At 56.3% G+C, this 922,746-nt stretch carries 863 protein-coding genes, 11 tRNA genes, 12 pseudogenes and 1 riboswitch (2 of these 887 running past the window's edge); of the genes and pseudogenes, 410 read left to right on the top strand and 476 right to left on the bottom strand.

Annotated features, from left to right (window positions below; genetic code table 11):
- The 8 genes from pilW to queF form a co-directional block, all read right to left on the bottom strand.
- On the bottom strand, positions 1 to 612 hold the 5' portion of the coding sequence (gene pilW, locus ACQE3D_RS09430) for a type IV pilus biogenesis/stability protein PilW (RefSeq protein ID WP_313728184.1). 156 nt of this gene lie to the left of the window's left edge; only the first 612 of its 768 coding nucleotides appear in the window; it begins with the start codon at positions 610 to 612; its stop codon lies beyond the left edge, outside the window.
- Positions 602 to 1,723, bottom strand: coding sequence for a 23S rRNA (adenine(2503)-C(2))-methyltransferase RlmN (rlmN, locus tag ACQE3D_RS09435; RefSeq protein WP_064026005.1), 1,122 nt, complete (start codon positions 1,721 to 1,723; stop codon positions 602 to 604). Before rlmN ends, pilW begins: the two co-directional genes overlap by 11 nt.
- A complete protein-coding gene (gene ndk / locus ACQE3D_RS09440; RefSeq protein WP_064026003.1) occupies positions 1,698 to 2,129 on the bottom strand; it encodes a nucleoside-diphosphate kinase in 432 nt (143 codons plus the stop codon). The genes rlmN and ndk overlap by 26 nt, the downstream gene beginning before the upstream one ends.
- A gap of 153 nt (positions 2,130 to 2,282) precedes the next feature.
- Entirely contained in the window at positions 2,283 to 4,130 is a 1,848-nt protein-coding gene (gene secD, locus ACQE3D_RS09445; protein ID WP_071159494.1) for a protein translocase subunit SecD, read from the bottom strand.
- A 75-nt stretch (positions 4,131 to 4,205) separates the two neighbouring features.
- Positions 4,206 to 4,547, bottom strand: a complete 342-nt coding sequence (gene yajC, locus ACQE3D_RS09450) for a preprotein translocase subunit YajC (RefSeq protein WP_064025993.1) — start codon at positions 4,545 to 4,547, stop codon at positions 4,206 to 4,208.
- A gap of 97 nt (positions 4,548 to 4,644) precedes the next feature.
- A complete protein-coding gene (asd, locus tag ACQE3D_RS09455; RefSeq protein ID WP_313728183.1) occupies positions 4,645 to 5,505 on the bottom strand; it encodes an archaetidylserine decarboxylase in 861 nt (286 codons plus the stop codon).
- Between the two features lie 3 nt (positions 5,506 to 5,508).
- The gene (locus tag ACQE3D_RS09460; protein WP_064026042.1) at positions 5,509 to 5,787 is read right to left on the bottom strand and encodes an EscU/YscU/HrcU family type III secretion system export apparatus switch protein; all 279 of its coding nucleotides are present in this window, start codon (positions 5,785 to 5,787) and stop codon (positions 5,509 to 5,511) included.
- A 16-nt stretch (positions 5,788 to 5,803) separates the two neighbouring features.
- Positions 5,804 to 6,193 carry a preQ(1) synthase gene (queF, locus tag ACQE3D_RS09465; protein ID WP_064025988.1) on the bottom strand — a complete coding sequence of 130 codons (390 nt, stop codon included), beginning with the start codon at positions 6,191 to 6,193 and terminating at the stop codon, positions 5,804 to 5,806.
- A 576-nt stretch (positions 6,194 to 6,769) separates the two neighbouring features.
- On the opposite strand from queF, the gene ACQE3D_RS09470 reads away from it, so the two are divergent.
- On the top strand, positions 6,770 to 7,351 hold the full coding sequence (locus ACQE3D_RS09470) for a TVP38/TMEM64 family protein (protein WP_313728182.1): 582 nt from the start codon (positions 6,770 to 6,772) through the stop codon (positions 7,349 to 7,351).
- A gap of 101 nt (positions 7,352 to 7,452) precedes the next feature.
- Here the strand turns inward: ACQE3D_RS09470 and ACQE3D_RS09475 are convergent, their stop codons facing one another.
- The 4 genes from ACQE3D_RS09475 to ACQE3D_RS09490 form a co-directional block, all read right to left on the bottom strand.
- Complete coding sequence (locus ACQE3D_RS09475) at positions 7,453 to 8,592, bottom strand: TIGR03118 family protein (protein ID WP_313728181.1); 1,140 nt, start codon at positions 8,590 to 8,592, stop codon at positions 7,453 to 7,455.
- A gap of 263 nt (positions 8,593 to 8,855) precedes the next feature.
- Positions 8,856 to 13,454, bottom strand: coding sequence for a beta strand repeat-containing protein (locus ACQE3D_RS09480; protein WP_313728179.1), 4,599 nt, complete (start codon positions 13,452 to 13,454; stop codon positions 8,856 to 8,858).
- Positions 13,455 to 13,877: 423 nt separating this feature from the next.
- On the bottom strand, positions 13,878 to 15,380 hold the full coding sequence (locus ACQE3D_RS09485) for a TIM44-like domain-containing protein (RefSeq protein ID WP_313728178.1): 1,503 nt from the start codon (positions 15,378 to 15,380) through the stop codon (positions 13,878 to 13,880).
- Entirely contained in the window at positions 15,377 to 16,000 is a 624-nt protein-coding gene (locus ACQE3D_RS09490; protein WP_064025983.1) for a TPM domain-containing protein, read from the bottom strand. Before ACQE3D_RS09490 ends, ACQE3D_RS09485 begins: the two co-directional genes overlap by 4 nt.
- 59 nt (positions 16,001 to 16,059) lie before the next feature.
- Between ACQE3D_RS09490 and ACQE3D_RS09495 the strand changes: the two genes are divergently transcribed.
- Positions 16,060 to 17,079: an SPFH domain-containing protein gene (locus ACQE3D_RS09495; protein WP_313728177.1), complete on the top strand. Its 1,020-nt coding sequence runs from the start codon at positions 16,060 to 16,062 to the stop codon at positions 17,077 to 17,079.
- A 144-nt stretch (positions 17,080 to 17,223) separates the two neighbouring features.
- Here the strand turns inward: ACQE3D_RS09495 and ACQE3D_RS09500 are convergent, their stop codons facing one another.
- The 6 genes from ACQE3D_RS09500 to mobA form a co-directional block, all read right to left on the bottom strand.
- Positions 17,224 to 18,093 carry an AraC family transcriptional regulator gene (locus ACQE3D_RS09500; protein ID WP_071159474.1) on the bottom strand — a complete coding sequence of 290 codons (870 nt, stop codon included), beginning with the start codon at positions 18,091 to 18,093 and terminating at the stop codon, positions 17,224 to 17,226.
- Between the two features lie 352 nt (positions 18,094 to 18,445).
- Entirely contained in the window at positions 18,446 to 18,703 is a 258-nt protein-coding gene (locus ACQE3D_RS09505; RefSeq protein ID WP_313728175.1) for a hypothetical protein, read from the bottom strand.
- Between the two features lie 884 nt (positions 18,704 to 19,587).
- A complete protein-coding gene (locus tag ACQE3D_RS09510) occupies positions 19,588 to 20,190 on the bottom strand; it encodes an REP-associated tyrosine transposase (RefSeq protein WP_313728174.1) in 603 nt (200 codons plus the stop codon).
- 52 nt (positions 20,191 to 20,242) lie between these two features.
- Positions 20,243 to 22,597, bottom strand: a complete 2,355-nt coding sequence (locus tag ACQE3D_RS09515) for an AAA family ATPase (RefSeq protein WP_313728173.1) — start codon at positions 22,595 to 22,597, stop codon at positions 20,243 to 20,245.
- A gap of 188 nt (positions 22,598 to 22,785) precedes the next feature.
- Positions 22,786 to 24,069: a DUF2130 domain-containing protein gene (locus tag ACQE3D_RS09520; protein WP_313728172.1), complete on the bottom strand. Its 1,284-nt coding sequence runs from the start codon at positions 24,067 to 24,069 to the stop codon at positions 22,786 to 22,788.
- 75 nt (positions 24,070 to 24,144) lie between these two features.
- On the bottom strand, positions 24,145 to 24,732 hold the full coding sequence (mobA, locus tag ACQE3D_RS09525) for a molybdenum cofactor guanylyltransferase MobA (RefSeq protein ID WP_313728171.1): 588 nt from the start codon (positions 24,730 to 24,732) through the stop codon (positions 24,145 to 24,147).
- Between the two features lie 17 nt (positions 24,733 to 24,749).
- Here mobA and ACQE3D_RS09530 point away from each other — a divergent pair, with 17 nt between their 5' ends.
- The 3 genes from ACQE3D_RS09530 to ACQE3D_RS09540 all read left to right on the top strand — a co-directional run bounded on the left by ACQE3D_RS09530 (position 24,750) and on the right by ACQE3D_RS09540 (position 27,766).
- Positions 24,750 to 25,208, top strand: a complete 459-nt coding sequence (locus tag ACQE3D_RS09530) for a DUF302 domain-containing protein (protein ID WP_313728170.1) — start codon at positions 24,750 to 24,752, stop codon at positions 25,206 to 25,208.
- Positions 25,209 to 25,236: 28 nt separating this feature from the next.
- On the top strand, positions 25,237 to 25,638 hold the full coding sequence (locus ACQE3D_RS09535) for a hypothetical protein (RefSeq protein ID WP_064025956.1): 402 nt from the start codon (positions 25,237 to 25,239) through the stop codon (positions 25,636 to 25,638).
- Positions 25,639 to 26,020: 382 nt separating this feature from the next.
- Positions 26,021 to 27,766, top strand: a complete 1,746-nt coding sequence (locus ACQE3D_RS09540) for an LTA synthase family protein (protein ID WP_313728168.1) — start codon at positions 26,021 to 26,023, stop codon at positions 27,764 to 27,766.
- On the opposite strand, the gene ACQE3D_RS09545 is transcribed toward ACQE3D_RS09540, so the two are convergent.
- Together ACQE3D_RS09545 and ACQE3D_RS09550 are read right to left on the bottom strand one after the other, a co-directional pair.
- Positions 27,702 to 28,328 carry an alpha-ketoglutarate-dependent dioxygenase AlkB family protein gene (locus tag ACQE3D_RS09545; RefSeq protein WP_313728167.1) on the bottom strand — a complete coding sequence of 209 codons (627 nt, stop codon included), beginning with the start codon at positions 28,326 to 28,328 and terminating at the stop codon, positions 27,702 to 27,704. The two genes, ACQE3D_RS09540 and ACQE3D_RS09545, sit on opposite strands and share 65 nt — an antisense overlap.
- Entirely contained in the window at positions 28,325 to 29,983 is a 1,659-nt protein-coding gene (locus tag ACQE3D_RS09550) for a putative transporter (RefSeq protein ID WP_071159449.1), read from the bottom strand. The genes ACQE3D_RS09545 and ACQE3D_RS09550 overlap by 4 nt, the downstream gene beginning before the upstream one ends.
- A gap of 208 nt (positions 29,984 to 30,191) precedes the next feature.
- Between ACQE3D_RS09550 and ACQE3D_RS09555 the strand changes: the two genes are divergently transcribed.
- Positions 30,192 to 30,758: a c-type cytochrome gene (locus tag ACQE3D_RS09555; protein ID WP_064025431.1), complete on the top strand. Its 567-nt coding sequence runs from the start codon at positions 30,192 to 30,194 to the stop codon at positions 30,756 to 30,758.
- Between the two features lie 293 nt (positions 30,759 to 31,051).
- Positions 31,052 to 31,765: an EF-hand domain-containing protein gene (locus tag ACQE3D_RS09560; protein ID WP_313728166.1), complete on the top strand. Its 714-nt coding sequence runs from the start codon at positions 31,052 to 31,054 to the stop codon at positions 31,763 to 31,765.
- Between the two features lie 135 nt (positions 31,766 to 31,900).
- On the opposite strand, the gene ACQE3D_RS09565 is transcribed toward ACQE3D_RS09560, so the two are convergent.
- Both ACQE3D_RS09565 and ACQE3D_RS09570 read right to left on the bottom strand, forming a co-directional pair.
- Entirely contained in the window at positions 31,901 to 33,448 is a 1,548-nt protein-coding gene (locus ACQE3D_RS09565; RefSeq protein WP_313728164.1) for an ATP-binding protein, read from the bottom strand.
- A gap of 4 nt (positions 33,449 to 33,452) precedes the next feature.
- Positions 33,453 to 34,136 (bottom strand): response regulator transcription factor, encoded by a 684-nt coding sequence (locus tag ACQE3D_RS09570; protein ID WP_071159443.1) that lies wholly within the window; start codon positions 34,134 to 34,136, stop codon positions 33,453 to 33,455.
- 186 nt (positions 34,137 to 34,322) lie between these two features.
- Between ACQE3D_RS09570 and ACQE3D_RS09575 the strand changes: the two genes are divergently transcribed.
- The 4 genes from ACQE3D_RS09575 (at position 34,323) to greA (ending at position 39,918) form a co-directional block, all read left to right on the top strand.
- On the top strand, positions 34,323 to 34,826 hold the full coding sequence (locus tag ACQE3D_RS09575; RefSeq protein ID WP_313728162.1) for a Spy/CpxP family protein refolding chaperone: 504 nt from the start codon (positions 34,323 to 34,325) through the stop codon (positions 34,824 to 34,826).
- Positions 34,827 to 35,047: 221 nt separating this feature from the next.
- Positions 35,048 to 36,181, top strand: a complete 1,134-nt coding sequence (gene carA / locus ACQE3D_RS09580) for a glutamine-hydrolyzing carbamoyl-phosphate synthase small subunit (RefSeq protein WP_071159439.1) — start codon at positions 35,048 to 35,050, stop codon at positions 36,179 to 36,181.
- Positions 36,182 to 36,199: 18 nt separating this feature from the next.
- Positions 36,200 to 39,421, top strand: a complete 3,222-nt coding sequence (gene carB, locus ACQE3D_RS09585) for a carbamoyl-phosphate synthase large subunit (protein WP_064025417.1) — start codon at positions 36,200 to 36,202, stop codon at positions 39,419 to 39,421.
- A 20-nt stretch (positions 39,422 to 39,441) separates the two neighbouring features.
- The gene (gene greA, locus ACQE3D_RS09590; RefSeq protein WP_064025414.1) at positions 39,442 to 39,918 is read left to right on the top strand and encodes a transcription elongation factor GreA; all 477 of its coding nucleotides are present in this window, start codon (positions 39,442 to 39,444) and stop codon (positions 39,916 to 39,918) included.
- A gap of 53 nt (positions 39,919 to 39,971) precedes the next feature.
- On the opposite strand, the gene yhbY is transcribed toward greA, so the two are convergent.
- A complete protein-coding gene (gene yhbY / locus ACQE3D_RS09595) occupies positions 39,972 to 40,238 on the bottom strand; it encodes a ribosome assembly RNA-binding protein YhbY (protein WP_175463738.1) in 267 nt (88 codons plus the stop codon).
- 48 nt (positions 40,239 to 40,286) lie between these two features.
- On the opposite strand from yhbY, the gene rlmE reads away from it, so the two are divergent.
- The 7 genes from rlmE to ACQE3D_RS09630 all read left to right on the top strand — a co-directional run bounded on the left by rlmE (position 40,287) and on the right by ACQE3D_RS09630 (position 47,117).
- On the top strand, positions 40,287 to 40,907 hold the full coding sequence (gene rlmE / locus ACQE3D_RS09600; RefSeq protein WP_064025409.1) for a 23S rRNA (uridine(2552)-2'-O)-methyltransferase RlmE: 621 nt from the start codon (positions 40,287 to 40,289) through the stop codon (positions 40,905 to 40,907).
- A gap of 117 nt (positions 40,908 to 41,024) precedes the next feature.
- A complete protein-coding gene (ftsH, locus tag ACQE3D_RS09605) occupies positions 41,025 to 42,941 on the top strand; it encodes an ATP-dependent zinc metalloprotease FtsH (RefSeq protein WP_175463748.1) in 1,917 nt (638 codons plus the stop codon).
- 72 nt (positions 42,942 to 43,013) lie between these two features.
- Positions 43,014 to 44,354: a phosphoglucosamine mutase gene (gene glmM / locus ACQE3D_RS09610; RefSeq protein ID WP_064025407.1), complete on the top strand. Its 1,341-nt coding sequence runs from the start codon at positions 43,014 to 43,016 to the stop codon at positions 44,352 to 44,354.
- 54 nt (positions 44,355 to 44,408) lie between these two features.
- A complete protein-coding gene (gene tpiA / locus ACQE3D_RS09615) occupies positions 44,409 to 45,155 on the top strand; it encodes a triose-phosphate isomerase (RefSeq protein WP_064025405.1) in 747 nt (248 codons plus the stop codon).
- A gap of 21 nt (positions 45,156 to 45,176) precedes the next feature.
- Positions 45,177 to 45,581 carry a preprotein translocase subunit SecG gene (gene secG, locus ACQE3D_RS09620; protein WP_071159431.1) on the top strand — a complete coding sequence of 135 codons (405 nt, stop codon included), beginning with the start codon at positions 45,177 to 45,179 and terminating at the stop codon, positions 45,579 to 45,581.
- A gap of 22 nt (positions 45,582 to 45,603) precedes the next feature.
- Positions 45,604 to 45,688, top strand: a tRNA-Leu gene (locus ACQE3D_RS09625).
- A gap of 175 nt (positions 45,689 to 45,863) precedes the next feature.
- Complete coding sequence (locus ACQE3D_RS09630) at positions 45,864 to 47,117, top strand: tyrosine-type recombinase/integrase (RefSeq protein WP_313728161.1); 1,254 nt, start codon at positions 45,864 to 45,866, stop codon at positions 47,115 to 47,117.
- 13 nt (positions 47,118 to 47,130) lie between these two features.
- On the opposite strand, the gene ACQE3D_RS09635 is transcribed toward ACQE3D_RS09630, so the two are convergent.
- Complete coding sequence (locus ACQE3D_RS09635) at positions 47,131 to 47,391, bottom strand: ogr/Delta-like zinc finger family protein (RefSeq protein WP_313728160.1); 261 nt, start codon at positions 47,389 to 47,391, stop codon at positions 47,131 to 47,133.
- Positions 47,392 to 47,570: 179 nt separating this feature from the next.
- Between ACQE3D_RS09635 and ACQE3D_RS09640 the strand changes: the two genes are divergently transcribed.
- The 22 genes from ACQE3D_RS09640 (at position 47,571) to ACQE3D_RS09745 (ending at position 69,057) form a co-directional block, all read left to right on the top strand.
- Positions 47,571 to 48,434, top strand: coding sequence for a hypothetical protein (locus tag ACQE3D_RS09640; RefSeq protein WP_313728159.1), 864 nt, complete (start codon positions 47,571 to 47,573; stop codon positions 48,432 to 48,434).
- Positions 48,435 to 48,579: 145 nt separating this feature from the next.
- Positions 48,580 to 48,807, top strand: a complete 228-nt coding sequence (locus tag ACQE3D_RS09645) for a helix-turn-helix transcriptional regulator (protein ID WP_313728158.1) — start codon at positions 48,580 to 48,582, stop codon at positions 48,805 to 48,807.
- Complete coding sequence (locus tag ACQE3D_RS09650) at positions 48,804 to 51,014, top strand: hypothetical protein (RefSeq protein WP_313728156.1); 2,211 nt, start codon at positions 48,804 to 48,806, stop codon at positions 51,012 to 51,014. The genes ACQE3D_RS09645 and ACQE3D_RS09650 overlap by 4 nt, the downstream gene beginning before the upstream one ends.
- A 325-nt stretch (positions 51,015 to 51,339) precedes the next feature.
- The gene (locus ACQE3D_RS09655; RefSeq protein ID WP_313728155.1) at positions 51,340 to 51,735 is read left to right on the top strand and encodes a DUF7673 family protein; all 396 of its coding nucleotides are present in this window, start codon (positions 51,340 to 51,342) and stop codon (positions 51,733 to 51,735) included.
- A complete protein-coding gene (locus ACQE3D_RS09660) occupies positions 51,732 to 52,421 on the top strand; it encodes a hypothetical protein (RefSeq protein WP_313728154.1) in 690 nt (229 codons plus the stop codon). Before ACQE3D_RS09655 ends, ACQE3D_RS09660 begins: the two co-directional genes overlap by 4 nt.
- Positions 52,414 to 53,091: a hypothetical protein gene (locus ACQE3D_RS09665; RefSeq protein ID WP_313728153.1), complete on the top strand. Its 678-nt coding sequence runs from the start codon at positions 52,414 to 52,416 to the stop codon at positions 53,089 to 53,091. Before ACQE3D_RS09660 ends, ACQE3D_RS09665 begins: the two co-directional genes overlap by 8 nt.
- Positions 53,092 to 53,197: 106 nt before the next feature.
- The gene (locus ACQE3D_RS09670; protein ID WP_313728152.1) at positions 53,198 to 54,061 is read left to right on the top strand and encodes a toprim domain-containing protein; all 864 of its coding nucleotides are present in this window, start codon (positions 53,198 to 53,200) and stop codon (positions 54,059 to 54,061) included.
- Positions 54,062 to 54,156: 95 nt separating this feature from the next.
- Positions 54,157 to 55,569: a DUF5906 domain-containing protein gene (locus tag ACQE3D_RS09675; protein WP_313728151.1), complete on the top strand. Its 1,413-nt coding sequence runs from the start codon at positions 54,157 to 54,159 to the stop codon at positions 55,567 to 55,569.
- A complete protein-coding gene (locus ACQE3D_RS09680) occupies positions 55,566 to 55,907 on the top strand; it encodes a hypothetical protein (RefSeq protein ID WP_313728150.1) in 342 nt (113 codons plus the stop codon). The genes ACQE3D_RS09675 and ACQE3D_RS09680 overlap by 4 nt, the downstream gene beginning before the upstream one ends.
- An 82-nt stretch (positions 55,908 to 55,989) precedes the next feature.
- On the top strand, positions 55,990 to 56,286 hold the full coding sequence (locus ACQE3D_RS09685) for a hypothetical protein (RefSeq protein ID WP_313728149.1): 297 nt from the start codon (positions 55,990 to 55,992) through the stop codon (positions 56,284 to 56,286).
- Between the two features lie 115 nt (positions 56,287 to 56,401).
- The gene (locus ACQE3D_RS09690; protein ID WP_313728148.1) at positions 56,402 to 56,764 is read left to right on the top strand and encodes a hypothetical protein; all 363 of its coding nucleotides are present in this window, start codon (positions 56,402 to 56,404) and stop codon (positions 56,762 to 56,764) included.
- Positions 56,765 to 56,842: 78 nt separating this feature from the next.
- Positions 56,843 to 57,118 (top strand): hypothetical protein, encoded by a 276-nt coding sequence (locus tag ACQE3D_RS09695; protein ID WP_313728147.1) that lies wholly within the window; start codon positions 56,843 to 56,845, stop codon positions 57,116 to 57,118.
- A 63-nt stretch (positions 57,119 to 57,181) separates the two neighbouring features.
- Positions 57,182 to 57,811, top strand: a complete 630-nt coding sequence (locus ACQE3D_RS09700) for a hypothetical protein (protein ID WP_313728146.1) — start codon at positions 57,182 to 57,184, stop codon at positions 57,809 to 57,811.
- A gap of 83 nt (positions 57,812 to 57,894) precedes the next feature.
- Complete coding sequence (locus ACQE3D_RS09705) at positions 57,895 to 58,932, top strand: phage integrase (RefSeq protein ID WP_313728145.1); 1,038 nt, start codon at positions 57,895 to 57,897, stop codon at positions 58,930 to 58,932.
- 1,421 nt (positions 58,933 to 60,353) lie between these two features.
- Positions 60,354 to 62,009, top strand: coding sequence for a type I restriction-modification system subunit M (locus tag ACQE3D_RS09710; RefSeq protein ID WP_313728143.1), 1,656 nt, complete (start codon positions 60,354 to 60,356; stop codon positions 62,007 to 62,009).
- The gene (locus tag ACQE3D_RS09715; RefSeq protein WP_313728142.1) at positions 62,006 to 63,208 is read left to right on the top strand and encodes a restriction endonuclease subunit S; all 1,203 of its coding nucleotides are present in this window, start codon (positions 62,006 to 62,008) and stop codon (positions 63,206 to 63,208) included. Before ACQE3D_RS09710 ends, ACQE3D_RS09715 begins: the two co-directional genes overlap by 4 nt.
- Positions 63,209 to 63,218: 10 nt before the next feature.
- Complete coding sequence (locus ACQE3D_RS09720) at positions 63,219 to 63,464, top strand: hypothetical protein (RefSeq protein WP_313728141.1); 246 nt, start codon at positions 63,219 to 63,221, stop codon at positions 63,462 to 63,464.
- A 61-nt stretch (positions 63,465 to 63,525) separates the two neighbouring features.
- Positions 63,526 to 64,059, top strand: coding sequence for a transposase (locus tag ACQE3D_RS09725; protein WP_313728140.1), 534 nt, complete (start codon positions 63,526 to 63,528; stop codon positions 64,057 to 64,059).
- Positions 64,052 to 67,381: a type I restriction endonuclease subunit R gene (locus tag ACQE3D_RS09730; RefSeq protein WP_313728138.1), complete on the top strand. Its 3,330-nt coding sequence runs from the start codon at positions 64,052 to 64,054 to the stop codon at positions 67,379 to 67,381. The genes ACQE3D_RS09725 and ACQE3D_RS09730 overlap by 8 nt, the downstream gene beginning before the upstream one ends.
- Before the next feature lie 46 nt (positions 67,382 to 67,427).
- The gene (locus ACQE3D_RS09735; RefSeq protein ID WP_313728137.1) at positions 67,428 to 68,372 is read left to right on the top strand and encodes an STM4504/CBY_0614 family protein; all 945 of its coding nucleotides are present in this window, start codon (positions 67,428 to 67,430) and stop codon (positions 68,370 to 68,372) included.
- Between the two features lie 173 nt (positions 68,373 to 68,545).
- Positions 68,546 to 68,731: a YceK/YidQ family lipoprotein gene (locus ACQE3D_RS09740; RefSeq protein ID WP_313728136.1), complete on the top strand. Its 186-nt coding sequence runs from the start codon at positions 68,546 to 68,548 to the stop codon at positions 68,729 to 68,731.
- Positions 68,731 to 69,057, top strand: coding sequence for a hypothetical protein (locus ACQE3D_RS09745; RefSeq protein WP_313728135.1), 327 nt, complete (start codon positions 68,731 to 68,733; stop codon positions 69,055 to 69,057). The genes ACQE3D_RS09740 and ACQE3D_RS09745 overlap by 1 nt, the downstream gene beginning before the upstream one ends.
- Here the strand turns inward: ACQE3D_RS09745 and ACQE3D_RS09750 are convergent.
- Together ACQE3D_RS09750 and ACQE3D_RS09755 are read right to left on the bottom strand one after the other, a co-directional pair.
- On the bottom strand, positions 69,054 to 69,563 hold the full coding sequence (locus ACQE3D_RS09750; RefSeq protein ID WP_313728134.1) for a hypothetical protein: 510 nt from the start codon (positions 69,561 to 69,563) through the stop codon (positions 69,054 to 69,056). The genes ACQE3D_RS09745 and ACQE3D_RS09750 overlap by 4 nt on opposite strands.
- A 637-nt stretch (positions 69,564 to 70,200) precedes the next feature.
- Positions 70,201 to 71,844 carry a methyl-accepting chemotaxis protein gene (locus ACQE3D_RS09755; RefSeq protein ID WP_071160698.1) on the bottom strand — a complete coding sequence of 548 codons (1,644 nt, stop codon included), beginning with the start codon at positions 71,842 to 71,844 and terminating at the stop codon, positions 70,201 to 70,203.
- Between the two features lie 444 nt (positions 71,845 to 72,288).
- On the opposite strand from ACQE3D_RS09755, the gene ACQE3D_RS09760 reads away from it, so the two are divergent.
- Positions 72,289 to 72,603 (top strand): HNH endonuclease, encoded by a 315-nt coding sequence (locus tag ACQE3D_RS09760; RefSeq protein WP_427551694.1) that lies wholly within the window; start codon positions 72,289 to 72,291, stop codon positions 72,601 to 72,603.
- 165 nt (positions 72,604 to 72,768) lie between these two features.
- On the opposite strand, the gene ACQE3D_RS09765 is transcribed toward ACQE3D_RS09760, so the two are convergent.
- Entirely contained in the window at positions 72,769 to 73,266 is a 498-nt protein-coding gene (locus tag ACQE3D_RS09765; RefSeq protein WP_313728133.1) for a DUF3016 domain-containing protein, read from the bottom strand.
- Positions 73,267 to 74,006: 740 nt separating this feature from the next.
- On the opposite strand from ACQE3D_RS09765, the gene ACQE3D_RS09770 reads away from it, so the two are divergent.
- The gene (locus ACQE3D_RS09770) at positions 74,007 to 75,101 is read left to right on the top strand and encodes an L-dopachrome tautomerase-related protein (protein WP_313728132.1); all 1,095 of its coding nucleotides are present in this window, start codon (positions 74,007 to 74,009) and stop codon (positions 75,099 to 75,101) included.
- Positions 75,102 to 75,266: 165 nt separating this feature from the next.
- On the opposite strand, the gene ACQE3D_RS09775 is transcribed toward ACQE3D_RS09770, so the two are convergent.
- The gene (locus ACQE3D_RS09775) at positions 75,267 to 76,202 is read right to left on the bottom strand and encodes a LysR family transcriptional regulator (RefSeq protein ID WP_313728131.1); all 936 of its coding nucleotides are present in this window, start codon (positions 76,200 to 76,202) and stop codon (positions 75,267 to 75,269) included.
- A 556-nt stretch (positions 76,203 to 76,758) separates the two neighbouring features.
- On the opposite strand from ACQE3D_RS09775, the gene amoA reads away from it, so the two are divergent.
- The 4 genes from amoA to ACQE3D_RS09795 all read left to right on the top strand — a co-directional run bounded on the left by amoA (position 76,759) and on the right by ACQE3D_RS09795 (position 81,237).
- Positions 76,759 to 77,511: a bacterial ammonia monooxygenase, subunit AmoA gene (gene amoA, locus ACQE3D_RS09780; protein ID WP_313728129.1), complete on the top strand. Its 753-nt coding sequence runs from the start codon at positions 76,759 to 76,761 to the stop codon at positions 77,509 to 77,511.
- Positions 77,512 to 77,523: 12 nt separating this feature from the next.
- Entirely contained in the window at positions 77,524 to 78,762 is a 1,239-nt protein-coding gene (amoB, locus tag ACQE3D_RS09785; protein WP_313728128.1) for a bacterial ammonia monooxygenase, subunit AmoB, read from the top strand.
- A gap of 16 nt (positions 78,763 to 78,778) precedes the next feature.
- Entirely contained in the window at positions 78,779 to 79,552 is a 774-nt protein-coding gene (gene amoC, locus ACQE3D_RS09790; protein ID WP_313728127.1) for a bacterial ammonia monooxygenase, subunit AmoC, read from the top strand.
- Between the two features lie 458 nt (positions 79,553 to 80,010).
- Positions 80,011 to 81,237 carry an MFS transporter gene (locus ACQE3D_RS09795; RefSeq protein WP_313728126.1) on the top strand — a complete coding sequence of 409 codons (1,227 nt, stop codon included), beginning with the start codon at positions 80,011 to 80,013 and terminating at the stop codon, positions 81,235 to 81,237.
- A 271-nt stretch (positions 81,238 to 81,508) separates the two neighbouring features.
- Here the strand turns inward: ACQE3D_RS09795 and ACQE3D_RS09800 are convergent, their stop codons facing one another.
- The 6 genes from ACQE3D_RS09800 to ACQE3D_RS09825 all read right to left on the bottom strand — a co-directional run bounded on the left by ACQE3D_RS09800 (position 81,509) and on the right by ACQE3D_RS09825 (position 85,828).
- Complete coding sequence (locus tag ACQE3D_RS09800; protein ID WP_064025579.1) at positions 81,509 to 81,973, bottom strand: c-type cytochrome; 465 nt, start codon at positions 81,971 to 81,973, stop codon at positions 81,509 to 81,511.
- 65 nt (positions 81,974 to 82,038) lie between these two features.
- A complete protein-coding gene (locus ACQE3D_RS09805; protein WP_168030475.1) occupies positions 82,039 to 82,746 on the bottom strand; it encodes a cytochrome b/b6 domain-containing protein in 708 nt (235 codons plus the stop codon).
- A gap of 15 nt (positions 82,747 to 82,761) precedes the next feature.
- On the bottom strand, positions 82,762 to 83,655 hold the full coding sequence (locus tag ACQE3D_RS09810; protein WP_313728125.1) for a dienelactone hydrolase family protein: 894 nt from the start codon (positions 83,653 to 83,655) through the stop codon (positions 82,762 to 82,764).
- Between the two features lie 180 nt (positions 83,656 to 83,835).
- Entirely contained in the window at positions 83,836 to 84,249 is a 414-nt protein-coding gene (locus tag ACQE3D_RS09815; RefSeq protein WP_064025585.1) for an ExbD/TolR family protein, read from the bottom strand.
- Positions 84,249 to 85,007: a MotA/TolQ/ExbB proton channel family protein gene (locus tag ACQE3D_RS09820; RefSeq protein ID WP_064025587.1), complete on the bottom strand. Its 759-nt coding sequence runs from the start codon at positions 85,005 to 85,007 to the stop codon at positions 84,249 to 84,251. Before ACQE3D_RS09820 ends, ACQE3D_RS09815 begins: the two co-directional genes overlap by 1 nt.
- Before the next feature lie 8 nt (positions 85,008 to 85,015).
- The gene (locus tag ACQE3D_RS09825; protein ID WP_313728124.1) at positions 85,016 to 85,828 is read right to left on the bottom strand and encodes an energy transducer TonB; all 813 of its coding nucleotides are present in this window, start codon (positions 85,826 to 85,828) and stop codon (positions 85,016 to 85,018) included.
- 901 nt (positions 85,829 to 86,729) lie between these two features.
- Here ACQE3D_RS09825 and ACQE3D_RS09830 point away from each other — a divergent pair.
- Complete coding sequence (locus ACQE3D_RS09830) at positions 86,730 to 87,794, top strand: sigma-54 interaction domain-containing protein (protein ID WP_313728123.1); 1,065 nt, start codon at positions 86,730 to 86,732, stop codon at positions 87,792 to 87,794.
- A gap of 315 nt (positions 87,795 to 88,109) precedes the next feature.
- On the opposite strand, the gene ACQE3D_RS09835 is transcribed toward ACQE3D_RS09830, so the two are convergent.
- From ACQE3D_RS09835 to ACQE3D_RS09850, 4 genes are all read right to left on the bottom strand, one after another.
- Positions 88,110 to 88,292 (bottom strand): hypothetical protein, encoded by a 183-nt coding sequence (locus ACQE3D_RS09835; RefSeq protein WP_313728122.1) that lies wholly within the window; start codon positions 88,290 to 88,292, stop codon positions 88,110 to 88,112.
- Positions 88,293 to 88,366: 74 nt separating this feature from the next.
- The gene (locus ACQE3D_RS09840) at positions 88,367 to 89,050 is read right to left on the bottom strand and encodes a Fe2+-dependent dioxygenase (protein ID WP_313728121.1); all 684 of its coding nucleotides are present in this window, start codon (positions 89,048 to 89,050) and stop codon (positions 88,367 to 88,369) included.
- 3 nt (positions 89,051 to 89,053) lie between these two features.
- Positions 89,054 to 89,764, bottom strand: coding sequence for a PepSY-associated TM helix domain-containing protein (locus tag ACQE3D_RS09845; RefSeq protein ID WP_313728120.1), 711 nt, complete (start codon positions 89,762 to 89,764; stop codon positions 89,054 to 89,056).
- Between the two features lie 108 nt (positions 89,765 to 89,872).
- Positions 89,873 to 92,062, bottom strand: a complete 2,190-nt coding sequence (locus tag ACQE3D_RS09850) for a TonB-dependent receptor (RefSeq protein ID WP_313728119.1) — start codon at positions 92,060 to 92,062, stop codon at positions 89,873 to 89,875.
- Between the two features lie 575 nt (positions 92,063 to 92,637).
- Here ACQE3D_RS09850 and ACQE3D_RS09855 point away from each other — a divergent pair.
- Genes ACQE3D_RS09855 through ACQE3D_RS09865 form a run of 3 tightly spaced genes read left to right on the top strand, consistent with a single transcriptional unit; the run spans position 92,638 to position 93,422 of the window.
- Positions 92,638 to 92,844 carry a hypothetical protein gene (locus ACQE3D_RS09855; protein WP_064025604.1) on the top strand — a complete coding sequence of 69 codons (207 nt, stop codon included), beginning with the start codon at positions 92,638 to 92,640 and terminating at the stop codon, positions 92,842 to 92,844.
- Positions 92,845 to 92,870: 26 nt separating this feature from the next.
- Positions 92,871 to 93,119, top strand: coding sequence for a hypothetical protein (locus ACQE3D_RS09860; RefSeq protein ID WP_313728118.1), 249 nt, complete (start codon positions 92,871 to 92,873; stop codon positions 93,117 to 93,119).
- Between the two features lie 9 nt (positions 93,120 to 93,128).
- Positions 93,129 to 93,422 carry a hypothetical protein gene (locus tag ACQE3D_RS09865; protein WP_281023083.1) on the top strand — a complete coding sequence of 98 codons (294 nt, stop codon included), beginning with the start codon at positions 93,129 to 93,131 and terminating at the stop codon, positions 93,420 to 93,422.
- A 36-nt stretch (positions 93,423 to 93,458) separates the two neighbouring features.
- Here ACQE3D_RS09865 and ACQE3D_RS09870 read toward each other — a convergent pair whose 3' ends face one another.
- The 4 genes from ACQE3D_RS09870 to ACQE3D_RS09885 form a co-directional block, all read right to left on the bottom strand.
- Positions 93,459 to 95,669 carry a TonB-dependent siderophore receptor gene (locus ACQE3D_RS09870; protein WP_313728117.1) on the bottom strand — a complete coding sequence of 737 codons (2,211 nt, stop codon included), beginning with the start codon at positions 95,667 to 95,669 and terminating at the stop codon, positions 93,459 to 93,461.
- A 635-nt stretch (positions 95,670 to 96,304) separates the two neighbouring features.
- Positions 96,305 to 97,564, bottom strand: a complete 1,260-nt coding sequence (gene glyA / locus ACQE3D_RS09875) for a serine hydroxymethyltransferase (protein WP_313728116.1) — start codon at positions 97,562 to 97,564, stop codon at positions 96,305 to 96,307.
- A 24-nt stretch (positions 97,565 to 97,588) separates the two neighbouring features.
- Entirely contained in the window at positions 97,589 to 98,929 is a 1,341-nt protein-coding gene (locus ACQE3D_RS09880) for a glycerate kinase type-2 family protein (protein ID WP_313728115.1), read from the bottom strand.
- A 17-nt stretch (positions 98,930 to 98,946) separates the two neighbouring features.
- The gene (locus ACQE3D_RS09885; RefSeq protein WP_313728114.1) at positions 98,947 to 99,804 is read right to left on the bottom strand and encodes an NADP-dependent methylenetetrahydromethanopterin/methylenetetrahydrofolate dehydrogenase; all 858 of its coding nucleotides are present in this window, start codon (positions 99,802 to 99,804) and stop codon (positions 98,947 to 98,949) included.
- 212 nt (positions 99,805 to 100,016) lie between these two features.
- Here ACQE3D_RS09885 and ACQE3D_RS09890 point away from each other — a divergent pair, with 212 nt between their 5' ends.
- Positions 100,017 to 100,994: a malate dehydrogenase gene (locus ACQE3D_RS09890; RefSeq protein WP_313728113.1), complete on the top strand. Its 978-nt coding sequence runs from the start codon at positions 100,017 to 100,019 to the stop codon at positions 100,992 to 100,994.
- A gap of 144 nt (positions 100,995 to 101,138) precedes the next feature.
- On the opposite strand, the gene ACQE3D_RS09895 is transcribed toward ACQE3D_RS09890, so the two are convergent.
- From ACQE3D_RS09895 to ACQE3D_RS09910, 4 genes are all read right to left on the bottom strand, one after another.
- Entirely contained in the window at positions 101,139 to 102,053 is a 915-nt protein-coding gene (locus ACQE3D_RS09895) for a hypothetical protein (RefSeq protein ID WP_064025621.1), read from the bottom strand.
- Between the two features lie 528 nt (positions 102,054 to 102,581).
- Positions 102,582 to 104,057: an efflux transporter outer membrane subunit gene (locus tag ACQE3D_RS09900; protein WP_313728112.1), complete on the bottom strand. Its 1,476-nt coding sequence runs from the start codon at positions 104,055 to 104,057 to the stop codon at positions 102,582 to 102,584.
- Positions 104,050 to 107,232: an efflux RND transporter permease subunit gene (locus tag ACQE3D_RS09905; protein WP_071160679.1), complete on the bottom strand. Its 3,183-nt coding sequence runs from the start codon at positions 107,230 to 107,232 to the stop codon at positions 104,050 to 104,052. Before ACQE3D_RS09905 ends, ACQE3D_RS09900 begins: the two co-directional genes overlap by 8 nt.
- A gap of 3 nt (positions 107,233 to 107,235) precedes the next feature.
- Entirely contained in the window at positions 107,236 to 108,444 is a 1,209-nt protein-coding gene (locus ACQE3D_RS09910; RefSeq protein WP_313728111.1) for an efflux RND transporter periplasmic adaptor subunit, read from the bottom strand.
- Positions 108,445 to 108,546: 102 nt separating this feature from the next.
- Here ACQE3D_RS09910 and ACQE3D_RS09915 point away from each other — a divergent pair, with 102 nt between their 5' ends.
- Together ACQE3D_RS09915 and ACQE3D_RS09920 are read left to right on the top strand one after the other, a co-directional pair.
- Complete coding sequence (locus ACQE3D_RS09915; protein ID WP_064025625.1) at positions 108,547 to 109,167, top strand: TetR/AcrR family transcriptional regulator; 621 nt, start codon at positions 108,547 to 108,549, stop codon at positions 109,165 to 109,167.
- A 153-nt stretch (positions 109,168 to 109,320) separates the two neighbouring features.
- The gene (locus ACQE3D_RS09920; RefSeq protein WP_071160677.1) at positions 109,321 to 109,848 is read left to right on the top strand and encodes an SRPBCC family protein; all 528 of its coding nucleotides are present in this window, start codon (positions 109,321 to 109,323) and stop codon (positions 109,846 to 109,848) included.
- 478 nt (positions 109,849 to 110,326) lie between these two features.
- Here ACQE3D_RS09920 and ACQE3D_RS09925 read toward each other — a convergent pair whose 3' ends face one another.
- From ACQE3D_RS09925 to ACQE3D_RS09950, 6 genes are all read right to left on the bottom strand, one after another.
- Complete coding sequence (locus ACQE3D_RS09925) at positions 110,327 to 112,768, bottom strand: TonB-dependent siderophore receptor (protein WP_313728110.1); 2,442 nt, start codon at positions 112,766 to 112,768, stop codon at positions 110,327 to 110,329.
- Positions 112,769 to 113,418: 650 nt separating this feature from the next.
- Positions 113,419 to 114,432 (bottom strand): FecR family protein, encoded by a 1,014-nt coding sequence (locus ACQE3D_RS09930; protein WP_313728109.1) that lies wholly within the window; start codon positions 114,430 to 114,432, stop codon positions 113,419 to 113,421.
- A 6-nt stretch (positions 114,433 to 114,438) separates the two neighbouring features.
- Positions 114,439 to 114,936 carry an RNA polymerase sigma factor gene (locus ACQE3D_RS09935; protein ID WP_168030527.1) on the bottom strand — a complete coding sequence of 166 codons (498 nt, stop codon included), beginning with the start codon at positions 114,934 to 114,936 and terminating at the stop codon, positions 114,439 to 114,441.
- 280 nt (positions 114,937 to 115,216) lie between these two features.
- Complete coding sequence (locus ACQE3D_RS09940; protein ID WP_064026144.1) at positions 115,217 to 115,672, bottom strand: hypothetical protein; 456 nt, start codon at positions 115,670 to 115,672, stop codon at positions 115,217 to 115,219.
- A 333-nt stretch (positions 115,673 to 116,005) separates the two neighbouring features.
- Entirely contained in the window at positions 116,006 to 116,866 is an 861-nt protein-coding gene (locus ACQE3D_RS09945; RefSeq protein ID WP_064026146.1) for a transglutaminase family protein, read from the bottom strand.
- A 4-nt stretch (positions 116,867 to 116,870) separates the two neighbouring features.
- The gene (locus tag ACQE3D_RS09950) at positions 116,871 to 117,668 is read right to left on the bottom strand and encodes a transglutaminase domain-containing protein (RefSeq protein ID WP_064026148.1); all 798 of its coding nucleotides are present in this window, start codon (positions 117,666 to 117,668) and stop codon (positions 116,871 to 116,873) included.
- Positions 117,669 to 118,021: 353 nt separating this feature from the next.
- Here ACQE3D_RS09950 and ACQE3D_RS09955 point away from each other — a divergent pair, with 353 nt between their 5' ends.
- A complete protein-coding gene (locus tag ACQE3D_RS09955; RefSeq protein ID WP_168030531.1) occupies positions 118,022 to 118,720 on the top strand; it encodes a 4'-phosphopantetheinyl transferase family protein in 699 nt (232 codons plus the stop codon).
- A 948-nt stretch (positions 118,721 to 119,668) separates the two neighbouring features.
- Here ACQE3D_RS09955 and ACQE3D_RS09960 read toward each other — a convergent pair.
- Both ACQE3D_RS09960 and ACQE3D_RS09965 read right to left on the bottom strand, forming a co-directional pair.
- The gene (locus tag ACQE3D_RS09960) at positions 119,669 to 120,799 is read right to left on the bottom strand and encodes a hypothetical protein (RefSeq protein ID WP_313728108.1); all 1,131 of its coding nucleotides are present in this window, start codon (positions 120,797 to 120,799) and stop codon (positions 119,669 to 119,671) included.
- A 265-nt stretch (positions 120,800 to 121,064) separates the two neighbouring features.
- Positions 121,065 to 124,685, bottom strand: a complete 3,621-nt coding sequence (locus tag ACQE3D_RS09965) for a hydantoinase B/oxoprolinase family protein (RefSeq protein ID WP_313728107.1) — start codon at positions 124,683 to 124,685, stop codon at positions 121,065 to 121,067.
- A gap of 153 nt (positions 124,686 to 124,838) precedes the next feature.
- On the opposite strand from ACQE3D_RS09965, the gene ACQE3D_RS09970 reads away from it, so the two are divergent.
- A complete protein-coding gene (locus ACQE3D_RS09970) occupies positions 124,839 to 125,591 on the top strand; it encodes a hypothetical protein (RefSeq protein ID WP_313728106.1) in 753 nt (250 codons plus the stop codon).
- Positions 125,592 to 125,652: 61 nt separating this feature from the next.
- Here the strand turns inward: ACQE3D_RS09970 and ACQE3D_RS09975 are convergent, their stop codons facing one another.
- Complete coding sequence (locus ACQE3D_RS09975) at positions 125,653 to 126,498, bottom strand: PEP-CTERM sorting domain-containing protein (RefSeq protein WP_313728105.1); 846 nt, start codon at positions 126,496 to 126,498, stop codon at positions 125,653 to 125,655.
- Between the two features lie 378 nt (positions 126,499 to 126,876).
- Here ACQE3D_RS09975 and ACQE3D_RS09980 point away from each other — a divergent pair, with 378 nt between their 5' ends.
- Genes ACQE3D_RS09980 through ACQE3D_RS09990 form a run of 3 tightly spaced genes read left to right on the top strand, consistent with a single transcriptional unit; the run spans position 126,877 to position 131,331 of the window.
- A complete protein-coding gene (locus ACQE3D_RS09980) occupies positions 126,877 to 127,857 on the top strand; it encodes a cytochrome-c peroxidase (RefSeq protein ID WP_313728104.1) in 981 nt (326 codons plus the stop codon).
- The gene (locus ACQE3D_RS09985) at positions 127,854 to 129,917 is read left to right on the top strand and encodes a DAHL domain-containing protein (protein ID WP_313728103.1); all 2,064 of its coding nucleotides are present in this window, start codon (positions 127,854 to 127,856) and stop codon (positions 129,915 to 129,917) included. Before ACQE3D_RS09980 ends, ACQE3D_RS09985 begins: the two co-directional genes overlap by 4 nt.
- Positions 129,907 to 131,331, top strand: a complete 1,425-nt coding sequence (locus ACQE3D_RS09990) for a sigma-54-dependent transcriptional regulator (protein WP_313728102.1) — start codon at positions 129,907 to 129,909, stop codon at positions 131,329 to 131,331. The genes ACQE3D_RS09985 and ACQE3D_RS09990 overlap by 11 nt, the downstream gene beginning before the upstream one ends.
- 92 nt (positions 131,332 to 131,423) lie before the next feature.
- Here the strand turns inward: ACQE3D_RS09990 and ACQE3D_RS09995 are convergent, their stop codons facing one another.
- On the bottom strand, positions 131,424 to 132,611 hold the full coding sequence (locus tag ACQE3D_RS09995) for an OmpA family protein (RefSeq protein WP_313728101.1): 1,188 nt from the start codon (positions 132,609 to 132,611) through the stop codon (positions 131,424 to 131,426).
- A 162-nt stretch (positions 132,612 to 132,773) separates the two neighbouring features.
- On the opposite strand from ACQE3D_RS09995, the gene ACQE3D_RS10000 reads away from it, so the two are divergent.
- From ACQE3D_RS10000 to ACQE3D_RS10020, 5 genes are all read left to right on the top strand, one after another.
- Positions 132,774 to 133,217, top strand: coding sequence for a tetratricopeptide repeat protein (locus ACQE3D_RS10000; RefSeq protein ID WP_313728100.1), 444 nt, complete (start codon positions 132,774 to 132,776; stop codon positions 133,215 to 133,217).
- Between the two features lie 6 nt (positions 133,218 to 133,223).
- Entirely contained in the window at positions 133,224 to 134,627 is a 1,404-nt protein-coding gene (gltX, locus tag ACQE3D_RS10005; RefSeq protein WP_313728099.1) for a glutamate--tRNA ligase, read from the top strand.
- Between the two features lie 44 nt (positions 134,628 to 134,671).
- Positions 134,672 to 134,747 (top strand) — tRNA-Ala (locus ACQE3D_RS10010).
- Positions 134,748 to 134,765: 18 nt separating this feature from the next.
- A tRNA-Glu gene (locus tag ACQE3D_RS10015) sits at positions 134,766 to 134,841 on the top strand.
- A gap of 58 nt (positions 134,842 to 134,899) precedes the next feature.
- A tRNA-Glu gene (locus ACQE3D_RS10020) sits at positions 134,900 to 134,975 on the top strand.
- A 213-nt stretch (positions 134,976 to 135,188) separates the two neighbouring features.
- Here the strand turns inward: ACQE3D_RS10020 and ACQE3D_RS10025 are convergent.
- From ACQE3D_RS10025 to gshA, 3 genes are read right to left on the bottom strand one after another with little or no spacing between them, the layout of a single operon-like run.
- Positions 135,189 to 137,156 (bottom strand): acyltransferase family protein, encoded by a 1,968-nt coding sequence (locus tag ACQE3D_RS10025; protein WP_313728098.1) that lies wholly within the window; start codon positions 137,154 to 137,156, stop codon positions 135,189 to 135,191.
- A gap of 45 nt (positions 137,157 to 137,201) precedes the next feature.
- Entirely contained in the window at positions 137,202 to 137,930 is a 729-nt protein-coding gene (locus tag ACQE3D_RS10030) for a phosphoadenylyl-sulfate reductase (protein ID WP_313728097.1), read from the bottom strand.
- 4 nt (positions 137,931 to 137,934) lie between these two features.
- Positions 137,935 to 139,521, bottom strand: a complete 1,587-nt coding sequence (gene gshA, locus ACQE3D_RS10035) for a glutamate--cysteine ligase (RefSeq protein ID WP_313728096.1) — start codon at positions 139,519 to 139,521, stop codon at positions 137,935 to 137,937.
- 199 nt (positions 139,522 to 139,720) lie between these two features.
- On the opposite strand from gshA, the gene recQ reads away from it, so the two are divergent.
- A complete protein-coding gene (recQ, locus tag ACQE3D_RS10040) occupies positions 139,721 to 141,895 on the top strand; it encodes a DNA helicase RecQ (protein WP_313728095.1) in 2,175 nt (724 codons plus the stop codon).
- Here recQ and ACQE3D_RS10045 read toward each other — a convergent pair.
- Genes ACQE3D_RS10045 through ACQE3D_RS10055 form a run of 3 tightly spaced genes read right to left on the bottom strand, consistent with a single transcriptional unit; the run spans position 141,883 to position 143,067 of the window.
- A complete protein-coding gene (locus ACQE3D_RS10045; protein ID WP_071160660.1) occupies positions 141,883 to 142,326 on the bottom strand; it encodes a DUF1249 domain-containing protein in 444 nt (147 codons plus the stop codon). The two genes, recQ and ACQE3D_RS10045, sit on opposite strands and share 13 nt — an antisense overlap.
- Position 142,327: 1 nt before the next feature.
- The gene (locus ACQE3D_RS10050) at positions 142,328 to 142,732 is read right to left on the bottom strand and encodes a 6-pyruvoyl trahydropterin synthase family protein (protein ID WP_064024828.1); all 405 of its coding nucleotides are present in this window, start codon (positions 142,730 to 142,732) and stop codon (positions 142,328 to 142,330) included.
- A 35-nt stretch (positions 142,733 to 142,767) separates the two neighbouring features.
- Positions 142,768 to 143,067 carry a PilZ domain-containing protein gene (locus ACQE3D_RS10055; protein ID WP_064024826.1) on the bottom strand — a complete coding sequence of 100 codons (300 nt, stop codon included), beginning with the start codon at positions 143,065 to 143,067 and terminating at the stop codon, positions 142,768 to 142,770.
- Between the two features lie 238 nt (positions 143,068 to 143,305).
- Here ACQE3D_RS10055 and ACQE3D_RS10060 point away from each other — a divergent pair, with 238 nt between their 5' ends.
- From ACQE3D_RS10060 to ACQE3D_RS10095, 8 genes are all read left to right on the top strand, one after another.
- Positions 143,306 to 144,319 (top strand): tryptophan--tRNA ligase, encoded by a 1,014-nt coding sequence (locus ACQE3D_RS10060; protein WP_313728093.1) that lies wholly within the window; start codon positions 143,306 to 143,308, stop codon positions 144,317 to 144,319.
- Positions 144,320 to 144,360: 41 nt separating this feature from the next.
- A complete protein-coding gene (locus tag ACQE3D_RS10065) occupies positions 144,361 to 145,116 on the top strand; it encodes a YdcF family protein (protein ID WP_313728092.1) in 756 nt (251 codons plus the stop codon).
- Positions 145,117 to 145,189: 73 nt separating this feature from the next.
- Positions 145,190 to 147,004: an ABC transporter ATP-binding protein gene (locus ACQE3D_RS10070; protein ID WP_313728091.1), complete on the top strand. Its 1,815-nt coding sequence runs from the start codon at positions 145,190 to 145,192 to the stop codon at positions 147,002 to 147,004.
- A 418-nt stretch (positions 147,005 to 147,422) separates the two neighbouring features.
- Positions 147,423 to 147,653 carry a hypothetical protein gene (locus ACQE3D_RS10075; protein WP_313728090.1) on the top strand — a complete coding sequence of 77 codons (231 nt, stop codon included), beginning with the start codon at positions 147,423 to 147,425 and terminating at the stop codon, positions 147,651 to 147,653.
- 13 nt (positions 147,654 to 147,666) lie between these two features.
- Positions 147,667 to 148,197 carry an REP-associated tyrosine transposase gene (locus tag ACQE3D_RS10080; RefSeq protein ID WP_313728089.1) on the top strand — a complete coding sequence of 177 codons (531 nt, stop codon included), beginning with the start codon at positions 147,667 to 147,669 and terminating at the stop codon, positions 148,195 to 148,197.
- Positions 148,198 to 148,298: 101 nt separating this feature from the next.
- Positions 148,299 to 148,508 carry a type II toxin-antitoxin system VapB family antitoxin gene (locus tag ACQE3D_RS10085; protein ID WP_313728088.1) on the top strand — a complete coding sequence of 70 codons (210 nt, stop codon included), beginning with the start codon at positions 148,299 to 148,301 and terminating at the stop codon, positions 148,506 to 148,508.
- Positions 148,509 to 148,532: 24 nt separating this feature from the next.
- Entirely contained in the window at positions 148,533 to 148,889 is a 357-nt protein-coding gene (locus ACQE3D_RS10090) for a VapC toxin family PIN domain ribonuclease (protein ID WP_427551703.1), read from the top strand.
- A gap of 12 nt (positions 148,890 to 148,901) precedes the next feature.
- On the top strand, positions 148,902 to 149,309 hold the full coding sequence (locus ACQE3D_RS10095) for a transposase (protein ID WP_313728086.1): 408 nt from the start codon (positions 148,902 to 148,904) through the stop codon (positions 149,307 to 149,309).
- A 188-nt stretch (positions 149,310 to 149,497) separates the two neighbouring features.
- Here ACQE3D_RS10095 and ACQE3D_RS10100 read toward each other — a convergent pair whose 3' ends face one another.
- From ACQE3D_RS10100 to ACQE3D_RS10115, 4 genes are all read right to left on the bottom strand, one after another.
- Positions 149,498 to 150,973: a TIR domain-containing protein gene (locus ACQE3D_RS10100; protein ID WP_313728085.1), complete on the bottom strand. Its 1,476-nt coding sequence runs from the start codon at positions 150,971 to 150,973 to the stop codon at positions 149,498 to 149,500.
- A 23-nt stretch (positions 150,974 to 150,996) separates the two neighbouring features.
- Positions 150,997 to 151,227, bottom strand: a complete 231-nt coding sequence (locus ACQE3D_RS10105) for a type I restriction-modification system subunit M N-terminal domain-containing protein (protein ID WP_313728084.1) — start codon at positions 151,225 to 151,227, stop codon at positions 150,997 to 150,999.
- Between the two features lie 88 nt (positions 151,228 to 151,315).
- Positions 151,316 to 151,711 (bottom strand): type II toxin-antitoxin system VapC family toxin, encoded by a 396-nt coding sequence (locus ACQE3D_RS10110; protein WP_313728083.1) that lies wholly within the window; start codon positions 151,709 to 151,711, stop codon positions 151,316 to 151,318.
- The gene (locus ACQE3D_RS10115) at positions 151,708 to 151,974 is read right to left on the bottom strand and encodes an AbrB/MazE/SpoVT family DNA-binding domain-containing protein (RefSeq protein ID WP_313728082.1); all 267 of its coding nucleotides are present in this window, start codon (positions 151,972 to 151,974) and stop codon (positions 151,708 to 151,710) included. Before ACQE3D_RS10115 ends, ACQE3D_RS10110 begins: the two co-directional genes overlap by 4 nt.
- 174 nt (positions 151,975 to 152,148) lie before the next feature.
- On the opposite strand from ACQE3D_RS10115, the gene ACQE3D_RS10120 reads away from it, so the two are divergent.
- Positions 152,149 to 152,313, top strand: coding sequence for a hypothetical protein (locus tag ACQE3D_RS10120; protein WP_313728081.1), 165 nt, complete (start codon positions 152,149 to 152,151; stop codon positions 152,311 to 152,313).
- A gap of 217 nt (positions 152,314 to 152,530) precedes the next feature.
- Here the strand turns inward: ACQE3D_RS10120 and ACQE3D_RS10125 are convergent, their stop codons facing one another.
- Both ACQE3D_RS10125 and ACQE3D_RS10130 read right to left on the bottom strand, forming a co-directional pair.
- Entirely contained in the window at positions 152,531 to 154,837 is a 2,307-nt protein-coding gene (locus tag ACQE3D_RS10125) for a TOTE conflict system archaeo-eukaryotic primase domain-containing protein (RefSeq protein WP_409521086.1), read from the bottom strand.
- Positions 154,838 to 154,881: 44 nt separating this feature from the next.
- Positions 154,882 to 155,427, bottom strand: a complete 546-nt coding sequence (locus tag ACQE3D_RS10130) for a hypothetical protein (protein WP_313728079.1) — start codon at positions 155,425 to 155,427, stop codon at positions 154,882 to 154,884.
- Positions 155,428 to 155,661: 234 nt separating this feature from the next.
- On the opposite strand from ACQE3D_RS10130, the gene ACQE3D_RS10135 reads away from it, so the two are divergent.
- Positions 155,662 to 155,895, top strand: a complete 234-nt coding sequence (locus tag ACQE3D_RS10135) for a helix-turn-helix transcriptional regulator (RefSeq protein WP_313728078.1) — start codon at positions 155,662 to 155,664, stop codon at positions 155,893 to 155,895.
- The gene (locus tag ACQE3D_RS10140; RefSeq protein ID WP_313728077.1) at positions 155,892 to 157,154 is read left to right on the top strand and encodes a type II toxin-antitoxin system HipA family toxin; all 1,263 of its coding nucleotides are present in this window, start codon (positions 155,892 to 155,894) and stop codon (positions 157,152 to 157,154) included. Before ACQE3D_RS10135 ends, ACQE3D_RS10140 begins: the two co-directional genes overlap by 4 nt.
- A 146-nt stretch (positions 157,155 to 157,300) precedes the next feature.
- On the opposite strand, the gene ACQE3D_RS10145 is transcribed toward ACQE3D_RS10140, so the two are convergent.
- The 3 genes from ACQE3D_RS10145 to sbcB all read right to left on the bottom strand — a co-directional run bounded on the left by ACQE3D_RS10145 (position 157,301) and on the right by sbcB (position 160,192).
- A tRNA-Leu gene (locus ACQE3D_RS10145) sits at positions 157,301 to 157,387 on the bottom strand.
- Between the two features lie 88 nt (positions 157,388 to 157,475).
- Positions 157,476 to 158,657 (bottom strand): pyridoxal phosphate-dependent aminotransferase, encoded by a 1,182-nt coding sequence (locus ACQE3D_RS10150; RefSeq protein ID WP_313728076.1) that lies wholly within the window; start codon positions 158,655 to 158,657, stop codon positions 157,476 to 157,478.
- An 83-nt stretch (positions 158,658 to 158,740) separates the two neighbouring features.
- Positions 158,741 to 160,192, bottom strand: coding sequence for an exodeoxyribonuclease I (gene sbcB / locus ACQE3D_RS10155; protein ID WP_313728075.1), 1,452 nt, complete (start codon positions 160,190 to 160,192; stop codon positions 158,741 to 158,743).
- A 114-nt stretch (positions 160,193 to 160,306) separates the two neighbouring features.
- On the opposite strand from sbcB, the gene ACQE3D_RS10160 reads away from it, so the two are divergent.
- The 3 genes from ACQE3D_RS10160 (at position 160,307) to ACQE3D_RS10170 (ending at position 162,288) form a co-directional block, all read left to right on the top strand.
- Positions 160,307 to 160,900 carry an SRPBCC family protein gene (locus ACQE3D_RS10160; RefSeq protein WP_281023122.1) on the top strand — a complete coding sequence of 198 codons (594 nt, stop codon included), beginning with the start codon at positions 160,307 to 160,309 and terminating at the stop codon, positions 160,898 to 160,900.
- A gap of 87 nt (positions 160,901 to 160,987) precedes the next feature.
- Entirely contained in the window at positions 160,988 to 161,941 is a 954-nt protein-coding gene (locus ACQE3D_RS10165) for a YncE family protein (RefSeq protein WP_313728074.1), read from the top strand.
- Positions 161,942 to 162,003: 62 nt separating this feature from the next.
- On the top strand, positions 162,004 to 162,288 hold the full coding sequence (locus ACQE3D_RS10170) for a hypothetical protein (RefSeq protein WP_064029855.1): 285 nt from the start codon (positions 162,004 to 162,006) through the stop codon (positions 162,286 to 162,288).
- Positions 162,289 to 162,416: 128 nt separating this feature from the next.
- Here ACQE3D_RS10170 and ACQE3D_RS10175 read toward each other — a convergent pair whose 3' ends face one another.
- The 4 genes from ACQE3D_RS10175 to lexA are packed head-to-tail and all read right to left on the bottom strand — an operon-like array spanning position 162,417 to position 168,385.
- Positions 162,417 to 165,704: an error-prone DNA polymerase gene (locus ACQE3D_RS10175; protein WP_313728073.1), complete on the bottom strand. Its 3,288-nt coding sequence runs from the start codon at positions 165,702 to 165,704 to the stop codon at positions 162,417 to 162,419.
- Positions 165,688 to 167,169, bottom strand: a complete 1,482-nt coding sequence (locus ACQE3D_RS10180; protein ID WP_313728072.1) for a Y-family DNA polymerase — start codon at positions 167,167 to 167,169, stop codon at positions 165,688 to 165,690. The genes ACQE3D_RS10175 and ACQE3D_RS10180 overlap by 17 nt, the downstream gene beginning before the upstream one ends.
- Positions 167,169 to 167,780 (bottom strand): translesion DNA synthesis-associated protein ImuA, encoded by a 612-nt coding sequence (imuA, locus tag ACQE3D_RS10185; RefSeq protein WP_313728071.1) that lies wholly within the window; start codon positions 167,778 to 167,780, stop codon positions 167,169 to 167,171. Before imuA ends, ACQE3D_RS10180 begins: the two co-directional genes overlap by 1 nt.
- Positions 167,777 to 168,385, bottom strand: coding sequence for a transcriptional repressor LexA (gene lexA, locus ACQE3D_RS10190; RefSeq protein ID WP_064029881.1), 609 nt, complete (start codon positions 168,383 to 168,385; stop codon positions 167,777 to 167,779). Before lexA ends, imuA begins: the two co-directional genes overlap by 4 nt.
- A 354-nt stretch (positions 168,386 to 168,739) precedes the next feature.
- On the opposite strand from lexA, the gene ACQE3D_RS10195 reads away from it, so the two are divergent.
- Complete coding sequence (locus ACQE3D_RS10195; RefSeq protein WP_313728070.1) at positions 168,740 to 171,352, top strand: bifunctional diguanylate cyclase/phosphodiesterase; 2,613 nt, start codon at positions 168,740 to 168,742, stop codon at positions 171,350 to 171,352.
- An 89-nt stretch (positions 171,353 to 171,441) separates the two neighbouring features.
- On the opposite strand, the gene ACQE3D_RS10200 is transcribed toward ACQE3D_RS10195, so the two are convergent.
- Positions 171,442 to 172,590, bottom strand: a complete 1,149-nt coding sequence (locus ACQE3D_RS10200) for a GGDEF domain-containing protein (protein WP_313728068.1) — start codon at positions 172,588 to 172,590, stop codon at positions 171,442 to 171,444.
- The gene (locus ACQE3D_RS10205; RefSeq protein WP_313728067.1) at positions 172,583 to 173,746 is read right to left on the bottom strand and encodes an FIST N-terminal domain-containing protein; all 1,164 of its coding nucleotides are present in this window, start codon (positions 173,744 to 173,746) and stop codon (positions 172,583 to 172,585) included. Before ACQE3D_RS10205 ends, ACQE3D_RS10200 begins: the two co-directional genes overlap by 8 nt.
- Positions 173,747 to 174,165: 419 nt before the next feature.
- Between ACQE3D_RS10205 and ACQE3D_RS10210 the strand changes: the two genes are divergently transcribed.
- The gene (locus tag ACQE3D_RS10210; protein ID WP_313728066.1) at positions 174,166 to 174,432 is read left to right on the top strand and encodes a hypothetical protein; all 267 of its coding nucleotides are present in this window, start codon (positions 174,166 to 174,168) and stop codon (positions 174,430 to 174,432) included.
- 83 nt (positions 174,433 to 174,515) lie between these two features.
- Here ACQE3D_RS10210 and ACQE3D_RS10215 read toward each other — a convergent pair whose 3' ends face one another.
- The 4 genes from ACQE3D_RS10215 to ACQE3D_RS10230 form a co-directional block, all read right to left on the bottom strand.
- On the bottom strand, positions 174,516 to 174,995 hold the full coding sequence (locus ACQE3D_RS10215) for a peroxiredoxin (protein ID WP_313728064.1): 480 nt from the start codon (positions 174,993 to 174,995) through the stop codon (positions 174,516 to 174,518).
- A 223-nt stretch (positions 174,996 to 175,218) separates the two neighbouring features.
- Positions 175,219 to 175,896 carry a ribose-5-phosphate isomerase RpiA gene (gene rpiA, locus ACQE3D_RS10220; RefSeq protein WP_064029840.1) on the bottom strand — a complete coding sequence of 226 codons (678 nt, stop codon included), beginning with the start codon at positions 175,894 to 175,896 and terminating at the stop codon, positions 175,219 to 175,221.
- A gap of 68 nt (positions 175,897 to 175,964) precedes the next feature.
- Positions 175,965 to 176,993: a UDP-3-O-(3-hydroxymyristoyl)glucosamine N-acyltransferase gene (gene lpxD, locus ACQE3D_RS10225; protein WP_313728062.1), complete on the bottom strand. Its 1,029-nt coding sequence runs from the start codon at positions 176,991 to 176,993 to the stop codon at positions 175,965 to 175,967.
- An 8-nt stretch (positions 176,994 to 177,001) separates the two neighbouring features.
- The gene (locus ACQE3D_RS10230) at positions 177,002 to 179,230 is read right to left on the bottom strand and encodes a spermidine synthase (protein WP_313728061.1); all 2,229 of its coding nucleotides are present in this window, start codon (positions 179,228 to 179,230) and stop codon (positions 177,002 to 177,004) included.
- Between the two features lie 237 nt (positions 179,231 to 179,467).
- Here ACQE3D_RS10230 and ACQE3D_RS10235 point away from each other — a divergent pair, with 237 nt between their 5' ends.
- Positions 179,468 to 180,913: a hypothetical protein gene (locus ACQE3D_RS10235; RefSeq protein WP_313728059.1), complete on the top strand. Its 1,446-nt coding sequence runs from the start codon at positions 179,468 to 179,470 to the stop codon at positions 180,911 to 180,913.
- Positions 180,914 to 180,934: 21 nt separating this feature from the next.
- On the opposite strand, the gene ACQE3D_RS10240 is transcribed toward ACQE3D_RS10235, so the two are convergent.
- Positions 180,935 to 181,570 carry an NUDIX domain-containing protein gene (locus ACQE3D_RS10240; protein WP_313728058.1) on the bottom strand — a complete coding sequence of 212 codons (636 nt, stop codon included), beginning with the start codon at positions 181,568 to 181,570 and terminating at the stop codon, positions 180,935 to 180,937.
- Positions 181,567 to 182,676 (bottom strand): PQQ-dependent sugar dehydrogenase, encoded by a 1,110-nt coding sequence (locus ACQE3D_RS10245; protein WP_313728057.1) that lies wholly within the window; start codon positions 182,674 to 182,676, stop codon positions 181,567 to 181,569. The genes ACQE3D_RS10240 and ACQE3D_RS10245 overlap by 4 nt, the downstream gene beginning before the upstream one ends.
- 113 nt (positions 182,677 to 182,789) lie before the next feature.
- Between ACQE3D_RS10245 and htpX the strand changes: the two genes are divergently transcribed.
- Both htpX and ACQE3D_RS10255 read left to right on the top strand, forming a co-directional pair.
- Positions 182,790 to 183,665, top strand: coding sequence for a protease HtpX (gene htpX / locus ACQE3D_RS10250; RefSeq protein WP_313728056.1), 876 nt, complete (start codon positions 182,790 to 182,792; stop codon positions 183,663 to 183,665).
- 40 nt (positions 183,666 to 183,705) lie between these two features.
- On the top strand, positions 183,706 to 183,936 hold the full coding sequence (locus ACQE3D_RS10255; protein WP_313728055.1) for a DUF2835 domain-containing protein: 231 nt from the start codon (positions 183,706 to 183,708) through the stop codon (positions 183,934 to 183,936).
- On the opposite strand, the gene ACQE3D_RS10260 is transcribed toward ACQE3D_RS10255, so the two are convergent.
- From ACQE3D_RS10260 to ACQE3D_RS10290, 7 genes are all read right to left on the bottom strand, one after another.
- Positions 183,933 to 184,778: a hypothetical protein gene (locus tag ACQE3D_RS10260; protein WP_313728053.1), complete on the bottom strand. Its 846-nt coding sequence runs from the start codon at positions 184,776 to 184,778 to the stop codon at positions 183,933 to 183,935. The genes ACQE3D_RS10255 and ACQE3D_RS10260 overlap by 4 nt on opposite strands.
- Before the next feature lie 341 nt (positions 184,779 to 185,119).
- The gene (gene glcF, locus ACQE3D_RS10265) at positions 185,120 to 186,331 is read right to left on the bottom strand and encodes a glycolate oxidase subunit GlcF (RefSeq protein ID WP_313728052.1); all 1,212 of its coding nucleotides are present in this window, start codon (positions 186,329 to 186,331) and stop codon (positions 185,120 to 185,122) included.
- Between the two features lie 3 nt (positions 186,332 to 186,334).
- A complete protein-coding gene (gene glcE, locus ACQE3D_RS10270) occupies positions 186,335 to 187,390 on the bottom strand; it encodes a glycolate oxidase subunit GlcE (RefSeq protein ID WP_313728051.1) in 1,056 nt (351 codons plus the stop codon).
- On the bottom strand, positions 187,390 to 188,847 hold the full coding sequence (locus ACQE3D_RS10275; RefSeq protein WP_313728050.1) for an FAD-linked oxidase C-terminal domain-containing protein: 1,458 nt from the start codon (positions 188,845 to 188,847) through the stop codon (positions 187,390 to 187,392). The genes glcE and ACQE3D_RS10275 overlap by 1 nt, the downstream gene beginning before the upstream one ends.
- 222 nt (positions 188,848 to 189,069) lie before the next feature.
- Complete coding sequence (locus tag ACQE3D_RS10280) at positions 189,070 to 190,836, bottom strand: tetratricopeptide repeat protein (protein ID WP_313728049.1); 1,767 nt, start codon at positions 190,834 to 190,836, stop codon at positions 189,070 to 189,072.
- Complete coding sequence (locus ACQE3D_RS10285) at positions 190,826 to 192,178, bottom strand: hypothetical protein (protein ID WP_313728048.1); 1,353 nt, start codon at positions 192,176 to 192,178, stop codon at positions 190,826 to 190,828. Before ACQE3D_RS10285 ends, ACQE3D_RS10280 begins: the two co-directional genes overlap by 11 nt.
- A gap of 460 nt (positions 192,179 to 192,638) precedes the next feature.
- Positions 192,639 to 192,839 (bottom strand): hypothetical protein, encoded by a 201-nt coding sequence (locus ACQE3D_RS10290; protein WP_168030604.1) that lies wholly within the window; start codon positions 192,837 to 192,839, stop codon positions 192,639 to 192,641.
- Positions 192,840 to 193,264: 425 nt separating this feature from the next.
- Here ACQE3D_RS10290 and ACQE3D_RS10295 point away from each other — a divergent pair, with 425 nt between their 5' ends.
- From ACQE3D_RS10295 to hflC, 3 genes are all read left to right on the top strand, one after another.
- Positions 193,265 to 193,888, top strand: a complete 624-nt coding sequence (locus tag ACQE3D_RS10295) for a hypothetical protein (protein WP_313728047.1) — start codon at positions 193,265 to 193,267, stop codon at positions 193,886 to 193,888.
- 121 nt (positions 193,889 to 194,009) lie between these two features.
- Entirely contained in the window at positions 194,010 to 195,008 is a 999-nt protein-coding gene (gene hflK, locus ACQE3D_RS10300; protein WP_313728046.1) for an FtsH protease activity modulator HflK, read from the top strand.
- Positions 195,005 to 195,958: a protease modulator HflC gene (gene hflC, locus ACQE3D_RS10305; RefSeq protein WP_281023144.1), complete on the top strand. Its 954-nt coding sequence runs from the start codon at positions 195,005 to 195,007 to the stop codon at positions 195,956 to 195,958. The genes hflK and hflC overlap by 4 nt, the downstream gene beginning before the upstream one ends.
- A 195-nt stretch (positions 195,959 to 196,153) precedes the next feature.
- On the opposite strand, the gene ACQE3D_RS10310 is transcribed toward hflC, so the two are convergent.
- The 7 genes from ACQE3D_RS10310 to ACQE3D_RS10340 form a co-directional block, all read right to left on the bottom strand.
- Positions 196,154 to 196,648: a YchJ family protein gene (locus ACQE3D_RS10310; RefSeq protein ID WP_313728045.1), complete on the bottom strand. Its 495-nt coding sequence runs from the start codon at positions 196,646 to 196,648 to the stop codon at positions 196,154 to 196,156.
- Positions 196,649 to 196,695: 47 nt separating this feature from the next.
- On the bottom strand, positions 196,696 to 198,195 hold the full coding sequence (locus ACQE3D_RS10315) for a B12-binding domain-containing radical SAM protein (RefSeq protein WP_427501613.1): 1,500 nt from the start codon (positions 198,193 to 198,195) through the stop codon (positions 196,696 to 196,698).
- A gap of 43 nt (positions 198,196 to 198,238) precedes the next feature.
- Positions 198,239 to 199,795, bottom strand: a complete 1,557-nt coding sequence (locus ACQE3D_RS10320) for a B12-binding domain-containing radical SAM protein (RefSeq protein ID WP_071160607.1) — start codon at positions 199,793 to 199,795, stop codon at positions 198,239 to 198,241.
- Positions 199,792 to 200,553: a WecB/TagA/CpsF family glycosyltransferase gene (locus ACQE3D_RS10325; RefSeq protein WP_313728043.1), complete on the bottom strand. Its 762-nt coding sequence runs from the start codon at positions 200,551 to 200,553 to the stop codon at positions 199,792 to 199,794. Before ACQE3D_RS10325 ends, ACQE3D_RS10320 begins: the two co-directional genes overlap by 4 nt.
- A complete protein-coding gene (locus ACQE3D_RS10330; protein WP_313728042.1) occupies positions 200,546 to 201,541 on the bottom strand; it encodes an NAD-dependent epimerase/dehydratase family protein in 996 nt (331 codons plus the stop codon). The genes ACQE3D_RS10325 and ACQE3D_RS10330 overlap by 8 nt, the downstream gene beginning before the upstream one ends.
- 357 nt (positions 201,542 to 201,898) lie before the next feature.
- Positions 201,899 to 202,519, bottom strand: coding sequence for a PIG-L deacetylase family protein (locus tag ACQE3D_RS10335; protein ID WP_427501614.1), 621 nt, complete (start codon positions 202,517 to 202,519; stop codon positions 201,899 to 201,901).
- A complete protein-coding gene (locus ACQE3D_RS10340) occupies positions 202,519 to 203,685 on the bottom strand; it encodes a glycosyltransferase family 4 protein (protein WP_313728039.1) in 1,167 nt (388 codons plus the stop codon). The genes ACQE3D_RS10335 and ACQE3D_RS10340 overlap by 1 nt, the downstream gene beginning before the upstream one ends.
- Before the next feature lie 98 nt (positions 203,686 to 203,783).
- On the opposite strand from ACQE3D_RS10340, the gene ACQE3D_RS10345 reads away from it, so the two are divergent.
- Both ACQE3D_RS10345 and ACQE3D_RS10350 read left to right on the top strand, forming a co-directional pair.
- Positions 203,784 to 205,007, top strand: a complete 1,224-nt coding sequence (locus tag ACQE3D_RS10345; protein WP_313728038.1) for a M20 aminoacylase family protein — start codon at positions 203,784 to 203,786, stop codon at positions 205,005 to 205,007.
- 29 nt (positions 205,008 to 205,036) lie between these two features.
- Positions 205,037 to 205,735, top strand: coding sequence for an SDR family oxidoreductase (locus ACQE3D_RS10350; RefSeq protein ID WP_313728037.1), 699 nt, complete (start codon positions 205,037 to 205,039; stop codon positions 205,733 to 205,735).
- Between the two features lie 75 nt (positions 205,736 to 205,810).
- Here the strand turns inward: ACQE3D_RS10350 and ACQE3D_RS10355 are convergent, their stop codons facing one another.
- Positions 205,811 to 206,383 (bottom strand): hypothetical protein, encoded by a 573-nt coding sequence (locus tag ACQE3D_RS10355; protein WP_313728036.1) that lies wholly within the window; start codon positions 206,381 to 206,383, stop codon positions 205,811 to 205,813.
- Between the two features lie 451 nt (positions 206,384 to 206,834).
- Here ACQE3D_RS10355 and ACQE3D_RS10360 point away from each other — a divergent pair, with 451 nt between their 5' ends.
- The 4 genes from ACQE3D_RS10360 (at position 206,835) to ACQE3D_RS10375 (ending at position 213,487) form a co-directional block, all read left to right on the top strand.
- Entirely contained in the window at positions 206,835 to 208,727 is a 1,893-nt protein-coding gene (locus tag ACQE3D_RS10360; protein WP_313728035.1) for an SEFIR domain-containing protein, read from the top strand.
- Positions 208,728 to 208,733: 6 nt separating this feature from the next.
- A complete protein-coding gene (locus ACQE3D_RS10365) occupies positions 208,734 to 209,738 on the top strand; it encodes a MoxR family ATPase (RefSeq protein ID WP_313728033.1) in 1,005 nt (334 codons plus the stop codon).
- A gap of 194 nt (positions 209,739 to 209,932) precedes the next feature.
- A complete protein-coding gene (locus ACQE3D_RS10370) occupies positions 209,933 to 212,614 on the top strand; it encodes a formylglycine-generating enzyme family protein (RefSeq protein ID WP_313728032.1) in 2,682 nt (893 codons plus the stop codon).
- A gap of 48 nt (positions 212,615 to 212,662) precedes the next feature.
- Positions 212,663 to 213,487, top strand: coding sequence for a formylglycine-generating enzyme family protein (locus ACQE3D_RS10375; RefSeq protein WP_313728031.1), 825 nt, complete (start codon positions 212,663 to 212,665; stop codon positions 213,485 to 213,487).
- Positions 213,488 to 213,583: 96 nt separating this feature from the next.
- On the opposite strand, the gene dtd is transcribed toward ACQE3D_RS10375, so the two are convergent.
- Genes dtd through greB form a run of 4 tightly spaced genes read right to left on the bottom strand, consistent with a single transcriptional unit; the run spans position 213,584 to position 215,117 of the window.
- Positions 213,584 to 214,039 carry a D-aminoacyl-tRNA deacylase gene (gene dtd / locus ACQE3D_RS10380; RefSeq protein ID WP_313728030.1) on the bottom strand — a complete coding sequence of 152 codons (456 nt, stop codon included), beginning with the start codon at positions 214,037 to 214,039 and terminating at the stop codon, positions 213,584 to 213,586.
- On the bottom strand, positions 214,036 to 214,449 hold the full coding sequence (locus tag ACQE3D_RS10385; protein ID WP_313728029.1) for a gamma-glutamylcyclotransferase family protein: 414 nt from the start codon (positions 214,447 to 214,449) through the stop codon (positions 214,036 to 214,038). The genes dtd and ACQE3D_RS10385 overlap by 4 nt, the downstream gene beginning before the upstream one ends.
- Positions 214,450 to 214,452: 3 nt before the next feature.
- On the bottom strand, positions 214,453 to 214,620 hold the full coding sequence (locus tag ACQE3D_RS10390) for a hypothetical protein (protein ID WP_281023158.1): 168 nt from the start codon (positions 214,618 to 214,620) through the stop codon (positions 214,453 to 214,455).
- A gap of 5 nt (positions 214,621 to 214,625) precedes the next feature.
- Positions 214,626 to 215,117, bottom strand: coding sequence for a transcription elongation factor GreB (greB, locus tag ACQE3D_RS10395; protein ID WP_168030642.1), 492 nt, complete (start codon positions 215,115 to 215,117; stop codon positions 214,626 to 214,628).
- A gap of 61 nt (positions 215,118 to 215,178) precedes the next feature.
- On the opposite strand from greB, the gene ACQE3D_RS10400 reads away from it, so the two are divergent.
- The 5 genes from ACQE3D_RS10400 (at position 215,179) to ACQE3D_RS10420 (ending at position 220,423) form a co-directional block, all read left to right on the top strand.
- On the top strand, positions 215,179 to 215,655 hold the full coding sequence (locus tag ACQE3D_RS10400) for an FKBP-type peptidyl-prolyl cis-trans isomerase (protein ID WP_313728028.1): 477 nt from the start codon (positions 215,179 to 215,181) through the stop codon (positions 215,653 to 215,655).
- A 246-nt stretch (positions 215,656 to 215,901) separates the two neighbouring features.
- A complete protein-coding gene (locus ACQE3D_RS10405; protein ID WP_064031793.1) occupies positions 215,902 to 217,533 on the top strand; it encodes a methyl-accepting chemotaxis protein in 1,632 nt (543 codons plus the stop codon).
- Positions 217,534 to 217,650: 117 nt separating this feature from the next.
- Positions 217,651 to 218,454 carry a ferritin-like domain-containing protein gene (locus ACQE3D_RS10410; RefSeq protein WP_064031809.1) on the top strand — a complete coding sequence of 268 codons (804 nt, stop codon included), beginning with the start codon at positions 217,651 to 217,653 and terminating at the stop codon, positions 218,452 to 218,454.
- Positions 218,447 to 219,622: an NnrS family protein gene (locus ACQE3D_RS10415; RefSeq protein WP_064031792.1), complete on the top strand. Its 1,176-nt coding sequence runs from the start codon at positions 218,447 to 218,449 to the stop codon at positions 219,620 to 219,622. The genes ACQE3D_RS10410 and ACQE3D_RS10415 overlap by 8 nt, the downstream gene beginning before the upstream one ends.
- 75 nt (positions 219,623 to 219,697) lie before the next feature.
- Positions 219,698 to 220,423 carry a pseudouridine synthase gene (locus ACQE3D_RS10420; RefSeq protein WP_064031791.1) on the top strand — a complete coding sequence of 242 codons (726 nt, stop codon included), beginning with the start codon at positions 219,698 to 219,700 and terminating at the stop codon, positions 220,421 to 220,423.
- A gap of 240 nt (positions 220,424 to 220,663) precedes the next feature.
- Here ACQE3D_RS10420 and ACQE3D_RS10425 read toward each other — a convergent pair whose 3' ends face one another.
- The 4 genes from ACQE3D_RS10425 to ACQE3D_RS10440 all read right to left on the bottom strand — a co-directional run bounded on the left by ACQE3D_RS10425 (position 220,664) and on the right by ACQE3D_RS10440 (position 225,405).
- The gene (locus ACQE3D_RS10425; protein ID WP_064031790.1) at positions 220,664 to 221,050 is read right to left on the bottom strand and encodes a RidA family protein; all 387 of its coding nucleotides are present in this window, start codon (positions 221,048 to 221,050) and stop codon (positions 220,664 to 220,666) included.
- Position 221,051: 1 nt separating this feature from the next.
- Complete coding sequence (locus tag ACQE3D_RS10430; protein WP_064031789.1) at positions 221,052 to 223,235, bottom strand: RelA/SpoT family protein; 2,184 nt, start codon at positions 223,233 to 223,235, stop codon at positions 221,052 to 221,054.
- Positions 223,236 to 223,240: 5 nt separating this feature from the next.
- Positions 223,241 to 223,480, bottom strand: a complete 240-nt coding sequence (gene rpoZ, locus ACQE3D_RS10435) for a DNA-directed RNA polymerase subunit omega (protein WP_064031788.1) — start codon at positions 223,478 to 223,480, stop codon at positions 223,241 to 223,243.
- A gap of 473 nt (positions 223,481 to 223,953) precedes the next feature.
- Positions 223,954 to 225,405, bottom strand: coding sequence for a M48 family metalloprotease (locus tag ACQE3D_RS10440; RefSeq protein ID WP_281023162.1), 1,452 nt, complete (start codon positions 225,403 to 225,405; stop codon positions 223,954 to 223,956).
- Positions 225,406 to 225,526: 121 nt separating this feature from the next.
- On the opposite strand from ACQE3D_RS10440, the gene tusD reads away from it, so the two are divergent.
- The 7 genes from tusD (at position 225,527) to ACQE3D_RS10475 (ending at position 230,278) form a co-directional block, all read left to right on the top strand.
- Positions 225,527 to 225,913: a sulfurtransferase complex subunit TusD gene (gene tusD, locus ACQE3D_RS10445; protein ID WP_281023163.1), complete on the top strand. Its 387-nt coding sequence runs from the start codon at positions 225,527 to 225,529 to the stop codon at positions 225,911 to 225,913.
- A 5-nt stretch (positions 225,914 to 225,918) separates the two neighbouring features.
- Positions 225,919 to 226,278 (top strand): sulfurtransferase complex subunit TusC, encoded by a 360-nt coding sequence (gene tusC / locus ACQE3D_RS10450; RefSeq protein ID WP_168030653.1) that lies wholly within the window; start codon positions 225,919 to 225,921, stop codon positions 226,276 to 226,278.
- A gap of 83 nt (positions 226,279 to 226,361) precedes the next feature.
- Positions 226,362 to 226,946 (top strand): PilZ domain-containing protein, encoded by a 585-nt coding sequence (locus tag ACQE3D_RS10455; RefSeq protein WP_064031785.1) that lies wholly within the window; start codon positions 226,362 to 226,364, stop codon positions 226,944 to 226,946.
- Between the two features lie 33 nt (positions 226,947 to 226,979).
- Positions 226,980 to 227,969 carry a bifunctional biotin--[acetyl-CoA-carboxylase] ligase/biotin operon repressor BirA gene (birA, locus tag ACQE3D_RS10460; protein ID WP_427501615.1) on the top strand — a complete coding sequence of 330 codons (990 nt, stop codon included), beginning with the start codon at positions 226,980 to 226,982 and terminating at the stop codon, positions 227,967 to 227,969.
- On the top strand, positions 227,966 to 228,700 hold the full coding sequence (locus tag ACQE3D_RS10465) for a type III pantothenate kinase (protein WP_313728025.1): 735 nt from the start codon (positions 227,966 to 227,968) through the stop codon (positions 228,698 to 228,700). Before birA ends, ACQE3D_RS10465 begins: the two co-directional genes overlap by 4 nt.
- An 80-nt stretch (positions 228,701 to 228,780) precedes the next feature.
- Complete coding sequence (locus ACQE3D_RS10470; protein ID WP_427501616.1) at positions 228,781 to 229,449, top strand: hypothetical protein; 669 nt, start codon at positions 228,781 to 228,783, stop codon at positions 229,447 to 229,449.
- A gap of 256 nt (positions 229,450 to 229,705) precedes the next feature.
- On the top strand, positions 229,706 to 230,278 hold the full coding sequence (locus ACQE3D_RS10475) for a hypothetical protein (RefSeq protein WP_064031782.1): 573 nt from the start codon (positions 229,706 to 229,708) through the stop codon (positions 230,276 to 230,278).
- 39 nt (positions 230,279 to 230,317) lie between these two features.
- Here ACQE3D_RS10475 and ACQE3D_RS10480 read toward each other — a convergent pair whose 3' ends face one another.
- The 4 genes from ACQE3D_RS10480 to dksA are packed head-to-tail and all read right to left on the bottom strand — an operon-like array spanning position 230,318 to position 234,538.
- Positions 230,318 to 231,250 carry a DMT family transporter gene (locus ACQE3D_RS10480; RefSeq protein ID WP_313728022.1) on the bottom strand — a complete coding sequence of 311 codons (933 nt, stop codon included), beginning with the start codon at positions 231,248 to 231,250 and terminating at the stop codon, positions 230,318 to 230,320.
- The gene (gene acs, locus ACQE3D_RS10485) at positions 231,247 to 233,187 is read right to left on the bottom strand and encodes an acetate--CoA ligase (RefSeq protein ID WP_313728021.1); all 1,941 of its coding nucleotides are present in this window, start codon (positions 233,185 to 233,187) and stop codon (positions 231,247 to 231,249) included. Before acs ends, ACQE3D_RS10480 begins: the two co-directional genes overlap by 4 nt.
- A gap of 14 nt (positions 233,188 to 233,201) precedes the next feature.
- Positions 233,202 to 234,110: a tRNA glutamyl-Q(34) synthetase GluQRS gene (gene gluQRS, locus ACQE3D_RS10490; RefSeq protein WP_313728020.1), complete on the bottom strand. Its 909-nt coding sequence runs from the start codon at positions 234,108 to 234,110 to the stop codon at positions 233,202 to 233,204.
- Entirely contained in the window at positions 234,107 to 234,538 is a 432-nt protein-coding gene (gene dksA / locus ACQE3D_RS10495) for an RNA polymerase-binding protein DksA (RefSeq protein WP_064031780.1), read from the bottom strand. The genes gluQRS and dksA overlap by 4 nt, the downstream gene beginning before the upstream one ends.
- 108 nt (positions 234,539 to 234,646) lie before the next feature.
- Between dksA and ACQE3D_RS10500 the strand changes: the two genes are divergently transcribed.
- The 3 genes from ACQE3D_RS10500 (at position 234,647) to ACQE3D_RS10510 (ending at position 237,005) form a co-directional block, all read left to right on the top strand.
- Entirely contained in the window at positions 234,647 to 235,807 is a 1,161-nt protein-coding gene (locus ACQE3D_RS10500) for a pyridoxal phosphate-dependent aminotransferase (RefSeq protein WP_313728019.1), read from the top strand.
- Complete coding sequence (locus ACQE3D_RS10505; protein ID WP_071160583.1) at positions 235,798 to 236,121, top strand: rhodanese-like domain-containing protein; 324 nt, start codon at positions 235,798 to 235,800, stop codon at positions 236,119 to 236,121. Before ACQE3D_RS10500 ends, ACQE3D_RS10505 begins: the two co-directional genes overlap by 10 nt.
- A gap of 149 nt (positions 236,122 to 236,270) precedes the next feature.
- Positions 236,271 to 237,005 (top strand): DUF3581 domain-containing protein, encoded by a 735-nt coding sequence (locus ACQE3D_RS10510; protein ID WP_064031777.1) that lies wholly within the window; start codon positions 236,271 to 236,273, stop codon positions 237,003 to 237,005.
- 56 nt (positions 237,006 to 237,061) lie between these two features.
- Here the strand turns inward: ACQE3D_RS10510 and ACQE3D_RS10515 are convergent, their stop codons facing one another.
- The 3 genes from ACQE3D_RS10515 to ACQE3D_RS10525 form a co-directional block, all read right to left on the bottom strand.
- Entirely contained in the window at positions 237,062 to 238,387 is a 1,326-nt protein-coding gene (locus ACQE3D_RS10515) for a sensor histidine kinase (protein ID WP_313728018.1), read from the bottom strand.
- Complete coding sequence (locus ACQE3D_RS10520; RefSeq protein WP_064031775.1) at positions 238,384 to 239,049, bottom strand: response regulator transcription factor; 666 nt, start codon at positions 239,047 to 239,049, stop codon at positions 238,384 to 238,386. Before ACQE3D_RS10520 ends, ACQE3D_RS10515 begins: the two co-directional genes overlap by 4 nt.
- A 555-nt stretch (positions 239,050 to 239,604) precedes the next feature.
- The gene (locus ACQE3D_RS10525) at positions 239,605 to 239,766 is read right to left on the bottom strand and encodes a hypothetical protein (RefSeq protein ID WP_168030662.1); all 162 of its coding nucleotides are present in this window, start codon (positions 239,764 to 239,766) and stop codon (positions 239,605 to 239,607) included.
- 200 nt (positions 239,767 to 239,966) lie between these two features.
- On the opposite strand from ACQE3D_RS10525, the gene ACQE3D_RS10530 reads away from it, so the two are divergent.
- From ACQE3D_RS10530 to ACQE3D_RS10565, 8 genes are all read left to right on the top strand, one after another.
- On the top strand, positions 239,967 to 240,245 hold the full coding sequence (locus ACQE3D_RS10530) for a hypothetical protein (RefSeq protein WP_064031774.1): 279 nt from the start codon (positions 239,967 to 239,969) through the stop codon (positions 240,243 to 240,245).
- Between the two features lie 57 nt (positions 240,246 to 240,302).
- Positions 240,303 to 241,790: a phenylacetate--CoA ligase family protein gene (locus ACQE3D_RS10535; RefSeq protein ID WP_313728017.1), complete on the top strand. Its 1,488-nt coding sequence runs from the start codon at positions 240,303 to 240,305 to the stop codon at positions 241,788 to 241,790.
- 212 nt (positions 241,791 to 242,002) lie between these two features.
- Positions 242,003 to 242,980, top strand: coding sequence for a cysteine synthase A (gene cysK, locus ACQE3D_RS10540; protein WP_071160580.1), 978 nt, complete (start codon positions 242,003 to 242,005; stop codon positions 242,978 to 242,980).
- Positions 242,977 to 243,915, top strand: coding sequence for a serine O-acetyltransferase EpsC (gene epsC, locus ACQE3D_RS10545; protein ID WP_313728015.1), 939 nt, complete (start codon positions 242,977 to 242,979; stop codon positions 243,913 to 243,915). The genes cysK (ACQE3D_RS10540) and epsC overlap by 4 nt, the downstream gene beginning before the upstream one ends.
- A 461-nt stretch (positions 243,916 to 244,376) precedes the next feature.
- A complete protein-coding gene (locus ACQE3D_RS10550; RefSeq protein ID WP_313728014.1) occupies positions 244,377 to 245,294 on the top strand; it encodes a family 2A encapsulin nanocompartment shell protein in 918 nt (305 codons plus the stop codon).
- Entirely contained in the window at positions 245,281 to 246,933 is a 1,653-nt protein-coding gene (locus ACQE3D_RS10555; RefSeq protein WP_313728013.1) for a family 2A encapsulin nanocompartment cargo protein cysteine desulfurase, read from the top strand. The genes ACQE3D_RS10550 and ACQE3D_RS10555 overlap by 14 nt, the downstream gene beginning before the upstream one ends.
- Positions 246,934 to 247,365: 432 nt before the next feature.
- A complete protein-coding gene (locus ACQE3D_RS10560) occupies positions 247,366 to 247,932 on the top strand; it encodes a BON domain-containing protein (protein ID WP_168030669.1) in 567 nt (188 codons plus the stop codon).
- Positions 247,932 to 249,056 (top strand): DUF1207 domain-containing protein, encoded by a 1,125-nt coding sequence (locus ACQE3D_RS10565; protein ID WP_313728011.1) that lies wholly within the window; start codon positions 247,932 to 247,934, stop codon positions 249,054 to 249,056. Before ACQE3D_RS10560 ends, ACQE3D_RS10565 begins: the two co-directional genes overlap by 1 nt.
- Before the next feature lie 198 nt (positions 249,057 to 249,254).
- Here the strand turns inward: ACQE3D_RS10565 and ACQE3D_RS10570 are convergent, their stop codons facing one another.
- The 43 genes from ACQE3D_RS10570 to ACQE3D_RS10780 form a co-directional block, all read right to left on the bottom strand.
- Positions 249,255 to 249,698, bottom strand: coding sequence for a DUF2383 domain-containing protein (locus tag ACQE3D_RS10570; RefSeq protein ID WP_313728010.1), 444 nt, complete (start codon positions 249,696 to 249,698; stop codon positions 249,255 to 249,257).
- Positions 249,699 to 249,839: 141 nt separating this feature from the next.
- Positions 249,840 to 250,652 (bottom strand): Crp/Fnr family transcriptional regulator, encoded by an 813-nt coding sequence (locus tag ACQE3D_RS10575; RefSeq protein ID WP_313728009.1) that lies wholly within the window; start codon positions 250,650 to 250,652, stop codon positions 249,840 to 249,842.
- 154 nt (positions 250,653 to 250,806) lie between these two features.
- The gene (locus ACQE3D_RS10580; protein ID WP_168030675.1) at positions 250,807 to 250,995 is read right to left on the bottom strand and encodes a hypothetical protein; all 189 of its coding nucleotides are present in this window, start codon (positions 250,993 to 250,995) and stop codon (positions 250,807 to 250,809) included.
- A 233-nt stretch (positions 250,996 to 251,228) separates the two neighbouring features.
- Positions 251,229 to 252,593, bottom strand: a complete 1,365-nt coding sequence (gene gorA, locus ACQE3D_RS10585) for a glutathione-disulfide reductase (RefSeq protein WP_313728008.1) — start codon at positions 252,591 to 252,593, stop codon at positions 251,229 to 251,231.
- Positions 252,594 to 252,608: 15 nt separating this feature from the next.
- Positions 252,609 to 253,034 (bottom strand): redoxin family protein, encoded by a 426-nt coding sequence (locus ACQE3D_RS10590; protein ID WP_409521085.1) that lies wholly within the window; start codon positions 253,032 to 253,034, stop codon positions 252,609 to 252,611.
- A 129-nt stretch (positions 253,035 to 253,163) separates the two neighbouring features.
- Entirely contained in the window at positions 253,164 to 253,931 is a 768-nt protein-coding gene (locus ACQE3D_RS10595) for a DNA adenine methylase (protein WP_313728007.1), read from the bottom strand.
- Positions 253,882 to 254,085, bottom strand: a complete 204-nt coding sequence (locus ACQE3D_RS10600; protein ID WP_409521084.1) for a Com family DNA-binding transcriptional regulator — start codon at positions 254,083 to 254,085, stop codon at positions 253,882 to 253,884. The genes ACQE3D_RS10595 and ACQE3D_RS10600 overlap by 50 nt, the downstream gene beginning before the upstream one ends.
- Before the next feature lie 128 nt (positions 254,086 to 254,213).
- Positions 254,214 to 254,729: a hypothetical protein gene (locus ACQE3D_RS10605; protein WP_313728006.1), complete on the bottom strand. Its 516-nt coding sequence runs from the start codon at positions 254,727 to 254,729 to the stop codon at positions 254,214 to 254,216.
- Positions 254,726 to 255,220 carry a gp53-like domain-containing protein gene (locus tag ACQE3D_RS10610; RefSeq protein WP_313728005.1) on the bottom strand — a complete coding sequence of 165 codons (495 nt, stop codon included), beginning with the start codon at positions 255,218 to 255,220 and terminating at the stop codon, positions 254,726 to 254,728. The genes ACQE3D_RS10605 and ACQE3D_RS10610 overlap by 4 nt, the downstream gene beginning before the upstream one ends.
- Positions 255,207 to 255,788, bottom strand: coding sequence for a hypothetical protein (locus tag ACQE3D_RS10615; RefSeq protein WP_313728004.1), 582 nt, complete (start codon positions 255,786 to 255,788; stop codon positions 255,207 to 255,209). Before ACQE3D_RS10615 ends, ACQE3D_RS10610 begins: the two co-directional genes overlap by 14 nt.
- The gene (locus tag ACQE3D_RS10620; RefSeq protein ID WP_313728003.1) at positions 255,785 to 256,831 is read right to left on the bottom strand and encodes a baseplate J/gp47 family protein; all 1,047 of its coding nucleotides are present in this window, start codon (positions 256,829 to 256,831) and stop codon (positions 255,785 to 255,787) included. The genes ACQE3D_RS10615 and ACQE3D_RS10620 overlap by 4 nt, the downstream gene beginning before the upstream one ends.
- On the bottom strand, positions 256,828 to 257,226 hold the full coding sequence (locus ACQE3D_RS10625; protein ID WP_313728002.1) for a phage GP46 family protein: 399 nt from the start codon (positions 257,224 to 257,226) through the stop codon (positions 256,828 to 256,830). The genes ACQE3D_RS10620 and ACQE3D_RS10625 overlap by 4 nt, the downstream gene beginning before the upstream one ends.
- A 6-nt stretch (positions 257,227 to 257,232) precedes the next feature.
- On the bottom strand, positions 257,233 to 257,697 hold the full coding sequence (locus ACQE3D_RS10630; protein ID WP_313728001.1) for a phage baseplate assembly protein domain-containing protein: 465 nt from the start codon (positions 257,695 to 257,697) through the stop codon (positions 257,233 to 257,235).
- Entirely contained in the window at positions 257,678 to 258,730 is a 1,053-nt protein-coding gene (locus tag ACQE3D_RS10635; protein WP_313728000.1) for a phage baseplate assembly protein, read from the bottom strand. The genes ACQE3D_RS10630 and ACQE3D_RS10635 overlap by 20 nt, the downstream gene beginning before the upstream one ends.
- A complete protein-coding gene (locus ACQE3D_RS10640; RefSeq protein WP_313727999.1) occupies positions 258,723 to 259,919 on the bottom strand; it encodes a DNA circularization N-terminal domain-containing protein in 1,197 nt (398 codons plus the stop codon). Before ACQE3D_RS10640 ends, ACQE3D_RS10635 begins: the two co-directional genes overlap by 8 nt.
- Positions 259,919 to 261,901, bottom strand: coding sequence for a phage tail tape measure protein (locus ACQE3D_RS10645; RefSeq protein WP_313727998.1), 1,983 nt, complete (start codon positions 261,899 to 261,901; stop codon positions 259,919 to 259,921). Before ACQE3D_RS10645 ends, ACQE3D_RS10640 begins: the two co-directional genes overlap by 1 nt.
- Positions 261,902 to 262,188: 287 nt before the next feature.
- The gene (locus ACQE3D_RS10650; protein ID WP_313727997.1) at positions 262,189 to 262,599 is read right to left on the bottom strand and encodes a phage tail assembly protein; all 411 of its coding nucleotides are present in this window, start codon (positions 262,597 to 262,599) and stop codon (positions 262,189 to 262,191) included.
- A gap of 10 nt (positions 262,600 to 262,609) precedes the next feature.
- The gene (locus tag ACQE3D_RS10655) at positions 262,610 to 262,849 is read right to left on the bottom strand and encodes a hypothetical protein (RefSeq protein WP_313727996.1); all 240 of its coding nucleotides are present in this window, start codon (positions 262,847 to 262,849) and stop codon (positions 262,610 to 262,612) included.
- Between the two features lie 7 nt (positions 262,850 to 262,856).
- Positions 262,857 to 264,377 carry a hypothetical protein gene (locus tag ACQE3D_RS10660; protein ID WP_313727995.1) on the bottom strand — a complete coding sequence of 507 codons (1,521 nt, stop codon included), beginning with the start codon at positions 264,375 to 264,377 and terminating at the stop codon, positions 262,857 to 262,859.
- A gap of 9 nt (positions 264,378 to 264,386) precedes the next feature.
- Positions 264,387 to 264,749: a phage tail tube protein gene (locus ACQE3D_RS10665; protein ID WP_313727994.1), complete on the bottom strand. Its 363-nt coding sequence runs from the start codon at positions 264,747 to 264,749 to the stop codon at positions 264,387 to 264,389.
- Positions 264,750 to 264,769: 20 nt separating this feature from the next.
- Positions 264,770 to 266,230 (bottom strand): hypothetical protein, encoded by a 1,461-nt coding sequence (locus tag ACQE3D_RS10670; RefSeq protein ID WP_313727992.1) that lies wholly within the window; start codon positions 266,228 to 266,230, stop codon positions 264,770 to 264,772.
- A complete protein-coding gene (locus ACQE3D_RS10675; protein ID WP_313727991.1) occupies positions 266,227 to 266,715 on the bottom strand; it encodes a phage tail terminator protein in 489 nt (162 codons plus the stop codon). The genes ACQE3D_RS10670 and ACQE3D_RS10675 overlap by 4 nt, the downstream gene beginning before the upstream one ends.
- A gap of 1 nt (position 266,716) precedes the next feature.
- The gene (locus ACQE3D_RS10680; protein WP_313727990.1) at positions 266,717 to 267,220 is read right to left on the bottom strand and encodes a phage protein Gp36 family protein; all 504 of its coding nucleotides are present in this window, start codon (positions 267,218 to 267,220) and stop codon (positions 266,717 to 266,719) included.
- Complete coding sequence (locus ACQE3D_RS10685) at positions 267,220 to 267,882, bottom strand: hypothetical protein (protein WP_313727989.1); 663 nt, start codon at positions 267,880 to 267,882, stop codon at positions 267,220 to 267,222. The genes ACQE3D_RS10680 and ACQE3D_RS10685 overlap by 1 nt, the downstream gene beginning before the upstream one ends.
- Positions 267,883 to 267,953: 71 nt before the next feature.
- Positions 267,954 to 268,844: a Mu-like prophage major head subunit gpT family protein gene (locus ACQE3D_RS10690; RefSeq protein WP_313727988.1), complete on the bottom strand. Its 891-nt coding sequence runs from the start codon at positions 268,842 to 268,844 to the stop codon at positions 267,954 to 267,956.
- Between the two features lie 33 nt (positions 268,845 to 268,877).
- Positions 268,878 to 269,882 (bottom strand): phage protease, encoded by a 1,005-nt coding sequence (locus tag ACQE3D_RS10695; protein WP_313727987.1) that lies wholly within the window; start codon positions 269,880 to 269,882, stop codon positions 268,878 to 268,880.
- A 231-nt stretch (positions 269,883 to 270,113) separates the two neighbouring features.
- Positions 270,114 to 270,524: a hypothetical protein gene (locus ACQE3D_RS10700; RefSeq protein ID WP_313727986.1), complete on the bottom strand. Its 411-nt coding sequence runs from the start codon at positions 270,522 to 270,524 to the stop codon at positions 270,114 to 270,116.
- 109 nt (positions 270,525 to 270,633) lie between these two features.
- The gene (locus ACQE3D_RS10705; RefSeq protein WP_313727985.1) at positions 270,634 to 271,038 is read right to left on the bottom strand and encodes a hypothetical protein; all 405 of its coding nucleotides are present in this window, start codon (positions 271,036 to 271,038) and stop codon (positions 270,634 to 270,636) included.
- Positions 271,039 to 271,040: 2 nt separating this feature from the next.
- Positions 271,041 to 271,499, bottom strand: a complete 459-nt coding sequence (locus ACQE3D_RS10710; RefSeq protein WP_313727984.1) for a regulatory protein GemA — start codon at positions 271,497 to 271,499, stop codon at positions 271,041 to 271,043.
- Positions 271,492 to 271,812 carry a hypothetical protein gene (locus tag ACQE3D_RS10715; protein ID WP_313727983.1) on the bottom strand — a complete coding sequence of 107 codons (321 nt, stop codon included), beginning with the start codon at positions 271,810 to 271,812 and terminating at the stop codon, positions 271,492 to 271,494. Before ACQE3D_RS10715 ends, ACQE3D_RS10710 begins: the two co-directional genes overlap by 8 nt.
- A complete protein-coding gene (locus tag ACQE3D_RS10720; RefSeq protein WP_313727982.1) occupies positions 271,812 to 272,321 on the bottom strand; it encodes a host-nuclease inhibitor Gam family protein in 510 nt (169 codons plus the stop codon). Before ACQE3D_RS10720 ends, ACQE3D_RS10715 begins: the two co-directional genes overlap by 1 nt.
- Positions 272,322 to 272,446: 125 nt before the next feature.
- Positions 272,447 to 273,040 carry a hypothetical protein gene (locus ACQE3D_RS10725; protein WP_313727981.1) on the bottom strand — a complete coding sequence of 198 codons (594 nt, stop codon included), beginning with the start codon at positions 273,038 to 273,040 and terminating at the stop codon, positions 272,447 to 272,449.
- Positions 273,037 to 273,279 carry a hypothetical protein gene (locus ACQE3D_RS10730; protein WP_313727980.1) on the bottom strand — a complete coding sequence of 81 codons (243 nt, stop codon included), beginning with the start codon at positions 273,277 to 273,279 and terminating at the stop codon, positions 273,037 to 273,039. The genes ACQE3D_RS10725 and ACQE3D_RS10730 overlap by 4 nt, the downstream gene beginning before the upstream one ends.
- Positions 273,280 to 273,293: 14 nt before the next feature.
- Positions 273,294 to 273,449 carry a hypothetical protein gene (locus tag ACQE3D_RS10735; RefSeq protein WP_313727979.1) on the bottom strand — a complete coding sequence of 52 codons (156 nt, stop codon included), beginning with the start codon at positions 273,447 to 273,449 and terminating at the stop codon, positions 273,294 to 273,296.
- 10 nt (positions 273,450 to 273,459) lie between these two features.
- On the bottom strand, positions 273,460 to 273,663 hold the full coding sequence (locus ACQE3D_RS10740; RefSeq protein ID WP_313727978.1) for a hypothetical protein: 204 nt from the start codon (positions 273,661 to 273,663) through the stop codon (positions 273,460 to 273,462).
- Positions 273,660 to 274,208, bottom strand: coding sequence for a 3'-5' exonuclease (locus ACQE3D_RS10745; protein ID WP_427551719.1), 549 nt, complete (start codon positions 274,206 to 274,208; stop codon positions 273,660 to 273,662). The genes ACQE3D_RS10740 and ACQE3D_RS10745 overlap by 4 nt, the downstream gene beginning before the upstream one ends.
- A 28-nt stretch (positions 274,209 to 274,236) precedes the next feature.
- The gene (locus tag ACQE3D_RS10750; protein WP_313727976.1) at positions 274,237 to 275,175 is read right to left on the bottom strand and encodes an AAA family ATPase; all 939 of its coding nucleotides are present in this window, start codon (positions 275,173 to 275,175) and stop codon (positions 274,237 to 274,239) included.
- Positions 275,172 to 275,384 (bottom strand): Mu transposase C-terminal domain-containing protein, encoded by a 213-nt coding sequence (locus tag ACQE3D_RS10755; protein ID WP_313727975.1) that lies wholly within the window; start codon positions 275,382 to 275,384, stop codon positions 275,172 to 275,174. Before ACQE3D_RS10755 ends, ACQE3D_RS10750 begins: the two co-directional genes overlap by 4 nt.
- Positions 275,381 to 275,707 (bottom strand): hypothetical protein, encoded by a 327-nt coding sequence (locus ACQE3D_RS10760; protein ID WP_313727974.1) that lies wholly within the window; start codon positions 275,705 to 275,707, stop codon positions 275,381 to 275,383. Before ACQE3D_RS10760 ends, ACQE3D_RS10755 begins: the two co-directional genes overlap by 4 nt.
- An 8-nt stretch (positions 275,708 to 275,715) precedes the next feature.
- Entirely contained in the window at positions 275,716 to 277,377 is a 1,662-nt protein-coding gene (locus ACQE3D_RS10765) for a transposase family protein (protein ID WP_313727973.1), read from the bottom strand.
- A 12-nt stretch (positions 277,378 to 277,389) separates the two neighbouring features.
- Positions 277,390 to 278,376: a hypothetical protein gene (locus ACQE3D_RS10770; protein ID WP_313727971.1), complete on the bottom strand. Its 987-nt coding sequence runs from the start codon at positions 278,374 to 278,376 to the stop codon at positions 277,390 to 277,392.
- Positions 278,373 to 278,570 (bottom strand): hypothetical protein, encoded by a 198-nt coding sequence (locus tag ACQE3D_RS10775; protein WP_313727970.1) that lies wholly within the window; start codon positions 278,568 to 278,570, stop codon positions 278,373 to 278,375. Before ACQE3D_RS10775 ends, ACQE3D_RS10770 begins: the two co-directional genes overlap by 4 nt.
- Before the next feature lie 34 nt (positions 278,571 to 278,604).
- Positions 278,605 to 278,793, bottom strand: a complete 189-nt coding sequence (locus ACQE3D_RS10780) for a DNA-binding protein (RefSeq protein ID WP_313727969.1) — start codon at positions 278,791 to 278,793, stop codon at positions 278,605 to 278,607.
- 91 nt (positions 278,794 to 278,884) lie between these two features.
- Between ACQE3D_RS10780 and ACQE3D_RS10785 the strand changes: the two genes are divergently transcribed.
- The 3 genes from ACQE3D_RS10785 to ACQE3D_RS10795 are packed head-to-tail and all read left to right on the top strand — an operon-like array spanning position 278,885 to position 280,454.
- On the top strand, positions 278,885 to 279,271 hold the full coding sequence (locus tag ACQE3D_RS10785) for a helix-turn-helix domain-containing protein (RefSeq protein WP_313727968.1): 387 nt from the start codon (positions 278,885 to 278,887) through the stop codon (positions 279,269 to 279,271).
- 2 nt (positions 279,272 to 279,273) lie between these two features.
- Entirely contained in the window at positions 279,274 to 279,801 is a 528-nt protein-coding gene (locus ACQE3D_RS10790; protein ID WP_313727967.1) for a hypothetical protein, read from the top strand.
- A complete protein-coding gene (locus tag ACQE3D_RS10795; protein ID WP_313727966.1) occupies positions 279,798 to 280,454 on the top strand; it encodes a thermonuclease family protein in 657 nt (218 codons plus the stop codon). The genes ACQE3D_RS10790 and ACQE3D_RS10795 overlap by 4 nt, the downstream gene beginning before the upstream one ends.
- Here ACQE3D_RS10795 and ACQE3D_RS10800 read toward each other — a convergent pair whose 3' ends face one another.
- From ACQE3D_RS10800 to ACQE3D_RS10825, 6 genes are read right to left on the bottom strand one after another with little or no spacing between them, the layout of a single operon-like run.
- Positions 280,455 to 280,877, bottom strand: a complete 423-nt coding sequence (locus ACQE3D_RS10800; protein ID WP_313727965.1) for a phage virion morphogenesis protein — start codon at positions 280,875 to 280,877, stop codon at positions 280,455 to 280,457. It abuts the gene before it with no gap.
- The gene (locus ACQE3D_RS10805; RefSeq protein WP_313729473.1) at positions 280,849 to 281,025 is read right to left on the bottom strand and encodes a hypothetical protein; all 177 of its coding nucleotides are present in this window, start codon (positions 281,023 to 281,025) and stop codon (positions 280,849 to 280,851) included. The genes ACQE3D_RS10800 and ACQE3D_RS10805 overlap by 29 nt, the downstream gene beginning before the upstream one ends.
- A 2-nt stretch (positions 281,026 to 281,027) precedes the next feature.
- The gene (locus tag ACQE3D_RS10810; protein ID WP_313727964.1) at positions 281,028 to 281,186 is read right to left on the bottom strand and encodes a hypothetical protein; all 159 of its coding nucleotides are present in this window, start codon (positions 281,184 to 281,186) and stop codon (positions 281,028 to 281,030) included.
- Positions 281,183 to 281,878 carry a DUF7168 domain-containing protein gene (locus ACQE3D_RS10815; protein WP_313727963.1) on the bottom strand — a complete coding sequence of 232 codons (696 nt, stop codon included), beginning with the start codon at positions 281,876 to 281,878 and terminating at the stop codon, positions 281,183 to 281,185. The genes ACQE3D_RS10810 and ACQE3D_RS10815 overlap by 4 nt, the downstream gene beginning before the upstream one ends.
- A complete protein-coding gene (locus tag ACQE3D_RS10820) occupies positions 281,875 to 282,048 on the bottom strand; it encodes a hypothetical protein (RefSeq protein WP_313727962.1) in 174 nt (57 codons plus the stop codon). The genes ACQE3D_RS10815 and ACQE3D_RS10820 overlap by 4 nt, the downstream gene beginning before the upstream one ends.
- Positions 282,045 to 282,251 carry a hypothetical protein gene (locus tag ACQE3D_RS10825; protein WP_313727961.1) on the bottom strand — a complete coding sequence of 69 codons (207 nt, stop codon included), beginning with the start codon at positions 282,249 to 282,251 and terminating at the stop codon, positions 282,045 to 282,047. The genes ACQE3D_RS10820 and ACQE3D_RS10825 overlap by 4 nt, the downstream gene beginning before the upstream one ends.
- Before the next feature lie 145 nt (positions 282,252 to 282,396).
- Between ACQE3D_RS10825 and ACQE3D_RS10830 the strand changes: the two genes are divergently transcribed.
- The 14 genes from ACQE3D_RS10830 (at position 282,397) to ACQE3D_RS10895 (ending at position 292,032) form a co-directional block, all read left to right on the top strand.
- Positions 282,397 to 282,738 (top strand): putative holin, encoded by a 342-nt coding sequence (locus ACQE3D_RS10830; protein WP_313727960.1) that lies wholly within the window; start codon positions 282,397 to 282,399, stop codon positions 282,736 to 282,738.
- Complete coding sequence (locus ACQE3D_RS10835; RefSeq protein ID WP_313727959.1) at positions 282,738 to 283,412, top strand: transglycosylase SLT domain-containing protein; 675 nt, start codon at positions 282,738 to 282,740, stop codon at positions 283,410 to 283,412. Before ACQE3D_RS10830 ends, ACQE3D_RS10835 begins: the two co-directional genes overlap by 1 nt.
- Positions 283,409 to 283,744 carry a DUF4406 domain-containing protein gene (locus tag ACQE3D_RS10840; protein ID WP_313727957.1) on the top strand — a complete coding sequence of 112 codons (336 nt, stop codon included), beginning with the start codon at positions 283,409 to 283,411 and terminating at the stop codon, positions 283,742 to 283,744. Before ACQE3D_RS10835 ends, ACQE3D_RS10840 begins: the two co-directional genes overlap by 4 nt.
- The gene (locus ACQE3D_RS10845) at positions 283,741 to 284,250 is read left to right on the top strand and encodes a hypothetical protein (RefSeq protein ID WP_313727956.1); all 510 of its coding nucleotides are present in this window, start codon (positions 283,741 to 283,743) and stop codon (positions 284,248 to 284,250) included. Before ACQE3D_RS10840 ends, ACQE3D_RS10845 begins: the two co-directional genes overlap by 4 nt.
- A complete protein-coding gene (locus tag ACQE3D_RS10850) occupies positions 284,228 to 284,560 on the top strand; it encodes a hypothetical protein (protein ID WP_313727955.1) in 333 nt (110 codons plus the stop codon). Before ACQE3D_RS10845 ends, ACQE3D_RS10850 begins: the two co-directional genes overlap by 23 nt.
- 2 nt (positions 284,561 to 284,562) lie before the next feature.
- Positions 284,563 to 285,057, top strand: a complete 495-nt coding sequence (locus ACQE3D_RS10855) for a DUF1804 family protein (protein ID WP_313727954.1) — start codon at positions 284,563 to 284,565, stop codon at positions 285,055 to 285,057.
- The gene (locus tag ACQE3D_RS10860) at positions 285,050 to 285,652 is read left to right on the top strand and encodes a hypothetical protein (RefSeq protein WP_313727953.1); all 603 of its coding nucleotides are present in this window, start codon (positions 285,050 to 285,052) and stop codon (positions 285,650 to 285,652) included. The genes ACQE3D_RS10855 and ACQE3D_RS10860 overlap by 8 nt, the downstream gene beginning before the upstream one ends.
- Positions 285,645 to 287,402, top strand: coding sequence for a phage terminase large subunit (gene terL / locus ACQE3D_RS10865; protein ID WP_313727952.1), 1,758 nt, complete (start codon positions 285,645 to 285,647; stop codon positions 287,400 to 287,402). Before ACQE3D_RS10860 ends, terL begins: the two co-directional genes overlap by 8 nt.
- A complete protein-coding gene (locus tag ACQE3D_RS10870; protein ID WP_313727951.1) occupies positions 287,392 to 287,835 on the top strand; it encodes a hypothetical protein in 444 nt (147 codons plus the stop codon). Before terL ends, ACQE3D_RS10870 begins: the two co-directional genes overlap by 11 nt.
- On the top strand, positions 287,828 to 288,055 hold the full coding sequence (locus ACQE3D_RS10875) for a hypothetical protein (RefSeq protein ID WP_313727950.1): 228 nt from the start codon (positions 287,828 to 287,830) through the stop codon (positions 288,053 to 288,055). Before ACQE3D_RS10870 ends, ACQE3D_RS10875 begins: the two co-directional genes overlap by 8 nt.
- A complete protein-coding gene (locus ACQE3D_RS10880) occupies positions 288,052 to 289,620 on the top strand; it encodes a DUF935 domain-containing protein (RefSeq protein WP_313727949.1) in 1,569 nt (522 codons plus the stop codon). Before ACQE3D_RS10875 ends, ACQE3D_RS10880 begins: the two co-directional genes overlap by 4 nt.
- 203 nt (positions 289,621 to 289,823) lie before the next feature.
- Positions 289,824 to 290,135, top strand: a complete 312-nt coding sequence (locus tag ACQE3D_RS10885) for a hypothetical protein (protein ID WP_313727947.1) — start codon at positions 289,824 to 289,826, stop codon at positions 290,133 to 290,135.
- Entirely contained in the window at positions 290,132 to 291,409 is a 1,278-nt protein-coding gene (locus ACQE3D_RS10890; RefSeq protein ID WP_313727946.1) for a PBECR2 nuclease fold domain-containing protein, read from the top strand. The genes ACQE3D_RS10885 and ACQE3D_RS10890 overlap by 4 nt, the downstream gene beginning before the upstream one ends.
- 101 nt (positions 291,410 to 291,510) lie before the next feature.
- On the top strand, positions 291,511 to 292,032 hold the full coding sequence (locus ACQE3D_RS10895) for a phage virion morphogenesis protein (protein WP_313727945.1): 522 nt from the start codon (positions 291,511 to 291,513) through the stop codon (positions 292,030 to 292,032).
- A 383-nt stretch (positions 292,033 to 292,415) separates the two neighbouring features.
- Here ACQE3D_RS10895 and ACQE3D_RS10900 read toward each other — a convergent pair whose 3' ends face one another.
- The 9 genes from ACQE3D_RS10900 to mgtA form a co-directional block, all read right to left on the bottom strand.
- Positions 292,416 to 292,859, bottom strand: coding sequence for a DUF2383 domain-containing protein (locus ACQE3D_RS10900; protein ID WP_313727944.1), 444 nt, complete (start codon positions 292,857 to 292,859; stop codon positions 292,416 to 292,418).
- A 46-nt stretch (positions 292,860 to 292,905) separates the two neighbouring features.
- Positions 292,906 to 293,391: a hypothetical protein gene (locus ACQE3D_RS10905; RefSeq protein ID WP_313727943.1), complete on the bottom strand. Its 486-nt coding sequence runs from the start codon at positions 293,389 to 293,391 to the stop codon at positions 292,906 to 292,908.
- Between the two features lie 493 nt (positions 293,392 to 293,884).
- Positions 293,885 to 294,706 carry an alpha/beta fold hydrolase gene (locus tag ACQE3D_RS10910; RefSeq protein WP_064031194.1) on the bottom strand — a complete coding sequence of 274 codons (822 nt, stop codon included), beginning with the start codon at positions 294,704 to 294,706 and terminating at the stop codon, positions 293,885 to 293,887.
- 52 nt (positions 294,707 to 294,758) lie between these two features.
- Positions 294,759 to 294,935, bottom strand: a complete 177-nt coding sequence (locus ACQE3D_RS10915) for a hypothetical protein (protein WP_157197981.1) — start codon at positions 294,933 to 294,935, stop codon at positions 294,759 to 294,761.
- 16 nt (positions 294,936 to 294,951) lie between these two features.
- The gene (locus ACQE3D_RS10920; RefSeq protein WP_064031195.1) at positions 294,952 to 295,335 is read right to left on the bottom strand and encodes a four-helix bundle copper-binding protein; all 384 of its coding nucleotides are present in this window, start codon (positions 295,333 to 295,335) and stop codon (positions 294,952 to 294,954) included.
- Between the two features lie 183 nt (positions 295,336 to 295,518).
- Complete coding sequence (locus ACQE3D_RS10925) at positions 295,519 to 295,797, bottom strand: CsbD family protein (protein WP_231883745.1); 279 nt, start codon at positions 295,795 to 295,797, stop codon at positions 295,519 to 295,521.
- 58 nt (positions 295,798 to 295,855) lie between these two features.
- A complete protein-coding gene (locus ACQE3D_RS10930; protein WP_064031196.1) occupies positions 295,856 to 296,038 on the bottom strand; it encodes a CsbD family protein in 183 nt (60 codons plus the stop codon).
- Between the two features lie 163 nt (positions 296,039 to 296,201).
- Positions 296,202 to 296,762, bottom strand: a complete 561-nt coding sequence (locus tag ACQE3D_RS10935) for a PRC-barrel domain-containing protein (protein WP_313727942.1) — start codon at positions 296,760 to 296,762, stop codon at positions 296,202 to 296,204.
- Between the two features lie 205 nt (positions 296,763 to 296,967).
- Positions 296,968 to 299,544, bottom strand: a complete 2,577-nt coding sequence (gene mgtA, locus ACQE3D_RS10940) for a magnesium-translocating P-type ATPase (protein WP_313727941.1) — start codon at positions 299,542 to 299,544, stop codon at positions 296,968 to 296,970.
- A 699-nt stretch (positions 299,545 to 300,243) separates the two neighbouring features.
- Between mgtA and ACQE3D_RS10945 the strand changes: the two genes are divergently transcribed.
- Positions 300,244 to 300,612, top strand: coding sequence for a DUF4870 family protein (locus ACQE3D_RS10945; protein WP_313727940.1), 369 nt, complete (start codon positions 300,244 to 300,246; stop codon positions 300,610 to 300,612).
- Between the two features lie 67 nt (positions 300,613 to 300,679).
- Here ACQE3D_RS10945 and ACQE3D_RS10950 read toward each other — a convergent pair whose 3' ends face one another.
- Entirely contained in the window at positions 300,680 to 301,393 is a 714-nt protein-coding gene (locus tag ACQE3D_RS10950; protein ID WP_168030693.1) for a Crp/Fnr family transcriptional regulator, read from the bottom strand.
- 388 nt (positions 301,394 to 301,781) lie between these two features.
- Here ACQE3D_RS10950 and ACQE3D_RS10955 point away from each other — a divergent pair, with 388 nt between their 5' ends.
- Positions 301,782 to 302,120 carry a small metal-binding protein SmbP gene (locus tag ACQE3D_RS10955; RefSeq protein ID WP_313727939.1) on the top strand — a complete coding sequence of 113 codons (339 nt, stop codon included), beginning with the start codon at positions 301,782 to 301,784 and terminating at the stop codon, positions 302,118 to 302,120.
- A gap of 128 nt (positions 302,121 to 302,248) precedes the next feature.
- Here the strand turns inward: ACQE3D_RS10955 and ACQE3D_RS10960 are convergent, their stop codons facing one another.
- Positions 302,249 to 302,986, bottom strand: coding sequence for a Crp/Fnr family transcriptional regulator (locus tag ACQE3D_RS10960; RefSeq protein WP_313727938.1), 738 nt, complete (start codon positions 302,984 to 302,986; stop codon positions 302,249 to 302,251).
- Between the two features lie 493 nt (positions 302,987 to 303,479).
- Here ACQE3D_RS10960 and shc point away from each other — a divergent pair, with 493 nt between their 5' ends.
- The 3 genes from shc (at position 303,480) to ACQE3D_RS10975 (ending at position 307,319) form a co-directional block, all read left to right on the top strand.
- Positions 303,480 to 305,453 (top strand): squalene--hopene cyclase, encoded by a 1,974-nt coding sequence (shc, locus tag ACQE3D_RS10965; RefSeq protein WP_313727937.1) that lies wholly within the window; start codon positions 303,480 to 303,482, stop codon positions 305,451 to 305,453.
- 240 nt (positions 305,454 to 305,693) lie between these two features.
- A complete protein-coding gene (locus ACQE3D_RS10970) occupies positions 305,694 to 305,930 on the top strand; it encodes a hypothetical protein (RefSeq protein WP_313727936.1) in 237 nt (78 codons plus the stop codon).
- A gap of 75 nt (positions 305,931 to 306,005) precedes the next feature.
- On the top strand, positions 306,006 to 307,319 hold the full coding sequence (locus ACQE3D_RS10975) for a YihY/virulence factor BrkB family protein (protein WP_313727935.1): 1,314 nt from the start codon (positions 306,006 to 306,008) through the stop codon (positions 307,317 to 307,319).
- A 4-nt stretch (positions 307,320 to 307,323) separates the two neighbouring features.
- Here the strand turns inward: ACQE3D_RS10975 and ACQE3D_RS10980 are convergent, their stop codons facing one another.
- Positions 307,324 to 307,875, bottom strand: coding sequence for a PAS domain S-box protein (locus tag ACQE3D_RS10980; RefSeq protein WP_313727934.1), 552 nt, complete (start codon positions 307,873 to 307,875; stop codon positions 307,324 to 307,326).
- Between the two features lie 263 nt (positions 307,876 to 308,138).
- Here ACQE3D_RS10980 and ACQE3D_RS10985 point away from each other — a divergent pair, with 263 nt between their 5' ends.
- The 9 genes from ACQE3D_RS10985 (at position 308,139) to smbP (ending at position 320,489) form a co-directional block, all read left to right on the top strand.
- Entirely contained in the window at positions 308,139 to 308,525 is a 387-nt protein-coding gene (locus tag ACQE3D_RS10985) for a DUF4398 domain-containing protein (RefSeq protein ID WP_313727933.1), read from the top strand.
- A gap of 17 nt (positions 308,526 to 308,542) precedes the next feature.
- Complete coding sequence (locus ACQE3D_RS10990) at positions 308,543 to 309,427, top strand: OmpA family protein (RefSeq protein ID WP_313727932.1); 885 nt, start codon at positions 308,543 to 308,545, stop codon at positions 309,425 to 309,427.
- A 113-nt stretch (positions 309,428 to 309,540) separates the two neighbouring features.
- Positions 309,541 to 309,948, top strand: coding sequence for a carboxypeptidase-like regulatory domain-containing protein (locus tag ACQE3D_RS10995; RefSeq protein WP_313727931.1), 408 nt, complete (start codon positions 309,541 to 309,543; stop codon positions 309,946 to 309,948).
- An 83-nt stretch (positions 309,949 to 310,031) separates the two neighbouring features.
- Positions 310,032 to 310,319 (top strand): hypothetical protein, encoded by a 288-nt coding sequence (locus tag ACQE3D_RS11000; RefSeq protein ID WP_064031208.1) that lies wholly within the window; start codon positions 310,032 to 310,034, stop codon positions 310,317 to 310,319.
- Between the two features lie 143 nt (positions 310,320 to 310,462).
- Entirely contained in the window at positions 310,463 to 310,594 is a 132-nt protein-coding gene (locus tag ACQE3D_RS11005; protein WP_083385865.1) for a DUF3096 domain-containing protein, read from the top strand.
- A 181-nt stretch (positions 310,595 to 310,775) separates the two neighbouring features.
- The gene (locus tag ACQE3D_RS11010) at positions 310,776 to 310,934 is read left to right on the top strand and encodes a DUF3309 family protein (RefSeq protein ID WP_064506546.1); all 159 of its coding nucleotides are present in this window, start codon (positions 310,776 to 310,778) and stop codon (positions 310,932 to 310,934) included.
- 137 nt (positions 310,935 to 311,071) lie between these two features.
- A complete protein-coding gene (locus ACQE3D_RS11015) occupies positions 311,072 to 319,762 on the top strand; it encodes a GH36-type glycosyl hydrolase domain-containing protein (protein ID WP_313727930.1) in 8,691 nt (2,896 codons plus the stop codon).
- 153 nt (positions 319,763 to 319,915) lie between these two features.
- Positions 319,916 to 320,107, top strand: coding sequence for a hypothetical protein (locus ACQE3D_RS11020; protein ID WP_313727929.1), 192 nt, complete (start codon positions 319,916 to 319,918; stop codon positions 320,105 to 320,107).
- Between the two features lie 64 nt (positions 320,108 to 320,171).
- Positions 320,172 to 320,489, top strand: coding sequence for a small metal-binding protein SmbP (gene smbP / locus ACQE3D_RS11025; protein ID WP_313727928.1), 318 nt, complete (start codon positions 320,172 to 320,174; stop codon positions 320,487 to 320,489).
- 386 nt (positions 320,490 to 320,875) lie between these two features.
- On the opposite strand, the gene ACQE3D_RS11030 is transcribed toward smbP, so the two are convergent.
- A complete protein-coding gene (locus ACQE3D_RS11030; RefSeq protein ID WP_064031212.1) occupies positions 320,876 to 321,442 on the bottom strand; it encodes a hypothetical protein in 567 nt (188 codons plus the stop codon).
- Positions 321,443 to 322,384: 942 nt separating this feature from the next.
- On the opposite strand from ACQE3D_RS11030, the gene ACQE3D_RS11035 reads away from it, so the two are divergent.
- From ACQE3D_RS11035 to ACQE3D_RS11060, 6 genes are all read left to right on the top strand, one after another.
- Positions 322,385 to 322,741 carry a hypothetical protein gene (locus tag ACQE3D_RS11035; protein ID WP_427501624.1) on the top strand — a complete coding sequence of 119 codons (357 nt, stop codon included), beginning with the start codon at positions 322,385 to 322,387 and terminating at the stop codon, positions 322,739 to 322,741.
- Entirely contained in the window at positions 322,701 to 323,843 is a 1,143-nt protein-coding gene (locus ACQE3D_RS11040; RefSeq protein ID WP_313727926.1) for a TonB-dependent receptor plug domain-containing protein, read from the top strand. The genes ACQE3D_RS11035 and ACQE3D_RS11040 overlap by 41 nt, the downstream gene beginning before the upstream one ends.
- Positions 323,844 to 323,865: 22 nt before the next feature.
- Complete coding sequence (locus tag ACQE3D_RS11045) at positions 323,866 to 324,486, top strand: TonB-dependent receptor (protein WP_313729444.1); 621 nt, start codon at positions 323,866 to 323,868, stop codon at positions 324,484 to 324,486.
- A gap of 196 nt (positions 324,487 to 324,682) precedes the next feature.
- Positions 324,683 to 326,782 carry a TonB-dependent receptor plug domain-containing protein gene (locus tag ACQE3D_RS11050; RefSeq protein ID WP_313727925.1) on the top strand — a complete coding sequence of 700 codons (2,100 nt, stop codon included), beginning with the start codon at positions 324,683 to 324,685 and terminating at the stop codon, positions 326,780 to 326,782.
- Positions 326,783 to 326,841: 59 nt separating this feature from the next.
- Positions 326,842 to 327,753, top strand: a complete 912-nt coding sequence (locus ACQE3D_RS11055; RefSeq protein ID WP_064031234.1) for an ABC transporter substrate binding protein — start codon at positions 326,842 to 326,844, stop codon at positions 327,751 to 327,753.
- 12 nt (positions 327,754 to 327,765) lie between these two features.
- Positions 327,766 to 330,426 carry an ATP-binding protein gene (locus ACQE3D_RS11060; RefSeq protein ID WP_313727924.1) on the top strand — a complete coding sequence of 887 codons (2,661 nt, stop codon included), beginning with the start codon at positions 327,766 to 327,768 and terminating at the stop codon, positions 330,424 to 330,426.
- A 502-nt stretch (positions 330,427 to 330,928) separates the two neighbouring features.
- On the opposite strand, the gene ACQE3D_RS11065 is transcribed toward ACQE3D_RS11060, so the two are convergent.
- The 4 genes from ACQE3D_RS11065 to ACQE3D_RS11080 are packed head-to-tail and all read right to left on the bottom strand — an operon-like array spanning position 330,929 to position 332,429.
- On the bottom strand, positions 330,929 to 331,405 hold the full coding sequence (locus ACQE3D_RS11065; RefSeq protein WP_313727923.1) for a hypothetical protein: 477 nt from the start codon (positions 331,403 to 331,405) through the stop codon (positions 330,929 to 330,931).
- Entirely contained in the window at positions 331,405 to 331,854 is a 450-nt protein-coding gene (locus ACQE3D_RS11070; RefSeq protein WP_313727922.1) for a phage holin family protein, read from the bottom strand. Before ACQE3D_RS11070 ends, ACQE3D_RS11065 begins: the two co-directional genes overlap by 1 nt.
- A gap of 15 nt (positions 331,855 to 331,869) precedes the next feature.
- Positions 331,870 to 332,100, bottom strand: coding sequence for a DUF883 family protein (locus ACQE3D_RS11075; RefSeq protein ID WP_064031217.1), 231 nt, complete (start codon positions 332,098 to 332,100; stop codon positions 331,870 to 331,872).
- 14 nt (positions 332,101 to 332,114) lie between these two features.
- Positions 332,115 to 332,429, bottom strand: a complete 315-nt coding sequence (locus ACQE3D_RS11080) for a BON domain-containing protein (RefSeq protein WP_071157548.1) — start codon at positions 332,427 to 332,429, stop codon at positions 332,115 to 332,117.
- Positions 332,430 to 332,848: 419 nt separating this feature from the next.
- On the opposite strand from ACQE3D_RS11080, the gene ACQE3D_RS11085 reads away from it, so the two are divergent.
- The 3 genes from ACQE3D_RS11085 (at position 332,849) to ACQE3D_RS11095 (ending at position 336,503) form a co-directional block, all read left to right on the top strand.
- Complete coding sequence (locus ACQE3D_RS11085; RefSeq protein WP_313727921.1) at positions 332,849 to 333,904, top strand: OmpA family protein; 1,056 nt, start codon at positions 332,849 to 332,851, stop codon at positions 333,902 to 333,904.
- 689 nt (positions 333,905 to 334,593) lie between these two features.
- Positions 334,594 to 335,490 carry a hypothetical protein gene (locus tag ACQE3D_RS11090; RefSeq protein ID WP_168030730.1) on the top strand — a complete coding sequence of 299 codons (897 nt, stop codon included), beginning with the start codon at positions 334,594 to 334,596 and terminating at the stop codon, positions 335,488 to 335,490.
- 311 nt (positions 335,491 to 335,801) lie between these two features.
- Entirely contained in the window at positions 335,802 to 336,503 is a 702-nt protein-coding gene (locus tag ACQE3D_RS11095; protein ID WP_313727920.1) for a PA14 domain-containing protein, read from the top strand.
- Between the two features lie 380 nt (positions 336,504 to 336,883).
- Here ACQE3D_RS11095 and ACQE3D_RS11100 read toward each other — a convergent pair whose 3' ends face one another.
- The 6 genes from ACQE3D_RS11100 to ACQE3D_RS11125 all read right to left on the bottom strand — a co-directional run bounded on the left by ACQE3D_RS11100 (position 336,884) and on the right by ACQE3D_RS11125 (position 343,351).
- Positions 336,884 to 337,102 carry a hypothetical protein gene (locus tag ACQE3D_RS11100; protein WP_313727919.1) on the bottom strand — a complete coding sequence of 73 codons (219 nt, stop codon included), beginning with the start codon at positions 337,100 to 337,102 and terminating at the stop codon, positions 336,884 to 336,886.
- Entirely contained in the window at positions 337,099 to 337,677 is a 579-nt protein-coding gene (locus ACQE3D_RS11105; protein ID WP_313727918.1) for a zeta toxin family protein, read from the bottom strand. Before ACQE3D_RS11105 ends, ACQE3D_RS11100 begins: the two co-directional genes overlap by 4 nt.
- Positions 337,678 to 337,730: 53 nt before the next feature.
- On the bottom strand, positions 337,731 to 340,805 hold the full coding sequence (locus ACQE3D_RS11110; protein WP_313727917.1) for an HD domain-containing protein: 3,075 nt from the start codon (positions 340,803 to 340,805) through the stop codon (positions 337,731 to 337,733).
- 153 nt (positions 340,806 to 340,958) lie between these two features.
- On the bottom strand, positions 340,959 to 341,366 hold the full coding sequence (vapC, locus tag ACQE3D_RS11115) for a type II toxin-antitoxin system tRNA(fMet)-specific endonuclease VapC (RefSeq protein ID WP_427501627.1): 408 nt from the start codon (positions 341,364 to 341,366) through the stop codon (positions 340,959 to 340,961).
- 969 nt (positions 341,367 to 342,335) lie between these two features.
- Positions 342,336 to 342,791, bottom strand: a complete 456-nt coding sequence (locus tag ACQE3D_RS11120) for a hypothetical protein (RefSeq protein ID WP_313727915.1) — start codon at positions 342,789 to 342,791, stop codon at positions 342,336 to 342,338.
- Positions 342,792 to 343,015: 224 nt separating this feature from the next.
- Positions 343,016 to 343,351 (bottom strand): phage integrase N-terminal SAM-like domain-containing protein, encoded by a 336-nt coding sequence (locus tag ACQE3D_RS11125; protein WP_313727914.1) that lies wholly within the window; start codon positions 343,349 to 343,351, stop codon positions 343,016 to 343,018.
- 131 nt (positions 343,352 to 343,482) lie between these two features.
- Here ACQE3D_RS11125 and ACQE3D_RS11130 point away from each other — a divergent pair, with 131 nt between their 5' ends.
- On the top strand, positions 343,483 to 343,872 hold the full coding sequence (locus ACQE3D_RS11130; protein ID WP_313727913.1) for a hypothetical protein: 390 nt from the start codon (positions 343,483 to 343,485) through the stop codon (positions 343,870 to 343,872).
- A 242-nt stretch (positions 343,873 to 344,114) separates the two neighbouring features.
- Here the strand turns inward: ACQE3D_RS11130 and ACQE3D_RS11135 are convergent, their stop codons facing one another.
- On the bottom strand, positions 344,115 to 344,483 hold the full coding sequence (locus tag ACQE3D_RS11135) for a group II intron maturase-specific domain-containing protein (protein ID WP_313729443.1): 369 nt from the start codon (positions 344,481 to 344,483) through the stop codon (positions 344,115 to 344,117).
- A pseudogene (gene ltrA, locus ACQE3D_RS11140) lies at positions 344,478 to 345,305 on the bottom strand (group II intron reverse transcriptase/maturase); the annotation flags it as partial. The gene ACQE3D_RS11135 and the pseudogene ltrA, both read right to left, overlap by 6 nt.
- A 560-nt stretch (positions 345,306 to 345,865) precedes the next feature.
- Here ltrA and ACQE3D_RS11145 point away from each other — a divergent pair.
- Together ACQE3D_RS11145 and ACQE3D_RS11150 are read left to right on the top strand one after the other, a co-directional pair.
- Positions 345,866 to 346,282: a hypothetical protein gene (locus ACQE3D_RS11145; RefSeq protein WP_313727912.1), complete on the top strand. Its 417-nt coding sequence runs from the start codon at positions 345,866 to 345,868 to the stop codon at positions 346,280 to 346,282.
- A 611-nt stretch (positions 346,283 to 346,893) separates the two neighbouring features.
- Positions 346,894 to 349,308 carry a hypothetical protein gene (locus ACQE3D_RS11150; RefSeq protein ID WP_313727911.1) on the top strand — a complete coding sequence of 805 codons (2,415 nt, stop codon included), beginning with the start codon at positions 346,894 to 346,896 and terminating at the stop codon, positions 349,306 to 349,308.
- A 57-nt stretch (positions 349,309 to 349,365) separates the two neighbouring features.
- On the opposite strand, the gene ACQE3D_RS11155 is transcribed toward ACQE3D_RS11150, so the two are convergent.
- The 4 genes from ACQE3D_RS11155 to ACQE3D_RS11170 form a co-directional block, all read right to left on the bottom strand.
- On the bottom strand, positions 349,366 to 349,908 hold the full coding sequence (locus ACQE3D_RS11155; protein WP_313727910.1) for a M15 family metallopeptidase: 543 nt from the start codon (positions 349,906 to 349,908) through the stop codon (positions 349,366 to 349,368).
- Between the two features lie 259 nt (positions 349,909 to 350,167).
- A complete protein-coding gene (locus ACQE3D_RS11160) occupies positions 350,168 to 350,593 on the bottom strand; it encodes a desulfoferrodoxin family protein (protein WP_071159400.1) in 426 nt (141 codons plus the stop codon).
- Between the two features lie 93 nt (positions 350,594 to 350,686).
- Complete coding sequence (hypD, locus tag ACQE3D_RS11165) at positions 350,687 to 351,811, bottom strand: hydrogenase formation protein HypD (protein WP_313727909.1); 1,125 nt, start codon at positions 351,809 to 351,811, stop codon at positions 350,687 to 350,689.
- A complete protein-coding gene (locus ACQE3D_RS11170; RefSeq protein ID WP_313727908.1) occupies positions 351,808 to 352,035 on the bottom strand; it encodes a HypC/HybG/HupF family hydrogenase formation chaperone in 228 nt (75 codons plus the stop codon). Before ACQE3D_RS11170 ends, hypD begins: the two co-directional genes overlap by 4 nt.
- A gap of 302 nt (positions 352,036 to 352,337) precedes the next feature.
- On the opposite strand from ACQE3D_RS11170, the pseudogene ACQE3D_RS11175 reads away from it, so the two are divergent.
- The 5 genes and pseudogenes from ACQE3D_RS11175 to ACQE3D_RS11195 all read left to right on the top strand — a co-directional run.
- A pseudogene (locus ACQE3D_RS11175) lies at positions 352,338 to 352,769 on the top strand (FecR domain-containing protein); the annotation flags it as partial.
- Between the two features lie 285 nt (positions 352,770 to 353,054).
- Positions 353,055 to 355,727, top strand: a complete 2,673-nt coding sequence (locus ACQE3D_RS11180) for a tetratricopeptide repeat protein (protein ID WP_427551764.1) — start codon at positions 353,055 to 353,057, stop codon at positions 355,725 to 355,727.
- A 29-nt stretch (positions 355,728 to 355,756) separates the two neighbouring features.
- A complete protein-coding gene (locus ACQE3D_RS11185; RefSeq protein WP_313727906.1) occupies positions 355,757 to 356,227 on the top strand; it encodes a hypothetical protein in 471 nt (156 codons plus the stop codon).
- A 91-nt stretch (positions 356,228 to 356,318) separates the two neighbouring features.
- The gene (locus ACQE3D_RS11190; RefSeq protein ID WP_313727905.1) at positions 356,319 to 358,469 is read left to right on the top strand and encodes a CHASE2 domain-containing protein; all 2,151 of its coding nucleotides are present in this window, start codon (positions 356,319 to 356,321) and stop codon (positions 358,467 to 358,469) included.
- 819 nt (positions 358,470 to 359,288) lie between these two features.
- Positions 359,289 to 359,882, top strand: a complete 594-nt coding sequence (locus ACQE3D_RS11195) for an energy transducer TonB (protein WP_313727904.1) — start codon at positions 359,289 to 359,291, stop codon at positions 359,880 to 359,882.
- A gap of 128 nt (positions 359,883 to 360,010) precedes the next feature.
- Here the strand turns inward: ACQE3D_RS11195 and ACQE3D_RS11200 are convergent.
- Positions 360,011 to 360,097 (bottom strand) — tRNA-Leu (locus ACQE3D_RS11200).
- Positions 360,098 to 360,519: 422 nt separating this feature from the next.
- Here ACQE3D_RS11200 and ACQE3D_RS11205 point away from each other — a divergent pair.
- From ACQE3D_RS11205 to ACQE3D_RS11220, 4 genes are all read left to right on the top strand, one after another.
- Positions 360,520 to 361,419 carry a LysR substrate-binding domain-containing protein gene (locus tag ACQE3D_RS11205; RefSeq protein WP_064031688.1) on the top strand — a complete coding sequence of 300 codons (900 nt, stop codon included), beginning with the start codon at positions 360,520 to 360,522 and terminating at the stop codon, positions 361,417 to 361,419.
- Positions 361,420 to 361,620: 201 nt separating this feature from the next.
- The gene (locus ACQE3D_RS11210; RefSeq protein ID WP_313727903.1) at positions 361,621 to 362,127 is read left to right on the top strand and encodes an RNA polymerase sigma factor; all 507 of its coding nucleotides are present in this window, start codon (positions 361,621 to 361,623) and stop codon (positions 362,125 to 362,127) included.
- Positions 362,128 to 362,184: 57 nt separating this feature from the next.
- Positions 362,185 to 363,135: a FecR family protein gene (locus ACQE3D_RS11215; RefSeq protein ID WP_313727902.1), complete on the top strand. Its 951-nt coding sequence runs from the start codon at positions 362,185 to 362,187 to the stop codon at positions 363,133 to 363,135.
- Between the two features lie 81 nt (positions 363,136 to 363,216).
- Positions 363,217 to 365,622 (top strand): TonB-dependent siderophore receptor, encoded by a 2,406-nt coding sequence (locus ACQE3D_RS11220; protein WP_313727901.1) that lies wholly within the window; start codon positions 363,217 to 363,219, stop codon positions 365,620 to 365,622.
- Between the two features lie 48 nt (positions 365,623 to 365,670).
- Here ACQE3D_RS11220 and ACQE3D_RS11225 read toward each other — a convergent pair whose 3' ends face one another.
- The 6 genes from ACQE3D_RS11225 to ACQE3D_RS11250 form a co-directional block, all read right to left on the bottom strand.
- The gene (locus ACQE3D_RS11225) at positions 365,671 to 367,245 is read right to left on the bottom strand and encodes a peptide chain release factor 3 (RefSeq protein WP_313727900.1); all 1,575 of its coding nucleotides are present in this window, start codon (positions 367,243 to 367,245) and stop codon (positions 365,671 to 365,673) included.
- A 281-nt stretch (positions 367,246 to 367,526) separates the two neighbouring features.
- Positions 367,527 to 367,751, bottom strand: a complete 225-nt coding sequence (locus ACQE3D_RS11230; RefSeq protein ID WP_313727899.1) for a FeoC-like transcriptional regulator — start codon at positions 367,749 to 367,751, stop codon at positions 367,527 to 367,529.
- The gene (gene feoB / locus ACQE3D_RS11235) at positions 367,748 to 370,054 is read right to left on the bottom strand and encodes a Fe(2+) transporter permease subunit FeoB (protein WP_313727898.1); all 2,307 of its coding nucleotides are present in this window, start codon (positions 370,052 to 370,054) and stop codon (positions 367,748 to 367,750) included. The genes ACQE3D_RS11230 and feoB overlap by 4 nt, the downstream gene beginning before the upstream one ends.
- A complete protein-coding gene (locus ACQE3D_RS11240; protein WP_064031681.1) occupies positions 370,051 to 370,284 on the bottom strand; it encodes a FeoA family protein in 234 nt (77 codons plus the stop codon). The genes feoB and ACQE3D_RS11240 overlap by 4 nt, the downstream gene beginning before the upstream one ends.
- An 83-nt stretch (positions 370,285 to 370,367) precedes the next feature.
- Complete coding sequence (locus tag ACQE3D_RS11245) at positions 370,368 to 370,826, bottom strand: hypothetical protein (protein ID WP_313727897.1); 459 nt, start codon at positions 370,824 to 370,826, stop codon at positions 370,368 to 370,370.
- Positions 370,807 to 372,411: a SulP family inorganic anion transporter gene (locus tag ACQE3D_RS11250; protein ID WP_313727896.1), complete on the bottom strand. Its 1,605-nt coding sequence runs from the start codon at positions 372,409 to 372,411 to the stop codon at positions 370,807 to 370,809. Before ACQE3D_RS11250 ends, ACQE3D_RS11245 begins: the two co-directional genes overlap by 20 nt.
- 341 nt (positions 372,412 to 372,752) lie before the next feature.
- Between ACQE3D_RS11250 and ACQE3D_RS11255 the strand changes: the two genes are divergently transcribed.
- The 7 genes and pseudogenes from ACQE3D_RS11255 (at position 372,753) to ACQE3D_RS11285 (ending at position 382,245) form a co-directional block, all read left to right on the top strand.
- Positions 372,753 to 374,141: an OpgC family protein gene (locus ACQE3D_RS11255; protein ID WP_313727895.1), complete on the top strand. Its 1,389-nt coding sequence runs from the start codon at positions 372,753 to 372,755 to the stop codon at positions 374,139 to 374,141.
- 552 nt (positions 374,142 to 374,693) lie between these two features.
- Positions 374,694 to 376,832 (top strand): HAD family hydrolase, encoded by a 2,139-nt coding sequence (locus ACQE3D_RS11260; RefSeq protein WP_313727894.1) that lies wholly within the window; start codon positions 374,694 to 374,696, stop codon positions 376,830 to 376,832.
- Between the two features lie 15 nt (positions 376,833 to 376,847).
- On the top strand, positions 376,848 to 377,699 hold the full coding sequence (locus ACQE3D_RS11265) for an HAD-IIB family hydrolase (protein WP_313727893.1): 852 nt from the start codon (positions 376,848 to 376,850) through the stop codon (positions 377,697 to 377,699).
- Complete coding sequence (locus ACQE3D_RS11270) at positions 377,692 to 378,129, top strand: hypothetical protein (protein ID WP_313727892.1); 438 nt, start codon at positions 377,692 to 377,694, stop codon at positions 378,127 to 378,129. The genes ACQE3D_RS11265 and ACQE3D_RS11270 overlap by 8 nt, the downstream gene beginning before the upstream one ends.
- A gap of 12 nt (positions 378,130 to 378,141) precedes the next feature.
- Positions 378,142 to 378,486 (top strand): annotated as a pseudogene (locus tag ACQE3D_RS11275) (GGDEF domain-containing protein); the annotation flags it as partial.
- Between the two features lie 301 nt (positions 378,487 to 378,787).
- Entirely contained in the window at positions 378,788 to 380,743 is a 1,956-nt protein-coding gene (locus ACQE3D_RS11280) for an alpha-amylase family glycosyl hydrolase (protein ID WP_313727891.1), read from the top strand.
- A gap of 179 nt (positions 380,744 to 380,922) precedes the next feature.
- A complete protein-coding gene (locus tag ACQE3D_RS11285) occupies positions 380,923 to 382,245 on the top strand; it encodes a glycoside hydrolase family 5 protein (protein ID WP_168030943.1) in 1,323 nt (440 codons plus the stop codon).
- Positions 382,246 to 382,307: 62 nt separating this feature from the next.
- On the opposite strand, the gene ACQE3D_RS11290 is transcribed toward ACQE3D_RS11285, so the two are convergent.
- From ACQE3D_RS11290 to ACQE3D_RS11305, 4 genes and pseudogenes are all read right to left on the bottom strand, one after another.
- The gene (locus ACQE3D_RS11290) at positions 382,308 to 383,471 is read right to left on the bottom strand and encodes a cation:proton antiporter (RefSeq protein WP_064031672.1); all 1,164 of its coding nucleotides are present in this window, start codon (positions 383,469 to 383,471) and stop codon (positions 382,308 to 382,310) included.
- A gap of 55 nt (positions 383,472 to 383,526) precedes the next feature.
- A complete protein-coding gene (gene clcA, locus ACQE3D_RS11295) occupies positions 383,527 to 384,909 on the bottom strand; it encodes a H(+)/Cl(-) exchange transporter ClcA (RefSeq protein WP_231883771.1) in 1,383 nt (460 codons plus the stop codon).
- A gap of 737 nt (positions 384,910 to 385,646) precedes the next feature.
- The gene (locus ACQE3D_RS11300; protein WP_313727890.1) at positions 385,647 to 386,129 is read right to left on the bottom strand and encodes an HAD family hydrolase; all 483 of its coding nucleotides are present in this window, start codon (positions 386,127 to 386,129) and stop codon (positions 385,647 to 385,649) included.
- A 571-nt stretch (positions 386,130 to 386,700) separates the two neighbouring features.
- Positions 386,701 to 387,138, bottom strand: a pseudogene (locus tag ACQE3D_RS11305) (glycosyltransferase); the annotation flags it as partial.
- Positions 387,139 to 387,799: 661 nt separating this feature from the next.
- Here ACQE3D_RS11305 and ACQE3D_RS11310 point away from each other — a divergent pair.
- From ACQE3D_RS11310 to ACQE3D_RS11330, 5 genes and pseudogenes are all read left to right on the top strand, one after another.
- Entirely contained in the window at positions 387,800 to 388,336 is a 537-nt protein-coding gene (locus ACQE3D_RS11310; RefSeq protein ID WP_064031670.1) for a MarR family winged helix-turn-helix transcriptional regulator, read from the top strand.
- A gap of 95 nt (positions 388,337 to 388,431) precedes the next feature.
- Positions 388,432 to 389,865 (top strand): annotated as a pseudogene (gene nhaD / locus ACQE3D_RS11315) (sodium:proton antiporter NhaD).
- Between the two features lie 496 nt (positions 389,866 to 390,361).
- Positions 390,362 to 391,741 carry an aminodeoxychorismate synthase component I gene (pabB, locus tag ACQE3D_RS11320; RefSeq protein ID WP_313727888.1) on the top strand — a complete coding sequence of 460 codons (1,380 nt, stop codon included), beginning with the start codon at positions 390,362 to 390,364 and terminating at the stop codon, positions 391,739 to 391,741.
- Positions 391,738 to 392,298, top strand: a complete 561-nt coding sequence (locus ACQE3D_RS11325; RefSeq protein ID WP_313727887.1) for a uridylate kinase — start codon at positions 391,738 to 391,740, stop codon at positions 392,296 to 392,298. The genes pabB and ACQE3D_RS11325 overlap by 4 nt, the downstream gene beginning before the upstream one ends.
- Positions 392,295 to 392,963, top strand: a complete 669-nt coding sequence (locus ACQE3D_RS11330; protein ID WP_064031666.1) for a DUF2959 domain-containing protein — start codon at positions 392,295 to 392,297, stop codon at positions 392,961 to 392,963. Before ACQE3D_RS11325 ends, ACQE3D_RS11330 begins: the two co-directional genes overlap by 4 nt.
- On the opposite strand, the gene ACQE3D_RS11335 is transcribed toward ACQE3D_RS11330, so the two are convergent.
- Complete coding sequence (locus ACQE3D_RS11335; protein ID WP_064031665.1) at positions 392,964 to 393,398, bottom strand: DUF6694 family lipoprotein; 435 nt, start codon at positions 393,396 to 393,398, stop codon at positions 392,964 to 392,966. It lies immediately after the preceding gene.
- A 111-nt stretch (positions 393,399 to 393,509) separates the two neighbouring features.
- On the opposite strand from ACQE3D_RS11335, the gene ACQE3D_RS11340 reads away from it, so the two are divergent.
- Both ACQE3D_RS11340 and ACQE3D_RS11345 read left to right on the top strand, forming a co-directional pair.
- The gene (locus tag ACQE3D_RS11340) at positions 393,510 to 395,246 is read left to right on the top strand and encodes a GTPase domain-containing protein (protein WP_313727886.1); all 1,737 of its coding nucleotides are present in this window, start codon (positions 393,510 to 393,512) and stop codon (positions 395,244 to 395,246) included.
- Complete coding sequence (locus tag ACQE3D_RS11345) at positions 395,227 to 396,816, top strand: GTPase domain-containing protein (RefSeq protein ID WP_313727885.1); 1,590 nt, start codon at positions 395,227 to 395,229, stop codon at positions 396,814 to 396,816. Before ACQE3D_RS11340 ends, ACQE3D_RS11345 begins: the two co-directional genes overlap by 20 nt.
- 18 nt (positions 396,817 to 396,834) lie before the next feature.
- Here ACQE3D_RS11345 and ACQE3D_RS11350 read toward each other — a convergent pair whose 3' ends face one another.
- Together ACQE3D_RS11350 and purE are read right to left on the bottom strand one after the other, a co-directional pair.
- Entirely contained in the window at positions 396,835 to 397,929 is a 1,095-nt protein-coding gene (locus ACQE3D_RS11350; protein WP_313727884.1) for a 5-(carboxyamino)imidazole ribonucleotide synthase, read from the bottom strand.
- Positions 397,926 to 398,423 (bottom strand): 5-(carboxyamino)imidazole ribonucleotide mutase, encoded by a 498-nt coding sequence (gene purE, locus ACQE3D_RS11355; protein WP_064031661.1) that lies wholly within the window; start codon positions 398,421 to 398,423, stop codon positions 397,926 to 397,928. The genes ACQE3D_RS11350 and purE overlap by 4 nt, the downstream gene beginning before the upstream one ends.
- Positions 398,424 to 398,564: 141 nt before the next feature.
- Between purE and ccmA the strand changes: the two genes are divergently transcribed.
- From ccmA to ACQE3D_RS11440, 17 genes are all read left to right on the top strand, one after another.
- Positions 398,565 to 399,197: a cytochrome c biogenesis heme-transporting ATPase CcmA gene (gene ccmA / locus ACQE3D_RS11360; RefSeq protein ID WP_313727883.1), complete on the top strand. Its 633-nt coding sequence runs from the start codon at positions 398,565 to 398,567 to the stop codon at positions 399,195 to 399,197.
- The gene (ccmB, locus tag ACQE3D_RS11365) at positions 399,188 to 399,862 is read left to right on the top strand and encodes a heme exporter protein CcmB (protein WP_071156953.1); all 675 of its coding nucleotides are present in this window, start codon (positions 399,188 to 399,190) and stop codon (positions 399,860 to 399,862) included. The genes ccmA and ccmB overlap by 10 nt, the downstream gene beginning before the upstream one ends.
- 3 nt (positions 399,863 to 399,865) lie before the next feature.
- Positions 399,866 to 400,627: a heme ABC transporter permease gene (locus tag ACQE3D_RS11370; protein WP_168030926.1), complete on the top strand. Its 762-nt coding sequence runs from the start codon at positions 399,866 to 399,868 to the stop codon at positions 400,625 to 400,627.
- Positions 400,624 to 400,791: a heme exporter protein CcmD gene (gene ccmD, locus ACQE3D_RS11375; protein ID WP_168030924.1), complete on the top strand. Its 168-nt coding sequence runs from the start codon at positions 400,624 to 400,626 to the stop codon at positions 400,789 to 400,791. The genes ACQE3D_RS11370 and ccmD overlap by 4 nt, the downstream gene beginning before the upstream one ends.
- The gene (gene ccmE, locus ACQE3D_RS11380; RefSeq protein ID WP_313727882.1) at positions 400,788 to 401,222 is read left to right on the top strand and encodes a cytochrome c maturation protein CcmE; all 435 of its coding nucleotides are present in this window, start codon (positions 400,788 to 400,790) and stop codon (positions 401,220 to 401,222) included. Before ccmD ends, ccmE begins: the two co-directional genes overlap by 4 nt.
- The gene (locus ACQE3D_RS11385) at positions 401,219 to 403,165 is read left to right on the top strand and encodes a heme lyase CcmF/NrfE family subunit (RefSeq protein ID WP_168030920.1); all 1,947 of its coding nucleotides are present in this window, start codon (positions 401,219 to 401,221) and stop codon (positions 403,163 to 403,165) included. Before ccmE ends, ACQE3D_RS11385 begins: the two co-directional genes overlap by 4 nt.
- On the top strand, positions 403,162 to 403,692 hold the full coding sequence (locus ACQE3D_RS11390; protein ID WP_313727881.1) for a DsbE family thiol:disulfide interchange protein: 531 nt from the start codon (positions 403,162 to 403,164) through the stop codon (positions 403,690 to 403,692). The genes ACQE3D_RS11385 and ACQE3D_RS11390 overlap by 4 nt, the downstream gene beginning before the upstream one ends.
- Positions 403,689 to 404,147 carry a cytochrome c-type biogenesis protein gene (locus ACQE3D_RS11395; RefSeq protein ID WP_168030916.1) on the top strand — a complete coding sequence of 153 codons (459 nt, stop codon included), beginning with the start codon at positions 403,689 to 403,691 and terminating at the stop codon, positions 404,145 to 404,147. The genes ACQE3D_RS11390 and ACQE3D_RS11395 overlap by 4 nt, the downstream gene beginning before the upstream one ends.
- A complete protein-coding gene (gene ccmI, locus ACQE3D_RS11400; protein WP_313727880.1) occupies positions 404,144 to 405,349 on the top strand; it encodes a c-type cytochrome biogenesis protein CcmI in 1,206 nt (401 codons plus the stop codon). Before ACQE3D_RS11395 ends, ccmI begins: the two co-directional genes overlap by 4 nt.
- Positions 405,349 to 406,728: an oxygen-independent coproporphyrinogen III oxidase gene (gene hemN / locus ACQE3D_RS11405; protein ID WP_313727879.1), complete on the top strand. Its 1,380-nt coding sequence runs from the start codon at positions 405,349 to 405,351 to the stop codon at positions 406,726 to 406,728. The genes ccmI and hemN overlap by 1 nt, the downstream gene beginning before the upstream one ends.
- Before the next feature lie 234 nt (positions 406,729 to 406,962).
- Entirely contained in the window at positions 406,963 to 407,997 is a 1,035-nt protein-coding gene (locus ACQE3D_RS11410) for a YjgN family protein (RefSeq protein WP_313727878.1), read from the top strand.
- The gene (locus ACQE3D_RS11415; protein WP_313727877.1) at positions 407,994 to 409,004 is read left to right on the top strand and encodes a M48 family metallopeptidase; all 1,011 of its coding nucleotides are present in this window, start codon (positions 407,994 to 407,996) and stop codon (positions 409,002 to 409,004) included. The genes ACQE3D_RS11410 and ACQE3D_RS11415 overlap by 4 nt, the downstream gene beginning before the upstream one ends.
- Before the next feature lie 740 nt (positions 409,005 to 409,744).
- Complete coding sequence (locus tag ACQE3D_RS11420) at positions 409,745 to 411,037, top strand: sensor domain-containing phosphodiesterase (protein WP_313727876.1); 1,293 nt, start codon at positions 409,745 to 409,747, stop codon at positions 411,035 to 411,037.
- A 77-nt stretch (positions 411,038 to 411,114) separates the two neighbouring features.
- Positions 411,115 to 412,125, top strand: coding sequence for an isocitrate/isopropylmalate dehydrogenase family protein (locus ACQE3D_RS11425; protein ID WP_313727875.1), 1,011 nt, complete (start codon positions 411,115 to 411,117; stop codon positions 412,123 to 412,125).
- Positions 412,126 to 412,147: 22 nt separating this feature from the next.
- Positions 412,148 to 412,774: a Uma2 family endonuclease gene (locus ACQE3D_RS11430; protein WP_313727874.1), complete on the top strand. Its 627-nt coding sequence runs from the start codon at positions 412,148 to 412,150 to the stop codon at positions 412,772 to 412,774.
- A 20-nt stretch (positions 412,775 to 412,794) separates the two neighbouring features.
- Positions 412,795 to 415,353 carry a bifunctional aconitate hydratase 2/2-methylisocitrate dehydratase gene (gene acnB, locus ACQE3D_RS11435; RefSeq protein WP_313727873.1) on the top strand — a complete coding sequence of 853 codons (2,559 nt, stop codon included), beginning with the start codon at positions 412,795 to 412,797 and terminating at the stop codon, positions 415,351 to 415,353.
- Between the two features lie 193 nt (positions 415,354 to 415,546).
- On the top strand, positions 415,547 to 416,671 hold the full coding sequence (locus ACQE3D_RS11440) for a GGDEF domain-containing protein (RefSeq protein WP_168030898.1): 1,125 nt from the start codon (positions 415,547 to 415,549) through the stop codon (positions 416,669 to 416,671).
- Here ACQE3D_RS11440 and galE read toward each other — a convergent pair.
- The 5 genes from galE to ACQE3D_RS11465 all read right to left on the bottom strand — a co-directional run bounded on the left by galE (position 416,662) and on the right by ACQE3D_RS11465 (position 422,446).
- Entirely contained in the window at positions 416,662 to 417,708 is a 1,047-nt protein-coding gene (gene galE, locus ACQE3D_RS11445; protein ID WP_313727872.1) for a UDP-glucose 4-epimerase GalE, read from the bottom strand. The genes ACQE3D_RS11440 and galE overlap by 10 nt on opposite strands.
- Before the next feature lie 18 nt (positions 417,709 to 417,726).
- Entirely contained in the window at positions 417,727 to 418,620 is an 894-nt protein-coding gene (gene ttcA, locus ACQE3D_RS11450) for a tRNA 2-thiocytidine(32) synthetase TtcA (protein WP_313727871.1), read from the bottom strand.
- A 46-nt stretch (positions 418,621 to 418,666) separates the two neighbouring features.
- A complete protein-coding gene (fabB, locus tag ACQE3D_RS11455) occupies positions 418,667 to 419,887 on the bottom strand; it encodes a beta-ketoacyl-ACP synthase I (RefSeq protein WP_313727870.1) in 1,221 nt (406 codons plus the stop codon).
- 13 nt (positions 419,888 to 419,900) lie between these two features.
- On the bottom strand, positions 419,901 to 420,416 hold the full coding sequence (fabA, locus tag ACQE3D_RS11460) for a 3-hydroxyacyl-[acyl-carrier-protein] dehydratase FabA (protein WP_064027660.1): 516 nt from the start codon (positions 420,414 to 420,416) through the stop codon (positions 419,901 to 419,903).
- Between the two features lie 77 nt (positions 420,417 to 420,493).
- The gene (locus ACQE3D_RS11465; protein ID WP_313727869.1) at positions 420,494 to 422,446 is read right to left on the bottom strand and encodes a transglycosylase SLT domain-containing protein; all 1,953 of its coding nucleotides are present in this window, start codon (positions 422,444 to 422,446) and stop codon (positions 420,494 to 420,496) included.
- 45 nt (positions 422,447 to 422,491) lie between these two features.
- On the opposite strand from ACQE3D_RS11465, the gene ACQE3D_RS11470 reads away from it, so the two are divergent.
- Complete coding sequence (locus ACQE3D_RS11470) at positions 422,492 to 424,288, top strand: ABC transporter ATP-binding protein (RefSeq protein WP_064027657.1); 1,797 nt, start codon at positions 422,492 to 422,494, stop codon at positions 424,286 to 424,288.
- Positions 424,285 to 425,118 carry a PHP domain-containing protein gene (locus tag ACQE3D_RS11475; protein WP_281023258.1) on the top strand — a complete coding sequence of 278 codons (834 nt, stop codon included), beginning with the start codon at positions 424,285 to 424,287 and terminating at the stop codon, positions 425,116 to 425,118. The genes ACQE3D_RS11470 and ACQE3D_RS11475 overlap by 4 nt, the downstream gene beginning before the upstream one ends.
- 2 nt (positions 425,119 to 425,120) lie before the next feature.
- On the opposite strand, the gene ACQE3D_RS11480 is transcribed toward ACQE3D_RS11475, so the two are convergent.
- The 5 genes from ACQE3D_RS11480 to ACQE3D_RS11500 form a co-directional block, all read right to left on the bottom strand.
- Positions 425,121 to 427,262, bottom strand: coding sequence for a putative bifunctional diguanylate cyclase/phosphodiesterase (locus ACQE3D_RS11480; RefSeq protein WP_313727867.1), 2,142 nt, complete (start codon positions 427,260 to 427,262; stop codon positions 425,121 to 425,123).
- Positions 427,259 to 429,985 (bottom strand): ATP-binding protein, encoded by a 2,727-nt coding sequence (locus tag ACQE3D_RS11485; protein WP_427551734.1) that lies wholly within the window; start codon positions 429,983 to 429,985, stop codon positions 427,259 to 427,261. The genes ACQE3D_RS11480 and ACQE3D_RS11485 overlap by 4 nt, the downstream gene beginning before the upstream one ends.
- Positions 429,986 to 430,436: 451 nt before the next feature.
- Positions 430,437 to 430,955: a 3'-5' exonuclease gene (locus ACQE3D_RS11490; protein ID WP_139306172.1), complete on the bottom strand. Its 519-nt coding sequence runs from the start codon at positions 430,953 to 430,955 to the stop codon at positions 430,437 to 430,439.
- Positions 430,956 to 431,111: 156 nt separating this feature from the next.
- Positions 431,112 to 431,738: a class I SAM-dependent DNA methyltransferase gene (locus tag ACQE3D_RS11495; protein ID WP_071156911.1), complete on the bottom strand. Its 627-nt coding sequence runs from the start codon at positions 431,736 to 431,738 to the stop codon at positions 431,112 to 431,114.
- A gap of 431 nt (positions 431,739 to 432,169) precedes the next feature.
- Positions 432,170 to 432,257, bottom strand: a tRNA-Ser gene (locus tag ACQE3D_RS11500).
- A gap of 283 nt (positions 432,258 to 432,540) precedes the next feature.
- On the opposite strand from ACQE3D_RS11500, the gene ACQE3D_RS11505 reads away from it, so the two are divergent.
- The 23 genes from ACQE3D_RS11505 (at position 432,541) to ACQE3D_RS11615 (ending at position 463,026) form a co-directional block, all read left to right on the top strand.
- Complete coding sequence (locus ACQE3D_RS11505; protein WP_064027645.1) at positions 432,541 to 432,963, top strand: response regulator; 423 nt, start codon at positions 432,541 to 432,543, stop codon at positions 432,961 to 432,963.
- Between the two features lie 30 nt (positions 432,964 to 432,993).
- The gene (locus ACQE3D_RS11510; protein ID WP_064027643.1) at positions 432,994 to 435,024 is read left to right on the top strand and encodes a two-component system response regulator; all 2,031 of its coding nucleotides are present in this window, start codon (positions 432,994 to 432,996) and stop codon (positions 435,022 to 435,024) included.
- Between the two features lie 46 nt (positions 435,025 to 435,070).
- The gene (locus ACQE3D_RS11515) at positions 435,071 to 438,007 is read left to right on the top strand and encodes a TonB-dependent receptor (RefSeq protein ID WP_313727865.1); all 2,937 of its coding nucleotides are present in this window, start codon (positions 435,071 to 435,073) and stop codon (positions 438,005 to 438,007) included.
- Positions 438,007 to 438,540, top strand: a complete 534-nt coding sequence (locus ACQE3D_RS11520) for a YfiR family protein (RefSeq protein WP_281023263.1) — start codon at positions 438,007 to 438,009, stop codon at positions 438,538 to 438,540. Before ACQE3D_RS11515 ends, ACQE3D_RS11520 begins: the two co-directional genes overlap by 1 nt.
- 5 nt (positions 438,541 to 438,545) lie before the next feature.
- The gene (locus tag ACQE3D_RS11525; protein WP_313727864.1) at positions 438,546 to 442,010 is read left to right on the top strand and encodes a response regulator; all 3,465 of its coding nucleotides are present in this window, start codon (positions 438,546 to 438,548) and stop codon (positions 442,008 to 442,010) included.
- 200 nt (positions 442,011 to 442,210) lie between these two features.
- On the top strand, positions 442,211 to 443,212 hold the full coding sequence (locus ACQE3D_RS11530; protein WP_313727863.1) for a cytochrome-c peroxidase: 1,002 nt from the start codon (positions 442,211 to 442,213) through the stop codon (positions 443,210 to 443,212).
- 547 nt (positions 443,213 to 443,759) lie between these two features.
- Positions 443,760 to 444,242 carry a low molecular weight protein-tyrosine-phosphatase gene (locus tag ACQE3D_RS11535; RefSeq protein WP_313727862.1) on the top strand — a complete coding sequence of 161 codons (483 nt, stop codon included), beginning with the start codon at positions 443,760 to 443,762 and terminating at the stop codon, positions 444,240 to 444,242.
- Between the two features lie 20 nt (positions 444,243 to 444,262).
- Positions 444,263 to 444,982 (top strand): dienelactone hydrolase family protein, encoded by a 720-nt coding sequence (locus ACQE3D_RS11540; RefSeq protein WP_313727861.1) that lies wholly within the window; start codon positions 444,263 to 444,265, stop codon positions 444,980 to 444,982.
- Between the two features lie 126 nt (positions 444,983 to 445,108).
- A complete protein-coding gene (gyrA, locus tag ACQE3D_RS11545) occupies positions 445,109 to 447,706 on the top strand; it encodes a DNA gyrase subunit A (RefSeq protein ID WP_313727860.1) in 2,598 nt (865 codons plus the stop codon).
- Complete coding sequence (serC, locus tag ACQE3D_RS11550) at positions 447,706 to 448,785, top strand: 3-phosphoserine/phosphohydroxythreonine transaminase (protein WP_313727859.1); 1,080 nt, start codon at positions 447,706 to 447,708, stop codon at positions 448,783 to 448,785. The genes gyrA and serC overlap by 1 nt, the downstream gene beginning before the upstream one ends.
- Before the next feature lie 5 nt (positions 448,786 to 448,790).
- A complete protein-coding gene (gene pheA / locus ACQE3D_RS11555; RefSeq protein WP_427551739.1) occupies positions 448,791 to 449,876 on the top strand; it encodes a prephenate dehydratase in 1,086 nt (361 codons plus the stop codon).
- Between the two features lie 12 nt (positions 449,877 to 449,888).
- Positions 449,889 to 450,992: a histidinol-phosphate transaminase gene (gene hisC / locus ACQE3D_RS11560; protein ID WP_313727857.1), complete on the top strand. Its 1,104-nt coding sequence runs from the start codon at positions 449,889 to 449,891 to the stop codon at positions 450,990 to 450,992.
- Complete coding sequence (locus ACQE3D_RS11565; protein WP_313727856.1) at positions 450,985 to 451,866, top strand: prephenate dehydrogenase; 882 nt, start codon at positions 450,985 to 450,987, stop codon at positions 451,864 to 451,866. The genes hisC and ACQE3D_RS11565 overlap by 8 nt, the downstream gene beginning before the upstream one ends.
- Positions 451,867 to 451,871: 5 nt before the next feature.
- Complete coding sequence (gene aroA, locus ACQE3D_RS11570) at positions 451,872 to 453,191, top strand: 3-phosphoshikimate 1-carboxyvinyltransferase (protein ID WP_313727855.1); 1,320 nt, start codon at positions 451,872 to 451,874, stop codon at positions 453,189 to 453,191.
- A gap of 1 nt (position 453,192) precedes the next feature.
- Complete coding sequence (cmk, locus tag ACQE3D_RS11575) at positions 453,193 to 453,849, top strand: (d)CMP kinase (RefSeq protein ID WP_064027615.1); 657 nt, start codon at positions 453,193 to 453,195, stop codon at positions 453,847 to 453,849.
- A gap of 98 nt (positions 453,850 to 453,947) precedes the next feature.
- A complete protein-coding gene (gene rpsA / locus ACQE3D_RS11580) occupies positions 453,948 to 455,609 on the top strand; it encodes a 30S ribosomal protein S1 (RefSeq protein ID WP_064027613.1) in 1,662 nt (553 codons plus the stop codon).
- Between the two features lie 69 nt (positions 455,610 to 455,678).
- The gene (locus ACQE3D_RS11585) at positions 455,679 to 455,984 is read left to right on the top strand and encodes an integration host factor subunit beta (protein ID WP_064027674.1); all 306 of its coding nucleotides are present in this window, start codon (positions 455,679 to 455,681) and stop codon (positions 455,982 to 455,984) included.
- Positions 455,985 to 456,035: 51 nt separating this feature from the next.
- Positions 456,036 to 456,989 carry an acetylxylan esterase gene (locus tag ACQE3D_RS11590; protein WP_064027611.1) on the top strand — a complete coding sequence of 318 codons (954 nt, stop codon included), beginning with the start codon at positions 456,036 to 456,038 and terminating at the stop codon, positions 456,987 to 456,989.
- Positions 456,990 to 456,999: 10 nt separating this feature from the next.
- A complete protein-coding gene (locus ACQE3D_RS11595) occupies positions 457,000 to 457,728 on the top strand; it encodes an esterase family protein (protein WP_064027609.1) in 729 nt (242 codons plus the stop codon).
- A gap of 14 nt (positions 457,729 to 457,742) precedes the next feature.
- The gene (locus tag ACQE3D_RS11600) at positions 457,743 to 458,837 is read left to right on the top strand and encodes an efflux RND transporter periplasmic adaptor subunit (RefSeq protein WP_313727854.1); all 1,095 of its coding nucleotides are present in this window, start codon (positions 457,743 to 457,745) and stop codon (positions 458,835 to 458,837) included.
- On the top strand, positions 458,834 to 461,899 hold the full coding sequence (locus tag ACQE3D_RS11605; protein ID WP_313727853.1) for an efflux RND transporter permease subunit: 3,066 nt from the start codon (positions 458,834 to 458,836) through the stop codon (positions 461,897 to 461,899). The genes ACQE3D_RS11600 and ACQE3D_RS11605 overlap by 4 nt, the downstream gene beginning before the upstream one ends.
- Positions 461,900 to 462,008: 109 nt before the next feature.
- The gene (locus tag ACQE3D_RS11610; RefSeq protein WP_071156887.1) at positions 462,009 to 462,479 is read left to right on the top strand and encodes a copper resistance protein NlpE; all 471 of its coding nucleotides are present in this window, start codon (positions 462,009 to 462,011) and stop codon (positions 462,477 to 462,479) included.
- Positions 462,480 to 462,618: 139 nt separating this feature from the next.
- Entirely contained in the window at positions 462,619 to 463,026 is a 408-nt protein-coding gene (locus ACQE3D_RS11615; protein ID WP_071156885.1) for an Rrf2 family transcriptional regulator, read from the top strand.
- Positions 463,027 to 463,037: 11 nt separating this feature from the next.
- Here the strand turns inward: ACQE3D_RS11615 and ACQE3D_RS11620 are convergent, their stop codons facing one another.
- From ACQE3D_RS11620 to ACQE3D_RS11630, 3 genes are read right to left on the bottom strand one after another with little or no spacing between them, the layout of a single operon-like run.
- On the bottom strand, positions 463,038 to 463,679 hold the full coding sequence (locus ACQE3D_RS11620) for an MBL fold metallo-hydrolase (protein WP_313727852.1): 642 nt from the start codon (positions 463,677 to 463,679) through the stop codon (positions 463,038 to 463,040).
- A 2-nt stretch (positions 463,680 to 463,681) separates the two neighbouring features.
- A complete protein-coding gene (gene odhB, locus ACQE3D_RS11625; protein ID WP_064027599.1) occupies positions 463,682 to 464,860 on the bottom strand; it encodes a 2-oxoglutarate dehydrogenase complex dihydrolipoyllysine-residue succinyltransferase in 1,179 nt (392 codons plus the stop codon).
- Entirely contained in the window at positions 464,850 to 467,687 is a 2,838-nt protein-coding gene (locus ACQE3D_RS11630) for a 2-oxoglutarate dehydrogenase E1 component (RefSeq protein ID WP_281023278.1), read from the bottom strand. The genes odhB and ACQE3D_RS11630 overlap by 11 nt, the downstream gene beginning before the upstream one ends.
- Before the next feature lie 140 nt (positions 467,688 to 467,827).
- Between ACQE3D_RS11630 and ACQE3D_RS11635 the strand changes: the two genes are divergently transcribed.
- Positions 467,828 to 468,520 carry a DUF2914 domain-containing protein gene (locus ACQE3D_RS11635; RefSeq protein WP_313727851.1) on the top strand — a complete coding sequence of 231 codons (693 nt, stop codon included), beginning with the start codon at positions 467,828 to 467,830 and terminating at the stop codon, positions 468,518 to 468,520.
- Positions 468,521 to 468,585: 65 nt separating this feature from the next.
- The gene (locus ACQE3D_RS11640; RefSeq protein ID WP_064027593.1) at positions 468,586 to 468,903 is read left to right on the top strand and encodes an H-NS family nucleoid-associated regulatory protein; all 318 of its coding nucleotides are present in this window, start codon (positions 468,586 to 468,588) and stop codon (positions 468,901 to 468,903) included.
- Here the strand turns inward: ACQE3D_RS11640 and ACQE3D_RS11645 are convergent.
- From ACQE3D_RS11645 to ACQE3D_RS11690, 10 genes are all read right to left on the bottom strand, one after another.
- Complete coding sequence (locus ACQE3D_RS11645) at positions 468,900 to 469,682, bottom strand: alpha/beta fold hydrolase (protein WP_313727850.1); 783 nt, start codon at positions 469,680 to 469,682, stop codon at positions 468,900 to 468,902. The two genes, ACQE3D_RS11640 and ACQE3D_RS11645, sit on opposite strands and share 4 nt — an antisense overlap.
- Entirely contained in the window at positions 469,675 to 470,688 is a 1,014-nt protein-coding gene (locus ACQE3D_RS11650; RefSeq protein WP_064027589.1) for a M14 family zinc carboxypeptidase, read from the bottom strand. The genes ACQE3D_RS11645 and ACQE3D_RS11650 overlap by 8 nt, the downstream gene beginning before the upstream one ends.
- Before the next feature lie 8 nt (positions 470,689 to 470,696).
- Positions 470,697 to 472,418 carry a lysophospholipid acyltransferase family protein gene (locus ACQE3D_RS11655; protein ID WP_071156872.1) on the bottom strand — a complete coding sequence of 574 codons (1,722 nt, stop codon included), beginning with the start codon at positions 472,416 to 472,418 and terminating at the stop codon, positions 470,697 to 470,699.
- A gap of 162 nt (positions 472,419 to 472,580) precedes the next feature.
- Positions 472,581 to 474,230 (bottom strand): sialidase family protein, encoded by a 1,650-nt coding sequence (locus ACQE3D_RS11660; RefSeq protein WP_313727849.1) that lies wholly within the window; start codon positions 474,228 to 474,230, stop codon positions 472,581 to 472,583.
- Positions 474,227 to 475,081 (bottom strand): VPLPA-CTERM sorting domain-containing protein, encoded by an 855-nt coding sequence (locus ACQE3D_RS11665; RefSeq protein ID WP_313727848.1) that lies wholly within the window; start codon positions 475,079 to 475,081, stop codon positions 474,227 to 474,229. The genes ACQE3D_RS11660 and ACQE3D_RS11665 overlap by 4 nt, the downstream gene beginning before the upstream one ends.
- Positions 475,074 to 475,910: a hypothetical protein gene (locus tag ACQE3D_RS11670; RefSeq protein ID WP_313727847.1), complete on the bottom strand. Its 837-nt coding sequence runs from the start codon at positions 475,908 to 475,910 to the stop codon at positions 475,074 to 475,076. Before ACQE3D_RS11670 ends, ACQE3D_RS11665 begins: the two co-directional genes overlap by 8 nt.
- 85 nt (positions 475,911 to 475,995) lie before the next feature.
- Positions 475,996 to 476,766, bottom strand: a complete 771-nt coding sequence (locus ACQE3D_RS11675) for a hypothetical protein (RefSeq protein ID WP_313727846.1) — start codon at positions 476,764 to 476,766, stop codon at positions 475,996 to 475,998.
- Positions 476,767 to 476,875: 109 nt separating this feature from the next.
- Positions 476,876 to 476,955, bottom strand: a riboswitch (cyclic di-GMP riboswitch).
- 67 nt (positions 476,956 to 477,022) lie between these two features.
- The gene (locus ACQE3D_RS11680; RefSeq protein WP_313727845.1) at positions 477,023 to 479,485 is read right to left on the bottom strand and encodes a TonB-dependent siderophore receptor; all 2,463 of its coding nucleotides are present in this window, start codon (positions 479,483 to 479,485) and stop codon (positions 477,023 to 477,025) included.
- A 231-nt stretch (positions 479,486 to 479,716) separates the two neighbouring features.
- Entirely contained in the window at positions 479,717 to 480,730 is a 1,014-nt protein-coding gene (locus ACQE3D_RS11685; RefSeq protein WP_313727844.1) for a FecR family protein, read from the bottom strand.
- Positions 480,731 to 480,772: 42 nt separating this feature from the next.
- Complete coding sequence (locus ACQE3D_RS11690) at positions 480,773 to 481,291, bottom strand: sigma-70 family RNA polymerase sigma factor (protein WP_281023288.1); 519 nt, start codon at positions 481,289 to 481,291, stop codon at positions 480,773 to 480,775.
- Between the two features lie 292 nt (positions 481,292 to 481,583).
- On the opposite strand from ACQE3D_RS11690, the gene ACQE3D_RS11695 reads away from it, so the two are divergent.
- On the top strand, positions 481,584 to 481,997 hold the full coding sequence (locus tag ACQE3D_RS11695; RefSeq protein ID WP_071156858.1) for a hypothetical protein: 414 nt from the start codon (positions 481,584 to 481,586) through the stop codon (positions 481,995 to 481,997).
- A gap of 49 nt (positions 481,998 to 482,046) precedes the next feature.
- Here ACQE3D_RS11695 and hypB read toward each other — a convergent pair whose 3' ends face one another.
- From hypB to ACQE3D_RS11725, 6 genes are all read right to left on the bottom strand, one after another.
- On the bottom strand, positions 482,047 to 482,919 hold the full coding sequence (gene hypB / locus ACQE3D_RS11700; RefSeq protein WP_313727843.1) for a hydrogenase nickel incorporation protein HypB: 873 nt from the start codon (positions 482,917 to 482,919) through the stop codon (positions 482,047 to 482,049).
- Entirely contained in the window at positions 482,919 to 483,260 is a 342-nt protein-coding gene (gene hypA / locus ACQE3D_RS11705; protein WP_071156854.1) for a hydrogenase maturation nickel metallochaperone HypA, read from the bottom strand. The genes hypB and hypA overlap by 1 nt, the downstream gene beginning before the upstream one ends.
- A 145-nt stretch (positions 483,261 to 483,405) precedes the next feature.
- On the bottom strand, positions 483,406 to 484,611 hold the full coding sequence (locus ACQE3D_RS11710) for a Ni,Fe-hydrogenase I large subunit (RefSeq protein ID WP_313727842.1): 1,206 nt from the start codon (positions 484,609 to 484,611) through the stop codon (positions 483,406 to 483,408).
- Entirely contained in the window at positions 484,587 to 485,054 is a 468-nt protein-coding gene (gene hybE, locus ACQE3D_RS11715; protein ID WP_064027578.1) for a [NiFe]-hydrogenase assembly chaperone HybE, read from the bottom strand. Before hybE ends, ACQE3D_RS11710 begins: the two co-directional genes overlap by 25 nt.
- A complete protein-coding gene (locus ACQE3D_RS11720) occupies positions 485,055 to 485,276 on the bottom strand; it encodes a rubredoxin (RefSeq protein ID WP_064027576.1) in 222 nt (73 codons plus the stop codon). It lies immediately after the preceding gene.
- Complete coding sequence (locus ACQE3D_RS11725) at positions 485,273 to 485,935, bottom strand: hydrogenase expression/formation protein (RefSeq protein WP_254786722.1); 663 nt, start codon at positions 485,933 to 485,935, stop codon at positions 485,273 to 485,275. Before ACQE3D_RS11725 ends, ACQE3D_RS11720 begins: the two co-directional genes overlap by 4 nt.
- 456 nt (positions 485,936 to 486,391) lie before the next feature.
- On the opposite strand from ACQE3D_RS11725, the gene ACQE3D_RS11730 reads away from it, so the two are divergent.
- The 3 genes from ACQE3D_RS11730 to ACQE3D_RS11740 all read left to right on the top strand — a co-directional run bounded on the left by ACQE3D_RS11730 (position 486,392) and on the right by ACQE3D_RS11740 (position 487,599).
- Positions 486,392 to 486,468 (top strand) — tRNA-Met (locus ACQE3D_RS11730).
- Between the two features lie 330 nt (positions 486,469 to 486,798).
- Positions 486,799 to 487,086, top strand: a complete 288-nt coding sequence (locus ACQE3D_RS11735) for a hypothetical protein (protein ID WP_071156846.1) — start codon at positions 486,799 to 486,801, stop codon at positions 487,084 to 487,086.
- Positions 487,087 to 487,278: 192 nt separating this feature from the next.
- Positions 487,279 to 487,599, top strand: a complete 321-nt coding sequence (locus tag ACQE3D_RS11740) for a hypothetical protein (protein ID WP_313727841.1) — start codon at positions 487,279 to 487,281, stop codon at positions 487,597 to 487,599.
- Between the two features lie 247 nt (positions 487,600 to 487,846).
- Here the strand turns inward: ACQE3D_RS11740 and ACQE3D_RS11745 are convergent, their stop codons facing one another.
- From ACQE3D_RS11745 to ACQE3D_RS11795, 11 genes are all read right to left on the bottom strand, one after another.
- Positions 487,847 to 488,104 (bottom strand): type II toxin-antitoxin system RelE family toxin, encoded by a 258-nt coding sequence (locus tag ACQE3D_RS11745; RefSeq protein ID WP_313727840.1) that lies wholly within the window; start codon positions 488,102 to 488,104, stop codon positions 487,847 to 487,849.
- Entirely contained in the window at positions 488,094 to 488,291 is a 198-nt protein-coding gene (locus tag ACQE3D_RS11750) for a hypothetical protein (RefSeq protein ID WP_313727839.1), read from the bottom strand. The genes ACQE3D_RS11745 and ACQE3D_RS11750 overlap by 11 nt, the downstream gene beginning before the upstream one ends.
- Positions 488,288 to 488,650: a hypothetical protein gene (locus ACQE3D_RS11755; protein ID WP_313727838.1), complete on the bottom strand. Its 363-nt coding sequence runs from the start codon at positions 488,648 to 488,650 to the stop codon at positions 488,288 to 488,290. Before ACQE3D_RS11755 ends, ACQE3D_RS11750 begins: the two co-directional genes overlap by 4 nt.
- 298 nt (positions 488,651 to 488,948) lie before the next feature.
- A complete protein-coding gene (locus ACQE3D_RS11760; RefSeq protein ID WP_313727837.1) occupies positions 488,949 to 490,346 on the bottom strand; it encodes a zonular occludens toxin domain-containing protein in 1,398 nt (465 codons plus the stop codon).
- Between the two features lie 130 nt (positions 490,347 to 490,476).
- Positions 490,477 to 490,815, bottom strand: a complete 339-nt coding sequence (locus tag ACQE3D_RS11765; RefSeq protein WP_313727836.1) for a DUF5455 family protein — start codon at positions 490,813 to 490,815, stop codon at positions 490,477 to 490,479.
- A complete protein-coding gene (locus ACQE3D_RS11770) occupies positions 490,815 to 492,299 on the bottom strand; it encodes a hypothetical protein (protein WP_313727835.1) in 1,485 nt (494 codons plus the stop codon). Before ACQE3D_RS11770 ends, ACQE3D_RS11765 begins: the two co-directional genes overlap by 1 nt.
- A gap of 57 nt (positions 492,300 to 492,356) precedes the next feature.
- Positions 492,357 to 492,572: a major coat protein gene (locus ACQE3D_RS11775; RefSeq protein WP_313727834.1), complete on the bottom strand. Its 216-nt coding sequence runs from the start codon at positions 492,570 to 492,572 to the stop codon at positions 492,357 to 492,359.
- A 447-nt stretch (positions 492,573 to 493,019) separates the two neighbouring features.
- Positions 493,020 to 493,325, bottom strand: a complete 306-nt coding sequence (locus tag ACQE3D_RS11780; protein WP_313727833.1) for a hypothetical protein — start codon at positions 493,323 to 493,325, stop codon at positions 493,020 to 493,022.
- A gap of 57 nt (positions 493,326 to 493,382) precedes the next feature.
- On the bottom strand, positions 493,383 to 494,420 hold the full coding sequence (locus ACQE3D_RS11785; RefSeq protein WP_313727832.1) for a phage/plasmid replication protein, II/X family: 1,038 nt from the start codon (positions 494,418 to 494,420) through the stop codon (positions 493,383 to 493,385).
- Positions 494,414 to 494,857 (bottom strand): hypothetical protein, encoded by a 444-nt coding sequence (locus ACQE3D_RS11790; RefSeq protein WP_313727831.1) that lies wholly within the window; start codon positions 494,855 to 494,857, stop codon positions 494,414 to 494,416. The genes ACQE3D_RS11785 and ACQE3D_RS11790 overlap by 7 nt, the downstream gene beginning before the upstream one ends.
- Before the next feature lie 2 nt (positions 494,858 to 494,859).
- Positions 494,860 to 495,141: a hypothetical protein gene (locus ACQE3D_RS11795; RefSeq protein WP_313727830.1), complete on the bottom strand. Its 282-nt coding sequence runs from the start codon at positions 495,139 to 495,141 to the stop codon at positions 494,860 to 494,862.
- 109 nt (positions 495,142 to 495,250) lie between these two features.
- Here ACQE3D_RS11795 and ACQE3D_RS11800 point away from each other — a divergent pair, with 109 nt between their 5' ends.
- The 4 genes and pseudogenes from ACQE3D_RS11800 to tnpC (ACQE3D_RS11815) all read left to right on the top strand — a co-directional run bounded on the left by ACQE3D_RS11800 (position 495,251) and on the right by tnpC (ACQE3D_RS11815) (position 498,411).
- The gene (locus ACQE3D_RS11800) at positions 495,251 to 495,838 is read left to right on the top strand and encodes a hypothetical protein (RefSeq protein WP_313727829.1); all 588 of its coding nucleotides are present in this window, start codon (positions 495,251 to 495,253) and stop codon (positions 495,836 to 495,838) included.
- 249 nt (positions 495,839 to 496,087) lie between these two features.
- A complete protein-coding gene (locus tag ACQE3D_RS11805) occupies positions 496,088 to 496,495 on the top strand; it encodes a transposase (RefSeq protein ID WP_231883784.1) in 408 nt (135 codons plus the stop codon).
- Positions 496,471 to 496,821: an IS66 family insertion sequence element accessory protein TnpB gene (tnpB, locus tag ACQE3D_RS11810; protein WP_313727828.1), complete on the top strand. Its 351-nt coding sequence runs from the start codon at positions 496,471 to 496,473 to the stop codon at positions 496,819 to 496,821. The genes ACQE3D_RS11805 and tnpB (ACQE3D_RS11810) overlap by 25 nt, the downstream gene beginning before the upstream one ends.
- 31 nt (positions 496,822 to 496,852) lie before the next feature.
- Positions 496,853 to 498,411, top strand: a pseudogene (tnpC, locus tag ACQE3D_RS11815) (IS66 family transposase).
- Positions 498,412 to 498,664: 253 nt separating this feature from the next.
- On the opposite strand, the gene tnpA reads toward tnpC (ACQE3D_RS11815), so the two are convergent.
- Positions 498,665 to 499,096, bottom strand: coding sequence for an IS200/IS605 family transposase (gene tnpA / locus ACQE3D_RS11820; RefSeq protein WP_313727825.1), 432 nt, complete (start codon positions 499,094 to 499,096; stop codon positions 498,665 to 498,667).
- Between the two features lie 609 nt (positions 499,097 to 499,705).
- Between tnpA and dbpA the strand changes: the two genes are divergently transcribed.
- The 4 genes from dbpA to ACQE3D_RS11840 all read left to right on the top strand — a co-directional run bounded on the left by dbpA (position 499,706) and on the right by ACQE3D_RS11840 (position 504,373).
- Complete coding sequence (gene dbpA, locus ACQE3D_RS11825; RefSeq protein WP_313727824.1) at positions 499,706 to 501,091, top strand: ATP-dependent RNA helicase DbpA; 1,386 nt, start codon at positions 499,706 to 499,708, stop codon at positions 501,089 to 501,091.
- Positions 501,092 to 501,436: 345 nt separating this feature from the next.
- Positions 501,437 to 502,249, top strand: coding sequence for a uridine kinase (locus tag ACQE3D_RS11830; RefSeq protein ID WP_071156806.1), 813 nt, complete (start codon positions 501,437 to 501,439; stop codon positions 502,247 to 502,249).
- 10 nt (positions 502,250 to 502,259) lie between these two features.
- Positions 502,260 to 503,090, top strand: a complete 831-nt coding sequence (locus tag ACQE3D_RS11835; RefSeq protein ID WP_071156804.1) for a molybdenum storage protein subunit alpha — start codon at positions 502,260 to 502,262, stop codon at positions 503,088 to 503,090.
- 422 nt (positions 503,091 to 503,512) lie between these two features.
- The gene (locus ACQE3D_RS11840) at positions 503,513 to 504,373 is read left to right on the top strand and encodes a tetratricopeptide repeat protein (RefSeq protein ID WP_083385773.1); all 861 of its coding nucleotides are present in this window, start codon (positions 503,513 to 503,515) and stop codon (positions 504,371 to 504,373) included.
- A 465-nt stretch (positions 504,374 to 504,838) separates the two neighbouring features.
- On the opposite strand, the gene ACQE3D_RS11845 is transcribed toward ACQE3D_RS11840, so the two are convergent.
- From ACQE3D_RS11845 to ACQE3D_RS11880, 8 genes are all read right to left on the bottom strand, one after another.
- Positions 504,839 to 506,971 (bottom strand): ABC transporter ATP-binding protein, encoded by a 2,133-nt coding sequence (locus ACQE3D_RS11845; RefSeq protein WP_313727823.1) that lies wholly within the window; start codon positions 506,969 to 506,971, stop codon positions 504,839 to 504,841.
- Entirely contained in the window at positions 506,968 to 510,012 is a 3,045-nt protein-coding gene (locus ACQE3D_RS11850) for an ATP-binding cassette domain-containing protein (protein ID WP_313727822.1), read from the bottom strand. Before ACQE3D_RS11850 ends, ACQE3D_RS11845 begins: the two co-directional genes overlap by 4 nt.
- On the bottom strand, positions 510,009 to 511,202 hold the full coding sequence (locus tag ACQE3D_RS11855; RefSeq protein WP_313727821.1) for an HlyD family secretion protein: 1,194 nt from the start codon (positions 511,200 to 511,202) through the stop codon (positions 510,009 to 510,011). The genes ACQE3D_RS11850 and ACQE3D_RS11855 overlap by 4 nt, the downstream gene beginning before the upstream one ends.
- 340 nt (positions 511,203 to 511,542) lie before the next feature.
- Positions 511,543 to 512,004: a septal ring lytic transglycosylase RlpA family protein gene (locus tag ACQE3D_RS11860; protein WP_313727820.1), complete on the bottom strand. Its 462-nt coding sequence runs from the start codon at positions 512,002 to 512,004 to the stop codon at positions 511,543 to 511,545.
- Positions 512,005 to 512,236: 232 nt separating this feature from the next.
- On the bottom strand, positions 512,237 to 512,635 hold the full coding sequence (locus tag ACQE3D_RS11865) for a glycine zipper family protein (RefSeq protein ID WP_396641977.1): 399 nt from the start codon (positions 512,633 to 512,635) through the stop codon (positions 512,237 to 512,239).
- The gene (locus ACQE3D_RS11870) at positions 512,632 to 513,003 is read right to left on the bottom strand and encodes a hypothetical protein (protein ID WP_064027524.1); all 372 of its coding nucleotides are present in this window, start codon (positions 513,001 to 513,003) and stop codon (positions 512,632 to 512,634) included. The genes ACQE3D_RS11865 and ACQE3D_RS11870 overlap by 4 nt, the downstream gene beginning before the upstream one ends.
- A 118-nt stretch (positions 513,004 to 513,121) precedes the next feature.
- Positions 513,122 to 513,478, bottom strand: coding sequence for a hypothetical protein (locus ACQE3D_RS11875; RefSeq protein ID WP_313727819.1), 357 nt, complete (start codon positions 513,476 to 513,478; stop codon positions 513,122 to 513,124).
- Between the two features lie 26 nt (positions 513,479 to 513,504).
- Positions 513,505 to 514,092 (bottom strand): TIGR00730 family Rossman fold protein, encoded by a 588-nt coding sequence (locus tag ACQE3D_RS11880; RefSeq protein ID WP_168030793.1) that lies wholly within the window; start codon positions 514,090 to 514,092, stop codon positions 513,505 to 513,507.
- A 216-nt stretch (positions 514,093 to 514,308) separates the two neighbouring features.
- Here ACQE3D_RS11880 and ACQE3D_RS11885 point away from each other — a divergent pair, with 216 nt between their 5' ends.
- From ACQE3D_RS11885 to ACQE3D_RS11915, 7 genes are all read left to right on the top strand, one after another.
- Positions 514,309 to 519,192: a PAS domain S-box protein gene (locus ACQE3D_RS11885; protein ID WP_427551747.1), complete on the top strand. Its 4,884-nt coding sequence runs from the start codon at positions 514,309 to 514,311 to the stop codon at positions 519,190 to 519,192.
- 298 nt (positions 519,193 to 519,490) lie between these two features.
- Complete coding sequence (locus tag ACQE3D_RS11890) at positions 519,491 to 520,603, top strand: substrate-binding domain-containing protein (protein ID WP_313727817.1); 1,113 nt, start codon at positions 519,491 to 519,493, stop codon at positions 520,601 to 520,603.
- Between the two features lie 7 nt (positions 520,604 to 520,610).
- Positions 520,611 to 522,875: an ATP-binding protein gene (locus ACQE3D_RS11895; RefSeq protein ID WP_313727816.1), complete on the top strand. Its 2,265-nt coding sequence runs from the start codon at positions 520,611 to 520,613 to the stop codon at positions 522,873 to 522,875.
- A 160-nt stretch (positions 522,876 to 523,035) separates the two neighbouring features.
- Positions 523,036 to 525,519 (top strand): TonB-dependent siderophore receptor, encoded by a 2,484-nt coding sequence (locus ACQE3D_RS11900; RefSeq protein ID WP_313727815.1) that lies wholly within the window; start codon positions 523,036 to 523,038, stop codon positions 525,517 to 525,519.
- A gap of 16 nt (positions 525,520 to 525,535) precedes the next feature.
- Entirely contained in the window at positions 525,536 to 526,153 is a 618-nt protein-coding gene (locus tag ACQE3D_RS11905) for a YfiR family protein (protein WP_313727814.1), read from the top strand.
- 9 nt (positions 526,154 to 526,162) lie between these two features.
- On the top strand, positions 526,163 to 529,477 hold the full coding sequence (locus ACQE3D_RS11910) for a PAS domain S-box protein (protein WP_313727813.1): 3,315 nt from the start codon (positions 526,163 to 526,165) through the stop codon (positions 529,475 to 529,477).
- A 366-nt stretch (positions 529,478 to 529,843) separates the two neighbouring features.
- Positions 529,844 to 530,893: an HD-GYP domain-containing protein gene (locus tag ACQE3D_RS11915; RefSeq protein WP_313727812.1), complete on the top strand. Its 1,050-nt coding sequence runs from the start codon at positions 529,844 to 529,846 to the stop codon at positions 530,891 to 530,893.
- 21 nt (positions 530,894 to 530,914) lie between these two features.
- Here ACQE3D_RS11915 and can read toward each other — a convergent pair whose 3' ends face one another.
- The 8 genes from can to ACQE3D_RS11955 form a co-directional block, all read right to left on the bottom strand.
- Positions 530,915 to 531,547 carry a carbonate dehydratase gene (gene can, locus ACQE3D_RS11920; RefSeq protein WP_064030413.1) on the bottom strand — a complete coding sequence of 211 codons (633 nt, stop codon included), beginning with the start codon at positions 531,545 to 531,547 and terminating at the stop codon, positions 530,915 to 530,917.
- A gap of 166 nt (positions 531,548 to 531,713) precedes the next feature.
- Positions 531,714 to 534,140 carry a TonB-dependent siderophore receptor gene (locus tag ACQE3D_RS11925; RefSeq protein WP_313727811.1) on the bottom strand — a complete coding sequence of 809 codons (2,427 nt, stop codon included), beginning with the start codon at positions 534,138 to 534,140 and terminating at the stop codon, positions 531,714 to 531,716.
- Positions 534,141 to 534,259: 119 nt separating this feature from the next.
- Positions 534,260 to 535,240, bottom strand: a complete 981-nt coding sequence (locus ACQE3D_RS11930; RefSeq protein WP_313727810.1) for a FecR family protein — start codon at positions 535,238 to 535,240, stop codon at positions 534,260 to 534,262.
- Between the two features lie 22 nt (positions 535,241 to 535,262).
- The gene (locus ACQE3D_RS11935) at positions 535,263 to 535,778 is read right to left on the bottom strand and encodes an RNA polymerase sigma factor (RefSeq protein ID WP_281023311.1); all 516 of its coding nucleotides are present in this window, start codon (positions 535,776 to 535,778) and stop codon (positions 535,263 to 535,265) included.
- 146 nt (positions 535,779 to 535,924) lie between these two features.
- The gene (locus ACQE3D_RS11940; RefSeq protein WP_281023312.1) at positions 535,925 to 538,447 is read right to left on the bottom strand and encodes a TonB-dependent siderophore receptor; all 2,523 of its coding nucleotides are present in this window, start codon (positions 538,445 to 538,447) and stop codon (positions 535,925 to 535,927) included.
- 143 nt (positions 538,448 to 538,590) lie between these two features.
- Complete coding sequence (locus tag ACQE3D_RS11945; RefSeq protein WP_281023313.1) at positions 538,591 to 540,831, bottom strand: FUSC family protein; 2,241 nt, start codon at positions 540,829 to 540,831, stop codon at positions 538,591 to 538,593.
- Entirely contained in the window at positions 540,824 to 541,990 is a 1,167-nt protein-coding gene (locus tag ACQE3D_RS11950) for an HlyD family efflux transporter periplasmic adaptor subunit (protein ID WP_071156764.1), read from the bottom strand. The genes ACQE3D_RS11945 and ACQE3D_RS11950 overlap by 8 nt, the downstream gene beginning before the upstream one ends.
- 8 nt (positions 541,991 to 541,998) lie before the next feature.
- A complete protein-coding gene (locus ACQE3D_RS11955) occupies positions 541,999 to 542,268 on the bottom strand; it encodes a YtcA family lipoprotein (protein WP_281023314.1) in 270 nt (89 codons plus the stop codon).
- 356 nt (positions 542,269 to 542,624) lie between these two features.
- Here ACQE3D_RS11955 and ACQE3D_RS11960 point away from each other — a divergent pair, with 356 nt between their 5' ends.
- A complete protein-coding gene (locus tag ACQE3D_RS11960; protein ID WP_313727809.1) occupies positions 542,625 to 544,040 on the top strand; it encodes a TolC family protein in 1,416 nt (471 codons plus the stop codon).
- A 24-nt stretch (positions 544,041 to 544,064) separates the two neighbouring features.
- Here the strand turns inward: ACQE3D_RS11960 and ACQE3D_RS11965 are convergent, their stop codons facing one another.
- From ACQE3D_RS11965 to ACQE3D_RS11975, 3 genes are all read right to left on the bottom strand, one after another.
- Positions 544,065 to 545,138 (bottom strand): alkene reductase, encoded by a 1,074-nt coding sequence (locus ACQE3D_RS11965; protein ID WP_313727808.1) that lies wholly within the window; start codon positions 545,136 to 545,138, stop codon positions 544,065 to 544,067.
- A gap of 92 nt (positions 545,139 to 545,230) precedes the next feature.
- The gene (locus tag ACQE3D_RS11970) at positions 545,231 to 546,187 is read right to left on the bottom strand and encodes a FecR family protein (RefSeq protein WP_313727807.1); all 957 of its coding nucleotides are present in this window, start codon (positions 546,185 to 546,187) and stop codon (positions 545,231 to 545,233) included.
- A gap of 19 nt (positions 546,188 to 546,206) precedes the next feature.
- Positions 546,207 to 546,710 (bottom strand): RNA polymerase sigma factor, encoded by a 504-nt coding sequence (locus ACQE3D_RS11975; protein ID WP_064030389.1) that lies wholly within the window; start codon positions 546,708 to 546,710, stop codon positions 546,207 to 546,209.
- Between the two features lie 333 nt (positions 546,711 to 547,043).
- On the opposite strand from ACQE3D_RS11975, the gene ACQE3D_RS11980 reads away from it, so the two are divergent.
- On the top strand, positions 547,044 to 547,550 hold the full coding sequence (locus ACQE3D_RS11980; RefSeq protein WP_313727806.1) for an RNA polymerase sigma factor: 507 nt from the start codon (positions 547,044 to 547,046) through the stop codon (positions 547,548 to 547,550).
- 76 nt (positions 547,551 to 547,626) lie between these two features.
- The gene (locus ACQE3D_RS11985) at positions 547,627 to 548,583 is read left to right on the top strand and encodes a FecR family protein (RefSeq protein WP_168030760.1); all 957 of its coding nucleotides are present in this window, start codon (positions 547,627 to 547,629) and stop codon (positions 548,581 to 548,583) included.
- A 123-nt stretch (positions 548,584 to 548,706) separates the two neighbouring features.
- On the opposite strand, the gene ACQE3D_RS11990 is transcribed toward ACQE3D_RS11985, so the two are convergent.
- Positions 548,707 to 549,318 (bottom strand): hypothetical protein, encoded by a 612-nt coding sequence (locus ACQE3D_RS11990; protein ID WP_313727805.1) that lies wholly within the window; start codon positions 549,316 to 549,318, stop codon positions 548,707 to 548,709.
- Between the two features lie 819 nt (positions 549,319 to 550,137).
- On the opposite strand from ACQE3D_RS11990, the gene ACQE3D_RS11995 reads away from it, so the two are divergent.
- From ACQE3D_RS11995 to lplT, 10 genes are all read left to right on the top strand, one after another.
- Positions 550,138 to 551,004 carry a hypothetical protein gene (locus ACQE3D_RS11995; protein ID WP_313727804.1) on the top strand — a complete coding sequence of 289 codons (867 nt, stop codon included), beginning with the start codon at positions 550,138 to 550,140 and terminating at the stop codon, positions 551,002 to 551,004.
- Positions 551,001 to 553,208 (top strand): UvrD-helicase domain-containing protein, encoded by a 2,208-nt coding sequence (locus ACQE3D_RS12000; protein WP_313727803.1) that lies wholly within the window; start codon positions 551,001 to 551,003, stop codon positions 553,206 to 553,208. The genes ACQE3D_RS11995 and ACQE3D_RS12000 overlap by 4 nt, the downstream gene beginning before the upstream one ends.
- 387 nt (positions 553,209 to 553,595) lie before the next feature.
- Positions 553,596 to 556,010, top strand: a complete 2,415-nt coding sequence (locus ACQE3D_RS12005) for a TonB-dependent siderophore receptor (RefSeq protein ID WP_313727802.1) — start codon at positions 553,596 to 553,598, stop codon at positions 556,008 to 556,010.
- Between the two features lie 1,126 nt (positions 556,011 to 557,136).
- Positions 557,137 to 557,226 carry a potassium-transporting ATPase subunit F gene (locus ACQE3D_RS12010; protein WP_064025021.1) on the top strand — a complete coding sequence of 30 codons (90 nt, stop codon included), beginning with the start codon at positions 557,137 to 557,139 and terminating at the stop codon, positions 557,224 to 557,226.
- Complete coding sequence (gene kdpA, locus ACQE3D_RS12015; protein ID WP_313727801.1) at positions 557,226 to 559,034, top strand: potassium-transporting ATPase subunit KdpA; 1,809 nt, start codon at positions 557,226 to 557,228, stop codon at positions 559,032 to 559,034. Before ACQE3D_RS12010 ends, kdpA begins: the two co-directional genes overlap by 1 nt.
- Before the next feature lie 124 nt (positions 559,035 to 559,158).
- Positions 559,159 to 561,231, top strand: a complete 2,073-nt coding sequence (kdpB, locus tag ACQE3D_RS12020) for a potassium-transporting ATPase subunit KdpB (RefSeq protein WP_313727800.1) — start codon at positions 559,159 to 559,161, stop codon at positions 561,229 to 561,231.
- A gap of 130 nt (positions 561,232 to 561,361) precedes the next feature.
- Positions 561,362 to 561,940, top strand: a complete 579-nt coding sequence (gene kdpC, locus ACQE3D_RS12025; RefSeq protein ID WP_313727799.1) for a potassium-transporting ATPase subunit KdpC — start codon at positions 561,362 to 561,364, stop codon at positions 561,938 to 561,940.
- Positions 561,941 to 562,498: 558 nt separating this feature from the next.
- The gene (locus ACQE3D_RS12030) at positions 562,499 to 564,637 is read left to right on the top strand and encodes a hypothetical protein (protein WP_313727798.1); all 2,139 of its coding nucleotides are present in this window, start codon (positions 562,499 to 562,501) and stop codon (positions 564,635 to 564,637) included.
- A 380-nt stretch (positions 564,638 to 565,017) separates the two neighbouring features.
- Entirely contained in the window at positions 565,018 to 567,192 is a 2,175-nt protein-coding gene (locus ACQE3D_RS12035; protein WP_427500581.1) for an AMP-binding protein, read from the top strand.
- A gap of 32 nt (positions 567,193 to 567,224) precedes the next feature.
- Positions 567,225 to 568,397, top strand: coding sequence for a lysophospholipid transporter LplT (gene lplT, locus ACQE3D_RS12040; RefSeq protein ID WP_313730256.1), 1,173 nt, complete (start codon positions 567,225 to 567,227; stop codon positions 568,395 to 568,397).
- Here the strand turns inward: lplT and ACQE3D_RS12045 are convergent.
- Positions 568,372 to 568,965, bottom strand: coding sequence for a TetR/AcrR family transcriptional regulator (locus ACQE3D_RS12045; RefSeq protein WP_071156731.1), 594 nt, complete (start codon positions 568,963 to 568,965; stop codon positions 568,372 to 568,374). The two genes, lplT and ACQE3D_RS12045, sit on opposite strands and share 26 nt — an antisense overlap.
- Before the next feature lie 63 nt (positions 568,966 to 569,028).
- Between ACQE3D_RS12045 and ACQE3D_RS12050 the strand changes: the two genes are divergently transcribed.
- Positions 569,029 to 569,535, top strand: a complete 507-nt coding sequence (locus ACQE3D_RS12050) for an NUDIX hydrolase (protein WP_313730255.1) — start codon at positions 569,029 to 569,031, stop codon at positions 569,533 to 569,535.
- Position 569,536: 1 nt separating this feature from the next.
- On the opposite strand, the gene ACQE3D_RS12055 is transcribed toward ACQE3D_RS12050, so the two are convergent.
- Positions 569,537 to 569,965 carry an Hsp20/alpha crystallin family protein gene (locus ACQE3D_RS12055; protein ID WP_175463663.1) on the bottom strand — a complete coding sequence of 143 codons (429 nt, stop codon included), beginning with the start codon at positions 569,963 to 569,965 and terminating at the stop codon, positions 569,537 to 569,539.
- Positions 569,966 to 570,068: 103 nt separating this feature from the next.
- Positions 570,069 to 570,145 (bottom strand) — tRNA-Asp (locus ACQE3D_RS12060).
- A gap of 63 nt (positions 570,146 to 570,208) precedes the next feature.
- Here ACQE3D_RS12060 and ACQE3D_RS12065 point away from each other — a divergent pair.
- Positions 570,209 to 570,868, top strand: coding sequence for a class I SAM-dependent methyltransferase (locus ACQE3D_RS12065; RefSeq protein WP_313730254.1), 660 nt, complete (start codon positions 570,209 to 570,211; stop codon positions 570,866 to 570,868).
- Here the strand turns inward: ACQE3D_RS12065 and dmeF are convergent.
- Positions 570,831 to 571,820 (bottom strand): CDF family Co(II)/Ni(II) efflux transporter DmeF, encoded by a 990-nt coding sequence (gene dmeF, locus ACQE3D_RS12070; RefSeq protein WP_168031629.1) that lies wholly within the window; start codon positions 571,818 to 571,820, stop codon positions 570,831 to 570,833. The genes ACQE3D_RS12065 and dmeF overlap by 38 nt on opposite strands.
- Positions 571,821 to 571,963: 143 nt before the next feature.
- On the opposite strand from dmeF, the gene xseA reads away from it, so the two are divergent.
- Entirely contained in the window at positions 571,964 to 573,310 is a 1,347-nt protein-coding gene (gene xseA, locus ACQE3D_RS12075) for an exodeoxyribonuclease VII large subunit (protein ID WP_313730253.1), read from the top strand.
- On the opposite strand, the gene ACQE3D_RS12080 is transcribed toward xseA, so the two are convergent.
- On the bottom strand, positions 573,307 to 574,383 hold the full coding sequence (locus tag ACQE3D_RS12080) for an ecdysteroid 22-kinase family protein (RefSeq protein WP_231883543.1): 1,077 nt from the start codon (positions 574,381 to 574,383) through the stop codon (positions 573,307 to 573,309). The two genes, xseA and ACQE3D_RS12080, sit on opposite strands and share 4 nt — an antisense overlap.
- A gap of 380 nt (positions 574,384 to 574,763) precedes the next feature.
- On the opposite strand from ACQE3D_RS12080, the gene ACQE3D_RS12085 reads away from it, so the two are divergent.
- Both ACQE3D_RS12085 and ACQE3D_RS12090 read left to right on the top strand, forming a co-directional pair.
- The gene (locus ACQE3D_RS12085; RefSeq protein ID WP_313730252.1) at positions 574,764 to 578,039 is read left to right on the top strand and encodes a bifunctional diguanylate cyclase/phosphodiesterase; all 3,276 of its coding nucleotides are present in this window, start codon (positions 574,764 to 574,766) and stop codon (positions 578,037 to 578,039) included.
- A gap of 45 nt (positions 578,040 to 578,084) precedes the next feature.
- Positions 578,085 to 579,029 (top strand): histone deacetylase family protein, encoded by a 945-nt coding sequence (locus tag ACQE3D_RS12090; RefSeq protein ID WP_313730251.1) that lies wholly within the window; start codon positions 578,085 to 578,087, stop codon positions 579,027 to 579,029.
- Positions 579,030 to 579,033: 4 nt separating this feature from the next.
- On the opposite strand, the gene ACQE3D_RS12095 is transcribed toward ACQE3D_RS12090, so the two are convergent.
- From ACQE3D_RS12095 to ACQE3D_RS12125, 7 genes are all read right to left on the bottom strand, one after another.
- Positions 579,034 to 579,525, bottom strand: coding sequence for a cytochrome P460 family protein (locus tag ACQE3D_RS12095; RefSeq protein ID WP_064024993.1), 492 nt, complete (start codon positions 579,523 to 579,525; stop codon positions 579,034 to 579,036).
- A gap of 537 nt (positions 579,526 to 580,062) precedes the next feature.
- Positions 580,063 to 580,203: a helix-turn-helix domain-containing protein gene (locus ACQE3D_RS12100; protein ID WP_409521119.1), complete on the bottom strand. Its 141-nt coding sequence runs from the start codon at positions 580,201 to 580,203 to the stop codon at positions 580,063 to 580,065.
- A gap of 611 nt (positions 580,204 to 580,814) precedes the next feature.
- The gene (locus ACQE3D_RS12105) at positions 580,815 to 581,189 is read right to left on the bottom strand and encodes a hypothetical protein (RefSeq protein WP_313730250.1); all 375 of its coding nucleotides are present in this window, start codon (positions 581,187 to 581,189) and stop codon (positions 580,815 to 580,817) included.
- A gap of 93 nt (positions 581,190 to 581,282) precedes the next feature.
- Positions 581,283 to 581,957, bottom strand: coding sequence for a hypothetical protein (locus ACQE3D_RS12110; protein ID WP_313730249.1), 675 nt, complete (start codon positions 581,955 to 581,957; stop codon positions 581,283 to 581,285).
- A 278-nt stretch (positions 581,958 to 582,235) separates the two neighbouring features.
- Positions 582,236 to 582,565, bottom strand: a complete 330-nt coding sequence (locus ACQE3D_RS12115; RefSeq protein WP_313730248.1) for a hypothetical protein — start codon at positions 582,563 to 582,565, stop codon at positions 582,236 to 582,238.
- Positions 582,566 to 582,648: 83 nt separating this feature from the next.
- Complete coding sequence (locus ACQE3D_RS12120) at positions 582,649 to 582,957, bottom strand: hypothetical protein (protein ID WP_168032346.1); 309 nt, start codon at positions 582,955 to 582,957, stop codon at positions 582,649 to 582,651.
- Positions 582,958 to 583,043: 86 nt separating this feature from the next.
- The gene (locus ACQE3D_RS12125; RefSeq protein WP_071158574.1) at positions 583,044 to 583,427 is read right to left on the bottom strand and encodes a hypothetical protein; all 384 of its coding nucleotides are present in this window, start codon (positions 583,425 to 583,427) and stop codon (positions 583,044 to 583,046) included.
- Between the two features lie 546 nt (positions 583,428 to 583,973).
- Here ACQE3D_RS12125 and ACQE3D_RS12130 point away from each other — a divergent pair.
- Positions 583,974 to 584,072, top strand: coding sequence for a phage integrase N-terminal SAM-like domain-containing protein (locus tag ACQE3D_RS12130; protein ID WP_427501651.1), 99 nt, complete (start codon positions 583,974 to 583,976; stop codon positions 584,070 to 584,072).
- 928 nt (positions 584,073 to 585,000) lie between these two features.
- Here ACQE3D_RS12130 and ACQE3D_RS12135 read toward each other — a convergent pair.
- The 13 genes from ACQE3D_RS12135 to ftsH (ACQE3D_RS12195) form a co-directional block, all read right to left on the bottom strand.
- Positions 585,001 to 585,519 (bottom strand): PepSY domain-containing protein, encoded by a 519-nt coding sequence (locus tag ACQE3D_RS12135; protein WP_064024991.1) that lies wholly within the window; start codon positions 585,517 to 585,519, stop codon positions 585,001 to 585,003.
- Between the two features lie 62 nt (positions 585,520 to 585,581).
- Positions 585,582 to 586,178: a response regulator transcription factor gene (locus tag ACQE3D_RS12140; RefSeq protein ID WP_313730246.1), complete on the bottom strand. Its 597-nt coding sequence runs from the start codon at positions 586,176 to 586,178 to the stop codon at positions 585,582 to 585,584.
- A gap of 36 nt (positions 586,179 to 586,214) precedes the next feature.
- Positions 586,215 to 590,087: a phosphoribosylformylglycinamidine synthase gene (purL, locus tag ACQE3D_RS12145; RefSeq protein ID WP_313730245.1), complete on the bottom strand. Its 3,873-nt coding sequence runs from the start codon at positions 590,085 to 590,087 to the stop codon at positions 586,215 to 586,217.
- Positions 590,088 to 590,177: 90 nt separating this feature from the next.
- The gene (gene bamC, locus ACQE3D_RS12150; RefSeq protein ID WP_313730244.1) at positions 590,178 to 590,963 is read right to left on the bottom strand and encodes an outer membrane protein assembly factor BamC; all 786 of its coding nucleotides are present in this window, start codon (positions 590,961 to 590,963) and stop codon (positions 590,178 to 590,180) included.
- A gap of 1 nt (position 590,964) precedes the next feature.
- Positions 590,965 to 591,840, bottom strand: coding sequence for a 4-hydroxy-tetrahydrodipicolinate synthase (gene dapA, locus ACQE3D_RS12155; protein ID WP_064029676.1), 876 nt, complete (start codon positions 591,838 to 591,840; stop codon positions 590,965 to 590,967).
- Between the two features lie 81 nt (positions 591,841 to 591,921).
- Positions 591,922 to 592,617, bottom strand: coding sequence for a phosphatase PAP2 family protein (locus tag ACQE3D_RS12160; RefSeq protein ID WP_168031644.1), 696 nt, complete (start codon positions 592,615 to 592,617; stop codon positions 591,922 to 591,924).
- Complete coding sequence (locus tag ACQE3D_RS12165) at positions 592,604 to 594,133, bottom strand: ArnT family glycosyltransferase (protein WP_313730242.1); 1,530 nt, start codon at positions 594,131 to 594,133, stop codon at positions 592,604 to 592,606. Before ACQE3D_RS12165 ends, ACQE3D_RS12160 begins: the two co-directional genes overlap by 14 nt.
- Positions 594,130 to 595,875 carry a single-stranded-DNA-specific exonuclease RecJ gene (gene recJ, locus ACQE3D_RS12170; protein WP_313730267.1) on the bottom strand — a complete coding sequence of 582 codons (1,746 nt, stop codon included), beginning with the start codon at positions 595,873 to 595,875 and terminating at the stop codon, positions 594,130 to 594,132. The genes ACQE3D_RS12165 and recJ overlap by 4 nt, the downstream gene beginning before the upstream one ends.
- Before the next feature lie 53 nt (positions 595,876 to 595,928).
- Entirely contained in the window at positions 595,929 to 597,023 is a 1,095-nt protein-coding gene (gene thrC, locus ACQE3D_RS12175; protein ID WP_064029682.1) for a threonine synthase, read from the bottom strand.
- Between the two features lie 3 nt (positions 597,024 to 597,026).
- Entirely contained in the window at positions 597,027 to 598,337 is a 1,311-nt protein-coding gene (locus ACQE3D_RS12180; RefSeq protein WP_313730241.1) for a homoserine dehydrogenase, read from the bottom strand.
- Between the two features lie 35 nt (positions 598,338 to 598,372).
- Complete coding sequence (gene alaC / locus ACQE3D_RS12185; RefSeq protein ID WP_064029686.1) at positions 598,373 to 599,557, bottom strand: alanine transaminase; 1,185 nt, start codon at positions 599,555 to 599,557, stop codon at positions 598,373 to 598,375.
- Positions 599,558 to 599,740: 183 nt separating this feature from the next.
- Entirely contained in the window at positions 599,741 to 599,893 is a 153-nt protein-coding gene (locus ACQE3D_RS12190) for a hypothetical protein (protein ID WP_197471820.1), read from the bottom strand.
- Positions 599,894 to 599,918: 25 nt separating this feature from the next.
- Entirely contained in the window at positions 599,919 to 601,826 is a 1,908-nt protein-coding gene (gene ftsH / locus ACQE3D_RS12195; RefSeq protein WP_313730240.1) for an ATP-dependent zinc metalloprotease FtsH, read from the bottom strand.
- 331 nt (positions 601,827 to 602,157) lie between these two features.
- On the opposite strand from ftsH (ACQE3D_RS12195), the gene ACQE3D_RS12200 reads away from it, so the two are divergent.
- From ACQE3D_RS12200 to ACQE3D_RS12280, 17 genes are all read left to right on the top strand, one after another.
- Positions 602,158 to 603,114 carry a hypothetical protein gene (locus ACQE3D_RS12200; protein WP_313730239.1) on the top strand — a complete coding sequence of 319 codons (957 nt, stop codon included), beginning with the start codon at positions 602,158 to 602,160 and terminating at the stop codon, positions 603,112 to 603,114.
- On the top strand, positions 603,107 to 604,192 hold the full coding sequence (locus tag ACQE3D_RS12205) for a flavin monoamine oxidase family protein (RefSeq protein ID WP_313730238.1): 1,086 nt from the start codon (positions 603,107 to 603,109) through the stop codon (positions 604,190 to 604,192). Before ACQE3D_RS12200 ends, ACQE3D_RS12205 begins: the two co-directional genes overlap by 8 nt.
- 17 nt (positions 604,193 to 604,209) lie before the next feature.
- Complete coding sequence (locus ACQE3D_RS12210) at positions 604,210 to 604,677, top strand: hypothetical protein (RefSeq protein WP_064029692.1); 468 nt, start codon at positions 604,210 to 604,212, stop codon at positions 604,675 to 604,677.
- Between the two features lie 3 nt (positions 604,678 to 604,680).
- Positions 604,681 to 605,301: a glutathione S-transferase family protein gene (locus ACQE3D_RS12215; RefSeq protein ID WP_064029694.1), complete on the top strand. Its 621-nt coding sequence runs from the start codon at positions 604,681 to 604,683 to the stop codon at positions 605,299 to 605,301.
- Between the two features lie 402 nt (positions 605,302 to 605,703).
- Positions 605,704 to 606,507 (top strand): spermine synthase, encoded by an 804-nt coding sequence (locus tag ACQE3D_RS12220; protein WP_168031660.1) that lies wholly within the window; start codon positions 605,704 to 605,706, stop codon positions 606,505 to 606,507.
- Entirely contained in the window at positions 606,504 to 608,663 is a 2,160-nt protein-coding gene (locus ACQE3D_RS12225) for a YgiQ family radical SAM protein (protein ID WP_313730237.1), read from the top strand. Before ACQE3D_RS12220 ends, ACQE3D_RS12225 begins: the two co-directional genes overlap by 4 nt.
- Positions 608,664 to 608,795: 132 nt before the next feature.
- Entirely contained in the window at positions 608,796 to 609,626 is an 831-nt protein-coding gene (locus ACQE3D_RS12230; protein ID WP_313730236.1) for an ABC transporter permease, read from the top strand.
- 19 nt (positions 609,627 to 609,645) lie between these two features.
- The gene (locus tag ACQE3D_RS12235; protein ID WP_313730235.1) at positions 609,646 to 610,908 is read left to right on the top strand and encodes a polysaccharide ABC transporter ATP-binding protein; all 1,263 of its coding nucleotides are present in this window, start codon (positions 609,646 to 609,648) and stop codon (positions 610,906 to 610,908) included.
- Positions 610,905 to 611,591, top strand: a complete 687-nt coding sequence (locus ACQE3D_RS12240) for a class I SAM-dependent methyltransferase (protein ID WP_313730234.1) — start codon at positions 610,905 to 610,907, stop codon at positions 611,589 to 611,591. Before ACQE3D_RS12235 ends, ACQE3D_RS12240 begins: the two co-directional genes overlap by 4 nt.
- Positions 611,588 to 612,544, top strand: coding sequence for a glycosyltransferase family 10 domain-containing protein (locus ACQE3D_RS12245; protein WP_313730233.1), 957 nt, complete (start codon positions 611,588 to 611,590; stop codon positions 612,542 to 612,544). The genes ACQE3D_RS12240 and ACQE3D_RS12245 overlap by 4 nt, the downstream gene beginning before the upstream one ends.
- A 78-nt stretch (positions 612,545 to 612,622) precedes the next feature.
- Entirely contained in the window at positions 612,623 to 613,267 is a 645-nt protein-coding gene (locus ACQE3D_RS12250; RefSeq protein WP_313730232.1) for an FkbM family methyltransferase, read from the top strand.
- A gap of 135 nt (positions 613,268 to 613,402) precedes the next feature.
- Positions 613,403 to 614,272: an alpha-1,2-fucosyltransferase gene (locus ACQE3D_RS12255; protein WP_427500585.1), complete on the top strand. Its 870-nt coding sequence runs from the start codon at positions 613,403 to 613,405 to the stop codon at positions 614,270 to 614,272.
- The gene (locus ACQE3D_RS12260) at positions 614,269 to 615,303 is read left to right on the top strand and encodes a glycosyltransferase family 2 protein (protein WP_313730230.1); all 1,035 of its coding nucleotides are present in this window, start codon (positions 614,269 to 614,271) and stop codon (positions 615,301 to 615,303) included. The genes ACQE3D_RS12255 and ACQE3D_RS12260 overlap by 4 nt, the downstream gene beginning before the upstream one ends.
- A gap of 4 nt (positions 615,304 to 615,307) precedes the next feature.
- A complete protein-coding gene (locus ACQE3D_RS12265; protein ID WP_313730229.1) occupies positions 615,308 to 616,549 on the top strand; it encodes a glycosyltransferase in 1,242 nt (413 codons plus the stop codon).
- Complete coding sequence (locus ACQE3D_RS12270) at positions 616,536 to 617,795, top strand: glycosyltransferase family 2 protein (protein ID WP_313730228.1); 1,260 nt, start codon at positions 616,536 to 616,538, stop codon at positions 617,793 to 617,795. Before ACQE3D_RS12265 ends, ACQE3D_RS12270 begins: the two co-directional genes overlap by 14 nt.
- A gap of 29 nt (positions 617,796 to 617,824) precedes the next feature.
- Positions 617,825 to 618,892, top strand: a complete 1,068-nt coding sequence (locus tag ACQE3D_RS12275; protein ID WP_313730227.1) for a glycosyltransferase — start codon at positions 617,825 to 617,827, stop codon at positions 618,890 to 618,892.
- Positions 618,889 to 620,016, top strand: coding sequence for an FAD-dependent oxidoreductase (locus tag ACQE3D_RS12280; RefSeq protein ID WP_313730226.1), 1,128 nt, complete (start codon positions 618,889 to 618,891; stop codon positions 620,014 to 620,016). Before ACQE3D_RS12275 ends, ACQE3D_RS12280 begins: the two co-directional genes overlap by 4 nt.
- Here ACQE3D_RS12280 and ACQE3D_RS12285 read toward each other — a convergent pair.
- The 11 genes and pseudogenes from ACQE3D_RS12285 to ACQE3D_RS12335 all read right to left on the bottom strand — a co-directional run bounded on the left by ACQE3D_RS12285 (position 620,013) and on the right by ACQE3D_RS12335 (position 631,379).
- Positions 620,013 to 621,254, bottom strand: coding sequence for a glycosyltransferase (locus tag ACQE3D_RS12285; RefSeq protein WP_313730225.1), 1,242 nt, complete (start codon positions 621,252 to 621,254; stop codon positions 620,013 to 620,015). The genes ACQE3D_RS12280 and ACQE3D_RS12285 overlap by 4 nt on opposite strands.
- 16 nt (positions 621,255 to 621,270) lie before the next feature.
- Positions 621,271 to 622,398, bottom strand: coding sequence for a sodium ion-translocating decarboxylase subunit beta (locus ACQE3D_RS12290; RefSeq protein ID WP_313730224.1), 1,128 nt, complete (start codon positions 622,396 to 622,398; stop codon positions 621,271 to 621,273).
- A gap of 38 nt (positions 622,399 to 622,436) precedes the next feature.
- A complete protein-coding gene (oadA, locus tag ACQE3D_RS12295; protein WP_313730223.1) occupies positions 622,437 to 624,260 on the bottom strand; it encodes a sodium-extruding oxaloacetate decarboxylase subunit alpha in 1,824 nt (607 codons plus the stop codon).
- A gap of 55 nt (positions 624,261 to 624,315) precedes the next feature.
- Positions 624,316 to 624,555, bottom strand: a complete 240-nt coding sequence (locus tag ACQE3D_RS12300) for an OadG family protein (RefSeq protein WP_064029716.1) — start codon at positions 624,553 to 624,555, stop codon at positions 624,316 to 624,318.
- Positions 624,556 to 624,842: 287 nt separating this feature from the next.
- A complete protein-coding gene (locus ACQE3D_RS12305) occupies positions 624,843 to 625,310 on the bottom strand; it encodes a peroxiredoxin (RefSeq protein WP_313730222.1) in 468 nt (155 codons plus the stop codon).
- A 4-nt stretch (positions 625,311 to 625,314) separates the two neighbouring features.
- A complete protein-coding gene (locus ACQE3D_RS12310) occupies positions 625,315 to 625,839 on the bottom strand; it encodes a glycine cleavage system protein R (RefSeq protein WP_071157051.1) in 525 nt (174 codons plus the stop codon).
- A gap of 83 nt (positions 625,840 to 625,922) precedes the next feature.
- Complete coding sequence (gene pgaD, locus ACQE3D_RS12315; protein ID WP_313730221.1) at positions 625,923 to 626,363, bottom strand: poly-beta-1,6-N-acetyl-D-glucosamine biosynthesis protein PgaD; 441 nt, start codon at positions 626,361 to 626,363, stop codon at positions 625,923 to 625,925.
- A complete protein-coding gene (pgaC, locus tag ACQE3D_RS12320) occupies positions 626,360 to 627,697 on the bottom strand; it encodes a poly-beta-1,6-N-acetyl-D-glucosamine synthase (RefSeq protein WP_313730220.1) in 1,338 nt (445 codons plus the stop codon). Before pgaC ends, pgaD begins: the two co-directional genes overlap by 4 nt.
- An 18-nt stretch (positions 627,698 to 627,715) precedes the next feature.
- Entirely contained in the window at positions 627,716 to 629,629 is a 1,914-nt protein-coding gene (gene pgaB, locus ACQE3D_RS12325; RefSeq protein WP_313730219.1) for a poly-beta-1,6-N-acetyl-D-glucosamine N-deacetylase PgaB, read from the bottom strand.
- A gap of 477 nt (positions 629,630 to 630,106) precedes the next feature.
- Positions 630,107 to 630,316 (bottom strand): annotated as a pseudogene (locus ACQE3D_RS12330) (hypothetical protein); the annotation flags it as partial.
- Between the two features lie 160 nt (positions 630,317 to 630,476).
- Positions 630,477 to 631,379: an XRE family transcriptional regulator gene (locus ACQE3D_RS12335; RefSeq protein WP_427500762.1), complete on the bottom strand. Its 903-nt coding sequence runs from the start codon at positions 631,377 to 631,379 to the stop codon at positions 630,477 to 630,479.
- 230 nt (positions 631,380 to 631,609) lie between these two features.
- On the opposite strand from ACQE3D_RS12335, the gene ACQE3D_RS12340 reads away from it, so the two are divergent.
- From ACQE3D_RS12340 to ACQE3D_RS12600, 53 genes are all read left to right on the top strand, one after another.
- Positions 631,610 to 631,966 carry a helix-turn-helix domain-containing protein gene (locus ACQE3D_RS12340; protein ID WP_427500763.1) on the top strand — a complete coding sequence of 119 codons (357 nt, stop codon included), beginning with the start codon at positions 631,610 to 631,612 and terminating at the stop codon, positions 631,964 to 631,966.
- Positions 631,967 to 632,120: 154 nt separating this feature from the next.
- Positions 632,121 to 632,393: a hypothetical protein gene (locus ACQE3D_RS12345; RefSeq protein WP_427550915.1), complete on the top strand. Its 273-nt coding sequence runs from the start codon at positions 632,121 to 632,123 to the stop codon at positions 632,391 to 632,393.
- Between the two features lie 85 nt (positions 632,394 to 632,478).
- Positions 632,479 to 634,851 carry a Mu transposase C-terminal domain-containing protein gene (locus ACQE3D_RS12350; protein ID WP_427550916.1) on the top strand — a complete coding sequence of 791 codons (2,373 nt, stop codon included), beginning with the start codon at positions 632,479 to 632,481 and terminating at the stop codon, positions 634,849 to 634,851.
- A gap of 13 nt (positions 634,852 to 634,864) precedes the next feature.
- Positions 634,865 to 635,605, top strand: coding sequence for an AAA family ATPase (locus tag ACQE3D_RS12355; protein WP_427550918.1), 741 nt, complete (start codon positions 634,865 to 634,867; stop codon positions 635,603 to 635,605).
- The gene (locus tag ACQE3D_RS12360) at positions 635,605 to 635,886 is read left to right on the top strand and encodes a hypothetical protein (RefSeq protein ID WP_427550919.1); all 282 of its coding nucleotides are present in this window, start codon (positions 635,605 to 635,607) and stop codon (positions 635,884 to 635,886) included. The genes ACQE3D_RS12355 and ACQE3D_RS12360 overlap by 1 nt, the downstream gene beginning before the upstream one ends.
- Entirely contained in the window at positions 635,876 to 636,457 is a 582-nt protein-coding gene (locus tag ACQE3D_RS12365) for a hypothetical protein (RefSeq protein ID WP_427550920.1), read from the top strand. The genes ACQE3D_RS12360 and ACQE3D_RS12365 overlap by 11 nt, the downstream gene beginning before the upstream one ends.
- Positions 636,450 to 636,641: a hypothetical protein gene (locus tag ACQE3D_RS12370; protein WP_427500770.1), complete on the top strand. Its 192-nt coding sequence runs from the start codon at positions 636,450 to 636,452 to the stop codon at positions 636,639 to 636,641. Before ACQE3D_RS12365 ends, ACQE3D_RS12370 begins: the two co-directional genes overlap by 8 nt.
- Positions 636,634 to 636,942: a helix-turn-helix domain-containing protein gene (locus ACQE3D_RS12375; protein ID WP_427500771.1), complete on the top strand. Its 309-nt coding sequence runs from the start codon at positions 636,634 to 636,636 to the stop codon at positions 636,940 to 636,942. Before ACQE3D_RS12370 ends, ACQE3D_RS12375 begins: the two co-directional genes overlap by 8 nt.
- Before the next feature lie 2 nt (positions 636,943 to 636,944).
- A complete protein-coding gene (locus tag ACQE3D_RS12380) occupies positions 636,945 to 637,205 on the top strand; it encodes a hypothetical protein (RefSeq protein ID WP_427500772.1) in 261 nt (86 codons plus the stop codon).
- Positions 637,186 to 637,404, top strand: a complete 219-nt coding sequence (locus ACQE3D_RS12385) for a hypothetical protein (RefSeq protein WP_427500773.1) — start codon at positions 637,186 to 637,188, stop codon at positions 637,402 to 637,404. Before ACQE3D_RS12380 ends, ACQE3D_RS12385 begins: the two co-directional genes overlap by 20 nt.
- Positions 637,401 to 637,925 (top strand): host-nuclease inhibitor Gam family protein, encoded by a 525-nt coding sequence (locus ACQE3D_RS12390; protein WP_427500774.1) that lies wholly within the window; start codon positions 637,401 to 637,403, stop codon positions 637,923 to 637,925. Before ACQE3D_RS12385 ends, ACQE3D_RS12390 begins: the two co-directional genes overlap by 4 nt.
- Complete coding sequence (locus tag ACQE3D_RS12395) at positions 637,922 to 638,131, top strand: hypothetical protein (RefSeq protein WP_427500775.1); 210 nt, start codon at positions 637,922 to 637,924, stop codon at positions 638,129 to 638,131. The genes ACQE3D_RS12390 and ACQE3D_RS12395 overlap by 4 nt, the downstream gene beginning before the upstream one ends.
- A complete protein-coding gene (locus ACQE3D_RS12400) occupies positions 638,118 to 638,279 on the top strand; it encodes a hypothetical protein (RefSeq protein WP_427500776.1) in 162 nt (53 codons plus the stop codon). The genes ACQE3D_RS12395 and ACQE3D_RS12400 overlap by 14 nt, the downstream gene beginning before the upstream one ends.
- A gap of 9 nt (positions 638,280 to 638,288) precedes the next feature.
- Complete coding sequence (rdgC, locus tag ACQE3D_RS12405; RefSeq protein WP_427500777.1) at positions 638,289 to 639,206, top strand: recombination-associated protein RdgC; 918 nt, start codon at positions 638,289 to 638,291, stop codon at positions 639,204 to 639,206.
- Positions 639,203 to 639,667: a gp16 family protein gene (locus tag ACQE3D_RS12410; RefSeq protein ID WP_427500778.1), complete on the top strand. Its 465-nt coding sequence runs from the start codon at positions 639,203 to 639,205 to the stop codon at positions 639,665 to 639,667. Before rdgC ends, ACQE3D_RS12410 begins: the two co-directional genes overlap by 4 nt.
- A gap of 102 nt (positions 639,668 to 639,769) precedes the next feature.
- The gene (locus ACQE3D_RS12415; protein WP_427500779.1) at positions 639,770 to 640,231 is read left to right on the top strand and encodes a hypothetical protein; all 462 of its coding nucleotides are present in this window, start codon (positions 639,770 to 639,772) and stop codon (positions 640,229 to 640,231) included.
- Complete coding sequence (locus ACQE3D_RS12420) at positions 640,224 to 640,691, top strand: hypothetical protein (RefSeq protein ID WP_427500780.1); 468 nt, start codon at positions 640,224 to 640,226, stop codon at positions 640,689 to 640,691. Before ACQE3D_RS12415 ends, ACQE3D_RS12420 begins: the two co-directional genes overlap by 8 nt.
- On the top strand, positions 640,684 to 641,085 hold the full coding sequence (locus ACQE3D_RS12425; RefSeq protein WP_427500781.1) for a Mor transcription activator family protein: 402 nt from the start codon (positions 640,684 to 640,686) through the stop codon (positions 641,083 to 641,085). Before ACQE3D_RS12420 ends, ACQE3D_RS12425 begins: the two co-directional genes overlap by 8 nt.
- 28 nt (positions 641,086 to 641,113) lie before the next feature.
- Entirely contained in the window at positions 641,114 to 641,353 is a 240-nt protein-coding gene (locus tag ACQE3D_RS12430) for a hypothetical protein (RefSeq protein WP_427500782.1), read from the top strand.
- A 152-nt stretch (positions 641,354 to 641,505) separates the two neighbouring features.
- Positions 641,506 to 641,886: an HNH endonuclease signature motif containing protein gene (locus ACQE3D_RS12435; protein WP_427500783.1), complete on the top strand. Its 381-nt coding sequence runs from the start codon at positions 641,506 to 641,508 to the stop codon at positions 641,884 to 641,886.
- Positions 641,886 to 642,209 carry a hypothetical protein gene (locus tag ACQE3D_RS12440; RefSeq protein ID WP_427500784.1) on the top strand — a complete coding sequence of 108 codons (324 nt, stop codon included), beginning with the start codon at positions 641,886 to 641,888 and terminating at the stop codon, positions 642,207 to 642,209. The genes ACQE3D_RS12435 and ACQE3D_RS12440 overlap by 1 nt, the downstream gene beginning before the upstream one ends.
- 289 nt (positions 642,210 to 642,498) lie before the next feature.
- Positions 642,499 to 643,173 (top strand): KilA-N domain-containing protein, encoded by a 675-nt coding sequence (locus ACQE3D_RS12445; protein ID WP_427500785.1) that lies wholly within the window; start codon positions 642,499 to 642,501, stop codon positions 643,171 to 643,173.
- On the top strand, positions 643,170 to 643,397 hold the full coding sequence (locus ACQE3D_RS12450; protein WP_427500786.1) for a hypothetical protein: 228 nt from the start codon (positions 643,170 to 643,172) through the stop codon (positions 643,395 to 643,397). The genes ACQE3D_RS12445 and ACQE3D_RS12450 overlap by 4 nt, the downstream gene beginning before the upstream one ends.
- A 40-nt stretch (positions 643,398 to 643,437) precedes the next feature.
- Positions 643,438 to 644,001 carry a lysozyme gene (locus tag ACQE3D_RS12455; protein ID WP_427550921.1) on the top strand — a complete coding sequence of 188 codons (564 nt, stop codon included), beginning with the start codon at positions 643,438 to 643,440 and terminating at the stop codon, positions 643,999 to 644,001.
- A complete protein-coding gene (locus ACQE3D_RS12460) occupies positions 644,001 to 644,267 on the top strand; it encodes a hypothetical protein (protein ID WP_427550922.1) in 267 nt (88 codons plus the stop codon). Before ACQE3D_RS12455 ends, ACQE3D_RS12460 begins: the two co-directional genes overlap by 1 nt.
- On the top strand, positions 644,264 to 644,833 hold the full coding sequence (locus ACQE3D_RS12465) for a hypothetical protein (protein ID WP_427500789.1): 570 nt from the start codon (positions 644,264 to 644,266) through the stop codon (positions 644,831 to 644,833). The genes ACQE3D_RS12460 and ACQE3D_RS12465 overlap by 4 nt, the downstream gene beginning before the upstream one ends.
- A 57-nt stretch (positions 644,834 to 644,890) precedes the next feature.
- A complete protein-coding gene (locus ACQE3D_RS12470) occupies positions 644,891 to 645,247 on the top strand; it encodes a hypothetical protein (protein WP_427500790.1) in 357 nt (118 codons plus the stop codon).
- Positions 645,247 to 645,519 (top strand): hypothetical protein, encoded by a 273-nt coding sequence (locus ACQE3D_RS12475; RefSeq protein ID WP_427500791.1) that lies wholly within the window; start codon positions 645,247 to 645,249, stop codon positions 645,517 to 645,519. The genes ACQE3D_RS12470 and ACQE3D_RS12475 overlap by 1 nt, the downstream gene beginning before the upstream one ends.
- A 2-nt stretch (positions 645,520 to 645,521) precedes the next feature.
- Complete coding sequence (locus ACQE3D_RS12480; RefSeq protein WP_168027991.1) at positions 645,522 to 645,818, top strand: hypothetical protein; 297 nt, start codon at positions 645,522 to 645,524, stop codon at positions 645,816 to 645,818.
- A gap of 14 nt (positions 645,819 to 645,832) precedes the next feature.
- On the top strand, positions 645,833 to 646,387 hold the full coding sequence (locus ACQE3D_RS12485; RefSeq protein WP_168027989.1) for a phage protein Gp27 family protein: 555 nt from the start codon (positions 645,833 to 645,835) through the stop codon (positions 646,385 to 646,387).
- Positions 646,384 to 646,515, top strand: coding sequence for a hypothetical protein (locus ACQE3D_RS12490; protein ID WP_427500792.1), 132 nt, complete (start codon positions 646,384 to 646,386; stop codon positions 646,513 to 646,515). Before ACQE3D_RS12485 ends, ACQE3D_RS12490 begins: the two co-directional genes overlap by 4 nt.
- The gene (locus ACQE3D_RS12495) at positions 646,508 to 647,908 is read left to right on the top strand and encodes a terminase large subunit domain-containing protein (RefSeq protein WP_427500793.1); all 1,401 of its coding nucleotides are present in this window, start codon (positions 646,508 to 646,510) and stop codon (positions 647,906 to 647,908) included. Before ACQE3D_RS12490 ends, ACQE3D_RS12495 begins: the two co-directional genes overlap by 8 nt.
- Entirely contained in the window at positions 647,899 to 649,230 is a 1,332-nt protein-coding gene (locus tag ACQE3D_RS12500; protein WP_427500794.1) for a hypothetical protein, read from the top strand. The genes ACQE3D_RS12495 and ACQE3D_RS12500 overlap by 10 nt, the downstream gene beginning before the upstream one ends.
- A gap of 145 nt (positions 649,231 to 649,375) precedes the next feature.
- Positions 649,376 to 649,660, top strand: coding sequence for a hypothetical protein (locus ACQE3D_RS12505; protein ID WP_427500795.1), 285 nt, complete (start codon positions 649,376 to 649,378; stop codon positions 649,658 to 649,660).
- Positions 649,661 to 649,817: 157 nt separating this feature from the next.
- Positions 649,818 to 650,027 (top strand): hypothetical protein, encoded by a 210-nt coding sequence (locus tag ACQE3D_RS12510; RefSeq protein ID WP_427500796.1) that lies wholly within the window; start codon positions 649,818 to 649,820, stop codon positions 650,025 to 650,027.
- 61 nt (positions 650,028 to 650,088) lie between these two features.
- Positions 650,089 to 651,225: a hypothetical protein gene (locus ACQE3D_RS12515; protein ID WP_427500797.1), complete on the top strand. Its 1,137-nt coding sequence runs from the start codon at positions 650,089 to 650,091 to the stop codon at positions 651,223 to 651,225.
- Between the two features lie 266 nt (positions 651,226 to 651,491).
- Positions 651,492 to 652,100 (top strand): hypothetical protein, encoded by a 609-nt coding sequence (locus ACQE3D_RS12520; RefSeq protein WP_427500798.1) that lies wholly within the window; start codon positions 651,492 to 651,494, stop codon positions 652,098 to 652,100.
- Between the two features lie 4 nt (positions 652,101 to 652,104).
- Positions 652,105 to 653,241 carry a P22 phage major capsid protein family protein gene (locus ACQE3D_RS12525; RefSeq protein WP_427500799.1) on the top strand — a complete coding sequence of 379 codons (1,137 nt, stop codon included), beginning with the start codon at positions 652,105 to 652,107 and terminating at the stop codon, positions 653,239 to 653,241.
- Between the two features lie 6 nt (positions 653,242 to 653,247).
- On the top strand, positions 653,248 to 653,673 hold the full coding sequence (locus ACQE3D_RS12530; protein WP_427550923.1) for a hypothetical protein: 426 nt from the start codon (positions 653,248 to 653,250) through the stop codon (positions 653,671 to 653,673).
- A 5-nt stretch (positions 653,674 to 653,678) separates the two neighbouring features.
- The gene (locus ACQE3D_RS12535; RefSeq protein WP_427500801.1) at positions 653,679 to 654,140 is read left to right on the top strand and encodes a hypothetical protein; all 462 of its coding nucleotides are present in this window, start codon (positions 653,679 to 653,681) and stop codon (positions 654,138 to 654,140) included.
- The gene (locus ACQE3D_RS12540) at positions 654,140 to 654,481 is read left to right on the top strand and encodes a hypothetical protein (protein ID WP_427550925.1); all 342 of its coding nucleotides are present in this window, start codon (positions 654,140 to 654,142) and stop codon (positions 654,479 to 654,481) included. Before ACQE3D_RS12535 ends, ACQE3D_RS12540 begins: the two co-directional genes overlap by 1 nt.
- Positions 654,481 to 656,097: a hypothetical protein gene (locus ACQE3D_RS12545; protein ID WP_427500803.1), complete on the top strand. Its 1,617-nt coding sequence runs from the start codon at positions 654,481 to 654,483 to the stop codon at positions 656,095 to 656,097. Before ACQE3D_RS12540 ends, ACQE3D_RS12545 begins: the two co-directional genes overlap by 1 nt.
- Positions 656,090 to 656,341, top strand: coding sequence for a hypothetical protein (locus tag ACQE3D_RS12550; protein ID WP_427500804.1), 252 nt, complete (start codon positions 656,090 to 656,092; stop codon positions 656,339 to 656,341). Before ACQE3D_RS12545 ends, ACQE3D_RS12550 begins: the two co-directional genes overlap by 8 nt.
- A gap of 73 nt (positions 656,342 to 656,414) precedes the next feature.
- Positions 656,415 to 656,840 carry a hypothetical protein gene (locus ACQE3D_RS12555; RefSeq protein WP_427500805.1) on the top strand — a complete coding sequence of 142 codons (426 nt, stop codon included), beginning with the start codon at positions 656,415 to 656,417 and terminating at the stop codon, positions 656,838 to 656,840.
- A gap of 15 nt (positions 656,841 to 656,855) precedes the next feature.
- Positions 656,856 to 657,053, top strand: a complete 198-nt coding sequence (locus ACQE3D_RS12560; protein ID WP_427500806.1) for a hypothetical protein — start codon at positions 656,856 to 656,858, stop codon at positions 657,051 to 657,053.
- Complete coding sequence (locus ACQE3D_RS12565) at positions 657,043 to 658,203, top strand: hypothetical protein (protein WP_427500807.1); 1,161 nt, start codon at positions 657,043 to 657,045, stop codon at positions 658,201 to 658,203. Before ACQE3D_RS12560 ends, ACQE3D_RS12565 begins: the two co-directional genes overlap by 11 nt.
- A gap of 8 nt (positions 658,204 to 658,211) precedes the next feature.
- Positions 658,212 to 658,580 carry a phage tail assembly chaperone gene (locus tag ACQE3D_RS12570; RefSeq protein ID WP_427500808.1) on the top strand — a complete coding sequence of 123 codons (369 nt, stop codon included), beginning with the start codon at positions 658,212 to 658,214 and terminating at the stop codon, positions 658,578 to 658,580.
- An 89-nt stretch (positions 658,581 to 658,669) separates the two neighbouring features.
- Positions 658,670 to 658,918, top strand: a complete 249-nt coding sequence (locus tag ACQE3D_RS12575) for a DUF1799 domain-containing protein (protein WP_427501655.1) — start codon at positions 658,670 to 658,672, stop codon at positions 658,916 to 658,918.
- Positions 658,915 to 663,378, top strand: coding sequence for a tape measure protein (locus ACQE3D_RS12580; RefSeq protein ID WP_427500809.1), 4,464 nt, complete (start codon positions 658,915 to 658,917; stop codon positions 663,376 to 663,378). Before ACQE3D_RS12575 ends, ACQE3D_RS12580 begins: the two co-directional genes overlap by 4 nt.
- Entirely contained in the window at positions 663,375 to 664,895 is a 1,521-nt protein-coding gene (locus ACQE3D_RS12585; RefSeq protein WP_427550926.1) for a hypothetical protein, read from the top strand. The genes ACQE3D_RS12580 and ACQE3D_RS12585 overlap by 4 nt, the downstream gene beginning before the upstream one ends.
- Before the next feature lies 1 nt (position 664,896).
- On the top strand, positions 664,897 to 665,682 hold the full coding sequence (locus tag ACQE3D_RS12590) for a hypothetical protein (RefSeq protein WP_427500811.1): 786 nt from the start codon (positions 664,897 to 664,899) through the stop codon (positions 665,680 to 665,682).
- Complete coding sequence (locus ACQE3D_RS12595; RefSeq protein ID WP_427500812.1) at positions 665,682 to 666,593, top strand: hypothetical protein; 912 nt, start codon at positions 665,682 to 665,684, stop codon at positions 666,591 to 666,593. The genes ACQE3D_RS12590 and ACQE3D_RS12595 overlap by 1 nt, the downstream gene beginning before the upstream one ends.
- A complete protein-coding gene (locus ACQE3D_RS12600) occupies positions 666,590 to 667,003 on the top strand; it encodes a hypothetical protein (protein ID WP_427500813.1) in 414 nt (137 codons plus the stop codon). The genes ACQE3D_RS12595 and ACQE3D_RS12600 overlap by 4 nt, the downstream gene beginning before the upstream one ends.
- A gap of 72 nt (positions 667,004 to 667,075) precedes the next feature.
- On the opposite strand, the pseudogene ACQE3D_RS12605 reads toward ACQE3D_RS12600, so the two are convergent.
- The 13 genes and pseudogenes from ACQE3D_RS12605 to gcvT all read right to left on the bottom strand — a co-directional run.
- Positions 667,076 to 667,350 (bottom strand): annotated as a pseudogene (locus ACQE3D_RS12605) (type I restriction endonuclease subunit R); the annotation flags it as partial.
- A gap of 269 nt (positions 667,351 to 667,619) precedes the next feature.
- Positions 667,620 to 667,696 (bottom strand) — tRNA-Pro (locus ACQE3D_RS12610).
- Positions 667,697 to 667,754: 58 nt separating this feature from the next.
- Positions 667,755 to 668,108 (bottom strand): MerR family transcriptional regulator, encoded by a 354-nt coding sequence (locus ACQE3D_RS12615; protein ID WP_064029728.1) that lies wholly within the window; start codon positions 668,106 to 668,108, stop codon positions 667,755 to 667,757.
- The gene (ihfA, locus tag ACQE3D_RS12620; RefSeq protein ID WP_426993711.1) at positions 668,092 to 668,388 is read right to left on the bottom strand and encodes an integration host factor subunit alpha; all 297 of its coding nucleotides are present in this window, start codon (positions 668,386 to 668,388) and stop codon (positions 668,092 to 668,094) included. The genes ACQE3D_RS12615 and ihfA overlap by 17 nt, the downstream gene beginning before the upstream one ends.
- 2 nt (positions 668,389 to 668,390) lie before the next feature.
- On the bottom strand, positions 668,391 to 670,766 hold the full coding sequence (gene pheT, locus ACQE3D_RS12625) for a phenylalanine--tRNA ligase subunit beta (protein ID WP_313730217.1): 2,376 nt from the start codon (positions 670,764 to 670,766) through the stop codon (positions 668,391 to 668,393).
- A gap of 14 nt (positions 670,767 to 670,780) precedes the next feature.
- On the bottom strand, positions 670,781 to 671,800 hold the full coding sequence (gene pheS, locus ACQE3D_RS12630; protein ID WP_064029733.1) for a phenylalanine--tRNA ligase subunit alpha: 1,020 nt from the start codon (positions 671,798 to 671,800) through the stop codon (positions 670,781 to 670,783).
- Positions 671,801 to 671,927: 127 nt separating this feature from the next.
- The gene (rplT, locus tag ACQE3D_RS12635; RefSeq protein WP_071156617.1) at positions 671,928 to 672,290 is read right to left on the bottom strand and encodes a 50S ribosomal protein L20; all 363 of its coding nucleotides are present in this window, start codon (positions 672,288 to 672,290) and stop codon (positions 671,928 to 671,930) included.
- A gap of 31 nt (positions 672,291 to 672,321) precedes the next feature.
- A complete protein-coding gene (rpmI, locus tag ACQE3D_RS12640) occupies positions 672,322 to 672,519 on the bottom strand; it encodes a 50S ribosomal protein L35 (protein ID WP_054761633.1) in 198 nt (65 codons plus the stop codon).
- Between the two features lie 148 nt (positions 672,520 to 672,667).
- Complete coding sequence (gene infC, locus ACQE3D_RS12645) at positions 672,668 to 673,192, bottom strand: translation initiation factor IF-3 (protein WP_082885574.1); 525 nt, start codon at positions 673,190 to 673,192, stop codon at positions 672,668 to 672,670.
- Between the two features lie 22 nt (positions 673,193 to 673,214).
- Positions 673,215 to 675,122 carry a threonine--tRNA ligase gene (gene thrS, locus ACQE3D_RS12650; protein WP_313730216.1) on the bottom strand — a complete coding sequence of 636 codons (1,908 nt, stop codon included), beginning with the start codon at positions 675,120 to 675,122 and terminating at the stop codon, positions 673,215 to 673,217.
- 48 nt (positions 675,123 to 675,170) lie between these two features.
- Positions 675,171 to 675,248: transfer RNA gene (locus tag ACQE3D_RS12655), tRNA-Val, on the bottom strand.
- Positions 675,249 to 675,397: 149 nt separating this feature from the next.
- Positions 675,398 to 678,304: an aminomethyl-transferring glycine dehydrogenase gene (gene gcvP / locus ACQE3D_RS12660; protein WP_313730215.1), complete on the bottom strand. Its 2,907-nt coding sequence runs from the start codon at positions 678,302 to 678,304 to the stop codon at positions 675,398 to 675,400.
- A gap of 3 nt (positions 678,305 to 678,307) precedes the next feature.
- Positions 678,308 to 679,393 carry a glycine cleavage system aminomethyltransferase GcvT gene (gene gcvT / locus ACQE3D_RS12665; protein WP_064029743.1) on the bottom strand — a complete coding sequence of 362 codons (1,086 nt, stop codon included), beginning with the start codon at positions 679,391 to 679,393 and terminating at the stop codon, positions 678,308 to 678,310.
- A gap of 242 nt (positions 679,394 to 679,635) precedes the next feature.
- Here gcvT and bfr point away from each other — a divergent pair, with 242 nt between their 5' ends.
- Both bfr and groEL read left to right on the top strand, forming a co-directional pair.
- Entirely contained in the window at positions 679,636 to 680,103 is a 468-nt protein-coding gene (gene bfr, locus ACQE3D_RS12670; RefSeq protein ID WP_064029745.1) for a bacterioferritin, read from the top strand.
- A gap of 146 nt (positions 680,104 to 680,249) precedes the next feature.
- Positions 680,250 to 681,263 (top strand): annotated as a pseudogene (groEL, locus tag ACQE3D_RS12675) (chaperonin GroEL); the annotation flags it as partial.
- A 198-nt stretch (positions 681,264 to 681,461) separates the two neighbouring features.
- Here the strand turns inward: groEL and ACQE3D_RS12680 are convergent.
- From ACQE3D_RS12680 to ACQE3D_RS12690, 3 genes are all read right to left on the bottom strand, one after another.
- The gene (locus ACQE3D_RS12680; RefSeq protein ID WP_064029747.1) at positions 681,462 to 681,773 is read right to left on the bottom strand and encodes a hypothetical protein; all 312 of its coding nucleotides are present in this window, start codon (positions 681,771 to 681,773) and stop codon (positions 681,462 to 681,464) included.
- A gap of 199 nt (positions 681,774 to 681,972) precedes the next feature.
- Positions 681,973 to 682,707: an SDR family NAD(P)-dependent oxidoreductase gene (locus ACQE3D_RS12685; RefSeq protein WP_313730214.1), complete on the bottom strand. Its 735-nt coding sequence runs from the start codon at positions 682,705 to 682,707 to the stop codon at positions 681,973 to 681,975.
- 9 nt (positions 682,708 to 682,716) lie between these two features.
- Positions 682,717 to 683,373 carry a DUF938 domain-containing protein gene (locus ACQE3D_RS12690; protein WP_313730213.1) on the bottom strand — a complete coding sequence of 219 codons (657 nt, stop codon included), beginning with the start codon at positions 683,371 to 683,373 and terminating at the stop codon, positions 682,717 to 682,719.
- A gap of 222 nt (positions 683,374 to 683,595) precedes the next feature.
- Between ACQE3D_RS12690 and ACQE3D_RS12695 the strand changes: the two genes are divergently transcribed.
- Positions 683,596 to 685,143, top strand: coding sequence for a sigma 54-interacting transcriptional regulator (locus tag ACQE3D_RS12695; RefSeq protein ID WP_064029752.1), 1,548 nt, complete (start codon positions 683,596 to 683,598; stop codon positions 685,141 to 685,143).
- A 10-nt stretch (positions 685,144 to 685,153) separates the two neighbouring features.
- On the opposite strand, the gene ACQE3D_RS12700 is transcribed toward ACQE3D_RS12695, so the two are convergent.
- Together ACQE3D_RS12700 and ACQE3D_RS12705 are read right to left on the bottom strand one after the other, a co-directional pair.
- Positions 685,154 to 686,746, bottom strand: coding sequence for an ABC-F family ATPase (locus tag ACQE3D_RS12700; RefSeq protein WP_064029754.1), 1,593 nt, complete (start codon positions 686,744 to 686,746; stop codon positions 685,154 to 685,156).
- Positions 686,747 to 687,083: 337 nt separating this feature from the next.
- The gene (locus ACQE3D_RS12705) at positions 687,084 to 688,208 is read right to left on the bottom strand and encodes an aminotransferase class V-fold PLP-dependent enzyme (protein ID WP_313730212.1); all 1,125 of its coding nucleotides are present in this window, start codon (positions 688,206 to 688,208) and stop codon (positions 687,084 to 687,086) included.
- Positions 688,209 to 688,605: 397 nt separating this feature from the next.
- Between ACQE3D_RS12705 and ACQE3D_RS12710 the strand changes: the two genes are divergently transcribed.
- The 4 genes from ACQE3D_RS12710 to ACQE3D_RS12725 all read left to right on the top strand — a co-directional run bounded on the left by ACQE3D_RS12710 (position 688,606) and on the right by ACQE3D_RS12725 (position 694,222).
- On the top strand, positions 688,606 to 690,960 hold the full coding sequence (locus ACQE3D_RS12710; protein WP_313730211.1) for a TonB-dependent siderophore receptor: 2,355 nt from the start codon (positions 688,606 to 688,608) through the stop codon (positions 690,958 to 690,960).
- Positions 690,961 to 692,112, top strand: coding sequence for a PepSY-associated TM helix domain-containing protein (locus tag ACQE3D_RS12715; protein ID WP_313730210.1), 1,152 nt, complete (start codon positions 690,961 to 690,963; stop codon positions 692,110 to 692,112).
- 648 nt (positions 692,113 to 692,760) lie between these two features.
- Entirely contained in the window at positions 692,761 to 692,973 is a 213-nt protein-coding gene (locus ACQE3D_RS12720) for a hypothetical protein (RefSeq protein WP_313730209.1), read from the top strand.
- A 34-nt stretch (positions 692,974 to 693,007) separates the two neighbouring features.
- Positions 693,008 to 694,222: an MFS transporter gene (locus ACQE3D_RS12725; protein WP_313730208.1), complete on the top strand. Its 1,215-nt coding sequence runs from the start codon at positions 693,008 to 693,010 to the stop codon at positions 694,220 to 694,222.
- Here ACQE3D_RS12725 and ACQE3D_RS12730 read toward each other — a convergent pair.
- The 17 genes and pseudogenes from ACQE3D_RS12730 to ACQE3D_RS12810 form a co-directional block, all read right to left on the bottom strand.
- Positions 694,219 to 694,797: a phosphoglycerate mutase family protein gene (locus ACQE3D_RS12730; protein WP_313730207.1), complete on the bottom strand. Its 579-nt coding sequence runs from the start codon at positions 694,795 to 694,797 to the stop codon at positions 694,219 to 694,221. The genes ACQE3D_RS12725 and ACQE3D_RS12730 overlap by 4 nt on opposite strands.
- A 172-nt stretch (positions 694,798 to 694,969) precedes the next feature.
- Positions 694,970 to 695,254: pseudogene (locus tag ACQE3D_RS12735) on the bottom strand (transposase domain-containing protein); the annotation flags it as partial.
- A 14-nt stretch (positions 695,255 to 695,268) separates the two neighbouring features.
- Positions 695,269 to 696,210, bottom strand: a complete 942-nt coding sequence (gene rfaD, locus ACQE3D_RS12740; protein WP_313730206.1) for an ADP-glyceromanno-heptose 6-epimerase — start codon at positions 696,208 to 696,210, stop codon at positions 695,269 to 695,271.
- 6 nt (positions 696,211 to 696,216) lie between these two features.
- Positions 696,217 to 696,663: a 50S ribosomal protein L9 gene (gene rplI, locus ACQE3D_RS12745; protein ID WP_064029775.1), complete on the bottom strand. Its 447-nt coding sequence runs from the start codon at positions 696,661 to 696,663 to the stop codon at positions 696,217 to 696,219.
- A gap of 42 nt (positions 696,664 to 696,705) precedes the next feature.
- Complete coding sequence (locus tag ACQE3D_RS12750) at positions 696,706 to 697,614, bottom strand: hypothetical protein (RefSeq protein WP_281020188.1); 909 nt, start codon at positions 697,612 to 697,614, stop codon at positions 696,706 to 696,708.
- Between the two features lie 20 nt (positions 697,615 to 697,634).
- Positions 697,635 to 697,865 carry a 30S ribosomal protein S18 gene (rpsR, locus tag ACQE3D_RS12755; protein ID WP_013818223.1) on the bottom strand — a complete coding sequence of 77 codons (231 nt, stop codon included), beginning with the start codon at positions 697,863 to 697,865 and terminating at the stop codon, positions 697,635 to 697,637.
- 18 nt (positions 697,866 to 697,883) lie between these two features.
- Entirely contained in the window at positions 697,884 to 698,315 is a 432-nt protein-coding gene (gene rpsF / locus ACQE3D_RS12760) for a 30S ribosomal protein S6 (RefSeq protein ID WP_064029780.1), read from the bottom strand.
- 201 nt (positions 698,316 to 698,516) lie between these two features.
- Complete coding sequence (locus tag ACQE3D_RS12765) at positions 698,517 to 698,903, bottom strand: group III truncated hemoglobin (RefSeq protein ID WP_064029782.1); 387 nt, start codon at positions 698,901 to 698,903, stop codon at positions 698,517 to 698,519.
- Between the two features lie 214 nt (positions 698,904 to 699,117).
- Positions 699,118 to 699,849 (bottom strand): YkgJ family cysteine cluster protein, encoded by a 732-nt coding sequence (locus ACQE3D_RS12770; RefSeq protein WP_313730205.1) that lies wholly within the window; start codon positions 699,847 to 699,849, stop codon positions 699,118 to 699,120.
- Positions 699,850 to 700,170: 321 nt separating this feature from the next.
- Positions 700,171 to 700,317, bottom strand: coding sequence for a hypothetical protein (locus ACQE3D_RS12775; protein ID WP_157197905.1), 147 nt, complete (start codon positions 700,315 to 700,317; stop codon positions 700,171 to 700,173).
- Positions 700,318 to 700,341: 24 nt separating this feature from the next.
- A complete protein-coding gene (locus tag ACQE3D_RS12780; RefSeq protein WP_313730204.1) occupies positions 700,342 to 700,959 on the bottom strand; it encodes a TonB-dependent siderophore receptor in 618 nt (205 codons plus the stop codon).
- Positions 700,960 to 700,984: 25 nt separating this feature from the next.
- Positions 700,985 to 701,746: a TonB-dependent siderophore receptor gene (locus ACQE3D_RS12785; RefSeq protein ID WP_313730203.1), complete on the bottom strand. Its 762-nt coding sequence runs from the start codon at positions 701,744 to 701,746 to the stop codon at positions 700,985 to 700,987.
- Between the two features lie 78 nt (positions 701,747 to 701,824).
- A complete protein-coding gene (locus ACQE3D_RS12790; protein ID WP_313730202.1) occupies positions 701,825 to 702,058 on the bottom strand; it encodes a hypothetical protein in 234 nt (77 codons plus the stop codon).
- Between the two features lie 39 nt (positions 702,059 to 702,097).
- Positions 702,098 to 703,378, bottom strand: a complete 1,281-nt coding sequence (locus ACQE3D_RS12795) for a PepSY-associated TM helix domain-containing protein (RefSeq protein WP_313730201.1) — start codon at positions 703,376 to 703,378, stop codon at positions 702,098 to 702,100.
- A gap of 86 nt (positions 703,379 to 703,464) precedes the next feature.
- Positions 703,465 to 705,942: a TonB-dependent siderophore receptor gene (locus ACQE3D_RS12800; protein WP_313730200.1), complete on the bottom strand. Its 2,478-nt coding sequence runs from the start codon at positions 705,940 to 705,942 to the stop codon at positions 703,465 to 703,467.
- A 229-nt stretch (positions 705,943 to 706,171) separates the two neighbouring features.
- The gene (locus ACQE3D_RS12805; RefSeq protein ID WP_313730199.1) at positions 706,172 to 707,131 is read right to left on the bottom strand and encodes a FecR family protein; all 960 of its coding nucleotides are present in this window, start codon (positions 707,129 to 707,131) and stop codon (positions 706,172 to 706,174) included.
- Between the two features lie 63 nt (positions 707,132 to 707,194).
- Positions 707,195 to 707,728, bottom strand: coding sequence for an RNA polymerase sigma factor (locus ACQE3D_RS12810; protein ID WP_281020196.1), 534 nt, complete (start codon positions 707,726 to 707,728; stop codon positions 707,195 to 707,197).
- A 277-nt stretch (positions 707,729 to 708,005) separates the two neighbouring features.
- Between ACQE3D_RS12810 and ACQE3D_RS12815 the strand changes: the two genes are divergently transcribed.
- Positions 708,006 to 708,569: a chorismate--pyruvate lyase family protein gene (locus tag ACQE3D_RS12815; RefSeq protein WP_313730198.1), complete on the top strand. Its 564-nt coding sequence runs from the start codon at positions 708,006 to 708,008 to the stop codon at positions 708,567 to 708,569.
- 532 nt (positions 708,570 to 709,101) lie between these two features.
- Here ACQE3D_RS12815 and ACQE3D_RS12820 read toward each other — a convergent pair.
- The 6 genes from ACQE3D_RS12820 to ACQE3D_RS12845 all read right to left on the bottom strand — a co-directional run bounded on the left by ACQE3D_RS12820 (position 709,102) and on the right by ACQE3D_RS12845 (position 715,151).
- Positions 709,102 to 710,109: an NAD-dependent epimerase gene (locus ACQE3D_RS12820; RefSeq protein ID WP_313730197.1), complete on the bottom strand. Its 1,008-nt coding sequence runs from the start codon at positions 710,107 to 710,109 to the stop codon at positions 709,102 to 709,104.
- 3 nt (positions 710,110 to 710,112) lie between these two features.
- Positions 710,113 to 711,384: a Vi polysaccharide biosynthesis UDP-N-acetylglucosamine C-6 dehydrogenase TviB gene (tviB, locus tag ACQE3D_RS12825; RefSeq protein WP_313730196.1), complete on the bottom strand. Its 1,272-nt coding sequence runs from the start codon at positions 711,382 to 711,384 to the stop codon at positions 710,113 to 710,115.
- Positions 711,385 to 711,433: 49 nt separating this feature from the next.
- Complete coding sequence (locus ACQE3D_RS12830) at positions 711,434 to 712,045, bottom strand: TetR/AcrR family transcriptional regulator (protein WP_064029794.1); 612 nt, start codon at positions 712,043 to 712,045, stop codon at positions 711,434 to 711,436.
- Positions 712,046 to 712,115: 70 nt separating this feature from the next.
- Positions 712,116 to 712,676, bottom strand: a complete 561-nt coding sequence (pgsA, locus tag ACQE3D_RS12835) for a CDP-diacylglycerol--glycerol-3-phosphate 3-phosphatidyltransferase (RefSeq protein WP_082885577.1) — start codon at positions 712,674 to 712,676, stop codon at positions 712,116 to 712,118.
- The gene (gene uvrC / locus ACQE3D_RS12840; protein WP_409521118.1) at positions 712,666 to 714,507 is read right to left on the bottom strand and encodes an excinuclease ABC subunit UvrC; all 1,842 of its coding nucleotides are present in this window, start codon (positions 714,505 to 714,507) and stop codon (positions 712,666 to 712,668) included. The genes pgsA and uvrC overlap by 11 nt, the downstream gene beginning before the upstream one ends.
- Positions 714,504 to 715,151 carry a uracil-DNA glycosylase gene (locus tag ACQE3D_RS12845; RefSeq protein WP_064029798.1) on the bottom strand — a complete coding sequence of 216 codons (648 nt, stop codon included), beginning with the start codon at positions 715,149 to 715,151 and terminating at the stop codon, positions 714,504 to 714,506. Before ACQE3D_RS12845 ends, uvrC begins: the two co-directional genes overlap by 4 nt.
- Before the next feature lie 171 nt (positions 715,152 to 715,322).
- Here ACQE3D_RS12845 and ACQE3D_RS12850 point away from each other — a divergent pair, with 171 nt between their 5' ends.
- Both ACQE3D_RS12850 and ACQE3D_RS12855 read left to right on the top strand, forming a co-directional pair.
- Positions 715,323 to 716,207 carry a PilZ domain-containing protein gene (locus ACQE3D_RS12850; RefSeq protein ID WP_313730195.1) on the top strand — a complete coding sequence of 295 codons (885 nt, stop codon included), beginning with the start codon at positions 715,323 to 715,325 and terminating at the stop codon, positions 716,205 to 716,207.
- A gap of 569 nt (positions 716,208 to 716,776) precedes the next feature.
- Positions 716,777 to 718,258 carry an efflux transporter outer membrane subunit gene (locus ACQE3D_RS12855; RefSeq protein ID WP_313730194.1) on the top strand — a complete coding sequence of 494 codons (1,482 nt, stop codon included), beginning with the start codon at positions 716,777 to 716,779 and terminating at the stop codon, positions 718,256 to 718,258.
- 904 nt (positions 718,259 to 719,162) lie between these two features.
- Here the strand turns inward: ACQE3D_RS12855 and ACQE3D_RS12860 are convergent.
- Entirely contained in the window at positions 719,163 to 721,592 is a 2,430-nt protein-coding gene (locus ACQE3D_RS12860; RefSeq protein WP_313730193.1) for a tetratricopeptide repeat protein, read from the bottom strand.
- A 714-nt stretch (positions 721,593 to 722,306) separates the two neighbouring features.
- On the opposite strand from ACQE3D_RS12860, the gene ACQE3D_RS12865 reads away from it, so the two are divergent.
- The gene (locus ACQE3D_RS12865; RefSeq protein WP_168029101.1) at positions 722,307 to 722,699 is read left to right on the top strand and encodes a hypothetical protein; all 393 of its coding nucleotides are present in this window, start codon (positions 722,307 to 722,309) and stop codon (positions 722,697 to 722,699) included.
- Between the two features lie 733 nt (positions 722,700 to 723,432).
- Here ACQE3D_RS12865 and ACQE3D_RS12870 read toward each other — a convergent pair.
- Positions 723,433 to 723,663, bottom strand: coding sequence for a transposase (locus ACQE3D_RS12870; RefSeq protein ID WP_427501652.1), 231 nt, complete (start codon positions 723,661 to 723,663; stop codon positions 723,433 to 723,435).
- A 457-nt stretch (positions 723,664 to 724,120) separates the two neighbouring features.
- Between ACQE3D_RS12870 and mutS the strand changes: the two genes are divergently transcribed.
- The 4 genes from mutS to ACQE3D_RS12890 all read left to right on the top strand — a co-directional run bounded on the left by mutS (position 724,121) and on the right by ACQE3D_RS12890 (position 730,310).
- Positions 724,121 to 726,706 carry a DNA mismatch repair protein MutS gene (mutS, locus tag ACQE3D_RS12875; RefSeq protein WP_313730191.1) on the top strand — a complete coding sequence of 862 codons (2,586 nt, stop codon included), beginning with the start codon at positions 724,121 to 724,123 and terminating at the stop codon, positions 726,704 to 726,706.
- Positions 726,707 to 726,914: 208 nt separating this feature from the next.
- Complete coding sequence (locus ACQE3D_RS12880) at positions 726,915 to 729,185, top strand: CHASE2 domain-containing protein (RefSeq protein ID WP_427550929.1); 2,271 nt, start codon at positions 726,915 to 726,917, stop codon at positions 729,183 to 729,185.
- Between the two features lie 78 nt (positions 729,186 to 729,263).
- Positions 729,264 to 729,704, top strand: coding sequence for a FecR family protein (locus ACQE3D_RS12885; protein ID WP_064027217.1), 441 nt, complete (start codon positions 729,264 to 729,266; stop codon positions 729,702 to 729,704).
- Positions 729,705 to 729,716: 12 nt separating this feature from the next.
- Complete coding sequence (locus tag ACQE3D_RS12890; RefSeq protein WP_071156284.1) at positions 729,717 to 730,310, top strand: OmpA family protein; 594 nt, start codon at positions 729,717 to 729,719, stop codon at positions 730,308 to 730,310.
- Positions 730,311 to 730,398: 88 nt separating this feature from the next.
- On the opposite strand, the gene ACQE3D_RS12895 is transcribed toward ACQE3D_RS12890, so the two are convergent.
- The 9 genes from ACQE3D_RS12895 to rpsB form a co-directional block, all read right to left on the bottom strand.
- Complete coding sequence (locus ACQE3D_RS12895) at positions 730,399 to 731,109, bottom strand: DsbC family protein (protein WP_064027213.1); 711 nt, start codon at positions 731,107 to 731,109, stop codon at positions 730,399 to 730,401.
- Positions 731,110 to 731,170: 61 nt separating this feature from the next.
- Positions 731,171 to 732,535 (bottom strand): RIP metalloprotease RseP, encoded by a 1,365-nt coding sequence (rseP, locus tag ACQE3D_RS12900; RefSeq protein ID WP_313730189.1) that lies wholly within the window; start codon positions 732,533 to 732,535, stop codon positions 731,171 to 731,173.
- Positions 732,536 to 732,537: 2 nt separating this feature from the next.
- The gene (gene ispC / locus ACQE3D_RS12905; protein ID WP_313730188.1) at positions 732,538 to 733,722 is read right to left on the bottom strand and encodes a 1-deoxy-D-xylulose-5-phosphate reductoisomerase; all 1,185 of its coding nucleotides are present in this window, start codon (positions 733,720 to 733,722) and stop codon (positions 732,538 to 732,540) included.
- Positions 733,719 to 734,642, bottom strand: a complete 924-nt coding sequence (locus tag ACQE3D_RS12910) for a phosphatidate cytidylyltransferase (RefSeq protein ID WP_313730187.1) — start codon at positions 734,640 to 734,642, stop codon at positions 733,719 to 733,721. The genes ispC and ACQE3D_RS12910 overlap by 4 nt, the downstream gene beginning before the upstream one ends.
- A 38-nt stretch (positions 734,643 to 734,680) precedes the next feature.
- Positions 734,681 to 735,445: an isoprenyl transferase gene (locus ACQE3D_RS12915; protein WP_071156278.1), complete on the bottom strand. Its 765-nt coding sequence runs from the start codon at positions 735,443 to 735,445 to the stop codon at positions 734,681 to 734,683.
- Positions 735,446 to 735,457: 12 nt separating this feature from the next.
- Positions 735,458 to 736,015, bottom strand: coding sequence for a ribosome recycling factor (gene frr / locus ACQE3D_RS12920; RefSeq protein ID WP_064030541.1), 558 nt, complete (start codon positions 736,013 to 736,015; stop codon positions 735,458 to 735,460).
- Between the two features lie 5 nt (positions 736,016 to 736,020).
- Positions 736,021 to 736,740 (bottom strand): UMP kinase, encoded by a 720-nt coding sequence (gene pyrH / locus ACQE3D_RS12925; protein ID WP_064030539.1) that lies wholly within the window; start codon positions 736,738 to 736,740, stop codon positions 736,021 to 736,023.
- A gap of 141 nt (positions 736,741 to 736,881) precedes the next feature.
- Entirely contained in the window at positions 736,882 to 737,766 is an 885-nt protein-coding gene (tsf, locus tag ACQE3D_RS12930) for a translation elongation factor Ts (protein ID WP_064030537.1), read from the bottom strand.
- A gap of 131 nt (positions 737,767 to 737,897) precedes the next feature.
- Positions 737,898 to 738,641: a 30S ribosomal protein S2 gene (gene rpsB / locus ACQE3D_RS12935; protein ID WP_064030535.1), complete on the bottom strand. Its 744-nt coding sequence runs from the start codon at positions 738,639 to 738,641 to the stop codon at positions 737,898 to 737,900.
- 216 nt (positions 738,642 to 738,857) lie between these two features.
- Between rpsB and map the strand changes: the two genes are divergently transcribed.
- Both map and glnD read left to right on the top strand, forming a co-directional pair.
- The gene (gene map, locus ACQE3D_RS12940; protein WP_313730186.1) at positions 738,858 to 739,670 is read left to right on the top strand and encodes a type I methionyl aminopeptidase; all 813 of its coding nucleotides are present in this window, start codon (positions 738,858 to 738,860) and stop codon (positions 739,668 to 739,670) included.
- A 5-nt stretch (positions 739,671 to 739,675) separates the two neighbouring features.
- Positions 739,676 to 742,306: a [protein-PII] uridylyltransferase gene (gene glnD / locus ACQE3D_RS12945; protein ID WP_064030531.1), complete on the top strand. Its 2,631-nt coding sequence runs from the start codon at positions 739,676 to 739,678 to the stop codon at positions 742,304 to 742,306.
- A 5-nt stretch (positions 742,307 to 742,311) separates the two neighbouring features.
- Here the strand turns inward: glnD and ACQE3D_RS12950 are convergent, their stop codons facing one another.
- Positions 742,312 to 743,532: an FAD-dependent monooxygenase gene (locus tag ACQE3D_RS12950; protein ID WP_313730265.1), complete on the bottom strand. Its 1,221-nt coding sequence runs from the start codon at positions 743,530 to 743,532 to the stop codon at positions 742,312 to 742,314.
- Positions 743,533 to 743,801: 269 nt separating this feature from the next.
- On the opposite strand from ACQE3D_RS12950, the gene ACQE3D_RS12955 reads away from it, so the two are divergent.
- From ACQE3D_RS12955 to hypF, 4 genes are all read left to right on the top strand, one after another.
- On the top strand, positions 743,802 to 749,282 hold the full coding sequence (locus tag ACQE3D_RS12955; RefSeq protein ID WP_313730185.1) for a glutamate synthase-related protein: 5,481 nt from the start codon (positions 743,802 to 743,804) through the stop codon (positions 749,280 to 749,282).
- A gap of 142 nt (positions 749,283 to 749,424) precedes the next feature.
- A complete protein-coding gene (locus ACQE3D_RS12960) occupies positions 749,425 to 751,164 on the top strand; it encodes a sulfite reductase subunit alpha (RefSeq protein ID WP_313730184.1) in 1,740 nt (579 codons plus the stop codon).
- Positions 751,165 to 751,417: 253 nt separating this feature from the next.
- Positions 751,418 to 752,458, top strand: a complete 1,041-nt coding sequence (hypE, locus tag ACQE3D_RS12965; RefSeq protein ID WP_168029119.1) for a hydrogenase expression/formation protein HypE — start codon at positions 751,418 to 751,420, stop codon at positions 752,456 to 752,458.
- Positions 752,458 to 754,770, top strand: a complete 2,313-nt coding sequence (gene hypF / locus ACQE3D_RS12970) for a carbamoyltransferase HypF (RefSeq protein WP_313730183.1) — start codon at positions 752,458 to 752,460, stop codon at positions 754,768 to 754,770. The genes hypE and hypF overlap by 1 nt, the downstream gene beginning before the upstream one ends.
- A 13-nt stretch (positions 754,771 to 754,783) precedes the next feature.
- On the opposite strand, the gene ACQE3D_RS12975 is transcribed toward hypF, so the two are convergent.
- The 8 genes from ACQE3D_RS12975 to argH all read right to left on the bottom strand — a co-directional run bounded on the left by ACQE3D_RS12975 (position 754,784) and on the right by argH (position 760,971).
- Complete coding sequence (locus ACQE3D_RS12975; protein WP_071156265.1) at positions 754,784 to 755,530, bottom strand: phosphate/phosphite/phosphonate ABC transporter substrate-binding protein; 747 nt, start codon at positions 755,528 to 755,530, stop codon at positions 754,784 to 754,786.
- 15 nt (positions 755,531 to 755,545) lie between these two features.
- On the bottom strand, positions 755,546 to 756,022 hold the full coding sequence (locus ACQE3D_RS12980; protein ID WP_064030516.1) for a PAS domain-containing protein: 477 nt from the start codon (positions 756,020 to 756,022) through the stop codon (positions 755,546 to 755,548).
- Between the two features lie 27 nt (positions 756,023 to 756,049).
- A complete protein-coding gene (locus ACQE3D_RS12985) occupies positions 756,050 to 756,412 on the bottom strand; it encodes a roadblock/LC7 domain-containing protein (protein ID WP_064030514.1) in 363 nt (120 codons plus the stop codon).
- A 55-nt stretch (positions 756,413 to 756,467) separates the two neighbouring features.
- Complete coding sequence (locus ACQE3D_RS12990) at positions 756,468 to 757,103, bottom strand: hypothetical protein (protein ID WP_281020474.1); 636 nt, start codon at positions 757,101 to 757,103, stop codon at positions 756,468 to 756,470.
- A gap of 4 nt (positions 757,104 to 757,107) precedes the next feature.
- The gene (locus tag ACQE3D_RS12995; protein ID WP_071156259.1) at positions 757,108 to 757,644 is read right to left on the bottom strand and encodes a GTP-binding protein; all 537 of its coding nucleotides are present in this window, start codon (positions 757,642 to 757,644) and stop codon (positions 757,108 to 757,110) included.
- A gap of 15 nt (positions 757,645 to 757,659) precedes the next feature.
- Entirely contained in the window at positions 757,660 to 758,835 is a 1,176-nt protein-coding gene (locus tag ACQE3D_RS13000) for a hypothetical protein (protein ID WP_064030508.1), read from the bottom strand.
- Positions 758,832 to 759,518 carry a type IV pilus assembly protein FimV gene (locus tag ACQE3D_RS13005; protein ID WP_071156257.1) on the bottom strand — a complete coding sequence of 229 codons (687 nt, stop codon included), beginning with the start codon at positions 759,516 to 759,518 and terminating at the stop codon, positions 758,832 to 758,834. The genes ACQE3D_RS13000 and ACQE3D_RS13005 overlap by 4 nt, the downstream gene beginning before the upstream one ends.
- Before the next feature lie 61 nt (positions 759,519 to 759,579).
- Entirely contained in the window at positions 759,580 to 760,971 is a 1,392-nt protein-coding gene (gene argH, locus ACQE3D_RS13010; protein WP_064030504.1) for an argininosuccinate lyase, read from the bottom strand.
- A gap of 131 nt (positions 760,972 to 761,102) precedes the next feature.
- On the opposite strand from argH, the gene ACQE3D_RS13015 reads away from it, so the two are divergent.
- Positions 761,103 to 761,450, top strand: a complete 348-nt coding sequence (locus tag ACQE3D_RS13015) for a hypothetical protein (RefSeq protein WP_313730182.1) — start codon at positions 761,103 to 761,105, stop codon at positions 761,448 to 761,450.
- A gap of 13 nt (positions 761,451 to 761,463) precedes the next feature.
- Here ACQE3D_RS13015 and ACQE3D_RS13020 read toward each other — a convergent pair whose 3' ends face one another.
- The 7 genes from ACQE3D_RS13020 to ACQE3D_RS13050 form a co-directional block, all read right to left on the bottom strand.
- Positions 761,464 to 761,685, bottom strand: coding sequence for a TraR/DksA C4-type zinc finger protein (locus ACQE3D_RS13020; RefSeq protein WP_064030500.1), 222 nt, complete (start codon positions 761,683 to 761,685; stop codon positions 761,464 to 761,466).
- A 42-nt stretch (positions 761,686 to 761,727) separates the two neighbouring features.
- Positions 761,728 to 762,240, bottom strand: coding sequence for a hydrogenase maturation protease (locus tag ACQE3D_RS13025; RefSeq protein ID WP_313730181.1), 513 nt, complete (start codon positions 762,238 to 762,240; stop codon positions 761,728 to 761,730).
- A complete protein-coding gene (locus ACQE3D_RS13030) occupies positions 762,240 to 763,739 on the bottom strand; it encodes a Ni/Fe hydrogenase subunit alpha (protein ID WP_313730180.1) in 1,500 nt (499 codons plus the stop codon). Before ACQE3D_RS13030 ends, ACQE3D_RS13025 begins: the two co-directional genes overlap by 1 nt.
- 77 nt (positions 763,740 to 763,816) lie before the next feature.
- Positions 763,817 to 764,356, bottom strand: a complete 540-nt coding sequence (locus ACQE3D_RS13035) for an NADP oxidoreductase (RefSeq protein ID WP_313730179.1) — start codon at positions 764,354 to 764,356, stop codon at positions 763,817 to 763,819.
- Positions 764,346 to 765,062 carry a 2Fe-2S iron-sulfur cluster-binding protein gene (locus ACQE3D_RS13040; RefSeq protein WP_071156248.1) on the bottom strand — a complete coding sequence of 239 codons (717 nt, stop codon included), beginning with the start codon at positions 765,060 to 765,062 and terminating at the stop codon, positions 764,346 to 764,348. Before ACQE3D_RS13040 ends, ACQE3D_RS13035 begins: the two co-directional genes overlap by 11 nt.
- 2 nt (positions 765,063 to 765,064) lie before the next feature.
- Complete coding sequence (locus ACQE3D_RS13045; RefSeq protein ID WP_313730178.1) at positions 765,065 to 766,843, bottom strand: NAD(P)H-dependent oxidoreductase subunit E; 1,779 nt, start codon at positions 766,841 to 766,843, stop codon at positions 765,065 to 765,067.
- 542 nt (positions 766,844 to 767,385) lie between these two features.
- Positions 767,386 to 767,595 carry a hypothetical protein gene (locus ACQE3D_RS13050; protein WP_064030488.1) on the bottom strand — a complete coding sequence of 70 codons (210 nt, stop codon included), beginning with the start codon at positions 767,593 to 767,595 and terminating at the stop codon, positions 767,386 to 767,388.
- A 437-nt stretch (positions 767,596 to 768,032) separates the two neighbouring features.
- Between ACQE3D_RS13050 and ACQE3D_RS13055 the strand changes: the two genes are divergently transcribed.
- The 4 genes from ACQE3D_RS13055 to ACQE3D_RS13070 are packed head-to-tail and all read left to right on the top strand — an operon-like array spanning position 768,033 to position 770,261.
- A complete protein-coding gene (locus ACQE3D_RS13055) occupies positions 768,033 to 768,776 on the top strand; it encodes an OmpA family protein (RefSeq protein WP_313730177.1) in 744 nt (247 codons plus the stop codon).
- 24 nt (positions 768,777 to 768,800) lie between these two features.
- Positions 768,801 to 769,349: a V4R domain-containing protein gene (locus ACQE3D_RS13060; protein ID WP_082885617.1), complete on the top strand. Its 549-nt coding sequence runs from the start codon at positions 768,801 to 768,803 to the stop codon at positions 769,347 to 769,349.
- A 25-nt stretch (positions 769,350 to 769,374) separates the two neighbouring features.
- Entirely contained in the window at positions 769,375 to 769,788 is a 414-nt protein-coding gene (locus tag ACQE3D_RS13065; protein WP_064030484.1) for a roadblock/LC7 domain-containing protein, read from the top strand.
- A 17-nt stretch (positions 769,789 to 769,805) separates the two neighbouring features.
- A complete protein-coding gene (locus ACQE3D_RS13070; protein WP_281020483.1) occupies positions 769,806 to 770,261 on the top strand; it encodes a roadblock/LC7 domain-containing protein in 456 nt (151 codons plus the stop codon).
- A 13-nt stretch (positions 770,262 to 770,274) separates the two neighbouring features.
- Here the strand turns inward: ACQE3D_RS13070 and ACQE3D_RS13075 are convergent, their stop codons facing one another.
- Positions 770,275 to 770,499, bottom strand: coding sequence for a DUF2149 domain-containing protein (locus ACQE3D_RS13075; RefSeq protein WP_281020484.1), 225 nt, complete (start codon positions 770,497 to 770,499; stop codon positions 770,275 to 770,277).
- Between the two features lie 97 nt (positions 770,500 to 770,596).
- On the opposite strand from ACQE3D_RS13075, the gene ACQE3D_RS13080 reads away from it, so the two are divergent.
- Entirely contained in the window at positions 770,597 to 771,019 is a 423-nt protein-coding gene (locus ACQE3D_RS13080; RefSeq protein WP_313730176.1) for an HIT domain-containing protein, read from the top strand.
- On the opposite strand, the gene ACQE3D_RS13085 is transcribed toward ACQE3D_RS13080, so the two are convergent.
- Positions 771,008 to 771,415, bottom strand: coding sequence for a flagellar basal body-associated FliL family protein (locus tag ACQE3D_RS13085; protein ID WP_064030476.1), 408 nt, complete (start codon positions 771,413 to 771,415; stop codon positions 771,008 to 771,010). The two genes, ACQE3D_RS13080 and ACQE3D_RS13085, sit on opposite strands and share 12 nt — an antisense overlap.
- Positions 771,416 to 771,481: 66 nt before the next feature.
- On the opposite strand from ACQE3D_RS13085, the gene nagZ reads away from it, so the two are divergent.
- From nagZ to ACQE3D_RS13100, 3 genes are read left to right on the top strand one after another with little or no spacing between them, the layout of a single operon-like run.
- Complete coding sequence (nagZ, locus tag ACQE3D_RS13090) at positions 771,482 to 772,498, top strand: beta-N-acetylhexosaminidase (protein WP_313730175.1); 1,017 nt, start codon at positions 771,482 to 771,484, stop codon at positions 772,496 to 772,498.
- Positions 772,482 to 773,036, top strand: a complete 555-nt coding sequence (locus tag ACQE3D_RS13095) for a hypoxanthine-guanine phosphoribosyltransferase (RefSeq protein ID WP_313730174.1) — start codon at positions 772,482 to 772,484, stop codon at positions 773,034 to 773,036. Before nagZ ends, ACQE3D_RS13095 begins: the two co-directional genes overlap by 17 nt.
- Entirely contained in the window at positions 773,033 to 773,767 is a 735-nt protein-coding gene (locus ACQE3D_RS13100; protein ID WP_313730173.1) for an S-methyl-5'-thioinosine phosphorylase, read from the top strand. The genes ACQE3D_RS13095 and ACQE3D_RS13100 overlap by 4 nt, the downstream gene beginning before the upstream one ends.
- Positions 773,768 to 773,951: 184 nt before the next feature.
- Here the strand turns inward: ACQE3D_RS13100 and ACQE3D_RS13105 are convergent, their stop codons facing one another.
- Positions 773,952 to 774,146, bottom strand: coding sequence for a hypothetical protein (locus ACQE3D_RS13105; RefSeq protein ID WP_064030470.1), 195 nt, complete (start codon positions 774,144 to 774,146; stop codon positions 773,952 to 773,954).
- A gap of 118 nt (positions 774,147 to 774,264) precedes the next feature.
- On the opposite strand from ACQE3D_RS13105, the gene ACQE3D_RS13110 reads away from it, so the two are divergent.
- Together ACQE3D_RS13110 and soxZ are read left to right on the top strand one after the other, a co-directional pair.
- Entirely contained in the window at positions 774,265 to 774,726 is a 462-nt protein-coding gene (locus tag ACQE3D_RS13110; protein ID WP_313730172.1) for a thiosulfate oxidation carrier protein SoxY, read from the top strand.
- On the top strand, positions 774,726 to 775,043 hold the full coding sequence (gene soxZ, locus ACQE3D_RS13115; RefSeq protein ID WP_064030551.1) for a thiosulfate oxidation carrier complex protein SoxZ: 318 nt from the start codon (positions 774,726 to 774,728) through the stop codon (positions 775,041 to 775,043). The genes ACQE3D_RS13110 and soxZ overlap by 1 nt, the downstream gene beginning before the upstream one ends.
- Here soxZ and ACQE3D_RS13120 read toward each other — a convergent pair.
- The 10 genes from ACQE3D_RS13120 to ACQE3D_RS13165 all read right to left on the bottom strand — a co-directional run bounded on the left by ACQE3D_RS13120 (position 775,040) and on the right by ACQE3D_RS13165 (position 784,075).
- Complete coding sequence (locus ACQE3D_RS13120; RefSeq protein WP_313730171.1) at positions 775,040 to 776,008, bottom strand: beta-ribofuranosylaminobenzene 5'-phosphate synthase family protein; 969 nt, start codon at positions 776,006 to 776,008, stop codon at positions 775,040 to 775,042. The two genes, soxZ and ACQE3D_RS13120, sit on opposite strands and share 4 nt — an antisense overlap.
- A 34-nt stretch (positions 776,009 to 776,042) precedes the next feature.
- Positions 776,043 to 776,717, bottom strand: a complete 675-nt coding sequence (locus tag ACQE3D_RS13125) for an HAD family hydrolase (protein ID WP_313730170.1) — start codon at positions 776,715 to 776,717, stop codon at positions 776,043 to 776,045.
- Positions 776,717 to 777,643: a hypothetical protein gene (locus ACQE3D_RS13130; protein ID WP_313730169.1), complete on the bottom strand. Its 927-nt coding sequence runs from the start codon at positions 777,641 to 777,643 to the stop codon at positions 776,717 to 776,719. Before ACQE3D_RS13130 ends, ACQE3D_RS13125 begins: the two co-directional genes overlap by 1 nt.
- Before the next feature lie 2 nt (positions 777,644 to 777,645).
- Complete coding sequence (locus tag ACQE3D_RS13135; RefSeq protein ID WP_064030463.1) at positions 777,646 to 778,572, bottom strand: diguanylate cyclase; 927 nt, start codon at positions 778,570 to 778,572, stop codon at positions 777,646 to 777,648.
- A gap of 92 nt (positions 778,573 to 778,664) precedes the next feature.
- Entirely contained in the window at positions 778,665 to 779,108 is a 444-nt protein-coding gene (locus ACQE3D_RS13140) for a YcgN family cysteine cluster protein (protein ID WP_071158353.1), read from the bottom strand.
- Positions 779,109 to 779,113: 5 nt separating this feature from the next.
- Positions 779,114 to 780,076 carry a permease-like cell division protein FtsX gene (gene ftsX / locus ACQE3D_RS13145; RefSeq protein WP_064030459.1) on the bottom strand — a complete coding sequence of 321 codons (963 nt, stop codon included), beginning with the start codon at positions 780,074 to 780,076 and terminating at the stop codon, positions 779,114 to 779,116.
- A gap of 2 nt (positions 780,077 to 780,078) precedes the next feature.
- Entirely contained in the window at positions 780,079 to 780,735 is a 657-nt protein-coding gene (gene ftsE, locus ACQE3D_RS13150; RefSeq protein ID WP_064030457.1) for a cell division ATP-binding protein FtsE, read from the bottom strand.
- A 4-nt stretch (positions 780,736 to 780,739) separates the two neighbouring features.
- The gene (ftsY, locus tag ACQE3D_RS13155; protein WP_427550933.1) at positions 780,740 to 782,740 is read right to left on the bottom strand and encodes a signal recognition particle-docking protein FtsY; all 2,001 of its coding nucleotides are present in this window, start codon (positions 782,738 to 782,740) and stop codon (positions 780,740 to 780,742) included.
- Between the two features lie 5 nt (positions 782,741 to 782,745).
- Complete coding sequence (locus tag ACQE3D_RS13160) at positions 782,746 to 783,282, bottom strand: hypothetical protein (protein WP_313730167.1); 537 nt, start codon at positions 783,280 to 783,282, stop codon at positions 782,746 to 782,748.
- Positions 783,283 to 783,328: 46 nt separating this feature from the next.
- A complete protein-coding gene (locus ACQE3D_RS13165) occupies positions 783,329 to 784,075 on the bottom strand; it encodes an SURF1 family protein (protein WP_313730166.1) in 747 nt (248 codons plus the stop codon).
- 73 nt (positions 784,076 to 784,148) lie between these two features.
- Here ACQE3D_RS13165 and ACQE3D_RS13170 point away from each other — a divergent pair, with 73 nt between their 5' ends.
- Positions 784,149 to 784,418 carry a twin transmembrane helix small protein gene (locus ACQE3D_RS13170; RefSeq protein ID WP_313730165.1) on the top strand — a complete coding sequence of 90 codons (270 nt, stop codon included), beginning with the start codon at positions 784,149 to 784,151 and terminating at the stop codon, positions 784,416 to 784,418.
- Between the two features lie 65 nt (positions 784,419 to 784,483).
- Here the strand turns inward: ACQE3D_RS13170 and ACQE3D_RS13175 are convergent, their stop codons facing one another.
- The 10 genes from ACQE3D_RS13175 to bioB form a co-directional block, all read right to left on the bottom strand.
- The gene (locus ACQE3D_RS13175) at positions 784,484 to 785,362 is read right to left on the bottom strand and encodes a cytochrome c oxidase subunit 3 (RefSeq protein ID WP_064030445.1); all 879 of its coding nucleotides are present in this window, start codon (positions 785,360 to 785,362) and stop codon (positions 784,484 to 784,486) included.
- Positions 785,363 to 785,376: 14 nt separating this feature from the next.
- Positions 785,377 to 785,922, bottom strand: a complete 546-nt coding sequence (locus ACQE3D_RS13180; RefSeq protein ID WP_313730164.1) for a cytochrome c oxidase assembly protein — start codon at positions 785,920 to 785,922, stop codon at positions 785,377 to 785,379.
- Between the two features lie 165 nt (positions 785,923 to 786,087).
- Positions 786,088 to 787,704, bottom strand: a complete 1,617-nt coding sequence (gene ctaD, locus ACQE3D_RS13185; protein ID WP_064030440.1) for a cytochrome c oxidase subunit I — start codon at positions 787,702 to 787,704, stop codon at positions 786,088 to 786,090.
- A 57-nt stretch (positions 787,705 to 787,761) separates the two neighbouring features.
- The gene (gene coxB, locus ACQE3D_RS13190; RefSeq protein ID WP_313730163.1) at positions 787,762 to 788,982 is read right to left on the bottom strand and encodes a cytochrome c oxidase subunit II; all 1,221 of its coding nucleotides are present in this window, start codon (positions 788,980 to 788,982) and stop codon (positions 787,762 to 787,764) included.
- Positions 788,983 to 789,231: 249 nt separating this feature from the next.
- Positions 789,232 to 789,627 (bottom strand): bacteriohemerythrin, encoded by a 396-nt coding sequence (locus tag ACQE3D_RS13195; RefSeq protein ID WP_064030438.1) that lies wholly within the window; start codon positions 789,625 to 789,627, stop codon positions 789,232 to 789,234.
- A gap of 203 nt (positions 789,628 to 789,830) precedes the next feature.
- Positions 789,831 to 790,526, bottom strand: coding sequence for a dethiobiotin synthase (bioD, locus tag ACQE3D_RS13200; RefSeq protein WP_313730162.1), 696 nt, complete (start codon positions 790,524 to 790,526; stop codon positions 789,831 to 789,833).
- Positions 790,523 to 791,305: a malonyl-ACP O-methyltransferase BioC gene (gene bioC, locus ACQE3D_RS13205; protein WP_313730161.1), complete on the bottom strand. Its 783-nt coding sequence runs from the start codon at positions 791,303 to 791,305 to the stop codon at positions 790,523 to 790,525. Before bioC ends, bioD begins: the two co-directional genes overlap by 4 nt.
- Positions 791,302 to 792,063 (bottom strand): pimeloyl-ACP methyl ester esterase BioH, encoded by a 762-nt coding sequence (gene bioH, locus ACQE3D_RS13210; protein ID WP_313730160.1) that lies wholly within the window; start codon positions 792,061 to 792,063, stop codon positions 791,302 to 791,304. The genes bioC and bioH overlap by 4 nt, the downstream gene beginning before the upstream one ends.
- Positions 792,060 to 793,217 carry an 8-amino-7-oxononanoate synthase gene (bioF, locus tag ACQE3D_RS13215; RefSeq protein WP_281020500.1) on the bottom strand — a complete coding sequence of 386 codons (1,158 nt, stop codon included), beginning with the start codon at positions 793,215 to 793,217 and terminating at the stop codon, positions 792,060 to 792,062. The genes bioH and bioF overlap by 4 nt, the downstream gene beginning before the upstream one ends.
- Positions 793,217 to 794,206 (bottom strand): biotin synthase BioB, encoded by a 990-nt coding sequence (bioB, locus tag ACQE3D_RS13220; protein ID WP_313730159.1) that lies wholly within the window; start codon positions 794,204 to 794,206, stop codon positions 793,217 to 793,219. The genes bioF and bioB overlap by 1 nt, the downstream gene beginning before the upstream one ends.
- Before the next feature lie 72 nt (positions 794,207 to 794,278).
- Here bioB and ACQE3D_RS13225 point away from each other — a divergent pair, with 72 nt between their 5' ends.
- Complete coding sequence (locus ACQE3D_RS13225; protein WP_313730158.1) at positions 794,279 to 794,980, top strand: ComF family protein; 702 nt, start codon at positions 794,279 to 794,281, stop codon at positions 794,978 to 794,980.
- A 334-nt stretch (positions 794,981 to 795,314) separates the two neighbouring features.
- On the opposite strand, the gene ACQE3D_RS13230 is transcribed toward ACQE3D_RS13225, so the two are convergent.
- The 3 genes from ACQE3D_RS13230 to ACQE3D_RS13240 form a co-directional block, all read right to left on the bottom strand.
- Entirely contained in the window at positions 795,315 to 796,283 is a 969-nt protein-coding gene (locus tag ACQE3D_RS13230; protein WP_313730157.1) for an FAD:protein FMN transferase, read from the bottom strand.
- 104 nt (positions 796,284 to 796,387) lie between these two features.
- The gene (locus ACQE3D_RS13235) at positions 796,388 to 796,933 is read right to left on the bottom strand and encodes a TlpA family protein disulfide reductase (RefSeq protein ID WP_313730156.1); all 546 of its coding nucleotides are present in this window, start codon (positions 796,931 to 796,933) and stop codon (positions 796,388 to 796,390) included.
- Positions 796,934 to 797,340: 407 nt separating this feature from the next.
- Positions 797,341 to 797,466: a hypothetical protein gene (locus tag ACQE3D_RS13240; RefSeq protein ID WP_313730155.1), complete on the bottom strand. Its 126-nt coding sequence runs from the start codon at positions 797,464 to 797,466 to the stop codon at positions 797,341 to 797,343.
- A gap of 179 nt (positions 797,467 to 797,645) precedes the next feature.
- Here ACQE3D_RS13240 and ACQE3D_RS13245 point away from each other — a divergent pair, with 179 nt between their 5' ends.
- A complete protein-coding gene (locus tag ACQE3D_RS13245; RefSeq protein WP_313730154.1) occupies positions 797,646 to 799,445 on the top strand; it encodes an alkaline phosphatase family protein in 1,800 nt (599 codons plus the stop codon).
- Between the two features lie 745 nt (positions 799,446 to 800,190).
- Here the strand turns inward: ACQE3D_RS13245 and ACQE3D_RS13250 are convergent.
- The 14 genes from ACQE3D_RS13250 to ACQE3D_RS13315 form a co-directional block, all read right to left on the bottom strand.
- On the bottom strand, positions 800,191 to 801,150 hold the full coding sequence (locus ACQE3D_RS13250; RefSeq protein ID WP_313730153.1) for a calcium-binding protein: 960 nt from the start codon (positions 801,148 to 801,150) through the stop codon (positions 800,191 to 800,193).
- 468 nt (positions 801,151 to 801,618) lie between these two features.
- A complete protein-coding gene (gene cysK / locus ACQE3D_RS13255; protein WP_313730152.1) occupies positions 801,619 to 802,566 on the bottom strand; it encodes a cysteine synthase A in 948 nt (315 codons plus the stop codon).
- Between the two features lie 122 nt (positions 802,567 to 802,688).
- Complete coding sequence (locus tag ACQE3D_RS13260; RefSeq protein ID WP_313730151.1) at positions 802,689 to 803,591, bottom strand: EAL domain-containing protein; 903 nt, start codon at positions 803,589 to 803,591, stop codon at positions 802,689 to 802,691.
- Between the two features lie 29 nt (positions 803,592 to 803,620).
- Entirely contained in the window at positions 803,621 to 804,619 is a 999-nt protein-coding gene (locus ACQE3D_RS13265; protein WP_313730150.1) for a sulfate ABC transporter substrate-binding protein, read from the bottom strand.
- A 139-nt stretch (positions 804,620 to 804,758) separates the two neighbouring features.
- The gene (locus tag ACQE3D_RS13270) at positions 804,759 to 806,324 is read right to left on the bottom strand and encodes an OprO/OprP family phosphate-selective porin (protein ID WP_168029203.1); all 1,566 of its coding nucleotides are present in this window, start codon (positions 806,322 to 806,324) and stop codon (positions 804,759 to 804,761) included.
- Positions 806,325 to 806,443: 119 nt separating this feature from the next.
- A complete protein-coding gene (locus ACQE3D_RS13275) occupies positions 806,444 to 806,629 on the bottom strand; it encodes a YezD family protein (protein ID WP_071158324.1) in 186 nt (61 codons plus the stop codon).
- Between the two features lie 922 nt (positions 806,630 to 807,551).
- Positions 807,552 to 809,996, bottom strand: coding sequence for a TonB-dependent siderophore receptor (locus ACQE3D_RS13280; RefSeq protein ID WP_313730149.1), 2,445 nt, complete (start codon positions 809,994 to 809,996; stop codon positions 807,552 to 807,554).
- Positions 809,997 to 810,044: 48 nt separating this feature from the next.
- Positions 810,045 to 810,437, bottom strand: coding sequence for a hypothetical protein (locus ACQE3D_RS13285; protein ID WP_313730148.1), 393 nt, complete (start codon positions 810,435 to 810,437; stop codon positions 810,045 to 810,047).
- Between the two features lie 114 nt (positions 810,438 to 810,551).
- Positions 810,552 to 811,829 carry a FecR family protein gene (locus ACQE3D_RS13290; protein WP_313730147.1) on the bottom strand — a complete coding sequence of 426 codons (1,278 nt, stop codon included), beginning with the start codon at positions 811,827 to 811,829 and terminating at the stop codon, positions 810,552 to 810,554.
- A gap of 71 nt (positions 811,830 to 811,900) precedes the next feature.
- Positions 811,901 to 812,413 (bottom strand): RNA polymerase sigma factor, encoded by a 513-nt coding sequence (locus ACQE3D_RS13295; protein WP_083385966.1) that lies wholly within the window; start codon positions 812,411 to 812,413, stop codon positions 811,901 to 811,903.
- A 177-nt stretch (positions 812,414 to 812,590) separates the two neighbouring features.
- Complete coding sequence (locus ACQE3D_RS13300; RefSeq protein ID WP_313730146.1) at positions 812,591 to 814,231, bottom strand: sulfotransferase; 1,641 nt, start codon at positions 814,229 to 814,231, stop codon at positions 812,591 to 812,593.
- A gap of 104 nt (positions 814,232 to 814,335) precedes the next feature.
- Entirely contained in the window at positions 814,336 to 815,085 is a 750-nt protein-coding gene (locus ACQE3D_RS13305) for a hypothetical protein (RefSeq protein WP_064030256.1), read from the bottom strand.
- A 548-nt stretch (positions 815,086 to 815,633) separates the two neighbouring features.
- Positions 815,634 to 819,506 carry a beta strand repeat-containing protein gene (locus ACQE3D_RS13310; RefSeq protein WP_313730145.1) on the bottom strand — a complete coding sequence of 1,291 codons (3,873 nt, stop codon included), beginning with the start codon at positions 819,504 to 819,506 and terminating at the stop codon, positions 815,634 to 815,636.
- 378 nt (positions 819,507 to 819,884) lie between these two features.
- Positions 819,885 to 820,346, bottom strand: coding sequence for a hypothetical protein (locus tag ACQE3D_RS13315; RefSeq protein ID WP_157197923.1), 462 nt, complete (start codon positions 820,344 to 820,346; stop codon positions 819,885 to 819,887).
- Positions 820,347 to 820,903: 557 nt separating this feature from the next.
- Between ACQE3D_RS13315 and ACQE3D_RS13320 the strand changes: the two genes are divergently transcribed.
- Both ACQE3D_RS13320 and ACQE3D_RS13325 read left to right on the top strand, forming a co-directional pair.
- On the top strand, positions 820,904 to 821,185 hold the full coding sequence (locus tag ACQE3D_RS13320; RefSeq protein WP_313730144.1) for an antibiotic biosynthesis monooxygenase: 282 nt from the start codon (positions 820,904 to 820,906) through the stop codon (positions 821,183 to 821,185).
- A 66-nt stretch (positions 821,186 to 821,251) separates the two neighbouring features.
- A complete protein-coding gene (locus tag ACQE3D_RS13325; RefSeq protein ID WP_313730143.1) occupies positions 821,252 to 823,018 on the top strand; it encodes a serine hydrolase domain-containing protein in 1,767 nt (588 codons plus the stop codon).
- A 292-nt stretch (positions 823,019 to 823,310) separates the two neighbouring features.
- Here ACQE3D_RS13325 and ACQE3D_RS13330 read toward each other — a convergent pair whose 3' ends face one another.
- The 17 genes and pseudogenes from ACQE3D_RS13330 to ACQE3D_RS13410 all read right to left on the bottom strand — a co-directional run bounded on the left by ACQE3D_RS13330 (position 823,311) and on the right by ACQE3D_RS13410 (position 841,574).
- Positions 823,311 to 823,760, bottom strand: coding sequence for a hypothetical protein (locus ACQE3D_RS13330; protein ID WP_313730142.1), 450 nt, complete (start codon positions 823,758 to 823,760; stop codon positions 823,311 to 823,313).
- Complete coding sequence (locus ACQE3D_RS13335) at positions 823,757 to 825,496, bottom strand: Hsp70 family protein (RefSeq protein ID WP_313730141.1); 1,740 nt, start codon at positions 825,494 to 825,496, stop codon at positions 823,757 to 823,759. The genes ACQE3D_RS13330 and ACQE3D_RS13335 overlap by 4 nt, the downstream gene beginning before the upstream one ends.
- 17 nt (positions 825,497 to 825,513) lie before the next feature.
- Entirely contained in the window at positions 825,514 to 826,164 is a 651-nt protein-coding gene (locus ACQE3D_RS13340; RefSeq protein ID WP_313730140.1) for a nucleotide exchange factor GrpE, read from the bottom strand.
- The gene (locus ACQE3D_RS13345) at positions 826,161 to 826,496 is read right to left on the bottom strand and encodes a J domain-containing protein (protein ID WP_313730139.1); all 336 of its coding nucleotides are present in this window, start codon (positions 826,494 to 826,496) and stop codon (positions 826,161 to 826,163) included. The genes ACQE3D_RS13340 and ACQE3D_RS13345 overlap by 4 nt, the downstream gene beginning before the upstream one ends.
- Before the next feature lie 6 nt (positions 826,497 to 826,502).
- Positions 826,503 to 828,998 carry a hypothetical protein gene (locus ACQE3D_RS13350; protein WP_313730138.1) on the bottom strand — a complete coding sequence of 832 codons (2,496 nt, stop codon included), beginning with the start codon at positions 828,996 to 828,998 and terminating at the stop codon, positions 826,503 to 826,505.
- Between the two features lie 191 nt (positions 828,999 to 829,189).
- Positions 829,190 to 830,713 (bottom strand): diguanylate cyclase domain-containing protein, encoded by a 1,524-nt coding sequence (locus tag ACQE3D_RS13355; protein WP_313730137.1) that lies wholly within the window; start codon positions 830,711 to 830,713, stop codon positions 829,190 to 829,192.
- Between the two features lie 478 nt (positions 830,714 to 831,191).
- Positions 831,192 to 831,806, bottom strand: a complete 615-nt coding sequence (locus ACQE3D_RS13360; RefSeq protein ID WP_313730136.1) for a hypothetical protein — start codon at positions 831,804 to 831,806, stop codon at positions 831,192 to 831,194.
- 75 nt (positions 831,807 to 831,881) lie between these two features.
- Positions 831,882 to 833,747 carry a sigma-54-dependent Fis family transcriptional regulator gene (locus tag ACQE3D_RS13365; RefSeq protein ID WP_313730135.1) on the bottom strand — a complete coding sequence of 622 codons (1,866 nt, stop codon included), beginning with the start codon at positions 833,745 to 833,747 and terminating at the stop codon, positions 831,882 to 831,884.
- Between the two features lie 127 nt (positions 833,748 to 833,874).
- Complete coding sequence (locus tag ACQE3D_RS13370; RefSeq protein ID WP_071158286.1) at positions 833,875 to 834,279, bottom strand: hypothetical protein; 405 nt, start codon at positions 834,277 to 834,279, stop codon at positions 833,875 to 833,877.
- Positions 834,280 to 834,314: 35 nt separating this feature from the next.
- Positions 834,315 to 835,385, bottom strand: a complete 1,071-nt coding sequence (locus tag ACQE3D_RS13375; protein ID WP_313730134.1) for a DUF3800 domain-containing protein — start codon at positions 835,383 to 835,385, stop codon at positions 834,315 to 834,317.
- 276 nt (positions 835,386 to 835,661) lie between these two features.
- Positions 835,662 to 836,231, bottom strand: a complete 570-nt coding sequence (locus ACQE3D_RS13380) for a hypothetical protein (RefSeq protein ID WP_313730133.1) — start codon at positions 836,229 to 836,231, stop codon at positions 835,662 to 835,664.
- 32 nt (positions 836,232 to 836,263) lie between these two features.
- Positions 836,264 to 836,386: pseudogene (locus ACQE3D_RS13385) on the bottom strand (IS5/IS1182 family transposase); the annotation flags it as partial.
- A 46-nt stretch (positions 836,387 to 836,432) separates the two neighbouring features.
- Positions 836,433 to 836,955 (bottom strand): annotated as a pseudogene (locus ACQE3D_RS13390) (REP-associated tyrosine transposase).
- Between the two features lie 102 nt (positions 836,956 to 837,057).
- Positions 837,058 to 838,041, bottom strand: a complete 984-nt coding sequence (locus tag ACQE3D_RS13395) for an MDR family oxidoreductase (RefSeq protein ID WP_281020529.1) — start codon at positions 838,039 to 838,041, stop codon at positions 837,058 to 837,060.
- Positions 838,042 to 838,162: 121 nt separating this feature from the next.
- Complete coding sequence (locus ACQE3D_RS13400; RefSeq protein ID WP_313730131.1) at positions 838,163 to 838,462, bottom strand: hypothetical protein; 300 nt, start codon at positions 838,460 to 838,462, stop codon at positions 838,163 to 838,165.
- Between the two features lie 96 nt (positions 838,463 to 838,558).
- Entirely contained in the window at positions 838,559 to 839,002 is a 444-nt protein-coding gene (locus ACQE3D_RS13405; protein WP_313730130.1) for a hypothetical protein, read from the bottom strand.
- 1,084 nt (positions 839,003 to 840,086) lie between these two features.
- Positions 840,087 to 841,574, bottom strand: coding sequence for a MinD/ParA family protein (locus ACQE3D_RS13410; protein ID WP_313730129.1), 1,488 nt, complete (start codon positions 841,572 to 841,574; stop codon positions 840,087 to 840,089).
- Between the two features lie 317 nt (positions 841,575 to 841,891).
- Here ACQE3D_RS13410 and ACQE3D_RS13415 point away from each other — a divergent pair, with 317 nt between their 5' ends.
- Positions 841,892 to 842,428 carry a flavoprotein gene (locus ACQE3D_RS13415; RefSeq protein WP_064030220.1) on the top strand — a complete coding sequence of 179 codons (537 nt, stop codon included), beginning with the start codon at positions 841,892 to 841,894 and terminating at the stop codon, positions 842,426 to 842,428.
- A complete protein-coding gene (locus ACQE3D_RS13420; protein ID WP_313730128.1) occupies positions 842,425 to 843,819 on the top strand; it encodes a DUF6513 domain-containing protein in 1,395 nt (464 codons plus the stop codon). Before ACQE3D_RS13415 ends, ACQE3D_RS13420 begins: the two co-directional genes overlap by 4 nt.
- Before the next feature lie 39 nt (positions 843,820 to 843,858).
- On the opposite strand, the gene ACQE3D_RS13425 is transcribed toward ACQE3D_RS13420, so the two are convergent.
- The 8 genes from ACQE3D_RS13425 to ACQE3D_RS13460 form a co-directional block, all read right to left on the bottom strand.
- Entirely contained in the window at positions 843,859 to 844,089 is a 231-nt protein-coding gene (locus ACQE3D_RS13425; protein WP_313730127.1) for a hypothetical protein, read from the bottom strand.
- Positions 844,090 to 844,370: 281 nt separating this feature from the next.
- Positions 844,371 to 845,030: an HAD-IA family hydrolase gene (locus ACQE3D_RS13430; protein ID WP_313730126.1), complete on the bottom strand. Its 660-nt coding sequence runs from the start codon at positions 845,028 to 845,030 to the stop codon at positions 844,371 to 844,373.
- Positions 845,031 to 845,120: 90 nt separating this feature from the next.
- Positions 845,121 to 845,804, bottom strand: a complete 684-nt coding sequence (locus ACQE3D_RS13435) for an HAD family hydrolase (protein WP_313730125.1) — start codon at positions 845,802 to 845,804, stop codon at positions 845,121 to 845,123.
- 115 nt (positions 845,805 to 845,919) lie between these two features.
- The gene (locus ACQE3D_RS13440; RefSeq protein WP_313730124.1) at positions 845,920 to 846,486 is read right to left on the bottom strand and encodes a hypothetical protein; all 567 of its coding nucleotides are present in this window, start codon (positions 846,484 to 846,486) and stop codon (positions 845,920 to 845,922) included.
- A 67-nt stretch (positions 846,487 to 846,553) separates the two neighbouring features.
- Positions 846,554 to 846,940 carry a hypothetical protein gene (locus ACQE3D_RS13445; RefSeq protein ID WP_313730123.1) on the bottom strand — a complete coding sequence of 129 codons (387 nt, stop codon included), beginning with the start codon at positions 846,938 to 846,940 and terminating at the stop codon, positions 846,554 to 846,556.
- Complete coding sequence (gene ada / locus ACQE3D_RS13450) at positions 846,937 to 848,010, bottom strand: bifunctional DNA-binding transcriptional regulator/O6-methylguanine-DNA methyltransferase Ada (protein WP_313730122.1); 1,074 nt, start codon at positions 848,008 to 848,010, stop codon at positions 846,937 to 846,939. The genes ACQE3D_RS13445 and ada overlap by 4 nt, the downstream gene beginning before the upstream one ends.
- A gap of 126 nt (positions 848,011 to 848,136) precedes the next feature.
- Positions 848,137 to 848,382: a hypothetical protein gene (locus tag ACQE3D_RS13455; protein WP_313730121.1), complete on the bottom strand. Its 246-nt coding sequence runs from the start codon at positions 848,380 to 848,382 to the stop codon at positions 848,137 to 848,139.
- Positions 848,383 to 848,392: 10 nt separating this feature from the next.
- Entirely contained in the window at positions 848,393 to 848,827 is a 435-nt protein-coding gene (locus ACQE3D_RS13460; RefSeq protein ID WP_313730120.1) for a carboxymuconolactone decarboxylase family protein, read from the bottom strand.
- A gap of 117 nt (positions 848,828 to 848,944) precedes the next feature.
- On the opposite strand from ACQE3D_RS13460, the gene ACQE3D_RS13465 reads away from it, so the two are divergent.
- Positions 848,945 to 850,411, top strand: a complete 1,467-nt coding sequence (locus ACQE3D_RS13465; protein ID WP_313730119.1) for a PLP-dependent aminotransferase family protein — start codon at positions 848,945 to 848,947, stop codon at positions 850,409 to 850,411.
- 143 nt (positions 850,412 to 850,554) lie between these two features.
- Here the strand turns inward: ACQE3D_RS13465 and ACQE3D_RS13470 are convergent, their stop codons facing one another.
- Positions 850,555 to 851,688, bottom strand: a complete 1,134-nt coding sequence (locus tag ACQE3D_RS13470; protein WP_427550939.1) for a methyltransferase — start codon at positions 851,686 to 851,688, stop codon at positions 850,555 to 850,557.
- A 1-nt stretch (position 851,689) separates the two neighbouring features.
- Positions 851,690 to 852,301, bottom strand: coding sequence for a TetR/AcrR family transcriptional regulator (locus tag ACQE3D_RS13475; RefSeq protein WP_313730116.1), 612 nt, complete (start codon positions 852,299 to 852,301; stop codon positions 851,690 to 851,692).
- Positions 852,302 to 852,660: 359 nt separating this feature from the next.
- Here ACQE3D_RS13475 and ACQE3D_RS13480 point away from each other — a divergent pair, with 359 nt between their 5' ends.
- The gene (locus tag ACQE3D_RS13480; RefSeq protein WP_313730115.1) at positions 852,661 to 855,996 is read left to right on the top strand and encodes a metallophosphoesterase; all 3,336 of its coding nucleotides are present in this window, start codon (positions 852,661 to 852,663) and stop codon (positions 855,994 to 855,996) included.
- Positions 855,997 to 856,214: 218 nt separating this feature from the next.
- On the opposite strand, the gene ACQE3D_RS13485 is transcribed toward ACQE3D_RS13480, so the two are convergent.
- From ACQE3D_RS13485 to lgt, 12 genes are all read right to left on the bottom strand, one after another.
- Positions 856,215 to 856,487 (bottom strand): type II toxin-antitoxin system RelE family toxin, encoded by a 273-nt coding sequence (locus ACQE3D_RS13485; protein WP_313730114.1) that lies wholly within the window; start codon positions 856,485 to 856,487, stop codon positions 856,215 to 856,217.
- Entirely contained in the window at positions 856,471 to 856,698 is a 228-nt protein-coding gene (locus ACQE3D_RS13490; RefSeq protein WP_313730113.1) for a DUF6290 family protein, read from the bottom strand. Before ACQE3D_RS13490 ends, ACQE3D_RS13485 begins: the two co-directional genes overlap by 17 nt.
- A gap of 609 nt (positions 856,699 to 857,307) precedes the next feature.
- Positions 857,308 to 858,354, bottom strand: a complete 1,047-nt coding sequence (locus ACQE3D_RS13495) for a hypothetical protein (protein WP_313730112.1) — start codon at positions 858,352 to 858,354, stop codon at positions 857,308 to 857,310.
- Between the two features lie 70 nt (positions 858,355 to 858,424).
- On the bottom strand, positions 858,425 to 859,369 hold the full coding sequence (locus ACQE3D_RS13500; protein ID WP_313730111.1) for a 1-aminocyclopropane-1-carboxylate deaminase/D-cysteine desulfhydrase: 945 nt from the start codon (positions 859,367 to 859,369) through the stop codon (positions 858,425 to 858,427).
- Entirely contained in the window at positions 859,345 to 860,163 is an 819-nt protein-coding gene (gene folP, locus ACQE3D_RS13505) for a dihydropteroate synthase (protein WP_313730109.1), read from the bottom strand. Before folP ends, ACQE3D_RS13500 begins: the two co-directional genes overlap by 25 nt.
- A gap of 151 nt (positions 860,164 to 860,314) precedes the next feature.
- Complete coding sequence (locus ACQE3D_RS13510; RefSeq protein WP_064030184.1) at positions 860,315 to 860,536, bottom strand: Nif11-like leader peptide family natural product precursor; 222 nt, start codon at positions 860,534 to 860,536, stop codon at positions 860,315 to 860,317.
- 184 nt (positions 860,537 to 860,720) lie between these two features.
- Positions 860,721 to 861,203, bottom strand: coding sequence for a flavin reductase family protein (locus tag ACQE3D_RS13515; RefSeq protein WP_313730108.1), 483 nt, complete (start codon positions 861,201 to 861,203; stop codon positions 860,721 to 860,723).
- A 39-nt stretch (positions 861,204 to 861,242) separates the two neighbouring features.
- Positions 861,243 to 862,739 carry a lysine--tRNA ligase gene (lysS, locus tag ACQE3D_RS13520; protein ID WP_313730107.1) on the bottom strand — a complete coding sequence of 499 codons (1,497 nt, stop codon included), beginning with the start codon at positions 862,737 to 862,739 and terminating at the stop codon, positions 861,243 to 861,245.
- Between the two features lie 37 nt (positions 862,740 to 862,776).
- On the bottom strand, positions 862,777 to 863,145 hold the full coding sequence (locus tag ACQE3D_RS13525; protein ID WP_313730106.1) for a DUF5615 family PIN-like protein: 369 nt from the start codon (positions 863,143 to 863,145) through the stop codon (positions 862,777 to 862,779).
- On the bottom strand, positions 863,142 to 863,372 hold the full coding sequence (locus tag ACQE3D_RS13530) for a DUF433 domain-containing protein (RefSeq protein WP_064030174.1): 231 nt from the start codon (positions 863,370 to 863,372) through the stop codon (positions 863,142 to 863,144). Before ACQE3D_RS13530 ends, ACQE3D_RS13525 begins: the two co-directional genes overlap by 4 nt.
- 26 nt (positions 863,373 to 863,398) lie before the next feature.
- Positions 863,399 to 864,496, bottom strand: a complete 1,098-nt coding sequence (gene prfB / locus ACQE3D_RS13535) for a peptide chain release factor 2 (RefSeq protein ID WP_168029292.1) — start codon at positions 864,494 to 864,496, stop codon at positions 863,399 to 863,401.
- 64 nt (positions 864,497 to 864,560) lie between these two features.
- Positions 864,561 to 865,349, bottom strand: coding sequence for a prolipoprotein diacylglyceryl transferase (gene lgt, locus ACQE3D_RS13540; RefSeq protein ID WP_064030170.1), 789 nt, complete (start codon positions 865,347 to 865,349; stop codon positions 864,561 to 864,563).
- Positions 865,350 to 865,507: 158 nt separating this feature from the next.
- On the opposite strand from lgt, the gene ACQE3D_RS13545 reads away from it, so the two are divergent.
- Positions 865,508 to 866,161 (top strand): hypothetical protein, encoded by a 654-nt coding sequence (locus tag ACQE3D_RS13545; protein WP_313730105.1) that lies wholly within the window; start codon positions 865,508 to 865,510, stop codon positions 866,159 to 866,161.
- On the opposite strand, the gene ACQE3D_RS13550 is transcribed toward ACQE3D_RS13545, so the two are convergent.
- Genes ACQE3D_RS13550 through ACQE3D_RS13565 form a run of 4 tightly spaced genes read right to left on the bottom strand, consistent with a single transcriptional unit; the run spans position 866,145 to position 868,981 of the window.
- Positions 866,145 to 866,459: a non-heme iron oxygenase ferredoxin subunit gene (locus ACQE3D_RS13550; protein WP_064030166.1), complete on the bottom strand. Its 315-nt coding sequence runs from the start codon at positions 866,457 to 866,459 to the stop codon at positions 866,145 to 866,147. The genes ACQE3D_RS13545 and ACQE3D_RS13550 overlap by 17 nt on opposite strands.
- Positions 866,460 to 866,502: 43 nt before the next feature.
- Positions 866,503 to 867,246, bottom strand: coding sequence for a class I SAM-dependent methyltransferase (locus ACQE3D_RS13555; protein ID WP_313730104.1), 744 nt, complete (start codon positions 867,244 to 867,246; stop codon positions 866,503 to 866,505).
- 56 nt (positions 867,247 to 867,302) lie between these two features.
- Positions 867,303 to 867,758 carry a Fe-S cluster assembly sulfur transfer protein SufU gene (gene sufU, locus ACQE3D_RS13560; protein WP_064030162.1) on the bottom strand — a complete coding sequence of 152 codons (456 nt, stop codon included), beginning with the start codon at positions 867,756 to 867,758 and terminating at the stop codon, positions 867,303 to 867,305.
- Positions 867,758 to 868,981: a cysteine desulfurase gene (locus ACQE3D_RS13565; protein ID WP_313730103.1), complete on the bottom strand. Its 1,224-nt coding sequence runs from the start codon at positions 868,979 to 868,981 to the stop codon at positions 867,758 to 867,760. The genes sufU and ACQE3D_RS13565 overlap by 1 nt, the downstream gene beginning before the upstream one ends.
- Before the next feature lie 135 nt (positions 868,982 to 869,116).
- Here ACQE3D_RS13565 and ACQE3D_RS13570 point away from each other — a divergent pair, with 135 nt between their 5' ends.
- Positions 869,117 to 869,623 carry a Uma2 family endonuclease gene (locus ACQE3D_RS13570; protein WP_427501653.1) on the top strand — a complete coding sequence of 169 codons (507 nt, stop codon included), beginning with the start codon at positions 869,117 to 869,119 and terminating at the stop codon, positions 869,621 to 869,623.
- Here ACQE3D_RS13570 and sufD read toward each other — a convergent pair.
- From sufD to ACQE3D_RS13605, 7 genes are all read right to left on the bottom strand, one after another.
- Positions 869,618 to 870,916: a Fe-S cluster assembly protein SufD gene (sufD, locus tag ACQE3D_RS13575; protein WP_409521122.1), complete on the bottom strand. Its 1,299-nt coding sequence runs from the start codon at positions 870,914 to 870,916 to the stop codon at positions 869,618 to 869,620. The genes ACQE3D_RS13570 and sufD overlap by 6 nt on opposite strands.
- A complete protein-coding gene (gene sufC, locus ACQE3D_RS13580) occupies positions 870,916 to 871,665 on the bottom strand; it encodes a Fe-S cluster assembly ATPase SufC (RefSeq protein WP_071158218.1) in 750 nt (249 codons plus the stop codon). The genes sufD and sufC overlap by 1 nt, the downstream gene beginning before the upstream one ends.
- A gap of 559 nt (positions 871,666 to 872,224) precedes the next feature.
- Positions 872,225 to 873,172 (bottom strand): hypothetical protein, encoded by a 948-nt coding sequence (locus tag ACQE3D_RS13585; protein WP_313730101.1) that lies wholly within the window; start codon positions 873,170 to 873,172, stop codon positions 872,225 to 872,227.
- Between the two features lie 472 nt (positions 873,173 to 873,644).
- Positions 873,645 to 873,959 (bottom strand): nucleotidyltransferase domain-containing protein, encoded by a 315-nt coding sequence (locus tag ACQE3D_RS13590; RefSeq protein WP_313730100.1) that lies wholly within the window; start codon positions 873,957 to 873,959, stop codon positions 873,645 to 873,647.
- Positions 873,956 to 874,375, bottom strand: coding sequence for a nucleotidyltransferase substrate binding protein (locus ACQE3D_RS13595; RefSeq protein ID WP_313730099.1), 420 nt, complete (start codon positions 874,373 to 874,375; stop codon positions 873,956 to 873,958). Before ACQE3D_RS13595 ends, ACQE3D_RS13590 begins: the two co-directional genes overlap by 4 nt.
- A complete protein-coding gene (gene sufB, locus ACQE3D_RS13600) occupies positions 874,375 to 875,823 on the bottom strand; it encodes a Fe-S cluster assembly protein SufB (RefSeq protein ID WP_313730098.1) in 1,449 nt (482 codons plus the stop codon). The genes ACQE3D_RS13595 and sufB overlap by 1 nt, the downstream gene beginning before the upstream one ends.
- Positions 875,824 to 875,839: 16 nt before the next feature.
- Entirely contained in the window at positions 875,840 to 876,289 is a 450-nt protein-coding gene (locus ACQE3D_RS13605) for an SUF system Fe-S cluster assembly regulator (RefSeq protein ID WP_313730097.1), read from the bottom strand.
- 491 nt (positions 876,290 to 876,780) lie between these two features.
- Between ACQE3D_RS13605 and ACQE3D_RS13610 the strand changes: the two genes are divergently transcribed.
- A complete protein-coding gene (locus tag ACQE3D_RS13610) occupies positions 876,781 to 878,259 on the top strand; it encodes a lipopolysaccharide biosynthesis protein (protein WP_168029306.1) in 1,479 nt (492 codons plus the stop codon).
- 69 nt (positions 878,260 to 878,328) lie between these two features.
- On the opposite strand, the gene ACQE3D_RS13615 is transcribed toward ACQE3D_RS13610, so the two are convergent.
- Positions 878,329 to 879,276: a glycosyltransferase family 2 protein gene (locus tag ACQE3D_RS13615; RefSeq protein ID WP_071158213.1), complete on the bottom strand. Its 948-nt coding sequence runs from the start codon at positions 879,274 to 879,276 to the stop codon at positions 878,329 to 878,331.
- Positions 879,277 to 879,519: 243 nt separating this feature from the next.
- On the opposite strand from ACQE3D_RS13615, the gene ACQE3D_RS13620 reads away from it, so the two are divergent.
- The 4 genes from ACQE3D_RS13620 (at position 879,520) to ACQE3D_RS13635 (ending at position 884,839) form a co-directional block, all read left to right on the top strand.
- Complete coding sequence (locus ACQE3D_RS13620) at positions 879,520 to 880,263, top strand: polysaccharide deacetylase family protein (RefSeq protein ID WP_313730096.1); 744 nt, start codon at positions 879,520 to 879,522, stop codon at positions 880,261 to 880,263.
- 230 nt (positions 880,264 to 880,493) lie between these two features.
- Positions 880,494 to 881,447, top strand: a complete 954-nt coding sequence (locus ACQE3D_RS13625) for a glycosyltransferase (RefSeq protein WP_281020558.1) — start codon at positions 880,494 to 880,496, stop codon at positions 881,445 to 881,447.
- 18 nt (positions 881,448 to 881,465) lie between these two features.
- Positions 881,466 to 882,728, top strand: a complete 1,263-nt coding sequence (locus ACQE3D_RS13630) for a putative O-glycosylation ligase, exosortase A system-associated (protein ID WP_064030136.1) — start codon at positions 881,466 to 881,468, stop codon at positions 882,726 to 882,728.
- Positions 882,729 to 883,372: 644 nt separating this feature from the next.
- Positions 883,373 to 884,839: a sulfatase family protein gene (locus ACQE3D_RS13635; RefSeq protein WP_313730095.1), complete on the top strand. Its 1,467-nt coding sequence runs from the start codon at positions 883,373 to 883,375 to the stop codon at positions 884,837 to 884,839.
- Here ACQE3D_RS13635 and ACQE3D_RS13640 read toward each other — a convergent pair.
- Positions 884,836 to 885,483, bottom strand: coding sequence for a zf-TFIIB domain-containing protein (locus ACQE3D_RS13640; protein ID WP_313730094.1), 648 nt, complete (start codon positions 885,481 to 885,483; stop codon positions 884,836 to 884,838). The genes ACQE3D_RS13635 and ACQE3D_RS13640 overlap by 4 nt on opposite strands.
- A gap of 154 nt (positions 885,484 to 885,637) precedes the next feature.
- Between ACQE3D_RS13640 and ACQE3D_RS13645 the strand changes: the two genes are divergently transcribed.
- The 5 genes from ACQE3D_RS13645 (at position 885,638) to ACQE3D_RS13665 (ending at position 888,323) form a co-directional block, all read left to right on the top strand.
- The gene (locus ACQE3D_RS13645; protein WP_064030130.1) at positions 885,638 to 886,183 is read left to right on the top strand and encodes a gamma carbonic anhydrase family protein; all 546 of its coding nucleotides are present in this window, start codon (positions 885,638 to 885,640) and stop codon (positions 886,181 to 886,183) included.
- Positions 886,184 to 886,624: 441 nt separating this feature from the next.
- Entirely contained in the window at positions 886,625 to 886,810 is a 186-nt protein-coding gene (locus ACQE3D_RS13650) for a hypothetical protein (protein WP_064030128.1), read from the top strand.
- A 2-nt stretch (positions 886,811 to 886,812) separates the two neighbouring features.
- Positions 886,813 to 887,175, top strand: a complete 363-nt coding sequence (locus ACQE3D_RS13655) for a hypothetical protein (protein ID WP_231883700.1) — start codon at positions 886,813 to 886,815, stop codon at positions 887,173 to 887,175.
- Between the two features lie 159 nt (positions 887,176 to 887,334).
- Positions 887,335 to 887,751, top strand: a complete 417-nt coding sequence (locus tag ACQE3D_RS13660) for a bacteriohemerythrin (protein ID WP_313730093.1) — start codon at positions 887,335 to 887,337, stop codon at positions 887,749 to 887,751.
- Positions 887,748 to 888,323, top strand: coding sequence for an alpha-ketoglutarate-dependent dioxygenase AlkB family protein (locus ACQE3D_RS13665; RefSeq protein WP_313730092.1), 576 nt, complete (start codon positions 887,748 to 887,750; stop codon positions 888,321 to 888,323). Before ACQE3D_RS13660 ends, ACQE3D_RS13665 begins: the two co-directional genes overlap by 4 nt.
- Before the next feature lie 204 nt (positions 888,324 to 888,527).
- On the opposite strand, the gene ACQE3D_RS13670 is transcribed toward ACQE3D_RS13665, so the two are convergent.
- From ACQE3D_RS13670 to ACQE3D_RS13720, 11 genes are all read right to left on the bottom strand, one after another.
- Positions 888,528 to 889,457 carry a vWA domain-containing protein gene (locus tag ACQE3D_RS13670; RefSeq protein ID WP_313730091.1) on the bottom strand — a complete coding sequence of 310 codons (930 nt, stop codon included), beginning with the start codon at positions 889,455 to 889,457 and terminating at the stop codon, positions 888,528 to 888,530.
- 65 nt (positions 889,458 to 889,522) lie between these two features.
- Positions 889,523 to 890,083 (bottom strand): MxaK protein, encoded by a 561-nt coding sequence (locus ACQE3D_RS13675; RefSeq protein WP_313730090.1) that lies wholly within the window; start codon positions 890,081 to 890,083, stop codon positions 889,523 to 889,525.
- Positions 890,083 to 891,084, bottom strand: a complete 1,002-nt coding sequence (locus ACQE3D_RS13680; protein ID WP_313730089.1) for a vWA domain-containing protein — start codon at positions 891,082 to 891,084, stop codon at positions 890,083 to 890,085. The genes ACQE3D_RS13675 and ACQE3D_RS13680 overlap by 1 nt, the downstream gene beginning before the upstream one ends.
- Complete coding sequence (locus ACQE3D_RS13685; RefSeq protein WP_427500655.1) at positions 891,081 to 892,061, bottom strand: nonribosomal peptide synthetase MxaA; 981 nt, start codon at positions 892,059 to 892,061, stop codon at positions 891,081 to 891,083. Before ACQE3D_RS13685 ends, ACQE3D_RS13680 begins: the two co-directional genes overlap by 4 nt.
- Complete coding sequence (locus ACQE3D_RS13690; RefSeq protein WP_313730087.1) at positions 892,058 to 892,915, bottom strand: DUF58 domain-containing protein; 858 nt, start codon at positions 892,913 to 892,915, stop codon at positions 892,058 to 892,060. The genes ACQE3D_RS13685 and ACQE3D_RS13690 overlap by 4 nt, the downstream gene beginning before the upstream one ends.
- A gap of 64 nt (positions 892,916 to 892,979) precedes the next feature.
- The gene (locus tag ACQE3D_RS13695) at positions 892,980 to 893,606 is read right to left on the bottom strand and encodes a hypothetical protein (protein WP_064030113.1); all 627 of its coding nucleotides are present in this window, start codon (positions 893,604 to 893,606) and stop codon (positions 892,980 to 892,982) included.
- A 5-nt stretch (positions 893,607 to 893,611) separates the two neighbouring features.
- On the bottom strand, positions 893,612 to 894,631 hold the full coding sequence (locus ACQE3D_RS13700; protein WP_313730086.1) for an AAA family ATPase: 1,020 nt from the start codon (positions 894,629 to 894,631) through the stop codon (positions 893,612 to 893,614).
- 294 nt (positions 894,632 to 894,925) lie between these two features.
- Positions 894,926 to 895,207: a methanol dehydrogenase [cytochrome c] subunit gene (locus ACQE3D_RS13705; protein WP_064030109.1), complete on the bottom strand. Its 282-nt coding sequence runs from the start codon at positions 895,205 to 895,207 to the stop codon at positions 894,926 to 894,928.
- 75 nt (positions 895,208 to 895,282) lie between these two features.
- A complete protein-coding gene (gene moxG / locus ACQE3D_RS13710; protein WP_064030107.1) occupies positions 895,283 to 895,759 on the bottom strand; it encodes a cytochrome c(L), periplasmic in 477 nt (158 codons plus the stop codon).
- A gap of 16 nt (positions 895,760 to 895,775) precedes the next feature.
- Entirely contained in the window at positions 895,776 to 896,618 is an 843-nt protein-coding gene (gene moxJ / locus ACQE3D_RS13715; protein ID WP_064030104.1) for a methanol oxidation system protein MoxJ, read from the bottom strand.
- A gap of 84 nt (positions 896,619 to 896,702) precedes the next feature.
- On the bottom strand, positions 896,703 to 898,511 hold the full coding sequence (locus ACQE3D_RS13720) for a methanol/ethanol family PQQ-dependent dehydrogenase (RefSeq protein ID WP_064030101.1): 1,809 nt from the start codon (positions 898,509 to 898,511) through the stop codon (positions 896,703 to 896,705).
- Between the two features lie 483 nt (positions 898,512 to 898,994).
- Between ACQE3D_RS13720 and ACQE3D_RS13725 the strand changes: the two genes are divergently transcribed.
- The 16 genes from ACQE3D_RS13725 (at position 898,995) to ACQE3D_RS13800 (ending at position 913,655) form a co-directional block, all read left to right on the top strand.
- Positions 898,995 to 899,669: a response regulator gene (locus tag ACQE3D_RS13725; protein ID WP_064030099.1), complete on the top strand. Its 675-nt coding sequence runs from the start codon at positions 898,995 to 898,997 to the stop codon at positions 899,667 to 899,669.
- Between the two features lie 241 nt (positions 899,670 to 899,910).
- Positions 899,911 to 900,582 (top strand): ribulose-phosphate 3-epimerase, encoded by a 672-nt coding sequence (gene rpe / locus ACQE3D_RS13730; protein WP_071158193.1) that lies wholly within the window; start codon positions 899,911 to 899,913, stop codon positions 900,580 to 900,582.
- A gap of 304 nt (positions 900,583 to 900,886) precedes the next feature.
- Positions 900,887 to 901,537 carry a DUF2076 domain-containing protein gene (locus ACQE3D_RS13735; protein WP_313730084.1) on the top strand — a complete coding sequence of 217 codons (651 nt, stop codon included), beginning with the start codon at positions 900,887 to 900,889 and terminating at the stop codon, positions 901,535 to 901,537.
- Positions 901,538 to 901,957: 420 nt separating this feature from the next.
- Positions 901,958 to 902,233, top strand: a complete 276-nt coding sequence (locus ACQE3D_RS13740; protein ID WP_064030092.1) for a hypothetical protein — start codon at positions 901,958 to 901,960, stop codon at positions 902,231 to 902,233.
- A 30-nt stretch (positions 902,234 to 902,263) separates the two neighbouring features.
- The gene (hemP, locus tag ACQE3D_RS13745) at positions 902,264 to 902,449 is read left to right on the top strand and encodes a hemin uptake protein HemP (RefSeq protein WP_064030090.1); all 186 of its coding nucleotides are present in this window, start codon (positions 902,264 to 902,266) and stop codon (positions 902,447 to 902,449) included.
- Between the two features lie 74 nt (positions 902,450 to 902,523).
- Positions 902,524 to 903,315: an energy transducer TonB gene (locus ACQE3D_RS13750; RefSeq protein WP_313730083.1), complete on the top strand. Its 792-nt coding sequence runs from the start codon at positions 902,524 to 902,526 to the stop codon at positions 903,313 to 903,315.
- Positions 903,316 to 903,318: 3 nt separating this feature from the next.
- A complete protein-coding gene (locus ACQE3D_RS13755) occupies positions 903,319 to 904,050 on the top strand; it encodes a MotA/TolQ/ExbB proton channel family protein (protein ID WP_313730082.1) in 732 nt (243 codons plus the stop codon).
- A complete protein-coding gene (locus ACQE3D_RS13760) occupies positions 904,050 to 904,472 on the top strand; it encodes an ExbD/TolR family protein (protein WP_313730081.1) in 423 nt (140 codons plus the stop codon). The genes ACQE3D_RS13755 and ACQE3D_RS13760 overlap by 1 nt, the downstream gene beginning before the upstream one ends.
- A gap of 730 nt (positions 904,473 to 905,202) precedes the next feature.
- Positions 905,203 to 907,626: a TonB-dependent hemoglobin/transferrin/lactoferrin family receptor gene (locus tag ACQE3D_RS13765; RefSeq protein WP_313730080.1), complete on the top strand. Its 2,424-nt coding sequence runs from the start codon at positions 905,203 to 905,205 to the stop codon at positions 907,624 to 907,626.
- A gap of 11 nt (positions 907,627 to 907,637) precedes the next feature.
- On the top strand, positions 907,638 to 907,886 hold the full coding sequence (locus ACQE3D_RS13770) for a hypothetical protein (protein WP_064030080.1): 249 nt from the start codon (positions 907,638 to 907,640) through the stop codon (positions 907,884 to 907,886).
- Between the two features lie 146 nt (positions 907,887 to 908,032).
- Positions 908,033 to 908,770 (top strand): hypothetical protein, encoded by a 738-nt coding sequence (locus ACQE3D_RS13775; protein WP_071158181.1) that lies wholly within the window; start codon positions 908,033 to 908,035, stop codon positions 908,768 to 908,770.
- 71 nt (positions 908,771 to 908,841) lie between these two features.
- Positions 908,842 to 909,987, top strand: coding sequence for a ChuX/HutX family heme-like substrate-binding protein (locus tag ACQE3D_RS13780; protein ID WP_313730079.1), 1,146 nt, complete (start codon positions 908,842 to 908,844; stop codon positions 909,985 to 909,987).
- Between the two features lie 39 nt (positions 909,988 to 910,026).
- Entirely contained in the window at positions 910,027 to 910,563 is a 537-nt protein-coding gene (locus ACQE3D_RS13785) for a HugZ family protein (RefSeq protein WP_313730078.1), read from the top strand.
- Between the two features lie 167 nt (positions 910,564 to 910,730).
- Positions 910,731 to 911,747 carry a heme/hemin ABC transporter substrate-binding protein gene (locus tag ACQE3D_RS13790; protein WP_313730077.1) on the top strand — a complete coding sequence of 339 codons (1,017 nt, stop codon included), beginning with the start codon at positions 910,731 to 910,733 and terminating at the stop codon, positions 911,745 to 911,747.
- Positions 911,744 to 912,838 (top strand): FecCD family ABC transporter permease, encoded by a 1,095-nt coding sequence (locus ACQE3D_RS13795; protein WP_313730075.1) that lies wholly within the window; start codon positions 911,744 to 911,746, stop codon positions 912,836 to 912,838. Before ACQE3D_RS13790 ends, ACQE3D_RS13795 begins: the two co-directional genes overlap by 4 nt.
- Position 912,839: 1 nt before the next feature.
- Positions 912,840 to 913,655 carry a heme ABC transporter ATP-binding protein gene (locus ACQE3D_RS13800; protein ID WP_313730074.1) on the top strand — a complete coding sequence of 272 codons (816 nt, stop codon included), beginning with the start codon at positions 912,840 to 912,842 and terminating at the stop codon, positions 913,653 to 913,655.
- Between the two features lie 149 nt (positions 913,656 to 913,804).
- Here ACQE3D_RS13800 and ACQE3D_RS13805 read toward each other — a convergent pair whose 3' ends face one another.
- The gene (locus ACQE3D_RS13805) at positions 913,805 to 914,041 is read right to left on the bottom strand and encodes a hypothetical protein (RefSeq protein ID WP_313730073.1); all 237 of its coding nucleotides are present in this window, start codon (positions 914,039 to 914,041) and stop codon (positions 913,805 to 913,807) included.
- Between the two features lie 80 nt (positions 914,042 to 914,121).
- Here ACQE3D_RS13805 and ACQE3D_RS13810 point away from each other — a divergent pair, with 80 nt between their 5' ends.
- From ACQE3D_RS13810 to ACQE3D_RS13845, 8 genes are all read left to right on the top strand, one after another.
- On the top strand, positions 914,122 to 914,910 hold the full coding sequence (locus ACQE3D_RS13810; RefSeq protein ID WP_313730072.1) for a hypothetical protein: 789 nt from the start codon (positions 914,122 to 914,124) through the stop codon (positions 914,908 to 914,910).
- Positions 914,911 to 915,116: 206 nt separating this feature from the next.
- Positions 915,117 to 915,491 (top strand): hypothetical protein, encoded by a 375-nt coding sequence (locus ACQE3D_RS13815; RefSeq protein WP_313730070.1) that lies wholly within the window; start codon positions 915,117 to 915,119, stop codon positions 915,489 to 915,491.
- Between the two features lie 252 nt (positions 915,492 to 915,743).
- On the top strand, positions 915,744 to 916,259 hold the full coding sequence (locus tag ACQE3D_RS13820; RefSeq protein ID WP_313730069.1) for a M50 family metallopeptidase: 516 nt from the start codon (positions 915,744 to 915,746) through the stop codon (positions 916,257 to 916,259).
- Positions 916,260 to 916,614: 355 nt separating this feature from the next.
- The gene (locus tag ACQE3D_RS13825) at positions 916,615 to 916,902 is read left to right on the top strand and encodes an SCO4402 family protein (protein ID WP_313730067.1); all 288 of its coding nucleotides are present in this window, start codon (positions 916,615 to 916,617) and stop codon (positions 916,900 to 916,902) included.
- Positions 916,903 to 916,953: 51 nt separating this feature from the next.
- On the top strand, positions 916,954 to 917,361 hold the full coding sequence (locus ACQE3D_RS13830; protein ID WP_231883784.1) for a transposase: 408 nt from the start codon (positions 916,954 to 916,956) through the stop codon (positions 917,359 to 917,361).
- Entirely contained in the window at positions 917,337 to 917,687 is a 351-nt protein-coding gene (gene tnpB / locus ACQE3D_RS13835; RefSeq protein ID WP_313727828.1) for an IS66 family insertion sequence element accessory protein TnpB, read from the top strand. Before ACQE3D_RS13830 ends, tnpB (ACQE3D_RS13835) begins: the two co-directional genes overlap by 25 nt.
- Before the next feature lie 31 nt (positions 917,688 to 917,718).
- Positions 917,719 to 919,278: an IS66 family transposase gene (tnpC, locus tag ACQE3D_RS13840; protein WP_313728405.1), complete on the top strand. Its 1,560-nt coding sequence runs from the start codon at positions 917,719 to 917,721 to the stop codon at positions 919,276 to 919,278.
- A gap of 1,026 nt (positions 919,279 to 920,304) precedes the next feature.
- On the top strand, positions 920,305 to 920,925 hold the full coding sequence (locus ACQE3D_RS13845) for a hypothetical protein (RefSeq protein WP_064030057.1): 621 nt from the start codon (positions 920,305 to 920,307) through the stop codon (positions 920,923 to 920,925).
- Between the two features lie 355 nt (positions 920,926 to 921,280).
- Here the strand turns inward: ACQE3D_RS13845 and ACQE3D_RS13850 are convergent, their stop codons facing one another.
- Together ACQE3D_RS13850 and ACQE3D_RS13855 are read right to left on the bottom strand one after the other, a co-directional pair.
- Complete coding sequence (locus ACQE3D_RS13850) at positions 921,281 to 921,847, bottom strand: hypothetical protein (protein ID WP_313730066.1); 567 nt, start codon at positions 921,845 to 921,847, stop codon at positions 921,281 to 921,283.
- Between the two features lie 22 nt (positions 921,848 to 921,869).
- On the bottom strand, positions 921,870 to 922,746 hold the 3' portion of the coding sequence (locus tag ACQE3D_RS13855; RefSeq protein ID WP_313730064.1) for a hypothetical protein. The gene runs 248 nt beyond the window's last position; 877 of the gene's 1,125 nt are visible here — the last part of the coding sequence; its start codon lies beyond the right edge, outside the window; its stop codon occupies positions 921,870 to 921,872.

The following is a 922,746-nucleotide window of genomic DNA, read 5'->3' on the forward strand; positions in this document are numbered from 1 at the left end:
GGCCAGATAGCGTTCCAGGAAGCCGCGCGCCGACAGATATTGGCGGTTCTGATAACTGATTTTCTGCATCTCCAGCAAGGCCGGAGCGTATTCGTTTTGGGCTTGCAAGGCTTGGCGGAAATAGCCTTCGGCCTGCTGCGCGTCGTTTTGCTTGAGCGCGCAAGCGCCGAGATTGGTCAGTGCGAACCACGGCCGGGTGTTCATTGCCGAGTCCAGCGCTTGCTTCAATAGTTCCACGCCTTGGTCGACCCGGTCGCGTTCGCATTGAAAGCGGCCGTAATTGTTCAAGGTGCTGAAATTGGCGGGGTCGCGGCTTAAGGCGCTACGATAGCTGTCGTCGGCGGCGTCGTAGTCCTTGACCCGCTCGTAAAACACCGCCAATGTGTTATGGATTTCGGCATTGCCGGAGTCCAGGCTGAGCGCGGTTTGCAATTTTTCGCGGGCGGCATCCAACATGCCCATGTCCAGATAGCGAGCGCCCATTTGCAGATTGAGCGTGGCCTTTTCGGCATTGCTCATCGACGGCTTGATGTCGGGCAGCAAGCCGCAGCCGCCGGTCAGAAGACCGGCGATGCCGCAGATAGCCCAGTATCGTATCGGTTTACGCGACATTGCCGCTGCCGTGCGCCTGCATCGCTTGGAGTTTTAGATGGCGGCGACTTTTATCCTGGACTTGGCCGACCAGTTGGCCGCAGGCGGCGTCGATATCTTCGCCGCGCGTTTTGCGTATCGTGGTGACTAGTCCCGCGTCCTGCAGAATGTCGCGAAAGCGCAGGATGTTGGCGCTGCTGGAGCAACGGTACGACGACTGCGGGAACGGATTGAACGGAATCAGATTGAGCTTGGACGGGACGTTCTTCAACAGTTTGACCAAGGCGCGCGCGTGCTCGGCGCCGTCGTTGATGCCGTCCAGCATCACGTATTCGAAGGTAATATGCTTGCGCGGACCGGTCTTGGCGTAGTCGCGGCAAGCGTCCATCAGTTCGGCGAGCGGGTATTTGACGTTGATCGGCACCAATTGGTCGCGCAGTTCGTCGTACGGCGCGTGCAACGATACCGCCATGCTGACGTCGCAGACGTCGCCCAGTCTTTTCATCGCCGGCACGACGCCGGAGGTGCTGACAGTGACCCGGCGTTTGGACAAGCCGTAGGCGAAGTCGTCCATCATTAGATTCATCGCCGCGACGACATTATCGAAGTTCAACAGCGGTTCGCCCATGCCCATCATCACGACATTGGTGATGCGGCGCTCGGGCCCGAGGCGTTGTTGGGCCAGATAAAGCTGGCCGACGATCTCGGCGGTACTTAAATTGCGGTTGAAGCCTTGCTGGGCGGTCGAGCAGAAACTGCAGGCCAGCGCGCAGCCGACTTGCGACGACACGCACAAGGTCGCGCGCCGATCTTCCGGAATATAGACCGTCTCGACCCGATTGCCGCAGCGCATTTGCATCGCCCATTTGCAGGTGCCGTCGCTTGCCAATTGTTCCGTGACAATGTCCGGCGCCCTGACTTCGCAATGTTCCCGCAAGTGCTGGCGCAACGATTTGCTCAGGTTGGTCATTTGCTCGAAATCGGCAACGCCTTCCTGATAAATCCACTTCAGTAATTGGGTGGCGCGAAACGGCTTTTCGCCGAGTTCGACAAAAAAGGCTTGCAGACCTTTTCTGTCGAAATCCAGCAAATTGACCAATGCCGGTTTAGCGGATGCGGTCGCAGAGTTCATTCGCGCTGAAGAAGTAAGCGATTTCTCTGGCGGCCGATTCCGGAGCGTCGGAGCCATGGACGGCGTTTTCGTCGATGCTGACCGCGAAATCGGCGCGGATCGTGCCCGGCGCGGCTTCTTTAGGGTTGGTCGCGCCCATCAGTTCGCGATTTTTCAGAACGGCGTTTTCACCTTCCAACACTTGTACGACGACCGGACCGGAAGTCATGAAGCTGACCAAGTCTTTAAAAAAGCCGCGTTCCTTGTGTTCCGCGTAAAAGCCTTCGGCTTGGTCTTGGGTCAATTGCAGCATTTTCGATGCAACGACGCGTAGTCCGTTTTTTTCGAAGCGGCTGACGATTTCTCCAATCACGTTTTTTGCGACGGCGTCGGGCTTGATGATGGAGAAAGTACGTTCGATGGCCATTGATTTAACTCCCGTAGGTTTATGATTAAAAAATAGAATAGGGCATTATAACCCGTTCGCCGGGGTGAAGAGAAACCCGGCCAAGCATATGGAGCGCCTGTGCCGGAGTAGCCCAGCGTATCGGCCGGGCTTCCGGACAGCGGCGCGGGCGGATTAGATCGACAGCCTGCTGGGGTCGCTGTTGCTGCCGTAGAACCAATTGACCAGCATCCGGGTGCTGGTGACCGCGGTAAACACCGAGGTGGCGATCCCGATCACCAAAACCAGCGCGAAACCTTTGACCGGGCCGGTACCGAAACCGAACAGCAGGATCGCGACGATGAAGTGGGTCACGTTGGAGTCCAAAATCGTCGCGAAGGCTTTTTCGTAGCCCATGTAAATGCTGGTTTGCAAACTGTTGCCGTGGCGCAGTTCCTCGCGGATCCGTTCGTTGATCAAAACGTTGGCGTCCACCGCCATACCCACCGTCAATACGATACCGGCCATGCCGGGCAAGGTCAGCGTCGCTTGCAGCACCGACATGATCGAAATCAACAGCACCACGTTAAACAGCAGCGCAAAGTTGGCGATCAGGCCGAAGGCCCGGTAGTAAATCACCATGAAGACCACGACCAGCAAGAAGCCTGCGACGATGGAGTTCATGCCTTGGTCGATGTTTTCCTGACCCAGGCTGGGACCGACCGTGCGTTCCTCGACGATTTCGACCGGCGCGGCCAGGGCGCCGGCGCGCAGCAACAAGGCCAAGGTGCGGGCTTCCTCGGGGCTGTCCAGACCGGTGGTTTGAAAGCGTTTGCTGAAACTGTCGCGAATGGTCGCGACGCTGATGACTTTTTCGACTTTTTCCTTGTGTTGAACTTTCTCGCCGTTGACGACGCGGGTCTCGGATTTGTATTCGATGAAGACGACCGCCATCGGCTTGCCGATATTTTCCTGGGTCAATTTGCCCATTTTTTTGGCGCCGGCGCCGTCCAAGGTGATGAAGACCGCAGATTGGCCGTCCTGATCCATGCCGGACGAAGCGTCGGTAATTTGGTCGCCGGTGACGATGACCGAGCGTTTCAACAAAATCGGATTGCCGTTTTTGTCTTTGTAAAGGCGCGCGCCGGCCGGTTCGTGGCCGGACAGGGCCGATTGCACGTCGTGTTCGACGTCGACCAAGCGGTATTCCAGCGTCGCGGTGGTGCCGAGCAGTTCCTTGGCGCGAGTCGTGTCCTGTACGCCGGGCAGTTGGACGACGATACGGCTGTCGCCTTGCTGCTGGATAATCGGTTCGGCCACGCCCAGCTCGTTGACCCGGTTACGCAACGTCGTGATGTTTTGGCCCAGCGCCGATTTTTTAATGTCGCGCAATTCGCGCTCGGTGATCGACAACGTGAATTCGTTGGGGCCGGTTTCCTTCAGGTCCAGATTGCGGAAATCCTTGTTCAATACCGCCGCCGCCGCGACCCTGGCCTCTTCGTTCGGCAACACCACCTTGATGCCGTTCGCTTCCTTGCTGACCGACTGATAACGGACCTTGGCGTCGCGGAAGGCGGTGCGGATGTCGTTGTTATAGCGTTCTTCGGTTTGCTTCAACGCGGAGTCCATGTCGACTTCCAGCAGGAAATGCACGCCGCCCCGCAAGTCCAGACCCAGATGCATCGGCTCCGCGCCGATCATGCGCAACCAATCCGGCGTGGCCGGCGCCAGATTGAGCGCGACGGTGGCTTGCTCGGCCAGCTTGTCGCGCAACAGGTCGGCGACTTTCATTTGTTCGTCGGTATTGTTGAAACGGGCCAGCACCTTGCCGTCGGTAAATTCGAAGGCCTTGGTCGTGAAACCGGCGTCGCGGATGCTGGCGGCGACATCGTCCGCTTGGCGTTGTTGCAACGGCGTGGCGGAGGACGAAGCCACTTGCACCGCCGGATCGTTGCCGTACAGATTCGGCAATGAGTAGAGCGTGCCGATCACCAAAAGGGTCAGAACCATCAGGTTCTTCCAGACTGGAAAATGATTTTGCATAGGTTTCCGTTAATAGCTGCGCGAGCCAGGCCGCCGGAGGGGCGAGCGGATTGAGGGCGGCGTTGTGAGCAGTCGTTAGGCTTTTTTGTTCAGGGTTTTGTACGTGCCTTTAGGCATCATCGTCGCGACGGCGTGGCGTTGGACTTGGATGAAGGTGTTGTCCGAGACTTCCAATTTGACGAAGTTGTCGTCCAGATCGACGACTTTACCCAGTATCCCGCCGCTGGTGACGACTTCCGAACCCTTGCCGAGCGCGGCCAGCATTTGTTTTTGTTCCTTGTTGCGCTTGGATTGCGGGCGAATGAACAGGAAGTAGAAAAAGATCAGGATGCCAAGCGGAAACAGCATGCCTTCGATGCCGGGTTGTTGGGCGGCGGGTGCGGTTTGCGCAATCGCGTCTGAAATCAAGAAACTCATTGTTGTCCTCTAAATTGTTATCGTTTTGTTAGCGGTCCGGCCGGGCGGACAGGCGCGCATTATGCCATAGCCCGCCGCCGATCGCATTTTAAGGGTGTTAAACCAGATGCCTACCGATGCTTTCGCCCAGCCGGACCGCCCGGCCGGCGGTCAGATCGGCATGCCAGGCGACTTGCTCGGGGCCGAACAGGACGATGATCGTCGAACCCATGTTGAAGCGGCCCATCTCGGCGCCTTTAGCTAGCGTCGGTGCGTCGGCGCCGTATTGCCAATCCCGCGCTTGGCTGACGGTCGGTGGCGTGACGACGCCGTGCCAGACCGTTTCGACGCTGGACACGAAGATGGCGCCGACCAAAATCAAGGCCATCGGCCCGGCTTCGGTGTCGAAAATGCATGCCACCCGCTCGTTACGCGCGAACAGATTCGGCACCGCGCCGACCGTGGTGTTATTGACGCTGAACAGCCGGCCGGGTACGTGGATCATTTCCTTCAGCGTGCCGGCCAACGGCATGTGCAGGCGGTGGTAATCCTTGGGCGACAAATAAATAGTGGCAAACCGACCATCACTGAAAGCAGCTGCGCGCTCCGCGTCTCCTCCCAGTAACTCCAGCACGCTGTAGTCGCGGCCCTTGGCTTGGAAAATCCGCCCGGCCTCGATCTTGCCGGCTTGACTGACTTCGCCGTCCGCCGGGCAAGCCAGCTCGTCGCGGCCCGACGCAAAAGTGCGGGCGCCGTCTTGCAATTCGCGGGTGAAAAACTCGTTGAAACTGGCGTAACTGTCCGGGTCTGGATATTTGGCTTCCGCCATGTTCACGCCGTACAGGCGGACGATGGTCTTGATGAACAGGTTTTTCCAGATCGGGTTTCGGCAATGGGTGAGTCTGGCCATCAGATTCGACAGCGCGTGATGGGGCAAGCCGTATTGCGGCAGGACGGTTAACAATTCTTTTAAATTCATGGATTACAGGTCGGGCGTTTTGCCGGCGATCAGATAGGCGAAGGCGATGACTTCGGCGACGGCGACGTAGAGTTGTTCGGGTATCTCGTCGCCGAGCGGCACCTGGGCCAGAATGCGCGCCAGTTCGGGTTGATTTTGTAGCGGAATGTCGTGTTTTTCGGCAATCGCCAGAATTTGTTGAGCGGTAAAACCTTCGCCCTTGGCGGTGACCTTGGGCGCGTTCTTGCCGTCGTATTTCAGAGCGACGGCGATGTCGGCGTTGTAGAAGGTTCTACCGCTCATCATCGGACGGATCGGATCAGGGCAACTGGACCGGCGTCGGCGCTTGCCAAGCCGGGTTGCGATGTTCGACGACCACCGTCGTATAGATCCCGCCGCGCACATTGAAGTCGGCGCGCAAGCGCATGAAATTCGGTTGGGTCGCCGCGGCGATGTGATCGAGAATTTCGTTGGTGACCGCTTCGTGGAAGGCGCCGCGCTCGCGGAAGGTCCACATATACAGTTTTAGCGATTTCAATTCGACGCACAGCCGATCCGGCACGTATTCCAGCGTCAATTTGGCGAAATCCGGCTGGCCGGTCATCGGGCACAGACAGGTGAACTCCGGAATGTCGATACGGATCGTGAAATCGCGCGCCGGTCTGGGATTTTCGAAAGTGGTCAGGTCGGAACTGGGTTGGGTACTCATGATGGACTTATTAGAATTGATCGCTCGAAATGCCGCCGAATGTCGGCGATCCGACAATTTTACCAGCTATCGGTCCGCGATGACGGCCGATTGTCGCGCGCGGGCGATCTTCGCTAGTTTCAGTTTAAATGCCTATGGTCGAACGGCGTTGTCTTATTGCGGTCATCCGGGCATGGTATCAATTCGAGGATTCCTCGCGGGCGGCTGTGCGGAAAGTGTTGGCCCGTGGGCGGATCAGCCGCCGAACGATCCCGTGAGGCTTATTGCCCCGAGAAACGGAATATAGAAGATGTCGTTAGTCGCGATTGTCCGCCCCGCGCACGGGTTTAAATGGGGTTGTGTCCGATGACATTGACAGACTCTCGTTGGGTGTGGGTGTCACGTCGCGTTGATGAACGGACCTGGTCGGCAGAGAAACAACCAGTCGTACCCGCACGAGTTCTCCACAGTGATACGGCTAGGGATTTATTCGAAGATGGCGGTTTTGTGATAATAAAAAAATATGCTTTGGCGTTGTTATTTATTTTGTTTTTGGCAGTTTCAATCTATTATGCCGACAATTTGACGCTGGAAACGGTGAAAACTCATAAAGTGTGGTTAAGTCGGTTTATTCAAGATCATTACTCGTTTTCGGTGATCTTGTTTTTTCTGGCTTGTGTCGTTTTCGTCAACTCCCCGGTACCGGCCGCCGCGGCGATCAAAGTGTTGGGCGGCTATTGTTTCGGGTTTTATCTGGGAGCAATCTATAATGTCGGGGCGACTATTTTAGCCTGTTTGGTCGGGTTCGCCATTAGCCGCTATGCGTTAAAAGGGTGGTTTGAAAAAAGCTATTACGATCGAATAAAAAATATCGATACCGAGTTGGAACATAATGGCTTTTATTATTTCCTGAGTTTACGATTGGTCATGGTGGTGCCGTATTTTATCATCAATATCACCGCCGGGATTTCCAGAGTATCGTTTCGGCAATATTGTCTGAGTACGATATTGGGTGTGTTGCCGACTTCGTTGATTTACGCCAACGGCGGCGAAAAACTGGAGCGGATCGCGTCGTTTAGCCAGTTGTTGGAGCCGCAGGTACTTGCGGCTATTTTATTGGTCGCGGCACTGTCGCTGGTGCCGGTGCTGTTAAACAAGAAACATCCGAGCCGTGGTTGACTCCGATCCGTCCGGTCGAGTTGCTCGGGACGGATGATGTCGGTAAAGCGCATCGTTCTCCGCCGATGCGCCTCATCCGTGAATTAACGAGAATGACTCAATCAACTTTTAGCTCGACCCAGGCCCAATAAACCTAGGATCGCTGGGCCGAACAGCCAAACGCTTGCCGGAACCGGCACGGCTGCGATCGAACCGAAAAGTCCGTGAGTCTCATCGTTTGGGCCGGCCGTGAAATAAAGCTTGTCGAGGCTGCCAGACGCCGTGCCATTTCCGATCGACAAAGCCCATAAACCGTCGATGGCGAGCGGATTGCCGTCGGTTCCAGTCAATTGCCCGACGAAGCTATGGTCCGATGCCGCATATGCGTTGATGGTGCCGTCGCCGAAGTTGCCGACCAATAAGTCGCCGGCTAATTCGCCAAACGATGCCGGCGCTATCGCCAATCCCCACGGCGCGTTCAACGTCCCCTGGCTGGCGACGCGTTGCAGCAAATTGCCTTGTAGATCGAAGGCATCGACAAAGCCCAAGCCGGCGCCGGCCAATTCGTCGGGCGAGTTTGCGTCTTGCAAGGCGTAAGTGACGTAGAGCGTTCCGTTCAGGTTTTGAATATTAAAAGGTGCGTAACCGTTCGGCAAATTGGGGTCGGTAAATTGACCTCTTAAGTCGTCCGCCGCCGGCGTACCTTTGAGAACGTCGATCCGACCGGTTTTGAAATTAGCGGCGTATAGATAGCTGTTTCCGGAAAAGGAAGCTTCCGCAACGCCTTTGTAAAGATTTTGACTGGACCCGGTGATCAGCGTTTCAGCTGAGCTGCCCACGCCTCGCCAGCCAGATACGGTGCCGTCTTCGCTGACGAAGATAAACAGATTGCCGTTGAAGGCAGCGGCGTTATTGTTGAACACTTGGCCGGTCACGTTGCCGGCGCCTGGAATCGACAGGTTCAAATCCAGTTTCGTGGTGGCGTTGGTGCTCGGATTCACAATGTATAGCGTGGAGAGTCCCGTGCCGTTGTCGGAGATCCAAAACGGGCCGGTAGGCGCGTAAGAGATTCCCCAGGCATTGACCAAAGATGTGTCGGTAATTTGCGCCGGATTAGCCACCTGATCGTCGGTGACTAAATCGACGCGTGAGAATGAGGTTGCCGCCGCCGTTGACAGCGAACCGAAGCTCAGCGCGGCGGATAACGGTAAAGTCCAAAGTTTTCTGCGAGAAAAATAAGAAAGCTTGGATAACGTACTCATAGCGATTTTCTCCAATTGAAAAGATAGTGACGAGGATATGTTGACTGGGGGCGTTTCGTTTGACAGGTGCTGATCGATCGGGAGTCGTCTTGTCAGCTAACAGGAGTGGCGGATTTGACAGCGTAGAGGTTATGTTATCCAAGTCGGCTGGTAAGGCGTCGCGCTGAAATGCCGGTGCGCGTCCGTCACTCGAAATGAAGACGGCGGTCTGTGTTACACCGCCGTCTTGCGGTCGTCAAGGTGACGAAGTGACATCGGAACGTTTAGTGGTTGCGACGAATGCGAGCAAAACCAAACAGAGCCGAAACGAATAGCCAGATGGATGTGGGGAGCGGAACGGGGGCGGGGCTAGAGCCCGCTATCAAACTAAAGTTCAGACCACTGCCGTTGGTTTGACTGTGCAGATTCAAGCTAAACGAAATACTCAATATTCGGTTGTTGTCGCTGATCCAACCATACCAATTGCCCATATCCAGAGTTTTGTTCGAGAAAAAATTAGCAGCGCTGTCCGGATCGGAGAAATCAGTTAGATCGGTGAAACTAAAGCTGTTCGAATAACCTCCGTTCGCTCCGGATACATTGATATCGAAATTCAACGATTCGCCGGCTGCAAGGTTATTGGATCCAAATACCGGGTTTATCAGACCTAGTAGCGAGTCTTGATGCATGTCGTAGGCGGAGGCGTCCAGATTGAGGCGCAAACTAGCATGATAGTCGTGAAAACCAGTATCGTTGGATTCGTTTGACACTCCTAGCGTACCTAGTAGCCATATTTGGCTGGCACCGCCTACATCGAAGTCATGTAGTACGGTGGGGCTGGTTGCCTGCAATGCCAAGGCGTCGTCATTATCTGGCAACACTGTGCCGAACGCTACCGCCTGCTTACCAGCCGCGTCGGCTTGTGTGGCCAGCGTCTGGCCTATGGCTGACTGGGCGTCGGCATTTCCTTCTACGCCCTTCGCCGTTTGCGCGGAAGAGACTAGCATCATATCGCGGAAATGCGTCGAAGCGTCGGCGCTTGCGCCGATGGCACCAACTGCCGAGGCGTCAGCCTTGATAACGCTGGGTCGATTGGAACCGCCGCCAGTACCGCCGTAGGCGTCGGCGTACGCGGTGGCGTAATCGTGATCACTGTCGGCACTGGCACGAGCAATGGCGTCGCCTCCGCTGCCGCGTTGCCCAACAAAAGAGCTGTTTCCACCCTGGCCGCCTGCCGCGTAAGAATGAGCGCTTGTGTAACCGGTTGCGTGGTTGGTGGCGGTGGCAACCGCGGTGCCGCCGTTACCAGCACTGCCGCGGCCTAAGTCGCCGCCGCCGTTGCCGCCGACGGCACTGGCGCCCGCGTCCGCCGAATAACCAGTGTTGGTTTCGGTGTATGTCACACTAGCTAGCGCATCGGCGTTACCGCCGTTGCCGCCTACACCTTCGCCAGTATCAACTTGACCGCCGTCGCCTCCGTGAGAGTTAGCAATTACGTAGTAGCCCGAGCCAGTTTGCGCTAGTGATTTAGCAGAACCACCGTTGCTGGCGCTACCACCGCCGTATGCGTTTCCGCCCTGACCACCGTAAGCAGAACTACTGAGGTCAAGTGGGCCGCCTCCGAGGATGATGTTTGTCAAAACGGATTCGGCGTTGCCTGCCGAGCCGGCGTTGCCGCCGCCGTTTGCGTCTCCGCCGTCACCGCCGTAAGCGAACTGAGTGAGAAGACCCGAGCCAGCCGAAGTCGGTCCGCTAACGAGGTTAATGCCGATTGAATCGGCGCCTGAGCCGCCGTTTGCGCCTTCCTCTCCGCTACCACCAGCACCGCCGTATTGATAGGTGTTGGCCTCCTCGTAGCCTCCTTTGAAGTTGACGGAGGTTTTCGCTGTTGCCGTGCCGCCATTCCCACCGGTATGGCCTATTCCCCGCCCAGATCCGCCGTTTCCACCGTGAGCGGTGGCGGTGGACCTAGTTTCCACCGTCTGCGAGTCGCCGAAAGTACTTTCGCTGGTATAAGCGCTGGCCGAGCCCCCGTTTCCACCTTGCACGCTCCCGCCTATTTCAGCGCCTCCGCCGCCGTTTCCACCGGTAGCTGATGAAGTAACAGAAGCCCTCCAATAGTTTACGTCGTTACTAGCGTTTGCGACAACGGTAGACGACGCCGAACCGCCGTTGCCGCCGACGCCTTTGCTAACTCCGCCACCTGCCCCCCCCTGAGCGGAACCGATTACGGAATCAATACTGCTGCCGTCGGCGATGACGGTATTCACACCGTTACCGCCGTTGCCGCCGTTTGCGCCGTTGCGTCCTGTACCACCACGACCACCATTTGCGGAGCCGGTGGCGGACGTTGAACCACTGTTTTTGGCATTGACGTATGAAGTGCCTGACGCACCCGCACCTGCGGTTCCGCCAGCCTTGGCGAGGTCACCGCCCGCACCACCGTATGAGTAGGAGCCGAGCGACAAATAACGTGCAGATGTCGATTTGCTCAGGCTGCTGGAAGCGCTACCGGCAATACCGGGGGTTCCACTCTCACTTCCGCCGCCTCCGCCGCCGGTGGCGATTTGGTTTAGTGTTAAAGTGCCGGCGGTTTTGCCATCGACGACATTATTTAACTTGACCGATACCCCGTTGCCGCCATCGTTGATGCGCTCGGACATGGTGCTATTGTACCCATTGCCCCCGTTACCCCCTGTGGCCGATCCGGAGATGTCCACTCCCCCGTCATCGGTGGATTCACCGTAGCCGCTGATCAGAGCAATTCCACCATCTCCACCGGCGCCGAAACCGCCATAATTAAAGCCTCCGTCGCCCCCCGTTGCGTTTGCCGAACCGAAGACGCTTCCTGCCTGAATCAATTCGACGGTTGATTTTGCTGAACCGCCGCTGGTAGCTAGACCACCGTTATTAGCTGAGCCGCCGAAACCACCGTAAGCGGAGCTATTCGAGCCGATGCCGTTGCCCCCGGTATTGCCGTTGTTCAAGACGGATATCGCGCTTCCGGCCAAACCAGCGTTGCCGCCGCCATAAGCTGGTCCACCGCCGCCACCAGTAACTTGTTGGCTCAATGATAAGAAGCCGAAAGTTGCGCCTTCGACGACGTTTTGGGCTGTAATATTCGCTCCGTTACCGCCATCGGCGCCTTCTTCACCGATACCTCCAAATCCGCCGAAAAGGTATGCCTGCGCGCCCACGTTGACTAATCCGGTTGACTGAGCATTAGCCGATCCTCTCGCCGTACCGCCGGAGCCGCCTTGCTTACCGATACCTTTGGCGCGACCGCCGTCACCACCGGTGGCTGATGAGGTAGTCATAATGGTAGCTTCAGAACAGATCAGTGTAACGCAGCTATTTCCGAGTGGATCATTGTTCCGCGCAGCACTGATCGCACTCGCGCCGCCGCCGTCTCCGCCGCTTCCAGCCAAAAAAGCCGATCCTCCGTTGCCTCCGTGCGCGGTAGTGGATGCATAGAGTTTTCTGCCTTTTTTGAGCGTGCCTTGGTTGCTAGATTCCGCGCGGGAGTCGGCATTACCCCCGTTTCCGGCGACTCCAGAGCCTTTATATAGCAGACCGCCGTCTCCACCGCGCGCTTGGTCGTAGGTGTAAACGTCGTTGCCGTCGTCGGAACGGCCGATACTTTCACTGGTTGCCGTGCCGCCATTGCCGGCAGCACTCGATTTAGAGTCGCCGCCATTACCACCTTGCGCATTGCCCTTGACTTCAATCGGTTGATCGGCGCCGCGGGTTTCCGCCTTACTCTCGTTCGTGGCAGCTCCGCCATTTCCACCAGCCGCTCCTCTATACCCAAAGCCACCCATTCCTCCACGTGCGTTACCGTTACTGATCGCGCGGCCAGCACTGTTGACCGCCAAACTGCTGCTAAACGCTAAGGCGCCGTCTGCGGCTTTGCCGGTAGCGGCACTTAACGCGCCGCCGTTACCGCCGAGAGCATTGCTAGTCACTTTCAACGATTGGGAGGCGCTGCTTTTAGACAGAAAGCTTTCAGCTAGGCCGCCCACTCCGGCACCACCGCCGTCACTGTCGCCACCCTTGCCACCGCTGGCGGTTTGGAAAAGATTAATTTTGCCGCTGGTGGCACCATCAACTTTGTTGATCAGCGTAACGCTTGCACCACTGCCTGCGTAACCGTGAGACGAGCCACCGTTGCCGCCGCTAGCAATGCCTGTGGCGGAAACATTGCCGATAGTCGAACTAGCCAACAGTGCTTCCGAGGGTGTTCCGCCCAGCGAGGCCGATCCGCCGTTACCCGCGTTTGCCGAGCCGTAATATCCGTTTCCACCCTGGCCACCGACCGCTTTTCCGTAGACATAGGCATTCCCGCTACCGGTGTTGATAGCGTTCGCTTGTATCACGGCATTTCCACCGGCCCCGCTAGCACCGGGCATACCACTAACGCCACCACCTGAAGTGGAACCACCCGAGCCGCCGCCGCCGCCGTTGCCGGCAATCGCCGTTGCAGAAGCACTGACAGTATTCGTAACGAATGCGCTGCTTCCCGTTTGAGAGCTGGCATTGCCCCCATTACCGCCAATGCCGCCGCGACCCGCGTCGGCACCGCTAGAATTTCCGTTTCCGCCACTACCGCCGTTGCCCCCATTACCGCCGTAAGCAATGGCGGAATTTTCGATGTCTGAATTGCCGACTGTAAAACCCGCGTCGGCAATCGCGTTTTGGCCTCCGCTAGCCGCCGCCCCGTCGCTTCCAGGGTTTCCAGAAACTCCGGTGTTGCCGTTGATACCGGGAGCAGCGTTGACTGAGATTATCGACGCCCGTGCCGCTTGCGTGTGGATCGTCAAACTGGCCGTCAGGAAAACTGCACAAATCGAATTGAGATTAAAACGTTGTGAATCCAGTTGCATAATTTCCTCTATTTGTTAAGGAATGTGGGCTAGCGACAAGTCTCGACTCTCACGTGCCAGTTAAGTTGCCACTGGCTGGCCCTAGGACGTATTTGTAGCGAAACGATCAGCACAAACAATTTGACGAAAGTGGCGACGAATGACGTTAAATCCTTTTATTTTGCATGGTATATCACGCAATTCGCCTTTGTCTATGGAAATTTTGTGGCGCCATTGCGATAAATACTGAGAAGCTTCTCGCTCTAGCACAATCTTGTTAAGGTCAGATTCAGGTGGTTTTGTCGGTTACTAGGATATGGGAGTATTCGAAAAAACAACTGATTATGGATGGGAGGCTCTGTTACATCAAAACTTAACCAACGGAATGTAAGAGCATTCCCATGTCAATCGCAACTAGGCACATAAATTCGGAGCTTCCCTGCCTCAACCCGCATACACCTCGTCCTGCTCGATCAAAAACAGCACCCAGGAAAACTGGCCGGTGCTGATCTTGCTGCCGCAATAACCGCATTCGCCGCTTTGGCCCATGTTGTCGGCCGGGGCGCCGCAACTGGGGCATTGGCTTAGCGCGTAGGGCTGGTCGCGGCGTTCGGCGGCGGTACGGCGGACGAAGGTCCAGTATTCGGAATAGCGCCGCAACTTGGATTTGGAGCCTCCGACCAGTTTGCCGTTGCCGTCTTCGGTGTAATCGTTGCAGGCGGCGAAGATGCGTACGGTGACGGCTTCGTAAAACAGGTCGCTATCGATTTTCGCCAAAACGACTTGCTCGATCCGCAGATTGTCCAACCGGTTGAACCAGCCGCGCGCGACGTACATTTTTTGCCAAAAGGCGTTGGTTTCGTAGAGCCGGTCCGACAGCAAATGCCGGGCCGCTTGCCATTCGCGCCGGCTCCAGCAGCCGTAAATGGTCAAGAAATATTGACGAACGACGTCTTTCTCGAACGGCGCCCAGAACGGCGTCCAATCGGCGAGGCCGTATCGTTGCTGCCAAGCATTGATTTGTTCGATCAGATCGCTTTGTTTGATCGTGACGGCTTGCGTGCCTTGCTCTTCGGCGTAGGCCGCCAAGCCTTCGTCCACCGGTACCGCGTGGGTACCGACCACGATGCGCTTGCCCAGACACCATTGCTCGCCGCCTTTTTGCACGGTCGCGCCGCAATAGCCGCACACGCCGGTATCGGTAAAATGCGCGGGGCCGCCGCATTGCGGGCAGCTCAGGGTCTGCATTTTTTCAGGTTCCGCCGACAGTAAGCCCTTGCGGCGGTATAGCCGCCAACGCTCGACGACGGCGTAGCGCGAATGCGCGTCTTGCAGGTCCAAGCTGTAGTTGGCGTCGATCTCGATGTCGATACTGTCGCTGTCGGCGCCGGTCGTGTCGACGGCGAGCCAGCGCATGCCGTTGACGACGATTTCGCTGACGGTCCAGGGTTGGGCTTTGCTGAAATGGCCTTGTAGCTCGGCGCTTAAGAATGGCGACAAGTACTCGAATTCCGGCTTGGTTGAGTATTCGTAAAATTTGCAATACAGGGAATGCACGAATTCCAGAAACACGATCGCCGAAAAGTGGCGGTCCAGCCGCTTCAGCGCGGCGACTTGCTCGGCAATGCCGTTTTGTCGGCGGACGCTGACTTCCGGCGGCGGGGTGGCGGGGATGGCGCGGGTTTGCGATTGTTGGTGGATGATGTAAATGACGATCGCGGCGATGATTAAAAACAGGACCAAGGCTTCCAGCGTCGACATCGGATGAGCGGCCGACGATCCGCCGCCGTGGGTGCTCCAACTGGAACTCGAATGGGAGCCGCCGCTAAAACTGTGCGAACTCGATGAGCTGTGCGAACTGCTGGAATGCCCGCCGCCCGGCCGGGCCGGCAGCGCTTGGGAAACGGTCAAACCGACCAACGTTACGATCGCAAGCCACTTTTTCATAAATCGACGTCCAGCCGGTCCGGCAATTCGTTGAGGTCGCCGGTGCGCACCGGCAGGTAGCGGGCGCAGGCGTCGGCGGTGTTCGCCAAGGCCGGCAGCAAGGCCTGTTCCGGCCGGCCGGCGGCGAAGACCGCGTCGAACTCGGCTTGCAGCGTCCGCCAAACCGGTTGCGGAATCGCCTGCTCCAGTCCCCGATCCGCCAACAGAAACACTCGCCGCTCCAACAGCGAGCAATACACTAGCAAGCCGGTCTTGCCGCTCGTATGCTGAATGCCGGCTTTTTGAAAGATCGCCCGAGCCAGGATTTCCACCGCCTTGTCCAGACGCGCCCGGCGTACGCTAAAGCGCTTGATGATCGGCAACGTGGCGACGGCGTAAGCAAAAGCGAAAGTCAGCAGCGGGGCGTAGTAGATTAGCCAGTTTTCGAACTCGACCGGCGCGTACATCAGCAGCGTAAAACACAGCCAGGCCGCAGCCAATCCCCAGACCAACGGCACCGAGCCGTATTCGGCCGAGCGCGCCCGGAACACCACCACGACTTCGGCTTGCGAACCGCGTTCGATATGCTTGATCGCCTCCCATAACCGGGCCTGATAGTCTGCCGCCAAATATCGTTTCATCGCTTTTTCACCGCCGTGCTCTATAGTTGGTTTCCAAGTTTTATTCTCAGGGGACAATCATGGGACTTTTCGACGGTTTGCAACGCCAACTGCGCTCGGTTATCGAATGGCAACAGCCGGCGCCGAACGCCTTGTTCGAACAATGGACCGACAACGGTGACGAAATCAAAAACGCTTCGACCTTGATCGTCGGCCCCGGCCAGGGTTGCATCTTCGTCTATCGCGGCAAAGTGCAGGCGGTGTTCGACACCGAAGGCTCCTACAACCTGCAGACCGACAACATCCCGTTTTGGACCACGATTGCCAGCTTCATGCAGTTTTTCGAAAGCCAGTACAAGGTCGGCATTTATTTCTACCGCAAGACCGTGATTTTAGATCAGAAGTGGGGTACCACTTCGATGATCAAATATCTGGACCCAACCTATAAATTTCCGGTCGGTCTGCGCGCCTACGGCAATTATAGTTACCGTCTCGCCGACCCCGCCGGGTTTTTCGTCAACGTGGTCGGCGAGCAAAAGACCTTCACCACCGAGCAATTGCGTACCGTGATCGTCGCGCGGCTCGGCCAGCCGCTGGCCGATTTTCTGGCCACCAGCCGCTTCGGTTATCTGGATATCGATACCAATCGCGAAGAAATCGCCGCCGGCGTGCTGCAAAAGTTGCTGCCGATGTTTGCGGAACTGGGCTTCGCGATCACCGACTTCAGAATCGAAGGTACCGACTTCGACGAAGACACCCTGAAACGCATCAACCGCATCGCCGACATGACCGCCGAAGCCCAGGCCGCCAAGGAAGTCGGTCTGGACTACGCCCGCATTCAGCAATTGGAGGCGATGCGCGAAGCCGCCCGCAACGAAGGCGGCGGTGCCGGGATGGGCATGGGCTTGGGCGCCGGCATCAGTTTCGGTCAGAACATCGCGCAAGCGATGAACAATCCCGCGGCCGGCGGAGGCACGCCCGCGCCGGTCGCCGCCGATCCGATGGAAAAACTCGCGCAACTGAAAAAAATGTTCGAAGCCGAGTTAATCACCGCCGAGGAGTACGCGGAAAAGAAGAAAAGCATTTTGGACGGGATGTAACGGCGCGCGGCGCTGTCGCCGGTCGTTTAAGCTCGACCGGATGATTGCGGGGCGGGCAGTTTGGCCGGAACCGAGCGCGATGCTGGACGCATTGGACGCAAGAGGCCGCGAATCGCGCTAACACGGCCGCTCGAGTGCTGGCGTTTAGGCCAATGGCAGGTAGATATCCGTGATCTGTTCGTGTTCCGGCGTTTCCGGCACGCGCTTGATATAGTGAAAAAACAGCGGAAAGTCCCGCAATTCCTCGCCGCTGCCGGGCAGCCAGTCGCGGAACAGGTAGTACACGCTATCGCTGATGCGGTCGGTCGAGCCGATATGGCGCACCACGGCGCAACGTCCTTCCGGAATCCGTTTGTTGACGACGCCTTGCGGGTTTGCCGGCACGGCTTGCTCGACCTCGCCGCAGACATCGAAGCGAAACTCGTCCGGCGGTGTGACGGCCGGGTCGTCATAGGCGATACCGAAGGTCCGGCTCGTGGCAATCGGCGACAGGCCGCTCTGCTTGCGCCAATCGATGAAGGTTCGAACCGTGTCCATCACTAGGCTGGGCGCGGCGCGGTGCTCCAGCACGGCAATCAGAGTTTCGGAAAATTCGACGATGTTGACTTGCATAAAGTGACTCCTGATACGTTGGGGTAAGCGCATGCGCTGGTTCCACGGCTGCCATGCGGGTTGGGTTCTGAATTGAGTCGGCGTTTGTCCGAAGCATTTTTTGAAGGCGCGAGAGAACGATTCCGCGTTACCGAATCCGGTTTCCAACGCAATATCGGTAATCGGCCGCCGTTCCTGAAACACCAGTTGATACGAGGCTTTGCGCAAGCGCAATAGCTGCACGTAGCGGGTCGTGCTCAGCCCGGTATAAGCGGAAAACTGCCGTTGAAAATGGAAGCGGGAAAAATGTGCCTGCCGGCTCAGTTCGTCAACCGACAGCGGCTCGAACAAGTGCCGGTCGATATACTCGAAAACCCGATCGAAGCGCGCCGCATAGGCCGCGTTCGCTACTGTGTCTGTCACGGTCATACCTCCTGATTCGGGGCTTACTGTAACAAGCGCCGAATCCCGCCGCCTGACCGAACGTGCGGAGTTGAGTGGATTTACGCTGGCTCCCAAGCTCCGGCTTGGGAGCCCAAACCTGAGAAGTTCCAGCTTCCTAATTCAATCATCGGGAATCCCTGATTGTGCCGATGACTCGCTCTGCCTGGCCAATAGGGCTGGTTCCGGTCGGAACCCGATAGGTCAAGGGAGGGTAGGGGGTATTCGGCCGCCAGCCTGTGAACCGCTGCCTAAATAAAAAAGCCCCGAACGCCGGGTGGCGCTCGGGGCTCCTCTTAACAGTCCGTGGCCGGTTACCCGGCCGACTGGGCGCTTATTTCACGATTTCAGCGGCCGCCGCTTTCAACTTGGCGGTGTCGGCCTGCATTGGTTTCATCATGTCGTTTTTCGAGGCTTTCGCCCCGGCGACCAACTCGTCGGCCGTTTTGAACTTGCCTTTCAAGGTTTCGAAGCTGGGCGCTACCGAACCGTTGTGGCAACCCTTGCAGGTATCGGCGTCGCCCGCGTGCGACAACGACGGTAGCCAGGCAAGAAACAGCGATGCGATAGTGGTGATTAGAGCGTTCTTCATAACTCGGACTCCTCGGTTTTATAGTAATTATTGAGTTGAGAATCGGCGTTCGTTCCAATCGAATTTTCTCGACGGACGGACACCGAGCGCAGTCGGATTTTTTCCGATTGCGAAAAAATTTCTATCACACGACCTACCGCAATGCAAATCGTGGCGGCATAAAAGCGCGAGCGGACCGTGGCCAGACCGGCGCGGCGCTTCGCTAAACGATGCGGGTTCCAGCCTTGGACCAAGCGTCGAGTTTGGATTTCCAGGGCAAAGACGGTTAAAGATCTGAACCACGAGGGTATTAAACCATCGGCCCGACCAGCCAGCCGACGAACTCGGCCCTTCAATGCCGTTTGCCTGTCGAAGGGCGCGCCAGCCTGGGCCCAGTCCGAACGGAATGCCGGCGATACAAGGGGCCGAGTTAACCGCTCGATCCTTTTCTACCGGCGCGTCCTTAGAGGATGTCGCCAATCCAAGCGCCGCCAATCCTGTGCTGAATGCCGCTGAAACGCTCGGCTTGAACGGGCGTCCGCCGGAGCGCGCCGCGCGGACGCGAATGCCATCGGCAAATCCCGCCCGAGCACCGGCGATACTCGACGTCGAGTCTTTTTTGCTCGGCCGCGACCCGGCGATATGCGGCGTCGAGTCTTTTTTGCTAGGCCGAACCCAGCCATACGCGGTGCTGAGGCTTTCGCCGGAATCCGGTGTGGGTTTCATTCAACTTTGTCAGATGACTCAATAAGCATCGTCATTCCGGCAGGGAAGGGCGGACCCGTTAGAGCTCGGAGCGAATCCGGACGCCATGGACGGATTTAAGCCATACCATCCATGGTACTGGATGCCCGATTCCCGGCGCGCATGACGGCCTTGAACAAATCCGGGGCGATGGCGCCGGATCACGTTTTCGCTAAACCGATGTAGGCTGCCTTTCGAACCAGGTCCGGAAGCGCCAGCTTCCCAAATTCTCGCCAGTCTTTGACCGCTTCGATCAATCCCTCCGCGCCCGCATAATGCCGCGAACCGGAATAACGCCAATGCTCCGGCAAACCCACATAGCCGCGTTTGGCCGGATCAAGGTGGATGTAAACCGGCTTCCGCCGCCTCGCCGCCTCGGATTCGATCCGCCGCGGATGACTACCTTCCTCCCAAACCCGATATTCGTTCTCGATCTTATGCGGCCGCTTCAACAGCGCCAAGAATTCCAGCACCCGCGCCGAACCGTTTTGTTGCAAATGACCGATGATTTGCTTGGCGGTGTAAGTCTTAAACCGCTGCATATCCCGGCTCAAATCCGGAGAAGCGGCGATCAGGTGCAAGTGATTTTCCAGGATCACGTAACCGTACAGCTGAAACCCGCTGTCCCGCTGCAAGAACCGCCAGGAATCCAGCACGATATTCACCGTCGCCGGGCGAGTAAACAGCGGCAGCCACTGATTGATCGTCGCGGTCAGGAAGTGCGGGCTGGGGTTTTGCAGGACTCGGTAGCGGCTGCGGGGCATGGGCTATGGTGAGTTGGGTGGAACGGAAGCAGGGGTTTGGGAACTAGCAACACTAGCAAAGTGGTGTTAATCGGTAATAAATAAAGCTCATAAACTGGGTGGCGGTTTGCCTTTGGTCTTCTATGTCGTTACCAGTCCAAATATGGTGTGCAGGATTTAAAGTTTCTCTCCATTGATGTGCTTCAGAAGTTGTAATCTCGGAAATAGCTCCAATCTCCTTCAGTTTGTCTATTCTGTCAGAAAGATTTTGTTCGTTGATACCTAGAAGTTGTTTGGCAAAACGAAGATTAATTTCGATTTCCAGAAAAATTCTTAAGTCTCCAGCGTTATGGGTATTAGTAGTTCCTTGAACAAAATGAAAAATGTTTTGTGCTACCTTTTCATGGTTCGTCTTTATGAAGTTTTCAATTTCTTCAACGTGAATATCTGAAGAATTTACTTTACGTTCAATAGAAAGAAGCTTGACCGGTTTGTTATACCTATAAGTATTTAAAAAGTAGGTGACCCCTTGTTCAAAATGGCTAAGCAATATGATTTGCCTAATATTGTCGGATAGCTTGATAATTTCCTGATACACCATTGATATTCTATGATTGTCAAATGATGTGACTGGATCATCTAAAACCACAATACAATTTCTCTTTTCCTCATCGCTTAGACCGTCCACTCCAGCCCAGAATACCGATAAAGCTAGAGATCTTCTGTCCGACTCACTAAAAACACGCTCTAAGTTTTTCTCGGAAATATCATGTCCATTAAATTTAACTTTTAAATAGTAAATTGGCTTATACCCTTTAGTATCCAAACCTTTTTCAAGCTGAAAATCATGGCTACCGAAAAGATTAAAAAAAGCATTGAGGCGACCAAAAAACTTATCAAGAAATTGACTTTGTTCTGCTTCTAACTCCTCTTCAAGTTTAGGTATTTCTTCTTTTAATCTCTTAATGGTGCTATCAAAATCCTTATAGTTTTCACATTGTTCCGACAACTCAAGGCGTTTGAGCTTTTGTGCTTCTATCTTTCCTTCGCGACCTATCGCGGAAAGCCGATTTGCAATAGTATCATCTAGCACTGATGCCTTAAAGGCGTAAAAAATAGAATTTATCTTTGCAATTACGCCGTTGTATGAATCAATTATTTCTTCGATTTTAGTGTTGACTTGCAATAGAGTATTAAATTGTAAAGTATCAACAGTCCTATGCGGTGAAGCCAGTTTTTTCTTTAATGCAAAATCTAGTTCATTGTTTGAATCAATTATCAGTTGCTCCCACTGAGAAAATAAATTTTCTAGCTGAAAAGTCAAGGAATTTATTTGAGCTTCAAAAACCTTAATTTCTTGATTATCTTCTAATAGTTCAGGATAGCTCATTACTGCCGCTTTATTGCTTTCAATGGCAATTCTCAACGGACTGATTCGGTCTTTGATAAACGTAGCTTGGCTGCTTTCCAATTCTTGTTGTATTTGCTTATCATGTTCGTCGTAAGCGGTATCGAAGCTTTGCCGATAAATCTCCAATAAGGCCAATGCTTCTGAGCTAAGCGTTTGTCCGCAAAATTGGCAGGTTTCTGAATTATTTTGATCTAAACCTTGGCGTATCCAATTTTCGGCATTCTGGTTTCCATTGAAATTGGTCTTAATGTGTTCAATGAGTTTTTGTTGGGCTTCTTGATGGCAAGATTGCAGTGATGATTGTAGGGTATCATTTAGCTTGGTTAATGCTGCGGAAAAGTTGTTATTCCATTCAAGGGTTCCACATTCTTTTCGTTGTTGAATTGCTGCGGCACTTTTTTGTTGCTTACTTAGTTTTCCATACTCATTGCGCAATAAGTCAATTTTTTGATTAAGCTCTTCGCATGATTCTGTTGGTGACAATGCAATGAAATTCGATAAATTATCAACATCTTTAAATGCTGCTTTCTGTAAGTCATTACGTTTTCGTGTCGCATCACCTTTTTGCTTGTTTTTGCTTTCAATTTCCAGTCTTTTGGCGACACCTTGTTCGCCAAGTACGAATAAACTGAAGTTGCCTTTAGTTTCCCTGGAAAACTGTCGTCCTGCAAAAAGGTTGTTGTGATAAAAACCATCGTCGAAAATTTTTATTTTAAATCCAGCAGGTGGAACAGATAGCCAAGTCCCATTTAAATATTTAATTGTTTGCTCGCCTTGTAATTCGTCAACAGAAAATGAAATTTCAGCTTGTTGCGATTGTCCGTCGCCAGGTATGGTTTTTCTTTGTTTGACGGCATCGGTGTTTCCGCTTTCCAAGCTTGATAACAAATCACCCAAGGTTGATTTACCATAAGTGTTTCTACCGAATATCAATGTAATCTTTTCAAATTGGGCATTCCCTGGTTGGCACGACTTAAAGCGACCGATATTTTGAATTTTCTTTATTCTTTTTAACATGGCAATTAATCCTATGTTTCTGAATATTCGCTAATATTCAGAGCTGAGCTAGTTCCCAAGCTCCAGCTTGGGAATGCAACCTCGGAAGCTCTAGCTTCCTATCCACAACTAGACTGGAAACTAGAGCTTCCAAGGCCGGGGTTCCCAAGCTGGAGCTTGGGAACCAGACCGACCGGCTGGTCGATAGCTCAATCCAACTCATCATCCATTCCAAGCGCCCGCATTTCCAAGCCCTCGATCTCCTGCAAAGACTTGCCGGCGATGCCTTGCAAATCGCCGTACATACCCACCGTGGCATTCATCACCCGCTCGATTTGCGCTTCGCGTTTGGCCCATTGTTTGGTGATGGCTTTGCGTTCCTTGTCCAGGTCTTCCTGCATGGTGGAGAAGGCTTCGACGATGGCTTCGACGCGGTGACGGAAGCGCGGGCCGGTCAGGTATTGGTAGACCATCTCGGTTTTGCCGTGTTGGCCTTCGGCGGCGAGGCGGGCCATGCCCACTTCCAGCAGCGTGTGGCGCAGTATCGTGGCGACCGGCAAGGCGGCGCGCGGGGCGGTGACCCAGATACCATCGATGACGTCGAAGCTGTCCACGCCTTTGGGCAGGGCGTGGCTGACCAGCACGGCGATGTCGGCCTTGGCGCTGCGCTGGTCTGCGCGCAGTTTCACCAGCCAGCCGTCGCTCCAGTTTTTGGTGCGTTTGGCTTCCCAGAGAATGCTGCCTGCGGCTTGCCCGGAGCCGCCGACCACGCGTTGCAGCAGGTCGCCGCCGAATTCGCCTTTGGCGACCGGTTCGATGTTGTCGAACGGAAACTTGGCGCGCAACAGGTTTTCCAACTCCAGTTCCTGCACTTCGCCTTGCAGTTGCTGCGAGCCTTGTTCGGCTTTTTGTTTCAATTCCTCGATTTTTTGCTGCATGGAAGCGATGGTCTGGTCTTTTTCCATCACCCGCAGTTTCAGGCCTTCCTCGGCTTCGCGTTTGGCTTGGTTGCGCACTTCGGCCAGATTGGTTTGTACGCGTTTTTCGATGGTCAGTTCCAGCTCGCGCTTGGCGTCGTCCAGTTCCCGTTGTTTTTTGATCAGCTCGGCCTGGGCTTGTTGAGCTTCGGCGAGCTTGGCGTCGCGGACTTTCAATACTTCGTTCAGTTCGGCCAGCTCTCGGCTTTTGTGCTCCAGTTCGGCGGCGGCAGACTGTTTGGCTTTGCGGGTTTCTTCCTCGATGACCCGCTGACGCTCGGCTTGCAATTGTTTGGCGACTTGCTGCGCGACTTGATCGTCCAGGCCGCGCTTGGCTTCTGCCAGTTGTTTTTCCTGGTCTTTAATACCTTGTTCGCGCAGGGCGATGGCTTGGTCTTTTTGCTGTAACTGCTGCTCGAACTGTTTGCGGGTGGCGGCGAGCAGCGGCGCGGCTAGCGATTCGGTCAACGGTACTTGAGTGTTGCAATTGGGGCAGGTGATGGTGGCTTCGGTCATGTGGGTTGGAAAGTCGGCGGATTTGGGAGCGGCATGATACCGGCACGGACCGGTTTCGTCTAACGGGAACACTACTTAGGTGTGTCGGTCCAGCTCGGCCAGGTCCAGTGCGGTATTCACGTTGGCGAAGATGCCGGGCCGATCCGAGAAATCTACTAGGACTGGGTTGTGCTCGGCAAACCACAGTTGCAATTTGCGCTCGCCGCGGTCCAGATAGGCTTGCAGATCGGCGGCAAGGTGGGTGCGTAACGCGGCGACGGTCGGATGCCAGCGATTGCCGTCGTGGGCGGCGGCAATCGCTGGCTCGTCGCTTAACGCGGTTAGCAGTCGCTGTAAATCGGCGGTTTCGATCAACGGCGTATCGCAGGGTAAGATCAGCAGAATCTCGCTATCGCAGGCTCGCATGCCGGCCAGAATACCGGCCAGCGGGCCGTCGAAGTCGGTGTTGGCGTCGGCAATTACCGGATAGCCGAGTTGACGGTAGGCGTCGCGATTGCGGTTGGCGCTGATCCAGGTAGCGCCCACCAAGGGTTGCAACGCGGCCAAACCGTAAGCGGCCAGCGGCAAGCCTCGGAAGGGCAGCAAGCCTTTGTCGCGGCCGTCCATGCGTCTGGCGCGGCCGCCCGCCAGGACCAAGCCGGCGACTGTGTTTTGCCCGTTCATGATGATAAACTTTGCCGATGTTGAAGAGAGCCGTCATTGTCGCAAGCCTGCCGCTGTTTGCAAGCTGCGCGGCGCTGCCGCCGAATACCGAGTTGGTGCCGTATTACCAGGTCGAAACCGTCAAGCCTTACGACGAGGTGCTGGCGGAACTGGAAGTGGCGATCGCCGAGCACAACTTTCGGATCACCGGCCACAGCCGGGTCGGCAAGGTGATTCGCGATCGCGGCGCCCAGGGTTTTCCAGAATACGACACGGTCCAATTTTGCAATCTGACGCTGGCGAAGGTGGTGTTGGAGATTACGCCGCACGCGATCGGCTTCATGCCTTGCAATGTGGTGACCTACCAGTTCGACGGCAAGACCCGAGTCAAAACCCATTTGCTGCCCGAGGACACCGATAATTCGGCCTTGAACGCGTTTGCCAAGGAAATGAATCCGCAATTGCGGCAAATCGTCGATTTCGCCGCCCAACCCTGATTTCAATCAACCCCATCCGAAATACACCATGAAAAAAACCTTGTTTTCGACCATTGCCGCGATCGCGCTTTTGACCGGTTGCGCCGCCCAGCAGGAAAATACCCAAGCCGAAGCCTCGGCCACCGAAGCGGCGCCGGCCAGGATTAACGACTTTCCGACCCGCGACCGGGTGGAGTACGTGTTGGAATGCATGGCCAAGCGCGGCGGTAGCGGCAGTTACATCACCCAATACGCCTGCGGCTGCAAGGTGGATAAGATCGCCGAGAAACTGACTTTTGCCGAATACGAGGCGGCGCGCACCTACACGCAAATGCAGAAAGCTCCCGGCGAATCCGGCGCGGCCTTCCGCGATGCCAAACAGAGTAAGGACTTGCGCGCCAAATTGAAGGAAGCCGACGCCGAGGCCGAAAAAGCCTGCTTCGTGAAATAAGCTGTTGTCGCCAACCGATACGTGGGCGGGCTTGCGTTCAGCGGCGGTTCCGCGTTCCGCTCGGCGGCCAATTGCGTATCGGCCGGTTTGCCGGCGTCTCCGAACTGAATGCCGGAAACCTGGACTATCTGCCTCAATCACCTATTATCCTGGCTTTTGAATACCGTTCGCCCTGGGCCTGTCGAAGCACCCACCAGCCTAGGCTTCGACGAGCTTAGCCCAAACGAAATACCTGTGATCAATAGGGCCGGGTTAATAGTTCCGTCTTGTTCCGATGATGCGGTGCTGGATCGCCGGTCACCGCTGACGGCGCGCTATTGCGGATCGCTTTTCGTCGTGGATGGTGTCGATTTCTCCGTCTCAAACGCCGTTGAAGGCCAAAATGCTTAAATTACTGGGTTGGCTGCTGTTGGCCGCGCCGCTGGCATTGAAAGGGCTGTACGTCGATCGCTTTATTTACGACTACACCGGCACCCGCTGGCTGGGTCTGGGGCAGGTAATCGCCAACGACGCGGTACTGTTTTTCGCGATCTTGTTATTGGGATATGTGTCGCTGTCGCCGCGCTTGCCGCGTCCGGCGGTAGCGCTGTTACGCCTGACGGCCTTGGCGATATGGGCGGTGTATTGGATCGATTACGCGATCATCGTTAATTTCAATACCCATCTAGCGCTCGGCGATGCTATTAAATACACCGATTATTCGCTGAAATACATTCGGCAAATTTACGGGTTGAGCGATGCCGGGCTGGCCTTGCTGGGCGCGGCGCTGGCGATATTGCCGGCTTACTGGGTTCTGGCGCGGTTTCCGGCCGTCGCGACCCGCCGGAAGTGGCCGCTGGCACTGATTTGCAGTCTGCCGCTGGCTACCGCCTTCGCGGAAAACGAGCGCTACGCCCACGCCTGGATTTACAAAAACGTCATCGACTACAACCTGACGATCCTGTCCGAAGCCTCGCCTTACAGTCCGGCTTTCCGTCATGCGCTGCGGTATCGCGAAACCTTGAGTTGTCAAACGGCGGCGCCGGCCGGGCCCAACGTCATTGTCCTGATGGTCGAGTCGCTGTCGGCCTACCAGAGTCGATTCTTTTCCGGTATCGAGGACTGGACGCCGAATTTGGACGCGATTGCCGCCGAACAACGGGCCTACACCCAGTTTTACGCCAACGGCTTTATTACCGAGGACGGCGAAATTGCGTTATTGACCGGGATTTTGCCGCTGTATCCGCCGTCCAGCTACAGCGACGACGGCGGCACGTCATTCCATAGTTTTTACGATTTGCCGGAGGCCTTGCCGCGTGTGTTGAAACCGCTCGGTTACCGTAGCGAGTTCCTGACCACCGCCGATCTGGAGTTCGGCAATACCGGCGATTGGGCGCGGCGCGCCGGTTTCGATGGTGTCGAAGGTCACGATCATCCGGAATACGACCGCTGGGAGCGTTTTCACTTTCAGGCCGCGCCGGACGAAGCCTTGTACCGGCGGCTTATGGATCGCGTCGCGATGCAACGCGGACCGTATTTACTGTTCGCCAAGACCGTCAGCAGTCACCATCCCTACATCAATCCCGAGACCAAGGAAAAATCCGAGTCGGCGGCGATTCGTTATACCGACCAACAATTGGGCCGGTTTTACCGGCAATTGCGGGCCTCGGGATTTTTCGACAACGGGGTGTTGGTCATTGTCGGCGATCATCATTCGATGACGCCGCTGAAAAAAGCCGAGGGCGAGCGCTTCGGGCCGTTCAAGGCCTCGGCCAGAGTGCCGTTGGTACTGGCCGGCCGCGGCATCCCGCCCGGTGTGGAAGCTCGGCCGTTTCAGCAAATCGACGTGTATCACAGCCTGCGAGGCCTGATCGAAGGCCGGCAATGCCACGGCGATTGGATCGGCGATTTGCTGGCCGGCGCACCGCCGCGTTTCATTTTGCATCGGCGCGGCGACAATCGCGATATGGTCAGTTTGTTTAGCGAGGACGCCGATTATCTGATCAAGCTGGACGGCGGTGCGACCCGCTTGGCCGGCAAGGCGCCGGCCGATCCGAATTTGGCGCGCGAGTGGCTGGACAAGGTCAATTCGGCGCGGATTGCCCGAGCGGACTGGGCGGCGCGGCAATCCGCCGAAAGGTCAAATTGATGCGCGCTTGCTTGGCTAGACGGGTTTTCGGCAATTCGTGACGCCAGTGGTGTTGCAGGCTGCCGGCCATGATCAGCAAGTCGCCGTGCGCCAAATCGATGTCCAGGGTTTCGCGGCCGCGCTTGTGCCTAAAACGTAGTAGCCGGCTGTCGCCGAAACTCAGCGAAGCGATCAGCGGATTGCGGCCCAATTCGGGTTCGTCGTCGGCGTGGAGGCCCATCGAGTCGCGGCCGTCGCGGTACAGATTGGCCAACACGCTATTGAAGGGATGGTCGCAAGCCGTCTCCAGCTCGCCGCGCAGGGCTTGCAAGTGGGCGGTCCACGGCAGAGGAGGGTGATCGACGCCGGAATAGCGGTAATGGGCGTCGGCGTCGCCGTACCAGGCCATCAAGCGCGGCACGGTCACCCAGCGGCCGAACAGGTGGATTTGTTCGGATTGCCAGGCCAGTTCGGTTAACAAGCGCGCGAAATGATCGTCGGCCACCGCCGGCGGATAAAAACCGCGTAGCCAATACAGTTCGCCGTCGAACGGCGCCAGATTGTCGGCGATCGCCTGTTTCAATGGACCAGCAGGACCAACATTTGCGCGGCGACGATGCGCAGGATCATGACTAGCGGATACACGCTGGCATAGGCTACCGAGACCGCCGGCGACGGGCTGAAGCTGTTGGCGAAGGCCAGCGCCGGCGGATCGGTCATGCTGCCGGCCAACAAACCGCATAGCGACAGAAAGTTCATCCGATACACCAGCCTCGCGATGCCGGCGACGATTAACAGCGGCAACAAGGTAATCGCCGCCGCGCAGGCCATCCAGTAAACGCCGTCGCCGTGCACCAGCGTGGCGACGAATTGGTCGCCGGAGTTCAGGCCGACGCAGGCCAGGAACAGCACGATGCCGATGTCCTTCAAAATGATGTTCGAGCTTTTCGGCAAGTGCCAGGTGACCGTGCCCCAATTGCCGATGCGGCTCAACACGATGGCGACCAACAGCGGCCCGCCGGCCATGCCGAGTTTGATCGCCGACGGCACGCCGGGCACGTACAACGGAATGCTGCCCAGCAAAATACCCAGAGTCAGGCCGATAAAGATCGGGATGATTTGCGGGTGGTCCAGCGTCTCCAGCGAATTGCCCAAGGCCGCCGCGATGTTCGTCAGCGCCTGTTTACTGCCAACCACGTGCAACTCGTCGCCGTATTGCACCTGCACGTTGCTGGCCGGCGAGAATTCCACGTCTGGGCGATGTACCCTGGAGATCGTCACGCCGTAGAGCAGGCAAAGCTCGCCGATGGTAACGCCGATCGCCGAGCGGTCGGTCACGACCATGCGCTTGCTGTCCAGATGGCTGGGGATTTGCTTTAGGTCGACGTCGGATTCCGGTCCGATTAGCATTTTGAGCTGTTCCAACGGCTCGCGCGGACCGACCAGGCGTAGGATGTCGCCGACCGCCAGTTGGCTTTGGCGCTTGGCCAACTGCACTTGGCCTTCGTGCAGAATCCGGGTGGTCACCACGTTATGCTCGTGAATAAACGGAATCTCTTCCAGCGTCTTGCCGTGCAAATTCAGGTTTTCGACGCGCAAGTCCTTCCAGATCGGTACATCGTTTTTTTGTTGGCTTTCGGCGTATTGTTGGGTTTCGGCGTCGATGTCCACCTGGCAGAGTTTTCGATAGATCAGCATGGTCAGGATGATGCCGATGATGCCGAACGGGTAGGCCACCGCGTAACCCAGACCGGGCATTTTCAAGGTTTCCGGGTTGATGCCCGGCGTGCCGCCGAGCACTTGCTGAGCCGCCGCCAGCGAAGGCGTATTGGTGGTGGCGCCGGAAAACAGGCCGACCGCGACCGGCATCGGAATCTCGCCGAAGTGCGCGATCGCCACCACCAACAGTGCGCCCAAGCCGACGATGGCGGCGGCCAGACCGTTCAGCCGCAAGCCGTAACGCATGAACGAGTTGGCAAAGCCGGGACCGACTTGCAGGCCGATCGCATACACGAACAAAACCAAGCCGAAATCGCGCAAAAAGTGCATCACTTCCGGATTGATCGTTAATCGGTAATGGCCGAATAGTAAGCCGGAGAACAGTACGCCGGCGATGCCGAGCTGAATGCCCGCCAACGACAGCCGGCCGAGTATCAACCCGCTGGCGACGACCAGCGCGATGATCAGCAGCGTATGCGGCACCGAATCTTGTTCGATCAGAGTCAGCAGCCAGTTCATCGGCGCTCTGCTCCAATCTGGATTCGGCCGGTTTGTCGGGCAAATCGATACCTGTTGCCTAAGCGGCGCGGCCGCGCCATGCGGGCGGGTTTGCCTAGCCGGCCGAGGCTGACTATGATGGTCGCGCGCAGGGTAGCGGCAACGTCAAAAACCAATTGGGATACCATCATTTAATTCGCGAGTCCATTATCCAAACCGGGAGAAGTCTATGAAGCGATCTTACAATATCAAAATTCAATGGCTGGCGTTATTCGCCTTGTTCGCGGGGGCCGCGCAGGCCGCCGATGTCGGGGCCGGCAAGGCGAAGTCGGCCGCCTGCCAAGCGTGTCACGGGCCGGTTGGCGTGAGTAGCGGGCCGTTGTGGCCGAGCTTGGCCGGTCTGAATGCCGGTTATATTGAAGGTCAGCTGGTCAAATTTCGCTCCGGCATGCGCGATGACCCGGTCATGCGGCCGATTGCCGAGGAACTTAGCGATGCCGATATGCAAAATTTGGCCGCCTATTTTTCCAGCTTGCAAGGCAAATCGGCCGGCGGCGATCCGGCATTGGCCAAACTTGGCAAGGATAAGGCCGGCATGTGCCTGGGTTGCCACGGCAATAACGCTCAGGGCGTCGGCATGGCGCCGAAACTGGCCGGCCAGCTACCCAAATACTTAGCCAAACAATTGACCGATTTCAAGAAAGGCGCCCGTAAAGCACCGCAAATGAATGCGATGGCTCAGTCGCTTTCAGACGATGACATCAAAGCGCTGGCGGCCTATTTGGCGTCCTTGTAAGCTAGGTCCGCGCGGGGTGGCAAAGACTTGCCGGCCGGCGGCAAACCGACTTGCCACCGGCCGGTTTTTTGTTGCAAATCGGCGAATTCATTCGATTTCGAGGCTTCTTCCTCGACATTTCTTAACCAGCTTTTACTCATCTTTACCAAAACTGTCGTCCAGAACGGCGGATTTAGGCCGATAGTTTGCACTAGCTCTAGTGCGGCGCGGCCAGACAGGCCGATTTCCGCGTTAATCGGCGGCAACCTTGGCAGGTTGCCCGGTCACTACCTAGCAAAGATGAGGATACAGCGATGAGTAGCATCAGCAGCATTAACGGTTCCGGCGCGGGAGCGATGTACGGCGGCACGAAAGCCTTGCAAAAACCCGATACCGCCAAAATGGCCGAGGACTTGTTTTCCAAGCTGGACACCAAGGGCCAGGGCTATATCGAAAAGAGCGATTTACAAGCAGCGTTGAGCAATGTGTCCGGTTCGGATTCGAGCTCGAATAGCAGCGCCGACGACCTGTTTGCTAAGTTGGATGGCGATGGCGACGGCAAGGTAACCCAATCGGAAATGCAGGCAACCCTGGAAAAATTGGCATCGGAGTTAGACGGCCCGTTTCCGAGGATGCGGATGCAAGGGCAGGGCGACATGCCGCCGCCACCGCCGGGCGGCGAGGACGATTCAGGTTTGACCAAGGATCAATTATCCAGTATGTCGGAGAAATTGAGTGCCACCGACAACGAAGGTTCGCAAACGCTAAGCGATATCGCCGCCAACTTTGACGCCGCCGACAGCAACGGCGACGGCAAGGTCAGCGCCAGCGAGGCCAAGGCTTACGAAGACGCCAAAAACACGTCGGGGTCGGATAGCGCTTCGGCCGATTCGGCCACGACAACAGCGTCCGCCGGCACTTCCAGCCTCGACCAACAATTCATGAAACAAATGATGCAACTGATTCATGCCTATGGCGGCGGAGGCGATAGAGACCGCAATGGCGCCGGGATTTCTACGACCGCTTGAGGCATCCTCCCATGCAGGCGGCAAGCGGCTTGGTCGGCACGCGCCGGTCTTTACGCCGTTGCCGCCAATCGCACGGTTGATGGGCACGCAGACTGTTCGGTCGTGCTCCCGACCGAGGCCGGCTTGGCCGGTGGGTCAAGCGTGGGGGCTTGCAGAGGTTGGGCCGCCGAGGGGAAATTCCAGGATGATTTTCAAGCCTCCGCGCGGCCGGTTGACCGCTTTGATGCGGCCGCCGTGGGCCGCCACGGCCCGCAACGCAATCGTCAAACCCAGGCCGGTACTGCCTGCCTTGTTGTGATTACGGCTGCGGAAAAACGGCTGAAATATTGTTTCCAGTTCGGCTTCCGGCACGCCGGGGCCGTCGTCTTCGACCGAGACGGTGGCGAGCTTGCCGTCCGAGTTGGCCGCGACCGTGACCGCGCCGTCGGTACGGCAGTGCTGAACCGCGTTGCGGATGACGTTCTCGAAGGCGCGGTGCAGCAACTCGGCGTCGCCGCGCAACAGGATTTCGCCGCCCGCCCGGTAGACTAGGCGGATGCGGCCGGCCGCTTCCAGTTCGGCGTCGGCGACGATGTCGCCCAGCAATTCGTCGAGGTCGACGGTTTCGGTCGGTTTCGCCGACACGCCGCTTTCCAAGCGCGATAGCATCAATAGCTCGCCGATCAAATCGCTCATGCGCTGCGATTCGCGTTCGATGCGCTCCAATGTGGCCGGCAATTTGGCGGGCATTTGCTGTACCAGACCGATCGCGGCCTGGATGCGGGCCAGCGGCGAGCGTAGCTCATGGGAGACGTCGTGCAACAAGCGCTGTTGAGCGTGGACCAAGTCGCCGATTTGTCCGGCCATGTGATCGAAGTCGCGGCCCAGATCGGATAATTCGTCGTGGCGATGTCCCATGCGATCGGCGATGCGGGTGTCCAGCTTGCCTTGGGCCAGCGCGGCGAACGCCGCGCGCAAGGTGCGGATCGGTTTGGCGAAGTACCAGGCCAACAGGCTGCTGAACAGCAGACCGGCCAGGGTGCCGGCGGCGATAGGCAACACCGGCGGTGGGTGCTCGCGCAACGGCGGTCCGCCGTCGCCGAATTCCGGCGGCGGACCGCCCGGGTGTTGGTGGTCGTCGCGCGGCGGCGGACCGAGTTCGGCGAAGTCCGATTTTGGTCCGAGACCGTCGTGGCGATCGAAGTCGGGAGGACGCGGCGGCGGATCGTCGAAAAAATGCGGTTCGCCGGCGCGTAGCAACGGTTTCAGGACGTCTGTCAGACCGAATTCGCGCGCCGGAATAAACAGCAGATACTGCCGACCATCCCCGGCGGAAATTTCTCGCAACGCGTCGGGATAAGTGCCTTTGTCGTGCAATTCGCGCGCTTGCTTCAAGACCTCCGGTGACAGTTCGCGATTCAACACGTCGCGGCCGTCGTTATCCACCGCGAAAATTGCCGGAAATCGGGTTTGGCTCAAGGCGCCGAGAAACTCGCGTAACGCGTCGGAGCCGCCGTGAGTCAGAATCCGCGCGGCGACTTCGATCAACGCCGCTCGGCGGACGTCGATCGTTTGGTTGCGCGCTTGATTCTCGGCCGCGTGTTGGGCGTTATGGCGCAACCAGACCACGCTACCGACACCGAAGCCGGCGGTCAGCAAGGCCAGCCAGAAGGCGAAAAAAAACTTCCAGAACAAACGGTCCATCGGGTCAGGCTTTAATCATTTGATAGCCCTGGCCGCGCACGGTCTGGATATAGGAGCGGCCGTCCTGTTGAGTGCCGAGTTTCTGGCGAATACTGCTCATGTGTACGTCGATGCTGCGGTCGAAGCGCGCCAGCGGCCGGCCCAGGGCTTTCTCCGACAACTCGTTTTTACTGACGATATGGCCGACGTGGCTGGCCAGGGTTTCCAGCAAATTGAACTCGGTGCTGGTCAGTTCCAAGTCGCGCTCGAACCACAGCGCTTTGCGTTTCTCGCTCCAGATCTTCAGCGGTCCGGCAACGATAGGGCCGGATGAGGTCGCGGTATCGCGCTGAACCCGCCGCAAAATCGCACGTATCCGCGCCACCAATTCGCGGGGCGTACACGGTTTGGGGACGTAGTCGTCGGCACCGGACTCAAGGCCGATGATTCGGTCGACATCGTCGCCCTTGGCGGTAAACATCAGAATCGGCAAACGGCTTTCGGCGCGAATTTTTGCGAGGACTTCGGTGCCTTTGATGTCGGGGAGCATGATGTCCAAGATCGCCAGTTGATACCCGCCGGACAGGGCTTTTGCCAGGCCGGTGGCGCCGTCGTTGGCAATGTCCACGCCAAACCCTTCCTGTTGCAGGTATTCGCCGAACAGCGCGGCCAGTTCGGTGTCGTCGTCGATAATCAGTACAGTGTTCATAACGGGGAATCTCTAAGCTAGACCGGTTCATGATAACGGCCAGCGTCGGCGCGCGCCAGCGTCGGATCGCCGCATTTACCTGAATTTACATCGCTCTAACGCCACTTAACTTAGCGATTGGCATACTGGATTCCGACGCCGCCCGCTAGGCGATGTCGAATTCTTAATCGACTTCGAGGAAACTCTATGAACAAACCATTTTCTATTTTAGTACTGATGTTGGCGCTACCGGTCGCCGCCCAGGCTCAACCGACGTTCGGCGCCGCGCCGCGCGACTGGGCGGTCATGTACGCCAATAACGATGTTGATCCTGAATTGGAGGGGCCCGCGCACGGTGGGCGGCCGCCGCATCATCAGGCTAAACATCCCGGTGGTGAGTTGCCGCCTTATTTGGCCAAGTTGGAGCTGTCCGAGCAGCAGAAAACCGCGATTAAGGCGCTGATCAAGACTACGCTCGGCGAACCCGGCGCCAAGCGCGACGAATTTCGGGACGCGGTGCGCGAACAGCATAAACTGTCGTTTTCCAGCGAATTTTCCGAGGACGCCGCCGCGAAGTTAATCGACAATCAATTGGCCGAACAACGTCGTGCCATGCTGCAAAAAGCCAAATTGGATAACGGTATTTTCAAGCTGTTGACCAGCGAACAACAGCAAGCGATGTTGGCCGACATGGCCAAGCGCGATCATTGAACAGATCTGCTGATCGCTCATAGCCCAACCCTCTGGATTGGCGCTACGGCGATCGAATTCGATTGACCGTCCGCCGCATCGGGATTTTCCTCAATGCACCAAAATAGAAAATTATTAATGACCAAACTGGCATAATTTCGTAAAATTGGCCTGTTTTTATCTCTCTGGAACGGGATGAGTCGCAAGACTTATCCCGTTTTCTACATCTAAGGTGGCCAATCTTGAATAAACCTGCATTACTGGTATTGGAAGACGGGACGGTGTTTCACGGGGCGTCGATCGGCGCCGACGGTTGTTCCGTGGGGGAAGTGGTATTTAACACGGCACTGACCGGTTATCAGGAAATACTCAGCGATCCGTCCTACGCCAAACAGATCGTCACTTTGACCTATCCGCATATCGGTAACGTCGGCACCAACGCCGAAGACGACGAATCGGCCAAGGTCTACGCCAGCGGTCTGGTCGTGCGTGATTTGCCGCAATTGGCCAGCAACTGGCGTATCGAAAAAACCTTGCCGCAATACTTGCGCGAACAAAACGTTGTCGCGATCGCCGACATCGATACCCGGCAATTGACCCGTCTGCTGCGCGATAAAGGCGCACAACGCGGCTGCATTATGGCCGGCGATGCCGTCGATGTCGAGGTTGCCAAGGCCGCCATCGACGGTTTTCCAGGCTTGCAGGGTATGGATCTGGCTAAGGAAGTCACGACCGCGCGAGCCTACGAATGGACCGAGACGGTCTGGAAATTGGGTGAAGGCCACGCGCAAGCGTCGAATTTAACCAAGCACGTGGTGGCTTACGATTTCGGCGTCAAACGCAACATTCTCCGCTTGTTGGCCAGTCGCGGATGCCGGGTCACCGTCGTTCCGGCCCAAACGCCGGCCGAGCAGGTGTTGGCGATGAATCCCGACGGCGTGTTCTTGTCGAACGGCCCTGGCGATCCGGAGCCGTGCGATTACGCAATCGCCGCGATCCGAGCCATCATCGAGAAAAAATTGCCGGTGTTCGGCATCTGCCTGGGACACCAATTGCTGGCTTTGGCCAGCGGCGCTAAAACCGAGAAGATGAAATTTGGTCATCACGGCGCCAACCATCCGGTGCAGGAGTTGGCGAGCGGTCGGGTCATGATCAGCAGTCAAAACCACGGTTTCGCGGTCAGCGCCGACAGCCTGCCGGCTAACTTAAAGCCTACCTATGTGTCGTTGTTCGACGGCAGTTTGCAAGGCATTGCCCGTACCGACGTGCCGGCCTTCAGTTTTCAAGGTCATCCGGAAGCCAGCCCCGGCCCGCACGATGTCGAGTCCTTGTTCGACGTTTTTCTGGAAATGATGAACCAGCCTCGTTCCGCTTAAAGATTTCCCTAGAGTGATATGCCAAAAAGAACCGACATAAAATCGATTTTGTTACTGGGCGCCGGACCGATCGTGATCGGTCAGGCCTGCGAGTTCGACTACTCCGGTACCCAGGCCTGCAAAGCCTTGCGCGAAGAAGGCTACCGAGTGATTCTGGTCAACTCCAATCCGGCGACGATCATGACCGATCCGGACATGGCCGACGCGATTTACATCGAGCCTATCGACTGGCAAACCGTCGAGAAAATCATCGAAAAAGAGCGTCCCGACGCGGTGCTGCCGACGATGGGCGGCCAGACCGCGCTGAATTGCGCGTTGGCCTTGGATAAGCATGGCGTTCTGGCCAAATACGGCGTCGAAATGATCGGCGCCACCAAGGAAGCCATCAACAAGGCCGAGGATCGCGATCTGTTCAACCAGGCGATGCGTAAGATCGGCCTGGAAGTAGCGCGCTCGCAAGTCGCCCATAGCATGGAGGAAGCTTTCGCGGCTCAGGAAAAAGTCGGCTATCCGACCATCATCCGGCCGTCGTTTACGATGGGCGGTAGCGGTGGCGGTATTGCCTACAATCGCGAGGAATTCATTGAGATTTGCGAGCGCGGCTTGTATTTGTCGCCGACCAACGAACTGTTGATCGAAGAATCGGTTTTGGGCTGGAAAGAGTTCGAGATGGAGGTGGTCCGCGATTCCAAGGATAACTGCATCATCATTTGTTCTATCGAGAACTTCGACCCGATGGGCGTGCATACCGGCGATTCGATTACCGTCGCGCCTGCGCAAACCCTGACCGACAAGGAATATCAGATTCTGCGTAACGCTTCGCTGGCGGTATTGCGGGAGATCGGGGTCGATACCGGCGGTTCCAACGTGCAGTTCGCGATCAACCCCGACAATGGTCGTTTGATTGTCATCGAGATGAATCCGCGCGTGTCGCGCTCGTCGGCATTGGCTTCCAAAGCCACCGGCTTTCCGATTGCCAAGGTTGCCGCCAAATTGGCGGTCGGTTTTACGTTGGACGAACTCAAAAACGAGATCACCGGCGGTAAGACGCCGGCGTCGTTCGAGCCGACCATCGACTATGTCGTCACGAAAGTGCCGCGCTTTGCGTTCGAAAAGTTTCCGCAAGCCAACGATCGGTTGACCACTCAGATGAAATCGGTCGGCGAGGTGATGGCGATAGGCCGCACCTTTCAGGAATCGTTGCAAAAAGCCTTGCGCGGCTTGGAAGTCGGAGTTGACGGTCTCGACGAAATTGCCGATCTGGGCGACGCCAACAGCGAAGACATCATCCTGCGGGAATTGCGCTATCCCGGCCCGCAACGCTTATGGTATTTGGCCGACGCTTTTCGGAGCGGTTTGAGCTTCCAAGAAATTCATCAAGCATCGAAAATCGACCCTTGGTTCCTGGCGCAGGTCGAGGATTTGATCAATACCGAAAAAACCCTGGCCACCAAAACCCTGGCGACCTTGGAGCCCGGCGAATTGCTGCGGCTCAAACGCAAGGGGTTTTCCGACAAACGACTGGCGAAGCTGCTGGAAACCAAGGAATCGGAAGTGCGCAACGTGCGTCATAAGAAAGGGGTGCGTCCGGTCTACAAGCGCATCGATTCCTGCGCGGCTGAATTTGCATCGGATACCGCCTATCTGTACTCAACCTACGAACAAGAGTGCGAGGCGAATCCATCCTCTCGGGAAAAAATCGTTATTTTGGGCGGCGGTCCTAACCGGATCGGGCAGGGTATTGAATTCGACTATTGTTGTGTACATGCGGCGCTGGCCCTGCGGGAAGACGGTTACGAAACCATCATGATCAACTGCAATCCGGAGACGGTATCCACCGACTTCGATACGTCGGATCGCTTGTATTTCGAGCCGCTAACGCTGGAGGACGTGCTGGAAATCATCGATCTGGAAAAACCCAAGGGCGTCATCGTCCAATATGGCGGGCAAACCCCGCTGAAACTAGCGCGAGCGTTGGAAGCGGCCGGCGCGCCGATTATCGGTACTTCGCCTGATTCAATTGATTTGGCCGAAGATCGCGAACGCTTCCAAAAGTTGCTGGAACGCTTGAATTTGCTGCAGCCACCGAATGCCACCGCCCGTTCGGTCGAACAGGCCGTCGCGTCGGCGAAGGAAATCGGCTACCCGTTGGTGGTAAGGCCGTCCTACGTATTGGGCGGTCGGGCGATGGAAATCGTGTTCAACGAGGAAGGCCTGCGCCGTTATATGAAGGAAGCGGTTAGCGTTTCCAACGATTCGCCAGTGTTGCTGGATAGATTTTTGGACGATGCCGTGGAAATGGATGTCGACGCGATTTACGACGGCGAAACCGTTCTGATCGGCGGCTTGATGGAGCATATCGAGCAAGCGGGCGTGCATTCCGGCGATTCGGCCTGTTCTTTGCCGCCTTACGATTTGCCGCTGCATATCCAGGATCAGTTGCGGGCGCAGGTTGCGAAAATGGCCGAAGCGTTAGGCGTTCGCGGCTTGATGAATACGCAGTTTGCGATTCAAGGCGAGACCATCTTTGTGCTGGAGGTCAATCCGCGAGCTTCTCGGACCGCGCCGTTCGTGTCCAAGGCGACCGGCTATCCATTGGCGAAAATCGCCGCGCGCTGCATGGCCGGTAAATCCTTGAAAGAGCAAGGCGTTACCGAAGAGCGTATTCCCGAATATTTCTCGGTCAAGGAAGCGGTGTTTCCCTTCATTAAATTCCCCGGCGTAGACCCGTTGTTGGGGCCGGAGATGAAGTCTACCGGCGAGGTAATGGGCGTCGGCAAGACCTTTGGAGAAGCCTTCGCCAAGTCGCAAAGGGCATCAGGCGTGGATTTGAGCCATAGTGGTAAGGTGCTGATCAGTATCCGCGACGCCGACAAGGCAAAATTGCCGGAACTGGCGCGCATGTTGATCGCCAAGAACTACGAGATCGTCGCTACGCGCGGTACCGCGCGGGTTCTGAGGGAAGCGGGCATCGCCTGCCAGGAAGTGTTCAAGGTGAACGAAGGCCGGCCGCATACCGTGGATATGATTAAAAACGGAGAAATCCAATTAGTCGTCAATACCACCGAAGGGGTCAAGGCGGTGGCGGATTCGTTCACGATGCGCCGTGAGGCCTTGCAGCGCAGGGTCACCTATTACACGACGATGGCCGGCGCCCGCGCCGCGTGCTACGCCTTGGGCGAACTCGAAGCCGGCGATGTCAATTGCCTGCGGGATTTACATCAAACCTTTAACGGATGAATTGAAGAGGGGAAGAGGAAATGCAGAAATTTCCGTTGACCGTGGTCGGCGCCAATAAATTGCGCGCCGAACTGGAAGAGTTGAAAACCGTGGTTCGACCGCGCATTATTCAGGCGATCGCCGAAGCGCGCGAGCACGGCGATTTGAAGGAGAACGCGGAATATCATGCCGCGCGCGAACAGCAAAGTTTTGCCGAAGGCCGAATTGCCGAGATCGAAGGCAAGTTGTCGAATGCCAATATTATCGATGTGACCAAAACCGATGCCAACGGAAAGGTGGTGTTCGGCGCTACCGTCGAAATCGAGGATACCGGTTCCGGTAAGGTGGTTGTCTATCAAATCGTCGGCGAGGACGAAGCCAATATTAAGGAAGGGCGAATTTCGGTCGGTTCGCCGATAGCCAGGGCTTTGATCGGCAAGGAAGTCGAGGATGTAGTAGTCGTCAAGGCGCCGGGCGGCGATATCGAGTACGAAATTATTTCAGTAAAATATATTTAGCCGGAGTTCGCCGTTGAGAGGGGGCTGACTTTCTCAACGGCTGCTAGGTGGTGTTACTTCTTAGGGTTGGGCCTGAACAACACCGCGATTTGGCCTATCGATTGCACCAGTTCGGCACCGGTTTCCCCACAGATTTGTTCGCTGATCGCGGCGCGATCGTCTCTTTCGGCGCGGATTTTGACTTTAATCAGTTCGTGGGCGAGTAGCGCTTGATCGACTTCTTTCACTACGGCGGGCGTCAAGCCGGCTTGTCCGACCATCACTACCGGGTTGAGGGCGTGCGCCTGGGCTTTCAGTTGTTTTTTTTGGATCGGATTCACTCTGTTTCCTTCTGTGGTATTTCCGCAAATTTTACATGAATCGGGCATATGGCACGCAGCAAAAGTAGTCATCAATGGATGCAGGAACATTTTCAAGACGAGTATGTCAAGAAGGCCCAAGCGTTGGGATATCGTTCCCGTGCCGTTTTTAAGCTGATTGAAATTCAAGAAAAGGACAAGATTTTACGGCCGGGAATGAATGTCGTCGATTTGGGCGCCGCTCCCGGCGGTTGGTCGGAGTACGCTCGCAAGATGCTGGCGAAAAGCGACAAGGTGGTCGCGCTGGATTTACTCGCTATCGAGCCGATTGCCGGCGTTGACTTTATCGAAGGCGATTTTCGCGAGGACGAGGTGTTGCAACAACTTTATCAAGTGCTGGATGGTCGACCGGTACACTTGTTATTGTCGGATATGGCCCCCAATATGAGTGGTAGCCGGGAAACCGATCAACCGCGGGCCATCTACTTAGGCGAGCTGGCATTGGATGCCGCCGAGCAGTTTCTAATCCAAGGGGGGACCTTTTTAATAAAAATGTTTCAAGGCGCTGGTTTCGACGAGTACTATAATCAGGTGCGGCTACGCTTCAACAGCGTGGCAATCCGTAAGCCAAAAGCGTCGCGACCCAGGAGTAACGAGGTCTATATCCTGGCGAAAGGATTTAAAAAATAAGGAAAGTCCCCGCTGATCGAGCTATGATGGGCGGCGAGCTACGAGTATACCTGATACAATTACTCGGTTTATAAACGTTTGGAGCCATTCCTGGCCGGAGCGCGTACTTTGAGCGATATGATTAAAAATTTGGTTTTGTGGGTGGTTATCGCCGTTGTATTGATGGCCGTATTCAACAATTTCGGCGCGCGCTCGGCGCGTAGCGATTCGAACTTGTCGTATTCGCAGCTGATTGATGCGGTAAAAGCCGGACAAGTCCAGCAAGTAGTGATAGCCGACAACACGGTTAAGGGACGGATGCAGACCGGCGATAAGTTCAAGACTTATATGCCCAACGATCCGCATTTGATCGATGATCTGTTGGGCAACGGCGTCGAAATCAATGTGCAGCCCCCCGAAGAACCTTCGATGCTAATGCAGGTGTTCGTGTCTTTTGGACCCATCCTGCTGTTGATTGCGGTTTGGGTGTTCTTCATGCGTCAAATGCAAGGCGGCGGAGTCGGTGGCCGCGGCGGTGCGATGGGCTTTGGTAAGAGCAAGGCCCGCATGCTGGATCAAGACCAGAACAAGGTGACCTTCGCCGACGTTGCCGGGTGCGACGAGGCCAAGGAAGAAGTTCAGGAAATGGTCGACTTCTTGAAAGATCCCGCCAAATATCAACGTCTCGGCGGTAAAGTACCGCGCGGCGCATTGATGGTCGGACCTCCGGGTACCGGTAAGACCTTGCTGGCTCGTGCGATTGCCGGCGAAGCCAAAGTGCCGTTCTTCACGATTTCCGGTTCGGATTTCGTTGAGATGTTTGTCGGTGTCGGTGCTTCTCGGGTCAGGGATATGTTCGATCAAGCCAAGAAACATGCGCCTTGCATCATTTTCATAGACGAAATCGATGCGGTTGGCCGTTCCCGCGGTGCCGGTTTGGGTGGCGGTAACGACGAGCGCGAACAAACCTTAAACCAGTTGCTGGTCGAAATGGACGGTTTCGAGGGGCACGAGGGTATTATTGTCATCGCGGCCACCAACCGTGCCGACGTCCTCGATAAAGCATTGTTGCGTCCCGGTCGTTTCGACCGTCAAGTGGTCGTGGGTTTGCCAGATGTTAAGGGTCGCGAACAGATTCTGAACGTGCATTTGAAGAAAGTGCCGGCCGCCGAAGATGTCAAGATCAAATACATCGCGCAAGGCACGCCAGGGTTTTCCGGGGCTGATTTGGCTAACTTGGTCAACGAAGCGGCTTTGTTCGCGGCGCGTTTGAACAAGCGTCTGGTCAGCATGATGGACTTGGAAAAAGCCAAGGACAAATTGATCATGGGCGCCGAGCGGCGCTCGATGGTAATGGACGAGAAAGAAAAGAAAATGACTGCCTACCACGAAGCCGGTCATGCGATTGTCGGCCGCTTGGTTCCGGAGCACGACCCGGTGTACAAAGTCAGTATCATGCCGCGCGGACGCGCATTGGGCGTGACGATGTTCTTGCCGGAGCGCGACCAATACAGTGCCAGCAAATGCAAGTTGGACAGCATGATCTCCAGTTTATATGGCGGTCGGATTGCCGAAGAGTTGATTTTTGGCTGGGAACAGGTGTCGACCGGTGCGTCCAACGACATCGAGAGAGCGACCGAGTTGGCCCGCAATATGGTCACCAAATGGGGCTTGTCTCAGCGCTTGGGGCCGTTAGCATACAGTGAGGAAGAAGGCGAGATTTTTCTGGGTCGTTCGGTGACTCAACATAAGTCCGTCGCGGAAGAAACCTCCCATACGATAGATGAGGAAATTCGCTCCATCATCGACCGCAATTACGAGCGTGCAGAGAAGATCTTGAAGGACAATATGGATATCCTGCACGCGATGGCCGACGCGTTGATGAAATACGAAACGATCGACAAATATCAAATCGACGACTTGATGGAAAGACGGCCGGTACGGGAGCCAAAGGGTTGGGATGATACTCCGTCCTCCAACACCGACGCGCAAACCGGTCCTTGGGATCAAAAAACACCCGATTCTTCGATCGGCGGCGCCGCGGAACAAGGCTAAGTAATTTTCGGCAAAACCAAGAGAGGCTTCGGCCTCTCTTTTTTTTGGTCATATCAAGGTAGAACTAGCACTATGGCAAAAAAATATTTCGGAACCGATGGCATCAGGGGCAAGGTGGGCGAGCCGCCGATTACCGCGGATTTTTTACTCAAGTTAGGTTGGGCCGCCGGTAAGGTGTTTGCCAAGGAGAGCAACGGATTCGTATTGGTAGGTAAAGATACCCGGATCTCGGGTTATATGTTCGAATCGGCGCTGGAAGCTGGTTTGTCCGCGGCGGGCGTCGATACTCGCTTATTAGGACCCATGCCTACGCCGGGAATCGCTTACCTGACTCGAACCTTTCGTGCCAGCGCCGGCATCGTTATTAGCGCCTCGCACAATCCTTACTACGATAATGGCATTAAGTTCTTCTCGGTTGACGGTACCAAGTTGCCGGACGATGTAGAACAGCAGATTGAGCAATATCTCGACATGCCGATGACAACCGTGGAGTCGTCTAGATTAGGTAAGGCCAAGCGGGTTAACGATGCGGCCGGTCGGTACATCGAATTTTGCAAGGCCTCGGTGCCGGCGCATTTGGACTTCAAGGGCATTCGTATCGTGATCGACTGCGCGAATGGCGCCACCTATCACATCGCGCCGCATGTTTTCAGCGAGTTGGGCGCGGAAGTCGTAACGATCGCCGCCGAGCCGGACGGCTTGAACATCAACGACGAATGCGGCGCCACCAAGCCGGAACTGTTGGCAGCCAAAGTCATGGAGTTTCGCGCCGATGTCGGAATTGCCTTGGACGGCGACGGCGATCGCATCATCATGGTCGACCACAAGGGCGAAATCGTCGATGGCGACGAATTAATTTATATCATCGCCCGTTCCCGTCAGGCTGAAGGTAAATTGGTCGGTCCCGTGGTGGGTACCCTGATGTCCAATCTTGGCATGGAGCACGCGCTAAAATCCGTGGGCGTGCCGCTGCTCCGCGCCAAAGTCGGCGACCGCTACGTGATGGAAATGCTGACCGAAAATAAGGGTATGCTGGGGGGAGAAGGTTCCGGCCACATCATTTGTCTGGATAAGACCACGACCGGCGACGGTATCGTCTCGGCGTTGCAAGTACTGGCGGAAATGCAGAAGTCGGGCCAGAACTTGCATGAACTCAAATCCGGCATGAAAAAGTACCCGCAGGTTTTGATTAACGTCAAAACCGATAAAAAAGTCAAAATCGATGAAATTGCCAGCCTGAAACAGGCCGTCGAAAACGTGGAAAAGAAGCTCGGGGAAAAAGGCCGGGTATTGCTGCGATCTTCGGGAACGGAGCCGCTAATTCGCGTGATGGTCGAAGGCGTGGACGAAGACGACGTCAATAAATATGCCAATCAATTGGCGAGCGACGTCAAGAAAGCCATCCCGGCTTGAACAAAAACACGTTAGCCGATATGATATGCGGTCTTATTTAGCTCGGAGGAAGTAATGCGTCGGTCTTTGATTATGGGAAATTGGAAAATGAACGGCACTAGGGAAGACGGCCAAAAACTCGCGAAAGCCTTGGCCGACGGCTTGGGCGATGTCGCGCAGGAAATCGCGGTCTGCGTCCCGTTCGTTTACTTATCCGATATCCGCGCAACTTTGGCAGGTTCACCCATCGCTCTGGGTGCCCAAAACGTTGCCGACCAAGCCTCCGGCGCCTACACCGGCGAAGTATCGGCGGCGATGCTGGCCGAATGCGGCGTTAAGTACGCGCTGGTCGGCCACTCCGAACGGCGTAGTTATTACGGCGACAGCAACGAGTCGGTTGCCAAGCGTTTTTGTCAGGCGCTGAGCCAAAACGTTCTACCGGTACTCTGCGTTGGCGAAACGCTGGAAGAGCGCGAGCAAGACAGAACCTTCCAAGTCGTCGACGAGCAGCTTGATGCCGTCATCGCCGCCGCCGGCATCGAAGCATTCGAGCGAGCCGTTATCGCTTATGAGCCGGTTTGGGCCATCGGTACCGGTAAAGTCGCCAGCGACGAGCAAGCCCAGGAAGTTCACCAATATATTCGGAAACGGATTGCCGATAGAAGCCCGGCCATTGCCGAGAAAGTGCAAATTCTGTACGGCGGCAGTGTTAAGCCGGACAACGCGAAAGGCTTATTTGCAATGCCCGACATCGACGGCGGTTTGGTGGGCGGCGCATCGCTGGATGCCAAAGGCTTCCTGCAAATCTGCCATTCGGTCTAGTCCAACCCTTTAAAGGTTTTTATGTTGTACCAAATTATAATAATTATTCATATATTTCTGGGAATAGGCATCGTCGGTTTGGTGCTGATGCAGCACGGTAAAGGTGCCGATGCCGGTGCCGCCTTCGGTAGCGGTGCATCGGGCTCTGTCTTCGGTGCTCAAGGCTCCGCATCGTTTTTATCCAGGACCACCGCGATATTCGCGACCTTGTTTTTCATTACCAGTTTGGGTTTGGCCGCGTTAAGCGGTTATCAAGGCAAAAAAACCGACGTGATGGACGTAGCGCCTGTCGCAGCGCCGGTTAAATCGGACGTGCCTCTGTCGCAAGTCGCCCCTGGCTCCGATAGCGCTCCTGTCGTCGATGGCAAATTGCCGGAAGCGCCGGCAATCAAAGAGGTTGAGAAGCCGGCCGGAGCCGCTCAATAAAAGGCTTGGCACTTAAAGTTATGCCGACGTGGTGAAATTGGTAGACACGCCATCTTGAGGGGGTGGTGACGCAAGTCGTGCCGGTTCAAGTCCGGCCGTCGGTACCATTTGAGAATGCACGGAAGTGCAAAGAAGTACAAAAACCCGCGAATCTTCTGGGTTCGCGGGTTTTTTATTGTGCAAAGAAGTGCAAAGAAATGCAGGGACATGCGCTTAAAAGTGTGTCCTTCATTGTGTCCTTTCATATAATGCCGTTCAGAAGGACACACTCGAGGACACAATATGGCCTTAAACCTCAATAAAGATACGGTCTACAGAACGGCCAAGCCGAAAGATAAGGAGTACTTCATCAACGATGGCGGTGGCCTCAATCTCGTGGTTGGAAAAAACGGTACAAAGATATGGAAGTTCATTTTCACCTTCGACGGAAAACGGAAAAAACTGTCGTTTGGTGTTTATCCGGACACGACCCTAGAGGCAGCCAGGCGTAAAGCGGAAGATGCCAGACAAAGCATTGCCAACAGGGTCGATCCCAGCGAAGCCAGGAAGGAAATACAAGCGGCAAGGCGGGCCACAAAACTTAACGACGAACGGATTAGCGCCGGCCTTCCGATAATTGATAGCTTCGCCGATATTACCCGGCAATGGCTTCTGTCTACCGCCCATTTGACCAGCGAGACCACGCACACAAAAAAAACCAGTCGAATCGAACGCTTGGCGTTTCCAATCTTGGGCGACATTCCGCTAAAGGAAGTCAAATCCGGCGATATTCTGGCGGTTTTAAAGCCGCTAATAGACAAACACCAACTTGAAACAGCCCACCGGTTAAACGCGGAAATTGGCTCGATATTCGCTTATGGAATCGTTCACGGATTTACCGACTACGACCCATCGCAACCGGTTGCCAAGCAGATACCGGCGCAAAAAGTTAAGCATCGAGCGGCGATAATAGAGCCAAAGTCGGTGGGGCAATTGCTTAGAGACATTTATAACTACCAAGGTACATTCGTTGTGCAGTCGGCCTTCAGATTGTCGCCGTTGCTGTTCCAGCGCCCAGGGGAAATCAGGCAAATGCTTTGGGACGACGTAGACCTCGAATCACGCGAATGGCGCCCGTACATCTCCAAAACCGACTTTGACCATATCGTGCCGCTATCCAGGCAGGCCATTAATCTCTTGGAAGGAATCAGACCCTTAACGGGAAGCGGAAAATACGTGTTTCCGTCTAGTCGCGGCGACGGCCGGCCAATGTCAGATAACACTATTCGAACCGCGCTCAAGTCGCTCGGCTACGATTCAGAGGTGATGACCGCTCACGGATTCAGAACTACTGCGTCGACATTGCTGAACGAGCAAGGCTGGAGTCCGGATGCGATCGAGCGACAGTTGGCACACTCACCGCGCGACCAAGTCCGCGCCGCCTACAACCGAGCGCAATATCTGGACGAACGTCGACGGATGATGCAGGCCTGGGCCGATTACCTGGACGCTCTCAAAAACGGCGCGCAAGTGATTCAGTTCCCGCGCCAGGCTTAAAGCCAGTTTGGCATCAGCCGGGCGGCATGCCTTGCAACAGCGCAGCGCGTTCGGCCTTGGTGAGAGTATTCAACAAGTTGGCCGCCAATTGCAGCGTGGACTGAGCCGGCGGGTTGAGGTAGTGCTTAAAGCCTAGGGTGGTGACGAACGTCGCCCCGCATTCCTTGACATTGAGGCACTGGCAGTACAAATCGGCGACGGTTTTTTCGTCGTTCAGATTGTTGCGGGACGTGATGCGGGCTTTTGATTGGCAGTTGGGGCAATAAACAGTCATGGCGGCCTGGATTCCTGGAACGATGCCGACATTATGCCGCGCCGGCGCAATAGTTTGGCGGTTGTCGAAAATTTGATTATCATTCAATCAGCCGGATAGCCCGACGGGGCGAAAAGCGGGTGTCGCTAGCCTGTTTCCGGTTGTCATTTCTTAGCGGCTTTCACTTTAGCGGAGTGAATATGACGCCAGTTTTTTTTAACGGTTACGGCGAGTGGTTCATTACAGATTGCTTTGGAAATTCCCATCCGATCAACCAATTCGGCGGATATTTTATGATGCCAAAAGAAGACGTCGATCACTGCATTCGTTGGCAATTACACGATGTTTTTCGTAACTACTACGACCGTCTTGGACCAATCCATGTGGCCGGCGACTTTAAGCTTACCGATGACGATGAGCGAAGATATTTGGACAGAAAATCTATTCTTATTAATTCTGGGTTTTCGTTGGGACAGAACGAGCTGGAGTTTGTAGAAAAATTATTGCCGATTTATCCAGTTGACGATATTGACTGCGAGTTTACTAGGTTTGCCCGTAGACACGGAATATCCGTAAACGATTACTACCGCTGTTATTTCAAGATAGCCAAGCGGGATATGTCAGACGATTCGAATAATAAAAACCTCAACTTCATGCTTTACGAATTCGAATTGCCTACCTTTTGCAGCAAGAAATCCACAGAATTTGAATCTACCAAGGTCGAACGAGATTCACTACCTACAGAAACAAATTCAACCAATAAAGACAAAATTTCAAAAAATGATAAACGAATTGAAAGCCTAAAAGAGTTCATTAAATGGTTAGAGGTTCGCATCGAAATCGACAGGCAAAATTTAGACTGCACCAAGAAAGAATTATTCGATTTCTTGAAAAGTTGGGAAAAAGATAGAGAGACTCAAAAAAATAATCGCGTCTGGAATGTATGTGATTGGGAGTCATGCGGCGACTTATGGGGAAGTGAAAAACGAAAGCAGGTTTGCGATATTGCAGACGACCGGCGCGGCAGAAAAATCGAAAGCCCGTACAAAAAACTTTTTTCTTAAAAAATCCATCTATGCCAATAACTTGCAAATAATTTATATGTAGGTATTACTCAGTTTCCATAGATTTACACAGTTTTTTAACAAAAAAAATTGTGGCAAAAATTCTCTCCGACAAACGCAATAAAGCGCTAAGAGGAGAGCGGACATGTCAGAAAACGCAAGCCATTCGCTAGTCAAAGTCGATCACATCATCGGCAACCCAAACAAGACACCACCAATCCCGGCACGAATCCCAGTCAGTAAGCGTAAATGGTATGCGATGGTTTCGGCAGGTGAGGCGCCAAAACCCATAAAAATTGGCCGAGGTTCTTTCTGGAAAAAAAGCGACATAGACCGGCTGGTGTCGAAAATCAGCGGTGAGGTGACGGCATGACCGACCTAAACCTAAAAATCAAAATCGCCGGCGATGCCAGCCAGGCCGAACAAAGCGTCGGCCGGGTCGAAAAGGCGCTGCGCGGCTTGGATTCGACTGGAAAAAACATCAACGATTCTTTTGCTAAATCCTTTCTTACGGGTTTGGCCGGAGGCGTTTCAATTGCGGGGATAACGAGCTTAATCAAAGAAAGCGTCAACGCTGCCGACGCGTTGAATGACATGGCCGATCGTTCGGGCATCGCGGTCGAGAAATTGGCTGGGTTGGAATACGCGACCAAGGTCGGCGATACCACGTTGGGGGCGTTTGTTGCGTCTTCTAACAAGCTGTCGATCAACATCGCCAAGAACGCCGACGACTTCGCTAAGCTGGGCGTGACGGCAAAAGACCCGGTCGAGGCGTTTAAGCAGTTCGCCGACGTGTTCGCCGGCATTGCCGATCCGCAACAACGCGCGGCCGTCGGCGCGGCGGCGCTAGGCAAATCCTACGCTGAAATGGCACCGTTGCTGATGATGGGCGCTAACGGCGTGCAAGAATTGATCGACACGGGTCGGCAACATAATCCGATTACCGCCGAACAGGCTCAAAATGCCGGATTATTGAATGATCGTCTAACGGAATTAGGAGATAGATCGAAATATGCGGCGCTATTAATTTCTGGGCCACTTGTTAGCTCATTAAATGAAATCGGTAGCGCCTTGGATTTTGCGACCGAGAAATCAAAAGGCTTTCACCCGTTGGATTTCCTGACCGACTACGCCAACGGCTCAAACACCGATGATAAATTAGGTCGGCTAAATCTACAGATCGGCGAAATCACCCAAAGCATTATCGATTTGAAAGCCGCCGGCGTGCGAGGTGGACGTGGGTTCGTGGCCAGCAACCTCGGCGAGATGGAGGCCGAACTGGCCAAGCTGCAAAAAATGCGCGAGGCGCTGCAACCGAAGCCCGAGCCCAGTTCGGCTGTCGCGGCATTCGATGCGGCGTTGGCTCAGAAGTTTATCGACAAATTTCACGATGAAGAGACGGCAGCCAGTTCAGCGGAATCCGCCGTCAAAGCCTTGGATAACGCCTACCAATCCGCGGCGCAAACCTTGCGCCAGCAGATCGCCCTGCACGGCGACACCAGCGCCGCCGCGCAAATGGAGTTCGAGGTGCAATCCGGCGCGCTGTCCAAACTCGATGAATCTCGCAAGCTGATCTTGCTGAATCTGGCCGCCGAAAAAGACGCGGTGATGGCCAACATTGAGGCTTACAAAGAATACGATGGCATCATCGAACAAGGCCTGGCGCTGGCCGGCAAGCAGCGCGCCGCGCAGTCCGATCAATACGCCCGCTTGTTCGACCGCTTCAACCCCGGTTACAACACGCTGACCCAAGGCATCGCCGACGTTGACCAAGCCAAGGCCCTGGGCCTGATCGACGCCGATCGCGCCAAGGCCGAATACGACAAGCTGGGCAAGGCTTACAACGACGGCTTTATCGAGCCGGCGATGACGGCTACTGATCAACTGTCTGAATTCAGCGGACAGGCGGCGCGCAATATCCAATCCGATTTCGCGGACTTTTTATTCGATCCGTTCGCGGATGGCACGCAGGATATGGCCAAAGGTTTCGGCGATGCCTTGCGTAAAATGGCGGCGGAGTCTGCGACGGCGAATATCTTCAATTCTTTGTTGGGCAAGGATTTCGGCAAGTCGGGCCAGCTGGGCGGGCTATTAGGATCATTTGGGTCGGTAATTTCCGGCGCGTTTGGTGGTGGCGGAAGTACGTTTCAGGGCAATGGCCCGTTGCTCAGTTATCAAAATCATAAAGGTGGCATGGCCGGGTCGACACCATACCGCGCTTTCGATGCCGACGTGTTTTCCGGAGCGCCGCGTTTCCACGGCGGCGGCGGGCCGGGTTTGGCCGCCAATGAAGTGCCCAGCATTCTTTTGCGCGGCGAAGAGGTCTTAACGGCCGACGATCCGCGTCATATCAATAATCTCGGCAAATCCCGGTCCGGCGGCGTGACAATCAATGTGATCAATCAGGCGGACGGTGCCAAGGCCACCGCCACCAGCCGACAAGTCGGCGATGAAATGCAAATCGATATTCTGATTCAGCAAATCGAAAAAGGCATCGCCGCGAATATGTCGCGCGGTCTGGGTCTGGCGCCAATCCTTGAACGTCAGTATGCGCTTAACCGCGCGGCGGGGTCTTTTTGATGCCGACATTGCCGCAAGTTATGTGTAATTTATTGACACTTCTCCAGCGTAGCGCTATTGTGAGTCCGCTTTCGAAAAAAACGAAAGTCGGGATTCGAACCCCGTTTAGATATGGCGAAAAATCGCCGCGCCTTTATGCGGCTTTTTTATGTCCCCCGTTTAGCACGGCCTTATTCCGTGCCTATTCTGTTATGGCGGGATTGTTTGGGCAGCCCTCGCGGCTGGCCGCACCATATCGCGGTAGTTCGAACCCACTCAATCCCGTCGCCCAAAGCTTCGAACCTTTTGGCGGCGGTTGTTTCCTGCTAGATATGGAGTCACCGCTATGAAGAACACCCAAGCTACGGGCGAAATCCGCCCAGAATCCACCCAACAACCCGAAGCCGTAAACGATTTCTTCCGGCAAATGGCCGATCTGGAAACCGAACGCCAAGCCGCCACTAAGGCCGGACTTCCGGCACTTGAGCGCCTGGCCGGAGTTGCCGAGCGCGATACCGGCCAAGCCGAAACTGTCCGCCTGTTCCTGTTGAGTTTTTATAACGGTTACCGTTTTCCGTTTAATCTGACCAGGCTGCGCGGTCTCGATAAACCCTTATTCAACGATGCCGTAGCCGTTCTAACACTCGACGCCAGAGTGACCGCGCAGGAAATCCATCACTACCTTGAAAATGGCAGCGAGATGTTCGAGCGCTGGGCGCAATTGCAAGGAGTTGTGTCATGAGAGAACAACACGCCAGTCAAACCATTTCCGCCAGGTCGATTACATTGGCGGCTCGCGTTAAGTTGCCTTCCGGCCTAAAGCCAAGAAAATCCGGATGGGGAGAACCTCGCAAAATTCAGCTATCGACTGCCGAGGTCAGAGCATTACGCAGCAAATATTTTGCTGGCCCGATTGATCAGTTTTTGTCTATCAAGCAAAACCTATGCGAAACCAGCAACATCGAGGATGTCATCGCATCACTAAGAGGCGTTAAAAAGGCGATTGTCGATTATGCCAATACCTCGATACGTGATGTTTTGACCACCAAACTTGGCACCGTGTTTGTGCGTTCGCCGGGTGATTTTGGCGAAAGTTTCAATCTCAAGCCAAACATGAAGCGCTTGGAAAGCGCGATGGATGGTTCGCTTTTTAACTTGGCTAGTATCGAAGCGGATTTTCACCAGAATGATGGGTATGTTGAGACGACAAGAATCGTGATGTTTTTGCAAATAATTTGGCGTCTTATAGATTTTGTCGACCGTGAAATTCGAGAGTTTGAGGCTAAGGAGGAAGCCGGTTTATGTGCCACCGAATTTACGAGCCGGAAACCTCAGACGGTTGATTTAATTGTGTCGAGATTAGCGCCTGATAAGAAAAAGCCGGGTAAGTCAAAAAAAGTTATTAGAAATGGAGGTCGCGATGAATAAAACAAACAATATCAAAATTGTTGTCGATCGGCTTCAAGCCGCTTGGCCGGAGCTAAACCGTAAGTTTTCAGCCAGGCATGTTCTGGCGGATAACCTATTCTCGGCCGCCAATCGATTCGACGAAGTTGCTGGCGAGGTATGGGAAAACACTTCCGGCATCGAATTGCCGGCGATTGATTATCGCCCCACATGCACCGCGCCGTCGTTCAATGAAATCAAACGTTGCTTTGGTGAATTGGCCAAGCACATGGACACGTTGGGCAAACCGCCGGCGTGTTACGCCCGGTTCAATCGCCAGTGGCTTTTGGATCTGTGCAAGCATTCGGCGAACCTGCTCGGCGCCGTCGATTGGCTGGTCACCGAATCCGCCAAAGACGACACGGATGGCGACACCCCGGCGCCGGCGACCATGCCGGACTTCAGCCATCGGCTTTCGCCTGTTGGTCTTGAAACTGGCACGCTGGGTTTGCTGGATACCGTGAACATGGCCGCCGACAAGCTATTGGCGATTGCCACCATGCTGTCAGACCACTTCGCGCTGGATGACGACGAAAACCGGCCAAGCGATGAAACGGTGTTTTTTGCGTTGCAGTCGATCAAACACGAGGCGCAAGACATTAAGGCTGTTGTGGACGGGTTTCATCGAGAACGGCAAAACCAACACGCATAAAAAAACCGGCGACCCGCCAAGATACGCCGGTTTCTTGCAAAGTGTTCCTCAAGCGGGGTTATTGTAACCCTTGGAACCTGCTTTGCAAGGCCGGCAAGGATGCACTATGACCGATTATCACAACATCATCGACCAGTTCCGGGCCGACATGGCTGCGGCCGGAATGGTCGTCAAAGAACCGATCATCGCCGACAGCGTGTTGCACCGGGTGTACGTCGACGGCGACAAGTCCGGCACCCAGAACGGCGCGTATATTCTGCACGCCGATCAACACCCGGCCGGATATTTCGAGCACTTTCCACAGGGATTGAAAGTCACTTGGCGTTTGGATGGCGCCGGCGACAAGCCATTGTCGCTGGCCATGCGCCGCCAGATCGAGGAAGAACGCAAGCGGCGCCAAGTTGAGAGGAAGGAACGCCAAAACGAGACCGCCGAGAAAGCCCGTTGGATCTGGCAAAACGCCAAACCGGTGTTCGACGAGGCCAAACATCCCTACTTGCGGCGGAAGTCGGTCAAAGCTTACGGACTGCGCACCAGCCGCGGCGCTTTGGTCGTGCCGTTTTTCGACGATACCCACCAACTCGTAAATCTGCAATTTATTGACGCCGACGGCAACAAGCGGTTTATGGCCGGCGGGCGGAAAAAAGGGTGTTTCTCGCTGATCGGCGAACCGGCCGGCGCCGCGCGCGTACTGATTTGCGAAGGTTGGGCTACCGGCGCCAGTTTGCATGAAGCCTTGGGCGCATTGGTGATGGTCGCGGGCGATGCCGGCAACCTGGAACCGGTGGCAATGGCCGCCAGGCGCTGGCATCCAAACGCGGAAATCATCGTCGCCGGCGACAACGACGAAACCGGCATCGGCCAGACCGCCGCGAAAAAGGCGGCGTTGGCGGTACGCGGCAAGTATTTGATCCCCGAGCAAACCGGCGCCGACTGGAACGATGTGATCGCGGCGGGAGGCTCTCTCTGATGGACGCCGCCGCGCCAAGCCATGACTTAGCCGCTAACCCGCCAGAACAGGGCGAAATGCCGGCTGTCGAGCCATCCGCACCCCCGATAACGGGGGTGCAGGCGTCCCCATCGGCCGCGTTGCCGGCCCAAACCGCGCCGAATTTGCCGGCCGCCGTCGATCCTCTCGTTGCCGATCCGGAGCTGATCGATACGTTGCCGGACCACACGTTCTTGGAGCAGGACGAAATAGCCACGCTAAAGGCAATGAATGCCACCTATTGCCACGCCACGGTCGGCGGAAAACATGCCATCGTCGGCCAGCGGCCGTGCCAGGTGCAGGGCAGTGTTCTGACCTTCGAGGCGCCGGGCGAATTCAAAAAGCGGTTTTTGCACTCGAGGCTGATCGGCCGGCGCGATGCGTTAGGCCGAGGCCGGCCGAAGAACCAGGGTCAGGCTTGGTTGGAATGGCCGGGAAAGAACTTTAAGCCCGGCGGTACCGGGTTTTTTCCAGACCCCAAAAAATGCCCGGCCGACACGCTGAACTTTTATCGGGGGTTGCAGGTGGAGCCGATGGCCGGCGACGTGAAACCCTACTTGGACCATTTGCGCTACGTGATTTGCGCCGGCCGCGAGCCGGAGTTTCGCTATCTGGTGGGTTGGATGGCGCACCTGTTCCAAAAGCCGGACGTCAAGCCCAGCGTGGCGATCGTGTTGAAGTCGGTGGAAGGCACTGGCAAGGGAACGATGGCCGAACCATTGCTGCGCATCTTGGGTTCTCACGGCAACAAGACCAACGGCGCGTATGCCATCGCCGGCCGCTTTAACGGCCCGGTAGCCAATCGGCTGTTGATCTTCGCCGACGAGGTGGACTTGACCGACAAACACGTCGCCGACCGCTTGAAAGGCATCATTTCCGAAACCACCGTCAACATGGAGCGCAAAGGCCTGGAGATCGAGCCGCTGCCGAACTATTGCCGGCTGATCTTCGCCAGCAACCACGCCAGGGTATTGAGTGCCGGCATCCGCGAACGCCGCTATCTGGTATTGGAGCCGTCCGACGGCTTTGCCCAAGACCCCGGTTACTTCCGCCGGTTGTGGCACTGGATAGACCACGACGGGCCGGCCAAGCTGCTCAACTATCTGTTGATTGTGAACATTGCCGACTTCGACCCCTACCGCTGCCCGCAAACGCCAGGATTGATTGCCGAGAAGCTGGGCAACCTGAGCGGCGTGAACCAGTTTTTCTACCATCAGATCGCCAAGGATGAACCGTTTGGCGGGCGGGCGCGGATGTTGGCCGCCGAGCTGGTGGATGACTTTGTGAATTGGAGCGCCGAGGAGGGCGACAAAGTCTCCAAGGCGGCGGCTGCCAGTTTTACCGGGCGGATGATGGCCAAGCTGGGTGTCGAGGTACACGGCCGCTCCGATCGCGGCGGCGGCAAATTCTACGAATTACCGGAAAGGGCGGTACTGGTACAGCGTTTCGCTGATTTGCTGGATATACCGCTTGAGGAGCTGGACCAATGAAATGCTACAGACCGGCATTTTTGCTGTACCACCTATCCCACAAAGAAAAATCCGTTAATTATCAGTTTATTAACTGGTATAGGTATAACTTACTTACCTATACCATAGCTATACCACCAATACCAAAAAGCCGGAAAAAAGCAGATTGGTGGGATAGTGGTTTAAAAGCTGTACCACCTGATTTTGCACCTGTACCCCAGCTGGAAGCCGCGCCAGCCGTGGGCTTGAGTGGGGGCGGTACAGGTGGTATGGCAAAAATCGCGTTTTTTTTGTTTTTTATTTTCGTGGCGATATGTCGCGCCAATCCGTCTTTTTGGCGAGCGAGGGCGGCGCCGTGAAGACGGCAAACTGATCGATCGTTAATCCCGTTGGACCGGCCAGGGCTTGAGGAGACAACCAACCACTGACGAGGATTTAGACATGACTGAGTTACACCCCTTGGCGGAACTCCGCCGGCAAGGCTTGGATGCCGATTTGCACCAAGGCCGGGTGCGGGTTTGGCCCCGGCACAAGATGACCAAAGCGCAAGCGCTATTCGTGACATTGCACTTGCCCGATATCGCCCAAGCGTTGCGGGTCGAAAGCAACGAAAAGCGGATTAACAACGTGTTTTTGTGGGACGCGCCGGCCGCTGCGAGCGGTCCGGATGCCGGCGCCACTATCCCGGATTTTTTGAACGGACAACGATTTGCCGGCGTGCCGGCGTATCGCCATTAACGAACCATCCTGGAGGCAAACCGCGAATTACCCGAATGGCAGGACAGGGCTTGAGGAGAAACCGCCGGCCGCCATGATGCGCGGTCGGCATCTATAACCGATTTGGAGAACGAACATGGCTTTAACCGCATTACCCGTCAATTCACCGCTGACCCAGCTACGCGCGCAAGGTTTTCAAGCGGAATTCAACCGCGCAAGGCTGATCGTGTTTCCACGACCCAAAATCACCGAAACGATTCGGCAGTTCGTCGTCACTAACCTGGAGTCCATCGTCAACGAACTGAACCTGGAGGGCTATTACACCAAGAACCCCGATCCGTTGGGCTATTTGGCAAAGACTTTCAGCGATGAAAGACGCAATCAAGGTGTTTTGATATGGGGGCTGGATACACCGACCAGAACGGCGCTTGGAGCTAAACCAATTGACTTATCTATTGATTCCTTTCCGGACTCGATGAACGGCAACCTGCCGATTTAACGGTAGCGTCAAGGCTTGAGGAGGCTGGGCCGGCCAGTTGAAAACCGGTTTTATTCAACAGAACACAAGGACATCACAATGAACAACATGAATCATTTAAATGCTACACAACGGCAATATCTCAGCGAAATAGTCGAAAAACTGTCCGGCGCCATGAAAAAGATCAAGTTCACGCGGGAAATGTCGCGCGACGAGGCTGACGCGATCCGTAAGGAACTAGGCTACGTGCAAGGCGAGCTTGAGGTGTTTGCCGACATTAATCCGGAGGTCAAACAGATCGAGCTGTTTAAAAAGACAGCGGATTTTTCTCAAAATATGCTGGAAACGCTGATTGGCGGCGGCCACTTGGTATAAACCTGACCGCGCCGCGCGGCCTAGATCGCGCGGCGCTTTATTCACGAATTTGGAGTACCAGACATGAACCCCTTATCGAACGCCGAACAAGACTTTTTGACCAAGAAAACCGAGTTGCAGACCGCCCGGGAGGACGAAGCCAGCAAGCGTCGCGAGATCGAAACGCTCAAGCAGCGCCAGCAGCAAGCGAATGCGGCGCTGGCCGGCTTAAACCAACGCTTGGCCCAGGCTGGCGTTGCCATGGCCAACGGAGACATGACCAGCGACGACTATATCGCGCTGAAACGCACGATTGCCGAACAGGAGCTGGAACGCGAAGCGCTCGGCGAGGTGATTGAAATCCAAAACGCCGCCTTGAAAAGGCTGATGGAGGATTCGCGCTATGTCTCCAGCCAGATGTGGCAGCAATTGGCCGCGGCCGCCGGTGCGGTGAAACAGCGGGCCTTGGCGGATGTTATCGAGGACCGAGAGCAACATTTGAAGGTGTTTGCCTTGGCGGTCTCGGCGCATTATTTGACTCGTCATCCGTACACTAGCCAAGAAAAAAACGAACAACTCCAATGGGCATACAGCATCATCGGCGAGGAATTGTGCAAAGCAGTTTTTGCAGACGAATCGGAAGCGATTCAGATCTTCGTCGAACCCTCGCTTGCCTTAAACCGAATTGATGAGATTATCAGCCAAGCGGCTTGATAACGGTGGCAGGTCGGCATTTGCCGGCCTGCGCTTTCAATTCAGGTGAGCATAAGCCCACCTTTCATTCGAACAGGACGCAGATGACAGTTAAAGCAGATAGCGACGGCACCTGGCGCGTGCAGATCGACCGGAAGGGCATGCCGCGCACTCGGCGGGGCGGGTTTGCCAGCCGAGCGGAAGCGGAGTTGTTCGAGCGCAATTATCTGGCCGAACATCGCGAGAGCCACGATCAGGCGATGGATGACCGCACCTTGGTGGAGTTGATCAACGCTTGGCACGTGTACCACGGCATTAACTTGGCGGACGGCGAACGCCGGCATCGGGCTTTATTGCAAATGGCCGCCGATCTGCAAAACCCGATCGCCAGCCAATTGACCGCGGAACAGTTTGTGTTGTACCGCTACAACCTGTTGTACAACGATCGGTCGGTTTGCGCCAAGACCATGAATAACCGGCACGGCTACTTGGCGGCGGTGTTCAACCGCTTGCGCAAGCTGAAGGTGATTAAGTACCAGTCGCCGGTTTGCGAAGTCGATTTTTTGAAGATCCAGGAACGCCATCTGAGTTACTTCAGCCGGGACCAGATCGATAGTTTGCTGGAAACCATTCAGCAGAATTCGAAGAATCTCGATACCTGGTGGGTCACTCAAATCTGTTTGCGGACCGGCGCCCGCTGGAGCGAGGCCGAGAAGTTGAAACGCAAGCAGTTGCATAACGGACGGATTACCTTCGAGTTCACCAAATCCAAGAAGACTCGAACCGTGCCGCTGGAGCCGGCGTTCTTTCATGCGCTCGATCAGTACGCCGGCTATAAGCATCCGGACGATCGCTTGTTCCGCAATTGCATCGGCGCCTTCCGGCGCGCGGCCAAGCGTAGCGAGCTGGCATTCCCACGCGGACAGGCTACCCATATTCTGCGGCATTCGTTCGCCAGCCATTTTGTGATGAATGGCGGCAACGTCTTGAGCCTGCAAAAAATCCTGGGCCATGCCGACATCAGCATGACGATGCGCTACGCCCACTTGGCGCCGGATCATCTGAAGGATGCGGTGTTGCTCAACCCTATGTCCAGTTCATCCACCAACCACCCAGATCGAGGGCTTTCCCTAGTGGCGTAACGTGTCGACGTCTTGAGTTCGCGACCTGGATCTGGTGGCGGCTTGCTCGGTACCGGTACAGTCGCTGCGACACCGCTACCAGCGGCCAAATTCACTCCTCCTCACCTGCGCGGTTTTTACACAAAAAATGGCACGCGAATTTCGTTTTGAAGGGATTAAACCGGGATAAATTGCCGGAAAGCCAGGAAAGTCACGGTATTCAGACACCAAAGCGGACTAACTTTACCGGTTTGCAAAATTCACAAAGCGCCGATCATTTACGGTTTGCGCCATTTCAACAGGCCAAACGGCACGCCAAAAAACCCGGCAATTTTTCTTATATCATTGATATTTATGGCTTTAAGTGCCGAAATGTTTTTTTCGTGGATTTGCGTCGATTCGCCACCAAAAGGCTGTAAGCCGCGTGGCGTCTGGAAATGGCAAGCATTTCAATGGCGCAAATTGGCAGATTTCAGGAATTCGAGAGATCAAGGTTTCTGGATCGGGAAGGCGATAAATCAGGGCAAATTTCGCTATCAGCAAATGGTCTGGATTTGACCTCTTTTGGTCTAAAACTACCGTATAAGATTTCGGATTGTGTCCTTGAGTGTGTCCTTACGGAGGTTGTTTAAAAAACATACAAAATAAATCATATATTTACGACTTATTCGGGTCCGGCCGTCGTACCAAATTAGGGTTTGAAGAAGCCCAAAGAAGTACAGAAACCCGCAAGTTATAAGGCTTAGCGGGTTTTTTGTTGTCCGAAGCAATTCGGGTGGGTTCGCCTAAATCCGAGCAAATACGCCACGCTGAGAGCCACCTCAAGATATTCAGCGCGAAGTAAAAACGCTTTCTCCCGACAGAGCAGGGGAATGAACACCTCAATTTCGGCTAAGCCGTTCGCAGAGCGGAGTCGAAGCGAAAGCGCTGGCTTCGGCTCCGCGCAGCCAACGCCTTATTTCGGCTCCACTCGGCCAATGCCTTATTTCGACTCTGCTCAGCCAACTTCGTACATCGACTGTATCCTTGCATTCCTGAGTGCCGCGTAACCTGATACTCAAGTCGCGTTCGGATCAAGAGTCGTCAGGATATTACCAGTCCAACGACGGCCATGGAGAAACAGGCGACCCGTCTCGCTGGTCGGTATCCATGCGCTGAAGATGCTGGGTTTGTTCGTACTGCGACCGGTGAGCATGTTTTGGCCGTCCATGCTTCGACATTGCTCTCAAGAAACCGCTCAAGATGGCATCGCCCATTTATCGGATAATGCCGCTTACGCAGACATGACCACCACGCCGATTAGCGACCACGCCAACAATACGCAGCATGATGATCAACGTTGCATTATTATCGTTTAGCGTAACTGGCGGAGATCGGTATACGATTGACTAAACTAAATATTACTTGCAGGCAGCAAGCGTTAGAAATAATAAGGAACCCGCATGGCCAAAGCCCCAAAAGTCGTCAAAGAAGAACCGCTGGAAACCCAACTCTGGAAAGCCGCTGACAAACTCCGCAAAAACATAGATGCCGCTGAATATAAGCACGTGGTGCTTGGACTGATCTTTCTCAAATACATATCCGATGCGTTTGAAGAACATTTTGCCAAACTGCAAGCAGGCGAAGGCGAATACGCCGGTGCTGATCCAGAAGATAAGGACGAATACCAAGCCGAAAATATTTTCTTTGTCCCTGCTGAAGCGCGTTGGTCGTTTTTATTAGCCAAAGCCAAACAACCGGATATTGGCACCTTTGTTGACGGTGCGATGGATGCGATTGAAAAAGAAAATCCATCATTAAAAGGCGTATTACCCAAAGTCTTTGCCCGACAAAATCTTGATCCCACCAGCTTGGGCGGTTTGATAGATTTGGTCGGTAACATTGCGCTAGGCGATGCTAAAGCGCGTAGTGCTGATGTATTAGGTCACGTGTTTGAATATTTTCTCGGTGAATTTGCACTCGCGGAAGGCAAGCAAGGCGGTCAATTCTATACGCCGCGCAGCATCGTTGAATTATTAGTGGCGATGTTGGAACCCTATAAAGGCCGGGTGTTTGACCCGTGTTGTGGTTCCGGCGGTATGTTCGTGCAATCTGAAATATTCGTTGAAGAGCATCAAGGCCGCATCAACGACATTTCCATCTACGGACAGGAAAGTAATCAAACCACTTGGCGACTGGCCAAAATGAATCTGGCAATTCGCGGCATAGACAGCTCGCAGGTCAAATGGAACAACGAAGGCTCGTTTCTGAATGACGCGCATAAAGACCTAAAAGCCGATTTCATTATTGCCAATCCACCGTTTAACGTCAGCGATTGGAGCGGTGAACTGTTGCGTACTGATGGCCGCTGGCAATACGGTACACCGCCTGCGGGCAATGCCAACTTTGCTTGGCTGCAACATTTTATCTATCACTTATCACCGACTGGCAAAGCAGGAGTCGTTTTAGCCAAAGGCGCATTGACCAGTAAAACCAGCGGTGAAGGCGAGATTCGTAAAAGCCTGATTGCGGATGGCAACTTGATCGATTGCATTGTTAATCTTCCGGCCAAGCTGTTTTTGAACACGCAAATTCCAGCAGCGTTATGGTTTATGAACCGCGCCCGGCAACAACCCTCTCCCTCAGGGAGAGGGCAGGGTGAGGGTGAATATCCGCGTAAAAACGAAATTCTGTTTATAGATGCGCGAAACCTGGGCCATTTGATCAACCGTCGCACGCGTGAACTATCGCATCAGGACATTCAACAAATTGCCGATACCTATCATGCCTGGCGAACCGGCGTCGATTCTTGCCAATCGGTTCAATCCGTAGGGGCGCGTTGCACGCGCCCGGATGATACCGCCGATGCAACAAGGGCGCATGCAATGCGCCCCTACGAGGATATACCCGGATTTTGTAAATCGGTACCGGTAGAGCGTGTCGCGGAGCTGGATTACGTTTTAACGCCCGGTCGCTATGTTGGTTTGCCGGATGAAGAAGATGGATTTGTGTTTGCAGAACGCTTTACTGCTTTGAAAGCGGAGTTTGAAGCGCAGTTGCTGGAAGAAGCTCAACTCAATCAGGCAATTGCTGAGAATTTGGCGAAGGTTAATGTATGAGCGAGTGGAAAAGTATAAGGCTAAATTTACTAACATCCAAAATTGGCAGTGGAGCAACGCCAAGAGGTGGGGGGAATAATTATAAAGAATCTGGAATATCATTAATTAGAAGCCAGAACGTTTTAGATTTTCTATTTTCCACTGATGGTTTGGCCTATATTGACGAACAACAAGCCGATGAATTGAGTAATGTTTCTGTTCAAAAAAATGATGTTTTACTAAACATAACTGGTGACAGTGTAGCGAGATGTTGTTTAGTACCTTCGTATGTATTGCCGGCACGTGTAAATCAACATGTTGCAATTATTAGAGTGCTTCCAGAAAAAGCAGAGTACAAGTTTATTTTCTACTACCTTCAGTCAATCAAAGAAGAGCTTTTATCTCAGTCAGAGATTGGTGCTACAAGACGAGCCTTAACAAAAGGGATGATTGAAAATTTAGAATTAACAATTCCACCGCTTCATGAGCAAAAAGCTATTGCGACCGTTCTCAGCAGCCTTGATGACAAAATTGACCTATTGCACCGGCAAAATAAAACCCTTGAAGCCATGGCGGAAACGTTGTTTCGGCAGTGGTTTATTGAAGAGGCGAAGGAGGATTGGGAGGAGGTAAGCTTGGAAGATATTACTGATAGAATTACAGATGGCGCACATGCCAGTCCTCCAAATGTTGAATTGGGGCGTCCAATGGCTTCTGTAAAAGACATGTACCAATGGGGAATAAATATTGAAAGTTGTCGCCATATTTCTTTTGCGGATTTTGATTCTTTGGTGAAAGCAGATTGCCGACCACTCAAAAACGATATTTTAATCGCAAAAGATGGTAGTTATTTGAAGCATGTTTTCGTTGCAGAAGATGATTTGGATGTCGTTATATTGTCTTCCATTGCCATATTGCGCCCAAACGGTAAATACCATCCGTTTTTATTAGCAACGTTTCTTAAGTTAGAATCTACTAGAGAAAGCTTAGAGAATATAGTTACCGGCGCAGTTATTCCAAGAATTGTCTTAAAAGATTTTCGTAAATATAGATTATTGTTACCCCCCAAAGTTCTCCAAGATCAGGCTTTGGCTTTTATTAAGCCTATTTATGAAAAATGCTGGGAAAATAATAGACAAATTTACACCCTAGAAACCCTCCGCAACACCGTGTTACCCAAACTGATGAACGGCGAAATCCGCGTCAAACTCACGACATAGGAATTTAACCATGCAAGCCGATTACGAAATTGAAACCGATATTCCGCTCAACCATCAACTAAGTATCCGCTTACCCGATAATATTCCGGCAGGTCGCGCCAAAGTGACAGTGATTTACGAAGTGAATGAGACAGGTGGCAATCAAATGCAAATGGCCTCGTTTTTAAACACTTTGCCGGATAATCCCGCCGCGGGTTTAAGCCGTGACGAGATTCAAGCCTTTGTTGATCAAGAACGCAACAACTGGGACGATTAACATGGCAATGACATAATTGCCAGACAGGCTTTGGCAATCCGCCGGTTACAACGGGTTAATGATGAACAATCTAAAAAATCATCATCGAAAATCTATTCGTTTACTGGGATATGATTATTCCCAGGCAGGTTTATATTTTATTACGCTTTGCACCCATGACCGTTTGCCTTTATTTGGTTCAATTGTTGAGAGAGCCATGATTTTTAGCGAGGTTGGAAAAATCGCTCAGGAAGAATGGCAAAAAACCAACACTATTCGCTCCCATATCGTTTTACATGAATTTGTCATCATGCCCAATCATTTTCACGCCATCGTTGAAACTGTAGGGGCGCATTGCATGCGCCCTGATTCGCCAGATATTGAACAAACAAAACAAGAGCGCGTGCAACGCGCCCCTACGCTGGGGGATGTAGTGCGAGGGTATAAATCGGCGGTGACCAAGAGGGTGCGGAACTTGAATGGCTTACCCGATTTTAAAATTTGGCAGCGCAATTATTATGAACATATTATTCGTAATGAAACCGCGTATTTAAAAATCGCTGAATATATTCAAACCAATCCGCAGCGATGGCTGGAAGATACTTATTATGTGTAAACTCACCGAATCCGCCATTGAAGCGTTTGCGCTTGATCTGTTTCAACAGCTTGGCTACAGCTATCTTTATGGCCCTGATATTGCGCCTGATGGTGAACATCAGGAACGCCAGCATTACGATGAGGTATTGTTAGTTGGTCGTTTGGAAACAGCGTTAAAACGGATAAATCCGGCTGTATCGAATGACGTATTACAAGCTGCGTTAAAAGATGTGCAACGTGTCCACTCACCTGATTTGTTGGCGAATAATGAAACCTTCCATCGTTTGCTAACGGAAGGTGTCAAAGTCAGTTACCAGCATGATGGCGCAGAGCGTGGCGGTTTAGTATCGTTGATAGATTATGCTAATCCTGAAAACAATGACTTTGTCGTCGTCAATCAATTTACCGTCATTGAAAATCATCAGAACAAGCGACCTGATTTGCTGTTGTTTGTGAACGGCATACCGCTGGTCATCATTGAGTTAAAAAACGCGACCGACGAAAACGCGACGATCAAGTCAGCGTTTAAACAACTAGAGACCTATAAGCACACCATTCCGTGTCTATTCACCTCCAATGCGCTGTTAGTCATTACCGATGGTTTGGAAGCGAAAGCAGGTTCCTTGTCGGCGGGTTATTCGCGCTTCATGGCCTGGAAAACAGCGGATACCGTAGGGGCAGATTGCATCCGCCCCAAGAGCGCTAGCAATGCGCCCTTACGAATCACAGAGTTGGAAACACTGATAAAGGGTATGCTGAATAAGTCCACGTTGCTGGATTTGGTGCGTCACTTCATTGTCTTTGAAAAGAGCATACGGGAAGACAAGGTGAATGGCGCAGCCAGAGAAGGCACCCTGGGGTGTCCTGATACCGGCATCATCAGTATTCACACCGTTAAAAAAGTGGCTGCCTATCATCAGTATTACGCAGTGAATGCCGCCGTCGCCTCTACCTTACGCGCTGCGGATTGTAGGGGCGAATTGCATTCGCCCAAAATTCAGGAAAATCCCGCCAGCTATGGTTTGCCCGGTGTCACCCAACAACCGCGAGGCGATAAAAAAGCCGGTGTGGTGTGGCATACGCAGGGTTCCGGTAAATCGCTGTCTATGGTGTTTTATACCGGCAAAATCGTGTTGACGATGGCTAATCCAACGGTGCTGGTCATTACCGACCGTAACGATTTGGACGACCAGTTGTTTGATACCTTTGCGTCGTCCAGTCAGTTATTACGGCAAGACCCGATTCAAGCGGATAGTCGCCAGCAATTAAAAGAGTTGTTGCGGGTCGGTTCCGGTGGCGTGGTGTTTTCCACCATCCAAAAATTCCAGCCTGATGAAGGCAATGTCTACGAGCAATTATCAGACAGACGCAATATCGTGGTGATTGCGGATGAAGCGCATCGTACTCAATACGGTTTTAGCGCCAAAACGATTACTGAGAAAGATCAAGACAGTAACGAAATCGGTAGCAAAGTGGTGTATGGCTTTGCCAAGTATTTGCGCGATGCGTTACCTAATGCCACGTATCTAGGTTTTACCGGTACACCGATTGAAAAAACCGATGTGAATACCCCGGCTGTGTTTGGCAACTATGTCGATATTTACGATATTGCTCAGGCGGTTGAAGATGGTTCCACGGTGCGGATATATTACGAAAGCCGTTTAGCAAAAGTGGGACTGAGTGAGGAAGGCAAAAAGCTGATTGCGGAATTCGATAACGTAGGGGCGGATTGCATCCGCCCTGATGAGGTTGATTCTGAGGGCGCATGCAATGCGCCCCTACCGGACATGGAAAAAGCCAAAGCGAAATGGACCAAGATGGAGGCGTTGATTGGCAGCAGTCAACGCATCAAAAATTTAGCGAAGGATATTGTCAGTCACTTTGAAGCACGGCAGGAAGTGTTTGCCGGTAAAGGTATGATCGTTTCCATGTCGCGGCGGATTGCAGCGGAACTCTATCAAGAAATCATCCTGCTTAAACCGGAATGGCATTCCGATGATTTGAACAAGGGCGTGATTAAAGTCGTCATGACGGCTGCGTCCAGTGATGGCCCCGACTTAGCGAAACATCACACCACCAAACAGCAGCGCAAACAATTAGCAGAACGCATGAAAGATGATGACGATGAATTAAAACTCGTCATCGTTCGCGATATGTGGCTGACAGGCTTTGACGCACCTAGCTTACACACGCTGTACATTGACAAACCCATGAAAGGCCACAATTTGATGCAAGCGATTGCACGGGTCAATCGGGTTTATAAAGATAAACCGGGTGGTTTGATTGTTGACTATTTAGGTATCGCCGCTGATCTAAAAGAAGCTTTGTCGTTTTATTCGGATGCGGGTGGTAAAGGTGATCCGACCTTAGCGCAAGAGCAAGCGGTACTTCTGATGTTGGAGAAATTGGAAGTGGTGTCCGGCATGTATCACGGTTTTGCTTATGAGCATTACTTTGATGTGGATACCTCGCAAAAACTGTCGTTGATACTGGCTGCTGAAGAGCATGTGCTGGGTTTGGATGATGGTCGTAAACGCTATATCAACGAAGTGACTGCACTGTCGCAAGCGTTCGCTATTGCTATTCCGCATGAACAAGCAATGGACGTTAAAGATGAAGTGGCATTTTTTCAAGCCGTTAAAGCCAGACTAGCCAAGTTTGATGGCACAGGTGAAGGTCTCAGTAACGAAGAAATTGAAACCACCATCCGCCAAGTTATAGATCAAGCATTAGTGTCCGAACACGTCGTCGATATTTTTGATGCGGCAGGCATTAAGAAGCCGGACATATCCATTTTGTCTGATGAGTTTTTGGAAGAGCTAAAAAATCACCAGCATAAAAACGTCGCACTGGAAGTATTGAAAAAACTGCTGAACGACGAAATTAAAGCCCGTGCAAAAAAGAACTTGATCCAAAGCCGGTCACTGATGGAAATGCTGGAAACGTCCATCAAGAAATATCAAAACAAAATTCTTACTGCTGCCGAAGTCATTGAAGAGCTGATCAAGATCAGTAAGGAAATTGTCGCCTCCGACGACAATGCCAAAGAAATGGGCCTGACTGATTTTGAATATGCCTTTTATACCGCTGTTGCGAATAACGATAGCGCTAGAGAACTGATGCAACATGAGCAGTTGCGGGAATTAGCAGTCGTTTTGACTCAGAAAGTGCGAGAAAACGCTTCTATTGACTGGACGATTAAAGAAAGTGTTAAAGCTAAATTAAAGGTCATCATCAGGCGTACTTTACGGCTTTACGGCTATCCGCCAGATATGCAATTGCTGGCTACTGAAACCGTGTTGAAGCAGGCGGAGATGATTGCGAGTGAATTAACCGGATAGAGTCTGATAATAGTTAAATAATATTTTCTAAACAAATGGTCATTCCATGCCAATCATAGATCTCTTTTCAAAACGACAAAAACGAAGTAACAGTCAGGTTTCCGATGTTTATACATACGATAAACTACCAAATACATTTAGAGTTCAAATTGTACATATTTGGAAAGATCTTCTAGGCGATGAAGAAGGTTATGAAAGACATCCGTATAATGTATCAAACGCTTATAAAAATATTGTTGAATTGTTGAGACGTGAATATGGCTTATTTGAGTTAGTTCCTTCAAAATATAATTCACGAACTTACATTCAAGAGCTCATTGGTTTTATATTAAGTGAGCAAGATATTGAGCGATGCTTAGATTCTATTGAACTTACTTTCAAGTATGCAAATGCGTTTTGCCGAAACTTTGACTACCAATACAAAAACAACGCCGATGAAAATGTTGATAATTGTATAATTGAATTAAATCATCGTTTTAAAGAGCATGGTATAGGATACGAGTTTTATGAAAATGAAATCATACGAATTGACTCACAACTTATTCATAATGAAGCAGTTAAGCCTGCACTTTATTTATTGAATAGAAGTGGGTTTGAAGGGCCAAGAGATGAGTTTTTATCAGCTTACGAGCATTTTAGACAAAAAAAATATAAAGAGGCTTTAAATGATGCCCTTAAATCATTTGAAAGTACCATTAAGGTAATTTGTTCGCTTCATTCGTGGCAATACGATCCCTCATCTACTTCTGCTAAAAAACTTATAAATACTTGTATTACTAACGGACTTTTCCCTGGCTATTATCAGAATCATTTGACAGCTTTAGCTACATTGCTTGAAAGCGGGGTACCAACAATAAGAAATAAAGAAGGTGGCCACGGCCAAGGGGAAAATATCAAAGAAGTTGACCCATGTGTTGTTTCGTACACTTTACACATGACTGCTTCAGCTATCGTATTACTTGGCGAACTTGAAAAAAATATTTCACCCTAAAGAAGAAGTTGCTGTTGATAACACATATTTATGGATCACAGCTTAATTCCAGGGTTATGTTAACCAAATAAAGGGCCAAGTTGATAACGTTCAAGAATATCGCCATAGGTGCAATTTGCATCCTAGGGCTGTCTGGATGCGCAACCTTCAAAAGTTTAAACGCCGAAGTTCCCTTGTATGAGCGCGTCTTCATCTACAGCGGAACCAGACTGAATTGGGCAGCGTTAGAAAACGACAATGCGACTATCCGAAAATTAAAGGCTGAAGCTCCACGCTATCCGCTGGTCGATCTGCCGTTCAGCTTTGCGATGGATTCCGTGTTTTTACCGTTAGCGATCAGTGCGGAGATTTTTCACTGATGGGCGATAAGACCGAAGCGTTTTGCCGGCAGACGCTCATCGTCTCCGGCCAAAATCCGCAAGCGCTGCCGCCCAGCCTGGATGTCAACGAAGCCGTGGCCGATTTTACCGCGCTGGATTTATTACGCCCGCGTCTGCATCGCTTGCGGGATTTGTTGAGTCGCGGCGAGGATACCGACATGGCCCTGGGCAGCGATATTTACAATTTTAGTTTGGATGCCTATGCCTCGTTAAAGATTGCCGGCAAGGGCGCCGCGTTGGAAACGCTGCGGCAAGCAATGTCGGTCCGTTTTAATCGCGGCGCTAAACCGAAAGCGGCTACTTAAGGACTGCCGATCGCCGAAAATCCTGCATTACGCGGCGAGCCCGGCCGGCCCGACTCGCCGCAAACCGTTTTAACCACGCCGCGACCGCTGATTGGGTATCGGGTTGGCCGCCGGAGCAGCGCTTTCAACGCGAATCCGGCAATTAACGCGGTTTCCAGTCTCGATCGCAACGCAAAAGGTCTATCCCGCAACACTAAAAGTGATTCTCGCAACGCTTCGAGCAATACACGCAAGGCTCCAAGCCTTGCGGGCAAGGCAAATAGTGATTCCCGCAATGCTAAAAGAGTTGCGCGCAACGCTCCGAGCAATAAACGCAAGGCTCCGAGCCTTGTGCGTAACACTAAAAGCTTTGCGGGCAAGGCAAAAAGTGATTCCCGCAACACTAAAAGAGTTGCGCGCAATTCTCCGAGCAATATACGCAAGGCTCCGAGCCTTGCGCATAACACTAAAAGCCTTGCGGGCAAGGCAAATAGTGATTCCCGTAATACCAAAAGAGTTGCGGGCAATTCTCCGAGCAATAAACCCAAGGCAAAAAGGGGGATGGATGGGGATTTTCACTTGCAGCGGCAAGTGTGTTGCCGTTCAGGCTTCGATAGGACGCTTGCATGTTCCGATCAAACCGCGAGCGATTCCAACTTCAAAACCGCCAGGTATTCCGGTCGCAAGGCGGCCGCCGGTTCCAACCCAAAGTCGGCCATCGATTCCGATGCCATTACGCTAGTAAAGAATGACGGCTTTTGGAAATGGCGAATTTCGGCGCTTAGCGAGCGAGCGCGGGGCGAGATTTGCACCCCGCCTCCAGAGGTTTTAGCAATCGCAAATTTCCCTGAACACACATTCTGAAACGTTATGAGCGGCAGTGAACCATCAGCGGCAATGTGCCGGTTCCCAATCTGGGCTTATTGGGGCGAATGTTTTCCGCAGCCCGAGGAACGGCAAAAATTCGATTCCAATTCTACTTTGTCAGATTTGTGCAAGATCGGCATGCCTGTCGGGAAACGGGCATTCGGTGCCATGATGGGTAGGCTTAAATCCGTCCATAGCGTCCGGATTCGCTCCGCGCTCTAACGGGTCCTGCGATCCAGGCCGGAATCACGAGGTTTATACAGTCTTCCGACAACGTAGAATTGGCGTCAGACCCTATCAGACCACGGTAAAGCCGGATACGATACTTTCCAAGTTGCGGGCCAACGCCGCCAATTCCTGAGCCGAGCGCGCGGCGCCGCCGGCGGTTCGACTATTTTCGGCGGCGCTATCGGCGATCAGTTTAATCCGGTGAGCCATTTCTCGGGTCGCGGCGGATTGCTCAGCTAGAATCCGAGTCATGTCGCCGATCGCTTCGGCCACTTGTTGGCTGCTATCGCGGATTTCCGAAATCGAGTCGGCGGCCTGGTTCGCCAAGTCAACGCCGTCGCCGACCCGACTGACGCCGGCTTCGATTTCCTTGGCCGCGCGTTGCGTGTTGACTTGGATTTTTCCGACCATATCGGTGATTTCCTGCGTTGAACTGGCCGTGCGTTTCGCCAACTCCCGGACCTCTTCGGCCACCACGGCAAAGCCGCGGCCTTGTTCGCCGGCGCGAGCGGCCTCGATCGCGGCATTTAGGGCCAGCATGTTGGTCTGATCGGCTATACCGCTAATGATGTTGACGATGCCGTAAATTTGTCGGGAAAAGTCTTCCAATTCCTGTATGGTCGTGGCAGTGGATTTGACCGCCGCCGCGACGTTCCCCATTTCGCTGGAGGTCTGATGTATGATGCGGCCGCTGGCGAGCGATAGGTTGCCGGACTCTTCGGCGATTTTATGCACCTGTTTGGCTTGCTGGCCGATTTGCTCAAAGGACACCGACAGTTGTTCTACCGCGCTGGTCATCATTTCCGACGATTCCGCCTCGACTATACTGGCGCGCTCGCTTTGAACCGCGGCGGTCGCCAGCGAGTCGGCGGATAAATTCAAGGTCTTAGTGTTATTGACGATGACGCCGATGATCTCCAACAACCGCAAACGCATGCTATCCAACGTTCTGACCAGTTGGGCAATTTCGTCGCCTCCGGTCGTATCGGATGTCTTGGTTAAATCGCCGGTTTGGATGCGCTCGGCAATCTCCACGCACTGCCGCAACGGCGTGGTAATTGAAATGGTCGCTATTCTTCCCAGCAATAATCCTAGGACTAACGCCGCGCCTATCAGCGCAATCAATATCAATTTACTTTCCGCGTCGGTGGCTTTGAGGTTTTGCAACGATAGTTTAACGTCGCCTTGAATCGCCGTTTCCAGCTTGTCGATTTCCTCGATAAAAGCGTCGAATGCCGCATCGAATTGGGCATCCAGTTGGTGAAACTCGGCCTCTCCCAGGTTTTGGCCCAAGGTCGCGTAGCGGTTTTCCAGTGCCGTACGTAAAGTCCGGAACTTTTCGTTTGAAATACTTAATTGGGCCAGCGTCGCGGGATTATCCACCGGGAAGTATTTGCCTTCGGCATTTTCGCCGCCCTTGCCGATCACGTTTAGGTACCATTCGGCCTGATCCATTTTACTCTTAACGACAGTTATGGATTCATTCGCATCGCCACCCATGATTTCTTCGAATTTCAAATGGGCCTCTGTCGCGAGCAATTTGGATTCCATTACCGCATCGACCAAGGGTGCGGCGGATTCGCCGACGTAAATCCCGGTATTACCTACCTTGTCGACAAAGTAAATGCCGAACAGCCCGGTGGCCAAGGTAATCAGGGTGCTTACCAAAAATGCGCCGGTTAGCCGTGTGCCGATACCGATATTCTGAAACATATTCACCTCTAACTAACACGCTTTGCAATTAGTATTGCCGATAAACGGAATTTGCCAATGATAAGCGGGTGATTTCCTTGGATTTACGCCACCCACTCGGCATCGCCGCTGGAGTTTGGCTGATAGCCCTAGCCTAGTGGAATAGACGCTAGAATTGAGGCGAAGTCAGGGCAAGCGGTTTCGCATATGCCCAACTTCTGTTTAACACGCCAACCTGGGGAGCAAGTATGAGTACGACAATCTCTCCAATACCGCTGGCCGAGCATGGTGGAGGCAATTGAGGGCTTTTGGCCGGATTTTTTGCCGAAACTGTTGGAAGCCGCAACAGCTCGTGCCTGGTCCGGGCTGGAGAACAGCTTAGCCGAGAATTGACAAACCACCGTCAGACATGGCCGGTTCCGGGCGTTGCATGTCGTGCTTGGAGTCAACGAATCGGATCGAGAAATGGCAAATAATTGGAACATACCCGCTTGGCTGGAAGCGGAAGTCAGAGCAAGAGACAAGACTTGTGTTTACTGCGGCATTGAATTTACACCGGCCAAGGTGTCTTATAAATCCGCGGCCAGCTGGGAACACATCGTTAACGATGCGACGATTGTCACCAGAGAAAATATCATTCTTTGTTGCCGTGGCTGCAATGCCAGCAAGGGACCGAAGAGGCTGTCCGTATGGTTGCAGTCTAAATATCGCACGGAGCGAGGTATCACGTCGGCTTCGGTGAGTCCAATAGTCCAACAGGTAATTGCCAATGGTCAATAAGGCCACGGGTTACCCGGCGCTCAAAGGACGCTCCCCTCGGTTGTTTACCCTTGGCTTTGAGGTGGGTCGTTTGCGAAATCCGATGAATCTTATCCTTGAACTTACCGGAGTGCGGGCGGTACCGTTTGAGCAATTGTCGCCTCCACGAAGCGCTCAACAGCGGTGTTAACGTTTTCCAAAGCTATCGGCGAACCATCGATCCAGCATCGCCTTTTCGTAACGCAAGGGATCGTTGTTTGGGTAGCGTGCCGAGTCCTGTAGCATCAGGTAATTCAGATCGCTGATCTGTTCCTGCTTCTCGGCTTTGATTTGGCCGTCCGGGCCGTACCAGCGGTAGTTCAATTTGATGCGCGGATAGTATAGGTCGCGGATGAAGCGGGTATTGGTGGCATTGGGCGTTTGCCAGGGTTCGAAGGCGCCGGCCATGTCGATGTCCTCGACCGCCAAATCCAGGCTGTCACCGGCCGGCAAATATTGCCCCGCCAATTTGCGAAAATGCGTTTCGAATTGCTGGAGTAAATCCGCCTGTACTCTTGGGGTAGCGGCGCCGGACAGGGCCAAGTCGGTGTAATGCTCGACATTCTCGAAGCGGATGCCGACGTCCGCGAACGCCGTATGGGTAAGGACCAGCATCGGTAGTGTCAGGAAGGTCAGTTTTGGCATGGAATTCCCCCGTCATATTGCGGTTATCGTAGCGCCGCCGCACACATGATTCACCCGGCCCTTAAATACCGCTCGCCTGTCGAAGGGCTGGCCAGCCTGGGCTTCGGCCAGCTCGGCCTGAACGGAATACCCGTAATAAATAGGACCGGGTTAATAGGCCAATGTGCCTATCGGTTGCTACTTGCGCGATATCGACCCGGAAATCCGATAAAAATTTCGTCGATGCGCAAATCCAGCCGGGAATTAGCGTTCTAAAGCCGAATAGCAATGTCCGCGCGGCTGGTTGGTTGGAACACGCTAGTCAGTCGCCGGAAACTTAAAACAGCCGGCTTCCGCCCGATCATGACCGCCACCAAATGGGCGGGGGCTTGGCAAGGCCATCGTCATAATACCCAAGAGTATTGGCATGCCGGGGTTGGAAATCAACACGCTCCATGGTTTCGATCTGAGCCGAGTCACGCAAGAGTTGGTTGGGCTGGCAATCGGCCACTTTGGGACATTCGAATATTTCAGCGAATTTCGGCAGTAACGCCTGAATCTCACAGGTTAACCCGTACGCTGGAACAAACCGGAGGGAATTCTTATCCCGAACTGATCGAATGAAAGCACGGTTTTGGCAAGATTAAATACTCAAATCATCATCAATGTATTGAATGATGCGTGATTAAATTATGTCATTTAACAGTGGTTTAACGATCCAGTATGGTGTTGTCCAACCCAACAACATACCGGAGAGGGTAGTGAATCTTGTAACTCTATTTTGCGCGGCCATGGTGTTTGCGACCAGCGACGCCTTGGCTGACGGCAACTCAAATTTCGAGGTGTTCGCCAACCTCGATACCGGGCCGGGCAATGTCACGGCAACAGCCAGCGGCCGGGTCATCATGAGCCAACATCAGTTTTATCATCCGCAGTACACCGTGGTGGAATACAAGGATCAGACCTTGCTGCCTTTTCCGAATAAGGATCTGTCCGCGGCCGATTCAACCGCGCCTATCAAGCTCGACTCGGTGCTGGGTATCCGCTCCGACAGCAACGGTATCGTCTGGATGCTGGACAACGGCATGCGCAGCGGCGTGACGCCCAAATTGGTCGGCTGGAATACCAAAACCAACAAGCTCCAGCGCTTGATTTATTTACCCGCACCGATCGCACCCAAGGATGCGTTCGTCAACGACTTTGCGTTGGATGCTAACCACAATCATGCCTTCATCAGCGATCCGGCGGGTGGCGCCAACGCCGCCTTGATCGTAGTCAACTTGTCTACCGGCGCCGCTCGGCGGGTGCTGGAAGGTCATAAAAGTGTGGTGCCGGAAAACATCGATTTAGTCATCGACAATGTACCGATTCAGGTGAAAACCGCGTCGGGCGAATTGGTGAAACCGCATATTGGCGTGAATCCCATTACCGAGGATTTAGCCAACGAATGGGTTTATTTCGGGCCGATGCACGGCCTTAGTCTTTACCGGATTAAAGCGGCGGATTTGGTCAATGAGTCGTTAATGCCGCAAGAACTTGCACAGCGGGTTGAACGCTATAGCGACAAACCGATCTCGGACGGCATCAGCATTGATGAGAACAACAATATTTATCTAGGCGATCTGGCCAATAATGCGATTGGCGTGATCGCGCCTAACCGACAATACCGGCAATTGGCGCAATGCCCAAGATTGTCTTGGGTCGATTCCTTCAGTTTTGGCGCTAACGGACAACTCTTTGCCGTGGTGAATCGCTTACATCGTTCGGCCACACTGAACGGCGGCGACAATCAATCCAAACCGCCGTACTTTTTGTTGAAGGTAAAGTCCTTGGCCGCAGGCCTACCAGGACGCTAAAGATTGGCTATGTTAGCGTTAATAGTTGAATGAGATCGAAGCCGTCATCCCGGCATGGATTGCCGGGATCCATGGCACAAGGATGTGTTGAAACTTCGCCGTCCGTGGCTTCTGGGCCCCGGCAATCCATGCCGGGGCGACGCCAACTACTAACGCGAACATAGCCTAAAGATTGATTTGGGATGTGCTTATTTCCCGGCCTATGCTACTGATTTGCTCGCGCAACCAGCCATGGGCCGGGTCTTTTTCCCACAACGGATGCCAAATCATCGCCAAATCGTAGTCCGGCAAACTCACCGGCACCGGCAAAACTTGCAGTGGCACCAGTTTCTGAAAGGCGATGGCCAAACGATAGGGTAAGGACAAAATCATATTGGACTGGGCCACGATCAAGGGTGCCGATAAAAAATGCGGCACGATGAAATTAATCCGGCGCTCCAAGCCCAACTCAGTCAATTTCTCGTCTATCACTCCCAATTTATCGCCGGTTCTGGAGATCAGCATGTGCGTGGCCGCCAAATACGCCTCCAGCGACGGTGCCGCTTTTATGCTGGGGTGATCCTGCCTAACCACGCAAGCCATCCGATCCATGAATAAATGTTCGCAGTGCAAATGCGCGGGCGGGTTCAGTACCGAAGCAAAACCCAACACCACATCCAGACTGCCGTTTTCCAACTGCGCCAACGGAAAAGCAGATTCCGTGCGTTTGACATGAATATCCACGCCCGGTGCCGACTGCTCAATCGATTGCGACAACTCGGGCAAGATCAAAAACTCCATGTAATCGGTCGCGGCGATAGTGAAACGGCGCTGACTGGATGCCGGATCGAAGGCTTGCGGCGCCTCGAGCAAACGTTCCATTTCCTGCAAAAGGCTACGTACCGGCTCCACCAATGCCAGCGCCAATGCCGTCGGCTGCATGCCGGCGGGCGACTTAACCAAGACCGGATCGTTCAATTGCTGGCGCAAGCGATGCAAGGTATGGCTCATTGCCGACTGGGTGACGAACATACATTCCGCCGCGCGGGTGACATTGCGCTCGCGCATCAATATGTCGAAAGCCAGCAGCAGGTTTAAGTCGAAAGTGCGCAGATTGGCCATGCGGATGTTCCTCAATGAATTCTAAGGATATCGTTGAAAATAACTTCCCGCAGGCCGGGTACATCGTTCCCAGGCTTCGCGTGGGAATGTAACCTGAACCGCTCTGCGGTTCGGGACGCTAGAGCATCCCAGAGCAGGTTCCCTCGCAGAGCATTGCTGCCACTAAGTTAAGAATAAACACGTCGTTCCGGCAGGGATTGCCGGAACCCAGAAGCCAAGGACGGCGAAGGCCTTTCACATCCTTGTGAACTGGATACCGGCAATCCATGCCGGTATGACGGCTTAACTTAATGGCAGTGACGCAGAGCAGGGGAACCATCAGTGAAGTCGGCTGCATACTAAACAAAATCGCTGCTGGCCAGCATGAACAGTCTTGATGATAACGGATGAAATTTGACCATTTCACAGCTCATCAAATTCTCCCTACCTTATATCGCGAGCGTGTCGTTCAACCTATATGACGTTACTCCCCCAAGGGTAGCTTTCGGTTGGCGACACGCCCAGTTTCGATGGCTATCGCCGTCATTTACTACAAAACGTTACGGGGGAAGCACACATGTCCGCACAAATTCCTATTTCAACATTCAAACCTTATCGGGGCGAAAAAGCCCGCTTGGCAAGAGCCTACGACTATTTGATACTGGTCCTGGCTTTATTTCTGTTCATCGGCTCATTTCATCTACATTTTGCCCTGACTGTCGGCGACTGGGACTTCTGGATCGACTGGAAGGACAGGCAATGGTGGCCATTGGTCACGCCGCTGATCGGCATTACCTTTCCAGCCGCCGTACAGGCGGTGTTGTGGGATAAATTCCGTTTACCGTTGGGCGCCACTCTGTGCGTAGCGGCCCTATTGATCGGTACCTGGGTAACCCGGGTATTTGCTTACCACTACTGGAACTATTTCCCCATCAACATGGTGTTGCCGGCGACGATGATTCCGGGCGCGTTGGTATTGGATACCTTGTTGATGCTCACCAATAGCCTGACCATCACCTCGATTTTTGGCGGCGGCGCGTTTGCCTTGTTGTTTTACCCGACCAACTGGCCGATCTTCGGCATGTTCCACCAAGCTGTCGAATACCACAACAGCCAGCTGACTGTCGCCGATTTATTCGGTTTTCAATATATCCGCACTGGCATGCCGGAATACTTGCGCATCATCGAGCGCGGCACCTTGCGCACCTATGGCCAGTACGCCACACCGTTGGCGGCATTTTGTTCGGCGTTGTTGTGCTCGTTGATGTATCCGCTGTGGTGGTACATCGGCAAATGGTTCGCCAATACCAGCTATCTGAAAAAAATCTGAGGAGGAACGGTCATGAAATCACTTATTAAACCTTGGCTGTTGGCAGTGCTGTGCATCAATGTATTGTCGGTATTGACTGTACCTACCGCGCAGGCCCATGGCGAAAAAGCCCTGGAGCCGTTCATTCGCATGCGCACCATCCAGTGGTATGACGTGCAATGGTCCACGCAAACATTCAACGTCAACGATGAAGTCAGCGTCAGCGGCAAGTTTCATGTCGCCGAAGACTGGCCGATCAGTGTGCCGAAACCGGAAGCCAGCTTCTTGAATATCTCCACCCCAGGACCGGTGCTGATTCGTACCGAGCGCTACCTGAACGGTAAGCCTTGGACCAACTCGGTGGCCCTGGAGCCGGGCGGCGACTACGAGTTCAAGGTGGTCATGAAAGGCCGTTTGCCGGGCCGTTATCACATCCATCCGTTTTTTAATTTAAAAGACGCTGGTCAGGTGATGGGCCCAGGGGTGTGGCTGGAAATCGGCGGCGATCCCGGCGATTTCACCAATACCATTCAAACCATCAACGGTGAATTGATCGACATGGAAAGCTTCGGCTTTGCCAATGGGGTGTTTTGGCATCTGTTCTGGGGCGCGTTGGCGGCTGCCTGGTTGCTGTGGTGGGTGCGTCGGCCCTTGTTCATCAGCCGCTACCGCATGCTCGATGCCGGTTTGGAACACGAACTGATCACCGCTCAGGACAAAACCATCGCCAAGGCGGTGTTAGTCGGCGCGCCGGTTTTGGTGTTGGCGCTGAATGTCGTCACCGCCAACCAGTATCCGGACGCCATCCCATTGCAAGCGGGCTTGGATCGAATTTTGCCTCTGCCGGCTCAAGTGAATGCCGGGATAGTCAATGTCGACACGCTAAAAGCGGAATACAACGTGGCTCAGCGCGCCATGGTGTTACAGGTCAGCGTCGACAATCGCAGCCAAGGGGCGGTCAGGATAGGCGAGTTTTCGAGCTCCAACGTGCATTTCATGAATGCCGACTTAGCCAATCTGCACAGCAAGCCCGGCAAGGATGACGTCAGCAATAACGGCCTGAGCCTGGATGACAACGCGCCTATCGCCCCCGGCGAACAACGCACCGTCACCGTAGAAGTGCGCGATGCGGCCTGGGAGTCGCAAAAGCTGGACGGGCTGATCAAAGACGCGGATAGCCGAGTAGGTGGTTTGCTGTTTCTTTACGACGACGTGATGGGAAAACGCTATATCTCCAGTATTTCCGCTGCCGTCATTCCCAAATTCAATTAATTCAGGAGCACACAGCATGGCTACCACGACAGAACACGTGCGCTTAAGCAGCGAAAATCCCAAATCATTGCCTTGGTATTTGCTTGACTTACCCAAATATTTAAAGGGCTTTGGCTTTTTAACCGTTATGTACATCAGTTTACGATTGTATCAGGGCGCTTTTGCGATAGAACACGGTTTGGATTCCACGGAACCAGCGTTCGAACAATACTGGATGCGGCTGTTTTATATCGAACTGGCGGTGATTGCTGCCGTCGCCAGCGGCTTTTGGGGTTACTTATGGACCACGCGCGACCGGAACCTGGATCAATTGGCACCCAAGGAAGAGATACGCCGCTATTTCACGTTGACGATGTGGATCAGCATATACACCTTTGCGGTGTACTGGGCGGGCAGCTATTTTGCCGAACAGGATAATTCCTGGCACCAGGTGGCGATTCGCGATACGCCGTTTACCGCTAACCACATCATCGAGTTCTATTTCAACTTCCCGCTGTACGTGATTTTGGGTGGTTGTGCCTGGCTGTACGCTAGAACCCGCTTGCCCTTGTATGCCAAAGGCATCTCGTTGCCGTTGACCTTGGCGGTGTTCGGACCCTTCATGATCTTGGTCAGCGTCGGCTTCAACGAATGGGGGCATACCTTCTGGTTTAGAGAGGAATTCTTCGCCGCACCGATTCATTGGGGCTTTGTGATTGGGGTTTGGTTTGCGTTGGGCGTCGGCGGCATTTTGCTGCAAGGCGTGACTCGGCTGATCGAACTGATGGATAGAATCGAAGACGCCGAATAGGGCTGCTTTGGGATGCAGCCGGCATGAAAAGCCCATCATGACAAGGCTGCCGTACCCAAGGTAGGTCGGGCTGAATGCAATGGGTGCGGTTCAAATTGATGTGAAAAATCAAAAAACCGCGAAGCGAAAAAAGCCGAAGGCTGGTTTTAATCCCCTCATACCGCCCCGAGCATCGCAGCCGTTGACGAGAAATTGCCCGCAGGGGCGCGGCATGGATGCCGCGCGTTTTTCGCAAGGGCTGGGATGCCCTTTCGAAAAACCCTCGCCAAAGGCGAGAAGCGCAGGATTAAGGCGGTATGCGGGGCGGCCTTTTCTTTGGTTTCTTTCTTTTGGCCGAGCAAAAGAAAGAAACTCGGCTGTCGGGCCGAGACCCGACTTTTAAAGTAGTCTCGCGAAGCGTTTCCATACCTTACTAATCAACCCACAAGACCATGTTTCAGTCCAAGTCCGATATCACCATGTCAAAGAGTTACACCGATTCAGTTCACTATGCCTGGGTCGTACTCACGGTGACGTTTCTGTGCTTGTTTATGGCATCGGCACTGCGCTCTGTTCCAGGGATCATCATGCTGTCCCTGGAACAGGAGTTTGCCTGGAACCGGGAAACCATTAGCGGCGCGATTTCGCTCAACCTGCTGTTATTTGGTCTTGCCGGTCCCTTTCTAGGCCGATTGATGGATGTCTACGGCGCTAAACGGATCAGCGTTATCACCTTGATTTTGTCGGTCGCGGGTGCCGGCGGCAGCGTTTTTATCCAGGAGTCCTGGCAACTGTATTTACTTTGGGGATTGCTGATTGGCGCGGGTTCGGGCGGCACTTCCATGATTATGGGGTCGGCGCTGATCAATCGCTGGTTTCATAAACACCGGGGGCTGGCATTAGGCATATTGGGGGCTGCCTTTTCCTCCGGCCAATTAGTGTTCACACCGGTCCTCATGCAGATCAATGTGCATGAAGGCTGGCGTGCGGCGACGCTGTTTATCGCCGTGGGCTTAAGCCTGGTGGCTTTGCCGTTGGTGCTGAAATTTTTAAGAGACGATCCCGAATCCAAAGGTCTGTCGGCCTATGGCTACCATGGCGTTCATCGAATAGTGCTAAAGCCCGATCGTAATCCCATGCGTTCGGCCATGCGCAGTCCGCAATTCTGGTTATTAGCTTCGAGTTTCGGCATTTGTGGTTTAACTACCTCCGGGCTTTTTCAGACGCATTTGATTCCGCACGGCATCGAGCACGGCTTCACCGAAATGACCATGGCGATGTCCTTAGGCGTCATGGGCGCGGCCGATGTGTTCGGCACCATTTTATCCGGATGGTTATGCGACCGGTACGGCAAGCGCTGGCCGCTGGCGTTTTATTACGTCGTCAGAGGCGCAACGCTGATAGTGCTGCCCAGCATCGAAAGCACCGGACAATTAATGCTGTTCTCGATTATATACGGCATGAATTGGTTGTCGACCATTCCCGCCACCTCGGCCTTGACCGCCGATTTGTTTGGAAAACAAAATGTCGGCGTGGTGTTCGGCTGGATTTGCTTCGCGCATCAAATCGGAGCAGCGATTGCTGCCTACAGTGCCGGCTACGTTCATAGTCTGATGGGTGACTACCACCTGGCTTTTGTGGCATCAGGCCTGTTTGCTTTTGTCGCAACCGGTATCGTTGTTTTTATAAAAGAACCCAGCGGCTAAAAATGAAAATATTGCTGACATAGGCTCAAATAAGATGACTGGCAGCAAGGCTCGTAACAAGACGCTCAAGTGCTGTTGCGATTTCCCGCCGGCGGTTGGTGTTTCTTGTAAGCGAGCGTTTAAAACGATGGTGGAGAGGCGGGGACGGGTTAGATGGAGCAATGCGGGCGGATCGGACGGTGCCATCGTTCGAGGGTGGCGGGCGGCCGACCCTCGAATGCAAATAGCCCGGAAAGCCGCCCGTCTGGGCTGATTTCCGGGCGAGGCGGTTTTATTCTCTAACCCGGATCAAGTCGTGGCAACTTTTGCACGACGCGCCGAGTTTACCGAATTGCGCTTTGATATCCGCAACATCGCCGTCGTCGGCGACCTTTTGCAATTCGTTGGCTTCCTTAATAAAAGTGGCTTCCAGTTCTTTGACTTCCGCTTGTTTTTGAAAATATTCCGGCTTCAGACGGGTGGGTTTCCAGCCGGTGCCTTGATCGGTGCCGGGGCCGTACAACTGTTCCAGAATGCCGGAATTGGCGGCGGCCGCGATGGCGTTGGCGGCGGCTATCACTTGATCTTTGTTGAAGGTTTCCGGGTGATCGACGGCCTGAGCCTTGATTTTCGCGGTGTTCCAGCCCAGGAAGGAATAGGCGGATTGGCGGAAACGGATTTGTTCTTCTATCGGCCCGGCCAGTGCCGCCGTGGTGACGGCGCTCAGCGCCAGTGCGATAGCCAGTTGGGATTTCATGCGTTGCTCCTATGGGTGATAAAAACTCGGTGTGGGGTTTCGTTCGGTGAAGCCGGGCCTGCGCCTCAGCGGCCGCCGGCTTGCGCCGACCGTACGCCGGCCAACGGCGGCAAATAGCGCAAGGGGTCGCCGCCCCAGACGCTCCAGACCACGGTGGCGGCGATCAGCAAACTGGCGGTCAGCCGCAAGACGCCGGCCGGCCGTGCGTCGGCCGGGGCCAGCGAGCGGGGCAGGCGCTTCTTACCGGTCAACATCGGCACGACCAGATCGGCTTTTTTGACGCGTTGGTAAAACGCAATCGCCGCGACGTGGGCGCCGACTAAAAACAGCAGGACGTTAACGCTACGGATATGCCAGCCGCTGAGTTTGTCGCTGAAATCCTTATCGATCAGATCGAACAGCGGGCCTTCGAAAGCGATGTCGTCGTTGGCAAACAAGCCGGTGCCGACCAGCAGCGTCAACACCGTCAGCAACGCGAACACCGCCAGCGCGCCGGCCGGATTGTGGCCGACGCCTTGCCAGTCGCCCCGGACATAAGCCAGCAAGCGGGACAGCGTCGGGAAAAAGTTGACGAAGCGGGCATGGGTATTGCCGACGAAGCCCCAGAGCAGGCGGAACACCACCAGGCCGAGGGTCAGGCTGCCGAAGCGGCCGTGCCAGTCGGTCCATTCGCCGCCGGCCTTGCCGGTCAAATAGGCACCGGTGACCGCCAATACCAACAGCCAATGAAACAGCCGTAATGGCCAATCCCAGACATGTACTTCCACTTTCACGGTAACCTCCGCGCGTTAGCTGTCGCGTAAATAAGCGTTGAAGAAGGCGACGGTCCGGTCCCAGGCCAATTTGGCGGTGCCGGCGTCGTAACGCGGCGTCGTGTCGTTGTTGAAACCGTGCTGGACGCCGGCATAGGTATGGGCTTCGTAATTGGTGCCGGCCTTTTGCAGGGCCGCTTCGAAGGCCGGCCAACCGGCGTTGATGCGGTCGTCGACGCCCGCGTAATGAATCAGCAAGGCGGCCTTGATCTTGGCGACATCCTCGGCCGGCGGCTGGGCGCCGTAGAACGGCACGCCGGCGGCCAAGTCGGGCAGGCGGGTCGCCAGGAAGTTGACGATGCCGCCGCCGTAACAAAACCCGACCGCGCCGAGCTTGCCGTTGCCGCCCGGCAGCTTTTTCAGCGCTTGCGCGGCGGCCAGAAAATCGTTTTGGGTTTTGGCTTTCTCCAGTTTCTGGAACAGTTCCCTGGCCTTGTCTTCGTCGCCCGGATAGCCGCCCAGCGTGAACAGCGCGTCGGGCGCGAAGGCAATGAAGTTATCCAGCGCCAGCCGGCGGGCGATATCTTCGATATGCGGGTTCAGCCCGCGATTTTCGTGGATGACCAACACCACCGGCAGTTTGCCCTTGGCGTTGGCCGGTTGCGCCAGATACCCGCGCACCTTGCCGTTGCCCTGCGGCGACGGGTATTCCAGGTAACTGGTTTTGATGCGCGGATCGTTGCCGGCCACCTGCTGGGCTTGGGCGAAGCGCGGGTTCAGCGCATCCAGCAAGGCCTCGGCGGTCAGGCCGAGCAGGGCGTATTTGGGGACCGAGGACAGGAACTCGCGGCGGGAAATATCGCCGTGGACGTATTCGTCGAATTTTTTCAAGGCTTCCGGGTGGAAGTCGTTGGCGGTTTGGCGCGCCATGCAGCGTCTCCTAAAAAACAAAAGCCATCCTGGCGCCGGCCCAATGTCGTTAAGTTAAGCCGTTCGTGGTGAGCTTGTCGAACCATGAACGGCTTAACCATTCGCCCTTCGACAAGCTCAGGACGAACGGTCAATCCTTAACTTAACGGCATTGAGCGCCGGCCGGGATGGGAGGTACGGTTATTGGGGAGCGGTCAGTACCGCCAGTTTGGTGACGCCGGCCCGTTCGATGGCGGCCATCACCTTGGCGACGATGCCGTATTGCACGCCGTCGTCGGCATTCAGGTTCAGAGCCAGTTCCGGATCGGCACCCTTGCGGTTTTTCAATTCGGTTTCGACCGCATCGACCGCGTATTCCTGTTTGTCGATGAAGACTTTGCCGGTGGCGTCCACGCTCAGGTAGACGGCGGCTTTTTCCTCGGGCGGCGCGGTTTCGGCGGTCTTGGGCAGATTCACGTGGACCGCGTTGGTCAACAGCGGGGCGGTGACGATGAACACCACCAGCAGTACCAGCATCACGTCCACCAGCGGGGTGACGTTGATTTCGCCCATGACGTCGTCGTCGCCGCCGTTGTCTTTGGTATTGATGGCCATCAGGCGTGCGCCTCCTTCGCGATTAAGTCTTCATGAGCGGCATCGCGGGTTTTTTTGCCGCCGCCGATTTCAGTCAGTTTGGCGGGCTTCGCGGCGCTGGCGCGCTCGATGACGAAGGCGTTTTTCAGGGCCAGATGCACGAAGTCGATCGCGAAGTCGTCCAGGAAGGCCCAGATCACTTTGTTGCGGCGAATGAAGAAGTTGTAGCCGACCACCGCCGGTACCGCGACCGCGATACCGACCGCCGTGGCCACCAAGGCCTCGCCGATCGGGCCGGCGACCACTTCCAGACTGGCCGAGCCGCTTTTGCTGATGTTGGTCAGCGCGCCCATGATGCCCCACACCGTGCCGAACAGTCCGACGAAGGGCGAGATGCTGCCGATGGTGGCCAGCACGGCCAGGCCGCTTTCCAACGAGCCGCGCTCTTTTTGCATTTGCTGGCGCAGACGCCGATCCAGCAACTCCTGACGATCCCAGGTATGTTCCAAATCGTGGGTCGAGGCGCCGCTGTCGGTTTCGATCAAGGTCGAAAATCCGATGCCCGCCACGCGGGCCGCCGGACCTTGCTGGTCCTGCAATTGGGCGGCGGCCTGAATGTCCGGCGCGCCCCAGAAGCGCTTGCTGAAATTGCGGTTATGGTAGGAAATCCGGATGTGCTGGATGCCCTTGATCAGGATCAGCGCCCAGGTGATCGCGGAAGCGCCGATCAGAGTGTTTAGTGTGCCGTCGACGATGACGGTGGTAGCGATATCGGACATGAAGTACCTCAAGATAAGTTAAAAGTAATCGGAACGGTCACGTAGCCGGCGACCGGCGTCTCGCCGCGCTTGGCCGGCACGAAGGACCATTTGGAAACGGTTTTGACCGCCGCGTCGTCCAGTACCGCTTGGCCGCTGGATTTGACGACGCTGACGCTATCCGGCTTGCCGTTGGGTTGAACGTGGACCTTCATCAGCACTTTGCCTTCCCAACCGCGCTCCTGAGCGATTTCCGGGTATTCGGGCGGCGGGTTGTTCAGGTAGTCGGCGCCGGCCGTCGGCGGCGTGATCTTTTCCTCGACCACCGGCGCCGGCGGTGCCGGTGGAGCAGGAGTCGGCGCGGCGTCGACGATAGGCGCCGGCGTCGGATCGGGTACCGGCGCTTGCTCGACGACCGGCTTCAACACCGGCTTGGGTTTTTCCTTGGGCGGCTTGAGCGGCACGACCTTGGGCTTGGGCGGCGGCGCTTGCACGATCGGCGGCGGCACCACCGGGCGCGGCCGGCTCAAGGTAATTTGCACCTTGGGTTCCGGTTTGGGCGGTTCCACGAAATCCTGCTCCAGCGACGCGCCGCGAAATTGATCCATCGCCGCGCAGTGAATCAGCACCGACAGCACGCCCAGCAAGACATAGTCGAACCATTTGTGGTCGCTGCTCGCGCTACGGTATTGAAAGCCTTGCAAGGCGCCGGCTAGCGGATTCAGCGCCAGCTCGCCGGCCGCCGCGCCGGTCGGCTCCAGCGGTAACAAACCGCCGGCCTGCCAGTTCGACCCGGCCGCGAGCGGCTGGAAATGGTGGCGTGTCGCGAAAAGATTGCTCATGTCGATATTCCTCGTTCATCGGTACGCATTGCTGTGAAAGTCGGCGCGGGGCTGGGTTCTCTGGCGGAGACCTTGCCGGTACCCGACTCGCCGGGCGTTAGCTCGTTCGGCGCGGTGTGTATCACTCGCCACCGCATCGGCGCGGATTTCGGCCGACTTCGCAACGACTTTCGCACGAGGCGTGCCAGCTTGCGCGAATCGCCGCCGAGAGGACGGGTTTTGTTCGGCGGGTTTGGAGACAAGATATTGATTGTTAATGGATACTTTATCCTTGGCCGCCGCCGCGCCCACGGGATCGGGCGACGCGGTGGCGCGGATCGCGGCTGGGTTCGGTGCTGAACAGGCACCAGATTTTGGGTCTTTCTGTTTGTCGGGTGTTGCTGGATCAACAGTTGTTCGGATCGGGGCTGTTTGACCGAATGAGGCCTGGTCGGTCGCGAATTTAAGCGCCTGGTTTAGTCGCTAAAGCGCCGCCTATCTGAAAATGCCGGAAATGTACCCGCCAAGCGGTGTCGCCCAATCGTCCGCTATTTCGCTAAAACACAAATTCGCTCGCGGGAGCGGTTTCAGCCGCGATTGAGGTCGGCCGGTGTTGGACAAGGACTCAAAACGCCTCACGCGCGGCAAGCCAAACATGGGCAACGCATCTGCCCGCCATCCCCGCGCTGTAAGTTGTTTATCTGTAAATTAGATTTAATTTTCGAAAATTAACGTTTTATTCGCTATATGACCGGCTTGTATATTGATCCCGGAACAAGAATCACCGTTTCGCGGGTTTCGAACCGTTGCTCGAAAGTGCCGCGGCATCGGTGCCGGCATGTGCGCGGCGCGAAGGCGCGGTTCGGACGACTTGTGAACTATTTGATATGCGATGCAACGCTAGCCGGAATCCGGGGGACTTATGACTTTATTGGCTTTTGACGAACAACAATCGCGCTCGCTGGCCTTGTCGGTCCGGGCCAGCGCGTTGGTTTTCGAAGATCCGGTATCCCGGCGCTTGCTGGAACAGATCGAACGGATCGCGCCCAGCGACGCGACGGTATTGATCATCGGCGAAACCGGCACCGGCAAGGAGCTGGTGGCCCGGCATATTCACGCCTTGAGCAAGCGCCACCGGGAAACCTTCGGCGCGTTGAATTGCGCGGCCTTGAGTGAAAACCTGATCGAGAGCGAATTGTTCGGCCACGAGCGCGGCTCGTTTACCGGCGCGCTGTCCACCAAGTTGGGCTGGTTCGAGACCGCCAACAAAGGTAGCTTGTTTCTGGACGAAGTCGGCGACTTGCCGCTGGGTTTGCAAGCCAAATTGCTTAGGGTCCTGCAGGAACGCGAAGTGGTCAAGGTCGGCTCGCGCCATCCGGTGCCAGTGGACGTACGCATCATCGCCGCCACCAACGTCAATCTGGAAGACGCGGTCGCCGCTCAGCATTTCCGCGCCGATTTGTATTACCGCTTCAACGTCGCGACGATCCAGTTGGCGCCGTTGCGGGAACGGCCGGGCGACATCCTGCCGCTGACCGAACATTTCCTGAAGATATACGCCGATCGCCTGGGTTACGGCGACGTCAAACTGACCCCGGCAGCCGAAGTGGCGCTGTTGAATTACGACTGGCCCGGCAATATCCGCGAACTGGAAAACGCCGTGCATAGAGCCTTGTTGGTGTGCCCCGGCAATCGGCTGCGGCCGGAGGACTTCAAGTTGTCCGGGGTGCGTGCCGCCGAGCAAAGCCCGTCGATTTCGACGGTCTCGTTGGAAAATGCGTTACAGCGTTTGTTCGACCAGACTCCGCCCAAGTTGTTTGAAATCATCGAGGAAACCGTGATTCGCTCGGCTTTCGAATACTGCGAGCGGAATCAGGTGCAAACCGCCAAAATGCTGGATATCAGCCGCAACGTGCTGCGCCACAAATTGGGCTTGTACGGCATGCTGCCCGCCAGCCGTCGGGTCAGCGAGCAGGAAGTCGCTTAAGTCATTCTCCGCGGTTCGACGCCGGTGGCGAGCCCGTACATCCCGGACCGATCAACTTCAAAGGTGTTGGCTGGCGCGTTGACTTCCGGCGTGCGGGTCTACGGTTGAGAGTATGTCGGTCGGCATTTTGCGCGGCAGGTCGGGCCTAGATAACACAATCAGAAGCGCGGCGACGATGACGGCATATCGGCGGTGGAGAGCTATTTGGACGATCCGCACGGCGCTTGGGTTTGAGCGCAGGCCGGCGGTGGTGGAGGGCCTCGGTCGGTGGGCGGTCGCTCAGCACGTGCTGCCGATACGGCAGCAGGCGGCGGGTCAGCGGCTGCGGTCGTCGAGATCCGCGTAGAGAGTGTCCACCAGCATCTTAAACCAACGCGGGCGAAACAGCGATACGTACAAACCGATCGAACTGGTGATCGGAATCGGGCCGATGCTGAAGACCATGAACAGGATGAAGACCAGCGCGCATTTGATCCGGGTCGAGGTGGATGGGGTCATCGGCGTTCTCCGAAGTGGTCGATGTGATCGGGACACTACGCCGGACGCCAGCAAATAACAAGCGGCGCCTGGCTTCAGACCTCGGCCCACATTCTGAGCAGGTTGTGGTAGCAGCCGGTCAGATTGACGGCGGGCGCGGTATCGCCGCGGGTGGCGCGCAGTTCCAGGATTGCCATGTCCATTTCGAACAGCAAGCGGCGCTTTTCGGTTTCGCGCACCATGCTTTCTATCCAGAAGAAACTGGCGACGCGCGCGCCGCGCGTCACCGGTTCGACCCGGTGCAGGCTGGAGCCGGGGTATAGCACCATGTCGCCGGCGGCCAGTTTCACGGTGTGTCGGCCGTAAGTATCTTCGATGACCAGTTCGCCGCCGTCGTAACTGTCCGGATCAGTCAGAAACAGCGTGGCCGACAGGTCGGTGCGTACCCGTTGGCCGGTGACCGGACAATGGCGGATCGCATTGTCGATGTGGTCGCCGAAGGTATTGCGCTCGCCGGCGTAGCGGTTGAACAGCGGCGGGAAAATTTGCTTGGGCAGGGCCGCCGACAGAAACAGCGGGCTTTGGTTGAGAGCGTCCCGCACGATGGTCCGCAGCGCCTGGCTTTGCGGACTTTGTTCCGGTAGCTGATCGTTGTTTTTAACTTGAGCCGATTGGCTGCCGGCGGTAATCCGGCCGTCGGTCCACGGCGCGTCGGCCAACAGTTCTCGGCATTGTTGCAAGGCCTGGGCCGACAGCACTTCCGGAATTTCGATCAGCATCGCTTAGCCGCCTATCGCTTGCAGGATAAAAAACGTCGCGAGGGTTAACGAGCCGAAACCCAGCCCGGCGGCGGCCAAGCGGCTGCCGTGCAGGCGGGTCCACAGCAGCGTGCCAGTCACGCTCAGCAAGATCAGGCCGCCGGCCAAGGTATCGATCAACAATACCCAACCGACCCCCATGCCGGTACCTTTGTGCAGATTGTTCAAGGTTTGCAACAGGTTCGCGTCGCTTTGCTTGACCGTGACGAAAGCATTGCCTTCCCAATAGTCCGCCGACAACAGGTGCTGCGGGTTGCGGATGTTGATTTGCCAGGACGCCGGTTGTTGAACCGGCTGATCGTGCCAAATCAGGGTTCGGGCCGGTTCGCGGCGGATTCGGGCGTGGCGGGTGTCCACGCTCAAGGTTTGCCCCAACCACGCGGCCAGCGCCTTCGGGTCGGCGGGGCGGGGGTCGGGCAGCGCCAACTGGATTTCCCGAGGCTCCATGCGGCCGATCGGAATTTTCATCACGTCGCGGTGGTTCAGCAGGATGCCGGTAAAGCCGAACAATAGCCCCAGCGAGGCGCCCCACAGACCGAACCAGGCGTGGGTGCGGCGCAGCCATTTTAAAAAAGCGCCGCGCGAGAGCGAGTGGGGCAGGAATAAATAGCCGCCGTTCGGCTTGTGTTGCGGGCGGCGAGCTGGCGTTGCGGTGGTGTCGGCGGTGGTATTCATGGGCGGGTCGTCGTTAAATTGGAAAGGTTTGCGGATGCCGCCGCCGAACTTGGGTTGTCGAGCATTCGGCGGCGGCAAACAGGCGTATCTTGCGCCGGTCGGGCTGAATTAATACTTAAAACCGACCGTCAATTGTCCGGATACCGGCGTGCCGGGCAAGGCCGAGTTGGTTTGGCCGGATTCGTAATAGACGGTGTCGGTCAGATTGAATACGTTGAGCTGCACGTCGTAATGCTTTTGGTGGTAGGCCACAACCGCATCCAGGCGGGCGTAACCCGGCAATACCGCTTCGTTGACGCTGTCGGCATACCGATGGCTCGCGTAATACACTCCGCCACCGATTTCCCAGTTGTCGGTCAGGTGGTAGGTGGTCCAGGCCACCCCGCTGTGTTCCGGGACGTTCGTCGCGGTCATGCCTTCATAGGACTTCACCTGGCCGCTCACCGAGCCGGTGGCGGTGGTGCTGGATTTGATAATTTTCGCATCCAAATAGGCGTAGGTCAGCGACACATCCCATTTCGGTAGGATTTCGCCGGCCAGACCGGCTTCGAAGCCGTCGGTACGCTGTTCTCCGGCCAGCACTTGCAAGGCGGAGTCGAGCGGCGACGTGGTGCGGGCATTGGTCTTTTCCAAGCGGAATAACGCGGCGGTGGCCGAGAGCTTACCGTCGAACAAGTCGAATTTGGCGCCGATCTCGTAGTTGTTGTTTTGTTCGGGCGGCAGGTTGGCATTGTTCGCCGTTAGACTAAGGCTTTCGGCCGATGGGTTGAAGGATTTGCCGTAACTGAAATAGTAGGATTGCCAATTGGCCGGTTGCCAGACGATGCCGCCGCGCGGACTGAATTGGCTGTCGCTGCGCGAAAAGTTCAATACGCCGAGCCTGTCGTCTTGCTGGGCATCGAACACGTCGTAGCGAGTGCCGCCGAGCAATTTGATTTGCGGGGTGATGTCGAACTGATCCAGCACGTAGCCGGCATAGGTTTGGGTATGGGTTAGTCGGTTGGTGGCCAGTGTGCCGCTGAAGTCGAACGCCGTGCCGGCGGCGCTGGCGGTGACGACGGGATCGAAGATCGAGATGCGGGTGACGCCGGTCGAATTTTTCGATTTGAAATTGTATTCCTCCCAACCGAATTCGCTGCCGAACATCAAAATGTTGTCGTGGCCGAACAGCGGCTTTTTGTAGACGAAGTCGGTTTGGTTGTAGACGTTTTCCTGGGTATTCAAGCGCAAGGCCTGGCTGCGGGCGATCGTGCCGGCATTCGCGCCGCTGTAGGCCGCCGCGCCGGAATACAAATGAGTCAGATAGTTGCGTTCGTAATCGCCGTAGCGGACGGTATTTTTGACCGAAAAATCGCTGGAAAAACGATGGGTCAGCGCCACGGTGGCCACATTGACGTCGGTGTCCAACATCCGATTGTTGACGAAGCCATAATAAGTGTTGATTGGTACGCCTGCCGGCCGTCCTTTGTACATCGGCACGCCGTAGTCGAATACGCCGTCTTCCTGTTGATGGAGCAAATTCAAGGTCAGGTCGGTATCGGCGCTGATGTCCCATTTGAAGGACGGCGCGATGCCCCAGCGGTTGCTGTAGTTGTAGTCGCGGTAGGAATCGGCATCTTGATACATCACATTCAAGCGCGCGGCCAGGTCTTGGTATTTGGTTTCGGCGTCGATCGCGGTCCGCTTGAAGTCGTACAAACCATAGGTGAAGCTGCCGCTGACGCCGGTCTTGCCGGTCGGTTTTTTGAAGACCTGATTGATCACGCCGCCGGTGGCGCCCCGGCCGAACAAGATCGACGAAGCGCCTTTCAGCACTTCGGCGCGCTCGATGAAAAAGGTATCGCGGTTGTATTGGCCATTGTCTTTCACGCCGTCGAGATATTGGTCGGAATTGGCGGCGAAACCGCGCAGCGTGATCGAGTCGCCGGTGCGGCCGCCTTCGCCGGCGGCGATCGTCAAACCGCTGACGTTGCGTAGCGCGTCGCGCAAGTTAAAGGCGTTCTGCGATTCGATCAATTCTTTCTTGACGACGCTGATCGATTGCGGAATGTCGCGGATCGCCATTTCGGTTTTGCTGCCGGTGGTCGAGGTATCGGCCTTGAAGCGGCTCGTCGGTTTGTCGCGTCCGGCTTTGACCTTGACGTCGTCGAGGACGATTTCCTGCTCGCTATCGGCGGTCTGGCCGGCCGGCGGTTCGGCTAGCGCCATGCCGCTCAAGGCCGCGCCAAGTGGCAACAAGGCGCCCAGTCGCCATTTGGCGGCACTGGGCTGGTTTCGGTTTGGATGGGTATCGGGCATAAGTTCCTCTGCAATTGGCATCAAAGTGGTTGGCTGCCTGGCGAGGAACGCTGGGTGGCTAGAGTATTCGCGGCCCGAATCGGCGTATCGTCTCAAGGTCGGTCCGGGCAAAACTTTCATCGCAATTTCACCCGAGAACATCGGAAATCAATTGCTTTCAAATAATAACGATTCTCATTTTATGGGGTTTTCCCGGCTTGTCAACCGGCGTAGGCAGGTGCCTTCCGGGCTAATATGACGGGTGGAATACGGCGAATGAGCTTGGCGGGGGAGGTCAAAGCGTCCTTGACCGGATCCCTGTCAACTGTATTGGGGTCGTGTTTGGGTTGACCAAAACCGTAACATTCCGAGTGTTTTTCCCTATTCCCAAGGGATTTTTCCACATCGAACGTCGAATATCGCCAACCTGAGTAATGGCTATTATTTCAGCGGACTGGCTTCGCACTTTGCGAGCCGCAACGGCATTGCTTATTGAACGCGAATAGACCGTTTCATTAGAGGAGGCAAAAAAATGTCTTTACGTCTTAAATGAGAATAATTATCATCTATCCAACTTCTCAAATTGCCCTGTCACCGTGAAAAGATTTTTCTCATTTTTCAGCAAGACGGAAAGCGTCAAGCTCGCGATAGCGCCAGATGTGTTGGCGGTATTGGTGGAGAAGGGCGAATTGCACGCTACCGATTTCCGCTGTCTGGATTTGGGCTCGAAACAAATCGTCTGGAAGATGTTTTTATCGCTGGCGGTCGCCAAACTTTGCGACCGGCAAACCCGCCACACCTGATTTTTATCAAACCCGAGGAACGACCGATGAGCAAGAAACCCTGTAATCACGAATACCTGGCCGCCACCGAATTCGGCAAGGCGCAAATTTGCCGGGAATGCGGCGTCGTACACTTGCACGTGCAGAATTTGACAATGCGCTTCGAAGTCGCCGATTTTCTTGGATTGGCCGATACGCTGGCTGATGCAGCAATCCAGGCTAGAACCGGCGGAGACAAGGATAAGGCCAAGCTCGCGGCATTTACCGTCATCAAATCAAGCCAGCGCTTGAACTAGGCCTGGCTGATGCGCTACCACCCGCAAGCGTTGATCGTCGCGGCCTTGTCCGCGGCAATCGGCTCCAGCTTCGTCGTTAACATTCTGTTCCCGGAAACCCGCGCGAAGATCCTTGCCGCATTGGCTAGCGATGCCGCGCCCATTGTCTGGCTGGCCTTGCTGTCCGCGCTGATTGCATTGGTGTTTTTCGTGAAAGCCAACAAATCCATCATAGACAAGGTCTTGAGCGGCCGGGCGACGCCAGCCGAAGTCTGGCGTTCGTTCGTCAAGCCCGGCGCCACCCAATTCCGCAAGCGCGATTAGATTATCCCGGCGGACCTCGCCCGCCGGAATTGCTGCCTACCAGATATAACGCAAACTCGCCAACACGTTGCGGCGGTCGCCGTAGTAGCACGAGCCTTCGCCGCAAGTCGCGACGTACTCGCGGTCGAACAAATTGCTGATATTCACGCCCAGCCGGGCACCGCGCAAGCGGCGGTGCAGTTTACCCAATTCGTAATGCACAGAAGCGTCGATCAGCGTGTATGACGGCGCTTTTTGGCTGTTGCTCAAATCACCGTAATTGCTGCCGGTATAGCGCACGCCGCCGCCCAGGCCCAATCCTGCCAGTGCACCGCTCGGCTGGGTGTAATCCAGCCACAGCGAGCCTTGCGTTTCCGGCGTGTAGCTAAGTTTCTTGCCGAGTTGGTTGGCCTCGTTGGTTTTGGTGACTTGGCTTTCGATCAGCGCCAAGGCCGCCGTAACGTCCAGGCCCATCTCCAAGCGGGCCTTGCCTTCCAGCTCGATGCCGCGCGAACGCGCCGCGCCGGTCTGGATGCTGAAGCCGACGTGCGCCGGGTCTGGGTCCGGCGTCACTACGTTTTGCTGGGTCAACTCGAATGCGGCCAGCGTAATCAAGGCCTTGACGCCGGGCGGTTGGTATTTGACGCCGATTTCGAATTGCTGACCGGTGGTGGGTTTGAACGGCGTGCCGGCGAAGGTGCTGCCGGCGGTGGGCTCGAAAGACTCGGAATAATTGAAGTAGGGTGCGACGCCGCTGTCGAACAAATAGCTTAGACCGGTGCGGTAGGTAAACGCGGCGTCGTCCTGGCGGCTGCCGGAGTAGCGGGGTTTGGCGTAATCGATGCGATCAGTATCAGAATCGTAATAGTCGGTGCGCAAACTGGCGTTGCTAGCCCAGTCGTAGCGTACCCCTATCGTCGCGATCCATTGCCTCCATTGGATTTGGTCCTGGCCGTACAAGCCGATCTGGTCCTGCTGCTGGTTGACCAAAGTCTCGATTTGCGGCTCGGCAAACGGCTGGCCGTACACCGGGCTGTACATATCCAGGTCGCTGGGAGAACCGAAACCGCGCTGGCGGTCGCCGTTGATTTGGCGAAAATCCAAACCCAACAACGCCGTATGCCGCACATCGCCGATGGCGAAATCGGCTTGCGCGTGGTTGTCCAGGGTGAAAGTCCCCGCTTGATCGCGGTACAGCCCGGCCAGCCGGCTGACCGTGCGGTAATCGACCGGCACGCCGTCGTTGTCGGTGACAAAACCCAGCGCAAACGTCACCGGATAGTCGCTTTTGACGTCGGCGTAGCGTAGATTTTGCCGCACGGCCCAGTGTCGATTGAAGCGGTGTTCGAAGGCGTAACCGACCGCGAATTGCTCGCGCCGGTAGTGGTCGAAACCGGGCTCGCCGAGGAAGGTGCTGGTCGGCAGCCGGCCGTTGGGATTGCCGACTACGCTGCCTTGGTAAGGCAGAAACTGCATGGTGTTGCCGGCGTCGTCTTTTTGATAATGGCTCAGAAAAGTCAACGAGGTGTTGGCGTCCGGCTGCCAGGTGAAACTGGGCGCGACGAAATAGCGGTCGTCCTTGCTGAAATCGACCTGACTGTCGCTGCCGCGGCCCAGCGCCGTCAAACGGTATAAAAATTGGCCTTGATCGTCGAGCGGACCGCTGAAATCCAATGCTCCCTGCACCCGGCCGAAGCTGCCGCCCAACATTTGTAGTTCGTGAAACGGCTGCGCGGTCGGCCGTTTACTGACCATATTGATCAAACCGCCCGGCGGATTTTGGCCGTACAACACCGATGCCGGCCCGCGCAACACTTCGATGCGTTCCAGGCCGTAGGGGTCTATGCGCAGATTGGCGTAGTTGGCGCCGGCCAGCCGGGTACCGTCCAGATATTGCGGGGCGTCGAAGCCGCGCAGATTGAAATAATCGTCGCGGGTGCTGGGCCCGAACATGCCGGTCAACAAGCCCGGCGTATACGCCACCGCTTGGGTGATGTTCTGCGCGGCGCGGGCCGTGAATTCGGCATTGTCGATCACGCTGATCGCCTGCGGCGTTTCGATCAGCGGCGTATCTGTTTTCGAACCGGCCGTACTGTGCTTGGCGACGTAGCCGTTATCCGCCTCGGTTTCCGCTTGCGCTTTAACTTCAATGGCCGGCAGGGTCGTGTCGCTATCGGTTTCGGCGGCGTATAAGCCGGGTTGACTGTGTAAAAAAAGGAGCGTCGCGGCAACTGCCGGCGCGGCACCGTGTGCTTTGGTCAATGACATGGCTTGCTTCACCTTTGGTCGATTTAATAGGTTAGGCTGCCTGGCACGCGGCTGGGTGGCGGTGGCTTGTTGTTACATCGTTTTATTTTCTGTTATTTATGGCTGGATGCTAAACCGCGCCGGGTTTTCTGCTTTCCGGTCGTGGTGTGCGGTTAGGGAAGCGAACCGCACGGAATAAAGTATGCCGTTTCCCGAGCGGTGTGGTTCGCAAGCTTACCGTCAGCGCATGTTATCACCAGAGGCAGGGTGGTCAAAATTGTCCACCATTTAAATCCAGTGGGCTCAAAAATCGTGTCCCTCCAGACTTTCCGTCGAAGGTATTCGCTTAGCCATATTCAAACAATGTCGATTTTAGTTTCACCGGCTTTTGATGACATGCGTCGTCGGATCGGAAGGGAAGAACCGTAGCGCGGTATTATTGTTGGAACCCGGCTGCTTGGAAATCGATGCCCAGTTCCGGCTTGCCGGGCCGATGGTCGGGAAGCCGGGCGGGGTTGGTGCAATGGCGCTGAATCTTGCTTTGTAAGCGATTGGAAAATCCAAGGCTGCCCGTGTGGGAACGGCTTCCGTCGCGGCGAAAGCCCCTCCTACGGCCGGTATTGTTCTGCGTCGGGGCGAATTACAGTTGGTGGTCGCTAAGACGCGGAATACACCGGAAACCGCTTGCACAAAGCCGAGACTTTTTCCCGCACCGAGGCAATCACGCTGTCGTCTTCCAGGTTGTCCATCACGTCGCACATCCATTGGGCGATTTCGCGGACTTCGGCTTCCTTGAAGCCGCGGGTGGTTGGGGCTGGGGTGCCAACGCGGATGCCGCTGGTGACGAACGGCGATTGCGGGTCGTTGGGTACCGCGTTTTTGTTGACGGTAATGTGGGCGCGGCCCAGCGCGGCGTCGGCGGCTTTGCCGGTAATGCCCTTGGGGATCAGCGACACCAGCATCAAATGGTTGTCGGTGCCCCCGGATACCACGTCGTAGCCGCGTTCGATAAACACCGCAGCCATGACGCGGGCGTTTTTGACCACTTGTTCCTGATAGGCTTTGAATTCCGGCGTCAAGGCTTCCTTGAAGGCCACGGCTTTGGCGGCGATGACGTGCATCAGCGGGCCGCCCTGAATGCCGGGGAAAATGTTGGAGTTGAGTTTTTTCTCCAGTTCCGGATTGGATTTGCACAAAATCAAACCGCCGCGAGGGCCGCGCAACGATTTATGGGTGGTGCTGGTGACCACGTCGGCGATCGGTACCGGATTGGGATACAGGCCGGCGGCGACCAGGCCGGCGACGTGAGCCATGTCCACCACCAGATAGGCACCGACCTTGTCGGCGATGTCGCGGAAACGCTGCCAGTCCCAGATGCGCGAATAGGCCGAGAAGCCAGCGATGATCATTTTAGGCTTGTGTTCCAAGGCCAGGGCTTCGACTTGCTCATAGTCGATTTCGCCGGTGGCTGTGTTTAGGCCGTATTGAATCGCGTTGTAGATCTTGCCGGAAAAATTGGGTTTGGCGCCGTGGGTCAAATGGCCGCCGTCGGCCAGACTCAAGCCCAGTATCGTGTCGCCGGGTTGCACCAAGGACATGAAGACCGCCATATTGGCTTGCGAACCGGAGTGCGGCTGGACATTGGCGTAATCGGCGCCGAACAAGGCCTTGGCGCGGTCTATGGCCAGTTGCTCGACGACGTCGACATATTCGCAGCCGCCGTAATAGCGTTTTTCCGGATAACCTTCGGCGTACTTGTTGGTCAGCAAGGTGCCTTGAGCCTCCAGCACCCGCGGGCTGGCGTAGTTCTCGGAAGCGATCAATTCGATGTGGTCTTCCTGGCGGCGGCGTTCGTTTGCGATTGCCTGGTTCAGCTCGTCGTCAAAGCCGGCAATGGTCATCGATGCGTTAAACATGGTTTTCTCCTAATCAGGTTCGAGTTATTCGTTGGGATGCAGCAGCAGGATTTGCAGGTCCGCCACATTGGTGCCGGTGGCACCGGTAATCAGCAAATCGTCGGCCGCTTGCAGCGCGGGGTATGAGTCATTATCGGCTAGCCGTGCCGCCGGGTCGAGTCCCGCCGCGCGAATTCTGGTCAAGGTGCCGCCGTCGACGATGGCGCCGGCGGCATCGGTCGGGCCGTCGCGGCCGTCGCTGCCGCCGCTCAACAGCGTCCAGCCGGCTGCCAGACCGACACGCTCGGCGCTAATCGCGAACGCCAGCGCCAGTTCCTGGTTGCGGCCGCCCTTGCCGCTGCCTTGCAAGGTCACTGTGGTTTCGCCGCCGGCGATCAGCGCGGTCGGTTGGCGGATTTCCGTCATCATGGCTTTAGCTTTCAATGCCCATTGCTCGGCGACGGCGCTGGCTTCTCCGCACAATTGCGTGCTGTAAAGCTGGGTTCGATAGCCCAGTTCCGCGGCTCTCTGCATTGCCGCGTTCACGCTGATTGTGTTGCCGCCGATCAAGGCGTGGCTGGTGCGAATAAACAGTGGGTCGCCGCTTTTCGGGGTTTCCGGGTGCAAGCCTTGCGCGCCTTGTCGTAAATGGTTTTGGACCGCGAGCGGTATTTGCCGGCCGATGCCGAACGAGTCCAGGATTGCAATCGCATCGGCATAGGTGCTGTCGTCGGGGACGGTCGGGCCGCTGGCGATCGCGCTCAAATCGTCGCCCAGCACATCGGAGAGTATCAAGGCATGCAAGTCGGCCGGCGCGGCGAGTCTGGCTAGGCCGCCGCCCTTGAGTCTGGAAAGATGTTTGCGCACGCAATTGATTTGGCGGATGTCGGCGCCGCAGGCCAATAGCGCTTGAGTGGTGGTGATTTTGTCGGCCAGCGTAAGCGATTCGGCCGGGTAGGCTAGCAAGGCCGAGCCGCCGCCGGACACCATGACCAGCACCAGTTCGCCGGCCTGGGCTTGGGCCAGTCGTCTGGCGACGGTTTTGGCCGCATGCAGGCCCGACGCGTCCGGTAATGGATGGCCGGCACCGAACACCTGGCAGTTTTTCACCAGATCGACGTTATCGTAGTTGGTGACAACGATGCCTTTCTCGGCCAGCCAGGCGTGGGGGATGATTTCCTGGGCGGCATCGGTCATCGCGCAGGCGGCTTTACCGAAGCCGATCAAATGAATGTGCCGCCAGTTGCCGCTACGCAGACCTAAGAATAAGCGCTCGCCGTCGGTTTGCAGATGGCGCTGAACCGCTAGCCGGGGATCGGCGGCGATCACGCCGGCCCGAAAGATTTCGGAGGCTTGCGCGCGAAAGCGGTTGGCAAGAGCCGGCATGGACTGGCGGCGCCTGCTTACGCCATCACTTTGGCGAGGTCGAAAATAATTTCGGCGTCGAAGACCTGTTTGTTGCTTTCGAATAGTTTGGCGATGCAAGCGCGGTGCAAGGCCAGTTTCAGGGTGCCGAAGCCGATGGCGCCCCAGATGATCTTGCCGTGGCGCAATTCGCCTCGGTCCATGACTTCGGTGCCGCCGATACCGACCGGCGGGGTGGCGTTGGCGTCGGCGAGGATTTCCAGGTGCGGATTGTCTTGCCAATGCTCGGGCTTGAGCAGTTCGACGCCGGCCGCGCCGGTGGCCAGCACGATATTCGCATCCTTGACCGCCTCGGCGCGGGCGTCCAGGTCGGCAGCCTCGATAGGCGTCAGGTCAACGTCGAAACGCTCCTTCATCGCGAAGCAGGCTTTTTCGGCGTTGAAAATATGCCGGGAGGTAATCGATACTTGCGCGCCTTCCAGAGCCATCATCGCCGCCGCACGTTGGCCGACCGGGCCGGTGCCGGCCAGAACGACAGCTTTCTTGCCTTTCAGGTTGCCGCTACTGGCGATTTTGGCCACCGCCGCCGCCGCCGTGGTGTTGCTGCCGTTGCTGTCCAGCATCACCGATACCTGAAAGCCGGGGAAAAAGTGCTGTTGCACGGCCGCCAACAAGTTCTGTCCCGCTTCCATATTGCTGCCGCCAATGAAAATCGCGGTGTATTTTTTGTCTTTAGGGGCGCGGGTAAAAATGCAGCCGTCCACCAAGGCGCCGACGTTTTCCGGGGTGAGGCCGCCGTGGCCGATGACATGATCGGCGCCGCCGTCGTATGCGACAACGGTATCGAAAACGGAAGGATGGGTATCGGTATCGAATTGAAATAACAACTTTTTCATTAACCTGCCTGTGTATCGGGAAAGAGAGACGCGGCGCGGCGCGGAATCCGGCGGGCCATTATACAGAAAGTTGGCGGTGCCGCTCGAAAACGGCGACGGCGGCTAGGGGCGGGGAATTGCAGTTGTTTGCCCAAATACTTTATGTCATATTGAAAAGTCGAAAGTCGCCCTCCGGCGCGTGGATGACAGTCTAATAATAACGAGGACCGCGGATGAAAACCCCCATCGATATTGCCGTAACCGGGGCGGCAGGCCAAATCAGTTACTCTCTGTTGTTTCGGTTGGCGTCCGGCGAATTGCTGGGGCCGGAGCAACCCATCGTGTTGCGCTTGCTGGAAGTGCCTCAGGCCATGCAAACCTTGCAAGGTGTAGTCATGGAACTGAACGACTGCGCCTATCCCTTGCTGCAAAAAATTGTCATGACCGACGATCCGAAAGTGGCGTTCGATAACATCGATTATGCGTTTTTGGTGGGTGCCAAACCACGCGGTCCCGGCATGTTGCGCGCCGATTTGCTGAAGGACAACGCCGAGATTTTCCGGGTGCAGGGGAGGGCGCTGAACGAATACGCCAGTCGCCGCGTGAAAGTCTTGGTGACCGGCAATCCGGCCAATACCAACGCGCTGATCGCGATCAGCAATGCGCCCGACTTGGGGCCGGATTGCTTTACCGCGATGGCGATGCTGGATCATAAGCGAGCGATCGGACAATTGGCCGAAAAGTGCGGTGTAATCAGCCGCGACATCAAAAACGTCATGGTCTGGGGCAATCATTCCTGCACGCAGTATCCGGATTTGCATCACGCCAAGGTCAAGGGGTTGGATGCGTTGTCGCTGGTGGAACGCGAGTGGTTTGTTAACGAGTTCATTCCGACCGTGCAACATCGCGGCACGGAAGTGATAAAAGTACGAGGTCAGTCCAGCGCGGCTTCCGCTGCACATGCGGCGATCGAACACATGCGGATTTGGGCGCACGGCACCGAGATTGACGACTGGGTCAGCATGGCGGTGGCCTCCGACGGCAGTTACGGTATCGAGGAAGGCTTGGTGTATTCGTTTCCGGTGACCGTCGCGGACGGCCGGATTAGCATCGTCAAGGCTCTTGATCTCAACGAATTTAGTTTGGAGCGCTTGCGCTTGAACGAAGCGGAGCTAAAAGAGGAGAGACAGGCTGTCAAACACTTGCTGTAAATTTGGAGTCGGCCTGGGCCGGCTTCCGATCCGGCCGGGCGGCCGCCCGCTGAAGGTGCCGCCATCCGTGGCGGCTTTTGTTAACGCGGTGTTCGGGTGGCGCGACCCTAGGCGCTACCGTTAACTGTAACGCCTATAGAGAACTCAAGCGGCCGACAGGCGACGGCGGTTGACGCCGATCATGCCGGCGATCGCGCTGCCGAACAGCCAGACGGCGCCGGGGACTGGTACCGGTGATGTCGCAAGATCCAATTTGTAGCCCGCGACACCGCTATTCCAGCGGTCGAAACCCACGCCGCCCAGATACAGCGAGTAGACTTTGCCGGCTTCGGCGATAAAGGTGTAGCCGATGGTATCGGTGACGTTGTCGCTATGACCGATATTGGTCAGGCCGGTGGTGCCGAACGGATTTTCGGCGGTAAAGGGTTTTGCCGGAGTGCAACCTGGGCAGTTCCAGGAGCCGTGGTGGCTGTAGTTACCGGTATTGGTATCCATGCCTTCGAACACGGTGACGCCGAAGCGGCTGAACAAACTATTGGTCGTGGACAAGTTGATCGTAACTTTTTGGGTAACGTCGGAGCTGATCAGGCCGATGTCGGTTTGATGTCTCCAACCGGTTGGGCCATTGACAGTGGCTTGGCCTTGCGCATTCAAGCCGTTGTCGTTCCAGGCACCGCCGCCGGTGTCGATTTCAGCTTGCGTGAAGCCGGTAACGGTACCCGCGTACTTGGCGGAATCGGCGGCGGAAATCACCGCGCTGTCGCCTGCTCCGCTCAATTGCACGGCCCAGTTCAAGTGAGAGGAGCCGCTGTAACTATACGGCAGCGCATTGCCGGTGGTGCCTACCCAGGGTACCAATGTACCTTTGTTGCCTTGGCTTTCCGGACCGGTCGCCACGCTGTCAACGTCGGCGCCGTCGAACGTGCGAGTCCAGCCATCGGTCGCGGAAGTATCGGTGGTGGTAAAGGTGTTGTACATCGTTGTGGACGCGGCTGCCGAGCCGCTCAGAGCAGTGCCGGCGATGACCAATCCAATGGCTTTGGCTAATACGGATTTCATAAGACTTACCCTTGTTTTTTGCAAAATAAATTTAAGCGAATCTTGGTTGTCAAGGATCGGCTGATCGGAGCCTTGGCGTTGTTTCGCTTAATACATTAGGCAATCCTTATGCCAACCCCGGAAAGCCATGTAAGACGCGGCTTACAAGCGATCGGGGGTTGCCAAGAATTTTGAAACTGCGGCATATCACGCAGTCATGGCGTGATATGCCGCACTTTTTTAGAGGTAGTTCTCGTAATGAATTGCTGACTCATGTTAGCTGGCCGCTGGTTTTCATCAGGGACAAGGTTACAGGGTATCAGCAAGGACGGCGGCCGAGGGTGCGTTCGAGTCCTTGGGTCGCCGATGGGGGACGTCGATCTACCGGTCGCGCCGCCGGCAAGGCGTTAGAAGTCGCTCGACCGGTCGTTCGTAGCATGGAACGGGAGAACGCCGTCAACCTTGGAAGGTCGATTTCGCAGCCATCGTGTCAGCACAGGCTTACCGATCGTTTGCTGTTGCGTTGGCCGGCCGATTCGCGAGAGCGCTTTATCGCGCGGTTGTTCGCGGCGCGGCTTCGGTTTGAGCTTGTGCGTCCGGCACGATCTGCCAACCGCCGCCCAGCGCCTTATAGACTGCCGCCAGTGCGGTCGCGGTGGCGGTTTGGCTTTGCGCCAGCAGATTTTGGTTTGCCAGCAGTTGTCGGTCGGCTTCCAACACCGTCAAAAAGTCGGAGACGCCCTCGCGGTAACGCAAGCGCGCCAACTCTACGGCTTTTTCGCTGGCTTTGGCGGCGGTGGTCAATTCGGCGCGGCGGACCCGCTCCTGGTTATACGCGACCAACGCATTCTCGGTTTCCTCCAGGGCCAGCAACACGGTTTGCTGATATTGCGCCAGACTGGCTTCGCTACTGGCATCCGCGGCCTTGATCCGCGCGTAGACTCGGCCTAGATCGAAGGCCGCCCAACTGATTTTCGGGCCGACCGAATACGATTCCGACCCCGGCGCGACGACATTGGACAAGGTACTGGCTTCCAGAGACAGATTGCCGACGAAGGTTACGCGCGGGAACAGGTCGGCGGTGGCGACGCCGATTTGCGCGGTCGCCGCCGCCAGATTGCGTTCGGCGACCCGGATGTCGGGCCGGCGTTGCAGCAACTGGCCGGGGTCGCCGATCTGAATCGTCTCGGGCGCCGTCGGTAGCGGCTTGTCCGGCGACAGTTCGCCGGTCAACGCATCGGGCAGGCGTCCGGTCAACACGCTCAAGCGGTGGATAGTCCGGCTGATCGCGGCTTCCAGATTGGGTATCGCCGCTCGGGTGTTGGCCAATTGCGCTTCGGCTTGGTTGGTATCCAGTTCGGTGCCGCGGCCGTTGATCAGTCTAACCTGAGTCAGTTCCAGTGTTTGGCGTTGGTTTTCGGCGTTATCGCGGTTGATGGCTAGCTGGTGCTGCAAGCCGCGCAACTCGAAATAATTGCGCGCCACTTCGGCGATTAGACTGACGCCGACATCGCGTAGCGTGGCTTGCTCCGCCTCGGTTTGGTCGTTGCTGGCCTCGACGCCGCGCCGCACCCGGCCGAACACGTCCAGCTCCCAGGACGCGTCGAAACCCATGTTGTACAGCTTCAGTTCGCGAGGTACGAAGGCCCGGTTGTTCAGCGCCGAGGTGCTGCGCTTTTGCTCGGTGTAATTGGCGTGGGAAGTCACGGTCGGCAACAGATTTAGGCCGGATTCCAAATACAAAGCCCTGGCTTGTTCCAGATTGGCGCGGGCGGCCGCTAGGTCGTAATTGTGTTCAACCGCAGTATTGACCAAGTCCTGTAACTGGCTGTCGCCGAATAAGGTCCACCAGTGGACTTCGACATCGCCGGCGGCGAACTGCGGACCCTGGGCATTGGCGAAGCCGGCCGGCAGTTCGGTGGTCGGCGTTTGGTAATCCGGGCCGACCGCGCAGCCTGGCAAATAGGCGGCGAATAGCAAAGCGGGTAGCGGTCGCAAGACTATTGAGAAAATCGCTTTAGGCATCGTGTTCTCCCTGCGCGGGGCTAGAGGGGTGGGTCGGTTTCAAACGCTGGGCGATCGCTTGCACCGTCACGTAAAACACCGGCGTCAGCAGCAGGCCGAACACGGTCACGCCGATCATGCCGCTGAATACCGCGGTCCCCAACAGGCGCCGGGATTCCGCGCCGGCGCCGCTGGCGACGACCAGCGGAAACACCCCCATGATAAAGGCGAACGAGGTCATCAAAATCGGCCGCAAACGGATGCGGGCGGCCTCGACCGCCGCGTCGAAGCGGTTCAAGCCCGATTCTTGCCGGTGTTTGGCGAATTCGACGATCAAAATCGCGTTCTTGCTGGCTAGGCCCACCAGCACGATGAAACCGATCTGGGTGAAGATGTTGTTATCCATGCCGGCTAACCAGACTCCGGTCATCGACGACAGGATACACATCGGCACGATCAAAATGACCGCGAACGGCAAGGACCAGCTTTCGTACTGAGCAGCCAGCGCCAGGAATACAAAGACGACGCTGAGCGGAAACACCAGCAGCGCCACGTTGCCGGCCAAGACTTGCTGCAGGCTCAACTCGGTCCATTCGAAGTCGAAGCCGGGCGGCAGCGAGGACTTTAGCAATTGGCTCATCACCGAGATGGCCTGGCCCGAACTGACGCCGGGCAAGGTAGCGCCGTTGATTTCGGCGGCCGGATACATGTTGTAGCGGGTGATCTTATCAGGACCGCTGATTTCCTCGACCTTGGCCAATGCGCCGAGCGGCACCATGCCGCCGGTCTGGTTGCGAGTTTTCAGCTCGGCGATGTCCTTGGGTTTCATTCGAAACTCGGCGTCGGCTTGGGCGACTACTTGGTAGGTGCGGCCGAAAGCGTTGAAGTCATTGACGTATAGCGAACCCAGATAGATTTGCAGCGTGTTGAAAATATCGCTTAGCGGCACGTCCATTGATTTGGCGCGGGCGCGATCGACATCGACAAACAATTGCGGCACGCCGGCCCTGAAGGTGGTGAACAAGCCCACCAAACCCGGTTGCTGATTGCCTTGGCCTATCATTTCGTTGGCGGTTTGCTGCAATGCGGCTATGCCGGCGTTGTTACGGTCCTGGATTTGCAATTTAAAGCCGCCGACCGAACTCATGCCGCGAATCGGCGGCGGCTCGAACACCGCGATGTAGGCGTCGCCGATGCCGGACAAGCGTTGACCTAAGGTTTTGACCAATTTGCTGGCGTGCAGGTCGGGCCGGCCGGCGCGAGCGTCGAAACCGTCCAGCCGGGCGAACATTGTCGCGACGTTGGACTGGTTGGCGCCGGTCAGAATCGACCAACCGGCGTAGGCGTTGACGTGAGCGACGCCCTCGGTTTCCAACATGATTTTGGTGGCTTTTTGCACGACGTCCTGGGTGCGGCCGAGCGCCGCCGCATCCGGCAACTGCGCGTATAGAATCAGATAGCCTTGATCCTGCTGAGGAATAAAGCCGGTCGGCACTTTTTCGAAGGCCAGGAAGTTCAAGCCGTTCAGGCCGACGTATAGGATCAGCACCACCGCCGTGGTCCGTATCATTCGGCTGACCAGTTTGGAATAACCGACGCTGATCCGATCGAAAAAGCGGTTGAACGGTACGAAAAACCAGCCGAAGGTTTTATCCACCAAACGGGTAAACCAGTCTTTGTCGCCGTGGGCGCGGTCGAGCAACAGCGCACACAAGGCCGGACTTAAGGTCAGCGAGTTAAACGCGGAAATCACCGTCGAGACCGCGATCGTCAGCGCGAACTGCTTGTAAAACGCCCCGGACACGCCGGTGATGAAGGCGGTCGGCACGAATACCGCCACCAATACCAACGCGGTGGCGATAATCGGCCCAACCACTTCGCGCATCGCCAGTTTGGTGGCTTCGCGGGCGCGCAGGCCTTCGGCGATATGGCGCTCGACGTTTTCGACGACGACGATGGCATCGTCGACGACGATACCGATCGCCAACACCAAACCGAACAACGACAAGGTATTCAGCGATAAGCCCAGCGCGGCCATCACGCCGAAGGTGCCGATCAGCGACACCGGCACCGCCAGCAGCGGAATCACCGCCGCCCGCCAGTTTTGCAGGAACACGATGACGACCAACACCACCAGCAGCAAGGCCTCGAACAAGGTTTTGACCACGGCATCTATCGATTGCTGCACGAACACCACGGTGTCGTAAACCAGGATGTAATCCAGGCCCTCGGGGAAGCGGGTTTTCAACTCTTCCATCGCCTTGACCACCGCTGCCTTGGTTTCCAGCGCGTTGGAGCCGGGCAGTTGGAACATCGCCAGACCGACGGTGGGTTCGCCGTCCAGATACAGGCCGGCGTTGTAATCCTTGGCGCCCAACTCGATGCGGGCCACGTCTTTCAGACGGGTGATCTCGCCGTTCTTGTCCTGCTTGATGACGATGTCGCCGAACTGTTCGGGTTCGGTCAAGCGGCCCAGGGTACTGATCGTATATTGGTAAGCGGTCTCGCCGGCCGCCGGTTGTTGGCCGACCACGCCGGCCGCGACCTGGACGTTCTGCTCGCGGACCGCACTGACTACGTCGTTGGCAGTCAGGTTGCGGGCGGCGATTTGCTCGGGATTCAGCCACAGACGCATGCTGTAATCGCGAGCGCCGAACACCAAAATATCGCCGACACCCGGTAAACGCGCCAGCGTGTCGCGGATTTGCAGCAGGGCGTAGTTGCTCAGATAGACGCTGTCGTAGCGTTTGTCCGGCGAGACCAGATTGACGACCAGACTCAAATCGGGGCTGCGCTTTTTAACGCTGATGCCTTGCCGGCGCACTTCTTCCGGCAAGCGCGGCTCGGCCAACGCAACCCGGTTTTGGACCAGCACCTGAGCCTTGTCCAGATTGGTGCCGGGTTTGAAGGTGATGGTCAGAGACAAGTTGCCGCTGTTGGTCGAGTTCGACGACATATACAACATATCCTCGACGCCGTTGACCTCTTGTTCGATCGGCGTCGCCACCGTTTCGGCGACGACGCTGGCGTTGGCGCCAGGGTAGCTGGTGCTGACCACGACCGTCGGCGGGGCGATTTCCGGATATTGGGCGATCGGCAGGCCGATCAGCGCCAAGCCGCCGACCAACACGATCAAGATCGAAAGTACCGACGCGAATATCGGCCGGTCGATGAAAAAGCGGGTGAAATTTCCCATGGCTTAGGTTCCTTGTCCCGAGTTCAGGGCGATGCGTTCCGGATTAACCTTGGTGCCGGGCCGCAGCTTTTGCTGGCCTTCGACGACGACCCACTCGCCGGCCCGCAAGCCGTCGCTGATCACGCGCATTTCGCCGATCCGCGCGCCCGGCGTGACCTTGCGGTATTCGACTTGTTGTTCCTGATTCATCACCCATACGAAGCGCTGGGCTTGGTCGGTGCCGACGGCTCTATCGGGTATCAGCAACGCGTCGTAGGGCGCGCCGCCTTGCACGCGCATCCGGGCGAACAAGCCCGGACTGAGCAGTTCGTCGGGATTGGCGAATACGCCGCGCAGGGCGATCGTGCCGGTGGCGCGGTTTTCCTGCGGCGCCACGTAATCGAGCTGGCCGCGATGCGGGAAGCCGGATTCGTCAGCTACCGCCACTTCGGCCGGCGTGCCTTTCAGTTCGGCCGCGCCGGGCTTGCGTTGCAAGGCCTGGCGCCGGTATTTCAATAAGGATTGCTCGTCGGCATCGACATAGACATAGACCGGATCGATCGAGGTCACGTTGGTCAACACCGTTACGTCGCCGCCGGTGACCAGATTGCCGGCGGTCAGCATTTCCCGGCCCACCCGGCCGGCGATCGGTGCGCGGATCTCGCAGTATTCGACGTTGAGGCGGGCGGCGTAGACGTTGGCTTCGGCCGATTGCACCGCACCGTCCGCTTCGCGCCAGCCTTTGGCGCGGGTGTCGTATTCTTCGGTGGAAATCGCCTTGGCCTTGACCAGGTTTTCGGCGCGGCTCCAGTCGTTCTTGGCCAGTTCGCGCTTGGATTTGGCGCGCTCCAGTTCGGCGATGGCGTAGTTTAGTTGGGCCTTATAGGGCCGGGCATCGATGACGAACAGCAAGTCGCCCTTGTTGACCTTGGCGCCGGCCGTGAAATTGACCTTTTCCAGATAACCGCCAACTCGGGCACGGACTTCCACCGAGCTGATCGCTTCGACCCGGCCGGTATACTCGTCCCACTCGGTGACGCTCTGGGCCAGCGGCTGAGCGGCTTTGACGGCGGCCGGCGGCGGCGCGCCATTGGCGGCATTGCCGGTTTCGCCGCAACCGCTGAGTAAAAACTGCAGCAAGGCCAGTAGTGCCAGCACGCCAGGCGTGAACGGTGTCGAGAAAAATACGGCGGATTTTGCCGGCGGGACCGAGGGCTGATTTATTCGTGTCATGGCGGTTAACGCTCCTGCGCTATCTAAAACGGTAATACATATTACCGTTAAGTCTAGGGTATCATCTTGGTTCGAGTCAACTGAATTTATTGGGTTTTACCGATGGTGAAATGCGGACGCCCTCCCAAGGGCGCTGAGCAACAAAGCCGCGACCGCGTATTGGACGCGGCGCTGCAATTATTCCTGGAACACGGCTACGGCAACTTGGCCATGGAAACCATTGCTCGTGACGCCAGGGTATCGCTACGCACCATCTATAACGAATTCGGCGGCAAGGCCGGCTTGTTCGGAGCCTTGATCAAGCGTTGCAGCGACCGCATTATCGACACGTTGGCCGGCGACATAGTTCCGGAGGTGGCGCTGGTCGAATTCGGCACGCAATTCTTGTTTCGGGTATCGCGCCCGGAAGTGGTCAGGATGCGGGCCATTCTGATCGGCGAATCGCCGCGCTTTCCCGATCTCGCCATTCAATTCTACGAGCATGGCCCGCGCCGCACGTTGGACTTGTTGAGCCGTTACTTTTCCACGCAGCAGCAGCTGGGCCGAATTCGGCCGGGCGACCCGGAGTTTTTGGCCGGCCAGTTCGTCAGTGCCTTGCGCAACGAGCGCTTTCAGCGCCTACAACTCGGTCTGGAACCGACGCCGGACGAGGCGCAGGTCGAAGCTTGGGTCCGGCAATCCTGCGAATTGTTTTTGCGCGGTTGCGCGACCGGCTCCGGATAAGTCTAACGCATCATGCGAGGCGAGCCGTAGCGCTGGACGGTTTGAGGTTAAAAACAATGAAATAAACCTGATAAAACTCAGGATATGTTCCCGAGTCTGACCAGGTCGCCGCCGTCGATAATGCCGGGCTTTTATCCACTACCGGTCATTACGATGCAAAAATTGCTACTCTCCTTCGGTGCGCTGCTACTGTCCAATTCCGTTCTGGCGCACGGTCCGACCCCGCAAAAAGCCAAGGAAAGCGTCACTATTCAGGCGCCGGTCGCCAAGGTTTGGGAAGCGGTCAAAAATTTCGACGACATCGGCCAATGGCATCCCGATTTGAAAGCCGCCGAAGGCGACGGCAAAAATGCCAGCGGCGGCACCCGCAAACTCACCTTTCAAAACGGTGAAAGCGTCGTCGAGGAACTGGATTACTACAGCGAGCCCGAGCACGAATACAGCTATCGCTTGAAAGCCGAAAACGTCAAGGCCTTCCCGACCAGTTCGCACACCGTCGATTTGAAAGTCGCCCCCGGCGATGGCGCCGACAGTAGCGTGGTGACCGTGAAAAGCCGGTTTTATCGCGGCGACACCGGCAACACCCCGCCGGAAAACCTCAGCGACGAAGCCGCCGTCAGGGCCATGACTCAATTTATCAAGGACGGTTTGAGCGGGTTGAAGGCCAAGCTCGAGAAATAGTCGTTCCGCGACTGCGGCGGCACTTCGTGGTATCGAAAGCGGTGCCGCGAGACTTGGTTACACATGCCGGCGAACCGGGGCGTTGCCGGTTTGCCGAAAGCATTGCCTCGTCCCTCCCTACAACGATGGTTGCTTAGTGCTACGTCGTTCCGGCATGGATTGCCGGACCCGTTGGAGCGCGGAGCGAATCCAGACGCCAAGGACGGATTTAAGCCATACCATCCATGGCACTGGATGCCCGATTCCCGGCGGGCATGACGGTCTTGAACAAATCTGACAAAGTAGAATTACGTCGTTTTTAAAAACCAGAGTAAGGACACTTTGCTGGCGATACGCCCGGATTCGCACAAAAATTGCGTGTTCCGGGGAGTCGAGAATGGAGCCGGATCGATTTGCGGCGAGTCGGTCGAAAGAACGTGGCTCGGTCGAGCGATTTTAAGCTTGCCATCACACTTAGAACACCGGTTGCGGGGCATGGTTAAAATTCAACCTTAAGCGAGCCCAGGAACGTGCGCGGCGCTCCCGGAATGATGTCCGCGCGCGGAATCGCCGAATCGATAGCGTCGGTACCGACGTAATAAATCTTGTCCAGCAGATTGTTGACGTTGAATTGCGCGGTCATCGTCGATCCCATCGCGCGAAAGCGGTAACTGATCGCGCTATCCACCCGCACATACCCCGGCAGTTGCACGCTGTTTTCCTTGTCGCCCTGTCGCACGCCCGCCAGGAAAGCGCCGGCTGCCAAGCTCAGACCGCGCAGTGGTTCGGCATCCACTTCGTAACGAGTCCAGATACTGCCGGAATGGCGCGGCGCCAGCGGCAGTTGATGGCCTTGATTGCCGTCGTTGTCCTGGGTGATCTTGGTGTCGGTCCAGGCGTAGGCGGCGTTGATGCTGAGATTGTCGGTCAGTTTGCCGTTCAGATCGAACTCCAAACCTCGGCTGCGCGCGGCGCCGATCGCGGATTGGTCGGTCAAGTCGGCGACGGTTTGGGTATTGGCGGTGAGTACGTTGCGTTTTTCCAAGTGATAAAACGCCAAATTCGCCGTTAGGCGGCCGTCCCAAAATTCGCTTTTGATACCGGTTTCGAATTGCGAGGAGGTTTCCGGCGCAAAAGGCCGGCCGTCCGCCGAGCGGCCGTTGTTGGTACCGAAGGCCGCGTTAAAATTGCCGAAGATCGACAACCAAGGCAGCGGCTTGTACAAAATGCCGACGCGAGGGCTGAAACGTTCGGTACGGTTGTAACTGAAATTGGCTTGCGCCGCGCTGAGCGAATCCGCAAAATTGTCGCCCCGCCCAGTCTCGGCCCAATCGTGGCGGCCGCCGCCGGTCAGAAACAGGTTGTTCAGCAACTGAATCTGATCTTGAAAATACACGCCGTGCCAGCGGTCCTTCATGACGCTGACTTGGCGAAAATCGCCCCAACCCGCAAAATCCACCAAGTCGACCGGTAATGCCGGAAATACCGGATTGAAAATATCCACCGCCGCGAACGGCGAGGTATCGAAGGCGTGGAAGCGGTAGAGGCTTTCCTTTTGGAAATAGTCGTACCCCAACAATACCTCATGTTTTAACCCGCCAGTCCGGAATTTGCCGGTCAGCGACAAGTCCGATGCGTAAAACGCCTGATCGTCGGTCTGGCCGACGCCGTTCCGGAACACGCGACGGTTGTCGTCCAGCAAAAATACTGGCTTGATGGCCCGGTCCATATAGGTTTTGTGCGGTACCGCCATGAAATGATGGCGGACGGTCCAGTTGTCGTCGAATTGATGATGCCAATTCAGATTGATCGCCAACTGGTCCTGATTGTCCAGCGGGTCTTTAGGATCGTTGAGAAAGCGACTAATGGGAATGTTGGCGGGGCGATTAAGCACGGCAGGTATGCCGTCGTCGCGTTGGAAGTCGTCGTTTTGAAACTCCAGACCGAGACTAAGCTCGGTGCGGTCTGACGGCCGCCACGTCAAAGTCGGCGCCACCAATACCCGTTCCATCGACACGTAATCGCGAAACGAATTGTTGTCCTGATAGGCGATGTTCAAGCGGTAAAGCAAGGTTTTGTCGGCGTTTAGCGGACCGCCGAAATCCAAATGAGTGCGATAGAAATCGTAGGAACCGAATTGCTGTTCGATGGAATGGTAGTCGCGGTCCAAGGCTTGTTTGGTGACTATATTGACCAAACCGCCAGGCTGGCCACGGCCGTACAACATCGCCGACGGCCCTTTCAACACCTCGATCCGCTCCAGATTGGCGGTGTCGAAGTTAAATCCCTCCAAGCGCATACCGTTCCGGAAAACCGCCGAATCGCCGACAAAGCCGCGTAGCACGAATACGTTGTAAACGCCACCGTCGACCGGCATGAAACCCACGCCGCTGACGGTTTCCACCGCTTGCTGCAGCGAATTGGCTTTTCGGTCGTTAATGACGGCGCGCGGAACCACTTGTACCGAGAACGGCGTATCGATGATCGGCGTATCGGTTTTGGTGGCGGTTTGAGTGTTGGGTAAGCCGTAGTCCGGATTGTGGGGATCGTCCGCGGCATAAACCGGCGTGCCCAATACGGTTACCGGTGGCATCGCGGCGGGCGCTAAATCTAAGTGGCTGGCGCCGGGCTTATGGCGCGCATCCTGGCTCAACACCACCGCCTGTGGTGTCGTAAACCGAAAGTTCAGTCCGCTACCGCTCAGCAATTGTTTCAAGGCTGGTTCCGGTTCTAGGCGGCCGGCGAGGGCTGGGGCGTGCAAACCGTGCGTCAGTTCTTCGTTGAATGCGATGCGGATTCCGGTGGCTTGCGAATAGGCCAACAAGGATTGCGACAGGCTCTGCGCGGGGATGGCGAATTCCACCGGTTCGGCGGCGGCCGGTCGCGCGGCGAGAACGGCGGCCACGGCGAGGCTTAACGGCAGGCGGGGCGAAAAATCCATAAAAACTCCTTTTGCGAAATTCGTGGTTATTTAGAGCCGGTCTTGGCCCTTGAGAAATAAGACGAAACGCAAAATCGGAATTTTCAAATTATTTTTGCTCGATCGATTCGGCTGGGTTTGGGAGACGGCTCTAGCGGGATGTGTTTGGGTTGAGATGCGGATTACGCGGATGCGGCCGGGTCTACGCTTCGGCTCCGCTCAGCGAACGGTTCGGCCCCGCTCAGCGAACGGTTTGGCTCCGATCAATGAACTGTTTGGTTAGGCTCATGGAACGGTTCGACGTTTCGGTTCAACGCGGCGAGGAAGTTGGCGGTGACGGGACGTATTCGATCGGATCAGACTGTGTACTCGCGCGCTGTTCGAGTTTGGAAGAGTCGCAAGTTATTCGATCCAGGAGACGCACAGGCTGATTGATAGGGCCGCCGGCTCAACTGAGCCGCCGAGCGGGCTGAGAAGGCTTGCCGTTGGCTGAATGTAGTCGCTACGGGCTGAGAGGGCTTGCCGTTGGCCGAGCGTAGTCGCTGCGAGCTGACAGGGGGGGTGCCGTTGGCTGAGAGGGGGCACCGGTGGCTGAGCGGAGTCGAAGCCCCGGTCCTTAGGCGCTGCTCGGCGAGAGAGAAAACCTCGTAACCGGCGTTTTGGCGGAAGACTTATCCGCGCCGCAAGAATACCCAGCGTCCGGCAAGTTGGTAGGCGTGCAAGCCCAAGCTTTCGGTGATTAGAGCCAGCGCTTCGTCCGGACGGCTGGTGTCGAAAATGCCGCTCAGGCGAAGTTGTTCCAAATCCCGTTCGGCCAGAAAAATCCGGCCGCGCCGGTAGCGGTTGAGTTCGGCCACCACTTCCGAAAGCGGCCGGTTGAAATACTGTAGTTGTTGTCGGTGCCAGGCCGATGCGGTAGTGGTGTCGGCCTCGGCGTTAACCGGTTCCAAACCCTCCCCGAAGCCGACGGCGGTGCCTTCCGCCAACATCGGCAGGTGCGCGCCGTTCGCCAAGTCTATGCGCACCGCATGTTCGTAAACCGTGACCTCGGTGCGGTCGTCTTGTTCGGCGACGTCAAAGGCGGTGCCTAGCGCGCGCACCGTGCCTTGCCCTGTACTTACCTCGAACGGCCGGTCGGCGTTGGCGGCGACCCGGCACCAGATCTTGCCGCGGTGCAGCTCCAGTAGCCGGCGGGTGTCGCTGTAATGCACCGAAACGGCGGTATCGGTATCCAGCAACAGTTGCGAGCCGTCCGCTAACGCCACGGCCAACTGTTGGCCAGGCGCGGTGCGATGATCGGCCAGCCAGAGGCCAAGCTGGTTGCTCGACAAGACCGCCGCGATCAGAACGCTAGCCGCCAGCCCCAAGTGTTGAATTCCGAATCTGCGAGGCGAACGGTGGGCGTCGCTGAGCGAAGCTGTAGCTATCGGCGCGGCCACGACGCCCAGTTGGGCGATGTCCCGCCACAAGGCTTGCGCCCGCCGCCAAGCTTCGTGATGCGTGGGATCGGCGCGCAGCCAGTCTTGAAACGCGGCGCGGTGACCGGCGTTCGCCTCGCCGGAGCTGATCAAGGTCAACCAATACAAGGCTTGTTCGTCGGCCGGGCCGGCCGGCAGTTCCGGGAAACCGTTCGCACCGGTGAGGCGGGCATCCGTTGGATCGGTGTGTTCTGATTCGGCCGACATCGTGGCTTAATCCGGCATGCGTTTCTGGCAGAACGATAGGGCTTCGTTCAGATATTTGAAGATGCTGTTATAGGCCAGTCCGGTGACTTGGCTGATTTCGGTGAACGATAAATGTTGAATGTGGCGCATCACGAAAATCTGGCGATTTTTCTCTGGCATTTCGGCAATGATGCGTTCCAACATCGCCATGCGCTGGCGGGCGGCGATCGTGTCCTCCGGCGATGGCGCCGGATCGATCAATTCCGGCCACGCCTCGAACTCGATCCGCCGGTCGTCGGCGCGGCGTTGCTGGCGGATGTGGTCTATGGTTTGGTTGGCCGCCATTTTGTACAGAAACGCCCGTGGGTTTTGCACCTGATGACGCTCCAGGTAGTTGGAAAAGCGCATGAAGCAATCGTGCAAGATATCCAATGCCGTTTCCGGACAATCGATCCGTTGCTTGATGAAACGCAGCAATTCGTCTCGGTGCAGGGCCAACAATTCGGCGGCGATCGGCTTGGACATGGGCATCTTCCTGATTCGTGGTTTTTTAGCTTATCCCGTTTGTCGGGAGGCTTTCAAGTGGGTTGCGCTTTTCCTCAATTCCCTCAAACTCAACGTCGGGTTCAAAAGGGTGGCGGGAATTCAAGATGGCATAGGGTGAGACTGAACGGCTATTGGCTATTAGCCGCGACAGAAGGCGTCTTGCGCGGAGGTATTTCTATCGCACGTCTATCGGGATCGAGCCCGCGTTGAGACAGGCCAGCGGCCCCTTCGGCCGAGCGCCGAAGGGGCCGCGCGGGACTTAGGCGTAATACAGTTTGCGCAACTCCAACATCGACGGGGCGCTGAGTTCCTTGCCATCGCTGGCGCGGGTGACGCTGTACACGGTTTTCAGCAACGTGATTTCCTCGCCGGCGGCGGCGTATCCGACCACGTGGTGGGCGACGTCCAGATTCCGGCGTTGCAGGCCGCCGTTCAGACTGTTGAAGTCGGCAATCATGCCGGCGTGAGGCGGATTCATCACCGCACCCCACCAGGGCAACTGTCCGACGTCGTGCGCCCAGGTGTCGCCGATGGATTCCGGCGGCAGGCAGCGTTCGACCAGCAAGTCGCCGATCACCGCGTATTGTTTGCGACTGATTTTCGCGGGTTCTTCGCCCACGGTGTCGCGGCATTCCAGAACTTCGCCATTAACGAAGCTGTCGGTTGCCGGAATGGTTTTGTTCCATTGGCCGTCTAAATTTTTGTGTTCGAACATATTGCCTCTCTCTAGGTTTAATGGAATGAAGAGCTGGCCCGGTTTGGGGGATTGCCGTTTGCCGGTAAGAAAACCGACAATTTGGCGGCGAGCCGGGTATTTACAGATCGAAATTAGCAAAATCGCGGCCAATTTTCGCGAGCGGCTGGATGGTTTTTTTTGGAATTTAAGTGACTGAAATTAAAGTGTTTACTTTCTAAATCCGCGTAAATGTTGCGGTTTTTAGGTGGGATTTAGACGTTCCCGCTGCGATGTGGGGTAGCCGATGGCCGCGACAAATTGGCGGTTTTGCGACAAGCGGCGATTGCTTTATCGAACCCGAGCGCATCGAGGTCAGCGCAACAAATTGACTTGTACGTTGACCAACATCCGAGTCGAGATTTGTCTGGGGCCGATGAAACTGCCCGATACCGGCGGCACGGTTTCCGGATTGCGGGCCACGGCGACCGCGATATGGCGGTTTCCGGTCATTTGGCCGACGGTCGGGTCGAAGCCTTGCCAACCTATCCCCGGAAAATAAACTTCGGCCCAGGCGTGGGTCGAGGCATTGCCGGCTTCTGTCGCCGGAGCGTGCAGATAGCCGCTGACGAAGCGGCTGGCCAGACCCAGCGAGCGGCAGGCTTCGATAAACAGCGTGGCGTAGTCGCGGCACGAGCCGCTGCCCAGATGCAGCGTGCGGAGCGGCGATTGCACGCCGGCTTCCTCACGGATTCGGTATTGGAATTTGTCGTGTATGGCCCGGTTCAAGGTGGTTTGCAAGTTCAGCGCGTTCAGCGTCTGGACTTTCAGACCGATTTCGCGCAGCCAACATTGCAACGCGGGCTGGTCCTGCTGAAAAATCGGCCGCTGGTAGGCCGCCAAGTCCGCTAATTCGCCTGCCTCGTAGCCAAAAGGGCCGGCGAGAGGAAAGTCGTCGGCACCGATGTCGCGTACCGGATCTTCGTAGTGCTGGATGACGACGTCGCTGCCGATGCGCAGCCGGTTGGAGGTTTGCTGAAAACGCACCAAAGCCAGCGAGTTGTCGAACACGTCGCGGTACCACTGGATGGCGTAAGTGGGGCTGATGTCCAGCCGCGACGATTCGATGCGCACGTCGTGGCCTTCGCGTGGCCGCAGCAACAGCCGATGACAGTTTAGCGTGACCGGCTGCGAAAACAGATATTCGGTAACGTGCTGTATCCGTAGCCGTTGCACGCCGTCATTCCCGCGCGTTGGCTAAACGCTCGACGCCGACCGCCATCCGGGTTGGAAATAGCGGCGGGCCGAATTGAGTGAATACGGCCACGTCGGCGGCATCGTGACCGTAGGCAACGATCACGCGGCCGCCGCGCGGTTCCCGCTGGGTTGGATCGAAGGCATACCAACGGCCGCCCACATAGGCTTCGAACCAGGCGTGAAAATCCATCGGCCGCAAGCCGTACAGGTAACCGACCACCATCCGCGCCGGGATGCACAGAGCTCGACACAAGGCAATGCCCAGATGCGCTAAATCCCGGCAGACGCCTTCGCCGGCCAGATTGACTTCCACCGCCGAAAGTTGGGACAGGCCGGCCGCCGGATTGAAGCGAATATTGGCGCGCAGCCAGCCATTGACGGCGTCCACTTGGTCGTAGCCCGGCGTGTAACCTCGGACGATCTCTTGCGCTAGGTCGATGAAGCGGTCCGATTCGCAATAGCGCGACGGCAGCAAATAGGTCAAGACCGTGTCGGGCAAGGTTTGCACTTCCTCGAACGGCGCGCCGGGCGCGACGTCGACTTGTTCGGAGGTGCGAATGTCGGCGTTGGTATGGATAGACAGAATCCCCGGCGGCGCGATCAAGCGCTGGCAAAGATTACCGTAACCGTCGGTGTATTCCAGAACCTGAACCGTCGGCTTGATCGTGTAGAACTCGCTGGAAATCCATTGATTCGCGCCGCTACGTGGCCGCAACATTAGAATAAACGGCGTGGGAACGCCAACTTCAAAACAGATGTCGCAACTGGTTCGCAGCCACATGATTCTCGCCCCGTTGGAAATCAATTGAGTCCGCAGTTTACGTGAATGTGCCCGGCACGGATATAGAAACCGATCGGATGACGGTCGAGCGTGCTTAGGCCCCGCGGCAAGCTTCGCGTTTTCAGGTCGTGCGGGTAGGGAATCGCCGCGCGTCGATTTTAACGGCGGCTGGCCGTACAATTTCGGTTTTTGGGCTGTTGGATAGCGATGATCGAAACCCTTTTAATCGAGCGGCAAAGTGCTCAGCGGTACAGGCGCAGTCCGGCCGACTCATTGACCTCTAGAAGCAAATCGGCGAGATCGCCAGCGGCGCTCGAAGGGCAGTCGGTATCGCATCGACCCGGCGGGCGCCGATGAACGGCGGCTTCGTTGACGTTTGGCAGGGGCGTTTGGATTTGCCCGAAGCGGTCACGATTCGGCTGGCCGAAGTGTTAAGCGAGGACGAGCGCGCCAGAGCCGCCGCGTTCAAGTTTGCGCATTTGCGCGATCGCTACGTGGTCGGGCGCGGTTTGCTCCGGCAAACCCTGGCCAGCTATACCGGTAGCGATCCGGCCGGATTGCGCTTCCGGGTCGGCGAATTCGGCAAGCCGGCCTTGTCCGGCGGGCCGGGCTTCAATGTCTCGCATACCGCCGACGCCTTATTAATCGCGGTCGCCGACGCGGCCGACATCGGTATCGACATCGAGGCGGTCAAGCCAGCCAGAGATTTGTCCGGCTTGGCGGAACGCTGTTTTTCGGTAGACGAGTATGCGGTTTGGCTGAGCTTGGCGGAGTCCGAGCGCGTCGCGGCGTTTTACCGTTTATGGACCAAGAAAGAAGCCTTCGTCAAGGCAGTCGGTCGCGGAATCGCGCTGGGCGTGGAGCTCTGCGAGTTCGATGTAACGGCGGGCGGCGGGCTGCGCAAGGTGCCGGACGAATACGGACCGGTCGAAGCCTGGCGGGTCGAGGAGCTGGACGCCGGTGCTGATTTTAGCGCGGCGCTGGTCGGCCCGGCCCGGGCCTACCGCTTGCGACGACTGTTGCTGGCCGACGGGTATGGCGGCGGCATTTAATGCGCAACATCGAACGGGGTGTTATACACAAAACTTGTGGATAACTCTGTAGGCAAGCCGTTAAGTGTGAGGCTAATTTTCTGAAAAATAAAAGAAATGATCAAATTGATCGAATATTGGTCAGCGCCGGGGCTTAAGGCGGAGGGTTTTTAATAAGTTGCTGAAATTTAAAGACTGAAATTGGCCTGTAACCTAGGCCGTATGGCAGATTCGAGTAAGGAGTCGCGATTTTTCCCAGCTTGTGCTCAACATCCTTGGATAAGCGCGAGAAATTCACAAAACTTGTGGATAACGCTGTCGTTAAGTCGTTTATGACGGTGATAAGTCACTGATGCGTATGATTTTCCGTTAAATTGGTTATTTTTTAGACAACTGGTTCATCGGCGGCTATGGTTGTTGACGTGTTCACGGAGGGCTGTGGGGCGTATTCCGATCAATCGTGCCCCCTGTCCCGATACAAATCCGGCCGGATTTTGTCGTTGCGTGCGGTGAGGTAAGGAAGCGCCCGGAATAATTGCACCGCGTCTCGAACGGTGGTAAGCGCCCAAGCGTACCGCTGGTTTAATTCCGCTAGAGGCAATCCATGCCGCCAAAAAGCAATGGCTCGTCGATGCGGCTGTCGGGCCGAGAGGGGGGGCAAAGTGTCTTTTAGCCTGGCGCTAGGATCGACACCATTGAGTTTGACGGTGCCGAGCAGGGTTTTAATGTCGGCGGCACGTTGGCCGGCATCGACGCAAAACGTCACGATATTTTCATCGCAAGATGGCTATTGGATTCGATCGGGTCCTCGGCATGGACCTTAATCGTACGGCAGCGCAACATCTGTTTGCACACTTCAGAAGATGCCTGCGGATGAAATCCGGAACGCGGTTGGGATGAACGGCTTTTCCCAACCGCGTTTGGTCTAGTGACGTCCGCCGTCCGACGGCCGTCGCCGGGCGGGGTCGGTTATTCGCAGCTCAGCGACGGATCGTTGCAATACGCCACGTTTTCCCACTGGAATGGCTGGGACTTTCTCGGATCGATGGTCAGGCGCAACCACTCCGACGGCGCGGTAGTGGAGCCTTGCACGGTAATACGGGTCAAGTTGGGCACCGCTTGGGTGTGGTGAATCACGCCGGTGGCGCTGCTGGGGTCGGCCAGCGGCCGGTCGGAACCGTAGACGTGCGAATCGCCGTTCAATAACAATACTTGACCACGAAAATCATCCGTTAAGTCGGCCAGTTTTTGCACGATCGGCGTGTAGGCGGAGAGTTCGTTGGTTGTGGCGGTGATGGCGGCCGGGTCCCACATGTCGGCTTGAATCGCGATGACGACGGCGCGGGCATGGTCTTTTTTCGCTTTCTTGAAGGTCGCTTCCAGCCAGCGCAAGTCTGCGGCGGTGCGTTCGGCCACTTCCTGATCCTGAGCGGCTTGATTGGCGAAAGTGCCGGCCCACGGCAGAGTGTCGTTATTCGAGCCAGGTACGTTCAAGGTGGCGAACACGACTTTGCCTTGTTGCCACATCGCGTTTTCGACAAATTGCGCGTCGCTTGGAAAGCTTGGGTCGAAGGCGCGCGCCTGACTGACGACTTGGGCTTCTTTACCTAAGGTAACACCCGGTTTCGCAAAAAACAGTCCGCGCACGCTGGCCAGTTCTTTTAAAGGGTCGCCGCTTTTGAATTGCTTGGATTTTTGGCAATCGGTCCATTCGTTGTCGCCTGGCGTATAGACGACGGGCTTATCGAATTGCTGAAATTGGTAAAAAATCTTTTGGTTGTAGCCCGGATTGGACAGCGGAATCGGCGGCAGGATGTCGGCGCTGGTGCAAGGCATGCTGCCGGCGTGAATGTCGCCCACGTGGATCAAGCGGCTGACCGCCGGGTCGGCGTTCACCGAGTCGATCAGCAAATGTGCATTGTCCAGCAGTAACGGGTTGTACGGCCAATCGCCGATGACCGCGATCGTGACCGGCCGGTCGGCATTATCGTCATCGCGTCGGTCGCTGTCGGCGTTGGCCGACGCGGCAAACACCAGGCTGGCGGCAGATAGCGCGGTAGCCCATGTCAGTTGGTTGAGGGTCAAAAATCGAGCATTCATCTGGGGGGGGCCTTTATTAATGGTTTTCGACGGGGACCGAGCGCGCGCTTGAAGCAGAAAGCCATGTCGGCGTCTGGCCAACAATAGGCCAATCGATTTGGCGGGCGAACGGGGCCGGAATCCGTTCACGAGACGGATGGCTTAGATGGTAGGGTGGGCATATTGCAAACAGATGACAAGGTCCGCCGAAGGAGGGGGCCGCGCTCGACCGGGGATTTGCGGGGGATAGGGCACGCCGCTGAATTTTACGGCGCGTTCGTCGGACTTAGGCCGCGCCGAATCCGCCGCCGCCCGGCGTTTCGATGACTAAGTTGTCGCCGGCTTGGACCTGGACTTCGGCTCGGCCGGGCAGGATTTGTTCGCCGCCGTCGGCGCGTAACAAACGGTTGACGCCAAGGGCGCCCGGTGCGCCGCCGTGCAGCCCGAACGGCGGCAGGCGCCGATGGCTGGACAGCAGTGAAACCCGCATCGCTTCGCGAAATTCGATGCGGCGAATCGCGCCGTTGCCGCCGCGATATAGTCCGTCGCCGCCGCTGCCGGGACGTATCGCGAATGCTTGCAGTACCACCGGAAACCGCTGTTCCAAGACTTCCGGATCGGTGATGCGCGAGTTGGTCATGTGGGTATGCACGGCGTCGGCGCCGTGAAAGCCGGCCCCGGCGCCGGCCCCACCGCACAAGGTTTCATAATATTGATAATCCTGGTTGCCGAAGGTCAGATTGTTCATCGTGCCTTGCGAGCCGGCCAGCACGCCGAGCGCGCCGTATAGCGCATCGACCACGTATTGCGAGGTTTCGACGTTGCCGGCGACCACGGCGGCGGGCGGGCGCGGATTCAGCAGGCAGCCGGCCGGAATCACGATGTCCAACGGCTTCAGACAACCGGCGTTGAGCGGGATGTCGTCGTGCAGTAGGGTACGAAACACATACAGTACGGCGGCCTTGCAGACCGCCGCCGGCGCATTGAAATTGTCCGCCAGTTGCGGCGAGGTGCCGCTGAAATCGATGCGGGCGGTGCGCGCGGCCCGGTCTACCGTGATCGCGACCGCGATTTTCGCGCCCTGATCCAGTTCGTATTCGAAACGGCCGTCGGTTAGCGTTGCCAACAGCGCGCGGACGCAGGCTTCGGCGTGGTCTCGCACATGGCGCATGTAGGCGTTGACTACCGGCAGGCCATAGCTGGCGATCAGCGCGGCCAATTCCTCGGCGCCCTTGCGGTTGGCGGCGATCTGGGCTTGCAGGTCGGCCAGGTTTTGCTCGGGATTGCGGGCTGGATGGCGATGGTCGCTCAGCCAGACCCGAATCGTGGTTTCCTGGAATTCGCCGCGCGCCAGGATTTTCAGGCCGGCGCTGCACACGCCTTCATCGTCGATATCGCGGCTGTGGGCCGGCATCGAGCCGGGCGAAATGCCGCCGACGTCGGCATGGTGGCCGCGCGAGGCGACGAAGAACAGTAACTCGCGGCCGGCAGCGTCGAACACCGGCGTGACCACGGTGATGTCGGGCAAGTGGGTGCCGCCGGCATAAGGCGAATTCAGCAGAAAGGCCTCGCCCGGCTCGAAGCGGCCGGCCTGATCCCGTAACAACGCAAGCACGCTTTCGCCCATCGAACCCAGATGCACCGGAATGTGGGGCGCGTTGGCGATCAAATTGGCGTCGGCGTCGAACAGCGCGCAGGAAAAGTCCAGGCGTTCCTTGATGTTGACCGAATGCGCGGTGTTTTGCAGCACGAAGCCCATCTGTTCGGCGACCGACATGAAGCGCTGGTTGAATATCGCCAGCAGCACCGGATCGGGGCGGGCTGCCGCGTCGGATATTTTTGCCGCGTCGCGGCCGGTTGACGGTTCGGCGCTAGCCGAGGCCGGGCAGGCTTGCAAGAGAAGATCCCCGCCGGCCAGCCGTTGCGCCCGCCAACCGGGCTCGACGACGATGGTCGAGGTCGGCTCCAGCACGACGGCCGGGCCGGTCAGGGTTTGGTCCGCCGCCAGATTTTCGCGTCGGTAGACCGGCGCGGCGTGCCACGCGTCCCGGCTGAAAATTCGGGTGAAGCTACCTGGCCGGCCATCGCGCGGTTCGGCGTCGGCCGGTGCGGCCGCGCTGCGCTGTTCGGCGCCGGCAATGCATTCGACTTCGATCGTGGCGATACAAATCGGCCGGTCGGCGTAACAAAAGCCGAAGCGGCTTCGATAGCGTTGTTCGAAACCGGCCAGAACTAGCGGTGCCGGACCGGATTCGACGCTCAAGGCGGTGTCGCTGCCTTGGTAACGCAAGCTCAGGCGACGTTCGCGAACCGGCTCCGGATCGGCAACGCCTTGCTCGCGCAGCTCGGCCAGGGCTTGACCTTCCAGGGCCAGAAAAAGTTGATCCAGTTCGGCGGCGTCGATGTCGTCCCAGCGTCGTTCCAAAGCCCGTTGTTTCAAGACCCGAAAATCCGCCAAACCCATGCCGTAGGCCGACAATACCCCGGCCAGCGGATGCAGCAACACGCGCGGCATGCCCAGGCGTTCGGCCAGCAAACAGGCGTGCTGGGCGCCGGCGGCGCCGTAGCAACACAAGGCGTATTCGCCGAGGTGATAACCTTTTTGCACCGAGATTTTCTGGATCGCCTCGGCCATGTTTTCGATCGCGACGCTGAGAAAGCCTGCGGCGACTTGTTCAGGGCCGCGTCGGTCGCCGGTTTCGCGATGAATGCGCTCGGCCAGCTCGGCAAACAAGGTTTTCACCCGGTCAAGGTCTGGCGGCAAATCGCCGTTCGGACCGAACACCGCCGGAAAGTCGGGGAGTTTGCCGAGCAGCAGATTGGCATCGGTGACGGTCAGCGGACCGCCGTGCCGATAGCAGGCCGGACCGGGATTGGCGCCGGCCGAGTCGGGTCCGACCTGGTAGCGTAGGCCGTCGAAATGCAGAATCGAGCCGCCGCCGGCCGCGACGGTATGGATCGCCATCATCGGCACCCGGATGCGCGCGCCGGCGATTTCGCTGTCGCAGCTCCGCTCCAGCTCGCCGGCATAGTGCGCCACATCGGTCGAGGTGCCGCCCATGTCGAAGGCGATGATCTTGGACAAACCGGCCCGCCGCGCCACCGCGACCGCGCCGATCAGGCCGCCGGCCGGGCCGGACAAGATGCAGTCCTTGCCTTGAAAGTCGGCGGCGCGCACCAGGCCGCCGTTGGATTGCATGAACCACAGCCGGGCGTTGGGGTCGTGGTCGGCCAGACCATGTTCGACTTGTTCGACATAACGGCGCAGCACCGGCGACAAGTAAGCGTCCACCACGGTGGTATCGCCGCGAGCGACGAACTTCGGCAAGGGGCTGACTTGGTGAGACAGCGAGATCTGCTTAAAGCCGACGGCCACGGCGAGTTCGCCCAGCGCCAACTCGTGGGCCGGATAACGCCAGGCGTGCATCAACACGATGGCGACGGCGCGCAGGCCTTGCCGGTAAAGCGCTTGCAATTGCTCCCTGGCCCGGTCGCGATCCAGCGCCTGCAACTCGCTGCCGTCGGCGGCCGTACGGGCGTCGATTTCGACGACGCAAGCGTATAACGGCTCCGGGCGGCGGATGTCGAGCGCGAAAATATCCGGCCGGTTCTGGTAAGCGATGCGCAAACAGTCGCGGTAGCCTTGGTTGACCAGCAAGGCCAGCGGTTCGCCTCGGCGTTCCAACAAAGCGTTGGTACCGACCGTCGTGCCCATTTTGACATTGGCGATGCGGCGATCGGCGGCGCCGTCCAAAATATCGCGAATACCTTGCAAGGCTGCGTCCCGATAGCGCTCCGGATGGTCCGACAGCAGTTTGCGGGTGACGATGTCGCCGTCGGCCGAGCAGGCGACGATGTCGGTAAAGGTGCCGCCTCTATCGATCCAGAATTGCCAGCCTGCTGCCATCGAAATCCGCCCAGAAGAAATTGCCGATCAAAAATTGCGTCACTTTATGTGATGATAGTCGGTTTAAGAAAGGGTCCGCCGGCCGGATTCGTCAACGATATGCGGCGAATCCGGCCGGCAGGCGCAATAATAATCACTGGAGAGGGGGAGTGCGTGGAAACTTTGTTCGATATCGCTTTGCTGGCCATTGCGGCGTATGCCGCCAGGGCCTATTTGCTGTTGCCGGAGACGGTGCAGGATAGAGACATCTTTCCGAGCCGGGCGGCGACTTTCGTGACCCGCTTGGTGCGTGAGCAAAACCTTCGCGACGTGCCTGCCGATCGAGCCAAACCGATTTCGATCGCCGGTTCGGCCGCGGAGGCAGATGCGGTGGAGATCGTCGAAAACCCGGCCGCCGAGTTGACAACGGCGATCGAGGAAACCGCCCTTGTCGAGACGCCGGCCGAGTCGGCGACGGTAACCGATGATGTTGAAACGATGGCCGAAGCGGCACCGCGCGTGCCGGAAGACTCCATCTTGAGCCGCCATTATTTCGCGCGACTGCTGGCTGAAAAAGCCGCGCTGGCAAATCCGTATCCGACCGAGTCGGTGCTGCGCCGGCACTATCGGCAACGTCTGGATGCGCTGCTTGATCTGAAGGCGTCGGACTCCGAGAGCGCTAGCGACCATGATGTAATTGAAGCAGCGCCCGATTTCGCCGATGAATCGGCGAATCTTGAGCTTGCGGATGGCGGTGCCAGCGTTTCGGTCGCCGTCCCAACCGATTCGGTGTTGAGACGGCATTTTCTGGCGCAGCTACAACGGGAACTTGAGGCCGAATGGCCGGATAGTCCGACCGATTCGGTTTTAAAGCGCCATCGCCAACAGTGGTTGGAAGCGAAAATCGCCGCCCAACTTGGCGAATAATCCGAGCTGATCCGACAGGCCCGTCGGCGCCGAATAAGACGCCGACGGCGCTAGTCTGCGATTAAACCGCTTGCGGCGCGGTTTGTTTACGCTTGCCGGTGCCGAGCAGGCCCAACAAACCGCTCAAAAATAGCCAGGTGGCGCCCGGCAGCGGTACCGCGGAAACGCCGGTCAACGAAAAAGCTTGGTTGAACGGGGTGCCGCCGACAATATCGGTGCCGATCCGCAGCCAGTCGGGGGCCAGGTTTTCATCGCGTATCCAGGATTGCAGATCCGGCGAGAACGGCCCGCTGCCGCCAACGATGGGTTTGGCCGCCGATAACCACAGAAAATTGCCGTTCTTCAACTCCACCTGCGGCACGAAAAAGTAGTGATCGGCGTCCAGCGTGATGGCTTGGCTGAAATCGATATTAAAGCTGATTTCCCGACCGCTGACGGCGCCTTCGCCGCCGGTGGTTTGGTTCGGTAGCGGGTGAATGCCGTTCAACACCGAGTTGGCGGCGGTGGCGACATCGCCGAGCACGCTGACGCTGTAGCTCAGCGTGTTATCGGCCGAACCGCGCGATTCGAATGCCACGTCGGCGGGTGAATTGACCCGGGTCGGGACCCGGCCGGACGGCGGATTGACCGAGTCTTTATCGAAAACCCGGTAAATTTCCACATTGACGTTGGCAATGTCGGCCAAGGTGGCGCCATTCGCCAATAAGCCGGTGAAACTGGCCTGGCGAAGTTGGGTTTTCTCGGCCAGGATGAAATCGTCGGCCGATTCGATCTCCAGGGCTCCGGCTTGGGCGCCGACAGCGATTCTAAAGTCGGGGTCGCCGGTGCTGAAGCTAAAGGCCGAGGCTTCGTAAGACGTCGCGAACAAAGCGGACAAGGTCAGGACGGGAATGAATTTGTATTGCATGGTCGTTCTCCTAAATTGTAATGAGTCATGATGAGACGGAGTCTCCGATACCGAAACTGCTGACAGCTGCTGGCAATGACTATTGCGAGCAGCGTGCCAAGTCTGCTTTCGAAAATTAATTTTTGATTTTCATTGGTTTAGCCGAGACTGGCCTTGGATTTTTCCTGGCCGAGTCCGCGACGAAAGTTGCGGCGTTTTAGCCGAAATCCGCGGCGGACGCCGGTCGACGCCGGCTGACCTCATGCGTCGGCAAGGTGGACGCGGCAACTTTCGTCGCAGGGGTGTCCGCGGCGGTTTAATCATCGAAGGGGGTAGGGCTGTGCCGATTCGAAGTAACCATCATTCGCCGCATCCGGAAAAGCCAGCGGAGCGGCAAGCGTGAACCGGAAACGGTATCCGGGTATTTTGGCGATAGGCTGGCTCAGTCTCGCTTGCGCGGCTCTGGCGCGGGCGGAAGTACTGCCGACATTGCTGCCGCTGCCGACGACGGTTGGCGGAGATCCAAACCGTATTGCGCTGGGACAACGTTTGTTTCACGAGCCCAAGCTGTCCGAGCAGGCTACCCGCTCTTGCGCCAGTTGCCATCCGCTCGATGCCGGCGGCATGGACGGCAAAGCCCGCGCTGCATCGGCGGATGGCGCGGCGGTTTTGCGCAATACCCCCAGTTTGTTCAACGTGGCGTTCAATTACTTTTTCAATTGGGACGGCGTCGTGACGACGCTGGAAGCGCATACCGAAAAAGTCATGTTGAATCCGAATATCATGAATGCCAAATGGCCGGGGGTGATCGCGCGCTTGGCCGGCGAGGCCGATTATGTCGTGGCCTTCGCCAACGCGTATCCGGACGGATTGACGCCGGCCAACGTCGTCGATGCCGTGACCAGTTTCGAGCGCAGTCTGGTGACGCCGAACGCCCGTTTCGATCGCTTTCTGCGCGGCGACAGCGCGGCGTTGAGCGCCGAAGAACAACAGGGTTACCGTTTGTTCAACGATCTGGGCTGCGTGGCCTGCCATCAAGGTATCAATCTGGGCGGCAATTTGTTCCAAAAGTTCGGCGTGTTCGGCGCGCCGCCCAGCGAGGCCGATGCCATCGACGCCGGTCGCTATCTGGTCACCGGCAATCCCAGGGACAACGGCGTGTTTCGCGTGCCCAGTTTGCGCAACGTCGCCGCGACGGCACCCTATTTTCACGACGGCCGCGCCGCCGATCTGGAGACCGCGGTCAGTACGATGGCCAAATACCAGCTCGGCAAGCCGCTGGCCGCGCGGCAACGCGATTTGCTGGTCCAGTTTCTACGTAGTTTGACCGGCGAATATCGGGGTAAATCGGTACTCGCCGAGCCTCCCGCCAAACCATGACCGGCTTTTCTTGGAAACCCAGGTTGATCGTCGCCGCCCTGGTCAGTGCGATTACTTATCTTTGGATACAGAGCGCCAATCCGGAATTGGAACGGCGCGATCGCTTGCAGGCGACGCTGCGGATCATCGAATTGCGCGACGCCGAATTGATGCGCGACATCTTGCTGACCAGGGCCGGATTGCTAACCAATTACGACGCATTGACCCGGACCGGCCAAGCCTTGCTGAGTTTGTCGCGGAGTCTGCGCGACGAGCTGGCGGCTTCGGCAAACCCCGCGCCACGTCGGATGAGCGATTTGGCGGGCGGTTTGTCCGCCACGATACAGGACCGGCTGACGCGGATCGAATATCTGAAATCGGACAATGCCTTGTTGCGCAATTCGGTGATGTCCTTCAATGAGATCGGTAGAAACCTTCAGGTAAGCGCCAAGCCGGCCGAAAGCGCCAGGCTCACCAATTTGTGGCGGTTGATGGCCGGCTTTTTAGACAAGGCCGGATCGGGCACCGCTCTGGAGCTCGAACAGGAGCTGGAGCGTTTATCCGGGCTGAATTCCCTGTCCGACGATTATCAGGTGTTGCTTGCCCACGGCCGATTGATTGTCGAGGTTTTGCCCAAGGTCGACGCGGCGTTGCAATCCATCATCGGCCAACCGATTTTAAGCCGGATCGACGACTTGCAACACGCTTTGCGTCTTTACGGCGACGTCGCCGAACGGCGCGCTGAACACTTTCGCTTGGCGTTGTATCTGGTGGCGGTGCTGTTGGCGGCTTATCTGTTGTATCAGTTCGCGTTGTTAAGGTCGCATACCTTGGCTTTGCGTAGGGCGCACGCCAGTTTGAAACAGGAGATAGGCGAACGCTTGCAGGCGGAGTCCTGGTTGCGGGAAAGCGAAGCCCGCTTGCGGGCTATTACCGATTCAGCGCGCGAAGCGATCGTTTCGGTGGATGCCGGCGGCAACCTCGTTTCCTGGAACCGGGGCGCGGCGTTAATGTTCGGGGAGGCTGCCGAAGAGGCCCTCGGGACGTCGAGCCAACGTTTCTGGATGGCGATACAAGCGCAATTGCAAGCGGAAGCCGATGCGACCGACCGGATGATAAATCCAATCACCGAATCGCTTGGAATACGTCGGGACGGTGAGACGTTTCCGATCGAAGTCTCACTCTCCCATTGGACCCGAGGCGAGGAGCGCTTTTCGACCACGATTATTCGGGACATCAGCGCACGCAGACAATTGGAAGCGGTGGCCAGACAACAGGAGCTGCAACTGATACAAGCCAACAAAATGACCGCTTTGGGCACTTTGGTATCCGGGGTCGCGCACGAAATCAACAATCCAAATCAACTGATTTTGTTGAACGCCGGTTTGCTGGCCGATATTTGGAGCGACGCGCTGGAGATTTTGGACGATCGCTACCGGGCCGGCGGCGAGTTCTCGTTGGCCGGTTTGCCGTATACCGAGTTGCGCGCTAGCGCCGGCGTCTTGATAGACGACATCGGAGACGGTGCCAAACGCATCGAGCGCATCGTGGCCGACCTGAAACATTATGCCCGTCCGCAAACCGAACAGGCGGGCGCCGCATTTTCGCTGAACGAGGCGGTGGAGCGCGCGGTTCGTTTGGTCAAGCACTTGATCGCCCGCAAAACCGAGTGTTTCGAAATCCGCTTGGATTCGGCGCTACCGCCGCTGCAAGGCGACCCGCGGCAGGTGGAACAAGTCGTCGTGAATTTATTGATTAACGGGCTGGACGCTCTAACCGATACCGACCAGACGCTCGGCGTAGCAACCCGCCGGCTGGACGACGAGGGCGAGGTCTGCGTCGAGGTCACGGATCAGGGGGGCGGGATTTCCCCAGAACACATTCAGCAACTGTGCGACCCGTTCTTTACGACCAAGCAAGCGTGCGGCGGTACCGGATTGGGTCTTGCGATCAGCGCTTCGCTGATGCGCGCCCACGGTGGCCGCTTGAACTTTTCGTCCGAACCGGGGCGGGGCACGGTGGCCCAAGCGATTTTTCCGGTCAACTCTAAACCCCGGTCGGCGGCCGAACATGCGGACTAAAGCGTTAAATCCGTTACCGATTTTATTGGTCGACGACGAATCCCAGATACTGCATAGCGCCAGTTTGGTCTTGCGCGGCGCCGGCCATGCCGAGGTATTGACGCTGGACGACAGCCGAGCGGTTTTACCGTTGTTGGCCGAACGGCCGGTTGGTGTGATCGTGCTGGACTTGACGATGCCGCATCTGTCCGGATTGGCGTTGCTGGCCTCGATTGCCGCCGAATATCCGGAGATCGCCGTGATCGTGATGACCGCCACCAACGATTTGCCGACTGCGGTGGAGTGCATGCGTAACGGCGCCAGCGACTATTTGCTGAAACCGGTCGAGCGCGATTGTTTGGTTGCCGCGGTACGCCGAGCCGTCGAAGCGCGATTGCTGCGAGCCGAGTTGCTGTCGTTGAAAGACTGCTTGCTGGCCAACCAGCCGCACCAGCCGAGCCGCTTCGAAGAAATCGTTACCCAAAGTCCGGCGATGTTTGCGATTTTTCGTTACATCGAAGCCGTCGCCGCGTCGCCGCAACCGGTGTTGATCAGCGGCGAAACCGGCACCGGCAAGGAATTGATCGCCCGCGCCCTGCATCGGCAGTCCGGCCGGCCCGGCGAATTGGTGGCGGTGAACGTTGCCGGATTGGACGACAACCTGTTTGCCGACACCTTGTTCGGCCATGCGAAAGGTTCGTTTACCGGCGCGGAGCGCGCGCGCGACGGTTTGATCGCCAGTACCGGCGACGGTACATTGTTTCTGGATGAAATCGGCGACTTGAGCATCGCTTCGCAAGTCAAATTGTTACGCTTGCTGCAGGATGGCTCTTACTATCCGATTGGCGCGGACCGGCCGCGCCAGAGCCGGGCGCGCATCGTGGTCGCCACTCACTGCGACGTCAAGCGCCAAGCCGAACAGGGCGGGTTTCGCAAGGATTTGTACTTCCGGCTGCGTACCCATCATATTCAATTGCCGCCGCTCCGCGAACGCCGCGAGGATTTGCCGCAACTGGCCTTGCATTTTGTCGAGAAAGCGGCGGCTAGCCTTGGCAGGCCGGCGCCGAACGTGCCGCCGGCATTGTTTCAATGGTTGGAGAATTACCGTTTTCCGGGCAATATCCGCGAGTTGGAAGGCTTGTTGTTCGATGCTGTCGCTCGCAGTCAGGGTGCGGTGCTATCGTTGCAAAGCGTGAAGGACGCGATCGCCGACGAAGGCTTCGGCAATCGGTCGGGCGACGCCGCCGGGGAATTTGCCGCGCCGGCCGCCGAATTTCCGGAGCGCCTGCCGACCTTGAAAGAAGCCGAGGAAGCCTTGATCGGCGAGGCCTTGCGCCGTGCCCAGGGTAATCAGGGCGTTGCCGCCGGCTTGCTGGGTATTAGTCGGCAAGCCCTGAATAAACGTTTGATTCGGCGCGACGCGGATGGCTTTTGACCGGCCGCTTGCCCCGAATGGCGAACCGGCGCGGCCCGGACAAAAAAGGGAGGCCTAGGCCTCCCTCGTTTTACTCCGCCAGACGGCGCGAATTAACGGTCGGTGCGTTTGTAGACGACGCGGCGGTTGTAAGCGCGGCCCTCGTCGGTTTCGTTGGTATCGACCGGTTGCGATTCGCCGAAACCTTCCGCGGTCAAACGTTTGCCGTCGACGCCTTGTTTGATCAACTCGTTTCTGACCGCGTTGGCGCGGCGTTGCGACAGTTTTTCGTTATAGGCGTCGCTGCCGTAGCTGTCGGTATGACCTTGAATCTCGACCGTCAGGCCGGGGTTCAGTTTCATCACTTCGACCGCGTTTTGGATCAGCGGGTGGTATTTGGATTTGATGTCGGACTTGTCGAAGTCGAACAATACGCCGCGGAACGCCCAGCAACCGTCTTTATCGACGATCGCGCCTTTCGGGGTGTCGGGGCATTTGTCGGCGCAGTTGTTGACGCCGTCCTTATCGTCGTCCTGTTTCGAGCAGTCGGCGACGGCGGGTGGAGTGCCGGCTTTCAGGAATACGTTTTTAACGAAGTCGCTCATGTCTTTCGGAGAGCTGATCGCATCGGCCGTGGTCGAAAAGCCGCAACCGCCGGCATCGGCGATTTGTTGCAATTCGGCTTGCCCGGCGGCGTCTTCGTCGTTACCGACCCACACCGTGTAGATGCATAAGCGGTCGCCGTACTGAGCTTTCAGGGCGGCGGCGGCCGGGGCGGGCGAGGACTCTTCGATGCCGTCGCTCAATACGATCAGCGCCAAATTGCCGGTGCCGCCGGCCAGGTCTTGGTTGGTCGCTTCCAACGCGGTTGCCAACGGGGTACCGCCGCTGGAACAGGTCAACGAACTTAGCGAGCTTTCGAAACCGGCTTGAGTGTAGCTTTGCAGCGGCTGGTTCAACTTAGTCGCGCTCCAATCCAGGCAAGGGCCGAAACCGAAGCTGCGCAGGCCGGAAGTCAACGGGATGCTGGGAATGGATTTGTTGAATTTGTTGAGCAGGTTTTTCTCGACATCAAGTTTGGTACCGCTGTATTCGGCAGAATTGACGAAGGTGCGGCTCATCGAAGAGGACGAATCGTTGACGACCAGGAAGCTATTGGTTTTCTGAACCAGTTTTCCGGATTTGACCAAGGCGTTCAGGTCTTCGGGTTGGAATGCCTGGAAGGTATTGCTCGATTGAGTCGCGCAACCGGACAAAATAGCGCCCGCCAAGCCGGCCGTAACGAGTAAGGTTTTTTTCATGGTGGAATTCTCCTGTTGTTATTCTTGGTAGCGGCAAGGCCGAGTTTGGATGCCTTGGGTGCTTAAGTCTAACATCAAACCCTTATTTTTTTGTACTACGTTCACCTGGATGCGGGGCCATGAAATAATGTAGGTTTGCGAATGGCCTTTTTGGGGGGAATGATGGGCAGATTGATAGGGTTATGTTTGATATTGCTGCAACTGTCGTCAGCTTGGGCGGACGAGGTTTTGCAAGCCGCCGAACAAGGCAGTCCACAGGCGCAAGCCAAGCTGGCATCCTTGTATTTATTGGGCCGGGACGGTTACGAGAAGAACGAGAAACTTGCCGCCGAATGGATGGAGAAGGCTGCCAAGCAGGGCATCGTCGACGCGCAGGTGGTCATGGGGGCATTGTACGATCGCGGCCTGGGTGTGACCGGCGATACCGATAAGGCGACCCAGTGGTACGAAAAAGCCGCCGCGCAGGGCCATGCGACTTCGTTGGCGATCTTGGGTCGCAACGACGCCGCCAAGGGCAGCGTGCAATTCAATTATCAGGCGATGCGCTTGAATGCCGCGCGATCGATACCGACCGAATACGCTAAAAGATTTTTAACCAGTAAATAAGTGAAGATGAGTATTAGAACCCGATTTGCACCGAGTCCGACCGGTTACCTGCACGTGGGCGGCGCCCGAACCGCGCTGTTTTCCTGGTTGTACGCCCGCAAGCATGGGGGCAAGTTTATCTTGCGGATCGAAGACACCGATTTGGAGCGCTCCAGCCAGGAATCGGTCAATGCGATTCTGGAAGGCATGACCTGGCTGGGACTGGAATACGACGAGGGGCCGTTTTACCAAACCCATCGCTTCGATCGCTACAAGGAAGTCATTCAACAATTGCTCGATCAGGGCGATGCCTATTATTGCTATTGCAGCCGTGAAGAACTGGATGCGTTGCGAGAGCAACAAATGGCGGATAAGGAAAAGCCGCGCTACAACGGCAAATGTCGGGATAGCGCCGATCAGCCGGAACGGGAAAGAGTGGTGCGGTTTCGCAATCCGGATCACGGCGACGTGGTGATCGAAGATTTGGTCAAGGGCCGGATTGTGGTTGCCAATAAGGAGCTGGATGACTTAATCGTCGCCCGTTCCGACGGCACGCCGACCTACAATCTGACCGTCGTCGTCGACGACATGGATATGGGCGTGACTCATGTGATTCGCGGCGACGACCACGTCAACAACACCCCCCGGCAAATCAATATTCTAAAGGCGCTTGACGCAACCTTGCCGGTCTACGCGCACGTACCGATGATCTTGGGTTCCGACGGCGCGCGCTTGTCGAAACGTCACGGCGCGGTTAGCGTGATGCAATACCGCAACGACGGTTATCTGCCGGAAGCCTTGCTGAATTATCTGGTACGGCTAGGCTGGTCGCACGGCGATCAGGAGTTGTTTTCGATCGACGAGATGATTGCCTTGTTCGAGCTGGAGAAGGTCAATGTCTCCGCGTCGACCTTCAATACCGACAAGCTAATCTGGTTGAACCACCAGTACATCATGAGCAGCGACCCGGCCCATGTCGCTCGGCATCTGGCTTGGCACATGGGCGAGCGGGGTATCGATCCGGTAACCGGCCCGGCCTTGATCGACGTCGTCAAGTTGCAACGGGAGCGTTGCAAGACGTTGGTGCAGATGGCCGATGAGAGTCTGTATTTTTATCGGGACTTCGATAGTTACGACGACAAGGCTGTCAAAAAGAACTTCAAGCCCGGCGTCGAGGACGTGTTACAGGCGGTGTGGTCCGGTTTCGACGCCTTGGCGGATTGGTCGGCCGAGCCCTTGCATCAAGTGGTGCTGGATACCGCCGAAAAGTTGCAACTGAATCTCGGCAAGGTCGCGCAACCTTTGCGCGTCGCGGTTTGCGGCGGCGCGGTGTCGCCGGCCATCGATGCGACGCTGGCCTTGCTGGGCCGCGAAAAAACCCTGGATCGGATTGCGCGCGCGATCAAATTTATCGAAGATCACGAAAATTGATAGACAGAGATTTTTAAGTCTGTATAATAGTCGGAATCAGCTACGGGGCCATAGCTCAGCTGGGAGAGCGCTTGCATGGCATGCAAGAGGTCAGGAGTTCGATCCTCCTTGGCTCCACCAATAGTTGATTTCGTCTTAGTCCCCATCGTCTAGTGGCCTAGGACACCGCCCTTTCACGGCGGTAACCGGGGTTCGAACCCCCGTGGGGACGCCAACGCACTCGGTGTGTTGTTCGAAAAGCAATTCTAAAATCCGCAGTAAAAATGTTCTTGGTCCCCATCGTCTAGTGGCCTAGGACACCGCCCTTTCACGGCGGTAACCGGGGTTCGAACCCCCGTGGGGACGCCACTTCTTGCAAACCTCGCTGGTACGCGCGAGAACGGTCTAAACCCGGTTCCGGGCTGAGTTGTCGCGAGCGACCACCCCATTCGCTATTTGCTCGTGCGTTTCTACAAACACCCCTCCCAGAAATTCCGGTAACCGATAGACGCTAGCTGGCGGATGTGTGGCGACCGGTTCGGTGTGGGGCCTAGGGATTCAGCGCGGATTGGAGCAGTGACACTAGGGGTCTTGGGAGCTAGGCGTTTCCAGTTTGGATAAGCCTAACTGCGGTACCGCCCATTCCGATCCTGCTACCGATAAGTGCCCGCCGTCTTTGTAAATCGACGTGCCGTCCGCCAACCGCGTTCGACAGTATCCATCCTCGCATAAAATATCGTCGAAGCGCAGTAAACTACTCCGACTGCGTTGTTGGACTTCGGTCAAGCTGTCGATAATGCCGCGCTGATAGACTTGGTGTTCTTCGAAGCGAAAATTGCAGTCGTGACGGCCAAGCACCAGCAAGCCGCTTTGCTTGTGTCGCCAACATTCGCCGACATCGAACCCAGGTCTGGGGGGCGGGGCGATCAATACCGGTATTTTGCCGCTAGCGGTCAGTCTGGCGAGTGTGGCCAACATTTGTTCTACCGCGAGCGCGCGGTTGCCGACGATTTTTTTGCCTTGATAAAATTGCGTCAGTTCGCCTTCGTCGAAATAGCCGGAGTAGGGCGAACTCATGATCACGTAACGGATCGACGGACTGGATTCGATAAAGCGGATGGCTTTTTCATTGAAAGCCAGACAGCGTTCGGCCCAAGTTTCATCGTAATTTTTGTCCAGCGAAGCCAGACCCAGGATTGGCGCGCAGGCTGCCATCGTAATTTGGATCATCGATTCGGCGATCGGTTTTTCGTTTTGCAAGCCGGGTATCAAATGCATCGTGTAACTATCGCCCCACAGCGCGTAGACCGGTTGCGCGGCGGAGCTGCATTGTTCCGGGTGCTCGAACACCAAACTGCCCGCGGAGCAAGCCTGCTTTAAGCCCCAATTCGGCGTCCTCGAGGTAGGTTTGGCGGCGGAGCCATTCCATGACCTGAGTAAATCGGCGGATAGCGGTGTTATAACCACCAACAGCGACGCGGCGGCCAGCCATTTAAAGGTCTTATTTCGATTGACTTGCCAGCCGTAGCGGAAGCGCTGTTCCACGTATTCGAATTGTAGATAAGCCAGCACCAGTGCGGCGAGCAACAGCAGGTATTTGACGTATAACGGGACGGCGTCGAGATAGGCGGTTCTGGCCAATGCAAATAGCGGCCAATGTACCAGATAGAGCGAATACGACCAGTCGCCCAGTTTTTCGACGGCGCGGGTCAGTAAATTTTGTGCTAGCCAGTCGCTATTGCCGGCGATCAGCACGGCCGTGGCCATCACCACTAGCAGCGCATCAATGCGGGGATGGGCGCTATCGATAGGCGCGGCGCATAAATAGCCAATCAGCAGCAAGGCCGGTAGTTTGACACGCTTGGTAACGTTTAAGGCAGGGGCTTTCAACATGCGCCAAGCCAGCAACGATCCGGTCAGCATCTCCCAAGCGCGGGTGGGTAGGAAAAAAAAGGCGGCAGTCGGCGAGTCGAGTTCGGGCAAGCGCCAATAACTCAGCCTAAAACTGACGAAAATCAAGCACAGGCTCAGACTGAGCAAGGTCGCGACTGCCAGTGCCGGAAAACGCCAGCGGGGCCTGATCAAATAAAGCATCAGTGGAATGCACAAGTAATATTGTTCTTCGACCGACAACGACCAGGTATGCAGTAGCGGCTTACTTTCCGCCGCGGTTTCGAAATAACCGGACTGAAACGGCAATACGATATTGGCGGTAAAGGTGACGGTCCCGATCAGTTGCTTAACGAAGTCGTCCCACTGTTCAGCGCTCAGCACCGTCGCGCCGAGCAGGCTGGTAAAAATCAACGTGCAATAGGCGGCGGGCAACAGCCTTTTGGCGCGTCTGGCATAAAAGCGCAGGAAGGAAAATCGGTCGGCGGCCAGGTCCCGCAGGATAATCGACGTGATTAAATAGCCGGAAATCACGAAAAACACGTCCACGCCCAGATAGCCGCCGCTGAGCGGAACGACTTCCGAGTGGAAAATCAGCACGGCGAGGATCGCGATGCCGCGCAAAAACTGTATGTCGGGACGCACGGACGTGGTTTTCATGGCCGGCAAAGCTGGAGCAATGATTATAGGAATCCTGGGATTGGCTTACTCAGGCGTCTTGACGTTTCCTCCGTGCAAGCCGCATTCTTTCTTGGTGGCTTCTTCCCACCACCAGCGGCCGGCGCGTTCATGCTGATTGGGCAAAACCGGCCGGGTACAGGGCTCGCATCCGATACTGATATAGCCGTGTTGGTGCAAGTCGTTGAACGGCACCTGATAAGCCTCGATGTAATCCCAAACCTGTGCCGACGACCAATTCAGCAGCGGATTGAATTTGATTAGCTGCTTACCAGGTCCGGAAAAGCCGGCGTCCAGTTGCACTTCCGGAATATAGCCGCGCGTGTCCACGCTTTGATCCTTGCGTTGGCCGGTGATCCAGGCATCCAAGCTAGCCAACTTGCGTTTCAACGGTTCGACCTTGCGGATGCCGCAGCATTGTTGGTGGCCCTCATCGTAAAAACTGAACAAGCCTTTTTCCTTGACGAAGGCTTCCAGACTGACGTAATCGGGGCTGAGAATCTCGATCGCGATGCCGTAATGCTTGCGTACCCGGTCGATAAAGCGGTAAGTCTCGGGATGCAGCCGGCCGGTATCCAGCGAAAACACCTGTATGTCTTTTCTGATTTGCAGGGCCAGATCGATCAATACCACATCCTCGGCACCGCTGAATGAAATGGCGATATTGTCGAAATGGGCCAGCGCGGTTTTCAGGATGGTGCGGGGATTCTTGCCTTGTAGTTCGGATTCAGCGGTAGTAAGGTCGAATGCGGTCATCGGTTCAGCTCTGGGCGAAATAACGGGATAAATATTCGTCGAAGTCCAACGTGTCCGAGGCTTCGATGTCGCGTTGTTTTTGTAGCGAAGCGGCGGCCATCGCCTCGAATTGTTGCTGGGTCGCATCGTCCAGCGGTTCGGCATTGAAATAATGCTTGTGCAGCGCCGATGTATTGCTGGCGAAACAGCCGAATTCCTGGCCGTTCTCGCGCATGCAGGCCAGGATGCGCGCCGACGGCGTCAAGGCCGGATTGTCCACCACCGCCAGTTGCTGTTGCAAGGCCAATTGATAGGGTCTATCCAGGCTGCCTCGGTCCAGCACCGCGCAGATTGCTTGCATCGCGTAGAGAATATCGTGGGCCCATTGTTGCAAGGTCAGGGTTTGGCCGTTGCGGCTCAGCTCCAGTCCGGGGCGGCGGCCTTGATTGGCTACCAACAACTGGTTGCTATTGTTGACCTGAAACTCGTCCGGGCATTGCGGCGGGCTGTCTTGGAGCAGACAGTACAGCAAAAACGCTTCCACGAAGCGGGCGGTGCTTTCGTCGATGCCGATCGGATTCAGCAGATTCAAATCCAGCGAGCGCATTTCCACGTAAAGCACCCCGCGTCGCTTCAGCGCCAGCGTCGGTTTTTCGCCGGATTGGGCGATTTGCTTGGGCCGCATCGTGCTGTAAAACTCGTTCTCGATTTGCAGGATGTTGGCGTTTAGTTGTTGATACTCGCCGTCGACCTTGACGCCGATTTTTTCGTAATCCGGGTAGGGGGTGCTGATCGCGGCCGTCAAACTGTCGACGTAACCGTCCAGCGAGTTGTAGTCGATTTTCAAGCCCGCCTGGTTTTTGCTCTTGTAGCCGATGTCGCTCATTCGCAGCGAGGTGGCGTAGGGATGAAATAGCGTGTGTTCGTCGAATTCCTTGAATTGCTCCATCAACTGCGGGCGGCTTTTAAAGAAGCTTTTGCAGATGGCCGGCGATGCGCCGAACAAGTATAAAATCAGCCAGCCCTGGCGGTGGAAATTGCGGATCAGCCCGAAGTAGGCCTTGGAAATAAACTCTTCCAACGTGGCGCCGTTGCCGGCGTAGCTATATAAGGCCGGCCACAGGGCTTCCGGAACCGAATAATTGAAATGAATGCCGGCGATGGCTTGCATCGTGCGGCCGTAACGGTGCCATAAACCCTTGCGGTATACGTGCTTCATCTTGCCGATATTGGAGCGGCCGTATTCGGCGATCGGGATACTCAAGTCGCCGTCGATACCGCAGGGCATGCTGGTGGCCAGCAACATCTCGTCGCCCAGATGCGGGTAGACGAACTGGTGCAACTGGTGCATGTAATGCAAGGTTTGCTTGATGTCGGAGAACGGCGGCGTGATGAATTCCAGCAGCGCTTCCGAATAATCGGTGGTCAGGTAAGGGTGGGTCAGCGCCGAACCCAAGGCCCGCGGATGCGGGGTTTGGGCAATCACACCGTGTTCGGTAATGCGCAGGCTTTCCTTCTCTATGCCTTTCAGCCCCTGTTTTAGTAGATATTGTTGATCGTTGTCGATCAGGTACTTCAGGCGGTCGGGTAACTCGCAATAGGTGATGTTCATCGAATCAGTGATTAAGCGCCGAGGCGTCTCCAAGAAGCCCGGCATTATATAGGGGGAGGGGGATTTGTTGAAATCGGTCGACCGTTCGGCGCGAATTGCTGTTTGGGATCGGAGGCGCGAGCCGGGCGGCCGCCGGCGCCAACTATGTTTTAATATGGCGATGCTTTCGTTCCGATCTATCCATTTCTAATATCGATTCATGACCGCCAATCCCGCCTTGGACGTCCTGCGCAACGTGTTCGGCTATGCCAGTTTTCGCGGCCCGCAGCAGGCCATCATCGATAGCGTCGTCGCCGGGCAAGATGCGTTGGTGCTGATGCCGACCGGCGGCGGCAAGTCGCTGTGTTACCAGGTGCCGGCCTTGGTCAGGGACGGCGTCGGCATCGTCATTTCGCCGCTGATCGCGTTGATGCAGGATCAAGTCAGCGCCTTGCACCAGCTCGGCGTGCGCGCGGCGTATTTGAATTCGACGCTGGATTTGGAACAGGTTCGCGCCACCGAGCAGGCCTTGCTGAACGGCGAACTGGATTTGCTCTACATCGCCCCGGAACGGTTATCCAATGCCCGAACTCAGGCCTTGTTCGGCCGCTGCCGGATTGCGTTGTTCGCGATCGACGAAGCGCATTGCGTCTCTCAATGGGGCCACGATTTTCGCGCCGATTACCTGCTGCTGTCGGTGTTGCACCAACAATTTCCGCAAGTGCCGCGCATCGCGCTGACCGCCACCGCCGACGAGCGCACCCGCCAGGAAATCATCGTCCGCTTGGGCTTGGAGCAGGCGCGGGTTTTCGTCAGCGGCTTCGACCGGCCCAATATTCGCTACCGCATCGTTCAAAAAGACAATGCCCGCCAGCAACTGTTGAACTTCATCCGCACCGAGCATCCCGGCGATACCGGCATCGTTTATTGCTTGTCGCGCAAAAAAGTCGAGGAAACCGCCGACTGGCTGAATCAGAAAGGTTTGCGGGCGCTGCCCTATCATGCCGGCATGGACCATGCTCTGCGCCAAAAAAACCAGCATCAGTTTTTGATGGAGGATGGCCTGATTATCGTCGCGACCATCGCTTTCGGCATGGGCATAGACAAACCCAACGTGCGCTTTGTCGCTCATCTGGACTTGCCTAAAAGCGTCGAAGCCTACTATCAGGAAACCGGTCGGGCCGGCCGCGACGGCTTACCGGCCAACGCCTGGATGGCTTACGGCTTGCAAGACGTGTTGACGTTACGGCAAATGCTGGCGTCGTCGAATGCCGACGAGGCGCATAAGCGGGTCGAGTACCACAAACTGGATGCGATGTTGGCGTTATGCGAGATGGTCGGCTGCCGGCGCCAGGCGCTGCTGGCCTACTTCGGCGATGTACAGGGATGTACAAGTGTCGTGGAAGGCACGACGCCGGGAGCGACCGACGGTCCTAAGTACTATTGCGGAAACTGTGATACTTGCCTGGAACCGGTGGCGACCTGGGACGGCAGCGTGGCCGCCCAGCAGGCCCTGTCTTGCATTTACCGCACCGGCCAACGCTTCGGCGCGACTTATTTGATCGACGTATTGCTGGGCAAGAGCGACGAGAGGATTCGCAGCAACGGCCACGACCGGCAATCGACCTTCGGTATCGGCAAGGCGCTGGACGAAAAAACTTGGCGTTCGGTGTTTCGCCAGTTGGTCGCCAAGTCCTTGGTCGAAGTCGATTTCGAAGGTCACGGCAGCCTGAAACTAACCGATGCTTGCCGGCCGGTATTGCGCGGCGAACAAACCTTGATGCTGCGCAAGGATGCGCAAACCGCGAAGGTTGGCCGCGATCGCGTTGAAAAGCGCCAACCCGGCGGCGCGGCCGACAGCGCGCTGTGGGAAGCCTTGCGCGCCAAGCGCCGCGAATTGGCCGATGCCCAGGACGTGCCACCCTACATCATTTTCAACGACGCCACCTTGATGGCGATGGTGGAAAACCGGCCGCGCGATCACCAGCAGTTGGCGCGCATCTCCGGCGTCGGTCAGCGCAAATTGGCATTGTACGGCGACGATTTCCTGGCCGTGTTGGCCGAGTTCGACGACCGTCCGGCAGGCGACACCGTTGGGGAAAGTTTGGCCTTGTTCCGCTTGGGCTACAGCGTCGAGCAGGTGGCCGGCCAGCGCGGTCTGACGGCGGAAACCGTTTACAGCCACATGGCTAAGGCCCTGGAAGCGGGGCTCGTCGCGCTGGACGAAGTATTGAGTTTGGGTTCGGCCGAAATCGCCGAAATCGAGCAAGCGATATTGGCTCTGCCGGAGGCGCAACGCAACGCGCTAAAACCGGTTTACGAACAATTGGGTGGGGCTTACGGCTACGGCGTGCTGCGCTGCGTGCGGGCAGCCTTGCAGCGTCAGACGGCGTGAGGCCTGGAATCGAAGCGGTATTCGGTTTTCAGGCAGTGGTCCAGCCACTTTTCCAGGAAGTAATTCAAGCGCCATTTGTAATTCTGGATTTCCAGTAATCGGCCCGGATTGGGGAACACCTGATCGACGGCCGGCCGTTCATGATCGCGGATCGCTTCGGCCAGTTTGGCGTCCAGATAAATGCGGATTTTGACCGCCGGTACCATCAGCTCGCTCAAATGGGTACCGAAGCAATGGCTGAGTTCTATCGTCAAGGTATAGGGATTGCGCTCCAACACTTCCAGATGCAGGGCCGGCTTGTTGCCGGTGATGCCGACCGCGGTCTTATCGAAGGCGCTCAGATTGGGAATCAGCCGGAACAATTTCTGGTAGTTGGATTCGCACAGCTTTTCCAGGCACAGCGAGGTATTGACCGGATGCACCAAGCTCATGTCAGTCTTCCCGGTAGCAGGCGCAGGCGCTGGATGTTTCCCACAGTACCACCTGATCGACGTCGAAGCCGCGTTGCTTGACGTATTGGTAAATCATTTTACTCAGCACTTCGGCGGTCGGATGCTCGTCCAGCGCTAGAAATTGCTCGTTGTGGGCGGTCAGGGCCGGAATCAGCGGATCGTCCTTGTGTAACAGAAAATTGTGGTCCAGCACGTCGTCGATAAAGGTTTCCACGCAGGCCTTGACGTCGGAAAAGTCGCAGACCATGGCTTGTTCGTTCAACTGGGCGGCGCGGATCGAGATACTGGCCTTGACGCTGTGGCCGTGCAGGTTGCGGCACTTGCCCGGATGGTTCATCAGCCGGTGGCCGTAGCAAAAATAAACTTCTTTGGTGATGACGAACATAGATTTGAGTTTACATCCCTGTCGGGGCGAGGGTGTCAGTTGCCCTTGATGCTTTTGATCGAGGCGGCGATTTCATAGCTGGCATCGGCTTGCCGAACGCTACGCACCACCTCGATGAAGGCCGTCATCGGCGGGGTGATCGAGGTTTTCGGGATAATGCTGACTTCCATCGCCGCGCCGATGTCGAAGGACCGTTCCGCGATAAACGACACGCCGGCTCCGCTCAAGGTCAAGCAACGGCCCACCTTGATCTCATCGGAATCCGCCGCCCGGTAAGTGATGTCACAGTCCACATCCATCCGGATGTAATCGCGTTTTTCGTCATGAGTCAGCATGGGCCCTCCGCGTGGTTCCAGCAGTGATAGTAAATAAACCGGATTGAGTGTACATAAAAACGGGCGATTCTGCTTGGCAAATAGCCCTGAGTTCGCGGCCGCGCCCGGCCTTTTTGTCCGGCTTGTGACGGCTCCGACAACCCGGCTAGTAACGGCTTGCCCCGCGTTTTGCGCCTGACGCGGCGGGGCGATTTGTGTAAAATCCCGCCACTTTTCTCGACAGTCTTTAGGCATACGCATGAGCAAATCCATCGTTCTGACCGGCATCACCACCACCGGCACGCCGCATCTGGGCAATTACGCCGGGGCGATTCGGCCGGCCATCCAGGCCAGCAAGGACGAGCAAGTCCGGCCGTTTTATTTTTTGGCCGACTATCACGCGCTGATCAAATGCAGCGAGCCGGCCAGGGTCAAGCAATCCAGCCTGGAAATCGCCGCCACCTGGCTGGCGCTGGGCTTGGATACCGCCAACGCGGTGTTCTACCGCCAATCGGACGTGCCGGAAATCCTGGAACTGACCTGGATGCTGACTTGCGTGACCGCCAAGGGTTTGATGAATCGAGCGCATGCCTATAAAGCCGCCGTCGCCGAAAACGAAGAAACCGAGGGCAACGATCCGGACAAAGGCATCACGATGGGCTTGTTCAGCTACCCGATCCTGATGGCGGCCGACATCTTGATGTTCAACGCCAACAAGGTGCCGGTCGGCAAGGATCAAATCCAGCACATCGAAATGGCCCGCGACATCGCCAGCCGCTTTAATCATATCTACGGCGAGCACTTCGCGTTGCCGGAAGCGGTATTGGACGACAACGCCGCCACCTTGCTGGGCCTGGACGGCCGCAAGATGAGCAAGAGCTACAACAACACGATACCGCTGTTCGAGCCGGAAAAGAAACTGCGCAAGCTGATCAACAAGATCAAGACCAATTCGCTGGAGCCGGGCGAACCCAAGGATACCGAAGGCTGCACGCTGTTCGGTATTTATCAGGCCTTCGCCAATCATCACGAAGTCGAGGCGATACGCCAGCGCTACGCCGAAGGCATAGGCTGGGGCGAAATGAAGCAAGTGCTGTTCGAAAAAATCAACGACGAAATCGCCCCGGCCCGCGAGCGCTACGAAGCCTTGCTGGAAGCGCCCGAGCATATCGAACAGCAATTGCGGGAAGGCGCCGAAAAAGCCAGAGCCATCAGTCGGCCGTTTATCGAACGCTTGCGCGAAGCGGTGGGGATTTCCCGGTTGCACGGCTAAGCGCGGCGTCGGCGGTGGCGGGTTAACGGACACCGGCGCCGATGTCGTTCATCGCGCTCTATATCGCCAAAGCTTTGTTGTTGCCGCCGTTGGGCTTGCTGTTGGCGGCGATCCTGGCGCTGGCCGGCAAACGTAAATCGGGAGGACGCGTGGCGCTGATTTGTCTGATCTTGCTGTTGCTGTTGAGCTTGCCTGCGGTCGTCAACCGGCTGGCGCTGGCTTGGGAACGCTTTCCGCCGTTGGCACGGGATGCTTACGCGCAAGTTCAACCCCAAGCCCTGGTAGTGATCGGCGGCGGCTTGCTGTACGGCGAAAGCGAATACCCCGACGGCGTGACCCTGCATCCGCGCAGCCTGATTCGGGCGCGGTACGCCGCCAAATTGGCGCTGGCCTTGAATCTGCCGGTGTTGGCCTCCGGCGGCGGCAGTCCGGAAGCGCCGGAGATCAGCGAAGCCGGCTTGATGGCGGAGATGCTGGAAAGCGAATACGGCGTCCCACAACCCTGGCGGGAAACCGCCAGCCGCAACACCGCCGAAAATGCCCGCTTCAGTTACGCGCTTTTGCACGAACTCGGCATCGACCGCATCGTGCTGGTGACTCAGGCCTACCACATGCCGCGCGCCGAGCTGGAGTTTCGCAAGGCCGGGTTTAGGGTTGTACCGGCGCCGACCGCCTTCATCGGCCGCGAAGGTCCGTTGACCTGGGCCGATTGGCTGCCGTCGGTTTCGGCGTGGTCGAATGTGTTCTTGCTGGCCCACGAAGCGGTTGGCATGTTCTGGTACCGTTTACGGTACTGATTCGAATCCCGCCAACCGGGCGCGGGTCGGCCGATTCGTTATAATGGCCCTTGCTTCGTTCCCCGTTTCCGTCATGCTCAAATCCCAGTCTCCGTCGGACTTGCGACGTTCCGCCGACGCGCCCGCGCTGCCCACCGGCTTGTTTCGTTTCGTATTGTTTTGTCTGCGGCCGTATCGTTGGTTACTGTTGCTGATGTTGATCCTGGAAACCGGCCAAGCCGCCGGCGGTATCCTGGTGCCTTACGCGGTGAAGGCCTTGATGGATGCGGTGGCCGCCGCGCCACCGGGCGGCGATTGGTGGGCGGTGTTCCGCGACCCCTTGATTCTACTGGCGGCGCTGAATGTCGGCGAAATCGTTTCCAGCCGGGCCAGCGGCGCGGTGCTGATTCTGATCGGTCCGCGTTTGCGCCAGAACACCACCCGGATGTTGTTCGCCTATCTGCAATGCCACGCGCCGCGCTACTTCGCCAACCACTTCGCCGGCGGCCTGGCGCACCGGATCAGCGAAACCGCGATCAGCGTCAATCACACCACTTGGTCCGTCATCTGCGATTTCTGGCCGATCGGCGTGACCTTCGCGGTATCGATCGGCCTGTTGCTCAACGCCCATCAAGGCTTGGGCGGCTACGTCGCCGGCTGGGTCGGCGTGTACGTGCTGATTTCCTATTGGCTGGCGACCCGTTGCCAGCCTTACGCGCAAAACTACGCGGCCACCCGCAGCCTGGTCAACGGCAAGATCGTCGATGCCGTGACCAATATCCTCAACGCCAAGTTGTTCGCCCGCCTCGGCGCCGAGCGCGAATACCTGGACGGCTATCTGGATACCGAATTGAAAACCGCCCGCCGCACCTTCTGGTACATGGAGCGGGTGCGCTGGTTTCAATTCACCGCCGCCGCGATCCTGAAGATCGGCACGATCGCCTATGCCTTGCAGTTGTGGCGGGACGGCGCGATCGGCGTCGGCGACTTCGCGATGGCGACCGGTTTGGCCTTGCTGATCATCAACGACGCCCGCAACCTGAGCCGGCGCTTTCTGGAGTTCTTCGAATACGTCGGCAACGTCGCCAACGGCGTCGAGACCATTGTGCAAAGCCACGAAATCGTCGATGCGCCGGACGCGCAAGCCTTGCAAGTCAGCCAGGGACGGATCGAGTTTCGCCAGGTCTGTTTCGGGTACGAGCCCGAGCGCCGCGTGTTCGATCGGCTTAACGTCACGATAGAACCCGGTCAGCGGGTTGGGCTGGTCGGCTTCTCCGGCTCCGGTAAATCGACGTTCGTCAACCTGATTTTGCGCAACTTCGAGCCGCAATCCGGCCAAATCCTGATCGACGGTCAGGACATCGTCGCGGTGACTCAGGCATCCTTGCACAGCCAGGTCAGTCTGATCCCGCAAGACCCCAGCCTGTTCCACCGCAGCCTGCGCGAGAATATCGGCTACGGCCAGCCGGACGCCGACAGCGCAGCCATCGCCGCCGCCGCCCGCCTGGCCCACGCCGATGGCTTCATCGACGCGATGCCGGAAGGCTACGAGTCGCTGGTCGGCGAGCGCGGCGTCAAACTCTCCGGCGGCCAGCGTCAACGCATCGCCATCGCCCGCGTCATGCTCAAGGACGCGCCGATTCTGATCCTGGACGAAGCCACCTCCAGCCTGGACTCGGTCACCGAAAAAACCATCCAGGAAAACCTGGAACGGGTGATGGGCCAAAAGACCGTCATCGCCATCGCCCACCGCCTTTCCACGATCGCCCATCTGGACCGCATTCTGGTGTTCGACCAAGGCCGCATCGTCGAAGACGGCAGCCATCAGGAATTGCTGGACCGGCAAGGCTTTTACCACCGCTTGTGGACGATGCAGGCCGGCGGGTTTTTGCCGGAGGACGTGGTTTAGTTGATTCAAATACAAAGTCCAGAAGGGTAGGCAATGCTGTTCTGCTCACCAGTTCAGCGAAGTAACGTTAACCCCGCGTGGGCACAAAAAAGCGTGCCAACAAGTCTTGGTGTCCGACCAAGGCCGCATCGTCGAAGACGGTAGCCCTGTAGGGTAGGCACGGTCTTTGTGCCCACGTGGAATTCTTCCTGCCCCATCAATTGAAAAAATGTCTCGCTTGATGGGCGCGGAAAATCGGCCCGACGGCGCCAACTTTTTGGTCCACCGCGTGTGATTTTCGACGGTTGGCGCCAACGGCCGGATGGTTGGCGCGTTCCGGTGAGCCGTTGGCGCCAACGGCTGAATTTTCATCGTTCCCACGCTCCGCGTGGGAATGCAGCCCCGGACGCTCGGGCGTTTTTATGAATCAAGGTAAAGCATGGGAAGAAGCCGTTATCTCATCACCGAAGCCGACAAACCCCATTTCATGACTTGCACCGTCGTGGAATGGCTGGCCGTGTTTACCCGCCCGGAAACCGTGCAAATCGTCCTCGACAGTTGGCAATACCGACGCCAACACACAGATTTAAAACTCTACGGTTACGTGGTTTATCATCGTTCCCACGCTCCGCGTGGGAATGCAGCCCCGGACGCTCGGACGTCTTTATGAATCAAGGTAAAGCGTGGGAAGAAGCCGTTATCTTATCACCGAAGCCGACAAACCCCATTTCATGACTTGCACCGTCGTGGAATGGCTGGCCGTGTTTACCCGCCCGGAAACCGTGCAAATCGTCCTCGACAGTTGGCAATACCAACGCCAACAAACAGGTTTAAAACTCTACGGCTACGTGATTTTGGAAAACCATCTGCACTTTATCGCCCAAGCCCCAGAACTCGACAAATGCGTTGCCAGCTTCAAAGCTTATACCGCCCGCCGGATCATCGACCACCTCCAGCAACAACAAGCCGAGCGCCTGCTGCAACGCCTGCATTTTGCCAAAGTCGCACATAAACGGGATCGCGAATACCAGTTCTGGCAAGAGGGCGTACATGCCGAAATGATTTTGAACGAAGCGATGATGCGGCAGAAGCTGGACTACATCCACGCTAACCCGGTCAAGCGCGGTTATGTCAACGTACCGCAGCATTGGCGTTATTCCAGTGCCGCCAACTATGAAGGCTTGGCGGGGGTGATGGAGATAGACGTTTGGTGATGGACGCTGGAGCGTCCGAAGCTGCGTTCCCACGCGGAGCGTGGGAACGATTAAAAATATTTGATACAGTACATCATCAGAATTGATGTCGAGAAAACACCATGAGAACCACCGTAACCATTGACGACACCTTGTATCAAAAAGCCCTGGAAATGGCCGATCCGGACATGGACAAGGCCGAAATCTTCCGGGAAGCGATGAAAACCTTCGTGCGGATTCAGGCCGCCAAGCGCTTGGCTGCGTTAGGTGGAACCATGCCGGAGATGGCGGATATTCCCCGAGATCGCCGACAAACCGAACCGTCTACATGATATTGGTCGATATCTCGGTTTGGGTTGACCATTTCAAAAATCGCAACGAAGACCTGGTGCGTTTGCTTTGTTTCCGATTCGGCGTTGATCCACCCGCTGATTATTGCCGAATTGGCCTGCGGCACACCGCCCGCGCCGAGAACCCAAACCCTGGACAACCTCCGCCAATTAAGGTTTTGCAATCAAGCCGGTTTGCAAGAAGAGGAAGACTTTATCGAGCGCGAAGCGCTATATGGCTTGGGTTGCGGGCTAATCGATTTGCAGTTGCTAGCCTCGGTTTTGATCACGCCCGGCGCCAAGCTGTGGACGTTGGACAAGCGGTTGGCGAAACTTGCCGAGCGGTTTGGTGTGGCTTATCAAGCTTCGCCGACTACGAATTGATTTACATGTTCCGTGCGGTTCGTTACCTCACCGCACGCCACTAGCTACGGCTGCGTGGTTTTGGAAAACCATCTGCACTTTATCGCCCAAGCCCCGGAACTCGACAAATGCGTTGCCAGCTTCAAAGCTTATACCGCCCGCCGGATCATCGACCACCTCCAGCGGCAACAAGCCGAGCGCCTGCTGCAACGCCTGCATTTTGCCAAAGTCGCACATAAACGGGATCGCGAATACCAGTTCTGGCAAGAGGGCGTACATGCCGAAATGATTTTGAACGAAGCGATGATGCGGCAGAAGCTGGACTACATCCACGCTAACCCGGTCAAACGGGGTTATGTCAACTTACCGCAGCATTGGCGTTATTCCAGTGCCGCCAACTATCAAGGCTCGGCGGGGTTGATGGAGATCGATGTTTGGTGATGGACGCTGGAGCGTCCGAGGCTGCGTTCCCACGCGGAGCGTGGGAACGATGAAAAATGGCGATTTGAATGTTTCGATTATCAGAAGAATGATGAAAAATATTACGACGTAAGTAATCAAGCAAGATCCTCAATATATATTTTTATTCAAGGCGAGATGAGTTATTAAACTTGTTTTGCTTAACGGAGCTACGAACCTCTTATTTCTCCAATTTTTCTACGAAATAAATCAGCAATAGCTTGAATTTGTGGCTCCATTTCTTCTGAGCTTTTAAAAATAACGCCGCCAACGCGAGAGCTCTCGTCAAATGTTCCTTCTGGCACAGAATCAAACCAAATTGGTATAACAGAATTTTCTCTAAATCTATCCCTAAACTGTTTAGATTCGAATCTTGTCCAAATTCGTTTTGGATATTCTTCACCTAGTAGTACAATAACGAATTGAGCGTCTGTCATATATATTGGTCTCAAATAATCTTCAACATCTGCAGCAAGCATTCTATGCTGTTCGTTTTGATCATAAAAAACCTCAAATTCCATTTCAGATAAACAATCAAATAAGGATTTTGCTATGTTTCTATCATTACCAGAAAATGAAAGGGCAAAGTCATACGGACATGGAAAGTTCATAGTCATAAAACCAGATTCCTTGGCAAGAGATGACCAAGAAATATTCCTCAAATAATAAATGTATTGAGGATCTTCTACTGAAAGTAGTTTTGTTGTTGAGTCAAAGTGAAGCACGGTTTTTATATCTTCATTATCACTAATTAGGTTTTCGAGGTAGCCTTTGTCTACTATTTGAATAACGCTTCCGCGTAATTCTGGATATCTCATTAAAGCGTCATCTATTGATAAACTCCACTCGACAGATTTGCCTAGCCAGAAAAGTAAATGCAAATAAGGGGCTCGTCCCTCGCGGCGTACTCTTGTACCTTGAGCAAATCTTATTGTCCGATCTCTGAAGCTTCTCGACAATCGGTCGAATACCTTTCCTCTAACTAACTCAAAACTAACAGCTGTTGTAACTTTAGTGGGAGGAGTTTCTAAAATTCCTGAGTCTAAACAAGCCTGATGAGCTAGCATCTGAGCAATATAAAAGCTTCCATGAGCTGATTCGGTAATTTCTTGCTTAACATTTAATTCTATATTAAGCGCTGCTTCTCCCTTTTCTAATAATTCTATTAATTTATATTCAGGATTGGCTTCAAACTTTATTATCTCCACCCTGTTATTCAAATCATGAGCAAAATTAACCAATGCTTGACCTGCTTGATTGATTCCCAGGAGAACAATTTTGCTGTCTTTCCTTTCTTCGTCGGCAAGAACCTTCATGTAATTAGCAATTTTGTGTTTAATTCCGACTTCCAGTTGATGAAAGTCGTCCACAATCACCACGCCAGCATTATCAATTTCAGGTAGATTACTTATAATATCAACATCTTTTGATTTTCTTGCGGACAAAACTAACGCGCTATTAGTTTGGTCTAGCTTATCAAGTGCCCGATTTACTGCAGTTGTTTTACCTATTCCAGAAGGGCCTTCTATTACAACCCCTCTTCCTGGGGTCCGAAGTGCAACAAGTAATGCTGAATACTCCACCGGCTCTACAAAAGTTAAAGTAGGGACGCCGCCAACTTTGAAAACTTCTTCCAAGTTAATCATATATTATCCAAATTTATTAATATTTAAGGCTGTAAGGCGCAATTACCAACGGGCATTGCGCCCCGGCTAGGCAGCTTGACGACGATGTCATCTTTATCCGCCAGATAACGACTGTAGGCATGGCGCAAGAAAATCAAACCCATCACAGGCAGGCGGTATTCTTCGTTACCGGCTAGTTCCGAGTTGCTGCGCAGTGTGTCCGCGGCTTTCCACAAGCGTTTTTCGATGGCTTCGATGTTTTCTAATTGGGCCATGTTGTTTTGGTGATGTTCTTATTGGGCTGACGAGTCGTATCTGCCCGGTTTATTGAAAGGGCATTGCCGTTGGACATATGTCAGCGCTTCAAATCGGTAAAACCCGCACTTCCGGCGTGATACCGGCCTCGCGCGCTGACTTGCAAAACTCGCGATCGAAGGTATGCATCACGGCTTTACCGCAAGCCGCCAGATGCAGGGCATCGGCAAAATCGGCGCCTTGCGCGTACCATTCCAGCGCATGACTGACGGCTTCGGCATCCTCGACCACCGTGTTGTCTACTTCCAGCAATGCCGAGAAAAATGCGCTGAGTTGGTCGCGGGTTTTCTTGTAGCGAGCGCGCAGCACCCATTCGGTTTCCAGCAGAACGGTGCGCGAGATAAAAATACTATCGCTGGCAATCAATTGGCGAACCACGGCGACCTGTTCCGGATGATCGTCCACCAGCGCCCGCACCAGCAGGTTGGTGTCAAAGGCGATCATGAGGCATCCGAACTATCTTCTTCGTTGAGGTCTACCGGTTGGCATAAGGCTTCGGTAGATAGCGGCGGCCCGTCATGTTTGAGCATACCAATCAAGTCTGCCATAGTACGGCCGGTTTTCTTCGGCACCGCTTTCAGCGTAACGCCGGAGGCATTGGACACCAGGGTGAGTTCCGTGCCGGCTTCCCAATGCAGTTCGTCGCGAATTTCCTTGGGGATGACAACCTGGCCCTTGCTGGATAGGGTAATCGTGGCGGTAGACACTGGCATACTCCTTCGAGTAAGACAAAAAGTAAGCCGGATTATCCGCTGGCGACGCCTTGGTGACAAGTTTGGGGTGGTGTCGTCACCTATGGCTGGATTTTGCGGCTCCATGTTGCTTGATGGAAACGGATTTCTACATCGACACCCCGATAATGATCTAGGGAAAACATCTCAATGAATAATCTGCACAATTTTTCAGATCCGTTCCAAGCCTTCCTGGCCGCAGTGTGTACTTGGCTAATTTTCCGTTTTCGTTGGATGGCGTTGGAAAATAAAAAACCCGCGAAGCCAGTAAACTTGCGGGTTTTTGGATTGGGTTACATCCGTTTGGACGCATAAATGGTGCTCAGACCGGACTAGAAATATAGCTAATCATATGAAATAAAACGTAAATTATTTGATAAAAATCGGAAGTACACGATCGAGTACACGATTTTAGGTTTTGCTCTTTGCCTCGGTTTTACCGTCTCCATCAAAGTAGTAAACTTTTTATCAACTTTCGAAAATGCTACGGGTTCAATTCTCAAATGACCAATCGAATTCGAATGCTTGTTGATCAGCTTGGGGCAGCCATTCGGTAGCCCATTGCCCGATATCCGCGTTGACGTTTGTCCCACATACGCAGTAGAGCCGGGTGGCCTGTGTCGACAAAATCGATAATCCGAACATCGGTTTTGGTGGCGTGTTCTCGGTGTAAGCGTCCGGCGTATTGTTGCAGAGTTCCTTTCCATGAGATCGGCATGGCCAGAACCAAGGTATCCAGTGGTGGGTGATCAAAACCTTCACCCACCAATTTACCCGTGGCTAATAAAACCCTCGGAGCATCCGGCGGCAGCCCTTCGAGCTCTGTTATCAAAATTGAGCGTTGCTTTTTCGACATTCGACCATGAAGAACAAAAGGTGGCGGTAAATTGTTGTCCAGCGCTGACAAAATAGCATCCAGATGTTCGGTGCGCTCAGTCAGGACCAGCACTTTTCGCCCATGATCAAAAGCCGCAATGACCTCGCGGGCAATCGCCGCCGTTCGGTCCACATCACTGGCAATGTGACGAAATACATCTTGAATAGCGGATTCCTGAGGCAGATCGATTGTCTTATACATCATCTGTGGAATAACTTCCAGATCGCTTGGAGCGTTATCTGGCTTGGCGGCTGTGTACCGAATTGGTCCACACTGCATGAAAATTATCGGTTGTTGCCCATCTCGGCGCACTGGAGTGGCAGTCAACCCCAGCACATATTTGGCTTTAACCCGTTTCAATATGGCATCAAATGAAATGGCGCCGATGTGGTGACACTCGTCGACGATCACATGGCCATAATTTTCTACCAATGGATTCACTTCACCTTGACGTGACAAGGATTGCATCACCGCAATATCAATCTTGCCGGTGGGTTTGGCTTTACCGCCGCCAATGGTTCCAACCACACCTTTGCCTACGCCCAGGAAGGATTGCAATCTTTCCTGCCATTGTTTGAGCAGTTCGGTTCGATGGACCAGAATCAGGGTATTGATGCCTCGCCGAGCGATAATCGCGGCCGCAGTCACCGTCTTACCAAATGCGGTAGGCGCACAGAGCACACCCGCGTGGTGTTGCAACATTTCACTGACTGCCAGTTCTTGATCCGATCGCAGAGTACCGGCGAATGCAATGTCGATTGCTTGTCCATCAAAGCGTTCATCCTTTAAATCATAGCGAATACCATTTTCCTTCAATAAATTAAAGGCGCCATCCAGGCAGCCGCGCGGTAATGCAATATGGTTCGGATAGTTTTCGGCACACCCAATGACACGTGGCTTATCCCAAACCGGGAAGCGCATAGCCTGTGCTTTATAAAACTCAGGATTCTGAAAGGCCGCGAGACGTATCAGTCGATTTGCCAAAGGTTGTGGCAGCTCGGATTTCTCAAAATAGATCAGGTTAGCCAGAGTAATAGACAGTGAATCAGGCAACGGCCCGGCAAGTTTGGCATTTTTGCTATCAGACCGCTTCCAAGGTTCTTTGTGATCTTCCTCATCGATAAAAGTGACATCCAATGGATGTGCATTGCCCGTGGCCCGCAAAATAGTTGGCTCAATATCCACGGTAGCCATCGGCAGAATACTGGCTAAAAAGCCCCACTGGTCGGGATAGGGCTGTAAGTGCTTATCGACAAACACGCTAAACCCATTCTCCCGTGGTTTTTTCTGCAAGGGCAATGCGATCAAATTGCCAAAACCACCTTTGGGCATGGTGTCTTGATTAGGAAATAGGCGATCGTAGGAAGTCAGCTTCAGTTGCCGAGTCCGAGAGCAGGTATGGCTGATGATGGCAGTGCCAAGTCGTCTGGCATCACGCGCGGAAACCTTGCTCGCGAAGAAAATCCAAGCATGAGCACCATTGCCGGAACGCGATATTTCCAGTGCTGCCGGTACCCCTAGTTCAGAGCATGACTGGACAAATGCCCGTGCATCTTCCTTCCAATCGGCCTCGTCGAAATCGACTGCCAGAAAATAACAACTGTCGTCAGCCAGCAACGGATAAACACCAATGGTGTGCTCGCCGGAAAGATGGCTATAAATGACAGCATCGGACAAGGCACTCAGTTGCCGAACGCCACAATCTGAGCATTTGATACGAGGCTTGTGACAGACACCGGGCCGCCATTCATTCGCGCAAGCTGGCGAGTAGCCAGATTTGCCGGTGGATTTGCTTTCCCAGCGAACGGGATACACGTCGGACCTGCCGCGAAACAATCGACGAAATAACGCAACTTTTTCGATCGTTGAAAGAGCTGATAATTCCGGTTCAATTGAGACAGTATTGGGTGGAGGTTCTGGCGGTACCTCGCCACTCGATGTTATGCGCTTCGAGTAAAGCAATCAGCCGGGCATTTTCAGCTCGGAGCCATTCCGACGTAATTTGATCAGCCATCAATCCCATACTCGGATAACAAACTTTCCATGTAGTCGCCAACACCCCAGTTATGGCCTTGCTGCGCGACTCGCTCGAGTCGGTCGATTAACGGTGCGCGGTTGATTTCAGGTAGCGCCATGACGTACTTCAGTGCCTGCTCAAATAGTCGCACCAGAGCGTCGAAATACCCTTCATCGTCCATGCCGCAGTAACCCAAGAAAACAAATACTTCTTCGCAATAGAAAATTGACAGTTCGGCCAGTCCTTCAGGTTGACCGACTGCTTTTTTGTAATCAGTAATCGCTTTCTTCGCTTTGGCCACTGAAATAGGTTGATTACGCATGACATCCGGACAAATCCAGCGGGAAATCGTGTCCTTATAGGGTTTAAGAATATCCTCGCCCAACCCGAATCGGGCATGTAGAAACGTTTGATTATCTTTATTGGCTGCGTATAGATCTTGTATCAGACCGATCAGGCCAACACGATCGACGTCAGCCAATTTGGATTTAACGTCGCTCCAGGTTGCTTTGGATTTTTTCTGTTTGCTAGTCATTTGCTGTCGGTTGTTTTCACTTGGTTCGTTTTTGCAATTACCCTAAGTTATATCATCAGCATTCAGCGCTAACCATCAAAGTCAGATAGACTTGACACAGAAAGGGGCTATTTTTCCCGAACGGGAACTTCGATGCTTGTCTCTCGTAAATTCTAAATTAATTTTCCCGTACGGGAAATTAAACTTGAATATTAATTGTTTTCGCCTAATAATTTCCCGAACGGGAAGAACACTATGATCAACATCCAATCGACCCAACAACTTGGCCAAGCGCTACGCTCTGCCCGCAAACAGCTCGGATTAACGCAGTCCGAACTGGCATTGGCGGCAGGCGTTGGCGTTCGCTTTATCGTCGACCTTGAAGCCGGCAAGCCGACTGTACGTCTGGAAACGGTGATGCGAGTGATCGAGGCATTGGGTGGTCAGATCATGCTCGACGGACTGCCGGACATCACCGAAGCACCATGAGCCATTTGCTTGCCGTCTATTTATTCGAACGCCGGGTGGGGGATTTGGCGCTAGTTGAGGGTAGTCTGCAATTTAGCTATAGCGCCGACTGGTTGCAACAAGCCGATGCGATCCCGCTCTCCTGTTCGCTGCCGTTGCAAGTTGAGCCGTTCAACGACGAACAGACGCGACCTTTCTTTGCGGGATTGTTACCGGAAGGCAAATTACGCCAACTGATCGCACGCCAGTTTCAGGTCTCGAAGCAGAACGACTTTGCCTTGCTCGATCATATTGGCGGTGAATGCGCCGGCGCCGTTTCGCTTTTGCCGCCAGACCGATTACCCACTGTATCTGAACCAGCGAACGAGATAGACTGGTTATCCGACTCTGACGTAGTTACCTTGTTGGATGAATTGCCGCAGCGGCCGATGCTGGCTGGTCGCGATGGCTTGCGCCTGTCCTTGGCGGGCGCACAGGATAAGTTGCCGGTGGTGTTTGATGGTCAACGAATAGGCTTGCCCCGCAATGGCGCGCCCAGTACCCACATTCTCAAACCGACCATCGCTGCCGTGAAAGACAGTGTGATCAACGAAGCTTTTTGCATGACCTTGGCCAGAGCAATGCAACTTGATACCGCACAGTCGCAAATTGGCAGCATTGGCGAGCGCCAATTTCTGTTGGTTGAGCGTTACGACAGAACACTGGCTGCAAATGGCCGACGCGTGAGACTGCATCAGGAAGATTTCTGCCAGGCACTTGGCATAGTGCCCGAATTGAAATACCAGAACGAGGGTGGGCCGGGGTTGGATCAGTGCTTTGACTTAGTCCGCCGCGTGACCCGACCGAGTGCGCCGCAGGTGTTGCGTCTGCTGGATGCGGTCATTTTCAATGCTTTGATCGGCAACCACGACGCCCATGCCAAGAACTTTTCTATCTTGTATGCCGACAAGTGCGCCGTTCTGGCGCCGCTCTACGACGTATTGTCAACCGCCGTTTATCCCAGCCTGACGCCCAAGATGGCGATGCAGTTGGGTGGCAAATACAAATTCAGCGAAGTGCAAGCCCGACATTGGGATCGCTTTGCCCAAGCGGCGGGCTTATCGGTAGCGCAAACCCGAAAACGTATCCTCGGCTTGTGCCAACGGCTACCGCTTGTCGCGCGCACTTTGCAAGCATCGGCGGATCATGACTTTGTCGGAAATCCGGCGGTTGAACAAATCGTACAGCTGATCGAGCAACGCGCGGCGCTGACGGTCAGGCGGTTGAATGATAAGACCTAAAGCCAATCGGCTGGCGTTGATTTTGGCATCGCTTCTAAGTGTGTGCTGGACTCGTTTTCGTTGGATGGCGCCGGACAATAAAAAACCCGCTAAGCCAGTAAACTTGCGGGTTTTTGAATTGGGTTGCACCCTGTTGGATGCATAAATGGTGCCTCAGACCGGAATCGAACCGGTACGACCTTTCGGTCGCGAGATTTTAAGTCTCGTGCGTCTACCTATTTCGCCACCGAGGCCCGGTGCTGTCGCGGAGACAGTAGCCGGCGAATTCTAAAGCAAAGCGCCGAATTGTCAACGTAAAGTTGGCCGTCCGGCGCGGCGTGCTCAGACCGCTTGCTTGATGCGGGCCAAAGCGTTTTCCAGATTGGCCATGCTGGTGGCGATCGAGATGCGGATGTGGCCTGGGCAGCCGAAGGCCGAGCCGGGCACCAGCGCGACGCCGGCTTTTTCGATCAGGTATTCGGCGAATTCCAGGTCGTCGTTGATGCCGTCCAGGCGGGCGATCAGCTTGTCCACATTGGGGAAGACGTAAAAAGTACCGTCGGTCGCCAGGCATTCGATGCCGTCTATCGTGTTCAACTCGGCGACGACGAAGTCGTGGCGCTTCTTGAACTCGACCATCATCGCGTCGATGCAGCCTTGATCGCCGTTCAGCGCGGCTTCGGCGGCGACTTGCGAGATCGAGGTCGGGTTGGATGTGCTTTGAGATTGAATGATGCACATTGCATCGATCAAGTTGGCCGGGCCGGCGCAGTAGCCGATCCGCCAGCCGGTCATTGAATAGGCTTTGGAGACGCCGTTCAGCACGATGGTGCGGTCGTAGAAGCCGGGGTGGGCGTTCAGAATGTTGACGAATTCGCCCTTGTTCCACAGGATGTGTTCGTACATGTCGTCGGTGGCGATTAACACGTCCGGGAAATCGACTAACACGTCGCCCAGCGCTTTCAGTTCATCCAAGCTATAGGCGGCGCCGGTCGGGTTGGACGGGCTGTTGATCACCAGCAGACGGGTTTTGGCGGTGATCGCGGCGCGCAACTGGGCAGGCGTGATCTTGAAACCTTGCGATTGGCCGGCTTCGACGATGACCGGCACGCCGTCCGCCAACAGCACCATGTCCGGATAGGATACCCAGTAAGGCGCGGGGATGATGACTTCGTCGCCGGGGTTCAGCAACGCTTGAGCCAGATTGTAAAAACTTTGCTTGCCGCCGCAGGACACCAGGATTTGCTTGGGCTCGTAATCCAGACCGTTGTCGCGCTTGAATTTGGCGATGATGGCTTTCTTCAGGCCGGCGGTGCCGTCCACGGCGGTGTATTTGGTGAAGCCCGAGTTGATCGCATTGATGCCGGCGGTTTTAATGTGTTCCGGCGTGTCGAAGTCCGGTTCGCCGGCGCCCAGGCCGATGATGTCTTTACCGGCGGCGCGCATGGCGGCGGCTCTGGCGGTGATGGCCAGGGTAGGGGACGGTTTGACTGCTTTAACGCGGTCGGACAATGTGATGCTCATGCTTCCTCGGTCGAAATTTACTCAAATGGCCGGCATTATACGGTAATTTGCCGGTTACGCTTGGTTTGGCGCGCTAAAACCGATTATTTTTTAGGGTTTGCCAATTTTGCGGCCAGTTCGTCGGCATACGCCAGCAGTTGCGCCAGTATCGCCGGATCTTGCTTGTCGGTATCGGGCGACAGCGCGGCGATGCTGGCTTTAAAACTTTCCAGCGCGCTGGGCCGGTCGGGCGCCGGTTCCAGCAGGCGCCGCCGGCAATGCGCCGACCAAAGCCCGCGCTCTTCGGCGGTCAGGGTTTCCGGATAATTGCGAGCCCGGTAGCGAAACAGCATTTCCGGCAAGCGGGCATCGTCGAAGCCCGGATCGAAGTCGGCCAGTTCGGCCGGCGGCAATTGGCGGATTCGATTCATCGCGGCTTTGTCGCCGGCACTGAAGAAGCCGCCGCTGTAGATCATCAAGTCCGGATCGTCTGGAGCGTCGGCGTAGTCGCGGCGAAACACCGCGCCCAATTTGTCGGCCAACGGCGGCGCGGCTTGCAGTTGTTGCAGATGTATCTGGCAACGGCCCAAATCCAGTTGAAGTCGCTCGGCGTCGGCCGGCCGGATCACCGACAGCGGCGCCAGCACCGGCGCTTTGTTGACGTGCACGGTTTTCAACGGGATGCGGGTGACGCCCTCCGGTAAGTCGTCGTTGGCAACAAATAGGCGCTCGCGGATTTGTTCGGCCGAAAGATCGAGCAAGGGTCCGGGATCGGCGGACAGATCGTAAACGATGATTTCGTTGGCGTTGACCGGGTGCTGGGCCAGCGCGACGACCACCGCCAGACAGTGGTTGCGAGCCGGGTAGCGGGCGGAAATATGCACCAGCGGCGTGAAACTGCCGAGTTTCAACAAGCCGAGCGCTTGGCTTTTTAGGCGGTGCTCGAACAAGTAGTTGAAAAGCTTGGGTTGGTGTTGCTTAATCAGCTTGGCGACCGCGATCGTGGCGTGGACGTCGGCCAGCGCGTCGTGGGCGTCGGCGTGGCCGATGCCGTTGGCGCGGGTCAGTTCTTCCAAACGAAAGCTGGGAAGGCCGTCGGCGTTGTCGGGCCAGTGAATGCCGTCCGGGCGCAATGCGCGGGCGGCGCGGGCGATGTCGATCAAGTCCCAGCGCGAGTTGCCGTTTTGCCATTCGCGGGCGTAGGGGTCGTAAAAATTGCGGTACAGCAGATTGCGGGTGACTTCGTCGTCGAAACGCAAGGTGTTGTAACCCAGCGCGCAAGTGCCGGGTTGGGCGAGTTGGGCATGGATGCGCGCGGCGAACTCGGCTTCGCATACGCCGCGCTGGCGGGCCACTTGCGGGGTAATGCCGGTGATCAAGCAAGCTTCCGGGTGGGGCAGGTAGTCGTCCGGCGGTCGGCAATAGACCATCAGCGGTTCGCCGACGATATTAAAGTCGTAGTCGGTGCGCAGTCCGGCGAACTGGCACGGCCAGTCGCGGCGCGGATCGGCGCCGAAGGTTTCGTAATCGTGCCAGAAAAAGCTGGGTGCGGTCATGGTGGCTCGGGTGACGGGAAAAATTCCGCAAACTTGCGTTTGCGACGACTAGTCGGCGGATTTTATCTTATAATCGCCGCCTTATTTTTACGCGACCACCATAGGAAACCGTTTATGAAAAAAACCTCGCTACTCGTTTCAGCGGCTCTGATGTTGTTTACCGGCTTGGCCAACGCGCACGGCCCGGTCAGAGCTAAACTGACCGCGACCCTGACCATCGATGCGCCGGCCGCCAAGGTTTGGGACTTAATCAAGAATTACAACGACATGTCCTGGCATCCATCGATTAAGAGCGTCGAAGGCGGCGACAACACCAAAGGTTCGGTGCGTACCTTGCATCTGCAAAGCGGCGGTACCATTAAGGAAGAGTTGAAATCCTACGAAGACGCCAAAATGGCCTACAAATATAAAATCATCGACATGAGTTCGACCGGCACCATTAAACACGCCGGCCAAGACGAGCCGCTGCCGGTGCTGCCGGTCGGCAACTACGCCGCCGAATTGTCGGTGGCCGATAAAGGCGGCAAGGCCGAAATCGAGTGGGTGGCGACTTACTACCGCGCCTACGTCAACAACAATCCGCCGGCCGAGTTGAACGAAGAAGCGGCCGACAAAGCCGTTACCGAAGTATTGACCACCGGTCTGGAAAACGTTTCGCGCAAATTGACCGGCCACGCTGGCAAGGTCGAAATCGAGATGAAACGCTAAACCATGCTCTCAGGATAGAGACGCGCGCTAGCGTCTCTATCGCCTCGGCCGGGTTTCGCTCGGTCCACTTGTTGCTTTCTCGTCATCATGACTCATTTCCGCAAGCCCGTATTGATCGCGACGTTAATGCTGAGTGCCTGGAATGTCCGGGCCGCGCCGGCCGCGTTCATCACCAATCAACTCGACAATTCGGTGTCGGTGATCGATACCGACAAGCAGAGCGTCGTCGAAACCGTCAAGGTGGAAGGCAAGCCGGCCGGCGTCGCGGTGAATTCGGTATTGAAGCAGATTTACATCAGCACGCCGGAAGGCGGCGGTTTCGCGGTGTTGGATAGCGAGCGGCTCAAGGTGCTCAAAGTCGTCAAGGTCGGCGGCGCCTCGCTGGGCATCGCGGCCGACCGCAAGGGCGAGCTGGTGTTCGTGGCCGATTGGTACGAGAACTCGGTCGCGGTTTTCGACGCCAAGACCTTCGCGAAAATTAAGACTATCACGGTCGGCAAATCGCCGTCGGGCATGACGGTCAGTCCCGATAACCGTTGGCTGTACGTGGCCAATCGGATCGACGATTCGATTTCTCAAATCGATCTGGCCAAATTGACGATCCGCAATACCACCAAGGTTGGCGAGCATCCGTTCGGCATCGCGGTGGACGGCAAGGGCAAGCGCTTGTATTCGGCCAATGTCGAGAGCGACGACGTTAGCGTGTTGGACTCCCACAGTTTAAAACGCTTGGCGACGATCAAGGTTGGCTCCCGGCCTTACGCGGTGGCGCTGGCCTTGAACGATAGCCTGCTGTTCGTGACCAACCAGGACGACGGCACGGTCACCGCGATCGACACCGCGACCTTGAAGCCGGTCGCGGTGATCCCGGTCGGCGACAAGCCCGAGGGCATCTGCACCCATCCCAACGACAGTCAGGTCTACGTCGCCAATTGGTTCGATAACAACGTATCGGTCATCGACGCCAAGACGCTCAAAGTGGTCAATACCATTAGCACAGGCGAGGGTAGCCGGGCCTTCGGCGAGTTCTTCAGCCGCTAAGCGTCGTATTTCGCGGCCGCTGTGCTAGACTGCGCGCCGCTTACACCATTTTTGAGAAGGCTATGGCTGAAAACGTTGAAGATTTGACCATCCGTTACGAAGACGGCGGCGTCGAAACCGTGAAGGAACTGGATAAAAAAATATTGAGCAAAGGCGCTTGGGCGACGGTGCTCTACCGCTATCAGGATTGGGAGCCGGCCAAGAATCAATACAGCGCCGACCGCTTCAGCATCCGCCGCTATCAAAAGCGCAACGGCGAGTATCAGCAAAAATCCAAATTCAATATTTCCAGCGAAAAGCAGGCCTTGGAATTGATCGAAGCCTTGCAAGGCTGGCTGAAACCGTAAGCGGTTTTGCCGCCGGACTGAATCGGTTTGGCGGAAATGACGCCGGCGACTTCTCGCCGGCGGTGCTCCGTGTTTTTAACACGCCTCTTCGTCGCCCGGCGCCGCGCCGTCCGCCTTTCGGCAAAGGTTTAGTGAAAATCCCTCGATTTGGCCGCCAGTTCGCTGATCCAGTCGCTCCAATCTTCCAATTTGCCGGCGATCAAATGCAGCACACCGTCCTGTTGCTGGACGATGCCGGCTACGCCCAGCAAGCGCGCCTTTAATAAGGGTTTGCGCTGAGCCAGCGCGGTTTTCGGCCAGACGATCAAGTTGACTTGGCCGGTTTCGTCTTCCAGGGTTACGAAGGTCACGCCGGCGGCGGTCATCGGCCGCTGCCGGCAAATCACCAGACCGGCGACCTGGGCGATGCTGCCGTTGCGGCGCTGCCATAGGCTTTGCGCGGTGATGACCCCTTTCGCGCCTAGCTGTTGTCTCAGCAATGCCAGTGGATGCTCGCGCAAGGTCAGGCCGACGCTGGCGTAATCGGCAATCGTGTCCTGTACCGGCTGCGGGGTTTTTAGCAAGGGCGTGGCTTCGATGATGCGCGGCACGCCGAACACCGGCAAGGGCGCCTCGATGCCGCCGGCCGCCCAGAAGGCTTGATGACGATTGCCGGCCAGCGCTTTCAACGCGTCGGCGGCGGCCAGGGCTTCCAGGTCGCGTTTATCCAGCTTGGCGCGTTCGGCCAGATCGGCTACGTTGTCGAAAACGCGTTCCGCGCGGGCCGTGGCTATCCGCGTAGCGGCGGCGGCCGACAAGCCCTTGACTTGATTGAAGCCCAGTCTTAACGCCGGCGGATTTATTAGTCCGGCTTTATCGTTTATTGGTATGCCGTTCGAGATGCGCTCTTTGGTTGTGTTCATAACAGGCTTGTCGAAACCTGATGTGCTTCGTCCTTCGACAAGCTCAGGGCGAACGGTATTTAACGGCCGGCGGTCGTGTTCCAGTGCGCAATCCCAAGCGCTATGCCGCACATCGACAGCCCGCACCTCGACGCCGTGGCGGCGGGCGTCCTGTACCAGTTGCGCCGGCGCGTAAAAGCCCATCGGCTGGCTGTTCAGCAAGGCGCAGCAAAATGCCGCCGGATGATGGCACTTCAACCAGGCCGACACGTAGGCCAGCAACGCGAAGCTGGCCGAATGCGATTCCGGAAAGCCGTAATCGCCGAAGCCTTTGATTTGTTGAAAGATGCGCTGGGCGAAGTCGTCGCGGTAGCCGCGTTCGCGCATGCCGGCCAGCAATTTCTGCTCGAAAGGCTCCAGGCCGCCCTTGCGCTTCCAGGCTGCCATCGCTCGCCGCAATTCGTCGGCCTCGCCGGGGGTAAAGCCGGCGGCGACCATCGCGATTTGCATGACCTGTTCCTGAAAAATCGGGATGCCCAGCGTGCGCTCCAGCACTTGCTTGATTTCCGGGCTGGGATAGTCGATGGCTTCTTGGCCGTTGCGCCGCGCCAGATAGGGATGGACCATTTCGCCCTGGATCGGGCCGGGGCGGACGATGGCGATTTCGATGACCAAGTCATAGTAATTGGTGGGTTTCAGGCGCGGCAGCATGCTCATCTGCGCTCGCGATTCGACCTGGAACACGCCGATGCTGTCGGCGCGCTGCAGCATTGCGTACACCGCCGGGTCCTCGGCCGGAATGTCGGCCAGGGTCCAGGCGCGGTTTTCGGTTTCTTCCTTGAGGTGGCTAAATTCGATTGGCGAACGAGGATGCGGGTTTGGCGGCGGGCAATATTTCGCCAAATAATGCAAAGTCTTGCGGATCGCGCTGAGCATGCCCAAGGCCAGCACGTCCACTTTCAGCAAGCCCATCGCTTCCAGATCGTCTTTTTCCCACTGAATCACGGTCCGCTCGGCCATCGCCGCATTTTCGACCGGCACCAGCCGGGTCAGCTCGTCGCGGGCGATCACGAAGCCGCCGACATGCTGCGACAAATGCCTTGGAAAACCACGGATTTGCTCGACCAAGGCGCTCAACTGGAGGATCACCGGGCTGGCGGGATCGAAACCGCAATCGCGCAAGGCTTCCGGCATCAGCTTATAGCCGTCCCAGCGATCGACGTTGCCGGCCAGCCGGTCCAGTTGGCCGGCGTTCAAACCCAGCGCCTTGCCGACGTCGCGCACCGCGCTGCGGCTGCGATAGGTAATCACCGTCGCGGCCAGCGCGGCACGGTGGCGGCCGTATTTGCGGTAGATATATTGAATGACTTCCTCGCGGCGCTCGTGCTCGAAATCGACGTCGATGTCCGGCGGCTCGTTGCGTTCCCGCGATAGAAAACGTTCGAACAGCAGATTCATCCGGCCGGGATCGACTTCGGTAATCCCCAGGCAATAGCAAACTGCCGAATTCGCCGCCGAGCCGCGACCTTGGCAAAGAATGTTTTGGCTTTTGGCAAAGGCGACAATGTCGTGGACGGTCAAAAAGTAGGGCTCGTAGGTCAGATCGGCAATCAAGGCCAACTCGTGCTCGACTTGTTGCCTGACCTTGGCCGGCTCGCCGTGCGGCCAACGTTGTTGCAAGCCGGCTTCGGTCAAATGCCTGAGCCACGAGGCCGGCGTGTGGTCGTCCGGCACCAGTTCGCGCGGGTATTCGTAGCGCAGTTCGTCCAGCGAGAAGCGGCAGCGGGCGGCGAGTTTGACGGTTTCGTCCAGCCAGGCGTGCGGATAAATCTCGGCCAGCCGTTGCCAGGGCCTGAGATGGCGCTCGCCGTTAGCAAACAAGGCATAGCCCAGCTCGGTCAATGGCCGGCTAAGGCGGATCGCGGTCAAGGTATCCTGCAAGCGTTGCCGGGAACGGCGGTGCATGTGGACGTCGTTGCAGGCGACGATGGGAATATCCAAACCGCCGGCCAAATTTTCGGCGGCGGCGATCCATTCCCGGTCGCGACCGGACAAAAATAGCCCGGAGCCTAGCCATAGATCGGTGCCGAACAGACTTTGCAGCCAGCGGCCGTCGGCGGATTGCGGGTTTGCCAAGTCCGGCAGCCAGATCGCCAGACAGCGGGCCGGAAAGTGTTGCTGAAAATCGCTGCGGCTCAGCCGGTAGCTGCCTTTGTCGGCTTGACGGCGGGCGACGCTGATCAGATGCGACAAGTTGCCGTAAGCGATGCGGTCGGTTGCTAATAGCAGCAGTTTCAAGCCGTCGTCCAGCCGCAATTCGCTGCCGACGATCAAATCGATGCCGTGCTTTTTGGCCGCCAGATGCGCGCGGACGATGCCGGCCAGCGAACATTCGTCGGTCAAGGCCAGCGCCCGGTAACCCAGGCGGGCGGCTTCGGCGACCAATTCTTCCGGGTGCGAGGCGCCGCGCAAAAAACTGAAATTGGACAAACAATGCAGCTCGGCAAAGCCCGGTGCATCAGCCGAACAGGCCATGACAATACCAACCGCCGTTCGGCTTCAAGTCTTGAAACACCCATAATTTGCGGCCGGCGCGGTCGTGGGCGATGCGGTAATCGCGTTGCACTGGAGCGCCGTCCCACCAGCCCGATGCGAGGCGTTCGCGGTCCGGCGCGAAATGTAGCTCGGCCGGATTTAGCGGCTTGGGGCTGCTCAATAGCCACAGCGGGCGCGGCGGCAGTTCGGCTTGCTCGGCTGCCGGTTCTAGGCCAAGCAGGCCGGCGCGTTCCGGCCGATGTTCGGCGGCGGCTCGCGGATATTGCAAGGCTTGATGGCCGAGCCGGCTTTGCAATTGCTCCAGCGCGCTTTGCCAGTCCTGTTCGCGGATTTCGTCGTCGAACAAACTAAAGCAGCGCGGCTGGAACGGCACGACGGCTTCGCTGAACAATTTGACCGCCAATACCGGCGCCGGCAGCGGCGTGCGTTCCAGTTTTTCCCACAGCAAGCGGGCGCAATGCAGCGGGTCGCGGCTGGCGTGGCGCAAGCTTAATTCGACCGGCGTGGCCGGACGCCGGTAATGCTGCAAGCGCAGTTCGACGGCCTGGACGGCGGCGTCGCGCCGGCGCAGAAACTCGGCCAGTTGCTCGAGCAGTTGTTCGACCGCCGGGAAGAAGTGATCGAGTTTGTCCAGTTCGGTCGGCAGTTCGCGGCCGGCGGCAAAACGCGGCGGGCGGTGGAATTGCCGCAACACCCGCGAATCGCGGCCGGCCAGTGCGTCGAGTCGGCCGAGCAGTTCGGGGCCGTAACGCCGAGCCAAGCCATCGCGCGGCAAGCGCCAGACATCGGCCAGGGTTTGCACGCCGGTCCGCGCCAGACGTTGCAACAGTTTGTCATCGAATCCCGCCGCCGCCAGCGGCAACGGGCCGAGCAGGGAGCGCAGGCCGGCCGCTTGCGTCACCAGGCTTTCCAGTCCCAAACGCGCTAGCACTTCGGCGGCGGCCGGCGACGGCGCCAAGGCCAGTTGCGCGCGATGGCCGGTGCCGGCCAGGGTTTGGCGCAGTTGTTCGCTTAGTGATTCGGCGCCGCCGAACAAACGCAAACAGCTCGACACTTCCAGCAGCAAGGCTTGCGGCAGGTCGCGGCTGATCCACGGGCTAAAGTCCAACCCGGCGTCGGCCAGAAGGTCTAGCGCGATGTGCTCCAATTGCGGGTCGCGGTTTTGTATCTGCAAACCGGGGCAGAGCGCCAGCGCGGCGGCGGGCGTCATGCTGGGTTCGACGCCGGCTAGCCGGGCCGCTTGCGAAACCGCGTACAGCGAGGGCCGGCCCTTGACGGTTTCCTGCAGCGCGCAAGCTAGTCTTGAATCCAGACCGGCGGCAGTCAAGGCCAGATCGGGGAAATAGGCGCACACCCAGAGTTTGGGTCGATGGGCGGCGGGCGCGACTTCGCTGTGCCGGGGCGGTAAATATCTGGGCGCTAGGGCGCGGGCGGTGGCGGCCATCAGATTGCCAACAGCAAATCCAGTTGGCGCAGACTGCCGCGCGCCTTGGTTATCCGCAGTCGCAAGCCGCCGCTTTCGCGCCGCAAGGCCAGTTGCAATGCGGCGTGGCGGGCTTGCGCGGCGTGACCGACCGCGAACAGCACCGCCAGCGCGTTACCGGCCTCGGCGGCTAATTGTAAGCGGCGGGTTTGGTGCGCGGCCAGCGGCCGTTTGGGCCAGGCCAAGGCCATGCCGCAGCCGCCGCTACGGAGTAGGACTTCCAAGGCCCACGGCAGATCGGCGGCTTCGGGGCAGGTGACGACCAGCAATTGCCCGAGCTCGACGCCGGCCTGCTGCAAGCCCGGTGCGTAAGCTTGGTAGGGCGGCGCCAACCAGACGATACGCTGGCCTTGCCGGCTCAAGGCCGCCATCGCCGGCAGCAGCAACGGCAATTCGCCGACGCCGACCTGGGGTAGCTGCCAATGCATTAACGCGCCGCTCGGCCAGCCGCCGCCGGGCAGCAGCGCGTCCAATTCGGCAAAACCGGTGGCGATGCCGTTGGCCAAGTCGGTTTGCAGGCCGCGCCAGATTTGGTCTTGGCCGCGCAGTAGTTGTTCCAGTACCGGCTTCATGGCAAGTCGCGGCGGATCACGCCGACGACCACGCCTTCGATGCTCAGCGTGTCGCGTTCCAGATCGACGGTCAGTACCGCGAAGTCGGGGTTGGCCGGCTCCAAAAAGGCTTTATTGCCGTCCAGGCGCAGGCGTTTGACGGTGGCTTCGTCGCCGATGCGGGCGACGACGATTTGGCCGTTGTCGGCAGTCGGCGTCCGCCGCACCGCCAGCAGGTCGCCGTCGAGGATGCCGGCGTCGCGCATGCTCATGCCATGCACCCGCAACAGGTAGTCGGCGCGGTCGCGAAACAGCTCCGGGCCGAGCCGGCAATAGTCTTCGATATGCTCCTCGGCCAGTATCGGTTTACCGGCGGCGACTCTGCCCACCAGCGGCAGGCCGGCTTCGGCGGCAGGTTTTAACAAACGAATGCCGCGCGACGCCGACGGCACCAGTTCGATCGCGCCCTTGCGCGCCAGGGCCTGTAAGTGGCCGCGGATGCTATTGGTCGAGCGCACGCCGAACGCGGCGGCGATCTCGGCGATGGTCGGCGGAAAGCCGTCCTCGCCGAGGCGGCGCTCGATGAAGTCGAGGATGGTTTGCTGGCGGTCGGTTAATGGTTTCATGCTGTTTTTATATACACTGCTTTTATAAGCAGTATAGTGGTTTTTTATGAACGGATTCAAGTCGGCAAATCGGGTTAGGGGGCGATCGGGATTGGCCGGTATGCTCGAGCCGAGAGCCGAGAGCCGAGAGCCGAGAGCCGAGAGCCGAGTCGCGGCGGGAAAACGTTTCGGTAGATGCGGATTTCCGGGCGTTTACGCCGGCGTTGTCCAGTTGAGCGGCGACTGCCGGCCCGAGGCACCCATGTCGGGCCGGCGACTTTAAAAGCATAGAGTGGTTGGGGAAATCGACGCTAAAGGCTAAGCTTATGTAAACCGGCAAATCGCGCCCATTTATTTCTCCAACCGTTTTATTGCATGTTTTGTCCGAATAGAAGCCCAAAAAGCCGTACCCTGTTGATGCTGCGCTATTTGGCGATTTTATTGGCTTTGCAAATCGTCGTCGCGTTGGCGCCGTTGCCGGATGGCTGGAAGGGAATCGCCAATTACGCGCCGCTGCATACGCTGTTGGAAACCTTAGCCATCGTCGTGTCGGCGCTGGTGTTCGCGGTCGGCTGGAGCGTTTACCAGCGCGAGCGCTCCGGCAATTTGATGTTGCTGGCGTGTTGTTTTGCCGGTGTCGCGCTGTTGGACGTGCTGCATACCTTGTCGTATCAGGGCATGCCCGATTTTGTGACGCCGAGCGATCCGCAAAAGGCGATCGATTTTTGGCTGGCGGCGCGCGGCTTGGCCGCGCTGGCCTTATGCTCGGTCACCGTTTTACCGAATTGGGACTTACAACGAACCAACGGGCGTTGGTGGATGTTGGCCGGCGTGCTCGCCGCGGTGGCCGGGGCAGCTTGGGTGGTGCTGTTCCACGCCGATTGGGTACCGGAAACCTTCGTGCCTGGCGTCGGCCTGACCGGGTTCAAGCGGATCAGCGAATACGGTTTGATAGCGGTTTATCTGGCGCTGGCCTTGGGTTTGTACCGGCGCGGCCTATATCCGCAGAGTTACGACGTGCAGGGCTTGGCCGGCGCGGCCGTGGTGATGGCGCTCAGCGAAATTTTCTTCACGCTGTATGCCGACGTGACCGACATCTTCAACTTATTCGGCCACCTCTATAAAACCGTTGCCTACGGCATGATTTATCGCGCGGTTTTCATGAATTGCGTCGAAATTCCCTACCACCGTCTTTATCAATCCAAGCAAGCCCTGGCGGCCAGCGAAGCCAAGTTCCACGCCATCATCGATGCATCGCCGATTGCATATTTGTTATACGACGGTCGGAACCATATTGCTTACTTGAACCCGGCTTTCGTCGAAACCTTCGGTTACAGCCGAACTGAGTTGCTGGAATGGGAAGATTGGTGGCGGAAGGCGTTTCCGGATGCCGAATACCGGCGGATGGTCCGGAGCGATTGGGAAGAACGCGCCCAGTTGGTTCTGAGTGGCGGTCACGGGTTTCCGTCGATGGAACTGGACGTCGTCTGCAAAAACGGCGCTAAAAAAATCGTGTTAGTCAATTTGGTGGCATTGAGCGCGGATCTGGCCGGGCATCAGGTCGTCATATTGTCCGACATCACCGAACGGGTCCGGGCGCTCGACGTGATCTGGAAACAAGCCCATTTGGACCCGTTGACCGAATTGCCTAACCGCAGTCTGTTTTTGAGCAAATTGGCGCAAGAGTCGGCGGCGGCCGCCAAATCGGGTTTGCGGATGGCCTTGTTGTTTATCGATTTGGACCGGTTTAAGGACGTCAACGACACGCTGGGCCATTTCATGGGCGATATTTTGTTGCGGGAAGCCGCGCGGCGCCTGCGGCAAGCCTTGCCCGAGGCGTTGACGCTGTCCCGCATCGGTGGCGACGAATTTACCGTGATCATTGGCGGTATGAAGGAAAAACCGGAGGTCGAGGCGATTGCCCGGATCGTGTTACGCGGTCTGGCCGAACCGTTTCGTTTGGGCGACGACACCGTCTATTTGTCGGCCAGTATCGGGATCGCGTTTTATCCGGACGATGCCAGGAAAAGCGACGAGTTGTTGAAAAATGCCGATCAGGCGCTTTACGAAGCCAAAAAGTGCGGCCGGGACCGTTTCAGTTATTTCACCAGCGAATTGCAGCAACGCGCCCAAGTACGCTTGCGCTTATTGAGCGAATTGCACGCGGCCTTGCGCAAAGACCAATTCGAGGTTTACTACCAACCTATCGTCGATATGGCGACGCTAAAAATCGTCAAGGCGGAAGCCTTGTTGCGCTGGCGTCATCCGGCGTTGGGGATGGTGAGCCCGGCCGAATTCATCCCGCTGGCCGAGGAAACCGGCTTGATTGTGGACATTGGCGAATGGGTGTTCGACACCGTGCTGCAACAAGCGGCGATCTGGCGAAGACTTTACCATCCCGAGTTTCAAGTCAGCATCAACAAATCGCCGGTTCAGTTTCTCAGTGCCCGTTACGATTACAAGCGCTGGCCGGAAGATTTAGCGCGGATGGGCATTAGCGGCGCGGCGATGGTCGTCGAAATCACCGAAAGCCTTTTGCTCGACGCCAACGATATCGTGCGCGAACAGCTGCAAGCGTTTCATGCCGCCGGCATTCAGGTGGCCTTGGACGATTTCGGTACCGGCTACTCGTCCTTGACCTATTTGAAGAAATTCGACATCGACTATATCAAGATCGATCAAGCCTTCGTCCGAACTTTGCCCGTGAATGCCAGCGACATGGCGGTTTGCGAGGCCATCGTTGCGATGGCGCATAAATTGGGGATACTGGTGGTCGCGGAAGGCATAGAAACCGGCGAGCAGCTGGCGTTGTTGCAAAAAATCGGCTGCGATTTCGGTCAAGGTTACCACTTCGCCAAGCCGATGCCGGCCGACGGTCTGACGGCGATATTCGAAAAAGCGCCGGGCGAACCGAGCAACTTCGCGGATGCGGCAGGCACCGAATGGCTAGAGCAAACCGCTACCGGAGAATGTGATCGCGAGCCATGAGGGCGCGTTAACGGCCCTGGCTCGACGAGAACAGTGAAGCAGCTGGATTGCAGCCGGCGACGGCGCGGGCCGAATTGAATGGCGTGCGCCTAGATCGGAGCAGGTTCCCAGGACTGGCCGAAGCGCGTGACGCGATTGCGGCCGTTGGCTTTGGATGCGTATAGCGCGCTGTCGGCCGCCTCGATCAATTCGCCGCCGGATTGGGCATCCTCGGGATAGCTGGCGACACCGAAGGAGGCGGTCAGCGCTATCGGCGTGCTTTTCCAGGCCACGCGTTGCTCGGCCAGGCATTGTCTCAGGTACTCGGCGCGCTCGCGGGCCACTTCGACGGGCGTGTCGGGCATCAACAATAAAAACTCTTCGCCGCCGTAACGGCAGATGATGTCGCTAGATCTGGCGTGTTGCCGCATCAGATCGGCCAGATGTTTTAACGCGGCATCGCCGCCGGGATGGCCGTAACGGTCGTTGACCGATTTGAAAAAATCCAGATCGGCAATCACCGCGCTGACCGGATAGCCGTGCCGGGCGGCCAGCGCGATGGTCCGGTCCAGGTTTTCGGCTAAAAACAAACGATTGTAAAGCCCGGTCAGCGCATCGTGTAGGGCTTGGTCGCGCAGCCGCGTTTGCAAGGCCTCGATTTCCCGCTCCGCTCCGAGCCGCTCGGTAATGTCCGCCCAAACCGCGATCAGCGCCGGACGGCCGCCAATATCCAGAGGCGCCTTCCCCGACATTTCGACGTTGATGATCCGACCATCCTTGCGCACGGCCCGAGTCGTAAAGGTCAGTTGCTGGAATTCCCCGTTCAATGCGCGGCGAATCACGTCCAAAACCTGGGGCAAGTCTTCGGCCGGGGTAATGTCGGCCGGACCGAGTTTCAGAATTTCCTCGACGCTATAGCCCAGAATTTCGGCGAATTTCGGGTTGGCGTAGTGAAAGCGTTGGTCGATCGTCATTGAAATGCCGACCAAGGATTGATCGAGCACGCAGTGAAATTTTTGTTCCGCTTCGCTCAGCGCGCGGTTGATGGCCCGGTTTTCTGCCAGCGCCGCTTCCAATTCCTGAGTGCGGCGCCGCACCAAGTCTTCCAGCATCACCGTTGCCTGGACTTGATCGAAATAGGAGTTTCCCAAATCGCCGCTGTGTTCGACACGGTCCATCAAGACTTGGACGACTTTGTTCAAGCGGGCGATTTCAGCCTGCAAAGCCGGGAGGCTGGGATTGGCGTTTGGGTCAGTCATGTTCGGATGCCGTAGCCGGAGCGCCGATCGCCACGGCCGCGAAGGTTTGGTTGATGTGGATGCCGCGAAACTGTTCGCCGTAGGTGTGAAAGCCGACCACGCGGTTGTCGGTCATCAAGCGGTTCAAGTCATCGAGCTGATCGGCGGCGGCAACTTCCAGTTTTCGCAGGATGCAATCGCAGCCGAGCGTCACCAGCGGCTGGCCAATGACTTGACGGACGCGACCGAAGGCCGCCGCCAAATTTTCCAGCAAGTTTTCGCCTTGAGCGATGCGCAACACCAAGCCTTCCTCGATCGCGCAGTAAAAGGTCAAGCTGCCGTCCGGGTGAGCGCGTTGCAGACCGCGCACGTAATAACTGCCGTCGATCTTGACGACGACCGGATACGCGGCGAACAACGCCGGCGTGAGTTGGTCCAGCGGATAGCCGATCAGTCGCGCGTACTCCTCGGCGGCTGGCAGACCGTTGATTTCGTGGACGGTGCGTCGGCCGATGTCGGCGGCGGTGACCACCATCCTGTGCTCGGACGGTAAGAAGTGTTGAGTCCGGTAAGCGTACACCGGCAGCGTGGTGCTGATTAACAGCATGACCGCGTGGTTCGGGTGGAACGCACCTCCCCAATAAACCCACGTATCCTGAAACCTCAAACCGTCGCCGGCCGAACCGCCGACCAGCGGAATGTTGCCGAGCATCCGTTGAATGTCCAGGGCGACCGGTTCTTCTTTCAAAGACAGACCGTCTATCAATAAAAAACCGAAACTGTTGGACGAACAGGCGTACGGTGCCAAATCCAATAGCGCGTTCAACCGAGATTGGGCGAAGTCCTTGGTTTGCTCGGCGGACAGACTCCGTAAGTCGCCGAGCAGGCCGCCGACGGCGCTGCACACCGATGCAGAGAAGCCGACGCCGACCAGACTGCGTTCGCAAAGTCCGGCCGGCCCGATTTCGCCGGCCGTCGTGCAACCGACGACCGGCAGGTCCTTAAACGCCAACGACAACGCGGAGGCCAGCGCCGTTAGATCGGAATCGGCCGAGCAAAAAAATACCACGGCGGCCAGCCGCTCCTGAACCAGACCGGCATATAACTCGTTGACCGCCGTTGTCGGGTCGGCGGCGCTGGAGTGGGCGATACGAATAGGCATGGCTGGGCTGGGCATGGAGCGATTTCGTGTGTCTGTGATGGCTTACAAGCGAATTTTATCGTATCGCCGCCGACGAAGCTCGATACAGCTATCGAGAGGGCGACGGCTGTCGTAAAAGACCTTGAAATTTTGGGCCGTAAGTCTGTTTATAGGCTAAGGCGAATTCCAGTATAACTCGCTGCGCATTCCAGCCGCCGTAACCGAATGGATAGTCGGAGAAGAGGTTTTTTGGAACTTGCCGTTCCAGGGATCCAGTTGCGGTACGGCGGGGGCGTGCGGACTGGCGCGTTAACGCAGGCGCCAAGTCAAGAGGTCGGCCAAGGGCGCTACAACACCGTGGCCGAAGCGGCGCTCCGAATTGGTAGTCGTTAACGGTTTTTGGGTGGGGTTTTAGCCAAACTAACGCCATCGTTAACGACAAAGAGGTGACGCTGATGTGTGGAAAATTCGGTGGCAACGAAGCGGAAAGCCTGCAAAACATGATGTCGATGGCCGTACAGCTGGTCATCGCGGATACCTTCGATTTGGATGTGGACGACGTTTCTTTGGATAGCGAGCTACAAAACGATCTGGGTATGGATACCGACTTGCGGGATAAGCTGGATAGCTCGGTCATGGAAATGTTTAACGAACTTCATCTGGACTTCAGCCGTATCAAAACGGTGGCTGACGTGGTAAAGCAAGTCGTCACGCTACATTGAGTTCGCTGCTAGTTCGTAAAAAAGCCGGGGAACCCCGGCTTTTTTGGGGCAGAAAATGGCCGGCGATGGTTCCAAGATGTATCTCAGACGGGCAGGCTTTTGACAATATCCAGTACCGCTTGCGCGTGTCCATCCGGGCTAACGCCGTACATGGCTTCGAGCAACTTGCCGTCCTTGCCGATAATGAAGGTCGAGCGGACGATCTTCCACTTCTTGACGCCGTCTTTTTCGACTTCCTGCCAGGTACCGTAACTGTCGCACAGCGCACCGTCGGTATCGGCCAATAATTGCACGTTCAGCCCGTATTTGGCGATGAAGGCCCGGTGGCTCTCGCAGTCGTCCTTGCTGACGCCGACGATGACGGTATTAGCCGCCGCAAACTCGGCGGCAAGCGCGGTGAAGTCGTTGGCTTCTATCGTGCAGCCCGGCGTATCGTCCTTGGGGTAAAAATACAGCACCACAGTCTTTTCGCCCTGGTAATCCGACAGATAGATCATTTTATTGTCTTGATTTACGGCACGGAAAAACGGCGCTTCCTGGTTTTTTTCTAATAATTGCGACATGGGTTTTCTCCTGTTGTACGGGGCGAATTCGAACTGGCGGATTGGATTGGTCCGGCTATCGGGACCAACGCCGGCCGCGCCGGCCGGAAAGCCAATCCCGGCGACCCGCGGCTGGCGGCGATTATGGACCAAGCGCCGGACGAGCTTCTACCACAAAATTGCTGGGACTAAGTGCCGCGGCCGGACGCGGACCGAGGCTACGCCGCGCCGAGCACGCCGGCCGCTAAGCCCAAAGTTCGTCCACTTGTCCGTCGTGGCCGCAAAATACCGCACCAGTCAAGCCGTTGAATATGCCGTGTTCGACGATACCGGGAATGCCGTTCAGCCGTTCGTTCAGGGTTTTGGCGTCCAGCGTGGAATCGAACACCACATCCAACACCAGGCTGCCGTATGAGGTGACGACCAAGCCGTCGCCGTTGGCGGTTTGCCGCAAGCTACCGTGCCCGCCGATCGCCGCCACGCTGCGTTGTACCAGCTTCCAGGCGAACGGCATCACTTCGATTGGAATCGGAAAGTTCTCGCCGATGCGTTTGACGCGCTTGCTGGCGTCGATCAATACCAGAAACGAATCGCAGGCCTTGGCCAGCAACTTTTCGCGTACCAAATCGTAACCGCGGCCTTTCAATAGCGTCAGATCGGGGGCGACTTCGTCGGCACCGTCCACGTACAAGTCCAGGTGTTCCAGATGGTCGATCGCGATCAGCGGCAAATCGAGTTGACGGGCCTTGATCGTGCTGACCGTCGAACTGGCCACGGCGCTGAATTTCAGGCCTTCCTGGGTGCGGCGCCGCGCCAGTTCTTCGATGAACAGATTGGCGGTGGAGCCGGTGCCCAGGCCGACGATCATGCCGTTTTGCACGTGTTGAGCAGCATGTTGGGCGACGCGTTGTTTGTCGTTCATGGTTCTGCCTTTGCGATGGTCGAAAAACGGGGTGACGCGAAAACCGGCCGTCAAGTTCCGGGGCCGGATTATTCTTCCAGCTTATGGACTCGGGCTTCCAGCGCTTTGAATTTTTGCAGCAATTCCGGCAGTTTGGCCAGGGCCGCCAATTCCTTCCAGGCGACCTTGCGATCCTTGGCCGGACTGCCGAATACTTGGGCGCCAGGCTCGATGTCGCCGGAGATGCCGCTGCGGGCCATCACGACGGCGCGGGCGCCGATTTTGACGTGATCGGCGACGCCGGTGCTGCCGGCCAGGATCGCGCCGTCTTCTATCGTGCAGGAACCGGAAATGCCGGATTGTCCGCAGATGATGACGTTGCGGCCGACGATGTTGTTATGGCCGAGCTGGACCAAGTTGTCGATTTTGCTGCCGGCGCCGATTCGGGTCGGACCCAAGGCGCCCCGGTCGATACAGGTGTTGGCGCCGATTTCGACGTGGTCCTCGATTTCGACGTGACCTACATGAGGCACCTTGACGTGTTGGTTGTCGCGGAATTTATAGCCGAATCCGTCGGCGCCGATCACCGCGCCGGCGTGAATAATCACGTGATTGCCGATGACGCTGTTGTCGTAAATCACCGCGTTGGGGTGGATATGGCAGTGTTTGCCGATCGCCACGTGATTGCCGATGCGGGCGCCGGCTTCGACGGTACTGCTGTCGCCGACGCTGCTGTTTTGGCCTATCGTCGCGAACGGACCGACATGAACGTTGTAACCCAGGGTCGCGGTGTCGGCCAGCACGGCGTGTTCGGACACCTGGCGTTTGAATACCGGCTCGGGATGCAGCAGCTTGACGGCGTTCAGAAAGCTGATTTCCGGGTCCTGGCAAACCAACAGGGTCAGGCCGGCCGGCATTTCGGCGTCGACCAGGGCTTCGGCGATGAAGCAGGCCGAGGCCTGGGTGTCCTTTAAATGTTTCTTGTATTTGCCGTCGCTGAGGACGGTGACTTGGTGAGCTTGAGCCGACATGATGTCGGCGGCGGAATGGATGGATTGGGTTGCGTCGCCACCTTGCGCTTGTGCGTCGCAACGACTGGCCAGTTCCGTGATAAGCATGCGTTTTCCTATTTCCAAATGCCAATGATATGAGTGAAGTCGTCGGTCCAGGGTTGCAAGCCGAACGATAGCGGCAATTTCTGCCAATGCCCGAGCCGGCTTTGTTGCAGTTTTGCCAAGCGCTCGGGATGTTTCGCGATCACCACCCAGTCGGTGGCAATCACCAAAGGGACATCGGTTTCCGGCTGAAATTCCTGGAGCAGGCCGGCCAGATGCAGTTGGTTGACGTGATCGGCCAGGACTTTCTTCAGGGCCAAATGACGGTTGGTGATGTGAAATGCCAGCAAACCGTCGTCCTTCAGCTTGCTGAAGTATAGCTGCAAAGCCTCGCGGGTCAGCAAGTGGGTAGGTACCGCGTCGGAACTGAAGGCGTCCATGATCAGCAGGTCGAAGCTGGCGTCGGCTTCCTTGGCCAGCGACAAACGGGCGTCGCCGACAACCATCGCCGCCTGCTTGGCGCAACGTTCCAAGTAATGAAACCAGGTCGGGTCTTGCGCGACCGAAACCACCAGCGGGTCGATTTCGTAGAACGACCAACTTTGGCCTTCCTTGGCGTAGCAGGCCAGCGCGCCGGCGCCCAGGCCGACCGCGCCGATCCGCCAGCGCGGATTTTCGGCGTCGAATTCTGCGAACACCTGGCCGATCGGGCCGGGCCGGCTGTAGTAGGTCAGCGGCGTGGTAATTTGCGCCGGAATCAAGCGTTCGGCGCCGTGTTTGGTGGTGCCGTGGTAAAGTTCGCGGACTTTTTCCGGCTTTTGGTTTTCGTCGGGGATCACGGTATCGCGCACCGACAGCACGCCGAAAAACGTCCGTTCCTGATACAACACGTTCGATGCCATGCCGTGCAGGCCCAGCGTGAACAGCAGCAGTACCGCCGTCAGCGTGCCCAGCGCCAACGGGCTGTGGCGCAACGCGTAACTGATGCCGGCCAGCAGAATCAGCGCGCCGCCGATCAGGTCCAGATAGTCGAACAATTGCTCGGTCGAAAAATAGACGGCCAGCCCGGCAACCAGAATCAGTGCGGGGAACAGCAGTTGCAAGGGCCAGCGGCCGTTCAACAAGCCGGGCCGCAATAGTAGCGCCGCGACGATCATGATCGGGTATTCGTAAACCGCATCGAACAAAAACGGCGCGACGAAGGTGTTGAACAAGCCGCCCAGCATGCCGGCGAAGGACATCACCAGATAAAACCGTGTCAGGAATTGGGGGTGCGGCCGGCTGCGCGCCAATTCGCCGTGGCAGATCATTACCGCCAGGAAAAATGCGATCAGGTGCAGAATCAAATCCAGCCAATACGGCAGCGTGGCTGGATTGATAAAGGAATAGGCGATGAACACCGTCAACGCCGCCGGTTGCGCGGCCAACATCCACGGCCGGATGCGCTCCGCCCAGCTGCCGAACACCAGGATGAACGACAGCAAATACAGGGTTAGCGGGACGATCCACAGCAACGGCACCGCGGCGATGTCGGTGCTGATAAACTGGGTCAGGCCCAGTAACAGGCTGGAAGGTACCAAGGCCAGCGCGGCCCAATGCAGTTGTTGCCAGCGGCTCGGCGGCGTCAGGGTTTCGTCGATACTGGGCGCTTCCAGTTGGTCTTCGGATTGGTTGCGCCAATAGCCGGCGGCGCAGAACAGGATGCAGGCGCACAGCAGCAGATAGCCGCCGCTCCAGACTAGACGCTGGTTCGCCAGGCCGATGTTGGGTTCGATTAAAAACGGATAGCTCAGCAAGGCCAGCAAACTGCCGGCGTTGCTGGCGGCGTACAGATAATACGGATCGCCGCTGCTGCGATGGCCGCAGCGGGAAAACCAACTTTGCAGCAACGGCGCGGTCGCCGAGATCACGAAAAACGGCAGGCCGATCGCCAGAAACAAGGTCCAGACCAACCACCAGGCCGGATTGCCGGCGGTTGGCGGGCTGGGGTTGTCCGGCAGCGCCACCGGCAGCGCGAACACGCTGAAGATCATTAAGGCGGTATGGATCTGAATCTGACGCTGCGCGCCTTGCCGGGCCGTCAGCCAATGCGCGTAGAGGTAGCCGCAGAACAGCAGGGTTTGGTAAAACACCATGCAGGTGTTCCACACCGCAGGCGTGCCGCCGAGCAAGGGCAACAAGAGTTTGCCGAACATCGGCTGCAGCACGAACATCAGCAATGCGCTGATGAATAGCGTCGCGGCGAACGCGATAACCGGCGAAATGAGGTTGGGGCGGGTGGTTTGAGGCGCTGAGTTCATCGTTATTATTGTCGGGGTTGGCCGAACCGGGCGGGGCAATGATAAAGCATTTGCGCCGGCTTGTGGCTCGCGCTTGGACTCCGCTCGACAGGAGACACCGAGCCTGCGCGCGGCTTTTTACCCGAATTTACATTATATTGACTGGGATTTACCGATGCCGTCGGCATACTGTCGTTTACCCGTATTTAAATTTTGGCTGTTGTATGTTGCTATCAAATGAATAGGAAATTCGCTGCGATGAAACCAAATTCACGCCGGTCGATAGGCTGGTTCGAACCCTCCGCGACCGGTTTACGAATCGCGGTTTGCCTGCTGTTGTGTGTGTTACTGGTCGCCTGCGGTTCGCGGCCGTTGCCGCCCAGCCAGGTCGAGCAAGCCGAAAAACTGGAAAAAGTTTTGCTGGACGGCGGCTACCGGCCGGCGCGACGTTTCGAGATCGAAACCGGCCGCGAAGTCTGGCATCGCGATGGCCGCGATTTGGATGTATCGATCACGGTACCCGCCTCACCGGGTCGTTACCCGCTAATCGTGTACCTGCCGGCCTTGGGCGAGGATGCCGGCGGCGGGCGCTTATGGCGCGAATTCTGGGCCAAGGCCGGTTACGCGGTATTTTGCATGCAGCCGGTGGCGATAGGGCAAGCCTTGCGCGAATTAAACCGGCCGCGCGGTGGACCGCGTCCCGGCACCGCCAACGATATGGGCCCGCCGGATGACGAGGACGGCGAGGCAGCGGGGATGTTCGGCGGCTGGTTCGGCGGCGGACCCGATCCGGAAGACGGTACCCAGCCCGACGACGAGGACGACAGCGATCGGCCGGAGGACAAACGCCGTCCGTCCAAAGCCGCCCGTAGCAGCGAATTGCGTTATCTCGGCCACGAATATTTTTCCGTCGAGCATTTGCCCGGTCGAGTCGCCGACTTGGCCTGGGCTTACCAGCAGTTACGGACCCGGGCCGGTTTGGGACAGCGTCTTTACGCGGCCGCCGACGTCGATAAACTGGTGTTGGCCGGATACGATTTGGGCGCGCAAACCGTCAGCGCGGTACTCGGCGAAAATTTCGGCGTTGAGTTGCCGGGGCGGCAAGAGTTGCGGCCCGTGGCCGGGATACTCTTGAGTCCTTCGGTGGATTTGGCGACCGGCAATGTCCGTAGCCGTTTTCAACCAATTGCCTTGCCCCTGCTGGCAGTCACCGGCAGCGAGGATGACGACTCCTATGCCATTGGCGCGGCCGGTGCTCGGCTGTCGGTGTGGGAGCACGCGCGGCCGGGCGGCAAGTACTTGTTGATGCTGACGGAAGCCAGCCATCAATTGCTGGCCGGCGCCGGCATAGGAACTGGCCGGGGCCAGCGCGGCGGTTCGGGCGGCGGACCCGAAATGGGGATGGGTGGCGGTGGGCCAGGCGGTCGGTTATTGCTGAATCCGGTCAATCGCGTCGGCGGCGGTGGGGGCGGCATGGGCGGAGGCGGCGGACCGCCGATGGGCGGCGGCCCCGGCTACGGCTTGCGCGGCGAAGACCTGGAAAAAATGCGGATAGAACGCGCGTACAAACAAGTTGCGGCAGTGCAAAGCGCGAGCACCGCTTTTTTGGATTTGCTCGTCAAAAACGACGAATTCGCCAAAGCCTGGTTGTTGGAGAAATTCAATCCCTGGTTGGGCAAGGCCGGTGTGTTCAAAGGGCGTTAGCGCCAGCCAGGGTGGGCGGGCCTAGGCTGGTTCTGGCTGCTCCCGCTCGGCCGGACTCGCCACCCAGCGCGCCCGCAAGCGGTCGCGGTGCATATACAGCCACTGCAAGGCCAGAATTGGAATTCCGGATTCTATCGAGCCGTCTTCCAGCATATCGAAAGCTTGTTCGGTCTTGACCGCGAAGACGCGGATGTCTTCGTCCTCGTGGTCCAGGCCGTGAACGCCGCCGATGCCGCGGCTATCGACTCGGCCGCAGAACAGGGTAATCAATTCCGACGAGCCGCCCGGCGTCGTGTAGAAACGTTTGACTTCGATCAGATCCAGAATTTCGCAGCCGGCTTCTTCGAGCGCTTCGCGGTAGGCGACGTCCTCGGCGGTTTCGCCGTCCTCGATCGCGCCGGCGACGATTTCGATTTGCCAAGCATGGTTCGGCCTCAGGATGGCGCCGACCCGAAATTGCTCGATCAACACCACTTCATCGCGATCCGGGTCGTAAAGCAAAACCGCCACGCAGTTGCCGCGCCGAAACAACTCGCGTTGCAAGGGCCGGCTCCAGCCGCCCTGATACAGCGTGTGTCTTACGCGGTATTGTTCCAGCCGAAAAAATCCCTCGTAGACGGTTTTGACGTCCAGCACTTCGAATTGATGTTTGCTCATCGGCCGTAGCTCACCCGGTAGATGACGCCGAGCTTGTCGTCGCTAATCAGCAGGCTGCCGTCGCGGCCGACGATAACGTCGTTCGGCCGGCCCAGCACTTCGCCCGACGCGGTCAGCCAACCACTAATAAAGGCTTGTTCGTTATAAGGATGACCGCCGCTGAATTTGACGACGTCGATCTGGTAGCCTTGCGGTTGAGTCCGGTTCCATGAACCGTGTTGGGCGACGAACAATTGCCGGAAATACTGGTCGGGGAACTGTTTGCCGGTGTAAAAGCGCATGCCCAGCGGCGCGATATGGGCTTTGTACTTCCAGGCCGGCGCGATAAAACTGTTGCATTTTTTGTCGCCGGCCAGTTGCGGATCGGGGATGGTGCCGGCGTGGCAGTAAGGGTAGCCGAAGTGTTCGCCGGGCCGGCTCCATTCGTTGAGTTCGTCGGGCGGCAGGTCGTCGCCCAAATAGTCGCGGCCGTTGTCGTTAAAGAACAAATGATTGGTGCGGGTTTCCCAGTCGAAGCCGACCGTGTTGCGAATGCCGCGCGCCAGGATTTCGAAGTCGCTCCCGTCCGGATTCAGGCGGACCAGCGCACCGTAGATCGGCTTGCCGGGATCGCAGATATTGCACGGCGCGCCGACGGCGGTATACAGCTTCCCGTCCGGACCGAAGCGCAGATACTTCCAGCCGTGATGGCGGTCTTCCGGGAAATCGTTGTAGACCACTTCGGGTTTGGGCGGGTTGCTCAAGCGCTGATCGATATTGTCGAAGCGGATGATGCGTTGAATTTCCGCGACGTACAAAGAGCCGTTTTTAAACGCCACGCCGTTCGGCAGGTTTAATTGTTGGGCAATTTGGAATTTTTGCTCGGCCACGCCGTCGCCGTCTCGGTCTTGCACCGCGAATACATTGCCGTCGCGGCTGCCGACGAACACCGTGCCGTTGTCGCCGAGCGCCAATTGCCGGGCATTGGGTACGCCGTCGGCAAAAATGCTAATCTTGAAGCCGGCCGGCAACTTGAGCTGGCTGAGTACCGACTCGTAGCCGCGATCGGCGGCGTGGGCGGCGCCGATCGTCGCCAATACCAGCCATAGCGCTTGGATTATTTTCATTTTTATACCCCAAAATAAACTTTTCGCAGATGGTAACACTCTATAAGCTTGAATTTAATTTTTAGGCGCCCCACATTAATCACCACTCAACAACGATAAAGGAAAGTCACACCATGACGAGAATACTGCTGTTTTTGGCCACCAACGTGGCCATCATGATCGCGATCAGTATCATTTTTAGCGTCCTCGGCCTGAAGGGCGCGTTGGATGCCCAAGGCGTCGACCTGAATCTGGAAGGCTTGCTGGCGATGTCGGCGGTGTTTGGCATGACCGGTTCCGTTATTTCGTTGTTCATGTCCAAATGGTCGGCTAAAAACGCGATGGGCGTGCATGTGATCGATCGTCCGCAAAACCAGACCGAACAATGGCTGCTGGAGGTCGTTTCCCGCCAAGCGCAAAAGGCCGGTATCGGCATGCCCGAAGTGGGTATTTTCGACGCGCCTGAACCCAACGCCTTCGCGACCGGCGCCAACCGCAACGACGCGTTGGTGGCGGTCAGCACCGGCTTGCTGAGAGCGATGAGCTCGGACGAGGTGGAAGCCGTGGTCGGCCACGAGATCAGTCACGTCGCCAACGGCGACATGGTGACGATGGCCTTGATGCAAGGCGTGGTCAACACCTTCGTGTACTTTTTCGCGACCATCATCGGCTACGTCGTCGACCGGGCCGTGTTCAAGACCGAACGCGGCTATGGTCCGGCCTATTACATTACGCAGATGATCGCGCAGATTGCGTTGTCTATCCTGGCGTCGATGCTGGTGATGTGGTTCTCGCGCTATCGCGAGTTCCGGGCCGATGCCGGCGGCGCCAATTTGGCCGGCCGGCAGAAGATGATAGGCGCGTTGCGAGCCTTGCAACGTTCGCACGAGCCGGCGCAGTTGCCGGGCGAACTGGCCGCGTTCGGCATTAACGGCGGCGGGGTGCAGCGCTTGTTCATGAGCCATCCGCCGCTCGAAGAGCGCATCGAAGCCTTGCAAAACATGCGTTAACCGAAGGGAGGCCGCGCCGGCTAGCCGGCGCGGCTTTTTAATGTCCAAGCACCGCTATATCCGCTTCCGTTTAAACCTGAGTTACGATCAATACTTGGCGGTTTACCAGGGCCACGCCAAAACCGTCACCACCTTGAGCGACGACGGCCGCCGGGTGGTATTTCCGGCTGGCAACGTGCAACGCTATCTCACCAAATCCGGCATTCAGGGCCATTTCGAAATGGAACTGACCGAGGCCAATAAGTTCGTTTCAATCAAAAAACTCGCTTAGGCCGAGCGAGCGTAAACCGGTGCCGGCACGTCCGTTGCCTCGAAATGTTCGCCCTGCACCAGACCGAAGCCGGTTTGACGGGCCAGCGCGGCGTTTTGCTTGTCGGCGATGTCGAGCAAAATGCCGCGACCGCCTATCGAGTCGACCACGCCGTTCAATTGCCGCAGTTTCTCCAATAAGCGGCTGTCTCGAATCCGTTCCATTTCGCCGGCCGACAAGCACACGAAGTCGGCGGCGGCTCGGGCCAGTAAATCCAGCGCCGCCTGATCCAGGGTCGGATAATCGAATTTCAACGCAACTCGATAACCGCGCGCTTGATAGTTTTGCAAGCCTTTCAGCAAGGTTTGGTAATAGCGGGCGTAAATCCGGTTCACGGTCAAGACGATGGCGACGTTGCCGGTTTGCAGACCGCATTTGACGATGACTTCCTCGAAATACGCGCCGTGGTCGGTTTTGACACCGAGGATGTGGCGGGGATCGACATCCAGAAACAGAATCTCGTCCAAATGCGCTTCGGGCAAATAATTCAGCATGTGCACCGCGCGCGACAGCCGGTCGAAATTGACGATGCTTTGCGGCGGCGGCTCCGGATTCAGTAGCGCGTCGACCGCGGCCGGCGGCGGGCTTGAAGCCGGATTGGCGCTGATTTGCAGTTGGGCCATGTGGCCGACGCGCTGCGCGCTGCGCAAGGTTTCCCGAACCGGGTTTAATTGGCTTGCCAGTCGAATCGGTCCGAACGAAGCTTCCACCCGGCCGTCCCGCAGCACAAACGGCCGAAATCCGCTGTTGTGTTCCTGTTCCAGCCGGTCGTTGAAATATTCCACCAGTTGCTGTAATGGCATGCTTGTCTCCTGACTAACGGGGCAAAAGGGCGTACTCGACGGGTTCCGTTCGGTGCGAACGACTAGCGCGACCGGCGATGCCGATCCGCATTTAACGGCGTCCGAATCTCTGATGCACCGGTTGAAATGGCGTTTAGCGACACGCCACGGAACCGACAGCGGCCAAGCGTCCATCGAATAGGTGGCTTAGCGTAGCGGCGGTTTTGGATTAAATAAAACGATATGTTTTGATGAGTTCATCTGTATATTCGATAAACTTGGGCGGGCTACCGGGGCCGGTGCGCGCGGCGACCATGCAACATCCAATATCGACGCCAAGACCGGCCGTGGCGTCAGCGGCGCTAGCCCGGCGCGCCGGGGTCCAGCAATTCGATCCAGTGGCGAACCGGAAGCGTCGCCCGCTCGCGCAAGTGCAGCCAGCAGCCGATGTTGGCGGTGACGATGACGTCCGCCGCGCCGGCTTGCAAGGTCGTTAGCTTGGCGTCGCGCAAGCGTTCGGCGATGGCCGGTTGCAGCAGACTGTAGCTGCCGGCCGAGCCGCAGCACAGATCGGCGTCGGCGACCGTCGCCAATTCGAAGCCCAGGCCCTTCAGCAAGGACTCGACGATACCGGGCAGGCCTTGGCCGTGTTGCAGCGTGCAGGGTGAATGCACCGCTACCCGGCAAGTCCGGACCGTCAAGCGGCTCAGGTCTTCTCCGCGCAGCAGCTCGGCGATGTCGCGGGTCTTGGCCGCGACCGCCGCCGCCTTCGCGGCGTAATCCGGGTCGTCGGCCAGCAGTCGGCCGTAGTCCTTGAGCGTGACTCCACAACCGCTAGCCGTGGAGACCACGGCTTCGGCACCGGCTTGCAGTTCGCGCCAACAGCGTTCCACGGTTTCACGCATCATGGTCAGGCCTTCGGCCTGGCAGTCTAAATGATAAGGCAGGGCGCCGCAGCAACCGGCCGGCAGCGAAACTGCGCTGATGCCGAGACTATCCAGCACCCGAGCCGTCGCGGCGTCGATGCGCGGCGCCAAGGCCGGTTGCAGGCAACCTTGCGGGATCAACACCCGCCGTTGATGGCGCGGTGCCGGCCACGTTTCGGCGGCTTGCCGGTCCGGCAGTTTCGCGCGCAGAAATCCGGGTAACCACGGCTTGAGCCGCCGCGCCGCGCCGATTAACCAAGCCGCCCGGCACGGATAGGCCAGCGCCGCGACCAGCCAGCGTCTTAGCCAGCGCTGGCGCCGCGAACGTATGCCTGGTTTAGCCATCAGCTCGCGGCCAATGTCCAACAATTGGCCGTATTCCACACCGGAGGGACAGGCGGTTTCGCAAGACCGGCAAGTCAGGCAACGGTCAAGATGGGTCAGACCGGTGGCGTCGGCCGCGCCGGTTTCCAGCGTTTGCTTGATCAGATAAATCCGGCCGCGCGGCCCGTCCAATTCGTCGCCCAGCAGTCGGTAAGTCGGACAAACCGCATTGCAAAATCCGCAATGCACGCAAGCGCGCAGCAGTTGTTCGGCGACGGCGCCTTGCGGCGTGTATTTCAGCGGTTCGGCGATAACGGTTTGCATCGGCTAAAACGGCATTCGGCCGGGGTTGAACAGGCTGAAGGGATCGAATGCGGTGCGCAAGCGGGATTGCAAGCCGGCCAATGCCGGTTCGGCGTTCAGCCAGGCGGTTTTGTCGGCACCGCGCCAAAGCACGGCGTGCCCGCCGACCGCTCGCGCGGCGGCATGCACCGCCTCGGCGGGCGCCTCGGTTTTTAGCCAGCGTAAGGCGCCGCCCCAATCCAGCAATTGCCGGCCGGGTAGCGCGGGTAACGGTGCCGCCGGCGCGACGCTCAACCGCCATAGGTCGCCGGTTTCGGCGAAGAACGCCAGTGTCTGCTCGCGCAACGCCCGCCAATAGTCGCGGCCGTCGCCAACGATTTCGCCGCCGATTCGGGAGGCGGCGGCCGCGACGGCGGCTTCGGCGCCGCTCAAGCGTACCCGCAACAGGCCGTCATGATGGCTCAGCGCCGACAACGGCAAGGCCTGGCCTTGCAGTCGGCTCATCGTGGCCAAGGCCTGATCCTCGGTGAGATTTTGTTCCAGCGTCAGTTCGGCTTCGGGCATCGGCAACACTCTCAACGAAACGTCCAATAACACCCCCAGTGTACCCAAGGCGCCGACCATCAGCCGGGAAACGTCGAAGCCGGCCACGTTTTTGATGACCTGGCCGCCGAAGTTTAGGGTTTCGGCGCGGCCGTTGACGATGCGACAGCCCAGCATAAAGTCGCGGGCGCTGCCGGTGAACGGGCGACGCGGCCCGGAAAAACCGCAAGCCATCGTACCGCCCACCGTCGCGCGCGTGCCGAATGCCGGCGGCTCGAAGCCGAGTATTTGCCGGCGTTCGGCCAGAAGGTGATTGATTTCGGCCAACGGCGTGCCGGCGCGGGCGGTGATGACCAACTCGCTGGGTTCGTAGGCGATGATGCCGCGATGTTCGGCGAGCGATAACACGGTGTCGGCCGTATCGGCGCCGCCGTAGAAGGCTTTGCTGTTACCACCGACAATGCGTAACGGCCGCCGCTCGGCACCGGTTTGGCGGATTTGCTCGACGACGACATCGCTCATATCCGCGTTCGTCATCAAAACCGCTCCAGTTCCGGATGCGGTAAGCGGCCGCCGTGGACGTGCATCTTGCCCAGTTCCGCGCAACGGTGCAGGGTCGGCACTGCCTTGCCCGGATTCAACAAGCCGTCCGGGTCAAAAGCTTTTTTCAGCGCGTGAAATTGCTCAAGCTCGGCGGCCTGAAACTGCACGCACATCTGCGGCAATTTTTCGTGACCGACGCCGTGTTCGCCGGTGATGGTGCCGCCGACCCGCACGCACAATTCCAGAATGTCGCCGCCCAGCGCCTCGGCCTTGTCGAAGTCACCGGGCCGGCCGGCGTCGTACAAGATCAACGGATGCAGATTGCCGTCGCCGGCGTGAAAAACATTGACCACGCTCAAGCCGTAACGTTGGCCCAGCTCGGCGATTTCGGCCAGTACGGCCGCCAGATGCCGGCGCGGAATGGTGCCGTCCATACAGTAATAATCGCTGGCGATACGGCCCACCGCCGGAAACGCCGCCTTGCGGCCAGCCCAAAACCGCTGGCGCTGGGCGGCGTCGGCGGCCACCCGAATTTCGCTGGCGCCGGCGGCTTTTAGAAGCGCCTCGGCGCGGGCCAAATCGGCGGCGACCTGTTCCGGCTGGCCGTCCAGTTCGCACAGTACGATCGCCGCCGCCTGTACCGGATAGCCGGCGTGGACGAAGGCTTCGGTGGCGCGGATCGCGGCGTTGTCCATCAATTCCAGGCCGGCGGGAATCAGGCCGGCGCCGATAATATCGGCCACCGCCGCGCCGGCCTGCTCGATGGTGGCGAACGCGGCCAGCAATACTTGCACCCGCGGCGGTGTCGGCAACAGGCGTAGCGTGGCCTCGACGACCACGCCCAACAAGCCTTCGGAACCGATCGCCAAGGCCAGCAGATCGTAACCGGCGCCATCCAAACCGCTGCCGCCCAGGGTCAGCAATTCGCCGCCGATCGTCGCCAATTTGATTTGCAGTACGTTATGCACGGTCAGGCCGTATTTCAGGCAATGCACCCCGCCGGCATTTTCGGCGATATTGCCGCCTATGCTGCAAGCGATTTGCGAGGAAGGGTCCGGCGGGTAATACAAACCGTGCGGACGGGCCGCTTCGGAAATAGCCAGATTACGCACGCCGGCTTGCACGGTCGCGGTGCGGTTGATGGGATCGACGCCTAAGATGCGATTGAGTTTGGCTAGCCCCAGCACGATACCACCGGGCACCGGCAGCGCGCCGCCCGACAAACCGGTGCCGGCGCCGCGCGCGACGACCGGGATTTGTTGCTCGTGACATAGCCGCAACACCGCCAGCACCTGTTCGACCGTTTCCGGCAGTACCACCAAGTCGGGTACTTGCGTGTAGGCCGCCAGTGCGTCGCACTCGTAGACTCTCAACAAGGCCGGATCGGCGATGACGTTGGCGTCGCCGAGCAGTTGCCGAAATTGCTTAATCAGTGTTGGGGACAACGACACAATGCGGACCGAAAAGGAAAGTCGTTATCGTACATCAATCGGCGCTATTCATATGCGTTTGGCGGACCTGGGGATCTCGAACGATGCAAGCTGTTTGGGTTCGGGAGTAAAGCGGTTATATTTGCCGACCGGAACCACCTGAAGGCCGTCGGGCGTTGCAGCGTGGGAGCGGCTTTAGCCGCGATCCGAACGGCATAGGCTGTCGAAAGGCCAACGGTGGTATCAATCTGCAGTGTTCAGGGTCTGCAACTCGTTCCTGACCCACAGCAAGTTCTTTTGAAACACTGCATACTGCGGCGCGTCGCGTACTAGCGTTTGCCACAGGGCTTCGGCTTGACGGAAATAGTCGATTGCAGTAGCCGGATCGTTTAGTCGATCTCGACTGAATTGGGCTAAATTGGCGTAGCCATTCGCCAAGCCGCTTTTAAAACTAACATCGCTGGGATAAGTGGAACAGAGTTTTTCGCTTAAATCGCGTCGTTTTTCAAAGTACCTCACAGCCTGTTGCAGATTACCTAACGCATCGAAAGTCTGGCCTAGCTTTTCAAATGCGATCGCCAAGCCATTTTTGAAGCCGACGTTACTGGGATATGAAGCATTCAGTTGTTCAAGTAATTTCTCCTCTTCTTGGAAATACCGCAAAGCCTCAGGCAGATCGCCCAGTGCGGCCTGAGTCTTACCCAGTTTTTCATAGGCAATTGCCAAGCCGCTTTTAAAGCCGACATTGTTCGGATAGTTATCGTTCAGTTGTTCAGCTAAATCGCGTCGCTTTTCGTAGTGGCCCAAAGCCTGATGCAGATCGCCCAAGGCGGAGAGGGTTTGGCCGAGTTTTTCATAGGCAATTGCCAAACCGTTTTTCAAGTCGATATTGCTGGGGTGCTTACCAAACAGTGCCTGAATTAATCCATGAAACATTTGATAAAATTCCAACGCCTTATCTAGATTTCCTAATGCCGTGTAAGTATCCCCCAATTTACAATAGCAACTTGCCAAACCACTTCTGAACTCGACATTGCTGGTATAAACCGCATCGAGTTTTACGCATAATTCGGCAGCCCTTTGGTAGTAAGCCAGTGCCTGCTGCAAATCGCCTATTGAAGTGGAAACGTCACCCAAGCGTTGATAGGTGACGGCTTCGTTAAATTGATCTCCCTGTTGCAGGCTAAACATTAGAGCCTGTTCGAACGCAGCTTTGGCGTGAGGGAAGTCACCACGGATCACGGATAAGTCACCGCGGTATCCAAATACTTGAGCCAAATCCTGATTTGTTGCGATAACCTGCCATTCAGCCAGCGCCTGTTCGGCGATCGCATAGGCGCCGCTATCGATGGCCAGACTAACCAATTGCGGGTATAGGCTGCGTCGGTAGTCGTATTCCCGTTCCGGCGCGTTCGCCAACAGGCTTTGCAGGCGTTTGAGTTCGGCGTCCGGCGCATCCGTGTCTACTCGAATGTCGTCGGTAAAACCGGTTGGCTCCCCGCCGATCATGGCTTCGGTCGGCGGCTGGATTGGTTGGTGTAAATCCAGCATATACGACCGAAACGACCACAAGTCCGGCATTTTTTCCATGAGGCTTTTGGCGTACAGTTCGTGATCCGCGCCTTGGATGCATACGATTAATGCAATCAGGTATTGCGCCAGTTTGTCGCGGCGCAGGTTCAAGCCGGCGCACAAATCGCGGCGGCGCTGGTTGTTTTGCTCGATGTCCGGGCGCTGTTCCGGATTGGCTTGCTGCTTTAACGCGTCTTCAAACTGTTCCAGCAGCAGAAAGCCGGAACCCAGTTGAAAATAGCTTTGCGAAACTTGGCTGTAATCGGTTTGCGCGGTATTAAGGGATAAAAAAGGCCGTTCCGGAAAGCGGCTTTGCAGGTCTTGTTTCAGTTGCTGTAACAAACTGAAATGATTGTAACGGACGATAATGAAACGAAAGGCTTCGGTGCGCAGCAATTTGAATAATGGCCGAGTTTCCTCGTCGTAATTATCCGACATAGTGTTTATACAAGGCCGACTCTTCAATCACCGGGTTTACCCGTTTATAAGTGCCGTCGTTATATTCCAGAATAATCAGTTTTTCCAATAAGTCCTGCCAGGATTCGTCGTAAGCCACCGGAATTTGCGCTTTATTGGCCGCATCGAGTTCCTTGAGTTTGTCCAAGTCGTCCTTGGACAAATATTGCGAGGTTTGCGCGGCCAGTTTTTTGATGCCTTTGTCCAAATCGGCACGGGTAATCCGGTTGCTGTCCTCGTCGGCAAACATATTGGTATATTCCAGCACCCGCAATAGTTCGCGCGGTGAGCCGCCGCCATATAATATGGCCTGGCGCACGGTATCCGGACTATCGAATAACGACCGGTCTATTCGTTTATAAACAAAGGTTTCGAAGCGATGAATGGCTTCTTCAACCAGATCGCCGTTTTTTTCGCGAATTTTGACGAATGGAAACGAGGTGACGGTGCTGAAGGCTTCCAGCAGGCGTTGCCGAGACATCAACTCGATCGGCAAGGTAAATATCGTGTGGACCCGAATGGCGCGGATGCGGTTGGTTTCTTCCAGAACGATTTTACGGCGAATATCGCTGGTCGCGGTTTTTTCCAGGCCGTCGATAATAAACATCACCTCTTGCGCTTTATTGTGCTGGCGTAGCGTCAGATTGACGGTTTCGATAAATTCGTTAAATTTAAATGCAAAGTCGGTGAAATTGTTTTTCAGGGACAAGCGGATTTTTTCGGCGTTTTCCTTGCTGCCGGATAAATTGGCTTTGAGTTTGGAGGTAATTCCCAACAGACCGAGAATATTCGGCGTTTTTGCTTCGACCGCAATTTCGAAACCGGTTTCGGCTTTTATGGCGCGGTTGACTTCCTCGACCCGCTGGGCGAACCAGCCATATAAAATCTCGACGATATCTTCATCGAATATTATTTTGTGCTTTTCAAGCTCCTCGATCAAACGCTCTATCTGATAAATCAAAACGTCCATATATTCCAGATCGTTCATATCCAGACCGACATCCAGATTGCAAGTCACGCAAAAAAAGCCTTGCGGGTGATGCAGGTTTTTGGCGATACGCGCCAACTCCGAGGTCTTTCCGGAACCGCGCATACCGGCCAGAAATAAAATCACTTTATTGCCCTGATTGGCTTCGCGATTGAAGACGTAATTTTTAGGATGGACGTTTAATTGCTTATACAGCAGGCGATCTTCAAAGTCGCCGCGAACATCGGAGAAATCGGTATAAAACTCGTGGTCCGGCTCCAGCGGTACGTCGAATCGCAAGGCGTTATCGACTTCGACTAAACGATGGGCTTTTTTAAAATCCGAGGCATTGTTCATATTGGGATTAAGCGTGGGACGGATTAAACAATCATTGACGGCGCGATTTGCTGGACGCGAATCATCGAAAACCCGCCAACCCGGTCATTTTAGCGCGTTACCAGAAAATTCGGTTGATGCAGGGTGCTTGAATGCTGGGAGTGTTTGCGAAAACCCTCGTCCACCGGTGCCGCCAAACAAGGATCACGCTGTTTACACTCATAGCCGAATCTTGAATCAACCCAGCTTGCCGGCATGATGAGGGTGTCGTAAAAGTCGAAACAGAACCCTCTCCTCGCGGGAGAGGGCAGGGTGAGGGGGATAAAATCAATGCCTTACCTTGTATTTCCCCTCACCCCAACCCCTCTCCCGCAAGGAGAGGGGCTTTCCCTACCCCTATCGATGCTTAACCGGCGGGGGCCTCCCGTGGCTGGGCGATGTAGCGTAATCCAAAAACCGCGCCACGGTCGGACCGGAGGTATCACGGCCCGCCGACTGGCTGGCGTTCCGACGCCAGCCAATAAAGGTAGGTCAGCTCCGCGAGCAAGGTTGTGTCAGCGGAGTCTGCTTGATCGGGTTGGTCGTGGAAGGCATCGGCCAATCGGTATTCGGCGCCGGGCCGACGGTTCGATGCGTTCGGTAAGTAAGGTGGTTTGGAGCGGGTTTCAGTTTCGCGGAACATGGGCGACCTCTGTAGTGGGTGAGCGTGCCGACATTATGCGGCGCTATCCGGTAAAGGAACGCCAAGCAAGGTAAATCCAGGTAAAGCGCTGCAAGCGTCTTGGCTATTGAATAAGCGCAGGCTCGGCCAAACTCGTTCGAAACTCGCGGTCCAGCCGACGGAGGCCCGTAGCCGGGTGCTGATCGGCTACCACTTTACTTTGAAAGTCACCGGACGCCGCAACCCGGTCCGATGTCGGAACGCTGTCAATCGCGGCTAACGCTGCTCCTACACCACTGACTTTCATTTACCGGGGCGATGCAGCGCTTTCATGATAGTTAGTTTTCAAATTCTGGGGGCGCCTGTAAGGTGGCCGGCGCGTAGCTGATAACTGTGCTAGCTTTAAACGTGGTCGGCATTTTCCGGCTAATCACCTGGAGGCTGCTATGTTGCTACATTGGCGACAATTGACAAAGTATTATGGCGAAGAACTCAACGCGCATCTGGGGCACTTTCATACGCCCGGACAGACGACGTATGGTTTGTTGTGCTGCCGTTTCGCCCAGGAACACACCCGTTTAATGGCCAGTCAGGGCGAGCATTCCGAGGAACGTTTGCTTCAGAGTTTACTTTGGCGCCAGATCGAGCGGACCGTGCAGGCTTGGTATAGCTTCAACACCGACGAGCGCGCCAAAGCCGTCGTAACCCTGGTATTGAACCGATCTCCCTGCCATTCACGCTGTGTCCCAGCGCTTTTCGACGCGCTCAACCATTTGCAATACAATTTCTCCAAACGTTTTTTCGACCATTGGCGCTTTATATTGGCGTGCCGCGGCGCCTACCAAGGCAAGGTTACCGACGCCGGATTTTACGAGCATTCGACGACTACCCGAGATTTACAGCGGCTGGAGGATGCCGGATGGCAGGTCTGCGTTTTGCAAACCACGACGCCGGTCGGAAACACCTTTGATCTTGGGGAAGGCTTGCCGCCTGGCGGGCAAGCCTTGTTGCAGGGTTTGATGAACGTCAAGAACGTCAGCCGGCCCAGCCTAATCCGTCTTGATGGCTGATGCCGCTAGGACTCGCGCCTTGCGGTGAGTTAGTTGCGTTATGTGCCGAGATTGATTGCATAAACCCACGGGATTAGTCGAATTCTTTCGGCGATTCCGAAATGATTATTGGAGGTCCGCCGTGAACGATGCCAAGGTGATATTCGAGCGTTTTCCCAGCGAATGGCCGGTGCCGCCGTTGGTGTTGGCAGTAGCGGCCGTGCTGCTGATCGGGGCAATGATGTCGTTCTATACGATACCGGCCGAATCCGAAGGCATCGTGCTGCGCTTTGGGCAGTATATCGATAAAGTCCCGTCCGGTTTGCACGCCAAACTGCCGTTCGGCGTCGATCAAGTGATTCCGGTACCGACCCAGCGCCAACAAAAACTGGAGTTCGGTTTCGCGACGCCGGGCTATTCCAACCCCGATCAGGCTGGCGATCAGCCGGCGCTGGAAAAATCGATGGTGACCGGCGATCTGAATTCGGCGTTGGTCGAGTGGATTGTCCAATATCGGATTACCGATCCGGTGAAATATCTGTTCGACGTCCGCGATCCCGGCCAAACCTTGCGCGATTTGTCCGAAGCGGTGATGCGCGAGGTGGTGGGCGACCGTACCGTCGATGAAATCATTACGATAGGCCGACAGGAAATCGAGGAAACGGTGCTGAACCGCACTCGGGAATTGGCCGACCGCTATCAACTCGGCGTGTCGATCAATCAGGTGCAACTGAAAAACGTCAACCCGCCGGTGCCGGTGCAACCGTCCTTCAACGAGGTCAATCGCGCTCAACAGGACCGGGAAAACGCGATCAATCTGGCCAACGGCGAGTACAACAAGGCCGTGCCGAGGGCGCGCGGCGAGGCGGACCAAGCGATTCGCGCCGCCGAAGGTTACCGCTTCAAACGGATCAACGAGGCGGAAGGCGACGTTGCCGCGTTTAACCAGGTGTTGGAACAGTATCTGAAGGCGCCGGAGGTGACGCGCATTCGGATCTACCTGGAAACCTTGGGCGACATACTGCCGCAGGCGCGCCAGCAGATTATCGTCGACGACAGCGTCCAACAAATTCTGCCGATGCTGCCGTTCGCCGAGACCAAGGCGGCGCCGGCCGCCGCCGCGAGCGAGGTGGCGCCATGATGCCGCGCGTGCTGGCGATATTGTTGGCGGTGCTGGGTTTTGTGTCGACCTTTCGGGTCGATCAGACCGAGCAAGTCATCCTGACCCAATTCGGCAGCCCGGTCGGCGAGCCCATCGTCAAGCCCGGCCTGCATTTCAAATTGCCGTTCGTGCAACAAGTCAACAGTTTCGACAAACGCTATCTGGGCTGGGACGGGCCGATGGTGGAAATGTCCACCAAGGACAAGACCTATGTGCAGGTGCATACCTTCGCACGTTGGCGTATCGCCGATCCGTTGCGCTACTACTTGCGTTTGCGCGACGAACGTAGCGCCCAGTCGCGGCTGGAGGACATTCTTGGCGGCGAGACCCGCACCGCGATCGCTCGTCACGAGTTGATCGAAGTGGTGCGTTCGGACAAGGACCGCAAGCCCTTGCAGGACGAGTCCTTCACCGGGCCGTTGACCGGCGAGGGCACGTTGGGCGTGCTGCGTCCGATTCGGGTCGGCCGGGCGGCGATCGAGAAGGATGTGTTCGAGGCTGCCGCGCCGAAATTGGCCGAATTCGGCATCGAGTTGCTGGACGTGCGCTTCAAGCGCATTAACTACAACCAGCAAGTGCTGGAACGGATTCATCAACGCATGATCAGCGAGCGTTTACAAATTGCTCAGCGTTTCCGCTCGGAAGGCGAGGGCGAGGCGGCCCGGATCAAGGGTAACAAGGAACGCGACATCAACGAAATTCAGTCCGCCGCCTATAAGCTGGTGCAACAAATTCAAGGCGAGGCGGACGCCAAGGCCACCGAAATCTATGCGAAAGCTTACGGCCAACGCCCGGAAGCGGCCGAGTTTTACAAGTTCTCGAAAACGATGGAAACCTACCGCAAGGTCATCGACGGCGATGCGAGCCTAGTGCTATCGACCGGCGGCGATTTGTACGGGCTACTGAAACGGCCGGATAAGGGGCGTTAGATTACTCGGGCAGTCCATTGTCGATATGCCCTAAATACCATCCGCCGGGTTTGCCGCTCAACCCGGCCTTTAAAATACCGTTCGCCTGTCGAAGAGCGCGCCAGCCTGAGCTTGGCCGAACGAAATACCCGTGGTCGATTGGGCTGGGCTGATAGACAAAATCCCTCGGCTGAACCCTGCGTGCGGGCGGCGGATTTAGCGGCCGCAGCAACGCTTGAATTTTTTGCCGCTGCCGCAAGCGCAGGGCGCGTTGCGGCCGGTGTCGGTCGTGATGCCGACTCGGCCGGCGGCCTTGATTTTGCCGTCCAGGTAATACCAGCGGCCGCCGGTTTTAACGAAGCGGCTGATTTCGTGCATGAAATGGTCGTTATCGTCCTGGCGGTAAAACGCCTTGAATTCGACGATGCCCTTGGCGTCGAGTTCGCCGCCTTTCTTGGTGTCCACTATCGTCAGACTTTGCCAATTAGCGCTTTCCTTGGAGAAGTCGATGTCGGGCGGCCGGGTTTCGATCGCCCAGGTGTCTAGCAAATAGGCGGCGTTTTGGCCGGCGTAGGCGGTAAAGCGGGAGCGCATCAGCGCGGCGGCGGTTTTGGGTATTTGCCGGCCGTCGTGGAAGGGCTGGCAACAGTCGGCATAGCTCAAGCCGGAGTCGCACAAACAAGTAGAATTCTCAGTGTTCAATGTGATCATGGCCTGATTTTACCCGAGTTTACCGGCGCCGGCCGATGCTCGATGGATCAACCGTTGGCGCGCAGGGCGTTGCGCAATGCGTAATAGGCGCCGCCGGGGTATTTGAGGATCAGTTTGAGGTTGTAGAGCAATTCCTTGGGTACGATCAGCGAGCGCAACGCGAATATCAACAGGCGTTTGCGCAAATAGTCCCGGTAGATGGCTTGCAGCGTCGCCGGATCGAATTCGGCGGTTTTGACTTGGTTGTATTCGGTCGCGATCGAGCCTTCGTGCCAACCTTCGTTGGCGATTTGGTCGTAGACGTCGGTGCCTGGAATCGGAATCAACGGTTGCAGCATCGGCACGACGCCGTAACGGCGGTAACGGTCCAACGCGTAATCGACCGTGGCGCGGATGTCGGCCAGGGTTTCGCCCGGAAAACCGATGATGTAAAAGGCGTGCAAGCGTAAACCCACTTGCCGGCAATAGCGCATCATGTCGTCGACCCGCGCTAGATCGAGGCGTTTGCGGACGATGTCGTCCAGCACCCGCTGCACGCCGGATTCGATGGCGACCGTCAGAAATTGGCAACCGGAGGCCTTGGCCCGGCGGGCTCTGTCCAGGGTCCAGGCGTCGCCGCGCACGCCGTTGGGCGTGTCCCATTTGATGCGCGGCTGGAAGGTGGACATGAAGTCGATGATTTCGTCGTAGCGGCCGGTGTCGTGGACCAGGTTGTCGTCCTCGAAATGAATGAAGTCAACGCCGTATTCGTCCACCAAGTGCCGGATATGACGGCGGGTGTATTCCGGAGAATGGGCGCGAAACTTATAGCCCATCGTGGTTTGTATCGAACAAAACACGCATTTGTGCGGACAGCCGCGGCTGGTAAGCATGCTGATCGGCCGTTTGCCCCATTCGCGAAATCTGGGCGACAGGCCCTTGCGGGCCAGCGCGAAATAACGCGGCATATCGACTAAGTCGTAGGCCGGCAGCGGCAGGGAGTCCAGCGGATCGGTGAAGCCGACCGGCGCGCGCGGGTTGGATCGGAGCAGATCCAGATCGGCCGGGGTCGCGACCACGCCTTGAATCTTCGGCGCGGAGTCGCCGCGCTGCAGAGCGAGTAGTAGTTGGGTAAAACGCTCCTCACCTTCGCCGATCACCGCGTAATCGATGTCGGGACGAGCAATGGCTTCGAGCGGAAACACCGACACATGCGGGCCGCCGATCACAACGGTGGCATTGGGCGCGGCGCGCTTGGCCAACTCGGCGAAGCGGTAGGCGCGGTCGATTTGACTGCTGAACAAGTTTGAGATGCCGATCACATCCGGTGCCGCCGCGCGGATGCGGGCTTCGATGCGCTCGTCGCTGTCGCCGAACAGCCAATAATCGGCTTCGCGCCGAAACGTCGCGCCCAGTCTGGCGTCGTAGATTTCGATCGTGCCTTGCCAGTCGCTTTCCCGCAAATACGCGGCGATCGACAACACCCCTAGCGGCGGGCTGACCGCCGGTCTAGCTTTCATGCCGTCCAAGCGGATCAATTGGTTGGGTAAGCCCAGCAATACTTTCATGGTCGAGGTTTCGCTAAGTTTTCAATGGTGGACGCCGATGCGCTTACCATCGCATCTGCCGGGCCACCGCCGACTCGGGCAGTTCCAATGAATCGCCGCCCAATAGCTGAACGGCGCGGCGGAAACGCTTGTAGACACCGCGTACACCCTGGCCGCGCGCCAAGCGCGACAAATAGCGACACTGCCGCCACAGCCAAGCCGGCTTGCCGAATTTACGCCGCAACCAACGGGTATGCGCGGTGGTGGTGAAGCGTTCCAGGTATTCGCCGGAAAACTCCGGGTAGCGGATCACGCTCATGTTGCTGCCGTCGTATTCTTCCCATTTTGCCGGCCGGAGTCGGTCTTCCTGGATCAGACGGTTGTGAAAGTCGGTGCCGGGGCAGGGGGTCGCCATGCTGAACTGTACCGAATCGATATCCAGTTGGCAGGCGAATTCGAAGGTTTGTTGCATCGAAGCCAGGGTTTCGCCGCTGAGGCCGAACACCACGGTCATGTGGGTTTTGATGCCCAGCCGGGCGGCCTTGTCGATAAGGCCGGTCAGGGGTTGCACCTTTAGCGGTTTCTTGATGGCGCGTAGAATTTCCGGGTCGGCGCTGTCGAGGCCGAATTTCAAGCCGATGCAGCCGGCGGCGGCCATCTCTTCCAGCATTTCGTCGTTCAGCGCGATCGCGTCGCCCATCGCCGACCAGGCAATGTCGAGATTGCGGCGGCGGATTTCGGCGCACAGCTCGCGCACGTGACGCTTGTTGGACGTGAAATTGTCGTCGTCGAAATAGATTTCCCGGACGCCGAAACGGTCGATCAGCCATTGCATTTCATCGACGATGCGGGCCGCGCTGAAATAGCGCTGGGCTTGATTGCGGTACAAAATTTGTATCCACGCGCAAAAGTCGCAGCGGTAAGGACAGCCCCGGCTGGTGTGCATGTAGGCGGTTGGCGTGTGTTGAAACATGCCGTCGTAATACGCCGAAATCGATGGCGCCGAGTTGCGCGGAAACAGATGGCGGGCCGGCGGCGGCAGTTGGTCGAGCGGATCGATCAGCGGCGTGGGCGGATTGGTGTGCGGGGTTTCTCCGTCCGGACGATGAGCCAAGCCGCTCACTTCGGCCAGCGCTTGACCGTCGCGCAAGGCCCGCGCCAAGTTTAAAAAAGTCTGTTCGTATTCGCCGACCAATACGAAATCGATGTGCGGGTGTAGCTTGAGCAAGTCCTCGGCGAACACGCTGACGTGGGCGCCGGCCAGTACGATCTTGGCGGCGGTGGCGGCTTTCAGTCGCTGACAAAAGTTCAGCACATCGTCGATGACCGCGGTATTGGGTTCCAGCAGGATCAGCGCTGGGTGGCTGGCGGCGGCGTCCGCGACAAACGCGTCTTCGGTCAGATTTAACGGTACGCCGTCGATAACCTCGACCTGGAAGCCGTCGCGTTCCAATAGCGCCGCGCTGTAGGCCAAGAAAAACGGAAAGGTGACGTAGCGCGGCCGTTCGTCGGCGCGCTTGAGCAACGTCAATGGAAAACGCATGCCGGACCCGAGCATGTAACGCTCCAAACCGTTGGCAAGCGGGCGTCGAAACGCCGGATTGGCTATCAATACTTTCATGACTGACACTCGCGGGTGGCTGAAAATCGATGTTTAAGCGCATGCCGCACGAACTCGGCGCCGCCGGGATGCACGCGCGGGCGGTAGTGGGGTTCCAGCACGTAGCGGTGCAGCCATTCGCAGCCGATGGCCGACAGCCAGCCCGGCGCCCGAGCCTTGTCGCCGGCATGGACGCTCAAGGTGCCGCCGCCGATGTGCCAGCAAAGCGCTTTCGGACAGGCTAATCGCGCGGCTAACAAAATCCGCTCCGATTTTGGCGATCCGGCGCCGACCAAGACGGCGTCTACCGTTGAATATGGCTGAAGCAAGGCGGGGTAGTCTTCGGCGTTTCGAAAACCGTCGATCATGCCGACGATACGCCAGGCGCCGCCAGCGTCGTTGATTGCGGCCGCCGCTCGCGGTGTTTGTTCGGGCGTGCCGCCGATCAGGACCGCGGTCATGCGTGTTTTGCTATCCTTCCAGGCCAAGGCACGGTCGAACAGACGGGTTGCAACGACGCGCGGCGGGGCCGCACGGTAAAGCAGCCGCGAGGCCACGACGATGCCGATACCGTCTACGCAGACCCAGTCGCAACGGTCCAGAAAGTCTCTAACCGCCGCTTCGCGCTGATATTGATTGTAGACATGGGGGTTGACGAAACCGAGCAGTTTGCCGGTTCGGCCGGGATCTTGCCGCCAGCGGCGCAAGGTTTGGTCTAGTTCGGCCAGCCCGCCGGTTTTGAAGGCTAGATCGCCAAAGCGATACGTCGCTTCAGGCATCGATCAAGCCCGGCGCGGCGGCGGTGCCGAATTCGCCGCTGATCGCGCGATAGTGGTCGAGTATCCGGGCCAGTCCGCCGGCCAGATCGATCGTCGGCCGCCAACCGGTGTCATCGATTACTTTGCGGATGTCGGGTACTTTGTCGAACGCTTCGATGTAATGTTTGCCGTAGAGGCTGACCGGATCGACATGCACGATGTTGGCCTTCGATCCGCACAAGTGTCGAACGGTGTGCGCCAGTTGTTCGATCGAGACGATGTTGCCGGGTTGGCCGACGTTATAGATTTGGTTGTTCCGTCCCAGTGCTTGCACGTGGACAATGCCGTTGACCAAATCGTCGACATGGCAAAACGATCGAATTTGCCGGCCGTCGCCGAACACCTGGATGTCGCGGCCGGCCAGCGCGGCTTCGAAAAACTTGGGGATCACAAAGCCGATCGTCGAACTTTGCCATTCGCCCATCGCGTTGAAGGGGCGGACGACTTTTAGCTCGAAATCGCCGTCGGCGGCCAGATTCAGCAGTAGATGTTCGGCGGTGAGCTTGGCTAGCGCGTATTCCATCCTGGCGCCCCGCTTGCAAGGGACCACTTGCTCGGCGGACTCCCGATGCTGACCGTCTCTGCCGTACACCTCGGAGGATGAAACGTACAGTAGCCGGGAATGTCCTTGCTTGGCGATCCGGCCGACCTTGGCGGCCAAATCCAGAATTTCGGTGGCGATTTTGCCGCTTTTTTCCAGTATGCCCAGCGAGCCGACCGGGCTGGCTAAGTGGTAGATGTCGTCGAATTCGCCGAGGTCGTCCGGTAGCGTACGGAAATCCTGAACCACGATTTCCAGGCGCCCGATCAAACCGGTGTAATCCAGCTTTGTCGAACTGAGATTGTCGACGACGAGTATCCCGGCGTCGGGTTCCAACGCCAATAGGCGTTTGCAAAGATGATAACCGATGAAGCCGAGGCCGCCCGTCACTAAAATGCGCTTCGCCACTGGATTTCCCTCCCGAGACTGCGTTGATATGCATGGTTTTTAGGACTTAAAGCCACGGTCTCGATGATGATGGCATTGGCGACCGACGGCTAACGTCTAGCAGACAATATCATTATGTGCAATTATCAACAATAGGGGAGTGGAAATAGCCGGGCACCGATGTTTGGTTACTTTTCCCCCAAGCGCCGGAACTAGGGCTTCCCGGAACTTTCAATTCCAGATTTTAACGTCGTCTAACCGCTGCTGGCCAACTTTTGACGCGGCAACGCGCGTGCTTGGCTCGACGCTGGAACACCCCCGAATGAGGCTCTCCGTAACCGCCTTCCGGGTGAGCGTTGGGTTCGGCCGGTGGTTGGGTCAGCCCGGATCGACCATGCGTTTGACCCGAAAAGCTTCGGCGTACGGTTTGCCGATGTTGGCGCCGCGTAAGCGGGCTTGGGCTTGTAAGATTTCCGGCGAACGGTGGCCGCGAATCTGCGAGGCATACAGCGCGTAGGCCGCTAATTTGTGCTCGATTTGTATTTCCCGGAAATAGTTGGGTTCGTGCGGCGCGCCGTGAAACCACAGCACGCTGTCGGGCTGCTCGAATATCAATACTTGGCGCGCAAACCAATTGGTATCGTGCGGCCGGGTCGCGACCAGGCCCGCGTCGTAGACCGCGCGATGATCCTGATTGTAGGAAGGTTCCGGCATCAAGACCGTGGTCGGTTTTAGCCGGTTGATGGCGTCTTCCGCAGGTGCTATCAAATCCTGCATCCGGTAGTGGTTGACCGGGAAATCCAGCACTTCCCAGGCAAACCCTAATGCGTCGGCGGCGCGCCGTAGTTCGGCGATGCGTTCCTCTCTGGATACATAGGGCCTATCCTCGGCGCCGAAATGCAAGACGAAACAATCCGGCCCTAAAAACGAAAAGCAGCCGAGCACTTCGTCGTCGATATGCGGAGACAGGATCAAGACTTTAGGATTGGACGCAGACATCAGCAACGTGAATAAAAGGCTTGGCTGGGTGTATTCAGGCAAGCCAGAATGCCGCCGGCAAAACGTTCGGCCATGTTTTCGATGCCGTAGGACTCGGCGCTGGCCAACGCGGCTTGGCGCATATAGTCTAGCCGGGACTCGGAGTCGAGCAAATCGACGACCGCGCCGGCATATTGCTCAACGTCATGCGGCGTCATCAAACCGTTACGCTCGTGGTCGAGATAAACGATTTCCGGACTGTGATTGGGAATATCGCTTGTAATCATCGGCAAGCCGGCGGCGAAGGCGTCCAAAATCGCCAGCCCGACCAGACCCGGACACAGAAACAACCGGGCCAACCGGAAGCACAAGGCCTTGTCGTGGCCGAACGCCGGGCCGAGGTAGTGTACACGGGCATCGGCCGCCGCCGCTTGAAGTATCGGTGCGCGTTGACTACCGTCGCCGACGATCAACATGTGAAAGTCCGGGCGCGCGGCTTGGATCGAGGCGATGGCCCGACAGAAAAAATCCAAGCGCTTGTCGCGGTGCAGCCCGCCGCAGTATAGGCCGACCGGGGCGTCGCCGGGGATCCCGTGCAACTGCCGAAACGCTTGTAATTGTTCGGCGGTGACCGCCGTCAGATCGGCTCGAAACCGGGTCAGGTCGACGCTGTTGTTTAAGGTCGTGATCCGTGCATTGGGAATGCCGTCGGCCAGCAGATATTCGCGGGCCATGTCGGTATAAGCAAACCACCAAGTGCCGAAGCGCGTCAGCCAACGCCGGATTCGTTCCTTGACCGTACGCTCGTGGATCTGCGAACGGCGGTTGTAGACCCAGAATCCCAATTTCGGTCCGCCAAGTTTCGTGGCGATGCACAACAAAAAATTCAACGGATGGCCGTTGGCGTTCAATACGATGACCAGATCGGCTGTTAACGTTTTGCCGAAGATTGCCTGGTGCAGCACCGTTTCGTTCAGCCAATAATTTCGGATCTTTACACCGACTGGCGCCGCCAATTCCACCAAGTCACGTTTCGCGGCTTGCTCCGAGTTGGGATTGCCGTAAACTACTTCGAGCTTGACGCTTTCCCGCGCCAGGTTTTCCGCCAACAGTTCGAATAACCTGAGCCGGTAGTGCGGCATCGTCGGGACGGCAATTACCACGTGGTAGCGGTGCGAGTCTGGCATGATCGGTATTCCGTGACGGAGAAACATAGGGTTCGTCGAACTGATCGGTCGAACCAATCCGACCGCAATAATAATGTTGTTCAACAGAGTCGTAAAACATGAGCGAAAACCTTCCACCCTTAACCGGCACCGTTCCGGAAGGGGCGATACCCGAGATCGTCGCCGCGCTGGACCGGATTCAGGGTTGGCGCCGGGATATTCACGCCCATCCGGAACTGTGTTTCGAGGAGCACCGTACCGCCGAATTGGTGGCGGCGCAGCTAAGCGAATGGGGCATACCGGTGTATCGCGGCTTGGGCAGGACCGGCGTGGTTGGAGTTATCCAATCGGGCAGCGGCGATAGTGCGATCGGCCTGCGGGCCGACATGGATGCTCTGCCGATGCAGGAGCTCAATGGCTTTGCCCACGCCTCGCAATATCCAGGCAAGATGCACGCCTGCGGCCACGACGGCCATACCGCGATGTTGCTGGCCGCCGCGGAATATCTGGCGCGGCACCGCGATTTCGACGGCACGGTGTATTTGATATTCCAACCGGCCGAAGAAGGCGGCGGCGGTGCCGATGCGATGATCAAGGACGGCTTGTTCGAGCGCTTTCCGATGCGGGCGGTGTTCGGCATGCACAATTGGCCGGGCTTGGCGGTCGGCGAGTTCGCGGTCGGCGCGGGTCCGGTAATGGCGTCGATGAGCCGCTTTAAAATCGTCGTGCACGGCAAGGGCTGCCACGCGGCAATGCCGCATTTGGGGCTGGACCCGGTTCCGGTCGCGGCCCAGTTGATTACCGCCTTCCAGACCATACTGACCCGCAACGCCAACCCGCTCGACAGCGGCGTGATTTCGGTGACGATGTTGAACGCCGGCGAGGCCACTAACATCATTGCCGACCGTTGCGAACTGGCCGGTACGGTCAGGACTTTTTCCGCCGACTTGCTGGACTTGATCGAGGCGCGGATGGCGCAATTGGTCGAGCATACTTGTTTGGCCCACGGAATGACCGGCGACTTAGAATTTCAGCGGCTATATCCGGCCACGGTCAACGAACCGGAGGCGGTCGAGCAAGTCAGGCAAGTCATGATTGATATGGTCGGCGAGCGGCGGGTATTGCCGCAGGTGCCGACGATGGGCGCCGAAGATTTCGCATTCATGTTGCAAGTCTTGCCCGGTTGTTATTGCTTTCTGGGTAACGGCGACGGCGATCATCGCAGCGCCGGTCACGGCGCGGGACCTTGCACGCTGCACAACGCCAGTTACGATTTCAACGACGACATACTTGCGCTGGGCGCCAGTTATTGGGTAAGGCTGGCGCAGGCGCAATTGGGCTGACTCTATCGCTTTTAAATTTGGGAGATTTTATGCAAACCGTGTTGATTACCGGTGCCAATCGCGGCTTGGGATTGGAGTTTTGTAGACAGTATTCGGCAGCCGGTTGGCGGGTGCTCGCGGTTTGCCGATGCCCTGACGATGCCGAGGCACTATTGACGCTGGCAGCCGATTCGGATCGAGTGAAAGTGCTGGCGGCGGACATCGCGGACTTTGGGCAAATCGACGCGTTGGCCGCCGAACTACGTGGCACGCCGATCGATGTATTGTTGAACAATGCCGGCGTCTACGGCGACCGAAGCGGCCATGGATTCGGCAATCTGGATTATTCCACCTGGCTCGATACATTGACGATCAACACGCTGGCGCCGGTCAAATTGGCCGAGGCGCTGTTGCCCAATCTGCAAGCGGGACAGCGCAAACTGATCGTCACGGTCAGCAGTCTGATGGGCAGCATGACGGACAACACCAGCGGCGGCAGTATTTTGTATCGGTCCAGCAAGGCCGGCGTCAACGCGGCGATGAAAAGCCTGTCGATCGACTTGGCGCCGCAAAGTATCGGTGTGTTGATTCTACATCCGGGATGGGTCAGAACCGATATGGGCGGACCAAACGCATTGATCGATGCTCACGAAAGCGTTTCCGGCATGATCAACGTTATCGACGGATACACGCCGGCCCAATCCGGTAGCTTTCTGCGTTTTGGCGATGGCAAGGTCATGCCTTGGTAAGGCCGGATCAACGCCCCACAAAAAAGCCGGCTTTCGCCGGCTTTTTTGTGGGTGCGGGTGGTTTGTCGGCTGGCGTTACATGTCGCACTTGTGAGCGTCGCCGCAGCAATCCGCCATGTTACCGCCGTGGGCCGCGCAATGCTCCGTGCCGCATTGATGAGCGGCGGCGCCCTTGTGATGCGCGCAGTGCCCGGTATCGCAGGTTTTCGCGGCGGCCGAAGCGTGGTGGTCGCAATGCTCGGTGTGGCATTGGTGGGCCGGGGCGTTTGCATCTTGGGTGCAGTGTTCGGCGCAGGCTTTGTCTTTTTCAGCGGGATGATCGGCGCAATGTTTGGCGCAATCGTGATGAGGCGCTACATGGCTTTTGCAATGTTTGATGCAGGCTTTGTTTTTCTTGCCCTTGCTTTTGGCGCAATGAGCGATGCAGTCGTGTTCGTCGGTTGCGGCGTGGTGTTTGTCGCAATGTTTGGGTTCGACGGCGGGCGTCGGTGTTGCGACCGGCGCGGGCGCCGCCGCCTCGGTGGCCGCGGCGGGCGCTGCGACAACGGGTTGAGCGTTGGCTTCGGTGGCCGGTTTGCTGGCTTCGCAACCGGTCAATAACGTGGCCGCGGCCAAATTAACCAGCAATACGACATGGCTTATTTTCATTATTTTTTCCCTTTGGTGTGGTGTTAAAAGTGGCGACATTGTAGGCAGGGGAGGCAGAGTTGGCAAATTAAAGTATGTTATTTAACACAGTTTTATTTATGGCGGCGAAATTCCCGGTTGCGGCTACACGGTGCGGCGCGGGAGAGTAGGGGCAGTTTCGTATTGAGGTTATAGGTCTATGCGACTTTCATCCTTTTGCATGTTGTCCAACGCGGCTAAAGCCGCTCACACGCCGATCAGCGATATTCGCCGGGGCAAAAGTGGTCTCGGGCATTGGCTTGCGAATTGGCGCTATTGTCTGAGGATATGGTCGTTTGACGGGCTTTGGGTGGCCGCGAGTCTGGCGGACCAGGACCGATTTTGCTAGCATTCGATCCGAGTCCGCATTAACCGTCAACTCATCCGGCATCGCCGTCGGACCAAGCAAAGACAACCGACAAAGGATTGGTACTTGGATCAACAAACCGCGCCCAAGGTATTCATCAGTTACAGCCATGATTCGCCCGAGCACCGCGCGGATGTGCTGGCTTTGGCCAAGCGGCTGCGTGATGAAAGCATAGATTGCATAATCGATCGCTACGTCAACGGTGCGCCGGCCGAGGGCTGGATACGTTGGATGGAACGGCAAATCGCATGGGCGGATTTTGTGTTGGTAATTTGTACCGAGACTTATCTGAAACGTTTCAAAGGCGACGACAGATTAGGCGGCATAGGCGTGAATATCGAAGGTTTGCTGATCAGCCAAACGCTGTACGATCAATTTCAAAAAAACACCAAGTTTCTGCCGCTGATACCGGACAACGGCAGCATCGATCACGTGCCGCTGATACTCAAAGGCGGCACGACTTATAGAATCCAGGCGGATTATCAAAAGCTCTATCGGGTATTGACCAATCAACCGGCGAACCTGAAGCCGGCCATTGGCCCGCGCGTTGTATTAGCGCCTCAAAATGGTCTTCCCAACGATCATGCAAGGATGATCGCCCCGGATAACGAAACAACTCGGCGTAGGAGTGGCTTCGGCCGCGATTCGGACAACTCCGATACCGGTAGTGCCGACGACTCTCAACGTCAAAACGGCCAGCCGCCGAGAGCGGATCGAATTCTCGAAGCCGCGCAAGCAAACAATCACGGCGTTCCACACCAGCGGCAAGCGCTCATAGACTTGCTGGCCGAGCAATTGCGGCGCCACGATTTACAATCGTTGGTAGCCGATTACGTGGCTCGTATCAATAAGGGTTTCGACACATCCTTTTCCGACGCCGGCACATTACAGGACTGCAAAGACTTCGCGGCCTATTTGGTCAACCAAGCGGACGACGAAGGGCGTCGGCTGCAAGTGTTGCATCTGCTGGATGCCCTACAAGATAGGACCGGTCGCCAGGATGCGGAAGAGTTATTGGCCTATCTGCTACACACATTGGTGCGCAAAGACGAGGCCAACGCCGACGCGATCAACCGCGTACCGTTCAAATTTACCCAAACCCTGGATTTGTTGGCTGCTAGCCGGCACAACCAAGCGACGATTCCCGATTATGCGCATGGCGAATTCAGCAACGGCTGTCGGAAATCCGATATTTTCGATCACAGCCATTATCAACCGCCGAGCGGCACCTGGAACATAGAACGCGAATGCCGGGAAATCGCCAAGGCTTTGTTGCGTAAACTGGCCGATCCGGCCGCGGAAAGCGAAGATGCCATGGGTTTGTTGCTTGGACGCTTGCGCCGGTATGACACATCCCCCAAGGACCGTCCCCTGAAAGGCATTTGCATCGATCAACAGTACTTGGACAAACACCCTTTCAGTAACGCCGATGTCGCCGAATATTTTCTGAAGCAGTTTGGTCGATACCTGCCGGTTTTTGTTTACGGCGACGGCAGGTCCGGCGACGAAAAAGAGTACCTGCACGTCAGCGAAAACGATATTCGCGGCATGTTGTTCGAACATGCAAAAGCCCATCAAAACAGCCAGGCCCCTGAACCAACCACACCACGGGAAACCAACATGAGCAACCAATCCAACACGTTTAATTTCAATAATTACGTGCAGCATAGTCCAGGAACGAACATCACCCAAAGCGTTGATAACCGCATTGAACAAGCCTTGTCCGGCGAACTGGAGCGGCTAAAAACCGCCGCCGACCAGGACGATAGTATCGGCAAAAAACACTATGCCGAAATCGCCGCCGCCGCCGACACGGTCAAGTCCGAAATCGCTAAACCGCAAGCCGATAAGACAGTGCTGGCCGCCGCCGCAAAAACCTTGGAAGGCTTTAAAAATATCGCCAGCATTACCGGCAGCATCGAAAAAATCAGTCAAATCCTTATTCCCCTGCTCAGTTAACAACTCATGACCGACATCAAGCGCCCCGACCCCGTCACCTATTATCTCCCGGCCGTCGGGACATGGCCCGAAAGCCATTATCTGCTCGACGGCCGTTGCCAGGACGCCATCCGCCTGGCCGAGGCCAGCGGCCGGCCGTTGCTGGTGCGCGGTTTGCCGGGTACCGGCAAAAGCGATCTGGCGCGGGCGGCGGCGCAAATGTTCGAGCGCGCCTTCGTCTACGAAGTCGTTACCGCCCGTAGCGAGCCGCAGGAATTGTTGTGGCGTTTCGATGCGGTCGCGCGCTTGGCCGATGCCCAGGCCCGAGAGCCGCGCGCCAAGGACGTCAGCCATTACATAGCCCCCGGCCCGTTATGGTGGTCTATCGATTGGCGGGGCGCTGAACAATGGCTACGCGAACACGAAGTCCACGCGCAGCGGCCGGATGCGGAATTGACCGATCAATCAGGCCAAGCGTTTCGGCAAGCTCAACGCGCAGAAACCAAGGGCTGCGTGTTGCTGTTGGATGAAATCGACAAAGCCGACAGCGAATTACCGAACAGTCTGCTGGAGGTATTGGCCAACAACGGTTTTCGCTTGCCGTGTGCAGACGGTTACGAGGTCAAAGCCCGTCAGCACAAACCATTGATCATCGTCACCACCAACGAAGACCGGGAATTGCCGGCGGCCTTCGTGCGCCGTTGCCTGGTGTTGCCGTTGGCGGCGGATGCCGATTTCAAGCAATGGCTCATCGCTAGGGCGCGCAGCCATTACCGCGATCCCGACGATGCGTCCCAGGCCGGCGACGGCCGGCCGGCGATGGCACAAACCCTCCTCGAGCAAGCCGCGCAACGATTGATGGACGACAGAGCGCAATTGCGCGGCGAAGCCCATTTGCCGGGATTGGCGGAGTACCTGGATTTGTTGCGCGGTCTGGACAGCCTGGCGCGCAACAATCCCGCGCAACAACAACAGTGGTTGGATCGGGTCTGCGACTTTGCCTACCGCAAGAGCGCCTCGCTAAGCGCTTAGGATGTGGTTATAAATAACTCCCCTGTTTCGGGTTACAAGGATTTTCCCGTTCGTCCTGAGCTTGTCGAAGGATGGACGGGAAAATCCGGGCATCCACCGCGCCAAACCGTTCATGCTTCGACTAGGCTCAGCACGAACGGTTTGGCGGGACAAATTCATTTCGGGAAGTTATTTTTAGCGGAATCCTTAGCACCATGCGGATAGACATCGCCAACCAATCCGCGCTCGGCCGCGCCGATTTGCTGCAAATGCTGGCGGACCATAGGCACGCGGACGACGAACGCTTGATGGCGCTGGCGGAGGTGCTGGGTTTCGAGTTTTCGCCGAAAAGCGTCAATGTAGATCCCGGTGTTGGGACTCTGACCGGAACCGGCTTTGAGAGTCACTTAATCTCAGACGGCGGGGCGGCCCGATTACCGCGCGGCCTGTTCCGGCCCATGCATGCCCAACGCTTGGAACTCGTCGCCAGTTCCGAATACTGGCAAAAGCCGGCGGCGGCCACCGACTACGGCGTATTGAGCGATGCCGACCAAGCGCCCTGGAACGCGGACGCGACCGCGCCGCCGTTTCAGCCCTTGGTGCCGTGGACCCGGCTGTGGCCGCGTCTGCATCAAACCGTCAGCCGGCGTCATTCGGCCGGCTTGGACGTGGCCAGCCTGACCCGGCAATTGGCGCAAGCCAAACCGGTCAGCCGCTTGCCTAGGCAAATCCGCCAATGCTGGCCGGCCAAACTGCATTTGATTCTGGATTTTTCCGACCGGCTGACGCCCTACTGGGACGACTGGCGCTGGCTGGCCGGCCATCTGCAGCCATTGTTGAGAGAGCGATTAAGCGTGTCGCTGCTGTACCGCTCGGATGCGGAACGGCTGCATGTTTGGCCGGCGAGCGGCGGCACGCAAACCAGGCCCTGGCCGAGCGCCGACAGCGGCGAAACCCTGTTGATCGCCAGCGATCTGGGCATGCTCGACGCCATCCGGCCCTCGGCCCGGCACCACTGGCAGCGGCGCTTGCAAGGCTTGCGCCGTCAAGACATCGCCTGTTTGATCGCCGCGCCGCTGGCGCACGGCCAATTGGTCGCGGAAACCGCGAATTTAATGCCGTTGCTTCGCCTCGGCCCCGATAACAGTCTGCGGCCTATCGCCAAATTATCGCCGCAGCATCAAGCCGGCGCGCAGGACGACACCGACCCGGCTTACCGGCTATTGCTGATCTGGCTGGCAATGGCGACCCGCGCCGAACCGGCCTTGCTCAGGGCATTGCGGCTTAGTTTGCCGACGCAGGCCGATAACGCCGGCCTGGAAGGCGCGGTCTGGCTGGACGCTCGCTTGAATACCGCCGCCACCGCCTGCGCGGTCAATGAAATCGCGGCGGCCGAGCTGCAACGGCAGTTTTCCGGGCTTGAACCGGCGTTACAGCAACGCTTGCTGGCGTGTCTGCGCGATTACCATGCCGGCTTGCCGCAAATGATTCATCATGAAGAAACCCTAATGTGGTGCGGCCTGGTGAATGCGGAGTCGGCGGTGCCGGAAACCGAGCACGCCCAAAATGCCCGGCGGTTTTTTCGTAAACTCACCCAAAGCCTGCAAACGCCGGATGGCGACCAGTACCAGCCGGCCGAACGGCATTTGCTGCTGAACATCGCAGACCATCATTTGCAGCACGCCGCCGCCAGCCTGGCCGGCGAGGATTACCTGAACCACTTGTCGGTGGCGGTTAGCCGCCACCGGCTTTTGGATCGCCGGCCCTTGCCGGCCGGTTTGAACGGCGCGGATTGGCTGCAACGTCAACCGCCGATAGCCCCGCTAACCGTCGATCTGCTGTGGCGCCACGACGGGACGCTGGCGATGGTGGACCGGCGGCCCCATGCCCCGGCCGAGCCGGGCCGGCAACGTCTGTTAACCCTGAAACTGGATAGACCGGTCGTGCTGTGGTCGCTGCAATCGGCCGGGCACACCCGGCATTATCGGCCGTGGTATTGGTTGCAACAGCCTTTATTGGCCGATCCGCTGTTGCAAGCGGCCGCAACACCATTTAGCCGCGAAAGTGACCAACAACTTTGGCTGCATACCGGCCGCCGGGAAATCGCGATCCAGCCATTCGTCGCGCCGGCTTGGGCCAGCGAATGGGGCGTGGACGGCTACGGTTTGTACGCCGATTTACAGTTCAATACGGTAACGCAGCGTTTCCGCTGGATAGAGCCGGGTAGTCTTTTGATGGGTTCGCCGGCTTCCGAGCCGGAACGATACGATGACGAAACACAGCATTTGGTGACCTTGAGCCAAGGCTACTGGCTGGCCGACACCGCCTGCACCCAGCAGTTCTGGCAAGCGGTAATGGGCGAAAATCCCAGCCATTTTAACGACGATCCGGTCAAGCCGGTCGAAACGGTCAGTTGGCACGACGTACAAACCTTTATCGAACGGTTGAACCGGCAAATCGGCGGACTGCGGGCGCGGTTGCCCAGCGAAGCCGAATGGGAGTACGCCTGCCGGGCCGGCAGCGAAACCCCGTTCAATTTCGGCGACAACATCAGTCCACGACAAGTCAACTACGACAGCAGTCGCCCTTACCATAACGGCGAAAAGGGCGAATACCGGCAAACCACCGTGGCGGTAAAAAGCCTGCCGGCCAATGCCTGGGGTTTGTACGAAATGCACGGCAATGTCTGGGAATGGTGCCGGGACGCCTGGCGGGAGGACTTGGGCAGCGACGATGTCACCGACCCGCTGTTCGATCCAACGGATCGAGGCGTTGTCCGCGTGTTGCGCGGCGGCAGCTGGGACTTTAACGGCAGGCTCGTACGTTCCGCGATCCGTTTCAGGTTCCAGCCTGGCAGCCGTATCATCAGCATTGGTTTCCGTCTTGCCCTAGGTTGAAGGCGCTTCCGGCCGCTACGCTAGCCACCAGTTACTCGAACAGACCGTATGAGCAACGACCACCACTTATTGCCCGCCAACTTTCCGCCGCCTTGGGCCAGCGCCTGGGGCGAAGATGGGTTCGGCTTGTTTGCCGAGTTGCATTATTCAGGCGTCATTCAGCGTTTCCGCTGGCTGTTGCCGGGCAGTTTTTGGATGGGATCGCCGCCGGACGAGCCGGAGCGCGAGCCTTGGGATGACGCTCAAGAAACTTGGCACCGGGTGAGGCTGAGCCAAGGCTACTGGTTGGCCGATACCGCCTGCACCCAAGCATTGTGGCACGCAGTGATGGGCGAGAATCCCAGCCGTTTTAACGACAATCCCGCCAAGCCGGTCGAAACGGTCAGTTGGCTAGACGTACAAATTTTTATCGAATGGTTAAACCGGCAAATCGGCGGATTGCAGGCCCGGTTGCCCAGCGAAGCCGAATGGGAGTACGCCTGCCGGGCCGGCACCGAAACTCCGTTCAGTTTCGGCGATAACATCAGCCCGCGGCAAGTCAACTACAACGGCCAATTCCCGTATGCTGGCGGTGAAGAAGGCGAATACCGGGCAGCCACGGTGGCGGTAAAACACCTGCCGGCCAATCCCTGGGGCTTGTACGAAATGCACGGCAATGTCTGGGAATGGTGCCGGGACGGCTGGCGGGAGGATTTGGGCAGCGACAATGTCACCGATCCGCTGTTCGATCCAACGGATCGAGACGTTGCCCGCGTGTCGCGCGGCGGCTGCTGGAGCGACCGTGGCGGGTTCGTGCGTTCCGCGATCCGTCGCAGAGACCAGCCTGCCGAGCGCTACTACAACTTCTTCGGTTTCCGTCTTGCCCTAGGTTGAAGGCGCTTCGGGCAGGCAGGCACGAGTCCGGACGGACAGCCGGAGCGGAGCGCAGGCGTTCAGCCGGGCGGCGGTAACGGTGGAGCGGGATGATCGTTATCGCTCGGACTTATCCGCGCTGCGTAATGTAAAGGTCACCGGGCCGTCGTTGGTCAGCGAGACTTGCATGTCGGCGCCGAAGCGGCCGAATTGCGCGCCGGGATGGAGGTCGCGCGCGCGACCTTGCAGATAGGCGAACAAGTCGCGGCCCAGTGCCGGCGGCGCGGCGGCGGTAAAGCTGGGCCGGTTGCCGCTATCGGTGTCGGCCGCCAGCGTGAATTGCGGCACCAACAGCAGGCCGCCGCCGATGTCGCGCAGGCTCAGGTTCATCTTGCCCTGGGCGTCGGCGAAGATCCGGTAGCTTAAAATGCGTTCCAGCAGGCGGTCGGCGCTTTTTCGGGTGTCGGGCTTTTCGACGCCGACCAAGGCCAGGATGCCTGGGCCGATCCGGCCGATTTCGATGCCGTCCACGACCACTTCGGCGTGACGGACGCGTTGGATCACGGTAATCATGGATTTAACAGGGTCAGATACTGGCGGTAATCGCCGGATTCGATGCGGGGTAGTCCGTGGGTTGGCCGGTTGTACAAATAGGCCCAGGCCGGGCGGATACGCTGATTTTGGGTGACTTCGACGATTTCGCGGCGGTACTCGCGCGGTTCGGGAAATTCGGCGGAACATTCCTCGTAGGCATCCAGGCGGGCCAACAGCTCGGCATCGCCGCGTAAATCATGAAGTTCGCCGTGGATCAGGTATTGGCCGTCGCCGGCGACAGCGGCCGGGTAGTCGCCGACATCGTAAAGCGCTCCAGTCAAGCTCGCCGGCCCCAAGGCCGCCGCGCCGCTCAAAACATCCTGGTGGGCGGGACCGCAGCCGGCGCGCAGGGTGCCGTAGACGAAAAGCGGGAGATCGGTTTTAGGCATGGCTCAGGTCTCGTAAACCCGGTCCAGCAAGGTTTTGAACCAACGCGGCCGAAACGCGATGATCCAGATCATCAATATTCCGAACAGCGGCACCGGGCCGATGTCCAGCACGGTTAATATGGCGGCGGCGAACAACAACTTGAAACGTAACCAAGCGGCGCGAGCGCTCATGGGCCTTAGTAACGAATTTCGGTAATGTAGTAGCGGGTTTCTTGCTCGGCATGGCGCACCACGACCTCATCGTCCAGCAGCTTTTTCAGCAGCGCGCGGGCCAGTGGCGAATCCAAGCTGATCAAGCCGCCGGACGTGTCGATTTCGTCGGCGCCGACGATGCGATAAGTCATTTCTTCCCCCTCCATTGTTTCCAAGGTGACCCAGGCGCCGAAAAACACTTGGTCTTGGCGGGCGGGTTTTTCGGCGACCACGGTCAGGCCGGGCAGGCGCTTTTGTAGATAATGTATGCGTCTATCGATTTCACGCAGTTCCTTCTTGCGGTAGATGTACTCCGCGTTCTCCGAGCGATCCCCTTCGGCGGCGGCGGCGGCCAGCGCGGCGGTCACGTGCTTGCGCCGTTCCCAAAGTTGTTTCAGCTCGAGCTCCAAGGTTTGATAGCCGGCGGCGGTGATATACGGCGACGATTTAGGGCGGGGAGGTCTCCAGCGCGACATGTATTTTCGGGGAAAAGGTTATATTATGGCGCCTTCAAATTTTTTCCTATCAAGGCGCTTTATGCAGATTACCAATAATACCGCAGTCTCCTTTCATTATACCTTAACCAACCGGGACGGCGAGCAGCTGGACAGTTCGCGCGGCGAAGCACCGTTGGTTTATTTGCACGGCGCCGGCAACATCATCGCCGGCTTGGAAGCGGCGTTGGCCGGCAAGCAAATCGGCGATAAATTCAACGTCACGATAGCGCCCGATCAGGCTTACGGCGAAATTCAAGAAGAAATGAAGCAAGTCGTGTCGAAAACCATGTTCGGCGACATGGAGGTCGAAGTCGGCATGCAATTTCACGCCGACGTCAATTACGGTTCCGGCGTCATCACCGTGACTGAAATCAACGGCGACGACGTCACGATAGACGGCAATCACCCGCTGGCGGGCGAGGCCTTGACCTTTGACGTCGAAGTGGTCGATGTGCGTCCGGCCACCGCCGACGAAATGTCTCACGGCCATGTTCACGGTGCCGGTTGCAGTCACTAAGTCCATCTTCCAGATAGGCGCCGAGCGATAACACGGGCTTGGCGCCAGTATCCGAATCCCGCCGATCGGCCGGGGTACTTGGTACAACGAGTTACCAGTCTCGTGTTCCCGTAACAGTGTCGGTCGGCGGTATTTCCCGGCCGGCTTGATGGCCCTCTATTCAGTCAACGCGCTTCACGAAACCACGCTTTCGCTTGTTGTCTATACTTCCCTGACACTCATCGTCTTGATAAGGGAGAAGCAGATATGTTGGCGAATTTGAAAATTGCCACGTTATTGGCCTGGAGTCTCAGCGGAGTCGTGATTTTGAACGTCGCGATGGTCGGCGTGACGCATTTCAAGAGCAGCGAAGTGGGCGACGGCGCCAAGTTTATCTCGGAGACGGTGTATCCGACCACGGCGCATGCCAACAACATTCGCATGAACGTGTTGCGCAACTGGGCCAATACCCTGTTACTGGGTGAAACCAGCGATCCCGGCGAGATCGAAGCGATTACCCACGAGATGACCGCCAATAGCGCGAGTATCACCGCCAGCTTCGAGTTTTTGAACGCCGCCGTCGCCGATCCGGCGGACAAGCAATTGCTGGCCGAGACCCTCGCCGCTCGTAAAACCTATACCGACAATCGCAAACAGTACGTCGAGTTGGTGAAGTCCGGAATGGCGGACGAGGCCAAGCGGTATCTGGTCAACACGCTACGCGGCAACATTAGCGAATACGTTCGATTGATCGGCAAACTCGGCGACGCCCAGACCGATAAGATGGATAGGCAAATCGCGGACATGTTGGCGCAATTTGCCGGGTTGAAATGGACTAACCTGGGCTTGGGTTTGGTGGTGGTGTTGTTCTCCCTGACCACCGCAGTGTTCATTGTACGCGGGGTGCTCGGCAAGCTGGGCGGCGAAGCGTTCGAGGTCAGCGACATCGCCAGTCAAATCGCCGCCGGCAATTTAAAGGTCAAGATTCCGGTCAAGCCGGGAGATGCCGCTAGCGTGGTCGCGTCGATGGCCAGCATGCGCGATAAATTGCGCGATATTGTCGGTGCGATCGAGCAAGGTTCGCATCGGGCCGCGCTGGCGGCGCATCGATTGGCGGAGACCGCCGATGAAGTATCGAAGGCTTCTTACGTTCAAAGCGAAGCCGCCAACACGACCGCCGCCGCCGTGCAACAGATGACGGCCAGTATCAGCGAAGTCGCCAACAGCGCCAGTTCCGCCCGCGAAATCAGCCGCCAAACCGAGCAAATTTCCAGCGCGGGCCGCGAGGTGATTTTGCGGGCGGCCTCCGGAATGGCCAACATCGCCGCCGCGGTCGCCGATTCGGCCGCGGCTATCGCCAGCCTGGAACAGCAGTCCAATGAAGTGACTGCCATCGTCAACGTGATTCGCGGCATTGCCGATCAAACCAATTTGCTGGCCTTGAATGCCGCGATTGAAGCGGCTCGGGCCGGCGAGCAGGGGCGGGGGTTCGCGGTGGTCGCCGACGAAGTGCGCAAGTTGGCCGAACGCACCTCGCGTTCGACCTTGGAAATCGCCCAAACCATCGCGAAAATCCAAAGCGGCACCCAAAGCGCGGTGACGACGATGTCGGCGGGAGTGGCACAGGTCGATGCCGGCGCGGACTTGGCCAGACAGGCGGGTTTGTCGATCGACGAGATCGAAAATAGCTCCGCGAACGTTGCGCTACACATTCAACAAATCACCGCCGCGATCCATGAGCAAAACATCGCTTGTTCCGAAATTGCCCGTAACGTCGAGCGCATCGCGCAAATGACGGTAGACAACTCGACAGCCGTCCACAAAACCTCGGATGCCGCTCGGGAGTTGGAGGGTATTTCCGGCGCGCTCGAGAAAACCATTGCCTATTTCCACCTCTAACCGTGAATCGTCTGCCGCCGGCGCGCGCCGAGCGTGGTGCTATCCGTTAAAATCTCGCTTCTGACCGCTGTTTCGGCCGATTCCCGGCCTTTGATAACCGGCGGTAACGGAGAGAATTTGGAAAATTTATTCGAGATTGCCGAACATTGTTTATTCGACGGCGATATCGCCGCCAAGTTAAACCACACACGGCGTGCGAAGCAGCTTTGCGATGCCGGGGCGCTGGCCTTTGACGATACCGGCCGAGTTCTGGCGATGGCCGATACCGTATTTCCGGCTCGGCCTATCCTGGCGATGCCGCGCGACATGCCGCGGCGGCGCTTGGATTCCGATGCTGGCAAGGCGGCATTCTTTCATGCGTTGGCGCATATCGAATTCGTCGCGATTTATCTGGCTTGGGACATGGTCTACCGATTTCGCGGCCTGCCGGCCGATTTTTATCGGGATTGGCTGGCCGTCGCCGCCGAGGAGGCCGAACATTTCGAGATGATTCGCGAGCACATGCGCCGCTATTCGGTGGATTACGGCGATTTGCCCGCGCACCGGGGCTTGTGGACGCATGCGGAGGATACCGTCGGCGATGTGCTGGCCCGTCTGGCCGTGGTGCCGCGTTGCATGGAGGCGCGCGGCCTGGATGTGACGCCGGGCATGATCGCGAAGCTTCAGGCATTGGGCGATGTGCCGGGGGTTGCCGTTCTGACGCAGATTTACCAGGATGAAATCGGCCACGTCGAGCGGGGTTCCTATTGGTTCAAGCGCTTGTCGGCCGAACGCGGACTAAATCCGGAACAGCACTACCAAACCTTGTTATTGACGCATTACCAAGGCAAGCCCAAGGGCCCGTTTAACCGAGAAGTGCGTATAATCGCCGGATTCTCGGATCACGAAATCGATTGGCTGGAGGAGCGCTTGCATGAATAACAAACCGGTTTTTGATTATCCGCTGTTCGCGATGGGCTTTCGGGCGTTTTTCGCGTTGGCGGGTTTATCGGCGCTGGCTTTGATTGGGCTTTGGAACGCGATGTCCAACGGCAATCTGCATGTCGACCACTATTTTCCAGGCACGCTCTGGCATGCTCACGAAATGTTGCTGGGCTACACCTCGGCGGTGATCGCCGGATTTTTGTTGACCGCCGTCGCCAACTGGACCTCGCGGCAGACGGTCAGCCCGGATCAATTGGCATCCTTGAGTTTTCTGTGGTTGTACGGCAGGGTGCTGCCGTTTTATTCCGAATGGCTGCCGGACGTGTTAATCGCGGCGGTCGATTGGAGTTTTCTGCCGGCGTTGACTTACTTTGTCGCTCGACCGATCTTACAAACCCGGCAATATCAACACGGGGTGTTCGTCGCGTTGCTACTGCTGATGGCACTGGCGAATGCCTGGATACACGGCGAAGTGCTGGGCTGGTCTGTCGCCGGAGCCGCGCGGGGGCTGAATTTGATGGCGGGACTGGTGGTCGTGATGATTTTAGTGATCGCCGGCCGGGTGTTCCCGTTTTTTACCGAACGGGGTTTGTCGGGGGTCATCTGCATTCGTAGCCCGGCCTTGGACATCGCGGCAATCTTGGCCGGCGCGGCGGTATTTCTATTATTGTTGATCGGCGTTTCCGGTCTGTTTCTGGCGGCGGCGGCGTTTGCGGCAGCGGTTTTGAGCCTGTTGCGCGTCGGCGGTTGGTACAACCCGCGAATCTGGTATGTGCCGCTGCTGTGGGTGTTGTATATCGGCTACGCTTGGGTGATTGTCGGTTTCGTTCTGGTGGCGCTGTCGGCGTTTGAATGGGTGGCGCCCGCCTTGGCCTTGCATGCATTCACGGTTGGCGGGATCGGGATTTTGACCTTGGGCATGATGGCGAGGGTCGCGCTCGGCCACACCGGACGCGCCTTGAAAGCCTCCAACGTGATTGCGATCGCCTTTATCGCCGTCAATCTGGCGGCCTTGTTCCGGGTGCTGGTCCCTGCACTGGTGCCGACCTGGTACGGCGGCCTGGTGATGGCATCAGCCTATTGTTGGCTGGCGGCGTTTTCGCTGTTTGCGTTTTACTATGCGCCAATATTGACCGCGCCGCGCCTGGACGGCCAGCCGGGTTGAGTGTCGGCGCGCAAGGTTCTTCTTAGTTCGCCGCGCTCGAATTAGGCTATATCAACATCGGCCAGCGAATCGTCGATGTCGTTAGAGTGTAATCCGCTAACCGAGCTTTACCGGGACCCGTGGCTGTTGGCCGTACACAAGCCGGCTGGCTTACTGGTGCATCGCAGTCCCATCGATAAGCACGAAACCGAGTTCGCTCTGCAATATGCACGAGCGATGAACGGCGGCGAGCACGTCTACCCGGTGCATCGGCTGGATCGTCCCACTTCCGGTCTATTAGTGTTCGCTCGCGACCCGAGTACCGCGAGTGTCTTAGGCAAAACGCTGATGGCGGGTCAGGTTTCCAAAACCTATCTGGCGATGGTACGCGGCTGGTTGCCGGAACACGGCTTGATCGATCACCCTTTACGCGACGAGCCGGAAGACCGGCGGCGGAAAGGCGAGTCGCAGCCCGAGCGTGAAGCCCGCACCCGTTACCGGCGCCTGGCGACGACGGAAATCCCGGTTGAGATTGAAGGCCATTCGACGAGTCGCTACAGTCTGGTCGAGTTGTGCCCGGAAACCGGTCGAAAGCATCAATTGCGCCGGCATATGAAACATATCAGTCACCCTATCATCGGCGACGCCAATCACGGCCGAGGCCGCCACAACCGTTATTTCGCCGAGCGTTTCGGTCAAGGGCGATTAATGCTCGCGGCCACCGCGTTGGATTTTCCGCACCCGATTACCGGCGAGCGTCTGCATTTGCAGGCTTCGCCCGAACCGAGCTTTTTGCAAGTGCTGTCGGTGTTTCAAACTTAGGGTACGGATCGGCAGGCCTTTGCTGGAGGCATCGACGGTGGCGATCCGATTCCTTGAAAGAGATCGGTAAAACCGAGGTCTCTCGCACCGAATTGTTTCTGGAGTCCTCGCCTGGATTCCTTTGATAAAGCCTGGTCTTGGATTGGCCTAAGCGGAAAGCGTACTGACCGAGGGGAAGGTCCGTGCCTGCAAGTCGGCACCGAGTTCGCGCTCCGGATGTGGTAGCGCGGCGATGAATGATCAGTTAGCCAAGACCATCACGCCATCCATTTCAACACCGACGCCTCTGGGTAGAGAAGCCACGCCGACAGCGGCGCGGGCGGGGTAGGGTTGGCTGAAATATTCGGCCATGATTTCGTTGACGGTGGCGAAGTTGCCGAGGTCGGTCAAAAAGATGTTGAGTTTGACGATGTCGCCGAGATCGCCGCCGGCGGCTTGGGCGACGGCTTGCAGATTATCGAACACGCGGCGGATTTGGACGGCGACGTCGCCTTCGACCACTTGCATCGTGGCCGGGTCGAGAGCGATCTGGCCGGACAGGTAAACGGTATCGCCGACTTTGACGGCTTGAGAATAGGTGCCGATCGCTTGCGGGGCATTCGGGGTGGAGATGATTTCCTTGCTCATGTTAGGCCTTGATGCGGGTGATTTTTAAAACGATGGAAAGTTTTTTCAGTTTGCGGATGATGTTGGCCAGATGGACCCGGTCGCGCACCGCCAGGATCAGCAGGTCGACCGACACTCGATCGTCCTGGCTGACGACGGTGATGTTTTCGATGTTCGAGTCCATCCCTGATATCGTCGAGGCGATCGTCGCTAGCGAACCGCGTTGGTTCAATAACTCGATGCGGATCTCGGCCGGGAATTCGCCGCTGGCTTCCGGGCTCCATTCCACGTCCAGCCAACTGGTTTGTTTTTTTCTGACTTCGTTGCTGTTGCGGCATTCGTGGTGATGAACGACGATGCCCTTGCCAGGATTGAAGAAGCCGATGATCGGATCGCCGGGGATTGGCCGGCAACATTTGGCCAGGCTGACGACAATGCCTTCGGTGCCTTTGATGATCAGCGGCGTACTGGCCTTGGGCACGTTGTCGTGCAGCTTGACCGCGGCGTTGACGTCGGTTTGGGCGATGTGTTTCGCGACCAGGAACGGCATTTTGTTGCCGAGACCGATGTCTTCCAGCAAGTCGTTCAACGAGTGCTTTTTCAAGACTTGCAACACTTGCAGAATTCGGCTGTTATCGACCTGTTCAAGCTGGATGCCGATGCTTTGCAGTTCTTTTTCCAGCAGGCGGCGACCGAGGTTGATCGCTTCCTGTTGTTTGAAGTTCTTCAGATAGGCGCGAATACAACTGCGGGCCTTGGCGGTCGTGACGTAGTTCAGCCACAACGGGTTGGGGCGGGCCCAGGCGGCGGTGATGACTTCGATGGTCATGCCGTTTTCCAACTTGGTTTGCAGCGGTACCAGCTTTTTGTCGATCCGGGCCGAGATGCAGGCGTTGCCGACGTCGGTATGCACCATATAGGCGAAATCGACGATGGTTGCGCCGCGCGGCAGTTTGATGATCTTGCCCTTGGGCGTAAACACGAAGACTTCTTGCGGAAACAGATCGACCTTGAGGTTGTCGATGAACTCCAGCGAATCGCCGGCGGACTTTTGAATTTCCAGCAGATCGCGCAACCATTCGTTGGCGCGCGCCTGTATCGTCTCGCTTTTATCCTTATCCGACTTGTACAGCCAATGCGCGGCGATCCCGGATTCGGACATGCGATGCATGTCGTGGGTGCGGATCTGAATCTCGATCGGCACGCCGTAGGGTCCTATTAAAATCGTGTGCAACGATTGGTAGCCGTTGGCCTTGGGTAGGGCGATATAGTCCTTGAAGCGGCCGGGCACCGGTTTGTAAAGGTTGTGCACGCAGCCCAACGCCCGATAGCAGTCGTCGACTTGGGCGCAATAAATCCGGAAGGCGTAGACATCGAACACATCGGTGAAGGAGATGCGCTTGTTCAGCATTTTTTGGTAAATGCTGGCGATATTTTTTTCGCGGCCCGCCACGGTGGCGCTAAGACTGCTTTCGTTTAAGCGATTTTGGATCGCGTTTTGGATCGTGTCGATGATTTCCTTACGATTGCCGCGCGATTTTTTGACGGCATTGGAAATCACCGAATAACGGTAAGGGTGGAGCGCCTTGAACCCCAGCGATTCAAGCTGATGGCGGATCTCGTTCATCCCGAGTCGGTTGGCGATCGGGGCGTAGATTTCCAGGGTTTCCTTGGCGATCCGGCGTTTCTTGTCGGAGGGCATATTGCCCATGGTCTGCATGTTATGCAGCCGGTCGGCAAGCTTGACGACAATGACGCGCAAATCCTGAGCCATTGCCAGAAACATTTTGCGGACGTTTTCGGCTTGAGCTTCGGCACGCGAGCGGCTATCGATTTTGGACAATTTGGTGACGCCGTCCACCAGTTCGGCGACTTCGACGCCGAATTGCAGACCGAGTTGTTCCTTGCTGATCGGCGTGTCTTCGATGACATCGTGCAGGATCGCCGCCATGATGCCGTGGACATCCATGTGCATGCTCGCCAGCGTGATCGCCACCGAAACCGGATGACAAATATAGGCTTCGCCGCTACGGCGAAATTGTCCGGAATGTGCCGCCGCACCGTAATGGTAGGCGCGGACGACGTCGTTGACTTGGTCGGCATCGAGATAGCCGCGTAGGCCCTCGCAGAGCTGGTGAAGCAGTTTCTCTTCGGGATGCTCTATCGCGGGTAGGGCCGGGGCGGGTTTGGCGGCTGTCTCGGGCATGGACTTTAGATTTCGATATGGGTTTCCGAAACGTAGCCGGCGCGATGCAGACTGTCGACATTGCTTTCGGATACAAAACCGGCTGCGATCTCGCGCAGGGCCACGACGGTATCTTTGTCTTTACCGCGCGGGACGAACTCGTCCGCGCCTTTTTCCAATTGTCTGGCCCGTTTACTGGCCAGTAATACCAGTTTGAAACGGTTTTCGACATTTTCTAAACAATCTTCAACGGTAACGCGTGCCATGTTTTAACCTTGGTGAGTTTTGTGAGGATGCCTGAGCACTGAGGACGGCTCGATCTTAGGGCCGCGGCCCAAGCGGGGCTTCGATTATAAGATAAAAGGCCGACTTAGCCAATTGTCGAACAGAGTCGCGTAGGCGGGGAAATTCGATAGGCAATAAAAAGCCCGCTAACGCGGGCCCGTCCTGTTGTTGTAATTATTGTTGTTATGGTTGTGGACGCCTGTCTCGAAGACAGTTTAGTTAAGCAGTTACACTAATTATTATTGTTGTTCAGCCTTTATACAGGCCGCTTCCCTCCCCCTAAAGCTACGACCGCTTTGGGTCGCATGCACTCCGTAAAAGGTGGGCGAAGTGTAGTGAAAAAAGTTCCGACTGTCCAACAAAAAATGCGCGATTTCGGGATGGTTGTTTTGCCTCGAAATTATTTGAGAATTACAAGGGTTTGCGATAGATAAGTGCCTGTTAACATTGCTGTTTAGCGTTCTGCTTTGCGAGACTCCTCCTCGCTGATGAAGAAATTCAGGCGTTCGTTGAGGATGGCTTGTAGTTGAAAGCTGAGATCGGTTTCTTGTCTGGCGAGTTTGATTTGGGTCATCGCGGCTTCAGTATCGCCGCTGGCGAAATAATATTCGGCCATGTAGCGGTGGGATTCGGCCGGTTGTTTTAAATCGGCATGGATTTGCGCCAGTAGCTCGTAATAGAAGGGTTGCTGTTTTTGATAATCCGACATTGATTGCAAGACTTGTCGCGCTCTCTCGGGCTGGCTGTTTTTGATCAACGCCCGGGTGAGTTCGATTTTGATCGCGTCGTTGCTGGGAAAGCGCTCGCTGGTTTTGCTTAATAGGTTGCTGGCTTTTTGATAGTCGTGGCTGTCCATTGCGGTTCTAGCCAGCGCGAACGGGTATTGCGGTTGATTCGGATATTGGTCGGTCAATTGCTGAAAGATTTCTGAGGCCTGGGCGAATTCTTGAGCGTCCTGGTGGATCAAGCCGATGCCATAGCGCGCTACCGCCCGCTGTTCCGTCGTGCCCTGCAGTTCCAAGGTCGCGAAGTGCTTTAGCGCCGATTTTTTATCGCTCGCGGTGGTGACCATCAGCTTGGCTTTCGTCAATAGGTAGCCGAGCGAGTCGGGAATTTGCCGATAGGCATAGGTTTCAGCCCTGCCGCGGGTGTCGGCGATCCGGCTTTCGGAGACCGGGTGGGTACGTAAAAACTCAGGTACGCCCTTGCCGTAATAGCGAGTCGATTGCATTAGTTTTTCGAAGAATACCGGCATCGCGCGCGGATCGAAATTGGAATCGGCCAACGTCTGCATGCCGACCCGATCGGCTTCTTTTTCGTGTTCGCGGGTAAAATCGATCTGAAACTGAATATTACCGGCCTGGACCGCCATCAGGGCTGCCTGGCCCATGTTCGGCGATTGAGTGGCGACCAGAATGGCCGCTAACGTCGCGGCGACGGTCGGTATCGACATTTTGCTGGCTTTTTCGATCGAGCGGTATAAATGGCGTTGAGTGACGTGGCCGATCTCGTGAGCCATGACCGACGCCAATTCGCTTTCGGATTCGGTCAAAAGTATTAAGCCGGAATTGACGCCGATGTAGCCGCCGGGGCCGGCAAAGGCGTTGATATCCGGTTCCATGACCACGAAAAAATGGAACGGCGTTGCCGGATTGTCGCTGTGCGCCGCCAATTGCCTGCCAATGTTTTGAATGTACTGCTCGATTTCCAGGTCTTGACTGATTTCCGCCTGAGTGTGCAGATTGCGGAAAAATGCCTCGCCGAATTCCCGTTCCTGGACCGGCGAGATCAGCGCGCCCGCGGAATCACCCATGTCCGGTAGTTGCATTTTTTCGATTTCGATGGCTCCGCCAGAGGCGGTTAACAAAGTCAGGCTTAAGCCGAGAATTAGGGCAGTCAATTTCATGAAGGCTGGGACAGCAAACGGCGGTCAAGGGTTCAATCGCGCAAGGATTCGCGGCAAAGTCGTTAGAGCCGTATTAAAATGCGGCGTATGGTTGAATTTGCCCGGTACATTTTACAGCGTGATGAAATTTGCAGTACAGGTTAATGGTAGTCCTTATTTGGCGAATGGCGGTTTGCACGCGTTTCGGTTTGTGGAAGCGGCATTGGCCCAAGGTCACGAGATCGTTCGGGTATTTTTTTATCGGGATGGTGTCTACCACGCGTTCCGCTACGCCAGTCCGCCCGATGATGAGCGAGCACCGGTCGCGGACTGGAGTCGATTGGCGGAACTGAATGGCATCGATTTGGTGGTTTGCATATCGGCGGCGCAGCGGCGCGGCCTGTTATGCGCGGACGAGGCGCGGCGCCAGGGTAAAAACGACGATGATGTGGCGCCCGGTTTTCGGATTGCCGGCTTGGGGCAATGGCTGGAAGCGACTTTGGTCGCGGACCGTTATTTGACGTTCTAATCGCGATGAAAAAACGTTACTTGTTTATGTTGTCCCAGGCCCCGCATTGCGGTAACGGTGTCCAGGAAGCCTTGGACTTGATCTTAACGACCGCCGCATTCGATCAGACCGTTGGTGTGTTGTTCGTCGATGATGGCGTCTGGCAGGTGGCCGCGGGGCAGCGAGCGAGTGGGCTAGGGTTAAAAGATACGGCGGGAATGTTCGAAGCGCTGGCTTTTTATGGGGTCTCCGACGTGTTTGTCGAACATGAATCCCTGATCGAACGCGGTGTGGAGGTCTTTGTGCCGATAATACCTCTGAAGCCGCTTGGGCGCCGCGATTTGCCCGCGCTTTTCAGCGGCTACGATGTGGTCGTGGGCGGCTAAGGTTCACGTTTCCGATCGTGGATACGCTAGAATTGCTGGAATATCGATTGAATCCTATCTAAAAATTTGAGGACAGAGCGGCCATGGCGGACGAAATTACAGAAAAAAGGCGATATTTTCGGGTCAACGACACGATTAACTTGTTGCACAAAGTCATCGACAAAAATCACGTCAAGGTATTGAGCCATGTGTCCGACGATGTGCTCAGCAACTGTTCGCTCGCGTCCGCGTTGGAAGTGCTTAATCAAGAGGCCAGATTATTGGCGCCGAGATTGGAACGGCGCGATCCGGATCTGTTCGAATATTTGAAGTTGCTGGATACCAAAATCAATTTGATCGCCCAGGTGTTGACCAGCCAGTCCGAGCAATTTTCCGAACACGATACCCGGGAAGTCAGCCTGAGCGCCACCGGTTTGGCGTTTAGCAACGAAACGCCGGTGTCGGAAGGTGAAGTTCTGGAACTGAGAATGTTGCTGACGTCCTGCATGGCGGTCATTGTCGCTTACGCCAGAGTCGTGCACTGCAAGGATATTTCGGCGGATAATCCCGAGCGGCCGTACGCGGTTTGCGTGGAATACATCAACATGAAAGAAGACGACAGGGAGTTATTGATCAAGCATGTGGTTAAAAAACAGCTGCAACAACTACGCGATAAAAACGAAACTTGAAACGGCCTGGGCCCTTAGTTGCGGGACGGTTCATTGATTTCTCCGGTCGATAGACAACTCATTGCCCTTTTGGTCGACGGGCGATTTCATTCAGGTACCGAATTGGCGGGAGCGCTCGGCGTCAGTCGCTCGGCGGTCTGGAAGCATTTGCAAGGGTTGAGCGAGCTGGGTATTGAAATATTGGCCGTGTCGGGTAAGGGTTACCGTTTGGCTACACCTATGGATCTGTTGGACAGTGAGCGAATTTTCGCTTATTTGCACCATCGCGCTTCCGGTCTCTTGACTGGATTGGAGGTCCACGGCCTTATTGCTTCCACCAATACCTACTTACACGAACTTGCCGAACAAGGTGTGCCTGGCGGCCTGGTTTGCCTCGCCGAACGCCAAACAGCCGGCAAGGGGCGGCGTGGTCGGCAATGGGTTTCGCCGTTTGGGCGGAATATTTATTTGTCGATACTATGGCGTTTTCAAGGCGGTCCCGCCGCCATCGCCGGACTGAGTCTGGCGCTGGGCGTAGCGACAATCCAAGCGTTGCGTCAGTTGGGCGCTCACGACGTCGGATTGAAATGGCCTAACGACATCTATTGGCGACAGCGGAAATTGGGCGGTATTTTGATTGAAGTTTCCGGTGAAAGCGACGGACCCTGCCATGCGGTGGCCGGACTAGGATTGAATGTCGATATGTCGGCCAAGCAAGGTGAGGCTATCGATCAGGACTGGGCGGATTTGGTGGCGGTCTTGGGCGGCTCCGCTCGTCCCGATCGCAATCGGGTCAGCGGCGTGTTACTAAATCATTGGCTTCCGGTGTTGGCGGAGTTCGAGCAACGTACCCTGGTCGATTACATCGAAGACTGGCGTGAGGTCGATTGCATGGTGGGAAAAACGGTGGATATTTCAATAGGGAACCTTGAGCATCGCGGAACTGTGGCCGGCATCGACGACCAAGGTTTTCTGTTGCTAACGGATGCGAACGGTGAGCTACGCCGCTTCGCGTCCGGCGAGGTGAGTTTTAGCAAATCGTGATTTTATTGGTCGACCTGGGTAACAGCCGTTTGAAATGGGCATTGGCGGTCGACGGTAAGGTCGGCGACCTCCACGCGGTCGATTATCGACAAGCCGGATTCGCAGCTTGGTTACGGCGGCAATGGCAAACATATGCCACACCCGAGTGTATCGGCGTCGCCGCGGTCGGTGCGCCGGCAGTCCTCGACGATGTCCTGAGCGTGGCGCAATCGTTGTGGCCGGGGGTGGCGATTGTGAAGCCGTTATCGACGGCGAGCTCAGCGGGAGTCGTTAATGCTTACCGCTTTCCCGATAAGCTTGGAATTGATCGATGGCTGGCTTTGCTGGCGGCTCGCCGCGATTATCCGGGGCAATGGTGTATCGTTGACTGCGGGACCGCAATCACGTTGGACTTGCTTTCCGAAGATGGCCGGCATCAGGGTGGTCTGATAGCTCCTGGCGTTAGCCTGATGAAGGGGGTATTGGCGTTTGGTACGGAGGTACTGCCGCTGGTCGAACGGCAAGCGGACTTTGGGCTTGGAATGACTACCGAAGCGGCCATCGGTAGTGGTGTGTTGTCCGCTGCAATCGGGTTGATAGAGGCGACTTTGATCAGGCATCCGCATTACCGATTATTAATGTGCGGCGGCGATGCTGAGCTGTTACAGGGGCTTTTGACGGTGGAGGCCGTCGTCGATGTCAAATTAGTATTAAAGGGTTTGCTGATCTGTTGCGAGGCGGGCCGGAGATGAGGTTTTTTTTTCTGCTATTGTGCTTAGCAAATGCTGTGTGGTTTTTTTGGGAGCTGCATTCTGGTGCTTTCAATGCGCCAATGTCCGGCGATTCGACCGCGCCGCCGATACTACTGGTTTCCGAACGCGAGAATGCCCGGCGGGGAGCGGCGATTTCGGCAATCGTCGACCGCTATTCGCAGCGCTCGCTTGCTTCCGCCACCCAAGAGGTTTCAGCGTTTTTCAGCCAACCGCACGATTTGCAAATCACGCAGCGTGATCCCCAAGCGGAGGACAGCAAGGCTCGAGAAAACCGCGACCGTTCCGGCTGTCTGCGAATCGGACCCTTTGCCGATCGCCTGGAGATGAGGCGTTGGCTGGCTGCGAAATCCTTGACAGCGGTCGATTCCTACAGTGACGAATTCACCGTTCCCGGCGATTTTCAAGTGTACTTTCCGCCTGCTAGGGACGCCGAGCAATTACGCATCAACAAAATGATGCTTAGAGCTAAAGGCTTGACGGATTTTTGGCCGATTCCATCCGGCGATTTGAAAAGCGCATTGTCTCTGGGCGTATTCACCGAAAAATCGCGGGCGATTCTTTACCGCGACCAGCTTGTCAAACTGGGTATTGTGGCGGCCGTACGTCAGCGCAACCGCATTCGGCCGGTTTGGTACGCTCTGATCCGGCAAGGTGTTGTCGATAGGCTTCAAGACGATGCCGTTACCGTTACTGATGTGGATTGCCGTTCGCACCGGATTGGTGAATAAACGGCCTGTTGAACACTAACGTGCGAAATTCTGTTGGTTTTTTTTACATAATCGAATCCTAATGTTTTTAAGTTTTTGATTTTTAACATGTTGAATACATGGTATGCATATTGCAGTAATAAAATTGACATGAGCATTTGGCACGAAGTCACTTGCGCATGTCTCTCTTATGATCGGCATTGTGGATCAATATCGGTTCTAGGAAAGGTTGGCTATTAGGATGGCCTTTTGTTAACGTTAACTATGGGGAAAATCAATGAAGATGATTTTATCTTTCAAAAAATGTTTGGCGGTGTGCCTGTTGATGGTTGCCAACGCTGCTTCTGCAAGCGTTGTGTGGGAACCTACCGACGGTGACATCAATTTTATTACCCTTGCTTCTGTGTTGGGTTTTTCGGGTGCAGAATTCGGCATTTTCGAAGATTCCGCCACATCAAGCAGTGCAATGCCTGTTTTGACATTCACTGGCGGCGCTACTGTTAGCTTTGCGGCTGCTAGCGGTTCCGATTGGACCGTGAGCTTGCTCAGCGATCCTAGCGTTACCGGCACATTGAAAGGCTCAAGTCATTTTCAATTTGGTATGAAAACCAGCGGTGGTACTTGGACCAATGTTAAGAAAGGCTTGGAATTGGTTGACAATTCCTACTTGCTGGCGTTCGGTAGCAAACTGCTGACCGACATCGCATTGGTTACCGACATCGCTCCGTCAACCGTCGTTGACGACAATCCAGTCTCTCAAGTTCCGCTGCCGGCTTCCATTTGGATGCTGACCAGCGCATTGTTGGGCTTGTTGTACACTGGCCGCCGTAAATCGGTCGTGAATGCCTAATTAGCTAATTTTTAGGTAGGATTGGAAACCGGGGCCGCGTTAGCGGCCCCGGTTTTTTTTCGCGCGTCGGTTTTTGGATTTTGCAATTCGAACGGGTAGACTGGCACGGTCAGCCCTTTGATGCAGTGCTAATGCCGCCATGATCAGGCTGGTGCCGACGACGGTTTTCATCGTGATCGGTTCGCGGTTGGCCAGATAACCCAGTAATAACGACAATACCGGTGTCATCAGGTTCATCATGGCCACGTCGGTGGCCGGCAGTTGTCCAAGCACGTAGTAATACAAGGCAAATCCCAGCGTCGTTGCCACAACACCGAGATAGACGATCGCATATAGAGTTTGCGGCTGAATTTGTGTCGGTAGGGCGCCGTCGTCCAATATTAGCCAGGTCAACCAGTATAAAGGCACCGAAATCAGCAATCCGCCGGTGATCTGCTGCACCGACGGTAGTTTGGCGTCGATTTGCTTAACCCAGACCGCGCTAGCCGCGTGAATAAAGGTTGCCAGCAATATGCCGAGCGTGCCTTGAATGGCCATTGGATGCAATTCCCTTGCGGAGCTGAACATCACGGCCAAACCAAAAGCGCCTAGGCTGTAAGCCGCTAGTTTTCGCCAACCTAGGCTGCGCTCCTTTAGGTAAGCGGCAGCCATGAACGCCGTTATGAATGGGCCGAGGCCGAAAATGACCGAGATCCAGCCTGACGGTACGAAACGCGCCGACCAATAGGTGATCAACATACTGGCATAAATCTGCATCGAAACGGCTAAATAGGTGCGTAGCGCTAGCCGGTGACAAGGCAAGCCTTTCCGACGCAGTAATAACAGAACCAGCAGGCAGGCCAAACCAATGGACATCCGGCCGGTCGCGCCAAACACGTAGCTGACACCAATGCTGCTCCATTTTATCGCCAGTGGTGTCGTGGTCCAGATCAGGACGACCCCGAAATAGGCTAGCGCGAGCTGTGGCTTCAACTCGGATGCTGTCGGTTGGCGACCAGCTGCTCAACGACAGCCGGATCGGCTAGCGTGGAGGTGTCGCCCAAATCGCTGAACTCGTTGGCGGCAATCTTGCGCAAGATACGTCGCATGATCTTACCGGAGCGCGTTTTGGGCAGTCCCGGCGACCATTGAATCGCATCGGGTAGTGCAATCGCGCTGACTTCTTCGCGGACCAAATTCTTCAGTTCCGCTTTCAGGGTCTCGTTGCCTTCGACGCCGACATTCAAAGTCACGTAAGCGTAAATTCCTTGACCCTTGATTGGGTGCGGAAAACCGACGACCGCCGCTTCGGCGACCTGGTCGTGTAGGACCAGCGCGCTTTCGATTTCGGCAGTGCCCAGGCGGTGGCCGGAAACGTTTAATACGTCGTCGATACGGCCGGTAATCCAGTAATAGCCGTCGGCGTCGCGGCGGGCGCCGTCGCCGGCGAAATAGTAACCGGGAAATTTGCTGAAATAGGTATCGACGAAGCGTTGATGGTCGCCGTAGACGCTACGGGCTTGACCCGGCCATGGAAAGGTCAATACCAGTATGCCTTCCGCTTCGCCGTCCAGCGGATGGCCTTCGGGATCCAAGATGGCCGGTTGAATACCAAAGAACGGGAGGGTTGCCGAACCGGGTTTCAATGCGGTCGCGCCGGGCAGAGGCGTAATCAGAATGCCGCCCGTCTCGGTTTGCCACCAAGTGTCGACGACGGGGCAGCGTTGATCGCCGACTACGCGGTAATACCATTCCCAGGCTTCGGGGTTGATGGGTTCGCCGACGCTGCCCAGTACGCGCAAGGAGTCGCGGCCAGTACGCTGAACGTAGGCATCGCCTTGCGCCATCAGTGCGCGTATCGCGGTCGGCGCGGTATAAAAAATGTTGACCCGGTGCTTATCGATGACTTGCCAGAAGCGATCGGGTTCGGGGTAGGTTGGGACCCCCTCGAACATCAACGTGGTCGCGCCGTTGCAAAGTGGGCCGTACAGTACGTAGGAATGCCCGGTGATCCAGCCTATGTCGGCCGTACACCAATAAACGTCGCCTTCCCGATAGTCGAACACATACTTGTGGGTCATCGCGGCATACAGTAAATAACCGCCGGTTGTGTGCAAAACGCCCTTGGGCAGGCCGGTCGATCCAGATGTATAGAGAATGAACAGCGGATCCTCGGCGTCCATTAACTCCGGCTCGCAGGTCTCGTCGGCACTCTGCATCGCTTCGTGGTAGCAGACGTCGCGGCCGTCGCTCCACGGGATATCGTGACCGGTATGTTTGATGACGACGACGGTTCGCAGGTTCGGGCACTGCTTGGCGGCCTTGTCGACGTTGAGTTTGGAATGGACGATTTTGCCGCCCCGGTAGCTCTCGTCGGCGCAGATCAAAAACCGGCAGTCGGCGTCGAGTATTCGATCGCGCAGGGCGTCGGCGGAGAAGCCGCCGAACACAATGGAATGAATCGCGCCGATCCGGGCGCAGGCCAAAATCACGACGGCGGCCTCGGCGATCATCGGCAGATAAATACAAACCCGGTCGCCTTTACCGACGCCGTGCGATTTCATCACGTTCGCAAATTTGCAAACTTGGTGGTGTAGTTCCCGGTAAGTCAGGGTGCTGTGGTGGCTCGGATCGTCACCTTCCCAGATGATGGCGATTTGGTCGCCGCGAGTGGCTAGATGCCGATCCAGGCAATTGACTGTGACATTCAGCTTGCCGCCGATGAACCACTGAATTTCGCCGCGCGGGTAATCGTGAGCCAGTACGCTATCCCAACGGCGCTCCCAATCCAAAAATTGTTCCGCCTGCTCGGACCAGAAAGCTTCCGGATCGTCTATCGACCGACGATACATTTCATGGTAGCGGACGGTGTCGATATGGGCGCCGGCGGCGATGGCCGGGATCACCGGATACAGTTTCTGGTCGGACATCTTCATCTCCTTTTTTAATAATCGTGGGCGACAGGTTGGCTAATTCGGGCGACGCCGCTGAGTTGCGCCGGTTGCCAATGGCGGATTCCCCAGTCGAGTAAATCCGCGATCGAAGCATTACGCAACGACGGGGGGGGCGCTTGGTTCAGCAAGCATAGCAACCGATATAAGGTGCGAGCGCCCGAGTGGGTGCTGACGGCGGCGGCACGGCTTTGCTTGCTGAGTTTTTGGCCGTTACCGTCGACGATGACGGGGATGTGCGCGTACGTTGGCGGAGCTTGCCCGAATAGCTGGTACAAATAACACTGCCTGGGCGTGGAGTCCAATAAATCGTAACCCCGCACGACATGGTTGACCCCTTGCCGACAATCATCGACGATCACCGCCAATTGATAGGCGAAAATCCGGTCCTTACGTAGGACGACGAAATCGCCGACCTGTTCGGCCAGATTTTGCCGCATCGGCCCTTGCAAGCGATCGATAAAGCGGACGTCTTGGTTCGGGCAGGCGAGCCTCAACGCATGAGCTTGGCTGGGATCGGGATTCTGATTTCGACAATAGCCTGGATAGCGATCCGGCGAGTCGGCCAATTTGGCGCGACTGCAAATGCAGCGATAAATCAGGCCTCGCTCGCGGAGCCGTTCGATCGCGGCGGCGTATTCGTCCAGATGTTGGCTTTGGAAGGCGATTTCGTCATCCCATTGCAGCCCGAACCCGAATAATGTGTCGATGATACGTTCGGCGGCACCGGCTACGTTACGCGGTGTATCGAGATCGTCGATTCGCAGCAACCAGCGACCGCCGTGGCTGCGGGCATCCAGAAAGCTGGCCAGCGCGGTGTAGAGCGAGCCGAGATGAAGTGGGCCGGTGGGCGAGGGCGCGAACCGGCCGATGTAGCGTACCGAATCGGGTTGTGCAATCAACCCAGTTGTTTCTCGCGGATTTCGTCCAGGGTTTTGCAATCGATGCACAGGGTCGCGGTCGGGCGGGCTTCCAGACGGCGGATGCCGATCTCAATGCCGCAGGTTTCGCAATAACCGTAATTGCCGGATTCGATTTCCTTCAAGGCTTCATCGATCTTCTTAATTAATTTGCGCTCTCGGTCGCGGGTGCGCAATTCCAGGCTGAATTCGGATTCCTGGGTCGCTCTATCGTTGGGATCGGGGAAATTGGCGGCTTCGTCCTGCATATGCGTGACCGTGCGGTCAACTTCCTTCATCAGGTCGGATTTCCATTTGTTCAAAATCGCAGCAAAGTGCTTGAGCTGCGCTTCGTTCATGTACTCTTCGCCATCTTTTTCCTCGTAAGGTTTAAAAGAATATTCTGACGTAGCAGGTTGAGAATTGTTCATCCAATGACTCCTGGCGGACTGAAAAAATCGGGGCTTTTTATCAGAATAGCCAGGGGCAAGCAAGAAGTTTGTTATGATGCGGCTCTTTTGGTTTCTGGGTCGGCGGGAATGAAGCAACATATTGCGGAACGGATGCACGGGATCAGCGCGTTTTACGTGATGGAACTTTTGCAGCGCGCCAAGCAATTGGAAGCTCGGGGGCGCGACGTGATTCACATGGAAATCGGCGAGCCCGATTTTCCGACGCCGCCGGCGGTGATCGCTGCCGGGAACCGGTTTCTGCGGACCGGCGAAGTTAAATACACCCCAGCAGCCGGATTACCGGCGCTGCGCGAGGCTATCGCCGATTATTATCATGCGGCCGGTATCAACGTCGATGCCCGGCGAATTTTCGTGACACCAGGTGCTTCCGGTGCGTTTTTGTTGGCTTTCGGTATCAGCATTAATCCTGGCGAGCGGATTCTGATGGCCGATCCTTGCTATCCCTGTAACGATAATTTTGTTCGGCTATTCGGCGGACGTAGCGAATTAATTCCAGTTGGCGCGGACGACGATTACCAGCTCAGTGCCGACCTGATCGCCGAACACTGGGGCGCGGAATGCAAAGGCGCGCTGATTGCGTCGCCGTCGAATCCGACCGGTACCGTGATAGGCCGGGAGGCGCTACGTCAAGCCATCGCCAAGGTTGCCGAGTTGGGCGGTTGCTTTTATTCGGACGAAATCTATCACGGCCTAGTCTACGACGATGCGGTGTCCAGCGCATTGGCCTTTAGCGACAAAGTCTTCGTTATCAACAGTTTCTCCAAGTTTTTCGGCATGACCGGTTGGCGGGTCGGCTGGTTGGTGGTGCCCGAAGAATTTATCGATGCCGCGGAGCGCTTGGCGCAAAACATCTTTATAGCCACCTCGACCCAATCGCAGTATGCCGCGCTGGCGAGCTTTACCCCGGAAAACTTGGCGGAACTCGAAGCGCGGCGGCAGGAGTTTCAGCGGCGCCGCGACTTTCTGTGCGAAAATTTGCCGAAACTAGGGTTTCGCATTGCCCGCAAACCGCAAGGCGCTTTTTACGTCTACGCAGACAGCAGCGATTTGGCGGACGATAGTTTCGAATTCGCCAAAGAGTTGTTGGAAACCCAGGCCGTGGCCGTGACGCCTGGCAGGGATTTTGGCGTTTATCGCGCCGATCGGCACATTCGTTTTGCATATACCGCTTCTGTCGATAGAATGGCCGCCGCGCTGACCCGATTGGAAACCTTTTTATGCCGATAACCCAATATACCCCACAACAACTTAAGCAACGCCTGGAAGCCGAGCCGGCGCCACTACTGCTGGATGTTCGCGAACCCCACGAGTTCGCCTATGCCCGTATCGAAGGCAGCCAGTTGATTCCGTTGCAACAGATTTCGCAACGACTGGACGAGCTGGATACCGAGCGCGATATTGTCGTGATTTGCCATCACGGCATGCGTAGCCAGCAAGCCTGTTTCTTTTTACAACACCATGGCTATAGTCGCCTATACAACTTGCAGGGCGGTATAGACGCTTGGTCGCTGGCATGCGATTCCGGCGTTCCGCGATACTAATAGACACAGAGCGTTATCGGCCGCTGTTGTTTGCGAATGGCTACGATCGCGGCGTTGCTAAGCTCTCCGCGATGGGGGGCTGTATCCGGACGCCGCGGCGTCCGGACTCGCAAGATTTTGATCCGCAATATTAAAAATAAAAAATCGCCATGTTTTTGAAAGAGTTTTATGAAGTTCGCGACGGTGGTATCGCCATCAGCGCCGAGCAGGCCAGCATGTTTGCCAAGGAAGTGGCGCACGACTTTAATCCTTTGCACGATGCCGATGCCAAGCGCTTTTGCGTACCCGGCGATTTATTGTTTTCGCTTGTATTGGAAAAGTACGGGCTCAGCCAGAACATGCACTTTATCTTTTCCGGCATGGTGGGTCACAACGTCCTGTTGAATTTCCCGGAGACCGATGCCGAGCGTTTCGATGTGACCGACAGTCAACAAGATAAGACCTATCTACAAATCGAGCGCTCCGGCGATGTGATCCGTGATCCGAGCCTGATCGAGGCCCTGATCCGCGATTACGTGGCGTTTTCCGGGCAGAATTTTCCGTACGTGCTGGTGCCGCTGCTAGCCAAGGAAAATGTGATGTTCAACATCGACCGGCCGTTGGTCATCTACGAAAGCATGACGCTACATCTGGATTGCATGCAATTCAGCGAGCCGCGTCTGGAAATGTTGGAACCCAAGATGGAGGTCAACGGCAAACGTGCGACGGCTTATCTGCACTTTCAGATCTGCTGCGGTGACGCGGTGGTCGGTTCCGGCTTCAAGAAGCTGGCCGTCAGCGGCTTGCGGGATTACGAAGTCGAGCCGATGCAAGCCTTCGTCGAAGAGTATCTGGCGCGCAAGCACGGATATCTGAGCAATCTCGCGGTTGCCGAGGTTGGCTGAGGTCTGATTACCGGTAGCCGCGAACCGGTGCCGCCCAAACCGCAGCGGTTAAAGATTCAAGTGGGTGGCAGCCTAACCGTGGCCGCCAAACCACCCAGTTCGGCGGATCGGCTCAAGGCCAGGCTGCCGCCGTAGTAGCCGGCAATGTCGTGGACGATGGCTAGTCCCAGCCCGTGGCCGGGTGTGGCTTCGTCCAGGCGCAACCCTCGCTGCACCATTTGCCGCAGTTGCTGCTTGTCGCAACCGGGGCCGTCGTCCGCGATTCGTAACGTCAAACCTTCCCGTTCCGCGACGTCGATGACAATTCGCGATTTGGCCCACTTGCAGGCGTTATCGAGCAGGTTGCCTATCATTTCCAGCATGTCCTCGCGGTCCAGATGCAATAACCGGTCGGGCGCTCGTATCTCGAAAGACAAGGCCTTTTCCGCGTAAATGACCTGCATCAGCTCGCACAGCGCCGTTAATTCCACATGGGGATTGAAGGTCGCGCCGGGTTGGGCGTTTCCGGAAATCCGCGCTCGTTTCAATTCACGGTCTATCCGTTTCAAGATCGTTTGGTTCTGTTGTTCCAACTGTCGTTTCAATTCCGGCAAGTCGCGTAGCGCCGGATTTTCGGCCAGCCGAAACAGCATCGCCAACGGCGTTTTCAAGGCGTGCGCCAGATTGCCGATCGCGGTCCGCGATTGGTGAAGGCGGCGTTCAACCAACATCAATAGCCGGTTGACTTCCTTGACCAGCGGTCGGATTTCGAACGGAACCTCGGCTTCGATCTGACGCTGCTGACCGTGGGCGATGGCCGCCAGTTCGCCGGTAACCGCGCGTAGTGGCCGTAACGATCGTTTAACGTCGGCGGTTTGCAGCGCGATCGCCGCGACCAGCACCGTCAGACTCAATGCCAGATAGCCGATTCGGATCGCGGTGATGTCTCGACCGATGTCGGTCAAGTCCTCGGCGGTACTGATGCTGATGGTGTGGCCGGCTTTGGCGAATCCGCGGCTTAAGACTAATAACAGTTGGTCGTGGGGACCGGACTTGAAATGGAATTGTCTGGTAGTATCGACGGCCATGGCCTCGAAAGGTAGCGTCGTGCCGGCGAGTGAGCGCGAATAAATCGGCTTGCCGTCGATGTGTAGCACGAAATAGTGGCCCGAATAGGCTTGGCCGTAAACCGAGCCGGCGTGGCTGGTATCGAAGCTAGGCTGGCCGTCGGCGTCGAAGTCGAGGGTGTCTAGTATCGAGTCGCTGTCGTGAGTCAGGCGGGTCAACATCTGTTTTTCGGCGACCGAACGTATCACCCAGTCTGCGGCCAGCCAATGCAACGCAAATATCACGCATAAGATAGCCGCTAGCCCGCGATTCAAGCGTAAGCGCAATGAAATCACGCGGTTTGCCCAAATACGTAACCTTGGCCGCGCCGAGTAGCGATCAAATCCTTGCCGAGTTTGCGGCGTAAACGGTTGACGTAGACTTCGATGACATTGCTGTCCGGATCGCCGTCCATTTCATAGACATGCTCCATCAAATCGGTTTTCGTCAAAATTTGGCCGGAATGCAGCATGAAATAGCGTAACAGACGAAACTCCAGCGAGGTTAACTGAGCGGACGGTTGACCTTCCATCGTAACGGTTTGCAATTCTTCATCCAAAGTAACGCCGGCGCAGGTCAGCCCGGTGTTGGTGATTCCATGGCAGCGTTTTAACAACGCCCGGATGCGCGCCTGCAATTCTTCGATGTGAAAGGGCTTGCCCAGGTAATCGTCCGCGCCGGCTTTAAAACCGTCGACTTTTTCGTGCCAGGCGTCGCGCGCGGTCAGCACGATGACCGGCATGGCGTTACCGGCGTCCCGCCATTTCTTAAGGACTGCCAGACCCGACAGCTTGGGCAGCCCCAAATCCAAGACCGCGATGTCGTAATTCTCCGTGGCGCCCAGGAATTCGCCTTGTTCGCCGTCGTAGGCCAAGTCGACCGCGAATCCGGCAATTTCAAGTTCGACCTGGATCGAGCGGGCCAGGTCGGTGTCGTCTTCTATCAGCAGCAGTCTCATCGCAAATGGGCAAACGGTAAAATAGGGATATTGTAGTGCAGCGACGTAGGCAAGGGATTAACACACGCATGACGAAGCGTTTCTAAGCGCCGTGCCTGGCGATGATTTAATCTGTTTTTAATCGCCTATTCAGAACCGGTTTATCTGAATTTGGTCTGATACCTCGCGCTTACCGTGCTTGGCCCAGTCCCTCTGGTCGGCCGGGAGTCGCCGGTGAACACGGTTGCGGACGTTTTAGTGGCGCCCCTTCCGAGTTCCCGTTGCACTTCTGCGTTCGTAGTGCGTTCGGAGCCACTTAATCTCATCGGCTTTGTTTATCGTTCATCGATCGATGGACGACGATTTCTCCTCTAATTTTACTGACCTCGTGTCTGGCATGGTCCGTGGGCGCCGATAGTCTCAGGGTATTCTCGCTACACGGCTTTTCCGCCGAATCAAGGATCGGTATTTTGTCCGCGCAAAAAAAAGCCCCCGTCCACAAGTGACGGAGGCTATGTAGTATTGCTAGCTTCGGAGGGGTTGCTAGCTTAACAACGAGGGAGGTACAACGAGGAACTAAGCACGCAGGTTCCGATGCAAGTCCAGGTTGCTGGACAGCGACGCCGCGCCGAACAGCAGTGTGGAGAAAATGAACTCGCCGGAAACGAAACCGAATACGCCAGCGGTAAAAAACAGGCCGGTTAATACGTCTCTATAAAATAAAAGGGGTTTGTTCATGTCGGACTCCTAAGACAGCATCGGTTGATTCGTGAAGACGGTTCTATGATAACAATTGTGAAAATATTTACAATAATGCTGATAGTGCATGATTTGTTTTTATATAGGAAACAATTGCGGTCTGGCTCGTTAGCGGCCGTGTTGTAGCCTGGAGCATTTACGGCGTATGCTGTCGGCTCACTTGTAGGGAGAATCCCGCGATGAGTCATCACGCCAATGTATTACGAGCTATCTTTCATGATCCCATCAGCGCCAACATCCATTGGCGGGAAGTCGAATCGTTGCTGCATCACTTGGGCGCCACGATAGAGTCCGGCCACGGCGCCAAGTTTCGAGTGGTGTTAAACCAATTCGAAGGTTTTTTGCATCATCCGCACCACGGCGGTGTCTTCGCCAAGCAGGATGTCAAACACGTCCGGGAACTGCTGGAGCGAGCCGGCGTCACCCCTTCCTCTTACGACGAGCAGCACGGGAAGTGACCAGTGCTGTCGTAAACCGATACCCGACATGACCCCCACGAATTGAGCAATCCGACGATGACCGACTTAAATGCCGTTTTTCAACGTTTCCTGACTACGCCGCTGGATGATTTGTTGGGCGGGCAAGACGTCAAGCCCGAGGAGAAATTGCTGGCGCTGTTTCGGCGTTGCGCCGCCGAAGTGCCGGCCTACCGCCAGTTTCTGGCCGAGCGCGGCGTCAGCCCCGAGCAAGTGGTCGACTATGCCGAATACTCCCGCTTACCGTTGATGAGCAAACAAGATTACATGCGGGCCTACCCGCTGGCTCAACGTTGCTTCGGCGGCAGTTTGGCCGGAGCCGACCGGGTCGCGGTATCTTCCGGTTCGACCGGCCAGCCGACGTTCTGGCCGCGCTCCGCCGCTGACGAATTGGATGTGGCCCTGCGTTTCGAGCAGGTCTTCAAGGACAGCTTCGCCGCCGATCGCCGTACGACCCTGGCTGTGGTGTGTTTTGCGCTGGGCAACTGGGTTGGCGGTTTATTCACGACCTCATGCTGCTGGCATTTGGCGCGCAAGGGCTACCCACTAATGGTCGCGACGCCGGGTAACAACAAGGCCGAAATCTTTCGGGTGGTGCGCGAGCTGGCGCCGCAATTCGAGCAAACCGTGTTATTGGGTTATCCGCCTTTCATCAAGGATGTTATCGATGCCGGTAGCGCCGAGGGCATCGTTTGGTCGGACTTCAACCCAAAATTGGTGTTTGCCGGCGAGGTGTTTAGCGAGGAATGGCGGGCCTTGGTCGGCGAACGCATCGGTGCCGAGCGAGCGGAATTCGATTCGGCGTCGCTGTACGGTACCGCCGACGGCGGGGTGTTGGGCAACGAAACACCGCTGAGCATCGCGATTCGGCGCTGGTTGGCCGGTCATCCCGACGAGGCCCGCGCATGGTTCGGCGAGTCGCGCTTGCCGACGCTGGTGCAATACGACCCGGCGAGCCGCTTCTTCGAAGTCGAAGCCGATACCTTGGTGGTATCGGGCGAGAACAGCGTGCCGCTGGTGCGCTACCACATCGCCGACAAAGGCGGCGTCATCCCGTATCGGCAAATCTGGGAGCGCTTGCGTGCCGCCGGTATCGAATCGGTGACCGATCTGGGCTTGCCTAGCGATTTTAAACCGCGCGAGCTGCCGTTCGTGTTCGTGTTCGGCCGGGCGGATTTCACGGTGTCCTATTACGGCGCCAATATTTATCCGGAGAATGTCACGGTAGGATTGGAACAACCGGAGTTGACCGGCTGGTTGACCGGCAAATTCGTGTTGCAAGTCAGGGAAAACGTCGCCGGCGACAGCGAGTTGCAGGTCGCGGTGGAAGTCTTGCCGGATGTCGATCCCGAACACGTTGATGCGGGGCGGGTCGCCGAATCGATCAAAGTCCAGCTATTGCGGCTCAACAGCGAATTCGCTCACTACGCGCCGGCCGAACGGCAAACGCCGATGGTGACCTTGCACCGTTTCGCCGATCCCGAATATTTTCCGGCCGGCGTCAAGCATCGCTACACTCGCAATTAGCAGAATCGCGGCCCTTGTTCATGCCAAAATTAGAACATATCATCGAAATATTAGATAAGCGACGGTTTTTATTAGCAATTTTTCTTGACAATCTGTCGCCTGCAGCCTTAAGTTAACCGGCAAGTCACGTTACGCTGACCGGACCGCCGGAAGCCAGTGCGTCCCGCACGGGGCCGCTGGCTTTTTTGTATCTAAATTTCAAGGATTTAAACATGGCACATTGGTATCCCGACAACTCGCAGTCCATCGGCAACACGCCCCTGGTGCGTTTGAACCGCATCGCCGACGGCGCGCCGGTAACTTTGCTGGCTAAGGTGGAAGGGCGCAACCCGGCTTATTCGGTAAAATGCCGGATCGGCGCGGCGATGATTAACGACGCTCAGCGCCGCGGCGTTTTGGGACCCGGTAAGGAAATCATCGAACCGACCAGCGGTAATACCGGTATCGCGCTGGCCTTCGTCGCGGCGGCGCGCGGCATTCCGTTGACGTTGACAATGCCGGAAACCATGAGTTTGGAACGCCGCAAATTGCTGGTGGCCTACGGCGCCAAACTGATTTTGACCGAAGGCGCCAAAGGCATGAAAGGCGCGATCGCCAAGGCCGAAGAAATCGCCGCGTCCGAACCCGAACGTTATGTGCTGTTGCAACAGTTTAAAAACCCCGCCAATCCCGAAATCCACGAACTGACCACCGGCCCGGAAATCTGGAACGACAGCGACGGCGCGATCGATATTTTCGTGTCGGGGGTCGGCACCGGCGGCACGATTACCGGCGTGTCGCGCTACATCAAGTTAAAGCAAGGCAAGCCCATTCATACCGTGGCCGTCGAACCCGAGGCCAGTCCCATTCTGACGCAGTTCCGCGCCGGGCAGGAATTGCAACCGGCACCGCACAAAATCCAGGGTATAGGCGCCGGTTTCGTGCCGGACGTTCTGGACTTATCGTTGGTGGATCAGATCGAACTGGTCAGCAACGACGACGCTATCGACTATGCGCGCCGCTTGGCCAGAGAAGAGGGCATCCTGGCCGGCATTTCCTGCGGGGCGGCGGTGGCGGCGGCGGTCAGAGTCGCCAAACAGCCGGAAAACGTCGGCAAGACCATTGTCGTGGTATTGCCGGATTCTGGCGAGCGCTACCTGAGTTCGGCACTGTTCGAAGGCTTGTTCGACGCCCAGGGCTCGGCGCTATGAACGAAGCGGCGTTGGCGATTGCCTCTCCCTTTTGGGGAATAGATGATCTGGTCGCGGAACTGCGGGCAATACGTTTGCATTCGCTCAAGGAACGCCATCGCCGGGAACATCCGCCCAAATTGCCGGCCCGCAAGGTGTTGGCGCAAATCGTCGAGCAATTGGGGGCGGTCTTGTTCCCCAACCGTCTCGGCCGCCCGGATCTGACCGACGAAGGCATCGATTATTTCGTCGGTCAGACCCTGGACAGTCTGCTACGGGATTTAAGCCGGCAGATTGCGTTGGAACTGCAATTCGTCGCCGAGCAAAACGGCGAAACCATCGACGTCTGGCGGCGGGCAAGCGAGCTGACCCGTGAGTTTGCGGCCAAACTGCCCGGCGTCCGACTGTTGATCGACAGCGACATCCGCGCCGCCTACGAAGGCGATCCGGCGGCCCGTTGTCCCGACGAAGTGCTGGCCTGTTATCCCGGCATCACCGCCGTGATACACCATCGGGTGGCCCACCTGTTATACGGCTTGGGCTTGCCGCTGGTGGCGCGCATCGTCAGCGAGATCGCGCATTCTGCCACCGGCATCGATATTCATCCCGGCGCGCGAATCGCCGACAGTTTTTTTATCGATCACGGTACCGGCGTCGTGATTGGCGAAACCGCGATCATCGGTCGGCGCGTGCGCTTGTACCAGGCCGTCACGTTGGGCGCCAAGCGCTTTGCCAAGGACGAAAACGGCCTATTGGTCAAGGGTAACGCCCGCCATCCTATCGTCGAGGACGATGTGGTGATTTACGCCGGCGCGACCATTTTGGGGCGAATCACCATAGGCCGGGGTTCGACGATAGGCGGGAATGTCTGGTTGACGCACAGCGTTCCGCCGGGCAGTCAGGTCAGTCAGGCGCAAGTCCGTAGCGAAATGTACGAATCCGGCGCCGGGATTTGAATGAATACGTGCAATGCCTTGAAATTTCAGTGAAATATTTTGACCTTGTCCCGGTCTAGGTCGGGGAGTTGTCAGAACGGCCGATACGCCAACCAAACTTTCTTCGAAAAATATCATACAGCCCGATGTCGTAGAACGCGGAGTAGGCGCGGCTAAAAAATAAGTGATTAGTAACAATGGCTTAGATGAGATTTTTTGTTGCCGAATTGCCGCTGGAATCGAGGTATACGATATTTTTAGATATTCATATCGCGAATAGACATAAGTAAGTTTCGCCATGGACCTGCCAGTATTGACAGGTTTAGTCTGCTATCGGTATCTTGAACTTAAGTCAATCGCTGACCGGACCGCCGGAAGCCAATGCGCTCGTCAGAGCCATTGGCTTTTTTTATGCCTATCGGAAACCCGGTCCAAGCGATAGGCGTTCTCCAAGCCATCAACCAGAACAGTAAGGAAAACCTATGTCGGACATTCATCAAGCCCATACCGCGTTAGGCGACGTCGCCGCGCGCACTTTATCCAACGCGACTAAAACCGTGCCGATGATGGGCACGATCACGCCGCGTTGGCTGGTTCATCTGCTGCCTTGGATCCCGGTCGAAGCGGGTATTTACCGGGTCAACAAAGTCAAAAGCGAGACCAGCATCGCCGTCGATTGCTCGAGTCTGGACGAGAAGGTGCTGCCGCAAACCTTCGTCGATTACGAAGAATGGGGCCGCGAATACCGTCTGAATGCGGTGAACACCGTCTTGGACGTACATACCCGCGTCGCCGATTTATACAGCAGCCCGCACAACCAAATCCATGAGCAATTGAGGCTGACCATCGAAACGGTCAAGGAGCGTCAGGAAAGCGAGTTAATCAACAATACCGAATACGGTTTGCTGAATAACGTCGTCGAGTCGCAAAAAGTCAAGACCCGCAAAGGTTCGCCGACGCCGGACGACTTGGACGAACTGATCGCCAGGGTCTGGAAGGAGCCGGCATTTTTTCTGGCCCACCCGCGCGCGATTGCCGCCTTCGGCCGCGAAGCCACCCGCCGCGGCACGCCGCCGCCGACCTTGTCCTTGTTCGGTTCGCAATTCATCACTTGGCGCGGATTGCCTTTGATCCCGACCGACAAGCTGAAAATCGTCAACGGCAAAACCAACATACTACTGCTGCGCACCGGTGAAAGCCGGCAAGGCGTGGTCGGTTTGTATCAACCGAACCTGACCGACGAACTTAGCATGGGACTGTCGGTGCGTTTCATGGGCATCAACCACAAGGCGATCGCGTCGTATCTGGTCTCGTTGTATTGCTCGCTGGCGATACTGACCGACGACGCGATCGGCGTACTCGAAAACGTCGAAGTGGACAATTACTATGACTACGCCTAATCCGGATCTGGCCGGGCTCGCTCAACAAGCGTTGAACGGCGGTACGGTGCCGGCTGGTTTGCCGGACACCGCCGAATTAAGCCGCTTGGCCAACCTGTACTACAGCGATATGCCGACCGGCGATGGTCAAGCCATCGACAACGTACCGGCCTCGGCGGCGAGTTCGGTGCCTTATCACGCGGTGCCTAACGGTTTCGCGAATCGGCCGGGTATCGATAACAGTGCCGTCGCCGGTCTGGCCGGACCGAGTGCCGGTTTGCCGGGCTTGTCGGGTTTGCAACGCTTGGTGGACACCAGTAGTCGGCCGCCAGCCGGGCCAGGTGCCGGTGCCGGTAGTGCGGCGTTTTATTTTCTCAATGAACTGTCCAGTCTAGCCAGCGCCGCGCAAATCCCCGGCCTGGTTTCGGCTCATCCGCCGTTCGACGTGAACGCGGTACGCCGCGACTTTCCGATTCTGGAGGAGCGGGTCAACGGCTATCCGTTGGCCTGGTTGGACAACGCCGCGACGACCCAAAAACCGCAGTGCGTCATCGATCGGATATCCGAGTTTTATCGCCATGAGAACTCCAATATCCACCGGGCCGCCCACGAACTGGCGGCGCGCGCCACCGACGCCTACGAAGGCGCGCGCGCTACCGTGGCGGGGTTCATTAAGGCGTCGTCGGCTGACGATATCGTGTTCGTGCGCGGTGCTACCGAGGCGATCAATTTGGTCGCGCAAAGTTGGGGTCGGCAATTTATCGGCGAAGGCGATGAGATTGTCATCAGTTGGCTGGAACACCACGCCAACATCGTGCCTTGGCAGCAGTTGTGCCGGGAAACCGGGGCGCTCTTGCGGGTGATTCCGGTCGACGACGACGGTCAGGTGATTCTGGCCGAGTACCAAAAACTGCTGAATGCCAAAACCAAGCTGGTATCGTTCACCCAGGTTTCCAATGCCTTGGGCACCGTGACGCCGGCGGCGGAGATGATAGCGCTGGCTCACCAGGCCGGCGCCAAGGTGTTGTTGGACGGCGCCCAATCGGTGTCGCATTTGCGGGTGGATGTGCAAAGCCTGGATTGCGATTGGCTGGTGTTTTCCGGACACAAGATTTTCGGCCCGACCGGTATCGGCGTGTTGTACGGCAAGCCGGAACTGCTGGCAATCACCCAGCCTTGGCAAGGCGGCGGTAACATGATCGAAGACGTTACGTTCGAGAAAACCGTGTATCAACCGGCGCCTGCCAAATTCGAAGCCGGCACCGGGAATATCGCCGATGCGGTGGGCTTGGGGGCGGCGTTGGAGTATCTGAGTCGGATCGGCATCGAAAACGTCGCCCGCTACGAGCACGAGTTATTGGAATACGGCATGCACATTTTGCGCGGGATTCCCGGTGTGCGTTTGATCGGCACCGCGCCCGACAAAACCAGTGTGCTGTCCTTCGTGATGGCCGGGCACTCCACTCAGGATGTCGGTAAGGCACTGAACGACGCCGGCATCGCGGTCCGCTCCGGCCATCATTGCGCGCAGCCCATCCTGCGTCGCTTTGGCTTGGAAGCCACGGTACGACCGTCGCTGGCGTTTTACAACACCTATGACGAAATCGACCGCTTGGCGGCCGTCCTGAAAAAGCTGCAATGCGCCAAGCGTAGTTTTTAGGGTTCGAACCCGCGAACCCGGCTGCTTCGGCCGGCGTTTGCGTTGTTTGGTTTTCTCCCCGGACTTGGGGCGTTGGAATGGTCATTCCAGCGTTCCCAAGCAACGCCTGTGTGTGATTCCGACCGATCTCAAACCGGTCGGGGCGGTCGAATCCGTTCCGATTTCGCCTTTCCAAGCTCGCCAGGATTCGGCGTTCACCGGGGTGTTTCCGGTTAAGCCAGTCCGGTTCGCGCCAGGCCATGCGCTGGTGCAGCTCGCATTGTTCCGTCCCTATGTTCGTCAACGAACAGACCTCGCCCTCTTGCCTGCCTAGAATCCGAAGCTGTTTCCATCCCTCGATGTGTCGACCGGATGCGAAGTGTCCATCACGCGCCCAAGAGCTCAATAGGCTTTCCAGGTCGCCCGTCACTCGGCTTCTTTTCAGGAACCCATATGAACATTCTATTCAAAGACTCCAATCGGCCCTGGTTCAATCGTTTATTGACCACGGTTTGTTTGTCCGCCGTTGCCGGACTCAGCGCATGCCAGCCGGAAGGGCAGGCGGAAAAGACCGGGCAAAAAATCGATAAGGCGGTGGAAAACGTCGGTCAAAAGATGGAACAAGGCGCGGACAAAGCCGGCGCCTACATCGAGAAATCCGCGCAATCGTCCGAGGATGCGCTGGATAAAGCCAGCAAGCAAATCGATCAAGCCATCAGCAATTCTGAAAAACGCATCGACTCCGCCAAGGAGGCGGTAGTGGACAGCGCTAAAGCCGGCGGCGTCTATCTGGACGACTCGGCCATCACCGCGAAGATCAAGGCCGCGCTGATGAGCGACGAATTACTGAAAGACGCGCGCATCGAAGTGACGACCGTCAACGGCGGCGTGACCTTGAGCGGCGTTTTGGATAACGAGAAGATGGTCGGTAGAGCGATCGGCTTGGCCAATAGCCAGGAACACGTCAAATCGGTGCAAAGTCAACTGGCGGTGACTGCCGGCGAACTCGGTAAGCCATGATGTTGACGCGTAGATTGGTTACATTCACGGGCTGTTGGCTGCTGACCGCGCCATTCGCCAACGCCACGAACGCCGACGACGCTTATATCGCCGGATATGCCGCCGCTGAGTTGAAGTACAAACTACAGCTCGAACCGCCGGCCCTGCCGGTAAAAGACGGGGTTATCACCTTGCCGGCCGCCGGAATGTCGGGCGCGGATCGCGCCCGGGCCGCAAAGGCACTCGCGGAGATTCCGGGCGTCAGCGCCGTCAAAATCGCCGAAACCAGCGAAGTAGATTCCAAAGAGGCAGCCGCGCTGGCCGCGGGTTCAACGACGTCGACGACAGCCGAGAGCTTGGTGTTGCCGACAGGACTGCTACCGACCGGACATTTATTTAAAGGCTTATTAGCCGACCCGCGCTGGGCGCATTTCTCCGCGGCGTACCGTAATTACCAAACCAATAATTTCGACGGCCGGGATATCGCCTCGGTCAGTTTCGGCGAAACCATTCCGTTTTATCGCGCCAACATCGGTAATTCCACGGCGCAATGGGAAGCCGGCTTGCAGGCCGGCGTGTTCAGTGACTTCAATCTGGATGCCTCGTCGTCCGATTTGGTGAATACCGATTTTATCGCCTCGATTTACTCCAGCGCGCGCGCCGGGCAGTTTTCCGCGTTCGGCCGGTTGTACCACCAGAGTTCGCATCTGGGTGATGAATTTTTGCTGCGCAAGGTCAACACTACCTTCGAACGGGTTAACCTGAGTTACGAAGGCGTGGACTTAAAACTGTCCTATGAGCTGCCCTACGGCGTGCGGATCTACGGCGGCGGCGGCGGTTTGTTCCATAGAGAGCCTTCCGAGCTAAAAAAATGGTCCGCGCAATACGGTATCGAGTTTAGAAGTCCGTGGCGACTGGATTTTGCGTCGATGCGCCCGATCATCGCCGCCGACATCAAGAACTACGATCAAAACAACTGGAGTGCCGATATTTCCGCCAGAGCCGGTGTTGAATTCGATAATTCCAAGGTCTTGGGGCGGAAGCTGCAAATATTGGTCGAATATTTCAACGGCTATTCGCCCAGCGGCCAGTTTTATAAAGACAAGGTGGAGTATTTCGGCCTGGGCGCGCATTATCATTTCTAATGCGCTCGGCCAAGACGTTTCGGCTTGGAGGCGGGCGGAAGAAACTATCGCGAGGGCCGGGGCACGCCGCCTTGGGACATTAAGCGCGGATACTCGTGCCGGTTGCGGACGAATAAACACTCGATACTGACCTAGTGACCCCGTAAGAGCATGATGACCGAATCCAGGCCAGGCATTCATGCTCTTGTAACGTTAGAATTAAGCCATCGCCGCTTCCAATAGACTGTCCAAGGCGCGCATATACCGTTGTTGAGCGGGCAATAGACTGTTTGCTATCAGGACGCGAATATCGGGGTGTAGACCATGATCCTGCAAGGCTTTTTCGTAGTCTTCCGTGCCGGTTAATTCGCCTTCGCGCAACACCTTTAGCACAGCTTGCTTACCTAACAAAGTAGCGCAAGCCATGATTATTTTCGCCCAAGCTCCCCACGGCCCCGAGTCTTGGGTTGGCGTGCCGCCGAGTTGTTTGATTTTCCCCCGCAGACTGCAAGCTGCAGCTTTATGTTCTTGAAAAGTCAACATTAAAAAATCGAATTCCCCCAGCGCGGTGTCCTTGCGGAATCTATCCAGGGCTTGTTGATAGGTTTCCAGCGCGGACAATTCATTCTGTAACAAACGATTGATGGATTGAATATCAGACATAACGAGACTCCCAGTCGATGGATGTCGGCGTGGCTAACGCCATCGCCGATCAGTTGATAGTGCCGCTACATTTAATAACAAAACGGTCTCGAAGTCGGTACGCTGCCACACAGCCCGCATTCAGTCGACTCAAGTCGGGCTTTATTCAAAAACGAGGTCGTGCACCGGGCGTTTCGTCGCTTTGGCGGAAGCAATCGGCGGCAATCCGCGCGAAGCGGGTTTATTCACGAAAGCGGGTATTAACCTGGTGAATTCGGCGTTTATCACGTCGTAGCATTCGCAGACTTGTTCCTCCAGGCCGGCTCGACTTAATACCACGAGACGGCCTCTACTGTAATTTATCAAGCCTTTTTGTTGTAATTTCCCGGCGGCATCGGTGATGCTTTCTCGACGAACACCGAGCATGTTGGCGATATGGTCGTGGGTCGCCAACATCTCGTTCGATGCCTGTCTATCAAGAGTCAGAAGCAGCCAACGGCAGAGTTGCTGGTGTATTGAATGATGCCGGTTACAGGCCGCCGCCTGGTTTATCTGGGTCATCAGCGCCTGCGTGTAACGCAGTAGCAAATGCAATAGCGAATTATCGTTAAGCGTCCCACCCGCGGATGCTATTTCTTCGATAAATCGTTGGCGCCGCAGTCTATACCCATAACCGGCGGTGCTAACGACGGCTTGGTGAGGCATGGTTCGACCGCCCATTAATAGGCTAAGGCCAACAAAGCCTTCGTTGCCAATGATGGCAAGCTCGCTGGACGCGCCGTCCGCAATCACGTAAATCTTGGAAACGACACATGTCGTGGGAAAGTAGGCGTAACGCAACTCGCTGCCCGACTCGTAAATGACTTGACCGGCAGGCATTTGAATCGGCTCCAGATCTGTCGCCAATCGTTGGTAAGTCTGTGCCGGAAGCGCCCCCAGCAAGAGATTGATTCGCTGCGAATTGAGTGTGGTCACGCGGTGTCTCCATGGTTTCGAATAAGGTCCACGGTCTGCAGAAACGCGGTTAGGCTATGCTTGAAGGCGCAAACAGCCTGTGCGCCGATCACCAGTCCGGCTCACCCCGGCGGAGTTAAATTCGCGATCAGCATGCCGGCTTGATGAATGTTGCTTAGTAGCCGGGCTGCTTAGGACCTTTTCTAATTTTCTCCCTAAAATTACCTAGTCCGGCTTCCAGTTTGCCGGTTTTTCTATGTGGATTACGTTCAAGTTCTGTGTCGTCATCCGCTAAATAGTTGGCGGTATGTTCGAGTTCAACGTCCGTTTGACGGACGCGAGCGGTTAGTTTGTCTTTGTTCATCTGGACTCCGATCAGTTGGAATTGGTATCAAAGCGCTTAGCGCCGGAATCCGGCGCTGAATCAAACCTTACAAATAATCGGAATTTCTATCCGTTCGGTAGCGAACATAGCTTATTCGTTAGCCAGCGGGGCTGCGTGTCGTGATTATTTACCGGTCGTAGCGCTCGTCCAAATGGCGCGTTTCCGCCGAAATGACCGGAACCACCGGTACATTGAAGCCGTAGTGTTCGGCGTTAGCCAGAGATTGGGTCGGCGAGCGTCCGCAGGTTGACGAACTCTTCGGCGGAAGTTGGGTGCACGCCGATAGTCGAGTCGAAAATAGCCTTGGTCGCGCCGGCACGCAGCGCAATAGCCATGCCTTGGATAATTTCCGGCGCATCGGCGCCTATCATGTGCAGGCCGACTACTCTGTCCGTCACGGGTTCCACGATCATTTTCATCAGGGTGTTTTCGTCCTTACCCGACAGCGTATTTTTGATGGGTGTGAACTCGGTTTTATAAATCGCAATGTCAGAATACTTTTGCCGTGCTTGCGCTTCGGTTAAGCCGACGCTGGCGATATTGGGTTGGGAAAATACCGCAGTGGGGATGTTGTTGTAATCCACCGGGCGGGCGTCCTTGAAATACAAACTATTCACCAGTGCCTCGCCTTCGGCAATCGCGACCGGCGTCAGATTGATCCGATCGGTGACATCTCCTAGCGCATAGACAGACGGCAGATTGGTTTGATAGTCACCATTGACGATGATTGCGCCGTTGGTATCCAGTGCCACGCCAAGTTCTTCCAAGCCGAAACCCGCCGAATTCGGCGTTCTGCCGGTGGCGTACAGCACCAGATCGGTCGTCATGACGTTGCCGTCCAGCAAGCTGACGGCAAAGGCATCGCCATCCTCGGCAATCGCATGCACATCGCTATTCAACAGAATCTTGACGCCTTGCCGCGGCATGGCCGCCCCCAGAAAGTCGCGAATATCCTCGTCAAACCCTTCCAGCAGCTTTTCGGCGCGCTGGCAAACGGTGGTGTCCACCCCCAGGCCGTTCAGAATACTGGCAAATTCGACCGCGATGTAACCGCCGCCCACGATCACGATGCGTTTGGGCAATTTTTTCAGGGAGAACAGTTCGTTCGAGGTAGCGATATGCTGCTTACCGGGAATATCGGGGACAAACGGCCAACCGCCGGTGGCGATCAAGATGCGTTTGGCCGTGCATTGCGTGCCGGCGACCGCGATCGTATGCGCATCGAGCAATTGGGCCTTACCGTTGAAGATAGTCACTCGGGATTGTTGCAAGTGGCTTTGATAAACCGCATGCAAGCGCTCGATTTCGCGGTTTTTGTTGGCGATCAGGCTGGGCCAGTCGAAGGCGGCATTGTTCAGTGTCCAACCGTAACCGGTGGCGGCGGCGAAGTCGTCTTTAAATTGCGAGGCGTAGACCAACAGTTTTTTCGGTACGCAACCCAGGTTGACGCAGGTGCCGCCAAGGTCGCGGACTTCCGCGATCGCCACGCGCGCGCCCCGGTTGGCCGCGGTATTGGCGGCTCGAACACCGCCGGAGCCGGCGCCCACGACGAACAAGTCGTAATCGTAGTCAATCATCCGAGCTCTCGGTACTCATCGAACCGGCCCGTGGGCGCGTTGCCGTTCTGTTAGGTAAGCCAGCATGGTATCCGCGTCGCTTACGGTAAAAGGATCGTCCGGGCAATTATCGATTTGATCCGGTTCGCTGAAGACTTTCAGAATCTTTTTATCGTCGACCAGCATGGAATAGCGCCAGGAGCGGTAGCCAAAACCCACATTGTGCTTTTTGACCAACATGCCGACTGCTTCGGTAAATTCGCCGTTGCCGTCCGGCAGCATTTTCACGTTGACGATGTTTAGATGCAAACCCCATTGGTACATCACGAAGGCATCGTTGACGCTCAGGCAATACACTTCATCAATGCCTTGCGCCAGCAGTTCCCGGTATTTTGCTTCAAAGCCAGGCAAGTGCCGGTTCGAACAGGTCGGTGTAAACGCGCCCGGTAGCGCCAATACCACGATTTTTTTGCCTTTAAAAAGATCGTCGCTGGAGACGTCTTAGTAAAGCGCGTTTGAATTCCGGACAAAGCGGAGTTGGATTTCGGACAGTGAATTAACGCCCATTTACCTTGAAAGCCGGACAACGAATTAATCGGACCAATTCCGAATAATTAATTCCCTAGCCGCCTTGCGCCGGGCGCCGCCGCCGACGGTGTAATTGATGTCGACCACGTCGATCTGCAAACCAGCAAAAGCCGTTCGCATTTCCGGAATATCATTCACCGATATCACCATCTTGCCTTTAATAGACTTCGCCAACGCCGCCATCAAATCGTATTGTTCCAACCCGAACTTCACGCCGTAACCTTCGGTGCCCCAATACGGAGGGTCGAGATAAAACAGCGTGTGCGGACGATCGTATCGCTTGATGCATTCATCCCACGCCAGGTGTTCGATAAAAACACGCGATAAGCGTAAGTGCGCCGCCGACAACTCCTCTTCGATGCGCAACAAATTCAGCCTCGGCTTACCGGTGGTCGCTGTACCAAAGGTCTGATCGGACACCTTAGCGCCGAACGCCAGCTTTTGCAGGTAGTAAAACCGAGCGGCCCGCTGGATATCGGTCAACGTCTCGATCGGCGTGTCGCGCAACCAGGCGTATATCTGCCGGCTGATCAATGCCCATTTAAACTGCCGTACAAACTCCTCCAAATGGTGTTTGACGACCCGGTAAAGGTTCACCAAATCGCCGTTGACGTCGTTCAGCACTTCCGTTTCGGCCTGTTGTTTCATGAAAAACAAAGCGGCGCCACCAGCGAAGGGCTCAACGTAGCAGCCATGGTCGGGAAACAACGGCAGGATATGTTTAGCCAAGCGGCGCTTGCCGCCCACCCAAGGCACAATTGGTTTTGCCATCATAGACCTCTTGGTCGGGCGCTCTCGGCGCGCAGGTAAGAGGCTCGAAGGCCTTCAAATTCAGCGTCCCGCAACGGGGACATTTAATAGCCAACCGAACAAACTCGGCCTCGGCCAATTTTCGGCCACATTGGCCGCAACGTACAATTTCCATAAATCGCCACTTTGCACTAGGCTTGTCACGCTGTGTACACGGCACGGTGACCAGGCCTGAAGCAGCTCATCCTGCGGACGGCGGCCTGGCGTGATGCTCCAACATCCGTCAGGTCGCACCGTTTTTTTTTACCACACGATCAGATCAAGCTCCGCTTGCGAAACGGACTCAGGCAATGCAATCACCTGCGCGCGCAACGCCGCTCGATGCTGATACAGCGATTGATAATGCCCGCCTAGCGCCACAATCATCGTCAGAACGGTCGATAGCGCGACGTCGGCATGCACGGCATTGTGATAATCGACGACTACCGGCAATGCCGTCTCTCCGGCCAATATCGCCAAATCGTAGGCCGATTTAAGCCTTTGAACATCGCCGATATCGCACTGCATCACCCAGCCGTTGGTTGTATACCCCGACGCCACAGCATCGGCAAACGCTCGATTGATTTCGCTGACCTTGGCAGAGCGGCGATCAATCGCCGCATCGATTACGACAAGCGCGCCGTCGACACAATCCACTACTTGCCCAGGCTGTCTATCCAACACGCGGCGCGCATCCGCATCCGATACGTCGATAGCATCATCTGGATATGGCCCTTGCACATAAAACACACCAACCGATGGCGAATAGCGCATCATCATCTCCCGATCGCAAAATAAAAGCAGGTCTCGACGCCGGAACTGCCCGAGTTCTCGATGACCCCGTGCGCCAAATCGACCGTGTATGCCGACAACGGATTGTTTTTTGAGTCACCGGGATATGTAGAGCGTGCCCACAACGCTCCAACCCCAAACACCTGGTTTGGGAACGCAACGTTAAACGGGAAATTAGTAGACCCGAAGCCTCCACACGTCACATATCCCCACTGCACCATTGCACCGGATAGCCACAGCGGCAGCCGGACAAAACCATTAGTCGTCATTGACGCTTGAAACCCGCCAGTTAATACCGAGAGCAGCTGATTATTAGAAAACTTATTCAGCACAGTCCCCGTCGATTCGATGAAATTGCAAATTTCTTCTTGGATCGCATTAAGCCAGTCAGCCGTCACCTCCGTCGGCGGCCGGCTAGTTGGAGCGTCTTCCGTCACGAACATGTGCCCCACATGCCCAGCGCCATCAATCCTGTGCATAATTCACCTCTCCACCGCTGCCGGTGATGTCTTCAAACCACAAATACACATGCGCCTGCTTAAACTCGCGCAGCGCCCTAAAAATCGCTTCCGGGTCAACCACGGAACGGTAATAGCGCACCCGCAGTATGTACCGTCCCCGATGCCCCCAGCACCGATCCCCGACGCGACTACCCACCCGCATCGGCTTGGTCGCCAAATGATCGACTTGCACCAACTCCACCGGAAATGTCGCCGCCGGTCCCGCCGCGCTCCACAGCCGGTCACCCACACGGCTGCCGACCGCAAACATCTTGCGCGGCATCGTTTCGCTGACACCGGCGACCGCATCCGCAGCCACCCGCCGATATTCGCTGATATGCCAACTGCTCACCGCCGGCCGATGCAGCTCAATCGCCGCGTCCAGCACCGCCTGAGTCGCCGCTTCCACGCGCGCCAACTCGGCGCCGGTGGCCGTCAATAGATCACGCCCAAATCCGCCCGCCGGCCATTGCCAGGCAATACCGGGCGGCAACAACGCCGACTGCGCGGCGGCGAACTCGGCGGGCGTATGCGTCTTAACGATCACAGCCAGGTCACCGGTTGCAGCACAAACACTTCGCCGGCCGCGATCGCCAGATCGGCCGTCGGCGCGATGCGGGTATATTGCGTCGTCACCGTCGCGATCGCGGCGTCGATTTCAGCCAGTGCCAGCAACGACGACTCGCTAACCTCGGCCAGCACCAGCGCCGTCAGCGCCGCCGTAATCGCGGTGCGGTTATCGGTGGTGTCGTAACCGGGCAGCAAATCGATCGACACGTTGACAGGCCGCACCAGCGGCGCGGTCACGCTCCAATCGGCAGTCGCCGGGGCAATATCAGTCAAATAAGCGGCCACCGCGTTAATCACCGCTGTGGTCGGCAAACGATTGACCAGCGCGTTACAGATCGGCCGCACAATCACCGTGCCCAAACCCAGCGCTTGCGGTTGTACCAGCGTCGTCGTCACCGACGGATGGGCGGTTCGCGCCCAAAACCGATAATCGTCCGGCTTGCCGGATCGTGCGCCGCGCGTCACCATCGTGCGCCACTCGTCGGCCACCCGCGCCCGCCAATCTTCCAGCGATTCTTGTTCGGCTCCGCCGGTCAGGCCGCCGGTCGCCACGGTCAGCGTGCTATTCACGCCTGGCACCGGATCGATCAGTGTCAGGGTCCGTCCGGCGATCAGATTACCGGCGCTGCCGGCGGTCTGGCAGCGGATCGAAACAGCCGTGGCGCCGGCACCCAATTCGACAGCCGCCACCACGATGTAATCCAGGCCGTTTTGACCGCGCATTTCCACGTCCGCCAGCAAGTCGGTACCGGCGGTGCCGGTCGCCAGCGCATTGCCGGCCGCCGACGTGGCATCCAACCTATCCACGCCGTACAGCGCGGCCCAATCGTACAGCCGCTCAAGCTCGCAGGTCAGCGGCGAACATTGATCGAGTATCCAGGACAAATAGCCGTGCTGGCCGTGAGTCGCTCGCGCCCACATCGCCGCTAGCGGAAGGCGCAACACCGCCGGCACAGCGGCCAGATCGGTATCGATGCGCGACGCTAATTCAGCGTAGGTAGGGCGGACGTAGTCGGTCACAGCGGCACACTCATATTAAAGGTGCGACCATTATGCGAACCGGCGATCAGCAGAAAAACTCCGGAAACGTTTCCGGCGCCGGCCGGGTCTTCCGTGACCGTGACATCGGTCAAACCGTGATCGATCAGCGATTGCTTGACCATCCACAACGCCTCACGGCGGGCAGCATCGCCCAGCCCCTGGCGCCGCAAATACCATAGCCCGGTGCCAACGGCTGGATCGGCCCACCAGCCGCGTCGCTCGTAACGATCCGGCACGCGGCGATCGGGCGCCTCGGCGTCGGTAAACAATGCCGTAAATACCAGAGTTTCCAGCGCGGCGTGCTCGTCAACCAGCACCGGATCGTCAAACGCCAGATCGAATACGCCGTTATCGACTTGAATCAGTTTCAACATGTTGCCTCATACCGGATTACCGGTTTGACCGCCGCCGTTTTGGACGTTGCCGTGTTTGTGCGTTTTCAACGAGATCCCGTCCGCAATCACGTCGCCGCCGGAAACCGTCACCTGCGGCGCGTTATGGATAGTCAAATCATGCCCACCACCGTCGATCGCAATGCCGTTGCGACCCAACTTGACGATGTGGCCAATGTCGTCATGCAACGCCACCTCGCCCGCTTGCAGCTCCAATTGATAGCGCTTATCGCCCACGATCAGCGCCACGCCATAACTGCGATCGCCGGCCGGGAAGGCCAAATACACCTGGGCGCCGGGCTTTGGCCGATAACTGAAGCCATAAGGCTCGACCCTGGCCAGATTACCCAGCACCTCACTATCCAGCACCCGCGCTTGCACCTTGTCGGCGCCGACCAGCGTCGCCACGCCTTGGGCGAACAGTAGCTGCAGCCTATTCCAAATCTGTTGCATAAATGATCTTCTCGTCTTTGGCTTTGGCTTTGGCTTTATGTTTCGCGCCTTTCTTAGATTTGACCGGTGCATCTTCACCGATAAACGCCTCGCGCTTCATGACCGTTAACAGGGTCATGCTGCCGTGCTGGTCGTCCAACGTGAATGCGCGATCGCCGATCAAATACACGCTGTCGATGTCGCGCATGGGAATAATCACCCGCACCTGGGTATTGATGTCCCACACCCCGCCGGCATGCGTCCATCCGTACACCTCCAGATCGATGCGATGAGCGCGGGCCAGGCGGCGGTTGCGTTCCAGCGTGGCCCGCCGGTCGCAACCGCCTAGACCTTGACCGGTCTTGTCGGCTAGGATATGCAATGGGCGGAAATAGTTAATGCCGCTGTCTTTTACCGCGCCTTTCAACGCCTGATCAGTGGCGTAGTCGTAGCCTTTAACCAGATAATCGGAAAAGCGCAGCTTGTGCTCGTTAACCACATCAAACGACTCGATATGCTCGCCATACACCAGCGTCGCGACCGGTGCAGCATCGGTCGGCTTGGTGAGAATCACACCGCCGTCCGGCGTGGGGTATAACAGCAAATTGGCGGCGCGGGCGGCATTGATTAGGGCATTGGACGGCGACTCGCATTGCATCGCAAAATCGGGCACTACGGCGGTGTCGGCATCGATCTTCACAGGCACGTTAAACGTGCTGCAAAGCTGCTTTACAATCTCGCCGAGTTTTAATCCGGATAAGGTTTTCGAATACTGGCAATCAATCAACTCGCGACCCAACGAACGCGCATCAATGGTAATACCGTGGCTGGTGGCGTCGACATGTTCACGGTCGATATCAGAGCGTATCGTCGCCACCACGGTTTCGCCGATTAACACCTCGATCTTAGTATTGGCATCTATGCCCAACGGTTCGCCGCTGCCGGGCCGCGTCACCGCCAGATTCACGGTCGCCGCCAGATCGTCCACCGACGCGGCAATGTGTACTTGCTGCCAGTAGGCATAGCGCCGGCCGTTAAAGCGAATCTCAACCATCAACCCGCCCCTGCACAAACAGCGGATGTCGCACGGCGTTGCGGGCGATCAACACGGCTTCGTCTACCTGCATCCGATGCGCCAGCAAAGTGGACGGCAGCGCATGGACAATCGATCGCGACTGCAACGGCCGCAAGTCTTGCGCTAGCACCGCCGCCACCAGCGCGGTCCGCGCCGTGACCGCCGCTTGAAATACCGCATCCGGCAGCGTCGGCAACAGCGCGTCGTACACCGCATCAATCGCCGACACGCTGGCGGCCCGATCGGCCTCAGTCGCGTAATCGGTCAGCGCCAGTTGCATCGCCGCCGCCAAACACAGCCGGCTGCGCAGCGCGCCGTCGGCCGCTAAGTTGGCCCGTACCACCGGATCGGTCGCGGCAACGCCGCTAACCGGTTCCCCGGCCGTCAATACCGGGCCAATGCCGGTATAGCCGGCCGTTGCCGCCAGCGTAGTCACCCGCGCAATCACGCGCGGCCTGGCCACCGCCGCCAAACCGGCCCGATCGGCGCCGAAGCCGATCGCATCGGTCAGTCCCCGCAGCGCACCGGCATAGCGGCCGGGCAGGCTCATCAATGCGCCGGCTTCGGTTTTGATACTGCCGACCAAGCCCTGGATCTGCGAAGACCAGGTCAACGGCAACGAGGCAAAGCCGATCACCTGGCGCACCAACTCCAGCTTGCCTTGCACCGCCGCGACAAAGGCGGACAGGCCGCCGGAACTCATCGCCGCCAGATCGAAATCGGCTACGGCCGCATCGGCAAAGCCGTCGATGCCGGCGCCGGCCACATCGACCAAGTCGGCGCTAGCCTCCGGCGGCTGCTCGCCGCCCGGCACAAACTCGATTTGCAGGGTGGCAAAGCCGTTTTCCTGGTTGCGCTCGGAGCGCGACCACGACAAGGCCCGCACCCACAACCGGCCCAGCCAGGGATGCACCAGCCAATCCGCGCCCGGCGTGTTCAACGTCTCGATCAGTTGAGCGACTTCGAGGTCATAGCGATCGGCCAGAAAATACGCATTGACTTGCCAGCGGCCGGCTTTGCCGCCCAGGTCTTCGACCAGCGGCTCCTCGGCGCCGGGGAATTCGTGTACCGCCAAACGTCGGCCGCCGTTGGCGGTATGCGCGTCGGTCAAAAACACCTGGTCGCGGAATTGCGCGGGCTCCCAGCGGTCGCGGTAGGTCTCGGCCATCAGCGCGGCGCTCCGTCGAAGATATTGCCGGTATTGCCCTTGGTCGTCACGCTGACGCCGTCGGATTTCGTTTTTTGTTTGACCATGAAGCCCGGCGCCGTGGATTCGATGGTGAGATGGACTTCGGATTTCTGTGGCGCGACAGACGATGGCTTAATCATATAGTCGTAGATGGCGGTGCCCAACGTCGCATCGGACCGGCCCGATCCCCATTGCACCAATTTATCGATGCCCGGCTTGATCAATTGATCACCAACCGCGTAGCCAACACCACCAGCCGCCCCGACTCCCAATGCCGAGGCGCCAAACGCCGCGGCGCGCATCGCATACCGACCGATCGCGCCGCCGGACTTGCCGCCCAACGCCAACGCCGAAATCCCGGCCGCCGTACCCAAGGCAATAATCGGCGGCGTGGCGCCAACCACGGCAGCACTGAGATCCGGATACTTTTGCGAGAGGTCGACGAAGATGTCGGCGGCTTTGCTGATGGTCGGGATCAGCCGCTCCATCGCTTCTTTCTGGCGTATCGCCATTTCCTGCTCGGCATTGCGCAGTGCCGCCGCGCCGGTGCCGGCCATGGTTTGGTAATTGAGATCGTTGGCGCCAACCTCGGTGTTATTGCGGCTGATAAAGCCACCGACGCGCTCGGTCAGCGCCGTATTGCGCATGCCGAACAGCGCGCCGCGCGCTTGCATATCCTGGAAGAATCGGCCGATGATGCCGCCTTCGGCGAGCTGCGATATCGACTCGATGGCCGCTTGTTGATCTGCCTTATTGCCGGCTGATTGCAGCTTGGCCAGCGCCGACTTCATTTGCGGATCGCGCATCGATAGTTTGTCGATTAGATTCAGCCACGCGTCGACCGCATCAATCCCTTTCAGCCGTTGATCGATTAGGAACTTATTCAAATCACCGCCGCCGGCTTTGTCGAAATCCTTCGCCGTATCGCTGGATGACAACTTAGTCAGCAAATTAAGCACGTTATTGCCGGCCGTCGAAGTATCGCCGGCCGTCATGATCGCCGCTTGATTCATCGTCAGGATTTTTTGCAAGCCCGGCAGCCCGACCAAACCGGCGGTTTTGCCGACGGCTAACTGGCCGGGCAGCGCCCGCGCCATGTCCTTGATCTCGAAACCGCCGGCCTGTCCAGACGCGGTGACCATGTTCAGCGCACGTTTCAGTTCGCCCTCATTGCCGGCGATGCCTTGGCCGACCAACGCGCTGACCAAATCGGCGATATCTAACGGATTAGCGCCCGATCCATAAGCGGTACGCATCACTGTCGGTAAAAATGACATGGCTTTATCGGCGCTACCCAACGCATCCTTAGAAGCCAGCTTTTCCAGCGCATCCAGCGCTTGTTCGCGCGTTCCGCCACCGCCTCGCTTCAAATCAACCGATTTATTAATGGCGGCCTCAAGCTCCTTCGTGCCCGCCAATCGACCTGTCACGTCGCGCTCACGAAACGCCGTATTCGCCAAGCTTGCCAATCGCTCGTCCATAGACATCGCATTCATCACCGGCGACTTCAGCGCATAACCCGCCGCCACGCCGGCGCCCACCGCCACACCGGTTCTAATCCGACCCTGAGCAGTCTCGAAATCCTTCGCGGCCTTGGCGGCTTTCTGTTGCTCGGCCGTCAGCTTGCCCATTTCGTTGGTGAGCGTGGTGATCTTTTGGCGGGTCTTTTCGGCCGCGCGGGTCAATTCGTCCTGGCTGAGCTTACCGGACGATGCGAGACGCTTGTAAGCGGCTTCGGTCTGCTGGATTTCGCGTTGGATTTTTTGCTCCGAGCGCATGCCGAGCTGCTCGCGAGCCAGGGATAGCCGCTCGAACGAGGTGCGCTGGCGCGCATTGGATTGCACCGCCAGGTCTTCGGTTTTTTTGGTGATTTGCTCGACGCGCTTGGCGACTTTGTCGATGCCCGACACGGTACCGACGTCTTTAAACTTTAATCGCAGCTCGGCTTCGGCAGCGGGCATAAAAAAACTCCAGACACGGGATGTGACTGGAGTTTAAAGCGGTATAGCGGTGAGAGTTAGGCGGGAAATGTTTCCGGGGTATTACGCCCTCTCCGGATGGAGAGGGTTGGGGTGAGGAGAATTAAAACAAACGGCTTTTATCCCCTCATCCTAGCCTTCTCCCTGGGGGAGAAGGGACTATTCAAATTGCCGCCCGTCCATCGCTGCCGCCATTTTTGCCCACATGAACAATTCAGCAATCGGCATTTTTTTGGCCGCCGCTAACGGCTGATTGAGTACTTTAGCGACTAATCCACAGGCGATAATGATTCGAGCGACTTTTTTTCGGCGGCATCCTCGGCGGCGGGCGCCGGATCGCCATTGCCCATCAACACCCCAAGTATCTTCGCCACCTCGGCTTCCGCCGCGCCGGTTAAGCGGGACAACAGCTTGACCCGGTCGGCATTTGCATCGGTCGCGGCGGCGGCATCGGCTTCGAGCATATCGCTGACCAGCTGCTCAGCGCGGATGTAATCCGGCCCGCGCAGCCGCTTAATCAGCGCCTCGTCGGTGCCGGTCATCGATGCGATCAGCGCAATCCGCTGTGCCACGCCGCCGCGCGAATCAAAGCTTAAATAATCCTCGGCGGTGGTGTAGTCGCGGAAGTTCAGTTCGGCGATTTGAGTTTTCCCGACGGTAATCGGCGTTAATAATTTCATCGACGCCTCCTTAAAACTCAAATATTCCAGCGTCGATCAAATCCCAACCATCGACGTCCTCGAATAATAGTGAATAGCCGGCGATCTCGACTCTGTCTGAAAATACCCGAAAATCGCTAACCGCAACTCCGGCCGATTCAGATTTCAATTTTGCGGCAATGATGTCCGATGCGTGTTCAACAAGCGCGATTTGAATTGCAGCGATGATCGATTTGTGTCCATACGCCGAGAGCGGAATTTTTACTTGCATGATTCACCTATGCTGAGAGTTTAACGATCCGTGGATTTGCAATGCCGCATCGAATCACTTGCCCAATTTCGGCATATTGATCGATCAGCATCAAAATATGCGATGACGTGAAATTGTTCAGCACGCCGCCGGAATAAGCTGCCGCCGACTCTTGAAACCGTTGTTTATGCGTCATATGCATTTGTATCCGGCCGGGCAACGAAACCGTGGCCGGGGCATTCGAATTATTAATCGTATCCAGGTCGCAGTTGATCGATTTCGAATTCGCGGCATCGAATGTCCTGACCCGATATCGACAGGTCGATAACCCGGCCACCTTACCGGTCGTCAAATTCTCGACAAACATATCCAGCTCAAAGCCGTAGATATCGCCTGCCGCCATATTGAGCGCATCCGTGCCGGTCGCGGTCGGATTGAATAGCACCTGGAATTGCAGACTGGCCTGGCCTGTCGCTGTCACCAAACCCTCGCACACTTGCCAGCGCTTGCCATCCAGCGTGATGAGGTCGGCGTTCTGGCGCGTGCAATTGGTCGACGAGATGGCAACGTTGGTCGCGACGTTGCCCGTCGAGCCCGACAGCGCGTAATTCAAAAACAAACCGTTTGAAAATTTATTGTCGCCTTCAAACGCATAGGGCTTGCTTTCGCCGTAGAGCCGCCGCAGTAGCGCCAATTCGGGCAATGCCGTGGCATAACCGCCGTAGAACGTCGGATGCCGGCCGGCGCCCGCACCCGCTAACTCTTTAGCGCCCAGCCCTTCTATCCATGCACCTGTCGTATCCGCCGTGACGCCGATCGACTGTAAAAAATAGATGTTTTTAGCTTTGCCGACAGCATGCAGACCATCAATATAGGCTTGAGTATCGCGAATAAACCGAATCACGTAGCTACGTATCAAATCGCCGTTCGCATTAGCCGCGAACCCCGGCAAGCCTTCGCTAAACCCCTGTTCTGCATTAAAGAACACCGGTATGCCAACCGTCGCCTCCCAGTCGATGACGGCTTTACGGTTAGTCCATACCGCAGCATAGGTTGCATCGTCTATGACACCCGCGATCGAATTAATCCCCATCCGATCGATAATAAAATCCGGATTGAGCGCCACCGCATCCTGAAGGGTTTTAGTGGTCGCCGATCTCGCGCCGGCCTCATTGCTGATAAACGTCTCAAGCGTAATGCCGGACGTTCCGCAGTTAGCGACCTGCTTCAGTCCGGGATATAACGCCGGCAGCACTAGACGCTGCAACGCGCGATTGTATGTCGCCGTGCCCGATGCCGGCAACGGCGCATCGACTTTGTCAGCCGCAGTGACCAGATAGCCTTGTGTGTTGCCCGCTCGGCTGTCGCCCAACGTGACAAACGTCAACATGCGGCCAGCTTGGCGACTGACCAGCAAACCGCTCCGATTGCTATGCTCGATGCCGCCGATTGCCAGCCTGCCATCGCCGTACGCGGCGGGGCCACCCAATGCCAAAAAATCGGACTCAGTGTCAAACTCCCATTCCGCTCTGCGTGGTTTTCCGGACATATTCGCTCCTCAAATCCGCTCGGACGTGTTGCTCATAAACGTAATCTTGCTCTCGCCGTCGCCCCAGCCAGCCGGATCGCCGGATCGGAACGCGCCGGGCATCATGTAGGTCTCGCCGGCTTGCAGACGGATCGTGATCGTCTCATCGACCACCGCGTTGATTGCGTCCAGATCCACGCCGGCTTGCAAATTGATGTTCAGTTCGAGCACTGCCGGTTTGGATGTCGTCAGATAACCGCCGTCTTCCTGCAATCGGCCGGCCTTGTGTTCCCGCGACTCGCCGGCAGGCGTAAACGTGCCGGGCGGGCTAGCGAGCGGCAGCTTGCCGATGCTTGGCACGGAGACCGTGCGTAAATTCTTTAATGCAGCCATGACGACTCCTTTTTAGATGATTAAACGCGTTTAACGAATTGGGCACGGCCGGCCAGTATCTCGAACGGCACCAGAATGATGGGCTTGTCGAGATAGTTGAATCGACTGGGGTTGTCGGCATCTTGCTCGACGACCAAGGTGGTTTTGTAGGTGTCGTAGGCTTGCACCCAACCGTACTCGCGCATCAAAGTGTTTTGATACAAGCTGAGCAAGAAGGCCTTAACAGAATCTTCGGTGGTAATGCGCAGCCCCGGCCGATAGCCTTCGTTGTTTTTCGCCGCTGCCGTGCCGACAAAGGCTTTAATCGCGCCGCTCCGTTGCACGTAGCGGATGCGCTCCAGCGTCTCCGGCGTATTGATGTCCAAATACGCGTCGTCAGCCGAACCGTCCGGGCGGAACTGGTGCATGGTGATCAAGCGCTTGATATAACAGCTGCCGTCCTTACCGACTTCGATAATCGACATGCCTTTAAATAGCAGGCTATTGGCGGCGGTCCAGTCGTGATACGTCACGCCGATCATGCCGGGCAGCGGCGTACCCTCCAGCGATTCCACGGGGTTGTTGTAGACCTTGGGCGCGGCCGCTGCACAGACAATGGCCGCCGCTTCCCAGGTTGTCGTTGGGTTAAGTTCGAGTGACGGGTTACAAATATGCTCGTAGTTCTTGGTCTCACCAAACGCGGCCGCCGCCGCGTAATCGCCGCGATGGGCCGTAAATGCTCGGAATCCGGCCTGAACCGGCGGCTGGTAACGGCGCTGGCTTTCGGTGTGCCAGGCGGCCAGTGTCGCGGCATCGTTGATGCCGAGGGCGATGTAGCGATACCAGCGGTTAGTGCCCAACAGCGTCGCCAAGTTGCCCGGCGCCGGGTCGCCGGCACCGCCGGCCATCGCGGCCAAGGTCAGCGCCAAACCGGTCGGCTTGAGTTCGCCGTACAGATTCAAGCGCATATCAATGTTGTTGCCGCAGGTGCCCTTGTGCTTCGCGGTCAATGTCACCACGCTGGCCACGGCGGCCGCGGTCACCGGCAAATCGGGATCGGTAAACGCGGCGGCAATCGCGGTGGCGACTTGGGCCGTGGTCATCGTGCTGGTGACACCCACGGAGACCAAGCGGCCGCCTATATATAATGAGAGGGTGCCGTCGGCAGTCGCGGCAGCGGTCACGGTAATCGTGCCGGTCGCGGCCACGCCGGCGCCGTTGTCGCTGTAGGGCAGCATGTACAAATCCAAGGTTTCATCGATCGCTCGATAGCGCGCGGCCATTTGCGCCAGCATCGAGCCGGCGCCGGCCTTTTGCTGGGCGTCGTAGACCGAGCTGATGCGGGTAATCTCGCCGGCCACAGCGGAACCGGCGGCCAGCTTTTGGCCGACCAATAACACCGCCGGAATGTCGTCGCCCAGGCCGGCTTGGCTACCGTCAATTTCGATGTAGACGCCGGGGTAGCGCAGCGCTTGGGGGATGTAGTCGTAGCTGATCGTCATAATGCGGGTGCTCCGGTGTAGGCCAGCTCGCTATACGGGCCGGGGTCGAGTAAATAATTGGTAATCAGGGCGGAAAACTCGTAGCGATCGGCCCAGTAGATGTCTTCCTTGGTGTACTCCAGCACCTTGCCGCCTTTGAATCGGATCGGATACACATCCGGCTCGATCTCGAAGCCTTGCAGCTTTTCCCGCACCGCATGCCGATACGCCAACAACACGTCGTCTGTCTCGCCGGCGCGCTGGGTGCGGATGTTCTCGATCGCGACTATCGCGTCGAAGCCCAGCGTGATATTGGCGGCGCGGGCCTCGGCGTCCAGCTCATCGGACTTGTCGGCGGCCCGCACCAGCCACAGCGCCGGCAGCGGTAATCTGTCGGGATCGATCTGGGCGTACTCTGCGGCCAAACCGAAGTCGCGAAACCAGGCATGGGCGAAGGCGGCGGGCGCCGTCCGCAGGGTGTCGAGAACCGGCGTTAGCGAAATCACTTCACCAGTCCTCAATCACGGTGGACGTGCCGCCGTAGCGCCGCGCCGAGCTTTCGAACTGCACCAGGTCGTCGGAGATAACCGGATCGGTCGGCAACGGCGGTTCGGCTGGGATCAAATTCAACTCACCGCGCGCATGCGCTTTCAGCGTATCGATCACGCCTTGGTAGGCGTTTCTGACGTCATCGGTCATCCGCTCGGCGCCTTGCAGGTAATAGAGCGCGACAGTGGACGCCAGCCGAGCGATCAGCGTGGTCTGTACCGTGTCCGGGATGCCGTAGCTGAGGATCAACGCATCGGCATCGGCCAGCGCGGTGTCCATCGCACCCAACGCGCCGGCCAGCGCGGATTGCTCGTCGGCGGTGTAGCCGCTCAGGTCGCCGCCGTCGATCGCAACGCGCAACGCGGCTTCCGGCGGCATCGCCATGTCGGCCGGCACCGCCAACTGCGCCAGGCGGCGGGCGTTGGTGCGGGCCAACAAGTCGGCGCGGGTGGCGAATGGCATTAGCCGGCGCTCCCGGCGGATTGAATACCGGACCAGACCGCATCGCGCTCATCAGCGGTCACGGTCAAGCCGGAAATCGTGCTGATCGCGGTCAAATTCGGCCGACCGTCTTTCAGCCAATGCTCCGGATTGGCCGGGTCGAGCAAACCGATCGCCAAGGCGATGTCGATGCGCCGCTTGTCGGCGTCAATCTGTTCCGCACCTGTGCTGAGCGCAGTCGAAGCATCACCGGCATCGACATCGGTTCCTTCCACCGCACTTGTGCTGAGCGTAGTCGAAGCATCACCGGTAGCGAGGCCCTCGGATGCGTCCACCTCCGGGCCTCTATCGGCTAGTTGTTCTTCCCCGCCAGCGGCGGACGCCGTGCCTGCTTGCTCACTATCTCCTTGTGCGGCGTCCGCCGAGTCCTGCTGCGCTTCGCTCTCGGGTGGGTTATTCGGGTCCTGGATGGTTTCGATCGCTCCGGTTTGCGTCGTAGCGGCCACTTCGACCAACACGGTCGGCGAGTCGCTGACTTCCAGATACGGGTCTTCTTGCAGGGCCGCCAGCGTGGCATCGTCGATGCCGTCCAACTCCAGCCAGTTGCGGGTAAAACGCAGGCCGGCGCGGTCGCGTTTTTCGATGTCGGTGCGCAGGTTTACGCGGGCGTACAGTTTGGGCATATCGGTCTCCAATCAAAACGGTCCCCCTCTCCCGGTGGGAGAGGGCTGGGGTGAGGGTGATCAATCCGGCGTTACGCCACCCAGGGCGTGACTAGCAAATCGACTTTTTTGTAGTTGATATTGGATGCGCCGCTGGCCAGTCGGTCTTGCATCAACAAGGTTTCGGCCGCGACCCGGTTGGTCGGCCCGCACACCAGCAAATTGGGCACGGTGCCCAGCTTGATGCCGCCGTCACCGGTTTGACTGAGCATACGGTTGTACAGGTCGGCAAAGTTGGTGGCGTCCAGCGTGGCTTTGGAGGCATAGCAGCATTGCCAAAAACCGTATGCCGCCGCACCGCGCCAGCGGCCGCCAAAGCTGAACACGTCGTTTTCGAAATAATTGGTTGAGCCGGCGCCCATCGCTTCCAACTGCGCCGGCACACGCTCTTGCAGAAATAGCGCTGGGGCGGCGTCGGAAAACAGATACCAGGGCGCACCGGCGCCGGCTTGGATATTCGAAGTCGCGGTGACCGCACCGGTGCCGTCGGTGTTGGCATAGACCGGGTGATCGGTGTCGAAAAAGAACTGGTCGTCGTAACAGTTGGAAGACCATCCGGCCAGCAAGGCGCCAAAAATCAATTCATCCATCAACCGCACAGCGGCTTTACCGTGGCCGGCCGCGCTATTGGCGTAGTGGCCAAAGTCGTCGTCTTCGATATCCGTGCGCAACACATCGATCGTCGCTTCGTATTTGTCGTTGAATACGGTGTACGCCTTTTCGGTGATGGCTTTGTGTAAGCGGCTGCCGACCCATTTTCGAAACGATGGCCATTGGGTTAACCAGGCATATGTCGTGTTCTTGCTGGTAGATTTCATCAGCTCTGCAATCTTTGCCCAATTGCTCGGCGTATTGACCAGGCCTCGATCAAAATTGGCCTGCAGCGAGGTTTTTAACGCGTCGATTTGCGCTTGTGTCAGCATCGTGTGCTCCTAGTTTGAATGACGGTCCGGCGGCTAGATGGCATGTTTTTTCTGTGCGGCCAGGTACTCTTCTTCGGTCACGCCCATCTTGTCGGCAATCGCCTTTTGCTCCGCAGTCAGCGCGGCCGTAGCGGTGGTGTGGCCGTCGCCGGCTTGGCGTTTCAGGATCGGCAACGGGCCGGTGGCCTCTAAATACTCGGTCAACGCGGCTAGCGTTTGTTTTTCGGCCCAGAGTCTCATCGACGGCGTAAGACTGCCGGCCGTCAGTGCCGCCAGGATTAACGCGTCTTTTTTATCCGCTTCGGCAGCAGCGGCGGACTCGGCGACCTGCTTGTTCAGCGCAGCCAGCTCGCCGATCGCGGTATCGCGCTCGGTGGTTAACGCGGCCAGCTGGGTTTTCAGCGTGTCGCGTTCGGCGGTTAGCGCGGCCAGCGTGGTTTCGGTTTGGGCGTGCGTCACGCGCAGCGCGGCAAGTTCTTCTTGCGGGGTAGCCATATCGGTAGTCTCCGGATCGGGGTCGGGTAGGGAAAATCGTTTAGTTAAAGCAGCCATGCCGTCTTCGCTGAGATCGTCCAGGCCATCGACAGCGGGGGTGTTGGTCAGCGCAACGGAAATCACGTCGAGCACTTCGCCAGTGCTAGCCAAGTACAGAAACACGGCGCTGATGTAGCGGTACTCTTTGTCGGCGATGCGTTGTTTGGCAGTCGCGGTCCAGTCCACGCCGATGGCGTACAAACCTTTGCCGTCGCGCCATTCCATGTCGTGAAACCAACCGGCGGCAATGACTGGCTGGCCGTTCCATTCGGTGCGCAGGGATTGGTGTTCGTAGTCGATCAGCGTGTCATTGGCGCGGTCGCGCAGGCGCAGGATTACGCTGGCGGCAATCGACGCATCCAGTTGCCAGGCTTCGCAGTCGTGTGGCCGGCCATCGGTCGCGCGAAACGGCCCGACCGGCAGCAGGTGCGCCGTAGTCGGTGCCGAGCCATCGGCAGCGATCTCGAAAGCCAGGGCAGCGAGTTTGACAGCAGGTTTGGACATAGCGGCCTCAAAAAATCAGTTGGGGCGATTGTCCGGATTTGGCGGGGGTTTGATTAGCCGGGAAATGTTTCCGGGGGATATGTGTTAGTACTCGAACGAGTATCTATTGATGATGCGTATGGAACCGCGTTCAAAACCCGTTTAAAAACGCGTAGAAACGTTTAAACGGTTTGCGGGCGGGCAAGGATGGCGGGTTGGGGCTGAAAGGGGCTTAGAGCGGCTGTGTTTCGATTATGGCAGCGGTTCGATTATTCCGGCTTTTACGCATGATGCGTAGGCCGCATTCAGCGCATCTATTCGACTCGGCTCAAATCCATTTTGCCAGCATTCGCCGTCTTTGACTCGCCAATTCCAGCCGCCATTGGTTTGTCGCCAAACTTCGGCAAGCAACTCCTGTTTGTTGTTGAACAATCCCCAATGTCCGGCGTCCGGCCCGAGCGCTTTGGATATGATTTTTAAATCTTGGTTTTGAGTCATAGCGTTCTCTATTGCTGGGGAAAAACGGCCTGCGTTGCAGCGCAGGCCAAGTATAACCGGCCCCGTCTCGTGGGGCCATGCCGGCGGTTGCGCCGACGGGAGGTAAGGTGCGCCGGGGCCGCTGCGGATGTTTTTCTGAGTAGGCCCACCTTCCGCTGGGGCCATTGCCCCCGAGGGGCTTGTTGGTGCTTCGGCTCCGCTCCCTTCGACTCCGCTCAGGGACCGGAGTCGAACCGTTCCCTGAGCGGAGTCGAAGGGGCGGGGCGCCGAAGGGCTAATCGAATAAACTCATCTGCCGATCGTCGTCCTCGCCTTGGCGGCGAATATTCGTAATTTGCCGGGTGGTCAAATGGAACGCCCGCGCTTGATGCGCGGCGCTCTGCCAGTGCTTCTCGGCGTTGATGATCGCGTTGCGGTGGCGCTGCCACAGCTTGTCGATCTTGGGCACGCTAATGCGGCGAGCAGCGTCGAGGTGCGGCGCGAGCGTTTCGTTGAGCCGCTCCAGCTCGTCGTCGGCCAGCCCCAGCGCGGTACTATGTCGCTTCGGCAGATTAATCACCAACCCGCCCCACGCACTCAGCCACTCCTGGGCGCGGGCATAGCCGAGCGCCCGCACGATCGCCCGCAAGACGGGCGGCAGGTTGGCTAATTGTTCGGGGGCGACGTCCGGGAAATCCATTTTTATCTTGCCATCCAGGCTTTCAGGGCTTCGATGATGGCCTGACGCTCTTCGGCGGTCAGGCTGTCCAGGTCGGGTACGTGGTGTGCGGTTTGGCGGGCGCACCAGGCGAGCATCGCCGAGCGGCTGGCGTTGTTGATTTTGCCGGCCAGCCCAAGCTTGCCCCACAGTCTAACGATATGGCCGATCTGCGGCGATACGGCTTTAGGCCGATTGTCGTTGCCGCCCTTGGGCCTGTATTGCTTTTGGCGGGGCCAACCGCGCGCGGCGTAGTCGTCCAGCACGGCCGCGAGCTGAGGCGGGTTGAGCGTCTTGGCGCTGATACGCCCGTCAAGCTCGGTCGCGCCGTGGCGGGCCAGCAGCGTGCGGTGCATGTCGTCGTCCCAGCCGGGCAGGTGTTTGCCCGCCCAGCTTTTGGCGATGCCGACTAATTGCAGGTAGTGTTTGACCGTGTCAGTCATGGTCGTCAAACCCCAGCGCCGCCGCGATGTCGTCCGCGTCGCCTTCGTTCATGCCGCGTTCGGCGAGGAACGCCAGGAATTCGGCCCAGTGCTCGGAAACGAAGTCATTGATCAGCAAGCGTTGAAACTCATCCACGGGACGCCTCCGGTTTATCGTCCAGCCATGCTTGCAACTCGTCGCTTCATCCTCGCAATGCGCGGCGGCCAACATCTCTTTTTGGAAATCCGCGCGGTTGTCGGCGCGATGCGCGCACTCGCGCAGACGATTCGCGCGTTGGCGCAGCTCGCGGATACGTTCGCCGGTGGTTTGCATCACGCCACCTCCCGCTCAAATGGCACGACCGCGAAATCTTCGATGCCGCTGTTGATGGTGATGCCGACTATGCCGGATACCGCCGTGGGGTCGGCCAGCACGGCCTCTTTGTTCAGCTCGTCCTTGGTGCGAATGAAACGAGACAGGCCGAGATTACGCAGGGTTTCCAGCACCTTATCCACCGATCGCACGCCGACGCTGGGCGGCCGCTGCCGCCAGGACACTTCGCCGGTGATCAGGTTGGCGGTTTTGCCGCCGTCCTTGCATAGCTCGGCGCGGTTGGCTTCACACCAGGTTTGAATGCCGGTCACCAGGGCGTCGATGCGGGTTTTCAGTGCTTCGATCTGGGTTTTGCGGCTGTCGGTAATCGCGGCGATTTCGTCGTTCAGCTCGGTCTCGACGCGGGTTAGTTCGCGCTGGGTATCGCCGAGCTGCCGGATCGCGGCCATGGTTTGGTCTTTGTCTTGGCAGACGTATAACGCCGCCGGGGCTTTGTGTTTTTTGGCCATGGTGGCTCCTATGTTGAGTGATCGTTCCCACGCTCCGGCGTGGGAATGCAGGTGGAACCGCTGTGCGGTTCAGGACGCGGAGCGTCCAGGGATGGGTTCCCACGCCGGAGCGTGGGAACCATGACTTACGAGGTATCCGGCGCTACCGGACCCTTCCAGCCAGCCGGCGGCTTGGATTTTGTTTTGACTTGAGCTTTTTCGGCCAATTCGGCGACCGAGACCGGCGCGCCGCCCGTGCTCGAATGACCTGCGGTGCCCGAACGGCCTGCCGTGAGCGGAGCCGAACGGTTGCGCAACTTCTCGATTTTGTCTTGCTCCAGCTTCGCCGCCGCCCGTTCGCCACGGCCGGCGATCATGCTCAGCAGATAGCCGTTGCCCTTCAGCGGCAGTACCAAATTTTCGGGACGATTGACCACCAGCCGCATCATTTCCGCTTCCCAAACGCCGGCCGGCGCCGAGTAGACGATGCCGTTGCGTTTGATTTGCGCGTCCTTAATCAGCGGCACTAGCTCCTTGGTCAAAGCCAAGCGGCGACTCCAGCGCAGCTCCTGCTTGTTCGGTTTGAACAGCTCCAGATAACGCAACAGCGCGCCGACCAGCGATAGCGGAAGGCCATTCAGCAGCCCGGTCCACTCGTTGCCCGCCACCATTTCCAAGGCCTGAACGATGTCCACGTCCTTGCCGCAGTAGGGGCACGGGATCGCGCACGCGTTGCTCACAGCCGGCACTCCAGCCCGGCGACGATCATTACCGGCGCGGTCCAATAGCAGTAAGCCATGTACGCAAACGCACCCCAGCCGATGGCCGCCAGCCAGCGGGTATCGGTGAGCTGGTGGCGTAGGTGGTCTTCTTCGCCGAGCAGGTTGTTGATAATGCGGTCGTGCGCTTGCGAGCGGGCGTCGGCGTCGAGCTGCTTCCGGCGCCGATACTGTTCAATGAGTTGATGAACCAAAGCCATGCTGGCCTCCTTACTTAATCAAAAGCCCAGCCGGACTGCACGCGCACGCGCAGCCGGTGGTGCGGTTTATGGCATTTCCGGGCAACCAATCGCCTCATTTGGTAAGCCTGGCGCTGAGTTTTGCCGGCGTATTCGCCGCGCAAGAAACGAGTCGCAAGATCGTTATTCATGTGTGCCGTCCTAATGCAATTTTTGGGTTGACTGGGGTGGCCAGGCCTGTTTGCCGAACTGCGGGTGGCGATCCAGGTATTGAGTCACGTTGGCGTACATAGCCGCGCCCAGGATCGTGGCCGGCGTGTCAGCCTCGCCGGGTTCCGCGACTTCGGAGCGGTTGATCTCCACGCCGTCCGGCGTATCGCGTAGGGTGATGATGACGATGCTCATACCGCGCTCCGTGAGGCTAAAAGCTGATAAGCGGCGATGACATACCTCGCCTGATAAATGGCGTCGGCCAGGGCGCTATGCGCCGTGCCGTCGAATTCGATCTGTTTTTTAGGGTCCACGCCGGTGAGTTGTCGGCACACGTTAACAATGGTCCGAGTGTCTCTCTCATTCCAAAATGGCCAAGGCATTGTCATGTCATGTTGCTGGTAGGCATTGGCCAGGATCGACAAATCGAACGATGGGCTGTTACCCCAAATTTGTTTTGGATTGTGCTTAACAATGAATCTGGACAGCGCTGCCAGCGCTAGATCTAGCCGATATGGCTTTTGTTGTACGAACATCATTATTTCGTCGTAGGCCGCTTTTTGTTTTGGCTCCGCCCACCACTTAACTACATCTCGATCCAGGTCGCGACCCTGGCCATACATAACGCAACCGATATGCAATTGCGCGCCGATATTGCCTATCTCGGCGTCAAACATCACAGCGCCAATGCTCAAAATCATCGCGTTGGGTTTTAAACTCAGGGTTTCCAGATCTATCATGATGTCGTTCGTTGGCATGCTCATCTCCTCACGCTACCGATTGCAGGCATAACGCCTGTTTCGCCACCGCATCTACCAAAGCCACGTTCAATTCGCGGCCGCTGCGAAACTGTTGAATCGCTGCGACCAGCCCTTCGATCAGCATCCGCGCACTGCCCTTGCTGTAGGAGAACAGGCGCTTGACCACTTCATCGGATACGTCCTCATCGCCAAACGCGGCTTGCACCAGGGCGCCGGCGTCGTCGGCGGTGATGCCCTTGATGGTTTCCGGCCAGAAGCCGGTGCGCGATCTAATTTGGTCGAACTGGCCATGGGCGGGGCGGATCAGGCCGGTCAAGTGTTCGGTGCCGGCCAACACGATGCCGATATTCGCCAGGTCGCGCAGCCGGCGCAGGGTGTGCAGCACGTGTGGCGTCAGGGTGTCGGCTTCGTCGACGATTAACAGGCTGTCAGTGTTTTGCAGGCTGGCGACGATCGCTCGAAACTTGTCGTCTATGCTGCCCCTGCCTTCGTAGCCGGCCACGATGCGCGCCAGGAGCTTAATCAGGCTTTGTACGGTCATGGTCGGCGTGGCTTCGATCAAGTAGGTGTTGGGCGTGGTGCGTTGGTAATGCTTGACGGCAAAGGTCTTGCCGGTGCCGACAAAGGCGCTCAGCACCGCAAAGTTGCGGTAGCGGCGGGCCATTTGGCAGGCAGTCAAAGCCAGCCGGAACACGCTGGTCTCGACCGGTGCCAAGGCATCGGCGGCGGTGTCGTCGGCGTGACGCACGGCATTAACGATCTTGACCAGTTGCGGGCTGGGCGACGTGGCATAAGAGCCGTTAAGAATCTGACTCAACGTGGCCTGCGCTACGCGGGCCAACCGGGCCAGTGCGGCTTGCTTGTAGTCCCGCTCAGCCAACCAGGTTTTGATCTGCTCGATCTGGCCGATGTCGTCCGGCGTGTAGTGGTCGGGGTAGTTGCTCATGACGCCACCTGGTAGTTGTGATTAGCGACCGGCCCGGCGAGAAACAAAAAACGCCCGAACTCGTTATGTACGCGTAACAGTCCGTCGTCGGCCAAACAGACCGTGACCTCTGCGTTATCCATGCCGGCCAATTCCGGAGAGTAATACGTCGTTGCTTCGAATACGATTGCGCAGCGCCTGACGCGCCGTGTGAATAATGATGCGCTCATAGGAACACCCGGCCTTCTGCGTTGCGCAGAATGTCAAGAAACTCGCGCGTGTCGTAGAGCAACTGGTCCATGGTCGTGGCCTCAGTTTTCTGCAACACCGCGCGATCAAATTTGCTCAAAAACAATTCAAGAACACCTTTGACATGTGGCTCGCTCACTGGCCGATAAATTGACCGTTCCGGCTCGGCAAACGCATTTTGATAGTCAAGCGAGAATAGCTCACGGCTCTCTGTGTCGAGTTTGACAACTACCCACAATTGGTCAGTTTGTAGCCGTTTGGCTAGCCGTCGGTTAATAAGGAATGCATCGGTGAATGTGCTCATGGGGTTACCTACTCAAAGTTAAAAATATCAATCTCAATGGTTTCCGGCAGCGCCGGGGTTCGGTCCAACAGCGTTTGCGCGTCGCTGGCGACGGCGTCGGCGTCGATCACCAAGCCGGCGCGAGCTTTCAGTTCGTCCAGCTTTTTCTCGATCCGCTTGGCTTGATCCACCACCCGCTTGTCGCGGCGCTCTTCCAGGCGGGTTTTGTCGACGGCGTCGATGGCGTTGATCAAATGCGCGTCGCAGATCCAGCGGCCGTCCTGGGTGCGGATCACCGCCACGCGGTTGTCCATCAGGTCGTACTCCAGCACCACTTTCAGGTGGTTGTAGGCGTGAAGGTCCGGATGGCGGTACTGGCGGTTGTTGTGGGTAATGCTGGCCCGCTTGACGGTCAGCACTACCGCTTGGCGCTTCATTTCCAGCAGGTCGGCATGCGGCGGCAGCGGCGACAGCTCGGCCCACAGTTGCGCGCGGCTGACGTGCTTGTTCTCCGGATGCTGGCGTTGCACGTAGCGGTCTATCCAGGCGTTAAAGGCGTCGGCAAACTCCATCAGGGTCGGCGCCTGCAGCTTGCCGGCCTTGACCGCCTTAATAGTTTCCGCGCGGGCCTCGTCGCTCATGTCATCGCCGCAGTAAAACGCCGGCCGCCATGCTTTCAGGAAGTCGCGCTTGACCTCGACGAAGAAGCGCTCAATCCAGCCTTTGCCGTGCGGGTTGCCGGGGATGGCGTGGATGACTTCGATGTTATGGCGGGCATAAAAGCCGGTCATGTCGTCGGACATCAGTTTGTTTTTGTGGCCTGAGCCGTTGTCGACGTAGAGAAACAGCGGCACGTGGTTCCAGCGAGCGAAGGTTTCCGCCCACAGGTTTTGCACGGCCGTGGTGCCTTCGTGCTCGTCGGCTCGCCAGCCGACGATAAAGCGGCTGCGCAAGTCCATGGCTACAGTCAGCTCCGGCCGCCAGGGGAATTTGCCGTCGACGGGGTTGACCAGGTAGATATCGGCCATGTAACCGTCGGCCACGTACACATCACCCGGCAAGGCGCGCTCGGTGCAGCGGCGGATGTAGGCCTTTTCGGTCAGCCGATACAAACGCCGGCCGATCCGCGCCGGGCTGTGGCGGCCCAGCATGGCCGGCACGCTGCTCAGGTAGTTGCGCACTTGGTCATAGGTGCAGGCAAAGCCGTCCACCTCGCTCAGTTGCCGCCACACCACCGACATTTCCGGTGCGCTGGGCTGGTTGAAATACTCCAGCGCCGGCCCCCACCAGGCGGGTTGCTCGGTGACGACGCGGCCTTTGTGTTGCTCCAACAGATCGACTCTACCGCCGCCGGCCTTCACCACTTTCAGCCATTCGAACAACACGCTGCGGGTCGGCGCCAGGCGGTTAGCTTTGGCGGCGGTCTTCATCGCGTTTTGCAGATAGGCATGCAATGAGCCGGTTTCCGCGCGGGCCAATAGCGTTTCGATGGCCTTGTTGGCGCTAAAGCCATTTTTCTCCATGTCCAAAATGGTATTGACGATGTCATACCGCGCCGTGGCGACCGCACGCTGACTATCGTTGGCCTCTTTCCAGGGATCGCGCTGGCGTAGCGCGATAACCTGGGCAGTGGGCCGCACGGCGGGGCTGTTACTGTCCATCCTTTGTACGAGTGGGTTGGTGTTGCGCATAACGCATAACCTCTATTTGTCCTTTTTGCTCGGCCGACCTGGGCGGTTGGGTCGCGCGTCTTCGCGCTTGGCTTTGGCCGCTTCGTGCTTGCGTTCGATCAGCGGGTAATCCAGCAGCCAGCGCTGGGCCTCGTCGTCGGTGAGCATGTGTTTGCTGGTGATGGCATCCGGCAGATCGACGGGGCATGCGTCGCGCATTTGATCGATGACCAATGCCGCCCGGGCGGCAATGACGTTGGCGGTCACCCACAGCTGCTCAAACCGAAAGCTGCGTTCCGTGGTTTCAATATCGTTTAACTGCTCGTTAAACACCGCTTGCAGGCTGTTTAAAGCCACTTCGCATTCGGCTTGGTACGCCAGGCACTCGTCGCGGACGGTGTGGGTTTTCCAGTGGAACTCGTAGTCGCGGTTGTCGCGTTTTTTGAATTTATCGATGATGGCGTCGCGGTGCTCGACCTCGGCGTTCAATTGCTGATTGCGCCGCTCGGCGGTTTTCAGCAGGTCGCGCAGTTGGTCGTAGGTCATGGTTTCGGCGTCGTCGAGCACGTCGGTGCCGGATTCGGCAAGGCGATTGATTTCATCCTGTGGGATTTTCGCTAACAGCAATGCTTTTTTCTTGCCAATATTAAGCAGCTGTTGTCTTTGGTTATCTGGTAGTCTGGTAAAACATTTGGCTAGGCTAATAGCCTCATAGACGCGCTGTTTAATCAAGCCATTGCGTTCGATAAAATCTTTAAATGTGTCGAGTCCGCCGGTCGGACTCGTGTTTTTAATAGCCTCTTGAGCCGCCCAAAATGCCGCTCCTGCGCGGCATTCTCTGAGCATCGAAGCGTTAAGCTCTTCAACGCCAAGCGCCAGTAACTCATCAATACCCATTTGATCAAAACCGAACTCACTAACACATATAGCCAGTTGAGCATCTGATGCTGGAATCAAAGATTGACGGCTTGGTTGCTGAGGTTCTTCGCCTGGCACAAGCACTTCAAAGAAATCACTCATTGACCTAACTCCCGTAACATCCCCATAACCAAACCATTCGACATTCTGAAAAGTTGATCTAATGGATCTTCTTCTGCCAAACCACTAGATAGCTCTTGTAATGCTGGGATCAGCTGCGAGTTGGCGACTGGCATCACTGTTCTTCCGCCGATGTCAATGCCTCGATCCTTGACTAGGGTGTCGTTGATGTTCATGTATAATTTCCTGTGCAGTTATGGTAATTGGGCGTTATTGCGCTTTTGGAACAGGCTTAACGCCCAATGCTTTGGCGGCTTTGAATGATTTCCCGCGCAACGCTGGGGAGCGACCATTGAGAATTCGGTATACCAAGTCACGCGGGTATCCATTCTGGTCTGCCCATTGGCCTGGGCATTCTCCGTTATCGGTAAACTGTTGTTTTCGTTCAGCAGGGGTCATGTTTGGCTCCTTTTATTGATTTTGCGGAATGGTATTTTAAATACCGTGATGTAATTAAAATACTATTATCAAAGACTGTCAAGGGGGATGTGTGAATTTATTTGACGAAGCCATGCTGAGGCTTAAACAACAACTAAAAGTGACGGAAGATAAGGAGGCGGCAGATTTTTTAGGACTATCGCCAAGAGCTTTAGCTGGGAGAAAGCAACGGGAAAGCTTCCCAACCAAAGAAGTCTTTGCGCTAGCTGCGCAACGCCCAGAGCTGGGTCTCGATCCCGATTGGATTGTGACCGGCACAACGCTCCGGACAGAGATTGACGATAGACAGGTGGCGTATTTAGTACAGTGCTACCAAATCATGAATCCACATGACAGAAAGGCCATGCTAAAGATTGCTGGCGCGCTGTCGGATGTCGCCAATTTGCCTAGCGAAGAAATCAGTAGAAGGCTAAGCAACTACCAGCCTCAAGGATTATAAGAATGAATATAAAGATATTCGCCGTCACTGCTCTTCTTGCTTTTTCTTCGGAAAGTCAAAGTGCAAATCCGCCAACGTTTAAAATCTCTATCGATCAGCTAATAGAAACCTATAACGCATTAGCGTCAAAAGTCGATGGTATGGAAAAATTGCCCCCTAAATCAAAAATGGAAAAAGGGGCGGAAAACGAGCAATCGTTAACCTTCCAGCATTACGTCTTACCTAACGCCGTCGTTACTATCAGCATTGACAAGCAAAACGGCCATCCCTATGCGATGGGCGTGCTGTCGAAGTCGGAGAATAAAAGCGAAGAATTGGATTTATTCAACGTCAGATCACTAGTTGGAACAACTATTTTCGGCCCCGGTTCTGAAGCTGGAGAACTTGAAAAACTGTGCGTTGACATATATGCCACTGGTCATCCAGGTGCTCTTCAAAAAACAATCAAAAAATTTACAGTGTCGTGTGGAATGAATGATGGGTTATGGATTGCGCTTATTACCAAAGCGACTTTTGAACAATCAAAATGAAAAGACTATTTCCACTGTTACTCCTGACTCCGTTATTGGCCGTTGCAAACGAATGGACCGGTACCGTTGTCGGCATTTCCGACGGCGACACGCTGACGGTTTTGAGCGCTCAGAAGACACAGGTCAAAATCCGATTAGCCGAGATCGATGCGCCCGAATCCAAGCAAGCGTTTGGCACTCAATCTAAACAATCGTTGGCTGATCTTTGTTTCAAAAAATCCGTGGTGGTCGATGATAAAGGCACAGACAAATACAAGCGCACGATTGGCCGGATCAAATGCGCCGGCATCGACGCCAATGCCGAACAGGTAAAGCGTGGCTTTGCTTGGGCGTATCGGCAATATCTCACCGATCAATCGATTGCCGGACTGGAAGACTCGGCGAAAGCCGCTGGCGTTGGTTTATGGGCGGATGCCGAACCGACTCCGCCTTGGGAATTCAGGCACGGCGGTAAAGCTAAAAAGGCCGTAACCGCTGCAAAATCTGATGATGATTTGCCAGACTCATTGGGTGGCGAAGACAATTGCGGTTCGAAACGTACCTGCGGCCAGATGAGCGGCTGCGGCGAAGCCAAGCATTATCTAAACGATTGCGGCGTATCCAGGCTGGATCGGGATCACGATGGTATACCTTGCGAGTCGCTTTGTCGGTGATTAACTGCCACGCGCTCTTTGCAATACCCGCGTCAGATGATCAGTTGCAACGTTTTCAACCAAGTCGCGATCTGAATCTGGAAAACCGATCAATTCGCGCTTTGGCAGGCCTGGGTGATTGACTCGCTTTCGCACTATGCCGCCAAAGGCTAAGGCTTGGCGTTGGCGAGGCGTGATCAAGTAAGGCTCTGTTCCGCGTTGATGAATGGCCGCAAGTTTTCCATCGCGCGAACCATCAAACCAAACTCGTAATTCATTGTTGTCAGCCTGATAAATCAAGCTTTGCAGCATTCGTCCTGTTTTTTTCAGGACCGTAGGATGTGCTGAACAGCGTGAAGCGCATCGTTCGCGATTGATGCGCTTCGCTTTTCGCTCAGCACATCCTACGGCTCGTTTATCGCCGCTCTTTCGGCGGCGGATCATCCCCCGCCGGCAGTCTCAACATATTCCGCCACACCCGGTTAAAAAACCGCGGATCGGCGGTGACTTCATTCCATTTCGTGCCGCCTCCGCTTTCGTAATGCGCTTTGATGCGTTGGTAGTTACGGTCTGCCTTGGCTTTCCAGGTCATGTTTAATTGACCTGGTGGCACTCGAAAACCTTGCTCCCAACATAAAAACCACCCAGCTTTTTGCACTCGTCGGCGACGGCGAAATGGGCGAAGGCCCAGATGGATATACCGAACACCCAAAGCAACATCAGCTTTCCGAACAGAATCAATTTGCCTTTCATCCTGCCCCCAACAGCGCGCCGCGCTTGGTTTGTATCGGTTTATGTAGCGAAACGTCTTCCGCTGCTCGATAGCCGGCCTCGCTGGCTCGCCAGTCGTTGTTTTGTTTCGCAATGGCCCGGCTGCGGCCGTCCGGCTTTAAGCTGTCGCCGAATTGCTGTTCTTTGTAAGCTTCGATCGCTAATTGTTCTTGTTCGTTGCCTGCGAATTCGTTGACTTGGAGAGCGATTCGGGTTACCCACGCTTGGCAGAACAGATCGGCGCGGCGGACCTTGGTGGCCTGTTTGCAGCGCGTCAGGGTCGCGGCATATGTTTTACGGTCTTTCGCTATCCGGCGCCGAAGCACGTCGAATGTGTAGGCGGCCAGTTCTGGTTTGATGCCCAGCCCGTAAAACCGAAACCGGGTCGGCGTGCGACCAAAACCCAGTTCGGCATGGGTGCCGCAGCCGAAGGCTTTGGCGATCAGCACGGCGAGTTGGCCGACGTAAAGCGGCGGTTTATACGGCGAGCCCAGGCCGATCTGCTCTTCATGCACAGTCGCCGCTGCCACATCGCCGGACGTCAAGTTGTACTTTTTCATCAGCGCAGCGGCCTGCCGCTTGGCGGCCTCGGCTTCCGCCGGGTTGTCGCTGGCAGCCAGGGCCAGGCATTTGGCGATTTTGTCGGCGATTTTTCTCAGTTCGTCGGGGGTCATTGGCGCACCACTTCAATGCCCAGCGCATAGCCAATTTGCACCGCTAGCGCCTCGGCCCGCTCCATGACTTCATACCCATCTTCGTCGTGGTTATAGCTGCCCACTAGCACGCCGTTGGCAAAAATCTCGATTTGATCGTCGTCGTTGGTGTCGATCACGATGTTTGTCATGGCGCCACCCCTCCCGGCATCACTACCCACACCGTCACGCACGGCAGCAGGTTGATACACAAGCGTTTGTTGGCCGACGACCAGTGCGCGCCGATCCACAGCGAGCCGGGCCGGATCAACCAGCCGTAACGCCAGTGCGCCTGCGGGTTCTCGGCCGGTTGATCCGGCCGAGATTGGGGTGTTGCGGGTCGGGTATATCGCATAAGTCCTCCGTCTTCGGTTTGGCGCGCACTCTACGCGCGGAGTTTTCTGCCGTCGCCGCCGGAAACGTTTCCGGCGTTATATCTCCTCGCGCGCGCGCGTAAATTTCACCCTGCATTTGATTTGTTTTTAACGTAGGAGACTGAAATGAAATTACCGAGATTGTCTGTTTGGGCCGGCGTCAGCCTGGTGTTGCTGGGCGTGATTCTGTGGCTGTTTCCGCAACAGATCGGCGTGGCGCTATTTAAGGTCGTGCTGGTGACGACCGCCGGGGTGGTGGGTTATTACCTGGACCGCTCGTTGTTCCCATATGCGCGTCCTGATGGGTATCTGCGGCATCACCCCGACGGCCGTTATCACGCCGAGTGCAGTGCCGAAGATGCCGATTTCCAAGTCAACGAGGGTTATCACTTGGTCTTCGCCCTAGCGATGATCCGTCGAGCGCTGATCGTGGCCGCCGCCATGTTGGCCGTGAGCTTGGGGGCGTGATGCAACGCCGTCAATTACATTTAGCCGCCATCGCGCGCGAGCTGCTGGCGATGGCCGGCAGCATTGTCGTGATTTGTCTGGTCGCGCAATTCTGTGCCAGCCCGGCCCATGCGGCGCCCGTGCCGCGCGCGGCCGTGGCGTACCGTGCCGATCTAACCCGCATTGCCCATGCCGAATGGGGTTTGGATGCGCCGGTGGCGGCGTTTGCCGCGCAGGTGCATCAAGAGAGCGGTTGGCGACCGGAGGCGGTGTCCCGCGTCGGCGCCAGGGGTATGGCGCAGTTCATGCCAGCCACAGCGGCGTGGTGGTGCCAGGTGCAGCGCCTGCCGGCCGAGGATTGCCAGCCAGCGAATCCGGTGTGGAGTTTGCGCGCTCTGGTCGGTTACGACCGTTGGTTGTACCAGCGCGTAAAAGGCGATAACGCGTTCGACAAGCATTGGGCGGCGCTGCGCGCTTACAACGGCGGCCTGGGGCACTGGTTGAACGAGGCCAAAGCGGCGCCGTCGCTCAAGCGCGCCGAGGTGGACGGCGTGTGCGGAGCGGCCAGCCGTTCGGCCGTGCATTGCGCCGAAAACCTGGGTTATCCACGGCGCATTCTTTTGAATCTACAACCTCTCTACGCCGCTTGGGGCGGGTCTGCCGTGAGCGAAGTCGAAGGGGAGGTTACTCCATGACCGATCGACTACGCTCAGGGCAGGTCCGTATTTATCTGGCCGGCCCGATGTCCGGCATCGCAGACTTCAATTATCCGCAGTTCAACGCCACCGCCGAGCAGTTGCGGGCCAAGGGTTTTATCGTCGAGAACCCGGCCGAGAACCCGGTTCCCCAGTGCGGCACCTGGGCGGGCTACATGCGCTTGGCAATCCCGCAACTACTGACCTGCGACATGATCGCGCTGTTACCCGGCTGGTCTGTCTCCAAGGGTGCGCGACTGGAATTCGACATCGCCACGCGCATCGGCATGCCGACGCGGATGGTCGAGGATTTACTGCAGGAGGCCGTATGAACCCGTTAGCGCTTGCAGCGTTGATTGGCCTGGGCCTGGGCGCCGGCGGCGGTTGGTTTTTTACCGATGCCATTCTCAATGCCGAAATCTCGCAAATGAAGGCCGATCAGGCGCAAGCCCTGGCCGCCGCCGAAACGCTGTACCGCGAACGTCATGACGCCGAAGCGCGGCGCGGCGATGCGTTGTCGGCGCAACTGGCACAAACCGAATCCCAATTGACCAATAAAACCCTGGAGGTGCAACGTGCGTTATCCAAAGTTACTACCGGCCGCGCTTGTTTTAATGCCGCTACTGTCCGCCTGCTCAACGGTGCCCCCCGTGACGATCCAACCGTACCCCAAGCCGCCGGCGCATCTGCTACAGAAGGTGGCGCCGTTGCCACCGATACCGACGTCGCCGGCTGGATCGGCGGCGCCCAGTACCAATACGACACCTGCCGAGCCCGGCTCGGCGCATTGATCGATTACGAGATAGGACGACCCGATGACCGACCAGACCAACAATAACGAAGTCGCGCTGGCGCAACAGATCGGTCATTTGACCGGTGAAATCCGCACTATGCACCAGGCGATACTTGCCAGTATCGAGCATTTGCGCGAGGACATGCGCCGGGTAGAGACGGCTAGCAATGCGCGTATTGATCGACTGGATGACAAGCTGACAGCCCGGCTGGATGCGGTGAACATCCAAATCACCGACCTGCAGAAAGAAGACAAACGCATCATTGCCAAAGTCGCCAGGATCGGCGCTTTCGGCGGCGGTGCCGGCGGCGCGCTGGTGGCGGGCATGGTTGAATTGCTGAAACGGATGAGTTGAGCATGGCGCACACGCCGGAAACGCGGGCCAACGTCCGCCGCATGTACGTGGAAGGCATGGCGCTGACGGCCGCCGCCGCTTGCGCCAACGTGAGTTACGACACGGCGCGCGAATGGAAACGGCTGGGCAAGGAGCGCGGCGACGATTGGGACACGGCGCGGGCGGCGTATCGCGTCAGCGAGCAAGGCATCGACGAGCTCAATAAAAACATGATTGAGGATTTTGCGCGGATGGTGTTGACGACGACGCGCGAGCTGGATAACTCGCTGATCCCGGCTCAGGACAAAGCCGGCGTTCTAGCCCAACTCGCCGACGCCCATGCGAAATTTGCAAAGTCTTTCAGCCGCATCAATCCGCAGTTTAGCGGGCTGAGCGTGGCGCTGGACGTGCTAAAAATGATCGTCGATTTATTGCAAAAGTGCGACCCCCAGGCGTTGCGGGCTTTGCAGCCGCATTTGGAGGCGATTGGGGCGGCGTTGGGGAAGCGGTATGGTTAAACAAGTTGCCGTTTTATTTGCTCGCAAGGATTCAGTCTATAAAACCCTGGATGGTGTGGATGTTTGGGATGCGCAGCGTGACGCTACCAATTGGCCGGGCGGCTCTCCGGTCGTGGCGCATCCGCCATGCCGGGCCTGGGGTCAACTTAGTCACATGGCTAAACCTCGAATGGGTGAGAAAGAATTGGGAATGTGGGCTGTGGATATGGTTCGCCGATACGGCGGCGTATTGGAACACCCCAAGCAATCGAAACTGTGGCCGGCAAAACGCCTGCCGTTACCGAACGAAGTAGACGAATTCGGCGGTTGGACGCTGCCTATCTTCCAATGCAATTTTGGTCACACCGCTGAAAAGCCGACATTTCTGTATATATGCGGCATCAAACCAGATGCTATGCCGATGATGCCCATAATCCCTGGCAAAGAGGCATGCATTATCGGGTCGCACGGTCGCCGGTCGGACGGTAGTCGAATGCAGCCCGAGGATTACGGCTATAGAAAATCGGTTTTTCGGCCCGACAGGGAACATACGCCATTGCGCTTGGCTGAATGGCTGATCGACGTCGCTCGCCGTTGCGAGGCTCGTCATGTCTGAAACCCTCGACATCCAAGAAGTCCGCAACTGGCGCGAGTTCGAGAAAGAGCTGGCGGTGCTCGGCGAGCAAATCCGTCAGATGATTGAGCTGGAGGTCGAGGCGTTTGCAACAGATCCTGAGGCGACGAAGGCACGCCGCGAGCGCTGCTTGTTCGATTATCAATTTTTCTGCCAGACGTACTTCCCGCATTACGTGCCCACCGCGTTTTTTAGCGATTTTCATCGGTTTATTTTCAAGCGCTTGCCGGCATGTATCGATAGTGATCGAGATGCCCGCGAAGTGCACGAAGCGCCGCGCGGCGAGGCAAAATCGACGTATGAAACGCAATTGGGTCTGTTGTGGTGCATCTGTCGGGCAGTACTGATTGACGAAAAAGGCGGCACCCAGGCATTGGGATTACCCGCTAAAGCTAGAAAGCACATGATGGGCATCATCATGAATACCGAGGAACAGGCGGCTGAAATGCTGGAAAGCGTCAAGGCCGAACTGGATACCAACCCAAGGTTGATGATGGACTTTCCGGAAGCCTGCGGCCGGGGCCGGGTATGGCAAGCCACCACCGCCATCACCGCCGGAAACATCAAGATCAGGATCGGCGGTACCGGCAAGAAAATCCGGGGTATGAAGCATGGCCCACACCGGCCTGACCTGATCTTCCTGGACGATCTGGAGAACGACGAGAACGTCAAGGACAAAGGCCAGCGCGACAAGGTGCAGAAGTATGTACTCAGCGCGGTGCTGGGCTTGGCCGGTCCGGGCGGCGGCATGGATGTGTTTTGGGTCGGTACCAGTTTGCATTACGACGCGGCGATCAACCGCGTCAGCCGTGCACCTGGCTGGCGGCGCAAGGTGTTCCGCTCGATTCTGAAATGGCCGGACCGCATGGATATGTGGGAACACTGGGAATCGATATACACAAAGCCCGTTGTTGACGAAACCATCGAAGACAAAGATCAGATCGAGGGCGATGCTCTGATGTTTTACGAAGCCAACAAAGCCGAGATGGATGCGGGTGCCGAAGTAAGCTGGCCGGAAGTGCGGCCGCTGTACCGGCTGATGTGTATGCGGGCGATCAACCACGATGCATTTTCTCAAGAGCAGCAAAACGAAGCCGGAAACGATGAAAATGCACCGTTCAAAGATATTCAGTTCTGGGTCAATCGGCTATCTGACTGGGTGTTTTTTGGTTCGATCGATCCGTCTTTAGGTAAGAAAGGCACGGTCAAAGGCGACCCGTCGGCGATTCTAGTGGGCGGTTTGGATCGTAAAAAGATGGTGCTGGATGTGGTGGAAGCCGATATCGCCCGCCGCGTACCGGATTTGATCATCAGCAGGGCCATCGATCTTCAGGCGGAGTACGCCTGTTTGGCATGGGCCGTGGAAACGGTGCAGTTCCAGGCGTTTTTGCATAGCGAGTTGATCAAGCGCGCGGCGCTGTTGGGAATTGCATTTCCAGCCATTCCGGTAGTGCCGCATACCGATAAAGACCTGCGCATCATTGGCTTGCAGCCTTACGTTAACAACGAGCAGATTCGGTTGCACCGCAGCCAGTCCACGCTGATCGAGCAGTTGAAGTTCTGGCCGGAAGCGGACCACGACGACGGACCGGACGCGTTGGAAATGCTGTGGCAAATCGCCAAACAGTTTGGCGGCGAGTGGAATTACACGCCGGCGGGCAGCGGTCGCGGCCAGCGGCGCTCTACCAGTCGGGGAAATAGCGATTATGACGAGGATTGGGATGATGACTGATAGTGCAGAAAAATTGAATAACTTATTGGACTCAATAGCCCGCTTGTGCGCGTATTGGAACCGCTGGCGTGAGAAAGGGCATACGCCTGTGGGAGTCGGCGCAGCGCTGGCAACACTCGCTCAAGAAGTAGCAATGCATGTCGCGCGAAGTGATTTAGAACAGCTTGACCCGCGCGAATTAGAGCATCTAAACCACGTCGCGGTCTTGCGGATAGCGGCGGATTATTTAGATTGGCTGCATGTGAATAAGCGAGGTTCGACGTTCTCGACGTTTGTCGATGAATTCGGTTATGACTCTATGTTAGCGACAGCGGTTTTTAAGGCTGTCGGCACACTGATTCGAGAGACGGAATTTATGGCGTTTTCTGAGGGGGCGATCGGCGATGTTGATTATCCTCGGCCGCCTTATGTCGCGGAGGCGGAGGATGATTAAACAACCCAATGATAAGCGCCTTAGTAACGATGATTTCGACGCTTTGCCGGATGGCACAGAGATTATCGTGACCTGGCACGGTGGAAATGGTCCACTTCGATGCACGTTAACAGTGTCCGAAGATGGGCGCCGTTGTATTTTCGGAAAATATGGCGAATACATAGGCACGCCAGACCCTCTGTTGGATCACATAACGCTTGCTGATCGAGGTGACCAATGATTAAAAAAGCCAAAGCCGCCCTGGCGAAACTCACCCAGGTCAGCAAAAAAGGCTTGGAAAAGCTGCAAGCCGGCGCCCGCTCCACGCAAAGCACGCCGATGAATTACAACAGCGTCAACACGCTGGACCCAACCCGGCTGGCCAATGCGTTTGCCCAGGCCGACCAGGGTTACATCACCGACCAGGCCACGTTGTTCGAACTGGTCGAGGAGCAAGACGCGCACATATTCTCCGAGCTGGCCAAGCGCCGCCGCGCGGTGACCGGTTTGGGTTGGGATTTGCATCCGCAGGACGATGCGACGCAAGCCGAGATCGATCGCACCAAGGAACTGATGGACATGCTGTGCAAGATCGATAAGTTCGAGGATGCGCAGTATGACCTGACCGATGCCATCGGCAAGGGCCTGGCGGCGCTGGAGATCGAGTGGCGTACCGGCGCCGAATGGGTGCCGGCGGCATTGCATTGGGTGCCGCAGCGGGAGTTTCAGATTGACGTCAAAACCGGCGATCTGATGTATCGGCGCATGGGCATGCCGGAGCCGTTACGCGAGTGGGGCTGGGTGATTCACGAGCACCGCGCCAAGTCTGGGTACATCGAGCAGGCGGCGTTGTTTCGGGTGCTGGCTTGGACTTATGCGTACAAGGCCTACAACGTGCGCGACATGCAGCGTTTTTTGGAGGTTTACGGCATGCCGCTGCGGCTGGGCAAGTATCCGGCCGGCATCGACAAGGAACAGCGCGACACGCTACTGAAAGCGGTACGCAACATCGGCAACGACGGCGCCGGCATCGTGCCTAGCACCATGAGCATCGATTTTATTACCCAAACCTCGACCGGCAATGTCACCGACTTTTTAAACGCCATCCAGTATTGGGAACGCAAGCAATCGATGGCCATCCTGGGCGGCACGCTGACCAGCCAGGCCGACGGCAAGACCAGCACCAATGCGCTGGGCGCGATTCATGACAAGGTCCGGCGCGAAATCATGTTGCACGACGTGCGGCAGATCGACCCGACCATCAACCGCGACATCGTCCGTCCGATTGCCCTGCTGAATGGCATGTTTACCGAAGACCGCATGCCGGAAGCGCGGCACGATACGTCTGACGAAGTCGATCAAAAGGCGATGGCCGAGGTGCTGGATTTGGCGGCGGCTATGGGCATGGAGATTGATGTCGATTGGGCGCATCAAGCGTTGCAGATCCCAAAGGCGGGTAAGGATGCGAGGATTTTGATGGTATCGGGTAAGTCGCCGGCGCCGACGCCGGCCGGCGCGGCGTTATCCCGGCCCGCCGTGAGCGTAGTCGAACGGCTGGCGGCCCTGGCCAAGCAGCAGGCGTCCGGCGATATCGCCGGCAATTATAGCCAGCAGCTGGCGGCATTATGCATGCCCCACGAAGAGGCGGCGATTCAGCAAATTGCGGCGGTGGTCGCGGCGGCGGGGTCGTTTGATGATGCCATTGCAGGGATTGAGGCGTTGAATTTGGACAGTCACGCCTGGGCTGGGGCGTTGCAGTTGGGCATGGCAGCGGCGCATTTGGCGGGGCGCGGCGATGTTGATTAAGAAATGGGTTTTTGATTTCGAATATGCGGTGTTAATCGTCAAAGTTTCGAATGAGTTATGGTTCGACACACTACAAACCGGCACGCGTGTTAACCATCTTTTTCGTATTGGATATTACACGCCGGTCGAATATCAAAACGTAAACGTCATAACCATTACGCTACCGTTTATTTCTCTAAGGCTGGCATTTTGAGAGGTTTTCAATGAGCAATGTGCATATCGAATGGACGCAGGGCGTGGCGCGGACGTTCGATCCTGGCAAGCGTTTCGAAGATGCGGCGCCGTTCGTGTCCGTCGTGAAATTGGACAAAATCGGGCCGGATACGGTGCTGCTGTCGGCGGATTTGTCGCAACGCAAACTTAGTCGCGGCGATATCGCCGATTTGAAAGCCGAATTAACCGCAGCCGGGTTTGAGTTGGTGCATTGCTGGCGCAAGATCGGCCGCAAAGTACCGTACGGCGGCCGGGTAATTCGCACCAAGGGCCAACTGGCGCTATGGGAGATACCGTTGTGACGGATTCGCCTGCCAAGCTGCCGTTTAAAGAGGCGATTGATTTTTACAAAGCCAAAATCAGGTTACCGACGGCCAGTTGGACGGATATTTGGGAACAACAGCATAGCCACGCGTTTGTGGTAGCTGGCGCCGCGCACGATGCGTTGGTCGAGGATTTTTATAACGCGATCCATGACGCCAAGCAGAACGGCGGCGGGTATGAAGATTTTCGGCAGCGGTTTGATGAGATTGTGACCAAGCACGGCTGGAGTTACAACGGCTCGGCGGGCTGGCGCAGCAAGATCATCTACGACACCAATATCAACCAGTCGTATAACGCCGGGCGCTGGCAGCAAATACAGGCGGTCAAGCACTTGCGGCCGTATTTGGAGTATGACCATACGTCCATTGAGCATCCAAGACTAGAGCATAAGGCGTGGGACGGTTTGATTTTTTCGGTCGATGATCCGGTAGTTGATGTGATTTCGCCGCAGAATGGTTGGGGCTGTCGGTGTCGCTGGAATTCGTTGTCACGATACGAGGCCGAGCAGGCGTGGACGATTAAAGGCATGTCTGGCCCTGACAAGTTGGAGCTCGAATGGGAAACCAAGACGGTCGGCACCAAAGGTGCGTCGCCGCGCACTGTGCGGGTGCCGAAAGGCATCGATCCTGGGTTTGCTTATAACCCCGGCAAGGCGTATCTGGAGCCGCTGACGGTGCCGCCGTTGACGGGCGCGGACAATGTATTGCAGCAACGGCAAAAGCCGTGGCCAACCGATTTTGTTAAGCCCGGCAAGACCAAGCCAACTAATGTTTCGTCAAAGATCATCAATCCACCTGGGGCGGTGCCTGAAGAGGCCGTTGCCGAATATCTCGACATTTTTGGCGCGACTATGGATCAAGGCGTGGCGTTTACAGATGCAGCTGGGAGTACGTTGGCGATTACCAAGGCGTTATTTCAAGACGGCAAAGGTGAGTTCAAATGGTTGGCCAGCGAACGCAAAGCCGAACGGTTGCGATACATCAATTTGATGGCAATGGCGTTGATAGAACCGGATGAAATTTGGTGGCTATGGGTAAAAGATCATCACGAAAAAGGCAAATGGCGGCTAAAACGTCGCTATCTGAGGGCTTTTACGGTCGATGGCGACACAACCTATGCCGTGACGGTATTCGAATGGGGCAGCAATGGCTGGATAGGTTCTACAACATTCATGACGAATCAACCGACCGAAGCTTTGCGCGAGGAGTATTTTGATAAACAGCGCAACGGGCGGTTGGTATTTAAGAAGTGAACTTGGCTTCTGCACAAGCCAAGCGAGTGGATCGGGTTTGAGGGCCATGCAGAACCGCAGCTCCGTCACCGTGATACTTATTATATAGACGACAAGCGATTATGCAATTTGAGATCGAGTTCGAAACCAGTCATTTGGAACACATTCTGGAAGCCGCCCGGCGGGAAATTGCTAAGCCGGAGGAGATGCTGGGCAGCATCGGCGAGTCGTTGTTGCGGGTTAATCGGCGGCGGCATGAAAAAGGCGTCGATCCGGAGGGCAAGGAGTGGAAGCCGCTGTCCGCGATGACATTGGCCGAGGGTAAGCGTAAAGGCGGGCCGCTGAAAAAGACCGGCCGGATGCTGGCCAGCCCGGTTTATCAGGTTTCGGCGAATACGTTAATTTTGGGTTTTGATGGTGCTAGGGATGCCAAGCTGGCGGCTATTCATCATGGCGGTACCGATCCCTATGTGATTCGGCCGCGAAACAAGAAAGCGTTGGCGTTTGGGGGGATTGTAAGGCGGCGGGTGAATCATCCAGGTCTGCCTAAGCGCGAGTTGCTCGGCTTTCCGGATAGCGATAAGAATTTGGTCGAGCATGTGACGATCGATCATCTCACGCGGGTTTTAAACCGGGTGAGATGATCGAATAAACGGCGTTTAATCGGTATTTATTCACCAGTCTTGAACGGTATTTTTCGGCGATTACCAGGAGTATTCTCCCGAATTGATGCCGTTTTTGTCCGGAATTCAAGATTTTTTGTGTTTTGGCTGAAAACTAGAGTTTTCGGGGCGTCCGGGGTGTTTTGCGTTGGTTAAACCTGTCCGTTTTCCACCCCCTCCCTACTGTCTTGCCAGCGAAACGGGTTGTCCCCGGCGACACTGTCGTCGCGAACGCGGGTTTTAAAGATTACATCGGGAACGGTAGTCGGCATGTCGGGAACTCCTGTACTGTCAGAGCACGGCATCGAGACAGACGATGCCAGGGTTGGCTCGTTACAACGGTCTGTTCAGACCGGCGCGGTTCGCTAAGCGACCGTCGCACCGTTCATCCGTTCCAACGTCTGGATATGAGCGCGTTGGGCCGGCACCAGTGTCCGCTCGATCAGTTCGCGCGCTTCGGGATCCAGCTTCTGATCCAATAGCGCTTTTCCGTAGTCTTCCAGACCGCTTTTCTCGCCTTCCTGCAATACTGTTAACGCGGTTAGTTTACCGAAGGCATTGGCGCCGCCTTGAACCAATTTGGCCCAGGCCCCCCAAACACCGGAGTTCTTGGCCGGCGTGCCCCCCAGATCTCGAATTTGAGTTTGTAAACTGGAGACGGCGGTCCGGTGGTCGTCGAAAATAGCCCGTAGCCCTTCCGAGTCACCGAGAGCGACGTTTTCCCCCAGTTTATTAAGGACTTGGCTGTAAGTCTCGGTGGCCGCTAGTTCGTCGATCAATAAATGATCTATCGTTTCAATGCCGTGCATTATTAAAATCCCGTGCAGTGGTTATGGATGAGCTGGCAAGGCAGCATCAATTGTTGACCGATACTTCTTCGGATGAAGAAATATCCAGTGCCTCGGCCTGTTGGAAAATCGTGTTCGCGGTATCTCGCGACTCTGAGCTTGCGGTGTTGACGGCTATTAACGTGAGCCCGTCTATGATTTTTTCCCGATAGTGTTCGGCGTGATGCGCGGGAATACCGGCACCTATCAGCGCGGCGTTGATGTCTTCCACACCATCGTTTTCCAACGAACGGCTTAGTTCTATACGAATCGGACCCGCCGTTATGCAGCGGCCCACGCCGGGAATCTCCAAGTTATCGATGCCGTTTATCCACTGCAGATCCAGGCGGTGTTCGTCCGCAGTAGCGGATGTATTACCGACGCTTTGCTGATAACAACATTCTGGGGATAACAAAGAAATGTCGTTGTTGGAGAAACCCGCTACCTTAAGATTATTAACAATCTTCGCGGTTTGGCCGATATCTCGGCTTATACAAAAAATCGGTTTGTACATAATATTCTCAACAGCAGCTGGTTATTTTATTGCTGTATAGCTGAGTATTTATCGCGATTTTATTAATGGCGGTGGTTTTCTAAGAAAAACGCCGTGATCAAAAATAATTTATATACTGGCGGGCATCGAAAACCTTTATCCCACACCCTGGGAATTTAAACTCTGATCGGACAGTGATTGGTTAATCACGCAATACTGTTATTCATGTGATTGACAGTAGCTTGAATTCCGCCGCGAGTCGGTGCGCTACCGCGCATTGGATAAAGCCATTCCGGTTTGTTGTGCTGCAATGGACCTTATCCCGATTAGTCGGTTCCTATAGGGCAAATCCGCGCCGGTCCCAAGAAATCGATGGTGCGTGGGGCGCCAAAGTCCGGATGGCTGACTAAGCGCGAAGCGTCACTAAGGGGTTTCGTATTGCCGCGGTAGCCCGGCCGGTCGGATGCGTTGTCGAAACGATGTGCACGTGCCGGACCGCTTGACATCTCGCGGTTTAGGCGCTTAGAAACTCAAGCAAGTCGCCATTTAACTGGTCTTTATGGGTGTCGGCCAGGCCGTGTGGAGCGCCGGGGTAAATTTTCAAGGACGCATTCTTAATCAATTTCGTCGCGGCAATGGCCGAGGCGGCTATCGGCACAATTTGATCATCGTCGCCGTGAATCAGCAGGGTCGGAATATCGAATGCCTTTAAATCGTCGGTAAAGTCGGTTTCGGCAAATGCCTTGATACTATCCAGTTGGTTTATCAGCCCACCTTGCATGCCTTGAAGCCAAAATGCGTCGCGGATGCCTTGGCTTACTTCGACATCCGGGCGGTTGGCGCCGTAAAAGGGCGCGGTCAGATTCTTGAAAAACTGCGAGCGGTCCGCGCTAACGCCGCTCCGAATATCGTCGAATACCGAGAGCGGCAAACCGATCGGATTATTGTCGGTTTTCAGCATCAGCGGGGTCACAGACCCTACCAGCAAGACCCCCGCGACGCGTTGGCAGCCGTGCCGACCGATATAGCGCGCCACTTCGCCGCCGCCGGTGGAATGACCAACCAAGGTTATACCGCTTAAGTCCAGGTATCCGATGAGTTCCGCCAAGTCGTCGGCGTAGGTTTCCATATTGTTGCCCAACCACGGCTGGTCGGAACGACCATGGCCGCGCCTATCGTGCGCGATGCAGCGGTAGCCGCGCGCCGCCAGATAGACCATCTGATTTTCCCAGTCATCCGCGTTTAACGGCCAGCCGTGACTGAACACCACCGCCGGGCCCGAGCCCCAGTCCTTGTAATAAAGTTTCGTGCCGTCTTTGGTGAGTATCGTGCTCATGGTGGGTGCTCCTTGTGCTACGCGAGGCAATCAGAAAGGTGGTGGGTTTAGCTCAGCAAAAAACCGGATGCAGGCTGGCGCGGCACTGGATTTTGCCGAGCAAGCTTGTGTTGGCGCTGCTGTTGTTGGTCCCCGCGTCTGAAAGTGGGAAGGTGGTTTGCGCAGCCGGCGAACAGGCGGACAAGACCGCCGTGATAATCGCCGCCGACACCGGTAACTTTGGACGCATGACGGGGGTACCGCGTTTAATATTGGGCGCTAAGCATTTGCCGGCAACTGTCGGCACATTGCAGACAGGCCGCGACGCTGTCCTTCATATCGCCGATTTCGGCGCATTCCTTGGCGCAGGCTTCGCAGATTTCGGCGCATTCCTTGGCGCAGGCTTCGCAGATTTCGGCACAAAGTTCGTGCAGGCGCAGCAAAAAGTGCGAGCCGGTCAATTGAAAATTCGCGGTGGTCCGACAGATTTCGGCGCAATTCATCATCAGACGGATATGCTTGGCTTTAACGTGCTTGCCGCCGTTTTCCAGGCAATGGTTCATCGCGGTTTGCAGGCAAATCCGGTGACAGAGCTCGCAGGCTTCAAGGCAGGATTGCATCGCTTGTTCGGAATTGGAAGATTGATGCATGGGGTTCTCCAGCGTGATGGAAATACGGATGCGGCTTCGAGGCCGATCGCTTCGATCTTGTGTCAATGACCAAGCTCGAACGAGCGGAATGTCGGACCAACATCGGTGTCGGAGAGCAGCTAGCCGGTCGATGCCATCGCCGAGGGGACGGGGACGAAACTCGAACCCACTAGCCGCCGTCACTTACTTGCCTTTTTGTATGTCCTGCTTAAGATCGCCGTAGCCTTTTTGGGCTTTGCCGAGATTTTTCTGGACATTGCCTTCCACTTCCATCCCTTTGTCGTCGATGATCTTGCCGGTGACTTCCTTGACCGTACCCTTGGTTTCTTCGATCCGGCCTTCTACCTGATCCTTGTTCATCGGCGCGTCGTCTTCATGGCCGGCGGAGAAGGCGCCCAATGAGCAAACCGTGGCGAGTACGCCTATCCATAATTGGTGGCCCTTGATTTTTGGTGATTTCATGATGGTGCCCTCGAGAGTCGAGTTTCGCTTGGTGACGTCATCGCGACCGCGAGTGCTATCAGTCGTCCGCGGCTTTCTCGATGTCGTTCTTCACATCGCCGATTACCGACTGGACCTTCCCGATATTTTTCTGGACATTGCCTTCCAGCTCCATTTCGTCGTCGTTGATTAGTTTGCCGGCGACTTCTTTCACTTTGCCTTTGGCTTCTTCGACACGGCCTGTTACTTGATCTTTGTTCATGATGATTTCCAATGGTGTTTTAGTCGTATGGGAACGAGTACCGATGTTTTTCAGCACTCACGGCAGACCATACTCGCAACGCCCGGCACGGTCGGTACGTCAACGCACATAGATGTCGGGGGGGCCGATGCATGGAGGGTATCGGCGAATCCGCCGATGGCCGTTACGGTGCCACGCGATAAAACTGACCGAGCGCCTCGCGTTGCTCTTCCCATTTCTCGGAACTTTCCGGCCAATGTCTTTTATCGAAACCGGGTGCCGTTTTTAAGGTCTCCTTATCCAGGTCCAGGATGTAATAATCCCTGGGGCTGGTCCAACGTAGCGCTCGCCAGGGGATGGCAAACAGCTTGTCGCCCATGCCCATCAGGCCGCCGAAGGAAACCACCGCATATACCACTTGACCGTTTTGCGGGTCGATCACCAAGTCCTTGATGTCGCCGAGACTGTCGCCGGTGGTGTTTTTTACCTTGGCGCCGGTAATCTTGCTGGCCCGGCTAATTTGCTGCATCGACTTATTGGCCTCCCGTCCGCGCTCGATCGAGACTTCCTGGTTGGCTTGATTGAGTTCGACCTGTTTTTCATGGACTTCTTCTTGTTTTTTGGTCAGTTCTTGTTGTTTTTCGATGAGGTCTTTTTGTTTGTCTTTAACCTCGTCCGCGTGGACAGGGCTTAGCGCTAGCGCGCTCAGAAACGATAGGGCTACCATGGATAGGACTGTTTTCATAAGATACTCCGGCTTTGAAAATTGATCGGTGCGTTCCAGTTTGGCCGGACGTTTCGTCAGGCTTGCCAAACTCCGCACCGACTTTATTCAATGCGGCGGGCACTGTCGGTACGCTGTCGAACACACTTGCCGTTCGAGGTGGTAGCCGCCAAACAACTGGGCTTGGCAATGCGCCGCCATTTAGCGGACTGCCAAGTTCCGCGGATCAGCGGCGACTGGCCCGGCGCGATTTGCCGTAATTGGCATGCCAGCGATAAAAACCTCGTTTGGCTAGCTCTACCACCAATAAATACGCCACCGCTGTCGCCGCCAGAATGAAATAAAACTGGGCCGGCGGCGGCACGAAGCCGAAATAATGGCCTAGCGGCGTAAACGGCAGGACGGCGCCGATCAGCGCAATCGACAGCGAAGTGGCGACTAGTACCGGATGCGCCCGGCTTTTGAAAGGATTGCCTCGGGTGCGGATGATGAAGATCACCAGGACTTGGGTACACAGCGATTCGACGAACCAACCGGTTTGGAATAAGGCCTCGTCGGCTTTTAATACCGTTAACAGGATGTAAAAGGTCAAAAAATCGAATGCCGAGCTAATCGGACCGATCACCAACATGAAATTGCGGATAAAGTTCATGTCCAGAACCCGAGGTTGGCGCAGTTCTTCGGAATCGACCTGATCCAGCGGAATCGGTACTTCGGACACGTCGTACAGAATGTTGTTGAGCAGAATCTGGGTCGGCAGCATCGGCAGGAAAGGCAAGAATAGCGCGGCGCCGGCCATGCTGAACATATTGCCGAAGTTGGAACTGGTACCCATCATGATGTACTTCAGGATGTTGCCGAAGGTGCGCCGGCCTTCCAGCACGCCGTCATGCAGAACCTGTAAGTCCTGATCCAGTAGAATCATGTCGGCCGCTTCCTTGGCGACGTCGACCGCCGAATCCACCGACAGGCCGACATCCGCCGAATGCAGCGACGGCGCGTCGTTGATGCCGTCGCCCAGATAGCCGACCACATGGCCGCGCGCTTTCAACGCCCGAATCACCCGGTCTTTTTGAGATGGATTCACCCGGCAAAACAGATTGGCTTTTTCGACGCGGATGCGCAAGGCGTGGTCGTCCATTTCGGCGATGTCCTTGCCGGTCAACACGCCGAGCACCGGAATATTTAATTGGGCGCAGACGTGTTGGGTTACCAAATCGCTGTCGCCGGTGACGATCTTTACCGTTACGCCGCTGTCCTTCAATGCCGCCAATGCCGCGCCGGCGCTGGCTTTGGGCGGGTCGAGAAAGCCGGCAAAGCCGGCGAAAATTAGCTCGCTTTCGTCGCTGACCACCGCGTGCGGATGATTTTGCGGCGCTTCTCGCCAAGCGATGCCCAATACCCGGAAGCCTTCTCGCTCCAGTGCATTATGCTGTTCGTGGATGCGGGCTCGACTGGCCGGATCGAGCGGCAGTTGCGCGTCGCTGCCTTGTTGTTCGTAATGGGTGCAAAGGGTGATGATTTCCTCGGAGGCGCCTTTCACGACTAGCAAGCGGCCGTTGCCTTTATCCAGCAACACCGACACCCGCCGCCGCTCGAAATCGAACGGCACTTCGTCGATCTTTCGCCAGGCACTGATATCGATGTTTTGATGAGCCAAAATCGCCTCGTCGAGCGGGCTTTTCAGGCCGGTTTCGAAGAAGCTGTTCAGATAAGCCAGCTCCAGCACTCGCTCACTGGGCTGGCCTTGCGGGTCGACATGCTGTTCCAGTCGGATCTTGGCTTCGGTCAAGGTGCCGGTCTTGTCGGTGCACAGCACGTCCATCGAGCCCAGATTCTGAATGGCCGACAGACGTTTGACGATTACTCGTTTTGCCGCCATATGCATCGCGCCGCGCGACAGCGTCACCGATACCACCATCGGCAGCAGTTCCGGCGTCAAGCCCACCGCCAGCGCCACCGCAAACAGAAAGGATTCCAACCAGGGTTTGCCCAAAAATGCGTTGACCAACAACACGAATAGCACCAGCAGTACCGTCAAGCGCATGATCAGCAAACCGAAACGGTGGGTGCCCACCTCGAAGGCGGTCGGCGGGGGTTGCCGGGTCAGGCTGTCGGCAATCGCGCCGATCGCGGTGGCGGTGCCGGTTTTGATGACGCGCATCTTGGCGCTACCGCTGATGACGGTGGTGCCCATGAATACGGCGTTGTCGGCGTCCTGCAAGTCTGTGGCGTCGGCCGGCAAATCGCCCGGACGTTTTTCGATCGGGTAGGCTTCCCCGGTCAATAGTGCCTGCTTGACGAACAGATCGCAGGCTTCGATTAGCAAGCCGTCCGCCGGCACCATGTCGCCAGCGCAGAGCAGGGCGACATCGCCCGGCACCACGTCGGTCACCGGTACGTCCACAGGTTTGCCGTCGCGCATCACCCGGGCCTTGACCGAAACCGAATGGCGCAGGCTTTCCGCCGCCTTGCCGGCTCGGTGTTCCTGGACAAAATCCAGGGTCACGCTGAACAGCACCATGACGCTGATAATCACGAAATTGGTGATCTCGCCGGTGAACGCCGAAATCGCGCTGGCAACCAGCAGCAGAATCACCAGCGGATTCTTGAAGCGCGATAGAAACTGCAGTAGCAGGGCTTGGCGCTGGCGATCCCGGAACAGGTTGGGGCCGACTTCGGCCAGCTTGGCGCCGGCTTCGACGGCGGATAAGCCCAAGGGCTTGGCGTCCGAAGGGCTGGGCGTCAGCCACCAAGCGGCTTGCTCGGCCGCGGCTGTGGTTGCGGTATTGGTTTTTTTCATAAATCACTCACAAATATTTGCGTGGACGCCGCGCTTGCGTGTTGGCGCTTAGCCGGTCGCTACCGCCTGTCGCCGCTTCAAACCATCGAACTAATCGTAACCAATAGATGTTCGATCGTGCCGTGCTCGCGCTCGCGGATCAGCGCCGCGCCGGTCAGTATGACCGACAGAGTGGTGATGCGAAACCAAGCGTTGAATTTCGATACCTAACGAGGTGTTGTCGCTATCCACGGTTGGATCCCGTGCGCAGAGTATGGCGTTTCAGACGCATGAACCTAAAAAGAGCAGTTTGGCGATGAAAAATCCCGTTCGTCCTGAGCTTGTCGAAGGGCGCGCGGGATTTTTCATTCACCCGTTTGGTGAGTGTATTGCGAGCCGTCCATGCTTCGACGTTGCTCAGCACGAACGGCCCGCAATACACGCCAACTGCCCTTTTTAGGATGAAACGCGTTGGCGTTGTCGCGTAACGCCGCGCGGGGAGCTCAGGCAAGGCTAACCTGTCGGGTGTATTCGGTCTGTGCGCTAGCGTACCAAGCCGGACCGGCGCTGGCCCGAGTCGGCGTGCGCTAGCGCACCGACAACCGAGGATTTAAAGGCTAGATTTCAGAGTGCGAGTTCGGCGTTGCCGAACAGGGTTTCGCCGGGCTATGTCAGCCTTACGGAACGATAGAAGGGTTTTTAACGACGAGGTAAGCCACCATGAACACCACCATCACGCACGACCATCCCTCCGAGGACTTTGCCGCGCTCAAAAAAATCACCGCCACCGTCTACCTGTGCCAGGTGTTGACGTTTGCACTCGCCGGCTTTCCGTTGCTGGCCGGCGTGGCCATCAACTTTTTCTATCGGAACAACGTCAAGGGAACCTGGTTGGAATCGCATTTCAATTGGCAGATTAAAACCGTATGGGTCACCCTGGCCGGCTTTGCGCTGTCCGGTCTGGTATTGATGATCGATATTCAATTGAGTTTGGTGGTCTTGATTCCGACCTTGCTGCTGCTGATCTATCGAATCGTGATCGGTTGGAGCAATTTGACGGCCGATAAGCCGCTGAAAGAACTCAGCTAAGATTCTCGGATTTGGTTTGGCCGACGCCGATTGGCCGATTGGGTGAGGGCGTTGGTCAAGCCGGGCTTCAAGCACCGCCCAAGATGCGCCGGTAGGTTTCGGTCTCGATGCGATAGCAGTCGCAAGCGGCGGCCTCCAGGCCGCTTCTATCCAAAATCGTGATGTCGCCGCGCCGATAGCGAATCAAGGCCTGTTCTTGCAGGGACAGCGCGGCCTTGGTGATGCCGACCCGGCGCACGCCCAAAATATAAGCCAGAAAGATGTGGGTGACGTGAAAGGTGTCGGTATGGGCGCGGTCGTGGGTCATCAGCAACCACCGCGCCAGGCGGGCCTCCACTTGGTGAAACCGGTTGCAAGCCGCCGTTTGCGCCAACTGGCTCATCGAGACGTACAAATAGCGTTTCGTGGCTATTTGCAAGGAATGACTGCGCGCCAACTCCGTCAAAAACGCCGTGGCCGGCATGCGCAACGCGGAACCCGCCCCTTGCACCAGCGCTTGAAATGGCGCGATATCGACATCCAACATCAGTGTAATTCCCAACATGCCTTCGTAGCCGATCAAGCCGACTTCCAAACCGCTACCGTCGCCCATCGGCGTAACCAGCGAAACAAAACCGCCGGTCGGAAAATATACATGCGGTATGCGCGCGCCGGCCAGATACAGCACCTCGGCAAAGGCCAAATGGACCGGTTCGCAGTGGCGTAGTACCAGATTGCGATCGGTCACGGGTAGGGAATCCAACAGCCGGTTGGGAGCGGTAACCGCGAGTATCGTGGACAAAGCGTGCTCCTGGGGTGATTTGAGGACGCCCGATTTTGGGTTCGGGACCGCGAGGGCGGGTGGAGTCGGCGATCTTGGGCGACGGGCCGACAGCTTGGCGGCCAGAATAGCGTTAAGGCCGAGGGTTGTCTGTATGTTAGCGTACGGACCGGCCGATGCGCGGTTTGCGTCGCGAGCAGCCGCCTATGTGCTTTAGCGTACAGACTTCGGCACGGAGCCGCCGTATTCTGGTCGCAGCTGAGGTGAAGCCCAGCGACCGAACGCAGACATCCGGTGACAAGTTTGATCTTCGCGGTTTCAGAGCGCCAGGACGGATTTCGCGAAGGTTCTCATGCCTGACCGATTCGCCGGTGGCGCCAATAACAAACACAACGACACAGGCAAATTTATGAAAATCACACACTATTTAATCGCGTTGCTGCTGACGCTCGCTTCGCTGCAGGCGGCTGCCGCCGGCAGTCCCATGAACGAAAGTTTCACCAAATTGATTGCGCTATCCAACAGCGCGATAGAGGTGGGTAAGGCCGGCAATCAACAGGCCTTCGTCGAGAGCGCCACGGTCGCCTGGGAAGCCTTGAAGCAACAAAACGAGCAAGGCAGCTCGATTCGGCTGCAACGGGCCAACGCCAAACTGAAAGCCGCGATCAAAGCCGGAAAGGCCGGTAACTTGTCGGACGGTATCAGCGAATTGGAACAGGGTATCGTCGAAATGCAGTTGGAAAAATAATCTCGCCGACAGAGCTGCCGAGCGTCGGCATGCCGCTGAATGCAATCAGGAAGCAAAGCCGGCTAACCCCGGCTTTTTTCGGCCCCTCGTGAATGTCGGTCCGGCGGCGGGCTTAGACCGATCCACGCTTAAGCCGGCCGGCAATTCACGGTCTGTTGGTTACTCGGGAGCAGTCTGTCGGACTCGGCTTTCACCACCCGGTAGCATTCGCAAACCCGCTCTTCCAGGCCGGGCCTGTCCAACACGGTAATCCGGCCCCGGCTATAGTGAATCAAGCCGGCTTGCTGCAATTTTCCGGCCGCCTCGGTGACGCCTTCGCGGCGCACGCCCAGCATATTGGCGATCAGTTCCTGAGTCATCGTCAATTCGTTGGACGGCAATCGGTCCAGACTCAACAACAACCAGCGGCACAGCTGTTGGTCCACCGAATGATGGCGGTTGCAGACCGCGGTTTGCGCCATTTGGGTAATCAAGGCTTGGGTGTAGCGCAGCAGCAGGTGCAACATCGCATCGTAGCGATTGAATTCCCGCATCAACAAGTTTCCGCGCAAGCGGTAGGCGTGCCCGGCGCTTTGCACGACCGCCCGATTCGGCATGCTGCCGCCGCCCATGAACATCGCCACGCCGACCATGCCGTCGTTGCCGACCACCGCGATTTCCGCCGAGGCGCCGTTTTCCATCACGTACAGCAAGGAGATGATGCAATTGGTTGGGAAGTAGACATAGCGCAACTCGCCGCCTGATTCGTAAATCACTTCGCCAAGCGGCGTATCGACGAGTTCCATATGCGGCAACAGCCGTTCGTATTCCGCCGGCGGTAGCGCGTTCAGCAAATGGTTCTGTTGCGGATAGTTAAGATCGGTCATCGGCGGCCTGTTTGATGGGCGGATAAATTAAGGGATTCCTTTCGATCGGTTGGTGTAAACGCCCATCGTACAGGAAAATCGAATTTCCCTACGTGCGTTAAAGAACAGAGCGAGCCAGCGGAGTTCTGTTAGGCGCGGCAAACCCGCGCGCCGCGCTAAGTGCGCTAGCGTACAGACTGCGTTCGGGCCGAACCGTAAACTGCATTTTCCCGATGCGGGCGAAAACGGTTTGGCGGTTTCGCCGGCGACGATCGCTAATTGCCGGGTTCCAAGACTATCCGTCGCTTCGCTCGCGCCGAATCCATTCCGGGCTTGGCGCGGAAAGACCGTGTTTCCCGGACTGGCGAGCGGCGTTGCACGGGGCGTAATACTCAAAGTGCCTCAAGCCGCGACAACGTATGTTAGTTGCCGCGGTTTTTTTTGAGGGTCGTCAATCGACCCGAACCTCGCAAACGCCAGCCTCACCAAACCCGAGTATGCAGAGACCGAAATCATGCTGACAGAAAACGTGACAACGCCCGATGCGGAACTTCGCGATGGCTGCTCCGACGGCAAGTCGGCGACCTTGGATCGGGCGATCGCCAACGCCAAACGCCGCTTATTGGCCCTGCAAAATCCGGCCGGCTATTGGGTGTTCGAGCTGGAAGCCGATTGCACCATTCCAGCCGAATACATTCTGATGATGCATTTCATGGCCGAAATCGACCAAGGCCTGGAAGCCAAGATTGCCCATTTTCTGCGCGCTCAAGCCGGCTCGGACGGTAGCTATCCGCTATTCAAGGGCGGCGCCGGCGACCTGAGTTGCACCGTTAAAGTCTATTACGCGTTAAAACTAGCCGGCGACGCGACCGATGCGCCGCACATGCGCCGCGCGCGGCATTGGGTGCTGCGTCACGGCGGCGCGGCCAAGTCCAATGTGTTTACCCGCATCATGCTGGCGATGTTCCGGCAAATTCCGTGGCGGGCCGTACCGTTTATCCCGGTGGAAATCATGTTGCTGCCAAAGTGGTTTCCGTTTCATCTCGACAAGGTGGCGTATTGGTCGCGGACCGTGATGGTGCCGCTCTCGATACTGTGCAGCTACCGAGTCCAGGCCCGCAATCCGCGCGGAATCGACGTCGCCGAATTGTTCTCGACCCCGCCCAACTTGGAAAGAGACTATTTTTCGCAGGTTAAAACGCCGCTGGGCAAAGCGATTTTGCTGCTGGACCGCTGTGGTCGCTTACTGGAGCCGCTGATTCCCGGATTTGTCCGCCGCAAGGCAACCGCCCAAGCCACCGCTTGGTTTACGGCCCGCTTGAATGGATACGACGGCTTGGGTGCGATATTTACCGCGATGGTCAACGCCTACGAAGCGATGGATTACCTGGGTATCCCGGCCGATAACGCCGAACGGCGCATCGCCAGGGCGGCGATCGACGGCTTGCTGGTCGTCAAGGCGGATACGGCGTATTGCCAGCCCTGCGTATCGCCGGTCTGGGATACCGGTCTGGCCGTGTTGGCCTTGCAGGAAGTCGATAGGCATGACCACGAGCCGTCGAGCCGGCGCGCCACCGATACTGCCTTGCGCTGGCTGGCCGGCAAACAATTGCGCGATCAGCCGGGCGATTGGCAAACCCAGCGCCCCGGCCTGGCCGGCGGCGGTTGGGCCTTTCAGTTCGGCAATAGTTATTATCCGGATGTCGACGATACCGCCGTCGTCGCTTATGCGATGAGCCAAGCCGAGGCGCCGGCGTTCGCCGAGCCGATTCGGCGGGCGGCGGACTGGATAGCCGGCATGCAGTCGCGCAACGGCGGTTACGGCGCGTTCGATGCCGACAACGACCATTATTTTTTAAATCAAATTCCGTTTGCCGACCACGGCGCGCTGCTCGATCCGCCCAGCGCCGACGTCAGCGCGCGTTGCATCATGCTGCTGGGTCGGCTCGATGGCGCGCACCCGGAGTATAGCGCCACGATCGCGCGATGCATCGCTTACTTGCGCGCCGAGCAGGAAGCCGATGGTTCCTGGTTCGGGCGCTGGGGTACCAATTATCTGTACGGGACCTGGTCGGTATTGCTCGGTTTCGCGGAAGCGGGCGTCTCCGCCAACGACGCTAGCGTGCGCCGAGCGGTGGCTTGGCTGAAATCCAAGCAGCGCGCCGATGGCGGTTGGGGCGAAAGCAATATCAGCTACCATACTCCGAACAGCCGCGGCGAATTCGATACCAGCACCGCGTTTCATACCGCTCTGGCGGTACTGGCCTTGCTGGCCGCCGACGAAACCGGCGCGCCGGAAGTCGCGGCCGGCGTCGGCTATTTGCTGAACACTCAACAAGCGGACGGCGGATGGCAAGACGACTGTTTTAACGCGCCGGGCTTTCCCAAGTTCTTCTACCTGAAATACCACGGCTACGATAAGTACTTCCCATTGTGGGCCTTGGCGCGCTACCGAAACCGTCAAAACGGTTTGGCCCGCGCCCGCTGAGGTCGAAAAGCGATTCCGCCGGCCCGCCTCCGCCTTGTTGAACCCGATTGTGTGCAGTGCCGTACAGACGCGGAGGCCATCCGATCGCATGCTGAACCCCAATACGTCAAGCCTTGTTATCGACCGCGCCAGCGACTTGCTGTCGCCGTTATTGGAGTGGATACGAAAATGAACGACCGTGAATTTCGCAGTGAACCGCGTCGGTTGTTAGCGGATCGGCGTCTTGCCGACCGACGGAATATGCCCGACCCGTTTGGTTCTGCGGCTTGGATCGAAAACATCGAAAACGCCTATTTGGCTTGGCCCAGGCAAGATAGACGCACCGAAGCCCGGCGTTGCGAAGAACGGCGTGTAGTCGATCGGCGGTTGGGACGGATAACGGGGAACGTCCGTTCGTCGCGGAATTACTCGAAGCAATTGTTGACGCGCGATGAACGGCTGTTGATCGAAAGTCTCTATCTCGGCGACGCGGAATAGTGGGCGATTGCCAGCGATTCCGTTCCGGTCCGGCCGAATCCCAACTCGCGGTCGAGGCAGCCGACAGCCTCGCGCATGAGCGCTTGGATATTTAACGCTTTTCGGGCGTGGTTTTGGCGGTTGGCGCCGAAAAAGCCGTCACCCGCGTGGGCCGCGTTCCTGGACGGCGCAAAACTGCTGATGTTGGCCTGGCGGGGCTTTGCCGACGATCTTGGCTCGTTGAGAGCCGCCGCGTTAACCCTGTATACGCTATTTTCGATCGTTCCGATGATTGCGGTGGTATTCGGCATTGCCAAGGGCTTCGGCTTCGACGGCGCGACCGTGCGGCATCTGCTGGGGCGCGGTTTGAACTCGGATGCGTTGGCCGCGCAATTGATCGATTTCGCGGGAAAACTTCTGGAAAGCACGCAGGGCGAATTAGTGGCCGGGATAGGAATAGCCCTACTGTTTTGGACCGTGATTGGCTTGATCGGCAATATCGAGGCAGCGTTTAACGCCATCTGGAAAATCGCGAAGGGCCGAACCCCGGCTCGCAAATTCGCCGATTATTTGGCGTGGATGTTGTTGGCACCGGTGGTGTTGATCACCGCCAGCAGTTTGATCGTATTCGTCAAAATCCGGATAAGCTGGCTGATGGCCGAATTGGCGCTGCCGGCGTTCGGCACTTGGCTGATCGTCGGCGCGTTAAGTTTCTCGCCGATCGTGCTGATGAGCGGCTTGTTCGCGGTACTGTTTATCGTCATGCCGAACACTAACATCAGCTATCGCGCCGGTATCATCGCCGGCATGGTGACCGGCGCCGTGTATTCCTTATCGCAATGGGTCTATTTGAGTTTGCAAATCGGCGTATCGAGCTATAACGCCATTTACGGCAGTTTTGCCGCCTTGCCGTTATTCGTGGTGTGGCTGCAAGGCGGCTGGATGATTGTGTTATACGGGTGCGAGTTGGGATTTTATATTCAGCATCGCCGGAGCGATCGAAATTGGGTCCAGCCCGCTGGTTTTAGTATTCAGCTGAACAAGCTGATCGCGCTGCACGTCCTGCGCCTGATCGTCAAGAATTTAGCGTCCTTGAATACGCCGTTAAGCGCCGCTCAAATTGCCGAAAGCTTGGCAATTCCGGTCGAAATCGCCGAAGACCTGTTATCCAGGCTGGTCGCCGGCCGGCTGATTGTCGAACTGAAAAGCCGCGACGACGGCGCCCGGACTTACTTGCCGGCCATGGATATCAATGCCTTAACGATAGGCGCGGCACTGACCGCACTCGAACGATGCGGGCAAAACCAATGGCCGGATTGCCGTTTGGAGCCGGCGATCGTCGAAGCCGTCGCTGAGTTCGAGAAAGCCATGATGGCGTCCCCATGCAACCGCTTGCTAAAAGATCTTTAGCCGTTCAGCCCGGCCCGACTTCGGCCAATAAAACAAACAGCTGGGGCGGCGTGTCCGGACGCTCGTGGCGCAGACAATCGAGATGCGCCGCGAAGAGCGTGCCGTCGGATCGGATCATCGGGATATCGAAGGCCAGTCGTTTCGCCTTCGGAGAATCCATCAGATAGCGAAAATGCCGGTACCAGTCGTCGCGTTGATCGTCGGCGACCAATTTCGAGAAACGCAGACCGGTTAACCGGCTCTCCGCGTCTCCGAACAGATCGGCGCCGGTCAGATTGATGTCGCCGATTTGATCGTTGGCGTCGATCACCACATAGGCGCTTGGGGCAAACTCGAACAACGCCTGATAATGATCGTGCAATTCCGCCAGCGCCCGATAGGTGCGCTGCCACTCGTCGTTCTGCATCTCGAGCTCGATTTTATGCACCAGCAGTTCGTGCATCAGCACGTCGGCCGGTTTGGAATCGGCTTTCTCCGGCGACAAACTCACCACCAGGGCTTCGGCCCTGGCTCTGAGCGACTGCCGCCGCTCGACTCCATCCCAAACTTGGTCCATGCCTTACCGACTCCTGCTATTCGCATCGGCGCTTCGCGCCATGTACGCGATTGGGCTTATGTACGTTAGCGAACTGTGTTGAATCGCACAAAGGCGTTTAATCAAGTCCGACGCTTTCCCGAATCGCTCCCATCACCATCCTACCATCCGCGTTAGTACCGAGCGTAAAAATCTCCCAGGCCGACGCGGAGTTCGAAGCAACGGTAGCGGCGGGAAAGCCGGGCAGCGATGCCATTCGATATTTCATTCACCGGACAAAAGTCATGACACCCATCCAATACCCCGGAACCGCCGTCGCGCTTGCGAGCCTCGCCATGGCAATGGCAACCTTGATTGCCGGATGCGCCAGCGTGGCGCCGCCGACCGAACAATTGGCCGTGTCCAAGGCGGCGCTCAATAGCGCCACTAGTGCCGGCGGCAATGAATACGCGCCGATCTCGCTAAGATCGGCCGTGTTGAAAATGGACGCCGCCGAGCGGGCGATGACGCAGCAGGAATATTTACAGGCCCGCCAACTCGCCGAGCAGGCTCAGGTCGATGCCCAATTGGCCGCCGCCACCGCCCGCGCCGCCAAGGCTCAAAAAGCCGCTAGCGAATTGGGGGAAAGCAATCGCGTGCTGCGCGAAGAAATCGACCGTAAAGCCCAATAATCCCAATGGAGAGAATGATGCAAACCTTCCGAATGTTTCCACTGCCGCTGATCACCGCCGCGATTCTGTCCGGCTGCGGCACGGTGCCCAACCCGGCATTGACCGATGCTCATAACGCTTACAACAACGCCCGCGTCAATACCCAAGTCGGCACGCTGGCCGAACTGGAAATGAAGCAAGCCGACGATAGCTTGAAAAAAGCCGATCTGGCCTACGCCGAAGACGACGAGGATGAAGCCGTCAATCACTTTGCCTATGTCGCGACGCAACAGGTGGCCATCGCCCAAGCTACCGCGATCCGCAAAGTCGCCGAAACCGCGGTCAGTAACGCCGAAGGCAAACGTAACCAAGTGCGCTTGGATGCCAGAACCGCCGAAGCCGATGCCGCCAAGCGCCAAGCGGCGCTCAGTCAGCAAACCGTGGATAGACAAAACACCGAATTGGCGGTGGCCGGCGTCAACAGCGAGCGCGATCAGGCGCTGCTGGCTCAACAGGACATCTTGATCAACCAACTGAACGCCAAGAAAACTGCGCGCGGTTTGGTGATCACGCTGGGCGACGTGCTGTTTCGCAGCAATAAAGCACGCTTGCAGAGCGGCGGACTGCGCAACGTCGATAAACTAGCCGACTTTCTGAAACAGTATTCCGGCTACAAGGTCTTGATCGAGGGTTACACCGACAGCAAGGGCAGCGCCGAATTTAACGAAGAACTTTCCGACCGGCGCGCCTACGCGGTGCGCACCGCGTTAGTCGACGGCGGCGTGAACAGCGATCGAATCATGACCCGAGGTTACGGCGAAGAATATCCGGTGGCGGACAACGACACGGCTGCCAACCGGCAATTGAATCGCCGGGTGGAAATCATTTTGTCTGACGAAAACGGCAATCTAGCCAGCCGCTGACAGGTCGAAATGGCCGTCAAATTGCCTCAAGCGAAGACCGGCCGGCACCCGGTCGGCTTCGGTGGCCGGACCGTGTTCCAATCCTTAACGCACCGCTACTCGGAGTCACGATCATGAACAGACCTTATCCGGCCTTAATGTTAGCGTGCTTGCTGTACGCCGTATCCGCCCACGCCGAGTTGATCGAGGAACGCAGTCAAGGTCAGGTCAGCTTTATCAGCGGCGGTATCGGCGAGGACGAGCGAGCGGCCTTGAAAAAGGTCCGCACCGATTACAACCTGGGCCTGCTGTTTTCGACACGAGGCAGCGGCGAGTATTTGAGCGATGTCACGGTCAGGATCAGCGACGGCAACGGCGCAATCGTGCTGGATACCGTTTCCGAAGGCCCGATGCTGTTCGCCAAACTGAAGCCGGGTCGCTATCAGGTCAGTGCCGAGCATGCCGGCCAAGCGATTCGCAAACCGGTCACGGTCGATGCCAAACACCGTTCACCGTTGTCGTTTACGTGGTCGAACCCCTAAATCGAACGGCGAACGGGTCAAGGGCCATTCGATATCGCAGCCGTTGAATTGTCGTTCAAACTCCCATCATCAGCGAGACATCCATGAAAACCAAAAACGAATACATCGAAATATTGGCGACTCAGCTCAGAGAGTGGAGCGCGGATATCGATCAGTTATCCGAAAAAACCGAGAAAGCCGCAGCACTGGTAAAACTGAATTACATCGAGGAACTCAATGCGCTGCGCGCCAAGCAACTGGCCGCCGAAGCAAAAATGACCGAACTGGAGGCGTCCGGTCATGAGGGTTGGGATGCGATGAAACTGACGGCCGACCGGGTGTGGGATGATTTAAGAAGCAGTTTGGCCGATGTCGCCGCCAAACTGAAATAGCGGCGGCAAATTGGCGGCGACCCCGCGAACCGTGGCTGCCCGGCGTCGGCCGCTGAAAACGCCGCACGTATGTGCGACAGCGTACAGACTCCCGCCGGGGCCAAGCGCTAAGCTACAAGCTCGACTTTACGCGGAGATAAGCAATGCATCCGGCAATTGAACCTGTATTGGCGCTGGTGATTGGCCTATTGATTTTGATGGTGCCCCGGTTTCTGAATTATTTCGTGGCGGTGTATTTGATTGTCGTCGGCGTATTGGGGCTGATACACCGTTGAATGGGCAAAGCGTTTCCGGTTGGCAAGTCTAGATCGTCGGTCGCGCCGGTTTTGGCGAGGATTTACCGAGCGACTTAGCGACCTGGGAAATCCGCTGGGTAACGGTTAACGCCGCTTGGTTTCCGCGAAAGGTTTTGCCGCGTTATTCCTATCACAGCCTCGCCTCAATTGGAGAACCATCATGTCACTGAGCACCATTCTGCTTGTCCTGTTAATCCTGATGTTGTTGGGCGTTATTCCGGTCTGGCCGCATAGCCGGTCGTGGGGATACGGACCCAGTGGCGGCTTAGGCTTGATATTAGTCATCATCCTGATTTTGGTGGTGCTCGGCAGGATTTAGCCTGCCGACTTTTGGTAAACCTTGGGCTGGTCGGCGTCCGGCCCAAGCCGTTCTTCGTCTCAATCGTCTGGCGGGAACCCTATCGACCTCGCCGGCCCGGCCGCGCGACCACCCCATTCCACTCGGAGCGATTATTCATGGCCAAACGGCGAGAACAGCGGCGGCATGTCAGAAGCGAACATCCCGGCGGCGAGGAAGCGCCGATTCGTTTTGAATTGTTCAACACGGAACGGCTGGAACAGCATGCGGTCAGTCTGGCGCGCGCCCAAAAAGTCACGCATTTAAAGAAAGGCCGCAAGCTGATTCCGCGCGTTCGCGAGAATGCCTTGGTATTGTTGGAGGCCTATAAAGCCGTGGCGCGCGCGGTCAAGCAACAGCATGCCATCACGCCGGCGGCGGAATGGTTGCTGGACAATTTTCACGTCATCGAAGAGCAGATCAGCGACATTCACGTCGATTTGCCGGAAAGCTATTCGCGGGAATTGCCCAAACTGGCCGAAGGCGTGTTGGCCGGCTATCCGCGGGTATACGGTATCGCCTGGGCCTTGGTGGCCCACACCGACAGCCGGTTTTCGCCGGAATTACTGTCTCTGTTCGTGAATGCTTACCAAAGCGTCGAGCCGCTGACGCTCGGCGAATTGTGGGCCATTCCGATCACGTTGCGGGTGTTGCTGGTCGAGAATCTGCGCCGGCTGGCCGTGAACATCATGCGTTCGCAAAACGGCCGTCGCTTGGCCGACCAGTTTGTCGATGAAGTCGAACAAATCGTCGCGCGTAGCGACAGTCCGGAGCCGGCGATTCCGGCCGGCGTGCTGCCGTCCGAGCCGTTGCGGCAAGCGTACGCGGTACAAATACTGCAGCGCTCGCACGACCCGCATCCGGCGGTGGCGCTATCCCTGGCGTTTCTGACCGACTGGCTCGCCGAACAGGGACTGAGCCTGGACGACATCGTGCATCAAGAGCATGCCGCGCAAATCGCCGACAATCTGACGGTGCGTAACATCATTACCAGCATGCGGGCGATTTCCGCGTTCGAATGGCCGCAATTCGTCGAAGACGTTAGTCTGGTGGACGCTTGTTTGCGCGGGCACGCAGGCTATCTGGCGATGGATTTTCTGACCCGCGATCGCTATCGCCATGCGATAGAGGAATTGGCCAAGCGCTCGCCGGCCTCGGAAGTCGAGATTGCCAGACTGGCGATTGCCGAAGTGCAAATCGCCGTAACGCGGGATGGCGGCGATGAACGTCAAACCGAACCGGGGTATTACTTGATCGGCGCCGGCCGTTACCGCTTCGAAACCAAGGTCGGTTATCGGCCCGGCCTGAAACAACGACTGTTGCGCAGTTATGTCAGTCACGCCGGTACCGCCTATGTGGTCAGTCTGGCGGTATTGACCTTGCTGCTGTTGCTGTTGCCGTTGAGCGCATCGGCGAGCGCCGGTTTAACCGGCTGGCAGTTATGCGCATTGGCGTTGGCGTTCGCGTTTCCGGCATCGGACATCGCCATCGGCTGGATGAACCATTTTATCGTGGCCGGCTTGCCGCCCAATCATCTGCCGCGCCTGGAGCTCAAGGACGGCGTGCCGGAGGCCTTGAGTACCTTCGTGGTGGTGCCGACGTTGTTCGTCAACGCCGCCGGGGTGTTGCAACAAATAGAGCAAATGGAAATTCGCTATCTCGCCAATCCGGACGGCGCGGTGCGCTTTGCGTTGTTGTCGGACTGGGCGGATGCCGAACAGGAAAGTCAGCCGGACGACGCGGCACTGCTGGCGGTGGCGGTCGAGGCCATCGCCGCGTTGAATCTGAAATACGCTCGGCAACGGTTTTATGTGTTTCACCGCAAGCGGCTCTGGAATCCCAGCGAAGGCAAGTGGATGGGTTGGGAACGCAAGCGCGGCAAGCTTCAGGAATTCAATCGCCTGCTGCGCGGTGCGACAGACACCTCGTTTCTGCCGATGGACGGCGCGCCGGCCAGCGCGCCGCCGGGCGTGTGTTACGTCATCACGTTGGATGCCGACACCAAGCTGCCGATGGGCGTGGTCGCGCAACTGGTGGGTGTGGCTGCCCACCCGTTGAATCGGCCGGTATTCGATGCGCGCCGTCAAACCGTCGTCGACGGCTACGGCATTCTGCAACCGCGCGTCACGCCGACCTTGCCGCAACGCCAGGAGCGCTCGATGTTTCACCAGATCTTCGCCGGCGCTTCCGGTACCGATGCTTATGCCAGTTCGGTGTCCGAGCTGTATCAGGACCTGTTCGGCCTGGGTACCTACAGCGGCAAGGGTCTCTACCACGTGGACAGTTTCGCGGCGGCATTGGCCGGACGGGTGCCCGACAATACCCAGCTCAGCCACGATTTGTTCGAGAGCGTCTACGCCCGCTGCGGTTTGGTCAGCGATATCGAGTTTTTCGAGGAATTTCCGTCGCATACCGAGGTGGCCGCTTCGCGCGAACACCGCTGGGTGCGTGGCGATTGGCAGTTGTTGCCCTGGATCTTCGGCGCGCGGGGCAAGGGAATGCCAATGATTGGTCGCTGGAAAATGTTGGACAATCTCCGGCGTTCGCTGTCTGCACCGGCGGCGTTCTCGGCGCTGGTGCTCGGCTGGAGTTTGCCGAACGCGCCGCTGCTGGCCTTGAACGCCTTCGTACTGACCGCGCTGGCCTTTCCGGCGGTGTTGGCGGTAACCGCCGGTTTTAGCGCGCCCCGACGCGGCATTTCGATCGCCACTCATCTGCGCGGCACCGGCGAAAACGTCGCGTGGGCATTGTGCAACAGCCTAGTGGCGCTGACCTTGTTGGCTCAGCAAGCTTGGCTGATGGCCGACGCCATCTCGACCACGCTGGTCAGGCTATTCATTACCCGCCGCAAACTGTTGAAGTGGGTGACGGCCTTACAGGCCAAGGCCGGCGCCGGGCACGCCTTGAAAAATCTGATCCGGCCGTTGAGTCATTCCTCGTCGGTGGTGTTTGGCGCCGGCGCGCTGGTGGTGGTGTTCAATCCGGACGCGATCGTCGCGGCCGCGCCGTTTTTATTGTTGTGGTGGTTGGCGCCGGTGGTGGCGCGGGCCTTGAGTTTGCCGCCGAAAATCGATAGCGCCGAAGTACTGTTGCCGGCCGACAGTGCTCGATTGCGTTGCCACGGCCGGCGCATCTGGCGGTTTTTCACCACCTTCGTGACCGCCGAGGAACACTTTTTACCGCCGGACAATTTTCAGGAAGACCCCCGGCCGGTGATCGCCCATCGCAGTTCGCCGACCAATTTCGGTTTGTATTTGTTGTCGATCGTGGCGGCGCGGGATTTTGGCTGGCTGGGTTTGACCGACGCCATCGAACGGTTGGAGGCCACGGTGGCGACGCTGGCCGGGTTGCCGCGCCTGCACGGCCATTTCTACAACTGGTACGACACCCGCGATTTACAGACGCTGGAGCCGCGCTACGTGTCCACCGTGGATAGCGGCAATCTGGCCGGCCACTTGTTGACGCTGGCTCAGGCCTGCCGGGAAATGGCGAATCGGCCGCTGGACTTGTCCAACGCGTTGATCGGCTTGGCCGATACCCACGCTTTATTGAGCGACGCGTTAGCCAAACTCAGCGACGATCGGCGCACGCTAACCGTGAGCTTGGCGGAGTTGCGCCACAAAGTCGCCGATCTGGGCGAATTGCTCGGCGCGCGCCCCGCCGATGCCGAGGAATGGAGTCGATTGTGGCGGCGCCTGACCGATTGCGTCGGCGCCTTGCACGATCTGGCCAACGCCCATGCCGTCGAGCGCGGTGATAGCCAGGGCAACGAAGTGCTGGTGTGGGCCGGTTTGCTGCGAGACGACATCCGCTCGCATGCGCGTGACGTGGCGACTTTGATGCCGTGGATTCATTTTCTGGCGCGCTACCACCCCGCATCCGACCCGCCAAGCCATCCATTCGATCTGGACACGCCGCTGTGCCATCTGCCGGAGCGCTATGCGCTGTGGGCGAATCGTCAGGCGTGCGACCGCCCGGCGTCGGCGAGTTCCGAGATTACCGCGATGACGGTGTTGCTGCGCCGGGCCGGCGAGCAAGCGGAAACCTTGAGCCAACGCCTCGATCTGCTCGCCGAGCAGTTGGAAAGCTGGTTCCGCGAGATGGACTTTCGATTCTTGTACGACGCCAGTCGCCACATGTTCGCGATCGGCTACCGCGTCGCCCAAGGTGTCATCGATTCCAGTTACTACGATCTATTGGCCTCGGAGGCCCGCTTGGCGAGCATTATCGCGATCGCCAAACGCGACGTGCCGAGCAGTCATTGGTTTCATCTGGGCCGGCGGGTGACGCGGGTCGCTCACGGCACGGTCTTGCTGTCCTGGTCCGGCTCGATGTTCGAATATTTGATGCCGTCGCTGGTGACCTTTACCCCGCGCTACAGCTTGCTGGATCAGACCTGCCGGCTGGTCGTCAAGCGGCAGATCGCCTATGGCCGGGAGCGCGGCGTCCCCTGGGGCGTGTCCGAATCGGCGTTTAACGGCCGAGACGTGTATTTGACCTATCAATACTCGGCGTTCGGCGTGCCCGGCTTGGGCATGAAGCGCGGCTTGGGCGAGGAGCTGGTGATCGCGCCTTACGCGACGGCCTTGGCGGCGATGTATTTGCCGCACGCCGCCGCGGAAAACTTCGCGCGTCTGGAGCAAGAAGGCGGCGTGGGACGCTACGGTTTCTACGAAGCCTTGGACTACACACCGATTCGGCTGGCGGAAGGCCAGCGGGTGGCTCTGGTACGTTGCTATATGGCGCATCATCAAGGCATGTCGCTGGTGGCCTTCGCCAACGTGGTGCACGACGGGACGATGCGCCACCGCTTCCACCGCGCGGCGTTGATTCAGTCCGCGCATTTGCTGCTGCAGGAACGCATTCCGCACGGCGCCGACACCAGCGTGCCGCCGCTGTTGCAAGAGCTGTCCGATGTCAAGGAAACCGTACAGCCGCCGGTGCGGCGCTTGTGTTCGCCGATGTCGGCGGTACCGTCCACTCAACTCCTGTCCAACGGCCGTTACGCGGTCATGATCACCGCCGCCGGCTCCGGCTACAGCCTGTGGCGCAACCAGGCCGTAACCCGTTGGCGGGAAGATCCCACCCGCGACGCCTGGGGTAGTTATCTGTATTTGCGCGATGTCGAAACCGGCAAAGTCTGGTCGGCCGGCTATCAGCCGACGGCGGCCTGCCCGGACCATTACGAGGTGGTGTTTGTCGAGGACAGGGCGCGGATTACCCGCACCGACGGTTTGATCGTCGCCACGCTGGAAATCGTGGTGTCGCCGGAAGACGATGCCGAAATTCGCCGGTTGAGCTTGACCAACAACGGCGCATACTCGCGCGAAATCGAGGTCACCTCGTATGCGGAAATCGTGTTGACCACCCCGGCCGCGGATATTGCCCATCCGGCCTTCTCCAATCTGTTCGTGCAAACCGAATACTGGCCGCAGACCCGTGCCTTACTGGCGCATCGGCGTCCGCGCGCGCCGGACGACGCGCCGGTTTGGGCCGCGCACGTACTGGCCGATCGGCAAAGCGGCGACGGGCTGCAATACGAAACCGACCGGGCCCGTTTTATCGGCCGGGGCCAAACGGCGCGCGCGTCGCTGGCGGTGATGGACGGCAGGCCGTTGAGCAATACGGTGGGCTGCGTATTGGACCCGATATTCAGTCTGCGTACCCGTGTGAAAGTGGCGGCCGGCGCGACCGAGCATCTGACCTTTACCACGCTGGTGGCGGCCTCGCGCCAAGCGGCGGCGGATTTGGCCGACAAATACCACAATCCGGTGGCTTGGGAGCGGGTCTCGGCCTTGGCCTGGACGCACGCGCACGTGCAATTGCACCATTTGCGCACCAAGCCCGATGAAGCGCAATTGTTTCAAATGCTGGCTAACCGCTTGATTTTCGCCGATCCGTCGCTGCGACCGGCCGGTAAGCTGTCGCAGACGAATACGCTGAACGTCGGCGGACTTTGGCGACACGGGATTTCCGGCGACCGGCCCATCGTGTTGTTGCGGGTCGGCGAACCGGAAGAGCGGGGCATCGTCGAGCAATTGTTGCGCGCGCACGAATATTGGCGCATCAAGGGATTGGCCGTGGATTTGCTGATCTTAAACGAGAAGGAAGTGTCCTACGTCGAGGACTTGCAGGCCTTGCTGGAAAATCTGGTGCGGGAGAATCAGGCCCGCGCCGCCGCCGATCAGGGCCAACAGGGCGCGATTTTCGCGTTGCAAGCCAGCGTGCTGTCTCTGGAAGAGCGGCGCTTGTTGCAAACGGCGGCTCGGGCGGTGTTGGTCGGCCATCGCGGCACCTTGGCCGAACAGTTGCTGCGTCATCCGCGGCCGGCCTCGCCGTTCATTGTCCATAGAGCGGCGCGGGCGGTGGAAGTCGCCCCGGTCCTGGCGGTGCCGGACCTGGAGTTCTTCAACGGCCTCGGCGGCTTCGCCGAAGACGGCAGCGAATATGTGATCGTGCTGGATAAAGGCCAGTGGACGCCGGCGCCTTGGATTAACGTGATTGCCAATCCAGGGTTCGGTTTTACCGTTTCGGAGCTGGGTAGCGGTTGCACCTGGGCCGGCAATAGCCGGGAAAACCAATTGACGCCCTGGTCCAACGATCCGGTCGGCGACGCGCCCGGCGAAGTGTTTTATTTGCGCGACGACGAAACGCAGGAATTATGGACCCCGACCGTGTTGCCGATTCGGGTCGAGAATGCCGGCTATCTGATCAGGCACGGCCAGGGTTACAGCCGCTTCGAGCACGTCTCGCACGGCATCCGTGCCGAACTGCTGCAATTCGTCGATCCGGACGATCCGATCAAGCTGTCGTCGTTGATTCTGACCAACCAGTCCGGCCGCCACCGTCGCCTGACCGTGACGGCCTATCTGGAATGGGTGCTGGGTGCCTCGCGCAGCGTGACGGCACCGCATATCGTCACCGAACTGGACTCGGATACCGGCGCTTTGCTGGCCTATAACCCCTGGGATCCGGAATTCGGTCAACGCGTCGCGTTTGCCGATCTGGCCGGCCGGCAGACGGCTTGGACCGCGAATCGCGGCGAATTCCTCGGTCGTAACGGCAGTTTGGAGGCGCCGGCCGGCTTGTCGAGTCGCAAACCGCTGAAGAACCGGGTCGGCGCCGGCTTGGACCCGTGCGCGGCCTTGCAAACGACGCTGGAAATGGCGCCTAAGCAACGCATCGAGATCGTGTTTTTGCTGGGACAGGGTCGCGACAAAACCCATGCCGTCGAGTTGATCCGCCGCCATCGGGCTTTCGACATGGCAAGCCGCTTCGCCGTGGTGAAGCAAGCTTGGCAAGGCGTTACGCACCAGGTCCAAGTCGAAACGCCGGACCGCGAGCTGGACATTCTATTAAACGGCTGGTTGCTGTATCAGACCCTGAGTTGCCGGATGTGGGCGAGGGCGGCGTTTTATCAGGTGGGCGGCGCCTTCGGTTTCCGCGATCAATTACAGGACGGCATGGCCTTGGCGGTGAGCCGGCCGGATTTGACGCGGGAACATCTGTTGCGCGCCGCCGGCCGCCAGTTCGAGCCGGGCGACGTGCAGCATTGGTGGCATCCGCCCACCGGTCGCGGCGTGCGTACCCGGTTTTCCGACGACCGGGTCTGGTTGCCGTTTGCGGTGCGGCATTATTTGCAGGTCAGTGGCGATACGCCGGTGCTGGATGAATTAATCCCGTTTTTGGAAGGACCGCTGTTGGCGGCCGACCAGGACGACGCGTATTTTCAACCGGGCCAAACCCAGGGTTCGGCCAGTTTGTTCGAGCATTGCGCCCGAGCGTTGGACTTGAGTTTGACGACCGGCGCGCACGGCTTGCCGTTGATCGGCAGCGGCGACTGGAACGACGGCATGAATCGGGTCGGCAATCGGGGCCAGGGCGAGAGCGTCTGGCTGGCCTGGTTCCTGATCGCGTCGCTGTCGGCCTTCGCCGAGATTGCCGAGGCGCGCGGTGAATCCGAACGGGCAGGCCGCTGGCGCGAGCACGCCGAGCGGCTGCAAGTCGCGCTGGAAGCGGAAGCTTGGGACGGCGCCTGGTACCGGCGCGCGTATTTCGACGACGGTTCGCCGCTGGGTTCGGCGACCAACGCCGAATGTCGCATCGATGCCATTGCCCAGAGCTGGGCCGTCATCTCCGGCGCCGCCGAGCCGGAACGGGCGCGGCGGGCGATGGCGTCGGTGCGCGAATATTTGGTGCGTTACGGCGACGACCTGGTGCTGTTGTTCACGCCGCCGTTCGACAAGACCGAACGCGATCCCGGTTATATCAAAAGCTATCCGCCCGGCATTCGCGAGAACGGCGGGCAATATACTCACGCGGCGATTTGGTCGGTGATTGCCTATGCGCTGCTCGGCGACGGCGACCAAGCCGGCGAATTGCTGCGCATGCTTAACCCGATTAAACGCACCGCCAGCCGCACCGGCGTGTATGCCTATAAGGTCGAGCCCTATGTGCTGGCGGCGGACATTTATTCCGAAGCCCCGCATGCCCGGCGCGGCGGTTGGACCTGGTACACCGGCGCGGCCGGCTGGTTCTATCGGGCCGGGTTGGAGACCGTGCTGGGTTTACAACGGCGCGGCGACCGGCTGCTGTTCGCGCCCTGTATTCCGAAAGGTTGGCCTACTTACCGGATGGAGTATCGGCATGGCGACAGCGTTTACGACATCCGCGTGGACAATCCGGACGGCGTTTCGCGCGGCGTGGTCGGTCTGGAGCTGGACGGGGTTGCGCAATCGATCACCGACGGGATTGCGTTGCTCGACGACGGGCAACGGCATCAAGTGTCGGTCGTATTGGGCAACCTATAGCGCTAGCAGAGCTTAGTGGCGCGAGCCATCTGTGCGGCGCCGTACCGACCGGCGCGGGAGAAACCGGTATCTTGATGACTGAGCGTGGAAACTGAATATTCTCCGCTTTGACCCTGGCCAATTCGGCTTGGGTCGGCCATTCAGGAGTTCGACATGAATAAAGTTCCCAACCAACACCCGGCGCAAGCCGACGAAATCATGGTCGTCGAGATTCGCGGTAATCGCCGTCACGACATCGCCGAGGATTACGAAGACGATATGCAGATGACTGCCGGCCGAGACCGGGGCGGGTTTATCCCGGTCAGGCGCAACGCAAAAAAAGCCGAAAAAAGCGACCGTTATTGAGATCGCCGATGTTGATGCCGGAATCGGCGCGCGGCAATGCCTAAACCCATACAAGGAAACCCTTATGAAGATTGTTTCGAACCCATTGATCGGACTCGGCGGCGCCATGCTGTTGAGCGTTTACACCTGCAACGTCCAAGCGGCCGATAGGCACTTCGCGTTGGCGCTGGAGCATGCCAACGCCGCCGACAGTGCCGGCGACGTCAAAAGCATCGTGGATCATGCCGATGAAGCCAAGGTGCATATCATCGTCATAGAGGAGCATATGAAAGCCAGTCTCAAGAGTCTGGATGCGGCGATCGGGCATGCAAAACAAGGCCATGCCGACTTGGCGAAAAAATCCTCGGAAGACGCGGTGTCGCATTTGAACTCCGCTAAATAAGGCCGGACGGTTTTCGATGCCGATGACAACGGCGGGCTAATCCCCGCCGTTTTTTTATGCGTGGCGGATCGTGAGTCGCTGACCTTACCCCGGTATACCAACATATAGCTTTCGCGCTTCAAATTTCGGCACATCCGCTCCCTGTCGCCCGCCGGGTGATGGATAGGGCGAGGGGATAAAAAACCGAAATTTTAAGTGCGATGGCTATAGCGCGCGGTTAGAGGCTTCAGCCGCAAACCAGGGAGTTGCGAGGATAGACGCTTGGGGGAGGCAAGGGAATGGAATGGCGCGATCAGCTCAGCTTATGAGTCAGCGGCGCCGGAAGAGCCAGCCAAAAAAAGGCCGGCGCGAGCATCAAGCTCGCGCCGGCTATCCCTAACTAGAACTTAGGAAACCTTCGATTTAGCTCGGCCGGTGTACAACAAGCCCAGCAAGGCGCTGGTCATCATCCACACCGAAGCGGGTAGCGGTACGGTGGCGGGGCCATCGTCCGTGGCTTTCGAAGGACTAATGTCGAACGCGTACAGAAAGTGCAAATTATCGAATTCCTCCGTGTCGGCGAAAGCCAACATCACCGCATCCGAACCCAAATTGGCGTTGCCGAATGCGGCGCTCCAAACGCCGCCGGACAACATGCCGACTTGGAAATTGCTAGAGCCCAGCAAGGTGCCGGAAGCGGTCGCGGTGCCGATATGGTAATTGGCTCCGCTGGCAACGAACGATACCGCGCCGACACCGGTAAAGGAGAGGACGGGCGCGGCCGCGCCGATCATCGCCGTGTCTTCGAAAATTCCGAAGGTATCGGTCAGCGAAGGGAACGGAAACGATGACGTGCTAAACGACATAAAGTTAACGTCGCCGTCGTTCGGTGCCCAAACGCTAGCGGAACTAGCGCCGGAAACCGCCAATAGGCACGCGGCGAGCGAGGTCTTTAAATAGGGGATCTTTTTCATAGGTATTTCTCGATAGGTTTAAGTGAACAAATTGCCATCCAATGGCGCTTACCCCTCGGCCGGTTTTGCCTGGCAAGACCGGCTTTGACAGAGTTCTTGCGACCATGCATTTCGCGGAGCCTAGCCCCGCTCGGTCTTTGTGTCAGGCGCGCGCCACGGGCAGCCAAGGCAATAGCAACGCGCTGGTTGGATCGTGGACGTTAAGAAAAGGGGTGCCGGTGCACGTGGGCAAGCAAACCTACGCTTCGACGAAGGTGTGGTGGAACTAAGGGTGGGGCGACAGCGGTTTGCTTGCCGCTGATTACCAATACTTGGGAGCGTTGAACCAGCTGTCCGGCAAATCGGAAACATGCAATCCAATGATCGCGATCCGTGCCAAGGATGTGAATTTAATCGGGTTGGGTATTGATTTCGGTAAAGTCATGTTGCCAGTTTAAGCACTTGTAGTGGCTGCGTCGGTACGTTATCCAACATTGCGATCAGCGCGATTCGCCGGCGCGGTCATGTGCCAATTGATGTTTGAGGTACTCGTGCCGACCGCGAATCAGTTGCTGAGGTTGGTCACTTAAAATCGCTTTGAGCCATTTTTAGTTGTCAATCTAGTCGGTTGTCGGGATCGCCTTGTCTGATTGTCGAGAACAACGATGACATAACGCAGTAACCCTACCCCTGCGGGGCTACTTCAGCCGCCAGCGGCGGATGGTACGGCCAGTTTTTCGAACGGACGGTAATTTTTCAAGTGGCTCGGTACTATGATTAAGTAAACCGAATTTTGGAAAATACGCGAAAAGAAATAAAGTAGGGGCGGTTTGAAACTACCCATTTATTGGGTATTGCGAAGTACTCGATCGCACTGAATGATCGGAAGCATGGGCAAGGTAGATTGCGCATTTTTTCAGTAGCGGCAATCGCTTGTGCGCGTCAGGGGGCATGATGAAAAGTTTGACCGTATCTCTTGTGATCGCCGCGCCATTATTGATTTGGGCGACAGTCTCGCTGGCCGCATCCTCTACCGAGGAAGAAGACTTGGCGCAGGTTTACGGCGGCGAGGAAATGGTCAGCATCGCCACTGGCACCAAGCAACCGGTCAGCAAGGCGCCGGCGGTGGCGTCCGTGGTCACCGCGGCGGACATCAAGGCCATGGGCGCGACGGACATCGACGAGGTGTTGGAAACCGCACGTGGCACGCAGCTATCTTGGATACAACCCGATTTATACGTTTCGCGGTGTTTATTCCGGCTTCAACCCGCAGGTGCTGATGTTGATCAACAGCGTCCCCATCACCTCCTACACGGGTGACAGGAACTTGAGTTGGGGCGGCATGCCGGTGCAGGCCATCTCCCGCATCGAAGTGGTACGCGGACCGGGCTCGGCCCTATATGGCGCCGATGCTTTCGCCGGTGTGATCAACATCATCACCAAGACCAAGGACGAGATCAACGGCACGGAAGTAGGCGGGCGAGTCGGCAGTTTCGATACCTATGACGGTTGGGCCTTGCGCGGCGGCGAATGGGCCGGCTTCGACGTGGCCGCAAGCTTGGAATACCACACCTCCGCCGGGCAGAAATCCATTATCGAATCCGATTTGCAGAGCCAATTGGACCAGGCTTTGGGCACCCACGCCTCGCTGGCGCCCGGTCCGGTCAACCTATCGCGCGACAATTTGGACGCGCGTCTGGATTTGTCCCGCGACCATTGGCGCTTCCGCAGCGGCCTGCAGCATCGCGACAATTACGGCAGCGGGGCCGGCGTGATACAGACCCTGGATCCGGTGACCATGATAGGCAGCGATCGCTGGAATGCCGATCTCACCTACCAGAACGCTGACTTCGCCGAGAATTGGGAGATGATGGCGCGACTCAGTTATTTGGATGGCGACCAGCATAATACCGGGGCTTTTCCTCCAGGCGCTCGCTTACCCATAGGTGCCAACGGTCTGATCGATTTCGCCAATCCGGTGCAATACGTCACGTTTGCCAACGGTTTCAGAGGCGTTCCGGAAAACTGGGAACGTCACGCTCGCGCAAACCTTGCCGCCGTTTATCGAGGCTTTTCGGCGCATACCTTGCGTCTGGGTGCCGGCTTCAACTACGACAGCATTTACAAGGTACGGGAGCAGAAAAATTTCGGTCTGGATCCGGTCACGGGAACCCCAATTCCCTTGCTGCCGGGCACCCCGCTGGTGGATGTCTCGAACACACCGTTAGTTTATCTGCCGACCAAGGATCGCACGGACGCGTTTTTCCTGATCCAGGACGAATGGGCATTCGCTAGAGACTGGCAGTTGACTGCCGGTATGCGTTACGACCGCTACTCGGACTTTGGCGAGACGGTCAATCCACGAGCGGCCCTGGTTTGGGAGACCCGTTACGATCTGACCACTAAGCTGATGTACGGGTAGTGCCTTCCGCGCACCGGCCTTCATTGAGCTCTATAACGTCAACAATCCCGGAGCCAACGGTAATCCGCGCCTGAAACCGGAAACCATGGATAGTCTCGAGCTGGCCTTCGACTGTCGCCCCTTGGACAAACTGCGCTTGGGCGTCAATTTCTTCCATTATTGGTGGAAGGATGTTATTCGTTTCGTGCCGGACATCGGCTCAACCAGCATAACGGCCCAAAATACCGGCAGCCAAAACGGCTATGGCGGCGAACTGGAGGCCGAATGGAAAGCCCTAGACACCCTCAAACTGGCGGGAAACTATTCCTACCAAAAGTCCACGGACAGTACTACCCATCAAGATGCCGGCTACGCGCCTCATCATCAGGTTTATCTACGCGCTCAGTGGGAATTTTTGCCCGACTGGCAATTCACCCCCCAGATTAAATGGATCATCGACCGCGATCGGGCCGCCGGCGACAATCGCCCGGCCATGGACGATTACGCCTGGGTCGATTTGACTCTCCGCCGCAAGAATATCCACGATCAATTCGAAGTGGCCTTCTCGGTGCGCAATCTGTTTGATGTGAATGCCCGCGAGCCTAGTCCGGGAGCGGCCATCCCCAGCGACCTGCCCTTGGCGGGGCGGGGAAATCAGAGTTAATTTTTAGCCATAACTATAATTAAACCCAATTTTAGACGTGACACTAAATGAAACATGGCATGGAAGAGTTCAGGGCTAACTACTTAAAACCGGCAATGTGTCAAATTTGATCGGCCAAAAAGGTCGGGTAAAGGCAACGAGGGCACGATCGTTATTTTCCAATTGCGGCACAAATGATTGCTCAAAAGGAGGCGTCATGAAAAATACGGTCGCAAGTCTCGCCGCCACGGTGCCGACATTGCTTTGGATCACGGTCTCGCTGGCCGCGCCGAATGCCGAGGAAGAAGACTTGGCGCTGGTTTACGGCGACAAAAACACCGTCAGTATCGCCACCGGCAGTCCGCAGCCGTTGCAACGCGCACCCTCGACCGCGACGGTGATCACCGCCGAAGACATCGCGGCGATGGGCGCCAAGGATCTGGACGAGGTGCTGGAAACCGTGCCGGGCGTGCATGTCGAGCGGTCCTACATCGAATACACACCGATGTATCAATTTCGCGGCATCGTCGGCAACCCCACCAATCCTCAGGTCTTGATGCTGCAGAACGGCATTTCGATAAATACCCTGTTTCGTGGCGACAGGGGGCAAGCCTGGGGGGGGCTGCCGCTGGACAACATCGCCCGCATCGAGGTGATTCGCGGCCCCGGCTCGGCCCTATATGGCGCCGATGCTTATGCCGGCGTCATCAACATCATCACCAAAACCGCCAAGGACATCGACGGCACCAAAATCGGGGCGCGCGGCGGCTCGTTCGATACCTGGAACACCTGGGCGCAACACGGCGGCAAATGGGGCGAGGTGGATGTCGCGGCCTACGTCAATGTCGGCGCCACCGACGGTTTCAAGAAAACCATCATCGAGGATTCCCAAACGTCGCGCGACCAGTTTTTCGGCACTCATGTCTCCGAAGCGCCGGGGCCGGTCAACACCGGCTACGATAGCGTAGACGCCAACCTCGATCTGGCTTACGACAAATGGCGCTTACGCTCCGGCTATAAGCTGCGAGACAATCTCGGCATGGGGGTCGGTCAGACGGCGACGCTCGATCCCATCGGCACCGAAACCAGCGAACGCATCAACGCCGATTTGTCCTGGAACGACGCGCAATTCGCCAAAAACTGGGGGCTGGGCTTCATGGCCAGTTTCCTGCACTACAAGGAAGATGCCAATAACTATCACATGTTCCCTGCCGGGACCCGACTCGGCCCGTTTAATTATCCGGACGGCATGATAGGCTCGCCGGCGCGCTGGGAGCGGCAAATCCGGATTTCGGCCTTCGCCAACTATACCGGCTTTACCGACCACAACCTGCGCATAGGCTGGGGCCACGACGACCTGAACCTTTATAAAACCCGGACCTTGAAGAATTTCTTTTTATTGCCTAACGGCTTACCCATGCCGACGGGTGCCGTTACCGACTATGGCAGCATCCAACCGCATATTTTGCCCCATACCCGCATCGACGATTATTTTTACCTGCAGGACGAATGGAGTTTCGCCCCGGATTGGACCTTGACCGCAGGGGTGCGCTACGACAGTTATTCCGATTTCGGCGTTACCGTCAATCCGAGACTGGCGATGGTCTGGAACGTCGATCTGGACCTGACTGCCAAATTCCTCTGGGGCCGGGCCTTTCGCGCGCCGTCTTTCAACGAGCAGTACGGCATCAATCCGTCCGGGGGAGGCAATCCCGGTCTGCAACCCGAAACCATGGACACCTACGAGGTCGATATCAGTTGGCAGGCACGCCGCGATACCGAAGTAAACCTGAGCTTTTTTCAATACGATTTGGCTCAGATCATTTCTGCCGTCGCCAATCCAGCGCCGGCGCCAGGACTCGCTTTTCAAAACACCGGCAAACAATATGGTCGCGGACTGGAACTGGAAACTACCTGGGATGCCACCTCTTCATTGAGGCTGACCGGTAATTATTCCTTCCAGACCTCGATCGACGAAACCCACAATCAGGATGCCGGCTACATGCCGCACCACCATGTCTATGCGCGCAGCGACTGGCGTTTCATGCAACCCTGGCTGGCCAGCGTTCAAGTCAACTGGGTGGGCGACCGCAAGCGTGCCTACGGCGACGCCCGGCCGCCGATACGCGATTACACGACCTTCGACCTGACGCTGCGCACCGATAATAGTAAAAAGGGCTGGGATTTCGCGGCGTCGATCCGCAACCTGTTCGATGCCACGGTACTGGAACCCAGCCTGGCGCCGGGCACCTCACTCCCCTATGATTTACCGATGCCTGGGCGTTCGTTTTATCTGCAAGCGACTTTTTCGTTTTGAAGCCGATGACCAGATTCCTCTATAGCCGACGGCGGCACAACGGCTTAATAGCGGCGCTGATGAGTCTTTTACTGCTGACCCCTATCCCAACGGCCGTCGCCTTTCAGACGGGGAAAACAGCCGTTGCGATCATTTATCCCGACATCGCCGAGCCCTACCGCACCGTGTTCGAACAGATTATTAGCGGTATCGATTCCACAACCCAGACTGTCAAATATGCCGTAGCGCCGGACGTGAACATCAATGACCTGAAAAACGGTTTACGCCAACAAAATATCAAGGTGGTCATCGCGCTTGGGCGACAGGGCATGGGCATCGCCGCCAGCCTGGATCGAGACATCGGCGTGGTGATGGGCGGCGTCATCACTGCGCCGGACAATGGCATCCGCGATTTGCCGTTACACAGCCTGTCGCCGGACCCGGCCTTGTTGTTTGAGTTGCTCAAAAAACTGTTGCCAGCCACGCGTCGCGTGTTCGCGGTTTACAACCCAAAGCAAAATGCCTGGCTGATACGCCAGGCAAAAATGTCGGCGCGCAGTCTAGGCTTGGAACTGGTGACGTACGAAGCGCAGGATTTGCATAGCGCGGTGCAAGGTTATCAGGACTTTTTCAACAACGCCGACAGTCGCCAAGATGCGTTGTGGCTACTTCAGGATTCCACCACGGTAGAGGAAAGTTCGGCACTGCCCTTGGTGTTGCAGGAGTCCTGGAACCGGAACCTGGCGGTTTTTTCCAGCAATTTCGGCCATGTCCGGCGCGGGGTGCTGTTCTCGCTTTATCCCGATAATGGCAAAATGGGCGGTCATCTGGCCGATATGGCGTTAAGGTTTCTGGCGTCCGGCGACTACGGAGAGCACGGCGTGATTTTGCTACGGGAGGTGCTGACGGCCATCAACCTACGCACCGCCAAACACCTTGATATCAATACCAGTCGACAGCAAGATTTCGATGTGGCGTTTCCCGATGAATAATCTTCCCGGACCATGAAACCACAGTTCGCTTCTTTCCTGGACAAATACACATTCCAACGCCAGCTTGGCGTTACGATTGCTGTCGGTATTTTTTTGCTGGCATTGTTCGCTTCCGTTGTCGGATCGTGGCTCGGCAATCAACGGGTGCGCGGCAACTTGCTGGATCAGGGGCGGGGTATCACCGCCAGCCTTGCGCGTCAAAGTGCGCTGGCTCTGGTTTACGCTTCCGGCGATAACGCGACGGAAGCCGTCAACACCACCTTGGCGTTTCCCGGCGTCGTCGGCTTGGAAATCCGCGATGCCAACCGGCAAGTATTGTTAAAACGCGGAACGACCGATTCCAGCGAGCTTTTCCAAGCGCCTGCCGCGGCCGATATCGGCAAGGCCGACCCGGCGCAAGCCGTGTTTCTCGACGCCGAAAGCCCAAATTCATGGCGCTTTATCGCGCCGGTGTATTCTCAACCTGCCAGTTCGCCCTTCAATGAAATCGTCGCGCCGGAGTTGCTCGGCGAAGTAATCGTCGTGGTGAGTAAGGCGGCACTGGTGCAGACGACCGCCAGCATTTTCGTCGCCAATCTGACGACATCCTTTTCTTTTGCGCTGCTGTTTCTGGCCTTGATCCGCATGTTGACCAAGCGGATGACGCAACCGCTGATTCGGCTATCGGCGGTCATGAGACGCGCCGAAGCCGGCAAATCGTTGGTACGGGCGGCGCTGACCGGGCCGAAGGATATTGTCGACATGGCCCAAGCGTTCAACGGCATGATGTCGGTACTGGAGGCGCATGCCGCGGAAAATGCCCAAATCTACGCAGAGTTACAGCAAAGCGAAGCCCAATACCGTCGGATCGTGGACACGGCGAACGAGGGCATATGGGTTCTGGGGCCGAACGCCAGAACTACCTTCGCCAATCCTAGAATGGCCGATATGCTCGGCTACACTTGTGAAGAAATGCATGGCCGGCCAATCACAGACTTCATGTTCGAGAAGGATGCGCCGGATCACTTGATAAAAATGGAGAACCGGCGACTAGGTCTTGCGGAGCATTACGAACGCCGCTTCCGCCGTAAAAACGGGCAGGCGGTGTGGACGGTTGTTTCTGCCGCTCCCATTCTTGACGACGAACAGCGCTTTCAGGGTTCTTTTGCGATGTTCACCGACATTACCCAACGCAAACAAGCGGAAGACGAACTGAGACAATACAAGGACCAACTGGAGGAGACAGTACGGCAACGCACGGCGGAGCTGTTGCTGGCGCGCGATGCCGCCGATGCGGCCAACAAGGCCAAGAGTATGTTCCTGGCTAATATGAGCCATGAATTGCGCACCCCCATGAACGCCATTCTCGGCTTTTCCAGCATGATGCGCCGCGACCCGCAACTCAGCAGCCAGCAAGCCGAAAACTTGGAAATCATCAACCGTAGCGGCGAACATCTGTTGAACCTGATCAACGACGTGCTGGAAATGGCCAAGATCGAATCGGGCCGCCTGCAACTGGAAATAGCCCCGTTCGACCTCGGTGCTATGGTGCGGGACGTCGTCGAAATGATGCAAATCCGCGCCAGGGAGAAAGCCTTGCAGCTGCTGCTCGACCAGTCGTCCGAGTTCCCACGCTATATCCGTAGCGACGAAGCGAGGATACGGCAAATTCTCATCAATCTGATCAACAATGCGGTGAAATTCACCGAACACGGCGGCGTGACGATGCGTCTGGGCGCCAAGAACAATGCCCGGTATCATCTGCTGATCGAGGTCGAGGATACAGGTCCCGGTATCGCGCCGGAAGACCGAAGCCGTTTGTTCGAGCCCTTTGTACAACTGGGCGAGGCGGACGCGCAGCACGGTACCGGCCTGGGTTTGGCTATCACCCGCCAACTCGTGCAGATGATGGGCGGCAGTATCAGCGTCGAGAGCAGCGTGGGTAAGGGATCTCTGTTCCGTGTCGATCTACCGGTGGAAACGGCGAGCGGCACCGACATTTTGGGCGCGGAACCCCGGAAACCGGGCGAAGTGGTAGGACTTGCCCCAGGCCAACCCCGATATCGGATCATGATCGTCGAGGATCAGCACGAAAATCGGCTATTGCTCAGCCGGCTGATGACGGGCCTAGGACTGGAAGTCAAAATTGCCGGTAACGGCGCCCAATGTCTGGAACTGTTCCAGTCTTGGCAACCCGATTTGATCTGGATGGATAGGCGCATGCCGGTAATGGACGGTATCGAAACAACGCAGCGACTTCGCCAGTTACCGGACGGCCAGACGGTCAAAATTGTCGCCGTCACCGCCTCGGCGTTCAAGGAACAGCAGCAGGAAATGCTGAACGCCGGCATGGACGACTTCGTGCGTAAACCTTACCGCTTCGAGGAAATCTACGACTGTCTGGCGCGGCAACTGGACATAAAATTCATTTACCACGAGAGTGCGGCCGAAGAGCAGCCCGAGCCAGTCGCTTTAACCGCTATGATGCTGAAGGTTTTGCCGGCTGAATTGTGTAACGATCTGAGAGAGGCGCTGGTGAGCCTGAACATCGAACGCATCTCAGCCATCATCCAACAAATCGGCGAGATCGACCCAAAACTAGGTCTTGCCCTATCCCGGCTTGCGAATGTTTTCGATTACCCGAGCATACTGTCGGCGTTGAACGGGTTAGGGGAGGCTGGCGACCGTAATTGACCGGAATCCTTACTTTCATTGGCGCACCTTTGGGGCCGTCGATAAGGCTTTCGCTTGATTTTTATAACTATTCAGCGCGAAGTAAAAATGCCCTCTCCCAACGGAGCGGGGGGATGAGCACCTCAATGTCAGCTATGCCGTTCGCTGAGCGGCGTCGAAGCGAAATGGCTTCGGCTCCGCTCAGCCACCGCCTTATTTCGGTTCCGTTCATCCAGCGGCTTACATTGACTGTAACCGATTAACTTAACGCCACGGGTAACGACCCTCCCCCAAAACGCCCTCTGAATGGTTACGAATTTTTCACGCTACAGCATTGGATTCGTTGGTCAAGATTGCGGTTACCACCTCAAAAGATCTGCCGCTCGTGACTGGTGGTAACGTCGGTTTTTTCGAACGGATGGTAATTTTGCAAGAGGCTCTAACGTAAAAATTTATGTGGCTTGACGATTTTCTGATGGGGGTTTGTTGGAAACCCTATCGGATAGGATGCTATCGATTGCGACTAGGGACGGGGCGGGGTTGGATCGCTGCTACCCGAGCTTGCGAGCTTATCGGGTGCGGTCGTCGGCATCGAACGCCGAGCTCGGCGCAATGCGGCGCTTGTCCGGATTCGGGATGAGTGCAGGTGCTTTGCCAGCCAGGCGATCGGTAAGGCTTTGTACAAGGCATGGGCCGAGAGCAACAGGCTCAGCGCGGCGCTCAGGGTGGTTCGGCTGTGGGGTTCGCGTTGACCGAGCCGGCCGGATGATGGCGCGGAACTCGGTGGCGCCGGGCAGTGACTCAGTTCGCCGGCGACAAAGCCGATGCCGCCGGCCAACAACAAGCTGGCGGGCGCGGTCATTTGTTTGTACAGGCTGCTGAGTAGCACTGCGCCGTCCGTTTTGATGGAGCGACGCCGCTCGGCCAGTTGCCGTTCGGCATGGCTGATTTGCGCATCCAAAGAGGGGCCGGCGGGTTTGGATAGTGGCCGGAACCGCATCAGCGCAGGTCCCGATCGGTATGTCGTTCGGCCAGGGGCTTGAGACTGCGTTGCGTGGCAGGGAATTGCAAAAAGCGGGCGCGGCGACGGATGATGCCGAACAGGCTCAACGCCAGCACTAAATTGCAGGCGACCGCCAACCAGATGGCGCTGCTGGCCCGCAACTCATGCTCGATTAGCCATTGCACGCCGGCTGCCAGCGAGCCCAGCCAGGCCGCGCTGAGCAGCAAGCCCAGCATGACCGCGGCAATCAACATCGTCACCAGGCTTTGGCCGGCCCGCCGCGTTTCCAGCGCGGCGAGCCGAAAGCGATCGTGATTCAAATCCTGGTATTCCGCCCACAGAGAGCCCATCTGAGCCAGCAAGCCGGCGTCGGCCGGCGATTCGGCGGGCATCGCCGAAAAAGCGCCGGAGTCGTCGCCCGAGTTGGCGGAAGTTTTCGGGGCCATGCCGGGCAGCGCGGTTTAGCGGCTGCTCAACAGACGGCTGAGCAAAAAGCCGCCCGCCACCGCGATGCCCAATGCCGTTACCGGATTGTCGCGGATATAAACCTGGCAGTTTTTTACGATGCGCTGCTCGGCCGTTTTCAGCTGTTCGCCTTTTTGGTCCAGCGTTTCGGCCGCTTGGTTGGAGGCGTTGGCGATCATATCGACCGCTTCGTGGGCGTAATTGGATGCTTTATCGATGGTTTCCATAATGGTTTTCCTGTTTATTTAAGGCGCATGTCGTTCTTGACCGATTCCACGCCCTTGACGCTGCGGGCAATCGATACGGCTTTGTCGATGTCGGACCGCGTGCCGACGAAACCACTCAATTGCACGATGCCCTTGAAGGTTTCCACGTTGATTTGACCCGAACGGAGGTTGGGTTCGTCGAACAGCTGCGCTTTAACCTTGGTCGTGATCACGCTGTCGTCGATGTATTCGCCGGTTCCTTCGTGTTTATTGGTGGACGCGCACCCGGCGCTTAAAAGTAGTGTCAGTGCCACCAGCAGGGCGGAAGCGGATTTAGTCAGTGTTTTCATTGGTATGCACCTAAGAGGAAATGAATCGGGCCGCTTCGAATCGGTTCCGGATGATTCCAACGCCTGGGGTCTGGGTTGGATAGAACGAGTGAAGCCGTGGAGTCACTGTAACCGGGGCGCGTCGGATAGTCGGTGTGCTAGCGAACATAGTTTGCAAGGCGATTGAATGATCGAATGCGTAGGGCGCCGGCCGCCCATGGTTCGGCAAATCCGGCGCTATCTGGCTATGTGCGATACCGCACCGACAGCCGCTCTCTGTTGCGAATAAGCTACTTAACAGCTTTTTTACAACACGGCGCCGTACGCTTCTGTCCGCTCGTGGCAATACCGGACACAGAGCAGCTCGGAGGCCACACCGGTCAGTTTGGCCGGGCGGCGCGGCGAGTTTTGAATCCCCATTTTTACTCAAAGGAACGATTATGCTGAAAAAACACTTACTGCCGTTCGCGCCCTTGGTCGGTTTCGCGATCCTGCCTAGCGTTCACGCGGTGGAGCCCTATCCAGACAACCGCTGGTACGTCGCGCCGTTCGCGACCTTCATCAATAGCGGCGGCGATCGGCGGGCCAGCGACGGTTGGGGCGGTGGGGTCGGTGTCGGTAAAATCATCGATCAGCACTTTAACGTCGAGTTAAAAGGTTTTTATCAAGGCTTTGGCGGGTCGAACGGACCTTGGGATTTGGTCGGCGGCAGCGCCGACCTGCAATATTATTTGTTCCGCGACAAGTTCTCGCCTTACGCGGTTGTTGGCTTGGGCGGCATGAACACCTGCGCGTCCGCCAACTGCGGTATCGGATTCATCGGCGAAGCGGGCGTCGGCGCCAGTTACGAAGTCAACGACCATTTGCTGATACGCAGCGACGTACGTTATCGCTACAACAACAATTTTAATGCCCAGGTGCAACCCGGCACCGACGAATTCCACGACATGACCGTCAATTTAGGCGTGGTGATTCCGTTCGGCGATAAACCCAAATACGCGGCGAAGACCGACACGCGCGCCGCGCCGGCGCCGTTTGCGGTGGCGCCCAAACCCGATTGCAGCACCTTGGATTCCGACGGCGACGGCGTGAACGATTGCCTGGATAAATGTCCCGGCACCATCAAGGGCGCTATCGTCGATGCCAAGGGCTGCGCGGTTCGGCTGATATTGAAAGGTCAGCATTTCAAATACGACTCGGCCGAGCTGAGCTTGAATGCCAAGGAACTGTTGGACGGCGTTGCCAAGGACTTGATCGCGTTTCCGCAGAAAAACGACATCCAGGTGCAAGGCCACGCCAGCAGCGAAGGCAGCGATTCCTACAACATGAAACTGTCGCAACGCCGGGCCCATGCGGTCGTCGACTATTTGAAAATGAAAGGCGTGACCAACAAACTATCCGCGCAAGGTTACGGCGAAACTCAACCGATCGCCGACAACGAGACCGAAGCCGGCAAGGCCGAGAATCGCCGGGTCGAGCTGATCTGGATCGAATAGCGGCGATACCGGTAGTCGCCGGTCCGTGGGGTTCGGGCAATCCGAGCGCCGCGGACCGGCGAGCGCGCGTTGCAACGACCGACGCTAACGGCTTGGGCAAGACCGTCGTGCGGTCTCTAAGCCGAGTCGTTGCCTGGGTGTTGATCTTCAATGCGCGATGGGCGCCTAGCCTCCCGCCGCGTGAACATTCGTCCGTTGCCGACTGGGGCTTCGGCATCGAATCGGTGCCTTGTTTCCCGCTCGAGGCTCGCTTCGTGTATCCTTGTCGCCGCCCTGCCGCTACCTAGTCGAAATTTCCTCGGTCCGGCGCCGCACACAAACCTCGGCGTAGACCAAACGGAACGAAGTCCCCAACTCGACTGTCCATCTTCCTGCGGCGCGTTACTTCTCGGTACGCGCGCGGACCTCGCCACGCCAAATTCGAATTCACCAAACCCAAGGAACCTAAAACGTGTTGGACCCGCAAAACCGAATGTCCAGCCGCCATCGGAGTGATCCGGTCGGGTACGGACTGGAGAATGTCTTAAGACAGGCGGGTGGTGCGCGCTTCGGAAGGCATGTTCCGAATGGCGCCGCCTGCTTCGTTGGGCTCGGTTCGCTACCCGCGTCAAGCGGTCAGTTTCACGATACAGACTTTAAACCGGCGATGTTCCGCTCATTGCCACCCCCTCAATCAGGAGAATCATCCCATGGGCTCATCAAGCCAATACCGTTCCGTCTTTTCCGCCGCGACCAGGCAGGAACGGCTGGATAACTTTGACAATTACTGGACGTTTACCCAACAACACGGTGGGGAGTTATTGGAAGCGGAGCGCGATTTAGCTAAAAAACGCGCACGCTTGCAGTATTTTCAAGAGCACCCGGTGCGCTTGCGCAAACCCTTGTCCGATCCGGACGCGTTTTACCGTAACTATGTAACGATGCAAGACGATCCCCGCGCCTTGGATAGACTCACGTTAATGCTGACGAGTATTTACAAGTTTGCCCGGCATGAATGGGTCGGCATCAAAGCAGCCTGGGAAGTGGTGCCGACGATGGCCGATTCGCACAGTGTCGAGGATAAAATCAGCCGGGTGCATTTGGCCGAGGAATTTTGCCATTGGCGCTTGTTCGACGAAATGCTCAAGACCTGCGGCCTGGACCGCGTGGAATGGGCGCCGTTGAGCCCCGGCAAGGAATGGTTTTATCGCCAGTTTCCGAAATTACCCGGCTATTTAATGGATACCCCGGCCTTCGTTACCGAACTAATGGGTGTGACTTACTATTGCCACTTACACCGTCTGTTCGACGACGTGCTGGCCGAAGAGCCGGAAGTGCGAGACCGTTTAAAGGCTTTACTCGACGAAATCACGATAGACGAGATCGCCCACGTTGGGCAGCGCCGAAACTTTATCGGTCCGATCGGAATTCGGATTTCCCGAATTTTGGTGAAACCGTTTTACAAACTGTTTTTCAACGATATTCCCGAAGTGGCGTTGTTATTCGACGTCGAGCAAATGATAAAACACGGCGAAAGCTTTGATTACAACGATTTGCCGGAGTATATGAGGGCCCGCAGTTGGATACCGTCTTACTGCAAAGCCTAGGGAAGCGCAGAGCAAATCCTTAGTTAGGCCGAATCACCCGCGAAAATGAACCTGCCGGTGTCTTGTAAAGTACACCGGCATTTTGCGCATCAGCCCGAGAATATCCCACGTCGTAAGCCCGCATCGGAAAATCCGCGGATGTTCGCCGGTGAATGGCTGCTCGCGATGAGCGGTTTTGACGGGCTGAATCCGGCGCATTCCATACACCCCCTAAAAACCGTTCTGTTTGTGTTACAAATAAGCGCCCGGTATGGTCACCGGTTTTGGTGGGCAAGTCGTTTATATCGTCCTCTTGGTCTTAGGAGAAATGTATGAAAACTCTGTTTGCTGGTTGTTTGGTGCTCGGATTATTGGCCGGTATCGGTTCCGCCCGTGCCGACGTGGTGTTAACCAGCTCGATTGCGCTACCCAGTCTTTCGGGTAGCGGTTTGAGCGGCAGTTATTATGCTTTTAATTCTTGGCCGGGAAATCTGGCGACTACCGAAACGTTGATTGGCCAGAGCAGTGGTCCGACCGCGACCTTTACCGCGACTTCGATTTGCTTCCCCACTTGCAATACGACCATCGGCGACGATTCGACACTGGCGCAATATCTTGGCGGGAATGCGGTGAACCTGTCGCCGAATAGCGTTAGCAATCTTTCGGACCACGGCCTGGTGTTAACCGGTTACCTTGCGATAGCCGCAGCTGGGTCCTATCAATTCAGCTTGGCGTCCGATGACGGCGCGAGATTGCAGATCGGCGGCACCACCGTTATCGATGCCGATGGCGACCACAGCCTGAGCGGCGGTTCCGCCAACGTCGAATTCACCAACAGCGGCTTGTATGCCTTCAAAGTTCTGGCGTTCGAGGACGGCGGCGTGACCGGGCTGACGGTATTGCAAAACGGCAACAGTTTGTCCGCCAGCCAGCTCTACGCCTCGGCGGTACCGATCCCCGGCGCCGTTTGGCTGTTTGTTTCGGCGATTGGCGGCATCGGTTTGGCTTCGCGCTCCGGGCGCACCAAGACCTGAAGTTCGACCATTTGAAACAGGGATGGCTCTGCAATTAAATGGATTCAAGGTTGCCGGCCCTCGGTGGACGCGGGGCTGGCTCAAGCCTATGCCTGGCTAGCGCTTTTCGCGCGCTTTGGCGCGGTTTATCCGGCGGCGTCCAGCTCGACCTGATACGGCCGTCGAGCACCTGCCTCGGAGCGCCAACTCGTTTAATCGCTGCAATACCTCGGGCTTGCCAATGTTGCCGGCGTCGATAATCTGGTCGCGCCTTGCAAAACTGCCAGCACTTCCGGTCGCAGCAGGCCGTGGGTGTCGGAGATGATGCCGACGCGGTGGGACACAAAGGCGACGGTTAGGATGAGAGGGCATCAAAACGGAATCATTCCAAAATTGGTCTTTTACCCATCGGTTCGACTAGACTGCGTTGTGTTGCTCGGTACTTGCTTCAAGTGCTCTGGCGCATCGTCGCCAATGGCGAACGGCGCCTCGCCGTCCCATTGCACCACGTATTGACCGAGACGCCGCTTGCGCTCCAGGGTTTTATTGACGGCAAGTTGCAGGCAATTCAACATCGCCTGGGTGTCCGAGTTTAGGGTGGATTTGGATGGTTCGCTCATGATTGGGCCTGCTGTTGTAACAAAGCAAAAAAATCGGGGCTCAGTATTTCGCGGTTCATGCCGGATTGTTGGAAAACCAGTTCCGGGGTGTCTCCGCTGTTCATGAAACAGCGAGTTTTATCGGCTTTCGGTGCGAAAATGTGCAACAAATTGTACAGGCTACGCGGAAAGCGTCGTGCAATATCCGCTTCGGGGATATTGTGGCCACCGTGGGCGACCCGTTCCGCTACTCGCAGGCGTGACATTTCGGCACTGGGCAAGGCCAGATAAATCAATTCCACCCGCCACCCTTCAGATTGCAAACGGTCTATCAGTTTCAAATAACCGCGCCCGGCCAGCGTGGTTTCAAATGCAAAATCTTGGCGCGCTGCAATGCAATCCTCGATCTCGCGCAGAAACAAACGACTGGCGGCCAGCAAATGTTGTTCCGGCGCCAGCGGCGACAGGCCTGCGGCGATCAAATCGGCGTTGACGAAACGCCGGCAGCCCGCCACCGAAGGCAGGTATTCCAGCGCGAAAGTGGTTTTGCCCGCGCCGTTGGGACCGGCGATTATCCAGCAGGTTTGCACTGTCATTTGTTACTCAAATTTTAGGTTATTACGTTCCAGCTCTTTAAATAGGCCAAATGTCACGCGTAAAGCCAATCTTTAAAATGTTTGTCGGTTATTTCAATAATGCCTTTGCCTTTTAACCAAATCTTATAAGGTGGTTTCAATTCCGAGTCTTGATATTTCGACCAATCAACTGCGAAATATTTATGTGCGGAGATTTTCATCCAACGGTCAGGTTTGTCTAAAGTCCTATCCTGTTCGTTAGAACAAACCAAATCGGTTATACAGCGAACGAAAGTATTTGAAAATTCAGAAAGCGGGTTGTTGCTTGGTGTTTTTAGGCATTCTTTAACTAAAGGGTGAGCATTATTTGCCGTCTTCACAGGCGATTGAACGGTGATTAAATTATTCACGATACCTTCATAGCGTAAGGTTTGTATATACATCATCTCGCCAGTAATTGCTTTTGACACTGCAGTTATCAATTCATCATCTGGCCGACAAATATTCAATACAATCTGATCATTAAGTAGTGACAAACAACAGCATGAAAGCACGAAAGTGTTAAGTTGAGATTGTAAGTTTGGATTTTGAACGCCTCTCTTTTCCCATTCAATAATGGATGGAGGGAACTCAATGTGCTGATTTTCTATAGTTTTAAATTTCCAGTTTTCATGGTCGTCGGATATGGTCAAAGCCGCAATTTCTGGCATTCGTTTCCAGGAGATATTTTCTCGACTATACAAAGGTATGGATACGTTTTGCCAAAGAGATTTCAAAGGAATGTAATGAGCCGCGCCATTGTGAACTACTAGAAGTTTCCAGAATGTTTCGCTGGATAAACCCTTTGGAAAGTACTCGTTTATTAGTTTTAACCATATTCTTCCGGCTGACAGATACACAATGTTGCTGAGTGACTTCCATTTTGGAGGGCGGGTTAAACCTCCAGCTTGGTCAATGGGTTCCCTAGCTGGAGTAATTTCCGGCTTTAAATTCCCCCTAACATCCAATGAATAAGGATTACACTCGATATGAGTTGGTCTCCAGCCTAGATTCATTTTAACTTCTAAATCATCCTGCCATTGTGGTCTTCCAGCTGTTCCACAAAGTAAAATACCATCAATAGATATTTGGGACTGCTCTCTATGATTAAGCTCAAAAGACTTACCTTGATATACAAGCGATAAAAACTCTTGATTGTGTTTAGGTAAAATTTGCCATGTAGCATATTTGTTTTCTAATGTTGGTAGCCCGGCGTCGTCAATTAAAAATGATTCGTGAATACAACCGCTTAGGCACTTATCAATTTCGTAAAAGTCTTGTTCTATAGTAATATACGAGTCCTTAGGCACGCCGGCTTTTTTCATTAAGGTGGGCAAATATGATGGAGTGGTTGGAATTTCGATAACCTCCTTTAATTCTTCAATTTCGCATTTGCCCCATATTGGGAATTCAGTGCCCACAGCGAAATGCTTAAGTACTGTGGCTAACTTAACATTGTCTGCCCATCTATCCAGGAAAGACGGCTTTTTACGGGAAGTGATAGTTACTGTTGTGCCAATTTCTTGCGAATCCAAGCCATTTCTGATGATGATTAAACCACCCAGTCCATTGATTTCGATGACTAATGGCTTGCCCCAGCTTTTTCCTTGACCATAGTCGCGGCGGGTTTCGATTCTGATTCGATCACCCAGCATAAAACAGGACATAAATCCAATGCCAAATTGTGAGCACGGGTCAAAATCAATGCCTTTTTTCCTGAAAGCCACCCGTTCTCGTTCATAATCCGGTGAACGGTAAAAGCTGCGCCCGGCTTTGGTAAAGAAGCGTGTGACGATATTTTCATCCATCCCCGCACCGTTATCTTTGCATTGGACGATTTCATAGCCGTTGTCATCCAGTGTGTGTAAAAAATCTACCCGCCCTTTGTTCCAATCCGTATCAGCAGAGGCAAATAGGGCCTTTCTGTAACGGAGTGCGTCCAATGAGTTTTGCAACAATTCTCTGATGCAAATATATGGTCGGTTATAAAGTTTATCGGTCATCAATAGCTTGATGATCTCATTGCGGGATAAACTGATTTCAAGGTCATGACAGATATAGCTGTTGTTTTTAGGTTTTATCCGTGAGCGGTCAGTACTTGAGGGTAAAGGAAGCTTGTAGCGTTGGAATTCCGCAGGGAATGATCGGCATAAGTTTTGGCATTCACTGAGTTCTTTATCAACCCAATCCATAAATTTGAAAGCGGCAGCTTGATACGCAGGATGAGCGTATTCGGCGGTATAACGAACCATATTTTCATTGATTTCCCAGCCTGTGATTACACGGTGTTTTTCCCATTCACGTAGGCTAATCCCAGATGAAAAATGGATGGTTCGAAACAAAACATCCGGCGTCCGGTCCGCATCAAAATCTAAAATATCTGCCAATCGCAATACGATTGCTATAAATGGCTCATTGATTTTAGTTAAGCCAATTTGTTGATCGTAAAGGTAGCCATTAGCGGGCGTTAATGTATGCGTATGAGAATAATGTGATTCGCACAATTTTGCTAAAATACTAGACAAGTTAATGCCATAAATTTCTAAACGGTTGTCTATGGAAAATGTGTCAATAACATAGTCGTATGATCTTTTAGCATGAGTTTCGCGTAGATAATCTGTTAGCATCGCAGCTTCGAGCTCGGATAATAGTCCCGCCAAACGGGTATTTTCATCATTTGTTATTTCTGTGTTTTGTAATTGCTCTTGGATCTCTTTTTGGTTGGGGTAATCGACGTACCAATTCTCACGAAAAAGTAGAAACTTTGGGTCTGAAGATAACTTTCTGTATTCCACTTCAGTCATTACCATCCCCTGGTCATGATAGTAAGCGGTTAAAATCAAAAGACACAGCTCAATAGAGTTTAATTCATCAACTGTTTCTCCCAATACCATTGCCATAATTTCAACGACACGCAGAAAATGGCTTTCATCGTGCAGTGTATATTGAGGCGATGCCGTTGGCATTGCCTTCATTCTGTCTGCGGCGTCTTCACAAATAGTCGGTATTATCTCAATGAGAGATTTCGAATTTTTATCATTTAAAGATTGAAGTTTTTTCCATAGGGTTGTTTCTTCAATTCTTTTGATATTGATTACTTTACTTGACATATTTTGATTTCATTTACTAATATCCAGGCTACTAAGTGAATACCAAATCTTGGTTGCTATATCGTGCCTAGGGTCGTGAGATGGATCGCTGTTCGCTTATTCACCGTACATTATTTGGTTACCTAGCAGGCGCTTGCTAAGCATCATAAGCAATTAATTTACCCAATTCTCAACCCGCAATCCCGGAACCCCGAGAAATTCGAGTTCATTGTTAGTCACCAGTATGCAGTCTTGTGATCGGGCATGAGCGGCCAGCCACAAGTCGTTGTTGCCTATCGGCTGGCCGGTTTTGTGAAGTTCGGCGCGGATTTGTCCGTAGTGCTCGCCGGCTGGTTCGGGCAAGTCGTAGACCGGAATCAGGCCGGTCAATTCTTCAATGGCCGCAATCGCGCGCTTCCGCGCCTGGCTTTTCTCGGCGCGGAAGCGCAATTCGGCCAGGGTAATCACCGACATAGCCAGTTCGCTGGCGGAGTGGCGGGCGAATCGCTCGCGCACGGCGGGTGGGCGATATTTGGCGATATAGATGCAGATGTTGGTATCGAGCAGGTAATGAGGGTCCATCAAAACGCTTCGCGCTATTGGGGTTGGCTGTCGTCGCGGCCTTCGGCCATGAAGTCTTCGGGTAAGGTCGAATATCGCTGCCGCGTTGATGGGGGGCGCGCAACACGACTTCGGCGCCGCGACGAAAGATTTCCACGCGGTCGGCGTTAAACCTAAAAAGAGCAGTTTGGCGATGAAAAATCCCGTTCGTCCTGAGCTTGTCGAAGGGCGCGCGGGATTTTTCATTCACCCGTTTGGTGAGTGTATTGCGAGCCGTCCATGCTTCGACGTTGCTCAGCACGAACGGCCCGCAATACACGCCAACTGCCCTTTTTAGGTTAAAGCGAAATTCCTTGGGTAAGCGCACGGCCTGGCTGTTGCCGGATTGAAAAATACGGGCGTAGGTCATCGTCGTAGTCCGTGAATGTCGTTACGGCGAGTGTATACGTATTACGCAAATCAAATCCAGTAACCGGTGAATTTGCCTGCTTTACGGTCCGAGATAGCGATGCGTTTGCCGTGGTTTTTAAACACCTTCGGCATGCTGGCGCAGTTTGGCGGCTTTTGGCAATAACGCATTTGTGCCGGTACAAACGTACTGGGTCGGCATGATCGATGCGATGCCAACTTCGCAAGCTTCAGAGCCTTGCGCACAAGTGAATTAGAGTCGCGCGCAAGCTTATTTGCCTTGCGGGCAAGGTTTTTTTCGTTGCGCGCTAGCCAAATAAGCGTGTGGTTGGAGTTTAATGCCTTGCGCTCAAGGCTTTTAGGCTTACGCCCATAGAAAATTGCCTTGCCCGCAAAGTCATATACCTTGCGGGCAAGGCTTGGAACCTTGCGAGTGGTGCGAATAAGCTTGCGGGGGTAGCGGCAAAGCTTGCGAGCCTTGCCTTTATCTATTCCGCTATGGGCTGGAGCTTGGTTGGTGTGCCGGAAGGCCGAGCCGGGCGGCTGACCTACTTATCTTGTTTAGCCGACAGGCTGGCCGGCTTAGGTTTTTGGCTTGGCGCCGCGGTTAAATCGAACCGACACGGCCTGCCGCAGCGTTTCCAATCCCGCGCCTTTACCGGCGATTTTCAACGAAGCGTAAGCATCCAGACTAAAACTATAAATATCGCTGCCCAGCGCCATGTCGGTATCTTCGGCTCTGCTCAATAAATCGCGCAGCCGATGCAGGCGAGGGCGGAGTCTATCGAGCGTCGCCAGATCGGCTTCCGCCGAGGCGGTATCCAGATCGGGCGGAATGGCCGACGTATTTTGGCTGGACACCGTCAGCGTCTGACGGCAGAACGCTTCGGTTTTATCGCCCATCTTGGGGATGGCGCGACGTTCTTCCGGGGTTAAGACCAGAAAGCCGGCGAAGCGGTCTTCCAATGTCTTCAGGGCGGCATCTATATCGCTCAAATCATTATCGGAAAGGCTTAAAGAAATCAGATGTTGGTTCATGTCGGGCTCCTTTGGGCATAGCTGATACGGCGGACGATGGGGCAGTGCGCAGATGAAAAGCGTAGGCTAAATTCAGAAACACGCGCTACATTGTTTACTAGAGCGCTAACAGGCGTTGGATGGCATCCGAGTGCCAAGCGCTGGCTGGCAACCGGCGTTCTTTGTTACAGAGCCTGCGATTGTTGAAATCGGACGGCGGTAGCCGACTAAAATGGGTTGATAGACTATTGAGAGGCCGCCGATCGGCGAAGCTCGGCCATGCCATCCAACCAAGGCCATTGCACCGCCAGCACGTCGCGATACAAAAACAGAATGGCCGACAAAGCCTGATTTTGCGTGGAACTGGAGACATGCCGCTTGGTTGCCAGATAGGTCAAGAACCGTTCGACTTCGGCCGCGCCCATCTTCGTCGGATGACGCTTGGCGTTAAACAAAATAAATTGCTTAATCCAGGACACGTAGGTATCCTCGGTACTCAGGCCGTAGTGCTTGAAACGAATTTTATCGCGTACCTGATCCAGTCGTTTTTTTGGCGGTGCCGATGTCGTATTTGTTTCCATAACGTGTCCCGTTTGCCCGAGCGAATTCTTTCACAAACAATAACTTGCCATCATGAAAAAAGGATTGTACGACATTATGCCCTGGATTATGGGACAAGCGATGTCGTATACATTACGTTGGGCGTCATGCCATGTATGAACTAACCGGCACGGACAAGATTTGGAATCGCGCATGTCAAGGTGGAGGGGAATCTCCTCGCCCCGGCGACACTGCTTTGGCTGGGTTGCTGCTCTTTCACGGCCCGACCATGAATGGCGGAGTCCTTCACGCAGTCGAATGCCTTTCCGCAGAGCAACTCGTTGCCGCCCAAGCCGGTTACATGTACTTGGGCTTTGGAGGTATCGCCGACATTATTGGCGCTGCTCAAAAGGCTATTCGCCAAGGCGATGACTTGGAGCCTCTTGAGGCTGAGTTCGATCAACGCTATTGGGCTCTGGTCCCAGACGATGGGGTGTTGGTTGAGAGCTTCGAGCGGCGCCAACAGCAACACCCGCTGGATTATTCACCGATTGTCGAATAACTAAATGCCCTCGTTTGCTGAAATCACGCCCAATCGGGTAAGGGCGAGTATCTCTCCCGCCCTCCCCACACCACCTAGCATGCGGGTCCGCTACTCAAGCGGTTGAAACAGGGTAATGAAAACGTACCCACTGGTCTTTGATCGACACCAAGCCCTGCGCTTTTAACCACTCGTTGTTCATCGCCATTTGCGTGATCGGTGTCCGCGACATGGCGTAAGGCCCTTTCGAGCTGACGCCAGTTTTAATCGCTTCCTTTAAGCTGACGCCCAAACTGACCAGATGGCTGATCTTGGTGCGCGGCCACCGCCACTGTTTGATCGCCAAGGATGGCGTGAATGCAGATATTGCAGGAGCATATATCTGTCCAGTAGCAGCAACGCATTCGCCGCCGTAGCCATTCATCCAATTCAGGGATTGGCCGGTAATATTCCGATAACGCAAAGTAGTTCATCCAACCCACGATATAGCGGCGCAGTTCGCGGTAGCGATAAACCAGGCTGACGCCCCACGAACGCCCTGTGAGTTGTTTGATACGACGTTTAAAGCGGTGTAGCGCCTTGTCGCTCCAGACGATTTTGTTGCCTCGGAAGCAAAACCCGAGAAACTCCAATTCGTTGCTGGTACAGATACGACTTTTGTTGAGATTGACATGCAGCTTCAACCGTTGCTCCAGAAAGCGTGTGACGTTGGCTTGCACCCGCTGCGCCGCCCGCAGGCTACGCACGCAGATGACAAAGTCGTCGGCGTAACGGGCAAACCGATGGCCGCACTGGTGCAGGTAAACGTCCAACTCGTGCAACACGATATTAGCCAGCAACGGCGATAGCGGACCGCCTTGGGGAACGCCCTTAGTGGTCGCTTGCCATTGGCCGTTTTCGATAACGCCGGCGCGCAAATAACGACCGATCAGTTGCAGCACCCGCTTGTCGCTAATGCGTTTACTGAGAAGTCACATCAACACGTCGTGATTGACGTTGTCGAAGAAGGCGGCCAAATCGATGTCCACCACCATCCGGTATTTCGCCCGGATATAGTCGCGCACTTGCCGGATGGCTTGGTGGGCGTTACGTCCGGGACGGAAGCCGTAGCTGTTGCGGCTAGACTCGCGCTCAAAGTGCGGCGCGAGTTGTTGCGCGATGGCTTGCTGGATGACACGGTCGGTGATTGTGGGAATGCCCAAAGGCCGTTTATCGCCGTTGGGTTTGGGTATCCACACCCGCCGGACCGGGTCCGGTTGGTAGTCACCGCTCATCAATTGCGTCTTGATGGTCGGCCAGTGTTGTTGCGCCCAGGCGGGAAAATCCGCCACGGCAATCGCATCAACCCCAGCCGCGCCCTTGTTCGCCTTCACGCGCTTCCAGGCACGTTGCAGGTTGTCGCGGGCGACGATGGTTTCCAGTAGTGGTTGTTCCAAGGCGTGCACGGTTGTCATACGCCGGTAGTCACTTCCCGCAGGTCGCGGGCTCCGTCAATACCGAGTTTGGCAAGGCGCTGCCTTGTCCTGTTTCTTTGGTCCTTCGCGCTGACGGCACTCCCGCCGCCAAGACTACTATGACCGCTGCTGACTTCTGAAACGTCACACATCGCATTGCTACGATACGCGCTGCTCTTGACGAGCCGCTGGCGCCTCAGATATCCCCAGATAAGAACATGAACTGTCACGACACCACCGCCGGATTTACTGTACAGCGCGAATTCGTGGCCTTCGTTGTCCTGTGCCAACTCGGCCCTGCTGCTCAGCCTTATATCCGATTTCTGTTCGTCGGCTCGTCGTTTTGCACTTAGGCTTCCTTCAGACAATCCCTCACGGTCTTGCCTTTGCCATCGGCTAGTCGTTATGATCGCTAACATGATTAACGTTGAATTCTCCGACAGGGGACTTACACCCCATAAGTTCATGCCCATGCTGGGCGTACACCCATCAATCCACCGGACGCTGCGCGATGAAGTCGCGCAACGCCGGTGATTTCAAACGTTAGGCACTCAAATCACATGGGCATATCCGCCGGAAAACTAATCCTCGTCGCAACATGGATCTCGATTGTCTTCGGCTATTTGTATTTCCTACAGAAGGTTTACGATAACCCCCAATTCAAGAGCTTCCATCTTTTTGTCTTTCTAGCGATCGCCGGCAACTTGGCATACGACGGACTGAAGGCGCTGCTCAGATACGACCCTCTTCACCCGAGCAACACCTGGAAAATTGTCCGGTTTGTTGCCGGCTTTGTTGCATCGTTGGCTGGGTCGGTGGCATCTTTGCTAATCGGCGCAGAGTTGGTCGTTTACGGTTGTCTCAGCAACTCAGCCGGACAAATCGTTGCGGGCCTTGGCTTTCTCATCTGCATTGCTTTCGGTATGTGGTTGCTCGCCCAAGCCGAAACCTATTTCAAGGTGTCAAATCGTGCCTAATCCTGCGGTCAACACGGACCTCGCGCGAAAAGCCGCGCGAGGCCGGTTACCTTCACGTTGGGCGTCTCTGACCGCCAAGGATGATCGATGACTGGACTCGATCTGTTTCCATGCTTCTGGTTGTCTCTGCAGTAATGCTCGGCATATTGGTTCCCAGAGGACCAATAGAGACAAGAAACTTCTCTCACATTCCGCCGTTGGTTCTCGGCACCTTCAACTCATTCCTTACGCTCGGCTCATTCCGGTTCATCGGAATTTAATCCTTCGTTCAGTTTCAATTTAACTCGCTTGTTGTAGGGTTTTATAGGTTTCGGTCAATTCGGTTGGTGAAACCGCCATGCAAGCGTCGTCTGGCAAGATTGCATTTCTCGCCGGGTTGACGCTGGCATTGTCGCCGGATTTGAGTTCGCTAACGATATCGGGGTACCGCGCGGAGTTTCGAGTTCGATTAGGAAGATATGTGCATCGCCGACGTTAGCGATACCGTAACCGAGCCGGTTAATCGGGCGGAGAACGGACCGAAAGTCGCTGTCTAGGTCCGGTTTTAAAGATCAAGAGACTCGTTTAAGAGTCCATCATTTGTCACTTAGGCTTCGCGGCCGGAGGTCACCATGGGTATTCGTTACGTTAGTTTGAATGTGTTGCTGATGCTGATCGGCTGTGTGCTGGCCGGGCGCGTGAGCGCATTGGACATTTCGTCGGCCGCGTTAAGCTTGAGCGCAGGGCAATCGAGCGCGGTTTCGATTGACGAGCGGCGCGGCAAAGTGACGGTTAAATCGAGCAATGCTTCGGTTGCCAGCGCCAAATATGGCGATGAGCGCGTCAACATTAAAGCGCGCAAGGCGGGCAACGCGACGATTACCGTCAAGGACGGCAACGGCGCGCAATCGATAGCCGTCACGGTATCCGCCGCGCCGGTATTGACCATATCGCCCAGCGAGCTGGAAATTGGAGTCGGCGACACCGCGACGATCAACGTCGCCAATCCGAACGGGAAGGTGAGCGTCAAGTCGTCCAAGGCCGCTGTCGCCAGCGCGGTTTACGGTAACGCTGTCGTCACGGTTAAAGGCTTGAAGACCGGCGACACTACGGTAACCGTCAAGGATGCCAAATCCAATAAAAAGGCCAAGATTAAGGTGGTGTCGCGGTCTAGCAGTTCGTTAAGCGTCAGTCCCGGCAATATCTCGCTGAATGTCGGTGCCACCGCCAATATCACGGTCGGCAATGCCAGCGGTAACGTCAGTGCTGTAACCGGGGATGCTTCGGTCGCCGGCGTTAGTTACAGCAACGGTATCGCGGTGGTGACCGGGGTGAAGGCCGGCGCCACCACGATCACGATTCGGGATAGCAAGACCGAGAAATCGGTCGCGGTGACCGTATTGAATGCCACGGTCTCCGGCGAGTATTCGCTGATGGCCTGGAACGATTTGGGCATGCACTGCATGGACGGCACCGACTTCTCGGTGTTTTCCATCCTGCCGCCTTACAATACGCTCCATGCGCAACTCAAGAATAAAAGCGGCAAGCTGGTGAGCACCAATGTCACGCTGACCTACGAAGCGGTTGCCGATACGAGTGGTTCGATCAATACCAGCAGTGCCGACAAAACCAACTTTTGGTCATGGGTGGACGACTTGTTCGGCCTAAGTCCGGCGGAGAATGTGGGTGTGAACCTGGACGGCCTGGCTAGCGGCATGCCGATGGCGGGTAATAAAACGCCTTCGTTGACGCCAGCGCCGATGACCTACAACGCCGCCTACGCTTGGTTCGAGGCCGAAGGTATTCCGGTGACGCCGTTCGACGATGCCGGAAATAAAAACTTTTATCCGACCGTCAAGGTGGTTGCCAAGGATACCGCAAGCGGCACGATTCTGGCCACGACGACGACGACGTTGCCGGTCAGCGACGAAATGACTTGCAAGGGATGCCATGCATCCACCGATGCCAACGATCCGGCGCGTAGTAATGCCAAACCGGCCGGCGGCTGGGTTTTCGACAACGACGCCGAAAAAGACTGGAAACGCAATATTCTGAAGTTACACGACGATCGGCATAAAGCCGGCGCGGCGTTTCAAGCCGCCGCCGCTAGTGTCGGTTACTCCGCCAGCGGCTTGTTGCCTCAAGTGGACGATAATCACAAACCGGTGTTGTGCGTCGCTTGTCATGCCAGTAACGCCTATTTCGACAAGGAAAACAAAGTCAGCGTGATGGGCGGAATTGCAGGTATCGCGCCATTTACCCAAGCTCTGCATCTTAAGCATGCCGGCGATTCGGTACTCGATCCGATCAGTCAAACGCCGCTGAACAGCATCGCGAATCGCGAATCCTGCTATCAATGCCACCCCGGTTCGAAAACCCAATGTCTACGTGGCGCGATGGGTAAAGCCGTCGACAGCAGCGGCAATTCGCTGATGAGCTGCCAAAGTTGCCACGGCGATTTGAAAGCGGTGGGCAGCAGCGCTCGACAAGGTTGGTTCGAGGAGCCTACCTGCGAGTCTTGCCACAACAGTGCCGCGACAGGTAGACGGGCCACGACCGGCGTTGACGCCAACGGCAAGGTCATCGTGCCGGCCGACCACACGTTTGCGACGAATGCCAATACGCCGGTGCCGGGTTTGAATCTGTATCGGTTCAGCAAGGGTCACGGCGGCTTGCAGTGCGAGGCATGCCACGGTGCCACGCATGCCGAGTACCCGTCCAGTCACGCCGACGAAAATCTGCAAAGCATCGCCTTGCAAGGCCATGCCGGTCCGATTGCCGAGTGCAGCGCATGTCATACCACGGTGCCGAATACGGCGAACGGCGGTCCACACGGTATGCACACCACCGGCAATGCCTGGGTCCATCAGCACGAAGATGCCGGCAAAAGCGGTTGCAGCTATTGTCACGGTACGACGAGCGCCGGGACGCCGCTGAGCGAAGTCAAGGTGGCGAAAACCATTAACGCGGGCGAGTTCGGCACTAAAAATTGGCCGGCCGGGTATCGGGTTAGTTGCTACAGCTGTCACAACGGTCCTAATCCCTAGGGCGCTACTGGCGTCGCGGAGGCCGGCCGGGATGACGGCCGGCCTCAATAGTATTGACTACGGCATCCGGTAGCACCAATGCCAAGGTTCGTAGATATATCCGTAGCGATTGCCGCGCGGGAACGACAGCGTGAATCCAAATCGGCCGGCGTGCTTGGACAGCCAGGCGAAGGCGGCGGTGTTTTCGAAGTCTTCGTCCAGGCCGGGGCAGCCGGGCGTGCCAACGTCTACCGCGCAGCCGCTATGGTGCTCGCTATAACCGGGTGGGGCCAATATTTTAAGAACGACTTCCAGCGTCCGACTTTGCGCTAACTGGCGGCGGATCAGTTGCGCTTGAAAATCCAGCCCTCGAAAGCCGGATAGCAATCTTAGTTCCACGCCATCATCGGTCGCGGCCGTTTGCAGGATCGTCCAGGCCGCGGCGGCCTCCGGGCCTAATTGAAACGGCTTGGCGGCGCCAGGCGACATCACATCCACCAAGCGCTCCGGTTCTCGCCACAACTGCAGCCCGCGCGCGTCGGGCAAGTCAGCGGGAATGCCCAGCTCTAAAAAAATCGCCCTAACACGGCTGATGTAGGAGTCGGTCGAGTCGTCTTCCATGTTCGATAGTTGCCGGGATTTAGCCTAAATGTTGAGTCGGTATAGTGCTTGGGCTGGGGCTGGGGCGCGGCCTTGATGGCTGGTCGAGGTAACCGTAGCCGATAATTCCTTGAACGGATACCCCCAAATCTCCCCTCCGGTTTGCGATCGAGCTTGCCCAACCCGAACAGCAATGGGCCGAAAATACTCATCGGACTGCCATGTTTATTGGTATGGCGCGCTACCGACGTATATCTGGCCGGTAGCTGTGCCGTTAAAATCAGACCTCCGCGCCGTTCAACCAGGTGTCGTGCTTGTTGCATACGCTGAGTGCGTAGAGCGCGCCGCTGTAGCCTTCCAGCGGAAAGGTCGAAACCGGTACTGTGTCCTTGGCCGGATCCAGCATATGTTCGGCGAGGAATTTAAAGTTTTTGTCGAGCAGTATGTGTTTGACGATGTAGTGCTCGTAGCCTTTCATTTCGTGCGGTGTGGTGACTTTAACCAGCGTTTTGCCGCCATCCTTGCTGATCTCGATGACCGGCAGGTGGGTAGCGGCTTTGCCGGCCCAACGACCTTGCGACTCTTGGGTATAGAACAGCTCGCCCTGCGGCGTGGGTAGTTTGGTTTCGGCGTGACCTAGCGCGGGGACGGCGAGGCCGGCGACCGAAGCGGCGGTACTCAGTTTTAGAAAATCGCGACGTTCCATAGTGGGCTTCCTGTGTGAGTGGCTGAGTGAAATGTCGGTGAGAACCGACGGAGATACAACGATAATCGATAAACTCGAAGCGGTAAAACGGATTTAGTCTGCCGCGACTGATTCGCCGCGCAAGCGACCGTACGACCAGTAGGCCGCGCATGCGCCTTCCGACGACACCATGCACGACCCCATCGGGTTCTCGGGCGTGCAGACGGTGCCGAGCAGTTTGCAATCTTGCGGTTTTTTGGCGCCGCGCAGGATCGCCGGGCATTCGCAGCCTTTGACGTCGCTGGCGCGAATTTCCGGTATCGGATAGCGTCGTTCGGCGTCGAATTCGCCGAATTCGGCGCGGATTTGCAAGGCGCTGTCGGCGATCAATCCCAGGCCGCGCCATTCGAAGGTCGAGCGCGGCTCGAACACTTCGGCGCTCAAGGTTTGCGCCTTGAGGTTCCCTTCGCGGCTGACGGCTCGGCTATATTCGTTTTCGACGGCGTGCCGGCCGGCGTTGAGTTGGCGGACCAGCATCAGCGCCGATTGCATCACGTCCAGTGGCTCGAAGCCGGCGATCACAATCGGTTTATCGTATTGCTCGGCAAAGACCTCGTAAGGCCGGCTACCGATCACGCTACTGACGTGCGAAGGGCCGAGAAAGGCATCGATCGCTACCGGCTGCGGCGCGTCCAAAATCGCCCGCATCGCCGCCGGCGTCAGCACGTGGTTACAGAACACCGAGAAATTGGCTAGGCCCTCGGCCCGCGCTTGTTGGATCGCGACCGCGGTCGGCGGCGTGGTGGTCTCGAAGCCGATCGCAAAAAACACCACCGGCCGGCGCGGATTCTCCCGAGCGATTCGCAACGCATCTTGCGTCGAATACACCATCCGGATATCGCCGCCGGCGGCTTTGGCTTTCAGCAGGCTGTTACGGCCGCTGGCCGGCACGCGCATTAAGTCGGCGTAGGTGCAAAGGATGACATCGTGTTGTTCGACCAACTGAATGGCGTTATCGATACGGCCGGTTGGCAGCACGCAAACCGGGCAACCCGGACCGTGCACGAACTCGACGTTGGCGGGCATCAAATCTTGAACGCCGTAACGAAAAATGGCGTGGGTGTGGCCTCCGCAAAATTCCATCAATCGGTAATGCCGCCCTGGATCGACGGTTGCGGCAATCGCACCGGCCAATTGCTTGGCCAAGTCTTGTTGGCGGAATTCGTCGATGTATTTCATGACGCGGTCAGACCAGCCTCGGCAAATAATGCCAATGTTTTCAGAGCCTCGGCTTCGTCGATTTTGTTTAGCGCATAGCCTACATGCACCAGGACGTAGTCTCCGACCGCGACGTCATCGACCAAGGCCAGCGACACTTCCACTTTGACGCCGTCCACGGATGCCGTTGCCATCTGTTGATCGGATTGGATTTCTATGATCTGGGCGGGTAGAGCTAGGCACATGGTGAGTTTGAACGACAGACTAGTTAAAAAAATATAGCCGGCTAGAGCGGCTATTTGCAACGGGTATTTTGCCGACAATCGCCGGATTTAGCGAGAAACGCGATATAAGAATTCATTGAGTTTTTGGCCGTAAGGGTTTGTGTTGGCGCGAGCTACTGGCAAAAAGTTCCGTACTTTCATCTGATTTTAATCTTGAAAGTGAATTAATACCTTGATATTGCGACTCATATCACACTATGATCGGTCAACAACAATAATTCACCAAATCCGGATCCACTATGCGTGCTTTGATTTTGCTAATCATGGCCTTATTCGCGGGAGAAAGTTATTCCGAGACTGAAATTGCCGGCGCCGAATGCGAAGAGGCACGGGCGGCTCGCTTAGTTTCGTTGCAAGGGTCGGTTTCGGTCGAGTTCAATCACCGATGGCGCGCCGCCGTATTGGACGAGCGCCTGTGCGAGGGTAGTCGGGTCAAGGTCGAGGCGAATAGCCGTGTTTCTCTACAACTCCCCAATGATGAAATCTTACGCCTGGATAAAGAGACGGTTCTGTCCTTAAACGGTATCAGTCAGGATCAACCGACGGTATTGGATTTGGTGAAAGGCTTTGTCCATTTTCTGAGTCGTACGCCCAAACGACTGACCGTGACCACGCCGATTGCCAATGCCGGTCCGGAAGGCACCGAGTTCGCGTTGCGTGTCGACGACACCCAAGCCGCGCTCTGGGTTTACGAGGGCGGCGTCCGCTTCTTTAACGCTCAAGGCAGCGTCAGTTTACAGCCGGGTCAAAGCGCGGAAGCCGGCCTGGGCCAGGCACCTCGCGCGGTCATCGACTTGCGGCCCGCCGACGCGGTCAGCTGGGCGCTCTATTACCCGCCGCTGGTCTCGGCCAATCCGTCGTCGCTGTCTCCGTCATTGCAGTCCGCGTTGCTGGATTATCGGCAAGGCCGCATCGACGCCGCCTTAAAAAACCTGGACGCGTTGCCGGAGACTCGGGACAGTTTGAAAATTAGGGCGGCGTTGCGCCTGATCGTCGGCCGGGTTGAGGCGGCCAAGCAGGATGTCGCGGCGCTATTGGCCGCCGATCCGGACGACGCCGATGCGCTGGCCTTGCAATCGGTGGCCGCGTTGACCCTGAATGCCAAGGACGATGCATTGACACTGGCTCGGCGCGCGGTGGCTGCAAGTCCGCAATCCGTGCCGGCCCAGAGCGCGTTGTCTTATGCGGAACAGAGCCGCTTCGAGCTGAGCAACGCCTTGCAAGCCGCCGCGCGCGCCACCGAATTGGCGCCGGACGATGCGTTGGCGTGGGCGCGCCGCGCCGAACTGGAAATGGCCAATGGCTTGACCGACGCCAGTCTGGTTTCGGCGCAAAAGGCGTCCGCGCTGGACCCGAACCTGGAGCGCACTCAAAGCGTGATCGGTTTTGCCGAACTGGCGCGCGTTAACATCGATGCCGCTAGGCAGCACTTCGAAACCGCCGTGAAGTTGGATTCGACGTCGCCATTGGCCCGCCTGGGGCTGGGCTTGGCGAAGATTCGAGCCGGCGAACTGGAAGAGGGCCGCGCGGACCTGGAGATCGCCGCGACGCTGGACCCCGGCAATTCGCTGATCCGCAGCTATCTCGGCAAAGCCTATTACGAAGAACGCCGCGATCCGCTGGCCCGCGATCAGTTCGACTTGGCTAAACAGCGCGATCCCAAAGACCCCACGCCTTACTTCTACGACGCGATTCGCAAGCAAACCACCAATCGTCCGGTAGAAGCCTTGCACGACATGCAGCAAGCGATTGAGCTGAATGACAATCGGGCGGTGTATAGGTCGGAGTTGCAGTTGGACCAGGATTCAGCGGCGCGAACGGCAAATATGGCAAGGATCTACAACGATTTGGGGTTTGGTAGGGTAGCTCTGAAAGAGGCTTGGAAGTCGCTAGGACGCGATGCCACGAATCCGTCAGCGCATCGGTTTTTATCTGATACCTATCGCGAACCTCGCTTTCGAGTTGCTCGAGCCAGCGAATTGTTACAAGCCCAGTTACTGCAACCCATCAACATTACCCCGGTACAGCCGCAATTGACCGATGAAAACATCGGTTTTTTGAATAACACCGGGTCGGGGTCTATATCGAACAATGAATACGATCCTCTATATACCTCAAATGGGGCTCATTTAGTCCTTAACGGTGCATACGGCAGTAGAAACACCAAATCCGATACGGCGGTGGTATCGGGTGTTTACGATCATTTGTCGATGAGTTTCGGGCAATTCCATTATCAGACCGATGGATTCAGGGAAAATGACGATTATCGGCAAGATGTATATGACGTCTTTGCCCAATACGCTTTAACCGAGCGATTTAATATCCAGTTAGAGCTGAAGAGCGAAGACATTCGTTCTGGCGATGTGCCGTTGCGATTAGACGGTTATCATGCCCAAAATCTAAGGCAAGCGATTGAGCAAGATACGGCCAGAGTGGGCGCGCATTATAAAATTGATAACAAGCAAGACCTCGTATTCTCGTCTTTTTACACCACGAGAAACGATGTCTCGACTGATTTTGCCTTTGTGCAGGGTGCCACGCCGTCGACCAGCTTTAACAAGTCAACTTTCGTGGGTTCCGAGAACAACAATTTTCAGACCGAGTTTCAATATCTATACAATACGCAAAAGCTCGATATTCTGTCAGGTGTCGGCTATTTGGCTTCGCAGTCCGATGATCTGATTAAAAGTTTATCAAGGCGCGCGGTGTTCCCTTTTGATGTAAGACGAAATAAAAGGTTTACCTATTTTATTCCTGGGCAGAGTGCCGAAAGTTATTTTAATTGGTACGGCTATTCGAAGCAGCGGCTTTTACCAGGTGTATTGTCCACGCTTGGTCTGAGTTTGGACTTATATAGGGACACGCATGTTGAGCTGCATCAGCTAAACCCGAAGCTCGGTTTGACGTGGGAGCCAATCAACGACTTGCTATTGCGAGGAGCATTTTTTAGAACGCTCAAAAGACCTCTCGCCGCAAATCAAACTATCGAACCTACCCAGGTTGCTGGCTTTAATCAATTCTACGATGGTATTAATGGAAGCTCGGCGTGGCAATATTCGGTTGGATTGGATTACAAGTTCAACCGTTTTATATATGCCGGTGGAGAGGCGATCTGGCGGGATATTTCGCAAATTCAGTCGTCATTTTCAAGCAATGTTTTTACTCGGCAAAATCGAGACGAGCAATCGTATATAGCTTACGTGTATGCCACGCCCACGGATATGCTTTCGTTAAAAGCGGAATATCGATATTTGCGTTTTGATTCAAGTTTTATTGTCAACCAAAGCGCCTCTTCGGATCCAAGTGCTGTTGCCACTCATCAGGTACCGATTTCTTTAAACATTTATCATCCTAACGGTATATACGGCCGTTTTACCGCCACTTGGGTAAACCAGCAAGTGAATTATGTGACCGATCTTGACATCGCGCCGGCAGGCACATCGCCGATTACTAAGAAGTATGAGGATTTTTGGACATTTGATGCATCGGTCGGATTTAGAATGCCGAAACGCCTTGGAACGGTAAGTTTCGAAGTAAGAAACCTATTCGATAACAGGTTCGGATTTCAGAGTGAGTTCGATGCCAGTGGTCCTCAGCTCAGCGCCTTTATCCCCGAACGGCAAATGTTTGCTAAATTGACACTATTTTATTGATTTTAACTGAGATGGAATGGAGAGTAATAATGAAAAATAGATATTTAATGTTTGGAGCTTTTCTTGTCGTTAGCCTTGTTTCGCTAGCTTCGTGCTCGATGAGCGAGAGGATTGCTAGCCTGACTAAGAAAAATGTGCCGATGGCAAGCGGCGTCGATTTTAAATCCAACCGCTTTGTGGTAGTAAATTCCTTGGACGGTAAGGAAGTAGCCTCTTGTGGAGATAGTGAAATACCTTCAGGTCGCGACGTTTACAAGAATAATGAAAGCGGTAAAGGTGACAGTTGCGGTGTTAAAATCATCCAAGTCGATGACGCTGTATTAAACGCATTGAAAGTTACCGCACCAGTTGAAGGGCGCATATCAAAAGACGGAAAAGAAGTAAATGCTAAGTTTTTCGTATCGGTTTTAGCAATCTACGAAGGTTCCGTGTGTACTGTTTATTACAATAACGGAAAAAAATATAAAGTATGCGTTCCTGAAGACTCAGCAGAGTGGTAGGCGTATTTATCTCTGATTGGTACACGATTTTTCGTTTACTGCTATTTAGGAGGTGGTTAGTTTGTAACGAGAAAGTGTTGTACTTTTACAAATGCGATTTTTAATTTTCTCGATTTTATCGTTTGGCATAGCGGTAGCTATTAATTTTTGCTTTGGTAAATTTACGTATATTGGTGATGGTTATTTTTATCGGATAAGAGGAAACGTGCCGCTTAGTTCGAAGTTGCTCGTGGTTGCCATGGACGAAACCTCCGAAGCTGAGCTAGGCGTCGGCAATGATTTAACTCGCTGGCGCCGCTACCACGCCGGATTGATTCGGGAGTTGCATCGCCAGGGCGCGGCGTTGGTTGTGTTTGATTTGCAGTTCATTCGTCCCGATCCCGAGGTCGATTCCGACCTCGCGGACGCGATGCGAGAAGCCGGCAATATTCTTGCCAGCGACTGCATACAGATGTTTCGACGCGCGACCGAGGATTTTTTCGGGCGGGAAGAGTGCTCCGAAAGCAATAAGGATTCGGCACTTTCAAAAACAGGGGGTGCGGGCGGTGAGCTGGCGGAGCCACTCGTGGCACTTAGAAGAATTTCCGCCAATCCACAATTGCAGTCTGCGCTTTTGGGGCATGCGCCGTTTGTGTTGGCCAACGATGCCGAGGACGCGACGATACGCGAAACGTGGTTGTATCTGGACGGTTTGGGGGAAATGCCAAGCTTACCGGTCGTAGCGTGGGCGGCGTATCTGGATCGGATGCAAGGGTTCGAACAGTCCAAGCCTTGGGACGCTTCTTACATGGATTGGCTCGCCGAGCTACGCCGAACCTGTTTGGCGGCGAACGGTGACCGCGCCAGCCAGAAAGTCGATCAGCGGCTAGCCAGCATAGTTTGCGGCGACGAATCTCGGTTCATCAATTTTTACGGACCGCCGCAAACCTTGCGGATGACGTCCTACAGCCAGGTATTGCAAGGCAAGGTGGGCGACTTGCGCGACAAAGTGGTCTTTGTCGGCAAAGCCAATCGGCAATACGCGGCCGGCAAGACCGATTTCTTTCAAACCCCGTTGACCGATGCGCGTACCGGCAAGATGGCCGGCGTGGAGATCATGGCGACGGTGTTTGCCAATTTGCTGGAAGATCGCTTTATCAGAACCCCAGTGGCTCACGGCGCGGTCTATGCGGGACTCGCCCTCGTGTTGGCCTTGTTGCTGTCAGTCTTACCCGCTTGGACGGGCTATGCGGCTACCGCGTTGTTTGCTGTGAGTTACGTACTGACGGCGGTTTGGTTGTTCGCTCGTCACGCCGTTTGGTTGCCGATCATGACCCCTGTGTTCGTGATGCTGCCGACAGCATGGTTGACCAGTTTGGTTATGGCACGCCGCGAGTTGTTGATTGAGCGACGGCGCATGCTGGCCTTTGTGCGTCGCGTATTTCCGCAGTGGGCCGGCGCTTTGCCGTTTGCGGAGTCGGGTAATCGGAAAGCAACATTCGCCGCGATGACTCATCGGGAAATTCGCGGCGTATGCCTGGCCACCGACATCGAAGGCTATACCTCGCTCGCGGCGGGTCGCAGCGCGGAACAGATGTGGGAGTTATTGAACGCCTATTATCAAGTGCTCGGTCGTCCGGTCGGCGCGCGCGGCGGCGCGGTCGCGGACGTGACCGGCGATTCGATGATGGCGGTTTGGTTCGAGTTATCCGAATCCGAACGGCACACAGCCGCGTGTCTGGCTGCCCTGGACATGCAGGCGGCGGTTACCCAATTTAATCAAACCTCGGGGCTGGAGCCCATTCGTACCCGAATCGGCTTGTACGTCGGTGAAATGATCCTGGGCGGACTGGAAAGCGGTCAGGCGAATCATTATCGAGCGATAGGCGATACCGTGAACACTGCATCGCGTATTCAGGGGATCAACAAATTCTTGGGTACTCAAATACTCGCGTGTCGGGAATTGGTCGATACCACTGCCATCGCTTACCGGGCGGTTGGGCGATTTCGGGTGGTTGGGCGTGCCGAACCGGTCGATCTGGCGGAGATCGTAGCACCCGAAATGGGACCGATTGATGGCGGTTTCGCGGTCGCGCTTTCGGCGTTTCAGCGAGGAGACTGGCAAGTGGCGATAGAGGGATTTCAATCCGTCCTTAAAAGAGGTACCGATGGTCCGGCGAATTTCTATTTGGCCTTAGCCCAAGGCTATCAGAATCAACCACCGATCGATTGGGATGGCGTTGTTACCCTGGATGCTAAGTAATCGATTGCTTTCACTGTTAACGAAACCGGTACGCAATCTTCCGCTCGCAGTCCTTTTCTCGCTGTTTGGCGGCACGATCCAAAAAGCCAGGCCGATCTGAAGTGCCTACTGTAGTTTGCTCCGCTTGGCACCCAGCACCGTCACAAGCCATGCTGGGCCGCTAGTTTGCGTAAACCTTTTCCTCTCGTTCCGATTTAAAGCCCAAATCCGGAATCTCTAGTTCATCTCGTCCTTCCGTTTTGATTAGTCATCAGTGTATTGAAAGGGCTTGTCGTCACCGTATCGTGGTGAGTAGGGCATATCCCCTGATCTATCGTTAAATAACACAGTTAAATTATTTTGCGGTTGGGCAATCACAGCAAATACGCGGGTTTCCGAAAAGGCGCGGTATTTGCTTTATAGCAAGAATGCTAAGTCTTAATTGCCGTAAAAATTCGTCGTGCCACAGGCGAAATTGGCCGCGCCAGTCTAGCCGGATTAGCGGCGCGGAGGAATTTTTGGGGAAAAACGTCCGGCATGATTGTTTGATTTCGCTGGTTTCGGTCGGCGTGTTCGTAGGGTTTATCGATAACAACGAATTATTTTAATTTCCGTATGTTCCGATTTCCGACCAGTATTCTCGAAAAGCCTTCCGCTCGATTCTCCTCGGGGCGAGCGCCGTCACCTTCCTTCGTGGAGGACTCGCGCCGAGGGACCATCGCGCCGGTATTCGCAAATCCTCGGATTAATATACCCGGAGCAGGAAAATCCCGAAATCGTGACGTATTGTTCGCAATTGCCGTTACGGTTTCCGGGATTCACTTGCTAGGCGTGAAGTGCTTGTTTGTTCCTGAGCAACGTTCTCCGGAGCCTGAGCCGCTGGCCATCCAGGTTTCAACGATTACGATCCCCGCAGCTAAACAGACGCCCGTACCGCTGGCTAACCCGCCGCAAGCTTCAAAGCCTCCGCGTAAGCGTGTGCAACCCAAACCGAAATTAATAAAAACCGAACAAGCGCGAGCCGCTGATTTTTCCGAGCTCGAACAATTGTTGAAGCAACAATTGCAGCCTGTAAGCGATGTGTTACCCGCGCCTAATCAGCCTGAGAAGCCCGTGTTCGAAAACGAGGCTCAGCCGTATACCGAGGCTTATATGAGCGCGGCGTATGATAAAAATCCTAAGCCAGACTATCCATCGGTAGCCAGGAGTCGCGGTTGGCAAGGCAGGGTCGTGTTAAAAGTTCTGGTCAGCGAAGCAGGGCAAGTGGAAACGATCGGTATTGAACAAAGCAGCGGTCATGAGACTTTGGACGAAGCTGCACTAGAAGCTGTAAAGAATTGGCAGTTTGTTCCGGCCAAGCGAGGGGAGATCAATGAGGCGTGCTCAGTGCTTGTGCCGATTATTTTTAGTCTTAAAGACCAAGAGAACGCTTAATACAATGGAGGCGACGCTGTGGTCTAGCGTATAAAATTGATTTTTGGATATTAGCTACAAGAACCGTAGCAAAGCTCTATCGAAAGGAATGGATATAAAACTTCACACCATATTTCACTGAGAAATGATGGTGCCGAGGAGAGGACTTGAACCTCCACAGGGTTACCCCTACTAGCACCTGAAGCTAGCGCGTCTACCAATTTCACCACCTCGGCTTAACTTGGCTGGCAAGTTAAGTGCGCATTATATTGTCAAATTAAGTATCTGTCAACTAATTCCCGTCTATTATATTTTTCGATCAAGTTCCAAGTGGATTCGTTCTGGCTTCAGGATGAATGAGCCACTTCGGGGAAGGCGACAATTCCTATCACGTCATGCTGAAAAGGGGTAATGCCGGGCTAGCCGCAAAAAAACGGCGGACCGAGGTCCGCCATAAGACATCCGTGTCGCTAGGAGGAGATTGCCCGGCGTTTTACATGCGACGAATCCGGATTAGATGTCGATGTTGGCGCCGGAAACCCCTAAAATGAAGCGATAGCTTTCGATGCGGCCGCCGATTTTACGGACGCCTACCGAACGCACGATCAGTATAGTGGGATTTTCCGAAATTGCTTGACGTTAGAACAAGGTTAGCTGCATGAATCTAAACCAACTTGAGTTATTGCGCACGCTGCATGAAACCGGCTTCAATCTGAGCCGGGCGGCGGATAAGATGCACGTGGTGCAATCGGCGGTAAGCAGGCAATTACAATTATTCGAAGCCGAGTTGGGTTCGCCATTATTTGCCCGGCAGGGTAAAAAGTTGATCGGTCTAACGCCGTTGGGCGAGCGCATTATGGCGGAAGTGGATTTGATTAATCAGGCCAAGAAAAATATCCAACTGATTGCCGACGATTTCCTCGACAGCAGTAGCGGCACGCTGCATATAGCAACTACCCATACTCAGGCCAAGTATCTGCTGCCTGGGCCGATTGCCCGGTTTCGCCTCCGTTACCCGGGCATTAAGATTTACATGGTGCAATCGTCACCCGACAATCTGATCGATTTACTCCACCAGCACAAGGCGGATATTGCGATTTGTACCGAAAGACTGGCGGAAGACGACAAATTGGTGGTCAAGCCCTGTTATCACTGGCACCATGTTGCGGTGGTGCCTAAAGGCCATCCGTTGGCCGAAGGCGACATCACCTTGCAACGACTGTCGGCCGAACCTATTTTGACCTATACGCCGGGGTTTACCGGACGGTCGGCGATCGAGAAAGCCTTCGTTGACGCGCATTTGCCGTTGGACATCAACTTGGCCGCGGCCGACTCCGACGTCATCAAGACTTACGTGCGGCTGGGCATGGGAGTCGGTATCATCGCCGGCACGTCCTACGAGCCCGTCAAGGACGCGGATTTGGTGGCTCGCAGTCTGATGGATTTGATCCCGAGTTCGACCACTAAGATTGCGTATTTGCGGCAATTGTATTTGCCGTCGTATTGTCAGTATTTCATAGACGAGTTACTGGCGGAGGCCGCGACCAAATCCGATTGAGGGTGGGTTATAGAGGGTCGGTTATATCTATTAAACTTTGTTAAATAACTCGGATAAGATGAGTGAAATGCCGCATTCCGCGTTAAGAGCATGCGGTTAGAGCGCGGTGTTTTCGACTCAAGGCATTGATTGCGCGGGACTGACAATAAAACGGCATCGAATTTGTTGTTAGGGGCCAACTCTCTTTCCCTGCCGTTTTCGATGACTGATACCCTGGATATTCAGCACTTGATCGTCCGCTACGACGCAGAGCTGCGGCGCGTCATGTTCAGGCGCTGCGGTTGCTGGGACATGGCGGCCGACATCGTTCAAGAAACCTATCAGCGCATGCTGAGCGGCGACCTATGGCGTGCGGCCGACAATCCGCGAGCGCTAATGCATCGGATCGCGGCCAATCTTGCGACCGATTACGAGCGGCGCGATGCGGTGCGCGACCGATACTTGGCTAAATCCGACGAATTACCGGATTGGGTAGCGGAGATCGAAGCGCGCCAGCCGGACCGTCTGTTAGCGGCCCGCCAACGCCTGGGGCGCTTGGCGGCTGCAGTGGAAGGCTTACCACCGAAATGCCGAAGAGTCTTCGAGATGCGAAAATTCGAAGAGTTGAGTCAGGCGGAAATCGCCGAGCGTTTGGGCATTTCGCGTAACATGGTCGAAAAACATCTGCGCAATGCCTTGCTGGCGCTGCAGCAAGTCGATGATGATTAGTGTTCCCGGTGTTGCCGCTTATCGCCTATTGAATTTCGGGTTTTAACCTTTCTAACCATGCCCGCACCCGCCCAAAACTCCGCGACAATTCGTGAACAGGCTGCCGATTGGTGGGCGCGTCTGGATGGCGGAAGCATGGACGAAAACGAGCTTAAGGAATTTCAGCGCTGGTTGAATGCGTCTTTGGAGCATCGTTTGGCCTATAGCGAACTTGAAAATTTGTGGGGCGAACTGGATGGTTTGGCAAAGGTTGAGACGTCGGTGGCGCCGAAGTCGAAACCGCCGGCTAAGCGGGCTCTCGCTCCGCTGATTTTCGGATTGGCGTTGGCCGCAAGCTTGGCGGCGATCTGGCTCAGTCCTTACTTACAACTCTGGAACGCCGATTTGCAGACCGGTCGCGGCGAGATTCGCAGCTTCACGCTCAGTGACGGTTCCACGGTGCATTTGAACAGCGCATCCGCCGTCGATGTTCAAATCGATGAAACGCACCGCGAGTTGCGCTTGCTGCGGGGCGAGGCAGCGTTCGAAGTCAGTCCGGACCGTAACCGGCCGTTTCGAGTATACGCAGCCGGCGGCAGCGTCACCGCGTTGGGCACCGCGTTCAACGTCAAATTGGCCGAGGAGGGCGCCGAAGTCACGGTGACCGAACACCGCGTGCGAGTCGAACTCGGCAACGGCCGACAAACAACTGAGATCGAGGAAGGTTTGGCGGCCAGTTATGACGCTGAGCATGGACTGAGTCAAGCAAAAGCGGCCGACATCGGCGCCGCGACCGCTTGGCGCCGCCACCGATTGGTTTTTCAGAATCGTCCGCTCGACGAAGTCGTCGCCGAACTGGCTCATTATTACCCCGGCGTCTTGCTGATTCAGGACGCCGACCTTCGCCAACGCCGGGTCAACGGTGTGTTTCGGATCGACGATCCACTCGCCGCGATTGCCGCGCTGGAAACCGCGCTGCAATTGCATACTACCCGCTTCGGCGACTATCTGATTTTGCTGCATCGTTAAAAAATTTCCCGACCTCCTGTTTTGGCTGACTAGTGCGTCATAGCTGTTACTAAACGTTAAAACACTTGGAGAGGGAACACAATGTCAGTGCACGATACCTTTAAAACCGCCAGCGTGCTGTTGGTTGTCGGCTCGGCGGTAGCCGGAGGCGCCGTTGCCGAATCAGCGGTCCGGGAATACCGGATCGCGGCGGGGCCGCTTGCGGTTGCGTTGAATCAACTGGCCGAAGTCGGCGGCCTGCAACTGATTTACGATGCCGAAATCGCCAACGGTTTACGCAGCGGCGGATTATCCGGTCAATTTTCGCCGGAGGCGGCATTGTCAAAGCTGTTGTCCGGAAGCGGCTTGACTTACCATTTGACCGCCGACGGCAACGTGCTGATTCAACGCCAGGCGCTCAACCAGCGCGATGAGCCGACTGCGTTACCGGCGATTAACGTCGTCGGTAAATCCAGCAATCCGTTTTTCGAGGGCGAAGATCCTTATAACACCGACTATAACCGCCACAATGCCACCACCGCGACCAAGACCGACACGCCGTTGATGCAGACGCCGCTGTCGGTCAAAGTCGTGCCGAATGCGGTACTGAAAGACCAACAGGCCATCACGATCGATCAGGCGCTGAGAAATGTCAGCGGCGTCAGCAACGGCTTGGGCGGCAGCGGCACTTTCTTCATCCGGGGTTTCGGCAGTTATATTAACTATCGCGACGGGGTGTTGAGTCAGGGCGAGTACGCTCACACCGAGGATTTGGAAAACGTGGAACGGGTGGAAGTGCTGAAGGGCCCCGGCTCCATACTTTACGGTCGGACCGAACCCGGCGGCATCGTCAACTTCGTCACCAAGCAACCGCTGGATACACCGTATTACAGCCTGCGCCAGCAATTCGGTTCGTTCGACATGTACCGTACCAGCGTCGACGCGACCGGGCCGCTGAACGCCGATAAGACGCTCGCCTACCGTTTCAATCTGGGATATCAAAGCAACCATACCTTTCAGGAATTCGGCGGCAACGAACGCTTGATGGTCGCGCCGACCTTGCGCTGGAATATCAGCGACAACACGGTGTCCACGATTAAGCTCGAATATAGCGACATCAAGGAATTCGGCAATGGCACGGTACCAGTAATGGGTAATCGACCCGCGCCAATCGCTCGCGAGCGGAATCTGGGCGATGCCTGGAACTATCAGCAAGACGAATACGTGATGCTGGCGCTGCACACCGAGCACGCCTTCAACGACCGCTGGAGTCTAAGGCACCGCTTCAATTTCAAGAATTACAATCTGACCATGTCGGCGATTCACGGATCGGTCGCCGATCCGGCGACCGGCGATGTCGGCCGGGCATTTTTCGGCCAGAATACCGACGGTCAGGACTATCAGTACAATTTTTTCAATGCGCTGGAATTGAACGGTAAATTCGATACGGCGTTTTTGAAGCACAATCTGCTGATTGGCGGCGACTACTACCGCACCGATTATCGGGTTTCGATGGCCGGATTCGGGTTTAACGGCGATTTGTACGACACCAGCAATATCTACCGGCCGACTCACCGCGCCACTCCGCCGACACTGTTGCCGACCGACGTGACCTATTCGAACTCAACCGTACCCTGGTTCGGCTTGTACGCCCAGGACCAAATCGAATTGCCTTACCATTTTCATGTGATGGCCGGCCTGCGCTATGACAATGCCAATGTGATTTACAGCAGCTACGGGGAGTTTGGTTCGGGCCAGTCGCCCGAACAAACGTCGGAGCGGGTATCGCCGCGCGGCGGCGTGGTCTGGCAACCGATACCGGAGTTTTCGCTGTACGGCAGTTACACCGAAAATTTCGGGGCGCCGAATTTTTGGGGGCGCGACGGTAAGCCGCTACCGGCGCAAACCGCCGACCAATGGGAAGTCGGTGCAAAAACCGAATTGTTCGACGGCCGTTTCAGCGCGACGCTGGCTTACTACGACTTGACCAAGCGCAACGCACCTATCGCGACTTATCTGGCCTTATCGCGCGCGGTGGGCGAAGCGGAAACCCGCGGCATCGAATTCGACGTCAGCGGGGAGATCGTTCCTGGCTGGAATGTGATCGGCGCCTATTCCTACATGCCGTTCGCCAAAAGCATCAAGGACGAAACCGATCCGACCGTGGTCGGCAACCGCTTGAACAACGCGCCCAAGCACAACGGCAGTCTGTGGACGACCTACGAGTTTCAGCAAGGCGAGTATTTGAAGGGACTGAAATTCGGTGCCGGCATGCAGGCCGTCAGTCAACGGGAAATCGGTTATTACGAGGGCGCTCAGGCGCCGGGCTACGTGACGATGAATCTGATGACCAGCAAGGCTTGGCAGGTCGGTAAAACCAAACTGACCGCACAGCTCAATGTCGACAACTTGCTGGATAAAACCTATTACCAGTCGATTTACAGCTACGGTCCGACCTATTACGGCAATCCGCGTACCTTCATGGGGGCGGTGAAAATCGAGTATTAAGCGGAAATCGGCCAGCCGGGCGGGTTCGCTGCCCGGCTGGTTGGTGCATTAAAGTTCTCTGGTGGCGCTGAAATGAATGTCCGGCCAGCGTTCTTCGGTCAGTTGTAGGTTGATCCGGCTGGTCGCCAGATACACCAAATAACCGCCGCCGTCCTCGGCCAGATTTTCGAAAGCCTTGTTTTTAAACTCTTCCAGCTTTGCCGGATTGTTCGAGCTGACCCAGCGCACGGTGTTGATCGGCGAAGCGTCGTAGACGCATTCGACATTGTATTCGTGCTTCAAACGGTGGGCGGTCACGTCGAACTGCAGAATACCCACCGCGCCCAGAATTAAGTCGTTGTTTTTAAGCGGTTTGAATAGCTGGGTCGCGCCTTCCTCGGTCAATTGCACCAAACCTTTTTGCAGCGCCTTAGCCCGCAAGGGATCCTTCAACACCACGCGGCGGAACAGTTCCGGCGCGAAGTAGGGGATGCCGCCGAATTTCAAGTTTTCGCCCTGGGTGAAGGTGTCGCCGACCTGAATGGTGCCGTGGTTATGCAAGCCGATGATGTCGCCGGGATAGGCTTCCTCGACGTTTTTGCGGCTGTCGGCTTGAAAGGTGATCGCATTGGCAACCTGGATGCTCTTGCCGATCCGCACGTGGTGCATCTTCATGCCTTTGTCGAACTTGCCAGAGCTGATGCGCATGAAGGCAACCCGGTCGCGGTGAGCCGGGTCCATATTGGCCTGGATCTTGAACACGAAACCGGTGAATTTATCTTCGCTCGGCTCCACCAAGCGTTGCTCGGCTTGGCGCGGACGCGGCGGCGGCGCGTATTCGGCGAAGGCGTCCAGCAATTCGACGATGCCGAAGTTGTTGATCGCCGATCCGAAAAACACCGGCGTCTGCTCGCCGCGCAAATATTTGGCGTGGTCGAATTCGTGGCTGGCGCCCTTGACCAGATCGATTTCGTCGCGCAATTCGTCAGCCTGCAGGCCGAGCAACTCGTCCAAATGCGGATTGTTCAAGCCCTTGATCAGCGTGGAATCGGCGATCTTGCCGCCGTGCTGCGGGTTGAACAGCAAAATCTCATCTTTGTATAGCTGATAAACGCCCTTGAAACGTTTGCCCATGCCGATAGGCCAGGTCATCGGCGCGCATTCGATCTTCAACACGCTTTCCACTTCATCCAATAGCTCGATCGGCTCGCGACCCTCGCGGTCCAGCTTGTTGATGAAGGTCAGGATAGGCGTATCGCGCAAGCGGCAGACTTCCATCAGCTTGATGGTCCTGTCCTCGACACCCTTGGCGACGTCGATGACCATCAGCGCCGAATCGACCGCGGTCAGCGTGCGGTAAGTGTCTTCCGAGAAGTCTTCGTGGCCCGGCGTATCCAGCAGATTGACGATGGCGCCGTTGTGTTCGAACTGCATCACCGACGTGGTGACCGAAATGCCTCGTTCCTTTTCCATCTCCATCCAGTCCGAAGTCGCATGCCGCGCCGCCTTGCGGCCCTTGACCGAGCCGGCCAGCTGAATGGCGCCGCCGAACAGCAGCAGTTTTTCGGTGATGGTGGTTTTGCCGGCGTCGGGGTGGGAGATGATGGCAAAAGTGCGTCTACGCTTGTATTCGGTGGCTTGCATGCGGTTTTAGGTCGGAAAAATCAATAACGTTCGCTGGAGGTCGTGCGACACAGTGGCCAGAAACCTCCGCGCGTAACAGCGTATTGTATCTTAATTTGCAGCAAGCCCGGTTCGAGCGCGGCGGTTTCGACGCTGAGAGGCCGTGAAATGTGACGTTTGCTCGGGATTCGGTTTCCGTTTGACTGGCGCTTAGCCGGGTGTCGGCAGCGACGCGGAAGATGCGGAGAATCAGGCGGCGAGCGCGTTCTGAGCGCGGTACGCTATGCGCGCGCGAGGCAAGTTCAGTCTACCCATTCGTAAATTTCGGTCAGTAACGGATCGCATTTGCAGCAACTGCCGCTAGCACAGTTCGAGCCGTTGCCGCTCAGTCTGACCTTGCCTTTACTGATCCATTTGCCCAGCATGCCGCGTATTGCGTCGGCGTCCATATGGAAATGCAGGACCATGTCGTTCAGCGTGGCGCGTTGCCGTTGCTGTAAATAACCGCGTAGGTCGGACAAGATCATGGCAGGACTCCTTCGGTTTGGTGATTGCCGACATAGCGCAGGCCGGCCAATATGCCCAGAAAGATCAGTGTCAGCCCGGACAACCAGCTTAACGTGGCTTGCGGATGCTGGTCGTATGTCATGATTTGGTAAAACAACGTCGCGGAAAGATAGGCGATGAAGGTAGTCCAGCATACGGTAAACAGCGCCCACCCGCCGTTGGTTTCTTTGTAGATCGCCGCCGTCGCGGCCACGCAGGGCGCGTAAAGCAGGATGAATACCAAGTAGGCGAAGGCGCCGATTTTGCCGTCGAAATGACTTTGCATGACCGCGAAGGTATCCAGTTTAACCTGTTGTTTCTCGGCGGCTTCGGCTTGGTCGGCACTGGTCGCGATACCGAGGCCCAGCGGGTCCAGCAAGCGATCGGCGACCGCGGCCAAATTGTCCGGGACGGTTTGCAGCGCTTCGCGCAATGCGGTGCCGAGGTCGAATTCTGTTGCTTCGCTGTCGCTAGAGCCGGCCGCCATTTGGCTGTAGAGAGCGTCCAAGGTGCCGACCACGGCTTCCTTGGCCAGTACGCCGGTAAAAATGCCGACCGTCGCGGGCCAGTTGTCTTCTGCGATGCCGAGCGGGCCAAACAGCGGCGTCAGCGATTTGCCGATACCGCTCAATATCGATTGGTCGCTGTTTTCGCGGCCGAAACTGCCGTCGCTGCCGAGCGAGTTCAACACGTTCAGCACCAGAACCATCGGCACGATGATTTTGCCGGCATTGACGATGAAGGTTTTCAGGCGCTCCCAGGTTTTGGTGTAAATGCCTTGCAGCGTAGGCAGGTGATACGCGGGCAGTTCCATCAGAAACGGGGTGGGGGCACCGCGCAACAAGGTATGGCGCATGATCAAGCCAGTAACGACCGCGACCGCGATACCGAACAAGTAAAGTCCGAAGACCAGATTTTGGCCGCCGACCGGAAAAAACGCGGCGGCAAACAGCGCATACACCGGCAGCCGGGCGCCGCAAGACATGAACGGGTTCATCAGATTGGTCAGAATCCGGTCGCGTTGGTTGTCCAGCGTCCGGGTGGCGATAATGGCCGGCACGTTGCAACCGAAACCGACGATCATCGGTACGAAGGATTTACCGGGCAGACCTAGGATGCACATAAAACGGTCCATCACGAAAGCTGCTCTGGACATGTAGCCGGAGTCTTCCAACGCGGATAGAAAAATGAACAGAAAGCCGACGATGGGGATGAAGGTCGACACGACTTGGATGCCGCCACCGATGCCGTTGCAAATCAAAACCACCAACCAGGCCGGCCACTGCCAGCCGGTGAGTCGCGCGCCGAGGCCGTCCACCAGCAACGCACCGACCGCTTTATCGAAAAAATCGACAAAGGCGCTGCCGATGTTGATCGTGAACATAAACATCGCGTACATCACCAGTAGAAACACCGGGATGCCAAGAAAACGATTGAGCACCACGCTGTCGATTTTGTCGGTGGTACTGCGCGAGACTTCGTTGAGTTTGCAAACCGCGGCCTGCACCAGTTGATTGACTAGACCGTAGCGCGCGTCGGCGGCGAGGATGTCGATTTCGTCGCCGGTTTCGGCTTCGATCCGCTCGCGTAGCCGATTGACCAAGGGCAACATATCGGGGCCGGCGAAGCGTTTTGCCAGCGTGTCGTTTTCCAACAGCCGCAATGCCAACCAGCGGCTGTCGCATTCCGGATGAATCGGCAATTGGGCTTGCAATTCGGCGACCGCGCTTTCCAGTTCGGCTTGGTATTGGACTTGCAGGTTCGGGGTTGGCGCATCGAGACAGGCCGCGCTGACGATGTCGCGCAACTCTTTGATGCCGCTGCCGGACGCGGCGGTGACCGGCACCACGGGGCAGCCCAGGCGATGGCTCAGTGTTTCAATGTCAATTTTGATGCCGCGTTTCTTGACCGCGTCCATCATATTCAACACGACGATCATCGGTACTCGCATCTCCAGCAGTTGCGAGGTCAGATACAGGTTGCGTTCGATATTGGCGGCGTCGATGATGTTAATGACTAAGTGCGCCTGACGAGACGCGACATAGTCGCGCGCGACTTTTTCGTCGAGAGAGATACTGTCGTCGTCGGATTCCAGAGAGTAGGTGCCCGGCAAATCCACGAGTTCGATGCACTTACCTTGGTGGCGGTATTCGCCGGTCTTTTTCTCGACCGTCACGCCGGGCCAGTTGCCGACTTGTTGGCGCGAGCCGGTCAGCACGTTAAATAGCGTGGTCTTGCCGCAATTGGGATTACCGACGACGCCGACGATGAAATCCGCGCTCATAATTTCTCGATCAATAATACCGAGGCTTCGTTTTTGCGGAGCGACAGCGAGAAGCCGCGAATTTTAATCTCGACCGGGTCGCCCATCGGCGCGAAGCGGGTAATGGTAAATTCAGTGCCCGGCGTCAAGCCCATGGCCAGAAGCTTTTTGCGGTAGACCCCGCCTGATTGGTCAAATCCGACGATGCGGCCCGTATCGCCGGCCGCGAGCGCTTTCAGATAGGTCGACATATTATAAGCTTATTAATAACTGTTCTCATTAAGCCGCAATATAACACACGGTCACGGCAATGTAACAAGCGGATGTCGATAATTCAGATTAACTTACGGGCCGCGGTCTTGGGCGCCGAGAAAATGGCCGAAATGTCCTTGACGAATTCCAGGCTGGCGCCACGCCGGCGGTCCGCCACTCGTTTATCCGCCAACGCCTGTGTGGCTTGGTAAGTCTGGCGGCGATCATTGTGCCAATTGCGATTGTGATATTCCCTCACCAATACCAACTTGTTCTTAAAGCGTTGGCCCTTCAAGGATTTGATGGCTCTCAAGCCGACCTTGTCCGAGTCGATATGAACCAAACCATGGTATTCCAGCGTGTGGGTGGTTTTATCCAGAATGACCAGGATTTCCGCTTTCAGAATGCGCCCTCCGCCGAACAAAAAACGTCGTTTCAAGGCTGGAGCCACGTAGGCTTCCAGTTCCGATAAATGCGTGCTGGCCGGCACGTTACGGATAAACAATATCATCGCTAGCGTTTCACGATGGCTTTCGGACACGGGCCGACAGTTCGGCTCGCCCCAGCGGCTCGGTGGCGGACAGGCCGCGGATTTCGCATCGTCCGCCTTGCGCGATGTAATCTTCCCGGTACTGAGCGATGAATTCCATGACGGTATGATCGATCAACTCGGCTTCGGAAAGGTCGAAGATCAGCGCTCGGCCGTCTTGGATTTCGGTCAGCCAGCTTTTCAGGGCTAGAAAGTTCGAGAACAAGGCCGCGCCGCTGACCTTGACGGTCCAGGTGCCGTCCGTTGCGGTTTCGATATGGTAAGACATCGACAGCAAGCGGCGTAGCGAGACTCCGCGTCCGACATGCAAGGCCACTTTCGCGGCGATACCGGCCAACACGCCGGCCAACAAATTGCTGACCAGAATCGCGGCGATCGTCAGTAGAAATAACAGCGACTGTTCTTTTCCCAAGTCCATGCTTTTCGCGAAGGCTTTCGGCGACGCCAAGCGGAAACCGGTGTAGACCAACAACGCCGCCAGCGACGCCAACGGTATCGTCGCGATCACGCTCGGAAACAGCGCGACGAAGACCAAAAGGCAGACGCCATGGCAAAAATTGGCCCAGCTGGTTTGCGCCCCGGCCTCGATATTCGCCGAACTGCGGACGATTTCGGCGATCATCGGCAGGCCGCCCATGAGTCCGGACAAGGTATTGGCGATGCCGATCGCTCGCAATTCGCGGTTCAAGTCCGAGTAACGACGCAATGGGTCCAACTTGTCGACGGCGGCGGCGCTCAACAGGCTTTCCAGGCTGCCAACCAGGCAAATCGAAATCACGCTTTGCCAAAATGCCAAGCTGGCGATTTTGCCGAAGTCCGGCCAACTGAAGGCCTGGCTGAAATCGGCCGGAATATTCACCAGAAAATCGCTGACGACATCGACATCCTCGGGCATGCGGAAGTCGAGCGGCGCCGGGTGGGCGAGACCGAACACCCGTGCCAGTAAAATCCCGGAGGCGATCACGACGATGGGTGCAGGCAATTTATGCAGCCAGCCATGCTTAAGGTGCGGCCATCCGATCAGGATAGCGATGCCGGCCAGCGCGATCAGTCCGATTTGCGGTACAAAAAAGATTAGTTGGCGGGGTAGTTCGCCGATTCCCGTCAAAATATCGGGCGCGTGGTTTTGCACGCCGGCCATCACCGGCAACTGCTTGGCGATGATAATGATGCCGATCGCCGCCAACATACCGTGAATGACCGACGCGGGAAACAGAGCCGCGTAACGGCCGGCCTTCAAATAACCCAGCGCGATTTGCAACAAACCGGCGCAAACGATGGCCGCCAAGGTGTAACGGTACCCGGCCGCCGGATCGCCGTCGCCCAAGCTGGCCGCCGCATCGAGGATCACCACGATCAACCCGGCCGCCGGCCCGGTAATCGTCAGCGGGGCCCCGCCGATCCGCGATACCAGCAAGCCGCCCACGATCGCCGAAATAACCCCGGACAGCGGCGGAAAACCGGAAGCCAGGGCGATGCCGAGGCAAAGCGGAAGCGCGATCAAAAACACTTGAAAGCCGGCGCTGATGTCGGCCGGCCAATGATTGCGGCTGCCTGCCGCGGTTGGTGTGGTCATGAGTTCTCCATGCGATAAATGGCGGTGAGCGTGGGCGGCGCGAACCGCTGGCGCCGTTCAGTGGGGGATGATAACCACAATTGCGGTCGGGCCGCACGTTTGAATCGATTTCGGACTGGAGTCCATCTACAACGGCATTTACGCCCAACCGATCGGCCCCCGGCAAGACTGGGGGTATTGACTATCGAGGTGTTGCACTTTTGTTTTGAATCCGCCTCCCACAAAAAAGCCGCCGGCCCTGTCGGGAACGGAGGCTGAATGTCTAAAGTCGAGTACGATAAAATGATCGAATCGAAATACTTCGCTAGTCTACTCGTTTTTTATCGAATCACAGGGGCTTTATGGGATTGCCAAACCAATCACTGCCAACAAGGAATATCCAGCTGGACTTTTTTAGGGGCTTGGCGTTGCTGGTGATATTCATCAACCACATGCCCGATAACCCATGGTTTTGGTATACCCCATCTCGCTTTAGCCTCTGCGACGCCGCCGATGTGTTTGTATTCCTATCAGGTTTTGCTTCCGCGTTGGCTTATGGCCGCTGCTTCGAACGCGCTGGACTTTGGCTAGGGTCGATTCGCATCTTGCTCCGTTGCGTACAGATTTATAGCGCGCATCTCGCGTCATTCGTTTTGCTGGCCTTGATTTGCGTGATTGGTAATCGTTGGGTGCCTGAAATGAATGACATTCAACGTCTGAATATCGTCTATTTTTTCGAGTCGACCGAACAAGCACTCTACGACTTGTTTACCTTGGCCTATGTGCCTAACTATTTCGACATTCTGCCCATGTACCTGGTGATGATGGCGTGGCTGCCAATTTTTTGGGCTTTATCGCGCTTGCATGTCGCCGTGGCCTTGGGTTGCTCGCTGGGATTGTATTGGGCAAGCTGGCAATATGGCTGGGAACTGACCGCCAACCCATCGACCGGCCGCCCCTGGTACTTCAATCCCATGAATTGGCAATTGATGTTTTTCACCGGCTTTGCTTTCGGTGCCGGCTGGCTAAGCGTCGGCGTCAGGCATCGGTGGTTGGCGGGCTTGTGCCTTTCGTTGGTATTGCTGTCCATTCCGTTGGGACATGAAGCCACCTACACTAAAGTCTTATTCTGGGGCGAACTGCGCGCAAAATTAGAGCCGTGGCTAAACAAAAGCCACCTCGGCTTGTTGCGTTGGGTGCACTTACTCGCGCTGGCTTACCTGATGCACCGACTATGCAACTGGCGTCCGCAATGGCTGTCGACTGCATTGCCTCTTGCCATCGCTACGATGGGGCAACAATCCTTACCCATTTTTCTAACCTCGATGGTGTTGTCTTACGCCGGCGGCATCGTTCTGGACCAGTTCGGTCGAGAAACGCCTATGGCCGTAGCATTGGTCAACTTGGGCGGTATGGCGTTGTTGCTCCTAATCGGGCAAGTGATGGCTTGGCTGGATACCAAGCCCTGGAAGTACTTAACGTCCGAGGGTCTGCCGCAACGCGAATTTCACGGTGCCTCGGGGCCGTTCGAGGGGCGTTATCGCTGGGCCGGCCAAGTATTGGCGCTGCCTTTCCTGATTGGTCTGGCGGTACTTCCGGCATTATTAATAAATCGACAACACCTTGGGCCAGTCGGTTCTGATCTGGTCGCTCAGACAACGATTCCTAAGGACCAGTCAATACAACCCGTCGAAGTCCTCGTGCCAGAAACTGAGGCCGATAAGCTGATCGATAGTCGGCAGAAGCTTTAACGGTCTATCGACTCATGGAAGCCCACACTGTCCATCAATTTTTCCTTCAGTTGATGATTATTTTGCTGACCACTCGACTGTTGGGCGAATTGTTTACACGCCTACAAAGTCCGGCTGTAGTGGGTGAGTGACTGGCTGGGGTGATCCTAGGTCCTAGTTTATTGGCATGGCTGGAGTCGAGTCAGGTCGTCAAGTTACTGGCCGAGAGCGGCAGCATTTTACGGTCGTTCTAAGTGGGCTTGGATACCGACATCCGCCAACTGTCTGTTCGAGATCGCGATTTTCGGAAAACTTATTGATGCGTGATTTCCGAGTAGCGATGGGTCGGTGCATTTGGCGATAGCAATTATCATGATTCCGCGCGGAGAATTGGGGAGGAACTGGGGGATAATGATATATGCGCCGCATTGGTCATTGCCATAGCCATGACATTTCTGTCAGCTAACTTGTTGAAGAGTTATTACCGCTACATTAACTAAGCCCGTTGCTCTATTTAGGTAAGCATTAGTCTTGGGCGACGCGATAGACGCATGCCGTTCATGGAGCAAAACCATGCAGGAATATGAAAAATCCGAATCCTTGTACATCGTCTTGATCAGCATACACGGCTTGATCCGCGGTCACGATCTGGAACTGGGGCGCGACGCCGATACCGGCGGACAGACCAAATACGTCGTGGAACTGGCCAAGGCGTTGGCAAAACAGCCGAATGTCGAGCAGGTGGATTTGGTGACGCGGCGGATCGTCGACGTTGAAGTCGGCGGCGATTACGCCGAAGCCGTCGAGGCATTGGCTGAAAACGCGCAAATCGTTCGTATCGATGCCGGCCCGGAAGGCTACATCCGCAAGGAAGAGCTCTGGGATCACCTCGACAGCTTTGCCGATAATCTGTTGAGTTGGCTACATGGACAACCGCGCTGGCCGAATGTGTTGCACAGCCATTATGCCGACGCCGGCTATGTTGGCGTGCGGCTTTCGCATCTGACGGGGTTGCCGTTGATTCACACCGGCCATTCCCTGGGACGCGACAAGTGCCGCAGGTTGCTGGCGCGGGGTCTGACAATGGAGGAGATCGAGCAGCGTTACCACATTTCGCGGCGCATCAATGCCGAAGAGGAGACGCTGAGCAATGCCGATTTGATCATCACCAGTACCGGTAACGAAATCGAAGACCAATACGAACTTTACGATTGCTACACGCCGGAAAAGATGGCCGTCATACCGCCCGGTACGGATCTCGACCAATTTCACCCGCCCGCCGCCAGTAATGCTAGCTCCGCGTTTGCAGCGTCGCTCAAGAATTTCCTGTCTCAACCGGATATGCCGATGATATTGGCGTTGTCGCGACCGGACGAACGGAAAAACATCGTCACCTTATTGGAAGCCTACGGCGAATCGCCGCGTTTACAGGCTAAAGCCAATCTGGTGATCGTCGCCGGCAATCGCGACGACATTCGGGAGATGGACGACGGAGCGCAGGGCGTGTTGACCGAGTTGTTACTGGTAATGGATTGTTATGACCTGTACGGTCGGGTCGCCCTACCCAAGCACCACAAGGCGGACGACGTCGCGGACATTTATCGTCTGGCGGCGGCGTCCAAGGGGGTGTTTATTAATCCCGCTTTGACCGAACCCTTCGGTTTGACGCTGTTGGAAGCGGCCACCAGCGGCCTGCCGCTGGTGGCCACCGAAAACGGCGGTCCGGTCGACATCATCGGCAACTGCCAAAACGGTTTGTTGGTCGATCCGCTGGACAAAACCGCGATCGCCGAGGCCTTGCTGAGCATACTCGACAATGACGAGTACTGGCGGACCTTATCGGCTAACGGCCTGGCGAATGTCGTCCGTCATTACTCGTGGGAAGCGCATGCCCAAGCCTATCTCCAAAAAGTGCCGCCGTTGTTGCAGCATTTCGAACGTCTGCCAAAGACACCGCTGGTCGCCACAACCGGCCGGCTGCGGTCGCAGGCTATTTTTACCGCGCTGGATAATACGTTACTGGGGGACGACGAGGGACTGGCGCAATTCGTCAGCCTGATTCGCAAAAAGCGAAAAAAATGCCTGTTCGGCATTGCTACCGGACGACGGCTGGATTCAGTTTTAGCCATTTTTAAGAAACATCGTATTCCAGTACCGGATATTCTGATTACCAGCCTCGGTACCGAAGTCTATTTCACGCCGCAACTGATCGCGGACATAGCCTGGAGCTACCATATCGACCATCTGTGGACGCCCCAGGTCTTACGCCGGGTACTAGGCACGCTACCCGGCTTGACGCCGCAACCCAAGCGAGAACAGAGCCGCTTCAAGATTTCCTATTATTACGATAGCGAGCTTGCGCCGCCGATGGAAGAGATTCTGACTTTGTTGCGCCAAAAGGAACTGTCGGTGAATCCCACGCTGTCGTTCGGGCAATTCTTGGACATCGTGCCGGCTCGCGCTTCCAAGGGACAGGCATTGCGTTATGTCGCGCGGCAATGGGATATTCCCCTGGAGCGCATCCTGGCGACGGGCGGTTCCGGCGGCGATTCCGATATGGTGGCGGGCAATACGCTGGGGGTCGTGGTGGCCAACCGCCACCGCGAGGAATTGTCGAATTTATCTGACATGGAACAGGTCTATTTCGCCGAACACTCCAACGCCTGGGGCATACTGGAAGCCATCGAACATTACGATTTTTTCCATCTTTAGCGGAGCGCCAGCGCCATGATGAATCGTCTTCTGATTTGTACCGACTTGGATCGCACCTTGCTGCCTAACGGTAGTCAACCGGAGTCGTCCGGGGCGAGAGCGGCTTTCGCGCGACTGGTTTCCCGCCCCGAAGTGACTTTGGCCTATGTGAGCGGCCGGCATCGCGAATTGGTGGAAGACGCGATCCGTGAGTACGGTTTGCCATTAGCCGATTGGGTGATTGGCGACGTCGGCACCACGATCTATAAAACCAGCCCCGGAGAATGGGAACCTTGGGTCGCTTGGGAAGAGGATATCGCCGGCGACTGGCGCGGTCTGACGGCGAAGGATCTTCGGCCTTTGTTTGACGATTTGCCGAATTTGCGCTTGCAGGAAGAGGCGAAGCAAAACCGTTTCAAGCTCAGCTACTATCTGACCACGCTCGGCGATATAGAAGCCTTGCGCCAGGAAATGGCGAACCGACTGCACGCACGAAATCTGGCGGCCAGCCTGATTTACAGCGTGGACGAAGCCGCAGCCGCCGGATTGCTGGATGTGTTGCCCGCCCATGCCACGAAACTACATGCCGTGGAGTTCTTGATGCAGCACCAGAATTTCGATGTAGGCAATACGGTATTTGCGGGCGACAGCGGCAACGATCTGCCCGTGCTAATCAGTGGCATTAATGCGATTCTGGTTGCCAACGCGCATGGCGATGTCGTCGCGCAATCCACGGCGCTCGCCGAGCAAAATGGAACCGGTGCCAGGTTGTATTTGGCTAAGGGAAATTTTTTAGGCATGAACGGCAACTACAGTGCGGGAATTCTTGAGGGCGTTTCGCACTTTTTCCCTTGCACGCGGGGTTGGATGGAACAAGCTAATGAGTAATTGGCGCTTTATCCAAAACGACAACAAAACCCCCATTATTTGGTTAATTATTAGTTTTTTAATCAATATTGGTATCGGTATTATTGATTTTAAACTAGGCAGGGAATTCAGTTTCTCAATATTCTACTTAATACCCATCGTATTGGTCACCTTGGCATTTGGTAGGCAGGTGGGTTTAGTATTCTGTGTCTTTGCTACCGGAACCTGGTTTACTGTCGATCAACTGAACAACGCTTCATACTCGCATCCGATGATTGGCTATTGGAATGCCATCATGCGCTTTGGCTTCTTTGTAATGATTACCTGGCTTTTACCTGTATTACAAGAGCTGGAGCGCGAAAAACAAATTTCTCGCATGGACTATTTGACCGGCATTGCCAACCGTCGCTATTTTTTTGAGTTACTGCAAGCCGAGCTTAATCGTTCTTGACGCTATAAACATGTATTCACGATTGCGTATATCGACCTCGATGGATTTAAATGGGTAAACGATCAATATGGGCACTTGATTGGTGACAGGCTTCTATGTGCTTTCGTAAGTCGGGCAAAAAACATGTTGCGTAATACCGATCTCATGGCACGATTGGGCGGTGATGAATTTATATTGTTGTTGCCCGAAATGGGGCAAGATGCTGCAAAGTTTACCGTTGAAAAAATTCAGGCCGGATTATTGAACGAGATGCGTAAAAATAAATGGCCAGTCACTTTTTCCATCGGTGTATTAAGCTACCAAAGCGGCGAAATTTCGGCCGATGAGTTAGTAAAACGCGCAGATAAATTAACCTAAAAAGAGCAGTTTGGCGATGAAAAATCCCGTTCGTCCTGAGCTTGTCGAAGGGCGCGCGGGATTTTTCATTCACCCGTTTGGTGAGTGTATTGCGAGCCGTCCATGCTTCGACGTTGCTCAGCACGAACGGCCCGCAATACACGCCAACTGCCCTTTTTAGGATTAATGTATACAGTAAAAAACAATAGCAAGAACGCAATCGCATATGGGGTTTTTGACTAATAGAATATTTACCGATAGCGTGGCAACCTGATTTATTAGTAGGTTTTTACATCATCCCAACCATGGATTCCGTAACGACATGTATGAACAAGTCTCCCATTCGCTATTGAACGCCATTCTGGATGATCTGAAACCGGAGATTCGTCGCCAGGACCTTCGACACTTTTACACCCGGCTAGGCGCCAATTTTTATGCGATTTATTCGCTATTTTTCACGCTGTACGGTCAGCGGGAGGATTTTAAACCGCAAATGCTGCGGTTGGTGGAAACCATGGCCAAGGGCTATATCGATCGGTCCGCCGAGTTGGAGCGCATCGACATGGAGCGCGAACAGGATCACAACTGGTTCCTGTCGCAGAAATGGGTCGGCATGGCCTTGTATACCAACGGCTTCGCGGAAAATCTGGCCGATCTGGTAAGCAAGACGCCTTATTTCCAGGAGCTCGGCATCAATTTGGTGCATATCATGCCGATTCTGATGTGTCCCGCGGGCAAGAGCGACGGTGGCTATGCGGTCAGTGATTTTAGACAGATCGACGACAGGCTGGGCGATCTGAATGATCTGCGGCGAGTGGCCAAGGAGTTCAAAAAACGCGAAATCCTGCTGGTACTGGACATCGTGATGAATCACACCTCCGATGAGCACGAATGGGCCAGAAAGGCAATCATGGGGGATGAGCGCTATCAGGATTACTACTTTGTCTTCGATAACCGGGAAATTCCCGATATGTTCGAGCAGACCATGCCGCAAATTTTCCCGGAATCGGCCCCAGGCAACTTCATCTGGAATGAGAAGATGCAGAAATGGGTGATGACCGTATTTAACGATTACCAGTGGGACCTGAACTATAGCAATCCCGAAGTATTTATCGAAATGCTGGATATCATCCTGTTTTGGGCCAATCAGGGGGTGGACATCCTACGTTTGGATGCCGTCGCCTTCCTGTGGAAAAAAATAGGTTCTACCTGCCAGAACGAGCGCAACGCTCATTTGATTCTGCAGTTGATGAAGGATTGCTGTCAGGTTACCGCGCCGGGTGTGCTGTTCATCGCCGAAGCGATTGTCACGCCGCTCGAAGTCATCAAATATTTTGGCGAGGATGCGATCATCGCCAAGGAGTGCGAAATTGCTTACAACGCTACTTTGATGGCCTTGCTATGGGATGCTATAGCCACTCAAAATGCCAAACTGCTCTGTCAAGGGATAAAAAACTTGCCGGCGAAACTGGAGCGCGCCACTTGGTTGAATTATGTGCGCTGCCACGACGATATCGGCTTTGGCTTCGACGACAACGATATTCGCGCCGCGGGATACGACCCTCACGCACATCGGCAATTTCTAGTCGATTATTTCAGCGGTCAATTCGAAGGATCTCCGGCCAGAGGCATGGTGTTCATGCGTAACGAAACCACGGGCGACGCCCGTATCAGCGGTTCGCTGGCTTCCCTGACGGGGCTGGAAGCGGGCCGGGAAAACAATGACCAGGGCTTGATCGATTCCGCAATCCAAAAGATTCTGTTATTGCAGAGCCTGATATTGTCCTTCGGCGGTATTCCATTGCTATACAACGGTGACGCGCTCGGCGTCATCAACGATTACAGTTACCGCGACGACCCCGGTAAAAGCGACGACAACCGCTGGATACATCGACCCAAGATTAATTGGGACAGGGCCGAATTGCGCAAAAAACAAGGCACCACCGAATTTGTCCTGTTCAATGCAATGAAGAAAATGATCGCGATCCGTAAGGAAATCTCCGCGTTCGCCGACTTCAACAACCGGGAACTGGTCGACGTCGATAACGCGCATTTATTGTGTTTCATTCGTTTCGATCACCTGCGTCCTTCCGAGCGGGTGATAGTCGTCGCCAATTTCGATGCCAATCCGCAATACCTGGATCTTTACTTGCTCAAAAGCAAAGGCATCAATCCCTACGGGCAATTCGTCGATGTTTACAGCGGCGGCAAGCCGGAGCAATACGACAGACGGGTCGTATTGCAGGGTTTTCAGTTCTATTGGTTGTCGGAAATATAAGGTGCTAGTTAAGTCGGCTTCGAATATTTCATCACCATATCGAGTATATTGACCGAGCAGGCTGAAGGCGTTCTTCACAATACTGTCGACGCTTTACCGATTGTTCGACGATGGAAAATCCTAAGCTTGTTTTGTCCTGCAACCCCTGTACCGAGACCACGTTATTTAAAGTGATATTTATGAAACCGAAACCTGTTAGTCACCCAAGCGTACTGAGATTGTCCGCGTTACTCTGGACAATCGTGATGGGTTCTCCTTCATGCTACGCCGCTTCGGATTTTCTTAAAGTGGATGGAGCGGATATCAAAGATAACTATGGATTGGGTCGAAAGGTTCATTTATACGGCACTAATCTGGGCGGTTGGAGGGGGCATGAACCTTGGATGTCCCCGTTAGCTGGGGCATCAAATGAATGGGATGCGCGAAGTGTTCTAACCGAGCGTTTTGGCAAGGATGCCGTGTGGGAACTTTACAATTCTTACTGGGATACTTGGATCACGGAACAGGATTTCAAGAACATCGCAGAAGCCGGTCTCAACTGTATCCGTTTGCCGGTATATGCGTTTAACCATATGGATGATGAGGGCAATTGGAGGCGGGACGATACAGGCGCCATTGATTTATCCAGAATCGAGTGGACCGTCAACAAAGCTCGGGAATATGGGCTTTACACAGTACTTGATCTTCACGGAGCGCCAGGATCGCAGAACGGAGCCCATCACTCAGGCCGGCAAAACGGCGCTTTGCTGTATTCTACCCCGCTCTATCAGAATCAACTGGTTGAGCTTTGGGAAACGCTCGCCACGCGCTTTAAGGATAATGCCGCCGTGGCGGGGTATGACCTACTGAATGAACCTTCCGAGACGTTTCCCGGCCGGATGGGATCTGGGGTGGTTAGCCTTTACAACCGTCTGTATCATGCCATCCGAGCGATTGATCCAGACCATATCATTATTATGGAAGCTATTTGGTGGTGGAACACGCTGCCCAATCCCCAAGAGAAAAACTGGGAGAACGTCGTCTATTCCTTGCATTATTACCAATGGCAAAACAATAACGATTTCACGGTGATGAAAAACGCTGTGGATGGGTGGATACAAGACGCGCGGAAATGGGGCACCGAATATAACGTGCCGCATTTTATTGGAGAATTCACACTATTCGAAAATGCCGAATCATGGGATTACGGACTTCAGCAATTTACAGAAACCGGCAGCCATTGGACCACTTGGTCTTATAAGGTAGTAGGTCGTAATAACTGGGGTATGTACAACACAACTGAACAAAATAGCAATGTTGCCAATATTGCCACGGATGATTTCAACACGATCAAACACAAATGGAGTCAGTGGAACACGCCGGAATATTTTTCACCCAACCCGACAGTTATCAACGCCATGAAAAAAGCTACCTTAGGCAGAAACCTGAAGCGGCCCACGCAAACTGTCACCGCTAAATCAGAGAATCAGGCGGAACAAGATATTGTTGGCATGGCTAATTAAGTGTCAATGTAACGGCTGACGCTTGAAACTGGTTTGGTTGGCAATTGTACGGGCATAGGACTTTACGAATGCTGTCTTATTCTTTCGGCCAGTAGAGGAAACAGCAAAACGGAAATCATCCCGGCACTGACCAGAACGGCTGCTCGATCCGGGGCCATCAGGCCGGACGAGACCCCGATTTCGGAGATAATGACGATCATGGGCAGGCCTGTCGCGGAATAGAGTGCAAAAGGCAATCTGTCGTTTGACGCTAAAACTGGGTAGTAAAGGATTACCGGCACGCCACGAATTAGAATCAACAAACCCAATAGGCAGATGATCTGGACTGGAACCAGCGGATTCGCCCACAGTGCGCTGACGTCAAATTTCATGCCGGCGACGATAAAGAAAATGGGGATTAAGAAACCATAACCGATGGCATCCAGTTTCTGCCGAAGAATCATGCCGCCTTCGCCTTTGCTGGCAAGGCCCACCACCATGCCGGCCGCGAATGCGCCGACCACCACATTCAACCCAAACTCGCCGGCTAAAACCACCAGTAGGGCCTGGAGCGCAATACAGATTCTCACCGGCAGTTGGCCACTACTTTGCATGGTTTGGGCCAGGAGATCGATTAAAGTGGAGGAACGGGCGTTGATCGCCGTATCCGCTATCACAAAAGTAATCCCCACAAAGGCCAAGATGAAAACGGTATGCAAAAAGGTACTATGGGTCGGGATGATCAGCATGGAGACCACCATCAGCGGGCCGAATTCACCCATTGCCGCCGCCGACAGCAGCATTTTGCCGAAGTCCGTATTCAGAATGCCTTCATCTCGCAGAATCGGGGCCAATACGCCGAGTGCGGTGGTCGATAAGGCTACCGCTGCTAAAAGCGGCGGTGCCTGAATCAGGCCGATGGCATGCACGACGGACATGCAAGCCATGGCCACCGTAAACGAAAGAAACCACCCGCCAATGGCCAGCGTCAAGGGTTTGCCTTGAATTTCGCCGAGATTGATTTCCATGCCCACCATGAACAGCAAAAACGTCAAGCCCAGCTCACCTAGCATACCGACTAAACCGTCTGGTGATACCCAGTTGAAAATATGAGGGCCGATTATCATGCCAAGAAGCATTTCCGTCGCCACGACTGGCATGCGGAAGCGTGTTGGAATTCTGGCAAGCAAGGGAGAGAAAGCCGCCGCCAAGGCGATGACAAATAATGCGATACGGTAAGATTCCATAACTGTGTCTCCTAAGAGGTGCTGGCTAGAATATCAGGCGGTTTCAGTGAAATTATTACTGAATTCGTTTTTGTCGCAATTCGTTTTCCAACAAGGCTTCATAAACGGGAGGACATCCTAACCAATTCACGATGAGCAAAGCGGTAAAACAGGCGATGAATAGCGGCAAAATCAATGCGTAATCACTGGTCATCTCGATGATTAACACGATGCCCGTTAAAGGCGCTTGTACCACTCCGCTAAAATATGCAGCCATCCCGATAACGGCAAATAGCCTAGGATCTGCATTTAATTCGGGAAAAAACAATTGTGTGGTCGCACCGACACCCCAACCCAGCAATGCGCCCAAAACCAAGATCGGCATAAAAATCCCCCCGGCCGCGCCCGAGCAGGAACTACCGATAGTCAACACGAATCGGCTGACAAAGAATAGCGCTATCGTTCCCAGTGTGAGTTCCCGGCCTACGAGAATTTCATTCACAAAATCATAGCCGCCGCCCAATAATTCGGGCGCATACCAAGCTGTGGCTGTCAGCCAGGTTGCCAAAGTCAGCCACCACATCGTTTTCGGCCAAACACTCAGGGTAATCAATCGTTGTCCCCGCAACAAGGCATGCGTGAACAAACTACCCAATAGGGCGGATAGTAAACCCAAAGGAACGAATGCAATAAGAAGACTCAGCGGCGGAGCGGTGAAATTAACGAAATGAAAGGCGGGTTGTTGGCCGAGCGCCGCGCGGCACACCATATCCGCTGTCAGACAGGCCATGGCGGCGGTCACGAATTCGAGCGAAGAGCATCGCCGTTCAAGTTCTTCCAATACAAAGGTCAAGCCGGAGAGAGGGGCGTTGAATGCCGCCGTGAGTCCGGCGCCGCCGCCGGCAGCAATCAATATCGTATGCTCGGGGTTACCGTTTTTAGGCCAGATATTGGCTAGCCCTTGCCCTATGGAACTTCCCATATGTACACAGGGACCGGCGCGACCAACGACAAGGCCGCCAATGCCGCCAATGACCATGCTGATAAACTTGGTAATCAGCACCCGAAACCAGCGGAAATGCCGGTGCCCAATCAATACGCCCTTAATGTGGGGGATGCCGCTGCCGCTTGCCTCGGGTGCAAATTGTCTGACGATTCCGGCGGAGATGATCAGGGTGATTAACGCTAATCCCAGAATCATTCCAACGCCGAAGTCGGGGTTCTGATGTGATAAGTCTAAAAACTTTTTTCGAAATGCTTCTGCGCTATTCATTGCTATATGGAATGCTACCGAAGTTGCGCCGGTCGTCAATCCGAGCACAAGCGCTTGGGGTATCAAATGGTTCCGCTGCCGATTAAATTCTACCTTTGAAGCGGATTGGTGTTCTGATGGATCACGTTGCAACAAATTTCCCCCGGAGGCAGGTGATTGGCCTTCACAATCGACGATTACAGCCAAGTTACGTTTCCCGACAAAGTAAGCGATTTGAAATCGCCAGCCATATATTCGGTGCAGCCTTACCAAACGAACCGACAATGGCTAGAGCTTCACCGAATACCTTTCTTTCTTAACGCATTCAGTCGCTTTAATCTATTGGGTCATTTGCGTTACTGACCGCATTCTAGTGATGAGGTAATGTTGAAGCAAACAATGTTTGTAGAAACGCATTGTTGCAAAGAGGGGCAGGTTCTAACGGGTTGATTTCTCGATAACATTGTTTGCGACAGGAGGCCGCTAAGCGCGAATCGTTGCAGTTAGACGATTCGCGATTTGTGAGGGTATCCTTACAAGAGGATATTTTGCCGCCTATTTGGGAGTATTGGGATGTCGACCCAAGCGACCTTGGTTGTAATAATAAATGTCTGAGCAAGACACTCTATTCGGATCCGTTTGGAAATCGTGTCCGCGGATACTTCTGGTTGAATTTTCAGAGCTTACAATGTATGAGCGGGACTTAAGGCACTGTATAACCGCTTGCCTTGTACTTTCAGCAAACCGCTTCGATTGGCTCGATTGAGCGCCTGGCTCCGGATTGTGTTGCTCGCAACCGAAGATACATAGCAAACTGACAATAAATATCACAGCTGTGCAACGCGTGAAGCTCATAAAAACCCCAATGGCCCTGACGATGTTTGTATTAGTCGAGTAATCACGACACGGAGTGCGCGATTAAAAATGACTAAACCCGGATGCCGTTACGCTTCGATACTTTCCGACGCCTCATGCGTTAACAACTCCACTAAGTCGTTGAATTCACTTATAAGCGTGATTCCAGGCTCCTCAAGTAGTTTAGGCGACTTGGGATCGATGACGAAGGCGTTATCTGCTAGCCGCAACATTTCCAAATCATTAAGGTTATCGCCGACAGCCCAAATCAGTTCGAGCGGGGGTTGTGATTTATCTGTCAAGAAGCATCGCATCGCGTTGCTTTTACAAATCGGGGTAACTGAATTGACGTCGTCGGGCAAGAAAGCCGGATTGATTTGTAACTGGCCGTTGCAGACCTCCCCATCGAAAGTCAGGGTATGAGCCAGCGCGAAATCAGCAAATATGCGACGTCTTATAATATCGGCAGCAACAAAATAGCTGTCGCTGACGACACCGACCATGAAACCGGCTCGTCTTGCCTGCTTGACGAATTCGATGACGCCTGGACGGATTTCCAGCGTACGAGCCACCTGTTCGAATTGCTGCTTGTGAATGGAAGCGAAACAACTCGGCAATCCGCTCGCTGCGGGTTATAGCATCGTCGTGAGGCGTATCCAGTAGTTGCACCAAAGCCGCTTCGTTTCCGGTGTTGCGCGCCAGTTCCAGCGCAAATCGCGATGGGGTTACCGTGCCGTCCATGTCCAGCAAAAGTAAGCATCGGCGTCCCCTGCGAAGAGACAGCACATAATCGATACCGGCAGCCACTTGGCGTTGGTTCTCGTACATGGCAGTGACCTGTTCCACATGCAGGCGTCCAGCTTTTTTGGCGCGGTCGAAAATGGCGCGGCTGACCTCGTTGGCCATCAGCGATAAATCTTGCAGCGGCTGGCTATCATGTTCCAACAAGCCAATGTCAACTTCCGCCAGCTTGGCGCCGGCCAAATGAGCGTCAAGCAACAGACCGGCATCGACACCATAATCATCTTCGAATCTAATGGTTTGCAACAGGCGTTTGCGTGCGGCAATGATTCCGCCCAACGGCTGAGCCAGATGCGCCAGTTCGGGGAAGAACACTTTCAGCATCGGTTTGGCGGTGAGTTCGGTAACCCGGCCGCCACCGCGTCCGAAGCGGGCTTTGACGAAGTCCGCCCCCTCGTTAAGCAGCGGCAAGCAGAGGCTGGTGACGATGCCGGGACGTAAATTGGTCAGATCGCCGTCCAGATAAACGACCAAATCATGAGTAGCCGCCGCCGCGCCGTCGCGCATCGAGACGCCTTTGCCCAACATGCTACTGGTCATGACCTTGGCACCGGCCTCTCTCGCCAGCATCGCTGTATCGTCGATGGAGCTATCGTCGACGACAATCACTTCGGCGGTAGCCGAATCTGCCATGGCGTAAGCAACGACTTCCTGGATGCGTTTGGCTTCGTTCAAAGCCGGTATCACGACGGTCGCACAGGCGTTCGAATCGCGTTGTTGATGAGTCCGTCTGTTTTTCTTTCTCTTGACGAATACCCAGTGTCGATATTTCGATTTCATGCGCTATTCCTAGTCATTTGCAGTCCCGAAGTCGGTCCCACGGTTTCAAGTGGGCCCAATTCTGCGAGTTTCGGCTGCTAAGGTGACATCCCGGATAGTTGGAATGTTTGTCGGCTTACGCCGTTGTCGACGAAGATTGATCGATAGGGACTGGGGTGTTTTGACCGCAACACGATGCCAGCAATATGACAGAGGAGAGCCAAACCAGGCAAATCAACAATCTAACGTAAATATTTGAAAACATTTTAATTTCGTCATTTTGGCGCTTTGTTTGGGTATCGCTGTTGGACAGAGAGCGTCTAGCGGTCGTGAAAGCGTCTTTGGTAATTCCGTTACTTGTAAGCAGTATGCGTCGGAGGCAAGTTAAGGAGCGGATTTCGTTGCGCTGTCAATTTTTGAAACCACATCAAACCATTCCAAGGCAGGTAATCCGCTCTTAGACTTGCCGAGAGCATTATAATAACCCAATAATGTTGACGCAAACATTGTTTGTGTCAACATATATATCGAGACGCCGATCTGCCAGATCTTCCGCATACTGTACGGAGCCAGCGGAAAAATTCTGAGTTCGTTATGCCCGAATCAAGCGGGCCACATTGGCTGTCAGGTGGGTAATAATGTTTTTGACACCTTAATTTTGCCGACTATAAACCGTAACCCCATGAACAAATCAGCACTGCCAACCACCAACACCGACGGCTCCAAACAATGGCCACATGAAGTCTTGAAACAATTTCGAATGATTTTTAAGGCCGTTCAGCAACACTCCCAATGGGTAGAAACGCATTGCGGCGTTACCAGCGCTCAACTGTGGGCACTCTGGGAGTTATCAAAAAATCCGGGATTGAAAGTCACCGAACTAGCTAAAGCGATGTCGATCCATCATTCCACCGCCAGCAATATGCTCGACAAACTGGCCAAGAAGGGATTAATCATGCGGGAGCGCGTTAGTCAGGACCAACGGGTTGTTACCGTGATGTTGACTCAGGACGGTATTGAACTGTTAAACCAAGTAAGCTCGCCGCCGCAGGGCATTTTGCAACATGCACTATTTGCCTTGCCGGAAAATGTTCTGAAGTCTCTGGCCAAGAATCTCGATGTGCTTGTTAAAGAAATGCAAATTAAGGACGACGAAGCCGCGATGCAGCCTATTAATCCGCTGCCTAAAAAATCGCCTTCAGCCAAAAATCAAGGGTGAACGTTTAGGCCAACCCAAGCATGTTGCGGGTATGGACAATGAGAACGTGATCGACTCAAAAAGTCGATCGTTGAACGACAGAAATGGAAGAATGTATGAACGAACTAAACAAGTTTTTGCTTGGCTCATTAGCAGCTGCCGGACTAATGTTATTTTCAACCAACGTGCTTGCTGAAACTTTTTCTCAAGCCCTGGATTTGAGCGGACATTGGGTCGGATACCTCTGTGTAGGCCTGTTTGCGATCGCGTACCTCTTTGTGGTCCTTGAAGAAGTATTGGAATTACGAAAATCCAAGCCTATGATGTTGGCGGCGGCGCTGATATGGGTGGCGATTGCCCTGGTTTATAAGAACCAAGGCTTATCGTCGGTCGCCGAAACGGCGATTCGGCACGATGTTTTGGACTACGGCGAGTTATTACTATTCCTGATTGTTTCCATCGCTTACATCAATGCGATGGAAGAGAGACGCGTCTTCGACAGCCTGCGGGCTTGGTTGGTTAATCGGGGTTCGAGTTATCGTCAGTTGTTTTGGGTTACAGGGGGCTTGGCTTTTTTCATTTCCTCGGTGTCCAATGACATGACTACCGCGATGTTGATGTGCGCGGTGGTCGCAAGGACAACCCAAAATTCGTCGGCGTATCCTGTGTCAATACCGTGGTGGCTGCCAATGCAGGTGGGGCGTTTTGCCCGTTCGGCGACATCACCACCTTGATGGTCTGGCAAAAGGGCATCATCGAATTCTGGACCTTCTTCAAATTGTTTGTGCCCTCGGTGGTTAACTTCCTGATCCCCGCCGCGATCATGCATTTCGCGATTCCCAAAACCCAGCCAGCGCCTATTCATGCCAAGGTCGTCACTCGCCGTGGCGCTAAACGTATCGTAGTGTTATTTCTGCTCACCGTACTCACGGCGGTGACTTTCCAAAACAGCCTGCAACTGCCGGCGGCGGTCGGCATGATGGCCGGTCTGACTTATCTGCAATTGTTCGGCTATTTCCTGCACGTCACCCATCGCGACGAGCCGGAACTAGGGCTGGATCCAATGTCCGGCGAGGAAGTCAAGGGTAGCGCCGATGCAGATAGTTTGCGCTTTGACGTCTTTCATCATCTGGCGCGCATGGAATGGGATACCCTGCTGTTTTTCTATGGTGTCGTGCTGTGTGTGGGCGGTATGAACTTCCTCGGCTACCTACACTATTTGTCCGGTTTTCTCTATGGTGAACTGGGTGCTACCCCAGCCAACATACTGGTTGGCGTTATTTCCGCGCTGATCGACAATTATCCCGGTTATGTTCGCCATCCTGGCCATGCATCCCGAAGTGTCGGAAGGCCAATGGTTGTTGGTAACGCTGACCGCCGGTGTTGGTGGCAGTCTGCTCTCGGTTGGCTCTGCCGCGGGCGTGGCCTTGATGGGCCAAGCCAAGGGCGCGTACACATTCCTAACTCATCTGAAATGGGCGCCGGTGATTGCGCTAGGTTATTTTGGCGGTATCGGTGCGCACTTTTTAATGAATGCCGAGCTGTTTTGATCGCATAGAGTGCTTTAACTAGTCGCAACATCATTAGGCAATAAAAGTGAAATAAACTGTTCGAAAATTTTTCGATTATTTCTTGGTGGGGAGGGGGGCGAAGTCTGGCGATCGTTCAAATCGTCTTTTCCATTGAGCGTGAGTTTCCCAAGCTGTTCTCGGAAACGACGACTTCTCCTGCCCGGTTGCGAAGATCGGCGGACGCGGAAGAGAGCGCGCTTCGGCTCCCTCCGAAATGGCGGTAAAGCCCCGAGATCGGCAACATTCGCGCAAGGCGTTTCTGATTCGACTTGCGAAAGCGAGGGTCGATTCTCCCGAGCGATTAAGCTTTTTCAGATATCACGCAGTTGCCGGCTTTCCAGGCCGTATTCGGCTCGATCCATTCGGCGCTGCGTGCCGGGTTGGTCTAAACCTTCCCGCTGGTATAAAATCACGTCCTTTGCCGATTCGGTCGTTATGATCGGTTTTGGTGCTTCATCGAGAATTCCCCCGTTTAATGCCCCCAATTCAGCCCGTTAAAATACGCCTGCCGTATGTTTCGGATAGTGCAGCGCTATTTGCGCCATGGGCCGACCGGCCCTGGGCGATGTTTCTGGATAGCGGCCGGCCCGCCGATTCGCAAGGTCGCTTCGATATCCTCGCCGCCGAGCCGGAAGCCACCCTGCAGACGTTCGGAGAACTTACCCGGATCAGCCGTGGCGGCGAAATTCGCTACAGTGCCGACGATCCATTCGATCTGTTGAAGGTGGAGCTGGGTGAGCATCAGCCTGGAATCGAGGGCTTGCCGTTCTGCGGCGGGGCTATCGGGTATTTAGGTTACGATCTGGCCCGTCGTATCGAGCGCTTGCCGGCCGCGGCCCGAGATTGCGAAAACCTGCCGGAATTGGCGGTTGGGATTTATCGGTGGGCTGTCGTCGTCGACCATGAATCGCAAGCCAGTTGGTTGACCGGATGCGGTTTGAGCGATGCGGAAATTCTTGACTTGACGGTTCGGTTCAGCCGGATGCCGGAACCGGAACCGGAACCGGAGACCGGCTTTGAAATCTTAAGCGAGCCGCGCTCCAATATGACCGCGTCTGACTATGCTCAGGCCCTCGCGAAAATCAAACACTACCTGAAGGAAGGCGATTGCTACCAAATCAATCTGGCGCAACGTTTCGAGAGCACGTGCCGAGGTCGGCCTTGGACCGCTTATCGGGCCTTGCGGCAAATCAATCCGGCACCGTTTAGCGCGTATTTAAATACGCCGGACGCGCAAGTGCTCAGTTCTTCTCCCGAGCGTTTCTTGCGAGTCAACGGCGGCTGCGTGGAAACCAAGCCGATCAAAGGGACTCGTCCGCGCGGCCACGATGCCGATGAAGATCGGGCTCGGATGGCCGAGTTGCTCAATAGTCCGAAAGACCGCGCCGAGAATGTGATGATTGTCGATCTGTTGCGCAACGACTTGGGTAAAAGCTGCCAAAAAGGTTCGGTCAGCGTGCCGACGTTGTTCGAGATCGAGAGCTATGCCACCGTGCATCATTTGGTCAGTACCGTGACCGGCCGGTTGGCCGAAGATCAGCAGGCGATCGATCTGTTGCGGAGTTGCTTTCCCGGCGGATCGATTACCGGCGCGCCCAAGGTGCGTGCTATGGAAATCATTGAAGAGCTGGAGCCGCATCGGCGTGGCGTGTATTGCGGCGCGATCGGTTATATCGGTTTTAACGGCGACATGGATACCAATATCGCGATTCGCACGCTGGTCCACAATCGCGACACGATACGCTTCTGGGCGGGCGGCGGCATTGTTAACGACTCGCGCATGGAAGAAGAATATCAGGAGTGCTTCGATAAGGCGGCGGCCTTGCTAAAAGTGTTGGAGAAATTTCGGCGATGACACGGGTCGTCAAGCTGGGCGGCAGTTTGCTGAGCGCCGGCGCATTGCCGGCTTGCTTGGATGCGCTCGGCGAATGGGGCGAATTGCTGGTCATCGTACCGGGCGGCGGCGAGTTTGCCGATCAGGTGCGCCGGTCCCAAGCAATCCGGAACTTCGACGATGTTACCGCGCATCGCATGGCACTCTTGGCGATGCGGCAAATGGGTTGGTTGATGCACGCTCGCCGTCCGCAATTTCAGCCCGCCGATTCGGTCGCGGCCCTCGCGGAAGTTTTGTCCGCAAAACGGTCGGCCATCTGGATGCCTGATCACGCCGAGTTGGATGCCGCCGGCGTCGAAGCCAGTTGGGAAGTGACCTCGGACAGTCTGGCCGCTTGGTTGGCCGGCCGCTTGGGCGCCGACGAATTGATCTTGGTCAAGTCGGCCGAAGTCGCCGACGACACGGACATCGGCCGATTGATCGGCCAGGGTATAGTGGATTCGGCGTTCGGCCGCTACAGTCGCGACGCCGGGTATCGAATCCGCGTCATTCACCAAGCGTCATTTATCAACGCATGATTCATTTCATCCGATCTCTACTGAACAAGCGCTTGCGCAAGGCCTATTACCAAAGCCGGGAATCGCTGTTGGGTCATCAAAAACGCGATATCGTCGTGACCCAAGTCGAACAGGCGTGCGTGGGCTTAAAAGAGAGCCGCGATCAATTTGTCGATGCTCTGGACAAATTCAAAAGCATCGTCAATCTGCCGGAACATTCGCTGGAACAGCGCTACCAGCAACTCAAACGCCGTTACGATTTGTGTCGGAGCAAGGCCGACCAAGTCAGTCAGCGAATTCAAGCGGTTGAGGAAATCAGCGAAGCCTTGTTCGCGGAATGGGAGTCGGAATTGCTGCTATATAGCAATCGGGTTTTGCGTTCCCGCAGTCAGCAGCAATTGAAAAAATCCCGGCAACAATATGCGCGGCTACTCAAATCGCTACAAAATGCGGAAAGCCGGATGCAGCCGGTGTTGGCGGCGTTTCAGGATCAAGTGTTGTTCCTGAAACACAATCTGAATGCCCATGCCATTGCCGCGCTGCGTCACGAGTTTGTCGAAATGGGTCTGGATATTTCCCGGTTGATCGACGTGATGGAAAAGACGATAGGCGAGGCCAGCCAGTTCGTTGCGGTGCTCGTCGAGCAAAAACAACTGCCGGCACCGGCCTCGATATCCAAACGATAATTACATCGAGTGCATTTTGTAATCCACGCGGTGAGGGTACTGCTTATCACGCGGATCGGGGGCTTTTTTCCGGTTTTGATCGATACGTTCTTGCGAATATTGGGCAATCATCTGATCCCAGTTGGCGTATTCTTCGTAATCCTTGCTGCCGGCTGCCTTGCGTTTGGCAAATAGCTCCTTACCCTTTTCGATCAACTGTTCCGGCGTTTTGCCGTCGATCTCGTTCAAAAACTCGCCGTTATCGCGGATTTCGTCGCGCAGGGTCCAAAAAGACACTTCGAATTCGATGCGTTGGTCGAGCGGCAGTTTTTCCTTGATATGGCTGATCGAACGGTTGACGGTTTTCATGCTGCTACCGTTGATCTGGTTGCTTTTGTTGCAACCGCTCGCCACGGCGCCCAGCAATAAAACGAAAAGAATCGACGCGATTTTCATGATGTAGCCCCCCAACGGCTAAATGAACAAACCCGGATTTTGTATTTATAATGGTTCCGGTTACCCAACAAACTTATTTACTCGGAAATTTTAACGGCACAAGCTTACCACATGCTGGAATTTATCCAACACCTCAAACAGCGCTATCAGATCGTGCTAGGTCGGATGGATAAACGAAGTCCTCGTTATCTGGATTACCAGCAACGCGCCGACCAGCTGCTGTTCGCCGAGGCTTTTATCCGGAAGGGACGCCTGATTGCGGAGCATCCGGATTTGCCGATGCAGATCGCGGTGATCGGGCCGACCCAGTCCGGTAAAAGCTCCACCGTGAACTTGCTGCTGAATAGTCATCAAGCCGGCGTCAGCCCTTTAGCGGGTTACACCGTGCAGGCCCAGGGCTTCTGTCATGCGGTGTCCGCCGAGGCCATGCCGGGTTTGCAAGCCTACTTCGGTCGTTTCGAGCGGGTGGCGGTCGGCGAGTTGGCGCCGGGCCGCTTGGATTGTTACGCGATCGGCACCAGTCCGTTACGTTCGCCGTTATTACCGCCCTGTGTATGCTGGGACACGCCCGACTTCGACTCCATCGATGCCGCCGACTACCGCGAGGGCCTGGTGCGAGCCATCGCACTGGCGGACGCGGTGATTTTGTTGGTCAGCAAGGAAAAATACGCGGATCAGTCGGTCTGGGACATCATGAGCATTTTGGAGTCGCTGCGGCAGCCGACTTTGATCGTCGTCAACAAGTTGGGCGAAGGTCAGGAAGCCGCCATTATCGACTCGCTGGCCGAAAAATGGCGCGCCGCGCGCCGCGACCCGGTACCGAATGTCGTGCCGCTGCATTTTCGAAGATTGCCGGACCAGCCGAGTTGGCCGAGGGCTGCGGAGCAGGCGGTATTGGAACTGGTTAAATCGGTCTCGCGCCGTAAACACAGTCAATACCAACAACAGCTTTTGACGCGTTTCTGGCCGCACTGGCTGGAGCCGGTGTATGCCGAGCATCAATCGCAACGTCACTGGCGGACGCTGGTCGATCAGTGTCTGGCGCGGGCACTCAAGGACTATCAACGCGATTATCTGAACCATCCGCATCATTACGAAACCTTTCAACAGGCCGTATTGAACCTGTTGACCTTGCTGGAAATCCCCGGTTTGGCGGGATTGTTGGCCAAAACCCGCCGGGCGATGACTTGGCCGATGCGCAAATTGTTCGGTTCAAAATCCGCTGCCGTCAGCGCCAGCCAGGAGATCGCTGTGTTAACGCAGATCGGCGATCACGTGATGATCCAATTGGCGGACCGCCTGCTGGAAATCGCCGAAACCGAAGCGGACGATGCCCGCTGGTGGAAGGAAACCAGCGGCGCGTTGCGGCAACAGCGCGGCGACATTTCCAGCGCTTATCAACGGGCGGTGCTGAATTACCACGGCAATTTTCAGCAAGACGTCGAAGCCGCCGCCCAGCGCCTGTATCGCAAATTGCAAGAACAGCCGCTGATTCTCAACAGTTTGCGCGCCACGCGGGCGACCACCGACGCCGGTGCGGTGCTATTGACTATCCAGGCCGGCGGCATTGGTCTGCATGATTTGGTGCTGATGCCGTTGATGCTGACCGCGACCTCGCTGCTGGCGGAAAGTACGCTGGGCGGTTATATGGCGCGCGTCGAGGCGGATTTAAAGCAACATCAACTCCATACCGTCAACGCCGCGCTGTTCGAGCACTGTTTGCAACGGCGTCTTTATGCGCTGCCTGGGCAAATTGCCAGCAACAGTCGGTTCGATATCGACGAAACCGAATGTCGGCAAGCCGAACAAGCCTTGCAAGATAAAAAGCATGGATTACGAATACTCTGAATTACTTGGTCGCGCTCGCCGGTGGAGCGAAGCGGCCGTCGCGGCGCAGCGCCTGCCGCTCGAACAGGCGGACTGGTTGGCGCAACTGGATAGCCCAATCGCGTCCAGCTTGTTCCCGCAAGCCCAAGGCGACGCAGGCCGGCCGATGATCGTTGCCTTCATGGGGGGGACCGGTGTCGGCAAAAGCAGTTTGCTGAATCGATTGGCGGGCCGGGCGATCGCCAAGGCCGGCATCGAAAGGCCGACCTCGCGCGAGGTCACGCTGTATCATCACCGCGGCCTGACATTGAATGAACTGCCCGACGGGTTGCCGTTGGACCGGATTAAGATCGATCACCACGACGACGACGCGCGGCGCCATATTGCTTGGATAGACATGCCCGATTTCGACAGTGTCGAAGCCGCCAACCAAAAACTGGTGCTGAATTGGCTGCCGCATATCGATGTGCTGCTGTACGTAGTCAGTCCCGAGCGCTATCGCGACGGCAAGGCCTGGCGCCTGTTATTGGCCGAGGGCGCCAAGCATGCCTGGTTGTTCGTGATGAATCAGTGGGATCGCGGCCAAGCGGCGCAATACGAGGACTTGCGGCGCCAACTGGCGTTGGCGGGTTTTGCCGATCCCTTGCTGTTTCGCACTAGTTGCGTGCAACCGGACGGTGACGAATTTCCGGCGTTGCTGGTCAAACTGGCGGAACTGGCGGGTGGTCATGCGATGCAGCAAATGCAGCGTCGCGGCGAACGCCAGCGAAAACAAGCGTTGTCGACGACCTTGCGTCGCTTGGAAACGCTGTTGGCCGAACGCGATTACCCGGCTCTGCAACGGCAATTGGAAACGCGCTGGCAGCGCGCGGAAACCGACCTCTCTACCGGACTGGCCTGGCCGCTGACGCAACTGGCCAAGGCACGGGCCGAACCGGGCGGTCAAGCCGGCGATATTAAGCTTTGGGACGATTGGGCGCAGACGCTGTTCGGCGATTTGTTGGACGACGTGGCGCTGCAAGCGTCGCAAGGTGGCATTCCACCCCGGCCGTTGCGCGCGGCACTACAAGATTTGCGCGACACGGCAGGCGCCAAGGTGGTCGCGCAAACCGAACTGGCCGGCCGGATGGCGCTGCTGAATCCCGGCAGTCGCCCGCGGCGGATAGTTTTGCGGATCGCCACGGTCGCCGCGACCGCGTTACCGCTGGCGGCGATGGCCGCCGTGGGATACCAGGTCTACTGCGGTTACTACCGAGGCGCGACCGGCCTCGGCGCGTATTTGGGCAGCGACTTCGCGATACATAGCGGCTTGCTAATCGGTTTAAGTTGGTTGATCCCTTATTTTTTGCAACGGCAATTGCAACCGTCGCTGCAAAAAGCCGCCCAACGCGGCCTGCAAAAAGGCTTGCAACAAGCCTTAGCCGGCTTGTGGGCGGAAATCAGCGCGAGCTTGCGGCGCGAACAACAGGAAAATCAGCGGCTTTTGGAACAGCTTGGCGAAATCGCCCAGGATTGCGCGCCGGGCGAGGAAGAACATATCGCCAAACAGAGCCTGCTGGGCAGGGCCTTGCCGGATCGCGAACCGGCGTGATCGCCTGGTTTCGACGACTCAGGAGTCGTCTGTGGCCAGCGCCAAATCGGCCAATTGTTGTAAGGCCGCCCGATAGCAGTCGGCGGAATCCGCTCTGACCGTCGCGTGCGCGACCTTGCGGCCCTTGCGCGGCGCCTTATCGTAGAGGTGCAAATGAGCGTTGGGGATATCGAGCACTTGCGCGTCGCCGGCGACGCCGCCGATAAAATTCACCATGCCGGCGTGACCTCTGGCGCGGGTCGAACCCAGCGGCAAATCCAGAATCGCCCGCAAGTGATTTTCGAATTGGCTGGTTTCCGCGCCTTCGATGGTCCAGTGGCCGGAGTTGTGTACCCGAGGGGCGAATTCGTTCGCCAGCAATTCGTTGCCGACCGCAAATAACTCCAAGGCCACCACGCCGACGTAATCGAGTTTTTCCAATAAGCGGGTCACGTAATCTTCAGCCAAGGTCTGCAATGGATCGTCGCTACGGCATTCGGCGATACGCAGGATGCCGCCGCGATGCCGGTTTTCGGACAGCGGGTAAAACGCGATGGCGCCCGTCGGGCGGCGGGCGGCGATGATCGACACTTCGCGCTCGAAACCGACGAAGCCTTCGACGATGGAGGGTGCCTCCTGCATCGCCAACCAAGCAGTTTCGAGTTGTTCGGCCGAATGGATCAAGACTTGGCCCTTGCCGTCGTAACCCATGCGCCGACTCTTCAAAATCGCCGGGTAACCGATGTCGGCCACGGCCCTAACCAAATCGTCCAGGCAGTCCACGGGCGCGAACGGCGCGGTGCGCATGCCCAAATCCCGGAAAAAATTCTTTTCCAGCAGCCTGTCCTGGGCTACGGCCAGCGCGCCGGCCGGCGGGTAAACCGTGGTGTGGCTGGATAGATATTCGGCGACGTGAGCCGGCACGTTCTCGAACTCGTAAGTGACGATGTCGGCTTTTTCGGCCAGTTGCGCCAGCAAGGCCGGGTCGTCGTAGGCGCCCAGCAAATGTTCGCTCAAGCCGCCGGCGCCGGCGTTGGTGTCGGGATCGAGCACGACGAATTGCAAGCCGAGCGGATAGCCGGCCAGCGCGATCATCCGGGCGAGTTGGCCGCCACCCAAGATACCGATTTTCATCCGGCCACCTGTCTCGGGTCGGGCGTGGCGATCACGCTGTCGGTTTGTTGGCGGCGATAGGCGTCCAACGCCGGCCGGTATTGCGAGTGTTTATTGCTGATAATCGCCGCGGCCAACAGTGCGGCATTGATCGCACCGGCCTTGCCGATCGCCAACGTGCCGACCGGAATGCCGGCCGGCATTTGCACGATGGACAATAGCGAATCCATGCCGTTGAGCGCCTTGGACTGCACTGGGACGCCGAGTACCGGCAGCGCGGTTTTGGCGGCGGTCATGCCCGGCAGGTGGGCGGCGCCGCCGGCGCCGGCGATAATGACTTCCAGGCCCTTGGCCTCGGCGGACTCGGCATACTGAAACAATTTGTCGGGCGTGCGATGGGCGGATACCACTTCGACCTCGTGCGGAATGTCCAGATGTTCCAGGGTTTGCGCGGCATGTTGCATGGTTTCCCAATCCGACGTGGAACCCATGATGATGCCTATCAATGCAGTCATGCAAAATCTCCGGTGCTTGCAATCAATCAAGGCGGGCGATTATCGCACAATCGGGCGTTTTTCCGTGCCGGCGAATTGCGGATTCCGACGGCCTTAATGTTAAGATAGCGCCCCTCGTAAACCTGGAGCCTTGCGCCGCACATGGAAAATTCGCAAACCGTCATGCTGGAAGCCCGGGGATTGGCGTGTTCGCGCGACGATCGCCTGCTGTTTTCCGGTTTGAGTTTCGAATTGGCGGCCGGGCAAGCCCTGCTGTTGGAGGGGGCCAACGGTTGCGGCAAGACTTCGCTATTGCGGATTCTTTGCGGTTTTCGCGAACCCGACGCCGGCGATATTTTTTGGGCCGGCGAGCGTCTGGAAGACGGCGCCTACCATCGCGACATGGCCTACGTCGGCCACGCCGACGGTACCAAGAAGGAATTGACCGTGTTGGAAAACCTGCGTTTTGCGTTGGCGATGAAGGCCGATGGTGCCTATCGGATAGACGACGCCCTGGCAAAAGTCCAACTGGCCGGTTTCGACGATAACCCGGTGCACACTTTGTCGGCCGGGCAAAAACGCCGTTTGTCGCTAGCGCGCTTGTTGATCACCGCCAATCGGTTGTGGATACTCGACGAGCCTTTTACGTCGCTAGATCGTCAGGGCATACGCTTAATCGAATCTCTGATCGCGGAACATGTCGCCGGCGGCGGCTTGGCGGTATTGACTTCGCACCACGATCTCAGGCTGCCCGACATCGAATTGAAAACCATCCATCTGCAAGCATGCCATTGATTCAAGCTTTCTGGGCCATCGTCCGCCGGGATTTGATGCTGGCCTTTCGACGCCGTGCCGAAATGGCCAATCCGTTAATGTTCTTTGTGTTGGTGGTGACCTTATTTCCGTTGGCGATCGGCGCCCAGCCGAATTTATTGCAAGCGGTGGCGCCTGGCGTGATTTGGGTCTCGGCACTATTGGCAACCCTGCTGTCGCTGGACGGCTTGTTTCGCAGCGATTTCGAGGACGGCTCGCTGGAGCAAATGCTGATCAGTCCGCAACCGCTCTCGGTATTGGTGCTGGGCAAAATCGCCGCGCACTGGCTGGTTACCGGTTTGCCGTTGTTGCTGGTGGCGCCGTTGCTGGCGGTGTTTTTGGGCCTGCCGGAACGGGCGATGGGAACTTTGTGGCTGAGCTTGATCATAGCTACTCCATTATTGAGCCTAATCGGCGCGGTTGGCGTGGCTCTGACTGTAGGTTTGCGGCGCGGCGGCATGCTGTTGTCGTTGTTGGTGTTGCCGTTGTACGTGCCGGTGCTGATTTTTGCCAGCGGCGCGGTAGACCGGGCCGCCGGCGGTTTGCCGGTTTCGGCGCAATTGAATATTTTGTTGGCGATGTTGTTGGCGGCCCTCGTGTTAGTCCCGCTGCCGACCGCCGCCGCGTTAAAAATGAGTGTGAATTGAGTAATGTCCGTGATTCCAGCGCCGGTTAGCCGGTTTTTTCATCGAACCTCGTCGCCGCCGCATTTTTATGCGTTGGCCGACCGCTTCATTCCGTGGCTGACCGCGATCTTTCTGGTGTTGTTGGGTGCCGGCCTTTACGGTGGCTTGATACTGGCGCCCACGGATTATCAACAAGGCGAGAGTTACCGCATCATGTATATACACGTGCCGGCCGCTTGGATGTCCTTATTCATCTATGTGCTGATGGCGGTCATGGGTGCCATCGCGCTGGTTTGGCGCATGAAATTGGCGGAAGTGATGTTGATCGGCAGCGCGCCGATTGGCGCCGGTTTTACCTTTGTGGCGTTGGTCACCGGCTCGTTGTGGGGCAAACCGATGTGGGGCACCTGGTGGGTTTGGGATGCGCGATTGACGTCGGAGTTGATCCTGCTGTTTCTTTATTTGGGCTTGATCGGCTTGTACGGCGCGATCGAAGACAAACGCAGCGCGGCCCGCGCCGTTTCGATCCTAGCCTTGGTCGGCGTCGTCAATATTCCGATCATTCATTATTCGGTGGAATGGTGGAATACCTTGCACCAACCGGCGACGGTCGGCAAGATGGGTAAACCGTCCATCCATATTTCGATGTTGATTCCGCTGTTACTGATGGCGGTGGCTTTCAAGTTTTATTATCTGATTGCGGTGTTGCAAGCCGCCAAACTCGAATTGCTAAAGCGCGAGCCCAATTCGCAATGGGTTAGGGCCTTGATGGAGAAGCAATCATGACGTTGCAAAGCTTTTTGGAGATGGGCGGTTATGCCTGGTATGTCTGGCCGTCCTACGGCATCACCTTCGTGGTGTTGCTGATCAATGTGTTGTGGCCCATCGTGCAGCGCAAGCAGTTTTTCCGCCAGTTGTGGCTCAAGCAAAAACGCGGTCAACAACGATGAAACCGATTCGAAAACAACGCTTGCTGCTGATCGGTTTGATGTTGGCGGGACTGGGTTTGGCCGCCACTTTCGCGCTGAAAGCCTTCAACGAAAATCTGATGTATTTTTTCTCGACCTCGGACGTCAAGGCCGGCAAGGCGCCGGATAATGCCGCGTTCCGCTTGGGTGGCATGGTGGTCAAGGGCAGCGTCGAACGACCGGGCAAGGATTTGCTGGTGCGCTTCAAACTCAGCGATTTTAGCCAGGAAGTCGTCGTCGAATACAGCGGCATCTTGCCCGACCTGTTTCGGGAAGGGCAGGGCATCGTCGCCAAGGGCCGACTGGACCCGAATGGCGTATTCGTCGCCGAGGAAGTGTTGGCCAAGCACGACGAAAACTATATGCCGCCGGAAGTGGCCGGTAGCTTGAACAAACCGGCGGGGCAACGATGATTCCGGAAATCGGCCATTTTTCATTGATACTGGCGCTGGGCATGGCGATCGTGCTGGGCCTGCTGCCGATTGTCGGCGCCGGCCGTAACATCGCCGGTTGGGTGCATGTCGCCAAACCGGCGGCCTTCGGACAACTGCTGTTCATGGCGTTGGCCTACGCTTGTCTGACTTATAGCTTTGTTGTGCACGATTTTAGCGTCGCCTACGTCGCGCAAAACTCCAATACCGCATTGCCGTTTTTGTACTTGATCTCCGGGGTGTGGGGCGCTCACGAAGGCTCGTTGTTGCTTTGGGCCTTGACCTTGGCGATTTGGACCGGCTTGGTCGCGGCTTTTAGCGCCAAGATTCCCGATACCACGCGCGCCAGGGTGTTGGGCGTGATGGGCTTGGTCAGCATCGGTTTTCTGTTGTTTCTATTGTTGACCTCCAATCCGTTCGACCGGTTGTTCCCGGCCCCGGCCGAAGGCCGCGACCTAAATCCGCTATTGCAGGACCCAGGCTTGGCGGTGCATCCGCCGATGTTGTACATGGGCTATGTCGGTTTCTCGGTGGCGTTTGCGTTTTCGATTGCCGCGTTGTTGGAGGGGCGATTGGACGCCGCCTGGGCGCGTTGGTCGAGGCCGTGGACTAACGTTGCCTGGATGTTTCTGACGCTGGGCATCACCCTGGGCAGTTGGTGGGCCTATTACGAGCTGGGGTGGGGAGGCTGGTGGTTTTGGGACCCGGTCGAGAATGCCTCCTTCATGCCCTGGCTGGTCGGTACCGCGCTGATTCACTCTTTGGCCGCCACCGAAAAACGCGGTGTGTTCAAAACCTGGACTGTGTTGTTGGCGATTTTCGCGTTTTCGTTGAGCTTGCTCGGTACCTTTTTGGTTCGGTCCGGAGTGTTGACCTCGGTGCATGCCTTTGCCAGCGATCCGGCCCGCGGCGTGTTCATTTTGGTGTTTTTGGCGACCGTCGTCGGTGGCTCCTTGTTGTTGTATGCCATCAAGGCCCCCAACGTGAAAAGCTCGGCGAGCTTCGATTGGGTGTCCAGGGAAACCGTGTTGTTGGTCAATAACGTGCTGTTGGTGGTGACCGCAGCCAGCATTCTGCTGGGTACCTTGTATCCGCTGGTGATCGACGCGCTCGGCTTGGGTAAGCTGTCGGTTGGTCCGCCGTATTTCAACGCGGTGTTCATTCCGCTGATGGCGCCGCTAGCATTGGTGGTCGGCTTGGGGGTTTTGCTGCGCTGGAAATCCGACGACTTCAAGAGCTTGACCGTTAAGCTGCGCGGCTTGGCGGCGGCATGTCTGCTATTGGCCGTTGCCGCCCCGCTGGCGATGCCATTCTATTCCTGGGCGGCGGCAGTGGGCAGCGCCCTGGCGCTGTGGACCTTAGCGGTGTCGGGTGCCGCTTTCCAACACCGCATCCAAACCTGGTCCTGGGAGCGTTTGAAACAAATTCCGGCCGGTTTTTACGGCATGACGGTGGCCCATTTGGGTATCGCCGTATTCGCGATCGGCATCACCTATACCTCGGTGTACAGCATCGAACGCGACGTGCGTTTGGCGCCGGAAGAAACCCTGGATTTGTTCGGCTACGTGTTTCAGTTCCATGGGGTCAAACAGACTCAGGGTCCAAATTATCAAGCCGAGCAAGGCTTTCTGACCGTCAGCCACGAAGGCCAAATCGTCGCCGAATTGGCGCCGCAAAAGCGGGTTTATCGTGTCCAAAAAATGCCGATGACCGAAGCCGCAATCGATGCCGGCGTGTTTCGCGATCTGTTCGTCGCGTTGGGCGAGCCCTTGGACCAGCAGGGAGCCTGGAGTTTGCGGGTTTATTATAAGGCCTTCATCCGTTGGATTTGGATGGGCGGCGTGTTAATGGCAGTGGGCGGCTTATTGGCGGCCTGCGACCGTCGCTATCGCATGGCGGGTATCAAGAGTCAGGAGAGCCGATGAAATACGTTTTACCGCTATTGCTGTTCATTGGCTTATCGGTATTTTTGGCGATCGGTTTGAAACTGAATCCTCGGGAAATTCCGTCGCCGCTGATCGACAAACCGGCACCGGCATTCAACTTGCCGGTATTGGCCGAGCCAAGTAAGACCCTGACTCCCAATGATTTGAAAGGCAAGGTTTGGTTGCTGAACGTTTGGGCGTCGTGGTGCATTTCCTGCCGCGAAGAACATCCGCTGCTGGTCGAGCTGGCCAAGCAAAACCGAGTCACGCTGATTGGATTAAATTACAAGGACGAAGCCCAGGCCGCCGGACTTTGGCTGGGCAAACACGGTAACCCTTATAACGCCAGCGTCATGGACAGCGACGGCCGCATCGGCATCGACTACGGCGTTTACGGTGTGCCGGAAACCTTCGTAATCGACAAGCGCGGCGTCGTGAGGCATAAACACACCGGACCGATTCAACCGGCCGATCTCGAACAAGTGTTATTGCCGATGATAGAACGTCTGGAAGGGGAGCCTTCATGAAACGCGCTGCCCTGCTGAGTCTGATGCTGATGGCCTCAACGGCCTTCGCCGCCGTGGAGTATCGGGATTTTTCCCAACCCGAGCAAGAACAGGTCTATCAGACCTTGATTTCGGAATTACGCTGCCTGGTTTGCCAAAATCAAACTATCGCCGATTCCAACGCCGATTTGGCCAAGGATTTGCGCGAACAGGTTTATCAAATGCTGCGCCAGGGTAAATCCCGCGCCGATGTGGTCAATTTCATGACCGAGCGTTACGGCGATTTCGTGATGTACAAACCCGCTTTCAATCTTAAAACCGTATTGCTTTGGCTAGGGCCTGCGTTATTCCTGGGTGGTGGTTTGATCACGGTAATACTGGTGGCGCGCCGCAAGCGGACCGGGCGAGCAACCGAACTTGACGCCGCGCAAAAAGCCCGGTTGCAAAAACTATTGGGCGAGGGCGAAGACGCGTGACGACTGAATTCTGGCTTTGGATAGCCGCGCTTTGCGCCGTGGCGCTAGCGATTTTGCTGCCACCGTTGTTCCGAAGAGCGCCGATTTCATCGGCCGACGGCGCGCAACGCAACACCGACATCGCTCGCCAACAACTGGCCGAACTCAAGCAACAATTGCAAAGCGGCGCGTTGTCCCCGACGCAGTACGAAGCCCAATACAATGATTTGCAGTTGTCCGTGCTCGACACCTTGGACGACCAAGGCCGGGGGGCCGCGATTGGCTCTGCCGGTCGCTGGATTGCCGTGCCGATTGCAATATTGCTGCCGGTGGGCGGCTTGTTGTTGTACGGCATGCTCGGCGAACCCGAGGCGATGAAGAAGGCCGAATGGCAAGCAACCAATCAAAAGCTGGCCGACAACGTGCAGACCATGGTGCAGCGCTTGGTTGATCGCTTGCAACAACATCCGGACGATCTGGAAGGCTGGATGATGCTGGGCCGATCCTTTGTATACATGCAGGAGTATCAAAAAGCGGCCGAGGCCTTCGGCGAGCTTAATCGGCGCAAGCCGGGCGATCCGGCGGTGATGCTGCGCTACGCCGACGCCTTGTCGATGGCCCGCAACGGCCGGCTGAGCGGCGAACCGGCCGACTTGGTCTTCAAGGCCCTGGAGCAAGTCCCGGAAGATCACACCGCGCTGTGGCTGGCCGGGATGGCCAAGGCGGAGGCCGGCGATTTTCGCGGGGCCATCGCTTATTGGCAAAAGCTTTCTAAATTATTGCCGGCCGATGACGAGGCTCAACAACAGTTGGCCAATATGATGCGGATGGCCGAAGCGGAAATGATCAAAGCGCCGCCTTCGAACGCAGCATCCGCGCCGAACGTCGAAATTTCGGTGCGCGCGTCATTGGCGAACGGCCGGACCGCGCCGGCGGACAGCACGGTATTTATCTACGCCCAAGCGGCCAACGGCCCAAAAATGCCGTTGGCTATCGTCCGCAAGCAGGTCGCCGACTTGCCGATTGACGTGGTGTTAAACGACAGCATGGCGATGCAACCGCAATTGCATTTGGCCGACTTTCCGAAATTGCGCATCGTTGCCAGAGTCTCCAAGTCCGGCAATGCGATGCCGGCCGCCGGCGACTTGATCGGCAGCGCCGAACTGAACTTGGCCGATGCCAACCGGCGGGTCAATGTCACCATCGACCAAGAAGTGAAGTAATGGATCAATCCATCCAATTCGACCTGGACCTGATTCACCGCTACGACAAATCCGGTCCGCGCTATACCTCGTATCCGACCGCGTTGGAATTGCACGAGGGTTTTGGCGAGGCGGAATATCGCAAACATATCGAAAAATCCAATGCGGCCGGCGGGCCGTTGTCCTTGTATTTCCATATCCCGTTTTGCGATACGGTGTGTTTTTATTGCGCCTGTAACAAGATTGTGACCAAAAACCGGGCACATTCGGTACCGTATCTGGACAATCTGGTCCGGGAAATCGAAATGCAGGGCGACTTATTCGACGGGTCCCGTCCGGTCAACCAATTGCACTGGGGCGGCGGCACGCCGACCTTTTTGAATTTCGAACAAATGCAACGGTTGATGGACGCGACCCGCCAGCATTTTAATCTGCGTAGCGACGACGGCGGCGAATACTCGATCGAAGTCGACCCGCGCGAAACCAACGATAGAACCATCGCGCAGTTGCGAGAATTAGGTTTTAACCGCATTAGCCTGGGATTACAGGATTTCGACTTGGCGGTCCAAGCCGCGGTCAATCGCTTGCAGAGCAAGGAACAGACCTTTGCGGTCCTGGAAGCGGCTCGGACGGAAGGGTTTCGTTCCACCAACATCGATTTGATCTACGGTTTGCCGTTGCAGACCGAGGCCAGCTTCGCGGATACTTTGGACCAAGTACTGGCTTACGCGCCGGACCGCTTCTCGATCTTCAATTACGCTCACATGCCCAGCCGCTTTAAAACCCAGCGGCAAATCAACGAAGCCGATTTACCGCCGCCATCGGTCAAGCTGGATATTTTGCAAATGATCGGCAGGAAACTAACCGACGCCGGTTACGTATACATCGGCATGGATCATTTCGCCAAGCCAGACGATTTGCTGGCGGTAGCGCAACGCGAAGGCAAGTTGTATCGAAACTTTCAAGGTTACTCGACGCACTCTGACTGCGATCTGATCGGATTCGGTATCACTTCAATCGGCCGGGTCGGCGATGCGTATATCCAGAACGTTAAGGAACTGGACCCATACGCCGGGCGGATTTCCCAAGGCCGGCTAGCGGTGTTTCGCGGCGTCGAATTGGATGACGACGACAAGTTGCGGCGCGCCGTGATCACTCAGTTAATCTGCCACTTCGAATTGTCTTTCGCGGTTATCGAACGGGAATTCTCGATCCGCTTCGCCCATTATTTCGCGCCGGAATTGGAACATTTGCGGGTCATGCAAGGTGACGGGCTGTTGAGTCTCGACGACGCTGGCGTCCAGGTCTTGCCCGCCGGCCGCTTGTTGATTCGGAACATTTGCATGGTATTCGACAAGTACCTTGTCCAAAAACAACAGCAATTTTCCAGGGTAATTTAAGCGCCGCGTCGGGTTGAATCTCGGACTCCACGGCTTGTTTGTGTATGGGGATTTCCGCCGGTCTCGCCTTACCGACAGGGATAGGTGCAATGCAAAAGTTATCCCCGGCTACCCGACCCGTTACTAACTGCGGCAGGTGCCCGCTGACTGAGTTCGCCGCTAATTTTGCCAGCTAGACTTGGGTTTTCGGCTACGCTTGTAGGCCACATACCATTGTAAAAGGAGCTGGAGCGTATGTCGGCACAACCTCTATCGCTGCGTTTCACCGGAAACGGGAGCGAATATTTTCGAATCTGGATCGTCAATCTGTTGCTCAGTATCGTGACCTTGGGTATTTATTCGCCGTGGGCCAAGGTCAGGCGCAACCAGTATTTTTACCGGCATACCTTACTCGCCGACAGCGGCTTCGATTATCACGGCGACCCGAAGTCGATATTGAAGGGTCGAGTAATCGCGGTGCTGCTGTTTGGTTCCTATTCTTTTTTCAGCCGTTTCGACCCGACCATCGCGGCCGTGATTTTTCTGGCGATTTTAGCGGTGCTGCCGTGGTTGCTGGTACGGTCCTTGCGGTTTCGCTTGCATAACACCAGCTATAGGGGTTTGCGGTTCGGTTTTCACGGCCAGACGGGCCCCGCCTATTGGTATCTGTTGGGAGCACCTTTTTTAGGCGGCGCCACGCTGGGCTTGCTCTGGCCGTGGGCGCAACAGCGCATGACGGTTTACACCCGCGATCACAGCAGTTTCGGCTCCGCGCACTTCAAGTTCGAAGCCACTGTCGGGGCGTTCTACAAAATCTATTTCTGGGTGTTCTTGCTGGCGGTGCTGATGTTTGCCGGCGCGGCCGCCGCCACGACGCTGATTTTATCGTCCGGTGCGTTTCCGCTGGAAGGCGGGAGCCAAGCCGGCGTGATTGGCGGCGTCGCGGCAGTGTTGACGTATTTTGGCCTAGTGGTGATTGTCTATCCCTTTGTATCGGCGCGAATGCAAAATCTGATGTGGGGACATACCCGGCTCGGCGCGCACCGCTTCACCGCGCGGGCCAGAGCGCGCGACTTGTTGTGGATCATGATCAGCAATGTGTTGCTGATCGGCTTGTCGCTGGGGCTTTTCAAACCGTTTGCCGATATCCGCCTGGCTCGCTATCGTCTCGAATGCACGAGTTTGTTACCGGGCGGCAGCCTTGCCGAATTCGTTGCCGGACTGCAAAGCCAGGCCGGCGCGGCCGGCGAGGAAATCGCCGATATTTTCGATTTCGATATCGCGTTGTGAAGACGGTCGCCGGCATTTATTTCGACGGCCGGCAGGCGATAGCCCATCGGGTCGTTCTCAGCGTCGAAGCCGGCCGCTTGCAATTGCGAGGCGAAACTGTAAATCGTAGCGAGCCACTCACCGCGCTGAGGATACCGGCACCGCTCGGCCGTTCGCCGCGTTTGATTCTATTCACCGACGGAGCCCGCTGCGAAGTGGAGGATTCGATCGGTTTCGCCGACTTGCTGCCGGAGCGGGCCGGCGGTTGGTTATCAACCTTGGAAAGTCATATCGTCGCGGCGATAACCGCCGTATTGTTATTACTGGGATTGGCGATTGCCGGCTATCGTTGGGGCTTGCCTTATGCGGCCGAGGCAGTCGCGGAAAGGCTGCCAGCCGAGATGTTGACGGAAATGGACCATCAGTTGTTCGCCAGCCTCGACCAAAATTGGTTGCAGCCCAGCGGCGTGCCGGAATCGCGCCGCGCCGACATCCAGGCGAAAGCATTTAGTTTGGCACCGCATGCCGAGGTCCGGCTGGCGTTCCGCGCCAGCCGTCAGCTTGGCGCCAACGCCTTTGCGCTGCCCGGAGGAACGGTGTTGGTGCTGGACGATTTGGTCGGCCTTACAGCCAACGACGACGAGATCGTGGCGGTGCTGGCGCACGAATTCGGCCATGTTCGCGAGAAGCACGCCTTGCGGCAGATGTTACAAGCCACTGTGGTCGGCTTGGCATTGGCGGCCTATCTGGGCGACATCAGTAGTCTATTGGCGGTGGCTCCCGCGGTATTGCTGGAGACCGGATATTCGCGCGATTTCGAGCGTTCCGCCGACCGCTATGCCGCCGATTTGCTGATTAGCCATCACCAATCGCCGACCTTGTTGGCCGATATGCTAGACAAGTTGGACGCTTACTGGCGAGAAAGAGACCGCCTGCAACTTGGTGATCGAATGGGGGAGTTCGGCGAATATTGGTCCACGCATCCCGACAATGCCGAGCGCATCGCTTTTTTGCGGGGGCAGCGCTAGCGAAGCGAATTGGGTTAAAGCCGCTAAGCACGTGGTCACTTGGTTTGCATCGGCAAGCGCCCGGTTAGTGTTTAGTCTGGTAAAAGCATGTCGTGGCTCGTGTTCAGCGAAATCGTCGTTCGTTTGACGTCGAAGGCGTTCTATCCGGACTTTGTGCATCGGTGCTGAAGCACGGTGTCTCAATCGGAATTTATATGGTCGTCGGGCCGCTATCTCGTGATCGGCTGTTTGTAGGTCGATTAACCACTCGATCAAGCCCATGCACCAAAATGCAGCGCGATCTCGATTAGCTTGGTGCGGCCGCTCGCTTTAGAGAGCGGCATTCTGCCAGTATCGGCTAGCGATCGGTTCACCAACGATGTCGGCATAGTACGCCGAAACATGAAGACACTATTTTCAAAGGTCTGGCGACGCCGAGATCGGCCATGATTTGGTCGTCTCGGCTCCGGTAGTCGCGCGGGCCGAAGCCCCGCCAGTTTGTGCCACCGGCGCGTATGCCGCGGGCCGTCGTAGCCCCCTAGGAGTCTGCCAGGACTGCGGTTTCCAATCTATAGGCGCACAGTACCCTCAGTCGTCGCCTCGGTTAAAGGCCCCTTAGCTGCAATTGGTGCGAGTTTTGCTTTCTGATCTGCAGGACGCTAAGATCGGCCTTGGGTTTCAGCGGGTTTGTTGCCCGGTCTGTGCTGACTGCCCGATGTTTGAAATTGATATGATAAACCACGGATTATGCCAAACATGCAATGCTCGACCAGATCCTAAGCAAAATCCGCCTGGAAGGCGATCATGCGCTCGGTCATCACCAGAATGTCGAGTTAAGTAGTGCTTTTCAGGCGATTGTCAGTTTGCCGCACCAGCGCGCGGTAGGTTACGAGGCGTTAATCCGGGGCAGGGCGCTCGACGGAAGTGTCGTGGCGCCTCCGCAACTGTTCGAGAGTGCAAAGTCCTTGCAGGATTTGGTTTATCTGGACCGTTTATGTAGAGCCCTGCATTTGCAGAATTTTAAGCGGGCGGATTCCCGCGACAACTGGTTGTTTCTGAATATTGCGCCCGAAGTCATCGTACACGGCTGGCGTTTCGGTATTTTCTTCGCGGAGTTGCTGAAACTGCTAGAAATTCGGCCCGAGCGGGTCGTGATCGAAATCATGGAAAGTCCGTTGTTGGAAGAGCGGCAATTGAATCGGTCGGTCGATTTTTACCGCGAGTTGGGCTGTTTGATTGCGATTGACGATTTCGGCGCGGGACATTCCAATTTTCAGCGGATCTGGCGCATAAAACCACATATCGTTAAGTTGGACCAGTCGATCGTCCGCCATGCGGTAAATAACCCGGTCGCGCGGCGCATGCTGCCCAATATCGTCGCCACGCTGCACGAAGCCGGAAGTCTGGTGTTGATCGAAGGCGTCGAAACGCATGAGGAAGCGATGATCGCGATGCATGCGAATATCGATTTGGTACAAGGCTATTATTTCGGCACCCCGCGCATGGGGGTGCAAGACGCCGAAGAAGTGCGCCCGGTGGTTGCTGAATTATTCGGCCAGTACGCGCTCGATATTGCCAAGCGGAGCGGTCGTTCGCGTTATCCGCATCATATTCAAGCGATGCTGGTGGCTAAACAGGCTCTACAAACCGGTGCCGAAGATCTCGAGAGTCTTGATTGCATTCGCCAATTGTTGGCGCTACCGGGCGCCGATCGCTGTTATTTATTGGGCAGCGACGGCGTGCAGATCGGCGGTAGCGTGCTTGCCGATCACCGCTACGGGACCGCCTCAGGCCGGTTCGCACCGTTGGCGGCCGGAAATCGGGCGAGTTGGCTACGCCGACCGTATCTTTTACGAGCCTTGCAAGGTTCCGAGGATGTGCATTTGACCCGGCCCTATTTGTCGGTGGCAACCGGACGCTTGTGCGTGACCTTGTCGGTGGCCTATCCGTTCGGCGGATCGCCGCGAATTCTTTGTTACGATCTCGATCACGAAACCCTGGAAGCTGCACCGATCGACGATGCCATGGTTATCGAATCGGCCGCGGCACTTTGAGTCTCGGCGGTTTCGCGTCGTTAATCGAAACTGTGTATGATTGTTTATCCCTTAAATATTGAGTCAGGAGAGTTTGAATGCATAACGTCACGTTGATCAAAGGCGATGGTATCGGTCCCTCGATCATGGAAGCGGCCGTCGCGGTGATTAACGCCGCCGGCGCGAAAATCCATTGGCACGAGGCCGATGCCGGCATGTCGGCCTACGAACGTACCGGTACGCCCCTGCCCGACGCAACGATGGAATCCATAGCGCAAACCAGGGTGGCCTTCAAAGGTCCGTTGACGACGATGGTCGGCGAGGGCTTTCGCAGCATTAACGTCGAATTGCGCAAGCAATACGATCTTTACGCCAACGTGCGACCGGCCAAAAGCTGGCATGGCGTTAAAACCCGCTACGATGATGTCGATATTGTCATCGTGCGGGAAAATACCGAAGGCTTGTACGTGGGCCTGGAGCATTATCTGACGCCGGCCAAGGATATTGCCGAAAGTTTGGCCGTCGTGACCAAAGCGGGGTCAGAGCGGATTGTCGAATATGCCTTCAAATACGCGATCGACAACCATCGTAAGAAGGTCACGGTTTGTCATAAGGCCAATATTTTGAAATTCACCCAAGGCTTATTCTTGAAAACCGCTCGCGAAGTGGCGGCCAAATATCCCAATATAGAGTTCGACGAGAAGATCGTCGATGCGGCCTGCATGCACATGGTCATGAAACCCGAACAGTTCGATGTGGTGGTGACCACCAACATGTTCGGCGACATCCTGTCCGATTTAACCGCCGGTTTGGTGGGTGGTTTGGGGCTCATTCCCGGCGCCAATATCGGCGAGGACGCCGCCCTGTTCGAAGCCGTGCATGGTAGCGCGCCGGACATCGCCGGCAAAAATATCGCCAACCCGACTGCCGTGATGATGGGCGGCGTGATGATGCTGAATCACTTGGGGGAACATGATGCAGCGATCCGCATGCAAAACGCCATTGAAAAAGTCGTGAACGGTGGCGTCTATGTAACCCCGGATTTGAACCCGGTCAGCAAATACGGCACCAAGGAAATGGGGCAGGCCATTGTCGATGCGATGGAGTGATTAATCGGCGACGGAGGCGGATATGAGCGCGCAACCTGAATTTGATAAACCGTGGATGTCCGTTGAGGACTATCTTGCGGCGGAATTGCTCAGCGACACCAAGCATGAGTATGACGACGGGGAAGTCGTGGCGATGTCGGGCGTCAGCAAGAATCACGACAGGATTAAGATGAACTTGTCGCGTATCTTCGGCAACCATTTGCAGGACCAACCCTGCGAGCCGTTTAGCTCCGATGTCAAAGTCAAGATCGGCCAGTATTTGTTCTACCCCGATGCGATGATGGTTTGCGAGGATACCTCGACCCACGACTATTACGCCGAGACTCCGGTATTGGTCGTCGAGGTGTTATCCAAATCCACCCGCCGCCGCGACGAAACCATCAAACGCCGCCTATATCAAACCATTCCGACTTTGCAGGAATACGTGCTGATCGAGCAAGACATCGTCGATGTCGAAGTTTGTCGGCGTAGCGAAGGTTGGGTCTTCAATCACTATTTTCTCGGCGACGACGTGCCTTTCGAATCGATTGGCTTGAACCTCGGCGTCGCCAAAATCTATGCCCGAGTCGACAACGACGACATGCGGACCTTCATCGCCGAGCAAACGCTGGCTCAAGAAAATGCCAACGCCAACGCATCCCAAGCCTAATTTTTTTACCGGAAATCATCATGCTAGAACAATACCGAAAACACGTAGCCGAACGTGCCGCTGAGGGCATCGTTCCCAAACCCTTGGATGCCGAGCAAGTCGCGGCCTTGGTCGAATTATTGAAGCAGCCGCCGGTCGGCGAGGAAAGTTTTTTAATCGACTTGCTGGAAAATAGGATTCCAGCCGGCGTCGACGAAGCGGCTTACGTCAAAGCCGGTTTTTTGACCGCCGTTGCCAAAGGCGAAGCGTCGTCCGCGCTGATTACGCCGGAAAAAGCCACCGAGTTGCTCGGTACCATGCTCGGCGGCTACAACGTCGCGCCGTTGATCGAACTGCTCGATCATACGACGTTGGCGCCGATTGCCGCGAAAGCCTTGTCGCAAATTCTGCTGATTTTCGATGCCTTCCACGATGTGCAGGAAAAAGCCGAAGCCGGCAACGCTTACGCGAAACAAGTGCTGCAATCCTGGGCTGAGGCCGAATGGTTTACCGCCAAGCCGGAAGTGCCGGAAAAACTCACGGTTACCGTGTTCAAGGTTACCGGCGAAACCAATACCGACGATCTGTCGCCCGCCCCGGATGCTTGGTCGAGACCGGACATTCCGTTGCACGCCAAAGCCATGCTGAAAATGCCGCGCGATGGCATCACCAACGCCGAACAGCAAATTACCGAGCTAAAAGCCAAGGGCTTTCCGGTGGCCTATGTCGGCGACGTGGTTGGCACCGGTTCTTCGCGCAAATCCGCCACCAACTCGGTGTTGTGGTTCATGGGTGACGACATTCCGTTCATTCCTAATAAACGCGGCGGCGGCGTCTGTATCGGCGGTAAGATTGCACCCATTTTTTTCAACACCATGGAAGATTCAGGCGCCTTGCCTATCGAATGCGATGTGACCGGCATGGCGATGGGCGATGTGATCGATATTTTTCCTTATCAAGGTGTGGTTAAACGTCACGGCAGCGAAGAAATCATCTGCGAATTTGCGTTAAAAACCGAAGTGATTTTCGACGAAGTCCGTGCCGGCGGTCGTATTCCGTTAATCATCGGTCGCGGCTTGACCGACAAGGCCCGACTAGCCTTGGGCTTGCCGGCATCAACCGTGTTCCGCCGCTTAGGAGAAGCTGCGGACACCGGCAAAGGCTACACGCTGGCGCAAAAAATAGTGGGCAAGGCTTGCGGTGTGGTGGGTGTCAGACCCGGCAGTTACTGCGAACCGAAAATGACCACCGTTGGTTCGCAAGACACCACCGGACCAATGACCCGCGACGAATTGAAAGACTTGGCGTGTCTGGGTTTTTCTGCAGACTTGGTGATGCAGTCCTTCTGCCACACCGCCGCTTATCCCAAACCGGTCGACGTGCAAATGCAGCATACCTTGCCGGATTTTATCATGACCCGTGGTGGGGTATCGCTGCGTCCAGGCGATGGCGTGATTCACTCCTGGCTGAACCGGATGCTGTTGCCCGATACCGTCGGCACGGGCGGTGATTCGCACACTCGATTCCCGATTGGTATCTCGTTTCCCGCGGGTTCCGGTTTGGTGGCGTTTGCGGCTGCGACCGGCGTGATGCCTCTGGATATGCCGGAATCAGTATTGGTGCGCTTCAAAGGCCAAATGCAACCCGGCATTACCTTGCGTGATTTGGTCAACGCGATTCCCTACGCGGCTCTGAAAAGCGGCTCCTTGACCGTGGCCAAACAGGGCAAGAAAAACGTATTTTCCGGCCGAATCCTGGAAATCGAAGGCTTGCCGGATTTGAAAGTCGAGCAAGCATTCGAGCTTTCGGATGCGTCAGCCGAACGTTCTGCCGGCGGTTGCACCATCAAACTCAATGAAGCGCCAATCCGTGAGTATCTGAATTCCAACATCACCTTGCTGAAATGGATGATTGCCGAAGGCTACGGCGATGTACGGACTATCCAACGCCGGATTAAAGCCATGCAGGATTGGTTGGCGAACCCGGTATTGATGGAAGCCGACGAGGACGCCGAATATGCGGAAATTATCGAAATCGATTTGAACGAAATCACCGAGCCGCTATTGGCGTGCCCGAACGATCCGGACGACATCAAGCCCTTGTCGGAAGTAGCTGGGACCAAAATCGATGAAGTCTTCATTGGCTCCTGCATGACCAACATCGGTCATTTCCGCGCTGCCGGTAAATTGCTGGAAAAAGCCGGGGCCTTGCCCACGCGCTTGTGGGTGGCGCCGCCGACTAAGATGGATCAAAACCAGTTAGTGGAGGAGGGCTATTACGGCACTTTCGGTAAAGTCGGCGCGCGTACTGAAATGCCGGGTTGCTCGTTATGCATGGGCAACCAGGCGAGGGTGGCGGAAGGCTCGACTGTCGTTTCAACTTCGACGCGTAATTTCCCCAATCGTTTGGGGAATGGCGCCAATGTCTATTTGTCTTCGGCGGAATTGGCGGCGGTGTGTTCTTTATTGGGGAAAATCCCGACGCCGGAGGAATACATGCAATATGCGGCGTTGATCGACCAAAGCAGCGCCGATACTTATCGGTATCTGAACTTCAATCAAATCGACAGCTATCAAACGAAGGCGGATCAAGTCGCCTAATGGCATTTTCTAAGCGGCGGGGTTACGCCTCATCGCGCCGGTTGTTCGCCGCGAAACCGAGCGGGTAACCGGCCTCAAACACGTCGGGTTGAGCCCGAGGCGGCCGGATGAAGCCTCGTGTGTCAGGCCCGCGCATTTTCGACAAACCCTGCTAGGATTATCGGCTGGGTCGTCGCGCGCGGTGGGGGCAAGATTGGAAGAAGATATAACAGCTGAATTGTCGGTTCTGGAGAGCCATTTGGATGGCATGCTGAATCGCGTTCAACATAACAGTCTGACTCTGAAGCGCCTGCAGGCTTTCGAAATGCGTTTGTTGGCGCTGAACACCCTGGCGGAGATGATTGAATTCATCATAGACGAGACCCGCTTGTTTTTTAATCTCGATGCGGTTTGCTTGTCCTTGATCGACGCCCAAGGCGAAATTGCCAGTTGTCTCGAGGCAGATCACTATGCGTTTCGCGAGCGGCCCGATTTGGTGCTGTTGGAGCAAGACGGGGTATTTCTACAAAGTTTCGGTACGGCCGGCCAGCCATTGGTGGGTATCCATCGCGATGAGCGCTGGAGCCGCTTCTTTCCAGGCGTCGAGAAACAGCCGGCTTCGGTTGTGATCATCCCGCTAATCCGCCGCGGCAAAATTCTGGGTTCATTAAATTTGGGCAGCCACCAGCGCGACCGTTTTATCAACGGCATGGCGACCGACTTTATCGAGCACATTGCATCCGTGATCGGGATTTGTCTCGAAAACAACTTGAATGTCGAGACAATGCGTCGCACCAGCTTGATAGACCCGCTGACCGGCGTCAATAACCGGCGCTTTCTGGAACAGCGCATCGTCGAGGAATTGGACCGAAGTCAACGCAGCCGTGAACCCCTGTCCTGTCTGTTTCTGGATATCGACTATTTCAAACGAATTAACGACGGCTTCGGTCATCAAGCCGGCGATCAAGTGCTCTCGTTGGTGGCGTGTACGATCAAACGGCAGCTACGTAGCAACGATGTACTGGTCCGATACGGCGGCGAAGAATTCGTCGCACTGTTGTCGCAGGCGGACGAAACGATGAACGGTGAGATTGCCGAGCGGATCCGCATCGGCATTTCCGATTTGACGATCAAATACGCCGATCAAGTTATTCCGGTCACAATCTCGATCGGTGCCGCCACCTACCACCCTAACCTCAGCCGGAAATTGGCGGTGCCTCAAATCGCGCTGGAACTGGTGCAAGCGGCGGATGTAGCCTTGTACGAGGCCAAGCGTAGCGGCAGAAACCGGGTTGAAAACGCCGGGTTGGTGCTGGAGCCGAGGGCTGTTCAGTCGTAACCGTTGGGGTTTTGTGTTTGCCAATGCCAGGTATCGGCCAGCATCCGGGCCAACTCTCGCTCGGCCTTCCAGCCAATTTTTTCGGCGGCCAGGCCGGGGTCCGCGTAACAGGCCGCCACGTCGCCGGGCCGGCGCGGCGCAATACGGTAGGGTACGGCTTGTCCGGTGACTTCAATAAAGGTTTCGATCATCTGTAAGACGCTGTAACCGTTACCGGTGCCGAGATTGATGGCGTCGCACACGCTATCCTTGGCATCCTGTTTTAGAAGGTATTCCAAGGCCTTGATGTGGCCGACCGCCAAATCGACCACGTGGATGTAGTCGCGGACGCCGGTGCCGTCCGGCGTCGAATAGTCGTTGCCGAATACCGACAGCATCGGTAATTTGCCGATCGCGACTTGCGACAGGAAGGGCATCAAATTATTGGGGATGCCGTTCGGGTCTTCGCCGATGAGCCCGCTGGCGTGCGCGCCGATCGGGTTGAAGTAGCGCAATATCGTGATTTGCCAAGGTGTGGCGCTATGGCTCAGCGGATCGGACTGGCTAAGGTCGCGCAGGATTTCTTCGATAAACAGTTTGGTGCGGCCGTAAGGGTTGGTGGCTTGCAGCGGAAAATGTTCCAGAATAGGCACGCTGTGCGGATCGCCGTAAACGGTGGCCGAAGAGCTGAACACCAGGCGTTTGATCCCGAACTCCGCCATCGTCTCCAGCAGTACCAAGGTGCCGTAAATATTGTTGTGATAGTAGTTCAGCGGCATCTGGCAGGATTCGCCGACCGCTTTCAGTCCCGCGAAATGCACGACGGCGGCAATGTTGTGCTGGACCATGATGGCTTGCAACGCCGCTTTGTCGGTAATGTCGGCTTGATGAAAAGCTATTGTTTTGCCGGTGATACGTTCTACCCGGCGAATGGCTTCGATTTTGCTGTTGCTGAGATTGTCGACGACGACAACATCGAATCCTGCGTGTAACAGCTCGACGCAAGTATGGCTGCCGATATATCCAGCGCCGCCGGTGACCAAAATGGTTGGGTTCATGTCCGGATTTCCGTTGGGTTAACGTTCGAGTATGTCCAGTCCGGCGCCGTAGGCAACGACGGCCGATTGGTCGGTGCCAACGTCGCCGCAAGCGCTAGCGGCCGGCAGTGGGTTAGTATCGCGGGTCAGGCCGGCAAAGTCGAATAGGCCGGCGTCGAGCATTTGCGATGGCGCAATATTTTGCAGCCCGGCGAAAATGGTTTCGATACGACCGGGAAACTGCTTATCCCAACCGTTCAGCATCACCTTCATGGCTTTGCGTTGCAGGTTTTCCTGGGAGCCGCACAAATTGCACGGAATGATCGGAAATTGCTTGAAGGCCGCGAAGCGATTGATGTCTTTTTCCCGGCAGTAGGCTAACGGCCGAATCACGATGTTCTGTTTGTCGTCGCTGAGCAATTTCGGCGGCATTGCCTTCAGTTTGCCTGCATAAAACAAATTCAGGAAGAAGGTTTCGACGATGTCGTCTCGGTGGTGACCCAGCGCGATTTTGGTGACCCGATGTTCTCTGGCAAAGCCGTACAGTGTGCCGCGCCGCAGCCTTGAACACAGACTGCAGGTGGTTTGGCCTTCCGGAATGATGCGTTTGACGATGCTGTAGGTATCGTGCTCGATGATATGAAACGGCACGCCGATAGATCTCAGGTATTCCGGCAATACGTGTTCCGGAAACCCGGGCTGCTTTTGATCCAAATTGACGGCCAGTATGTCGAAATCCACCGGCGCGGTCTTTTGTAAGTTCAGCAGAATGTCCAGCATCGTGTAGGAGTCCTTGCCGCCGGACAGGCAAACCATGACTTTGTCGCCATGCTCGATCATATTGAAGTCGGCGATAGCCTCGCCGACGCTACGGCGCAAACGCTTCTGCAGTTTGTTGAATTGGGTGCGGGATTTTTGGCTGGAATCGGACATGGGCGCTAGGCGAGCGGCTAAAGCAAGGCTTCAGCCGCTTAAGGGTTTAGCCGTTGAAACGTTGGAAGATCAGCGTGGCATTGGTGCCGCCGAAGCCGAAACTATTGGACATCACGGTGTTCAAGCTGACGTTGTCCCGGTATTCGCGAACGATGGGAATGCCCGCCGCGCCAGGGTCGAGTTGGGTAATGTTGGCCGATGCGCTCAAGAAACTTCCTTGCATCATCAGTAACGAATAAATGGCTTCATTGACGCCGGCCGCGCCCAAGGCATGGCCGGTCAGTGATTTGGTGGAACTCACCGGCGGTACCGAATCGGCGCCGAACACCGCGCGCATCGCTTCCAGTTCGCGGGTATCGCCCACCGGCGTACTGGTGCCGTGCGCATTGATGTAGTCGATATTGCCGTCAACGGTCGCCAACGCCATTTGCATGCAGCGCACCGCGCCTTCGCCGGACGGCTGCACCATGTCGTAACCGTCGGACGTGGCGCCGTAGCCGACCAGTTCCGCGTAAATTTTCGCGCCGCGCGCCTTGGCATGTTCCAGTTCCTCGACAACCAGTACGCCGCCGCCGCCGGAAATCACGAAGCCGTCGCGGGTTTCGTCGTAAGGTCTAGACGCGCTTTCCGGCGTATCGTTGTATTTGGAGGATAGCGCGCCCATCGCGTCGAACAAGACCGACATAGACCAATGCAACTCCTCGCCGCCGCCGGCGAACACCACGTCTTGCTTGCCGAGTTGGATCAATTCCATCGCATGACCGATACAGTGGGCGCTGGTCGCGCAGGCCGAGCTGATCGTGTAATTGACGCCCTTGATTTTGAACGGCGTGGCCAGACAGGCGGTATTCGTGCTGGACATCGCGCGAGTCACCATATACGGACCGACTTTCTTGACGCCCTTGGAGCGTAGTATGTCGGCCGCATCGACCAAGTTCGACGTAGACGGTCCGCCGGAACCCATCACCAGACCGGTGCGGACATTGGACACTTCGTCGTCGGCCAGACCGGAGTCGGCAATGGCTTGTTCCATCGCCAAGTAATTGTAAGCCGCACCATCGCCCATGAAGCGTTTGACTTTGCGGTCTATCGCTTCGTCGAGGTTGATCTTGATCGGACCGTGGATTTGGCTGCGAAAGCCCAGTTCACGATAATCTTCGCAAAAACCAATGCCGGAACGCCCCAGGCGGAGCGACTCGACCACTTCGTCGCGATTATTGCCAATGCTGGAAACGATGCCCAGACCGGTTACTACTGCTCGTCTCATGGCTAGACCTTCTTCAGAAATCCTGGGTGGAGGTAAACAGACCGACTCTCAGGTCGGTGGCTTCATAAATTTGCTTGCCGTCGACTTCCATCACCGCGTCGGCAATGCCCATGACCAGTTTGCGCAAGATCACCCGTTTCAAATCGATTTTATAAGTGACTTTTTTCGCGCTAGGCAAGACTTGGCCGGTGAACTTGACTTCGCCGCAGCCTAACGCCCGACCTTTACCTGGTCCGCCCATCCAACACAAATAAAAGCCAACCAATTGCCACATCGCATCTAAACCCAGGCAGCCGGGCATCACCGGGTCACCTTGAAAATGACAGGCAAAAAACCAAAGATCGGGGGTAATGTCCAATTCGGCAATGATTTCTCCCTTGCCATATTTACCGCCTTCGTCGGAGATGTGGACAATTCGATCCATCATCAGCATATTGGGAAGCGGTAGCTGCGCGTTTTCCGGGCCGTAGAGCTCGCCCCGACCGGACATCAACAATTCTTCGCGCGTAAAACTGTGCGGCTTCTCCATTCAATACTTACCTGATAAATTGGGTTCAAAACACCCGACATTATCCAATAATTAGCCTAAAAAATCAGCCCTAAATTTCATCCAGGCCTCACGTCACGCATCAAATCCTCCGAACGTGGTGTCTCGGCATTCAGGCGTTCCCGGTAGATCAGACTATACATCAACACCGATGCCACGTAGCCGCGGGTCTCCTTGTAGGGGATGGTCTCCACCCAAATATCGGCCGGCAGCGGTTTATCGCTCGGCAGCCAGCGCTTCACTCGATTAGCGCCGGCGTTGTAGGCCGCGGCGGCCAGAGCCGGGTGGCGATCAAAGCGGTCCAGCAACTGCTTGAAGTGCCAGGCGCCGAATTGGATGTTAGTATCCGGTTTAAGCAGGTCGTTTCCGCCGCTCCAGGGCTCCCCCAGGTTTTTCGCGATTTCCTGACCGGTGTTCGGCATGATTTGCATCAACCCCTTCGCCCCGGCCGGCGAGTCGGCCTGCGGGTCGAAGGCGCTTTCCTGGCGGATCAGCCCGAAGATCAGCGCCGGCGCCAATTGGCGGGCGCCGGCGGCTTGCCTCACACTGTCGGCGTAAGCGATGGGGAAGCGCAGTCCAATGTCGTCCCATTCGTTAGCCTTGGCAACCGTGGCGATCGCTTGCGCCGACCAGCCCCAGCGCTGCGCCAACTTGGCGGCGGCCGCCAAGCGCGGTTTATCGAGTTTGGCGATGGCGAAGCCCCATTGCCGCTTAGCTTCCAATGGTCGATCCAAGGCTAAAAACTCGGAAACTTCCAAAAATTCCGAGCGCGATTGCAAGTCTTCCAGCTCCGACTCCGGAACGGCCAGCGGCTTGTCGACCAGCTTCACCGTCCGTCCGAGCTTGCCGGCCGCCAGAAAACCGTAGTAACTGCGATGTTCGGCAATTTGCCGGTAAAGGCTCAAGGCCGGTTCGCGCAGTCCGGATAGTTCCTGGCTGCGCGCCAACCAATATTGCCATTTGTCCTGGTTTCGTTCTTCGTTGTTCAATCGAGACAATGCCAGATCGACCTCCGGCCAGGACTGGTGTTGCAACGCGGCACGCACCCGCCATTCGCGGATCGAGTCGTCGCTATCGTCTAGCGCCGCCAATCGGGCATAGGCGCGGCGGTCGCGTTGCGTAGCCAGCGCCAACCCGATTTGTTTTTCCACTCGCTGGCTGGATTCGGCCGGAATCGGCAAGCCCGCTTTTTCGCGATCCCAGAACATCAGCGCGGCGTCCAGGTCTTGTTCGAGCCAAAGCACCGTGGCGAAAACCAAGCACTCGGCGCGGGTTTCGGCCGGATATTCGCGCCAGGCCGCTGTATTGGCGAGGCGCTCGGGGTGGCGTTGCAAGTCTAGCCATAGATTCGCCAGCCTGAGTTCGTCTTCCGCGAATGCCGGTAGCAAGCGCTGAGCCAGCCCGGTATTGCCTCGTTTCAGAGCCGCCTTGAAGCGCAGCCACAGCAGGTCTCGGTTGAAATAAGGCGAGGCCTGGTACGTCGAAAACAAGCTTATGCAGGGTTCCGCCGGCTCGCCGCCGCTCAGCCAAAGCGGTCTGGCTATTCCAAACGCTTCGTCGGTCCGGCCGGACTGTAAATAGGCCAGGCCGGCGTAGCATTGCAGTTCGGGGTCTTCAGCGCCGCGGTATTGGCTTAATAACTCCGACCAGCGTTGCCGCTTGCCAAGTTGTATCAGCCATTTGGTGCGTAATGGCGCCGCGTAGCGGGTATTGGCATAAGTGTCGAGAAATCGACGTACGGCCTGATCGTCGTCCAGATGCGATTTAGCCCAAAGGTAGCGCAAATAAGGCAGTAACGGATAATCGGTCAACTCGGCGCTCAGCCGTTGATAATCGCCAAGCCGATTCTCGGCGACAGCGCGTTCGGCTTGCAGGAAAGCCGTGCGCTGGGACGAAGCGGGCTGAGCGGCGATGCAACAACCGGCCGCCGTCAGCCAGAGGACGGTACCCAATGTCCTTAGAAATCGCGAAAAGCCGCGCGGAAATAACAAGTGTTCAGTAAAGATCGCCACGCTATTATAATTTGCTATTAAGCCACCGGATTTAGTCATATTCCCTTGAACGCACCCCAAGCCGTAACACCTCAGGAGTATTCCTGGCATTATATCTATCGCATCGCACTGCAACACAAAAAGCAATTGGTGACCGGTCATATCATCGCCTTGCTGGCGACGGTCGCCAGCGTACCGGTGCCGCTGTTGATGCCGCTGCTAGTGGATGAAGTGCTATTACATCATCCCGGTACGGTACTCAATACTCTGGACCCATTGATTCCAACAGAGTGGCGGGTGCCGATTTTCTACATCGGCGTGATCTTGCTGGTCAGCTTGTTGATGCGACTGTTCGCGTTGGTATTGAACATTATTCAAACCCGGCAATTTTCCAATATCGCCAAGGATGTGATTTTTCGGATACGCGAGGGCCTGGTCGGCCATTTGCAGCGAGTGTCGATGTCGGAATACGAGAGCCTGGGCAGCGGTACGGTCAGCGCCCACATGGTGACCGACCTGGATACGCTGGATACTTTTATCGGCACGACGATCAGCAAGTTGTTGGTAGCGGTATTGACAGTATTCGGCACCGCGTTGATTTTACTGTGGATGCACTGGCAGTTGGGCTTGTTCATCATCTTTTTGAACCCGCTGGTGATCTACCTAGCCAAGGCTATTGGCTCGAAGGTGAAGGATCTGAAAGCAAATGAAAACAAAGCCTATGCGGTGTTTCAGCAAGCCTTGAGCGAAACCTTGGATGCGATACACCAGATACGCGCCAGCAACCGAGAGGCGCATTATTGCCGGCAGTTGGTCGCCAGTGCCGAGGCGGTTAAGAACCACTCGACGGTATTCGCGTGGAAAAGCGATGCGGCGATTCGCCTTAGCTTTCTGACATTTTTGTTCGGCTTCGATATTTTTCGCGCCACCGCGATGCTGATGGTGCTGTATTCCAACCTCAGTATTGGCGAAATGCTGGCCGTGTTTGGCTACCTGTGGTTCATGATGGCGCCGGTGCAGGAGATTTTGAGCATACAGCAGTCGTTTTACGCCGCGAAGGCGGCTTTGGCGCGGGTTAACCAATTGACCCACTTGCAGCGCGAACCCGATTATCCGCACGCTGAAAATCCGTTTGTCGGCCGGAAAACGGTATCGGTCGGCGTGCGCGATTTACACTTCAGCTACCGCGACGAGCCGGTTTTGAACGGCATCAACCTCGACATACCGGCCGGCGAGAAAATCGCATTGGTCGGTGCCAGCGGCGGCGGCAAATCCACGTTGGCGCAGACTTTGATCGGCTTGTATCCGCCCGGCCGAGGAATGATTTACTTTGACGGCGTTCCGCTGAATCGGATTGGTTTGGATGTGGTGCGCGAGCATGTCGCCACGGTATTACAGCATCCGGCCTTGCTCAACGATACGATAAGGGCCAATCTGACCTTGGGCCGCGACGTCGCCGATAGCGACCTGTGGCGGGCCTTATCGATGGCGCAACTGGCGGACGCGGTGCGCGAGCAGCCGCTTGGCCTGCACACCGTGGTCGGTCGACAAGGCATGCGTTTGTCCGGCGGACAACGCCAGCGTCTGGCCATTGCCCGGATGATCGTCAGTAATCCGGCGGTCGTCATTCTGGACGAGGCCACCTCGGCGCTGGATACCGAGACGGAATTCAAGTTGCATCAAGCTTTAGCGGAGTTTTTGGAGGGCCGCACCACACTGATTATCGCTCACCGGCTGAGTGCGGTAAAACAAGCCGACCACGTATACGTCTTCGAGCAGGGCAAAATCTGCGAGCAGGGTAAGCACGATGTCTTGATTCAGCAAAACGGGTTGTACGCCAAGCTTTACGGCGACTACCAATGAGCGCCGCCATCTACGATTTGCATAGTCACTCCAATGCTTCGGATGGCGTATTGACGCCGGGCCAGTTAGTACGCCGGGCGCATGCCCGCGGCGTTACCGCCTTGGCGTTGACCGATCACGATACGACAGCCGGTTTGGCCGAGGCGCGGGTTGTCGCGGCGGAATTGGGCCTGCGCTTGATTCCAGGTATCGAATTGTCGGCCAGTTTCGAAAGCCATTGTTTGCACGTGGTCGGATTGAATATCGATCCAAGCCACCCAGTGCTGGTCGACGGTGTTGCCAGACAGCAGGATTTGCGTGTCGAGCGGGCTAGGAAAATCGCCGACAAATTGGCTAGAAAAGGTATAGACGGTGCTTTTCAGGCCGTCGCCCGCGCGGCGCGCGGCGGCGAAATTACCCGCTTGCATTTCGCCGATTTTTTGGTCGGGGTAGGCCGCGCCAGGACTCAACAGGACGCTTTCGACCTTTACTTGAGCAAGGGCAAACCGGCCTATGTCGCCACGCAATGGGCCGGATTAGCCGAAGTTATCGGTTGGATAAACGCCGCCGGCGGTTTGGCGGTACTGGCGCACCCGTTGCGCTACAAATTGAGCAATAAATGGATCAATAAAGCGTTGGCGGCATTCAAAGTGGCGGGCGGGCAGGGTGTCGAAGTGGTCACCGGGCGGGCCAGCGGCGACGATATTCGCTTCAGTCAAGAATTGGCCACCAAGCATCAGTTACGCGCGTCGGTCGGTTCCGATTTTCATGCCCCCGAAAACCAATACTTGGAACTGGGCCGCTTGGCGCCGCTGCCGGTCGGCTCCCAGCCGATTTGGGAATTGTTCTAGGGTTATCGCCCGCTGTTGGACAGTGTCGTTTGGTTGAAATGGGCGACGAAATCGAAGAACTCGTCGGCCGGGGCCGGCTTGTGATACAAAAAGCCCTGGGCAATATGGCAACCGCCGGCCATCAGAAATTCGGCCTGCGCTTGATTCTCGACGCCCTCGGCAATCACATCCAGGCTTAAGGCCCGGGCTAGCGCCAATATCGCGGTTGTAATGGCTACGTCGTCTTCGTTATCCGGCAAGTCGCGGACGAAGCAGCGGTCGATTTTCAATTCCGATATCGGCAATTTTTTCAAATACGACAACGACGAATAGCCGGTGCCGAAGTCATCGATGCTGGTCTTCACCCCCAACGCGCGCAATTCGCGTAACGTGACCAGCGCTTCATCGACATGGTCGAGCAACATGCTTTCGGTCAATTCCAGTTTCAAGCATTCCGGTGCGATGCCGGCCTGGGTCAAGGCGTTGCGGACATGGCCGACAAAGCCCGGTTGATGCAATTGGTTGGCCGAGACGTTAGCGGATATCACCATGGCCGGACTGATGCCGCGATCTTGCCATTCGCGGATTTGCAGGCACACCGTTTCCAGCACCCAATTGCTGATAGGCACGATCAGCCCGGATTCTTCGGCGATGGGAATGAACTGCGACGGCGCGACCAGTGCCAGATCCGGATGGCGCCAACGGATCAAGGCTTCGCCGCCAACCACGCGCTGACGATGCATATCGACCTTGGCTTGATAAAACAGCAGCAATTCGTCTCGGTCCAGCGCCCGCCGCAAGCTGTTTTCCATGGCCAGTTTCTGGAACGCGACCGCATTCAACGATTTGCTGAAATATTGATAGGTGTTTTGGCCTTGTTCGCGGGCATGGTGCATCGCGAACTCGCCGTTTTTAATGTAAGCGTCTTCGTCGCTACCGTCGCCCGGATAAACCGCGATGCCGATGTTGATGCCCAGGAATAACTCGATCGCGTCGATTTGGAAGGCGGGTTCCAGGGTTCTGAGAATTTGGCGGGCCACGCGCACGCCGGTTTGATCGTCGTCGGCGTGTTTAAGCAATATCGTGAACTCGTTTCCGCCTAAACGCGACACGGTGGATTCGCCGCCAAAGGCGCCTCCCGCCTTGCCGTGGCTGTCGCGGACTTCGGCGACCAAGCGGTCGGCAAACATTTTCAAGACGTGATCGCCGGCTCTTGGGCCTAATGTTTCATTGATGCGGCTGAAGCGGTCTATGCAAACGAACAAGGTCGTAATCCGGCTATTTTGATGATTGCATTGCGCCATCGCCTCGGCCAGAATTTCCCGAAATAGTGCCCGGTTCGGCAGTCCGGTCAACGGGTCGTAGTACGATAAAAATCTGACTCTTTCCTCGATATGGCGGCGCTCGGTAATGTCTTGCAGCGTGCCTTGTATCCGGGTCGCCGATTCGCCGTCGACGATCAATTCGCCCTGGATGTGAACGATACGCTCCCCGCCGTCGCGGTGAACAACCGGGAGGTCGAGCCGAAATTGGCGGCGATTTTTCAAGCACAGGTCGATGGCCTGCCGCAAGATCCCCACTTCGCTGGGATGCACCGCCGCGTACAAGTCTTGACAACTAGCCTGAAAGTGCTCGGGAGAGACGCCAAGTAAATTGAACACTTCGCGCGACCAGATCATTTTGTCGGTATCGACCCACCATTCCCAACTACCCAGCTGGGCGATTTTCTGCGCCTTACGCAGTTCCGCCTCGCTTTTGGCCAGTTGGGCCAAAGCCGCGGAGGACCGAAGCAGATAACGCAAACGGTGCGGGAGGGTGGCCCAGCTGATGGGTTTAGCGACGAAATCGGTGGCGCCAAGCTGAAAGGCGCGATTGACCGACTCCAGATCGTCGACGCCGGTCAGCATGACGATCGGCAGCAAGCGTTTTTCAGGCTGGGCGCGAATGCTTTGCAGGCAGTCGAAGCCGCTAATGCCGGGCATCATCACGTCTAGCAACACCAGATCGGGTTGGTCCGCCGCCAAACGCTCCAAACCGGTTTCGCCGTCGCTGGCGCCGATTACCGCGAAGCCCTCCCGGTCCAGGATGTTCGTCAACATCAGACGTATCATGTCGTCGTCGTCGATGACTAATATCAGACTACGGGAGGATGGCGGGGAGGTCATTCGGGATCCGGATTAGCAAGCTTTGCAAGCACTCGTTTATAGCTGTGTTGCAAGGTCAGGGCAAGCCGGTCGTCGAAATCCAGCGTATTGTCGCGGGCCGCATGCTCGATGGCTTTCGCTTGTTCGGACAAGCCTCGCGCGCCGATATTCGCGGCCGCCGACTTCAACGCGTGCGCGGCGAAACGCACGGCTTGGGGGTTTTGCTCGCGTAGTCCGGTGGCGATTAAGTCGATTTGTTCGAGCGCATTCTGACGGAACAGGTCGACGACTTCCGTGACCAACTGGTCGCCGCCGATCTGCCGTAAAGTGTCCAGGGCGTTGTTGTCCAATTTGTCCAGGTCCTTGTCGATGGGCGGACGGGCCGGTGATTCGTTGTTGCCGGAATGCGGTAGAAAGCGGCCGATTTTACTCGCCAGCGCTTGCTGTAAAAACGGCTTGCTGACGTAGTCGTCCATGCCGGCGTCCAGACATTTTTGCTGATCGCCCTCCATGGCGTTGGCGGTCAGCGCGATGATCGGAATTCGCGTGCCGCCTTGTTGGCGTTCGCTGTCTCGAATTAGCCGGGCGGCCGAATAGCCGTCCATCTCCGGCATCATGCAGTCCATCAAGATTAAGTCTATCGGTTCGGATTCGTAAATGTGCAGCGCGGACTTGCCGTTATCGGCAATTCTGACCCGATACCCCAATTGATCGAGCATGGCCTTGGCGACTTTTTGATTGACCGGGTTATCCTCCGCCAACAATATTCGCCGCCGATCGCAACGGACTGCCACCAAGTCGGCGATGCTGGGTTTACCGTCTACTCCCAGCAATAATACTTCCCTGAGCGCTTGGCGCTCAATCGGCTGGTATAAAACCGGCCAGTCCGGAAGCGGTCGTTTAGGGTCGGGGCCGCTGGCGCCACTGATTTCGACGGCGCGAATCGAGGCTAGGCGCGGCAAGGTTTGAAGACGTTCGTTTAACACGCCGACGTCCAAGGTCGCCACGTCGAACAAAATGAAATCGTAATAGATGCCGGATTTCGCACCCTCTTCCAGCCGTAGCAGGGCCGATGCTTCGTTTGCGGCGAGCTTGAAATGCACGCCGAGTTCGGAGAGTTCCAAGCACAAGCATTCGATGTCCAGCTGGCCGTTGGCAACCACCAGCGCGCGTCGTCCCCGCAAAATCGGGTCGACGTTGACCGGCGGCAGGAGAGCGCCGGCCGGGGCGAGCGGCAAATAGACCGCGAACTGCGAGCCGACGCCCAACTGGCTGCGCACTTCGATCCGCCCGTCCATCAGACTGGACAATTCCTTGCAGATGGCCAATCCCAGGCCGGTACCGCCGTATTTGCGGGTGGTCGATCCATCGGCTTGGTTGAAGGGCTTGAACAGCTTAGGCAAGATTTCTTCGGCGATACCGATGCCGCTATCGACCACCCGAAACACCAAGGGTAGCCGCCGTTCCGGTGCGGCCGGATCGGCTTCCGCCGCCGAGACGTACAAACCCACCGAGCCGCGTTCGGTGAATTTGATGGCGTTCGACAACAAGTTAGTCAGAATTTGCCGCAAACGGTGCGGATCGCCTCGGACCGCGTCGGCGACGCTGGCGTCGATTCTGCAATCCAGCTCGATATGCTTGGCGCGCGCCCGCTCCCAGAACAACGCCGACAGTTGCTCGATGAGTTCGTAGAGGCTGAAATCGATGGTTTCCAGTTGCAATTTGCCGGCTTCGATTTTCGAAAAATCGAGAATATCGTTAATAATGGTCAATAGCGATTCCGCGGAGCTGAATACGGTTTCCGCATATTGGCGTTGAGTGTCGTCCAGCCGGGTTCCCAACAATAATTCGGTCATGCCCAATACACCGTTCATCGGCGTGCGGATTTCGTGGCTCATCGTCGCTAGAAACTGTGACTTGGCGACGTTGGCGGCCTGCGCCTCCGCGACGGCTCGGCGCAAGTCGACGGTACGCAGATCGACTTGCCTTTCTAGATTTTCGCGTTGCTTGGCCAACTCGGCGTCCCGTTGTTGCAGGCGTTCTATCATCGAATTGAAGCTGGCGACCAATTGGCCGACCTCGTCGTCTCCGCCGCCGCCGGCCCGCACCATGTAGTCGTTATCTTGCGAAACCTTGCGCGCCAACGACGACAAGGCGGTTAGCGGCGCGGCGATCGATTTGGCCAAATTACGGCCGAATAACACCGCGAGCACCACCGCGGTCAGCAACGCGCCGAACAGTTGCGCCATATTGATTAACACCGTCCGCCACATCGGCCGTAAATCGACGGCCATTCGCAGATGTCCGATGATTTCGGGACCCTCGCCGCTAACCGGGTATATCAAGACTTGTTCGGTCAGTCGCCAGCCGTTGCTCGAGTTTTCCAAGCGCGCGTCGCTCAAGTCGCGCGGGACATCCGGCGTTGTATCGCTTGAGGGATATTGCGCGAACAACAAGCCTTCCCTGCTATAGAGTTGCGCGGACAAAATCTCCGGTTTACCGCGCAAGGTCGCCAGCACGCCGTTCGCGGTCTTGACGTCGTCGAACAACAGCGCGGCGCTAGCACTAAATCCCACCATTGTGCTCAATGAACGGGTTTCGGTTTCCAAACGGCCCCGCTCCTGATGAATTTGCGTCAGACTGGTGATCGGCAACGTAAACAGCAAGGCCAGCGCCACGGTCAGCTCCTGCAAATACAAAAGCTTTTGCTTCATCGGCAAATCGGGCAGTTTGCGTCGCGCCATGGTCCGCCAAGCCTCCTCGTGGAATTAAGCCGGTCAACCGTCGCCGAATAGGCGTTCGTCACATACTCTATCGTTTTGGTTAGGCTGTCCTAGGCCTTGCTCGCGACTCTTTCACGGGTCTTAGCACGGCGTACTTTAGTCTAAAGATTACCAATATAGCTTTATTTTGTGAATCCGCCAGCAAAACGGCGGATGGTGCCCGATAGCGCGATCCGCGTAGCGTGAGGGCTAGGCGTTCCAGCAACGGTCCCGCTTGCACAAGCACAAACGAATCGAGCCGTTCGCGCGATGGTATTTTGTCGGATTCCGGTAATGCTCGCCGTTTCGGAGGGGATTTGGGTTGGCGCTGTCGCGGGTGTCGAGATCCAGGCTGGCGAGCTTGCCCGTTCGTGCTATCGCGAGGCGTAATAACCAGGAACATAGGGTAGGACTCCGTCCGAACGCTTTGTCGTCATGCGGGCGATCCAGCAGGTAGTGCGCTTATTTCCCTGGTGCGAGCAAACGTTTCCTGGACGATCAGCGCATCGCTACTGGCGCGATGGCGTTGTAACGCCAGCGTCTCTATCACTTCGTGCTTGATCTCGCTCCAGATCGCCATCTGGCTTTCCTTCAAAATGTTTTCCAACGGACTTAAATAAAAACTGGGTTGAGCATGGGCGTCGTAATACAGTCTGGAAAGCCAGGGTTTGTCGACAACCCAACCGTCGCTATACACTACGCGGTTACCGAGAAAGGCGTTTAACTCGCCAACCACCACCTGGATCGGCTTGCCGTGCGCCAGCAGCAGCTCACGGCTAAGGCCGTGAACTCGTTCGGCTTCGCCGTCCCAAAACCGCCAGCTTTGAGCCGGTTTGATTAAAGCGCAATATTTTTGACCGTCGGCCAAGACGACCCCGACTTCAATGGGATAGCTGTCGACACCAAACCCGGAGGCTTCAAAATCGATCACGTTGGGTCTGCGGTTTTCCAACTCGATATTCCTTAGTTTTCGCCAAATTCCTAAGACTAGCCGAGTTTTTGCGTTTGGTAGGGGACCTTAGGCAAGCCGAAACCCACCTGAATCGGATTTCGATGCAAAAAATAAAAACCAACACCCTGGATCTCGTCGGGCCGGTCGCCGGTGGGTTCAGTCCAATCGGCGCGCGGTCAGCGCCAACCAAGGTTGCTCGTGGCGCGGCTTGCCCGGCGGTCGGTAGTAGTGATCGAGGATCTCGAATCGGGCCGCGGCCAAAAACGTTCGGCTCGCGTCAATTTCCATGAAATGGCCGTAACGTTGTCCGGACCAACCTTCACCGTTGCCGCGAGGATTGGATATAAACAAGACCCCAGCGGATCTTAGTGCGGCATGTAACTGATCTAGCACGCGCGGCAACTCGCGGCTAGGTATATGAAACAGCGAGGCGTTGGCGAAAATGCCATCGAAACCCTGAGTCGGCAAATCCAGACTTAGAAAATTTTGCCGCAATACCTGACAGCCGCTGTGAGCGCGCGCCATCTCGCAAAATCTCGCGCTACCGTCCAGTCCGACCGGTCTGTGGCCTAAGGTTTTAAAATAGAACAGATCCCGGCCTGGCCCACATCCAAGATCCAAAATATCCAGCGCTCGATCTCGCGGTAACGCCCGTAAAAATGCCGCATAATTCTGGCTGACGTCATGATCCTTGGTGCCTTCCCAAAACGATTCGGCATTGAGGTCGTAATGATTCAAAGTGGCGGCTTCGATTTCGGTCAGTTGTTCGCTGTCGGTTTCCATGAAGTTTACTCTGCAATCGAAGGTTGTCAGTATCGCGTGAAGTCGCCGGCTCGCCAAATGTAAGGTCTATCCAGCAACGTTGTTCAGCCAGATGTTGCCAGCGTAAGGAGTCTCCCAAACTCTTCTATTCCTCGAAATCCGGCTGCGGTCGTTAGCTCATCCACCGCTTGGGTACGACGAGGCTAAAACTGATTATGCTCTAAGCGAAGACCATGGCACATAAGCCATCCGGCGGTGTGCGGACGGGCCTCGAACCTGGGCCGGCACGCAAACTAATCGAAAGCTTCGGATTGGGGAGCCGACATCTTGAAAAGGATTTAGGAATCGGCGAGCTTATCCGATGGTAAAACTAAGACAGGTTCGAACTGGAAATTCAAACAATAAAAAAGGCCTTGATAAACTGGAGTTTATCAAGGCCTTAAAATATTCGGTGGCGGAGAGAAAGGGATTCGAACCCTTGATACGTTGCCGTATACACACTTTCCAGGCGTGCGCCTTCGACCGCTCGGCCATCTCTCCAGGTGTGAATCAGTCGGAAGAAACATGCTAAGGTTGTTCAACCCCTCGGCGATAGCCGGAAGGCTTTTTTTAAAAAGCGGTGACTGATTTATCCTCGGTAGGATACTCGATACACCCAGCAAATGCAAGGTGGATCGAGGTGAGCGCGGGTTCGACAGGCCTGCGAGGCAAGCGTTGATGTTTGTCTCGAATCAAACCGCGGAACCGGCTTGTGCCGATTCGGCAATCAGTAGGCCATTGAATTCACTAAAGACATTATTTCAGCCGTTGGGAGGCGGCGTCCATGCCTGACACTTATAGCGCCGGCGACAAATCCAGGATTTTGATCGTCGACGATGTTCACGAGAACTTGCACACCCTATTGAACATACTCCGCGGCGAGTATGCGATTCTGGCGGCAACCTCCGGCGAGAAAGCCTTGGAGATCGCCCAGCGCCAACCCGTGCCGGATTTGATTCTGCTGGACGTGGTGATGCCGGAAATGGATGGCTACCAGGTGTTGGAATGCTTGCAGGCCTCGGACGCCACTGCCGACATCCCGGTGATCTTCGTAACAGCCGCATCGGAGTCGGGCGACGAAGCCAAGGGATTTCAGATGGGTGCGGCGGATTATTTGACCAAGCCGGTCGTGCCGGAAACCTTGCTGGCCAGAGTCCGAACCCACTTGGCCCTAGCCGCCTATCGTAAACGCTATGGCCGACTATAATTGGCTTCACTGCCCGAGTCTTACGAATTCATGAGTAAAAATGCCAATTTTGTCAGCAAGTCCCGACCAACCATTTTGGTTGTCGACGATTTACCGGAGAACATTCATGGTCTGCTGGAGGCCTTGAAGGGCGACTACGGCATACTGGTTGCCACCGATGGCCAAAAAGCTCTGGACTTGGTATTCGGCCCCACCCCGCCGGATTTATTGTTGCTGGACGTGATGATGCCGGGCATGGACGGTTATGAAGTCTGCCAGCGTATCAAGGAAAATCCAGCCACCGAAGCGATTCCGATTTTGTTCGTGTCGGTGGTTGACGCCGCGATCGAAAAAATCCGCGGCTTTTCGTTGGGGGCTGGGGACTACATCACCAAACCCTTCGATATCGACGAAGTTCGCGCCAGAGTCAAAACGCACCTGGAACTGAGTCGCCTGCGGCGCGCGCTGGAAGGTCGCCTGCACCGGCTCAACGAGTATACTCGGGCAACCGATGCCGCCAACATCGTCTCGCGTACCGATGCGGCCGGCGTGATCACCTTCGTCAACGATGCCTTTGTCGATACCTACGGTTACAGCCGGGACGAAGTCATCGGAAAAACCCATAAACTCATTGCCGATCCGGATACGCCATGCAGTTTGTTTCGGGAAATGTGGCAGACCATCGCCGGCGGTGATGTTTGGCGCGGGATTTATTGCAATCGCCGCAAGAATGGCGACACGGTTTACATCAACAATACCATCGTACCGGTAGTCGGTGCCGACGGCCGCCCCAGCGAATACATGTCTTGCAGCGTGGATGTCACTTGCTTGATACACCAAGAAGAACTGATCCGCGAACAAGCCACCGACAAATTGACCGGACTGCCCAACCGCGTCAAATTGATGCAGGACTTGGAAGCCGCCAGCCGTCCTTTGCTCGGCATGATCAATATCGACCAATTCAAGGCCATCAATGACTTTTACGGCTTGGCCAACGGCGACAAGGTTTTATTGGAAATCGGCCGACGTTTGGACCGGATGGGCGGCGGCTGGGTCGAAGCCTACCGCATTGGCGGCGATTTGTTCGCGATGCTGGCGGTTGGCGACGATTGCACGCTGGAGCAGTTCGCGTCCTTGATAGCCCGCATCATGCGGCACTTGGAGGAAGAACCGGTCGATTGCGACGAGGACCGTATTTTCATTCAAGTCACTGCCGGGATTTGTCAGGGTACCGACAACTGTTATACCCATGCCGCGCTAGCGTTGGCCAGGGCCAGGGCCGAACAACGCGATTACCTGATCTACGATGAGGAAATGGAGGTCAAATCGCATTACCGCGACAACATCCGCTGGAGCCAAAAGATTCGCTCGGCGTTAGCCAGCGGTCGGATCGTGCCCTACTACCAGCCCATCGTCGACAATGCCACCGGCCGGATTGTCGAATACGAAGCCTTGATGCGGATGATAGACGAGGACGGCACGGTGATTCCACCTACCTTTCTCGGCGTGGCCAAACGCTCCCGCCAATATACGGCGCTGACCAAAACCATGGTCAACAAAGTGATCGAGGCCTTGCCCCATTGTAGCGGTTTGATGGCGCTGAATTTAACCGTCGAAGACATCATCGACGCCGATACCGCCGCGTTTCTGTACGATCGCCTGTCGCCGCCGGAGGTTGGGCCGCGCATCGTCTTGGAAATCACCGAGACCGAAGGTATCGAAAATTACGGCGAGATCGCCGAGTTTATTGAAAAGCTGAAGGCCCGAGGTTGCCGTTTCGCGATCGACGATTTCGGTAGCGGCTATTCCAATTTCGCGCATTTGTTACGGCTGAAGATCGATTATTTAAAAATCGACGGTTCCATCATCATGAACATCATCGATAGCCGCGATTCGCAAGCGATCGCTCACGTCATCGTCGATGCGGCCCGGCGCCTGGGGATGAAGACGATCGCTGAATTCGTCGGCAGTCCGCGTATCCAGGCCAAGGTCAAGGAACTGGGTATCGATTATTCCCAGGGCTATTACATTGGCCAGCCCTCGCCGGTGGCGGCCGCCAGCTATACCGAATCGGACGCGTGAAGGCATGCCGGACCAAAGCTCAGCTCCGTTCAAATGGCTTCGGTCGATGCCAGCGCAGGCTGGCCGGCTGGCCGGTATCGGCCTGTTGAGCGTGGCGTGGTGGCTGCCGGCTCGGGCCGACCCCAGCATGGCGACGCTACGCGGGCGGGTCGAAATGCCCGGCTTAGCCGATCAAGCGGGCGCCCAAATCATCGTCACCCATTTGGATCGCGGCTTTTCGACCCGCACCGTGTCGCGCGAGGGCGGCAGCTATGTGTTGATGGCATTGCGGCCCGGCCGCTATTCGTTGAAAGTATTGGCGCCGGATGGCCGCAGTATCGAGCAGGCGCTGACCTTGCAAGTCGGACAGGCCATGACGCTGGACTTGGCGGTCGGTGCCGAAGCCGGCACCGAATCCGCTTCAACCGCATCGGAAATCCGCAACCCGGAGCTGGCGACCTACCTGACGCCGGAACAAATGCAACGCTTGCCGCAGATCAACCGCAACTTCCTGAACTACGCCGATCTGGCGCCCGGCGTCAACGTGGTAACCGATCAGGACGGCAGTACCCGCTTGCAAAGCGGCGGTCAGCGTCCGGACAGCGTCAATCTCTATATCGACGGCGTCAGCCAAAAAAATTACGTGGTGCGCGGCGGCGTGGCCGGCCAGGATTCCAGTCGAGGGAACGTGTTTCCGGAATCGGCGGTCGCCGAATACAAAGTGATCAGTCAAAACTACAAAGCCGAGTTCGATCAAGCCAGCGGCGCGGTGATTTCGGTGCAGACCAAATCCGGCGGCAATCAGTTTCACGGCGAGACCTTTTACGACCACACCAATCAAGATTTGCGCGCCGCCACGCCCAGCGAAACGCTGAACGGACGCTACGACAATATGCAGGCCCAATACGGCGTGACCTTGAGCGGACCGATCGCCCACGACGTGGCGCACTTTTTCGTCGCTTACGAGCGCAAACAAAACGACGATTTCGCCGGCGTGCGCACCGCGGACGGTGGGGCGCTGCCGGCCCGCTACCAATCCCTGCTCGGCGAGGCGAATCGGCCGTTCGAAGCCGATCTGTTCTTCGCCAAGCTGGATTGGGCCCTGGACGAGCGTAACTCGCTAGAGGCCTCGTTTAAATTGCGCGACGAAACGCAAATACTGGGTATCGGCGGCGGCAATGCCGAACCGAACGCGCTGGACAAGGGCAACGCCGAAAAACGCCTGGACTTCAAATATCAATACACCGCCGAACACTGGGTTAACGAAGCGCGCTTCACCTACGAAGATAGCCATTGGCGGCAACAGCCGGCGCATTTGAATGCCGGACAGTTGCTACAGCGTTTGGATGGTAGCCTAAGCGGCGGTAATTTAAGCAGCGTCACGGTCCTGAACGGCGGCGGCGCCGGTAACTTTCAAGACAAAGGCCAACGCGGTCCTGGCTTGCAAGACGATTTGACCTTCAGCGGCTTGAATTGGCACGGTTCGCACGTCGTCAAAGTCGGCGCAAAGCTGAAGTACATCGAATTGAACGCACTGGAACGCGATCCCTACAATCCTCAATTCAGCTACAACCTGAACAACCCGGACGGGACGCCCTACCGGGTCACTTGGGCCGCGCCGATGGCCGGATTGGGCGACGGCAACGGCGCGACATCGACCGACGTCAGTCAAGTCGGACTCTATCTACAAGACGACTGGGAATTGAATCGACATCTAAGTTTAAGTTTGGGCGCGCGCTGGGATTACGAATACAACCCCGGCTACTTGAATTTCGTCACGCCGACAGGTGTGGCGAGCGCGTTGCGCGACTGGAGCAATATCGCCGGCGGCCGCGGCGGCTACAATCTCGAGGATTATCTCAGCAACGGCCATAACCGCCGAGCCGACGCCGACAACATCGCGCCGCGCCTGGGTTTTGCCTACGACTTCGACGGCGATCAGCGTCACGTCGTGTTCGGCGGTTATGGGAGAGCCTACGACCGCAACATTTACGACGTGTTGCAGTTGGAGCGCACTAAAGGCAGTTACCCGTCGTTCAGCGTGGCGTTTCAAGGCGATCCGAACTACGATTGCGGCGCGGCGGCCGACTGCATCGCCTGGGATCCGGCCTATTTGAATTACAACGGCGAGCAACTCAGCGCATTGACCGGCGCCACCCCGGCCAGCCGGGAAATCAACTTAATGCGCAACAACCTGAAAACGCCGTTCGCCGATCAATTCAGCCTTGGCATCCGCAACCGTATCAGCGATTGGTATACCGAACTGGCGGTGTCGCACGTGCATAGCTACGATGGTTTGGTGGGCGTGCTGGGCGGACGTAATGCCGACGGCAGCTTTTACCGGGCCGGCAGCGACCTTGGCGGTACTTTTCAAGCGGTTCCGGGCTACGGTCAGTTGATCCTGTTCGACAACGGCGTGCAAACCAAAACCAATTCGGTGTATTTAAAAGCCGAGAAGCCTTACGTCAAGGAAAGCGGTTGGGGTGCTAGTTTTGCTTATACCTATACCGACTCTCAGGAAAACAAGCCGCAATCCTTCGTGGATAACAGCAGCTATTTATTTGAAAAGCCGGATACTCACAGCGTCGGTTGGCTCGATACCTCTGGAGTACGCGCCCACAAAATCGTAACCACCGCAAGCGTCGATTTACCGTGGGATATGGTCTTCGCCGCCAAATTGACGCTGGCCACGCCCGAAACCCGCTACGGCATCAATTGCACCAGTGGTGCCTGCCGTTTCGATACCTACACGCCGCGTGGTTACGACTTTATTTTTCCCGGCGAATGGTGGGGCTATCGGCAATTCGATATTGCGTTAATCAAAAATTTCGACACTCCGCGAGATACGCGATTTAAGTTACGTTTGGACGTCTTGAACTTGTTCGACTTCAAAAATTACGGCGCTTTTAATAGCAACTTCGCCTCGACCGACTTCGGCGCGCCGACGTCGATTTTGGCCGGTCCGCCGCTGACGCTGAAATTGACGGCGCGGCTGGAGTTCTAATGCGCGCTGCCCGCATTTCGGCGATCCGTTATCGCCTTATCGCCTTGTGGGCGATGTGTTGGTTGGCTTGGCCGGTGGCGGCGGATAGTGCCGACGCGAAAATCAAGGCCGGATATTTGTTTAATTTCACCCGACTGGTCGAATGGCCGACGCCCGGCGACGAACCCTTGCATGTTTGCGTGGTCGGCGCCGACGCGGTGGTCGAACAACTCGGCGAATTGGCCAGCCGCGATAGTAAGGGTAGAGCCTTGCAAATCTGGTCCGGAACCGAGGAGTTGCAGATATGCCAATTGCTGTACATCGATGGGGATTCGGCGATGTTGCCGGGACTGTTACAGCAAACGAAGAGCAGGGCGGTGCTGACCGTCAGCGACCAACATGGATTCGCGGCGCGCGGCGGCGGGATAGGCTTTTACCGCGACCAAGATCAGATTAAAGTCGAAATCAACCCCCAAACGGTCAGCGGCGCTCAACTCAAGGTTAATGCCTTGTTGATGGAAATTGCCCGTATCGTCGTTCCCTCCAAACCTTGAAAACCATGCCGGTCCGCTCACTCGACGTCAATATCAAAACTAAATTGGTGCTGATTATCTTGGTAACCAGCCTGGTCGCGCTGTTACTGGCCGGAACCGGTTTCGTCGTGCACGAGCGCATGCGTCTGAAAGAAGATATGGCCAAGGACTTGCAGTCGTTGGCGCGGATTGTGTCCGGCCGCAGCACCGTCGCCTTGTCCTTCGGGGATCCGGGCGTCGCCGAAGCCAATCTTAGCGCGTTGGGCGTCAAGCCCGCGGTGGTGTCCGCCTGTATTTACAACGCCGAGGGCGGCTTATTCGCCGAATATCGGCGGGGCGAATCTTGTCCGGCCTCGTGGCCGGCGCGGCAACAGGTCGGACTGGCGGTTTTCGGTGAGCAATTTTGTCGAATGGCCGAGGATATCGAATTGGACGGTCAGCATGTCGGACGGGTGTTGATCGTGGCCAGTTTGGCGGAACTGAATAATCTCTGGCGGGGTTCGTTGATCGCGGCATCGCTAATCGTGGTATTGGCGGGTGCCATCGCATTTTTGATGGCTTCGCGCTTGCAAAGGGTGATCTCGGCGCCGTTGGTTAAGCTAAAAAAAACCGTCGAGACCATCAACCGCAGTCAGGATTACACGCTGCGCGCCGAGCGCCACAGCAACGACGAACTCGGCGCATTGATTTCAGCGTTTAACACCATGATCGCGACGATCGAAAACCGCGATCGCCAGTTGGCGGAAAGCCGCCATCAACTGGCGGCGGTCAATGAGGACCTGGAACGCCGAGTGGCGGCGCGGACCGCCGAGTTGGGCGAAACTAACGTCAAACTGGCGCACAACGGCGCGATATTGACGACAGTGCTGGACAGCATGTCGCAAGGCTTGATTGCCTTCGACGCCAATTTGAAATTGCTGGTGTGGAACAAGCAATTGGCGCTCGTGCGCGGCTATCCGGAAGAATTGTTGCAAACCGGCCGCGATCACAGCGATTTCGAACGTTTTGATTTACATGACGATGCCTTGCGTTACGCCGAAACCAAGGCCGAGTTGCGCGAAGCCCTGGAAAGAATCAGTCGCTTTCAACCACACCGCTACGTGTGGACGCGGGCCGACGGCAAGGTGTTGGAAATCAGCGGCGGGCCGATTTCCGACGGTGGTTTCGTCAGTACCTACGAAGACGTCACGTTACGCAAACAATACGAAACCGCGCTGAAGGAAGCTCGCGATGCTGCCGAATCGGCCACTCAAACCAAAAGTCAGTTTCTTGCCAATATGTCGCACGAGATCCGCACGCCGATGAACGGCGTGCTGGGCATGCTGCATCTTGCGCTGCAAACCGAACTCAGCGCGTCGCAGCGCAACTATTTGGCCAAAGCATATAGCTCGGCTAGGGCCTTGTTAGGCATCCTTAACGACATTCTGGATTTTTCCAAGATCGAGGCCGGTAAACTGACGTTGGAGCAAGCCGAATTCCGATTCGATGCGGTCGTCGATCAATTGGCCGATGTCATCGGGTATCAAGCCGGCTTAAAAAATATCGAGTTTTTGATTCGGCACGACCCGGAAATTCCGCCGCTGTTAATCGGCGATCCGTTGCGTCTTGGGCAGGTGTTGACCAATTTGTGTAGCAACGCGTTGAAATTTACCGAGCGTGGCGAATTGGAACTGGCGTTTCACGGCCGCGTCGTCGCGCCGACCGAAATGGAACTGCTGGTCACGGTGCGGGATACCGGCATCGGCATGTCGCGAACCGACCGCGATAAATTGTTCACCGAATTTACTCAGGCCGACCAAGGCACTAGTCGGCGCTTTGGCGGTACCGGCTTGGGACTGGCCATTTCCAAGAAACTGGTGGAAATGATGCGAGGCCGAATCTGGATCGATTGGTCGGAGCCGGGTCTGGGGACGACGTTTTGCTTTACCGCGCGTTTGGGTATTGTCGGTGACGGCGCGCTGCGGCCGCAATCGCTGGAGGACAAGGTTGGCCGGCTGTTGGCCGACGTCCGGGTGTTGGTGGTGGACGACAACGAAGCGTCGCGGGAAATCATTGCCGATATGCTCAGGCCGTTCGGCGTACGCATAGGGGTTGCCGCCAGCGGTGCCGAAGCCTTGACCGAATTGCGCCAAGCGACCGCAACTCAATCCTACGAACTGGTGTTGGTGGACTGGCACATGCCTGGCATGAACGGCGATGAAGTGGTGGAACAAATGCGCGCCGACCCTCGCTTGGCCGGGCTTAAGGCGATCATGGTCACCGCTTACGGCAACGAGGACGTCATGCGCCTGGCGGACAAGGTCGGCATTGACGGTTTCTTGATCAAACCTGTCTCGCCGTCGTCTTTGCTGGATGCCATCCTGTCGGCCTTGGGACGTGGCCGTATCCAGGGCATGGCCGACAAATTCAAGCCGCGCCTGACAGGTGGCGTGGAAACCGGACCATTACACGGTCGCCGCATCTTGCTGGTTGAGGATAACGAAATCAACCGTGAGTTTGCCGGCGAATTATTGCGCGGACACGGCCTGGAGGTAGACGAGGCAGTGAATGGCGAGGAGGCGGTGCGGAAAGTCTGTCAGACAGCTTACGACGCAGTGTTAATGGATATTCAGATGCCGGTGCTGGACGGCTTGGAAGCGGTACGGCAAATCCGGTCGCTAACCCAAGCCGACGGCGCCGACCGCTTCGGTGCGATGCCGATTATCGCGATGACGGCGCACGCCATGGCGCAAGACGTCGAAAAAAGTCTGCAAGCCGGCATGAACGACCATATCACCAAACCGATCGATCCCGAACGTTTGCTGGCTTCGTTGACCACCTGGATCGCCGGCACCGGGAGCCAGACTCCCCCAGCCTCGGCAACGGCTAGCGTCGCATACCCGGCGGATCTGCAGTGTTTACGGCATATCGATGTCGCGCAGGGCATTCGGCGCATCGGCGGCAATTCGGAGGCTTATCGGCGGCAATTGCTGCGATTTTTGGCGCATTACGCCGACTCGGTGACAGAACTGCGTGCTTCGATCGAAGCGGGGCGTTTCGAAGAAGCGGAAGCGCATTGCCACGCGTTGAAAGGCGTCAGCGGCAACCTGGGCGCGCAAGCCTTGTTCGAAGCGGCCTCCTCTGTTGACGCGGTGTTAAAGCAAAGCCACCCGCCGGCCGAAGCGCAACTCGCCGATTTGGAGCAATGCTTGGCGCGGATTATCCTCGAATTGACCGATTTGGCGGCGAAACAGCCGGAAAACGTGGTGGAGCCGAAACCCGTCGTCAATACCCAGGAAGTCGCCAAGGCCGCCGAGCGTTTGGCGAGGATCTTGGACACCGATCTTGGCGCGGTAGAATCGGCGCTCGCGGAGCTGCGGGCGCTGGCGGCAGGGGGGGGATGGCAGGCGGAACTTGACGCGATCGCCAAATCAATCGATCGCTTTGCAATCGACGAAGCCCAGCTACAATTAGCGCGGTTGCGCGATGGCTTGCAGCCGGAAAACCCATGAAGATGTCGAGCTACCACGGATAGGCGGGGAATGGAGAACATTCAGTACTCTAAAACACGAACTCCTCTGTCTTTTTTCAACTTCAAGCATGGGCCAAGTCGTAGCAGTGGCGACCGTGCATTTAGATTTACCTGCCGCGCGGCAATATCTTACAATTCGGCAGCCTTGAGCTAACAATAATTACTTTTAGGAGGATGGTTATGTTAAAAATTCGTTTGCTGGTCGCCGCGTTGGCGATGACCGGTTCCTTGTCCGCATCAGGCGCGGAATCCTTGCCGGCCAGCGCTCCGGCACCGGAAAACAATCCCACCACAGCCGAAAAAGTCTCGTTGGGAAAAATGCTTTACCACGATCCGCGATTGTCGTCGACCGGCACCGTGGCTTGCGCCTCTTGCCACAACACCATGCTGGGCGGCGAAGATAATCGACCCAACTCGATGGGCGTGAACGGTCAAACCGGTGGACGTAGCGCGCCGACGGTCTGGAATGCGGCTTTCAACGCAGTGCAATTTTGGGATGGCCGCGCGGCCAGCCTGGAAGAGCAAGCCGCCGGTCCAGTCACCAACCCGATTGAAATGGGCATGAAAAGCTGGGACGACGTGGTAGCTCGCCTGAAAACCATCGAAGGCTACCAAGATGCGTTCGAAAAAGCCTTCGGCAAGGACTCGATCAGTAAGGATAATGCGACCAAGGCTATCGCGGCTTACGAACGTACGCTAATTACGCCTAACAGTGCTTACGACAAATATGTCGAAGGCGATACCAACGCCATGACCGAACAACAAGTACGCGGCATGAAAAAAGCCGTCGAAATCGGTTGCACCAGTTGCCACAGCGGTCCAGCCTTTAACGGTGCCGGCATGTTCCAAAAATTCCCAGTGAATTCCAACGGATATTTCGAAGCGCAATACCATTTCCAAAAAGATTTGGGCCGCGCCGAAGTCACCAAAAGCGATGCGGACAAGCATTTCTGGAAAGTGCCTACGTTACGGAATGTCGCTCTGACCGCACCGTATTTTCACAACGGCTCCGTGAAAACCTTGGACAGAGCCGTATGGTTGATGGCAAAACTGCAATTGAATAAGGAATTGTCCGACGCCGAAGTAGCAGACATCGTCGCATTTTTGAACGCACTGAGCGGCGAATTTCCGACACAAAGCATGCCGCATCTCCCCGGCACGCCAGGCAAGGCTTTCAACTAATCCGCACTGTAAGCCAAACAAGGGGCCGGAAGGCCCCTTTTTTATTGTCACCGACGATGGTCCTTGCCTCAGCAAAAGCACCACGCCAACTTAAAGTCTCCGACGAATACTATCAGCTCAAATGCTGCGGCTGATTGGTCTATTGTGCGATTCTTATAGCGATGGTGGCGTTTTATCCTAAAAAGGGCAGTTGGCGTGTATTGCGGGCCGTTCGTGCTGAGCAACGTCGAAGCATGGACGGCTCGCAATACACTCACCAAACGGGTGAATGAAAAATCCCGCGCGCCCTTCGACAAGCTCAGGACGAACGGGATTTTTCATCGCCAAACTGCTCTTTTTAGGTTTATGGAGCACGCACAGCGAACGAGTAGGCTCTTCCCCGAGCGAGCGTATCGGTTGCGGGTTCTTGTCGACCAAAGGCCGCATCTCTACCCTAAAATCCCGCCGGACGACTAAAATAGGCGCGCTAGCTTTGTTGTCAAAGACTCAAGGTTGGCGATTCTAGAAGCGATCTTGCAGCGATTAATTTAATAAATAATTGATATATATGAATAAAATTAAAGTACTCTTTGTCTGCATGGGCAATATTTGCCGATCGCCGACGGCGGAAGGCGTGTTTTCCAATTTGATCGAAAGTCAAAATTTGGCCGATCGCTTTCAGATCGATTCCGCTGGCACGCATGCCTATCACGTCGGCGACGCGCCGGATTTACGCGCGCAAAAAGCCGCTCGCGATCGCGGCGTGGAATTGAAACACCTGCGCGCGCGCAAGGTATCGGCAGCGGATTTTGCCCATTTCGACCACATATTGGCGATGGATAGCGAGAACAGGGAGAATCTGACCGAGCTGTGTCCGCCGGATCATCGGCATAAAATCCGTTTGTTTTTGGAGTATGCGCCGCATCTACTGGAGCATGAGGTCCCCGATCCGTACTATGGCGGCAGTTACGGCTTCGAACGGGTATTGGATTTGGTCGAACAAGCCTCCGAAGCCTTTCTGGAGTCCCTGCGTCAGGCTGGTCGTTTATAACAACCTAACGGAATTTGGATATGGCTATAGTAGCAAACACGGTTGCTTATCTGGATCAAGAAACCTTGCTGGAAGGGTATTTCGCGTACGACGACGCGGTGACCGGCCAGCGCCCGCTGGTGTTGATTCATCACGCTTGGGGGGGGCGGGACGAATTTGTAGCCGGCAAGGCTCGAAAATTGGCGGAATTGGGCTACTTGGGGTTTGCGGTCGATATGTACGGAAAAGGTGTGTTAGGCAGCGGCCCCGATGAAAATGCCAAGTTGATGCAGCCGTTCATGGCGAATCGCGCCTTGTTGCAGCGGCGGACACTGGCGGCGTTGGCGGCGGCCAAATTATTGCCGTGGGCCGATAATCGCAAAATTGCAGCGATCGGCTTTTGCTTCGGCGGTTTGTGCGCGTTGGATTTAGCCAGGACCGGCGCCGATATTCAAGGCGTGGTGGCCTTCCACGGTCTATTCTCGCCGCCCGCCAACATTCCGGAGCCCATGATAAAAGCCAAGGTTTTGGCCTTGCACGGTCACGACGATCCGATGGTGCCGATGGAGCAGGTTATCGCGCTGCAAGCCGAATTAACCAAAGCCGGTGCCGATTGGCAACTGCATAGCTACGGTCACACCCTGCACGCGTTTACCAACCCGGTGGCCAATAATCCGGGGTTCGGCACGGTGTACCAGCCGCTCGCCGACCGGCGTTCGTGGCAAGCGATGCAAAACTTTTTGGCGGAGATTTTTGCCTGACGTGGCAGGGGGGCGTTTGCTATAATTGCCGGCTTTACAAACCTGTCGGTACTGAGTAAATGGAATTGACAACTCAGGCCCACCCGTCGATGCGCTTGCCGTCGACCGCTATGGAATCACGGACCCATGTCAGACTTCGCTAAAGAAATCATTCCTGTCAATCTCGAAGACGAGATGAAACAGTCCTATCTCGATTACGCGATGAGCGTCATCGTCGGTAGGGCGCTTCCCGATGTCAGAGACGGCCTGAAGCCGGTGCACCGCCGCGTACTGTACGCGATGAGCGAACTGGGCAACGATTGGAACAAACCGTATAAAAAATCCGCCCGCGTCGTCGGTGACGTGATCGGTAAATACCACCCGCACGGCGATACCGCGGTTTACGACACCATCGTCCGAATGGCGCAACCGTTTTCGCTGCGTTACATGTTGATCGACGGTCAGGGCAACTTCGGCTCGGTGGACGGCGATTCGCCGGCGGCCATGCGGTACACCGAAGTGCGGATGGCGAAAATCTCCCACGAGTTGCTGGCCGATCTGGACAAGGAAACCGTCGATTTCGTCGCCAACTACGACGAGTCAGAATCCGAACCCACGGTGCTGCCGACTAGGGTACCCAATCTACTGGTCAACGGCTCTTCCGGCATCGCGGTCGGCATGGCCACCAATATCCCGCCGCACAACCTCGGCGAAGTGGTCGGCGCCTGTTTGGCCTTGATCGAAAACCCCGATTTGACGATTCCCGAGCTGATGGGGATCGTACCCGGTCCGGATTTTCCGACCGCCGGCATCATCAACGGCGCATCGGGCATACACGAAGCGTATGCCACCGGCCGGGGCCGAATCTATCTGCGCGCCCGATGCCATTTTGAGGACATCGGCGACAGCGGCCGTCAGGCCATCGTCACGACGGAGCTGCCATACCAGGTCAACAAAGCCCGCTTGCTGGAAAAAATCGCCGAATTGGTCAAGGAAGGCAAGCTGGAGGGCATTTCCGGATTGCGCGACGAATCGGATAAGGACGGCATGCGGATGGTCGTCGAATTGCGGCGCGGCGAAGTGGCCGACGTGGTGTTGAACAATCTCTACAAGCAAACCCAGTTGCAAACCGTATTCGGCATCAACATGGTGGCTTTGTACGACGGTCGGCCGCATTGCATGAATTTAAAGGACATTCTGGCCGCCTTCATCGACCATAGACGCGAAATCGTGACGCGCCGGACGATCTTCAATCTACGCAAGGCGCGCGAGCGGGCGCATATCTTGGAAGGTCTGGCGGTAGCACTGGCCAATATCGACGAGATGATCGAGCTGATCAAAACCTCGCCGAATCCGCAGGAAGCTAAAGTCGGGTTGTTGGGACGATCCTGGAATGCCGGTCTGGTGGCGTCGCTGCTGGACCGCGCCGATGCGGATCGCTCGCGCCCGGAAGACTTGCCGGCGGAATTCGGCTTGGCGAACGGCCTATATCGGCTGTCCGAAAATCAGGCTCAAGCCATCCTGGATTTACGTCTGCATCGCTTGACAGGGCTGGAGCAGGAAAAAATCGTCAACGAATATCGGCAATTGCTGGAATTGATCGACGAATATTTGTTCATTTTGGGCAGCGATGTGCGCTTGATGGAAGTCATCAAGGAAGAATTGGAAGAAATCAAAAGCCAATACGCCGATGCGCGCCGAACCGAAATCGTTCAGGATTATTCCAACCTGACCGCTGAAGACCTGATCACCGAGGAAGACATGGTGGTGACCATGTCGCACGAGGGTTACGTCAAAACCCAGCCGCTGACCGATTACAAAGCGCAACGGCGCGGCGGTCGCGGTAAATCGGCGACGGCTACCAAGGAAAACGATTTCATCGAAAAACTGATCATCGCCAACACCCACGACACCATCCTGTGCTTCTCGTCGCGCGGCAAGGTCTATTGGCTGAAAGTGTACGAGTTGCCGGTCGCCAGCCGAGCCTCGCGTGGCAAGCCTTTCGTCAATTTGTTGCCGTTGGAAGAGGGCGAACGCATCAACGCGATGCTGTCGGTTCGCGAGTACAGCGAGGACAAATATGTGTTTATGGCGACGATGGCCGGTACGGTCAAGAAAACCCCGCTGACTGAATTCGCATTCCAATTGGCGAAAGGCAAAATCGCGATCGATTTGCGCGATAACGATACCCTGGTCGGCGTCGCGCTGACCGACGGCCGTCAAAACGTGATGTTATTCAGCAGCGACGGTAAGGCGGTCTGTTTCAACGAGAGCGACGTACGTTCGATGGGCCGGGTCGCTGCCGGTGTGCGGGGTATCCGCTTGCAGGAAGGCCAAAAAGTGATTTCGCTGATCGTCGCCAGCGAGGGGACGGTATTGAATATCACCGAAAACGGCTACGGCAAACGCACCAAGCTCGAAGAGTTTACCCAGCACAAGCGCGGCGGTCAGGGACTGATTGCGATTCAAACCTCGGAACGCAACGGCGCGGTGGTCGGGGCGGTGCTGGTCAACGACACCGACGAGATCATGCTGATTACCGACGGCGGTACCTTGGTCCGAACCCGCGTCAACGAAATTTCGGTGGTGGGTCGCAATACTCAGGGCGTTACCGTGATTCGACTCGACAAGGGCGAAAAAGTGGTTGGCGTCGACCGCATCGAAGCGCTGGGCGACGAAGAAGGCGATCTCGACGACGAAAGTCCGGATAGCGACGCGGCACCGTCGACAGGAGAGGAAGAATAATGGCCAGGATTTATAACTTCAGCGCCGGTCCGTCGATGTTGCCGGAACCGGTATTGCTACAAGCGCAACAGGAAATGTTGGATTGGCGGGGCAGCGGTATGTCGGTGATGGAAATGAGCCATCGCGGTCCGCACTTCATGGCCATTGCCGAGCAAATGAAGAACGATCTGATCGAACTGCTGGCGGTACCGGCCAATTATCGGGTGTTGTTTCTACAGGCCGGCGCCAGCGCGCAATTCGCGATGATTCCGCAAAATATCCTGAACGGCAAAACCAAGGCCTGCTACGTTAATACCGGCGCTTGGTCTACCGCGGCGATCAAGGAAGCCGGCAAATATTGCGAAGTCCAGGTGGCGGCCAGCGGCGAATCGACCGCGTTCACGACAATCCCAGCCTACGCGGACTGGCGAGTCGATCCGGCAGCCGCCTACTTGCACTACACTTCCAACGAAACGATACACGGCGTCGAATTTAACGATATTCCGGACGCCGGCGACCTGCCGCTGGTTTGCGATATGTCGTCGAATATCCTGTCCAGACGGGTCGATATCGGCCGCTATGGCTTAATCTACGCCGGCGCGCAGAAAAACATGGGGCCGTCAGGCGTGACGGTAGTCATCGTCCGCGACGATTTGGTGGGCTTGGAGGCCAAGAATACGCCGGCCGTGTTCAGCTATGCTCAGCAGGCCAAGGCCGATTCGATGTTGAACACGCCGGCCACCTACAACTGGTATTTGTTGGGTTTGACGCTGCAATGGCTGAAAGGCGAGGGCGGCGTCGTCGCGATCGAACAACGTAACATCCGCAAAGCCAACAAACTTTACCAAGCCATCGACGATTCCAGTCTGTACCGCAATCCGGTCGATCCGGCCTGCCGGTCGCGGATGAATGTGCCATTCGTATTGGCCGATGCAACGCTGGACAAAGCCTTCCTCGCGCAAGCCGAGCAACAAGGCTTGAGCACGCTGGCAGGCCATCGTTCGGTGGGCGGCATGCGCGCCAGCATCTATAATGCGATGCCGGAAGCCGGCGTCGAGGCCTTGATCGAATTCATGGCCGAGTTCGAGCGTACTCATTAAGGCTTATGACCGCGATCATTCCTTTGTCCGAACTGCGCCAGCGTATCGATGCCATAGATCGGCAGATTCTCGACTTGATCAATCAGCGCGCCAGTTGCGCGCTGGAAGTCGCGCGTACCAAGCAGGCCGAAGGCGAGACCGGCAGTTTCTACCGCCCTGATCGCGAGGCGCAGGTGTTGCGGCGCATCATGGAGATCAATCCTGGCCCGTTAGGCGATCAGTCCGCCGCACAATTGTTCCGGGAGTTGATGTCGGCTTGTCTCGCTCTGGAAAAACCGCTGGAAGTCGCCTTCCTCGGCCCTGCCGGCACCTTCTCGCAACAGGCGACGTTTAAGCATTTCGGACACGCGGTCCAGGATACTCCGGTCCCGACGATTCATGAAATCTTCCAGGCGGTAGAGACCGGTCATTGCCAGTTCGGCGTCGTGCCGGTCGAAAACTCCACCGAAGGCGTCATCGCCCATACGCTGGATCGCTTCATGGACAGCCCCCTGCAAATCTGCGGCGAGGTCGAAATCCGCGTCCATCAGAACTTGCTGGGCAAGATGGAAGGCTTGGTCGGGATTGGCGAGGTATTTTCCCATCAACAATCGCTGGCCCAGTGCCGGCAATGGTTGACCGCCAATCTGCCCGGCGTGCCGTGCACGGCGGTTAGCAGCAACGCCGAAGCCGCGCGCTTGGCATCGCTGGACCACGGTAAGGCGGCGATCGCCGGCTTGACTGCGGCGGAATTGTACGACTTGAACGTGATCGCCAGACACATTGAAGACGAAGCCAACAACACCACACGTTTCATCGTTGTCGGACGCTTACAACCGGTTTCGACCGGTTTCGATAAAACCTCGATTCTGGTGTCGACCGGCAACCAACCGGGGGCATTGCATCGGATTTTGGAGCCGTTCGCCGAGTATGGCATCAGCATGACCCACATCGAATCCCGGCCGTCCCGGCAAGGTTTGTGGGAATATGTGTTTTTTATCGATATCGAAGGGCATCGCGATGACGACGATGTCGACAAGGCACTGAAAACCTTGGAGAACAACGTCAAAATGCTGAAAGTGCTCGGCTCGTATCCCAAGGCAGTCATTTAATCTTTTTGCTTCATGAATTTATTTTTATCTCTTGCTTTAGACGGCGTTCAACAACTGATGCCATATGTGCCGGGTAAACCGGCGGAAGAATTGCAGCGCGAGCTGGGTTTGAGCGAAGTCATCAAGCTGGCGTCGAACGAGAATCCGTTGGGGACCGGCCGGAAAGTCGCAGAGGCCATTCGCAATACTTTGCCGGAAATAAGCCGTTATCCGGACGGCAGCGGTTTCACGCTAAAGACGGCGTTATCGGCCCGCTGGAGAGTGGATGCGGCACAAATCACGCTTGGCAACGGTTCCAGCGAGATTCTGGAATTGGTGATGCGCACCTTCGTCGCTCCCGAGCATGAAGTCGTATTTGCTCAGCATGCCTTTGCTTTATATCCCATCCTGACTCAAGCAGTCGGTGCCAAAGCCGTGGTCGTGCCGGCCAAGGCTTACGGCCACGATTTGGACGCCATGCGCGCGGCGGTGACCGACCTTACCCGGGTAGTATTCATCGCCAACCCGAATAATCCGACCGGCACCTTGTTGGCTGCGCAAGCCGTCGAAGAGTTTATCGCCTCGCTGCCGAAGTCAGTGTTATGTGTGCTCGACGAAGCCTATTACGAATTCGTCGATCCAGCCGTGCGCACCGAATCCATGCACTGGCCGGATAAGTACCCGAATTTGATCATCGCTCGCACCTTTTCCAAGGCCTACGGATTGGCCGGCTTGCGCATAGGCTTCGGCGTATCGTCGCCGGAGGTGGCCGATTTGCTGAATAGGGTGCGCCAGCCGTTTAACGGTAATATGTTGGCGTTGGCGGCTGCGGAAGCCGCCCTGACGGATGCCGATTATTTGACCGAGACCATTGCTGTCAACAATGCCGGTATGGCGCAATTGACATCAGCCTTCGAAGCCTTGGGTTTGCCTTGGATTCCATCTTCCGGCAATTTCGTGGCGGTCGATATGCGACAGCCGGCGATGCCGCTCTACCAAGCCTTGCTGCAAAAAGGCGTCATCGTGCGCCCGGTCGGCAATTACGAAATGCCCAATCATTTGCGAGTCAGCATCGGTACCGAACGCGAAAACCGAATCTTCATCGACGCATTGTCCCAGGTATTGCAAGGTGTTTGAGCGCCTATGCATCATCGGAGTTGGCTTGATTGGCGGCTCGATCGCCAAGGCCGCCCGCGCCGAGGGTTTGTGCAAACAGGTAGTGGCGCTGGGCCGGGAGAAGAATCTGCCCAACATGCAGCGCGCGGTCGAGTTGGGCGTCATCGACGCGTTTTATACCGATCCGGCCCAAGCGATGGCCGGTACCGATTGCGTGATCATTTGCACGCCGGTTGGCAGCATGCAAGCCATCTTCGAGCAACTTAAACCCTATTGGAATTCGCAAACGCTTTATAGCGACGCCGGCAGTACCAAGGGCAGCGTGGTCGAGGCCGCGCGTGCGGTGTTCGGCAAGGTGCCGAGCAATTTCGTGCCGGCACATCCGATCGCCGGCGCCGAGCGCAGCGGGGTCGAAGCGGCGAAAGTCGATTTATACAAAAACCGCCGGCTGATTTTGACGCCGTTGCCGTCCACCGACCCGCGGGCCGTGGATCAATTCAGTGCGTTCTGGCGACGCATCGGCTCCAGCGTGGCCATCATGAGCGTGGAGCACCACGATACCGTGCTCGCCGCTACCAGCCATCTGCCGCATATTCTGGCCTTTGCGTTGGTCGGCATGCTGGGCCGCAAGGACGAGCAGCGCGAAATTTTCAAATACGCGGCCGGCGGGTTTCGCGATTTCAGCCGTATCGCGTCCAGCGACCCCACCATGTGGCAGGACATTTGTCTGGCCAATAAACAGGAAATCATTCCGCTGATTCAACAATTTCAAGCGGAGCTTAATCAAGTCGAGCACCTGCTGCATAACGGCGACGCTTCCGCGTTGTTCGAAACTTTCAGCTACGCCAAGCAGGCCCGGCAACGTTTTCTCGAAATTTTTGACGATCCAACCTAACCACTATGTCCTCATCCACTAACGTCATTTTCCAAGTCCAACCCGGCGGCAGCCTGAACGGCGAGATTCGCGTGCCCGGCGATAAATCGATGTCGCACCGCTCCATCATGCTCGGCTCGCTGGCCGACGGCGTTACCCACGTCACCGGCTTTTTGAACGCCGAAGATGCAATGTGTACCTTGGAAGCCTTCCGGGCGATGGGCGTACAAATCGAAGGGCCTGTCAACGGCGAAGTGACCGTGCACGGTGTCGGCAAGCATGGTTTAAGGGCCCCGGAAAAACCGTTGTACCTGGGCAACTCCGGCACCTCGATGCGGCTATTGTCCGGGCTGTTGGCCGGACAGCCGTTCGACTGCGTGTTAACCGGCGACAAGTCGCTTGAATCCCGGCCAATGAAGCGAGTGACTGCGCCTTTGGCACAAATGGGCGCGGAGATCGTTACTCAAGAAAACGGTACCGCCCCGCTACATATCAAAGGCAAGGCCGGCAAATTGCAAGGTATGCATTACGACATGCCGATCGCCAGCGCCCAGGTCAAATCCTGTTTGTTGCTGGCGGGCATGTATGCGGAAGGTGAAACCAGCGTCACCGAACCCGCGCCGACCCGCGACCATACCGAGCGCATGTTGGCCGGCTTCGGTTATCCGGTCACTCGCGACGGCGCGACCGCGAGAATCACCAGCAACGGCAAATTGACGGCGACGAATATCGACGTGCCTAGCGACATTTCCTCTGCGGCGTTCTTTTTAGTCGGTGCCAGCATCGCGCCGAATTCCGATGTCACCTTGAAACACGTCGGCATCAATCCGACTCGCACCGGCGTCATCGACATTCTGCGCCTGATGGGTGCCAACATCGAAGTGCTGAACGAGCGCGAAGTCGGCGGAGAACCGGTCGCTGATTTGCGGGTGCGTTCCGCGCAATTGCAAGGTATCAATATTCCAGAGCATTTGGTGCCGCTGGCGATCGACGAATTTCCAGTGCTGTTCGTCGCGGCAAGCTGCGCCAAAGGCCAAACGGTGCTGACCGGCGCCGAAGAATTGCGGGTCAAGGAATCCGATCGGATTCAGGTGATGGCGGATGGCTTGCAAATCCTGGGTATTGACGCTCAAGCCACCAAAGACGGCATGGTCATCAACGGCGGTCAAATCGGTGGCGGCGAAGTTGATTCACACGGCGATCACCGCACCGCTATGTCGTTCTCGATCGCCGGATTGCGTGCCTCCGGACCGATTACGATCAAGGATTGCGCGAATGTGAATACCTCGTTCCCGGAGTTCCGCGACTTAGCGGTCAAGCTGGGACTCGATGTTAGCGTGATTTAATATGACGGCACCGGTTTTAACGATAGACGGGCCTAGCGGCGCGGGAAAAGGCACGGTCAGTCGTGCCGTCGCCAAGCTTTTGGGCTGGAATTATCTGGATAGCGGTTCGATATACCGGTCTCTAGCGGTAGCGGTGCTCAACGCAGGATTGAATTTGGACGATGTGCCGGCTATTTGCGAGGTCGCTCAAGCCATGCTGTTAGAATTCGACTGCGGTGACGCATTGATCGTCAAACTGAACGGTGTGGACATCACGGCGCGTCTGGCGACAGAAACCACCGGCAATACGGCGTCCATCATTGCGGCCTACCCCGATGTCAGAGCGGTTCTTTTGCAAAAACAAAAGGATTTTCAACAGCTTCCCGGCCTGGTTGCCGACGGGCGGGACATGGGCAGCGTGGTGTTCAGCGATGCCCGTTACAAGGTCTACTTGACCGCCAGCGCCGAAGAGCGAGCATTAAGACGATATAAACAGTTGATTGAAAAGGGGATTGATGCTAATCTTCCGCAAATCACCCGTGAGATAGAAGAACGTGATCGTCGCGATAGTCAGCGAACGTCCGCGCCGCTTACCGTTCCGGAAGGCGCGTTGTACATCGACTCCTCGAATTTGACAATTCAAGAAGTCATCGATCAGGTGGTTAATTTAGTCGTATGAGACTTTTTGGCGGTTGTCGGCGGTTGTCGGCGGCTTTTTATTAATTTTTGATAAATGTGAAAACTTGTTCGTGTTTTAACAAGTTTGGGAAAGAAAAGATGGGCGAAAGCTTTGCAGAGTTGTTTGAAGAGAGTTATGCCAAGACCGAAATGCGTCCTGGCGCGATGTTGATCGGTACCGTTGTCGACATCGAAAACGAATTTGTCATCGTCAGTACACAGGCGAAATCCGAAGGTGTCATTCCAAAATGGCAGTTTCTGAATGCCGACGGCGACTTGGAAGTCAATATCGGTGACGAAATCGAAGTTGCTCTCGATTTGTTCGAAGATGGTCTGGGCGCCACTCTTCTTTCCCGCGACAAAGCCAAGAAAAGTAAAGCGTGGGCTGAACTGGAAAAAGCCTTCGAGACTCAAGAAACCATTGTCGGTCGTATCAACGGCAAGGTACGCGGCGGCTTCACCGTGGCGGTCGGCGCGTTGCGCGCGTTCCTGCCGGGTTCTCTGGTCGATGTGCGCCCGATTCGCGACACTACCTTCCTGGAAAACCGCGATCTGGAATTTAAAGTCATCAAAATCGACCAAAAACGCAACAATGTCGTGTTGTCGCGCCGCGCCGTCGTCGAAAGCGAATACAGCGCCGAGCGCGAAGAATTGGTCAAAACCTTGCAAGACGGCGCGATCGTTACCGGTATCGTCAAAAACCTCACCGATTACGGTGCGTTTATCGATCTGGGCGGCGTCGACGGTCTGTTGCACATCACCGACATGGCATGGCGCCGCGTACGTCATCCATCCGAATGCGTAGAGATCGGTCAGGAAGTTAAAGTTAAAGTCCTGAAATTCGACAAAGACAAAACTCGCGTATCGCTGGGCATGAAACAAATGGATGAAGATCCATGGCAAAACATCGCTCGCCGTTACCCTGCCGGCACTCGCGTGTTCGGTAAGGTCAATAACCTGACCGACTACGGTTGTTTCGTCGAAATCGAGGAAGGCGTCGAAGGTTTGGTACACGTTTCCGAAATGGACTGGACCAATAAAAACGTCAACCCGTCCAAGGTCGTACAACTGGGTGATGAGTGCGAAGTCATGGTTCTGGAAATCGACGAAGAACGCCGTCGTATTTCGCTGGGCATGAAGCAATGCCGCTCCAACCCTTGGGATGAATTCGCGGCTACGCACAACAAAGGCGACAAAATCTCCGGCAAAATCAAATCGATTACCGATTTCGGCATCTTCATCGGTTTGGATGGCGGTATCGACGGTCTGGTGCATATGTCCGATATCTCCTGGAACGAGAACGACGAAGAAGCGATTCGCGCCTACAAGAAAGGCGACGAAGTCGAAACTGTTATTCTGGCCGTGGACTCCGAACGTGAACGTATTTCGTTGGGTATCAAACAGCTGGAACAAGACCCCTTCCAAAACTATATCGCCCTGCATGAAAAAGGCAGCTTGGTGAAAGGTACCATTAAGGAAGTCGATGCCAAAGGCGCTGTGATTACCCTGGCCGATAACGTCGAAGGCTATTTGCGCGCTTCCGAGATTCAACGCGATCGCGTCGAAGATGCCCGCACTTTGCTGAAAGAAGGCGATGAAGTCGAAGCTAAATTTATCGGCGTCGACAAAAAAACCAAATCCATTTCATTGTCGATCAAGGCTAAGGATATGGAAGAAGAATCCAACGCTATTAAGGATTACTCGTCACAAAATGCCGGTACCGCGACATTAGGCGACATCTTTAAACAAATCGACAAATAACTCGTCGACTTCGGGGGTGGCGTGGGCGTAAACCTCATGCCGCCCCTTTTTGATTATTCAGGGTTGGATGTGACAAAATCAGAATTGATAGAGGTGCTGGCTAGAAAACAGCCGCATCTTGCGCTTAAAGACGTGGAGCTCGCTGTCAGATGTGTTGTCGATCACTTGAGCGATACGCTGGCTAGCGGCGATAGAATAGAAATCAGGGGTTTTGGCAGTTTTTCGTTGCATCATCGTTCGGCTAGATTGGGACGCAATCCCAAAACCGGCGAATCGGTTTCGTTAACCGAAAAACATGTTCCCCACTTCAAACCCGGCAAGGAGCTTCGGGATATGGTCGACGCTTCCAGGGAGAAATACAAAATCGTCGATTGATCAGGCACCCCACCTGCTTCAAGTTTTTTACGATATTTGCCATAGCCGCCGATGAGTCTGTTTGAGCATCCTTACAACTACGACCCAGGCTATGGCTACACTCTCGAACGATTGCTCGGCGTCGATGCGCCGACCGAGCCCGCCGATTTTGAGGACTTTTGGTCCACCCGTTATCGGCAAGTCCTGCAGCAATCGCCACGCTTCCAAATCGGTAACCCGACCCTGGTCGACGGTTATCGGGTCAACGATATTTCCTACCAGTCCACGGACGGTATCACGATCGCCGGTTGGTTACTGGAACCGCACGGTCAAACGGTCACGCAGGCCATCGTTGTGGGACACGGATATGGCGGCCGGGAAGGCCCGGACTTTCATTTGAGCTTTCCCAATACCGCGCTCTTGTTTCCGTGCTTTCGTGGCATTTCCCGGAGCCGTTGTACGTCTATCCCGGAGCGGCCTGATTGGCATGTCGTGCAGAATATCCTGGATAAAGATCGTTATGTGATCGGCGGTTGCGTGGACGATCTGTGGCTGGCGGTATCGGTATTGTGGACGATTTATCCGCAGGCCCGGGAACGGATCGGTTATATGGGAATCAGTTTCGGCGGCGGGATTGGGGCTTTAGCGGTGCCTTGGGACGGCAGAATTCGTCGCGTTCACCTAAACGTACCGACATTCGGTAACCAGCCGTTGCGTTTAAGTCTGCCCAGTTGCGGTAGTGCCGACGCATTGCGGGCCTATAGTCAGCATCTGGGTCATATTCCCGACACATTGACCTATTACGATGCCGCTACCGCCGTGCGCCATGCTAATCAACCCCTGCATGCCGCATTGGCCTTGTTCGATCCGGTAGTCGCTCCGCCAGGTCAGTTTGCGATTTACAATGCCTGGCACGGCGAGAAACGCCTGTTCACACTGGATGCCGGCCATTTCGAATATCCGGCGCAACGTCTACAAGAGCAGCAGTTGTTGGCGGAACTCAAGCTATTTTTCTCGCCCAACTGACAAGCTTGCGATGAAACGGGAATATCATCATTGGTTCAGCCCGCGTTTAGAACGCGATATGGAGTTTTTGGTATTCGGTCATGCCGGCGCCAAAGTGCTGGTCTTTCCGACTCGGGACGGCCGTTTTTACGAATACGAGAACCTGCGAATTGTTGATAGCTTGGCCGACAAGATCAACGCGGGCCACATGCAATTGTATTGTCTGGACAGCATCGACCACGAAAGCTTTTATTGTTTTTGGTGTCAACCGGGCGATCGCATCAAGCGCCACATGCAATTCGAAGATTATGTGTTGAATGAAATTCTGCCGTTCATTGCACTGAAGAACCCGCATCCGTGCTTAATTTCGCATGGCTGCAGTCTGGGCGCCTATCATGCCGCCAATATCGCATTTCGCCACCCGCATTTATTCAAAAAGCTGGTGGCGTTTTCCGGACGCTTCGATCTAACCCTGGAGGTGGAATGCTTCAAGGATTTATTCGAAGGACACTATAACGACGATATTTATTTTCATACGCCAACGCATTTTTTGCCAAATTTGACCTGCGAATCCCAATTGGCGGCCATTCGGGCGCTGGACATCACCTTGGTGATCGGCAGAGCGGATCCATTTTTACAAAACAATCACGACCTGAGCCATATTCTGACCCAGAAGCAGGTGCCGCACAGGCTCTACGAATGGGATGGCCGCGCGCATCAAGGCCATTCCTGGCGGCGCATGGCTCCATTATACCTTTGACCGAATCGCCATCGATGATCAAGCGCAGCCTGCTAGTACTATTGTTGACCTTACTTGCGCTGGGTGCGATTTTCGGACTCAAGTTTTACCGGATGCGCCAAGCGGCCAGCCAAGTGCCTGCAGTACCTCCGGCCGTCGTTGCCTTCGCCGAGGTCAAAAGCGAACACTGGGACTCTTCGTTAAGCACTGTCGGCAGCTTTCGCGCCGTCGCCGGTATCGATATCAGCAACGAAATTGCCGGGATGGTCCAAGCCATTCATTTCAACTCCGGCCAAACTGTAAAAGCCGGACAATTGTTGCTAGAACTGGATAGCGCCACCGACCGAGCGGAACTCGAAGGCCTGCTCGCCGAACAAAAATTGGCCGGCTTACGCTATCAACGAGGCCAGAGCATGTTGGAGCGAAAATTCATCGCCGCCGCCGATCAGGATCAAAATCGAGCGCAGCTCGATCAAGCCGCGGCGGCGGTTGCCGGCAAGCAGATCCAAATCGCTAAGAAGCACATCAAGGCGCCGTTTGCCGGCGAGTTGGGCATACGTCGCGTCGATCTTGGGCAGTACTTGCCGGTTGGTTCGGCGATCGTGATGCTTGAACAACTCGATCCGATGTATTTGGATTTCACGTTGCCGGAACGCGATCTTGGCCGGATTGGCAAGGGCCGAAAGGTGATCGCCAGCGTACCTGCCTTTCCAGACCAGTATTTTGAAGGAGAGGTCACTGCGTCGAATCCCGCCGTCGACACCGATAGTCGAACCATCAAAGTACAGGCACTGTTTAGAAACCCAGGGAAATTGCTTCGGCCAGGGATGTTCGCCCAGATCAAACTGTCCGCCGAGGCCGACCAAACCGTGTCGACCTTGCCGGATACCGCCATCAGCTACAACCCCTACGGCAATTCCGTGTTTGCGGTTCAGCGCGGTCCGGCCGGATGGATCGTGCAAAGTCGCCAAGTCAAAACCGGCGACAGTCGGGGAGGGCGAGTCGAAATTTTGGAAGGGCTGCGGCTCGGCGATAAAGTCGTTGCCGCCGGACAAATGAAGCTGCGTAACGGCATGGCCGTCACGCCGGACAGCCAACCCGCGCCCGGCGAACGCGAGCAGGCTCCGTGAAGTTGACCGATTTATTCATTGTACGGCCGGTCCTAGCCAGTGTCGTCAGTTTGCTGATCCTGCTTCTCGGCTTAAGAGCCTTGGACGTCTTGGAATTGCGCCAATACCCGAAAACCGAGAATACCGTCGTGACCATCACGACCGCCTATCCCGGCGCGGACAGCGACTTGATTAAAGGCTTTATTACAACGCCGCTGCAACAGGCCATAGCCGAAGCCAACGGCATTGATTATCTGTCTTCCAATAGCCGCCAGGGCAGCTCGGTCATCGAGGCTCACATGCGGCTGAATTACGATCCTAACGCCGCGGTCGCCGAGATTCAGGCCAAGGTGGCCGGTAAGCGTAATCAATTGCCCGCCGAAGCCGAGGATCCGGTGATTAGTTCGCAAACCGGCGACGACACCGCACTCATGTATATCGCGCTGTACAGCGACACCTTGCAGGACTCGCAGATTAGCGATTATCTGCTTCGGGTCGTGCAGCCGAAGTTGCAGGCGGTCCCCGGCGTCGGCAAGGCCGCGATGTTGGGCAACAAGACCTTCGCGATGCGTATCTGGCTAGACCCCGCGCGCATGGCGGCCTTAAGCGTAACCGCCAACGACGTCGCCGGCGTGCTGAAAGCCAATAACTATTTATCCGGTATCGGCGCTACCAAGGGTAATTTCGTTAAAATCGATTTGGGTGCCACGACCGACGCGGTGTCGAAACGGGAATTCGAACAATTGGTGGTTGCCAATCGTCGCGGCGCGCTGGTTCGATTAAACGACATCGCCGACATCGAGTTGGGCAGCGAAGACTACGACACGGTTAATTGGTACAAAGGCAAGACCGCGATTTTCATGGGCATCGAGCAGGCGCCGGGCGCCAATCCGTTGAAGGTTGCGAAATCGGTTAAAGCCTTGTTGAAAGAGATCGAGCGCGACTTGCCCAACGAAATGCATATCTTGCTGCCTTACGACGCCAGCCAATTCATCGAGGATTCGATCCACGAAGTCTTCGCAACCTTGTTGGAAGCCGTCGCGATCGTGTTAGGCGTGATTTTTTTGTCGCTCGGCTCGTTCCGCGCGGCGCTGATCCCGGCGGTCACGGTGCCGCTATCGCTGGTCGGCGCCTGCTTTTTCATGCTGGCAATGGGCTTTTCGATCAACTTGCTGACGATGTTGGCAATGGTACTGGCGATAGGCTTGGTGGTGGACGACGCGATTGTCGTCGTCGAAAACATCCACCGACACATCGAGCAGGGTCACGGCCGATTGCAAGCCGCACTGGCCGGCGCCCGCGAACTGGGACTGCCTATCATCGCGATGACCACGACACTCGTAGCGGTGTACGTGCCGATCGGTTTCATGGGGGGCTTGGTCGGCACGCTGTTCACCGAATTCGCTTTTTCTCTGGCCGGCGCGGTACTGATTTCCGGGATTGTCGCGTTGACGTTGTCGCCGATGATGAGCGCGCGCATCTTGCCGGAAGCCGAGCGCGGAGGACGTTTCGAAGCCATGGTCGAACATTTTTTCGAAGGCTTGGCCAGCGGGTACCGGTCCGTGTTGCGCCGAATTTTGGAATTTCCGTACACGGTGCTGATCTTCGCGCTGTTGGTGTTGCCCAGTATCTATTGGATGTACGATTGGTCGGGCAAGGAACTGGCGCCGACCGAGGATCAAAGTTTTTTGTTCGCGATCGCCAGTAGCCCGCAAACCGCGACGCTGCAATACAATCAGACCTATTCCCGCGAATTGATCCGGCATTTCGAAAGCCTGCCGGAGCACGAAGAAAGCTTTTTGATCATGGGCTTCGGCGGGGATACCAATACCGTATTCGCCGGTATGAAAATGCCGTCGAGTTTCGAGCGCCAGCGCTCCCAACAAGCCGTCGTTCCGGAACTGCAAGCCAAGGTAGACAGTATCGCCGGCTTTCAGACCGCCGTCGTATCGCCGCCCAGCTTACCGGGTTCGGGTGGCGGATTGCCCCTGCAGTTCGTCGTGACCAGCGACGCCGATTACGCTAAGCTGGATCAGGTGGCCGAGCAAGTGCTGGCGCAAGCGATGCAAAGCGGTCAATTTGCATTTTTGGTCAAGGACGTTCGCTTCGACCGGCCGAAATCGACGTTGGTGATCGACCGGGACCGTGCCGCCGATTTAGGTATCACGATGGAAGACATCGGCGCCAACTTGGCCGGTTGGCTGGGCGGACAGTACGTCAACCGATTCGGCTTGCAAGGCCGCAGCTACAAGGTAATTCCGCAAGTCGGCGACGCAGACCGCCAGGATTTGGCTAAATTGGACGGCTATTACTTGCGAGGCAGCTCCGGCGCCCAAGTACCGCTGTCGGCCTTGATTAAAGTCGTCGATAGCGTCGAACCCGGCAAACGCAGTCAGTTCCAACAACTCAACAGCATCACGCTAAGCGGGATTCCGGCGCCGGGTATCGGTCTCGGCGATGCGATGGCCGCGCTGGATGACATTGCCGAAGAAATCTTTCCGCGCGGGTTCGCCGCGGACTACACCGGCGAGTCGCGCCAATACCGTCAGCAGGGCAACGTGCTGATTCTGACCTTCTTCATGGCTCTGCTCATTATATACTTGGTGTTGGCCGCGCAATTCGAGAGTTGGCGCGATCCGTTGATTATCTTAATTTCAGTGCCGCTATCGATCGCCAGCGCATTGGCATTTTTGATGCTCGATTTTGCGACCGTCAACATCTATACCCAGGTGGGCCTGATTACGCTGATCGGCTTGGTTGCCAAAAACGGTATTTTGATCGTCGAATTTGCCAACCAACTGCAACAGCGTGACGGCTTGAACAAGCCGGCGGCCATCGAACAGGCAGCCGGGATCCGGCTTCGGCCTATTCTGATGACCACGGTCGCGATGATCGTCGCGATGCTGCCGCTGTTGACCGCCACCGGCCCCGGCGCCGCCAGCCGCTTTGCGATCGGTCTGGTGATCGCTTCCGGCTTGGGTATCGGTACCGTATTGACGCTATTCGTCGTGCCGCCGTTTTACGTGATTTTGGCGAAAGATCGCAGTGCTGAGCAAACGTCCCCGCCCGTCGACGACCAATAAAACACGGTAACGGTCATTCGGGCCTCCGCTGTGGCACAATATCCGGATCGGACCGATAAACAGGTCCTGACACCTTGCCATAAACCATAGAATTTGCTCGGGAGCAAACATGCGCATTGTTCGATTGAAAGTGTTGTTAACCAGTCTTGCACTCGGTATCGCGTTCGGCGGCCCGGTTCAGGCGGAAAATGCCGGGCCGCAAGATCATGCCGGCCATCACGGATCCGACAGTTTCGAGTGGCCGGGGATCTACAACGGTTTTCTGCCTTGCACCGACTGCGCCGGCATTAAGACTTCGCTGGCGCTGAACAAAAACAGCAGCTATATGTTGATGACTCAATTCGCCGGCAAGTCGGATCGCGAATTTGTCGAGAAGGGTAAATACAGCTGGGACGACAAGAGTAAAACCATCACGTTGACCCCGAAAAACGGCGGACCCAGCCATGTCTATCTGGTCGGCGAGAACGTGCTGACCCAGCTTGACGAACACGGCAATCGCATTTCCGGCAAGCAAGCGGAACGCTATCAATTGCGCAGGACCGACTTTACCCAGCAAGCGCCGTCTCACGGCGGACATTAAGCCGACTGCCGGGTTGCGGGTGCAGGTGGCGGCAACAATGGGCCGGTCTAGGAGATTCGCTTGACCCATCGATAGCGCACTTCGGAGCGACCGCTCATTCCAAGACAAGATTGCCATTGCAACTTTAGGAATCAGGGATATGCAACTGACTGCTCATACGGATTACGCGCTCAGAGTGTTGATTTATTTGAGCCGTAATACCGATAAATTGGTGACGATTAGCGAATTGGCGGAGTTTTTCGGTATCTCCAGAAATCACTTGGTCAAAGTGGTGCACAAATTGGGACTCAAGGGATTTGTGCGAACCGTGCGCGGCAAGGGCGGCGGCATCCGTTTATCCAGGCCCGCTGCCGAAATCAATATCGGCGCGGTGGTGCGGGAAGTGGAAGGCCGGTTTCAGATGGCCGAATGTTTCAACCCGCAAAAACAAGGGGTTTGCGCACTTCAAAACGGTTGCCGCTTGACCGGTTTATTGAGCGACGCGGTCGAACAATTTCTGGCGGTACTCGACGGCGCGGCGCTGAGCGACGTAGCGCTGGAACCGTAAATCCCACGCGGTTAGCGGTAATGATCGCCGACGTATGGGTTGCTTTTGCGCTCCGCGCCGAACGTCGACATCGGCCCATGTCCCGGGATGAATTTTACGTCGTCGCCGAGCGGCCAAAGTTTCAGACGTATCGAGTCCAACAACGCCTGATGGTCGCCGCGCGGAAAATCGGTACGGCCGATCGAGCCCTTGAACAATACGTCACCGACAATGGCCAAACGCGCGTCGCTATTGTAAAAAACCACATGACCCGGCGTGTGGCCGGGGCAATGTAGGACTTGTAAGGTATTGAGTCCAACCTGAACGCTATCGCCGTCCCGCAACCAGCGGTCCGGTTTAAATATCTTGGTTGGCGGAAAACCGAACATCCGGCATTGCTCCGGCAACAGCTGTATCCAGAAATCGTCGTCTTGATGGGGACCGGCGATCGGCAGGCTCAGCTTTTCCGCTAGCGCCGCAACCCCGCCGACGTGGTCGAGATGACCGTGAGTGACCAATATCGATTCCAACTCGGCGTCGTGTTGCGCAACGGCCGCCAAGAGCAGTTCCAGGTCGCCGCCCGGATCGACCAAAGCGGCCTTGCGGCTGCGTTCGCAGACCAGCAGCGTGCAGTTTTGCTGGTAAGCGGTGACCGGGATAATCTGATATCGCATCGTTAAATGTTCAGCAACAAATGTGCCGGCGCCTCCAGGCATTCCTTGATGATGCCGAGAAATTGCACGGCTTCCTTACCATCCACCAAGCGGTGGTCGTAGGACAGGGCCAAGTACATGATGGGCCGGATCACGATTTCGCCGTTCTCCACGATCGGCCTGTCCTTGATCGCGTGCATGCCTAAAATCGCGCATTGGGGCGGATTCAGGATGGGCGTGGACAGCATCGAACCAAATATCCCGCCGTTGGTGATTGTAAACGTACCGCCGCTGAGATCCTCGACACTGATGGAGCCATTGCGGGCTTTTTGTCCAAAGTCGTGTATGCCTTTTTCGATGCCGGAAAAATCGAGTTGATCGGCGTCGCGCAGAATTGGAACGATCAGCCCGCGCGGGGTGGTGACGGCGATACCGATGTCGTAATAGCCGTGGTAGATGATGTCGTTCCCGTCTATCGAGGCGTTGATGGCCGGGAAACGCTTCAAGGCTTCTATCGAGGCTTTGACGAAGAAGGACATGAAGCCGAGCTTGATATTGTGCTTGGCTTCGAAACGGTCTTTGTATTGGTTACGCAAATCGATGACGGCTTTCAGATTGACTTCGTTGAAGGTCGTCAACATCGCCGCGTTTTGCTGGGCGTGCAGCAAGCGTTCGGCGATTTTGGCGCGCAACCGGGTCATCGGTACCCGTTGTTCCGGACGTAGACTGGCCACCGCCGACGTCGACAGCGGGGCGGGGGAGGCTTCGACGGCGGCGTCGACCGGCTTGCTTGCCTGTTGCTCCTGCAAATAGTCCATCACGTCGCTCTTCAATATCCGCCCATGTTTGCCGGATGCTGGAATGGCCTGTGGGTCGAGTTCGCGTTCGGCGACGATTTTGCGGACCGACGGGCTCAGAACCGGCTCGACGCCACTAGCCGTCAGCGATCCGCCGGGTTTGTCGGCTTGTTCGTCCAGTAGCGCCAGGACCTGACCGGCGACAACCGTCGAATCGTTCGGAATCAAAATTTCCTTCAGGACACCCGATCGAGGTGCAGGCACCTCGAGAATGACCTTGTCGGTTTCCAGATCGGCCAGGTTCTCGCCGGCCTCGGCCCAGTCCCCGGCTTGCTTGTGCCAAGCGACCAAATTGGCATCGGAGATGGATTCGGGGAGGCTGGGGACCAATATTTCAAAGCTCATGAGTTGTTCCTTCGTTGCTACCGTAAAGTGCGGTGTGAACCACCGCTTTTTGTTCGTTGAGATGGGTTTTGTAATTGCCAACCGCCGGTGCGGCGGAAGCTACTCGGCCGGCATAGCCGATCGTAATCTCCGGGGAAACGTGTTCGATGAAATGGTGTCGGCTTTGGTACCAGGCGCCCTGGTTTTTCGGCTCTTCTTGACACCAAACGATGTGTTCGACGTTGGGGTATTTGTCCAGTTCCTGCTTGAATCGCTCATTCGGGAACGGATAAAGCTGTTCGATCCGGACGATGGCAACGTGATTCAGACTGTCTTGGCGCCGGGTTTCCAGCAGATCGTAATAGACCTTGCCGGCACACAGTATTAGTCGAGTCACATGAAACGGATCGATATCGTCGATTTCCCCGATAACGGTCTGAAATCCGCCGCTGGTCAATTCGTCCAGCGTAGATACCGCCAATCTATGGCGCAGCAGGCTTTTCGGACTCATCACGATCAACGGTTTGCGGTATTGACGCAGCATTTGCCGCCGCAATAAATGAAAAATTTGCGCCGGCGTCGTCGGCACGCAGACCTGGATATTTTGGTCCGCGCACAACTGTAAATAGCGTTCCAGACGCGCCGAGGAATGCTCCGGCCCCTGACCTTCGAAACCGTGCGGGAGCAGCATCACTAAGCCGCTGAGCTTGCCCCATTTGGTTTCGCCCGATGCGATAAACTGATCGATCACGACTTGCGCGCCGTTGGCGAAATCGCCGAATTGCGCTTCCCAAATCACCAATTTGTCCGGCTGCGTGGAACTGTAACCGTATTCGAAACCCAGCACCCCGGCTTCCGACAGTAGCGAATTGAAAATTTGCGGCCGGCCTTGCCGATCGCTCAAGTGTTTAAGCGGGATATAGTTCTCGCCGTTGGCCTGATTCAATAAAATAGCGTGGCGATGGGAAAACGTGCCGCGGCCGATGTCCTGGCCGGTCAAGCGAATGTCGTAACCGTCCATCAACAACGTGGCGTAGGCCATATTTTCCGCGAAGCCCCAGTCCATAGGCAAATCTCCGTCGGTCATTTTTTGGCGATCGTCCATTACCTTGGCGACCCGAGGGTGCAATTCGAAACCGGACGGCAGACTTTGCAGCCGCAAATTGCAGAAGCGGATGCGTTCGATGCTGACCGTGGTGTCGATCGGGATATCCCAATGTTTATTCAGGTAGGGTTCCCAACGTGCCGAGTAGGAATACACCTTGTTTTCGATGATAGGCCGGGAAACCGGCTTGCCTTCGTTCAACAACTGCATGTAATTCTGTTCGAGTTGCTGAATGCCGGCCTCGTCGATCACGCCTTCCTGCACGAGTCTTTGACCGTAGATTTGCGGCGGCGTGGCGTGTTGGTGGATGGCTTTATACATCATCGGCTGAGTCGCCGCCGGCTCGTCGGCTTCGTTGTGGCCATGACGGCGGTAGCAGATCAAGTCGATGACGACGTCCTTGTGGAAGGTCATTCGATAATCCAGCGCCAATTGGGTGATGAAGACCACGGCTTCGGGATCGTCGCCGTTGACGTGGAACACCGGCGCCTGAATCATGTTGGCGACATCGGTGCAATACAGTGTCGAACGGGCGTCGAACGGATTGCTGGTCGTGAAGCCTATCTGGTTGTTGATGACGACGTGCACGGTACCGCCGGTCGAAAATGCCCGAGTCTCCGCCATGTTCAAGGTTTCCATGACGATGCCTTGCCCGGCGAAGGCGGCATCGCCATGTATCAACACCGGTAGGATGACGTCGATACCGCCAATGCCGTGCCTATCTTGGCGAGCCTTGACCGAACCCTCGACCACCGGATTAATGATTTCCAGATGAGACGGGTTGAAGGCTAGCGTCAAATGTATCGGACCACCCGGAGTGGCGATATTCGACGAAAACCCCATGTGATATTTAACGTCGCCGGTGAGCGCGCCGGGCATTGAGGTGTGAGTGCCTTCGAATTCGCCGAATAATACCGCCGGACTTTTACCGAGTATGTTGACCAACACGTTAAGACGGCCGCGGTGAGCCATGCCGATCACAATTTCCGTGACCTTGCTTTCGCCGGCGCGCTGGATCAATTCGTCGAGTATCAAAATCAGCGATTCGCCGCCCTCCAGCGAAAAGCGTTTTTGACCGACATATTTACGATGCAGAAACTTTTCCAGGCCCTCGGCGGCAATCAATTGTTTTAACAACCATTGGCGTTTTTCCGGGTGACTGGAGAAATCCGGTTTGGCACCTTCCAATTTGTTTTTGATCCAGCGTTTGGATTCGTCGTCGACGATATGCATGAATTCGCTGCCGATGCTGCCGCAATAGATTTGCTGCAAAGTCTGGATGATCTCCCGCAACGGCAAACGATCCACCCCGCACAAACCGCCGGTATCGAACAGCGTACTCATATCCGCGTCGGTCAATCCGTAATAAATCGGCTCCAAATCGGCGGGCATCGCCGCGAGTTTGCCCAAAGGATTATTACGGGCGATTTGATGTCCCTTGACGCGGTAATGGTTGATTAAGCGAGCAACCGCGGATTGCTTTTTGACGCTTTGTTCGGTAAACCCGCGCATTTTGGCGAGGCGACCGGGTTCGGCGATCGCCAGCTTCTCGAAACGCTCGACGATGATGCTGTGCGGTGTATCCTCGGTGGAGCCGCGATGAATATCGTCGAAGCGCCGCCGCCAGACTTCAGAGACCGTACTGGGATCGTGCAGGTATTGTTCGTATAGGGATTCGACGTAAACGGCGTTGCCACCGTAAAGCGAAGATGATTCTTCGAACAGTTTCAAGAGGCTAGTCATATCCGGGGCGGCTGGAATCACAAGTAAGGAGCATTATGGTAGAGCTAAAATGATATATTACCAAGCAGTAAGTGCGGAACCGCGCCGGTCGATATTCCGGCTCGAGCGGTATTTCAGCCCTGGGAAACGTCGGTAAACACATGTCTGAAAATAAAGTCGTTATCAAAATAAACTACGATAAATCCAGAAGCGGTCAAGTACCCCAAACACCGAAGATGGTAACTGTTTGGCATACCGGGCGAATTGCCGCGGTAGCCGGGTTAATGGCGGCGGCTATCATGCTATCCGCGTGGTTATTCATCGACAATAGCGAGCAAACCCCGGCTAACCTTACGCCGGAAACCTTGCCAATGGCCCCGGAAACTAGTATGCGGTCTGACAACTCAATTGTGGCGCCGCAAGTTGAAACGTCGCCGTTGGCGGCGCGAAAATCTCCCGGAGAAACTCCGGTTTCTCCAAGCTCAATCTCGGAACAGAAACGTCAACCGGCCATCATTTACTCAAGGAAAGTGATCCGGGCATCGTTAACCTACGGTATAAAGGATACCGAGCCGACCGAGCAAGTCAAATCGGCTTCCGTTCAGATCAGGAAGGAGCCAATCGAGTTATATTACTTTAACGAGGTGAAAAACTTGAAAGGTAAGACCTTGTTTCATCAATGGTTCAAGGACGGCCAGCCGGTACTCAAAAAGACAATCGAGGTAAAAGATAATAAAGCCAAGGTTTGGACTGCTAAAAACTTGTCGTCCAGGGATAAAGGTCAGTGGCGAGTACAGTTGCTTGGAAAAAAAGGCGAACTATACTCAGAGACGGGATTCGATGTAATCCAATGACGGTATTTTATTTATTACAAGTTGATGATAGAATCCGTTGCGTCATTTAATTATCTGAGGAATATATGACTGATTTAACTACTTTATCCGAATCTGAATTGCAAGCAGTTATCGAAAACGCCGAGAAAGTCTTGAAAGACAGACAATCCAGCAAACGCAAGGAAGTAATTGCACAAATCAAGGACTTGGCGACTTCTATCGGCGTTGGCGTTGAAATACACGAACTCGACAAAAAAGCCGAAAGAAAAATCGGTAAAGTTGCCGCGCGTTATCGTAATCCGGCGGACGCCAACCAAACTTGGTCCGGTCGCGGATTGGCACCAAAATGGATGCAGGAATTACTGGCCGCGGGTCGCGACAAAGCGGAATTTGAGATCGCTTAATCGATCGCTTCGGTTCCCTGATTTGCTATCCAGGTCCGCAACCGATTAACTAGCCAGTCAGGGTCGTCCAGCGGTAAGTCGTGGCCAGCCCACGGATGGCTATCATTGGATAATTGCCAGCGTTGGCTAACGGCACTAGAGCAGGCCGGAGCGACCAGTCGGTCGCCGAGGCCGCTCAATACCAACCAAGGCATGCCATCGGGCGGGGTTTTCGGCCGAAATCGAGCCGCCGCGATCAATTGCTTGGCGGCGTTGCTCGGATTTACCGGGCGTTCGCTTTGAATATCGAGCCAAACCTTACTCAATTCCTCGATATTTCGAGTTTGATTCGAGACCAGCTCCAAAATTCGCCGTTCGCGGCGACCGATTTCCCGCTCCAGTAAAATATTTGCCAACGCCCCATAGCTTTGCCAGCGTAGCCGTCGATAAAACGGACTCACGCCCGCGAAACTCGTATTGATCAAGCACCCTGCGGCTACGTCTGCGGGATAGCGACACGCCCACTCCCAGGCCACCATGCCGCCCAGCGACAACGCCAACAGCGTGACGGGGCGTTCAAGCGCGCCGGCTCGATAGGCTCGCTCACGGGTTAGTTCCATGATGCTACCTATCGAAGTCGGGCAGGCCTCACGAAAATGACTGCCGGTACCGGGTAAATCCACACAGGTGACCCTGGAGGCTGGGAAGGCTGACCGCAGGCGTAAGGGAAAGTCGCCCCAATGCGCGGTTTCCCTCGCTAGACCGCGCAGCAGCAACCAATGACGACCGGCCTCACCCATACCAATTCGCCAAGGCTTGGCCGCGCAAGATTTGCTGCCGTTCCGGGTCCAGAATCGCCCAAGCGCCGGGATGCAGCAAACACCGGTATAAAAAATCGAACAACGTCAAGTGGCGGCGCATGATGCGTTGTTGACGATGCGGTAGTAACGGATGGAATAAGCCATGGCGTTGGAATAAATGGGTCGGATTTTTGCGCAACCACAACCAGGACCCCATTTCCAAGGTCAACGGTAAAAACAATTTGCCTCTGGCACGGCGCGCGACATGGTCGTCGTAAAGGTAATCCCATAAATCGCCGCTGATCACGTATTCCTGACTCATCGGTTCGATTTTGTAAACGTGATGAGGGTAGCAGGCGTCGAACAGTTGCTTCAATGCGCAGGCCTCGGCGATGTCCGGGTACGGGGTATGGTTGGAGGCATACGGAAACCACAGCCGGTCCTGGATCCCGAAGCCGGAATGCAGGTCCACGGCGATCGCTAGCGGAGCAGGAAACAGCTCGTCGTGGACGACTCGGCACAGTGCCTGGGCTTCCTTCTCCATCCGCGATTCGTCGCCCCGGTACCAAGGCAAGCGCGCGCTCAGTCGCTGGCCGCTGTATAAGCGGGTTTTGCCGACGCTTTCGATCGGCGAATTGCGCATCAAATCGACCCCGTTCCCGTTGCAGCGCGTACCCCGGAATACGCCGACCGGATTTACGATCGGCATAAACACCAGCCGCGACTTGGTCAAGCGAGTGTTGAATTCCTCGTCCCAGTCCAGCAAAGCCGCTATGGTCTGCATATAGGCCAGGATTACTTCGGTGCCGATTTTCTCCAGGCCGTGGATGCCGCCAAAAAAGGCCAGTACCGGAGCATCCGGGCGTTCGGAACCGAGGCTGATGCAGTGAATCGGGAATTCTCTACCCTTACAGGCTACGGTTTCGACAACGCGGCATCTGGCACGAGAGCCCAGGCGTGCGACGACCGTCTCGAGTTCGTCGAGTTCGGAAAAAGCACGTTGCATGATTGGCGTTACCCCGCCAAGGATCGCTCTATATAACGTTGGCGCTTTTTCGGCGCAATTTTATCGACCTCGACCATGATCAGGCTGTCTATGCAGTTATTGAAGTCCGGATCGATATTGAAGTCGATGAAATGACAGCCGTTATCCACGCATAATTCCACGTATTGCTTGTATAAGGTTGGCACCTTGACGCCCAGCTTTTTCAGTTCGGAATTGAGAATCTTGAAGCTGGTTGAATAGTCGCCGGCGAATTCGGCGGCCGCGAAATTCTGACCGGTTTCGGAAATCGTGAACGGCATCCTGGCAATCGCGTGGGGTAGGGTGGCACCGAATTGCTGGCGGTAAAATCCCACGATTAACTCCTTGGCGGCGTAAGGATAGGCGTTACTGATACTGACCGGCCCGAACAAATATTTAATATCGGGACGTTCGCGCAAATAGGCGCCGATGCCATACCAGAGATACTCCAGACTATGCTGCCCCCAATAACGCGGTTGCACGAAGCTGCGGCCCAGTTCGAGGCTGTTGGGCAGATAGTCGGCGAACTCGCTTTTCAAGTCGAACAAGGTTTGACTGTAAAAGCCCTCGACGCCGTGATTGGCCAAAATGCGCGGACCGTCGCCGACCCGGTAGGCGCCGACGATTTCCAGGTCGTTGTCGTCCCACAATACGATATGGCTGTAATACACGTCGAACTTATCCAGGTCCAGCGCCAACCCGGTACCTTCCTCGACAGTGCGGAAGGTCAGCTCGCGCAAGCGGGCGATCTCTCGCATCACCGGACAGTCGTCGCGAAATTCATATAGAAAGATCTTTTTGCCATCGCGGGTTTCGCCCAGCAGACGCGCTTGGAACAAGGCTTTTTTAATCGCCTTGGTATCGGACGGATGCACGACGGTCGCCACCGTGTCGAACAAGGCCAGTTGGTTTTTCTTGCCAAGATTCTGCACGTGCTTGCGAAAGCGCTGGCTCAGTTGTTTATTGGTTTGCTCGGTTTCGGCGTAAGCCTGGTAGGGGATAGGCGCACCGACCCGAAAGCTGATTTCTTGGCCTTTCTTATTGAACATTTCCTTGACCAACAGAAAGGTGCCGAGCGGTTTGTACAGCGTGGACATGCTGTAAAACAACGCGGAATTCTTGGCCTTGATATGGATGGGTAAGATCGGGCATTGGGCTTTGCGAGCCAGCTTCAAGAAACCGGTTTGCCATTTGCCGTCGCGTATGCCCTTGGGCGTGATCCGCGATACTTCGCCGGCCGGGAAGAAGATGATCGCTTCCTCGTTTTCCAATGCATCCAGCATAATTTTGTAGGTATTTTTCAGATTCTTTTGTTCGGACAGTACGTCCACCGGCAAGAATATCGATTGCAGCGGCTCCATGTGGTACAGCACGCGATTGGCAACGATACGCACATCTGGTCGCACCGAGCGGATCAATTTTACCAACGCCAAGCCGTCCAAGGTGCCGATCGGATGATTGGCGACGATCAGCAGCCGCCCCTCGGCAGGGATGTTGTTGTAGGATTCGTTACCGACTTGGTAGCTGAACTTAAAATAATTCAGCAATTTATCGAGAAACGCGAAGCCACGCAGATGTTGGTTTTTGCGAATGACGTCGTTGAAGTCGTCTTCATGTATCAGTTTTTTCAATGCCTTCAGCAGCAGTTTGTTGTCCTTGCCGAGTTTCAGGTCGGGGTAAGTCTCGTGCAAAATGCGTTCGGCATCGATCATGGGCGAATATCCTGGTCAAAACGGTAGTTGCCGGGATTCTAATGACAGAATATGTCAGAAATATGTCAACGCTTGGCGCGGCGGAAGCGCGCCGATTTGGATAGACTTGCTACTCGAGCGCGTTTTTCGCGCGCTCGAGTAGCGTGATCGCTTAGGTTTAATTTATTGAATGGCGCATTGCGTTCTGGTGCAGAGCAGGGCCTGGCGGCGGGCGTCCAGCAGGTTGATCACGCCGTTCCGGTCCAGATCGGCTGGGTCTTCGCTACCGCGCGCCGGTCGGTTACGTAACGCGAGCAGGGCGTTCAGATCTTGCTTGTCCACATCCTTGTCGGCGTCCAGGTCACCGGGTACGACCATGTTCTCGCAGCTGTCGGGCAGATGGTTGGCGTTGGTGTCGCCGGTTAGACGCAACTTGATGTCGCTGACATCGGAGACGCCGTTATCGTTACAGTCCGGATACACATTTAAATAATAGACGTCCTGTTCGCCGTTATAGGTCGCCGAATACGCCACGTGAGCACCCAATGCGTCCGAAACCAAGTGAGTGTAATCACCCAGTTTTTGCGCTCCCAGCGGATAGGCGATGTGGGTGTTGAACACCGGCGTCACCGGCCGATTCTTGCTCCAGGTCAGGCCGCCGTCCCAGGAGTAGGAATAATACAAGCGCGACAGCGCCGGCCGCAGATTGTCGCGGGTGTCGTACCAGACCGCGTCTATCCGGCCGTTCGGCGCCACGCCTTGCATTGCGAACCACTGGTAGGCGTCCTTGTGCGGTGTGTCGTCGTTGATTTTCACCGGCGCGGACCAAGTCAGACCACCGTCACTACTGCGAATGAATTTGACATCCTGGTTATCGGCGCCGGCCGGATCGACCGAAGACATCAAATAAATATTGCCGCGTAATGGCCCGTCGGACTGATCGACATTCACTTGGAGATCTCCCGGCGGACCGTATTGATTGGGATTGTTCTGAAACTGGAACATGACCGGCGAGCCGCCCATATCGACGGGTTGAGTCGTGAAACTCGGCAACGCGTCGGGATCGCGGGCGTTCAGCGAGGTCGCCAACAGATACTTGCCGAATATCAATTTGGCGCCGACCAATTCGCCATCCTCGCTACGGCCGCTGACATAGGTTTGACCCGCGGGGCCCACCGCGATCGTGCCGAACGCCGGACTCTCCGGAATCGCGACCGGCGCCTCGAAGCTAACGCCCCCATTGCTGGAACGCGTAAAACGGCGGTCGTCCAGACCCTCGCGCCAGACCAGATAGACGTGGCCGTCGCTGGAGGTGCCGCTACGATCGATGCCGATCCGGCCCTTATCGGCGCCTTCGCCGTAAGCGTGGACCGGTACGCCCCAACTGATGCCGCCGTCCGTGGACTTAAGGACCTGAACGTCTTGAGCGTAGCTGCCGGTTGCATCGTAGTGGAGGTTTTGATAGTAGAAATCGCCGGCCGAATCAACGTCCACCATGATATTGGTGCGCTGTTCGCCCGGCGTGACAACGCCGGGGAAATGCCAGGATAGCCCACCGTCGTCGCTGTAAGCCCAACCACCTTGGCGGTTACCGGACGCTACCGTCGCAAACTGCTTCCAGCCGGCGACCAATCGTTTGGGGTTATTGGGGTCTTGGGCGATGGTCGGCTCGTGCGCGGCGTCGCCGGTAACATTGCGGCCGACTGCATCGACGTTCATTTGCACACTAACGAACTGTTGGTAAGTCACGGCGTTTGCATTTGCCAGCGGCGCTTGCGCGCCCAGCAGCAGCATGCACGCGGCCGTGATCGGATCGAGACGGCCGCCGGTCATCGTTTGACTCCACGCCGGCGGATGCCGGTCAAGCCAATCAATCCCGTGCCGAACAACCAAACCGCCGCCGGCACCGGCACGGCGGCCACTTGACCGCAACCGGCGAAACTGCCGACACCCAAACAAAAGTCACCGACATCGGCTTGGCGGGCACCGCCTAAAAAATCGGCATTCTCCGGGCTCATCAACAAGTCGCCGCTCAATTGCCAGTTATTGGCGTCGGCGATTATCAGACTCAAATTCGCCAAATCGAACAACACCATGCTAAAGCTGATGTTGTTTTGCAGGTACCAGCCGCCCGGTGTGCCGGCCTGTCCCAAGTCGTCCCAAGCGGCTTGCCGGTTGGCGACGCTGTAACGCAAGCTGAAGTCGCCAGTCACCAGCGAACCGTTGTAGTTGCCGCGAAACAATTCCACGCCGGTCATGCCCAGACTACCGGTTCCGGTCAGAGTTTCGCTATCGATGGCGAAATTGGGCGTCGTCGCTTTTACGTAGCGATTTTGGGCCTGACCACTCGGATTGACGGCGCTGACCGGCGTGATGTCGTGAACCAGATTCACCGCCGGAATTTCGGTTCTGCTGGTATTGCCGAGATAGAAGTAGGAATCGCTGAACTGGGTGTAGTCGGATTGCGTCGTGTCGAAGTAAGCGACCAGAAACTCACCGGGCGCGCTGGAGCTGCCGCCCACCAGCACCGCCAAGGCCTCTCGGTCGTATTGGGTCGTAAACGTGCCGCCCAAATCGGCGTGCAGCGCGGTTGCGTTGGCCAGGGCCGGCATGCCGGCGCTCAACGCGGCTATCGCCGCCGCGCTATACCAGCGCGCTACTGACTGCTCGATGCGCTTAAACATGGCTAGCCTCCGAACCGAATATGGTCATTCGGCGGCCCTTGCCACCCAGAACCGCCAAGCCAGTGCCGAACAGCCAAATGGCACCGGGCAGCGGAACCGCGCTGACTTGACCGCATCCGGCAAAGCTGCCCGCGCCTAAGCAAAAGTCGCCGACATCGGCCAGCGCGCTGCCCCTCAGCATGCTGGCATTTTCCGGCGACATCGCCAGATCGCCGCTAAATTGCCAGTTATCGGCATCGATCCAGCTAATACTTAGGTTGCTGAAGTCGTAAACCGCCATCGTGAAATAAATATTGTTGTCCAGATACCAACCGCTGCCACCATGGTTTTGGCGAGCGGCATCGAAACGTACCGCGAAATCACCGTTGACCAAGCCGGCGCCGTTGGGTGGGTAGTTTGGCGCGAAGAAGCCTTGGACGCCCGCCAAACCGACTTGACCGGCGGTGCCGCCGGCCAGGTTTTCGGTATCGATGTGAAAGTCCGCCGACGTGGCTTGTTGAAAGCGTTGCGCGGCTTGACCGGCAATATCGCCGCCGATCGCGGTAATCGTGAAGGATTGGTTCAGCGCCGGAATTTCGGCGGTAGCGACTTGGCCGACCAGGGCGCCGCCACTATTGGCGGGATCGGTCGGGTCGGCCGCCACCGCGTCCCAATATGTGCTGAGGTAATAGCCACCGGCGTAAGGTGCCAGCGCGACAGCGTCCAGATTCATTGTAAACGTGCCGGAGTTCGGCGCGTTTAGAACCAAGGCCATCGCATTCGGCGACAGCGCCAACGCGGCAACCAAGGGTAGCCCGAGGCGGATTCGGTAAAAAGGCAAAATAGGCATCGCGATTCCTGTAAAAAACGTTGAGCAAGCGCCGCGCCGGCACAATCTGTCGCGGCGCTCTGATCGAACCAGCAAAAAGGTTGGCTTAATCCGCAAGGTTCTTACGGCGCGTCGCACCGACCAAGCCAATCAGACCACTACCGAACAACCAGACGGCGGTTGGCACGGGTACCGCCGCCGGAAGGTTCATCGAAAGGCTGCCGACGACTGCGTCGGTGGCGGAAATCCCCAGGAACGATCCCCAGGTCAGGCCGAATGGGCTGGGATACTTATTGCTGCCGCTTCCAAAAATCAGGTCGCCACTCAAGGTCAGTTCGCCGCCGGCGTTCACGGTTTCGCTGGTATTGGTCAGTTGCAAAAACGTGGTGCCCGAGAAAAATTGGTCGTAAGTCACCAGATTCCACACGCCGCCGATTTTTTGCAGACGAAAATCGTAAGGTGTCAATGAGCCGCTACTGGTGCCGGGTACCGACATGCGCATGCCGCCGCTGAGACCGATTTGGCCGCTGGCGGTGTTACCGACCTCCATCGTGGTCGCTTGCAGCGTGCGGTTGACGGCGGCGTAACTGGTCGTGGTGAAATTGGTGTTGATCGGTAGCGTCATGTCGATGGCCGATGCAACGCCGCCGACGGTATCGGCGGTAATGGCGATCTGGTTGTAGCTGGCATCAAAGAAGCTATCGATCCGCCAACCACCGGTGACGGCGGCTAACGCCGCGTTGTCGATTGAAATGCCGACGCTGCCGGTAACGAGCGCGGCTTCAGCGCTGGCAGGCGCGAGAAATCCGCCCAACATCGCGATGGAAAGAGCACCGGCGGTGGCTAGTTGCAATCGGTAACTGTGTTTTTGTGTCATGGCATGTCCTTAAAGGGTCGAAATAATGAAAATGTCTGGCCGCAAGGCGCACGTTTCCCGTAACGCCGGACCGAGTTTTCGGTCCGGCGCTGGAAGCGAACATGGCAGTACGGGCAACCCGGCGGTCTTTTGGTCCAAAGATCCGTGGTTTTCCGGCTCCGTCTCGCGGCGGATGTGGCGTTTTTGCCGCCGGTCCCGGCGGCTTCACTCTAGTTCCTTAAGTGATCCGTCCTTTAGCTCCGTGTGTTCAGGCGACCTAATAGCGGTACGCGATGTTGAAATACAGTTCGGTATCCGCGCCGGGTGCGACCCGGCCGTCGAAATAATCGAAAGGTCGATAATAATGTTCGCCGCTAAGGTTTTTGACGGTGGCCGCCAATTTCCATGCCGACGTTTCGTACCCCAGACTGGCGTCCACACAGTGGTAGCCGGAGGTCTTGAAGCGGTTGTCCTTGGATAAATAGGCGCCCGCGCTTAAATTCACGCCAACCCCGATTCGCCAACCGGGTAGCAAGGACGCCGGCAGTTGGTAATTCAACCACAGCCGCCCGGCCTGGTCGGGCACCTGAGGCAAACGGTTACCGGCCGGAACGCCGGCTTTATCGTCCTGGTAGCGCGCCAACGTGTACGCATAATTGCCAAGCAAATCCAGCCCTTCCGATAACCGCCAATTCAAGTCCGCTTCCGTGCCCTCGGCGCTTTGACCGCCGGAGGCGGTCGAGCGTAGCAAGGCGTCGCTCCCATCCGGCACCGCCACCCGTTCGCGGTCGATTCGGTACACGGCAAGTTGGCCGCGCCAAGTACCGTCGATATCGAATTTCAAACCGGTCTCAACGTGGCGCGCCAATTCCGGCAACGGCGTATCGGCAAACTCGACGAAGGGCTGGCCGCGCATACCTTCGCTGTAACCGGCAAACCAGGTCCAGGCTGAACCGATGTCGACGGCGACGCCCAACCGGGGCAACCATTTCTCGGCGTCGGTGCTGGTCGAGCGGCCGCTCGCGGTGTTTCGAAAATCGATGGACACCTTCCCTCTACGCAAGCCGGCCAGCAAATGTAGCCGATTGTAAAAACTGCCCTGCCATTGCAGATAGCCGCCGTAGGTCAGATTACCGATAAACTGGTTTGGCTGCGCCGGTTCGGGGACGGCATACCTTAACCCGAAGTTGGGTTGGGCAAGATCCACCAAACCGGTATTCGCCAAATCGGCGCCGACGAAGCCAATATCGTCGAGTTCGCCGCGGTCGGCACCGATGACCAAGGTGTGCTCGCTGTTTTCCGAGGCGAACTTTCCGGTCAGATAGCCGAGCACGCTGAACTCGCGTTGGCGTTGATACAGCTCGGCGTTAACCAGCCCCCATGCCGACGCTCCCAATGCGCTCAGCGGCCGATCGGCTATAAAGCCATCGTCGCCGAATAGCGTTTGCACCCGCTGATCGAAACTGGCTCGAGACACCCGGCTTTTCAGCGTGATCGTCCAGTGCTTATCCCAACGATGCTCGAACTCGCCCCAAATCGCTTGGCTGTCCGAACGGCTTTGGGGCGCATCGGCCGGGCCGATAAAGCTGTCCGGTGGGAGCCGAAACCGGCCGGCTAAGGTGCCGGTGGCCGGCAAGCCTTGATACTCGGTTTGCCGCCAATGCGACAATTTCCCGCGCAAGGTAAGCTTGTTACGATGGTTGTCGGTGAAGGTCAGGGCCGGATTCAAGTTGTAACGCTGGGTCTCGACCGCATCGACGCGGTTGCCGGCATCGGTAAATTCACCGGTCATCCGCAGCCAAACCCGGCTATGCAAAGGCTGATTGATATCGAAATTCGGTTGAAAGTAGTCGTGAGATCCCGTTCGGAAGCCGAATTCGCCGAAAGCCTCGGGCCGAGCTTGCTTGGAAATCAAATTCACGACACCGCCGACCGGGGCGCCCGAGCCGCCGGCGTAGAGCAGGGCGTTGCTGCCCTTGAGCACTTCCAGGCTGGCAACGTTAATCGTGCTTTCCCGGTCGCCGGGATTGTAATACTGGGTAAAGCCGTCCAGCAGTTGCTCGGAGGGAAAGCCGCGAATGAGCGTCCCTTCCAGGACCGGCGAATACAAGGGATTGCGCGCCACCACGCCGCTGACGTTGCTTAAGGCCTCGCTGACCGTGACGGCTTGCTGGTCGTCCAGCAGGTCGCGGGTAACGCCGGCGACTGTTTGCGGAATCCGTCGCACCGGCGTGTCGGTCAATGTGGCGCTCTGCATTCGGTCGAGGGTATACGAGGCGACATCGTCGGCCGGTTCGGCAATCGGTTTGCCGATGACCGTGACTGGCGGCAACGCAACCGGAGCCCGTCGCGGGTTGGTGGGGCGCTCCCCGGTCTCGAGCGTGATCGTACGGGCGTCCAGAAAGCGGAATGTCAACCGGCTGTTTTGCAATAGGGTGCGTAGCCCTTGTTCCACGCTCATGCGTCCCTTCAGTGCGGGAGCGCTCAGGCCGCGCAAGTCGTCAACCGGAAATACCAATTCAAGGTTCGACTTGGCGGCGAACTCGATCAGCGCGTCGTTCAACGACTGAGCGGGTATGTTGTAGTCGAATCCGACCGGCTCGGCCAAAACCGGTATCCAAACCATCGCGCCGCTCAGTGAAGTGACCACGCACAGCAAAGCGACTTTGTCGACGCCTGTGGCCGGCGTGGCGACTTGGTCTGAGTGGTAGCTGCGGCTGGGTGCGGGTCGGTGTTTCAAACGTCTTCCTGTTTTGAAAATGACTGTCTTCAATAAGGAAGTCGTTCGAGCGAGAAAATCGACTACGAAAAAAACAAAAAAATATCCGAGAGCAACACAAGCGCCAAGATGAACAGGATTTCGCCGACTCACTATTCGAAACATTGCAGTCATGGCTTAAGTGCAAGCGGGAACGTAATCGTGGTGATCGGGCGTGGGGCGCGCCCAGCGGCAAGCGGGAGAGTAAGCGGATTAATGATGTAAAACCGTCCAAAACGGTCCTAGCCGAGACGATTTTAAATTCAAGGCCAAGGTTAGCGTTTTCAGCGCGCTATCCGGATCGTCCAAGGCAAACACGCCGCTGACGCGTTGCCTGGCCAATTCGGTATCGCTAAGAAAAATCCTGCCGTAACGATAACGTTCCAATTCGGCAACCAATTCCGCTAAGGGCTTGTCGTTGATGATTAGGCGACGCTGCCGCCACGCGCCGGATTGATCCAGCCGCACAGGGGCGGGTGCCGCCAAGGGCCGGCCTTCTCGCAGTTCGACGGCCTGACCGGCCGCGACTTCGAGTTTGGTCTCGCGGCCGGCGCTGACCGCGACGGCGTGTTCCTTGACTTCGATTCGGGTCAAGCCGGCGTCGGTTTTATAGACGTCGAATATCGTTCCCAGGGCGCGCACGGTCACATCGGCGGCCGCTACTTCGAACGGTCGCGTGCTGTCCGGAGCCACGCTGAAACTGGCCTGACCGTGATGCAATACAATACGGCGCAGCCCGGCATCGAACTGGACCGAAATCGCGCTGTCGGTATTCAACATCAGCCGGCTACCGTCGCTTAGGCGGATATCGCGCAATTCGCCGGTTTGGGTACGATAGTCGCTAAGCAGCGCGTCCAGCCAGTGGGCCTGACGCGGCAGAATCAACTGCGTTGCCAGTAACCAGGCCGCGGCGATGGCCGCGACGCCTTGTAACCGGCGCCAACGGTGTTTGCGAGGTTTGGGAGCGACCGAGCGCATCAAAGGACGTGTACTCGAAATTGGGGCGGCACTGCTCGGTCGTGGCTGTTCACGTCCCGCTAGAACCATATCGTGGAAAAGCGCTTCCGCTAGGTTATACGCGTCGGCGTGAGCGGGGTCGCTGGCTAACCAAATCGCGAAGTCTTCCAGATCGGCGTCGGTCAATTGGTCGTCGCGCAATCTGACCAGCCAATTCAAGGCTTGTTGTTTAGGCGAAGTATCGGGAAGCGCGTCGGAGGAATCGGACATGCTGAGATTAGGATAGGCGGAGAGTAGTTGTGGTGCGGCCGGTCAATCGGCCAAACGGTTCGCGCAGTGATGCATCGCTTGTGCCAACAGTTTGTTCACCAAGGACTTGGAGATATCCAAGCGCTCGGCGATTTGCGAATAGGTGAGGCCTTCGACACCATGCAGCAGAAAGACCGTTCGACATTGTAACGGCAGCTCGACTAATGCGCTATGAAGCGCTTGCAGACGCTCGCGCCCGATCAGAACACGTTCGGTACTGGAGGCGGGACAAGCGACGGTTTCGGCGATTGTATCGAACGCCTCCTCGGCGGTGTGACGGTCACGCACCATCATTTTACGCTGATAATCGACCGCCAGATTCATGGCGATTCTAAATGCCATGGCCCGCGTATTCTCCGGTGCTTGCTGCTCGACGACTCGCCGCAAGCCAAGATAGGTATCGTGAGTCAATTCGGCCGCGATGTCCGGACACTTGATCCGACCAGTCAAAAATCGCAGCAGTTCCGCGGCTAGCGAGTCGCTCCAATACGCATTGCTATCGGTTAAGTTTCTTACAGTCATGGATTTTAAGTAGCGGCGGCATTGGCTCTCGCCAATCCCGGTATCGGTGGCGGGGCATCACCGTCCAGCAAAAATGGGGCCGCTTAATTTAAAAGCCGCAAGATGCGGCCGTTTGCCGTTGTTGTGGAGCCGACAGACTTGCAAAAAACAAGGCAAATCACGGAACCAGGATCTGTCACATAACACAGATTAATTAACGGTAAAAAGTGCGGTGCGTATTCTGCCGCATAGCCAATCCGGTAGCGTTGAAATTGGCCTATACTTTGCCATTTTAAAGCTCAGGAGATCGCTAATGAAAAGCGTGTATTTTGTTCTTATTCCGACCTTAGTAATTGTGTTGCCGAACTTAGCGGTCGCCGAACTGTACAAGTGTAGCGAGAACGGTAAGATCACCTATCAAGCCAAACCTTGTCGGAACAAGTCCGCCGAAAAACAAGTGGATATTGAAATCAGCAACCCCGAGCGTAACGCCAAAGCGTTGGAAAGGCTGAAAGAAGTAGAAGCCGATTACCAAGCTAAAAAGGAACAAGAAGCCTTGCGGGAAAAAGCCCAACACGAGGCCGCGCTTAGGGCCGCCGAAGTGAAGGCACTGGAGCGCAACGCCAACGCCCAGGTCGATCAATCGGAAGCAATGCGCAAACAGGTCAAGGAACTTGACAGCGCCGAGAACGTGCGCGGCTCCATCGTCGGCGAAAAACTGCGCTGAATTCTTCCCGGCCGGACAGCCGCGCGGTTTGACCAGAGAGGCGGCGGGTTTACGCGTATTCGATATGTTGCAAGGTCAATTCGGCCTGTAGCCATTTCAACCAACCGTCCATGCCTTCGCCGGTTTTCGCGGAAACGGCCAACACTTTGATTTTCGGATTAACTTGCTTGGCGTAGCGTATGCACTGCTCGCTGTCGAAATCCAGGTAGGGCAGTAGGTCGATCTTGTTCAATAGCATTAAGTCGGCCGCGTAAAACATATCAGGGTACTTAATCGGCTTATCCTCGCCCTCGGTCACCGACAAAATTACCACCTTGTGAGCTTCGCCGAGGTCGAAGGCCGCCGGGCAAACCAGATTCCCGACATTTTCGATGAACAACAGACTGTGCCGCTCGAGTTGCAAGTGCTCGAATGCGTGGCCGACTCGGTGAGCGTCGAGATGGCAACCTTTACCGGTGTTGATTTGTAGAGCCTTGACACCGGTGGCGCGTATCCGTTCGGCGTCTCGCGCGGTTTGCTGGTCGCCCTCGATGACCGCGATAGCGAATTGGCTTTTCAGGCGTTCTATCGTTTCGGTCAACAGCGTGGTTTTGCCTGAACCGGGGCTGGATACCAAATTCAACGCCAAGATGCCGCGCTCAGCCAAATAGTTGCGGTTTTCCGCGGCGTAGCGGTTGTTGCCCGCCAGAATATCCTGTTCGATCTGTACCATCCGCGCCGGCGTTAAGCCGCTGGCGTGCGCGTGCTCCGGACTCTCCGCGGGATGATGCAAGTGATGATGGTCGTGGTCGTGGTCGTGGTCGTGGTCGTGGTCGTGGTTGTGATCGTCTCCGTGACCGTGGCCGTATGTATGAGAATGCTCGTGATGATCGTGGTCATGCGAGTGATTTAGGCCCTCGCCGCAGCCGCAGACGCCGCACATTATTCTACCTCCAGTTCTTTGATGCGCATTTGATGACCGTCGGTCACCTGTAATTGATGACTGCCGCAAAAAGGGCATTCGTCGTAAAGTTGCTGAACTTCGACGGTTCGGCCGCAGGGCAGACACCAAGCCATTCCGGGTACCGTCACTATTTCCAACCCGGCACCTTCCGCTAAAGAGCCTCGGACTACCAAGTCGAAACTAAATCGCAAGGCTTCGATTTCTACCCCGGCCAGCGCGCCAATTTCCAGCCAAACGGCTTTCACCTTGCGGTACTGTTGAATGGACGCTTGCTGTTCAAGGGTTTGCAAAATGCTCTCGCAAAGCGACATTTCATGCATGTGTTAATCCGTTGAAATCTCGAACAACTAAAAATAAAGGATTCCGAAACCCGACCATGATTCATTCATACGACAGGACAAGGCTTCGACCGGAGAACTTCTGCAACAGCCGATCAAACGGGGCATACGGCATACGGCATACGGCTTAACGAGCGTCGGTATCGTAATCCCATTCCAATCGATATTCCACGCACGGATCGATGGCTGCTATCCAAAGTGAGGCTTGCCGTTTAAGCATCCCACTATCGCCGTGCAAACGATACAATCCTTGGGCGACGACGCCGTCCGGATGAAAATTCCATTCGGTCGGCGCCACGATCCGGTAATCGTATACCCGGCCTTGGCGCAGATCCAATCGATGCAGCAACAATCCACGCGCGGCAACTACTTGGCTCAAGGCCAAGCCATCGGCCACCGGGAAAGGCGGTGGAATGATGCTGGTATCGCCCAAATGTTGAGTCAATGCCAACATTCGAATCGGCAATTCCGCCAGCTCGCGCAATCTGGCTGCGATTCGTACTAGCAAACCATTGCCGTAATGTTGAGATAAGCCGGCAATCGCCGGGCTGGCGGATTGCCGGTTCAGCACCGTGGTTTCCCAGCAACGGGCTTGCCACCGTGGCGCTCGGCAAAATTCCGATGGAGCCTCACCGATCTCCGTCGCCAGCTTGGCCGCAGGCAAGGGCGGTAGAAGTTCGACTGAATTTCGCCCCAAATCCGCCCATCCAAAATCGACGATCTCGCGCATTAGCCGAGCGGCGGGGGCCTGACAGTACCGCCACCAGTCTTTCCAGTCCTCGAAGTCGGCGATTTGCAAAACAGTTGCCAAACTGCCGGCGAATACGGCCTTATCCAGCGTGTATCGCAGATCATCGAGTAGTTCGATGACGTCTCCACTTGCGATGGCCGTGCTGCTTAAACTAAAGGCGTCGCCGTCCTTGAACAGTATGCGCTTCAGTTGGTCGTCGCTCCGCAACAGGGTTGCCATCGCTGCCTTCTCGGCTTTTTCGGCCAAGACCTCTGGCCAATCCAGCAAAATTCGCCAAGCCAGTTCCCGCATGCATTCGGCGAGAACCAATATTTGGCGGGCCGATTCGCTGGCTATGGTCTCTGGGTGATCCAAAACGGCCCGACAAACTTGTCGGGCCGCATAAGCCTGAGCATTGCCGCACACCGAAAACAACACTGGTAGCGTATGCAACAACTCCCGCGCCGACAGGCCGTGTAGAATCTGAGTTGCCGCAATCGGGCGGCTGGATGCTAAGCGAACGCCGCTTATGCTCTCGCCAGTAACGGTTAAATGAATATCGATGCGGCCGGCGGGTGTCACGACGCCGCGTTCTCCGACCATGCGCCACGCAACCAGTCGCGCCGACTCAGAGACGGCGGCTTCGGGCCGGCAAGCAAGGCTAGCAATGCCGATTCGGCGGTTGCTTGCGCGGCGGCTTGATCGGCAAATTCGAACATTGGGGAAAACAACGAGCATAACGCATAAGGGCCAACGCCGTCGGCATGGCTGACCAAAAAGCGGTAATTGCCGTAGGGGAACCGGCGTTCGAACGCAGCGCCCGGTACGTAATCCCAGTCGTCACAACTGATCGGCAGCATTGTCAAATTCATGCTCCACGGCGTGATTAATATACCGAGCCACTCGTTGCCGTAACGTTGCAATGCCGAGGTTTGCACGCTTAATAGCGGATTTATAATCGGTAATTCCCGCATTCGGCTTGCTAGTATATTCTCGAACGTTGCAGTCAGCGCGCAACGGATCGATTCTCCGTCTGGGGTAAGCATTTATTCGGCCAGTAATAGAAACCCTTGCTTAGGACTGTCGCATTGAGGGCAGGTCCAATGTGCCGGCAAATCGGCAAAGGCCGTGCCGGGAGGCGTTTGCGACTCCGGATCGCCGTCGGCAGGATCGTAAACGTGCCAGCAGATTTTGCATTCCAGTCGGGCGTCGGCGGGCAGGGTGCCGCAATCGCCGCCGTAGGCTCCACCGAAAAATGAGGCGTTCACGAATATGCTCCGACGATTTCCCGCAAGCGTTGACTGCTATCGGCAATATCTTCGGCTGAGGCTTGGGCCACGCTAGGAATGTCGCAAATTTCCAAGGTATTGAGTATCAGAGTATCTTGCGAATTGTAGTATTGCACCCACCAGACGTAAGTCGTAGCAGTAGCGGTTATTCGACAATTGCCGTAGCCGCGCGACAGTATCGTCACTTTACCGCGGCCGAGACTTTGGTCAAGAAAGACCAGGTCCTGTTCGGTTTGCGGTAGCAAACTCAGGTTGATTACATGCGCGTCATGGCCGGATTGGTAGCTCGCGATGTGAGCGTTGAGTTCGGCGATCAACGGCGGCGCGTTCATGACGCCTTCCGGCAAAGCGGCCATGTTTACATCGAGCGATGGAGCCGCGCCGGCGAAAGCCGTTTCCGCCACCGATGGTGGGAATGCGCCAACTTCGAGACTATCCTTGACCAGTCCGCCAAGTGAGTCGCGATGCTGTAAGCGCCAAACGCCGGCCAATATCGATTCCTGCACCCGGCCGTTGGCGCCTCCGTCAATCAACACCGCGACCTCGCCCTCACCAAGCAGTTCGTCAATGAATTGGCGATTTTCGTCATCCAAGCTCAGTAAATCGATGGTATTTCCGGCAGCCGGAAAGTTGTCCAAGTTCGCTTGAAGTTGTATGGAGAGTTGTCGCGCCGCTGAGAGAGCTGGCGAATTGAGGCTGGTTGAAATCCGCGGCATTGCATACGTCAGCATCTCATTCGGCATGGACAAATAGTCGAATTCAGCGCCGTCCGGTTCTGACGGTTGACTGCCGCGACCGAAAATAGGGAGAGTGTCTGTGGTCATGGATAAATAGGAATAGGACGGACGAAGCCAGTCGTTTAGTTTTTGAATACACGCGAGAGACGATTATTCCCGCAGTAGCGCTAAGGTTGTCAGCTAACTTTGCCATAATAGCTGCCGAAGTCAAACTGTTTTTGCCAACCCAGTGACGTCTTTTCCACCGGAATTGGCGACTTAACGAGGGCAGCGCGAAACTGGCTCGACCACAAATGTCATTCATCTGACAAAAGACTTGTCATGTCTGTAAATACCTGTATAATTGCTCAAATCAATCGCGGGGTGGAGCAGCTTGGTAGCTCGTCGGGCTCATAACCCGAAGGTCGTAGGTTCAAATCCTGCCCCCGCTACCAGACAGATTAAAGGCCTAGGTTTAACGACTTAGGCTTTTTTTTTGCACGAATTATTGCGTCATCATTGCCTTCAAAAGCAGGATAACGGCTAATAAACCATCGGAAAAACCGCTGATTTAAAAAATTACTGGACACTACAACGAATTCCGTTTCCGTGTTTTTTACTGATCGCCTCGGTTTAAATGAGTTATGAATGCGCTATATTTGAAGACTGGCCGAAGGAGGAGCATTAGACCATCTGGTCTTCGTCTGAATACAGATTAGCAGCATCAAAAAAACTCAACTGTACAACACTGACGGTTTTGTCATCACTCCGTTTTAGGAAATCCTATGTATTCGTCATCCGATGAAATTGGCATTATCACAGCCTACGTTGAGCAACTGGAAAAGGAGTCGATTCCATATGCTTTGACCATCAAAAAGCGGGTTTCTGCTGGCGACACATTAAATGAAATCGAGATTATGCATTTCGAGCAACTATTATCCGAGGCGCGAATGATGATGCCGATGTTAAAGCACCATTCAGAGTATCAAAAATTAATAGCAGAACTCGCCAGCCTATATCATGAAATCTCGGAAGAAGCCTTGCGAAACGAACTCAACAAGAAAAATAACTAATCGTTGTATTCCACAGATATGGGATGCGGAACTGAATAGTTATTATTTAACATAATATACATTATGCGAAGTCAAACGCCGTGCAAGCCGTCGGCTCAGTTTTTGCCTAGAGTGGCTTTTTAACCTGAGAGAGTCAAAAAGATGGCTAAACGGAAGTCTTCGTTTTATCACGTGCGCTGGAACCGCGTCGGCTTGAACGAGGAACGCGCGGCGGAGATCCTCGGCGTCAGCGTCGAGGAGGTTCGCCGGTTTGATTTGGAAGGCAACCCGCTCGCCGAGCGGGTTTTGCTTTTGTGGGATCGGAAGAACGTCGGCGTCGAAGGCTGGGACGGCTTCGTCTTTACCCGTGGCAAGCTGAAATACAAGTCCCATCTGTGGTCGGCCAAGTCGCTACTCTTGTGGCGAGACCAAGCCGATGAAATCAACAGGCTTCAGGCGGAACTAGTCCGCCTTCGCAGTTGGAAAGGCCTGGCCGGCGAAGCCGTCCAGAAAATCAAAAACCGCCAGCGGTGAAATTCTTCACCCGCGCTGCTAGCGCGGTGCTTCGCGCCGGTAAAGGTCTCCTATCTGTGTCGAAAGTTCGAGGCGGCGCTTCTGCCGGGAAACCTTCGGCCGGCGCGAAATCCCATCAGCCGGAACGTTGGAAGCCTGGCTTTGTAGTGCCCGGTTTGTTTTGTTAGGTGGCGTGGCGGGGTTGTTCGAGGCGTGTTCCCGTGCGGGCGTCCGGCTGGCTTCGCTGGCCGGACTGCATGAAACGGGGTTAGCGGTAGATGTCGCGGCGGTGGCCGACGGCGACAACCAGTATTTTTAGGTGGCGATCTTCAACGGTATAGACCAAGCGATAGTCGCCGATCCGAACGCGATAAAGATCATCAACGCCGTGAAGCTTTTTAAAGCCTGGCGGGCGGGGATTTTCGGACAATTCAAGGGCGGCGGCATAAAGACGCCGCTGTACGTCTTTCGGAAGTTTAGAGAAGGCTTTTTCGGCGCTGGGCTTAAAGACAACGCTATAGGTCATATTTCAAGCACAGGTCAGAAAGGCTGATTTCACCGGGTTCAAGCAAGGCTTGGCGAGCGGCGAGGATGTCAGCCTGATCTTCGAGGTATTCTCGTAACAGGTTATCTAAAAAGGCAAGCGGCGCTTGGCCGGCAGCGGTCGCGGCGTCGTTCAATAGCGTTTCAGTAACTGGCGGTAATTGAATCATAAAGCCCCCTGCTCTTTTTCCGTTACGTGTAACTTTTTATCAATGTAGTCGAAATACTGACGTTCACCGAGTTGGCCTCGTAATTGTTTGTCGGCGGCTTGAATCAATTGTTCAACCATCGCTTGCGGCGTCAAGCCGTGATAACTAGCCAGGCATTCAAGTTCAGAAAAACGCCGATAGTCTAACCACCAATGACATGATTTATGGCCGTTGTTATCAGAGCCACCGCTCCAGGCTTTACGGTTGCGAAAATCAGCCTGGCGTTCCGCGTTGGTCTTCGCCTTGCCGGTGGATGGTCGGCCGCGACGTTTAGCGGCGGGAAAAATGTCAACGGTAGTCAAGTCGGTTGAGTCTTTCATGGCGAACTCCGGTAGTGATGATTTATTGTTACATATAACGTTATTGGTGTCAAGCAATTTCGTTACAAATAACAATAATCTTAAAGGTCAGCCGGCGGGAAATTTGCTCACGAAAAAGCGCGGCCCTGCGGGGCAAAACCCCAAAAACCTTAGAACGCCCAAAAAACCACCCCCTCCAAAACCCCCATCACGCCCGGCCGGGGTTAAGGTCTAAAAAAACAAAACCCCAAAACACTCACGCGCTCAGATAGGAAAGGCACGGACAAAAAAAAGCCCGGCGAACCGGGCGAGAGTAAGGTTATTGGGTGGACGTCGGTAGTAGATTCCCCAGAGACGATATCACGGACAAATTCGGCGACTCCGGCGGCGGTTGCGGTTTAAACGGTTGCGAACTCAAGGCCGGCTTGATCTGTTCGTTGCCGGCTTGCGCCGGACGCGGCCAGGCGGTGACAGGATACACGCCGGCAGCGGTGACAATATCCACGCCATACGGGCGGACAGTCACAGCACAGCCAAAGGCTTTTAGCTCGCTGATCTTGAAGCGCTCGACCAGGTTCGAACCTTCATAGAACTCCACGAGGCCGGTAAACACGTCGGCCCCGGTGGCATCCTTCGCCGACAAAAACGCGGCCAGGCGGGGACGGTACGAATGAATCAGACGATCAAGGAACGCAGACGGGCCGGCATCTTTGTCATTGGCCATTGAAACTTTAGCGGTCGCCGGTGCGCTCGACGGTGCTTTGTCGCTGTCGTCAGCGTTACCGGCTGGCGAGATGGTCGGGTGCTGAGCCGCGGATTGCGGTTGTTCCGGCGATGTATCGCGTAACAAGTAACGCCAACCCAGGAAACCCAGCAACAGCGCCAGCAATAAATACGCCTTAACCTTGGAGTTGTCGGAATTGCGGTTTTTTGCCTTTGCCATAGCGGCCCCTTGAATCGATTCGTGAATGTCGTTGATTTGTGAATACAGCCGGTCGGTATACACCCGGCCGGAAAGGTAAGACGCCGGCAAATAAGAGAACGTCGCCCGCATATCGACCAGTTCTTTCCCCATGACCTCGGTTCCATCGGTAAAACGCTGGTTGGTATCGTAACCGTCGTAAAGGTCGTTACCGCGAAACCGCCAATAGTCCACACGGGCTTCGAGCGCGGCCAGGCCGTAATACACGTCGTATTGATGCCATTTCGGAAAGTATCCGGAAATGAAAAAGAACTCCAGAACAGCGCCCAGATACGGAATCTTCTTGCGATCGGAGCGAGACGCTTGCACGAGATAGTCACAACACGTGGTCTTCACTTGCTTATCGATCATGTTGTGATCCTGGCAAAGGAGAATCAAGTCCCAGTGATCTTTCCGGGACAACAGTAGCCAGTCGATCATCTCCGCCCTGCCCTTTTCTTTCCAACTCCGGGAATTCATCCAAAGTGCCAATTCGTCGAGCACGATCAAGCCGTTCTTGTCTTCACCTTTGTAGCCGCGATCATGAGCCGGCGGCAATAACGCCAGGTCTTCGAAGCGCGGTTTATCGGGCAAACGATAGACATGCGATTGATTGTCGGGCGGCAATAGGTTGTCTAAAAACAAATCCAGATTGGTAGCGACCGGACAACCGCGTAACAGATATTCGCGGGCTTTGGCAACAGCGCAAAGGCTTTTTCCTTCGCCTCGCACACCTTGAATAATCCAGCCTGGCATTAGAACGACCTCGGCACGATAAAAAACGACCAAAGAAAAACGGCCAAGGCGAACAACCAAAAAACAGGATCGGAAAGCACGTCAAAAAAGGTAGGCGCGGGAATCATAAACTTATCCGTAACACGTAACGTTAAGACATGACCGACTTGGCCTTAAATACCACCAGCTTTTCGTAACGTTGATAGCTCCAGCGAATCAACCGCGCAGTCAAAACCGCCATCAAGCACGGAATAGCGTTACCAGGCATTACCCAAGTCCAAACTTGAATCACGACATCCGGTATCGTTTGCTGTAACGATAAAGCCAAGCTTTTCATCGACAGAATATAAGCCGTCGCAATCGCCACCAGTAAAGCGGTCGCGGCAATAATCACCGGAAGCCGACGCGCGGCAAATAACGCGAGTTTCGAACCGACAGAAACCGCTAGCGAAACCAAAGCATTGAATATCGCAAGAAATAAAGCAGGCATTAAGTTTGACCTCTAAAAGTAATTTTCAAAATATCGAGCATGGCAAGTATCGAAAAAGCCCACGCCAATACTTCACGAAGTGGAAGCAGTTTTTCGCATGGGTTGAAATCAAAATCCCATTTCGACATCACTTGTTGATGAATCCCGGAACTCGAACACGCCGAAGAATTAGCAGACGGCAACATCCCAGGAAAGAAATCAACCGGCACCGGAATAGCGTCAGTAAACGGGTTGGGAAAATTCGCCAAACTCAAGGCGTTGGTAGCAACCGCCTGGTCAGCGGCAATCGCATCACCCAGCGCTGAATCGCCACTGTGACCGTCACCGGTAAACGTGCCGGACTTCCAATCGTTCAAGGAATCCAATAGAGCCTTGGTATTCGTGGCGGTATCGCCGGTATTTTTGTTGACGGTCGATAAATCCATCCCCTTACCCAGATCAGAAACGCCCTTGGCAATCGATTGCAACGCGGCGCTATCGGTTTGAGCAGAGCTACCGACTTGGCCACCGGTCGTGGTTTTGGTGACCGATCCGCCGGTCGTCGTAGTGGTTGTTTCAACCAGTGGAACGGAGCCAATCACGTTATCGGTCGTGGTTTTAGTCTTAGTTACAGAACCGTCGGGATTGGTAACGGTGGTTTCGGACGACGAAGAATCCGGGCGAAATTTCCAATAAGTCACGGTTCCACCAGAACTGGTGCCGTAGGTGCCATTGGCCTGAGTAGTGACGCATGTATATTGACCGTTAACAGTGCCGCAATTCTTAGGACTGGTCGGCGTCACGGGAACACCATTAATCTCGGTAGTATCAGGACGCACATGAACCGGAACACCGTTAATCTCAGCTGTACCAGGAACCGAAGGGCTAGCACAAACCTCGACCATCTTGCCGTCAGTACCAACACCATTGACGCAACCGTTTTTAGTTGATTTTGGGATAGCCACGTCGGCGGGGGAAACAACAGGAGCCGGCGGAGAAACAACATCCGTTACACCAAGAGAAGTCGCGTAAACATTGCAATAAGTAATAGTGCCTTGCTTGTAACAATCCGAATTAGGGCCTTGAGTAGCCGATACAAGAAAATCATATTTACATTGATTAAACACGGCATTTTGATTGGCGCCACCCTGAAAAATAACGGCGGCACCAGAACTAGTAGACGTTTGAACTTGAATACGACGCTGTTCACCTGCGGGCGGACAAACAATATTTTGAGAAACACAAGAATATGATTCATATGTCATACCAGAAGGACAAGTTACAACGCCCGTGGTTAGATTCACTGTCGCACCAGTGACAGCGGCATCTAGCCGCCAAAAACAGTAATCAGTATTAGGAGCGTAATAATATGACCTATTACTTAAGTTTAAATTAGTACCACCACAAGCAGAAGACGCCTGTGATTGATAAGAAAAATAATAGTTAGAAGAAAACGCGAATTGTGAAAAAGTTATTAAAAAAAACAACAATATTAATTTTTTCATAAATAGCGTTATAGGTAATAAATAAAAAAGCCGGGGTAATTAGCCCCGGCCAAGAAATTAAACGGCAGCGTTGGCTGACTTTTTGAACAGACGCAACACGATAAATGCGACAGTAATCGCAATCGCGGGCGGCCATGCCAAATCGATCAAATCCAAAACGTCTTCTTGCAACGTCGTAAAGGCGCCGGACGCGGCGGTCGGCAAAGCGGCGGCAGCGGAACCAGCGGCACCGATCAGAGCGGAACCAAAAGCAATTTTATTACGTGTTTTCATAATAGTTTCCTATCTTGTGATGAGTTTAACTAAGGCATGAAATGCCATTAGCAAGTAACCGGACGAAAAACCGATTCCAAACAGCCCGATTAAATAACCCGATAATTCAGCTATATCAGTCGAGGTCATATATCCAAGCCTTTCGCCAACAACACGCCAGCGATAAAGCCAGAAATAATACAACCCGCTTCCGACACGACAATAATCAGATCAAATAAATAAGCCGCCTGTAATTCGGTCATTCGTCCGCCTTCCCTTGTGAGAAGAAATTAACCAAGCGTTGAATTAAAGACGGTTTTTTAGGATAAACCATGAAAGGCGTATAGCTGACCCGTTCAATTACCATTTCAAACTCAAGCTTGGGTTTATATTCGAAATTGTTCATAAAAGCGTGAACGCTTGCGCCCGGCATCCCCTAAAGGGGACCCCTACCGGGCGGCAAGCTACCTATTGGGTTTTTTGTTTAACGCCGAGAACAATCAGCTTTGATTGTCGAGTTAAACCCGTTTCGACATCGATCGGAACGGGTAAACCCTTAAAGCTGGCAGTAAAGGTATTAAACAAAAGGTCGTAGACATTGTCGGCCACTTCAACTTCAACCGCATCCATACCGGCACCAGTTAAAACAGATGAAGCCGACGTGGAAGGCTGAAACGGCGTCAACACTTCGGCCATATTGATCGAGTAAGGATTACCGGATGCTTTGGCTTTACCGGAACGGTTAGCCACTTTGCTAAATATCATGACAGTCATTTTTAATTTCCTATTTTGATTCGCTGTATTTTAAAAGTGGTCGCGAATTACCACTATTTAGGCGTACTGCCTTAATTCAGTCCAAGATGAAATCATCTGGCATTCAATCACTTTTCGGCGGAGTGGGACGACGTTTCCCGTTGAAATGTCGGCATCGCCTAGGCCGGCTTTTCGTAAAACTTCCATATGACGGTAAAAAGTTGTTCTCGGATAATTTTCTTTAGCCGATTGCCAACCATTTTGTTTAATAAACAAAAAACACATATAAGCGGCTTTGCCTTTTCCTTCGGAATCGGCACTGGAAATTATTCTAGTTTTTAAGTCATCATCGTTAATCATGTCCGCTGCCCCTATCATGCGGTTAAAGTATTCGCGCCATTCTTTTGTGAGGTCTTGAGGTTTTAGCGCAGTCCAAGGTTGTCCAGTGCGTTCGCGTAACCATTGCGCACCTAAGCGCAATTCAAGCCGAAGCAAACGATTGGTTAATTCTTTTTCGGTCGGCGAATAGTGCCGGCCTGAATAATCGAGTTTTTTGGTCTGGTAATCGATATGAGGGCCTTTGGCATAGGCCTTGCCGGCGCGAAGACGGGATTTATGAGACCAGTAGACGGTATCACCGGCTTGTTGACTGACGCGGTAGCGGCCGCCTTCGCATTCGCGCAGGGTTCGAAGCGCCACGCGGACGGCGGCCAGGTCGTCTAGTAATAAGTTACCGGTAACGTCAATTCGGGTAACAGTCCAATGATCGGCATCGGTCGAGAGTTCGATACCGATCTGGGCGGACACAAACGAGCGCATCCGATGCAAGCAGCCCACCAGATCAAGCGCGGCGGCAGGGCCTTCGCCAAACACCGCATCACCGGAGCCGCAAACGCGGGCGGGACTACCTTGGAGCCAAACAGCGTCGGAACCCACGCGGAACGCAATTTGATGGGAATCGGACCGGATCGAGTCCCATGCTGACGACTCCCAGCGGGCTTCCCCGGTTTTGGGGCAATACCTTAAAACGCGGTCGGTCAATTGGCGGAGGTCTTGCCAATGTTCCACGGGGATTTTATCCAGCGGAAGGTAAGCGGTTATCCAGTCGATTAGCATGGTGTGCCACCGGTGGCACTAAGTGCCCCACTAACGCCGTTGCTATGCTGAAAAGACGTGAAATTCCCACCCGTGGGACTAAGTGCCCGTGTTACAAGAACGGGCACCGGGAAGCCACTGAGCGCCCTGTTAGAGTTTGCCTGTTTTAGCAACATTTCTTCGCGGGGGTTCGGTTGGTAAACGCCCTTCTCGATCCGCCAAAGAATCTCGGCCAATAATGTTTCACGGTGCCAATCAATCGATAAATCGTAACAAGTAACGGTATTAGGAACGGTCAGCGATTCGACGATATGTGGCGGATAAACATGCTGCGGCAAAATCTTTTCGGGAAGCGCGCGGCGCGTCCAAGCGGACGGCTGCAAACTGGCGGGCGGCTCTAAATGCGAACGGTCGGCGGTGATTAGCGACCGTTCATGGAATTTGTCGAACACGCGCATGACTAGAACGGCAGTTCGTTGAATTCGAGCTCGGTCATCAGCAGAGCACCGCGACCACCGCAAGTAACGCAAGGGACCAGTTCGCCGGAGTAGGCAAGCCTGGTAAAGCCTTGTTCAAGGCAAACATGACAACAAACGCGGCGGATGCCGCCCTGCTCTATCGATACGGCAACAGGGCGACCGCGAAGGGCCGAGTAGGGTAAACGTCGAAGCTTGCAAACCAGCTTGGGGATGCTTCGACGGAAAAAAGCGGTGTTGTGGGTACGGATATGGTGGATGTTCATAGCTTCGCCTCTATGTGATGTCAGTCAGTTAACTGACGTTTGACAGTTGCGAAACTTACATAGGCAAAACTAGGATGTCAAGCGACAAACTTACAAGCAGGAGGTAAATGTGAACTGCTACGAACTGCTAGAAGAAGTAAAAGAAGCTAAGAAGCTGAAATCTGACAACGAATTAGCGAATTTTCTCGGGATAACACGCCAATCAATAAACGGGATTAAAAAAGGTGGCGGTTTCAACGACGAAATAGCGATTAAAGTCGCCGAAATTACCAAAAGAGAACTTGCGGAAATATTGCTGATCCGGGAAATACAGAGCGAACAGAACGAAAAGATTAAAAGCGCCTGGAGCGCGCTAGCGCGGCGTTTAAATGTAGCCGCTGGGGTAGTACTGGCTATATCGTTGGCGTGGACTGGTGGCGATTTTTGGCGGGTTAAATTAGATAAAAACTTACAAGAATATACATTATGCGAAGTCTCGGTCTTAGGAGGCGGGCGGCCGCGAGGCCGCTGGTTCGGCTCGGGTTTCGCGGCCGCTCCCAGCATGCGCAACGCTGGCCGGCGCGTCGCGGTAAGGATCGAAACGGCCGTACTTCACGAACGCACGGCACTGGTCCGGGCTGACGAAGTACGGCGTGGCTTGTTGCGTGTAGCAACGACAGCCCTCGGGCTGGCGGCGATCGACGACGCAACCGGATAAGCGCGGGAACGTGACCGGCCTGGCAAGGTCGGCAAACGCCGGCGCGGACTCGGGCACGTTCGCAAGCTTGGGGTTGTGTAGTCAAACTTGGCCAGGTCGTCACCGTCACGATGACCTGGCTGATCGGAAAATGGCCATCCGACGCCTGACCATCGCTTCCGGTGTTTCGTAAGCGGTCCTTTAACAGCATCTGTATAAACAGCTCGAAAGGAACGAAGATAGTGTCCACTTATAATCAGGTGGACACCTATGAAGGAGCATAACACGCGATTATCGCGGCCATTAATCGTGGGGCACGGGCGAGACGGCCGTTGCCTTTATGATCCGGAAGCCAAGCGGGAGCTAGTGAAAGTTTGCTTGCATTCGGGCACATCGGTTGCCAAGATCGCTCTGCAATACGGTATCAATGCCAATCTGCTGCGCAAGTGGATGGGGCATTACCGAGAAACAGGACATCCGAATCCGAACAGTCCATTAACGTTGCCGGCTTTTGTGCCCGTTCAGTCGCTGAGCGCAGAGAAACCGGCTGAGTCAGCGCTCAGTGCGGAGTTGCCCAACGGCGTTAAACTCGCGTTACAGCCTGTCGCACTGAGCGACCTGCCGGTGATTTTGAAGGCGTTGGCCGAGCTGCCATGTTTCGTTTCGACGCAGGATTGAAGGTCTACCTGCACCGCGAGCCGGTCGACGGCCGCAAGGCCATCAATGGTTTAGCGCTGCTGGTTGAGCAGGCATTAGGCTTGAATCCGTTCGAGCCGGCCATCTACGTGTTCAGCAACCGCCGGCGGGATCGGATCAAACTGCTGTTGTGGGACCGCACCGGTTTTTGGTTGATGCTCAAGCGGCTGGAAGCCGACCGTTTTCACTGGCCGAAAGAGGCAGCAGTTGTGATGTTGACGGTCGAGCAACTCCACTGGTTGTTAGCCGGTATTGACTTGGCCGCGATGCGGCCGCATCCGGCACGAACCTATACCCAAGTGGGCTGAAACGCGGATGTAAAGCCGGTAAAATAACGGCATGACGCCCACCATCACGCTGTCCACCGAAGACTACCAAGCCTTGCTGGCCGAGCAGCAACGGCTGGCGAGTCAACTGCGGTTGGTGACGGTCGAGCGGGATTTATTGAAAGAACGTGTGGATGCCTTTCTGCATAGGCTGTATGCCGCAAAATCCGAGGCGCGGGCCAATCCGGCCCAGCGCGACCTGTTCCTGAACGAAGCCGAAGTGTTGGCGCCGAACGGTGCTCCAATCGCCGAGGAAGCCACGCCCGAAGCGGTCGAGGTGGCCGGTCACCGCCGTAAGAAACGCGGTCGCAAACCGCTCGATCCGCATCTGCCGCGTGAGATCGTGCGCCATGAATTAGCGGAAGCCGAACGCATCTGTGCGCATGACGGTACTCGTCTGGTGGAAATCGGCGCTGAAATCAGCGAGCAGCTCGACATCGTGCCGCAACAGGTGCGAGTCATTCAACATCACCGCGTCAAATATGCCTGCCCGTGCTGCGATGAAAGCATTCGCGTGACGCCGGCACCGGTTCGCATCATCCCCAAAGGCTTACTCACCGAAACGGCATTAGCCTGGGTCGTCACCGCCAAATACCAGGATAGCCTGCCGCTGTATCGGCAAGCCGCGCTGTTGAGCCGTTTCGGCGGCGATCTGTCGCGCAACACGCTGGCGGCTAGCATGGTGCGGGTTGGCGACGCAGTGCAACCCATCATCAACTTGCTGCGCGACCATCTGCTCGATGCCGATCTGATCCTGGGCGATGAAACCGTGGTTCAAGTGCTCAAAGAATCCGGCCGAGCCGCGCAAAGCAAAAGCTATCTGTGGGCACAAATGACCGGCTCCGGACCGCCGATTCGGCTGTTCAGCTACACGCCGGGGCGCGGCGGAACGCATGCGCAGCCGTTGTATGAAGGCATCAAACCCGGCGCGGTACTGATGAGCGACGGCTATGAGGTGTATAACGCCATTGCAGCCAGCCGGGGTGCGATTCACCTCGGCTGTTGGGCGCATGCGCGGCGTTATTTTGTCGAGGCCGAAGCCGCCATTCCTAAAGCCGCGCGCGGCCCGGAGCAACTGGCGACGCAGTTTATCGCGGCGATGGGTGAACTGTACGCGATTGAAACTCAGACGGAAGACCTGAGCGTCGAACAGCGTGGGCAGCGGCGCCAGGAGCAAAGCCGACCGGTTTTGGTCAAAATCGAAGCCCTGCTGCTACAACATCTGCATGCGGTAATCCCCGGTAGTTTGCTGGGCAAGGCTTTGCATTACTTGTCATCGCAGTGGTCCAAACTGATCCGCTTCGTCGACAACGGCGCTTGGCCCATCGACAACAACCTCTGCGAAAACGCCATACGCCCCTTCGTGGTGGGCCGCCGCATTGGTTGTTTTGCGATACGGTGGCCGGCGCCCGTGCCAGCGCTAATCTTTACTCGTTGATCGAAACCTGCAAGGCCAATAGCGTCGACCCTTACACCTATCTGGTCGATCTGTTCCGAAAGCTTCCCACCGCAAAAACTGTCGAAGAGTTCGAAGCGCTGTTGCCTTGGAATCTCGACGCCCTAACGGACTAATCGTACGCCAACGGTTAAGTCATTGTCCGTTTCAGTTCTAGTGCGTCCTTCAAAGATCGCTTACGGTGTTTCGTACACGTTCTGCACCTCGTTAAAGAACAACACGGCCTCGTCAGGCGCTCACTCATGCCAGGTTTTCGCAAAAGGTAAATATCCCCCGGCAAAGCGGGGGGCTTTATGTTGTGAACCGCTCAAAGCGGTAAATAGGGTCGCTGACGCGGCCCTTTAACTTTAGCCGCCAATAGGCGGCGACTCATTGGCAAAGGTTCATTTGTTCGATGCGTTGGTCTTCCTGTTCTTGATGACGGATATACTCCCGTATCATCGTTTCATCCCGACCCACTGTCGAAACAAAATACCCCCGCGCCCGGAAATGCTGACCTACAAAGTTCCGCTTCTTTTCACCATAAACACGGGCCAAGTGAATCGCACTCTTCCCTTTGATGTAGCCAATCACCTGCAACACCGCATATTTCGGTGGGATCGATATCAACATATGCACATGATCCGGCATCAAATGCCCTTCCAATATTCGGCTTTCTTTCTGGCTCGCTAACCTTCGAAACACCTCGCCCAAATGCTTGCGCAACGCCCTATACAGCGTTCGGCGACGGCACTTGGGAATAAACACAACGTGATATTTGCACTCCCATTTCGAGTGGCTTAAGCTTTCGTTCTCGTCCATCAGGTAGGTTCTCCTCTTGCGTTTGCTTGGCGGCTCACGCTCTCGAGTTTCCTGATGGACTCCTCTAAATGTCAAACTCCTGCTGTCTCCCCGGCTAAGCCGGGGGATTTCTCATTTTTGGTTAAAAACCATCAGCGGTGATCCGACTGCCTTACGGCTCCGGTGCTTCGCGTCCGGACAGTCTCCCAATGTAGCTACACGTCACGGCGCGCTTCTGCCTTATCGAGGTTCGAGCCTTGTTGAAAAGCGGAACGCGTGAAGCCCTGCTGTGTTGTAGATCCGGCTATCTGGTAATTGGCGTAGCGGACATGTTCGAGGCGCTTTCCCGTGCGGGCGTTCCTCTGGCTGCGCTGGCCGGACTGCATGGAAGTTTGGCTGGTTTATCGTGACAGCTGACGATTATTCCGGATACTAGGCAGAATCGGTGATTTGCGACCAATCCCAAGGGCAAATCACCGTAAAGACATCAATATCGATACCGGTTTCTTGAAAGGCTTCGCATCCACGCTCAGAGCCCCCACCCAAAAAACTAACGCCTAATCGGGCGGACAGTTATCATGAGCGACCATCGCGATAAACGCGCCGCTCTGCCCCAATAATCGACCCATTGTGAATACACCTGAATTTTGTTCCCTGTCGTTAAAGCCGGCTCTGCTGGAAAACATCGAATCCCTGGGTTATACCCGCATGACAGCCATCCAGGCCGAAACTCTACCGCATATACTTGAAAACAAGGACGTCATCGCCCAGGCAAAAACAGGTAGCGGCAAGACCGCCGCGTTCGGCATTGGCTTGTTATCGCGACTGGATTCGAACAGTTTTAAAGTCCAGGCAATGGTGATTTGCCCTACGCGCGAGCTAGCCGATCAAGTTTGTAAGGAAATCCGCCAGCTGGCCCGCCTTACCCAAAACATCAAGGTACTCGTATTGTGTGGCGGAGCGCCGTTTACGACACAACGTGCCTCGCTGGAACACGGCGCGCACGTGGTGGTCGGCACGCCGGGCCGCTTATGGGAGCATCTGCAAAAACACAGCTTACGGCTGGAGCACCTGAAAGTGTTGGTGCTGGACGAAGCCGACCGCATGCTGGACATGGGTTTCGCCGATATCATCACCGATGTGATTTCCCACGCGCCTAGCCACCGCCAAACCCTGTTGTTTTCGGCAACGTATTCAGAGGCCGTGCGAGCCTTGAGCCAACGCTTTCAGTTCAGACCGGTGTCCGTCAGTGTCGAAGCCAGCCACCGCGACAACGACATCGAACAGCGTTTTCACCGGATCGACAAGAACAAGCGGCTAAATGCCTTGGGTTATATGCTGGCCTATCATCGCCCCGAATCGACGGTGGTGTTTTGCAACACCAAACGCGAGTGCCAGGACGTAGCCGACACCTTGGCTCACTGCGGTTTTTCGGTACAAGCCCTACACGGCGACCTGGAGCAAAAGGATAGAGATCAGGTATTGGTGCGCTTCGCCAACAAAAGTTGCTCGATCTTGGTCGCCACAGACGTGGCGGCCAGGGGCTTGGATATTAAAGACATGCAAGCGGTGATTAATTACGAGCTGCCGTTCGATCCGGAAGTCTACGTGCATCGCATCGGTCGCACCGGCCGGGCCGGCGCCAAGGGGCTGGCGTTAAGCCTGGTCGGCGATGCCGAGTTGAACCGGGTCAAAGCCATCGAAGACTACATGAATGTCGGCGCGCAGTGGGACGAAGTCGCGCCGTTCCGACTCGACCGCGAGGAACGCTACGAGCCGCCGATGGTGACTTTGTGGATAGACGGCGGCCGCAAGGACAAGATGCGGCCCGGCGACATTCTGGGCGCCCTAACCGGCGCCGGCGGCATAGCCGGCGGCGAAGTCGGCAAAATCGACGTGTTCGATAAGCAGGCTTACGTCGCGATCAAACGCGACCGTGCCGACCTGGCATTGGCCTGCTTACGCAAAGGCAAGATCAAGGGCCATCGTTTTAACGTGCGCCTATCGCAATGGTAATCTGCACCGATCTTCATCCCGGCCTACCCTCGCTGCTTGACCGGCCGTACGATTGTGCTCGAAAACCGCGATTGGGTAACGCCAATTTTCCGTTTCATAAACTCGGCGGACATGGTCTCGCCGGATACAAACGCCACCGGGCCAACAATTGAACATCCAATCGCCCGACGCCGTTGTTTCGGCGTTTGCTTTGCGATATGCTGCGAACCCAAGCAGTTTCGAGGCTTGCACTCGCCGTAGGCTTAGCCATACTCAAACATGGCGATATTCTCGTTTCCCGAATAATAACGGTAACTCGCGACAACACCCCAAAACCGGTGCCATCCAACCGAATAGGACAACCACATGACTCATTCCACAGCCGAGCTAGAAGAGCTGCTGATGCAGCGATCTCTCTCCGATCCGCAACTGTTGGCGGCGGCCGAGGCCGCCCCGGATTTTCGCATCCTGCCGGATGCCACCGTCATCAAAATCGGTGGCCAAAGCGTGATCGATCGCGGCCGCGCCGCCGTTTATCCATTGGTGGACGAAATCGTCGCCGCCCGCAAACACCACAAGATGCTGATCGGCACCGGCGCGGGTACCCGAGCCCGCCATCTGTATTCGATCGCGGCCGGCGTCGGCCTGCCGGCCGGCGTACTTTCGCAACTCGGCGCCTCGGTTGCCGACCAAAATGCGGTGATGCTGGGACAACTGCTGGCGAAATACGGTATTTCAGCGGTTGACGGCGCCGGCCTGTCGGCGGTGCCTCTGTACTTGGCCGAGGTCAATGCCGTCGTGTTCAGCGGCATGCCGCCCTACAACTTGTGGATGCGCCCAGCCCCCGAAGGCGTGATTCCGCCCTACCGTACCGACGCCGGCTGCTTCCTGCTCGCCGAGCAATTCGGTTGCAAAGCCATGATTTACGTCAAGGACGAAAACGGTCTCTACACCGCGAATCCGAAGACCTCCAAGGACGCCACGTTCATCCCGAAGATTTCGGTGGACGAAATGAAGGCCAAGGGCTTGCACGACTCCATCCTCGAATTCCCGGTGCTCGATCTTTTGAAAACCGCGCGCCACATTCGCGAAATCCAGGTGGTCAACGGACTGGTCCCCGGCAACCTATCCCGCGCGCTCGCCGGCGAGCACGTCGGCACCATCATTACCGCGAGCTGAGAATACAACAATGGCTGAACATACCAATACCATCAAACACGTAGCTTCGCCGCTGGCCCGCCAGACCTTGCTGGACGGCGATCTTACCCGTCCGGTCGCCGGCAGGCGCCCTATCCGATTACTGCCTTGGCTGCAAGTCGTCAAGATCGGCGGCCGTTCCATCATGGATCGCGGCGCCGACGCCATTCTGCCCATTGTCGACGAATTGCGTAAAATCCTGCCCGAGCACCGCCTGCTGATCCTTACCGGAGCCGGAATCCGCGCCCGCCATTTATACGGTGTTGGACTGGATCTCGGTCTGCCGGTGGGTTCGCTCGCGCCGCTCGCCGCCAGCGAAGCGGGACAAAACGGCCACATTCTGGCTTCGTTATTGGCGCCGGACGGCGTATCCTACGTCGAACACCCGACCATCGCCAGTCAGCTGGCCATCCACCTCGCCGCCGCCCGAGCGGTGGTCGGCAGTGCCTTTCCGCCCTACCACCACCACGAGTTTCCAACCTCGCGGTTGCCGTATCATAGGGCCGATACCGGCGCCTTTTTACTGGCCGACGCGCTTGGCGCGGCCGGCCTGACCATTGTCGAGGATGTGGATGGCGTCTACACTGCCGACCCCAAAGCCGACGGCGAGCAAGCGCAGTGGATTCGCGAAACCAGCGCCGCCGAATTGGCCCAGCAGGCAGGCCCTCTGCCCTTCGATCCGGCCCTGCTCGAAGTGATGGCGACCGCGCGGCACCTGGAACACATTCAGATCGTGAATGGCCTGGTGCCGGGCCGACTGACCGCCGCGTTGCGCGGCGAACACGTCGGCACCATCATTCATAGCGGCGCGAACCCGCGTTAAAGTCGCATTCGGCGATTCCACCTTGCGGAGAAACGCTCGTTCATACCAGCCGGGCAAGCTTGCCCGGCCAACCTTGCCAGCCACCCCCACTGATTCCGATACAGTCAGCCGTATTTTGAACGCCGGAGATCGGCCATCAACGGACCGTCGTCACATTTGATTTGCCCTCAGCAAATCTAAAGAAATTCCGCCAAAGCGGTCATTCCAACGCAAGAACAGGGTTGCGCAATATAAATCGTCGTTTCCAAAATACTATTGCCGCAAATTTAAAAAAACACTTAAAAATTTCTTGCACTAAATACAAATGTCACATATTCCTGATATAGTCCGCGCAGATTCTACCTATTTGGAACGTTAGCGGGAATTGAAGTTGACCGATTACATTGAGCTATAGTGCCTTATATTAACTTTGAGAAAACTAAATGTGCAATAATTTATGTAAGATAGCATTTGCAATGCTTTTTATGTTTCTTACAATCAACATAGCTGTAGCTGATGATTTTGATAAAGCTGCTGAGGCGTTATCCCGCAATGATTTTGATACAGCACTTCGATTATGGCGACCATTAGCGGAAAAAGGTGAAAAACGAGCTCAGAGTAAATTAGGTACTATGTATAGCAAAGGATTAGGTGTTGATCAGGATTTTAAAGAAGCGATAAAATGGTATCGTTTAGCAGTCGATCAAGGTTATGCTGACGCACAGTATAATCTTGGCTATTTGTATTTAAAAGGCAAAGGAGTCAGCCAAGATTACAAAGAGGCCGTAGAATTATTTCTAGCAGCAGCTAACCAAAATCACCAGGCGGCGCAATACAACATAGGTCGTTTATTATTAGAGGCTCAAAGAGAGGAAGAAGCCGAAAAATGGTTTCGTTTGGCGGCAACTCAAGGGTTTAAAGAGGCACAAAATGACCTTGGAAATCTTTTTTTCAACGGAGAAGGTATTAAAAAAGATTACAAAGAAGCAGCCAATTGGTATCAATTGGCTGCTGAGCAAGGGGATGCATCATCTCAACATGCACTAGGCTATATGTATAACGAAGGACTTGGAGTAACTAAAAATCCTTTAGAAGCTGAAAAATGGTTTCAATTAGCTGAAAAACAAGGGTTAAATTATTCGCGAACGCCATTCCCGGCTCCTAATACTCCAGGTTTGGTTTTAACTGCAGAAAAAAGACCCGTTCTTCATATTGATAAAAGTAGTTTGAATTCACAATCGGAAGCTGGTTTTGATGATAAGGATACAGCCGTCAAACATGATGGCAATCCTGTTAAATATTGATCTTTTCTTTACTCATCACCCGGAAAATACCCATGACTCAATTCAAGGCACTCATTTCAATCATAGTGTTAATGAATATTGTTTTGTCAGGTTGTCAAACCTCTTAGCAAAAAAACCAACCTATCGCTGATACACCCGATCCTGATATTGTAGGACCGTAGGGTGGATAAGCAAAGCGCCATCCACCTATTTAAAATTCTTCTATTTCATGGTGGATGACGCTCCGCTTATCCACCCTACAATTTTCATTATTTGAATGGCCGCTTTAAATTTCAAACCGGCATTCAAGATTAAATGCATCAATTTCCGCTTTGGGTCGATTCCGGTATTTCACCACTTCGATGAACGGTCGCTAAACATTGGCGCGATCTTATCGGAATCGATGGCTTGGTTTGCGTCGGAACCGATGGCGGTTTTTCAAGAGGTGGGTTGGCGTTGCCATTGATAAACACGAGCTCGCCGCGCTCAAGGATGAGCGATGACCAACAAGGTGTCGGCTCTGGCGAGCGCGCAACTCAAGCATTGTTCCATCGTCTCCGGATCGAGTGCCGCGAAACTCTCGTCCAATACCGTCAATGCGGTGTTCCGCAGCAACGCGCGCGCCAGGAAAATCCGGCTCCGTTCGCCGTGGGAAAGTTGCCAACCGGTTTCGCCGACCCGCTGATGAATACCGGACGGCATGCGCTGCAACAAGGGTTCCAGCCCCAACGCGACACACAATTCCTCGGCCTCCAGAAGATCCGGCTTGTCGGCCGGCCAATGACGGCCCATCAGTAGGTTGAAAGCCAACGTGCCGGTCAGGATGTGGTTCTCGTGAAATTGCGGCGCCTCGCCGGCCAGCTTGTGCCAGTTATCACCCAAGGTATATCGGTCCAAGCCGTTCAGTAGCAACAATCCGGACTCCGGTTGGCGTAATCCGACCAGCAAGGCCGCCAACGTCGATTTTCCACCGCCGGAAGGACCTTCGAGCAAGCAGCGTTCGCCGCGCCGAATCGTCAGATCGACACCGCGTAAGACCGGCTCGCCGCCCGATCTATACCGATAGCTCAAATCGCTGGCATCTACCAGTTTGCCAGACCCGGCGATGCCGACTTCGCCGCGCAAATCGGCGGCCGCCAAAAACGGCTGGCTGGGCGGCGCTCGATAGGCAGCATGAAACAAAACCGCCACCTGTTGCCAGGCAATAAAGGCCCTGGCAAGCACCGCCAAGCCGGTTGCGACGTTCGAGAAAGCCCGGCCGGCCAATAAAATGCCGCCCAAACTGATCGCCAAACCGATCGATGCGGTTTCGCCGCTGACGAAAGCCGGCGACAGACCCAGCAAGGCCAGCACCAGCCAGCCCCTTGCCAGCGAGCCGATCAGCGGTATTAGCGCGGCGTCGGTTTCGCTGGCGCTAAGCAAATAGTCGTTGAGCAGGCTGTCATCGTCGGCATCGCGGCGTTCGGGTGATTCCTGGGCCAGACAGGTACGATGACCGACCATGCGCTCGACCAACTGCTCGGTCATGGTCATCCGCTGAACGGTGGTGTGTTTCAGCCGGCGCAGATAGCGTCCGGTCAGCCACAAGGCCAAAACCGTCCAGCCGGCCAGCATCAACAAGTGGCCGAAGCGTGCGACGCCGGCGCTCAAGATCCATGCGGCGAACAGCCACTCGACCAGGCCGATCAACGTCGAAAATCCGCCGTTCAGCGACAAGGACTCCAAGGCCTGCGATTCCATGACCCTTCCCAGCAATTGTCCGCTACCCTGCTGTTTGACAGCTTCCAGCTCCAAACGCAACGCACCGGCCAGCATGCGCTTCTTCAGCAAGATTCCAACGTCCAATGCAAAGCCGGCGTCGAGCCAGCCGCTGATCCAATGCAGCGGAATTAGCGAGAACACCGCCAAACCCCAAGCCGACAGCCAACCGAAATCCAGCCGACCGTTCAACGCCGCTGCGCCAATCAAACGCCAGCCGGCAATTTCCAGCGCATAGACCACCGCTAGCGCGACCAGCAAGCCCAATGCCCGTCTCGGCAAACCCGATTCGGCCAATTGGCCGCGCAGATTGGCCGTCGCCGGCTGACGCAACAACCAGCAGTTTTCAATCTTTTGGGTTGCCAGGCGCTGGTCCAGTAGCAATGCCTTTACAGCCTTCCGCCGTCGTTCCGGCACGTCGGCCAAGGCCAGCAAGCCTTCGATTTCCGCTTGCAACGGCGCTTCGAAATCCGCGCACAACGCATTGCGCAAACCGGCAACCGAGCACGTCGACCATTGTAAATCCGGCCCCAACATTTGCAGACCGCCAAAGCGCGAGCGCAATAAAAACAGGCAGCGCGCTTCCCCGGCAATATCGATTTGTAAGATAGCCGGCCCGATGTCGCGCAACCACTCAGCGACCTGGGGAACGAAAGTCTCGATCGGTTCGGCTTCCAAACCCAAGCGTTCGCCGGCCCACTCGATCCAAGTTCCGAGCTCGGCCCGGTGCTGCGGAGGTGAAGTAGCGGTGAGCGGATTCCGAGGGCCGGTAGTCAGTAAGTTGGCACCGCGCGCGAGTTGTTCGATACCCTCCCCCAATCGGGCGAGCGGCCAACTCAGCGCGGCAATTGTCGAACTCACGCCGAGCTCCCAGCCCGATCGCTCGACAAGCGCCGGTTAGCTATCGCCAAACGCCGCCAATGCTTGCCTTGCCAAAGCCGATCGCGCAGACGGCGTTCGCTGTTCAACATCTCGCGATACCGGCTGTCTCTGCCGGCCAGGACCCTTGGCGCGGCGTCCTCGACGATGGCACCGTTTTCGACGACCAACACCCGCTCGAAACTCAGGGTTTCCTCGACATCGTGCGTCACGCACAACAGCGTCGCGGCGCGCCACCATTGTCGGGCTTCAAGCAGTAGTTGACGACGCTGAGCGCGGTCCATGCCGCGAAAAGGCTCGTCCAGCAAGGCCAGCCGCACCTGGGTTTGCATCAACGCTCTGGCTAGCCGGACACGCTGGCCTTCGCCGCCGGACAACAATGCGCCGCTTTCGCCCAAGTGAGCCTGCAAGCCGGCCGGCAAGTTTTGCAACACCGGGCGCAAGGTCGCCGCGTCGATGGCCTCGCCTATCCGGCCGAATCCGCCATGCTGGACACCGAAAGTGAGGTTTTCCAAAAACGAACGGTTCCAAAGCTGCACGGCCGGGTCCAGCCAGGCGGTTTGCCGGCGCAACGCGGCAAGATACTTGCCGCTCAACGGCTTGCCGTCGACCAACAACCTGCCCGCCGCCAAGCGGTGCCAGCCCAACAACAAACCGACCAAACTGGACTTGCCTGCGCCGGAAGGACCGACTATCGCGATATGCTCGCCGGGAGCGATGCTTAAATCGACGTTCAGCAAGATATCGTGGCCTGCGGCAACTAGGTGGCCTTCGCTGATGCGGATGGCGGACGGCCGCGTAAAGCCGCCTAGCCGATGCGCCCTCTTTTTATCGGGGCCCCGCTGGCTCGTTCCAGGCAGTTTGGCCCCGAATCTGGCGGAAGAAGGCCGGGAAGCGCCCGCCGCCCGCCGCGCCGCACCGTTTCGCCGCATCGCTAGCCGGCCAACAGCGTTTCTGAAATCTCCGTCAGGCGTACACGAATCGTTACCAATAAGCGCGCCGTCCGCCAAGCCGAAGGGCCAACCCAGGACCGAGTCGAAGCGCGTGCCCTGAGCGGAGCCGAAGTGCTCGCCCTGAGCGGAGCCGAAGGGGCTGCCCCCGCCGCTGTCGCTGCCGCCAATAACCTCACTCGCCGACCGCGGCCGCGAGCCGACCACGGCATCGCGGGTATCGAACGACGGCGACACTTCCGGATCATCCGCTTCTTCCGGCGTGGCCAACGGTTCCAGCAAACGCAACAGGCTATTGCGCTGGGCCGGATATTGATGCGCCAGCGTCGTCAATTTTTGACCCAGCGCCGGCAATTTCAAAGCCCAATATACCAACAACAGGTCAGAACCGGTGACGCTGCCGGTCCGAATAAAATGTTGGCACAGCATCACACCGATCGCGCTCAAACTGGCCGCTCCCTGCACCGCTTCTATCGTCAACGCCGAACGAATTAAACCGCGACAGGCGAGCGCCCAATCCACCAACAGTCCTTCATGTTCGCGGCGCACCGCCGGTTCGGCTCGGTGAGTGCGTATAGGCACCAAGCCCAGCAAGGCGTCGAGATAAAAGCCGATCATTGCGCCGGTGTGATTGCGCACCCGTAAATCGCGCTCGTTTAACCAGGCTTGACCAAATAAAGGCACTGCCACCGCCAACCCCGCGGCGAGCGCCGCCCAAGCGAATCCGGCGCGATCCAGCAATAGAATGCCGATCAACGTCAAGCATAAGTCGCACAGGGTTTGCATGAATTGAATCGCCAAGCCCGGAATCTGTCGGGTTAGCGCAATGGCGTGGCTGCGTTCGGCCATGTCGGACACCGGCCGACTTTGAAAATAACGATCGGGTAAACGCGGCAGTTTACGCAGCAATGCCATACGCAGTTGAATTTCCAGATGCCGGCCATAACGTAGTGTTTCCATCGCAATCGGCACTTCGATCGACAACAGCAACGTGACAAAGGCCAATAAGCTACATAACGCCCCCAGACGTTGTTCGGCAGCTTTCAGTTCCCAGGCAATATCGAACACGCCCCGGAACAACAAGGTCTCCAGCAGTACCGCGGCCACCGCCACGCTCAAGGCCCCCAGCAAGGCTAGCGGCGACAACAAGCCGTCGGCTTTCAACAAGTCGAAAACAGTTCGTTCCGGATTCACGGGGCGCTGGTTCAGCGCGGTTGTCAACTCGGCTTCCAGCGCATCTTGCACCGGCGGATCGGCTTCCAACGCGGGTTGCCGACCTCGGATTTGCAACAACACCGCGCCGTGCAGCAGCAATAGGGCTTCGTCGGTCCCCGCATCGTACGGCGCCACCGACCAATACGCCGCCGGAACGGTACGGTTTAAATCCTGGCTGGAAACCGCGCCGAGCACGGTCCTCAGCAAGCGAACCGCCACCGCGCCGGCACCGATACCGCCGACGGATTGCAGTGTGGACACCAACCGCAAACCGGCGTCCAATTTGGCGAAACCTAACCAATCGGGGTCTTGTTCCGCCTGGTCTATGATCGCATCGACCACTGCCCTTCCGGCCCCAAGCGCGGCCAGGCGCTGTCTGAGTGGATTCACAAACTCCGCGGAGGCGGCCCAAGCCCGCCAGTTGTCCGCCGAAACCGGCAGTTTATGCTGCAATATCTCCTCGGCGAATGACTTGCAACGCAGCCAGCGCCGGCCCACCGCCGGGTCCATCACTTGCAGCCAATCGCCGTGCCGGCGCCAAACGACGACAAAGTGCGTCGATCCGTCGGCCCGGTGCGCCACGACCATCGCCGGCAGGACGGCGGCATCGGACAAAAACACATGATCGACCGGCACCATCACTTGCTCTGCTTGCAGGCCCAAGCGATTGGCGACCAGTTCCAACATGTCGATCGAAGTGCCGTCCACATTAGTTTGGCAGGCTTCCCGCAAGCGCCCGTAACTGACCGGAATTCGAAACCCTTCGAGCAGGGATTTCAGTGCCGCCGGCCCGCAATCCATCGCCGAGGTTTGCACCACCTCTGGCACCAGCCAACACCGCTCGCCGAACCAGCTCATGACTCTGGCGCACCGGCGGACGAACGCGGTTGGCGAATGCCGTCGTCAAACAATTGTCCGGCCTTGCGCAATACCAGTAGCGCCGGGCTGAGTTGTTCGATGACGACTTCGATGGAGCCCGGCAGACCGTGTTGCAACACGATGGCCGAGTTCGCCGCCTGCTCGGGCGCGAATTCGACCCGCACTCGGTTGTCGCGAATCTCCGAAGCAACGGTGCTCACTTTCGCCGCCAGCGTACCGAATTGCGCCCACGGAAATCCGTCCAGCCGCATCGTGGCGGCTTGGCCGGGCTTAATTCGCCCGATTACCGCCGCCGGCGGAAAATCGGCGACGATACGCAGTTCGCTGTGCGGCACCACCGAACCCAGCTTGTCGCCGATCGCCACATAGCCGCCGACTTGCAACGGCGCGATATCGCCGATTTGCCCGGCGGCCGGCGCGCGGATCCGATGTTTTTCGATCTCTTCGCGTAAGCGGTCTATCGTGATGCGGCAGGTTGCCTGTTCGCCGCTCAATTTAGCGGCATCCTGTTTTAACTCTTCGATTTCGGCCAGTTTTTGGTGGGAATGGGTTTGCGCATCCATTTGCAGGCGTTGAATGTCGGCGGACAGCGCGGAGCGGGCGGAACTGAGTTTTTGCACTTCGGTGCCGGCCCGGAGTGTATCGATCAAAGCGCCCTTGCCGGCTCCCTTCAACTCGCTCAAGCGCCGCTCGTAATCCTTGGCGAACGACACCGCCGCGTTGGCCTCGCGCTGCCGGGAGCGAGCGCTGTCGATAGCCGCCAACGCCGCTTGCTGGTCGTCCAGCCTGGACTGCTCCAATGCAGCGATTTGCTTATGCAACGCCTCTATTTGCGGCGGCAAGGCCGTCAATCTCGCCTGTTCTTCTTGCAAACGCAAGGTTTCACTGACCGTGTCCAATGTTGCCAACACCTGACCGGCCTCGACTTGCTGACCTAACGAAAAGTCGATCGAGACGATTTTGCCGGCGACCGGTGCAGCGATCGGATGTACCGAGCGATTGACCTCAAGACGGGCTTGCGAGCTGATCTCGTAAATTGTCAACCGCGCCATGCAAAACCAAAACAGCCAAGCCACCAGCAAAACGCCTGCCAGCGACCAGACGAGAATGGCATGCCGCGCGGAATCGCGCGCCAGGGAGCGGGTGGTGCGAGAGAAACGGGTAGGCAAACGAATTCTCCGGTAACGGTCGTTGAATGCCTGGAGATTTCGAACGTTTTGCCGGCCCGACGCAATGAACTAATTCACAGCGGGGCAGGATTTGCTTGTGGTGTCGGTAAGGTTCTGTGCCGGCCGCGACCGCCGACGCCGTTCCCCCGGTTATTAAAGGTCCGCCGCTGCCGCGAGCTTACGGATCGACTGAGCGGAAACTAGGAGTGCCGAGTTGGCGTTTATTACTAGGGAGTCGCTACCGAAGCGTTTCAAAGTCTCGGAAGACTAGCGTTTCTCTGGACGATTTTGCGGAGCATGCGGTAGCGCGCTGGCCCAAAACGATACACCAACGCCGAGCCTATCCGCCCAAATACTCGATAGTGACCTCAGCGGTACCGCGCATGCCGATTCGCTCGGCCGCCGCCTTGGACAAATCGATCAAACGATCTTCCGCAAACGGCCCCCGATCGGTGATCACCACGTCAACCTGGCGACCGTTACGCAGATTAGTAACTCTAACCTTGCAGGGTATCGGCAAGGTCTTGTGCGCGGCCATCAAGCCGCGCGGATCGAAGCGTATCCCGCTCGCGGTCCGCGGGCCGGATTCAGCGCCGTACCAGGACGCCCTGCCCTGTTCCTTATAACCCACCGCGCTTTGCAACGGTACATAGGTTTTACCCTTAACCCGATAGGGCCGGTTGTAGCGGGCACCACTACCGGCCGGCCTGTTCGCGCTATCATCGCTTTCGTCCAAATCGGGCAATAGCGAACAACCGGCGAACGCCAGTACCGTTAAGGCCAATACGCAGCGTCGCAACATCAGGCCGGGCCGAGTTAGCCGCTTGGTTATAGACCTAGCGAGATTCGCACGGTGAAATCCCGCGCGGCCAATCCTTAAACCGATGTCTGCGCGGGATTGCAGGCGCGAAGAATAATTGTCGAGAGCTTCGACGCCAGCTACACGATGTTTGAGCATACTAATTTAGTCAATGGCGATTCGCGGAAACTCAACACTTCCGGACCAAACAGAATGCGTAAACTGGCAACGTTGGTTAGTTGACAACAGTGTGTCCGCGCTGCCGCAAACAACTGTTGTAAGCATTTTTGAAGCGGTCTTCGGATTGGATGCCTTGCTTGGCGCCGCCGCCGATACCGCCCGCCGCCGCGCCTATCGCCGCTCCGGTACCCGGATTTCCGATAATCGCACCCAAGGCCGCGCCGCCCGCGGCGCCGATTAATCCACCGACGCCAGCGCCGATCGCGGCTTCCTTGGCGGTACCGCCAGAGGCTTGTTCGGCAAGTTGCCGGCATTCCTGCATGTCTTGATTCAGACGATAGCTGTTCCGGTCGTTATAGGTATCGACGGTCGGGGTCCATCCGGTTTGGGTAGCGCAGCCGGACGCGCCGAGCGCGACGATGATCAAGCACGAAAACGAACGTAATGTCATCATCTGTTCATCCCATTGCCCAGCCAGGAACCCGCCGCCGCGCCAATCCCGGCGGCCAGCGGATCGCCGCCGCCCATTCCGTATCCCAACGCACTGCCGACCATGCCGCCGACCAAGCCGGATGGGTTGCGTTGATCGTAATATCCGTAGCGCACCGGTGGAGGTGGCGGAGCGTAATAAACCGGAGGCGCCGGTACATATTGCACGACAGGCGCCGGCACATATACTCGTTCCACCGGATACGCCGGAAAATAGTCGCGCTGATAATGATGGTGGTGATGGCGGTGGTGATGCTCACCCCAACCGTCGTCGGCGCTGACGGTCGACGAAAACGCGATACCCAATATTGCTAAGCTTGTTAATCTGAACATTGCACTCCCTCTTTGGATAATTATTCAGTTGCGGAAAATTCTAAAGACGGGGGCTTAAAGCAAAATTAAGGCGGGATTATGAAACGATTAAGACGGCGAAACCGAGCTCCGCTCGGGACTAACGATCCTCCTCGGGAACGGCTGGTGCTTGCCAGCTTCCGCGCTCGCGGGCATCCATGACGGTTTTCCAGCCATCGGCAACATCTTGCCGGGTCAAACCGAAGCGTTCCAATATCGAATCCAACATACCGGGTGTCTCCAAACCGGGCAAGCCCGGTAATGTCGGAGCAGCCGCCTTGGCTTTCGGCGCGATAATCACATTCCCGGCTATCGGCAGTTTGTCGGCATTCCGGCAACGCGCCGCGTCGTCGGTATACAACATTTTACCGTCAACCAGACATTTAACCGGCGGCGCGGCGGATGCCGCGACGGCGATCAGGCTCAAGACCGGCGTTAAAAACCTACTTATCCGCATACGTCCTCCCACCGGCAATAAGCGCGTCAGGTCTCGTCATTCGCCAGCCACTGCTTGGTCGGTGGGGCTTGATACGCGGCATAGCGCGTCAACAGCGTTTCGGGATCGCCGGCGACCATCAACAACTCGCGTTGCTCGGGCTTGACGAATTGTTCGGCGCGAACATGATCCAGAAACCCGAGCAGACCGTCGTAATAACCGGCAACGTTCAATAAACCGCAAGGTTTGCGGTGAAAACCCAATTGCGCCCAGGTCCAGATTTCGAACAATTCCTCCAAGGTACCGATACCGCCCGGTAACGCGACAAAGCCGTCGGCCAATTCCGCCATCCGGGTCTTGCGTTCATGCATCGACGCGGTCACGTAAAGCTCAGTCAAGCCGGCGTGCGCGACTTCCTTATGAGCCAGTGCCTTGGGAATCACGCCGACCGCTTCGCCGCCCAGCGCCAGGACCCGATCCGCCACCGCTCCCATGATGCCGATGCCGGCGCCACCGTAAATCAAGCGAATGCCCCGCCGCACCATCGCCTCGGCCAGCGCGTTGGCCGAGGCGGTATAGACCGGTAAGCGGCCCGGACTGGAACCGCAATAGACACAAAGACTGCGAAAGGACATCGTGACCCCAAGTGATCGGCAACGGTGCTTGAAAGTGTAGTGCAAAGTCGCTCGCTCGCCGGCGCCAGAGCGCCGGCTAAATGGGATCGAACGATACACGCCGTTCCCTTATTTGTGGTAAAACCGGTCCAAGGCAAAGGCCTCGGCGACTCGACGCGAATCCGCCCGCGAATGGCCCCGGCTGGCGTGGACCGGGGCAACACTATCCTAATAATAATGAGCGTAACCCGCAGCCTATTTATCCGTTTGATCTGGGGCATCATCCTGATCGATATCCTCGCCGTTTCGGTGACCGCCCTAGCCTTGCGCCACGGCTATACCGCCTATCGGCAGCGCGCCGAAGTGGCCACCGATAACCTGGCCAGCGTCATCGCCCAAACGATCGAAAGCACGATCGACCAAGTCGATTTGGGTTTGCAATTGGCGGCCGAGCGGATAGAACAGCAGCTTGCCACCGGCCATCCAGATTCGGCGGCCTTGTCGGCGCACATGGCGTGGCTGCAGACCAAGCTGCCATGGGTCATCGGACTGCGGGCCACCGACGCGCGCGGCACGGTGGTGTTTGGCACCGACGTCCCCAAGCAATCGCCTCCGAGCATGGCCGATCGCCGATATTTCACCGAGCTGCGCGATCGCCCCGAGTTGGGTCTGTTTATCAATCAACCGGTCATGTCGCGGATCAACCGGACCTGGGTGATCAATTTCGCGCGCCGTTTGCGGTTGCCGAACGGCGATTTTGCCGGCGTGGTCTTCGCCAATATTTCGCTGGACAATTTTGGCAAGATGCTGGGCCGGGTCGATGTCGGCCCACACGGCGCGATCAATTTGCGCGACGCCGAGTTACGCTTGATTGCACGCTTGCCGTTTTCCGGCGACATTGCCAGCCTGATCGGTCAGCAAGACATTTCCAAGGAATTTAAACACCAACTTGCCAAGGATTCCAGGCAAGGCACTTTTTACAGTCCGCACAGTTTCGACGGGACGGCCCGGATCGTGTCGTTTCGACGAGTCGACGTCTATCCACTCTACGTCAGCGTCGGCCTCGCCGAGATCGATTATTTGGCGGAATGGCGCAAGCAAGTCTGGCAAATCGCCGGCTTGTTGTTTTTGTTCATCGCAATTTCCTGGATCGGTGCCTGGTTAATCATCCGGGCATGGCGCCAACAACAACGCATCATCGAACGTCTGGCCGCCGAAGAAGAAAAATTCCATATCGTTGCCGATTATCCCTACGACTGGGAATATTGGCTCAGCGAGAACGGCACGTTGAACTATATGTCGCCCTCTTGCAAACGGATTACCGGCTACCCGCCGGAACACTTCCTCGAGAATCCGGATCGATTGCACGACGTCGTGCATGCCGATGACCGCGATAACTATCACCTGCATCGCCACGACGCCGGACACGCCAGACCGGCCGAGCTGGATTTCCGCATCGTGCGCCGGGACGGAGAAATCCGCTGGATTTCGCACTGTTGCCAAGCGGCGTTCAGCCGCGACGGCCGTTACATCGGTCACCGGGTGTCTAACCGCGACATCACCGATCGACGCTTATTCGAACATGAGATCAATCGCTTGGCCCAAGCCGCCGACCAAAATCCGGTCGGCATTCTAATCACCGAGCGCGGCGGCACAGCCGTCTACACCAACGCCGCCTACACCCGCATCACCGGCTATCGATTCGGCGAAATCTACGGCAAAAGCCACCGCGAACTGATCGCCTCCGAGATGACCGAAGCCGAATTCGCCGATAGTTTGAAGACGGTCAAGGCCGGCCGGCTTTGGCAGGCCGAACTGCGCAACCGCCACAAAAACGGCGAATTGCGTTGGGAACAGATCATTGCCTCGCCGATCTTCGACAGCGAATTCAAGGTCGGCAACTTTCTCTATCTGCGCACCGATATTTCCGAGCAAAAAACCCTCCGCCAGCAACTGCAACTACTGAACGACGCGATGGATCAAGTCGGCGAAACCGTGTTCTTGATGGCCGAAAACGCCGCCGACTTTTTGTACGTCAACCAAAGCGCCACCAGCGTGCTGGGTTACAGCCGCGAAGAGATGCTAGGCCACGTCACGGTATTCGACATCGATCCGGACTGGTCGCCGACCAGACTGACCGAATTTTGGCCGCGATTGCGCAACGAACGCCAAATTCGTTTCGAGACCAGCCATCTGACCAAGGACGGCCGAACCATCCCGGTCGAAATTACCGCCAATTTCGTCGAATACGCCGGCCAGGCCTACAATTTGGCGATCTGCCGCGACATCAGCGAACGCCAGCGTAACGAAGATGAATTGCGGCGCTTGAATCGGGAGCTGCAAGCAATCGGCAGTTGCAATCAAATCTTGCTGCGCGCGGACACCGAACAAACCCTGCTCGACGAAGTGTGCCGGATCGTCTGCGAACAGGCCGGTTACCGAATGGCTTGGGTCGGGTTTTTGATGCGCGACGCCGAGCAAACAGTCCAACCGGTGGCTTGGGCCGGTGCTGAACTTGGCTATTTGCGCAACGCCAAATTGTCCTGGGGCGATAACGAACGAGGACAAGGGCCTTGCGGTCTAGCCGTTCGCTCCGGACAAGTGGTGTATATAGAGGACATTGCCGGCGATCCGCTGATGGCGACTTGGCGGCAAGCGTGTTTGCGTCGCGATTACCGGTCCTGCATCGCGTTGCCGCTGAAGGACACCGGTAATGTCGTCTTCGGGATCGTGTTGATTTATGCCGATCGGGTGGGCAGTATCACCTCGGCCGAAATACGTCTGTTAGGCGAATTGGCCAACGATTTGGCGTTCGGGATCAGCGTGCTGCGGGCCAGGTCGGAACGTCAACAGATCGAATCCAAATTGCACGATTCCGAAGAGCGCCTGAGGCTGACGCTGGAAGCGACTCAAATCGGCATTTGGGATTGGGATATCGAGAACGACCTCTGGTACGCTTCGCCCGCCTATTTCACGATGCTGGGTTATCAGCCCGAGACCGGTCCCGGCGATCGCCAGGAATGGATAGCGCGGCTACACCCCGACGATCGCGCCCGAGTCCTCGGTAAAATCGAAAGCGTGCTGATCGACGGCTTCCTGGAATATCAATACGAAGCCCGCCTCCGTCATGCCGACGGTCAATACCGTTGGCAGCAAGTGCGCGGTTTCGGAATACGCCGAGATAGTCACGGCAAGGTCACCCGTGTGCTCGGCACGCGGATGGACATACACGAACGCAAACTGGCCGAACAGGCCATGCGCGAAAGCGAAGCCAAATACCGGCGCATTGTCGATACCGCCACCGAAGGCATCTGGGTGGTGGGCCCGGACGGCCTGACCAACTTCGTCAACGGCCGGATGGCGGAACTGGTCGGTTACCGGGCCGAAGAACTGAACGGCCGGCCGATGAGCGATTTCATGCCGGCCGAAGACGCCGACGATCACTTAGAAAAACTTCGCCGCCGGCGCGCCGGTATCACCGAGAACTACGAGCGGCGTTTCCTGACGCGGCGGGGCCAGTTCATTTGGGCGCAAGTGTCGGCGGCCCCAATTTTCGACGACGACGGCGTATTCCAAGGTTCGTTGGCAATGGTCACCGACATTAGCGAGCGTAAGCGTAACGAGGAAGAACTGCGGCGCTATAAAGACCATCTCGAAGACACGGTTCTGCAACGCACCGCCGAGTTGTTGGAAGCCCGCGATGCCGCCGAAGCCGCGAATAAAGCCAAAAGCGTGTTTCTGGCGAATATGAGCCACGAGCTGCGCACGCCGCTCAACGCGATCCTGGGCTTTTCCGGACTGATGCGTACCGACGCGCAATTGACCGACAATCAACGGGATAACCTGGACATCATCAACCGCAGCGGCGCGCATTTATTGAACTTGATCAACGATGTGTTGGAAATGGCCAAAATCGAGGCAGGCCACTTGCAAGTCGAAATAGCCCCGTTCGATTTAGGCGGCTTGGTTCGCGATGTGACCGAACTGATGCAAGTTCGCGCCGAGGAAAAAGGTCTGCGCCTGACGCTGGATCAATCGTCGGAATTTCCGCGTTACATCAAGAGCGACGAATCGCGCTTGCGGCAAATCCTGATCAACTTGATCAATAACGCCATCAAATTCACCGAACAAGGCGGCGTCACGGTGAGGCTAGGGGTTAAGGAAAACGCCCGCCACCATCTGATCATCGAGGTGGAAGACTCCGGGGCCGGCATCGCGCCGCAAGATCGCCAGCGCCTATTCGAACCCTTCGTCCAGCTCGCCGACAGCCGCTTGCCGCAGAGCGGCACGGGCCTCGGCTTGGCGATCACCCGCCAATTCGTCGAAATGCTGCACGGCCGGATCGAGGTCGACAGCCAACCCGGCAAAGGTTCGCTATTTCGGATCGAATTACCGGTCGAGTTGTCGGATACCGTCGACATACCCAGCCAACACGCCGACAAGCTCGGACCGATCGTCGGCTTAGAGCCAGGGCAGCCGCGCTACCGCATCCTAATCGTCGAAGACCAACCGGAAAACCAGTCCTTGCTCAGTCGCTTGATGCACACCCTGGATTTGCCGGTCAAAATAGCCGAAAACGGCAAGCAAGGCGTCGAGCTATTCGAAACCTGGCAGCCGGATTTGATCTGGATGGATAGACGCATGCCGGAAATGGACGGTATCGAGGCGACGCTACGCATCCGCCGCTTACCGGGCGGCGATAAAGTGAAAATCGTGGCCGTGACCGCCTCGGCCTTCAAGGAACAACAGCGGGAAATGCTGGACGCCGGCATGGACGACTTCATCCGCAAGCCCTACCGGTTCGAGGAAATTTACGACTGCCTAGCCAGGCAATTGGGGGTGAAATACGTTTACCTCGGCGCGCCACCGCGAAACACGCCAATCGACAACGAACCCGACCTCGAACGCTTGGCGGCGCTGCCGGCACCGCTAAGATTCAATCTGCGCGCGGCCGTGGAAAGCCTGGATGCCGCGCGCATCGCCGCCGCGATCGGCGAAATCGCCGAAGTTGCTCCCGACTTGGCGCAAACTCTGAGCCGATGCGCCGACTATTTCGAGTATCCGACGATATTGACCGCGCTGGATCGCTGCACGGCCTTAATCCGGGCGCCAAACAGCTAGCCGAGTGGCTTTCCCTAACATTCCGGTATTGAAACAACCCGTGACCGATAAATGTGTCGGATCGCCGCGATGCTCAAACCGGCGCGTCGCGCCATCACCGCTGCGGCGCGATGGCGCAAAGGCTACAATTGCAGCCGAGTCCAAGTTGTCGCAAAGCGGACAGGTACCCCATAACGCTAAACCGTCGCCACCAGGACCGCTGAAGCCAACGCCGACCCTAGTCCGCCGCGACCGGCCGGCGGCGGCGATTTCAGTATTAACCCGAAATGGGCAACGCCCAGACGGAGGATATTTAACAATGTTTGCGCCAAGCTTACGATGGGTCGGTGCCTGGGTTTTGGGGCTGACCTGCGCCTGCCTGCCCTGCACGCCGTCAATAGCCGACGACAAGCCTGCAACGACTGAAGCGGAATCAGCATCGAACGCCTCGTCGTTCGACACCGCATGGGGCGGCGCCCGGAACGGCCCGCCGGCGCGCATCGGGGCGCGGGTGGCGATCGTCTGCGAAGACTTGCGCAATGGCGGGGTACTCGGCGTCACCCGGGGCATCCGCGAGGCGGCGGGCGAAATCGGCTGGCAAACGAAAATATTCGACGCGGGCGGCAACCCGGCCGGACGCGACCGGGCCTTGACCGCCGCCAACGCGCAGCAGCCGGACGGCGTGATCGTGGTCGGCACCGACGCCCGCGCTATCGGCGCCGGACTGGCGCCATTCGCCGAGCGCGGTATCCCGGTGGTCGGCTGGCACGTCGATCTCAAGGCCGGCGCGCTGGATAAAGGCCCTATCGCGATAAACGTGTCCAGCGACCCGCTGGAAGTTGCCCGCGTGACCGCCGCAGCCGCCGTTTCGGACGCGCGCGGCGCCGGTGTGGTGATCGTCACCGACAGCAACTTCGACATTGCCCTAGCCAAGGCCGAAGCAATGGCCATCGTTGTGCGACGTTGCGCGGAATGCAAGTTGCTGGAAATCCGGGACATCGCGATTTCCACGGCGGCCGAAACGATGCCGAAAATCACCCGCGAATGGTTGGCGCGCCACGGCACCGGCCTGACTCACCTATTGGCGATCAACGATATTTATTTCGACTACGCGGTGCCGGAACTCACCCAATCCGGTCGGTCCAGTGCCAGTATCGCCTTGCTGTCGGCCGGCGACGGCAGCCCCGCCGCCTTTCTGCGTATCCGCGCCGGCGCCTTTCAAACCGCCACCGCCGCCGAGCCGCTGAATCTGCAAGGCTGGCAGCTAATCGACGAATTGAACCGGCTACTGTCCGGCCAAGCGGTCACCGGCTACGTGGTTCCGGTACATCTGGTCACGGCCGCGAATATCGCGTCGGAAGGCGCGCCCGACCTGCTGTATGATCCGAACAATGGTTACCGGGAAATTTTCCGGCACATTTGGAAACCTTGAAACCGACATGAGCCTGTCACGCCGTTATCTGCCCCGTACGCTACGCCGGCAATTTCTGTTCACATTGGCCGCGCTGGCGGCCTTAATTCTGGCCGGCGGCCTGACCGCGGTCCATGCCTTGCGCGGCTCGGCGAACACCGTCGCCTGGCTGGCGGAGGAACGCTTGGAAAGCCTGCGGCAAGCGCAACAGATGGTCGACCAGACCTTGCAGATCGAACGCGCCTCCTACCAATTGGCAAGGACCGGCGCACTCGCCCCAATGCGGGCGAGTTACGCCGATATTGCCAAGCGCATGGAAATCTTCGATGTGTTGGTGGACAAACTGGCCGCCGGCGGCGAAGACGCCGCGTTGCTGGATTTGCGGCAAGCCAGTCAATTGTTTCGCAATACCGCGAATGTCGTCGCGCAGTTGCGGGAAAGCGCCGTGCGCGAATCCCTGGCGCCCCAAGACGCAGCCGACAGCGCCGCCCGCCATCGCGTGGAACAGGAATTCGACGAGGAGCTCCGCCGCCAGGCCACCGCGATGGTAGACGCCGCCCGGACCTTGAACGATCAATACACCGAAGCCTACCGGAACAGCGTGAGGGAGCTGTGGCAAACCGCCCGCGACAAGGAACATTGGGTGGAAATCCTGCTGGCCGGCAGCTTGCTGCTGGCCTGGATGATCGCCCAAGTTTTCGTCGGCCGGCACGTGCTGGCGCGTCTGCAACACATTAGTCGCCAATTACGCGAAGACAATCCCGACAACGCGACCGGGAGTACGCCGCGATCCGACCTCGACGAAATCGATGAGATGGCCCAGGCCGTGGCGCAATTTCGCGAGGATAGGCGACAACTGGCGCTACGCACCGAGGAATTGGCGCGCGCCCGCGACGCGGCCGAATCGGCCAACAAAGCCAAGAGCGCGTTTCTCGCCAATATGAGCCACGAACTGCGTACGCCCTTGAGCGCGATTTTGGGCTTTTCCAGCATGTTGCGCGACGATCCCGAACTGAGCGAAAGCCAGTTGGAAAGTCTGGACATCATTAATCGTAGCGGCGAGCACCTGCTGGATTTGATCAACGATGTGCTGGAAATCGCCAAGATCGAGGCTGGTCAACTTAAATTGACGGTCGCGCCGTTCGACCTCGGCGGCCTGGTCAGAGACGTGACCGACATGATGCAAGCACGGGCGTCAGCCAAAGGTTTACGGCTCGGCGTGGATCAATCTTCCGAGTTTCCCCGTTTCATCAAGGCCGACCAAGCTCGGCTCCGCCAGATATTGGTGAATCTGATCGGCAACGCGCTGAAGTTCACCCCAGCAGGCGGTGTGACGGTAAGGCTGGCGACGCTGGAAAACCACCGCCAGCACTTGCTGATGACGGTCGAAGACACCGGACCCGGCATTGCCCCGGAGGATCAACAACGCTTGTTCGAACCGTTCGTGCAGTTGGCGGATAACGGCGATCAAAAAGGCACCGGACTTGGCTTGGCCATTACCCGACAATTCGTCGAATTGATGGGAGGCCGAATCTCGGTGACCAGCACGCCCGGCAAGGGCTCGCTATTTTCCGTCGACGTGCCGGTCGAACTAGTGGCGGATGAGGCATTTCCGGTAAGCATTACCCCCAGATCGGGGTCGGCGATCCGCCTGGCGCCTGGCCAACCGACTTATCGAATCTTGATCGCCGACGACCAAATCGAAAACCAGATTCTACTCCGGCAATTGATGAACCGTCTTGGCCTGGAAACCCGAATTGCGGGCAACGGCCAACAGTGTTTGGATCTCTGTCGGGACTGGCAACCCGATCTGATTTGGATGGATAGACGGATGCCGGTGCTGGACGGCGTCGAGGCGACCCGGCAAATCCGCCGCCTACCAGGCGGCAACCGGATCAAGATTATCGCCGTTACCGCTTCCGCCTTCCGGGAAGAACAGCAGGAAATGCTCGACGCCGGCATGGACGACTTCATTCCCAAGCCTTATCGCTTCCAGGAAATTTACGATTGCTTGGCCAGGCATTTGGGTGTCGATTTCGTTGACGACCGTTTATCGAATATGGTTGAACCTCCCGCCAACGCTCCGATCGAGGACTCGCTGGCCGACTTGCCGGCGCCGTTGCGCCTATCGCTGCGGCAGGCACTGGAGAGCCTGGACGCTGCCCAAATAGCGGCGGCGATAAGTCAAATCGGCGTCGGACACGCCGCGCTGGCGGAGCGGCTGGCCGCATTGGCGGTGAATTTCGACTATCCGGGCATTTTGAAACTCCTGGAAACCGCGGACCTCGACTAACCGGCGGCACGCTACGCGGCCGCGTCGCCGCCAGCTCGGCTAGCCTAACTTGAATATTCGCGTGGTTTTCGACCTATCGGCTATGCTTATCGGCTAACGTAAGTGGCGTGGTGACGCTGAAAATCCGTATGCGGTTTAACGAATTTTCCGGGGGCTTCGAATGAAAGCAGGTAAGCATGACGCCGACTTAACGGCGATTGCCAAACTGGCGTTAGCGCTGAGTTTGTCGCAGTTGGCTTCGCTTGCGAGCGCGAACGAACCTGAGGACACCGCAATCTCGCCCGCTAAACCGGCCAGCGCCACCCAGCCCGATTCGGCCCCCTCAAACTCCAACGCTCTCGAAAGCCTAAGCGAAGCGCTAGCCGCCGTCGACGAATTCAACGGCCCGTTAAAGGATGTCGCGGACATGGACATTGACGAGCTGGTCAAGGTCAAGGTCTCGCCCTTCGAAGTGTCCAGCGAGCTCGATAGCGGTTACCGGGCTTCCTACTCGGTGTCCGGCTCGCGTTTCGACGCGCCGATTCGCGAATTGCCTTTCGCGATCCAAAGCTTTACCGAAGCCTTTATCAAGGATCAACGGCCTCGCGAGATTTTCGACATCGCCCGCTATTCTCCCGGCGTCACCTATCGGAGCAACGATTTCAACGAAGGTAACGCGAATCTGGCGATCCGCGGCTTTACCGTTGGCTCGTTGGCCGGCGGCAATATTCAGACCTTGCGGGACGGGGTGCATGGTCCGTCGATTCTGGATTTCACGAATGTGTCGCGAGTGGAAGTCGTCAAGGGGCCGGCCTCGTTTCTGTACGGGCAAGTCGCGCCGGGCGGTATCGTCAACGTCATCACCAAAACGCCTCGGCGCCAATTCGCGGCGAATGCCGCCGCCCGTTACGGTTCCTACGGCCAATACCGCTTTGAAACCGATGTAACCGGGCCGGCCTCGAAAACTCTGTTCTACCGAATGGCGGCCTCTCACGACCAAGATTTGCACTATTGGGAGCCTTACGACGCCCATGCCTGGAATATTTCGCCATCCCTGCTTTGGCAGCCCATCGACCGCTTCAGCCTATCGCTGAAATACGAGCGGTTCGAAAAGATCGAAGCGCCGCAATTAATGCAAAAGCCCGGTTACGGTACTTGGACCGGCATCATGCCCAGTGCAACCGATCCCAACCGATCCGGCGTCGACGTGCCGGGCCTGCCTGACACCTGGAACGGCATGGCCTACAGCGATTATCGCCATAGCAATACCCATAACCTCAGCACCTGGCTAGACTTCAAAGCCGACGAACACTGGAATTTGCGGGCAGGCTATTCCCATATGGAATACGACGTGGATGCATTGGCCACCGGCAATTTCGGCATGGCGAACAACGTCACGACCTTACAGGGGCGGCGGGTTCGCCATCAGGTCTACAGCAACCGCGACGACACGATCGAACTGCAAGGCGTCGGCCGTTACGATTTGGGCTTCGCCAGTCTGCGCCTGTTGTTCGGTGGGCAGTACGTGGACCGCAATTTTCACCGCTGGGCCGGTCAGGCGCCCAACGATCCAAGCCTCGGCGGCAATCCGACCGCGTCGCCGCTGCCGCTATGGGATTTGAGCGATCCCTCGACCTGGAATCGCCACACCTCGATCGGCTTGTCGGGATTGACAGCTTCCCGGTTCGACCAAAACCTCAACGCGGCGGATAAGTCGGTTTACGGCGGCTCGACCTTCGGATTTTTCGGAGATCGCTTACTGGTGCTGACCGGCTGGCGTTGGACCGAGACCGAAAGCCGGCTTAGCGACGTCTTGAACCAGCGGTCGCAGCCGCGGGTTAGCGCCAGCCGAGTGACGCCACAGTACGGGCTGTTGTACAAATTGACGCGGGAATGGTCCTGGTTCGCCAGCTATGCCGAATCCTTCGTCCCCGGCACATTTTCCATCAACCGTCTTGACGGCGGCACAGCCATTCCGGACCCCAGCGAGGGCCGTGGCTACGACGTCGGCATCAAAGCGGAATGGCTCGACGGCCGCCTGTCCAGCACCTTGAGCTACTTCGACATCGAAAATAAAAACATCGTCAACGACTTGGCCGTTACCGACGCCAACGGCGTCGTGACGATCTACGGCGTACAGACCGGCAAGCAAACTTCGCGCGGCATTGAATGGGATGCCACCGCCCAATTGACCGAGCAATGGCAGCTCTATCTATCCTATACCTATATGGATGCCAAGATTACCGAGTTCACCGGCCGGGACGATGCCATCCTGGCTCAGAACCCCGATACGCTGGACGCCACCGGCCTAGCGTATTACAAGAATGCGCTGCGATTTCATAACGCGCCGCTGCAAATGAGCGCGCCGCATCTTGCCAATCTATGGACGCGTTACGACTTCAAGGCCGACGCCTGGCGCGGCTTGCATATCGGTGGCGGCTTCAATTTCGTCTACGATCAAACCTTGTTATCGGATACCCCAAGCTCGGACCGGCAAACCTATCTGCTGTTGAACGCGTTGATCGGCTATAGCTGGCGAATCGGCGAACACGAACTGAGCGTGGATTTCATGGGGAAAAATCTGCTCGACGAACAATATCGTCCCTCGCAAAGCAGCCGCGGCCGGCCGCGCGAGCTGACGATCAGTTTCTCCGTCAAGTTTTGATGGCGGCACCTGAACCATGAAACACGCCGACCTCGCCTGTTTCGACGCCACCCCGCGACTCAATCGGCGTTCCCGGCGCCGCTTGGGCATCGCGGCACTGTTGCTGGGTATGTTGGTTCCGGCGGTGAATGCCGACCCGACGCCGGGGCAGAGCAGCGCGATTCGCGTCAAAGCCGCGTTTTTACGCAATTTCGCCCGCTACGTCACTTGGCCGGAGCCGGTTTCCCCCAGCGTCGATAGGCCTTGGTGCATCGCGGTGTTGGGCCCGGACCCGTTCGGCGAGGTACTGGAAACCAGCGTCAAGGATAGAAGCGAGCAAGGTCACGCGTTTGAAATCGTTCGAGCGGAACGCACGGTGGATTTGCCTATCTGCCATATCGTCTTTGTTGCGTACACCGACATTACGCTTCGCCACGCCGCGTTGGCCGAGCTGAAACGAAAACCGGTACTGACGGTCGGCGATGCGGAAGACTTTATTGCGGATGGCGGCGTTATCCGCTTTAAAGTCGACGAGCGGGTCGGCATGACCATTAATCTCGATCAAGCCCGCGCCGTTTCGCTGACGATTCAAACCAAGCTGCTGGAAGTCTCCAACGAAATCTTGATCAACGGTATTTTTCGCCGGGTACGCTAAGCGATGACGATGCCATCCAACATCCAAGGCCGGCTGGTACTGATTCTGTGGGGCAGCGCCCTGCTGGCGTTTCTGTTGGCAGGCGCCGGCTTGGCAATGTTTCAAAACCTGACGCGGGAGCAAAGAGCCGCGCAAATCATCGAACCCTACGCGCGAATGATCGCGGTTGGCACCGATACAGCCATCGCCTTCGAAGATCCGACGCGTGCGCAGGAAATCCTCGACACCTTAAAATCCAATCCGCAAATTCAAGCGGCGGCGATCGTGTTGGACAACGGCCGGGTGTTGGCGAGTTTCGAGCGTTTGCCGCAAAGCTCTCTAGCGCGGGCACTTCCCGAAAAGGACGGGATTTTCGTGAATCGCGAGCGCGCCGACTGGTTGCAAACCTTATCCAGCGGCGCCAGGCTGTATCTGGCCATGAGTATGGCGGCCATCGAGCAGCAAACCCGCGAAATCTTCGCTTTATTCGGCGGCGGCGTGCTGGTGCTGCTGATCGCCACGATAGGCCAACAACTGATGCTGAAGCGCGCCATCGTCGCGCCGATCGCCGCACTGACCGACGCAAGCGAACGGGTGAGGTTCTCGGCCGATTACCGCCACCGCGTGCCGGCCGGCGGCGCCGAGGAACTGGCGCGCTTGGGACAAAACTTCAACGCGATGATGGCGGCAATCCAGGAACGCGAGCAGGCATTGCGCCATGCCAACGTGTTCCAACACACGATATTGCAAAACATCGCCCACGGTATCATCTCCACATCCCCGGACGGCACCGTCACCAGTTTCAATCCGGCCGCCGAGCGTTTACTGGGTTATGCCGCAAGCGAAGTCGTCGGCCGCGCGACACCCGCGCTTTGGCACGACGGCGAGGAAATCGCCCGCTACGCTCGCGAGCTTTCCGCGGAACTCGGAGTAACCCTATCGCCGGGCTTCGAGGTATTCACCGCCAAGCCGATGCGTCATCAACCGGAGGAACGCGAATGGACCTTCATCCGTAAGAACGGGCAACGGATTCCGGTGTATTTGTCGATTACCGCTTTGCGCGACGATGCCGGACGGATCGGCGGCTTCGTCGGCCTGACCTACGACCTTTCCGAACGCAAGCAAACCCAGCAACGCCTGCACTTGCTGAGCTTTGCGCTGGATCGAGTCGAGGAGACGATATTGTTGATGGGCGAGAACGACCCGCGTTTTTTGTATGCCAATCTAAGTACGGTGCGCACCCTGGGCTATAGCCGCGAAGAACTCACCGGCGGCATGAGCCTATTCGACATCATCCCGGATTGGACCGACGCGATGTGGGCGAGCTTCCGGCGGGAACTGAGCGAGCGGCGGCGCGCGCAATTCGAAACCCAGCATCAACGCCGGGACGGCCGACGCTTTCCGGTGGAAGTGACGGCCAATGTGTTCGAATTCGCCGGCCAAATCTACAACTTGGTCATTTGCCGGGACGTTAGCGAATGCAAGCAAGCCGAGGCGGCCCTGGCGAAAAGGGTGCGCGAGTTTCGCACGCTGACCGAGAACCATCCCGACGGCATCGTACGCTTCGACACCCTGGGCCGCCATCTGTACATCAATGCGGCGGCCGCGCGCAGCTCGGGAACTGCCGGAATGTCGCCGATCGGCAAGACCGTATGCGAATTGCCGATACCGGGCAATCCGGACCTGACGCAACCATTGCTGAACGCCGTGTTGGGGGTTGTCGGCAGCGGCGCGCCGAATTTGATGGAATTTACCTGGCCGACCGGACGTACCACCGAAATTCGCCATATTCCGGAACTCGGCGAACATGGCGAGGTAGCCAGCGTGCTGGCGATCGCCCGCGATGTTACCGAGCGCAAGCGTATCGAGGCGGAGCTGGACCAATATAAGCTACAACTGGAAGACACCGTGCGGCGCCGCACCGACGAATTGCGGCTGGCCCGCGACGCGGCGGAAGCCGCCAACAAGGCCAAAAGCGTATTCCTAGCCAATATGAGCCACGAATTGCGGACGCCGCTCAACGCGATCTTGGGTTTCTCCGGCATGATGCGCCACGACCCGCAGATCACCGAGCATCAGGCGGAGAGCTTGGATATCATCAATCGTAGCGGCGAGCATTTGCTCAATCTGATCAACGACGTACTGGAAGTCGCGAAAATAGAAGCGGGCCGCCTGCAACTGGACATCGCCGCGTTCGATTTATACGCGCTGGTCAAGGACGTCACCGAGATGATGCGCATCCGGGCTCGCGAAAAAGGTTTGTCGCTGGTGCTCGAGCAAGCCGACGAATGCCCTCGCTACGTCAGTTCCGACGAAGCCCGCATCCGCCAGATATTAATCAATCTGATCAACAACGCCGTGAAATTTACCGAGCACGGACACGTCACGCTGCGGATGGGGATCAAACACAACGCCAAACATCATTTGCTTATCGAGGTGGAGGACAGCGGCCCCGGCATCGCGGCGGAAGATCAATCGCGCTTGTTCGAACCCTTCGTACAGTTGGCCGACGGCGTCTCTCAACAAGGGACCGGCTTGGGACTGACGATTACCCGCCAATTCGTCCGGATGCTGGGCGGCGACATTCGCGTTAAAAGCGAATTGGGCCAAGGCTCGCTGTTTCGAGTGGAGTTACCGGTGGCGCTGGCCGGCGCGGAGGGTATTACCGAGTTATCCTCCGCTTCCGGCGGCAAGGTGATCGGCCTGGCCGGCGGTCAACCCCGTTACCGGATACTGATCGCCGAGGATCAGCACGAAAACCGCTTGCTGCTGGGACGCTTGATGACCGGCTTGGGCCTGGACACGAAATTCGCAGAGAATGGCCGGGATTGTGTAACGCTATTCGAAAACTGGCATCCGGACTTGATTTGGATGGACCGGCGCATGCCGGTGATGGACGGCATCGAGGCCACCCAGCGGATTCGGCAAGCGCCGGGAGGACGACACGTTAAAATTATCGCGGTCACCGCGTCGGCGTTTCAGGAACAGCAGCAGGAAATGTTGGACGCCGGCATGGACGACGTGATCCGTAAGCCTTACCAGTTCGCGGAAATATACGACTGCCTGGCGCGGCAGCTGGGACTGAGCTATCGCTACGCCAGCGAGGCGCCGGCCACCGCCGCGCCGGCCGTGGATACCGACGCGCTGGCGGCGCTTCCGGCCGAATTGCGCAATCGGCTGACCGACGCCTTGGAAAACCTGAACAGCGAAGCGGTCGCCGCGCTGATCGCCGAAATCGCCTTGCTAGACCCAAGCCTGGCGGTCGCGTTGTCCGGCGTGGCCGACCAATTCAATTATCAAGCGTTGCTCGGATATCTGGATGCCGCTAAGCGGAAGAACGGCTAGATCGGCGCCGGTCCACCAATGGCTATATTCTGGCCATTCAACGAACGCTCGACGCAAGATGGCGCACTATGATTAACGATCCGGCGTGACGCGATGCTCAAAACCTTAGCTTAAAAAGGGAAGCCGCTCGTGCAGGGCAAGACAACTCGGCATACAATAACCGGTTGTATACGACCGATGCGGCGCTGATTCAGGAGCGTTGACAACCAAGGAAGCGCCTGTCGGCAGAATCGGCGAATTCCTCCGCCGGCAGCCACAGATAACGGCTCCCGGCGGAGAAATTCGAGTACCCAAACCCATCGGCCGCGCCAACCCAAGTCGCGGCCGCGCAACCGGAGGAGGCCCGCCTTGACCAGGGAAAACCCAATGCTCAATGAACAACCCGGTTCGACTTCGTCCAAAGGCTTGATCTTAGCGGTGGACGATACGCCGGCCTCGCTCAGGCTGCTGACCGACGTACTCAAGGCCGAGGGCTACGAAGTGCGCTCGGCGATCAGCGGCGAACTGGCGCTGCACGCTGCCGAGATCCAGGCACCGGAACTGGCCTTGCTTGACGTCAGCATGCCGGGCATGGACGGCTTCGAAGTCTGCAGACGGCTTAAGCAAATTCCCGGCTCCAGCGACGTGCCGGTCATTTTCGTCAGTGCAATGTCCGACACCCAGGAAAAACTGCGCGGCTTCGAATTAGGCGCGGTCGATTACGTGACCAAACCGTTCCAGCGCGAGGAACTGCTAGCCCGCGTCCACACCCACCTGGAACTCAACCGGCTGCGCCACCATTTGGGCGACATGGTCGAGGAGCGTACCCAGTCGCTGAAACGTAGCGAATTGAAGTTGAGGGCCAATTTACTGGAATCCATCACCGCAATCGCCGCTACCGTCGAGATGCGCGATCCGTATACCGCGGGTCACCAACGCCGGGTCGCCCAGGTCGCCACCGAAATTGCCCGAGAAATGAACCTGCCGGATAATCGCATCGAAGGCATGCATCTGGCCGCGGTCGTCCACGATGTCGGCAAGGTCAAGATTCCGGCGGAAATTCTGTGCAAGCCGGGCCGGCTGACCGAACTGGAATTCTCGCTGATCAAATTGCATGCCCAGGACGGCTACGACATCCTGAAAGCCATCGATTTCCCGTGGCCGATCGCCGAGTTTGTCGGTCAACACCATGAACGGCTGGACGGTTCCGGCTACCCGCAAGGCTTAAAGGGCGAGGAAATTCACCTGGAGGCCAGGATCATAGCAGTTGCCGACGTCATCGAAGCGATGGCCTCCCATCGCCCTTACCGGCCTGGTTTGGGCATAGACACCGCTTTGGCGGAAATCGAAAGTAAGCGGGGGATCATGTTCGACCCGCAGGTCGCCGACGCCGCGCTTCGGCTGTTTCGGGACAAGGGCTACCAGCTGGAGAGTTAACCGCGGACCCGCCGGGTCCGCTTAGGCGCCGTAACGATAGATCGGCGGAATCTCGGCGGTATGATCCAGCTCTATCAATTGCTCGATGATCCCGTCGTTCAATCCGTACACCCAACCGTGCAAGGTCGGCTGGTGGCCGTGTTTCCAGGCCGTCTGCACGATGGAGGTATGCGACAAACGGTGTACCTGCTCCAGGATATTCAGCTCTATCATCCGATCGACTTTTTTGTCTTCGCTCAAATAAGCGAGCTCGTCCTGATGCAGCCGATAAACATCCTTGATGTGCATCAACCACTTATTGGTAATCGTCAGATCGCCGCGTTGCGGCTGCATCGCCGCCTTGACGCCGCCGCAACCGTAATGGCCGCAAACGACGATATGTTTTACCTTCAAAACCGCGATGGCATATTGCAAGACACTCAGGCAATTGAAATCGGTGGTAATCACCTGATTGGCGATGTTGCGATGCACGAAGATTTCGCCGGGCTGAGCATTGACCACTGTTTCGGCCGGCACCCGACTATCGGAACAACCGATCCATAAAAAATCCGGGCGCTGTTCCTTGGCCAACTCGATGAAATAACCGGGATCCTTGGCGACCATGTCCTGCGACCAGGCGCGGTTTTCCAACAGCAGTTTAGAGGGTGTATGCATGGGCCGACCTATCGGGTTGAGTTGTTTGCAAACCGAGACTCAGTGTCGCCGCACCCTGCCAGACTCGACGCCGTCCGCCAGGCCGGGTAGCACCCGAATCTCAAACCGCCCATTATCCCCGATAGCGCCGGCGTTTTCGACCGCTACCTTTCCGTCGGTTATAGACCTAGTACTCGACCTTGATAGAACCGATAAAACTGATCGGCGCGCCGGGCATATTGCCATAGTAGCGCTGGCTGGCGTCGAAGGTATCAGCCCCGGTGAAATAGCGCTTATCCAACAGATTATAAGCGTTGAGTTGCGCGGTCATCCGAGTCGGCCCCACCTTAAATTTGTAAGCCGCCGAAGCGTCCCAGGTCGCATAGCCCGGCAATTGATAGCTGTTTTGCGGATCGCCCTGGCGCTGGCTGGTCACGCGGATACCGCTGCCCAAACTGAGGCCGGCGAAGGCCGGATCGGTGAATTCGTATTTCAACCAGACATTAGCCGAATGGCACGGTGCGTTGGGAAAACGCTTGCCCAGCAGGCTGACGCCACCGTAGACGTCCTGCTCGGTAAACTTAGTAATGCGGGTATCCAAATAGGTGTAATTGGCGATCAAACTCCAATTCTCGGATAGCTCCCCGGCCAAGTCGAACTCAACGCCCCGACTGCGTGCCGCGCCCACCGTGGTCGTATAGCCAAGTAAAGCCAGCGTTGGATCGGGATTGCCGGTGGCCAAATTGGTTTTGACGATATCGAAATAAGCCAGACTGGCGGTCAATTTTTGATCGAACAGTTCGGTCTTGATGCCGCCTTCGAATTGTCTGGCTTCTTGCGGCTTTAACGGCGTGCCGTCCGTATTGCGGGCGCTGTAGGAATTATTGGTACCCAGCGATTCGGTGTAGTTGCCGTACAAGGACAGCCACGGAAAGGCCCGATACAACACGCCGACCCGCGGACTGAATTTTCCGGCCGACACATGGTTTGCGTTCATGGCGGCCTCGGCGGCGGCATAGGAACTGCCGGAGCTGCCGACGCCGTAGTCGGCCCAGTCATAGCGGCCGCCGCCCAATAAATGCAGCCTGTCCCAGAACACCATTTGATCCTGAAAATACACGCCGTTCCATTCCTGATGGTAATGGCCGTAATTCAACGGTAGCAGCGCCAAGTTGCCGGTAAAAGGCTGCGGGTTATAGATGTCGATACTATCGACGCTGGCGCAGCAGCGATTCTGGCTTTCGTCGGTGTACGCGTAATAGTCGTGACCCACCAACAAGGTATGTTTGACGCCCCAGGTATTCAGATGGCCCAACAGATTGGTATTGAACGAATAGGTTTGCGAACTTTTGACATTGTTGTCCCAATTGTAGCGATCGACGGTGCGCTGGTCGGCATGAATGCCGTACGGAAAAATGTCGTATTGAATCCGGCTGCCGAGAAAGGCCGAAAATTGCTGACTGATTTTCCAATCGTCGTTAAAAGCATGCGACCAGTTCAGGTCGGCGACATTGCGCTCCTGATTGGCGTGCGCCGACTGATCGCTTAACGCGGTGTTGATCGGCAAATTGGCCGGTCGAGTCGCTCCGTTCAGCACCGGAAGCCCGTCGTCCCAGCGAAAGTCGTCGCGTTGATATTCCATACCGAAATTGACCTCGGTCCGATCGCTGACCTTCCAGGTAAATTGCGGGGCGATGAAGATACGGTCGCGGTAAAACAAGTCGCGAAAGGATTTGGTGTCCTGGTAGGCCAGATTGAAGCGGTAGGCGAAGGTTTTATCCTGGTTCAACGCGCCGGTGGCATCCAACGTGGTCCGATAATTATCGAACGAGCCGAACTGTTGCTGCAGCGAGTAGTACGGCGTGAGCAGCGGCTTTTTTAAAACCCGATTGATCATCCCGCCCGGCTCGATCCGACCGTACAGCATCGCGCCGGGACCTTTCAGCACTTCCAAACGCTCGACATTGGCGGTTTCCGCCGCCCAGGAGGCTTCGCGAATGCCGTTACGGTAGGTCGCGCCGTTCATGTCGAAGCCGCGCACGGTAAAGTTTTCGTAGGTTGGCGACGGGCTGATTTGCACGCCGCTGACGTTGCGCAAGCCGTCGGCCAATGTAATCGCTTGCTGATCCTTCAAGACTTGTTGCGGCACGACTTGTATCGAAGTCGGCGTGTCCATCAACGGCGTATCGGTGCGGGTCGCGGTACTGGCGTTGGTGCGATGATAGCTAGGATTGTAGGGATCATCGGCCAAGTAAGCCGTTTGAGCGGTCACTGTCACCGCGCCCAGCGTCTCGACATGGTCCACCGCCGCCCCCGCCGGCTTGATCGCGACGGTGTTGGCTGCGGTAAAACTGAACACTAGACCGCTACCGGCCAACAACTGCTGTAAGGCCTGCGCCACACTGAAGCGGCCGTTAACCGCCGGCGCGGTTTTGCCGGCCACCGCGCCATCGGCGTAAAACGGTTGCACGCTGGTCTGCCGCGATAAAGCATCCAACGCGCGGGCCAGCGGTTGGGCGGGAATATTGATCGCGAAAGTCTGGTCTTCCGCCCGCGCGGCGCTGGAGGCCAGCAGCAACGGGGCAACGAAAATATACAGCGGCATGTTTGACATCGGTTCTCCTTATCGTGGTTTGGGTTCCGTTCGATAAGACCGTTTCAAAAATAAAACACCGCCACATTCGCCGATTTGACAATCAGCGCCCGGCCGTTTAAACACTCCCGTGCCGAAATTTATCGCCTGGCCAGAATGCCGATTCGGTTACCGTCCAAATGCGCGATCCTGACCGGCAATGCGGTGGCGATGGTATTCAGGGCCAGTGGCAGATTGTCGGTCGGAAAGCGGCCGCTGACCGACAATTGCCGCAAGTCAGCGTCGGCGATTTCAATCGACACCGCATGATAGCGCTCCAGCTCCCGCGCCACGTCCGCCAGGGTCAGATTTTTCAAAACCAGCACCCCGCCCCGCCACGCGGCAATGGCTGCTAGATCGCCGGCCCGCACCGGCGCGGCATGCCCTTGTCGATCAAAGTTGGTTTGCTGACCGGCGGTCAAATGCAGCACCTCGGGGTTCGTGGCAACCTTAACCGCGACTTCGCCCTCTTGAACAGCGACATCGACGTTCGCCGGATCCCGGCGCACATTGAATTGGGTGCCGATATCCTCTATCCACCCCTCGCCGACGCGAACCTCGAACCGGGTTAAGTTATTGTGGGCCACGCTAAACCAGGCCTCTCCCCGCTCCAGCCAGACCCGGCGGGCCCGCGCCGAGTAATTGACCCGAATCGCCGTGTCGGTATTCAATTCGATGCTGGAACCGTCACTCAACGTCACGGTTTCCCGTTCGCCCTTGCCTGTCGTAAAGCGCTCGGCGGTCAGCCACTGCCAGATCGGCGGATTGACGATCAATACGCCGGCCAGTAATGCGGCGGCGGCCAAACCGGCCATCGGCCAACATCGCTTGCGGCGAGCGTGCCGGTAAACCGCTTGAGCCTGTTTAAGTTGCGGCCGCGCCAATTCGCCCAGACCGGCCAACTCGCGCCATAAACGCTCCGCGCGGCGAAAGGCGTCCGCGTGGCGAGTATCCATGACCAACCAGGCCTCGAAGCCGACACGATCGTCGGTTGAGCAGTCGCCGGAATTCAGGCGCGCTAGCCAGGCCGAGGCTTCCTTGCGTATCCGGGCGTCTCGCTCGTCGCTATTCGTCGAGTTCATGGGCATTCGGGCGGCCACGCGATCAATCCCTATCCCAATCGGCGGCGTCCACTGCCGTCAGGAATAGTTCCAATGCTTTCGCGCAATGCCGCTCGATCGTACGTCGCGGCAGATTCAGGGTCTCGGCGATTTCCCGATGACTGTAGCCTTCGATGCGGTGCAACAGAAAAATATGCCGTTGGATTTCCGGCAATTCCTGCAACACCTGCATGCACAAGCGCAGGGTTTGTTGATCGGCCGATATGGCTTCAGGCGTTGCTACCGAGCTGCTGATTTGATCGAAATCTTCGATTTCGCCGTCGTACAGTTCGCGTACCTGCCGCTTGCGGCGCAAATCCACCGCAGCATTGGCGGTTACCCGATACAAATAAGCGCGCGGGTTCAAGATCGCATCCGGCGCCTCGTGTTCCAACAAGCGCAGATACGCATCCTGCACCAGGTCTTCGGCGGCATCGTCCAAGCGCTGCCCGGCAAATCCCAGCAACTCCTGCCGGTGCAGTCTGAACAAGCGTTCCAGCCAATTTTGTTTTCGGGCCATCACTGATGCAGGGACAAAAATCGCCTTTATAGCAAATACTCCGGCGCTGCGTTATCAATAATCACGGCCGATCGCCGCAAAGCGATCGGCCTTAGCGCGACCAAGCACCACGCAAACCAACCGCCCTGCCGTGCCGTCTATCCGGTTTAAAACTCCAACTTCATCGACCCAATCACCGTCAACGGATCGCCGGGCATATTCCAGGCGCGATTGGCGTTATAGGGTTCGCCCGCCACGAAATAGCGCTTATCGAAAATATTGTAAACGTTCAATTGGGTGGTGAGTTTGCTGGCACCCAAGTGCAAACTGTATCCGACCGAGGTATCGACCCGCACGTAGCCGGGCAACTGGTAGCTATTGGCATTGTCGCCTTCCCGCTTACCGGCCAGATAGGCGCCGATTCCAAGTTGTAAACCGGACAAGGCCTGATGTTGAAAGGCGTATTTCAGCCAGGTGCTACCGGAGTGTTCGGCGACGTTCGGCAAGCGGTGGCCGATGTTGCCGGACAACGCGCCGTCCTGGGTGATACGGGCGTCGGTGAACGCATAGCTGGCGATCAGGCTAAAGCCGCCGCCCAATTGCCCGGCGACGTCCATTTCGATACCTTGGCTGCGCGCGGCGCCGATGGTCTCGGAAATGCCTTCCCGAACCAGGGTTGCCACATTTTGTTTATCGATATGAAAATAGGCCAGATTAGCGGTCAAATCGCCTTTAAACCATTCGCCTTTCAAGCCGGCTTCATACTGTTCGGCGGTTTCGGGTTTCAACGGTTGTCCGCTCTCGGAGCGGCCGTTGTTCGTCCCGAATCCCTCCACTCGGTTGCCGTACAGTGACAGCCAATTCCATGGGCGGTACAGAATACCGACTCGGGGGCTAAAAAACCCCTCGCTTTGGGCCGCGAGATTGACGTTGCCGAAACTGGGAATGTAGCCGTTGTAGTTGTCGTTCTGATCGGCGGAGTTTTGATAAGAAGTCGAGGCGCCCGTAGCCTGGTGGGCCCAGTCGTAGCGGCCGCCGCCCAGAATTTGCAATTTGCCGTCGAAAAATGCCAGATGATCTTGGAAGTAAAGGCCGTACCAGGAGGTTTGGTTGATCGAGAAATCGTTGGGATGGTTGATGCGTTGAAATTCGTAGGCGTTGTAATCCAAATTCGCGTAAACCGGGTTGTAAAGGTTGACCCGGGTAAAGGCGAAATTGCCGCCGCCGAAATCGGCGGGAAAATGATAAGGACTGTTGGCCGGCGCGTTGACGGCATTGAAACCGAAGAAGCCGGATTGGCGCACCTCGTCGTAAAAGTAATCCCCGCCCACCAAAACGTTGTGGTTGACCGGACCGGTCGCGAATTTGCCGTTTAAATTAAAAAACGCGTTATAGGATTCCTCGGTGCGATCTTCGAATTGCGAGCCGCGACGAACGACCTGCGGATTGTTGTCGGTTGCCAACAAAGGCTGAAATACAGCGACCAGCAATTCGCGGTAATGCTGGGTGGTCCAGTTGGCGACGAAACCGTTCTTGAAGGTCCAATGATCGTTGAATGCGTGCGACCAATTGAAATCCAACAGCGTGCTATCGGACGGATCTTGGTTGAACTGCCCGCCGGGTTGACCGTAATTGGTGTTGATGGGTACGTTGGCCACTCGCGTACCGACGGCCGGAATACCGGTATCGTAAGGCAAGTTACGATCCATATATTCCAGGCTCAGATTGAATTCGGTCGCATCGCTGGCTTGCCAATGCAACGACGGCGCCACGAATACTTGAGTTTGGCTGACGAAATCGCGAAAGGAGTTTCGGTCGGTGTAACCGAAATCCAGGCGGTAAGCCAAGCTCTTGTCGTCGTTCAGCGGTCCGGTGGCCTCCGCGACGGTGCGGTATAAATCGTAACTGCCGAATTGTTGTTGCAGCGAATAATGCGCTTCGCTTAGCGGCTTTTTGGTGACGACGTTGACCATGCCGCCCGGCTGAACCCGGCCGAACAACATCGCCGCCGGACCTTTCAAGACTTCCACTTGTTCGATGTTGGCCAAGTCGGCATTGAAGTTGGATATACGTTGACCGTTGCGAAATCGGGAATAGTTGGTGCCGAAGCCGCGAATCACGAAGTCCTGGCCTTGCCCGCCCGATGTCCATACCGGCTGCACGCCGCTGACGTTTTTGACCGCGTCTTCCAGGCGGATGGCCTGCTGATCGCTCAAGACCTGCCGGGGCACGACCTGCACCGTCATCGGCGTATCCATTAACGGCGTATCGGTTTTTGTCGACGCCGACGCGAACGCGCGATTGTAGTTGGCGTTGTTGGGATCGAACTGCTCGGCGTTCGCCTTGGCAACCACCGTCACCGCCGCCAAGGTCGCGGCGGAATTGGCATCCGGTTGGGTAATCGCCACCGCATGATCGCCGTTGAATTTGAAACTCAAGCCGGTACCCGACAAAAGTTGCTGCAAAGCCTGCGCGGCGGTCAGATTGCCGGATACCGCATGGCCGGTTTTGCCGGAGACGACCTGATCGGAATAAAACGGTTTGATGCCGGTCTGGGCCGCCAGCGCGTCCAACGCCGCCGGCAACGGCTGGACCGGAATGTTGAAGTGGAAGGTTTGTTCCTCGGCCTGCGCGGAAGCCAGGCAAACGGCCAGTGGCGCGGCGGCCAGCAAATCTCGTAGCGGATTCATCGGTTCTCCTGAAAATGAATGAGTCACCGATAAGAGCGTTTTAGCGTGGGCAAACACCTCAATTTATTTTGTTTCGAAACCAACGGTCGCAACGTACCGAAATAGCCTCAACAAGGCAGACCGAGATATACGCCGGACATGGATTAACGGTTCGTAAAACCGGGTGACGTTTCGGGGAAGGATTTCGACGCGGCATTTTGCAAGCGCTCCAAATAGTTCAAGATTTGCTCGTCCAGCAAGAAGCGCAATTCCCATTCCATCGCCAGGTCGGCCGGCAGGCTGCCGATATCGTGATACCGGATGTAACTCTGCCGCAGTAATTGGCCAATCGCATCGGCGTCGTATAAATCGACGGCTTTTTCGCCGGCAACGACGTCGGCGGTGTGGGCCAGGGTCTTGGCCAGCTCAGCGTCGAAGTCGCGACTGTGGCGTTGCAAAGCCTCGGGAAAACGGTCGAATTGCTGGCCGCTCAGCAAACGATAGCGCTTGCGGACCTGAAGCAATGCCGACAGATTGCTCGCGTCCCGAATGATCGCGCGCAATACGCCGCGTTCGCGCATCTTGCCGGCTTGGCGGGCATCCGGTTCCAGCACCGCATGTGCCAGCAAGTCTTGCGCCGCGGCCAAATCCTTTTCCGCCGCCAGCCGCAGCGGCAGCGTATAGCTCATCAGATGGCCGGGATCCGGCAGTCGCACCGTCAGTTTGGCCAGCGTACGCAACGCGGCGATGCAATGGTGACGCGCCAACGCCGCGGACCGGCGCGGCCACAACGCATAATCGAGTGCGCCCATCACCGTCAGACCCAGCAAAATACCGATGACGCGGTCGCGCGGCAAAAATAGATCCTCGACCGCGCCGAAGTCGTGCAGTACGAACAACGCAAACGAAAAACCCAACTGGCGGCCGAGGTAGGCGATGCGCTCGCTGCCGGCGGTGATCCAGGCCGCCAAAGCCCAAAACGGCGCGGTCGCCAGCATGAAGCCGATGATGGAATCGAACTGCGACTGAAACACCCACACGTACACATAGGCGCACGCTCCGCCTAACGCGGCGCCGCCGACCCTGAGCAGCGACAGCCGGTAATCGGCGCCAAGACTGGTCTGCGCGGCCACCAGGCAAGTCGGTATCGCGGTGTTGATGTCCGGCCAATCTAGGCTTTGCACGATCAGCATGCAAAGGATGGCGCCCAACGAAAACTTGATGCCGAATTGCAGACTGTCGGCGTGTCGCCGCCAAAATTCGTAGCCCAGCCAGGCCGGATAGACGGTTTGCGGCTCGGTTTCCGTTTCAGCCGGGTCCGAGTCCGTCGCCGGCTGATGCAAACGTTTCATCAGCGCAGCAATGCGTTGCAAGGCTTGCCAAAATGCGGTTAGCACCGTCGGTTGACCAGTCCCTGCGTAACCCCGCAATACCTCGTCGTCCAATAACGCGGCCACGCCGTCGCTGAGGTCTTGCCGGTTGGTGAAACCCTGTCTCAAGGTCGCGCAAGCTTGCTGTAAGGCCGCGTAGACGGCGCGCTTTTCCGCTGTCAGCGGCTGAGCGCGATAATCTTCGGTCAGCGATTGCTCCAGCCACAGCGCGATTTGCCGCAAACCGTCGATTTCCTGCAGCAACTCCAGATACGCCGCATGCCGGCGCCGTATCGACACATGCAGCAATTCGCTGTTGGCCAACAAGGTTTGCAACTTGCCGAACAGACCGATCGATGACGGTTTGACCGAAGCGCGGCGCGGTCGGCGGGCTTCGCTGTCGGACAAGCGGCCGAGAAATATCGTCTCCGCCGCTTTCAGTTGATCGGCGATGCCGGCAATCAGCAAAGTGCGCGGGTCGCGCGGCGCGATACTGAGATGGACCAGCGTCCAACTACCCAAGCCGAGCACGCCGATCACCGGAATGTTCCAGAGTGCGTGATATAGGTTTTCGTCGGGCGTGGTCGGACTGTACAACACCGGAATCGAATACCACAGCGCGATGCCGGTCGGCCAGGCGATGAGTCGGGCGTGAAACAAGGCCAGCGCCATGATCGCGAACGACAGGCTCAACATCAGCCAGGGATCGTTGCCGGCCAACATCAACGCCAACACCGAGATCAGTACCGTCACGAACAGATAAAACAACTGGCGCAAGCCGAATGCCAGCGATTGGCCGGCGTTGGCGTAAGCGTCGTAGCTTAGGCAAACCAACAGCGATAGCGCGCCCAGCGGCGGCACGTGCAGGCTTTGGCTGACCGTCGCGATAATCAACGACACCGCAAACAGCCGCGCCGCGGCAATCCGCCGCTCCGGGGAGTCCTTCAATTCGGCGGCCAGGAATTCGGCCAGACCGGTGCCGAACCAAAACCGGCCGTGGCGTTCCCGCCTGGCGCGGCGGTTCGAATCAGTCATGTTGCCGATCGCCGTCCGCCGATGCGGCGCTATCGTCCGGAATCGGCAAGGTGCGATCCAGTACCGTGACGAAGGCGGTCATCCCCATGCGCAGCGGACGCTCCGGATCGCGGTCGAGGATTTCGATTCTGACCGGAAAACGCGACGCCAGCACCACCCAGTTCAGCGTACGTTGTACCTCCGGCAATCCGCCTTGCTGTTTGACGTTGTCCGGTGCATTGGCCCAAGCAATGCCGGTCACCACGCCGCGAAAGCGCTTGCCGGGATAGCCGACCAGAAACACGTCCGCTTCCTGGCCGGGGCGTATCGATTGCAAATAGGTTTCCTTGTAATTGGCGACGGCGTACCAATGGCGGTCGTCGACCAGCGCGAACAACTGGCCGCCGGCTTTGGCATATTCGCCTTCGCGGGTATTCAAATTGGTCACGTAGGCGTCGAACGGCGCGCGGACTTCGCAATATTCCAGCTCCAGCTCGGCGGCTGTCACGGTGGCGCGGGCCGCTTCGACGCGAGCGTTGACATCGCCGACCTGAGCGATCAGGGATTGCGCGCGCCGGCTATCGCTCTCCGCTTCGGAGACCGCACTCCCGACCGACAGCGCCTTGGCCTTGGCATCGGCCAACGCCGCCCGGGAGGCCGAGTAACGGGCGCGTGCCTGCCGAAGTTGATCGCCGGTCACGTATTGCTTTGCCGCCAGCGGCTCCAGTTGCTCGAGGTACTGTTCCAGATAGTCGTCGTCGGCCGCGATGCGTTTGATTTCGGCCAGCGCGGCCGCGTGCTGATGTTCCAGGCGCGCGACCGCGCTGACGGCGGAACTTTTCGACGCCCGCAGCGATTCGACCTCTTGTTCCGCCAACATCAGTTCGGCCTTGGCGCGATCCAGTTTGGCTTGATAAGGTCTGGGATCGATGACGTAGAGCAACTCGCCCTTGCGTACGAACTGATTGTCGCGCACGTGCAGTCGCACGATGCGGCCGGAGACTTCGGGCGCGATGCCGACAATGTCGGCGCGGATCATCGCGTCGTTGGTACGCGGATGGCGGAAATTGATTTGCCATACCCAAGCGCCGGTGGTAACCGCCGCCAACACGATCGCCATGCCGAGAATGCGGCCGATGCGCACCCGGCGCCGATAGTCGAGTTTAGGGTCGTTTGCCATGCCGGACCTCAACTTGCGTAAAACAACAACCAAATCACGAAGGTGCATAATGCCCACAGGCTGGGAGCGATCAACAACGGCGGTCCCAGATGCGGCGCCAAGCCGACACGCGCCAATTGCCACATCAACGCGCCGCTGGCGGCCAAACCGGTCAAAATGCAGATGATCCAGGCCGGCCAAAACGAACCGTGCAGGCTCAACATCGGATCGCAGCCGGCCAGCAATAGCGGCGCCGAATACGCCAGCGGGAATGATCTAAACAAACGAAACGGAGTCATGACGGCCCTCAATGCGAAACGTTGGCGTTATGGAAAAAACGGACTATCGCGAACGCGGCTGTTGTAAAACCCCCGATAGGCTGTTAGCCGTTCCAGGCGCAACCACCGATACGATTTCAAACATCGTTATTGTAAAGCGCTACAATCGGTTTGATACAGCGATATTGTTCAATATTCGTTGGCAATTTGTTGCCACATTCGCAGTGGCGCTTCCGTTACTATATAAGCATTTCCTTCTAATGGTGGCGAATTTTTTGACTCAGTCAGTTTCCGCGTTTCCGCCTGTACCGCGCGTTCGGCCCGCCGATTTTAGTCCCGGCCGCCCGTTGCGATTTAAATGCTGCCTGCCGTTGCTGTTGTCGATAAGCACCGCCTGTGCGCCGCCCGTCGCGCACCGGCACCCCGACGCCGGAGAGCCGCAACAAGCGCCGGTGGTGCGCTGGTCCGAATACCGTGTTAGCCATCCGCTGCCGTCCGTGGAGAAGGCGCCCAGCCCATCCGCCGCGCCGAATGTGCGGCAACGTTACGACCTGCCGGCCCTAATCGACATGGCGTTGCAAAACCATCCGGAAACCCGGCTCAGCTGGGAAGACGCCAAAGTGGCCGCCGCCAGAGTCGAACGGGAAGCCGCCAGCTGGTACCCGAAACTGACCGCGTTGGCCTTCGGCCAATATTTCAAGACCAGCATTCCGATTCCGCAAAGCACCTTGGTCAGCACCGGCGTCGGGAGTTTCGGCGGCGCCGAATTGGCCTGGACGCTGTTCGACTTCGGCCGCCGGGAGGCCTTGGACGAAGCCAGTCTGGAGCGCTTCGAAGCGGCTCAATTCGGCTTCGGCCGCAAACACCAGGAGATCGCCTACCGCGTCGCCGACAGTTTCTTCGCCTATCAGGCGGCAATCGCCAAAGTCGCGGCCGCGGAGCAAACATTTACCGCCGCCAAGGCCAACGCCGATGCGGTCAATGCCAAACTGTCGCAAGGCTTCGCGACGCGGCCCGATTTGCTGCTGGCCCTGCAGGAACAAGCCAAGGCCAATTACGATTGGCAGGATGCGCGCGGCGCCGTGACTCAGACCAGAGCGGCCCTGACCACCAGCGCCGGTTTGTCGCCGTCGGTCGAACTGTCTCTGATCGATCTGAGTCAGGTGCCGTTGCCCGACACCCTGGCGCCGTCGGTGGAAAAAATCGTCGACCAGGCCCTGGAACAGCGCCCGGATTTGCAGGCCAAACTGGCCGAACTGCGCGCCCGCGAAGCGGAGGTGAGAAAAGCCCGCGCCGAGTATTGGCCCAAGCTGTCGTTGAAAGGCAGCGTCGGCAATCAGTATTGGGGCGACGTGCAGACCGATCCGCCAAGCCGGCGGCATTATTCGTCGGACAATCTGGTCGGCAGCGCGATGCTGAATCTGGAATGGAATTTGTTCGACGGCTTCGAACGCCGCGGCGCGGTGGACGAGGCCGAAGCCAAACGCCGGGCTGGCGAAGCGCAGATCGACAGCTTGCGTCTGGAGATCATGCGCCATATCTGGCAAACCTACGCCGACACCAAAACCGCGTTGGAAAAACGCGAATTCGCGCTGGCCCTGCTACGCGCCGCCGAGGAGTCCTACGCGGCGACCCAGGAATCCTACCGGCACGGCTTCTCCACCGTCATCGAGCTGCTGTCCGCGCAAAAGGATCTGGCCCGAGCCCGCTACACCGAAATCGACAGCCGGGCCGATTTGCTGAAATCGGCCGCCGCGTTGGTATATGCGGCCGGCGGGGGCGAGTCGCCTTAAAGCGATCGACAATATTGCGTCCCGTCAGTCGGCGGCCAACACCGGATAATCCGTATAGCCCTTGCTCGGACCTTCGTCGCCGTACAGATAAAAGGTCGCGGCGTCGAACGGGGTCAACGGCGCGCCAAGTGCTATGCGGCGCGGTAGGTCCGGGTTGGCGATGAAGTGTTTGCCGAACGACACCGCGTCGGCATCGCCATTGGCGATGGCTTGTACCGCGCTTTCGGCCGTGAAATTTTCGTTGGCGATCAGCGCGCCGCCGAAACAGCGTTTCAACGCCGGACTGATCGCGTCCGGACCTTGCGCTTCGCGGGTAAAGATGAAGGCAAGCTTGCGTTGGCCCAATTGTTCGGCGACGTAAGCGAAGGTCGCCAGCGGGTTGGCGTCGCCCCCCATGCCGTGCATGTCGCAACGCGGCGACAGATGCACGCCAACCCGGCCGGCGCCCCACACCAAAATCGCCGCGTCGGCCACTTCCAGCAGCAAACGAGCGCGGTTTTCCACCGGTCCGCCGTAGGCATCTTCGCGGCGATTGGTGCTGTCTTGCAGGAATTGATCGAGCAAATAACCGTTGGCGGCGTGAATTTCGACGCCGTCGAAACCGGCCAGTTCGGCATTGGCCGCGCCTTGGCGAAACGCTTCGATAATTGCGGGAATTTCGTCCAACGCCAAGGCCCGCGGCGTCACGTAATCGCGCATCGGCCGTAGCAGGCTGACGTGACCTGGCGCGGCAATCGCGCTGGGCGCGACCGGCAATGCGCCGTCCAGATAATACGGATCGGAAATCCGGCCGACATGCCACAGTTGCAACAACATGCACCCGCCGGCGGCGTGTACCGCGTCGGTCACGCCGCGCCAGCCGTCGATTTGTTCCGGCGACCAGATGCCCGGCGTATCCGGGTAGCCGACGCCTTGCGGGCTAACGCAAGTGGCTTCGCTGATGATTAGGCCGGCACTCGCTCGTTGAGCGTAATAGTCCGCCATCAGCGCATTCGGCACGCGGCCGGCGCTGGCGCGGCAGCGGGTCAGCGGCGCCATCACGATGCGGTTGGGCAATTCAATGTCGCCGATACGGATGGGATCGAACAAGGGATTCATGCGCGGCTCCTGAGCGGTTAAATCCCTCATGATACCAGGGCCGCCGCGAAGCGAAGCACTAGACTGGTTCGGTTAGCGACGGCCCTGGTCCGTCATTGCTTGGCGCTGATTAGGATCGTGCCATCCCCTTCCCTGACAATCCGCGCCGCCAAACCGTTTTGCAAGGTGCTTAAACTCTCGTTCAAATCGGACGTGGAAAAGCGGCCGCTAACTGTCACGGTTTGCAATTGGCTGTCCGTCAGCTTGAATTGGACCGCGTGATAGCGCGACAGTTGGCGCAACACTTCCGGCAAGGGTTGGCGTTTGAAGATCAGCGTACCGTCGCGCCAGGCGCCGCTGGCGGCGTCGGCGACACTGGGCGCCCGCAGATTTCCGTCGGCGCTAAAACCGGCTTGCAGACCGGCCGTCAGCGCCAGCGCCGGCTTACCGGGCACGCTCAACGCCACTTCGCCTTCGACCACCGCGACCGTCGTGTTCTCGCCATCGATCGCGACGTTGAATTGCGTGCCGACGTCGCGGATACGCCCGGCGCCCACCCGCACTTCGAAAGGGTGCTCGGCATCGTGAGCGACGCTGAACCAGGCTTCGCCCTGCTCGAGCCAGACCGTGCGCGCGCCGAAACGGTCGATCCGCAATCGCGTCGCGGTATTCAGTTCGATGCGGCCGCCATCGGCCAAGGCCAGGGTCCGGCGCTGGCCAATGTCGGTTTGGTAACGAGCCGCCGCCAATTTTTGTAAGGGTTCCGGGTACTGAAAACCCAACGCGACGGCGAACCCGACGGCGATCAAAGCGGCATTGCGCCGTCGGCGGGCCAACTGGCTATGGCGAACGAAGCCACGCGCGGCGTCCAGCTGCTTGCCGGCCACATCGGGTAAATCGCCGAGCTGTTGCCAGAATTGTTGAACTTGTTGGTAAGCCTCGGCATGTTCCGGCGAGCCGCCGAGCCAATCTTCGAATTGCCGGCGTTCGGTTTCGTCCGCGTCGCCGCGCAAGCGCGACAACCATTGCAGAGCTTGGCGTTGAGATTCGGTCAGACTGGCGAGACTCATGACGGCACAACCTAAAAATTCAGCGTTTGCCGGCCAACGCGGCCGCGAAGCAGTGTTCCAGCGCCGCGTAAAATTGGCGTTCGACGTTGCTGCGCGACATCCTGAGCAGTTTGCCGATTTGCAGGTAGGTCAGTCCGTCGACGCGATGCAACAGGAAGATGCTGCGTTGCAGCGGCGGCAGGTCGTCCAACGCGCGCATGACGCCCTGCAGAATTTGTTGGTGGTGCAGGCTGACATCCGGACCCGGCGCATCCGCCGGCAGGCTATCCAAGTCCTCGACTTCGCCGTGGTAACGTTCGCGGACCGCGAGCTTGCGCTGGTAATCGATCAGCGCATTGCCGGTCAATTTGTAAAGATACGCGCGATGATTTTCGATGGTTTGCGGCTCGGGATGCTGCATCAATCTTAGAAACGACTCCTGCACCACATCTTCCGCCACCTCGGCGGCGCGCTGACCGGCGAAGTACACCAATTCCTTGGAATGACTGTGAAACAATTGCTCGAAAAGGCTTTTGATAGTCATGGTCGGCGAGAAGATCGGAGAAACCAGGCGGATAATATAGCAAAAGCCAAGCCACTCACCCGCTTCGATGCCGACGTCAATCCCTCGGCCCACGATAATCCGTGGTTACCGGCTAACCGAGTTTTTTGGCCGGTCCGGTTTGGTCGGCAGGAGGCCCGATCCTAAATAAAAAAAATACGGCATATCACACACTCGATACGTCATATGCCGCACTTTTTTGTTTGCAACGCTCCAGCTGATCTCCGGGTATTGGCTCTATCTGGCGCTCGCCGACCGCAAAAAAGTGGCCTGTAATTTGCTGAAAGCGACCATTCCATTGCCGATTCGAACTGCATGTCCACGGTTAGCGAACCCCTATTGCTGGACGCGTTTTTACGCCACCAAAGCGAAATCCGCCAATTCTTGGCCCGCAAAGTCAGTTGTCCGACCGCGGCGGACGACTTGACCCAGGAAACCTATTTGCGTATCGCCAGATACCGCGGCGGTGAAGAAATTCTGGATTTGCGGGCGTTTTTGTTCCGGATAGCCAATAATCTGGCTCTGGATTATTTGCGCGGCCTGGCCCGCTCCGAAGCCCGCGACTACGGACCTATCGAAGACTCGATCGCTTGCCGGGCGCCGCAACCGGATTCCGCCGTCGCCGCGCAACAGCAACTGGCCAGGATGGAACGCTTTATCTACGCGCTGCCGCAACAATGCCGGACCGTGTTTCTAGCCTGTCGGGTCGACGGCAAGAGCTACGCCGAAATCGCCGACGAACTAAACATTTCGCCGCGCACGGTCGAAGCTCACATGTACAAAGCGATCAAATTATTAAAGGAACGCATGGATTGGTTGTGAGCTGCCGCCGTCCGTTTCCGCTTGCCGAGTAAAACTGGCATTATTTCGTTACCGTCATTTCCGAGCCGCCCAGCGCATGTCCGACCAACACCCGCGATCGATCGCCGACCAAGCCGATGCCTGGTTCGCCCGCCTGCAAGACGCCGACGCCAGCGACGACGAGCGCCGCCGATTTCAGGCCTGGTATGCGGCGGATCAACGCCATGCGCAGGCCTACGAGCGTACCCGCCAATTGTGGAGTTTGCTGCAATTGCCGGCGGAACGGGTGGCCGAACGCCTGCAAGCGGAATCCCGCCCTGCCCCATCGCCGCCCCCGAGAGCCGCAATCCCATTCCGCCGCTATCTGGCCGGCGCGAGCGCGGCGCTGCTCATGATGGCCTGGCTGTTGCCGGCGCGGATTCAGGATTGGCGCAGCGACTACCGCACCGGCCCCGGACAGCAAACCAATGTGACGCTGGCGGACGGCTCGCGAATCATGTTGAATACCGACACCGCGCTAGCGATCCGGTTCGGCGCCCGCGAACGACGCGTCGTGTTGCTGCGCGGCGAAGCGTTTTTCGAAGTGGCGCCCGACCCGGCCAAACCCTTTATCGTGGACGGCGGCCATGCCGAAGCCCGCGCGGTCGGCACCGCCTATGGCGTGAAAAAGTCCGGCGCGGACTTGGCCGTGACCGTCGCCGAAGGCACCGTGGAAGTCGGCGACGGCGTGGGCGCGCAAGCGGTGCGCGCGATGCAGCGCATCGAATTCAAGCAAGGCCGCTTGCAAGCCCCGCAACGCCTGACCAACGACGACAGCCTGGCCTGGCGCCGCCACCAAGTGGTATTCCAGCAGCAGCCGTTGAACGAGGTGTTGGCCGAAGTCAACCGCTACCGCGCGGGCCGCATCGTCGCGGTCAGCGGCGAACTGGGCGGACGCATCGTCAGCGGCGTGTTCAACGTCGGAAATTCCGCCGCTGTCGTCGATGCCTTGCAAGCCACTCTCAACGCGCGAGCCGCGCATTTACCGGGCGATTGGGTGTTGTTGTATTACTAACCCGGCCTTTAAATACCGTTCTCCCTGAGCCTGTCGATGGGCGCGCTACAGTGCTTCGCCCGACAAGCTCAGCCCAACGGATACCAGTGATAAATAGGGCCGGGTTAATAAATGCCCCGGCACTCACGGTGCGCAATTCACCACCAGTTCCTGACTGTACTGACCAACTTCCTGGTCCTTGGACATGAACACGGCGGTGTAGCGGCGCAGTTCCGGCTTGCCGGGCGTCAGCAGCGGCCGGCGATCGACGAAGGGCGAGACGGTGGCGCGGCCCAGCAACACCCAGTCGCTGTCGATGTCGCGCTGGCAATAAATATTCACCCCATCGCTGCGGTGCTTCACAAAACTCAGTACCACCACGCCACCGGTTTGATCGTTGCCACTCAATTTGGGGTTGGCCGTGGACAGATCGCCGGTCCGGCTGCTGCTGTCGATACCCAATTGCGCACCGATACCGTCGGTGTAATTGGCGCGCGCCTTGATCCGCCGCACTTCCGCCCGAATCAAGTTTTCGGACGCTTTACGACTGTCGCTCTTGTCGGCGGTGGCCTGCTTGGCGAGCGCGGCGGCGTTGCCGGCCAGCCGCGACTTATCGTGAAAATCGGCGTTCGCCGCCGTTAGCGCCGCCAAGTCGGCGTCCGCCACGCCGTGTTCGGGTTTCAGATTGGCCAGGAAATGGTCGAACCAGGCCAGAAAGTCGTGATCGGCGTTCGGGATAAACGTGGATTTGGGCATGTTAAATTCCTCGATGAATGAATTGAATCCGCCCACCTACTCCAATTTCGCCACCGGCAACGCCCGCGACGAGGGTATCGGCGTTTCCATGCCGTGTTTTTATGTTGGAAACACGTCCTTCCGCTGTCCAGTGACGTGCTTCCAAAGTTCCGTGTCGTGCTTCCAGGCTTCCGTGACGTCCTTCCAACCTTCCGTGTCGTCCTTCCAGCCTTCCGTGTCGTCCTTCCAGCCTTCCGTGACGTCCTTCCAACGTTCCGTGTCGTGTTTCTACGGCTCCGTGAACGGCAAATCGCCGGAAGCCTTGCCAGCCGTGGTCTGCAGCGGTTGCCCCCCAACGTTGGAAACACGTGTAAAAACCGTTCAGGGACGGGCAAGCAAAGCGGCTTACCGCCAGCCGCGTTGAGATGCGCGCCTATTCGCTCGCCAGCGAGCTAACTTATGCAGAAAAGCTAGTGGATTAGCAGAGGCGCGCACTCCTTGAGCGACTGAAAGGATAGTCTATAAATTGAAAACAGCATAGAGTAGCCGCTAACGAATTCGCGCAGGCACTTTTCCATGCACTATGCTTGCGGCTCGTTGCGTTTAGGAAGTTTAGCGGGCGGCTTACGCCCCAAAGCGGGCATATCAAAAATTCGGGTCAACTGTCCGGTTTCGCTACAATTGCAAGCAGATAGACATATGTTACAAGCCCGTAGCCTCCGATATATCAGCTCTTCAGGTTAATATCCATTGAGTAGAGCTGCTTATTTAATGACAGGCTGGAATTCTAAATATATGCTTTTATATTCTTACCACTATTATGGTCTGTGACGAGGTTAAATGAATAATCATTTCGTATTTGTAGATGACTTAAGTGACATCAGGCAAGGTGACATAATCAGACAATGTTCCGAAACTACACCACAAAGACAAGTCTGGGGGGTGATTATCACCGCCGATTGCGATATTGCACAGCGTAAGGCCGGCAATAGATATACATGGCTAGAAATCATTACATTGGAGGATTATTTGGAGTTGGACTGGGCTCCAGGTCAACTTCGTAAACTAATCGAAAAACAGGCAAACTCTTCATCTGAAGAGTTAAATGGACTTATAAAAAGTATTGCGCCGAATTTGGCACCATTATCACCAAATTCCCTTTGCACTTGGTTATCCGATACTACACCTGAAGAAATACTAAACAACATAAACAGTAAAAATAAAAAAATTGATCAAAAGTTGATTTCATCATTGAAAGCGATACGAATTGCACTTGATTATCAGGATAACACTTCTGAATTAGATCGATTACGCAAGGCATGGGAAACACTAGGCCTAAATGAAAACCGCCAGAAAACAAATATTAGATCAGCATTAAATGGTGGTGGATTTCCAGACTATGTTGTCATCCCTGAGCTTCCTGATACTGAAGAATACGGGTTTGTTATTCGACTCCGTTCATTTTTTTCGCTTGACTCTAATGAACTATTTAATTCAAGAGCTGATGCAAAAATAAATAACAAACCTAATGCATTTTACAGGATTGGCAGATTTTCTGATTGGCTTAGGTTTTTTATAGTACAAAAAGTTGCCTTTTTATTTTCCAGGATAGGAATGACTGAGGAGTTTGAAGGGGATTGCGAAGAAATGGCTGATATAGCTATCGATGCAATTTATAAGAAATCAGAAAACGAGAAATCGATATGAATATGCTTGTAATTGATCAACATGCTTTGAATATACTTGATTCTGCTGTGATAGAGGAAAATTGGTTTGATGAGTTCAATATACCCAAAAATACTGAAGGACTTAGAAGAATAAATTTTCAAGATATTGTATATCTTTTGTCAGAGAATGCGGACCTTGATTCTCGGCTACTTGTCGTGAAAATTGGTTCCACAGGCGTTTTTTCTGGAGAAGCGAAGACTACTATATTTGAGCGAATAATTCGTGTCGCCCTACGTCACTTTGACAGAAATATAACGTTGCCTATTCAATGGCAACCTTATCATGAGGGTTCACTATTATCGGTATACGCTGAGCGATTTTCTCGTAAAAATCTACGGAGAATCTACTTCGACCAGGCTCCTGCCTCTACCACGCACATTTTTGCTTTCGCTGTGACCGATGCTCCAATATCTTTAAAACAAGTACCAGAGGACATAGGGGCTTATGAAAAGGCCTTAGAAGGTTTTCTAGAGGCATTAATTCAAGAACCGTCTGTTCTACAACCAGTCGGTAATTTTGGAATTTTGTTAAGTGAACCATTAGGATTTCAGCTCACCACTTCAGGTAGCCTTGAAGAGTGGTATGAGCGCAAGCTTTCGGCTGAGCAAGCTCGTTTTGTTAATCAGCCTCATGATCGACCTATCCGACTTCGTGGCGTAGCCGGCACGGGGAAAACTCAGGCAATGACTGTAAAGTGTCTGAGAGATTTATATTCTGACGATGACAAAGGTGGAGATAAAACGATTGCATTTTTGACCCATAGTTCTGCACTTGCACATGAGGTTGTTCGCGGCATGTTTCATGCTCTGGATCCAAGTGAACGATGGAATCAGCTGAAAACGGCATTGGGACGTCCTAAACTCTGGATCGGTACTCTATATGAGCTTGCACAGGAGCAATTAGGATATGAAAAAAAAGGACTCAATCCTTTATCGCTTGATGGCAGGGATGGACGGGAGCTTCAACGTTCGCTGATAGATGAAGCTATTGAGAAAGTTCTAAGAGAGCCCAGAATTGTTTTAGGTATCTTGAAAGAATGTAGTGATTTGGCTGATCGTCTTTCTGAATTGAATTTGAGAAAATCTCTGATAGAAGATCTGATGAACGAATTCGGCTGTGTATTGGATGCTGAAAACATACGCAAAGGGACAGCTGGTAGCGATAATTATGTGAGGGCATCACGAGAGAGTTGGCAAATGCAACTGCCTACGCAAGCACATAGACGAGTAGTATTAGAAATTCACGATAGTTATCTTGAATTGCTACGTAAGGAGCGACTATTGAGTATGGATCAAATGATTGCAGATTTTGGTCGTTATCTTACAACCTGGGAATGGGATCAACTGAGAGAAAGAGATGGTTTTGATCTAATTTTTGTTGATGAATATCATTATTTTACTCGTGTTGAGGCGATGATTCTACAGAGTCTATTTGCCCAACGCGCCGAACAATCTGGTCGATGGCCTCTCATCATGGCTTACGACTTGAAGCAAAGTACTAGTGATGTATCTTTAGGAGGGGGATTAGATCGGTTTAGAAATCCTGGAGTTGGAGAATCTGTCCCAGTTAACCTTAATCAAGTTTTCAGGTCAACTCCGCAAATCGCCTCATTTCTTAGCGATATTGACGCCTCGTATCCAGCCATGGATATGGAAGGCGAATTCAATACTTATAACGCACACTCTAGTAAAGATGACGGCGACATTCCTATTCTATTAGAATTCAACAACAACGAAAATCTTTTAGATACAATTTTGAATCAGGCGAATAAACGAGCAAAACAGTTACACGGTGGAGGTAGGCAAGTTGCCGTACTTTGTCTTAATGAAGAGCTTTTTGATGTTTATCGATCAGCCGGGAGGGCAAAGGATAAAATTGTCGCAGTTACTTCCAGAGACGATTTAAGAGAACTCCGTTACGCTAAATCAAAGTGTGTGTTCAGTATGCCAGAATATGTAGCAGGCCTTCAATTCGATACAGTATTTCTGATTCATGCAGATCAGACAGATTTGGCAGATGAATATTTAAGTCAAGGAGCTAGACGCCGATACGTATCTCGAGCATATCTTGGAGCTAGTCGAGCCGTCCAGAAACTAATTGTTGCCTGTTCAAAAGAGCGAAAAGGTCCAAGTCAAATCTTAGAAGCACCACTAAGAAACGGTAATCTTATCAGACAGAAATAATATCCCGTTTCTATGAATTAATCTGACCTCTGACGACTCACTGTTTCAATAAAAAGTCAGTCGTCACGGTGCTTATTTTTTATTCGTTGACCGTTCTAGGTCGAACCCAGTCTCTTAACCCAGCGAACCCGCGCCGTTTCCGCCGGCTTGCCCACTTCACCGCTATGTAACCCTTTGGCCGGATCGGCTCGGGCCTTTCCTCGTAGCAGCTTTCCAGCCCCAACCGATAGACCACTGCCCTATCGCGCTTGATGCCCGCCCTACTTCGAGTGTCGGCGTAGCCCATCTACCGCGTGCGGCCGAAACTTTTTTACATCCGCCGCTAAGGGTACAGACGCGGTCGCGGCGTCTTGGTAATCGATACCGTTCACTTATGGAGAATGCACGATGCTTTACCAGGACTCATTGACCCGCGCCGTAGTATTGATTTCCGCCGTTACGATACCGGGGATTGCGACCGCCGAGACTACGACGCTGAGCTTCGACATAGCTTCGCAACCGTTGAGCAGCGCATTGATACGGTTTTCGGCGATCAGCGGCTTGCAGGTGCTTTACGAAGGCCGGCTCGCCGATCAAATTCAAGCGCCGGCGTTAAAAGGGAGTTTCAGCGCCGAACAGGCCTTGCGCCAATTGCTGCAAGGCTCTGGCTTGAGTTTCCGCTTTAGCAACGCCTCGACCGTGACGCTGGATAAAACCCCGGCGGCGCCGGCGCCACAATCCAACGGCACCGCGACGATGCCGGCGGTGACGGTGACCGGCCAAGGCGTCTACGACACCGCTTCGCCCTACAACAAGGATTATGCACTGCCGAATGCCACGACCGGCACGAAAACCGATACGTTGCAGTTCGATACGCCGGTATCGGTACAAGTGATACCAAAAGCCGTCATCGAAGATCAACAGGCGATCGGCCTGGAAAACGTCTTGAAAAACGTCAGCGGCGTGGCGAAAAACTGGGGTTTCGGCGCGGACGCCAACGAAAACATTTATCTGCGAGGCTTTGCCAACGGCATCAACAGCGTCGGCAATATTTATCGCGACGGCGTGCTGACGCCGAACATGCCGATTTCGTTGGCCAACGCCGAGCGCGTCGAAGTCTTGAAAGGCCCGGCCGCGATGCTATACGGGCGAGCGCAACCCGGCGGCCTGGTCAACGTTGTGACCAAACGGCCGCGCGGCGACGCCTATTACTCGCTGCAGCAACAATTCGGCTCCTACGATACCTATCGGACACTGCTGGACGCGACCAACAAAATCACCGAAGACGGCGCGCTGGCTTATCGCGTGAATTACGAACATCTGGACAGCAATTCGTTCCGGAACAACATCTTCAATCAGCGCGACTTTCTGGCACCCAGCCTGACCTGGCATATCACCGATAAAACCCAGCTTGATCTGGACTTTATCTACCAGGACAGCCGCAGCATCGCCGACTCCGGCATTCCTTACGATCAGCAATTGTCCGGCGCGATTCCCGGCAAGATTCCGTTGAGTTTCAACGGCAACGAGCCAACCGACTACAGCAACAAGCGCTCCTACCAGCAAGGTATTACGCTGACCCATGCTTTCACCGACGACTGGAAGGTGCGGGCCAAGTTTTCCGCGCTGGTGCAAGACAGCGCCGCCGCGCAAACGCCGTCGAACGAAACGACCAACGGTTCCGGCGATATTGCCAGGGGCTTTTTGAAGAACGCCACGGATTTCGATAACAAATACGGCACGATAGACATCACCGGCCGGTTCGCAACCGGACCGATACAACACAACGTGTTGCTCGGCGCCGATTATTACAACTCGACCGATAAACACTTCAGCAGCCCTTACCGAACCGCTGTGCCGACCATCAACGTGTTCGACCCGCAATACGGTTTTACCGGCTTTCTGAACGATCCGCTAAGGCTGGGTAATATCGAACATAACGAGTGGTACGGCATTTATCTGCAGGACCAATTGGCTTGGAACGATACTTGGCATTTATTGCTCGGCGGCCGCTTCGACAACGCCACCTACCGCAATAGTTTCGGCGACAAAACCGACGACGATTATTTCAGCCCGCGGATCGGTTTGATGTACCACCCGCTGGATTGGCTGGGCGTTTACGTCAACTTCGTCAAAGGCTTTAACGCGTTCAACAGCGGCACTGCGTTAAACGGTTCGTCCTACGATCCCGAGCAATCCCGCGAAATGGAGTTCGGCATGAAAGGAAACTGGTGGAACGGCAAATTGCAAGCCAATCTGGCCTTCTTCGAATTGACCAAGAAGAACGTCAAATCGCCGCTGCCGGCGCCGTTCAGCGATTACTTCGTCACGATAGGCGCGCAGCGCAGTCGCGGCATCGAGTTCGATTTGCAAGGCCAATTGACCGACGCCTGGAACGTCATCGCCACCTATACCTACATCGGCGCGGTGGTCACCAAAGGCTTGACCGGGGACTTCACCGGGGTCGGCGGCACTGGCGACCGCTTGGAAAACATTCCGCGCAACACCGCCAGTTTGTGGTCGACTTACGATTTCAGCCACCTGGGCGCGGAAGGCTTGAGCGCCGGCGCCGGCGTTTATCTGGTGGACAGCCGCGAAGGCAACGTCAACAACAGCTACGAAATCCCCGGCTATACCCGCGTCGATTCGATGCTGCGCTACCGGCGCAAGATTGGCCCGTCCAACGTGACCTTCCAATTCAACGTCGAGAATCTGCTGGATAAGGAATACATCGCCTCGGCCAACGGCTATAGCCAATTCATCCACCAGGCGATGCCCGGCGCGCCCAGGACGTTTTTAGGTTCGGTGAAAGTGGAGTTTTAGCACGAAGCGTTTTCTACAAAGCTCGGGCCGGGTGCCACGTTACCCGGCCCGAGTTGCGGCTCGTCGCGGCCCTTCATCGACCAATGCGTTTCAATACCGTTGCATTCTTATATCGTCCTTTCAATGCATACGGACACAATCCGATTCTGTTCAGGGTTAAATTGATGTCCACTCCACCAGCCAAACACCGACGTCCAAAGACCGTCAAAATTCCCGCCTTAAATTACAGCGACTTATCCGAAAAATAACTCAGCCAAACTATTCAACATTGGCAGACAAAAGACGTAATCCGTCAAGCAGTTTTACATCTTCTTTACAAGCGAACTATTAACTTTTACGATCTTTTTATTCGTGTTTCGGTAACTTGAGCCCTAGGCCATCAAGGACGGCTGAATGATCGGTGAAGGGATGGGGTTAACGGCTATCGAGTATTTATCGATAGCGACAGTCCTTTTGGGGGCAAAATGCGCAAATTGAAGAATTTAACTAGAGATATTTTTACCGCGATTACCTTTACGGCGGGAATGTTTGTATTTATGTCCGGCGAATTTATTCTATCTACCGTATTATTTTGCTTGGCGAGCATTTCCAGTAATATCGACTCAGATGCTAGGACCGGATTTAACGATCGTCGAGCGAAACATCGTTAATAACTACCTGATTTTTTCGATTATATCGGCATTTATCAGCGTACCCTATGGACTTTAATCAGCCGCAACATGGATGATTAACTTCAGACCATCTTGTTACTATAAAAGTCGCTGGGCGCTGCAGACATACCGGTGTCCGGACGCCCTTAATCCCGGCTAAAGCCGCGCCGATGCCCACTTTTTAAGTCTCCGTGGCGTAACCCTGTCGTAGCCGCAGTTAGGATCGAAAAGGCCGTTGCGTGCTTCCGGCACTCTGATTTTTATATTCCATTTATATCCGGCATGGCTATTTTTACGACTTTTTTATCGGTCGTTTTGTACATTGTTTAACAGGCGATCGCGGCTGATTGCAATCGTAGTTTTTTCAATTTTAACGAGGTAATCCAAATGGATATTGCGTATTTGCTGTTAACGGCGGTGTTCTTTGTGGCGACCGCATTATTGATCGGCGCGTGCGAAGCGTTGAGGGGGCAATCATGAGCTGGATTTATTTACTAAGCGGCGGCTTGACGCTGGCCGTGTTCGTTTATTTGGTCGTGGCATTGTTTTATCCGGAGAAATTCTGATGACAGGTCAAGGTTTTTTACAGATTGCCGTTTACCTCTTTACGCTGTTGGCTTTAGCCAAACCTTTGGGCGCTTATATGGCACGGGTTTATCAAGACGAATCCGTCGGATTGAACCGCTGGTTCGGCGGCGTTGAAAGACTGTTTTACCGGCTGAGCGGCGTCGATCCGGAACAGGAAATGCGCTGGACTCAATATGCGCTGGCGATGCTGGCGTTCAATTTGTTCGGATTACTGGCGGTTTACTGCTTACAACGTTTTCAGGACGTGTTGCCGCTGAATCCGCAAGCCTTAGCGGCAGTGACGCCCGATTCGGCGTTCAATACCGCAGTCAGCTTCGCCACCAACACCAACTGGCAAGGCTATGGCGGCGAAACCACAATGAGTTATCTGACCCAGATGTTGGGCCTGAGCGTACAAAACTTCGTCTCGGCCGCCAGCGGCATGGCGGTGCTGGTGGCGTTGATTCGCGGCTTTAATCGCCGCAACAGCGCCAGCATCGGTAACTTCTGGGTGGACATGACCCGCAGCACCTTGTACATCTTGCTGCCCTTGTCGTTTTTGCTGGCGATGGTATTGGTCGGTCAAGGCGTGGTGCAAACCTTCAATCCATATCAAACCGTCAATTTGCAAGAAGCGGTCAGCTACTCCGCACCGAAACTGGATGCCGATGGTAAAGCCATGGTCGATGCCGATGGCAAACCGGTGACCGAAACCGTGTCCACCCAAACGCAAACCCTAGCGATGGGGCCGGCGGCTTCGCAAGTTGCTATCAAACAATTGGGTACCAACGGCGGCGGATTTTTTAACGTCAACTCCGCTCATCCGTTCGAGAACCCGACGCCGCTGTCCAATTTCCTGGAAATGCTGGCCATCCTGCTGATCCCTGCAGCACTGTGCCATACCTTTGGCGCGATGGTCGGCGACACCCGCCAGGGCTGGGTAATCCTTGGGGCAATGACTTTGGTGTTTGTCGCGCTGATTTTCGTCACGGTGCCGGCCGAACAAAACGGCAACCCGGCTTTAACCGCCTTGGGCGTCGATCAATCCGCCACCAACCAACAGGCCGGTGGCAATATGGAAGGCAAGGAAAGCCGTTTCGGTATCGTCAACTCCGGCCTATGGGCGGTGGCGACGACTGCGGCATCCAACGGCTCGGTCAACGCCATGCACGATTCTTTTACGCCGATCGGCGGCATGGTGCCGATGTGGCTGATGCAATTGGGCGAAGTGATTTTCGGCGGCGTCGGTTCCGGCTTGTACGGCATGCTCGTGTTTGCCATCGTCGCGGTGTTCATCGCCGGCCTGATGATAGGCCGCACCCCGGAATATTTAGGCAAAAAAATCGAAGCCTATGAGATGAAAATGGCCGCCATCATTATCCTGATTCCGCCTTTGATGGTATTGGGCGGCACGGCGGTGAGCCTGATGCTGGAGGTCGGCAGAGCTTCGATCTTCAACCCCGGCGCTCACGGTTTCAGCGAAGTGCTGTATGCCTGGTCGTCGGCCGGTAATAACAACGGTAGCGCCTTCGGCGGTTTGTCGGCCAACGTGCCGTTCTATAACTTCATGCTGGGTCTGGCGATGCTGTTTTCCCGCTACTGGCTGATGATTCCGGTGTTGGCGATTGCAGGTTCCTTGGCAGCTAAAAAGACCGTGCCGGTCGGCCCCGGCACCCTGCCGACGCACACGCCGTTGTTTGCCGTTTTATTGATCGTCACCGTGCTGATGGTCGGCGCGCTGACCTTCGTCCCGGCCTTGGCCTTGGGGCCTATCGTCGAGCATTTGCAGATGACGGCCACCAAATAAATTTAGGGTGGATTAGGTGCGCAAGGCAGAAAGTTCTCCGACAAACGATGATCTTTATGCGCACCGTAACCCGCCATGGCAGCGCCGATTGCCCCCAAAGGCGCATCAGAATAGAGATAACACCATGACTAGCAAACCCGTTTCAACGTCCTTACTGGACCCGCAAATTCTGCAACAAGCCTTGTTCGATGCTTTTGCCAAACTGACGCCGCAACAACAATGGAAAAACCCGGTGATGTTCGTGGTCTACCTCGGCAGCTGGTTGACCAGTGTGTTGTGGTTGCAGGCGCTGAACGGCGAAAGCGAAGAATCCGCCGGCTTTATCCTCAGCATCACGCTGTGGTTGTGGTTCACCGTGTTGTTCGCCAACTTCGCCGAAGCGGTGGCGGAAGGCCGCAGCAAGGCCCAAGCCGCGTTTTTGCGCAGTGCCAAACGCGACATCGCCGCCAAAAAACTGGATGAAGCCAAATACGGCAGCAACTACAGCAAAGTCGAAGGCTCCAGTCTGCGCAAAGGCGATGTGGTGCTGATCGAAGCCGGCGATTTCGTGCCCGGCGACGGCGATGTCATCGAAGGCGTGGCCTCGGTGGACGAAAGCGCGATCACCGGTGAAAGCGCGCCGGTGATCCGCGAGTCCGGCGGCGATTTCAGCTCGGTGACCGGCGGCACCCGAGTGCTGTCCGACTGGCTAGTGGTGCGTATCAGCACCAATCCCGGCGAAACCTTTCTGGACCGCATGATAGGCATGGTGGAAAGCGCCAAACGCCAGAAAACCCCCAACGAGATTGCGTTGACCATTTTGTTGGTGGCGTTGACGCTGGTGTTCCTGATGGCGACCGTGACCTTGCTGCCTTTCTCGCTGTACAGCGTGCAGACCGCCGGTGCCGGCAACCCGATCAGCGTCACCGTGTTGGTGGCCTTGCTGGTGTGCTTGATTCCGACCACTATCGGCGGTTTGCTGTCGGCGATCGGCGTGGCCGGCATCGGCCGGATGATGCAGAAAAACGTGATTGCCACCTCCGGCCGGGCCGTGGAAGCGGCCGGCGACGTCGATGTGCTGCTGTTGGACAAAACCGGTACGATCACCTTGGGTAACCGCCAGGCCTCCGGTTTTTTTCCGGTCAAAGGCGTGACGGATCGCCAACTGGCCGATGCCGCGCAACTGGCCTCGTTAGCGGACGAAACGCCCGAAGGTCGTAGCGTTGTGATACTGGCGAAGCAAAAATACAATATTCGCGAACGCGATATCCATTCCCTGGGCGCCACTTTCGTGCATTTCAGCGCCCAGACCCGGATGAGCGGCGTCAACCTGGAAGGCCGGCAAATCCGCAAGGGCGCGGCCGATTCGATTCGGCAACATATCGAAGAACAAGGCGGCAAGGTGCCGCAAGAGCTTAAGAAAATGGTCGACGATGTCGCGCGCCGGGGCAGCACGCCGCTGGTGGTATCGGATGGCGCTAAAGCGCTGGGCGTCATCGAACTAAAGGACATCGTTAAGGGCGGCATCAAGGAACGTTTTATCGAACTTCGGCAGATGGGCATTAAAACCATCATGATCACCGGCGACAACCGCCTGACCGCCGCCGCGATTGCCGCCGAAGCCGGCGTCGACGACTTCCTGGCCGAAGCCACCCCGGAAGCCAAGCTGAATCTGATTCGTCAACATCAAACCGACGGCCGCTTGGTGGCGATGACCGGCGACGGTACCAACGACGCCCCGGCCCTCGCCCAAGCCGACGTGGCGGTGGCGATGAACAGCGGCACCCAGGCAGCCAAGGAAGCCGGCAACATGGTCGATCTGGATTCCAACCCGACCAAGCTGATCGAAATCGTCGAAACCGGCAAGCAAATGCTGATGACGCGCGGCGCGCTGACCACGTTTAGTATCGCCAACGATGTCGCCAAATATTTCGCGATCATCCCGGCGGCCTTTGCCACTACCTATCCGGCCTTGAACGTGCTGAACGTGATGGGTTTGGCGACGCCGGCCAGCGCGATTCTGTCGGCGGTTATCTTTAACGCCTTGATCATCATCGCGCTGATCCCGCTGGCTTTAAAAGGCATCAGCTATAAACCGGTCGGTGCGGAAAAACTGCTGCAAAACAATTTGCTGGTCTACGGCGTCGGCGGCTTGGTCGTGCCGTTTATCGGCATCAAGGCGATTGATTTAATTTTGGTTGCGATGAATCTGGTGTAAACCAGGCACAACAAATACCGAGAGCTTTGTTCCCTCTCCTGGTGGACGACTGCAAGGATGCAGGAGGTAGAGCAACGCCGGGAGCATTTGCCGAGAGGGCGTTTTTACAGAATTATTAAGGCATTAAATGATGACTACTTACTTAAAACCCGCAGCGATGATGCTGTTCCTGCTGACCCTGGTGACCGGTGCCGCTTATCCGGCCCTGGTGACGGTGCTGGCGCAAGCCTTGTTCAGCGAGCAAGCCAATGGCAGCCTGATCAAAAACCAGCAAGGCCAGCCGATCGGTTCGGAACTGATCGGCCAAACTTTTAGCGAGCCGAAATATTTCTGGAGCCGGCCCTCGGCCACGGGCCCCTATAGCTATAACGCCGCCGCTTCCAGCGGTTCCAACCTGGGGCCGACCAATCCGGCGTTGGCTGACGTGGTCGCCGCCAGGATACAAGCGCTGAAAGACGCCGATCACGGCAACCACTCGCCGGTGCCGGTGGATCTGGTCACCGCATCCGGAAGCGGCCTGGATCCGCATATCAGCGTCGCCGCTGCCGAATATCAGATCAAACGGGTCGCAAAGGTCCGCAAAATTAACGAAGCCACGTTGCGCGAACTAGTGGATGCACATACCGAAGGCCGGCAATGGCTGGTGTTCGGCGAACCCAGAGTCAATGTGTTGAGATTGAATCTGGCACTGGACCGGGCAAGCCGCTAGTGATACAGGGAAATGCGTGTAGGCTTGGTTGAAGGCGGCAAGAATAGGTCATTTCACACACTCCGCTTTATTCGCTCCGGAACCGTCCTCCAAGTTAAATACCTGAATTTCTTCAAGGAAATAACGAACGTATCAATACGGGTAATTTGTAAGTAAAAACGTACGTCGGCATTTTTGAGGATTTCCCAGATAAATTGGGTCGAATCCGAGCGAATTTGATTCGTTCTGTGTTATTTCACACACCACTAGGTCATATCCCCTATTTTTTGAATCGATGTCTATTTGACTTTTTTCATTATTCGTCTACGACACCTTGCTCCGATCTTTTTAAGCCGCCGCCTGAAGAAAAATAGCTGTAGGCTATTGACTTATATAGAGTATTTTTTCTGGAAAAATCAACCATCAATGTGGGCACGCCGATTGCTCCGCGAAAGCCGATGCCGCGCGGATTCGTCGATTCAGGTTGTCTGGAGCAGAAACACCCGGAATAGTGCTTTCTATCCGTTTCCATCGCCCCGCAGCCGCCGCATCGGACTATCACCCACGACAGGATACATTATGAGAAAAACCATCACACTTCCCTTGGCCTTTGCAGCCGCGCTGGCGCTGGGCTACAGCCTGATGCCGCGAATCGAGGCGCCTTATACCGGTGTCGGCAGCGTCGAAACGCTAGGCTCGGTTTACGAACGCTGGAAATCCGCGTTCGAAATACAGGGCCACCCGGAAACCGTCAACATCGGTCTCGGCTATTCCAAATCGCTTTCGCGCGAACTCAGCGACGGCCAAGGTCAGGCCGCTATCGATCTGATGAGCGGGCAAGTGCGCATTTCGGTTAAAGGCTTGTCTGCCGAGCGGCCCTACGATGTCTGGCTGATCGACAACCATCACAGCGGCAACGCGATCAAGCTGGGTCCGATGTCCGCAAAAGCGGACAAACGGGTTTTCGCAACCATGCTCGATCGCGACCGTCTGAACGGCTTTACGTTGGACAGCGTTGCGATAACCTTGGCCGGCAAAACCCCAAGCGAAGGCGGTCTGCTATTCGGTTCTCCCGGATTGCTGCAACGGGTTTACTACACTGAACGCTACTGGCCAGCGGCCAATCTGGGCACTGTCGGCCACGCGGAACCGGCGGGTCAAGCCGAAGTCCCTTTCGATTTTCTGCTGCCTAAAACGGCGCACGCCGCCACCGCGGCAACCACCGACCAACAATTGGCCGAATTAATCGCCAAGGGTCAAAAGCTGTTCACCGAAGAAACCTTCGGCGGTAACGGCCGAACCTGTTCCACCTGTCACCGTCCCGACCGCAATCACACTATCGATCCGGCGTATATCGCTAAATTACCGCCCAGCGATCCACTGTTCGTCGCCGAAAACAACCCGGCCCTGGCCAATCTGGAAAAACCCGCGCTGTTACGTCAGTTCGGGCTATTCGTCGCCAACGTGGACGGCTTCGGCAAACCGCCGGTGATGCGGGCAGCGCCGCATTTGCTGGGGTTGTCGGCTTCGTTGAAATTCGAGACATTGGCGATGGGTGGTGAATTCACCGAAGACAACGATTATTTCGCGGAACACGATCCGATCGCGCAGCAAGACAATCGCCAAACCGAAGCCATCGGCTGGGGTGGCGACGGCGCGCCGGACGGCGGTTCGCTGCGCGACTTCGCCAAGGGCGCGGTCAAACAACACTTGCCCAAGCGTTTGGACCGGGTCGAGAACGTCGATTTCCGGCTGCCAACCGAAGACGAATTGGACGCGCTGGAAGCTTATATGCTGTCGCTGGGGCGTAGCGCCGACATCAATCTGGCGGCGATGACCTTCAAGTCGCCGCTGGTGCAACGCGGTCTGAAATTGTTCAACACCAAGAACAACCCCGGCGAGACCTTGAGCAACGGCTACCCGGTCGGCGGCACGCCGGTCTTCGGCACCTCGGCCAATTGCAATGGCTGCCATATGAACGCCGGCGCGATCAGTTCCACGACCGGCGGTAATCCGACCCGCGACACCGGCATCGAGCGCATGCGCGATCAATTGCATCACCTCGCCGACACTAGCGTGGCCTACGACGGCGGATTCGGCCAAGTTCTGCAAAGCGATTGCGGTCCGGACTACGATCAGCCTTGTTACAGCGACGGAAGCGTCGATCCGCGCAACATTCGGCCCGCGGATCATCCGCGCCTGAACCGTTTCAACACGCCCCCGTTGGTCGAAGCCGCCGATACCGCGCCGTTCTTTCATAATAACAGCGTCACAACGCTGGAAGAGACCGTCGCCTACTACAACACCGAATCCTTCAACCAGTCGCCGGGGGCGTTTACCTCCAAAGGCGTCAATCGTCAGGTGAAGCTCGACTCGTCGCAAGTTATCGCGGTTGCGCTGTTTCTGCGTTCGATCAATGTACTGGAAAACATCCGCAGTTCGAATGCGCTGGATCAAAAAGCCATCGACCAGGCCAACGCCAACAGTGTGAAATCGGTAAAACTGGCCATCGCCGACACTCAGGATGCGATCAGGGTGCTATCCGAGGCGGTAATCAACCCGTATCCGGAAGCCCTGAACAAGTTGGAAAAAGCGTTGGATTATGAACATCGCGCCGTTAACGGGTGGTTCATGACCGGGGGACAACGCCTACGCTTGCTGCAACAGGCCATCACACTGAAAAATCAGGCCAAGGCCTTGATCGTCACCGAAGGCTAAACGCCTTCTTTCCGAAAGCCCGCGCGCGGCAACACGAGCGGGCTTTTTCATGCGGACGAGTTACCGATAAGCCGATTGCCGATCGATGATATATTTTCCCTCGTCTCGAGTCCTAAAGCTGGATTGCTGAGTTGTTCGACCTAGCGGTCCAGGTAATCAAGCTCCGCATCCTTAAGGTCCTGTCGGGTAATGCTGTTTTCAAGCGTAACCAAGCGCCGGACCGGCTGCTAGCCTCACACCGTCGACTCTAAGCCTCGCTCATTCCGAACTGACGGAGGGAGGCGATTACGTTAATAATTGAACATTGTTTAATTATGTAATATATTGGCGCCCGGCAATTCGCTGACTGTCTGCTAATATGCGCGCACGGGAGGATATCTATGTTAAAGATTGTTTTACGCTGGCTAATGACGCTGGTCTTCAAGGTGAAGGTCAATGGTTTGGAGCACTACGCCCAAGCCGGCAAACGGGTGCTGATTATCTCCAATCACACTTCTTTTCTCGATCCGTTGTTACTTGGCGTGTTTTTGCCGGACGACATCACTTTCGCGATCAATACCCAAATTTCCCAACAATGGTGGCTGAAACCGTTTTTAAGGTTATCGACGGTCTTTCCGATGGACCCAACCCATCCGCTGTCGTTGAAGGCGCTGATTCATCATTTGCAAAACGACACCCGCACGGTCATTTTTCCGGAAGGCCGTATCACCGTGACCGGCTCGCTGATGAAAATCTACGATGGTACCGGCATGGTCGCCGACAAATCCGGCGCGACGATTTTGCCGATCCGGATCGACGGCGCCGAATACACCCATTTTTCCAAGCTGCGCAATATCGTGCGCTTGCGCTGGTTTCCGCGCATCACGCTGCAAATTCTGCCGCCGACCCGGATAGACACCCACGGCGCGGTGACCGGCAAAGCCCGCCGAAAATACAGCGGCCATATTTTGGCCGACATCATGACCGAAATGATGTTCGCCAGCAGTCACTACCGGCAAACCATTTTTTCGGCGTTGTTGGAGGCCAGAACGATACACGGTGGTAAACATCGGGTAGCCGAAGACCTGGATCGCAAACCGCTGAATTACGATGCCTTGGTGACCCGTAGCATTATTGTCGGCAAACTGTTGCGCAATATCAGCGCCAGCGGCGATCAGGTGGGTCTACTGCTGCCGAATTCGGCAAAAACCCTGTGCGTGATTCTAGGTTTACAACTGTATGGCCGAGTTCCGGCGATGTTGAATTACTCAATCGGCGCGACGGGTATGAAGTCGGCGTGCCGGACCGGGGTCGTCAAAACCGTGGTTAGCTCGCGGCGCTTTATCGAACTGGCCCACTTGCAAACCGAAGCACAGGCTTTGTCCGAGCAGGTGAATCTGGTGTATTTGGAAGATTTGGCGGCCGGCGTGAATGCCTTTGCCAAAATCATCGGTTTTATCCAAGCCAAGACCGCCGACTATTGGTACGATCACCGCCGCTGTAGTCCGGACGATGCCGCCGTGGTCCTGTTTACGTCCGGTTCCGAGGGCGAGCCGAAAGGCGTTGTGTTGTCGCACGGCAATATTATCGCCAATCACAAACAGTTAAAGGCCAGGATCAATTTCAATCCGCAAGACGTGGTGTTGAATTTTCTGCCGATGTTTCATTCCTTCGGCTTCACGGTCGGCACCATGCTGCCGGTGTTGAACGGGATGACTACATTTTTCTATCCGTCGCCGCTGCATTACAGCGTGATTCCGGAAATCGCCTACGACATCGGCGCGACCATCATGTTCGGCACCAATACCTTTTTGGCGGCTTATGCCAAGAAAGCCCACGCCTATGATTTCTATAACATGCGTTACGTCGTGGCCGGCGCCGAAAAATTGCAGGAAAGCACCCGCCATTTGTGGATGGACAAATTCGGCATTCGGATATTGGAAGGCTACGGCGCCACCGAAACCGCGCCGGTGACCTCGGTCAACACGCCTATGGACTACAAAGCGGGTAGTGTCGGCCGTTTCATGCCCGACATGCTCTACAAGCTGGAGCCGGTGGAAGGCATAGAGCACGGCGGTAAACTGCATGTCAGCGGCCCCAACATCATGAAAGGCTATCTGCTACCGACCAATCCCGGCATTTTGGTACCACCGGCCTCGGTCTACGGCGACGGTTGGTACGATACCGGCGATATCGTGCAAGTGGACGACGAAGGCTTCATCCACATTCAAGGGCGCAGCAAACGTTTCGCCAAAATCAGCGGCGAGATGGTGTCGCTGACCGCGGTCGAGCAACTGGCCGGTCAGGCCTGGCCGGACGGCCATCATGCCGTGGTCGCCCTGCCCGATCCAAAAAAAGGCGAGCAACTGGTATTGCTGACCAACGTCAAGCAGGCTACGCCCAAAGCCCTAGCGGCGGCCTCGCCCGGCGTGGCGGCAATCAATCTGCCGAAAAAAGTCATGATCGTCGAACACATTCCGATATTGGGAACCGGCAAAACCGATTACCCCGGCGCAACCCAACTGGCAGCCGAGTGGTTAAACGCCGCAAACACCGACGACGGCGACGACGCCTGACCCTAGCGACTTAATCCTAACGCCCCAAGGTCATGAATAAATCTATCTACCCGCTGTTGGTCGCCCAATTTTTGTCCGCGTTCGCCGACAACGCCATCTTGTTTACCGTTATCGCGATGGTAATGCAAGCCGACCATCCGCCGCCGTGGTATGTGCCGGCGCTGCAAAGTGTGTTTCTGGTAGCGTTCGTGGTGCTGGCGCCCTGGGTCGGCGGCCTCGCCGACCGACATCCCAAGGCCAGAATCCTGATCGTTGCCAATCTGATCAAGGCTGGCGGAGCCGGTTTACTGTTATTGCAGGTCGAACCGCTGCTGGCCTATTGTCTGGTCGGAGTTGGCGCGGCGCTATACAGCCCCGCCAAATACGGGATATTGCCGGAACTGGCTGGCCACGCCGGTTTGGTCAAAGCCAACAGCTGGATAGAAGGTTCGACGATACTGGCGATTCTGACCGGTATGACGGTCGGCGCCAGACTGGCCGATTATTCGGTGTATTGGGCGCTGACCTCGACGATCGCGCTGTTTATGGTCTCGGCCGCGACCACGTTATTTTTGCCGACCGGGCTGCGCAAGCCGATTCCGGAGGGATCGAAGATCTTGCTGTTTTTCCGCGAGGTCCGCGAGTTTCTGGCGTCGCCGCGTTCGCGCTTCGCGGTTCTCGGCGCTTCGCTATTCTGGGCCGCCGCCGCCGCGGTACGGGTGATCGTCATCGCCTGGGCGCCGGCGGTATTGCTGATGCATAACGCCAGCGACATCGCCGATTTGACCTTGTTTTTGGCAATCGGCATCGTTGCCGGCGCGGCCTTGGTACCGCGCCTGATTCCGCTGGAACATCTGCGCCGAGCCAGACTGCCGGCATACGCGATGGGTTTGCTGATCGTAGCCTTGAGCTTTACCGACGCAGTTTGGCCGGCACGCGCGGTGTTGTTTTTAATGGGTACCGCCGGCGGGATGTTCATTGTCCCGATCAACGCGGCTTTGCAGGAAATCGGTCAGCAAGGCATAGGCAGCGGCGGCGCGGTGGCGATGCAGAATTTCTTTCAGAACCTGGCGATGTTGATCGCGGTCGGCGGTTATACCGCCGCGGCGGCCGAAGCAAACCAGCCGGCCATAGCCCTGATCGTGCTCGGTGGCTTGTTGATGGCTGCTACCTTCGTCGTGGTCCGGCATTTGCCTGAGACTACGCCACCCGCCAACCCCGAATAAACGTCGACACCAACAGCGACACCGACGCCCGGGCCGAGTCGATCCCGGACGGTTGGCCATGCCCGGTCAGCGCCAATATACTGATGCCGTGGACCCCACTCCACAACGCGCGCGCCGCTCGCCGCTCGGATTCCGCGTCGGTACCGGCATGCAGTTGCCGTATCAAGCTTTCGACGATATCGAACATATACTCGATTTTTTGTTGATACCAATCCGGTGGCGCTTCTTCGCTCTGCATATCGAATATCATCCGCCAGCGGTTGAAATGCTTGGCGGCGAAATCCAAGTAAATATCCGCCAGTTTCATCAAACGTTCGCCAGGATCGCCGTCGGCCGGACAGGCCGCCAGATGCTCGGCCAACTCGTCCAGTGTCCTCGCTTTCAGGTGAATGATCAGATCGCTCATATTGGCGAACACCATGTAAATGCTGCCAACCGTGTAGCCTATCTCCATCGCGATTTTTCTGACCGTCAACGCATTGAAGCCGTCCTCCACGACGATGGTTTCGGCGGCGGCCAAAACCATTTCCTTGATTTGCTCCTGACTGTGTTCGCTTCTTCTAGCCATGTTTACCCTGCGGCAGCGTCCAAAAACCTTTAACATACACGACCTTGGATTGGGAATCGAGTCATGCATCACGAATTACTGGCGGTTGTCGACCAGGACGACCAAGTCGTCGACCATTTACCGCGCGGTGTGATTCACGCCCAAGGGCTACGCCACCGCGCAGTGCATATTTTAGTCTTTAACCGACAAGGCGAGCTGTTTTTGCAAAAACGCTCGATGTTGAAAGACTTGAACAAAGGACTCTGGGACAGTTCGGCGGCCGGCCATGTCGATGCCGGCGAGGACTACGAAACCGCCGCGCCGCGCGAGCTGATGGAAGAATTGGGCGTCAACGCCGATCTGCAAGCACTGTTCAAATTAATACCGACACAGGACTTGGGTATGGAATTCATCCAGGTGTACCGTTGCCGTCACGACGGTCCATTCCAGTTGGCGGAAACCGAAATCGACGACGGCATCTGGCTAACGCCCGACGCCGTCAGCGAACGGGTCGAACGCGACGATCCGACCCTGACCGTCACGTTCAAAATTATCTGGCGCCACTATCGCGAGCTAGACCGCACTGCTTAGATCACTCTACCGTCAAGCGCTGGCCGCTCTTGGCCTTGCTTTTTACCAGGGTCAGTGTCAATACGCCGTTATCGTATTTGGCCTTGCTGGCGGTCTGATCGATATCGACCGGCAACTGAAAGCTGCGCGAAACCTGACCGTAATAGCGTTCGCTGCGCAGAAGCTTATCTTCGTTGGACTGGCTGTCGATCTGACTGATGTCGGCGCTGATACCGACCACGTTGCCTTCGATACGGACGTGGATGTTGTCCTTGCTGGCGCCGGCCAGTTCGGCTTCGACGATGAATTCGTTCGGATTTTCCTTTATGTCGACTTTGATCTGGCTAGGCAGGGGATCGCCGTGCAACGGCCGCACCAGATAGCCGGGACTAATATCCCGAAACAACTCGTCGAATAAACCGCGTTGACTGAATGAACTCAAACTGCTCATCACAATTCTCCTGCTGTTATTAGGGGAAAGCCAATGATACGGAATGAATCGCGGTTTGAAAACAACCGGCGGATAGCCTAAACGGCCTACTGAAAAACGAAGTTGGCGGAGCGGACGGGGCTCGAACCCGCGACCCCCGGCGTGACAGGCCGGTATTCTGACCAACTGAACTACCGCTCCGCTGTTAAGAGCGGCGCATTCTACAGTATATTTGCTAACCGTCAAGCAAAACCAATACCATTTATGCCAGATATTCCCTGCCCGCTTTGCGGCGCCGCATCTTCCGTCGAGTTTCATCGCGACCGTAACCGCGACTATCGGCGTTGCGGTCGATGTCGCCTGGTCTACGTGCCTGCCAGCCAGCATTTATCGCAGGATGCCGAGAAAGCGATTTACGATTTGCATCGGAACCAAACGGACGACCCCGGTTATCGTTGTTTCCTGTCGCGCTTGGCCGCGCCGTTGCAAGAACGCTTGGCGCCCGGCGCTAGCGGCCTGGACTTCGGCTGCGGCCCCGGTCCGGCCTTGGCGGCAATGCTAAGCGAAGCCGGCCACGCGGTGAAGCTATACGATCCGATTTACGCCGCGCACCCGGCCTTGTTGTTACGCCAATACGATTTCATTGTCTGCACCGAAGTGGTCGAACATTTTCGGCGGCCGGCAGAGGAGTTCGAACGAATATTCGGCATGTTAAGGCCTGGCGGCTATCTGGGACTGATGACCAAACTGGTCATTGACGCCGCCGCCTTCGCGCGCTGGCACTATAAGAACGATCTCACCCATATCGGATTTTATTCCCGAGACACCTTGACTTGGTTGGCGAACCGCTATGGCTGCGGCATCGAATTCGTGGCCGCCGACGCCATCATTCTGCGTCGCAATCCCGACCGTTACAGCGATTAACTTCGACCGTGACATGGTCCAATTGGGAAAAGCCGGCCAAGCGGGTTTTGTAATACGCTGGCGACTGGGGGAATTGCGTGACGACGCCGACAATGGCCGCGCAATGATTGGCGCTGAGTCGCCAAACGTGCAGATCGCTGACCTTGGTTTCGCCGTCGGCCTCCAGTTCACCGCGAATACTGTCCAAAAAACCGGTTGCCATACTCTGATCCAACAACACCGGCGCCGTCTCGCCGACCAGTCCGTAAGACCAAATCAGGATGACCAACGCGCCGACGAAGCCCATCGCCGCATCCAGCCAGACCCAACCGTAGTATTTGCCGGCGAGCAGCGCGACCATCGCTAGCACCGACGTCAACGCGTCGGCCATCACATGCAGATAGGCGGCCCGTAGATTATGGTCTTGGTGGTGATCGTGAGAATGGCTGTGGTCGTGATCGTCATGATCGTGGTGGCGATGATCGTGGCCATGCTCGGCATGACCATGGTGATGATCGTGGTGATCGCGCAGCAACAGCGCGCTCAACAAGTTGATACCCAGCCCCACCGCAGCCACGATAATGGCTTCGTCGAAGCGTATCGTTTGCGGCATCATCAGCCTTTCGACCGACTCGGCGGTCATCGCCAAGGCCACCATCGCCAACGCGATCGAACTGGCAAACCCCCCGAGCACCCCAACTTTCGCCGGACTGAACGCAAAGGTATTGTCGAATTGGTGCAGCCGGGTGTAACGATAGGCAAAGATGGTGATCATGAAAGCGACCACATGGGTTGCCATGTGCCAACCATCGGCCTGCAACGCGATCGAATGAAATTGCATGCCCGCGCCGATCTCAACCAACATCGTCGTAAACGTCAACAACAACACCCATTTGGTCCGCCGCTCACCCTTACGGTTGATTCTGGCGAAGTTGTGCGGATGCTCCCAACGACTTAATTGATGTACATGCATGACTGGCTTCCCGATTTCCCGATGCTGGCGCGAATTCAAAACCGCATTCTAGCTCAGCCGACCGACAAACTCCCAGTACGTTCTCGGCGCCAATTCACGATTCGCTTTAAAATGCCGGTTCCGTTATACCCACCTAAATTCCGATGGCCAATCCGTCCGTTTTTACCGTCAGCCAGCTCAACCGCGAAGCCAAGCGCTTGCTAGCGCAGCATTTCCTAACCGTACAAGTACAGGGTGAAATATCCAACCTCAGCCTGCCGGCTTCGGGTCACGCCTATTTCACGTTAAAAGACGCGCAGGCCCAGGTACGCTGCGCGATGTTCAAGGGCCAGCAATCGACGCTGCGGTTCAAGCCGGCCAACGGTCTGCAAGTGCTGGTGTCCGCCCAAGTCAGCCTGTACGAGCCGCGCGGCGATTACCAACTGGTCGTCGAACGGATGGAGGCGGCTGGCGAAGGTGCGTTGCGGCAGGCTTTCGAACAATTGAAAGTCAAGCTGTCCGCGGAGGGTTTGTTCGACAGCGACCGTAAACAAGTATTGCCGCTAATTCCAGCCCGGATAGGCGTTATCACTTCGCCGAGCGGCGCGGCGATCCGCGACATCCTGACGGTCCTGAAGCGGCGCTTTCCGGCGATTCCGGTGGTGATTTATCCGGTCGCGGTGCAAGGCGAGGCCGCGCAATTCGAAATCAGCGCCGCACTGGCGGCGGCCAATCGCGATGCGGCGGTGGACCTTGTGATTCTGGCGCGCGGCGGCGGTTCGCTGGAGGATTTGTGGGCGTTCAACGAAGAACGCGTGGCTCGGGCGATCGCCGCCAGCCGCTTACCGGTGATCGTCGGCGTCGGCCATGAAACCGACGTCACGATAGCCGACTTCGTTGCCGACCTGCGCGCACCGACACCGTCGGCCGCCGCCGAACACGCCGTACCGGAACAAGCCGCTTGGCTATATGCCTTTACCGACGCGGAACGGCGCTTGACGCGACTAATGCAACTGAAACTGAGCAGCTCTCGGCAACAGCTGGCTTGGCGCGAAAAAGCCTTGCAGGCTCAGCACCCCGGCGAAAAACTTCATCGCAACGCCCAACGCTTGGACGAACTGGAGCGCCGTCTGGCCCACGCTCAGCAGCGCCGGCTTAGCCAGCAGCGTCAACACTGGTTGCAAGTCGAGGCTCGCCTGAAACAGGCCCAGCCCACCGCCGCATTGGAACGCTACCGGAATCGCTTGGAATTTCTGGAGCAACGACTGGCTGCGGCGATGAACCGTAAACTGGCGGACCTGGCCCAACGCCAAGCGGCGGCAGGCGCCACCCTGCACGCGGTTAGCCCGCTGGCAACCTTGCAGCGCGGCTACGCGATCGTCCAACGTCACGGCGAAACGGCAATCATTAAATCGGCCGCGGATCTGGCGGTCGGCGATTGGTTGGACATCCGTCTGGCGAGCGGACAAGTGGTCAGCGAGGTCAAACGGCTTACACGGGACGTGGCCTAGCGCAAGTCCAGCGCGGCGTAACTGTCGTGGTCGTCGACGGCGGCGGATGCCCGGCGGATCATTTCCAGATTGGGTTCGGCGTCCATCAGACCGCCGATCGCCAAGGTCACGACCATCGCTTCGAAAGGATAGAGTAGATGGGCACGATAGCGTCGCAGCAAGCCCGATTCGTCGAGCTGATCGATGCCTTGTTCGGACAGCGCGCCGAGATAGCGCTGCAATAGTGACCGTTCGTGCGCGCGTCGCACTTCGGGAGTCAGCGCGGTCGCCATAAAGTAGGCCAGATCGCCTATCCCTTCGCCGGCCCTGACCAACTGCCAGTCGAGGAACCCCGGACCCGACGAGGTCCAGAACAAGTTGCCTGGATGACAATCGTGGTGAATCAGGGTTTTGGTGCCGCTGCTGAGGGATTGCGTAATCCGGCGGCGATTGCGGGCATAGTTCAGCGCTGTGCCGTGCAAGCGGGTCGGCACCAATCCGCCGGCCCTCCGCAGTCCCCGCTTCATCAGCGGTACCGCCAGAACCGTACCCATTTGATGCTCGATTTGCTGACTGAAGCCGTTGAGCCAGCGGTGCTCCCGCAGCAAATGGGCGTTCCCCCAAAATCGTCCGTGAAAACGCGCCAGATTGTCGACGACTTGAACGGCCTGTTCCGCCGTCAAGGCCTCGCCGGATTGACCGGCCCTGTGGCCAAACTCGGCCAGATCCGCCATCACCAGCGTACTGCCGCCCCAGCGCGTTTGGGCGGCCAGGATTTTAGGCAATCTCACCGGCAAGGACGGCGCCAGCGCCTTATAAAAACTGACTTCCTTGTGCAACAACCGAGGCAGGGCGGTGATCAGCCTGGAACGCCAGGCCAGCGACGGCGTTTTGATAAACCAGCGCGACGGCACCTCCGCTTGGGCATCGTGTTGCACGGTAATCCGCCAGCGGGTCGAGGTACCGACATTGACCGAATCGACGCAGACGTCGGCGACTCTGGCCGCCGACACGTGTTGATCAACGATTCGCTGCGCCCATTGTCGGGACAAATGTTCGGGCTTAGCCAGTACTATATCGGGCCGCGTGCTCACCACGCCCCCTGTTGCACCGGCCGGCACCGCGTCGCCGTTTCGGATCGGCCGCCTGAAAAAAATGGGTTCATCGTCGCCTGTCGAATGAAAATTGCGTTGACGCGCCGCCGCTCGAAGCTATCGATGAGGACCGGCGCAACCTAACATTTCTTAACAAAAGCGGCGCATTTTACTATTAGGGTGGTAAGTTACAACCACGAGCGCGCGCCGCGCATTTCGATTGCCCATATCGACCAACAACTTTTGCTAGAATCTGGAATGTTTACAAGCCCTTTTTCATCGCCTCCGGTATCCAATGCCTATCCCATCATCTACCCTAGCGCCGGCGCGTCTTGATGTGTTCGGCACCGAAGTGACGGCTGCCTATCGACTGAGAGGAAGTGGCCAACGTGGTTAAGGCTTTGCGTTCGCCGGGCTTCACGACCAGCCTGTGGTTGACATTCGCGGTTTTCGTTGGCTTTACCGCGATGTTCACCCTGTACGTCCGTTCGGAGAAAGCGATAGACCGAGCCAACGACATCCGTATTCAATCGGTGTTACTGGCTGGCGAATTGCGCCAGTCCTCGGATGATCTGACCCACATGGCGCGCAGCTACGTGGTCACCGGCCATCCGATTTACAAGCAACACTATCAAGAGATTCTGGATATTCGCGACGGTAAAGCGCCAAGGCCGGTCGACTATCAAAATGTCTATTGGGACTTGGTCTTGGCCGACGATCGACGGCCAAGACCTTCCGAAGACCGAGCCGCGCCATTGCTGGACTTAATGCGCACGGCCGGCTTCAGCGACACCGAAATGGCCGATCTCGCCTTGGCCAAGACCCGCTCCGACGCGTTGACCGCGATCGAAAGGGCCGCGATGGCTCTGGTCGATCAGGCGGAGCCGATCGCCGATCCGACCCGCATGCGAGCTAGCCAAATGGTGCACGATGCGGCCTACCACCAAGCCAAGGCGGCGATCATGGAACCGATCGGCTCCGCCTACCAAATGGTCGAAAACCGTACCCAACAAACAGTGAACGAAGCGATTTCCACCGCGATGACGATGCGGATCGGTCTAATCGCTCTGGCCGCGCTTCAGGTGCTGACCTTGCTGTTTGCGCTCCGCAATCTGAACCGAGCGTTGGGCGTTTCGGTGGAAGAACTACACAGCCATATGGTCCGCATCGGCGGCGGCGACTTTCGAACCGCGATTCCGCTGACCGCCAAGCAAGACAACAGCGTGATTGCCTGGCTGGCCGACATGCAATGTCGGCTGGCCAGCCTGGAGGCCGAGCAGCTTCAAGCCGAAATGCGGGCTCGGCGGCTGACTCAGTTGTACGCAGCGCTGAGTCAGTGCAATCAAGCCATCGTGCGCTGCGCCAATCAGGAAGAATTGTTTCCTATCATCTGCCGCGACGCGGTGTTGTTCGGCGGCATGACGATGGCCTGGATCGGTTTGGTGGACGAATCCGCCCGAACGGTCAAACCGGTTGCCGGTTACGGCGACAGCATGGACTATCTGAATCAGCTTGAAATCAGCATCGATCCGAATCTGCCGAGCGGGCGCGGCCCCACCGGGATTGCGATACGCGCGGATCGTCCCTACTGGTGCCAGGACTTTCAAAACGATCCCAATACCGCCACCTGGCGCGACCGAGCCACGGAGTGCTACGTCCAAGCGTCCGCCGCATTGCCCTTGCATCGCGACGGCCGGGTCATCGGCAGTTTTAATTTATATTCAGGCCAATTAAATGCCTTCGACGACGACGCCCGAAACCTGTTGCTGGAAATGGCGATGGATATCGACTACGCGTTGATGGGCTTCGACCGTGAGGAAGAACGCCGCCGTAACCAGCAAGCCGAGCAATTTCGCGGCTTTATGTTGGAGAGCTTGAATAGCGGAGCGCCGCTGTCGGCGATATTGATCAACGTCGTCACCAAACTGGAGTCCATTATCGCCGACAGCCGTTGCTCGGTACTGCTATTGGACGAAGCCACTCAACAATTGCGCTTAGCGGCCGCGCCCAATTTACCGGAATTTTATAATCAGGCGGTCGACGGCTTGCCTATCGGTGCCGGCGTTGGCGCTTGCGGCAATACCGCTTACACCGGCCAACGCACCATCGTCGCCGACATTCAAACTCATCCGTACTGGGCCGCGTACCGCGACATCGCCCGTCATGCCGACCTGGGCTGTTGTTGGTCGGAACCCATCCTCGCCAACGGCAACCGCGTACTGGGTACCTTCGCGATTTATCGAAGTTATCCGGCGGAGCCCGACCGCTATCATTTGCAACTGCTGCAAATGGCGGCGGATTTCGTGACGCTGGCGATAGAGCGTAAGAAAGCCGAGGACGACATTTATTTCCTGGCCAATTTCGATCCGTTGACCGGCTTGCCGAACCGGGCCAGGCTTAACGAACATCTGAAGCTGGCGATCGGCATCGCGAAACGCACTAACGGGCATCTAGCCCTGATGTTCCTGGATTTGGACCACTTCAAGGACATTAACGATACCTTGGGGCACACCATAGGCGACGCCTTGCTGATTGAATTGGCCGGCCGCCTGAAACAAGTATTGCGAGACGAAGATACCATCACGCGTCTGGGCGGCGACGAGTTCATCTTCCTGTTGCCGGGCACCGATGCCACCGGCGCGGCTTGGGTCGCTCAGAAATTGCTGGATACCATCGCCGCCGCGTACCGGATCGATCAGTACGATTTAACGTTGACCGCCTCTATCGGGATCGCCATCTATCCCGGCGACGGCGACGACCTGGAAGCGCTATCGCGGTGCGCGGATACCGCAATGTACCGCGCCAAACAGGAAGGGCGCCACGGCGCCCGATTCTTCACGCCGGAAATGCAGGCCAGTTCGGCCCGGAATCTGCAACTGTTGAATGCGTTACGATCGGCGTTGGAGCGCGACGAATTGACCTTGCACTATCAACCCCAAATTGCCTCCGGCAGCCGGCGGCTTATCGGCGCCGAAGCCCTGTTGCGCTGGCGACATCCGGAATTGGGTTTGGTGTCGCCGGCAGAATTCATTCCGTTGGCCGAAGAGAGCGGCTTGATCCTGAGCATAGGCGAATGGGTGATCCGAACCGCCGCCCGCCAAGCCGAAAGCTGGCGCCAAGCCGGCTTCCCGCCGTTCATCATGGCGGTGAACGTATCCGCCGCCCAATTCAAACAGCCTGAACTGCCCGAATTGGTCGCGGACATTCTGCATGAAGTCGGCCTGCCGGCCGAATACCTAGAACTGGAATTGACCGAAGGCGTGGCGATGCACAATCCGCAAGGCGTCATCGCGATGATGGCGCAGTTTCACGAGCGCGGCATTCGGATGTCGATAGACGACTTCGGGACCGGCTATTCGTCGCTGAGCTATTTGAAGAAATTCAAGGTTTACAAATTAAAAATCGACCAATCCTTCGTCCGCGATCTAACCAGCGACCAGGAAGATAAAGCCATCGTGGCGGCGGTGATCAGTTTAGCGAAGAGTCTGGGCCTGAAGACCATCGCCGAAGGCGTCGAGACGGTCGAACAACTGGACTACCTGCACCAGCAGGGCTGCGACGAAATGCAAGGCTATCTGTTCAGCAAGCCGCTCCCGGCCGAGGCCTTCACCGATTGGTTGCGAGCACATGCCGAACCGGCATCGTCCGGCGATTGATCCCGCGACAACGTTCAAGCGCGGCCCAGGACTAACGAGATCGGAATGACGACACTTTATTACAGCCACGCGGACTGCTTAAACCACGACACCGGTCCCACCCATCCGGAAACAGCGGCTCGTCTGCTAGCCATCGATAGCGCACTGTCGTCAGCGGACTTCGCCAAACTGGTGCGGGTCGCGGCGCCATTACCGAACGACATCGAAGACAAATTGGCCTTGATTCACTCAAAGGCCATGATTGCCAAGGTCGTTGAAGCCGTTCCGGCCGAGGGACTGGTAAAGTTCGACGCCGATACGGTCGGGTCGGCGGGTTCGCGTCTGGCGGCATTTCGGGCGGTCGGCGCGGTGTGCGATGCTATCGACAAGGTGTTGAGCGGTGCAGCGGATAACGCTTTTTGCGCAATTCGTCCACCAGGCCACCACGCAACGCCGGACTACCCGATGGGGTTCTGCCTATTCAACAATATCGCGATCGGCGCCGAATACGCCAGAACCCATTACGGGCTGACGCGCGTCGCCATCGTCGATTTCGACGTGCATCACGGTAACGGAACTCAAGCGGCGTTTTACGCGCAACCGCAAGTGTTGTATGCATCCAGCCATCAGTGGCCGCATTATCCAGGTAGCGGATTGGCGCGGGAAACCGGGGTCGGCAATATTATCAATCTCCCGCTTGCCGCGGGAACCGACGGCGCGACTTTCCGGACCCAATACCGGGAAACCCTACTACCGGCCGTCGCGGCCTTCCAGCCGGAATTGCTATTGATTTCGGCCGGCTTCGACGCTCACCGCGACGATCCGCTGGCCGGCTTGAATCTGCTGGAAGCCGATTTCCGATGGTTGACCGACCAACTCTGCGAGATTGCCCACGCCTGTTGCCGGGGGCGGATCGTTTCCAGCCTGGAGGGCGGCTATGATCCTCGAGCGCTGGGCGCCAGCGTGGCGGCGCATGTCGCCGCTCTAATGGCGAGCGGCGACGCCCAATGAGTGTTTATTGCAAATTGCTCAGCGTGTAGACGTAATCGCTGTCCTTCATCGGCGAATGACAAGCAAAACAGGTCGCGGATTTGTCGCTGTCCAGCATCTTCAAGGTTTTGCCTTCCCAAATGCCGAATCCCCAACCGCCGGTATTCGAGTATTTCCGGCTGTCCTTGACCATCGCTTCGGCGGCGGTGAATGCGCCGGGAACCGTGGCGGCTTCCCAATTCGGATGTTTTCGTTGATCCCATTTGATTTTGGCGATCACCGTCCCGTCGGGCCAGGGCTTGGTTTTGCCAGCCCGCGCCGCCGCGATGGCGGCATCGTTACCAACGATGGCGCGCACACTGTTCTTATCGTGGCGTAGCGATACGCCCAACAAGCGCCAGTCGCGGTATTCGCCATGCTCGATTTTGGCCGCGACGCCGGTCTCGGCCAGAGTTTCGCCGCCGACCAGCACCAATGCCGACGCGACCAGCACGCCGGCGTATTCGATAATTTTCATGAAATGCTCCGTTCCGTAAGATTGATTCGGGCCGATAGTCTAACTGCAAACCCAGGAATCGGCGCGATCGGTCAGCGAAACACCAGTATTCGCCTATCGCCGATTGATGCCAGCGTGCAATACGCGAGGTATATTGGGCTTGCAATCGAAAACGCGCAAACGAGCAATCAGCGCAATTTTCTAGCGGAATTAAGTGCAACTGTACAACGCCAACTGCCCGTTTCAGGGTAATAGTCCATCAGTTCGATGGCCCTGCGAGTGGAAGCATGGCAGCCCTTCTTATTAGTCGTCCGCGATTTGAATGCTACGATCAGTTCGCATTGGTGCTGCAGATTTCGGCAGCACACGCGGTTTGCCACGGTCGCCGCGATGGACGGTCTTAGGTTTGTGTAAATCCCGGAGTGCGCGATAAACCATGTCGGTGGAAGCGGCGTAGAGTTCGTCGATGGATTTGACCTGGGTAGCTCGTTCCGGACTTTTGCCGGCAATCGATCCAGCCGTTGGCGCAATGCCAACAGCGAGTCGGCGGGTATCGGGCTATGCCGCGTCGCGGGCATTGACACCCTGCTCCGCGAGATAGTTATACAGGGTGCTTTTGGAAATCCCCATGATTTGGCAGATTTTCACAGTGCTGTGTTGGCGTTCTTTTAACTTGCCAAGTAATTGCGACTGGCCCAATGAACAAGGCTAAGGCCGGACGGATCATTTAATCCGTCCGTAACGTTTGTCTTACCTTCAAACTTGGTTTGAAACGTTCAGGACGGGGTATATACCCCGTCCCGCTCAGATACCCCGTCCCGCTCAAGGACGGGTTGCATACCCCGTCCCGCTCAAGTTGTTGGGGCTGGGCGAATTACCAAGACCAAGACTGGACGGATTATTTAATCCGTCCGTAACGTTTGCCTTACCTTCAAACTTGATTGAAACGTTCAGGACGGGATGCATACCCCGTCCCGCTCAGTTCTAAAATGGCGGAACGCTGTCGTCTTCCGCCTTACGGCCTTACGGCCTTACGGACTTATTGGGGGCTGGCCCGATTATTCAACTCGCTCGTAACGTTAGTCTCGCCTTCAAATTGGCTTCAAACGTTCGGAACGAGCCTTTGCCCGAAGCCGGACGGATTATTCAATCCGTTCGTAACATTTGTATTACCTTCAAACTTGATTTGAAACGTTCAGGACGGGGTACATACCCCGTCCCGCTCAAGGCCAAATGCATGATTGCAAAATCTGACCCCAGGCTTTTCGTATTGCGGGTTATCACGTATTGTCGTGTTTATTTGAAATAAGTTATCTCAAAACTTTTTTCCACTCACCACTACCCCACTCATATTCCTTCCCTGTAAATCTAATATGCGAATCATCGACAGCGTCAATTATAAGTTCTTTTGGACCAGTGAAAAGTTGAAAATATTTTGATACGAAAGTAAAAAGAGTGGAACCCGGCCCTCCCTTTATACGCGATTCTCGTAAATACAAGACTCCATTACTTACCCACCAACGCCCTTCAAATCTATCCCCGATAATTGAGAAAAGCACGTCTTCAGCTTTCTCTTTAGGCAATTGCTTAAAAACGTAGGTACCATCCGGCTGTAAATCAAGTACCAATGACTTGACTGAACCATCTTTCTTCCATGTTCCAATAATTTTTGTCTCAATGGTCATTATTTACTATCCCGATTTATTCATCTGGTGATTTGCCTGCGCCTAACACCTAAACTCAGCCATGCTACTTACAGCATCGGCTGGAGTACATTGTTATTCATTACTTTTTCGTGCAAATCCTAGCAAACCAAGCATGCCACTACCAAACAACAATGCTGCTGATGGAAGTGGAACTTCTGGCACATATTCAGTGTAACCATTTACTGCTAACACATTTGACATACCGTCTGGCGTGTAAAAACTGACCGAACTATTCATAACTATATCTTTAAATGCAAAACCGGCATACGATTGATTACTAGCCACTAGATCTGCAACGTAGTTGGTTACATCAAAAATATACAAACCAAGATTATTTATTCCACCGGTTGTCAATATTAAATTATCTTGCAAAAGATCATCATAAGTAATAATGCCGTCTCCTGAATAACCATGTATTTCCAGTATGGGGGTTTCAGAAAAAACATCAGGGTACGCAGAATACCCAGTTGCAAGAAGGTATAACTCTGCTGACTGTACTTCTGTGACACCTTCTAATGAAAATTCAATGGCGCTCTTGGATTCATATGGAAGACCTAAAAAGTTATTCGCTAATGCTCCACCAACATGTGGCGCACCACATTCGAAGTCAATAGAATCCGGTCTCTCACAGAATGCTGCTTGGTCAGACGCATATATGCTTGCTGCAATTGATGATGAACAATAAAATAGTGCTAAATAAGGTATACAAACTAATTTTATTGTAAGCGCCTTACAAAAAGTTAGCATGTGTTTTCGGTGTCGCGTCCCTGGGTGGATGCTGGACTGAGAGCCATCTATACATTCAGACTTGTTGTTATTCGCTTATTAGACATTTTATTTCTCCTATAGTTAATAAAGGTTTATGCATAACGTGAAGCTAACCGGCGAGGGCAAGCGCAGCTTGACCGAGTCCATTGAGCGAAGCGAACGGGGTTGAGCGCAAGGTTATGCATATGATGCAAAAATTGCCTACTGGTTGGAAATTTACACCACTGCACAAGAATTGCCCTCAATGTGGATTTGACTTAAGCCAACAATCTGTAGAGGCCAAAGACAATAAGAATTGCGCCGAGAACATCGAATGCGACACCAACAAATCTGGGGTTTCTTGGATGACTGGTGATGACGCCGCCAGGGTGATAAGCAGTAGCGCTCATGAGCGCCGTTTGAAGTGGGTGGTTGATCCACTCTCCGAGACCGACGAAGAAACAGCCAAGAGAAATTACTGCGGTGGGAATGGTGGGAAAGGAGGCGGAAAGAACACCAGCGCCTGCGGACAGAAACACAACGAAGCTCACGACCATAAGCACTTGGTACCAATAATCGAGCGCAAGTTTGGAAAGCGGATTATCCATTGGCTACTCGGGCGGAGTTGAAATATGCATAACGCCAAGCTAAGGGGCGCGCAGCGAAGCGGAGCGTCCCTTTGAGCGACGTGTTATGTTGCATTATTCGATTCCTGCTCATCATTGTAGAAAGCGATTCCTGGCTCAAGGGTTTCCAGTCCATCAAAATTTTCAATCTCGTACATTTCTTCTAGATAAAGCATTGGCGGATCATCTTCTGTATTTAAATGAGCCCCTTTTAACCGCTCTATATTCCTTACAAGATACACCGCTTTTAACTCGGCCTCTTCATGGTTGTCCGCCTCAACGTATCGCGTCACATAAAATCCCATGCGCTCAATTTTTCCATCCACTTCCATAAGGAAGTTCTGACCATTGATGATTACTTCATACTTATTCATGTACTTACAACATAACGTAGAATTCAGCCGATGCTTGAAGCGTAGCGGAAAGCGGTCGGCTGGAATGATAAGTTATGCATTGATTGTTACTTTGTTTCGGTTATCAACACGTTAGGATTTGCTGGGTCGTAAAAGAAATAGGTATAGAACTCAACCGGCTTGCCATTATCGAGTTTCGGTGAATACCCCTTATCAAGGATAAATTTCTTAGCCGCATCTACATATACTGGTGGAACAGACACATCAACTGGAGCTACGCCGCCAGATATTGGATCAGTGACGCGGGCAACCCGCACTGAACGAACAGACCCATTGACCTCCACCACAATACCAAAGATTACGCTATATAGTTTCTTGGCTTTTCCTGTAACGTAGCTCGGAGAATTGGACGACTTCGCTAGGACAGTACCGGCCAGAAGCATCGCAAGGATTCCCCAGAACTTTATCCAATTCGTCGTATTACGCCCCATTCGTGGCTCCATATTGGTTGACTGCATAACGAATAGAGTTAACCTGCCAAAGCGGAGCGAAGCGGAGTTTTGGTCAGGTTTAACGACTGGTTAAATGCCTTGATGACATTTCCAAACAATAATTTTGATTCAAGCAAAGAAACACGAATGACGCTGAAAATCATGGCTTAACCTGGAGGGAAAAACCTTGTCTGGTTGAACGCATGTTAACCTGCAAGGTTTTTCCCTCCAGGTAATAACATATTTTCATGATTTCTTCAGCCATTATTTGCTATTTCTTTACGATAAATTAATTGCTTTCCAAGCCTTTCGAGATTGGCCCCGCATTTAACTATTGATTATCAGGCAAATCTGCCCGTATAACCTGATATTCACCGCCTTTTCAGGCACTTTTGCCTGCGTATCCGTAAAAGTGGGCATGTTTGCCTCGATAACTTGATATTGGCGGCCAATTCAGGCAACCTTGCCTGCGTATTAAATTCGCCGCTGACTTTATCAGGTAGGTGTTTTGTGTCAAGCACCAAATTGCCAAGCTTATTGGACGATGTGCGTCGCGTGATGCGGTTGAAACATTATTCCTTGCATACCGAACGTAGTTACTGCGATTGGATCAAGCCGTTCATTAAGTTTCACCGGATGACCTGAGCAGGCCGGGGTTTGTAACCCCGGCCTAAGCGTTTCAAACCAACCTTGCAACGGTTCAAACGTGATGGGCGGGTTTACAAAACCCGTCCGGTGCGAGGGCAGGGTTTACCTCGGATTAGGTATTGTTTAACCCATTCATCCCTGCTTCTGTTGTCAGATAGAAACGATGCGGCCGAAAAGATAATTTGCCGAGTAAATTACCTGGACAGCGGAGAAAATAACTCGGCCAATGCCGCTGAAAACCTCAGCGTTCTATTGCGGAAATAGACGAGGCTCCAGTAAACAGGCAAGGCGCTCTGTTGATAATGGACGGTTCGGTTTTTGATTGCCGGCAGTCTCAGGTAATCAGGCAGCGTTCTGTTATGGAAGTCCGCAATTCTATTGCGGATATGGACTTTTCTATTTCCGAACTCCGGGTTTCCATGTTGAAAAAGCAATGGCCTCGAATTGCCAAGGAAAAGTTTGATTTGGAACTCGGCTGCCGCACATCAAAAACAGGACGTTGCACGTCCAAAAGAGAAACGTCCATATCCATCAGACAAGGCTGCTGAAATTGAGTCGGGCACTGGAGAAAAAACCGAGGACGCTGGAGAAAATATCTCGGTGCGTCCCAGGCAAAGACCGGCTCGCCGATATTCATCACAGACCGGCCGGGAAAATAAATCGGCCACTGCGTTTTGATGAATAAATAGTGTTGGATTGTATGCTTTCAGCAGCCCAACGTTCGACGCCAGGGCTTTTGATTGCAAGCCGCTACAGGTAGCGAACCGAAGCCGGCAAGGCCAGCTTGGGCGTTAAGTATTACTCCGGCTATTCAATCGGATATAGAATGGTACCGTGTGGACTTTACGGCAAAATTGGGCTCATCGAATGAACCCGAGGAGACAGAGCGCAACGGTTCGAACCCAACCGCCGCGCTCGGGAAAATTTAACGCAGCTCGTCGGCTTCTTCGCCGATTTCCCACTCTTCGGTCGCGGTTTCGATGATCTTGCCGGATGCGGCATCGACTTCGACTTTGGTTTCCACGCCTTTGTCGCTAACGACATCGAACTCATAAGAAGACGCGCCGTTTTCCTCGACTTCGTATTCCACTTCCTGGATAGTACCCGGATACGCTTTCAGTACCGTGGCAGCGGCATCTTCCTCGGTAACCTTGACGTTTTTCTTGAAGCTGCTGGTGTTAGGATCGGCGACTTCGGTTTCACGTTCGGTGATTTTGCCGCTATCGGCATCGCAAACAAACTCCCATTCGGTCCGATTGGCGTCGCGAACTTCGACTTCGTAAGCGCCTTTGCCAGCAATATTGAGTTTTTCCAGCTTCAACAATTCGCCGGCTTTGTCCTTTTTGACCGCCTGCAAACAATTTTCCAAGCCTTGGTCGGCCGCGGCGCTGGCACCTGCGAAAATCAGCAAAGCAACGGCGATTCCAATTTGTGACTTATTCATGACATCCTCCCAAAGGTTGTTAAAAAAGGAATAATTCCCGATTTACGGGAATTATAGCCAATTTAACCCACGAGGCCATGTCTTTTTGCGCAGGCAACGATGGCCGGCCGGCCGGACAGTCCGAGCTTAAGTTTGATTTGGGTCTGCGTGTTCGAGACCGTCTTACGACTGACACCCAATTGAACGGCAATTTCAGCCAGCGATTTACCGTCGGCCAAGAGGCAAAAGACATCGTATTCGCGCGAACTCAACGCGCTGAACGGCTCGAGGATTTTTTTTAGCTGACGCAAGGCCAACATTTGCGCGATACGCTGATCGATAAAATAGCCGCCGGCCGCGATCTGAACCAGAATCCGCGCCAGTCGGTCGGCCGGCAGCGGCGCCAGCAGAACACCCAACGCACCGCTAGCCAAGCAACTCAAGGCGTCGTCGACCGACATCTCAATCACCGCCGCAATCTTGCAATCGGGATACGTGGATGCCAGGCTTCTAATCCGGGTCGGTAGTCCCGCGCCCGCCAATAATACGATGTCGGCATGGTCCGTCGTTATACCGTCCTCGGGCGACAGGGCGATGCCCTGCGCCGCCAACACCGCGACATCGATGCCCAAAGCCTCGGCTTCGGCGCCGCTCAAGACCGCCCGCAATGTCACGGACATGCGCCGAACCGGCTAAGCGAACCCAACCAACCGAAACTAGCCGACCCAAACCCGCGCATTTCGGAACATTCGCAACCAGGCGCCGTCTTCGCGCCAGTCGGCCGGATGCCAGGAGTTTTGCACGGCTCTGAAGCAGCGTTCGGGATGCGGCATCATGATGGTGAAGCGACCGTCACGGGAAGTCAGGCCGGTAATGCCGAACGGCGATCCGTTCGGATTCGCGGGGAAGGCTTCGGTTGCTTGGCCGGCGTTGTCCACATAGCGCACGGCGATCAGCCCGTCACATGGTCCCTGTTCGCCAAACACCGCCCTACCCTCGCCGTGCGCCACCACCACCGGCAATCTGGACCCGGCCATGCCGTCGAAGAAAATCGACGGCGACGCGGCAATTTCGACCATCGCGACACGAGCCTCGAACTGCTCCGACAAGTTACGTTTGAACGCCGGCCAATGTTCGGCGCCCGGGATGATGTCCTTCAAGCCCGACATCATCTGGCAGCCGTTGCAGACGCCCAGGCCAAAGGTATCCGGGCGGGCGAAGAAGGCGGCGAATTCATCGCGCGCCTTCGGGTTGAACAAAATCGACTTGGCCCAACCGCCGCCGGCGCCGAGTACATCGCCGTAGGAAAAGCCGCCGCAGGCCACTAAACCCTTGAAGTCGCTCAGACTAAGCCGGCCGGCGATAATGTCGGTCATGTGCACGTCGATCGCGGCAAAGCCGGCACGGTCAAATGCCGCCGCCATTTCTACGTGGCCATTGACACCCTGTTCGCGCAAGATGGCGACTTTGGGGCGCTCGGCATGCACGAATTGAGCGCTGATATCGTCGTTGATATCGTAGGTCAACACCGCCGACAAGCCGGGATCGCCATCATCGGCAATACGTTCAAATTGCTGTTCGGCGCAATCCGGATTGTCGCGGAGCGCTTGCATCCGGTAGCTGACTTGCGACCAAGTTTGCTGCAATTCGGCGCGCGTCGCACCGTAAAGCTGTTGTCCCGCCTTGAATATCCGCAATTGCTGACCGTCGACGACGCGACCGACCACATGGCTGCAATCGTCTAGACCGGCGTGGTCCAGCAGGCGAGCAACGTGGTTATAGTCGCTATTTTTGACCTGCAACACCGCGCCTAATTCTTCGTTGAACAACGCCGTCAGTGCGTCGCCCGGCAAATCGGACAAATCCAGATCGACACCCAGGCGGCCGGCGAACAGCATTTCGGCGACTGTCGCCAACAGACCGCCGTCGGCGCGGTCGTGGTAGGCCAAGATCAGGCCTTTGTCGTTCAAGGTTTGGATCGTTTCGAAGAAACGTTTGAACAACATCGCATCGTCCAGATCCGGCGCTTGGTTGCCGAGCTGACAATAAACCTGAGCCAGAACCGAGCCGCCGAGACGATTTTTGCCGAATCCCAAGTCTATCAGCAACAGTACGCTATCTTCGGCCTTCAGTTCGGGGGTCAAGGTGGTACGGATGTCCGTGACCGGCGCGAACGCGGTAATGATCAACGACAGCGGCGCCGTCATGGTGTTATCCGTTTGACCGTCGTGCCAGACCGTCTTCATCGACAGCGAATCCTTGCCAACCGGAATTGCGATGCCCAGCTCCGGGCACAATTCCATACCGACCGCCCTGACGGTATCGAACAATGCCGCGTCTTCGCCGGGACTGCCGCAAGCCGCCATCCAGTTCGCCGATAATTTGACATCGCTCAGTTTGGCTATGCGCGCGGCGGCCAGATTGGTCAGCGCTTCGCCGATCGCCATCCGGCCGGATGCCGGGCCGTCGATCAGCGCCAGCGGCGTGCGTTCGCCCATCGCCATCGCTTCGCCGGTATACGCGTAAAAGCCCGACGCGGCGACCGCGACGTCGGCAACCGGCACCTGCCAAGGACCGACCATCTGGTCGCGCGCCACCAACCCGGTCACCGAACGGTCGCCGATATGAATCAGGAAACTCTTGTCGGCCACGGCCGGAAATGCCAGCACGCGCTTGATCGCTTCGGCCAGTTCGACCGGTTCCAGCGATAAGTCCGGCAGATTTTTACTGATACGTTGCACATCGCGATGCATTTTCGGCGGCTTACCGAACAGCACCGACATCGGCAGATCGATAGGTGTAGACGTTCCGAACCATTCGTCGCTCAAACTCAAATGTTCTTCGTCGGTGGCGTGGCCGATCACCGCGTACAAACAATGCTCGCGTTGGCAGAATGATTCGAACAAATCCAAAGATTCCGGTTTGATCGCCACCACGTAGCGTTCCTGGGCCTCATTGCACCAGATTTGCATCGGCGACATGCCTTTGTCGGCACTCCGCACCTTGCGCAGCTCGAAACGGCCGCCGCGATCGCAGTCGTGGATAATCTCCGGCACCGCGTTGGACAAACCGCCGGCGCCGATGTCGTGGATCGAAACAATCGGAGTGCGCTCGCCCAGCGAATTGCAGTGGTTGATCACTTCCTGACAACGGCGCTGCATCTCCGGGTTTTCCCGTTGCACCGACGCGAAATCCAGTTCCGCCGCGCTGGCGCCGGAGCTTTGCGACGAAGCCGCGCCGCCGCCCAGGCCAATCAACATCGCCGGGCCACCCAAAATGACGATCAAGGCCCCGGTAGGGATCGCTTGCTTTTCGACCAACATCGGCCGGATGTTACCCAAACCGCCGGCGATCATGATCGGTTTATGATAGCCGCGATATTGTCCGGCTTGGCCGGTTTCGGCCGGCTGCTCGAAGCTGCGAAAATAGCCGGCGATATTCGGCCGGCCGAATTCGTTGTTGAACGCCGCGCCGCCGATCGGGCCGTCCAGCATGATGTCGAGCGCCGACGCGATGCGTTCCGGCTTGCCGAGGTCGGTCTCCCAGGGCTGCGGGAAACCGGGAATTTTCAAATGGGACACGCTAAAGCCGGTCAAACCGGCCTTGGGCGCGGAACCGCGGCCGGTGGCGCCTTCGTCGCGTATCTCGCCGCCTGAACCGGTCGCGGCGCCGGGGTGCGGCGAAATCGCGGTCGGGTGGTTATGGGTCTCGACCTTCATCAAAATATGCGCGGCTTCCTCGACATAGCCGTAACGATGGCTGTGCGCGTCGCGAATAAACACTTGCGCGCTAGGTCCTTCCAGCACCGAGGCATTATCCTTGTAAGCCGACAGTACGCCTTGCGGATGCAGATTGTGGGTGTTGCGGATCATCGCGAACAGCGATTTGGCCTGTTCTTCGCCGTCTATCGTCCAGCTGGCGTTGAAAATTTTGTGGCGGCAGTGCTCGGAGTTAGCCTGGGCGAACATCATCAGTTCCACGTCGGTCGGATTGCGGCCAAGCTTTGTGAAACTGTCGGTCAGATAATCGATTTCGTCGGCCGACAATGCCAGGCCCAATTCGACGTTGGCTTGCTCCAGCGCGGCACGGCCGCGTTCGATTATCGCCACGGTTTGCAGCGGTTTGGGTTCGTGTTCGGCAAACAGAGTCAGTTCGGCAAGATTCGTGACGACTTGCTGCGTCATCCTGTCGTGGAGTGCGGCCGTCAACGCGGCTATGTCCGATTCGTCAAACGGTGAGCTAGTGGTGAACGCGTATTCGATACCGCGCTCAATCCGCTTGACCGAGGTCAAGCCGCAGCGTTCGGCGATCTCCGAGGCTTTGCTGGACCATGGCGAAATAGTTCCCAGCCTGGGTACGACGCAAACCCGATTCATCGGCTCAGCCGGCCAAGCCTCATGACGATCGCCATAATCCAACAAGCGTTCCAGCATCGCCCGTTGGTCAGTATCCAGATCGGCCGCTAATTGCACGAAGTGCAGATAACGGGCCGCGACGGCGGTCACTTGGGGCTGCTGAGCTTGCAAGACGCTGAGTAGTTTTTCGATTCGAAAACGGGACAGTGCGGAGCTACCGGGTAGGGTCAACATGGGCATGTACTCGATATTAGGTGCGGCGTCGGCCGCGAGGCTGTTTGGATACGGTGAATTCAGGCGCGCGGGCGGCGCGGGGCGAACCCGTCAGGGTTGCGCGGCCGGCTCGCCATCCGCCGGCAAGTCCTGCTTGATACCGTCGGTGATCAAGCGCAATAACGAAGTCGCGGCGGCATTGGACAAACTTCGACCTTCGCTGTCTTGCACCGTCACTTCGGTGGCATCGGCCGATAAGGCCTGCAAGCTGATCCGGTACTCGAGTTCCTGGCTGGGATCGTCGCCGAACATGAAATTAAACTCGTCCAGAATAGAGCCGTCTTCGGGTTTGATCGCATTCGGATCGTATTTGACAAAGAAATAGCCTTTGTCCATGTTACGTTCGACGATCTCCAACTTCTGGCGACTCAGCGATTTGCTGACCAACCACCAAGCTTGGATAATCGATTGATCGATTTCCAGACTGCTGACGCCGTCGCTAGTCTGGCGCTGGGGGCGTTCGCCGGCGGATTCGGCCGGCGAAACGCCGGGCGCCGGCTCTACCGGCGCCTTGGCGACTTCCGGTTTCGCGGCCGGCTCCCTTGGCTTGGCCGCGGCCGGCTCCGCTGCCGCGGACGAACTCGTCTCCGCCGTCTCGACCGGTACCGACGCGGTCGCGGCGACCGGCGCCGGGGTGTCGGTCCGAGTGGCGGCGGGCGCGCGGGTCGGAAAGGTTTTGTTTTTCAAATCGTCCGGCACGACTAATTCGGGGATCTCTGTCGTAAACTGGTAATCCCGCTCTTTATCGGGAAACAGGCTTTTGACGTAACCGCAACCGCCCACCGCGCTCAGCACACCCGCCAGCAATAGCCAGCGACCTAACCGAATGGCGCGCATGTTAAAGCGCACCCGCCTGCCGCATCGCGGCTCTTACCGGGTCGTAACAATCCTCGGTCAGCCAAGTCAACGGCAAACGAATACCGGTACCGATCAGGCCCATTTCGGCGACGGCCCATTTCACCGGAATCGGATTGGACTGAATGAACAGCTTGGCATGCAATCCTTGCAATTTGGCGTCTATCGCTTCGGCTGCCGCCCGGTCGCCGCGCATCGCGGCCGTCAACATGTCGTGAACCAGGCGTGGCGCGACGTTGCCGGTCACGGTGATGCTGCCGTTGCCGCCCAATAGACAGAATTCCAGACTGGTGGCGTCGTCGCCGGTGTAAATCGCAAACTCGGCACCGGTGAGATCCCGGATTTGCCGGACTCTTTCCAATTTGCCGGTCGCCTCTTTAACGCCGACAATGTTTTCGACTTGCGCCAAACGGCCGACGGTTTCCGGCAACAAATCGCAACCGGTACGGCCTGGGACGTTGTAAAGGATCTGCGGGATGTCGACCGCTTCCGCGACGGCTTTGTAATGCAGATACAAGCCTTGTTGAGTCGGTTTATTGTAATAAGGCGTCACCAGCAAACAGGCATCCGCTCCGGCCGCCTTGGCCCGCCGAGTCAGCGCGATCGCTTCGCGGGTGCAATTGGCGCCGGTGCCGGCGATCACCGGTATCCGGCCGGCGACATATTCGACGCTTGCCTGGATGACTCGGCAATGCTCGTCTTCGTCCAGCGTCGCCGATTCGCCGGTCGTGCCGACCGCGACCAAAGCGTCGGTACCTTGCTCGATATGAAACTCCACCAAGCGCTTCAGAGCGGCGAAATCCACTGCGCCGTCATCCGTCATCGGGGTTACCAGAGCAACGATACTACCTTGAATCATGCAAATCTCTCGTCAGGAATTAATCAAAAACAGTCGGCATTATATCAAGCCAAGCGCTAAAGCCCAGTGCGCTTACCGATTTTAACCGTCGCGGCGGCGAAACCATTTAATCTCGAGAAACCAGCCGTAATACAGCGCGAACGCCACCAAAAACACCAGATACCCGGACCAAAGAATGTCCGATAAAAAATGGCCGCCCGCGGTCATCCGGGTGAACCCCAAGGTCCAACCCAACGCCAAGGTCAACAATAAATAGACCAGCTTGTGGTTTTGCGACAGAAAATACAGCACGAAAAAACTGTAGCCGACCGAACAATGACCGCAGACGAAAGACTTGTCCGGCGTTCCGCCGATCTTGCCGGGCGGAATATAGCGATGCTCGCCGCCGAACTCGGTTACGTGCACCGGCCGCGGCCGCCCCCAATGATCCTTGACGATCAAATTGACGACCACGCCCGGTCCTACCGCGATCACCAACAGAATGTAAAGCGCCCGCCGCCGGAAGCGGCGAGTGAAGTGGTGAAAATGGCTGGAGATATATACCGCCAACGCCGCGACACCCGACCACACGGTAAACGGAAACGCGTAGTCGTAGAGCGGCTTAACCAACCACCAATGCCGATACGGCCAAGCTTGTTCCGGGTCGTCGGGCCGATAAAACCAACCGGCGATCGTCAAATCCAGATCGGTCAACCAGAAAACCAAGGTCGTCGTGGTCGCGAGCAGAAACCAAATGGCCAATTCCAATCGGGCGCGGGCGAGTTTACGGTGAGGCATGACCTTCCTGATGCAGTGTTAGCGGCGCTGGCCAAGCCTTCAACTTCTCGGCCCGATAAACATAGTATTTTGTCGACGGCTTGGCCGGATCGGCGACTTCGCCCAGCAAAGTCAGGCCTTCCAGGCTGTCCGACCAGCGCTTGTCGAAGCGCGCGGCTTGAATGTCGGCGACCAGAAACGCCGGCTGGCCCAAGCGTTCGTTCGGACCGGGCCAGACTTCGTACTGCGAGGTCACGCCGCCGCTGGCTTCGTAGCGGTAGACGCGAGGATGGTCCGGCAAATAAAACGCCAGCTGACTGGCCAAAAAGCGGTGTCCGACCGTGACGAGGACCGACCGGTCCGAGCCGGATTCGGTCCGATAGGTGTCGATACGCTCCGCCAACACCCGCCATTGCTTGAAACGTTTCGTCGGATCGAGTTTGGAGTTTTGCAAATTCAAGGCTTGTAAAACCGCCGGTAACGCATAGGTCAGCAAGACCATCGCCAAGCCGACCGCCAAGCCGGCTTTCAACCAGCGGCCGGGAGCCGGCGCGGCGCCGGCCACTAGAATCAAGCCAGTGAAATAAAACGGCATCGGCCAGTTGCCCTGGACTTTTTGGCCGAAACTCAGCGCCAAAATCAACAACAACCAGGCCGGCCCCATCAGCCATAGAAAGCGCCGCTCGTCATCCCATTGCCGAAATCCGGACAACCCGCGTAGCGCGGTCGCCAGCGTCAAAACAAACATCAGCGGATTCAACAGCAACAGTTGGTAAAACCAGAAATCACGAACATCGCGCAGGCGTCGCCAAGCATCGAATTCACCCTCGTTGCCGAAATGACTCTTGCTATGACCGAACATGACCCAATCATGCTGGTCGTTCCAGACCAGAATAGGCACCGCGGCCAAAACGACCGGCGCCAGATAGCGCCAAAAGTCACCGCGAAAATGCCGGCGCCGCGCCGTGCTAGCGCCCAAAAACACCGCCAACGCCAACGGCTGCAGCAATGCGGCCTGCTTGCTCAGCAAGGCGAACGCGGTCGCGCATCCCGCCCACAGCCAAGCCCGCTGGTGACCGTCGAACACGGCGCGGCGCAGATAATAAACCGCGGCGATCCAAAAACAATATAACGGCGGATCGATGGTCATCAGAAAATTGGCCAGCACATTGTTCGGCGTCGCCAATACCAGCAACAGCGTCAGCGCCGCCGCCCGCGTGCCGTAAAACGCCCAGGCCGTGGCGTGCAGATAGTAAAGAAAACCGGTGCCGAGCAACACCGCCGGCAGCCTTACCGCCCAAGCGGTATCGCCGAACGACCAGGTGGAAGCGCCTATCAGCCAGGCTACCATCGGCGGTTTGCTGTAATAGCACCAGTCCGGTCGCCGCGACCAGTCCCAGTAATAACTCTCGTCGCCGATCAGATCCAGGCCGTTGAACGCCAAGAAGCCGATCCGTAGTGCGAGAATCGCCAGCAGCAACGGCCAGCGCCATCGGTGTACGCTGTCCAACCAGTGCTCGAAACCGGCCGCGCTCATTCCCATTTCTCCAAATAATGCACCAGCAATTGCAGACTGCGTTGTCCGCGAAATTCGTTGATATCCAGTTTAAAGGCCGCATTCACCTTGCGGCAACCCAGCCAATTTTCCGGCCTATCGGCAAAAAACGCGATGGCGTCGAACAATTGGCCGCCGAACGGTAATTTGAGCACCAGCTTCAGGTGCTGCTGCCCGACAATGCGACATTGGATGACATCGAACACGCCGTTAAACACTGGCTCCGGAAAAGCCTGCCCCCAAACGGCGGCTTGTTGCAAAGTTTCGGCAAAGGCCAGCGTCATGTGCGCCTCATCCAGTTCGCCGTCGCTATAGACTTTTTGTTCGAGATCCACCGCATCCAGACGAGCTTCGACCGCGCCGGCAAACGCCAACGCAAAGTGCGGGTAATCGTGCAATTTGATCGTCAATCCGGCCGCCATCGCGTGACCGCCGAATTTTTCCAACACCTGAGGATGAGCGGCCGCGACATCGGCCAACACGTCGCGGATATGCACGCCGGGTATAGACCGGGCCGAACCCTTGATGTCGCCGTGGTCGGCCGGCGCGAATGCGATCACCGGCCGGTGCAATCTGTCCTTGATCCGCGAAGCCAGAATGCCGACCACGCCTTGATGCCAATTGGCGTCGTACAAGCAAACCCCGGCCGGGACGTGCTTTTCGTCCAGCGCCTTCATCTCGGCCAGCAAGGCCATCGCTTCGGATTTCATCTGGCCTTCGACGTCGCGGCGATCCTGATTCAGGGCGTGCAGCTGCTCGGCGATGTCGCGGGCCAGACCGGCGTCTTCCGTTAACAGGCATTGAATGCCCAAACTCATGTCGTCCATCCGACCGGCCGCGTTCAGGCGCGGCGCCAACGCAAAGCCAAGATCGGCAGCATGGATGCCGGCCAGCGTTTTGCCGGCCACTTCCGCGAGTGCTTTAATGCCCGGCTGACATTGTCCCGAGCGTATTCGCAACAAACCCTGGTGCACCAGTATCCGGTTGACCTGATCCAGCGCAACGACGTCGGCGACCGTACCGAGCGCGACATAATCCAGCAATTGCGCCAGATTCGGCTCGGCGATGCCGTTTTTCTCGAACCAATGCCGCTCGCGCAGCCGAATCCGCAAGGCCATTAGCACATAGAACATCACACCGACCCCGGCGATGTGGCGACTGGGAAACTTGTCGTCGGGCAGATTGGGATTAACGATGGCGTCGGCATCCGGTAATTCTTGGCCGGGCAAATGATGATCGGTCACCAACACTTTAATGCCGGCCGCCTTGGCCACCGCCACCCCGGCAATGCTGGAAATGCCGTTATCGACGGTGACGATCAAATCTGGCTTCCGGCGTTTGACCAGTTCGACGATTTCCGGCGTCAAGCCGTAACCGAATTCGAAACGGTTGGGTACGACGAAATCCACCCCGCGAGCGCCCATCAACGCCAAACCCTTGATCGCCAATGCGCAACTGGTTGCGCCGTCGGCATCGAAATCCGCGACGATCGTAATCGCCAAGCGCTGCTCGACCGCGTTCACCAAGTGCTCGACCATCGACTTGATACCGGACAACAACCACGGCGACGGCAAACGCGCCAGACCGCGATCCAGTTCGTCGCTACCCTGCACGCCGCGACTGGCGAAGATGCGCTGCAACACCGGGTCCATCCCGTCGAAATGGCCGTGCTTGACCAGCACCGGCCGCGGCACGATCGCTTTCTTGCTGCCCTGTAAGTACATGTCTTCCAATAAAAAAGCCGGCTAAGCCGGCTTCGCCAAGTTCGCGGCGGCGATCACATGTTGTCCAGAATCGCTTTTTTTACGGCATCCAGCGTGGCTTCTATCGTGACCGGATGCGTGTCCTTACACTGAGCGATCGCGGTATCGGGGTCCTTGATGCCGTTACCGGTCAATGTACAGACGATGGTACTGCCGTCCGGAATCTTACCGCTACCGATATCGTGCAGCGCGCCGGCCAGCGAGGTGGCGGAGGCCGGCTCGCAGAAGATGCCTTCGAATTGCGACAACATCTTTTGCGCGGCCAGAATTTGTTCGTCGCCGAACGACGCAAACCAGCCGCCGGATTCTTTTTGGACGTTCCAAGCCAAATCCCAGGATTGCGGGTGGCCGATCCGAATCGCGGTCGCGACCGTTTCCGGGTTGTCGACCATTTTGCCGACCACGAACGGCGCCGCGCCGGCGGCTTGATATCCGCACATCACCGGACGCTTATCGATGACGGCCGCGTGGCCGGCGCTGTCGGAGGCGTATTCGCTGTAACCCTTCCAATACGCGGTGATGTTGCCGGCGTTGCCGACCGGCAGACAGTGAAAGTCCGGCGCCCGGCCCAGTTCGTCGACAATCTCGAACGCGGCGGTCTTTTGGCCTTCCAAACGAAACGGGTTGATCGAATTGACAATGGTAACCGGCGCGTGGTCGGCGACTTGTTTGACCAAGGCCATGCCGGCGTCGAAATTACCGTTGATCTGGATGATTTGCGCGCCGTACATCAGGGTCTGCGCCAATTTACCCAACGCGATCTTACCCTCCGGAATCAACACGAAAGCTTTGATGCCGGCCCGCACCGCGTAAGCGGCGGCGGCGGCCGAGGTATTGCCGGTCGAGGCGCAGATGATGGCCTGGCTACCGGCTTCGACAGCTTTGGTGACCGCCATCGTCATGCCGCGATCCTTGAACGAGCCGGTTGGATTCAGACCTTCGAACTTGACGTAAATATCGACATCCTTGCCGATCAGGCGGGGGATGTTTTGCAATTGAATCAGCGGAGTGTTGCCCTCGCCCAAGCTGATCAGCCGAGTGGTGTCGGAGACCGGCAGGCGATCGCGGTAATGCTCTATCAAGCCGGTGTAGCGTGTGTGTTGTGCCATTGATTATCCTAAGGTTTCCAAGCGGATGCGCGCGACTTTGCCGCTGACCGTGGTCAACGCTTCGATGTCGGCGATCGCCGCATTCATTTCTTTTTCCAAGGTTTGCTGGGTCAGCATGATGATAGCCACCGACGTTTCGCCTTGCGGCGGCTCTTTTTGAATCAAGGCTTCGATGCTGATGTTGTATTTGGCTAGAATCCGGGTCACATCGGCTAGCACGCCGGGCTTGTCCTCGGCAGTCAAGCGCAGGTAGTACGCCGTTCGAATCGCGTCGGCGGACAGGACCGGAATATCGGCGATGGCGTCGGCCTGAAAGGCCAGATGCGGTACTCGGTTTTCCGGATCGCTGGTCATCGCCCGCACCACATCCACCAAATCCGCCACCACCGCCGACGCGGTCGGCTCCGCGCCGGCGCCAGCGCCGTAATACAAGGTCGGCCCGACCGCATCGCCGCAAACCAACACCGCATTCATGACACCCTCCACGTTGGCGATCAAGCGGCGCTTCGGGATCAGCGTCGGATGCACGCGCAATTCGATGCCGGACTCGGTCTTGCGGGCAATACCCAGATTTTTGATTCGATAGCCCAAGGCCTCGGCGTATTCCACGTCGAGGCGGGTGATTTTGGTAATCCCCTCGGTGAAGACTTTGTCGAACTGCAACGGTATGCCGAACGCGATCGACGCCAAGATCGTCAATTTATGGCCGGCGTCGATGCCTTCGACGTCGAAAGTCGGATCGGCTTCGGCATAACCCAAGGCTTGGGCTTCGGCCAATACATCCGCGAAGTCGCGACCTTTGTCGCGCATCTCGGTCAGGATGAAATTGCCGGTGCCGTTAATGATGCCGGCCAACCATTGAATTTGATTGCCGGCCAGGCCTTCGCGGATGGCTTTGATGATAGGAATGCCACCGGCCACCGCCGCTTCGAACAACACCATCACGCCTTTCTTGCCGGCTTCGGCGAATACCTCGTTGCCGTGCAGCGCGATCAAGGCCTTGTTGGCGGTGACCACGTGCTTACCGTTGGCAATCGCGGTCAAAACCAATTGTTTGGCGAGGTCGTACCCGCCTATCATTTCGACGACGACGTCTATCTCGGGATCGTTGACGATTTCGAACGGGTCGGTGGTGAGGGCGATGCCTTGGGTGTCGCAAATGCGTGCCCGGTTCAGGTCCCGCGCCGAGGCGCGGGTCACGACGATTTCGCGGCCGGCACGGCGCGCGATTTCTTCCGCGTTGCGTTTCAAGACGTTGACGGTACCGCCGCCGACGGTCCCCAACCCCAGTACACCCACTCTAACCGGCTTCAAATCCGACTCCTAAACTTTGTCCAAAATGGCGGCGATTATACAACGTTGTCTTTTTTCAGCATATTACGGATGCTGCGCAAGGCCTGCCGAGTGCGATGTTCGTTCTCGATCAAACTGAAGCGAATATGGTCGTCGCCGTGTTGGCCGAAACCGATGCCGGGCGATACCGCCACCTTGGCATCGATGATCAATTTCTTAGCGAATTCGATCGAACCCATGCCTTGATAGGCGTCCGGGATCTTGGCCCAAACGAACATCGTCGCCTTGGGTTTTTCCACATGCCAACCCATCGCGTTCAGGCCGTCGCACAATACGTCTCGGCGCGCCTTGTACATATCGCGGATTTCCGCGACGCAATCCTGCGGACCTTCCAGCGCGGTAATCGCCGCGACCTGGATCGGCGTAAAGGTACCGTAATCCATGTAAGATTTGATCCGGGTCAATGCCGCGACCAAGGTCGGATTACCGCACATGAAGCCGACCCGCCAGCCGGGCATGTTGTAACTTTTAGACAACGAGAAAAACTCGACCGCGATGTCCTTGGCGCCTTCCACTTGCAGAATCGACGGTGCGACGTAGCCGTCGAATACGATGTCGGCGTAGGCAATATCGTGAACGATCCAGATATTGTGTTCCTTACAAATCGCGACGACTTTCTCGAAAAAATCCAGCTCGACGCACTGGCAAGTCGGATTGCCGGGAAAGTTGAGGATCAGCATCTTAGGCTTAGGCCAGCATTCGGCGATGCCTTTGTGCAATTCCTCGAAGAAATCGGTACCGGGCGTCAGCGGCACGTGCCGAATGTCGGCGCCGGCGATGACGACGCCATAAGGATGGATCGGATAGGCTGGATTCGGCACCAACACCACGTCGCCGGGACCCAAGGTCGCTAGCGCCAGATGCGACAAGCCCTCCTTGGAGCCTATCGTGACAATGGCTTCGGTATTGAAATCCAAATCCACGTCGAAGCGTCTTTTATACCAACCGCAAATCGCCTTGCGCAGGCGCGGAATCCCTTTGGACACCGAATAACGGTGAGTATCGTCGCGCTGGGCGACTTCCAACATTTTGTTCAGGATGTGCGGCGGGGTCGGTTGGTCCGGATTGCCCATGCCGAAGTCGATAATGTCCTCGCCGTCCGCTCGGGCTTTGGCTTTCAGTTCGTTGACGATGTTGAAGACGTAAGGCGGTAGGCGGCTGATGCGATGAAATTCTTCCATTAACGACTCTTGATCTGGTGCTGGTGAGGTTTTAAACAAGGCCGGCTAAGGTACTGGTGTTGCCTGGCAATGTCAATTGCCGGCCCAAATGCAACAGGCCGGCGGCGAGGCTTATGGCCCGCAGCTGTAGCCTAGCGGCCTAAATGTCGACCGGCGGACTGAGCGGCGAGCCGGCGATAGCGATCAGCGGCCGGCCGAGGAGGATTTCTCCACGCCTTCGCTCGCGGGTTGGTTGAGATAGGAACCGCCCACCAAAAACACCAGTACTATCAGATACAGCACCGCCGCGATATTTTTTGCCCGTTTACTGCCGTCGTCCGGATTGATTTCAGTCATTGCCTCACTCGCTCTATCCTCTAATTCAAATACCGGCCAGCGCCGCCAACATATCATCGCGCTGGATCACCTCTTTTTCCTGCAGCAAGTCGGCAAGTCTGTCCAGCTGAGCGCGCCGGCCGGCCAGCACACCCGCCGCCCGATTTTCGGCCTCCTCCAACAATGCGCAGATTTCGGCGTCGACCGCGCGAGCGGTCTCTTCGCTGTAATTGCGCTGCTCGCCGACATCGCCGGGCAGAAATTGCAATTGCTGACGTTGGCCGTAGACCCTCGGTCCCAGTTTTTTGCTCATGCCCAAGTAGCACACCATGTTACGGGCGATTTCGCTGGCGCGCTCCAGGTCGTTTTGCGCCCCGGTCGAAACGCTACCCAGCGCCGATTGCTCGGCGGCGCGGCCGGCCAATAGGATGGCCAACTGATCTTTCAACTCAGCTTCGGTGGACAGATATTTTTCCTCGACCGGCAGTTGCAACGTGAAGCCCAGTGCCGAGACTCCGCGCGGAATAATGGAAATTTTATGCACCGGCTGGCCGGTCGGCAAGTTTTCCGCGACCAGGGCGTGCCCGGCCTCGTGGTAAGCCACCCGGCGTTTTTCGTCCGGCCCCAGAATGCGATTTTTCTTTTCCGGACCGGCCATCACGCGATCGATAGCAGCCTCGAAATCGGCCATCGTCACGGTTTCTCGGCCGCCGCGGGCGGCCAGGATGGCCGCTTCGTTGGCGATATTCGACAAGTCCGCGCCGACGAAGCCCGGCGTGCGCTTGGCAACGGTCTGCAAATCCACGTCATCGGCCAAACGCATCGCCTTGCAATGCAGCGTCAAGATCGCCACCCGGTCGATCAAATCGGGTTTATCGACGACGATTTGCCGATCGAAGCGTCCGGCGCGCAATAAGGCCTTGTCGAGGATCTCCGGCCGATTGGTCGCGGCCATCACCACGACGCCGGCAGTCGCGTCGAAGCCATCCATCTCGGTCAATAACTGGTTCAGGGTTTGTTCGCGTTCGTCGTTGCCGGGCATGGCCATCGGCCCGCCGCGACTGCGGCCGATCGCATCGAGCTCGTCGATAAAAATAATGCAAGGCGCTTTTTGGCGGGCCTGCTCGAACAAATCCCGCACCCTGGCCGCGCCGATGCCGACGAACAGCTCGATGAATTCCGAAGCGCTGATGTTGAAAAACGGCACCCCCGCTTCGCCGGACACCGCCCTGGCCAACAGCGTCTTGCCGGTACCCGGCGCGCCGACCAACAACACTCCTTTGGGCATCCGGCCGCCGAGTTTTTGCAATTTTTCCGGGGACTTTAAAAAGTCGATGGTTTCCTTCAGTTCCTGTTTGGCGCTTTCGGCGCCGGCCACGTCTTCGAAGGTGGTTTTGACCGCTTCTTGTTGGATTCTGACCTTGTTGCCGAGGTTCAGAAACGACCGCCCCGCCCCGCCGGTCATTTTCGGTAACAGCCACATCCAGATTCCGGCGAAAATCGCTAGCGGTATCACCCAGTTAAACAGCAGATTGCTCAGCCAATTGTCGCCGCTACGCACCACGTATTCGACCCGGTGTTCCTGAAGTTGCTTTCCCAAGGCGTCGTCCCACAGCGGCACGGTAAAAAACTGCTTGCCCAGAACCTTGTCTTCGGTCTTGAGGGTACCGTTGATAAAGCGTTGCGTCACCACGGCTTTTTCGACTTGGTTGTCGTTGACCAAGGCCAAGAATTGGCTGTAGGGAATTTCGCGGCCTTCGATACGCTCGCCACCGGCCAGTATCGACAACAATAGCACGCCGACCAAGGCATACCAAAACCAGCGAGGCGACCTAGGCTTATCACCGTCGGCGGCGGGCGCTTGCTGCTTCCAAGCCCGATAATGGTCTTGCAACCACGCCCAAGCCGCCGACCACAATTTCGCCAGCGCTTCGATTACTTGCTTACCCGTCATGACCACCCCCGGTTATTGGTTATTATCTCGGAAAAAATCGGTTCTTCGTCGCGTCCCGTGCTCGATCAAGTCGACAGCCTACCAGACTTTCGGACCGGCGCGAGTTCGTCGCCGCGCGGCGCCATTCGGCGTCCGGATTCGTCGGCCTAAGTGCCGAAACCAGGCGCGTGACAAATTCTTAGTCGATTTGTCGTCTCTCCGACACAAGCCACCTCGGATATCTTAGGCTTACGGCCTCGGTAAGCCTTCCCTGATTTTACCCACATGTCAACAAGTTACGGCTTTCAGTCCGCAATGCCGCCACAAGCGGGACGCTTGGCCCCGATTTTGTATGGCCGAGTACATGACCAACCATTCGCAGCCGACAGCCGACCCCAGCGAACACATTTTTCCGCTGCCTGGACGCCAACTACCGCCGAAAGCCGGTATCCACCCGATGGCGGCGATTTCGCCCGGCCGGCGCTACCCGCTCAATCCGAATTTCGCGAACATTGCCGGCGGCATCGATGGCCTGATCGGCGGCTACCGTTTATCCCTGGACAGAGCCGAGATCCTGCCGATAGTTCCGAACCAAGGCACTGCTCACGGCTTCGTCTGGGACGAGGGCCGCCTGCCGGTCGGCGTCGCGACTGAGTTGGCCGCGTCGCACGGCGGCGGCGGACGCAGCCGCCTGACCTTGCACGCGGCTACTCTGGAAGGACTCGAGGTCAAACTGATTCAGCAACTACCGGTGTTGAACATCACCCCGAGGTTTGCGGTGGAGTGGGAAACCCGCGGCCACGGCGCACAGCTCGGCGTCGTGCAGCTAGTCGAATCGGCCCGCACCGCCCATTTCGCCGACGGCGGCACGTTGAACCTACTGAATACCTCGAGCGCCAATACCGGGCCGGTTTTATATCTGGACGATCCCGGCGCGCCTTCGCCAGTCATTCCGGTGTGCGGCTTTCAAAACGCCGATGAAACCAGCCGCTTCGAGTTCAGCGAGTCGGTGCGCCAGCCAATTTACGCCGAATTGGACGGCCAACCGGTCGCGTCTATCAGCGTCCTGGAGCAATACACGCTGTACTTCCTAGCCAACGCCGCGCCGGACCGGCCGGATGATTTCATTTGGACACCAGTGCATTTGCCGATCGTTTGGGGCTGGAGCATACGAGTGCAACAACGCTTCGACGGCGTTTGGGACATATTTCGGCGTAAGCTGATCATGCCGACACCGTCGACCGAAGCGCCGCCGTTACCGACCTGGACCGACAACAGCCTGCGTTGCCGGACTCCGTTGGATGTCTGAACTGTTGGAGGTTGCGATCGTCGGCGCCGGATTGTCCGGCTTGGCGCTAGCCGAACGGCTATCCGCCGCAGGCCGCGCGGTCGGCGTATTCGAAGCCCGCGACCGCTGCGGCGGACGCATATTGTCGGTGCCGTTGGCGGACAATTTAACAGTCGATTTGGGCCCGACCTGGCTGTGGCCCGGTAGCCAACCACGCATTGCCGCGCTGTGCCGTCGACTGGGATTGACATTATTTCGCCAAGCCGACGCAGGACAAAGTCTTTATAAAATCAGCGCGGACACCGTGCCGGTCGGCTATCACGACCGGCAAACCCACGCCGATGCCTGGCGCATTCAAGGCGGCTGCGCCGCATTGATCGATGCGCTGCTAGCCAAGCTCGCCGACATCGATATCCGCCTGAATCAAGCGTTATTGCGAATCGTCGACCGCGACGATCACGTCGAACTGAGCTTTTCGACCGTCAACGGAACCGACACCGTCCGAGCCAAACGCGCGGTCTTGACCGTTCCGCCGCGTTTGATGGCCGAACGAATCGCCTTCGTTCCGGCCCTGTCGGCCGACTTGTTCGAAGCATGCCGGGCCACCCCAACCTGGATGGCCGGCCACGCCAAGGCGGCAGTGGCCTATCCGAGCGCCTTTTGGCGCCAACAGGGCTGGTCCGGCAACGCGGTGTTACCCTACCCCGGCGCGATTTTGTCGGAAATTTACGACGCCGAAGACCCGCGCGGTGAGTTCGGCGCCTTGTTCGGCTTTTTTGGGATACCGGCCGAATTTCGCGACCGCTATCGTGCGGACTTGCCCGGCTTGCTGATTCACCATTTGTCCGAGCTCTACGGTCCGGGCGCGGCCGAGCCGTTACGATCGACGATACAAGACTGGAGCTTGGAGGCCTATACCGCCACCGCGCTGGACCGGCTGCCGCCGATAGGCCACCCCAATTACGGCCACCGTTGGTTGCAACTGGACCATTGGACCGACAAACTTTATTTCGGCGGCACCGAAACCGCCGCCGAGCACGGCGGCTATCTGGAAGGCGCGCTGGTCGCGGCGGAAAGAGTCTACGCCGCATTAACCTGAACCCTTCCGGAGTCACGATGACCGAACACCCCGTAAACACCGAAAGTCTGGCGCGTTTTGCCCGTCAGGCCGCCGAGATTAAAAGCGCCGCCCGATCCAGTTACGACCGCCTGCTGGCGGCGGATTTATCGCGGCAACGTTGGGACGGCTGTTTTCAACGCAATGTGCTGGCGGTGCTGGCGCAAGTCTACGACCAGGCTGCAAACGTACTACAAACGTTGCCGTTTGCCCCGGACCCCACGCCATTGGATAGGGGCATGTCCGCGCTGACCAAATTGGTGCTGGCCGAGTTCGACGGCTTTATCGAGACATTCCTCGCCTATGTCGTGGATAAACACCGCACGTCCTGCGCGTTGTCTAACTTCCCCGACGAACACAAACCCGATCGGGATTATCTCGAGGTGGTGAAACGCGATATCGCCCAGTTATGGCGGGAGTTTGCGGTCAACGTCAACAACCGATTTCTCGCCTTAACGACGGAGTAAACCATGAAGTTTTACATGACCCCCGGCTCGTGTTCGACCGGTATCCACATTTTGTTGGAAGAATTGGAACTGGTCTTCGAAGTCTATCCTGTCAATTTGTTGGCCGGCGATCAACTAAAACCCGAATATCTAGCGATCAACCCCAAGGGGACGATTCCGACGCTGGTGCGCGACGACGGCGGGACGTTGACCGAGTTCAGCGCAATCGCTTACTGGCTGGCACGCCGTTACCCCAAGGCTGGCCTGTTGCCGGGCGATGCCGACGGCGACGCCCGCGCGATAGAACTGATGGCACACGCGGTCGGCACCCTGCACGGCGCCGGTTTTGCCCGGATTTTTACGCCGGAAAAATTCGCCAGCCAATCCGCCGACATCGACGCGGTCAAAGCGCAAGGCCTGGAGATCGTCCGGCGCGGATTTGAGGTATTGAACGACAGTTTACCGACGGCAGGCTACGCACTGGGTCAATTCAGCATAGCCGACGCGGCCTTGTTCTACCCCTGCTTCTGGGCCGATAAAACCGCCATCGAGCTACCGGAACGTTGTCTGAATCACTATCGCCTGATGCTGACCCGGCCGGCAGTCCGGCAAGTGCTAATGGAAGAAGGTTATCGGGTGAACTAAGCAAGTCACCCGTAATTACCCGCCGGGCTGGTTGATCGCTCGGCTTTCGACAAGCCCGGTTGTCGGCGCTGGCGGCGGCTTTCTCCGGCCTGTCCTAAGACAAACTAGGGAAAAGTCGAGAAACTCGCATCGGAACGCGATATTCGTGGCGTTGTCTTGGGTATTTCTTCTTCGCATGAAACGCCCTCGATAAGAGTAACGCCGTCGGCGCGACGAAGTTGTCGCACTCCCACGATGACTTTCTACTGACTTCAGCTACTTTTTTTTACCGCAAAGTCCGGTTCCAGACTCGGGCCGCGACCAGTCGGCACACGCGTCCCTTTCCGTCACCCGCAACAATTCGCAAGACAATTATCGGTTTTTCAAGGAAAATACCGGGGATTTTCAACGTTTCCGCGTTACATGTACAAATACGACGGCCTGGTTATCCACCAAAGCCACGACGACGAGGGCATCATCGAAGTCGTCGATAACGATGGGGTTCGAGCTCTGCATTTCGGTTCGCACGCCCGGCAAAGCTCGATGTTGATCGCCGAACCCGACCGCCTGCATTCCCTGTACGCCCGCGCGATGATGGCCGGCCTGCTGTTTCAGCCGCCGCCCAGGGATACCCTGCTAATCGGCTTGGGCGGGGGCACGATCGCCAAGTTTCTGCTCCATCAATTTGCCGACTGCCGGGTGCGGGTGGTCGAGTTTCGCGGCAGCGTTTTAAAAGTGGCGCGCAGCCATTTCAGCCTGCCCTTCGATGCCCGCTTGAAAATTAAAATCGGTTGCGGCGCCCAACACGTCAGACAATATTCCCGCGAACATGGCGAATGCCACGATCTGATCATGATCGACGCCTATGACCACGACGGCATGGCCCCCGAGGTCAGTAGCGAAGCCTTTTTCGACGCCTGCCGAACCTTGCTGACCCGCGACGGTCTGTTGGTCATCAACCTTTGGGGTACCGACAAGCCGATGTTTCAACAAGTCAGTTGGAATCTGGGCCGGGTGTTCAACTGGCGGATGCTGTTTTTGCCGGTGCGCGGTCGCGGTAATATCATTGGCTTCGCCTTCGGCGATCAAACCGCGAAACCCACCCTAAAAAATCTGATAGACCGGGCCAAGCACCTGGAGCAACGCTATCAAATCGAATTTCCGACGTATCTATTGGACTTAAAACGCCACAATCCCAACGTTTTCAACCGGATCATCAAACCGTGATACACAACGCCCCCAACCTGTTCGGCTACAAAAAATACTGGGCTCACCGCTTCGGCCCGGCGCCGGAATTGCCGATGAGCCGCGCCGAAATGGACGCCTTGGGCTGGGATGCCTGTGACGTGATATTGGTGACCGGCGATGCCTACGTCGATCATCCCAGCTTCGGCATGGCGGTGATCGGCCGGGTGCTGGAGGCGCAAGGTTTCCGGGTCGGCATCATTTCCCAGCCGGACTGGCACAGCGCCGACGACTTTCGTACGCTCGGCCAGCCCAAGCTGTTCTTCGGTGTCACCGGTGGCAACATGGATTCGATGGTCAACCGCTATACCTCGGACAAGAAAATCCGCTCCAACGACGCCTACACCGCCGACGGCGCCGCCGGCAAGCGCCCGGACCGCGCGGTCAATGTGTATTCGCACCGCTGCCGCGAAGCGTATAAAAACGTGCCTATTATCATCGGCGGCATCGAGGCGAGTTTGCGCCGCATCGCCCATTACGACTATTGGTCGGACAAGGTGCGCAAGTCGATATTGCTGGATTCCAAGGCCGATTTGTTGGTGTACGGCAATGCCGAACGGCAGGTCGTCGAAATTGCCCATCGCTTGGCTAAAGGCGAGAGCATTCACGATTTGAAAGGCATTCGCGGCACCGTGCACTTCGTCAAACAAGTGCCGCAAGGTTGGATCGAAAAAGATTCAACCGACATTGACAAGCCCGGCGCGGTCATCGTCCACCAAAATCCGTATCAGGAGATGCCGGCATGCGAGGATAAACCCGTAGGAGGGGCTTTAGCCGCGACTGATAGTTTGAGCGGGGCTGACGCTCCTCCCACGCATCGTGAACAAGTCATCCAATTCAAACCGATCGCCAACAAGAATCGGGCGCAAACCGTGATTCGCCTGCCCGATTACGACGCGGTCAAGGACGATCCGATTTTGTACGCCCACGCTTCGCGGGTCATGCACGGCGAAACCAATCCCGGCAATGCTCGTGCGCTGATCCAACGCCACGGCAATCGGGAAGTGTGGATCAATCCGCCGCCGCTACCGCTAACCACCCCGGAAATGGACGGCGTGTTCGATCTGCCCTACTCGCGCTTGCCGCATCATGCTTACGGCAAGGCCAACATCCCAGCCTTTGAGATGATTCAGCATTCGGTGTTGATCATGCGCGGCTGTTTCGGCGGTTGCAGCTTTTGCTCGATCACCGAACACGAAGGCCGCATCATTCAGAACCGCTCGGAAGATTCGATCATTCGCGAAATCGAAGCCATCCGCGACACCTCGCCCAACTTCACCGGCCACATTTCCGACCTGGGCGGACCAACCGCCAACATGTGGCGGCTGGCCTGCAAGGACCCGAAAATCGAGGAGTCCTGCCGCAAGCCATCCTGCGTTTATCCCGGCATCTGCCACAACTTGAACACCGACCAGACGCCATTAATTAAGCTGTACCGGCGCGCCCGCGCGCTGCCAGGCATCAAAAAAATCTTCATCGCTTCCGGTCTGCGTTACGACATCGCCGTCGAAACCCCGGCCTATGTAAAAGAGTTGGTGACTCACCACGTCGGCGGCTATCTAAAAATCGCGCCCGAGCACACCGAACAAGGCCCGTTATCGAAGATGATGAAACCCGGCATGAGCAGTTACGACCGTTTCAAGGCGATGTTCGACAAATACTCCAAGGAAGCCGGTAAGGAACAGTATTTGATCCCTTACTTCATTGCCGCCCATCCCGGCACCACCGACCAGGACATGCTCAATCTCGCACTGTGGCTAAAACGAAATGGTTTTAGAGCCGATCAGGTGCAAGCCTTTTTGCCGTCACCGATGTCGATCGCGACTGCGATGTACCACTCGGGCAAGGACACGCTGCATAAAGTCGGCCGCAATGTGCCGGATATCGCGATTCCGCGTGGCGACAAGCAACGCAAGTTGCACAAAGCCTTTCTACGCTACCACGACCCGAAAAATTGGCCGCTGTTGAGGGAGGCTTTGAAACAAATGGGACGCGCGGATCTAATCGGTAATGGCAAACATCAACTGATTCCAAATTTTCAGCCCAAGGGCGACGCAGCGCCGCAGTCGCCAAAAATGCGTTTTGCCACCAAACACACCCAAGAAAAATCGCAGCCCGTCAAGGGCCGGCGGCGCTGAATCAGGCGTCATTGCCGCCAAAACCGTCCGTCAGTCGAGAAAATGCCGGTCTGAGCCGGCGTGGCTTCTCCCGTCTCAGCGATTTTCCGCTAAACTTTCGCTGCCTATACTTCCAACTTGCCCAAACAACCGATGTCCGGCCGTCCCCAAATCGTCATCACGCCAACAAAAACCCTAGGCGACTCCGGCCGGGAACTATGGGAATATCGGGATTTACTCTACTTTCTGGCTTGGCGCGACTTTAAAGTCCGCTACAAACAAACCGCGATTGGCGCGGCTTGGGCGATCATTAGGCCGTTATTGACGATGCTGGTGTTCACAGTAATCTTCGGCAGAATCGCCAAACTGCCAACGGAAGGCGAAGCACCTTATGCCATCATGGTGTTTACCGCGATGCTGCCCTGGTACTTTTTTGCCAATACCCTCAGCGAATCGGCGAATGCGGTGGTTAATAACTCCGCGATGATCAGCAAAGTCTATTTTCCGCGCATTATCGCGCCGACCGCACCGTTACTGGTAAACATCGTAGATTTCCTAATTTCATTCATATTATTGCTGGCGCTGATGGCATGGTATCGATTCCAGCCATCGATTTATATTTTTTTGATGCCTTTATTCCTGTTATTGGCGGCCATCACCGCCCTTGGTATAGGTTATTTAATATCGGCGCTTAATGTCAAATACCGGGATTTTCGTTACGTTATTCCTTTTATCGTACAGATAGGTTTATATATTTCGCCAGTCGGCTTTAGCAGCCAAGTCGTACCGGAACAATGGCGGATATGGTATTCCTTAAATCCGATGGTTGGCGTTATAGATGGGTTTCGCTGGATGATAATTGGTAATGGCGCCAATATTTATTGGGATGGTTTTATGCTATCTAATGCAATATCTCTGACATTATTCTTAATTGGTTATAGATACTTTATGCATACAGAACGGCAGTTTGCCGACAGCCTTTAAAAAACACGATTAAATTTTAATGAGTTGCGCAATTAAAGTCGAAAATCTCGGCAAAAAATACATTATTAAGCATCAGCAGCAAAGCCGTTATCATTATAACAGCCTGGGAGAATCTCTAAGTAGGCGCTTTAGAAATCTAACTAAAAATTTATTACACCCATTACAAAGCGATACTAATTTCGAAAACACCGAAGAATTCTGGGCACTCAAGGATATTAATTTTGAAATAGAACATGGCGACCGGGTCGGGATAATCGGCCGAAACGGTGCAGGCAAATCAACTCTATTAAAAATACTAGGCCGCATAACCCACCCCAGCACCGGAAGAATTACCATTAATGGCCGCGTATCAAGCTTGCTGGAAGTCGGCACAGGATTTCATCCTGAATTAACTGGTAGAGAAAATATATTCTTAAACGGCGCGATATTAGGCATGCGCAAGCACGAGATTCAAAGAAAATTCGACGAAATCGTTGATTTCGCGGAAGTAGAAAAATTTTTGGATACGCCGGTCAAGCATTATTCCTCGGGTATGTATGTCAGACTAGCTTTTGCCGTCGCAGCGCACTTGGAGCCGAATACCCTAATTGTAGATGAAGTGCTGGCTGTAGGGGATTTGCAATTTCAGAAGAAATGTATGGGAAAAATGAGCGCCATCGGCAAAGAGGGAAAAACGGTTTTGTTCGTAAGCCATAATATGGCGGCAATTAGTGCTCTGTGTAGTAAAGCCATGTTGCTTGGTAATGGGAGTAATCTCGCCATGGGAGATGTATCTAAGGTGACACTCGAGTATTTGAAGGAAGGCAATACTATTAAAGTCTTGCTTCCTTTGCAAAAAGATGAATTGATTATCCATGAGTTTTACGTACAACAAACTGGAGTACGAGTTGACCATATTGATGGAGGACAATCATTTAACGTAAACGTAAACTTTGAACTTTTGAAGACGGTAAGCGCATTTAGACTCGGCATATACTTTAAACTTCCTACCGGAGACGTGGTATTTAGGTCTTTTTTGGCAGATTGGGAGCCAACCTATGAATATATCGAATTAGGTAGATACTCGGTTACGTTAAAGGTCCCGCCTAATTTAATATTTCCAGGCACCTATCAAGTTCTTTTGCACGCCAGCAAGTATGGAGTTAAAGATTATTTAAATAAGAGCCACATAATAAAAGAGATAAATGTATTGCAGCCGAATAATTTTAATCAAACGCATATAAATGAAACCTTTAATTCACACATACTAATGCCTGAAAAATGGCTAGTAGAAAAGTTATGAGAAGTGTAAAAACACTCATTAATAAAATAATTTACATGTTCCCCTGGCTTAATTGGATAATGTTAGCTTACCCATTTAGAAAAATGATTAATTCATTTGCATATCATTGCGGGGTATATAAGAGAATTGGCAAACGCTTTAAGGGCTTGCATCTTGGTGCAGGAAGTCTAATTATTCAAAATTATCTCAATATCGACGGAAATCCTGCTTCCAAATGTGACATTGTAGCCGGGGTGGAGAAGATCCATCTCCAAGACTGCACAGTTGACAATATTTACACTTCGCATGTATTTGAACATATTCCTAGAGGACGAATATCCTTAGTGCTCAAGGAGTGGCACAGGGTATTATCCCAAGACGGCAAAGCGTATATTTGTGTACCGGATATGGAGGTTTTATGCAAGATATATTTAGAAGGGTTACCCAGCTATCGCGGTAGCCCGGATGTGCAGTCGCGTGTTGATTTAGCTTGCGACGTAATTTTTGGCGGCCAGATTAATCAATATGATTACCACTATTATGGCTATTCATTCGAAACTTTGCTACGGTATTTGAAGGATGCTGGATTTTCTGATGTAAAAATGTTCGACCGCGAAAAGATGACAGAATATCCTAATAGTGATGCATCCTTTGCAACCATTAATAGACGGCCTATTTCGCTTAATGTGGTTGCCTCAAAGTGACTAAAGTCAAACTAACAACTTCGTTTCCAGCTTGGCCTCTATTACGTCAGACACCCGGGTGGCGTGGTGAATGGGATGGTTATAAATTCTACGTAAATGATGACGCGATTATAGATTGCGATTATTGGGTTGTTTACGACGGTTTATTAAAGCCAGAAACAGCAATATGTCCAAATGACAATATAATTTTTATTGCATCCGAACCGCCTGATATTAAGCACTATAGCTCAAATTTCCTAAATCAATTCTCATTGGTGATATCCTGTGACAACACCATTGATCATCCAAACAATCTCATTGAGCAGCAATCATTGCCATGGATGGTAGGTATCAGACAGCTACACGGAAAATACGAGACATTATTAGATTTTGACACTCTTAACTCTTCTACAAACAATATTGTCAAACAAAAATTGTTATCTGTTATATGCTCTACAAAAACTATTACAAAAGGGCAAAGACAAAGATTATCTTTTATAGAAAACTTGGCAGAAAAGCATGGTAATAAGATAGACATCTTTGGTCGTGGCTTTAACGAAGTCCCTGACAAATGGGACTCAATTGCTCCATATAAGTACCATTTAGTCATGGAAAATAGTGATATTAATGACTATTTCACAGAAAAACTTACCGATGCATTTCTTGGTCGAGCATATCCTATTTATTGGGGCTGCCCTAATTTGGAAAAGTATTTTCCAAAAGAATCATTTTTTAGGATACAACTAGGAGATTGGCCTAAAATCAGCGAGATTATCGACAGCGAATTATATGAAAAATCAATAGGGCATATTGATGTAGCAAGAAATATGGTACTTCATAGATATAATTTGTTTTCGATGCTTACAAGCAAATTTAAGCAAAAAAAAACATCACCCACAAAAAGAACACAAACAATATTCCCTGAAAAAATAAGTAAGCTCTCTAGAGTTTCTTATCTCACAAAAAAATTTTAACTAATGATGTTAACTAAATATTTATGGAGAGTAAGGCTAACTTTCAGACAGGCACTACGACTTATAGCAGTTATTGCTATGAAACTTGGAGATAAAGTTTATCAAAGCGATCTTGAAAAAAACGTCGCACTTTGGAATCAAGATCGGGGAAATGAAACACATCGCTTGCAATATGAAGGAATTAGCAGAGACTCACTAGTCCTAGATGTAGGTGGCTATAAAGGCCAATGGGCGAGCGATATATATGCGATGCATCGATGTAGAATCTATATCATTGAACCTGTTGAACAGTTTGCGGAAATTATTAAAAAACGATTTACTCACAACTTAGATATTTCCGTGTTCGTCACAGCTTTGTCTGATGAGAATAGAATAGGTATGATTTCGATGGAGCAAAACGCATCTTCATTACTCAAAAAAGCTAATGAATGCGCACAAATAGATATTGTAGATGTAGTTGATTTCTTCAAAGAAAACAATATTGAGTCCGTCGCAATAATGAAAATTAATATTGAAGGAGCAGAATATCAACTACTTGAACGCATCCTCAATTCTGAGTTAGTTGAAAAAATTCAAAACTTGCAAATCCAATTTCATGACTTTATACCAAATGCTGAAGAAAAGAAGAAACTCATCCAAAAAAAACTTTCACATACCCACGTCTGCACGTATGAATATCCATTTGTTTGGGAAAACTGGAGTCTAAAATCAACGCTGCGGTAGAATAATACGTTATATATTTAAGCTAAATTTAGCTTAAAATAACATTATAGCGCGGCAATACAAAAAAAAGATACCAAGTGCATTGTGGAATGTGCATCATAAACTACTAGTTATTTTATAAATACTCTCATGATCATGCAGAACATTATCGGAGGCCTTGGAAACCAAATGTTTCAGTATGCTTTTATATATGCACAGAGCAGAATCCGAAACACATCATTTAAATTAGATATCAGCAGTTTTAAAACATACCCTTTGCGGAAATACACATTAAACCGATACAATATTAAAAATATAACTGCCTCATTTAAAGAAATAGATCAACTAAAGTTTAAGCATGAAGGCACTCTAGAGAGATTAACAAGAAAACTACAACACAAACCGAGACCTTTGGCATCTTCTTACTATAAAGAATCAAGCATGGAATTTGACCCAAATGTCTTCAATCAGAATGGTGACATTTATTTTGATGGTTATTGGCAGAGTGAGCGTTATTTTCACAACTATAGAAATGAACTATTGGACCAGTTTACGTTGAAATCGTCTATTCAGGAAAAAACTAAAAAATATCTAGAGATATTATTTTCGTGTTCGTCGATAAGTTTGCATATCAGGCGCGGGGACTATATAACCAATAAAACAACCAACAGCATACATGGGGCTTGTGATATTTCTTATTATCGAAAAGCCATGTCTCGGGTAATGATGGATATTAAACAGCCTAATTTTTTCATTTTCAGTGATGACTTAACTTGGGCTAAAGACAATTTATCAATTAACGAACCTGCTACGTTTATCGAACTTGATAATGAGTTTTCTGATTGCGATGAAATATTTCTAATGAGCCAGTGCAAACATAATATTATCGCTAACAGTTCATTTAGCTGGTGGGGAGCATGGCTCAACCAAAATCCGGAAAAAACTGTTATTGCCCCACAGCATTGGTTTCGTGATAATACTTTACAAACAAATGACATGATACCGGTAACTTGGATCAGATTATGAGTCCTCCGTTAATTTCAGTGATAATGCCTGTCTACAACGGCGCAGAATATTTGCCCGAATCAATTGAAAGCATACTTAAACAAAGTTTTATAGATTTCGAGTTTTTGATAATTGATGATGGATCAACAGACAACACATTTGAAATAATAAAAAAATATGCAAATTTAGACCATAGAATACAAGCCATCCATAACAAAAATAATATAGGCATAGCATCATCATTGAATATTGGTTTAGCACGCTCAAAGGCGCCATTGATTGCAAGAATGGATGCTGATGACATTTCCACAACAGATCGCCTTGAAAAACAATGGAACTTTCTTAAAAACAACCCTGAAATTGATGTAATTGGTTCTTACTATAGGATTTACGAATTTTTATGGCGCATAGTAAAAACACCTTCCAATCACGAAAATATACTGCCTAGACTACTATTTGATACAAGCTTTTTTCATCCCACTGTAATGTTCCGAAAACACACAGTCTTAGAATCAACTAATGGCTATCGAATAGAAACCACACCTGCCGAGGATTACGATTTATGGTGCAGATTGGCTGAAGACAAAAACATCATTTTTTCGAACATAAAAGAAACTTTACTACGTTACCGTATACATCCAACTATAGAACGCGTTGAATATTTAGATAGACAGTTTCAAAAGGCCAATGCCATTCGTAAACATCAATTAACGAAACTAGATTTATACCCAAATGAAAAAGAATTTATGTGTCACAGTTTTATGGCAAATCCCAATTTCTTTACCCTAACTAACATTCCATCACTTATGGATTGTTCGCGTTGGTTACATAAGATTGAAAATGCGAATTTAGAAACACAGATATATTCAAAAAAAACCTTAAGACAAGAACTAGAGTTTAGATGGACAACAGCTTGTCTACGCGCTGCATTTGTAAGACCAAGCGCAGCTTTAGAATTTATTCAGAGTGATTTGACCCCCCATTCATTAACCAAATTTTATTACGCACTGATAATGATATGGAGATATATAAAACACCGCCTCACTAAATAATAATATGTATATTGCTGTCATTAGCAAATCCGACGCTACAGGCGGAGGGGCCAGCCGAATCGCCGCAGGCTTAACGCAATTGCTAAATAATTCTCAGGACGACGAAGCTCATCACTGGGTTGGACGTCCCGGCGTAAATGCCGATTGGTATACCTTCAAATTACACGGCGGTCAATGGCTATCCTTACTTCAAGGCACATTCGCCATATTTTCCAGAGTAATTGGCTTACCAGATTTTCTTACTCCCGAGTTATTGATCCATTTACTGAGAAAACGCACTAGTTACTTGCTATATCACTTTCACGATATCTCCTTCACCTTTTCGCCCATTTCCTTAAAGTGGCTGGCTAAACGTAAGCCGGTTATTTGGACGTTCCACGATTGCTCTCCGTTTACTGGCGGTTGTATCGCCCCCATGGATTGCAATGCTTTATATTCAGGATGCAAACATTGCCCACAACTTGATAAATTGCCGTTGGGAACATCCATTGACTTAACCGGCTATATGCAACGCTATAAGCTAAACTTATTAAACCAACTACCTGTTATACCTATAATGCCTTCCCGTTGGTTAGCGGAGCAAGCCAAACGAGTAGTGAAATTTAAAGTCGATCCTATCATTATTCCTAATTACGTTGACTTAGATATTTATAAACCATTAGATAAAAACTCTGTTAGAAGAATTTTAGGCTTACCGCTCGATAGATTTATTGTATTGCTATCAGCAACTAGCTTATCCGACCACCATAAAGGTAATCATTTAGCTATTACAGCACTAAAGCAGAGCGGCATCCATCCGTTTATCATCGCCGTAGGGAAGCTGGAGCGACATCAAAAACACTTTTTTCAAGACCTTGACGTAAAAGTTACCGGATATATTTATAACGATCAATTATTAGCGCAATATTACGCAGCTGCTAATATATTTTTATATCCAACACTTGCCGATTCTTTCGGTTGTGTGGCCATTGAAACCATGGCTTGCGGAACACCAGCCATTGCTTTTGCAACAGGTGGCGTCCCAGAAGTTATTGAACACAACAAAACTGGCTGGTTAGTGAAAACCGGTGATGTACAAGGCTTAGTCGATGGCTTACATTATGCCGTTAATAATCCTAAACTATTAGAGGCATGGCGTACTGCCGGCCTGCAAAAAGTAAAAGCACGCTACACCAAAGAGCTATTCTTGGCGGCACATTTAAAAATCTATCAGCGAGTTTTAAATAACACTTATGCAGACCTCTAAAGTTGCAATTGTCATAGTAACATGGAATAAAAAAACATTCGTTTTAGAGCTGTTAAAGTCATTACAACTTCTTAGTTATCCAAATTACGACGTGGTCGTGGTCGATAACTGCTCTACCGACCAAACAAGCGACGCTATCGCGGAATATTTTCCAGACACCATTGTCATAAGCAACCCAGAAAACACCGGAGGAGCCGGCGGCTTTAATATAGGCTTGCAATACGCACAAGATAACGAGTATACCTATTGCTGGCTACTGGATAACGATGTAATCGTCGATAAAGATGCATTATTGTATTTGGTCAATACTTTGGAAAGCACTCCAGATGCCAGCATCTGCGGTTCACAAATATTAATAGTCGGCAGCGACATTGTACAAGAATGCGGTGGCAATATTAACTGGAAAAAGGCCAACATTACATTAAACAATCATGGCAAACCCAGGCATTTAGATAAATCGACATCCGGCGCTATCGAGGTTGATTACTGCGCTGCTTGCTCCATGCTCGCCAGGATGACCGATGTCAAACTTTATGGAAAAATCGATCCGGAGATGTTTATCTTCTGGGATGACATAGAATGGTCAACACGAATAAAGTCCTTCGGCAAAATGATACTCTGCAACACAAATTCTGTTGTTTGGCATCATTTCAATGGTTACAAGCCATCCAATGTATGGCGTGTTTACTACAGAGTCAGGAACAAGCTATATTTTTTCAACAAATACTCAAAATCTAAAACTGCCCTAGCCAAGCTTTTAGCAATTTACGAAGAACTGCAGGAATTTTACCACTACATGGGGATTGTCGATTATTCTTATTCTGTTGAATCAGCCATTACTGATTTTAAAAATGATATTCGAGGAAAATGGCCTTCCCAGGCTTACATCCCAACCACGGCCACACACTTTAAACCAGATATTATTCCCGATAACAATTATTTGGTAATTTATGATCATAATTATGGTCAACTAAGCTATTCAGCATTTGGCGATAACACAATACATTATGTCATAGACACCAATTTGTCCGCCACTAAGTTTTCGTTAGCGTTATTAAAATCGATTATTAGGCCTTCTATCGCAGTTGGCAATCAGTTAAATATATTTATGCTATTTTCTAGCTTTGCTATTCTCTTAACAGAAAACGGATCACGCGTCATTAAAAACAGCAAAATTAAAAACACAGCATTTATTATTTATCGCTGTATTTTTTTTGCTGGAAAATATATTTCTCAATTTAAATGAGAATTGTTTTCTTATGTAAGCGCCACTATATGCAAAACGACGTCATTGACGACCGTTATGCTAGGCTTTATGAACTGCCAAAAGCATTAGCATTAAGCGGGCACGATATCCGGGGAATTTGTCTTGGCTACCATCGTTGTACTTCCGGTCATTTTATACATATAAAAAATAATTCGAGTTCTTTAGAGTGGCATAGCTTCGATGCCGGCAGGTTAATAGCCCCCGGTTTGCCGAGATACTTTGCCAACACATTTTTGCTTATTAAGCAATTTAAACCGGATATTTTATTGGGTAGCTCTGACTGTCTTCATGCCGTTATAACCGCTCTATTCGCCCAACTTTTTAAGATACCCTATTATCTCGATCTTTACGATAATTATGAGAGTTTCGGGCTGGCAAAATTACCGGGACTTTTGCCTTTATATCGTCTGGCGATAAGAAACGCCGAAGGCATTAGTTGTGTCAGCGAACCGCTTGCCGATTATATTCGGCAACGTTACCAGCATCGCAACGTCATCACGTTGGAAAGCACGATCGCTGGCAATGATTTTTTTCCACAGGATAAAGCTTTATGCAGGCAACAACTTCATTTGCCTACTCATGCAAAACTAATTGGCTTGGCCGGTTCGCTGGACAGAAATCGCGGTGTCGATTTGCTCTACGCCGGCTTTTTGCAATTAGCCGATAACGACAGTTCGGTTCATTTAGTGTTGGCCGGACCAACTGACCCTAGCTGCCCTATCCCCAATCATCCGCGAGTTCACTATTTGGGTCTATTGCCGCATCGTCAAATTAACGGCTTTTATAGCGCGCTTGACTTGGCAATGATTTGTCTGCGCGATAGCGAGTTCGGCCGATACGCCTTTCCGCAGAAAACCTACGAAATTCTCGCCACCGAAACGCCGGTTTTAGCCACGAATGTCGGCGCGGTGGGACAAGTTTTTCGCGATCACCCGGAATGTTTATATACACAGGATGATCTGGCCGACTTCTGCAACAAGGCTAGTTATTTATTGAACTCCGGCTATACAGTTCGCCTGCCGATTCCGAGTTGGGCAGACCAAGCTCGTCGCCTTATCGAATGGATTAACTCATGATAGCGGATATTCTCATCGTTGGCGCCGGGTTTGCCGGCGCTGTGATTGCACGGCAGTTGGCCGATAGCGGGCGGTTTAACGTGAAAGTGATCGACCGACGCGACCATATTGCCGGCAATGCGCATGACCCGATTAATCCGGATTTGAATTTACGCGTTCACCAATATGGTCCGCATATTTTTCATACCAACGACCAGCGGATTTTCGATTATCTGTCGCGATTTACCGAGTGGCTACCTTATCGACATCAGGTTCAAGCCTGGGTCGATGACGTAGGTTATGTGCCTTTGCCGATTAATCGAACCACCATTAACCGTGTTTATTCGCAAAATTTCGCGAATGAAGGCGCGGTCAGAGCGTTTTTAAACTCGTTGCGGATTCCCTATGAAAACCCAAGTAACGCGCGACAAGTAGCGGAAAACGTGTTCGGCCCGGATTTAACCGAGTTATTTTTCGGCCGTTACACACGTAAGATGTGGGATTTGGATTTAACGGAATTACCGGCCGAAGTTTTGAAACGTTTGCCGATACGCTATGACGACAACGCAGATTACTTTAACGATAGTATTCAGGCTATGCCGGCGGATGGTTATATCGGCCTGTTCAAAAAGCTATTGGACCACCCGGCGATTTCCATTGTTTTAAATTGCGAATTCGATAAAGCCATGGAACACGAGTATTTCCACGTATTCAATTCGATGCCGATCGATGTTTATTTCGATGAATGTTTCGGGCGCTTGCCTTATCGGTCCATCAAGTTTGAGCATCAATTGGTAGCGGAACATCATCAACCGACACCCACTATCAATTTTACTGATGACGGGTGTTATACCCGGCAAACCGACTGGCGTTTATATCCTGGTTGTAATTTAGGCGCCGAGCGGGCATTGCTGACTAAGGAAATGCCGTGCCGCGACGAGAACAATCGTTTCGAGCGCTATTATCCGGTTAAGACGGTATCCGGCGAGCCGCAACAGTTATATAAGCGCTATAAAGCTAAAGCGGAACAACTGAAGCATATGACCTTTATCGGCCGTTGCGGCCAATATATTTATTACGATATGCATCAAGTGGTCGCTAATAGTTTGAAAATCGCTCAAGTTTTCTTGGAGAGAGCTAGCTAACCGCATCCATACTTACAATCGGGAATGAGTTTCTGGTAAACGGTCGCAAACGTCTCGGAAACCGCTTTCCAATCGTATTTACTCGCGGTGATTTTCCCCGCGTCACTCAATCGTTGACGATATTGCCGATCTTGAATCAAGGTCGTCAGGGCTTCGGCCAATTGTTCCGGACAATTAGGCTCAACCAAAATACCGTTCACGGCGTGTTCGATCACTTCTCCGATACCGCCGGTTCTGGTGCTGACCACAGGTACCCCAGCCGCCATGGCTTCCAGCAATATAACGCCCTGCCCTTCGGTATCGCCGCTCGAATCGACTATCGACGGGGCAACAAATATATCGGCATTTGCGTAGTGGTCCGGTAACTCGTGGTTCGCGATTCGTCCGAGAAATGTCACATGGTGCGAGATACCCAAGCGTAGGGCTTGCATTTCGAGCGCTTGCCGTTCCTCGCCATCACCAATAATCCTTAGCTCGACTCGCTCGTGTAACTCATTTGGCAGCCGGGCGCACGCCATGATTAAATCGGTCACGCCCTTCTTTTCGACTAAGCGACCGATGAACAACACCACGTATTTTTCGGGATGACTTTTATCGGTCACTATCGGTTTAGAAACCGCCGCGAAGCAGTCGAAGGGTATGCCCATCGGTAAAATAACCGCACCGCAATGCTTGCAAGCCACTGCTCCGGCCGTCGCCTGGGTATTGCTAGTCCAAGCCGATGCCTGCTGGACGGTCCAGCGCTTTATCGCCGCCAGCCCAGGCCCAGTTAATCCGAACGCATCCGCGCCATGCGCGGTGACTAACACCGGGATCTTAAACAGTTTGCCTAACACCACAGCCAGTGTGCCTTGCGGAAAAATCCAGTGGGCATGAAGCAACGTGGGTTTATCACGGACGATTTCTCTGGCGGCGCGGAAAAACATCGCCGCGACGAACCCAGGCACCTGAAAAATCAGCGTCGGTCTAACTCGCAGATTTGGCAATATGCCAGAACCGTACGCAAGCGCCTGTTTACGTCGATTGAAACTGTAACGAAAATGCTGGAGGGAAACGGCGGAGTCGTATGAACATTGATCCGGATGATCGGGTGCTAACACCCGAATATCGAAATTTTGTTTGGCAAGCGCTTCGGCCAAGTAACGTAGAAAAACCGATGCGCTATCGTTTTGAAAACGCGGATAACTTGAGGTCAGCCAAAGGACACTCGGCTTTCGAGTCTCTACTTTGGCGGTCATGGCATTCGCCGGACTATCAACGCACCAAACTTAACAATACCCCGGCAGCAACCGCAGAACCAATCACGCCAGCCACGTTCGGCCCCATCGCATGCATTAGCAGGAAATTGTGCGGGTTGCTTTCCAAACCGATTTTGTTGGCGACCCTGGCCGCCATCGGCACCGCCGAGACGCCGGCGGCACCGATCAGCGGATTGATCGGCGTGCTGCTGAAGCGGTTCATGATCTTGGCCATGATGACGCCGCTGGCGGTACCGATCGCGAACGCGATCGCCCCCAAACCCAGGATGCCCAAGGTCTGGACTTTCAAAAAGGCTTCGGCGCTGAGTTTGGATCCGACCGACAAGCCTAAAAAGATCGTGACGATATTAATCAATTCATTCTGGGCGGTCTTGCTCAAGCGATCGACGACACCCGAGGCATTCATCAGGTTACCGAGACAAAACATTCCGACCAGCGGCGCGGCCGACGGCAGCAGGAAGGCAGTTAACACCAGTAGCATCAAAGGGAACACAATTTTTTCGGTCTTGCCGACGTTACGCAATTGCTGCATTTCGATCCGGCGTTCGGCTTCACTGGTCAGCGCACGCATGATCGGCGGTTGAATCAACGGCACCAGCGCCATGTAGGAATAGGCGGCCACCGCGATAGCGCCGAGTAATTCCGGCGCCAATTTGGAGGCCACATAAATCGCGGTTGGACCGTCGGCGCCGCCAATAATTGCGATCGCCGCCGCCTCGCGGAGACTGAATTCCATGCCCGGCACCGCATTCAGCGCCAACGCGCCGAACAAAGTGGCGAAAATGCCGAATTGGGCGGCGGCCCCTAGAAACAAGGTTTTGGGATTGGCCAGCATGGGACCGAAGTCGGTCATCGCACCAACGCCCATAAAGATCAACAGCGGAAACACGCCGGCTTTGATGCCGTAATACATGTAGTACAAGATGCCGCCCTCGTCTATCATGCCGGCGGCCGGAATATTACTCAGTACAGCACCGAAGCCGATTGGCAGCAACAGCAGGGGTTCGAAACCTTTTTTGATGGCCAAATACAGCAATAGAAATCCGACCGCCATCATAGCGACCTGCGATCCGGTCGCGTTATAGATGCCGGTGTTTTCCCACAATAGTCTGATATTTTCCATGGAGCTCTTGATTGGTTCGATAAAGGCCTGACGAATATTTACAAGGTGACCAGGATGTCTCCGACCGCCACCGAGTCGCCCTGCCTAACGTTGACGGCGCTAACGATGCCGGCCACCTTGGCGCGGATCTCGGTTTCCATTTTCATGGCTTCCATGATCAACACCACATCGCCTTCCGACAAATGCGAACCGACGTTGACATTAACTCGCAATACGACGCCGGCCAGCGGCGACTCGACCACGCCCTTGCCGCTGACGATGGGCGCGGTAGCCGCCAACATGGGTCCGCTTTCGTCGATGACCAATTTGCTGGCAATCGGCTGTACAACGATCTCGGCCGCGCCGCCGCCCGGAGCGACCACCACGTGGAAATTCTTGCCATCAACGTTGACGGTATAGCTTTCAGCCGGAGCTTCCGAGCTAATCTGCGCCGGCGTCGGCGCGGCAACGACGGCCGCGGGCTCGGCGCCGGGAGCAGGTTCGAACGCGGCAGGGTTACCTCGGTTTTGAATGAACTTCCAGCCCACTTGGGCGAACAAACCGTCGATCAACGCATCTTCCTCGACATTCTCGGCCAATTTGACATTTTCGGCTGCTGCCTTGGCTTTAACTTCGGCGATCAGTTTGTCCATTTCCGACTCCAGCAAATCGGCGGGCCGGCACGTGATCGGCTCACCGCCATTCAACACTCTGGCCTGTAATGCCTTATCGACAGGCGCCGGCGTCGCGCCGTACTCGCCTTTCAATACCCCGGCGGTTTCCTTGCTGATGGTTTTGTAACGTTCGCCGGACAGCACGTTCAACACGGCCTGAGTACCGACAATTTGCGAGGTTGGCGTTACCAAGGGGATGTAACCGAGATCCTTGCGAACCTTGGGAATCTCGAGCAGTACCTCGTCGAAACGATCGGAAGCACCCTGCTCCTTCAATTGACTTTCCATATTGGTCAGCATGCCGCCGGGTACCTGCGAAATCAGGATGCGGCCGTCCACGCCTTTCAAACTACCTTCGAATTGCGCGTATTTTTTACGGACTTCCCTGAAATAATCGGCGATACGTTCCAGCTTGACCAAATCCAGGCCGGTATCGCGCTTTTGACCAGCCATCATCGCCACGACCGTTTCGGTGGGGCTGTGACCGTAAGTCATGCTCAGCGACGAGATCGCGGTATCGACGTTATCGACGCCGGCCTCGATGGCCTTGATATAGGTCCCGACACTCAGGCCGGTGGTGGCGTGGCATTGCATATGAATAGGAATGGCCACGGCCCGTTTCAATTTGCTGACCAATTCGTAGGCGTCGTAAGGTGTTAGTAAACCCGCCATGTCCTTGATGCAGATCGAATGGGCACCCATGTCCTCGATCTGTTTGCCCAGTTCGACCCACTTTTTAATGGTATGCACCGGACTGGTGGTATACGAAATCGTGCCCTGGGCGTGAGCATCGGTATTTAGAACGGCTTTGACGGCGCGTTCGATATTACGCATGTCGTTCATCGCGTCGAATATCCGGAACACATCGATACCGTTTACGACGCAACGCTCGACAAATTTATCGACTACATCGTCGGCATAGTGCCGATAGCCTAGAATATTCTGGCCGCGAAACAACATCTGTTGCGGCGTGTTCGGCATGGCTTTTTTGAGCAAGCGCAAACGCTCCCAAGGATCTTCGCCCAAATAGCGCACGCAAGCGTCGAAAGTGGCGCCACCCCAAGACTCGAGCGACCAGTAGCCGATTTGATCCAACTGCTCGCAGATCGGCAGCATATCCTCGATACGCAACCGGGTTGCCAGAATCGACTGATGGGCGTCTCGCAACACCACCTCGGTGATTCCCAGGGGCTTGATAACCTTTTCCACTCTCTATCTCCTAATGACTTTTTTGGGTCGTATATCGATGCCTTTTGGGCAAGGCTTATGCTTTTCGATGTTTCTTGCGGTATTGATGTACCGCCGCCGCAATGGCGGCAACCACGGCTTTGTCACCGCTTTGAGCGACCGGAGCATCCGGATACTGAGCCGGCAGTTCCGGAAAATAGCGTTGGATAAACGCCGACATTAAGCTGATCGCGACGATCAGCATGGCCAAAAATGCGTAAACCATGCCCATGCCAATCAACATGACTTCAATTCCGGAGGTCAGCATTTCGTTCATGTTTGGTGTCCAAATGATTAATATGTCACGGCATTATCGCCAAAACCACCCGATTAAACAATCTTAAGCGGGCCGCGAGCTAGGACGGGCAATGGAACGAACGCTAGAGCGGGCGCGGCCTAGCGCTCGTAAGAAGTTGAAATCAGGCCGGAAAACCTATCGGGTATCGGGCGTTCCAACTAAGCGGCGGCAGATCGCTTTTTGGGCGGCAATCGCGCGAATTAACCCAACGGGGACTTCCCTAGCGATTCCTTAAACACCTAGGGAGGGCCAGCTCGACCGGGGAATCAGGCCAGACTTTCCAAATAGGCCAAGACTGCCGGGATATGCGTTTTGACCTGCACCTTACGCCATTCCTTCAGCAATACCCCGTTTTCGTCGATGACGAAGGTGCTGCGTTCGATGCCTAATACTTGTTTGCCGTACATATTCTTGGTCTTGATCACATCGAACAAACGACAAAGCACCTCGTCCTGGTCGGCCAGCAGATCGAACGGAAATTGTTGCTTGGCTTTAAAGCCTTCGTGTACTTTAACGCTGTCGCGGGAAATCCCGAAGATCACCGCATTCAATTGAGAGAAGCGGTCTATATTATCGCGAAACGCAATACCTTCCTGAGTGCAGCCCGGCGTATTGTCTTTGGGATAGAAATACAAAACCAGTTTCCTACCCCGGTAGTCGCCGAGACGAATGGTTTTATCGCCGGTGGCGGCAATTTCAAAATCAGGAACAGGGGCGCCAATAGAAAGAGTCATCACGTTACCTTTTGATAGGTTCCAAAATCGCATCGATATTCAAGGTGTCGCAGAAATCCAAAAACTCTTCCCGCAACGACAGAATCCGCACGTCCGGCGGAACCAGCAGCACGAAACGGCTGGATAGAACCGGATTGTTGAAGAACGGCGCTTGATGGCGGCTGGCACTCACTTCCTCGATCGTGATGCCCCGCTCCATCAAAAACGCACTGACCGCGAACAACACATCGTCCTTATCCACTGAAATGGTTTCCAGCGTATAAGGCACGCCCTCAATATCCAATTTGCCGTCCTCGGGCCTCAGATAACTGATTTGCAGGTTGAAACGCAGCTTGACGGCATCCAGCATGCCTTCCAATTTGGCGATATGATTCCAGTTGCCGGATATCAATAAATAGGCGGAACTCAGTTGGGTCAGATTAGCGGTACGCAACTCGATCACCGTGCACTGACAGGCACTCAATGCCGATAAAATTTCCACGATGAAGCCGCTAGCCTTGTTGCCTAGCGCCGAGATTGCAAGCTGCATGGTCATTGATCCTTAAAAACGGGTCTTTACAGTGTAGCATCAAGCCCTGTCCGGACAAAAGCCACCCGCGCCGGCTGGTCGATTCAAGGACCGTTGTTGATCCGGGTAATGACGGCGTGGTCGTCGAAATGCACGGTCAACTTATTACCCGTACGCGCTTTGCTCAACAGCTCGACGTCGACTTTGAAGGCGGTGGCCAACTGCGAGTCAGTCACCGGCGGCGGCCGATGCGGCGGACGATGCGCACGTAGCCAAGCCAGATAGACCGTCCACACCAACCAAAGCAGCGCTATGACCAATATAATTTCGGCATAGAGCTGCATCAGCTCCAACAGGGTTTTGTAGCCGCCGAACCAGCGGATTTCGTCGGACAGACTCTTCAAACCCATCAGCCAGGCCCCAAGCGTGAATAAGGGTGTCAAGAAATATAGCCACAACAGCCAACTCGCGAGCGCCAGCAGCGCCGAACCAAACTTCTGCCGCACGCTTTGCAGGTGCGGCTGATTGATGATGATATCCTTCATTTGCGCCGCAAACCTCTGTCCAAGGTGACCCAGACCGCTCGTTGGCCGCGCTTCTTACGCAATGCGCTGATGCAGCCGTTGATGGTCGTGCCGACATTGATCAACCAATACACGATCGGATACCAAATCATCCAGTAGTAATGCTGCGCGGACTGGCCGTTCTGGCGCTCATAGCGCGCATCGATCGCCAGACTCACCCCAAATTGGATCAGGCAGGTCACGCACAACAGCATGCTGGTCCAATGCGGCGACAGGTCCTCCAGAGCCTCGGCCGGCTGCTGGGCGGAAATCCATTGCCAGGGCACCCAAGCCAACATGCCCACGACCAAAAACGCCCAGCTCAGACTAATGCAGCATTCCAGGTATAAAGGCCACATACCGCGGCTGCGCCAGTTAAACAGCGAGCGAAAATAGCGCAGCATCACCTCGACGCCGCCTTGCGCCCAGCGGCTACGCTGTTTCCACAAGCCCTTCAAGGTCTCCGGCATCAGCACCCAGCATAAGGCATTCGGCTCGAAGCGTATCATCCAGCCGGCCAGTTGCAACTTCCAACTGATGTCGATGTCCTCGGTCACCATGTCCGGACTCCAATAGCCGACATCGTGCAACGCGGACTTGCGAAAGCCCGCTATCACGCCGGAAATCGTAAAGATATGTCCGTAAGAGCGCTGCGCGCGCTTGATCATGCCGACGATCGCCGAAAATTCGCCGACCTGAATCTTGCCCAGCAGTGTCGAGCGATTACGGATGCGGGGATTGCCGGTCACCGCGCCGACGTTCGGATCTTCCAAAAAATGCCTGACGATCCAGGCGGTGGCGTTAGGCGCCAATAGCGCGTCGCCGTCGATGCCGATCAGGATTTCGCTGTTGGCCAACAAGGCCGCGGTGCGCAAACCCACGGCCTTGCCTTGGTTGCTGGCCAGATTCACGACCCGCAGCTTAGGATGTTGGTCGGCCAACTCGTGCAGAATTTCCAAGGTATTGTCCTTGCTGCCGTCGTTAATCGCGATGATTTCGAAGTTCGGGTACTTCTGGTGCAGCACATATTCGATGGTCTCGCGGACGTTCTCGCCCTCGTTGTAACAAGGGATCAGAATCGACACCGGCGGGTATTCGGCCAAATCCGGAACGTCCGACCAAACGCTACCGCGCTTGCGTTCCCAACGCCAGTAATACAGGATGCCGCCCAGCATCCAGACGTAGGCCATCAGCAACGGATAGTAAAATACGAAGCGCGACAACCATTCGTCGATGTGCTCCCAAGGTAAGTCTTGCAAACGTTCCTGCAACAGCAGTTTCCAGTCAATCAGCTGTTCGAACCACGGTTGAGACATGATGTCATCCATAAGGGCTTATTCCTTCCTGGCGACCGGAAAATACTTCTTCAATTCTTCCAACTTGGGCTGGTCGTGATACAGGTTATCCGGGTAATAGCCGATGTGCTTGGCGCCGTTTTTTTTCAGAATCTGAAATTGTTCGCCGAATACCGCCATCGGGATGTCCTGCTGTTTTTTCCAATTCACCGTTTGCAGTTCGAACACCATTTTGTCTAAGCCGCCAGGCACTTGCGCGGTTTTCTGCACCAATTCCGTCAACCATTGCTTGGGATTCTCGGCATCTTCCATGAACGGCATCGCCTCGATCGCCACATAGTCGTAATGCTTCATAAAGGCCGGAAACGATTGGGCATACCACTCCTCGCTATACGGCTTCAACAAAGGCAGCGAATAAAAATTGCGCGCGGTCGAAATATAGGGGCGGTAAAAGCGCACTCGATCGGTCAAATAGTCGGTGAACTGGCCGATCAACTCGGTCTTGTGTTGCGCCCAGCGGAGACGCAGTTCGCTGGAAGCGTGGAGTTTGTCGAATTCGGCCGGCAATCCCCAAACGTCGCGGGCAAACTCCAATGCCTGGGGCGACGCATCCTCGAAATCGGACAGAATGCCGTCGTCATGAAACAAAATACCGTTGAAATCGCAATGCTTGGCCAAGTCCTCGTAAATTTCGCCGACGAATTGGCGAGCTTCCGGGTTGAACGGCGACAAGCGGGTGTAGACGTGCCGAGATAACTGCGGCTCGCCGTCCCGCCACTCCTTAACATACCACTTCAACGGCACGTCGGCCTTGTAGGCCATGATCGGCATCCAGGCGTAGACCTTGACGCCGGCACGCTTACGCAATTGAAACGCCACGTAATTAAACATATCCCGGCGTACCGGCAGGTGCCGATTCGGGAAATACAATTTATCGGCGTTGCCGTCGCCATCGGGATCGGAATAGGCTTGTAGATAAACAGTATTGGCGCCGCTCTGCGCGATCCGTTCGACCAACGCGCTCAAGTTTTTGGCGGTCTGCTCCTCGTCGTCGTCGTAGATATAGTCCATGTCTACATGCGCGACCCGCAACTCTCTCCCCACGCGTTTTTTGGTGACGATTTCCGCGAATTGTTGAACATTGGGATCGTCAGCCAACATCATCCGTTTCATCGCGCGAACGTTGGCCAGCGTGTTCACCCCGTCGTCCAAACCCATCGTCAATGACATGCCGGCCATTTTGGCGGCTTCCAGCGCGATAGTGTTGTATTCGCCGTAGGGCCATACCATCACACGGGGCCGCTGACCCAATACCTGCAACAGTCGCTCCGAACTCTTATTAAGCTCCTGAAACAGGCGTTTTCGATAATCCTCGTCTTTTTCGTACTCTTCGTATTCGCTACTGTAAAGTCTGGACGTGACGGCGCTTTCTTCACTACCTTGCGGATTGGCGACCACGCCATGATGCAGGTCGTAGCTATGCGAAGCGATCTCGACCAAACCGCTGGCCATCACTTCGCGAACCTGGGCCGCGCTCATCAGCGGAATATTGTTGTGCGAGGCTTTTTGATCCAACCACGAACCGACCACCGCCAACGTCGCCGGATACTTGTACTTTTTCAACAAGGGCAAGGCTCGGGTATAAAAACTCAAATAGCCGTCGTCGAAGGTCAGAATCACCGCCTTGCTGGGCAGCGCCTTCTCACCGTGCTGGGCATCCACTAAATCCTGAATGCTGATGACATGGTAGTTGTTCTTTTTCAGCCAGGCGAAGTGGTCTTCCAGATGGGTTTTGTTGACCGCGATCCTGTCGAACGGCGGCACTCGCTCTTCCTCTTCCAGAATGTCGTGGTAATTCAAAATCAGAAAGCCGGCATTGCCGACATCGGCAGCTCGGCCGACCACGGAATACAGGCAAAGCGCTAAAAAAATCACGCGAGCAAAAAAACTCATATCCATTTGATAACAAGAGGGAAATGTCAGAATAGCAGAGATTGCCGGCGGCGGGATCGCGCCGGATTTGGACTGCGGATTTTACCTGAAACGCAATTTTTAGCCTGTTTTAATTTAATAACAGAGGTTCCGCAGGTTCCGTCAGACAAAAAGAGCATCAAGCTGAAAGTAGAGCTATCAGCCAGTGATCGTCAGAAGCTACTAGATTACTTGGCAGTCATTGGCGAAAACGATCCCAGCATCATCAATGAACTCCTCGGGTAGTGCAGTCAGGATGCGACAACCATGGCAGCGGCGCTAAGCCGTGCGGAACATGTTTTGAACATAGAATACGAGGTCACAACCGGCTTAGTGCAATGTTCAAGCTGTAAACAATTAGCCGGCGATGCTTGTCAGTTTAGCAATTGGCACCTCGTGGCCGATAAATGGCGGCGCTGCTGAGACTTCGCCCCACTCCAGAAACCGGAAGCCTCGGGACTGAATGACCAGTTTTTCGTTTTGGTCGGTGATTCCGCGAAATTGCTTGTAGCGTTGCCAGAGTTGGTCTGGGGGCAAAAAGGCATCCAGGGTGAATTCGGTTTCGATGTCTTCGTTAGGAGCTGGGACTTTGTTGTGTGCGGCAAACGCATCGCCGTTGGAGCTAAAGGCGCTAGGCACTTGCAGGATTTCGGCATAGCCCAAAGCTTGTGTGAAGAAGCATTTTATTTGGCGCACTAAGGGAAGTTGAGGGATTTGTCGGGAAGTGGCGGGATTGCTGGGTTTGTGAAGGTTTAAAAGCGTTTGAGGGTTGCGCGTTTTTTGACGTGTTTTCCGCCATCCTTTGCCAGTTTTGCGTTTTATTTGGCGGCTAAATTTCGTGACCGTACCATCTAACGCGGCCGGCAATTTTCACTTCTTTGGCTTGTTCGGGACCGATAATGCGTTTTTCGTATCTTGGGTTGTCGCTGATGACGATCAGCGAGCCATCCCAGTCCTGTTGAATCCGCTTAACGATGAGATGGCTGTCGAATTGCACTATATATATAGAGTCGTCCTTGATATGGTCGATGCTGGTATCGACCAATAACAGGTCGCCATCGTAGATGGTCGGCTCCATACTGTCGCCTTTAGCCTTGATTAGTGCACATTTGCTAGCTTGCAGGCCTTTTAACTTCAGCCAATCCTTTCTAAAGGCCATCTGGCCGGTTTGTAGTTCTTGATCGACAAGGAAACCGTGGCCTGCCGAGGCTTGCACGTCATAAAACGGTATCAGCTCAAGTTGGTCGACGTAGGCCGACAACTCATCCACGGCATCCTTCACCAACTTTAAATAATCCTCGTGGGCCAGCCATAGCAAGGTTTTTAGGGCTTCAAACGTATGCTTTGGCAATGATACGTTAGCTTCCGCCGAAAACAACTGCACCAATGCTTGGGCTTGTTTGATTTCTGCCGAGAGATTGCGCCCGCGATCCTCAGTAATAGCCTGAGCAGCACTATCCCCATGTTCAGCCAGGGTGCGGTCAATACGAGCCTGTAACCCAGCAGGCAATTGTCGCGCATCCTCCAGCAACATTTCCCCTTCACCCGTCAGCAGCCAGTGGATGTTGACGCCGCCATCGGCCAGGTTACGTAACGCGCCGGCGCCGGGCTCACTTGGGCCTCTCTCGTATTGCTTCCAGGTGCCGAAAGGTATTCCAAATTTGGACGCCGCTGCGCCTTGGGTTAGCTTTAATTTGTCTCTAATCAGCGTTAGCCGGTCGCTAATTTTCACTGCGCAACCCAAGCGCCCGGTTGCGCATATTTGATGATTTGGGTTGCGCAGTAATGCGCAACCGGAACCATTTGATTTATAAAGTAAATATCGTATTTCATAAAGTGCTTATATTTGATCGGTTGCGCAGTAGAAAATTGTTCTAAAAATAATCTGTTTGTACTGTTGACATGTTCTAAATTTGAACCTATCCTGTGCACACCTTAACCAGCAACCACGAGAGAAATGGTATGAGTACACGGAACCTAAAAAAGGCCAGTCTTGACGCGGACGCACCCACGCAAGACTGGCTCCCACCCGATGTCATCGCCGCCCTGCATAAAGCCGGATGGACGATGAAAGCGCTGGCCGCCGAACACGGCCTTTCCACCGGCACCGGGCTATCAAAAGCCCTGACCGGTAGCGCTCCTTTGTCCGAAAAACGCATTGCCGATGCCCTTGGGTTGCACCCCAAGGATATCTGGCCTAGTCGCTATCTGGAAAATGGCGACGTGAAACCTCGCGGATTTCGCGGCATCAAGTTTAAGCGTTTCGCCCCCGGCGTCAATGTAAAAGATAAGCGGGTGCGTGAACATGAGGGCGCGTGATGCGTTGACTGTCGATCTGTTCGACGGTTATTTCCCGGTGCCCGTAGAACGCGGCAACAAACCTGGTTCGTTAGATATAGATAGCGAATTTCGGAATTTGTTGAGCGACTTAATAAAGGCTTCGGCCCTATCGAGGCACCAAATCGCGGCGCGCATGAGCGAGCTGGTTGGACATGAAATTACTAAGCATCAACTGGATAGCTGGACTGCGGAAAGTCGCGATGGTTGGCGGTTTCCGGTGGTGTATTTGCCGGCGTTCGAGGCTGCGATTGAGAGCCACGAACTGACTGCGTTTATCGCCAGTTTGCGCGGGGCAAAGCTGTACATCGGCAAAGAGGCGCTGATGGCGCAACTGGGAAAGCTGGAAGCGGCCAAGGATCAATTACGGCGACAAGAGGTCGCCTTGAAACGCTTGTTAGGCGATTGATATGAGCGCCATCGACAAAACCCTGTATGCCGACGCTGAGGAAATCGCGGCGGCGATTGGCAAAAAGCCGCGCTGGATTCTGACCTTGGCGGAAAAGGAAAATTGGGCGTCTGTCGACCAGAAAACCCGCAGTCGGCACCCAAAAAAATGGTTTGAAATCGCCAAGCTGCCCATCGCCCCGGACAACATATATGCCGCCGTCGTCGGTCGGCGCATGGATTTGAGGTTGCAACATGAACAGAACCGCAACGTTAGTCAGACTAGTGCCGTCGCCACCCGACATGACAGCCCAACAATGGAGCGAAATGGACGATCTATTGCGAATTCTCAGCCTGTTTCAGGTGGAGTATCTGCTCGACTTGGCAGTAACGGAACGCTTCAACATGCCGCTACCAACCCAAAAACAGATGGAAGAACGGCAACAGCTGATGCTGCTGGGATTGATTCAGCCGGACGAATGGATGGATCAATTTCTGTTGACTGCCAAAGGGGCGATAGCAACCAATTATCTAATGAATCGGTTGCATGTGAGCATTCAAAAAGCCTTGTGGAAGGCAACGGGCGGTTAATTGAAATTGTCCCCGGTGTTTTTGGCAACCAAAAGCAATTGGATGTCCACCGCGCCCGGCAAAATCTGATCGACTATTTGCGTGGTGGAAAAGGTGCGATGGCAAGGCGAATTGCCGCGTTAAACACTGGTTATCAAGATGGCATTTTAAGCACGACTTTAACGTGGTCCTTTGAACATGCCTGGGAAAAGCGCCGCGCCAATACCCAGCTAACCGCTAAAACCTATGAAAACTGGTGCAAGGATTTTGCCGCGCGTGGGCATTATGCGCCGCTGAAACGGCAAAAGGATTTTTCCATTAAGCCTTGGCACCCGGTGGCACTGGCGTTACGCCAACGGCCACAGGGTAGCAGCAAGCAATGGGTTTATAACCAACTGGTCGAGCAGTTGGGTGCGGATAGCTTGCCGGATTACACCAATGTTTGCCGCTGGCTGACCGATAAAGCCAGTCAGTCCGATCAGGATAAAGGCCGCTATAGCGGGTCACAACTGCGGGCGCGGCGGTTTTACCAACACCGCACCGCCGAAGGTTTGGCTCCAGCGTCGTTGATGCATGCCGACGGCTGGAACAGCCACTTTACCGCGCCGCACCCCGTGACCCGCGAATTTGTGACTTATGAAATTTGGCATGCACGTGATGTGGCCACGCGCTTTGTGACCAAACCCGGCATCGGCTTGACCGAGAACTGGCAAGTGATTTTGAAGTGCGTTGAAAACTTTGTCCGCGAACTGGGGATTCCAGCGCGGGTGCAAACCGACAGCACCAAAGTGGTAAAGGGTTCCGACCGATTCACCAAAGCCGTGCACTCGCTGGAAGAGCGGCTAGGCATGACCTGGACGCATCCGGTTACAGTCGGTAACTCGCAGGCCAACGGCATCGCCGAGAACTTTAATACCAGTTATCTGGATAAGCGGGCGCGGGAGTTGGCGACCTATCAGAACAAAAACAGCATGGATGAGCTGAGTTTTAAGCGTATTCGCAAGCTGACCCATGACATGGTGAAGGCGGCGGGCGCCGGCAATCTGCTGGAGCGGGACAAGCTGAAAAAGCAAATCGAAAAAATCGGTAAGGGCTTGGTATTCGAGAGTTACGAGCAGGCAGTGGCGTGGATCGAGCGGATATTCAACGACTACAACGACCGCCCCCATGCCGCGTTGCCGCGCGTTGTCGACGCCGTAACCGGCAAGCGTCGGCATCAAACGCCACGCGAAGCTTTGCAAGAGCATATTGCGCACGGCTGGGAGCCGGTAGCGCTTGCGGAGCATGAGTTGATTGCAGAATTCCGGCCGCATGTCACCGTGACGATTCGCCGCGACACGGTAACGCCTTGGGGTGGCATGCGCTATTACCACCCAGTATTGGCAACGATGAATGATAAGCCGGTCATCGTCGCGTATGACCTAGCCGACTATCACCATGTATGGGTTAAGGACCTAGATGGCACGCCGATCTGTACCGCCGATTTCGTCGAGGCGACCCGCTATCACGCCATGAGTGCGCAAATGGCGGAGGAAGAGAAACGGGCAAAATCGGCCTTGAAAAGGCTGGATAACAAGCGCGACACCGTTATCGATCGGATTCCGGGTGAGGTTTTGACGTTGGAAGCCATCCCGGCCAACGAATTACCCGGCATGGAGATCATCGCCAAGAAGATTGAAATCCGGAACGAAATATCTCCCGGAATGGCGGCCACCATTCCGGAAGACGACCGCTCTCGCCATTTGTTTTGGCGGGAGTGGCAAAGCAAGGCCGCAACCGGGACGGCCATCCCGGACAGCTTGCGGCCGTTTATGAGCAGCTACCCGAATACCGCGAAATTTCGGTCTTGGGAAGCCTTTTTCAACGCCGGCAACACGACTCCGCACAGTGCGAGCGGTGGCGCCGGTTAAACACGAGGTCAAGATGATAGCAGAAATCCAAACGCCCGGTATTGCCCACATCGGCAATATGCGGCAATGCCAGGTAGCCCTGGAACGGGCCATTGAGCGCCACGCCGGCCTCCCCGGTCTGGTGTGTTTTTACGGCCCCTCAGGCTGGGGAAAATCGTTGAGCAGCAATTACTTATGCAACAGCGTGCGCGGCTATTACGTGCAGATCAAGAGCTTGTGGAGCAAGAAGGTGATCTTGCAAAAAATCCTGGGTGAAATGGGCATTAAACCGGCGCCAACCTGCGGCGAAATGCTGGACCAAGTCTGCGACCAACTGGCCGCCAGCGGCCGGCCGCTGATCATCGACGAGATGGATCATATCGTCGACAAAAAGGCGGTCGAGCTGGTGCGCGACATTTACGAGGGCAGCCAAGCGCCGATTTTGATTATCGGCGAAGAAAACCTGCCGCAAAAACTGAAAAAGTGGGAGCGCTTCCACGGCCGCATCCTGGCCTTCGTACCCGCGTTGCCGGTGGACTTGGAAGACGCCAAGCGCTTAGCCAGCGTGTACGCCCAAGGCATCGAGTGTGCCGACGATCTGTTGCGCAAGCTGGTGGCGGACAGCCACGGCTCAGTGCGGCGGGTGTGCGTGAACCTGGACCAAGTGCGAGAAGCGGCGGCTGAACAAGGCGTCCGGCAGGTCGATTTGGGATGGTGCCAAGGGCACGGCGTGGCGTTTTATACCGGCGAAGCGCCGAAACGGAGGGTGGCGTGATGAAAAAACAACAAATCGATGTTAACGCGACCACCGATGACGCGCCGGAAGGGGTGTGGGTCAGAAAGGGCGAATGGAATCATTTATACGGCTCTGTTAGTTTCGCAACTAACCTGAAATGCCATGTCACGTTTCTCAAACTGAGCTGCGACTGCGGCGTCGAGGCTGTTGACCTCGGCATGAATCTGGCGACGTTGAAAATCGTGTCAGCCGGATTAGCGAGAGCGGTGGAAGAAATCGAGCGCGCGGCGGCCGCGCCGGGGAGCGCCAATGTCCACTAACCGCCAACCCGCCCATCTCGAATACGTTGGCGGCAAAAGCCCGCGCCAGCGCATCTGGGAAAAAATCCGCGAACTGAAGGAATTCGGGTTGCCGCGCCTGGTACGCGCCTTGCCCGGCACCATCCACAAAGACACGACTCGGACCTACGTCACATCGCTGGCGAAAGCCGGGTTTATCACGCTCGATGCCGAAACCAAGCTGTATACGCTGACCCGCGACAACGGCGTTGAGGCGCCGAAAGTGCGCAAGGACGGCACGATGGTGAATGCCGGCAGCGGCCAGGAAAACATGTGGCGGACGCTGCGGTCCGCGCCCAACCCGCTGGGTTATGTCGATCTGGCCTATTTGGCCAGCACGGAACAGACCGTGGTGGCACCGGCGGCCGCGCGCGATTACCTGGCGAATCTGGAAAAGGCCGGATATTTAGCCTGCCACGCCGGCAAGTATCGGCTACTGCCCGAGCATAACACCGGGCCGCGCCCGCCGATGGTGCAGCGCATCAAGCAGGTGTACGACCCCAACCTGGGCGCGGTGGTCTGGACCGATGCGAAGGACGGCGACGATGAATAAGTATTTCGTCGGTCAGAACGCCAGCCTGAAGGTGCTGGCCAGCGGTGACGGTGGCTTGGATTTGGTGGTGACCAAGCAAGACGGCGATCTGCGCTTGGCGTTGACGCTGGATGTCGCGCTGGCGCTATCCGAGGCGATCAACTTTAAAGTCGAAGAATTGAGCCGGAGAAATTGCCATGACTGACGCCAGCCAACGATTAGCGCAACTCAAGCAAGCTGTCGCCGAATCCAGCATCAACTACGTCGCCAAGCGGATTGGCGTATCGCGCACCGCGATATCGCTGATCGTCGCCGACAAATATCCCGCAAAAATCGACAAGGTTTTGCAGGCGTTCGAACAGGCGTACGGACAGATCGACTGTCCTCATTTGCAGACCGAGCTGAGCCGGCAGCAATGCCGCGAGTTCGCCAGCAAGGCCCGCCCCAGCAATCAGCTTGGGCTGGCTCACTGGAGAGCCTGTCAACAATGCCCCCATAGGAGCTAACCATGCACGTACTGATTTCCATTGACGATCAACCCGGCGGCGTGCCGTCGGTTAAAACCCTTACCCATCCGGTCATCGTGGCGCCCGCAGGGCAAATGCCCAAGACGCCGGCCACCGATTTGATGGCGTTCTTGTTGCAAGCCGTAGCGATTTGGCAAGAGGTGCAAGACAAGACTCTGGAAGAAGCCATCGCCGTGGTGCAAGCCGCCACCCACACCCCCAACGATCAATTAGGAGGCGGCAATGGCAGCCAATATCCATGATATGCAAGTGAATCGGCGCATGGGCAGCGCGGACTATATCGACCACGTCAACCGCCGCGTCAACGCCTTGCAACAAGAGCTGGCGGCGCAAAAGCGCCAAATCGAAACCCTGAAAGACGATCTGCATTGCGGCTGGGCCGTGGCCGGCGTGTTGCTGGCGATCGTGCTGTTCTTATTAATGATCGGAGTCAAATTATGAAGAAACCCACCAAACTCAAGGCCGTGGCCAATCCCACCGCCGATGTGCCGCGCGACCGCGATGCCTGTGCTGAATCGATCAACGAGATCGGCCGGCTGACTCGGCAAATTACCGTGTTGCAAGCGGCGATGAACGATGAGATCGCGGCGATTACCGACGACTATACCGGCAAGATTACCGCGATCAACGATTCGCTCAAACGCCTGCAAGACGGGGTGCAGCTGTACTGCGAGGCCAACCGAGAAGAACTGACCGATGGCGGAAAAACCAAAACCATCGGCTTTGTCACCGGCACCGTGCAATTCCGCTTGCGGCCGCCGTCGGTGTCGATCCGCGGCGCCGAGGCGGTCATCGACGCGCTGAAAGCGCGCGGCTTGATTCGCTTCGTGCGCGTGAAAGAGGAGGTTAACAAAGACGCAATTCTCAATGAGACCGCTGTCGTGGCCGGCGTGCCGGGCATCACCATCAAAACCGGCGTGGAGGATTGCACGATTACGCCATTCGAGCAGGAATTGTCATGAGCGCGGCACTGACAGACGACGCCACCCGGCAACGCATTGCCGACTTACGCCAGCAAGCCGCCTATTTACGCCAATGCGCGGCCCATGCCGAACGCTACGCCGATGGTTTTTCCGATCGGCAAGCCGCGCAACGCCTGGACCGCGAGGCCGATCAACTGGCACAGCATCTGGCGCATGCCGAGCGGGGTCGCGATGGCGCTGAATAACGACCTAGCCGGTCGCTTTCTACGCGGCGAATTCGCCGGCTCCACTCAACGTCAGGCCAGCGCTTTCAAAAAGCTGGTGGCCCGGCAATGCCATAAACCCGCCAACCGGCTGCGCGTGAGAGTGCGGTCGGAATGGGCGATTGATTGAGGATATGCCATGAAACTGATTAAACACGCTACCACCTATAAATGCCAGTTGCCGCCGGCCGCCGCGCTGGAGCAACATCTTGCGGAACATGCCTTTTCCGAAGTCCGGCCCGACGAAATACGCGCGTTGGGGTTTATTCCAGTCATGGACGATCGCTACGTATTGCCTTACCCGGGCGGTTACGCGTTCAAACTGCGGTTCGACGAGAAAATTCTGCCGTGGTCGATTGTTAACGAAGAAGCGCGCAAACGTTTGGAGGTGTTGTTAGCGGAAACCGGCGGCAATCCCACGAAACAGCTGCGAAACAAATTTGTTGAAGAGGTCTATAGCGAATTTGTCAAAACGGCGCTGTTGAAGTCGGCGCGGATCACCGCGTACTATCAAATCGAAGAGCAAATGTTAATCGTCGCTACTACCGGTAAGCGCTTCGCGGATGCCTTGACCAACCGGCTGGTCAAAGCGGTTGGCAGCATCAAGGCCTCCACAATTTACATTGACGGCATCACGCAAAGCTTGACCGAAAAGTTGCATAGAGAATTGGAAAGCGGTAATGGGTTTGCAGGATTTGACGTGGGCGGCGTCTGTAAACTCGCTGGAGAAAACGGCACTTCCGCCAGCGTCAAACTCGATTCAGTGAAAGAGGCTAAAGAAGGCATTGTCGAACGTATCCGAGGCGGCCAGCAAGTGGTTGAGTTGGAGCTGCATAACGACGATGTGTCATTTCGGCTAGATAAACGCTTTGTCAGCAAAGGTATTTTCTTTAAGCATGACCCGGGCGAGGACGGCTTTGAAGCGGCCGATGATATCGAAGCATTTCAACACGAGGCGTCGTGCCAAATGCTGTGGCTGACCCACGCCTTTCGCGATCTGCTGACCTTGTTTGAATACAAATCGCCCGAATTGGCGGGCGATGGCGGTGCGCCATGAGCATCCGCAACCATACCCCCGACCACAACCGCGCCAAATCCGAATCCCGGCGGCGCGCGGCGATCGCCAAAATCCACATCGGCAAGAAGCAGTTAGCGATGGACGACGAAACTTATCGCGCCATGCTGCTGACGCACGGCAACGTGAAATCGGCGAACGAGTTGTCGTCCGAAGGGCTGAATCGCGTGATCCGGCATCTGGAACAAGCCGGCGCGAAATTCACCAGTAAAAAACATGGCCGCAAGCCGCATAACTTGCCGAGCGGATCGGATCGCGAGCCCAAGCTGAGGAAGATCGAAGCGCTGTTGGCCGAGGCCGGCTATCCGTGGGAATACGCCGCCGCGCTGGCGAAGCGGATGTACAAAAAGGATGCGCTGGAGTTTTGCGGACATGAGCAGCTGAGCGGCATCATCACTGCGCTGACCAAGGACGCGCGGCGGCACGGGAGGGCCGACGGATGATGTTAGCGGCGTCGATTTTCGTTTTCTGGGTGATACATGACATCAAAGGTTGGGAGTTTGCATCCGGTGTGACGTTTGTTTGGGTAATTGAGGAGATCATTCGTGCAGCTCAATAGATGCCCCATCTGCCACGCCCGCATCTCGCTGGATGCGATAGTCCAAGACGAAGCCGGCCGCGAGCTGTTGGGTATCCTGGCCAAGCTGGACGGAGAAACCGGCTTCGCGTTGGTCGGTTATCTGGGCTTGTTCCGGTCGGTATCCCGCGATCTGGCGAACGATCGGGCGCTGAAGCTGGCCAAGGACGCCTTGGCGCTGGCGGATGTGCTTCGCTTGGCGCCGGCCATGCGGCAAACGGTCGAGCAAATCCAGGCCAAGGGCGGCAAGCCGCTGACCAATCACAACTACTTGAAGCGCGTGCTGGAAGATTCGCCCTCACCCCAACCCTCTCCCGAGGGGAGAGGGATCCAGGTGGCCGGATCGGTTAGCGACCAACGGGCCGGGGGCAAGCCAGCCAGCAAGACCGCCCAAGCCTTGCAGTCACTCAAGGAGTTTGGCGATGGCTGATCTGGATTGGCTACGGCAAGCCGTCGCGAAGGGGCTGAGCGGCCTAGTGGTGCTGCATCTGGACGGCGGGCCGTCGGCCGAGACGGTGGCTCACACCGCCGGCGTGTGGTTTCACGTCATGCGCGCCTGGCCGATTACCTGGGATGAAGGCCTGGACCGGCCGCGCTTGCGGATCGCGTTTACCGCGCTGGCCAGCCAGGCCAAGCGTTGGCCGGCGCCGGCCGAGCTGCGGGCCTTGCTGCCGGCGCGCGAATACCCGCAACCCGCTTTGCCGAACGAGTACCCGGAAGACAAAGCCAAACGCAATCTCGTCGCGCTGAGTGTGGTACAGCAACTGGCCGAAGAGCGCGCGGCGCTAGTACGGAAACTGGAGTTTGCCGCTCCGGAGCTTGCGACGGAGTTGCTAAAGCAAATTGCCGAAATCGAAGCGTACCAAGAGAAGGCCTACCGCCATGACTGACGCCGAATTGCCCATACAATATTTGCCGGAAAGCCTGCGGCGGATTGCCGAGTATTGCGGCTGGGACGTGATGTGGGCGGTCTGGGAGCATTACGCCGGCTGCCGGGTCGCGGTGCCGGCCAAACTGGATGCGTCCGGCGAATTGCCGCAGGTGCTGGGCGCGCACATAGCCGCCAAATTAATTCAAGCCTTTGCCGGCGAGCTGCTGTTCATTGCGAAAGCCGACGCCGCCAAGCGCGCCGTGCGCGATATCGCCATCCGCCACGACGCGGCCCAGGGTGCCAAGATGGACGAGCTGGTCCGCAGGTATAAATTGACCTACCGGCAAATCCAGACGATCACCCGGCTGGATCGTCAACCCCCTGTTAACAATTTGGATATTTTCGGTTTTTAACCGGTTTTTTAACACCTTGGAGCAAGGCATGAACGAAGACGCCAAAAAACGCCAACAAATCCTGGAAGCGCTGTATCGAGACCGCAAAGCCAACGCCAGCCGACTGCATCAAGACCAGTGGACGCCATTGGTGGAGTTAACCCACGCCGTGGACGATATCGATTTCGCGCTGTCGGTACTGATCGAACTGAAATACGTGGAGCGTACCGGCAACAGACTGCGCATTACCGGCGCGGGTGTGCTGGCTTGCGAAGCCGGGCAGGAATAACAGCGCCAGACCTTGAAAGACACCCACATTTGAAGTTAACTAGCGCGCCGGGCATGGTGTTCGGTTTTTGTTCGTAACATTTAATGAGGGTAACTATGGTAAACAGAAGACTGATAGCCGCTCTAATCTTCGGCATTTCGACAGCATGCTCAATGACGCCTCTTTCCACGGAGGCTAAACAAGAACGCAGCCAAGCCGCTAAAGAGGCGTTCAAGCGCGAGCATCCCTGCCCCGCCAACGGCGCCAATCATGGACCTTGCCCTGGCTACGTGATCGACCATGTAACCCCTTTAGCCTGCGGCGGTGCCGACGATCCGTCAAACATGCAATGGCAAACCGAAGCCGAAGGCAAAGCGAAGGACAAATGGGAGCGGAAAGATTGTTCGACAGGGTCGTCGAAGCATTCGTCGTCAGGTGGCGCTAATTCATCTAAAGCGCAGGATGGCTACTACACCGGCCCGAGAGGGGGCTGTTACACCTATACCGCTAGCGGCAAGAAGCGCTATGTGGATCATTCATATTGTGGGAGATAATGATGTTTAAAAAAACTATTCTGAGCGTTTTTTTCCTCGCTAGCGCTCTGCCTGTATACGCCTTTGACTCAAAAATCACTGATTCAGCCGTCGGTTGTTCTGACCAATCCCAATTGGAAAGCCTTTTGAGATATGCGCGTGAAAACGATAAGGCAGCTTTCACAAAAGGGTTGATGGCGGGAGTTGCCGATGGCACTTGCACGATGTTTCAGCCTGGAGAAAAAGTGTTTGTCAGCGATGTCAAGTGGTCTGGACTAAATAAAGTCAGAAAACAAGGCGATACCAAAGAGTTTTGGGTGGTTCGCGAAGCAATGCAAAGGTAACGGAACGTATTTTTATTCAAAAATATTGACAATAAATTAGCCGAGGGGCTAATCTGATACGGCACTGGCAAAATCCAGCGCTCGGGATTGGTCTCTCGGATTTACACGGCACATGGCCGCATCATGCGGTTTTTTTATGTGCATCGCTTCAGCTCATCATTATGTCGGGCTGGGCAGGCCGCCGCAAGGCGGGCCGGTTCTCGTGTATCCCGGTAGACCAACCTGTTCAGTCCGGCGCCCATGATTGGTCTCATGTAGCCGGGTAATCCATCTTTACACGAGAAACATCATGAACACACTATCTATCGTAATTTCCGACACCCCCATTCGCCAAGACTCAGCCGGTCGTTACTGCCTGAATGACTTGCATAAAGCCGCTGGCGGTGAAAATAAACATAGGCCAAGTCTTTGGCTTAAAAACCAGCAAGCTCAAGAGTTAATCGACGAAATTTCCAAAGCAGGAATTCCTGCTCTGGAACAAAATCAATCACTTAAAGTTATAAATGGCGGTAATCAGCAAGGCGTTTATGTTGCTAAAGAGTTAGTTTACGCTTACGCCATGTGGATCAGCCCCAAGTTTCACTTGCAGGTGATCCGGGCTTACGATGCTTTAGTGGCCGCGCCGATCCAGTCCAAGCCCTTCCATCTGGATAAGCCGATATCGCTTTCTCAGTTTGCCGAATACCACGAGGCCATCAACGCCGCCAAGGCCGACTTGAAAAGTGCGACAGTGTTTATCACCGGTGAAGAATGCGCGTCGCTGGGGCTGCATAACGTGCTGGCTGGTGCCAAACGGCGTCAGGAAGAGCAATTTAGAGTGATGGATGTTATTATCCAAATGGAATTGGAAGGTAAGCCACGGCATGAAATCGTTCAGGCTACAGGGAAAACCTTCAACAATGTGCGTCAAGTAATCTGGCAAGCCCGCCGTGATGGTTTATTGCCAAAAGAGGGGCAAGCATGACCGCCGCCCACGATGCCCTGGACCAAATCGACCGCATTGCCTGTTGTATTGAGGCCGTGGGCGACTTGCTGATACCGGAAACAGACCTGCACGTGGTCAACCGCGAGAAGCAAGCTATGCTGCTGGCCTATTTGGCCGAAGAGCTGATCCGCGCCAAGGCGCAGCTTGATCTATCGTTACAGTCTCAACAGCCGAAGGCGAAACCCTTCGCATCCATTCGCTGACCGTTAGTCCGTAGACTCTCCCGCAACTGCTGGAGAGTCTATGCACACCGATAACCCCCACGACGCAAGCCCGGCCGCCTTCGAGATCATCACTCGCAACGGCCACGATTCGCTTAATCTGCAAGCCTACCTGTGCCCGGCCAATCGCCTGACGATCGGCTACGGTCACGTGCTGCTGCCAAAAGCCGATTGGCATTTGTTCACCAACTGCGATGTTTCTCGGTTGATGCGCTTGATTCGCGAATGCCAGCAACGCGGCAAAGTCGTTGAAGAAGCGCGGACCTTGCTGCACATCAACCCTAGCCAAGCCCAAGACTTATTGACGCGCGACGTGGCGCAAACCGCGTTGTTTTTGTGGTCGGTGACTAGCGTTTTACTGAATCAAAACCAGTTCGATGCGCTGGTCTCGCTGATTTTCAATATCGGCCAAGGCCAATACGCGCAATCGACCTTGCGCAAAAAGCTGGAAGCCGGCGACTTGGCCGGGGCAGCCGCCGAGTTCGATCGCTGGGTGAAAGGCAGCGTGGACGGGGTTAAACAAATCCTGCCGGGCTTGGTGTCTCGCCGCGCGGCCGAGCGGGCCTTGTTCGAGGCGGTGGCGTGATGGATTGGCTGAATCGGCGCCGGCAAGGCGAATTGAAAGTGAACGTGGTGACGTTGTTGCTGGCCACTGACGAATTGCGAGACGCGGTGGGTTATCAACGCCTGAAAAACCATCGATTTCCCTGCACAAAAAACCGCTTTGCATTGGCCGAGTTACGCGGCCGGTTGGCGCATATCAAAGCCGCCGGCCGCGCGGCCACCTTCGAGCTACTTAATAGCGGCATCTCTCACCGCGAGTTTATGCGCTTTGTCCGGAGTCTGCCGTGAGGTCGAGTCTGCTGGCGGTGTTATTTGCCGCCGCCCTGTTTTTCTTGCAATGGGGCTTGCGTGCCCGGTTGCGGGGAAATTACCCCGGCCGGCTGGCTCTGTTGATGAGCACGTCGGACGGCCACACTTGTTATGTTTTGGATACACAACCCATGAAAAAACTGAGTACCGCCATTGCTTATTTCATTGTGTCGCTGGTCGGCTTAACCGTCGAGGGCGTACAAGCCTCTGTAGACGGCGTGTTTACGCTGGAATCGACCGATCCTGGCGTGTTGTCTGTCACGCCGCTGCCAAACGGTCAATTTCGGGTGGACGTGGTCGGCGTCGGCAGCGCCAGCCTGGTCGCCGGCGCCGATGCGGATTTGTCCGATTCGGTCAAGCGCATCGAGCAGGGTTTCGAGTTCTTGATTTACAACGAAACCGAGCAAGCCGATCACATCGATTTGACCATTCTCGAGTTTTATCCTCGCGAGACCGTAGCCGCCGATGCGGCCGCCAGCGCGGAAAGCGCTGTCGACGCTGTCGAAGAAAGCGCCGCAAGCACCGGCGAGGAAACCACCGTTTAACCCGTGGTGAGCAACTGGCCGGCGGCGACGCCGGCCTTTTTTTGGCAAGGAGAATCGATGAGCTATCAGGACGCGAAATTTTGGTTTGATGTGATTCAAACTTTGCTGATCCTAGTCGTCGGGATCATGAACTGGCTGAACAATCGGCAGCGAGTAACGACGGCTACGATCAGCAAACTGGAAAACGATATCGACGACCGGCTGGACGACCACGCCGAGCGCGTCACGCGGCTTGAAGAGCGAGTGAGCAATGCGCCAAACCACGAAGACTTGGCCGAGATTTACCGGGAAATGCGGACGATGAGTAAGTCGCTATCGGACATGAACGCCGCGCTGGCCGCGCAAACCGCCACTTTAGAAGCCGTGCGTCAGCAAGTGGCACGGATGGATACTTTTTTTCGCGGGCAGCCGTGATGCCGGTCCACGTTGCTCCGCTGATGCTGCACGCGCGCGGCTACGTCAATGGCGTGGATGTGGATCGGGCCTTGTGCGACATGCGCGAGCCGTATCTGTATCACATCGTGGTTTTGGTCAACGATCTAGGCGTGGCAAGGCTGGAAGGCCTGGACGGCACGATCAGCCACGCCGACCGGCGCGAATTGGCCGGCAAACTGAAGGCCCACGGCGTGCGCCGGGTTGAATGGCGCCATCGCGGCATTGAAAAACACTTGAATTTGGTAGCGTAGCCATGAATTACAACGAGAAAATGACCGAACACCGCCGCTTGGCCATCCTTGAGTTACTGGCCGGTGCCTATACCTACACCCTTCACGAAGTCGATTTGAAAAACGCCTTGGCGCAACGCGCCCAAGCCGTCGGTACCGACGTGCTCCGCGCCGATCTGGCTTGGCTGAACGAACAAGGCTTGGTCCGTGCCGAGCAGCCCGGCGGCGTGTGGATGGCGACATTGACCGCCAGGGGCGGCGATGTTCGGCAGGGGTTGAGCACGGTGCCTGGCGTGGCCCGGCCGGAACCCGGTCGCTGAGCGGAGCCGAAGCGATGCCTCCCCGCAGCCCCATCGACACCCTGCCCGACGCGGTATTGACAGAGCTAAATCAACGCCTGGTCGAAAACGGCTTTGCCGGTTACGTGGCGCTGGCCGACTGGCTGACCGAACAGGGTTACCAAATCAGCAAATCCGCCGTACATCGGCACGGCTCCGCGTTGCAGGCCAGCATGGAGAAATCCATTAATCGGGCGCGGGAACGAATGGAGATTGCGAAGGCCATGGGCGGCATGAGCAACGAGGACAAGGCCGCATTGCTGGAAGCCAGCGAGATGGTCGCCATCGATCAGTTAATGGACGTGCTGGAAGGCATGCAAGGTTGGGAATTGGAAGATAAAGCCATTGTGATTCCCAAACTGGCTAGGGCGATATCGACCGTCGGGCGTGGTGCCGTAGGGTCTGCTCAGTGGCGTAAAGACTTCGAGGCCGAAGCGCAACGCAAAGCCCGCGAGGAAGCCGCACAAGCGGCGGTCGCCGTCGCCAAAGCCGAAGGCGTCTCGGAAGCCGGCCGCGAGCGGATTCGGGAAATGCTGGGGATGGTGGCGTGAAGCTAGAAGAATCAACAATCAGCAAGGCGATTGATGTGCTGTTTTATAGCTTTATTGCCGGATTTGGCTTTTCGCTTGGCGTTTCTATGTTCGTTATTTTAGTTAAGAAGCTTTCCGAGCATGGCTAACGCCCGCATCATCCCCGCCAACCCCGACGGAATCTTTCTGCCGTTTCAAGAGCAGTGGATCAAAGACGATTCGCGCCTGAAGTTGATGGAGAAATCCCGCCAAATCGGTATCAGTTGGTCCACGGCTTACAAAGCCGACGAACGCACCGCGATGGCCGGCCAGCGTTGGGATCAATGGGTATCGAGCCGAGACGACATTCAAGCGCGTTTATTCCTTGAAGACTGCAAGCTGTTCGCGCAAATCCTGCAAATTGCCGCCCAAGACCTGGGCGAGCGGGTGATTGATGAGAAAACGAAACTTACCGCTTACGTTTTGGAATTTGCGTCCGGACGCCGGATCCATTCGATGTCATCAAATCCGGATGCGCAAGCGGGCAAACGCGGCGGCCGTATCTTGGATGAGTTTGCATTACATCCCGATCCGCGCAAGTTGTGGTCAATTGCTTATCCTGGTATCACCTGGGGCGGGTCGATGGAGATCATTTCCACCCATCGCGGTAGCCACAACTTTTTCAATCAGTTAATCCGCGAAGTCCGCGAGCACAACAACCCCAAGAACATCAGCCTGCACCGCGTCACCTTGCAAGACGCGTTGGAACAAGGCTTTCTGTGGAAGCTGCAAAAGGCATTGCCGAAAGATCATGAAGTGCAGGCCATGGACGAAGCGGCCTATTTTGATTTCATCAAGTCCGGTTGCGCCGACGAGGAATCGTTTCTGCAGGAATACATGTGCCAGCCGGCCGACGATGACGCGGCGTTTCTGGAATACGACTTGATTGCGAGTTGTGAATATCCAGCCGGCGAAGAGTGGGCCTTCGACTTCGCTCAGGCACCGGGACGTTCCCTGAGCGGAGCCGAAGGGAAAGGCCAACTGTTTGCAGGCCTGGACATTGGCCGCAAGAAAGATTTGACCGTGCTGTGGCTGCTGGAAAAGCTCGGCGATGTGCTTTACACCCGCGCCGTGATCGAGTTGCGCAACATGCCTAAGCCGGATCAAGAAAAGGTGATTTGGCCGATTCTGGCGCTGATCGACCGCGCCTGCTTCGATAATACCGGCCTTGGTATCGGCTGGACCGACGACGCGCAAAAAGCCTTTGGCCAATACCGGATCGAAGGCGTGACCTTCACCGGCGCCACCAAAGAGGCGCTGGCCTACCCCGTGCGCGGCGCGATGGAAGACAAAAAGCTGCGCATCCCCTACAAACCCGAAATCCGCGCCGATCTGCGGGCCGTCACCAAGGTGACGACCGCCGCCGGCAACATCCGCTTTACCGCCGAACGCTCCGAAAACGGCCACGCCGATAGATTCTGGGCGCTGGCGCTGGCCGTGCATGCCGCCCAAACCGGCAGAGACGGCGATGTTTATAAACCGATGAGGCTGAAATGGCTGTAACTAACCACGTCTTCGATAGGACTTCCGATGCGTTTTTGCTGGATAGCTACAGCGGCACCGGCGGGTATTTATACGGCTATTATCTGGTTAGGCACGTCCGCGAGTCCGACGATAAATACGATCGCCGCAAACAGCTGGCGGTTTATCCCAATTTTTGCCGGAAGATTGTCGATGTGTTCATGGGTTTTTTGTGGCGAAAAGACGTGTATCGCGAGACCACTGACCTTTACAGCGAATTCATGAAAAACGCCGACGGCGCGGGAACCAAGCTGGATTCGTTGTTATTTACGTATCAACGGCTGGCAATGATTCTCGGCACGGTGTACGTGATCGTGGACAAGCCGGAAACGCAAGGGCAAACTCGGGCGGACCAAGCGCTACCTTATTTAGCGCTGCGGTTGCCGGGGCAATTAGCCGATGAAAGCAAGGATGGGGCTGGCGCATGGACTTCCGTGACGTTTTCGGAGGTCTATGAGGGCGAAACGGTTTACCGCACCTATTCTCGTTCCGGGTGGGTGCTGAGCAAAAAGCCGAACGGCAGCGATATCATTAAACAGGGTCAGCATTCGCTCGGACGAGTGCCGGTCGTCCGTTTGCACATTAGTAAACCACTGAATCCGACCGAATGCCGCAGTCTAAGCTGGTTTCACGATCTGGCCGGACTGAATTGGAGCTTGTTCAATCTCGATTCAGAGCAGCGGGAGCTGTTTCGGCAACAGACGTTCGCTGTCCTCGCGTTGCCGGTCACGGACGATGCGGAGCGGGAAAAATTGAAAGACTTGACGATCGGTACCGAGAACGCACTCACATACAACCCGACCGGCGGCGGCAAGCCGGAATTTATCGCGCCACCGCCTGATCCCATTCAGTTATACGCGGAAAAAATGGTTGCTTTGGTGACGGATATTTATCGGGTCGCCAATCTTGAGTTTGTTGGCGGCGTACAGCAAAGCGGCGTGGCGCTGTCATTTCACTTTCAAGAGTGCAACTCAAGCCTCGCTGGGATGGCCGAGATGTGCGAAGTGGCGGAAAACGACATTGCCGACTTAGTGTATTTGTGGCAAGGCCAATCATTCGACGGCACGATTAGCTACCCCGACGATTTTAACTTGACTGATCTAGCCGCTGAGATGTCCACCGCGATGGATGCTCTCACGATGCAGTTAGGCGCCGAATTCGATAAGGCGTTGAAAAAGCGCGTTGCTCGACAGATTCTGAGCGACGAGGTCGCCCCTAATGCCATGACGGCGATCGATAAAGAGATCGACGCTCAAGGCGACACACACGGCGACCGGATTGCGCGGCAAGCGGGGATGGCGTGACACACCGTTGGCGTTGGCGAAAATACTTACCAGATCGTTTTGGCCAAGCGTGCCGTGTGGTGACGACCGGCACGATGAATTCGGCTTTGATCGAGTTCGAAGACGGCTATCGCGTGGTTTCTAGTCGCTATGCGGTGCGTAAATTGTGACTGTCATCGACTTCAACCAAGCCAAACTAGACCGTACCCCGCACCGTAGCGGCGCCGCGCGCTGTCTTGGCTGCGGGCACGAATGGACCGCGATTGCGCCGGCCGGCGAAACCCGGCTGGAATGCCCGGAATGCCAGACCGACAAAGGCATTTTTCAAGGCCTTTGCTATCCGCAAGACGGCACTATTTGGCGCTGTAATTGTGGAAATGAGTTATTTCTGATCACGCCGAACGGCGAGCTGTGTCCGGCCTGCGGGATGTATGTGGACGGGTTGCCATGAGCATTGCCGTGGGAAATTACCGGATCGGTTTGCTTTTTCGCCCATCAAGTTTCTGGATTGGCGTGCATTGGTCGCCGTTCAATCGCCGGTATTGCATCAACCTGGTGCCGTGCGTAACGCTTTGGATCGCGCTGCCGGGTGGGAAATCGGTTTAGAGATGACGACGTTGAATGAGGTATCCATCCCGGACCTGGCGCCGATCGAAACCGCCGCGGGCTGGCGTTGCCCTTATTGCGGCCAGTTCTTTGCCGCCAAGGTCGGCGTGCGGGCGGTGCATATTGGCATTCACGTGGCCAGCTGCGTGCCGTTGACGCTGGAACAAGCCGAAGCCGTGTTGGATTGGGCGGCGAGCGCCGGAAAGCGATGATTGTTTCATGTTTGGCGCTCCTCCCGGGCGATATCGCCGGTGATTGTTTCCAGAAAATAGCATGACCGACTACCCCGCCCTGTATCGCCGCCTTGCCCGTGAAATCCTGGCGGTCGAGGCGAATTTGACGGCTGATACGGCGGCCTTCGCCGCCGCGCTGATCGCTCAATTGCGGCGCGACGGTTATACCTTGAGCCAAGAAGCCGCCGATCAGCTCAGTCAATACGGGGCGAGCATGCAAGCGGCGATAACCGCCGCGATCGCCAAAAGCGCCGCCATCGGCGCCGGTGACGGCCTGCAGTCGCCGATAGTGCAGCGGATCGCCGCCGAATCGTTTACCCATCAATGGCCGAACGGTTTGACCTTGTCCGACAGCCTGTGGCATTGGGAAACCGGCACTCGCCGGGGCGTCAGCGAGGTGCTGCAAGCCGGCATTCAGGCCGGCCGGGCCGTGGATGGTGTGGTGATGGACATGCAACGGACTATCGAACGCGGCACCGGTCGGCGGTTTAAGATCGTCAGCGAGCATGCTGACGACTGGGTGAAATCGCTGTATGAGGCCGGCCGGGCCTTGATTCACGACCCATCGGCCAAAGCCGAATGGGATGCCGTGGTCGCCGACGCGCGCGGGATTATCGAAAGTCTCGCGGAAACCGGCAGCCGCCGCGCGGCGGAGCGCGTGTTCGATCAGCTGACCAAAGCGGTCGGGGCCGGCAAAGAAGCGGCGATGGACAAGGCGGTCAAGTGGTGGACCTACGACAAACAGCTGTACAATCTCAAGCGCATCGCCCGCACCGAGATGGCCAACGCCGGCCACCGCGCGGTAATCGAGAGCACGATCCACGACGAGACCATCCTGGGATACGAGTGGCGCTTGTCGTCCACCCATCCCGTCACCGATATTTGCGATTATTACGCTAGTATCGACATGGGCCTGGGCAAGGGCATTTTTACAAAACAGGCCGTGCCGCGCAGCAAAGCCCACCCGCATTGTATGTGCCTGCTAATTCCGCGCGTGACGCCCAATCTGGCCGCCGGCTCGAAGACCTACGGCGACTGGCTGGGTAAATTGCCGGCCAAACAGCGCGACGATGTGTTGCCGGCCTGGGCTTCCGCCGCTTTGAAAAAAGGCGTGGCCGTGGATAAATTGGTGCGGGCCGACGGCATGGGCCTGGTGCGCGAATCCGAGGTGATTTGATGGCTAATCCTGCTGAGCCAAAAAAAACGCCGTGAAGCGGCGCGGAGACCCCAGGGCGCGGCATTGGTATAGCTTGGTGTTGCCGACCCCCGTTAACCCCCTGTTAAATTCGCTGTAATCGCCGCCAAGCAATAATCTGGTAGGATAAATAGACAGATCACCGGCTACGCCGGCCAGAATTCCCCGCGAAACCCTTCGCATTCTGTTTATCACGTCCCGCCGCTAACCTGTCCCGGAATTCAATTCCACCCCAACAGGTTACGAGCATGTTCAAACTCAAATCCTTATTTTTGTCTGAGGCCGGAGAAGGCGGCGCGGGTGCTGGCGGTTCCGCCGCTGCCGCCGCGCCCACGGCCGCCGAAATTCAGGCGCAAATCGATGCCGGCGTGCAAGCTGGCATCACCAAATTCCAAACCGATTTTTCCGCCGAGTTCGAAAAAACCACCGGCCACAAAGACCTGAAAGAATTCGCCGAGGCCCAGCTTGCGGCGCAAGGCAAATTGCAGGAACTGGCCGATGCGCGCGGCAAAGAATCCGAGGGCTGGAAATCCAGGTACGAAGCCGCCGCGATCAGCACCGCGATTCTGAGCGCCGCCGCCGACGCGGTAGACCCTGCGACGGTAAAAGACCTGCTGGCCGGTAAGGCCAAAGTCGATGACGCCGGCAACGTGACCATCGACGGCAGGCCTGTCGCCGATGCGGTCAAAGCGCTGCTGGAAGCCAAACCGTTCTTGGCTAAGGCCCAAGGCGGCACCGGTTCCGGCGCACCAGCCAACGGCAACAATCTACAAACCAAAACCCGCGCCCAGTTCGCGGCCCTCAGCCCCGCCGAGCAAGCCGATTTTTGCAAGGCCGGCGGCAAAGTGACGGAGTAATCGCATGGCTAATACCCTTACCAATTTAATTCCCGATTTGTTCGCCGCGCTGGATACCGTCAGCCGCGAGCAGATCGGTTTTATCCCCGCTGTGACGTTGGACGCGAGCGCGTCGCGCGCGGCACTGAATCAAACCGTACGCTCGGCGATTGCGCCGGCATCGACCGCAAGCGATATCACTCCCGGCGTGACTCCGCCGAATGACGGCGATCAAAGCGTCGGCAATGCGTCGATCACGATCACTAAGGCGCGGCGGGTGCCGGTACGCTGGAACGGCGAAGAGCAATTGGGCGTGAACAGCGGCCAGGGTTATCTGTCGATCCGCGCCAACCAATTCGCGCAAGCGATGCGGACCTTGTGTAACGAAGTCGAGGCCGATATCGCCGCGCTGTATAAAACCACCGCGCGCGCCTACGGCACCGCCGGCACCACGCCGTTTGCGACGGCCGGCGATTATTCCGACGCCGCTTTTGTGCGGCAAATCTTGGTGGATAACGGCGCGCCGATCAGCGATTTACAACTGGTGATCAATACCACCGCCGGCGCAACCTTTAGAGGCAAGCAGTCGCAAGCGCAAATGGCCGGCGACGTGTCGATGCAACGGCAAGGCGTGTTGTTGGATTTGCATGGGATGTCGGTCCGCGAGTCGGCGCAAGTCAAGAATCACACCAAGGGCACCGGCGCCAGCTATCAAAGCAACTTCGCCAGTGGTTACGCGATCGGCGCCACGGCTCTGGCGGTCGATACCGGCACGGGTACCGTCCTGGCCGGCGACATCTTGACGTTTACCGGCGACAGCAACAAATACGTCAACGCGACCGCGTTGAGCGGTGGCTCGTTGACGATCGGCGCGCCGGGCTTGCGAACCACGCTGGCGGATAATATCGCGATGACGGTCGGCAACAACTACGCGGCCAATATGGCCTTCGCCCGTTCCGCGATTGTGCTGGCAACCCGCGCCCCAGCGCTGCCCGAAGAAGGCGATATCGCGACCGACCGGATGACGATCACCGATCCGCGCAGCGGCCTGACGTTTGAAGTCGCGGTTTATCCGCAATACCGCCAAGTGCAGTACGAGATCAGCATCGCTTGGGGTGTAGCCAACGTCAAACCCGAACACTCCGCCATCTTGTTGGGGTAATGCCTGATGGCTAAAAAAACACCGGCGGCCGACGAAGCCGTGACCGAACAAACCGCCGTGAATAGGGAGCCAATGGCGGACAACCCGTCGGCGGCTCCCGCCTTGGCGGAAACCAAAACCCAACCGATAGCCACGGACGGCGCCCCCCCCGTGTCAATGGACGGCGAATTAATGGACGTTACCTCGGCGGAAAAGGACGTTGCGGATGAGCCGGCCGAGGTGTTGGAGGTTGATTCCGATGCGAGCGACAACGAAATCGATGCTCAATCTAAACGAGACGCCAATCCGGAAGTGGTAGCAGTGTTGCTGCCGATGCGCAGGGATGCGCCCCTTCACGAAACCGGCCCGACTACCGCCGACGTGCATTCGGACGAAGTGTCCGCTTGGCTCGCGGCGGGTTGGACTTTGGCCGATCCGGCCAAGAGCGATTAATTGTTATGCACGCGATTTCCGTCGATTTCGGCAACACGCCGTCGGTACTGGCCGCGCTGGCAGACGAAAGCAACGCGCAATTAGTCGTGAATGCCGCCGCCGAGCGGTACGTGCTGGATACGTTGGAATGGATCAGCGCCGGGCACGCGTTTACTTCGCGCACTGGGCAATTGGAGCAATCAATCAATTGGCATCCGGCCAGCGATGGCGGCGCGATGATTTATGCCTCGGCTGAATACGCTGGCTGGGTTGAAGACGGCACCGAGCCGCATGTGATCCGGCCGAAAGACGGCCGCAAAGGGCTGAAAATTCCGGTGGCCGGCGGCCAAGGCTACGTGATTGTCAAACAAGTCAATCACCCCGGCAGCCGGCCGTTTCCTTACTTTTTCGCCGATTTGGACAACCGCCAGGCGCATATGCAGCAAGCCGGTTTATCCGTATTGGCTTCACGTTTAACGGGGCTTTGATGGGCGTTTATCTGGATTTAACCGACCTTAGCGATCCGTCGCTGACGTTTACCGCCGACCACGTCGCCGATGCGGACGTCTATGTGGATGCCGTGCTGGCCGAGCGTGGCATTTATCGATCCGACTTGACGCTGCCAAACGATTTGCTGACTCGGATTGCGATCTATTGGGCCAAGCGCTGCGCGGCGATTGAAGGTGCGATCGGCGACAACTCGCCGCTGATTGCCAAAGCGCGCGAGTACGAGAGCAACGCCAAGCAGCTGGTCGGCACGATCAGCAAAAAAGCGTTGGGGATTACCGATTCGGTTGGGTTTGGTGTAGTGACGTTGGGGAGGGGTTGATGAAGTTATTACCCGCAAATGAGCAGTCCAGCGAGTTGATTCGGGCAGGTGAATCGCTCACAGTGGTCGGCACGGTCATTATTGAGTTGGTGATTGGTGGTGTAAGACAGCCGGCAGTTTCGTTGGTATCCGAGAGTTACGGCCCTGTCGCTCGAGATACGACTGTCATCATTTCCGCGTTGGCCACGGCCGCGCAATACCTAGTTGGCGACGCCGAAGTGGCCGCAATTGTCCGGACGGGTCTGGACGTGCGCACGCAAACAAACGTCATTCTGGCCGCCGTAATTGGTGATTCGAATGCGACGGTTGGCACTTCTACAAGTCCAGATAATCAAGATATTTCGGTGCATACCGCAGCGTTCCCAGCGTCTGGTGCGACCAGTATCGGTATTACGCCGCATAAATTTATTTTGGATATGTTGATGCCCAACGTTCGATTAGTCGGGCATTACGGTGTATCGGGAGCGATGACCAGCGGAGGAACGTCGCCGATTGGGCTGCTTGACCGAGATATACAATCAGCCAGCATCACACGAAGGGCGATCAGCGATTTATTAGCCCAAAAATTGCACGTGATATTTTTGCGCTGTATGAGTATCAACAATTTGCAAAATTTGATTTCATCCAGCTATTGGCTGGATGTCGCTCAAGATACTTTTGAAGATCATGTCAAGATTGTGAGCTTGTTATCGAGCGCAGGCATTCCCATACTCGATCAAATGTACCCCGGCTACGGCGGCCCGTTGGGCGAAGAATACGCATCGTCATCAACGCCGTGGCGCAATGAAATTCGGGCCGCGATGCTCTGGTTAAGTCGGGAAATCCAAGGGTATTTCGCGAATTCCGATCAAGTGTTCGTGCTAAATCCTGACGGCATTACTCGCGACGCGAATACGGGGCGCTACTTATTCAATCGCTCCGGCGATCATCTGCATTTGAACATGATCGGGCAATATGAGAATGCCAAGCGCGCTGAAATGCCAAGGCTTGAGAAATTATTCGGCAAGTCGATGGGAGTTCGTTATCCAGGTGCGAACAAATTCACCAACCCGGTATTTGCAAACCTAGCGACTACTCCGAACTACGGGACTGAATTAGCGACTGGCATCACCATTGGCACAACCGGTTCCGGCGTGACGAGGGCCGGCGCCAAGCGGGAATATCGAGAAGGCAGGCCATACCAGGTATGCGAAGCGGTACTAAGCTCTACGGCGACAGGTGGCTTGACGTTCGATTTCGACATTCCGTTGTTGACGACCGCATTTAATGCGAATGATGTGTTCGGATTCGAATGGCCTTTCTTTTGGGAGCCATTAGACGCACAAGATTATTTGATTTCATCGTTTTCAGGCAAAGTCGATTTAACCAAAAGCGGTGCCGGTCGCTTTGTTCCGAACCGCGATCCGGGCGCAAATAATTACGGTTTATTGACGGGTAATGGAATTGCCGGCGTGCTCACGTTCAACCCCGTACAAATTACGGAAGCCAATACCGCTCTGAGCGTCAGCTTGGTGCGGCACACGGTAACGACAACAGGAACGGTTGGGCGGTGGAAATTCGGGGTTGGCACGCCAAGAATGGTTTCGTTATCCAGCGTGGGAGGTATTTATGTCTAAAGAACCGATGTATCTTGATCAAGCCGCCGAATTTTTAGCGAATTTTGTCGATAAAAGCATTTCGGTAAATTGTCGCGCGTGGACACGGATTAAATTTCCGGATGGGCGAGAAGTGTCTGACGGTCAGGTCATATCGGCTCCGGCTACGATTGTCGCCGATTGGCTGGCAGTGGGTGATGTGACAGTCGATCATTCCGATATCGACTGCGCGTTGTCATGTGGTCAAATACCGATTGTCTATTAGCGAACCCTTTCGCATTAACTCCTAGTTAACCTCTCTTTAAACTAGCTCGCAACATTCCAACGTAGGGGATTTTGTGAGCTTAGTCGCCCTGCTCGCCGCGCGCGAGAAACTACAAAACGATGCCGCGCTGACTGCGTTTTTTCAAACGCGGTATAACAAGCCGGCGCGTCACATTATCGGCTATAAGTCCCCGCAAAACATCAACGATTGCCCGGTCGTTTGTTATGTGCCGGTGCTGTATACCCGCGCCACGCAAGTCGGCGGCTGGCATCAAGAGCGGCCGAGCATTGTCGTTGGACTTCTGGAAGCCGGCCAAGACGGCGACGTATTCGACGGTCCCGCTCAGCTGGCCGAAGTGGAAAACCTGATTTTCGATTGCCTGGAGTCCGGCGCGCTGGGTGCGCGATCGGTGTATCTAGGCGAGGGCCGGTCGGTTGCTTCCAGCATCCGCCATCCAATTTACGAAGCCGAGCTGAAGATGCTGCTCGGCTGGCGCTAACAAGAGGAGCTCGCCATGCAAGACCAATACGCCGGCCAACCCGGCACATTTATAGTCGATCCGGAGGCCGGCATTCGCGTGCCGGCCGAGGATTGGGATATTTATCAGGCCGACAAGGCGGCTTATAACGCCGATCCGGACAAAGCACGGGCGGCGTTTGAGAAGCGGGCGGAGAAGGCGAAAACTAAAGTGGAGGTGAGCGATGCTCAGTAACCGCAAGCGCTATATTCAAGCAGCTCTAGAAACTACCTACGGCACCGACGCGGTGCCGACAGCGACGATTCAATGCGGCGACATCACGATTAAGCCGTTGGCCGGCAACGCCACCGAACGCAAGATCATCCGGCCGGAATTTGGCGGCTTCGGCTCGATCCGGACCGAGAACTACGTCACGCTATCGTTTTCGTGCGAATTCGCCGGCGCCGGCAGCGCTGGCAGTGCGCCGCCTTGGGGTGTGCTGTTGAAAGGCTGCAATTTTTCCGAGACGCTGACCGCGTCGGCGATTACCGGCACGGCCCAAGTCGGCGGCTCGACCACCAGCATCAAGCTAGCCAGCGGTGCCAGTGCGGAGGATGATTTTTATGTTGGCATGACCGTATCGATTACCGGCGGCACCGGCAACGGTCAAAAGGGCGAGATTATTGACTACAACGGCACGACCAAAGTAGCCACCGTTGCCGTGCCGTGGGCAGTGGCGCCGATCGGCGACAGCACTTACAGCATCGGCGCCAATGCGCTGTACATCCCGAATAGTTCGTTCGGCACCGCTGGCAATAGTTCCTTGTCTTTGTATTTTGGGGTCGACGGTGTGCGGCATATCTTGTTGGGTGCGCGCGGCACGGTGAAGCCAAGCGTGTCGGCGAAGAAGCTAACAGAAATGACGTTTGAGTTTACCGGCTTGTTAGGCACGATTGCCGACGTGTCCTCACCAACAACCGATTTTTCGGCGTGGCAAACGCCGCAAACCGTCTCTACGGCAAATACGACGGATATCAATATCCTGGGATTTACCGGCGCGGTGCTAGAGATGTTCGATGTCGATATCAGCAACACCGTCGTCTATCGGCAATTGGTTGGCGCGGAATCCGTGTTGATTACCGACCGTCGAACGAAGGGCTCTATCCAAATCGAAGCGACCACGATCGCGGCGAAGGACTGGTGGACGTTCGCGAAAAACGCTAGTTATGGCCCGATATGCATTAAGCACGGCCAGACGCCGGGTAATATCGTCGGCATTACCGGACCGCATGTGCAATTGGAGAATCCGGATTACGCGGAATCGGATGGTGTTGCAATGCTGAAAGCGGATTTGTCGTTTGTGCCGGTGGCCGGCAACGACGAAATTCGGATTTGTGCTAAGTAGGAGAGACGATGTTCAAACTCAATTTATCCGGCACTTTTCAATATCCGGTCGAGCTGCAAATCGTGGATGAGAAAGGAAAGCCGCAATTGCACAAACTTCGGCTCACATTTAAGCGCTTCAGCCGCGAACAGCTGATCGGTCTCGGCGAATTCGGCAAAGACGACACCCGCACCGGCGATGCGGTGATCGAAGCCGATCTCGATTACTTGCTGCAATTTGTCGATGGCTGGGCGGACGTGACCGACGAAGACGGCCAGCCGCTGGACTTCAGCCGAGATAACCTTCGGGCGCTGCTGAACGCGGTGCCCAACATCCATCACGTCATCCGCGACACGTTCTACGAGGCGATCAACGGCGGGAGCCGCAGAAAAAACTAATCGCCGCCGCCGAACACTGGGCGCGCGGCGGCAAGGGTGGCAAGGATCAACGGGCTAGCGATGCTGAGCTGCTGGGCATCAAGATCGACATCGAGCCGGACCCGGCCGAGGCGGAATTCAGCGTCGAGCCGGAGAATTGGCCGGCGCTGGAGGCTTTTCGGGCATGCGAGACGCAGTGGATCTACGGCAGCATGGGTGGCGTGATCGGCATGAATTATCCGGGGGTGCAGTCTCACCTGCATTTTAACGTCCCGCGCCGCGAACGGGCGGCGATTTTTCGTAGCATACAGATCATGGAGCGGGCGGCGCTGGCCGTGTTTAACGAGTCGAAATCATGAACAGCGGCGAAATCAAATTAGGCATTAAGCTGTCGATGGACGGCGGCAAAGTCGTCGCCGGCGACGTGCGCGTACTCAAATCGGAGATAGAATCGCTAGCCAAAACAGCGGATTCGTCCGCGACCCGGCAGGCGGCCAGTTACGCCAAGATCGATCGCTCACTCGCCAGCATCAACCAAACCCTGGCCGCCGGCAAATCACTGTTGGCCGGCTACTTTTCCGCCAGCGCCGCCGGCACGCTGGCGCGCGATATTCTCAACACTAACCGCAGCATGGAAATGCTCCGCGCGCAACTGACCGCGTTGACCGGTTCAGCGGCGGAATCACAGCGGACGTTTAAATTCATTTCCGATTTTGCGGTTGAAACGCCGTTCGAGATCGACGGGCTGACAAAAGCGTTCATCAATCTGCAAAACATGGGGATCAATCCGACCAGACAAGTGATGGAAGCGGTGACAAACCAGGCCGCCAAGCTTGGTGCCAGTCAAGAAACGCTCATGGCGATTGTGCTACAGCTCGGTCAGGCCTACAGCAAGGGCAAATTGCAGCAAGAAGACATGGCTATCCTGGCCGAGCGCGGCGTGCCGATCTACAAATTGGCCGCCGACGCGCTGCATAAGACCGGTACCGAAATCGCTGACATGTCAGCAAAAGGCGAAATGGGTCGGGATGCGATCGACGCCATCATTCAAAAAATGGGCGAATTGGCAAAAGGCAGTAACGTTGCCGCAATGGATACGTTGAATGGGAAGATTAGCAATCTCTCCGACGCCTGGCATCAATTTGAAGATACCTTGCTTCAGGACCGCAGCGAAGGATTAATTAAGCGTGTGGTCGATGGTTGGTCTGCATCGATCAATCAGGCTCGGCAAATGATGTCGTCCGCAACGGATGATCAGATTGCCAATATCGAGCAGCGTCTCGCCTATCGCAATTTCGGTCTGGTCGGAAAGTTGGTTTACAGCGCGGCATTTAATACCGATGAAGATGTCACTAATCTAAAATCGCTGCGAGCAAAAAAAACCGCAGAAGCCGATGCTCAGCGCGAAGCCGATATACGCAAAAATTCGGCTGCCGAAATTGCAAAAACCGAGCAATGGCTCGACGAGATCGACACAGAAATCACCGAGAACCTGAAGAAGAAGGCGAAAGCCCGCGAGTCGGCGGCAAAGACAGCCGCTAAGGCCTACGCAATCGAGCGCGCCGAAGTCGCAAAGTCCCTAGCCTCTATTCAACAAGAAACCTCGCTGATCGGCCTTTCTGACACCGAACGCGCCCGAGCGATTGAGCTGACCAACGCGTTAGCCAAAGCCAAAGGCGCCGAGCGGGCCGCGATCGAGCAGGCGCTGGCGGTGAAGTGGCAAGAACTCGACGCCGATCAGCGGCGAAATGACATGTGGGCCGAGTCGGTCCGGCAGGCGAATGCCCTCGACGAACTACGCGACAGCGCCGCCGAAGCTCAGCGCCTGGCGCAACTGGCCGAGCAGCTCAAACTGCAAGGCGCGACGAACGAGCAAATCGCGAGGCGTATCGATCTGGAGAAACAATTGCAAAGCGCCCGGGCAGCGGCACCCGACGCCGATCCGGCTACAGTGGCGGCTTACGTCAAGCAACGGTCGGACGCCGAACTGCAATTGTCAAAATTGACCGATGTGAGCACCAAGCATTCGGCGGATTATTTTGAGACGGCCTATAAACGGTCGATTGAGAACGTGCAAGACGCGCTGGGTAAGATGTTCGAATCGGTTTTCGACGGCACCGCGACCGGCAGCTTTCAGGATTTCTTGACCAATATTGCCAGCTCAATCAATAAAGTCTTCGCCCAACAAATGGCGCTGAACTTTCAGCGGATGCTGTCGCAATCGTTTACCAGCGGCGCCGGAGCGGGTTCGAGTGGCGGCGTTGGTGGCTTATTTTCCAGCATGTTCGGTTCCAGCGGTTCAAGCGGCGGCGGGTTTGGCAGCTTCTTTTCCAGCATTTTCAGTTCCGGGCCATTCAGCCAAGGCAACGTTGATCCCTTCGGCGCTAACGAAAATGGCCGCATTGTGTCGCCGGTGCCTGGTTCGGCGTCTTACGGCAGCGGGCCGTGGGCGGTTTCCAGCGCCAACGGTGGCGGTATGGCGTATAGCATGCTGGGATCGTTATTGAGCATGCTGCCCGGCGGCAGTCAATTTCGAATGGCCGGCAGTCGCGGTCGTAACGCGCAACTTGAAACGCTGGTGGGTATCGAAAACCAAGTGTCGAATATGATCGGCAACTTTTTCCCATTCGCTAAATTGATTGCGCCCATTAAGAATATGGCGCTCAACTTGGGCGCGTCGTTATTCAGCGATAGAAAACCCTCGACGCTCGGCCACATGATCGGCCAAGCCGGCGGCCCGTTACAGGATATGCTGTTGACGTTCTTGATGGGTTCGAAGATTCCTGAGCCGACGCAGTGGACAAAAGGCGCCTACTCCGGCGGCAAAATGTCGATCACGAAAAGCGGCCAGGAAGAAGGCGGCGACCCGAAAATCACGAACTCGGTAACGACCGAATTCGGTAAAGTCGTTAAGAGCCTCGGCAGTTCGTTGCGCATGAACATCGGCGATTTCCGGTCGATGTTCTGGAGCCAGCTCACGGAGAAAAACCAGCAACTGACGGCCGGTTATTTATCCGACAACGCCGGCACGTTTTTCCGCCAAACACCTTCCGGCGAGGATAACCTGGCCGGCCTGGCCAACAAAATGGCGCTGTCGGTCGTCAAGCGCAACATCGGCAACCAGGATGATCTGCACTACCGGACCGCGATTCGGGACAGCAAGCGGCTGAAGCAGTTAAATGAAGCCATTGCCGAGATTGACAACATCGGCATCACGCTGGGCGAATACGGTCCGGTGCTGACCCAGCTGAAAGCGTTGAACGCCCAATTCGACGACATGGCCAACACGGCCGCCAAGTATCGGTTTTCAGAGGCGCAGGTCGAAGCCGCTCGCCAACGCGCGATCGACGCATTGAAGAACGACACACTAACGAGTTATCGCAATCTAGCCGGCATGGGCGCGTCGCTGAATGCGCAGCTCGGCAGTCTGGCTGATACGCTGATCGAACTCGAAAGCAACGCGAAAACGTTGAAAATCGCCGAAGCCGATTTGCTGGGGCTGCGCGAGAAAGCCATCGCAAACGCCCGGGCGACCTATCTATCGCCGCTGACCGACGCGACAGCATCGATTGCAGACCAACTAAGCAGCATTACTGGCGTATTGCCGACGCCGGAAGACACCGCTCCGCTGTACGACCTGCTCGCAAAATCGACCGACCCAACCGAGCAAGCAAATTACATTACGCGGATACAGAAAGCGCTGACCCAGCGCTACAACGTTGAGATTGCGGCGATCAACAAAACCCAGACGGCGGTTTATTCATTGCGCGATCTGATCGACGGTCTGAAACTTGGCGATCTCAGCACGTTGACGCCAGAGCAAAAGCTGGCCGAGGCTAAGAGTCAGTACGGCACGACCTTACTAAAAGCCCAGGCCGGCGACCAAACCAGTTTGTCTGCCTTGGCTGGGGATGCCCAGGATTATTTGACCGCTGCAAAGAACTACTTTGCGTCGACCAGCGATTACGCGGCGATCTTCGACAACGTCACGACCAATCTCGAAGCGCTGAGCGTGCAATTCGGCGGCACCACCGATGCAACGACCGCCGCCGAGCAAGCTACCGCCGCTGCGACGGCTTCGGCGAACTCGCTGGCCACGTCGCTGACAGCATTGAAAACCGTAGTGGATGGCCTAGCCGCAACGCGCGGCGCCGCTTACGATCAGCAAGCCGCTACCACTTCGGCGGCGGTCACGGCGGCGCAAACCGGTCCGACGAAAAATCGAGTCGATACGCTGGAGAATCAAAAGCAAGCCAACATCGCCGGCCTGGCAGCGAATGCCAGCAAGGCCGACAAATCGGCGGTGACCCGGGCGAATCAATATATTGATGCGCAGATTAAAGCCTACAATTTCGGCGGCGATACCGAGGCGGATAAAACGGTCAAATATCAATCGCTGACCGACCAAATCGCGGCGGTCAATGCCCAAATTAAAGCGACCAAGGACAAAACGGCCAAAGCCAACCTGGTCGCGCAGCGCGATGGGCTGACGGCTCAACGTAAAGCGCTTGGCGCGGTTAAATACAAATTTAAAGCCGACGGCGGCTGGACCCAAGGGCCAACGATCGTCGGCGAGAACGGCCCGGAGCTGATCAATTTCGCGCACCCCACCATGGTGACGAATAATCGCCAAACTCAAGCCGTCATCGGCGCCGGCAACGATGCGATGATTGCAGAATTACGCAAGCAAACCGAGGAGCTGCAAGCGCTGGTTCGGCTGCAACAAGCCGCGAATGCCGCTTTGCTAGATCAGTTGAAACAATCGAATACCGCATTGGCTGAGACAGCGCGTAAAGCCAGGCTGGAGAGCGCCGCGTGATCTATCTCGCGATTATCGAAGCCTACAATCTAACGATCTCCGCGGTCGAAACGTTGCGCTTTTGCACCGGCCCCGGCTACATCGATGAAGTCGCTGGCGACTACTACGAGCCGCGCATCGAGCAGCCGGCGTCGATGCGGCGCGATATCTTTCAGGACGGCCAGATCGGCGGCGCCGCTTCGGCGAGCTATGGCGAGTTGACGTTGATCAATGCCGACGGCGAGCTGGATTATTTGACCGGCTACGCCTTCGACGGCCGGTCGCTGAATCTGAAAGTCGGCGAGCAAGGCGCGGCTTTCTCGTCGTTTACCACGATTATCTATGCAACGATTCAGCAAGCCGCGTTCGAAGAACTGCGCATCTCGATCCGGCTGCGCGATCGCATCGCCGAACTCGATAAACCGGTGCAGCCCAACCGCTACGGTGGCAGCAATAGTTTGCCGGCCGGTGTCGACGGTACGTCTGAACTGAAAGACGCACCCAAGCCTAAGCTGTTCGGCCGTGTGGCCAACGTCACGCCGTTGTTGGTGAACAGCGCCAGGTTGATTTATCAAGTCAACGACGGCCCGATCGAGAATGTGGTTAACGTATTCGACAAGGGCACGTATTTGGCGCGCGGCAATTCATACGCCGATCAGGCGGACATGGAAGCCAATCCGCCCGCCGCTGGCTATTACCGAGTTTGGCAAGCTGGCGGAATGTTCCGCCTGGGCGGATCGCCGGCCGGTTTAATTACATGCACGGCCTGGGCATCATGGGATATCGCCGATTGCACCGCCGCCCAAATTGCGTATGACTTGGTCATCGGCGCCGGCATTTTGAGCGGGGACACTTACAGCGCCGACCGCACCGCGTTGGACGGCCAGAACGCTGGCAGCATCGGTTTATGGGTCACCGACGGTTTAACGGTCGCCGAGGCGCTGGATCGAGTGTCCGCATCGGTCGGCGCCTGGTGGGGTTTTGACCGGTTGAACCGGTTTCGGATGGCTAGGCTTGACGCCCCCGGCGGCACGTCGGTTGCAACGCTGACCGAACTGGAAATCGTTTCGCTCGAACGGCAAGCGGCAACGGTCAACGGTACTGCGACGCCGGTTTGGCAAGTCACACTCGGGCATGATGTGAATTGGACGGTGCAAACCTCAGATAATCTGGCTGGCATTGTGCCAGACGATCGCCGCGCCTGGCTGGCCGCCGGAAGCCGGCAGGTTAAAGCGAGCGATACGGCGGTGAAAACCAAGCATCCGCTCGCGCAAGAAGTCACTTATGAAACACTACTGGCGGGCGATAACTACGGCGATCCGGAAGCCGCGCGGCGGTTGTCATTGTTGAAAGCGGAGCGAGTGATTCTGACGGCCAAAGTGCAAGTCGATGCGGATTTGCTGTACGTGCTGGACCTCGGCGTGGTCGTCACGGTGCAGTATCCGCGCTACGGCCTGGCTGCCGGTCAGCAATTTAGGATCATCGGCATCGAAACGGATTTCGCTCACGATCAAGTGATTCTGAGTCTGTGGGGTTAATGTGGCTAATTTGATGTTGGGCTATGGCAATTTGATCGAGAGTTCGGATACGCTGAGTGGCGGTTCGTGGTCAACGTCGTTTCCGTTGGCCAACGTTAAGAACCGGCGGCTGGCTAAAGTGGCGCGCACGGTCGATGATGCCACCGGATCGAGCTGGCTGAATATCGATTTAGGCGCAAATAGGACCGCTCAATGCTTTGCGGCCATCCGCACAAATCTGTCGGCGGCGGGCGTGTTTCGAGTACGTGCGGCGGGTAACGGCGACTCGACTTATTCTGTCCCGCTATATGATTCTGGCTATGTCTCGGCTGCTGCGTTTACGCCCGATTTGATTTTAGGATTGGCGGCTTCGATATCGGCGCGCTATTGGAGGCTTGAGATTGCCGATTCCAGCAATCCCGACGGGTATATCGAGATCGGCCGCATCTTCGTCGGCCCGGCGCTGGCGCCGGCTGACAACATGAGCTACGGCAATCACATCGGCTATCGCTCACGCTCTGAAGTCGTGCAAACCCAAGGTGGCGCGATGATTGGTTTGCGTCGAGTCGGGCAAAGGCAATTTCAGTTTGCACTGGACTGGATGAACGAAGCCGAGGCGATAGCGGCGCTGGAACTGCAACGAGTAGTCGACATCACCGATGAAGTGCTGTTGATCCGCGATCGCACGGATACCACGTATAACCAGCAGCGGCATTTCCTCGGGCAACTGTCTGAGCTGTCTCCGATTGATAACCCGTACGTGCTGACTCATCAAGTCGGGTTTAACGTGGTCGAGGTGATCGCATAATGGCGCTGTATCTCGATGCCACCGGTCAGCTCGTCATTGCCGGATCAATACCGCCAGGCGGTAGCGCAGTCACCGGTGCGGCGTCCGGTAGCCTGTCCGATTTAGCTGCTTGGCTACGCGGCCTGGACGGCACCGCCGCTTGGCATCCGGCCAGCTATTACGCCGGCGCCGGCGAAGACCCGAGCGCGGTCGCATGGTCCGATGTCACCGGTTCGGGAAAGCCGGCCAACAACGCCACCAAGAACACTATCTTTCGGCAAACCAGCGCGCCGACGTCCGGCATGACGACGAACGATATCTGGTTCGACACGACTACGTTGAATCCTAAGGTGTACAGCTATAACGGCTCCGCCTGGGTACTCGCCGGCGATATTACCGGCAACAACACAGCGGCCGCCATCAGCGGCCAAGGCGCGCTAGCGACGGTCAATCAGATCAACTCTGGCAATTTTGCGACGTTGCTCGGCGGTGGAATTATCGACCGCGATCGGCTGATTCCCGGAAACATCGCTAAGTTGACGAGATATTTCACCGCCACCGCCTGGGCACCGCCGGGTTCTACAATGAACGAATTGGAGATCAGCGGATTCACATGTGCAAACGCGTATCTACGTCAGATCACGCTGAAAATTTCCTTTTTGATCGAAACAACGACGGATGGCACGAGGTACTTCGGTATCGCTAATGATCTAATGTCGGACACGCTTCCCCTTGCTCAGCAAGTGGCGTATGACTCAACGATCGATATGGGCAGTCGGTTTATTTCCGGCACCGTGATGATCAGCGGCGGCATTCTGAAGCTTGGCACGGGTGGCATGAGCTTCAGCATTTATTTGTACTGGAAATACTCCGGATCGATCACTAAGCAGATGAGCAACATCCTGTTATACGTGGAGGAGATCACCGCATGACCTTGTTGGTTGTGTCGTCTGATGGTCACATCATTGAAGCGTGGGACGGTGCCGATCAGGGCGCGCTGGCGGACAAGCTGACTGAAGGCCAATGGCTAATTGACGCCGCAATTTCTAACGTCAGATCGATATCATCGCTTTATGTACCGCTCGAAGCCGAAGCGCCGATTGCTCGCCCGGCAATGGGCGTCACTATCGATAAGACAATAATATTGGCCAACGGTATCGATGTCGCAACGCTATCGAATGTTCCGGTTGGCGCGACGATGGAAATCACGATTGGTGCATCGACGACGACGCGTGTTTGCGGTGAGTCTGAACTGGTTTCGAGCGACGTGGTTGGAGATATTTCGATCAAAATCTCTGACTGGCCAGCGCTTGATTTTGTTGTTTCGATTTTGGCAGTTTAAACGGCGTTAAAACCGCGATAATTCGCGACAAATATCCCGCTAAATTACGACAAAAATCGCGCGAATTTACACTTGTTGCAGACCGTGGCTGACGGTGTGGTTGTTGTCTTTGACTTCGACTACCGCAACGGGCACGCCGGGTTCTCACTACAGCACATAGTCGGCAAATTTCTTTTTTTTCTTATTGCGCGAGGAAACATTGCCACGAACGACGATGGGGCCAGGGGTTAGAGTTACTTCGCGGCGGATTTGTCGGAGGCGTCCCAGCCGGCGTCGCGGATAGCTGGAGTGATGAAAAGGTCGCAGATGTCGGTTTCGCTGAGGGCTTTCTTTTCGTTTTTATCCATAAATCAGGAGTCCTATCTAACGATTCGGTTGGCCGAATAGTATAACGTTAGAGTGGCTGAACGTAGATATTGCCAGAAAATTTGGTAATCAGGCCGGGATTAGTTTGCAACTAATTTGGATGACCAGGATTTTAACCAAGTCCGGCTAGAGCAAAGAGAGTAAGTAGCTTTCCAGTAACGATCAGTCGGCAAGCATTGAAAATTGTTGTACCGAAATGACAATTCTGAAACTTATAGCAACCACATGCTTTATAAGTAGTTGATTTAATTGGTCGGGACGGCGGGATTCGAACCCACGACCACTTGCCCCCCAGACAAGTGCGCTACCAGGCTGCGCTACGCCCCGAAAAGAAATGCTGATGAACTAAATTAGCCGGTTATTGTAGCACGGCTTTGCCGATTGATCACTTCAAAAGTTCTAAAATATCTTCCAGTTCGCTTATCATCTGGTGGATAAGCTGCTTGGTCCTTAGCGTGTCTTCCTTGGCGCTACCGCTGGCCAGATGCGCCCTGGCGCCGCCTATCGTGTAGCCTTGCTCGTACAACAGCGCTCTGATTTGCCGTATCAGCAATACGTCGTGTCGTTGGTAATAACGGCGGTTGCCGCGGCGTTTTACCGGACTGAGTTCGCTAAACTCCTGCTCCCAATAGCGCAATACGTGGGGCTTAACCCCGCATAGTTCGCTAACTTCGCCTATCGTGAAATAGCGCTTCGCCGGTATAACCGGCAACTCGTTGTTATTACTGGGTTCCAGCATAGGCTTCCACTCGGGCTTTCAGTTTCTGTCCGGTTCTGAACGTCACGACCCGGCGTGGAGTAATCGGGATTTCTTCTCCGGTTTTAGGGTTACGGCCCGGTCGGCCGTTTTTGTCTCTCAGCTCGAATTTGCCGAATCCGGAAATTTTCACTTGCTCCCCGGTCTCCAGGCAACGTTTAATTTCTTCGAAAAACAATTCGACAATTTCCTTGGCTTCTCGTTTGTTCAAGCCTAGGTCTTCGAAGAGTCTTTCCGCAATGTCTGCTTTGGTTAATGCCACAATCACTCCCTCAATTTTGCATTCAGATTGGTCGCCAAAGTATCGAGCACCCTGCGAAATATAGCATCAATTTCAGTGTCGGTCAGAGTTTGCTCGAAATCCTGTAATACCACGCTCAAGGCCACGCTTTTGTGACCTTCACTGACGCCTTGCCCTTGGTAGACGTCGAAAATCGCCGCTTCCCGAATAGCCGGTTCCCGACAGTCTAGGACACAACGGACGATATCGCCGGCGGCAACGGCCTGATCGACCACCAATGCTAAATCCCGACGTACCGACGGGAATTTAGACAGCGGGCTGAAACTGGGCACTTGCCGAATCGTTAAAGCATCGAGAGCCAATTCAAATAAAAATACCGGACTATCGAAACCCAACTGCTTTTCCAACAAAGGATGCAACATTCCCAGCCAACCGATACTGTCGCCCTCTAAACCAACGATTTCAGCCGACTGACCAGGATGCAGGGCCGAATGTTGAGCACTGCGGAAACCGGCGGCTGACGCACCTAACGCGAGTAGAGCTTCGACATCAGCCTTCACATCGAAGAAATCGACCCTACGGGCCTTCTCTGCCCATTGTTCCGCATGAACGCTACCCAGGGCCAGCCCGGCGAGCATTTTTTGCTGCTGGATCTGACCATCGCGATATACGAAACGCAGGCCGGACTCGAACAAGCGAACTCGACTTTGTTGGCGATGAGTGTTGTAAAGCGCGGCGTTCAACAGACCGCACCAGAGCGTGGTACGCATGACCGCCAGTTCCGACGAAATCGGGTTTTGAATCCGTATAAATTCGGCACCGGGTGCGACGGCCTTTTGCATCGCCTCATCGACAAAGCTGTACGTGATAACTTCCTGATAGCCTCTATCCACCAATGCGTCTTGCAACCGCTCGAGCGTCAAGCGATTTTCCGGCGCTTTGCCCAGTTCGGCGCGCATGCGCAAATTGCTGCTGGGCAGGTTGTTATAACCATGGATGCGGCCGATTTCTTCCAATAGATCCGCTTCGATGGATATATCGAAACGAAATCCTGGCGGGGTGATTTCCCAACCATCCGCGACTTGCGCAACCGTCATTCCCAAGCCCTGGAATAAGGTTGCGACCGCTTCGTTGGACAACTCGATTCCGAGTATCTTCGCAATTCGGTCGCTACGCAACTTGACCGGACTACGGGCCGGCAGCGCATCTTCGTCGACCGCTTCCGTGATCGGACCAGCGCTACCACCCGCAATCTCAAGTATCAATTGCGTCGCGCGCTCGAGGGCCCGATGTTGCAATCTGAAATCGACGCCACGTTCGAAACGGTGGGACGAATCGGTATGCAAGCCATATTGCCGAGCCTTGCCGGCTACGCTAATCGGCGTGAAGAACGCGCATTCCAAGAAAATATCGCAAGTTTGATCCGATACCGCACTGTCCTTGCCGCCCATCACACCGGCCAATGCCAGGGATTGGCGTTGATCGGCAATAATCAGACTGCCGTCGTCCAACTCGATGGTTTGGTCGTTTAACAACGCCAGCGATTCGCCCGCCTTAGCGCGCCGAACGACGACGGGCGCGGCCAGCTTAGCCGCATCGAACGCATGCAAGGGCTGACCCAATTCCAAGAGCACGTAATTGGTGACATCGACAACCGCGCTCAAGCCTCGGACACCGCTACGACGCAAGCGTTCCAGCATCCAGAGCGGGGTTTTGGCATCCCTAGCAATCCCTTTAATCAAGCGTCCCAAATAAACCGGGCACGCTTCCGGTGCTTCAACCTGAACTTCCAGCACGTCCGAATGACCGATTTCGGCGGCGGCGGGTTCGGTTGGCGTAAACGCCTGCTTGTTCAATACCGCCATTTCCCTGGCAACGCCAACCGCACTGAGGCAATCGGCTCGATTAGGCGTCAATCCCAACTCGATAATATTGTCGTTCAACAACAGATATTCGCGAATATCGACGCCTACCGGCGCGTCGCTTTGCAGCTCCATCAAACCGTCTGAAGTCGCCGCAAGGCCGAGTTCTTTTTCCGAACACAGCATGCCGAACGATAATTCACCGCGTAACTTGGATTCCTTGATTTTGAAGTCGCCGGGCAAGATCGCGCCAATCAGAGCGGCCGGCACCTTCAAACCAGGCCGGACATTGCTGGCACCGCAAACGATTTGCAGAGGCTCGGCTTGGCCGACATTGACTCGACAGACTCTTAACTTATCGGCGTTGGGGTGCTGCTCGGTCGACAGCACTTCCGCGACGACGACGCCGCTGAATTCCGCCGCGACCGGCGTGACCGCATCGACTTCCAAGCCGGCCATCGTCAGTTGAGCAACCAAGGCGGCGGTATCGATCGGCGGGTTAACCAGCTCCCTCAACCAGGCTTCGCTAACTTGCATGATTCAATCCACCGTTACCTAAACTGTTGCAAAAATTTCAAGTCGTTTTCGAAGAACATCCGCAGGTCGTTGATACCGTAACGCATCATTGCCAAGCGCTCAACACCGGTTCCGAAGGCGAAACCCGAGTATTGCTCGGGATCGATACCGACCGACTTGAAGACTTCCGGATGGATCATCCCGCATCCGCCAACTTCCAGCCAACCTGTCTGTTTACAGACGCGACAGCCCTGGCCGTCGCACATGACGCATGAAACGTCGAACTCCGCCGACGGCTCGGTGAACGGGAAATAAGACGGCCGAAACCTGACGTCGACTTCCTTCTCAAAAAAAGCCCGCAGGAATTCAAATATGACGCCCTTCAGGTCGCCGAAGCTGACGTCGGTATCGACCAGAAAGCCCTCAACCTGATGAAACATCGGCGAATGGGTCATATCGGAATCGCAACGGTAGACGCGGCCGGGCGCGATGACTTTCAGCGGCGGCTTCTCCGATTCCATGACCCGAATTTGTACCGGCGACGTATGGGTGCGCAGCACGGTATGCGCATCGAAATAAAAGGTATCGTGCATCGCCCTGGCCGGGTGATGCTCGGGTATGTTGAGCGCGCCGAAATTGTGGTAATCGTCTTCGATTTCCGGACCTTCGGCGATCGTAAAACCGGCGTCCGCGAAGATCTTGGCGATGCGTCGCTGGGTGACGGTTACCGGATGCAGTCCGGCGCTGGATTGCCCTCTACCGGGCAACGTGACGTCGATTCGCCCCGCAGCCAAACGAGCCTCGAGTTCGGCATTCTCCAGCAACTGCCTACGCGTTTCGAGCGCGTCCTGAAAGGCGGTTTTGGCATTATTGATAACTTGACCGACACTCCGTCTCTGCTCGGGGTCCAAACCGCCCAGGGCCTTCATGCGCTCCGTAAACAGGCCTTTTTTGCCCAAATAATGAACCCTGATCTGATCCAGCTGTTCCAGATCTTGTGCATTGGCAAGCGCTTGTAATGCCTGCGTAATAATATCTTCGATACCAGCCGACACGACTCAGCTCACTATAGTCTGACATTGAGGGGGTAACCGCTCCCTTTGGCGGATTCCCGGGGAGCCCTCCCCGCCTTGGCGGAGAGGTAGCGACCGCGAGTCGTCCGCGCGGACGACTCGGATTTTGTTACGGTTTGCTTTGGTTGGCGATAGCGACTTTGGCTATCTCGCCAAACGCTTCGATGTCGCGCACGGCCAAATCGGCCAGGACTTTGCGATCGATCGCGACATTGGCTTTGTTCAAACCGTTGATCATGCGACTGTAGGATATGCCGAACTGACGCGCGGCAGCGTTGATACGCACGATCCACAGAGCGCGGAATTGGCGTTTTTTAGCCTTACGGTCGCGGTAAGCGTACTGGCCGGCCTTAATGACCGCTTGCTTGGCGACGCGATAGACTCGGCTGCGGGCGCCATAATAGCCTTTAGCCAATTTCAGGATTTTTTTGTGTCTTGCTCTAGCGGTGACACCGCGTTTAACTCTAGCCATGTTTTAACTCTCTCTGCAAATAACGAATCGATCAACTATAAGGCAGCATGCGTGCTACCAATGGCGTATCCGATGGATGCAGGATGGCTGTTTTACGCAATTGTCTTTTACGTTTAGTGGTTTTTTTGGTCAGGATATGACGCTTATGCGATTGCTTGCATTTGAAACCGCCGGTGCCGGTTTTCTTGAAGCGCTTACCCGCGCCACTGTGGCTTTTCAGTTTTGGCATTTGTTTTCTCCAGTGAGTCAAAGTAATAATCCCTGAGAAAAAACCCAGTGAGGCAAAATGCTTGGCCCCATTGAATTTTTGGGCAAAACGCCCTTAAGACCGCACCATCCCGCGCGGACTACCGTTTATCGAAACGGCGAAATCTTAATTATTTCTTTCTTTTCGGGGCCATAACCATGACCATCTGCCGACCTTCCAACTTGGGGAATTGCTCGACGGAGGCCAGCTCTTCCAGGTCGGTTTCGATACGCTTCAGCAAGTCCATACCCAACTCACGGTGAGTCAGTTCGCGACCTTTAAAACGCACGGTAATCTTGGTTTTATCGCCCTCGTTGAGGAATTTGACCAAACTCCGAATCTTGACCTGGTAATCACCTTCTTCGGTGCCCGGTCGGAACTTGATTTCCTTAATCTGGATTTGCTTTTGTTTCTTCTTGGCAGCTTGCAGTTTTTTGTTCTGCTCAAACTGATACTTGCCAAAATCCATGATTTTACAAACGGGAGGATCGGCATTCGGCGAAATCTCGACCAAATCCAGATTTGCGTCGTAAGCAAGCTGTAAAGCTTCGTTTATTGAGACTACACCGACTTGTTCACCTTCTGCGCCTATCACCCGAACCCGTCTAGCGGTTATATCGGTGTTTAAGCGTGTTGCATCTTTTTTAGAGCTGATACCCTAATCCTCCACGTTGTTATTATTTCCTGTCGGCAATCTCATGTTTCAAGCGTTCAACCAACTCCGAAACCGCCAGACTTCCCAGATCGTCACCTTGCTGCGTACGCACCGCGACGGTCCTATTCTCCATCTCTTTGTCACCGATTACCAGTAAATACGGTACACGATGCATGGAATGCTCGCGGATTTTAAAGCCTATCTTCTCGTTTCTCAAGTCAATTTTAACTCTAAGACCTTGTTTTTCCAGCTCCAGACGCACCTGTTCGGCGTAATCGGCCTGTTTGTCGGTAATATTCATCACGACGACCTGGACGGGCGCCAGCCACAACGGAAAATTTCCGGCGTATTGCTCGATCAGAATACCGATGAAACGCTCAAGCGAGCCCAACACCGCTCTGTGCAGCATCACCGGCACATGGCGAGCGCTGTCTTCGCCGATATAACTGGCATCCAAGCGGGCCGGCATCGAAAAATCCACCTGTATCGTGCCGCACTGCCAAACCCGGCCAATGCAATCTTTTAATGAAAATTCGATCTTCGGACCGTAAAAAGCCCCTTCCCCAGGTTGCAATTGCCAGTCCAGGCCTTTGTTGTTCAAGGCCAACTCAAGAGCGCCTTCCGCCTTGTCCCAAACCGCGTCATCTCCGACCCGGTTTTCAGGGCGTGTCGACAATTTGATGATCACTTGATCGAAGCCGAAGTCTTTGTACACTTCGAACAAAAGATCGATGAACGCCGAAACCTCGGACTGGATCTGATCTTCCGTGCAGAAAATATGGGCATCGTCCTGGACAAAGTTGCGGACCCGCATCAAACCGTGCAGGGTACCCGACGGCTCGTTACGGTGACAGGAACCGAATTCGGCCAAGCGGACCGGCAAATCGCGATAGCTCTTGATGCCTTGGTTGTAAATCTGGATGTGGCACGGACAGTTCATCGGCTTGACCGCGTAATCGCGATTTTCCGAATTGGTCGTGAACATCATCGCACTGAATTTATCCCAGTGACCCGACCTTTCCCACAAGCTGCGATCGACGATCTGCGGAGTCTTGACTTCGCCGTAGCCGTTCACTCGCAATTTTTCGCGAATGTATTGCTCGATCTGTTGATAAATGGTCCAACCTTTGTCGTGCCAGAATACCATGCCCGGCGCTTCTTCCTGGGTATGAAACAAATCCAGGACCTTGCCGATTTTACGGTGGTCGCGCTTTTCGGCCTCTTCCAGCCGATGCAGATACGCCGCCAATTCCTTGGCATCGCCCCAGGCGGTACCGTAGATGCGTTGCAGCATTTCGTTTTTGGAGTCGCCGCGCCAATAGGCGCCAGCGATCTTCATTAATTTGAACGCCTTTAGCTTGCCGGTGCTCGGCACATGCGGGCCGCGGCACAAATCGGTGAAATCGCCTTGCTTATAGAGCGACAGATCTTCGTTGGCCGGAATCGAAGCAATGATTTCCGCCTTGTATTTTTCGCCCAGACCCTCGAAAAAGCTAACCGCCTCGTCGCGCGACAACACCGACCGGCTAACCGCTAAATCTTGCGAAGCCAGTTCTTGCATGCGCTTCTCAATAGCCGCCAAATCGTCGGGCGTAAACGAGCGTTCGAAAGCAAAATCGTAGTAAAAGCCGTTTTCGACGACCGGACCGATCGTGACTTGCGCTGAAGGAAATAACTGCTTAACGGCTTGAGCCAGCAAATGCGCGGTCGAATGGCGAATCACTTCAACGCCTTCATCGTCCTTGGCGGTAACAATTTGCAGAGTGGCATCGGTTTCAATCAACGTGGACGCATCGACTAATCGGCCATTGACCTTGCCCGCCAGGGTGGCTTTTGCCAAACCCGCGCCAATGGACGTGGCGACATCCATTACGGTAACCGCTTGGTCGAATTGGCGTTGAGAACCGTCTGGAAGTGTAATTACCGGCATTTTTCGATCCCACAATAAAAAAAGCACCGTCATGCGGTGCTTTATATTTGGTAGGCGCGAGTGGACTCGAACCACCGACCCCCACCATGTCAAGGTGGTGCTCTAACCAAACTGAGCTACGCGCCTAAAGTCTGTCATTCGATTCGGGCATTATAACGATGTTTTTTTTTGTTGCAAGCTTTTTCCACTGACTTCCCTGTCGCGCTCCGCTCACTTGCGCGGTTTTCGAAGAGAATTGGCGCGCCGAAGCTAAAAATACCGAGTCGCTGCAAGCATCAAACCGCGCCTGAATCCGCTTCCGTCCAATCCAAAGGACAGCTACAGAACACGTGGCGATCACCGTAGACATTGTCGATGCGGCCGACCGGCGGCCAATACTTGTCGTCATGCTGGTGGCTATCCGGAAACAGTGCTTGTTGCCGCGAATACGGCAAGTTCCATTCCTGCAGCAACAGCCTATGCGTATGTGGCGCGTTATGCAAAAGATTGTTGTCGATAGCCGCGCGCCCTGCTTCGATCTCGCGGATTTCATACCGAATCGCGATCATCGCATCGCAAAAGCGGTCGATTTCGGCCCGATTTTCGCTTTCGGTCGGCTCAATCATTAAAGTATCGGCGACCGGGAACGCCACGGTCGGCGCGTGAAAGCCGTAGTCGATCAAACGCTTGGCGATATCCTCGACGCTGACGTTGGCGGTCTTCTTGAACTCGTGGCAATCGATGATGCACTCGTGAGCCACCCAGCCGTTCGCATCGGTGTACATAATCGGATAGTGCGGCGCCAACCGGCGCGCGACGTAATTGGCGTTCAATAGCGCGGTCAGCGTGGCCCGTTTCAGACCGGCCGCGCCCATCATCGCAATGTAAGCCCAGGAGATGGTCAATATGCTAGCCGAGCCCCACGGCGCCGCCGACACCGTGCCGACCGTGCCATGTTCGCCCTTCAGCGGATTGACGCCCTCCACTACCGGATGATCCGGCAGAAATGGCGCCAGATGCTCGCGCACGCCGATAGGCCCGACGCCCGGGCCGCCGCCACCGTGCGGAATGCAGAAGGTCTTGTGCAGATTCAAATGCATTACGTCGGCGCCGATCGCGCCCGGCCGGCACAATCCAACCAACGCGTTGAAGTTGGCGCCGTCCATATACACCTGGCCGCCAGCTTGATGCACCAGTTCGCAGATTTGCCGGAACGCCTGTTCGTAAACGCCGTGGGTTGAGGGATAGGTAATCATCAAGGCCGCGACGCGATCGCCATGTTCGGCCAATTTCGCGCGCAAATCGTCGACGCTGACGTTGCCGTGGTCGTCGCAAGCCACGACGACGACTTGCAATCCGGCCAGCGCCGCGCTCGCCGGGTTGGTGCCGTGCGCGGACGCCGGAATCAAGCACACCGTACGCTGGCTGTGGCCGTTGACGTCGTGGAATTTGCGGATCACCAGCAAGCCGGTATATTCGCCCTGCGAACCGGCGTTCGGTTGAAACGAAAAGGCTTGGAAGCCGGTCAGGTCGCACAGCATGTCTTCCAGTTCCGCGAACAATTGCTGATAGCCCTGGGCTTGGTATATCGGTACGAAGGGGTGCATCGCGTTGAATTCGTAAAACGAGATGGCCTGCATCTCGGTCGCCGCGTTCAACTTCATCGTACAAGAGCCGAGCGGAATCATCGACCTATCCAACGCGATGTCGCGCCGAGCCAGCCGGCGCATGTAGCGCATCATCTCGGTTTCGGAGTGGTACAGGCTGAACACCGGATGCTGCAAAATCGCGTCAACGCGCAACAGGTTTTCCGGAATGCATTCGCTCAATCGACCATCCAGGCCGTTGATGTCCGGCAAATCGGCGACCGGCGACACGAACACCTGCCACAGCGCCCGCAGATGATCCCGGGTCGTGGTTTCGTCCAGCGAAATCCCCACGTGATCGGCGTCGATCACCCGCAGATTGATGCCGGCTTCCTCGGCTTGGGCGGCAATGCGTTTGGCTCGGTTGGGCAAGCGGACGACAATCGTATCGAAATAACAAAGGCTAACCACCTGATGCCCGCTTTCGACGATGCCGGCGGCCAGAATTTGCGCGTAGCGATGCACCCGACCGGCAATCAAACGCAAGCCAGCCGCACCGTGGTAAACCGCGTAAAAACCGGCGATCACAGCCAGCAATACTTGGGAAGTACAAATGTTGCTAGTCGCCTTATCGCGGCGAATGTGCTGCTCGCGAGTCTGCAAGGCCATGCGCAGGGCCATCTGGCCGTGCACGTCCCTGGACACGCCGATGATCCGGCCCGGCACCGAACGCTTGAACTCGTCGCGGGTGGCGAAATAAGCCGCGTGCGGACCGCCGTAACCCATAGGCACGCCGAAGCGCTGCGCGCTGCCGACCGCGATATCGGCATCGAACGCCGCCGGCGGCTTCAGCAACACCAAGCTCAGCAAGTCGGCGGCCACCGTCGCCAGCGCTTGCTTTTGGTGGGCGATGGCAATGGGGGCAGTCAAATCATGAATCTCGCCGCTACAGCCCGGATATTGCAGAATCAGCGCGAAAAACTCATGTTGTTCCAAAGCGTCGAACGGGTCGCTCACCAGCACGCGATAACCCAACGAACTGGCCCTAGTTTGCACGACGGCGATCGTTTGCGGATGGCAATCGCGGTCCACGACCACCAGATTCGACGAGCTCTTCGCCAGCCGCCGCGACATCGTCATCGCTTCGGCGACCGCAGTGGCTTCGTCCAGCAGTGAAGCGTTCGCCAGTTCCATGCCGGTCAGATCGATGATCATCTGCTGGAAATTCAACAGCGCCTCCAACCGGCCCTGGCTCACTTCGGCCTGGTACGGTGTATAAGCCGTGTACCAACCGGGGTTCTCCAGCACATTGCGCTTGATGACCGACGGCAGGATAGTATCGTAATAGCCCATACCGATCATCGAAGTCAGCACCTGATTGCGCTCGCGCATCCGCCGCAGATATTTGATGACCGCCCGCTCACTGATGGTTTCGGTAAGTTTGAGTGGCTCACGGTTCAGAATGTCGGCCGGCACCACTTTATCGATCAGGTCCTCCAGCCTTTCCAAACCCAACGCGGCCAACATGGCTTGAGCCTGTTCGCGGTCCGGGCCGATATGACGTTGGATGAAGTTGCCGCGCATTTCCAATTGATCGAGACCTAGACGTTCCGACATAGCCTATCTCCGATAACGGTGAGGAACAAAGGGCAACCGACAGACGCTGGCCTGTACGGTTTGGTCCCGGACTTGGGCAAGCAATTCGGTACCGACTTGGCTGCAGGCCGCTTCGACCAAGGCCATCGCGATCGGCCGGCCTAGCGTTGGCGAATAGCCGCCGCTGGTGACAACGCCAACCGGCCGCTCGCCGGCAAACAGCTTGGCACCATCGCGCACCGGCATTTTGCCGGTTATGCTCAATCCGACCCTTCGCCGGCGCGGTCCGTGTTGCAACTGCGGCAGAATGATCGAACTGCCTGGAAAATCTTGATGACCTTGTTTAAATACCCACGACAACCCGGCATCGACCGGGCTAATATCGGCACTCAGCTCGTGGCCGTACAGACATAAACCGGCTTCCAAACGCAGGGTATCGCGGGCACCCAAGCCTATCGGCGCCACGCCATCCTGTTCCAGCAACAAAACCGCTAGCCGCTCGACATCGTCAACATGCACCGACAGCTCGAATCCATCCTCGCCGGTGTAACCGCTACGACTAATGTGGCAAGCGATCCCGGCGATGTCGTCGTCGCAAACCTGCATGAATTTCAAGGCCGAGGCACTTGGCGAAAGCTTTTCGAGAATAGTCGCGGCCGACGGTCCTTGTAATGCCAACAGAGCCAACTCCGACTGTTCGACGAATTCGCAAGAAGCGGGCAAAACGGATTGCAGATAGGCAAAATCGCCGGCTTTGCAGCCGGCATTGACGACAATCGATACCCCGGACGGAATCCGGGTGACGATGATGTCGTCGATCACGCCGCCGTCGGGATGGGTTAACACCGAGTATTTCTGCGCGCCGATCGTAAGTTCGGTCATGCCGCCCGGCGTCAATTGATCCAGTGCTTCGGCGGCATGCTTGCCCAGCACCAGACACTGACCCATGTGCGAAATATCGAACAATCCGGCCTGCTCTCGACAATGCCGATGCTCGCGCAGAATGCCGTTTCGGTATTGCACCGGCATCCGATAACCGGCAAAGGCGGTCATTTTCGCGCCTAGCCGGCCATGCAAATCGTAAAGTGGTGTGGTCTTTAACTCGGACATATCTCCCCTCCTGGACGACGCCGATCGAAGCCAGCCCAAGCTTACCGTGAACGGCGCCAATCGCCAATCCGTAGGGCCAAGGTGAGAACCTTCATTAATCAGGAATCGCTACCGCGAATGCGGTGGACGTCCTGAGTATAGTCAGAAAGCCGGAAAAGCCCGAGCCACCGCCCGGAACACCAACGGACCAAAGGGTTTTGTATTACCATAGTCCCCAGACAATTCAACACGGGAGAGCGGATATGCAAGGCGATAAACAAGTCATCGACTACCTCAACGAACTGCTGGCGGGCGAGCTAACGGCGATAGACCAATACTTCGTGCATTCCCGAATGTATCAGAACTGGGGATTACACAAACTGTACGAGCGCATCGCCCACGAAGTACAAGACGAAACCAACCATGCCGACGCGCTAATCAAGCGGATTCTGTTCCTGGAGGGGACGCCGAATCTGTCCAAACGCGACCCGCTGTTGGTCGGCGCGACGGTGCCGGAGATGCTGAAAAACGATCTGGCGGTGGAAATTTCAGTAGTCGGCGCGTTGCGCAAAGTCATCGCCTACTGCGAAAGCGTGCGCGATTACCAAACCCGCGAAATCCTGGAAGTGATGCTGGACGACACCGAAGAAGACCACGCCCATTGGCTGGAACAGCAATTGGGTCTAATCCAAATGGTCGGCCTGGAAAATTATCTGCAATCGCAGATGTAATTTCGCTTGGGGACGAAGTCAAGGTCGGCGGCGTCGAGCATGTCGTGGTGCGCGAGGACGAAATCCTCGGCGTCTTAGAAGGCTGAATTTCCAAGACGATTCATTTTTAACATTCCGATTTAAGTGTTTTTGGAGGAAAAGCATTTATGGCTGCCAAACAAGCGTTATTTGCCGACGAAGCCAGCCAACGCATGCTGGCGGGGTGAATGTTCTGGCCGATGCCGTCAAACAAACTCTGGGCCAGAAAGACCGCAATGTAGTATTGGAGCGCAGTTTCGGCGCGCCGACCTTGACCAAGGACGGCGTCTCCGTAGCAAAAGAAATCGAGCTGAAAGGCAGGTTCGAGAACATGGGCGCCCAAAAATGGTCAAGGAAATGTCTTCCAAGACTTCCGACGTGGCCGGCGACGGCACTACCACCGCCACGGGTCTTGCGCAAGCCATCGTCCGCGAAGGTTTAAAATCGGTCTCGGCCGGCGCCAATCTTATGGGCATCAAGCGCGGCATCGACCAAGCCGTTAGCGTCGCGGTCGAGGAATTGAAAAAACTCTCCAAGCCCTGCACCGACAGCAAAGCCATCGCCCAAGTCGGTACCATTTGGGCCAACTCCGACGACGCTGTAGGTCAAATCATCGCCGATGCGATGGACAAGGTCGGCAAGGAAGGCGTGATTACCGTCGAAGGGGGCTCCGGCATGCAGAATGAACTGGAGGTGGTGGAAGGCATGCAGTTCGACCGCGGCTACATTTCGCCGTAGTTCGCCAACCAAAAAGAGGCATGACCGCCGAACTGGAAAATCCTTATATCCTGCTGCACGACAAGAAAATATCGAACATCCGCGATCTGATCCCGCCGTTGGAAAAAGTCTCCATAGCCGGCCGTTCGCTACCGATCGTCGCCGAAGACGTAGAAGGCGAAGCGCTGGCGACCCTGGTGGTCAACACCTTGCGCGGCATATTGAAAGTCTGCGCGGTCAAGGCGCCCGGCTTCGGCGACCGCCGCAAAGCCATGCTGGAAGACATGGCGATTCTGACCGGCGGCACGGTGATTCCCGAAGAGCTGGGCTTCCGCCTGGTGGAACAACTGGGCAGCGCAAAGAAAGTCCAGGTCTCGAAGGAAATTTCCATCATCGTCGATAGCGCCGGCAGTACCGAGAACATCAACGTGGATTTCATCGCCCCGCGTACGGTTACGATCATCCCTCGCGCATTAGGCGTCCCTGCGCCGGACTTTGCGACCGATCGCCTGGAAACGCCAGGGTAACGTGCCGATATTGGCGTAAACGTGACGTCTTCTAACGAATTTCAAGTGCGTGGCTTCCGGTATTGAACGCGACGGGCAACGTCATCGTTATCCAAGCTATCCACCCGTATAAAACGGGGAGTCCATGCCGATATTGGCGTCTTGGGTGACATCGCCATCGAACAGTTTTACCGACAAATTGCCCTTCACTTGTTGGGTAAACGGCAGTAACAAGCCGTCGATATAACGTTGGGCATTTTCTATCGAATCGAATTCGTAAAAACCGCCTACCGTGTGATTGTTGATACCGCTCAACCAAGTTTTGGACTTTAAACCCGGATATGTTTTCATCTCGACATTGATCGGTCTCCAATCAATATGCTCGAACGGAATCGCCACTTGGAACTCCGCATACAAAAATATTTTCATCCGTCTACCTCGTTTGAATTAGTGTGTTTACTCTGAAAGGCGTTGGAAGGCGTACCGACATACGGGTCTAGGAATACTCCCAATCGCCGCTCACAAACCGATCCTGTAATTTCCCGTGCACGAAAACCGTTTGACGATCGTTAACTTATCGGTCGGCGCCGACGAGTCTTGGCTTGCGCCGATCGATCGGCCAATCTGTTCAAAACGGCTCCTTAAAGGGTCGAAAATCCAGCTCCTGCGTCCAGGCGCTGGGATGCTGCCGGTGCAGCGCCCAGTAGTTTTCGGCCAGCGCCTCCAGCTTTAACAAGCCGTCGTCGCCCTTGGTCGAGACGTATCGGGAAAACTGGCCTCTTGCCCTGTCGCCGTCGATAACGCCGTCGATAATGGTATGAACGACGTGGACACCCTTGGGCCCGAACTCCCGCGCCATGCCCTGCGCTAAGGCCCGTAAGCCAGCCTTGGCGGTGGCGAACGCGGTAAACGGCGGTCTGGCGCGGGTTGAGGCCGTCGCGCCGGTAAAAATCAACGTGCCACGTCCCTGGGATTGCATGATCGCGGCCGCCTGTTTCCCGAATAAAAACCCGCCGAGACAGTTTTGCCGCCACAGGCGGCTAAACATATCGCTGTCGGTTTCCAGCAACGGCGCGCAGTTGTTGCTGTCGACGTTATACACCGCGATCGCCAATGGCAAGCCGCTTTCGCGAATCGCGTCGAACAGACGCTCGACATCCGTTTCGCACGTGGCATCGGCCACTACCGCGCTACTCCGACCGCCCGCCTGGGCGATTTTTTCGGCGACCAGCTCCAGTTTGCCGGCGCTACGTCCGGCAATGAATACGTGCAACCCTTGCGCGGCGAAATGTTTGGCCAACGCGGCGCCCAATCCCCGCTCCGGCCCTACCCCGATGACAACCGCCGACCCGAATCCGCTCATCGCTCCTCCTTAGGATTTTCGGCCGAAAATCAGCGAGAAATTATTCGCCGGCATGTCGATTTGCTCCTTCAATTCCATGCCGTGCCGCTCGGCCGCGGCGCGTAAATCGGCGACATCTTTCAAGCCCCACTCGGAAACGCCCGCCGAACTGAGAGTTTCGTGAAACACCTTGTTCGAATCGGTCGTAAAAGTGCCTTCCACGCGGAACGGGCCGTAAATCAGCAAAATACCCTGATTGTCGAGCAAGTGTGAGGCGCACTCCATCATGCCGTCGGCGATGGAGATCGGCGCAACCTGAAAAATGTTGATACAAAAGATGGCGTCGAAACTGCCTTTCGCGCCGGGATTGAACCAGGTGTCGGGATCGGTCAAATCCAAATGGACCGGGTCGGCAATATTGTCGTTACCGTGATCCACCGTAAATTGCTTGATGTTATCGAAGACCTCCCGATCCTTATCAGTCGGATGGAAGTGCAAGTGGTCGAAATGCGGCGCGAAAAAATTGATATGCATGCCGCTGCCGCTGGCCATTTCCAAAACCCGACCTTTATCTTTGGGGAGTTTCTCTTTTAATACGCCTAAAATCGGTTCGCGATTGCGATTACCGGCCCAGGCCACGTATTCGCTCAATGGATGCGGGTTCAATGGCGGTTTGTTGTCACTCATGTTATTGTCCTCGAAAGATCGTTATCGTTGTTGTTAAATCCAGCCCGCGGATTTAATGAAATCGGCAATTTACCCGGCTGGCGCATCGAGTACAGCAATACGCGGGCCAAGCCTTAAAACATGCCTGATCAGCGTAAAATCAAAGACCTACCGCAAGCCATTCGGCCAAATCGCGAATCCGTGCTTCAATGAGTGAAATTTAATTTCAATTGTTAGCGATCGATGAACGAACACGATTTTTCCCAGATTTCCCCGGCGTTTTTTCTGCAAACCTTCATCCTGGAATTGATGCACGCCTGCGAACAGGAAGGCGGCGACTACTGCGAATCCTTGATCGAACGCATCGCCAAGAGTGCCGGTCTGTACTTCGAGCAAACTTACCGGGCCGAATACCGACGGTCCGGCGAACTGGACCAGGACGCCTACATCGACTTGATTCTGGCTCTAAAAAATCATATCGGCGGCAATTTTTCGCTAGCTTCCGTGGAGGCCGGCACCATTACCGTCGTTAACACCCGTTGTCCGTTCGGGGACGGCGTAAGCAATTTTCCGGAACTATGTCGAATGACCTCGAGCGTGTTTGGCGGAATCGCCGCCCGGAATTTCGGCTACGCCAAAGTCGAAATCCGCCAGAGCATCGCTCGGCAAAACGGAGGTTGCGAAGTGTGCATTCACACTCGGCGCGATGGCGCCGTCGGCAAACCCGGTCTGGAATATCGCCGCGAGGATCAGCCGGAAGATAAGCTGGAAATGGCCGCGCTGCATTCGCGGATTGAAGAGCGGATGCGTAACGTCTGGTGGAGCCTACCCAAGCGTCATCCCACCAAACCAGCGCCGGCCATCGTCGCCAAATCGGCGGCGATGCAAAGCGTCTTGCAACAAGTTGAAGTCGTGGCGCCGACTAAGGCCACGGTACTGATTAATGGCGAAACCGGCGTGGGTAAGGAGTTGATAGCGCGAGCGATACACGCGATGAGCGACCGAGGTCACAAACCGTTCGTGGCGATCAATTGCGGAGCTATACCGGAAAGTCTGATCGAAAGCGCGTTGTTCGGCCACGAAAAAGGCGCGTTTACCGGCGCCATCGAGGTTCATCAAGGTTTTTTCGAACGCGCCGAGGGCGGAACACTGTTTCTCGACGAAGTCGATGCCTTGTCCCCCGCCGCGCAAACCCGCTTATTGCGCGTGATTCAGGAGGGCGAGATGGAGCGGGTCGGCGGCAAGCACACCTTGCACGTCGACGTGCGGATCGTTTCGGCCAGCAACCGATCCTTGACGCAACACGTCGAACAAGGCTTATTTCGACAGGACTTATTCTATCGCTTGAATGTGGTGCGCCTATGGATACCGCCGTTGGCTCAACGACCGGAAGACTTGCCACATCTGGTGCAATTGATCTTGAAACGCCTGAACCAAGCCTACGCGAAAAACGTTCAGTCGGTCAGCCGCGACGTGATGGGACAAATCCGCGCCTACCATTGGCCCGGAAACGTGCGTGAGCTGGAAAACACGTTGGAACGCAGCGTGTTGTTCTGCAAGGGCAGCGAATTGACCCGTCTTGAGCTGGACAGACAACCTGTCGCCGTCGGCCACGACTGGCGAACGCACAAGCAAAGCTTGGTCGATGACGCCGAATCGGCCTTCCTGCGGCAGGCATTGCAAAACCATCGCGGCAACGTCAAACCGGTCGCCGACGCGATGGGGCTAACGCCGAGAGCGGTTTACGCCAAGCTGAAAAAATATGGCATCGTGCCGAGCCGTTTTAAGTAAGCGGACGGGACTACGCAATATCCTGGCTGCGCAAATACTCTTCGTATTCGCCTTGGTAATCGACAACGCCGTTCGGGGTGAGTTCGATAACGCGGGTGGCCAAGGACGAGACGAACTCGCGGTCGTGGCTGACGAAAATCAATGTGCCGGGGTAGTTTTCCAACGCGATGTTCAGCGATTCGATCGATTCCATGTCCAAGTGGTTGGTCGGCTCGTCCAACACCAGCACGTTGTTTTTTTGCAGGATTAGCTTGCCGAACAGCATCCGGCCTTGTTCGCCGCCGGACAGCACCTTCACCGATTTATTGATCTCGTCCTGCGAAAACAACAAACGGCCCAGCGTGCCGCGTATCACTTGATCGTCGTCGCTTTCCTTCCGCCACTGGCCCATCCAATTGATCAAGGTCAGATCTTCGGCAAAATCCTCGGCGTGGTCTTGCGCGAAATAGCCGACATCGGCGTTTTCGGCCCACTTGACCTCACCTTGATCCGGCGCCAATTCGCCGACCAGGGTTTTCAACAAGGTGGACTTACCGATGCCGTTGGGGCCGATCACCGCCACCCGCTCGCCAGCGGCGATCATCAAATTGAGGTTTTCGAACAAAGGCCGCTCGCCATAGCCTTTGCCAAGGTTTTCCACTTCCACGGCCAAGCGATGCAGTTTTTTGGCTTGGTCGAAACGAATAAAGGGGTTGACCCGGCTGGACGGCTTGACTTCATCGAGCTTGATCTTTTCCAACTGCCGCGCCCGCGACGTGGCTTGCTTGGCCTTGGACGCATTGGCGGAAAAGCGGCTAACGAAGGTCTGCAATTCGGCGATCTGGGCTTTTTTCTTGGCATTGCTGGCTAGCAACTGCTCCCTGACCTGGGTCACGGCGGTCATGTAATCGTCGTAGTTGCCCGGATACACCCGCAGCTCGCCGTAATCCAGATCGGCCATGTGGGTGCAGACGCTGTTCAAGAAATGCCGATCGTGGGAAATGATCACCATCGTCGATTCGCGCTCGTTCAGCACGTTTTCCAGCCAGCGTATCGTGTTGATATCCAGGTTGTTGGTCGGCTCGTCGAGCAACATGATGTCGGGATCGGCGAACAAGGCCTGGGCCAGCAACACCCGCAGTTTCCAGCCGGGGGCGACCGCGCTCATCGGACCGTTATGCTGCTCCAGCGGAATATCCAGCCCCAGCAGCAGTTCGCCGGCTCGGGATTCGGCGGTGTAGCCGTTGTATTCGGCGAATACGGCTTCCAACTCGGCGGCGCGCATGTAGTCGTCTTCGGTCGCGTCCAGATTGGCATAAATGGCGTCGCGTTCCGACATCGCCGCCCACATTTCGGCGTGGCCCATCATCACCACGTCCAATACGCGGCGGTCTTCGTAGGCGAATTGATCCTGACGCAACACGCCGATGCGATCGTTGGGCGCGATGCTGACATTGCCGGCCGAGGGCTCCAAATCACCGCTGAGGATTTTCATAAAGGTCGATTTGCCGCAACCGTTCGCGCCGATCAGACCAAAGCGATGGCCGTTGCCGAATTTGACCGAAATGTTTTCGAACAGGGGCTTGGCCCCGAATTGCATCGTGATGTTAGCTGTAGAGATCAAGAAAATATCCGTTAGATAGAGAGGCTGGGCCTAGTTGTACTTTGTCAGATGACTCAATAAGCATCGTCATTCCGGCATGGAGGCCGGACCCGTTAGAGCGCGGAGCGAATCCAAACGCCATGGACGGATTTAGCAGACCATCCACGGCACCGGATGCCCGCTTCCCGGCGGGCATGACGATCTTCAACCAATCTCACAAAGTAGAACTAGCCCGGCCCTAAAAAAGTAGGAGGCGGCATTTTAACAGAGTTGCCGCGCCCCGCCGCCGGCAACACCGCAACCCGGCTTCGGCCAGGCGCCGTCGCGACACCGCTCGGCCCCGGCCCGGCGGAGAGTCTTACAGTTGGTCCAAAGCCGCCGCCAGCGTCGCCACGGTGCGGTCGAGGTTTTGCAGCTTGTCCAAACCGAACAAACCGAGCCGGAAGGTTTTGAAATCCGCACCTTCGCCGCACTGCAACGGCACGCCGGCGGCGATCTGCAAACCCAGATCGACGAATTTCTTGCCGGTCTTGAGGTCGTCGTCGCTGGTGTAGCACACCACCACGCCCGGCGCACCAAAACCGGTCGCGGCGACCGATTTAAAGCCGCGTTCGGCCAGTAAGGCGCGCACGCGACTTCCCAATTCCAACTGCTCGTCCTTAACCTTGGCGAAACCGTAGGCTTCGGTTTCCAGCATCACCGCGCGCAAGCCGCGCAAACCGTCGGTCGGCATCGTCGCGTGATACGCGTGGCCGCCCTGCTCGTAAGCTTCCATGATTTGCAACCATTTTTTCAGGTCGGCGGCGAAGCTGGTGCTGGTGGTAGCGTCGATGCGCTCGCGCGCCGCCGCACCCAGCATCACCAGGCCGCAACACGGCGACGCGCTCCAGTCTTTCTGCGGCGCGCTGATCAAGATGTCCACGCCAAGCTGCTTCATGTCTACCCAGACCGTGCCGGATGCGATGCAATCCAGCACAAACAGCCCGCCAACCGCGTGCACCGCGTCGGCCAGCGCCCGCAGATAATCGTCAGGCAACATCATGCCGGCCGAGGTTTCCACGTGCGGCGCAAACACAAAATCCGGTTTCTCGCGGGCGATGGCCGCCACCGCTTCCTCGACGGGTACCGGCGTATAGGCCGGTTGCGGTCCCGCTTCGTTGGGCCGGGCCGCCAGCACGACCGCTTCGGATGGGATCGCCCCCATCTCGAAAATCTGGGTCCAGCGATAGCTGAACCAGCCGTTGCGTATCACCAGACATTTTTTGCCGGTGGCGAATTGGCGCGCCACCGCTTCCATGCCGAAAGTCCCTGAACCCGGCACGACGATCGCCGCTTCGGCGTTGTAAACGGTTTTCAGAATGCGCGAGATGTCGCGCAGGGTTTCCTGAAACACTACCGACATATGATTGGTCGCGCGGTCGGTGTAGACCACCGAATATTCCAACAAGCCATCCGGATCGACATGGGCTAATAATCCAGGCACGGTTTCATCTCCTCGTTTGATTAATCTTCAATTAAATTCGAATTTGTCGGATTCCACACAATCTCGGCACGCCCGCCGCGCGAACGTCCACCCGACATCGGACGCGACGGCAGCCGCGGGTCCCGTCGGCCGGCCGACCCGGACCGAGCAAACCGGCCATCTTATCGCGACTTGGCTTAAAAAGTATTCAAGATACGGGCCATATCGGTTTTCGGTGTTCGCGGGTTGGCTGGAAGGCTGGACGGGATGCCAAATCAACATAGGTTGCGGCGCGGCCTGGGAACATGCCCCCAAGTCTTCCGAACCAGCTCGAAGCGGCACAAATCGTCTCTGCTGGCGGGATTTGCAATCCGCTGCGTCTATGCCTGTGTAACCCCCAAAAATGGAGAACAGGAATATGACACCGACAATCAAACGCCTGGCGGCCGGCATCGCGCTGATGTCCGCGCAAGCCTACGCCGAGGAAGGCATCCACCGATTTAACATTCCGGCGCAAAGCCTGGTCTCGGCCTTGCAACAGCTATCGGCCCAGTCCGGCGCAGCGATGCTGTATGCCGAACAATCGGCCGCCGGCAAGACCAGCCCGGCGCTGCAAGGCGATTTCACGCTGACGGAAGCCGTGCGCCGCCTACTGACCGGTAGCGGCCTGACATTCCATATCGGCGCCGACGGTACCGTCACCCTCAAGCCGGCCGGTAACGACGGCGCTTCGACACTGGGCGCGGTGACCGTCACCGCGAATGCCATTTACGACAGCACCAACCCCTACAATCCGGACTACACCCGCCCTACCGCCGCGACCGCCACCAAAACCGATACCGCGCTGATCGAAACCCCGTTTTCGGTCAAGGTGATTCCGCAACAAGTCATCGAGGATCAGCAAGGCGTGCGTTTGGAGCGGGCGCTGCAAAACGTCAGCGGCGTGACCCGCGAGCCGGCCGGCAACTTGACCGTGGAAAGCTTTAACGTGCGCGGCTTTCAAAGTTTTTACACCTACCGCGACGGCCTGCGGATGGGGTTGTTTTCACCCAGGGAAATGGCCAACGTGGAGCGAGTGGAAGTGCTGAAAGGCCCCGGCTCTATTCTGTACGGCCGCGCCGACCCCGGCGGCGTGATCAACATCGTTACCAAGCAACCGTTGGCCGATCCGTATTATTCGTTGCAACAGCAATTCGGCTCTTACGATTTTTACCGCACCGCGATCGACGCGACCGGTCCGTTAACGGCCGACAAATCGCTGCGCTACCGGGTGAACTTGTCCTACGAAGACGCCCACTCGTTCAAGGAATTCAACAAGAACGAAAACATCTTCGTCGCGCCGGTCCTGGTCTGGGAAATCAGCCCGCGCACCCGCGTTGGCCTGGAACTGGAATACGCCAACATCCGCTCGCCGGTTGACATCGGCATTCCGCCGCTGAACGGCAAGCCGATTCTACTGCCGCGCGAACGCAATCTCGGCGAATCCTGGGCCAAGCGCAATAACGAACAGATCTTGGTGGGGCTGAATTGGTCGCACGACTTCAACGAAGACTGGAACATCAAGCAACGCTTCAACACGCAGCTGGTCACCGAGGACGAAGTGTATGTGGGCCGCAACGGCTGGATTGGCGACGGCGTGGACAGCCGCTATTACGGTCAGCAAACCGATACGATGAACACTTATTTCACCAACGTCGACCTGACCGGCAAGTTCGACACCTGGGGTGCCAAGCACACGCTGTTGCTCGGCGGCGATTACTATCAGCAAGACGAAGTGGCCGCTTACGCCGACTACATCGGCGACTTGCCAATCAACGTTTACAACCCCAGCCATTTGGCCAACCGGCCGTCGCTGGCCGACGGCAGCGCCGGCCAGTACGGTAGCCTGACCGAGTGGTACGGCGTATATTTGCAGGACCAAGTCAAACTGCCCTTCAACCTGCACGCCCTGGGCGGCTTACGTTACGACAACGCCACCACCACCGACAACTTCGCGCCGTTCAGCAGCTACGTCGACGACCGGGTCAGCCCGCGCGGCGGTCTGTTGTGGCGGCCGATTCCGCAATTGTCGGTCTACGGCAGCTACACCGAAAACTTCGGCGCGACCAACGCCTTCGATCAGGATAACAAGCCGCTCCGGCCGCAAACCGCGCGGCAATGGGAAGTCGGCGTCAAGACCGAGCTGTGGGACGAACGCTTCACCGGCACGCTGGCCTACTTCGACTTGACCAAGCAAAACATGCCGACCGTCGATCCGCTGCATCCCAACCGCTCGGTGGCCATCGGCGAAGTAGCAAGCCGCGGCCTGGAAGTCGATTTGGCCGGCAAGCTCCTGCCCGGCTGGCAGATCATCGGCGCCTACGCCTACACCCCCTTCGTCGAAGTCACCAAGGATTATGCCGACGACGGCACCGGCAACGTGACGCCCGGCAAAACCGGCAAGCGCAACCCCAACGTCGCCCGCCACAACGGCAGCTTGTGGACCACCTACGAATTCCAGTCCGGCGACCTGAACGGTCTGACGCTGGGTGGCGGCGCGACCGCGATCGGCAACCGCAAGGGCGACTTCGACAACAGCTACACCCTACCCGGCTACGCCACCTTTAACCTGATGGCCGGCTATAAACTCAAGCTCGGCGGCAGCCGGGCCAGCCTGCAGCTGAACGTGGACAACCTGCTGGACAAGACCTATTACTCCGGCAGCAACGGCGGCCAGGTCATCCATTACGGCATGCCGCGCACCTTCATGGGCTCGTTGCGTATCGAGTATTGAATGAGCCGCCAGCGCCTACGCGGCCTCTGGTTGAGGCTGCATCGTTATCTGGGCCTGATCCTGGGCCTGCCGCTAACGCTGATCGGCCTGAGCGGCAGCCTGATCGTGTTCGGTTGGCCGCTGGATGCCTGGTTGAATCGTGAGCTGACGCGGGTAGCGGTTCCGCCCGGCGCGGTGACGCGGCCCTTGGCCGAAATCATCGCGGCGGCGCGGGCCTACCTACCGGCCGATGCCGCGCCGCTGGACTGGCTGATGTTTCCGCAGCGCGCCGATCAAGCCTTCCGCTTCAGTTACCGCCTGCCGGCATCGCCGGACAGCTACGAAATTTTCATCGATCCCTACACCGCTAGCGTGGTCGGCCAGCGCTTGTGGGGCGACTTCGCCGCCTGTTGCAGTTGGCACGGACCGATCATGACCGTGATTTACCGATTTCACGACTCGTTTTGGCTGGGCGAAACCGGCCAAACCCTGGTGGGCGGCATCGGCTTGATCGGTTTGGTTTCGGTCCTGAGCGGTATCGCGTTGTGGTGGCCGACCCCCGGCAAATGGCGCGCGGCGTTGACGGCCAAGGCCGGTGCCAGCCGCCAACGGCGGGTGTTCGATCTGCATAAATTGGCCGGGAGCTATGGGTTTGTCGTGTTCGCCGCGTTGTTGTTCACCGGCGCCTACATGAACTTTCCGGCGCAAAGCCGGGCCATCGTCGATCGCTTTTCGCCGCTGACGACCGCGCCGGACGACTTGCACTCGACGCCCGGCGCCGGCCTCGCGCTGTCGGTGGATGCCGCCGTCGCGGCGGCGCGGCGCTATTTTCCCGGCGGCAAACCGGCGACGCTGGCCTTGCCGACCATGCCGGACGGCGTCTACGTCGTCGAGTTGTTCGGCGGCGACGAAGTGACGCCGACGCTGGCCGGCCATCGCCTGACCATCGATCAATATTCCGGCGCCCTATTGCACCGAACCGACCCGGCCCACCTCAGCGCCGGCGACCGCTTTCACGCCTGGCAATTCGGCCTGCACAGCGGTCAGGCCTTGGGCTTGGCCGGACAACTGTTGGTGATAGCCTGCGGTCCGGTACCGGCGATACTGTACGTGACCGGTTTCATCCGCTGGCGGCAAAAACGCAGGGCCCGCCTCTTGGCGGACCAACGCTAGATTGGGCCGGTAACATGATTATTGATCCGGCCTCGGGACCGTTAAAAGGCCATTCGCCTGGGTCCGGTCAAATACGCGCTCGCTGGTGCTTGAATTACGCGGCCGACCCGACCATTTACAACGTAAGTGCAATGAAACCAAACAATCGGGTCTTAACCGTTCCTTGAGCGGAGCCGAAGGGAACCTCAAACATCAACCATTCCCCGAGCGGAGCCGGGCCGGGTTTTATCCGTCCGTCCCTCATGCGGAGTTGGGCCGACTTATCCGTTCCCTGACTGTAATCCCGGTCGGGCCTCAACCGTTCCCTGACCGTAATCCCGGTCGAGCCTCAACCGTACCCTGAGCGGAGCCGAAGGGAACTTCAAACATCAAAAACCTAAATTGCTAGAAAGCGCAGCCCCAAAACCGGGTATCGTTGGCTCGACGCCGGGCAAAAAATACTCGGCACCGGGTATCAACGGCATCGGCGGCGCAAAACTCAACGGAGCGCTAACGCGGCAGCGCTGGATCGGATAAGCCGTCCACGCTGCGATCTGTTGCGAGCGGTCGCGGTCGATCCGAGCGCGGAGACCGCCGCCGCCCAGGCGTTTTTGACCCAGGTCCGCTCCGGTTTCGCGGTCGCCGCCCAATCCGCGCCGGCAATGCGCGATGAATTTTGCTGTGGAAGCCGTGCCGTCGCCGTTGTCGATCGATCGGAAAGACCGGCGGCGCGACATCCACAAAGGCTTCCGCTTCGGCGAGGTCAACGATCCACGCAAGGCTCAACCAATCGCCGGCCGAACCGGCAATCCAAGGCCTTGGCGGCGCGGGGTTGCGGCACATTGCCGGAAGCCGGCCCACCCTGCATCCGGATGCCTGTAAAATCGCGGTTTTGTTGTCTGCTTCGCCAAGCCCCGTGACCGCCGCCGCCAGTCGTCTCCATCATTTCCGCTCGCCCTTCGACGATGGGCGATCCATCGCGATTTCGCTGTACATGACGCTGGTCGGCTACGGTGTGTTGGTGGCCTTGCCGGCGATCAGTGCCGCACGCGTGGCCTTGCTGGGGTTTTCCGAAGAACAGGTCGGCCGGCTGTCCAGCGCCGATTTGGGCGGCTTGGCCGCCGGCGCGGCGCTGGGCGCGGCCTTGATTGCCAAGGGCAACCGGCGGCGCCTGGTATGGCTGGGCGCGCTGACCGTGATCGTCGCCAATGTCTTGTGTCTGCGTTATCAACAATACCCGATCACGCTGCTTCTTCGACTGCTGGCCGGCTTGGGCAGCGGTCTGTACACGTCGGTGGCGGTGGCCAATCTGGGCGCCACCGCGCGGCCGGCCCAGGCCTATAACCGCATGCTGTTCGCGTTCGCGTTTTCCCAGGCGCTGGAATTGCAGGTATTGCCGCACTTGTCGATGAACGGCATTTACGCCGGTTTCATCGCGGCCTACGCCCTCGGTCTGGCGGGGCTGAACTGGATGCCCGCCCACGCCGCGGACCGCCAGTTGGACGTGGCCGTCGATGTCGAGAATGGCGAAGGCCACCGCGTCGAACATCGCCGCGTGCCGGCCTATCTGGTTTGGCTGTGCCTGCTGGCGATATTGCTGACCTATACCAACATCGGCGGTTATTGGACCTATATCGAACTCGCGGCCCGCTCGGCCGGCGTCGCGCCGGATTGGATCAGCCGCTTGCTGGTGTGGGGTTCGCTGGCCGGGATTTTGGGTTGCTTGCTGGCGACCCGGATCAGCAACCGCTTCGGCTTGGCCAGGCCGCTATTGGCGGCGTTGATGATGATGGCGGCGGCGGTCGGCTTGCTCGGCTTGGGCATGAATACCGCGAGCGTGACGCTGAGCCTGTTGGCGTTCAATTGGCTGTGGATTTTTATCGACGTGTATCAAATGGGTTTTATCGCCAACGCCGACCACTCCGGCCGCTATTCGTCGCTGATTCCCGCCGCGCAAGGCTTAGGGCAAATCTTCGGCCCCAACCTCGCCGCATCGCTGCTGGCCGGCGGCGCCGATTACCCAACGCTGTTTAGCATGTGCGCGCTGTTCGCGTTGCTGGCCTGGCTGACCTATCTGGCGACCTACTTTCGGCTGCGCCGCCTGATACCGGAATTGGCCGACGCCGCTTAATCGCCGACCGAAGCGGTGCCGGGCCGCTGATATACCGCGAATGCCCAAAAGTCATGGTCCTGTTTCGCGGGACCGCTCCAGCCCTGGGCCCGCAATTCCCGCGCGATCAAGTAGTTGATGACGCCATGCCCCACCAAGACCACCGGCTCAAGTTCGGCGGCCAGGCCAATCAAGCGCTGGGCCGCGGTCCGCGCGCGGCGCCTGGCGTTGCGATACGATTCGCCATTTCGGGCATATCCCGCCAACCATGCCAAACGCAACAAGGTCAACCAAACCGAAATCGGCAGCTTTAAAGCACCGCTACTGAAATGCGGCAACGCCGCTTCGCGAAACACCGCCTCCGCCGCTTGCCGATCGTCGAATCCCAAGGCCCGCGCCGACTGCCGGGCGCGCGGCAAATCGCTGCAAACCGCCCGCTTGGCGCCGGCGGCGATCGCCAACGTTGCCGGCGGCGGCGTATCGACGATGTCGGCGTTTTGGTAGGCGCGAGCAATGCCGGCCAGCTCGCGAGCCCTGGCCCTGCCGGTCAGCGCCACGGCCGGCCGACCATGGCGAATCAGGATAATGCGTGGCATACCGTTAGGTTTGGATAAAATCTCAGGTTAACACGATCCCGCACAAACGGCGTGGGGCGGATTAAACCTATCGCGACGCAAGCGCTAGCCGACACAAAGCAACTCATGACCCGGCGTACACATTTGGGACAATCGGAATTACCTTACCAACGCCGCCGGAGAAGGTGGCGCGTTACGATTCAACGCCACCGAATTGGAAGCGAAATCGAATAAGCTGGCAGCGAACACTTGCCCTGTTGCAAGGTAGCAGGGCGTCGAAGTCTTCGACGGTTTTGACCTGCGGCAACAGACGGAACAATTCCACCAAATAGCTGTAGGGATCGATGCGGTTGGCTTTGCAGGTTTCGATGAGCGAATAGAGATTGGCGCTGGCCTGAGCACCGGCCACCGTGTCGCAGAACAACCAGTTGCGGCGTCCTGTTACGAAGGGGTGTATGGAGTTTTCGCAGAGGTTGTTGCAGCGTTTTTATCTTAGCTGTTCAGCCATTGCATATATAAACGCACGCCTTCTTCGACGGTTTTAAACCGCAGGTCGCAACCGCTGGCGCGCAATTTATCGAGATTGGCTTCGGTAAAGCTCTGATAGCAACCTTTTAGGTGCTCGGGGAAGGGAATGTATTCGATACGACCGCGACCGTAATAGGCGATGACGGCGTTGGCGACATCGTTAAAGGTCTGGCTGCGGCCGGTACCGCAATTGAAAATACCGGAAACCGCCGGATGATCGAGGAACCACAAATTGACGTCGACCACGTCGCCGACGTAAACGAAGTCGCGGCGTTGCTCGCCGTTACCGTAACCGTCGCAACCTTCGAATAGCTTGATCGCGTCGGCTTGTTTGATTTGGTTGTTCAGATGAAACGCAACGCTGGCCATGCTGCCTTTGTGGGCTTCGCGCGGACCGTAGACGTTGAAATAACGCAACCCGACGACCTGGGCGGTCAACTGTGTTTGCCGGCGCAGGTATTGGTCGAATTGAAACTTGGAATAACCGTAGACGTTCAGCGGACCTTCGTAGGCCAATTCTTCCTTGAACGTCGGATCGGCGCCATAGGTCGCGGCGCTGGACGCGTAAATGAACGGGATTTTATGGCTCTGGCAATAATGAAACAGCGTCTTCGTGTATTCGTAGTTATTGTCCATCATGTAACGGCCGTCCCATTCGGTCGTCGCCGAACAAGCTCCCTGATGGAGAATCGCCTCTATCGCTTCGGCCCGGAACGCGCCTTGTTGGAGACGTTCCAGAAAAGTACTTCTATCCAGGTAGTCGGCGATCCGGCACTCGACCAGATTTTTATATTTGACCCCGTTGGTCAAATGATCGACCACCAAAATATCGTCGTAACCGCGAGCATTCAGCCCCAGCACCAGATTGCTGCCGATGAAGCCGGCCCCTCCGGTTACGACGATCATACCGGATTACTCGGCGACGACTTTGATCGGTAAGGTCACGACCACGTCGGCATGCAGGTTGAATGCGATGCCGTACTCGCCGATGTTGCGAATCACGCCGTTCGGCAAACGAACTTCGTGTTTCTCGACTTTAACGCCGGCCGCAGTCACCGCGTCTGCAATGTTGTGGGTGCCGACGGAACCGAACAGACGGCCTTCGTCGCCGGTTTTGTGAGCGATGACAATGCTCAATTTGCTCAAGGCTTCGCCGCGAGCGGTAGCAGCGGCCAATTTGTCGGCGGCTTGTTTTTCCAGTTCGGCGCGGCGTTCTTCGAATTCCTTGATTTTCGCTGGCGTGGCCAATACGGCCTTGCCTTGCGGAATCAAGTAATTTCTGCCATAGCCAGCCTTGATGCTGACTTTGTCGCCCAGGTTGCCCAAGTTGGCGGTTTTTTCCAGAAGAATGACTTCCATCTTAATTACCTCGTATCGACCATCGGTCGAAAATTAGGAGCCTCAGGCCCCGTTGGATTTGAATTTATTACGTAAGTCCAGCCAAGGATCGACGACGCCGCAAAGCGCGATTAACGCCATGACATGCGGAACGGCAACCAGCGTGATATATAACAGCGGCACCATGAAACGCGCCCAGTTACCGGCGGCGAATACCGCATGCAGCAAGGCCGTGCCTATCGTCGTGTACAACGCGAACAACACCAGCAATACGTTCCAGCTTAGCTCGGAGGCAAGCCCGGACGTGACCGAGGCGAAACCCAGCAGGGCCAAGGTTGCGAAAGCCAGCGGCCGGTGTCCGGCAAGAGCGATGAACTCGCTACGAAAGCCGCCGGGGTTATACAACAAGGCTTGCCACCAGCGCGCCAAAAACAAGCCCAGCAACAGACCGTAAATGCTGCCGGCCGCGATGACGCCTGTCATATAATGCGCAAACTTATCCGCCGCCTCTTTTACATTAACCGCTGGAATATCCGGTTTGGCGGCCAACATGGGTTGTATCAGCAATTCGAGCACGCCGCGCCATAAACCGGCGGGCTCGCTCAAAAACAAATACACGGCAATTACCGCCAAAATACCCAGACCCACCGCCGTTTCAACCGCCACGCTGAGTAACCGGCCTTCCCGCAGCACAATGGCAATCAGCCAGACCGGCAACCACAACACTAAGCCGTACAACAGTGCGAATTGGTAACCGCCCAGCAACACCAAGCTCAATAAGCCGGCTGCCAGACAGGCGCAAATCAGTACGTACAAACCTTCGCTGGCGCCTCGCCGCAACGTGACTAAAGCCACCGAGGCCGAACTTACAATACTTGCCGGAGGAAAAGGCAGCGATAGCAACGCGGCGGTGGATGCCACCGTCATTGCCGACATCCGTCCTTTCATGATGAAAGTCGCTAAAAACCGCACGCCGCCCTCCCCGGCGTCAATTATTTATGCGCGTCGCAGAACGGCAGCAACGCCAGGAAGCGAGCCTGTTTGATCGCCGAGGTCAGTTGCCGTTGATATTTCGCGCTGGTACCGGTGATGCGGCTTGGGATAATCTTGCCGGTCTCGGTAATGTATTCGCTGAGCAGATCGAGATCTTTGTAATCGATGACGATTGCGTCTTCGCCGCTGAAACGGCAACCCTTTTTACGTCTGATATTGTTACGTGCCATGTTATTACTCTCGATAAATTATTCGGAATCGGTCGCTGCCGCTTCGGTTTCTTCCACAGCGGGTGCTTCTGGCTCTTCCTGCTCTTCCTCGACTTCGTCCTTGCCGCGGCCGCCGGATTTTTGGCCGTCGCCACCGCTGGTGGCAATCGCGGAAGGCGCGGTCACGGCTTCTTTTTGCGCCAGGGTCTGGCTGCGCAGGATGGCATCGTTAAAACGGAAACCGGCTTCCAGTTCTTCGAGCGTGGCTTGGCCGCATTCGATATTCATCAGCACGTAATGGGCTTTGTGGATTTTTTTGATCGGGTAGGCCAAATGTCTACGGCCCCAATCTTCCAGACGATGGACTTTCCCGCCCGCCTCTTCGACGGTGGATTTGTAACGCTCTACCATAGCCGGCACCTGAGCACTTTGGTCAGGATGGACTAAGAAGACAATTTCGTAATGACGCATGATTTCTCCTTACGGTTTAAACAGCCTCCCGCCGTGGATTGGCGATGAAGCAAGGGATAGGACAAAATGCCCTAAAAAGCCGCCGATTATAGAAAACTTAAGCACTGTAATGCAAAGGTTTTATACACGGAGACCTAAAGCGGTCTCCGCTGATCGGTTTTAAAGGGTGGAAAGGGGTGATTTCCGGGCGAAGAACCCAGGCTAGCACGACTTGACTGGGTTGTAATCGAAAAACATGCCGTGTTTAAAACCTTCCGCCATCTGTTCCGCTTTGGCGATGGCCCGGCCGGCCGCTTCAGCCGGCAACGCTTCGACAGCGGTTTCCCTGAACAGCGCCAGCCAGCGATCGAAGTGTTCCAGCTTCAAGCGTAAACGGGCATGCACCGGGTAAGGCGTACCGTGGTAACGATCGGTCTGCAACAAGGCATGCGACCAAAAGTTTTCGACGATGCGATGGTGCGCGTCCCAGTCGTCGATGGCGGCGTCGAATATCGCCTGCAGTTCCGGGTCGGCGGCGGCCTTTCCGTAAAAGCGCCGCACCAAATCGGCGATGTGCGCTTCAGTTAAGGATTCATCAAGGGCATTCATTAGGGAATCTCGTTGTATTCGTAAGTAACACCGTACTGTCGTCATCGCACTTCAAGTTTCAGAGTCTTTTCCCGCACCCCGAGGTTGACGGAGCGGATGCGCCTCACTCTGAAATGCAAAAGGTATCGTCGCCAACTCCCACGCCGTTTTAAATCCGCTGCCGCCGGCATCGGCCGGCGCCGAGCGATCGTAACTAGCGCCCAACAGGCCAGACTCAGGCCAGCAACTTCAGCGTATCGAAAGTGCGCGCCATTTCCTCGCGCCCCACGTCGCCAGTCGCGGCCGGAAAAAATACGTCTTCACCCACCAGCCACGCCGCTTGACTATCCGCATCACCCAGCGCCATCGTCACCGCGCGGTTCAACTCGTATAACTCCCAGGCGTAACCGGCATCGCGCAACGCCGATTGCATCGCGTTCTGAATCAAACCGCGGAAAGTGCGGTGCGGCTCGGAAATCGGCACCCGATCGGCGCGACCGGCAAATGCATCGACGCAAGCGCGCCGGTCGTAGGAAGCGTGTCCGCGACAGGCCAATGGCCGCACTTGATAAATCGCACAAGCACCGCGCCGAATGAACGGGCAAGCCCGCCGCAACTTAACTCGCTCCGCTTCATTCAAGCCGGCGGTTTGACGATCGGCCTTGGCGAGTAGATCGGCCAGACCTAATTCGCTGTTCTGGCTCGCGGTCCAGCGAATATAGCGTGCGATCAACAACACCTCCGGCGCGGTCGCAGTGACCCGCAACGTGCAACAGGTGGCGCAGCCCTTGTCGCAAGCGATGGGCGGATGGCCTTCGGTTTCTTCGGCGACGTTACCGTCAAAGCTACTGAAGGCCTGGGACAATAGGCCGTCGATCAAATCCGGGCGGCCGCGCCGCGCCGCCAACGTGTCGGCAAACGCCTCGCTTTGCGCGGCGAAAAAACCCAAGCAATCGTCTTCGTTCATCCCGCCTCCCGGCACGCGTTACGGAGGGCCGTTGCCCCCTCGGTTAAATTACCACGCGTATTCTATGGGAAAGAACTGCTTTACGCCTAGAGGAGAAACCGGTAGTGGTTAATTCTACCTTGTCAGATTCTCGGTAGTGCTCGTCATTTCGGCAGGGATTGTCGAAATCCAGACCCCACGGACGGATCGAAGCTGCACTGGACGCCCGCATCCCGGCGGGTATGACGGCGTTGCTTAAATCTGAATAAAAGAGCGACTTCGACACTATATAGCTTGCTCCTTGCGCCAAACACAAACGTATCAGGCCGGCGGGGTGGTGGTTTAAAACTCCACCTTGACCATGCCCATCACCGTCGTCGGCGCGCCTGGCATGATGCCGTAACCAATAGGCACCAGCGATAAAGCGCCATTGGTACTTTCGTAATAGCCCTTGTCCAATATGTTGTAGACGTTGATTTGGGTGGTCAACTTGGTTTTTCCGACTTTGAAGCCCTAGCTGGCCATCAAGTCCACGGTCGCGTAACCCGGCAATTGAATATCATTGGTCAAATCACCTTCGCGCTGATCCCGCATCACCACGCCCGCGCCGAATTTCAAGCCGCGCAGAGCCGTGTCCTGCAATTCGTAGGTATTCCAAAGCGAGGCGGCGTTGCGCGGCACGTTGGGTAAGCGGTGGCCTACGTTGCCGGTACCGCCCGAGTTGTCGCTGTCGTTGATGACTCGGGCATCGACGTAAGCGTAATTGCCGATCACCCGCCAACCCGGCAATATCTCGTCGGCCACATCCATTTCCACGCCGCGACTGCGTACTTCGCCGATCGCCACCATCGCGCCGTTCAGCAAACCCAGGGGACTGGTATCCAGTATCGGCAGATTTTGCTTGGTAATCTCGAACCAGGCCAACGAACCGGTCAGCTTACCGCCGAACCATTCGGTTTTGATGCCGGCTTCGTATTGTTGCGCGGTCAAGGCCGGCAAGGGTTGCTGATTGGAATTGTGTCCTTGGCTCAAACCGAAGTTCTCGACGTAATTGCCGTAAACGCTGACTTCCTTGATCGGTTGCCAGACAATGCCGAAGCGGGGCTTGACCGCGGTTTCGGCGTTGGACACCGGCGTATAGGCTTGTAACGGCCGATTAGGATCGGCAAAGTGTAAGTCCTTGGCGGCTACCGATCGGCACGAACTGCGGATTCAAATCGCTGAGCGGCAAATACGAGATGTCGAAACGGTGATTGATTTTCCAATTGTCGTTAAAAGCGTGCGACCGGTCGAACCCAAAACTGATGCGTTCCGAATCCAGCTTGCTGTCGGGTCCGGACAGGCTTAGAGAATTGGCCGGCGCAACCGGTCGATTGCTGTTATTCGGCGCCAGGAATCCGTAGTCGGTGGCATTGTTGCTGCGCTGGTATTCCAGATGTAGATCCAAGCGGGCTCGATCGGAAATATTCCAACGCAGATTCGGCGCCAGAAACACCCGCTCGTGTTCGACAAAATCGCGATACGAACCGCTGTTCTCGTAGGCCAGATTGACCCGGTATAACAGCGACTTGTCGCCGGTGATCGGTCCAGTGCTGTCCACGGTGGTGCGATAAAAGTCGTAGGAACCGCACTGCTGAGCAACGGCGGTATACGCTTCATCCAACGGTTTTTTGGTGACCAGGTTGACGATGCCGCCAGGCTCCATCCGCCCGTACAGAATCGACGCCGGCCCTTTTAACACCTCCACTTTTTGGATATTCGCCAACTCGCGAAAACCGTCGGCAATACGGATGCTGGGCACCCGCATGCCGTCCCGATAGTAATCCTGGGGCACGAAGCCGCGAATCACCCAACCGTTTTGCTGGCCGTAAGCCGCGCCGACGCCGCCGGCCGGAATCACGTCGCTGACGTTCTCCAAGGCTTTATCCTAAAAAGAGCAGTTTGGCGATGAAAAATCCCGTTCGTCCTGAGCTTGTCGAAGGGCGCGCGGGATTTTTCATTCACCCGTTTGGTGAGTGTATTGCGAGCCGTCCATGCTTTGACGTTGCTCAGCACGAACGGCCCGCAATACACGCCAACTGCCCTTTTTAGGTTTATCCAATCTGACCGACTGCCGGTCTTCCAACACCTGCTTAGGGACGACTTGTATCGAAAACGGCGTTTCCATGACCGGCGTGTCGGTTTTGGTGGCAGTCGACGAGTTACGCAAGCGACGGAAGACTGGCCGCACGCTAAATCGTTTCGATGCTCGGACCAATCAAAACCGCCTTCATCGGCCCGACGTTACCGAACCAAGCACGCGCGAAATTCGTTTGGCCCGCCGTTTTTGGCGCCAGCGTATCACGCCGGTGACGAATAATACCGGACAAGCCAAACCGCTCGACAACACCAGAATCCGCCCCGGCCAGCCGAAGGCATGGCCGCTATGCAAGGGCCATTGCCAATCGTAGAAAACGTCGGCGTTGGAGCCGGTGCCGGAATCATAGACTTTCAGAATTTCGCCGTTGTATTGATCGACGGCAATCTCCCGATAGCCGACGAAGCGGCTTAATTCTTCGATGTCGCGCTTCATGACCCGGAACACGTCGGTTCTGTCTTTGGGGGCATTCAGCATCCATAGCCGGCCGCCGGGGTAGTTTTGCTGCACGATCGCTTCCACCCGCAACGAGCTTATCGCCACTTGTCCCTCAACCGGAGTGGCACTATCGATGGTTTCCGGAATACCGCTGTAGGCATTGGGCCGGGTCATCGTCGAGAACGGCTTGACTACTACGTCTACTCGCTCAGGCAGGGTCATGTAAATACCGGAAAACAATACCGGCAATAACACGATGCTGAAATAGAAGCCGGCGGTTTTATGCAGATCGAAGTTAAACCTGACCGAGCCCACCTTGGCTTTAAATGTCAGTGCTTGTCTGAATTTGCCGGTAAGCGGCCACCAGACGATCAAGCCGGTCAATACCGAAATAATCGAAAATGCGCCGAGAATCGCGACGATAGTGCCGCCGCTTTTGCCCATCAGCAAACACCAATGCAGTTGCATGATGAAACTGACCAAGGGCCGACCCCAGTATCGATCTTTCGGATGCCAGAGTTGTAAGCCCTGAACTCGCGCGGTGTAAGGATCGACGAAAATGTAATAGCCGTCACCCTTGCCTGACGGGGTTTGTTCCCGGACAAAATATAAAAATTTATAGGCAATATCGGCTTTGCGTGGGTAGTACACTTTAAAAAAGTGGCTGCCCGCCGGTTTAGCGTTTTCGGCCGCCGCGACTATGTCATCCAATGGGCGTAAATTGCGCCTCCCCTCGGCCGGTAAGGATACGACCGACAACTCCGGGTTCAAAATCTCCTGCAGTTCCTGGTAGAACACCAGGATGCCGCCGGTCAGACCGACAACGGCCAGCAACAATCCCGCGCTCAAGCCGAGATAAAGATGAAACGCCAGCCAGCGTTTCCGACGGGCTTTGAGCGCGTTTAAACGGCGGGCGGAAACTGCCGACGAAGCAAGCTCAGCCATTCGCGAGTAATTCTCGGATGCTGGTTTCATGGCGATTTTCATAAACGTCAATGACTGAAAAATACGACACGGCGTGTGAACATGCGCTTCGCGCACCCTCTTATACCGGTTCCCGATTAGAACTCGACCTTAACCGAACCCATGAAAGATCGAGGCGTGCCCCAGGTTGCACGGGTTTGAAAAGGCATCGCAAATCCGTCGTGGACATACTCCTTATCCAGCAAATTGGTCACGTTGAGCTGTAACGTGACATTGGTTTTCGCCACCGTCCGCGTGTAGGCCGCCAATAGATCGATGACGCCGTAACCGGCAAAACTAAAGTCGTGATTGTCGAAAGTGGCTTTCTTGTCGCTGACCAACTCCAAACCCGCCCCAACCTTGAATCCGCGCAGAGACTCCTGCTGGAAATCGTATGTCGTCCACAGCGTGGAAGTGTGTTTGGGAATGCCGCGAAAACCGCCGCCAACTCTGATGTTATTCGGGTTGTTTTCTTTAAGAACTTCGGTTTCGGTGTATGCATAAGTGGCGATAGCGTTCCATCCCGGCAAAATTTCGCCTTTAACATCCACCTCAACGCCTCGGCTTTGCGCTTCGCCAGTCGCAACCGCGAAGCTCGGATTGAGTAAATCGGTGGTCGCGATGTTCCGCTTGGTCAATTGATAATAGGCGACCGTACTGGTCAACCGATCTTCGAAAAATGCGGTTTTAAAGCCGACCTCCCACTGTTCCGCGGTTTCCGGCGGCAAAAACGATTTATCGCTGGTTAAATTGCCATTGGTGACGCCAAAGTTTTCGACGTAGTTACCATAGAGGCTCAGCCAGTGAATCGGCTGCCAAAGAACCCCCACCTGCGGCGTCACCGCATCGGCTTTCTGGCCGACGGTTCCGGCGAGCACGTCATACTGCTCCACATTCTGATAGCGGAATCCGCCCATGACGTGGACGTTATAAGGCAGTTTGATTTGATCTTGCAGATAAATCCCGTAAAAGTCGGTTTGGGTATGAAACGACTGGCTGGCGCGCGTCGTTGGGTCGATGGGCGGATTGCCGGTATGGACGGGGTTGTAAATGTCGATGGTGCTCGCGGCCGTGCTGCTGTAACCGACGGAATTGATGTCTTGCAAATAATAATCGCCGCCAATCAACAAGGTGTGTTTTAGAAATCCGGTATCGAAATGGCCGGTCAAATTGGTGGTCGTGAAATAGCTGTCGTTTGTGAAAAAGTCGCTGGTGAGTAAGCGTCTGTTCAGCGTGCGCTGGTCGGCTTGCAGCGTGCCGGGCAACATCACCACGCGGTCTCGATCCAACAACTGGATATTCAACTGCTCGGTCAATACCCAATCGTCGTTAAATTTATGAGTAAGATTCAAGCCGATCAGCTTGTCTTCGACATGGTTGCGGTTGTCCTCCATCAAATTCCGTTCGCGCGGAATGTCCGCCAAACGCGGATTGATCCAGGAGCCGTCCGCCCTGGTGCCGTCGATAATTAACGGTCGGGCATGCAGATCGTACACATTGTTTTCCTTACGGTACTCCAGCTCTAACAGCGCGGTCGTAGCTGGACTGATGTTCCATTGCAGTACCGGCGCAACGAACAGTTTGTCGTAATCGACGTTTTCCCGAAACGAACCGCTTTTTTCGAAGGCGAGGTTCATTCGGTACAGCAAATCTTTATTGTCGGTCACCGGTCCGGTGGCGTCGAGGCTGGAGCGGAACAAATCAAACGAACCGAATTGCTGCTGGAACGCGTAATACGCGGTATCCAGCGGTTTTTTTGTGACGATATTGAGCATGCCGCCGGGCTCGACGCGGCCGTACAACATCGCGGCGGGGCCTTTCAGTACTTCCAGACTTTGCACGTTCGCCATGTTTCGCGTGCCTTCCGGGCCGGATGCGTCGATACGAAAGCCGTTGCGAAACAAGTTGTAGTTATAGAAGCCGCGTATGGTCACTTGATCCGTCAAACCGCCCGCCGCCTGACCGGTGGTCACGCCGCTAACGTATTTGACGGCCTGATCGATTTTTATCGCTTGATTGTCATCCAACACCGCTTTCGGAATCACTTGGACGTTGAGTGGGGTTTCCATGATCGGCGTGTCGGTTTTGGTCGCGAATGAGGTGTTGGGTACCGAGTAATCCTTGTTGAATGGGTCGGTGGCGTCGTATTGTCTTTTGCCGGACACCATCACGGCGGACATGGTCGTTAAATCCGTGGAGCGTGAGCTTGGCGCTGTTTGTAAGGTCACGCTATTTCGGCCGGTTAAGCGATAGCTCAGTCCAGTCCCTCTCAACAATATCTCCAACGCCTGTTGCGGCAAGTAGTCGCCATTGACTACATTGGAGCGCGCGTTTTTCGCCAAACCTGCCGGAAAACCCACTTGCCAGTCGCTGGCCTCGATGAATGCGTTCAGCGCGTCTTCCAGCGCTTGCGCGGGGATCTGGAAATGGCGGACGGCGTCGGTTTGGCTGGCCGGTTCGGTATGGCCGGATTGGAACGGCGATAGCGTCAACATGCCGCCGAGGGTCAGCGCGATGGCCGCGCTCAAGCCGCGCGAACCTTGAGAATGGCGGATTTCAGTGGACTTTTCGATCATGATCTCTCCGGTATCGTTGGTAACGTAGACGGCGCCAATTCGGCGCATGGTTACCGAGACGTACCGGAAAGCGGATCACACACTTGCCAGATAAAATATTTTTGCCGCTTTTGCCGAAGGCACAGTTCGGCTCGGTCGGGAGAAGCCCAAATGCCGAGGACCGAGCCGAATGACCATGCGAAGACGCATGCTCCGGGCAAATACGATTTTTGGCGGGACGGCCTATGCCTTAGCGTTTTAACACCGTCAGGTACCCGTCCAAACCGTAGACTTTGGCGCCTGCGATGTCGGCCAGCGTGCGGACCAGCGCGGCGGTGTCCTGTAATTTGTAGTTGCCGGTGATCCGGATTTGCCCGAGGTCGGCGTCGGCAACGACGATGGCACCGGGATGGTAGCGGTCCAGTTCGGCGATGACATCGGCGAGCGATTTATCCTTGAAAATCAAGCGCCCCTTTAGCCAGGCAAAGCGTTGCTCCGCATCGCTGGCCGCCGGTTCCGATACGCCGGCCGCCGAAATGTCGCTGTGCTGACCGGCCCGTACGGTCCGGCTTTCGCCGCGTTCGGTGCTGCAAACGACCACACCGCTTTCGACGTCGACCGACGTGGTCGCGCCGTCGCGCACGTTGAAACGGGTTCCGACCACGCTGACCGAGCCTTGCGCGGTGCGCACCAGGAAAGGCCGGGCTTTGTCCGGTTGTACTTCGAAATACGCTTCCCCTTTCAACAAAGTCACGCCGCGCCGGCCGTCGGCGTAGTCAAGCTTTACCGCGCTGTCGGTATTTAAAATCAGCGCGGAACCGTCGGCGAGTATTTCCCGGCGCTGTTTGCCGGCCGCGGTGGCAACATCCGCGCGCAGCACGTCTATCCAGCCGGCGGCGAACGCCAGCCAGCCGCAAACCAGCATCACGCCAGCCGCTGCCGCCCAACCGGCCGTAAAGCGGCGGACCGGCACCGGCAACGGAATAGCCGCGTACTGCCCTAGTGCGACGGTCAAGGCCGACGAGTGCCACAGCGCTTCGGCGCGTTCGTAAGCCTGCCGGTGTTCCGGCGATTGGTGCAACCAATCGGCGAACTCCCGGCGCGCGCGGGCATCGGCCGGTTCGCCGCCTAGGCGAGTCAGCCAGGCCAAGGCCTCGCGGTCAAGGGCGGACAGCTCGGATGGAAATGAAGAATCGGTTGCGGTGGACATCGACGATTGGACGGAAGTGACGGCGGATAGTATCAGCTTAGCGGGTCGGCATGCATGCACGGCTCAGTCGGTACCGTTCATTTGCGCGGCCAGCAAATGCGCCAGCGCAACCTGGACGTTTTTCTCGACCGCGCTGCGGGAAATACCGAAATGCCGGGCAATGCGTTCGTAGGGCCAGTGGTGGAACTTGTGCATCACCAGAATTTGCCGGCGCCGTTCCGACAGGCCCTCCAGCGCTTTCATCAATAACGCGACCTGTTGTTGGTCTTCGACTTGCCGGTCCGGCGTTGGCGCGCCGGCCGGCAATCGCGCCAGCAGGTCGTCCTCGCCATCGTCATCGCGGTCGCGTTCGACGCCGGCTTGGCGCACCTGCTGCTTACGCAGATGGTCCAAGGCCAGATTACGGCCGATCTGGTACAAAAACGGCCTGGGAAAATGAATATCCTGGGATTGCGCGGTCTGGAGCAATTTCAAATACGCTTCCTGCGCCAAGTCCTCGGCGGTCTGCGGGCATCCGACGATCGTGAAGATTGAGTGAATCAAGGATTGCCGATGATCGCGAAACAAATCGCCGACATCGACCGCTATGCTGCTCATAATCTGAACTTGGAATTGACCGCAAACGGGACTGGACTAGAGGGTAAGCAATTCGCGGGCCGCCGTTAAACGCCACGAATCTTCGGCCAGCGGCAAGGTCGGCCGGCTAAACACTGTGTCATATGCCACAGCACCGAGGCATATGACACATGAAGAGCCTATCATTCCGGATTCAACCGAGAACGCCGCGTCGGCGGTGTTAAAATACGCTTTTCGACCACCGTCGCACTTTCCATTCGCATGATTGCCCGCATCGCATTAGTTCAAGAGGCCACCGTTGGCCAATAACAGTCGTTTGTTCGTCAAAGCACCGCTGTGGCTAGCGCGGAAATCCGCCGATCAACACCGTCTCCCTATCGATTTGCAATCCTGGCTCGACGAAACCGGCTCGTTGACCAAACGTCTGCGCGGGATTTACGGGCAGGATTTTGGGGTTTCGGTGTTGTTCAACCGCTGGCGGCCGGCCTTCATCGACGAATGCCGTTTGCTCGGCCTACCGACCGCACGTTATCAATTGGTCAGAGAGGTGATGCTGCATGCCGCCGGCCGACCGTTGGTATTGGCGCGGACGATTTTGCCGGAACGCACCATAGAAATTGCGCATCGCAATCTGTCCCACTTGGGTAACCGGCCTCTGGGAGAAGTGATTTTTGCCTATCCGGATCTGGAGCGGCGGCAACGCCAATTCAGCCGCGCGCCCGCGTCGAACTGGTCGCCGGCCTTGGCTCAAGGCTTGGAATTGCGCCAGCCGGTTTGGGGGCGCCGCACCGTCTACGCGATCCATCAGCAACCTCTGGTAGTGGCGGAATTTTTCTTGCCGGGCTTATTTTGGAAGGGCTGAGCAAGATGGGGAGGAAACGGACGACGTTGCTGATTTTTCCGGAACGATGCGGTTTAAATGGATTCCTCTGCCGGAAAACGTTCCCTTCGGCTCCGCTCAGGGAACGCCCTGCACGCCTCGGGAGCGGAGCCGAAAAGCCTCAAACAGGCTCGCTGAGCGGAACCAATCCATCGACCAGCACCTTCCCTAAGCAAAGCAAGAGCAGCACTCGCCCGTTCCCGGAACGGAGCAAAAGTACCGCCCACCCGTTCCCTGAGCAAAGCAAAAGTACCGCCCACCCGCTCCCTGAACAAAGCAAATGTACCGTGTACCTGTTCCCTAAGCGGAGCAAAAGGACCATCCACCCGCTCCCTGAGCGGAGTCGAAGGGAACGGGCCAATGATTCAGCGTTAACCGGCTGAATCACTAATTTCGGCAATCGGAGTTGTTGAATGTGCGATGAAAGCCTCAGTGCGAAAGCCATCGCACCGAGCGGGACGCCATTGGCGGCAGAAGCCGCTCCTGGCAAATTTAGCAATCGCCGATAACAGACTTAAACCCGGTAATACTCGCGATACCAGGTCACGAAACGCTCTATGCCCTCTTGTATCGTGGTACTGGGCTTATAGCCAACATCCTCGACCAAGGCTTCGACATCGGCATAGGTATCCGGTACGTCGCCGGGTTGCAGCGGCAACAGGTTTTTCTCGGCGGTTTTACCGAGAAAACGCTCCAGGGTTTCGATGTAGGCCATCAATTCCACCGGGCTTTGGTTGCCGATATTGTAGACCCGCCACGGCGCGCGACTGGTGCCGGGATCGGGTTTGGCGCCGCTCCAGTCCGGATTGGGCTCGGCGGTATGATCCAGCGTCCGAATCACGCCTTCGACGATGTCGTCGATATAGGTAAAATCGCGGCGGTGCTTACCGTAGTTGAACACGTCGATTTTTTCGCCAGCTAAAATCGCCTTGGTAAACAAAAACAAGGCCATGTCCGGACGGCCCCACGGGCCGTAGACGGTAAAAAAGCGCAGTCCGGTAGTCGGCAAGTTGTAGAGATTGCTGTAGGTGTGCGCCATCAACTCGTTAGCCTTCTTGGAAGCAGCGTACAAGCTGAGCGGATGGTCAACGTTATCGTGTACCGAAAACGGCATGGCTTCGTTGGCGCCGTACACCGAACTGCTGGATGCATAGACCAAATGCTCGACGCCATGATGACGGCAGCCTTCCAGGATGTTGATGAAGCCGACGATATTGCTGTCGATATACGCGTAGGGATTTTCGATCGAGTAGCGAACGCCGGCTTGCGCGGCCAGATTGACCACTTTTTGCGGCCGATGCTGTTTGAACAATGCCCCCATACCGCCACGGTCGGCAATATCCAAGCGCACATCGGTAAATCCCGGAAATGCCTGCAAACGCGCCAATCGGTTGATTTTCAGATTGACGTCGTAATAGTCGTTGAGATTGTCTACGCCGATGACTTCGTCGCCGCGCGCCAACAATCGCAACGCCAAATGGTTACCGATAAACCCGGCGGTGCCGGTCACCATGATTTTCATCGCTTACAGTCTCGCGTCGGTCTGATCGGCCGGGAACAGATATTTCAAATCGTAAACCACCGCGTCCGGCTTGCCCAAGGCCCGGATGTCGGCGATAGCCATGTTTCTGAATTCGTCGTGGGCCACCGCCAGGATGATGGCTTCGTATTTGCCGGCTTCCGGCTGGGCTATTGGCCGAATGCCGTATTCGTGGACGGCTTCGTCGGGGTTCACCCATGGATCATAGATATCGACGTTGACGCCGTAGGTGTCCAGTTCGGCGACGATGTCAACGACGCGGGTGTTGCGGATGTCCGGGCAGTTTTCCTTGAAAGTCAAGCCGAGTATCAACACATTGGCTTGCTGCACGTGGAAACGTTTTTTCAGCATCAGCTTAACCAGTTGCGACACCACGTAAACGCCCATGCCGTCGTTGATGCGCCGACCGGACAGAATCACTTCCGGGTTGTAACCGATCGCCTGCGCCTTATGGGTCAGATAATAAGGATCGACGCCGATGCAATGCCCGCCGACCAAGCCGGGCCGGAACGGCAGAAAATTCCATTTGGTGCCGGCCGCGATCAGAACTTCCTCGGTGTCGATGCCTAAACGGTTGAAAATCAGCGCCAACTCGTTGATCAACGCGATGTTGACGTCGCGCTGGGTGTTCTCGATGACTTTCGCCGCCTCGGCCACCTTGATACAGCTGGCTTTGTGGGTGCCGGCGGTAATGATGCTTTTATAGAGTTGATCGACTTTTTCGGCGACTTCCGGCGTCGAACCGGAAGTCACTTTCAGGATATTGGTAACCCGGTGCTGCTTGTCGCCGGGGTTGATCCGCTCGGGACTGTAGCCGACAAAAAAATCCTTATTGAATGTCAAACCGGAACCGCACTCAAGAATCGGCACGCAAACTTCCTCGGTCGCGCCGGGATAGACGGTGGATTCGTAGATGACGATGTCGCCGGACTTGATCACTTTGCCCAATGTTTCGCTGGCTTTTTGCAGCGGCGTGAAATCGGGCTGCTTATGCTCGTTGATCGGCGTCGGCACCGTGACGATGTAAAAATTGCAGTCGGCGATGTCCGACAAATCGGCGGTATAACTCAAATGAACGGCTTGCGCCAGTTCCTCTTCACTAACTTCCAGCGTGTGATCGTGGCCGGACCTCAGTTCCTCGACCCGGTTGCGATTGATATCGAAACCGACGGTCGGGTATTTATGGCCAAACTCCACAGCCAGCGGCAATCCCACATAACCCAAACCAATCATGCCGATTTTGACGTTTTTTAGCATATACACTGACTCCTGTTCCGCCGCCTAATCGCGGCCGATAGCACCAAAATTATTTTTTGACGATAGCGCCCCACGCGGTTATCCAGGCTTGCGCCAGATAACTCTCGGCCGATTTGGGCAGACTGCCGTTCAGCACCATGGCCAGCATTTGGTTGATGATGCCGAAGAAATAAGTGTAGGCCAATAAAGGATCGATGGCGCGGATTTCGCCGTCGCGCACGCCGTTTTGAAAGATACGCTTGATCTTGTTGAACGCGGCGGTCTCCAGCAGCGGCTTGGGCTCGGCCAAAAACTCCTCGCTCTTGACGAACAACAGGAATTGGACGATCTCCGGCGCATCGTCGGTCAGTTTAAACAACAGATCGACGACCTCGCGCAATTGTTCGGCGGCCTTGCGGTTGCGCCGACGGATGTCGTCCACCGAAATGCTCAAGCTGTCGAAGATTTGCTCGTGCAAGGCTTGAGCGATAGCTTGCTTGGTCTTGAAATGCTGATTGATACCGGTATTGGTTTTCAAGCCGAGCGCATCCTTCAAGTCGGTCAGCGACGTATTGAAATACCCGTTCTTGGCAAACAATTTCAACGCCGCTTGTAATACTTCTTCCTGCGTAACGTTGTGCTTTTGGGGAGTTTGTTCTAATTCTTCTTGTTCTTGTTCCATGCTTTATTTATATACAGCTTTACCTGCCGTTTACCCTCTGGTGTACGCGGTCGCGGGACCGCGTTTATCATTATTCTTTAATGGTTGAGAAAGCCGCGACCAGATAATTAACCATCGACCACAATGTCAACACGGCTGACAAGTATAGCAACCAATAACCCATGCTATTGATCGGCAGACCGAACAAGTCGTCGCGATACAACAGCAAACTGATGGCGGCCATTTGCGCGGTGGTTTTCCATTTTCCGAGTTGCGACACCTTGACCTTGGCGCGCTGGCCGATTTCGGCCATCCATTCCCTGAGCGAAGCGATCGCGATCTCGCGGCCGATGATGACGGCCGCAGGTATCGCCAAATACGGATTGGCCTCCGCCTGTACCAACAACACCAACACGAATGCGACCATCAGTTTATCGGCGACCGGGTCCAAAAAGGCACCGAACGCGGTCTGCATATCCATTTTCCTTGCCAGATAGCCATCCAGCCAATCGGTCAGACCTGCGACCAGAAAGATTGACGTACACGCCAGTTTGGAATAGTCCCAAGGCAGATAAAACACGATCGCCAACAGCGGAATCAAAGCGATCCGCAACAAGGTCAAATAAGTCGGTATCGTGAATCTAATGGTCATCTTGTTGATGAAATGTATCGTAAATCCGCTGTGCTAAGTGCCGACTAATGCCTTCTATGCTGGTTAACGCATCGACGCTGGCCTTGACCACGCCCTGCAAACCGCCGAATTGTTTCAATAAACTCTGACGGCGCTTAGGCCCCAGACCGGCAATATCTTCGAGCGTCGAGCGGTTTCTGGCCTTGCTCCGGCGTTGCCGGTGGCCGGTGATGGCAAACCGGTGCGCCTCGTCGCGAATCTGTTGTATCAACAACAAAGCCGCCGCACCCGGCGTGACATCCAGCGGCTGATCACGACCCGCCAGAATGATTTTTTCCATGCCGGCTTTCCGATCCGGACCTTTGGCTACCCCAACTATCATAACATTGTTTATCTGCAATTCGGCCAAAGCCTTTTCCGCCTCGCCGACCTGCCCCTTGCCGCCGTCGATGAATAAAATGTCCGGCGCCGGATGTTCGCCCTGCTTTTGGCGCTTAAAGCGCCGGAACACCGCTTGATGAATCGCCGCGTAATCGTCGCCGCCGGTCACGCCTTCGATATTGAAGCGGCGGTAATCGGATTTGACCGGTCCGTTGCGATCGAACACCACGCAGGACGCCACGGTCTGCTCGCCCAAGGTATGACTGATGTCGAAGCACTCCAGCCGGGACGGGGTTTCCGGGCAATGCAATTCCTGTTGCAAACTCAAAAACCGGCCGAACAGACCTTGTTGATCGGCCAGTTTCACGTTCAACGCCGATTCGGCGTTGGTCGTCGCCATTTGCAGCCACTTGGCACGCTCGCCGCGCACGCTCGCCGAAATCGCCACCGCGCGCTTAGCCTGTTCGCCCAGTACCTCGGCCAGCAGTTCGGCTTCCGGCGGCTGATGGCTAACAATCAATTCCGCCGGCACGGTCTTGTCCAGATAAAACTGAGCGATGAAGGCTTGCAAAATCTCCGCGGGCCCGTCGTCGTCGCTAATTTTCGGAAAGAATTGGCGATTGCCCAAATTCTGGCCGGCACGAATGAAGAACACTTGCACGCAGGCCGCGCCGGCCTTGGCGGCGCAGGCCACGATGTCCACGTCCCCCTTCTCGCCTTCGACGCATTGTTTTTCCAACACCGCGCGCAAGCGCCCAATCTGATCGCGATAAAACGCCGCGGCTTCGAATTCCAACTCGGCCGATGCCGCCTCCATCTTAGCGACCAGATTGTCGATTAATAAACCGCCCTTGCCTTCCAAGAACAAAATCGTGTTTTCAACGTCGGCGGCATAGGCCTCCTTGCCGACCAAACCCACGCACGGCGCGGTGCAGCGTTCGATCTGATACTGCAAGCACGGCCGCGACCTGGCGTTGTAATACGCGTCCTCGCACTGCCGTACCGGAAATATCTTTTGCAACAGCTTCAAGGTTTCCTTGACCGCGCTGGCGCTGGGGTAAGGACCGAAATAACGGCCGCGCCGTTTCTTGGCACCGCGATGAAAGCTCAGTTGCGGGAAGTCGTGAAAACTGGAGATAAACACATAGGGATAGGATTTATCGTCGCGCAGACTGATGTTGTAGCGCGGCTTGTGGCGCTTGATCAGCTGGCTTTCCAGCAACAAGGCCTCGCCCTCGGTATGCGTCACGGTGACTTCGATCGCGGCGATCCTGGCAACCATCGCCTGTTGCTTGGGCGACACCGCGTTGCCGCGAAAATAGCTCGACACCCGGTTTTTCAGGTTCTTGGCCTTGCCGATGTAAATAATCTCGGCATTGGCGTCGAGCATGCGATAAATGCCCGGCCGTTGCGTCAAGGTCTTTAAGAAGGCCTTGACGTCGAAACCGGACAGGTCGGCGCTTTCGGTCACGGCACTTCGGCTAACAAGCGTTTGACGGTTTGAAATACCTCGGCGAACATCGCCACGCTCAAGCGATTGGTTTGCACGTTGTAACGGCTGCAATGGTAAGAGCTGACCAAGGTATTCCCGTCCGGCAACTCAAAACACACGTGATGCGCGAATTTGACGGTATTGGCCTTCAAGCCGTAAGCGCGCAAAACCGCCTGATGAGCGATATTGCCCAGCGCCAGGATGACCGAATGTGCCGGCAGCGTTTTCACTTCCTCGGCCAGATACGGATTGCATTGTTTGATTTCGTCGCCGGTCGGCTTGTTTTGCGGCGGTAAACACTTAACTGCATTGGTGATCCGACAGTTCGTCAACACCAAGCCGTCCGTCAAGTTTGCCGACTCCGCTTGGTTGCTGAAACCGAAATCGTGCAAGGCCCTGTAGAGCAGCAAGCCGGCATAATCGCCGGTAAACGGCCTGCCGCTGGCATTGGCGCCGTGCATGCCCGGCGCCAGCCCCACCACCAGCAAACGCGCTTGCGGATCGCCGAACGGCGCCACCGGCCGCGCGTGGTAATCGGGATGTTGACATTTGACGTCGTCGAGAAAAGCGGCCAAACGCGGGCAGAGGCGGCAATCCTGATTAAAGTATGCGGAATCGGACATAAAGATTTCGGTAATGGAAAACCCGCCGATTTTACCGGAGAGCGGCCGGTTTTGCGCTGACGGCTTTACGCCCGCCTCCCACCCGCTCTCGACCAGCACCGGATCGGGAAGAATTTGTCAATTCTGCGCGTTTCGCTATGCTGTAGCAGGCAACCTCCACCGAGAAATTCCATGAGCGCAAACACGGACAACCAGAATAAAATCAACCGCAGGACCGCGTTGCGCATCTACGAATCGGTCAACTTGTTTTACCGAAAAATACCCGGCGGCCGACCGCAAAACCCGCCCGACTTCGACGATCTGCTCGATACCGACCCAAACCCGGCGACAAGCTTGCCGGTTTCGGAAAGCGTCGAAAACGATACCTTGCAAGCCAACCTCAGCACCGGAGGGATCGCCTTCACCACCGACGAAGCGCTACTGACCGGAGACCGTTTAATGCTGAGAATCTTGCTGCTATCCAGCCTGACGACGATCAACGTCTGCGGCGAAGTGGCCTATTGCAAGCCCAGCAACCCTTACGAAGACGACCGCTACCCGTTCACGATCGGCGCCCGCTTCATCAACCTGAGCGACGCCGACAGCGAATTGCTGCGGCGGCACATAGAACGCCACAATCGGCGGCGCATCGCGGTCAATCTGATCGGCGCGGCCGGTTTGTCGACCGTGTTGACGGCGCCCGATCTGGTTTGGGGCTTGCTGGTCGGCTTGTTCCATCATCTACTCGAAGCGGTATTGCACGTCGCCCATCTACTGTTCGAATACCTGGAAATGGGTCTGGATCACGTCATAGAACACGCTTTTCATACCGGCACCCATGAAACCCAGGTCATCGTCTTTTATATTCTGGTCAGCTTCGCGACACTGGCACTGTATTTGCTCGGCCGCAAAATCCCGGCTTGGTACCGACGCGCGTTAAATAGCATGCTGTTATTTGTTTCGCGCAAAAAGTCCAGCAGCCTGTATTTTTGGGGACAGCAAAGCCCCGTGAACAAGTGCAAAATCGTCGGCGTCGGCGGCGCCGCGCTGATCGCCTATTGGTACTTGGCGATTTGAATCCGTGAGCACATTGCACCGCCGACGGCCGCGATCGCATCGTCGCCCACTGTTCGCACATCAACAGCCCGGCACCAGACTTTGCTGAAATGCCAGCAAGCACCGCGCATCCGAAGTCGGCACGCCGCAAACCGCGCCGCGCGTACCTACCAGCCATATCGATCAAGTGCTTAGTTCAACTTTGTCAGATTTCAGGCTCCCACTTACCGAAGGCTGTCATTCCGGCATGGATGGCTCGAAACTCGCCATCCGTGGCACTGGATACCCGCTTCCCGGCGGGCATGACGGTCTTTCTTCTAATCCGACAAAGTAGAATTAGCCGTCACACCAAATGCCGGCACGCTAAGTGCCGTTCCGGAACCTCTGCCGCGATAAACCGGTATGCGGCTTGCTAGCTCAACGCCGGCGGGAACGATACACCTAAAACCGGGTCATTGACGTCGGCGCGGACTCGCCCGTTTGCCGCAGACTAAAACACGATAAACTGACCTTGCTTGAACCACCGCCCGATCAACCGCTCAGCGCCCGATTCCGCCCATTCTTCCGACTTTTACCGAATCTCCACCGTCATGTTTCGTAACCCCAGACTCGCGCATTCCGTTTTGCTGTTTACGCTGCCTTTAACCGCCTGCACGGTCGGCCCCGACTACGTCCGCCCACAAGCCAACATTTCCAACGAGTTCAAGGAAGCCCAAGGCTGGAAACCCGCTCAACCGCGCGACACCGCCTTGCCCGGCAAATGGTGGGAGATCTTCAACGATCCGATACTGAACGGACTGGAAGAACAAGTGCTCGGCGCCAACCAATCCATCGTGCAGGCCGAAGCCCAATACCGGCAAGCCCAGCACTTAGTACAATCGGCGCAATCCTCGCTACTGCCGGTCGCCACGTTGACCGGCACTTTCAACCGCTTCAAGGCCGCTACCGGCCAAAGCGTCGCGGTGTCCGGCGTGCGCAACCTGTTCGGCCAAGCGGTCGGCGTGGCTTGGGAACCGGATTTGTGGGGCACGGTACGGCGCCAGATCGAAGCCAATACCGGCAACGCCCAGGCCAGCGCGGCCACCTTGCACGCGCTGATTTTGTCCAGCCAAGCCAGCTTGGCCGACAATTACTTTCAATTGCGGACGCTGGATGCCCAGAAAGCCCTGCTCGACGAAACCGTCGCCGCCTACAGCAAAACCTTGGAAATCACCCAAAACCGTTACGCGGTCGGCGTCGTCGCCAAAGCCGACGTGGTCCAGGCCGAAACCCAATTGGAAACCGCCCGCGCCCAATCCATCGATCTGGGCGTGCAGCGCGCCAAGCTGGAGCACGCGATCGCGGTATTGATCGGCAAAACCCCGGCGGAACTCGCGCTGGCGCCGGCACCGCTAAATTTGCAACCGCCGGGCATTCCGGTCAGTCTACCGTCGGAATTACTGGAGCGCCGCCCGGACATCGCCGCCGCCGAACGCAAAATCGCCGCCGCCAACGCCCAGATCGGCGTCGCCAAGGCGGCCTATTATCCAACCTTGAATCTGGCCACCACCAACGGCTTTCAATCCCCGACCGCCGACAACCTGTTCACAATGGCCCGCCGCTATTGGGCGCTGGGTCCGGCCGGGTTGGCCCTGACCTTGTTCGACGGCGGCGCCAAGAATGCGCAATACAAACAAGCCGTCGATGCCTACGACGCCAGTGTCGCCGGCTATCGGCAAACCGTGCTGACCGGCTTTCAAGAAGTCGAGGACAATCTGGCCACGTTAAGGATTTTGGACGAAGAAACCCAAGTCCAGGACAAGGCGGTCGCCGCCGCCAAACACGCGCTGGCCCTGACCAACAACCAATACCAGGCCGGCACGGTCAGCTATTTGAACGTCATGACCGCCCAAACCGCCGCCCTGTCCAACCAACAAACCGCGGTACAACTGCTCGGCCAGCGCTTGTCCGCTTCGGTACAGTTGGTCAAAGCCGTCGGCGGCGGTTGGAACGAAACCCTGCTACCCAGCGAGGATCAAGCCGCCGGCGAACGCAAATGGACCGATTATTTAATTTTGCCGCTGGTCGAATAAACCGCCCGAATGCGGCGCTCGCGCGGGACATCGGAACCTGACCGCCGTCACCGCCACGACGAACGAACAGACCGATCGTGCAAAAGCACAACCGCTCGCGCGGCTTTCCAACTAACGCTGATGAAACTGCCGTGTCGCCCCGGCAAATGAAAGTCCATGGCGTGGGAGCGGCTTTAGCCGCGATTGACAGTGCTCCGACACCGAATTGGGCGACCGTGTCCGGTGACTTTCATAACAAGGTTACGGCCGAGAACCCGGTCGAATCGAATTGCCGCCTTGCGGTGACCAGCGCGAAGCTTGCGCGCCGATGCCGGCCGGCGCGGAAACATCATTCGGCATGCCGTGCCGAACCCGCAACAGTCCATGTTCGACAGCGAGCATTTCGTTCCGCACAGCGAAAAGTCTGTGTTGAACACCCAGCCTCGCTCGATCAACACCCGCGCGTCCTAGATGAACACTCGAGCTTTCTCGATAAACACCCAATCCTCATTGCGCGACAGACAAGGTTCTACGATAAACACCGACGCATCCGCGATGAACAGTCACGCGTTTACGATGAAATAGCAACGTTGCCTGTTAATGGGAGCCGGGCCGCTGTTTGCCGGAGAAGCTTGCGTGTTCGACAAGCAAGTCCAGGTGTTCAGCAGAGATCGTCCGATGTTATTCGGAGGATTGCCGGTATTCAACAGCGGTTAGCCGGTGTTAATCGGACAACGCCGCTGATTCATCCGAGACGCTTGGATGTTTGGGATGGAAGGCTGTACTTAATTCAGCGACGCTTGCGTTTTGGAATATCAACGCCGGGGTTCGATGGTTGAAGCCCGCGGTTTCGACCGACCCGACCGAGGCTTGGAGGCGGAAGGTTCCGGTCCAAAGCCTGGGCGTCGATGCCGAAACAGAGAAATCAGCCGTCGCCGGACGGCTGGCGGCATTCGGCCAGGGTTTCCAGCGCCTCGTTAAGGTTCTCGGAACCTAGCGGGGTATAAATTTCCACCGCCTTTTCGGCATACGGCAAGGCTTGCTCAGTCTTGCCCTGCTGGATCAGGGCACGAGCTATCGACCGATGATTTTCTGCTATCAACTCTCGGCGGCCTAAGGCTTCGGACAAGGCAAAGGCTTCGCGGGCCAATTGTTCGGCGGTCGACCAGTCCTTCCGGTCAAGCGATAACGTGGCCAAATTGCAGGTAACATAGGCAACCCCTTCGCGATAGCCAACCTTCTTCGCGATCCGCAAGGCCTCACGGTAATTGCGTTCTGCGGCATCCCAATCGCCAGACGCTATTTCAGCATCGGCTAAGTCGCTTAATACCATTGCCACATCGTCGCTCTCCGAATCCAGGCTGCGAAGTAATTCGAGAGCTCGACGAAAAGCTTCTATCGCCGAAGGGTAATCTTCTCGCAATTCATATCCCGAACCTTTCAGGCGAATGGCGGCCGCCTTTTCTCGAGTTATCCATTGACCGGCCTGTTCCGCTTCCTGCCAATGCCGTTCGGCCCGTTCGGCGCTAACCAGCACCGACTCGGCTTGACCGCGTAAATAGTACACAAAACCGGCTTCATATGTCCGCCATCCGGCACTCCAGAAATCCTCCACCGCCAGCGCCTTGGTTTCGGCGTCTTGGCACAGCGCCAACCATTCGTCGTAGCGGCCGGTGAAATTGAGAAAATTTCGTAGTGCATCGCAAGCCGTTTGTAAGCGCTCGTTTGGTCCGGCCAATAGAATAGGAAAGGCCGGTGCCAGACTCGGCCATTCGGCATCGAGTTTCTCGAAACGATCATGGTTGTCGTAACCGTTTTCGACGATCAACGCATAGGCCCGCTGCTCCAGCCGACCGCCGGCGGCCGCGACCATTTCCGGCCGGCGGCGGCGCAGAAAATCGGCGACCAAGGGCACCAACACAAAACGGCGTTCTTCGGTGTCCGGCACCACCAAGGCTCGGACCGCCAGTCCGCTGAGGGCATGTTCGGCGCCCAGCTCGTTAATCTCGGCCAGTTCGGCGATGATTTTAATCGTCATCGGCCGCGTGAAATGCGCTAGCGCCGCCAGCACTTGGGTTTCGGCTTCGGAAAAGCTATCCAGCAAATCGCCGAACACGAACTCCAACGGGTTGTTGCTTGCCGGCGCGGCGCGCAAAAACGCCAGCGCCGCCGCCACGGTTTTGCAGCGGCCCATGCCCAGTTGGCCGGCCAGCCAACGCATCAACAAGGGATTGCCGCCGGTCTCGTCGTACAGGCTGCGCCGTTCCGCGCCGCCGGTTTCATTCAACAAGCGGTTGTCGCGGGCCATTTCCGCCAACAGTTGTTCGGCGGCCGGCCAATCCAGTTTATCCAAACGCACCGTTACCGCGCTGGCATCGGCGCGGCGCCGGCTGGTGACCAAGGCGCTGCAACTGCGCGGCAGGCGGTTCAAGAAGGTAAACAATTGGTCCCGGTCGGTTTCCGGCAAGGTTTCCAGATTGTCCAACACCAGCAACACGTTTACGCCCCGCAACACGCGCAACACCGCCTCGGTGCGTTCCAGATCGGCCAGTTTGGTCAATTCGGGCTGCGCGACTTCTCGGGCGATCGCGTTCAGCATTTCCAGATAGCCTGGAAGCACGAAATGGCCCAGTGCGCGTTGGCCGTCGGCGGTCAGTTCCCGCTCCTTGGCCGACAGAAACACGATGCGCTCGAAGCGGCCTGCCGGCACGCATTCCGCCGCGCGTACCGCCAACGCGGTCTTGCCGATGCCGCCCGGCCCGTCGATCAGCGCGCCCCAGCCGCGCGCGTCTTCGGCCAGGGACTCCGCGATTTTTTGCAGCTCGCCGTCGCGACCGAAGAAATATTGCAGGCGCGGCAGATTGTTGGGAATCGCGGCTTGCAGCTTGATTGGCTTGGTTTTGTGCCGGCCGCTGACGTAATAATCCGCCGGCTTATCGGCGTTCAGCGCCAAGCGCTCCAGAATCAAATCGGCGGTTTCGGCGGGGCTGATGTCGTCGAGATCGGTATAACCGGCTAAACCTCGCAAACCCTTGCCTTCGACTTTATTGAAGCGGGTCAACATGACTTCGCCGACTTTGCGGGCTTTCAGCAAGCCATAAATCGCGTTCCATTCCAAGCCGCACCATTCCTTGGTTTCGTAATCCGGGCAAAACACCGCGACCACCAAATCCGCTTCCTGCTCGTACAGATCCGGCAAATAAAATGCCAGATCGCTACGGGAAAATTCGGCCCGGTGATAACGATCGTAAAGAATCTCGGCTTTACTGAAATGTTCGGCCAATAAGTCGGCCATCTGTTCGACGAATTGGCGCTTTTCGCCGGCGAAGGAAAATGCGATACGGAAACGGCGCATGGTGAGGTCTATGTGTGGGCTGTTGGTTTACCGGCGTTACCGGGGTTCAGGTTTATCGTTTGGTTGAGCTTTTGAGAGGTTCCCTTCGACTCCGCTCAGGGAACGACGGCTCCGCTCAGAGAAGGACGGCTTCACTAAGGGTATGACCGCCCGCTCAGGGAGCGACAGCTCCGCTCAAAGAAGGACGGCTTCACTGTGGGAACGACAGCTCCGTTCAGAGAAAGACGACTTCACTCTGGGAACGACCGCCGCTCCCAACACGGAGTCGAAGCGAACGACTGCGCGCGTTCCCTGACCGGAGCCGCCGCTCCCTGAGCGGAGCCGAAGGGCGCGCGGCGGCAGGTTCAATCATTAACAGGCCGAATCATAATTCGCTCGACTCGTTTGCAAGGCGGCAAACGTAGCGCCATCAGTCCGCTAGTGTAGCCGGAATGCGGCTCGGCTGAAATCCGGCGGCGGATTTTCATCGCGGCTGCCGGGCCAAGCCAGGGTAAGCCTTCGAATGCCAAGCGGGCGCCGCTTAATCTCGAACACGGTCAACCAAGGTTTTGCTCTAGCCAAGCGCCCGGTCCGGGCTATACTAAAAGTTACTTTCCACGCGCTCGTCGCTAGACGCCAAACCCGGCGGATGTTCCGCCGTCACTTCTGCCGAGCCGTCGCGGCATTCCATCGGCCGCTCGCACTGTCAACGGCTTCTGATATGGGGGATAGCTCATGACAAACATCACAGCATTCATTCTCTGCGCCGGCTTGCTGGTCGCTTGCGCCTCGTCCGGCCCGGTGGCCCGCCGCGACCCGAACGATCATCGCGGTTACGCGGCCGACGCGATGCGTTGCAGCCAAGCATCGATGCGCATGGAAGCCATCAAAGTGCCCACGCCGCATGCGCTCAGTGTCGTCGAAATACCGACCATCCCGGACGCCGGACGCTTCACCGCCTGCATGGATTACGCCAAATGGCCGGTAGCGCGCGCGGACACGGCGCAGTATCTCAAGGTATCAACCGTATGCCTAAACCGGGCCAGGAATGCCGACAACGCCGACGAAACTTATGCCGACTGCATCAAAGCCAGCCAATTGAGTATCGAGTTAATCCCGAACCAGTAACGAAGCGGAGGGCATGATCCCCGCGCCCTTCCCGAGCATCCCCCTATACTCTGGTTGCGACCGGTTTCCAAAACTGAGCGGCTGCCGCGACCGCTTAAACGCAACCGGCGTCAAGTCGATTATCTCGGCATTACCCCATCGGATCGGTTTTGCGACACCGACAACCACTGAATCAGTTTACCGCTTTCGCTAAACAAGAGGCTTTACGGAAAGCGCGGCGACGAATACCCGCCCCAAGTCCGGCACTCCGCGACTCACGCCACTCTCGCACCGCAACAATTTCACGTAAGGCTCGCCCGGTAAACTTTGACGGTGCGCCATGACCCGTGTTTTATATGCGCTTCGACTTGGTCCCAGGAATGGCCTTACTCCTAATGTTCTCGAATTCTTGCAATCGGCTTTCCCGTTCAGGCTTCACCGCCGGTAAATCCATCAGAGCCTCCGGAACCGCCGCGACACCGGCCAAAATCAATGCTACGAGTTGAATACGTTCCTGGACCGGTCATTCGTGACCGCTTTGTTGCACAAATCCCTGATCAAGCAAACTCCCCTTACCCCAAACCCGCCGGACGGTTTTAGGGGTTAGCTACCGCGATTGGCCGACCGACCCGATTCTATGTCACCTCAATGGCTCGAATTCCGGAGTTTCGGCGTCGACTCCCAGCTGAACCTTACGCGATTGGCGGCGATACTCCACGCCGGGTTTCTTGGTTTTGCATTTATGCTTTGGACTCTAGCCTTCGCCCAACATCTTTACCGCGGAGCGATCGACAAGTAGATGCAAGCCATTGGGATGGGCGCGATAGGAAATACACACCGGCACATGTTGCTGGCAACGGCAAAGCGTCGGGTAATAGGGCTTAACCCAATCAAGGCCAAACAATTTCAATATACTGGCGACCATCCGGCTGGCTTGCCGCTGCGCCAAACCGAACAAGTTTTTGATCATCAAACAAAACCGGATCGCCGCATCCTAAAATTTCTCGGCCGGGCCCTCGCCGGCCACGGGCAGGTGCCAGCCAATCCATAGCTGCATAAAGCCACGGCTCCACAGGGATTGGTTATAGTCTCGCCAGGTAGTGGTTAGGAATTTCAAGGGTTCTGGCTTGGGCGTTTCGGCTTGTGTTCAATGACTTCCCTTGTATTATGGAGACCGTCGGCGATTTATGCGACAAAGCCCCGTGACGGGCAAATACAGCCCTGGATAATCGTCAAAAGTCATCTGGCGTCCTGGCTGAAAAGCTATAGCGGCGCAGGTATCGAATTGTTTTTAATATCGTTTTTTATGTTGATCGATGATCGAATATAGCCCGAAAAAAACCTATGCTAAACAGCAACGTGCCGGGAAGTTTTGAAAAGTGTAGTTGGCGAAAACCGACGCATAGCATAGAACAATTATCTGTTACTTCATTAATTTACGAATGAATCTCCAAATAAAACAAGACAGCAAGCAAGGCAGCGAAATCCAACACACGCCGATGATGCAGCAATATCTCCGCATCAAGGCTCAACATCCGGACATTCTGCTGTTTTACCGGATGGGCGACTTTTACGAGCTGTTTTACAACGACGCCAAACGCGCCGCTCAATTGCTGGACATTACCCTGACCGCACGCGGCACATCGGCCGGAGCACCGATTCCGATGGCCGGCATTCCCTATCATGCCGCCGAAAACTATATCGCCAGACTGTTGAAACAAGGCGAATCGATCGCGATTTGCGAGCAAATCGGCGATCCCTCCAAATCCAAGGGGCCGGTCGAACGTAAAGTCGTGCGCATCGTCACGCCCGGTACCGTCACCGACGAGGCCTTGCTGGAAGACCGCAAGGACAATCTGCTGGTGGCGCTGGCGCGCTTCGATAAATCCATCGGCGTCGCTTGCCTGGATTTAACTAGCGGCAAGTTTGTGTTGCAGCAGTTGGAAAATGACAGCCAATTGCAGGCGGAAATCGAGCGTCTGAATCCTGCTGAACTGTTGTTCAGCGAAGACCAAGCCCTGCCGGCGTCCATCAAGGAACGCAAGGGTTTGTGCAAACGCCCGCCTTGGCATTTCGATTTGGATAGTTGCCGCCAACTAATTTTGAAGCAATTCAACTGTCACGATCTGAAAGGCTTCGGTTGCGAGCACCTGCCGGCGGCGATTTGCGCCGCCGGTTGCTTGCTGCAATATGTGCGGGATACCCAGTTCAACGCCCTGCCCCACATTCAGGGCATTGCCGTCGAACACGCCGACGACGGCATCAGCTTGGACGCCGCCAGCCGCCGTAACCTGGAATTGGACAGCCACCCCAGCGGACAAACGCAATACACGCTGCTCGGCGTGCTGGACAAAACTGCAACCGCGATGGGCAGCCGCTGTTTGCGGCGCTGGCTGCACCGGCCGTTGCGCGACCAGGCCGTGGTCAACGGCCGCTATGCCTGCATCGTCAGCCTGCTCGAAAACGAGCTATACCTTGATTTGCAAACCAGTTTGCGCCAAGTCGGCGACATCGAACGCATCAGCTCGCGGATTGCGTTGAAATCGGCGCGGCCGCGCGACCTGCTGACCTTGCGGCTGACCCTGGCGGTGCTACCCGAATTACAACAAAAATTGGCCGGCAGCGACAATCCGCATCTGGAAGCGTTACGCGGCCAGTTGCGCGAACACCCTGAATTGGTAGAACTGTTACAACGCGCCATCATCGAAAACCCGCCGATGTTGATCCGCGACGGCGGCGTGATCGCGCCGGGTTTCAACGCCGAGCTGGACGAATTACGCAATCTCAGCCAAAACGCCGACCAGTTTCTGATCGACATGGAACAGCGCGAGCGCGCCGCCACCGGTATTGCCAATCTCAAGGTCAATTACAACCGGGTGCACGGCTATTACATCGAAATTTCCAACGCCCAGGCCGACAAGGTACCGGTGCATTACACTCGCAAACAAACTCTGAAAGGCGCCGAGCGCTATATCACGCCGGAACTCAAATCGTTCGAAGACAAGGTGCTCAGCGCGCGGGAAAAATCGCTGGCCTTCGAAAAAGCGTTATATGACGAACTGCTGACCACGTTGGGCGAGGCCTTACTTGACCTGCAACAATGCGCCATAGCGCTGGCCGAGCTGGACGTGCTGGTCAACTTTGCCGAACGCGCCGAAACCCTGAACTGGACTCAGCCGGTATTGACTCAGGAGCCCGGCATCCACATCGTCGCCGGTCGTCATCCGGTGGTCGAGCAATTGTCCAGCATACCGTTCGTCGCCAATGATTTGGACTTTTCCGGCGACCGCCGCATGCTGGTGATCACCGGGCCCAACATGGGCGGTAAATCGACCTACATGCGCCAGGCGGCGCTGATCGTGCTGTTGGCGCACATCGGCTGTTACGTGCCGGCGCAGTCGTTGACGTGCGGGCCGGTCGATAAAATCTTCACCCGCATCGGCGCCTCGGACGACCTGGCCAGCGGGCGCTCGACCTTCATGGTCGAGATGTCGGAAACCGCCAACATCCTGCACAACGCCAGCGCCAACAGTTTGATTTTGATGGACGAAATCGGCCGCGGCACCAGCACCTTCGACGGCCTATCCCTAGCCTGGGCTTGCGCAGACTACTTGGCGCGCCACGTCAAAGCCTTTACCTTGTTCGCCACCCACTACTTCGAGCTAACCACGCTGGCCGAAGAACAAACCGGCATCCACAACATTCATCTGGATGCGATGGAGCACGGCGACAAGATCGTGTTTTTGCACGCGGTCAAAGACGGGCCGGCCAGTCAGAGTTACGGGCTGCAGGTCGCGGCCTTGGCCGGCGTGCCGCAATCGGTGATCGCCAACGCCAAGCACAAGCTGGCGCAATTGGAAAACACCGCCTACATCGAACAACAAAGTCACCAAGAGATTAATCAGTTCGATTTGTTTACCAGCCGCGAATGCCATCCCGCCGTGGTGCTGCTCGAAGAAATCGATCCGGACCTCCTCAGTCCGCGCCAAGCCTTGGACACCTTATACCGGTTGAAGAAAATGCTCTAGAAACCATCAGGGCCGTCGCTCGCCCAACGGGTTAGGCGACGTCTCCCCGGTTGTTTGGCGCGGAGCCACGCAAAAATCTCGTCCCGGCCTACAGACGCGCCAAAACTGCAACCACGAATGTTTGCTTACAACGCGAACCGCGACGAAATACCAAAACGCTGTCCGCTGACTATAATCGGCAGTGATTCTTCAAACTTTCTCCGCATCGATGCCAAGACGGCTAAGCAAGCAAACGCCCATCGCGCTAATCCTCGCCGCCGCGATAGTGACCTTGACCTGGACCGACGCCGCTTGGCGACTGGACCGCTGGCTGTACGACGCCTGTTTGACTTGGCTGGCCAAGCCCGCTTCCGCCGATATCGTCATCGTCGAAGTCGATCAGCGCAGTCTTGGCACGCTGGGGCGCTGGCCGTGGCCTCGCGATATCCACGCCAAGCTATTGCGCAAATTGGCCGCGGCCCGGCCCACCGCGATTGCGCTGGATTTTGTGTTCTCCGAGGCCGATGCCGAGCACCCCGAAGCGGATGCCGAGCTATCCATGGCCTTGCGAAACAGCGGCCCTGTGATTCTACCGGTCATCATCGAAAGCAACGCCGATTCCCTGGTCGAAACCTTGCCGATCGCTTCGTTTCGCTCGGCGGCGATTCTGGGCCATGCCAACTTGGAAATAGACAAAGACGGGGTCGGGCGCGGCCTGCTGTTATGGAGCGGGCTAGGCGCCGCTCGTTGGCCGGCGATGGCACTTGCAGCCTATGCGGTCCGCTATCCGGACGCTTTAAAAGCATCGACCGGCGCGCGGACAGGCAATAATCCGGCTGGCGTCGTCACCGGATTGGCCGGCGACCATCGGGTCGGCTTGCCGTTTTACGACACCAGCACCGACTTCGTCCGGGTGTCTTATGCCGACGTGCTGTCCGGCGCCGTGGCCGACCGGGTTTTCAAGGATAAATTCGTCTTGGTCGGCTTGACCGCCGCCGGCATCGAGCGAGAATTACCGGCCCCGCTCGCGGTTGGGAATCGGCCGCTAAGCGGTGTCGAATTTGTCGCGGCCGGGCTGGACGCCTTATTGAAACAGAAATTTTGGCAAGAACTGCCGTGGCTCTGGCAGTGCGGTGTGGCACTGCTGCTGACCGGCTTGACCGTCGGTGCTGGCGCTTGGGCACCGGCGCGCTGGCTGCCGCTGGTCGTAGCGGCCTTTGCGGTTGGCACGGTCGTTCTCAGTCTGTTGTTGTTGGCGTTCGGCGGCTATTGGTTTGCACCGGCAGCCACCGTCACGGTCGTATTCCTCAGCTATCCGCTGCGCAGCTGGCGCCAATTCGAAAAACTGCTGCAATCCTTGTTTGCCGAACGTAAACGGGCTTACATCACATTGAATGCGATTGTCGATGCTGTCGTGACCACGCGCGATAACGGCGAAATCGACTTCATGAACTCCCGCGCGTTGGATATGTTCGGTCCCAAACTGCTCGAAGCCGGCCGTAACATTGACCAGTTATTTTCAGCACAAGCCGGCGGAAAGCTCTGGCTCCCTAGCGAGTTGATCGCCGAGAGCCGGAGCGGAAACGCGCCTCTCAAATTCGAACACTGCCGACTGACCGTTAGCGATCAACAAAGTGTGACCGCCAATTTGGTAGTGGCACCGTTGTTCGGCAGTCAAGGTGAAGCACTAGGCGCGGTGATTACGGTCAACGACCTTAGCGAGCGCATGCTGATGGCAAAACTCTTGCTTAAAAAAGCCGAGGAATTTAGCGAGATTCGCGAGTCCATGGATCGCGTCGAGCAAATGAGTACCGCCAAAAGCCAATTCATGGCCCAAATCGGCCACGAACTGCGCACACCATTGAACGCGGTGATCGGCTTTGCGCAGTTGCTGCAAATGGAGGACCCCGAGCACCCGCTGGCCGCCGAACATCTGGAAGCCGCAAACGAAATATTCAAGGCCGGCATGCACTTACTGAATTTGATCAACGATTTGCTGGACTTGGCCAGAATCGAATCCGGAAAGCTGAGTCTGAACCTGACCGCGGTCGAACTGACAACCCTGTTGGACGACTGCCTGGCCTGGATCGCACCGCTCGCCAACCCGAACGCGATTGTCGTAGAGCTGGCCAACCCGCTGGCCCCGACGACCTGTCTCTACGCCGATGCAGGCCGCGCCAAGCAGGTCTTGCTGAACTTTTTGTCCAACGCCGTCAAATATAACCGGCCCGGCGGCCGCGTCGTCGTGTCGACCCAGACCACCGACGCCGGCTACGTCCGCATCGCGGTGACCGATACAGGGCCGGGATTGAGCACGGCGCAACTCGATCGCCTATTCAAGTCATTCGAACGCCTGGATGCCGAACATAGCGGTATAGAAGGGACAGGCATCGGCTTGGCTATCGCCAAGCAACTGACGGAGCTGATGGCGGGAAGAGTCGGCGTCAGCAGCATCCCGGAGGTTGGCAGCACGTTCTGGGCTGAATTTCCACGCGCATAAGCCGCAATGCTGTCTATACTTGCCCGCTAACCCACCGCGCTGTCTGCGCAAGGCTTTCGGACTTTCGAGAGGGCATCCATGAAAATCGTATTCTTGTGTTTGATCTGGCTGAGCTGTGCCGCCGGCTCGGTCCGGGCGGAGCAATCGGCCATCGGTTACGTCAAAACGGTCGCCGACGCGACGGTGATTGTCGAAGGCGATCTGCAAATTCCGGCTGTATTAGGCTCGCCGATTAGAGTCGGTCAAGTCATCAAAACCGACGAGCGCGGCGCGGCCGGAATTACGTTGAAAGACAACACGGTACTCTCGATAGGACCGAACACCGAACTGGAGATCAAGGCCTACCAATTCGAACCGCAACAAGAGCGCTTGGAACTGAACGCCAGCTTGCTGAAAGGCACGCTCCAATACATTTCCGGGGTTATCGCCAAACTCAAGCCCGAGGCGGTAACGCTGAAAACGCCGTCCGGCGTCATCGCGGTGCGCGGCACGCGGTTTCTGGCCAAAGTCGATCCATAAGCGGGAGCAGCCATGACTATCAATCGAATGAAACCCTTAACGCTGCTGCTGACCGTCGCGCCAATGTTCGTCGGCTGTAGCTCGTCGTATCTGGTGTTGTTGGAAGATCACGACGGCAGTACCGGCCAGGTCGTGTTCAAATCGGCCGACGGCGAAACGGTGTTGGACCGCGCCGGATCCGCGACCCGCATCGACCGGAAAGGGGACGTATTTCAGGCCGACCAAAAACAAATTGAATCAGACTTCGGCCGGGCGCTCGGCTCAGAGCCGGTCAGGCCGGAAGTATATCTGCTGTACTTCGAAACCGGAGGTACCCGCTTGACGGCGGAATCGGCGGCGCAGTTGCCTAAAATCATTGAATCAGCGCGCCGTCACCCGGCCGCCGACATTTCCATCATCGGCCATACCGACACGGTTGGCGCGGCGGCGGACAATGAGACGCTGGCGAAAGAACGTGCCGAACAAGTGGCTAAGCTATTTGGTGCCGGACAGTTGGATGTCAAGGAAATTGCGGTGACTTCTCACGGTGAGAAAAACCCGCTGGTAAAAACCGCCGACGAAACACCGGAACCGAAAAATCGGCGGGTAGAAGTTACGATACGCTAAGGCAGCGAGTCTTCTTGAAAAAATTTTAAAGTGGTCTAAAACCCGCTAAACGGTCGCTTAGCGGGAGTTTGGCGAGCAAACCGCCGGCTTATTCGCTGGACAGGATTTTGGCGAGCTGAGCTGCCGGCACGTATCCCGGTAATACGTTACCTTTTTCGGTGACAATCATCGGCGTGCCGTTCATGCCGAATTCCTCGCCCAAAGCCATGTGATTGTCGACCGGATTGTCACAGGCCTTGCTATCCAGATTTTCGCCTTTCTTGGCAGAGGTCAGCGCCTTGTTACGATCGGGCGCGCACCAGACCGACACCGCTTTCTTATAGGAATCCGAACCTTTGCCGGCCCTGGGGAAAAACAGGTAGCGTATGGTGATGCCCTGCGCCTGATATTGCTCCATCTCGGAATGCAGTTTCCGACAATAGCCGCAATCGATGTCAGTGAACACCGAGACCTGATGCTTAGGCGATTCGGGCTTGAAAATAATCATATTTTTCTCGCCGACTTTGTCCAGCGCGTTTTTTCTGGCGCCGGCCTGCTTGGTTTCGGTGATGTTTTTCTTGGCCTCGGCATCGAACAACTGTCCTTGCAACAAATACTTACCGTCTTCCGAGGCATAGAAAATATTGGCGCCCATCGTCACTTCGTATAATCCCTTGATTTCAGCCGGCGTGATTGAATCGACCTGTCCGGACGGCATGAATTCGGTCAAAGCTTTCTTGATGGCGGCTTCGTCGGCGGCCGCGTTCGCACTGATCGCGGCCGAAGCGGCAATCACCAGGGTTCGAAACAATGTTTTCATGGAATAGTCCGAGGGATGGGAAAGAAAGCGGTTGACTCGACGCGGCGCGAATCGTTCCAAGTTATTGGAACAATCGATCGATATCCAAAAACATCGCCAGCGCCATCAGCATCATTAGTAAAAACATGCCGACTTGTTGAAAATACATTTGGATCTTGTCCGGCAACGGCCGCCCGCGCAGGGCTTCGACCAGATAAAACAGCAGGTGGCCACCATCCAGCACCGGTACCGGCAACAGATTGAGGACGCCCAAGCTGACGCTGACCAAACCGAGAAACTTCAAAAATGCCGTTAGGCCCATTTCCGCCGACTGACCAGCATATTGGGCAATACTGATCGGACCGCTCAAATTATCGACCGAAGCCGAACCCACCAACATTTTACCCATCATTTTCAGCGTCGCGGTCGCGTAAAACCAGGTCCGCTCCAAGGCCAACGGCACCGCTTCCCAGGGGCTTTTAGACGACTTGACCAATACTGAATCGCTCAATTCCTTCGGAATGTAGACGCCCGCGCCGATCTTGCCGATCTCCCGGCCGTCGTCCTGATGTTCGCGGCGCGGCGTTAGCGTCAACGGCAGAGTTACGTTGTCGCGCTCTATCAGCAACTTGATCGGTTGATCCGGTCTAGCCTGCACATAATCAACCCACTGTTGCCATTCGCCGATCGGATTGCCATCGGCGCTAAGGATCAGATCGCCGCTCAACAAACCGGCCTGCTTGGCGACACCGTCTTCAAGCAGTTTACCCACTACCGGCTTGACGACCGGCATCCACGGCTTTAGGCCCAGGCGTTTGTGTAACACTTCCGGAGAGTCGACGTCGCTGGGCTGTAATTGCAACTGTCTGACCTGCCGGCTATCGTCGCTGGTTTTGACCGCGACGTCGATTTGCGTCTGACCGTCGATGGCCAACGATAGCACGGCATCCAAGGCATCCATCCAGGTCGGGGTGTCCTTGCCGGCCACGCCGACGATTTCTTCGCCAGCCGTGAAACCGGCAGCGGCCGCCAACGAATCCGCTTCGACACCGCCAATCACAGGTCTAACGCCGACTTCGCCCAGCACCAGCACGGTCCAAAACAAAACCACGGCCAGCGACAGGTTAGCCAACGGGCCGGCCGCGACTACCGCTGTTCTGGCCCACAAGGGTTGACGGTTAAACGCATAGGGTAAATCCTCGGGACTCACCTCGCCTTCGCGCTCGTCGACCATTTTGACGTAGCCGCCCAACGGCACGGCGGCAATGACGAACTCGGTGTCATGGGGCGATTTACGCCAAGTCCAAAGTGGCTTGCCGAAACCGATGGAAAAACGAATCACTTTGACACCGACTTTACGCGCCACCCAGAAATGACCGAATTCGTGAAATGCGACCAGAACCGCGATGGCGACGATGAAATAAAAGACGGTGTGCAGAGTATCCATGGTTAGGCGGTCAATTCGGCAATGATGTCGTTAGCGACTTGCCTTGCTTGACTGTCGGCCCGCAGGATCAGTTCCAAACTATCGGCGCTGTCCGCTTGAAACCTAGCCATGCCGCGCTCGATAACTTTGGCGATATCGGTGAACTTGATTCTTTCGTTCAAGAACGCGTCGACCGCGACTTCGTTGGCGGCATTCAACACGGTCGGCATGATACCGCCGGCCTTGATCGCTTCGTAAGCCAGGCGTAGGCAGGGGAAGCGGTTTAAATCGGGCTGTTCGAAGTCCATGTGCTTAACCTCGAAGATATTCAGCGGCGCGACGCCGGAATCGAAGCGTTCCGGCCACGCCATCGCGTAGGCGATCGGCGTACGCATGTCCGGGTTGCCCATTTGCGCCAATACCGAACCGTCGACGTAATCGACCATCGAATGGATGATGCTTTGCGGATGTATTACGACTTGGATCGCATCCGGGTCCATGTTAAACAACAGACAAGCTTCGATCAGCTCCAACCCTTTATTCATCATCGTCGCCGAATCGACCGAGATTTTCCGGCCCATATCCCATTTGGGATGCGCTACCGCCTGTTCGGGCGTGACGGCATCCAGATCGGCGATCGGCGTTTGCCGAAACGGTCCGCCGGACGCGGTCAACAAAATACGTCGGGCTTGCTTGGCGGTATGCCCGGTCGTGTAACCGGCCGGCATGCATTGAAAAATGGCGTTATGTTCGCTATCGATCGGCAACAGCGTCGCACCGGAGTCGGTGATCGCTTGCATAAAAATCTGCCCGGACATCACCAAGGCTTCCTTGTTCGCCAATAACACGGTTTTTCCGGCCTTGGCGGCCGCCAGCGTCGGCAACAAACCGGCCGCGCCGACGATCGCGGCCATGACCGCGTCGACGCTATCCAGCGTTGCCACCGTTTCCAGCGCCTCGGCGCCGGCCAGCACGGTCATGTCGGCAATCGGCGACCCGGCGATTTTGGCTTTAAACGCGTCGGCATTGGCCGGGTTGGCGACGACCGCGTAATCAGGCTTATGCACCAGACATTGCTGATACAGTGCTTCAATGTTGCCGTTGGCGGTCAGCGCGACGACGCGATATTGATCGGAATGCCGCGCGACGACATCCAGCGTGCTGACGCCAATAGAACCGGTCGCGCCCAGTATGCAAATACCTTTCATGAGTAAAAAATCCGGCCGATCAATAAAATACCCGCATAGAAGAACGGTGTCGCGGCGACGATGCTGTCTATCCGGTCGAGCACGCCGCCATGACCCGGCAACAAGCTGCCGCTATCCTTGACGCCCTTGCGGCGTTTGACCAAACTGAAAAACAAATCGCCGTAGATCGAGATCAAAACGGTGAATACCGACAGCATCAACATATCGAAAAACACCAATTCGTCCAGGAACTGCATCATGCCTTCCTGGGCTTGCGCCGATTCGGTGGAAATGGTTTTACCGTAAATAAAGAAGCCTATTCCACAGACTACCGCCGAGACCAACGCACCGTACATGCCTTGTATGGTTTTGCCGGGGCTGATCTCCGGCGCCAATTTGTCGGTGCCCCATTTTTTTCCGGCGAAATAAGCGGAAATATCGGCGGCCCAGATCAACAACAATAAGTAGATCACCATGCCGGACCCGTAATAGGCGCGCAGTTTGCTCAGGAACATCCAGGCCGACATCAACACCAACCAGCCCAGGAAGGCTTGCAGGCGCGGCGAAAATTGGGCCGTCAATAGCTGCGGCCCAGTCTGGCGTATCAGCACCATGGTCAGAATCCAAAACAACACCGGCGCGAACACCAGCCATTCCAACACATCGGAATAATCTTTGATTTCCGGCCACTCCATCGCTTCGCTGAGCAACTCCAGCAATTCGGTCCAATAAGTGACGCCGAACATCGGCACGAGCATTGCGCCGAAAAACAATAGCTTACGCCCCAGGCTATCGACGCCGGTCAACGCCAGCCATTCCCAAGCGGCGATAAAGGTAATGATGGCAATAAATAACGAAAACAATAGAGCCGGTAATTTGAAGACGGCAAGGATAACCAGTGCCGCCAACACCGAGGCGGTTAAAACGCGTTTCAATAACATGAGCTGATTTTCTTATACTTATGGTTATGGAAAAATCCCTAGCGCACTTTTTGAGCAATGACCTGCTCGCCAGTGTGCCCGAAGCGACGTTGCCTGCCCTTGAAGCTGGCGATCGCTTTATCGAGCGAGGCCTGATCGAAATCCGGCCATAAGGCGTCGGTAAAATAAAATTCGGTATAGGCCGATTGCCACAGCAGAAAGTTGCTGATGCGCTCTTCCCCGCCGGTGCGAATAAACAAATCCGGCTCCGGCAAGCCGGCGGTCATTAGATGACTATCGACCAACTCTTCAGTCACGTCGGACGCTTGAATGACGCCGGCCAAAACGTCGGCGGCTATTTTACGCGCGGCTTGGGTAATATCCCAGCGTCCGCCGTAATTGGCGGCTATCAGCAGGGTCAAACCGGTATTCCGAGAGGTCTGCTGCTCGGCTGCGGCGATCTTTTGTTGCAGTTTCTCGGGAAAGGCGTGCTTGTCGCCGATGATTTTCAAGCGGATGTTGTTCTTGTCCAGTTTGTCGACTTCCGATTGCAGCGTCGCCATGAACAATTCCATCAGCAAACTGACTTCGTCCTGCGGCCGGCGCCAGTTCTCGCTACTGAACGCGAACAGCGAGAGCACTTCAATGTGCTGTTTCGCGCAATATTCGACGATTTTTCTGACCGCCTTGACACCGGCGTGATGCCCCATGATTCTAGGCATCATCCGCTTCTGCGCCCAACGACCGTTGCCGTCCATAATGATGGCTATATGACGGGGATTACCATTATCCACGACCGTTTTTTCGTTGCTGACAGCAGTCATTTCACCTCCCGATTACATCGAAAGCAGGTCGGCTTCTTTCTCTTCAAGATGCTTTTCCACTTCCTTGATGTATTGATCGGTGAGCTTTTGAATTTTATCTTCGGCCTGACGAGCGTCATCCTCCGAAATCAGCTTTTCCTTCAACGCGTCCTTGACCGCCGCATTGGCGTCTCGACGGATGTTGCGTATCGCCACCCGTCCTTGTTCGGCTTCGTTTTTGACGATCTTCACCAGATCGCGGCGGCGTTCTTCGGTCAGGGCCGGCAACGGCAAGCGTATCACCGTACCTTGAGTGGCGGGATTCAATCCCAATCCAGACGACAATATGGCTTTTTCAATAGCGCCGACCATGCTTTTTTCCCAGGGTACGACTTTCAGGGTACGCGCGTCTTCGACGGTGACGTTGGCCACTTGGGATAGCGGCGATTCCGAACCGTAATAAGACACGCTGATTTGATCCAGCAGGCTGGGATGCGCCCGCCCGGTCCGAATTTTACTGAAGGCTTTCTGCAAAGCCTCTATGCTCTTCACCATTCGGCTCGCGGCATCTTGTTGAATATCGCTGATCATTGTTATTAATTCCTCACGATTAGAGAGCCGATGTCTTCGCCGCGCATCAGGCGCATCACCGCTCCCGGCTCAAAAACATTCATGACCCGCATGGGTAAATTGTTGTCCCGGCATAAGACCAAAGCCGTGGTATCCATCACGTTCAAACGCTGGTCTATGGCTTCGTCGTAGGTCAAACGCGGGTAAAAAACCGCATCGGCCACCTTGTTGGGATCGGCGGAATACACACCCTTGACCTTGGTCGCCTTGATCATCAAATCGGCGTCGATTTCGATCGCGCGCAGACTGGCCGCGGTATCGGTGGTAAAAAACGGGTTGCCGGTACCGGCCGCGAAAATCGCCACCCGGCCTTTTTCAAGGTGACGCACGGCCCGGCGCCGGATGTAATCCTCGCAGACCTGATTAATTTTCAACGCCGTCATCACCCGCACCGGCTGACCCAGGTATTCAAGAGCGTCCTGCATCGCCAAGGCATTGATCACGGTTGCCAACATACCCATTTGATCGCCGGTCACCCGATTCAGGGATTCCGACGCCTTTTCGCCGCCGCGCAGAATATTGCCGCCGCCAATTACCAGCCCCACTTGCACGCCGGCGTCGCATAAATCCTTCACTTCGAGGGCTAAGCGTTGGACGATATCCGGATCGATACTGCCGCCCTTCTCGCTCATTAGGGCTTCGCCGCTCAACTTCAGCAAAATTCTTTGGCAAATCATTTGATTCATAATCGAACGTCCGTCGGGAGTTTCAGTTAAAGCAACGAATTGTAGAACATAACCGCGTCGAATCTCCTCGACGCGCGAACTAAGCGTAAGTTCGGGCGGAAACCGTTCTTGGCTCGGTGCCGGTTTCCGCCTCGGCGCGGCCTAGCCTCTAACTTGCGCCATAACCTCGGCCGCGAAATCTTCTTCTTTCTTCTCGATGCCTTCGCCAACTTCGAAACGAGCGAAGCGTACCGCCGAATTGCCTTTCTCTTTCAAAAGTTGGCCGACGGATTTGCTGTCGTCCTTAATAAAGGCTTGGCCTTGCAACGTAATTTCCGACAAAAACTTGTTAATGCGGCCTGAAACCATTTTTTCCACGATGTCCGCCGGCTTACCTTTGATTTTCTCTTCTTGCTGCGCCAAGAAAATTTCTTTCTCTTTTTCAAGGGTTTCCTGTGCAACTTGATCGGCGGAAATGCAAATCGGCTTGCTGGCGGCAATGTGCATCGCAATGTCTTTTCCCAATTCGGCATCCGCTTTTGCCAACTCGACGATAACGCCGATTTTGCTACCGTGCAGATAAGCCGCTTGACCGCCATCGGTGGTGGTGTATTTGACAAAACGGCGCACGGTGATGTTTTCACCAATTTTGGCAATCAATGCCCGCCGGGTTTCGTCCAAGCTGACGCCTGTACTCAACAACATGGCTTGCAAATCTTCGTCGCTATTGACATTGCTGTTCAGCAAGCTGTTGACCACATCGCTGGTGAATCCAATAAAGTCTTCACCCTTGGCCACGAAATCGGTTTCGCAGTTGACGTCGGCCATCACCACGGTTTTGCCGTCTTCGGAGACTTTGACGCCGATAATGCCTTCGGCCGCGATACGGCCGGACTTTTTATCGGCCTTGGCCAAACCTGCCTTACGCATGTTTTCGACTGCCAATTCCATATCGCCGTTGGCCTCGACCAGGGCCTTCTTGCATTCCATCATGCCGGAACCGGTACGCTCACGCAGTTCCTTGACCATCGCCGCACTTATACTCATCGTTATTTCCTCAAGTTTATTAACTAAAAAAACGCCTCACTAAGGAGGCGTTTAAAAGACATACGGTACCGGACGCAAATCAAGCACCCGGGAGGGTCCGGCGACAGGGCCGGACACTATCGAAAGTTTGCTTACGCTTCCGCTACGACTTCTTCGACGAAGTCGTCGGACTTGCCGCCGGCATCCATCCGCAAGGCTTTAGCTTCCAAAATCGCCGCGGCCGCACTTTGGCAATACAGGGTAACGGCGCGTATCGAGTCGTCATTACCGGGAATGACGTAATCAATGTTGTCTGGAGAGTTGTTCGAATCGACAACGCCAACCACTGGAATGCCCAATTTCTTGGCTTCCATAATGGCATTTTTTTCGTATCCGACATCCAAAACAAAAATCGCATCGGGTATGCCGCGCATATCCTTAATACCGCCCAAGCTACGCTCCAGTTTATCCAGCTCGCGCTCCATGCCCAGGGCTTCTTTTTTGCTGAAGCGTTGATACAGTGTGCCGTCGGCTTTCATCGCTTCCAGTTCCTTCAAGCGATTGATCGATTTCTTAATGGTCTTGAAGTTGGTCAACATGCCGCCCAACCACCGATGGTTGACATAAGGCATGCCGCAACGCGCCGCTTCTTCAGCCACGACTTTACGGGCAGCTTTTTTGGTACCCACGAACAATATGGTACCTTTATTAGCGGTCATTTGACCTAAATAGTTCATCGCATCGTTGAACAACGGCAAGGTGTGTTCCAGATTGATGATATGAATTTTGTTACGAGCTCCAAACAAATATGAAGCCATTTTGGGGTTCCAGTAACGGGTTTGGTGACCGAAGTGCACACCCGCTTCCAGCATTTGACGCATTGACACTGCTGCCATTTACTTCTCCTAAAATTGCCGAATAATTCGGCGTTGGGTTACGCCTCCACTGATCCCGACCGGTGACCCGACTTTTCTAAAAAGGCGAGCACCCCACCGATCGTGTCGATAAGTGTGAGTATTGGTTACTTGGTGAACTTACCTTTATACCATGATCGCGTTTTCCCAACAAGCTTAAACCTGCTAGACTGCGCTGCCTTAGCGGCGCACTCCGCGATGCGATCCGGCGCAGCTCCTTGTTTTTTCAACTATTACAACCCTCGAATGACTATCAGCATTAAGAACGCCGACGAAATCGCCAAAATGCGCGTGGCCGGAAAATTAGCCGCCGAAGTACTGGAAATGATTGCACCGCATGTCGTTGCCGGCGTGACCACCGAAGCGCTCGATAAAATTTGCCATGATTACATCGTGGACGTTCAACACGCCGTACCGGCACCACTGAATTATCGCGGCTTTCCGAAATCGATCTGCACGTCGGTCAATCACCAAATCTGCCACGGCATTCCGAGCGAAAAGAAACTAAAAAACGGTGACATCGTCAATGTCGATATCACGGTCATCAAGGATGGCTACCATGGCGACACCAGCAAAATGTTTTGCATCGGCGATGTCAGCCCGCACGCCAAGCGCCTGGTGGACGTCACGCGCGAATGCCTGATGCTGGGGATTGCCGAAGTCCGCCCCGGCAAGCATTTTGGAGACATTGGGCATTCGATTCAAAAACATGCGGAGGCCCATCGTTATTCGGTGGTCAGAGAGTTCTGCGGGCACGGCATCGGCAAACAATTTCACGAAGAACCCCACGTCATGCATTTCGGTAAGCAGGGCGAAGGTGCGATGTTCGAGCCAGGCATGATTTTCACGATAGAGCCGATGATCAACCTCGGCAAGCGCCACATGAAAATCCTCGGTGACGGCTGGACCGCAGTCACCAAGGATCACAGCCTTTCAGCACAATGGGAACACACGATTCTGGTCACCGAAACCGGCCACGAAATACTCACCCTGCGGCAAGAAGAGCTGTGAAAGGCATGTGGTTTTCCGAAAACGACTTTCTGAGTTGTTTCGGCGAAGAGAATCCGGTTGCCTCGTTCAAAAGCGCCATCGCCAAGGAAAACGCACATTTAAAGCTTCGCTTCAATCCCGATAAAGCAACCACCGGACTACTGACCGAGAAAGCCCATTTTATCGACAACTTGCTGCAAGCCTGCTGGAAGCACTTCATGGGAGCTTGCGATACTCACCACGGCTTGGTGGCGACCGGCGGTTACGGGCGCGGCGAACTGTTCCCCTACTCAGACATCGATATATTGGTACTACTGGACCCTGCTTGTGCCGAAGATTATCGGGAAGCCGTCGCCGGGTTTGCCAACTTCCTTTGGGACATTGGCCTAAAACCCGGACTAAGCACCCGCAGCGTTGCCGAATGTCTACAAGCCGCGGCAGCCGACCAAACCGTGTTTACCAGCTTGCTGGAGATGCGTCTGATCGCCGGCAGCACAACGTTATTCGAAACCTTGAAACAGCAAGTAAATTCCGACACGCTCTGGCCGTCCGAAAAATTCTTTCCGGCCAAACTCAGCGAACAAGAACGCCGCTACGCCAAGTTTCACGACACCGCTTACAATCTTGAACCCAACATCAAGGAAGGCCCCGGAGGCCTGCGGGATCTGCAAGTCATCAGTTGGGTATTCAAACACCACTACAAAGCCGCGTCGCTACGCGAACTCATCAAATACGGCTTTCTACCCAAATCCGAATACGACAATCTGATCACTGCCCGCGACATACTCTGGCGTTTGCGATTTGCGCTGCACAACCTGACCGGCCGCTGCGAAGACCGTTTGCTGTTCGATTATCAACGCGAGCTCGCCGCCCAACTCGGCTATTTCGACGCGAACGACCAGCCGGATGTCGAGCAATTCATGCAATTTTTCTTCAAGACCGTCGTCGATATCGAGCGACTCAACGAAATGCTGTTGCAATTGCTCAACGAAAAACTGATCAGCAACAAGGAAAGCTTGAATCCGATCCCGATTACCGCGAATTTTTCGTCGATCGACGGCTACCTGGAGGCCTCCAACAAAGATGTTTTTCAAAAACAACCGCTGGCGTTACTGGAAATATTCTTGATTTTGCAACAATCGCCGTCGCTAAAAGGTATCCGCGCCAGCACGATACGGTTAATCCGAAAAAGCTTGCCCTTGATCGACGAAGAATTCCGGCAAAACAAGCGCGCCAACCGTTTGTTTATGGACATACTGCGACAACCGCGCGGCATCACCCACCAGCTCAAGCGTATGAACCGCTATGGGATACTGGCGGCCTACTTGCCGGACTTCGCCAATATTGTTGCCCGCATGCAGTACGACTTGTTTCATATCTACACGGTCGACGAGCATACGCTGTTCGTGATTCGTAACCTGCGCCGCTTTTCGCTGGCCAAGCACAACAAGGAATTACCGTTTTGCAACAATATTTTCCTGCTGATTTCCAAGCCGGAAATTTTGTATATCGCCGCGTTGTTTCACGACATCGCCAAAGGTCGCGGCGGAGACCATTCGACATTGGGCGAAACCATCGCCCGCCAGTTTTGCCAACAGCACGAGCTGCCCAGCTCTGACACCAAGATCATCACTTGGCTGGTTCGCAACCATTTGCTGATGTCCATGACCGCCCAGCGCAAGGACATCAGCGATCCCGACATCATTCACGACTTCGCGCTGCATGTCGGCAGCATCGAATACCTGAACTACCTGTATCTGCTGACCGTGGCCGACATTAGGGCGACCAATCCCAGCCTTTGGAATGCCTGGAAAGACGCGTTACTAAAAGAACTGTATATTTCGACACATCAGGCGCTGCATCGCGGTCTGCTCAATCCGATGGCCAGATCGGAACGCCTTGAGGAAAACCGCAAGGAAGCCCGAGAGGAATTGATAAAGCTCGGTTTATCGCCGACATCGATAGAACGTTCTTGGCAACACGTCAGCGACGATTATTTTTTACGATACTCCGGCGACGAAATCGCTTGGCATACGGTCGCGATTGCCGCCTGCCACGACCACGAATTGCCCCTGGTGCTGTTGCGCCCGCAAACCCTGCGCGGCAGCGCGGAAATCTTCGTGTACGCCCGCAACGAAGTTCAGATTTTTTCGATCTGCACCGCGACGCTCGATCAATTAGGCCTCACCATCCTCGACGCGCGGATCATCACGACCGCCGACCAATACGTCCTGAACAGCTTTCAAGTCTTGGAACAGTCCGGCAAACCGATTACCGATTTGCACCGGGAGGTGCATATCTGCACATCATTACGTCACGGACTGCTAACCAAGACCGTCAAATCATCTAAAAACATCCACAAGCAATCGCGGCAAGCCAAGCATTTCCCAATCAAAACCACGCTGACCTATCTGGAAAATCCGTCGCATAAACATACGATACTGGAATTGGTAACAACCGACAGAGCCGGTTTGTTGTCGACGATCGGCCGCGCCTTTACCGAACAAAACATCCAGCTGCACGACGCGAAAATCACCACAATAGGCAGCCGAGCCGAGGATATGTTTTACATTAGCGCACTGGACGGCACGCCCATTACCGATCAGCACCAGCGACAAGCGTTGCGCGATACCATACTGCAACTACTGAGCGGCTAAATGCGCTAACCCAATAACAAACGTTCGCCGCGAGCCAATTTTGGCAGCCGACCTTCCAATCCCATCGCCGCCCTCATCACCTTATTCCGAGCCGGAGAGATACGTTGCGCCAACCCGAGGCCCAAATTACGTAAAACCTTTAAAGGCAAGATGTCGTTGCTAAACGATTGATAAAACACATCCATCACCGTCATCATTTTCAGATTTTCGTTACGGCGCATCCGTTCATAGCGCTGCAATACGGCCGAATCGCCGATCGCCTTGCCCTGTTTGCCGGCTTCGATCAGCACTTCGGCCAGCGCGGCGGCATCCAACAAACCGATATTGACGCCTTGACCCGCCAGGGGATTGATCATGTGCGCGGCATCGCCCACCAAGGCGACGCCTTGCTTGAAGTAATGCTGTGCATGTTGGCGCCGTAACGGAAAACTGGCGACACCCAACACTCGCTGGATTTCCCCGAGACAATCCGGGAAGGCTCCCGTCAGTTCGCGCTTCAAGTCTTCGACGGGCAATGCCTGCAAACGCTTAACTTCGTCGGGCGAGTTATACCAAACCAGAGACGCAAAATGGCCGGTCAGCGGCAGGAAAGCTTGCGGTCCGGACGGGACAAAGCGTTGCCAGGTGATATCTTGTTGGGGATATTGAGTCTCGACGTAGATCACCAGCGCATGCTGGTTATAATCCCAACTGGTGACCCCAAGCCCAACCGCTTGCCTAACCCTGGAATGACCTCCATCGGCCCCGACCAACATGTTTGTGGCGATTTTGGTGCCATCGGCCAACGTCAATTCCGTCCGGCCTGCTAGATAGTCGATAGCCTCGATCGAACACGGCGCGAGCAGCTCGATATTAGCGAAATCCGGCAAGCGCTCCAGCAAGGCCAACTGGGTGACGCGATTTTCGACAATGTAACCCAACTCCGACGCATTGATATCCTTACTGTTGAAGGTGGTGTCGCCCGCTGTTTCCCAAACGCGCATGCGCTGAAAAGGGCAGCATCGCTTGGACTCGACACCCTGCCAAGCGCCCACCATCTCGAGTATGGTTTTGGACGCAATACTCAACGCAGACACCCTTAAATCGTGCGGTTGTTCCGGCGCAAACGGTTCTGGCAAACGGTTTTCGAGCAGAGCCACCTTCAAGGCGCTACCGCCCAGACAGCAGGCGACCGCCGCACCCACCATTCCGCCACCCACAATTACTACATCGTATTGTTGTTTCATCATTTTTTATAGTGTGTTGCCGTTTATGCAATGGATTTGAAGCCGGCTTGGCCGGCCCCAGGAATGACAGGCTCTAGCGCGCATGGTATCATTGGAAAGTTTCACCAACCGAAAGCCACCTTGGCCAACGAGAACTGGTTGCGACGACTAGCGCAAAGCGAACTTCTCAAATATAGTGACTCTATCACGCGGTCGATTTAAAAACCATAAACCTGCCGGCAGGCCACTTCGGGTGGTTCATTAATCAGGAAGACAGGATCTGGATAGCTATGAATACACACGCCCAGAAAAACAACACATTCATGCTCTACGACGCGGACTTATCGCAAGACAGTTGCGGCGTGGGCTTCATCACGCGCAAGGATAGCAAACAGACTCACGAGTTATTGCTGAAGTCGCACGAGGCCTTATGCACGATCCCGCATCGCGGCGGCATGAGCGCCGAGGGCATCGGCGACGGCGCCGGCGTGAATATCGACCTGTCTTTGAAGTTTTTCCGCAAGGTCACCGGCGATGCAACGCTGGAACTGGGTCAATTCGGCGTCGCCAACTTCTTCTTCCCGGAAGATCACGCCCATTACGATTCCGAAGCACAAAAACTGGTCGAAGAACATCTGAAGGAATTCGATCTGCCGGTCATCAAGTGGCGTGAGGTGCCGGTCGACCATTCGGTCTTGAATACAGCCTCTGTCAAGGCTCAACTACCGATCAAACAACTGATTTTCGGCCGCCCCGCATCGTTGAAGGATGCTAGCCACGAGCTGTTCGAAAAACATATTCAGCAAGCGCTGCTGACCATCGAAGTCGACGGTTTCGGCCGCCCGGAATTGCGCGGATTTTATCCGCTATCGATGAGCTCGCGCACCCAGGTTTACAAAGGCCGCCTGAATTCGTTTGAAGTTATCCCATACTTTATCGACCTATACGACGCCGACCACGAAATCAGCACGCTGTTTTTCCACACCCGCTTTTCGACCAATACCGCGCCGGCGACGATGATGGCCCAACCGTTCCGCTACATGGCCCACAACGGCGAGTTGAATACCGACAAGAAAAACCGTCTCAGCGAAAACGCCATTGCCCGGCAAAATAACAAACACATCGTATTTCCGTGCGGCCAGTCCGATTCCGGCCGCCTCGACCAAACCCTGACTCGCCGCATCAACGAAGACGAACTCGACATCGTCACGGCGATTCTGGCGATGATGCCGCCAGCCTGGGAAAACGACCCTACTTTGTCCGATGACGTGCGCGCGATGCTGGAATATTTCAGCTTGTACGAAGAGAAAAACGACGGTCCGGCGGCGCTGATCTTCAATGACGGCGTCCGTGTCGGCGCTCGCCTCGACCGTCTCGGGCTACGCCCGTTGCGTTCGGTGGAAACCCAAGAATATTTGGCGGTGATGTCGGAGGCCGGCCAGATCGATTTCCCGCCGGAACAAGTTCTGCGCCGCGGCCGGATCGAAGCCGGCGGGATGCTGTATTTCGATCACGGCACCGGCGAGTCGTACAACAGCCGCCAGGTCATGGAACGCCTGGCGAAACAGAAAGATTACAAAGCTCTGTTGGCCCAGCGTTGCGTTCACATGAACGAACTGCCGAAAGTCGAATTGTCCGACATCGGCAACGACCACGAACTAAACATTGATCAACGCCATACCGCCTATTCGCTGAATCAGGAAAGCTTCAAATTCCTGCTTGATCCGATACTGCAAACCGGTTTGGAAAAAGTGTCCGCGATGGGTTACGGCCTGACTCCGAATGCGCTCAGCGCGGCCGAAGGCGGCATGTCGCGCTATTTTAGCCAACGTTTCGCCCAGGTCACCAACCCACCGTTGGATTCGTTGCGCGAGAGCGACGGTATGACCCTACGCGTCGCGCTGGGTGCGAAACCTACCTTCGCGCCGCCGACCAGCAAGCAATTGATGGTCGACTCGCCGATCCTGCAACGCACCCAGCTTGAGCAAATCCGTCGGCAAAACCAAGTTAGAACCGTCACCCTGGACGCGCTGTACACCCCGAATTTCGACGATGCCGACCAAAACGAGCTGGCTCTGGAACAAGCCCTGCTCGCGGTGTGCGAACAAGTGGAACAGGCCGCGCGCAACCACACCGGCATCATCATCCTTAGCGATGCCAATATCGGCAAAACCAAGGCAGCGATCCCAGCCCTGCTAATGATTGCCGCCGCCAATCAGCATTTGGTCAAACAAGGCTTGCGCTTCAACTCGTCTATCGTCATGGAAACCGGTCAAGCCGCCAGCCCCCACGACGTTGCGACCATACTGGGGTTCGGAGCGTCGGCGATTTGTCCGCTAAGCGTGCATAACCGGGTGATGACCGAATACGGCGACGAGGCGGGCCGCAAGAAAGCCTTGTACAACTTCCAGAAAGGCGTCGAAAAATCGCTGATGAAAACCATGGGCAAGTTCGGATTGTGCACCGTGGAAAGCTACATTGGCGGCGAGTTCTTCGAATCCAACTATCTGGACACCGACGAGCCGAAACTGAACGCCTACTTCCCCAACATCAACTCGTCGGTCGGCGGCGTGCGCTACGCCGACATCGCCGCCAGCAACACCGAATGGCACCACAAGGCGCTGTCGGTGCAAGGCGAGAACGACATTCCGTTCCTGGGCCTGTTCAAGGAACGTCAGGACGGTGCCGGCCACACCTTCGGCAATACCGCGGTACGCGAATACATCGCGATGACCGACGAACCTATTTTATATATAGCGCGGGAGCAGGCTAACGAAGCGAGCGACACCGCTTACCGCGATTTCGGCTACGATAAACGCACGCCGGAGCAGATCGATGCCTTCGGCATTACCCCTGCGTATCGCAGCTTCGCTCGCAATTTGACGCTGGAACGCGCCAATCGCCCCGCCGCGTTGCGCGATGTGATGGAGTTTCCGGTCGACATCAGCGCCGCCGACACCCAAGCCGAATTCGATCGCCTGTTGGGCAGCCAAAATCTGCTTGGCAACAACAATTTTCTGGTTCGGGGCCTGAAAGTCAACCAAATAGATAATTCGGTTTTCAATGTTAATTTTACTGAAAATAGCGGTAAAACCCGTCTGGAACCGCTAGCGGCACATCTGAAAGCCCGTTTCTCCAGCCGGGATTTCAGCATCAATATCGAAACGGATACGCTAAAAGTAGTGGTCAACGATGGCGACAGTTTGATCTACCGCTATTTGAGTAACGTCCGCACTGCCCGCGAGCGTCTGGATTTGAGTCAAGTCCAACCGGCTCACGAAATTACTCCGACGTTCGCCTCCGGCGCGATGAGTCACGGCGCCTTGCTGGCCGAAGCTCACGAAGCCGTCGCCCAAGGCACCAATATCGCCGGCGCCATGAGCAACTCCGGCGAAGGCGGCGAACATTCCAGCCGCTTCGGCACCCTCCGTTCCAGCAAAATCAAACAGTTTGCGTCCGGCCGCTTTGGCGTCTGGGCCGGCTATCTGGCCGACCCTAATCTGGAAGAAATCGAAATCAAGATCGGCCAGGGCGCCAAACCCGGTGAAGGCGGTCAATTGCCCGCGCCGAAAGTGTCGGTCGAAATCGCCGCACTGCGCGGCGGCACCCCCAAAGTCGAGTTGGTCAGCCCGCCACCCCACCACGACACCTACTCCATCGAAGACTTGGGCCAATTGATTCACGACGCCAAAGCCGCTCGCGTCCGCGTGGTCGTTAAACTGGTGTCGTCGGAAGGCATAGGCACTATCGCGGTCGGCGTCGCCAAGGCTGGCGCCGATGTGATCAACGTCGCCGGCAATACCGGCGGTACCGGTGCCGCAGCCGTAACCAGCTTGAAAAACACCGGCCGTTCGCCGGAAATCGGCATCGCCGAAGTGCATCAAGCGCTGGCCGTCAACGGCTTGCGCGATAAAGTGATCCTGCGTTGTAGCGCAGCCCATCAAAACGGCGCCGACGTGGTCAAATCCGCGATTCTCGGCGGCGACTCCTTCGAGTTCGGCACGACCGCGCTGATGATGTTGCGTTGTGTGATGGCGAAAAATTGCAACATTCGCTGCCCGGCTGGCCTAACCACCGCGCATGAAGAATTCAAGGGCGATCCGCGCGTATTGGCGCAATTCTTTATGAATTTGGCCCACGAAGTCCGCGAGATCCTCGCCGACCTGGGCTACACCAGCCTGAAGGAAATTCGCGGTAAAACCGAATTGCTGCATTTGATCGACCACCCAAGCATGGTTGGTCAAATTCATCTGCAAAAATTGCTGGCGGAAGTCCACGAAGTCAAAATAGCCCAACCGGTCTATCTGGAAAAAGACTTTGCCATCGACGACCGCATTTTCCCGCAAGTCAAAACCGCGTTGTTCCAGCAAGGTCTGAAGCAAGTCGTTATCGAAGGTGACGAGTTCAAACTCAACAACCGCAATAAAACCGTCGGTGGCCAAACCGCGATCGACCTTGAGCGCTTTTTGGCCTACGAAATGAGCGCCGAGCAAGTCGCCGCCTCCAAAATCGTTTACACCAACCAGCACGGCCGCCGCTATCTAGCTGACGACACGATCATCGTCCGTACCCACGGCTCCGCGGGCCAAAGCTATGCGGCCTTTAATAACGACGGCATGCGAATGGAACACACCGGCACCTGCAACGACGGTGTCGGTAAAACCGCGTGCGGCGGAGTTATCGTCATCAAATCGCCCGGTGGCGGGTCTAAGCTGCCCGGCGAAAACGTGCTGATCGGCAATTTCGCGTTATTCGGCGCATCCGGCGGCAAAACCTTCATCAACGGCGAGGCCGGCGACCGCTTCGCAGTGCGCAACTCCGGTGCGATGGCCGTCGTCGAAGGCGTCGGCGACTTCGCTTGCGAATACATGATCAATGGCGCGGTGTTGAATTTAGGCGGCTTCGGCAAAGGTTTCTGCACCGGCATGTCCGGCGGCAATGCCTACCAATACGACCCGGAAAATCGTCTGGAAGACCTGTACGACGCCACGTCCGTGTCTATCCACGGCCTCACCGACGGCAGTGAGCTCGCGGCCAGCCATGAACAGTTCGTTCTGTACATGCTGGAACAACATATCGAACACACCGGTTCGGAAAAAGCGAAAACGATTTTGAACAATTGGGCAGACGAGCGCCAGCACTTCAAATTCGCGCTGCCGTTGTGGTTGAATCGCACCCAAACTGCTGAGTTTCTCAGTAAATCGATGGATCGCAAGGCCATGATCGAGGAATTATCGGTCGCCCTCGCCCAGCAACAAATCGAGCAAATCAAACAGGCTTATACCCGTGATAAAGCCCTGTTCGATGGCGCGATTCCCGCTTACGGCGAAACCGACGGCGAATTGACCTTGAAATTGATCAATAGCTACGCTGTCATCGACAAGGCGCAACAAATCGCCCGAGACCAGCTCCAAAAAGCAGGGCAAACCGCCACGCCGGCACAGGTCGATCAACAGGCCCGCAAGCTGGTGATGGAACGGCCACGCAAGTTACAAGACGCGCTGATCAAAAATATCCGCGAGGCCTATAGTCAGTACGACGACGGTCAATTAGCGGCATTGATGGCGGCAAAGCGCCTGAACGATTACAAGACCACGCTGATGCTGCGCGATGTACAAAGCATCTACTCGATCGGTTCGACTGCCTGGATCATCGAGCAAGACCGTGTCAATCGCGCGGCATTGGTCAACTTACCTTCGGTCGACAAAAACCTGGCCAGCCTGGAAAGCCTGACCATCGTCCAAAACATGCTGGAATGCGAGGCAGCGTAACCGAAATCGAAGTGGACCAGGTTAACCTAGGCCGCAGTCCGGCTATCTCGCCTTTGCGCCGGGTAGCGTTCCACTCGATCCAAGCTACGTTGATTTATATAGAGACCGGACCGGCGCAAGCCGGTCCCAAGTTGGTAGAGAAATGAAATCACCTTTTATCCCTGAAAACGCCCCCTACTCCGACTCACAACGTGCCTGGCTCAGCGGTTTTTTCGCCGGCATGCACAGCCATATGCTTCACAGCGCCGGCAGCGTCAATTCCGCCAACGCCCGCAACTTACATATTCTGTTTGGCAGCCAGACCGGCAATTCCGAATCCCTGGCTCACGACGCCGCCGCCCGCGCCAAAAGCCACGGTTTGGTTCCCATCGTTAAAGGCATGGACGAAATCGAAATCGGTCAACTAGCAAATATCGAATACCTATTGATCATCACCAGCACCTATGGCGAAGGCGCCATGCCAGACAACGCCGAAATGCTGTGGGAAGCCGCCAGCGACGACAGCGCCCCTCGCCTGGAAAAACTCAATTACGCGGTGTTGGCGCTGGGCGATACCAGCTACGATTTGTTTTGCCAAGCCGGCAAGGACTGGGACGAACGCCTGCAAGCCTTGGGAGCCAACCGCTTGTTCGAGCGGGTCGATTGCGACGTCGATTTCGAAGCGCCCGCCGAACAATGGCTTAGCGAAGTGATTCCGTTGATGGCCGACGGCGCCGAAACCGTCGCGGTTGTCGATACCGAGGCTCAGCCAAGCAAATCTCAATACAACCGCAAAAATCCATTCCCGGCCAAACTGTTGGTCAATCGCTTGTTAACCGCCGGCGACTCGTCCAAGGAAACCCGCCACTACGAAATATCGATCGCCGGTTCCGGCCTGAATTACGAGGCGGGGGACGCAATGTGCGTGGTACCGACCAACTGCCCGCAACTGGTGGCCGATCTGGTCAAGGCCCTGGGTTGCAGCGGCGCCGAGGAAGAACCGGTAAACAGCGAACTGATGACGCTTTCGGAAGCATTGCGCACTCACTTCGAGATCAAAACGCCAAGCAAGGAGTTGATCGAGGAAATCGCGAAACGCTCCGGCGATCAGGAACTCAACGCGCTGCTGCAAGCCGGCGACAAGGACAAACTCTCCAATTACCTGTGGGGTCGCGACACGCTGGATTTGTTGTTGCAGTTCCCAGGCGTCGAATTTTCCGCCGCGGAATTTCTGCGCCTGCTAAAGCCGTTGCAACATCGAGCCTACTCGATCTCGTCGAGCAGCAAGCAACATCCCGATGCCGTCCACCTGACCGTCGCCAGTGTGCGCTACGACGCCCACGGCCGGCATCACAAGGGCGTCTGTTCCACCTATCTGGCCGATTTAGTCGATGAAACCACCGATGTGCGGATTTTTTTCACGCCGAACAACAATTTCCGAGTTCCGAGCGACGACAATTTGCCGATGATCATGGTCGGTCCCGGCACCGGCATTGCCCCGTTCCGCGCCTTCTTGCAAGAACGCCAAGCCCGCAAGGCCGTCGGCAAGAACTGGCTGTTTTTCGGCGACCGTAACGCCGCGACCGATTTCATTTACCGCGACGAAATCGAGGCGATGCAAACCAACGGCCTGCTAACCAAGCTGGATCTGGCCTTTTCCCGCGATCAGGCGGACAAGATTTACGTCCAGGATCGCATGAAGGAACACGGCGCCGAGTTGTTCGCCTGGTTGGAACAAGGCGGTTATTTCTTCGTGTGCGGCGACGCCTATCGAATGGCCAAGGACGTCGATCAAGCCTTGCACGACGTCATCCGCGAACACGGTAAAATGACATTGGTCGAAGCCGTGGAATACGTCAACCAATTGAAAAAAGACAAACGCTACGTACGCGACGTTTATTGACAACATGGGCGAGCTGCCGGTTAGAAACCGACAACTCGCCGGTCCAGTTCCTCGAGCCGCCAGCAACGCCGATTCCATTCGAGTCCGGCTAAACCTAGCCGTTGGCAATGCGGCGATTTTCCGCCGGTTTTGGCCGAAACATCCTTCCTCCGCCCGACAAAATCCCGCTCGATCGACCCCGTATTCGGCTAAAATCGCCGGCTGATCCCGGCGCATCCGTGCCGGATACCATCAATTTGATAGGACGGCTAGCGTGGCCCATTCCGCTTACACTCTGAACTTGACATCCGGCCAGATCGATCTTAGTCACGGCGGCGGCGGCCGGGCGATGGCGCAATTGATCGATGCCTTGTTTATCAAGCATTTCGACAACGACTTATTGAAGCGCCGCAACGACCAGGCTGTTTTTCAGGTCCCGGCCGGCCGGCTGGCGATCAGCACCGACGGCCACGTGATCTCGCCGCTGTTCTTCCCAGGCGGCGACATTGGCGCCCTTGCGGTGCATGGCACGCTGAATGACGTCGCGATGTCGGGTGCCCGGCCCTTGTATTTGGCGGCCGGGTTTATTCTGGAGGAAGGCCTGGCGCTGGCCGATCTGGACCGTATCGTCGCCAGCATGGCCGCCGCCGCCAAAGCCGCCGGCACTCCGGTGGTGACAGGCGACACCAAGGTCGTCGAGCGCGGTAAGGGCGACGGCGTATTCATCACCACGACCGGCGTCGGCATCGTGCCGGACGGCGTTGATATCGCCGGTGACCGCGCCGAGCCCGGCTGCGCGGTGTTGGTCAGCGGCAGCATCGGCGACCACGGCGTGGCGATCATGGCCGGCCGCGAGAATCTGCAATTCGGGACCAGCATCGTTTCGGATTCGGCCGCGCTGCACGGCTTGGTAGCGGATATGGTGGCCGCGGCGCCGACCCGGATACGCTGCTTGCGCGATCCGACCCGCGGCGGCTTGGCCACCGCACTGAACGAACTGGCCGAGCAATCCGGCGTCGGCATCGTCGTCGACGAAAACCGCATCCCTATTAAGGCCCAAGTCAGAGCGGCTTGCGAGATTCTCGGCCTCGATCCGCTTTACGTCGCCAACGAAGGCAAGCTGGTCTGTATTTGCGAAGCCGACGCCGCCGAAACCTTACTCAATACGATGCAGAACCATCCGTTGGGTCGGGATGCCTCGATCATCGGTACCGTCGTCGCCGATCAACACCATTTCGTGCAAATGACCACCGGCTTCGGCGGCCGCCGTATCGTGGATTGGCCCGCCGGCGAACAACTGCCGCGCATTTGCTGATGCCCGGCCTGGCGATCCGGGCGCGCGGCGTGGTGCAGGGCGTCGGTTTTCGACCGACGATCTGGCATCTGGCCAAAACATACCATTTGACCGGTTCGGTCTGGAACGATCAGGAAGGCGTGATGATTCACGCCTACGGCCCTGCAAGCGTGTTGGCGGAGTTCGCGGAGGCGATTCCCAAGCACCTGCCGCCGCTGGCCCGATTGGACGCGCTGGAAAGCGCCGAACTGCTCGGCAGCGCGCCGGACGAGTTCCGCATCGTCGCCAGCGCCGGCGGCCGCGCGGCCGATACCGTCATCGCGGCCGATGCCGCCACTTGCCCGGCTTGTCTGGCAGACATTGCCGATCCCAGCAACCGCCGCTATCGCTATCCTTTCACCAACTGCACGCATTGCGGTCCGCGTTTATCCATCGTCCGCCGCGTGCCTTACGACAGGCGCCATACCAGCATGGCCGGTTTCGCGATGTGCCCGGAATGCCTAAGCGAATATCAAGACCCGGCCGACCGGCGCTTTCACGCTCAAGCCAATTGCTGTCCGGTATGCGGCCCCAAGCTGTGGCTGGAAGACGGCAAAGGCCTCCTCCCCGGAGATCCTATTGATCAGGCCGCCGCCGCGGTCCGCGCCGGACGGATTGTCGCGATCAAAGGCTTGGGCGGATTTCATTTGGCTTGCGATGCCGCCAATGCCGAGACGGTGCGCCGATTACGCCTGCGCAAGCGCCGCTACGCTAAGCCGTTTGCGTTGATGGCCGGTAGTGAGACGATGTTGCGCCGCTACGCCGAGTGTTCCCCATTGGAGCACGCCGCGCTGCAATCCCCGGCCGCGCCCATCATGCTGCTAACGGCAGCCGGCGCCGGGCTGGCACCTGAACTCGCCCCCGGCGACGATAAACTGGGCTTCTTGCTGCCGTACACACCACTACATCATTTGTTGATGGCCGCGCTGAACACTCCCATCGTGCTGACGTCCGGTAATGTTAGCGACGAACCGCAATGCATAGACAACGCGGCGGCCCGCGCCGAATTAACCGACATCGCCGACCTGTGGCTGATGCACGACCGCGATATCGCGAATCGCTTGGATGATTCGGTGGCGCGGCTAGTGGACGGCGAAATTCGCTTGTTGCGGCGGGCGCGCGGCTACAGCCCGCAAGCGTTGATTCTTCCCGTCGGCTTCGAGCAGGCGGACGGCGTTCTGGCAATGGGCGCCGAATTGAAAAACAGTTTTTGCCTGATTCGGCGGGGTCAAGCCATCGTCTCGCAGCATATCGGCGATCTGGAAAATACGGCGGCGCAGCGTGATTACCGCCAAACGATTGATCTATACCGGCAGCTGCACGGCTGCACGCCGACACGGATCGCGATCGACCGCCATCCCGGCTATCTGTCCAGTGCTCACGGCCGAGAGCTTGCCGCCGCGCTACCCGCCGAGCTGAACGAAGTCCAGCATCACCACGCCCATCTGGCCGCTTGTCTGGCCGAGCACGCCGCGCCATTGACCGGGCCGCCGGTGCTGGCGGCGATATTCGACGGCCTGGGTCTGGGTGACGAAGGCAGTCTATGGGGCGGCGAATTTTTCTGGGGAGGCTACCGGACTTGCCGGCGTCTCGCGCATTTTGAAGCGATCGCCCTGCCCGGCGGCACGCAGGCGATTCGGGAACCGTGGCGAAACGCATACGCTCAGCTCGCGCACTATTTCGCTTGGCCCGACCTGATCGCCGAATACGGCGGTCTGGATATCGTGCAATTGCTGAATCGCAAGCCGTTGGCAACTTTGGACGCGATGATCGCAAAAGGCTTGAACTCGCCACCGGCTTCATCGTGCGGGCGATGGTTCGACGCGTTTGCCGCCGCACTTGGCCTTCACGCCGAGTTCGCCGATTACGAGGGCCAAGCGGCAATCGCATTGGAGATCTTGGCCGGCCCGGCATTTTTCGGCGAGCGAGCTTATCCGGATGCTTGGACTTTGGCCCAAACCGGCGAGAGTCGGGTACTCAGTTGGCGCGGGTTGTGGCTGGCGGTACTAACCGATTTACGCGACGGTACCGATCTAGCCCGCGTGGCGGCCCGCATTCATCACACATTGATCGACGCCACATCGGCAATCTTATCTACGTTGGCAACAACCCACCCGGCGGATACCGTGGTACTGAGCGGCGGCGTGTTTCAGAATCGTTTGCTATTGGAAGGTCTATCGGCGAAGTTGAGAACCGCCGGCTTTCAGGTGTTGGCACCGCGCGCCTATCCGGCCAACGACGGTGGTCTGGCGCTGGGTCAGGCGGTCATCGCGGCGGCGGCGGCAGCGCGATGACCCGAACGAAGGCTCAAGTATTCAACGTCTCCATCAAATCGATCATGAACTCCATGTCTTCATCTTCCAGAGCTTGCCAACCGGAAAATCCGAGGCTTTCCAGTACGCCGGGGCCCTTGTCTTCCTCGGCCATCCTCACCAACAGATCGCGAATCTCCTGGCGCCGTTCGGCCAGGCGCGGGCCAACCAGCAGTGCGTGGTTGATGACGCTGATCTGACTACGTACCAACACCCTTAGTTGCTTTTTGATCATGCCGGATAAGTTGTCGAAGGCTTCGGCCAAGAAAATGCCGACATCGGCTTCGCCCTTTAGCAGGTGCTTGGCAACCAACACGTAATTGTCGGATAGCAATGCTTGAATGTTGCCGCGGTCCAGATCGGCCGGTTCCAACATGATCATGCCCATCAACCGCACGTCCGGATCTTCGGTGTGGGCGACGCGGATACCCGGCGTCAGATCCGCTACGTCCTGAATCGGGCTGTCGGCGTTGACCGCGATCACCGCCTCATCCGACAAGCCTACCGGCTTGACCAGGGGTAGAAAGCCTTTCTCCCGGACCAGCATCGCCGCGTCGAAAGGATTGGCATAGATCAAGTCCACCGCATCGCCGGCGATAGCTTGGTGCAAGCGTTGATAATGGTCGTACATTTCCAAATGGATCGCGGCGGCGGTGTGTTTTTGCAGCCACGTATTGAAGATATACCATCCGGACAAACGATCCGGCGCGAAATCGGGACTAACGGTAAACAAATAAGTCATAACGCGTTCCCCTGCTCAGATTAGCGTCGAATAGAGTTGGATGCTGTCTTCGATCTTGCGGCGCGAGGGCTTACGCCTGACCGAGGTATACCCGACCACCTGACCGTTGCGGACGTTGGGAATGACGGTCGCCTTAACCCAATAATAGCCGCCGTCCTTGCGCAAATTCTTCACGTAACCCTGCCATTTTTCGCCGCGCCCGACGGTGTCCCACAAGTCCTTAAACGCGGCGGCGGGCATATCGGGATGTCTTAGCACACTGTGCGGCATCCCGATCAACTCTTGCACGGCGTAGCCTGACATGTCGATAAAGGCTTGGTTGGCGTGGCGAATGATGCCGTCCGGCGTCGTCGTCGAAACAATCAGTTTGCCGTCCGGATACGGGGTTTCCAGTTCGGTATACAGTACTTTACGGCTGCTTCCGTCAAAATAGGTCAGCGTCGTCTCCTTGAAGTCGCCTACGATATCCTCGGGCTTCATATCAGCAATCATGATGCGCTCCACTAGCGTTTGAGGGAATTACAACATTTCGGCGATGCTCTCGGCCGCCCGCTTAACATCCAGAAATATCAAACCCAACTTGGCGTTAGGCTTAGCTAGCACCGTCAAAACCGCCTCGCGCCCGGCGTAAGTCATCAATACGTAACCCTTGTCGCCCTTGATCAACACTTGTTCCAGACCGCCGCGACTCAACTCCTGCGCGGTGCGGTCGCCCAGCGACAGCATCGCCGCGCTCATGGCACCGACCCGGTCCTCGTCCATGCTGGCAGGCAATACCGAGGCCATCATCAAACCGTCGGTGGAGATCACTCCGGACGCTTCGATGTCCGCCGAAGTGCCGTTCAGCTCGGTCAAGACCGAGGTCAACATGTCTGCTCTCATAGTGTGGTTTCCTCTGTTTTCAGGTGATAAGTTAAAACCGCCGGTTTGCCGCCGGTCATTTCAGATAGCGAGTAATCAATGCCCACGCCAACGAAACGAACTCGGCGTGATTGAAATGCGGCACGCCGCTGATCGCCAACACAAAGCGGTGCTTGCCGACGAACATCGGCCAAAAGCCAATTTGGCTATTCCCGAACGGATCGACGATCGCCAAGGCGTGGCTGGCGATTCCCAGGTTGTTAACCAGTAGACCGGACCGGCGCTTATGCACTGTCGCCAATTCCGCGCTCAGTGCCGATAACTCTTCGGCGACCTCATGCGGGAATCCGCTGCAAGCCAAGTAAAAACCTTGATCGTCGGCGAGCAAGACTTTTCCGGACTCGGCGATCAAGCCCAACATCGCCGGCAGAATATCCTCCAAAGCCCCTTGCGGCGCCGTTATCGGCGCATCCAGACCTTGAACCCAACCAAGTTTTTGGCAATACGACAACAATTGCATGGCTTTTTCGGTTTCGTCGGTTTCCATCAAGGCCATTAAGCGACCTTCGGTCAATTCCGGCGTTTGTTCCAGCTTCAACAACTGATTTAGAAAGCGACGCGGCTTATCTTCGGCGGGACTGGCGATCGCGTAATAAGCGCCGGCGGGCGTCGGATATAAATACAAACCTTGTTTTAGTTCGTAAGCGGCCATGACTTCAGCCCACCAAACCAGGATCGAGCGAGTACAACAAGGACTGGACCAACAGCGAGACATCGGCCCGCTCGCGAGCGTCGACGGCAAATACCGGCGGATTCAAACCCAAGGTTTGCAACTGTTGATGGTAGTCGTCTATCGCCGGCGTGCTGCTCAAATCCATTTGGGTGACGCCTATGGCCACGCCGGTGGTATCGATAAATTTACCGAAGGCATCCAGAAAGAATTTCATGTCTTGAAACGGATCGGCCCTGGTGTTGTCGAGCAGCAAGACCAAGCCGATACCGCCGACGGTCAGAATCTCCCACATGAAATCGAAGCGCTCTTGGCCCGGTGTTCCGTACAAGTGGATCTTTTCGCCGCCGGGTAAATTCATCACGCCGTAATCCATGGCCACGGTCGTCGATTCCTTGCGGTTCTTAGTCATATCGCTAGCGGCGGCATCGGTCTTGACCGGCGGCAGATCGCTGATCGAATGTATAGCGGTAGTCTTGCCGGCGCCGACTGGGCCGGTGAATATGATTTTGTATTGACTCATCGTGGTTCCTTATCGTTATTGCTCGCCGCGCAACTTCCCAAGAATCTTGCTCAACAGACCTTGGTTTTTGGCCGGTCTTGGGGCCGGTTGGGCGACCACCGCGTCGGCTTGGCGTTCGGATTGGCGCAACAAGCCCAGCGTATGACAGGCACTGACGAACACAAAGACGTATTGCATCTTGATCCGCAGCACTTCGGCGATTTCCAACGGCGTGCGCGGTTGCTGGATCAACAAGGCCGCGATCCGCAAAGCTTCCGGGGTAATCACCAAGCGGGTAAAGTTAGGCCAGCGGTCCAGATATACCGGCTTGTAAATATCGATTCCGATCGGAAATCGGCCCTTGGAGGTCCAAATCGCCAGTTTCCAAAGAAAAGCCGACATGTCCTGATGTTTTTCAGCGTCGCGGGGCGCCGGGTCGGTCAAATCGAATACCGACAATGTCATGTTCCCCGCCGAGGCCCGGTTCAGCACCACCCCGGCGAATGCCCGCAATTGCTTGTCATCGGCATCCAACCAGATTTCCTCGGACTCGGGAAAAATCAACAACGGCTTCCAGATCGAGTTCAGCCGTAGTGCCTTATGCTGCAAGCGGGCGGTCTTGAATGCCGATTGCACAAAGCCCAGGAAATAATGTCTCGGATCAAAATACGCGGTGCGCCATTGAGCAGGGTCGTCGAAATCGATATCGGCCAATGTGCCGAGGAAGGTGCGGAACCCGCTATCGCTCAGTTGCGCCGCAGTCCGGTGTTTGCTGGATTTCAATCGCTCCGGGCGAGGTTGTCCGGACGATACCGATTCAGACGCATGCTCGGCTTCCGATCCGCGGCTGGCGGGGTGACGGAGTTTTTCGGCGACCTTTCGAGCCGCCAAAACATCCCGCACTTGCGCGAACACCGACAGCATTTGTTGAGCATTGACCGGCTTCTTAACGAAAAACGCGTTTTCAACCCGCAGGTCATAGAGCGACAACAATACTAACGGTCTACCAGGATTGGCGGCGCGCCGGGCTTTAATGATATCGGCCGCCTTGGCGTGGTCGGCATCGATCAGGTCCAGATCCGCTTCGTCTTCGTTGACGACGACCGCTACTCCGCGGCAAGGTCCTTTCAAATACATGGCCATGGTTTTGCCGGTCCGGCCGTCCATCGCGAATAACGCGGCCCGCAAGGCCGGGGGCACGTGAAGTGTCATGAGCTGATTCCGTCAAAGTAAACCGCAACTTGGCGCCAGCCGTCCACAAGAGCCACGCCGGCGTCGCTCAATGCTCGGTATTGCCGGCGAAAGCGTTCAGCATTTTTGGTAGAGCGATATAACTCCAACAGCGAGTTCTGCAAGTCCTCGCGTTCGGGTTGTTGAATCAATCCGGTTTCCAACGCCTCGATGGCTTGGCTCAATTGGCTGTACTCGATGAAATCGTTAGCCAGTGCCAGATAGTCGTATTGAGTGTCGGTTCCCCGGACCTGTTGAACCAAGTCCGAGCTTCCCAACATACCGTCGGTAAATAACGTGTAACGATTCGCCACGCGCGTACCGGGCTTGAGTAAAGCCGCCGCTTGGGCGGCACTCAATTTACCGCGACAGGCGGCGAGCAATCGGGCGCGTAACGCGGAACCGCGTCCGCCCAAGATAATCGTTAAATCGAGCAATGCGGCAAATAGCTGCTCGGATAAGTCGCTACGGTAACAGCGATAAATACGCCGCAAATGGCCAAGCAGATCGGCGGGTTGTTTGCGGACCGCGAAGACCAGGACATTCAAGGCCTGCTCGCCGTCCGGATCGATGCCAAACGCCGCCAAGCGAGCATCGGACCAGAATTCGGACTCCGCCGCTATGACCGTCCGAGCGGTTTCTAAACCAAAATCGCTTTGAAGCATTGCCACCCTCCGAACCAAGACCGTTCGAAAGGGTAGCAGCGAATCAGATAATTACCGCGATTTAACTAAGGATTTGCCGGCGCGCGTCACAAATTGCCTGACGCACCGTCTCCGGTGCCGTACCGCCAATATGCTTGCGCAAAGCCACCGACCCTTCTAAGCCGAGGATATCGAACACATCTTCCGCAATGGTTGCCGAGAAACTTTGCAATTCGGTCAGGGTTAATTCCGACAAATCCCGACCGGTCCGCAAACCCAGGCGAACCGCCAAACCGACCACCTCGTGCGCATCGCGGAACGCCATGCCCTTACGGACCAAGTAGTCGGCTAAATCGGTCGCAGTCGCAAACCCGCGTTTGGCGGACTGATACATGTTTTCGCGCTTGGCCTGGACGCGCGGCATCATGTCGGCAAAAGCCCGTAGACTGTTGACGACGGTATCGACGGTATCGAATAACGGCTCCTTGTCTTCCTGATTGTCCTTGTTGTAGGCCAGGGGTTGGCTTTTCATCAACATCAGCAAGGCCATCAAATGCCCGGCCACCCGGCCGGACTTGCCGCGCACCAACTCCGGTACGTCCGGGTTTTTCTTCTGCGGCATGATCGACGATCCCGTGCAAAAGGCGTCCGGAATATCGATGAAGTCGAACTGAGCACTAGCCCAAAGTACCAGCTCTTCGGAAAACCTGGACAAATGCAACATCACTAGGCTGGCGGCGGCGGTAAACTCGATCGCGAAATCGCGATCGCTAACCGAATCCAGCGAATTGTTGGACGGCCGGGAAAAACCCAGTAATTCCGCAGTCAAGAAACGATCCAGCGGATAACTGGTACCGGCCAGCGCCGCCGCTCCCAGCGGCATCACATTGATGCGCTTGCGGCAATCCTGGAAGCGCTCGGCGTCGCGGCTCAGCATCTCGAACCAGGCCATCAAATGGTGGCCGAAGGTCACCGGCTGGGCTACCTGCAAGTGGGTGAAACCGGGCATGATCGTCGCGGCCTCGCGTTCGGCCAGATCCAACAACGCGGTTTGCAGGCGCCGCAATTGCCCCAGAATGACGTCGACTTCGTCGCGCAAATACAAACGAATGTCGGTGGCGACCTGATCGTTACGCGAACGTCCGGTGTGCAGTTTTTTGCCGGCGATACCGATCAGGTCGGTCAAGCGCGCTTCGATATTCATGTGAACATCTTCCTGCTTTATCGACCACACGAACTCGCCGCGTTCGATTTCACCGCGAATTTGCGCCAGCCCGCTACGGATGTCGGCCAGCTCCTGTTCGGTCAAAATCCCAATCTTATGGAGCATCGTCGCATGCGCCAACGAACCCTGAATATCCTGCAGGGCCATGCGTTGATCGAAACCGACCGAAGCGGTGAATTCCTCGACGAACGCGTCGGTGGCTTCGGCGAAGCGAGCGCTGGAGAGTTTTTCGGAGTTTACATTTGACATAGGCAACGATCGCAAGCGGCAAAAAACGCCGATTATACCGTCGACGACCGGAATCAAGATTAGGATTTGCGATATTCAGCCGGCCCTGCTTCGGGCATAATCGGCTAAAACCGACACTCAGGAGATCAACAATGACATTCAAATCAGCCATGTTGGCCGGTGCCTTAACCCTACTCGTCGGTTGCGGCCACGGTTACGAAGGCGAATACCGGGCCGAAGGCGGCTCGGAAAACCAGTTTATCGACGCCGTCGCGAAAATCATCGGCGACCAAACCTTGGTCATTGGCAAAAACTACCTGGATTCCAACGGCGAACGCACCGAATTCGCCGACATTTTCGTCCGCGAATCCGGCAGCCAGTCGTATTTGGTATTCAAGAAAACCGACGGCTCGGAAGAGGCCTGGAAAATCGTCGACCAAGACACATTGGAACGTGGCGGCGGCTTGGTATCGATCAGGATGAAACGGGTTAAATCCTGAGATGATCACCAATTCAGATTTTACCGCTACGTTCCAATTTGGTCTGGCAGGGCAAACAATAACGACAGGCAATCGCGCTCCGGCGCGCCTCGGGGATGGGTTCGCCGCATTCGTCGCAATGCGTCGCCGACTCCCCGGCATACATCGAGCGGCGAGTTTGTTCGACGAATAATTCAGTCATTTGATCCAAGCGTTCGACAATGGCGTCGGTACCGCCGGCCCATGCGGTGGACATACGGGTAATCCTGTGAAAAATTGGAAAAGTCGCTGGCGCCGCTCAAGCCGGAACGGCGAGGTCTAAAGGCGGAACGACTTTGATGGCGGCGGCTAATATATCCTCCGCCGACCCGCTCAGCAAGCGACAGGCGAATTCGACAGCCAGCGCCAGGTTTTGCGCGGCGCCAGGGCTAAGCGCCTCGCCGAGCTCGAACGACAAGCCGGCGATGCCCAATAAGAAAGCCGGCGGCGGCTCGCCGTACAGCGCCTGATAAACGTCCAGCAAGGCCGCCGGACTCATCGCATGGCTGGTGTAACTCCGGTCGCGTAGCGGCGCCAGCCGGCCGAATTGGTAGGGCGCCAGAACCTTGACCGACGCATCGACGAATATCGCCACACGCCGCCCCTGTAAATCCAGCGCGTGCTCGATTTGCAACTGAAAATCGACGATGAATTCGACGGTGTTGGTGCCGACTTGGTTTTCCAGAGCCTCCAATAGCAGAGGTCCGAGGGCATCGTCACCTCGGCTCGGGTTGCCGTAAGCAAACACCAGAACCGGTTTGAGCGCCGTCATCAGGCCAAACCGTGCTCGAATTCACCGTCACTATGCCGAATCAACCGATCAATCACTTGGCCTTCGGCATCCACCAATTCGAGTTGCAACGGCATTTTGCCAACCGCATGCGTGGCGCAAGACAAGCAAGGATCGTAAGCGCGTATCGCCACTTCCAGACTGTTCAGCAACGGCTCGGTCAACTCGCGCCCGGACAGGTATTCAGCCGCGACCTGACGTACCGACTCGTTCATGCCCATGTTGTTACTGGTCGTCGAAACGATCAGATTGGCCTTGGTGACGATGTCGTTGTCATCGATCTGATAGTGATGAAACAGGGTACCGCGCGGCGCTTCGATCACGCCAATACCTTCGTAACGCTTTTCGCCTTGAGCCAGCAAATGACTACTCATCACGTCGGAATCGCGCAACAAAATCTTAATACCTTCGGCGCAATGCAATAATTCGATCAACCGCGCCCAATGGAAAGCCAAGGTGCTGTGCACCATGGCCTCCCCACCGTGTTGCTTGAACTCGACCCGCGCTGCTTCGGCCAGCGGCGTATCGATGAAATCGCAGTTGTTGACCCGAGCCAAGGGTCCCACCCGATACCAACCGTCGGCCTTGCCCAATGCGGTCAGATACGGGAATTTCATATAACTCCAGGAGCGCACCTCTTCATGGATCAAATCGGTGTAAGCGCAATAATCGTAGTGGTCGACTATCGTCGCGCCGCTGTCGGTTTTGGCGCGAATCCCACCGTGATAAAGCTCCATCGCACCGTTCGGCTTGATCAAGCCCAGATAATTGCTGCGTATCGTCGCAAACTCGTCGTAATACGGCAGGTTGGCGGTATGCACCGATTTGATCAAGGCCACCGCCGATTCGGCCCAAGCCAGCACCTGATCGATATCCCGCAACAAATAATCCCGCTCGTCTCGGCTCAAAGCCTTGTTCATGCCGCCGGGTATCGCGCCGGTACCGTGCACCCTTTTGCCGGACACCATCCGTATGACTTCCTGACCGTACTTGCGCAGCTTCACGCCTTGCAGGCCGATCTCGGGGTATTCCGCCAGCACCGCGATGACGTTGCGCTTGGCGATGTCGCTATCGAAACCAAACAGCAAGTCCGGGCTGGAAAGATGAAAAAAGTGCAGAGCATGAGATTGTAAAACTTGGCCGAAATGCAACAGGCGGCGCAGTTTGTCGGCGGCTGGCGTCAGATCGGCCGGATCGACGCCCACCAATTGATCGATGGCCTTGGCCGCCGCCAGATGGTGACTAACCGGGCAAATGCCGCAGAGCCGTTGCACCAACACCGGCAACTCCCAATACGGCCGGCCCTGAATGAATTTTTCGAAGCCGCGAAATTCGACGATGTGCAGCCGGGCTTGCTGGACCCGATTCTCGGCGTCCAGCAACAACGTGACTTTTCCATGACCCTCGACGCGAGAGACGGGATCAACCACGACCCGTTTCAGGCCGGCGGGATTGACGGCGGTTTCAAGATGCTCGTACATAAATATTCTCTCTTTAACGGGACGGCGGGCCGCGCTCGACGTCATTTACTCGGACCGACGCCAAACGGGCGCGCGGCTCAATCGTAATGCACCAATTCGTAAGGCAGGCTGGGTTCTCGGCCCTCGACCAACGCGGTCAGGAAGGTCCAGAACACGTCGGCGGACGGCGGGCAACCGGGCAGGAAATAGTCGATTTTGACAATTTCGTGGATTGGGTGCACCTGGTTCAGTAACAACGGCAATTCCGGATCGCTGGGAATTTGCGGATTTTCAACGCCGATGCCGTCTCGATACGCTTCCATCAGACAATCTTCCAGATCGATGTGGTTGCGCATCGCCGGTAAGCCGCCGTTGATCGCGCAAGCGCCAACCGCCACCAGGATCTTGCAGTTCTTCCGAAATTCGCGCAGTACATGCACGTTTTCCGAATTGCAGACGCCACCTTCGATCAAACCGATGTCGCAGGGACCGCAGTGCTCGATGTCGGTGATCGGCGAACGGTCGAATTCGGCGACTTCGGCCAAGGTCAACAGGCGTTCGTCGATATCCAGAAACGACATGTGGCAACCGAAGCAACCCGCCAACGAGGTGGTCGCGACCTTAATTTTATTGCTCATGACTTCCCTCCGCGAACAGCGCCACTTCGCTGATTTGGCGATGATCGTAAATACGTTGCCCGATAGGGACTTGATAACCGGTGCGCTTGATCAACAGCGCCCCGGTCGGGCACACGTGCACCGCGCTGTCGTCGATGCTGACGTCACTGTCCTTCAACAGCCCGCTGACCGAATTGACAACCAAACGCTTATTGATGCCGCGACCGGCGATCGCAAACACGTTTTTGCCGTCTTTTTCCTTACTCGCCCGCACGCAGAGATTGCAAAAAATGCAACGGTTGTGATCGATCAAAATGTCCGGATGCGAAGCATCCATTTCCCGGTGGGCGAAAAAGTGCGGGAAGTGGTTGTCCGTCATATTCAAATAGTAAGCGACGCCCTGTAATTGGCAGTTACCGGTTTTCTCGCAAGACGGACATAGGTGGTTGCCCTCGACGAACAGCATCTGCGTGATGCGACGGCGGTCTTGCTGCAGCTCGGCGCTATTGTTTATCACGGTTTGGCCATCAACAGCTGGAAAGGTGCAAGCCGAGCAGTTCCGACCGTTGACGTTGACCGTGCATAATTTGCAACTGCCGTGGGGCGTGTAACCGGGCTTGTGGCAGAGATGCGGAATGTAGATGCCGGCCGCGGTGGCGGCTTCGATGATGGTTTGTCCTGCTTGGAACGGGACGATTTGCCCGTCGATGGTGATGGTACCTGTCATGCTCAATCCTCCAGTTGCGACAAATGCGCGGCCGCGTCGTCGCGATGCGCCATGCGGCGGGCAATCGCCAACGCGCCGTCCAAATCGAACCCAGGTTCGTAACTGATCTGCTTCAATTGTTTTTCGTAGACGTCGGGGTAGCGTTCCAATGTGCTCAAGATCGGGTTGGCCGCGGTTTGTCCCAGGCCGCAATGGCTGTGGTGTTTCACTAACTGACAAAGATTTTCCAGCTCGACGACATCGCCGGCCGAACCATGACCGTCGACGATTTTATCCAACTGCTTTTTCAACAACGAGGTCCCAACCCGGCATGGCGTGCAAAATCCGCAACTCTCGTGAGCGAAGAAATGGGTGAAATTTTGAACGATCCTTAGGATGTCCCGACTGCAGTTAAAGACAATGAAGGAACCGCCGGTGGCTAGATCTTCGAAGGCTAAGGCCCGGTCCAGTTCCCGATTGGAAATGAACGTACCCGATGGTCCGCCGATCTGAACTCCCAATACGTCAACGGCGCCGCAGTCTTCCAGCACCTGGCGAATACGAGTACCGAACGGGTACTCGTAGATGCCCGGCCGTGCACAATCGCCGCTAATGCTGAGAATCTTGGTGCCGGCGGATTTTTCGGTGCCGACCGCGGCAAACCAAGCGCCGCCGCGTACGGCTATGTGAGCGGCGGCCAAAAAGGTTTCGACGTTATTGACGATCGTCGGTTTATTCAAATAGCCGCTGGTCACCGGATAAGGCGGCCGATTGCGGGGTATGCCGGGCTTACCTTCCAACGATTCGATCAGCGCCGATTCCTCGCCGCAAATATACGCGCCAGCGCCGAGACGGATTTCGATATCGAAGTTCAATCCCAGGCCGAGGATATTCTCGCCCAGCAAGCCGGACGCGCGGCGCTCGGTCAATACACCCTGCAATTGTTCGTGCAGATGCAAATATTCGCCACGCAGGTACAAAAACCCTTGTTGGGCGCCAATCAGCGCTGCCGCCAGCGTCATACCTTCGAAAACTTGACTGGCATAGCTGTTTAGCAACACCCGGTCTTTGAAGGTACCGGGCTCTCCCTCGTCGGCGTTGCAGACCACGAAACGGGTGTCGGCCGGCTCATCGGCGCAAAACCGCCATTTCACCGCCGTTTTGAAGCCCGCGCCACCGCGGCCGCGCAGACCGGAGCGGTCGAGTTCCTCCAACGTTTCCGGCAGACCGCGCTCAAACGCCGCCCGCAACGCATCGCCAGCGACCAAGGGTTCGCTAAGCAATAGTCCAGGTCTATGAATGTTATCGGCGACCGCAAACAATGTCGCCGGCCACTGCGACAGCGGCGTTTGCTGATTCACCAACTCGACGATTTCCTCGAGCCGAGCTATATCCAGGCTCGTTAAAGCCAATCCGTTGACCAAGCCGGCCGGCCCTTGATCGCACATACCGGTACACGAAGTACGATTTAAACTCACCAAGCCATCCGCCCGGACCTGACCGACCTGAACCGCCAAACGCTCGGCAAGATAATCCAACACAAACTGGTTACCCAACATCCGATCGGTGATCGAATCGCTGATTAACAAGTCATAACGACCTTGCGGGGTCATATGCAAGAAGCTGTAAAACTCGACGACACCGAGAATTTGCGTACGCGGAATAGACAAGCCTTCCGCCAGCAATTCGATGGCTTCCTCGGGAATATGCTGGTAGCGGGCTTGGACGGCTCTTAGGATTTGCAGCAGATTAACCGCTCGAGCATCGGCTTCCGCCAGCACGGTCTGAATAAACGTCTTCATCGTTTCGCACCGTTTGGTTGAGCAAGAAATTTAGCAACTGCCCGGAAAACGCCAGGACCAAGGCTTTCGAAACATGAAACTACCTGGCGAAACTAAGCAATCAATCTGCGTTAATACTAGACAATTTGTGAGGACTATTCGGCAAATTTTTCAAAACGACCGGCGTTTTACTCCAAAACGTCCCGCAAACCCAAGTAAACCCATCGGTCTCGACCTTTCGCGGAGCTCACCAATCCAATTTGATCAGGCCGGGGACACCAGCATACGAAATCTACCGAGCGGCAAGGGTATTTTCATCTGAAATTCGACAAGCCGTTAACCGGCTTCGGTGGATTGACTTACGGAACGCCGAACAACACAAAGCTGACCTGCCGCCCCCTAGGTCGGCCAGGCCAGACGTAAATTGGTGCGAACTTGACGTGCCAAACCATTCGTCACAAATCCGGTCCAAAAAAACCGGGCGAACTGCAAAGTAACAAACAGTGGGAGAACTGCTCCGGATCCCGGAGCGAAGCACTAAAACATCAACACTAAGGCCGCTGTTACAGCAAATCCTTAACGCATTGCCGAGCGAAGGTTCGAATCGGCATGGATTCGCTTAAATATTGGTTGTACAAACTGTTGATCGCCAACGGGTTTAGATACACGTAGACACCGCATCCGGTCATCGACACAAATTGATGACTTAGCATTTCGATGAAATCAGTCCGGGTATCGCCAAACTCGAGATTATCGTTTGAAAAAGTTTCCATGACATTCACCCCTGGGTTTATAGAACTCCTTGAATATCCAGCAGATGTCGCGCCAAGTATTTCATCATTTCCATTCAACAAGTTAGAATCCATGGTCATGCTATGCGCCGCGTTGTCGGACATGTTTGTCAGTTTCGAGTCAGTATTGTCAGCGCGAACAGGTAGCGGCAACTCGGTTTGGATTGGCGCTACGATACCGCGACTAGATTTCGGCGATCAGTCTACAAGGCCATTATGACAAACCGATTTCAACCGGTTCCTTATGATTCCTGGCAAGCCGATGGAAATGACGATCTTACAATGCCTCTCCCAGATTTGCCTGCGCGGCGAACGCCAAGCCCAACACTTGCCGATATACCTCGATTCCACAAACACGAATTCCGGGAGTACAATCAAAAAAACTGAGTCTTGGTTGTGATTCACATCAAGGAAATTGTATGAAAAAACATCGATCACTCGATCTCGACGGCTTGGACGGCATTCTTCGTCCCGCCGCCGAATCGCACCCGCCGGCGAGCCGGACCTGGGTCGTTTGGAGCTTGCTGTTGTTAGTGATCGCGGCAATCGGCGTGTACTGGATACGCAACCATCCGCTGCCAAAGTTGGAATGGCCGGAGACGCCAGACCGTTCCAGCAATGCCGCTCCGGCTCAACCTGTTCCGCCCCCTCCGCCAACCGAGCAGGCGGAAGTCGTTGCCAAGCAGCAGCCGACCAATGACGCCGCGCCAACGGCACCGGCGGAGAGCAAGACGGAATCGGTCGCCGCCTCACCAGCCCCGGTCGCCGAAGCGCAAACCGAGCTAAAGCTGCCAACCGAAGCCACCGCCGCCGGCCCGGCGCCAGCCAACACCGATCCGGTTTACACGGTGTATTTCAAGTTCAATTCCACTAAGCCGATTCGGCTGTCCGGGGCCGAGAAAAACCGTCTGCTCGAACAAGTCAAACAATGCAATCAGGGTATCCGAATCGTCGGGCATACCTGCAATCTGGGCAACGACGCGTCCAACCGCCAACTCGGCCAAGCGCGCGCGGAAGCCCTACAAAAGTGGCTGACCGCACAGGGTATTGCCGCGCCCATCGAAACCGCCACGGAAGGTTGGAACAGACCGGCGGCTTCCAACGACACGCCGGACGGCCAAAAGTTGAACCGGCGCGCCGAAGTACGCTGTTTGACGCCCTAAACGCACTCCCCAAGAGGACAAGGCATGCTAACCAATAACAAAACCGACTACCAACTGGCGCAACAACAAATTCTCGAGGGTATTTTGTCCGGGGAATTCGGCATCGAAAACCGCAACGACCTCGGTCCGCTCATCCCTATTCGCCTGTTTCAGGTGTTGCGGATGGTGGCACTGGGCTCCAACGTCGAGGACATCCTCGGCCAGGGCGCACCGTCGCTGGTATACCACTCCGGACAAAGCCTCGGCAGTACGCTGGGCCAAATCGTCGCGGCCAACGTCGACAAGGATCTGGAAACCTATGTCGGCAAGATCCAGCAATTGTGCCGGCAACTTTGCATCGGCTTGGTGGTGCCCGACAAGGTCGATCTATCCAGTGGATTGTTGGAATTGCGGGTGGACGAATGCGTCTCCTGCGCCGGCATCCATAACGTGGCGGCGCCGATTTGCCATTTCGAGGCCGGCATGGTCGGCGGCATCGTCAAGGCATTTTTCAAGCGCAACGTCAAAGCCACCGAAACCAAGTGCAACGCCCTGGGCGACAAAACCTGCCTGATCCGGGTCGACCTACTGTAATTATGACGACACATTGGAGCGTATCATGAACAGCAACATCCACGCTTTGGAGCCCAGAGCCTCGCAATCGGCGGAAATCGAATCGATTCTGCGGAATTTGATGAGCATACAGGGAGTTTCCGCTGCGGCCATCGTCGACAGCGACGGATTCGTCACCCACATCCACCGCGATTACGAGATCAATACCGACGCCATCGGCGCCTCGGTGCAAGTGGTATTCGGCGCCGCGTCCAAAGCCGCCGGACATGTCGGCCATCATCAAACCCAAATGGTGATCTGCGAAAACGCCGAGGGCTATATTCTGTCGACGCCGATCGAAGCCGGTTTCATGCTGGCGTTGGTGACCAAACGCGACGCTTTGTTGGGCAGGGTCCGCTTCGAACTGAAAGAAACCGTGCCTATGCTGAAAAAACTGTTTTCCAGCTACCTATTCAAATAACCAGACTCACCGCAGCCATGCATTGGTTCGAATCGCAACTCGCCGAGCTCGATCGCTTGGCGGCGGCCTACTCGGCGGCCCAACGCCAGCCATCGGACGATCTAGTCAGTACCAGCGCCTCCCTGCGCACCAAGCGCGGCGAATTCATCGCCGCATTGCAAACACTGGTCGATGGCGTGGTGCGGATCAAAGGCATCGACGCCTGCGCCGCTTACCACGAGGGCTTGATTCTGGCCAGTGCCGGTCAACTGCCGCACGCCGACGCACTGGGCGCGTTGATCGAAGACAGCATCGGCGTCGCCCGCGACAGTTCGACGATTTTAAAGTTGGGCGACATCGAGCAACTGGTCATCGTCGGCTCGGCCAGCAAAGTGGCGGTGCTCAATATCGGCCCGGTGGTGCTATGTATCGCTTGCCCCAAGACCACCAACCTGGCCGCCGCCCTCAGTGAACCGGTAAAGGCCAAGCGCTAAAGTGCCGCCAAACTTACGGACCGGCCGGCTTGTCCTCGGGTACGTAGACGAACGAACCGTCGTCTTTTAGTCGATAGGTCACGCCGGCTTTCATACCCTCGCCCTGACCGATTTTGCCGGTCGATTGGTATTTCTCCATTTTCTCGCCGTCCTTGATCATCATTTCCCTATTCGCTTCACCCGGATTCTTAACGACAATCACCTTGTCGCTGTTAAACGGATTCAGTGGGATTTCCATGGCATGGAAAATGTCTTGACTTTGATTGGCCCATCGCTAGCCGTTATCATGGTGAAGTCTGAAAACCGTCCGTCAATCATCTTTAGTCGAGAAGCCCATGTCCTCGTTCCACCTCCACCCGCAATTGCGACAAGATTGCCACGAAGTCGGCCGGTTCGAGCTGAGCCTGCTGCTGATGATGAACGACAGCGCCTATCCCTGGTTTGTTTTGGTACCGCAACGCGGCGGCTTGACGGAGTTATATCAACTGAATGATCGGGATCGGACGTTGTGGCTAACGGAATCTTGCCTATTGGCGGAAACGATGACGGCGATGTTTCGGCCCGACAAACTCAACGTCGCGGCGATCGGCAATCTGGTACCGCAACTGCATATTCATCATATCGCCCGCTATCGGACCGATCCGGCCTGGCCGGCACCCATCTGGGGGAAGTTTCCGCCGCAACCCTATGCCGGCGATCAGGTGGAACGGCGCATCGAGCAAATGCGCCAAGCTCTGCGCGGTCAGTTACTGGATTAGGAATTCGGAGAAGAACACATCGCGGAAGCCATCCGGATTTTGAATTTTCGTCAACAAACCGGTGATCATTTCCTTGGTTTTCAAACGCAGACCTTCGCGTTGTTCCATCGTTTGCAAGTCGGCGGCATGCAAGCCACTCAACATCATAATCATTTCATGGCGCAGCAACGGCATGTGTTTTTTGATTTTTTCGACCGGCTCGGCCCCTTCCACCAGCAACTGCACGTTCAACAACAGGTATTTTTTCGGCTCGGCCAGATTGACGGTAAAGGCCGGCTTCATCTCCAAATACTCGATGACCGGGCCGGCGCTTTCATCGGCTTTTTTTTCGCCGGAGTTGGCGGCGGACAAACCGGGTAACAGCAACAAACTGATCAACAAAACCAAAGTACGCACGGGGATTCCTCATATAATGTCGGGTTCAAGCTCCAGAAGTATATTCCAATTTAGACATTTATCACCATGAAACCACAAGCCATCGGTCCGGTCATGATAGACATCGACGGGCTCAGCCTGACGGCGGCGGATCGGGAAAAAATCGCCCATCCCAATACCGGCGCGTTGATATTGTTCGCTCGCAATTTCGATCATCCGGCGCAAGTCGAGGCATTGATTGCCGACATACGCAAGGCACGTAGCGGCGACATTTTAATTGCCGTCGATCAGGAAGGCGGCCGAGTTCAGCGCTTTCAGAACGGATTTACCCGCCTGCCCGCGGCGGCCAAGTACGCCGACAAACCGGAATTGGCTGAAGCAGCCGGTTGGTTGATGGCCGCCGAATTGCTCGCCATCGACGTAGACTTCAGCTTCGCGCCGGTGCTGGATGTCGATCGCGGCGTTAGCGAAATCATCGGCAATCGTTCGTTTTCCGGCGATCCGACCTTAGCGGCCCAACTGGCTGGAGCCTTCCGTACCGGCATGCGCGCGGCCGGCATGGCCGCGACCGGTAAGCATTTTCCCGGCCACGGCGCCGTCGCGCTAGACTCGCACTTGACCCTACCGATCGACGATCGCGATCTGGCAAGCATACGCGCCGAGGATCTCGTACCTTTTAATGCGTTGATCGAACAAGGCCTGGAAGCCGTGATGCCGGCCCATGTGGTGTATCCACGCATCGACCGCTTGCCGGCGGGTTTTTCCGGCGTTTGGCTGCAAGACATATTGCGCGGCGAGCTGGGTTTTAACGGCGCGATATTTAGCGACGATTTGAGCATGAACGGCGCCGCCGGTATCGGAGACTACACCGATCGGGCGCGTTTAGCGCTGGAAGCCGGCTGCGACATGGTGTTGGTGTGCAACAATTCGGCGGCGGCCGAGCAAGTCTTAGACGATCTGCCGGTTCGCGAACGCCGTGCCGGCGAAGCGCGTTTGCAAGCCATGCGCGGCCAGCCCAAATTCACCCGAGAACAGCTGCAACAACTGCCGAAATGGCAACAAATTTCCAAACAACTCCAAGAGCTTTATGAATCCCCTGCTTGAAGAAATCGATCAAGTCCAACGGCACGCGCGACAACTGCACGCCGCCGCCGAAGTCGAGTCCGCACTGGACTTGATGGCCGCCAATATCACCGCCGCGCTGCGAGACCGCAATCCGCTGCTATTGTGCGTGATTAACGGCGGCATCATCGCCACCGGCAAACTGTTGCCGCGCCTGGACTTTCCGCTGATGTTGGACAGCATCCACGCTAGCCGCTACCGGAACGCCACCTCCGGCAGCGAGATTCACTGGCTGTTTACGCCGACCACGCCGTTGGCGGGACGGACGGTGCTAGTGATTGACGACATCCTCGACGAAGGCCATACCTTGCGCGCCATCGTCGATTACTGCCAACAGCGAGGCGCCGAAGCCGTTTACACGGCGGCGCTTTTTGACAAACAACTCGATGAGCCCAAACCGATCGCATTGGATTTTGTCGGCTTGAACGTGGAAAACCATTATTTATTCGGCTACGGCATGGATTACAAGGGTTATCTCAGAAACGCCGCAGGTGTCTATGCCTGCAAGGAAGTATTATGACCTTGGCTATTATCGGCGGCACCGGCCTGACCCAAATCCCGGACCTACTTATCACTGGCGAACAAAGCCTCGATACGCCGTTCGGCGCCCCGTCGGCCGCTTACGTATTCGGCGAGCTCGACGGCCGCAAACTGGTGTTTTTAGCCCGGCATGGCAACCCACATCGAATACCGCCGCATAAAATCAACTATCGGGCGAATATCTGGGGCTTGCAAGCCTTGGGCGTGACCGAAATTATCGCGGTCGCGGCGGTTGGCGGCATTGGCCGCGAGATGGCACCGGCGGTCATCGCGATTCCCGATCAATTGATCGATTACAGCTACGGCCGCGAACATACCTACTTCGCCGACGATCTGGAACAGGTCACCCACATCGATTTCAGCGAACCCTATACACCGGCCTTACGGGCTCGTATCGTCGCCGCCGCCGAACAAGCCGGCATCGCCACCGTAAACCACGGCACCTACGGCTGCACGCAAGGACCGCGCCTGGAAACGCCGGCTGAAATCAAACGCATGGCGAACGACGGCTGCGATTTGGTCGGCATGACCGGCATGCCGGAGGCGGCACTGGCTCGCGAATTGGGCATCGCTTACGCTAATGTTTCGGTGGTTGCCAATTGGGCGGCTGGCGTCGTCGCCGGCGAAATCACGATGGCGGAAATCGAAAAAAACCTGCACCAAGGCATGAATCAGGCGATCATGTTGCTAACAGCCGTGGCACAGGCTTGAGGTAGGCAGAAACATATTCGGGAAGGGTTTTGCCGAAGCCCGGACACCTCGGCAAAACCCCAATTGAAAGAAACCACGGTTTCTTTTTATAGCGGGACCTAACGCAGTTTCCCTGTCACCGCCGCAAACCCACAAGTGGATAGGAGAATGCAGTTCGCGACGTCTCCATTAAATCGTAACGGCCTTATTTGGTCAGACCGTTTTTGTGCAGCACATCCGAACGATAAGCAGAGTTGGACGAATCTTCGGCGATGTTTTTAGCGGCGGTAGCGTATTTATCGTGCTCCGCGTTTTTCACCATGAAAACCGCACCAGCGACCATAACGACGGCCAGAGCGATGTAGAGCCAAAAATTGTCTTTTTCTTGAACTTCATTCATTTTGTACCTTCCTGTATGTTGTTGTAGATGGTGCTGAAACAATTTCAACGGTGCTAACGATAACAAACCGAAATCGAAAAATTTTGATATACATCAAAAAAAGCAAGGTTATTTGGGCATGACTTATGACCGCCGCACTTTCCTGACAACATTCGGCCTAAGCCTGAGCGCTTACGCGCTCACAACCGACATCAAGCCCGCCCTAGCCGACTCGGCGGCCGGATCGTCGCCGACCAAGACCCGGCTGGAAGAGATCTTGGCGATATTGTCCGATACCGGAATCCAAGATACCCCAACGTTGGAATTGACCTTACCGGCCGTTGCCGAAAACGGCGCTTTCGTGCCGATCACCGTCGCCAGCTCTTTGGAAGAGATTGAGCGGTTCGTCATCTATGTGGCTCACAATCCCAACCCACTGGTCGCCGAAATCGAACTCTCGCCGACGGCCTTGGCCTTCGTGAGCACGCAAATCAAGATGGCCGGTTCTGGAGAGGTGGTGGTCCTGGCCAAGCGCGGCGCGGCTTGGCTACGCAATCGGCGTAGTGTGGAAGTCAGCGTGGGCGGATGCGGAACCGGCTGATGAGTACGATTAAAATTAGAAGTCGAGCGCTGGCGGGATTTTGGGAAATTCGGATTTTGAATCAACATCCGATGGAAAACGGCCGTAACCGCGACACCGATGGCGCGCTAATTCCGGCTCACTATATTCAAACCCTGACCTTGACTTTAAACGGCACGCCGACGCTTTCGGTCAACATGGCCGGCAGCGTTTCCAAGAATCCGTTTTTCGTATTTCGGCTGCGCGCTAGTGTCGGTGATCGAATCAGCGTGATGTGGTTGGACAACCTCGGCAATCAAGACCGGATAGAACACCAACTCGTCGAACGCGACGACTAAGCAAACTCGTCGGAAATCAAGCAGGCCGGCTGGTTGCGCGCACTGGCTACTAAGAAGCTAAGCGGCGATTGAGCAAACTGCGACTCCAGGGCTTGAACCAACTCGGCGGCTCGCCGAGGGGACTCGACCGCGCAGAAACCGGTCGGCCCCCAGGACGTCTGGCCGATCGCCACGGCGCCGGCCTTCTCCAACATCGTCATCGCCGCCGCCACGTCCGGGCTGGTGAAAATTCCACCCTGCACCGGCGCGAAATGCTCGCCGACCGCCCGTTGTAACTCGGTAATCACCGCACCGAACCTCGGCAAATCTTGTTCCGCCAACGCCGGCAGGCCCTGCATCAACAACAAATAACACAATCGCTCGGCACTGGCTTGCGGAAACGGCGGCAGCCGGCTGAACGCGCTAATCTCCTGTTCGCCATGCAGACCCTGGCCACGCTGATCGAACACCAGGATAAACCGCCAATGGTCCGGAATCGGCATTTGCGCTATCAGCGGCGGCGTTTTGGTCTCAGGACCGCGGCCGCCATCGACAACCAAACCGCCTTTTTCGAAAATCCCGATACCTATTCCGGAGCGGGCGCCGCGTTCGGACAGCAACGCAATATCGCGTACCGTCAAACCCAGACCGTAAAATCGGCTTAACGCGGCGCCGACCGCCAGCGACATCTGCGTGCCGGAGCCCAAGCCGATATGCTCCGGAATCACGGTTTCCAACGCCAGACGCAGCCGATCGGAAACCCCCAAACGCGCGCACAATTGTCCAAGACAACGGCCGGCCCGCTCGGTCTCCGGACCGACCACGGTCAGCGTCTCGGCGGCGCTCAGCGTCAAGCGAGTGTTGATTTCCTCTACCGCCAAACCGATGCTGCCGAAATGCCGCCCCAAACCACCGCTCAAATCGATGAAGCCCATGTGTAATCGGGCTGGCGCCACCACCGTGACCGTTTCGAACTGCGCTTTCACCACCGGGATTCCAAGACCAAAAAACGAGGCCGCATTATAACGGAAGCGACCGCGCGGCCGAGATAAAATCGGCGGCTTCCCTTAAGTCGGACAGTACCCGCTCGGCCTGCCGACCGGCCAGCGCATCGACAGGATAGCTGGAGGGCACCAGCCAACAACGGATGTCGGCCGCAACCGCCGCCGCCACGCCGACCGGCGAGTCTTCCAGCGCCAGACAGGCCGAAGCCGGTAAACCCAGCCGCCTGGCCGCCTCCAAATACACGTCGGGCGCCGGCTTACCGCGCGCCACCTGATCGACCGCGACCAGTAACGGAAACGTCTCGGCCAGGCCGGCATAGGCCAGACTGCGCCGCGCTGCAGCCGTCCGGCTGTTGGTGGCGATACAATACGGGATGCCGGCGGCTTGGGCGGCCTCCAGCAATTCCGGTAAACCCGGCTTGACCGCGATACCGTCCGTTTCGACTTGGGCCAGCCAAATTTCGCCGCTTAACTGGCGAAAGCGCGCCTGATCGAAACCGTCGCCGGCCAGATTAGCCAATCCGGCCAGTACTTCCGGCCCGGACAAGCCGAGCAAACCTGCCCAGTCGGCATCCGAGTATCGGTAGCCCATTTCCGCCGCCGCCGCTCGCCAGGCCGCCCGGTACGTGGATTCGCTATCGATCGCCAAGCCGTCCAGATCGAGAATCAGGCCGGCAAGCGTTCCGGCCATTAGCGTAATACCTTGATATATTCTCCGAGCGCCTCGCGATTGGAACCGACTACAACCCGCCGTCGGCCGGTATCGTCGACTTCCAGCAAGCCGGCAACCGCCACGACTTCGCCGGTTTGCGCCTGCCCGCAGTAGGTCGCGGTATAACAGACTATGCTGTCCGCTTGCGGATGGTCTATCGAAAAAACAGCCGGATAATCGAAGGCGTGAAAATCGTCGCTGATTCTGGCTTGCAATTCGATAGCGCCCAACTTGCGATATTCGCGCGTTTCGCTTTCCAGCATCGGCGCCAGCAAGGTCAGATCGAATTTACGGCCGTTAATCATGGCCTTGTTGTATTTCCGCAATTCGTGCCAAATATATTCGTCCAACGCGAAATCGCAGGCGCGGCGCCGATAGGCTTCCAACCAATCCGCATCGTCCAGAACCTGACAATGGTCCTCGGCGATCAGCCACTGTACGACGTTGCGAGCCCGGTGGAAGATTTCGCGGTCGTAACAGACCAGATCGATATCCGAGCTGTGTTTTTGCATGCCGACCTGCAACGATCCGGTCACGCCGAACTGATCCATGTCCAAACCGCGGCGGCGGAACAAGGTGCAGAGACTGTGCAAATCAGCCAGCACCGGATCGCTGGGCTCTACTTCCAATAAGCCTTGCAGGCTGTGGCGGGGATGAAAATGTCGAATTACCGCGGTTTCCGGTACCGCGTGCAAGCGAGCATCCAAGCGCGCCGAGTAATGTAGGTATTGCGGATAATGCGCCGCTAAATGGGCGTTGGCCGTATCGCTATCGACTTTACGCCAAGCGCCGTCCAACATCGCGTAGCGCAGAAAGCACAGAATACGTCCGGCCTCCAAACCGTCGGCGACCACCGCGAAAATCAGCTGCTCGCCTGTTTCGATGAAATCCTTGGGCCTGAACATGTTCAACCTATTTCCACCCGATTCCGGCCCAACTGCTTGGCGCGATAAAGCGCGGCGTCGGCGGCCTTGATCAATTCGTCCGGGGACGAGTATTGGCCGAGGTGCGCGGCCGCGCCGATGCTGAGCGTCACGCGTCCGCACTCGGACGAGGCGTGAGCAATGCCCAGAGCCTGGACCGCATGGCGCATCCGTTCGGCCAATTCGCGCGCTTCAACCAACAAGGTCGCCGGCAAGACCGCGACAAACTCCTCGCCGCCATACCGACAAATTAGATCGGTACTGCGACGCAACTGATCGGACAAGGCCTTGGCGACCTCGACCAGGCATTCATCGCCGCGCACGTGTCCGTAGCTGTCGTTGTATTTCTTGAAGTAATCTATGTCGCAAACCAACACCGATAGTACCGAATTATTGCGCTGCGCCAGCGCAAATTGCAGGGCTAATACGCTATCCAAGCGGCGGCGATTCGCCAACCCGGTCAATTGATCGCTCTGCGACAGCCACTCCAGCTCTTGGTTGGCCAATTGCAGCTGTTGCTGGGATTTTTGCAACTTTTGGCGCATCAAGTAAATCCGCTCCATCGCCACCATCGTGTACCGCAAACGTAGCGGATTCAGCGGCTTTTGCAAGTACGCGTCGCCGCCCGCCAGTATGCCTTGGCAAAACGAGTCGTCGTCGGTGCGCGTGGTCAAGAACACGATCGGGAACCAATCGGATTTTCGCAACTCACGGATGGCCTGAGTTGCCTCGAAGCCGTTCAAGCGGGGCATCTCGACATCCATCAACACCAGATCGACGTCCTGATCGGCAACGTATTGCAGGGCTTCCGCTCCGTTTTCGGCAAAGTCTACTTGATGCCGCAATTCACGGAGGCACTCCGCCACCAATTGCCGTATCGCCTTACTATCGTCGACGACTAAAACTTTCATACGCTCCGCCTAATCCTCCCTTTAACGAACACGATTTTAGTTCAACCTGCCAAAAAGTAGGGTAAGAGGGTCGACGACGATGTTTGACATCGCTAATCCCTGGGTTTCGGCGGCAGCCAAGCGATGATGTGGTCTTCCATATCGTCGACTTCCGATTCCTTGATCGCGAACCCAGTCACCGAAATGCCGGCCTCCGCCACGGTGTCCAGCCGCCCGGAAATCAGCGGATGCCATTCCGGCAACGCCTCTCCATCCAGCAACAAACGATAGGCGCAGGTGTCGGGCATCCAGTGATACGCGCTGAAATCGTGTTGTTTCAAGTCCAAACAATCCGGCACCAATGTGCAGCGCTCGGCATAGCGGCTACAAGAACAAGTGTCCAAATCGATCAAATCGCAAACGACGCGAGTCAGCGCGATCTCGCCGGTATCTTCGTCTTCGAGTTTGTTCAAACAGCACTTGCCGCAGCGATCGCACAACGACTCCCATTCTTCGGTGGTCATTTCGGCCAGCGTCTTGGTTTCCCAAAAGTTCATCGCGACTACTCCGGCTTCAGCAAGCGCAATTGATAATGCAACACAACCCAAGCGCCGCAGACGGCCAGCGCCGAAGAAATCGTCAGCAACAGCAAAAACTCGCCGAAACTCAGAAACAATAATTCGAAGGCGCTGTTATAGAGTACCGACAATTTCTCGACCGGCGACTCCAAGATCAGCAACATCACCGTCACGATCAACCAGCCCAGAAAACCGGCGATGAATCCCAACCAAAACCCGGTGTAGAGAAACGGCCGCTGAATGAAGGCATTCGTAGCGCCGACCAATTTGGAAATATAGACTTCGTCTTGACGATTCTGCAACTCCAGCCGAATCGTGTTGCCGGTGATAAAGGTGACCGCGAAACCCAACAGCAAACTGACCAACATCACGCCGCGGCTAGCAATCGTCATGATGGTCTGCAAGCGGGCCACCCATTGCATATCCACTTGCACGAAATCGACTTGCGGCAATTGTTTGAACTCCGCCATCAGCGTTTCGATGTCGGCGTTGGATTCCAGGGTATGCTTAGGTTGAACCTGGACCACACTGGGTAGCGGATTTTGTTCCAAGGCATTCAACGCGTCGCCGAAACCGCTATTGGCCTTGAACTCGTCCAAAGCCTGCTGCTTGGTGATCAACTTAACCGCATCCACGCTGGGATTTTGCCGCAGTTGTTCGACCAGCTTCTGACCGGCGGCGTCGGTGACGTTGTCGTGTAAAAACAGCGACATTTGATTGCTGCTCTCCAAATTCCCGGTCAATTGCTGAATGTTGGCGACGCCAATGTAAAAACCGCCGGACAACGACACCGCGATCGCCAGTACCAGCACCGTCATCGCCGACGTGAACGGCGAACGGGTCAAGCGGCCGAGACTGGAAAACAGACCGTGGGCGTGATTCAGCAAATACGCCTGGAAACGGTCGTTCAAGCGCTGGCCGAAATGTTTGCGCTGTACTTGTCTCATCGTCAACTCGCCACCAAATGCCCTTTGTCCAAAGTCAGGACCCGATAGCCCAGCACGTGAACCAGCTCGATATCATGAGTGGCGATCAACACCGAAACTCCGACTTGCTTGAACTGCTCGAACATATGCATGACTTCGGCCGACAGATCCGGGTCCAGGTTGCCGGTCGGCTCGTCCGCGATTATCAACTTGGGTTTGTTGACGATGGCCCTGGCGATGCCGACCCGTTGTTGTTCGCCGCCGGACAAGGCCAGCGGATATTTACGCTCCTTGCCGAGCAGCCCCACTTTGTCCAGCGACGCCCTCACCCGCCTCGCCACTTCATTGGCCTGATAGCCGGACACCACCAACGGCAACGCCACGTTATCGAACACGGTCCTATCGTTCAGCAGTTTATAGTCCTGAAAGATCAGACCGAGTCCGCGCCGCAAATACGGCACTTTACGCTCGCTGACCCGGTTGATTAGCTGACCGTCCAGGAAAATGTTACCGCGCGTGCATTGCTCCATCATCGCGATCAATTTCAGCAATGTGCTTTTGCCGGCGCCGGAGCGGCCGGTCAGAAACGCCATTTCGCCTTTTTGCAAATGAAAGCTGACGTCGATCAAGGCCTCGCCGGCGTCAGGGTAACGTTTGCTGACGTGTTCGAACTTGAGCATGGCGTTAGTCTTTAGCGAACAAGGCCTCGACGAACTGCTCGGCATCGAAGTCCTGCAAATCGTCGATGCTCTCGCCGACGCCGATGAAGCGGATCGGGAAGTGCAATTGATTGGCCAACGCGAAAATGATGCCACCCTTGGCGGTACCATCCAGTTTGGTCAGGGCCAGACCGGTCAAGCCAACCGCTTCGTTGAATATTTTAGCCTGCGACAACGCATTCTGGCCGGTGCCGGCATCCAGAATCAACAACACTTCATGCGGCGCGCTGTCGTCCAATTTGGCCATGATCCGCTTGATCTTTTTCAACTCGTCCATCAAGTTGGACTTGGTATGCAAACGACCGGCGGTATCCGCGATCAACACGTCCACGCCCTTGGATTTGGCCGACTGCAGCGCGTCGAAGATCACCGATGCAGAATCGGCGCCGGTGTGTTGCGCCACGACCGCGACGTTGTTGCGCTCGCCCCAGGTCTGCAACTGCTCGACCGCCGCGGCCCGGAAAGTATCGCCGGCCGCCAGCATCACGCTATGCCCTTGTTGCTGCAAGCGCTTCGCCAATTTGCCTATCGACGTGGTTTTGCCGACGCCGTTGACGCCGACCACCAGAATCACGAATGGTCCGTCGCGTTGCGGGATTTTTAGCCCTTGCGAGCAGGGTTTCAGTATCGTCAGCAGTTCCTGCTTTAACGCGGCGAGCAAGGCATCGCCGTCGGCCAGCTGTTCGCTCTCCAACGATTTTTGCAAATGTTCGATCAATTGCGTCGTCGTTTCGATGCCGAGGTCGGCCATCAGCAAACTCGCCTCCAGATCGACCAACAAGCCCTTGGTCACCGCTTTCTTGCCGAATGCCAAGCTGCTCAGCACCGATCCGAAACCGCCGCGGGTTTTTTGCAGTTGATTGCTCAGGCGTTGAAACAGACTCTCCGCCACCGGCGCTTCGACGGATACCGGCGCAAAAGCCACCTCGCCGGCGGTTGCCGGAATCGCCGCTTCGCCGGCAATGACTTCGGCTTCGGCTTCGGCTTCGGCTTCGGCTTCGGGAAAACCGTAACGGCTGTACAAGGCAATCGCGAATAACGGCACCATCAACAAAGCCGCCACCGCGTTATGCGCAACCGCCAATCCCAGCGGCAGACTATATTTGACGCTGAAGATCCCTAATACGATTTGCAGCAGCAAAACCAGGCTGACCAGATTGCCGGCCAAGCGTACCGGCTTGGGATAGCGGTCGCTGGTCGCCACCAGCATCAACGCACTCACGACCAAGAAGGTAAGGCCGGCCGCCAGCCGATGAACGGCGTGAACCGCCGCTAGCGCGGCGGCGTTCAACAACTGCCCTTCCGGACGGAACGGATTCAATGCTTGCCAGTAATCGGCCGCCGGCAGCCAAACCCCTTGGCAGCGCGGAAAATCGTCGCACGCTAGCCCGGCGTAGTTGCTGCTGACCCATCCCCCCAACGCGATCTGCGCCAGCACCACGCACATCGCCAATCCGGTCAGCCACATAGGCCCGGAACTAACCGAACGCCGGCTCAGCGCCGGATCCAAGCGCAGATAAGCCCAAACCAGCGCCCAAAAGGTCGTGAATCCCAATAACAAATGTCCGGTAACGACCGCAGGAGTTAGCTTGGAGGCTACGGTCCACATACCCAACGCCGCCTGGCTGGCAATCAGCGATACGATAACCAGGGTCCAGCCGACCGCGAGGCCGCGTTTTTGCTCGCGCCAAGCGAACGGCAGCGCCAACAGCGCCAAAACCGCCAGTGCGCCGGCTAAATAACGATGGGCCATTTCCTTCCAGGCCTTGGCGACATCAACCGCTTGCCCGGCGAACGCGGCCGCCGCGTCGGCCTTGAATTGGTCGGTATCGGCGACGACGGCTTTGCCGTAACAACCGGGCCAGTCCGGACAACCCAAGCCGGCGTGGCCGAGGCGGACATAGGCGCCGACCACGATGACCAGCAGCGCCAGGACGGCCCCGCACAATAATAATCTTCTGAACATGTTTATTAACCGATTTGGGAAATTCTGAGGAGTTTGCTTAAGTCGTCTCTGACTTGGTAGGGATCGAATCCGGGCGGGTATTTCATCATCAGGTTGCCCAGCGGGTCCATGATGATCAAGGCACCCTCGACAGGCGCCTGGCCGGCGATCCCGGACAATCCCGACCGCAAGCCATCGGCCGGCAGCGCTTTCAGCAGGCGCGCATCCTCGCGCCATTCGCCGGGCAGCGCGACTTGTCCGTCGCTTAGCAAAGCCAAGCGCCGCACTCGGGCGATATCCTTGCCTATCATCAGACCGATCTGCCGGGATTTATGCAGGGCATCGGCGCACACTTGCGAGCACGCGCCGAATACCGGATTAATGAGTACCCAGTGCCCCTTCAACTCCCCGATATTTTCTTGGGAAAACGTGTCGGCACCGACGAAACCGACCGTTTCGGTCTGAACCGGCGGTTGAATCAACTCGCCATGATTGGTCCCCAATCTGACGATGTCCGGATGCGCCGCCAAATACCAAGCGATGCTAAATGGAATCGCCGTCATTGCGAAGATTCCTAAAATGGTGAGACGATTTATTTTTAATTGTTGTTTACTCACGACGTTTACGAAGACTGTTCCAAAACATTAGGGTGCTTAGCGTTAGCGCTAAACCGAACCATTGTACTGCATAGGCCCGGTGTTTTTCCGGCGGAATGACCACGTTGATGCGCCAATCCCGCAGATAGCCGGCGGGTTGATCCGCATCCAATTCCAGTTGGAACGGCGCCAGCGCGTAGCCGAATTTGACGCCGAGCGCAGCCAAATCGACGTACTGAGTGCGAACCGGCCAGCCTTCGCCCGGCGTCCCGCCGCCAGCCAGCCGAATGCCGACGTCGGGAAAACGGTTGATGCGGCCGCGCAACTGTTCGACCGGCGTATCGATGCTTAAATCGGGGACTACTCGCCTATCTCGGCCCAGCGGCAACCAGCCGCGATTGACCAAAACCGCGGCTTGGCCGTTGGCGGGCAAAAACGGCGTAAACACCAAATATCCGGGCCGGCCGTCGTGTACCTGATTGTCGAGCAATAATTGATGGGCGTCGTCGTAATGCCCTTGTAAAGTCGCCTTGCGATACCGAATCGCCTCTAGCTCCGGCTCGCCCGGTATCCGCTGGTTCAAATCCAGCGCGACCGACATTTGCGCGGCGTGTTGCGCGTCGAGCAAAGCTTGTTTTTCATCCGCGCGGCGCAATTGCCAGAAGCCCAGATTGCATAGCAACACCATCATTGCGACATAAGCCACCAATAGGGCCGGCGACCAGCGCCACTCCATGGGAAACAGCCGAAATTTAATCATCTAAAACCGCCCTAAGTATTGGCAAGCCATTGGGAATCGTCGAGAATGGCGCTTTTGCGCCGACTTTCCCGCCATGCCGATCAAAATATTCGTTATTGTCGCTTTTCTCGCCATTTTAGTCAGCCTGGGCTCGGCGCTGTTTCATTTGGTCAGACACAAAAGCGACGAAGATTCGCGTAAAACCGCCAAAGCCCTGACGTTTAGAATTGGCTTGTCGCTGGGCTTGTTTATTTTGTTGGTGCTGGCCTTGGCCGCCGGCCTGATTCAACCGCACGGCCTGGGCGCCAGAATGCACGCCGACCAAAAACCGGCGTCATCCGCTCCTCAAAATCCCGGCCGCTAAACGCCGGCAAAAAAAAAGCGCGCTCGTCGCCGAGCGCGCTTTTTTTCGTTAACGAAAGCAGGCGTTTACATCAAGTAAACGAAGACAAACAAGCCCAACCAGACTACGTCGACAAAGTGCCAATACCATGCCGCCGCTTCGAAAGCGAAATGATTTTCCGGCGTAAAATGGCCTTTCCAGCTTCTGAACAGCACGACCGACAGAATGATCGCACCGACGCAAACGTGGAAACCGTGGAAACCGGTCAACATGAAAAAGGTTGAACCGTAGATCCCGGAACCCAGCGTCAAACCCATCTCGTGATAGGCTTCGTAGTACTCGGTAGCTTGGCAGGCGACAAACAAAAAGCCCAAGCCGACGGTAGCCAACAGGCCTTTGATCAGCTGGCCGCGATGCTTGGCCAACAATCCGTGATGCGCCCAGGTGCAAGTAACGCCGCTGGATAACAGCAACAAGGTGTTGATCAACGGTAAACCGAAGGCGCCCATCGGCTCGAAATCGCCGCCGACTTTACCGGGACCGTTGGTCGGCCAAGTCGAGCTAAAGCCGTCCCACAACGTAAAGGTCGAACGACCCGGACCGCTGACGAACGCGCCGTCGGTCGCGCCCAACCAGGGCACCGACAGATTGCGGGTGTACCAGAGCGCGCCGAAGAACACCGCAAAGAACATCACCTCGGAGAAAATAAACCACATCATGCCCATCCGGTAAGAAATACCGACGCCGTGGTTGTACATGCCGGACTCGCTTTCGGTTGCTTGCAACGCAAACCACGCGCCCAACATCACCAGAAACACCACGAAACCGGCCAACATCATGCCGGAGCCGATCGAGTTGCCGTTCAAATGGTTTGCAAAGCCCGCCAGCGTCAGCATCAAACCGGCGGTGGCCATCACCGGCCAAGTGGCTTTATGCGGGATGTAATAAGCTGTGTTTGTAGACATAACCTTCCCCTTCGTTAATTTTCAGATTTTTCAGTAATTTCAAAAAAAGTGTAAGACAGCGTAATGTTTTTATAGCGCTCGGGCAGTTTCGGATCGACAACCAAACGAACCGTCATGTTCTTCTCTTCGTTCGGATCGAATATCTGTTCCAACTCGCAAAAACAAATCACCTTTGTGACGTATTCCTTGACCAAGCCCGGCGTGTAAGTCGCTACCGCGCGTACCTTAATCCTGCGATCGCTCAAGTTTTTCGCGTGAAATCCCACCGAATAATATTGGCCCGGATGAATCTTCAGACTGGGCGTTTCCACCTTAAAGTCCATCGGCACCGCACGATTCAGCGACGTCAAAAACTCCATCGTGATTTCCCGGGACTCGTCGACCTTGAACTCGGATTCGGTCTTGGCGACGCTTTCCAGCGTGGCGTTTTGTCCGGTGAGTTCGCAAAGCACGTCGTAAAGCGGTACCAGCGCATAACCGAAACCAAACATCAGCACCGCCACGCCGATCAGTTTCGCGGCCAGTCTGCGGTTTTTACCACGCAACTCGTCGCCGCTCATTGCGACATGGCCTTCATCACCGCGAACACATAAATCGTCAACGCCACCGCGACCAAGGCCAGCGCGGTCAAAATATTTTTAGTCTTGATATTCATCTCTATCCTCGCGCCCTCCTGTCGGATCGTGCCGACAGGAGGGTCGCCGTCCAAGCCGCCCGCCTAGCGATTAAAAATGCTCTGTCGGAATTTTTTCCGGCGGGGTGGCAAACGTGTGGTAAGGCGCGGGAGACGCTACGGTCCACTCCAAGCTATGCTTGCTGGCGTCTTCCCACACTTCGTCGGTGACTTTCTCGCCGGTACCGCCGCGAATCGTATCGATGACGATGTAAACGAACAGCAATTGACTGAAGCCGTAGATGAAAGCGCCGATACTGGACACCATGTTCCAATCCGCGAATTGAATCGCATAGTCCGGAATACGGCGCGGCATGCCGGCCAGACCCAGGAAATGCTGCGGGAAAAACAGGATGTTGACCGAAATCGCCGACAACCAGAAATGCAGTTTGCCGATTTTCTCGTTGTACATATGCCCGGTCCATTTAGGCAGCCAAAAATAACCGGCGGCCATCAGAATGAAAACCGAAGCCGGTACCAAGGTGTAATGGAAATGGGCCACGATGAAGTAGGTATCGTGATATTGAAAATCGACCGGCGCGACCGACATCATCAAACCGGTGAAACCGCCCATCGTAAACAACACCACGAACGCGATCGCGAACAACATCGGCGTTTCGAAGGTCATCGAGCCTTTCCACATCGTCGCGGTCCAGTTGAATACTTTCACGCCAGTCGGAATCGCGATCAGCATCGTCGCATACATAAAGTACAGTTCGCCGGCAATCGGCAGACCGACCGTGAACATGTGATGGCACCAAACGATGAACGACAGGAATGCAATCGCGCCGGTCGCGTAGACCATCGAAGCGTAACCGAACAACGGTTTGCGAGCGAACACCGGAATGATGGTCGAAGCCACGCCGAAGGTCGGCAGAATCATCACATACACTTCGGGATGACCGAAAAACCAAAAGATATGTTGATACAACACCGGGTCGCCGCCGCCGGCCGCGTCGAAGAAGCTGGTGCCGAAGAAACGGTCGGTCAACAGCATCGTCACCGCACCGGCGAAAACCGGCATGATCGCGATCAACAGGAATGCGGTGATCAGCCAGGTCCAGACGAACAGCGGCATTTTCATCAAAGTCATTGCCGGGGCGCGCATGTTGAAAATGGTCGCGATCACGTTGATCGCACCCATGATCGACGACACACCCAGCAAGTGAACCGCGAAGATCGCGAACGGCAAGGCTTTTCCGGTTTGCAATACCAGTGGCGGATACAGCGTCCAACCAGCCGAAGGCGCGCCGCCCTCCATGAACAGGGTACTGGCGATCAGCAACACGCCGGCCACCAACATCCAGAAGCTCATGTTGTTCATCCGCGGAAGCGCCATATCCGGCGCGCCGATCATCATCGGAATCATCCAGTTGGCCAGACCGACGAAAGCCGGCATCACCGCCCCGAAGACCATCACCAATGCGTGCATCGTGGTCATCGAGTTGAAGAAGTTGGGATCGACGAATTGCAATCCCGGCTCGAACAATTCCGAGCGAATAATCAAAGCCATGCTACCGCCGACGAAAAACATCGCCAGCGAGAACACCAGATACATCGTGCCGATGTCTTTATGGTTGGTGGTAATTATCCAGCGCAGAATACCCTTATCCGGGCCGTGATCGTGGTGATCGTGGTGATCATCATGTTCAGCTACGACAGCAGTCATACGTAATACCTCAAGAAATAATAGATAGTGAGTTCAACGCTATAAAACCGGTTCCGATCAAGAGCCGACTTTGTTCTCGGCGACAACCTTGGGTTTGACTTCGCCGTTCTCTTTACATTGTTGAGCCGCATCGTCGATATCCGGATACAAATCGTCGAAATCGTCGAGCGTCAAGGCCTGACAAGGTTGGAACTCATCGCCGACATTGTTGCCCAGATTCGGAGAATTCCGCAGATAGGTCACCAATTCGGCCAATTCGTCGGCAGGCAATTTCTTGAACGCCGGCATTTTGCTGGTACCGGCTTGCACGAAACCGATCAGTTGATCGACATTGCCGGTCACTTTCGCGCTGGCGCTCAGTGCTGGATACCAACCGCTGATGCCCTTGCCGTCGATTTGATGGCAAGCCACGCAGTTTTTCAAGTAAACCGATTCGCCCTTAATCAGCAGCGAAGACCTGGTCAGCTTGCTCAAATCCGGCGCTTGTTTTTGTTTTTCCAGCGTGGATTTCACCCAGGCGTCGTACTGCTCCTGTTCCATCGCGATGACGACGATAGGCATGAAGCCGTGGTCGCGCCCGCACAGCTCGGTGCATTGGCCGCGATAGACGCCGGGCTTGTCGACTTGGGTCCAGGCTTCGTTAACGAAACCGGGATTGGCGTCTTTTTTCCAGCCCAGATCGGGAACCCACCAAGAGTGAATCACGTCGGCGGCGGTAAACAGGAAGCGGATTTTCTTACCAACCGGAACCACCAACGGCTTATCGACGTTCAGCAGGTAGTTGGGTACCGCGCGCGGGTCCATCGTGCTGACCCGGTGGGTTTTTTCGCTGGCTTCGTCCAGATGGCTTTCGAAGTGAATGCCGGAATCCAGGTATTCGTAGTCCCAATACCACTGTTTCCCGGTCACTTTGATGCTCATCTCGGATTCTTGGGTTCCATCCAGATCGACCACGGCTTTGGTTGCCGGAATCGCCATACCGATCAGAATCAGCGTAGGGATAATGGTCCAGATAATCTCGACCGTTGTATTTTCATGAAACTGCGAGGCTTCGTGCCCTTTTGATTTTCGATGATGGAAAATCGAGTAAAACATCGTACCGAACACCGCGACACCAATGAATACGCATATCCAAAGGATCAGCATGTGCAAATCGTACAGCTCATGACTGAGTTGTGTCACACCTTGCACAAGATTGAGTGTGTAGTCCGCGTGTGCCGCCTCCAGGCCCCAGGCCATCAAAACCAGACACGCGAGCAGTTGCTTTGTTTTCTTCACGGAGCAGCCTCCCCACTAGTAGTTATAAACTTGTATGCGTTATATCTTCTGTAACATTGCGCACCCAACCGGCGAGGCCCGCGGTTCCCTTTACAGATAATTGTCTTAAATAAACTGAGCAATTTTACCCCATCGCAGAGCAGCAAACCAGAAGAGGTTTTCCCGTTTCGGCAATTTACGCGTAAAAAAGGCTTGCGAACATTGCTGCTCGCAAGCCTTTGTGACCGCTTTAGCCTGTCGGCTTGGGACTTATTTCAACGTATCGGAGTACGACATATCGAAGGTAGGAATATGGCTATCCAACCAGCCTTTGACCAATTGTCCGACTTCCTCGGTCACTTCGGCTTGACCCGCGTGAAATTTCTTTTGCAAATCCGCGCAAATACCGACCATGGCTTCGTGCTCGGCTTTATGGCGGTCGTAACCGCCAAAACCCTTGGCCAGCATTTCCCGTTCTTCATGAGCAAAATGATCGACCACATAAGCAATCAAAGCATCCAAGGAAGCGCCGATCGTCGCGCGCGCCGCGCCGCCGGTTGCCTCGTCGTACAGTTTGTTCAACAAACCGAACAAAGTCTGATGCTCCGAATCGGCAAAGCCCACGCCGGTGCCATACTGATCCGCGGTCCAAGTAATTAAAGCCATAAAACGCCTCCAGGTTGTATTTTTATTTAGGATGCGCCGCGCGAATTCGTCCCGGATTCCGCCAGCGGCAATCAGTCCATACGGACTTTTTAAGTTCAGGCCGCCGACCCTTCGAACCGGCGCCACCATCGTCTCCTTGCGCCGAGAGACCCGGCCAGTCGCCGCGCCCTCGGATGGTGGCCGTCATTGTCGTCATCCCCGCTTTAAAAATTTTGACGCAAATCAAACATTTGCCAGTTTGGTGGGCATAGATGTTGCCCAAGCTCGGCGAAATCCGGTTCGAGCCGGTAAGGTAAAACCCCCAATAGCGGGGCCGACAAATGGGTTTGCAAATAGGCCAGATTGCCTTCGAAACCCGGCATCGCCTCGCTCAAGCGGACCGCGAGCCACCCGGCGCAACGCAGCCCGGTCCGCTCGACCGCCTCAACCGTCAAGCGGGCGTGATTGATGCATCCCAAGCGCATGCCGACCACGACGACGACCGGCAATCCCAAACGACGCGCCAAACCGGCGTTGTCCAACGCGGCGTCCAGCGGCGAATACCACCCTCCGGCGCCTTCGACCACCAACCAGTCGGCGGTCGCGTGCAATTCGGCGGCCAGCGCGGCGATACGCTCCGGATCGACTGAGGTATCGCCGCAAGCCAGATGCGGCGATATCGCCGCCTCGAACGCGTAAGGATTGATGGCCGCGTAGTCCGCCGGCGTGGAACACGCCGCCTGGATCAGCAAGGCGTCGCGGTTATAGAAACGGCCGTCGCGCCGCTCGCAGCCCGCCGCTACCGGCTTCATGCCGGCCACCGTGTAGCCTTCCGCGCGCAAGCGGCGCATCCAGGCCAGCGTCGCCCAGGTTTTGCCGACGTCGGTATCGGTACCGGTGATAAACACGCCGGCTTTCATCGAAACGCCCTGACAAACAGAATCTCCCAACTGGCAAGGATCCGCGCGTCGGGCATTAAAGCCTGGTAAGCGGCGACCATGTCCCGCAATTGCCGGCGCGTGGTCGGCCCGTGCCGGCGATCGGCGTTGAGGTTGTGCGCGCCGATACCCTTCAATTCCCGCATCAGATCGGCGACCGCCGCATATTCGGTCGAATACGTCCGCGAGACGATGTCGCCATCGTGCCAACCGGCGACCGCCAACTGGTCGCGTATCTCGGCCCCGGACACGAACGCATTCACGTGCCGGTAATCGTCGACCTCAGCCCAAGCCGCCTTCAACTCCACCAGGGTACCCGGCCCGAAGGTCGCGAACGCCAATTGCCCGCCCGGCGCCAGCACCCGCCGGCAATCGCCGAACAGCGCCGGCAAATCCGCGCACCACTGCAAAGCCAGATTGGAATAGATTTGACCGAGACCGGCATCGGCCAGCGGCAAACGCTCGGCGTCCGCGCACACATACCGCACGCCGGCCGGCCATTTGACCCTGGCCGCTTGCAGCATCGGCAGCGCGATGTCCAGCGCATACACCGGCCGATCGGCGGCCCGGCCCAGCAACAAACCGGTCAAAAACCCGGTGCCGCAACCCAGATCGGCGATAGCGCCGGCCGCCGGCGACACGTCGAAGCGGGCCAGCAATTCGGCCCCAACCCGACGCTGCAAGGCCGCCACGCTATCGTAACCGGCCGCCGCCGCGCCGAACGAACGGCGAATATCGCGTTTGGCTATCGCGGCATTCATTCGCGCGCCCGCAACAACGCCATCACCTGCTCGGGATGGCTCAGAAACGGCAAGTGGCCGGCCGCATCGAGACAATACACGCCGGCCTCCGGCCTTAAATCGGCCAGCGCCTTAGCGGCGGCGACCGGTACCAGCATGTCCCTGCCGCCGAAAATGGCCGAGGCCGGACAGCGCAAATGCCGCCATTGTTCGCGCAAATCGGCGGTTTTCAAGATGTCCAGCCCGCCGCGCAACGCCGCTTCGGCCGGCGGCGGCGCATCCGCCACCGCTTGTCGCAACTGCGCCAACAACAGCCGTTGCTCGGGCAAGCCTTGCACTTGCAGGGCCAGAAAGCGTTGCAGCGTGGTTTTGGCATCGGCCAGCAACAGCTCGGCAAAACCGTCCAGCACCGCCGGACGCATGCCCGGCCAAGCGCCGTCGCCAACGAATTTAGGATTGCAGGCCAACAAGGTCAACTGCTCGACCCGTTCCGGATAGCGCGCGGCGATGTCCAGCGCGAAGGCGCCGCCCAAGGACCAACCCAGCAACGCGAATCGGCGAACCGGTAGCGCCGCGACCAAGGCATCGCCGACCGCCGCGAGCTCGAACGGCGTCAGCGCGCCGCTACGGCCGTGTCCGGGCAAATCCGCGACGATGGTTTGATAATGGTCAGCCAAGCGCTCGGCGAATCCGCGTAACACGCCGCCGTGCATGGCCCAGCCGTGCAATATCAGTAGCGGCGGCCCGCCGCCGCGCTTGTCCAGATGAATAAGCGTCATGCGCCCAGCTCGCTCAAAGCCTCCAGCAAAGCATCGATTTGCGCGTCGTCGTGCAGAGCCGTCAAGGTCACCCGCAAACGGGCGGTGCCGGCCGGCACCGTCGGCGGCCGAATCGCGCCGACCCAGAAGCCCCGCTCGGCCAACGCTTTACTCAGTGCGACCGCGCGCTCGCTATCGCCGGTCGGCAACGGTTGGATCGCGGTTTCGGAAGCCATCAGCGGCAAACCCAATTGCTCGGCGCCTTGCCGGAAACGCGCGATCAGCTCGCGCAAGCGCTCGCGCCGCCAGGTTTCGTCGCGCACGATGCGCAACGCGGTACGCGTGGCCTCGGCGACCGCCGGCGGCATCGCCGTCGTGAACACATAACTGCGGGCTTTTTGAATTAGTAGCTCGATCAAATCGTCGGAACCGGCGACAAAAGCCCCGAAGGTGCCGAAGGCCTTGCCCAAGGTACCGATCAAGATCGGCACCTGTTCGGCGCTCAAGCCGAAATGCTCGACGATGCCGCCGCCGCGCGCGCCAAGCACGCCGAAGCCGTGGGCATCGTCGATCAACAAGCCGGCATCGTGGCGGCCGACCAATGCCGCCAATGCCGGCAGCGGCGCCAAATCGCCGTCCATGCTGAACACCCCGTCGCTGACCACCAAGACCTTGCCCGATCCGGTCGCCAGTTTCGCGGCCAGATCGGCGGGGTCGGCGTGATGGTAGCGGCGAAACCGGGCACCGGCCAGCAAACCGCCGTCCAGCAGCGATGCGTGATTCAGCCGATCTTCCAGCACCGTATCGCCGCGCCCCAGCAAAGCCGAAATCGTCCCGACGTTAGCCATGTAACCGGTCGAAAACAGCAACGCCCGCCGCCGGCTGGTGAACTCGGCCAATGCGTCCTCCAACGCGTGATGCGCGGCACTATGCCCGCAAATTAAATGCGCGGAGCCGCTGCCGACGCCGTAGCGTTCCGCGCCGCGCTGAAAGGCATCGACCAGGCGCGGGTCGGCGGCCAGGCCCAGATAGTCGTTGCTGCAAAAATTGACCATCCGCCGCCCGTCCACGTTCAGCAGCACGCCTTGCGGGCCGTCCACGACCCGGCGGCGCCGGTACAAACCTTGTTGCTCCAGCCGGCCCAGCTCGCCGCTAAAATCGTAAAAACCGGCCATCAAGCGTAACTGGAGCCGCCCATCCGCACGCCCAAGCGCTGAAACAATTGCCGGTCGTGGCTGGTCATCGGATTGTCGGTGGTCAGCAGTTTATCGCCGTAGAAAATCGAGTTGGCCCCGGCCAGAAAGCACAAGGCCTGCATCTCGTCGCTCATCGCGGTCCGGCCGGCCGACAAGCGAACCCGCGATTCCGGCATCATGATCCTGGCCACCGCCACGGTGCGCACGAACACCAGCGGGTCCAGCGTAGCGGTGCCGTGCAGCGGCGTCCCTTCGACTTGCACCAGCATATTGATCGGCACGCTCTCCGGATGCTTGGGCAGATTCGCCAGTTGCAGCAACAATTTGGCTCGATCGACCTCCGACTCGCCCATGCCGACGATGCCGCCGCAGCAGACATTGATGCCGGCTTCGCGCACCCGTTCCAGCGTATCCAACCGGTCCTGATAGGTCCGGGTGGTGATGATTTCCGAGTAATAGTCCTCGGAGGTATCGAGATTGTGGTTGTAATAATCCAGACCGCCGTCCTTCAAGGCTTGGGTTTGCCGGTCGGTCAGCATGCCCAAGGTCACGCAGGTTTCCATGCCCAGCGCCTTGACGCCCTTGACCATCTCGACGACCCGCTCGATGTCTCTATCCTTCGGGCTGCGCCAGGCGGCGCCCATGCAAAACCGCGAAGCGCCCTGGGCTTGGGCCTGTTGCGCGGCTTGCAACACCGTTTCGACCGGCATCAGCGCCTCCGGCGTCAGATCGGAATCGTAGCGGGCGCTTTGCGGGCAATAGCCGCAATCTTCCGAGCAGGCGCCGGTCTTGATGCTCAACAGGCTGCTGACCTGGATTTCGTTGGGATCGAAGAACGCCCGATGCGCGGTCTGGGCCTGAAAAATCAAATCGTTGAACGGCAATGCGAACAAGGTCTCGACCTCGGCCAATTGCCAATCGTGACGAAGGTTGGCGACGTGGTTCGAAGGTTTCTGGCTGGCGGACATTCTGCTACTCTCCCATGCTCGGCGGCGGCGCAAGCGGTGACCGGGACCGCTTATCAACCTATTTAAAGAAAAATGGTAAACCATTGGCTAAACATTATACAGACTTTGCTGTTACCACCGCGCTGCGTATTGTGCGGCGCGCCCGGCCACGCCGGCCTGGACCTGTGCGCCGGCTGCCTGGACGACCTGCCTCGCAATGTTTCCTGCTGCTACCGCTGCGGCGAACCGTTCGAAGCGAGCCAGCCGCGACCGCAACTTTGCGGGCGATGCTTGAGCAAGATGCCGGCCTTCGACGAGACCTACGCGCCGTTTTTGTATCGCAGTCATTTACGCTATTTGGTGAGCCGCCTGAAATTCCAGCGCGACTACAAGAATGCCCGAGTGCTGGCCGGCTTGCTGGCGGCCCACGCCGGGACACAAGCCGAACGGCCGGAATGTCTGATCCCGGTGCCGCTGCATCGCGGACGCTACCGCGAACGCGGCTTCAACCAGGCCATGGAAATCGCCCGGCATTTATCAAACGAATTGAAGATTCCGCTGGATTCGCGGAGTTGCCAACGAGTGCGGGATACCGGCCATCAAATCGCGTTGCCGGCCAAACAGCGCCGCAAGAATCTGCGCAACGCCTTTCGGGCCACGCGGCCGTTACCTTACCGCCACGTCGCCATCGTCGACGACGTGATGACCACCGGCGCCACGGTCGCCGCGCTGGCAACGGCACTGAAGCGAGCCGGCGTCGGCCGGGTGGATGTCTGGGTCTGCGCCCGAGCCTAATGACCCACTGAAATAAATCGGGCCGGTATTCACCGGCCCGATCGCTACTGCCCCTATCGATACCCGAATCTAAGCGTATGTATCGATGTTTCTACCTTTACTACCGTCGTTATCCCCATCGGCATCTTTCGCGACCGGTTGCACCGGTTGCGGCGCGGGCTGCCGGTTCTCTACGGGCGGCTTCGCTTGATTGACGAGAGGAACGTACGGCGTGGAGCCCACTCCCGATATGGATGACATGTCGATCTCCCATGGATTGAACACTGTCCGCCCGACTGGACGGACCACCGGGTTATCGGCCGAGCCGGCGAAAACTTAAGCGTAAAATCAACGCTCAGCGCGGCGAACCCGCGCCCCGCGCCGTCGGCTCCGCCGGACCGAACAAGGTCCCGCCGCCTCGACCGGCCACATCGACCCATAAATGCGGCAGATTCAGTTGCTCCAACCACTCGACGCCGTCGCCTTCCTTCAGCATCGCGATCGTCGAAGCGCTACCGGCCACCACGCAAAAATCACCGACCACCGTCACCGCCGCCAAATGCCGCACCGGCCAGCCGGTCTTCGGGTTCAAAATATGCCCGTAGCGCACCTGGTCGATGACCATGCAGCGCTCGTAATCGCCGCTACTGGCCACCGCGCCCTCGTACAAGCTCAAGGTATCCAGCAAGCCGCCCTGTCGGCGCGGATCGCGAATACCCACCCGCCAGGGACTGCCGTCGCCGCGCGGACCGATCACCCGAATATCGCCGCCCAAATTCACGACCCCGCGCTGAACCCCGTGCTTGCGGCAGATCGTCGCCGCGCAATCGGCGGCGTATTCCTTGACGACGCCGCCGAAATCGATTTCCATGCCGGCGACCGAAAACGTTAAATCCGGCCGGCGCCAGCTCAGCCGGTGCCAGCCCACCTTGTCCAGCAACGCCGCCAGCATGGCCGGCTCGGGCAAACGGCCGGCATCGAATTTCCAGGCCCGGCGCAAAATTCCGGAGGTCACGTCGAACAAGCCCTCGCTTTGCTCGTAGCAGGTCAGCGCATAATCCAGCAAGCTGGCGGTTTCGTCGTCCACCGCGATCGCACCGCCAACCGCCGCGCTCCGGTTGATCTCCGATAAAAAACTATCGTCCCGGTAACGGGAATAGCGCGCCTCCAGGCGCCGCACATCCGCGATCGCCGCATCCGCCGCCGCGCCGGCCGCCGCCGCGCTGCTGGCGAACAATTGGACTTCGCACGGCGTCCCCATGGCTTGGAATTCGCGGCGGTAAAACGTTAACGGACTGCGTTTGCTGGGTTTTTTCGGTTTCATGGCGGGTTAATGCGAAACGAATGGCGATGGTCGACGGCCGGTCGGGTTTTCCCTAGGGCATAAAAGCCTAGTGTAACCCGACAATCGTTTACCCCAACCCTCGCCTACAAGCTGGCCGGCTCGGCCAGCAATTGCTTGAGGACGCCTTGCAATTCGTCCACCTCGCCGGACCGGAAACCCTTATGGATGTAGCGCAGCTTGCCCTGGCGGTCGATCAAAAACGACGACGGCATGGCCTCCACCGCAAAGTCCTTGGCGCACTGCCGGCTCGGATCGGCGGCCACCGCGAAACCGGGGCGGGCCTTGGTCAAAAACGCCTGGGCATCGGCGGCGTCCTCGTCCAGATTGACCGCGACCACTTGCAAGCCCTGAGCGCCGTGTTGGCGCTGCAACTCGTTCATAAACGGAAACGATTGCATGCACGGCCCGCACCAGGACGCCCAAAAATCGACATACACGACTTGATTCTTGAACTGTTGCAAGTGCAAAGCCTTGCCGTCCGCCATGCCCTGTAACGGGCAAGCCGGCGCGGCCCGATCGACCGCCGCCGCGTCGACTTGCGCGGCCGCCATCCCCAAACCGAACGCCAGCGCCCAAGCCGCCGGCCGGCGCTTAAACCACATCAAATCCTTTAGCAAAGTATCGCTCATCGTCAAACTCTCCCAACATTAAAATTCGCCGGGCCACGGCCGACCGTTAAAAAATCCGCCCGCGCCCGGCGCGCGGTGCCCATCCGGTCCGGAACATCGGACGGAGGAATTTAAGCCCCCGCCCTAGCCCCGTCTAAGGCACGCCGGCCTGGGCTTAGCCAAACTCAACCCGAACGGAATACCGGTGATCGATAGGACCGGATTTAAACAGAAGCCCGGTATGACGGCGCCAAACCGGCCGACCGCGAAACGGCCGGTTGGTCCGATGCCGCGATCGCCTACCAGCGTTCCGTCAGTTTTTACCCCGGCGATACTCGGCGTCGAGTCTTTTTGTCCGACGTCGAACCAACGATACCCGGCGCCGAGCCGGCGATACCCGGTTTTGCCCGGCTTCAGCCTGACCGACCTCAACTGGCCGTCGCCGGCTCGGCGCTGGAACCGCCGGGAAAACGGGTCCGCAAATCATCGAACAAGGTTTGGGCATTCGGCCGGCCGCGCTTGGCCGCTTCGCGCTCGCTATGGTAGTAGGCCAAAGATGAACCCGACCCGATTGATCGCGGGCATTCGGTTCGGGCCGGGCGAAGACTATTTTTTCAACCGCCGCCCCTCCTTCATCGTCGCGTCATAAACACGCTTTAGGCTGCCGCATGCCATCCCTTCATCGTGATGGCGCAACCCTCCCTTGATGCATTCGAATTTGGAGTGATCGTCCATGCGAACCACGAAATTCCGCTCTATCTATCCGCTGACGACGGCTGTCGCGTCGGCGTTAATGCTTAGCGCCCCGGCGCAAGCGCAAGACGAACATAAAACCGCCACGCCGATTAAGCACGTGATCGTCATCGTTGGCGAAAACCATACCTTCGACAACCTGTTCGGCGCCTATCAACCCAAACGCGGCCAACACATCGACAACCTGCTCAGCAAAGGCATCATCACCGCCGACGGCGAACCCGGCCCCCGCTTCGACCTGGCCAAGCAACGGGTCGGCAGCGCCACCGACCGCTACCGGGTCGTCACCGAATCCATCGGCGATTACGACCTCGGCTTACCGCAACCCTATACCACCTACGCCATCGGCCAAACCGCCGGCGTGTTGGATAACCGCTTTCCCAGCAACTTGCCCAACGGCCCCTATCAAATCAGCAAATACGTGCCTTACAACGAATACACCGGCGACCCGGTGCATCGGTTCTTTCAAATGTGGCAAGACCTCGACGGCGGCAAACACGACAAATTCGTGTGGGTCGAAGAAAGCATAGGCACCGGCTCCGACGGCAAACCCTACCCGGCGGGCGGCTTCAATCCGATGGAAGGCGCCATTTCGATGGGCTTTTACAATATGAATACCGGCGACGCGCCTATCTTCAAAGCCCTCGCCGACACCTACGCCATCAGCGACAACTACCACCAATCCGTCCAGGGTGGTACCGGCGCCAATTTCCTGGCCCTGGTCACCGGCCACGCGGCCTATTTCACCCACCCGACCAAACTCGACGGCAGCGCCGCAAAACCTTGGGCCAACCAAATCGAAAACCCCAATCCGGTGGCCGGCAGCAACAACTACTACACCCAAGACGGTTACGGCGGCGGCTCCTACGTCAATTGCGCCGATTCGGCCCAACCGGGCGTCGCGGCCGTCAACGCCGAGCTGATCCGCCAAGGCCTGCGCAAAAACAATTGCGAAAAAGACCATTACTATCTGGTCAACAACTACAACTTGTATTGGAACCAAACCAGCGCCAGCCCCCGCTCGCTCGGCGCCGACCAATTCACGCTGCCGCCGCAAAGCCTGCGTACCATTGCCGACGTACTGACCGCTCACAACGTCTCCTGGAAATATTACAGTGCCGACCGGGGCGACGACGCCACCACCTTTGCCGGCGGCGTCAACGGCATACCGTTGCTGTTCCACGCCTACTGCGGCATCTGCGACCCGCTGACCGGGTTCAGCAGCATCATGAAAAACCCGTCCGAAGAAGCCAAGCTGCAAAACTACTCCGCCTTCCTGACCGACGTTGCCAACGGCACCTTGCCGGCGGTGTCTTACGTACGTCCCTTCGAAGCCCTGGCCGGCCATCCCGCCGACTCCACCGCCGATCAATACGAAATGTTCTTGCAAGACCTGATCGCTCAAGTCAAGAGCAATCCGGCGCTGTGGGCTTCCACCGCCATCGTCGTCACCACCGACGAAGGCGGCGGCTATTACGACTCCGGCTATGTGCAAGCCGTCGATTTCTTCGGCGACGGCACCCGGATTCCGCTACTGGTGGTATCGCCCTACGCCAAGAAAGGCCACGTCGACCATACCTACAACGATCATGCGTCGATCTTGAAATTCATCGAACGCAACTGGCACTTGCCGACGATTTCGCCGCGTAGCCGCGACAATCTGCCCAATCCGCTGGCGCGCGCCGAAAACCCTTACCGGCCCGTGAACGGCCCGGCGGTCGGCGACTTAATGACGCTGTTCGACTTCGACCGGGACGACCGCCACCACGACCGCGACTAGCTTAGAAACGGCCGGCCCGCACGCCCCTTCGACTCCGCTCAGGGAGCGTGCGGAACCAACCCTGCCCCGAGCGGAGCAAACGTTCCCTGAGCGGAGCCAACGTTCCCTGAGCGAAGCCGAAGGGAACCCAACCAACCGCCCCGAGCGAAGCCGACATTCCGGATCAAAGCCGTCAGCCCAAATACATAGAAAATACATTGATTTGTACATCCTAGCCCGAATGCCTTGCTGACATCCGTCTAAACCTGCAACTCCAGGTCGCGGTCGAGCCGGCAGCCATTGACGTTGGGGTACAAGGGCCGCGTAGTTGCGGGGTCCATCTTGGGAACCTCTATTGCCCGCGTGGATAGGACGATGGGGCTACCGTGGTTACCAACGCCGAGAAGTAAAAGGCTCACCATCAAAGTAAGCCGGCGGCTAGGAAGAGTCTACCCGCTCTGGCTGAGGCGGAACCACGGTAACCCGCCGGCTGCGTTGAGCCGAATTAACCCGCTGGCTGAGCGGAGTCGAAGCCAGCAGTCTCGCTGAGATTCCACTACAGTGGTCGGAGCGGAACGAGGCCCGCGACATGCAAACCCGGTGGCTAAGCCAAGGCAAACTATCTTCGAGAGCCGGTCGCGACGCCGAAGCACGCCGCCAGCTTGGAGGAAAGGACGTTGATCTGGGCTGTCGGCGCTCCGATGACGGCGCGCCGAACAAGGTCAAACCGACAGCGGCCCCAACCGGCGCCGCTGCCGGTTGGGGTTTAGCTATGCTCGCATTCCAGCTCGGTTTCGCCGTTCTTTTTGGTGGTCAGCACGCAAGCCTGGTTGGCGCCGTGCTCGCGTACGTCCTGCTCCGGGCCATGCTCGCATTCCTGCTCGACTTCGCCGTTGGCTTCGGTTTTCAGCACGCAGAGATCGGCGCCCTTGCCGCTGTCCAAGTTAACGTCGTCGCTGTCGTAACTCAGGGTATCCTTGCCGTTGCCGCCAAGCAGATTGTCTTCGTTCAGACCGCCGTCCAGACTGTCCTTGCCGTTCTGGCCATACAGATTGTCGTTGCCGGGGCCTCCGTTCAGGTCGTCGTTACCGTTGCCGCCCCACAAGCTATCGTCGCCGCTGGTGCTGGCATCGACACTGGTATCGTCGTCCGCATCGGACGCATCGTCGTCTACCCCGTCCTTATTGCGATCGCGCAGGTTGTTGTCTTCGCCGTACAGGCCGTCGTTGCCGTTATCGCCGTTTAACGTATCCCGGCCGGCATTGCCTTGCAGGGTGTCGTTGCCGTTACTGCCGCTCAGGCTGTCATCCCCGGATCCGCCGTTGAGTTGGTCATTGCCGTTACCGCCGCTCAGCGTGTCGTTATCGTCTCCACCCCACAAGCTGTCATGCCCGTTACCGCCGATCAGGTTGTCGTTACCGGTGCCGCCATCCAATTGATCGTTGCCGTGATTGCCTTTCAGCGTGTCGTCTCCGCCGCCGCCACAGATCAAGTCGTTACCCTTGCCGCCGTCGATGATGTCGTTGCCGGCGGTGCCCATGATGACGTCGTCGCCCTTGGTGCCCATCACGACTTCGTTACCTTGTTTGTCGAGCTTTTTGATCGCGGTTTCGGCATGAATGGTCACCGTGGCGCCCAAGCAGGTGTCTTCGGCGATGGCGGAGTGACTGAATGCCGCGGCGATGGTCAGGCCGAGTAAGGTTTTAGCGAATGTAGTTTGACTCATGATATTTCCTGGATAATTTAGGTTTTATACGCGGATCGAATGCTTCGCCGCACATTCGATCGACCGGATTGCGCCGAACCGGCATCAACGCCGAAACATTGGCCGTTGATCGCAATCGTTTATGAATACCGGAACCGGTAGTGAAAGTTCAATCGGGGGTGATGTCGCATCGAAACTGGAACGGGATGTTTCGGTCGATGCGGCTACGACGCGACTGGAGCCGCTCCGACGGCAAGGGTTCTAGCGGATCGAACGCAAGTCCTGAATTCTACTTTGTCAGCTTACTCAATAAGCATCGTCATTCCGGCATGGATGGCCTGGCCCGTTAGAGCACGGAGCGAATTCAGACGTCATAGACGGATTTAAGCCATACCATCCGTGGTACTGGATGCCCGCGTCCCGGCGGGCATGACGGTCCTAAACAAATCCGACAAAGTAGAATAAAACGGCGTCAGGATTTGCCCATCCTCAAGCGCCGAACAAGGCCGAGCTTAAATAGCGTTCGCCGGAATCCGGCAGCATGACGACGAAGCTTAGTCCGGCGTAATCGGGCAACGCGGCCAAGCGCATCGTCACGGCCAACGCGGCGCCGCTGGACAAGCCGGCCAGTATTCCCTCTTCCTTGGCCAAACGACGGGCGTATTCGACGGCCTCGGTTTCGCTGGCGGTTTCGATTCGATCGATCAGGTCCAGGTCGAGTATCGCCGGCACGAAGCCGGCACCTATGCCTTGAATGCCGTGGGCACCGGGCTGTAAGACCTGTCCGGCGCGGGTTTGGCTCAGCACCGGGCTGGCGGCCGGTTCCACCGCCACAGTTTCGATCTGCTTGCCCTGGCGTTTCAAAAATCGTCCGGTGCCGGTGATGGTGCCGCCGGTGCCAACCCCGGCGACGAACACATCGACCGCGCCGGCGCTGTCTTGCCAGACTTCCGGGCCGGTGGTTTGTTCGTGTATCGCCGGATTGGCCGGATTTTTAAATTGTTCCAGCAGCAAATAGCGATCGGGATCGGCCGCGGCCAGCCGTTCAGCCGCTTCTACCGCGCCGCGCATGCCCAGTCTGCCGTCGGTCAACAACAGTTTGGCACCGTAGGCGCCCAGCAATACGCGGCGTTCGCGGCTCATCGTATCCGGCATCGTCAGCGTGATCGGAATGCCGCGCGCGGCGGCCACCGCCGCCAATGCGATGCCGGAATTGCCGCTGGTGGCTTCGATCAAGGTCACGCCGGGCTTGAGCAAGCCCTGCCGTTCGGCGGCCCAAACCATCGCCGCGCCGACCCGGCATTTCACCGAATAGGCCGGATTGCGGCTTTCGATTTTGGCGAAGATTGTCACCGGCAGCTCGCGGCCGATCCGATTCAGCCGGACCAGCGGCGTGCGGCCTATCGAAGCGGAATTGTCGGTAAACCAGTTAGCCATATCGGTTCCCCATCAGGGCTGATGCAATGCAAAAAAAAGCCGCCTTGACGGCGGCGTGAGCAAGATGCCACGAGAAAGGACATCACCATGAAACCGTATCGCAGCGCATCGCGGGTTCCGCCTTACATGCCGTATTGGGCGGAGACGCTGAAACTGCCGAAATGATGCGGCGCGCCCGGCATCAACGGGTTTTCCCGGCGCGACGCCTTGGCTTGGTGCCAGGCGGCGGCCGGCGCGGGCCGACCTAAATAATAACCTTGCAACAATTTGCCGCCGGCATCCAGCGCGATGTCGAGCTGGATTTCGTTTTCGATGCCTTCGATGACCGGCTGGGCGCCCAAGGCCTGCACCACCTCGATCAACTTCGGCAACACCCGGCGGATTTTACCGCCGCGCTCGGCTTCCCGAATCAGGCCGGCGTCGAATTTGACGTAATCCGGCGCCAAATGCCAGAGCCTATCCAAATTGGAATGGCGGCTGCCGAAGTGGTCGATCGCGATTTTGAAACCGCGATCGCGATAATTCTCCACCGCTTCGGCCAAGGCCCGATCGGCGTCAACCGCGTTTTCCATGATTTCCAACACCACTTGGGTGGTCGGCACCGCGTGCAGATGCAGAATATGTTCAAACACCTTGCCGTGGGTATTAACGCTGACCAATAGTTTAGGGTGTACGTTCAAAAACAATTGGCCGCGCTCCTCGGGCAATTCCAGATAGTTGAGCATGTGCAAGGTGCGCGCCACCCGATCCAACTTCACCAATTTATCTTGATTGTCGGCCCAACCGAATGCGAAGTCCGGCGACACCGCTTCGATGCCGGTCGAAGGTCTGAGCAGGGCTTCGTAACCCAGCAAGCCCTCCGAAGTCGAGGTATCGAAGATCGGCTGAAACTCGCTGCGCAAGCGCAGTCCGATGTAGCGGCTCAGCACTTGCGCCGCTTCCACTTCCAGTTTGAATTCGTCCAGGTCCAGATACAACACCCGTTCCAGGTCGTCCCGTATTGCTTCGATCGTGGTTTGCACCATGCGTTTGCCCTCCTGCGTTTCGGCCGCGATCAGCGTCCGTATATCTTGTCGAAAATGCCGTCGTCGGCGAAATGCTTGGCTTGATTTTCCGGCCAACCGCCCAACTGAGCGATGCTCACCAACTCCAACGCCGGGAACTGTTTGGCGTATTTGGCCGCCACCTCTTTATCGATCGGGCGGTAGAAGTTTTTCGCGATGATTTCCTGGCCTTCCTTGCCATACAAATATTTCAGGTATTCGGTCGCGACTTCGGTGGTGCCGTGTTTACGGGCCACGTCTTCGACGACGGTCACCGGCGGTTCGGCCAAAATGCTGAAGCTGGGCGTGACGACTTCGTACTTGTCGGCGCCGAATTCCTTCAACACCAGATAGGCTTCGTTTTCCCAGGTAATCAACACGTCGCCGATGTCGCGCTCGGCGAAGGTGGTGGTGGAACCGCGCGCGCCGGTATCCAGTACCGAGGTGTTCTTGAACAATTTGCCGACGAAGTCCTTGGCCGCTTCTTCGCTATTGTTGTTGTGTTTCAGGGCATAGGCCCAAGCCGCCATGTAATTCCAACGCGCGCCGCCGGAGGTTTTCGGATTCGGCGTGACCACGCTGAGGCCGGGCTTGATCAAGTCGCTCCAATCTTTAACATGCTGCGGATTGCCCTTGCGCACCACGAACACGATGGTCGAGGTATAAGGGGCGCTATTGTTGGGCAACTGGCTTTGCCAGTTTTCCGGAATCAGGTTGCGGCGCGCCAATTGGTCGATGTCCGCCGAGATCGCCAGCGTCACCACGTCGGCCTCCAGGCCGTCCAGTACCGCCCTGGCCTGCTTGCCGCCGCCACCGTGCGACTGGTTGACGGTGACGTTGTCGCCGGCTTTGCCTTTCCAGTATTTGGCGAACGCTTGGTTGTATTCTTTATAGAATTCGCGGGTCGGATCGTAGGACACGTTCAACAAGGTCACGTCCGCCGCGAAGGTCTTGCTTGCCGCCGCCGACAACAAGGTGGCGGCGATCAAACCGAATAATCTGTTTCTCATAAGTGATCTCTCAAAAGCTATTGCGATGAAATTGTTGCCATGTCCGCATCCCGTGCGGCTATCCGTGCGGCCGTGCCTCGGCCTAACCTCCCGTCCTGGGAGCAGCGGATACCGGCCTCCGGCCGCCATGACGAACCTGTTAAAACGCCAATTGGAAGCGCGTGGCGAAAACGTTCTCCGACGGACGATTGGTAAATGCCGCGGCCGATAAACCCGCGCCGCCGTCGAAATAGGTTTGTTCGTAATCGGCCATGATTCGGGCGTTTTGGTTTAGGAACCAGTTGAAACCCACCGCCCAAGCCGTGGCGTGCTTGGCCGACTTCGCCGGATTCAGGTAGTTGAACGCGGTCGTATCGACATTGAACTCGCTCCAGCGCGCCGCCACCTGCAAGGCGCCCCAACTGCCCTCCAACGGGTTGAACGGCCGAATCGGCTTGACGCTTTGGAAGGTGTTGTCTTCGCCGGTCAATACGTAAGAAAGCTGCACTTGCCACGCCGTGTTGTTGAGTTGGCTACGCACGCCGGGGATGGTTTGACCGGTCCGGGTAGCGATGACTTCCTGAGCCGACAACACGTATTCGCCCATGACGCCAAACGGACCGGCATACCAATAGGCTTGCGGGTAAACCCGGTAATGCACGCCATCGGCCTGCAAGGTGCCGGTATAGGCGCTACGCATGCTGTTGTAATTCAAGAACGTGGATCGCCCTATCGGCGTGCCCTGGTTTTTCAAGGCCTGCAAGCTAGGCCGTTCCCAAGTACCGGCGACACCCAGGCCTAAACCTTCCAGCCAGCTGTTGCCGCCGTGTTGGAACGGATGTACCCATAAGCGACCGATAAATTCCTTGTCGTCGTCGGTATCCGGCGAGTTTTTATCGATGCTGCCATCGTCGCCGGAGCCGTTAAACACGCCGAGTTGATAGCTGACGAAGTTGCGAAAATCCACCGGCCCGGCGTAATCGGCCTTGTAACCCGGCGTGGCGAACGAACCGTGCAACATCACGCCGACATCGCGGTTGCTGGCCAGATAGGTCGGGAACGCGCGTTCCAGAAACATGCCGTCCGAGTCGCCTTGCAAGCGCTCCAAGCTCAGCGGGGTTTTTTGCTTACCGACGCTCAAGCTGGCGTAGGGCAAATAGGCGTAATCCAGGTAGGCGTCTGGCAGAATGTTGGTGGCCGCGAAATCCGGCATGATTTTGAAATACAAACTGTCCCAAAATTTACCTTCCAACCAAATCCGGGCTTGCTTCAGTTCGAACTTGTCGGTTTCGGCACCGCCGCTAATACCGTTGGAAGCGGTCGCCCCGGTCCAACTACCGCCCGTGAAAAAGCGCGCGTCGGTTTGTACCGCGCCGCGAATCCGGACTTGATGCTTACCGTCGGCCGAGGAAATCCGAAAGCCGTCGCTACCGCCTTCGACTTTAGGCGCGCGGCTGGCGGCGCTGGCGGCCACTTCCTTGTCCACTTCCAATTTGCGTTCCAGCGTATTGATCTTGCGATTGAGCTTTTCGACTTCCGGATTCGACTGCGCGACCGGTGCGACAGCGGTCGGCGCGGCGGCCGCTTTCTCGAAGCGTTCCAGTCTGGCTTCCAGTTCGCGAATGCGCTGCTCCAGCGCTTGGGCGTCGGCGGCCTGGGCATCGGCGGCGCCGAATAGCGCCGAGCCGATCGCGCCCACCAATAGGCGGCGTTTAACATGAGTCATGTGGTGTTTTCCTGTTATCGCTTGCTTCCGGCGTTCCGGTCAGAAGGTCGTTATTGTTATTTGGCTGGCATATCTCCGGCGATCCGGTCGAATCGAATAAGTGCTTGAAAGCAACCGGATCAAATCGGTATTTTTGGGTCGGCTACTCGGAATCTTTCGCGCTTGTCGATTTGCACGACCCGGCCGTCGTGAATGACGACCTCGATGGAACCAAAGCGGATGTCTCGCAGAATCTCCGCGATCTGTAGGGCAATCTCGTTGTGATTGCCCGGCTTAAACGAACGGTTATTGGTTTCGGTTGCCATATCGCCTCCCCGAGGTGGTGGACTGGGACGTTATTGAGTCGCTCCGTTGCCGGACCCGGCCGGCGACGTTGGGGAGATGATAAGAGGCTCGTTATTCGATGAAAAACGATATAAATTGAAATAGAAATCTATAAATAAGATATACATGTTGCCGGGCTGCTGCAAAATCAGCATGAATAGTCGATATTCCAACCACTTAGCAGCAGCGCGTGTCTCGGCGACAGCAAAGATACCCTTGCCCTACGGCGACTTGATTCAATTTCGCGACCGCGACGTTCGGCGTGATTTAAACGATCGCATGACGGTCAAGCCGTTACCCTGTGGCGGTACGTTGCGTATCCGGGCTATGGGCATCCGCATCAGCGTTATTTTGCCTATGCTCGGCGAGGGGGCGAGCAATAGCGAGAGGACGCGGGATTTTCGGGCTTAGCCCATCAAGAGGGATCAATCAGTCAACCTTTTGCCAGCGTTTGTTGGCGATTGGCTGAAGGCTATTAGGCTGGTTCACAGGGGGTTTTGCCGTCCTCGCCAAGCGTTTGAGCGTGAGTGCAAGTCTGAATAGCCTCGCGGTTCAAGCTATAAGGTGTGCAGTCCATCATCCATCCTAACGCTCATGAAGGCTTGGCAATCGCCCCGGCAAATCAAAGGCTTCCGTAGGAGCGACGCATAGTCGCGATGCATCGTTTTAATTCGCGACTATGCGTCGCTCCCACAATGACTTTCAGAGTAAAATAAGGCCGGACACAGCCTGTCCGTCTCGGGATTGGATTCAATTGATGCCATAAACCGAGTTGGGGCTGGGCGAGTAAACAGACCTTTGCCCTAGCAATGTCTGCATTCCTCACATCCTCGTGCAACATGATCGGCATACGGCGGAACGCCTGCCGGCTTCCGCCATACGCGGGTTAAAAATTATGAAAACTCAATACTCAACCTTAACCGACCCAATAAAAGTACGAGGAGCACCTGGATTTAAAAATGAGTTACTATTATCAGTCGCCGAATAATATTTGTGATCTAGCAAATTCTCCACGTTAAACTGCAAAGTAGTTTTTGCCTTTACAATAGGCAATTGATATCTCAGTAGAGCGTCTACCTTGCCGTAACCAGGCAATTGAAAGCTATTACTGTTATCGCCTTGCCGTTCGCTCTGGAAATAAACGCCAGCACCAACACTAAGGCCATGTAATGCCGATTCCTGAATATCATATTTTGCCCACAAACTGCCCGAGTTTCTGGGAATATTCCATAATCGATTTCCTGCGTTATCACCGCTCAAAATATTGGCATCGGTATATGCATAAGTTGCAATCAAATTCAATCCATCGGCAACTTGTCCTGAAATATCAATTTCGACGCCTCGACTACGTGCTTCACCAATTGTTTGCGCAAACCTTGTTCCCGCGATTGGTACACTTATGTTCTGTTTGGTTAACTGATAAAACGCCACTGATGAATTTAACCGTTTATTTAAAAATTCGGTTTTAAAACCCGCCTCGAATTGCTCTGCAGACTCTGGCGCAAGTATATTTCCACCTACGCCTGGACTAGTATTAGAGGCACCTAACGACTCAACAAAATTACCGTACAACGAAAGCCATTGCCAAGGTTGATATAGCAACCCTACTCTTGGGCTGAATTTTTGATTTTCAATATCCGAATAACTTGAGGTTGCGTCACTTAGCGAAACTGAAGAGGAGCCGCTTCCTCTATTTGCCCAGTCGTAGCGTCCGCCTCCAAGGATGTGTAGTTTTTCAAACAGAGTCATCTGATCTTGAAAATAAACACCATTCCAGCTTAAGCGTTGATCCGAAAAATCATTTTTGGGGATACTAGCCAGGTCAACACCTGATTGACCATATTGAGGATTGTAAATATTTATTGAATTAACTTGCCCGTCAAATATAGCGGGAGGCAAAAACCAACCATTAAAGGAACTTCTCATTTCGTAATAGTCCCATCCTACCAATACACTATGCTTTATATCCCACGTTGCGAATTTACCGGTGATATTAAGGATGCCACCTAAAACATCTTGAGTTCCTGGGCCGCAGCAGAATGCTCTTGCAAGTTCTCCTGTAGCTATATTAATTATTCCTGGCGCCGCGTGTTGAAGATCCAAAACATCGCGGTTAATATGCTTAAATTGTGCATTTACTTTCCAATTTTCCGAAATCTCATGATTCAGAGTTAAGCCTGTACTAAATAGTTCTGTATTGCTTTTATCTATAGACGGCTCCCCTAAGTATCTGGATATTGGAATATCAAGCGGTCTTCGAGTCACGGAGGATGCAACGACCCCGTGGTCTTCTAATGTATCTTCGTTTGAATAAATAAAGTCCAAATCAAGTTGGGTGCGATCACTAATTTTCCAGGTCAAAGATGGTGCAACGTAGGTGCGCTCTGTAAATGCAAAGTCACGAAATGAGTTTTTATCCAAATATTCAAAATTAATTCGATACAGCAAGGAACCTTCTTGATTAATAGCCCCCGTCGAATCTGCAAGGGTTTGATATAAATCGTATGAGCCAAACCGTTGTTCTAACGAATAATAGGGTTTCTCTTGAGGTCTTTTCGTAACCACATTAATCATGCCACCTGGTTCTATGCGCCCATATAAGTTTGCGGCGGCACCTTTTACGACTTCAATTTTCTCTGCATTTGCCAATGGAACTCTGCTGACCGGCCATCTCATTCCATCTACATAATTGGCATAATTAGTATTGAAACCTCGAATCATAAATTGCTCGGAGAATCCTCCAAATGTAAAACCTTGGAACACGCCGCTAACATTTTTAATTGCATCACCGACTTGAATCGCTTGTTGGTCATGCATAACAGCTTTAGTCACAACTTGTATCGATAATGGAGTCTCCATAATTGGAGTGTCCGTCTTGGTTGCGGTGGAAGCGTTCGGCAAACTGTAATCCGGGTTATATGGATCGGTCGAATCATAAGCCGCCTTCCCCACCACCTGCACCGCCGGCATGGTCTGCGGCCCCAGATTGTTGTGCAGCTCCGCCGCTCGCGGCTGTAAGGTGATGGCCCCGTCCCCGGTCGTCACGGCCTGTAACGGCGCATCGCCCAATAAAATCCTGATCGCTTCGGCGGCGGTATAGTCGCCTTGCAAGCTGCGGCTGCGCAGGTTGTCGGCGATGTCGGTGCCGTACATCAATTGTTGCTGGCTTTGCCTGCCGAACATCAGTAAGGCTTGATTCAGCGACTGGGCGGGGATGTCAAAATGGTGTTTGCCAGCGGCGGCATCGCCGTGGGCGGTTTGCGAGATCAACGCCGCGAGTAAGACAGCTTTGGCGGCATGGCGCCGGCCCTTGCCGGCTGAATGATTGCAATACTTTGCGTTGGACATGGATACTCCTAGTTTCGGTCGGGTTACACGGCAGCAATTGGGCTGGTGTTAGTTAAGACGGAAACTTTTTAAAAACCCACATCGGGCGATTATGGATTTTTTGTTGGGAGAGTTCGGAATGGACGGTTCGCGTTTATCGTTGGCGTCGCCCCGGCATGGATTGCCGGGGCCCAGAAGCCACGGATGGCAAAGTTTCAACACATCCTTGTGCCATGGATCCCGGCAATCCATGCCGGGATGACGGCTTCGATCTGATTCAACCATTAACGCGAACAAAGCCTTAATACTTGGGGTGTCGTGGTGGACTTGGAAAATGATATGAGGCGGGAACAAATTCTCGATGATGGGTTTCACTGCGCTCTCGGCAACTGCTCCATGCGTTGCTCTAGCTCCTGCATCCATGCAGTCGTACCCATCCGGCTCCGTTGTTTTAACTCTCATCACCCTACCCTCTCGGCAACTGCTGCCAGCGTTGCCCTACCTCCTGCATCCCTGCAGTCGTCCAGCAAGAGAGGGTTTTTGTGCGTCGGGAGAAGGGCGGGGTGTGAACAGCGCCTAACGCAACACCACCAAATAGGGCGTGATGCTGACTATTTGCAGCGCCGGGATGGCGGCTTTTAAACTGGCGATGGCTTGATCCAGCGCATCCAAGCGAAACAGACCGCTGATGCGCTTGTCGGCCAAAGCCGTATCCAACAACACGACGCGGCCGGGACGGTATTGGTTGATTTGGGCAATGGCGTCGCTTAGCGGCAAGCCGTCGAATTGCAGATAGCCGGCCCGCCACAACGCCATGCCGTCCGGTTGGCCGGCGTTTTTTAACGCAATACTGTTGGCGCCTATCGACGCGGACTGTCCCGCCGTCAGGCGTTCTTGGTGTTTCCGCCCCGCGTCTTGTATTTCAACTATCCCTTCAACCAGTTCGACTTCGGTCTGCTCGGGTTGTCGCTTTACCGCGAAAGCCGTACCCACCGCCCGCACTTCGCTGCCGGCGGCAGTGACCACGAACGGCCGTTGCGGATTTTTAGCCACGTCAAAAAACGCTTCGCCGGCTAATAACTCCACCCGGCGCGTGCTAGCGTCGAAGTGGATGGCCAGGGCCGTGGCGGTGTTAAGCATCACCCGCGAGCCGTCGGCCAAAGTCACGCTGCGCTGCTCGCCCTTACCCGTCGAGTAGTCCGCGCGCCAGAATGCCGGCGGATACAGCACGCTCAACGTGGTAGCCAGCAATGCACAGCAGGCCACAGCCAAAGTTAAGGATCGGCCACGGCGTCGGCGGTGCGTTCTGTTGTCAACGCTGTCTTTAAAATCCCTGAGGCTGTCATTTCCGCGCAGACGGGAATCCAGTATGGCAACCGAACTTGCAGCCAGCACATCCGCTGCCTGCGCTTGCCTGCCACCTTGCCCTGGAGACTGTCGTAAGAGCTCGCTTTCTTCTCGGGACGACTGCATCGATATAGAAGATAGGGTAATGTCGGGATCGATTACCGAGAGGGTTGGAGCGAGGGAATCAAAATGCGTCAAGGCGTTAGTTTGCATCCCCTCACTCTGCCCTCTCCCAGGGGGAGAGGGTTGAATTTTGGCTTGTAAGCTCCCCTCCCCCGGCAACGGTTGCGCACCGGGAATGATGCGGCGGCCGCGCAGTTGTCCCAAGCCCGCCCACAGCGCTTCGGCGCGTTGCCAGGCTTGTTCGTGGGCGCTGTCGGCGGCGCGCCAGGCATTCAGCTCTTGCCGCGCGGACACGGGAAATTCACCGGAATGCAGTCTACTCAACCAAGCACAAGCCTGTTCCAGCAAACGCTCGGCATCATCCGGCATCGGTTCGGTGGACATGGTCAATTCCTGGTTGAACGGTGGGGGAGATATATCATAGACGAGGCCCAAGCCCGGAACCACATCACCGGCTAGGACTGATCCAGGGTTTTGGCGCAATGCAGCAGCGCCTTTTTGACGTTCTCCTCGACAGTGCGAACCGAGATATTCAGGGTTTCGGCGATTTCGCGCTGCTTCATGCCCTCGAAGCGGTTTAAATAAAAAATCCGCTGACATAAAGGCGACAGGCTGGTCATGGCTTCGATCAGCCTATCCAAATCCTGCTCCGCCAGCGCGACGGTCTCGGCGCAACGCGGATCTTCGGCTTCCGGCGGCTCATCTTCCGGCCAATCGACGATCGCGTTATTGCGTACGGTCTGGCTGCGGTAGTGGTCGAACAGCAGATTCTGCGCGGTACGGAATAAATAGGCTTTCAGATTGCCGACATTACCCAGATCGTCGCTGCGGCATAAACGGACAAAGGCTTCCTGGCAAAGGTCGGCGGCGGTTTCCCGGCAACGCACGCGCGAAAACAGCACGGCTTCCAGCTCGCCGTGGCAACTGACGTACAGCTCTTGCAACGATTGATGCGGGTGAAATGACATGGGTCGCCGGTTTTGATTACGTCCGAATGGGCAGCTGAACCGAACCGGCCAGCAAAATTAACGCCGTAAGCTAAAATTTTTTTAGAATCAAAAGGCTGTCGATAGGCCGAACTCGCGCATTGCGGCCTCCCGCTATTGAACTATGTTAAATCACTACATCATTCGACGGCACGAGGATCAGACGTAACCGAAGGCCTTGAGATAGGGCTCCAGCATGGGCAGGATGGTTTGAAATTGGCTTTGGTAACCGTGCCAACGGGCGACGGCGCTACGGTAAATCGGCCGAGACACTGCCCCAAAGCTGGGCGTGGCCACGTAACGGCCGGCCGAACGCTCGTGGAAGCGTTGCACTTCCGGGCGCCACTCGACGCCCAACAACTCGAACACCCGCCGAAAGCTGGTTTCGAAATCGTCGACCACATCCTCGTAGCGCAATTCCAGATAAACCGGGGCGATCCGATCGCGCAGGCTCAGCCACAAATCCATCACCGCCGCGTACTGGCGGGCAATGCCTTGCCAGGACAGCAGATTGACGGTGGCCGGCGCCAACGCGAACGATTGCATCGCGCAACTCAAACACACATCGCGCGGATCGCGCACCGCGAACAGAATTTTTGCTTCCGGAAACAAAGTGGCGATCAGGCCGGTTTCGATACTGTTTAGCGCCACCTTGTTGACGAAAGTTTTTTTCAACGCGGCCGACGTGAATTCCTCGGCGGCGCGTTGCCAGTAAAACGCCCGCAAGCGACGCGCGCCGGCAATATCCAGGGCCTTCAGCGCGGCCGGCGTATCGCCGGCGATGCCGGTCGCCGCGGCCAACTCTTGTGCCACTTCCTCGATCAAGTGGTTTTCGTCCGAGGTCAGTACCTCGGGATGCGCGGCCAGCACTTGCTCGGTCAGCGTGGTACCGGAGCGCAAGAATCCGATCAAGAATGCCGGGACCGGCAAATTGTCGGCAAAGTCGGTTACGCGCCAGCGTCCCAGCAAGGCATCGTCGTAACCGTGTTTGAACAAGGCGATCCGGTCGAACAGATAATTGGCGTCCACGTTCCGGGCTTCCGGACTAGCCGCCGCCAACAAGCCAGCCCTCGAGAACATCTCGAAGGCTTCGGCGTAGCGCTGTTGTTTATCGTAGACCTTGGACAGCTCCAAGCAAGCCCGCGCCAACTGCCCGCCATTTTGCTCGGCGGCAACGACCCGCTCCAGCCGCCCGCCGGCGTCGTCCATCCGTTTCTTGTCGATTTCCAGCAAGGCCATCAGGATTTGGCAGCCGGCGTCGCTCGGCGCCAATTGCAGGACTTTTTGCATCTGGGCGATGGCTTGATCGGTGTGGTTCAAGCGGTGCAAACAGGCGGCGATCGCATATTGCGCCGAGGCGCTGACCGGCATGCGCTTGGCGGCGGCCCTGGCCAATTGCAACGCTAAGTCGATGTCGCCCCACATTTGCATTTGCTCGGCGAATTCCAGCAAGACCCTAGCGTCGATCTTTTCCGGTTGGCGCAACATGGCCTTGGCGGCCTTGGCCAGATATTGCTTGCCCTCGGCGAGCCGATGCCGCCAACACAAGCCTTGGCCGACGCCGGCCAAAGCTTCGGCGTGATTGGGCTTGATCGCCAATACTTGCCGATAAGTCTGTTCGGCGGCGAGAAAGTCGCGACGTTGATAGGCGTGGTAGCGGGCGGTTTCCAACAATTGCTTCGGGTCGGAGTCGCCGCTCCCGGCCTCGGCCTTCTCGGCGCAGCAATGTTTGAATTTTTTACCGCTGCCGCACGGGCAGGGATCGTTACGACCGGGTCTGGCCGGGGCGGATATCGTCATCGTCAATCGTGGTTAACGCGGGAGGCGGCATCATAACCGACAAACACCAAAACGGTAGGGCCTGGCCGGCCGCTCCGGTGTCGCGGAGCAAACATCGGCCAATTTTAAGCCACCCGCGCCTTGCGCCGAACCGTTACGCCAAAACCGGCCAAAACGCTGCCGAACAACCAGACCGCGCCGGGTAGCGGCACTTGCGAGACGGTGATGGTGTTGCCGCTGACCGCGAAATGCAAGGTATCCGAGCTGAAAGTGATCCGGTAGTCGCCGTGATCCAAAATCGGATTGACGAAGCCGGTTGGCGCCGAAAAGCTATCGCCGGAGTTGATGCCGGCCGCCGCTTCGGCGTCGGTCAAGCGATAATCGGACATGACATATTGGTAGTTACCGGCGGCCAGAGTAATGTCGAAGGCCGGATCGCGACGGAAGTGAATCGAACCGTCCGCCGCGCCCTGCACTTGAGTTCGGCTGACCAAGCTGATCGTGGGGGTATTGACGGTCGCGCAATTGTTGGCGATGTCGTCGCAACGGGCCAAATGGTTGGCGGCGGTCAAGCCGGCGGAACCGTCGTCCAAATACCAATGGGTATCCGGGTCCAGCCAAGTCAGTTCGCCGTCGCCGTTCAGATCGGCCGCGAAATAACCGGCGGTCGCGACGTTGCTTTGCGATGCTTCGTAAGCCAACACATCGACACTAAAACTGCCGGCGGTGGTCATGGCGACCTTCCAGGTATCGAAGGTGGTACCGCCGGCTTGCAAGAACAGCGTGCCGTCGACGCTGAGGGTATTGGCCTGGGCCGAACCGATCGCGGTCAGTGCCAAGCCGGCCGCGATAGCGGTGCGTAATACATGCTTCATTGTGAAATTCCTTGTGTTTGATATTGATTGATAAATGATCGATTAAGCCGTTTTAACTGCAGCCGGCAAATCAATGCCGACATTATGGATACCGCCGCCACGGCGGATTCGCGCGGCGTAACCGCTTCCACGAGAACCGCGCCTCCGGGCAAACCCGCCGGCCCGCGTCAAACTCGAACCGCGCCCGCAGCCGGAGTTAGCTCGGCAAAAACCGGACCACAATGTAATCTCTCACTGACACAAGCACTTAGCCGTCACTAAGCGCGCCGGATAAACTTACGCGTTGGGTCATTTCACGCGGATTGCGGGAAATGACCTATTCTCGAGATCACGCCGACCGGTTTGAAAGCGCCGACCACAAGCCAGCCTGATCTCGAGGCGCCCAGGCCAGCCCTACACCGGGTTTTGGGCCGCGACTGCCACACGCCGCGATCGCGGCGAGCTACCCGAATCCTGCCTGACTAGCGAGCCGCCCACCCACGCTCAACACATAAAAAAGCCCCGGAACGCGGGGCTTTCTCAATGCGAGGCTCTATCGGTTTCGTCTGCTAGCTGAATTTACCGCCCGCTCGCGCATACCTGCCTCGGACGAGCGCGCCCAGCAGCGCCGAGCCAAATAGCCATAGGCCGCTCGGTAACGGCACCGACGCGACCGGGCCCGAGCCCAACGTCGAATTGCCGGCAATCAGATCGAAGTTCAGACCCGTGCCGTAGGTGTGGCTGTGCAGGTCCAAGTTAAAGGTCAGCGTGAGTGTTTTATCACTGTTACTGACCCAACTGCTCCAGTCGCCGACATCCAGCGTCTTATCGTCGAAAAAATTCGCCGCGCCCGCCGCATCGGCTGCACTGAAATCATAGCTGGCACTTGAATGAGCGGTGGCGCCAATCACGTCGATGGAGAAGGACAGCGTATCGCCGCCGCTCAAGGCGGCAATGCCGAACTCGGGGCTAAGTAGACCCAGCAACAGATGCTGGGCCGGCGCATAAGACGAGGTGTCCAGATTTAGCGTAAGACTGGCATGGTAATCGTGATAAGCGGCGTCGGAACTGGTATTCGACACGCCTAAAGTCCCTTGCAGCCAAACCTGACTGCTACCGCCAATGTCGAAGGCGTGCAACACCGTCGGATTGCCGGCCAGCAGTGCTGAAACATCGGCGTTTTGAGGCAGTGCGGTGCCGAACGCAACCGCTTGCTTACCGGCTGCATCGGTTTTCGGTGCCGGTACTTGACCGATGGCGGCGCGGCTTTCGCTGACGCTCGCAACGCTATCGGCGTGGGCCGCCGCCGTCAGCTGAACGCCGGTTTGGCCGGCCGTCGCGTTGGCGGACGAACCGTTCCCGCCCTGCGCCCAAGCGGTGGCGACGATTGGTGAAGTGAAACCGTAACCGCTGCCGCCTGTGGCATTCGCCGCCGCGCTGGCATGGCCGGCCGTACTCGACGCCCGCGCTTGCGAATTGGCGCCACCACCGGCACCGGCTCTACCACTGCCATGCCCTTGGCCGCCATCGCCGCCATAAGCAAACGAAGTCACGGACACCGACTGTGTGCCGGTATTATTGCCGTTAGCCAACGAGCTGGCCGCGCCGCCGTTACCGCCGTTGGTGTCGCCGAACAGATTGGCGCCGCCATTCCCGCCTCGCGCCTTGTCGCTCACCGTGACAGAGCTATTGCCGGAAGCGGTGCCCATGCTGCTACTGATCGCGGAACCGCCCGCGCCGGCCCGACCGCCGTAACTGACGCCGCCTAGGCCGCCCAAGGCGTGACCGGAAACAGTAGCTTGGTGATTATCGCCGCTGGACGCGACCTTGGCCGTATTGTTGGCCTGACCGCCCGCGCCGCCGGTCGCGCCATTGTTGGCACTGCCGCCGTCGCCGCCGGTTGCGCTACCCCATGCGTAAACCGAGCCGGCGCTGTTGTCGGCACTGACCAACGAGCTACCCACCGCACCGGCACCGGCCGCGCCGCTCGACGCATCATTTAAATTGCCGCCGTTGCCGCCGGTTGCGTAGTTGTACAGCGATAAGGCATTGACTGCGGCGGATTTGCTTAGCCGGCTGTCGGCACTGCCGGCCGAACCGACTGTGCCGCCCTTACTGGAGCCGCCATTACCGCCAAAGGCGGTTTGATTCAATATCAAGTCACCGCTGGTTTTTCCGTCGACTTTATTCATCAAAGTCACCGATGCGCCGTTGCCGCCAGTGCCGATCGCGATGGCGGAACCGCCGTGGCCGCCGTGAACCTCGCCGGTGGCCTCGACCCTGCCGTTGCCGGTGGATTCTCCGTACGCGGCAGCCAAGTCCAGACCCAAGTTGGCCAAGCCGCCGTTGCCGGCGATACCGGTGTTGGAATCGCCACCGTTGCCGCCGCCGGCCAGGGCGCTGGCATTGACGCTGCCGCCGTGAATCAGCGCGATCTCCGCATTGGCGTCGCCGCCATTGCCGCCATTCCCGTTGCCGGCGGCGCTGGCCAAGCCGCCCGCGCCGCCTTCGGCGCTACTTTTTCCGGTGACCATCCCAGTTCCGTCATCGACATTGTTCAGCACCGATTTTGCCTGGCCTCCACTACCGGCTTGGCCTGCGGGATGGTTTTCGATGCCGACACCTAGCGCAAAAATAATGCTGCTGACATTGCCACCATCACCGCCTTTGGCGTATTGCGTCAAGTTCAATGCACCGCTGGTCGAACCGCTGACCAAATTATCGGCAATGGAATCGCCACCCACGCCACCGTCGGCGCCGAGGTAGCCCCAACCGCCCTTGCCGCCGCGTTGGTCGAGAGTCACCGCGACATCGCCGTTGCCGGTGGATGTGCCGCTGGCTTGCGCCGAAGCGGTACCGCCCGCACCGCCTTTGTTGCCCAAACCCTGGCCGGTACCGCCGTCGCCGCCCCAAGCGCGGGTATCCACTTGCACCGCCCCAGTGCCGGCGCCTTTGGCGCTGGTGGCTGTGGTCGCCGTACCGCCGTTGCCGCCGTTGCCATTGGCATAGCTGGCCCCGCCATGGCCTCCGTAAGCGGTGGCGTCCGCGCTAATCTGGCTGTTATTGTGGGTAGCCTGGGCGTTAGCTGAAGAACTCGCGGCGCCGCCAACACCGCCAGTACCGTTTTCCTCTAGGTTCAAGCCGCCATTTCCGCCGGTCGCGTAACCATTGGCGTCGGCGTCGGTGGTGCCAACCGCACTACTAACGCTACTGGCCGAACCGCCGGAACCGCCGCTACCGCCATAACTATCGCCACCGTTACCACCGATCGCTTCGCCACCGGCATGTGCGCTATCGCCGGCGGCGGCCGTGTTATTTTGGGCCTTACCGCCCGCGCCGCCGTTGCGCTGATTGTTGGAATCACCGCCGTGACCGCCGGTTGCATTACTGCCAGCATCGGTATCGCTATTGTTTCCGACAGCGGTATTGATGCCATTAACCGTCGTGGTGGCATCCGCCCCGGCACCGGCCTCGCTGCTAACCGCATTGAGCAAATAGCCGCCGTCACCGCCCTGGGCGTTGCTATAAATTTGCAGGGATTTGGAACTGGTGGTTTTGCTTAAACTACTGTTGGCAGTACCAGCGACGCCAGCCGAACCGCCGTTGCTGCCTCCCGCGTTACCGCCGTGGGCGGTTTGAGTCAATCGCACGATCTCGGCGGTATCGCCTGAAACTTTGTCGGTCAAGCTGACCGAGGCGCCGTCACCGCCAATGCCGGCACCCCGCGCGTTACCGCCGTTGCCGCCGTTGGCCGTGCCGGTCACCGTGGCCGAAATCAGGGAGTGTCCGTAGAGGGTAAGGATGGGCGAAACGCCAAACACCGCCGCCCCACCTCTGCCGGCTATGCCTGTGCCGTAAGAATCGCCGCCGTTACCGCCGGTCGCAGTCCCATCCAGGACTAAAAAGCCGCCGGTACTATCCGCGACCGCGCCGATCACTGCGGTGCCACCGTTACCGCCGTTACCACCGGCTCCCTCTCCGCCCTCGCCGCTCGCCGAGCCACCCAATCCGCCGTTACCGCCATTTCCGCCGGTAGCGTTCGCGGTGACGTTGGCCTCGGCATAGCTGGAGATACTAGTGGAGGCCTGCGCAGTGGCGTTACCACCGTTACCGCCGGAACCGCCTTTCCCACCGTTCGAGCCAGGCGGGTTACCCGCGCCGCCGTTACCGCCATTTCCGCCGCTACCGCCGGTCGCCGTTGCGCTATTGGCAGTATCGTTATTGACGGGAAAGCCCGCTTTCGCAGTTGCGCTATCGCCGGCGTTGCCGTTGCCGCCGGCGCTACCGGGATTGCCGGCGGCACCGTCCGCGCCCGACATCCCATTGCTGCCGATCCCGGTGTCGGTTTGCGCCCAAGCCGGGCAAATTTGCAGTACCAATCCGGCCGCTAAAAATGCGGAGCAGAGCTGGTTCAGTTTCCAATGTTGTGGACCTTGTTTCATCGTTATGCCTTTTATTTTCTAATTGAACTGATGCCGAGTAAGGCGTGGGCAACCGCTTAATTTCGGGCGCGTGCCACGATCAACCCGTATGCCTAAGACCGCCCGGATCATTCGTCTGTGTTCCGTGCTCCGGTGCCGTTCACCTTAGGAATGCCCCGGTCGGCCCGCCACGCGGGTTCAGTATTACGCGGCCCCGAAACGTTAGGCTGGTTCTAGGATAACGACCGAGCCGGTGGGGAAACATCCTCCGCGCGGGGGATATTTCGAAGCGAAAGGGTTTGAAAATGCTCGCCGCGCGAGCAAGCGATTGTCCGCTTGCCAGGACAATCGCTCATTTCGGCTATCAAACTGCGCGCCGTCACGCCGACGCGTGCCTGCTCAGTCGTGAGTGGACGGTATCGTGATAAGGTCGGTCGTACAATTGATTCGCTCGACCGGACCGCTGAAATAGCCGTGCGAATACTGGCCGTAGGGGCAGTTTGTGGTGCCTTTCAGACACAGTTGAATATGATCGACCGCCGCCGTTTCCCCGTTGCCAAAATACGCGGGATCGGTCGAGTGCATCGTCAAGGTCAAAATCACGCCGTCGCTGGAGGTGCACGCACTACCGCTGGAAGTCAGTACCACCGATGAACCGGTTTTGACGACGCCGGACCAAGTTCCGCACGAGCCGTTGCCCGGTAGCGAGAATCCCTTACCCACGAACGTGGTGCCACCATTCCCGAATCCGCCGTTGACGGCGATGCAGGCATTGCCGGCCGCATGAGCTTGCGTCGCGGTAAAACTTAAGCCAACCATGACCAATCCAACGATTAGCGGCATTGTGCTATTTGCTTTCATAAAGTTTCTCCAGAAGTTAAGGTTATTTTGGAAGTTGCCGGACTACGATCTCGGGTATCGCGCTTGTATTCAGTCGCTGCGACCTGTTGGATTCGATCGAGTTTGTCGCCGGGTCAACCCGGAATTTCGCAACTGGGACAGAGTACCTAACTCGTTGCTGGAAAAATATCCTACCCGCGGAGGGCATTTCGGAGAGTGCGCGCGGGTGCGCTAGCGGAAATTAGTGGTGATGGAAGCGTCTTTATCGGTTGAAAAAACGCTATTTTTTCGCCAGGTTAAAGAGCGTCGGCAGTTATTCGCCGCGACGTCGCGCGCCTGGAGTCATGCAAGCAAGCATGACTTTCGGCACATGCGAGCCCGCCGGGTTTGACTTAAACTCCACGGTCTGTCGGGCAAGTGTTAGGGCGTTTTGGGGGCCGCCGCCGGAATCGCGACTAACGTTACCTAACCCAAGACCAACCGGCTGTAGCCGGGGAACACCGCACGCCGCCTTTTTGCGAATCGCGATTCGGCCGCCGCGACTAAAATTGACCTTGAACCATTACCGAGAAACCTCCATGCCCTATGTCTTGATCATCCACGAAGTCGAAGCCTATCCGGCCTGGAAAGCCATTTTCGACCAAGCGGCGGATATGCGTAAACATGCCGGCGAACGTCGCTATCAATTGCTGTGTCAAGCCGACGACGCCAACCGCGTCGTGCATTTTTCCGAGTGGTCGTCGCTGGACAGCGCCCGGCGCTTTTTCGAATCGGCGGAACTGGTGGCCATTCGCCGGCAAGCCGGCGTCAAGGCCCCGGAATTTCTCTATCTGGATGAAATCGAACGCGGCGAGCTGTAAACCGCCGAGTCTATCCTTGCCCAAACCCGTGTCTCTCAGACCACTTTAATGGAGCAAACCTCAACCATGAAATCCCGAATTCCCGTATTTCTCGGCTTATTGATCGTGCTGTCCGCTTGCGCGGGCGGACCACCGCCCCGGCCGGAGACTTGGCAACCCGGCGATTACCGCTATCTGCAGACCTATTTGAGTTGGCTGATCGAAACCCAAATGGACAAACAAGCCATCGAAGGCTTGAGTATCGCCATTGTGGATGACCAGCAAGTGGTGTGGTCGCAAGGCTTTGGTTACGCCGATAAGAAACGCGACGTGCCGGCATCGGCCGAGACCGTTTATAGAGTCGGCTCGATTTCCAAGTTGTTTACCGATACATTGGTGATGCAATTGGCCGAGCAAGGCAAACTGGATATCGACCAAGCTCTACAGCGTTATTTGCCGAACTTTTCGATCAAATCGCGGTTTGCCGATACCGCCGCGATCACGCCGCGCAACATCATGAGCCATCATTCCGGATTGCCGGGGGACATCGTCAACGGCATGTGGACGCATCACCCTCGGCCGTTCGGACAATTGGTCGAGCAACTCAAATCCGAATACGTCAGCAACCCGGCCAACACGGTATTTTCGTATTCCAATCTCGGCGTAACCTTGCTGGGCACGATGCTGGAAACGGTCAGCGCCACGCCGTTCAGCGTCTATGCCGATCGGCAATTACTCAAACCGCTGGGCATGCGCACCGCTCGATTCGCGCCGGGACTCGAAGGCGAACTGGCGTCGAAATCCTACCGGTTCGGCGACGAAAAACCCGAAGCGCCGCTACGCGACATGCCGGCAGGCGGCTTGAATGCTAGTGTGTTGGACCTGAGCCGCTTCATGACGATGGTGTTTGCCGGCGGCGCGTCCGACGGCCGCCAGCTATTGAAACCGCAAACCGTCGCGGCCATGCTGAAACCGCAAAACGCCGATGTGCCGCTCGATGCCGGCCTAAAGGTCGGTCTGGGCTGGATGTTGCGGGACAACTTAAACATCGGGCCGATTGCCGAACACGGCGGCGCGACGCTGTACCAATTCAGTTTGTTGAGCCTGGCTACCGACCACAAAATCGGCGTCGTCGTGCTCAGCAACTCGCCCAACCAAGCCTTGCAAAAGATCAACAACGCCGCGCTGAAACTGGCGGTCGCGATCAAAACCGGCCAAGCCTTCCGTGAAACCGAAACACCGGCTATCGAAACCCGCCCACCGACCTCGGCCGAACAAAACCAATTCGGCGGCCACTACGCGACGATGTTGGGCTACGTCGATGCTTCGAATACCGGTGACGGCATTTCCGCCGATTTGAACGGCAACTCGTTGGACATCGTGGTCCGCCCGGACGGCCAATTCGGTATTCGCTATTGGCTGCTGGGCTTTATTCCCATCCAACCGGAGGAGTTGGCCGAAGTCGGACTGTCACTAACCGAGATTGCGGGGCGCCGGGTATTGCTGGCTCATACCGAAGGCCAGACCATTCCGATCGGCGAAAAAATCGTCCCGACCGCGATCCCGGCGGCTTGGCGGCGGCGCTTGGGCGACTACCGCATCGTCAATCTAGCCGACGGCGAAGCGATCGTTCCGGAGCGCTGCGCCTTGCGGGAACGCAACGGTTTTCTGGTGTTGGAATACGCGCTACCCAGCTTCGACATTGAAAAACAGACTTGGGCGCTCAAACCCATCGACGACGAGCAGGCCATTACCCACGGTCTGGGCCGGGGCATGGGCGACACCCTGCGCGTCGTCAAAATGGATGGCCGGGAGCTGATCGCCTATTCCGGCTATTTGTTGCAAAAGCAATAGCCAGGCGCCTGCGAGCGCTAGAAAAACCGGATTGCGGTATCGCTATACCGAGGGCTATAGTATATCCGCGCGACTGAGTCGCGGATTCACTGATTGCTGGCGCATCCATTCCTGTTGAGCGCCAAAAGCCGATCGTTTTGGAGTGAAACCGGCCTTAGGCTAGCCCAACGCGCAAGCAACACCCAACATGCAGAGGAGATCGTCATGAAAATTCTAAAGCCAGCCAAGCCCATCGACTCACAACCGAGACTTACAAGCATTGACGGCACTTGGATTCCGGAAATCGCGTTCTTTAGCTTATTTCTGATCGATTGGTACTTGGGTTTTCCGATTTGAACGACGGAGGCGGCGGCGTATCCACCGCGCCCACCAACTGGTCGATCATTTCGGCAAACCGGTCCAGTGCGTCGTTGCCGCCTTGCAGGGTCCGCAATTGACTCAGGGTTTCGCGTGCCGCCGGCCAACGCTGCTGGCCCAATTGATCATAAAGCGCCCGATACAACTGCCGGATCAAAAAACCGTGCAACAGTTTGGCCGGCGGCGTTTGCTTAAAACTCAAGGAACGTAACAGCGCCGGCACCGCGATGGCCGGCCGGCCGGCCGCGAGACTTTGCATCGCGACGCTAAGCCATTGCTCGGCCAAGCTTTCGCAACCCAGGACTTGCCGCAATTCGACGCCGCAACGCGGGCACGCCGTGGCCGTTCCGAGCCGGGCATTGCACGCCGGGCAACGCTGTATCACGATTCCAAGTAATAGAGGATGTCGTTCAAGCGCTCGACCGGCTGCTTCAACCCGGCCTCGTCGCCGTTTTCCAGAAAAGTCGAAATGGTTTCGATCAGATCGACCATGTCTTCCTTGTCTTCGGCGGAAACGGTTTCGAACAAGGCTTCGGCCTTCTTGATCGCGTTACGCGCGGCGGAAACGGCCGGACTTTCCGATACCGAACCCGCCTCGCCGCCGGCCGTATTGCCGAACAAACCGTCAATACGCTGTTTGGCGCTGCCCAGTTCGCCGCTATCGAAGCGGGAAATCGCGTTGTTGATCGTGATGGTCTTTTCCTTGCCGGAGGCTTTCTCCCGCGCCGAAACATGCAAGATGCCGTTCAAATCCAGGTCCAGCGTCAAGGTGATGACGTTGCCGGCCGGCACGTCCAACAAACCTTCGACCAAAAACTCACCGATTTCGACGTTGTTCAGCGCATCCGGGTCCTCGCCTTGAAAAATCCGCACGTTCACTTCGCGCTGATTGTCGTGATAGGTCTCGAAAGCCTCGGACTTGCGCACCGGCAACACGCTATTTTTATGCACGATGGGTACGTACTGATACGGATAGGGCATGCCGTCCAGATACCCAACCGCGCAGGTGCCGAAGGTATACGGCGTCACATCGACCAAGACAGTGCCGATGTCCTCGCCGTTGATCATCGCCGCCTGCATTGCCGCGCCCATCGCCACGCACAGATCGGGATCGACTTCGCCGTGCGGCTCGAAACCGAATTCGTCGAACAGGCGCTCTCGGATGCACGGCGTGCGCGTCGAACCGCCGACCAGGATGATTTCGTCGATGTCGGAGGCGATCAATTTGGCGCCCTTCAGCGCGATGTGGGTGGCGTCCAGCGTGGCGTTGATGTGGTCGGCGATCAGGTCTTCGTAGTCCGCACGCGCCAATTCCATCGTCAAATGCAGCGGTGTGCCTTGGCGCTCCAGCAAATATTCTTCCTCTATCGTCGCAAACGGCTCGTCGGACAAGCGCAGTTTCGCCTGTTCCGCCGCCCGCACGATGCGCGCCATCGCCTTGCCGTGCGGCTCGACTTCGATGCCGTACTGCTCGCGGATATGCGCCAAAACGCGATCGACGATCAGTTGGTCGAAATCGTCGCCGCCCAGGTGATTGTCGCCATGGCTGGCCAGCACTTCGACCACGCCGCTCTGTACGTTGACCACCGACACGTCGAAGGTGCCGCCGCCCAAGTCGTACACCAGCATACGCTTGGCGTCGAGCTGGCCGGCACCGTAAACCAGCGCGGCGGCAGTCGGCTCGTTGATCATCCGCACCACCTCCAGCCCTGCGATTTCCCCGGCTTCGCGGGTGGCCTGGCGCTGGGCGTCGGAAAAATAGGCCGGTACGGTAATCACCGCCTTGGCTATAGGCCGGCCGACATAGGCTTCGGCAATCGCCTTCAAACGCTTCAGGATGATCGCGGAGATTTCCTGCGGCGTGTATGCCTGACCGGCCATCGTGACTCGCGCGTCCTGGCCCATCAAGCGTTTGATCGATTTAACGGTGCGCTCCGGGTAAATCAGGTATTGATTGCGGGCGCTGGCGCCGACCAGAATGTCGCCGTTATCGTCCAGTCCGACGAAAGACGGCAAAATCTTGCTGCCGTTGTCGGCGATCACGGTGACCTTGCCGTTTTCGACAATCGCCACTTCCGAGTTCGTGGTCCCTAGATCGATGCCGATGATGATGTCGTTCATATGTGTTCCCTGAATGCTTAAAGTTTATTGACTTTGACTTCCGCCAATCGCAACACTTGATCTTCGAGTAAAAATCCCTTGCGCAGCTCTTCGAGCACGACGGCGTTTTCCAGCGCCGGATCGGCGCCGATCGCGACCGTCGTCATGGTCCGCGCGTCGAAGGGCCGGCCGACGCAATCGATCGCGAATACCCGGCGGCGCTGCAGCATTTGTTCCAGACGCTTCAGCGTAATTTCCTGGCCTTCGCCAACGCTGGCGATGAAACCTACGTCCTGTTTTTTGGAATGCCGGAACAAACCATCGACCGGCAGATAGTTTTGCAAAGCCCGATGGCCGGCATCGAGCCGGTCGTAAATATCCAGCCATTCCACCAACATCGCTCGCTCAACCTCACGGCGTTGTTGTTCTAGGCGTTCGTTGGCTTTCGCCAGTTCGTCCGCCAGGGCTCGATTGTCGGCCTTCAGGGTTACGACGGCATCGCTCAAGCTGTCCAGCGTGGCTTTGAATTGCCGCGACTCGGCTTTGACTTCGGTTTTCAGGCCGGCCAAATCGCTGAACAGCGCGGTCAAATCCGGTTGGTCGACCGAGGTCAGGTGGGCGAAGTCGGTTTCCTGAAGATACTGATGCAAGGCTGCCAGCAATTCGTCTTGCGGGGTTTCTGTCGTCATGATGGCGTTTTAGTCAATTCAGCGAGCGATTTTTCGATGGACAGCGTGCTCAATAGTTTTACGAAATCGTCCGTAGCCATAGTCCCGCCAATGCGCGGTTGGCCGAAGGCTTGCATCAGTAACGCGTCGAAATCGACATGCGGCACATGAAACAAGGCGTGGCGCAAGCGGCAGTCTTGGTCCTTAATCGCTTCGAAAGCCTCTTGAATTTCACGAAAGCGCGCGGGATCTCGGTCGGGCGGATTGTCCTTGACCCTTTGCAAATAGGCTTGTTTGATGTCGGCGTCGCTGGCCTGTTCGGGCACGCCGAGAATGCTATACGGTGAAATCATCGGTACTCAATTGAAAGGCAGCGAATACTGCGGAGAATCGTGAATGAAGCGAGCAACGATGTCGTCGAAACCGACGCCGATCTCGATTTTCAGTTCCTCGGCGGCGGCGAATATCGTCACACACCATAGGAAGTCTTGATTCATGAACAAGATCGCCAGGCTTTGCTCATCGCGGCCGTTACCGTATTGACGCATGATTTGGGCGACGAACTGCTCAGGACCGCGCTTGCGCACCAGCTCCTCGATTTTCTTTTCGATACGCTTGAACACGGCATCTGGAACGTGGCCGAACAAATCTTCTATCGGATCGTCGCTAAGCGGCGGCCGGTCGAAATCCTCGATGTTATCCGCCGACGGCAATAGCTCGACGCCCCCGCTGGCCCGTTCGAGCAGGCGCTCGATCAACCCGGCGGTCCTGTTGTCGTTATCCGCCCGCGCGTCTTCCAACGCGACTTTCAAACGGTATAAGCTCATGAAATCCAAGTGGCTGGCATCGCCTTGGCATTCGGCCAGCGTCCGGTAATATAGCCAGGCCGGCTTAGGCCAACGGGCATGGCCCGCCTTGGCAGCGTGCTTCAATAGTTCGTAATGGCCGATCGTCTCCAAAGACTGGCACCAAGCCAATAATTCCGCTTCATGTTCCAACAACCATTCCAGCGACTTTTTCAGCGGCGCCTTGATTTTATCCAGAACCTTGAACAACAAGGTGTTGTCGTCCAATTGCTCGTCGTAATAGCCTATCGACGCGATCAAGCGCTGCAATTGCGGGGCGGACAGCAGATAGTCCTTTAGAGGGGGCAGCGCGCGGCTAAGCGCCTGCGTCGGCAGTTCCAACAAACCGGCTTCGATTTGCGCTTGAAAATGCATGTTGATCGGATCGTCATGCAGACTTGCCAAGGTATCGACGATGCGTTGCAAGCCCTGGGTTTTGTCTTCGGCAACCCACAAATAAAAACCGCGCAACAACTCGGCCTGGCGGCGCAGGCTTTTATCGATGGTCAATTGTTCGGCCGCTTGAATTTCCTTCTCCACCAAATGAAACTTCTCGGTTTTGATCAAACGACGGGCATGGGCCAAGTGATTGGCAAACAATAGCTGTTTAGCCAAGGTATTGACCGGATCGATCTTCAGCAAGGCTTTGGCATAGGCTGCGGCCTTTTTGAAGGCTTTTCTGGCTGCGGCGGATTTGGCCGCCCGCACCAGTAAATCGGTATCGGCGGGAAAACGTTGCAGACCGCGTTCCAGCCAGTGCGCGTACTGAGCCGGGTCCGGCCGGTGTTCCTGGTAAATCGTCAGAAGGTTCAGGTAGCTTTGTCGGTCGTCGGGATCGTATACCAAGCTGTCGGCCAACATGGCCGCCGCTTCGTCGGGATAGGCCTTGTCGGCCATGTGCCTGAGGATCAACGCGATTTTGCGGTCATTGGCCGGCCGGTCTTTTTTTAGAATATCGATGCAGCGGTCCCAGAAAAAGCCGGCGTCGTAGTCGTTTCCGGCTTGTTCGTGCAACAAGGCCTGCAAACGGTTTTCCTCGAACGAATCCTTGCCGGCAAAGTGTTTGAAGTAGTCCTTCTCGCCGCCCGGATACTCCGCCAGCGCTCCCAGGCAATAGGCTTGCGCGGCATCGTCGCCGAATACGTCGCGATATTGCAGGACCAGATTGAAGCGCGCCTTGGCGTCGGGCTGGCCGTTGAGTTTGACCAGCGCTTCCAATAATTGGCTCTGGCGGGCATTAAGACCTTTGGCCTGAGCAACGATGCGGCGTTGATTGTGCTCCAGCGCCGACACGCTGGCGACGAAATCCGCGCCAGAATGCCGATACGCCACACAAGCCTTAACCAGCGGTTGATAAGGCGATTCGTCGGGAATTTTGGCTAACAGGGCCGAAGCTGGTTCGAAATCCGCGCCCTCCAGCAGTTGCGCTTTCAGCAAGCTGCGCAAATCGCGAAACGCCGAACGAAACGGCAATGGTTTCAAGGCCTGCTCGCAGCCCTCTCGCTCGCCGTTGCGATACGCCGCCAGCGCTTCGCTGACCCATTGCCAATGCTTGAGCAATGCGCAATCGTGGGGCAAATGCGGCACCAACTCCGTATCCCCGGAGACCAGTAGCATCCCCAGATATGCCGAAAGCACCGGAAACTCTTCGTCCAACTGCCGAGCGTTCAACCCATCCAATAGGGCGTAGGCCTTGCGCTGGTTTTTGCCGGCCAACAGCCACAACACATAAACGTCTTGCGCTTGCGGCGGCGCGTCAGCATGGGCGGCATAATTTTCCCAAAGTACGCAAGCTTCCTTGAACATGGCCTTGGCCGCCATCCCCCAAGCCCGTTGCAAATAGCAATCGGCCAAATAGCGTTTGGTCTCGGCATCGCCCGACTGTTTCAACAACTCCTTGAACAGATCGCCGGCTTCCTTGTAGCGTCCGTCGGCGTAGTGCGCCCTGGCTTTTTCCGACAGGGTCGACTCGGCAATCGCGGCGGAAATTTTCTGGATAATTTTTTTCATGGCGGCGCCGTCAATGGCCAGTACGTGAAGAGCCGCATTATAAAGCAGTTCAAACCCGGTCGACCGTTCGCGCGTTTTGCCGCACCGAAGCCTCCAACCCGGCGCGGCAAGAATCGCTCAGTCCCGATCGCCGACCGCCGACCGCGCGAGCGAACGCTTACTGCTCACGCGTGGCTGCCTCGGATCCCGCGTCAGACATTGACGTCGCGCAGATTCGCTTGATAGGTGCGCACCCGGTTGCGGCCTTCGGCTTTGGCGTAATACATCGCCAAATCCGCGCAATCCACCAAACGCTGCGCGTTGTCGGCATGGTCAGGGTAGATCGCCACGCCGATGCTGGCGGAAATTTCCAGCGTCAAACCGTCGATTTCGAACGGCACACTCATTTCATGGCGGATTTTTTCGGCGATCTCCAACGCGTTCCGCTCGGTCTTGATCGCCGGCAGCAGCACGACGAACTCGTCGCCGCCGAGCCGGGCCGGCGAGTCCGACTTGCGCAAACACCGGTAGAGCCGTTCGGCGACGAGTTTCAGCAACTGATCGCCAACGCCGTGGCCGTAGGTGTCGTTGACCGGTTTGAAGCGATCCAGATCGACAAACATCAAGGCCAGCCGGCTCCGCTCCCGTTCGGCGCTAGCAATGGCGTGCTGCACCCGATCGCGGAATAGCGAACGGTTGGGCAAGCCGGTCAGCGCATCGTGGTAGGCCAAATGCTGGTTTCTGTCCTCGGCGACCTTGCGGTCGGTAATATCGTAAAACCAGATCAATAAAGCCGGCTTGCCCTGATATTCCACCGGAAAATACGACGCCAGCGTCCATTTAACCCAAGCGCTGCCGCGCGGGGCATGCAACTCCACCAGTTGATTGGTGACCTGTTCGCCATTGCCCAGGCGCTCCAACACCGCCGCGTACGCATCTGGACTAGCGTAATAACTGGCGGTAAACGCGCCGATAGCCCGCTCCGGGGTGGTATCGATCAACAAGGCATAACTATTATTGGCAAACATCACCCGACCGTTGGCGGTGTCCTCGATGCAAGTCGCGACCGGACTGCTCTCCAGCATCTGCCGAAAGCGCTGCTCGTTGTCGGTCGCCTGCATCCGCAAGCGAAAGTTTTCCGCCAGCTGCCGACTCGATTGCCGGGAACTGGCTAACAGGAAAATCAGGAACAAGGTTTCCATCGCACTCATGCCCTGCGAAATGGCATCGCGCTGCATTGCCAGAAACACGATTTGCGGCACCAACACCGTCAATAAAAATCCGACCACCGAAAAGCTATCGACGGCCAACGTGGCGGCGGCACCGGCGCATAAGCCGCCCAACGCGAAGGACACGTAAATTTCATGGCTGATGTCGCCAACCGGCGCCAGCAGCAAACCGCCGACGCCCCAAACCATACCGGCGGCGATCGTACCGAACCGAAACCAGAACAACCAAGCTTCGACGCCGGCCGGGTCGATACCGGCATCGGGCCGGCGCCGCCACACCAACAGCAGCAAGGTTCTGGCCAGCAACACGGCGGCCAACACCGCAAACCAGTCGAACAACCGGGCATTGCGGATTTCCGTCGCCAATACCGCCGCCAATATGCAGGCCAGCAAACCGCTGATGGTCAGCGAGAACGGCAGATTCTCGAACAACAGTCTCACCCGTTCGCGTCGTTCGGCGGCAACGGCAGAACGCGATACACCGGTCGACGCCGACAGACTAGCCATTGGCAAGTCCGCGCCGTTTCCCCCCCATGGCTGACTGCGCTTATCCACGGTGACGCTCCCCTGAGTCTAATGCGGATACGAAGGTCTTGGTTCGAGCGCCGCCCCGCGACGCCGGGCCAATGGCCCGAAATCGACGATGGCGAGCCGCGGCGGTTAGTCTAGCTTGTTCACCCGGCGCGGACGCTCGGCATCCGCCCGGCTGATGACGTGGACCTACGGCGGAGCCGGCTCACGATCGGAACACGCTGGCTTAAGCCTCCAGCACGCTTTTTTAATGTCTGGGCGCTTTCGATCGCGGCTGAAGCCGTTCCTACGCCCAGCTATCCATTTTCCGCGACGAAAATCTTTTCATGACCGTTAGTTTGGTACAACTTGCCGGAATGTAAACGTCGCCGACCGGAAATGCGTCGGAGCGGCCTGAAACAACCGCCAATGCTGGGAAGGCCTCGCCGAGCCGCAAGGGCTCGAAGACCGAGGATCAACGCCGGCGAATCGTCAAATCGCCGATCGTAACACCGATGTCGAAGCCGCGCCCCTTGCCGATCAGTGCCAACGAAATTTCGCCGCGAGTCAGAATTTGCCGGTCTATCGAATTGATAAAACCGAAATGGTTGCCCAACGAAATGTAGTTACCGTAGATTTCACCGATGTCCTTGACGTCCGTGAAATGGCCTTCGCCTTCGATATCGGACTTACCAATCGTAAAGCCGATGCTTTTCGACGATAGCACCACTTGCGCCTTCTGGCCGTTGCGGCAGGTCACTTCGCCCAGGCCGTCGTATTGCTTGTAGCCCAGCGAGAAGCCGGATAAATGGTAGGTCATGCTGCAGGTACTGTATTTCTGCTTGCCGAACTGATCGGTAAAGCTGAAGGCCGGCGGGTTTGGGCTCGGCGTCGGCTCGGTTGGCGCTACCGGTGCCGGTACGGCATCGGTGGCGGGCGTCTCGGCCGGTTCGGCAGCATCGGCCGGCTGGACTTGAGTGATCGGCGCTTGATCGAACGGGTGAGTAGTCAATTCGGCTTGGGCCGGTCCCGCTAACCGAGCGACGGCCGAAGCGGCGATAGCGAAAAACGTTAATTTGGCTGGTTTCATGATTCCTGTCGTACTGTGCAAAAGCGGCGCGCGTCGGCGCCGAACCCTATTTCAACCCGCCAGACCGGCGAAAGTTCATTGGGCAATCCCCAGTTTCTTCATCCGGTAGCGCAAAGTGCTGGGCTTCATGTCCAACTTGGCGGCGGCGCCGTTGGGGCCTTCGACCACCCAGCCGGTTTGCTCCAACGTGGCGACGATGTGTTCGCGGGTCACTTCGCTCAAGGTCGCCGGCGCGCCGAGCGGTTCGCTCGACACTTGCGGCAGCAACTCCGGCGCGATGTCCAACCAAGGCCCGTCGGCTAGAATCGTTGCCCGCTCGATGACGTTCTCCAGCTCGCGGATATTGCCGGGCCACGGGTAGGCCAGCAAGCGCTGCAACGCGGGCGGTTGGATGCCGTCTATGCGCCTGCCCAACTTGGCGGCGAACTTGCCGGCCATGAAGGTCGCCAGGGCTGGAATGTCGCTAGCGCGCTCGCGCAACGGCGGAGTTTGCAGCGGAAACACGTTCAGCCGGTAAAACAAATCTTCCCGAAACCGCTTTTCGGCAACTTCCCGGCGCAAATCGCGGTTGGTCGCCGCGATAATCCGCACGTCGACCTTGATCGGCTTCTGGCCGCCGACCCGCTCGAACTCGCGTTCCTGCAGTACCCGCAGCAGCTTGACCTGCGTTTCGGCCGAGATTTCGCCGATTTCGTCGAGAAACAAGCTGCCGCCGTCGGCCAACTCGAAGCGGCCGACCCGCTTGTGCAAGGCGCCGGTAAAGGCGCCCTTTTCGTGGCCGAACAATTCGCTTTCGATCAGCCCGGCCGGCAAGGCCGCGCAATTGACCTTAATCAACGGTTGCTCGCGGCGCGGACTGGCCGAATGGATCGCGCGGGCGATCAATTCCTTGCCGGTGCCGGATTCGCCTTGAATCAGCACCGACGCGTCGGTCGCCGCCACCTTGCGTACTTGTTGCAGCAAGGCCCGCAGCGGCGGGCTGTCGCCGACGATCAGATCGAAATCGTGGTCGGCCTTGATCTCGTCCTGCAAGTAACGGTTTTGCGCCTGCAATTTGGCCTGGCGCCGTTCCATCAGCACTTGCTCGGTAATATCGACGAACATAGTTCGAGTAAACAAGCCGCCGCCGTCCGGCCGCGACCACCATTGAATCCAGATCGGCCGGCCGTCGTCGTAGCGGCGCAGTTCCAACACCACACCAGCGCTATCGCCGCCCCGACCTATCCCGGCGAATGCTTCTTCAACCCGGCGCTGAGCCTCGGGCAAGGCCGGTACCAGAGAACGGCCGACGAAACCCGGCACCAACGCCGCCGGCACGCCGAGTATCCGCAGCGCGGTGCGGTTGGCGCGCAAAAAACGCGATTGCAGGTCTTCGTGCACGTAGGCGATCGGTGCCTCGTCGAACAAATCGCGAAAGCGCTGTTCGCTTTGCATTAGCTGCTCGGCCGCGCGTAACCTACTCAATTCGGCGGCGGCACGGGCCGCGAAAATTTGAAAGGTGTACAGCAGCCTGGGTTGCTCGGGCATGGCCCGACCATCGAACACCGCCAGATGGCCGAGAATGTCGCCGGAGGTCTGGTCGCGCAAAGGCACGCCCAAATAACTTTCCACGTCCGGCTCGGCCGGAAAGCGCTGCGACACGCCGGACGGATAATGGCACAAGCGGCCGCTCAACACGTCCTCGCACGGCGTGCCGGGCAAGTCCCACTCGACATCGTCCAACCAAGCGGCGTCTTGCCAGAACGCCAAAGCCCGCACCCGCCGCCGGTCCGGTAAAAATTCCGCGACAAACGCGCCAGCCACGCCGGTGGCCCGGCTCAAATTGCGCACCAAAGACCGGAAAAACTCGCCGCCGGCCTGGTGGGCGGTCCCTTCGACAATGGCGCGCAGCACCTCCAGTTCTTCAAGGTCCGGCGTCGTAAGCGGTGGAATCTCGGTCATCGGTAATTTTGTAACGGAAACAACGGCCCATGTTACGCCGCCGCGACGGAATCCGCCAACCGACAACAGCGTTGACGTAGCGTTAACGGAATTGAGGGGTTGGAGACCTCGATTACGTTTAAACTTGCTATTTGCTATTCCCCTTGAAGATGCCAGCGATACCAGCACCGCCTGCAACAGCTAAGGTCGAGCCCAGAATGATTTTCACCAGCTCAAACTGCCCCATGATCATGGCAATAACTACAAGCGTGAATACAGCAAAAACAATGAGCGACAGCACAGCAACTGACCGCTTATGCAACTTGTCTTGAAACTCGATTTCTCTTTGGTGCTGCGCGTCTGCGGCTTCTGCTTCCTTGCGCTCTTTCTCAGCTTTGCTTTCAAGATACTTCGTGGCAGCTTCAAAGCCATTCTCTGCAATTGACTCAACTGTTTCGGCGATCTTCTCGATTTGCTTCAAGCGACTATCTAATCTCTCAATCTGCACAGGGAGAAGCTCAGCGGGTGGTGTAGTAACGGGTTCGTCGTTCATGACAACTCCTTGGACGGGACTTTAAGGCTTGGATTTTATGAACAGAATTTCGTCATGTAATCAGCTGGATTTATATCATTATCGCTAGTTATCAAATCATCTGATGTCAAGTGTTCCAAATCCTGCGGCGCAATAGCTCCAAATAGGAAGCGTTCAATTCCGGCATCTTTAAGTTTATCCGCAAATTGATCATTTGTATTACGAAAGAATGCCGAATAATAATATCGTGTTGCCCCTGCCATTAGATCGGCAACTTGAAGAGCAGCATATTGTTTCGAATTTCCAGAATGCAATTCCTTAATATTTAAAGGGACCATAAATTTCCTCTGACCATACCCCACTTCCTTAGGTGGGATCGAACTATCCATCATTTTCATAAATATGGGTTGCGACGCTTTAATTGGTTTTGATTCATCATAGATAACGATTGGTGCTTCATCTAACTGTTTTCCCCATTCGGTTAGATGACAAAAGAATGAAAATATCGCGGGATCAATATGATATTTATTGTCAATGCCATTGAGAATATCATCTATAAAACGCTCCGCATAAATGTAAGGAGCAAGCATGGATTTATATTTTCCATCTGTGCAGTTATGGTATAGCACATTAGCAACATCGAAAAATTTCCTTTTGGATTCGCTGGATTGATTTCTGACCATTTCAACAAAATTGGTCAGAAAGTCATTGAATTTCTGTTCTCCGAAAAAATGCGGCGCTGAATACCAATGCAAATTCGCTAACACAATATTACCGCTATTTTTATAAATATCGATTCCATCCCAACGCATAAGCGTTGCTTCTATGATGTCAACAAGTTGAGTGACTACATTGAAATGCTTATGCACAATCATGGTTTTCACGCGTTTTTCAGAGTGTATTGGCGATCTAATGAAGTCTAATATTTTTCTACGGCCTGCTTCACTGCCCTGGAGACTGCTAAATTTACCTTCGGAAGCTTGATGCGATAAAACCAAGAGCAAAAGCTCTGAGCATTCATCTGAATTGTAATCTACAGAGGCAAGTGTAAAGATCGGTTGATTAGCATCTAATAAATGCGCTCCCGTATTATGCGATTCATCGAAGAAAATTATTGGTTTTGTCATAGATTATGTCGTAGGTATAGCGCAGTCTAACTTGTAATTAAGTAGTTTCAGTATATCTACCAAAAATAATCTTCGACGCACCAACTCATTGATCCCCGAAAACGTTCTCTTCCGTATATCGCCTATAGGCGCTTGCTTGCCCGATTGCAATCAAAGCGCGGCCATTGAATCAGTTTAGCCGGCAGACCGCAATAAGCTGCAAGGCCGTAGGGCGCAATAACCAACGGGCATTGCGCCCTACGCGGGCTCAATTGCGCACGAATCCTTACGGTTACCCTACATAGGCTCTTTTAATGAATTCAGAATCATCGCTTCAATAGCTCCCGTTGATCGACAGTAATGATACGTCGCATTAACATGCCCGCCGGAAGTAGCCGGACTAACGGTGTAACCGCCATAGGCGTTGGGCATTAGCGTTGCCGGGCTGGCATTAACATCATAGGCGGCCTGTTTTGTAATGCCAAAAGCAGTCTCCACGCTGACTTCCGAGCCGGAATTTAACTTTTTCACCCTGACAACCACCTCGCCTAAATCCAGCGACCGATTTCTCAATGCGAAGCCGCAGTCCGCAACCTTAGAGTCATCGACATAGTTAGAAACAAAGATCGCGCCTTCCGTCTGATCTTTATCAACGCGTACCTTCACATCCTTGGAACTAGGAACAGGAAGTTGTTTGAGTTTTTCCCAGGTTTCATCGTAGCTCCGATGAAACTGTTGAGGTGATCGGAATGCGTATGTTTGCCTAGGGCCGGCACAGGCTGTTATTAGGCAATTCATCGCAACAAAGGCGTAAAGCCCGAACCTGCCCTGAATTTTGATGAGACAGACAGGCATATTTAATTCCATTTTAGGCATTTCGTATAGGGGCTGTTGCCGTTTTATATGGGTAACCAAATAAAAGCCCAGGCCAAAGCGACGAGGCTTTCAAAATTGCGTTTCAATTTGTCATATCGCGTCGCGATGGCTCTGAAATGTTTCAATCGCGCAAAGACATTTTTAAGGCCGTAAGGCGCAATAACCAACGGGCATTGCACCGTATTAATTTTATTATTGGAACTCATATAAATCGCCGTCGGTACCTGCCCAATTTAATGGATAAACGCCCCGTTTCACCCAGCGGTGAAAGGTTGAATAGGGCCAATCTTTAACTTGTTTTACCCAGCCATGTTTCACCGGATTGAAGTGAATATAATTAGATGAGCCTGAAAATCGGCTTCATCCCGTATCAGGCGTTCCCAATAGCACCGCAGCCATATCCCGCGTTCGCTCTCTTTATTCTCACCGCCGATCTTCGCTCGATTTTCGGCAAGGCTTTTGAAAATCCAATTTTTGTTAAACTTAGCCGTGTAGCATAATCCGAATCGTTTGCCGGTAATTCTATAACGCAGTGCATATGTTCGGGTAAAACGACCCAACCGTGAATTTCAAACGGATGGTTTGCTTTCACCGTCTTGACCAATTCTCGTAGCGTTTGAACATGGCGAATCAACAAATCGTTGTCTTTCCTTTGTAATAAGTTGATAGTAAAGAAATAGGTTCCACCAGGATGCCAAATTCGACGGTAATCCATTTCTTTATTATCAATTCTGTGTATCAAATGCGGCGCAATGCCCGTTGGTTATTGCGCCCTACGCGGGCTAACCTTATTCGTTAGGCGTAGCAGTCATTGTGGCTAGCCGTTTACGTCCACGACCACACGTCCCCGAACCTCACCATTGAGAAGCTGCCCAGCGAGGGGCATCACTTCGCTCAGGCCGACTTCTTTGCTGATCGCGGTCAGCTTCGAGATATCGAGATCGCTCCCTAAGCGTCGCCACGCTTCCAGTCGCTCACGCCGGGGACACATCACGCTGTCTATGCCTGCCAGCGTCACGCCACGCAGGATGAATGGCGCGACGGTGGCAGGAAAATCCATGCCGCCCGCCAGCCCACAGGCCGTGACGACGCCTCGGTATTTGGTGGTCGCGCAGACGTTCGCGAGCGTGTGGCTGCCCACAACATCCACCGCACCGGCCCATCGCTCCTTGCCCAGGGGTTTGCCGGGTGCCGCGAACATCGCCCGGTCCAGCACCTCCACCGCGCCCAAGCTCTTGAGGTAATCCGCTTCCGATGGTCTGCCACTCACGGCGACGACATTGAAGCCAAGCCGACTCAGAATCGCCATGGCTATGCTCCCCACGCCGCCGGCCGCACCGGTCACGAGAATCTCTCCGTGCGCGGGGGTGACGCCGTACCGCTCCAGCGTCAGCACGCAAAGCATCGCGGTGTAACCTGCGGTGCCGATGGCCATCGCCTGTTGCGGCGTGAACTGTTCCGGCAGCGGCACGAGCCAGTTGCCGTTCATGCGCGCCTTCTGCGCGAGGCCGCCCCAGTGCGTTTCGCCTACTCCCCAGCCATTCAGAATCACCGCCTCGCCGGTTTTGTAATCGGGATGAGTCGAGTGCTCCACCGTCCCGGCCAGATCAATGCCGGGCACCATCGGAAACTTGCGTACCACCGGCCCCTTGCCTGTGATGGCCAGCGCATCCTTGTAGTTGAGTGTCGAATGGCTCACCCGCACCGTCACATCGCCCTCGGGCAATCCTGCTTCGTCGAGGTCGGTCAGAGAGGCGCGGTAGCCTGCTTCGTCTTTTTCAATCAAGATGCCTTTGAACATGGGTTTTGTGTTTCTTTGTTAAATGCTGGATGAACCGCCAGCTAGCGACGCCTAACGCCAAGCTCACCCGACCAAAAACCGCATCGCGGTTTTTGGTCGGGTGGAGCGCCTCGTTATGTGTTTATTGTTCACCAAAGACCCCTTTTCGCCAGAATGCCTTCTTATTTTGATAAAACCAACATTCGTTTGACTTGTTTCGGAATTGACTCAATTGACCAAGTTCTACTTTATATCTGGTGAACAAAGCTATTAACTCTCTTAACGATTCATCATCCACATCAAAACTGGGAATGCTGAGCCTGATTTCATCGCCTACGCCTTTGATATTTTCTATGGCTGAAATTTTTTTTAACCATTCAAAGAATGTAATTTCGTCACCCTCTGAATAGAAATGTACTTGTTTACAGACTAACTCTGGCACCATTCATTACCTTACACATAACTATAAGGGTAACTTGACGGTAAAAGCGAAGCGGTGATAACCGCGTAGCTTTTGCCGGTCAATTTGACCCACTGGTTAGACGAAATCGTTAGTTTTAACCAAGATCCCACAAACACCTCCTGCGATAAAGCCTGGCCAAACAAAGAATGACCAGACATAAGAAAAACTTTCGCTCGTACCATGAAAGATCACAAATGAAATTGTTGTAACTATTAGACCAACAGTGCTACCTACCAAGAAACGTTTGATGGCTGATAGATTCGTCAGTTTTAGGTAACGTGAAATAACCCAATAAGCATAACCAGAAACCCAGGCTGGAACCGCTCCAAGTAGCATTGCAAAAGGGATTCCCCAAATGCTAAAAAACAGCGTAACTAATGTGCCAAATCCTAATTTGATTCCTATTTCTTGAATCGACAGATTATGAAATTCGGCGCTCAGTAACGCATTAGTGCTGACAAAAACGAAGCTACCTATTACAGGACCAAGCAATCCGAAAATGACAATTGTTTTTCGCATCTGTTTTGAAAGCCTAACTAGTAATTAGATGGTTCCGTATATCTACCGAAAATAATCTTCGACGGACCACCTCGTTGATTCGCTGTGAATTTTCTCTTCCGTATATCACCCATAACCGCTTGCTTGCCCGATTGCGATCAAAGCGCGGCCATTGAATCAGTTTAGCCGGCAGACCGCAATAAACTGCAATCCGCCATCTCGCGCAGCCTATTTGCCGGCATCGATGGCCTTTAGCGCGCGGCCGGCTTAACTGGCGCAATTAGCGCCGGAAAGCCGGCGGCTAAAACCCCGCTAACACCGAATAAGCTCCCGACTAAGGTTTGGGTCAACCGAATTAATCGGGGCGATTTCAAACTCCCAGGCCAACACCGACCGAAACGGTTGATCGTTATTCGACATGTCCTAATGCCAGCCAGGCTATGAAAGCCCCAACGTCCAAAATCCGCGATGCGGCTACCGAAATCGCGCGGTAAAGTCCCCTAGCAATGGGATAGCGCCCCCGAACCTTTCCGGCGCGCGTTTCCAACGGAGGGGGCAAAGCGCTGCAAGCCTCGGCCGGCGTGGCTTGCAGCGATTCGGGTTTCACGGAACGGCTGAAGCATGCGTTTCCAGAGCGGAAACACGACACGGAAGTCTGGAAACACGTCACGGAACTCTGGAAGCACGTCACGGAACGCTGGAAACACGACACGGAAGCGTGGAAGCACGTCACGGAACGCTGGAAACACGCGATTCCAAGACCGATGCGCGTCCATCGGTTTTCGGATGATTCACCTGGCGCTTAAATACCGTTCGCCCTGCGCAAAGTAAGCCCCCTTCGGGCGCATGGCGTTACCGTGAAACAGTCGCTGTTTGACGCGATTTTTAGTTTGTTTGCCCTGTTGTAAGCAGTTGATTGTTGTAAGCATAAAAAGCTGTTTCATGAGCGCTTGTCGAAGGGTGCATCAGTGAACTTCGGCGAGCTCGGCCCGAACTGAATACTGCCCGCACAGCGCCGATTTCAAGCCCTCGGGCGGTCCGACCGGCTGCGATACGAGTCGGCGACCGCGGTCAGACTCGCTCGGCCGGCGATGACCGGCTGGTATCAGCCGTCGATAGGGCTTTGGCGGGCAATGGTTAGTTGCTGCTCTCGGGCGTGCTCGATGGCGGTCAACAATGCTTCGCGCCGCGAGGTGAGTTGCCGCATTTGCTGGGACAACGAGGCGAATTCGGTTTGCAAGGCCTGTTCTTGACCAGCCATCGCCGCCAGCGCCTCGGCGGTGGATTCCAGCAACAACTCGCTTTGACTTTGGTAAGGCTTGTTGAAACGCGCTTGAAACGCCGCGCGCATGCGTATCGCCAACGCCTCGAAGCGTTCCTCGGTGAAGTCGTCGCGGCCTATCGTGGCGGATAGTTCCTGTTCGAGATCGATTACGTCGCTTGCGTGCGCCTGTCGGTAAGCGTCGCGCAATTGGCGAATCAGGCCGCGCAATTGATCCTCGGCGCCGCCGGTTTGCGCAACCAGCCGGGCGGCGTTGCTTTCCAAGCCGAACATCGGCTCGCGGTAACGGGCGGTGTACAGCGCTTCCAGGGTCGTTACTAATTCGATCATGCGGGGAGCGGCGTGGTTTTCGGTTTCCAGCCAGCGAAAAAACAGTTGCTTGAAGGCTTGCGGAAACTCGCCGTGGCGCTCGACGAATTCGGCGATGCCGCGCAATAAGGCCGCTTCGGCCTGTTCGCGATCGCCAAGCTTGGAGTTGGCGGGTTCGGCGGGCACAGCAAATCCGATCGCATCCGCCGGGACCTGGCTTTCCATCAAGGCCCCGCGCCAATAATCGCTTAATCCGGTTTGCGGCGACTCGCCGCCGATGCATTTGACGATGTTGTCGGCCAGCGCGGTCAGACAGCGACTGGCCGGCGACTGGCTGATGAGTTCGACAATGGGCGATTGCAGCGTCACCGAACGCGGCAGGTTTTCGTCGCGCGCGACGTAGCCGCCATAGTCCGCGCGCAAGCTCAGGTATTTTTCGACCACGGCGGCGAACCGTCGATAGGTTTCCATCGCGGCGGCGTAGTCGGCGGCTTGATTGACGATCACTTTCAACTGGCCGGGGTAATGCCTGGCGTTCAACAGTTTCAGCAGGGAAAAGGCATCGGTCAGCGAGGTCGGCTCGGCGGTGATCACCAAAAACGCCGTTGGGGCGGCCTCGACGAATTGCAAGACAGGTTCGGCGACGCCGGCGGCGGAATCGATCAGAATGTAGTCGTACCGGCTTTCCAGGGCCGTCAAGGCGTCCAACAGCCTGCGCGCTTCGCCGGCGCCGAGATTCGCGCAGGCGGCGATGCCGGACGCCCCCGGCACCACGGCGATGCCGCCGGCGGTCGTCACGACCACCTCGTTGATGGTTTTTTCGCCGCGCAGCACGTGTTCCAGCGTAAACTCGGGACGTAGGCCCAACAGAATATTGATGTTGGCAAGTCCGGTATCGGCATCGAATATGCAGACCTTGGCGCCGCGCGACGCCATCGCCGCCGCGATGTTGGCGGTCAAACACGTCTTGCCCACGCCGCCCTTACCGCTGGTAAACGTCATGACATGCGCCTGCCGCGCCGGCTCCGCGCGCGAGTATTCCACCATGGCTCACCCTTCCTTTCGTTGATAGAGATTAAACCGTTAAGGCCGATGAACATTATGCCTAAATCGGTCGGGCGATGCCGTTAAGTTTGACGCTTGCTAACGTCCCCAAGCGGCACGAACCATCCGCCCCGCGCAAGTTATCCTCCGGCTGATGAGCATACGAGTCGGCCCCGCGCGGACCATCCGTCGGCTGAGCGGAGCCGAAGCCCCTCTCAAACGGCAAAGCCGGCCGCTTCCAGTATAATAAGCGCCCCGCCACCGATACCTTAACCATGACTACGCCGCGTCTCGCCTGGGCCATTACCGGTTCCGGACATTACATAGAAGAATGCCTGGAGTTTATTTTGACGCTGGATCATGTCGATCTGTATTTGAGCCAGGCCGGCGAGGAAGTGCTGAAAATGTACGGCATCAAACTCGACGACATCCGCGCCCAAATGCCGGTGTACCGCGACAAGGCCGCCTCGGCGCCGCCGGTCGGCCTGTTTTACAAGGGCGATTACCACACCTTCGTAATGGCGCCGACCACGTCCAATACGGTCGCCAAATGCGTGCTCGGCATCGCCGATTCGCTGGCGACCAATTTGTACGCCCAGGCCGGCAAGTGCCGGATTCCGAGCATTATCTATCCCTGCGATACCGCACCGGAAATCGAAACCACCGCGCCCGGCCACAAGAAATTCATGGTCTATCCCAGGCCCATCGATTTGGAAGCTACCGACCGCCTACGCCGCTTTCCCTACACCCAGGTCGTCGACGACGTGGAGCAATTGATCGTCGCGGTCAAGGCCAGACTGGCGGCGCTATGAGCGAAAAAATTCTGTTCATCACCGGCAAATTGGCGGAAAAGCAAGTCCGCCAAGTACTGGAAGCGATGCAGCCGGAATTTCAGTACAAGGTACACGTGATGGGCGTGACGGTGGCCGCGCTGATTACCGTGGACATGATTATCCGCCGCCTGCCGGACGCGCTGGGCGCCGACCGGGTGATACTGCCCGGCCGGTGCCGGGGCGACTTGGCGGTGCTGAGCCAACACTTCGGCGTGCCGGTCGAGCGCGGCCCGGAGGAAATCAAGGATTTGCCGCAACATTTCGGCATGGCCGCCCACCACTACGATTTGAGCAACTACCGCACCAAGATCTTCGCGGAGATCGTCGATGCGCCGAACATCGGTATCGAGGCGATCTTGCAACGCGCCGCCTACTACGTCGCCAACGGCGCCGACGTAATCGACATCGGCTGCCTGCCCGGCACGCCGTTCCCGCATTTGCGCGAGACCATCCAGGCCTTGAAGCAGGCCGGCTACACGGTCAGCATCGATTCGCTGGAAGACGCCGATTTGCTGGCCGGCGCCGGGGCCGGCGCCGATTACATGCTGAGTTTGACCGAGCGCAGTTTGTGGATCGCCGACGAGGTGGCGGCCACGCCGATTTTGATTCCGCAAACCCACGGCGACCTGAGCACGTTGGACAAGGCCATCGAAACGCTGCTAGCCAAGGGCCGCGCCTTCATCGTCGATCCGATTCTGGACCCGATCCATTTCGGCTTTACCGAATCCGTGGTTCGCAATCACGCCTTCCGCCAACGCTATCCCGAGGTGGAGATGATGATGGGCGTCGGCAATTTGACCGAACTGACCCACGCCGATACTTCCGGCATCAATGCGCTGTTGCTGGGCATTTGCTCGGAACTGAACATCGGCCACATCCTGGCCACCGAAGTCAGCAAGCACGCCTGCCGGGCGATTCGCGAGGCCGACCGGGCGCGGCGCATCATGTATGCCGCCAAGCAGCACAACACGCTGCCCAAGCACATTGCCCCCGACTTGCTGACCGTGCACGACACCGCGCCGTTTCTGAACAGCCGCGAGGAAATCGAGACGCTGGCCGGGCAAATCAAGGACCCGAGCTACCGGATTCAAGTCAGCAGCGAGGGTTTGCACGTGTTCAACCGCGACGGCCTGCACACCGCGCTGGACCCGTTCGAGCTGTATCCGAAGCTCGGCGTCGAAGCCGACGGCGGCCATGCCTTTTATTTGGGTGTGGAACTGGCCCGCGCCGAAATCGCCTGGCAACTGGGCAAGCGCTTCACCCAAGACCAGCCGCTGAATTGGGGCTGCGCCAGCCAGGCGGCGGAAACCACGGTCGATTTGCACACCTTTAAGCCGGCGGGAGCGACGATGAAGCGGCACGAAGACTAAGCCGCCAACGCCCCGGCCAATGCCGGCGACGGGCGGGATTTACAGTTTAAATTTGGCCGCCAATTTGTCCAGCGATTGCGCTTTCGACACCAATTCCCTGGCATTCGTCTCGGTTCGCTCCACGGTAACCGGCAAGGCTTGCGCGCCATGCGATACCGATTCGACGCGACCGGCCATTTCCCTGGTCGCGCTGGCTTGTTCCTTCAGCGCCATGTTGATGCTGTCGACGGACATCGCGACGTGGCTTTGAGATTCCACGATGTTCCGCACCGAATCGCCGGCGTTTTTCGACAGGCCACGTCGGAATCCACCCCCTTTCACGCCGTTTTCATCGCGGTGACGGCCGCTTGGGAGACTCGCCGAATTTTCTCCATCATCTGCCTAATCTCGGTACTGGATGAGCCGGTGCGCTCGGCCAATATGCTGACTTCGGCGGCCGTTGGCTACCCAAAATTGTTGACGTTCTTTTGCCGTCATGCTTTTTTTCCTGCGGTCTTGCATTCGGGCGAAATTTTCACTGATTTTGGCGGTTGCCGGTGAGGCCTGAATGGCTAACGATTGAATGCCGCCATATTAGTAAACCGCTTGAGCAGTTGCGGCAGCTGGGACATATCATCGAATACCGTATTGCCCGAGGTCCGATACGAATCGGCCACGCCGGTTCGTATAAAATGCAGCGGCGTCATGCCTGCGGCTACCGCAGCCGTTACCCCCACTTCGCTATCTTCAATCACCACGCACCGGCTCGGCTCAAAGCCCATTGCACTGGCGGCATATTGGAATAGCCCTGGATCGGGTTTCCACGAACCGATCTCATAGGAACTGAATAGATTGTCACCAAAATAGGCAGCAAGACCGCTGACTGCCAAGGCTTGACGGATTTTCGCAAGCGGCCCGCTGGAGGCAATGCATTTCGGCGAATTCAGGGTTGCGAGCATTTCCAAAACGCCCGGCATGGGCTTCAAATCACACGCGAAGAGTGCTGCAACCCGCTGGCGATAGCGCTGTTCAAACGAATCCGGCAGCTTTAGGCCAAGACGGTGTTCAAGGTCAATCAGAATCGAACTTAGTTTTTGGCCGCGATAGCGCTCGATCAAGGTTTCCAGCCGATCATCCAACTGCGGAAGCAGGTCGAGAAAGGCTTGATTGCACAGTCCTTCGCTGTCCACCAATGTGCCGTCCAAATCGAAGATGACACAAATATTATTCATCTACCGCATTGCCTACGCTTCGATACGCCATAGCTGGCCGACTCCGGTCATTTGGTCTGAATTCCGATCTAACCGGTCACGGTTATCAGGTCATGCATTGGCTAACAACTCGCGCGGAAATTGCTCAAAACTCTCGATCACGGTCGAGACGCCCTGACAGGCAAGAAGCTTGTTATGCGTTTCAAGCGGACCAAGACCGACGATATGGCCGATATTGGCGGCATGGGCGGATTGGAAACCGGAAATAGCGTCCTCGACAACGATGCAATCGTACGGCGGCAAACCAATATTGGTTGCCGCCTTGGCGTACATATCCGGCGCGGGTTTACCGGGAAGAGCCCCGTCGTCGAAGACAATCCGTGGCAGATCGAACCACTTATCCAGACCGAGGTGTTGGATGAAAAAATCCAGATTGGTTTTTTCGGAGGCTGTCGCGATGGTACGGGGTATACCTTTGCTAGAAACCAAGTCAAGCAGCGCTTCGGCACCGGGAGACAAAACAAACGTCTCGGGATTTTTTAAACATAAATCCCGATACATTGACTCCTTGATTTGTATCAGCTCAAGCAGCTCTGCTTCTTGAAAGTTTCTGCCGCAGAGATAGCTCAAAATGTGACGATTGGTACGGCCATGCACATGGATTGAAAATTCGTCGTCGTTTAAAGGTGAGCCTCTAAGGCGTAGCGCCGTCGCTTGCCAGGCCTGAACGTGCAGCGGTGCATCCCAAAGCAAAACGCCGTTGAAATCAAAAATTATGCCTTTGTATTTCATCATGATTACGGGTAGCGATACAGATTGAGGCACCGTACGGTTGGGCAAAATGATGGCCTACGGCTTATCGCACCAACCCAATTTTTGGTAGGGGACATTGCCCTACTTGACGCCATTTTCAGAGCACCCCACCCAGCGATTCCTTGAGCGGTATGTCGGCGTTGCGTCTGTACCAGTCATTGAAACGCTGACGATAGGACTCAAACGGCTGATGCAGTTCTATACGCGGATCGTTGCTCAGAGCATAGGCCATGCCTTCGATTAGCCACGGCTCGCCGGTTAGCAGTGCCAGGCTGCCGAAGTGGTCGGCCTGCCAATGATGGATGAGCTCATGCGCCACGTAGTGTTGTTGCCAACCGCGCGGCGCGATGGCAATGGCGAAACTGCCCAAGGTGAATCCGGCCTGGTTCGATAGACCGAATGCAGACCGGCATGGCTCGGTGCGACAAAAGACGATCTTCGGCTCGCCGATAGACAAGCCCCATTGCGCGGCAAGATAAGTTTTCGAGTTGGAAAGTAGCGACTCCGCGGCCGTAAGCTGAGAAACATCGTCTATGCACAGGTTTTGTTCGTTGCAACGGACGCCGAATGCTTCCGGAATCAGCACCCGAACCGGTTTGAAAACCGCTAACGCCGAAATCGGCAACAGCAGCAGAATCGCCACAGCCCAACCAGTGAATTTCATCAACCTTCCTCCATGCCAGCTAACGCAAAGTACATGCGTGCCTCGTTATTGGTAACCGAATTTTGGCTCATTTTCCGACCGCCGACCGGAATAAGACCGTTATGCTGATAAAAATTGAAGTCCGCTCGAATTCCGGAACGGCGAGCAAAGCTCGGAGCATGACCAACTCAACGGGCTGATTTAATCCAAGCATTCGAGCTGCCAGAGCGGATAACTCGTCAAGCATCAATGTGGCTGGCGAGTAGTCGATGCTCAGTTCTATTTCGGCGGCCATGGGTAAAAAACGGAGCGTCAAACAGGCCGGTGAACCGTGCCACACGATGCCCTTACGTAATTGGTTAGCTTGGACGGTTTCGGCAACCGCCAAGGCATCACGAGCATGGAAAGACAAAATATCCTGTAATCGGTAATTCGTAGGTAGCGGCAATGTGCAACACAATACGCCGGCATTCATGATTGACTCTCCCGCCGCAACAACTCGGCTTTGCGCTCCACCCCCCAACGATAACCGGATAAGCCGCCGTCCGAGCGAACGACTCGGTGACACGGAATTGCGACCGCCAGAGTATTGGCGGCACAGGCGCCGGCCACCGCGCGTACTGCCTTCGGTGCGCCTATGCGTTGAGCAATATCGGTGTAACTGACTTTTTCGCCGACTGGGATTTGCCGCAAAGCTTGCCAAACCCGTTGTTGAAATGCAGTACCTCGCATGTCCAGCGGTAAATCCAAGCCGATGGCCGGGGCTTCGACCAAACCGACCACTTTGGCAACCCATCGTTCGAATTCGTTGTCGCCGCCGATCAGTTCAGCCTGAGGGAAACGGTCTTGTAACTCTCGAGCCAGGCAGTCAGGATCATCGCCCAACGCAATGGCACAAATTCCGATTTCGCTGGCCGCCACCAGAATAGAACCCAATGAGCATTCGCCCAAGGCAAAGCGAATCCGGCTATTGGCACCGCCGGCACGGTAGTCGGATGGCGTCATACCCAATAGTTGCGGCGATTGCTCGTAAAAACGGCTGCTGGAATTGTAACCGGCATCATGGATGGCGGCGGTTACCGACTGACTATTCGCCAGTTGACTCCGAACCCGGTTACCGCGCTGAGCTGCCGCATAGGCTTTAGGTGTCAAGCCAGTGATGGCCTTAAAAATTCGATGAAAATGAAAGGTACTTAGTCCGACGATAGCCGCCAACTCGGTAAGGCTAAGCTCGGTTTCGGCTGTTTCAAGCAAACGGCAGATTTCGGTCACTTTATCGGCGTGCTGTTCGCGCAAGGCAGGTTGATCCGGTTTACAACGCCGACAGGGGCGGAATCCAGCGGCTTCAGCTTCTTCTCGGCTAAGATAGAACTGCACATTTTCAGGTTTGGCGGTACGTGCGGGACAAGACGGTCGACAATAAATACCGGTAGTTTTGACCGAGTAGAAAAAGCGACCGTCGGCTGCCGGATCGCGGGCCAGCACGGCTCGCCAACGAGGATCGTTTTCTGTTGGCAAAGCGTCGGTTTCAATCGGCTTCGGCATGTCGGCTCCGGATTTCGTTCATTCACGCCGTTAATTTACCCAAATCACCGTGCTTGAACACTCCGAGTCTTGCTTTCAAATTCAAATTAGCTTGTTATCAAAACATCTGGAGCATTACTTAACCGTCTAAAGCGTTATAAACTTTTGAAGATAGGTGCCGTACAGCAGGTTTTCGCCCAGACGAAACCCAATCAGACCTCGCCATTGCTGGTTGCGACGAAATCCGGCCAAATGATAGCCGGCTTGAGCTTGCCGCTGCACTTGGGCCACAAATGCCACCGCATCCGGCAAATGGGGACGAAGTATGCTCATCAGTGGGTAAACCGCCACGATGTCATCGTTTTCAATAATCTCGTCTATAGATTGTATCATCGAGCTCCGCTTACTCGATTTCCGGCGGCGTTCTCGATGCAATCATCAACCGGTTCCAGGCGTTCATTTCGGCTACCGCAAGCGTCAGGTCGGATAATTCATGGTCACTGAATTGCGCTTTAGCCAGCTGATAGACGGATTCCGGTACCTCAGCGTCCCTTAACGCCGTGACGGCTTCCGCCCAAGCCAAAGCCGCTAATTCGCGTTCGGTAAACACATTGGCTTCCTTCCAGGCCGCCACCAGATGGACCTTGGTTATGGATATGCCGTTCTGTTGCGCCAATGGCGCATGCATATTGATGCAATACGCGCAGCCGTTGATTTGCGAGATGCGCAGCCGTATCAGTTCGAGCAAGCCGTGATCGAGCCCACAGCCCTGTACGTATTGATGCAAACCGTACATGGCCTGATAGCCGCTGGTTTGATAGCTGAAGCGTTGGGTCATGAGCTACTCCTAATACTGTCGGTCACGTGAAATTGGTGCTATTCTCGCCAATCGAATGGTTTAATAGAAATACCAATAAGTGAAAAAATAACCAGACCAATTTATCGAAATAGAATCGTGAGATTAGCGGAACAGATTGAACTTTCCATTGCAGCGAAACCGGTGCAATGCTCGATCAAAGACTGGATTTACAGCGAGATTCGCTTGGCTATTTTGAGTGGCCGTTTGAAACCTAACGTCAGACTGCCCACTACCCGCGATTTTGCCAAACACTACGGGGTTTCCCGCAGCATGGTGGTTTTGGGCTATGAACAATTATTGGCGGAAGGCTATATTGCATCCCGTACCGGCAAAGGTACGTTTGTCTCAGCCAAACTGCCGGATAGTTTGGATAGTGCACCCGCCCCACAAGACCGCGCCGCGGTTTCGGCAAAAGGCAGGCTATCGCAACTGGGTCAAGTACTGGCGGACAGCCCTTTTTTTTACGGTGCCGCCGAATCCGCTCCCGTTCCTTTCAAACCCAATCAACCGGATTTCGAGCACTTTCCGTTGAACATCTGGAACCGTATCGCCTCCAAACGTGCGAATGCCTTGCGTCCGCGCAGAATGGGTTACGCCGATCCGACCGGCTATCATCCGTTACGCGCTTCGATTGCAGAACATTTACGATATACGCAGCGCATTAGCTGCACACCGGAGCAAGTGATCATCACCCACAGCGCCCAGCAAACCCTGGATTTGTGCGCACGCTTGCTGCTCGATCCCGGCGATACGGTATGGATGGAGGACCCCGGCTATCCCGGCGCGAAAACCTTGTTTGCGGCCGTCGGCGCACGGGTGCATGCCGTACCGATTGATTCGAACGGGATGGATATCGAAGCGGCAATTCAAAACGCCGCACACGCCAAACTGGCCTACGTGACTTCCGCCCACCAATCTCCAATTGGCCCAGCACTAAGCCTCGAACGCCGAATCGCGCTGCTAAAGTGGGCGGAACGCCATCAAACGACGATACTCGAAGACGATTACGACGGCGAATTCCGCTTCCACGGTACTCCGATGGCACCGGTCAAAAGTCTAGATGCCACTGACCGGGTAATCTATATGGGCACGTTCAGCAAACTGTTGTTTCCGAGTATCCGTTTAGCTTATGCAGTGGTACCGAAGTGGCTGCAAACACCGTTTGCGTCGGCGATGAGCCTGACCTGCCGCCATGTCGGGCTGGAAGCTCAAGCGGTGCTGAGCGAATTTATTGCCGAAGGCCACTACGCCAGACATTTGCGACGGATGAAGATGATCTACCAGGAACGCGCCGAAACGTTTATTACCGCCTGCGATAACCAGTTGAAAGGCCTGCTCGACGTTTGCCCGATTTCCACCGGACTCGATGCCTGCGCATACCTGCCGGAAGGGTTCGAAGACGTCGAGGTAACCGAGCGTTTAAAACAAGGCGGCATTGAAACACGGCCGCTATCGTTTTACGGCATCGAACGTAAGCCGCCCAGCGGTTTGGTTTTGGGTTTCTCGGCGTTCAGGCCGGAGCAAATTGTCAGTGGAGTCAGCCGGATAAGCGAAATTCTATGACATGCTTTGAAATTGACTGAAGACTGAACTATTCGCCGAAGCAAAATTGGCTAAACCAATGCTTGCTTAAAATCACTAACAGCAGCGTCAATTACAAACTTGCCAAGGCCTATCGCGCAAGCTATCGCCGGTTAATTGCCGCGTCATGGCGACGAACGTCGTTGAACGGTACGCAACACGAGGATGTTTCCAAAGGTCCTTAAGCCCACCACCTCCAGCAACGCCAGCCCGCTAGCATCGAACAGCCGCCGCCATTCGCCCAGCGTCCGTTCCCGACCGCGCGTGTTGACGAACATCTGCATGTCGAACGCGGCCGTGGCGATGTCGGCGCGGCTGTCCGGCATCAGCATTTCCATCACGGCGATCGTCGCGTCACAGTCTGCGGCGGCGCTCGCCACGTTGGATAAAGCGGCGATGCAAGTGGCATCATCGAAGCCATGCAGCACGGCGCTCAGCAGGTAAATGTCCTTGCCGCTTTGCGCCGTGGGCACGGATTGCAGCAGGTCGCAGGCTACGAAGCGCATGCGTTGCAGTGCGGCGCCCTCGCCTTTTTGCTGCCAGAACTGCGCGGCGCCTTGGATGACCTGTTCGCGGTCGGCCACCAGCGCCTTGAGCTGCGGATAATGTTTAAGGATGGCGAGCGATTTTGCCCCCTTGGAGCCGCCGACGTCGACGATGCGCTCGAAGCGCGACCATTCGAAATCGGTAACAAAGCTGTCGCCGGCCAAGGCTTCCACACTATCCATCGCTTGCGCGAACAGCTTATCGAATTCGGGGTTGCCGTCCATATACGAGTAAAACGCCTGCCCGTGCGCCGATTCGAACGGCACGCCGCCGCTACGAACGCCCTGCTCCAATTGCTCGAACCACGGCCGGCTCATTTCCGGCGAGTTATGCATCAGCACCATGGCGCGAACGCTGTGGGGATGATCCGGGCACAGGCAGGACGAAAGCTGGTTGTTGCGGAAACGACGCGGCGAGACTTCCTCGAACACCCCCACCGCCGCCAACATGCGCAGCAAGCGGTAAAGTGCATCGGCGTCGGCGGCGACTCGTTCGGCCAGGGTTTCGGCGCTTAACGCGCCATCGGCCAGTGCGCCGGCAATGTCCAGCCGCGCGGCGACATACAGCGCCCGCGATTGCCAAAAGGCCGAGCCGATCTGGATCAGGCGGAACGGCGCCGGCACGAGTTTGTTGGGCAGGTTTTGTAGCCAGGCGCCGAATCGGGCGAGTTTGGCGAAGCGGCGCACCGCGCCGGCGTTCTTTTGCAATGTCATGTCACGCTCCTGCTTGGGAGGCGACCATGCCCGCCGCCAACAGCTTGCCGTTGAAAGCGGCGAGTTCGTCGAGGAAGGCTTCGTCCATCTGCCCGCCCATCTGTTCCTCGAAAATGTCTTTCAGCAGCATCGGCATCATCGCAAGGCTGACGAAAGCCATCCGCGCCACGTCGGGATTGATCGCCCGATCGACCTGCCCGGCTGTCTTGAGCTGTTCCAGCCGCCTTGCACCGCCGCTGCGTCCGCGTTCCAACAATTGCAGGATGAAGCGCCGGCCCGGCCCGTGGTTGAGGGCCAGCACCTTGAGAATAAGCTTGGGAAATTCGGGATGCTTGCGCATGGTGTCGTAATACAAGCGCAGATATTCGGCGAAACCGCCGGCCTGGGTTAGCGTATCGCTGTCAAGCATGTCCAAGAGAGGCTTGAGCGTCTCGCGGATCATTTCTTCGTAGAGGCCTTCCTTATTGTCGAAGTAATAGCGAATCATCGAGATATTGACGCCCGCCTTGTCGGCAATCGCTCGGGTGGTAACCTTGTGGTATTCGTCGGCAAGAAAACAGTCCAGCGCCGCCTTGAGCAGCCGCGCATAAACCGGGTCCCGAATATCGTTCATCGTAAAAACTCCTGCAAACCATGACGGCGGCAGGTTAGCACCGGCGGCTCAGGGGCTCTAGCCTTTTCGCCAATCAAGATGTGGGGTTTGATTGAAGCGCGGAACTATGTGACGCTGGTTTCCAAGCTCCGGTTTGGGAGCCCCGACCTTGGAAGCTCCAGTTTCCAGTCTGGATATGGATAGGAAACCAGAGCTTCCGAGATAGCATTCCCAAGCTGGAGCTTGGGAACGAGAAAATGATAGACAGGATTGTTTAGCATCGGCTCCATTTGTTTATCAATGTAACTTATAAGTTTGTCAAAGCAACATTTTCGTTAGAATAAATAGTTCTTTCAGACTTATTTTTTGCACTGAATTTTATGAAGAACAAACTGACTTGGCTTCATCTCTCAGACATTCATTTTCATCCAAAGACCAAATGGCGCGATAGTGTCGCCCAGGACGGCTTGATCGAATACCTTGGGAGAATGTTTGCGGACGAACAAATACCGCGTCCGGATCTGATTTTCTGTACCGGCGACATTGCTTTCGGCGAAACCGGCTGCTCGCCGTTGGCCGAGCAATATGAAGATGCCCAGACGTTTTTCGACGAACTGCTCAAGGTATGCGGTCAAGATGGCAAGCCATTCCCGAAAGAACGTTTGTTTGTCGTACCGGGCAATCATGACGTCAATCGAGACAGCGTCAACTCGGATGCTCAAGAAACATTGACGCGTTGGGCCAAGGAAGAGACAACGCAACGTATCGGTACCATTAATCAACGCTTTGAAGATCGTTCAACCGAGTTTAAAGATGCCATAAAACGGCTCGATGAATACAGCCAATTCATCAATAATTATCTGCCCTTCCAAGCCGATGCCGATGGACGGCATTGTTACGCCCGAATCGTTGACATTGACGGCTTAAGCGTCGGCATTGCCGGATTCAATTCGGCCTGGACTTGCGCCGGACCTGAAGATGACCGCACCGTGTGGCTGGCCGCCGAATGGCAATTCAATGCCGCGCAAACGGCAATAAAAAACGCCGATATACGCATCGGCTTAATCCATCATCCTGTCGATTGGCTGAATCAGGCCGACCGCGACATTGCCACATCACGTATTTCCAAGGGCTTTCATTTCTGGTTGCATGGCCATAGCCATAACCAATGGCTTGAACCCGGCCAAAACCACGTCACTATCGCCGCCGGTGCGGTAGGCGCGGAGCATAGCGAAGAGTTCGGCATTAACTTGGTTAGCATCGATTTAGCTACACGCAAAGGCGTGGCGGATTTACACGAACACAAACAAGGCGATAGCGACTGGAAAGTCGCTACGATTGGAAAACATGCGCCACGCGGCCAATGGCTTTTCGATATCCCCGACGGCATCAAAGCCATGCAAGCGTCAGCGCCCATGGCTGACGATTTAACCATTGCGGCGCCTCCATTAACGGAACAGGAAACGCAAACCCCACCACCGGTACCACTACCCGTTAAACGGGAGTTCAAGCTTTATGGCCGAGACCAGCTAATCAAGAACTCGCTAACCAAGCTTAATCAACTGCCGTTCCTGTTGGTATACGGCTTGCGCGGCAACGGCAAATCGAAATTCATCGAAACTTTGGGGCAGGAGCCTTTGTTGAAATCGAAAGAGCCGCACCGTTTTTCGGTTTCACCTTATACAACCGCAGACGAGCTATTTCGCCAGATTGCCACATTACTAGGCGAAACCGCCGAATTTCCCACAGCGCCGCAAGGCGACAGCATCGCCGCCATTGCCGCCGCAATTAAGCAGCGTTACCCCAATCCCCGTCCCGCTTGGATATGGATAGAAAACGCCCATCATTTGTTGGATACGCAAGGATTCCGCGATTCGAAATTACGTTTATTGTTAATGGGGCTGAGCAAGGCCTTGGGCGACCAATGGCATTGGTTGTTCGAATTGCGCGAACGACCGCCGCAAGGTGTGCTGGGCGGTATCGCCAATGAATGTGAAGTGCCGGGCTTGGATAAAAACAGCCTTAAGGAATGGCTAAGCGCGGCCGCTCCGGAGCAGGACGCAAGCGCATGGGCATACAGCGGCGATGAACTTAAGAAGATTTATCAATGGTTAGGCGGCGGCCATGGTGACCAGGCGCATCCGTTGGCGACGCAACTGCTGATCGAGGTGGCTGTAGGACAAAACGAAACGCCGTTGCAAGTGTTAGAGCGTCACCGCGAATATTTCGATGAAGGTATCGAGAACCGATTGCTAGGCGACCTTTACCGCAATGTATTAAATGAGGCGGAACGCCAATTGTTACAAGCTTTTGCCTTGTACCGGAGCGCGATTCCCCATGACCATGTGGATATTTTGGAACACCGGCTAAATGCAACGAATGCATGGGAAGGCCTGGATCGCCGTTGCCTGTTGTCAAGCAACGCCGCACATACCGAATATTATTTGCACAGTTTTATTGCCGGTTGGTTACGCTCGCGCCAGTTGGGCTACACGGTGCAAAGTGAAGAAGACGGCGGCGATTTCGCGGCAACCACCGGGCAAGCTCAAATAGAGCAGACGCGTTCCTTGCATTCGGCAATTGCCCAGTGCTGGTTAAAGCAATTGGGCAGCAGCAAGCGCATGACTCAGCTTAATATCTCCCGCGCGTTGGAAGCCTTCCATCACCTGATCGCGGCAGGCGATAACGAGCGCATCCAACACATCTCAGTGGAATTGCTAACCGGTAATAAAGCGTGGGCGCAGCAGCGCATAGAGCAGTTATACAACCATCTTCATAAAACACATGCGCCGATTGCGCAGTTGCGAGCTGCCTTGGAATATGCGGCCCACTTGAATCCGGACGACCATAAAGTCCAGCGCTTTTTGGGCGAATGCTGGGCTAAGGAAGAAGGCTGGAGCAGCGATAAAGCATTGGTGTGCTTCGAAAATGCCTGCCGCCTGGATTCTAGCTTTCCGCCCTATTGGGCGAATCTGGGGAGAGCTTTATCGACGCGCGGCCGCGACGGCGCGGAAGCTTTTCTAAACCGTTTGGACAGTTTAGAGCAAGAACATCCTAAAGTTTTTGATGACCATGTGCGTTCCATACAAGCTGACTGCCTCAAGCTGGTAGGCGATATGCAAAAAGCCGCCGCGTTGCGTATGCAATACATCAATGCCGGCAGCAAACACGCCGCGTTCTACGCCGATGAAGCCAAGGCGCGGTTGGCAGCGGGGGATGCCGCAGGGGCGTTGGAAATACTCGACCTGGCGCAGAAAAACGGTTGCGCCAACGATTACACGCAATCGATCCGCGCCAATGCGCTGCAACAAACCGACCCCGAGCAAGCCGCCGCGTTGCGGATGGCGAAAATTAACGCCGGCAGCAAAGACGCCGCGTTCTACGCCGATGAAGCCAAGGCGCGGTTGGATGCCGGCAATGCCCCAGGGGCATTGGTTATACTCGATAAGGCGCAGAAAAACGGTTGCGCCAACGAGTACACGCAAGCTGTCCGCGCCAATGCGCTGCAACAAACCGACCCCGAGCAAGCCGCCGCGTTGCGGATGCAATACATCGATGCCGGCAGCAAAAACGCCGCGTTCTACAGTGATGAAGCCAAGGCGCGGTTCGAAGCGGGGGATCACGAAGGGGCATTGGAAATACTCGATAAGGCGCAGAAAAACGGCTGCGCCGACGCATACACGCAATCGATCCGCGCCAGTATCTTAAGACGCTGAGGATATGTTGGGTTCGGCAAACAAGCTTGAAGGTTTGTTTGGCCTACACCTTTTCTGAGGAATAGAGAACACAAGGGCCGTAGGATGCGGTAAACAACGTGCACCGCATCGTTCACGATTGGTGCGGCTCGAAAACTCACCACACCCTACGCCGGCTTTTGGCTGGACATTTGCCATAGGCACTTTGTTTCGGCTTTCAAAATAAGATAGTGGGGCGATTAATGCTTGTCTCGATAAATCTCTTTTCGATGGCCCAATTCGACGAGCAAAACGATTAATTCGTCGTCTTGAATCTGGCAAATCAAACGGTAGTCGCCAACCCGATAGCGCCAGTATGCGGACGATTTGCCTTGTAAGGCTTTGCCGTTAATGCGCGGATTATCTTGTTCGGCTAACTGATCGAGAAAGGCTTTGATTCTGTCGCGGACCGGTTTGTCCAGCTTGTTGATGGCTTTGGCGGCGCCAGTTTTAAGCCTAACGCTCCAAGGCATCGAGTTGCTGCTCCCATTCCGCCAAGCTGATCGTATTGTCCTTACCGCTCGTCAATTCCGCTAACGCCGTATCGGCGGCAGCCACATCGGCCAAGTCTTCGAGGTAATCACTAAGGAGATTTTTGATCAGTTGCGCGGGGCTGACGTGTTCCTGCTCGGACAACTGGCGGAGCAGGTTTGCCGTGTCGTCGTCGATATTGAGTGTCATCATGCTGCTGCCTCTATTGTGATTTAGGGACGTAGGATGTGCTGAACAGCGTGAAGCGCATCGTTCGCGATTTGTGCGGTTCGTAAACTCACCACACTCTACGCCTGCTTTTGGCTGGACATTTGTCATAGGCACTTTCGTTTCGTCTGACGGATTTTGGCCGGTTTTGAGCCTACCGCTACGGCCCAATTCACCCAAATTCACACAGATTCGTAACTATTCAGAGGCCGTTTGGGAGAAGGTGGTTACCAATGGCGTCAAGTTCAGCGGTTACAGTCAATGTAAGCCGCTGGCTGAGCGGAGCCGAAGCCAGCGATTTCGCTTCGACTCCGCTCAGCGAACGGCATAGCTGACATCGAAGTGTTCACCCCCACTCCGTCGGGAGAGGGGGTTTTTACTTCGCGCTGAATAGTTGCACAGATTCTAACTCTATTTTTACCTTTTTACCGAGAGCGGCGGCGACGCCAAGATGGTCAAGGTCAAACGGGTATCTTCTTCGTCCAGCAATCGATCTAAGCGAAGCCCTGCTGGTGTGCATTTTTTTGGCCATTACCGTTTTACTGAGTTTGAGCGCCGACATGCCTTATAACCATGCGTCTAGCGCCGCGCTAATCACGACACTCGGCCAAAGCGGATATAGCGCCGTAGCGGCGAGCCGGCCGACCAGATGAAGGCTTCGGTGTAGTAATGCATCAAGGCCAGATAGCCGACGATGCCCAGCGTGGCGGCTTTATAGACCTGAGTCGAAAACAGCGTTTGCAAGATCAGGTTGACGGCAGCGTCGCCGTGGACCTGTAGCCAGTAAGTCAATGCGAACGACAACAGCGGCAGCACCGCGACGGCCGGCAGCCGGCAAGCTTCGGTCAAGCGAAACAGCGCATTCTGCGGGTGGCCGGCGTGGCGGTTGACGTCGTGGGTCGCGTAAAAACTGTAGGCGGTGATGTCATGCACCAAGCGCGGCATCAGAATCGCCAAAAAGTAATACTGCTGGCTGTACACAAACCAACTGGCGACCACCAACAAGGTGTTGGTCCACAGAAAATACCAGCCCAAGCGGCTGGCGACGTAGCGCTGGCAGATCCAAGTCGCCGCCAGCAACGCGGCCGTCAACGCCGTGGCGATTTGCAGAATCAACGCGGCCTGCTCCGGCGCCAGGCTGTTCTTCATGAAAATACCGATGTAGGTGAAGATGCCCGCCGTCACGCTGAGCCACAGTTGCAGATAAAACGCCCAAACCGGCAAGCGGCAGACCGCCTTGGCGATGCCGTGCTGTTGTTTCAACACGTGATAGACGGTCCAGCAGGCGCTGATCAGATACAGCACCCGGTAGGGTATGAACAAACTGCCGACGCCGAAGAACAGCACGATGAAGGCGCTCATTCCCAACAGCTTGCGTTGGAAAGTTTTCAAATAATCGGCGTGGCTGACTAACAGCAGATTGCTGGCGACGATGTGCGGGGTGCCGAACAAGACTTGAAACAGCAAAAAGTGGCTAGGGCTGCTGGGCAGCGCATCGCGCAAGGCGTGGTCGAACAGCCAGCTATCCAGGCCGAGCGCGATCAGGCAGATCGGCACGATGCCGTACAGGCTCAATAAAAAACGGAAAGACACCACCATGCCGGCGGATTGCCCGGAAACCGGAAGAGTCTGCGCTGCCATGTTGCCACCTGTCGTTATTGTTATCGGCGGCGGTATTATCGCTATTTTGGGGACAGACTCCAATCCGGGTTTAGCGTGTCCCGCACTTGCCCTGCAAGCCGCCGCTATGCCAGACCACGATGTGCTGGCCGGCCTGAAAATCGCCCGCTTGCAGTCTGTCGTAGACTGCGTACAGCAATTTTCCGGTGTATACCGGCTCCAGCTCGACGCCATGCCGGGCTTCGAACGCCGCGATAAACGCCAGCAGTTCCGGCGTGGTTCGAGCGAAGCCGCCGAAATGGTAATCTAGCCACAAGCGCCAACCACCACTATCGGGCCGGCCTTGAACGGACAACAGTTCGCGGATGTCGCGGTACAAAAACTCGCCGCCTTTTAAGGCCGGTACGCCGACAATCTCCACGCCGGGCTCCACCGCGCCGACCGCGCCGGCCAACGTGGTGCCGGTGCCGCAAGCCAGTGCCAGTAGGTCGTAAGGCACATCGATTTCCGCGACCGCTTCGGCCACGCCGCGCCAGGCCAATTCGCCAGCACCGCCTTCGGGGAGCCAATATTGCCCAGACCGCTTATCCGGCGGGTCGTGCCATTCCCGATACGCGCGCAAGCCCCGGTATTCTTCGCGCGACACAAAGCGCAGTTCCATGCCCCATTCCAGCAAGTCAAGCAAGGTCGGATTCAGCCGCGCCGGACGCTCGCCGCGCACAAAGGCGGCGGTCTTCAGTCCCAACTCGCGGCCGGCATAGGCCAAGGCGTGCAAGTGGTTGGAATAGGCGCCGCCCATGCTGACGATGGTATCGGCGCCGCGCCGCAGGGCATCATTCAGCGGGTATTTGAGCTTGCGCCATTTGTTCCCGGATATCACCGGATGCAGCAAATCGTCGCGCTTGATCGACAACGACACGCCGCGCGCGCTCCAGGCCGGATCGGCGATCCGCTGTAACGGCGTCGGCGCGAATTGGTCGGCTAAGGCCCGCAAACGCGGGTGCAGTTCGTTCAACGCGCTTGCTTGATCGCCCAAGCCACGTCCAATGCCTGGCGGTTGGCCTTGACGTCGTGGACTCTGAACAGTTGCACGCCGGCCATCACGCCCAACGCGGTGGTCACTGCGGTCGCCGTGACCAGTTCGGCGGGCTGTTCGACATTGCAAATGCCGCCCATGAAGCGCTTACGGCTGGTGCCTAGCAGCACCGGCCAGCCGAGCGCGACAAAACGGTCGAGGTGGGCCAGCAGCGCCAGATTGTCCTGTTTGCGCTTGCCGAAGCCGATGCCCGGATCGATGGCGATGTTTTCGCGCGGAATGCCGGCCGCCAACGCCGCGTCGACGCGCTGCTTCAGGAAGGTCTCGACTTCGCCAACCACGTCCTGATAATGCGGCGCGTCCTGCATCGTCTTGGGCGTGCCTTGCATGTGCATCAAGATGATCGACGCGCCGCGCTCGGCGGCCAGATCGAGCATGCACGGATCGCCGAGTCCGCCGGACACGTCGTTGATCCACTCGGCGCCGGCATCCAGCGCGGCGGCAGCGACCGGCGCGAGCATCGTATCGATGCTGATGGTTACCGGCCGGCCCAACTTCGCGATCGCGCCGATTGCCGGCACGACCCGGCGGATTTGCTCGTCGGCACTGACCGGTTCGGAACCGGGACGAGTGGATTCGCCGCCGATGTCGATGATGTCTGCGCCCTCTTCCAACATGGTTTCCGCTTGGCGGATCGCCGCCGCCAAGCCGGTAAATCGGCCGCCGTCGGAAAAACTATCGGGCGTGACATTGAGTATCCCCATCAAGCGGGGTTTGGCGTTAGCGTGAAACATTGCGGCAGGCACTCCAGTCGGGCAAACGCATAGTTTAGCGCCGGGGAGCGGATTTTCGAAAAACGGGCGGGAAGTAGCTGGGAAAATACGACGGGGGTCGAGCTAGGAAGGCGGACCGCTCCACCGACGGTGGAGCGGTCCGCCGCACGGATTAAGCCCGCAACAAGGCTTTTACCAAACGCTCGGACAACTGATCTTCGGTAAATTGCGGTTCGTTGGGCGGGTACAACAAGACTTCGTCGATTTCAAAGCCGTATTCCTTACCCAATGCGATCAATTCCTTAATCTTTAACGCGGCTTTTAATTTCTCGCCCAGTTCCGAATCGGCGCGGGCTTTTTCGGAAAACTCTTTTATCACTTTAATGGTCGTCATGAATAACTCCGTAATGAATCTGACTTTGGATACTAATCCAAGCACCTATAAGCAAAAAAAAAGCCAACTTAATAGACTTGAATTGCTTAAGGTTTTTGTCCGTTCATCTCGGGGGCTTATCCGACAAAGTGAAATTTAACGACAATCTACAAAAGGTTTTGTCGTAAACACGACAATTGCAACGTCATTTGTCCAAACCGCGATAACCGCCGCTGTAATACAACAGCGGATCGCCCTGCCGACAAATCGCGCGCTCGACCTCGCCGACCACGATCCAGTGGCTGCCGGCTTGTATTTGTTGAACGACGCGACATTCCAGCGACGCCAGAGACTCGCTGAGCAACGGTACCCCGGTTTGTCCGGCGACCCAAGGCACCGCCGCGAAGCGTTCGGCTTGGGTGGTATTGCCGGCAAACTGGTTTGAGACCGCTTCCTGCTCGCGGGTCAGGATATTCACGCCGAAAAACCGACTTTCCAGCAAACCGTTGCCGGTATCGGTGCGTTGATTCAAACACACCAGGATTTGCGGCGGTTCCATCGAAACGCTGCTGAACGCGGTCGCGGTCATACCTTTAAGTTGGCCGCTGCGGTCGGCGGTGGTCACCACGGTGACGCCGCTGGCCCACAATTTCAGCGCGTCTTTAAACTGGCTGGCATCTACAGTCATAAATCTCTCTAAGTCAATTGGCGCGGGGATAGTCCCGCATCAGTGTTTCGGACGCATGTGCGGGAATAACAGCACGTCGCGGATGCTCGGTGAGTTGGTGAACAGCATCACCAGCCGATCGATGCCGATGCCCTCGCCGGCGGTCGGCGGCATGCCGTGTTCCAGCGCGGTGATGTAATCGGCGTCGAAATGCATGGCTTCGTTGTCGCCGGCTTCTTTTTCCTCGACCTGCTTCTGAAAGCGTTCGGCTTGGTCTTCGGCGTCGTTCAACTCGGTGAAGCCGTTGGCGATTTCGCGGCCGCCGACGAAAAACTCGAAACGGTCGGTAACGTGCGGATCGCTGTCGTTACGGCGCGCCAGCGGCGATACTTCGACCGGATAGGCGGTAATGAAGGTCGGATTCATCAAACGATGCTCGACGGTTTTTTCGAAAATCTCGATTTGCACCTTGCCCAGGCCGTAACTGTCCTTGACCGGAATCTTCAGATTTTCCGCGACTTTCACGGCCGCTTCGCGGGTGCTCAGGTCAGCCAAGGTCAATTCGGGGTTGAAATGCAGGATGGATTCCAGCACCGTCATCCGCGCGAACGGCTGGCCGAAATCGTATCGATCGCCCTGGTATTCGATGATGCTGTTGCCGACCACGTCTTCGGCGATGCCTTTCAGCAAGGCTTCGGTCAAATCCATCAGGTCGCCGTATTCGGCGTAGGCTTGGTAGAACTCCATCATCGTGAATTCCGGATTGTGCCGGGTCGAAAGGCCTTCGTTGCGGAAGTTGCGGTTGATCTCGAACACCCGCTCGAAACCGCCGACCACCAGCCGTTTCAGATACAGCTCCGGCGCGATGCGCAAATACAATTCCATATCCAGCGCGTTGTGGAAGGTGGTAAACGGCCGCGCGGTGGCTCCGCCGGGAATCACCTGCATCATCGGCGTTTCCACTTCCAGGAAATCGCGAGCGATCAAAAATTCGCGGATGTAATTGACGATCTTCGAACGCATCAGGAAGGTCTTGCGAGTCTCGTCGCTCATGATCAAATCCAGATATCGCTGGCGGTATTTGATCTCCTGATCGGCGATGCCGTGAAATTTTTCCGGCAAAGGCCGCAACGCCTTGGTCAGCAGGCGAATGTCATCGACCTTGACGCTGAGTTCGCCGGTCTTGGTTTTGAACAAAACCCCTTCGGCCCCCAGGATGTCGCCGATGTCCCACTTTTTGAACTGATCGTTGTAAACGCCTTCCGGCAAATTATCGCGCGCGACGTAGGCCTGGATTTGCCCGGACATGTCCTGCAAATGGCAGAAACTGGCCTTGCCCATGATCCGGCGGGTCATCATCCGTCCGGCGATCTTGACCCGAATCGGCTCGGCCAGCAGCTCTTCCTCGGATTTATCGCCGTATTCGGCCAACAATTGGCCCGCCACCACATTGCGGCGAAAATCGGTCGGAAAAGCAATACCTTCTTCTCGTAGCGCCGATAATTTCTCGCGGCGCTGTCTAATCTGTTCCTGTTCGTCGTGTTCGAGTTCTGACATTTTCAAAAATACTAATTAAAAATAAATACGGTCGAATTTAGCGACTTAAAGGCAACAATCTGACTCTTTCGCGTAATTCGTCCGCAACGATCAAAGCACCGTTATCAAGCTCGGCGTTGAATCGGCTCAACAATTCCACAGCTCTCGGCCCGAGTACTTTGGGTGAAATATCTTGGGTGCGAATTTGAAATACGCTTGGCGCGACCGCACCGGTCAACGCCAACAACACGCCAAAATCCAAATCATGGGTAAATACCACAGCTTCGTTTTCCCTGGCCCAGTTAAATAGTTCGGCATCCGGAGCATCCGCAGGACCAACCGTGGACCAGTGAAAGGCTTCGAATCCAGCCTCGTTTAGCACGCTTGTCCACGCCGGTGACAAATTCATGTCCAATAATATTTTCACGCGGCGTTCAAGGGTAACTCGAGTTCCTCCGCTCGCCAGGCAGCAAAACGTAAGGCTTCAGTAATATCCTCGGCTTCCAGATACGGGTACAACTCCAATATCTGTTCGGTCGAATAGCCGCAGGCGACCAAACCCACCAGCATTCCGGCTGTCACTCTTAGACCGCGTAAACAGGGCTTGCCGCCCATCACCGCAGGATCGAACGTTATCCGTTGCAAACCTTTCATGTGACCTCCAACCGTTACAATCGAATTTACAAGCCGCTTTTCAAGCTGGCTTCGATAAACTGATCCAGCGCGCCGTCCAGAACCGCCTGGGTATTGCCGGTTTCGACATTGGTGCGCAGATCCTTGATCCGCGATTGGTCCAGCACATAGGAACGAATCTGGCTGCCCCAGCCGATGTCGGATTTGGAGTCTTCGATCGCCTGTAAACCTTCGTTGCGTTTCAGCATTTCCATCTCGTACAGCTTGGCTTTCAGCTGCTTCATCGCGGTGTCTTTGTTCTTGTGCTGCGAACGATCACTTTGGCACTGGGTGACGATGCCGCTGGGATTATGGGTGATCCGCACCGCCGATTCGGTTCTATTGACGTGCTGGCCACCGGCGCCGCTAGCGCGGTACACGTCGATGCGCAAATCGGCCGGGTTGATGTCGATTTCGATGTCGTCGTCGATTTCCGGCGATACGAACACCGACGCAAACGAGGTGTGGCGGCGGTTGCCGGAGTCGAACGGCGATTTGCGTACCAAGCGGTGAACGCCGGTTTCGGTGCGCAACCAGCCGAAGGCGTAAGGACCTTCGAATTTGATCGTCGCGCTCTTGATGCCGGCCACATCGCCCGGCGATTCTTCGATCAGTTCGGTCTTGAAGCCCTTGGCCTCGCCCCAGCGCAAATACATGCGTTCTATCATCGAGGCCCAATCCTGCGCCTCGGTGCCGCCGGAACCGGCCTGAATGTCCAAAAACGCATTGTTCGGGTCCATTTCCCCGGCGAACATACGCTGGAATTCCAGACCGGCGACTTGTTTCTCGTAAGTTTCCAGATCGGTAGCGACGGTTTCGACGGTGTCTTCGTCGTTTTCCTCGACCGCCATCGCCAATAATTCTTCGGCGTCGTTCAGCCCTTGCTCCAGGTCCTTGATGGTATTGACGATGCCTTCCAGCATCGCCCTTTCCTTGCCCATCGCCTGCGCTTGCTCGGGCTTGTTCCAAATGGCCGGGTCTTCCAGTTCCCGCAATACTTCGACCAGCCGCTCGCTTTTGGTATCGAAATCCAGATAGGTTTTCAGCCCGGCGGTGCGTTCGCGCAAATCGGCAATCTTGTATTTGATAGGATTAATTTCTAGCATCAACTATTAAAACCCTGACCGAAGCCTGGGGTCTCCGCGTTAAAAAACCGGTTATTGTAAACGATTACGCCGCCGCGATGGCTTTGCGGTTTTTCAGACTCCAGACGATACACGCCACCCCGGCCAGCACAAACGGAATGCTCAACAGTTGACCGGTGGTGATAGCCCACGCAGTCTCGTACATCGCCTGCTCGGTTTTGAAATATTCCAATCCAAAGCGCACGCTGAACAACAGCGTCAAAAAGCAACCGAACGAGAAGCCTGGCTTGTCGGCATGCTTGCGATAAATCGTCAAACAGATCGCGTAAATCGCCAAATAGCAGGCCGCTTCGTAGAGTTGCACCGGATGCCTCGGCAGCGGATCGATCCGGCTGAACACCACTGCCCACGGCTGTTCGCTGGGCGTGCCGAGAATTTCCGAGTTAAAAAAATTGCCGATGCGAATTAGCGCGCCGGCCAATGCGGTCGGAATACTGACCCGATCCAGCAACCAAAAGAATCCGTCGCCGTAACGGCGCCGGTACAAGTACAAGGCCAATATGATGCCCAGCGTCGCGCCGTGGCTAGCCAAACCGCCTTCCCAGATCGCCAGAATTTTCAATGGGTGCGACAAATAGTAGGCCGGGTCGTACAGCAACGTGTGACCCAACCTGGCCCCGAGTATCGTCGCGATCACCATGTACCACAGCAGCGTGTCCAGTTCTTCGACATTCTTACCCTCGCGTTGGTACATCCACTGCATCGTCAAGAAGCTGCCGACGAAGCCCATCGCAAACATCAGGCCGTACCAGCGAATTTTCACAAAGCCGATATCGAACAGAATCGGGTCGATATTCCAAATCAAGTGGTGCATGGCAAATCTAAAGGGAGTTTGAAACGGGCGAACAGGTTACAAGGTTAACCGCGGACGGGCAAACCGGTTTTGAAATTCAGACCGACATCGCCAACACGGAAAGGGTAAAGTCGCCCGAATGTGCCACAATCGGCCACGATAGCTTAACGGAGCCCACCATGTCGAAGTCCACGCTACCCTGCCTTTTGCTGTTGCTGTTGCTGTTGCTGTTGCTGTTGCTGACCGGCTGCGCGTCGGAAAACTGCGATAACCGGGAATTGATCGGCATTCTGTCGCCGAATCAGAGCAGTGCCGGGCTGCTAATGAACTACGCCAAAATTTCCGCCTGCCGGGCCGATGCCGTCCAACTGAAAGCCGGTAGCGACGAAGAGAAAAAATTGATCCTGATCTACGACTTGTATATCAAGGCCAGAAGCTACAAAGCTTGGAATTCGCTATTTTTCGGCTTATCCGTGACCGCTGCGATCGCGGTTTTCCTATGGCCGGCGCTGGGCGTGATGTTCAAGAGCCGGGAACAACACTGGCCCTGGCTGCAATCGCCGATCATGCAAACCACCGTGACCGGTATCGCCGCGCTGATGTTCGCGTTTTACAGCCAATATAAGACCAAGCAAACCCAGACCGAGAATCTAATGCGAACGGCCACCTACTCCAGTATGGCCCTGGAACCGCTAAGCCGAAAAATCATCGCCGACATGAGCTCGATCGACGAAGGCTTTAACTTCAACAACGTGTTCGACCATCCGGATTCGAAGAGCAACACCGGTGAAAAAACCGAGCCGGCCGCGCCGCCGGTCAGTCCCGGCGGCTGACTTGCACCACGCCGCCGACTATCCTGACCGGGAAGGTCTCGACATCTTCGTAAGCCGGCGCGCATTTGACTTGGCCAGTCTTGACGCAAAACCGGGCGCCATGGCGAGGACAAACGATCTCATCGCCGTCCAGCTCGCCGCTGGCGATTTCGGCTCCGTCGTGGGTACACACATCGGCAATCGCGTAAAACCGACCGTCGATTTTAAAGACCGCCACGTCGTCGCCGTCGATATCGACCACCACATGCTCGCGGTCGGCCATCGCCGATTCCGCCACCACGTCTATCCATTCCGTCATCTCGAATCTCGCTGTTGGTGAAGATTGGTTACGCAAAACCGCATCATTTCAAATAGACATCGTAACGCAGCAACTTACCCTGAAAACTTTGGCTTGGTTTGCCGCCCAACGGCTCGGCATGGTCCGGGCTCTTGACGACGACCCGCTTGCCGGTTGCCGCCCATGCCGCATCGAACAAGGCTTGTCTATCCAGGTCGTCGCCCAAGATATCGCGCAGGATCGCCATGGATTTACGCGTGGCCGCGCTCTGCTTTTTCTTGGCTGGGAACATCGGATCGAGATAGATACAGTCCGGCGCTTCCGGAAGATCGGCCAGCAATGCGATCGCGTTGCCTATCAATAACGTCGGGGGCGAGAGTTCGCGCCGTCGCACCCAATCTTTTTGCGCCAGCCGCTCGAAGCCGTCCTGAATCAAGGCCGCCATCACCGGCGAACGCTCGATGCAAGTCACTTGATAACCCATCCGAAACAAGGCCAGACTGTCTTGCGCCCAACCGCAGGTAGCATCAACCACGGTGTGGGTTTTCTTGCCGATGGCCTGGGCCAGCAGGTCTTTTTTCGGCGCCGGATAGGAATGCTGCTCGCCGGGGCGCGGATCGATTTCGACGGTCAGCCCGCCTTTTTTCAGGGTTTGCCGGTCGAGTAGCATCAGGCAACCGTCCCGATAAGCCAGAAAAAATTCCGCGGCGTCCAAGTTAGCGGCGTCGAAATCCAACAAATCAACGTTCAACCGCTCGGCCAAGGCCGCCGAGCGCTGGTTGCCGGCTATCACGGCCAGCTGAGTCATGACAGCAACGCCAAGCCAAGGCGATTCCCGCAACCCGGACCGAACCTCAACACGGTTTACTCGGTCGAAACCGCTTCCCGCTCGTTCTTCAACGCCGCATCCAGCGTATGCCAGGCCAGCGTCGCGCATTTGACCCGCGCCGGATATTCCCGGACGCCGGCCAATACCGCCAGCTTGCCGATCGCTTCCAGATTGATGTCTTCGGTCTTGCCGGTGGTCATTTCGTGGAATTGCTTGAACAAGGCTTCGGCCTCGTCTTCGGTCAAACCCTTGATGATTTCGGTCATCAAAGACACCGACGCGGTGGAAATCGCGCAACCGGAGCCTTGAAAGCTGGCGTCCTGAATCACACGATCGTCACCGATTTTCAAAAACAGCGTCAACTTGTCGCCGCACAAAGGGTTAAAACCATCCACCCGCCGATTGGCCTCTTCCATGATGCGGAAGTTGCGCGGATTACGGTTGTGGTCGAATATGACCTCTTGGTATAGGTCGCGTAAGTCTTCAAACATTAGCCAAACACCTCTATTAAGGATTTGATGCCTTGCATCAATACGTCGATTTCTTGGCGGGTATTGTACATGGCGAACGAGGCGCGCGCCGTGGCCGGCACGCCGTAAAAGTCCATCACCGGCATCGCGCAATGATGACCCGCGCGTATCGCAATGCCCAAACTGTCCAGCATGGTGCCGATGTCGTGCGGGTGAATCCTATCCAGCGTGAACGATAAGATGCCGCCCTTGTGGGCCGCCTGACCGATGATGTTTAAACCCTTGATTTGTTGCGCCTGTTCGGTGGCATAAGCCAGCAGCTCGGTTTCGTAAGCCGCGATATTGGCAACGCCGACCGCCGCGACGTAATCAATGGCCGCCCCCAAACCAATGATTTCGGCGATGGCCGGCGTGCCGGCCTCGAACTTATGCGGCAAGCCGGCGTAAGTGGTTTTTTCGAAGGTGACGGTGCGTATCATATCCCCGCCGCCCTGGTACGGCGGCATCGCTTCCAGCAAGGCTTGCTTGCCGTACAGCACGCCGACGCCGGACGGCCCGTATAGCTTATGGCCGGAGAATACGTAAAAATCGCAGTCCAACGCTTGCACATCCACCGCCATGTGCGGAATCGCCTGCGCGCCGTCGAGCAATACCGGAATGTTTCTGGCGTGGGCGGCGGCGATGATGTTTTCGACCGGATTGATCGTGCCCAGCGCATTGGACATTTGAGTAATCGCCACCAGTTTGGTCTTGGCGTTCAGCAACTTTTCGAATTCGTCGAACAGCAATTCGCCGGCTTGGTCCATCGGCGCGACTTTCAACATCGCGCCGATCTGCTCGCACAGCATCTGCCAAGGCACGATATTGGCGTGATGCTCCATCGCGCTGATGACGATCTCGTCGCCGGCGTTCAATTGCGACTTGCCGTAACTTTGCGCGACCAAATTGATCGCTTCTGTCGCGCCGCGCACGAAGATAATCTCCTTGTCGCTGTTGGCGTTGATGAAGGCCCTGACTTTCTCCCGAGCACCTTCAAACTTATCCGTGGCTTTGACACTTAAGGTGTGCACGCCGCGATGGATGTTGGCGTATTCGCGACTATAGGTATGAACGATGGCATCGATCACCGCTTGCGGTTTTTGGCAACTGGCGGCGTTGTCCAGATAAACCAAGGGCTTGTTGCGAATTTTCTCGCCGAGGATAGGAAAATCGGCGCGGACTTGTTCTACTGGAAATATGCTCATCGCTAACTGTTTGGTTTAATTGATTTCGTTATTACTACACACTAGAATCGAGCCGATCGATTCGCTAAATGGGATAAAACTATGGTCGCCGTTTTTCCGCAAAAACACCTCACCGACATCGCCGAATGGCATCGCATGGGCGAAGCCGGCATTTTTCCGCCCGAAAGCCGACTGGAACTGATTGAAGGAGAAATTCTCACCATGTCACCGATAGGATTTAACCATGCAGGACATGTTGATCGTTTAAATCGCATTTTTGCCCACTTATGGAACCAGGGTGTTACAGTTCGCGTACAAGGCCCAGTCCAACTCGGAGACTTGTCCGAACCGGAACCCGATCTGGTTCTGGTTAAACCCGATACCGACGACTACACCACCCGCCATCCCAACGCCGCCGACGTGCTCTTGCTGATCGAAGTCTCCGACAGCACTTTGCGCTTCGACCGCACTCAAAAACTGCGCCTGTATGCCACCCACGGTATTAGCGAATACTGGATCGTCAACCTGATCGACCAGTGCCTGGAAGTGTATCGGCAACCGCAAGACGGCGACTATCTGAATCAATCCGTGCTGACAACCGCCGATAGCATCGACTTGGTGGCGTTACCGGCGCTTCGGGTATCGGTCGCGGCTATTTTATAAACTGATCGCCGGAAACCGCTGTAACAATTCTTTCAGCAACAAACCTTTCAACTCGGCATTTTCGACCTTATCGACCATCTCGTTGGCAAACGCAAAGGTCAAAATATTCCGCGCGGTTGCCTCATCGACACCACGCGATTGCAAATAGAACACCGACTTTTCCTCCAACTGGCCGACCGTCACGCCGTGCGAACACTTGACGTCGTCGTTGTAAATCTCCAATTGCGGTTTGCTATCCACCTCTGCATCCGCGGATAACAGCAGATTGCGATTATTCATATCCGAATCGGTGTGTTGCGCGCCTTCGGCGACAATCACCCGGCCCTGAAACACGCCCCGTGCCCTGTTATCCAGCACGCCTTTGTAATATTCGCGGCTGATGCCGTGCGGCTGCAAATGGTTGATGCGGGTATGGTTGTCCAGATGCTGGCGGCCGCTGGCGACGAACAAGCCATTTAAAGTGCATTCCGAGGCTTTGTCCAAATCGCTGTGAATGTCGCTCCGCGCCAACAGGCTACCGAGCGCAAAGTTGTGGTGAACAAAGCGGCTGTCCGGCGCTTGTTTGACGTAAGTACCGCCAAAATGCCGGGCTTTTTCGGCTTCCAGTTGCACCTTGTACAGCGTCAAGCCGGCGTTGCGCCCCAGCAGACACTCGTTGACCGAGGCACTGAAATAACTGTCTACGCTGCCGACATAGGTTTCGATAAAAACGGCGTCCGCCCGGTCGTTAACGATGATCAGGTTGCGCGTCGCTGCCAACGCGTTCGTTTCGGTCACGACGTGCAGAATCTGCAGCGGTTTGTCGAGCGCCTGCTTCGCCGCGACTTCAATCACGACACCATCGCCGAACCAGGCGTTATTGAACGCCACCAAGCTGTGCTCGGCTGTCGTCACCGCCTGACCCAATCTCCCTTCCAACACCGCCGGGGTTTCGGTCAACAAATCCTTGAGACTCGACACGGTCACCGCGCCGGCATCGGCGTCGATGCACGACAGGTCCGCCGCGAAGCGGCCGTTAACCAAGACCACGCTGATGGCATCTTCCAGCCGATATTGACTCAACCATGCGACGTCGACCGCTTGACCGGTCGTCGGCGCGAACACGGTTTTGCTCAACGCCGACAGGTCGGTATAGCGCCATTCTTCCTCGCGGTGACCGGGAAAACCGCGTTCGCCGAACGCTTGCAAAGCTTCGCCGCGAAGCGTTTGCAACCACGGTAGCTCCCGACCGGGCAAACTATCGGCCAAGGCCGGATAGGCCGTCAAATACGGATCGTGGGTTGTTTTGCTCATCATGCCGCCTGCCCTTCCAGCCAACTGTAGCCTTTTTCTTCCAATTCCAGCGCCAGCTCCGGCCCGCCGGATTTAACGATCTTGCCGTCCGCCAGCACATGCACCACGTCGGGTTTAACGTAATCGAGCAAGCGTTGGTAGTGCGTAATCATCAGGAAGGAGCGTTCGGCGTTACGCAAGGAATTGACGCCTTCGGAGACGATGCGCAATGCGTCGATGTCCAAACCGGAATCGGTTTCATCGAGGATGCACAAATTCGGCTCCAGGATCGCCGCCTGCAGAATTTCGTTACGTTTCTTCTCGCCGCCTGAAAAGCCTTCGTTGACCGCACGATACAAGAACTTCTCGTCCATCTGCAGCAATTTGACCTTACCTTTCACCAAGGTCAGAAAGTCCATCGCATCGACCTCCGGCAAGCCGCGATGCCTGCGCATCGCGTTCAACGCCGCTTTGAGCAGATAAATATTGCTGACGCCGGGAATCTCGACCGGATATTGAAACGCCAGAAACACGCCTTCGCGGGCACGAATTTCCGGGGCCATGTCCAGCAAATCCTTGCCGTTATAGGTCACGCTGCCGGCAGTGACTTCATAACCCGGCTTGCCGGACAGCACGTGCGACAAGGTACTCTTGCCGGCGCCGTTGGGGCCCATGACGGCATGGACTTCGCCTGGGTTGATGTCCAAGGTCAGGCCCTTTAGTATCGGTTTGTCGTTAATGGTTACGTGGAGATTTTTGATGCTGAGCATACGTTTAGTCACCTAAGTTTTTAAAATGTAGGCTGGGTAAAACGAAGTGAAACCCAGCATTAAATCTTTGTTTTTGTGTCGCTATCGCGACGGTGTTTTAACGTCGGTTTCACGAAACACATCCATGTGTTTCGCCCTGCGGGTGCTCCGCATGCAAATCGGCTATCCTGCCGATTTGTCGGACCGACAACCGAGATACTTTTCTTTGCTTATCCAAAGAAAAGTGTCCAAAAGAAACGACACCCGGATGCCGCTTGTTCCCTGCGCTCCTCAGGTTTGAGCGGGGTTTTCCGAAGGGACTTCCCAGCCCTTACGTAAAACGCGATGCATCCCTGCATCGCCCCTACTGGCAAATCCGCTCAAACCCTCGGGTGCTCGGCGCGGCATAAGGGACGAAAACCATCTCCAGAATTGACCGATTTACCATTCCTTAATGGCTGCAAATCAGACAACCCTTCATAGGATGTGCCGAACAACATGAGGTGCATCGTTCGGAGCGATGCGCTTCGTATTCACTCAGTACATTCTTTTCTGGATAAATCGCACCCACCTTACATATCTAATTAGCTTTATCGTCAATATTATTAATGCGTACGGAGTCCATAATGCTTTTTATCAATTGTTCCGTACTTTCGTTTGCTGGACCACCAAATCCAAAATACACAGCCTTTCGATTCCCTAAAAGCCTTGAAAAAGCAACCCAAATTACCTCATTATTTGCTTTTGTCTTGTCAACAACCTTAAAAACTAAATTCATGTCATCCGAGACAAATTTATCTGCCGGCGCCTTTAGAACCCTAAAGTCTTTAAAATTTTTACCTGAAAATATCAAATCAAAGTCACCAACATTCATGCAACGCAACTGATCTTCAACCGGCCAATTCTCTGAAAGTTGAATTACAGAAAAAACCAATGACACGTTATCACTCACAAAAAAACTTCGCTCCTGCTTGAACTCAATATCGCAATATTTCTCGCTTACAGGCTTTCCAGGAACAATCAAATCAGTAATTGGCAATCCGAATGAATTTAGGCTAATTCTTTGATCACCTACATCAATAATAAATTGTGGCCCACTTTCTTCTTCATGGAAAATAGAAATTGGCTTTCCGAAAAGAGCCTCCCTATCCACTTTCATTTCAGCGAGTATTTTATTATTCTTATCTTTATATATATAGTTAAAAAAGAATCCTCGCTGAAACCACGATGCCATCTCTCGCCACTGAAGTAACAGTTTGAATTTATCAATTATTGCCTCACGACTAAAAAATAAGTCATTGGTACAAGTATCGTCTAAAAAGGTAACTTCGAAGTTAAACCCTTTTTGATTTTCTATCCTAGTACCCTTAGATTGACTTGGACAACCCATTTGGCCCGCCATCCGCTCTTCGAACACCGGCATAACTTGTACCATCTCCTGAAGCATCTCTTCAGTTATGTCCCATGGTTTTGCATATGCGACTGGCATAAACAACAAAAACATTGAAAAAAAACAAATTACTTTCACGTTTGCCTAACCTGGTTGATGTGATGTACATTCAAAATGATACGCGTCGATCAAACGATGCGGCTCCTATCGTCGGCATATCCTACAAATTCTCGCCACCCTCAAAATATCCATCCACTTTCAATCCCGCGACGGGTTTTATCCCCCTGTTGCCGCGCCGAGCACCCGCAGGGCGAGGCACATGGATGTGCCGAGTGAGCCAAGCGGCATGGGGTGTCCTTTCTTTTGGGTACTTTTCTTTGGACAAACACAAATTCGTCTGGAACGAATTTGAACAGCCGATAGGCTGGCCCGCAGGGCGAAAACCAGGGATGGTTTTCGTAGCGAAAGTACCTCGGCTGTCGGGCCGAAACCCGACTTAAAACAAAACCCGTCGCGACAGCGACACCTTAAAAAACAAAAGCCGACGTGTTGGGTTACGGCTGTCGCCTTTTATGCCCTAAGGGTAAACCCAACCTACGAAAACCGAAACTCACTCCCCCAACACCACATAATTCCGCAAAATCTCCCGATGAAACGACTCCGGCAATCTCGCCCAATCGCGCGCCTCAATCAAAATTGGAATATTCGATTCCCTAACCGCTTCCAAAAAACTTTCCAACTTCTCCAGCGGAATTTTGCTCAAATCAGGCGCACGCAAAACAATATCCAAATCGCTGGCGTCGTGCGCATCGCCATTAACCCGCGAACCATAGGCCCAGGCGCTGACGCCAGGGAGATACTCGGTCAATAACTGCAATAAGCAGCGCTTATCCTGCTCCCGCAACAATAATCCGCTCGAATTCATGCCCGTTTAGCGATAACGTCGTTAAGCTGTTTGGCATCGAAAATAAATTGCGGCAAAAGATTCAAGGTTTCCTCCGCAAAACCTTCGCCGTAATCGTGGGCGGTATCGTTACGGTTATCCCGATATTGCAACCAACGTTCGACAGCCTCCACCGAAATCAAGCCATGCTTGGCCGCATGGCGAAATACATCCTTGAACGTTAACGCGTCAACTTGCTTGGGCGATGCGAAATAGGGTTTCAAACATTTTTTCAGCAACCTACCCGACTGCTCCAGAATAATCTCGAATTCCTTGACGCACGCGGCGCGATAAATGTCGTACATCGCTTCGTCGTCGGTGCGCTCGCTCAGATACCCTTGCGCACGTTCCAAAGTGGCAATGCAACGAGCGAAGTAGTCAGTATTCAATTCCGCCATCAACCAACCGCCCCTTCCAAACTAATCCCTAACAAAGCCTGTGCCTCCACCGCAAACTCCATCGGCAATTCCTTGAACACTTCCTTACAAAACCCATTCACAATCATCGATACCGCATCTTCGGCGGACAAACCGCGCTGCTGACAGAAGAACAATTGATCTTCGCTGATTTTGGATGTCGTAGCTTCATGCTCGACCTGCGCGGTCGGCTGCTTTACCTCCACGTAAGGAAAGGTATGGGCGCCGCAGCGGTCGCCGACCAGCAACGAGTCGCACTGGGTGTGATTGCGGGCATTTTCGGCGGACTTGGCAACCTTGACCAAACCGCGATAGGTGTTTTGTGCCCGACCGGCGGAAATACCCTTGGACACAATGGTGCTGCGGGTGTTTTTACCGATATGGATCATCTTGGTGCCGGTGTCGGCTTGCTGCAGATTATTGGTCAAAGCCACCGAATAAAATTCGCCGACCGAATCGTCGCCCAGCAACACGCAGCTTGGATATTTCCAAGTAATCGCCGAGCCGGTTTCCACCTGGGTCCAGGACACTTTGGAATTGTGACCGCGACACTCGGCGCGCTTAGTCACGAAGTTATAGATGCCGCCCTTGCCGTCCTTGTCGCCCGGATACCAGTTTTGCACGGTGGAATATTTGATTTGTGCATTGTCCAGCGCGACCAATTCGACAACCGCCGCGTGCAGCTGATTTTCGTCGCGCATCGGTGCGGTGCAGCCTTCCAAATACGACACATGCGAGCCTTCGTCGGCGATGATCAAGGTTCTTTCGAATTGGCCGGTGTTGGCGGCATTGATCCGGAAATAGGTCGATAACTCCATCGGACAACGCACGCCTTTGGGAATGTAAACGAAAGACCCGTCGGTGAATACCGCTGAATTCAACGCGGCGAAAAAGTTGTCGCCAACCGGCACCACGGTACCGAGGTATTGCTTAACCAAGTCCGGATGTTCTTGCAACGCTTCGGAAATCGGGCAGAAAATCACGCCGGCGTCTTTCAACTTGCCTTTAAACGTGGTTGCAACCGATACGCTGTCAAACACGGCATCGACTGCGATGCCGGCCAGACGTTCTTGTTCGTCGAGCGGTATGCCGAGCTTTTTATAGGTATCCAACAATTCCGGGTCAACTTCGTCCAGAGACTTCGGTCCGGCCTTTTTGGATTTTGGCGCCGAGTAATAGCTGATGGCTTGATAATCGATAGGATCGATCTTGAGCTGAGCCCAATCCGGCGCCGGCATGGTTTGCCAGTGGCGAAAGGCTTTCAAACGGTATTCCAACATGAATTCCGGTTCGTTCTTCACCTTGGACAGTCTGCGGATCACGTCTTCGTCGAGACCGGGCGGAAAGGTGTCGACCTCCAATTCAGTGACGAAGCCTTGCTTGTATTCCTGACTGATCAGTTGTTCGATTTCTTGGGCGGTTGCGGACATGGGCACTCTCGCTGAATTAACGGAATAAACGACTCACGGGTATCGTGACTTCTTCGGGCGGTTTGAACGGAACGATCATGTCGGCTAACGAAACCGACTCCAACGCTTGAGCGATCCGGTCGTTCAGCAGGTGCCACCTGCCTTGAATCCGACAACCGCTGGCTTGATCGCAACCTTTGTGAGAAACGGTACATTCGGTCAAGGCGATCGGCCCCTCCAAGGCACTGATGACGGTAGCCACCGAAATCCGTTCCGGTTCCCTGGCCAACGAATAGCCGCCTTTCGCACCTCGAACGGAAGCAAGTACGCCGGCCTTGGTTAATATCTTCAAGATTTTACTGACCGTGGGCAGCGCAATCCCCGTGGCCCTAGACAGCTCTAAGGCCACATGTACGCGGGATTGGTCCCGCGCGATCACGCTAAGTATCACGGTTGCGTAGTCGGTCAACTTACTAAGCTTCAACATTCAAACCTCACAATTGAGACCATTCTAGTCCAATTTATTTACCTAGTAAAGTACTTGGTTATTCACTTACCCCTGCTCCCCTCAACTTCGGCTAAAATGTGGCAGCGATCCGCGATCCAAGGAGAACCTGTTGGACTAGATAAGGGGAAAGCCAGGTCTCATGCACTTGACTGGCTCATCAAGCCGATAACCAAACAATGTGAGCGACCTCTCCACCCACCAGCGCGCGACCAAGCAGAATGATTCGGGAAAAGCCGAGAAATGATTTTATAGACCGACTTAAAGACGTTAGGCTTATATCGCAAGCCACTAGAATGAAAAATCAAAAAAGACCCGACGATTTTTTTCTCCAACATATAAGTTTAATTTAAACCTCGGGAATACCCACCAAACTGTTACTACGATCTATCGAATAGATTCGATAGCATACGAACCGTTAGTTGATTATCAGCAACTTCCACACCTGCAATCAATAAAAAGCACACCCCAAAATGACTCAACCAAAAGATCAAATCCGAAAAAACAGCATTTGGGTGGTAATTGGGAAATTTGCCGAACAAACCAGTCAGTTCTTATTCGGTGTAATACTCGCTAGATTATTAACCCCGGAAGATTTTGGCCTGGTAGTTGCCATCCAAATCTTCACGGGACTGGCGGGATTCATATCAGGCGCTGGCATGGGCGGCGCCCTAATCCAAGCAAAGCAAGTACATGCCGCCCATTTTCAAGTTGTATTTACAGTCCAATTGTTGATCTGCTGCGTCATCTATGCGTTATTCTACTATTCTGCTCCGTACTTGGCCGATTACATGCGCAATCCTATCTATACGGATCTAATTCGCGTATCCGCCTTGAGCTTCCTAACCAGACCATTCCTTAATGTACCTAGATCGAAATTAATTAGGGACATGAAGTTTAATATAATAACCACAAATGCAATAATAAGCGGACTAGCAACCGGTATTGCCAGCATAACTTTTGCTCATTACAATCACGGCGTATGGAGTCTAATATGGGGCGGGTTGGTCGGCGCTATAACCATAATTCCCCTTACAATTTATTTTGCAAGACTCCCGTTGCGCATTAAATACGATTACCAAATAGCCAAAAGTCTCGGTATAATGGGGGCGAAGTTTACCGCAAACGATATTTTAGTTTATCTACGCAATCAAGCTCCAAATTTTATAATTGGAAAAACATTGGGCCCATATAGCGTAGGACTTTTTAACAAAGGCGAAAGCTTAAGCGCCTACCCATTTTCATTTATTGCCGCATCAGCATACGATACAGTTTTCAGAGCATTATCCTCCTATCAAGACAACCTGGATAAAAGTAAATATATCTTCCTAAGGACCATAACTTTAGTCACAACTTACACCTTCCCATTTTATGTAGGCCTACTCTGGACATCGGAAGAATTTATAATAACCATTTTCGGCGAAAAATGGTTGCCGGCCGCCGCTCCACTCCAAATAATTTCAATATCCAGAATGTTCGCATGCATAGGAAACCCATCTGGAGCCGTTCTTGCAGCCCAAAATACACTCGGCGCTGAAATAATGCTTCAATTTGTTAGCCTGGTTACAATCAGCGCAGGCTGTTGGTACGGAACAAAACAAGGCGATTTAACCATAATATCTTTAGCATTGTTGCCTGGCATTGTTTTTATACACCTTACCGCTACATTAGTAGCTATGAATAAAATTCGAGTTTCATTACACAACCTACTGACAGCATTGAAACCCGCAATAATTTTAAATAGCTTATTATTTGTCGAACTCGCCGTAACTGCATGGGCCCTGGATCGATACCAACCCAATTTGGAGATAAAATTACGGCTATTTTGTTTAGTAACATCCGGTAGCGCCTTTTACACTTTTTTGTTCCTAGCGCTACCTATCCAGTCGCTAAAATCGGAAGCGGAGAAATGGAAAGGGCTTTTGCGAATTAAAAAATATAAAACAGCATAAGAACTAAAATTCAATATCCACCATTATGATAAAAAACCATAAAATCAACTCAGCAGAAGTACCAGTCGATTATTTTTGATCGCCTCGATCAAAAAAAACAATTAAATTGCGATACAAACCATACGGCAGTAAAGCGGGCAACATGTACTTTAAATCGGCAATACAAAAATAACCGGAAAATAACAACTTCCTAAACAAAGTTTGCGCGGTTATCAAATCTCGATCCCAAAAATTTTTATATGCTTGCCGCAACAATCTCCCCTTAGTAACATCAGCCACTCGTTCTTTCCCAATCTTATTAACAACATCCGGATGAGCACGCAAAAACTTCTGCTGAACATGCCAGTGATTTAGTGCGATTTTTAACCGATTCTTAGTAATCTGATCACCGTCATGGTGAAAATAATAGGCCAATACTTTCTCAACCCGATGAATAAGCCCCGGTATTGCTATGCGCAGCCACAAATCATAATCCATACACGACGTCAAGGATTCATCAAACCCACCAACTTGGTCAATAACAGCCTTACGAATCAAAGCAGCGTGAATTGGCCAAGGACAAGCAGCCAAAATCTCAAGAATCTTTTCCTTGCGTTCAAAATCATCCGGAATATAAGGTCGACAAAACTTGTCCTGCAACCCTAGATTTTGCCAACCACAGTAAACCAGCACGACATCGGGATTCGACACTAACTCCGCTACCATCACACTTAAGAACTCCGCATCCCAACCATCATCAGCATCCAAAAAAGCCACAAATTCACCGCGCGCCAACTTTAATCCCACATTCCTCGCGGCACCAGCCCCTTGGTTAGCTTGCGTCACAACCGATATCGCTGGATAGTAGCCGGATAAACGGTTTAAAATTGCCAAACTTTCGTCGCGAGAACCATCGTCAACCACAATAAGCTCAAAACAAGAATAGGTTTGCTCGAATAAACGTGTAATTGTATTTTCAATATACTTTGCCGCATTGAAGCACGGCATAATTATTGATACAAGTGGATTATCAGACATAACACCTCAAAATCATTAAAATCCTATACATCCAAAAATAAAATTTCATAAGAGCCAATATAAAAACATGAAGCATTCAATTAATTTTAGCAGACTTTTTAGAAGCATCGGCGCACGATAACTCAGCAGAATTTCGGAATATTTCACAAGCATTCACATATTAATCACTAAAAATATGTTAAATATCGAAAACCAATAAAAATATTAATCAATATGAGCCGATATCCTAGCCCCATCGTATTAATGTATCACGGAACACCGAAAGAGACACCTATCTCCCGGTATTCCTTACAGGCTCGCCTGTTTAAAAAGCACATACAATACTTTAAAAAAAATGGCTGGCATACCGCGTTATTTAGAGATTTACTCGATATAAAATCGCTTCCAGAAAAGACAGTCATCCTAACATTTGACGACGGCTATCTCGATAATTACTTAGGAGCATATTTACCTTTGTTAGAAAACCAAATGAAGGCGACTTGGTTTATAGCGACAAAACACATCTCCAACAGCGCAAACTGGCTACCTTTCCGATCGCCTCAAAACGACTTGCTATCGCACGAACAAATTCTGGATATGCATCGCAACCACATGGAAATCGGCTCTCACACCTGCAGCCATAGAGAACTACCAAGCCTCCACCTAAACGCGCAAATCGACGAACTTATTCACTCGAAGAAACTGTTAGAAACTTTGACAAATAGCTCGGTCACCAGCCTAGCCTACCCTTTCGGCCGTTATAACACTGATTCGCTGATCGCCGCGAGGGAGGCGGGATACAACTTGGCGTGTACTACTCAGCCAGGATGGCTACATTTAGAGCCAAATCCGCTGTTAATTCGGAGAATTACCATTTTTTCCGGCGACGATGACAAGATTTTAGCGCGAAAACTGTCTTTTGCCGATAATGATGTCTCTTGGCCGAAAGTGATGCGTTATTATTCCGACAGGCTCCTAGATCGACTCGGATTAGTAAAGTCCGAGTGATTTTCCTTCTGCATTTCTGCAAATGAACCAGCGTCAGTGGCATCGGCAACCAATTAACAACCCATTGATTTTAAAGCCCATCGCGTCCAGGTAGGCGGTCAACCGCCGGATCATCTTTTAGTTTCATGGCGATAAAAATATTTTTTGTCTACACTCTCTACCGGAGTTGCTAAAGACCCAAAAGATATCCGTTACGAGCTTCCTTAAATCATTTTCGCTATGTCGAACAAATGGATCCAAAACTAAAACTAACTTATGCCATGTGCAGCTACAATCGGGCCGATCGGCTTCGAAAATTAGTGGATGCTATTCGGGAGCAAGAATGCCCTATCCCTTACGAAATTTTAGTCGTTAACAACAACAGTACCGACCACACCGAACTTGAACTAGCCGAATTGTCGACAAACCCAGGAGCTACGCTTCGATGGGTTACCGAAACTGAACAAGGCATCGTCGCGGCCCGCAACCGCTGTTTAATTGAAGCGATGAGTTCTGACATAATGGTATTTATCGACGATGATGAAATTCCATTACCCGGACTGCTATACGCTGCTACCGACGCCATCTGCAACGAAGGTGCTCAAGTTGCCGGAGGGAAAGTGGTGGTCGACTTCACTGGTCAACGACGGCCAAAATGGCTCGGAGACGAATTACTTGGCTTTCTCGCCGCCACTGATTACGGTGAAGCGCCGTTTTGGGTGACAAGTAAGGACACACCGTTATGGACTGCGAATATCGCATACGACATGAAAATATTCCGCGAAAATCCAGATCTACGGTTCGACAAGCGTTACGACAGGCAGGGAAAAGCAATCGGTGGCGGTGAAGATGTTATGATGTTCGGCCTCCTTCTGAATTCCGCTATGAAAATCCGCTACCGCCCAGATATGACGGTTCTACATTCCGTCGAACCTTGGCGGTTGAAGCCTAGCTACTTCCTAAAATTACATTTTAGCTCCGGCTTTAGAAGCGCCTATAATTGCGGAATTAAATATAAACGCAATTTTTTTGGAGTTCCTCTATTTCTATTTAGTCAGGCATTAAAATTATTTTTTTTGTGGCTAACTTTGGCATTAAAGAACCAAAAACTTGAATTAAGGAAATGCATGAATTTCACACATGCACTTGGGCAAATATGCGGTTACTTTAGTCGATGGAAAGAAAACCCAGACTATAGGATCTAATCAACACACAGGCCTCACGTGCGCGACATCGTTGTACTTATCTTTCTTTCAGGCTGCATTGTAGCCGCTATCAAACGGCCTTGGTGGGGCGTTTTGTCACTGGCGATTTTCAGTTACATGAATCCTCATGCCTATGCTTGGGGCTTCGTACGTACCTTACCGGTTTACATGATTTTATTTTTGGTTGTCGTAATCAGTACATTTACCACCAAAGATAAGCAACCGATACCCAAAGACTGGAGAGTCACCGTCTTCTTCTTATTATGGGTGTATTTCATGTTTACGACGACTCAGTCGCCGCTTCAAGATATTGCTTGGTCCCGCTTCTGGTTTGTCACAAAAATATATATACCGTTTTACTTTACACTGACTCTAATCAACACAAGAACTAAATTGTACTACCTGATATCGACTATTGGTATTTCTATCGGCATTGTAGCCGTCAAAGGAGGAATATTCGCGATAGCCAAAGGGTTTTCTCATCGAGTTTACGGTCCACCAGGTACTCAATTCGAAGACAACAATCAATTCGCGATAGCAATGCTAATGGTTATTCCATTATTATTAATCTTTCGACGCGAACTCAAAAATGAATTATTGAAGAGAGTTACTTTATTTTCGGTACCGGTTATTTACGCGGCCGCTTTATCCTCTTGGTCTCGCGGCGCGTTATTGACAATGATTGCATTGACGTTCATCTTGATTTCAAACTCAGGACGGAAATATTTAACGATTCCACTGGTTTTCGTCGGGGTATTTTTCGTTAAGGATTATTTACCGGATGAATGGTTCGGACGTATGCATACCATGGAAAGCTATGAAGAAGATCAATCGGCCATGGGCCGCATCGTTGCCTGGACCGACGGCTGGAATTATGCGGTAAGTCATCCGTTTACCGGTTGCGGTTTTGAAGGGTGGAAGTTCGTGACCTTACGCGATTGGCACAGTTCTTACGTGGAAATCCTAGCCGAGCACGGTTTTGTGGCGTTTGGCTTGTGGTTCTCGCTGTTGGCTGGCTCGTTAGTCAACCTAACGCTGCTCATGCGAAAAACCAAAGGCATCCCGGAACTGGAATGGGTCGGATATTACTGTCTGATGCTTAGGGCATCTCTGATCTGCTATATGATCGGAACTTTATTTTTAGGCTTGTCGTATTGGGATTTACTTTATCATTTAGTTTTCATTGCCGTGCTAATCAAAAAATTCGCTCTGGAGGAGCTGGCGCAAATATCCGCGACCAATTCGGGGCTTAAGAAACATAAACGAATCCCCGCTTACTAAATTTAACTCGGCCGTAGCGCATTTTAATGGAAACTGTCGCCCAGCTCCTCTACTCCGCTTGCCTTTCCTCGTTATTTGGCATGGTCGCTTTAATCAGCCAAACCTGGCACAACTATTCGCGAACCGGCCCTGGAATTCCGGAGGAAGTTGAACGGAAATTTCGCTGGCACATGGTTTATGCCGGTCTTCGCTTAGCCCTTTGGTGTTACGTGATATTTCTATTGACGGCGTTGCCGGGTCCTATATTCTGGCAAAGTTGCGCTCTACTATTGAATATCGAATTCAAAACCTCGACAGCATTTTTTTTCGGCTTATGCTCGAGTGCTCTTGTGATTGGATATTTCTTTTGTTACCAATTATTATTTTCTCCAGGCGCGATTCAATTATCGTTTCAGTATCGTTTTTCCAGGCTATATGGACTGCACGACGCATTGACGCCTGCAATATTGAAATCAATCAAATTCGCTGGCATCTTCGTTTGGGTGACAATATCAGGCTTGAACTTGTTTTCAGCGGCTCTTCCGGAAACCGTTTATATTTTCGCGATCAACCTTATATACGGTTGGTTAGCGATCAGTATTAGGGTCAAGGAACCCGCGCCGCTCGAATCCAAACCAAAATCACCGTCCTTCCCGAACATTGTCATGATCGGTGCCGACACCTTGCGTTGCGACCGCCTTGGCGCTTATCGCTATCGCAGAAATCTGACACCGAATATCGACAAGTTGTGCGCCGACGGCGTGTTACTTGGAAACTGTATAACCCCGGTGGCTAGAACGGCGCCCAGTGTCGCGTCGTTGTTTTCGGGTTTATGGCCCTACCAACATGGCATTCGCGACAACTACCCGTCCGCGGAGGAATGCCGGCTACCTTATCCAAGTTTAGTGCAGTGCTTAAAAGCCCAAGGCTATTCGACCCTAGCGGTTTCCGACTGGGCCGGCGCGGACTTCGGGAAAATAGACTTCGGATTCGAAACCGTATCGTTGCCCGAAGATCAGTGGAATCTCAAGTTGTTGTTCAGACAAGGACCGTCCGTCATTCGCGGTTTTTTATCGTTGTTTACCAACAATTCACTGGGAAAAAAGTACCTGCCAGAGTTGTATTATCTGGCCGGTATGCCGCTGACCGGTAAGCTAGGCCGGGAATGCCGCCAATTTATTGCGTCGGCGGCGCGAGAGGAGCGCCCGTTTTTTCTGAATCTGTTTACCTCGACCACGCACGTTCCGTTTACCTGCGATTACCCCTATTACAAGTTATTCACACCTGAGAATTACCGAGGCGAGTCGAAATTCATCATGACCAAACTCGCCACGCCTTGCGAAATCGTCGATAAACAGCAGAGAGGTTCGGATTATTTCGACGTACCGCAGATCATCAATCTCTACGACAGCTGCGTCAGACAATTCGACGACGAGGTCGGCAAAATCGTTGATTTTATCGAACAATCGGGTTTGTCCGAAAACACGCTGATTGTGATTTACAGCGACCACGGCGCCGATTTTTTCGAGACCGGCTGTTGGGGGCAAGGCAACACGCTGTTAGGCAAGGATCCAAGCGGCCGCATCCCGCTGGTCATGAAAGGCCCCGGCATGCCGAAAGGCGTCAAGTTCGAGCCGGTTTGCCGCGCCGTGGATGTGATGCCGACATTGCTTGGCTGGTTGAAGCTGGACGTTCCGGAGCATTTGCCGGGCACCAACCTGATGCCCTACATTCTTGAAAACCGATCGCCCAATCTATACGCCTATCAGGAAACCGGAATTTGGCTCGGCAAGGTGCCGGGCCTGCATCCCGAGCAAATCCTTTACCCCAACATCGTCGAATTGTTGGACATCCCCGACCAGCAAGCCGGCACATTGGTCATCAACGCCAAGTATTATCCAACCGTTATCCAAGCGAAGAGCCGTTCGATACAAGACGACCGCTGGAAATTGATTTGCATCGCGACCCACCGCGGCCCGGTGTACCAACTCTACGATTTGGAAACCGACGCCTATCGGGATGTAGCGTCGGAATTTCCCGAGATTTATGCCCGCCTGCAAGCGCAGCTGGCGATTCATTTGAAAGCGGATCCGTACTGGAATCCCGCTCCGACCACACCGTCGGCCGCTTAAGACAACAAATTCGCCAACAATTCGGCGACCGCCAACCAATCGCGTGAGTCGCCATCACGCGCCGCTTTCATGGTAGAAAGTGTTGCCGATTTAGCATTGGCGGCGGATTGCCGCTTGGCCACCGGACGCTTGTTCGCCAACATTCGACCTCCCGCCCGCTGCCACTCCAGCAAATGACTGATTTGACCGCCGTCCAGCCATACGCCGTGACTCGCGCAACGATCCACTACGACGCCGCTGCGGTAACCGTACAGTACCCGGTTCATCAACACTCGGCATACCGGACATTTTAAGTAACGGACGCGCGCGTCCGCCGAATAGCGCTCGCGGTTAATGCCGTCCAACCAGGCCCGATCGACAGCCAATGTCGATCCGGCCGTCCGCGCCAACAAAGTTTCGATTTCCCCCGGATCGAAAAACAAGCCATAACAAGTCCCGCAGCGTTCGAGTTGCAAAACCTGTTCGCCTTCCAGTGCCACGGTTTGCAACGGGGTGTCGCACACCGGACAAATTCTCGAGGTCTGAGTCCCAATCGGGCTGAAATCATACTTGCCCGATAGATCGATATCATTGCGCACGCCGCAATACCGGCAAATCTGACTATTCGCCGCCAACGGCGCGGAACACGCGCTACATTTCGCCATTTTCGGTTCCCTATAAAGTCCGCTCCGACGTCATCGACCATGCCGCCACTTTTGAAAATAAAGTTCCACGCCCACCAAGCTTCCTTTCAGTACTGGCGCGGCATCGTGCAATTGCGTAACATTTTGGCAATTATGGCAAAGAACAGGAGTTCACGTGGCAATCAGAACCTATCAATCCAGCAAACCCAAGCTCGGCGAGCGTGTCCTGATCGACGAAACCGCCGTCGTCATCGGTAGCGTAGAATTGGGCGACGACGTTTCGGTCTGGCCAACCGCAGTCTTGCGCGGCGACGTGGAGAAAATTTGCATCGGTAATGCCAGCAATGTTCAAGACGGCTCCATCTTGCACGTGTCGCACGCCGGCGACTATTCGCCGAGCGGCTATCCCCTAAGGATAGGCGAGTCCGTCACGATCGGTCATCGCGCGGTTATTCACGGTTGCACGATAGGCAATTATTGCCTGATCGGCATTGGCGCCATCATCATGGACGGGGCGGTGCTCGGCGACTACAGCATGCTGGGTGCCGGCGCGCTAGTGCCGCCGGGTAAAAAATTGGAAGGCGGATATCTGTACATCGGCGTACCCGCCAAGGCCGCTCGCGCGCTAACCGACGACGAGAAGATCTTTTTGGCCTACTCCGCGTCGCACTACGTCAAACTCAAGGACAGTTATCTGGACCGCAAAGCCACCCCGGAGTGATCGCGGTTTACACTCACGGCCCAAAACATGATTCGGCTAACCACCAGCCATTGACCGGCCGGTCGCAGGCCCCCTGGTCGTCCTGAATCGGCGGCCTACTCTTCGTCCTTGGATCGCACGCCCCGAAGCGACGACGCCCATTATTAATATTGAAACGATATTTGTTTGACAAGTCCGGCCGCTTGTTATATTGTTTCGATTCGCTACCAATAACGGACGCCGATCACGCGGTTTTTAAATTGTTGGTTGCGCGCGGCTCTTGCCCTCGGCCGCGCCCGACCTTCCGGCACAGATCCACCAACCATCCGGCCTATTCCTCTTGTCCGGCGTCCGCCGGTAGCGAAACCGGAAATCGAGTTCCCGGCCGAAGTTGGCCGACAATACCGGCTTCCATTCTTACTAGACCCGACTTCGGCCATCGCCGAAAATAAGAGGTAAACCATGAGTGAAGTACACCAAGAGAAAGATCATTTCGTACTGTATGTTGTCGTGACGGTCGTCGTGGTCGTCGGCGCGATATTGGCGGTCAAGCTGAACGAAAACGAAAAATTCGCCCCCATCAAGGACCAAATCAACGAGGAACACCGTTTAATGAATATCCGCGTCATCGCCAACCGGGAGGACTGAACATGCGCAAATTTCCGTTTATGTTAAGTTTGCTGCTGACCATGTTGATCAACACACCGCTGCAAGCCACCGAATATATTTATCGCGACCTGATGGCCAATAGTCTGGCACCGGCGCATTGCGACGCCGAACCCAAGGCGCGCGACGCCGCGGCCAAACCCTATAACATCGAACGCTTCAGCAAGAAGTTCTGCCAAACCCAAGGTTACGGTTGGCACGTCGAAGAAATCAAAACCGCGGGTAACACCGTTTGCGACAGTTGCGGAAACCAAGCCGATTTAAAACGCTGTCACCAGGAAGACATTGTCGTCAGTTGTAAACGTATCAAACCCGGCACGGTCGGTATGTTACCCGGCAAAGGCTAATATTGATCGACCTTGATGTGGCAGTTTGGCGCCCGGCGCCGCTGCCACCCCTTGGTCGGGTCACGCTGACGGCACCTTCTGTGTCGGGCATAAAATCTGCTTCAAAATCTCGATAAGAAATCCGTTGCGTAAACATCAACTATCGTTTGGGTGGACGACATGACCTTACTTTCGGCGGCCGAAACGGCCCTGGTTGGATACGATGCTATCGATCACGACCATCAATCCTTCATCGCGTTGGTAAATCAGTTGGATAGCGCGGACAATAACGAATTTCCCGCCCTGTTCCGCGAACTCTATCACCATACCGAACAGCACTTCGAGCTGGAAAACCAATTGATGCAAACCTTCGCCTTCCCGGCGGAAACCGAACACAAAGGCGAACACCAGCGCGTTTTGGCCGAATTCAAACAATTTCAGTCGCGCATCGACAAAGGCCTGATTCCGTTCGGGCGCGCCTTCGTCAAAGACAGGCTGCCGCAATGGTTCAAATTACATGTCGCGACGATGGATAGCGCGTTGGCCGCCCATATCCATCAAGCGAACTCGCGCGCCGGAGACACCAACGCCGCATGAGCGCCGTTCCCGAACTGGAGTTAATCGAAGGATTCTACGACCAAGCCGACTGCCGGCAACTCCTCAAACGCTTGCTCGACGAACAGGATTGGCCGAACAACCGTTACCAAGTCGGCGAACGCTGGTTCGAATTGCCGAGACAGCAAACTTGGCACGCCGATCCCGGCATTCGTTACAGTTACAGCAACAACCTGCTAGTCGCCCGGCCCTGGACTCCGTTATTGTCCGAACTGAGAACCGCTATCGAGCATCGTTTGAACGCAAAATTCAACGCAGTACTGGTGAATCTCTACCGCGACGGCAACGACTACGTCGGCTGGCATTCGGACAACGAACGCGAAATGGGAGACGAACCGTTGATCGCTTCGCTGAGTTTGGGCGCCACCCGTACGTTCGCCTACCGCCACAAGCGCAGCGGAGAACAAGGCAGCACCCGACTAAATGCCGGCACGCTACTGACGATGCGGCCATCGTTTCAACACGATTGGCGGCATAGCCTGCCGCCGGCACCGGAAGTCGCCGATCCCAGGATTAATTTAACATTTCGCTACGTGCTGCCGCCGCCGAACTAAGTCGCTGGTACGACGGGTGCGCCGTGTCCGGCGCATAAAAGGCAAAGGCGGTCTTACCGGATTTCTTGACAGTACACCTTGCCCCGTCAGCCAGCGAACTCAACTCTTCGGCGTCCTCGCCGTGATCGGGAAACGATACAATCCCAATTCTGCACAATTCGACGACAAGGCAGTTTTTGCTTGGGTCACCGATATTTACCCGACCTATTTTACGAAAACACCCACCAGCGCCAACAGCGCCAGACCGGCGTATTGCCAGGCAACATCTTCGGAAACGACGCCGGGTTTGGCGAATGCCGCTTGCTGCAAGGCCGGCCGCAAACTGCCGGGATCGGTCAGACGTTGATAGCTCAATCCAGCTTCCGCAGCCAAGCGTCTCAGATAATCTTCGTGGAGGCGACTCATATGTTCGTCGCCGATCACCGCTTGGCTACCGAACGGCGCATTGCGGGCGTCATAGCCTTGAATTTTTTCGGGATTCAGATCGGATTCGCCGAAGGTCGAGCGGTGCGGCACGTCTTCGGGTTTGTAAAAACCCAGGCGCTGGCCGTTGGCATCGAATTTGGGAATCGGCGCGGGGTTATCGCCGCCGACGCCGATAATCACACCTTGCACTTGACCGCGAAACCCGCCGAGATCGGGCTGGTAGCGCGCGTTGGGCGGAGGAGCCTCCTGGCCGTCGGTCAAGAACACCAAGGTTTCCTCGCGTGCTTTGAAATCTTCCAAAGTCCTGGCCAGGCCGGCGGCGATCCGGCTATCGGCGGCCCACGCCATCCGCCAATCCAATGCCGCCAACGCCGCGTCGATTTCGTTGAAGCCGGAGCAGACTTCGATGGGCTCGAACAACAGCGCCGATCGGCGTTCGGTGAATATCCCAAAACCGACGCGCGATTGGCACGGCAACGCCAGCAGTTGCTCGCGCAGACTGTGTTTGACAAAGTCCAGCCGGCTGACGGCTCGCCCTTCCCACACATAATCTTCGGCATTCATGCTGCGGGTAATATCCACGACGAAGATCAACTGGTATAGCGGGCGCTGCCGTTGTCGAGTCGGGCCCGTCGCGGCCAGCACGGTCATCATTAGCGCCAGCACTAACAGCCACCAGCGGTAGTCTCTAAAATTCGGTCCGGGCATGGCGATTCAACGATGCATAATGAGACGGCCGGCGCCGAGACCCCGGCGTGCGCGTTGGGCACTGCTCATGGCAAACCGCGCGGAAATCCGGGCAGCGTGGTCCACAGCTGGGTCTTTTCCCGACCGTCGTCCGGTTCGTGACCGCTATTGACCCTATCCATTTCCGGCAACAGCCGCATCGCCACTTCCAGATTGTACTTGGCATCCCAGTAGCCCGGCTCGGCGATCAGTGCGTCGCGATAGGCTTGCTTAGCCAAGCCGACCAACGGCGTCGCATCGTTGATATTGCCGGCGTGTAGCTTTTCCTGCGCCTGCGCCATATACAAATTCCCCAGATTGTAACGCGCCTGTGCCTGCAAGGCCGGCGGGGCCTGCCGCAGCAAGACGTTCAAGGTGGCCAACGCATCGTCGTAGCGGCCGGCCTTGCGCAAATACACCGCTCTCGCCATCCGTAGAGACGGCGGCGCGTCGGCCAGATCTTCGATCTCTACGTCGCGACCGGCCAGCAATTGCTCGATCAATTGGTTTTGGCCGGCCAGCCGATAGAGACGGGCTCCTTGTACCAAACCAACCAACAGTGCGGTCAGCAAGCCCGCCCAGAGCAAACCGTGTGTGAGACCGCGCATCAGTATTTGACCTCGCAAAGTTTGGCGCCTATCAGCAAAGCCGCTAGCCCGGCGGCGACTCGGTAGCACAGCGGCGTTAAATCCTGCTTGGGAATCCGTTCGAAATAGTGCAAGGGGCGATGCTCCAAACGATTGATATCGTCTATCGCCTGACGCATCGCACCGGGATTTTCGGCTTCGTAAGCTTGATAGGGAATATTCAGGCTGGAAAAAAATAAATGTAAATAGCGTTCGGGCATGGCTTGAGCGTTATCGTCGCGCGGATCGGTCGGCATCTCGAACAATCCCGGACTGTTTGCGGTGCGCAAAAACACCCAGTACAAGCGCACTTGACGCTGCTTGAACAACTGGCGCAATTTGGCCTCGCTGTCCGGGTCTATCACCGCCGCTCCGTCCGAGACCAACAAAACGATGCGGGAACCCGATACCGGCTGGTCGTCGAAATACGATAACGCCAAGGCCAAGCCCTTGCTGACGTTGGTATAGGCCAGCGCCGGCTGGGCCGTCGCGGCGATCGCCGCCCGCACCGCCGGTTTGTTTTCGGTCAACGGCATCACGAACAACGGCGAAGTACTGTAGGCCGCGACGCCGATCAAATCGTGATCGCGATGATCGACAAACTGGGTCAGCAATCGGCGGGCCGCCGCCGCCTTCGATTCTTCGCCGCTCCCCCCGTTGAGATGCCCGACGTCGGGTGCCTTGCCGGCGAACGTGTTGTCCATGCTATTGCTGCGATCCAGCAACAACACGATGTGGGCGCCGTGACCGATGCGCTCCACCTGCTGCTCCTTGCGATACGGCCCAGCCAAACCCAACACCAGCGCCGCGATCGTCAACGCGCCGAGCAGACGGAGCAACGCGTCTACCAAATTCGAGAACGGATCGGCCGGCAGCAAGTCCAGCGCCGGATGTTCGCCGACACGCATGCCCAAACGCCACAGCGGCAACGCGCATAGTACTAAACCGGCCAGCGGCCAGACCTGTTCGACAGCCAAATTCATCGGGCGCCCCGTTCGACATCTCGACACTGGCCGCAGAGTCGGCGTAAGCGCTCGATCGCGTCGTCGGTCGCGGCCGTCTGGTCGGCAAAGAAAAACCGGTTGGAATAGTCGAAGAACCAGCTCAATTCGCCTTGCAACGACCGGTAATGCGGGTGGGCTCCGAAAAAATCTTCCAGTCGGTGCCCGAATAGCGGTCCGCCGTGCAAGCGATTCAACGCGCCGTGCATGACCGTCAGCGCTTCGGCCATTTGCACGGCCCGCAGGCCGCGCAATTGCCGACTGGCGCGCTTGAATAGGCTACGCCGGGGCAGTCCCGGCAAATAGCCGTATTGCCAAGCCAGCCGTAAGCCAAGCGCCAGCGCCGCCAGACCCGCGACTAGCATATTACGCAGAACATCGGCGCCCGAGATTGGCGCCGGCGGCTGATCGGGGCGCAGATACTCACCGGCTTCATCCTGTCGAGCAATCAACTCGCGTAGCGGCGCCACGGTAAATTGCCAGTCCGGGACTCGCTGTTCGAGGCTTTGCCCGTGCTGACTGAAACGCAACGGGAAACCCGGAATCGTCAGCGCCTTGACCTCCAGCGGCGCGTAGAACACCTGATATTCCAAATTCACCCGATATTCGTCGTCGCCCGACGGTTCGACTTCCGCTTGGCGCAGATGCAACCATCGGTTCATTGGTCCGGGCTTGGGCAGGCTATCCGCGTGCAATACCACGCCGGAGCGGATCTGCACGGTGATCCGCATCGGTATCGTATCGCCGATTTGGTAGCCGAAAGGCCGCGGCGTCTCCACCCGCCATGCGCTGACCGGCCGGATCGGCGCGGCGGAGCATGCCGCCAATAATCCGGCGATCAAGCTCAATACCCCGGCACGAATCCAGTAAACGACGGCTCGCCGACGTTCGGCAAGCGCCGACGCCGGCGAACAAGGCCGGCCTTCTTGGCGGCATAGGTTACTCGACCCGCGCATCATGCCGCCCGTGCTAGAAAGTACTGGTTGAATTGCTCGGCCCGGTACCCTTGCTCGATAAACATCGGCTCGTGACCGAAGGCCCGGAATGCGTGCTGCAGTTGCCGACGGCGTTGCTGATAGGCGGTTTCGATACGACGTTTCAATGCCGGCCGCATCCACACGCGGCGGCGACGCCCGGTTTCCAGATCTTGCCAGACCAACAAGCCCCAATCCGGCATGGTCAGATATTCCTGTTCGTCCCAGAGTAGCAAGGGCACCAATTCGTGACGGCCCAGACTCGCCAGCAACGCGGGCAAGCGAACCAGCGGCCAATGACCATCGCCGATCAAAAACACCAGGGAACGTCGAGCCGGCAGATAGGCTCGCGCCCGCCACAAGCCAGCGCACCCCGGCTTTAACTTAAGTCGAGACACGGCCTCCAGCCAACGATCCACGCCGCCGAGGTCTATCGATCCGGGCGGTTGAAACACCAAGGGCCTATCGGCAGCGCCGAACCCGGCGAAGCCCACCCGATCTCCGGCGACATGGGCGGATTCGACGATCGCCAGTAATATTTCGACGATCGTTCGGCGTTTATCGCGCCGGCCGACGAAAGCCATCGAGGCCGACAAGTCGGCCAGCACCATGACTTCGACCCGGCTATGCTCCTGATGCGCCTTAACCCGGTACTGGCCAAACGGGTCTAGCAGACTGGCGCGCAGGTCTATCCGTCGGGGGTCCGGCCTCGCGATCAGGGCTTCGTGCCGCTTGAACAATTGTCCGTTGCCGACCATCTGCCCTGGGTGCGCTCCGGGATAGACTTGAACAGCCGGACCCGACAAGCGGTATTGGAAAGGTTCGATATTGATCGCCATGAAACTCGATGCAGCTAGCGGTGGACTTGGATCGGCATGTAGGAAGGATCGGCTCCGCCGGCAGCTATTGCGACACGATGACCTGAACCACCAAACCGGTGACCAGGCAGTAACCGGGCAGCGAATATTTCAGCGGCGCGTTGACCAGCAGTTCGACGACGCCGGAGTAACCGCGCTCATTACGGCTATAAATAGCCTCGCCGACCAGCCACAATAGGGAATCCAGAATTAACAGCGCCACAATCGTAAAAAATCCGACATCGCTGAATAAGAACGACTTGCTGGCGAGCAGGGAAATTCGCTCGTTAGTATCGACAAAATTCGCGGTCAAGATGCCGATCATCAATGCCCCTTCGTCGAAGGCCACCAAAAAAAAGGTATAGGTAAAGCGGCGCATCCGCGCCGAAAACCCGGCCAATCCGGGAAAACGTAGCGCCAGATACAGCACCGGCACACTGAGGCAGAACAGCAGAACGCCAATCACCGACAACAAAATCCAGAATTTGAAACCGACCGCGTCATTCAACGCGCTGGTGTAGTAGGCCGCGTAGGGAATGTCGGAATAAGCATCCAGGGCGCTGGCGATAAACGAGCTGATGATGCCGACGCCCGACCAAGTCAAATAGGTTTCCAATAAATGGCCGAGTCCGGCGTGCGGAATCATGGCGCGTAACAAAGTTTTCCAGTTCATGGGACTCAAGGTGCTGCGATGTGATTGAGGATTTCGCCGACCAAGGCCGGCAACAGCTCGTCGTGACGGTAGGCGTAGATCGGATTCAAGAACAAGCGGTGACTCATCGTCGGCGCGAACACCGCCTGGATATCCTCGGGCCACAAGCTGTCGCGCTGTTCCAGCCAAGCCCGAACCTTGGCGGCGCGGATCAGATAACTCATGCCGCGCGGACTGACACCGGCGTGCAGCAAGCGCTCCATCTCGACATCGCTCAAACTAATCCCGTACGCCTTGGGATCGCCGCTGGCCTTGGCCAGATCCAGCGCGTATTTGCGTAGCGCCGGACTGGTTTGAACGCGTTGTTGAATCGCCTCGCCCAGCGCGTTCAGGTTTTGATAGCCGATACCGGACTCCGCCATGCCGGCGATTAAGGCGTCGACATCGTGAAAGCGCGGATCGAACATCAATTCGTCCAATACCGCATCGTCGCTGGGCGCGGCGATGTTGATTTCCATCAGGAACCGGTCGCGCGCCGCCGCCGGCAATTCGAAAGTTTCTTCGCGTTCCACCCGGTTGCGATCGGCGAATACCAACATGTGCGGCATCCGGTATTCGCGGTTGAACGCGCCAACCGCGCGCTCGGCCATGACCCGCAACAGCAGCGAATGCACTTGCGGCCGGGCTCGATTGATTTCGTTGAAGAAAAACACCGATAACTGCTCGCCTTGCTTGAGCAGCGGACCGGGATCCACGCAAGGCCGGCCGTCCTGGTTCAGGTAGGTGTAGTAAATCAAATCGGCGGGCATCAAATCGATGGTACCTTCGATGCGCTGATAGCGACCGCCCAGTCCCTGCGCGACGGTACGCAGTAGCGTGGTCTTGCCAACGCCGACTTGACCTTCCAGCAGCACGTGACCGCGAGCGAATACCGCGATCAGGAGATTGCGCACCGCCGTCCGCTGGCCGACGACAATCCGGTTTATCTGGTTTTCCAGCGCCAGCGCATCGTCGCGCCGGCTAGCTAGCGTATGTTCGGTGATCATGTTTAGCTTGGCCCGTTACGGGCATATAGGCAAAAAAACTCCGGGCGGTGCCCGGAGCCGTGAGCTTCAGTCTTATCTTGGGCCAAACGCACGGCCTACCCTTGCCGCAAGTCCAGCGGTCCAAGCCTATTCCGTTAGACTGGTCTCTAGGGTTGCCGCCTTCCCTGGCGGCGTCCTAAGGGCCTGGTGACGACGCCCGCGCGAACACCTCGGTGTTCGCCGCCTGCCTTGGTCGAAAAAACACTGGCGATCCGTTCGCGGTCGCCAAGCGGCTTTTAACCGTCTTGCTCGGGCTTATTGACCTTCGACGTCGTAGACGAACTTGCCGGTTTTGGCCAGAATTTCGCTGCGTTTGGCGTTGCGGGCCTCCATTTCCTTGATCGATTGACTTTGCTTGTTCAGTTCGTTGACATCGTGTTTCGGGTCGTATTTGCTACCGGCCACTTGCGCGGGATAACCCGGTTTCGGTTCCCAGCAGTTACCGGCTTCCTTACATTTGGTACCGTCGTAGGCCTGGGCGGACGCCGCCAAAGTCAAAGCCAATGTTGCGCTGCTTAAGGTCAAAAAGTGTTTCATGTTGATCTCCTGATAAGTATTTGGAATTCCGGGCGCGCCAACGTCGCGACGTAGTCAATCCGGAGTGAAGCGACCTTATTTCAACCAGTCCGCCTTTTTCGGGTCGCCTTTGTAGATGTGGCGTATGAAAGCCATGATGTGCAACATTTCGTCCGTGCTGAACGTAACGTACTGAGGCCCCATCATGCCGTTGGCGCCGCCGAACAGCACCTCGAACAAACCCACGTCGGTGGCGTTGCGCGGATAGGTCCAATAGTCGTCGGCCAGTCCCGGCCCCAGCTTACCTTCCGCCTCGTGCCCGTGGCAGCCGGAACAACCGGTCATGTATAGGCTTTCGCCCTTCTTGATAGCCTCCGCGTCGCCGTTGTACGGGTTCTTACCGGTTTGCATGAATTGCTTGAACTTGTCGGTATTGCCGCCCTTCTTGGCAAAACTCAGATCCAGAGTTTCGCCGGTCAAGGCATGGCGCAGAGTGATGTCGGCCCGTGCCGTCGAGACGGCGGCAATCGCCAACATCGCGGCCGCGCCGCTCAAAAAGGTTTTGTATTTCATTTGTCGATGATTCCTGTTAGTTCATGGACAAGGCGGTCTCGGGTTCGTCCAGTAGCGGAATACCTTCCGCTTCCAGCAGTTCGCCGATCTCGTCTTGCTTGTCTCTTACAATTTTGTTCAATTGCTCCAACAACGCGACTTCGCCCTTACGCACGCCGATCGAGGTGCTGTAATGGAAACCGACTTTTTCACCGTCGGCTCGCTTGTTGTCGTCCGGTATCACCGTCATCGTCAACGGGGTATTGGACGCTTTAACGTAACGCGCCGCGGCCGGCCCCCATAACACGGCGATTTCCGCTTTGCCGGTAGCCACTTCATTCACCAGCTTGTCGTTGTCGTACTTGACGTACTGATTGCGCTTGGATTTGAACCCGACCAGCTCTTGCTGATAGCTGAACATGTCGTTGTAACGGCCTATCGCCCTGAGCATGGTTTCCGCCGGCGTACCGGGCGCGAACGCGATGCGCTTGGCGGTTTTCAACGCCGGGCTGTCCCAGTTCCGCAGGTCCAAATGATCTTGCTCGCGGGTAATGAAGACATAGCCGGACCGGTAATACGGCAGCGTGGTCAGCAAACGCGGATCGCCGTGATCGACACCCATCACCACGTCGCACAAGCCTTTGTCGACGAAGTCGCGGATGAAGTAACGCGGATCGGTCCAAGTCACCGCTTCCAGCTTGCGACCCAGTTGCTCCGCAACGTATTGCGCCAGTTTGTTTTCGAAGCCTTCGCCGGCTTTGTTGGCGTAAGGCATTTCGTTTTCCGCCGTGCAGACTTTCAAGGCCGGTGGTTCGGCTTGGGCGCAGGCAGACCCGATACCCAGCGCCAACGCGGTAAAAATATGTATCGCTTTTTTCATGGTTTGGATTTCAGCGTAGGGTGGGCATGCAATACCCACCGATTCGGTCGACCAAAGGTGGGCACGATGTGCCCACCCTACGATTTACAGCGAGAACACCATCACGCCGCCGCCCATTTGGGTGTAATGCGCCAACTCCTTGAACGCACCCACCGCACCGAGACCGGCGGTTGGGTCGGCTAGGTCGAAGACCAAGCCGACGCCTGGCCAGCCGCCGACACCGTAATAAATCGCAACATATTGTTTGTTGTTGTGTTTATAAGTGATCGGATGACCGATGACGCCGGAAGGCAGTTTGAACTTCCACAGTTCCTCGCCGGTTTTGGAATGGCGCGCCTTGATGTAGCCGTCCAAGGTGCCGTAGAACACCAAGTCGCCGGCCGTCGCGGTGGTGCCGCCCCAAACCGCGAATTTCTCCTGAACTTCCCACTCCATTTTGCCGGTGACCGAGTTCATCGCCTTAACTTGTCCCAAAGTGCCTTTCGGACCCGGGTACATGTTCAAAGTCGCGCCGACGAAGAACTGACCCGCGCGGTAAGGCAGCATGAACGGTTCCCAGTCCATGCAGATGTGGTTGGTACCCATGAAGAACAATTGCTTGTTCGGATCGTAGGATTCGATACCTTGGTTGTGGTAACCCATCGCCGACGGACAGATGCCGGTGGCTTGGTGGTCCATGTGTGTCGAATATTCCGGGTCGCGGATCGGCAAGCCGGTTTGCAAATCGACTTTTTTCACCCAGTTGACGGTATCGTCGATTTTGAAGGCATTGATCAAATCGCCATTTTCGCGATCCAGGGTGTAAACCAGACCGTTCCGGTCGGGGTGAGTCAGCAATTTGCGTTTTTTGCCGTTGACCACTTGCTCGGACAAGCCCATGTAGTTGACGCCGGCATAGTCCCACTCGTCGTGCGGCGTTTTTTGGTAGCCGAACTTGGCTTCGCCGGTGTTAACGTCGCGCCCCCAGATGGTCATCGTCCATTTGTTGTCACCGGGCCGCATGGTTTCGTTCCAGGGAGCCGGGTTACCGGAACCGTAGTACAGCATCTCCAGATCGCTGTCGTACGCGTACCAACCCCAGTTGGTGCCGCCGCCGATTTTCCAGGCGTCGCCTTCCCAGGTTTTTTGTCCCAAGCCAAACTGACCGTAATGCGGATTGGCGTTATTAAAGTCTCTCGCGAGTTTCAAGTCTTCGTCGGGACCGGTCGCGTACACCCGCCACGCCTGCTTGCCATCCTTGATGTTGTAGGCCGTGGCATAACCGCGCACGCCCAACTCGGCTCCGGCGGAACCGACGATGACTTTGTCCTTGACGACGAACGGCGCCATGGTCAGAGTCGAACCCATCGCGATGTCGGAATTTTCCATTTTCCACAAAACTTCGCCGGTCTTGGCGTTCAGCGCGACGATGTGACCGTCCAACTGATTCAGAAAGATCGTGGCGGGGTAATCCTTGCCCGCCGGTGCATATGCCAGCCCGCGATTGACGACGTCGCAGCAAGCCACGGCGCGAGCGGCGGGATTTTGCTTAGGCTTGAATTGCCAGAAAATCTTGTCGGGATTGTTCAAATCCAGCGCAAACACGTTATTCGGATACGGCGTATGCACGTACATGATGCCGTCGACGACCAAGGGGCCACCTTCATGACCGTTCAGTACGCCGGTCGAAAACGACCACGCAACTTTCAAATTCTTGACGTTATTGGCATTGATGTCGATCAACTCGCTGAAATGCGTGGAACTGTAGTCCTTGGTCTGCATCACCCAGTTGGTGTTTTGCTTGGACAATTGTTCAAGTTCCTTATTCGCCTGTGCCGATTGCGACACGGCCAGCGCGGCGCTCGTCAATAGAGCCGATGTCGTGACCTGCTTGGCAAATCGTGAAATTTGCATGAATCCTCCTGTGTTGTTTATGTGGGGTGCATGGCCCGACAGATCAGGTTTAAGGGAGCCTTAGGTTAAAAAGCCGATGCGCCGACGACAGCCCCCACCGAAACCGAACGGTGGTGCGCTCGACTTAGGCTTGATCCGGGAACCCGCGGCGAAACCATCGCCTTTTCACATCAGCCGTCTCGATCAAGTCGCACACGAAGACTTAAGACCGGCCGTGCCATGCTGCCGCAAATGGTAAAGAAAGCCCCCCTTGCGGCGTTACGGAAGAATCCATGAAGAAACGGGGAAAATGACAAGAAAATTGTCGAGAAATATTCCCGTACAACCACGCGACACCTCGATCAGAACAGGAAAAGCTCCCATAGTCCGAATCGACGAAAACGGGCATCATGACCATGGGCGGCATCGAAGCCGCTGTGCAAACCCGGATCCGACGCATCAACGCCGCCGGCAATCCAACCCACTTTTTTCCGGCTGAACTCAGTGAATCGTAAAATCAATGTCTTGCTGGTAGACGACCACGCGGTCGTCAGAACCGGTTATAAAACCTACCTAGGTCTATCGGAACGCATCGGCGAAATTTACGAGGCGGACCGTGGCGAAACCGCCTGCCAACTCTATTCCAAGCAGACGCCGGACGTGGTGGTCATGGATTTGTCGATGCCCGGATTGGGCGGCTTCGAGTCGATACGCCGCCTGTTGAGCCGACACCCGCAGTGCCGCATCCTGGTGTTCAGCATCCACAACGAGCTGGTTTACGTGACCAGGGCGATCAAAGCCGGCGCGAAAGGTTACATCACTAAAAACAACGAGCCCGACACCTTGGTGACGGCGGTGTGCACGATCGCCGAGGGCGGTACCTATGTCGATCCGGATATCGCCCAGCAGCTTGCGATCAATATGGCCGTGGACCAGGATGAAGAGACCAAGATCAAGGCCTTGTCGCCGCGCGAATTCGACATTTTCTGCCTGTTGGCGAACGGCTTGACGTCGCGGGAGGCCGCCGAAAAACTCTGCCTGAGTTACAAAACCGTTTGCAACCACGCGACCGCGATCAAGGACAAACTGGGCGTAAAAAATATGGCGGAACTGACCTTGCTGGCCAGCCGGCAAGGCATCGTCAAACCGGCGTCGGACATTAATACGGCTGTCGTCTGAGGGCGGGTATCGTTAACGCCCCCTCTCCTCGCGGAAGAGGGTTCTGTTTTGATTTTTACGACAGCCTCCAGAGGCGAAGTGACCTCGCACTCGCCCCATCCTCGAATCCCAGCTAAAAACCGTCCCGACACGGACTCGCCGAACCTAGCTAGCGCCCGGCTGACTACGGCCAAAAAAACCGAAATTCACCGCGAATACTTAATATAATGTCGGGTCTTCACCTCACCAACAGGATAAAAAAATGGCTGATAATCTGATTGCACCCTCCATACTTTCCGCCGACTTCGCGCGTTTGGGCGAGGAAGTCGTCAACGTGTTGAATGCCGGCGCGGATATTGTGCATTTCGATGTGATGGACAACCATTTTGTACCGAATCTGACGATAGGCCCCTTGGTTTGCGACGCGTTGCGCAAGCACGGCGTGACCGCGCCGATCGACGTGCATTTGATGATTGAACCGGTCGATCGCATCATTCCCGACTTCGCCAAGGCCGGCGCCAGTTACATCACCTTCCACCCGGAAGCCTCGCGCCACATCGACCGCAGCCTGCAAATGATCCGCGACCACGGCTGCAAATCCGGCCTGGTCTTCAACCCGGCCACGCCGCTGTCCTTCCTCGACCACGTCCTGGACAAATGCGACATGATTTTGCTGATGTCGGTCAACCCCGGCTTCGGCGGCCAGTCCTTCCTGCCTTCCGCGCTGCCTAAATTGCGCCAGGTCAGAAAAATCATCGACGACAGCGGTTTGGACATCCGCCTGGAAATCGACGGCGGCGTCAACACCGCCAATATCCGCGAGATTAAGGAAGCGGGCGCCGACACCTTCGTCGCCGGTTCGGCGATCTTCGGCAAGCCCGATTACAAAGCCGTCATCGCCGAAATGCGCGCCGAATTGGCGAAAGCCCAGTAAACCGTCTCTCCGGCGAAAGGACCGAGCCCGCAACGCTTACCCAGTCCGATTCGCTTCAGTCTGTCGCTGGCTTATGGCCGGCGACAACGTCTTCGCTTGGCCGACTCCCGTGCCCGGCTCAATGCGTGCCTGGCTCTAAGTTCACACCGCGTAATTCGTGACTTTCCCAACACCACGCGAGATCGCCGTGCTATTGAAAATCCGCCAGCCATCCCCAGATCGTTGGAAACTTTATGCCGAACCGGCAGTCAGTTGCGACACCGGCCGCGGGGCCGGCTTATTTTAACGTCAGGGAGCCATTCCGATGAATCCACAAGAACGCGATCAACTTACCCAGTTTTTGAAACCCTTGAGCGAATTCAAATTGACCGCCAAGGACGCCGAAGCCGAAGTGCTGATCGCCCAGGTAGTCGCGCGACAGCCGGATGCCGCCTACCTGTTGGTCCAACGCGCGATGTTGCAAGACCAAGCCCTAAACGCCGCGAAAGCACAAATCGCCGAGCTTCAAAACCAATTGCAGAACACGCCGCAACGCGGCGGATTTTTGCAAAACGACCCGTGGGCGCAACCGGCCGGCGCGGGCGTTCCGGGTGCCGGCAGCTACCAGCCCCCTAGAACGGCGGCAATGCCGTCGCAAGCGAGCAGTTTCGGCGGCGGTTCCAGTTTTCTCGGCAACATCGCCACCACGGCGGCTGGGGTCGTGGCGGGATCGTTTTTGTTTCAAGGTATCGAAAGCCTGTTGGGGCACCACGGTAGCGGCTTCGGCGGATCTGCCTGGGGAAATCACAACGGCGCCAACGAATTGATGCCGGAACAAACAGTCATCAACAACTATTACGGCGACGACGCAATCCAAACCGCCCAAGCGGACGATAATCGCAACGACTATTTGGTCGGCGACGATAGCGGCTATGACGCCGATGCCGTCGATGACAGCGATTCCGACTGGATTTAACCAGCACAGAGACCTTTCTTCGCGCGCCCGCCGATTCGTCGGGCGCGCCTCACCACCCCGTCACCAACAATCCGTTACCGATCGCGTCAGCAAACAGGCTCAGTCAGGTCCATTGCTGCCCCCTCCGTCACCGAAATACCCGCAACTCCGGCCATTTCCAAACTCACCGGGTACTAACTTACGGCGACATTCGCACACCAACGTAAACGCGTCGCTCTAAACCCTCGAATCCTGCAAACGCAAAGTCTTTTAAGCCCCTTTTACGATATCCCCCAAAAATTCCGCTTGACTCGAATTTGAGAATCATTATCATTTGTAACCGACAGTGTTCTCTCGTCCTGTCACGCCGCACCTGCACAACTTGAACACGTTAAACAGCGTGCGGCGTTTTTGATCATTTCCAAAGTTAGCGGAGGCATCATGTTCGACGATCAACTATCCAGCCCGGCCCACGGCCGTGAATTGACGCAGCTACACACGATGACCTGCTTGCTAATGACCCAATTCATCAACGGCCGGCATTGCCCGAAACTAGCGCACCGCATCGTCAGCCAGCTGGCGCTGCTGTTAAGCCATCCGCAATTGGACCATACCGCCGCCAGTCGCGATATGTATTTACAACTGCACGACCACTGGCAGCGCGTGACGGGCTTATTGCTTGATCGGCGGGACGGCGGCCTGCCGCGATACCAGTAAATTCGTCGCGACCCATTCCGGAAGAAACCTATGACTGAAACCAACACCAACCCAACGGCAAAAACCGCCGGCGCCAATGCCGAGGCCTTGCGCAACCGACCGCGACTGAACAGTCGCGCGCTGTTCGGCGCCCAAACCGAGATCGTCATTGAGCACCAAGGCGAAGAATACCGACTGCGCATTACCAGCAACGGCAAACTGATTTTGACCAAATAGCGCGTTCCATCCACCTCAGCCAGCCACCCTCCGGTAGCCAGCCAATCTTTTCCACCCTTGACGGAGAGGCTGCCATGTTACCGACCCACCGCTTACGTTCGCTATCCTGCCTGGCGCCGATGCGCTTTTTGCCGGCCGAGCGTCCGTATCAATCCGCGGCCATCACCGCACGCACCGCTGAAATCAACGAAAGCGGCTTAGGTTTGGTTTTGGCAATCGGACTGCATCTGACCTGGTTCGGCTTGATGCCGAACAGTGATACCCAACCATCGCCGACGCCGCCGCGCCCCATCATGGTGGAATGGATCAATAGCGCCCAACCGGCATCGGAGCCGCCGCAAGTCCAGCCAAAACCGCCGGTCCCGACACCGGCCAAGGCGGTCGCCAAAACCAAGGCCGCCGCCAAACCGCTCAAGCAACCGCGTCTAATCGCAGCGGCCAACCATGAATCCGCCTCAAGCGTCGCGCCGGAACCCATACCGGAATTGCCGCCCGCCGAATCCGCGCCAAACCCCGCAATCACCCCTTCGGCGCCCGCGCCGACATCCGCGCCAGCGGAAACCGCCAACGCCTCCGCGCCGTTGAGCCTACCTAACCTGAACGCCGATTATCTAAACAATCCGGCGCCTACCTACCCCCCCGCTTCTCGCCAACTGGGCGAACAGGGCAAGGTTCTGCTCCGGGTCCTGGTCAACGGCGGCGGCGGCGTCGACCAAGTCACGTTGCGCAAAACCAGCGGCTACGACCGCCTCGACCAAGCCGCGCTGGAAACCGTCAAACAATGGCGCTTCGTGCCCGCCAAGCGCGGCGAACAAACCGTCTCCGCCTGGGTCGTGATACCCGTTTCATTCTCTCTGGAAGGATAAACCATGGAACTTAACCAAAGCCTCAATCACTTTCTGAGCCAAACCGACAGCGTCGGGGCCGGCTTGTTCGGCCTGCTGCTGACGATGTCGGTGGCCAGTTGGTATTTCATCGTCGTGAAAGCGTGGCGCGCCGTGCGCGTGCGGCGCCAGGCCGACGACTTCCTACGTCGATTCTGGAACGCGGACACCTTATCCGAGGTCGCGAGCCAGGTACGAGGCCGCGATCCATTCAGCAACCTAACCCGGCATGCGCTGGCGGCCAGCCAGCACCACGCCCGCCACGGCCACGGCTTGCAACAAGCCGGCTCGGCGAGCGACTTCCTGACCCGAGCCATGCGCCGCACCATCGACGAAGAAACCGCCCAACTGGAATGGGGCCTGACTGCGCTCGCCTCGATCGCCAGCACCGCGCCTTTCGTCGGTCTGTTCGGCACGGTGTGGGGGGTTTATCACGCGCTGGTCGGTATCGGCCAAGGTGGACTGGCAACCTTGGACCAAATCGCCGGACCGGTCGGCGAAGCCTTGATCATGACCGGCCTGGGCTTGGCGGTCGCGATTCCGGCGGTGCTGGCTTATAACGACTGCGTGCGCGGCAATCGCCTATTGCTGTCGCGCCTGGACGGCTTCGCCCACGACCTGTTTGCCTTCCTGACCACCGGCAGCGCGCTGAATCCGGGCCAGATCCCCGCTCAGCCCATCGGCGCGGAACTGGCTTACGTCGGCGGAGAACGCTAATGGCATTCGGCGGCTTCGATAAACAGGGCGCCGGCGGTCACACCGTCGCCGAAATCAACATGATCCCGTTGATCGACGTGATGCTGGTGCTGTTGGTCATTTTCATGATCACCGCGCCGATGATGACCCACGCGGTGAAAATCGACCTGCCCAAGGCCAGCAGCATTCCGCAACGGCCCGAGCAGCCGCCGATCGCGTTGTCCATCGACGCGGACGGCGGGATTTTCTGGAACCGAGACGCCATCGACCGCGACGAATCTCGGCGACGCCTGGCGGAAATCGCCCAATCGCCCGAACAACCGGAACTGCATGTGCGCGCCGACCAAAACGTGCCGTACCGTTTCGTTGCCGAGACCTTGGCCGATGCCGCCAAGGCCGGCGTCACCCGAATCGGTTTCGTCTCCGAGCCGGAAAAACCTTAACCCGCGCGGCCGGACCGCGATCCGGCCAACCCGCCACCCAGCCTTCGACCGCCAGGTAGCCGAATACTCGAGGACAACGCTAGTCTCACGGAGCACGCATGCGAATTCCGATGTTATCGGTACCGCTCCCGGCGCGGAACCCGAGCACTGATGGCAAGGCTGCCGCGAACCGCCGTTTGAACAGCGCGGCGGTCGTGACTGCGACGGATGCCGACCAGGATAGGTCGGCCGACAAGGATGTCACCCTTCCGTTTGCCGCCAAGCCATCGAACGGCCCGACGACGCCATGGCGTCTCCGGCTGATAGAGAAAGTACCGATTTATTAATGCTACCTTGTCAGATTCTCGGTAGTGCTCGTCATTTCGGCAGGGATTGCCGAAATCCAGACCCCACGGACGGATCGAAGCTTGCCATCCATGGCACTGGATGCCCGCGTCCCGGCGGGCATGACGGCATTGCTTAAATCTGACAAAGTAGAATTAACCCGGCCCTTATAAACACCGTTCGCCCCGAGCCTGTCGAAGGGCACGCCAGCCTGGGCTTAGCCGAACCCAGCCCGAACGGAAATACCCGTGATAGATGGGGCCGCTTTATAAATCGGATTGGCCGACCGGCCAACTTGACGACGACACGGCCCAAACGGCCTGTCGACATTGTTTGACCTTTAACCCCGTCAGCCCCCTAGCCAGCGTGCCAGGCAGCCAGCGATTCCGACTGCTTGCGACAACACATGGTTGACATACACGAATTTTCGACGATACCCGCTATCCGACGCCGCTATCCGAAGCCGCTGCCCAAGCGGGATGCGCGGCATTGCCGGCTGTGCCTGATGCTGTGGCTGCTGGCCGGCCCGACACACGCCGAAGAGCCTTCCACGGACGCGGCGGAAGACCTCGAGCTACCGACAGTCACGGTCAAATCCGCCGCGGAAGTCCAAAAGACCGCCTCAGCCGGTACCCAATCGACGATAGAAGCGGCGACGATAGAGCAACGCATGGTCCGCGACATCAAGGATCTGATTCGCTACGAACCCGGCGTCAATGTCGGCAGCGATCCGCAACGTTTCGGCTCGACCGGCTTCACGATACGCGGACTAGGCGGCAACCGGGTATTGATGCAGATCGACGGCGTGCGCCTGCCGGATAGCTTCGGCATCGGCTCGTTCGCCAATTCAACCCGCAACGCGGTGGACATGGACGCGCTGAAAGCGGTCGAGATCGTACGCGGCAGCGGCCCGGCGGCCTATGGCGGCGACGCGCTGGGCGGCACCGTCAATTTCGTCACCAAGGACCCGCAAGACTATTTAAAGGTATTCGGCAAACCCAGCTATACCGGCCTGAAATTGCATTACAACACCACCGACAACCAATTCAGCCAAACCGGCACCGCCGCCGGCGCGCTGGGCGGCTGGGAGGGATTGGCGGTGTTCACCCACAGCCACGGCAACGAAACCGACAACCAAGGCGGCATCGACAGCCGCGATGCGCGGCGAACCCTACCCAGCCCGCAAGACAATCAGGGTTACAACCTGCTGGCTAAATTGCTGTACCGCTTCAACGACGACAACGTGCTGCGGATCAGCGGCGAATGGCTGAACAAAGTCTCGGAGTTCGACGCGTTGTACGGCCAGAATCTGGACATCAGCAACCGCTTCGTCAACCGGATGTTGACCGACGACGACCAATCGCGTTGGCGGCTGGCACTGGACCACACGCTGAAAGCCGTGCAAACGCCGCTGTTCGACCAAGTCTTCTGGCAGTTTTACACGCAACGCTCGGCCACCCGCCAGGTCACTTTTCAGGACCGGACCTCCAACGCCAACGGCCACGTATTGGTCGAACGCATCTTCGATTTCGATAACCAGGACTTAGGCGGCCAACTGCGACTGGACAAGCATTTCCAGTTCGCCGTCGGCGAGCACGATCTGCAATACGGCGGCCAGATCAGCAAAAACAGCGTGGCCCAGCAGCGCGACGGCACCCTAACCTGCCTGACCGGCAAACCGCGTCCGCCGCGCCAGGGCGGCGTCACCCCGGAGTGCGGCAACGGCAAGGGTACCGTCACCCATACGATACTGCCCGACGAATTTCCGGTGCGCGACTTTCCGCTCAGCACCGTTACCAAGGCCGGCGCTTACCTGCAGGACACGATAGGCCTATTCGACCGGCGCGTCGAACTGATCCCCGGCGGCCGTTGGGAATACTACCGGCTATTGCCGAAAAGCGATTACCTGTTCGAAAAGGCTTCGGCCCAAGCCGTCGCGGAAGGCGCGGCCCCCATCGTACCGACCATTAAGGACGCCGAAGCCTTTCTACCCAAATTCGGCGCGCTGCTGCATTTGAACGCCACCTTCACGCTGCACGGCCAATATAGCCACGGCTTCCGGGGTCCCAACTTCAGCGACAGCAATCTGGGCTTTACCAATGCCACCTTCGGCTACACCACGATACCCAACAGCGCCTTGACTCCGGAAACCAGCGTCGGCGCCGAAGTCGGCTTGCGCGGCCAGGGCGGCGCCGGCCAATTCGACGCGACCTTGTTCCGCAACGACTACGAGGACTTCATGTACGACGCGACCATCTGCGACCAAGGCAGCGGCTGCCAATACCTGACCTTTCAAACCGTCAACAGCCCCGATCCGATCCGCATGCAAGGCGTCGAATTCAAGAGCCAAGTATTTCTGGATTGGTTTTGGCCCGAACTGTCCGGCGGCAGCCTGCTGCTGAGCGGCTCCTACACCGAAGGTACCAATCTGCGTAGCGGCCGGAGCGACGATGTCGCGTTGCGTAAGATCAGTCCTATCAAGGGCGTGGTCGGCCTGCGTTACGATCGAGCCGCCGGCGATTGGGGCGGCGAACTGATCCTGACCCTGGTCGGCCCCAAGCAGGCGGCCACGGCGCCGGCCGACGCCAGCTATTTGACCAGCGGCTACGGCGTCGTCGATTTCAACGCCTATTACCGGATCAATCCGCACGTCAGCCTAAACCTGGGCGTGTTCAACGTCTTCGACAGCCGTTACATCGATTGGGAAGACGTGGACACCCAGGAAAGCAATCCGCACCGAAATTTGGGTCCGTTCGCCAATGCCGACATCCGCGACCGCTATTCCCGGCCCGGCCGCAACCTCGGCGTCACGCTGAAAATCGCTTACTGAAGAGAACCACGATGAATCATAGCCACCGGGCCAACGGCCCGAAAAAACAACTGGAAGCCTTGTTCGACGAACTGTTGCACCACGACGGCTTCGGCGAACTGCGCGTGGAAATGCGCCTGCTCAAGCGCGGCCAGAAGGAAGTCATCATTCATTGCGGCAAGCAATACCGCTATGTCGTGGATTTCCAGTCCCGCTACCGGCCGCCGACGGAACTCGCCGCGCCGCCGCGCGAGCGGGCTGGCCTGGACGAAACCTCATGAGTTTTTCCCATCCGCCACCGCCGATGGCGTCAGCCATCGTGGATCGCCGGCTCGGGGCCGAAGCGGCGGATCGTATATTCGGCAATACCCGCGCACCGTCTTCCTGGCGAAGAGCTGCGTTCACATTCATTCAAAGGACATTACCCATGAAACACTTGCATCAATCGACCCTGATCGCCAGCCTGCTGGCCGTTGCCGGCATCGCCAACGCCGATTACACCAACAATCCCGATCCCTACGCGGCCGGCTACGGCTTCGACACCCCGAGCGAAGCCGCTTGGGGCGGTTGGGATCGCGGCGACACCGGCACGCTCTACGCGGAATGGGACACCTTCGTCGACAGTTCCTACCCCGGCACTCGCACTGCCGCGCCGGACGTCGGCAGCGCCGGCACCAGCAATGCCAATCTGGCCTGGAACAGCGGCACCTTCGTGGCCGGCTCGGGCAATCTGTACAGTTTCAGCGTCGTCGAAAACTTCGTCGCCTCGCTGAGCGGCAGTACTTCCGGCGCCACCCGCGCGGTGCTGCAATTCGAAACCTGGGGCGTCGAAGCCAATTACTCCAGCATTCTGCTCAACGGCGAGGCGCCGACCTATACCGCGCAGACCTACTACGATCCGGCCTACGACAGCTCGTTCGGCGCGGTCGCGCTGGTGCAGTATCTGGCCTTTTGGGATCTGCCGACCGCGGCGGCCAGCTATCAATTCACGTTCGGCAGCGCCGAACCCAGCCTGAGCCTGGGCCAAGTGGCAATCGACATCGGTCCGCTGACTACCTCGGGCGGACCGATTTCCAACGTGCCGTTACCGGCGGCGGTTTGGATGTTCGGTACCGGTCTGATGTCGCTGCTCTACGCGAACCGCCGTAACTCCCTGGCCGCTTGATGCGACCGCCGCCTTGCGCGAGCCCCCCGCCGCGCAAGGCGGCCCCTTCCTCGACCTGTAGGAGATTCGCTATGCTAAACACTCAATTGACCCAAGACGCCACCGCGCCGGACACCTTAAAAGCCGCATGGCGCGAATTGCTAAGTTGCCGGCCGCACCTGCGGATACGCGACGCGGCCGCCACGCTGGGCGTCAGCGAAGCGGAACTGTTGGCCACGGGCTGCGGCGACAACGTCATCCGGCTGCAAACCGGCGACTGGCCGGCGCTGCTGAGCGGCGTCGCCGCACTGGGACCGGTGATGGCGCTGACCCGCAACGCCGCCGCCGTCCACGAAAAAACCGGCGAATACGCTCGGCCGGAAGCCCACGGCCGGCTGGCGATCGTCGCCGGCCGCCGCATCGACCTGTGTCTGGCGCTAAGCGACTGGTATTGCGCTTACGCGGTCAGCGAAGCGTCGACCGACGGCCCGCGCCGCAGTCTGCAATTCTTCGGTGCCGACGGCGAAGCCGTCCACAAGATATATCTATTATCCCAACCCTTAAAGACCGTTCGCCCCCAGCCTGTCGAAGGACGAACGACCTCGGGCTTAGACGAACCGAGCCCGAACGGAATGCCCTCGAGCAATCGGGCCGGGGTCATAAACCAAGGCGCGAATATCCAAGCCTATTGGGATCTAGTCGAGCGCTTTCGCGCCGCCGATCAGTCGACACGGCTGGAACTGCCCGCCACCGCGCCCGGCGCGCCGTGGCTAAACCCGCAGCCGGAGTTGCCGGCCCAATGGCAGCGCTGGACCGCATTGTGGCGCCACGCCGAAACCCGGCAAGCGGCCGCGTGCCTGCCGGCCGGGCTGTTTCGGGATTTCGTCGGTCGACTGGCGCAAGCCTTGCTGCCTATCCACATCCTGACCGCCAGCCGCGCCGCGTTGCAAGTCCATGCCGGCCCGGTGCAAAACCTGCGGATTACCGGTCCCTGGTTCAACATCCTCGATCCCCAGTTCAATCTGCATTTAAACGAGACCGCCATCGATCACTTGGCGATCGCCGAACTAGCCTTCCGCCACCAACGCTTTAGCGGCCTGCTGCTGCGCGACGGCGCCGGCCGAACCGTCGCGGCGCTATGCGGCGAATTCGACGAAGACGCCGGCGAGAGTCCGCCGTGGCGCGACTTCCTGGCGGCACTACAGCGCTCGGCATCCCCAAGACCAACCCAGGTCTAGCCCGACCACTTTGTCATTTTTTCCCGGAGAACTTTTATCATGAACCACCCAAACATCGATCTCGACCAAGTCCGCGCCGCCTGTCAAGCCCTGCCGCAAAGCTTCGACTCGGTGCTGATGGCGACCGTCGGCGCCGCCGGCGAACCGGAAGCCAGTTACGCCGCCTACGTGCGCCACGACGGCGACTACTACATCTACGTCAGCGAACTATCCGCCCATACCCGTAACCTGCTCGACAACGGCAAAGTCTGTCTGCTGTTCGTCGAGGACGAAGCCAAGGCCGCGCACTTGTTCGCCCGCCAGCGCGTGACCTACCACTGCGCCGCCGCCGAAATCGACCGCGATACCGCATCCTTCGAATACCTGATGAGTCTGTTCGAGGAAAAATTCGGCGCCTTCATCCGCCAATTGCGAAAAATGCAGGACTTTCATTTGTTCCGGATACGGCCGCAACGCGGCAGTTTCGTGCAAGGTTTCGCCCAGGCGTTCGCGATCGAAGGCGACGACTTGGCGCAAATCCGCCACGTCAACGACGTCGGCCACCAGACCCGCGAACCGGCCGAAGCGCCGGCATAGGCGGAGCGACTTTAGCCGCGAGCGAGGCAGCCTATCAATCCTGCCATTAAATACCGTTCGTCCTGAGCCTGTCGAAGGGCGAACTACCTCGAGCTTCGACGAACCCAGCCCGAACGGAACACCAGGGATAAATAGGGCCTATGAATGAATCAAACGAAAAACCCAACATGAAACAGACTACATCCCTATTGATCCGGCCTAGTGAAGTTTTAATATCCGTTCGCCTTGAGCCTGTCGAAAGGCGGCTTGTACTTCTACCAAATCAGCACGAACGGTTCACACAGTTAAGGGCCGGATCAATAAGCCATAAACTTGCGCGAGCCGCCTGCGCGGCCCTCTTTTGGCTAACCGCCGCCGCGCCGGCCGACGCCACCGTTCCGAGCCGCATCGTCTCGGTCGGCGGCGCGCTGACCGAAATCGTCTACGCCCTAGACGGCGCCGAGCGCCTGGTCGGCGTCGACAGCACCAGCCTGATCCCGGCCGCCGCCCAGGCGCTGCCGCAAGTCGGCTACATGCGCACGCTGTCGGCCGAAGGCGTGTTGTCGCTAAACCCGGACCTGGTGCTGGCCAGCGCCCACGCCGGCCCGCCGGCGGTGCTGGAGCAATTGCGCGCGGCCGGCGTGCAAATTCAAACGCTAGCCGAGGACTATTCCGCCGCGGGCATCGCCGCCAAAATCGGCGCCATCGCCGCCTTGCTGGAACAGCCCGAACGCGGCCGGGAACTGGCCGATCAAGTGCAAGCCGACTTCGATCGACTGGCGCAATGGCGCGCGCAAAGTCGTGAACACCCCAAAGTGCTGTTTTTGATGGCGGTGGCTCACGGCGCGCCGCTGGCTTCGGGACGCGGCACCGCCGCCGACGCGGTATTAACGCTGGCCGGCGCCGCCAACGCCGCCGGCGAACTGCAAGGCAACAAACCCATCGGTACCGAAGCGATGGTCGCCGCCGCGCCGGACGTGATTTTGTTGACCGACGTCGCCGCCAACGCCATCGGCGGTCTGGAAGCGTTCTACCGGCAACCCGGCATCGCCCACACCCCGGCCGGCCGGCAACGTAAAGTCTTTATCGTCGATACCCTGGCCTTGCTCGGCTTTGGCTTGCACAGTGGCCAGACCGTGCTGGAACTGGCCAAACGGCTGCACGGCGAACCGGCAGTTGCCGCCGACGTAGGGGCAGGCCGATGACCGTCCATGCCGTGATGGCGACGGCCGGACCGCGTCTTCGGCTAAAACCGAGCTTGAGCCGCGCCGGCCTGTGCTGGCTGCTGGCATTGCTGCTGGCCGTCGCCGCCTTGGCCTCGCTGGGCAGCGGCGCGGTCGCGATCTCGGCCGGCCAGGCCGCCGCCATCGTCGCCGACCGCTTCGGTATCGCTCTGCCCTGGCCGTTCGGCGCGGACCAGCAAGCGGTGCTGCTGGCGATCCGCGCGCCGCGCCTGGTGTTGGGTTTGCTGGTCGGCGGCGCCTTGGCCGCATCCGGTGCGGCGATGCAGGGCTTGTTCCGCAATCCGCTGGCCGATCCGGCCTTGATCGGCGTTTCCAGCGGCGCGGCGCTGGCCGCGGTGGCGGTCATCGTGTTGCGTGACAGTCTGTTCGGCGCCGTGGCTGGCGCATTCGGCGCTTATTTATTGCCGGTCGCGGCCATCGCCGGCGGTTTTGGGGTCAGTTGGCTGGTGTACCGGCTGGCCGACAGTGGCGACCGGCTGGACGTAGCCTCGCTGTTGTTGTCCGGCATCGCCATCAACGCGCTGGCCGGCTCGGCCACCGGCTTGCTGGTGTATCTGGCCGACGACGACCAATTGCGCAGCTTGACCTTCTGGAGCCTGGGCAGCCTGAACGGCGCCGGTTGGGACGGCGTTGCCATCGGCGCGCCGTTTTTACTGGCCAATCTGCTGCTGTTGCCGTGGCTGGCCGATGCCTTGAACGCCTTGCTGCTCGGCGAGGCCGAAGCCGGCCATTTGGGATTTCCGGTCGAACGCATCAAAACCGGCGTGGTGGCCTTGGTCGCGCTCGGCGTCGGCGCGGCGGTGGCCTTGTCCGGCGTGATCGGCTTCATCGGCCTGGTGGTGCCGCATCTATTGCGGCTGGCCCTAGGGCCGGACCACCGCTGGCTGTTGCCCGCGTCGGCGCTGCTCGGCGCCTTGCTGCTGATCTGCGCCGATGATCTGGCCCGCAGTTTGGCGGCGCCCGCCGAGATTCCAATCGGCATCGTCACCGGCCTGCTCGGCAGCCCGTTTTTTCTGTGGCTGCTGTTCCGGCAAAAACTGATGGGCCATTGACATGTTGCAAGCCATAGACTTGAGCCTGCGCGTCGGCGCGAAAACCTTGCTGGACGGCGTGACGCTGGCACTGCGCCCCGGCGAAGTACTGGCCGTGGCCGGCCCGAACGGCGCCGGCAAATCCAGCCTGTTGCGGGCCATCAGCGGCGAACTGGCGCCGTTCGCCGGCCAAGTGAGGATGAACGGCCGGCCGCTGGCGGAATGGCCGCCGCAGCGGGCGGCCTTGCTGCGCGGGGTGTTGCCGCAAAGTGCCGGGCTGGCGTTTCGTTTCACGGTGCGCGACGTGGCGCTGATGGGCCGCAGCCCGCAGCGCAAAAGCCACAGCGCCGCGCAAAACCGGGCCATCGCCGAACAGGCGCTGGCGATGACCGATACCGGCCATCTGGCCGAGCGCATCTACACCACGCTGTCCGGCGGCGAACGCCAACGGGTGCAACTGGCGCGGGTGCTGGCGCAAATCTGGGAGCCGCAAGACCCGCTGCACCGCTATTTATTGCTGGACGAACCGACCTCGGCGCTGGACCTGGCCCACCAGCACGCGGTGTTGGCCATCGCCCGCCGCTTCGCCGACGAACAACAGGCCGGGGTGTTGGCGATCTTGCACGACCTGAACCTGGCCGCGCTTTATGCCGACCGCATCGCGCTATTGCATCAAGGCCGGCTGGCCGCCATCGGCACGCCGGCGCAAACCCTGAACAGCGAGCTGATCCGGCAAGTATTCGCTTACCCGGTCAGCATCAGCCGTCATCCGCAAAACCCGGACGCGCCGTTGGTGATTCCGCGGCGGCAAGTGGTACCGGGCGTTCAGGAGCAATGAGTGATTAACCGAGCCTTCAAATACCATTCGCCCTGAGCCTGTCGAAGGGCACACCGCCTGGGCTTAGCCGAGCTCAGCTTAAACGGAATAACCGTGATCAATAGGACCGGAGCCACGTAGCAGGCACTCGATTACCCGGAATACCCGGTTTAACGTGTTCGGAGAAATGCGTTAACAAAAGCCGCCAAGGAAGGCGGCACCTTATAATTCAATCCTGCGGATTTATCCGGCATGGCAATGGTGTTATTGGGAGTAAAATCGAATAAACTGGCAGCGAACACTAGCCCGGCTGCAATCGGTCGATCCAGTGGTTCAATGACGCCGATCGCTCCGTTACCGGTCATCAGTTTTGAACTCTGAATGGTATACAGAAAGGAAAATTTCATGTTGACCCATCAGTTATTGAAAAAATGCGTATTGGCTTGGTGATATACGGAAATCGCTCAGTAACTAGTTGGACATAACCGTGAATGACCAGAACCGCGATGATGTCATGGCGCGACTCGAGAGGCTCGGCTTCGAGGTGCAGCCCATCCCCGAGACGTCAATATCGCTGCAGCCCGACTTGGTAACATTGTCGGACGGCGTCACGATGTACGTGGAGGTCAAGACTCGTTCCGAGGACCGAGTGCTGCGCGGTGACATGGAGGCAGTTCGAATTGGCCGGGAGGTTGAGATCCTGACCAACTTGGACAAGCACAACAGTATCTCGGCGGAGGTCAAGCATGCTAGTCGCCAGCTAGACACAGCCGCACAGTCGGACGACCTTAGACTCCTATGGTATCGGGCAGATCGCGGCCCTTTTGTCAGCGGCACCAAGGAGCAGATTGGGTCCAGCCTCTACGGCATGCGCATGGTCCTGGCTGATCGCCCATCGCACCCAAGGCGTCCGTGGCACTGTGCATATGCTGGCCATGCCGACTTCTTCCGGTTCCCCGAGATTGACGGCGTGATGATCGAGGTTGATGGCCTGATCAGCCTGTTCCTCAACCCGTTCTCTCCCCGCGCTGATGCCTTTGCTGTCAGTCGAATCGTCAGAGTTCTGGCAGCCGATGACGCCGTGTTCGACATTCAACGCGCTATCGCCGACGGCCAGATATTCTCGGCAGGTGGTGATGCACCCAGGCGCGACGATGCCGCACTCTTAGAGCACCTGGCGTCGAGGTACCCCGAAACTACTTTCGTTCGCTTCCTTCGCAGCGGCGGCGTGACAGTCATGACGACGATCGACGGCTCGAATGAGGCGTCCAATTAGCCCTGTAGGGTGGGCACCGGGTTTTGTGCCCACGCGGATTTGAATGGTGGGCAATTTTGCCCACCCTACCTCTATACGCTGACGGTAGGTTTGCTAACCGCACCGTTCGGGAAACGACGTACTTGCCTCCGTGCGGTTCGTTACCTCACCGCACGCTAAGACCTGCGCAAAAGCGTGCAGCCCCTCACTTTTACGTTAGGCGTCGAATGAAACACGGCCCCGCGTGGATCATCTTTGAGGAGTCCTATCAGACCCCTCAACGACTTGTCTCAATCTTGTCTCCCCGAAAGACCGTGCGTGATGTTGCCGCGTACGTCGAACAGCTTTATATTGACAGATCGAGTTCTCTGAGCGAGCGACTGAAATACAAGAAGTCTCGCAAATCCGCTGCTTATAAGCCGATGATAGAAGGCTCTGTCGTACATTGTGGCCATGAGCCGCATCTGGTTGCCATTTATGCTTACCAAACTAACATAAAGAACAACACGCTCGAATTCACCTATCGAATCATTATCAAGAGAGCGGAACATTCCAAGGGCGTGGTGTTTGAAGAAAGGAGCCAGTCGATTGAAGTCCTGTAGGGTGGGCACGGTTTTTGTGCCCACGCGGTTTAATGCGTGGGCAATTTTGCCCACCCTACCTCTGTTCGCAACATCCGCTGGCGTCGATACCGGTGAGCTTGCAAACCACAACGTTCGGGAAACCGTGTACTTTATTCCTTGCGGTTCGTTACCTCACCGCACGCTACGGCCTAACCACTGAGTTACTCAAAAAATAAGTATTTAGCTTGGTGACATACGGAAAATGTTTAATGACTAGTTATGCATAAATACATGGAAAACCGAATCCCAAAGAGCGGATATATAGGAAGGTTTTCAATTCGTAATGTTCCAATTTTTATCCATTGGACATTCCCGGTCGGAGGAGTATTTTTTGCTTTCTTTCTAGGAAATCCTACTTTAATTCGAGCTTTGCCATTAGTCGCTGCTTATATAATCTTGATCATTTTCCATGAACTTGGTCATGCCATAGCAGCAAAGATGTACTCTTCTAAAGTACACTGCATTCTCGTTACAGGCGCTGGCGGATGGTGTATTGCCGAGAAACCTAAGTCATTTTCGGCCTGTTTGTTGTTTTATGCTGGAGGAGTTATTGCCCAATTATTACTGCTTTTAGCAACTACGCTTTATATTGTGACGTTTGGGAGTCCTGAATCTAAGGTTCTTGGGCCATTTGTATTTGTATTTACATTGGTGAACGCCGTTTTAATTATTATAAATCTGATCCCTGCAGGGAAAAGTGACGGTATGCGGCTTGTTGCTGCGTTTAGGGAAAGGATTAATCCATAATCAGTTAAGGGCGAGTCCTGTAGGGTGAACAGGGTGTTTATGCCCACGCGGATTTTAATGGCGGGCAATTTTGCCCACCCTAACTCTGTTCGCGATATCCATTGGCGTAGATGCCGGTAAGCTTGCTTACCGCACCGTAAGCGAAACGGCGTACTTTATTCCCTGCGGTTCGTTACCTCACCGCACGCTACGGCCTTAACCCATCCGAGCAGGTAGATCCTGTCGTTGTAAGAAGCAATGGGCAAGTAATTGGGCGAGACGGAATTTCAATTGAAGTTTCTATTGCTGAAAACTATCAACAAGCTCATTTTCCATTGAGCGAATATGAAAACTAGGCTACTTGGAATTCGCCAAAATGAAATATCTCAATCTTAGAAATGAGCTTATTTTTTATTTAAAAGGTCTAAGTGACGCCGAATATCAACGGTCTTGTTGGATAAATCATGATTACCAAAGTGGTATCGAGTATGATGAATTTGATTTAGCTGTACATTTTTTGTTTGACGATACCACACTTTCTTCTGAGTCTGAGAGTTGGATCGGACTGTGCTTAAAGAATAAAGAAGAGGCTTTTAAAGTTAAGAGAGTATGTGATGCAATTGGAGTTATTTTCGTAAGCGGTCCTTTAACAGCATCTGTATAAACAGCTCGAAAGGAACGAAGATAGTGTCCACTTATAATCAGGTGGACACCTATGAAGGAGCATAACACGCGATTATCGCGGCCATTAATCGTGGGGCACGGGCGAGACGGCCGTTGCCTTTATGATCCGGAAGCCAAGCGGGAGCTAGTGAAAGTTTGCTTGCATTCGGGCACATCGGTTGCCAAGATCGCTCTGCAATACGGTATCAATGCCAATCTGCTGCGCAAGTGGATGGGGCATTACCGAGAAACAGGACATCCGAATCCGAACAGTCCATTAACGTTGCCGGCTTTTGTGCCCGTTCAGTCGCTGAGCGCAGAGAAACCGGCTGAGTCAGCGCTCAGTGCGGAGTTGCCCAACGGCGTTAAACTCGCGTTACAGCCTGTCGCACTGAGCGACCTGCCGGTGATTTTGAAGGCGTTGGCCGAGCTGCCATGTTTCGTTTCGACGCAGGATTGAAGGTCTACCTGCACCGCGAGCCGGTCGACGGCCGCAAGGCCATCAATGGTTTAGCGCTGCTGGTTGAGCAGGCATTAGGCTTGAATCCGTTCGAGCCGGCCATCTACGTGTTCAGCAACCGCCGGCGGGATCGGATCAAACTGCTGTTGTGGGACCGCACCGGTTTTTGGTTGATGCTCAAGCGGCTGGAAGCCGACCGTTTTCACTGGCCGAAAGAGGCAGCAGTTGTGATGTTGACGGTCGAGCAACTCCACTGGTTGTTAGCCGGTATTGACTTGGCCGCGATGCGGCCGCATCCGGCACGAACCTATACCCAAGTGGGCTGAAACGCGGATGTAAAGCCGGTAAAATAACGGCATGACGCCCACCATCACGCTGTCCACCGAAGACTACCAAGCCTTGCTGGCCGAGCAGCAACGGCTGGCGAGTCAACTGCGGTTGGTGACGGTCGAGCGGGATTTATTGAAAGAACGTGTGGATGCCTTTCTGCATAGGCTGTATGCCGCAAAATCCGAGGCGCGGGCCAATCCGGCCCAGCGCGACCTGTTCCTGAACGAAGCCGAAGTGTTGGCGCCGAACGGTGCTCCAATCGCCGAGGAAGCCACGCCCGAAGCGGTCGAGGTGGCCGGTCACCGCCGTAAGAAACGCGGTCGCAAACCGCTCGATCCGCATCTGCCGCGTGAGATCGTGCGCCATGAATTAGCGGAAGCCGAACGCATCTGTGCGCATGACGGTACTCGTCTGGTGGAAATCGGCGCTGAAATCAGCGAGCAGCTCGACATCGTGCCGCAACAGGTGCGAGTCATTCAACATCACCGCGTCAAATATGCCTGCCCGTGCTGCGATGAAAGCATTCGCGTGACGCCGGCACCGGTTCGCATCATCCCCAAAGGCTTACTCACCGAAACGGCATTAGCCTGGGTCGTCACCGCCAAATACCAGGATAGCCTGCCGCTGTATCGGCAAGCCGCGCTGTTGAGCCGTTTCGGCGGCGATCTGTCGCGCAACACGCTGGCGGCTAGCATGGTGCGGGTTGGCGACGCAGTGCAACCCATCATCAACTTGCTGCGCGACCATCTGCTCGATGCCGATCTGATCCTGGGCGACGAAACCGTGGTTCAAGTGCTCAAAGAATCCGGCCGAGCCGCGCAAAGCAAAAGCTATCTGTGGGCACAAATGACCGGCTCCGGACCGCCGATTCGGCTGTTCAGCTACACGCCGGGGCGCGGCGGAACGCATGCGCAGCCGTTGTATGAAGGCATCAAACCCGGCGCGGTACTGATGAGCGACGGCTATGAGGTGTATAACGCCATTGCAGCCAGCCGGGGTGCGATTCACCTCGGCTGTTGGGCGCATGCGCGGCGTTATTTTGTCGAGGCCGAAGCCGCCATTCCTAAAGCCGCGCGCGGCCCGGAGCAACTGGCGACGCAGTTTATCGCGGCGATGGGTGAACTGTACGCGATTGAAACTCAGACGGAAGACCTGAGCGTCGAACAGCGTGGGCAGCGGCGCCAGGAGCAAAGCCGACCGGTTTTGGTCAAAATCGAAGCCCTGCTGCTACAACATCTGCATGCGGTAATCCCCGGTAGTTTGCTGGGCAAGGCTTTGCATTACTTGTCATCGCAGTGGTCCAAACTGATCCGCTTCGTCGACAACGGCGCTTGGCCCATCGACAACAACCTCTGCGAAAACGCCATACGCCCCTTCGTGGTGGGCCGCCGCAATTGGTTGTTTTGCGATACGGTGGCCGGCGCCCGTGCCAGCGCTAATCTTTACTCGTTGATCGAAACCTGCAAGGCCAATAGCGTCGACCCTTACACCTATCTGGTCGATCTGTTCCGAAAGCTTCCCACCGCAAAAACTGTCGAAGAGTTCGAAGCGCTGTTGCCTTGGAATCTCGACGCCCTAACGGACTAATCGCACGCCAACGGTTAAGTCATTGTCCGTTTCAGTTCTAGTGCGTCCTTCAAAGATCGCTTACTTATTTTCGAAAAGTATGGAACCCTATTGAGCGATAGAGAATACGTTGCGCTGCCCGAATGGGAAATAGTTTTAAGTGCGGCGATGGATGCTCACAAATGTTTGGTCGATTCCGTTTAACAGGATTTTGAAGCCTGGTAAGGCACGGGTTTTGTGTTCACGCGGATTTGAACGGTGGGCAATTTTGCCCTACCTCTGCTCACGACTTCCGCTGGTGCAGATACCGGGGAGCTTGCGAACCGCACGGAATCGTCTCCGTTTTCTTGAGGGCCCCATCCTTAGAGCTAACCGGCTCGGCCGCTGTCCAGCAAAACTAGGTCGGGCAAAGCCACCTTGCCCATGCGCCTCCGCCGATACCCGGCTAGCTTGCCGCCATCGTCGAATACCGCCCCAGACGGCCGGAGTGCGGCGCCACGGGCTACCCGGTACGCGCTTACCGCTGAATTTTCCGCGCGGTAGCGCGAGTAAACCGTACGGTGGGGTACTCGAACCGCACGGTGGACGCCGGCGATGGCGCGGTCGGCCGACTCGACCGTGCGTTCTGACGCCTGGAATGCGCGGTGGAACCGACCGAGCATACGGTGGACTCGATTTACCGTGCGGTGGGCTGATTTTCCGGCGCGGCGGAACCGAAATACCGCGCGAATTTTCCGGCCGGCAGTAGCATGCGTTGGAATAACCGCGCCACGATTGCCAACGATGGCCGCGAACGCGGCTTGGCCGGCAGCGCCGATACCGGAATCGGTCCGAACCTTATAGCCTCTAGGTATATCCGCTGGCCGGTCGGCGCGGAGCTGCGACAATTGGTCTCACCCTAGTGATGCGCAAGCTGATCTACAATCCACTAAGACTTAGCTTATTCGCTAGTCTAAATCCCCTCTTCTTATCATCACTTCTCCGCTATTGACCAGCCTCCGCGCTAACGGTCAATCCCGGCGCTGTCCTTTTTTAAGGAGTCTTACCATGGCTAAATCCGATTATTTACCCCGCTCCGATGGCGAGCTGCTGCTTTGGCATGATCGTTTTAAAGACAATCTGATCGCATTAAAGGAAAAATTGGGCTTGTCCGATGACGATATTGCGGTGATCGTCAACGATAACGAGGCTTTGCACAGCAAAATTGCCGCTTCCAACATCAGCGCGGCGGCAGCTCAGCATGCCAATGCGGAGAAAACCGCGGCCTGTATTCAGTCGGGCGGTCATACCCGGATTTTGGCTAGGCGCATTAAAACGCTGAGCAACTATACCCAGGCCATCGGCAATCTGCTGGGCATCATCGGCAGCGAGTCCTCTCAGGATTTATCCGAGGCCAAACCGGTATTGAAAGCGATCGATCAAACCGGCGGGGTTGTGGAATTTAGTTTTTTGAAGGGCGGCAGCGACGGCATCAATTTGTACTGCCAGCGCGATAACGACGCGGAGTTCATGTTTCTGGCGCGGGAAACCCAGACTCACTTTATCGATAACCGCGCTCTGTTGGTACCGGGCAAGCCGGAATTGCGTCGCTATACGGCGGTGTATGTGCAAAAAGACCATGAAGTCGGCCAGTTCAGCGACGAATTGGTGGTCAATTGCGCGCCGTGACCGAAGGGATCGCGTTTGTGTAGCGCTACCCTGGCGCGGGTGAGCCGTGCATGCCGCGTCGGGGTCGGTTGGCTTAACGGGTTTGGCGGACTAATCGCCGCGCCTAAATTAAGTTTATCGGGGCTGACGACAATGACTCGTTTCGCCCCGCCGCCAATCCTAGCGAATCAATATGGAGTAAGGCCGTCGCGCTCGCCGGGAAGCGGACATCCTCGGCCAGGGACGGCAAACTCCCCCTCTGCGGCATCTGGATGTCGGCTTTCGCAGCCATACCCATAACAAAAAACCGGCGAAAAATTTTTGAAAGCCGCCGCCTCGGGTTTGGCGGCGGCGTTGGCTGAGCGGCTGCTTTAGTTCAACGGCGGTATGGTCGCCGCGAAATCCCTAACCCAGCCAGTGCCGAACCAAACAACCAGAAGGCCGCGGGTATCGGTATGGTATTGACGGTGATCGAAGCGTTTGCCGTTAACACATTGCCGTTGGAGAGCGTGTCGGTGTCGGGATCGAATGCGGGATTGAACGGGCTGCGGGCGAATAAGTCGTAGGTCAGTACGATCTGGCCGTAGGTAGTCCCTTGAGCGGCATCGTCGGCAATTTTAAAGCGGCCCAATCCGGTTTGGTTGCTGTCATCGAACGATTGTCCCCAGGCGGTACTGGCGCCAAAGCCCGGCCCTACGACGAAGAAATTATCGGGTGCGCTGATAAAGTCGGTAAAGGTACCCGGCGAACTCGAGGATTGAAATTCCGCGCCGGTCACGACCAGAAAGTTTTGGGTATTGGTCAGAAGGAAACCCCAACCCACGGTATCGCCTCGGTAACCTGCGATTGCGCCATTCGCGGGCTCCAATTGGAATGCGGTCGAGGCCTGGGTGCTTGGCAGTATGAATAACAAGCCGGCTAACAAGAATAGGCGTTTCATCATCAGAATATCTCCGAATTAACAATTAGCGGAATTGATTGGTCAAGGTTTTAGATCCGGATACTTCGCCGTCGTTACTGCTAAACGGAATGCTGACTTTAAATCTGGCGACGTTAGGGCAACCGTTGAAGTTGATGCTGGCCGTACCGCTCACCTGCGCGCCGGCCGGGATATTGCCAACGCCCAATGGGAAACTGGCTGGCGTGGTCACGGTTGGAGTACAAGCCGCGCCGGCGACTTGAGTGAGATTCAATGCGTCGATTTGGGCGTTTTCCGCCGGACAACGGCTATTGTTGCCGAGCGAAATCGTCCAGATACGGGCACTTTGGGTACCGGACTTTTTGCTGATGTTGGCCGATAGCTCGGGCAGCTCGCCTACTTGGCAATCCACCGGATTTTCGATGAATCGGTCGGAAAAATCGGTTTTGGCGTAATCGTAGGCAACCACATTGTCGACGATGTACTTGTCATAAGAGTTGCCGTCCGATTCCGCGCTACTACCCACAATAAAACCCGCGGCGGGAATGGCCGCCGGGTTCCATGATGCGGAACTGGAACTGATCAGTTGTCCGTCGCGGTAAACTCTCAATCTATCGCTACTACCGTCTATGCCATTGACATTCCAGGCAATCGCGGCGTGGAACGGCGTGCCGATTTGCGCGACAAACTGTTTGGGTTCGTTTGGGGTCAATATTCCAGCCGAGCCTATGCCGCCGAAAATACCCTGGCCGGTAACGCCGTCGCCCCAGTAGAGAAAAAAAGTATCCGTTTGTCCTGAATAGGGGTGACCAAGCAATCCGAAAACGCCGTAGTTGTAGGGTTCCGGCTGGGTGACCTTGGGGATGATCCACATCGAGATCGCGCCGCGTTGCGCGAGATTTCGCATAATTTGGCCTGGGAAC

It is taken from the genome of Methylomonas sp. MS20 (assembly GCF_050275925.1).
Lineage (GTDB): Bacteria > Pseudomonadota > Gammaproteobacteria > Methylococcales > Methylomonadaceae > Methylomonas > Methylomonas koyamae_A.

Bases quoted from the DNA above. Each gene is read 5' to 3' on its own strand.
- rlmN (WP_064026005.1), bottom strand. From the start codon at position 1,723: ATGAACTCTGCGACCGCATCCGCTAAACCGGCATTGGTCAATTTGCTG.
- ndk (WP_064026003.1), bottom strand. From the start codon at position 2,129: ATGGCCATCGAACGTACTTTCTCCATCATCAAGCCCGACGCCGTCGCA.
- secD (WP_071159494.1), bottom strand. From the start codon at position 4,130: ATGCAAAATCATTTTCCAGTCTGGAAGAACCTGATGGTTCTGACCCTT.
- yajC (WP_064025993.1), bottom strand. From the start codon at position 4,547: ATGAGTTTCTTGATTTCAGACGCGATTGCGCAAACCGCACCCGCCGCC.
- asd (WP_313728183.1), bottom strand. From the start codon at position 5,505: ATGAATTTAAAAGAATTGTTAACCGTCCTGCCGCAATACGGCTTGCCC.
- ACQE3D_RS09460 (WP_064026042.1), bottom strand. From the start codon at position 5,787: ATGAGCGGTAGAACCTTCTACAACGCCGACATCGCCGTCGCTCTGAAA.
- queF (WP_064025988.1), bottom strand. From the start codon at position 6,193: ATGAGTACCCAACCCAGTTCCGACCTGACCACTTTCGAAAATCCCAGA.
- ACQE3D_RS09475 (WP_313728181.1), bottom strand. From the start codon at position 8,592: ATGAGTACGTTATCCAAGCTTTCTTATTTTTCTCGCAGAAAACTTTGG.
- ACQE3D_RS09480 (WP_313728179.1), bottom strand. From the start codon at position 13,454: ATGCAACTGGATTCACAACGTTTTAATCTCAATTCGATTTGTGCAGTT.
- ACQE3D_RS09485 (WP_313728178.1), bottom strand. From the start codon at position 15,380: ATGAAAAAGTGGCTTGCGATCGTAACGTTGGTCGGTTTGACCGTTTCC.
- ACQE3D_RS09490 (WP_064025983.1), bottom strand. From the start codon at position 16,000: ATGAAACGATATTTGGCGGCAGACTATCAGGCCCGGTTATGGGAGGCG.
- ACQE3D_RS09495 (WP_313728177.1), top strand. From the start codon at position 16,060: ATGGGACTTTTCGACGGTTTGCAACGCCAACTGCGCTCGGTTATCGAA.
- ACQE3D_RS09505 (WP_313728175.1), bottom strand. From the start codon at position 18,703: ATGAAGAACGCTCTAATCACCACTATCGCATCGCTGTTTCTTGCCTGG.
- ACQE3D_RS09510 (WP_313728174.1), bottom strand. From the start codon at position 20,190: ATGCCCCGCAGCCGCTACCGAGTCCTGCAAAACCCCAGCCCGCACTTC.
- ACQE3D_RS09515 (WP_313728173.1), bottom strand. From the start codon at position 22,597: ATGTTAAAAAGAATAAAGAAAATTCAAAATATCGGTCGCTTTAAGTCG.
- ACQE3D_RS09520 (WP_313728172.1), bottom strand. From the start codon at position 24,069: ATGACCGAAGCCACCATCACCTGCCCCAATTGCAACACTCAAGTACCG.
- mobA (WP_313728171.1), bottom strand. From the start codon at position 24,732: ATGAACGGGCAAAACACAGTCGCCGGCTTGGTCCTGGCGGGCGGCCGC.
- ACQE3D_RS09530 (WP_313728170.1), top strand. From the start codon at position 24,750: ATGTTGAAGAGAGCCGTCATTGTCGCAAGCCTGCCGCTGTTTGCAAGC.
- ACQE3D_RS09535 (WP_064025956.1), top strand. From the start codon at position 25,237: ATGAAAAAAACCTTGTTTTCGACCATTGCCGCGATCGCGCTTTTGACC.
- ACQE3D_RS09540 (WP_313728168.1), top strand. From the start codon at position 26,021: ATGCTTAAATTACTGGGTTGGCTGCTGTTGGCCGCGCCGCTGGCATTG.
- ACQE3D_RS09550 (WP_071159449.1), bottom strand. From the start codon at position 29,983: ATGAACTGGCTGCTGACTCTGATCGAACAAGATTCGGTGCCGCATACG.
- ACQE3D_RS09555 (WP_064025431.1), top strand. From the start codon at position 30,192: ATGAAGCGATCTTACAATATCAAAATTCAATGGCTGGCGTTATTCGCC.
- ACQE3D_RS09560 (WP_313728166.1), top strand. From the start codon at position 31,052: ATGAGTAGCATCAGCAGCATTAACGGTTCCGGCGCGGGAGCGATGTAC.
- ACQE3D_RS09565 (WP_313728164.1), bottom strand. From the start codon at position 33,448: ATGGACCGTTTGTTCTGGAAGTTTTTTTTCGCCTTCTGGCTGGCCTTG.
- ACQE3D_RS09570 (WP_071159443.1), bottom strand. From the start codon at position 34,136: ATGAACACTGTACTGATTATCGACGACGACACCGAACTGGCCGCGCTG.
- ACQE3D_RS09575 (WP_313728162.1), top strand. From the start codon at position 34,323: ATGAACAAACCATTTTCTATTTTAGTACTGATGTTGGCGCTACCGGTC.
- carB (WP_064025417.1), top strand. From the start codon at position 36,200: ATGCCAAAAAGAACCGACATAAAATCGATTTTGTTACTGGGCGCCGGA.
- greA (WP_064025414.1), top strand. From the start codon at position 39,442: ATGCAGAAATTTCCGTTGACCGTGGTCGGCGCCAATAAATTGCGCGCC.
- rlmE (WP_064025409.1), top strand. From the start codon at position 40,287: ATGGCACGCAGCAAAAGTAGTCATCAATGGATGCAGGAACATTTTCAA.
- ftsH (WP_175463748.1), top strand. From the start codon at position 41,025: ATGATTAAAAATTTGGTTTTGTGGGTGGTTATCGCCGTTGTATTGATG.
- glmM (WP_064025407.1), top strand. From the start codon at position 43,014: ATGGCAAAAAAATATTTCGGAACCGATGGCATCAGGGGCAAGGTGGGC.
- tpiA (WP_064025405.1), top strand. From the start codon at position 44,409: ATGCGTCGGTCTTTGATTATGGGAAATTGGAAAATGAACGGCACTAGG.
- secG (WP_071159431.1), top strand. From the start codon at position 45,177: ATGTTGTACCAAATTATAATAATTATTCATATATTTCTGGGAATAGGC.
- ACQE3D_RS09630 (WP_313728161.1), top strand. From the start codon at position 45,864: ATGGCCTTAAACCTCAATAAAGATACGGTCTACAGAACGGCCAAGCCG.
- ACQE3D_RS09635 (WP_313728160.1), bottom strand. From the start codon at position 47,391: ATGACTGTTTATTGCCCCAACTGCCAATCAAAAGCCCGCATCACGTCC.
- ACQE3D_RS09640 (WP_313728159.1), top strand. From the start codon at position 47,571: ATGACGCCAGTTTTTTTTAACGGTTACGGCGAGTGGTTCATTACAGAT.
- ACQE3D_RS09645 (WP_313728158.1), top strand. From the start codon at position 48,580: ATGTCAGAAAACGCAAGCCATTCGCTAGTCAAAGTCGATCACATCATC.
- ACQE3D_RS09650 (WP_313728156.1), top strand. From the start codon at position 48,804: ATGACCGACCTAAACCTAAAAATCAAAATCGCCGGCGATGCCAGCCAG.
- ACQE3D_RS09655 (WP_313728155.1), top strand. From the start codon at position 51,340: ATGAAGAACACCCAAGCTACGGGCGAAATCCGCCCAGAATCCACCCAA.
- ACQE3D_RS09660 (WP_313728154.1), top strand. From the start codon at position 51,732: ATGAGAGAACAACACGCCAGTCAAACCATTTCCGCCAGGTCGATTACA.
- ACQE3D_RS09665 (WP_313728153.1), top strand. From the start codon at position 52,414: ATGAATAAAACAAACAATATCAAAATTGTTGTCGATCGGCTTCAAGCC.
- ACQE3D_RS09670 (WP_313728152.1), top strand. From the start codon at position 53,198: ATGACCGATTATCACAACATCATCGACCAGTTCCGGGCCGACATGGCT.
- ACQE3D_RS09680 (WP_313728150.1), top strand. From the start codon at position 55,566: ATGAAATGCTACAGACCGGCATTTTTGCTGTACCACCTATCCCACAAA.
- ACQE3D_RS09685 (WP_313728149.1), top strand. From the start codon at position 55,990: ATGACTGAGTTACACCCCTTGGCGGAACTCCGCCGGCAAGGCTTGGAT.
- ACQE3D_RS09690 (WP_313728148.1), top strand. From the start codon at position 56,402: ATGGCTTTAACCGCATTACCCGTCAATTCACCGCTGACCCAGCTACGC.
- ACQE3D_RS09695 (WP_313728147.1), top strand. From the start codon at position 56,843: ATGAACAACATGAATCATTTAAATGCTACACAACGGCAATATCTCAGC.
- ACQE3D_RS09700 (WP_313728146.1), top strand. From the start codon at position 57,182: ATGAACCCCTTATCGAACGCCGAACAAGACTTTTTGACCAAGAAAACC.
- ACQE3D_RS09705 (WP_313728145.1), top strand. From the start codon at position 57,895: ATGACAGTTAAAGCAGATAGCGACGGCACCTGGCGCGTGCAGATCGAC.
- ACQE3D_RS09710 (WP_313728143.1), top strand. From the start codon at position 60,354: ATGGCCAAAGCCCCAAAAGTCGTCAAAGAAGAACCGCTGGAAACCCAA.
- ACQE3D_RS09715 (WP_313728142.1), top strand. From the start codon at position 62,006: ATGAGCGAGTGGAAAAGTATAAGGCTAAATTTACTAACATCCAAAATT.
- ACQE3D_RS09720 (WP_313728141.1), top strand. From the start codon at position 63,219: ATGCAAGCCGATTACGAAATTGAAACCGATATTCCGCTCAACCATCAA.
- ACQE3D_RS09725 (WP_313728140.1), top strand. From the start codon at position 63,526: ATGAACAATCTAAAAAATCATCATCGAAAATCTATTCGTTTACTGGGA.
- ACQE3D_RS09730 (WP_313728138.1), top strand. From the start codon at position 64,052: ATGTGTAAACTCACCGAATCCGCCATTGAAGCGTTTGCGCTTGATCTG.
- ACQE3D_RS09735 (WP_313728137.1), top strand. From the start codon at position 67,428: ATGCCAATCATAGATCTCTTTTCAAAACGACAAAAACGAAGTAACAGT.
- ACQE3D_RS09745 (WP_313728135.1), top strand. From the start codon at position 68,731: ATGGGCGATAAGACCGAAGCGTTTTGCCGGCAGACGCTCATCGTCTCC.
- ACQE3D_RS09755 (WP_071160698.1), bottom strand. From the start codon at position 71,844: ATGTTTCAGAATATCGGTATCGGCACACGGCTAACCGGCGCATTTTTG.
- ACQE3D_RS09760 (WP_427551694.1), top strand. From the start codon at position 72,289: ATGGCAAATAATTGGAACATACCCGCTTGGCTGGAAGCGGAAGTCAGA.
- ACQE3D_RS09765 (WP_313728133.1), bottom strand. From the start codon at position 73,266: ATGCCAAAACTGACCTTCCTGACACTACCGATGCTGGTCCTTACCCAT.
- ACQE3D_RS09775 (WP_313728131.1), bottom strand. From the start codon at position 76,202: ATGGCCAATCTGCGCACTTTCGACTTAAACCTGCTGCTGGCTTTCGAC.
- amoA (WP_313728129.1), top strand. From the start codon at position 76,759: ATGTCCGCACAAATTCCTATTTCAACATTCAAACCTTATCGGGGCGAA.
- amoB (WP_313728128.1), top strand. From the start codon at position 77,524: ATGAAATCACTTATTAAACCTTGGCTGTTGGCAGTGCTGTGCATCAAT.
- amoC (WP_313728127.1), top strand. From the start codon at position 78,779: ATGGCTACCACGACAGAACACGTGCGCTTAAGCAGCGAAAATCCCAAA.
- ACQE3D_RS09795 (WP_313728126.1), top strand. From the start codon at position 80,011: ATGTCAAAGAGTTACACCGATTCAGTTCACTATGCCTGGGTCGTACTC.
- ACQE3D_RS09800 (WP_064025579.1), bottom strand. From the start codon at position 81,973: ATGAAATCCCAACTGGCTATCGCACTGGCGCTGAGCGCCGTCACCACG.
- ACQE3D_RS09810 (WP_313728125.1), bottom strand. From the start codon at position 83,655: ATGGCGCGCCAAACCGCCAACGACTTCCACCCGGAAGCCTTGAAAAAA.
- ACQE3D_RS09815 (WP_064025585.1), bottom strand. From the start codon at position 84,249: ATGGCCATCAATACCAAAGACAACGGCGGCGACGACGACGTCATGGGC.
- ACQE3D_RS09820 (WP_064025587.1), bottom strand. From the start codon at position 85,007: ATGTCCGATATCGCTACCACCGTCATCGTCGACGGCACACTAAACACT.
- ACQE3D_RS09825 (WP_313728124.1), bottom strand. From the start codon at position 85,828: ATGAGCAATCTTTTCGCGACACGCCACCATTTCCAGCCGCTCGCGGCC.
- ACQE3D_RS09830 (WP_313728123.1), top strand. From the start codon at position 86,730: ATGACTTTATTGGCTTTTGACGAACAACAATCGCGCTCGCTGGCCTTG.
- ACQE3D_RS09835 (WP_313728122.1), bottom strand. From the start codon at position 88,292: ATGACCCCATCCACCTCGACCCGGATCAAATGCGCGCTGGTCTTCATC.
- ACQE3D_RS09840 (WP_313728121.1), bottom strand. From the start codon at position 89,050: ATGCTGATCGAAATTCCGGAAGTGCTGTCGGCCCAGGCCTTGCAACAA.
- ACQE3D_RS09845 (WP_313728120.1), bottom strand. From the start codon at position 89,764: ATGAATACCACCGCCGACACCACCGCAACGCCAGCTCGCCGCCCGCAA.
- ACQE3D_RS09850 (WP_313728119.1), bottom strand. From the start codon at position 92,062: ATGCCCGATACCCATCCAAACCGAAACCAGCCCAGTGCCGCCAAATGG.
- ACQE3D_RS09860 (WP_313728118.1), top strand. From the start codon at position 92,871: ATGAGCAAGAAACCCTGTAATCACGAATACCTGGCCGCCACCGAATTC.
- ACQE3D_RS09865 (WP_281023083.1), top strand. From the start codon at position 93,129: ATGCGCTACCACCCGCAAGCGTTGATCGTCGCGGCCTTGTCCGCGGCA.
- ACQE3D_RS09870 (WP_313728117.1), bottom strand. From the start codon at position 95,669: ATGTCATTGACCAAAGCACACGGTGCCGCGCCGGCAGTTGCCGCGACG.
- glyA (WP_313728116.1), bottom strand. From the start codon at position 97,564: ATGTTTAACGCATCGATGACCATTGCCGGCTTTGACGACGAGCTGAAC.
- ACQE3D_RS09880 (WP_313728115.1), bottom strand. From the start codon at position 98,929: ATGCCGGCTCTTGCCAACCGCTTTCGCGCGCAAGCCTCCGAAATCTTT.
- ACQE3D_RS09885 (WP_313728114.1), bottom strand. From the start codon at position 99,804: ATGAAAAAGTTGTTATTTCAATTCGATACCGATACCCATCCTTCCGTT.
- ACQE3D_RS09890 (WP_313728113.1), top strand. From the start codon at position 100,017: ATGAAAACCCCCATCGATATTGCCGTAACCGGGGCGGCAGGCCAAATC.
- ACQE3D_RS09895 (WP_064025621.1), bottom strand. From the start codon at position 102,053: ATGAAATCCGTATTAGCCAAAGCCATTGGATTGGTCATCGCCGGCACT.
- ACQE3D_RS09900 (WP_313728112.1), bottom strand. From the start codon at position 104,057: ATGCCTAAAGCGATTTTCTCAATAGTCTTGCGACCGCTACCCGCTTTG.
- ACQE3D_RS09905 (WP_071160679.1), bottom strand. From the start codon at position 107,232: ATGGGAAATTTCACCCGCTTTTTCATCGACCGGCCGATATTCGCGTCG.
- ACQE3D_RS09910 (WP_313728111.1), bottom strand. From the start codon at position 108,444: ATGACACGAATAAATCAGCCCTCGGTCCCGCCGGCAAAATCCGCCGTA.
- ACQE3D_RS09915 (WP_064025625.1), top strand. From the start codon at position 108,547: ATGGTGAAATGCGGACGCCCTCCCAAGGGCGCTGAGCAACAAAGCCGC.
- ACQE3D_RS09920 (WP_071160677.1), top strand. From the start codon at position 109,321: ATGCAAAAATTGCTACTCTCCTTCGGTGCGCTGCTACTGTCCAATTCC.
- ACQE3D_RS09925 (WP_313728110.1), bottom strand. From the start codon at position 112,768: ATGGATTTTTCGCCCCGCCTGCCGTTAAGCCTCGCCGTGGCCGCCGTT.
- ACQE3D_RS09930 (WP_313728109.1), bottom strand. From the start codon at position 114,432: ATGTCGGCCGAATCAGAACACACCGATCCAACGGATGCCCGCCTCACC.
- ACQE3D_RS09935 (WP_168030527.1), bottom strand. From the start codon at position 114,936: ATGTCCAAGCCGATCGCCGCCGAATTGTTGGCCCTGCACCGAGACGAA.
- ACQE3D_RS09940 (WP_064026144.1), bottom strand. From the start codon at position 115,672: ATGTTCGAACACAAAAATTTAGACGGCCAATGGAACAAAACCATTCCG.
- ACQE3D_RS09950 (WP_064026148.1), bottom strand. From the start codon at position 117,668: ATGTGGCTGCGAACCAGTTGCGACATCTGTTTTGAAGTTGGCGTTCCC.
- ACQE3D_RS09955 (WP_168030531.1), top strand. From the start codon at position 118,022: ATGAACGGCGGCTTCGTTGACGTTTGGCAGGGGCGTTTGGATTTGCCC.
- ACQE3D_RS09960 (WP_313728108.1), bottom strand. From the start codon at position 120,799: ATGAATGCTCGATTTTTGACCCTCAACCAACTGACATGGGCTACCGCG.
- ACQE3D_RS09965 (WP_313728107.1), bottom strand. From the start codon at position 124,685: ATGGCAGCAGGCTGGCAATTCTGGATCGATAGAGGCGGCACCTTTACC.
- ACQE3D_RS09975 (WP_313728105.1), bottom strand. From the start codon at position 126,498: ATGCAATACAAATTCATTCCCGTCCTGACCTTGTCCGCTTTGTTCGCG.
- ACQE3D_RS09985 (WP_313728103.1), top strand. From the start codon at position 127,854: ATGACCGGCTTTTCTTGGAAACCCAGGTTGATCGTCGCCGCCCTGGTC.
- ACQE3D_RS09990 (WP_313728102.1), top strand. From the start codon at position 129,907: ATGCGGACTAAAGCGTTAAATCCGTTACCGATTTTATTGGTCGACGAC.
- ACQE3D_RS09995 (WP_313728101.1), bottom strand. From the start codon at position 132,611: ATGAAAAAAACCTTACTCGTTACGGCCGGCTTGGCGGGCGCTATTTTG.
- ACQE3D_RS10000 (WP_313728100.1), top strand. From the start codon at position 132,774: ATGGGCAGATTGATAGGGTTATGTTTGATATTGCTGCAACTGTCGTCA.
- gltX (WP_313728099.1), top strand. From the start codon at position 133,224: ATGAGTATTAGAACCCGATTTGCACCGAGTCCGACCGGTTACCTGCAC.
- ACQE3D_RS10025 (WP_313728098.1), bottom strand. From the start codon at position 137,156: ATGAAAACCACGTCCGTGCGTCCCGACATACAGTTTTTGCGCGGCATC.
- ACQE3D_RS10030 (WP_313728097.1), bottom strand. From the start codon at position 137,930: ATGACCGCATTCGACCTTACTACCGCTGAATCCGAACTACAAGGCAAG.
- gshA (WP_313728096.1), bottom strand. From the start codon at position 139,521: ATGAACATCACCTATTGCGAGTTACCCGACCGCCTGAAGTACCTGATC.
- recQ (WP_313728095.1), top strand. From the start codon at position 139,721: ATGACCGCCAATCCCGCCTTGGACGTCCTGCGCAACGTGTTCGGCTAT.
- ACQE3D_RS10045 (WP_071160660.1), bottom strand. From the start codon at position 142,326: ATGAGCTTGGTGCATCCGGTCAATACCTCGCTGTGCCTGGAAAAGCTG.
- ACQE3D_RS10050 (WP_064024828.1), bottom strand. From the start codon at position 142,732: ATGTTCGTCATCACCAAAGAAGTTTATTTTTGCTACGGCCACCGGCTG.
- ACQE3D_RS10055 (WP_064024826.1), bottom strand. From the start codon at position 143,067: ATGCTGACTCATGACGAAAAACGCGATTACATCCGGATGGATGTGGAC.
- ACQE3D_RS10060 (WP_313728093.1), top strand. From the start codon at position 143,306: ATGAGCAAATCCATCGTTCTGACCGGCATCACCACCACCGGCACGCCG.
- ACQE3D_RS10065 (WP_313728092.1), top strand. From the start codon at position 144,361: ATGTCGTTCATCGCGCTCTATATCGCCAAAGCTTTGTTGTTGCCGCCG.
- ACQE3D_RS10070 (WP_313728091.1), top strand. From the start codon at position 145,190: ATGCTCAAATCCCAGTCTCCGTCGGACTTGCGACGTTCCGCCGACGCG.
- ACQE3D_RS10075 (WP_313728090.1), top strand. From the start codon at position 147,423: ATGGGAAGAAGCCGTTATCTCATCACCGAAGCCGACAAACCCCATTTC.
- ACQE3D_RS10085 (WP_313728088.1), top strand. From the start codon at position 148,299: ATGAGAACCACCGTAACCATTGACGACACCTTGTATCAAAAAGCCCTG.
- ACQE3D_RS10100 (WP_313728085.1), bottom strand. From the start codon at position 150,973: ATGATTAACTTGGAAGAAGTTTTCAAAGTTGGCGGCGTCCCTACTTTA.
- ACQE3D_RS10105 (WP_313728084.1), bottom strand. From the start codon at position 151,227: ATGGCCCAATTAGAAAACATCGAAGCCATCGAAAAACGCTTGTGGAAA.
- ACQE3D_RS10110 (WP_313728083.1), bottom strand. From the start codon at position 151,711: ATGATCGCCTTTGACACCAACCTGCTGGTGCGGGCGCTGGTGGACGAT.
- ACQE3D_RS10120 (WP_313728081.1), top strand. From the start codon at position 152,149: ATGAATAATCTGCACAATTTTTCAGATCCGTTCCAAGCCTTCCTGGCC.
- ACQE3D_RS10130 (WP_313728079.1), bottom strand. From the start codon at position 155,427: ATGACTAGCAAACAGAAAAAATCCAAAGCAACCTGGAGCGACGTTAAA.
- ACQE3D_RS10135 (WP_313728078.1), top strand. From the start codon at position 155,662: ATGATCAACATCCAATCGACCCAACAACTTGGCCAAGCGCTACGCTCT.
- ACQE3D_RS10140 (WP_313728077.1), top strand. From the start codon at position 155,892: ATGAGCCATTTGCTTGCCGTCTATTTATTCGAACGCCGGGTGGGGGAT.
- ACQE3D_RS10150 (WP_313728076.1), bottom strand. From the start codon at position 158,657: ATGAGCATCACATTGTCCGACCGCGTTAAAGCAGTCAAACCGTCCCCT.
- sbcB (WP_313728075.1), bottom strand. From the start codon at position 160,192: ATGACCGCACCCAGCTTTTTCTGGCACGATTACGAAACCTTCGGCGCC.
- ACQE3D_RS10160 (WP_281023122.1), top strand. From the start codon at position 160,307: ATGAAAAAAACCTCGCTACTCGTTTCAGCGGCTCTGATGTTGTTTACC.
- ACQE3D_RS10165 (WP_313728074.1), top strand. From the start codon at position 160,988: ATGACTCATTTCCGCAAGCCCGTATTGATCGCGACGTTAATGCTGAGT.
- ACQE3D_RS10170 (WP_064029855.1), top strand. From the start codon at position 162,004: ATGGCTGAAAACGTTGAAGATTTGACCATCCGTTACGAAGACGGCGGC.
- ACQE3D_RS10175 (WP_313728073.1), bottom strand. From the start codon at position 165,704: ATGGCCTGTTCGGCTGATGCACCGGGCTTTGCCGAGCTGCATTGTTTG.
- ACQE3D_RS10180 (WP_313728072.1), bottom strand. From the start codon at position 167,169: ATGGCCGCCACCGCCCGCGCCCTAGCGCCCAGATATTTACCGCCCCGG.
- imuA (WP_313728071.1), bottom strand. From the start codon at position 167,780: ATGAAGCCGGTACTGGAACAACTACTGCGCGGCCAAGACCAAATCTGG.
- lexA (WP_064029881.1), bottom strand. From the start codon at position 168,385: ATGAAACCATTAACCGACCGCCAGCAAACCATCCTCGACTTCATCGAG.
- ACQE3D_RS10195 (WP_313728070.1), top strand. From the start codon at position 168,740: ATGTTTTGTCCGAATAGAAGCCCAAAAAGCCGTACCCTGTTGATGCTG.
- ACQE3D_RS10200 (WP_313728068.1), bottom strand. From the start codon at position 172,590: ATGACTGACCCAAACGCCAATCCCAGCCTCCCGGCTTTGCAGGCTGAA.
- ACQE3D_RS10205 (WP_313728067.1), bottom strand. From the start codon at position 173,746: ATGCCCAGCCCAGCCATGCCTATTCGTATCGCCCACTCCAGCGCCGCC.
- ACQE3D_RS10210 (WP_313728066.1), top strand. From the start codon at position 174,166: ATGTGTGGAAAATTCGGTGGCAACGAAGCGGAAAGCCTGCAAAACATG.
- ACQE3D_RS10215 (WP_313728064.1), bottom strand. From the start codon at position 174,995: ATGTCGCAATTATTAGAAAAAAACCAGGAAGCGCCGTTTTTCCGTGCC.
- rpiA (WP_064029840.1), bottom strand. From the start codon at position 175,896: ATGAACGACAAACAACGCGTCGCCCAACATGCTGCTCAACACGTGCAA.
- lpxD (WP_313728062.1), bottom strand. From the start codon at position 176,993: ATGCTTATCACGGAACTGGCCAGTCGTTGCGACGCACAAGCGCAAGGT.
- ACQE3D_RS10230 (WP_313728061.1), bottom strand. From the start codon at position 179,230: ATGAACTCAGCGCCTCAAACCACCCGCCCCAACCTCATTTCGCCGGTT.
- ACQE3D_RS10235 (WP_313728059.1), top strand. From the start codon at position 179,468: ATGAAACCAAATTCACGCCGGTCGATAGGCTGGTTCGAACCCTCCGCG.
- ACQE3D_RS10240 (WP_313728058.1), bottom strand. From the start codon at position 181,570: ATGAGCAAACATCAATTCGAAGTGCTGGACGTCAAAACCGTCTACGAG.
- ACQE3D_RS10245 (WP_313728057.1), bottom strand. From the start codon at position 182,676: ATGAAAATAATCCAAGCGCTATGGCTGGTATTGGCGACGATCGGCGCC.
- htpX (WP_313728056.1), top strand. From the start codon at position 182,790: ATGACGAGAATACTGCTGTTTTTGGCCACCAACGTGGCCATCATGATC.
- ACQE3D_RS10255 (WP_313728055.1), top strand. From the start codon at position 183,706: ATGTCCAAGCACCGCTATATCCGCTTCCGTTTAAACCTGAGTTACGAT.
- ACQE3D_RS10260 (WP_313728053.1), bottom strand. From the start codon at position 184,778: ATGCCATTACAGCAACTGGTGGAATATTTCAACGACCGGCTGGAACAG.
- glcF (WP_313728052.1), bottom strand. From the start codon at position 186,331: ATGCAAACCGTTATCGCCGAACCGCTGAAATACACGCCGCAAGGCGCC.
- glcE (WP_313728051.1), bottom strand. From the start codon at position 187,390: ATGACGAACGCGGATATGAGCGATGTCGTCGTCGAGCAAATCCGCCAA.
- ACQE3D_RS10280 (WP_313728049.1), bottom strand. From the start codon at position 190,836: ATGTCGGATAATTACGACGAGGAAACTCGGCCATTATTCAAATTGCTG.
- ACQE3D_RS10285 (WP_313728048.1), bottom strand. From the start codon at position 192,178: ATGAACAATGCCTCGGATTTTAAAAAAGCCCATCGTTTAGTCGAAGTC.
- ACQE3D_RS10290 (WP_168030604.1), bottom strand. From the start codon at position 192,839: ATGTTCCGCGAAACTGAAACCCGCTCCAAACCACCTTACTTACCGAAC.
- ACQE3D_RS10295 (WP_313728047.1), top strand. From the start codon at position 193,265: ATGTTGCTACATTGGCGACAATTGACAAAGTATTATGGCGAAGAACTC.
- hflC (WP_281023144.1), top strand. From the start codon at position 195,005: ATGATGCCGCGCGTGCTGGCGATATTGTTGGCGGTGCTGGGTTTTGTG.
- ACQE3D_RS10310 (WP_313728045.1), bottom strand. From the start codon at position 196,648: ATGATCACATTGAACACTGAGAATTCTACTTGTTTGTGCGACTCCGGC.
- ACQE3D_RS10315 (WP_427501613.1), bottom strand. From the start codon at position 198,195: ATGAAAGTATTGCTGGGCTTACCCAACCAATTGATCCGCTTGGACGGC.
- ACQE3D_RS10320 (WP_071160607.1), bottom strand. From the start codon at position 199,795: ATGAAAGTATTGATAGCCAATCCGGCGTTTCGACGCCCGCTTGCCAAC.
- ACQE3D_RS10325 (WP_313728043.1), bottom strand. From the start codon at position 200,553: ATGCCTGAAGCGACGTATCGCTTTGGCGATCTAGCCTTCAAAACCGGC.
- ACQE3D_RS10335 (WP_427501614.1), bottom strand. From the start codon at position 202,519: ATGTCTGCGTCCAATCCTAAAGTCTTGATCCTGTCTCCGCATATCGAC.
- ACQE3D_RS10340 (WP_313728039.1), bottom strand. From the start codon at position 203,685: ATGCCAGACTCGCACCGCTACCACGTGGTAATTGCCGTCCCGACGATG.
- ACQE3D_RS10345 (WP_313728038.1), top strand. From the start codon at position 203,784: ATGAGCGAAAACCTTCCACCCTTAACCGGCACCGTTCCGGAAGGGGCG.
- ACQE3D_RS10350 (WP_313728037.1), top strand. From the start codon at position 205,037: ATGCAAACCGTGTTGATTACCGGTGCCAATCGCGGCTTGGGATTGGAG.
- ACQE3D_RS10355 (WP_313728036.1), bottom strand. From the start codon at position 206,383: ATGAAAATAAGCCATGTCGTATTGCTGGTTAATTTGGCCGCGGCCACG.
- ACQE3D_RS10365 (WP_313728033.1), top strand. From the start codon at position 208,734: ATGACCGACATCAAGCGCCCCGACCCCGTCACCTATTATCTCCCGGCC.
- ACQE3D_RS10370 (WP_313728032.1), top strand. From the start codon at position 209,933: ATGCGGATAGACATCGCCAACCAATCCGCGCTCGGCCGCGCCGATTTG.
- ACQE3D_RS10375 (WP_313728031.1), top strand. From the start codon at position 212,663: ATGAGCAACGACCACCACTTATTGCCCGCCAACTTTCCGCCGCCTTGG.
- dtd (WP_313728030.1), bottom strand. From the start codon at position 214,039: ATGATTACCGTGATCCAACGCGTCCGTCACGCCGAAGTGGTCGTGGAC.
- ACQE3D_RS10385 (WP_313728029.1), bottom strand. From the start codon at position 214,449: ATGCCTAAAACCGATCTCCCGCTTTTCGTCTACGGCACCCTGCGCGCC.
- ACQE3D_RS10390 (WP_281023158.1), bottom strand. From the start codon at position 214,620: ATGAGCGCTCGCGCCGCTTGGTTACGTTTCAAGTTGTTGTTCGCCGCC.
- greB (WP_168030642.1), bottom strand. From the start codon at position 215,117: ATGTCGCGCTGGAGACCTCCCCGCCCTAAATCGTCGCCGTATATCACC.
- ACQE3D_RS10400 (WP_313728028.1), top strand. From the start codon at position 215,179: ATGCAGATTACCAATAATACCGCAGTCTCCTTTCATTATACCTTAACC.
- ACQE3D_RS10405 (WP_064031793.1), top strand. From the start codon at position 215,902: ATGTTGGCGAATTTGAAAATTGCCACGTTATTGGCCTGGAGTCTCAGC.
- ACQE3D_RS10415 (WP_064031792.1), top strand. From the start codon at position 218,447: ATGAATAACAAACCGGTTTTTGATTATCCGCTGTTCGCGATGGGCTTT.
- ACQE3D_RS10420 (WP_064031791.1), top strand. From the start codon at position 219,698: ATGTCGTTAGAGTGTAATCCGCTAACCGAGCTTTACCGGGACCCGTGG.
- ACQE3D_RS10425 (WP_064031790.1), bottom strand. From the start codon at position 221,050: ATGAGCAAGGAAATCATCTCCACCCCGAATGCCCCGCAAGCGATCGGC.
- ACQE3D_RS10430 (WP_064031789.1), bottom strand. From the start codon at position 223,235: ATGCCCGAGACAGCCGCCAAACCCGCCCCGGCCCTACCCGCGATAGAG.
- rpoZ (WP_064031788.1), bottom strand. From the start codon at position 223,480: ATGGCACGCGTTACCGTTGAAGATTGTTTAGAAAATGTCGAAAACCGT.
- ACQE3D_RS10440 (WP_281023162.1), bottom strand. From the start codon at position 225,405: ATGAAATTGACTGCCCTAATTCTCGGCTTAAGCCTGACTTTGTTAACC.
- tusD (WP_281023163.1), top strand. From the start codon at position 225,527: ATGAAATTTGCAGTACAGGTTAATGGTAGTCCTTATTTGGCGAATGGC.
- tusC (WP_168030653.1), top strand. From the start codon at position 225,919: ATGAAAAAACGTTACTTGTTTATGTTGTCCCAGGCCCCGCATTGCGGT.
- ACQE3D_RS10455 (WP_064031785.1), top strand. From the start codon at position 226,362: ATGGCGGACGAAATTACAGAAAAAAGGCGATATTTTCGGGTCAACGAC.
- ACQE3D_RS10470 (WP_427501616.1), top strand. From the start codon at position 228,781: ATGTCCGGCGATTCGACCGCGCCGCCGATACTACTGGTTTCCGAACGC.
- ACQE3D_RS10475 (WP_064031782.1), top strand. From the start codon at position 229,706: ATGAAGATGATTTTATCTTTCAAAAAATGTTTGGCGGTGTGCCTGTTG.
- acs (WP_313728021.1), bottom strand. From the start codon at position 233,187: ATGTCCGACCAGAAACTGTATCCGGTGATCCCGGCCATCGCCGCCGGC.
- dksA (WP_064031780.1), bottom strand. From the start codon at position 234,538: ATGAACAATTCTCAACCTGCTACGTCAGAATATTCTTTTAAACCTTAC.
- ACQE3D_RS10500 (WP_313728019.1), top strand. From the start codon at position 234,647: ATGAAGCAACATATTGCGGAACGGATGCACGGGATCAGCGCGTTTTAC.
- ACQE3D_RS10505 (WP_071160583.1), top strand. From the start codon at position 235,798: ATGCCGATAACCCAATATACCCCACAACAACTTAAGCAACGCCTGGAA.
- ACQE3D_RS10510 (WP_064031777.1), top strand. From the start codon at position 236,271: ATGTTTTTGAAAGAGTTTTATGAAGTTCGCGACGGTGGTATCGCCATC.
- ACQE3D_RS10520 (WP_064031775.1), bottom strand. From the start codon at position 239,049: ATGAGACTGCTGCTGATAGAAGACGACACCGACCTGGCCCGCTCGATC.
- ACQE3D_RS10525 (WP_168030662.1), bottom strand. From the start codon at position 239,766: ATGAACAAACCCCTTTTATTTTATAGAGACGTATTAACCGGCCTGTTT.
- ACQE3D_RS10530 (WP_064031774.1), top strand. From the start codon at position 239,967: ATGAGTCATCACGCCAATGTATTACGAGCTATCTTTCATGATCCCATC.
- ACQE3D_RS10535 (WP_313728017.1), top strand. From the start codon at position 240,303: ATGACCGACTTAAATGCCGTTTTTCAACGTTTCCTGACTACGCCGCTG.
- cysK (WP_071160580.1), top strand. From the start codon at position 242,003: ATGGCACATTGGTATCCCGACAACTCGCAGTCCATCGGCAACACGCCC.
- epsC (WP_313728015.1), top strand. From the start codon at position 242,977: ATGAACGAAGCGGCGTTGGCGATTGCCTCTCCCTTTTGGGGAATAGAT.
- ACQE3D_RS10550 (WP_313728014.1), top strand. From the start codon at position 244,377: ATGTCGGACATTCATCAAGCCCATACCGCGTTAGGCGACGTCGCCGCG.
- ACQE3D_RS10555 (WP_313728013.1), top strand. From the start codon at position 245,281: ATGACTACGCCTAATCCGGATCTGGCCGGGCTCGCTCAACAAGCGTTG.
- ACQE3D_RS10560 (WP_168030669.1), top strand. From the start codon at position 247,366: ATGAACATTCTATTCAAAGACTCCAATCGGCCCTGGTTCAATCGTTTA.
- ACQE3D_RS10565 (WP_313728011.1), top strand. From the start codon at position 247,932: ATGTTGACGCGTAGATTGGTTACATTCACGGGCTGTTGGCTGCTGACC.
- ACQE3D_RS10570 (WP_313728010.1), bottom strand. From the start codon at position 249,698: ATGTCTGATATTCAATCCATCAATCGTTTGTTACAGAATGAATTGTCC.
- ACQE3D_RS10580 (WP_168030675.1), bottom strand. From the start codon at position 250,995: ATGAACAAAGACAAACTAACCGCTCGCGTCCGTCAAACGGACGTTGAA.
- gorA (WP_313728008.1), bottom strand. From the start codon at position 252,593: ATGATTGACTACGATTACGACTTGTTCGTCGTGGGCGCCGGCTCCGGC.
- ACQE3D_RS10595 (WP_313728007.1), bottom strand. From the start codon at position 253,931: ATGGCAAAACCAATTGTGCCTTGGGTGGGCGGCAAGCGCCGCTTGGCT.
- ACQE3D_RS10600 (WP_409521084.1), bottom strand. From the start codon at position 254,085: ATGGAAATTGTACGTTGCGGCCAATGTGGCCGAAAATTGGCCGAGGCC.
- ACQE3D_RS10605 (WP_313728006.1), bottom strand. From the start codon at position 254,729: ATGATGATGCGCTATTCGCCATCGGTTGGTGTGTTTTATGTGCAAGGG.
- ACQE3D_RS10610 (WP_313728005.1), bottom strand. From the start codon at position 255,220: ATGCACAGGATTGATGGCGCTGGGCATGTGGGGCACATGTTCGTGACG.
- ACQE3D_RS10625 (WP_313728002.1), bottom strand. From the start codon at position 257,226: ATGTTGAAACTGATTCAAGTCGATAACGGCGTATTCGATCTGGCGTTT.
- ACQE3D_RS10630 (WP_313728001.1), bottom strand. From the start codon at position 257,697: ATGCAACAGATTTGGAATAGGCTGCAGCTACTGTTCGCCCAAGGCGTG.
- ACQE3D_RS10635 (WP_313728000.1), bottom strand. From the start codon at position 258,730: ATGGTTGAGATTCGCTTTAACGGCCGGCGCTATGCCTACTGGCAGCAA.
- ACQE3D_RS10640 (WP_313727999.1), bottom strand. From the start codon at position 259,919: ATGGCCGAGACCTACCGCGACCGCTGGGAGCCCGCGCAATTCCGCGAC.
- ACQE3D_RS10645 (WP_313727998.1), bottom strand. From the start codon at position 261,901: ATGCCCGCTGCCGAAGCCGAGCTGCGATTAAAGTTTAAAGACGTCGGT.
- ACQE3D_RS10650 (WP_313727997.1), bottom strand. From the start codon at position 262,599: ATGAAATTATTAACGCCGATTACCGTCGGGAAAACTCAAATCGCCGAA.
- ACQE3D_RS10655 (WP_313727996.1), bottom strand. From the start codon at position 262,849: ATGCAAGTAAAAATTCCGCTCTCGGCGTATGGACACAAATCGATCATC.
- ACQE3D_RS10660 (WP_313727995.1), bottom strand. From the start codon at position 264,377: ATGTCCGGAAAACCACGCAGAGCGGAATGGGAGTTTGACACTGAGTCC.
- ACQE3D_RS10665 (WP_313727994.1), bottom strand. From the start codon at position 264,749: ATGGCTGCATTAAAGAATTTACGCACGGTCTCCGTGCCAAGCATCGGC.
- ACQE3D_RS10670 (WP_313727992.1), bottom strand. From the start codon at position 266,230: ATGACGATCAGCTACGACTACATCCCCCAAGCGCTGCGCTACCCCGGC.
- ACQE3D_RS10680 (WP_313727990.1), bottom strand. From the start codon at position 267,220: ATGCCATTCGCCACCCGCGCCGACTTGTTGGCCCGCACCAACGCCCGC.
- ACQE3D_RS10685 (WP_313727989.1), bottom strand. From the start codon at position 267,882: ATGCCCAAACTGTACGCCCGCGTAAACCTGCGCACCGACATCGAAAAA.
- ACQE3D_RS10690 (WP_313727988.1), bottom strand. From the start codon at position 268,844: ATGCTGACACAAGCGCAAATCGACGCGTTAAAAACCTCGCTGCAGGCC.
- ACQE3D_RS10695 (WP_313727987.1), bottom strand. From the start codon at position 269,882: ATGTCCAAACCTGCTGTCAAACTCGCTGCCCTGGCTTTCGAGATCGCT.
- ACQE3D_RS10700 (WP_313727986.1), bottom strand. From the start codon at position 270,524: ATGGCCCCAGCGGAAGGTGGGCCTACTCAGAAAAACATCCGCAGCGGC.
- ACQE3D_RS10705 (WP_313727985.1), bottom strand. From the start codon at position 271,038: ATGGATTTCCCGGACGTCGCCCCCGAACAATTAGCCAACCTGCCGCCC.
- ACQE3D_RS10710 (WP_313727984.1), bottom strand. From the start codon at position 271,499: ATGACTGACACGGTCAAACACTACCTGCAATTAGTCGGCATCGCCAAA.
- ACQE3D_RS10715 (WP_313727983.1), bottom strand. From the start codon at position 271,812: ATGCAAACCACCGGCGAACGTATCCGCGAGCTGCGCCAACGCGCGAAT.
- ACQE3D_RS10720 (WP_313727982.1), bottom strand. From the start codon at position 272,321: ATGGCCAAAAAACACAAAGCCCCGGCGGCGTTATACGTCTGCCAAGAC.
- ACQE3D_RS10730 (WP_313727980.1), bottom strand. From the start codon at position 273,279: ATGGCTTTGGTTCATCAACTCATTGAACAGTATCGGCGCCGGAAGCAG.
- ACQE3D_RS10735 (WP_313727979.1), bottom strand. From the start codon at position 273,449: ATGAATAACGATCTTGCGACTCGTTTCTTGCGCGGCGAATACGCCGGC.
- ACQE3D_RS10740 (WP_313727978.1), bottom strand. From the start codon at position 273,663: ATGAGCATCGTCATCATCACCCTACGCGATACGCCGGACGGCGTGGAG.
- ACQE3D_RS10745 (WP_427551719.1), bottom strand. From the start codon at position 274,208: ATGATAGATCTGGAAACCCTGAGTTTAAAACCCAACGCGATGATTTTG.
- ACQE3D_RS10750 (WP_313727976.1), bottom strand. From the start codon at position 275,175: ATGAGCAACTACCCCGACCACTACACGCCGGACGACATCGGCCAGATC.
- ACQE3D_RS10755 (WP_313727975.1), bottom strand. From the start codon at position 275,384: ATGAGCGCATCATTATTCACACGGCGCGTCAGGCGCTGCGCAATCGTA.
- ACQE3D_RS10760 (WP_313727974.1), bottom strand. From the start codon at position 275,707: ATGAGCACATTCACCGATGCATTCCTTATTAACCGACGGCTAGCCAAA.
- ACQE3D_RS10765 (WP_313727973.1), bottom strand. From the start codon at position 277,377: ATGCGCAACACCAACCCACTCGTACAAAGGATGGACAGTAACAGCCCC.
- ACQE3D_RS10770 (WP_313727971.1), bottom strand. From the start codon at position 278,376: ATGAGTGATTTCTTTGAAGTGCTTGTGCCAGGCGAAGAACCTCAGCAA.
- ACQE3D_RS10775 (WP_313727970.1), bottom strand. From the start codon at position 278,570: ATGAACATCAACGACACCCTAGTCAAGGATCGAGGCATTGACATCGGC.
- ACQE3D_RS10780 (WP_313727969.1), bottom strand. From the start codon at position 278,793: ATGACCCCTGCTGAACGAAAACAACAGTTTACCGATAACGGAGAATGC.
- ACQE3D_RS10790 (WP_313727967.1), top strand. From the start codon at position 279,274: ATGAATATAAAGATATTCGCCGTCACTGCTCTTCTTGCTTTTTCTTCG.
- ACQE3D_RS10795 (WP_313727966.1), top strand. From the start codon at position 279,798: ATGAAAAGACTATTTCCACTGTTACTCCTGACTCCGTTATTGGCCGTT.
- ACQE3D_RS10800 (WP_313727965.1), bottom strand. From the start codon at position 280,877: ATGATCCGCCGCCGAAAGAGCGGCGATAAACGAGCCGTAGGATGTGCT.
- ACQE3D_RS10805 (WP_313729473.1), bottom strand. From the start codon at position 281,025: ATGACCTGGAAAGCCAAGGCAGACCGTAACTACCAACGCATCAAAGCG.
- ACQE3D_RS10810 (WP_313727964.1), bottom strand. From the start codon at position 281,186: ATGAAAGGCAAATTGATTCTGTTCGGAAAGCTGATGTTGCTTTGGGTG.
- ACQE3D_RS10815 (WP_313727963.1), bottom strand. From the start codon at position 281,878: ATGACCCCCGACGAACTGAGAAAAATCGCCGACAAAATCGCCAAATGC.
- ACQE3D_RS10820 (WP_313727962.1), bottom strand. From the start codon at position 282,048: ATGACAAACATCGTGATCGACACCAACGACGACGATCAAATCGAGATT.
- ACQE3D_RS10825 (WP_313727961.1), bottom strand. From the start codon at position 282,251: ATGCGATATACCCGACCCGCAACACCCCAATCTCGGCCGGATCAACCG.
- ACQE3D_RS10830 (WP_313727960.1), top strand. From the start codon at position 282,397: ATGAAATTACCGAGATTGTCTGTTTGGGCCGGCGTCAGCCTGGTGTTG.
- ACQE3D_RS10835 (WP_313727959.1), top strand. From the start codon at position 282,738: ATGCAACGCCGTCAATTACATTTAGCCGCCATCGCGCGCGAGCTGCTG.
- ACQE3D_RS10840 (WP_313727957.1), top strand. From the start codon at position 283,409: ATGACCGATCGACTACGCTCAGGGCAGGTCCGTATTTATCTGGCCGGC.
- ACQE3D_RS10845 (WP_313727956.1), top strand. From the start codon at position 283,741: ATGAACCCGTTAGCGCTTGCAGCGTTGATTGGCCTGGGCCTGGGCGCC.
- ACQE3D_RS10850 (WP_313727955.1), top strand. From the start codon at position 284,228: ATGACCGACCAGACCAACAATAACGAAGTCGCGCTGGCGCAACAGATC.
- ACQE3D_RS10855 (WP_313727954.1), top strand. From the start codon at position 284,563: ATGGCGCACACGCCGGAAACGCGGGCCAACGTCCGCCGCATGTACGTG.
- ACQE3D_RS10860 (WP_313727953.1), top strand. From the start codon at position 285,050: ATGGTTAAACAAGTTGCCGTTTTATTTGCTCGCAAGGATTCAGTCTAT.
- terL (WP_313727952.1), top strand. From the start codon at position 285,645: ATGTCTGAAACCCTCGACATCCAAGAAGTCCGCAACTGGCGCGAGTTC.
- ACQE3D_RS10870 (WP_313727951.1), top strand. From the start codon at position 287,392: ATGATGACTGATAGTGCAGAAAAATTGAATAACTTATTGGACTCAATA.
- ACQE3D_RS10875 (WP_313727950.1), top strand. From the start codon at position 287,828: ATGATTAAACAACCCAATGATAAGCGCCTTAGTAACGATGATTTCGAC.
- ACQE3D_RS10880 (WP_313727949.1), top strand. From the start codon at position 288,052: ATGATTAAAAAAGCCAAAGCCGCCCTGGCGAAACTCACCCAGGTCAGC.
- ACQE3D_RS10885 (WP_313727947.1), top strand. From the start codon at position 289,824: ATGAGCAATGTGCATATCGAATGGACGCAGGGCGTGGCGCGGACGTTC.
- ACQE3D_RS10895 (WP_313727945.1), top strand. From the start codon at position 291,511: ATGCAATTTGAGATCGAGTTCGAAACCAGTCATTTGGAACACATTCTG.
- ACQE3D_RS10900 (WP_313727944.1), bottom strand. From the start codon at position 292,859: ATGCACGGCATTGAAACGATAGATCATTTATTGATCGACGAACTAGCG.
- ACQE3D_RS10905 (WP_313727943.1), bottom strand. From the start codon at position 293,391: ATGTACAAACCGATTTTTTGTATAAGCCGAGATATCGGCCAAACCGCG.
- ACQE3D_RS10910 (WP_064031194.1), bottom strand. From the start codon at position 294,706: ATGAGCACGATACTCACCAAAGACGGCACGAAACTTTATTACAAGGAC.
- ACQE3D_RS10915 (WP_157197981.1), bottom strand. From the start codon at position 294,935: ATGCGTCCAAAGTTACCGGTGTCGGCGGCGATTATCACGGCGGTCTTG.
- ACQE3D_RS10920 (WP_064031195.1), bottom strand. From the start codon at position 295,335: ATGCATCAATCTTCCAATTCCGAACAAGCGATGCAATCCTGCCTTGAA.
- ACQE3D_RS10925 (WP_231883745.1), bottom strand. From the start codon at position 295,797: ATGAAATCACCAAAAATCAAGGGCCACCAATTATGGATAGGCGTACTC.
- ACQE3D_RS10930 (WP_064031196.1), bottom strand. From the start codon at position 296,038: ATGAACAAAGATCAAGTAACAGGCCGTGTCGAAGAAGCCAAAGGCAAA.
- ACQE3D_RS10935 (WP_313727942.1), bottom strand. From the start codon at position 296,762: ATGAAAACAGTCCTATCCATGGTAGCCCTATCGTTTCTGAGCGCGCTA.
- mgtA (WP_313727941.1), bottom strand. From the start codon at position 299,544: ATGAAAAAAACCAATACCGCAACCACAGCCGCGGCCGAGCAAGCCGCT.
- ACQE3D_RS10945 (WP_313727940.1), top strand. From the start codon at position 300,244: ATGAACACCACCATCACGCACGACCATCCCTCCGAGGACTTTGCCGCG.
- ACQE3D_RS10955 (WP_313727939.1), top strand. From the start codon at position 301,782: ATGAAAATCACACACTATTTAATCGCGTTGCTGCTGACGCTCGCTTCG.
- ACQE3D_RS10960 (WP_313727938.1), bottom strand. From the start codon at position 302,986: ATGACCGATCTTAACTATCCGCAACAGAACCATTTGCTGAACGCGCTA.
- shc (WP_313727937.1), top strand. From the start codon at position 303,480: ATGCTGACAGAAAACGTGACAACGCCCGATGCGGAACTTCGCGATGGC.
- ACQE3D_RS10970 (WP_313727936.1), top strand. From the start codon at position 305,694: ATGCCCGACCCGTTTGGTTCTGCGGCTTGGATCGAAAACATCGAAAAC.
- ACQE3D_RS10975 (WP_313727935.1), top strand. From the start codon at position 306,006: ATGAGCGCTTGGATATTTAACGCTTTTCGGGCGTGGTTTTGGCGGTTG.
- ACQE3D_RS10980 (WP_313727934.1), bottom strand. From the start codon at position 307,875: ATGGACCAAGTTTGGGATGGAGTCGAGCGGCGGCAGTCGCTCAGAGCC.
- ACQE3D_RS10985 (WP_313727933.1), top strand. From the start codon at position 308,139: ATGACACCCATCCAATACCCCGGAACCGCCGTCGCGCTTGCGAGCCTC.
- ACQE3D_RS10990 (WP_313727932.1), top strand. From the start codon at position 308,543: ATGCAAACCTTCCGAATGTTTCCACTGCCGCTGATCACCGCCGCGATT.
- ACQE3D_RS10995 (WP_313727931.1), top strand. From the start codon at position 309,541: ATGAACAGACCTTATCCGGCCTTAATGTTAGCGTGCTTGCTGTACGCC.
- ACQE3D_RS11000 (WP_064031208.1), top strand. From the start codon at position 310,032: ATGAAAACCAAAAACGAATACATCGAAATATTGGCGACTCAGCTCAGA.
- ACQE3D_RS11005 (WP_083385865.1), top strand. From the start codon at position 310,463: ATGCATCCGGCAATTGAACCTGTATTGGCGCTGGTGATTGGCCTATTG.
- ACQE3D_RS11010 (WP_064506546.1), top strand. From the start codon at position 310,776: ATGTCACTGAGCACCATTCTGCTTGTCCTGTTAATCCTGATGTTGTTG.
- ACQE3D_RS11015 (WP_313727930.1), top strand. From the start codon at position 311,072: ATGGCCAAACGGCGAGAACAGCGGCGGCATGTCAGAAGCGAACATCCC.
- ACQE3D_RS11020 (WP_313727929.1), top strand. From the start codon at position 319,916: ATGAATAAAGTTCCCAACCAACACCCGGCGCAAGCCGACGAAATCATG.
- smbP (WP_313727928.1), top strand. From the start codon at position 320,172: ATGAAGATTGTTTCGAACCCATTGATCGGACTCGGCGGCGCCATGCTG.
- ACQE3D_RS11030 (WP_064031212.1), bottom strand. From the start codon at position 321,442: ATGAAAAAGATCCCCTATTTAAAGACCTCGCTCGCCGCGTGCCTATTG.
- ACQE3D_RS11040 (WP_313727926.1), top strand. From the start codon at position 322,701: ATGTTGATCAACAGCGTCCCCATCACCTCCTACACGGGTGACAGGAAC.
- ACQE3D_RS11050 (WP_313727925.1), top strand. From the start codon at position 324,683: ATGAAAAATACGGTCGCAAGTCTCGCCGCCACGGTGCCGACATTGCTT.
- ACQE3D_RS11055 (WP_064031234.1), top strand. From the start codon at position 326,842: ATGAGTCTTTTACTGCTGACCCCTATCCCAACGGCCGTCGCCTTTCAG.
- ACQE3D_RS11060 (WP_313727924.1), top strand. From the start codon at position 327,766: ATGAAACCACAGTTCGCTTCTTTCCTGGACAAATACACATTCCAACGC.
- ACQE3D_RS11065 (WP_313727923.1), bottom strand. From the start codon at position 331,405: ATGCGGTTCCGGCCACTATCCAAACCCGCCGGCCCCTCTTTGGATGCG.
- ACQE3D_RS11070 (WP_313727922.1), bottom strand. From the start codon at position 331,854: ATGGCCCCGAAAACTTCCGCCAACTCGGGCGACGACTCCGGCGCTTTT.
- ACQE3D_RS11075 (WP_064031217.1), bottom strand. From the start codon at position 332,100: ATGGAAACCATCGATAAAGCATCCAATTACGCCCACGAAGCGGTCGAT.
- ACQE3D_RS11080 (WP_071157548.1), bottom strand. From the start codon at position 332,429: ATGAAAACACTGACTAAATCCGCTTCCGCCCTGCTGGTGGCACTGACA.
- ACQE3D_RS11085 (WP_313727921.1), top strand. From the start codon at position 332,849: ATGCTGAAAAAACACTTACTGCCGTTCGCGCCCTTGGTCGGTTTCGCG.
- ACQE3D_RS11090 (WP_168030730.1), top strand. From the start codon at position 334,594: ATGGGCTCATCAAGCCAATACCGTTCCGTCTTTTCCGCCGCGACCAGG.
- ACQE3D_RS11095 (WP_313727920.1), top strand. From the start codon at position 335,802: ATGAAAACTCTGTTTGCTGGTTGTTTGGTGCTCGGATTATTGGCCGGT.
- ACQE3D_RS11100 (WP_313727919.1), bottom strand. From the start codon at position 337,102: ATGAGCGAACCATCCAAATCCACCCTAAACTCGGACACCCAGGCGATG.
- ACQE3D_RS11105 (WP_313727918.1), bottom strand. From the start codon at position 337,677: ATGACAGTGCAAACCTGCTGGATAATCGCCGGTCCCAACGGCGCGGGC.
- ACQE3D_RS11110 (WP_313727917.1), bottom strand. From the start codon at position 340,805: ATGTCAAGTAAAGTAATCAATATCAAAAGAATTGAAGAAACAACCCTA.
- vapC (WP_427501627.1), bottom strand. From the start codon at position 341,366: ATGGACCCTCATTACCTGCTCGATACCAACATCTGCATCTATATCGCC.
- ACQE3D_RS11120 (WP_313727915.1), bottom strand. From the start codon at position 342,791: ATGAACCAACATCTGATTTCTTTAAGCCTTTCCGATAATGATTTGAGC.
- ACQE3D_RS11125 (WP_313727914.1), bottom strand. From the start codon at position 343,351: ATGGAAACAAATACGACATCGGCACCGCCAAAAAAACGACTGGATCAG.
- ACQE3D_RS11130 (WP_313727913.1), top strand. From the start codon at position 343,483: ATGTATGAACTAACCGGCACGGACAAGATTTGGAATCGCGCATGTCAA.
- ACQE3D_RS11145 (WP_313727912.1), top strand. From the start codon at position 345,866: ATGGGCATATCCGCCGGAAAACTAATCCTCGTCGCAACATGGATCTCG.
- ACQE3D_RS11150 (WP_313727911.1), top strand. From the start codon at position 346,894: ATGGGTATTCGTTACGTTAGTTTGAATGTGTTGCTGATGCTGATCGGC.
- ACQE3D_RS11155 (WP_313727910.1), bottom strand. From the start codon at position 349,908: ATGGAAGACGACTCGACCGACTCCTACATCAGCCGTGTTAGGGCGATT.
- ACQE3D_RS11160 (WP_071159400.1), bottom strand. From the start codon at position 350,593: ATGGAACGTCGCGATTTTCTAAAACTGAGTACCGCCGCTTCGGTCGCC.
- hypD (WP_313727909.1), bottom strand. From the start codon at position 351,811: ATGAAATACATCGACGAATTCCGCCAACAAGACTTGGCCAAGCAATTG.
- ACQE3D_RS11170 (WP_313727908.1), bottom strand. From the start codon at position 352,035: ATGTGCCTAGCTCTACCCGCCCAGATCATAGAAATCCAATCCGATCAA.
- ACQE3D_RS11185 (WP_313727906.1), top strand. From the start codon at position 355,757: ATGAAAAATAGATATTTAATGTTTGGAGCTTTTCTTGTCGTTAGCCTT.
- ACQE3D_RS11190 (WP_313727905.1), top strand. From the start codon at position 356,319: ATGCGATTTTTAATTTTCTCGATTTTATCGTTTGGCATAGCGGTAGCT.
- ACQE3D_RS11205 (WP_064031688.1), top strand. From the start codon at position 360,520: ATGAATCTAAACCAACTTGAGTTATTGCGCACGCTGCATGAAACCGGC.
- ACQE3D_RS11210 (WP_313727903.1), top strand. From the start codon at position 361,621: ATGACTGATACCCTGGATATTCAGCACTTGATCGTCCGCTACGACGCA.
- ACQE3D_RS11215 (WP_313727902.1), top strand. From the start codon at position 362,185: ATGCCCGCACCCGCCCAAAACTCCGCGACAATTCGTGAACAGGCTGCC.
- ACQE3D_RS11220 (WP_313727901.1), top strand. From the start codon at position 363,217: ATGTCAGTGCACGATACCTTTAAAACCGCCAGCGTGCTGTTGGTTGTC.
- ACQE3D_RS11225 (WP_313727900.1), bottom strand. From the start codon at position 367,245: ATGCAAGCCACCGAATACAAGCGTAGACGCACTTTTGCCATCATCTCC.
- ACQE3D_RS11230 (WP_313727899.1), bottom strand. From the start codon at position 367,751: ATGATCTTGTCCGACCTACGCGGTTATTTACAGCAACGGCAACGCGCC.
- feoB (WP_313727898.1), bottom strand. From the start codon at position 370,054: ATGAGCGCGGATTTCATCGTCGGCGTCGTCGGTAATCCCAATTGCGGC.
- ACQE3D_RS11240 (WP_064031681.1), bottom strand. From the start codon at position 370,284: ATGTCGACCTATCTGAAAGCGCTCGCGGCCGGCGATACGGGCCGCATC.
- ACQE3D_RS11250 (WP_313727896.1), bottom strand. From the start codon at position 372,411: ATGACCACACCAACCGCGGCAGGCAGCCGCAATCATTGGCCGGCCGAC.
- ACQE3D_RS11255 (WP_313727895.1), top strand. From the start codon at position 372,753: ATGGGATTGCCAAACCAATCACTGCCAACAAGGAATATCCAGCTGGAC.
- ACQE3D_RS11260 (WP_313727894.1), top strand. From the start codon at position 374,694: ATGCAGGAATATGAAAAATCCGAATCCTTGTACATCGTCTTGATCAGC.
- ACQE3D_RS11265 (WP_313727893.1), top strand. From the start codon at position 376,848: ATGATGAATCGTCTTCTGATTTGTACCGACTTGGATCGCACCTTGCTG.
- ACQE3D_RS11270 (WP_313727892.1), top strand. From the start codon at position 377,692: ATGAGTAATTGGCGCTTTATCCAAAACGACAACAAAACCCCCATTATT.
- ACQE3D_RS11280 (WP_313727891.1), top strand. From the start codon at position 378,788: ATGTATGAACAAGTCTCCCATTCGCTATTGAACGCCATTCTGGATGAT.
- ACQE3D_RS11285 (WP_168030943.1), top strand. From the start codon at position 380,923: ATGAAACCGAAACCTGTTAGTCACCCAAGCGTACTGAGATTGTCCGCG.
- ACQE3D_RS11290 (WP_064031672.1), bottom strand. From the start codon at position 383,471: ATGGAATCTTACCGTATCGCATTATTTGTCATCGCCTTGGCGGCGGCT.
- ACQE3D_RS11310 (WP_064031670.1), top strand. From the start codon at position 387,800: ATGAACAAATCAGCACTGCCAACCACCAACACCGACGGCTCCAAACAA.
- pabB (WP_313727888.1), top strand. From the start codon at position 390,362: ATGCCCCCAATTCAGCCCGTTAAAATACGCCTGCCGTATGTTTCGGAT.
- ACQE3D_RS11325 (WP_313727887.1), top strand. From the start codon at position 391,738: ATGACACGGGTCGTCAAGCTGGGCGGCAGTTTGCTGAGCGCCGGCGCA.
- ACQE3D_RS11330 (WP_064031666.1), top strand. From the start codon at position 392,295: ATGATTCATTTCATCCGATCTCTACTGAACAAGCGCTTGCGCAAGGCC.
- ACQE3D_RS11335 (WP_064031665.1), bottom strand. From the start codon at position 393,398: ATGAAAATCGCGTCGATTCTTTTCGTTTTATTGCTGGGCGCCGTGGCG.
- ACQE3D_RS11340 (WP_313727886.1), top strand. From the start codon at position 393,510: ATGCTGGAATTTATCCAACACCTCAAACAGCGCTATCAGATCGTGCTA.
- ACQE3D_RS11345 (WP_313727885.1), top strand. From the start codon at position 395,227: ATGGATTACGAATACTCTGAATTACTTGGTCGCGCTCGCCGGTGGAGC.
- ACQE3D_RS11350 (WP_313727884.1), bottom strand. From the start codon at position 397,929: ATGAAAATCGGTATCTTGGGTGGCGGCCAACTCGCCCGGATGATCGCG.
- purE (WP_064031661.1), bottom strand. From the start codon at position 398,423: ATGACTGCATTGATAGGCATCATCATGGGTTCCACGTCGGATTGGGAA.
- ccmA (WP_313727883.1), top strand. From the start codon at position 398,565: ATGGAAAATTCGCAAACCGTCATGCTGGAAGCCCGGGGATTGGCGTGT.
- ccmB (WP_071156953.1), top strand. From the start codon at position 399,188: ATGCCATTGATTCAAGCTTTCTGGGCCATCGTCCGCCGGGATTTGATG.
- ACQE3D_RS11370 (WP_168030926.1), top strand. From the start codon at position 399,866: ATGTCCGTGATTCCAGCGCCGGTTAGCCGGTTTTTTCATCGAACCTCG.
- ccmD (WP_168030924.1), top strand. From the start codon at position 400,624: ATGACGTTGCAAAGCTTTTTGGAGATGGGCGGTTATGCCTGGTATGTC.
- ccmE (WP_313727882.1), top strand. From the start codon at position 400,788: ATGAAACCGATTCGAAAACAACGCTTGCTGCTGATCGGTTTGATGTTG.
- ACQE3D_RS11385 (WP_168030920.1), top strand. From the start codon at position 401,219: ATGATTCCGGAAATCGGCCATTTTTCATTGATACTGGCGCTGGGCATG.
- ACQE3D_RS11390 (WP_313727881.1), top strand. From the start codon at position 403,162: ATGAAATACGTTTTACCGCTATTGCTGTTCATTGGCTTATCGGTATTT.
- ACQE3D_RS11395 (WP_168030916.1), top strand. From the start codon at position 403,689: ATGAAACGCGCTGCCCTGCTGAGTCTGATGCTGATGGCCTCAACGGCC.
- hemN (WP_313727879.1), top strand. From the start codon at position 405,349: ATGGATCAATCCATCCAATTCGACCTGGACCTGATTCACCGCTACGAC.
- ACQE3D_RS11410 (WP_313727878.1), top strand. From the start codon at position 406,963: ATGTCGGCACAACCTCTATCGCTGCGTTTCACCGGAAACGGGAGCGAA.
- ACQE3D_RS11420 (WP_313727876.1), top strand. From the start codon at position 409,745: ATGCTCGACCAGATCCTAAGCAAAATCCGCCTGGAAGGCGATCATGCG.
- ACQE3D_RS11425 (WP_313727875.1), top strand. From the start codon at position 411,115: ATGCATAACGTCACGTTGATCAAAGGCGATGGTATCGGTCCCTCGATC.
- ACQE3D_RS11430 (WP_313727874.1), top strand. From the start codon at position 412,148: ATGAGCGCGCAACCTGAATTTGATAAACCGTGGATGTCCGTTGAGGAC.
- acnB (WP_313727873.1), top strand. From the start codon at position 412,795: ATGCTAGAACAATACCGAAAACACGTAGCCGAACGTGCCGCTGAGGGC.
- galE (WP_313727872.1), bottom strand. From the start codon at position 417,708: ATGAACCCAACCATTTTGGTCACCGGCGGCGCTGGATATATCGGCAGC.
- ttcA (WP_313727871.1), bottom strand. From the start codon at position 418,620: ATGTCCGATTCCAGCCAAAAATCCCGCACCCAATTCAACAAACTGCAG.
- fabB (WP_313727870.1), bottom strand. From the start codon at position 419,887: ATGAGACGAGCAGTAGTAACCGGTCTGGGCATCGTTTCCAGCATTGGC.
- fabA (WP_064027660.1), bottom strand. From the start codon at position 420,416: ATGGAGAAGCCGCACAGTTTTACGCGCGAAGAATTGTTGATGTCCGGT.
- ACQE3D_RS11475 (WP_281023258.1), top strand. From the start codon at position 424,285: ATGAGCGCCGCCATCTACGATTTGCATAGTCACTCCAATGCTTCGGAT.
- ACQE3D_RS11480 (WP_313727867.1), bottom strand. From the start codon at position 427,262: ATGACCTCCCCGCCATCCTCCCGTAGTCTGATATTAGTCATCGACGAC.
- ACQE3D_RS11485 (WP_427551734.1), bottom strand. From the start codon at position 429,985: ATGGCGCGACGCAAACTGCCCGATTTGCCGATGAAGCAAAAGCTTTTG.
- ACQE3D_RS11495 (WP_071156911.1), bottom strand. From the start codon at position 431,738: ATGGAAACCGACAGCGAACAACTGACCGAAATCGAAGCCGCCACTTTG.
- ACQE3D_RS11505 (WP_064027645.1), top strand. From the start codon at position 432,541: ATGCCTGACACTTATAGCGCCGGCGACAAATCCAGGATTTTGATCGTC.
- ACQE3D_RS11510 (WP_064027643.1), top strand. From the start codon at position 432,994: ATGAGTAAAAATGCCAATTTTGTCAGCAAGTCCCGACCAACCATTTTG.
- ACQE3D_RS11515 (WP_313727865.1), top strand. From the start codon at position 435,071: ATGCCAGCGCAGGCTGGCCGGCTGGCCGGTATCGGCCTGTTGAGCGTG.
- ACQE3D_RS11520 (WP_281023263.1), top strand. From the start codon at position 438,007: ATGCGCGCTGCCCGCATTTCGGCGATCCGTTATCGCCTTATCGCCTTG.
- ACQE3D_RS11525 (WP_313727864.1), top strand. From the start codon at position 438,546: ATGCCGGTCCGCTCACTCGACGTCAATATCAAAACTAAATTGGTGCTG.
- ACQE3D_RS11530 (WP_313727863.1), top strand. From the start codon at position 442,211: ATGTTAAAAATTCGTTTGCTGGTCGCCGCGTTGGCGATGACCGGTTCC.
- ACQE3D_RS11535 (WP_313727862.1), top strand. From the start codon at position 443,760: ATGAATAAAATTAAAGTACTCTTTGTCTGCATGGGCAATATTTGCCGA.
- ACQE3D_RS11540 (WP_313727861.1), top strand. From the start codon at position 444,263: ATGGCTATAGTAGCAAACACGGTTGCTTATCTGGATCAAGAAACCTTG.
- gyrA (WP_313727860.1), top strand. From the start codon at position 445,109: ATGTCAGACTTCGCTAAAGAAATCATTCCTGTCAATCTCGAAGACGAG.
- serC (WP_313727859.1), top strand. From the start codon at position 447,706: ATGGCCAGGATTTATAACTTCAGCGCCGGTCCGTCGATGTTGCCGGAA.
- pheA (WP_427551739.1), top strand. From the start codon at position 448,791: ATGACCGCGATCATTCCTTTGTCCGAACTGCGCCAGCGTATCGATGCC.
- hisC (WP_313727857.1), top strand. From the start codon at position 449,889: ATGAATTTATTTTTATCTCTTGCTTTAGACGGCGTTCAACAACTGATG.
- aroA (WP_313727855.1), top strand. From the start codon at position 451,872: ATGTCCTCATCCACTAACGTCATTTTCCAAGTCCAACCCGGCGGCAGC.
- cmk (WP_064027615.1), top strand. From the start codon at position 453,193: ATGACGGCACCGGTTTTAACGATAGACGGGCCTAGCGGCGCGGGAAAA.
- rpsA (WP_064027613.1), top strand. From the start codon at position 453,948: ATGGGCGAAAGCTTTGCAGAGTTGTTTGAAGAGAGTTATGCCAAGACC.
- ACQE3D_RS11590 (WP_064027611.1), top strand. From the start codon at position 456,036: ATGAGTCTGTTTGAGCATCCTTACAACTACGACCCAGGCTATGGCTAC.
- ACQE3D_RS11595 (WP_064027609.1), top strand. From the start codon at position 457,000: ATGAAACGGGAATATCATCATTGGTTCAGCCCGCGTTTAGAACGCGAT.
- ACQE3D_RS11600 (WP_313727854.1), top strand. From the start codon at position 457,743: ATGATCAAGCGCAGCCTGCTAGTACTATTGTTGACCTTACTTGCGCTG.
- ACQE3D_RS11610 (WP_071156887.1), top strand. From the start codon at position 462,009: ATGCGCATTGTTCGATTGAAAGTGTTGTTAACCAGTCTTGCACTCGGT.
- ACQE3D_RS11615 (WP_071156885.1), top strand. From the start codon at position 462,619: ATGCAACTGACTGCTCATACGGATTACGCGCTCAGAGTGTTGATTTAT.
- ACQE3D_RS11620 (WP_313727852.1), bottom strand. From the start codon at position 463,679: ATGCGATATCAGATTATCCCGGTCACCGCTTACCAGCAAAACTGCACG.
- odhB (WP_064027599.1), bottom strand. From the start codon at position 464,860: ATGAGCTTTGAAATATTGGTCCCCAGCCTCCCCGAATCCATCTCCGAT.
- ACQE3D_RS11630 (WP_281023278.1), bottom strand. From the start codon at position 467,687: ATGACTAGCCTCTTGAAACTGTTCGAAGAATCATCTTCGCTTTACGGT.
- ACQE3D_RS11635 (WP_313727851.1), top strand. From the start codon at position 467,828: ATGTCTGAAAATAAAGTCGTTATCAAAATAAACTACGATAAATCCAGA.
- ACQE3D_RS11640 (WP_064027593.1), top strand. From the start codon at position 468,586: ATGACTGATTTAACTACTTTATCCGAATCTGAATTGCAAGCAGTTATC.
- ACQE3D_RS11645 (WP_313727850.1), bottom strand. From the start codon at position 469,682: ATGGGTGAGGCCGGTCGTCATTGGTTGCTGCTGCGCGGTCTAGCGAGG.
- ACQE3D_RS11650 (WP_064027589.1), bottom strand. From the start codon at position 470,688: ATGCAACGTGCTTTTTCCGAACTCGACGAACTCGAGACGGTCGTCGCA.
- ACQE3D_RS11655 (WP_071156872.1), bottom strand. From the start codon at position 472,418: ATGATCGATGCCGAACGCATTTTGCACGAGACTTACCCCGACCTGAAA.
- ACQE3D_RS11660 (WP_313727849.1), bottom strand. From the start codon at position 474,230: ATGACCGGCGGCCGTCTCGATCCGATCACGGCCGCGTGCATGCTGCTG.
- ACQE3D_RS11665 (WP_313727848.1), bottom strand. From the start codon at position 475,081: ATGTTTAAGCGCATCGAGCAGTCAGTAGCGCGCTGGTATAGCGCGGCG.
- ACQE3D_RS11670 (WP_313727847.1), bottom strand. From the start codon at position 475,910: ATGCCTATTTTGCCTTTTTACCGAATCCGCCTCGGGCTACCCTTGGTT.
- ACQE3D_RS11675 (WP_313727846.1), bottom strand. From the start codon at position 476,766: ATGACACAAAAACACAGTTACCGATTGCAACTAGCCACCGCCGGTGCT.
- ACQE3D_RS11685 (WP_313727844.1), bottom strand. From the start codon at position 480,730: ATGTCCGATTCCTCCGACGCGCTTCCCGATACTTCGCCTAAACAACAA.
- ACQE3D_RS11690 (WP_281023288.1), bottom strand. From the start codon at position 481,291: ATGACTGTAAGAAACTTAACCGATAGCAATGCGTATTGGAGCGACTCG.
- ACQE3D_RS11695 (WP_071156858.1), top strand. From the start codon at position 481,584: ATGAAAAGCGTGTATTTTGTTCTTATTCCGACCTTAGTAATTGTGTTG.
- hypB (WP_313727843.1), bottom strand. From the start codon at position 482,919: ATGTGCGGCGTCTGCGGCTGCGGCGAGGGCCTAAATCACTCGCATGAC.
- hypA (WP_071156854.1), bottom strand. From the start codon at position 483,260: ATGCATGAAATGTCGCTTTGCGAGAGCATTTTGCAAACCCTTGAACAG.
- ACQE3D_RS11710 (WP_313727842.1), bottom strand. From the start codon at position 484,611: ATGGTCGGAGAACGCGGCGTCGTGACACCCGCCGGCCGCATCGATATT.
- hybE (WP_064027578.1), bottom strand. From the start codon at position 485,054: ATGCTTACCCCAGACGGAGAATCGATCCGTTGCGCGCTGACTGCAACG.
- ACQE3D_RS11735 (WP_071156846.1), top strand. From the start codon at position 486,799: ATGTATTCGTCATCCGATGAAATTGGCATTATCACAGCCTACGTTGAG.
- ACQE3D_RS11745 (WP_313727840.1), bottom strand. From the start codon at position 488,104: ATGACCTATAGCGTTGTCTTTAAGCCCAGCGCCGAAAAAGCCTTCTCT.
- ACQE3D_RS11750 (WP_313727839.1), bottom strand. From the start codon at position 488,291: ATGATTCAATTACCGCCAGTTACTGAAACGCTATTGAACGACGCCGCG.
- ACQE3D_RS11755 (WP_313727838.1), bottom strand. From the start codon at position 488,650: ATGAAAGACTCAACCGACTTGACTACCGTTGACATTTTTCCCGCCGCT.
- ACQE3D_RS11760 (WP_313727837.1), bottom strand. From the start codon at position 490,346: ATGCCAGGCTGGATTATTCAAGGTGTGCGAGGCGAAGGAAAAAGCCTT.
- ACQE3D_RS11765 (WP_313727836.1), bottom strand. From the start codon at position 490,815: ATGCCTGCTTTATTTCTTGCGATATTCAATGCTTTGGTTTCGCTAGCG.
- ACQE3D_RS11770 (WP_313727835.1), bottom strand. From the start codon at position 492,299: ATGAAAAAATTAATATTGTTGTTTTTTTTAATAACTTTTTCACAATTC.
- ACQE3D_RS11775 (WP_313727834.1), bottom strand. From the start codon at position 492,572: ATGAAAACACGTAATAAAATTGCTTTTGGTTCCGCTCTGATCGGTGCC.
- ACQE3D_RS11780 (WP_313727833.1), bottom strand. From the start codon at position 493,325: ATGACTGTCATGATATTTAGCAAAGTGGCTAACCGTTCCGGTAAAGCC.
- ACQE3D_RS11785 (WP_313727832.1), bottom strand. From the start codon at position 494,420: ATGCTAATCGACTGGATAACCGCTTACCTTCCGCTGGATAAAATCCCC.
- ACQE3D_RS11790 (WP_313727831.1), bottom strand. From the start codon at position 494,857: ATGCGCGTGTTCGACAAATTCCATGAACGGTCGCTAATCACCGCCGAC.
- ACQE3D_RS11795 (WP_313727830.1), bottom strand. From the start codon at position 495,141: ATGAACATCCACCATATCCGTACCCACAACACCGCTTTTTTCCGTCGA.
- ACQE3D_RS11805 (WP_231883784.1), top strand. From the start codon at position 496,088: ATGAAGGAGCATAACACGCGATTATCGCGGCCATTAATCGTGGGGCAC.
- tnpB (WP_313727828.1), top strand. From the start codon at position 496,471: ATGTTTCGTTTCGACGCAGGATTGAAGGTCTACCTGCACCGCGAGCCG.
- tnpA (WP_313727825.1), bottom strand. From the start codon at position 499,096: ATGGACGAGAACGAAAGCTTAAGCCACTCGAAATGGGAGTGCAAATAT.
- ACQE3D_RS11830 (WP_071156806.1), top strand. From the start codon at position 501,437: ATGACTCATTCCACAGCCGAGCTAGAAGAGCTGCTGATGCAGCGATCT.
- ACQE3D_RS11835 (WP_071156804.1), top strand. From the start codon at position 502,260: ATGGCTGAACATACCAATACCATCAAACACGTAGCTTCGCCGCTGGCC.
- ACQE3D_RS11840 (WP_083385773.1), top strand. From the start codon at position 503,513: ATGTGCAATAATTTATGTAAGATAGCATTTGCAATGCTTTTTATGTTT.
- ACQE3D_RS11850 (WP_313727822.1), bottom strand. From the start codon at position 510,012: ATGAGCTGGTTCGGCGAGCGGTGTTGGCTGGTGCCAGAGGTGGTGCAA.
- ACQE3D_RS11860 (WP_313727820.1), bottom strand. From the start codon at position 512,004: ATGTTGCGACGCTGCGTATTGGCCTTAACGGTACTGGCGTTCGCCGGT.
- ACQE3D_RS11865 (WP_396641977.1), bottom strand. From the start codon at position 512,635: ATGATGACATTACGTTCGTTTTCGTGCTTGATCATCGTCGCGCTCGGC.
- ACQE3D_RS11870 (WP_064027524.1), bottom strand. From the start codon at position 513,003: ATGTTCAGATTAACAAGCTTAGCAATATTGGGTATCGCGTTTTCGTCG.
- ACQE3D_RS11875 (WP_313727819.1), bottom strand. From the start codon at position 513,478: ATGCGGATAAGTAGGTTTTTAACGCCGGTCTTGAGCCTGATCGCCGTC.
- ACQE3D_RS11880 (WP_168030793.1), bottom strand. From the start codon at position 514,092: ATGTCCTTTCGCAGTCTTTGTGTCTATTGCGGTTCCAGTCCGGGCCGC.
- ACQE3D_RS11885 (WP_427551747.1), top strand. From the start codon at position 514,309: ATGAGCGTAACCCGCAGCCTATTTATCCGTTTGATCTGGGGCATCATC.
- ACQE3D_RS11890 (WP_313727817.1), top strand. From the start codon at position 519,491: ATGTTTGCGCCAAGCTTACGATGGGTCGGTGCCTGGGTTTTGGGGCTG.
- ACQE3D_RS11895 (WP_313727816.1), top strand. From the start codon at position 520,611: ATGAGCCTGTCACGCCGTTATCTGCCCCGTACGCTACGCCGGCAATTT.
- ACQE3D_RS11900 (WP_313727815.1), top strand. From the start codon at position 523,036: ATGAAAGCAGGTAAGCATGACGCCGACTTAACGGCGATTGCCAAACTG.
- ACQE3D_RS11905 (WP_313727814.1), top strand. From the start codon at position 525,536: ATGAAACACGCCGACCTCGCCTGTTTCGACGCCACCCCGCGACTCAAT.
- ACQE3D_RS11910 (WP_313727813.1), top strand. From the start codon at position 526,163: ATGCCATCCAACATCCAAGGCCGGCTGGTACTGATTCTGTGGGGCAGC.
- ACQE3D_RS11915 (WP_313727812.1), top strand. From the start codon at position 529,844: ATGCTCAATGAACAACCCGGTTCGACTTCGTCCAAAGGCTTGATCTTA.
- can (WP_064030413.1), bottom strand. From the start codon at position 531,547: ATGCATACACCCTCTAAACTGCTGTTGGAAAACCGCGCCTGGTCGCAG.
- ACQE3D_RS11925 (WP_313727811.1), bottom strand. From the start codon at position 534,140: ATGTCAAACATGCCGCTGTATATTTTCGTTGCCCCGTTGCTGCTGGCC.
- ACQE3D_RS11930 (WP_313727810.1), bottom strand. From the start codon at position 535,240: ATGAACTCGACGAATAGCGACGAGCGAGACGCCCGGATACGCAAGGAA.
- ACQE3D_RS11935 (WP_281023311.1), bottom strand. From the start codon at position 535,778: ATGGCCCGAAAACAAAATTGGCTGGAACGCTTGTTCAGACTGCACCGG.
- ACQE3D_RS11940 (WP_281023312.1), bottom strand. From the start codon at position 538,447: ATGAATCCGCTACGAGATTTGCTGGCCGCCGCGCCACTGGCCGTTTGC.
- ACQE3D_RS11945 (WP_281023313.1), bottom strand. From the start codon at position 540,831: ATGACTGATTCGAACCGCCGCGCCAGGCGGGAACGCCACGGCCGGTTT.
- ACQE3D_RS11950 (WP_071156764.1), bottom strand. From the start codon at position 541,990: ATGGCAAACGACCCTAAACTCGACTATCGGCGCCGGGTGCGCATCGGC.
- ACQE3D_RS11955 (WP_281023314.1), bottom strand. From the start codon at position 542,268: ATGACTCCGTTTCGTTTGTTTAGATCATTCCCGCTGGCGTATTCGGCG.
- ACQE3D_RS11965 (WP_313727808.1), bottom strand. From the start codon at position 545,138: ATGAATCCCTTGTTCGATCCCATCCGTATCGGCGACATTGAATTGCCC.
- ACQE3D_RS11970 (WP_313727807.1), bottom strand. From the start codon at position 546,187: ATGAGTCTCGCCAGTCTGACCGAATCTCAACGCCAAGCTCTGCAATGG.
- ACQE3D_RS11975 (WP_064030389.1), bottom strand. From the start codon at position 546,710: ATGACTATCAAAAGCCTTTTCGAGCAATTGTTTCACAGTCATTCCAAG.
- ACQE3D_RS11980 (WP_313727806.1), top strand. From the start codon at position 547,044: ATGTCCACGGTTAGCGAACCCCTATTGCTGGACGCGTTTTTACGCCAC.
- ACQE3D_RS11985 (WP_168030760.1), top strand. From the start codon at position 547,627: ATGTCCGACCAACACCCGCGATCGATCGCCGACCAAGCCGATGCCTGG.
- ACQE3D_RS11990 (WP_313727805.1), bottom strand. From the start codon at position 549,318: ATGCCCAAATCCACGTTTATCCCGAACGCCGATCACGACTTTCTGGCC.
- ACQE3D_RS11995 (WP_313727804.1), top strand. From the start codon at position 550,138: ATGAATAATCATTTCGTATTTGTAGATGACTTAAGTGACATCAGGCAA.
- ACQE3D_RS12000 (WP_313727803.1), top strand. From the start codon at position 551,001: ATGAATATGCTTGTAATTGATCAACATGCTTTGAATATACTTGATTCT.
- ACQE3D_RS12005 (WP_313727802.1), top strand. From the start codon at position 553,596: ATGCTTTACCAGGACTCATTGACCCGCGCCGTAGTATTGATTTCCGCC.
- ACQE3D_RS12010 (WP_064025021.1), top strand. From the start codon at position 557,137: ATGAGCTGGATTTATTTACTAAGCGGCGGCTTGACGCTGGCCGTGTTC.
- kdpA (WP_313727801.1), top strand. From the start codon at position 557,226: ATGACAGGTCAAGGTTTTTTACAGATTGCCGTTTACCTCTTTACGCTG.
- kdpB (WP_313727800.1), top strand. From the start codon at position 559,159: ATGACTAGCAAACCCGTTTCAACGTCCTTACTGGACCCGCAAATTCTG.
- kdpC (WP_313727799.1), top strand. From the start codon at position 561,362: ATGACTACTTACTTAAAACCCGCAGCGATGATGCTGTTCCTGCTGACC.
- ACQE3D_RS12030 (WP_313727798.1), top strand. From the start codon at position 562,499: ATGAGAAAAACCATCACACTTCCCTTGGCCTTTGCAGCCGCGCTGGCG.
- ACQE3D_RS12035 (WP_427500581.1), top strand. From the start codon at position 565,018: ATGTTAAAGATTGTTTTACGCTGGCTAATGACGCTGGTCTTCAAGGTG.
- lplT (WP_313730256.1), top strand. From the start codon at position 567,225: ATGAATAAATCTATCTACCCGCTGTTGGTCGCCCAATTTTTGTCCGCG.
- ACQE3D_RS12045 (WP_071156731.1), bottom strand. From the start codon at position 568,965: ATGGCTAGAAGAAGCGAACACAGTCAGGAGCAAATCAAGGAAATGGTT.
- ACQE3D_RS12050 (WP_313730255.1), top strand. From the start codon at position 569,029: ATGCATCACGAATTACTGGCGGTTGTCGACCAGGACGACCAAGTCGTC.
- ACQE3D_RS12055 (WP_175463663.1), bottom strand. From the start codon at position 569,965: ATGAGCAGTTTGAGTTCATTCAGTCAACGCGGTTTATTCGACGAGTTG.
- ACQE3D_RS12065 (WP_313730254.1), top strand. From the start codon at position 570,209: ATGCCAGATATTCCCTGCCCGCTTTGCGGCGCCGCATCTTCCGTCGAG.
- dmeF (WP_168031629.1), bottom strand. From the start codon at position 571,820: ATGCATGTACATCAATTAAGTCGTTGGGAGCATCCGCACAACTTCGCC.
- xseA (WP_313730253.1), top strand. From the start codon at position 571,964: ATGGCCAATCCGTCCGTTTTTACCGTCAGCCAGCTCAACCGCGAAGCC.
- ACQE3D_RS12090 (WP_313730251.1), top strand. From the start codon at position 578,085: ATGACGACACTTTATTACAGCCACGCGGACTGCTTAAACCACGACACC.
- ACQE3D_RS12095 (WP_064024993.1), bottom strand. From the start codon at position 579,525: ATGAAAATTATCGAATACGCCGGCGTGCTGGTCGCGTCGGCATTGGTG.
- ACQE3D_RS12105 (WP_313730250.1), bottom strand. From the start codon at position 581,189: ATGACCATTGAGACAAAAATTATTGGAACATGGAAGAAAGATGGTTCA.
- ACQE3D_RS12110 (WP_313730249.1), bottom strand. From the start codon at position 581,957: ATGCTAACTTTTTGTAAGGCGCTTACAATAAAATTAGTTTGTATACCT.
- ACQE3D_RS12115 (WP_313730248.1), bottom strand. From the start codon at position 582,565: ATGGATAATCCGCTTTCCAAACTTGCGCTCGATTATTGGTACCAAGTG.
- ACQE3D_RS12120 (WP_168032346.1), bottom strand. From the start codon at position 582,957: ATGAATAAGTATGAAGTAATCATCAATGGTCAGAACTTCCTTATGGAA.
- ACQE3D_RS12125 (WP_071158574.1), bottom strand. From the start codon at position 583,427: ATGGGGCGTAATACGACGAATTGGATAAAGTTCTGGGGAATCCTTGCG.
- ACQE3D_RS12135 (WP_064024991.1), bottom strand. From the start codon at position 585,519: ATGAATAAGTCACAAATTGGAATCGCCGTTGCTTTGCTGATTTTCGCA.
- ACQE3D_RS12140 (WP_313730246.1), bottom strand. From the start codon at position 586,178: ATGTCCGTGACATTGCGGGCGGTCTTGAGCGGCGCCGAAGCCGAGGCT.
- purL (WP_313730245.1), bottom strand. From the start codon at position 590,087: ATGTTGACCCTACCCGGTAGCTCCGCACTGTCCCGTTTTCGAATCGAA.
- bamC (WP_313730244.1), bottom strand. From the start codon at position 590,963: ATGCGCGCCATTCGGTTAGGTCGCTGGCTATTGCTGGCGGGTGTGCTG.
- dapA (WP_064029676.1), bottom strand. From the start codon at position 591,840: ATGATTCAAGGTAGTATCGTTGCTCTGGTAACCCCGATGACGGATGAC.
- ACQE3D_RS12160 (WP_168031644.1), bottom strand. From the start codon at position 592,617: ATGCCTCACCGTAAACTCGCCCGCGCCCGATTGGAATTGGCCATTTGG.
- ACQE3D_RS12165 (WP_313730242.1), bottom strand. From the start codon at position 594,133: ATGAGCGCGGCCGGTTTCGAGCACTGGTTGGACAGCGTACACCGATGG.
- recJ (WP_313730267.1), bottom strand. From the start codon at position 595,875: ATGTACTTACAGGGCAGCAAGAAAGCGATCGTGCCGCGGCCGGTGCTG.
- thrC (WP_064029682.1), bottom strand. From the start codon at position 597,023: ATGGCACAACACACACGCTACACCGGCTTGATAGAGCATTACCGCGAT.
- alaC (WP_064029686.1), bottom strand. From the start codon at position 599,557: ATGGAAGAATTTCATCGCATCAGCCGCCTACCGCCTTACGTCTTCAAC.
- ACQE3D_RS12190 (WP_197471820.1), bottom strand. From the start codon at position 599,893: ATGACTGAAATCAATCCGGACGACGGCAGTAAACGGGCAAAAAATATC.
- ftsH (WP_313730240.1), bottom strand. From the start codon at position 601,826: ATGACGGGTAAGCAAGTAATCGAAGCGCTGGCGAAATTGTGGTCGGCG.
- ACQE3D_RS12200 (WP_313730239.1), top strand. From the start codon at position 602,158: ATGGCCGAGTACATGACCAACCATTCGCAGCCGACAGCCGACCCCAGC.
- ACQE3D_RS12205 (WP_313730238.1), top strand. From the start codon at position 603,107: ATGTCTGAACTGTTGGAGGTTGCGATCGTCGGCGCCGGATTGTCCGGC.
- ACQE3D_RS12210 (WP_064029692.1), top strand. From the start codon at position 604,210: ATGACCGAACACCCCGTAAACACCGAAAGTCTGGCGCGTTTTGCCCGT.
- ACQE3D_RS12215 (WP_064029694.1), top strand. From the start codon at position 604,681: ATGAAGTTTTACATGACCCCCGGCTCGTGTTCGACCGGTATCCACATT.
- ACQE3D_RS12220 (WP_168031660.1), top strand. From the start codon at position 605,704: ATGTACAAATACGACGGCCTGGTTATCCACCAAAGCCACGACGACGAG.
- ACQE3D_RS12230 (WP_313730236.1), top strand. From the start codon at position 608,796: ATGTCCGGCCGTCCCCAAATCGTCATCACGCCAACAAAAACCCTAGGC.
- ACQE3D_RS12235 (WP_313730235.1), top strand. From the start codon at position 609,646: ATGAGTTGCGCAATTAAAGTCGAAAATCTCGGCAAAAAATACATTATT.
- ACQE3D_RS12240 (WP_313730234.1), top strand. From the start codon at position 610,905: ATGAGAAGTGTAAAAACACTCATTAATAAAATAATTTACATGTTCCCC.
- ACQE3D_RS12250 (WP_313730232.1), top strand. From the start codon at position 612,623: ATGAAACTTGGAGATAAAGTTTATCAAAGCGATCTTGAAAAAAACGTC.
- ACQE3D_RS12255 (WP_427500585.1), top strand. From the start codon at position 613,403: ATGCAGAACATTATCGGAGGCCTTGGAAACCAAATGTTTCAGTATGCT.
- ACQE3D_RS12260 (WP_313730230.1), top strand. From the start codon at position 614,269: ATGAGTCCTCCGTTAATTTCAGTGATAATGCCTGTCTACAACGGCGCA.
- ACQE3D_RS12265 (WP_313730229.1), top strand. From the start codon at position 615,308: ATGTATATTGCTGTCATTAGCAAATCCGACGCTACAGGCGGAGGGGCC.
- ACQE3D_RS12270 (WP_313730228.1), top strand. From the start codon at position 616,536: ATGCAGACCTCTAAAGTTGCAATTGTCATAGTAACATGGAATAAAAAA.
- ACQE3D_RS12275 (WP_313730227.1), top strand. From the start codon at position 617,825: ATGCAAAACGACGTCATTGACGACCGTTATGCTAGGCTTTATGAACTG.
- ACQE3D_RS12280 (WP_313730226.1), top strand. From the start codon at position 618,889: ATGATAGCGGATATTCTCATCGTTGGCGCCGGGTTTGCCGGCGCTGTG.
- ACQE3D_RS12285 (WP_313730225.1), bottom strand. From the start codon at position 621,254: ATGACCGCCAAAGTAGAGACTCGAAAGCCGAGTGTCCTTTGGCTGACC.
- ACQE3D_RS12290 (WP_313730224.1), bottom strand. From the start codon at position 622,398: ATGGAAAATATCAGACTATTGTGGGAAAACACCGGCATCTATAACGCG.
- ACQE3D_RS12300 (WP_064029716.1), bottom strand. From the start codon at position 624,555: ATGAACGAAATGCTGACCTCCGGAATTGAAGTCATGTTGATTGGCATG.
- ACQE3D_RS12305 (WP_313730222.1), bottom strand. From the start codon at position 625,310: ATGACTCTTTCTATTGGCGCCCCTGTTCCTGATTTTGAAATTGCCGCC.
- ACQE3D_RS12310 (WP_071157051.1), bottom strand. From the start codon at position 625,839: ATGCAGCTTGCAATCTCGGCGCTAGGCAACAAGGCTAGCGGCTTCATC.
- pgaD (WP_313730221.1), bottom strand. From the start codon at position 626,363: ATGAAGGATATCATCATCAATCAGCCGCACCTGCAAAGCGTGCGGCAG.
- pgaC (WP_313730220.1), bottom strand. From the start codon at position 627,697: ATGTCTCAACCGTGGTTCGAACAGCTGATTGACTGGAAACTGCTGTTG.
- pgaB (WP_313730219.1), bottom strand. From the start codon at position 629,629: ATGAGTTTTTTTGCTCGCGTGATTTTTTTAGCGCTTTGCCTGTATTCC.
- ACQE3D_RS12340 (WP_427500763.1), top strand. From the start codon at position 631,610: ATGAGTACACGGAACCTAAAAAAGGCCAGTCTTGACGCGGACGCACCC.
- ACQE3D_RS12345 (WP_427550915.1), top strand. From the start codon at position 632,121: ATGAGCGAGCTGGTTGGACATGAAATTACTAAGCATCAACTGGATAGC.
- ACQE3D_RS12355 (WP_427550918.1), top strand. From the start codon at position 634,865: ATGATAGCAGAAATCCAAACGCCCGGTATTGCCCACATCGGCAATATG.
- ACQE3D_RS12360 (WP_427550919.1), top strand. From the start codon at position 635,605: ATGAAAAAACAACAAATCGATGTTAACGCGACCACCGATGACGCGCCG.
- ACQE3D_RS12365 (WP_427550920.1), top strand. From the start codon at position 635,876: ATGTCCACTAACCGCCAACCCGCCCATCTCGAATACGTTGGCGGCAAA.
- ACQE3D_RS12370 (WP_427500770.1), top strand. From the start codon at position 636,450: ATGAATAAGTATTTCGTCGGTCAGAACGCCAGCCTGAAGGTGCTGGCC.
- ACQE3D_RS12375 (WP_427500771.1), top strand. From the start codon at position 636,634: ATGACTGACGCCAGCCAACGATTAGCGCAACTCAAGCAAGCTGTCGCC.
- ACQE3D_RS12380 (WP_427500772.1), top strand. From the start codon at position 636,945: ATGCACGTACTGATTTCCATTGACGATCAACCCGGCGGCGTGCCGTCG.
- ACQE3D_RS12385 (WP_427500773.1), top strand. From the start codon at position 637,186: ATGGCAGCCAATATCCATGATATGCAAGTGAATCGGCGCATGGGCAGC.
- ACQE3D_RS12390 (WP_427500774.1), top strand. From the start codon at position 637,401: ATGAAGAAACCCACCAAACTCAAGGCCGTGGCCAATCCCACCGCCGAT.
- ACQE3D_RS12395 (WP_427500775.1), top strand. From the start codon at position 637,922: ATGAGCGCGGCACTGACAGACGACGCCACCCGGCAACGCATTGCCGAC.
- ACQE3D_RS12400 (WP_427500776.1), top strand. From the start codon at position 638,118: ATGGCGCTGAATAACGACCTAGCCGGTCGCTTTCTACGCGGCGAATTC.
- rdgC (WP_427500777.1), top strand. From the start codon at position 638,289: ATGAAACTGATTAAACACGCTACCACCTATAAATGCCAGTTGCCGCCG.
- ACQE3D_RS12410 (WP_427500778.1), top strand. From the start codon at position 639,203: ATGAGCATCCGCAACCATACCCCCGACCACAACCGCGCCAAATCCGAA.
- ACQE3D_RS12420 (WP_427500780.1), top strand. From the start codon at position 640,224: ATGGCTGATCTGGATTGGCTACGGCAAGCCGTCGCGAAGGGGCTGAGC.
- ACQE3D_RS12425 (WP_427500781.1), top strand. From the start codon at position 640,684: ATGACTGACGCCGAATTGCCCATACAATATTTGCCGGAAAGCCTGCGG.
- ACQE3D_RS12430 (WP_427500782.1), top strand. From the start codon at position 641,114: ATGAACGAAGACGCCAAAAAACGCCAACAAATCCTGGAAGCGCTGTAT.
- ACQE3D_RS12435 (WP_427500783.1), top strand. From the start codon at position 641,506: ATGACGCCTCTTTCCACGGAGGCTAAACAAGAACGCAGCCAAGCCGCT.
- ACQE3D_RS12440 (WP_427500784.1), top strand. From the start codon at position 641,886: ATGATGTTTAAAAAAACTATTCTGAGCGTTTTTTTCCTCGCTAGCGCT.
- ACQE3D_RS12445 (WP_427500785.1), top strand. From the start codon at position 642,499: ATGAACACACTATCTATCGTAATTTCCGACACCCCCATTCGCCAAGAC.
- ACQE3D_RS12450 (WP_427500786.1), top strand. From the start codon at position 643,170: ATGACCGCCGCCCACGATGCCCTGGACCAAATCGACCGCATTGCCTGT.
- ACQE3D_RS12455 (WP_427550921.1), top strand. From the start codon at position 643,438: ATGCACACCGATAACCCCCACGACGCAAGCCCGGCCGCCTTCGAGATC.
- ACQE3D_RS12460 (WP_427550922.1), top strand. From the start codon at position 644,001: ATGGATTGGCTGAATCGGCGCCGGCAAGGCGAATTGAAAGTGAACGTG.
- ACQE3D_RS12470 (WP_427500790.1), top strand. From the start codon at position 644,891: ATGAGCTATCAGGACGCGAAATTTTGGTTTGATGTGATTCAAACTTTG.
- ACQE3D_RS12475 (WP_427500791.1), top strand. From the start codon at position 645,247: ATGCCGGTCCACGTTGCTCCGCTGATGCTGCACGCGCGCGGCTACGTC.
- ACQE3D_RS12480 (WP_168027991.1), top strand. From the start codon at position 645,522: ATGAATTACAACGAGAAAATGACCGAACACCGCCGCTTGGCCATCCTT.
- ACQE3D_RS12485 (WP_168027989.1), top strand. From the start codon at position 645,833: ATGCCTCCCCGCAGCCCCATCGACACCCTGCCCGACGCGGTATTGACA.
- ACQE3D_RS12495 (WP_427500793.1), top strand. From the start codon at position 646,508: ATGGCTAACGCCCGCATCATCCCCGCCAACCCCGACGGAATCTTTCTG.
- ACQE3D_RS12500 (WP_427500794.1), top strand. From the start codon at position 647,899: ATGGCTGTAACTAACCACGTCTTCGATAGGACTTCCGATGCGTTTTTG.
- ACQE3D_RS12510 (WP_427500796.1), top strand. From the start codon at position 649,818: ATGACGACGTTGAATGAGGTATCCATCCCGGACCTGGCGCCGATCGAA.
- ACQE3D_RS12515 (WP_427500797.1), top strand. From the start codon at position 650,089: ATGACCGACTACCCCGCCCTGTATCGCCGCCTTGCCCGTGAAATCCTG.
- ACQE3D_RS12520 (WP_427500798.1), top strand. From the start codon at position 651,492: ATGTTCAAACTCAAATCCTTATTTTTGTCTGAGGCCGGAGAAGGCGGC.
- ACQE3D_RS12525 (WP_427500799.1), top strand. From the start codon at position 652,105: ATGGCTAATACCCTTACCAATTTAATTCCCGATTTGTTCGCCGCGCTG.
- ACQE3D_RS12530 (WP_427550923.1), top strand. From the start codon at position 653,248: ATGGCTAAAAAAACACCGGCGGCCGACGAAGCCGTGACCGAACAAACC.
- ACQE3D_RS12535 (WP_427500801.1), top strand. From the start codon at position 653,679: ATGCACGCGATTTCCGTCGATTTCGGCAACACGCCGTCGGTACTGGCC.
- ACQE3D_RS12540 (WP_427550925.1), top strand. From the start codon at position 654,140: ATGGGCGTTTATCTGGATTTAACCGACCTTAGCGATCCGTCGCTGACG.
- ACQE3D_RS12545 (WP_427500803.1), top strand. From the start codon at position 654,481: ATGAAGTTATTACCCGCAAATGAGCAGTCCAGCGAGTTGATTCGGGCA.
- ACQE3D_RS12550 (WP_427500804.1), top strand. From the start codon at position 656,090: ATGTCTAAAGAACCGATGTATCTTGATCAAGCCGCCGAATTTTTAGCG.
- ACQE3D_RS12560 (WP_427500806.1), top strand. From the start codon at position 656,856: ATGCAAGACCAATACGCCGGCCAACCCGGCACATTTATAGTCGATCCG.
- ACQE3D_RS12565 (WP_427500807.1), top strand. From the start codon at position 657,043: ATGCTCAGTAACCGCAAGCGCTATATTCAAGCAGCTCTAGAAACTACC.
- ACQE3D_RS12570 (WP_427500808.1), top strand. From the start codon at position 658,212: ATGTTCAAACTCAATTTATCCGGCACTTTTCAATATCCGGTCGAGCTG.
- ACQE3D_RS12580 (WP_427500809.1), top strand. From the start codon at position 658,915: ATGAACAGCGGCGAAATCAAATTAGGCATTAAGCTGTCGATGGACGGC.
- ACQE3D_RS12595 (WP_427500812.1), top strand. From the start codon at position 665,682: ATGGCGCTGTATCTCGATGCCACCGGTCAGCTCGTCATTGCCGGATCA.
- ACQE3D_RS12600 (WP_427500813.1), top strand. From the start codon at position 666,590: ATGACCTTGTTGGTTGTGTCGTCTGATGGTCACATCATTGAAGCGTGG.
- ACQE3D_RS12615 (WP_064029728.1), bottom strand. From the start codon at position 668,108: ATGCTGGAACCCAGTAATAACAACGAGTTGCCGGTTATACCGGCGAAG.
- pheT (WP_313730217.1), bottom strand. From the start codon at position 670,766: ATGCAAGTTAGCGAAGCCTGGTTGAGGGAGCTGGTTAACCCGCCGATC.
- rplT (WP_071156617.1), bottom strand. From the start codon at position 672,290: ATGGCTAGAGTTAAACGCGGTGTCACCGCTAGAGCAAGACACAAAAAA.
- rpmI (WP_054761633.1), bottom strand. From the start codon at position 672,519: ATGCCAAAACTGAAAAGCCACAGTGGCGCGGGTAAGCGCTTCAAGAAA.
- thrS (WP_313730216.1), bottom strand. From the start codon at position 675,122: ATGCCGGTAATTACACTTCCAGACGGTTCTCAACGCCAATTCGACCAA.
- gcvP (WP_313730215.1), bottom strand. From the start codon at position 678,304: ATGTCGGAACGTCTAGGTCTCGATCAATTGGAAATGCGCGGCAACTTC.
- gcvT (WP_064029743.1), bottom strand. From the start codon at position 679,393: ATGTCCGAGTTAAAGACCACACCACTTTACGATTTGCATGGCCGGCTA.
- bfr (WP_064029745.1), top strand. From the start codon at position 679,636: ATGCAAGGCGATAAACAAGTCATCGACTACCTCAACGAACTGCTGGCG.
- ACQE3D_RS12680 (WP_064029747.1), bottom strand. From the start codon at position 681,773: ATGAAAATATTTTTGTATGCGGAGTTCCAAGTGGCGATTCCGTTCGAG.
- ACQE3D_RS12685 (WP_313730214.1), bottom strand. From the start codon at position 682,707: ATGAGCGGATTCGGGTCGGCGGTTGTCATCGGGGTAGGGCCGGAGCGG.
- ACQE3D_RS12690 (WP_313730213.1), bottom strand. From the start codon at position 683,373: ATGAGTGACAACAAACCGCCATTGAACCCGCATCCATTGAGCGAATAC.
- ACQE3D_RS12695 (WP_064029752.1), top strand. From the start codon at position 683,596: ATGAACGAACACGATTTTTCCCAGATTTCCCCGGCGTTTTTTCTGCAA.
- ACQE3D_RS12710 (WP_313730211.1), top strand. From the start codon at position 688,606: ATGACACCGACAATCAAACGCCTGGCGGCCGGCATCGCGCTGATGTCC.
- ACQE3D_RS12715 (WP_313730210.1), top strand. From the start codon at position 690,961: ATGAGCCGCCAGCGCCTACGCGGCCTCTGGTTGAGGCTGCATCGTTAT.
- ACQE3D_RS12720 (WP_313730209.1), top strand. From the start codon at position 692,761: ATGAATTTTGCTGTGGAAGCCGTGCCGTCGCCGTTGTCGATCGATCGG.
- ACQE3D_RS12730 (WP_313730207.1), bottom strand. From the start codon at position 694,797: ATGCCACGCATTATCCTGATTCGCCATGGTCGGCCGGCCGTGGCGCTG.
- rfaD (WP_313730206.1), bottom strand. From the start codon at position 696,210: ATGATCGTCGTAACCGGAGGGGCCGGCTTCATCGGCAGCAATCTGGTG.
- rplI (WP_064029775.1), bottom strand. From the start codon at position 696,663: ATGGAAGTCATTCTTCTGGAAAAAACCGCCAACTTGGGCAACCTGGGC.
- rpsR (WP_013818223.1), bottom strand. From the start codon at position 697,865: ATGGCACGTAACAATATCAGACGTAAAAAGGGTTGCCGTTTCAGCGGC.
- rpsF (WP_064029780.1), bottom strand. From the start codon at position 698,315: ATGCGTCATTACGAAATTGTCTTCTTAGTCCATCCTGACCAAAGTGCT.
- ACQE3D_RS12765 (WP_064029782.1), bottom strand. From the start codon at position 698,903: ATGAATGCCCTTGATGAATCCTTAACTGAAGCGCACATCGCCGATTTG.
- ACQE3D_RS12770 (WP_313730205.1), bottom strand. From the start codon at position 699,849: ATGAACGAAGACGATTGCTTGGGTTTTTTCGCCGCGCAAAGCGAGGCG.
- ACQE3D_RS12795 (WP_313730201.1), bottom strand. From the start codon at position 703,378: ATGAAACCAGCATCCGAGAATTACTCGCGAATGGCTGAGCTTGCTTCG.
- ACQE3D_RS12800 (WP_313730200.1), bottom strand. From the start codon at position 705,942: ATGATCGAAAAGTCCACTGAAATCCGCCATTCTCAAGGTTCGCGCGGC.
- ACQE3D_RS12805 (WP_313730199.1), bottom strand. From the start codon at position 707,131: ATGTCCACCGCAACCGATTCTTCATTTCCATCCGAGCTGTCCGCCCTT.
- ACQE3D_RS12810 (WP_281020196.1), bottom strand. From the start codon at position 707,728: ATGAGCAGCATAGCGGTCGATGTCGGCGATTTGTTTCGCGATCATCGG.
- ACQE3D_RS12820 (WP_313730197.1), bottom strand. From the start codon at position 710,109: ATGAAAATCATGGTGACCGGCACCGCCGGGTTTATCGGTAACCATTTG.
- tviB (WP_313730196.1), bottom strand. From the start codon at position 711,384: ATGCTAAAAAACGTCAAAATCGGCATGATTGGTTTGGGTTATGTGGGA.
- ACQE3D_RS12830 (WP_064029794.1), bottom strand. From the start codon at position 712,045: ATGGAACAAGAACAAGAAGAATTAGAACAAACTCCCCAAAAGCACAAC.
- pgsA (WP_082885577.1), bottom strand. From the start codon at position 712,676: ATGACCATTAGATTCACGATACCGACTTATTTGACCTTGTTGCGGATC.
- ACQE3D_RS12845 (WP_064029798.1), bottom strand. From the start codon at position 715,151: ATGTCCGATTCCGCATACTTTAATCAGGATTGCCGCCTCTGCCCGCGT.
- ACQE3D_RS12850 (WP_313730195.1), top strand. From the start codon at position 715,323: ATGAGCGCAAACACGGACAACCAGAATAAAATCAACCGCAGGACCGCG.
- ACQE3D_RS12855 (WP_313730194.1), top strand. From the start codon at position 716,777: ATGTTTCGTAACCCCAGACTCGCGCATTCCGTTTTGCTGTTTACGCTG.
- ACQE3D_RS12860 (WP_313730193.1), bottom strand. From the start codon at position 721,592: ATGCGCCGTTTCCGTATCGCATTTTCCTTCGCCGGCGAAAAGCGCCAA.
- ACQE3D_RS12865 (WP_168029101.1), top strand. From the start codon at position 722,307: ATGACAAACATCACAGCATTCATTCTCTGCGCCGGCTTGCTGGTCGCT.
- mutS (WP_313730191.1), top strand. From the start codon at position 724,121: ATGAATCTCCAAATAAAACAAGACAGCAAGCAAGGCAGCGAAATCCAA.
- ACQE3D_RS12880 (WP_427550929.1), top strand. From the start codon at position 726,915: ATGCCAAGACGGCTAAGCAAGCAAACGCCCATCGCGCTAATCCTCGCC.
- ACQE3D_RS12885 (WP_064027217.1), top strand. From the start codon at position 729,264: ATGAAAATCGTATTCTTGTGTTTGATCTGGCTGAGCTGTGCCGCCGGC.
- ACQE3D_RS12890 (WP_071156284.1), top strand. From the start codon at position 729,717: ATGACTATCAATCGAATGAAACCCTTAACGCTGCTGCTGACCGTCGCG.
- ACQE3D_RS12895 (WP_064027213.1), bottom strand. From the start codon at position 731,109: ATGAAAACATTGTTTCGAACCCTGGTGATTGCCGCTTCGGCCGCGATC.
- rseP (WP_313730189.1), bottom strand. From the start codon at position 732,535: ATGGATACTCTGCACACCGTCTTTTATTTCATCGTCGCCATCGCGGTT.
- ispC (WP_313730188.1), bottom strand. From the start codon at position 733,722: ATGAAAGGTATTTGCATACTGGGCGCGACCGGTTCTATTGGCGTCAGC.
- ACQE3D_RS12910 (WP_313730187.1), bottom strand. From the start codon at position 734,642: ATGTTATTGAAACGCGTTTTAACCGCCTCGGTGTTGGCGGCACTGGTT.
- ACQE3D_RS12915 (WP_071156278.1), bottom strand. From the start codon at position 735,445: ATGACTGCTGTCAGCAACGAAAAAACGGTCGTGGATAATGGTAATCCC.
- frr (WP_064030541.1), bottom strand. From the start codon at position 736,015: ATGATCAGCGATATTCAACAAGATGCCGCGAGCCGAATGGTGAAGAGC.
- pyrH (WP_064030539.1), bottom strand. From the start codon at position 736,740: ATGAATCAAATGATTTGCCAAAGAATTTTGCTGAAGTTGAGCGGCGAA.
- tsf (WP_064030537.1), bottom strand. From the start codon at position 737,766: ATGAGTATAAGTGCGGCGATGGTCAAGGAACTGCGTGAGCGTACCGGT.
- rpsB (WP_064030535.1), bottom strand. From the start codon at position 738,641: ATGGCAGCAGTGTCAATGCGTCAAATGCTGGAAGCGGGTGTGCACTTC.
- map (WP_313730186.1), top strand. From the start codon at position 738,858: ATGCGATCCGGCGCAGCTCCTTGTTTTTTCAACTATTACAACCCTCGA.
- glnD (WP_064030531.1), top strand. From the start codon at position 739,676: ATGTGGTTTTCCGAAAACGACTTTCTGAGTTGTTTCGGCGAAGAGAAT.
- ACQE3D_RS12950 (WP_313730265.1), bottom strand. From the start codon at position 743,532: ATGAAACAACAATACGATGTAGTAATTGTGGGTGGCGGAATGGTGGGT.
- ACQE3D_RS12955 (WP_313730185.1), top strand. From the start codon at position 743,802: ATGAATACACACGCCCAGAAAAACAACACATTCATGCTCTACGACGCG.
- ACQE3D_RS12960 (WP_313730184.1), top strand. From the start codon at position 749,425: ATGAAATCACCTTTTATCCCTGAAAACGCCCCCTACTCCGACTCACAA.
- hypF (WP_313730183.1), top strand. From the start codon at position 752,458: ATGCCCGGCCTGGCGATCCGGGCGCGCGGCGTGGTGCAGGGCGTCGGT.
- ACQE3D_RS12975 (WP_071156265.1), bottom strand. From the start codon at position 755,530: ATGACTTATTTGTTTACCGTTAGTCCCGATTTCGCGCCGGATCGTTTG.
- ACQE3D_RS12980 (WP_064030516.1), bottom strand. From the start codon at position 756,022: ATGATTGCTGATATGAAGCCCGAGGATATCGTAGGCGACTTCAAGGAG.
- ACQE3D_RS12985 (WP_064030514.1), bottom strand. From the start codon at position 756,412: ATGAGAGCAGACATGTTGACCTCGGTCTTGACCGAGCTGAACGGCACT.
- ACQE3D_RS12990 (WP_281020474.1), bottom strand. From the start codon at position 757,103: ATGGCCGCTTACGAACTAAAACAAGGTTTGTATTTATATCCGACGCCC.
- ACQE3D_RS12995 (WP_071156259.1), bottom strand. From the start codon at position 757,644: ATGAGTCAATACAAAATCATATTCACCGGCCCAGTCGGCGCCGGCAAG.
- ACQE3D_RS13000 (WP_064030508.1), bottom strand. From the start codon at position 758,835: ATGACACTTCACGTGCCCCCGGCCTTGCGGGCCGCGTTATTCGCGATG.
- ACQE3D_RS13005 (WP_071156257.1), bottom strand. From the start codon at position 759,518: ATGCTTCAAAGCGATTTTGGTTTAGAAACCGCTCGGACGGTCATAGCG.
- argH (WP_064030504.1), bottom strand. From the start codon at position 760,971: ATGTCAAATGTAAACTCCGAAAAACTCTCCAGCGCTCGCTTCGCCGAA.
- ACQE3D_RS13015 (WP_313730182.1), top strand. From the start codon at position 761,103: ATGACATTCAAATCAGCCATGTTGGCCGGTGCCTTAACCCTACTCGTC.
- ACQE3D_RS13020 (WP_064030500.1), bottom strand. From the start codon at position 761,685: ATGTCCACCGCATGGGCCGGCGGTACCGACGCCATTGTCGAACGCTTG.
- ACQE3D_RS13025 (WP_313730181.1), bottom strand. From the start codon at position 762,240: ATGACGGCGCTCAAACCGGTTCTGGTGTTTGCTTACGGCAACCCGAGC.
- ACQE3D_RS13030 (WP_313730180.1), bottom strand. From the start codon at position 763,739: ATGTACGAGCATCTTGAAACCGCCGTCAATCCCGCCGGCCTGAAACGG.
- ACQE3D_RS13035 (WP_313730179.1), bottom strand. From the start codon at position 764,356: ATGAGCAATAAAATTAAGGTCGCGACCACCTCGTTGGCGGGTTGCTTC.
- ACQE3D_RS13040 (WP_071156248.1), bottom strand. From the start codon at position 765,062: ATGACAGGTACCATCACCATCGACGGGCAAATCGTCCCGTTCCAAGCA.
- ACQE3D_RS13045 (WP_313730178.1), bottom strand. From the start codon at position 766,843: ATGAAGACGTTTATTCAGACCGTGCTGGCGGAAGCCGATGCTCGAGCG.
- ACQE3D_RS13050 (WP_064030488.1), bottom strand. From the start codon at position 767,595: ATGGAAACTTTTTCAAACGATAATCTCGAGTTTGGCGATACCCGGACT.
- ACQE3D_RS13055 (WP_313730177.1), top strand. From the start codon at position 768,033: ATGAAAAAACATCGATCACTCGATCTCGACGGCTTGGACGGCATTCTT.
- ACQE3D_RS13060 (WP_082885617.1), top strand. From the start codon at position 768,801: ATGCTAACCAATAACAAAACCGACTACCAACTGGCGCAACAACAAATT.
- ACQE3D_RS13065 (WP_064030484.1), top strand. From the start codon at position 769,375: ATGAACAGCAACATCCACGCTTTGGAGCCCAGAGCCTCGCAATCGGCG.
- ACQE3D_RS13070 (WP_281020483.1), top strand. From the start codon at position 769,806: ATGCATTGGTTCGAATCGCAACTCGCCGAGCTCGATCGCTTGGCGGCG.
- ACQE3D_RS13075 (WP_281020484.1), bottom strand. From the start codon at position 770,499: ATGGAAATCCCACTGAATCCGTTTAACAGCGACAAGGTGATTGTCGTT.
- ACQE3D_RS13080 (WP_313730176.1), top strand. From the start codon at position 770,597: ATGTCCTCGTTCCACCTCCACCCGCAATTGCGACAAGATTGCCACGAA.
- nagZ (WP_313730175.1), top strand. From the start codon at position 771,482: ATGAAACCACAAGCCATCGGTCCGGTCATGATAGACATCGACGGGCTC.
- ACQE3D_RS13095 (WP_313730174.1), top strand. From the start codon at position 772,482: ATGAATCCCCTGCTTGAAGAAATCGATCAAGTCCAACGGCACGCGCGA.
- ACQE3D_RS13100 (WP_313730173.1), top strand. From the start codon at position 773,033: ATGACCTTGGCTATTATCGGCGGCACCGGCCTGACCCAAATCCCGGAC.
- ACQE3D_RS13105 (WP_064030470.1), bottom strand. From the start codon at position 774,146: ATGAATGAAGTTCAAGAAAAAGACAATTTTTGGCTCTACATCGCTCTG.
- ACQE3D_RS13110 (WP_313730172.1), top strand. From the start codon at position 774,265: ATGACTTATGACCGCCGCACTTTCCTGACAACATTCGGCCTAAGCCTG.
- soxZ (WP_064030551.1), top strand. From the start codon at position 774,726: ATGAGTACGATTAAAATTAGAAGTCGAGCGCTGGCGGGATTTTGGGAA.
- ACQE3D_RS13125 (WP_313730170.1), bottom strand. From the start codon at position 776,717: ATGGCCGGAACGCTTGCCGGCCTGATTCTCGATCTGGACGGCTTGGCG.
- ACQE3D_RS13130 (WP_313730169.1), bottom strand. From the start codon at position 777,643: ATGTTCAGGCCCAAGGATTTCATCGAAACAGGCGAGCAGCTGATTTTC.
- ACQE3D_RS13135 (WP_064030463.1), bottom strand. From the start codon at position 778,572: ATGAAAGTTTTAGTCGTCGACGATAGTAAGGCGATACGGCAATTGGTG.
- ACQE3D_RS13140 (WP_071158353.1), bottom strand. From the start codon at position 779,108: ATGAACTTTTGGGAAACCAAGACGCTGGCCGAAATGACCACCGAAGAA.
- ftsX (WP_064030459.1), bottom strand. From the start codon at position 780,076: ATGAGACAAGTACAGCGCAAACATTTCGGCCAGCGCTTGAACGACCGT.
- ftsE (WP_064030457.1), bottom strand. From the start codon at position 780,735: ATGCTCAAGTTCGAACACGTCAGCAAACGTTACCCTGACGCCGGCGAG.
- ftsY (WP_427550933.1), bottom strand. From the start codon at position 782,740: ATGTTCAGAAGATTATTATTGTGCGGGGCCGTCCTGGCGCTGCTGGTC.
- ACQE3D_RS13160 (WP_313730167.1), bottom strand. From the start codon at position 783,282: ATGACGGCGATTCCATTTAGCATCGCTTGGTATTTGGCGGCGCATCCG.
- ACQE3D_RS13165 (WP_313730166.1), bottom strand. From the start codon at position 784,075: ATGATTAAATTTCGGCTGTTTCCCATGGAGTGGCGCTGGTCGCCGGCC.
- ACQE3D_RS13170 (WP_313730165.1), top strand. From the start codon at position 784,149: ATGCCGATCAAAATATTCGTTATTGTCGCTTTTCTCGCCATTTTAGTC.
- ACQE3D_RS13175 (WP_064030445.1), bottom strand. From the start codon at position 785,362: ATGTCTACAAACACAGCTTATTACATCCCGCATAAAGCCACTTGGCCG.
- ACQE3D_RS13180 (WP_313730164.1), bottom strand. From the start codon at position 785,922: ATGAGCGGCGACGAGTTGCGTGGTAAAAACCGCAGACTGGCCGCGAAA.
- ctaD (WP_064030440.1), bottom strand. From the start codon at position 787,704: ATGACTGCTGTCGTAGCTGAACATGATGATCACCACGATCACCACGAT.
- ACQE3D_RS13195 (WP_064030438.1), bottom strand. From the start codon at position 789,627: ATGGCTTTAATTACTTGGACCGCGGATCAGTATGGCACCGGCGTGGGC.
- bioD (WP_313730162.1), bottom strand. From the start codon at position 790,526: ATGAAAGCCGGCGTGTTTATCACCGGTACCGATACCGACGTCGGCAAA.
- bioC (WP_313730161.1), bottom strand. From the start codon at position 791,305: ATGAATGCCGCGATAGCCAAACGCGATATTCGCCGTTCGTTCGGCGCG.
- bioH (WP_313730160.1), bottom strand. From the start codon at position 792,063: ATGACGCTTATTCATCTGGACAAGCGCGGCGGCGGGCCGCCGCTACTG.
- bioF (WP_281020500.1), bottom strand. From the start codon at position 793,217: ATGGCCGGTTTTTACGATTTTAGCGGCGAGCTGGGCCGGCTGGAGCAA.
- bioB (WP_313730159.1), bottom strand. From the start codon at position 794,206: ATGTCCGCCAGCCAGAAACCTTCGAACCACGTCGCCAACCTTCGTCAC.
- ACQE3D_RS13225 (WP_313730158.1), top strand. From the start codon at position 794,279: ATGGTAAACCATTGGCTAAACATTATACAGACTTTGCTGTTACCACCG.
- ACQE3D_RS13230 (WP_313730157.1), bottom strand. From the start codon at position 796,283: ATGAAACCGAAAAAACCCAGCAAACGCAGTCCGTTAACGTTTTACCGC.
- ACQE3D_RS13235 (WP_313730156.1), bottom strand. From the start codon at position 796,933: ATGAGCGATACTTTGCTAAAGGATTTGATGTGGTTTAAGCGCCGGCCG.
- ACQE3D_RS13245 (WP_313730154.1), top strand. From the start codon at position 797,646: ATGCGAACCACGAAATTCCGCTCTATCTATCCGCTGACGACGGCTGTC.
- ACQE3D_RS13250 (WP_313730153.1), bottom strand. From the start codon at position 801,150: ATGAGTCAAACTACATTCGCTAAAACCTTACTCGGCCTGACCATCGCC.
- cysK (WP_313730152.1), bottom strand. From the start codon at position 802,566: ATGGCTAACTGGTTTACCGACAATTCCGCTTCGATAGGCCGCACGCCG.
- ACQE3D_RS13260 (WP_313730151.1), bottom strand. From the start codon at position 803,591: ATGGTGCAAACCACGATCGAAGCAATACGGGACGACCTGGAACGGGTG.
- ACQE3D_RS13265 (WP_313730150.1), bottom strand. From the start codon at position 804,619: ATGAGAAACAGATTATTCGGTTTGATCGCCGCCACCTTGTTGTCGGCG.
- ACQE3D_RS13270 (WP_168029203.1), bottom strand. From the start codon at position 806,324: ATGACTCATGTTAAACGCCGCCTATTGGTGGGCGCGATCGGCTCGGCG.
- ACQE3D_RS13275 (WP_071158324.1), bottom strand. From the start codon at position 806,629: ATGGCAACCGAAACCAATAACCGTTCGTTTAAGCCGGGCAATCACAAC.
- ACQE3D_RS13280 (WP_313730149.1), bottom strand. From the start codon at position 809,996: ATGTCCAACGCAAAGTATTGCAATCATTCAGCCGGCAAGGGCCGGCGC.
- ACQE3D_RS13285 (WP_313730148.1), bottom strand. From the start codon at position 810,437: ATGAGAGTTAAAACAACGGAGCCGGATGGGTACGACTGCATGGATGCA.
- ACQE3D_RS13290 (WP_313730147.1), bottom strand. From the start codon at position 811,829: ATGTCCACCGAACCGATGCCGGATGATGCCGAGCGTTTGCTGGAACAG.
- ACQE3D_RS13295 (WP_083385966.1), bottom strand. From the start codon at position 812,413: ATGTCATTTCACCCGCATCAATCGTTGCAAGAGCTGTACGTCAGTTGC.
- ACQE3D_RS13300 (WP_313730146.1), bottom strand. From the start codon at position 814,231: ATGACGATATCCGCCCCGGCCAGACCCGGTCGTAACGATCCCTGCCCG.
- ACQE3D_RS13305 (WP_064030256.1), bottom strand. From the start codon at position 815,085: ATGAAGCATGTATTACGCACCGCTATCGCGGCCGGCTTGGCACTGACC.
- ACQE3D_RS13310 (WP_313730145.1), bottom strand. From the start codon at position 819,506: ATGAAACAAGGTCCACAACATTGGAAACTGAACCAGCTCTGCTCCGCA.
- ACQE3D_RS13315 (WP_157197923.1), bottom strand. From the start codon at position 820,346: ATGAAAGCAAATAGCACAATGCCGCTAATCGTTGGATTGGTCATGGTT.
- ACQE3D_RS13320 (WP_313730144.1), top strand. From the start codon at position 820,904: ATGCCCTATGTCTTGATCATCCACGAAGTCGAAGCCTATCCGGCCTGG.
- ACQE3D_RS13325 (WP_313730143.1), top strand. From the start codon at position 821,252: ATGAAATCCCGAATTCCCGTATTTCTCGGCTTATTGATCGTGCTGTCC.
- ACQE3D_RS13335 (WP_313730141.1), bottom strand. From the start codon at position 825,496: ATGAACGACATCATCATCGGCATCGATCTAGGGACCACGAACTCGGAA.
- ACQE3D_RS13340 (WP_313730140.1), bottom strand. From the start codon at position 826,164: ATGACGACAGAAACCCCGCAAGACGAATTGCTGGCAGCCTTGCATCAG.
- ACQE3D_RS13345 (WP_313730139.1), bottom strand. From the start codon at position 826,496: ATGATTTCACCGTATAGCATTCTCGGCGTGCCCGAACAGGCCAGCGAC.
- ACQE3D_RS13350 (WP_313730138.1), bottom strand. From the start codon at position 828,998: ATGAAAAAAATTATCCAGAAAATTTCCGCCGCGATTGCCGAGTCGACC.
- ACQE3D_RS13355 (WP_313730137.1), bottom strand. From the start codon at position 830,713: ATGGCTAGTCTGTCGGCGTCGACCGGTGTATCGCGTTCTGCCGTTGCC.
- ACQE3D_RS13360 (WP_313730136.1), bottom strand. From the start codon at position 831,806: ATGAAACCAGCCAAATTAACGTTTTTCGCTATCGCCGCTTCGGCCGTC.
- ACQE3D_RS13365 (WP_313730135.1), bottom strand. From the start codon at position 833,747: ATGACCGAGATTCCACCGCTTACGACGCCGGACCTTGAAGAACTGGAG.
- ACQE3D_RS13370 (WP_071158286.1), bottom strand. From the start codon at position 834,279: ATGAACGACGAACCCGTTACTACACCACCCGCTGAGCTTCTCCCTGTG.
- ACQE3D_RS13375 (WP_313730134.1), bottom strand. From the start codon at position 835,385: ATGACAAAACCAATAATTTTCTTCGATGAATCGCATAATACGGGAGCG.
- ACQE3D_RS13380 (WP_313730133.1), bottom strand. From the start codon at position 836,231: ATGGAATTAAATATGCCTGTCTGTCTCATCAAAATTCAGGGCAGGTTC.
- ACQE3D_RS13395 (WP_281020529.1), bottom strand. From the start codon at position 838,041: ATGTTCAAAGGCATCTTGATTGAAAAAGACGAAGCAGGCTACCGCGCC.
- ACQE3D_RS13405 (WP_313730130.1), bottom strand. From the start codon at position 839,002: ATGCGAAAAACAATTGTCATTTTCGGATTGCTTGGTCCTGTAATAGGT.
- ACQE3D_RS13410 (WP_313730129.1), bottom strand. From the start codon at position 841,574: ATGACGTTTACCAGCGGTAAGGGCGGCGTGGGCAAGACGTGTTTGACC.
- ACQE3D_RS13415 (WP_064030220.1), top strand. From the start codon at position 841,892: ATGACTACGCCGCGTCTCGCCTGGGCCATTACCGGTTCCGGACATTAC.
- ACQE3D_RS13420 (WP_313730128.1), top strand. From the start codon at position 842,425: ATGAGCGAAAAAATTCTGTTCATCACCGGCAAATTGGCGGAAAAGCAA.
- ACQE3D_RS13430 (WP_313730126.1), bottom strand. From the start codon at position 845,030: ATGAATAATATTTGTGTCATCTTCGATTTGGACGGCACATTGGTGGAC.
- ACQE3D_RS13435 (WP_313730125.1), bottom strand. From the start codon at position 845,804: ATGATGAAATACAAAGGCATAATTTTTGATTTCAACGGCGTTTTGCTT.
- ACQE3D_RS13440 (WP_313730124.1), bottom strand. From the start codon at position 846,486: ATGAAATTCACTGGTTGGGCTGTGGCGATTCTGCTGCTGTTGCCGATT.
- ACQE3D_RS13445 (WP_313730123.1), bottom strand. From the start codon at position 846,940: ATGAATGCCGGCGTATTGTGTTGCACATTGCCGCTACCTACGAATTAC.
- ada (WP_313730122.1), bottom strand. From the start codon at position 848,010: ATGCCGAAGCCGATTGAAACCGACGCTTTGCCAACAGAAAACGATCCT.
- ACQE3D_RS13455 (WP_313730121.1), bottom strand. From the start codon at position 848,382: ATGATACAATCTATAGACGAGATTATTGAAAACGATGACATCGTGGCG.
- ACQE3D_RS13460 (WP_313730120.1), bottom strand. From the start codon at position 848,827: ATGACCCAACGCTTCAGCTATCAAACCAGCGGCTATCAGGCCATGTAC.
- ACQE3D_RS13470 (WP_427550939.1), bottom strand. From the start codon at position 851,688: ATGACATTGCAAAAGAACGCCGGCGCGGTGCGCCGCTTCGCCAAACTC.
- ACQE3D_RS13475 (WP_313730116.1), bottom strand. From the start codon at position 852,301: ATGAACGATATTCGGGACCCGGTTTATGCGCGGCTGCTCAAGGCGGCG.
- ACQE3D_RS13480 (WP_313730115.1), top strand. From the start codon at position 852,661: ATGAAGAACAAACTGACTTGGCTTCATCTCTCAGACATTCATTTTCAT.
- ACQE3D_RS13485 (WP_313730114.1), bottom strand. From the start codon at position 856,487: ATGCCTTGGAGCGTTAGGCTTAAAACTGGCGCCGCCAAAGCCATCAAC.
- ACQE3D_RS13490 (WP_313730113.1), bottom strand. From the start codon at position 856,698: ATGATGACACTCAATATCGACGACGACACGGCAAACCTGCTCCGCCAG.
- ACQE3D_RS13495 (WP_313730112.1), bottom strand. From the start codon at position 858,354: ATGGCAGCGCAGACTCTTCCGGTTTCCGGGCAATCCGCCGGCATGGTG.
- folP (WP_313730109.1), bottom strand. From the start codon at position 860,163: ATGTTTCACGCTAACGCCAAACCCCGCTTGATGGGGATACTCAATGTC.
- ACQE3D_RS13510 (WP_064030184.1), bottom strand. From the start codon at position 860,536: ATGACGACCATTAAAGTGATAAAAGAGTTTTCCGAAAAAGCCCGCGCC.
- ACQE3D_RS13515 (WP_313730108.1), bottom strand. From the start codon at position 861,203: ATGACTGTAGATGCCAGCCAGTTTAAAGACGCGCTGAAATTGTGGGCC.
- lysS (WP_313730107.1), bottom strand. From the start codon at position 862,739: ATGTCAGAACTCGAACACGACGAACAGGAACAGATTAGACAGCGCCGC.
- ACQE3D_RS13530 (WP_064030174.1), bottom strand. From the start codon at position 863,372: ATGAAAGGTTTGCAACGGATAACGTTCGATCCTGCGGTGATGGGCGGC.
- prfB (WP_168029292.1), bottom strand. From the start codon at position 864,496: ATGCTAGAAATTAATCCTATCAAATACAAGATTGCCGATTTGCGCGAA.
- lgt (WP_064030170.1), bottom strand. From the start codon at position 865,349: ATGCACCACTTGATTTGGAATATCGACCCGATTCTGTTCGATATCGGC.
- ACQE3D_RS13545 (WP_313730105.1), top strand. From the start codon at position 865,508: ATGTCGAAGTCCACGCTACCCTGCCTTTTGCTGTTGCTGTTGCTGTTG.
- ACQE3D_RS13550 (WP_064030166.1), bottom strand. From the start codon at position 866,459: ATGACGGAATGGATAGACGTGGTGGCGGAATCGGCGATGGCCGACCGC.
- ACQE3D_RS13555 (WP_313730104.1), bottom strand. From the start codon at position 867,246: ATGACTCAGCTGGCCGTGATAGCCGGCAACCAGCGCTCGGCGGCCTTG.
- sufU (WP_064030162.1), bottom strand. From the start codon at position 867,758: ATGTTTGAAGACTTACGCGACCTATACCAAGAGGTCATATTCGACCAC.
- ACQE3D_RS13565 (WP_313730103.1), bottom strand. From the start codon at position 868,981: ATGAGCATATTTCCAGTAGAACAAGTCCGCGCCGATTTTCCTATCCTC.
- ACQE3D_RS13570 (WP_427501653.1), top strand. From the start codon at position 869,117: ATGGGCGAAGCCGGCATTTTTCCGCCCGAAAGCCGACTGGAACTGATT.
- sufD (WP_409521122.1), bottom strand. From the start codon at position 870,916: ATGAGCAAAACAACCCACGATCCGTATTTGACGGCCTATCCGGCCTTG.
- sufC (WP_071158218.1), bottom strand. From the start codon at position 871,665: ATGCTCAGCATCAAAAATCTCCACGTAACCATTAACGACAAACCGATA.
- ACQE3D_RS13590 (WP_313730100.1), bottom strand. From the start codon at position 873,959: ATGAATTCGAGCGGATTATTGTTGCGGGAGCAGGATAAGCGCTGCTTA.
- ACQE3D_RS13595 (WP_313730099.1), bottom strand. From the start codon at position 874,375: ATGGCGGAATTGAATACTGACTACTTCGCTCGTTGCATTGCCACTTTG.
- sufB (WP_313730098.1), bottom strand. From the start codon at position 875,823: ATGTCCGCAACCGCCCAAGAAATCGAACAACTGATCAGTCAGGAATAC.
- ACQE3D_RS13605 (WP_313730097.1), bottom strand. From the start codon at position 876,289: ATGTTGAAGCTTAGTAAGTTGACCGACTACGCAACCGTGATACTTAGC.
- ACQE3D_RS13610 (WP_168029306.1), top strand. From the start codon at position 876,781: ATGACTCAACCAAAAGATCAAATCCGAAAAAACAGCATTTGGGTGGTA.
- ACQE3D_RS13615 (WP_071158213.1), bottom strand. From the start codon at position 879,276: ATGTCTGATAATCCACTTGTATCAATAATTATGCCGTGCTTCAATGCG.
- ACQE3D_RS13620 (WP_313730096.1), top strand. From the start codon at position 879,520: ATGTATCACGGAACACCGAAAGAGACACCTATCTCCCGGTATTCCTTA.
- ACQE3D_RS13625 (WP_281020558.1), top strand. From the start codon at position 880,494: ATGGATCCAAAACTAAAACTAACTTATGCCATGTGCAGCTACAATCGG.
- ACQE3D_RS13635 (WP_313730095.1), top strand. From the start codon at position 883,373: ATGATCGGTGCCGACACCTTGCGTTGCGACCGCCTTGGCGCTTATCGC.
- ACQE3D_RS13640 (WP_313730094.1), bottom strand. From the start codon at position 885,483: ATGGCGAAATGTAGCGCGTGTTCCGCGCCGTTGGCGGCGAATAGTCAG.
- ACQE3D_RS13650 (WP_064030128.1), top strand. From the start codon at position 886,625: ATGAGTGAAGTACACCAAGAGAAAGATCATTTCGTACTGTATGTTGTC.
- ACQE3D_RS13655 (WP_231883700.1), top strand. From the start codon at position 886,813: ATGCGCAAATTTCCGTTTATGTTAAGTTTGCTGCTGACCATGTTGATC.
- ACQE3D_RS13660 (WP_313730093.1), top strand. From the start codon at position 887,335: ATGACCTTACTTTCGGCGGCCGAAACGGCCCTGGTTGGATACGATGCT.
- ACQE3D_RS13665 (WP_313730092.1), top strand. From the start codon at position 887,748: ATGAGCGCCGTTCCCGAACTGGAGTTAATCGAAGGATTCTACGACCAA.
- ACQE3D_RS13670 (WP_313730091.1), bottom strand. From the start codon at position 889,457: ATGCCCGGACCGAATTTTAGAGACTACCGCTGGTGGCTGTTAGTGCTG.
- ACQE3D_RS13675 (WP_313730090.1), bottom strand. From the start codon at position 890,083: ATGCGCGGTCTCACACACGGTTTGCTCTGGGCGGGCTTGCTGACCGCA.
- ACQE3D_RS13680 (WP_313730089.1), bottom strand. From the start codon at position 891,084: ATGAATTTGGCTGTCGAACAGGTCTGGCCGCTGGCCGGTTTAGTACTA.
- ACQE3D_RS13685 (WP_427500655.1), bottom strand. From the start codon at position 892,061: ATGATGCGCGGGTCGAGTAACCTATGCCGCCAAGAAGGCCGGCCTTGT.
- ACQE3D_RS13690 (WP_313730087.1), bottom strand. From the start codon at position 892,915: ATGGCGATCAATATCGAACCTTTCCAATACCGCTTGTCGGGTCCGGCT.
- ACQE3D_RS13695 (WP_064030113.1), bottom strand. From the start codon at position 893,606: ATGAACTGGAAAACTTTGTTACGCGCCATGATTCCGCACGCCGGACTC.
- ACQE3D_RS13700 (WP_313730086.1), bottom strand. From the start codon at position 894,631: ATGATCACCGAACATACGCTAGCTAGCCGGCGCGACGATGCGCTGGCG.
- ACQE3D_RS13705 (WP_064030109.1), bottom strand. From the start codon at position 895,207: ATGAAACACTTTTTGACCTTAAGCAGCGCAACATTGGCTTTGACTTTG.
- moxG (WP_064030107.1), bottom strand. From the start codon at position 895,759: ATGAAATACAAAACCTTTTTGAGCGGCGCGGCCGCGATGTTGGCGATT.
- moxJ (WP_064030104.1), bottom strand. From the start codon at position 896,618: ATGAAAAAAGCGATACATATTTTTACCGCGTTGGCGCTGGGTATCGGG.
- ACQE3D_RS13720 (WP_064030101.1), bottom strand. From the start codon at position 898,511: ATGCAAATTTCACGATTTGCCAAGCAGGTCACGACATCGGCTCTATTG.
- rpe (WP_071158193.1), top strand. From the start codon at position 899,911: ATGGCTGATAATCTGATTGCACCCTCCATACTTTCCGCCGACTTCGCG.
- ACQE3D_RS13735 (WP_313730084.1), top strand. From the start codon at position 900,887: ATGAATCCACAAGAACGCGATCAACTTACCCAGTTTTTGAAACCCTTG.
- ACQE3D_RS13740 (WP_064030092.1), top strand. From the start codon at position 901,958: ATGTTCGACGATCAACTATCCAGCCCGGCCCACGGCCGTGAATTGACG.
- hemP (WP_064030090.1), top strand. From the start codon at position 902,264: ATGACTGAAACCAACACCAACCCAACGGCAAAAACCGCCGGCGCCAAT.
- ACQE3D_RS13750 (WP_313730083.1), top strand. From the start codon at position 902,524: ATGTTACCGACCCACCGCTTACGTTCGCTATCCTGCCTGGCGCCGATG.
- ACQE3D_RS13755 (WP_313730082.1), top strand. From the start codon at position 903,319: ATGGAACTTAACCAAAGCCTCAATCACTTTCTGAGCCAAACCGACAGC.
- ACQE3D_RS13760 (WP_313730081.1), top strand. From the start codon at position 904,050: ATGGCATTCGGCGGCTTCGATAAACAGGGCGCCGGCGGTCACACCGTC.
- ACQE3D_RS13765 (WP_313730080.1), top strand. From the start codon at position 905,203: ATGGTTGACATACACGAATTTTCGACGATACCCGCTATCCGACGCCGC.
- ACQE3D_RS13770 (WP_064030080.1), top strand. From the start codon at position 907,638: ATGAATCATAGCCACCGGGCCAACGGCCCGAAAAAACAACTGGAAGCC.
- ACQE3D_RS13775 (WP_071158181.1), top strand. From the start codon at position 908,033: ATGAAACACTTGCATCAATCGACCCTGATCGCCAGCCTGCTGGCCGTT.
- ACQE3D_RS13780 (WP_313730079.1), top strand. From the start codon at position 908,842: ATGCTAAACACTCAATTGACCCAAGACGCCACCGCGCCGGACACCTTA.
- ACQE3D_RS13785 (WP_313730078.1), top strand. From the start codon at position 910,027: ATGAACCACCCAAACATCGATCTCGACCAAGTCCGCGCCGCCTGTCAA.
- ACQE3D_RS13790 (WP_313730077.1), top strand. From the start codon at position 910,731: ATGAAACAGACTACATCCCTATTGATCCGGCCTAGTGAAGTTTTAATA.
- ACQE3D_RS13795 (WP_313730075.1), top strand. From the start codon at position 911,744: ATGACCGTCCATGCCGTGATGGCGACGGCCGGACCGCGTCTTCGGCTA.
- ACQE3D_RS13800 (WP_313730074.1), top strand. From the start codon at position 912,840: ATGTTGCAAGCCATAGACTTGAGCCTGCGCGTCGGCGCGAAAACCTTG.
- ACQE3D_RS13805 (WP_313730073.1), bottom strand. From the start codon at position 914,041: ATGAAATTTTCCTTTCTGTATACCATTCAGAGTTCAAAACTGATGACC.
- ACQE3D_RS13815 (WP_313730070.1), top strand. From the start codon at position 915,117: ATGAAACACGGCCCCGCGTGGATCATCTTTGAGGAGTCCTATCAGACC.
- ACQE3D_RS13820 (WP_313730069.1), top strand. From the start codon at position 915,744: ATGGAAAACCGAATCCCAAAGAGCGGATATATAGGAAGGTTTTCAATT.
- ACQE3D_RS13825 (WP_313730067.1), top strand. From the start codon at position 916,615: ATGAAATATCTCAATCTTAGAAATGAGCTTATTTTTTATTTAAAAGGT.
- ACQE3D_RS13830 (WP_231883784.1), top strand. From the start codon at position 916,954: ATGAAGGAGCATAACACGCGATTATCGCGGCCATTAATCGTGGGGCAC.
- tnpB (WP_313727828.1), top strand. From the start codon at position 917,337: ATGTTTCGTTTCGACGCAGGATTGAAGGTCTACCTGCACCGCGAGCCG.
- tnpC (WP_313728405.1), top strand. From the start codon at position 917,719: ATGACGCCCACCATCACGCTGTCCACCGAAGACTACCAAGCCTTGCTG.
- ACQE3D_RS13845 (WP_064030057.1), top strand. From the start codon at position 920,305: ATGGCTAAATCCGATTATTTACCCCGCTCCGATGGCGAGCTGCTGCTT.
- ACQE3D_RS13850 (WP_313730066.1), bottom strand. From the start codon at position 921,847: ATGATGAAACGCCTATTCTTGTTAGCCGGCTTGTTATTCATACTGCCA.